The organism is Mesoterricola sediminis, assembly GCF_030295425.1.
Lineage (GTDB): Bacteria > Acidobacteriota > Holophagae > Holophagales > Holophagaceae > Mesoterricola > Mesoterricola sediminis.
This window is the reverse complement of sequence record NZ_AP027081.1, coordinates 1,642,208-2,520,000: the sequence shown is the minus strand read 5'-3', so window position 1 is coordinate 2,520,000 and position 877,793 is coordinate 1,642,208. Positions and strand designations below refer to the sequence as shown.

Sequence of the window (877,793 nt, the reverse complement as noted above, 5' to 3'; positions counted from 1 at the left end):
CCGCTTGGATGAGTTGAGGATAGGGGTGAAAGGCCAATCAAATTCCGTGATAGCTCGTTCTCCCCGAAATAGCTTTAGGGCTAGCGTCGGATGTTTCGTCGTGCAGGTAGAGACCTGAATGGACTAGGGGGCTTACCAGCTTACTGAATCCAACCAATCTTCGAATGGCACGCCGTGAAGTCCGGCAGTCAGACTGCGGGTGATAAGATCCGTAGTCGAGAGGGAAAGAACCCAGATCGCCAGCTAAGGTCCCAAAATACATGCTAAGTGGAAAAGGATGTGGATGTGCTTAGACAGCCAGGAGGTTAGCTTAGAAGCAGCTATCCTTTAAAGAAAGCGTAATAGCTCACTGGTCAAGCGGGTCTGTGCCGACAATTCAACGGGGCTCAAGCATGTTACCGAAGCTGCGAACTATGTGGTAGGGGAGCATTCCCTACGTCTGCGAAGGTTGACCGCAAGGACAGCTGGAGACATGGGAAGAGACTCTGTCGGCATAAGTAGCGTAAAGACGGGTGAGAACCCCGTCCGCCGTAAGACTAAGGATTCCAACGCAAGGTCAATCCGCGTTGGGTTAGTCGGTCCCTAAGCCGAGGCCGAAAGGCGTAGGCGATGGAAAGCTGGTTAATATTCCAGCACCATGTTTGGGTCGTTTGTACGATGCAGGGACGCAGGAAGGTAGGGACGCAGCGCTATGGAATGTGCTGCGAAACCGGTCAAGGGTGTCCGCCAGGGAAGTCCGGCGGGCACGAGCCCAAGGCCGGTGACGAAAAGTCCTGATCCTACACTGCCGAGAAAAGCTGCTAAGGAGATCCAAGTGTGACCGTACCGCAAACCGACACAGGTAGTCGAGGAGAGAATCCTCAGGCGTTTGAGAGAACTCTGCTGAAGGAACTCGGCAAATTAACCCCGTAACTTCGGGAGAAGGGGTACCACGGTAGGGTTCATAGCCCGAGGTGGTGGCACATAAATGTTCCAGGCGACTGTTTAACAAAAACACAGGTCTCTGCAAACTCCAAAGAGGAGGTATAGGGGCTGACGCCTGCCCGGTGCCGGAAGGTCAAGAGGAGCGGTTAGCGCAAGCGAAGCTGCGAATTTAAGCCCCGGTGAACGGCGGCCGTAACTATAACGGTCCTAAGGTAGCGAAATTCCTTGTCGGGTAAGTTCCGACCTGCACGAATGGCGTAACGATCTGGAAACTGTCTCCAGCAGAGACTCAGCGAACTTGTAGCACCGGTGAAGATGCCGGTTACCCGCACTTAGACGGAAAGACCCCGTGCACCTTTACTACATCTTGACATTGAGGTTGGCATTGTGCTGTGCAGGATAGGAAGGAGACTTTGAAACTGGCTCGTCAGGGTCGGTGGAGTCGTCGTTGAGATACTTCCCTGCGCAATGCTGATCTCTAACTCGCGCCCGTGATCCGGGTGGAAGACAGTGTCAGGCGGGTAGTTTGACTGGGGCGGTCGCCTCCTAAAGAGTAACGGAGGCGTGCAAAGGTTCCCTCAGGCTGTTTGGAAATCAGCCGCAGAGCGCAATGGTATAAGGGAGCTTAACTGCGAGACACACACGTCGAGCAGATGCGAAAGCAGGTCATAGTGATCCGGTGGTTCCGCATGGAAGGGCCATCGCTCAACGGATAAAAGGTACGCCGGGGATAACAGGCTGATCTTGCCCAAGAGTTCATATCGACGGCAAGGTTTGGCACCTCGATGTCGACTCATCGCATCCTGGGGCTGAAGCAGGTCCCAAGGGTTCGGCTGTTCGCCGATCAATAGCGGTACGTGAGTTGGGTTCAGAACGTCGCGAGACAGTTCGGTCCCTATCTAGTGTGGGCGTAGGAGATTTGAGAGGACCTGTCCTTAGTACGAGAGGACCGGGATGGACTGACCTCTGGTGTTCCAGTTGTGTTTCCAAATGCAATGCTGGGTAGCTATGTCGGGAAGTGAGAAGCGCTGAAAGCATCTAAGCGCGAAACACCCCTCAAGATGAGATCTCCCCACGAGACCCGTCGTAGACCACGACGTTGATAGGTCGCATGTGTAAGCACGGCAACGTGTTCAGCTGAGCGATACTAATTGGTCCATCGGCTTGACTTTTCATCAATCAATTGCATCCGTCATTACCACGAGGCTTGACTCTTTGCTCAACCTCGCCTAACCCTTCGATTCATTCTCACCCTTCGTCGTGGCTTTACCCTGGAGGTCACACCCGTTCCCATCCCGAACACGGCAGTTAAGCTCCAGAGGGCCGATGATACTTCCTCGGACAGAGGTGGAAAAGTAGGTCGCCGCGACGTTAAATCCCCAAGCCCCCGCTCATTGCGGGGGCTTTTTTTTTGCCCTCCGGAGGGGCCTGGACGCGCCCAGCCCCTGGCACCTGGCGCTCCCCTCGGTTACGATGGAAGGGTGGGCCAGGACGTCGCTGCGGCAACGCAGAGGAAAGTCCGGACTCCGCAGGGCAGTGGGCCAGGCAACACCTGGGCGGGGCGACCCGACGGACAGTGCAACAGAGAGCAGACCGCCGATGGCCTTCGGGCACAGGCAAGGGTGAAAGGGTGGGGTAAGAGCCCACCGACGTTCCTGGCAACAGGGCGGGCTAGGTAAACCCCCCACGGAGCAAGACCAAATAGGCTGGCGGGCGCCGCAAGGCGTGAGGATCGGCCCGATCGAGCCAGCGGGTAGGTCGCTAGAGGTGGACCGTGAGGTCCATCCCAGAGGAATGACGTCCCTTCGACAGAATCCGGCTTACCGGCCCACCGGGCCCCCGAAAGGGGGCCCGCGCTATTGTTTGACGGCCCGGTAGATCCAGCGCTCCGCCCAGGGATTCCAGGGGGCGCCCTGCCAGGATCCGAAGGCTTCCTCCACCTCCAGGCCGGCCGCGGCCAGGGCCGCCCGGGCCTCCGCGTCGGTGGGGATCCAGATGTCGTGCTGGAAGCGCTGGTCCCCCATGATCCGGTCCGTGAGGAAGCGGCGTCCGTCCTGGGACAGGCGCACCCGCTCCCGGTACTGGCCCTCCACCTCGTACCAGTCGCCGTCCAGGGTGGCCAGGGCCCGGAGGAAGAAGCCCCGGCCCGCCAGGTCCAGGAGGAGGACGCCGCCGGGGCGCAGCACCCGGGCGAATTCGGCCAGCTGGCGCTGGTTCTCCGCGTCCGTGGGGAAGTAGCCCCAACTGGTGTAGGCGCAGAAGACCCCGTCCGCGCACCCGGAGCGGAAGGGCAGGGCCCGCAGGTCCAGGCGAGCCAGCGCCCCGGGGTGCTCCGCGGCGTGGCGGGCCAGGTTCAGGGGGCTCAGGTCGCCCCCCACCACCTCGTAGCCCTGGGCCTCCAGGGCCGGCCGGAGGCGGCCCCAGCCGCAGGGCAGGTCCAGGACCCGGCTCCCCGGGGGCAGGGCCAGGAGCGCGGCGAGGCCGGGACCCTCCACCGCCGCCTCGGCGTCCTTGTCCTTGTAGATTTCGAAGTAGAGGGGGTGATCGAAATCACGTTCAAACCATTGCACAGACGGGCTCCGGGGGCACTTGGAAACAGGACGGAGGGATCGGTTTCAAATCCCTTGACGGGGGGTGGTCTGGGAGTACTCTAGGGCAAGATCAGGTCCTTCACAGCCGCAAGTGCACGATCTACCCCACTTTATGGAGGATTCATGGATTTTCTTCGGCCAGACATTCAGGATCGCCTGACGAAGGAGAACTTCGAGTTCAAGAAGCTCCTTGAGGAACACCGGGCCGCCGACGAAAGGCTCAACTACCTCCGCAACAAGATCCGGCTCTCCGCCAAGGAGACCATCGAGGAAGTGGAGCTCAAGAAGGCCAAGCTCCGGGCCAAGGAACGCATTTACCACATCGTCGAAGAGTTCAAGGGCCGGGGTCAGTAACCCTCCCCGGAACCCGCACCCCGAAAGGACCCCGGTAGACCGGGGTCCTTCTCGTTTATGGCTCACCCATGGAACGCGGGCGCGGGCTGGTAGGCCTCGCCCATCCAGTACACCAGATCCAGGGGGTGCTTGACGTCCCACAGGAGGACGCGGTCCTGGGCGCCCGGGTGCAGGTGGCCGAGGTCGGGGCGGTCCAGGCTGAGGGCGGCGTGGAGGGTCATGGCCGTGAAGGCCTCCTCGAAGGTGAGGCGCATCTGGAGGCAGCCCAGGCGCAGCACCAGGAGGGGATCGATGCAGGCGCAGGAGCCCGGGTTGAAGTCGGAGGCCAGGGCGATCCGGCATCCCGCCTGGATCATGGCCCGGGCGGGCGCGTAGTCCTTCATGCCCAGGAAGAGGGTCGTCGCCGGGAGCAGGGTGGGCACCACGCCCGCCGCGGCCATGGCCCGGATGCCGGCCTCCGAGGCGAACATGAGGTGGTCCGCGCTCGCGGCGCCCACCTCCGCGGCGAGCTCGGCGCCGCCCGTGGAGCAGAACTCGTCGGCGTGGATGCGGGGTCTCAGCCCGAGGGCCTTGCCGGATTCCAGCACCCTGCGGCCCTGTTCCGGCGTGAAGACGCCGCGCTCCACGAACACGTCGCAGAAGCGCGCCACGCCGGGATGGCGCCGGACCAGCTCGGGCTGCCAGGCCGAGGCCACGTCCTCGATGTAGGCGTCGGGCCGGCCCAGGTACTCGGCGGGGATGTCGTGGGCGGGCATGAGGGTCACGTCCAGGCTCCAGCCCCGCGCGCGCAGGGCGGCGTAGGCCTCCAGGAGGCGCGACTCGGCCTCGAGCTCGAGCCCGTAGCCGGTCTTCACCTCCAGGTGGACGACGCCCTTGGCGCGGTACTTGGCCAGGCGGGCCTCGCCGAGGGCGACGAGCTCCTCCACCGTCGCGGACCGGGTGGCGCGCACCGTCTCGCGGATGCCGCCGCCGCCCTCGGCGATCTGGGCGTAGGTCTCCCCGTGGAGGCGCCGGTTGAACTCGCGGCTGCGGTCCCCGCCGAAGAGCAGGTGGGTGTGGGGATCCACGAAGCCGGGGGCCGCCCAGCGTCCGCCGCCGTCGACCTCCGGGGCGTCCCGCCACGCCGCGGGAAGCTCCCGCCGGGGGCCGATCCACGCGATCCGTCCGCCCTCCGAGGCGATGGCGGCGTCCTCGATGAAATCCACCGCCCAGGGCCGGGCGGGATCCGGGGTCACGGCCCCGGCGAGACGGGTCAGGATGCGTCGGCTGGTCATGCGATCAAGTATACTGGCCGGGGGAGGCCCCATGGGAAACCTGCGCCGCGCCTTGCTTTCCGTCACACTGGTCCCGGCTTTCGCCCTGGCCCAGACGCCGGCTCCGGCGCCGGCCCCGGCGCTCGCGCCGGGCGAGGGGCTCTCCATCGCGTCCCCGGAGCGCGGCGTGCGCAGCTACGGCGACGCCCTGGCGCCGGGGCCCATGGGGCCGCTCGCGCATCTCCTGTGGGTGCGCCTGGAGGGCGACGCCTGGGCCAGCGCCGCCGGCAGTTTCAAGTGCACGGGCAAGGCGGGGCCCTTCACGTGCTCGGCCCCCAAGGGCCACGGCCGGGTGGACCTGCCGCGGGCGCTCCAGTCGGGCTGCAGCCTCGCGCTCCTGGGGTGGGCGATGATGTCCGCCGATCAGTGGCGCCAGATCTACGGGGAGGGGGCGGCGCGGGTGAGGATGCTGGAGATCTTCGCGCCCTTCGCGGAGAACCGGGTGCCGCCGGGCGAGGACATCCCCCCCCTCGACATGACCTGGTTCGGGGAAGGGGACCGGCTCCGCACGAGCCCGGACGCCTTGGCGCGCTGGCTGGCGGATCCGGCCCAGGAGGAGGTCCTCCGCCTCTACCGGCGGCTCTTCCTCAGCTTCATCGACGAGACCTTCAAGAAGAACGCCTGGTGGTACGACGCCGTGGAGGCGCCCGCGCCGGGCGGCGGCACCCGGGCCTGGGTCGTCGGCGGCAACGGCCTGGTGACGGCCGTCCTGCGCCTGCCCCCGGGCGCCACCGCCGCCCAGGCCAGGGCCCGCTTCATGGCGATCCTCGTGGGCCGCTAGGGTGTGTTCGTAATCTAGGATAGTAATGGCTAATACCCATCCGTGCCGGAGCATGGAGGAGCTGGAATAGTGAGTCTGTGCTGCAGTGCCTGATGGCGCCGCGCATTCGCAGCATCCTATTGGAACGCGGAGGCGCGGAGGATCTCGCTGAGGCTCGCGGAGAAAGGATCAAGCCCACAAGCCCCCTCCACTCGATATCCAGGAAAACCTCCCGCTTCACCTTATGGCCGGCCAGTCTCAGGGAGTGCGCCAGACAGACCTTGTAGGGATCTTCCAGGAGTCCGTGCCCCAGAGCCTTCTGGATCTCGATGGCCTCCCCGATGATGGCCTGGGTGATCTCCTTGTGCGGATGATCCTCCCCGTCGACCTCTCCCCAATGCCTTCCCATCACGCCTCCCGTTGGGACGTGTCATTGGGAGGTGGCAGGTTCCAGGAGCGCTTTCCTCCGCGACCCTCTGCGAGATCCTCCGCGCCTCCGCGTTTCATAGGATCAATGAGGATCCGGAACGCTTGTCACCCTCCGCTCATAGCCTCAGCCAGATCACGATGCAGGCCAAAGCCACCTGGGCTGAGAAACTTCGCGCCGTTTTGTCGAACCTGGTGGCCAGCGCCCTGAACTGTTTGAGCTTGGCGAACCCATGCTCGATGGCATGGCGGGCCTTGTATAGGTGTGAGTCCCAGGTCGCCGGATTCTTGCGCCGGGGATGAGGTGGGATGACGGCTGTCGCACCCATGGCCTCGATCGCCTTCCTTACCGGGTTCCCATCGTAGGCCCGATCTCCGAACCCGTACTCTGCCTGCCAACCGCACAGCAATCCTTCAGCAGACCGGCTTCCATGGGCTTGCCCCGGAGTGACCAGGAAATCCAAAGGATTACCGTGGGCATCGCAGATCAAATGGATCTTGGTCGAGCATCCACCCCGAGATCGTCCGAGCGCCTGGTTCCAGAGCCCCCCCTTTTGCCTGCTGAAGGTTGATGAGCGCGAAGGATGGTGCCATCCAGCATGACCCACTCCAGGTCGGCTTCCTTGCGCAGGAACTCCAGGATCCTTTGCCACACGCCGCGCTTGGTCCAGGCCTCAAATCGCGTGTACACGCTTCTCCAAGGTCCAGATTCCTCCGGCAGGTCCCTCCACGGCGCCCCAGTCCTGTGCCTCCACAGGATCGCCTCCACCATGGGACGGTTGGGGTGACGGGATCGCCCCATCCCTCCACGCTCTGGCGGAAGGAGCGGTTCAAGCTTTGCCCACATGGCATCGGTCAGGAAACTTCTCGGCATCGTTACCCCAGGAAAATTCGTGGTGTACGAGCCTTTACGTATGAGTACAAGTTAACTATTTATCTAATCTATAGATTCCGAACACAGCCTAGCGCTCCAGGATGAAGGTCGCGGGGCCGTCGTTCACCAGTTCCACCTCCATGTGCTCCCGGAAGAAGCCGCGGGCGACGCGGGGGTGCGCCTCCTCCAGGAAGCCCACGAAGGCCTCGAAGAGCTCCCGGGCGGGGGCGGGGGCCATGGCGCCGTCGAAGGAGGGGCGCCGGCCCTTGGCGATGCTGCCGGCGAGGGTGAACTGGGAGACGGCGAGGATCTCCCCGCCGGTCTCCTGGAGGGAGCGGTTCATGTGGCCCTCCCCGTCGTCGAAGACGCGCAGGGAGGCGATCTTGGCGGCCGCCCAACGGCACGCCTCCAGGGTGTCCTCCTTCTGGAGGGCGGCGAAGACCAGGAGGCCCGGCCCGATGGCCACGGTTTGATCGCCGGCCTGGATCCGGGCTCGCTTGACCCTTTGAATGACGGCTCGCATGGATCCTCCCGTCCCAGCCGACCACACTTCGCCGCCCGTCACAAGTTCCCAGGGGGAGGGGGACGTGTCCGCCCCTTCGCCTATACTGGTCCCCAAACCGCGGAGGTCCCCATGTCCCAGAAGCCGGTCCAGGTCGAATTGAACGAAGCTGAATGGCGCCTCGTCCAGGCCATCCGGGCCCTTCCGGAGAGCAGCCTGCGGGGCCGGGTCCACGGGGTGCTGGAGGACCTCCTCTTCTACGTGGCCAATCCCCGGTGCCAGGGCATGGGCGCGGAGGGCTTCCCCTGCGGGGAGCCCGTCACGAGCTGCGAGGCCTGCCACGAGGTGTGGGACCTGCTCGACTCCCTCGCCACCCGCGTGAAGGCCTGAGGGAGCTCCCCCTCGTTTGCCGAGGGGAGCGAGACTCATTATCATGAGGGGGCCGAAGGAAGCCCCCATGCGTCAGCGCGATCCAGCCCCCCGGGAAGCCCAGCCCGCCCCAGCGGTCCCCGGATCCCTCTTCGACTGGATCATGGCCCAGGCCCGGGAGGTCTTCTTCTCCCTGGGGCCGGACGGAACCTTCCAGGCGGTGGGGACGGGAAGCCAGGAGATCTGGGGCCGCCCCCCCCGGGATCTGCTCGGCCGCGCCTTCCTGGACCTGGTGGACCCCGGGGACCGGGACGCGGCTGCGCGGTTCCTGGAGCAGGGCTGGGCGGAGGGTCCCACGGCCTCGCACCGCTGCCGGTTCCTGGGGCCGGACGGGCGTCGGGTCCTCCTGGTGTGGCGGGTGGCCCGGAGCCACGGGGGCCGCCTCACCTACGGGATGGCCCGCCCCTACGTCGACCGCGAGGACGGCGAGGGGGCCGCGGCCAATGCGGTGCGGGAGCTGGAGGTGTTCAAGAACGCCCTGGACGAGCACGCCATCGTCGCCGTCACGGACGCCCGGGGCCGCATCACCTACGTCAACGACAAGTTCTGCGCCATCTCCAAGTACGACCGGGAGGAGCTCCTCGGCAAGGATCACCGCATCATCAACAGCGGGCACCACCCCAAGGCCTTCTTCACGGACCTGTGGGGCACCATCAAGGCCGGCCGGGTGTGGAAGGGCGAGATCCGGAACAAGGCCAAGGACGGGTCCTTCTACTGGGTGGACACGACGATCGTCCCCTACCTGGACCCCCAGGGCGTGCCCTACCAGTACGTGGCCATCCGCGCGGACATCACCCAGCGCAAGGAGGGGGAGGAGGCCATCCGCCAGAGCCAGAAGCTGGAGAGCCTCGGCGTGCTGGCGGGGGGGATCGCCCACGACTTCAACAACCTCCTGACGACCATCATGGGGAACTGCAGCCTCGCGGCCATGACCCTGCCCGCGGAGAGCCCCGCCGCGTCCTTCCTCGAGCAGATCGAGAAGGCCGCGGTCCGGGCCGCGGACCTCACCCGCCAGCTCCTGGCCTACGCGGGGAAGGGGCAGGTGACGGTGGCGCGGGTCAACCTGAACATCCTCGTGCGGGAGATGACGGAGCTGCTGGCGGTGTCCATCTCCAAGAAGGCCGCGATCCGCCTGGACCTGGCCCAGGGCCTCCCGGACGTGTTGGCGGACCCGGCGCAGATGCAGCAGATCGTCATGAACCTCGTCACGAACGCCTCCGAGGCCCTCTCCCACGAGGAGGGAGGCGCCATCACCCTGCGGACCGGGGAGCAGGTCCTGGACGCCACCTACCTCGCGACCCTGGTGCCGTCCATCCCGATCCCGCCGGGCCGCTACGTGGTCATGGAGGTGTCGGACACCGGCTGCGGCATGTCGCGGGAGACGGTGCAGCGGATCTTCGACCCGTTCTTCACGACGAAGTTCACGGGCCGGGGCCTGGGCCTCTCCGCGCTCATGGGCATCCTGCGCACGCACGGGGGCAGCATCAAGGTCTACAGCGAGGTGGGCCACGGCACCTCCATGAAGATCTTCCTGCCCCGCATCACCTCGGAGACCTCCGGACCCGCGGAGGCCGAGGCGGAGCCCCCCCAGGCCCAGGGGGTGCTGCTCGTCGTGGAGGACGAGGCGCCGGCGCGGTCCGTCGCCACGGCGCTGGCGGGGGCCATGGGGCTGCGCGTCCTGGAGGCCTCCGACGGGGCCGAGGGCCTGGCCGTTTTCGCCCGCCACCGGGAGGAGATCGACGTGGTGCTCATGGACCTGACGATGCCCCGCATGGACGGCCGCGAGGCCTTCCGGGCCATGAAGGAGCTGAGGCCCGACGTCCCCATCGTCCTCACGAGCGGCTACAGCGAGCCCTTCGCCGTCAGCGACTTCGCCGACGGCGGCCTCGCCGGGTTCCTCCCCAAGCCCTACAACCGCGCCCAGTTCGAAGCCGTGATCGGCAAGGTGTTCGCCTAGGAGCCAGGCCCAGGAATCGTCCGTGTCCCGGACTTGCGTCAGGGATCGCAGGCGCGGCAATCCGGGACGCGTGCGATTCCCTGGCCACCCTCTAGAAGCTGTATTTCAGGCCGAGCGCCAGGGTGCGGGGGGGGATGACGTGGGTGCCCCCGAAGGTGCTGAGGAAGTTGTAGAGGCCCTTCTCGTCGAAGACGTTCAGGAGGGAGGCGGTGGCCTGGAGGGTCCTGCCGGCGCCCACGGGGAAGGTCCGGCCCAGGTTCACGTTCCAGACGGTGCGGGGGCGGATGCGGTAGACCGGTCCCACGAGCCGGTCGTTCTCCACGCGCACGTAGGGGATGCCGAAGGCGTAGTCGGGGTTGCCCGCCACGTCCCCGGGTTCGCCGGCGACGAGGCCGGAATCGTAGCGGCCCACGGCCTGGGCGAAGAAGCTTCCCTGCTGCCAGCGGAGGCCCAGCTGGACGTTGAGCTTCTCGTCGTGGTCGATCAGGTAGGGCTGGCCGGCGGGGCCGTCGGAGCCCTCGGCGCCGGAGAGGCCGCCCACGGTGGGGGTGCGGAAGACGGTGCGCACGGTGCCGGCGCTGAGGTAGCCGGAGAAGCCGTGGATCTCCGCCAGGTCGAGCCGCAGGTCCATGCCGTGGAAGCGCCCGCGGGCCGCGGCGACGGGGAAGACGATGCCCGTGTTGTAGAACTGGTCGCTGTCGGCGCTGTTCCGGCTGACCTTCCACCAGTAGTCCAGGGTGGCCTTGAGGTGGGCGCCCAGCTGCCGCTCGACGCCGACGAGCCAGCTGTCCTGGATCTCGGGCCTCAGGGCGGGGACGGTGCCGGCGCCGCCGGCGAGGTCCCAGGTGGCCTGGGAGGTGGACATGGCCAGGTTCTCGTTCTCGGGGGTGATGAGGAGGCGGTCGTAGGAGACGCGCACGAGGGTCGAGGAGCCCGGGAAGGAATAGCTCAGGGCGATGCGGGGCTGGAGCTGGTGGGATTCGTCGCCCCGGAAGGTCCAGCTGTCGTAGCGCAGGCCGAGGCCCAGGTTCCAGCCGCCGGTGCGGATCTCGCGCTGCACGTAGCCGGAGGCCAGCACGGGCGCGTGGGACTCGTCGAAGCGGAAGATGGAGCCGCCTCCGGCGGGGGTGTAGGCGTGGAGGGGGTCGCCGGCGGGGGCCATGGCGTCGTCGGTCACGGCGAAGGCGAACCGCTCCCGCAGGGGGAACCGGGTGTACTGGAGCCCGGCCTTGGTGCTGCCGAGGGCGTCCTTGCCCTGCCAGGCGACGGAGGCGCCCAGGTTGTCCAGGGTCCGGTCCTGGGAGGCCCACACGGGGAAGTCCTTCAGGGGGTCGGGGGCCTGGCCGGAGGTGGGATCCAGGCGGGCGCCGGCGCGCCGCGCGAAGACCACGGTCTCCAGGCTGGCGCCTCCGTCCAGGAGGCGGGTCCAGCCCACGCTCAGGTTGGCGTCGGTGGTGCGGGCCCGCTGGTCCTGGCCCAGGGCTTCCTGGCTCGCGAGGTTGGCGACCTCCCGGGAGGTGGACCCGCCCGAGGCGGAGACGCGCAGGGTGTCGTGGTCGGTCAGGAGCCAGTCGAAGCGGGTGGCGACGCGCCCGGTGGTCCCGTGGTTGTGGAAGTTGTCGAAGTTGACGGGGTCCAGGTAGCGGTCGCTGGTGGAGCCCGAGGCGGTGGCGAACCAGCCCATGCGGTCCGTGCTGCCGCGCAGGGCGAACCCGGCCTCGTAGGTGGAGAAGCGGGAGGCGCCCGCGGAGACCTCGCCCTGGAAGCCGCCGGGGGTGCCGAGCCCGGAGCGGGACGTCAGGTTCACGACGGCCCCGGGCTTTCCGCCGTACTCCGCGGAGATGCCGCCGGTGACCACCTCCATGGCGTCGACCTGGCCCGGGTCCAGGCTGTTGGAGAAGGCGGCCTGCATCTGGTCCGTGACGGGGACGCCGTCGATGACGTACATCACCTGGCCGTGGCTGCCCCGGAAGTGGAACCGCCCGTTCTCGTCCTGGATGAAGCCGGGGGTCGCCAGGATCGCGCTCTCCAGGGCCCGGCTGGCCACGGCGGCGGGCTCGCGGGCGATGGTGGCGCGGTCGAAGTCCACGTGCGAGGAAGGGTGGTCCTCGATGAGGTCGGCCTCCTCCTCCACCACCACGACGGCGCCGGCCGCCGCCAGGCGCAGGTCCGTCTCCACCGGCAGGCCCGAACGGATGGAGACGTCCTTGTGGGCGGTGGTGAGCCCGGGGGCCCGGGCCTCCAGGTGGTAGTCGTTGAAGGGCACGTTGCGGAGGGCGAAGCGCCCGGCCTTGTCCGTCACCGCCGTCTGGCGGTGGCCGGTGATGCGGTGCTCCAGGGCCACCACGGCCCCGGGGACCGGGTGGCCCTGCTCGTCGCGCACGGTGCCGGTCACGAGGCCGCTGCCCGAGGTGGCGGCCGCCATGAGGGCCGGTCCGGCGACCAGGGTGTAGAGAAGTGCTTTCATGCGTGCCTCGGGAATCAAAGGTCGGACGCGCGGTCCTCCGAGAGAATAGAATTCATTTCCGTTTGAATCAAGCCTTATTGAAAATCTTTTCTATTTGAAACCCTCAAATCCGGGCCGGGGCGCGCCGGCGTTGGATCCGGGCGGGGCTGCCGCTATGCTGGGCCAAGGCGGAACGATGATCCACACTGCACCCGGAACCCTGTCGGGGCGCCTCCGCGCCCCCGCATCCAAGAGCCACCTCCAGCGCCTGCTCCTGGCGGCCAGCTTGGCGGAAGGCACGTGCGTGATCCGGAATCCGGGGGAATCCGCGGACGGGCAGGCCTGTCTGGCGGTGATCCAGGGGCTGGGGGCGCGGGTGGCGCGGGGGGCGGACCGGGTGGAGGTGACCGGGGGCGCCGGTCCCGCCGCGGAAGTCCTCGACTGCGGCGAATCGGGCTTCTGCCTCAGGGCCGCCGCCGCGGTGGCGGCCCTGGCGCCCCGGGCGTCCACGCTCCAGGCGCGGGGGTCGCTGCGGCTCCGGCCCATGGACATGGTGCTGGACCCCCTCCGGCAGCTGGGGGCCGCCTGCGACGCGGCGGGAGGCCTGCCGCCGGTGCGGGTGCGGGGGCCGCTCCTGGGCGGCGACGTGACCGTGGACGGCCGCGCCAGCTCCCAGTTCCTCAGCGGGCTCCTGCTGGCCCTGCCCCGGGCCCCGCGGGACAGCCGCGTGATCGTGGAGGGCCTGCGCAGCGCCCCCTACGTCCGCATGACCCTGGGCGTGCTGGAGGCCTTCGGGGCGCGGGTCCGGGCGTCGGAGGACCTGGCCGTCCTGGAGGTGCCCGGAGGGCAGACGTTCCGCCCCGTGGACCTGGCGGTGGAGGGGGACTGGTCCGGCGCGGCGTTCCTGCTGGTGGCCGGGGCCGTGGCGGGGGACGTCGCGGTGGAGGGGCTGGACCCGCGCTCCGCCCAGGCGGATCGCGCCGTCGTGGCGGCGCTGGAGGCCGCGGGGGCGCGCCTGGCCTGGGAGGACGGCGCGCTCCGGGCGCGGCGCTCGGACCTGGCGGGCTTCACCTTCGACGCCACCGACTGCCCCGATCTCTTCCCGCCCCTGGCGGCGCTGGCCTGCCATGCCCGGGGCCGCACGCGCCTGAAGGGGGCCTCCCGCCTCCGGGCGAAGGAGAGCGACCGCGCCGAGGCCCTCGTCACCGAGCTTTCGGCCCTGGGGGCCCGGATCGCCGTGACGGGGGACTGGATGGAGATCGACGGCGGGCCCCTCGCGGGGGGGCGCGTCGATCCCCGCAACGATCACCGCATCGCCATGGCTGGCGCCGTGGCCGGCCTGGTGAGCCGCGAGGGCGTGGCCCTGGACGGCGAGCACTGCGTGGACAAGTCGTACCCCGGCTTCTTCCGCGACCTGGAATCCCTGCGAGGTGAGCCTTGAACGGTTTCGGACGCCTGTTCCGCCTGTCCATCCTCGGCGAAAGCCACGGACCCTGCGTGGGCGTCCTCCTGGACGGGGTTCCCGCCGGGCTGCCCCTGGCGCCCCCGGCCTTCGAGGCCGACATGGCCCGGCGCCGGGGCGGAGGGGCGCCCGGCACCACGCCCCGCCGGGAGGACGACACGGCCCTCCTGCAGACCGGGGTCCACGAGGGCCGCACGACGGGCGCGCCCCTCCTGATCCTCTTCGAGAACCGGAACACGGATTCCTCGGCCTACGCGGCCCTGCGCCACACTCCCCGGCCCGGGCACGCTGACTGGGTGGCCATGCGGAAATTCGGGGGCTTCAACGACCTCCGGGGCAGCGGCCACTTCTCGGGCCGGCTCACGGCGGGGCTGGTGGCCGCGGGCGTCGTGGCCAAGCAGCTGCTGGCGCCGGTGCGGGTCGAGGCCCGGCTGACGGAGGCCGGAGGCAAGGCCGACGTGGAGCGGGCCGTGGCCGAGGCCATGGCCGCGGGCGATTCCGTGGGCGGCCTCGTGGAATGCCGCGTGCAGGGCCTGCCGGCGGGGCTGGGCGAGCCGTTCTTCGACAGCGTGGAGAGCCTCCTGGCCCACGCCGCCTTCGCCATCCCGGCCGTGAAGGGGATCGAGTTCGGCGATGGGTTCCAGGTGGCCCGCTTGCGCGGCAGTCAGGTCAACGACCCCATCGCGGACATGGCGGGCCGCACGGCCACCAACCACGCCGGGGGCATCAACGGCGGCATCACCAACGGGAACGAGCTGGTCTTCCGGGTGGCGGTGAAGCCGACCTCCAGCATCAAGGCCCCCCAGACCACCCTGGATCTGCGCACCCAGGCGCCCGCGGAGCTGAAGGTGGGCGGCCGCCACGACGCCTGCATCGCCCTGCGGGTCCCCGTGGTCCTGGAGGCCGTCACGGCCGCCGTCCTCGCGGACCTGATGCTCCAGGAGGGCCGGATCCCACGGATCTGGCCGGCCTGACCGGAGGGGATCCCGGCGGGTCCCCCCTTCCTGTCCACCCGGGGGCTTGCAAAAGTCCGCGCCCATCCGTAGACTGACCCATCGCTTGGAGAAGGCGTGGTCCTTTCCCTCAACAGCCTGACCTGGAACTGGAGCTGGTGGCCCCAGGGGTCGGGCGTTGGCATGGGCAGGCTCATCAGCTAGAGCGAAGGAACCCAGATCCAACTTCCCCGGCCCGCCCCATGGCGGGCCTTTTCGCGTTCACCCGAGGACCCCATGCATCCCACGCCCACCTCCGCGCCCCCCCTGGTGATGGCCTTCCCGGCCGACCTCACCACGCCCGTCCGGGCCTTCCTGGCCCTGACGGAGCCGGGGCAGGACGCCTACCTCCTGGAATCCGTCACCGGCGGGGAGTCCCAGGCCCGCTTCAGCTTCATCGGCCTGGACGCCGTGGAGGTCTTCGAGGCGGGGACCACGGCGGCCCTGGTGCGGGACGGCCGCAGGACGGAGCTGCCCTCGCCCCCCCTGGAGGCCCTGGCGGCCTGGGCCGCCTCCCTGCGGGCCGAGACCCCGGAGGTGCCGGTGCCCTTCCTGGGCGGGGCCGTGGGGTGGGCGGACTTCAGCGCCTTCGCCCTCGCCGAGCCGGCCCTCGCCGGCGCCTTCCCCGGGGCCCGGGCGCCCCGCCTGCGCTTCGGCCGCTTCGCCTCGGGCCTCGTGCTGGACCACCTGAAGCAGCAGGGCTACCTCTACCACTTCCCGGAGGCCGGGCACGGCGAGGCGCGGCTGCGGGACCTGGCGGCCCGCCTCGAGGGGGCCCTGCCGGAGCGCCCCGGGCCCCCGGTCTTCACCCCCACGCGCCGGCCGGACCGGGCCCACTTCGGCCGGGGCTTCGCGGCGGTCCAGGAGGCCATCCTGGCCGGGGACGCCTACCAGGTGGTGCTCTCCGAGCCCTTCGAGGGGACCTTCGCGGGGGACCCCTTCGAGGTCTACCGCCGCCTGCGCCGCCTCAACCCCAGCCCCTACCACTTCTTCGTGAGCCTCGGGGGCAGGCAGCTCGTGGGGGCCTCGCCCGAGATGCTGGTGCGGGTGGAGGGCAGGGGCGTGGCCACCGTCCCCATCGCCGGCACCCGGCGGCGCACGGGGGACGCGGCCGAGGACGACCGGCTCGCGGAGGAGCTCAAGGCCGATCCCAAGGAGCGGGCGGAGCACGCCATGCTGGTGGACCTCAGCCGCAACGACCTGGGCCGCGTGTGCGAGCACGGGTCGGTGACCGTGCCCGTGCGGGAGCAGGTGGAGCGGTTCAGCCACGTGATGCACATGATCAGCGAGGTCCACGGCAGGCTCCGGACGGGCCTGCGCCCCCTGGACGCGCTCTGGAGCGCCTTCCCCGCCGGCACCCTCAGCGGCGCCCCCAAGATCAGCGCCACCCGGATCCTCTCGGCGCTGGAGGGGGAGGACCGGGGGGCGTACGGCGGCGGCGTGGGCATCCTGGACCGCACCGGGAACCTGGAGATCGCCATCACCATCCGCAGCCTGGAGATCCATGCCGGCAGGGCGCGCTTCCGCGCCGGGGCCGGCATCGTGGCCGACTCGGCGGAGGCCTCCGAATGGGAGGAGATCCACGCCAAGGCCGGCGTCCTGCTCGAAGCCCTGGGAGCCTCCCGATGATCCTCTTCATCGACAACTACGATTCCTTCACCTTCAACCTGGTGTCCATGATGGGCGCCCTGGAGCCGGACCTGGCCGTGGTCCGCAACGACGCCATCGACGTGGCCGGGGCCCTGGCGATGGCGCCCTCGGGCCTCGTCCTCTCCCCGGGCCCCGGGCACCCCCGCGAGGCGGGGGCCTGCCTGGACCTGGTGCGGGCCTTCGCGCCGCGGATCCCGGTGCTGGGGGTCTGCCTGGGCCACCAGGTGATCACCGAGGCCTTCGGCGGCCGGGTGGGCCGCGCGGGCCGCCCCATGCACGGCAAGGTCTCGCTCATGGTCCACGACGGGACCGGGCTCCTGGCTGGGCTGCCGGATCCCCTGGAGGTGGGCCGCTACCACTCCCTCGCCGCGGAGGCCGCGTCCCTGCCGGACTGCCTCGCGGTGCAGGGCCGCACCGGCGACGGGGAGATCATGGCCCTCCGCCACCGCGACTACGACTGCCACGGGGTCCAGTTCCACCCCGAATCCGTCCTGACCCCCGAGGGCGGCCGCATCCTGGCCGCCTTCACCGCGCGCTGCCGCCAGGCCGCGCCGACCGAGGTGCCCCGATGCTCGTGAAGCTCGCCGATCCCGCCGTCTCCCTGGAGGCCTCCCTTCCCGGCGCCCGCCGCCTGGACCTGCCCTTCGGATCCTTCCTGGCCCTCCTGGGCCCGGACCACCCCTCCCTGGAGGCCGTGCAGGCCCTGCCGGGCGTGGCCTGGGCCCGGGCGACCGGCTCCAAGCCCCTCCTCGCCGCCCGGGAGACTTTCCCCGGCGGGAGCCGGGTGGCCCTGGGCGGGCGGGAGGTGGGAGGCGGCACCCTGGCCCTCATGGGCGGCCCCTGCTCCGTGGAGGACCGGGAGCAGATCCTCACCACCGCGCGGTTCATCGCGGCCTGCGGCGCCACGGGCCTGCGGGGCGGGGCCTACAAGCCCCGCACCTCGCCCTACGCCTTCCAGGGCCTGGGCCACGCGGGGGTGGAGCTGCTCCGCGAGGCGGGGGACGCCTCGGGCCTGCCGGTCATCACCGAGGTCATGGAGCCCGGCGACGTGGAGGCCATGGCCCCCCTCGTGGACTGCTTCCAGATCGGGGCCCGCAACATGTCCAGCGCGCCCCTGCTGCGCGCGGTGGGCAGGGCGGGGAAGCCCGTCCTCCTGAAGCGCGGGCCCTCGGCCACGCTCCTGGAGTTCGTGCTGGCCGCGGAATACGTGCTGCTCGAGGGCAACCCGCACGTGATCCTCTGCGAGCGGGGCATCCGGACCTTCGAGACGGCCACCCGCAACACCCTGGACCTGAACGCGGTGCCCGTCCTCAAGGAGCTCGCCCACCTGCCCGTGGTGGTGGACCCCTCCCACGGCACGGGCCGCCGGGACGCGGTGATCCCCATGGCCCGGGCCGCCGTGGCCGCGGGGGCGGACGGGATCATCGTGGAGGTCCACCCGGATCCCTCGAAGGCCCTGTCGGACGGGGACCAGAGCCTGCACCTCCACGAGTTCCAGCGCCTCGCCGAGGAGCTGGGTCCCGTGGCCCGCGCCGTGGGGCGGCGCTTCGACCTGCCGCGCTCGGGCGCGGACGGGGTGCCCTACATCCGCCGCGCCGTGGGCTGGGGCTCCGCGAACTGACGACCACCCGGAAAGGAACCTGGAATGAACCCTGCACTCGAGATCAAGGATGACCTGACGCTGGAAGGCGCCCGCGCCTTCATGGAGGCCTGCCTGGACCCGGCCTCGGACCCCGGGGAGGTGGGCCGGGCCCTGCTGGCCCTTAACGCCCGCCCCTTCCGGGGCGAGGAGCTGACGGCCTTCGCCCAGGTCCTGCGGGCCCGGGCGGTGCCCTTCCGGGCGGCGCGGCCGGCCCTGGACACCTGCGGCACGGGCGGCGACGCCCGCCAGGGGGTCCACACCGCCAACCTGTCGACCCTGTCGGCCCTGGCCCTGGCGCGCATGGGGGTGGACGTGGTGAAGCACGGGAGCCGCTCGGCCTCGAGCCTCTGCGGCTCCGCGGACCTGCTGGAGGCCCTGGGCCTGGACCTGGCCCGGCCCGTCGAGGCCGCGGAGGCCGACCTGGCCCGCACCGGCTTCGCTTTCCTCTTCGCGCCGCGCTTCCACCCCGTCCTGGCGCGCATGGTGCCCATCCGCCGGGCCCTGGGGGTGCCGACGGTGTTCAACATGCTGGGGCCCCTCCTGAACCCGGCGCGTCCGCCCTACCAGGTGCTGGGCGTGGCCCAGGAGGCCTGGATCCTGCCGGTGGCCGAGGCCCTGGCGGCCCTGGGCCTCGCGCGGGCCTTCGTCGTGCACGGCAAGGACGCCGGCGGCGCCGGCATGGACGAGGCGTCCCTGGAGGGGCCCACCCGGGTCCAGGCCGTGCGGGACGGGCGCGTGGCGGAAGCCGCCGTCTTCCTCCCCGGCGACGCGGGGATCCGCCCGGGCCTCGCCCCGGCGGCGGCGGATTCGCTGGAGGCCTGCGTGGCCCTGGCCCGGGGCCTCGCCGGCGGGGCCTCCGATCCCGCCTATTCCGCGCGCGTGGCCGAGGAGGTGGCCCTCCAGGCCGCCCTGGGCCTCGCCCTGGTGCGCGATGCGGGCCTGGGGACCCTGCCGGACCTGGTGGCCGAGGGCCGGGAGGCCCTCCGCGCGGGCCTCGACCTCCCCTCCCTCCTGTCCCTGGCGGCCTAGATGGGCGCGGGGCTGGGCATCCTGTCGGATATCGTGGCGGCGGAGCGCCGGCGCCTGGGGGCGGAGCCGGAGGGGCCGGGCCCCTTCGAGCGGGCCCTGCGCGGGGCGGCGCTTCCGGTCATCGCGGAATTCAAGCGCGCCTCCCCCTCCCTGGGTCCCTTCGCGGCGGACGCCGATCCCGCGGAGCGCCTGGGGGCCTACGTCCGGGGCGGCGCGGCCTGCTTCTCGGTGCTGGCCGAACCCGCCCGGTTCGGGGGCCGGCCCGGGGACTTCGAGGTGGCGCGGCGCTTCGGGCGCCCCATCCTCTACAAGGGGTTCGTCTGCACCCCGGGCCACCTCCGGGAGGCGCTCGTCCTCGGGGCGCAGGCGGTGCTCCTCATCGCCCGGGTGCTGGGCGACGAACTGCCCGCCTACGCCTTCGCGGCGCGGGCCCTGGGCCTGGAGCCCCTGGCGGAGATCCACGCCGCGGACGAGATCCCCGCGGTCCAGGCCTCCGGGGCCCGCCTCGTGGGCTGGAATGTGCGGGACCTCTCCGACTTCTCGGAGGGCCCGGCCGATCCGGGGCCCCTGCGGGCCGCCTTCCCGGAAGCGGTGCTCATCCGCGAATCGGGCCTGAAGGACGCCGCCGCCATCCGCGCCGCCCTGGCCTCGGGCTGGGACGCGGTGCTGGCCGGCGAGGCCCTCATGCGCGCCCCGGACCCGGCGGCGCTCCTGGCGGAGGCGCGGCCATGATGGCGAAGGTGTGCGGGCTCACCGCGCCGGAGGACGTGGCGGCGACCCTGGCGGCCGGCGCGGACCTCGTGGGGTTCCTCAGCCATCCGGCGAGCCCCCGCCACTGCCCGGATCCGGCCCTGCCGCGCCTGGCCGGGGACCGGGCCGTGCTGGTGGCGGTGGCGGAGGGGCCCGAACCCCTCCTCCGGTGGGCGGAGGCCTGCGGGGCGGGGTGGGTCCAGCCCTACCTGCCGTCCCGGGCGGGCCTGACGGCCCTCCGGAGGGCGGGCCTGCGGATCCTGCTGCCCTGGCCCGACGAGCCGGACCAGGAACCCGCCGAAGCCGATCTCTACCTGTGGGAGACGGGCCCGAAGGCCACCGGCCTCCCCGGGGGCTCGGGGGTCGTCCACGGCCTCGCCCACCCGCCCCCCGGCCCCTTCATTTTGGCGGGGGGCCTGCGCGGCGACCTGCTCGCCGACCGCTTTGCCGCCCTTCCCGGACACCCCCGCTGCGCGGGCTTCGACGCCGCGAGCCGGCTGGAGCGCGCGCCGGGACGCAAGGACCCGGACCTGGTGGCCGCCTTCGTGCGCGCCGCCCATGCCCTGGAGCGACCATGACCGCCACCGCCTTCCTCCATTCCGGCCGCTACGGCGCCCACGGCCTGGGGGGCTGCTACGCCCCCGAGACCCTCATGCAGCCCCTCCTGGACCTGGAGGCCGCCTTCGTGGCGGCCCTGGAGGACCCGGACTTCCAGCGCGAGCTCCAGGCCGAGCTGCGGACCTTCGTGGGCCGGCCCACGCCGCTGACCCCCGCGCCGCGCCTCGCCCGGGAGCTGGGGATCGCGGAGGTGTGGCTCAAGCGGGAGGACCTGGCCCACACCGGCGCCCACAAGATCAACAACGCCCTCGCCCAGGCCCTCCTGGCCCGGCGCATGGGCCGGGAGGAGGTCATCGCCGAGACGGGCGCGGGCCAGCACGGCGTGGCCTGCGCCGCTGCCTGCGCGCGGCTCGGCCTGCGCTGCACCGTCTACATGGGCGAGGTGGACATGGCCCGCCAGGCGCCCAACGTGGCCCGCATGCGGCTCTTCGGGGCGGAGGTGGCCCCGGTGTCGGCCGGCTCGCGCACCCTCAAGGAGGCGGTGAACGAGGCCCTTCGCGCCTGGGCGGGGAACTGCCACCGCGCCCACTACATCCTGGGATCCGCCCTCGGGCCCCATCCCTTCCCGCTGCTGGTGCGCACCTTCCAGAGCGTCATCGGCCGCGAGGCGCGGGCCCAGGTGCTGGAGGCCGCGGGGCGCCTGCCCGAGGCCGTCGTGGCCTGCGCGGGCGGCGGCAGCAACGGCCTCGGCCTGATGGTGCCCTTCCTGGACGACGCCGTCCGCCTCGTGGCCGCCGAGGCCGGCGGGCACGGGACGGACCCGGGGCAGCACGCGGCCCGGGTCGGGCCGGGGCGCATCGGGGTGCTCCACGGCTGCCGCAGCCTCCTCCTCCAGGACGAGGCGGGCTGGACGTCGGACACCGCCAGCATCAGCGCGGGGCTGGACTACCCCTCCCTCGGCCCGGAACTGGCCGCCCTGTGCCTGGACGGGCGCGTGGAGGCCCTCCGGGCCACCGACGCCGAGGCCCTGGAGGGGGCGCGGCGGCTCTGCCGGACCGAGGGCATCCTGCCCGCCCTGGAATCGAGCCACGGCCTCGCCGTCCTGGGGCGCCTCGGCGCCCGCAGCGTCCTGCTGGGCCTCTCGGGCCGGGGCGACAAGGACCTCTCCACCTACCAAGCCGCGCTGGGAGCCTGACATGGAACCGATCCTGCCCTTCCTCACCGCCGGGGACCCGGACCTGGACCGCCTGGGGACCCACCTGGCCGGGCTGCGGGCCCTGGGCGTGGGCACCGTGGAGGTGGGCCTGCCCCACTCCGATCCCGTGGCCGACGGTCCCGTGCTCCAGGCCGCGGCGGGCCGCGCCCTGGCCGCGGGCGCAACGCCGCGGCGCGTGCTGGAGGCCCTCGCCGGGGTCCCCGGGCCCGACGTGGTGCTCTTCACGTACTTCAATCCCCTGCTGCAGCTGGGGGCGGACCTGATCCCCCTCCTGGCCCCCACCCCGGTGAAGAGCCTGCTCGTGGTGGACCTGCCCCCCGGGGAGGAGCCGGCGTGGGAGGCCGTCCTGCGCCGCGCGGGCTACCCCCTCGTGCCCCTCCTGGCCCCCACCACCGGCCCGGACCGGGCCCGGCGGCTCCTGGAGGCCCGGCCCGATCCCGGCGCGGGTCCCTTCGCCCAGCGCTTCGCCTACGTCGTGGCCCGCCTGGGCGTGACCGGGGCGGGGGGCGCCGTGGACCTGGCCCCCGTGGCGGCGCGCCTGCGCGAGCTCCGGGCCCTCACGGACCGCCCCCTGGCGGTGGGCTTCGGCCTGGACGACCCCGGGAGCCTGGAGGCCGTGCGCGCCCTGGGGGCCACCCCCGTCGTCGGCTCCGCCCTGGTGGCGGCCCTCCACCGGGGCGGGGACCTGGCCGGCTTCCTGGAACCGCGGCTCCCGTAGGCTCCCCGATCCGCCCGCCATGACGGAGAATGGGGGAGGATGCCCCGCATCCCCCCTGTCCTCCGGAGGTGCCGTGATCTTCGTGATCGCCTCGGCCAAGAAACTCGATTTCGCGCGGCAGCTCCCCGCCGTGGAGGGCACGGCGCCGGCGCGGCTCAAGGAGGCCGCGGGGCTGGCGCGGATCCTGAAGGGCCTGGATATGGCGGCCCTGGCGGACCTCATGGGCATGAGCGGGGAGCTCGCGGCCCTCACGGCGGGGCGGTTCGCGGCCTGGAAGCCGGCCCACGCGGCGCCGGAGGCGCGGCCCGCGGTCCTGGCCTACAGCGGGGACGCCTACCAGGGCCTCGACGCCTGGAGCCTGGCGCCGGCGGACCTGGCCTGGGCCCAGGACCGGCTCCGCATCGTCTCGGGCCTCTACGGCCTCCTGCGGCCCCTGGACCTCATCCGCCCCTACCGCCTGGAGATGGGGACGCGCCTGGCGAACCCGGACGGGGCGGACCTGGTCGCGGCCTGGCGGCCCCGGGTGACGCGGGACCTGGCCCGGGACCTGCGGGCCGCCGGCGGCCCCCTGGTGAACCTGGCCTCGGGGGAGGCCTTCGCGGCCGTCGACGCCTCGGGGCTGGGCCGGGTGGTGACGCCGGTCTTCGAGGACCTGCAGCGTGGGACGTACCGGGTGGTGAGCTTCCACGCGAAGCGGGCCCGGGGCCGCATGGTCCGCTTCGCCATCCGGGGGCGGATCGAACGGGCCGAGGATCTCCAGGCCTTCGGGGAGGACGGCTACCGCTTCGAACCCCGGGCCTCCGACGGGGACCGGTGGGTCTTCCGGCGCTGACTCAGAGGAGCGCGCCGGCCGCGCCCTGGCCGGTTTCGCGGCCGTTCACGTAGACGGCGGCGATGCCCGCGGGGGGGGTGCGGGGGTCGGCGTAGGTGGCGTTGTCGCGCAGGGCGTCCGGATCGAAGAGGACGAGGTCCGCGGCGAAGCCGGGCGCCAGGCGCCCGCGGTCCCGCAGGCCGAAGACCTCGGCGGGGAGGGCGGTGATGCGCCGGACGGCCTCCTCCAGGGTCAGGCGGGGGCGGTCCAGGGCCATGCGCCGCAGGTAGCGGGGGAAGGTCCCCCAGAGGCGGGGGTGGGGATGGGTGTCGTGGGGCAGGCCGTCGGAGCCCACCATGCAGCGGGGGTGGAGGAGGATGCGGTCCACGTCCTCGGCCAGCATGTGGAAGTAGACGCCGCCGCCGGGCTGGAGCCGGTCCAGGGCCTCGAGGGGCCCGACGCCCCAGTCCGCGGCCACCGCCGCCAGGGTGCGGCCCGCGGCCTCGGGGTGGGGGCGGGACCAGGCCACGAGGACCTCCCGGCTCTGGGCGGCGAAGGCCGGGTCCAGGACGGTGGAGCCGGCCTCGTAGGGGTAGGCGTCCAGGGCGAAGGGCACGTCCGCGCCCTCCTCGGCGTAGAGGTCCAGCAGCTCCCGGCTGCGGCCGCCGTTGGCCCGGCCCGCGGCCTTCTGATGGCTGAGGACGAGGGGGGCTTCCGCGGCGCGGGCGATGGCGAAGGCCTCCCGGGTGGCCTCGGCGACGCCGTCGAACTCGTCCCGCACGTGGACGCAGAGGCGCCCGCCCCGGGCGGCGGAGGCCCGGGCCAGGGCCGCGGTCTCGGCGGCGGTGGCCCCCAGGTTGGGGGGGTAGGCGAGCCCGGTGCTGAAGCCCCGGGCGCCGGCGTCCATGGCCTCCTCGACGCGGCGGACCATGGTCCGGAGCTCGCCGGGGGCCGCGGGCCCGCCGATGGCGGCGACGGCCCCCACCCGCAGGGTGCCGTGGCCCACCAGGGGCACGACGTTCACGGGGAGCGGGGCCGCCCGGAGGGCGTCGAGGAAGGCCGCGAAGGTGCCGAAGCGGTAGTCGCCGGCCCCGCCCAGGAGGTCCAGGGGCGCGGGCGGGTCCTCCCGGGGCAGGAGGGGGGCCAGGCTGATGCCGCAGTTGCCGGTGACGACGGTGGTGACGCCCTGGGCCAGCTTGGGCCGGATATCGGCCTCCTGGAACACGGCCCGGTCGTCGTGGGTGTGGACGTCGATGAAGCCGGGCGCCGCGGCGAGGCCCCGGGCCTCGACGACGGTGCCGGCCCCGGCCCCGGCGAGGTCCCCCAGGGCGGCGATGCGCCCGTCCCGGATCCCCACGTCCCCGGTCCAGGCGGGGGCGCCGGTTCCGTCCAGGATCCGGGCGTTCCGGATCAGGGTTTGGAAGGCGGGGGCGGACTCCAGCATCACCCCTCAAGGATAACTGGTGCATGCCGATGAGACAGCGTATCATTGAGTTCTTCCGAGAGGCGCTGCAAGGCATCCCCATGTCCCAGGCTCGGAAGCCGGCTCGTCCGGTCACCACCAACGGCGCTTACCTCACAACCTCTGCCGGGTTTTGCGGGTAAGGCGCCGTGGTGCTCCCCGCCAGGTTCCCGGCCGTCGTCCAAGGAGCCCACCATGACCACCGTCGCCACCGACTTCCAGGTCGCCGACCTGTCCCTCGCCGCCTGGGGACGCCGGGAGATCGCCATCGCCGAGACGGAGATGCCCGGCCTCATGGCCATCCGGGAGGAGTACGCCGGCGCCAGGCCCCTCGCGGGCGCCCGCATCGCCGGGTCCCTCCACATGACCATCCAGACCGCGGTGCTCATCGAGACCCTCAAGGCCCTCGGGGCCGAGGTCCGCTGGGCCTCGTGCAACATCTTCAGCACCCAGGACCACGCGGCCGCGGCCATCGCCGACGGCGGGACGCCGGTGTTCGCGTACAAGGGCGAGAGCCTGGACGACTACTGGGCCTTCACCCACCGGATCTTCGACTTCCCCCAGGGGTCGGCCAACATGATCCTGGACGACGGCGGGGACGCCACCCTCCTGCTCCACCTGGGCGCCCGCGCCGAGCAGGACCCCTCGATCCTGGACAACCCCTCCAACGAGGAGGAGACGGCGCTCTTCGGGGCCATCCGCCGCCGCCTGGCCCAGGACCACGGCTGGTACGCGCGGCAGCTGGCCGCGGTGAAGGGCGTGACGGAGGAGACCACGACGGGCGTGCACCGCCTCTACCAGATGGCGGAGCGCGGCGAGCTCAAGTTCCCGGCCATCAACGTCAACGACTCCGTCACCAAGAGCAAGTTCGACAACCTCTACGGCTGCCGCGAGTCCCTGGTGGACGGCATCAAGCGCGCCACGGACGTGATGATCGCCGGCAAGGTCGCCGTGATCTGCGGCTACGGGGACGTGGGCAAAGGCTGCGCCCAGGCCATGCGCGCCCTCTCCGCGCAGGTGTGGGTGACCGAGATCGATCCCATCTGCGCGCTGCAGGCCGCGATGGAGGGCTACCGGGTCGTGACCATGGAGTGGGCGGCGGACAAGGCCGACATCTTCGTCACCGCCACGGGCAACTACCACGTGATCGGCCACGACCACATGGCGGCCATGAAGGACCAGGCCATCGTCTGCAACATCGGCCACTTCGACAGCGAGATCGACGTGGCGAGCCTCGAGGGCTACCGGTGGGAGGAGATCAAGCCCCAGGTGGACCACATCGTCTTCCCCGACGGCAAGCGCATCATCCTGCTGGCCAAGGGCCGCCTGGTGAACCTGGGCTGCGGCACGGGCCACCCCTCGTACGTGATGAGCTCCAGCTTCGCCAACCAGACCCTGGCGCAGATCGAGCTGTGGACGAAGCAGGGCGAGTACCCCATCGGCGTCTACACCCTGCCCAAGAAGCTCGACGAGCACGTGGCCCGGCTCCAGCTCAGGAAGCTCAACGCCCAGCTCACGGAGCTCACCGAGGCCCAGGCGAAGTACATCAGCGTCCCCGTGGAAGGGCCCTTCAAGCCCGACCACTACCGGTACTAGGACCGGGTGCTGGTCGACGCCCACTGCCACCTCCAGGATCCGCGGCTGGCCGCGGACCTGGAGGGGGTGCTGGCCCGGGCCCGGGCCGCGGGGGTGGGCGCCTTCGTGGTCTGCGGGACGCGGGAGGCCGACTGGGGGGCCGTGCTGGACCTCGCCCGGACCCGGGCCGGGGTCATTCCCTTCGCGGGGCTGCACCCCTGGCATGTGGCGGAGGCCTCGCCCGGCTGGGAACCGGCCCTCGTGGCGGCCTTCCATGCGGGCGCCGGGGCAGGGGAGGCGGGCCTGGATTTCTCGGAGGGCCGGCCGGACCGGGACCTGCAGGAGGCCGTGCTGGCCGCCCAGGTGCGGCTGGCGGCGGCCCATGGCCTGCCCCTCGCCCTCCACGCCGTAAAGGCCGCCGACCGGCTCGCCGCCGTGCTCCGGCGGGTGGGCCTGGGCCGGGCCGGGGGCTACGTGCACGCCTTCTCGGGGGCGCCGGAGGTGGCGCGGACCTACCTGGACCTGGGCCTCCACCTGTCCTTCGGGGGGGCGATCACCCGCCCCGGCGCGACCCGGGCCCAGGCCGCCCTGGCCTTCGTTCCGCGGGACCGCTACCTGCTGGAAACGGACGCGCCGGACCTGGCCCCCGCGGGGGTGACCGGGCCCAACGAACCGGCCCACCTGGCGCTGATCGCCGCCGCCGCCGGGCGGATCCGGGGCGAGGACGCGGGGGCCCGGGCAGCAGACAACGCACGCACGCTTCTGGGAAGGTGGTTGGCATGAGATGGTTCGCCCGCACGGAACAACTGCTGGGGGAGGCGGCGTATGCCCGATTGGCCTCCAGCCGGGTCGCGGTCTTCGGCCTGGGCGGCGTGGGCTCGTACGCGGTGGAGGCCCTGGCCCGGGCCGGCGTGGGGGAGCTGCGCCTGGTGGACTACGGCGTGGTGGACGAGAGCAACATCAACCGCCAGCTCTTCGCCCTCCACAGCACGGTGGGGCAGCGGAAGGTGGACCTGGCGGCCGCCCGGGTGCGGGACATCCAGCCGGAATGCAGGGTGGATGTGCGGCCGGGCTTCGTGAACGCGGAGACCGTCGAGGGGTTCCTGGATCCGGCGCCGGACCTGGTCATCGACGCCATCGACAGCCTCAACTCCAAGGTGACCCTGCTGGAGACCGTCTGGCGCCGGGGCCTGCCCCTGGTCAGCAGCATGGGGGCGGGGGGCCGCCTGGACATGGGGGCCCTGCGGGTGGGGGACCTGGCCGAGACCACCATCTGTCCCCTGGCCCGGATGGTGCGCCTGCGCCTGCGCCGGCGGGGGGTGACCGGCGGCATCCCCTGCGTCTATTCGGTGGAACCGGCGCGCAACACCACGCCCTACCAGGCCCAGGACCGGGGCGAGCACTTCGGCACCGGCCGGGTGCGGACCCCCATCGGCACGGTGTCCTACATGCCGGCGGCCTTCGGGCTGCGGGTGGCCCAGGAGGCCATCGCGCGCCTGCTCGCTGTGGCTCCGGAAGGGGAAACGCAAAAACAAGTGGAAATGGCCTGAGAAGTTAAGCATCATAGGCGCACCTTTTTCCCTTGAACGGAACCCGACGGGGCGCCCCATGACCGATGCACAGGCTCCATCCAGCCCTGCCGGCCCGGCCGAGGATCCGCTCCGGCTGGTCTGCCTCGTGGCGTCCGCGGGCGGCCTGGATCCCCTGAAGCTGATCACCGCCTGCCTGGGGCCGGGGTTGGCGGGGGTGGTGCTGATCCTCCAGCACTTCCCCGAGGACCAGGCGAGCCACTTGCCGGATCTCCTCACCGCCTCCTGCGCGCTGCCCGTTCGGGTGGGATTGCCGGGCACGGTCCTGGCGGCGGGCACCCTGTATGTGCTGGGCGGGGGCATGGAAGTGGAGGCGGTTCCGGGCGGGCTCTGCCTCCGGCGCGACCAGGCCATCCCCACCCAGGACCTGCCGGGGGACCATCTGCTCCGCTCCGCCGCCGCCGCCGTGGGCCGCCGCGCCGCGGGCATCCTGCTTTCGGGCACGGGGCGGGACGGCACGGAGGGCCTCCGGGCCATCCGGGACGCGGGGGGCATGACCCTCGTCCAGGCCCCCGCCAGCGCCGCCTATGACGGCATGGCGCGGAGCGCCATGGAGGCGGGGGTGGCGGGCCGGGTGCTGCCGCCGGAGGAACTGGCGGTCGCCATCCAGGAGTTCTGTCAGGGCGCGCGGCCGGGGGCCCCTGGCCGTTCCGGAGGCCTCCCGGAGATTTGCGACACCCTGACGCGCCTCACGGGGCACGACTTCCATGGCTACAAGCAGGGGACCCTCCTCCGTCGGATCCAGCGCCGCATGCGCGCCTGCCAGTGCCGCTCCCTGGGGGAGTACGCCCTGGCCCTGGAGGGGAACGCCCAGGAGGGGGCCGCCCTTCTGGCTGACCTGCTCATTGGCGTCACGGAGTTCTTCCGGGATCCCCTGGCCTTCGAGGCCCTGGGCCGGGCCCTGGGGGCGGCCCAGGCGGCCGGCGGTCCGCAGCCCCGGGACATCCGAGCCTGGGTGCCCGGGTGCGCGACCGGGGAGGAGGCCTATTCCATCGCCATGGTCCTCTCCGAGACCCTGGGCGACCTGCGGCCCCTGAAGGTCTTCGCCACCGATATCGATGTCCAGGCGCTCATGCGGGCCAAGCAGGGGCAGTACCGGGCCGAGGACCTGCGGGGCGTTTCGGCCGGGCGCCTGACCCGGTTCTTCGAGGCGGAGCTGGACGGCCTGCGCATCCGGAAGGAGCTGCGGGCCTGCTGTCTGTTCTCCTTCCACAACCTCCTGCAGGACCCGCCCTTTTCGGACCTGGACCTGATCAGCTGCCGGAACCTGTTCATCTACCTCCGGCCGGAGGTGCAGGAGCGCCTCGTGCCCTTCCTCCACTTCGCCCTCCGTCCGGGAGGCCTCCTGTTCCTGGGGCCATCGGACGGCACCGGCGCCCTGGGGGAGCTCTTCGAGCCCCTGGACGGCTCCCATCGCATCTTCCGGCGGCGGGACGCGGTGCGGCGGCCGGCCCTGGTGGGCCTGCAGCGGTCGCTGGGGGAGCCGGGAAGCGGGGCCTATGTGCGTTCCCCCGCCCCCGCGATGCCCGTGGGATCCGTGGGACTCTTCGAACGGTTGCTGCTGGAGGAGTTCGTGCCGCCGAGCGCCATCGTCAACGCGGCGGGGGACGTGCTCTACGGGGCCGGCGGCATCGGTCGCCACCTGGCGCCGGCCCTGGGGACGCCCACGGGGAACCTGGTGCGCGGCGCGGGCGGTGCGCTGGGGACGACCCTGAAGGCCCTGCTGGTCCGGGCCGCCGCCGAACCGGGGGGCACGGCCCAGGCCGTCGTCCGGGACGAGGCGGGGACCGCCCCCGGCCTCATCCGGGTGCTCGTGCGGGCCCTTCCGGGCATGGGCCGGGCTTCCGGCACCTTCGCGGTGATCCTTCGCCCGGAGGGCCCCGCCCAGGATCCGGTTCCTTCCGGCGACACGGGCCAGCTGGACGCGCCCCTGCTGGAGCAGCTGGATTCCGAGCTCCGGGCCACCCGGGCGGAGCTCCAGATGACGGTGGAGGACCTGGAATCGGCCAACGAGGAGCTGCGCAGCTCCAACGAGGAGCTCCAGACCTCCCAGGAGGAGCTCCAGTCCGTCAACGAGGAGCTGGTCGTCATCAACCGGGAGCTCCAGACGAAGGTCCAGGAACTGCAGGAGGCCAATGCGGACCTCCAAAACCTCTTCGCGGCCACGGACATCGCGACGCTCTTCCTGGACGGGGAGCTGCGCCTGGCCCGCTTCACCCCCGCGGCCACAGCCCTTTTCGGGCTCCAGCCGACCGACGCGGGGCGGCCCATCCAGGATCTGGCCCCGCGCTTCACGGGCCTGGACCTGCCCGCCGAGGCCCGGCAGGTCCTGGCCGACACCGCGCCCCGGAACCGCCAGGTGCGCAGCCTGGATGGGGACCGCCACTACCTCGCCCGCCTCCTGCCCTACCGCAACCTCCTGCAGCAGGTGGAGGGGGTGGTGGCCACCTTCGTGGATTACACGGAAATCCACCGGTTCCAGGCGGCCCTGGCGGACCGGGAGGAGCGCCTGACGCGGGTCCAGGCGGGGGCCCAGGCCTGCACCTGGGAGATGGACCTGGGGACGGGCCGACTCTACTGGTCGCCCGAGTTCTACCGGCTGCTCGGCCTGGATCCCGCCCTGGAGCCCTCCCTGGACACGTGGCGGACGGCGGTCCATCCCGAGGACGTGGCCCGGGTGCTTTCGACCCTGGGGGACCTCCAGGTCAGCGACCGGGTCTACGAGAACGAATACCGTGTCCTGCTGCCGGACGGGCGCTGCCGGTGGGTCCTGTCCCGGGGTGCCGTCCAGCCGGGTCCCGGCCCGGGACGGATGGCCGGTCTGTCCCTGGACATCACGGCCCGCAAGGATGCCGAAGTCCGGCTGGCCGTGAGCGAGGCGCGCCTCAACTCGGCCCTGCACCGGAGCCACACCGGCGCCTGGGCCTTCGACCCCACGACGGGCGAAGCCTACCGGAGTCCCGAACACGCCCGGATCTTCGGGTACGAGGGGCTGGAGGACCCCTGGACCTTCGCGATCTTCCTGGACCACATCCATCCCGACGACCGGGTTCGGGTCCGGGAAGCCATCCAGGCTGCCATGGCGGCGGGCCGGGACTGGGACCTGGAATGCCGGATCCGCCGCCGGGATGGGTTCCCGCGCTGGATCCGCGTGGCGGGCGGGCCAGACCCCGGGGAGGGCGGCGCCGTGGCGCGCATGGCGGGGGTCATCCAGGACATCTCGGACCGCAAGGAGGCCGAGGAGGCGCGGCTCAAGTCCGAGCGGCAGTTCGCGGCCGCCTTCCACGGCAGCCCCGACGCCATCGCCATCACCCACGCGGAGACGGAGGTGTACCAACTGGTCAACGAAAGTTTTTCCAGGATGCTGGGCTACACCCCGGACCAGGTCATCGGCCGCTCCGCCAAGGATCTGCACGTGTGGCTGGACCTGGAGGACCGGAGCCGCTGGATCGCCACCCTCCAGCGGGAGGGGCAGGTCCGCAGCCTGGAGTCCCGCTTCCGGAAGGCGGACGGGCAGATCCTCGTGGCGGAGATCTCCTCCCGGCCGTTCCAGATGGACGAGGGGTCGTTCATCCTCACCCTCATCCGCGACCTGACCCAGGTCAAGGCGGACCAGGAGGCCCGGCGCACCCTGGAGGCCGAGGTGGCCCAGATCCAGAAACTGGAGAGCCTGGGACGCCTGGCCGGCGGAGTCGCCCACGACATGAACAACGTCCTGGGCGCCATCTTCGCGGTGAGCCAGACCCTGCGGGCCCGCTACGGCGGGGACCCCACCCTCGACGCCGCCCTGGTGACCCTGGAGCGGGCCGCGGGGCGGGGCCGGGACCTGGTGAAAGGCCTCGTCGGGTTCAGCCGGAAGGGCACCGGCGCCTTCCTCCCCCTCGACCTCAACGACATGGTGGCCATGGAGCGGGACATCCTGGACCACACCCTCCTCCAGAAGCACCAGGTGGAGACGGACCTGCAGCCGAATCTTCCCCTGGTCCAGGGCGATGCCGGCACCCTGGGCAGCGCCCTCATGAACCTGTGCGTCAATGCGGTGGACGCCATGCCCGCCGGCGGCACCCTGCGGATCCGCACCCGGGTGCTGCCGGGCGGCTTCGTCCAGTTGGACGTGGAGGACACGGGCGAAGGCATGCCGCCGGAGGTGCTGGAGAAGGCCATGGAGCCCTTCTTCACGACCAAGCCCCAGGGCAAGGGGACCGGCCTGGGGCTGGCCCAGGTGTTCACGGCGGTGCGCGCCCACGGCGGCCAGGTCTCCCTGCGCAGCGAGGTGGGCCGGGGCACCTGCGTGACCCTCGTGCTGCCGTCCACCACGAGCGGGGCCCTGCCGGCGCCGGAGACGGCCCAGGCGGAGACGGGCGCGGGGCGCGAGATCCTGCTGGTGGACGATGACGAGCTGGTGCGGTCGGCGCTGCCCCTCATGCTGGAACTGCTCGGCCACCGGGTCCGGTGCGCGGGGGGCGGTCCGGAGGCCCTGGCCATGCTACGGGAAGGCTGGCGGCCTGCGGTGGTCCTGCTGGACATGAACATGCCGGGCATGGGCGGCCTGGAAGTCCTCCAGGGCATCCGCGAACTGGACCGCCGGCTGCCGGTGATCCTCACCACCGGCTACACCGACGAGGACGTCACCGCGGCCATGGCCGCCGACCCGCGCCTGCTGCTGAGCCTCAAGCCCCTCACCATCGAAGGTTTCCAGCGCCAGCTCCGGACCGTGGACCAGCTCCCCGATTAGGGCAGGAGTTCCTTCACCGGCGCGCCGTCCGGGGTCTCGGCCCACCGGATGTTGAGCCAGGTGGCCACGGTGGGGGCGATGTTCCACAGGGGCGTCGGCGGCAGGGGGGTGGTCCGGCCGGTGCCCAGGGCCACCAGCCAGGTGTTCATGGGCGGGTTGGGGGTGAAGTAGCCGTGGGCGCCGTGCCGGCCGTGGATCTCGCTGGCCACCCGCCTGGGCTCGGTCTCGCCGGCGATCCAGGCGCCCAGAGGGGCTTCCACCAGCAGGGCGCCGACGCGGGGGTTGGCGGCCAGGTGGAAGGCGGCCGGGATCTCGGCGTGGGTCCAGGTCTTGAGGCCCGCGGCCCCCAGGCGCTCCACCGCGCCGGGATCCAGGGCGCCCTCGGGATAGACGTAGGCGCCGCCGCCGTGGGCGGCCACCTGGGCGGGGCCGCCCAGGAGGGGCCGGATGTCGATGCGCTGGCCCATGGGCACCATGCCGTGGTCGGCCAGGAGCAGCACGCGGATGCCCGGGTAGCGGCGGGAGAGCTTGGCGACCCAGGGGGCCACCTCCCGGTCCAGCTTGGCCAGCTTGCGGGCGGTGCGGGTGCTCTGGGGGCCGGTCTCGTGGCCTTCCGTGTCCGTGCCGGACAGGTAGGCCATCACCAGGCGGGCGCCCTCCGCGAGGGCCTGGTCGGCGAAGGCCAGGGCGGCCTTATCCGGAACGCCTTCCTTGAAGGTCTCGAACCGCCACGGGGCGACGCCGTTCCAGGGGCCGTCGGCGCAGGGCCAATGGTAGACCGCAGTGCGCACGCCGCTTCGGGTGGCCGCCACCCACAGGGGTTCACGCTGGAGCCACTCGGCCTTGGCCGAATGGGTGACCAGCCCCTTCTGGGGGTCGACAAAGTGGTTGCCGACGATGCCGTGGTGTTCCGGGTAGCAGCCGGTGGCCAGGGTGGCGTGGCCGTTGAACGTGGTGGCCGGGGCCGGCGGAATGCCTTCGCCCCGCTGGCCGGTCTTCGCCAGCTTGTGGAAGCGGGGCATCGTGTGGGCCGTGAACTGCAGGGCCCCCAGGCCATCGAAGCTCAGGACGACGACGGGGCCCTCCGCGGAGAGGGCGAGGGTGGAGCAGAAGAGCAGGGTCGTGAGCGGGCGCATTCCCCAGTATAGCCCCGCCCCGGGGATTTACGAGGGGTTCATGGGTTCAAAAGTTGGGAAATCAGGTACCTGGAGACTTCAAGCCTAGGGTGTGTTCGTAATCTAGGATAGTAATGGCTAATGCCCATCCGTGCCGGAGCATGGAGGAGCTGGAATAGTGAGTCTGTGCTGCAGTGCCTGATGGCGCCGCGCATTCGCAGCATCCTATTGGAACGCGGAGGCGCGGAGGATCTCGCTGAGGCTCGCGGAGAAAGGATCAAGCCCCCTCCACTCGATATCCAGGAAAACCTCCCGCTTCACCTTATGGCCGGCCAGTCTCAGGGAGTGCGCCAGACAGACCTTGTAGGGATCTTCCAGGAGTCCGTGCCCCAGAGCCTTCTGGATCTCGATGGCCTCCCCGATGATGGCCTGGGTGATCTCCTTGTGCGGATGATCCTCCCCGTCGACCTCTCCCCAATGCCTTCCCATCACGCCTCCCGTTGGGACGTGTCATTGGGAGGTGGCAGGTTCCAGGAGCGCTTTCCTCCGCGACCCTCTGCGAGATCCTCCGCGCCTCCGCGTTTCATAGGATCAATGAGGATCCGGAACGCTTGTCACCCTCCGCTCATAGCCTCAGCCAGATCACGATGCAGGCCAAAGCCACCTGGGCTGAGAAACTTCGCGCCGTTTTGTCGAACCTGGTGGCCAGCGCCCTGAACTGTTTGAGCTTGGCGAACCCATGCTCGATGGCATGGCGGGCCTTGTATAGGTGTGAGACCCAGGCCGCCGGATTCTTGCGCCGGGGATGAGGTGGGATGACGGCTGTCGCACCCATGGCCTCGATCGCCTTCCTTACCGGGTTCCCATCGTAGGCCCGATCTCCGAACACGTACTCTGCCTGCCAACCGCACAGCAATCCTTCAGCAGACCGGCTTTCATGGGCTTGCCCCGGAGTGACCAGGAAATCCAAAGGATTACCGTGGGCATCGCAGATCAAATGGATCTTGGTCGAGCATCCACCCCGAGATCGTCCGAGCGCCTGGTTCCAGAGCCCCCCCTTTTGCCTGCTGAAGGTTGATGAGCGCGAATGATGGTGCCATCCGGCATGACCCACTCCAGGTCGGCTTCCTTGCGCAGGAACTCCAGGATCCTTTGCCACACGCCGCGCTTGGTCCAGGCCTCAAATCGCGTGTACACGCTTGTCCAAGGTCCAAATTCCTCCGGCAGGTCCCTCCACGGCGCCCCAGTCCTGTGCCTCCACAGGATCGCCTCCACCATGGGACGGTTGGGGTGACGGGATCGCCCCATCCCTCCACGCTCTGGCGGAAGGAGCGGTTCAAGCTTTGCCCACATGGCATCGGTCAGGAAACGTCTCGGCATCGTTACCCCAGGAAAATTCGTGGTGTACGAGCCTTTACGTATGAGTACAAGTTAACTATTTACCTAATCTATAGATTCCGAACACAGCCTAGCCGCCCGCCGCGGGCAGGACCTGCTGTGCGACCCAACGGGCGACGGTGAGGCTGAGGCCGTTGCCCAGGAGCTTGTAGCGGGCCTCCAAAGGGACGGAGGCGGGGAAGCGGAGCGGGGAGGTCCAGCCCAGGAGACGGGCGACTTCCGGCACCGAGAAGCGCCGGACCCCCCGGGGGGTCACCAGGTACGAGCCGCCGCCCACGAAGCGCCGGTAATAGCCGCCGATGAAACAGGCCGAGCGGGTGTCCCAGGGCCGCACGAGGTCCAGGCCGGGGCCATGCCGGTCCAGGACCTCGGCCGGCAGGTACAGGGACGGATCCTCCTCCGCGTCCAGGTAGGGCGCCAGGGGACCCGGGGGGATGGCCGGGGGGAGGGCGTCGGGGAGGGGATCCAGGGAGGCGGCCAGGAAGGCCCGGGGCCGCTGGTTGGGGATGCCGAAGCGGGTGGGGCACAGGGTGTAGGCCCGGTGGTGGAGGCCGGCCCCCTCGAGCCGGGCCGTCAGGAGGGCGTGGGCCTCCGAGCCCCAGAACCCCTCCACGGATTCGAGGAGGAGCCGGCGGGGCGGCGCCTCCCGCAGCAGGTCCACGAGGTGGAGGAAGGCCCGGGACCGGGGGTCCGCCAGGTCCCGGTGGTGGCCCATGCGGCAGAAGGGTTGGCAGGGCGGGCTCATGACCCAGGTGTCCGCGCCCAGGGCCGCCAGCTCCGCCCGGGGCAGGGAGGCCAATTCCCGCGCCCGGGGGCGGTGCCCGTGATTCACAGCATAGGTGTCCAGGGCGTGGGGACTGATATCATAAGCCATCCGGATGGTTACACCTTCGCCCAGGGCGGCTCTCCAGCCGCCCACCCCGGCAAAGAACTCCACCACCTGGATCGACACCCCAACCTCCTGGGACCATGGTACCGGGACAAGGACCCCGAATCGCAGGACCGATAGGATTTCTTGAAGGTCCCTATGCAGAAATACAAAGACGTCCTCCCCGGTGAATGCATGCCCCAATTGGCAGAGAAACTCGCGATCCTGAACCGCGCCCTGCGCCGCCTCATCGGCGCGGGGACCCTGCCGGAGCTGGAAGAGCGCATCCTCGACGTGGTGGAGGAGGTCTTCGGCCGGGACACGGCCGCCCTCCTGGAGGTGGCGCCCGGGGGCCGGACCCTCCGCATCACCGCCTCCCGCGGCTACGACCCGGCGGCGGTGGCCGCCTACCAGGGCCGGGTGGGCGAGGGGATCGCCGGCATGGCCGCCCTCGGGGAGCCCCGGCTGGTGGAGGATGTGCGCCGGGAGGCCGGGTACATCCCGGCGGTGGCCGGGGCCGTGTCGGAGATGGCCGTTCCCCTGGTGGTGGAGGGCCGGGTGACGGGCGTGCTGGACATCGAGAGCCGGTTCGAGGCCTTCGACGCGGGCGACATGGCGCTCTTCACGGCCTTCGCGGAGCACGCCGCCTGGGCCCTGCGCCACCTGGACGCGACGCTCCGGAGCCAGGAGCGCGCCCGGCGGATGGAACTCCTGCACCGGGCCCGCCTCGCCCTCAACGAATCCGAGGGCGGCGACGGGCTGCTGGACCGGATCCTGGACCTGGCCAAGGACGCGCTGGGCTTCGACAGCGTCGCCATCCTCCTCGAGGAGCGCCGCACCCTCGTGGTCCGGCGGGCCCGCGGCCGCGAGGACGCGGAGGGCCTGCGGCTGGCGCCGGGGCAGGGCATCGCGGGCGCGGTCTTCATGGCGGGCCGGGGCGAGATCGTGGCCGACGTGGACGCCGATCCCCGCCACATCGACGCGGGCGGCGCCGGAGAGCGCTGCGAGATGGCCGTGCCCATGCTCCTGGACGGGGCCGTCATCGGCGTCCTGGACGCGGTGAGCGCGACGCCGGGCGCCTTCGGGGACCTCGATCTGGAGATCTTCACCGCCTTCGCGGCCCAGGTGGCCAGCGCGCTCCGGCAGGCCCGGCACGTGGACCGGATCCGCGCCCAGGCCCGCAGGCTCCGGGAGATCCAGCGGGCCGGCCACGCCCTCAACGCGCGGCGGGACCTGGAGGACCGCCTGGACGAGATCCTCAGCGCCGCCGTGGAGGCCCTGGGCCTGGAGCGGGTGGCGCTCCTGATGGTTGACACCATCACCCGCGACCTCGTGGTCCATTCCGCGGTCGGCTACGGCGACATCATCGGCAAGCGGATCCCGGTCGGGGAGGGCGTCACGGGCAAGGTCGCGGAGACGGGCGTGCCCGCCTGGGTCGAGGACGTCCGGGAGCACCCGGGCTACCTGGAAGGGGTCACCGGCGGCCGCACCGAGATGGCGGTGCCCCTGCGGGTCTTCGGGGAGCTCATCGGCGTGCTGGACACGGAAAGCCCGGATCCCTACGCCTTCGGGCCGGAGGACCTGGAGCTCCTGGGCGCCTTCGGGGACCAGGTGGCCGTGGCCCTCCACAACGCGCGGCTCATCCAGGGCCTGGAGGACGCCAACGCGCGGATGGTCGAGAACATGGAGGAGATGGGCCGCCTGAACTGGGAGCTGGAGAGCTACGCCAAGGCCATCCAGGAGGCGAACCATCACCTGGGCATCCAGGTGCGGCAGCTCACGGCCATCCACGAGGCGGGCCAGGCCATCACGTCGAGCCTGGACCTGAACCGCACCCTGGAGGTCATCCTCCGGACCACCGGCGGCATCGTCAACGCCTCGGCGGGGGCCATCAAGCTCATCGACGAGGAGACCAAGGAATTCAAGGTGAAGGCCGCTTCGGGCAAGGTGGTGGACCCCGGCGCGCCCTTCCAGAAGCTGGACCTGCCCCTCCGGATCGGCGACAAGACCATCGGCGTCTTCGAGCTCTTCCGGTCCGCCGGGGACGAGATGGACGAGACCGAGCGCAAGATGCTGGAGACCCTGGCGAGCCAGGCCAGCATCGCCATCGAGAACGCCCGCCTCTTCGAGGACACGCAGCGGACGTACTACGAGACCTTGCGCAGCCTGGCGAAGGCCATCGAGGCGCGGGACGACTACACCCGCGGCCATTCCGAGCGGGTGGCGGAACTCAGCCTGGCCACGGCCCGGGGGCTGGGCCTGCCCGACGCCGAGTGCAGCGTCATCTTCAATTCCGCCCTCCTCCACGACATCGGGAAGATCGGCGTGCGCGACGCGGTGCTGCTGAGCGAGAACCCGCTCACCCCCGCGGAGATGGAGATCATCCGCAAGCACCCGACCTACAGCAACACGATCCTGGGGCCCCTGAAGTTCCTGGGCCAGGTGGCTGAGTACGTGAAGTACCACCACGAGAGCTGGGACGGCACCGGCTATCCGAAGGGCCTCAAGGGGGAGGAGATCCCCTACTACAGCCGCATCATCACCGTGGCCGACGCCTACGACGCCATGACCTCCACCCGGCCCTACCGCAAGGCGAAGACCCACGAGGAGGCCCTGGCCGAGCTCCGGCGCATGTCAGGGAAACAGTTCGACCCGAAGATCGTGGACGCCTTCGCCCGGGTGATGTCGGTCGGGCGGGACTGAGCCGGGGCGCGATGAACGCGGATGGCCCTGATCCTGGATGCTGCAATGTATAGGGCTCGACTCGAACAGGCATCCCGGCTGAGGCCAGGGTGAAGGTTGGATCAGGGCCATCCCCGTTCATCCTGCCCATCTGCGTTCATCCCCGTTTCCGCAGGGCCAGCCATGGGTCGGGCAGGTGCACGCCTGACCTGCACGCGCCGACCCACGCCTTTCCTGGCCCTGCGGAAACGGGGATGAACGCAGATGGGCAGGATGAACGGGGATTTGGCTTCAGCAGGCTGCTTCATTCGAAAGCCAGGACTCGGCTGAAGGGCTCCCACCAGGGGGGAGATGGGGACAGGCGGAGGACAGATCTGTCTCGACAACACTAGGAAAATCGGATCTTACGAACGGTGCAACTTCCCTTTCAGGTCCTCGACTCCTGGATCCGGGTTCAGGAGATGTGCGCCCAGGCCAGCAGGGGGTCCAGGCCCTTCAGGGGGCCCTGGTGGCCGAAGGCGAGGGCGTCCACCTGCGCGCCCGCGGCCTTGAGCCGGGCGGCCAGGGCCCTGAGGGAGGCCTGGCCCCGCTTGCGGTCCGTCGAGACGAAGGGAGGCGGGCCGCCGATCCGGCCGTTGTACTGGCCCGCCGCGGCGTCGCCCAGGAAGAGCACCCCGAAGGCGAGGAAGGCGCCGCTCTCCGGGGTGTGGCCGGGGACGGCGAAGGCCTGGACGGGGTTCCCGCCCAGGGTGACGGTCTCGCCATCGCCCAGGCGGCGGGCGGTGGAACCCGCCGGCGCCGGGGCCCCGGGGACGTCCATGCGGTAGCGGACCGCGCGGGGAAAGGCGGGGAGGCCCCCGGCGTGGTCCCCGTGGACGTGGGTCAGGAAGACGGCCACCACGTCGGCCTCGGAGGCCCCGAGGCGCGCGAGGGCCCCGCGGACGGCCCGGGCCTGGGGGTCCATGCCCGCGTCCACCAGGGCGACCTTCCCGTCGTCCAGGCGCAGCAGGTAGGCGGCCACGGGCATGGGGCTCGTGGGGTCCACGGCGACGAGGACCCGCCCGCCGGCGAGGGTCTGGCCGTCCACGAGGGGGGACATCCCTTTGCGGGCCAGCCAGGCCCCCCCGACGACCAGGGCGACGAGGACCAGGAGGGTGATCAGGGCGAACGTCAGGACGCGTTTCATGGAAGGCCCCAGGGAGGGGAGGCCGCCGGCGAAGGGTTCAGGCGCGCAGCCAGCGGCGGCTGAGGAGGTAGGCCAGGACGCCGGCCGCGAGGCCGAAGGGCACGTCCAGGACGTAATGGGCGTGGAGGTAGATGACGGCGGGCAGCATCAGGGCCGTCACCGTGGCCAGGAAGGGGAAGAGGAAGGGCACCTCCCGCCGCGCCCAGAGGGTGAAGAGGGTGGCCACGGCGATGTGGCTGCTGGGGAAGGCGCCGCCCCGGATCTCGCCGCCGCCGGTGAAGAAGAAGAGGGCGTGGTTGGAGATCCAGCCGTCGTAGAGGCGCGGGCCCAGGTGGGGCGGGAACCAGAAGTGGGGGCCCACCGTCGGCACGAGCCAGAAGAAGGCGTAGCAGAGGAGGAAGGTGCCCGTGGCCGAGGCCAGGATCCGCTCCGCGGTGCGGTAGCCGCGGGTCAGGAGGGCGCCGAAACCCACGATGGGGCTGAAGAAGTAGTAGGCCAGGTAGGCGAAGCACAGCAGTTCGGAAAGGGCCCGGCTGGGGACGGCCGCCCGGAAGGCGTACGAGGGCTGGCACCCGAACAGGGCCTGGTCGGCGCGGACCAGCAGGTCGTCCAGGGGGGCGTGCCACAGCAGGGGCCAGATCGTCTCGATCTGGTGGTAGAAGAACCAGTAGGCGATGGGCGCCGAGAAGAGGCGGAGCACGAGGGGGAGGGCGCGCCGCGTGGTCCGGGTGAGCCAGGCCAGGAGCAGGCAGCCGCCGGCGGCGGCGGCGCTCACCCCCAGTTCGCGCAGGCAGGCGGGGTTTCCCCGCAGGGCGCCCCAGGCGAGGAAGGGCAGGGTGACCAGGGCGTAGCCCACGATCCAGCGCTCCATGGGGCGCCAGACGCCGAGGGGCCCGTCCAGGCCGAAGGGGCGCTCAGAGCCAGCCGTGGTCACGGTACCACCGGACGGTGTGGGCCAGGGCGGTGTCCAGGGGGGTGGGCGGGACCCAGCCCAGGAGGGTCCGGGCCGGCTCTCCGCTGGCGACCCAGCCGGGGGCGAGCATTTCCACGACCTTCTGGGGGCTGAAGATCCCCGCCTCGCCGCGGATCCGGTCCACCAGGAAGGCGGCTTGTCCCGCCAGCCAGAGGAGGGCCGGGGGGAGGGGCAGGACGCGGCCCTTCCGCCCGAGGGCGGCGGCGATGTGGCGGCCCAGGTCCGTCCAGGTGACGGGCCGGGGATTGACGAGGGGCAGCACCGTGCCCGACGGCAGGGGGGCCCCGGCGGCGGCCAGGATGCCTTCGGCCAGGTCCGGCGCATAGATGATCGAATAATGGCGCTCCCGGTCGCCGGGCACCGGCAGCAGGCCGCGCTGGGCGATGCGGAAGTAGGTGAACACGTCCCGGTCGCCCGGGCCGAAGACCACGGGGGGGCGCACGATGACGCTGGGCAGGCCCGAGGCCAGGACGGCCCTTTCGCCTTCGAGCTTGCTGGCGCCGTACCAGGTGAGGGGCGCCTCGGGCGCCTCCCCGGGCCGGGGGCTGGGGCCGCCGGGGCTGGGGCCCGCGGCGGCCAGGGAGGAGACCAGCACAAACCGCCCCAGGTCCGGGGGGCAGGCGTCCAGGAGCCGGCGGGTCCCGTCCCGGTTGACCCGGAGCAGGTCGGCGGGGCCGAAGCCCTTGAGGGCGCCCGCCAGGTGGAAGACCTGCTGGACGCCGGCGGCGGCCTCCCGGAGGCCGGTGCCGTCGGCGAGGTCGCCGGGGACCACCCGCAGGCCGAGGCGGGCGACCCGGCCCAGGTCGGCGCCGGGCCGCGCCAGGAGGCGCACGGTGTGGCCCTGGGCGGCGAGCCGCTCGCACAGGTGGGAGCCGATGAAGCCGTGGCCGCCGGTGACCAGGATCTCCATGCCTAGCTCCGGCAGGGCCTGTCGTAGACCCGGTAGGTCTTGGTCCGCTTCGCCTTCAGCTGCTCGAGGGGGCTGATGAGGGCGTGGTTGTCCTCCAGGATCCAGCCCAGCTCGGAGCCCTGGTACTGGGTCGGCATGGCGTTCTGGACCGTGTGGTGGATCAGCAGGAGGTCCAGCCCCCGGTTCCGGTGCTCGGGCAGGACGCCCATGATCATGGTCCGGAGGTTCCGGCAGCCCTGGACCTTGAGCTTCCACAGGATCTTCAGGAGACCCGTCGGCAGGAGGCGGCCCTTGGCGAGCTTCAGGGCCTCGTTGGCGTCGGGCACGCTGACGATGAACCCGGCAGGCTCGCCCGCGACTTCGCCGACGAAGGCGAAGCGGGGATCGACGAGGGGCTTGAGCTCGGTGGCGATGAAGGCCAGTTCCCGGTCCGTCCAGGGCACGAAGCCCCAGTTGCGCGACCAGGCCTTGTTGTAGGTGTCCCGCACGAAGTCGAGCTCCTGCCGCCAGCGCTTCATGTCGATGGGACGGATCCGGAGGGCGCCCTCCCGCTCCAGCCTGGCGGCGATGCGCCCCAGGCGGGGCCCCGCGTCCTTGCGGGCCAGGTAGTAGGCGTAGACGTCCTTGGCCTTCGCGCAGCCGGCGTTCTCGAGGAGCGGGCCGTAGTAGGCGGGGTTGTAGGGCATCATGATGGCGTTGTCCTCGCCGAACCCGTCGATGAGGACGCCCAGGATGTCGTTGGTGGTGAGATTCACGGGACCCCGGGCCACGGTGAACCCGCGCTCCCCGAGCCAGGCGCAGGCCGCGTCCAGGAGGGCCTGGGCCGTCCCCGGGTCGTCCTCGCACTCGAACAGGCCGAAGAACCCCACGTGGGTCTCGTCGGGGTGGAACTGGCCGTACCGCGCGTTGGCCACGGCGGCCACCGTGCCCACGACGCGCCCGTCCCGCTCGGCGAGGAAGGGCTGGACGGAGGCGTACTCGTACAGCGGGTTCTTGAGCGGGTTCATGAAGTCCCGGCGCTCCATGAGGAGCGGGGGGACCCAGTGGGGCTGGTCCCGGTGGAGCCGGTAGGGGAACCGGATGAAGGCATCGATGTCCGCCGGGCCCGCGGCGGGCCTGACCTGGACGGCCGAACTCACGCGCCGAGCTCGATGAGGCCGAAGTGGCGCCCGGCCTTCCGGAAGACCTCCAGGGCCCAGGCGAGCTGTTCCCGGGTGTGGCCGGCGGTGACCGAGATGCGGATGAGGCTGCGACCGGGAGGCACGCCGGGAGGCACGACGGGGTTCACGAAGATCCCCTCCTCCTGGAGGAAGTGCCACATCTTCAGGCAGGTCTCGAACTCGCCCACCAGGATGGGGATGACCGGCGTCTCGCTGTCGCCCGTGTCGAAGCCGAGCTCGTCGAAGCCCTGCTTGAGGAAGCGGGTGTTCTCCCAGAGGCGCTCGATGCGCCAGGACTCCTCCTCCATGACCTCCAGGGCCGCGAGCACCGCGGCGACGCTGGCGGGGGAGGCGGAGGCGGAGAACATGTAGGGGCGGGCCATGTGCATCAGGTAGTTGATGGTCCGCTCCGTGCCCGCGATGAAGCCGCCGATGGCCGCGAGGGACTTGGAGAAGGTGCCCATGATGAGGTCCACCTCGTCCGTGAGGCCGAAGTGGGCCGCGGTCCCGCGGCCCTGGGGGCCGAGGACGCCGATGCCGTGGGCGTCGTCCACCATCACCTGGGCGCCGTAGCGGGCCGCGAGCTCCGTGATGCCGGGAAGGTTGCAGATGTCACCTTCCATCGAGAAGACGCCGTCCGTGACGATGAGCTTGCCGGCGCCCTCGGGGAGGCGGGAGAGCTTCTCCTCCAGGTCGGCCATGTTGTTGTGGTCGTAGCGGAGCAGCTGGCCGTGGCTGAGCTGGCACCCGTCCATGATGCAGGCGTGGATGTACTTGTCCCCGATGATGTACTCGCCCTTGTGGACCAGGCTGGAGATCACGCCGGTGTTGGTCTGGAACCCGGTGGGGAAGACGAGGGCGGCCTCCTTGCCCACGAGGTCGGCGAGCTTGCGCTCCAGCTCCACGTGGATGGGCAGGGTGCCGTTCAGGAAGCGGCTGCCGGCGCAGCCCGTGCCGTACTGGCGGACCGCCTCGGCGGCCCGTTCCTTGATGCGGGGGTGGGTCGTGAGCTCCAGGTAGGAATTGGAGCCGAGCATCAGCATCTTGCGGCCATTCACCTGCACTTCGGTGTCCTGCCCCGTCTCGATGATCCGGTGGTAGGGGTAGAGCCCGCCGGCCTTGAGTTCGTCCGGAATCCGGAAGGCCGTGCACTTGTCCAGGATACTGGGCCGGACATTGGCGTCCGGCTGGCCTAGGGCCATCCCGGATCCATGGGGCTTGGAAGTCATCATCCCACCTCGAATTTTCATCAAGTTAACACAGAAGTTACACGGGGTCCAAGCGTGCCCTAAACCGTTCATCCCCAAACACGGGCCGGACCCCCGGCGCGGAGGCCGGGCAGGGCGGGGTCGGTGCGGGACGGGCGGGGTGGGCGCGGGGCAGGAGGTCTCCGTTATGCAATCTGCCCTTCATGGACCCGTGGATCGTTGAAAGGTTTAACTCGGGACTTTCCGCTTGCGAAGGGAGCACGCTGGCTCATTCTGATATAAGAGGTTAATCAATTGAGCTGGATTGAAGATCGCTTCCGTTCCGCCCTCCTGTTCACCCTGGGGGCCCTGGCGCCCCTGGCGGGCATGGCCCTTCTCCTGGGTGTCGGTTCGGCCCTCCTGGTTCGGGTCCCGGGATGGCTCCGGCTCATCGCTTGGCCTGTGGGCGTGAGCTTCCTGGTCCTTGGGTCGACCGCCCTGGCCGCCTGCGTCGCCACCTTCCGCCGGCCCCCGGGGCGCGGGATCACGGAGGAGGAGGCCCCCGGCCTCTTCGCCGTCCTGGCCCAGGCCCGGCAGGCCTGGCAAGGGCCGCGGCAGCCCCGGGTCCTCCTGGCTCCGGACGCCTACACCGCGGAACTGACCGGGGTGCCCGCCGGCGGCATTTTCGGATGGTGCCGCTACCACTGGCACGTGGGGGTCTTCCCCATGCTGGCCCTCAGCCTGCGGGAATTCCAGGCACTGGTGGCCTGGGAGACCATCTTCTGGTCCGATCTCAACGGCTGGCTCAACCTCCAGATCAAGCGCCTGGCCTCGTTCTGGTACCGCGTGCTGCGCCGGGAGACGGACCGGGCCCAGGCCGGGGGCTGGCAGCCCTGGGCCTTCGTCGTCGTCCGTTGGTTCTCGCGGCGGGCCCTGCTCGCCTTCCAGCCCTTCCTCGCCCAGTCCTTCGTCCAGGCGGACCGGACCGTCGCCGATGCGCACGGCGCCGCCACCTGGGGCCGGGCCCTTTGCAGGCTCGCCATCCTCCAGCCCCTGGTCAAGCGCCGGGTCTTCGACCGGTGGGATCTGCGGCTGGAAACGGGGGAGGGCCTGCCGGAGGACCTCCACCTGGACGCCCTGGAACGGCTCCGCCGGCTGCCCGAAGGGGCGGGCCGTCTCCTCGAGCTGGCCCTGGACGGGTACCAGCGGGAATCGCCTCCGCTCCTGCGCCTGAGGCTCCAGGTCCTGGGGGTGGAACCCCAGGCGCCCCTGCCGCCGGCGTCGCCGGCCTTCCTCGAGCTGCTGGCGGGCACGGCGCTGGCGCAGGAGGTGGAGGCGGCTTGGCGGGCGCGCATCGCCGAGGCCCTCGCCCTCCAGGAACAGGAACGGGCCGCGGCCGCCGACCGCTTCGCGGCGCGAACCGCGCACCTGCGCGGCACCTTCCCGGATCACCCCGATGCGCCCGCGTACCTGTGCGAAGCCTTCGACCATGCGCCCTGGCACGAATTCGATCACCTGCTGGGCATGTACCGGGCCTCCCGGCCCCTGGACGGACTGGGTCCCTTCCTGGCCGCCCGCAGGGCCCTCCAGCGCGGCCGGGATCACCATGCGGCCGTGGAGGCCGAGGAGGTGCTCCGCCTGGACCCCCTCCTCGCGCCGGCCTGCCACGAACTGCTGGCCCACCAGCTCCGGAAGCGGGGCGACGAGGACGGTGCGGACCGGGAGGCCGACCGTGGGCTCCGGGCCGCCCTGCTGGTGGAGCGCATCCGGCGCGAGCGGGAGGGCGCCTCCCTGGGGGATCCCCTGGAACCCCATCCCTTCGCGCCGCCGGAGTTGCGGGAGATCCTGCGGGTGTGCCAGGCCGATCCCCGCGTCGGCGAGGCCCACCTGGTGTGCAAGGCCGTGTACTACGCCACCGAACGCCCCGTCCTGCTGCTCGTGGTGCGGATGCGGGGCGCCTGGCTGGACCCCCTGGGCCGCCGGCGGCGGGCCTTCCAGTGCCACCTGCAGGCGGTCTGCCCCTTCCCGCCGGAGGCCACCGGCTTCGTGCAGGTGGTGGGCTGGGCCGATTTCCTCCGCTTCGAGGGGAAGCTGCGCAAGGCCGAAGGACTCATCTTCCGCCGGTGAGGGGAGGGTGCGAAGCCAACCCGCGCAACGCGGCCATCTGGAAAAAAGGAACCTGGAATCGCTGTGGATCCGCTGCGAACGCGGAGGGGGCCGGGCCTTCTGGACGGGGGATTGTTTACATGAATGTTCCAGCCGCTCGCTAAGCTAAGGAGTCGGAGCATGGCATGGAACACACCCCCTCGTACCGGTTCAGGCGCTTCCTGAACTGGTTCCCCCTTGGCTTGACCTACGCAACCATGTACATGGGCCGGTACAACTTCAATGTCGTCAAGAACGACATCGGGGCCTGGTACCACCTCGACAAGGCCCAGATGGGCATCATCGCCACCGCCGGCTTCTGGACGTACGGCCTGGCCGTCGCCATCAACGGGCCCTTGGCCGATCGCATCGGGGGCCGGAAGGCCATCCTCATGGGCGCCGTGGGCGCGGCCCTCGTCAACCTGGCGGTGGGTTTCCTCTTCCTGAACGGCTGGACGGCCCGCCTCCTCGTATCCATGAGCCTCCTCTGGAGCCTCAACATGTACTTCCAGAGCTTCGGCGCCCTGTCCGTGGTCAAGGTGAACAGCACCTGGTTCCACGTGCGGGAGCGCGGGGTGTTCGGCGGCATCTTCGGGGTGATGATCAGCTCCGGGTACTTCCTGGCGACGACGGTGGGAGCCTGGCTCCTGGCGCGGTTCAGCAGCTGGACCGTGATCTGGTTCGTGCCCGTGGGCGCCATGGGCCTCATGGCCTTCGTGGACTACCTGCTGGTGCGGAACCGGCCCAGCCACGCCGGGCACCCGGACTTCGACACCGGCGACGGCAGCGGCGCCCATCTGGCCGAGGACAAGCCCCTCCCCATGAAGGAGCTGCTGGGCAAGGTGATCGGCAACCCGGTCATCGTGGCCCTCATCTTCGCCGAGTTCTGCACGGGCTTCGTGCGCCAGGGCGTGATGCTCTACTTCACGGAGTACCTGGACGAGGTGTACCACCTCTCCAAGCGGGCCACCCTCTTCGGGGCCACCGGGGTCTCCTTCATGCTGGGCGGCATCTTCGGCGGCCTCCTCTGCGGCTGGATGAGCGACAAGCTCTTCCAGAGCCGCCGGCCCCCCGTCGCGTTCATCTTCTACCTGGTGCAGGTCGTCATGCTCTGCCTGCTCGGGATGGCCCTGGGCCGCGGGACCCACGGCGGCCAGATCTGGGCCATCGTCCTGCTGGGCCTGGCGGCCATGTTCATCTTCGGCGTCCACGGCATGCTCAGCGGCACCGCCTCCATGGACTTCGGCGGCCGCAAGGCCGCGGCCACCGTGGCGGGGGCCCTGGACGGCATCCAGTACATCGGCTCCGGCCTGACCGGCTTCGGCCTGGGCTGGGTGCTGCGCACCTGGGGCTGGGACGGCTCCGCCGCGCCGGGCCACGCGCCGGCCCACGCCTGGGTGTGGGCGGGCTGCATCATCCCTTTCAGCCTCATCGGCGCGGCCATCATGACCACCATCTGGCGGGCCCGCCCCCAGTCCGGCGCCGCCCACTGACGGGGCCGGGGCCCGCGCGCCGCGCGGACCGTTGAGTTCGCCAAGTCCGCAAGGTCCTGGCGCTCCGGGCCAGGGCGGGTATGCTGGTTGGGACGCCCATGGACTCAGTCTCTTTCGAAGCCCCCGCCCCGAGGCCGCTCGCGCTGCCCCTGGCGGCCGTGGCCCTGCTCGCGGGCGGCGGCGCGGCGGCGGCCGCGGCCCTTCCGCGGGTGGGGGGCATCCGGATCGCGGCCGCGCTGGTCCTCGGCGTCGCCCTCGCGGGGGCCGCCGCGTCCCTGGACCGGGCCCGGCGCAGCGCGGCCGAGGCCGCGGGCTGGCGCTGGACCGCCGCCTCGTGCCTGGGCATGGCCCTCCAGGGCGTCCTCGTCCTCCTCATCCCCAGCCTGGGCTGGGCGGCGGAGCACAAGCAGCCCCTCTGGTTCTCGGTGACGGCCTTCTACCAGGTCTGCGGCGCGCTGGCCCTCGCCACCTGGCCGTGGCGGCGGAGGACCCTCGGCCGGGCCCTCCAGAGCGGGCTCGGCGCCTCCATCTTCTGCAGCTCCATCCTGGTCATCCTCTGGTCGGCCGTGGATTGGGCCGCGCTCGCGGGGCAAGCCCCCTTCGCGCGGACCGTGTTCCTGACCACGAGCCTGCGCATCTGCCTCTTCGGGGGCATCTCCCTCTACCTGCTCTCGGACCGGCCCGCGCGCTGGCGGGGGCCCCTGGGCTGGTACATCCTGCACGCGGTGGGGGGCGGCGGCTTCGCGGCGGTCCTCTACGCCCACCGGTTCCAGGGCCAGGCCTGGGCCCAGGGGCCGCTGGTCTTCGTGACGGTGGCCAGCGCCTCCATGGCCTTCCTGTCGGCCTGGTCCAACGTCCCGGTGGAGCCTCCGCCGACGCCGCGGGAGCGGCCCGCCCTGGCCTGGAACCAGCTGCCGTACGCGGCCTTCGTGCTGGCCTGCGTCCAGGTGCTCGCGCACCACCTGCGGCACCCCGCCGATTCGGGGATCCAGGCCCTGGCCCTGGCGGGGATCCTCGTGCCCCTCCTCTGGCGCCAGGTTCTCCTGGACAGGGACCTGGCCGCGGCCCTCACGGACCTGGAGGCCCGGGTGGAGGCCCGGACCCTGGACCTGGAGGCGGCCAAGGCGCGGCTCGTGGAGGAGGTCGGCGAGCGGTCCCGGGCGGAGGCGGCCCAGGAGCGCCACGCGGCGCACCTCCGGACCCTGCTCAACACCATCCCGGACCTGGTCTGGCACAAGGACGCCCTGGGCCGCTACCGGGGCTGCAACCTGAGGTTCGAGGACCTCGTCGGGCGTCCCGAGGGCGACATCCTGGGCTGCACGGACGAGGCGCTCCTGCCCGCCGGCACCGCCGAGGCCTTCCGGGCCAACGATCTCCAGGCCGTGGTGGCGCGCGGTCCCGTGACCGCCGAGGAGACCCTGACCTTCCCCGACGGCCGGGTGGTGACCCTGGAGACGGTGCGGACGCCCATCATGGGCCCCGGCGGCGAACTCCTCGGCGTCCTGGGGGTGGGGCGCGACATCGGGCAGCGGCTGCGCCTGGAGGCGGAGCGGCGCCGCCTCGAGCGGCAGGTCGCGGGGAGCCAGCGCCTCGAAAGCCTGGGCGGCCTGGCGGGCGGGATCGCCCACGACATGAACAACGTCCTGGGCGCCATCCTCATGATGGCGAGCGCCCACGAGGAGCAGCTCCCCGAGGACAGCCGGGACCGGAAGGCCTTCGGCACCATCGCCCTGGCCGCGGAACGGGGCGGGCAGATGGTCAAGAGCCTCCTCAACTTCGCCCGCCAGGCCCCCATGGAGCGGACCGAGCTGGACCTCAACACGGTGCTGAAGGAAGTGGCCCAGCTCCTGGAGCGGACCACCCTCGCGCGGGTCCGCCTGGACCTGCGCCTCGAGCCGGGCCTGGCGCCGATCCTGGGCGACGCGGGCACCCTGTCCCACGCCGTCATGAACCTGTGCGTGAACGCCGTGGACGCCATGGGCGGGGAGGGGACCCTCCGGCTGGAGACCGCGAGCCTGCCCGGGGGCGGGGTCGAGGCCCGGGTCACGGACACCGGCTGCGGCATGGACGCCGACGTCCTCAGCCGGGCCATGGACCCCTTCTTCACCACCAAGGAGGTGGGGCGGGGCACCGGCCTGGGCCTCTCCATGGTCTACGGGGTCATGCGCGCCCACCAGGGCGAGGTGGAGATCCGGAGCGAGCCCGGCCACGGCACCTGCGTCACCCTGCGCTTTCCCCCGCCGGAGGCGGCGGCCGCGGCGGCCGCGGAACCGCCGGCCGCGGCCTGGCGCCCCCTGTCGCTCCTGGTGGTGGACGACGACGAGCTCGTGCGGCGCGGCCTGGAGGAGCTCCTGGAAGGCCTCGGCCATGCCTGCGTCTGCACCTCCCGGGGCGAGGAGGCCCTGGCGCGCCTGGAGGCGGGGGGCGCCTGGGATGCCGTCCTGCTGGACCTCAACATGCCCGGCCTGGGCGGCCCGGCCACCCTCGCGCGCATGCGCCAGGCGCGGCCCGGCCTCCCCATCGTCCTGATCACGGGCAAGGCGGACCGCATCGCCCGGGAGCTCGTCGGGGAGCACCCCGGCGTGGTCCTGCTCCCCAAGCCCTTCAACGGCCCCGTCCTCCAGCGGGCCCTGGCCGCCGCCGCGGGCTGACGCCTGCGCCGAACGGGGATCCGCCGCCCCTGCCCGAACCTCCGGATCCACCCGGAGCGGCCGGACATCCGCTCCGCAACGCAAAGGCGCCTCGGAAACCCGAGGCGCCTTCCTGGACCGGGACCGGGCCGCTCCCGGCTCAGATCTCCTTTTCCCGCTTCAGCTCGGCGGCTCGGCGCTTCTCGGCCCGGGCCAGGAAGAAGACGGCCACGAGCACGAAGCCCAGGCTGATCCAGTTCTGGAGGCTGGGGAACCGGCTCCCGAAGAACCAGTGGCCCAGGAGGGTGGCGGCAGTGCCGGCGACCAGGCTGGTCAGGCGATTGATGAGGCCCGTGAAGGTGGCCGTCCGTCCCTTGAACATGAAGATGAAGACGGAGAAGAAGGCCACCAGGCCGAAGGAGATGCCGGAGAGGGAGGCCCAGAGCCAGCCGGGGGCCGGGGTCTGGATGGAGCCGATGAAATCGGACACCTGGCGCACGTCCGCCCAGGAGGGGAAGACCTTGGGGCCGTGGAAGACCGCCAGGGCCATGAGCACCATGGCGACGGACGCCGCGATCTGCTCCACGGCGAAGAAGGCCCGGTTGTCCAGGGGCGCGCCCTTGGGCCGGGTGTTCTTGTAGTAGTTCATGATGTAGATGCGGATGGCGTACGACGTGATGTAGCTGGAGAAGATCACGACCGCGGCCCGGTTCCGCAGGAAGGCGAAGCCCCCCGTGTGCGGCCCGAAGAGCTCGATGCAGGCCGCCAGCACCGCGAAGACCACCGCGGCGTTCTCCTCCCAGTAGATCCGCCGCTGGAGGATGCCCTGGGCGATCTGGATGCCGTCCACGGCCCGGCCGATGACGATGACGGAGGCGCGCATGATCACCATGGCGACCATCACGGAGATGGGCAGGGTGTACATCAGCGTCGTGGTCGGGATCACCACCGCCGTGCAGATGCCGCTGGGGATGATGTAGAGGAGCTCCGAGGGGACCTCCACGCCCCCGACCCGGATGGGGCGCACGGACTTCATGCGCCACCAGCCCAGGACGACGGCCGGGATCAGGCAGGTCAGGTTCGCCCCCAGGGTGTTGTAGCCCAGGAAGGCGATGTCGTTCATGCGGGGGGTGCCCAGGGGGGTCACGGGGGACCCCGTGAAGGCCTTCACCACCAGGCCGGTGACGATATAGAGGAGGAAGTACCCCGTGCAGAGCTGCAGGAGGCGTTCGGTGCTGCCTTCGGCTGTCTTCCACATGGGACTAGCGTCCGAACTGGCGGAAGGTCTCCTTCAGGCCCCCGTGGATGGCGGCCACGTCCTCGGCCTTCCAGGCTTCCCGGGGGGCCCGGACGAAGGTCGTCAGGTCCTTGCGGTTGTCGAAACGGGCGGCGGGGATGTGCCAGGTGCGGGTGACGTAGCGGCCGCCCTCCTCCACGATGCGGTCGACGCGGATGGTGCCGGGCCGGTCGCTCTGCTCGAGCAGGTAGGCCATGTCGTCGCAGCCGTACTGGCCCAGCATCACCTCCATGGGGACGCTGTGGTTCAGGATGCTGCCCTGGCCGTCGGGAAGGCCACGCTCGATGTTCTTCTGGCGGCTCTGCCAGGGCTCGACCCAGATGTACATGAGGCTGGAGCGGTCCAGGATTTCGGGGCTGAGGTGCTGGAAGGCGGCGGCGTAGCCGTGGGGGGGGCAGAGGGGGAAGGCCGAGCCATTGGCGCCGCCGCGGGCGGCCTCGATGACGATGGTCTTGCCTTCGGTCCCGAGGGCGTTCTGGCGGTTCAGGGCGTCGAGCTCGGCGCGGCACTCCTGCTCCAGGGCCTCGCCGATGGCCTTGCGCACCCGCCAGGGGATGTCGCCGAGGGTCTCCAGCATGCCGGCCTTGACCCGGGCCGCGTCCATGCGGTCGAAGAGGAGCTGGGCGGCGCTGGCGGCCTCCACGTGGGCGCCCTTGCGCAGGTTGGCGTAATCCTCGTTGAGCAGCTCGATGAGCATCGCCCAGGTCCAGTCGTCCTGGAAGGGACGGTTGGGGCCCCAGTAGAACTTGTAGCCGTAGCCGCGGGCCAGGAGCTCGTCGTCGATGCGGTGCATCAGGTGCACGTACGGGTAGTCGTCGAGCTGGAGGGTGGGGCCCATGCCGAAGTCTTCGCGGCACTGTTCGGGGGTGAGGCTGCCCAGGTACCGGCGCATCTCGGACTTGCCCGAGGCCGGGAGGGAGAAGAGAAGGAGGGTGTCCAGGAACGTGGCGGTCATTCGGTGTCCTATGTACGAAATACGCGGCCCCATGGCCGCGGCAAGGGATGAACGGGTATAGACTTCATCATGGCACAAAGCGCGGACATTGAAACTCTTTGCTTGGGGCTGAGCAAAAATTTTCAGTCCCTCCTGGAGGAGCCCCTGGGGCCCCTGGACCGGGTGGATGCGGTCCTCGTGAGCGTCCCGTTCGTGGAGCCCTTCGGCACCAGCGTGGCCTCCTGGGCGGTGAAGGAGGCCCTCCTCCTGCGCCTGGAGCAGGACGGGGCGGTCGGCTGGGGCGAGTGCGTCGCCGATCCCGACCCCTACTACGCGGGCGAGACGACGGTCACCGCCCGGCACCTCATCCAGGCCTTCCTCCTGCCCGAGGCCCGGCCCGGGCGCACCCTGGGGGAGCTGCTGCTGAGCTGGCGGCGCGTGCGGGGCAACGAGATGGCCAAGGCCACGGTCGAGAACGCTTTCCTCGATCTCATCGCCCGCCGCAAGGGCCTGCCCCTCCACGCCCTGCTGGGCCAGCCGGCGCGGCCCATCCCGTCGGGCATCAGCATCGGCCTCCGGCCCACCCTCCCGGACCTCCTGGCCAAGGTGGAAGAGGCGGTCGAGCAGGGGTACCACCGGGTCAAGCTGAAGATCCAGCGGGGGCAGGACGTGGCCTGGGTGGCCGCCGTGCGCGAGCGGTTCCCCGACCTCCCCCTCATGGCGGACGCCAACGGCGACTACAGCCTGGCGGACGCGGACCACCTCGCCGAGCTGGACGCCTTCGCCCTGACCATGATCGAACAGCCCCTGGGCTACCACGACATCGTGCAGCACGCTCGCCTGCAACCCCGCCTGAAGACCCCCCTGTGCCTGGACGAGTCCATCCACAGCCTGGACGACGCGGAAGCGGCCCTGCACCTGGACGCCTGCCGCATCCTCAACATCAAGCAGGGGCGGGTCGGCGGCCTGGTTGAATCGGCCCGCATCGCCGCCCTCTGCGCGGCGCGGGGCGTGCCCGTGTGGTCGGGCGGCATGGACGAGACCGGCCTGGGCCGGGCCCTCAACCTCCACCTCCAGACCCTGCCCGGCTTCACCCTGCCCGGCGACACCTCCGAGACGCGCCGCTATTTCCGCGAGGACATCGCCGATCCCCCCGTCGTGCTGGGCCCCGGCGGCTGGATCGCGCTGCCCGGGGGCCCGGGCACCGGCGTCACCCTCGATCCCGCGCGCCTGGAACGCTACACCCTGGGGCGGGAACGCCTCCAGCCGCCCGTCTCCTGACCCGCTGAAAGGCCCGGGCCGCCCCTACCTCTTTCCATGAGGGTGGGCTCTGCCATACTGTCGGATGGACCAGCGATCCGAAATCAGTGTTGACAGAGGACATGCCGTGAAGAATCTCCGAACGTTCCTTGGAAGCTGGGCGGTTGGCCTGGCCTTGGTCGCCCAGACCCCGCTCGCGCCGCCGCGCCTGGACACCGCCACGCCCACGCCCGTCAACGCCACCGTTCCGGACGATCCGGAGCTGGCCAAGGTGCTGGCGCCCTATTCCGATGAGATCCACAAGTCCTTCGGGCGGGTCATCGCGCACCTGCCCGAGGAGATCGGCCGCCCCCGGGACCGCAAGGCCGTCGGCCTCTTCCCCCTGGGCTACTTCCTGGCCGACATCATGCGGGAGGGCGCCGCCAAGGCCTCCGGCCGCGAAATCCGCTTCGGCTTCACCAACTCCGGCGGCCTCCGCCGGAACCTGCCCGCGGGCGACCTGCGCGTCCAGGACATCTACGAGGTGATGCCCTTCGAGAACGAGCTCGTCATCGCCGAATACACGGGCCAGGAGATCATGCAGATCGTCAAGGAGGGCATCAAGCGCCGCGGCGGCGAGCCCTGCTCGGGCATCCTGGCCTCCGTGACCGGCGACCCGAAGCATCCGGACGTGAAGATCACCTGGAGCGACGGCACCGCCATCGATCCCGCCGCGACCTACCTGGCGGCGACCACCGACTACCTGCTGGCCAACGGCGACGGCGTCCCGACCCTCAAGAACGGCCGCAACGTCCAGCTCACCGGCGTGCCCCTGCGCCAGCTCATCATCGACACCTGCGAGGCGAAGGGGAAGGCCGGGAAGGACGTCGTGGCCCCCCGGGTCAACCGCTACACCCTCTCCGCCGAGGTCGTCGAGGCCATCCGCTCCCAGTCCCTGAATCTCTAGAGGCCCCATGGAACGCCGCACCTTCATCCAGGCCCTCGGGGCCGCCACCGCCACCGCCGCCGCGGGCCTGCCGCTCCGCGCGCAGGACGCCTCCGCCACCGGCCGCGTCACCCTCCTCCACACCAACGACACCCACTCCCGCATCGAGCCCTACGGCCCCGGCAGCGAGAAGAACCTGGAGGGCCGGGGCGGCATGGCCCGCCGGGCCACCCTGGTGAGGCAGGTCCGCCGCACCACCCCCAACGTCCTCCTGCTGGACGCGGGGGACGTGTTCCAGGGCACCCCCTTCTTCAACCAGTACAAGGGCCACCTCGACTACAAGCTCATGAGCCTCTGCGGGTACGACGCCGGGACCCTGGGCAACCACGACTTCGACAACGGCGTCGAGGGCCTGGTGGCGGCCATGGAGGACGCCAAGTTCGACTTCGTGAACTGCAACTTCGACGCCAAGGGCGCCCCCAAGCTGGCTGCGCGCCTGAAGCCCTGGATCATCAAGGAGTTCCCCGGCGTGAAGGTGGGCATCACCGGCTGCTGCATCGACTTCAAGGGCCTGGTCTCCGCCAAGAACCACGCCGGCGTCGACTGGCGGGAGCCCGCTGAGGCCCTGAAGCCCGTGGTGGCCCACCTCCGCGAGAAGGAGCGGGTCGACCTGGTGGTGGTCCTCAGCCACCTGGGCTTCGACGTCAAGTCGGCCAGCATCGACGACAAGCGCCTCGCCGTCGCGGTGCCCGGCATCGATGTGATCATCGGCGGCCACACCCACACCTTCATGGACGCCCCCCTGAAGATCCAGAACGCCGCCGGCGAGACGGAGATCTTCCAGGTGGGCCACAGCGGCGTGAACCTCGGCCGCATGGACTACGCGGTCCGGAAGGGCGTCAAGGTCGCCTCCAGCGGCATGGCCCTGCAAGTCCTGGCCTGATCGGCGCAGGACCCGGGAAGACGGATCGATGGATGCGGCAGCATGCATCGATCCGTCTTCCGCTGTACGCGCCTGTCCCGGGGGCGCCGCCGGCCGGAGTGGGCCGGGGCAAAAAGCGAGCGCCCCGGTTGCCCGGGGCGCTCGGTCAGGGCCTGGGGGACCGTCCTACTGGGCGGAGCCGATCAGGGTGGCCTGCATGAGGCCGTTGTTGGTCACGATGAAGAGGTCGCCGTTGCTGTCGGTGGCGACGCCCAGGGGCTGGTAGAGGCTGCCGTTGGACCCGGTGCCGATGGTGCCGGGGGCGGCGCCGATGCGGGCGGCGGCGTTGTTGTTGGCCAGGCCGATGACCGTGGTCACGGCGCCGGTGCCCATGTCGAAGCGGCGGATGGCGTGGTTGCCGCGATCGGAGATCCAGAGGCCCACGAGGGCGCCGTTGGCGTCCCACTGGCCGGCCAGGCCGGTCAGGTAGTTGAACTTGGCCGAGGTGCCGGTGGCGTCCAGGAAGCCGTAGGTGGCCGTGCCGGTGATGCCGGCGAGGGTGGTGGTGGCGTAGGTGCCGGCCGCGATCTTGCGGATCGCGTAGTTGGCGTTGTCGGCCACGTAGATGTTACCGGCCTGGTCGACCACGAGGCCGGCCACGGAGCCGGAGCCGCTGGTGCGGAACCGGGTGGTGGTGAGGGTGGTGCTGTCCACGAAGCCGCTCTGGCTCTGGCTGCCGATGGTCTTGGTGATGGTCGCCTGGCTGAAGGTGCCGTCGGTGCCGCGCTGGACGGTGACCTCGAAGATGGCGCCGCCGTCAACCACGTAGAGCAGGCTGGGATCGGCGGGGCTCACGGCCAGGTTCTGGGGCGCCGTGAGGCCGGTGGCCAGGATCGTGGTCTTGGTGCCGTCGGCGGCGACCTCGGTGATCGTCTTCGCGGTGGCGTCGGCCACGTAGATGCGGCCGTTCTTGTCGGCGGCCACGCCGCGGATGGCGCTGAAGCCGGTGGCGAGCGTGGTGGCCTGGCCGTCACTGATCCGGACCTTGCGCAGGGAGGCGTTGCCGTTGTCGGCCACGTAGGCGTAACCGCCGAAGGCCGCGACGCCCATGGGCGCGCTGAAGCGGGCGGCGGTGCCCGTGTCGTCCACGTTGCCGGGCTGGGTGGCCATGCCGATGGGCGTGGTGACGCCGGAGGCGTTGATCTTGCGGATCGTGCTGTTGTTCACCTCGGACACGTAGAGGTCGGTCCCGATCGCGAGGATGCCCTGGGGGTTGTTGAACTTGGCGGCGGTCAGGGCGCCGTCCACATTGCCGGTGACCGCCACGGGGGCCGTGACGGTGCCCGTGGGCGTGGTGCCGGCGAAGGTGGTGACCACCCCGGTGTTCATGCCGATGGAGGGGACGGTGATCTGGCGGATCACGGCGTTGCTGGAGTCGGCGACCCAGATGACGTCGTTGGCGTCCACGCACATGGAGGCCGCGCCGTAGAAGTAGGCCGAGGCGCCGGTGCCGTCCTGGTAGCCCTGGGCGCCCGCGCCCGCGAGGGTGTAGCAGAGGCCGCTGGGGGTCGCCATCGCGCCGGTGGCGGCGGGGGCGGTCCACTGGATGGCCCGGATGTAGCTGGTGGTCTTGTAGGCCTCGGTGATGTAGATCCAGTTCCCGGCCTTGTTGAAGGCGATGCCTTCGGGGTTGTCGAAGCGGGCGTTGGTGAGGGGCCCGGCCGTGGTCAGGTCGATGTGGCCGTAGCCGGAGGTGCCGGTGGTGGAACCCGCGTAGACCATGAGGCTGTTGTCGCTGAGGCGGAGGACCTTGACGGCGTGCTGGTTGTAGTCGACGAAGACCAGGAAGGCGCCGGTGGGATCCAGGGTCGCCTGGCCGTAGCCGTTGCCCGCGAGGGTGCCGGTGGGGGCGATGGTGGAGGAGGTCCAGACGCCGCCGCTGAGGGCGATCTTGCGGATGGCGGTGTTGCCGAAGTCCAGGACGTAGACGGCGGTGCCGTCGGCGCTGACGGCGATCCCGCGGGGGTTGCTCAGCTGGGAGTTGCCCGTGGTGCCGTCGAGGTTGCCGGCGAAGCCGGGGATGCCGGCGATCGTGGTGACCGCGCCGGTGGTCGCGTCGTAGCGGCGCACGGTGTGGCTGCTGGCGTCGGCGATGAAGATGTTGCCGGCCGCGTCGGCCGCGATCTGGCGGGGGCCGTTGAACTGGGCCAGGGAGGCCGTGGCGCTGTCGCTCATGCCGGGGCCGTTGATGCTGCCGGCCACCGTGTCGAGGCCCATGGCGGGCACGACCACGGACTGGCTGACGTTGGCGGCGCCGTTGACGGCGTTCAGGGTGAAGGTCTGGCGGCGCACCGGGATGACGCTGGTGTTGGTGTTGCCCAGCACGCTCTGGCCGTTGACGGTCAGGGTGTTGGGGGTGCCGGTCAGGACCCAGCTCAGCTTGTCGCTGGCGCCGAACGTGGTGTTGGCCTTCTCGGAGGTGAAGCTCGTGATGGCCAGGGGCGCGGTGTCCAGGGTCACGGTGGCGGGCATCTGGACGGTGCCGCCGGCGACCAGGTTCGCGGTCATGGTGTACGTGGTGGTCGCCGTGGGCGCCACGTTGTAGGTGCCGCTGTGGACGGTCGTGACCACGAAGGGCGTGGTCTGGACGCCCTGGTCGATGGTGAAGCTGGCCACGGAGCTGTCCACGGCCCAGGAGAGGATGGCGCCGCCGTTGGGCCCGATGGTGGAGGGGCTGGCGGTGAGGGAGATGCTGGGCTGGGGCTGGATGCCCAGGAGCAGGTTGGCCGTGGCCGTGCCGCCGCTGTTCGTGGCGGTGATGACGTAGGTCTTGGGGGCGGTGACGGTGGTGGGCTTGCCGGTGATGGCGCCCGTCAGGGCGTTCAGGGTGAGGCCGTCCGGCAGGGCCGGGGCCACGGAGAAGGCCTGCACCGCGTCCCCGGCGAAGGTGGGCGGGGCGATGGTGAGGGGCACGTTCACGTAGCCTTCGACGGGGCTGGCGGCGTAGGTCAGGCCCGAGGGCACGACCGCCAGGACCGGGATCGTGGCCGAACCCGTCGTCGAGACCTTGGCGGCGCTGGTCACCTTGCAGGTGACCGTCATGGAGCCGGCGGCGCCCGCGGTGCCCGCGGAGCCGGAGGTGAAGGTCACCTGGTTGGCCGCGGCGCCGGCGGTGATGGTGCCGTTGGTGATGGACCACTGGTAGGTGGAGCCGGCGACGGCGGGGACGCTGGCGGTGAGGCCGGTGGTGTCGCGGGTCACGGAGGCCGGGGCCGTCACGGGAGCCGTGGGCAGGGCCACGGGGGTCACCTTGGCGGTGGCGGTGGCCGTCTGGCCATTGCCGCTCGTCACGGTGAGGGTGTACGTGGTCGGCGCGGTGACGGCGCCCAGGGTGACCGGGCTGTTGGAGGTCACCTGGATGTTGCCCGGGGAGATGACGGCCGAGCCGTTCGTCGTGGCGAAGGTGGCCCGGGCGTAGACGGTGTCGCCGGTGGTGACGTAGATGTCGTTGGTGGTGTCGGTCTTCTTGGCGTTGGCGTTGCTGGTGACGTAGAAGCCCGAGACGGCCGGGGCGGGGGTGCCCGGCTGGTCCTTGGTGGGATTGGTGCAGCCCAGGGTCGCCAGGGGCAGGGCCAGGGTGAGGCCAGCCGCCAGGGCCAGGGGCAGGCCCTTGAGGGGCGTGGAGATTCGCATGATTCCTCCGGTCATCGCATGGAATGGATTCGTGTCGCGCATGGTCGTCAGGCCCGCCTAGAACCGGGTCTTGAGGGTGAACTGGACCTCGCGGGAGTTCTTGTCCGCGCGGTCGATCTTCCCGAAGTTCGGGCGGTAGCTGTCGGTGGCAGAATCCACGGTCTGCGGGGACGTGGCGTACGTGGTCTGCGAGGTGTACTGGTTGGCCCAGTTGAAGACGTTGAACACGCCGATGATGGCGTCCACGCTGAAGCGCTTGGTGATCCGGAAGCCGCGCTCGATGCGGAGATCGAAGGTCTTGGCGCTGGGCTGGCGGAAGGTGTTGCGGCCGTTGACGGTGTCGATGTACTTGCCGTCGCCGTTGATGTCGTTGTACCAGTAGGCCGTGTAGGGGCGGCCGGTGGTGAAGGACGTCGTGCCGGAGAACTTGATGCCCCAGACCTTGGGGGCCCACCAGGCCAGGACTGCGCGGAAGCGGTGGTCGTTGTCGCTGAGGGTGTAGGAGCTCAGGGGATCGCCGGGGTTCTCGGTGAGGGGACCCGAACTGCCGGTGGAGGTCAGGGTGGCGCGCTCGTTGGAGTTGTTGTCCTCGGCCTTGGAGAAGGTCAGGCTGCCCTGGAAGCCCCAGCCTTCGCTGGACTTCTTGGAGACCTCGAGGACGAGGCTCTTGTAGCGGCCCTCGCCGTCGTACTTGGAGAGGATGACGTCGCCGAAGCCGGAGAGGTCGAGCTGGCGGCCGCGCACGACGGCGGTGTAGGGACGGTCCGAGGTCTTGTTGGACCAGTGGTTCCAGGTGGAGGCGTAGCCGTCGTTGTAGATGGCGCCGCTGAGCGTGGAGGTGCTGCCGTCCGCGTACTGGGCCAGGTTGATGTTCACGGCGTACTGGAGGTTGTAGAACTTCTTGTAGGTGGCCTTCAGGCCCACGGTGTAGCCGTTGCCGAGGTCCTGTTCCACGCCCAGGGACATGGCCCGGGCCTGGGTCATCTTGGCGTTGGGGTCGATGACGGCGACGGTGACCGCGTCCTGGGGCAGGGTGCCCAGTTCGGCGCGGCTGAGGGCCGTGAGGGAGCCGGGCTGGGAGAGGGAACCGCTCCAGCGGCTGGAGGGGGAGAGGATGCCCGTGCCCAGGAAGTAGGGCAGGTAGTTGGAGTTGCTGGAGGACACCGAGTACGACAGCAGGTTGAGGCCGTTGTACATGATGGCGCCGGAGGCGGTCTGGCCGGGGTTGCTGATGCTGAAGTGGCCGTAGCCGCCGCGGATCACGGTGCGGGCGTCCCCGAAGACGTCGAAGCTGAAGCCGAAGCGGGGATCGACGGAGTGGTCGTCAGGCTGGTGATCCAGGCCCTGGAGCTTGGGATTGGGGTTGGGGTTGTCGCTCCAGTGCTCGTTGGTGGCGCGGAAGCCCAGGCTGAGCATCAGGCGCTTGTCCAGGAGGCCGGTGTACTGGGCCTGCATGTAGCCGGCGAAGTAGTCCTCGGTGAAGTCGCTGACGCCGTCGAGGGGGGACCAGCCCTGGGTGTAGGAGACGCCGGTGCCGCTCAGGGTGCCGGCGAACCAGTTGTTGGCGGCGGCGTAGGTCGTGAAGCTCCAGTTGCCGTTCTGGCTGGGCAGGTAGCGGTTCTTCATGTGGATCCGCTGCAGGTCCACGCCGGCCTTGAAGGTCCAGTCGCCCGTCATGTAGGTGACGTTGTCGATGATCTGGGTGGTGAATTCCTTCGTGTTGCGGGGGTCGATGTAGTACTGGCCCGCGTTGATGCTGTAGGAGCCGCCGATCTGGGCGATGCGCACGGGGGCGCAGGTCGTCGAGTTCGGGGTGGTGGGGCGGTCCTCCGTCGCGTACTGGACGCGGAACTCGTTGAGGATGTTGTGGGGCAGGATGGAGTTGACCTCCAGCACCGTGGAGAGGCTGGTGTACTCCATGGTGGACTGGCCCGACCAGGCGACGTCGTAGCGGCGGGTGCCGGGGTAGATGTCGTTCAGGCCCTTGTAGTTCTGGGAGTTGATGCGCAGGGTGGCGCGGTGGGCCTCGTTGATGGTCCAGTCCAGGCGGCCCATGAAGACCAGGTTCTTCTGCTCGTCGGTCCAGGGCCGGCCGGCCTCCTGGGCGAGGGTGGTGCCGGGGGCCGTCGTCAGGAGGGCGCCCATGCCGCCCGTGCCGAAGAACTTGTTGAAGTCGGTGATGGCGTTGCCGGAGGTGGCGGAGGAGTCGACGCCGAAGGCGGGGACGCTGCCCTCGCGGAGGCGGGTGCCTTCCACGTTGATGAAGAAGTGCAGCTTGTCCTTGATGATCGGGCCGCCGAAGTTGAAGCCGCCCTGGGCCTGCTGGTAGTCGCGGGTGCGGGCCTCGAGGGAATTGATGCTGTTCTTGGGATCCCAGGGCACGGGCTTGACGCGCGCCACCATGGAATTGGGCTTGAACATGACGAAGGCCATGCCGCCGAACTCGTTGGTGCCGGACTTGGTGACGGCGTTCACCACGGCGCCCACCGCGTCGCCGTACTGGGCGTCGAAGGAGTTGGTGATGACCTGGAGCTCCTTGATGGAGTCCGCGCCGAAGGTGAAGGGGATGCGGGTGCCGCCGCGCTGCTCGGAGTTGAACTTGGAGTTGTAGCTTGCGCCGTCGATCTGGAGGTTGTTCTGGATGCCGCGGGCGCCTTCGACGGTGGTCCGGTAGCCCTCGGAGTTGGTGGCCGCGCCCGGGGTCAGCTGGACGAGGTCGGTGAAGTTGCGGCTGACCAGGGGCACCGCGTCGATGATCTCCTGGTTGATGGCCGTCTGGGTGTTGATCTGGGCCGTGTCGACGTTGCTGGTGACGCCGACGACCTCGACCACGGCGGAGGCCTCGGCGGAATCCAGGCTGAAGTTCTGGGTCGCCGTCTGGCCCAGGCCCACCCGGACGTTGCTGTCCTTGGCGGTCTTGAGGCCGGGGGAGGTGACGATCAGCTCGTACGACCCCACCGGGAGGAAGGGGAACTGGTAGTCGCCGCGACCATCGGTGCTGATGGTGCGGGTGAAACCGGTATCCAGGTTGCGGATGGAGACCGAGGCGCCCTGGACAGCGGAGCCCTTCTTGGACTTCACGTTGCCCCGGAGCGCGCCGGAGGTGGTACTGGTCTGGGCGGTGGCCACCACTGCGCAGGCCAGGGAGGAAAGCAGGATCAAGCAGGGCTTCCTTGTGGACATCTGGACTCCTTGGCGAACTTAAACGACTCCGGGACCCGTCGGGGAACCCGGCGTGGAATGTGGATCGGTTGGTGTGTCAAAGACGATAACACACTCGTTTTTCGAAGGTTGAAAGGATCGAAATATTTTTTCCTCGGATGGTAACAAATATTCAATATGAGCTTTTCGGGCTCATTTCGCGTCCAGTCGCAGGGGCCGCCCATCCACGGGCTCCAGGGGGGCGATGCCCAGCTCCTGGGCCACGGTGGGCGCCAGGTCGATGATCCGCACGGGCTCGGTACGGATGCCCGGCCGCCAGGGGCCATAGAAGAGGAGGGGGACCCGCCGGTCCGGATCCTGGGGGGAGCCGTGCTCGGCCAGGTGGCCGGGATCGTGGATCACATACGGCGCCTTGAAGGCCAGGAGGAGATCCCCGGACCGCGTGGGCACGAAGCTGAGGGCGATGCGGGCCTTCAGGGAACGGTCGGCCGGCGCCTGGGCGGGATCGGGCCGCTCCAGGGCCAGCTCATCGGCGGTGAAGGCCCCTTCCACCTCGGGCAGGGACCGGGCGAGGCGGACGGCCTCCTGGAGGACCTCCGCCCGGGCCCGCCCGGACTGGGCGAGGGCGAGGGGATCGAGGTAGAGCTGCTGGCCCGAGGAGGGCAGGAACCAGGGCCGGGCGCCGCCCAGGCGCCGCTGGAGTTCCTGGTTGAAGGTCCGGGCCCAGGCGTCCGCGTGGAAGCGCTGCGCCGGGACGCCCCGGGCCGCCATGCGCTCCGGGAAGTCCCGGCCGCCGTGGTCGGCGGTGAGGATCACCCAGGCGTCGGGCACGTCCTCGCGCAGGGCCTCCAGGAAGATGCCAAGCGAACGATCGAGCCTGACCAGCTGGTCCTCCATTTCCGGGCCGGCGTTGCCGAACCGGTGGCCGATGTAGTCGGTGGCCGAAAGGCTGACGGCGAGGAGATCGGTTCCGGGGCCCCGGCCGAGGCGCTCCTCCCGGAGCAGCACCCGCGCGGTCCCCAGGATGGCCTCGTCGAAATAGGGGGAGGCGCGGAAGCGGTCCCAGAAGGCGGGGTCCAGGGGCGCCTCGGCGGCGCGGAGGACGCGGGGCAGGCCCAGGTCCACGCGCTTGCCGGCCACGGTCCAGGTCTCGGAGGGCAGGGCGGGGCGGCCCGGGGCCGGCTCCCAGACCAGGGGCCTGGCCTGGAGGCCCGCCATCAGGCCGGCGTTGTGGGTCTGGAGCCAGGCCGGGAGCTGCTGGGCGTAGGCCCGCGACGTGGTGAAGCCGGTGCCCGCCACGAACCAGTAGACGCCCCGGGCCCGGTGCCCGGCCATGAGCACCGCGGCCCGGTCCTTGCCGGCGACGGCGAAGCTGCGGCTGTCCTCGAGGGACGCGGCCATCCACTCTCCGAGGGTGGTCCCGGCCAGGGAGGCCGGGCTGGCCCCGGGGCCCTTGCCCTCCACGAGGGGGGCCCCGTCGTCGCGGACGCAGTAGGTGGCCTTGCCCTGGCTCCGGTCCAGCCAGGTGTTCTCCGTGATGCCGGTGTGCATGGGGTGGCGGCCCGTGAGGATGACGGAATGGCCCGGGCCGGTCTCCGTGTAGCCGTGGTCCTGCCAGGCGTTGGTGAACACGGTCCCTTCGCGCCAGAGACGGCCCAGGCCCCCGGGGAGGTCGCGGGACCTGCGCGAGGCGAGTTCGGCGGAGAACTGGTCGACGGAGATCACGACCACGAGCGGCGGCCGGGGCGGCGCGGCGTGCAGGGCGAGGGCGAGCAGGGCGCCCAGGATCGGAGCGGTGCGCATGGTGTCTCCAGGGACTTTCGCGGGCGGAGCCCACTTTTCAACTATGCCGGGGCGCGCGGCCGTCGCGCGAGTAAAACCGGCGTGACGCGGCTCCGGGAGGTATCCTGGATCCATGCACGCATCAGCGGATCCTTCCTACCAGCCCCTACGCAGCCGTGGCGTCTTCTGCAACAGGACCCTGAATTTCAGGTCCCTCCACGCCATCGGGTACGACATGGACTACACCCTGGTCACCTACCGGGTGGAGGCTTTCGAGCGCCAGGTGTACGAGTACGCCCGGGAGCGGTTCCTGGAGCAGGGCTGGCCCGTGGGGGATCTCCGGTTCGAGCGGGACATGGTGGCCCGGGGCCTCGTCATCGACACCCAGCTCGGGAACGTCGTCAAGGCCAACCGGTTCGGCCTGGTGCGCCGGGCCCAGCACGGCACGGAGGCGCTGCCGTTCCAGGACCAGCGGGTGGTCTACGCGGCCACCCAGGTGGACCTCTCCGAGGCCCGGTGGGTCTTCCTGAACACCCTCTTCTCCCTTTCGGAGGGCTGCCTCTACGCCCAGCTCGTGGACCTCCTGGACCAGAGGCTCCTGCCCGGCGTCCTGGGCTACCGCGACCTGTACGAGCGGGTCCGGGAGGCGGTGGACGCCCAGCACCTGGAGGGGCGCCTCAAGGCGGAGATCGCCCGCGATCCCGAGCAGTGCGTGATCCTGGACCCCGAGACGGCCCTGACCCTCCAGGACCAGCGCCACGCCGGCAAGAAGCTCCTGCTGATCACCAACTCCGACTGGACCTTCACGTCGGCCATGATGGCCTATTCCTTCGACCGGTTCCTGGAGCCGGGCACGACGTGGCGCGACCTCTTCGACCTGGTGATCGTGGGGGCCCGCAAGCCGGAGTTCTTCACGTCCCGCGCGCCGTTCTTCCAGGTGGTCACGGAGGACGGCCTGCTCCGGCCCGTGAACGGCCCCCTGCAGCCGGGGGTGGCCTACATGGGCGGCAGCGCCGCCCAGGTGGAGAAGGACCTGGGGATCAGCGGCGACGAGATCCTCTACGTGGGCGACCACATGTTCGGGGACGTCCACGTCAGCAAGGCCACCCTCCGCTGGCGGACCGCCCTGGTCCTCCGGGAGCTGGAGGAGGAGGTGGAGGCCCTCGAGGCCTTCGCGGGCGCCGAGCGCGTCATCAAGGAGAAGATGGAGGAGAAGGAGCGCCTCGAGGCCCAGTTCAGCCGGACCCGGCTGGCCCTCCAGCGCCTGCGGGCCGGGTACGGCCCCCGGGGGCCGGAGACGGTCCACGAGCTGGAGGCCCGGATGCAGGAGCTCCGCGGGCGGCTGCTCCCGCTGGACGCCGAGATCGCCCCCATGGCCAGGGCGGCCGCGGAGCTCACCAACGGCCGCTGGGGCCTCCTCACCCGCGCGGGCAACGACAAGAGCCACCTGGCCAGGCAGGTGGAGCGGTACGCCGACGTCTATACGAGCCGCGTGTCGAACTTCCTGCATGCGACGCCGTTCGTGTACCTGCGCAGCCCGCGGGGAAGCCTGCCCCACGACCCCACCAGCCCGGGCGCCGCCGCCGCGCCGGAAGGGGGCACCGAAGGATGATCCGCCAGTCGGGCATCAGTCGATCCTGAAGGCGATGCGCACGATCCTGGGGTCCGCCGCGTTCACGAGGGTGGAGCGGTCGTTGACGTCGTCGTAGGCGAAGCCGTAGGCCTTGCCGCCGATCCCCTCGGCATGCCAGAAGGCGGCGTAGCTGTTGGCGGGGGAGGCGTCGTAGTCGTCGCCGTCCTCGCGCCAGTTCAGGGGGCGCTCCAGGGTGTGGCGGTTGATCATGGCGCCGAGGAGGGCCCCGAGGACCCGCTCCGTCGCGTTGCCTTCCGTGAGGGGGCCGTCGCAGCGCCAGGCCTCCCGCGTGGTGGGCATGCGGCGGATCACGTAGGCGCAGGGATCCCCCTCCCGGCGGAAGACGAGGCGCCCCAGCTCATCCACGCGGCCGGTGAAAGTGCCTTCGTCGGGGGTCAGCACCAGGGGCTCCCGGCGGTACCGGTCCCACATGTCCCGGATGTACCGGTCCAGGTACGTGGTCAGGGGACCCTTCGTCACGTGGCCCGGGGCCATGATCCGGAGGCCCCGGTCCTCCAGGTCCGCGAAGGCGGCGGGCAGCTTCTCCCGCCAGGCGTCCAGGATGTCGCTGCGCCGGCGGGCGAGGCCGACGGGTCCCGCCGTGGCGCCGGAGCCCTCCACCACCTCCAGGGTGATGGGCAGGCCGAACTGGTCCACGCACGTGGTGTTGCCGTGGAAGCCGCTGCCGTCGAGGGCGAATTCCATCCAGTCGAATGTGGTGTCGGCGTTGGGGTCGGAGGGGTTGGTCACGTCGGGCTGGACGAGGCCGCCCGTGGCCTCATCCACCCGGAGCCACAGGGGCTGGCCGACGCTGAGGTAGAGGCGGGCGCCCCGCAGTTCCCGGGCCCGGTCCACGTCGAAGCTCCGGAGCCGGGCCAGGGGGATGGAGTAGGGGGCCCAGAGGGCGCCGCCCCTGGGGATGGTGTTGTCGGCGGCCCCGCAGGGCACGAAGCGCCCCGAGGGCGCCAGGCGCAGGAAGCGCCCCTGTTCGTCCACGGCCGTGACCGTCACGAAGATGGGGGTCGACGCGGCCTCGCCCCGGCTCCGGTTCAGGAGGACGAACCGGGCCGGCGGCGCCGGGGCGGCCTTCACCGGGGAGGGCTTCGCGAGGGGGGCCGCCGCCGCGGGGGCCAGCAGGGCCAGGCTCAGGCAGAGGCCGCGGAGGCGGGCTTCGGCCCCGCCTCCAGAGAGGGATGTGCGCATGTAGGCTCCGTGACGCGGGCGGGCCCCGTCCAGGAGCCCCGCCCACGGGGACCAAGGTGCTGCCCAGGCGGAGGGCTGGCAAGCCCGCCGGGGGCAACTGTGACCATTGACCCGGCCGCCCGCCGTGGGGCTTCAGGCCTCGTGCTTGCCGTGGAGCAGGGCCACCACGGCCTCGTTCAGCTCCCGGCGGAGCTCGTTGCGCTCCTGGGCGCGGGTGATGTAGCGGACCCGCACCTGGACGCCCTCGGGGGCCGGGACGACGCTGATGCCCGGCTCCAGCTTCAGGCGGTTGGAGGCGGCGCCCCGGTGGGAGAGCTCCCACTCCTTGAAGGCGAGGGCGGCGTTGGGGGCGGTGCGGGCCTCCACGAGGGCGCGGATGGCCTCGACGAAGGGATAGGGATCCCGGCCCGCGGGGGCGGTGACGTTGAGCTCGTCCCACATCCACTGGCCGGCGGAGGAGAAGTTGAAGAAGTGGCCCTCGAGGGCGAAGCTGTTCACGAAGCTCACCACGCGCCCCGTGGGGTGGCCCGCGTCGTTCCAGTTGCCGGTCTCCAGGAGCAGGGTGCGCATGAGGCCGATCTCGATGACCTCGCCGCCCACGCCCTTGATCTCGACCCAGTCGCCCACGTGGATGCCCTTGGGGCCCACCAGGATGAACCAGCCGAAGAAGCTGATGATGAAGTCCTTCAGGGCCACGGTGAGGCCGGCGCCGGCCAGGCCGAAGAGCGTGGTGAGCTGGCTGGGCGTGCCCAGGACGATGAAGGCGATGGCCACGAGGCCGATCACCACGGCCCCGAACTTCACCACCTTGAGGTTCCGGCTCACCCGCTTGCGCCCGGCCACCATGGCCGAGAACACGGCCTCGAAAATCCGATCGGCGAACCAAACGAGCACGACCACGGCCAGAATCCAGCCCAGCAGGCGGATGATGAGGTGGAGGGTGGCGCGCGCCTGGTCGCCCACGAGGGTCCGCCAGTCCCGGTACGTGTCCGCCAGCTGGCGCTGGTCCTGGATGCGCTTGCCCAGCTCGGCCAGGGAGCGCTGGTCCTCGGTGAAGTGCTTGAGGGTGAGGAGGGTCGCCCGGGCCGTCTCCCGGGAGGTGCCGGCCGCCAGGGTGGCTTCCTTGGCGCCCCGGGCGAAGCCCTTGGCCTGGGCTTTGATGGACTCCCGGTCCTCCTGCTCCTGGGCCACGGTCTGGGCCAGGTCCTTCTGACGGGCCGAGAGCTCCTCGGCCTTGGCGAGGGCCTCCTCCCGGGCGGCGGCCAGCAGGTCGGCCTTCCGCCGCAGGGCGGACCACCGGCTCAGGTGGTGGAGCAGGCTCCCCGGCTGGAAGCGGGCGCCCGCGTCCGCGCCTTCTTCCGCGGGTTCCTTTTCGACTTCGGCAAAGCTGGCCTTCAGGCGGCGGATGCGGGCGCTGGGGTCCGCGCCCAGCTTCTCCAGGGCGTCCGCGGTGGCCTCCAGCTCGTCCTTGTCCAGCTCGAGCTGGGCCTTGGCCACGTCCAGCTGGTCCTCCACGTCGTCCCGCTGGTCCAGGCCGGCGCCGGCCAGGGCCTTGGTGAGGCGGGCCACGACGCGCTGGCCTTCGGCGACGGCGGCCTCCTGGGTGTCCTTGCGGCCCTGGAGGTCCCGGATCTCCGGGGTGGAGGGAACGGGCAAGTTCGCGGCCCGGCGAAGGGCGTCCGCGAAGGCCAGGTCCACTTCGTGGTCGGCGATGCGCTGGGCGTCGTGGGCGAGGGGCTTCTCCTCGGGGGTGGCCACCAGCAGGGTCAGCCGGCGCGCCGTCTTCACGGGCCGCTGGTCGACCGAGCCTTCCTCCCGGACGGCGGGGGCCGCTTTCCGGGCGGGTTTGGGCGCGCTCCCGGCCTCCTGGGTGAGGTGCAGGCCGACGCCCACGGAGGCGGCCAGCAGCACGAAGAGGGAAACGGGAAGCAGGTGGCGGAGGTTCATGGGCGGTCCGGAAGACCCCCCATGATAGCCCGGCGGGGCCTATCCGGGCTGACGGGCGGAGACGGTCCGGTTCGAGGTGAGCCAGAAGTGGGCGAGGGTCTGGACGGTCTCCACGAAGTCGGGGAAGTCCACGGGCTTGACCACGTAGGCGTTGGCGCCGGCCTCCTGGCAGGCCAGGATGTCCTTCTCGTGGTGCGAGGACGTGAAGACGACCACCGGCAGGGATCGCTGGGCGGCGTCGGCCCGGAGGGCCCGGATCACGTCGACGCCGTCCATGCCGGGCATCTTGAGGTCCAGGAGGAGCAGGGCCGGCTCGCCGCCCTCCCGCTCACGCCAGGGGCCCCGGCGGTACAGGTAGGCGAGGACCCCCTCGCCGTCCTTGACCACGTCGGCGCGGACAGCGAGGCCGCCCTGGGCCAGGGCGAGCTGGACCAGCTCCACGTCCCGGGGGTCGTCGTCGGCGAGAAGCATCCGGTGCGAGGCGCGGGCGGACATCAGGCCTCCGGGCGGCAGGGGAGGGTGAAGTAGAAGGTGGCGCCGGCCCCTTCCTCCCCGGTGGCCCACACGCGCCCCCCGTGGCGGAGGATGATCCGGCGCACGTTGGCGAGGCCGATGCCGGTGCCCTCGAAGCGGGAGGCGGGGTGGAGGCGCTGGAACACGCCGAAGAGCCGCTGGGCGTTGCGGGGATTGAACCCGGCGCCGTTGTCGGCGACGAAGAGGATGGTCTCCCGGTCCCGGCTCTCGCAGCCGATGCGCACCGCGGGATCCGGCCGCTCCCGGGTGAACTTGATGGCGTTGGACACCAGGTTGGCGAGGACGCTGCGGATGAGCACCGGGTCGGCCTCGACCACGGGGAGGTTGGTGATGTCCCAGGCGATCTTGCGGTCCCCGGCCTCCAGTTCGAGGGCGCGGACCACCTCGGGCACCATCAGGGCCAGGTCCACGCGCTGCTTCTGGATGGGCACCCGCCCCGACTGGCTGAAGACGAGGAGGGCGTCGATGAGGCTGCCCATGTGCCGCCCGGAGGCCGTGATGGTCTCCAGGAAGTGGGCGGCGCGGCTTTCCGGGGGCGCGTGCATCTCCTTCCGGAGGAGTTCCGTGAAGCCGATGATGTGGCGGAGCGGGGCCCGGAGGTCGTGGGAGACGGTGTAGGAGAAGGCGTCGAGCTCGTCGATGGCCGCCTGCATCTCCACGCGGCGGAATTCCAGGTCGGCGTTGGCGTCGTGGAGGGAGAGCTCCATGCGCTTGTGGGTGAGGGCCGACACGAAGATGGAGGCCAGGGTCTCCATGCGCTCCAGCTCCTCGTCGGCGTAGGGGTCCCGCTTGTTGGCCAGCCCGATGAACCCGAGGATGGTGTGGCCCTGGACGAGGGGGGTCCCCAGCTGGCGTTCGAGGGGGAAGGGATGGCCGGGGAGGGTGTCCGGGGCCGTCCGGTGCAGGCTGCGCCGCTCCCGCACCACGTCGGCCCAGAAGCCCGTGAGGGGGATGTCGGCCATGCGGGCCAGCACCTCGGCCTGGGCCCGCGCCCCGGTGGGCATGAGGTCGTGGATGACCGCCAGGGCCTGGAGGTTGCCCAGGGGGTTGATGATCCCCACGAAGCCCACGGGGCTGCCGGTCAAGCGGCAGGCCGCGTCCAGGAAGGTCGAGGCCAGCTCGGCTTCGGTCGGGGCGTCCAGGGCGCTTCGGAAGAGCCCGCTGATGGTGCCCTGCATGCGCTCCTGGGCGCTGAGCCGGGCCTGGGCGGCCCGGGGTTCGGTGATATCCCGGAAAAAGACGGCGATCTGGCCGGGGACCGGGCTGTGGGCCCGGATCCGGAAGGGCCGGCCCGCCCGCGGGCAGTAGGCTTCCGTTTCCGTGGCGGCCCGGGTCAGGCCCACGGCGGCGTGGACGACCCCCCACAGGGGGGAGGCGCTGGCCACCTCCGAGGCCAGACGGCCCATCACCTGGGCCCGGCGGAGGCCCGTCAGGCGCTCGAAAGCCAGGTTCACCTCCAGGAACCGGGTGTCCACCGCCGCGCCCCGATCGTCCAGGACCAGCTCCTGCAGGGCGAACCCCTCGTCCATGCCCTGGAGCAGGGCCAGGAGGGCCACTCCGTCCTGGTGGGCGGCCTGGAGGGCGTCCTCATCCGTGACGCGGGGGCCTTCGGGGGGCTGCATGGAAGGATCTTATTAATATTTTGTTAATTTGTCATCCTTCCGGGCCGCCGCGCAAGGGGGAACCTGGCCCTCAGGCCTCCGAGAGGCGGGCAGGCAGCTCCGCCAGGCGCTCGATGGCCAGATCCCAGGCCTCGGCGCGGGGATCCCCAAAACCGAACCGGCAAAGGCACCGGCGGAGACCGGCTCGCCGGCCGGCCTCCAGGTCCGTGCAGTGGTCGCCCACCATCCAGGACCGGGCGGGGTCCGCGTCCAGGGCCGCCAGGGCCTGGACGAGGGGGCGGGGGTCCGGCTTGAGGGCGGGGGCGTCCCCGCCGGCCACGACGGCCCCGAAGCGCGCGGCGACGCCCAGGCCCTCCAGGATGGGCAGGGTGAACGCGCGGGGCTTGTTGGTCACCACCCCCAGGCGGAAGCCCGCCGCCTCCAGGGCCGCGAGGGCCTCCGCCGCCCCGGGGTAGAGGCGGGTGCGGTCCAGCAGGTGCGCCGCGTAGTGGCCGTGGTTGAGGGCCAGGGCCTCCTCGAGGCGCTCCGGGCACTCCGGCAGGGCCCGGGTGAGGAGGGCCCGCACCCCGTCGCCCACATAGCCCGCCACAATGGCGGGGTCCAGGGGCGGCAGGCCCAGGTCCCGGCGGGTGAGGTTCACGCCCAGGGCGAGGTCCTCCCGGGAGTCGACGAGGGTTCCATCCAGATCGAAGAGCACGGCGCGCATCCGTCCATCTTAGGACCCTGGCCGCGCAATTGAAGGCCCCTAGCCTTTGCCCAGCCAGCGCGGGAGGGCCAGGGACAGCGCCGGGGCGTAGGTGATCAGGAGGAGGCCTCCGCCGAGGATGACCAGGAAGGGGAGGACATGGCGGTAGAGCCGGGGCAGGGGCGTCCCGAAGCGGCTGGAGGCCAGGAAGAGGTTCAGGCCCGCCGGAGGCAGCAGGAAGCCCAGTTCCAGGTTGGCCAGGAAGATCACCCCCAGGTGGACGGGGTGGATGCCGAAGGTGGCCCCCAGGGGCGCCACGATGGGGGCGAGGACGACGATGGCGCTGTAGATCTCCAGGACGCTGCCCAGGACCAGGAGGAGGACATTGAGGGCCAGGAGGAAGAGCAGGCGGGAGTGCACGTGGGCCTGGGTCCAGGCCAGGAGGGCGTCGGGGACCTGGGCGTCCACGAGCCAGGCGGTGAGGCCCATGGCCACGCTCAGGAGCATCAGGACGGCGCCCATGAGGGCGGAGGCCTTGAGGAGGACCCCGGGCAGCTGCCGGATGGGGTGGATGTCCCGGGCCAGGAAGCACTCGGCGGCGATGGCATAGGCCAGGGCGCAGGCGGCCGTCTCGAGCATGGTGGTGCGGCCGCTTGTGAAGAGGCCCAGGATCAGGACCGGCAGCAGGAGCTCCCATTTGGCCGCCCAGGTGGCGGCCAGGGCCTCCCGGAGGTGGAAGGGGGTGGGGGGCCGGATCCGCCGGCCCGCCAGGATGCCGTACGCGGCGGTGAGGGCGAGGAGGAGGAGCCCCGGCGCGAGGCCGGCCAGGAAGAGCCGGTCCGCCGACACCGCCTGGTCCCGGCCGCTGGCCACGAGGGCGTAGAGGATGACCGGCAGGCTCGGGGGCAGGAGCAGGCCCAGGGAGCCGGAGGCGGTCACCAGCCCCAGGGAGAAGCCCTCCCCGTAGCCGTCCTCCCGGAGCATGGGGTAGAGGAGCCCGCCCAGGGCGACGATGGTCACGCCCGAGCCCCCGGTGAAGGTGGTGAAGACCGCGCAGACGGCGGCGGCCATGACCGCCATGCCCCCCGGCAGGAAGCCCACCCAGGCCCGGAAGCACCGGACCAGGCGCGCCGAGGCGCCGCTCTCCGCCAGCACGTAGCCCGCGCCCGCCAGGAGCGGGATGGCCGGCAGGGTGGGGGAGGCCACGAGCCGGTACACCTCCGCGGGGACGGCGGCCACCGGGGCGCCCTGGGCGAAGAAGAGGGCGAGGGCGACCCCCGCCATGGCCACGAAGATCGGGGTGCCCGCCAGCAGGGAGAGGGCGGCGAGGCCGGCGAGGACGTACGCCACCGCAGCCTGGCCGGAGGTCATTAGGGCTGGGGCGAAGGCCAGGGGGATGGCCAGGAGCCCCGCCAGACGCCCCCGCCAGCCACGGGCGGCGTGCCAGGCGAAGACCAAGGCCATGGCCGCCAGGGCCAGGGGCATCATCAGGTCCAGGGTCCAGGCGGGGAGGCCGATCTCCAGGATGCGGCCCTCGGCCCGGTTGGCCTGGACCACCTGCCAGGCGGCCCAGGCCAGCACGGCCGCCACGCCCGCGGAGAGGGCCGAGGCCAACCAGCGGGCGGCCCGTCCCGGCAGACCGTCCCCGATCCAGGCGGCGGTGGACAGGGTGAGGTGTTGCCGGGCGGCCGCGGCGGCGAGGCCACCCGCGAAGGTGAGCCAGAGGGTGAGGACCTGGACGAGTTCCGCGCTGCCGGGCAGGTGGAAGCCCCCGGCCCGTCCCAGGGCGTCCGCGAGGGGCAGCCCCATCAGGAGGGCGAAGCTGGCGACGAGCACCGTCCCCACCGCCCGGCGGAAGAGGTCCGGGAGACCGCTCACCGGCGCCGTTCCTTCCGGAGGGCGTCCCGGGCCGCGAGGGCCTCGTCGTAGGCCGGGGCCGGCACGTAGTCGCCCCGGATCCGGTCGTGGGCCCCCCGGAGCATGGCCTCCCACTGCCCGCGGGCGGCGGCGTCCACGGGGACCACCTTGAGCCCGGCCCGCTTCAGGGCCTCCAGGTCCGAGGCCTCGCTGGCGGCCATGTCGCGCCGCAGGCGCTCCGCGGCCTCCTGCGCGGCCTTGAGGAGGGCGGGCCGGACGTCGGCGGGGATGCGGTCCCAGGCCTCCCGGCGCACCACGGTGGCGGCCAGAATCATGGCCCAGCGGAGGTCCGTCATGTGGGGCGCCTTCTCGTGGTACCGCATGAGGAGCACCACCTGGGGCGACGTGAGGAAGGCGTCCAGGAGCCCTGTCTGGAGCCCCGTGGTCAGCTCGGGGGCCGGCGCCGGCACCGCGTTGAAGCCCGCCGATTTCCAGATCTCCAGGGTGTGGGCGTCGCCCTGCCACTGGAAGAGCTTCTGGCGCCTCAGGTCCTGGGGCGAGGCCACCGGGTGGCGGGAGAAGAACCGCACCCAGCCGCCGTCGGCCCAGTTGAGGATGACGAAGCCCTTGGCCGCGAAGGCCCGCTCCAGGCCGGGCCGCATGCGGTCCAGGACGCCGTAGACCTCGCCGGGGCCGTCGAAGGCCAGGGGGATGCTGAGGGCGTAGACGGAGCGGTCGATCTCCGCCAGGCCGGGGGAGGCCAGGACGGCGCCCTGGAGCTGCCCCAGGCGCATCTTCCGGATCACGTCGCCGTCGTCCCCCATGCGGCCGCCAGGGTAGAAGGTGACCTTCACCCGGCCCCCGGAGGCCCGCTCCCAGGTGTCCCCCATCTCCTTGAGGATGCGGAACCAGCTGGAGTTCTGGGGCACGAGGGTCGCGATCTTGAGGGGCACGGGCTGGGCGCCCAGGGCCAGGGCGAGGCAGAGGAACCCGAGGGCGGATCGGATCATGGGGGCGTCTCCGGGGCGTCGAGGAAGAGGTCGTTCATCCGGGTCAAGAGCCAGCGGGCCCGTTTCTGGGCCACGAGGATCGCCACGCGGCGGGCGGGGTCCCGGTCCGGGTCCACGGCCAGGGCCTCCCGCAGGTGGCCTTCGAAGGCGCGCCGGTCCTGGGCCTCCAGGTCGAGGGATTCGGCCAGGGCCACGTGGGTGGCGGCGTCGAGGCCGCCGGAAAGGCGGAGCGCCTCCTGGAAGGAACGCCGGGCGTTTGCCGCCGAACCGCCGGCCTGCAGGTGCGCGGCCTCCCAGGCGCCCCGGAAGGCGTGGAGGGCGCCCCCGTTCCAGGTGGGGTCCAGGGCCAGGGCCCGGTCCAGGAGCCCCTCGATGCGCGCCTGGTCGCTGGCGAGGGCCGCGTCCGACACATCCAGGCTGAAGGCCGAGGCCCAGGCGGCGGCGGTCCAGTAGAGCAGCGGTACCTGGGCCCGCGCGGCCCGGGCCAGGGTCCGGTCCGGATCCGTGGCCAGGCCGGCGGAAAACCCGGGCAGGGCCACGTCCAGGCCGCGCAGGCCGTAGGCCCGGGCGCGCAGGTGGAGAGCCTTGGCCCGCCGGCGCAGGTGGGCCGCCCGGGCCGGATCCCCCGCCTCCGCGTAGTCCGCCTCGTCCTGGACGAAGGCGCGGGCGTACTGGGCGAAGCCCGAGGCCGCCGCCAGCAGCAGGCCCGGGTGCCGGGGCCGGGCGTCCAGGAGGGACTCCACGGTCTTGAGGGCGAAGGGGGTGGCGTCCCGGACGAGGTCCGGATCCGGATCCGACGCGAAGGTGCCGCCCCCCTGGGCCAGCGCGTCCCCGACGCGGTCCAGGGCGGCCTTCCGGAGGGAACAGCCGGTGCCGAGCAGGAGGCTGAGGATGCACACCATGGAGCGGGGGGGCATGGCATCACCTGGGGGCCCCCAGCATGACGCCAAGGGGTCCTCCTGCCAAGCTGGCATTGCGGGCCTCGGAAAATTCCGGGACCGAAGCCGGGGGGGAGGTCCCTGCCGGGGCCTCCCCCCCCGGCGGACTACTTGGTCAGCTTGGCTTCTTCGATGATCACCTCATAGGTGTAGCCCGCGCCGAAGTCCTTGGCGAGGCGCACCACGCCCTTGGCGGTGACGAGGTCGCCGACCTTGCAGGTGTCCTGGGTGGTCACGGTGATGTCGTTGTCCTTGGCCGCGGCGGAGCCGCTGCCGTCGCGCAGGTGGAGCCAGTTGCGGCCCATGATGCCCTCGTTGTACTTGACCACCTTGCCGCGGACGGTGACGGTCTTCTCCTTGAGGCCGGCCTTGCCCTGGACGATCTCGGCCACGGTGCGCGCGTCGGCGCCGGAGGCCTTGGCCACCTTCTCGTCGGGACCCGCGGGGGCCGGAGCCGGGGCCGGGGCGGCCATGCCCCCGCCTTCGCCGCCCGCGCCGGCCAGGGTGCCCATGTGCAGGTTCTCGAAGGTGCGCTTGAGGCTGGGGGACTCGAAGCGGTCCATGCGCATCTGGACCTGGAGGGTCACCGTCTGGCCGGGCTTCACGTCCGCGGCCGGGATGGCGGCCCAGACGTCGCCCTGGGGGGCCTTGAGGCGCAGGTAGGTGTAAGGCGCCGCGGGAATGACCTCCTGGACGGTGCCGGTGAGGGCGCCGGGGCCGGCGGGGGCCTGGACCGGAGGCGCGGGCTTGGAGCGGTCGCAGGCGACGGCGGCGAAAAGGAGGGCGGCGGAAGCCGCGAAAAGAACGGGGGATCGGCGCATCAGGGTGACTCCGGTGAAGGTTCCGCGGAAGCGGTCCTCCAGGATAACCAGCCGCGGGGATTTCTGGGATAATGGCCCCCCACGGGCCGACGATGCGCCGGCGCGAACCCCCCTGGCCTCGGAGCCCCCATGAACATCCTCCTCGTGGACGACGATGAACTCATCCTTGCCTCCGTCCCCAGCCTGCTGGAGGTGCTCGGCCACGCCGTGGAGACCGCGGACCGCGGGGCCAAGGCCCTGGCCCGCCTCGAGGCCGGCCCCGATCCCGACGTGGTGATCCTGGACGTGACGATGCCCGACATGGGCGGCGTGGAGACCCTGGCCCGCCTCCGGGCCCTCAAGCCCGGCCTCCCCGTCCTCCTCGCCACCGGCAACGTCGACGCCACCGTGGAGGAGGCCATCGCCCGCGACCCCAAGGCCAGCGTCATCCCCAAGCCCTTCACCCTCGGCCAGATCCGCCAGGTGCTCCAGGACGTGGTCGCCTAGGGCAGGTCGATCGAATCACCGGAACGATCGTGTCCCGTTCCTTCGTAACGGCAAGGGTAAGTACAGAACCCGTACGCCGGGTGCGCCGAGAGGCCGAGTTTCGCTGAGCCAGCTTCGCGATCCACCGCGCCGCCCCATGCCGCCCAGGCCCTGGCCCGCTGCCGCGGGCCGCGATGCTGCGCATCGCTCGGCTGGGGGCTCCGGGCCTTCCGCATGCACGCCTGTGGGTGCCCTGCGCCCCCAGCCTTGGACGGGCCTGGCCTCAGCCGCCTCGGTAACCCTCGGTTTCGGGAACACTCGCCGGCCTCCAGGAACCGGTCCCGCACCGCCGGAGGGGTTCTTTACTTAGAAGGGTAACAAAACCGACGTTTGCCGCCGGTGATTACCGTGCTTCATCTCCTCCATCCCAGCCATCGGCGTTCATCCCTGTTACGCAGGGCCGAGGCACGGATGGGTCGGCGCATGCGGGTCATGGGCGCGCCTACCCATGCAATCACTGGCCCTGCGTAACAGGGATGAACGCCGATGGCTGGGATCAACGGGGATGGGGCTGGGGGCAACTTCCAGCGCACGACCATCCCAGGGCAGAGAAGCAGATGCGGCTGGCTGCAACCTTGAGGAAGGCCAGGTGGATCTCGGCCCGCCTTTCGTAGCGGACCATGAGGCGCCTGAAGGGCTTGAACCATGCGAAGGTCCGCTCGACTACCCAACGATGCTTGCCAAGCTTCTCTGCGGTTTCCACCCCGCGCCGCGCAATGCGGGAGAGCATGCCCCTGACTCTGCAGGCCATCCGGCAGCGGCGGAAGTCATAGGCCTTGTCGGCGTGCAGTTTCCTGAAACGCCGCCGGGGGCGCCCACGACCATGGCGAAGCCCTGGCGCGGCATCGATCAGCTTCTCGAATGGAACCGAGTCATGCTGGTTCGCAGGCCCCACCAGCACCGCCATCGGGATTCCATTGGCATCGGTGATCAGGTGGTGCCTGGTCCCGTTCTTCCCTCGATCCGTGGGGTTCGGGCCGATCGTTTGGCCCCCCTTTTTGCCCTGATGCTTGAAGCATCCAGGGCGCCGCGCTCCCAATCGATCCGGCCTGCGTCGTTCAACTCCTCGAGCAGGATTCGAAGGAGGTCGTCCCACACGCCGAGGTCATGCCACGCCTGGAGACGGCGCCAGCATGTCATGCCACTGCCGCAGCCCATCTCCTTCGGCTTCGGCGCGGGCGGAGGCAGCAGCGGAGCGATGCGTTTCCAGAGTTCAGAGGGCAAGATTTCACGGGCCATCCAAGTACACTGTGCACGCATTCCTTGATGTACAAGGGGCTTTGTTACCACTTCTTACCCTTGCCAGCACGAAGGATCGGAACAAGGTGGTTCCGGTGGTTCGCGCTGCCTGAACGGGCTTGACTCGGGGTGCGGAGGCACCCAGCGGCTCATCCCACGCAGGGCTCCCGGCGGCGCAGGCGTCTACCGGGGATGGGCGAGCCGTTCGGCCCAGGGGGCGGAGAGGCCTTCCAGGCCGGCCAGGGCGAGGGCCTCGGCGGGGTCGCTGGCGGCATTGCGCTGGGCGGAGAGCACCCGGGCGACGGTGGCGCCGGGATTGGGGCGGGCCAGGAGGCGCAGGGGCTGGCCCGCCTCCACGAGGCCCTCCTGGAGCACCCGCAGGTACCAGCCGCCGCGCCGCAGGGTCCAGACCCGCTCCACGATGTCGGGCCGGTCCAGGTGCCGGGCCAGGGTCGCGCAGGGCTGCCGGGGATGGCTCACCTGCACCCGCGCCTGCCCCACCGCGAAAAGGTCCCCGATGCAGGCCTCCTCGTCCTCCAACCCGTCCAGCAGGAAGTTCTCCCCGAAGGCGCCGGGCTCGACGGCCACGCCCTCGGCCTGCCAGCGGGCGTAGTGGGCGGCGGCATAGGCGAGGACGGCCTGGTCCGGGCCGCCGTGCACCGTGCGGTTGCCCACCGCGTCCCCCGCCAGGCCCAGGGCGCCGAGGCGCACGGGGCCCGGGGCGGGGACCTTGGCGATGGCGCTGCGCCAGGTCCGGCCCTGGGCGTCCACCCGCGCCTGCACCCCCCCCACCCGGATCTCCGTCAGGATCATCGTCATCGCGGCCTCCCCGCCGGCATTGTGGCCGGTCAGCGGGGCCGGCTCAAGGGGCGGGATCAGGCGCCGCAGCCGCAGCCGCCCTCGCCGCACCCGCCTTCGTCGCAGCAGCCCTCCTCCTCGCCGGAACAGCCGCAGCCGCCCCCGCAGCCGCCTTCGGTGGGCTCCTCGCCGCCCATCAGGTAGGCTTCGGCCATTTCCACCAGGTTCCGGTGGGGCGCCATCTTCACCTGCAGGGCGATGTTCACGGCCTGGATGCGGTCCTCCCGGGCCACCCCCAGCCGGTGGAGGCGGAAGTTGTGGCGCTGGAAGGCCTCCTGGTTGTTGGAGGCGATGGCGGCGCCCAGCGCGATGAGTTCGGCGACGGCTTCGGTGACCAGTTCGGGGGTGGTGTCAGGTCTCACAGGTGCTCCGGCGGGCAGGTTGGCGGCCCTCGTTCGATGGTGGGGGAACCCGCGCCCCCTGGGAAGGGGCCCCGGCCGGTTTGAGGCCCAGATCACACGGCGTCGTACCGGGCGAGGGCCTCCCGGAGCTGGCCGGCCACCGCCTCGCGGATCTCCACCGGGTGGAGCACCTCCGCCATGGCGCCGAACTGGAGGAGCCACCGGAGCACGCCCTTGGGATGGGTGGCCCAGAAGCGCACCAGGACCGCGTCCTCCGCGGGGCCGGGCCGGGCCTCGAACCGGGGCAGGGCGGGGGGCGCCTCCTTGAAGGCCTGCACCCAGTTGGCCCCCCGGATCACCGCCTCCACCTGGAAGGGGGGATTGGCGCTGGTCCAGCCGCCGATCTGGTAGTCGGCGGCCTGGGCCATGAGGTCGGCGGGGTAGGTCCCCGCCCGGGAGGTGGGCTTGGCGGCGCAGATCCGGTTCAGGCGGAGGTGGAGGGGCAGGCGCCGGCGGGGTTCCCACACGAGGAGGAAGGTGCCGCCGGAAAAGAGGTCGTGGGTGAGGGCGTAGGGCACCACCTGGTAGGGCGTCGGGGTCCCCGCGCCCGCGGCCTGGTACTCGATCTGCATCTCCTTGGCGCCGTCCAGGGCGGTGAGGATGGGCTCCAGCAGGTTGGGGGTCTCGATGGGGTCGTCCACCGCCCCCTGCACCCGCACCGCCCGCTTGAGGTGCTCGAAGAGGCGCCGGTCCCGGTTGGACATGCGTTGGCTGGCCAGGTGCTCGAGGGCGTCCAGCTTGTCCTGCCACAGGTGGGTGCCGGTCTGGGTGAGGGAGAGGCCGGCGATGCGCAGGGCCAGACGGGCCTCGCTGGACACGTGCTCGTCCCAGGTGGGGCCCTTGCGGAGGACGAAATGGATGATCGGCGGCGTGCCGCGGCGGATCCGGTCCAGCCGGGCCCCCTGGGCCTCCAGGAGGCCGATGGCCCGGTCCACGGTGCGGACGCTGCGCACCCCCAGCTGCTGCCGGAGTCGGTCCCGGGTGAGGCCCTCGGCGCCTGCTTCTCGGATCGCTTCCACGGCGTCCCGGAGGCGGTCGGAGTCCACGAGGCCCTGGGTTTCAATGGCTCGGGTGCGGCGGGGGACCATGATCGCTCCTGGAGGGGTGGAACCAGGATGCCACAGGGCCTGGCGGGCGCATGCCCCGGGCCGGTCCGGTCCCCCGGAGGAAGATAAAGGAGTTTTTACAGCGACTGGGTCTCAATTTTGTCTTGACGCCCGGGCGACCAGGTGCGAAATCATACGCGTCGTTCATTCCCATGCCCCCTGAGAACCCCTCGCGCCCCCCCGGACGCGGGGGGTTCGGGCATTCCCCCCCACCCCTGCCTGGAGGCGCCCATGCGGACGTCAAAGCTGACCTACACCCTCCTCACCCTCGGCCTCGCTGGCTGCTTCCTGCAGGCCCAGGAGGAAGGCAAGCATGTGGGCAAGGTGTACATCCCGGGCACGAGCCTCGAACAGGCGGGGGACGCCGGCCAGCGCGTCCACACCAACCACCGCATCCTCATCGAGCCCTCCGCGGGCCTGGGGCCCAAGGGCGGCATGACGCCGGCCCAGCTGCGGACCTTCTACGGCGTGCCCGCCACCAAGGGGACGGGGCTCCCCGCCGGTTCCGGCACGATCTTCATCGTCGACGCCTACGACTACCCCACGGCCCTGGCCGACTTCAACGTCTTCTCCAACTACTTCGGCCTCCCCGCCGAGACCAGCACCTCCGCCACCGCCAGCGCCAACAAGGTGTTCCAGGTGGTCTACGCCGCCGGCAAGAAGCCCCGGGCCAACGGCGGCTGGGCCCAGGAGGCCGCCCTGGACATCGAGTGGGCCCACGCCATGGCCCCCGGCGCCAAGATCGTCCTCGTGGAGGCGGCCTCCGCCAGTTTCTCGGACATGTACGCGGCGGTGGACAAGGCCGTGAGCCTGGCCGCCCCCGGCGACCAGGTGTCCATGAGCTGGGGGGGGAGCGAGACCTCCGGCGAAACGGCCAATGACAGCCACTTCACGAACAAGTCCGTGATCTTCTTCGCATCGGCCGGCGACACGGGCGCCCAGGTCATCTACCCCTCCGCGTCCGCCTACGTCGTGTCCGTGGGCGGCACCAGCGTCGCCACCGACGCGGGCGGCTATACGATCACCACCGAGTCCGCCTGGTCCAGCGGCGGCGGCGGCGTCAGCGCCTACGTGCCCCTGCCCGCCTTCCAGACCGGGATCAAGGGCGTGGGCGCCCGGCGCACCACCCCCGACATCAGTTCGGACGCCGACCCCGCCACCGGCGTGGCCGTCTATGACAGCACCAGCTACCAGGGCTACTCCGGCTGGATGGTCTTCGGCGGCACCAGCGTCAGCTCCCCCTGCATGGCGGGCATGCTGAACGCGGCGGAGAGCAACGGCGCCACCAAGTGGACCAGCACTTCCGCCTTCCTGGCCCACCTCTACAGCCAGTTCACCTCCACGACGGATCCCTACCGGGACATCCTGTCCGGCAGCAACGGCTTCGCCGCCGCCGCGGGCTACGACTGGGCCACCGGCATCGGGGCCCCCACCGGCGTCGCCTCCTTCTGAACCCGGCTCCCAGGTCCCCGCGGCGCCCGCGGGGACCTGGCCTGTACGGAGCCCTACCGGCCGGTGCGGATGGCCTCGGCGGCCGCCACCCCCTGATCGAGCTTGGCGTAGTCCAGCTCGCTGCCCCGGGCGCTGTGGGGGATGACGTACACCACGAGCATGCCCAGGAAGGCCAGGGTCACGGCCATGCGCGCAAGGCCCGCCCGGCCCAGGCGCAGGACGGCGCAGGCCAGGACCCAGGCGCCCCACATGAGGAGCGTCTTGTTGTCGGTGAGGTCCCCGCCGAAGGGGAAGCCCGTCCAGAAGGCGCCGAAGGCGTACTTCTGGACGAAGGGGCCCAGGACCAGGCCGCCGGCGGTCAGGCACAGGAGGGTGGCCCAGGCGTGGGCGGCCATGTCGGCGCAGCCGTGGAGGGCGGCCAGGCCCGCGCGGACCCCGATGAGCACCCCCACGAACATGAGAGCCACATGGGCGATGAGCAGGGGGGTGGGCACCCGGTCCTTGAAGCGGATGACGACGGCCTCGCCGTCCGTGGGCAGGCCCAGGGTGCCCGTGGGCCCCTCGAGGCGGATCAGGTACTCCAGCTTGCCGGCGGCGGGCTGGGCAGGCAGGTACGCGGCCAGCTCCCGGCGGCCGTCCCGGGTCTCCGCCCGGAGGGGCAGGGTCGTGAAGGGATCGGCCGTCTTGAACCGCCGGTAGAGCAGCGTGCCGGCGGTGCGTCCGCCCGGGTCCGGCACGGCAATGCGCGCGTCCTGGAAACTGTCGCCGCTCCGCAGCAAGCGATAGGGCAGGGTGGCCCCGCCCACGGTGAAGGTGCCCCGCTTGGGGTGGGTGGGGCCGGTCCGCCGCTGGTACACGATGGCGCTGAGCATGACGAGGGCGGCCAGGGCCCAGAGGAGGACGTTGGTCAGACGGGAGACAGGGCGGAGGGCCATGGCGCGGGTTCCAGGAAAGGGGATGCGCCAGTATCCGGGATTTGAACCGCGCTGCCAACCGGACGCCGACGACCCGACCGCCTCAACGGGTCGGGAGGTCGCGGGGTCGGTTGCCTGGAGAACCGCATCCGGAGGTTTGTGTTTGTCCGGGTTCGTGGCACAGTTTTAACAAGTCGTCTCCCCCCGCCCGGAAGGTCAATGCTCCATATTCGCAGCTTTTCCATGCATTTCTCGCGGCTGGTCGCCGCGCTGGCCCTGACCGGCCTGACCCTGGTCCAGGCGGCCCCGGGCCCCCGGTTGCGGGCGGCCTCGGTGATCGTGCAGGACCAGCGGACCGGCGAGGCCCTCCTGGCCAAGCGCGCCGACGACGTGGTCCCCGTGGCCTCCTTGACCAAGCTGGTCACGGCCATGGTCCTCCTGGACGCCAAGGTGGACCTGCAGGCCCCCCTCACCATCCTGGAGGAGGACAAGGACACCCTCCGGCACAGCCGGAGCCGGCTCCCCGTGGGCACCCCCCTCACCCGCCAGGAGGCCCTCACCCTGGCCCTCATGGCCAGCGAAAACCGGGCGGCCCACGCCCTCGGCCGCACCTTCCCGGGCGGCATGGGCGTCTTCGTGGCGGCCATGAACGCCAAGGCCCGGGCCCTGGGCCTGGGCAGCGCCCGGTTCATCGACCCCGCCGGCCTGTCCTCGGGCAACGTGGCCTCCGCCAAGGAGATGGCCCGCATCGTCGACGCCGCGGCCCACTACCCCGTCATCCGGGCCTGCAGCACCCGGGAGCAGGCCGAGGTGGCCGGCCGCCGGGGCCCCATCCGCTTCCACAACACCAACGCCCTCCTCCAGAGCTCCCGCTGGCGCATCGGGCTCTCCAAGACCGGCTTCATCGAGGAATCGGGCCAGTGCCTCGTGATGCAGGCCCAGGTCGGGCACCGCCCGCTCCTCATCGTCCTCCTGGACGCCAACGGCCCCCATTCCCGGTTCGACGACGCCGACCGCATCCGCCGTTGGGTCGAGGGGCCGGAACCGGTGGTCAAACGGCGGGTTCGGCGGCATCGCCGGGCCTGATCCCCCTAGGCGCCCTTTTTCCGCTGGAAACAGGTCACAAGCGTGTAAACTCCGGTCCAACCCCGACAGGAGAGCGCCATGGCCATGGAAGCAAGCCGTTCCTACCTCCGTTCCCTGGCGGGGAAGGTCTTCACCACCGCCATGATCCCCGTCGTGCTGTTCGTGCTCGTCGTCGCGGGCTTCATCCTGCCCAAGGTGCGCACGGACCTCCTCCGCGCCAAGAAGGAGGGCCTCCGCAACGTGGTGGAGACCGTCCAGTCCCAGGTGACCGCCCTCGCCCGGGAGGCCCAGGAGGGCCGCCTCCCCCTGGACGAGGCCCAGCGCCGCGCCAAGGACCTGGTCCGCGCGGCCCGGTTCGAGGGCAGCAACTACCTCTTCATCCACGGGCCCAGCCACGTGATCCTCGTGCTCCCCTCGGCGCCCCAGTTCGAGAACAAGGCCCCCGAGCAGCTCCCCCCCGCGACCCTCACGATCGTGCGCGCCCTGCGCGCGGGCTCCGAGGATCCGGCCGGGACCTACTACGACTACCCCTTCGCCAAGATCGGCAAGGAGGGCCTCTTCCCCAAGTCCGCCTACGCCAAGCGCGTGCGCGAGTGGGACTGGGTCATCGGGGCGGGCGTCTACCTCGACGACATCGACGTGCTCATGTGGCGCATCTCCTATGTGGTCCTGGGCGCGACGCTGCTGGTCGCGGCCCTCGCGGCGTGGTTCAGCCAGCGGCGGGCCCAGGCCATGGTCCGCCCCATCCGGCAGCTCGTGCAGGGCCTGCGGGACAGCGACCTCTCCAAGGCCATCGCCGTGGAGAGCCGGGACGAGATCGGCGAGGCCGCCGAGGCGTTCAACGCATACAACCACAAGATGCGCGACACGGTGACGGACATCGCCGCCTTCTCCGACCGGGTGGCCTCCGGCAGCGCCGAACTGGCCGCCACGTCCCAGGAAATGGCCCGGGCCGTCCACGACATCGCCCGGGTCAGCGAGGGCCTGCGGGACGCGGGCCTCCAGGTCTCCCGGGCCATGGAGGAGCTGAACGGCAACGTCGAGGCCATGCGGCAGCGGACCCAGGCCACCGCCGGCCAGAGCCGGGAGGCGGTGGACGACACCTCCCGCGGCGCCGAGGCCGGCCAGGCCGCGTCCCGGGGCATGGAGGAGATCCGCGACGCCGCCGGGCAGGTCCTGCGGGCCGTCCAGGTGATCCAGGAGATCGCGCGCCAGACCAACCTGCTCTCCCTCAACGCCGCCATCGAGGCCGCCAAGGCCGGCAACCTGGGCAAGGGTTTCGCGGTGGTGGCCGAGGAGGTCCGCAAGCTCGCCGAGCGGTCCCGCAGCGCGGCCCAGGAGATCGCCCACCTCAACGAGCGGTCCCAGGAGGCCGTGGCCGGCGGGGAACAGGGCGTGCGCACCACCCTCCAGAACCTGGAGGCCATCCGCGCCCGCATCGACACCATCGCCGCCAGCATCCAGGAGATCGGCGCCCTCAGCCAGTCCCAGGCCGAGACCAGCCGGGACGTCGCCGAGCGCATGAGCCAGACCACCGATCGCCTGGCCCAGAACGCCTCCGCCACCCAGGAGCTGAGCGCAACCGTCTCCGAGATCACCAAGACCTCCGACGACCTCGCCTCCGTGGCCGAAGGCCTGCGCCACGTGGTCGCGGGGTTCAAGGTCTAGGGCCGGTTGATCGAATCACCGGAACCCCCTTGTTCCAAGCCTTCGTGCTGACCAGGGTAAGTCATGAATCCGGACACCGGGTCCTCCCCTTGCCGTTCCGCGTGATCGAACGGGTCCCGGACGTCCGCGCCGCGGGGTCCGGGACACGGACGCTTCTTTGGCCGGGCTCCTGAACTCGCGCGCTGGGCGGAGACCCTCCGGATGGCCTCCTAGGCCCCACCTGCAGGGGCGCCAGCCGTGGCGGTCAGTCCCGGCGCGCCGGCGGATGGGAGGCCAGGAGGCGGTCCAGGTAGATGGACTTCATCTGGCGGCTCGCCAGGGCGCGCTTCACGGGGGGCAGGGCCAGGATGGCGCCGAGGATCGCGGCCATGGCGCGGTGATTCCACTGGGCGCGGTTGTCGAAGATGAGGTGCTGGAGGCCGCCGCGCTCGATGGCCATCACCACGGCGCGGTGGGCGGTGGTCGCGGGGGTGAGGACCCGGACGGGGCGGGGACGGAGGCGGATCCGGCCCCGGGCGCAGGCGCGGGCGCAGACGCCGCAGCCCAGGCAGAGGTCGGGGTCCAGCCGGGCCTTGCGCCGGCCGCGGCGGTGGGGGTCTCCGGCGGAAACGAGGCCCATGGCCTCCACGGGGCAGGCGGTGACGCACTTGCCGCAGCCGTCGCAGGCCGCGCCGTCCACCTCGGGGATGACGTTCGTGGTGGCCACCGGGTGCAGCCACGCGAAGCGCTTGGCGGCGAGGAGGGCCTCGCAGCAGCAGCCGCAGCAGTTGCAGATGAAGGCGACCTTGCTGCGCACGTTCTCGCCGAACTGGACCAGGCCCCGCTCCCGGGCCTGCTGGAGCAGGTCGAGGCCTTCGGCCGCGTCCACGCGCCGGGCGATGCCGTGCTTCACCAGGGACTGGGCCGTGCCCCCGAAGGTCATGCAGATGTCCATGGGGGCGTCGCAGGCCTTGCCGAGGTGGCTCATCTTGTGGCGGCAGTAGCAGGTGCCCACGCCCATGTGGGCGGCGCCCTTCACCACCTCCGAGGCGCGCTCGTAGTCCAGCACCTCCAGGCCGGGTTCCCGGGCCAGGGGGCCCTCGTCGACGAACACGCGTCCCAGCTGGGTCTCGCCGCCGGCGAAGAGGTTGCGGACGAAGTCCTCCTCCTCGTTGAGGTAGGCGTGGAACAGCTCCGCCAGCAGCTTCTGGTCGTAGCCGTTGCCGACGCGCATCATGGAGAATTCGAAGAAGCCCGCCATGGGCGGCGGCAGCACGAAGGTCCGGCGCCCTTCCGATTCCATGTCCAGGAGCATGCCGCGGGAGGCCAGGGCCTCCAGGACGCCCTCGGCCTCCGCCACGGGCCGCTTCCAGATCCGGGCCGCGGCGGCCGCCGAGAAGGGGCGGATGGGCAGCTGGGCCACGAGGGCCGCCTCCTCGGGGCTGAAGAGCGTCTCCAGGATCCGGAAGAGCAGCTCCGACGGCGGGGCGCCCTGGGGGAAGCGGTTCAGGCGCTCCGAAAGGGCGAGGTAGCTATCCTTGAGGGCGATGTGGGACATGGCCGCGCTGCTGGAAGTGGATGTTTTCATGCTTCGCCCCCGGGGCGCCGCCTGTCAACCCCGGGCTGAATGGGGGCATTCGAAATCGCAATGGGGAGCCGCCAGGCGAGGCCGCGGGTTGACCGGGGGGGGGAAATCCGCGATGGTGGAGCCATGAGCCCCCGGCCCGCCGTCCCCCGCATCGCCCCGTCCTGGACGGGCCGGCAGGGCATGGGCATGGGCATGCTGATCACGACCACCACCGGTCGGCCCATCGGCGCGCGGGCGGTCTCCTAAGGATCAGCGCTTCCCCCAGATACCGCCCCGCAGCTCCGGCCGCGGGGCTTTTTCGTCCAGGCCCGAGGTTCCCATGACCCAGTCCAACCGCCACGACCGCCTCCACGTCATGAAGTTCGGAGGCACCAGCGTCCGGGACGCCGCGCGCATGCGGACCGTGGCGGGCCTGGTCGCCGCGGCCCTGCCGGCCCGTCGCGTCTGCCTCGTGGCCTCGGCCCTCGCGGGGGTCACCGACCTGCTGCTGGCGGGGGGGGAGGCCGCGGCCGGAACCTTCCTCCAGCGCCACCTGGACCTGGTGGAGGAGCTCCGCCCCGAACTGGGGGAGGCCCCGGCCCTGCGCCGGGACCTGGCCGGACTGGGCGACGAGGCGGGCCGCATCCTGCAGGGGGTGGCCCTGGTGGGCGAGCGGTCCCCCACGGTCACCGCGAACCTCGCCTGCCTGGGGGAGCGGGCCTCCTGCGCCGTGCTCGCGGCGCTCCTGGACGCCGCCGGCCTCGGCCCGCGCCTCCTGGATCCCCGCCGGTTCATCGTCCTGGAGGGGGATCCCATGGAGGCCCGGCCCCGCGTCCAGGACATCCGCGACCGGCTGCAGCCCCTGCGGGAGGGCGCGGAGCGGCTGCTGGTGCTGCCGGGGTTCTTCGGGGGGGACGCGCAGGGGCGCACCCTCTGCCTGGGCCGGGGCGGCTCCGACTACACGGCGGCCCTGGCCGGGGCGGCCTTGGACGCGGACCTGGTCGAGATCTGGACCGACGTGGCGGGGGTCTTCAGCGCCGACCCCCGCCTCGTGCCCGAGGCCTTCTCCCTGCCGGAGGTCAGCTTCGAGGAGGCCATGGAGCTGGCCTTCTTCGGCTCCAAGGTCCTCCACCCCAAGACCATCGCCCCGGTGCGGGATCGGGGCATCCCCATCCGCGTGCTCAGCACCCTCGAGCCCGGCCACCCCGGCACCCTCGTGCGGGACGGCGTGGCGGCCCCGCCGGGCGGGGTCCGGGGCGTCTCCTTCCTGCCCTCCATCGTCCTGCTCAACGTGACGGGCCCCGGCATGGCCGGGGTGCCGGGCATGGCCTCCCGCGCCTTCAGCGCCCTGGCGCGGCGGGACCTGTCCGTGGTCTTCATCAGCCAGTGCTCGTCGGAGCTCTCCATCTGCCTCGGGCTGCGCCGCGAGGACGGGGACCAGGGCGTGCGCATCCTGGAGGAGGCCTTCCGGGCCGAGCGCGCCGCGGGCATCGTGGAGGCGGTGGAGCGCCAGGAGGGCCTCTCCATCCTCAGCGTGGTCGGCGACGGCATGCGCACCCGCCCCGGACTCGCCGGGACCTTCTTCGACGCCCTGGGGGAGGTCGACTGCAACGTGGCCGCCATCGCCCAGGGCAGCAGCGAGCGCATCATCTCCGCCGTCGTCCGGGAGGAGGACGCGCGCCGGGTGATGCCCCACGTGCACCGCCGGTTCTTCGGGACCCGGGGCACCCTCGACCTCTACCTGTTCGGGGCAGGGAACGTGGGCGGTTGGCTCCTGGACCAGATCCGGCAGCAGCAGCCCAAGTTCCGCGAGGAGGGCATCGACCTGCGGGTCCGCCGCGTCGCCAACGGCCGGCGGATGCTCGGCGACCCCTCCCTGGAGACCTGGCGGGAGGACCTGGCGGCGGGGGGCGTCCCCACCAGCCTGGACGCGGTGCTCGCGGAGGTGCGCGCCGAGCGCCCCGTGGTCCCGGTCTTCGTGGACTGCACCACGAGCGAGGCGCTCGCCGCGCGCTACCCGGAGATCCTGGAGGCGGGCCTGCACCTGGTCGCGGCCAACAAGAAGGCCAACAGCTCCGGCGCCGCCTTCTACCGGGGGCTGCGGGACCTCTGCCGGCGCCACGCCCGCAAGTTCCTCTACGAGACCAACGTGGGCGCGGGCCTTCCGGTCATCGACACCCTCCAGAACCTCGTGAAGACCGGGGACCGGGTTCTCCGCTTCGAGGGAGTGCTCTCCGGCTCCCTCTCCTACATCCTCGGCCTCCTGGGCGAAGGCGTGCCCCTGAGCCGGGCCGTGGCCCAGGCCCGGGCCCAGGGCTTCACCGAGCCCGACCCCCGGGACGACCTGAGCGGCATGGACGTGGCCCGGAAGCTCCTCATCCTGGCCCGGGAGATCGGGCTGGAGCTGGAACTGGCCGACGTGGCGGTGGAGGGCCTGCTGCCCGCGGACTTCGACGCCTCGGGCAGCGTGGACGCCTTCATGGCGCGGCTGCCGGAGCTGGACGCGGCCTTCGCGCGCCGCGCGGCGGAGGGCGGCATCCTGCGCTACCTGGGGTCCATCACGCCCGAGGGGGCGCGGGTGGGGCTCACCGCCGTGGACGCGGGCCATGCCCTGGCCGGAGTCAAGGGGGGCGAGAACGCCTACGCCTTCCTCACCGAACGCTACAGCCCCCACCCCATGGTGGTGCGGGGCTACGGCGCGGGCGGGGCGGTGACGGCCGCCGGCGTCCTCTCCGACGTGCTGAGGCTGGTCCGATGAGCATGCGCGCCTACTTCGCCCCTGCGAGCATCGGCAACGTGGCCGCGGGCTTCGACCTGCTCGGGGCCGCCCTGGCGCCCCTGGACGGCACCCTCCTGGGGGACGTGCTGCGCGCCTCCCCCGCCGCGGCCGACACCTTCCTGGTGGAGGGCCCCTTCGCGGACGCCCTCGCCGGGGACGCGCGCCCCAACCTGGCGCTCCGGGCCCTGGCCCTGTTCCGGGCGCGGACCGGGGGACCCGGCCCCCTGCGCCTCGTCCTGGAGAAGCGCCTTCCCGTGAAGAGTGGCCTGGGCTCCAGTGCCAGCTCCATCGTGGCGGCCCTGGCCGCCTTCCAGGACCTGGCCGGATCGCCCCTGGCGCCAGGCGAACTCCTGGACCTGGCGGGCCAGGCCGAAGGGGCCACCAGCGGCGCCCCCCACCTGGACAACGTCGCCCCCTCCCTTCTCGGCGGCCTGCGCCTCGTGGTGCCGGGCCGGGACGGCGGGGCCGCGGCCCGGGACCTGCCCTGGCCCCGGGACCTGCTCTTCGCCGTCGTCCACCCGGACCTGGCCCTGTCCACGGCCGAAAGCCGGGCCGTCCTGCCCGCGGCCGTGCCTCTGGCCGCCACGGTGGGCTTCGCCGGCAACCTGGCCGGGTTCGTCCACGCCCTCCACGCCGGGGACCGGGCCCTCCTGGCCCGCTGCCTGCGGGATCCCCTGGCCGAGCCCCACCGGGCCCCCCTGGTGCCGGGCTTCGAGGCCGCCCGGGCCGCCGCGTTCGCGGCCGGGGCCCTGGGCTTCAGCCTGTCGGGTTCGGGTCCCTCCGTCTTCGCCGTGGTCCCGGACGCCCGGGCCCGCGCGGTGGCCGACGCGGTGCAGGGGGCCTTCACCGCAGCCGGCATCGAAAGCCAGGCCTGGGTCTGCGCCCTCGACACGCGGGGCGCCCGCGCCCTGGCGGGGGAGGGACGGCCATGAAACTCGCCAGCACCCGCGATCCGCGCGCCACCGCGACCTTCAGCCAGGCCGTCCAGGCGGGGACCGCCCCCGACGGCGGCCTCTACGCCCCCGTGGACCTGACCCCCTTCCCGGACGTGGAGGCCCTCCTGGACCTGGGCTGGCGGGACCGGTCGGTGGAGCTCGTCCGCCGCTTCCTGGGGGATGAATACGACGCGGAGGACCTGGCGGCGGCCACGGCCGGCGCCCTGGACTTCCCGGTGCCCCTGGTGCCCGTGGCCCCCGGTCTCCACGCCCTGGAGCTGTTCCACGGCCCGACCCTGGCCTTCAAGGACGTCGGGGCCCGGTTCCTGGCCCGCATGCTGCAACTGGAGGCCCGGCGCGAGGACCGGCCCCGCCTGGTGCTCACCGCCACCTCCGGGGACACGGGGGCGGCCGTCGCCAGCGCCTTCCATGGCCTGGAGGGCTTCCGGGTGGTGGTGCTCTATCCGGCCGGGCGGGTCTCCCCCCTGCAGGAGCGCCAGTTCGCCACCCTGGGCGGCAATGTGCGGGCCCTGGCGGTGGCGGGCAGCTTCGACGACTGCCAGGCCCTGGCCAAGGCCGCCTTCGCCGACGGGGACCTCGCCCGGCGGGTGGGCCTCACCTCCGCCAACAGCATCAACATCGCCCGGGTGCTGGCCCAGACCCTCTACTACTTCGAGGCGGTGGCGGCCCTGCGCCGCGCCGGGGTCGCGGCCCCCCCGGTGGTGGCCGTGCCCTCGGGCAATTTCGGGAACCTGTACGCGGGAATGCTGGCCCGGAAGCTCGGCCTGCCCCTTCGGGCCCTCGTGGCCGCCACCAACGCCAACCGCACGGTACCCGATCACCTGGACTCGGGGGCCTACCGGCCGCGTCCCTCCCTGGCCACCCTTTCCAACGCCATGGACGTGGGGGCCCCCAGCAACTGGGAGCGGGTGCGGGCCCTGGTGGGGGACGATCTGGACGCCCTCCGGGCGGGCCTGCGCTGGGGCAGCCTGGACGACGCGGGTACGGTCGCTTCCCTGCGCGCCCTCCATGCGGCGGGGTACCTGGCCGATCCCCACGCCGCCGTGGCCGCCGCCGTCCTCCGGGACCACCTGCGGCCCGGCGAGCCCGGGATCTTCCTGGGAACGGCCCACCCCGCCAAATTCCTGGAGGTGTTGGAGGCCCACCTGGGGATCCGCGTGCCCCTGCCGGAAGCCCTGGCGCGCCTGGCGGACCAGCCCCTGCGCTCGGAGCCGCTGCCGGTGTCGGCGGCCGCCCTGACCGAGGTCCTGGGGGCCTGATGGGGTTTCTGGGCACGGATTGATAACTTCAAGGAATCAGTGGGGGCGGCAAGTACCATTGGACCCCGGCGGGGGGCGGGGGCATCCTGGGGCATCCCTTGAACCTGTCCGCCGTGGCCAAAGGTCGGTTTTGGATTTTCCCGATCGGGGCCTGGGGGACCCAGGGGGCCGCTCGGGCGGGCCGAAGGTCCGGCTCCGGGTCCGCCCCGTCGTCCATGGAGCCACCCATGTCCGCCTTCGACCTCCGGCATCTCCCGGTCCGCCGCAAGATCCTGCTCAGCGTGGGGGGCATCTCCCTGCTCATGTCCGTCCTGCTGGCCGTGGCCTTCTGGAACGCCTGGCAGGCGCAGCGCCGCTGCGACCAGATCTACCACCAGTACCTGCTGCCCACCGGGGACCTGACCGTGGCGCGCACCTCCCTTTTGCGGGCCCTCGTCCTGGCCAACAACCACCTGCGCGCGGCCAGCCCGGCTGAAGCCGATCGGGTGGAGGCGGACATGAACGCCATGGACGCGAAACTGGAGGCGGCCGCCAACCGCTTTTCCGCGAGCCTCTCCTCGGACGTGCTCAGGCAGGTGGCGCCGGCCTACTTCGCCATGGCCATGGAGCAGGTCAAGGTCCGCCGGGAGCTGGTGATTCCCGCCTCCCGCAAGGGGCAGGTCGACAAGGCCCGGCAGGCCCTGCGGGAGCACATCGACGCCATCGACCAGCGCATGGGCCCCCTGGGGGCCCAGCTGGTGAAGGAAATGGCCGACCAGGCCGCATCGGCCCTGGCCCAGGGCCAGGCCGCCTTCCAGCGGGCCATGATCCTGGGGGTGGGCTTCGCCATCGCCGGGCTGGTCGGCGCGGCCTGCCTGGCCCTGGCCCTCGCCCGGGGGATCTCCGAGCCCCTGGCCGACTTCGGGCGGACCCTGGGCGCCGTGGCCGAAGGGGACCTCACCGTGCGTCCCGGCGGCCTGGACCGGAGCGATGAGTTCGGGGTCCTGGGCCAGCGCCTGGACGCCATGGTGGCGCGCCTGCGGACCGTCCTGGGGGAGGTCAACCTGGAGGCGGAGACGGTGGCGGGCGAGGCGGTGCAACTGGCCTCCTCCTCCGACCAGCTCGCCGCCACCAGCGCGGACATCGCCCGGGCCTCCGATGTGCTGCGGGACGGGAGCGAGCGCATGTCCGCCTCCGTCAACGAGCTGTCCACCTCCATCGACGCCGTGAACGGGGACGCCCAGGGCTCCCTGGCCCTGCTGCGGGAGGCCCTGGCCGCCACGGACCGCGGCGAGGAGGCCGGCGCCGCCACCCGCGCCGCCATGACGGACATCGCCTCCGCCGCCGAGCGCATCGCCTCGGTGGTCGGCGTCATCCAGGACATGGCCAACCAGACCAACCTCCTCAGCCTCAACGCCGCCATCGAGGCGGCCAAGGCCGGCGAGCACGGCCGGGGCTTCTCCGTGGTGGCCGAGGAGGTGCGCAAGCTGGCCGAGCGAAGCGGGAGCTCTGCCAAGGAAGCGGCGAACCTCATCGCCTCGGCCCGGAGCGCCGTGGCCCAGGGGGAGACCACCGTCGCGGACACCGTCACCACCCTGGAAGGCATCCGCACCCGCCTCAGCGGATTCGCCGACCAGACCCGGGCCGTGGCCGCCGCCACGGTGGAACAGGCCTCCGCGGGGACCGACGTGGCCCGCCAGGTGGAGAACGCCTCCCAGCAGGCCGTGGCCGTGGCCTCGGCGGCCACCCAGCTGTCGGCCTCGACGGTGGAGGTCACCCGCACCGCCCAGGACCTGCACCGGGTTTCCGAATCCCTCCGGCAGAAGGTGCAACACTTCCGGTTGGCATGAGCGCCGAAAGGCCCCTCAACCCGACGAAGGGTTGAACGGTCGATAGGGCAGGGGGGCCCGCCTTGGGCATTCATCCAGGATGGACGTGGCGACGCCCCCCGACTCCCGGCCCCGGGGTCCCCAGAACCTTCACCGCCGCGTCACACGTCCGCCCCACGGCCGTCACACCGGGGACCGATCCTGGAGATCATCTCCCCAGGTGCTTCCATGACCCTCGCGGACAGGAAACCCGGCGCCGGCGGCCTCACGCCCCTGGCTTGGCTGCTGATCCTCATCGGCGCGCTGGGCGCCTGGCTCCTAACGCCGCCACCCGAGGTCGAACGGGTGGGTGCCCACCAGGAGGTCGGGAACCGGCGGGAAGTCTACCGCTGAGGGCCGGAACGGGCTGGGGGAGGCTACCCTAAGGGGGTGCCTCCCCCTCTCGCTGTTCCTTCTTTAGCCGCTTACCCAGGCTGCCGACCCCGGCGCGCCAGGAAAAGCGCGTCAGGGGGTCTCAGGTGGTACCATGACCCATCGGTCTTTGAAAAGCGATGTGGTACAAGGCAATCAGCGCCCCGCGGCTGGGAAACGCGGTGGGGTGCTGCGTTGTCGCAGACAAATAAGCTCCTATACAATCTGCCCAATAAGCCCAGTGCGACTGTTACGCAGGGGATGATCGATAATACTGATAACGCAGCGGCAAAGGCTGCCCAGGCGCTTGGCGTCTCGAATGGTGCGACCAACCCCAAAGGGTATGCCACCCAGGCGGACATTGACGGGACATTGGGGCAACCAGGGAATGTCGTGGCGATGATCGGTCATGGCGCATCGAATGTCGATCCCTCTGGGGGTACGACAACCGGCCCAATGGTTGGTCCCATGGTGAACGGCGCAAATCAACTTGGAACGCTACCTTCAACCATTCAAGCCAATGTCGCGATTCTAGGTTTTTGCCATTCCGCAGAAGCTGTTAGTTCATCCGGTTCTAGGTTTTCGGGAATTGGCGTGGTGACATCTGGGCGTGTTGACCTTGCACAGGTTGGGTTATCGGTCGCTGCCGCAATGAGAGGGGGCGGGACCGCGGAACAGATTGCAAATCGATTTGTCGCCTCATACAACCGTGTTGCACCAACCCTAGCGCCCGGAGTAAACGGCACCTTCTTTATCGTTCCTGGATCGGGAGGTCAGTGAGATGCGAATAATTTTTGCACTTCTTTTCGGAGCGTTTATGTGGTCAGGGACACTGAGTGATACAGTAATGCAGAGCAAGATGTTTCCAGTGCTTTCTGGCTGCCAAATCGGGAAAAAACAATTTGCAACCGGAATGGACTTGCTGCTCTCGGAAAGGAAGATTGCCTCGCATGATTTGGTTGCCGAAGAAGCGCCTCGGGAAGGGTTTGCCCCACTATTAATTGTGAATGAGGAGGATAGCCGGTATTGCGTCTATAGCGACCTCCTGTCCTCCCCTCTACAGTTCGACAGTCCGATTTTTGGGCTGATTGCATTCTATGACGCAGCGTCAGACGCATGGGCGGAGATGCTGGGAACGGGCGGAGAATGGAAGACTTCGACATACTCGGCGGTATGGAAATCGAAGGATGAAATTGAACTTCGTAGGGATGGTCGCCAAGGTCTAGCAAAAGCTTCTGGCAGAATTATTGAAATAGATCATTCGACGCGGTGGTTGGTGTTGAAATCCGCTAAAGGGGTACCATTGGGGGCGACAATTATCAACAATGTCCCCAAGTTCGAGGTTCTTGGGGCATTTCCTGATATCGCCAAAACTGGAGCGTTTAAAAATGATGAAATTCGGAAGGGGTTTCTTCGGCTATTGACTGGAAGGGTGCATTTTGAAGGATTCCCCAAGATTGGGTCAGTGGTGGGGGTGTTGCCCTGAGATCTTTGACATAGTCGCAAACAGAAAACGGAGGTGAGGCTTCGGCGGCTCCCGCTGCCCCTGAAGTAACTGCCGCTCCTCCGCCAACCACAGGGCCCAGAACGCCAGATTTATTCACGTTTACGATCGGCGTTGGCGAGGGTGCCTTCGGCGTTGTTGGGCTTTCGATTGATCGCGATTTCAATGTTTATGGATTTCTTGGGATTGGGCTTGGTGTTGCCGGACCTGCTCCCATCAGCGCAAGTTTAACTGGCGGGTGGCTTACTCAATCGGATAAGCCGTCGGAACAAAAAATAGTATCGACTGTAAAAGGGCGCGCTACTGAAGTTTCTGGAGGGGTTGTGGGAGGCGGAGGCGCAGTTATGGCCCCCTCCAAACCTCGGATTGTGAATGCTGGAGTATATTCACCTCAGGTTAGCGCAACCATAACAGGTACAAAGCACCTTGGAAATCTTGCTACAACTGCGAAGGCTGTTGGTAAAGCGGTTACCACTTACCTCAATTCTGCAACTTATCAACATGATCCTGGAAAATTCATTAGGATTGCTGGAAATATGTAGAAAAAGAGGATAGTCTCATATGAAAATACAAGAAGTGCTGGACGTAGCAGTATCGCTAGATGGAGCTATAAAAGCTCTAGATGCAGTTGATTATTCTAAGACATTGTCACTATTTTCTAGGAAGATGGGTCTGTTTGACACGATTGGATGGCGCGAATTAGAATTTCATCCTGGATGCTGGGAAAGTAATTCATATAGAAGGAGTTGGACGGCAAGGCCATTCGCTTTTTTGCAAGAATCAGGTTGTTATAGAATTGAAAAAATCGATAGCAAAGTACGAATAACTTATGATACCGACGTAAAAATACCGTGGTATCTATTTCCCGCTTTATTCCCAGAATTTGCGATGCGTAGCTCGATGCGACAAAGCCTAAATGCTTTTGTTGGTATAATCAAGGAAGAGCCAACAGGATCCCACAGTTGAATTGGCGCGCCGACCCACTCCATCAGGAGCGCCGTCCGGCTCGCCTTCCTCAAGGCCCGCACCTGCGCTGCGCTGCGGCACGGCTGCGTCGCCTGCGGCTCCTTGGGCTGCGCCGCCTTGAACCTGACCTAAGCGCCGCCAACCAATTTCCCGCCTGAAACCCGCGTCATTTCTGGGAATTCGTCGCCACCTGCGATCACCCAATGGGTGCAGAGCCAGGAGTGGTGCGGTGTTCGAGATCGAGGGAATGAAGGTGGAGTTTGGCCGTCCTATCGGGCGACATCCGAAACTGACCCACTTGCGACACGAATTCTGACCCACCCCCCCGAAAGGAGGAGGGCATGGAGTTCGAACCGCGGGACGCTGGTCTCCATAAGCCGGAGGCCAGAATGCTCGGAGACGGTGCAGTGGCCCAAATATTTGCTTTGCAGAACTTGGGCTGGTCGATCCGAAAGATCGCCCGGGAGGTCGGCCTCTCTCGGAATACGGTCCGGGACTGGCTTCGTGGAGGGCCGGACAGAAGCTATGGAAACGGCTCCCGGGCCGGCCTCCTGGACAGGTATTACTTCTGGATCCAGAACCAGTTCAACGCAGGGGTCCGGAATGCCGATGTCCTTCGCCAGGAACTGGAGGCCATCGGAGTCTCCGTGAGCCTGCGGACCGTCGAGAGGGCCCTCCGCCCCTTCCGGCAGAGCTACGAGAGGGCTGAGCAGGCCACGGTCCGGTTCGAGACCCCGCCAGGCAAGCAGATGCAGGTGGACTTCGGGGAGAAGTGGCTGCAGATCGGCGGAGTCCGGCAGAAGCGCTACGTGTTCGTGGCGACCCTCGGCTACAGCCGGCGGTGCTATATCGAGATCTCCGGGAGCCTCCGCCAGCGGGATTGGATCATGGGCATCGAACGGGCCTTCCAGCACTTCGAGGGCGTCCCGGAGATCCTCCTGACCGACAATGCCAAGCCCCTGGTGGACAGGCGCAAGGGAGGTATCCCCGTCTTCCATCCGGAATTCGACGCCTTCTGCCGTCACTGGGGGACGGTGCCCAGGGCCTGCCAGCCGTTCCGGGCGAAAACGAAAGGCAAGGTGGAACGGAGCGTCGGCTATGCCAAGGGGAATGCCCTTGGGCGCGAGGGCTGGGAATCCGATGAGGCCCTGGATGAGCATCTGGTCTGGTGGATGCTCAACGTGGCCGACACCCGAATCCACGGGACCATCGGCGAGAGGCCGATAGATCGATTTCCGGCGGAGAAGGCGGCCTTGCGCCCGATTGGGAACCATCCCAGCTACCTCCTGGTGCGCCACCTGTCCCGGACGGTGGCTGCGGATGGCCGGATCGATGTGGATACCAACCGCTACAGCGTCCCGCCCCAGTTCATCGGGGCCACCCTGGAGGTGACCGTCGAGGCCGACACCATCCAGGTGTTCTGCCAGGACCAGGTGATCGCGGAGCATCCGGTCCATCCAGGACGCCGCCAAGTCATCGAGGATCCTGGTCACGCCGTCAGCTTCACCAACGGCATCGCCCGGGTGGGCAAACCCAGCGAGATCCGGCGGCCACTCTCCCACTACGCCGCCATCGTGGGAGGTGAGGCATGGTAGATCCCCGGCTCGAACGTCTGGAGCGTCACCTGACCCGGCTGAAGCTGGTCAGCACCCGGGAGCGCCTGGACACCCTCCTGGACCGCGGGGCCCAGAACGAGATGAGTTTCCTGGACTTTCTCGACTTGGTGATCAGGGAGGAAATCGAAAGCAAGGACCAGAAGCGGGCCCGGATGCGGATCCAGATGGCCAAGTTCCCCTTGGACCGGCGCATGGAGGACTACGACTTCAGCCTGCAGCCCAGCCTGGACCGCCGCCTTGTGACGGAACTGGAGACGGGACGCTACGTCGCCAACGCAACGAATGTCCTGCTCCTGGGGCCGCCGGGCGTGGGAAAGACCCATCTGGCCATCGCCTTGGCTCGGAAGGCCATCGAGCAGGGATACAGCGCCAGGTTCATCCACGCCGCGGACCTGGTCCACCAACTGGCGGCGGCCTCGGACCACGGGGCGCTGGATGAGGCCCTGAGGGTATTCGCCCGCCCCCATGTCCTGGTCGTGGACGAGCTCGGCTACCTGCCCATGGAGCGACGGTCCGGGCATCTGTTCTTTCATCTGGTGCGGAAGCGCTACGAGAAGGGCAGCCTGATGATCACCAGCAACCAGCCCGTGGGCTCCTGGGGAGAGATGCTGGGGGACGAGGTGGTCGCGACGGCCATCCTGGACAGGCTCCTGCACCACAGCCATATCGTGACGATCAAGGGAGAGAGCTACCGCCTCAAGGAAAAGCGCCGGGCTGGCGTCGTGCCAGCCAAGGAAGTGGCCGGATGATGGCCGCGCCCGCCGGGATGTCCTGCGCTACGGCCTACGGCCTCCGCTCCGGACACCCCGGCGGCTTCAGTTCCCAACTACCAGGTGGGTCAGTTTTCGTGTCGCCTGGTGGGTCAATTTTGATGTCGCTTGACACGTCCGGTTTCTACAGATGGCGGCGTGGTGTTTGTGGCCCGGCGGATCCGCAGGTCCGCATGGTTCCGTGCCCAACATCGACGCCGAGCGCGGGACGGTGATGATCCGCCAGGGCAAGGGCCGGAAGGACCGCATGATCCCCATCGGAGAACGGGCGTTGGCCTGGATCCAGAAATACAAGGAGAGCGCCAGGCCGGACCTAGTTGGGGTTCGGGACGACGGGACGCTGTTCCTCTCCGAGTGGGGCGAGGCGTTCAGCCCCAACGCCCTGACGCGCCTGGTGCGGATCTACGTGGAGAAGTCCGGGGTGGGCAAGAAGGGCGCCTGCCACCTGTTCCGCCACACCATGGCCACCCTCATGCTGGAGGGCGGCGCCGACATCCGGTTCATCCAGGCCATGCTGGGCCACGTGGAGCTGAGCACGACCCAGATCTACACCCAGGTCAGCATCCGGCTCCTCAAGAGCGTCCACGCCGCCACGCACCCCGGAAGGATGGCCGAGCCGGGCCAGCACGACCCGGAGCCCACCGCCGAGGCCCTGCTGGAGGCCCTGGAGCGCGAAGCCGAAGAGGAGGAAAACGCATGAATTTCAAGGCATCCTTTACAGGTCCGGGAGGAACGCTATACTTGTATAGCAAGGAGCTTCCCATGCTCGCCATCCGCCTGCCCGAGGACATCGAACGCCGCCTGACGGCCCTGGCCGAAGCCACGGGCCGCACCAAGACGTTCTATGCCCGGGAGGCCATCCTGGGCTACCTGGACGACCTGGAGGACATCTACCTGGCCGAACGCGCCCTGGAAGACGTCCGCGCCGGCCGCACCCAGACCGTCCCCCTCGACGAAGTGATGCGCGAACATGGCCTGGAGCATTGAGTTCGCGCCTGCGGCCCGGAAGGAATTGCGAGACCTCGACCCCCCGGTGGCACGGAGGATTCTCAAATTCCTGAGCGAGCGCATCGCGCCCCTGGAGGATCCCCGGTGCATCGGGGAGGCGCTCCAGGGCTCGCGACTGGGGGAGTTCTGGAAATACCGGGTGGGCGACTACCGGATCATCTGCGCCATCGAGGACGGCCAGCTGAAGGTGCTGGTGGTGCGCATCGGGAACCGGCGGGAAGTCTACCGCTGAAGGGCAGGAACGGGTCGGGGGAGGCTACCCTAAGGGGGTGCCTCCCCCTCTCGTTGTTCCTTCTTTAGCCGCTTACCCAGGCTGCCGTCCTCGGCGCGCCGGGAAAAGCGCGTCAGGGGGTCTCAGGTGGTACCATGGCCCATCGGTCTTTGAAAAGCGATGTGGTACAAGGCAATCAGCGCCTCGCGGCTGGGAAATGCGGTGGGGTGCTGCGTTGTCGCAAGCAGGACAACCTGATCTAGCGGCACGGTTCTCAATCCCTGGTGTATCAACCGAAATCAAGCCACCTGCCCAATTAATGGGGGAGGCGATCCTGGCAAGGACCGAAGGCGAAAGCCGCGAAGTCAGGGCGTGGAAGGATGGCGTTTCAGTCACCGGGGGCTGGCAAAGTTCGGATCACAGTGCCCTCGGTGGGTATGTCATCACTGTCACGGCGGCGGATGGCTCGAAGTTTGGATTCGCACATGCCACGCCAGGTTCTGAGCCCAAACCGGTGGCTCCCTTCAAGTTCGAGATCAAAGCTGGAGACGTAATTGGAACCTACGCCAACCCAACAAATGGTCATTCAACCGGACCTCATGCCCATGTTTTTGAGAAAAGCGCATCGGGCGCATTTGTTAAACCTGCAGTCACAGGGTTACCGGTCGTTAACCACCAGAGGGTTCGAACTCCATATGGTGTGAAAGATGACCTACACCAGAAAGGTCATAACGGGATTGATCTTGTGAACCCACGGGCACCGAGGTGAAAACTTGAGCGACCTGGCTCGGACACCAATAGGTACGATTTCGCTGTTTGAATCGAGGATTAAGCTATGACAAAGGCTGTTTCAATTCTAAGAAACCTGTTCGCCGCTGTACTCCTTATTGGATCGCCTTTGTCCGTCCTGGGGGGCCAGCCAAGCCCGGCGGCAGCGGTTCAGGAGGTAGTCAGGTTTGGAAATGAGTTCTTCGCTGCAAATCGGAGTAAGCCGTGTAAGGTTTTGGTCAAGAAGGTCAAGAACCCAAATGATCCGAACCAGGTAGATGAATGGCGCACCTGTAGTGCTAAAGGCTATTGGTTTAAATTTTACCGATCAAAGACGGCTCCGAATGATTTGTTGGGATCTTTGGTGATCACCTCAAAGGATGTAATGCTACCCATGGGCATTCGGGTTGGGTCCACCCGAGGATCAGTTCTTGAGCGCCTCGGACCTCCTTCCTCGGACAGCAGGAATTCCGTCTCCTACGCTATAGGTGATGTGATTTCCAATTCAGTAGCCTTTGAATTTAAGAATGGGTTTCTATGGAGGATCAAGTGGGAGTATGAAATCGATTAGTCGCAAACAGGCGATTGGGAACCGGCATGGATTCGTGCGAAGCGAAATAATCCAATGCATTATTGGTGTGCTGCGCCCCCATCCCGAACTGAACCTGATGGCAGCACGACAAGCGCTTCTGAAGCATCGCCTAATGGTGTTGTGGAAATTACGAATACTTCCAAGCCGTCGCAAACAGGCGATGGTGTTCAGACTTACCTGAACGCCTACAACTACTGGCAGAGAAATCTTGAGTCCTTGGGCTATGGCCAGTACCGGCTGTGGGGTCCGATCTCCAACCTTGGTTAACAAGGACTCAGGTGAAGCCGGTGGACTAGGTTTGCCTGATATCCAGGCATTCCTGACCAGCCTTTGCGACCTTTGGAAAGAGGAAGGGCCCAATCCGGTTAAAAGAATCCGGAGAAGACGGATACCCCGCGAAGAGTGGGGGCCCGTCGGCGGACGTCTATCGGAGGTCGTCGAGATGGTCTGGCCCCAGGTGGAAGCATGGCTCGACCTCGATCCGGCCTGCACCGCAGCGGCGATCCTCAGGCGGCTCGAGGAAGCCCACCCGGCCGCCCTTTCCAAGAAAAACCTCCGGACGATCCAACGCAGGGTAAAGGTATGGCGCAGCAACTATGCCAAGCGCCTGGTCTTTGGCCAGGCCAGTCTCACGGAGGAAGGCTGCAGCTGAACACAGTGGCCAGTCCCCTCTGAAGGGGCTCTGCCCCTCGGCCTTCGGCCTCACCCCGGGATTTATCGCGGGTGGCGCCCCCGGCCTGCAAAAGGAGCCGGCTATGGCCGGCCCCCCGCCGCTCGGCGCCCCTGGAACCGCTCAGGTCGCATCCCTGCGTTGCCCTATCCATTCCAGGCAAATCTGTGTGGGATGAGACTGGTCAGCGGTTCCGTGAGAACCAGATGGAAGGTTCCAACCAACAGTAAGCGACTGAAAAAATGCAGGATGATCTGGTAAGGATCCATGGTGAGTCAATACGACGGGTCACTTCTGATGTCGCTCAATAGCTTGGCTGTTGATCCTCATCGGCGCGCTGGGCGCCTGGCTCCTAACGTCGCCACCAGAGGTCGAACGGGTGGGTGCCCACCAGGAGGTTGACCCGGGTGCGCGCCCGGAAGGCGGGATCGGTGCTGGCGGCGCGGCCCGCGTCCAGTTCCAGGTAGTAGCGGCCCAGCTCCGCCCGGAAGGAGACGCCGGCCGCCCGGACCCAGGCCCCGGCCTCCCGCAGGCGGTGGGGCGACGCCGCGCCCAGGTAGGCGGCGTCCAGGCGCGGGGTCGCCTGGACGTTCACCCCGAAGACCCGCACCACGTGCAGGGGTAGGCCGAGGCGCAGGATTGCAAAGTTGGGGGTGGGATGGCCGGCGCTGGCCGTCCCGGCGAGGAAGGCCGGGCCGCCCACGGGGTAGTACCGGGCGAGGGGGAGGTCCCAGCCCAGGCCGCTCTCCAGGTCCGCGTCCACGCTGCCCCACGGGGCCACGGGCCAGAGGCGCCGGGCCCGCAGGTAGGCGAAGCGGTACCAGGCGGTGGGCGCGCCGGGGCGCTCCTGCCGGCCCTGGCCGAAGCGGGTCCGCACGAGGAAACCCTCGGTGGGAAAGAGGTAGCGGTCGAAGCTGTCCCATTCGAAGCGGGCCTGGACCTGGTAGAGGCTGGGCGCCAGGTCCGGTCCGGCCCCGGGCTGGGTCCGGATCCAGCTGCGGCTGCCCTCCACCTCCACCAGGCCCCGGTCGTCCAGGCCGACCCGCGCGAAGAGGGCGGTGGCCACGCCCTGCTCCCGGAAGGTGTGGCCCGTCAGGCCGGGAATCCTGGGGTCCAGCGCGAAGAGCGCGTCCAGCACCTCGGGGAGCAGGTGCTGCTCCACGGAGCGGGCGCCGACGGCCAGACCCACGCGGGGCCAGGCGGCCAGGGCCCGGGTCAGGCGCAGGCCGCCCGTCGTCCAGAGGCGGTCCCCGCTGGCCTCCGCGCTGAACCCGAGGGCGGTCCCGAAGACCCGGTGGGCCCGGGCGTCCACGGCCGCATGGCCCTGCCACGTGGTTTCGTACCCGAAGGTGGCGTCCACGATGACACGGTCATCGGGGATGGGCCGGGCCCGGAGGGCGGGGCGGGGCCGGGCCGGGTCCGCCTCGAGGCGGATCTCCTCCAGGCCCAGGCGCTTTTCCCCCAGGAGGACGCTGCGGGTGAAGGTGTCCACCTCCAGGGGCCGGCCCGCGAAGGGGGCCAGCAGGTTGGCCAGGTACTGGGTCTGGCCGGGGGACAGGATGCCGGGTTCCACCCGGATGGGCGGGAGCCCGGGCTCGGAAATGCGGAGGCTCAAGCGCCCCGCCGTTTCGTCGAAGGTCACCGCGTCCAGCTTCACCAGGGGGTGGGACCGGATGGTGGTCTCCAGCAGGAAGGCGTCCAGGGCCCGGCCGAGGGCCACGGGATTGTAGGCCGCCCCTTCCCGGAGTCCGGCGCCCTCGAGGCAGGTCCGCGCCAGTTGGCCCCAGTCGCCGGCGGCCTGGACCTCCAGGGCGCGGAGGACGGGCTGGGGCGTCACGGTCAGCACCGGGCCGGCCGGGGTGAAGGTCCATTCCGCCTCCCGGGCGAAGCCCGCCGCCTGGATCCGGCGCAGGACCCGCAGACCGTGCCGGCGGAGGCGCGGCCCCTCCGGCAGGCCCGCGCGGACCAGGGCCCGCACCTGGGCCCCCAGGGGCTCGGGGGCGACGACGGTGACGGGCCCGGCGGGGAAGGGGGCCTCGCCCTCCGGTCCGTAGATCCGCTGCTCGAGGGCGTCCAGGGCCCCATCGAAGGCCCTGCGCCCCTCGGCCACGGCGCGGTCCACCATCTGGTGGAAATCCAGGTAGGGCAGGGCGTCCGTGCGGGGGCGCAGGAGCAGGTCCGCCGCCTTCCGGCTGATCTCCGTGCGCTCCTCCACGCTCACATCCAGGGAGCGGACCGCCAGCGCGAACACCGACGTCAGGCGCGTGGAATCCAGGGCCTGGCCCACCTCGACCGCCACCACCACGCCCTTGACGGGCAGGCTCCGGGCGGCCTCCACAGGCAGGTTCTGGACCAGCATGCCGTCCACGTGCTGATGGTCGCCCAGCAGCACCGGGCTGAAGACGCCCGGGATGCTCATGGACGCGCGCACCGCGGTGCCCAGGTCGCCGCGGTCGGGCAGGGCCGCGCGGCCCGCCTGGAGGTCCGTGGACACGGCCCGGAAAGGCACCCGCAGCCCGTCGAAGGAGTCCGCGCCCGAAACGGCGGGGCGGGCCAGGAGGACCTGCAGGGCCCGCTTCAGGTCCAGGCCCGGGCTCGTGCCCGGCATGAAGAGCACCCCCGTGCCCGGAACGAATTCCAGGCTGAGGAAGGTGGTTCGTTCATGCTCCTGCTCCCACAGGGTTTCCCCGGGCCGGCGGTGCTGGCGGTCCATCAGGAGGGCCCCCACGTCCACCCGTTCGAAAAGGCGCTGGATGGCAAACCCCGAATAGCCCGACGCGTACATGGCCCCCATGAAGGCGCCCATGCTCGTGCCCGCGATGCCATCCACGGGCAGGCCCTCCTCCTCCAGGCGCTGGAGCACGCCCACGTGCGCGATGCCCTTGGCGGCGCCGCCCCCCAGAGCCAGGACGAGGGGACGCTGGCCCGGCGCGTAGGCCCGGGGCGCCAACTCCAGCCGGTAATCCGGCGCCTTCACCCGCAGGCGCAGGGGGGCCGGCGCCTGCGCCCCCAGCGCCGCGCCCGCGGCCAGGAGGAGCACCACCGCGCCCCGGAAGGGCCAGGCAGGGAGGGGGAGGGCGCGCATGGAACCTCCGCGGGCGGAGCAGGGGAATTGACGTTCGGACAGAAGGACACCAGCCTACGCTCCCCGGAGGGCCCATGGCCACCGGGGCGGCCCCCGGGCCGGTGGCTTCGGCTGAGCACCAGCTTAGCTGATCAAACGATCATTTAAACCCGAAAACGGCCGGGGCCCATCGGGGCCTCAGCCCCTCCCGTCCCCCCGGACCCCCACCAGCCCGGGGCGGGGGCTTTCCTGGCCCGTCTGGATCCACGCCAGCGCCCGTTCCCCGACGGGATCCTGCGGTCCTTCCTCGCCTTGCCCCGGCGGATCAGCACCACCGGTTTCCAGCCGGAGCGGGCACGCGATACGCGTATAGCAAGGTGCGCCCATGCGCGCCATCCGTCTGTCCGAAGGCATCGAACGTCGCTTGACCGCCCTGGCCGAAGCGACGGGCCGCACCCAGGCGTTCTAGGCCCGGGAGGCGATCCTGGCCTGCCTGGCCGAGAGCCGCCAGGAAGCCCTGCGCGCCGGCCGCGCCAGGACGGTCCCCCCCGATGACGTGATGGGCGAACCTGGCCTGGAGCGTTGCGTTCGCACCCGCGGCCCGCCAGGCATCGCGAGGCCTCGACCCCCGGTGGCGCGGATCCTCAAATCATCCAGGTGTCGGCCCCCGCTTTCACCGGGGATACAGGAATTTCATGGATCCCTGAACGTCGACTTGGCAATCCAGACTGAATTCCGCCACCGGGCGCGTCAGGCGTGCGGGTGCCCCGAAAGGGGGCGCGATGGATGTGAGGCTGCCGGTCCCGATGTCGATATCCCACCAGTTGATCTCCGGATAGGCCATGGCCTCGTCGGCTGCGTTCCGTTTCCGAAGGTCGGGAGGGAGGGACCTGGATTCCGGCCCGGTCCCCGTGGATGGGAAGACCGATTCCCCGTAAAAAAATACCTGTTTCCAACTTCATCCGCAGGCAGCAGCCCCATGCGATGCATGACCCAGCGGTTTGCGTGCGCACGCTGGCGCCTCCCGCGTACAACTGCAAATAACGGTGCCCGTCGTAGAATCGAGCCCCATCCACAGGTTCCGCCGCGGCAGCCATTCGGGGCGGACCTCCCTGGCTCCACCCTCCCAGAGCCCTCCCGCACCCTGCTCTGGCGCGCCCGGGGGCGGTGCCGGGGTCGCCCATTCTTGTGGCATTCATCACACTCCCGAAAAATCTCTTGACCTTGGGGTCCGGTTAAAGCGATATTGAGAATCGCTCTCAAAGCCAGAGGGCCCCCCTCGATGTCGAGGGTTCGATCCAGGAATGGAGATCCGTCATGACCCGCCCAGGCCTCGGCCTCGCCCTGTCCATCGGTTTGCTCGCACCTTTCGCGGGGGCCCAGGAGGCGCTCGCCCCCAAGGCTTGCCGACCGCTCTTCACCACCTCGGCCGCGCCCGCGGACCCCGGGGTGCTGGAGCTGGAGTTCGGCGGCCAGCGGATCCGCAACCGGGACGGGTCCACGGACCAGCAGTTCCCTACCCAGCTCAACCTGGGGATCACCCGGTGGCTGGATGTGCGGGTGGGATGGGGCGGGCCGCTCCTGCGCAAGGATTCCCAGGGAACGCGGGTGGAGGGGGGCACGGACCCGGTCGTCGGGGCGCAGCTCCTGGCCCTGCGCCAGGACCGGGCGGGCATCGATCTGGGGCTCGCCTGGTGGCACAAGCATCCCCTCGCCAGCGTGAGCAAAGGCATCAGCAGCGGCCGGCACGACGACACGATCCTGGTCACCTGCTCCAGGACCGTCGGGCGCCTCCTGGTGGATGTGAACGCGGGGGCCAATTTCCTGGGCCGCCCCACGGGGGACGGGCGGGTGCGCCAGGGGGCGGTGTCCCTGGCCCTGACCTACGCGGTGGCGCCCGGCTGGAACCTCACCCTGGATTCGTACGCCCTGTCGGCCACGGACCTGAACAAGCGCGCCACCAGCAGCATCCTCGCCCTGAGCCGGGACGTCAGCCCCCGCCTCTGCGTGGACCTGGGGGTGGAGCGGGGCCACGACCAGGGCGCGCCGACGTATTCCCTCAACGCGGGCCTGGTGTACCGCCTCGGCCCCCTCTGGGGCCGGAGGTAGGAGGCGGCGATGGCCATGAAGCGACTCAGCGAACTCGGCGCCGGCGAGGGCGGGCGCATCGTCCGGGTGGAGGCCGACGCGGCCGTGCAGCGCCGCCTCCTGGACATGGGCCTGGTCCGCGGCGAGGCGGTCCAGGTGAACCGGCTCGCGCCCCTGGGCGACCCCATGGAGCTGGTGGTCAAGGGCTACCACCTCTCCCTCCGGCGCGGGGAGAGCGCCTGCATCCACATCGAAACGGAGGCCTGACATGGCGACCGTCGCCCTCGCGGGCAATCCCAACTGCGGAAAGACGTCCCTCTTCAATGCCCTGACCGGCGCCCACCAGCACGTGGGGAACTGGCCCGGGGTCACGGTGGAGCGGCGCAGCGGCACGTTCCGCCAGGACGGCCTCGCCGTGGAGGTGGTGGACCTTCCAGGCACCTATTCCCTGGCGGCGCGCAGCGAGGATGAGCGGGTGGCCACCGATTTCCTGGCCTCGCAGGAGGCGGACGTCATCGTCAACGTGCTCGACGCCTCCAACCTGGAGCGCAACCTCTACCTCACCACCCAGCTCCTGGAGCTGCGCAAGCCGGTGGTCTTCGCGCTGAACATGATGGACGACGCGGTGCGGGACGGGTGGACCCTGGACGTGCCCACCCTCTCCGCCCTCCTCGGGGGGCCTGTGGTGGTCACCGTGGGCAACCGGGGCGAGGGGATCGAGGCGCTGAAGGCCGCGATCCTCGCCCAGGTGCGGGGGGACGATCCCAGCCTGGATCCCGCCCAGTGGCCCCCCCGGGTGACCTACGGCGACGACGTGGAGGGTGAGATCCGGCGCCTGGCCGAGGAGGTCCGCCGGGACGAGGTCCTGACGGCGCACCTCCCGGGCCGCTGGTGGGCGCTGCGCCTCCTGGAGGGGGCTCCGGACGCCCTGGAGGAGGCCGGCCGGAGCCACGCCGCCCAGGCCATCCAGGCCCAGCTGGCCCGGAGCCGCGCCTTCCTGGAAGCCCACCTGGGCGCGGGGGTGGACACGCTCCTGGCGGAGCGGCGGTACGGCTTCGCCCACGGCCTGGTGCGGGAGGTGGGCCGCCGCGAGGGCCACCCGGCCCGGCATCTCACGGACCGGCTCGACGCCGTCCTCACGGGCCGGTTCCTGGGCTTTCCCATCTTCCTCATCGTGATGGTGGCCATCTACACCCTCACCTTCGTCGTCGGCAAGTACCCCCAGGACTGGGTGAGCGCGGGCATGGGCTGGCTCCACGACACGGCCGCCGCCCACCTGCCGCCCGGGGAGCTCACGAGCCTCTTCGTGGACGGGGTGATCCCCGGGGTGGGCTCGGTGCTGGTCTTCCTGCCCTCCATCATGATCCTCATGGGCTGCGTGTCCTTCCTGGAGGACACGGGCTACATGGCCCGGGCGGCCTTCATCATGGATCGCCTCATGCACCTCATGGGCCTGCACGGCAAGAGTTTCATCCCGCTGATCATGGGCATGGGCTGCAACACTCCGGCCATCCAGGCCACCCGCACCCTGGAGGCCCGGAGCGACCGGCTCATCACCATCCTGGTGACGCCCTTCATGTCCTGTTCCGCGCGGCTGCCGGTGTACATCCTGCTCGCCGGGGCCTTCTTCCGGCCCCTGCAGGGCGCCCTGGCCGTGGTGGGCATGCACCTGCTGGGCTTCGCCGTGGCCATCGTGGCGGGCAAGGTGCTGCGCCTGACCCTCTTCCGCCGGGAGAACGCACCCTTCGTCATGGAACTGCCCCCCTACCGCCTGCCGGTGCTGAAGACGACGCTGCTCCACATGTGGGAGAAGGCCACGGTCTTCCTCCGCAAGGCCGGCACGCTCATCTTCGCGGGGGCCACCCTCATCTGGTTCCTCAGCAACTACCCGGGCCTGGCCGACCGGGACCTCGCCGCCCGGCACCGGGCCGCCGAGGCCGCGGTGCGCGCCCAGGGGCTGCCTGAGGCCGAGGAGAAGGCCAAGCTGGAGGACCTGGACCTGGCCCACAAGGGCACCATCATGAATTCGAGCCTGGCGGCGCGGTTCGGGAAGGTGCTGGAACCCGCCTTCCGGCCCCTCTTCGACCCGGATCACCGCCGCGCCGAGGCCTGGAAGGACGGGGTGGCGCTCACGGCCGGCTTCCTGGCCAAGGAGATCGTGGTGGGCACCATGGCCGTGGTCCACCAGGCCCGGGCGGAAGGGGAGGACGGCGCGGCCCTGAGCCCCCTCCAGCAGTCGCTGCGCGACCGCTCCGGCCTCACGCCGCTGACGGCCCTGGCCTTCATGGTGTTCGTGCTGATCTACACGCCCTGCCTGGGCACGGTGGGGATGATCTACAAGGAGACGCGCAGCCTCGGCTGGACCCTCTTCTCCGTGGGCTACGGCCTGGGGCTGGGCTGGGTCCTGGCGTGGATCACCGTGGCTGGCGGCCGGCTGCTGGGGTTCGCATGAGCCTCCAGGCCTGGATCGTCCTCGGCATCGTCCATCTGGCAGGCCTGTGGCTCATCCGCCGCATCCTCCGGGGGCGCCCCGCCGGATGCTGCGGCGGCGCCTGCCGGGGACGGAAGGGCTAGTCCACCCGGGCGATCCCCACCGATGCCGGCGGATCGCGCCGAGGCCGCGGCGCGAAGGGAGCCGGCGCCCCGGGGCCCCCGGGGCTCCCCCAGCGCTCCTGGGCGACGGCGCCCGAGGCCGGGCCTCCCCGTTCCCGCCCTCCGCGGCCGCGGCCCTGGTCCGCATTTCCGCATGGGCTCTGGGCTTCGCGGCGGGGCCGGCCGGAATCCGCGCCATTGATTCGCGGGCGGGTCCGTGCCTTACTTGCATCAGGCATCGCGCAGAAGGGAGGCCCTTGGAGAAGAGCAGGGGAAGGGCTTGGGGCGGATCCGCCTCGCGCGGGGCGCGGCGGGGCGGCGAACCCTTCCCCGTGGTGGGGATCGGCGCCTCGGCGGGGGGCCTGGAGGCCCTGGACGAGTTCCTGCGGAACCTGGCGCCGGACACGGGCATGGCCTTCGTGGTGGTCCAGCACCTGGATCCCAGCCGGCCCGGGGTCATCGCGGAGCTGCTGCAGCGGGCCACCCCGATGCCGGTGGCCGAGGCCACGGACCGCGTCCGCATCCGGCCCAACCAGGTGTACGTCATCCCCCCGAACAAGGACCTGACCATCCTGGGCGGCCGCCTGGGGCTCCAGGCCCCCGACGCGCCCCGGGGGCAGCGCCAGTCCATCGACTTCTTCCTGAAATCCCTGGCTACGGGGCTGCGGCACCTGTCGGCCGGGGTCATCCTCTCCGGCATGGGCGCCGACGGGGTCGCGGGCCTGCGGGCGATCCGCGAGGCCGGGGGCCTCTGCCTGGTGCAGGCCCCGGCCACGGCCCGCTTCGACAGCATGCCCCGCAACGCCATCCAGGACGCGGCCCCCGATTTCGTGGGCTCCCCGGCGGAGATCGCCGCCGAGCTGTCCCGCGGGGCCGTGCACGGGGAAGGGCGGGACGCGGGGGCCGTGAACGTGGCCGACCACGACCGGAGCGGGTTCGACCGCGTGTGCCGGATCCTCCGGGACCGCACCGGCCACGATTTCTCCCTCTACAAGAAGAGCACCATCTACCGCCGCATCGAGCGCCGGATGGGGGTCCACGGCATCGACGGCCTCGCCGCCTACGTCGCGTTCCTCCAGGACCACGCCCCGGAGGTGGAGAGCCTGCTCCTGGAGATCCTCATCGGCGTCACGGGCTTCTTCCGGGACCCGGAGGCGTGGCAGGAGCTCCGCCGGGAGGTGCTGCCCCGGATCCTCGCGCAGTACCCGGAGGGGGGCATGGTGCGGGCCTGGGTTCCGGGCTGCTCCACGGGGGAGGACGCCTACTCCCTGGCCCTGGCCTTCCAGGAGGCCCTGGCCGATGCCGCGCCGGCCGCGCCCCTGAGCCTGCAGGTGTTCGCCACCGACATCAACCGCAACGCCATTCTCTCGGCCCGCCAGGGCTACTTCGCCGGCAACACGGTGGGGGGCCTGACCACGGACCAGCTCGCCGCCCATTTCCGTCAGGAGAGCGGGGGGTGGCGGGTGGGCAAGGCGATCCGGGAGCCCGTGGTGTTCGCGCTGCAGGACCTGCTCCAGGATCCCCCCTTCATCAAGCTGGACCTGATCATCTGCCGCAACGTCATGATCTACCTCTCCTCGGAGCTCCAGAAGCGGCTGCTGCCCCTCTTCCACTACAGCCTGAACCCGGGCGGGCATCTCTTCCTGGGCAACGCCGAGAGCATCGGCGGATACACGGATCTCTTCACGCCGCTGCCCGGCAAGGCGCGCCTCTTCATCCGCAATTCGGCCGACCGGTTCCCCCGCACGACCTCCTTCCCCCTGGGCCTGCCCAACCGCCGCGACCTTCCCCTGGAGCCCCCCATGCCCAAATCCGCCTTCAATCCCCAGATGGTCGCGGAGACGGTGCTGCTCCAGCGCTTCGCGCCGCCGGCGGTCCTGGCCAGCGAGACCGGGGACATCCTCTACATCAGCGGCCGGACCGGGAAGTACCTGGAGCCGGCCATGGGGAAGGCGAACCTCAACCTCTTCGCCATGGCCCGGGAGGGTCTGGGGCCTGAACTCACCGTGGCCTTCCGGAAGGCCCTCACCCAGCGGGAGCCCGTGGAGTGCCGGGGCCTCCGGGTGGAGGCCAACGGCGCGGCCCAGGGGGTCGACCTGGTGGTCCAGGCGGTACCCTCCCCCGAGGCCCTTCACACCTGCGTCCTCGTGGTGTTCAAGGACCAGGTCCTGCCGCCGTCCGCGGCCAAGGGGCGCCGGAGCCGGACCCGTCCGGAGGACGCGACCCGCGTCGAGGAGCTGGAGGCCGAGGTCAAGAGCCTGATGGCCGAGCTCCAGGCCTCCCGGGAGGAGATGCAGACCTCCCAGGAGGAGCTGAAGGCCTCCAACGAGGAGCTGCAGTCCACGAACGAGGAACTGCAGTCCACCAACGAGGAACTGACCACCTCCAAGGAGGAGCTCCAGTCCCTCAACGAGGAGCTGCAGACGGTCAACGCGGAGCAGCAGGCCAAGGTGGACGAGCTCTCCGCCGCCAACAACGACATGAAGAACCTCCTGGACGCCACGGACATCGCCACCCTCTTCCTGGACGACCAGCTCAATGTCCGGCGGTTCACCACCGGCGCCACGCGCCTCTTCAAGCTGATCCCCGGGGACGTGGGCCGGCCCCTGTCCGACCTGGTGACGGACCTGGACTACGCCGACCTGGACCTGGACGCCCGGGAGGTCCTGCGCACCCTCGTGCCCTCCCAGAAGGACGTGGCCACCCGGTCGGGGGGGCACTGGTTCGTCGCCCGGATCCTGCCCTACCGGACCCTGGCGAACGTCATCGCGGGGGTGGTGATCACGTTCATGGACATCAGCCGCGCCAAGGCCCTGGAAGCCTGTCTCCGGGGCCAGGGCGGCGGGCAGGCCGGCCATGACTGAGCCCCGCGTCGCCCTGCGCACGGGCGGAGACCTTCCCCTGCTGAGGGGGCTCGCCGAGGAGCGGCTCACGGACGCCGGGGACCCCGCCCCGGCGGGGACCGAGGATCCCCGCTGGACCGGCCACGAGCTGCGGCTCCACCAGGAGGAGCTGGCCATGCAGGGCCAGGAACTGCGGCGCGCCCTGGCGGACCTGGAGGTCCTCCTGGCCCGCCAGATGGAGCGCTACCAGGCCATTCCCGCGGGCGTCGTCGCGGTGCGCTTCGATGGGACTGTGGCCGAGGCGAATGCGGCTGCCTGCGACTGCCTGGGCGTGGGCCCCGAGGACCTGCTGGAGCAGCCCCTCAGCCACAGGTTCCGGGCGGAAGACCGTCCTGCCTTCGCCGCCTTCCTCGCGGGCCATTTCCTGGGCGGAACCCCCCGCAGCCTCGTCGTTCGCCGCCTGGACCTGGACCCCGGGGGCGCGGGCTGGATCCACCTGGAAGGACCGGGCCCCCTGGAGGGCGGACCCGCCTACCTGTCCGTCATCGACGTCAGCCCGCTCCTGGCGCGGGAGACCGCCGTCCTGGCCCGGCTGGAACGCGCGGCGGTCCTCCTGGGCGGGGCCTTCGAGCCCCTCTTCGCGGTCCGGCAGGCCCTGCACGGCGGCGCCGAGGCCCCCCTCGAGGCCGTGCAGCGGGCCCTCACGGAGGCCTGGGACCTCCTTTCCGGCCCCGCCTGAGCGCCGCCCCCGGGCCCTCAGGGCCGCCCGATGAGCACGTAGGCCGGCGGCACGTTCCGCAGGATGGGCCCCACCACCCGCACCAGGCGGAAGTGGGCCCGCAGCTCCGGCAGGAGCCCCAGGCCGTACTGGAAGGCCACAAAGCGGCCGCCCGGCACGAGGGCCGCCCGCGCGGCGGCGAGGATCCGGTCCCGCTCCGCGCCCGTGAAGTTCCGCAGGGGCAGGCCGGAGATCACGGTGTCCGCCCGCCCCCAGCCCAGGGCCTCCAGGTGGGCCTCGAGCCCACCGGCGTCCCCGAGGCGGACCTGGAGGCGCGGGTCGGGCAGGTGGCGCTGCAGGAGGGCGGCGATGCCCGGGTCCAGCTCCAGGCCCAGGAGGCGCCCCCCGGGGCCCAGCCCCCGCAGGAGGTGGCGCGTCACGCTCCCGGTGCCCGGGCCCAGCTCCACGAGGGTCTGCCCGCGGGCTAGGCGGGCCAAGGTGCGGGCCAGCTCCTCCCCGCTGGGCAGGACGGCCCCGAACCGGCGGGGGGATGCGAGGGCCCGGCCGAGGAAGACCAGGGGCGCCAGCCAGGGGCGGGGCGCGGAATCAAGGGCGTGGCCGGTGTCCAAGGGGGCCTCCGAAGGGGTGTCGCGGGTGGGAACGGGCGATGACGACGCGGTTCCGACAACACGGACAGGCCCCCCGGAGCGGGCGGATGGAAGCGGGGCAGGACAGGGCGGGGTGGATCACGGGCGACCTCGGCAGGGGTTGGGCGGGACAGGCTCAGCGTCCGCTACAACACCTCTGGGTCATCCGATCCTCCTCGGCTTCCAGGGTGGCCGGGATGGCGGGGGCGCGCAAGCCCTGGCGGCTGGATCCCCCGGGCGATCCGCGCTACCGTGGGGGATGGCGCGTCTCCTCCAATGGCTGGTGATGTCCCTGGCGCTGGTCGCCGGGGGGATCCTGCCGATGGCTGGCTGGCGGGCCCAGGAGCTGGTCGCCGCCGCGGCCTTCGCGCACCGCGCCGCCCCCACGGACGGGCCGGTCCGCCTGCACCTTGACCTGGCCGCCCTCCATGGCCGGGACGCGGCCCTGCGCCAGGGGCCGGAGCGGGGGCGGGACGCCTTCCGCCGGGCCGCGGATCCGGACGGGGATGGCCCCCCGGCGCCGGATCCCATCCAGGCGGGCGCATGGCGCTTCGTCCTGCCGGGCGCCGTCCAGGCGCGTCCGTGCGCCGCGGACCGGTGGGCGGGTGCGCCGCCGGTCACCCAGGGCCTGCGTCCCGAGCAGGGGGGAAAGGTCGGACCTCCGGTCGCCTGAAGCGCCGGCAGCTTTCCGATCGGCCGCTGATGCGGCCCGCGACCCTTTCGCCCTGGAGACCTCGTGTCGAGAACCACCTTCACCCGCCTCGCGTGGGTCCTGGCCATATGTCTGGCCTGCGCCCACTTCTTCATCCCCCTGAACAAGGTCCGCCTGGGCCTGGACCTCAAGGGGGGCGTCCACTATGAACTCGAAATCCAGTCCCACGAAGCCGTGCAGCGGGACCTGGAGGAATCCCGCGACCTGCTGCGGGACGCCCTGGAGGCCCGGAACCTGCCCGGGGCCTCCGTCGCCCTGGAGGACGGGGCCCTCCGCGTGCGCGGCGCCGAACGGGCCGCCCTGGACAAGCCCCTGGCCCAGCTGCGGGGCTACGCCGCGGTCCAGGAGGGGGCCGACCTGGTCCTGCGGCCCCGGGCCGACCACATCCAGGCCATCAAGGCGGACGCCAGCAAGCGCGCCCTCCAGATCATCGAGAACCGCATCAACCAGTTCGGCGTCGTCGAGCCGGAGATCACCGCCGGCGGGCCCGGGGGCAGCCGCATCATCGTGGAGCTGCCGGGCGTGACCGAGGCGGACAAGGAGCGCATCAAGGGCCTCCTGGCGACCCCCGGTCGCTTGGAACTCCGCCTCCTCGCCGGCAAGGACCGGAACACCTTCGCCTCCGAGCGGGAGGCCCTGGAGGCCTTCGGCGGGCGCCTGCCCGCGGACTGTGAGCTCCTGCCCGAATCCGTCCGGGAGGCCGAGGCCGGCCCCGCCCCCCGGGGCGGCGCGGCCCCGGCGGTGCGCCGCTGGGTCCTGCTGGAATCCAAGGTCCAGTTCGACGGCACGGCCATCACCGACGCCCGGCGCGCCACCTCCGAGGTGGGCGCCCACGAGGTGAACTTCACCCTCCATTCGGCGGGGGCCGAGGCCAACGCCCGGGTGACGGAGATCGCGGCCAAGGAGGGGCGGCTCTTCGCGTTCGTCCTGGACAAGCGCATCGTCAGCGTCCTGTCCGCCCGCGAGAAGATCGTGGGCCATGCCGTGCGCATCGCGGGGCAGTTCACCGAGCCCGAGGCCGAGGACCTGGCCCTCAAGCTCCGCAGCGGCGCCCTGCGCGCCGGCATGAAGGTCCTCGAGGAGCGCGTGGTGGGCCCCAGCCTGGGGACCGATTCCATCCGCCAGGGCGTCGGCGCCTCGCTGGTGGGCTTCGGCGTCATCGTCGCCTTCATGGTGATCTGGTACCGCTGGTCGGGGGTGAACGCCGTCGTGGCGCTCGTGGTGAACGTCATCGTGATGATGGGGCTGCTGGGCAGCTTCCGGGCGACGATCACCCTCCCGGGCATCGCCGGCTTCGCCCTGACGGTGGGCATGGCCGTGGACGCCAACATCCTCATCTTCGAGCGGATCCGGGAGGAGCTGGCCCTGGGCCGAACCGTGGCCAAGGCGATCTCCGCCGGCTTCGACCGGGTGTTCTGGACCATCGTGGACAGCCACGTGACCCAGCTCTTCGCGGCCCTCCTGCTCTTCATCTTCGGGACGGGGCCGGTCAAGGGCTTCGCGGTGTCCCTGACGGTGGGCGTCGCGGCCTCCCTATTCACCAGCATCTACATCAGCCGCTTCATCTACGACTGGATCCTCGAGCGCCATCCGGGCGCCGCCTCCCTCAGCATCGGCCGCTGGAACATCTTCCAGGGGACCCGCATCGACTTCATGCGGTACAAGGGGGTGGCCCTGGCGCTCTCCTGGGGCCTGGTCGCGGCCAGCGTGCTCATCGTCCGGCCCTGGCGGACCGTGGACAACCCCCACGTGAAGCTCGGCATGCAGTTCGTGGGCGGGACGGACCTGACGGTGCGCTTCCTCCGCCCCGTGGACGCGGGCCAGGTGCGCGGGGCCCTGGCGGAGGCGGGCTTCCCCGACGCCTCCGTCGTCTCGTACCAGAGCGGCGCCCCCGGCGTGCAGGAGTTCGCCGTGAAGGTCCGGGCGGACCGCGCCGCCGGGGACAGCCTGAAGCAGTCGGCCCTCGTCAAGCGCGCCCTCACGGGGCTGGACGCCGACGGGGCGGGGCGCAGGCCCCTGAACCTGGAGAGCGCCGTGAGCCTCGCCGAGCGCTTCGAACAGGCCAACCCCCTGGGCCTCGACCCATCGGCGGAGACGTTCAAGGAGACCTACCTGGGCCTCGCCGGGCGGATCACCGGGGCCCGGGAGAAGCTGGCCATCGGCCTCTTCCGGGACATGGGCGAACTGCCGGGAACCCTGCCGCCCCAGGTGCGGGCCCTCGTGGAGCGGGAATACCGCCCCGGCTCCATCGGCATCCTCAAGGACGAGAGCTTCTCCCCCTCCATCTCCGGCGAGTGGGCCCGCAAGACCCTGGCCGCCGTCGGCTGGGCCATGGGGGCCATCCTGCTCTACGTCATCTTCCGGTTCACGACGGCCTTCGCCGTCGGGGGCATCATCGCCCTGGTCCACGACATGCTGATGGCCCTGGCCCTCTTCGCCCTGGTGGGCTACGAGTTCAACGTGCCCGTGGTGGCCAGCTTCCTCACGCTCATGGGCTACTCCATGGCCGACACCATCGTCGTGTTCGACCGCATCCGGGAGAACCTCCACCGGCCCGAGTTCCGCCGGCGCCCCTTCCAGGAGGTCATCAACGCCTCCATCAACCAGACACTCAGCCGAACGATCCTCACCTCCCTGTCCGTGCTCTTCGTCAGCATCTGCCTCTGGCTCTGGGGCGGCCCGGCCCTCCGGGACCTGGCCTTCCCGCTGGTGGTGGGCGTGCTCACGGGGACGTACAGTTCCATCTACATCGCCAGTCCTGTCGTAGATTGGTGGCAGCGGACCTTTGGCAAGGGGGGTGAAGTGCTGGCGGCGGAGTGATCCGCCGGTCCCCCCGACCCACCCCCTTTCCGGGAGCTCCATGAGCCATGCCGTCATACCGACCCTCGCCCTGAGCGTCCTCGCCGCCTTCGTGGCGGCCCTGGTCGTGATCCGCTTCCGCCTGCCGGTGATCCTCGCCTATCTGGTCGCCGGCATGGCGGTCGGACCCCACACCCCGGGGTTCGTGGCGAACGGCGAGGTGGCCTCCGAGCTGGCCGAGGTCGGCATCATGCTGCTCATGTTCGGGGTGGGCCTCCACTTCTCCCTGAAGGACCTGCGGCGGGTCTGGCGGGTGGCGGTGCCGGGCGCCGTCCTCCAGCTCACCGTGGCCACCGTCCTGGGCGTGTGGCTGGCCTCCGCCTGGGGCTGGCCCCGGGCGGCGGGGTGGATCTTCGGGTTGTCCCTGTCCTGCGCCAGCACCGTCGTCCTCCTGCGCAACCTCTCCCAGGCCAGGCTGGAGGACCGCCCCGAGGGCCACCTGGCCATCGGCTGGCTCCTGGTGGAGGACCTGGTGTGCGTCCTGGTCCTCCTGATCCTGCCCACCCTGGGCGGCCTGTCCACCTCCGGCGGCGCCTTCCCCTGGAAGGCCGCCGCCGCCGCGGTGGGGGGCCTGGCCCTGAAGCTGGGGGTCCTCGGCGCCCTCATGGCCTTCGCCGGCGCCAAGGGCGTCCGCTGGCTCCTCCACGAGACCGTGCGGCACGATTCCCGGGAGCTGTTCACCCTCGCCCTGGTGGCCGTGTCGGTGGGCTTCGCCTTCCTGGCGGCCACCTGGTTCCAGGTGAGCTACGCCCTGGGGGCCTTCCTGGCGGGCATCCTCATCAACGGACTGCCCATCAGCCAGCGGATCCGCCAGGACATCCAGCCCCTCCAGGACATCTTCACGGTGCTGTTCTTCATTTCCGTGGGCATGCTTTTCGACCCGGCCATCCTGGTGCGGCGTCCCGGCGCCGTGGTCCTCACCACGGCGGTCATCCTGGCCGGCAAGGCCCTGGCCGCCTACGGCATCGTGCGCGTCCTGGGCAAGGACCGGCGGACGGCCATGACCGTGGCCGTGGGCCTGTCCCAGATCGGCGAATTCTCCTTCATCCTCGCCGCCCTGGGCCTGCGCACGGGCCTCCTGCCGGCTGTCGGCCAGCAGCTGGTCCTGGCGGGCGCCATCCTGTCCATCGCCCTGAATCCGTTCCTCTTCAAGTTCATCGACCGGGCGAAGGCCGCCTGAGGGCGTCCCCCCGGTGCCGCAGGTTCCGGCCGGCCCAGACGGGGTTGTCCGCGTGCATGGCCGCGAGCAGGGCCAGGGTCCGCCCGAAGACCCCGTCCAGGTCTGCCCGCCGGCGCAGGGATTCCAGCACGCCGGCGGCCAGGGCGTGGGCCGCGTAGCACCCCGCCGGCGCCGTCAGCCCCCCCAGCCGGAGGGTCTCCCGCAGGGCCGCCACCTTGGCCTCGTCGCCGTCCCGCCAGGTCTGGATGGCGCCCAGGGCGTGCCCCTCCAGGGCCCGGGCCCGGTGATGGACGAGGAGGTGGGCCATGCCCCGGGCCGAGCGGCGGGCGACGGCCAGGGGGATCCGGGCCCCGGCCAGCACCAGGTCCCCCCCGTCCCGGCCCGCCTCCGCGGCCAGGTACCGGGACCAGGCGGTCCGTCCCCGGAACGGGAGGAGGGCCACGGTCTCCGCCGCCAGGTAGCCCCGGAGGCGGTCCGCCGGGTGGGGATCGTCCGCGGGTCCCTCGCTGCCCAGCACCGGGCCCGCCCCGGCGTTCAGGTTCAGGGCCCGGAGCAGCACCAGGAGACCCAGGCCCGCCAGGGGGCCCATGTTGAGGATGCCCAGCACGTCCGAGGCGGTCTCGTCCATGCGCGCCGCCCAGTAATCCGCCAGGCCGTGGCCCAGGGGGGCCAGGGCCTCGGCGGTCCGCGCCTGGAATTCCGCCGCCAGGCCCGTGTCGGCGGCGAGGATATCGTGGCCGCCCGTTTCGTGGCCCAGGGCCGTCCAGGCCACGAGCCCGCCCGTCGCGTAGGCGGGGGGCAGGTTCACCACTCCCGCGCGGGCGCCCCAGGCGCGGGTCGCGTCCACCGGCCACGTGTAGGGCCCCGAACCCGGCCGGCCCCACTTCACCAGGGGCGGCGTGGTGCCGGCGTCGGGGGGCTTCACGCCCCGCCGGTCCTCCGCGCTGAGGAAGCCGTCGTAGAGGTCGCTCACCACCTCCTGCAGGGCCGCGGTGGCTTCGGGCCGGTAGGCTTCCCGGCGCTGCAGGATCGCCTGGGCCAGGTCCAGGAGCACCCCGGCCTCGCCCTCCCGGGTGGGATCCCGCCGCAGCAGGGCCTGGAAGGCGCGGCCCCCCCGCGCGCTCAGGGCCCTCCGCAGGGGATCGGCCACCTCGCGCCGGTACACGGGGGGCAGGCCGCCCCGGGCCGCTTCCAGCCGGGCCAGCAAATCCCGGAAGGCCCCCGGATCCTCCGGTCCCGATCGCCGGGAGGCGGCCGCCCGCGCCACCGCCTCGGTGCAGGCCCGGAGGCCCCCCAGGTCCACGCCCGGGGGCGGCAGGGGGCGGGCGGGGCGCTGGCGGACAGGCATGTTGGCTCCCGGGGGAAGGAACCAGCATACGCGGGCTTCAGCCCTTGATGCCGCTGGAGACGGCGCTGCGGACGAACCAGCGCTGGCAGAGGAGGAACAGGAGGAGGGTGGGCAGGGCGGTCAGCGTCGCGAAGGCCATCACCTCTCCCCAGGCGCGGGGATACTGCCCGAAGAAGGTCTGCATGGCCAGGGGCAGGGTGGCCCGGTCCTCGGTGCGCACGGCCATCACGGGCCACAGGAGATCCCCCCAGCGGGCGAGGAACTGGAGCACGGCCACCGTCGCCGTCGTGGGCCGGACGAGGGGCAGGGCGATGCTCCAGTAGGTGCGCCAGCGGCCGGCCCCGTCCAGGAAGGCCGCCTCCTCCAATTCCCGGGGGACCGCCAGGAAGGCCTGGCGGTACAGGTATGCGGAGAACGCGCTCGCCGCGAAGGGCAGGATCTGGACGTGGTACGAATTGAGCCAGCCCCGCGCCCCGCCGAACCAGGGCAGGGCGTTCACCAGGAGGAGGAGGGGCACGGCCACCGCCTCGAAGGGGATGATCACCAGGGCCACGAGGGCCGCCAGGAGGAGGTCGCGGCCGGGGAAGCGGAAGCGCGCCAGGGCGTACCCGAGCATGCTGTTCACCAGCAGGCCCAGGGCCACGGTCGCCGAGGCCGTGAAGAGGGAGTTGGCCAGGGCCCGGGGGAACCTGGAGGCCGTGAGCACCCGCTCGAAGTTGCGCAGGGAGAGCCCGCCCCGGGGCAGGAAGGCGCCCACTCCGCCCAGGTCCGCCAGGAGGCGCAGCTCGTCGGCCTTGAAGGCCGAGACCACCATCACGAGGAGGGGCGCCAGGAAGCACGCCGCCAGCAGGCCCTGGAGGGCGGTCAGGAGGATGCGCCCGGCGCGCGTCACGGCCGCCGCTCCCACCAGGCCCGCTGGAGGAGGGAGACCGTCAGCACCAGCAGGAAGAACGCCACCGACAGGGCCGAGGCCGTGCCGATCCGGCCCCGGCGGAGGCCCTCGTGGACGAGGAGCATCACCACGGTGCGGAAGCTGTCCAGGGGGGCCGAGGCGCCCCCGCTGGTGATCACCTGCACCTGCGTGAACAGCTGGAAGGCCTGGATGGTCGTCGTGGCCACCACGAAGACCGCCGTGGGCCGCAGCAGGGGCAGGGTGACGTGGAGGAAGCGCCGGAAGGGCCCGGCCCCGTCGAGGGTCGCGGCCTCGTACAGGTCCCCGGGGATGGTCTGGAGCCCCGCCAGGAACACCAGCATCTGGAACCCGGCGCCCTGCCAGATGGAGAGGACCATGACGGCCGGCAGGACCAGGGCCGGGTCCCGCAGCCAGTCCTGGGGGCCCACCCGCCCCAGGGTGAGGAGGTCCACCAGGGCGTTGACGGCGCCCCGCTCGGGCAGGTAGAGCAGGGACCAGATCACCGCCACCACGGCCATGGGGGTGGCCACGGGCGCGAAGCTGAGGGTGCGGAAGACCCGGGTGCCCGGCAGGCGCTGGTTCGCCAGGAGGGCCATGGCCAGGGCCAGGGCCGACTGGACGGGCACCACCACCGCCGCGAAGAGGAGGGTGTTGCGGAAGGCGGCCCAGGCGTGGGGATCCTGGGCCAGGCGGACGTAGGCGCGCAGGCCCACCCAGGCTGGCCGCAGGTCCGGTGGCGCCAGCAGCCGCTTGTCCGTGAAGGCGTACCCGAAGGCCATGAGGAAGGGCGTCACCAGGAAGAGCCCCAGGAGCAGGAGGGCCGGCGCCCCGAAGGCCCAGGGCGCGAGCCGGTCCGCCCAGGGCCGGGCGCGGCGGGGATGGGTCGAAGGGGTCAGCACCCCCCTTAGGTGCCGGGGAACCCCCGGCTGTCCTGCAAGGCCTCCTCGACGGTGGTCGCGGCCCGCCCCAGCTCCGTCCGGGGATCGGCCCCCGCCAGGACGTTGTTGACGGCCTCCGCGAAGGCCGCGCTCACCGTGGCGTAGGCCGGCGTACGGGGCCGCGGGCGCGCCAGGCCCCGGGCCACCTGCTCGGCGTAGAGGGCCAGGGGGCCGCCGGGCCGGTGCGCGGCGCTGGCCCGGAGGGCGGTGAAGGTCCCCGGGATGGCCCCGTTGATGGCGGTCACCCGGGCGATTTCGGCGGGGCTCAGGAGGTGGGCCAGCACCTGGGCCGCGGCCGCCGGATGCCGGGAGCCTGCGGAAAGGGCGAAGGTCCAGGTGCCCGCGCCCGTCACCGCCCTCGGCCCGAACCGGGGCATGGGGAGCAGCACCAGGTCGCGCCCCAGGGCCCGCCGGTACGTGGGGTAGGCCCAGTGGCCCACGTAGGAGAGGGCGGCGCGGCCCATCACGAAGTCGCTGTCGTCCCGGGTTGCGGCGTTCACGTAGCCCGCCCGCGCCCAGCCCTGGACCAGGGCGAGGGCGCGCACCGCGGCGGGGCCGTCCAGGTGGCCCCGGGCCGAGATCCCGGCAGGGTCCAGCAGATCCCCGCCCAGCCCCTGGACGAGGGGGGCCAGGGCGAAGGTGAACCACTCGCCCGCGCCGTAGTTGAATTTCATGTCCAGCGGGTAGGGCACCCCCACCCGCTTCAGGCGGCGCATCACCGCCTCGAACTGGGGGAGGGTCCAGGCCCCGTCCACGGTGGCCGGCGGCGCCACCCCCGCCTTGGCCAGGAGCCGCCGGTTGCCCCACAGCGCCAGGCCCGACTCGTAGGGCCCCAGGGCGTAGAGCCGGCCCCGGAAGGTGCCCTGCTCCCGGATGGAGGGCAGCGCGTCCTCCCGCGCCGCGGCCAGTTCCGGGAACCCGTCCAGGGGCAGGAGGCGCTTCGCCCAGGCGTACTCCGGCACCGCGGGCCCGTCCAGCTCCAGCACGTCCGGGAGCTGCCCCGCCAAGGCCGCCGCGCGCACCTGGTCCCCGTAGGTCCCCTCGGGCAGCACCGTCAGGTCCACCTGGAAGCCGTGCCCCGCCGCGTTGAAGACCCGGACCGCCTCCACATACGCCAGCCGCTCCGGCCCCGGCCCCGCGTGCACCCACAGGCTGACCCGGTTCCCCCGGGGCGGGGACCCGCAGCCCAGGAGGACCAGGGCCGCGAGGGCGAGGATGAGGGTCTTCATGGGCGCCTCCCGGCGAGGGGAGGAGTCTAGGCCATCCCGGGGGCGGGGGCAGGAAAATCCGGGAGGCTGGAGGCGCGGCGGCGCCCCGTCCGGCCAGGCTCCCGGTATCCGGGTCCCGGCTGAACGGGGGGCCTCGCGGCCGCCTAGGGTGTGTTCGTAATCTAGGATAGTAATGGCTAATACCCATCCGTGCCGGAGCATGGAGGAGCTGGAATAGTGAGTCTGTGCTGCAGTGCCTGATGGCGCCGCGCATTCGCAGCATCCTATTGGAACGCGGAGGCGCGGAGGATCTCGCTGAGGCTCGCGGAGAAAGGATCAAGCCCACAAGCCCCCTCCACTCGATATCCAGGAAAACCTCCCGCTTCACCTTATGGCCGGCCAGTCTCAGGGAGTGCGCCAGACAGACCTTGTAGGGATCTTCCAGGAGTCCGTGCCCCAGAGCCTTCTGGATCTCGATGGCCTCCCCGATGATGGCCTGGGTGATCTCCTTGTGCGGATGATCCTCCCCGTCGACCTCTCCCCAATGCCTTCCCATCACGCCTCCCGTTGGGACGTGTCATTGGGAGGTGGCAGGTTCCAGGAGCGCTTTCCTCCGCGACCCTCTGCGAGATCCTCCGCGCCTCCGCGTTTCATAGGATCAATGAGGATCCGGAACGCTTGTCACCCTCCGCTCATAGCCTCAGCCAGATCACGATGCAGGCCAAAGCCACCTGGGCTGAGAAACTTCGCGCCGTTTTGTCGAACCTGGTGGCCAGCGCCCTGAACTGTTTGAGCTTGGCGAACCCATGCTCGATGGCATGGCGGGCCTCGTATAGGTGTGAGTCCCAGGCCGCCGGATTCTTGCGCCGGGGATGAGGTGGGATGACGGCTGTCGCACCCATGGCCTCGATCGCCTTCCTTACCGGGTTCCCATCGTAGGCCCGATCTCCGAACCCGTACTCTGCCTGCCAACCGCACAGCAATCCTTCAGCAGACCGGCTTTCATGGGCTTGCCCCGGAGTGACCAGGAAATCCAAAGGATTACCGTGGGCATCGCAGATCAAATGGATCTTGGTCGAGCATCCACCCCGAGATCGTCCGAGCGCCTGGTTCCAGAGCCCCCCCTTTTGCCTGCTGAATGTTGATGAGCGCGAAGGATGGTGCCATCCGGCATGACCCACTCCAGGTCGGCTTCCTTGCGCAGGAACTCCAGGATCCTTTGCCACACGCCGCGCTTGGTCCAGGCCTCAAATCGCGTGTACACGCTTGTCCAAGGTCCAAATTCCTCCGGCAGGTCCCTCCACGGCGCCCCAGTCCTGTGCCTCCACAGGATCGCCTCCACCATGGGACGGTTGGGGTGACGGGATCGCCCCATCCCTCCACGCTCTGGCGGAAGGAGCGGTTCAAGCTTTGCCCACATGGCATCGGTCAGGAAACGTCTCGGCATCGTTACCCCAGGAAAATTCGTGGTGTACGAGCCTTTACGTATGAGTACAAGTTAACTATTTATCTAATCTATAGATTCCGAACACAGCCTAGCGCACCTCGAGCGTTAGGCTGTCCGAATGACAGCTGAACGCCGGGGCGTACATGCAGGTCAAGGTGGCGAGCCCCATGGGATAGGTGCCCCTGAGCTGGACCCTGACAGCGTATTCGAGCACGTGCACGCCCTTCGGGAGACGTTCGAAGAAGAAGTGGGTGGCGGCGTCCCGGAGGCTCCGGTAGAACCCCAGCCTGCCCTGGACATGGAATCCGCTCAGGGCGTCCGCGGTTTCGGTGCCGCTTCCGCGCTGGTCCTTGAGGTGGACGAAATCCAGGTCCCGGTCCGAACGGATCTCCAGGCGCACCACGAGTTCGTCCCCCACGGCCACGGGGCCGGCCACAGGCTTCAGGACCGGGCCTTGCGGCGTGGCCACGCGCACGTAGAGGGCCTTCCGGACCTGGAAGGGGCCTTCCGGGTGGATTCCGACCTGCGAGACATCCTGCAGGTACTGCCAGTGGAGGCCGCCCCAGGCCGGACCCGGGTCCGGCTTCCGAACCCTGACGCGGCCGAGACCTGGTTTGACGGCGGAGCCCGGAATGCGCACCTGCCAGCTGCCCGTACCGGCCTCCACTGCGGGGATGGGCAGGGTCTTCCCGTCCAGGGCCACCTCCACGGGGGCGCCGCCGCCCAGGAGGTCCGCCCCGCGCAGGAGGAGGGCGTAGACCGCGTCCGCCGTGGCCTTTGTCGTCTCCCAGGCCTGGACCTGCTTCTGGAGGAGCAGCCAGGTCCGGCACGCTTCCACCGCAGGGGCGTCATGGGCCACTTCGTCGAAGGCCTCGATCATGAGGGCCTGGGACTCCAGGGGGGCGGCGTCCCAGCGCCAGGCGGGTTCCGGGTCGTTCCAGGCCATGCCTCCTCCTGGGGTCTCTACGCTGCGTTCCTTGAGGCTGCGGAGGATGGCGGCGGGGACCGGGTCCCGGGCAGAACCGGAGGCGCCGAACCGGTTCAGGGCCAGGGCCAGGTGGGCCAGGGTCTGCCGCATGGGAATCCGGGCCCAGGCGGAGCGGGCCCGCTGCAGGAAGAAGCCCACGGCCTGCTGGTGTCCGGCGGCGATGGGCCGGTCGGCGAGGAAGAAGCTGCGGCCGTAGAGATAGAGGGCATCTTCCGCCGAGGGCACGTAGGTGTCGCGGTCGCGCAGGGACTGGTATTTCTGGTCCATCGCGGCGTCCAGGCCTTCCAGCGCACCCATCGCCAGGGAGAGGTCAGGGGCGGCCCCCAAGTGTCTGAGGCGCCCGAATCCGGCGACCACGTACCGGGTGATGAACCCGTTGGGGCCGCCACCGGGGAACCAGGGCCAGCGCCCATCGGCCTCCTGCCGGTCCTTGAGGGTCTGGAAGGCCTTGGCCATCCCCGACTCCAGGCGCCTGGGCTCGAATTGCTGGCCCATGCGCCGGCGGGCCTCGGATCCATCCAGGGCCTGCCGGGTCCAGGGTGCCTCCTCCAGGATCATGGCCTCCCATGCGGGGGGCGGGACCGGGGCCCCGCCCTGGACAGGAGCCGCCCGCCAGGTTTCGAAGACCTCCCGGATCCTGGGATCGCGGTCGAGGAGATGCCGGGCCAGGGCATGGGCGTAGTAGCGGTTGAAGACCTGCTCGCTGCATTCGTGCGGAAAGTCCATGAGGTAGGGCAGGGCCTGGACTGCGCTCCATGCGGGCCGGGACATCATGTCCACCGTCAGGCTCTGGTGCTCGAGGCCGGGGGCCAGGGCCGAAGCCAGGAGGGGCTTGAAGGCGAAGGCGCCATCCCCCGGTCCATGGATGAAGAGGGGCATCGTCTCCGAGATGAGCACGCGCCGGCTCAGGACTGGCAGGGGGCCCTCCTCGCCGTCGCTGCTGCCGGCCGTGGCACCCACGGCCTTGTAGGTCAGGGACCCGCATCCTGCGGGAACCGTGATCCTCCACGAGAAGGTTCGAGCGGTTCCTGGCAGGAGGTGGAATGCCTGGTCCGAGCCGGTCCCGAGGCCGAGGAGGTGATCCCTCGCTTCGCCGGTGCGGGCGTCCGTGAAGCCCAGCCGGACCTGACCCGTCAGCGGCTGGGCGGACCGGTTGGTAACTTTGACGGGAAATTCGACCGTGTCCCCCTCCCGCAGGAAGCGCGGAGCATTGGATTCCACCATGAGATCCTTGGTGGTGATGGCCTGGCCAGAAAGGGAACCCTGGCGGAAGCGCCTGTCGTGGGCGAACCCAAGGAACCGCCAGGTGGTCAGGGTCTCCGGCACGGTGAAGGTCATCCGGATGGACCCGTCCGGGCCGGTTGTCAGGTGGGGAAGGAAGAACGCCGTCGCCTCCAGGGCCTTCCGGGCCACTGTCCGGTCCAGGTCCGCGTGCGACGGAGGTGGAGGTGGAGGTGGAGGTGGAGGCGGAGGCGGAGGGGCTTCAACGCCTGGGGTGAGGGCGGCCACTTGTTCCAGGGAATGGTTGCTGGCGGTCAAGGCCGTCGTGGCGTCGACGCGGAGAGTAGCCGCCGCCACCTCCACGACGGCGCCTGCCACCTTCCTGCGGAGCATTTGGAGGCCTCCTCCCCCCCAGAGGCCGGCCGAGATGGAGGTCGGCAGGCTGCGGTAGATCCACTGCACGGGCCGGTCCGCGCGGGTCCAGGTCCTGTCGATGATGCTGAAGGTCGCGGACCGATTATGGAAGACAATCCAACCGCCCGGGAGCTCGGTCCGGAGGAGTCCATGGTCCGTCTCCCAGGCGTGCCTCACCAGGTCATCCAGGGAGGCGTCGTAAAGGGTGGCGGCCATTTCTGCAGGGATCTTCCTGCCGCCGGGGCCCCTGACCACCGCGGTCCAGGTTTCGGTCCGGCCGGGTTCGAGCCGGGACGTGAAGTGCTCCCACGTCACCTCGAGGCGCTGGTCTGTCCAGGGAACATCCACCGTCTGCTCATGGACATAGGCCCGGTTTTCCCGCACGAAGACGGTCCGCACCGTGAAACCGCCCTGGAGCGCGGCGGTCACCGGCTGGATGATGCGCGCCTGGGTCCTGCCGGGCGGCGTCCAGAAGCGTTGCAGCACCCTCCCACGGGCCGTCACCTCCACGAAGGCCTGTCCCTGGGCATAGCCGGTGCCCCAGACGGCCGTAAAGGTGCCTCCCGGTTGGACGGTCGCGGCCGAAGCGGCAAAATGATCCGGGACTGGAGCAGGGAAGCGCTCCCCGGAGGGATCCAGCACGAGGAAGCTCAGTTCAGCCGTGACGGGCCGTGCTGAATCATCCTGGGTCTCCAGGAGGGCGCGGTAGGCGCCCACCGGGAGCCGCACAGGCACCTCCAGGGCGCCGGTGGAGCCGATGTGGACGTCCTGCGCCGCGACCACGGGCCCCGCGATCCATGCCTTGAGAACCGCGTCCTGGGCCCCGACGGCTTGCCCGTCGAGGTCCGGCCGGGTCACGGAGGCGGGGGCCATCAGGGCCCGCACCGTCAGCCTCCCTTCCGAGGCCCGGCCGTCACCGTCGAGAGAGGCCGTGCGGAGTTGGAGGCCCACGGGAGCTTGGACCGTACGCCATGGGGGCGCCTCGATCGAAGCTGTGAGCGAGGTCTGTCCCGCCCGCAGCGTCCTTGACTCGGACCGGGTCTCACCTGTTTCGTCCGTGACATCGACGGTCAGGGTGAACGAGAACACAGGGGCTATCCGGTGGGGAAGGCGCTCGCCGGGGTTGGCCAGAAAGGCGATGCTGAAGGTGCCGTCCGCCTCCGTGGTGCCCACACCTTGGGCGATCGTTTGCCTCTGCGAGGGCCAGCCGTGCCGATTCAGGTAGGGCTGGTTGGTCTCCCGCTCCACCCGCCAGGTGAGTCGGGCGCCACCAATGGGGGCGCCCGTGAAGGCCTTGGCCCGCCCCAGGAGGTGGACTTTCCCGCCAAGGGCCACGGGCGCCCTGGGCTCATCCACGGCCACGGTGAATTTGGGCCGTTTGTAGGCTTCCACCCGCAGGGACACGGACCCCTCCGGCGAGCCGGCATTGAGGAACATGACCCCCAGGGCGCCGCCCTGGGGGGCCGGGAAGGTCCCGCTGAAGGAACCGAAACTGTTGGTGACGAAGACCCGATTGGCCACGGGTTCTCGGTTGACATTCTGGAGGATGACCTTCACCTTCAGCCCTGGCAGGGTGCGAATCGCATCCCGCGCCTGGGATGCCTCGACGCAGATGCCCTTGAAGGCGATGGTCTGGCCTGGGCGGTACATGGCGCGGTCCGTGAAGAGGATGGTCTGTCGCCGGGGAGTCGGCGCCTCCTCATTGAACTCACCCAAACTGACCGGAGTTCCTGCGACCACGTGGCCGCCGGCCTCTGCCAGCACCAGCCACCCAACGCCATTGGATTTCCCTGGCGAAATATGGAAACGGCCGTCCTTGTCCGTGCGAGCGACGGGCCCGGGCAGATTCGCGCCCTTGGCCTGGATGATCCAGGACCTGAGGATGGCCCCGGGTACGGGTTCACCTGAAGCAGCGTCCAGGACAAGTCCATCGCATCCGCCTGTCTCTATGCCTTCCAGGGTCACCAGGGCCAGGCGGCTCACCCAGACGACGGCGACCCGCTTTCCCGGGGTCTCAGCATCGAAGCCCGGGCCGGGGCTCGCCTCGATCAGGTAGAGGCCTGGCCGGAGATCCTGGGGGACAGGCAGGCGTTGGTGGTGGGTCCGGAGATCCGGGGCGGGGGGCAGATCCGCCTCCCAGACCTTGGCCGGCTCGCCTTCCAGCAGACCGCCATCGGTGATCGGGTTGAACCAGGTGTGGAGCCGGTCGCGGGAACGCATCCAGGGGTCGACCTGAACGGGAATGGCCCGGAAATGGATGTGGTCCAGATTCCGGTAGGTGACCTCCAGAGTCGGCCAGGGCGCGTTCCAGACCTGCTCCGTCGAGAGGTCCAGGGCCTTCTGGGTGACGCGCTGGAGGACATTGTGGCAGGCGTTCCCGCCCGCCGTCCCAGGGAAGGCTTCCAGGCCCCGGGTGGCGGCGCGCTGGGCCTCGAGGGAAGCGCCCTCGTTTTCGAGGAGGTTTCCGAGGTCCGCCAGGGCGCGCGCCGAAATTTCATGCCGGGCCCATGTGTCGGCGAAATGGGCCAAGGCCGCCTTGAAGCGCGGCACCCGTGCTTCACCCTCGGCGGCCTTGCCTGCGAAATTCAGGCGCTGCAGATCGAGATCCGCGAAAGCGGAGGGGTCCGCGTCGTGGGCGTGGAAGGCCAACAGATCCTGGAGGAGCCGGACCGCCTTGAAGGTCGTGGAGCCCGCGTCCGCCGCGGCTGGCCTCCAGGCCATGAAGGATTCCACGGTGTCCAGGGCGGGGCCCTCCGCTTCCAGACGGAAAGCGGATCCTGCCGGCGAGCCGGCCTGCTCAGCAGCGGTGTAGAAGGTGAGCGCCTCCTGGGCCAGGAGGTCGTAGAGGGTGGGCCGATAGACGTCCGGAACCGTGCCGCCTTGATACAGTTCGCCGTATTGGGAGGCTGGAATCGCCTGGAGCCGCGCCGCCGAGGCCAGGGCTTGGGAGAAACAGCGACCGACCTCCGCCAGGAGGCGGGGCAGGTCCCAGGTGGTGAGATCCCCGGCGACACCCTCCGGGAGCGGCCTGCGCACGAGGATGGACCAGCGGTTGGCCTGATAGTATTCCCACATCCAATGCGCGAGCACCGTATCGAGGGCGGGCCGCATCTCCTCCGGGGTCTGGGGCAGGACCTCCTGGAGCCTGGCGGCCCTTCCAGCGGAGCCTTGCCCAGCGCGCTGGTCCTCCAATGCGATGCGTAGGCAAAGGGCCTCGGCCGCCTCCGCATAGGCGCCTTCCCGGATGGCCTCCTGGTAAATCGGTTCCAACTCGGCCATGGCGGTGGCCGGGAGGCTGTCGGCTATGGCCTTGTCGACTTTGTTCCAGCGGGCGTCCCGGGTTCCGGCGATGCCGAGGGCCGGGAGCAGGGCTGCGAGGAGGATCCTGCGGAGCATGGGCAATCCTTGGAGGTTTCAGGGCCAGGGCCGGGGTGGGGAATGTCCGCAGTATGGCAGGCTGGGTGGCCGGAGGGATCCACCCTGCGCCCAGGAACGCCCGGTATAGTGACCTTGCCCCCCCGCAAGGACCCCCATGTTCCGCACCGCCTTCCTTCCGTGCTTCGTGTCGCTCGTTCAACTTTGCGCTCAGCCGGCTCCGCTTCCGCGAAGCCTGCGGAATGGGGGCTTCCAGGAGGCGGGGCCGGGCGGGGTGCCCGCGGGGTGGCGGGTCAACGCCCCGGGCGGGGTGGTCGCGCGGCGGGAGGCGGGGGCGGGGCTGGACCGGCCCAGCGTGGTGATCCGCCTGGGCGAGGGGGCCGACAAGGACGCCCGCCCCAACCTGGCGCAGGCGCTGGATGCCCGGCCCTTCCGGGGCAAGCGGGTGCGGTTGACGGCCCTCCTTCAGCGGGAGGGCGGGGGGACTGGGACCGGCCACCTGTGGTTGCGGGTGGACCGGCCAGGCGGGGCCAAGGGATTCTTCGACGGCATGCGGGACCGTCCGGTGACGGCGACAGCCTGGACCGCCGCGGAGATCGTGGGGGACGTGGCCCCGGATGCGGAACGGATCGTGGTGGGCGCCTGGCTCCTGGGGGGCGGCGGAAGCCTCGGTCTCGCCCAGGTTTCCCTGGAGACCCTGGGGGACACGCCCGTCCCGGAGGCGCCGCGGCCCCTGGGTCCCCGGGGGCTCCGGAACCTGGTGGCCTTCGCCCGGGCCTACGGCTACGTACGGTTCTTCCACCCCGCCGACGCGGCGGAGGCCGCGCCCTGGGACGAGGTGGCCCGCGCCGGGGTCCGCGCGGCGGAGGGGGCCGCGGATGACGCGGACCTGGCCCGGCGCCTGCGCGCGATCCTCGGGCCCTACGCGCCCATGGCCCGGTTCCTGGAGCCGGGGCAGCGGCCCCAGCCCCTCCCCCGGCCCCGGGAGGCCGCCCAGGTGGTCCAATGGCGCCACTACGGCGTCGGCCTCTCCCGGAAGAGCGTCTACAGCAGCACCCGCACCTACACGCCCCTGGCGCGGAAGGGCCGGCCGGGAGCGGAGCCCGTCGCGGCGCCCTGCTTCGATCTGGGGGGCGGGGTGCGGCTGCAGCTGCCCCTGGGCTGCTACGCGGACCGCCACCGGCGGACCCTGCCGCGCACCGGCCCCGCGCCCGCCCCGCCCGGGATCCTGCCCGAGCCCACCTGGCCCGTCCCCGCCGCGGGCAACGCGGAGGACCGCGCCACGCGCCTGGGGGCGGTGGTGGAGGTGTGGAACGTGATCCAGCACTTCTACCCCAACTTCGACTGGACCCAGGTGGACTGGCCGGCCCAGCTTCCCCGCGTCCTGGCGCAGGTGGCGGAGAGCCCCTCCCCCGAGGCCTACCTCCGCAGCGTCCGCACGCTGATGGCCAGCCTCCAGGACGCCCACGGCTACGTGTCGCCCCTCTGGCGCGAGGTGGAGGCGGGGCCGGGCCTCTCCCTGGCCTGGGTGGGCTCCGACCTGGCGGTGTGCGGCGTGGCCGAGGACCTGAAGGCCACGGTCCACGCGGGCGATGTGCTGGTGGCCGTGGACGGCGTGCCCACGGCCCGCGCGGTGGCGGAGCTGGCCCCGACGCTGCCGGCCTCCTCGACCCAGGGGCTCCGGTACCTGGAAGCCACGGGCCTCCTGCAGGGGCCCGCGGGGTCCGTCGAGCTGACCCTCCGCGGGGAGGACGGCGCCATGCGCACCGTCCGGGTCCAGCGCCCCTTCCGGCAGACGGTGCCCCGGGAGCCCCGGCCCGCCGGGGCCTGCGTGGAGCTCCGCCCCGGGGTGTGGTACGTGGACCTGGCCCGGCTGACCCGGGAGACCGTGGAATCCACCCTCCAGGCCATCGGCGGCGCCCGGGCCCTGGTCCTGGACATGCGGGGCTACCCCTCCTTCGGGGCCTGGCAGAAGCTCTTCGCGCACTTCACGGACGCGCCGCTCCAGACCCCGCCCTTCCTGGTCCCCGTCATCACCCGGCCCGACCGGGGGGACCTGACCTTCCAGCGGGAGGGGTGGTCGATCCAGCCGGAGGCCCCGAAGCTGGAGGCGCGTCGGTTCTTCCTGGTGGACGCCCGGGCCATCTCCCAGGCCGAGCTCCTCATGGACTTCGTGGAGCACTACAAGCTCGGCGAGATCCTCGGCGAGGCCACCGCCGGCGTGGACGGCAACGTGAACCCCTTCCTGGCCGGGGGCCTGCGCATCGCGTGGACCGGCATGAAGGTGCCCAAGCACGACGGCACCCCCCTGGCCGGCGTGGGCATCCTGCCCACCCTTCCCGTCGCCCGCACCCTGGAGGGCCTCCGGGCGGGGCGGGACGAGGTCCTGGACAGGGCCCTGGACCTGGCCCTGGGCGCCGCGGGCCCGGCGGGCGCTGGGCGCTGAGGGGACGCGGGGCTCCGCCCCTTGACATTCATATGCTTTGCAATGCAAACTAATTTTTCAGCCGTCCTTCCGTCAGGTTTTGGGAAACCTGATGCTGGTTCTTTCCTAGCTCCGGTCCCCGGAGACTCTGTTTGTCGGGTGCGTCCCCTCCGGGGGCGCAGGCAAGGGGAAGGTCGGGCCGCCTTCCTGGATGCGGATCGAACCGCGCCAGGAGGCAACCATGGCCCTGCCTGCGAAACCCAGCACCTGTCACCTCGTCTCGGACCTGGACGGCACCTGGATCCCCGCCCCGGGACAGACCGGGGCGCTCCGGCGCCTGGAGGCGGCCGTGGCCCGGATCCCGGGCCTGGTGCTCACCTTCGCGACGGGGCGGGGCTTCGCCTCGGCCCTGGCCCTCCTGGCCAGGCACGTGCGTCTGTTCCCCCACCACCTGGTGACGGACGTGGGGACGCGGATCCATCACCGGCGCCCGGAGGGCGGCTGGGAGGAGGACGCGGCCTACGCCGCCTGGGTCCGCGCCCGCTGGGATCCAGACCTGAGGGCGCGCCTGGCGGAGGAGGGACTCCCCTGGGGTGTCCGGTTCCAGCCGGGGGTCCATGCTCCCTGCCGGATCGGCCTGACCGTGGACGACCCCGGGGATCTCCAGCAGGCGGCGGTGGACCTGCAACTGCGGTTGGTCCTCCGCGGCCTGACCGGGGATGTCCTGGCCTCCGGCCGCCGGGAGCTGGACATCCTCCCCGAAGGGGTCGACAAGGGCACCGCCGTGGAGGCCCTGGGCCGGACCCACGCGCCCGGTCTGCCCCTCGTCGCCTTTGGCGATTCCGAGAATGACCTGGGCCTCCTCCGGAGGGCGCACTGGGCGGGGCTCCTGCCCGGGTGCGGCCTCGCTCCGGGCCGGGACGGCCTGCTTCCCGGCCGGGCCTTCCCGGCGCCCGCGCCCGGGCCGGCGGGGATCCTCGGGCTCCTGGAGGCCTGGGGGCTCGTGGGGCAGGGGGCGCCGGCATGAGCGGGCCGGGCCTCCACCTCCTCTTGATCAGCGTCCATGGTCTGATCCGGGGCGTGGACCCCGAACTGGGGAGGGATCCCGACACGGGGGGGCAGGTGCTGTACGTCCTCGAATTGGCCCGGGCCCTCGGTCGCCATCCGGCCGTGGCCCAGGTGGACTTGCTGACCCGGCGGGTGTGCGATCCCGGGGCGGGCCCGGCCTACGCGGAGCCGGTGGAGCGCCTGGGGCCCCGGGCCCGGATCCTCCGCCTGCCGTGCGGTCCGGAGGGTTACGTCCGCAAGGAGCGGCTCTGGGACCATCTGGACGGCCTGGTGGAAGCCTACCTGGCCTTCGCGCGCAGGGCCCGCCGCCTTCCGGACCTCCTGCACAGCCATTACGCGGACGCGGGGTACGTGGCCATGCGGCTCTCCAGCATGCTGGGGGTTCCCTTCGTGCACACGGGGCACTCCCTGGGGCGGTGCAAGCAGGCGGCGCTGCTCGCGGCCGGTGGCCAGGAGGCGGCCCTGGAGCGCCAGTTCCAATTCGCCCGGCGCATCCGCGCGGAGGAAGCGGTGCTCTCCCAGGCGGCCCTGGTCATCGCCAGCACCCGCCAGGAGCTCGAGGAACAGTACGCCGGGTATGGGGCCTTCAACCCGCGCCGGGCCGTGGTCCTGCCCCCGGGCACCGATCTGGCCCGGTTCGCCCCGCTCCGGCGCGGGGCCGGGGCGCCCGCGGTGGCGGCCCAGGTGGACCGCTTCCTGCGGGACCCGGCCAAGCCCCTGCTCCTCTGCGTGGGCCGGCCCGCCCCGCGGAAGAACCTGGTGGGCCTCGTCCACGCCTTCGGGCGGGACCCGGACCTGCGGCGCCAGGCCAACCTCGCCATCATCGGCGGCAGCCGCGAGGATCTGCGGGATCTGCCCGAACCCGCCCGCACCGTCTGGCGCGAACTCCTCCTGGCCATCGATCTCCACGACCTGCACGGCCACGTGGCCATCCCCAAGGGCCACGCCCCCGCGGACATTCCCGACCTGTACCGGCTCGCGGCCCAGCGCCGCGGGCTCTGCCTCAACCCCTCCTTCTCGGAGACCTTCGGCCTCACCCTGATCGAGGCCGCCGCTTGCGGCCTGCCCCTGGTGGCCACGGACAATGGCGGGCCCCGCGACATCCTCACCCAGTGCCGCAACGGCCTGCTCATGGATGTCCGGGAGCCGGCGGCCATGGCCGCCGCCATCAAGGCGGCCCTGGCCGATCCCGGGCCCTGGGAGCGCTGGTCGCGGGCCGGGATCCGCCGGGTCCGGGCCTGCTACAGCTGGGAGATCCATGTGGAGCGTTACCTGGCGCGGATCCGCGACCTCCTCGCCGTGGCCGCGCGATTGCCGGGACCCGCGGCCCTGGGTCAGCCCGCCTGAGGACCGGCCGCCCGGGCCAAGGCCTGGCCGAGGTCCGCGAGGATGTCCGCAGCATCCTCGATGCCCACGGAAAGGCGCACGAGGCCGTCGGTGATGCCCGCCTTCAGGCGGTCCTCCCGGGCCATGCCGGCGTGGGTCATGGAGGCGGGGTGGCTGATGAGGGTCTCCACGCCGCCCAGGGACACGGCGAGGCCCGCGAGGCGCACGCTGTCCATGACGACGCGGCCGGCCTCCACGCCGCCCTTCAGCTCGAAGGCGATCATGGAGCCGGGGCCCGACATCTGGCGCCGGGCCAGCGCATGCTGGGGATGGCTGGGCAGGCCGACGTAGCTCACCCACGCCACGGCGGGATGCTCCGACAGCCAGGCCGCCACGGCGCGGGCATTCTCCTGGGCGCGCTCCACCCGCAGGGCCAGGGTCTTGAGGCCGCGGCTGACCAGGTAGGCCTGGTGGGGGTCCATGTTCGCCCCGAGGTTCACGAGCATGGCGCGGATCCGCTTGTGGAGGGCTTCGGTCTTCGCGACGACGATGCCGCCGACGACATCGGCGTGGCCGTTGATGAACTTGGTGACCGAGTGCAGCACCACGTCCGCGCCCAGGTCCAGGGGCTTCTGGAGGTGGGGGCTGGCGAAGGTGTTGTCCACCACCAGGAGGGCGCCGGCGGCGTGGGCGATGTCGGCCGCGGCCCTGATGTCGGTCACGGCCATCGCGGGGTTCGAGGGGCTCTCCACGTAGACGAGCCTGGTCTCGGGCCTCATGGCGTTCCGGAGGTTCTCCAGGTCGGAGGTGTCCACGTAGGTGGAGGCCACCCCGAAGCGGCTCATGTGCTTCTCCATGAGCCCGCGGCTGGGCCCGTACACGGAATCGGTGCTCACCATGTGGTCCCCGGCGCCCAGCAGGGCGAGGTAGACGGTGCTCACCGCGCCCATGCCGCTGGCCATGGCCGTGGCGCCGAAGCCGTTCTCGAGCTGGGCGACGTTCTCCTCCAGGGCGGCCGTGGTGGGGTTGCCGATGCGGGTGTAGATGTAGCCCCCGGCGGCGCCCGAGAACCGGTCCGCGCCCTGGCGGGCGTCGTCGAACGCGAAGGTAGAGGTCTGGTAGATGGGCGTCACCACGGCCCCGTAGGCATCGTGGGGAATGCCGGCGTGGACCAGTTTCGTGTTGAATCCCAGGGTGCGGGTGTCCATGGATGCTCCTTGCGTCAGGAGAGACGCTTGCGGGCCTGGCTCAGGAGGGGGCGCACCCCTGGGCCGCCAGGCATGGGTTGGCTGGGCTCGAGGGGCGTGCCCTCGAAGAACTTCGCGCGGGCGCTGGCCCGGGCCAGGCCGCCCTGCTCGAGGGAGGCCTGCAGCAGGTGGAGGGGCCCTTCGTTCCGGAGCCATTCGCCTCGGATGATCGCGGGTTCGCCGATCAGCGCGGGCCGCCGGAACCGGAGGCGGAGCTCGACGGTGTAGGCCTCGATGCCCCTGGCCAGCATGCAGCTCGCCATCGCGCCGTCCAGGAGGCTGGAGACCACGCCTCCGTGGAGCACGTTCTCATAGCCCTCGTAGGACTTGCCGCAGTCGAACACGCCCGCGACGCGGTGCTCGCCGGTCACGCGGTAGTCCACCTTGAGGCCGAAGGGATGCCGGTCCCAGCAGACCACGCAGTGGGGGTGGTGTCTCCGGCTCATCGCGTCGAGCCGGACCTGGGCGGCCTCGATCCGAGGGTCCAGTCCCCCGGCGGCGCGGAGGCGCGCCAGCAGGGCCTCGGCCTCGGCCGCGCCAGGCGCGGGCGGCAGCGCGCACAGCACCGCCAGGCCGGCGGTGGCGGCCGCGAAGGCCGCGGGCGGCAGCTCGGTGATCACGGCCGCAGGCACGGCTCCCCGTTCTGCCAGGACCTCCGTCTGGAGGCCGTCGAGCACGACCAGGCTCCAGCCCCGCCCCGGGGCGGTCCGGAGCAGGTCCCAGCCGGAGCGGTGCACGTCCACCTGGAAGCCGTGGGATTCCAGGGCCGCCCGGAAGGGCGCCAGGGGCCCCTCCCGCCGGGTCACGAGGGCCAGGCGCAGCCCGCCGGGAACCAGGGCCGGTTCCCCGGGCGTGGGACGGGACGACGGGGCCCCCTCCCGGGCGGAGGCGGGTGGAACGGCGGGCGCGGACATGGCGAACCTCCTGGAAGCGGCCCAAGGCACGGGCGGCATCCCAGGTCATTGTGGTCATATGCTCAATTTTCCGTCAAGGGTCGGGGGGCTCCAGGGCCTGGGGCCGGGCCGCGGCTTCCGCCTGCCGCCGGCGCCCATAGCCGCGCGGTGGGCACCCCATGACCCGCTTGAAGGCCATGGCGAAGGCACTTTCGGACGCGTAGCCCGCGGCCGCCGCGATCTCCGCCAGGGTGTCCCGGGAGGTGGCCAGGCGGTCTCCGGCCAGGCGCATGCGCCAGCGGATCAGGTAGTCGATGGGGGCGGTGCCCACCACCGCCTTGAACCGCTGGGCGAAGGCGGACCGGGACATGCCCGCCCGCGCCGCCAGGTGCGGGAGGGTCCAGGCCCGGGCCGGTTCACCGTGGATGCAGCCCAGGGCGGCCCGGAGTTGGGGATCCGCCAGGCCGGCCAGCCATCCGAGGCCGCCGGCCCCGGCCTCCAGGTGCAGGCGCAGGGCCTGCACCAGCATCACGCTGACCAGGTGCTGGGCGATGAGGGCGCTGCCGGGCCGCGGCTCGCGCAGTTCCTGGATCATCTGCTCCAGGGATCCGCGCATGGCTGCCCGGTCCGAGGCCTTCGCCAGGTGGATCACCGGGGGCAGCCCTTCGAGGAGGAAGGCGGAATCGCCGGAGAGGGCGACGTGGCCGCCCAGGCCCAGACAGGCGCCGCCGCCGTGGTACGTGAAGATCCCGCCGTTCAAGGGCTGGGGGATGACGGACAGGGCCTCCACGGGGGGCAGGGCCAGGTCGCTGGCCATGCGGAACGGGCGGCCGGAGGGCAACAGAATGCCGTCGCCCGCCGCGATCCGCAGGGGCGCCGCGACGCCCTCCACCGCCAGCCAGCACGCGCCCGACACCAGGGCGTGGAACTTGACCCCTTCGTAGCGGCCGAAGGCCAGGGACCAGGGCTCGCCCATGTCCAGGCCGCCGGCCATGTAGCTGCGGGGCTTCAGGAGGGTGAGGACGGAGGAGAGGGGATCCATGGCTTCTGGACGATCACATAGAAGATATGGACTATACACCCTGGATCGTCCTGGCCGCGCCCCCCATCCTGGGTCTGCGCCGCCCTTCCGGCGGCGCGTCGACGTCTGGAGGCAGGACCATGCGGATCTTCTTGACCGGCGCCACGGGGTTCATCGGCTCGGCCCTCGTGCCGGAACTGCTGGACGCGGGCCACCAGGTGCTGGGCCTGGCCCGCTCCGACGCGGGGGCCGAAGCCCTCGCCCGGGCCGGGGCCCAGGTCCAGCGCGGCGACCTGGAGGACCTGGCGGGCCTGGGGGAGGCCGCCGCCCGGGCCGATGCGGTGATCCACACCGCCTTCAACCACGATTTCTCCCGGTATGAGGCCAACTGTGAGGCGGACCGCCGGGTCGTCGAGGCCCTGGGCGCGGCCCTGGCCGGCTCGGACCGCCCCCTGATCGTCACCTCCGGCACCGGCATGGGGGTGACGCGGCCCGGGCGGACCGCCCTGGAATCGGATCCCCCGGCCCCCTCCGGGGCCATCCCCCGCGCCGCCTCGGAGGAGGCGGCGGACGCCGTGGCGGCCCGGGGCGGCGATGTGCGGGTGGTTCGCCTGGCCCAGATCCACGACAGGCGCCGGCAGGGGCTCGTGACCCCCGCCCTCGAGCTCGCCCGGGCCGCGGGGCGTTCCGCCTACGTGGGCGACGGCGGCAACCGCTGGCCCGCCGCGCACCGGCTGGACACGGCCCGGCTCTACCGGCTGGTCCTGGAGCGGGGCGAGGCCGGCGGGCGCTACCACGCGGTGGCGGAGGAGGGCGTTCCCTTCCGGGCCATCGCGGAGGCCATCGGCGAGGCCCTCCGGGTGCCCGTGACCGCCCTCGCGCCCGCAGAGGCCGAGGGTCACTTCGGCTGGCTCGCGGCCTTCGCGGCGTGGGACATCCCCGCCTCCAGCGCCCGGACCCGGGAGGCGCTCGGTTGGGCGCCCACCGGACCCGGACTCCTGGAGGACCTGCGGAACCTGACGGCCTAGCCTGGCGACGCCATAAAGGGCGTTCTAATGCGTAGCCAGACGCCGCCGGGCTTCGCTGGCGCGGATCATCTCCGTCAGGTCCGCGGCCGGCCGGATCTCCCAGGGGCCCATCGTCACCCCCGGGTGGTTCGAGATGAGCTGGATGGCGTGGTTCAGGTCCCGCGCCTCCAGCATCAGGAGCCCGCCCAGGAGCTCCTTGGTCTCGGCGTAGGGGCCGTCGGTCACGGTGACCCGGCCCTGGTCGAAGCGCACCATCGCGGCCGTCTCCGGGCCCTGCAGGCCCTCGCCGCCGGCCCAGTTGCCGTTCCGCTTCAGTTCCGCGTCGTAGGCGAAGCAGGCGTCGATCCGGGCGTTCTGTTCCTCCGGGGAGAGCTGGCTCCACGCGGGAACGTCCAAGTAACCGAAACAGATGTATTTCATGGGAGCTCCTGGGGGGAAGGCGGAAGCGCCTTCCCCTGTAGTCGTCGGGCGAGGGTCCGGATCGACATCCTACGGAAATTCGGCCAGGCGCCGGGCCAGGTGGCGCCGCTCGGGTTCCTGCCGGGCCAGTTGGAGCGCCCGCGCGTAGGCGGCCCGGGCCTCCCCGGTCCGCCCCAGGCGCCGGCACAGGTCGCCGCGGGCCGCGTGGGCCGGGGTGTAGTCCGCCAGGTGGCCCTGGGCCAGAAGGGCGTCGATGAGGGCCAGCCCGGCCTCCGGCCCGTCCCGCATGGCCACCGCCGCCGCCGCGTTGAGCTCCACCACAGGGGAGGGGGCCACGCGCCCCAGGAGGTGGTACAGCCCGATGATCCGGGTCCAGTCCGTGGCGGCCGCCCGGGGGGCCTCCGCATGGACCGCCGCGATCGCCGCCTGGAGGGTGTAGGGGCCGATCCGGCCCGAGGCCATGGCCCGGTCCAGCCACCGCCGCCCCTCCGCGATCCGGCTCCGGTCCCAGCGGGACCGGTCCTGGTCCTCCAGCAGGACCAGATCCCCCTCCGGGGAGATGCGGGCCGGGCGGCGGGCCTCGTGCAGCAACATCAGGGCCAGGAGCCCCATCGTCTCTCCGTCCGGCAGGAGCTCCACCAGGAGCCGCCCCAGGCGGATGGCCTCGTCCGACAGGTCGGGCCGGGTGAGGGTCGCCCCGGAGGAGGCGGCGTACCCCTCGTTGAACACCAGGTAGAGGACCTGGAGCACCGCGTCCAGCCGCGCCGGCATGTCCGCCCGGCCCGGGACCTCGTAGGGAATCCGGGCCTCGCGGATCCTCGCCTTGGCCCGCACGATGCGCTGCGCCAGCGTGGTGGGGCGGGTGAGGAAGGCGCTGGCGATGGCCTCCGTGGTCAGGCCGCACACCTCCCGCAGGGTCAGGGCCGCGCTGGCCTCCGGCGCCAGCGCCGGGTGGCAGCAGGTGAAGATGAGGCGCAGGCGGTCGTCCGCGACCTCCGGGTCCTCGGCCTCCAGACCCGCCAGGGCGTCCGGATCCGCCGGTTCCGGCACCGCGGCCATGGGCACGTCGGTCCTCGCCCGGCGCCGCAGCCGGTCGATGGCCTTGAAGCGCCCCGCTGAGACCAGCCACGCCCGCGGATGGTCGGGCACCCCGTCCCGGGCCCAGGCCTCCAGGGCCGCCGCGAACGCATCGTGCAGCCCGTCCTCCGCCAGGTCGAAATCCCCCAGGAGCCGGATGAGGGTGGCCAGGATCCGCCCCGCCTCGGCCCGGTAGAGGGCTTCCAGCTGGGCGGCAAGGGCTTCGGGCGCGTTGGGGGCCATGGGATCCACCGCCGGAGGGGGAGCGATCCGGGGAAGGCCAGGGTAGCCCAGATCGGAGCCGGCCGGCGGCGGGGACGGTGCGAATCAACCGATCCGGTTGGCTTTCGGGAAATCAACCGGATCGGGCCCCTTGGGTTCCGCGCCCTTGGGAAAAGGCCCGTAACCAGGTGGTTTCGGGCCTAACGTGGGGGTGGCTGGAGAAAGACTCGAACGGTCTTCCGGTTGGAGTGCGTGGCTTGACCGTCCGCTAGGAGTAAACCCCCGGATTCAACCCGGGGCCATCCACCTTCAGGGAATGCGATCCTGCCACCCGCCACGGTGGCCTTGGAGCGGGCCCTTGACACAAGTTTGATGCCTTTGGGGCCAACCTTGATCCGGCCTTGACGCTGGAAGACCGATGGTGATGGCGGCTCTTCGCCATCCCGGCGGGCCGATCGGAGTTCCCATGCGAACCCTCTTCCTGCTTGTTCTTGGTGTCGGCCTGGCCGTCCCTGCCTTTCCCCAGGGTGCACCGGACAAAGGCGGCCCAGCCGCCGCAGGATTGTCCTCGCCACCAGGCCCGGGCGCGGCACCTCTCCAGGCGGAGCCCTTCGCCTTCGCTGACTTCACGTGGCTCAACGGCACTTCCCGGCAGACGGATTCGCTGCTTGACACCAAGTACTTCACCGGGGAATTCCGGGCGGACCTCAATTTCGTCTACGACTTCAATCACCCGCAAGACCACACCTTGACCGGCTCCAGCGAACTGGGCAGGACGAACGAAGTCCATGTGCAGCAACTCGCGGTCGGCGGTGACTTCCACTGGAACCATGTCCGGGGAAGGCTGCTCACCCAGTTCGGGCTCTACGCGACCATGACCCCCCGAAACGACGCGAGCACAGCCAAGGGCCAGTGGAACACCGGCGACGCCTACCGCTACGTATCGGAGGCCTACGGCGGATACCACTGGGACGCCCTCCATGGCGTCAACCTGGACGCCGGGATCTTCATGTCCTACATCGGCCTGTTCAGCTACTACAATTTCGACAATTGGGCGTACCAGCCATCCTACGTCTCCAGCAACACGCCCTGGTTCTTCAACGGGCTTCGGCTCCAAGTCTTTCCGTCCGACCGGCTGAAACTGGAACTCTGGCTGACCAACGGCTGGCAGTCCTACAACATGTTCAACAACACGCCAGGCGTGGGGGCCTCCCTGACCTGGCGGCCTACAGCTGACCTCGCCATCATCTCCAACAACTACATCCTGGGGGCCGACACCCTGGGGAACCGGAAACGCACCCGCCGCCACACGGACAACAGCATCCAGTGGAAGTATTACGACCGGCCGTCGGCCCCGCTGGACAAGATGGCCCTGTCCTTCACCTTCGACTTCGGTGATGAGCAGGGGGGTGGAGCGAGCCGGTCCGGGGCCCCCGACGCCCCCAAGCAGTATTTCGCGGGCTGGATGCTCTACCAGCGGTTCTGGTTCGCCCACGATCGCCACGCCATCACCCTGGGCGGTGGTGCCATCTCCAACCCCGGCAGATACCTCGTGCTGATGCCCCCCATCAACGGGGCGACGGCGACCAGCGGCACCCCCTACTTCACCCAGAACCCCGGCGACCCCTACCACGCCTGGGATGGGTCCGTGACCTACGACTACCTGCCCAACCCGTTCATCACCTTCCGGGGCGAGTTCAACCGGCGGGGCGCGAGCGTGCCCTACTTCGCTGGCAGCGGCGGCGTGACCCCGCCTGGAGGCAACCAGGGGGCGCCGGGTTCCACCGTGCCAGGCTGGGCCCCGGACCTCCGCAAGACCGAAAGCCGCTTGACCTTGGCCATGCTCGTCAAATTCTAGACCGCCTTCAGGAGACCCTCCCATGATGGCCGCCCTGCCTTGTTCCGCCCTGCTGCTCCGCGCTGGGCCACCCCGTCCGGAGGCAAGGGGGATCTGCCGGGTCACCGGATCCCCATTGGAGAACCGCCTCAGCTGCCATCCCATCGCCATCCAAGAACACGGGTGCGACCTCAATGGCCGATCCGCAGCCATCCTGCTCAAGGCCTGCCCGGAATGCTACCTGCGGGCCGATGGCGCACCCAGAAACCAACCCGCACCGGACCCATGTCCATGAACCAGATCTGGTTTCTTCCCCTGACCCTCCTGGTGGGGATTGCCGGTTTCCGGACAAGCCTGCACACCAGGAAGGTCAACCCCAAGGACCACGGCTGGTGGCTGATGCAGGCCATCGGTTGGTTCCCTCTCCTCTGCTGGCTCCTGAGCCGGGTTGTTGCCCAGGACTGAAAAGCTGTCCCCCGGGCGCTTCACGGGCTGGAGGGACTTTAGGATCCCGTCCTCCCGCTCGCGCTGTCATCGCAAGATATGCGTCCAGTAGAGCCCTTCACCCAGCCCGGGCAGCAATCTGCCCGGGCTGGGTGAAGGTATCCACCTCGGCCAGGATCCTCAGCTTGGAATTGACGTCGAACCGACGACGCTTGGGCCGGGTCGGGTCCACTTCCCCGCTGCCCAGTTTCACGACCTTGCTCATGCTGCTCTTTCCCTCTACGCCATACCTCTAATCCTACGGAAAACTCCTGTCTCACCATTGTTGGCAGGGGGGGGAAAGGGTGTGATCCAGGCCCAGGACCATGCATTCACAGACTTCGACCATGTGCTGGACCACGGCAGTGTGGTCGGGCTGCAGATGAGCTAGGTGGACTGGTTCGACGCGGCCACCTTGTCGTCCACGGAACGCCGGCCGGGGGCGCCGCGGCGCCCGGAGGGTGCCGCCTCCACTTCGCTACGCTCCGTTCCGGCGGCACCCTCCGGAAGGGTTTGGGGCTTGTTTCTGCTCATGGGGAAATCCTCTCCTGTTGGGGGATTTCCTTCACCTCAAACTGTCAACTTGGACGAAGCCGCTTCGCGGCAGGGGTGATCAGCGTCCGTCCAGCCTGATCGTCCAATAAGGCTTGCGGGATCTACAGCTTGCAGTCCCCATGGATGTGGCGGTGTTACAGCACCAGCCCCACATTCATGGAGGACTGCAATGGCGGTCAGTTTATCTCTGTCCCGGTTCGCCGGGGACCTTCAAATGGCGAACCGCGCCCATAAGACGATCCAGCAGTACGTCGCATCGGTGAGGCGTTTCGAGGAATTCCTTGGCCACGACCCATGCGACGCCAGCCAGGAATCGGTGCGGCGGTGGGTGGACGTCCTCCGGCAGCAGGCCATCGGAGCCTCCCGGCTGGCCCTCCACTACTCAGCCTTGAAGTTCCTCTATGCCCGGACCCTGGGCCAGCCCGAGAAGGTGGCCTGGATCACCGTCCCCAAGGCCAAGGCCCACCTGCCTTCCACCTTGAGCCAGGCTGAGGTTGCGCGGCTGCTGGACGGGTTCACCACCACGAAATACCGCACCTTCTTCACTCTGGTCTACGCCACCGGCCTGCGGATCAACGAGGCCTGCCGGCTCGAGACCCGGGACATCGACGCCATGCAGCAGGTGATCCACGTCCGCGATGGAAAGGGCGGCAAGGACCGGATGGTGCCCATGGGGGCCAAGCTCTACCGGGCGCTGCGGACCTACTACAAGCACATGCAGCCCCCGAAGCCTTGGCTGTTCGCCTCCAAGTCGGGAGGGCCCCTCTGCGCGGACACCGCCCGGCGCGCCCTCCTTTGCGCAGCGGCCGTCTCCGGCATCGGCAAGTTCGTGAACCCCCACCTTCTGCGCCACGCGTTCGCGACCCACCTGCTGGAGAGCGGCGAGGACCTGCGCAAGATCCAGGTGGTCCTGGGCCACGCCAGCATCACCTCCACCCAGATCTACACCCAGGTGGCGCCAGGCCAGATCGCCGCCGTGCGAAGCCCTCTGGAGGACCTGCCGGAGTAGGGCGGTGGGGTTCACCCGACCCCGTTTCGACATCGCCGACATCGTCCGCCTCCACCGCGACGCCCTGGAAAGCCGGGTTGCCTTGAACCGGCAGCAGCGCCGCGTCCTCACGGCCATCGGCCAATGCCGCACCGCGGCCCTGGGCGGGCACAAGGAGGTCTGCGAGCACGGTGACTTCGAGCGGATCGCCTACAACTCCTGCCGGGACCGGCACTGCCCCAAGTGCCAGGCCCTGGCCCAGGAACGCTGGCTCGACAAGGAGACCCAGCGCCTCCTGGACGTGCCCCACTTCCACCTGGTGTTCACCCTCCCGGCGGAACTGCGGTTCCTGGCCCGGCAGTATCCGGCCAAGTTCTACGGCGCCCTGTTCCGGGCAGCGACGAAGACCCTCCTGAAGCTGTTCCGGAGCCGACTGAAGGCCATTCCCGGCCTGCTGCTGGTGCTGCACACCTGGACCCGGGAGTTGACCTTCCACCCCCACCTCCATGTGCTGGTCACCGCCGGGGGCCTCGCCCTCGACGGCGGAGGCTTCATCCCCAGCGGGAAGAATTACCTGTTCCCGGTGGCCATGATGGGTGAGGTGTTCCGGGCCAAGATGCTCAACGCCCTGGGCCGGCTCCAGGCGAAGGGCGCCTTCCCTGAGGTCCCGAAGGAACTCTACGCCAGTCGGATGGCCACGGTCAGCGATCTGGACTGGGGCGTCCACGCCAAGAAGCCGTTCGGGCACTCCAGCCATGTGGCCGGCTACCTGGCCCGGTACACCCACCGGGTCGGCATCGCCAACTCCCGGCTCCTGGACGTCACCGAGGACCGGGTGACGTTCGCCACCAAGAACGGCAACACTGCAACGGTCCACCCCGTGGAGTTCCTCGAGCGCCTGGTCCAGCACGTCCTCCCCCCGGGCTTCCACAAGATCCGTCATGCCGGCCTCTACGGCTCCCTCCAGGCTGGCGGCCTTCTGGAGAAGGCCAGGGCCATCGTCGGGACCTGCAAGAAGCCCCGGAAGGATCCATCCGACCTGGAACGGGTGGAACGCGAATCCCAGACCTGCCCGGTCTGCGGCGGGGCCCTCCGTCGGACACCCCTGCCCGCCACCATCCGCGCACCGCCCGAGGACGATCCATGCTGACCGTCCCCACAACGCCCATGACATCAACTCCCGGCCTGCCCGGTTGGGGTGGCTGGACCGGGGTCTGCCTGCACCTCAGCATCCCGCCGGGAACGGTGATCCCGAAGGGCGGATCTGAGCCCCACGGAACGATCCAGGGAGCCATCGGGTCCCCTCCCGGGCTCCGACCCATTTCGAAATCCCCATAGCCCGGTTGCGCCGGCCCCCTGCCGCTACGGGCCTGTCCAAGAACGTAAGATCGGGCTGCGCGTCAGCGCGCCGGTCAAGGCGTACGCTCGTGTTCCTGCGAGCCCGATTTACTAACTATTGTCTGGCGGGAACGGGGCACGGCCCCCCGGCAGACCCACTCTCCGACCAACTCAGGTGGGCTGCAACGTATGGGCCGCACAGAGGAGATCATACCTACCGTAGGCCGCTGGCTTTGAGAAGCCGACTTGTGGCACCGCCACGAGGCCCCTTGATGGATGGCGGGCGGAGAGGAACCCAGGGGAACCTCAGCTTCTCTACCGCTTCACCCACCATCCGTTTTGGGCGCTTTCCGGGCACTTTTCCGCAGCGATGCCGGCTTCCGGGCCGATAAGGAAAGCCCCCGAAACCTTTGGTTTCAGGGGCTTTGTGTTGGTGGCTGGAGACAGACTCGAACTGTCGACCTAGGGATTATGAGACCCTCGCTCTAACCACCTGAGCTACCCAGCCGGAACGCCTAGTCTAACGTGGAGATCCCCCGAAATCCACTGTTGTTTTGGGGACGGCCAGGCAGCGTTCGTAGACGGCCTCGTACTGGTCGATGATCGGCTTCTCTTCGAAGGTCTCGAGGGCCCGGGTCCGGGCGGAGGCGCCCATCTGCTTGCGGAGGACGGGGTCGCGCAGGAGGGTGAGGGCGTCGTCGGCCATGGCTTCGGTGTCGCCGAGGGCCTCGAGGTAGCCGTCCACGCCGTGGCGGACGACTTCGGGGAGGCCGCCGACGCGGGTGGCAATGACGGGGACGCCGTGGGCCATGGCCTCGAGGGCGGCGAGGCCGAAGCTCTCGGTGGCGCTGGGGAGGAGGAAGACGTCGGTGCAGGCCAGGACCTTCTCGATGTCCAGGGTCTTGCCGGTGAAGCGGACCTCGTCGGCGAAGCCCTTTTCCCGGGCGTAGGTCTCGGCCTCGACCCGGTCGGGACCGTCGCCCACCATGGCCAGGCGGCAGGGGTGCTCCTGCCGGACGCGCTCGAAGGTCCTCATGACGTCCATCACCCGCTTGACGGGGCGGAAGTTGGAGATGTGGGTGAGGATGGGCATGTCGCAGGGCGCCAGCCATTCGCGGCAGCGGGGGCTGGGGTTGGCGGGCGCGGTGACGAAGTTGGGGATGACGTCGATGGGGCGGTCGACGCGGAAGGTGCGCCAGGTCTCGTCCTTGAGGTACTGGGAGACGGAGGTGACGGCGTCGGATTCGCGGATGGCGAGCTTCACCATGGACAGGTAGCTGGGGTCGGAGCCCACGACGGTGATGTCGGTGCCGTGGAGGGTGGTGACGACCTTGAGGCGCCCCTGGAGGGCCATGCGCGCCAGGAGGGCGGCGGAGGCATGGGGGATGGCGTAGTGGGCGTGCATGATCTCCAGGCCGTGGTGCTCGGCCACGTCGGCCATCTTGGAGGCCAGGGCGATGGAGAAGGGGGCCGCCTCGAAGAGGGGGTAGGGGCTGGCCGTCACTTCGTGGAAGATGATCCGGTCCTCGAAGCCCAGGAGCCGGGGAGGGACGGAGGGGCTGAGCAGGTGCACTTCGTGCCCCCGCGCGGCCAGCGCCTTCCCCACTTCCGTGGCCACCACCCCGGAACCGCCGAACGTGCTGTAGCAGGAGATCCCGATTCGCATTTCATCGTTGTACTGCACTTCCCGGGGCATGTCCAAGGGGACGACAGGGCGGTTCCGGCTATCATGGGCGGTGACAGGTGCCGAACATGCCCATTCTTGTATTCCTGGCCGACAAGCTGATCACCTTGCTGACCTTGCTCATCCTCATCACGAGCCTGCTGTCCTGGGTGCAGCCCGATCCGCGGAACCCCTTCGTGCGGGCCCTCCACGCCATCGTCGACCCGCTGCTCCACCCGATCCGCAGCATCCTCCCCACCGCCGGCGGCATGGACTTCAGCCCCATGGTGGCCATGATCATCCTCCTCGCCCTGCAGCGCCTGCTGCTGGGCGGCCTCACCTGAGGGCCCTCCCATGAAATTCACCCCGCTCGACATCCAGCGCAGGGAATTCGAACGGACCTTCCGGGGCATCAACGAGGAGGAGGTGCGCGCCTTCCTCCTGGAGGTGGCCGGGGAATGGGAGGAGGTGCAGCAGGAGAACCAGCGCCTGCGCAACGAGATCCTCGACCTGCGCGAGCACCTCCGCCAGTACCAGGACCAGGACCGGATCTTCCGGGAGACGCTCCTGAACGCCCAGAAGACGAAGGAGGAGATCCTCGACGCGGTGAACCGGGAGAAGGCGCTGATCCTGCGGGAGGCGGATTTCAAGGCCGACGAGCTGCTCCGGGAGGCCACGGCCCGCTCGGGGGAGCTGGAGGTGCAGATCCGCACGCTCAAGCTGGAGCGGGTGCGCTTCCTGCAGGACATGGACGCCCTCGTGGCCCGGACCCGGCGGTTCCTCCAGGAGGAGGCGCCGGAGCTCTTCCCACCAGCCGAGCCGACGCGCAAGCTCAGCGACCAGGACGCGGCGCGCCTGGATCAGCTGGCGGCCGTGCCGCCCAGGCGGGGGCCCCTCCCGCCCGCCGACCTGCCCTGAGGGGTCAACGCCCGAAGGCCCGGCAGCGCCCTGGGGGCGGTGCCGGGCCTTCGTTCGGTGCGCCGGATCAGAGTCCGAGGAGCTGCCGGGCCTCGGTCTCCATGCGGTCCAGGAGGGCCTCATCGGTCCGGCTCTGGAGGTAGACCTTCAGCTTGGGTTCGGTGCCGCTGGGGCGGAAGGCGGCGAAGGCGCCGCTCTCCAGGCGGAACTTGAGGACGTTGCTGCGGTCGATGGGCGTGGCGACTTCGCGGCGGTCGGGGCTGTCGACGATGGTCTCCTCGCGGCCCTCGCCGTGCCAGAGGCCGGTCTGGAAGTCCTCCCAGCTCACGACGCGCTCGCCGGCGAAGGCGGTCAGGCCGGCCTGGCGGATGCGGGCCATGGCCTCGGCGAAGCGCACGGCGCCGCCGGGCCGGGGATCCTCGAGGTTGACGAGGCGGTTGTGGTAGGCGCCGATGCGGGCCTTGAGGGCCTCCACGGCCTCGTAGGGGCCCATGCCCTTGGACTTGTAGTAGCCGACCATCTCGGCCACGACGAGGGAGGCCAGGACGCCGTCCTTGTCGCGCATCTGGTCGCTGAGCTGCATGCCGAAGGACTCCTCGGCGCTGAAGGCGTAGGTCTCGCCCCGCTTCTCGATGAGGTTCATGCAGATGGCGATGTTCTTGAAGCCGGTGAGGGTCCACATGACCTCGAGGCCGTGGTGCCGGCCCACGACGGGCAGCAGGTCGGAGGTCACGACGGTGGTGACCATGGTGCCCTTGAGGCGCTTGAGGGTGCAGAGGTAGTCGAGGGTCAGGGCGGCCAGGTCGTTGCCGCTCATGAGCTCCCAGGTCCCGTTGCGCTTGGCGACGAGGCCGATGCGGTCGGCGTCGGGGTCGTTGGCCAGGACCACGTCGGCGCCCAGGCGTTCCGCGTCGGCGAGGGGGGCCTTGTAGGCGGCGATCTCCTCGGGGTTGGGGCGGGGGGCGGTGGGGAAGGTGCCGTCCTGGACGGCCTGGGCGGCGCAGATCTCGAGGGGGATCCCGGCCCGCTTGAAGAGCTCGGGCACGAAGGCGATGCCGGTGCCGTGGAAGGGGGTGTAGAGGACCTTGGCGGGGCGGAAGCCCTCGGGGCGGGTCATGAGGGAGAGGCCCAGGGCCAGGTAGCCCTCCTCGAGCTCGGCGGGGATGGGCTGGATGCGGGCGTCGCCCTCGGCCGCGGGGGGCTCGGGGACGAGGGGGAACTGGGCCATGGCGGCCTCGATCTCGGCGTCCCAGGGGGCCACGACCTGCGCGCCCTTGTCGTCGTAGGCCTTGTAGCCGTTGTATTCCTTGGGGTTGTGCGAGGCCGTCAGGATGATGCCGCAGGCCGTCCCCAGCTTGCGCATGGCGTAGCAGAGGAAGGGGGTGGGCAGGGGGCGGGTGCCCAGGTACACCTGGTACCCCTGGGCGGCCAGGACGCGGGCGGCTTCCCGCGCGAAGACGTCGGACTGGAGCCGGGTGTCGAAGCCCACGAGGGCGGTCTTCGCCTGGGGGGCGCGGGCCTTGGCCACCTGGGCCAGGGCCAGGGTGGTGCGGCGGACGTTGGGCTTGTTCATGCGGCGGAGGCCCGCGGCCATGATGCCGCGCAGGCCGCCCGTGCCGAAGGCCAGCGGTTCGAAGAACCGGTCGTTGACCTCCACCCCGGCGGCGGCGTCGCCCGCGGCGGCGGCGGCGACGAGGGGCTCCAGCTCGGCCCGGAGCTCGGGCTCGAGGTGGGGGGAGGCGAGGTAGGTGCGTGCTGCTTCAAGGGACATCGATATCCTCTTCATTGGGTCTTGCTCCACCCTACCACGGCGGGGCGGAGGGGGTTTTCAGCCGCCGATGCTCATGTCGGCCAGGAGCATGGAAAGGCCGGCGCTGCTGCCGTACCAGTGCAGGTCGTCCCCCAACGCCTCGATGCGGGTGAGGAAGTCCCTCAGGTTGCCGGCGAAGGTCATGCGGTCCACGCTCTCCGCCAGCTCGCCCCCGCGGATGCGGATGCCGCTGGCGCCGACGCTCAGGTCGCCGGAGACGGGGTCCACGGTGTGGAGGCCCATGAGCTCGGTGATGAGGATGCCGTCGCCGGCCTTCCGGTAGAGCTCGGCCACCGGGGTGGCGCCCCGTTCGGGGAAGAGGTTGAACGTGGTGACGCCCGGGTTGCTGCCGGTGCCCCGGCCCGCGGTGGCGGTGGGGGCGACGCCCATTTCGGCGGCGGTGCGCAGGGTGTGCAGGTAGGTGCCCAGGACGCCGTCCTGGATGAGGACGTTGCGCCGGGTGGGCAGGCCTTCGCCGTCCCAGGGCTCGGACCCCAGGCCATCCGGCAGGCGGCCGTCATCCACGAGGGTGAGCAGGGGGCTGGCGATGCGCTCGCCGAGCTTGTCGGCGAAGAGGCTCCGCTTCTTGAGGACGGCCTCGGCGCTCAGCATGCCGGCGACGATGCCCAGGATGTCCACGGTGACCTCGGGATGGAGGACCACGCTGTAGCGTCCGGCCTCCACCTGGGCGGGGCGGAGCTTGCGCTCGCCCTTGAGGGCGGCCTCGCGGCCGATGGCGGCCAGGTCCAGGGCGCCGGGGTGGCGGCCGATGTCCCAGTGCCAGGCGGCCTGGCGGTCACCGTCGGCCTCCACGGCCAGTTCGATGGATCCGGAGCAGGAGGAGCCCAGGTCGAAGGCGCGGACGCCCTTCTGGGTCAGGAGGAGGGAGGCGCCCTCGCCGTCGGCCCAGGAGGCCTCGCGGACGGCGACGACGCGCTGGGAGGCGCGGCGGGCTTCGGCCTCGAGGTCCAGGGCCCGGCGGATGCGGTCCTCGGGGGCCAGCAACTGGCCCCGGCCGTCGTACCGGGAGGGCAGGTCGTCGGCGCCGGCGGGCTCGGCCTGGCGGGTCCAGGGGTCCTCGTCGCCGAGGGCGCTGAGCTCCCAGGCCTGGGCGAAGAGGTCGCGGAAGTCGGCCCGGGTCAGGTCGGTGGTGGTCGCGATGCCGGTGCGGACGCCCTTGGCGCCCCCACGCAGGACGCGGACGCCGAGGCCGCCGCGCTTGCTCGTGGTGAGGTCCTCGAGGGCGCCGTTCTGCACCTTGGCCCGGCGGCTGCGGGAGACGGAGACGAAGGCCTCGGCGCCCTCGGCGCCCAGGGCCTGGGCGTGGCGGATGCCCTCCTGGAGGCGGCCTTCGAGGGCCTCGGGGATGAAGGACTGGAAGATCCCGGAATCGGTCATGGCTAGATCACGCTCGGAAGGGGTTCGGCCGTGCCGCCCACGACGAGGGCGGGGCAGAGGATGGTGGGGAGGGCGTCGGAGACGGGCACGCCCTGGCCGTCCTTGCCGCAGGTGCCGATGTCGAAGTGGTCGAGGTCCCGGCCGATGCGGGTCAGGTCCTTGAGGACGGCCGGCCCGCACCCGGTGAGGGTCGCGTTGCGCACGGGGTGCTTCACTTCGCCGTTCTCGACCCAGTAGCCCTCGGTGACCTGGAAGACGAAGTTGCCGGTGACCGTGTCCACCTGGCCTCCGCCCATGTGCTTGACGAGGAGGCCCCGGTCCAGGTCCGCGAGGATGGTCTTGGGATCCTCCTGGCCCGGGGCGAGGAAGGTGTTGCGCATGCGGGGGATGGGGATGTGGCGGTAGCTCTCGCGCCGGCCGTTGCCGGTGGGCTCGACGCCCATGCGCCGGGCGGTCTTGCGGGACTGGAGGTAGGCCTTGAGGACGCCGTTCTCGATGAGCACGACGCGCTGGGCGGCGCGGCCCTCGTCGTCCATGGCGCTGGAGCCCCGCTTGTTGGGCAGGGTGCCGTCGTCGATGATGGTCACGCCTTCGGCGGCCACCTTCTGGCCCAGCTTGCCCGAGAAGGCGCTGACGCCAGCCAGGGCGAGGTCGGCCTCGAGCCCGTGCCCGCAGGCCTCGTGGATCATGGTGCCGCCGGCGCTGCTGGAGAGGATGACGGGGAAGGTGCCGGCGGGGGCCGGCTTGGCGTCCAGGGCCTGCATGGCCAGGCGCACCGCCTCGTACACCGTGGCCTCGACGGCCTGGGACTGGAAGAGCTCGAAGCCCCGGGTCTGGCCCAGGGCCTGGTAGCCGCTCTGGAGGAGGTCCCCCTCCCCGGCGGTGACGTTGATGCGCAGGACGCTCTGGATGCGGCGGTCCTGGGTCAGGGTGGAGGTCCAGCCGGAGGCGCCGCGCTCGCTGGCGGCGATCCAGACGTTCTGGGTGCTGTCGCCGTAGCCCACGGCCACCTGGCGCAGGGCGCCGGGGCGGATGGCCTCGGCGCGGCGGCGGGCGAGGTAGTCGGCGCGCCGGACCAGGTCCACCTTCTCGGGGAGGGGCACGGCGGTGGGTTCCCGCTCGATGGCGCTGGGCTTGGGCAGGAGGTGGCGCTCCAGGCCGGGCACGTCGACGGGGGCCCCGGTTCCGGGGGCCGCCAGGGTCCGGGCCGCCTCCAGCAGCTCCTCGGCGCTGGGGGCGATGAGGTCGGCGAACCGCGTGGCCTCGCCGTCGATGAGGCGGAGGCCCACCCCGAAGGTCTCGCCGGCGGCCACGTCCTCCATGCGGCCGTCGTCCATGCCCAGGGCGCAGGCCCGCCGCTGCTCCACGAAGATCTCGGCGTAGTCGCCGCCGCGGCCCAGCATGGCCGCGAGGACGGCGTGGAGCTCCTCGGGGCTGAAGGGGGAGGTGCCGGTGCGGCCCCACTTGCGCTCGCGGGCCGTCTTCCAGTGGGCGAGGAGGGCGCCCTCGGCCTTGGTGAGGCTCTCGTCCAGGTCCCGGCCGTCGTTGCGGAAGACCTGGTCGGCGTGGAGGCGCTTCTCGGCGCCGGCGCTCTGGGCGTAGATGCGGTCCATGGCCCGGGCCGTGTCCAGGCCGTCCCGCTCCATCAGGCGCTTGAGCCGGATGTCGTCGGGGGCGTCGACCACCCACAGGGCGTCGAAGATGTGGGCCTGGCCCCGCTCCACCCAGAGGGCGGCGTCCAGGACGGCCCCCTTGATGGTGGGGGGGAGGGCCGCCAGGCGTTCAGACAAACGCTGTTCGATGAGGGGGTGCAGGATGGCCTCGAGGCGCTCCCGCTTGGCCGGGTCCTTGAAGATCAGGTCGCCGAGTTTCTCCCGGTCCAGGGTGCCGGTGTCGGCGAGGATGCCGTCGCCGAAGGCGGCGACCAGGGCCTCCAGGCCGGGGGTGCCCGGCTGGACGACTTCCCGGGCGACCTGGTCGGCGTTGATCACCTCCCAGCCCAGGTAGCGCAGGCGCTGGGACGCATAAGTCTTGCCCGCGGCGATGCCTCCGGTGAGCCCCACGACGGGGTAGGGGGCCTCGAGCAGGCGCTGGTTGAGGGTCGTCATGAGCAGTGCTCCAGCAGGGTGGACCCCCCGAACCAGCCGGGGGGTGCCTGCCATTATGCCTTCACCCGGGCGCGGACGCCGGGGCTGAACGCGTCGGGGCCCGGGCGCCATGGCCCAAGGCCCGCGCGAACCCAAGGTCTGCGCGGATCCGGGAACCTGACGGATGGATTTAACATTCATCCCCCGTGCGCCCCCGGAGCTTCCGGGGACGCCTGGAGGCGCCATGGTCCCCCATCCCCTATCCGTCCTCCTGGCCGTCGCCCTCCCCCTGGCGGCCCAGCCCGCGGTCCTGTCCCGCCCGGATCCCCCGGAGGCGGAGCGGAAGGACGAGGGGGAGCGGGAGACGCCGGCCCAGCGGTTCCGCTTCGGCAGCCATTTGACCGTCCGGAGCGGCGACCTCCTCCTGGTGCTGGAGGAGGCGCGCTACGGCCTCTTCCACGCGGGGGCCAAGGTCCAGGCGCAGCGGGAGGGCGCGGGCCCCCTGGTCCTCCTCGACGCCGCCGGGCGCGCGACGTCCCTGCGGCCGACCGGGAAGGACGAGGCCGCCACCTGGAAGGCGGTCCTGGCCCATCCGGCCTGGGGCGGGTTCGGGGACCGGCTGGTGGCGGAGGACCTGCTGGCCCTGAAGGCCCGGCTGGAGGCGGTGGGGGCCGATTGCACCCGGAAGGGCCAGCGGCCCTTCTGGGCGCCGTGGACCGCCCAGGCGGTGGCGGATCTGGCCTGGATGGCCCAGGGCGCCCGGGGGAAGGCCCCGGAGAAGGCCCAGGGGGACCCGCGGGCGTGGGACGCCAGCGTGCCCGTTCTCCAGGTGGAGGTCTACCGCCGGGGGGCGGTCTGCCTCCGCCTGGCCATGGACGCGACGGGGGTGTCGGCGGCCCGGGCGGATTGCGCCTTCGGGACGGGGGACCTGGTGCTGCAGAAGACCCGGGAGGGCCAGGCGATCCGGACCCAGGTCGGGTTCCAGGCGGGGCAGGGGCCCTCGGGCCAGTTCGAATGGCTGGGCCCCTGGGCCCTGGATCCCGTCCAGACCTATCCGGAATTCCTGGAGGCCTGCGCTGGCGCCGCCTTCGCCGCCGAGGATCTGGCGGCGGCGCGGACCCTCGTGGCCCAATGCCTGGCGGACGGTCCCCGGTCCCCCCTCCTCAGGGAGCCCCTGTTGAAGGCCCTCCTGGCCAACCTGGACGCCCTGGCCGAACGCGTTCCGGCCTCCGCGCCGGCTGCCCTGGCGGCGGCCGAGCCTCCGGAGGCCAGCGGCGGGGAGCGCATAGCGCCGGACACGCCCGCGCGCGGGCTGCCGGCCCGCTTCCAGACCTTCAAGGCCGGGCGCCTGAGCCTCGGTCTTGACCAGGCGGGGTATTCGCTCCTCGATCCCCTGGGCTTCCAGGAGGTGAACCGGCTGGTCGCGGGCCGCCTGGCGTTGGCCTCCGAGGGCGGGCGCTGGACCTTCGGGATGCGGGGGGACGAAGACGAGGCCGCCTTCTGGAAGCAGGTCCTGGAACACCCCTCGGGGCGAGCCTGCGCCGCGGCGCTGCCGGCCGAGGACCTGAAGGACCTCCGGGCCCAGGTGGAAGCGCGGCTGTACACGGGGATGCGCCAGAGCCCCAAGCCGGCCTGGGTCCTGGCCGCCGGCCGGGCCTGGGCCGACCTGGGCCGCCTCCTCAGTGTGGAGGCGCCCCAGGCCGCCCCCACGCCCGTGCAGGTGGACACCGGCCAGGGGTCGGACCGCCCCGTCCTTCCCTCGCCCGTGGCGTCGGCGGAGCCCGTCCTCCCCGCGCCCGCGGCGCCGGTCCTGGAGGAGAAGACGCCCGTGGAGCGGGCCGTCACCTGGTCGGCGGAATCCCGCCTCGGGTACCGGATCGAGGTCCGGCCCTCGGGCTATGACCTCCGCCTGGGCGGGCTGCGGCTGGTCTTCGCGCTGGGGGGCTCCGGGCGGGACGCGTGGGTGACGTTCACGGTCTCCGACGGGAAGGGCCACGCCTACACCCGCACCCGGACCTTCCACGCCCGGGCCCCCAGGGCCTCGGAGGACGTCCTGGGGGCGCTGGCCGAGGAGCACTACGACGCCTTCGAGCTCATGCCCCTCATCGAGGCCTGGCGCGAGGGCGGCGAGGACTGGATGCGGCCCCACGCCGGCCTCCGCGCCCTGGACGACCTGGAGACGGTGCTGCTGGACCGGCTGGAGGCGACCGCCGCGGTGGAGCCCCGGCCCGCGGATCTGGCGGCGACGTTCCTGGCGACCATGGAGGTGTCCCGCTTCGCCCAGCACGTGATCGAGGCGCTCGCCGGGCCCGTGGATTGACGCCGCGCCCCTTCGAGGGATCCGGGAACCCGGAACGCTTATTGTTCATTCATTCCGTGGACGCCCCGGGATCTGGCCCGGCCTGTCCGTAAATGCAGCGCGCCCGCAGGGCGCCCGGGAGTCCCCATGCCTTGTCGTGCCCTTGTCCTGGTCCTGGCCGCCGGCCTTTGTCTGGCCGCCCAGCCCGTGAAGGGAGGGGCCGGGGACGCGGAGGAGGTCAAGGCGCCCTCGACCGCCTCCAACGGGGCCTCGGACGCCTGCCTCACGGCCAGGAGCGAGTCGCTGAACCTGGTGATCGACCGGGACACCTACGCGCTGTTCGATCCCGCCAGGCAGCTCCTGGTGGACTGGCGCGAGGGGGGGCCGCTGGCGCTGTCCGACGGGCGCTCCCTGTGGGAGGTGGCGCGAAAGTCCTCGACGGATGACGGCGCCTTCTGGCGCCACCTCCAGGACGGCGACCTGTGGCGGGCCTTCCGGGAGGGCCTGGACCCGGCCGATCTGACGGAGCTGCGGCGCCAGGTGGAAGGGCAGGTGGCCAAGGCCACCCTTCAGGGGGACCGGCCGGATTGGGCCGCCATGGCGGGTCGCGCGCTGGAGGACCTGGGCTGGATGGCCCGGGGCGTCGGGAAGCGGTCCGCGCCGCCCCAGGCCGAACGGAAGGACCCCGGACCCGTCCTCCATGCGGAGATCCACGCCCTGGGATCCGCCAGCCTGCGCCTGACCCTGGACACCCAGGGCCTGGGGCGGGCCAACGCGACCCTTGCGCTGGGCCAGGGCGTCTACCGCCTGCAGAAGGTCCTGGAGGGCCGGGCCTACCGGACCCGGGTCCGCTTCACCTCCGGGAAGGGCTCGGAGGTCCGGTTTCAGGGGCTGGGTCCCTGGGCCCTGTCGCCGTCGCGGACCTATCCGGACCTCCTGAAGGCCGCTTCGGGCCACTACGGGGCCGGAGACCTGGAGGCGGGCCGGGCGCTGGTGGCCAAGCTCCTCGCCGACGGGACGCGGGCGCCCCTGCTCCGGAATCCGCTCCTCACCTGCGTGCTGGCCGACCTGGACGCCCTGGCCGCCCTCGGGGAGGCCGCGCCGGCGCCCCCGCCGCAGGGCGGCAGCGGGCCGACCTCGATCTTCCAGGCCTTCAAGGTCGGGCGCCTGACCCTGGGCATCGATCCGGGGGGCTACGCCCTGGTCGATGGGAAAAAGCTGCTGGACGTGGAGCGGACCCTCGCGGGGTCCCTGGAGGTGTCCGGCCCGCGGGGGCGCTGGACATTCCCCAAGGCCGAGGGCGTCGAGGAGGCGGCCTTCTGGCGGGACCTGCTCGCCGGGAAGGCGGGGGAGGCCATCCGCGAGGCCGAGGCCTCGGAGACCCTGCTGACCCTGAGGGCCGATGTGGGCCAGAAGCTGGAGGCGAGCCGGGCGCGGACGCCGGAGCCGGCCTGGGTGCCCGCGGCCCGCATGGCCTGGGCCGACCTGGGGCGGATGGGCCAGCTGGAGGCGAAGGCGGTCCGGGCGGAGCCGAAGCCGTCCGACCTCCCCTCGCCCCTGGCGGCCGCGGTGCCGGTCCTGACCTCGCCGGTGGCGGCCGCGGTGCCGGTCCTGACCTCGCCGGCGGCGGCGCCGGTCCTGGAGGAGAAGACGCCCGTGGAGCGGGCCGTCACCTGGTCGGCGGAATCCCGCCTCGGGTACCGGATCGAGGTCCGGCCCTCGGGCTATGACCTCCGCCTGGGCGGGCTGCGGCTGGTCTTCGCGCTGGGGGGCTCCGGGCGGGACGCGTGGGTGACGTTCACGGTCTCCGACGGGAAGGGCCACGCGTACACCCGCACCCGGACCTTCCACGCCCGGTCGCCCAGAGCGTCCAAGGACGTCCTGGGGGCGCTGGCCGAGGAGCACTACGACGCCTTCGAGCTCCAGCCCCTCATCGAGGCCTGGCGCGAGGGCGGCGAGGACTGGATGCGGCCCCACGCCGGCCTCCGGGCCCTGGACGACCTGGAGGCGGTGCTGCTGGACCGGCTGGAGGCGACCGCCGCGGTGGAGCCCCGGCCCGCGGATCTGGCGGCGACGTTCCTGGCGACCATGGAGGTGTCCCGCTTCGTCCAGCACGTGATCGAGGCGCTCGCCGGGCCCGTGGACTGACGCACGGGCCAGGCTGCGTCCCCAAGGCTCCCGAGGAAAAACCGAGGGCAGGCTGGGTAAAGGCCGTCCGAATGGCTGCTAGTGTCCGCAGATCGAATCACCGGAACCACCTTGTTCCGATCCTTCGGGCTGGCAAGGGTGAGCTAGCGGCCGCAGACGGGGCAGCCCTGCATGGCGAGGGGTTTTTCCAGGCGGCAGGCGGCGAGGAGGTCCGCGTCGCGGAAGAGGGGGAGGGTGGGGCCGTCGGCGCGGAGCTGGCCGTCGTGGAGGACCAGGGTGCGCGGGCACAGTTCCAGCACGAGGTCCACGTCGTGGGTGGCCACGAGCTGGGCGTGGGGGAAGGCCCGCAGCATCTCGATGAGCTGGCGGCGGCCCCGGGGGTCCAGGCCGGAGGTGGGCTCGTCGAGGACGAGGATGTCGGGCTCCAGGGCGAGGGCGGTGGCGAGGGCCGCGCGGCGCTTCTCGCCGGCGGAGAGCCGGTAGGGGGGCTTGGGCGCGAGGCGGAGGGCGTCCACCTGCTCCAGGGCGGCCCGCACCCGCGCGTCCACCTCGGCCTCGGGGAGGCCCTGGTTCCGGGGGCCGAAGGCCACGTCCTCGTACACGGTGGGCATGAAGAGCTGGTCGTCGGGGTCCTGGAAGACCATGCCCACCGCGCGGCGCACGGTGTCCAGGGCGGCCGGGGCCACGGGGACGCCCCCCACGGCGACGGTGCCCGCGGCGGGCAGGAGGGTGCCGTTGAGGTGCTGCAGGAGGGTGGACTTGCCGGCCCCGTTGGCGCCCACCACGGCGACGCGCTCCCCGGGCGCCAGGGCGAAGGCGAGGCCGCGCAGGGCCCGGGTGCCGTCGGGGTAGGCGTAGGCGAGGTCCCGGACCTCCAGGATGGGGGCGCTCACGGCCGGCCTCCCAGGATCAGGGCGCCGGCGGCCGAGGCCAGGTCCCAGACCCGGGCGCAGGCGAAGAAGGCGGCCCAGGCCGCGAGGAAGGCGGTGTCGGCGGGGCGCCACGCCAGGGGGCGCCGGTCCGGGAAGCGCCCCGTGAAGCCCCGGCTCAGCATGGCCACGTGCACGCGGCGGGCCCGGTCCCAGGCGCGCAGGAGGGCGTGGCCCGCGAGGGAGGCGAACTCCGCCGGCGAGGTGCGGCGCCCGAAGGCGCGCAGGGCGCGGGCCCGGTTCAGGCGGAAGGCCTCCTCGCCCAGGACGAAGGCGTAGCGGTGGAGGAAGGCCAGCTGGCGCGTGAAGGCGGCGGGGGCCCCCAGGCGCTCCAGGGCCCGGGTGACCCCGTCCACGCCCGTGGTGGCCGCGAGGGCCACCGCGGCGCTCACGGTGAGGGCGAAGCGCAGGAGGATGGAGGCGAAGCTGGCCCAGCCCCCGGTGAGGGCCGCGCCGCCCAGGTCGGCCACGGGGACCCGGTCAAGGAGGGGGTTGAAGGCCGCCAGGCAGAGCACGAAGGGCAGGGCCGCCAGGAGGCGGCGCCCCAGGAAGGCGGCGGGGACGCCCCCCAGCGCTGCCAGGGCCGCCGGGAAGAGGGCGTAGGGCGCGAGGGCCGCCACGGCGTAGCGGGGGAAGCTGGCCACGGCGAGGATGAACAGGGCCGTGGCCGCGACCTTGGCCCGGGGATCCAGCCGGTGGATGGGGGAATCCCCGTGGGCCAGCTCGTCGAGCGTGGCGAAGTGATGGAGGGCGGCGGCCCGGAAGCCCATGTCAGGCGGCCTTCCGCCAGGCCCGGAGGGCCAGGGCCGCCGCCAGAGCGAGGGCCAGGGTCAGGGCGCCGCCGGCGAGGCCGGCCAGGGAGGTGCGGGCCGGGGTGGCGGGGGCGCCGGGCGGGGCGTAGTCGGGCAGGGGCGCCCGGGCCTGGACCCGGGCCAGGGCGCGGTGGATCCGGTCGCCGGCCGGGGCCGGTTCGGCGCCGGCCACCCGGGCGATGGCTCCTTCCAGGCCGTCGGGGGCGCGGGAGGCGAGGACGCTGAGCCCCCCGGCCGTGCCCAGGGCCAGCAGGCCCACGAGGGCGGAGGCCCGCCATCCGCCCCGGCTCGGCCCTTCCACGAGCTCCGGCCGGGCGCGGTGCAGGAAGCGCACCACCGCCACGGTGGCCAGGCCCTCCACCAGGCCGATCACCAGGTGAATGGGCAGGAGGGCCGAGAGGAAGGCGCCCAGGGGCAGCGCCGTGATGCCCGAAAGCCGGGTCTCGAAGGCCACCCCCGCCGCCCCCAGCAGGGCCGAGGCGACGGCCGCCGCGCCGATCCCCAGGTCGCGCCGGCCGGCCCCGGGCCGCACCAGGAGCGGATGGGCGATGAAGACGGGGATGAAGCCCAGGTTGAAGAGGTTGCAGCCATAGGCGAGGAGCCCGCCGTCGGCGAAGAAGAGGGCCTGCACGAGGAGCACCGAGGCGAGGGTCAGGAAGGCGGCTTCCCGCCCCAGGAGGAGGGCCAGGAGGAGGCCGCCCCCCAGGTGGCCGCTGGAGCCGGTGCCCGGAATGGCGAAGGTCACCATCTGGAGGGCGAACACGAAGGCCCCCAGCACCCCCGTGAGGGGGGCCGCGGCCGGGGTCCCCTTCCGGGCGCTGCGGGCGAGGCTCCAGGCCGATGCCGCCCAGAAGGCCCCCCCCACCGCCGGGGACACCAGCGCATCGGACATGTGCATCAGGCCTCCGGGAAAGGTGGCTTCCATTGTGCCTGACGGGTCCGGGGGGGGCAATCGGGGGCGGAACCTCGGTCCCCTGGGTGGCATTGGAGGTTCATGTGCCCCCCGCCGGGGGCCCGAGGGGGATCCATGCGCACCGTTCACCGCACCGTCCTGCTCCTGGCCGCCAGCTCCCTGGCCCTCGCGGCCGGCCAACTCCCGGTCCTGGGGCGCCCGGCGCCCCAGCGGCCCCGGTCCCGGGTCTACCAACCCTCCTCCCGCGTGCCGGCGGCCACCCGCCCCGCGACGCCGGAAACGGAGGGGGCCCCGGCGCCCAAGGGCCGGAAGCTGCCGCCGGTCATCGCGGAGACCGACGCGGACGGACCGGATCGGATCTGGGGCTGGCGCTGCGGCGGCGCGAGCGTGGGGATCCGCCACTGCGGGGGCGGGGTCGGCGGCGATGGCCTCGTGTGGCTGGAGCTGGGGGGCTGCTGGATCAAGGTGGTGCAGTTCGACGACCATGTCCGGGTGACGGTGGGGATCGGGGACCAGCGCCTGGCCCGGAAGGCCCTGGTGGCCTACCGGGAAGGGGACGGCGCCGCCCTCTTCCAGGCGGGGACGGCCCCCCTGGACCACCTGTGGCGGCCCCGCCTGGAGGAAGCGGCCCACGCCGTGCGCGAGGCCTTCCTGGGCCTCCCCCCGGACGGGGCCGACACCGGGTTCCTGCGCAAGGGACTCGCCTTCACGTGGCGGGAACTGGGCTGGCTCGCCGGGGTGCGGTCCTCGGCCGCGGGCCGGACCCTTCCCTGAAGCCGCGGGGGGCTCCTGGACCTCGGCGATGGGCCCCCCCGCGGCTCGACAGGGGTGCGGATCCGTCCTGGCTTCCCGGGGGGGCTGCTACCGGCCGGCGTCCATCTCGGCGAGGAGGGCGCGCACGGCGGCCCGGGGGTCGGGGGCCTTGAAGACGGCGTTCCCGGCGACGAGGACATCGGCGCCGGCGGCGATCAGGCTCCGGGCGTTGGACGGGCCCACGCCGCCGTCCACCTCGATGAGGAAGTCGGCCCCGGAGGCGGTCCGCATGGCGTCCAGGCGCCGGATCTTGTCCAGGGTGCGCGGGATGAAGCTCTGGCCGCCGAAGCCGGGGTTCACGCTCATCAGGAGGGCGAAGTCGAAGGCGCCCATGAGGTCGGTGAGGGTCTCCACGGGGGTGGCGGGGTTGAGGACGACGCCGGCCTTGGCCCCGGCGTCCCGGATGGCGGCGAGGGTGCGGTGCAGGTGGGGGTCCGCCTCCTGGTGCACGGAGACCCAGTCGGCGCCGGCCTCCACGAAGGCGGTGGCGTAGCGGGACGGTTCCACGATCATCAGGTGGCAGTCCAGCACGCGCTGGGTCTCCTTGCGGAGGGCGGCCACCACGGGCATGCCGAGGGTGATGTTGGGGACGAAACGGCCGTCCATGACGTCCACGTGGACGACGCAGCGGTCGTCCAGCACGGGCAGCGCCTCGGCGAGGCGCGCGAAGTCCGCGGAAAGGATGGAGGGGGCCAACAGAGGGGCGGGACGGGTCATGGGTGCTCCAGCTTGACTTCGATGCCATTCACCCAGAGGCGGCCGGGCCGGACCTGGGCCAGGTCGGCGGGGGCGAGGGTGGCGAGGGGGGCCTGGACCCACAGGAGGTCGGCGACGGCGCCGGGCTTGAGGACGCCCAGGTCCGTCCGGCCCAGGGCCCGGGCGTTGCCGCGGGTGTAGGCCTCCACGGCCTCGGCGCGGGTGAGGCGCTGGGCGGGGAGCCAGCCTCCCGGCGGATCGCCGGCGGCGTCCTGGCGGGTTTCGGCCGCGCGGATGGCCTTGAAGGGGTTGGCGTCGGCGATGGGGGCGTCGCTGCCGAAGGCCAGGAGGGCGCCGCCCTGGAGGAAGCTCCGCCAGGGGTAGGCCTCGGCCTCCCGCTCCGGCCCGAGCCGGGCCGGGGTCCAGGCGTGGTCGTCGGTGCAGTGCATGGGCTGGACGCTGGCGACCACGCCCAGGGCCCCGAAGCGCGCCGTGTCGGCGGGGGCCACGATCTGGGCGTGCTCCACCCGGGGCGGCAGGCCCTTGGGGCGGGGCAGGGCGGCCAGGATGTCCAGGATCTCCCGGTTGGCGGCGTCGCCGATGGCGTGGATGGCGGGCTGATAGCCGGCCCGGATCGTGGCCTTGGCGTCGACGGACACCCGCTTGGGATCGGTGACCCAGAGGCCCTGGCCGGGCGCGTCCGCGTAGGGGGCCAGGAGGCGCGCGCCGCGGCTGCCGAGGGCGCCGTCCATGTAGAACTTCACGCCCTGCACCTGGAAGGAGGCGAGCTTGACGGCCCGGGGGTGGCGCAGCTCCTGGACCATGAGCCGGGCGTCGTGGTTCAGGTAGGCGAAGACCCGGATGGGGAGCTTGCCGGCCTTGGCCAGGCGCCGGTAAGCCTCGAGCTCCGGCCGGTTGACGCCCATGTCCGCCACGGCGGTGAACCCCAGGTCCCGCAGGCGGGCCAGTCCGTCCTTGAGGGCGGCCTCCAGCTCGGCGGCGGTGGGGGGCGGGATGACCTGCTCCACCAGGTCCATGGCGCCGTCCAGGAGGATGCCCGTGGGCTCGCCGCGCCCGTCCCGGAGGATGGCGCCGCCGCGGGGGTCCGGCGTGGCGCGGGTGATGCCCGCGGCCCGGAGGGCGGCGGTGTTGGCCCAGAGGGCGTGGCCGTCCACCCGGCGCAGCGCGGCGGGGCGGTCCCCGGTGCGGGCGTCCAGGTCGGCTGCGGTGGGGAAGGTCTTGGACGGCCAGAGGTTCTGGTCCCAGCCCCGGCCCTGGATCCAGCCGTGGCCCTCGCCGGCCCAGCGCGCCACCCGCGCCAGGGCCTCGTCCAGGGAGGGGGCGCCGGTGAGGTCGGCCTCCCGGGCCAGGCGGCCCAGGCCGAGCACGTGGGCGTGGCCCTCGATGAAGCCGGGCAGGAGGGTGCCGCCGGGGAGTTCCACCCGGGCGGCGCGGGGGTAGGCGCGGAGCAGGTCCGCCGCGGGCCCGGTCCCGACGATCCGGCCGCCCTTGACGGCCAGGGCCTGGCCGGCCACGGGCGGGGCTCCGGCCTGCCAGAGATCGGCGCCCAGGAGGATCTGGACGGCGGGGGGCGGGGGCGGGGCGGCGTGGGGCATGCCCCATTCTACGCTGGAGCCGCGCGGGGCCGGCAGGTGTGACCTTTTCCCGGTCGACCCCTGGTACCCTGGGTTGAAAATGGGAGGCCCCATGTACACGCCCGAATACCTCCAGAAGGTCCAGGAGAGCCTGTCCGTGAAGGAGGACCCGGCCAAGCTGCGCGAGAAGCGCTTCGAGACGTCCTCGGGCATTCCCCTCAAGAACAGCTACACCCCCGCCGACCTTCCGGCCTTCGACCCCATCGGGGACCTGGGCCGCCCCGGCCAGTACCCCTTCACCCGCCACGTCCAGCCCACCGGCTACCGCGGCCGGCTGTGGACCATGCGCCAGTACGCGGGCTTCGGCACGGCGGAGGAGTCCAACGCGCGGTACCGCTACCTGCTGGAGCAGGGCCAGACCGGCCTCTCCGTGGCCTTCGACCTGCCCACCCAGATCGGCATGGATCCCGATCACGAGATGGCCATGGGCGAGGTGGGCAAGGTCGGCGTCTCGGTCTGCTCCATCCGCGACATGCGGGTGCTCTTCCAGAGCATCCCGCTGGACAAGGTCTCCACCAGCATGACGATCAACGGCCCCGCCTCCGTGCTGCTGGCCCTCTACCTCGCGGTCGCCGAGGAGCAGGGCGTGGCGTGGAACCAGGTGTCGGGCACGATCCAGAACGACATCCTCAAGGAGTACATGGCGCGCGGCACCTACATCTACCCGCCCCGCCCCAGCATCCGCCTGATCACCGACATCTTCGGGTTCTGCGCGGAGAACGTGCCCAACTGGAACACCATCTCCATCTCCGGCTACCACATCCGCGAGGCCGGCTGCACCGCGGCCCAGGAGATCGCCTTCACCCTCGCCGACGGCATCGCCTACGTGGAGGCCGCCCTCAAGGCCGGCCTCAAGCTGGAGGCCTTCGCGCCGCGGCTCAGCTTCTTCTTCAACGCCCACAACCAGTTCCTGGAGGAGATCGCCAAGTTCCGCGCGGCGCGCCGCCTCTGGGCCCGGATCATCAAGGAGCGCTTCGGCTCCAATGATCCCAAGAGCCAGATGCTCCGCTTCCACACCCAGACCGCCGGCAGCACCCTCACCGCCCAGCAGCCCGACAACAACATCGTGCGCACCACGGTCCAGGCCATGGCGGCCGTCCTCGGCGGGACCCAGAGCCTGCACACCAACAGCCGCGACGAGGCCCTGGCCCTGCCGACCGAGGCCAGCGCCCGCATCGCGCTGCGCACCCAGCAGATCCTGGCCTTCGAGAACCGGATCGCCGACGTGGTGGACCCCTTCGCGGGCAGCTACCTCATCGAGAGCCTCACCGACGAGCTGGAGCGCATGGCCGAGGCCCTCATCGCCAAGGTGGACGAGGCCGGCGGCATGGTCACCGCCATCGAGAAGGGCATTCCCCAGCGCGAGATCCAGAACGCCGCCTACGCCTACCAGAAGGCGGTGGAGAAGGGCGAGCAGGTGGTGGTGGGCGTCAACAAGTTCGCCATCCAGAACGAGGAGAAGCCCGAGCTGCTCCGCGTGGACGAGGCCCTCGGCGCCCGCCGCCGGGAGCAGGTGGCCCGCTACCGCGCCGAGCGCGACAACGGCGCCGTCAAGGCCCGCCTGGAAGCCCTGGCCGCGGCCGCGAAGGGCACCGACAACCTGATGCCCCTCATCCTCGCCGCCGTGAAGGCCGAGGCCACGGTGGGCGAGGTCTGCGACGCCATGCGCGGGGTCTTCGGGGAGTACCAGGAGCGCCTGGTCCTGTAGCCTCCGGACCAGGGGAAGGATCCGGGCCGATGCATGCCGCCGCATGCGTCGGCCCGTCCCTTGGGGAGGCGGGGCCTTGCCCGCTCCGGGTGAGGAACCCGGGCCTGCCGGCGCGCCAGGGGGCGACACTCGGGAAGGCACGGCCTTCCCGACGCCCTGGGGGGCGATGCCCCCGATGGACGTGCAGCGGCCGCTCCCCTCGGATTATTCAGGCGACCTGGGGGAAGCTGCACTAGAATGGGGGTTTCGTCCCCCTGGAGCGCCGTGAGTCCAGACGTCCGCAGACCCATCGACCGCCTTCTGCTCTTCTTCGCGCTGGCCCTTATGGCCGTCGGCATGGTCTGGGTGTTCTCCGCCTCGGCCTTCAAGAACCACAGCGCCGCGGCCACCTTCCTCGTGAACCAGCTGGTGGGGGGCTTCGTGGGCGTGGCCATCATGCTGGCCCTCTCCCAGACCGACCTCCTCGTCATCAAGGAGAACCCCCGCGCCCTCCAGGTGCTCTACGTGCTCATCCTGCTGCTCCTGGTGGCCGTCTTCTTCTTCCCGGCCAAGAACCACGCCCACCGGTGGATGCGCTACGGCCGGGCCTCCCTGCAGCCCTCGGAGCTCTTCAAGCCCCTGGCCGTGCTCATCACCGCGTGGTGGATGGTGCGCCACCGGGACGTGTGGAACAAGGGCCGGGAGTCCGTGCCCAAGCTCGTCACCCTCTTCGCCATCATGGTGGTCCCCCTGGCCCTGATCCTGCGGGAGCCCGACTTCGGGACCACGTTCCTCATCCTGTCCGTGGTGCTCCTCGTCACCTTCCTGGGCGGCGCCGCCAGCTGGATCTTCGCCGTGGCCGCCCCGGCCCTGGGGGCGGTGGGCTTCGCCTTCGTGTGGTTCGAGCCCTACCGGCGGGCCCGCGTCCTCAGCTTCCTCAACCCCGAGGCCGATCCCCTGGGCAAGGGTCACCAGGCCCTCCAGAGCCTCATCGCCGTGGGCAACGGGGGCATCACCGGCGTGGGTCTGGGCGCGAGCATGCAGAAGCTCAACTACCTGCCCGAGGCCCACACCGACTTCATCTACGCGGTGATCTCCGAGGAGGCGGGCCTCATCGGCAGCGTCCTCGTCCTGGCCCTGTTCGTCGGGATCCTGTGGCGGGGCTACCGGGTGGCGCGCCGGGTGCGGGACAGCTTCCTGAAGCTCTGCGCGATGGGGTTCACGCTCCTCCTGGTCCTCCAGGCGCTCATGAACCTGAGCGTGGTGCTGAGCCTCGCCCCCAACAAGGGCATTCCGCTCCCCTTCATCAGCTACGGGACCTCCAGCCTGGTCGCGAGCCTGGCCAGCCTGGGGCTGCTCCTCGCCATTTCCAAGGAGGCAAGTGAATGAAGCAGGTGGTCGTCGCCGGGTCCACGGGCCTGGTCGGACGGGAAATCCTGAAGCAACTGGACGGGCGTGAGGATGTGGAGGTCACGGCCCTCGTGCGCCGCCCCGGCGCCCTGGGGGGCCTGTCCGGGCGGATCCGGGAAGCGGCCTTCGATTTCCGCTCGCCGGCGGACCTGGCCCGGCTGGGCGCGGACATCCCCTGCGATCTCCTCGTGTGCGCCATCGGCACCACCCTGCGCAAGGCCGGTTCCCCCGAAGCCTTCCGGGAGGTGGACCTGGCCATCCCCCAGGCCCTCGTGCAGCGCCTGGCCGAGCTGGAGCACCGGCCCACCTTCGCCCTGGTGTCCAGCGCGGGGGCCAACCGGCCCCGGGGCCTCTACCTGCAGACCAAGGCCGAGGCCGAGCGGGCGCTGGTGGACAGCGGGCTGCCCTACCTGATCGTGCGGCCCTCCCTCCTGCTGGGGAAGCGGGAGGAATTCCGCCTGGGCGAGCGCCTCGCCGCCCTTTTCCTGGCCCGGCCCTACCTCTTCGCCGCCAAGCTCCTGGCGCCCCAGAGCCGCACCCTCTGGCGCTACGCCCCCATCCAGGCCAGCCAGGTGGCCAAGGCCATCCTGTGGACCTGCCTGGAGAGCCCCCAGGGGCCCGGGGGCAAGGTCCTCAGCGGCCTGTCCCTGCACCACCCGATCATGGCGGGCTTCACCTCCCACGCCCGCTGAGCCCGGGTCGCGGGTTGACAGGCGTAATAATTAATTAATACTTGGGGCACCCATCCCCCCGTTCCGGGGAGTGCGCCACCCCAGGTCCCGGGTCCGCCGGCGGCCTGCCTTCTTCGAGGTTCCCATGCGCCGCCTCCTGCCGGGCCTTCGGCCCGCCTTCGCCTTGCTCGCCGGTTCCGCGGCCCTGATGGCCGGAACCCATGTGGTGAGGTTCGAGGCCCCCCAGAACAAGACGTTCGGGGCCAGCTTCTACCAGTGCAAGGACGGTTCCACCGTCAGCTTCTACGACGCCTATACCTGGTCCGCCCGCAAGAACCCCGCGAGCGCGCCCAAGGCCCGGCTCAACCCGACCTGGCGGGTCGACGCCACCGGCGCCCACGACACCTACTCCACGAAATCCACGGCCTCGCTCAAGAATCAGGATGTCTGGTACGGGGAGATCACGGGCTTCGTCGTGTCCTACAAGGTCCAGCTCCAGCTCCGGGGCGGGTCCGGGACGGCGGTGGTCGAGATCAGCGGCTCCCGCTCCTCCGACTACCCCAGCGTCAAGCTGGTCTCGGGCACGGGCGTGAAGGTGATCTCGGACGGGAAGGCCATGCCCCTCATCAAGCTGCTCTGAGGCGGGCCGGGCCCCCCGTACGCGGTAAGGCCGGCGGGACGCCGGCCTTACCGCGTACGGGGTGGACCGCGCTCAGACCTTGAAGCGGCTCACCAGGTTGTTGAGGGTCTCGGCCAGGTGGCTGAGCTCGTTGACCGTGCGCGTGGTCTCGCGGATGGTGGCGGCCATCTCCTCGGTGGCGGCGGCGTTGCCCTCGGCGATGCTGGACAGGCTGCCCATGGCCGACACGACCGTGGTGCTGTCCTGGCTCTGGGTCTGGCTCTGGCTGCCGATGGTCTTCATGCGCTCGGCGCTGGCCCGGATGGCCTCCTCGATGCTCTTCAGGGCGGCGCCCGCGGTGTTCACCATGGAGGTGCCGTCGTCGATGCTCTTGCTGGAGGTGAGGATCAGGGCCGTGATCTCCTTGGCGGCCTGGGCGGAGCGCTCGGCCAGCTTGCGGACCTCCTCGGCGACCACCGCGAAGCCCTTGCCGTGCTCGCCGGCCTTGGCGGCCTCGATGGCGGCGTTGAGGGAGAGGAGGTTGGTCTGGTTGGCGATCTCGGTGATGACGTTGAGGATGTTGCCGATCTGCTTGGAGTTCTGGTTGATGACCTGCATGCCGCTGACGGCGGCGCCCACGGCCGTGCCGCCCTTGCCGGCGGCCTCCTGGGCCTGGTCGAAGACGCTGAGGGCGTCGCTGACCGTGGCGTAGATCACCTTGGAGGAGTTGGCGATGGTGCCGACGCTGTCGTTGGCCTGGCGGACGCTGGACTTCTGGTTCTCGGCGGTGTGGGCGATGGCGTCGGCGGTGGAGGCCATCTCGGTCATGCCCGCGGTCATCTGCAGGGACCCGCTTGCGATGTTGGTGCTGATGGCGATCACCTGCTGGACGATGCCCTGGATGTTCTCCACGAACCGGTTGAAGTTCACGGAGAGCTGGGCGATCTCGTCGGTGCCGTCGACGTCGAGGCGGGCCGTGAGGTCCCCCTCGCCCTCGGAGATGTCGCGCATGCGGTGCTGGATCGTCTCCAGGGGGCTGACGATGGCGTTGCCGAGGAACTGGCTGGCCACGAAGCCGAGGCCCACCATCACGGCGAGCAGGACCAGGGCGACGAGGGTGCTCTTGGTGTTCTCCTTGGAGATGCCCTCGGTGTTGAGGACGAGGAGCTGGTAGACCTTCCGGGTCGCGTCCTGGGCCTCGTTGCCCAGGGGCGAGGCGACGATCATGAAGCCGTTCTTCTCGTACTTGTCGGAGCCCTTGCCCAGGGGTTCGGCCAGGGCCGCGGTGTCGACCTTGGCGTCGGCCCGGAAGCGCTTCTGGTACTTCACCGTGGCGGCCTTGGTGGCCTGGTCCACGGAGACGATGGCGGCGATGCTGACGTCCTTGTCCTCCTTGACGAACTCCAGGGCGCGCTCCGAGGCGCCCGTGGTGGTGCCCAGGTCGTCGGAGAGGTAGGAGGACGTGGCCGCCTCGGCGAGGACCGCCGACAGGCTGTGGCCCTTGGTCCACATGGCGTCGCTCTGGGTGGCGTGCATCATCCAGCCGGAGATGGCGCTGCTGGCCAGGGCCAGGAGCGCCGTGAGGGCGATGATGGAGTAGATCAGCTTCTTCCTGATGCTCAGCGTTTTCCAGAAATCCATCGGGGGCTCCTGCCTGGCTGGATGATATGGCCCAAGGCTATACCGGAAGGATAGGACAAGGACTGTGAATTTTTGACAAAAAAAACGGTCAGGGCCTATTCGGAAACGAGGGGGGCCTGGCGGGTGCCGAAGAAGGCCGTCCCGATGCGGACCTGGTCGGTGCCGGCGCGGATCGCCTCCTCCAGGTCCCCCGACATGCCCATGGACAGGCGGAGGGCGAGCCCCGTGCGCTGGCGGAGCTCCTCCCGCAGGCGCGCCATGGCCCGGAAGGCCTCCGGATCCTCCGGGGGCGGGATGGCCATGAGTCCGCGGACCGGGAGCCGGGGATCGCCCTCGAGGGCGGCGAGGACGGCGTCCAGGGCCTCGCCCGCGGCGCCGCCGACCTTGGTGGCCTCGCCCCAGAGGTCCACCTGGAGCCACACGGGGCGGACCAGGTCGAGTTCGGCGGCCAGGTGGCGGAGGCGGAGGGCCAGCTCGGGGCGGTCCACCGTCATCAGTTCCTGGAAGGCCGCCAGGGCCGGCCTGGCCTTGTTCCGCTGCAGGGGCCCGATGAGCACCATGGCGGCCCCGGGCAGGTCCTGGGCCTTGAGGACGCCTTCCTGGACGTAGTTCTCACCGAAGCGCGAGAAACCCAGGTCCATGGCCTCCCGCACGAGGGACGCGGGCTGGCGCTTGGACACCGGCAGCAGCTCGACCTCCCCGGGGTCGCGGCCGCAGGCCTCGCAGGCCCGCTGGATACGGGCCCGAAGGCGGGCGACGCGGGCGGCGAGGGGGTTCACGGGCGCTGGGGATCGTGGATGATCCGCTGGCAGGATTCGCAGATGATGTGCTTCTCTTCGCGCAGCTGGGCGATGAGGGGGGTCCGGAGGCGGGTGTTGCAGCCGCCGCAGTTGCCCTTCTCGAGGGTGACCACGGCCCGGCCCTGGCGATGCTGGATGAGCCGGTCGAAGCGGGTCACCGTGGCGGCGGGGAGGGCCTGGCGGAGCTCCTCCTTGCGGGCGAGGAGACGGCGTTCCGCCTCCACCTGGTTCTCGTGCCCGGAGAGGAAGATGCGGTGGAGCTCGTCGAACTGGGCCTGGGCCTGGATCCGGCGGGCCTCCATCTCCTCGATGGCCTTTTCCAGGGTCCCGGCCCGGGTCTCGGCCTCCTTCAGCGGGCGAGCGACGGCCGCCTTCTGGCGCTGGCGCTCGTCCAGTTCCCGGATCGCGGCCGTGAACTGGACCTTGTGGCGGGTTTCCTTGAGGGCCGCCTTGCTCTGGTCCTCCAGTTTCTGGGCCGAGGCCAAGTTGGCCGTCAGGGTGGTCTGCTGCCCCTGGGCGGAGGCGAGGGCCTTGCCCGCCTCTTCCAGTTTCTTGGCCAGGGTCTTCAATTCCGTATCGAGCGCCGCCAGTTCCGGCGGAAAGTCCGAGAGGTCCCGGTGAATGACGCGCAATCCGTCGTGCACGCCCTGGAGTTCGATCAGGAGGGGGAGTTCGTTCATCCCTCCAGTCTAGCGCCATGGAAGGGGCCTGCGCCCGGTCTCGTTCCGGTCAAATGGTATGATCGATGCCTAATAAAACCTTAGTCCATGTTGCTCAGAAATGTCGAAAATCCCCTTGACACGGGAACGAGGGGTGCTAGATTAGCACTCGCTGATAGTAAGTGCTAACAGCCCCGGGGACCCCCGGGACCCTTCCATCGGAGGCCAATCATGGCAATCAAGCCCCTCTACGATCGCGTCCTGCTCAAGCGCTGCGAACCCGCCGAGACCGTCAAGGGCGGCATCATCATCCCCGACACCGCCAAGGAGAAGCCCATGGAGGCCGAGGTCGTCGCCGTCGGCGAGGGCAAGTTCGCCGAGGACGGCAAGCGCATGCCCATGAGCGTGAAGGTGGGCAACAAGGTCCTCATCGGCAAGTACACCGGCACCGAGGTGAAGATCGAGGGCGAGGACCACGTGATCGTGCGTGAGGACGAGATCCTCGCGATCGTCGGCTAACCATCGAACCCACCATCCAGGAGAAGACACAATGACCGCCAAGTCCATCATCTACGCCGAGGAAGCCCGTCAGGCCATTCTGCGCGGCGTCAACAAGCTCGCCGACGCCGTCCAGGTGACCCTCGGCCCCAAGGGCCGCAACGTCCTCATCGAGAAGAAGTTCGGCTCCCCGCTCATGACCAAGGACGGCGTCACCGTCGCCAAGGAGATCGAGCTCAAGGACAAGCACGAGAACATGGGCGCCTCCCTGGTGCGTGAGGTCGCCTCCAAGACCTCCGACATCGCCGGCGACGGCACCACCACCGCCACCGTGCTGGCCCGCGCCATCTACAAGGAAGGCATCAAGGCCGTCGTGAGCGGCGCCAACACCATGGAGATCAAGAAGGGCATCGACCTCGCCGTCGACACCGTCGTGGCCGCCATCGACGAGATCAAGAAGCCCGTCGAGGGCAACGCGATCGCCCAGGTCGGCTCCATCTCCGCCAACGGCGACGAGGAGATCGGCAAGATCATCGCCGAGGCCATGGCCAAGGTCGGCAAGGACGGCGTCATCACCGTCGAGGAGGCCAAGGGCCGCGACACCGAGCTGAACGTGGTCGAGGGCATGCAGTTCGACCGCGGCTACCTCAGCCCCTACTTCGTCACCAACCCCGACCAGATGAAGGTCGAGCTGGAGAGCCCCCTCGTCCTCATCTACGAGAAGAAGATCTCCAACATGCGCGACCTCCTGCCCCTCCTGGAGCAGGTCGTCAACAGCCGCCGCCCCCTGCTGATCATCGCCGAGGACGTCGACGGCGAGGCCCTGGCCACCCTCGTGGTCAACAAGATCCGCGGCACCCTGAACATCGCCGCCGTCAAGGCCCCCGGCTTCGGCGACCGCCGCAAGGCCATGCTCGAGGACATCGCCATCCTCACCGGCGGCAAGGCCATCACCGAGGACCTCGGCCTCAAGCTCGAGAACCTCCAGCTGGCCGACCTCGGCACCGCCAAGAAGATCGTCATCGACAAGGAGAACACCACGATCATCGAGGGCGCCGGCGCCACCGACGCCATCCAGGGCCGCGTGAAGCAGATCCGCGCCCAGATCGAGATCTCCACCAGCGACTACGACAAGGAGAAGCTGCAGGAGCGCCTGGCCAAGCTCGTGGGCGGCGTCGCCGTCATCAAGGTCGGCGCGGCCAGCGAGACCGAGATGAAGGAGAAGAAGGCCCGCGTCGAGGACGCCATGCACGCCACCAAGGCCGCCGTCGAGGACGGCATCGTGGCCGGCGGCGGCGTCGCGCTGCTCCGCGCCCTGCCCAAGCTGGCCGCCGTCAAGGCGATTGGCGACCAGGCCACGGGCGTCGCCATCGTCCAGAAGGCCCTGGAGGAGCCCCTCCGCCAGATCGCCAACAACGCCGGCGTGGAAGGCAGCGTCATCGTCAACCGCGTCAAGGAGGAGAAGGGCAACTTCGGCTTCAACGCCGCCACCGGCGAATTCGGCGACATGGTGGCCTTCGGCGTCATCGACCCCGCCAAGGTGACCAAGAGCGCCCTGCGCAACGCCTCGTCCGTGGCCGCCATGATGCTCACCACCGAAGCCATCGTGTGCGAGATCCCCGAAGAGAAGAAGGCCGCTCCCATGGGCGGCGCCCCCGGCATGGGCGGCATGGAGGACATGTACTGATCCCGACCGGGACGGTACGCCAGGAACGGGGCCCCGCGAGGGGCCCCGTTTTTTTTTGCGCCGGACGAGGGGGCTTGACAGGGGCCAGGGATGACTTAGTGTATTACTACACTGATACACGAGGTCATCATGCGAAGCGCATTGCAGGTGGATCCCGCGTCCGCGGTGCCCATCTGGAAGCAGATCGAGGCGGGCATGCGGCGCCTGGTGGCCGCGGGCGCCCTGGGGACGGGGGACCCGGTCCCCTCGGTGCGGGACCTGGCCCGGGACCTGGCCGTGAACCCGGCCACGGTGGCCAAGGCCTACCAGCACCTGGTGGAGGCCGGGCTCCTGGCCGTGCGGCGCGGGGAGGGCACCTTCGTCCAGGCGGACCCGGACGGCCGGCGCCGGGAACGGGGGGCGCTCCTGGAGGAGGGGGCGGCGGGCTTCGCGGCCCTGGGCCGCCACCTGGGCTTCGGCCTGGCCGAGGTCCAGGTGGCCCTGGCCGAGGCGTGGCAGCGATTGGACGGGAAGGGAGGCGAGGCATGAGCGCGATCACCTGCGAAGGCTTGACCCTGGGCTACGGCCGCCGCGTGGTGGTCCACGCGGCTTCCCTGGAGGTGCCCGCCGGGGGCTTCCTGGCCCTCCTGGGCCGGAACGGGGCGGGGAAGTCCACCCTGCTGCAGGGCCTCCTGGGCCTGCTGCCGGCGCGGGCCGGCGCGGTGCGCCTCCTGGGCCTGGATCCCGGGCGGGACCGGGTCGCGGCCCTGGCCCGGGTGGGCTTCGTCCCCGAGACCCCCGACGCGCCCCCGGGCCTGTCCCTGCGCGAGCTCTCGACCTTCTGCGGCCGGCTCCGGCCCGCCTGGAATGGCGCCGGGGTCCTGGCCCGGCTGGAGCGCATGGCCATCGACCCGGCGCGGCCCTTCGGGGACCTGTCCCGGGGGCAGCGGGCCCAGGGCGCCCTGGCCCTGGCCCTGGGCGGCGATCCCGCCGTCCTGGTGCTGGACGATCCCACCCAGGGGCTGGATCCGGTCGCCCGGAAGGCCTTCTTCGGGGAGGTCCTGGGGGACCTCGCCGACCGGGGGACCACCGTGGTCATGGCGACCCATGACCTGCCGGGGGTGGAGGGGCTGGCGGACCGGATCGCCGTCCTGCAGGACGGGCGGGTCCAGGCCCAGGCGGCCCTGGAGGACCTGAAGGCCCGGTTCCGGCGCGTCCGGGGCCCGGCCGGCCTGGATCCCGCGCGCCTGGCTCCCTTCGGGGCCAGCCAGGTGGTCCGGGGACCGCTGGGCCTGGAGGCCACGGTGGCCGCCTTCGACGCCGGGGCCTGGGCCGCGGCCGGCCTCGACCCCGCCTGGGCCGGCGGGGCGGACCTGGAGACCCTGTTCCTGGCCCTCACGGCTGGAGGTGCGGCATGAAGACGCTGGCGTTCACGGGACGCGAACTGCGGGAGAACCGCCTGGTGTGGGCGGGGGCGGCCTTCACGGCCGCGATGGCCTGGGCCTGGCCCTGGCTGCGCCACCTGCGCGGCGGCGCGCCGGAGGGGACGGCCCTCGCGGCCGTCGTGGCGGCGCACCTGGGCTGCGTGTTCGCGGTGGCCGGGTTCCTGGCCTTCCGGGGCATCCCCGGCGACCTGGGCGACCGGCGCTTCAGCTTCGATCTGGCCCAGCCGGTGGGCCTCGGCGCCCTCGTCGCGGGGCGGCTCCTGGGCGCCTGGCTCCTCGCCATCGGCGGCGGCGCGGTGGTGCTCGCGCCGGCCCTCCTCGGGGGCAGCCTGCCCTGGGGCCACGGCCTGGGCCTCCTGGGCCTCTCCGGCGTCCTGGCCCTGCCGGTGCTGCTGGCGGGCCATCTGCTGGGGATCGCCTGGCGCTCCCGGAGCGCCTGGATCCTCGTGGACCTGGCCGCGGCGGCCCTCTTCCTGAGAAGCCAGGCGGCCCTCGCCCAGGGCCTCCTGCGGAAGGGGGGAGGCTGGCTGGACGGCTTCATGCTGGGTACCGGCCTCCTGCTGGTCCTCCTCCTCGCGCTCGCCGTGGGCCTGCCGCTGGCCCACGGGCGGACCGACCTGGCCCGGGTCCGCGCGCGCCAGAGCCTGGTGCTGGTCGCGGGGCTCGCCGTCATTACGGCCGCGGGCTGCCTCCTGGCCGTGTTCGCGCGGTCCTGAACGGGCGCCTTCGGGCACCGGCGGGGTCCTGCCGGCCGCGGGGAAGGCTGTTCCTGCGTATTCGGCCGGAGGGACGGGGCGGCTTGTTGATACACTGTCGCTTTGCGGTGAACGAAGCATGAAGTATCTGATCGAGACCTGGGGCTGCCAGATGAACGACCACGACAGCGAAAAGCTGGCGGGGCTCCTGGCCAAGGAAGGATTCGAAGCGGCCGCCGGCGTCGGCGACGCGGATGTTGTGATCCTCAATACGTGCTCCATCCGGGAGAAGGCCGTCAACAAGGTCTATTCCGAACTGGGCCGGCTCCGGGAGGAGAAGCTGCGCCGGCCCCTCCTGGTGGGCGTCACGGGCTGCCTGGCCCAGCAGGAGAAGGAGGGGCTCTTCCGGCGGGCCCCCCAGATCGACTTCGTGATGGGGACCATGGCCATCCAGCAGCTGCCGCGGCTGGTGGAGGAGGCCCGGGCCGGCCGGACCCGGGTCATCGACACGGGCGAATACCCCGACAACCACCTCTTCCCGCCGGAGACGGCCCTCCGGCACAGCACGGCCAAGGCCCTGGTCACCATCATCGAGGGCTGCAACCACGCCTGCACCTACTGCGTCGTGCCCACCACCCGCGGACCCGAGCGGCACCGCCCCTGGAAGGACGTGGTGGCCGAGGTCCGGGACCTGGTGGAGATGGGCTACCGGGAGGTGGAGCTCCTGGGCCAGAACGTGAACAGCTACATGGGCGGGTGCACCTTCGCCCAGCTCCTGGACCGGGTCGCCGAGGTGGACGGCCTGGAATGGATCCGCTTCACGACGAGCCACCCCATGAACTTCACCCGGGAACTGGCCCGCACGCTGGTGACGAACCCCAAGGTCGCGCCCTTCCTCCACCTCCCCGTCCAGAGCGGGAGCGACGCGGTGCTCCGGCGCATGCGCCGCGAATACACCATCGACCAGTACCTGGAGCGCCTGGGCTACCTGGAGGCGGGCCGGGACCGCCTCTGCCTCTCCACCGACTTCATCGTGGGCTTCCCCGGGGAGACCGAGGCGGATTTCGAGGCGACGATGGCCCTCCTGGAGCGGGTGCGCTACGACGCCTCCTTCAGCTTCATCTACTCCCCCCGCCCGGGGACGCCCGCCCTGCGCCTCCAGGACGATCTGCCGGCCCAGGAGAAGTCCGACCGGCTGGCCCGCCTCCAGGCGCGCCAGGTCGAGCTGACCCTGGCCAGCAACCGCCGGATGGTCGGGCGCACGGTCCCCGCCCGGGTGGAAAGCCGCGGCGCGGTGGAGGGCGGGCATTGGCTCGCCCGGACCGGCGAATGGAAGAACGTGCACCTGGCCGCCGGCGAGGGCCGGCGCCTTCCCTTTGGTGAATTGGTCAACGTGCGGATCACGGATGCGGGTCCTCATTTTCTGAAAGCTGAAATTGCCTAGTCATTGGAGGTATACTCCCTCCCGGAGAAAATCCATGCCAGCCTCTGCGGTTCCCACCCCAACCCTGCGTCGGTTGCCGAAGTACTATCACTACCTCCAGCGGATCCACATGGAGGGCCAGGAGATCGTCTCGGCCACCCAGATGGCCGAGGACCTGGGCATCCACCACACCCAGGTCCGCAAGGATCTCGCGGCCACGGGGAGCCAGGGCAAGCCCAAGGTGGGGCACCGGGTGGCGGACCTGCTGGCGTCCATCGAGACCTTCCTCAACTGGAACACGTCCTCGGACGCGTGCCTGGTCGGGGCCGGCAACCTGGGGTCCGCCCTCCTGGGCTACTCGGGTTTCGACCGGGCCGGCATCCGCATCACGGCCGCCTTCGACGCCCACCCCGCCAAGGTGGGGAAGAAGATCCACGGCGTGCCCGTCTTTCCCGTCGAGAAGCTGGACGAGGCCATCCGGCGGCTCCACATCACCATCGGCATCCTGACCATCCCCGCAGACCGCGCCCAGCACATCGCGGAGGTGATGGTGGGCGCGGGCATCCGGGCGATCTGGAACTTCGCGCCGATCACCCTGACGCTGCCCGAGGACATCATCGTCGAGAACGTGGAACTCTACGCCAGCCTGGCGATCTTCAGCCGGAAGCTGTCCGAGCGGGCCAAGCAGAAGGCCTGATCAGGTGAGCAGGCCCGGCAGGGCCGCGTCCACGTGGGGGTAGCGGAAGGTGAAGCCCAGGGCCTGGGCCCGGGCGGGGACCACGTGGACGCCGCCCAGGAGCATCTCGTCCGCCATCTCGCCCACCAGCAGCTTCACCGCCGCCCGGGTCAGGAAGGCCGGCACGGGGAGCACGGGGCGGTGGAGCGTGCGGGCCAGGGCGCGGGTGAAGGCCTCGTTGGAGAGGGGCGCGGGGGCCACGGCGTTCACGGCGCCGGCCCAGGCGGGATTCCGGGCCGCCTCCAGGACCATGGCCACCAGGTCGTCGATGTGGATCCAGCTGAGGCCCTGGCGGCCGTCGCCCAGCTTCGCGCCCTGGAAGAGCCGCACCGGCAGGGCCATCTTGGACAGGGCGCCCCCGTCCCGGGCGAGGACGACGCCGATGCGCAGCTTCACCACCCGCACCCCGGCGGGGGCGGTGTCGGCGGCGGCCTCCCAGGCGCGGCACACCTCGGCCAGGAAGCCGGTGCCCGAAGGGGCGGACTCGTCCACGGGCCGGTCGTCCCGGTTGCCGTAGAAGCCCGTGGCGCTGGCGTTCACCAGGACGGGGGGCGGGGCGGCGGCCTGGGCCAGGGCGGCGGTGATCCGCCGGGTGGAATCCACCCGGCTGTCGATGAGCGCCCGCTTGCGGTCGGGGGACCAGCGCTGGTCCGCGATGCCTTCGCCGGCCAGGTTGATGACGGCGTCCGCCCCCTCCAGCACGCCGGGCAGGGCGTCCCACCCGACGGCGCCCGGCGTCGCCGCCGGGTTCCGGGTCAGAAGGGTCACCCGCGTGCCGGCCGCCGCCAGGGCGGCGCGCAAATGGCGGCCCACCAGGCCGGTTCCCCCCGCCAGCACCACCTGCTTCAGTCCGTCCATGGCGTCCTCCCCAGCTATGGGATGCCATAGCCTGCCCGGACGTTCAGCCGCAGGCAAGGGATTCGGAGGCCGGAGGCCGCCTTCTATTCGTATTCGATGGTCGCCGGGGGCTTGCTGGTGATGTCGAAGACCACCCGGTTGATGCCCTTGACCTCGTTCACGATGCGCTGGGCCACCTTCTCCAGGAGCTCGTGGGGGAGCCGGGCCCAGTCGGCGGTCATGAAGTCCTCGCTGGTGACGGCCCGCAGGGCGCACATGTTCTCGTAGGTGCGCTCGTCCCCCATGATGCCGACCGTCTGGACGGGAAGGAGGACGGCGAAGCACTGGCTCGTCGTGCGGTACCAGCCGGCGGCCTTGAGCTCCTGGATGAAGATGGCGTCCGCCTCCTGGAGGATCTGCACGCGATCGGCGGTCACACAGCCGGGGATGCGCACCGCCAGGCCCGGGCCGGGGAAGGGGTGGCGCCAGACCATGTCCTCGGGCAGGCCCAGGGCCAGGCCGGTGCGGCGCACCTCGTCCTTGAAGAGTTCCCGCAGGGGCTCCACGAGCTTGAGCTTCATGACGTCCGGCAGGCCGCCCACGTTGTGGTGGGACTTCACGAGCACCGCCCCGCCCACGCCCGAACTCTCGATGACGTCGGGGTAGAGGGTGCCCTGGGCGAGGAAGTCGGCCTGGACCTGGGCGGCCTCCCGGTCGAAGACCTCGATGAAGGTGCGGCCGATGATCTTCCGCTTCTGCTCCGGATCGGAGACGCCCTCCAGGGCCGACAGGAAGTCCCGCCCGGCGTCCACCCACCGCACCTGCATGTCGAAGGGCGAGAAGGCCTCCTGCACCTGGGCCATCTCGTCCTTGCGCATGACGCCCGTGTCCACGAAGACGCAGGTGAGCTGGCGGCCGATGGCCTTGTGGAGGAGGAGGGCGGCCACGCTGGAGTCCACGCCCCCGGACAGGCCCAGGACCACCCGGCCCTTGCCCACCTGGCGGCGGATGTCCTTGACCTTCTCCTCGATGAAGTGCCCGGCGTTCCAGTCCAGCTTCATGCCGCACAGGTGCAGGAAGTTGAGGAGGATCCGGGACCCGTGGGCCGTGTGGGTGACCTCGGGGTGGAACTGGATGCACACGATGCGGCGGGCGCGGTCCTCCATGGCGGCGACGGGGACCCCCCGGGTGTGGGCGGTGACCCGGAAGCCCGCGGGGGCCTTCTCCACGTGGTCGCCGTGGCTCATCCACACCTGCTGCTCGGGATCCAGCCCGTCGAAGAGGAGGCTCTCGGGGTCCGTGAGCCGGATGAGGGCCTTGCCGTACTCCCGGCGGGCGGAGCGGTGGATGACGCCCCCCAGGTTCCGGGCCAGGAGCTGCTGCCCGTAGCAGATGCCCAGCACGGGCACCCCGAGGGCGAGGATGGCGGGGTCGATGTCCGGGGCGCCGGCCTCCATGACCGAGTTGGGCCCGCCGGAGAGGATGACGCCCTTGAGGTCGGGCCCGCCGATCTCCTCGGCGGTGGCGCCCGGGGCGTACACGAGGCCGAAGGCGCCCAGTTCCCGGAGGCGCCGGGTGATCAGGCGCGTGTACTGGGAGCCGAAGTCGAGGATGGCGACGCGTTCATGGTGCATGGGGGCTCCCGGGAAAAGACCTGTGTCCGTCCCTCCGAGGATAACCCAATCGGGCCCTCACTGCCCCTTGCGGAGGGTCTCGTCGGTGCCCTGGAGGATCCAGCTGCGGCCGTCCTTGCGGTACGCGGCGTGCCGTTCCTTGGTCTCGCCGGCCCGGACCCCGGGGTGGAGGACCTGGAAGAGCCCGAAGTGGCGGGTGGGCCGGACCAGGCGGATCTGGTAGGTGACCCGGGCCTCGCCGCCCCGGTACTCGATGCGGAGGGCGCGGTCGAAGTCGGCCTCGGCGGCGGGGAGCTCGAAGCCCTTGGGGCCGGTCCGGAGCTCCCTGGGGGCGGAGGGGCCGGGCTTGAAGGCGAACCGTTCCCGGTCCCCCTCGGGCGTGCGGGCCACGGTGAAGAGGCCGGGGCCGGCCACGGCCTCCTGGATCGCCACGAGCCTGGCGTGCTCGGGGGAGCCCTTGATGGCGGAGGCGGACTCGGGGACCGTGACCGTCACCTGGACGGGGTAGTCCTTCCGGATGTCGCTCTCGGCCTCCCGGCGGGACAGCCTCGCGGGCCCGCAGGCCAGGGCGAGGACAAGGGCGGGGACCAGGGCTGGAAGGGCGGCGGGGATGCGCATCGTCTCACCTTTTGAGGGCGATTATAACCCGGGTTCGTGACAAGGCTCACGAACCTCCGGGCCTATAATGGCCGGGAAAAGAGGTGACCCGTGAACAACGCGTTCAAGACCTTCCTCATCGAGGAGACCGCCAAGCTCAAGGAGCAGGGGCTCTACAAGACCGAGCGGATCATGACCTCCCCCCAGGGCGCCTGGGTCGAGGCCAACGGCAAGAAGGTGATCAACCTTTGCGCCAACAACTACCTGGGTCTGGCCAACCACCCCGAGCTGGTCAAGGCCGCGCAGGAGGCCCTCGGCCGCCGCGGCTTCGGGCTCTCGAGCGTCCGGTTCATCTGCGGCACCCAGGACATCCACAAGGAGCTGGAGGCCGCCATCAGCGACTTCCTCGGCATGGAGGACACCCAGCTCTACTCCAGCTGCTTCGACGCCAACGGCGGCGTCTTCGAGCCCCTCCTGGGCGAGGAGGACGCCATCATCTCCGACGCCCTCAACCACGCCTCCATCATCGACGGCGTCCGCCTCTGCAAGGCCCAGCGCTTCCGCTACGCCAACAGCGACATGGCCGACCTCGAGGCCCAGCTGAAGGCCGCCGCCCACTGCCGCTTCAAGCTCATCGTCACCGACGGCGTGTTCAGCATGGACGGCTACCTGGCCAACCTCCCCGCCATCTGCGACCTGGCCGAGAAGCACGGCGCCATGGTGATGGTGGACGACAGCCACGCGGTGGGCTTCGTCGGCGAGAAGGGCAGGGGCACCCACGAGCACCACGGCGTCATGGGCCGCGTCGACATCATCACCGGCACCCTGGGCAAGGCCCTGGGCGGCGCCTCGGGCGGCTACGTGTCCAGCTCCAGCGAGGTCATCGGCTGGCTGCGCCAGAAGAGCCGCCCCTACCTCTTCAGCAACACCCTGGCCCCCTCCATCACCGCCACCAGCCTCAAGGTCCTCGAGCTGCTCAAGGGCGGCGACGGCCTCCGGCGGCAGCTGAAGGAGAACGCCCTCCACTTCCGCACCGAGATGACGAAGCTGGGCTTCAAGCTCCTGCCCGGCGAGCACCCCATCATCCCCGTCATGTTCTACGATGCCCCGCTGGCCCAGCAGTTCGCGTCCAGGCTCCTGGACGAGGGCGTCTACGTCACCGGGTTCTTCTTCCCCGTCGTGCCCAAGGGCCAGGCCCGCATCCGCACCCAGATGTCCGCCGCCCACTCCCGCGCGGACCTGGACGTGGCCATCGCCGCCTTCGCCAAGGTCGGGCGCGAGCTCGGCGTCATCCAGTAGCCCCCCACAGGAGGAATAGCCATGAAGGCATTGGTCAAGAGCAGAAGGGAGCCCGGGCTCTGGCTGGAGGACGTCCCCGTCCCCGAGATCGGCCCGAACGACGTGCTCATCCGCATCCACAAGTCCGCGATCTGCGGCACGGACATGCACATCTGGAACTGGGACGCCTGGAGCCAGAAGACCATCCCCGTCCCCATGCACGTGGGCCACGAGTACGTGGGCGTCATCGAGAAGGTGGGCGACGAGGTCGAGGGCTACAAGGTCGGCGACCGCGTCTCCGGTGAAGGCCACATCGTCTGCGGCCACTGCCGCAACTGCCGCGCGGGCAAGCGCCACCTCTGCCCCAACACCAAGGGCGTGGGCGTGAACCGGCCCGGCTCCTTCGCCGAGTACCTCAGCCTCCCCGCCGCCAACGTCTTCAAGGTCCCCGACGGGATCTCCGACGACCTGGCCGCGATCTTCGATCCCTACGGCAACGCGGCCCACACGGCCCTGTCCTTCGACATGGTCGGCGAGGACGTGCTGATCACCGGCGCCGGCCCCATCGGCATCATGGCCGTCGCCATCGCCAAGCACGTGGGGGCCCGCCACGTCGTCATCACCGACGTCAACCCCTACCGCCTGGACCTGGCCCGCCGGATGGGCGCCACCCGCGCCGTCGACGTCAGCCGGGAGCAGCTCCCCGAAGTCATGAAGGAGCTGGGCATGACCGAGGGCTTCGACGTGGGCATGGAGATGAGCGGGAACGCCGGCGCCTTCCGCGGCATGATCGACGCCATGTCCAACGGCGGGCGCATCGCCATGCTGGGCATCCTCGGCGACGACGCCGCCATCGACTGGGGCAAGGTGATCTTCAAGGGCCTGTTCCTGAAGGGCATCTACGGCCGGGAGATGTTCGAGACCTGGTACAAGATGGCGGCCATGATCCAGGGCGGCCTGGACATCAACCCGATCATCACCCACCACTTCCCCATCGCGGACTTCCGCCAGGGCTTCGAGGTGATGGGCAGCGGCCATTCCGGCAAGGTCATCCTGGACTGGGGCGTGAAGTAGGTCCCTTCCCGAACGGAGGGTCCGGGACCGGCGCGGGCAGGCAGGGGCGAAGGCCCCTGTCTGCCCGCGCCCTGGTCTTGGCAGGGTTCTGCACAGGACCGATCCACCTCGAGGGGGAAGATGCTGAACCAGGGAATAACGCAGAGGTAGGGGATGGCATGGGATCGCTTCGCCTGTAAGCAGCTATTCATTGCCTTGGGGTTGCCGACACGCTCCGGGGGCGGACGAAATTAATTCACGTGACGATCCGGGCGGCCTCTGGACGGTTCGGGGCGATAGCCATGCATTGAAGATCCGGAAATACGGAATGGGGCAGGGCGCCGGACGCCGCTCCAGCCTTGCCTTCGGGGGCGGGTTCATAGGCCATTCCTATTTATGCTCGCTCCTCTGGCTGTTCTGGCGATAGGCTGGGAGTTTGATTCCCCCCAGCCCAGGCCGGGTTCGCGCCGGCCCTGCGATCAAGCCATAGGTAGCGTCATGACAGCTTTCGTGAACGGTCGATCCGGATGTTTCCAGCGCCTCGCGAGGGGCCTGATGGCCCTCCTGGCGCCCCTGGCGATGGCCTGGCCTGCCGCTGGGGCGACGGTCCCGGGGGAGCTCCTCTTCGTGGACCCGGGGGTCCAGGACAGCGCCCGCCTCCTGCAGGGCCTGCGGCCCGGCGTGGAGGGCCGGCGGCTGGCCCCGGCCGAAGCCTCCCTGGAGGGAATCGCGGCCCGGGTGGCCGGACGAACGGGTCTCCAGGCCCTCCACGTGGTCGCCCACGGGGAGCCCGGCCGGCTCCTCCTGGGCCGGGATCCCCTCACGGCCGCGACCCTGCCGCGCCATGCCGCGGCCCTGGCGGCCCTGGGCCGGAGCCTGGCCCCGGGCGGTTCGCTCCAGGTGCATGGGTGCGAGGTGGCCGCCGGCGGGGAAGGGGAGGCCTTCCTGAAGACCCTGGGGCGCCTCGCAGGCGTCCCCGTCGCCGCCGCCGCCGCGCCCCTGGGCCAGGGCAGGACCTGGGAGCTGGATCGGCAGGTGGGCGCCGCGGCCCGGCCCTCGCCCTTCACGGCCGCCTTCCAGGCCGCCTACGGCGGCCGCCTGGGCACCGTGGCCACCCCCGTCACCCTGGACTTCAACTCGGCCGCCGCCTTCAGCCCCGCGCCCCTCAACGGTTTCTTCGGGACGACGGACAACTACCTGACGACCTACAGCCAGAGCGGCATGACCTGGACCCTCCAGAACGTGCTGCCCGGCGATTACTTTTCGGGCCTCTCCAGCTTCCAGGGCATGATCGCCCCCTGCGACAGCACCGCCTACAACGGGGGCTTCAGTGGGGCCACCGTCACCACGACCCTGGCGGCCAGCGCCACCTTCGAGCTGAAGGCCCTGGACCTGCGCTGGACGGGCGTCGCCTCGACCCCGGATTCGACCCTCCAGATCCTCGGGTACCTGGGGGCCACCCAGGTGGCGGACACGGGGGTCTTCGACAGCGGGGCGAGCAAGCAGAACCTGTTCCAGACCCTCAATCAGGCCGGGGTCCTGTCCTCCTTTGTGGGCGTGACCCTCGACAGGATCGTCATCCGCTGCCGGGACTGGTTCGACGTGGACAACCTCCAGGTCGTGGCGAACCTGCCGACCCCCTGTGCCAACGTCTCCTCGATCACCCGCCAGGACAGCGCGGTCACCGCGGCTTCCAGCGTCAGCTACCTGGTCACCTTCGACCGGGCGGTGACGGGACTCACCGCCTCCAACTTCGATCTCAACCCGACCCTCACCGGCGCCGCCATCACCGACGTGAGCGCCAAGGCGGGTACCAGCAACGCCCAGTGGGTGATCACCCTGAACCCGGGCACGGCCGACGGGACCCTGATCCTGCGCCTGGTCAACGACACGGGCCTGAGCACCACGGTCTGCGACACCCTGCCCAAGGCCGGCCCGGCCTACGTCATCGACCGGACCGCGCCCGCGGTGGCCCTCGGTTCCCCCAGTCCCAGCTCCACCTCGACGGGGCCGGTGACCTGCACCGTCTCGTACCTGGACGCCAACTTCGCATCCTGCACCCTGTCGGCGAGCGACATCACCCTGGTCGCCACCGGCACGGCCGCCTGCGGGTCCATCGGCGTCTCCGGCTCCAGCTCCACCCGGACGGTGACCCTCGGCAGCCTCTCGGGGAACGGGACCCTGGGCATCCGCGTCGCGGCCGGCACCGGCACGGACGCGGCCGGCAACACCAATGCCCTGTCCGCCACCAGCGCCACCTTCACGGTGATCAACAAGCTGACGTCCACGACGGCGCTGGTCTCCAGCGTGAACCCCACCACCTACGGGCAGTCCGTGACCTTGACGGCCACCGTGACCTCGGGCGCCACCGGCACGGTCACCTTCATGGACGGCGCCTCCACGCTGGGCACGGCCACTCTGGACGGATCCAGCACCGCCAGCCTCGCGACCTCCGCCCTGGGCGGCGGGAGCCACAGCCTCACGGCGGTCTACGGGGGCGACAGCGCGTACAACGGCTCGACCTCCTCGGCCCTCACCCAGGTGATCAACCCCGCGGCGCCGGGGCTCGCCCTCGCGGCCAGCCCCAACCCGTCCACCTACGGGCAGAGCGTCACCCTCACCGCCACGCTCAGCGCGGGGGTCACCGGGACGGTCACCTTCAAGGACGGGTCCACGACCCTGGGCACCGCCAGCCCCAACGGCTCCGGCGTCGCCACCCTCGCCACCTCGACGCTGGGCGGCGGCAGCCATACCCTTTCCGCCGTCTACGGCGGGGACGCCAACTACAGCTCCGCCACGGCCACCACCTCCCTGGTGGTCCAGACGGCGGCGACGACCACCTCCCTGGCCGGGACCCCCAACCCCTCCACCTTCGGCCAGAGCCTCACCCTCACGGCGATCGTGACCTCCGGGGCCACCGGGACGGTCACCTTCAAGGACGGGGCCACGACGCTGGGCACGGCCTCCCTCATCGGCGGCACCGCCTCCTTCAGCACCTCCGCCCTGGGCGGCGGCACCCACACCCTCACCGCCGCCTACCCCGGCGACGCCAACTTCGCCGCCTCCGTCTCCAGCCCGGTCACCCAGGTGGTGCAGCCGGCGGCGACCACCACGGTCCTGAACCCCACCCCCAACCCCTGCACCTACGGCCAGGCCGTGACCCTCACGGCCAGCGTGGCCTCCGGGGACACCGGCACCGTCACCTTCCTGGACGGCGGCGTGACCCTGGGCAGCGCCCCGCTTTCGGGCGGCACGGCCACCCTCGTCACCTCGGCCCTGGGCGGCGGCACCCACCTCCTGACGGCGGTCTACAGCGGCTCCGCCAACCACGGCGGCTCCACGTCCGCCCAATCCACCCTGACGGTCAACAAGGCCTCCTTCACCCTGCCGATCCTCGTCGGTCCCGACCCGAGCACGTACGGCCAGACCGTGACGGTCTCGGTGAGCGTTCCCGCCGATGCCACCGGCACGATCACGTTCCGGGACGGCGGCACCACCGTCGCCAGCGTCCCGATCAACGCGGGCGCGGCCTTCATCCAGACGACCACCCTCCCCGTGGGGAGCCACTCCTTCACGGCGGTGTACAGCGGTGACGCCAACTACGCGAGCGTCACCTCGGGCTCCGTCACCCAGGTGGTGGATACCGCCGCCTCCGCAACGAGCCTGGCCGCAACCCCCAATCCGGCGGTGTACGGCCAGACGGTGATCCTGACGGCTACGGTCTCCAGCCTGGCCACGGGCACGGTCACCTTCAAGGATGGGGCCACCACCCTGGGCACCGCCACGCTTTCGGGCGGCTCGGCCACCTTCGCCACCTCCGCCCTGGCGATCGGCCCCCACACCCTCACCGCCGTCTATGGCGGGAACGCCAATTTCACCGGGTCGACCTCGGCCTCCCTGGCCCTGACGGTGGGCACCCTCCCCACCACCACGACCCTGGCCGCCAGCCCCAATCCGTCCACCTTCGGCGCTGCCGTGACCTTCACAGCCACGGTGACGTCCGGCGCCACGGGCACGGTGACGTTCAAGGATGGAGCCATCACCCTCGGCACGGCCACCCTCAGCGGGGGGACCGCCGCCCTCACGGTGTCCACCCTGGCCGGCGGCAGCCACGCGATTTCCGCGGTCTACGGGGGGGCCGCCACCTATGCGCCGTCCACCGCCTCGACGGTCACGCTGGTCGTTCAGGCGGCCCCGGTCATCCCCGTCCTGGTCGCCTCCCCCAACCCGGCCACCTACGGCCAGCCCCTGACCCTCACGGCCACCCTTCCCATCGGGGCCACCGGCACCGTGACCTTCAAGGAAGGCGCGACCACCCTGGGCACGGCCACGGTCGGCGGCGGCCTCGCCGCCTTCAGCCCCGCCGCCCTGGGCGGGGGCAGCCATGCCCTCACGGCGGTCTACGGCGGGGACGCCAACTACGCCCCCGGGACCTCCGCGCCCCTGACCCTCCCGGTGGCGCCCGCCGCCTCCACCGTCACCCTGGCGGTGTCGGCACAGCCCGCCACCTATGGCCAGGACGTCACCTTCACTGCCACCCTGACGGCCGGGGCCACGGGCACCGTGACCTTCAAGGACGGAACGACCACCCTGGGCGCGATCCCGGCCAACGGCGGGACGGCGGCCTTCACGACCCGCGGCCTGCGGGGCGGGGACCATGCCATCCACGCCGAGTACTCGGGCGACGCGAATTTCGCGGCCTCGAACTCCGCGGCCACCGTCCTGACGGTGGTCCCGGTCCTCCCCGGCGCCCCCGCAATCCTGTCGGCCGCGGCCGGCGATGGCCAGGCCACCGTGGCCTTCACGGCGCCCGACAGCGATGGCGGCACCGCCGTCACCGCCTACACCGTCACGGCCCTGGTGGACGGCGCGCCGACCCTGCTCGCCGCGCGGGGCGCCGCCTCGCCCCTGACGGTCCAGGGCCTGGTCAACCACCGGGCCTACACTTTCACGGTCACCGCGACCACCGGCGCCGGGGACGGCCCGGCCTCGGCGCCGTCGGCCTACGCCATGCCGGGGCCCGCCTCCAAGGTCCTGCTCCTCCACGATGCCCTCCAGGGTCCGGCCGGGCTCGCGGCCGCCCTGGCCTCCCGGGCCGCCCTGGGCGCCAACCTGGCCGTCACGGCCTGGGACACCGCCTCCGCGGCCCCGCCCGCCCTCGCCGCCTTCGACCAGGTCTGGGACCTGCGCGCCACCTCCGCCCTCGGGGCGGGGGACGCGGCCCTGTTCCAGGCCTACGTGCGGGGCGGGGGCGTCCTCGCCCTCCTGGGCGGCCTCGGTTCGCCCCGCAACGACGGCATCGCGGCCCTGGCCTCGGACCTGGGCGGCGGAACGATCCGCACCGCGGACGGGGATGGCGCCGTCCAGGCCCTGGTGGCCCCCTTCACGGGACCCGCCGGCCTGACGTCCCTCGCCTTTCCGGGATCGGGGGTCTTCACGGCCTGGGGCACGGGCGCACCCGTCTCCCTCGACCCGTCGGGCCGCGCCACGGGCGTGGCGTGGGTTCCCGGCACCCTGGCCCTGGCGCCCAAGGGCGCCCTTCTGGCCGTGCTGGCCACCGATCCCTTCGGTCCGGCCGCCGCGGCGCCGGCCGACGCCTTCGTGTGCGACCTGCTCAATCACCAGGCCCGCCTCGCCACCGCGGCGCCCCGGATCCTCAGCCTCGGGGTGGCCGCGCAGCTGAACACCGTGACCTACACCGTGGGCACCAGCGCCCCCGTCACCGTCTCGGGCGCGCCGTTCCTGCCCGTGACCGTGGGCGGCGCCCCGGCCCGGGCCGCCTACGTCTCCGGCAGCGGCACCACGTCCCTGGTCTTCCGCTACGTGGCCAGCCCAGGCGACAACGGCGCCGCCGCCGCGGGCCCGGCCCTGCGCGTGGCGGACGCCACGGCCGCCGTGGGCGCCCTCCGGGACGCGGACGGGTTCCCGGCCCGCACCGACCTGGAAGGCCTGGCCACCGGAACGCCGGTCATCGACACCGCCGCGCCCGCGGCCCCCGTCATCACGTCGGTGGCGGGGCGCACGGTGACGGGCACCGCCGAAGCCGGGGCCACCGTCCGGGTCTACCTGGGCGCGACCCTCCTGGGCACCGCCCAGGCGGATGCCGCTGGGGCCTGGACCTTCACCCTCCCCGTGAACCAGTCGGGCAGTCTCACCGCCACCGCCGCCGATGGCTACGGGAACGTGAGCGGCGGGTCCGCGGCGACGACGGTGGATACCCTCCTCCCCGTGCCCCAGGGCCAGGACGTCACCGTGACGGCCGGCAGCGTCGCCCAGCCGATCACCCCGGTGATCGGGGGCGGGAAGGCCACCGCCCTCACGATCGCCGAGGCACCCGCCCACGGCGACCTGACGGTGAGCGGCCTGCGCTTCCTCTACACGCCCGCGGCCGGCTTCTGGGGCCATGATCGCTTCACCTACACGGCCACCAACGCCAACGGCACGTCCGCGGCGGCGGAGGTGCGGATCTTCGTGCAGGCGGCCACGCCGCCGGTGATCGCCCTGGACGCCCCCGCGGACGGGATGACCACCTCCGCCGTCCTCCTCACCGTCGAGGGGTCGGCGACCAGCGTCAATGGGGCCGTGACCCTCACCCTGGACGGCGCGCCCGCGACGGTGCTCCCCTCCGGCCGCTTCAGCGTGCCCGTGCGCCTCAAGGCCGGGGCGAACGTCCTGACCCTCACGGCCACGGATGTGGCCGGGCTGACGGCCCAGGCGGTCCGGAAGGTCACCCTGGACCTCACCGCGCCCCGGTTGGAGGTCGTGGCTCCCGCCAACGGGGCCGTCGTCCAGGTTCCCGACCTGACGCTGGCGGGGTCGGCCTCCGCCGCTCCGGGCACGGAAGGTCTGGACAGCCTGGCCGGGGTGACATGGCGCCTGAATGGCGGCGCCGCTGCTCCCGCCCCCCTGGTCAATGGGGCCTTCGCCGTCCCCCTGACCCTGGCGACCGGCGCCAACACGCTGGTGGTGGAGGCCACCTCCCTGGCCGGCAAGACGGCCCGGGAGACCCGGACGATCACCTTCGGCTCCGGGGTTGCCGTCGCGGTGACCGACCCGGAGCGGGACCTGCTGCTCCTGCCGGACGCCTACCTGCTGCGGGGGACGGTCGCCTCCGACGCGCCGCCGGTGACGGTGACCGTCAGCCTCGGCGGGCGCACCTGGACCCCCGCGGTCCAGAACGGCGCCTTCTCCGTGCGGCTCCCCCTGGACGGGTACCAGGACTGGTGCGCGGTCGTCTCCGCCACCGACGCCCTGGGGCGGCGCGCGGACACGGCCCGGCACCTGGTGCGGGCCGCCGCCACGACCCCGGCCCTGTACACGATGGCCGACGCCCTGCGGGCCTTCCAGATCGCCAATGGTCTGGTGACCCCCACCGCCGAGGACCTGGCCCGCTTCGACCTGGCCCCCTGGGCCAACGGCGTGTCCAGGCCCGATGGGGTGATCGACCTCCAGGACGCCGTCCTGGTGCTCTGGGCCGCCTCCGGCCACAGCCTCCTGCCCTGAACCCCTGGAAGACGAGGAAAACATGAACATCCGATGGAAACATGGTGCCTGGGCGGTCCCCCTCGCCCTGGGACTCCTGCTGCCGGGGTGCAGTGGGGGCAACGACCACGGGGGTGTCCAAGCTTCCCGCCGCTGCCGCGTGCTCCTGGCCCTGGACCCCTACGCCACCCAGGTGCCCGTCCAGGGACTGGACCTCACCTTCCGGGTGCCGGAGGGCGTCACCGTGGCGGCCTGGCAGGATGGGGCGCTCGTGCAGGGCGCCCTGGTGGCCGGCCCGGACTTGCCGGCCAACCGGCTCCTGGTCGGCCGCTGGACGCCCGGGACCCGGGAGGTGCGCCTCACCGTGGGGACCGCGCCCAGCGCGGCCTGGCAGGGGACCTTCGCCCAGGTGGAGGTGACCGTTCCCCCCGGCGTCAGCACCCAGGCCCTGGGGACCGAAGCCGCCCGCTCCTGCACCCTGGTGGCGGCCACCGGCCTGGCCCCGGACACCCGAAGCCCCCTCGCCCTGACGCCCGCCGTCCGCATGAAGGTGACGGCCAAGGACACGGACTCCCTGTCAGGCGGGGTACCCGTTATTTAGGGTGTGTTCGTAATCTAGGATAGTAATGGCTAATACCCATCCGTGCCGGAGCATGGAGGAGCTGGAATAGTGAGTCTGTGCTGCAGTGCCTGATGGCGCCGCGCATTCGCAGGATCCTATTGGAACGCGGAGGCGCGGAGGATCTCGCTGAGGCTCGCGGAGAAAGGATCAAGCCCTTGTATGTATCACCCGCTTGATTCCACCGTCTTTGAAAGGCCACTGACGGAAATTGAGGAGCAGGCCGACCTCCATTCCGCCTTCGCCTCCACGACCACGAGGTCGTCAACCAGCAAATCCAGCCGGTAGGCCCGCTCAACCACAAGCCCCCTCCACTCGATATCCAGGGGCAGGTTCCAGGAGCGCTTTCCTCCGCGACCCTCTGCGAGATCCTCCGCGCCTCCGCGTTTCATAGGATCAATGAGGATCCGGAACGCTTGTCACCCTCCGCTCATAGCCTCAGCCAGATCACGATGCAGGCCAAAGCCACCTGGGCTGAGAAACTTCGCGCCGTTTTGTCGAACCTGGTGGCCAGCGCCCTGAACTGTTTGAGCTTGGCGAACCCATGCTCGATGGCATGGCGGGCCTTGTATAGGTGTGAGTCCCAGGCCGCCGGATTCTTGCGCCGGGGATGAGGTGGGATGACGGCTGTCGCACCCATGGCCTCGATCGCCTTCCTTACCGGGTTCCCATCGTAGGCCCGATCTCCGAACACGTACTCTGCCTGCCAACCGCACAGCAATCCTTCAGCAGACCGGCTTTCATGGGCTTGCCCCGGAGTGACCAGGAAATCCAAAGGATTACCGTGGGCATCGCAGATCAAATGGATCTTGGTCGAGCATCCACCCCGAGATCGTCCGAGCGCCTGGTTCCAGAGCCCCCCCTTTTGCCTGCTGAAGGTTGATGAGCGCGAAGGATGGTGCCATCCGGCATGACCCACTCCAGGTCGGCTTCCTTGCGCAGGAACTCCAGGATCCTTTGCCACACGCCGCGCTTGGTCCAGGCCTCAAATCGCGTGTACACGCTTCTCCAAGGTCCAAATTCCTCCGGCAGGTCTCTCCACGGCGCCCCAGTCCTGTGCCTCCACAGGATCGCCTCCACCATGGGACGGTTGGGGTGACGGGATCGCCCCATCCCTCCACGCTCTGGCGGAAGGAGCGGTTCAAGCTTTGCCCACATGGCATCGGTCAGGAAACGTCTCGGCATCGTTACCCCAGGAAAATTCGTGGTGTACGAGCCTTTACGTATGAGTACAAGTTAACTATTTATCTAATCTATAGATTCCGAACACAGCCTAGCTGAATTCAACGGAACCCGAATGGGGCAGAGCCGGTACCGCTCATCGGATCGGCTTCCACGCGCAACCCCGCGGACGCGGCTTCGGGGTGGGGGCGGCTTGTGGGCTCCGCTAAATGCATTATTTATATAGCGGAGGGCCCATGCGCCAACGTCCTGCCCGCTTGATGATCGTCGCGGCCCTGGTCCTGGGGCTGGGGAGCGCCTGCCGGGTTCCGGCGCCGGCGCCGGCGCCCCTGAGCTGGCGGGTGGCGGCGGCGCACCTGGAGGACGTGTTCGCGGACATCCCGGGCAGTTCCATCGACGATTTCCGGGCGGGCGTGCCGGAGGCGGAGCGGCACTTGATCAACGCGAGCCACGGCGCGGAGGGGATCAGCCTGGACAAGGCCCACATCTATGGCGAGCCCTCCCCGGCGGCCACCGACGCCATCCTCCGGCGCCTCGGGGCAGGGCGGGGGGACGTGCTGTTCGACCTGGGCTGCGGGCGGGGCTTCTTCCTCATGCAGGCCCTCCTGACCACGCCCTTGCCGAAGGTCGTCGGGGTGGAACTGGCCGGGTCGCGGGCGGCGGTGGCCCGGGCGGCCCGGGATCGCCTGCGGGCCGGAGGGCTGCTGGGACCCGGCCGGGTCCTGGAGCTCCGGGAGGAGGACCTGGCCCGGACGGACCTGACGGGCTGCACCCTGGTGTTCATGGATTCGGTGTTCTTCTCGGACGAACTGCTGACCACGGTGGCCCGGCGCCTGCACGAGGCGGGGACGGTCCGCGGCCTCGCCATGATCCAGAAGGGCCTGCCGCCCAACCCCTGGTTCGAGCTGGCGGGGACGGAGCGGCTCAAGATGAGCTGGAGCCCGCGCTTCGGTACCGACGTGCTGTTCTACCGTCCCGTCCGGGGCCGCTGAGGACCGGGCTCAGCGCAGGGGCTGGGGCTGGGGGATGGGGGGCGGCGCTGCGCCCTTGTAGGGTTCGCCGTTGACGATGTAGCTGTCCTCCGCCAGGTCCTCGCCCCCGATCTGCAGGTCCAGGCCGAGCGAGCAGAGGATGTAGCCGTCGAGCTTGGTGTTGAAGACCTGGGCCACCCGGCCCCGGCGGTCCTTCACGTCGGCGATGGGGACGGTCACGTAGGGGCGGTACAGGAAAGGGTGCTTCCAGGGCGTTTCCGGCGCCTGGTCCAGGTAGTCGGGGACGAGGGCCGAGAGGTAGCGGGGATACTCGCCGTGGGTGCTCCGGTAGCGGGTCAGCGCGTCCGCGACCCGCTTCATGGTGCCGTGGAGGGCCCGCTGGCGCTCCCGCACCTCCTGGCGCACGAGGCCGTCCAGGGTGTACAGGTCCTTGACCGCGTCGCGGCCCGCCTTGGTGTCCGGATACTGGGACGCCAGGCGCTTCAGGAGGGCCTGGGCTTCCTGGTTCCGCCCCTGCTGGGTGAGGCTGATGGCTTCCTCGTAGAGCTTGTCGGGCAGCCGCGGATCCTCGGAGCTGCATCCGGCGAGGACCAACAGAGACAGGGCCGTGGCGGCCCGGCACAGGGCGTTCATGCCGGAACGATACCAGCAACGGCCGGCGAATTGAAGCGCCCATGGGTAGACTGGAGGCATGCGCCTGATCGCCCAGCATTCCCCCGGCTTCGATCCCGCCCGCCCCTGGACGGACGGTGAGGTGGAGCTCCAGGTGGAATCCCGGCTCTTCCGGCACGTGGTGGCGCGGCGGCGGAGTCCCCACACGGACCGGGAACACGGGTTCACCCGGCTGCTCTGCCCGGCCTGGGTGAACGTCGTGGCCTTCACCCGCCAGGGGGAGCTCCTGCTCGTGGAGCAGTTCCGCCACGGCATCGGGGCGAGCACGCTGGAGGTCATCGGCGGGGTGGCCGAGCCCGGCGAGGCGCCCAGCGACGCCGGCCTCCGGGAGCTGCTGGAGGAGACCGGATTCCGGCCGGACCGCTGGATCAGCCTGGGGAGCTGCCTCCCCAACCCCGCGATCCAGGACAACCGCTGCCACTTCTTCCTGGGCCTGGACTGCGATCCAGTGGCCCCCCTCGACCTGGACCCCTCGGAGGAACTGCGGGTCTGGGCGGCGCCCTGGCCCGAGGCCGAGGCGATGCTCCGGGAGGGCCGCATCGAGCACGCCCTCGTGCAGGTCGCCCTCCTCCGCATGTTCCTGTGGGAGGGGTGGCCGGAGCTCCGCGCGCGCCTGGAGGCCCAGCCATCCTGAGACCAATTCCCTCGTGTGCTGCTACATTGAAATCAACGGGAGGATCCAGATGGCCAGCGACTGTTCATTCGACGTTGTGTCCAAGGTGGACATGGACGAAGTGAAGAACGCGGTTAACCAGGCCACCAAGGAGATCGGCCAGCGCTTCGATTTCAAGGGTTCCGTGTCGAAGATCGAGCTCAAGGACGAGGCCGTCCTCGTGCTGACCAGCGACGACGAGGTCAAGCTCAAGGCCGTGATCGACGTGCTCCAGGGCAAGCTGGTCAAGCGCAACGTGAGCATCCGCGCCATGGAGTACGGCAAGCTCGAGCCCGCGGCCAAGGGCACCGTCCGCCAGGAGGTGAAGATCCTCCAGGGCATCCCCTCCGAGAAGGCCAAGGCCCTCGTCAAGGTCCTCAAGGACGCCAAGGTCAAGGTCCAGGCCGCCATCCAGGGCGACCAGCTGCGGGTCTCCGGCAAGAACAAGGACGACCTCCAGGACGCGATCGCGCTCCTCAAGAAGAACGACCAGGGCCTCGACCTGCAGTTCACCAACTACCGGTCCTAGGCATGAGCCGCATCGACCTCCTCCGGTACTTCCTCCCCATCTCCGGCAAGCTGGCCGAGGTGGAGGAGGAGATCCAGCGCGCCCTCGCGTCGGAGGTGGCCGTCGTCAGCCGCTTGGCGGCCCATATCGGCGCGGGGAAGGGCAAGCGCCTTCGCCCGGCCCTCGTCCTTCTCGGCAGCCGCCTCTGCCGCGTCGAGACGCAGGAGGACATCCGCTTCGCCGTGGTCTTCGAGATGCTCCACACGGCGACCCTCATCCACGACGACGTCATCGACCACGCCCAGACCCGGCGGTCCAAGCCCACGCTCAACGCCCTGTGGGGCAACACCCTGACCGTGCTCTTCGGCGACCTCCTCTACCTGCGCTCCATGTCCATGGCCATCGCGGGGCGGTCCTTCCGGATGCTGGAGATCATGGCCGAGGTGACCACCCGGATGATCGAGGGCGAACTCATCCAGAACGACTGCCTGTTCAACCTGGAGACGAGCCGCAAGGACTACTTCGACATCCAGGAGCGGAAGACGGCCCTCCTCTTCTCGGGGTGCACCGAGACGGGCGCCGTGCTGGCGGGCCGCCCCGAGGCCGATTGCGTGGCCATGCGGCAGTACGGCCTGGAGATCGGCCGGGCCTTCCAGCTCGTGGACGACCTCCTGGACTACACCTCCACCGAGGCGGAGATGGGCAAGCCCGTCTTCTCCGACCTGCGGGAGGGCAAGCTCACCCTGCCGATGCTCACCCTCCTGGAGCGCGCCCCCCGGGAGGCGCGCCCCATCATCGAGCGCATCTGGGCCAACGGGGAGGAGACCCCCATCGCCCCCGCGGACGAGAAGGCCCTCCGCGCCCTGATCCAGGCCCACGACGCCCTGGCCGAGACCCGGGACCTGGCCCTCCGCGCCAGCCGCGCGGCCACTGCCGCCCTCCAGGGCGTGGACGGGGACCCCGCCACCCGGAAACTCCTCCTGGACATCCCCGAGATCCTGCTGGCCCGCAGCAACTGAGGTCCGGGAGGCGCCCCGTCCGCCGTGCCTTGAGCCGCCCTTCCGCCAGGGCAGGGGTCAAGCCCCCGGATTCCGGGGGGGGTGGGGTGTTTCGTGGGGGGCCTGGTGCCCGCCTGTCCCTACTCCTGGCCCCGGGGATCCCAGTTGATGCCGCCGCGCTTGAGGGTGTTCATGAAGGACTCCTTGTCGGGGCACTTCATGTAGGCTTCCTGGGGCTCCACGACCCGGTTCTGGATGAGCTCCAGGAGGGCGTCGTTCATGAGCTTCTGGCCGTAGGCGCGGCCGGTCTGCATGGCGCTCTGGATCTGGAAGTTCTTCCCCTCGCGGATCAGGTTGGCGATGGCCGGGGTGATGAAGAGGGTCTCCAGGGCCGCGACCCGCCCGCCGCCGACCTTCTTGAGGAGGGTCTGGGACACGACGCACTTGAGGGCGTCGGCCAGCATGACCCGGATCTGCTGCTGGCGGTCGGAGGGGAACTGGTCCACGATGCGGTCCACCGTCCCGATGGCGCTGGAGGTGTGGAGGGTGCCGAAGACGAGGTGGCCGGTGATGGCCGTCTCCAGGGCGATGGAAATCGTCTCCAGGTCCCGCATCTCGCCGACGAGGACGATGTCGGGGTCCTCGCGCAGGGCGGCCCGCAGGCCGGACTTGAAGGAGTCGGTGTGGTTGCCCACCTCGCGCTGGTTGACCAGGCACCGCTTGCGGGGATGGACGAACTCGATGGGGTCCTCGATGGTGAGGATGTGGTCGTTCCGCTTCTGGTTGGCGATGTCCAGGATGGCCGCCAGGGTCGTGGACTTGCCCGAACCCGTCGGGCCGGTCACGAGCACGAGGCCCTTGGCCAGGTCCGCCAGCCGCCGGACCGGGTCCGGGAGCCCCAGGCGGTCCGGATCGGGGATCTCGTTGGGGATCACCCGGCAGACCATGCCCGGCCCCTGCCGGTCCTGGAAGTAGTTGACGCGGAGCCGGCATCCCCCCGCCTCGAAGGGGTAGGCGAAGTCGGCGTCGTTGTGGGCCTTGAAGTGCTCCCAGGCGGCCTCCGGGGCCAGGGCCTCCATCATGGCGCCGAGCTGGGCGGGTCCCAGGATCCCGAACCCTTCCAGTTCTTCCATATCTCCGTGAATCCGGGCGGTGGGGGTCTCGAAGGAGGTCAGGTGCAGGTCGGACCCCTTCCGGGCCAGCAGGTCCTTGAAGAGGGCCTCGGCCAGGGCCCGGCCTCCTGCGGCGTCGATTCGGGGCGCGTCGGCCCGGGGCGCGTCAGCCCGGGGCGCGTCAGCCCGGGGCGCGTCAGCCCGGGGGGCGGGGGGCGGCGCCTGGGGCGGGGCCACGGGCACGGGGGTGCGGCGGGGCAGGGGCTGGGTGAGGGTCGCCGAGGAGGCGCCCGACTGGGGCTCCACCTGGATGGCCACCCCCCGGGGCGTCCGGGCCAAGGTGACGAGGAAGGTCTCGTTCCCGGCCTGGTGGTCGAAGGCCGCCTCCCCCGTGGCCTCGAAGCCCGGGGCGCTCCCGGCCGGCAGGACCTCCCGGGCCAGGGCCTCCACCATGACCCCGCTCAGGGCGCTGGCCATGAGGGGGGTCTCCACCCCCGCGGGCATCATCAGGAGGGGCGGGGCGCCGGCCTCCAGGCGGAGGCGGAGGCCCCCGCGGGGCGTGATGTGGGCCAGGAGCTTGTCCAGCTGAGCCATGGGGAAGACTCCCGGGAGGGGGGAAACTCCAGTCTATACCTTCGGGGGCCTCACCTTCCAGTTGCGAACTGGACCCAGGAACGGGTTAAGATGATCGATCCGAAACCAGCAGGTCCCCGGGAGCCTCGCATGAACATCCATGAATACCAGGCCAAGGAACTTCTGAGGAAGTACGGCGTGGCCACGCCCCGTGGCCAGGTGGCCGCCGACGCCGCGGAGGCCGCGGCGATCACGGAATCGTTCGGCGGGCAGAGCGTCGTGAAGGCGCAGATCCACGCCGGCGGCCGCGGAAAGGGCGGTGGCGTGAAGTTCGCGAAGACGCCCGCGGAGGCCGCGGAGCTCTTCGGGCGGATGATGGGGATGAATCTGGTCACGAAGCAGACCGGCCCCGAGGGCCGCGTGGTGCGCACCGTCTTCGTGTCCGACCCCGTCGACATCGCGCGCGAGCTGTACTTCAGCTTCCTCGTGGACCGGGCCACGGGCCGCGTGACCGCGCTGGCCTCCACCGAGGGCGGCGTCGAGATCGAGGAGGTCGCCGCGGCGACGCCGGAGAAGATCGTGAAGGTCGCCGTGGATCCCGCGATCGGCCTCGCCGAGCACCACGCCCGCGAGCTGGCCTTCGCCCTGGGCCTGTCCGGGGACACCTTCCGCAAGGGGGTGGTCTTCTTCCGGAACCTCTACAAGCTCTTCGTGGAGAAGGACTGCTCCATGCTCGAGATCAACCCGCTGGTCGTCACGAAGCAGGGTGACGTCACGGCGCTCGACGCGAAGATCGCCTTCGACGACAACGCCCTCTTCCGCCACCCGGAGGTCCAGGCCTTCCGCGACCTCAACGAGGAGGCCGCGGCCGAGATCGACGCGTCGAAGTTCGGGCTGAACTTCATCAAGCTGGACGGCAGCATCGGCTGCATGGTCAACGGCGCGGGCCTGGCCATGGCGACCATGGACATCATCCAGTACCACGGCTCCAGCCCCGCCAACTTCCTCGACGTGGGCGGCGGCGCCTCGGAGGAGGCCGTGAAGAACGCCTTCCGGATCATCCTGCAGGATCCCGGCGTGAAGGCCGTCCTGGTCAACATCTTCGGCGGGATCATGCGCTGCGACATCGTCGCCAACGGCGTCGTCAAGGCCGCGCGCGAGATCGGCGTGCAGGTCCCCGTCGTGGTCCGCCTCGAGGGCACCAACGTCGAGGAGGGCAAGCGCATCCTCTCCGAGAGCGGCCTCCGGATCCAGGTGGGCGCCGACCTCGACGACGCCGCCCGCAAGGTCGTGGCCGCGATCGCATGAGCGCCGCCGACCCCCAGACCGCGTACGAGGCCAAGTGGGCCGAGTACCAGTCCGCCATGCACCAGGGCGCCTGGCGCATCGGCTGGGGCTTCTTCTTCGTGACCGTGGGCCTCCTGCCCATGATGTGGTTCTTCATCTGGATGGTGGGCGCCCGGAACTGGGAGCGCGCCGTCTTCCACGCGCCGCTGCTCATGTGGGCGGCCGTCCCCCTGAACCTGGTGGTCGTGGCCGCCCTCCTCTTCCGCCTCTACCGCCGGAACCTCGAACTGGACGCCCTGAAGCGCCGGTATCTCGCCGAGCTCAGGGCCCTCAAGCCCGCATCGCCCGCCCATGAGCCGGAGGCCCCCGCGGGCCCCGACCCCGACGCCTTCCGCGACGACCACTGAACCCCATCCCCCCGAGGTCAACCATGTCCATTCTCGTCGGCAACCACACCCGCCTGATCGTCCAGGGCATCACCGGCCGCGAGGGCCTCTTCCACGCCAAGGGCTGCCGGGACTACGGAACCCAGGTCGTGGGCGGCGTCACCCCCGGCAAGGGCGGCACCGAGGTCGAGGGGTTCCACGTCTACGACACCGTCAAGGCCGCCATGGCCGCCACCGGCGCCAACGCCACCATGATCTTCGTGCCGCCCCCGTCGGCGGCGGACGCCATCCTGGAGGCCTTCGAGGCCGACATCGAGCTCATCGTCTGCATCACCGAGGGCATTCCCGTCCAGGACATGATCAAGGTGAAGCGCATCATGCACGAGCACCCCGGCACGCGCCTGGTCGGCCCGAACTGCCCGGGCGTCATCACGCCGGGCCAGGCCAAGATCGGCATCATGCCCGGGCGCATCCACAAGCCGGGCCACGTGGGCATCATCAGCCGCTCCGGGACCCTGGCCTACGAGGCCGTGGGCCAGCTCACGGCCCTGGGCATCGGGCAGAGCACCTGCGTGGGCATCGGCGGCGACCCCATCAACGGCACCAGCTTCATCGACGCCTTCGAGCTCTTCAACGCGGATCCGGAGACCCACGCCATCGTGATGGTGGGCGAGATCGGCGGGGACGCGGAGGAGAAGGCCGCGGCCTACGTGCAGGCCCACGTGAAGAAGCCCGTGGTGGCCTTCATCGCGGGCCAGACGGCCCCTCCGGGGCGCCGCATGGGCCACGCCGGCGCCATCATCAGCGGCGGCAAGGGCACGGCCGCGGACAAGATGGCGGCCCTCGAGGCCGCCGGCATCACCGTCGTCCGGAGCCCCGCCGACATGGGCAAGGCCATGGCGGCCCGCCTCGCCCGCGCGTGAAGACCTGGCTCCTGGCCCTGGCGGCCGGCACCTGGCTCGGCGCCCAGACGCCCTCCCCGGACGCGCTGGGCGCGCTGCCGGGGGTGGCGTGGGCGGACGCCAAGGCCCTGGCCACGGCGCCCGCGGACTGGTCCCGCGCCCAGTGGGGGGAGGCCGGCCTCTGCGCCGCCGCCGTGCTGGGCACGGCCCTCCTCCTGGACCGGACTGTGGACGACGGGATGGGGCGCTCCCAGACGCCCGGCAGGACGCGCCTCGCCCGGGACCTGGCGAAGCCCGGCGGCATGGCGGGCCTCGCCGTCCTGGGCGCCGGCTACGCCGTCACCAGCCTCCTCGACCTGGACAAGCCCCGCTCCGTGTTCGTGGACATGGGCCTCTCCGCCGTGCTCGCCCAGGCGGCCATCCTCCCCGTGAAGGTCCTGGCGGGCCGGGCGCGGCCGGTCGACGGCTACGGGGACCACGCGTTCAAGCCCTTCTCCTCCCGGGACGGCTTCCCCTCGGGCCATGCCGCCCAGGCCTTCGCCATGGCCGCGGCCCTCTCCGCCCGGACCGACCGGACCTGGGTGTCGGTGGCGTCCTACGGCGTCGCCGGGCTCGTGGGCCTCTCCCGCCTCCAGACCCGGGACCACTTCGCCTCCGACGTCCTCGCGGGCGCCCTGGTGGGGATCTACGCGGGGCGGGCCGTCACCGGCCTGGACCAGGCGCGCCGCGCCGGGAAGCGGGTGGCCGTCGAGGTGCGGCCGGCCCTGGGCCCCGGCGGGGCCGGCTTCACCGTATCCGCCCGCTTCTGAAGCCCGCCCGCGTCCGGGCGGGATATTTTCGGCATGGAGCGTGTAGACTGGAGCCATGTCCACCATCGCCCTGGCGCTCCATGAACCCGCCGCGGGACGGGTCCGGGATATCTGGGCCCACCTGGGCGCGCAGTTCGGCCTGGCGGGGATCCGCCGGGTGCCCTTCCCGCACCTGACCCTGCTGGGGTTCGAGGGCCTGGACCACGACCGGGCGAAAGAGGTCCTGGAGCGGTTCTCCCAGGAGACCGCGCCCTTCGCGCTGGAGGCCCACGGCCTCGGCCTCTTCCACGGGTCTTCGCCGATCCTCTACGCGCCCGTCGTCAAGACCCCCACCCTGGAGGCCCTGCACCGGAGCCTGGCCGCCGCCTTCCAGGCCCTGGGCGCCCAGACCTACCCCCTGTACGAGCCCGACCGCTGGATCCCCCACATCACCCTGGCCCAGGGCGCCCCGGCCCGGGGCACGTACGGCGAGGCCGTGGACCTCCTCCTGGGCATGGACCTGCACATTCCCTTCGAGGTGCGGAACCTGACGCTGTTCCAGTGGATCGGCCCCCGCTACGAGCCTGCGGACCGGTTCCCCCTGATGGGGCCCCTCTGCGACGTTCAGAACAACCCGGGGGCGTAGTCGCCGGCCCGCATCAGGGGCAGGGCGGTGCCGTCCTCCAGGCGGAGGGTGACGCTGTCCACCTGGACCCGGGGCTGGGTCTCGGGCACGTAGACCCGGTCGATGTGCACGACGGCCTCGGGCCGGCTGAACGCGGACGGTCCCACCTGGCCGCCGAAGTGCTCGCTCCGGCCGAAGGCGATGTGGAGGCCCAGCTTCTCGTCCAGGAGCACCACGCCCACGGGCTTCACGCCGAAGGCGGCCAGGACCCCCAGGCCCAGTTCGGCCAGGTTGCCGTAGGCGGGTTCCGCCGCCAGGAGGGCCGCCTCCCGCGCCGCCTCGGGGCCGCCGGGGAGCACGCACCGGGCCACATTGCCCTCGATGGCGTAGCAGACGACCTCGTCGCCGAACTGGACGGGCAGCAGGCCCGCGGTCCGGCTGGGGTCCTGGGGGCGCTCCCCCTCGTAGGGGACGATGTAGGCTTCGCCGGAAGGCAGGTTGCCGGCCGTGCCCAGGTCCGGGATGAGCCCGCCGCTGGCGTGGCCCGTGCGGTGGCGCAGGTCCAGGTGCAGGTTCGCCGCGCCGCCGGGGTGGGTGAACCGCAGGTCGGCGCCCTCGGCCCGGTCCAGGAGGTCCTTGAGGAGCTGGACCCGCCGGTTGACCTCCCCGTAGTCCAGCCGGAGGCTCGGCACCATGGCCCGGGAGAAGCCGGGCATGGTGGCGGCCCGGATGGGGAACTGGCGGGCGGCCATCTTCAGGGGGGCCGTGGCGGAGAAGGTGGTCAGGGCGATGAGGATGGAGTGCCCGGCATAGAGGTCCGGGAAGGGCAGGGCGGCCGCGGGGTCCAGGTCCTCGGCCCGCTGGGGCAGCGGCCCGTCCCCCTGGAGCCACGCCTGGGCGGGCAGGTCGCCGTTGTTGGTGTGCACATTGGGATACAGGGCGAGGTGGGTGTCGAAGCCCAGCTCCTCCCGCCGCCCGGCCAGCATGGCGGCCCAGGCGGCGGCCATGTCCCGGCGCTCCCGCCAGGCCGGGGTGTCCGGCACCTGGGCGTCGGGCAGGTCCACCAGGATCGCCAGTCCGCGCTCGCCCGGTACGGGCCGGAAGACCCGCGTCACCAGGGCCACCAGTTCCTCCGCCGTCATGTCCTGAACCATGCCATCCTCCTGGGGTGAGCATGCCCGACGGGACCCGGTCTGTCGAGCGAGCCATCAGGAGGCGGGGGCCTCCAGCACCTCCACCCGGTTCCGCCCGCGCCGCTTGGCCAGGTACAGGGCCTCGTCCACCCGGGAAAAGAGGCCGGCCGCGTCCCGGGCGTCGGGGGCGCCGACCCCGAAGGACATGGTGGGGAACGCGGTGGGACCCGTGGGCAGGGGGCAGGGGTGGGCCTCGATGCGGCGGCGGATCTTCTCGGCCACCTCGGCCCCGGCCTCCAGGGTGGTCTCCATGAGCAGGACGGCGAATTCCTCGCCGCCGATGCGGAAGGCCAGGTCGGACCGGCGGAGGCCGGCCCGGAGCAGGTGGCCGACGCCCTGGAGGACCTGGTCGCCGGCCACGTGGCCGAACCGGTCATTGATCAGCTTGAAGTAGTCCAGGTCCCCCAGGATGAGGACGAAGGCGCGGCGGTGCCGCTCCCACTGGTGGACGGCGTGCTCCAGGTTCTGGGTGAAGGCCCGCCGGTTGAAGAGGCCCGTGAGGGGATCCAGGAGGATCTCGCTGCGCAGGCTGCTGGCCTCCCGCTCCAGGGCGGCCCGGCGTTCCGCCAGTTCGTTGAGCTGGCGCTGCACCTCCCCCTTGAGGCGCCGGATGTGGAGCCATTCCATGGCCTGCCGCACGCCGTGGACCAGGAGGGGGCCGGACACGGGGAGGCTGAGCCAGGCCATGGCCCCGGCGTTGAGGAGGCGGCGCTGGGCGGCCTCCGGGATCCGGCCCCCCACCAGGAAGGTGTAGGGGACGTGCCCCTCGGGCAGGTTCCGCAGGACCCGGAGGGCCCGGTCCCCCGTGGCGTCCACCCCCAGGAAGAGGAGGAGGGGGCGCCGGTCCAGGATCGCGTCGTTCAGGCCCCGGGCCGGCACGGCCTCCAGGTCGAAGCCGAAGCCCCGCACCACGTCGTCCACCCGGGCCCGGGCCCCCGCGCCCAGGCCCCGGGCCAGGGCCCGCAGGGGCTGGCCGCCGGCGCGCAGGGAGCTCCCCTCCAGGAGGGGGCCGAGCTGGGCATGGAGGCGTTCGGGGGAGGCGAAGGTCTCGCAGAACCCGTCCCCGTCCACGGCGTCCAGCAGGGCCAGCTCCTCGCCGGAGGGGGGGCGGTCCAGGATGAGGAACACGGGCAGGTTCCGGTACAGGACCCGGGACTCCCCCCGCAGGAGCCCGCAGAGCTGGTAGCCGCTCATGGGGTCCCCTTCGGCGTCCACCAGCACGAGCCGGGCCCGGTCCCAGGCCTCGGCGGCGAGGGCCTGGAGGGCGTCCTGCATCACGGTGAGCCGGTGGCCCACCCCCTGGAACGCGGTCCGCAGGGATTCCACAAGCCGGTGATGCTGGGTGATGACGAGGATATCCATGGCGGCCGGGGAGTCTGGCCCAATGTACAGCCTGCGGGGACCCGCGTTAAGGGGTCTTTACGGGCCTGTCCCGGCCGGGGATCAGGCCCCCAGGCCCTGCTCCCCCAGCCAGCGCTCGGCGTCGATGGCCGCCATGCACCCGCTGCCCGCGGCCGTGATGGCCTGGCGGTACTGGTGGTCCTGCACGTCGCCGCAGGCGAAGACGCCCGCGACGGGGGTGCGGGTGGTCCCCGGGACGACCTGGAGGTAGCCGGCCGCGTCCATGGGCAGTTGGCCGGCGAAGAGGTGGGTGTTGGGCTGGTGGCCGATGGCCACGAAGAGCCCTTCCACGGCCAGCTCGTCCAGGGCCCCGGTCACGGTGTCCTTGAGGTGGAGGGCCGAGATCTTCTCGACGGTCTCCCCGGTGGCCAGGGTCTGGGTGCGGGTGGCGATGTCCTCCACGACGGCGTTCCAGCGGACCTGCAGCTTGGGGTTGGCGAAGGCCCGCTCCTGCATGGCCTTGGAGGCCCGGAGCTGGTCCCGGCGATGGATGAGGGTGACCTTGGAGGCGAACTTGGTGAGGAAGGTGGCCTCCTCCACGGCCGTGTCGCCGCCGCCCACCACGGCGATCTCCTTGCCGCGGAAGAAGAAGCCGTCGCAGGTGGCGCAGGCGCTGACGCCGCCGCCGGTGCGGCTCAGCGCCTCGTCCTTGCCGATGCCCATCCACTTGGCGGAGGCGCCGGTGGCGATGATCAGGGCGTCGCAGGTGTACTCCCCCTTGTCCGTGGCGACCCGCTTGGGCGTGGCGGCCACGTCGGCCCGGAGCACCGTCTCGGAGCGGATCTCGGTGCCGAAGCGCTCGGCCTGGGCGCGCATCTCGTCCATGAGCGAGGGGCCCAGGATGCCCTCCCGGAACCCGGGGAAGTTCTCGACCTCGGTGGTGATGGTGAGCTGGCCGCCGGGCTGCGCCCCCTCGAAGACGAGGGGCGCCAGGTTGGCCCGGGAGGCGTAAATGGCCGCCGTGTAGCCGGCGGGGCCGGTGCCGATGATGATGACCTTGTGGTGGGACACGCGGAACTCCCTGCGTTCGTGGAAGCCCAGTCTAGAAGGCCAGCGGCGCATTGGAAAGCCCTGGCCCTCAGCCCTTCTTCCGGAACGCCGGATAGTGGAGGGACGCGCATTCGGGGCAGATGCCGTGGCTGAAGCCCACTTCCGCGTGCTGGGAGAGGTAGAGCTCGAGCTGGTTCCAGTAGCCCTGGTCGTCCCGGATCTTCTTGCAGTGGGCGCAGATGGGGAGGAGGCCGGAGAGCTGCTTCACGTTGCCCAGGGCCTCGGAGAGCTCCTGGTTCCGCTCGCTCAGCTCCCGGGTCCGCGCGGCCACGAGGGCCTCCAGGGCCGCCTTGCTCCGGGCCAGGGCCCGCAGGCGCAGGAGGACCACCCCATAGAGGAGGCCGCACCCGGCGGCGAAGGCGGCCCCGTAGGCCCAGCCGGTGCGCCACCAGGGGGGCAGGACCTTGAAGGCCAGGGTGGCCGGCGGGCCAAAGGGCCCCGTGCCGAGCGCCGCCCGCACCTCGAAGCGGTAGGATCGCCCCGGCAGGGCGGGGAAGTGGACCTGGCGGCCGTCCAGGTCCCGCCAGGCCGCCTCCAGGCCCAGGAGCCGGACCTGGAAGCGCAGCGCCTGGGGGTTGGCATAGGCGGGGGCCGCCACCCGGAAGGCGACGGAGGCCTGGTCGGAGGGGATGGCCCCCAGGGCTCCGAAGGGGGGTTCCAGCCGCCGGCCGCCGAAGGCCACCTGGAGGATGTGGGCCTGGGGGGGCGGGGGCGGCTCGGGCAGGGCGGCGGCGTCGACGGCGGACAGGCCAGCCGAAGTGCCGACCCACAGGACCTGCCCCTCCGCCCGGAGCGCGCTCACGGAGCAGTCCTCGCTGGCGAGGCCCTCGGGCCGGCCCAGGTGGAGGGGCGGGTCCAGGCGGTCCAGGCCCTTGTCGGTGGCGACCCACACGTGGCCGGCGCCATCCAGCCGAACGGCGTACAACATGTTGCTGCTCAGCCCCTGGCCGCGGGTGCGGCGCTCCAGGACCTCCAGGCCGCCGTCGGCCAGGCGCACCCGGGCCAGCCCCTTGGGCTCGTCCCCGTGGACCCAGGCCGTGCCGTCCGGCAGGATCGCCATCCCCCGGACCCGCAGGCCCGACGGCTCCCGGTGAAAGCGCCAGGCCCCGGAGGCCTCCCGGAGGAGGAGCCCCGTGTCCGTGCCGACCCAGAGGCGGCCCTGGGCGTCCCCATGGATTTCAAAGGCGGCCGTGGTCTGGGCGCCCGGGCCGGCGGGGGGCACCTCCTGGACGAGCCGGCGCGCCCGCGGATCCCACCGGAGCAGCCCCTTGTGGATGTGCCCCAGCCACACCTGGCCGGACGGATCCACGTGGACGCTGTTGCAGCCCGTGCCCGCCTCCCCCAGGGGCGCCTGGACGGCGGCGGCCGCCCCCCGGCGCAGCCACAGCGTGGGCCCCCGGGTGTTGACCATCCAGAGGGTCCCCTCCGCGTCCAGGGCCAGCCCCTTGATCCGCCACCCCTCGGTGCCGGGAAGGGGGACGGCGCCTTCCGGCCCGATGCGCAGCACCCCGTTGTCGGTGGCCTCCAGCATGCGGCCCTGGGCGTCCCGGAGCATGGCCCAGACCACCTCCCCGCCCGCGCCCAGGGTCACGATCCGGCCGTGGCCCTTGAGGTGCGCGAGGCCGGTGCCCATGACCCACAGGGAGCCCTCCCGGTCCCGGAAGAGGCCCCGGACCCAGCGGAAGGGCAGCCCATGGGCGGCGTCCAGGCGCTCGCCGCCCAGCTGCTGGGCCCCGTTCTGGGTGGGCATCCACACCGTGCCGTCCCGGTCCACGTAGGCGTGGCCGTTGGGGGAGATGGGCGCGGGCAGGTGCTCGGAGGCCGGCGCGAAGCGCGCGGCGCCCCGATCCAGGCGCGCGAGGGTCCGGCCCGACCCGGCCCAGAGGCGGCCCTGGCCATCCTCCACCACCGTCATGGGACCCTCGGGGGGCAGGCCCTCGGCGGGACCCCAGTCCAGGTGCCGCCCGTCCTCCTCGATCCCGTGGATGCCGGCCTGGGAGGCCACGTACACCCGGCCCGTGACGGACCCCGTGGCCAGGTCGTAGACCGCGGCGGGGGCGCGCCAGCCCACCCGCTCGAAAACCAGGCCCGCCTTCTGGCGGAGGAGGCCATCGGCGGTGTGGATCCAGACCCGGCCCCGCCGGTCCAGGGCCAGGTGCCCGGGGTTGCCCAGGTAGGGCTTGCCCTCCACCTCGATGGGCCGGAACGCGCCGTCGCGGAACAGGACCAGCCCGCGCAGGGTGGCGGCCCAGATCCCGCCGTCCGGGTCGGCCAGGAGGCGCCCGACCATGGCCGAGGGGAGGCCGTCCTCGGTCCCATAGAGGCGGCTGGAGGCGCCCTCGTAGCGCATCAGGCCGTTTTCCGACCCCATCCACAGGAAACCCTGGGTGTCCTGGGCCATGCAGACGACGGCCCCCGACGCCAGGCCTTCGTCCGTCCCCACCAGGGTGTAGGCCTTCCGGCCGCCCTTCAGGACCTCGGTCAGGGGCAGGGAGGCTGGGCTCCCGCCCGCCGGAGCGGCAAGGAGCGCACACAGAAGGGCCGGCCAGGAGCCGCGGGGGAGCATGGCCCCATTATGCCGGGAGCGCGGCCCGGATCCAGCCTCCTCCCAGGACTTCTTCCTCCCCGTAAAACACCACCGCCTGGCCGGGCGCCACCGCGCGCTGGGGCACCTGGAAGGTCACTTCGACCTGACCGTCGGGCAAGGGAACGACAACCGCCTCCGCCTCGCGCCCCCGGGACCGGATCCGGGCCCGGCACGCCAGGGGACCCCGGGGGGCCTCCCGGCACCAGGACACCTCCCCGGCCCGGAGCCGGGTGGCGAAGAGGTCCCCCTCGCCCCCCACCCAGACCGTGTCCGTGGCCGGGTCCACCCGCACCACGTAGAGGGGCTCCGCATGGGCGATCCCCAGGCCCTTTCGCTGGCCGACCGTGAAACGCCAATAGCCGCCGTGGGCGCCCAGGTCCCGGCCGTCCACGTGGCGGACCCGGCCCGCGCCCGGCGCGGGGGCCCGGCCCTCGGATTCGATGAAGGCGTCGTAGCGCCCCGGCACGAAACAGATCTCCTGGCTCTCCGCCTTCTCCGCCAGGTGGAGGCCCAAATCCCGGGCCAGCTGGCGCACCTCCGGCTTGCTGAAGGGGGCGAGGGGGAAGAGGGTGCGGGCGAGGGTGGCCTGGTCGTGGGTGAACAGGAAGTAGCTCTGGTCCTTGTCCGGATCCGCGGCCTTCAGCAGGTGCCAGCCGGCCCCGTCCCGGGCGATGCGGGCGTAGTGGCCCGTGGCGACGTGGGAGCAGCCCATGGCGTCGGCCGACTCCAGCAGGGCCCGGAACTTGAGGTGCTGGTTGCACCGGATGCAGGGACTGGGGGTTTCGCCACCGAGGTAGGCCGCGATGAAGGGATCGATCACCTCCGTCCGGAAGCGGTCCTCCAGGTCCATCACGTAGTGGGGGAACCCGGTCTGGAAGGCCACCCGGCGCGCGTCCTGGAAGTCGTCCAGGGTGCAGCAGCGCCCTTCGGCCGCGTCCTGCGAGCCGCCCCGGGTCTTGTCGAAGAGCTGCATGGAGACCCCCACCACCTCGAAGCCGGCCCGGTGGAGCAGGGCGGCCATCACGGAGCTGTCGATGCCCCCCGACATGGCGGCCAGGACCCGGGCCCCGGGCGCAAGGCCGGGAACGGCCCGCAGGCAGTCCAGGGCGTGATCCAGCAGCAGGGAAGGCCCTTCGGCCATGCGCGTTCCTCCGGCGTCCATTCTAGCGGAATGCCCGGTCTGCCTGGGGGCGGGGGCCGGCGCCCGAACTTCCCGGAGGTCGGCGGCACCCGGGAGGGGGCCCCAGGCCCGCCTGGAGGCGCCATGCGACCCGGATTCCTCGCCCTGCTCCTGCTGGCGGCACCGCCGCTCTCCGCCTGGGGCGCCCTGGGCCACCGGCTCCTGGCCGTGGGCGCCCTCCGCGATCTGCCGCCCGGCCTGGCCGGATGGTACCGGGGCCGCGAAGGGGAGGTGGCCGACCACGCCGTCGATCCGGACCGGTGGCGGGCCTCGGATCCCCTGGAGGGCCCCCGCCACTACCTGGATTCGGAGGCCTACGGCGGCCCGGCCGCGGTGCCCCGGGACCCGGAGGCGGCCTGGGCGCGCCTGGGGCCGGCGGGCTTCCTCCGGGCAGGGCAGGTGCCCTGGGTCATCCAGGCCCGGGCCCTCGACCTCGTCCGGGCCTTCCAGGCCGGGGACCGGGAGCGGGTCCTCCTCGCCACGGCCTGGCTCAGCCACTACGTCGGCGACCTCCAGGTGCCCCTGCACACCACCGCCGATTCGGATGGTGAAGGGACGGGCCAGGCCGGCATCCATGCCCGCTGGGAGTCGGACCTGCTGGCGCGCCTGGAGGCCCAGGACCCCTTCCGGCCCGAGGTCCGCCCCGCGGAGCCGGGCCCGGATCCCCTGGGCCTGCCGTGGCGGTGGCTGGAGGAGGCCTACGGCCTGGTGGAGGAGGTCCTGGCCGCGGACCGGACGGCCCAGGCCGCGGCGGCCGCCGCCGGGGAGCCCGGGTACGGCCCGGTGTACTGGGCCCTGTTCGAGGCCCTGCAGGGCGCCCGGCTCCGGGATCGCCTGACGCTTTCCGCCCAGCGGACGGTGGACCTGGTCCGCTGGGCCTGGAACGCGGCCGGCTCCCCGGGGGCGGGCCTGTGAGCCCCCGGAGAGCCGGCTTCGGTCAGGGCGCGGGGCTCAGGCCAGGACGGCCTCGAGCTGGTCCACGGCCCAGTCGATCTGGGCCTTGGTGATGACGAGGGGGGGCGCCAGGCGGATGGTGTCCACGTGGGTGTCCTTGCAGAGCATGCCCCGGTCCTTGAGCTGGTAGCAGTACTTGCGGGCGCCGCCGGCCTCGGGCTTGAGCTGCACGCCGGCCCAGAGGCCGATGACCCGGACCTCGGCGAGCTTGTCGGTCTTCATGGTGGTGAGGCGGTGGCGCAGGTGGTCGCCCAGCTCCGCGGCGCGCTCCACGAGCTTCTCGTCCACCAGCACGTCCAGGGCCTCGGAGGCCACGGCGCAGGCCAGGGGGTTGCCGCCGTAGGTGGAGCCGTGGATGCCGGGGGTGAAGACGTCCATCACCTCGTCCTTGGCCAGGAAGGCGCTGACGGGGTAGAAGCCGCCCGAGAGGGCCTTGCCGATGGTGATGCCGTCGGGGCGGATGCCCTCGTGCTCGAAGGCGAAGAGCTTGCCGGTGCGGCCCAGGCCGGACTGGATCTCGTCCAGGATGAGGAGGACGTTGTTGCGGTCGGCCAGGTCCCGGAGGCCCTTGAGGAAGCCCTTGGGGGGGATCACCACGCCGCCCTCGCCCTGGATGGGCTCCATGAAGATGGCGCAGGTGTTGGGGTTGATGGCGGCCTTGACGGCCTCCAGGTCCCCGTAGGGCACGATCCTGAAGCCGGGGGTGAAGGGCCCGAAGCGGCTGGTGGAGTCGGGATCGGTGGAGAAGCCCACGATGGTGGTGGTGCGGCCGTGGAAGTTGCCGTCGGCCACGATGATCTCGGCCTTCGGGTACTCGATGCCCTTCTTGTCGTAGCCCCACTTGCGCGCGGCCTTGAGGGCGGTCTCCACGGCCTCGGCGCCGCTGTTCATCAGCAGGGCCTTGTCGAAGCCGGTGATGCGGCAGAGCTTCTCGAGCAGCGGGGGGAACTGGTCGTTGCGGAAGGCGCGGCTGGTGAGGGCCAGCTCGCGGATCTGGCGGATCATGGCCTCGCCGATGCGGGGGTGGTTGTGGCCCTGGTTCACGGCGGAGTAGGCGGCGAGGAAGTCCATGTACTTCTTGCCGTCCACGTCGGTCAGGTAGACGCCCTCGCCCTTGGTGCACACCACGTCCAGGGGATGGTAGTTGTGGGCTCCGTACTGGTTTTCCTGGGCGATGAAGGCCTGGGAAGAGGTGCCGGCCGGGGTGCTCATGGAGGACTCCTTCATGGAAAAAGGCGTTGAATGTTCGAAAAAACAGGCCGGGCGCTTGCCTCCCGGGGCCAATGTGCAGTATATTGCTCATGGCGCCGATGCGCAATATATTTCCCCGGACGGGCATGGCCTACGACCCCAAGAAGCTCCTCAGCACCGTGTCCCGGAACATCGTGGCCCGGCGGAAGGCGCTCATGTGGAGCCAGCAGGACCTGGCCGACCGCTCCAAGGTGAGCCGGCGGATGATCGGCATGATCGAAGGCGGGGAAAGCAACGTGAGCCTGGCCACCCTGGGCCACATCGCCGCCGCCTTCAACCTGACCTTCACCGAGCTCGTCAGTGACGGGGACGGGGATCCGGGGCGGGGGGCCCTGCCGCCCCGGGGCCTCCGCCTCTGGCAGGGCAGCCAGGCCGGGACCCGGGTGGACCTCCTCCAGAGCTTCCCCGCCTCGCGCACCGTGGAGCTCTGGCGGTGGACCATCGCCCCCGGCGACCGCTACCAGGGCGAGCCGGACCTGCCGGGCTACCGGGAGGCGGTCTTCGTCATCCGGGGCGAGCTGACCCTCGAACTGGAGGCCGGCCCCACCGTTCTGAAAGCCGGCGACTCCCTCGCCTTCCCCTCCGATCGCCCCTACGCCTTCACCAACACGGGGAAGGGCGCCCTGAGCTTCATCCTCAACGTGGTGGCCTGAGGCCGCCGGGTCCAACCTGCCCCATCCCGGAGCCGCGTCATGAGAACCTTCGAGGCCGCCTCCCAGGCCGTGGAAGTGAATGGCGAGACGGTCCTGGCCATCGTCTCGGGCCTCCCCTTCGGGCCGGCCCAGGCCCTCCGGGTGCTGGCCGCCCACGGGATCCGGGACCCCCAGCCGGGCCAGTGGTTCCGCCAGCAGGCCTGGCTCGACGCGTTCCGTGAGATCGCCGCCACCCTGGGCCCCAACACCCTCTACGCCATCGGCCGCAAGATCCCCGACCAGGCCCGCTTCCCGGCGCCGATCACCAGCCTCCACCGGGCCCTGGCCGCCATCGACGAAGCCTACCGCCTGAACCACCGGGGCGGCCCCATCGGCGCCTACCGCTTCGAGGCCGACGGTCCCGGCCGGGCCCTCCTGGTGTGCGACAACCCCTACCCGTCGGACTTCGACCGGGGCATCATCACCGCCATGGCCGAACGCCACCGGCCCGCGGGCGCCGACGTGCGCGTGACCCTCGACCCGGCCCGGCCCACCCGCAAGCAGGGCGGGGACAGCTGCACCTTCGTCGTGACCTGGGAGGCCTGACCTCAGTCCCAGGCGCCGGGTTCGGCGGGCCGGGTCCGGCGGCGGGGCGGGGTGGGCCGTTCGAAGGTGAGGAGGGCGGAGGCGCCCTTGTGGCCTTGCACGGTCTCGCAATGGTCCACGCACTCCCCGCAGTTGAAGCAACCGTCCGAGAACCCCAGCCTCAGGTCCGGGGTGCGCGGGTCCAGGTCCACGAAGCAGGCCTTGACGCAGGCCTGGCAGGTTCCGCAAGCGTCCAGGGACCCGGGCATGAACCGCGGGCGCAGGATGCGGGCCGGATCGGCGGCCGAGGCGGCCATGGCTTGGCCCATGCCGTAAATGCAGACCATGCGGCAGAAGTGGAACCGGACAACGAAGCCCGCCGCCCAGGACCCCAGCAGGACCAGGGCCATCCAGGCCCAGATGGCCGTCTGGCCCGTGTCCGATAGGACAGGAAGCCGGCCGAGGGCCTGGAGGATCCGGGCCGGGGGGACCAGGTAGGCCGCCAGGCTCGCCGCCATGACCAGCGGGACCACCGTCAGAACGAGGAGCGCCCCGCCCCGCAGCGCCCAGCGGTGCAGGGGGCCTCGCCGCATCCAGGCGGCCACCCGCCGGTGGCGCCCCCGGCCCAGGGCGGTCCGGAGCGCGTCGAAGGCCTCGACCAGGCTTCCGTAGGGGCAGGCCCACCCGCAGAAGACCCGGCCCCGGCGGTAGGCGAGGTAGGCCAGGCCCCAGACCAGGAGCACGAAGGGCACGATGAGGCCGAGCACGTGGGGCCAACCCAGGGGGTAGGCCCGGCCGGCGTACACCACCTGGGACCCGGGCAGGTCCAGCCGGACGCCGTTGAGCCAAGGCATGAGCACCCCGCCGGCCAGGACCAGGACCTGGACGACCCGGCGAGCGCGGTGGCGCCGGCCGTTCATGTGCGGAGCCTTTCCAGCCGGAGCAGGCCAAAGCCGAACAGCAGGAGGATGGGACAGAGGACGCCCCAGGCGGCCGGCAGGTCCCCGGCCTTGGCGGCCCCGGAGAAGAGGGCCTGGAGCCCCATGAAGACGAGCCCCGCCACCAGGCTGAGGCCGAGGGCGGTGCCCCGGCCGCCCCGGGGCGACGGGAAAGCGTAGGGCAGCATGGCGAACAGGAGGACGGGGCCGGCCAGCCAGTTCAGGAGGCGGGTCCACAGGATCGTCGCCCGTTCCGGGTCCGGCGCCCAGGCCTGCCACGAGACCAGGTCCAGGGTGGCGGTGTCCTCGGCGTACGAACTCCGGCGGAGGGCCTCGCTGGGGAAGAGCCGGGAAGCCATCGGACCATCGACCCAGGTCAGGCCGCCCCAGGGCAGGGCCGCGCTCCGGGCCTCCCCGCGGCTCCAGCACAGGAGGACGGGGGCTTCCCCCGCGGGCTTGAGGGGGAAGCCCCACCGCAGGTTCCCCTCCAGGTGCCACACCACGCCCGTCGCCCCCAGGTGGAGCCAGGGCTTGGATTTGTACTCGGAGGTGGGGCGCGCCAGGATCTGATGGTAGAGCCGGTCCTGCTGGCGGTAGGCGAAGGGGGCCACGAGGACCTGCAGGACGAAGGTGAGGATCAGGACCCCGCCCCAGGCGCGCCACCCGGACCGGCACCACTGCACCAGGCTCGCGCCGCCCGCGCGCAGCGCCACCCACTCCCGGCTCACGGCCGCGTCGCTGAGGGAGAGAACCCCGCCCAGAAGGAAGGCCAGGGGGAGCACGACGCTGAGAAAGGGGGGGAGGTTCCAGACCCAATACTTGAAAAAGATCAGGATGGAGACCTTGTTCTTGGCGAGGTCGCCCGCGAGGCTGGCGTATTCGATGAGGAGACTGAGGGCCAGGAAGGTGCCCATGACGCCCCCCCAGTTGCGCCACCAGAGGCCCCGGGTCCACCGGGCCAGGACGCCCCGGGAAGGGCGGGCGCTCCGCTTGGCTTCCAAGGACATCTTGAATTTATCCAGTGGCTTACGGAGCGAACTCCAACAGGTCTTCGAGCACTCCTGCCCGAAGGCCTCCAGACGGAGCACCGCCTTCATGGGGAGGAAGCGGTAGATGCGGTTGGCCTGGTGGGGGTGCAGGCGGCGGCGCAGGAGCAGCAGGCCCGCCCCGAGGAAGATCCAGGGAAGGGCAAGGAGGGCGAACCTGGGGAAGAGTGCTGTGGATTTGGCCGACAAGATCTGATTTTCAAAGTACTTGAGCATCAGGTAGTAGACCAGGATGACGCCCAGGCTCTTGAGGATGGCGCCGCCCTTCTGGAAGCGGGGGTGGCCGAGGCCCAGGGCCACGCCCAGGAGCAGCAGACCGCAGGAGGCCACCGGCAGGCTGAGGCGCCGGATGAATTCCACCGTCGTCTCGAAGCCGGGTTGGGCCAGGAGTTGGGGGGTGGTCATGTAGCGGGCGTCCGTCGGCTTCAGGAGCCGGGGCGCCTGGGGCGCGCTGAAGGCGTAGCGATGTTCGGCCTCCTGCATGTGGACGATGCTCTGGTCCTTCCTGTGAAAGACGGACCCCTTCAAGTCTTTCAAGGTCAGGCTGATGGTCGCATTTCCTCCAGTGCCTTCTCCGGGACTCCACTCCAGGGAGCGGGCCACCAGGTGCTGGACCGTGTCCCGGTTGACCTCCATGAGGTGGACCTGGCCGTCCGGCGCCATCCACACCGCGTCGCCCGGAGCGCTGGGCGGGAACCAGGGGGCGGAGCCGGGGCGAAGGAAGCGCGTCCGGGCCTCCTCCAGCATCTGGTTCTGGGCGCCGCGCTGGGTGGCGTTGGCCCAGGGCACCACGAGGTGGGCGTTGGCGCTGGCCAGGACGAGGAGGATCCCCGCCAGGATGAGCCAGGGTTTCACGAGGGCCCGCATGCCGACCCCCAGGCCCTGGGCCGCCACCATCTCGGATCCCTCGGACAGGTGCTGCATGCCCATGAGGCCGCCCAGCACCGAGGCCATGGGCAGCACCAGGCCCAGGTTGTCCGGGAGGCTCAGGGCCAGCAAAGGCACCAGCCACCTGAACGGGGCGCCCATGGCGAAGATCTCCTTGGAGACCCCCACCACTTCGTAGGCCATGAGAAGGCCCCCATAGAAGATGAGGGCCCCCAGGAAGGGGAGCGTCCAGGCTTTCAGGAGGTATCGGAGGATGGTGGAACGCACCGGATTCAACTTTCGATAATGTATATTATGTAACCTTGGGTCCAGGGGCAGAAAAGCAGAAACCCTTGAATCAGATGACTTTGGCGCCCAGGAGGTCATGGATGTGGAGGATGCCGGCAGCCCGGTCACCTTCCCGCACCACCACGAAGGTGATCTTCCGGGCCTCGAGGATCCGGGCGGCCTCCACGGCGAGGGTCCCGGGTTCGACCGAGACGGGGTTGACTGTCATGATCCGCGCCGCCTTCAGGTCCAGGGGGCTGATGCGTTCGGCCTCGGCCTTTTCGAGGGCCCGCCGGATGTCCCCGTCGGCGATGATGCCCGCCAGGCGGTCCCCGTCCATGACGGTGGTCATGCCCAGGCGGCCCCGGGTCATGGCGCCCAGGGCGTCCAGGAGGCCGGCGTCCAGGGACACACGTGGGTAGTCTGTGTGCATCAAGTCCTTCGACTTCAGCAACCTGGAGCCGATATTTCCAGCGGGATGCAGCTGGGCGAAGCGCTCCAGGGTGAACCCGGACCGGCTCATGAGGAAGGCGGCCAGCATGTCGCCCCACACCAGCTGGAGGGTGGTCGACGCCATGGGCGCGAAATTCAAGGGGCAGCCCTCGCCTTCGGGCAGGTCGTACAGGAAGGCCCAGGTCGCCGCCTGGGCCAGACGGCTCTCCCCCCGGGACGTGATGGCCCCGATGCCCACCCCCAGCCGGAGGAGGCTGGGCAGGAGCTTGAGGACCTCCTCCGTCTCTCCGCTGTTGGACAGGATGAGGACGGTGTCCTGGACGGTGACCATGCCCAGGTCCCCGTGGAGGGCGTCCGTGGGGTGGACGAAGAGGCTGGGGCACCCGGTGCTGGCCAGGGTGGCGGAGATCTTCTGGGCCACCAGGCCGGATTTCCCGACGCCGGTGAGGACCACCCGGCCCCCCTGCCCCGCGACGTGGGCCGCGAAGGCCTCGGCGGCGGCCGGGTTCCAGGAGGCGACCAGGGCGTCGAGCCCCTTCCGCGTGGCCGCGGCCACCTGCAGCGCCGCCACCGCCGGATCCTTCACCTCCACCCCCCTGCCGGTCGAATTGGACACCGCCGTCCTCCCCTGCCTGATGCGACAGGTTCCATCCTATCAGCCTCGCGGACCCGGCCGCGCGATCCCGGCTAGAATGGGGTTTTGCACGGATCCCACATGCTCAACATCACGGAAGTCAGGATCAACAAGGTGGACGGGGACGAGAAGCTGCGGGCCTTCGCGGGGCTCGTGCTGGACGGGTGCTTCCTCGTGGGCGACCTGCGCGTGATGGAGAACGACGAGGGCTTCTACGTCACCATGCCCACCAAGCGCAAGCGCGACGGCAGTTTCAAGGACATCGCCTACCCCCTGGATCCCGCCACCCGCGAGGACATCGAGCGCCGCGTCCTGACGGCCTTCGAGACGACCACCGGCGTCCGCGCCATCTCCCGCCTCGAGAGCGGCGAGGCCGCCACCGTCCGCGCCGATCTCCTGGGCGTCGAGGAATTCGGCTTCACCCCCAAGGCCAACCCCTGACTGGACCGGCCGGCGCCGCCCAAGGTAGAATACCGATCGCCCTTGGGGAGTCGCCAAGTGGTAAGGCAGCAGGTTTTGATCCTGCCTATCGAGGGTTCGAATCCTTCCTCCCCAACCAAAAGCTCCCTCCGGGGAGCTTTTTCCGGTTCCGCCTGCAAGCTTCCCGTTCATCCATGTCAGGGAACGACTTGGGTTTGCCGACAGCGCCCAGGGTGTGTTCGTAATCTAGGATAGTAATGGCTAATACCCATCCGTGCCGGACCATGGAGGAGCTGGAATAGTGAGTCTGTGCTGCAGTGCCTGATGGCGCCGCGCATTCGCAGCATCCTATTGGAACGCGGAGGCGCGGAGGATCTCGCTGAGGCTCGCGGAGAAAGGATCAAGCCCTTGGATGTATCACCCGCTTGATTCCACCGTCTTTGAAAGGCCACTGACGGAAATTGAGGAGCAGGCCGACCTCCATTCCGCCTTAGCCTCCACGACCACGAGGTCGTCAACCAGCAAATCCAGCCGGTAGGCCCGCTCAACCACAAGCCCCCTCCACTCGATATCCAGGGGCAGGTTCCAGGAGCGCTTTCCTCCGCGACCCTCTGCGAGATCCTCCGCGCCTCCGCGTTTCATAGGATCAATGAGGATCCGGAACGCTTGTCACCCTCCGCTCATAGCCTCAGCCAGATCACGATGCAGGCCAAAGCCACCTGGGCTGAGAAACTTCGCGCCGTTTTGTCGAACCTGGCGGCCAGCGGCCCGAGTCCCGTCAAGTGGTGTAGCAAGAGCGGCCAGCGAAGCGCCGCCGTACCCGTATGATCCGATTTCAATGAAATGCTGCTGCTGATGGACCTTTGGCCGGGGCGGTGTGGAAAACGCGCCAGCGTTTTCCAGGCGAAGCCCGCGGGTGTTGGAAGGTTGTGGACCCGAAGGGCGCCCCGCAGGGGCGTTGCCTGTGGACCCGGAGGGCGGGCCGGAGGCCCGTTTCGCGCAGCGAAATCCAGCGGGCAATCCATCAGCCTTTCCATGCCCGCGCACCGCCCCGGCCGGGTGGGTCGCGACCTCGCCCCAGGGCCATCACGCCTTCACCTTCAAGTAAGGGAACCGGGCAGAAACCCACTCAGCATGCTGGTCCGCGAGCAACGAGCCCAGAAGGCGCAGCACTGCGGCCCGGTTCGGAAAGATGCCCACCACGTCGGATCGCCGGCGAAGCTCACGGTTCTCCCGTTCCAGCACGTTGGTCGAGTGGATCTTTCGCCAGTGGGCTTTGGGGAAATCCATGTAGACCAGGACGTCCTCCACCGCCTCGTCCAGCAGGGCCGAGAAGCCGGGGTGCTTGCGCTGGGTATCCAGGGCCAGGGCTGCGAACAACCGCTGCGCATCCTCCTTGCAGGGCGCCTGGAAGGCCTGCTTCAGGCGGTCCAGAAGCTCCTCCTGCGCCGCCTTGGGCAACCGCGTCGCTGCATTCCGCATGAAATGAACCCGGCACCGCTGCCAGGAGACACCGTTCAGGACCCGCCGCACCGCCGCCTTCAGCCCAGTGTGGGCGTCCGAAACCACCAGCTCGACGCCCTTCAGCCCGCGCTTGACCAGGCCCTCCAGGAAGCCGCTCCACGCCGATTCCATCTCGCCATCAGCAACTTCCAGGCCCAGCACCTCCCGGTATCCCTGCTGGTTCACGCCAATGGCCACGAGCACTGCCAGGCCCACCACCCGCTGACCTTCCCTAACCTTCGGATACATGGCGTCCAGCCAGATGTAGCGGTAGGGGCCCTCCAGGGGCCTTTCACGAAACGCCGTCACCTCGGTATCCAGGTCCTTGGCCAGCCTGGAGACTTCGCTTTTCGACATCCCCTTGGCCCCCATGGCCTCGACCAGGTGCTCCACCTTGCGGGTGGAGATCCCGAGCACGTAGGCTTCCGAGACCACGCTCAGGAAGGCCCTTTCCCAGCTTCTGCGCGGCTCCAGAAAGTCTGGCATGTAGCTTCCCTGACGAAGCTTCGGAATCCGCAGCGGCATCGTCCCCAGGCGGGTTTCCCAGGCCCGGTCCCGCACCCGTTCCGTTGATTCTCGCGCAAGGGCGAACGTTCCCCGGCCTCCGCCTGGCAGAGAGCGGTGACGTCGCTTGCCATGATCCGTTCCAGGGTCATCATCACGAGCTGGCGCAGGAAATCCCCGCTGCCTTCCTCCAAAGCCTTGCCCAGGGCCCCAAGACCCTCCACACTTTCTCTGGCCATCGTTCTCCGCTCCTATGTTGTTTCCGCAAAAACAAACATACGGAGGACGGTGGCCATCTGTCTGCCTACCCGGCTCTTACACCACTCCCTGGGACTCTATCGGCCAGCGCCCTGAACTGTTTGAGCTTGGCGAACCCATGCTCGATGGCATGGCGGGCCTTGTATAGGTGTGAGTCCCAGGCCGCCGGATTCTTGCGCCGGGGATGAGGTGGGATGACGGCTGTCGCACCCATGGCCTCGATCGCCTTCCTTACCGGGTTCCCATCGTAGGCCCGATCTCCGAACCCGTACTCTGCCTGCCAACCGCACAGCAATCCTTCAGCAGACCGGCTTTCATGGGCTTGCCCCGGAGTGACCAGGAAATCCAAAGGATTACCGTGGGCATCGCAGATCAAATGGATCTTGGTCGAGCATCCACCCCGAGATCGTCCGAGCGCCTGGTTCCAGAGCCCCCTTTTGCCTGCTGAAGGTTGATGAGCGCGAAGGATGGTGCCATCCAGCATGACCCACTCCAGGTCGGCTTCCTTGCGCAGGAACTCCAGGATCCTTTGCCACACGCCGCGCTTGGTCCAGGCCTCAAATCGCGTGTACACGCTTGTCCAAGGTCCAAATTCCTCCGGCAGGTCCCTCCACGGCGCCCCAGTCCTGTGCCTCCACAGGATCGCCTCCACCATGGGACGGTTGGGGTGACGGGATCGCCCCATCCCTCCACGCTCTGGCGGAAGGAGCGGTTCAAGCTTTGCCCACATGGCATCGGTCAGGAAACGTCTCGGCATCGTTACCCCAGGAAAATTCGTGGTGTACGAGCCTTTACGTATGAGTACAAGTTAACTATTTATCTAATCTATAGATTCCGAACACAGCCTAGTCGATCCGCTCCACCAGCTTCAGGGCCCCCCCGCCCTCGCTGCCGCCCAGGAGGAGGAGGTGGCCGGAGGGGAGGCGCACGGCGGCGTGGCCGTAGCGGGTGGTGAGGTCCGAGACGGCGAGGCGGCTCTGGCCGGTGCGGGGGTCGAAGGCCTCCGCGGTGGCGGTGGCGAGGGTGCCTTCGCCGTAGGTGAGGCCGCCGGCCAGGAGGAGGGTGCCGTCGCCCAGGAGGGTCGCCGTATGGTTGCTCCGGGGCCGCAGGAGGTTGCCGGCGACGGTGAAGACGCCCGTGGCGGGGTCCCACACCTCCACGAGGGACGACACGTCCGTGTCCAGGAGGTCGGGGGAGGTCCCGCCGGCGATCAGCACGCGCCCATCGGGCAGGAGGGTCGCCGTATGGCCGGTGCGGCCCTGGGCCATGGACCCCGTGTCGGACCAGGTGCCGGTGGCGGGATCGAAGAGCTCGGCGCTCCGCCAGATGGTCACCGGGCAGGTGAAGAGGCAGGTGCTGTCCCGGCCACCCACCACCAGGACGCGGCCGTCCTTCAGGCGGGTGGCGGTGTGCCCCGCCCGGGCCCGGGCCAGGGCGGAGGCCGACGTGAACCGCTGCAGGACGGGGTCATAGACCTCGCACCCCGCCAGGGCCTGGACGTCGCTCCCCCGCAGGGGCAGGCCGCCGGTGACCAGGACCCGGCCATCCCCGAGGACCGTGGCCTGGTGATCGTAGCGGGCCGCGGCCAGGGTGGCGGCCTGGGTGAAGGCCCCGTCCTTGTACTGGAGGGTGGAGGCCAGCACCGCGCCGGGGCCCAGGCCGCCCGCCACGAGCAGGGCGCCGCCGGGCAGGGGTGAGGCGGTGTGGTGGGTGCGGGCCGTGCCCGTGTCGCCCGCGTCCAGGAACCGCTGCTGGGCGGGCACGTAGCGCTCGGCCCGGGCGGATTCGGGGCCGCCCACCACGAGCACGGACCCGTCCGCCAGGAGGTCGGCGGTGGGCCGGAAGCGGGTCACCGCCATGGCCGGTTGGGTGGTGAGGGTGACCTGGTAGGGCTGCACGGTCAGGGAGGCGATGGCCGTGGCCCCGCCCCCGCCCCGGGCCTGGACCCGGACGGGGCCCGGCACGGCCGAGGCCGTGAAGCGGCCGGTGGCGTCCACCGTGCCGCCCGCGCCGTCCAGGACCTGGTACGTGACCGCCACGGGGCGACCCTGCCCGTCGGTGGCCGAGAGCCGGGTTTCGCCGCCCACCTTCAGGGTCGCGGCGTCGGCGGTCAGGGTCAGGGTCTCCGGCGCGGCCCCGCCCCCGCCGCCGCAGGCCCCCAGGAGGAGCAGCAGACTGGCGGCGGGGAGGGCGAAGCGGCTGCGGGCGGGATGGGCCTGGGCCATGGAGGGGCTCCTTGTTGGAATGCTTACGGGGAAGTCCCCGGCGCCGGTTATTTGAAACATGAGACCAAGACCACGTTGCATCCGTCAAGGTACCCGGTCAAACTCCCCGCAAGGAGGCCGCCATGGCCAGCGCCGTCCATCTCCACCGGGTCCTCCGCGCCGATCCCGCGCGTGTCTACCGGGCCTTCACCGACCCTGACGCCATCGTCAAGTGGCTGCCGCCCAACGGTTTCACCGCCCACGTCCACCGCATGGAGGTGCGGGAGGGGGGCGAATGGCGCATGTCCTTCACGAGCCTGGCCACCGGCGAGGGCCACACCTTCGGCGGGATCTACCTGGAACTGGTGCCCGGGGAACGCCTGCGGCACACGGACGTCTTCGACGACCCGGGGCTGCCGGGCACCATGGAGACGACGGTCTCCCTGAAGAAGGTGCCCCTGGGCACGGACCTCACCGTGGTCCAGACGGGCATCCCGGACGCCATTCCCGTGGAAGCCTGCCACCTGGGCTGGCAGGAGTCCCTCGCCCTCCTGGCCCTCCTGGTGGAGGCCGGCGCCTGAGGCGCCGGGTCAGAAGAAGACCACCAGCTCGATGTCGAAGACGAGCATGCCCTGGGGCATGCCGCGCTCGCCCTTGTAGGCCTGCTTTTCCGGGATCCAGACACGGACCTTCTCGCCGGGGGTCATGGTCTGGAGGACCTGGGTCCAGCCGGGGATGACCTCGTTCAGGCGGAGGGTGGCCGGCTTGGACCCGGTGCGCCAGGTGGAATCGAAGCAGCTGCCGTCGGCGGTCCAGCCCGAGTAGCGCACGGTCACCGTGGACCGGGAGGTGGGCCGGCCCCCCATGTCCCCGGGCCGGAGGATCCGGTACGCGACCCCCGAGGGCAGGCGCACGGCGCCCTCGGGGGGCGCCGCCAGGTCGGGCGGGGCCAGCAGGGGGCTGGGCTCCACCAGGAGCAGTTCCAGCTCCATGGTGATGGTGCCCGTCGGACGCCCCGCGGCGCCTTCGAAGGCCAGGGGCTGGGGGATCCAGATCCGGCGCTTCTCGCCGGGGGTCATGAGGCGCAGGGCCTGGCCCATGCCTTTCATTAACTGATCAAGGGTGGTGGAGAGGGGCCGCTCCCGGCGGGAGGTGGAATCGATCAAGCGCCCGTCCTCGGACCAGGCCGCGTACTCCAGGGTCACCATGTCCGACGGGGCGGGCCGGGCACCTCCCTGCCCCGGCTTGAGCACCACCATGGCCAGCCCCTTGTCGGTGCGCTCCGCCTCGGGGGGCGGCGCCAGGACGGGCGCCGGGGGGATGGGGAACCGGTCGGTGGCGGCCAGGAGGGTCAGGGCGGGAAGCAGGAGGGAGGGCAGCATGGTTCCATCCTCCCGCCCTCGGGGCCCGCTGTCTATTTCACCCGGTTGGCGTCCAGGTATTCGGTGACCTCCGGGGCGCAGTCCTCCGGGTCCTCCGTGAACTCCACGCCGGCCTGGAGGAAGGCGTCGGCCGGGGCGCGGGGCTCCGCCACCCAGGCAATGCGGCCCTTCATGGCGTAGCGGCGGCTGCCAGCCTGGAGGATCACCAGGTTGTCCAGGTTCGGCCGGCTGCGCAGGCTGGGGGCGGTGGAAGCGGGCAAACGGAGGCAGCAGCCGCGGGTGCCGATGTTGGTGACATGGACATTGGCGTACGTTTGCCCGCCCAGGGAAAAGGAGGAACTGGTATCGGAAATCAGCGACGTGCGGGGGTAGCGGCGTTTTTCCATGGGGCCTCCGGTGGCTGGAGCTTCCAGGCAGGGTATTGGATGCATGGGGCATGCACCTGTTACCCTCTGCGGGTGCCCCAGGTCGGGGTCCAGACCCCGGGAACCCCTGGCCTTCGCGCGGCACTGGGAGACAGCAACGCATATTAAAGGTTTGTATTGAATTCCCTGCCTCCCAAGCCCCTGCTTTCGCCCCAGCGGCGCGTGCTCCCGGAAGTCCGGGTGGACCTCGCCCACCGGCCGGGTTTTGGCCGGGTCTGCGAGGAGGTGGTGTTCGAGGCCGCCGGCGACCAGGGTTCCCTGGACCTGCAGGCGGCCTGCGTCCGGCAGGCGGAAGCCTGGCCGGGCCTGCGGGTCCTCCCGGCCCCCACACCGGGCGGCCTGGTCTTGAACCTGGCCCTGGACGTGGAGGAGGTGGTGCGCGGCGAAAACCAACGGGGAGGCCGCGCCTGCGCCCGGACCGTGGTCCGTCTCGGCGCGGTGGTGCAGCCCAGCGGCCCCTTCGCCCCGGCGTCGCGCTGTCTGTGGGCCTCCCGGGCGCGGGAACTGCGGGCCGCGGGCCAGACCTTCTTCCACCCCTCGCCGGCCGACCTCCGGGACGAGGCCCTGGAGGATCTGGGCCTCCAGATCATCCGGCTGCTCCAGCCCTGGACGGAGCCCCGGAACCTCGTCTTCTTCCCGGACCCCAATCCCGAGGCCTTCGCGCGCCTGGAGGCCGGGGACGTGGAAGGGGCCCTCCGGATCTCCCTGGAGGCCCTGCGCTGGGGCACGAGCCCGGAGGTCCTGGCCGCCGCCACCTACAACGCGGGCCTCTGCCTGCTGCTCCGGGGCGACTCCGCCGCCGCCCTGCCCCTCCTGGCCTCCGCCCTCGACCTGGAGCCCCGCAGCGCCGTCTTCCGGGAGGCCTGGGAGGCCTGCCGCCGGGAACTGGCCCTGGAACGGGCGGGAACGGGACGCTAGGAGCCCGGCTCAGTAATCGCACGTGTCCCGGACTCCCGCGCCGCAGGGTTCGTTGGCGCAAAAGTCAGGGACACGTGCGATTACTTGGCCACCCTCCTAGACCGACAATCGGCCCCGCACGTGGTTGAGGAGCATCTCCAGGGCGGTGGTGTTCTCCACGCCCACGGGCACGATGAGGTCCGCCCAGCGCTTGCTGGGCTCGACGAATTCCAGGTGCATGGGCCGGACCGAGTTGAGGTACTGGTCGATCACGCTCTCGATGGAGCGGCCACGCTCCGCGGTGTCCCGCTGGATGCGGCGGAGGATGCGGATGTCGGCGTCGGTGTCGACGAAGATCTTGACCTCCAGGTGGGCCCGCAGCTCGGGCAGGGCGAAGAGGAGCAGGCCCTCCAGGAGCACGACCTGGCCGGGGTGGATGGGCTCCTCCCAGCCGATCCGGTCGGAGGTCTTGAAGTCGTAGATGGGCTTGCGGATGGGCTGGCCGTTGCGCAGGGCCTCCAGGTGGGTGGCCATGAGCTCCAGGTCGAAGGCGCGGGGATGGTCCCAGTTGATGGGGCCGCCGCGGAACCGGGCCTTCACCACCTCCAGGGGCGCGTAGTACGCGTCCATGTCCAGGAGCATGGCGTCCAGGCCTTCGTCCCGCATCCGCCGGAGCAGCTCCTGGGCGATGGAGGTCTTCCCGCTTCCCGAGCCCCCGACGATCCCCATCAGCAGCGTCATGTCCTTCACCTTCTCACTCCTTCCCCGCGCCCCAGATCAGCACGGTCCCATCGTTGAGTTTCAGGGCCGACGGCGCCGAACGGCGGATCTTGGCGGATCCGGCGGGGGCCAGGGCCTTTTTCTTGAAATCCCAGATCTCCAGGCTACCCGATGGCTCGCCGTCCTGGGAACCGCCGGCCACCAGGGCGCGGCCCTTGTCCAGCGCGACCACCGCGGCCCCGGCGCGGACCTGGCCCGCCGCGAAGGGCGGCGGCCCGGGCGGGGCCGGCACCGGCCGGAGGGTGCGGAGCAGCGGCTCCAGGTCCTCCCGCCACCCCAGGGGGGTGAGGGCGCCGGTGCGCGGGTCCACGAGGTCCACCACGTCCCCGGCCGCCAGGACGCGGCCGTCGGGGAGGAGGCCCAGGTCGCGGGTTCCCGCCCGGAGGGTCCCCGCCACGGCGCAGCTGCGCGTGCGCGGATCCCAGCGGTCCATGGGATCGCCGAAGGCGCAGGTGCCCAGCACGAGGAGGGTGCCGTCCGGAAGGGGCACCAGGATGCCGCCCAGGTAGCCGTTGGCGAGGCGCCCGGCGGGCTTGCCCCCGGGCAGATCGAGGGGGCCGGCGCAGCGCAGCACCTGGCGCCCGGCCTCGGGCAGGAACCAGGCGCCGCCGCCGGCGGCCTCGGCCCAGGCGGGGAAGCCGTTCCCCTCCAGGGTCCCGGCCGGCGTGACGGTCTCCCGGACCGGGTCCAGGAGCTCCCGCTCGGCCACCGGGGTCTCCCCGTCGGCGCCCACGCCCCCGAAGAGGCAGATGCGGCCGTCCTCCAGGAGTGTCGCCTGGTGGCGCGCCCGGGGCCGGGGCAGCCTGGACCAGGTGGACAGGGTGGACCAGCGGGGATTGAAGACCTCCACGGGCAGGTCCGTCCCCGGGGCGGGCCGGCGCCCGCGAACCCGGGCGTCCGAAGGCCAGCCGCCCAGGATGGCCACCTTGCCGTCCTTCAGGCGCAGGGCCCGGAAGAAGGAGCGCGGGCGCGCGAGGGTCCCTTTCTGGGAGGTGGCCTTCCGGCCGTCCCACGCGTGGATGGCGCCGGACTGGCCGTCGATGAGCAGCACCCGCCCCTCGTCCAGGTCCACCGCCTCGGCGCTGACCCCGAACACCGCGCCGGGAATGGCCTTGAAGGCGGACGCTCCGGGGTCGAGCACCTCGGCCGGGGCCGCGGGATCCGTGCCCCCGAGGAGGATCAGCCGGCCGTCCCGGGTCGCGAGGGCCCGGTGGCCCTGGCGGGGCCGGGTGAGGGCCGGACCCGCCGTGAAGCGCCCCGTGGCGGGGTCGAACCACTCCGAGGTGGCGGTGCGGGTGGACCCGCCGGTGACGAGCACCCGCCCGTTCGGCATGAGGGTGGCCTGGAAGTCCGTCCGGGATTCCCCGAAGGGGCCGATGGCCCTGCCCCGCCCCGTCGCCGGATCCAGGCGTTCCCCGGCCGCCCCCGGCAGGGCGACGGTCGGATCCGCCTTCAGGACCGGCGAGGTGGACCGGGCGGGCCGCACTTGCTTGGTCGGAGGTTTGCCCGCAACCAGGCACATGGAGGCCAAGAGGCCGATCGCCAACCGCATCCGCATGGCGCGTCCCCCTCAGCCCACGGGCCGGTAGATGTTGTCCCGCTGCCAGGGCGCGTAGCCCGCGCCGCGGACCATGCGCTCCATCTCGTCCCGGTTCACCGAATAGCAGGTGCCCGCGGCCGAGACCACGTTCTCTTCGAGCATGAGGCTGCCCATGTCGTCGCAGCCGTAGTGGAGGGCCATCTGGCCCGTCTTGCGGCCCATGGTCACCCAGGAGCTCTGCACGTGGGGGATGTTGTCCAGGTAGATGCGCGCCACCGCGATGGTGCGCAGGTACTCGGCGTCCGTGGGCCGGGGCACCTTGCCCTCCCAGACGGTGTGCCCGCTCTGGAAAGGCCAGGCGGCGAAGGCGGTGTGCCCGCCCCCGTTGGCCCGGGCCAGGGCCCGGTCCTGCTGGGCCCGGAGGACGCGGAAGTGCTCCACCCGCTCCGCCAGGGTCTCGGTGATGCCGAACATCATGGTGCCCGTGGTCTTCATGCCGATGGCGTGGGCGGCCTCCATGACCTCCAGCCAGCGCTCGGGGCCGCCCTTGAGGGGGGCGATCTTCCGGCGGACCCGGTCCACCAGGATCTCGGCGCCGCCGCCGGGGATGCTGCCCAGGCCCGCCGCGCGCAGGTCCTGGAGGGTCTTCTCCAGGCTCTGGCCGCTCAGCCTGGCCATCATCTGGATCTCCACCGGGCTGAACCCGTGCACCCAGATGCCCAGGTCCTTGAGGAAGCCCACCAGTTCCAGATAGTACGACCAGGGGAGATCGGGGTTGACGCCCCCCTGGAGGAGGAAGCCGGTGCCCCCCACGGCCTTCGTCTCCTCGGCCTTGCGCTTGAGCTGCTCCCAGGTCAGGACATAGCCGTTGGCGTTGCCGGGCTTGTGGTAGAAGGCACAGAAGGTGCAGTAGACGTTGCACACATCGGTGTAGTTGACGTTGCGGTCGATGACGTAGCTCACCCGCCCCGGATCATTGTGGCGGTCGCGGACGGCGGTGGCCGCCGCGGCGAGGTCGGGCAGACTGGCGTATTCCAGGAGGTGGAGGGCCTCCGCCTCGTCGATGCGCCCGCCCCCCATCGCCTTGTCGAGGATGGCGGCGGTATCCTGCAGGGTTTGATCCACGGCTAGACCTTGTACCCCATCGCCACCAGGCAGCGGCGGCAGACGCACGCCTGCCCTTCCACGCCGTGGTTGAACGCGTCCAGGGTATAGCTGTTGCGGCACTTCTGGCAGACCTGCTTGGGAACGTCCTGTTTCTCGGCAGCTGCGGGCGCGGCGGCTGTTTCGGCCATGCTCACCTCCATCTCCTCCAGGATAGCAGGGCCCCGCGGCCCGCCATGCGGGTTTGGGAGCAATCGATCTTTTTATCGCGAAAGATTTGAACTCATGATAATTTGGTCATACCACCTGACCATGCCGAACGCCTCCCTCTCCATCTTCCCCGTGACCGAAGTCCGGAACCTGCGCTTCCAGTGCAGCGAACCGGCCCTGCACACGCATCCCTTCCACCAGGTCTTCGTGCTCACGCGCGGGGGCGGGCGCCAGATCATGCACGGCGAGACGGTGGAGTTCCAGGCGCCCTGGGCCCTGGTGGTGCCCCGGGGCCAGGCCCACCTCTACTACCCCACCGCCGACGCGGAAGGGTGGTCCCTGGGCTTCACCGAGGAATTCCTGCCGGCCGGCACCACCCTCCTGGTGACCAACGCCTTCCCGCCCGGAGGGGTGGCCCTGGCCAGCCCGGGCGTCGCGGACCGCCTCTGCGCCATCGTCAAGATCCTGCACGAGGGATCCTCGGACGCCAGCACCTTCTGCCCCACGGCCCAGTTCCACCTGGTGGCGGCCTTCCTCCAGCTCCTGCACCAGGCCTGCCAGCGGCAGCGGCCCGCGGAGGCCAGCCTCTCCCAGGCCGATCACCTCCTCTTCCAGCGCTTCACCCGCCTCATGGACGAGGCCTACCGCTCCCACTGGGAGATGACCCGGTTCGCCCACGAACTGCGGTGCTCCCAGCGCCGGCTGGGCGGCATCTGCCAGCGGATTCTGGGCAAGTCCCCGCACGCCGCGCTGGAGGAGCGCCGCATGATCGAGGCCCGCCGGCGCCTCGCCCACGGCACGGATTCCATCCAGGCCATCGCCCTGGACCTGGGCTACGAGGATCCCTCGTACTTCGCCAAGGCCTTCCGGCGGGTCGTGGGGCAGACGCCCACCGACTACCGCAACAGCCGCGCGGGCATGGTCGCCGGCCAATAGCCGGATCAGCTCCTGGGCTCGGCCACCCATGCGACGGCCACGGAGACCGCGTAGAGGCCCAGCAGGACCACGCTGAAGAAGATCGTCGTCAGGATCACGTCCCCGGGCGTGAAGAACGCCGAGGCCACCAGGATCCCGATCGTGGCGTGGCGCCAGTACTTCAACATGCCCCGGGCCGTGAGGATGCGGAAGCGCGCCAGGAAGAACACCAGCACGGGCAGTTCGAACATGAGGCCCGTGATGGCCAGGGTGGAGATGAACAGATCAAGGTAGGCCTCCATGTGGAGGTTGGCCCGAAGGCCGGCCCCCTGGGCCTCCTGGAAGAGGATGTCGCCCAGGAACTTGAAGGCCTGGGTGTAGGCGAACGCCAGCCCGAGGGCGAACATGCCCGAGGTCGCCGCCAGGAAGGGGATCATCAGCCGGCGCTCCCGGGTGCGCAGGGCGGGGCTGATGAAGCCCCAGACCTGGAGGAGCACCGCGGGGGCCGCGAGGAAGGCGGCGGCCCAGAGCGAGAGGCGCATCAGGCTGAAGAACGGCTCGGCCAGGTCGGTGTAGGCCCAGGGATGGAGTTCCCCGGGCCTCACCTTGAGATTCCTGGCCATGGCCTCGAGGAACGGCACCTGGGCCCAGGCCCAGAGCCGGACGCGGAAGGCGTAGGTGACTGCGAAGGCCGCCGCGACCACGACGAGCGATCTCACGAGCCGGATGCGGAGCTCCCGGAGGTGCTCTGCGAACGGCATCCGGCCCTGGAGCTCGTCGGCGGTGGCGGCGTCCATCTCAGGCCTTGGTCTCGTCCGAGACGCTGTTGGTCAGCTCGCGGCTGGCCTTCTTGAACTCCTGGATGCCGCGGCCCAGGGACTTGCCGAGCTCGGGGAGCTTGGAGGGGCCGAAGAAGATCAGCAGCGCGACGCCGATCAGGAGGATTTCGGTGATGCCGAGATTACCCATGGTGGACTCCCAGGACCCGGCTCAAGGCACGGGCCAGTTGAAGGAATGGCATTGAATGCAGTGATTGGTGGACTTCTTGTGGGCGTGGTGGCACAGGTTGCAGTTCTTGGCGTACCCATGCTGGTCCGCGTGCGGGTTGTGGTCCTTGGCCTGCGCGGTCTTGGCGGCCAGGCCCTCCAGGTCGTGGCACCCCGTGCAGACGGAGGCCGCGGGCTTGGCGGGCTTGGCCTTGCCATGGCAGGCGGCGCAGTCCACGCCAGCCAGGGCGTGGCGATGCGCCAGGTCCAGCTTCGTCCGGAGGCTCTTCTCCCCGGAGTGGCAGTCCCCGCAGGCCCCGGCCTTCTTCAGGTCGGGATGGCCGGCGGGCAGGACCTTGTCCTTGCCATGGCAGGTTGCGCAAGCGGTGGCCTTCACCCCCGGCTTCCGCGCGGGCGCGGAAGCCAGGGGAACGCTCAGAACGCCCAGGAGGACGATCAGGAAGGCACGCAGCATGGATCAGCCCCAGGCCTTCGCCTTGGCGGCGTTGGAACCGGCGGCGCGGCCCATCACCAGGCAGTCGATGACGGCGCAGCTGCCCAGGCGCACGGCGCCGTGCACGCCGCCCGTGGCCTCACCGGCCGCGTAGAGGCCGGGGATGGGCTTGTCGGTGCTGACGTCCATGGCTTCGGCGTTGGTGTTGGTGAAGATGCCGCCCATGCAGTGGTGGATCTTGGGGAGCAGGCGGGAGACATAGTACGGCGCGGTCTCGATGGGGGCGGTGCCCTGCGGGAGCTTCGTGCTGTTCTTGATGTCGTCCTTGGGATCCTTGGGATCGCTGTTCTTGATGTTGGTGTTGTACTTGGCGACCGTCTCCAGGAAGGCGGCCTTGGGCATCTTGTAGTAGTCGGCCACGGCCTCGAGGGTCTGGAAGGCCTTGACCACGCCGCGCTCCTGCAGCTTGGTCATGACGCCCGGGGTCAGGCGGCTGACGCCCTTGGCGTCGGCCAGCGCCACGCACTGGTGGCCCTGGTTCATGAGCATCATGATCGCGTCGGCGCGGATCTTGCGGTTGGCCAGCTCGTCGATGAAGCGCTTGCCGGTGGTCGCGTCGATCCAGATGCCGTACATCGAGGCGGCTTCCTGGGCGAAGTGGGGCGCGAGGCCGAAGCCCTTCTCGTCCGGGGAGGCCCAGGGGCCCACCTGGATCCAGTCGGCCTGGATGATGTTGCAGCCGACGCGGGCGGATTCGCGCCACATCTCGGCGGTGGCGCCGGGCTGGTTGGTGCTCTCGAACTTGGCGGTGAGCTTGGGGTCCTGGATCATGCGGAAGGCCACGTCCTGGCCGAAGCCGCCGTGGGCCAGCACCACGCCCTTGCGGGCGCGGATGTTCTTCACCTTGCCGCTGTCGGCCTTCGGGAACTCGTAGCCCTCGCGGACCTGGAGGCCCTTCACGCGCCCGTCCTTGTCGCGGTAGATCTTGGCGACGTAGGTCTCGAGGCGGGGCTCGACGCCCAGGGCCTTCAGCTTCTCGAGCTGGGGCAGCACGATGGCGGACCCGCTGGAGTTGTAGGTCTTGTAGCTGCGCTTGACGGTGTGGCCACCCTCCTGGACCAGCTCGTTGTCCAGGTACTTGACGCCCAGCTCGTTGATGGTCCAGAGCACGGTCTCCGTGGACTTCTCGGAGATCAGCTTGACCAGCGCGGGGTGGTTCAGGCCGAGGCCGGCCTTGATCATGTCCTGCGCCATCAGCTCCGGGTTGTCCTTGATGCCCATCTTGGCCTGCAGGGGGCTCCCGGCGGCGGCGACGATGCCGCCGTTGATGATGGAGTTGCCGCCCGCGGTCGGCATCTTCTCGAGCACGACGACGGAGGCGCCGGCCTTCTTGGCCTCGTAGGCGGCGGCGAGACCGGCGAAGCCGGACCCGACGACGACGACGTCGAAGGTCTCATCCCACTTCTTCGGCATGGCCGTTTCCACGACGGTGCCGGGCTTGCCGGCGGCGTCGAGGGGCAGCTGGGTCAGCGCGAGGCCGCCCAGGAGGGCGCTGCCGGCGCCCAGGAAGCCGCGGCGGGAGAAATTGTTCTCATCACTCATGGTCGACTCCTAGAAGGTGTAGAGGATGCCCACGCCGAAGCCCTTGGTGTCGGCGCCGGGGTTGATGCCGGAAAGGACGGGGAAGGCGCCGTAGGTGGCGGCTTCCTTGTTGGTGATCTGGTAGAAGGTCGCGAAGACGTCGGCGGTCTTGGCGACGGAGTAGGCGTAGCCCAGGGACACCTGGCTGGCGCCGAGGTTGCTGGTGCTGGTGTTGGCGGTGCCCAGGACGGTGGCGGAGCCGTCGGCGGCGTTGCTGTAGACGCCCCAGATCTTGTGCTGGCCGAAGGTCTGCTGCACGGAGGCGGCCCAGGCGGTGCGCTTGTACTCGTTCACCTTGCCGATGACCGTCTCGTCGTTGTGGTACTTCAGCTGCTCGACCATGGCGGTGATGCGGGTGCCGGTCTCCTTGATGACGTAGAAGGCCAGGAACTCGTGGCCCTCGTCCTTGGAGCCGGTGTTGGTCAGGCTCGGGGCGGTGGCGTTGCCGGTCAGCTGGGAGAGGCCGAAGTAGTCGTTGTGCTGCTCATAGCCGTAGTTCAGGGTCAGGCCGCCGATCTTGTAGGTCAGCAGGGCGGAAATGACGGTGGGGTTGTACTGCAGGGTGGTGGCGGCGTCCGTGGTGGGCTTGGACTCGTTGGCGGAGTAGGCCAGGCGGAAGCTGAAGCCGCTCCAGTCGGGGCTCCAGTACTGCAGGCTGTTGCCCTGGCGGCGGTTGAAGGAGGCGTCGTTCTTCGTGCCGGCGCGGCCGGAGTTGGTGACGGTGCCGGGGACGTTGAAGCCGGGGTTGCCGGTCAGGCTGAAGTCGAACGGGAACAGGCCGCGCAGGGCGCCGGTGAAGATCTGGGGAACCTTGTAGGGGGTGTCCCAGCTGCCGACGAAGAGGGTGCCCCAGGTCTTGCCGGCGATGCCGATGCAGCTGTTGCGGCCGGCGAGGACGCTGGGCTGGTCGCCGTCGACGCTGGCGGAGCTCTCGAGCTGCCAGATCACCTTGAAGTTGTCGCCGTCGACCTTGTAGTCGCCCTTGAAGCCGATGTTCGAGGTGCTGCAGGTGAAGCGGAAGCGGGCGGGCACGTTGGTGGCGGTGGGGGCGATCGTCACCATGGAATTGTTGTAGGCGGTCGCGCGGGTGGCGCCGGTGGCCTCCACGTTCTCGCCGTAGGCGATGAGCGTGCCATAAATGTTGAAGCTCGCCTTGTCCTGGGCCGTGGCGGGGACCGCGGCCAGCAGGCCCGCCAGAAGGGGAAGGGTGATGCGCTTGCGCATGGTGGCTCCTGGATGCATGGGCAGGCCGACGGCCGCCCGGTTGAGGGGGAATGCTTCCGGCCGGGTCGACCCGGACGGTCTTTCGTCTATGAAATCGATCCTAGAATCACGATTTCCCCCGGCCCAGGGAATGAATGGCAAAGTTCCGGTGATATCACGGCCTTTGTATTGGCGACCTAAAGGTGGTTTTACGTCCTTTTGAGGCCTTCATAGGCCGGCGGGCCAGGGAGCGCCCCCTGCGGGCTGGTCCTTTTGTGCAGGAGGCTGGCACTTTTTGGACGGCCGGCCAGGGCTCAGGCGCGTCCCGGCCACTGCCGGCGCAGCGTCCACACGCCCCAGGCGAGGGCCGCGGCCATGAGGAGGGCGCCGAGGATCCAGGCGAAACGCGCGAGCGTCAGGTCCAGGGACAGGAGGCCCGTCCGGTCCAGGAGCTGGTACCAGTCGTGCCCCTCCCAGTCCGTCTGGCCCGTCTCGCCCGAGATGAGGAGCAGCTGGCGGGCCCGGGCGTCGGCGATGTAAGGCGCGCAGTCCACGAAGCTCTGGCCCATCCACCAGAGACCCACGCCGGCCCCGAAGGGGTCCCGCTGGCGCGCGAAGGCCCCGGCCACGAGGAGCGGGACCAGGAGCTGGCCGAGGGTGCCGCCCAGGATGTGGAGGAAGGTGCCGAAGGGGCTGAACACGAAGTGGCCGGCCTCGTGGAAGGGCAGATCGATCCAGTGGAGGAACCCCATGGCCTCCGGCCCGGTGAGGGGGGCGGCCAGGACCCGGACGGTCAGGAGGGCCAGCACCGCCAGGGCGAAGGCCCGCGCGAGCACCGCCCCGGCCGACCCGGCCGGTTCCGGCCAGAGCAGGTCCTGGAGCCAGGTGCCGCCGTCCTCGGGGGCCGTCTGGACCGGCCGGGGAGGCGGCGGCCAGCGGCTGAACACCACCCCGCAGGCCTGGCAGGCCTCGAGGCCGTCCTCCTGGGGGTGTTGGCAGCGGGGACAGTGCATGCCCCAGCATACCCGCCGGAAAGGGTTGGTTCCTCCCCAGGTCGATTGTATGGTCAAGGTGCCTGTCCATGGCGGGGAGGGTCCCTTCCCTGCCCGGGCGGGTTCCTGAACAGGCCCCACCCGAGACCCGCCCGATGACGCAACCGCTGACCATCAGCCAGCAGGCCCGCATCCTCAAGTCGGCCCTGGAGCGCGGCTTGATCCGCCCGGCCGAGCTGGGCCTGTCCCCGCGGGGGGATTCGGAGACCCTGTCCGAGGCGGACCTGGCCGCCCGGTTTCAGGAGCTCCTGGACGCCGGGCGGCTCCAGGGGGTGGTGGACGAGGCCTTCGGGGCGGACACGGACGCGACCCTGGCCCCCGGGCCGCCCCCCCTCTCCCGGACGCCCAGCGGCGCCTACGAATCGGTGCTGCTCCCGGAGGAGCGGGCCCTGTTCCCCCTGCCCCTGGATGGACGCTACCTGCCCCTGGCCTTCCTGGGCGACGGCGGCATGGGGGCGGTGTACAAGGCCTTCGACCAGCAGCTCAAGCGCATCGTGGCCCTGAAGTTCCCCAAGCGCCTGGGCCAGGGCCAGGCGGAGCGCTTCCTCCAGGAGGGCCGCGCCCAGGCCCGCATCGAGCACCCCAACGTCTGCCAGATCTATTCGGTGGACGAGCACCAGGGCCAGCCCTACCTGTCCATGCGCTTCATCGCCGGCCCCACCCTGAAGGAGGCCATCGGCCGGCTCAGCCTCGAACAGCAGGTGCACATCGTCCGGGAGGTCGCCCTGGCCCTCCACGCCTGCCACCGCCTGGGCATCATCCACCGCGACGTGAAGCCCGGCAACATCATGCTGGAGGCCCAGGAGGACGGCGCCTGGCGCCCCTGCCTCATGGACTTCGGGGTCGCCCAGGAGCAGGGCGAAGGGGCCGAAGCCCTGCCGGGCGTGCTGTTCGGCACGCCCGCCTACTGCAGCCCTGAGCAGGCCGAAGGCCATCTGGGCGGGGTGGACCGGCGCTCGGATGTCTACGCCCTCGGCGCCACCCTCTACACCTGCCTGAGCGGCCACCCCCCCTTCTCCCCTGCCCTGCCCCTGCCGGAACTGGTCCGCCAGATCGTCGAGGAGGAGCCCGCGCCCCTGGGGCCGCCCGTGCCCCGGGACCTGGCCCGGGTGGTCCGCAAGGCCCTGGAGAAGGACCCGGCGCGCCGCTACGACTCGGCCCGGGCCCTGGCGGAGGACCTGCAGCGGTTCCTGGACGGGGATCCGGTCCTGGCGGATGGCGCCGGCCTGGGCTATCGGCTGGTCAAGTGCTACCGCAAGAACCGGGCACTGGCCTGGGTGGCCGCCGTTTCCCTGCTGGCCGTGGTCACCTTCGCGGCCTTCGGCGTGGCCATGGCCTTCCGCGCCCGCGCCATGAGCCAGGCCTACCAGAAGTACGGCCGGGAGGCCGAGTACCTGGAGGACATCCTGAACCGGTCCTACACCCTGCCCCTCCACGATGTCACCGAGGAGCGCGCCCGGGTGCAGGAGCGGCTGGACCAGATCCTCGCCAGCCTGGGACACCTGGGGCGATGGACCCTCCCCGCCGCCCGGGTCGCCCTGGGCCGCGGCTACCTCGCCCTCGATCGCCTGGAGGAGGCCCGCAAGGAGCTGGAGGCGGGTGCCGGCCGTCTGCCCCAGGATCCGGACACCGCCCTCGCCCTGGGCCTCACCCTCTCCCGCCTCTACCAGGGGGAGCTGGAGGGCCTCCGGGGCCAGGTCCTGCTGGACAAGAAAAAGGACACCGAGCAGGACCTGCGCCAGCCGGCCCTGGCCTGCCTGCGCCGGGCCCGGGGCGCCCGCCAGGACGGGCCCGACTACGTGGAGGCGGTGCTGGCCCTGGTGGAAGAGCGGTACGGGGACGCCATCGCCAAGGCCCAGGCGTACCATCGGGCCGCCCCCTGGTCGTACGAAGCCTGGCTCCTGGAGGCGGAAGCCCACCAGGCCCTGGCGGCCCTCCGCCTCGGGGAAGGCCGCTTCGAGGACGCGGAGGTCCGCCTGGAGGAGGCCGGCAAGGCCCTCGCCCAGGCCCGGAACGTGGCCCGCAGCGCGCCCCTCGCCTACCAGGGCGAGGTGCAGCGGCGTCTGCTCACCTACCAGCTTCGCCTGGATCGCGGCCGGGCCACCCAGGCGGACCGGGACTGGGCCCTGGAGGCGGTGGACCTGTGCCTCCAGGCCAACCCCCGGGACTGGAAGGCCCTGGGCTACCGGGCCGCCATCCATCGCCGCTGGGGCGCCCACCTCCTCAACCGCGGCCAGGACCCCACGGCCAGCCTGGACGCGGCCATCGCCGCGGCCCAGGAGGGCCTGGCCTGGCGGCCCCAGGACAATCCCCTCTGGAACAACCTGGGCACCTGCCTCCGGAACCGGGCCGACTGGGAGGCCTCCCAGGGGCTGGATCCGCGGCCCACCCTCGCCCGCGCCGTGGCCGCCCTCAGCCGGGCCCTGGACCGGCCCCAATTCAAGGACTGGCTCCTCGACAGCATCGGCTGCTGCCATGGGCAGGAGGCCAAGTACCAGCTGGACCACGGCCAGGACCCGACCGAGGCCGCCCGGCGCGCCGTCGCCTGCCTCACCCAGGCCTCCGCCCTCAAACCGTGGGTGGGCCACGACACCACCCGGGGCGCCACCCTGGTGGACCTGGCCCTGTACCAGGCCATGACGGGCCAGGACCCGGCCGCCGCCTTCGCCGAGGCTCGGCAGGCCTTCCGGGCGGGCCTCCATCTCAACCCCCGCTCGTACCAGGCCCAGGCGGGCCTCGCCCAGATGCTGGCGGAACGGGCGGAATGGGCCCTGGGCGCCGGCCGTCCCCCGGGCGGCGACCTGCCGGAGGCCCTGGATCACCTCCAGGCCGCCCTGGCCCTCAACCCCGGCCTCGGCGCCACCGTGTTCCCGGCCCTGGCCCGGTGCCGCGCCCTGGAGGCCCTGGCCCGCCCCGAAACCCGGGCCGCCAGCCTCCGCGCCGCCCGGGAGGCCCTGGCCCAGGCCCGCCCCTTCGCCCAGGAACCCGGGACCGCCCTCGCCCTCGCCCACGCGGGCTGGCTCCTGAGCCGCGCCGATCCCGCGTCCGGGGCTGCGGCCCAGGCCCTGGCCACCCTGCGGCCGGCGCTCGCCCGCCGTGCCTGGGACGCCCAGGTCCACCTGACTCAGGGCCGCCTCCTCCAGGCTCTTGGCCGCCGGCCGGAAGCCGCCGCCGCCTTCGCCCGGGCCCAGGCGCTCAACCCGAACCTGGGGCGCCGGGGAATGTGAAAGGGGCCCGGTCGCCCGGGCCCCTCCGCGCAATCAACCGGCCGTCAGGCCTCGCGTTCCGTGGCCAGCGCCTCATGGACCTTCACGCTGAGGCCCGTCTGGCGCTTGCCGGCATGCTTGTGGGCCTGGGTCTCCAGCTTGTCCAAGGCTTGGGCCAGGCTCTGGTACATGTCGGGGCTCTCGGCGGAGGCGACGAAATCGGCGGTCCGGGTCTTGAGCGTGATTTCGGCCATGTGCCTGAACTTCTCGACGCTGAAAATCACATGGACGTCGATGATGTCGTCCAGGTAGGCCTGCATCTTGTCCAGACCCTCCTGGGCGGACGCGCGCAGGGCGTCCGACACTTCGACGTGGCGGCCGGTGTAGATGACCTTCATCGTGGACTCCTTGAAGGATTGGACCCCGGAGGGTCCGGTGGAAAACGGCACTGCCTCACGAATAAGGTGCGCCGTCCGGGGTGAACGTTCACCGTCTCCGGCGACGGGAGGCGGGTGGGATCCGGATTTCCTCCCGGTACTTGTTCACGGTCCGTCGGGCGACCTTGATGCCGTCCCGTTCCAGCAGCTTGGCGATGGTCTCGTCCGAAAGCGGCTTCGCAGGGTCCTCGGCCTGCACCAATGCCTTGATCTTGTGCTTGACCACCGTCGCGGAGACATCGTCCCCGCTGTTGGATCCCAGGCTGGCACTGAAGAAGTAATTCAGGTCGAAGAGCCCCTGGGGGGTGTGGATTGTCTTGGCCTTCACCACACGCGAAATAGTAGATTCATGGAAGCCCGTCGCTTCCGCCACGTCCCGCAGGACCATCGGGCGCAGGCGCTCGATGCCGTGCTCGAGGAAATCGCGCTGGAGGTCCACGATGGCCGCGGACACCCGGAGGACGGTCCGGTTCCGGTCCTCGACGCCCCGGATGAAATCCCGGGCGCTGCGGTACTTGTCCCGGATGAAATCCTTGTCGTCCTTGGCCTCGGCGGCCGCCAGGAAGTGGCGGTACTCCCCGCTGACCCGGAGCCGGGGGACCGTCTCGTCGTTGAGGTAGACCTTCCAGGCGCCATCCTCCCCCTTGAGGACCACCACGTCGGGCTTCACCACCCGCTCGTTCTCGGGATCGAAGGCCCGGCCGGGGGTGGGGTGGAGGTGGCGGAGCACGGCGAGGGCCTCGTTGAGGTCCTCCTCGGAGCAGCCCATGGCCTTGCGGAGCTTGGCGCTGTCCCGCTGGCTGAGCAGTTCGCTCTGCTCCTGGATGATGCGCACGGCGAGGTCATCCGGCTCGGCGCCGGCATGGCGCAGCTGGAGGAGCAGGCTCTCCTTGACGTTGAAGCAGCCGACGCCCGAGGGATCGAATTCCTGGAGGATCTCCAGCAGGTCCGTCAGCAGGTCCAGGGGGATGCCCAGGTCCTCGGCCAGTTCCCGGGGGGAGGTCTCCGCGGGCTGGTCCGGATCCAGGCGCAGGAAGCCCTTGGGATCCACGTGGTCGATGAGGGCCTCCATGGGCCGGGCCCGGGGATCGTCGGGGTCCATCACCTGGTAGAGCTGGGCGAGCAGGTGCTCCTGGAGGGTCTCGGTGCTGCTGAGCCGGTCCTCCCAGCTCATGCGCTCGTCCTCGGGGAGGCTGCTGGTCCGGGGGATGTCCAGGTCCCAGCTGTTCTCGGCCCCCATCTCGATTTCCTGGACCTGGCTGATGCCCTCCTCGGTGAACCGCTCCAGGTCCGCCTGGGGGTCCATCTCGGCCGGGGCGTCCGGCAGGGGGCCCAGGTCCACGGAATCCACGCCCTCGGGGAGTTCGGCGTTGGCCTCGGCCCCCTCGGCCACCTCGCTGTCCCGGCCCTCCTCCAGGGCCTCCAGGGTGGGGGTCTCGTCGCCGTCCTCCAGGAGCTCCAGGAGGGGGTTCTCGCCGAGTTCCCGTTCAATGGTCTGGCTGAGCTCCAGCAGGTTCATCTGCCACAGCTTCAGCTTCAGCTGCATGGCCGGGGTCAGGGCCAGGGTCTGGCTCTGGGTGAGGCGCTGGGAAAGTTGCGGTCCGAGGTTCGCCATTCAGTCCAGCCTGAACCGGTCGCCCAGGTAAACCCGGCGAATGTCCGGGTCTTCCGCGATGTCCTGGGGGAGGCCGTGCTTCATGATCATTCCATCTGCAAGAATGTACGCCCGGTCCGCAATCTGCAAGGTTTCGCGCACGTTGTGGTCCGTGATGAGCACGCCGATGCCCCTGGCCTTCAGATCGGCAATCAGACCCTGGATCTCCAGCACGGATTTGGGGTCCACCCCCGCGAAGGGTTCATCGAGGAGCATGATCCGCGGATCCGTCACCAGGGCCCGGGCCATCTCGCACCGGCGGCGCTCGCCGCCGGACAGGGACATGCCCAGCGTGTCCCGGACCTTGTGCAGGTGGAAATCGGCCAGGAGCTTCTCGCAGCGGGCCACCTGCTCCGCTCGGCTGAGCGGCTGGAGCTCCGCCAGGGCCATGAGGTTGTCCCAGACGCTCAGCCCCCGGAAGACGCTGCTCTCCTGGGGCAGGTAGCCGATGCCCAGCCGGGCGCGGCGGTGCATGGGTTCGGACGTGATGTCCCGGCCCAGCCACCGGATGGTGCCCTGGTCGGGGGCCTCCACGCCGACCACCATGTAGAAGGTGGTGGTCTTGCCGGCGCCATTGGGACCCAGGAGGCCCACCACTTCGCCGGGGGACATCTCCAGGGAGACGCCCCGGACGACGCTCCGGTCGCCGTAGCGCTTGTGCAGGTTGGTCGCCTCCAGGCGGACGGCCGTTTCGATCATGGCCGGACCTCCGTGACGGCCCGGACCCCGCCGTGCCATTTGGCTGCTTGATTGACGGGATCCAGGTCGAGGGCCTCCCCCCGGCCTTCGCCCATGCGGCCCTTTAATACAACTGATCCATTGGCAGAGATTTGCTTCACAGTGTTCCCCGGCCCTAGCGTTACCGAGATGCGGTCGGCTTGCAAGCGCCACCCCTCCCCCGTGCAGGTCACGCGCCCGTCCAGGTTCAGGAGGGAACCCCGCGCGTCCGCCTTGTCGGCCTGCAGGTTGATGTCGCCCCCCTGGCCCGCGAGGGCGCCGGAGATGCCCTCCGGGAAGCGGACCACGTCCCCCATGCGCTGCACCTTCATGCCCGTGAGCCGCTGGCGCAGCCGCGTCCAGGTCACCGGTCGGCCGGTCAGGGTCATGGCCCCGTCCTCCCACACCAGCTGGTCGCCCCGGACCAGGGCCCCGTCGAAGAACCGGGCCTGGATCGGGCCCTTGAAGACCCAGCGCCGGGTGCTGCCCTCCCCCGCCCCCGCGGAGAAGGTGCCCAGCTCGCCCCGGCCGAGGACGGGGGCCTGGACGCGCCAGGTGCGGGTGCGATGGCGGCCGATCATGCGCGGACTGGAGAGGGTCCGGGGCCCCCAGGTGAGCACGGCCTGGGGTTCGGCCCAGGTCTCCCCTTCCCGCAGGTCGGCGGGCAGATCCGGCCCCGGGCCGGTGCGCTGGAGCACCCGGGGGGCCCGGAGGATGGCAGTCGCCTTGTCGGCAGGCTGTTCCAGGCGCACGTCCCCCTCCAGGCGGAGGCCGGCGGAGGTCCAGCGGGCGCCCTGGGCGTTGACCGCCTCCGTGCCCCCCTCGATGGGGCGGGTGGCCTGGAACTGCCGGAATTCCATCTGGTCGAAGGGCTGGCCCTTGGGAGGCCGGGGGGCCACGCCGCCCTCGGCGGACCCGGTCCAGCCGTCCCCCCGCTGGAAGGTCACGGGCGCCAGGAACGTCACGGTGGGCAGGGTGATGTCCACCCGGTGGGCCTGGACCGCGCCGCCGTCCAACCGCGCATCCACCCCCCCGAGGGTGCCCTCCTGGAAGCCCAGGGTGGCCTCCATGGTCGAGGCGGTCAGGGTCTGGAGCGCGCCGGGGTGCGCGGCTTCCCACCGCACGGGACCCCGCGCCACCTTGAACCGGCCATCGAGGCTCCGCGTCCAGCCCGCCGGCAGGAACCAGCGGCCCTGGCCGCTCCCCTCCAGGTCGTCCCAGACGAGGGGGCCCAGGCCCGTCCACACGCCCTGGTTCCAGCCCAGGGCCGGCCTGGGGTCGGTCATGAAGCCGCGGCCCGTCAGGACGCCCTCCAGATCCTTGGCCTCCACCTGCAGGGGACCCATCAGGGTCCAGGCCCCGGCCTGTCGCGTGGCCGACGGGGAGACCATGCCCCAGACGGTGCCGGGCTCCTCCAAACGGCCGGCCACCTTGCCCAGGCGCACCTCCTCCCGGGTGCCCTCGATGGTGTCGTAGGACAGGGCGAAGGTCCCCGAGCCCAGGTGCTCCACGAAGGTGCCGAAGCGGCCCTGGGTGCCCTCGCCGGGGTAGGCGGCGGCGCCGGGCTTGAGGGCCCGGGGGCCCCGGGCCATGAAAAGCCCGGTGGAGCCGGCGATGGCCAGGACCAGGAGCCAGCCCACGGCCCGCCAGGCTGGATGGCGGGTGCTCAAAAAGCGGCGGAACGGGCTCATGGGGCCTCCGCCAGGTCCAGTTCACCCTCGACCCGCCAGGCGCGGGGCCACCGGAGGCTGTCCTGGGGGGAGACGGCCAGGGAGACCCGGCCCGCGTAGGGCGGCGGCGCCTCCCCGAAGACCGTGAATTCGCTGCGGACGCCCTTCAGCTTGAACCTGTGGACGCCCTTGAAGGACCGGAAGGCCCCGTCCACCTCGCCCTCCACCTGGAAGACGGGTTCGGGGAAGCCCTGGCCGAAGGGTTCGAGGCGGTCGAGCTCGGCGGCGTCCGGCACCTCCGCTAGGCCCCGGCCGTCCACGGCCAGGACGGCCGGCCCCATGGCGCCAGCCTGCGCCGTCGCGCCCAGGTTGAGGGCCCGCCGCAGGAAGGTCTCGCGCCCCGCGTCGAAGGTGAGGCCCGCGGCCTGGCGGTGGCCCCCGAAGGTGCGCAGGAAGGGCTTGGCCTCCTCCAGCAGGCGCATGAGGTCGTAGCCCTCCGGCGCCCGGGCCGAGCCCTGGGCGACGCCGTCCACCACGGTGCACACCGCGGAGGGCCGGTTGTAGGTGCGGGCCCGCTGGCCGGCGACGATGCCGAGCACGCCCTTGTGGGCGCCGGGGCAGACCACCAGGTCGAAGGGCGCGTCGCCGGGAGGCGGCAGGGCCGCCGCCAGGTCCTCCTGGACCGCCCGCCGCTGGGCATTGAGGCCTTCGAGGCGCGCCGCCAGGGCCTCCGCCTCCTCCGGATCCTTGGACAAGAGCAGCCGCACGGCATCCTCGGCGCCGCCCATGCGCCCCACCGCATTGAGCCGGGGGCCCAGGCGGAAGGCCACGTCCCGGGCCCGGAGCGGGGCCTCCACCTTGGCCATGCGGAGCAGGGCCGCCAGGCCCGCCGCGTTGGGGCCGCCGAGGGCCGCCAGGCCCTCCTTCACCAGCAGGGCGTTCTCCCCCAGGAGGGGCACCTTGTCGGCGATGGTCCCCAGCGCCACCAGCTTGAGGAGGGCGCGCAGGAAGGCCGGCTGGGCCGCCGGTCCCCCCTGGGAGAGCTCGGCCACCGCCTGGGCCAGCTTGAAGGCGACCCCTACGCCGGACAGCCAGGGGTTGGGATAGGCGTCCAGGCCCGGGTGGACCACCGTGCAGTCAGGCATCGTGTCGCCCAGGGCATGGTGATCGGTGATGATCCAGGCGACGCCCAGGTCACGGGAGGCGGCCACCTCGGCCGCCGATCGGACCCCGCAGTCCACGGACACCAGGAGCTCCGGGCGGCGGGTTTCCACCAGGTCCTGGATGCAGGCCTGGTTCAGGCCGTACCCGTCGCTGAACCGGTTGGGGATGAAGAAGTCCACCTGGGCGCCCAGGGAGGCCAGGACGCGGGTCAGGAGCGCCGTGGCGGTGACGCCGTCCACGTCGTAGTCGCCGTACACGCAGATGCGGGCCTTCCGGTCGATGGCTTCGCGGAGCTGGCGCGCGGCGGCGGCCACCCCGGGCAGGAGGAAGGGGTCCGTGGCCCGGCCCAGGTCCGGGTCCAGCCGCCAGGCCAGTTCCTCCGCGTCGGCGTTCCGGAGCCAGGCGAGGCGCGCGGCTTCCAGGGAGAGGCCGAAGCGGTCCGCCAAGGGCCGCCAGGGATCGCTCGAGGTCAGGTGGGCCCGGCGGAGCCGCCAGGGCAACGGATTCATGAGATGACGCTCCCCATGCGGGCGAACTTGGTGTAGCGCTGGTCCACCAGGGCCCGGGCGTCCAGGGGCGCGAGGTCCGCGAAGGCCTTCGTCACCGCCTCCTTGAGGAGGACGGCCGCCTGGTCCCAGTCGCCGTGGGCCCCGCCCAGGGGTTCGGGCACGATCGCGTCGATGATCCCCTGTTCCAGGAGGTGGGGGGCGGTCAGCCGAAGGGCCTCGGCCGCGGCCGGGGCCTGGGCGGCGTCCTTCCAGAGGATGGAGGCGCAGCCCTCCGGGGTGATGACGGAATAGACCGCGTACTCCTGCATGAGGACCGTGTTGGCGACCCCCAGGGCCAGGGCGCCGCCGGAGCCGCCTTCGCCGATGACCACGGCGACGACGGGCACCTTCAGGCGGGCCATCTCCTTGAGGTTGCGCGCGATGGCCTCGGCCTGGCCCCGCTCCTCGGCGTCGAGGCCCGGGAAGGCCCCCTGGGTGTCGATGAGACAGAGCACGGGGCGGTTGAACTTCTCCGCCAGCTTCATGAGTCGCAGGGCCTTGCGGTAGCCCTCGGGGCGGGGCATGCCGAAGTTGCGGATGATCTTCTGCTTGGTGTCGCGGCCCTTCTGCTGGCCGATGACCATCACCGGCTGCCCGGCGATCCAGCCCAGGCCGCCCACGATGGCCGCGTCGTCCGCGAAGGCGCGGTCCCCGTGGATCTCCTCGAACCGGTCGCAGATGCGCTCGATGTAATCCAGGGTGTAGGGGCGCCGGGGGTGGCGGGCCAGCTGGGACCGCTGCCAGTCCGTGATGGACGCGAAGACCTCGGCCTTCAGCTTCTCGGCCTTCTTCCGGAGCCGCTCCCGTTCCTTGGCCTTGGCGGGATCCATCTCCAGGGCGCGGATCTGGGCTTCCAGGTCCAGGATGGGGCGCTCCAGCTCGGCCAGATCAGTGGGTTTTCCGTTCAAGGGCACCTCGAGTTTGGAAATCCCAGTTTAGAAGGCCCGCGCGGCCCTGGCCAGCCCCGCCCTGCCCCGCCCCCCCAGCCCCCGCCCGCGAGGGGTCCGCCGGACAAAAACCGGCATCGATGGTAAGTTCAAGCCTGGAGGTGCCACATGAACGCAAAGGCTTTCGCATGCTTCGCGGCCGGGATCCTCCTGGCCGAGGCGCCGGTCCCCGTCGTGGCCGGCAAGGACCTCAAGACGGTCCCTGGACCCATCAGCGGCACGCCCCAGCTCCGCGACCCCGCCCCCCTGCTGGGCGCCACCCACATGGATGCGGTCCTCCGGCGCAGCGCCCGCAACGGCGCCTCCGTGCCCTGCGTCGCGGCCCCCGCCGGCACCGTGGCCATCGAGGACGCCGTGCCGGCCCCCGCGGGCTGGAAGGCCTACCAGGTGCTGGCGGCCCCGGGCGAGACCGTGAAGGCCCGGCTCCGGGGCGATCACACGGGCTGGTTCATCATCCGCTGCGTCAACCGCATGGGCACCCTCTCCCAGGGCATGCTCCAGAACATGATCCCCACGGGCAACCCCGAGGCCTCCTTCATCAACCAGGGCAAGGAGGCCGTGAACGTCTACTTCGTGGTGGACACCACCGTCCTGCTCACCGGATCCGAACCCTTCACCCTCACGATCACCCGGGAACCCGCGAAGCCCTGAGGGCCGGCGCGGGATCCGGGGCCGGACCCCACCGCCCGCGAAGCCCCCTCCACGCGGGCCGCGGGCCGGTGAATGCGCGGGCATTCACCGGCCCGGACCCGGTGGTTCCTAGCGGCGGCCTTCCTGGGAGGCCTGGCCCCCCTTGCGGCCGATGTCGGCCATGTGGGAGCTGCTCTGCTGGCTCCCGCGGCTTTCGCCGCCCTTCTTGCCGATCTCGGACATGTGTTCCCGGTCCTGGCTCACGGTCTCGCCGCCCTTCTTGCCGATCTCGGACATGTGCTCCCGGTCCTGGCTCACGGCCTCGCCGCCCTTCTTGCCGATCTCGGACATGTGTTCCCGGTCCTGGCTCACGGTCTCGCCGCCCTTCTTGCCGATCTCGGACATGTGTTCCCGGTCCTGGCTCACGGTTTCGCCACCCTTCTTGCCGATCTCGGACATGTGCTCCCGGTTCTGGCTGACGGCTTCGCCCCCCTTGCGTCCGATCTCGGACATGTGTTCCCGGTCCTGGCTCACCGTTTCCCCGCCCTTGCGGCCGATCTCGGCCATATGCTCGGGTCCCCGGTTCCCCCCGCGGTTGGCGTCGGAAGCGTGGGCCTGCTTATCTTTGTTTTCGGACATGACGGTCTCCATGCCTGGCTGGTACCAAGCCATCGTTGGGTTAGGTTCGGGGAATCAGCTCCCCACCGAAACATAGCGTTCAGGCCGGATGCGTCAAGCCGGGTCAAGGCGCGGAACATGAATAAAACGACTAGGTTATGATGAATCTATGTTTTTTTAGGGATGAAGCTCGAATGAAATGATCCAACCCATGGCAAGGCGCGGAAAAGGCATGCTGAATTCATTCAAAAAAGAAATCAGTGTCAAACCTTGCAAACAAGCGCCTTCATGGACGGAGGACCACCTTCCGGCAGTCCTCCGCGCGGGTGTCGAAGATCCGGTAGCCTTCGGCGGCCCGGGCCAGGGGCAGCCGGTGGGTGATGATGGCCTCGGGCTTCAGGCGGCCCTCCCGCACGTGGGCCAGGAGGGCCGGCAGGAGGCGGTGCACGTGCGTCTGGCCCATCTTGAGGGTGAGGCCCTTTTCGAAGGCATCCCCGAAGGTGAATCCGTGGATGAAGCCGGCATAGACCCCGGGCACACTGAGGGTGCCGCCCCGCCGGGCCGCGGCGATGCAGGCGCGGAGGGCCGCGCCGGACCCGCCCTCCAGGTGGAGGTTGGTCATGACGGTCTCCAGGGCGCTGCCTTTGGCCTCCAGGCCCACCGCGTCGATGACCGCGTCGGCGCCCCGGAAGCCGGTGCGCTCGATGATGACCTCGGCCGGGTCCACCTCGTCGAAGTGGATGGGGTAGGCGCCATAGGCCGCCTGGGCGAAGGCCAGGCGATAGGGATGGTGGTCCACGACGAAGAGGGGATCCGCGCCCAGCATGCGGGCGCAGGCCGCGGCCATGAGGCCCACGGGCCCCGCCCCGAAGATGGCGACGCTGGTCTCGGGGCCGACGCCCGCGTCCAGGACCGCCTGGTAGCCGGTGGGCAGGATGTCGCTGAGGAAGAGCACCCGCTCGTCCTCGAGACCCTCCTCCACCTTGAGGGGGCCCACGTTGGCGCAGGGCACCCGCAGGAACTCGGCCTGCCCGCCGGGAATGCCCCCATAGAGGTGGGTGTAGCCGAAGAGGGCGGCGCCGGGGCGGACGCCCTTTCGGTTCAGGAGGGACCCCGGGCCGGTGTTCGTGGTCTCGCAGGCGCTGGTGAGCTGGCGCTGGCAGAAGAAGCAGCTGCCGCACGCGATGACGAAGGGGACCACCACCCGGTCGCCGGGGCGCAGGTCCCGCACGGCCCGCCCCACCTCCACCACCCGGCCCATGCATTCGTGGCCGAGGATGTCCCCCTCGTGGAGGGCCGGCAGCTTCCCCCGGTACAGGTGGAGGTCCGAGCCGCAGATGGCGGTGGCGGTCACCTGGACGAGGATGTCGTCCGCGGCCGACAGGACGGGATCCGGCACCGTGTCCACCCGCACGTCCCGGGTGCCGTGCCAGGTCAGGGCGCGCACGGGCGCCTCCCGGGGGCGGGGCGGGCCGGCGAGATCACTGGGCCTCCCGCTCGGCCAGGAGGGCCTCCTTGCGCGCGAGCATCCGATCGCCCAGTTCGTCCAGGTCCAGGCGGGACTGGAGGATGCGGGGGAACATGGCGTCCTCCTCCTCCCGGATGTGGTGGACGACGTACTCGCCCAGGACCGTGACCTTGGCGTTGTACAGCTCGTCCGCCGCCTCCATCTCCTGGATCTGGGCGATGAGCTCGCGGGTCTCCCCGTGCTCCACCTTCGCCTCGTTCATCAGCTCCGGGTCGTGGATGGCCTTCCGCACGGCGGGGTAGAAGACCTGCTCCTCCAGGTCCGCGTGGACGAGGAGCTCGAGGCAGGTCTCCTCCACGAGGTTCTCCTTGTCGATGGGGTCGCCCTTCTCCTTGAGCCGGGAGAAGGCTGTGAACATTTTCTGGACTTTCTGGTGATCCTCCTTCAGGAGGTCGAGCGCGTTCTGCTTGGCGCGTTTCAGGTCGTCCTTGGTGCGTTTGGGCGCTTTCGTGGCCATGGCATCCCTTCCGTAGTCCAGGCGTTCGCCGCCGGGGACATGGAGGGAAATATAGGGCGCCCCGGAGCCGGGGCCATGCACGGGTTTCGCCCGCCCGATAAAGCTCGGAAAAGGGACGCTGGCGCAGGCCAGGCCCCGGAAGGCTCAGGACCGGGGCTCCGCCTCCCAGCTGCGGCGGGCCTCGGGCGTGTCCACGTCCTCCCACCAGGGCCCCGGCCAGTCGAGCCGGATGCAGGCCAGGTCCGCCGCCAGGGCGTGGAGGCTGGAGGCCGTGCTCCGGGCCAGGGCCGGCAGCAGGGCCTGGCCCAGGAAGCCGCCCAGCCATTGGGCGGGCCCCTGCGCGGGGCCGGCCACCACCCAGGCCGCGCCGTCGGGGTCCGCGGCTTCGGCGGCCCGGTACCAGGCCGCCAGGGCCGCCGGGGTCCAGCGCACCTGGTCGCAGGGGGCCACCCACCACCGGCGGGGGGTCCCGCCCTCCTGGGCCGCCCAGGCCCGGAGCGCGGCCGCCGGCCCCTGGCGCGGATCGGCCACCCGGGGCAGGCCGGGGTGGTCCGGCAGGGGCTCGCCGAGGATGCGGAGGGGGCCTTCGGGGAAGACGGTCCGGAAGACCGCCACCCCGTGGCCGCCCCAGGAGCGACCGCCCGGATGGGGGAGCTCATGCTTGGCCGCCCCCATCCGGCGCCCCCGCCCTCCCGTCAGGAGGACGAGGCCGGCGGCGGGACCGAGGACCGGGAACCCTCCGGAGCTTTCAGGGGTGGACATGGTGCGATCGATACCTCGGGTGCGCTGGCCCCTACCAGAGGGTGAACTGGGCGTCCGTGGCGGACCGGGCCTCCGCGGGGGTGCCGAAGGCGGCGTGGAAGGCCGGAAGGGCCGCCACGGAGCCCTTCACCCGCCAGCGCTCGGGGCAATGGACGTCGGACTGGACGATGGTGCGTTCCATCTCGGGACGGACATTGGTGCGCCAGCTCTGGGCGAAGCCCACGAAGAACCGCTGCTCAGCCGTCAGCCCCGCCTGGACGGGCTGGGGCCGGCCAGCGGTCGCCAGCTTCCAGGCGTCGAAGGCGATCTTGAGGCCGCCGATGTCGGCCAGGTTCTCGCCCAGGGTCTGGCGGCCATCGATGTGCACGCCCGGGAAGGGCTCATAGGCCGCGTACTGGCGCACGACGGCCTCGGTCTGGGCCGTGTAGGCCTTGCGGTCCTCGGGGGTCCACCAGTCGCGCATGTTCCCCTCCGCGTCGTACTGGCTGCCCTGGTCGTCGAGGCCGTGCATCAGCTCGTGGCCGATGGTGGAGCTGAGGAGGCCGTAGTTGCTGGCCTCGTCCGCCTTCAGGTCGAAGAAGGGGGGCTGGAGGATCCCGGCGGGCAGGACGATCTCGTTGAGGGAGGGGTTGTAGTAGGCGTTGTTGGTCTGGGGGGTCATGGCCCATTCGTTCCGGTCCACGGGGCGGCCCAGCTTCGCCATCAGCCGGCGGAACTCGAAGGCCTTGGCGGCCTGGACGTTCAGGACGTAGGGCTGGTCCTTCAGCGCCATGGCGCTGTAGTCCCGCCACACGTCGGGGTAGCCCACCTTGGGGTTGAGGGCGTCCAGCTTCTTGAGGGCCTGGGCCTTCGTGGCCTCCCCCATCCAGGTCGCGCGGCGGATGGAGGCCCGCAGGGCCTCCACGTGGAAACGGACGATCTCCTGGACCTTGGCCTTGGCCTCCGGGGGGAAGGCCCGCTGCACGTACACGCGGCCCAGGTCCTCCCCGATGCCCCGGTCCACCACGGCCAGCACCCGCTCCCAGCGGGGCCGGAGCTCGCGGCTGCCGGTGAGGGTCTTGCCGTAGAAGGCGAAGTCCTCCGCCTCGAAGGCCTTCGGCAGGTAGGGGGCCGTGGCGCTGAGGAGGTGGAAGGTCAGGTAGGCCCGCCAATCCGAGGCGGGCGCCCGGCGCGCCAGGGCCGCGAAGCCCTTGAAGAAGTCCGGTTGGCACACATCGAGGGTCGCCTGGGCGGCGGGCAGATCCACGGCGGCGAAGTAGGCGGCCCAGGGGAAGCCCGGGGCCTGGGCGGCGAGCTGGGCGCGGGTGAGCTTGTGGTAGTTGGCCTCGGGATCCCGCAGGTCGGCCAGCTTCCGGCTGGCCTTGGCCAGGCGCGTCTCCAGGGCGAGGATGCGTTCGGCCTGGCCGGGGGCGGCCTTGGGGGAGATGCCCGCCAGCTCAAGCATGCGGGCGATGTGGGCCACGTAGGCCTTCCGCTGGCCGCGGGTCACCTCGTCGTCCCGGAAGTAGAACTCGCGCTCGGGCAGACCCAGGCCGCCCTGGCCGAGGATGGGCAGGTGCTCCCGGCTCGCCTTCTCGTCCTGGCCCACCGTGAAGAAGAACCCGGCCCCGACGCCCTGGGCGTGGAGGCGGCCCAGGACCTCGGCCAGCCGGCGCGGGCCGTCCACCCCCTGGATGGCCGCCAGGAGGGGCCGCAGGGGGACGAGGCCGGCCTTCTCGATGGCCGCCTGGTCCATGCCGCTCCGGTAGAAGGCGCCGATGCGCCCCGTGGGGGTGCCGGCGGCGGCCTTCGTGTCCTGGACCGCCGCTTCCAGGATCTCCTTGAGGATGGCCCGGTTCCGGGTGTCGATCTCCAGGTTGACGCCGCAGGAGGCGCGGTCCGCCGGAATGGGCTCCTTGTCGAAGGCCCCGTTGGCGTAGCGGTAGAAGTCCGCCCAGGGCTTCACCCCCCGGTCCATGAGGGCCGGGTCCACGCCGGGGGCGGCCGCCGGGGCCGGGGCCGCGGCCAGCAGCAGGATCAGGCCGGGAACGAGGGAACGCAGGCTTCGCATGGGGACTCCAAGGGTCGTATGCCCTTCATCCTACCAGCGGGAAGCGCCGCGCCCCCGCGTCCGGCTCAGAGTTCCAGCTTGTCGAGCTGGTCCGGGCGGTCGCGCCAGTCCTCTTCGACCTTGATGCGCAGCTCGAGGCGCACGGGGCGCTGGAGGAGCTTGCGCAGCTCGCGCTGGGCGCTCGTGCGGATGTCGCTGATCATGGCGCCCTGCGAACCGAGGAGGATCTTCCGGTGGCCGGCGCGCTCCACGAGGACCTCGGCCTCGATGCAGGTGCCGCCCTCGGGGCCGTCCTCGGGATAGGCCTCCTCGCCGGCCTCGGTCCAGGCGCGGATGACCACCGCGACGCCGTGGGGCACTTCCTCCCGGGTCTTGCGGAGGATCTTCTCCCGGATGAACTCGGCGGCCATGCTCCGCTCGGTCTGGTCGGTGAAGGTGTCGTCCTCGAAGGCCCAGGGGCCCTCCGGGGCGTCGCGCTCCAGGATCGACCACAGGGGATCCAGGTTCTGGGCCAGCTTGGCGCCCACGGGCACGATCTCCCGGAAGGCCAGGAGGTCCTTGTAGGCGGCGATCTTCTCCAGGAGCCGGCCCTTGGAGACGAGGTCCAGCTTGTTCAGGATGAGGTAGACCGGCTGGCGGGCTTCCTTCAGGCGCTTGGCCAGGTCCCGCTCCCCGGGGCCGAGGAAGCCGTCGGCGTCCACGACCCACAGGATCAGGTCCGCCTCCGCCAGCGCGATGTCCACGTGGTGGAGCATGCGCTGGTTGAGGGCGTGGCGGGCCTGGTGGACGCCCGGGGTGTCCAGGAAGGCCAGCTGGACGGGGCCGCGGTTGACGACCCCCGTGATGCGTCCCCGGGTGGTCTGGGGGGTCTGGCTGACCGCGGCCAGCTTCTCCCCCACCAGGGTGTTGAGCAGGGTGGACTTGCCCGAGTTGGGCAGGCCCACCAGGGCCACGGTGGCGTATCGCCCGGCCTGGGCGCCCCGGGCCTCAGCCACGATGGATGCCCCGCTTGGAGGAACGCATGAAGTCCAGCAGCTCCTTCACCTCGGCGATGTGGCCCAGCTCGGACTCGGCGCGGGCGACGGCCTCCTCGCGCAGGAGCCCGCTGTGGAAGAGGATGCGGTGGGCCTTGACGAGGCCTTCCACGGTCTCCTCCTTGAAGCCCTTGCGGCGCAGGCCGATGACGTTGACGCCGTAGCTCTTGGTGTCGCGGGCGCCGGCGGTCTTCATGAAGGGCAGGACGTCCAGGGTCGCGACGGTGAACCCGCCCATGAAGGCGTGGTTGCCGACGCGGCAGAACTGGTGCACGGCGGAGAAGGCGCCGACGTTGCAGCCGTTGCCCACCTCGACGTGGCCGGCGAGGGTGGCGCAGTTGGCGAAGATGTTGTTGTTGCCCACGTGGCAGTCGTGGGCCACGTGGGAGCCCGTCATGATGAAGTTGTCGCTGCCCACCGTGGTGAGCCCGCCGCCGCCCTCGGTGCCCCGGTGCAGGGTGCAGCCTTCGCGGAAGACGTTGCGGTCGCCGATGACGAGGCGGGTGGGGGCGCCCTTGAACTTCAGGTCCTGGGGGCCCATGCCCAGCGTGCAGTGGGGGTAGATGTCGTTGTCCTCGCCGATCTCGGTGTGGGGGCCGATGACGACGTGGCTGCGCAGCTGGGTGCGGGCGCCGATCCTGGCGTTCCCCTCGATGACGCAGAAGGGCCCGACGACCACGCCGTCGGCGATGACGGCATCGGGGCTGATGACGGAGGAGGGATGGATCTGGGCGGTCATTGGGCCTCGCTCTGGGGGGCGTCCACCAGCATGGACATGAATTCGGCTTCGGCGACCTTCTGGCCGTCCACGAAGGCCTCGCCCCTCAGCTTGGCGATCTTGCCTTTGAGGGTCATGACCTTGACGTCCATGATCATCTGGTCGCCGGGGACGACGGGTTTGCGGAACTTGACGTTATCGATGGCCATGAAATAAATGAGCTTGTCATGGCGGTTGGGCACCGTGGTGAGGACGAGGCAGCCGCCCGTCTGGGCCATGGCCTCCACGATCAGCACGCCGGGGAAGACCGGATTCTTGGGGAAGTGCCCCTGGAAGATCAGCTCGCCCATGGTGATGTTCTTGACGCCGCGGATCCACGCGCCGGGCTCGTAATCGAGGATCCGGTCGACCAGCAGGATGGGGTAGCGGTGGGGCAGCAGGTCCTGGATGGCGAGGACGTCCAGGGTCCTGGGCTTGCGTTCCGGTGTTTCAGACATGGTCACTCCAGCCTTCCATTCTGGCACAGGCCCCCCGCCCCGCGCACCTATCGGGCGTAGACCCGCGCCTCCACGAACAGGTCCAGGAGGTCCGGGTCCACGTGACCCCCGGCCGCGTCCTGCCGGAGGATGTCCAGGCTCCGCTCCAGGGGGAGGGCGGCCTTGTAGGGCCGGTCCTGGGCCGTGAGGGCGTCGAAGATGTCCGCGATGGCCATGGCCCGGCTCTGCAGGGGGATGGCCTCCGCCGTCAGGCCCCGGGGGTAGCCCTGCCCGTTGAGGCGCTCGTGGTGGGCGTAGGCGATGTCCGGCACCGCGGCCAGGTCCGGGGTCCAGGGGATGGTGCTGAGGAAGGCGTAGGTGTGGGTCACGTGGCTCTCGATCTCCAGGCGCTCCGCCTGGGACAGGCTGCCCCGCCGGATGGTCAGGCTGGCCCTGTCCCCCGGCTCCAGGAGGGGCGCCCGCAGGCCGTCCCAGGCCGTGTAGGCCAGCTCGTCCAGCCGGCCCAGCCCCTCGGCCAGGTCCTCGGTGAGCACGGTGGGCTCGTTGCTGCGCAGCAGGAGGGAGATGAGGGACTCGGCCTCGGCCCGGTGCCGGGCCTCCACGCCCTCCCAGTGGGCCGGGTCGAAGGGGCGCCCGGCGGCCCAGTCCGCCCGCAGGGCGGCCAGGACCTCCTCCTGCTGGCGCTGGCGCAGGCGCTGGAGGAGGAGCTCCAGCCGGTCCGGGCCCAGCTTCTTGGACTTGACCAGCACCTGTTCCCGCACCCCCACCTTGCCGAAATCGTGGAGCAGGCTGGCGTAGCGGAGCTCCCGCAGCTGCCGGTCCGTGAAGTGCACCTCCCGGAAGGGGCCCCGGTCCGCGCGGTTCAGGGCCAGGGCCAGACCCACCGTCAACTCGGCCACCCGGCCCGAGTGGCCCCGGGTCACCGGGTCCCGCTGCTCGATGGCCTTGACCGAGGCGTCCACGAACCGCTCGAACAGGTGCTCGATGTCCCGGCGGAGGTGGGCGTTCTTGATGGCGACGCCGGCCTGGCCGGCCAGGCTCTGGGCCAGGTGCACGTCCGCCGGATGGAAGGGGACGGGCCGGGGATCCTCCTCCCCCGCCAGGCGGTTGATGAACTGGAGCACCCCCAGCACCTCGCCCTGGGTGTCCTGGATGGGCACCACGAGCATGGACCGGGTGCGGTAACCGGCCTGCCGGTCGTAGCTGTCGTTGAAGCGGTAGGGGGCCGCCTCGGGGATGGCGTACACGTCGGGCAGGACCAGGGTCTCCCCCGTCAGGGCCGCGAAGCCCGCCATGGACGTGCCCGTGATGGGCATCTGGAACCGGGTGTAGGGCAGGTCCACCCGGGCGTTCTGGGTGTGGGCGAAGAGCAGGTCCGTGCGGTCCACCACCAGGTAGATGGAACCGGCCTCGGCCATGAGGAGGTTGCGGCCGTGGGTGAGGATGAGATCCAGGAGCCGGTCCAGGTCCTGCTCCGAGGCCAGGGCCTTGCCCACGTCGTGGAGGCGCGCCATGTCCAGGCGGTCCTGGAGCCGCTCGTACCCCACGCGCACCAGGGCCGCGGCCCCCTCCAGGCCCGGCCAGGCCGGGCAGTGGGCCAGGAGGCCCTCCCCCGGCATCCCCAGCACCACGTCCGCGGGCCCCTCGGCGGTCCATTCCAGGACTTTTCGCACATCGTGGCCCAGAGCGGCCTCGAGGCTGCTACGGTGCATGTTGGGGACGGCGACCGTGAGACGCACCATGCAACCACCATCGAAAGGAAGAGGTCCGGGGGAAGTGTACCGGAACCCACAGGGCTCGATCGAGAAAACGGCCGTCACCGTGGAGCGCCTCGCCTGGGGCGGCAAGGGCGTGGCCCGGGCCGCCGACGGCCGGCTGATCCTGCTCTCGGCGCCCCTCGCCCTCTTCCCCGGCGAGGTCGTCGAGGCGGAGATCCGCTGGAAGCCCCGCCACGGCGAGGGCGACGTCCGCGCGTGGATCACCCCCGATGCCCGCCGGGAGCCCGCATCCTGCCCCGTGGCGCGCGCCTGCGGCGGCTGCGACCTCTGGGAGGCGGGCCCCCACGCGCCGGCCCTCAAGAAGGCCATGGTCACCGACCTCCTGGCGCGGTCGCTGCCCGGCGCCCCCGCGTGGACCTGGCTGGAGGCGCCCGCCTCGGCCCTGCGCCACCGCATCCAGGTGCACTGGACGGGCCGGGACCTGGGCTTCCACCGCCGCGGCACCAACGCGCTCGTGGCCGTCACCGGCTGCCCCGCCGCGGCCCCCGTCCTCTCCGCGGCCCTGCCGCGCCTGCAGGAGGCCCTGGAGGCCAAGGTGCTCCCCAGCCGCCCCCAGCGCTGGGAACTGGCCACCGGCACCCCGGCGGGCGAGGTCTTCGCCCAGGACGAGCAGGGCCGGGCCTGGAGCCTCGAACCCGACGGCTGGCATCCCACCACGGCGGGCGTCGAGCACCGTCTGGGCTCGGCCCGCCTCGGGCACCGCCCCGGCGGCTTCTTCCAGGTGTCCCCCGCCTGGGCCTGGGAGGCCTTCGGGCGCATCCTGGCCGGCTGGGACCTGCCCCCGGGCACCCTCTACGACCTCTACGGCGGCGTGGGGTTCTTCTCGGCCCTCCTGTCCGGGAGCGTCCAGCGCACGGTGCTCGTGGAGGCCGACGCGCCGGCGGTGGCCTGGGCCCGCCGCAACCTGGAGGGCCTCGACGCCGAATGCGTGGCCGCCGACGCCGCGGAATGGCTGCCGGAGGGCCTGGGGCTGCCCGGGGACCTCATCCTCCTGGATCCGCCCCGGGCGGGCCTCGCGCCCGAGCTGTGCGAACGCCTGCAGGAGGCCGGCGCCGAGGATCTCGTGCTCGTGGGCTGCGACGGCGCCGCCTTCTGCCGGGACGTCAAGCGCCTGGAACCCGCGTGGCGGCTGGAGGCCCTGGCCGTGGCCGACCTCTTCCCCAACACCGTCCACGTGGAATGCGTGGCCTGGCTGCGCAAGGCGCCCGAAGCCTGACCCGGGGCGCCCGCGAAGGCATCAGGCCGGAACCCCCTTGAGGCTGGCCCACAGATGGAAGGTGGCCAGGCTGCGGTGGGGGGCGTAGGGGGCCATGAGGCCGGCGGTCTCGGCGGGGCCGGGGCGGTGATCGAGGGCGTGGTGCCGCTGGAGGGCCGCGGTGAGGCCGGCGTCCCCCAGGGGGACGCAGTCCTGGAAGCCGCAGCCGCGCATGAGGACGTAGTGGGCCGTCCAGGGGCCGACGCCCTTCTGGGCGCGCAGACGGGCCTCGGCGCCCGTCGCCGTGCCCGCGGGCAGGGCTTCCAGCGGGAGGCGCCCCGCGGCCGTCTCCCGGGCGGCGGCGACGAGGTAGGCGGCCTTGCCCCGGGAGAACTGGAGGGGGGCCAGGACGGCCGGGTCCAGGGCCGCGACGGCCCGGGGGCCGGGGTGGGCCCGGAGCCCGAAGGGCGCCTCCCCGCCGCAGGCCTCCGTCAGCCGCCGGCGCAGGGTGTAGGCGAAGGCCAGGTTCACCTGCTGGCCCAGGATGGCCCAGACCAGGCACTCCCACACGTCCGCGGTCAGGGGGATGCGCAGCCCCGACCGGGGGGCCACCAGGTCCCGGAAGGCGGGGTGGGCCGCCGTGAAGGCCTCGAAGGGACCCGGATCGGAGGCGAGGCCCAGCATGCGCACCACGCGCCGGTGGACCCGCCCCATGCGCACGGGGTCGGCCGGCCCGCCGCCGTGGAGGCGGACCTTCACGGCCTGGCCGCCGAAGGCCAGGTCCACGGCCACGTCCGCCCCGTCCACCCGGAAGGCCTTGAGGAGCCGCCCTCCGTCCACCCGCTCGGAGTGGCTCAGGGGATCCCGGCCATGGTAGGCCAGCACATCCTCGATGCGGTACCCGGCGGGCAGGTCCAGGGTGAAGGCCGGCTCCCCCTGGCCCAGGGCCTGGTAGCGGGCGGGCGTCATGCCCGTGTGGCGCCGGAACGCCGCCCGGAAGGCGGCCGTCCCGAAGAACCCGCAGGCTTCGCCCGCCCGCTCGGGGGGACCGAAGGCGTCCAGCAGGTGGCGGCAGGCCGCGTCCACCCGGGCCGCCTCCAGGAAGGCCTCCGGCCTCGCGTGGACGTGGCGGAGGAAGGCGGCCTCCAGCCCCTGGGGGGTGAGGCCCGCCGCCGCCGCGAGGGCCGCCGGGGTGCGGAATTCGCCCGGATTTCGCCGGGCCGCGGCCATCAGCTCCTCCAGGGCCTGCCAGTCGGGAATTCCGGGGGGGATGGACGCATCGGACTGACGCATGCCCCCCAGTCTAAATACAATGGACCCATGGCCCATTCGAATCCTTTCCGAATCTCCATCATCGATTACCTGAATGCGGCGCCCTTGAATTACGGATTCAAGCACGGGCTGGGCTACGAGCACTTCCACTTGAAGTTCCACGTGCCTTCCCTGTGCGCCAACCAGCTCCGGTCGGGAGAAGTTGATGCAGGGCTCATCAGCAGCATCGAGTACCTCCGCATCCCCCGCCTGAAGCTCGTGCCGGGCCTCTGCATCGCCTCCCCCAAGCGGGTGCGCTCCGTCATCATCCTGTCCAAGGTCCCGCCCGAGCAGATCCGGACCCTGGCCCTGGACACCTCCAGCCGCACCTCCGTCGTCCTCGCCCAGATCCTCCTCCGGGAGCGCTACGGCGTGGCGCCCCAGGTGGTGGACATGGCCCCCGACCAGGTCGCCATGCTGGAGACCTGCGACGCGGCCCTGCTCATCGGCGACGTGGCCATGCGGACCCGGCGCGAGGGCCTCATCGTCCTGGACCTGGCCGAGGAGTGGCACGCCTGGACCGGCCTGCCGTTCGTCTTCGCCCTCTGGCAGGTGCGGGAGGACGCGCCGGTCCTTGAGATCCCCGGGGGCGTGGGCCCCTTCTTCCACCGCAGCCTGGAGCTGGGCCGGGAGAACCTGGCCGCCATCGTGGACGAGGCCTGGCGGACCATCGGGTGGACCAAGCCCGAACTCCGGGAGTATCTCACCGAGAACATCTCGTACCACCTGGGCGACCGGGAGCGGGACAGCCTCGCGCTCTTCTACGAGAAGGCCGTGGCCAACGGGTTCGCGCCGGCGACGAAGCCCCTCGCGTTCCTTTGACCCCCGCGGGGGCGTTTGGTGGATAATCGGGCTCAGGCATCCGACGCCCGGAGAATCCCATGGAAAACCTCAATACCCTGTTCCGCGACCACCTGCGGGAGCGCATGGCGTGGCTTGAGAAGGCCCTCGCAGCCAACGGACACGACGCCCTCGTGGTCTCCGCGGGCCAGCCCTTCACCTACTTCTCGGACGACCAGGACGCCCCCTTCAACACCGTTCCCCACTTCCGGCACTACTGCCCCCTGACGGGCCCCCACCACGTCCTCCTCCTCAAGCCCGGCGCGAAGCCCACCCTCATCCGCTACGCCCCCGAGGATTTCTGGTACGAGCAGCTGCCCCTGGGCACCCCCTTCTGGGCCTCCGAATTCGAGATCATCGAGGCCCCCAGCCTCGACGCCGTCTGGGAGAAGGTGGGCAGCCCCAGCCACGCCGCCTACATCGGCAACGAGACCGAGCGGGCCGCCACGGCCGGCCTGGAGCTGAACCCCGCGGGCCTCACCGCCTACCTGGACTGGGGCCGCAGCGTGAAGACCCCCTACGAGATCCGCTGCATGGAGGAGGCCACCGTCCTCGGCGCCCGCGGGCACGCCGCGGGCCGCAAGGCCTTCCACGCCGGCGCCTCCGAGCTGGAGATCCACTACGCCTTCGTGCAGGCCGTGGGCTGCCTCGACTTCGAGCTGGCCTTCTCCAGCATCGTGGCCCTTGACGAGAAGGGCGCCACCCTCCACTACGAGAACAAGCGCAGCTACCGGAGCGGCAAGGTCCTCCTGCTGGACTGCGGCGCCCGCACCCTGGGCTACGCCTCCGACATCACCCGCACCACCCCCGCCCCCGGCTGCGACCCCCGCTTCAAGGCCCTGGTGGACGGCATGGAGCGCAACCAGCTCGAGCTCTGCGGCGCGGTCAAGGCCGGCCTGCCCTTCGGCGACCTGCACCACCTGAGCCACCTCAAGCTCGCCGCCCTCCTGAAGGAGAACGGCCTCATCGACGCGGATCCCGACGAGGCCGTGAAGCTGGGCCTGACGCGGCCCTTCTACCCCCACGGCCTGGGCCACCACCTGGGCATCCAGGTCCACGACGTCGCCGGCAAGCTGGCCGGCCCCGACGGGACCATGGCGCCGCCGCCCGCGGAGCACCCCTACCTGCGCACCACCCGGACCCTGGACGTGGGCCACGTGGTCACCATCGAGCCCGGCCTCTACTTCATCCCCATGCTGCTGAGGCCTTTCCGGACCAACGAACACGCGGGCCGCTTCAACTGGAAGCTCATCGACGAGCTGGCCCCCAACGGCGGCATCCGCATCGAGGACAACGTCCTGGTGACCCCGGCCGGCCCCCGCAACCTCACCCGCGAGCACCTGCCCGCCTGAGGCGCCCCGGACCCGGAGCCCCCCGCCCCGGCGGGGGGCTCCGGCGCGTCAGTCCTGGGCCCAGGCCGGGGAGGTGCCGACCCGGTTGGCGCCGTACTTGATCCACATGAACCCGTTGATCCCCCACCGGGCCCCCCAGGAATTCTTCAGGAGCCAGGCGCCCTTGGCGTCGTCCCAGCCCACGAGCTGGATGGCGTGGTTGCATTCGCCCGGCGACGCCGTCCCGGTGAAGACCCCGCCGGTGTAGGCCTGGAAGCCCAGGTCCGCCCAGACCCCCGCGGACACGCAGCCCCACCTGCGGATGGCGGCCTTGATGGCCGGGACCGGGGGCAGCCCGTAGCCGTCGCCCACGTAGCCCCAGGCCCTGACCGGGGTGGCGGGCGCCCCCTTGTCGAAGACGCAGGCCACGCGCCGGGCCACGTAGGGGAAGGCGGTGGCGGGAATGGCGCCGGGGGCGCGGCCGGCCTCCGCGTTGGCCTTGGACGGCATCAGCATGTCGAAGCTGAACCAGCCGCCCTGGCAGCCATACCCGTCCGGATTGCAGCTCAGCAGCTGCTGCTCCGACAGCACGAGGGCGTCGCCGCTGGGGACGATGGCGCCGTCCGCGGCCACCCGGCCCTGGGGGGCGCCCGCGGCCTTGAGGGCCGCGCCCTCGACGGTGGCGATGGTGGAGAAGGCCCAGCAGCTGCCGCAGTCGCCCTGGTCCTTGGGTGGGCTGAACCAGCCCAGGAACCGGGAAGGCAGCGGCTCCGGCGCCAGCTCCGGCAGCGCGTCGTTGGCGCCGCCGCCCTCGGCATGGAGGGCCGCATCCCACTGCCGCAGGTCCGGCCGGAGGCCGCAGATCTGGTCGAGGGGGTATTCCAGGGCGGGGTTCACCCCCACCTGGTAGGTGGCGCCCGAGGCCTGGGCCTCGGACCGGGCCTGGTCCACGAGGGCCTGGATCCGGTCGTCGAAGCGCTGGGGGCCGTCCGCGGCGGCGAGGGAGGCGGCGCCCAGCGCGAGGGCGATGAAGCGGGACAGGGTGGTCATCTTGGTCTCCTGGTTCGCCGGGTCGGCTCAGTTGTCCGCCCAGGCCGCGTACGTGCCCACGTTGTTGGCCCCGTACTGGATCCACATGAAGCCGTTGATTCCCCAGTTGGGACCCCAGCTGTTCTTGAGCAGCCAGGCGCCCTTGGCGTCGTCCCAGCCCACGAGCTGGATGGCGTGGTTGATGGGGGCGGACCCGGTGCTGGTGAAGACGCCGCCCGTGTAGGCCTGGAAGGCGCGGTCCGCGTAGACGCAGGCCGCCACGGAGCCGTGGGCGTAGATGGCGGCCTTGATGGCGTCCACCGGGGAGGTGTTGCCCGAACCCACGTAGCCCCACCGGGAGACGGGCGTGTACGACGTGCGGGCCTCGAAGGTGCAGGCCGAGCGGCGGGTGACGTAGGGGAAGTCCCGGGCCGGGATGATGCCGGGGTAGTAGCCGGACCCCTTCGCCTGGTTGGCGGGCACGAACATATCGAAGGCGAACCAGCCGCCGTTGCAGCCATAGCCCCAGGGATTGCAGCTCAACACCTGCTGGGTGCTCAACTCGGCGATGTCGCCGCTGAGGACGATCCGGCCCCCCTCCTCCCGGAGCTGGGGCGCGCCGGCGGTCCTGAGGACCGCGCTCTCGATGGTGGCGGCGGTGGCGAAGGCCCAGCAGCTGCCGCAGCCGCCCTGGCTCCGGGCCGGGCTGGCCCAGCCCAGGTAGGCGGTGGGCAGGTCCACCATCGCCGGCAGCACCTCATCGTTGAGGTAGCCCCCCTGGGCGTGGGCCTGGTAATCCGCCGGCCTCAGGTCCGCCCGGGTTCCGCAGAGCTGGGCCAGGTCGTATTCCAGGGCCGGGTTGACGCCGACCTGGAAGGGACGGGCCTCCTGGCGGAGGGTGGCCCGCAGATCCTGGACTTCGGCGACCAACTGGGCGTCGAAGCCCTGGACACCGGCGCCCTGGGCGGCGGCGGGAAGCGCGGCCAGGGAGGCCATCAGCGCGGACAGAAGGAGGGTGGTCTTCATGGAATGCTCCGGAAGATGCGTGCGGAAGGGGCGCGCCGAGGCGCCCCGATGGCGGGCGGGACCGCCCCGGGCCGGGGTTTTCGGCCGAGCGGGCAATTCGGATCACCTTCGCGGAAGGAAGGCCGCGGGGCTGGGGTCCGGCCTGTCAACCGGTTCAGCCCTGCCACCCAAGGTTCGGTCGGCCCCGATGGATCCGCAAGACCGGCAAGGGTTTACGTGACCGGCGTCAACATGTTGAGACACCATGTCTCCCGTGATCCCTGTTCGGCCCCGGCCCGGGTACGGCTACGCTGGAGCTTTCCCCTGGAGCTTCCATGCGCCTGTTCCTCTTCGCCGCGGCCTGCGCGATCCTGCCCCTCCACGCCGACGGCACCGGTCTCACCGTGGCGCGCATCTACCATCCCGCCCGCGGCGAGACCTTCGTGGAAGCCCGCACCCTCACGCCGCAGTGGCGGCCCGACGGAACCCTCCTGGGCGAACGCCGGGACCGTTCGGGCTTCCGGACCCTGGAGCGGCTGGGCGCCACGCCGGAGCGGCTCCTGGAGGCGGAGCGCCTCCGGGAACTCCTCGCGAACGCCGGGGCCGCGCCCGTGGACGTGAGGGCCGCCCTCGCCCTGCCCTTCACCTGGAACCCGGCCCGGGACGCCTTCCTCGTGCGGGCCGGCGGCGCCCTCTACCTGGTGGACGCCGCCGGGGCCCAGGCCCGGCGCCTGGCCGAAGGCGACAGCCCCGCCTTCAGCCCCGACGGCGCCTGGGTGGCCTACCTGGACGGCCAGGACATCCACGCGGTGGAACTGGCCACGGGCCGCATCAGCCGCATCACCACGGGCGGCGGCCCGACCCGCCTCAACGGACGCATGGACTGGGTGTACCAGGAGGAAGTCTTCAACGAGCGGGGCAACTGGCGCGCCTTCTGGTGGTCCCCCGATTCCCGCCGCATCGCCTTCCTGAGCCTGGACGAGACGAACGTCCCCGTCTTCACCCTCGCCGACGATCGCACCCAGCCCCAGACCCTGCAGCGCCTGGCCTATCCCAAGGCCGGGGATCCGGTCCCCGGCGTGCGCCTGGGCGTGGCCGACCTGGAGGGCCGGATCCACTGGACCGAGGATCCCTACCCCGGCCGCGAGGTCTTCGTGGCCCGCGTGGGCTGGGACCCCCGGGGCCGGCTCGTGGCGCACTGGACGGGACGCGACCAGACCTGGCTGGAGTGCCGCCGCTACGAGGGCCCCGGACCCGGCCGCGTCCTCGTGCGCGAGCACCATCCCCGCGGCTGGGTGGAGCACCTGCCCCTGCCCCACTTCCTCGACGACGGCCGCTTCCTGTGGCTCTCCTCCCGCACCGGCAACAGCCACCTCTACCTGTACGACGGCAAGGCCGGCGTCCCCCTCACCTCCGGCCCCTGGGACGTGAAGCGGCTCCTGGGCGTCGACGCCCGGACCGGCCAGGTCCACTTCGAGGGCACCCGGCGGAATCCCGTGGGCATGGACGCATTCAGGGTCCCCCTCTCGGGCGGCGCGCCCGAGCTCCTCACGCCCGCCCCCGGCACGCACAGCCTCACCTGGGACCCCGCCTTCCGGCGCGCCGTGGACCGCTGGAGCGACATCGACACCCCGTCCCGGGACCTCCTCCTGGCCCCCGGCGCCCCGCCGAAGGTCCTGGAGGCCTCGGTGGCCACCCCCGCCTGGACCGCCGAAGCCAAGGGCAAGGTGGTCTTCCAGCAGGTGCGCACCCGGGACGGCTTCCCCATGGAGGCCATGCTGGTCCTCCCCGTGGGCTTCGATCCCGCCCGCAAGTACCCCGTCTTCCAGTACGTGTACGGCGGTCCCAACGCCCCCCAGGTCCGCAACGCCTGGAACCGCTCCATGCCCTGGTTCCAGTTCCTCGCCCAGCAGGGCATCGCCGTGTGGGTCTGCGACAACCGCAGCGCCGCCGCCAAGGGGAACGCCGCCCACCGCGTGAAGGGCAACCTGGGGGCCCTGGAGCTGGAGGACCAGCTCGACGGCCTCGCCTGGCTCCGGAGCCAGGGCTGGGCCGACATGGACCGCGTCGCCCTGGACGGCTACAGCTACGGCGGCTTCCTCACGGCCTACGCCCTCACCCACAGCGCGGCCTGGAAGCTCGGCGTCATCGGCGCCCCCGTCACCGACTGGCGCCTCTACGACTGCTACTACACCGAGCGCTACATGGGGCTGCCCCGGGACAACGCCCAGGGCTATGACGCCTCCAGCTGCATCAAGGCCGCCGCGGCCCTCAAGGGCAAGGTCATGCTCATCCACGGCACCCTGGACACCAACGTCCACCTGCAGAACTCCGTGCAGTTCCTGGACGCCCTCCAGAAGGCCGGCCACGACGCCCCGGTGACGCTGCTCCCCGGCTCCGACCACAGCCCCCGCGCACCCCAGCACGTGTACGCCATGTACGAGGCCACCTGGAGATTCCTGAAGGCCAACCTCTGAGGCCCCCCTAGGCTGTGTTCGGAATCTATAGATTAGATAAATAGTTAACTTGTACTCATACGTAAAGGCTCGTACACCACGAATTTTCCTGGGGTAACGATGCCGAGAAGTTTCCTGACCGATGAAAAGGGGGGGGGGGGCTCTGGAACCAGGCGCTCGGACGATCTCGGGGTGGATGCTCGACCAAGATCCATTTGATCTGCGATGCCCACGGTAATCCTTTGGATTTCCTGGTCACTCCGGGGCAAGCCCATGAAAGCCGGTCTGCTGAAGGATTGCTGTGCGGTTGGCAGGCAGAGTACGGGTTCGGAGATCGGGCCTACGATGGGAACCCGGTAAGGAAGGCGATCGAGGCCATGGGTGCGACAGCCGTCATCCCACCTCATCCCCGGCGCAAGAATCCGGCGGCCTGGGACTCACACCTATACAAGGCCCGCCATGCCATCGAGCATGGGTTCGCCAAGCTCAAACAGTTCAGGGCGCTGGCCACCAGGTTCGACAAAACGGCGCGAAGTTTCTCAGCCCAGGTGGCTTTGGCCTGCATCGTGATCTGGCTGAGGCTATGAGCGGAGGGTGACAAGCGTTCCGGATCCTCATTGATCCTATGAAACGCGGAGGCGCGGAGGATCTCGCAGAGGGTCGCGGAGGAAAGCGCTCCTGGAACCTGCCACCTCCCAATGACACGTCCCAACGGGAGGCGTGATGGGAAGGCATTGGGGAGAGGTCGACGGGGAGGATCCCTACAAGGTCTGTCTGGCGCACTCCCTGAGACTGGCCGGCCATAAGGTGAAGCGGGAGGTTTTCCTGGATATCGAGTGGAGGGGGCTTGTGGGCTTGATCCTTTCTCCGCGAGCCTCAGCGAGATCCTCCGCGCCTCCGCGTTCCAATAGGATGCTGCGAATGCGCGGCGCCATCAGGCACTGCAGCACAGACTCACTATTCCAGCTCCTCCATGCTCCGGCACGGATGGGTATTAGCCATTACTATCCTAGATTACGAACACACCCTAGTTGGTGTCCCCGTCGACGTAGGCCCAGCGGCCCTCTTCGCGGACGAAGCGGCTCTTCTCGCGGTGGAGCATGCGCTTGCCGTTGATCTGGAGCTTGGCGTGGAAGGTGACCGTGCCGGTCTCGTCCGCGGCGCCGCCGGCCTCGGTGGCCAGGACCTTCAGGGTGATGCACTTCACGGCGCGCACGTAGCGGCCCAGTTCCTCGATGTCCAGCTTGGCCCGCTCCTCGGCGCAGGTGGTGGCGGCCAGATAATCGGCCTTGCCCAGGGCGTAGGCGGAGAAGCGGCTGCGCATGAGCTGCTCGGCGGTCTCAGGCTGGGCCCGCCCGATCAGGAAAGGCTCGCAGCAGGCGGCATAGGTCTTGGTGGACGCACAGGGGCAGGGACGCGACATGGAAACCTCGGATGACGATTCGTCAGGCACCAGGGCGCGGCGGCCCGGTCCACGGCCGGTTGGCGAGGGCTCGGAACGTCAAACCCGCATTGACATGGGGTGACGGAGTGGTAGCCTGAGGCCGAATACCATCTCATGCTTCCCCTGGAAATGCCAGCACCCACAGGTATCCGGTCCCAGGGCCGGATTGATTCACCCTTTTTTTAAAGGAGTATCCATGCTGCATGCCTGGATGGACAAACTCAGGGTCACACCCCTGAAACGCCGGATCTATCTGGCGATCATGATGTGCGTCTTCGCCGTCGCCTACGCCGGCCAGGCCGTCGTCGCTCCCGCCGAGGGCCACGCCAAGCCCTTCAAGTTCTTCGCCCTCTTCAGCGATCCCGACTTCAGCAGCCTCGAGCGGGTCTGCCTGATGGTCGTCCTCGGCATCGCCATCGCGGGCCTCGGGTACGCGCTCCTGCTCATGAGGCAGGTCAACGCCGCGGACCAGGGCACGAAGCGGATGCAGGAGATCGCGGCGGCCGTGCGTGAGGGCTCCAACGCCTACCTCGCCGCCCAGTTCCGCAAGATCGGGCCCCTGATCATCATCATCACCGTGGTCCTGTGGTTCACCGTGACGGGCGACAAGGTCTTCGCCTTCGGCCGCGCCGGCGCCTTCCTCATGGGCAGCCTCTTCAGCTGGGCCGTGGGCTTCGTGGGCATGCGCCTGGCCACCACCGGCAACCTGCGCGTCGCCGCCGCCGCCAAGCACAGCTACGGCGAGGCCATGCAGCTCGGCTACCGCACCGGCACCGTCACCGGCATGCTCACGGACGGCCTCGGCCTCCTGGGCGGCACCCTGATCTTCCTCCTCTACGGCGTGCACGCCTACGAGGCCCTCCTGGGCTTCGGCTTCGGCGGCACCCTCCTCGCCCTGTTCATGCGCGTCGGCGGCGGCATCTACACCAAGGCCGCGGACGTGGGCGCCGACCTCGTCGGCAAGATCGAGAAGGACATCCCCGAGGACGATCCCCGCAACGCCGCCACCATCGCCGACAACGTGGGCGACAACGTGGGCGACTGCGCCGGCATGGCCGCGGACATCTTCGAGTCCTACGAGGTGACCATCGTCGCCGCCATGATCCTGGGCATGGCCTCCTTCGGCCACAAGGGCGTGATCTTCCCCCTGCTGGTGCGCGGCATCGGCGTCCTGGGCTCGATCATCTCCACCTACACCGTGAAGGCCGGCCCCGAGGACACCTCGGACACCGCCCTCAAGAGCGTGCACCGCGGCTTCTGGATCGGCTCCATCATCTCCGTGGTGGGCTTCTTCGTCCTGGGCTACTTCTACCTGCACTTCGACGCCAACTACATGGCCACCAACCCGATGGCCGCCGCCGGCTTCCCCGGCCATGATCCGAAGTTCCTGCCCGCCTGGGCCAACTTCGGCGTCGCCGGCCTCGACATGCGCCCGGCCATCACCTGCCTCATCGGCGTGTTCCTGGCCGTGGCCCTCAACAAGGTCACCAGCTACTACACCCACACCACCCACGCCCCGGTGAAGGGCCTGGCGCGGGCCTGCACCACCGGCCACGCCACGAACATCATCGAGGGCTTCGCCCTCGGCTACGAGTCCACCGTCGCCATGCTGGTGGTCATCGTCGTCGCCCTCTTCCTCTCCGTGCTGACCTACGCCGGCACGCCGCCCATGTTCGTCGCCTACGGCGTGGCCATGACCGGCATCGGCATGCTCACCCTCACCGGCAACACGATCTCCATGGACGTGTTCGGCCCCGTCGCCGACAACGCCAACGGCATCGGCGAGATGGGCTTCGACAAGGACGAGATGGAGAAGGAGAAGCCCGGCAGCTACAAGCGGGCCCGCCAGATCCTGGCCGACCTCGACGCCGTGGGCAACACCACGAAGGCCGAGACCAAGGGCATCGCCATCGGCTCCGCCGTCATCGCCGCCGTGTCCCTGTTCTCCAGCTTCATCGCCGTCATCGCGGTGGGCAGCGAGGACAAGATCGCCCAGATGTCCATCGAGGAGTACCGCAAGCACGCCGGCCTCCTGACCGTGGCCGACCCCAAGGTGTTCATCGGCTTCCTGATCGGCGGCGCCGTGCCGTTCCTCTTCAGCAGCCAGCTGATCCGCGCCGTGGGCCGCGCCGCCTACTACATCGTCATCGAGTGCCGCGCGCAGTTCCGCGACGCCGCCATCTGGGCCGGCACCAAGAAGCCCGACTACGGCCGCGTGGTGGACATCTGCACCTCCACCGCCCAGAAGGAGCTGGTGGGCCCCGGCCTCCTGGCCATCACCGCCCCCCTCATGGTCGGCCTCTTCCTGGGCCCCTACGCCCTGGGCGGCTTCCTGGCGGGCATGATCCTGGTCGGCCAGCTGCTGGCGGTCTTCATGGCCAACGCCGGCGGCGCCTGGGACAACGCGAAGAAGATGATCGAGGACGGCCTCTACGGCGGCAAGGGCAGCGAGGCCCACAAGGCCTCCGTCACGGGCGACACCGTGGGCGATCCCCTCAAGGACACCGCCGGCCCCGCCCTGAACCCCCTGATCAAGGTCATGAACATGGTGAGCCTGCTCGCCCTGGGCGTGGTCATGAAGTTCACCATCTTCCCCGTGGAAGGCATGACCAGCCTGAAGCTGGGCGGCCTGGTGGGCGGCCTCATCTGCGCCGGCCTCATCGGCTGGGCCGTGGCCAAGAGCAAGCAGGAAACGCCCGGCCTCGTGTCGGAGGAGGAGGCCAAGTAGGCCCTCCGCCCCGTTGGATGAAAGGCGCCGCCCCCGGGCGGCGCCTTTCCGTTCAGGGGGCCGTCGCGGGCCCCTGGCCCCCGACCTTGGCCAGGACCTGGGCCTCGTCCTGTTCATCCACCCGCCCGTCTCCGTTCACATCCGCGGGGAGATCGGCGCCGGTCTGGCCGTAGCTGTCGGCCAGGATGGCCATGTCCTCGAAATCCAGGGCCGTTGTGCCGTCCCCGTCCAGGTCCGCGGTCTTCACCTTCACGTCCACCACCGCGCTGAGCGAGGGCTGGGCGACGCTCGTGACCTTCACGTGGTAGGTGCCGGGGGTGGCCGGCGCCGTGTAGAGGCCGTTCACCACCGTCCCGCCGGTCGACCCTTCCTCCACCTTCCAGTCCACGTCCGCGTTCCCTCGGCCGGGCACGGTGGCACGGAAGGAACACGTTCCGCCCACCAGGAGGGTGGCCGAGGGGGGATCCACGGCGACCCCGTCCACCACGGTCACCGTGGCCACCCCGCGCTTGGCGGGATCGGCCACGCTCGTGGCGATGACATGGTAGGTGCCCGCGGCCAGGGGCGCGGCGTAGAGGCCCGTGGTGCCCACGGCGCCCCCGCCCCGCTCCGCCAGGGACCAGACCACGCCGTCCGGACCGTCCCCGCGCACCGTGGCGGTGAAGCCGAAACCGGCCCCCGTGGCCAGCACGGCCTCCGCGGGGTCGACCACCACCGACATGGGCTCCGCGCGCACCTGGACGGTGGCGGTGGCGGAGGCCCCGGACGTGGCGTCCCGGGCGGTCAGCACATAGGTCCCGGGGGTGCTGGGCGCCGTGTAGGCCACCTTGCCGGCCTGGGCGGTAGCCACGAATCCGGGGTGATCCCCTCCGGCGAGGGTGAGGGCGGGTGACGCGTCCGGCGCGGCCGTGAGGCTGAAGACGTGCGTGGTTCCCGCGTCCATGGCGAGGGTCGCCGGCTCCAGGGCCACCCGCGGCTTGACGTTCACCGGGACCTCCCATACGGGCGCCTCCGTGTCCGCGTTCGGGTCGGTCGGATCGGCGTAGATCCGGTAGGTTCCGGGCTGGGTGGGCGGCGTGTAGACGCCCTCGCGGGTGAGGGTTCCGCCGGTGGCCCGCCAGGTGATCTGCGGCATGACCGGGCCGTTGAAGTATGGCTGGAGGGGGATGGGCGTCGCATCCCCGGCCCAGACATCCACGCGGTCCGGCGTGACGTAGAGGCGGCCCGGCTCCACCCGGGACCAGACCAGGCGCACATCATCCACCAGGAGGCGGGCGCCGGACCCCATGGGAACCAGACCCTCGAAGTTCACCCGGACGGTATGGCCCGCCAGGCTGGCCAGGTTCAGGGTTTTCCGGACCCAGCCGCCCCGGGCCCCGGAGGGGGGGATTTCAGCGATGATTTCTTCGAGGCCCGGGTCGCTCGTCCCCGCGGAAACACCGAAGACCGCGTCGCCCGCACTGTCCTCGGGGCCTTCGTAGCGCATCCAGAAGCTCAGTTCGGCCCAGGCGGCCTCGGCCGGCAGCGCCACGCTCTGGGCAGCGAAGCCGAACTGCGACTCCTCGTCGTCCGCGACCTGGAGGGCGCGGAACCCGCCATGGGGCTTCCGGCCGGAGGGATCGAAGGCGGCCTTCCAGCCGGTCAGTTCCCAGTGAGCGTCTCCCGCCTCGAACCCGGGATTCAGCATGATCTGCTGGACCGGCGCATCCAGGGAGAAGGCCGCCTCCTGGGAGACGGCTTCCAGCCCGGCCTCCGAATAGCCCCGGGCCACCAGGACATGGCTGCCGTTGGCCAGTTCGGGGCCCGAATCCAGCAGGAGGGCGTGGGGCTCCCCCGTGCTGGCGCCCATGTACGTGCCGTCCACGTAGTAGAGGACCCGCTTGAGGGGGGCCGAGGCCTGCGCCTCCAGTTTCACCTGGCCCGCCTGGAGGCTCCCCGTGGCCGCGAGGGTGATCGAGCCCGTGGGCTCCGCGGGGGCCGGGGTCCCCACCCGGATGGCCGCGAAGGCCGAGGCCGCCGCCTTCGCCTGGGCCGAACCGGCTCCCCAGAGATCCGCGGCCGCCTTCAAGGCGGCCTCCCGCGCCTCGGCGTACCCGCTGGAGGGGCCCAGGTACGTGGTGAGGGCGCGGTACCAGAGCCTGGCGGCGTCGTCGTTCCCGATCCCCCGCATCCCATCGGGCAGGTGGGGCGAGAAGTTCTCCTGGAGCGGGTCGCTGGAGGCCCCCTGGCTCAGGAAGTGCAAGGCCCGGTTCAGGGGCCCCGACCCCTGGTGCACATCCAGTTTCTTCAGGTCCGGACTCCATGCGTCCGGGGAGGGTTTCGGGGCGAAGGAGGGTTTGATGAAATTGCGCATGACCTCCGGCGTGCCGTCCTGGAGGTAGGAGGTCAAGGCCCAGGTCGTGTTGGCATCCCCGATGCGCCCCGCGCGGGAGCCGTTGGCCCGCCAGGCCCCCATCATCGCGGCGAAGAAATCCGCGGTGCCCTCGTTGAGGGCGCCGCTCTCCCCCTCATAGATCAGGTTGGCGGTGAAGTCGATCACGCCGTGCGTCAGTTCGTGCCCGATGACGGACGGGAACGTCATGGGACGGTTCCTGGATGGATTGCCCACCACGAAGTACAGTTCGTTTGCGGTGCGCCCCCAGGCGGCGTTGTCCACTTTCGTCGGGACATGGGCATAACCGTTGATGGGAGTCCCGAGCCCATCCACGCCCCACCGGCCATGGACGCTCCTCCAATAGTCCCAGGCCGTCTGCAGGCCCGCCGCCATATCCGCCAGCATCGTCTGGGCGGTGGGGGTGTCCTTGTCGGTCCCCGGCGCCTCGGCCCTGCCATCGCCCCAAACGGCGAGCGCCTGGGGAGGATCCTCGCGGGCGCTGGTCGAATAGGAGAATTGCTTGATCTGATTGGATCGCCCCTGGCTGGGCCGGGTGGTGTCCGCGAGCCGGAACCCGTCGCCGGTATCGGTGACATCGAGGGTGACCTGCCCCTGGTACAAGGTATTGCCCGTCCCCTTGGCGGCGCCCGCCCCCTCCAGGATGGGGATCTGGTACAGGACCTCGCCAGTCTGGGCGTCCAGGATGAAATCGTAGGCCTCCCCGGCGAGGTTGTCCTTGTCAGGCACGGCGGGCACGTACACGGCCTCGATGTAGCCGGCCGGGCCCTTGTCCATCAGGACCGCGTCCGTGCCATCCCCTGCGGGCACGGGCAGATCCCGGGGCACGTAGATCTGCTCCCCCGCCGCCAGGGCGCCCGTGGCGAAGGGGGCGGCCACCGCCGGGGGGAGCGGCCCCATCGCCAGGCGGTTCGAGGCGATCCGGGCGCCGGGGCCCTGGTGGTCGATGAAGAAGGAACCCCAGACCCGGAGCCCGTTCAGGCGGTGCTCGTAGCGGGTGTGGCTCTGCCCAAGGGCATCGGTCCACTGGGCAACGGGATGCAGGGTGTGGCCAGGGCCCAGGGCCGGCGGCGCGGCCATCAGGGACAGGCCGGCGGCCAGGAGCAGGGTGAGACGGGCTTTCAGCATCGGATGGGATCCTCAAGCGTTCCGGCGGGCAGGGGGGAAGGCCGGCCTTCCGGCCTCATTGGACGGTGATCCGTCCGGCCTCCACAGGGGTTTCCACGAGCCGCGCCCCGGTGGGGGGCAGCACCTTCAGGGAGGCCCGGTCCAGGGTCCAGGTCCCTGGACCGGCGCCCGCCTGGACGGCGAGGGCCACCCGGACCGCCGCCCCATCGGGGATCGTCGCGTCGCCCCTGCCCTTCTGGAAGATCCCGGCGCGGAGCACGCCTTGATCCTGCCCGTACCGGAACAGGGGGACACCACCGCCCAGGTTGAACGTGCCATTCTCCACCAGGCTCCGGCCCCCGGCACGCACTTCCACCCAGCGGGTCGCCGCGGGGTCCGACGCCAGGGAAAAGGCGACTCCCCGCAGGCCGGTGACCCCCTCCGGCGGCACCAGGGCGAGGACGAGGCGATCGGGGGTGCTGAGCGCCTCGTCCTTCACCCATCGCCAGCCCGTTCCTGCCGGATTGACATAGGCCAGGGTGGCCGTCTGAACTTGCCCGCCCGTGCCCCCCCCGCCTCCGCACGCGAGGCTGAGCAGGATGGCGCCAGCCGCGAGGATCGCCCCAGGAAACCGGAATGGCATCGGCACCTCAGAAATGAATAAACAATAATTCCCCAAACGGAATGCGCAACCCCCCCGTCCCACCCATCGGGCTTCCAGGCGGACCTTGAATCGTGGCAAAAAGATCGATTAAAGATTGAAAAACAAAGCAAATAGCCCCATCAATCCGGGTTCCGAGACTTGGAAATTGCCAACAGGAAATCCCCGATCATAATGGGGTCCATCCATTCGCCCATGACCCTTTGTCATCGCGTCAACCCAACCATCACCGGATGCGGGCGCATCCGTCATCGCGGAAGGAAGGAGCATCCATGTCCGTCGCTGAAACCAGCCCAGGCTTCCTGGACACATCGGTCGGCAAGAAGGTGGTGATGGCCGTCACCGGCATCGTCCTCTTCGGGTTCGTCACCGTCCACATGCTGGGCAACCTCCAGGCCTACATGGGCCGGGAAGCCCTGAACCACTACGCCGAGTTCCTGCACACCATGGTCCACGGCGGCGGGATCTGGGTCTTCCGGGGCGTGATGCTGGCGGCCGTGGTCCTCCACGGCTGGGCGGCCCTGAGCCTCACCCTGGCCAACCGCGCGGCCCGCCCGGTGGGATACCGGGCCCAGCAGTACCGGGCGGCCACCTTCTCCAGCCGCACCATGCGCTGGACCGGCGTGTTCCTGGCCTTCTTCGTGCTCTACCACCTGATGCACCTCACCGTGGGCACCTGCCACCCCAGCTTCGACCGCGCCGACCCCTACCACAACTTCGTCACCGGCTTCCAGCAGCCGCTGGCCGCGGCCATCTACGTCGTCGCCCAGGTCTGCCTGGGGATCCACATGTGGCACGGCGTCTGGAGCATGACCCAGACCCTGGGCTGGTCCCACCCGCGCTACGACACGTGCCGCAAGCGCTTCGCCTACGTGATGGCGATCCTGGTCGCGGGCGTCAACATCTCGTTCCCGGTCGCGGTGCTGGCCGGCGTCATCCACCTGTAGGAGGGCAAGGAACATGGAACTGAAGTCGAACACCCCCTCCGGCCCCATCGACAAGCAGTGGGAGAACCACAAGTTCGAGCTGAAGCTCGTCAATCCCACCAACAAGCGCAAGTACAAGATCATCGTCGTGGGCTCCGGCCTCGCCGGCGGCGCCGCCGCGGCCTCCCTGGCCGAGCTCGGCTACGACGTCCACTGCTTCTGCTACCAGGACAGCCCCCGCCGCGCCCACTCCATCGCGGCCCAGGGCGGCATCAACGCCAGCAAGAACTACCGGAACGACGGCGACAGCACCTTCCGCCTCTTCTACGACACGGTCAAGGGCGGCGATTTCCGCGCCCGCGAGTCCAACGTCTACCGGCTGGCCGAGGTCTCCTGCAACATCATCGACCAGTGCGTGGCGCAGGGCGTGCCTTTCGCCCGGGAATACGGCGGCCTCCTGGACAACCGCAGCTTCGGCGGCGCCCAGGTGAGCCGCACCTTCTACGCCCGCGGGCAGACGGGACAGCAGCTCCTCCTGGGCGCCTACCAGGCCCTGGAGCGGCAGATCGGCCTCGGCGCCGTGAAGATGTACACCCGGCACGAGATGCAGGAGGTCATCGTCGTCGACGGCGTGGCCAAGGGCATCGTGACCCGCAACATGGTCACCGGCGAGATCGAGAGCCACGTGGCCGACGCGGTCCTCATCTGCACGGGCGGCTACGGCAACGTCTTCTACCTGGCCACCTACGCCAAGGGCTGCAACGCCACGGCCATCTGGCGCGCCTACAAGAAGGGCGCCGCCTTCGCGAACCCCTGCTACACGCAGATCCACCCCACCTGCATCCCCGTCACCGGCGACCACCAGTCCAAGCTCACCCTCATGTCGGAGAGCCTCCGGAACGACGGACGCATCTGGGTGCCCAAGACCAAGGGGGACAAGCGCGCCCCGGGCGACATCCCCGAAGAGGACCGCGACTACTACCTGGAGCGCAAGTACCCCTCCTTCGGCAACCTCGCCCCCCGAGACATCTCCAGCCGCGCCGCCAAGCAGGTCTGCGACGAGGGCCGGGGCGTGGGCACGGGCTTCGGGGTCTACCTGGACTTCGCCGACGCCATCAACCGCCTGGGCGCCGCCAAGATCGGCGAGAAATACGGGAACCTCTTCGAGATGTACGAACGCATCACGGCCGAGGACCCCTACAAGGTGCCCATGCGCATCTACCCCGCCAGCCACTACACCATGGGCGGCCTCTGGGTGGACTACAACCTCATGACCACGATCCCCGGCCTCTTCTGCCTGGGCGAGGCCAACTTCTCCGACCACGGCGCCAACCGCCTGGGGGCCTCCGCCCTCATGCAGGGCCTCGCCGACGGCTACTTCGTGATCCCCTACACCGTGGGCGGGTACCTGGCCGGCATCAAGCCCGGCACCCGCATCAGCAAGGACCACCCGGCGGTGAAGGAGGCCGAGGCCGCCGTGGCCGCCTCCAACAACCGGCTCCTGGCCATCAACGGCAAGGAGACGCCCACCGAGTTCCACCGCGCCCTCGGCAAGCTCATGTGGGAGTTCTGCGGCATGGGCCGCAACGAGGCCGGCCTGAAGAAGGCCCTGCAGGAGATCCCCGCCCTGCGGCAGCGCTTCTGGGAGAACGTCAAGGTGCCCGGCTCGGGCGCGGACATCAACCAGAGCCTGGAACTCGCCGGCCGCGTCGCCGACTTCCTGGAACTGGGCGAACTGATGTGCCTGGACGCCCTCGAGCGCCGCGAGTCCTGCGGCGGCCACTTCCGCGAGGAGTGGCAGACCGAGGAGGGCGAGGCCAAGCGTGACGACGAGAACTTCTGCCACGTGGCGGGCTGGGAGTACAAGGGCGACGGGGCCACCCCCGTGCGGCACGTCGAACCCCTGTCCTTCGAGAACGTCCACCTCGCGACCCGCAGCTACAAGTAAGGAACGGACCATGGAAAAGCACATCAACGTGAAGCTGCACGTCTGGCGCCAGGCCAACCGCCAGGCCCAGGGCCGTTTCGTCACCTACGACGCCCCGAACGTCTCCACCGAAATGTCCTTCCTGGAAATGCTGGACGTGGTGAATGAAGGCCTCATCAAGAAGGGCGAGGACCCCATCGTCATCGACCACGACTGCCGCGAGGGCATCTGCGGGGCCTGCAACCTGGTCATCAACGGCCGCCCCCACGGGCCCAAGGAGCGCACCACCACGTGCCAGCTGCACATGCGCAGCTTCGAGGACGGGCAGGAGATCACCATCGAGCCCATCCGGGCCGAGGCCTTCCCCGTCCTCAAGGACCTGATGGTGGACCGGTCGGCCCTGGACCGCATCATCGCCGCCGGCGGCTTCATCAGCGCCCCCACCGGCTGCGCCTGCGACGCCAACGCCACCCCCGTGGAAAAGCAGAAGGCCGACCTGGCCTTCGACGCGGCCGCCTGCATCGGCTGCGGGGCCTGCGTGGCTGCCTGCCCCAACGCCAGCGCCATGCTCTTCACCGCCGCCAAGATCAGCCACCTGGCCCTGCTGCCCCAGGGCCAGCCGGAGCGCATGAACCGCGCCCGGGCCATGGTCGCCCAGATGGACAAGGAGGGCTTCGGCACCTGCACCAACCACGGCGAGTGCGAGGCCGCCTGTCCCAAGGGCATCACCCTGGACACCATCGCCCGCATGAACCGCGATTTCATCAAGGCCAGCATCACCTACAGGCCCGAAGGCGCCGCCGGCGGCTTCTGATCGGATCCGTCCCACGCGAGGGGCCGGCGCCAAGGCGCCGGCCCCTCGCCTTTTTGGGGGAGGCGTCCTTGACAGGGGATCACATTAAATTATTTATATTCCATCTTCTGTCGGCCGTCAGAACGGCCCTTTCCGGAAAGGACCCCCATGCGATTTCCTACCCTTCTGGTCGCCAGCCTGGTGCTGGCGGCCGCCGGCGCATCCACCGCCCAGGCGGGCACGGGCATCATCGTCATCCATTGCAAGAACGCGCAGGATGCGGACCTCCTGCTGGACAGCAGCCATGGCACCCCCAAGGTCGATGTGCTGAATGGCGCGGGAACCTTCTTGGCCACCTTGAGCCCGGGCGGCACCTATCCCCTCCCCGCTTCCGGAACCGTAAAACTTCGGTTCAGCACGGGCCCCCTCGGAGGCGGGACGGTTCCGTTCACCATCCTCACCAAGAGCGGGAAAGCCCACCTGACCGGTTCCTCCAGGAAGCCGCGGGTGGATCACCTGGTTGGCGCGAAGGTCTCCGTGGCGTCGGACGGTTCGGTCATCGTCCAGTAGGGCCCTCAGGGCCTGGGCGCCCCCTGGGTCACGAAGGGGGCGCCCAGGATGGCCTCGGCGCGGGCGCGCCGGAGCATCAGGGTGCGCACGGTCTCCTGCTGGGCGAGCAGGGCCGCTCGGTCGGGCGGGACGGCGGCGCGCAGGCGCTCCACCTCCGCTTCGGCCTCCAGGAGGCGCTGGGTGGCGGGGACGACCCGGATGAGGCGGGGGGTCTTGCGCCCGGCGGCCTCCCGCCAGTTGTTGAGGGTCCACAGGGGCTCGCAGCGGGCCTCCTCCACCTGGACGCGCTCGGTGCCGTCCAGGTACCGGAGCTTGACGAGGCGGCAGCTGAAGAGGGCGCCGTCCCGGCTGTCGCCGCCGGCCACGGGGAAGAGGTCCGCCCGGTACATGCGGTCCTGGTTGGAGATGAAGTTGCCCAGGCTGTAGGCCACCACGGTGCGGCGGTCCCCGGAGGCCAGCACGTCGACGGGCTGGAGGACGTGGGGGTGGTGGCCCAGGATGACGTCGGCGCCGGCGTCGGCCAGCGCCTTGGCGAGGCGCTTCTGGCGCTCCAGGGGGGCGTGCAGGTATTCGGCCCCCCAGTGGACGCTGACCACCACGGCGTCGGCCTGGGCCCTGGCGGCCCGGACGGCGGCGGCCGCCGCCGGGGGATCGATCCCCCGGACCCAGGGCCGGTCGGCGCGGGTGTTCAGGTCGACGTTGAAGATGTCCGTGAAGGCCAGGAAGGCCACCTTGAGCCCCTTGGCCTCCACGAACCGGGGTGTCTCGGCTTCGGCCCGGGTGGCGCCCGCCCCCACCGCGACGAGGCCGGCGGCCCCCAGGCGCGCCAGGGTCTCGGTCAGGCCGCGGGGCCCCTGGTCGAAGGCGTGGTTGTTGGCCACCGCGACGACGCCGATGCCGGAGGCCCGCAGGGCGGCCGGCAGGTCCTCGGGGGCGTTGAACTGGAAGGGCCGGCCGGGGCGCCCCGTCCGGGGGGCCACGGGGGTTTCCAGGTTGGCGAAGGCGATGTCCGCCCGCCGGAAGCGGGGCGTGACCTCGGACCACAGGTCGCCGAGGCCGCCGGGGGCCTGGGCCGCGGAGGCCTTCACATCCTGGTGCATCAGGACATCGCCCACGGCGGCCAGCTCGATCCGGGCCACCTCCACCGGGGCCGCCGGCGGGGGCTGGGCCGGGCCAGGCCGGGCCGGACCGGGGCCGAGGGCCAGGAGGCCCAGGCCGGCCAGGCCCGCGAGGAGGCGCCTAGGCGGGGCCGTAGAAGACCTCCAGGGCCACGTCGGGCAGGGCGTCCTTGACCCGGGCCGCCAGTCGATCGAGGTCGGTGGCCGGCAGGGGCCGGGCCTCCGGCTCCGGGGTCGGGCGGGCCACGGTGTAGATCTGGATCCCCGCCAGGGTGCCGCGGGCGCGGATGGCCTGCAGGCGCCCGATGTAGGCCTCCACCTCGGCGTCGGAGGGGCCCTGCCCCTGCCAGGCCAGGAAGAGGGTCTGGATCACGATGGGCCAGCGGGCGGCCGTTTCGGCCAGGTTGTCCAGGATGCGCTGGAAGGGCACCTTGGAGCGGTCGATGGCCTGGTAGTGGGCCTCGGTGCCGGCGTCCAGCTTGGCCCAGACCTCGCCCCCGTTGTCCATGAGGATCTCCAGGCCTTCCTGGATCTCGGGGGCCTGGAGGCGGGAGGCGTCGGTGATCAGCACCAGCTTCAGGTCCCGCAGGCCCCGGCGGCTGCGGAGGGCCGCCATGCGGGCCACGGCCTGGGGGAAGGCCCGGAGGGTGGTGGGCTCCCCGTCGCCGGAGAAGGCGATGTCGTTGAGGCGCCGCTGGTGGGGGGCGGCGCTGTCGAAGGGCGGCACCTGGAACAGCTCGCCGGACTGGACCAGGTCCAGGAGGACCTCCATCTCCCGGGCCAGCTGGTCCAGGTCCACGTCCTTCCGGCGCGGGGGCGTGGTCCGGTCCACCTCGCAGTAGACGCAGTCGAAGTTGCACACCTTGTCGGGGTTCAGGTTGACCCCCAGGCTCACGCCCTTGCTGCGCCGGGAGATGACCGGGTAGCAGTAGTCGAAATCCTGCCAGGCGCGTCGATGATCCAGATGGGCTTTCACGAGACCGTCCATGGTTCCAGCCTACCAGGGCAGGTGTACACTGGCGCATCTCCCGGAGGCCTTCCATGAAGAGGATCTGCGTGCTCGGCGCCGGCCGCGTGGGGGCCACCCTGGCCCTGGACCTGGCCCAGGACGGCGCCTTCGAGGTGACGGTGGCCGACCGCTCCCATGTCGCCCTGGACCGCCTGGCCGCCAAGGGCCTGCGCACCCACCTGGCGGACCTGGCCCAGCCCGGCGCCGTGCAGGAGGCGGTGGCCGGCTGCGACCTCGCCGTGGGCGCCGTGCCCGGCTTCATGGGCTTCACCACCCTCCAGGCCGTCCTGGAGGCGGGCCGGCCCATGGTGGACATCTCCTTCTTCCCCGAGGACCCCTTCCGCCTGGACGGCCTCGCCCGGGACAAGGGCCTCGTCGCCGTGATGGACGCGGGGGTGGCCCCGGGCTGCGACAACTTCATCCTCGGGGACGTGGTCCGCCGGGTGGACCGGGTGACCTCCTTCGAATGCTATGTGGGCGGCCTGCCCGTGGTCCGCACCTGGCCCTTCGAGTACAAGGCCGGCTTCTCCCCCGTGGACGTGGTGGAGGAGTACACCCGCCCCGCCCGGTACGTGGCCCACGGCCAGGAGATCGTGATGCCGGCCCTCAGCGAGCCGGAACTCATGGACTTCCCCGGGATCGGCACCCTGGAGGCCTTCAACACCGACGGCCTGCGGAGCATCATCCGGACCGTGAAGGCGCCCTTCATGAAGGAGAAGACCCTCCGCTACCCCGGCCACATCGAGAAGATGCGCATGCTGCGGGAGGCGGGGTTCTTCTCCACCGAGCCCGTCGAGCTCAACGGGGTGCCGGTGGCGCCCATGGACCTCACCACCCGCCTCCTCTTTCCCCTGTGGCAGATGGGGGAGGGCGACGAGGACTTCACCGTCATGCGCGTGATCGTCGCGGGGGAGAAGGACGGCAGGCCCGTGCGCGAGACCTGGGACCTCCTGGACCGCTACGACCGCGCCACCGGGACCACCAGCATGGCCCGGACCACCGGCTACACCTGCACGGCCACCGTGCGCCTCGTGGCCGAGGGCCTGTGGTCCGAGCCCGGGGTGGCCCCGCCCGAGGTGGTGGGCATGAAGGCCGGGTGCTGGGACTTCATCCGGCGCGACCTGGCGAAGCGCGGCGTCCAGTGGACGCGGCGCGACGGAACGGCGTGTCCGTAGCTGGGCGCCTGGCTACGCCAGGTTGGTGCCGGGACGCTGGGCTTCCACGAGGTCCTGGATGGACAGGAGGGGGAAGGTGTTGCGCTCCGCGAACCACGCCAGGGTCCGGCCGCGCATCATGGTGCCATCGGGGTTCATGAGTTCGCAAAGGACTGCGGCGGGGCGGAAACCGGCCATACGGGCCAGTTCGATGGCCCCTTCGGTGTGGCCCCGGCGGCAGGCCAGGCCCCCGCTGTGGGCCCGGAGGGGGAAGACGTGGCCGGGCCGGGCCAGGTCGTCGGGGCGCGCCCCGGGGCGGATGGCGGTCTGGATGGTCACCACCCGGTCGTGGGCCGAGACGCCCGTGGTGACGCCCTCCTTGGCCTCGATGGACACGGTGAAGGCCGTGCCGTTCTTGCTGTTGTTGTGGCTCACCATCTGGGGCAGGTCGAGCTGGCGCGCGGTGGCGTCGTCGATGCAGAGGCACACGATGCCGCTGCACTCGCGGATCATCATGGCCATGATCTCTTCGTTGAGCGTCTCCGCGGGGATGATCAGGTCCCCCTCGTTCTCCCGGTCCGGATCGTCCACGAGCACGACGGCCCGCCCTTCCTTGAAGGCTTGGATGGCGGCTTCGACACGGTCCATAGGCATGGTGCCCCTCCTTCTCTCATCCGGACTATGACCGTCGGCTCCGGAGTTCGACCGGATCTGCTGTCCCCGCTGCTGCGGGCGCTCGCGGGCTCGACGGGCCTGAGGGCCGCGTCCTACCGCCGGTGGGGACTTTCACCCCGCCCTGAAGTGTTGGTTCGTTGCGCACATCGCAACGGACCCAGTATGGCACGTTGGCGGCCCTGGGAACAGCCGGGCTGATGCCATGCCTTTCAGGACCGGCCGGAAGCCGCGCCCGACGCGGCCCCGCGATGGGTCCCTCCCTGCGGGGCCGCGCCTTCGGTCTCCACGAACTGGGTGCCGGTCCAGCGGTAGGCGGTCTGGGGCCGATCCCCTTCGGCCGGGTGGGCCAGGAGGACGGGCCCCCCGTCATGCCAGCTGAAGCTCGCGGCGGACAGGGTCTGCAGCCGGGTGAATTCCCGGCGGCGGATGCCGTAGACGGCCAGGGATTCGCCCGCCGCCCCGTACTGCATCCACACGAACACCACCGGCGCCCCCTTGTAGTGGACGCCGGGCCTTGCTTCGACGCGCACGTTGTAGGCGTCCTCGAAGGACTCCAGGTAGGCGCGCTTCCACCGGGCGCCTTCCTTCCGCAGCGCGAAGACCTGGGTGGCGGGGCGCCCGCCCTGGCCGCGGTTGGACACGGCCCCCACGCGCCAGCCCCGGTACAGGGACAGCACGGTGAAGGCATCCAGGCCGGGCAGGGACTCGGCGAAGGCCATGGCGGCGGCGGAGGGGGACGGGGGTTCGACGCCTTGCGCCAGCCCCCCCGCCCCGAGTGCCGCCAGGAGGATCCACCGTGCCCAAGAACCCGCGAACTGCATGCCTCCAGCCTACCGGGATTCCCGGGGACGGAGATCACGGATGGGCGGGAAACCGCGCGGGGGTTGGGCGCGCGACGAACGCGGATCAGGGGGCCTTCTTCACCTTCACCTCGCTGGTCACCTTCCCTTCTCCGGCCAGGCGGCGGGCGATGGCCTCCACCTGGTCCTTTTCTTCGGCGGTGGCCACGGTCCCCCGGAGGGTGACCTGGCCGCCCTTGGCGGCCACCTTGAGGGCCCGGGCCTTGGCGCTGAGGCCCTTGGTCTCCTTCAGTTCCTTGCGGATCTGGCGGGCAAGGGCGGTGTCGGCATCGGCCGCGCCCTGGTCCTGGGCGTGCTTATGGGTGCGCCCTTCGTGGGTAGGCCGATCGGGCGGTGGGGTGGGAGGCGGCTGCTGGGCCGCGGCCCCGAGGCCGGTGGCGAGCAGGATCGTCAGCACGTGGGCTTTCATGGGAACTCCGGAAAAGCGGACGGCAGGGGCGCCGTCCGCAGGTATCAAAGGCCGGGCAGGGGACGGGGAGTGCCCGGCTCCTCCTTGGGCAGGCCCTGGCGGGCCAGTTCGGGATCCACCGGGTTGCCGGCAATGTCCCCCCGCCACGCGCCGTCCTCGCGGCAGGTGGTCTCGATGTAGTCCTTGAACTTGCGCAGGGCCGCCGCCAGGTTGCGCGAGACCGTGCCGAGCATGGCGCCCAGGTCCTCCACGAGGCCCTTCGGTTCGTAGGCCATCTCCACGAGGATCCGGCAGGCCCCCTCCCCGAGGGGGCGGAAGGTGGCCGAACCCGCGTTGATGGCCCCGTCCACGCTGCTCCAGGCGATGCGCTCGTCGGGGATCTGCTCGTAGATCTCGGCGGTCCAGCCGAAGTCCTTGCCGGCGATCTCCACCCGCCACTGCACGTGGGAATCGTCCAGCTGGCGAACCTCCTTCACGGCGTCCAGGAAGCGGGGGAAGGCCTCGAACTGGGTCCACTGGTTGTAGGCGACGCGGGCGGGCACCTCCACGTCGATGGCCTCGAAGACCGGCGGGCACATCTTCAACTTCATCTTGAGGGTCGCCAGGTCCGCCCCCAGGGAGGCGTTGTGGTCGGGATCCTGCTCCAGGCGCGGGAAGGCGGTGCCCTCCTCCTCCTGGATGTGGTGCTCGATGCTGGCCATGATGCGGGCCACGAGCGCGTCGTCCTCCGCGAAGGCGGGGGCCTGCCCCGCGTGGCAGATGCGCACCTGGCTGATGAGCCGCTTGACGGTGCCATGTTCATCGCCGAAGTGCCGGGCCATGCCGGTGGGCGCGCCTTCCCGGGCGAGGTCCGGGTACACGAGGCACTCCTCCAGGCGGGCATGGATCTCCAGCTCCTTGCAGATGTCCTCGGCGAGGCCCACCCGCTGCCCGTAGTCCTGGGTCTGGTTGAAGCGGCGGTAGAGGTCCTCCACCTTGCGGTGATCGTCCCTCAAGAGGCTGGTTGCGGTGGTCTTTTCCATGGTTCTTCCTCCTGGTTGGAAAGGGCGCCCGGCGGGGTGGCCCCGCCGGGCGCGGGCGGGGAGCGGGTCGCCTATCGGGGCCCGTTCCCCCAGCCGAAGCCGAAGCCCACGGTGGTCACCCAGTCGTTGCGGGCCACCAGCGCCTGGGTGCGCACGTACTTGGAGTCCAGGGTCAGGGTGCCCCAGGACCCCACGCGGAACTGGGCGCCCAGCCCCGCGTGGTAGCTGAGGCGCGTGGTGTCGTGGTCCGAGCCCGAGAAGGGCCGGTCGATGCGGGTGCCCCCGATGCCCGCCGAGAAGTAGGGGAAGGCCCGGTACCCCTCGGGATGGAAGCCGATGAGGACGCTGCCCAGGAGCTGGTGCTGGGTGCCGCTCCCCGTGGCGGTGGGCAGGTCGGACTTGAGGTCGCTCCGGATCAGGGAGAAGTCCAGGCCCACGTTGTCGGTGAGCCAGCTGCCGTACCCGATCCCGAGCCCTCCCTGCTCCTTGAGGTGGACGCTGTTGTCGAACCGCGTGTAGGCGCCCTTCAGGACCAGCCACTGGTCACCCTGGGCCGCGAACGCGAGGGTGCTCCCGAGGAGGGAAACAGCGAGTAGACGTCGGTACATAATGCCCCTTTGGAAAAGAAGGTTGAACGTGCGACGGGTGCCACCAGCCTGCGACCCGCGCCCGGGTCAAGGCCGGGATCGTGCCAGGACCCATTTCTGACTGAAATCCTTGGACCGGCTTGGTTTGAAACCGATGTCCAGTCAGGGGGCCCCCGGGAGGCCACGGTCACATACGATGGGGCCTTCGCATTTGACAGCGCGGCGCCGGAACGGCCGAACACGTCGCGCCGGCGCGGGGTTGGAACCCGGCCGGGGCTCTGTCATGGTGGTGGCCCGGCCCCCGCCGGCCCATTGAGATCCCCTTTCCAGACGCCCACGTGAAACGCCCTGCCCCGCCCTCGCTCCGGCCGGAACCGGCCTCCGGGAGACGCCCGTGAGGCGCCTGCGTTCCCTGCTCGAGGCCCTCCTCGCGGAGATGGACGGCGCGCCGGACCGGGGGGCCCTGGCGCCGGTCCTGGAGGCGCCCCGGAACGCGGCGGACGCCCCCGACGGGGGCGCCTGGGCCGCGGCCCTGGCCCAGGCCCGGGCCGAGGTGGAGCGCCTCCGGCGCGAACTGGAAGCGGAGCGGACCCTGGTGCCCCTGGGGGCGCCCCCGGCCCCCACGCCGGAGGGGCTCATCGGGGCGAGCCCGGCCCTGGCCGAGGTCTTCGCCCGGCTGGAAGCGGTGGCGGCCCGGGACACGACGGTCCTCCTCCTGGGGGAGACCGGCACGGGCAAGGGCCTCCTGGCCCGGGCCATCCACGCGCGGAGCCCCCGGCGGGACCGGCCCCTGGTCTACGTCAACTGCACGGCGCTGCCGGCCAACCTCATCGAGAGCGAGCTCTTCGGCCGGGAGAAGGGGGCCTTCACGGGGGCCAGCGCCCAGCAGATCGGCCGCTTTGAACTCGCCGACAAGGGCACCCTCTTCCTGGACGAGGTGGGGGACCTGCCCCTGGAACTCCAGGCCAAGCTGCTGCACGTGCTCCAGGAGAAGGAGTTCTGCCGACTGGGCAACCCGCGGCCCATCCGGGTGGACGCGCGCATCCTGGCCGCCACCAACCGGGACCTGCAGGAGGAGATGGCCCGGGGCCGCTTCCGGGAGGACCTCTACTACCGCCTCCACATCTTCCCCATCCTCCTCCCGCCCCTGCGCCAGCGCCGGGAGGACATCCCCCGGCTGGCGGCGGCCTTCGTGGACCGGTTCGCCCGGGCCGCGGGCAAGGAGATCCGGACGATCCCGGAGGGCACCCTGGCGCGGCTGATGGCCTACCCCTGGCCCGGCAACATCCGGGAGCTGGAGAACGTCCTGGAGCGGGCGGTGCTCACCTCCCCCGGGGACACCCTGCGGGTGGCGGACCGCCTGGAGCCGGCCGCGGCGCCGGAGGGGCGCCCCTTCCCCACCCTCGCGGAGCTGGAACGGACCCACATCCTCCAGGCCCTTGAGCGGGCCGGAGGGCGCATCGACGGGCCCGGCGGCGCCGCGGACCTGCTCGGCCTCCACCCCAGCACCCTCCGGGGGCGCATGCGCAAGGCCGGCATCCCCCGCGCCCGGCCCGGCCTGGCGCCGGGCGTCGGGCTCAGAAGGTGAACTTGCCCAGGTCGCCCAGGCCCCGCAGGGTCAGGACGAGGTCCAGGCGGTCCTCCTTGGTGACGGAGCCGGGGATGTTGAGGCCGATGTGGGAGAAGCGGAGCGAGGTGGCCACGCAGGGGGTGATGTGGGCGATGGCCACCTGGCTCCCCGCGAACTGGCGGTTCTTGAAGTCGTAGTTGGCCTGGAATTCCAGGCGGAGGGTGTCCCCCCACAGGCGCTTGAGGCCGCCGAGCTGGATGCCCTTCTGCTTGACCAGGAGGCGGTTGATGCCGGTGGAGAAGTAGGCCAGCCGGAACCGGGTGCCGTCCCCGGCCCGGTAGTCGGCGGACAGGGACTGGTCGGCGTCGCTGTCGGCGATGTCCGAGCTGCGGCGGAAGCTGATGCGGAGGCGGTCGCTGGGCTCGACGTCGATGTCGTTGTCGACGGTGGCCCACCCCTTCAGGACGCGGCCGTCGTTGAGGAGGATGGGGGTCATGTGGTACTTGGCGGACACGCGCCAGCGCACCAGGTCCAGGAAGGAGGCGGTGGGGCCGGGACGGCCCAGGAAGTGCTGCTTCACCCCCAGTTCCAGGCTCCGCTCCCCGGCGGCGCTCCCGGCCACGCCGGGCTGGGCGTCCACATCGTCGAAGTGGGGGATGCGGGCGTCCGTGGCGCTGCGGGAGTTGACGGTGACGGCGAAGTAGGGGCTGAGGACGTGCTTGAGTTCCCCGGTGTAGCCCAGGAGCGACACCCGGTCCCAGGATCGCCCGAAGGGCGGGCCGGACAGCAGGAGGCGGGCCGAGCCCAGCAGCCGGTCCTCGGCCTGGGCGTCCACCACGAAGGGGCTGGCGGTGAGGGCCAGGTTCCCGCTGGAGGCGTTCCCCACGTCGAAGAGGGAGGTGCCCAGGGAGTGGGAGTAACGGGTGTAGCGGCCCAGGGTCTCCACGTCCGCGCGCAGGGGGCCCCACTGGCCCAGGCGCCCGTAGAAGCGCACGAAGGCGTCGTCCCGGCGCCAGGCGTACGTGTCATTGGGGATCTCGGCGGCGTTCTCGGGCGCCAGGTCCAGCTTGTAGGTCATGCGGCCCGTGCGCAGGCCCCCGTCCAGGTAGAAGGCGGCCAGGGGAACCGGGTACACGGAGACCTGGAGGCTGGGGAGCACCTGGCGGTTGAGGGAACTGGGGAAGTTGGGGTTGAAGAGCGGCGAATCGGAGGTGTTGAAGAAGGTCTTCTGCTCGGAGGCCGTCAGGGAGAAGCTGGCCCAGGGGAAGGCCCGGCCCACGTAGAAGGCGCTGTCGAAGGGGGTGCCGCCCAGGCGGGCCATGCCCTGGCCGTAGTCGGCCTCCAGCAACTGGTCCGAGGCCCGGTTCACATCGGCCGCGAGCTGCCAGCCGTCCTCCCGCTGCCAGACCTCCTTGAAGCTGAACTGGTAGCGCCGCGCGTCATCGGTGCGCTGGCGGATGAACTGCCCGGTGAAGCTGCCCTGGTGCGTGGGCAGGGGGTTCCACCGGCCCTCCGCGCCCAGGAGCACCCCCTGGCGGGTGAAGTACTCGGGGGTGACGGTCAGGTCGGCGGCGTCGCCCAGGACCTGGTAGTAGGGCACCTGGACGGAGGCGCCCATGGGGCCGGAAAAGGAGAGGCTGAAGGGGAGGAGGCCCGACGTGCGCTCCGCCTTGGCGGGGTACACGGCCCAGGGCAGGAAGTAGGGGGTGGGCACGCCGCCCACCCAGATCCACAGGTTCCGGAGGGTGGCGTAGCGGTCCAGGTCGACGGTGAGGCGCGTGACCTGCGCCTTCCAGCCGGGCCGCTCCTGGGGGCAGGGGCTCAGCTCCACCTGGTCGAAGTCCCAGTGCTTGAGGGTGTTGAAGGTCACCTTCCGGCTCTTGAGGTACCAGGACGGGGGCAGTTCCATGTCCAGGGCCCAGGCCTCGCCCACCTTCTCCTTCCAGGCCATGCGCAGGCGCTCGCAGCGCAGGCGCAGGCCGGGGCCCTCCATGCGGATGTGGCCCTCGGCCACCACCTCGCCGGTGGCGGTGGCGTAGGTGATGCGGTCGGCCAGCAGGAGCAGATCCGGGCTCTCCACCGCCCCGTCCTCCAGGGTCCACCCCGTGGGGCTCTCCTGGACGTTGCGGCCCCAGTAGCGGATGCGCACCGACCCCTCGCGCCCCTCCTCGACGGGAAGGGGGCGGAGGGGCAGGAGCTCGCCGGGGGTGGGGGCCCCCAGGTCCGGGACAGGCGGAGGAAGGGGCGGCAGGGCGCCCTGCCCCCAGGCGGCGCAGGCCGCGCAGAGGATCGCCGTCAGCCTTGGAAGCGCCGCCGGTTCATGAGCCATGGTGTTGATGCGGGGCCAGGTGCAGGATGGCCATGAACAATAGGATGCCCACAGCGAGGCCGGCCGTGCTCTTCCACCCTTTTTCCTTCTGGGCCTCCGGGAGGAGGTCCGAACAGGCGACATAGAGGCTCAGGCCGCCGGTGAGTCCCAGCACGGGACCCAGGCGGATGTTCAGGTAGTGCTGCCCCATGGAGCCGAGCAGGGCCGCGAGGGCCAGGACGCCGGCGGCGATGAGGGCCTTGCGGTTGCCGAAGCCCCGCACGAGGAAGATCGAGGAGATGGTGGCCCCTTCCGGGATCCGGTGCAGCAGGACCCCGGTGAACACCATCAGCCCCAGCCCGCTCTGGGTGTGCTGGGCGGCGGTGATGGACATGCCGTCCATGAAGCTGTGCAGGGACAGGCCCAGGAGGGCCAGGATGCCGGTGAGGGGGGTGCCGTGGTGGCTGTGGGACTCCTCCCCGTAATGGAAGTGGGGGCTGATCCCGTGCTCCAGGAGGTGGATCAGGAAGAAGCCGGCCACGGCCCAGAGGGCCATGGCCTCGCCCCCCTGCTCCACGCTCTCGGGCAGGACGCGGACCAGGGTCACCGACATCAGGTAGCCGGCGGCGACGCCGGACATGTGCCGCATGAGGCTGCCCCGGCCCTGGAGGAAGCGGACGACCAACCACCCCCCGAGCAGGGTGGCGAGGGCGGCCATGGGGGCCAGCCAGTAGAGGTGGTCGAAGGGCAAGGGTTACCTCACGCTATTTCTTGCGGGTACGGGGCTTGGGGGTGGCCTTCACCTCGGCGGCAGGCTCCGTCGCTTCAGCGGCGGCCTTGGGCTTGCGGCCGGGCTTGGCCTTGGGCTTCGCGGGCGCCTCGACGGCCTCAGCCTCGGTCGTCTCGACGGCGACCTTGGGCTTGCGGCCGGGCTTGGCCTTGGCCTTGGCGGGGGCGGCGGGCGCCGCCTCGGGGGCGGGGGCGGCCTCCTCGGCGCGCTTGAACTTGGGGCGCGGCGCGGGGGTCAGGAGGTCGGCCACCAGGTCGGCGGTGAGCAGGAGGGGGGGCGGCTCGGGGGTCCCGGGCTCGGGTTCGGGCGCGACGGGGGCGGAGACGAAGACGGGCTCGGGGGCGGGGACCGGCACCGGCGGCACGGGGGCCGGCTCGGCGGCGGCCGGAACCGGGGCGGTCGCCTCGGCGCGGGGGGCGTCGCCCTTGCCGCGGCCACGGCCGCGGCGGCGGCCGCCGGAGGCCTTGCCCGTTTCGGGGGCGGGTCCGGCGGCGGCCTCGGGGGCCTCATCCTCGGGCTTGGCGCTCTCGAAGAGGGCGCGCAGGCGCTCCCGCTCCTCCAGGGCGGCGCGCTGGGCGTCGCGGCGGTCGTAGCGGATCTCGGCCGGGGCCTCGGCGGCCGGCAGGGCCTCCCGGACGCGGCCCTTGCGGGACTCCTCGCCCCCGAGGGCCTTCTCGAAGGAGATGGGGCTGTCGCCGCCCAGGACGACGGTCTCGTCCTCGGGGTCGGCCCGGCGTTCCTGGCGGGCGGGAGCCTTCTCGGCGGGCTCCTCCTCGGCGCGCTCGATCTCCGCCGCCATCTCGCCGTAGGGCATGCCGCCCTCGGCCACGATGACGATGCGGGCGTCGTGCAGGTCCTCCAGCTCGGCCAGGTCCTTGCGCTTCTGGTTCAGGACGGCCAGGGCGATGGCCGGCGCCAGCTTGACGCGGATCTCGGCGATGGCGTCCCGGCTCAGGATGGCCTTGAGGCGGCGGACGACGCTGAGGACGAGGGCCTCGAGGCTCTTGACCTTGCCCGTGCCCTGGCAGGTGGGGCAGGTCTCGTGGGTGACGTTCTGGAGGCTGGGCCGCAGGCGCTGGCGGGTCATGACCAGCACGCCGAAGCGGTTGATCTTGCCGACCTCCATGCGGGCCTTGTCCTCCTCCAGGCACTGGACGAGGCGCTCCATGACGGCGCGGTTGTTGCCCTCGCGCTTCATGTCGATGAAATCGATGACCACGAGGCCGGCCAAGTCGCGGAGGCGGAGCTGGCGCGCGGCCTCCTCGGCGGCCTCCATGTTGGTCTTGAAGGCCATGTCCTCCACGTTGTCGCCGGAGGTCTTGCCGGAGTTCACGTCGATGGCCACCAGGGCCTCGGTCTGGTCGATGACCAGGGCGCCGCCGCTGGGGAGGGGCACCTTGCGGCCGTAGATGCGGTCGATCTGCTCCTCGGTGGCGTACTTGGAGAAGAGGGGCTTCTTGCCCAGGTAGTGCTTGAGGACCCCCAGGTGCTGGGGCATGGTGCGCTTGAAGAAGCCCTGGGCGGCGTGGAAGGTCTCCAGGTCGTCGATGTGGACCTCCTCCACGTCCTTGGAGAAGGTGTCGCGGAGGGTGCGGGTGACGACGTCGTCCTCCTGCCAGACGAGGCCGGGGCCGTGGCGGTGCTTGTAGCGGGCCTGGACCTCCTTGTAGGTGTCCAGGAGGTAGTCCAGGTCGCGCTGGAAGTCCTCCTTGGTCACGCCGAGGCTGGCGGTGCGCACGATGACGCCGAAGCTGCGGGGGATCTCCAGCTCGTCGATGAGCTTCTTGAAGTGCTCCCGCTCCTCGCGGCTCTCGATCTTGCGGCTGATGCCGTTGGTGGGGTTGCCGGGGGTGAGCACCAGGTAGCGGCCGGGAAGGGAGATCTGGGCCGTCATCATGGCGCCCTTGGACCCCATCTCCTCGCGGACGGCCTGGACCATGATCTCCTGGTCCCGGTTCAGCAGGTCCTGGATGCGTCCGCGGCGGCCGTCGGGGCTCACCAGGTCGCGGGGGAGCTCGCCGATGGGAAGGAACCCGTTCTTCTGGCCACCGTAGTGGATGAAGGCGGCCTGGAGGCTCTGGTCCACCCGGACCACCTTGGCCTTGTAGATGTTCCCCTTGATCTTCTCGTTGTGGACGAACTCGATGTCGAAGTCGGACAGCACCCCGTCCACGAGGGTCGCGACACGGATCTCTTCCGAGTCCGTGGCATTGATGAGCATGGTTTTTCTGGGCAAACCGGATCTCCTGGTAAGAGGCCCTCGGCCGTGCAAGGCGGTCGGGCTTCACGATGGGTTGATGTAAGTTTTGAAATGAGAGAGATTGGAAAGGGTGGCACCGGATAGCGCCGGACAGCCGGATCGATGGGCCCAGGTGACGCGGTCAGGGACCGGCCTGCCTTGGCTGGCGCCATTGTCCCATCGGCCCCCTTCCGGGGCAAGGAATAATAAGTCTTTTCAGGACAGCCCTTCCCGGGGGGGATTCAACAGACCTTGAATTCGCGCGAGGTTACATGCATTTTACAGGCCTGTCCCAGGATGGAAGCAGGCGGCGGGGATGCTGGAATCCTCACGTAAAGGAGCAGCACATGCAAAAGGCCATCCGGATGATCGCCTGCCTCGCGGTGGGCTTCGCCCTCCACGCCGACAAGGCCGTCAAGGTGGACGCCGCGATCCCGCCCTACAAGAAGGCCCCGGGCATCAGCGGCAACCTCAATTCTGTGGGCAGCGACAGCCTGAACAACCTGATGACCTTCTGGGTGGAGGCCTTCAACAAGGAGTACCCCGCCGTCAAGATCCAGGTCGAGGGCAAGGGCTCCGGCACCGCCCCCCCGGCGCTGGTCGAGGGCACCTCCCACCTCGGGCCCATGAGCCGCGAGATGAAGAAGGAGGAGATCGACAAGTTCGAGGCCCGGCACAAGGTCAAGCCCGTGAAGGTCGCCGTGGCGCTGGACACCCTGGGCGTGTTCGTCAACAAGAAGAACCCCCTGACGAAGCTGACCGTCAAGGAGCTGGACGGGATCTTCTCCAAGACCCGCAAGTCCGGCGCCGGCGAGATCCGCACCTGGGGCGAGCTGGGGCTCAAGGCCGAGTTCGCCCCCAAGCCCATCAGCCTCTACGGCCGCAACAGCGCCTCCGGCACCTACGGCTACTTCAAGGAGCACGCCCTCGAGAAGGGCGACTTCAAGGACACCGTCAAGGAGCAGCCCGGCTCCAGCTCCGTGGTCCAGAGCGTGGGCACGGACAAGTTCGCCATCGGCTACTCGGGCATCGGCTACCGCACCTCCGACGTGAAGGCCCTGGCCCTCTCCAGCGACGGCAAGCAGTTCTTCGAGCCCACCTACGAGAACGCCCTCAACGGCAAGTACCCCCTGGCCCGCTACCTCTACATCTACTTCAACCCCAAGAGCGGCGATCCGCTGGTCCGGGAGTTCCTGAAGTTCGTCCTCAGCCGCAAGGGCCAGGAGATCGTGGTCAAGGACGGCTACTACCCCCTGCCCAAGAAGGTCATCGACCAGAACCTGGCCCTTCTCAAGTAGCCTGATCCCGGGAGGGGAGCGCACCCCATGAGCAGCATCCTCGACAGGGCCAAGCGGCTGGACGGCATCATGCACTGGGTCATCACCCTGGGCGGGATGACGATCATCGCGGCCGTGCTGGGCATCCTCGTCTTCATCGGCAGCGAGGCCCTGCCCCTGTTCCGCTCCCCCCGCAGCCGGGAACTCGCGCCGGGGGCCCTCCCCCCCGGCGCGGCCCTCGCCGTCGACGAGACGGGCCGGGGCATCGCCAGCCTCGATCCCCGGACCGGCCTCGCCGCCCTGGGTGACGGGCAGCCAATCACGCCCGCCGCCTCGGCGGCCCCCGCCCTGCCCTGGACCGCCCCCACGCCCCTGGACGCCCAGGGGCGGTGCGCGGTGGTGGACGCCCAGGGGCGCCTCTTCTTCCTGGAACTGGCCTGGAGCGCTCCGTCCGGGGAGGCGACGGCCCCCTGGGGCCTGGAAGCCCGCTGGACCGGAGCCATGCCGGCCGGGAACGTCCGGCTCCTCGCCGCCCACCCGGTGGAAGGGGGCGGCCTCGCCGACGCCGGCCGGTGGCGCCTGGCCGCCCTGGATGCCCAGGGCCGCCTCGTCTGGGCCGAAACGGAGGCCTCCGCCCAGGCCGCCCTGGCCTGGAAGCCCCTGCCCCTGCCCGAGGGGGCCGACGCCACCTGCGCGGCCTGGAACCCCAAGGGCACCCTCCTCTTCGCCGGCACCCGCCAGGGCGCCGTCCACGCCATCCTCCTGGAGGACGCGCCCGAAGCGGCCGCGACGGTCGAGGTCGGCGAGCCCGTCACCGCCCTCGGCTTCGCCCTGGGCCAGACCTCCCTCCTGGTGGGCGGGGCCCGCGGCGGCATGGTCGCGTGCCAGTTGATCCGGGCCGAAGGCCCCGCCCAGCTCCAGCTCTTCCACCGCTTCCAGCCCCTGGACGGACCCGTGAAGGGCTTCATGGCCTCCCAGCGGGACAAGCGCTTCCTGGCCTGGAGCGCCACCGGCCTGGCCGTGGACCACCTGACCACGGAGCGCCGCCTCTTCGCCGCCCCCCACGCGGGCGCGATCACCGCAGGGGCCCTGTCCCCCCGCGGGGACCGCATCTACGCCGCCGTCGCCGGCGGCCCCCTCCGGGAATGGAGCCTGGACGCCCCCCACCCCGAAATCAGCGGACAGGCCCTCTGGGGCAAGGTCCATTACGAGAGCTATCCCAAGGCCGAGTACGTCTGGCAGAGCAGCGGCGGCACCGACGACTTCGAGCCCAAGCTGAGCCTGGTCCCGCTGGTGTTCGGGACCCTGAAGGGCACCCTCTACGCCATGGTGTTCGCCCTGCCCCTGGCCATCCTGGGCGCCCTCTACACGAGCCAGTTCGCCAGCCCCGGCCTGCGGGACATCATCAAGCCCCTGGTGGAGATCATGGCCGCCCTGCCCTCCGTGGTCCTGGGCTTCCTGGCGGGCCTGGTCCTGGCGCCGCTGTTCGAGCGTTCCGCCACGGTGCTCCTGGTCCTGCCCGCGGTGAGCCTGGGCCTGGGCCTGGTCCTGCTCCCCCTCTGGCGGAAGCTGCCGAACCGCGTCCGCCTGGGCTGGGGCACGGGCTGGGAGGTGCTCTGGCTGGTGCCCCTCCTGGCGGCGGCCGCCCTCATCTCCGTCAAGGCCGGGCCCCTCTTCGAGCGGGCCTTCCTGGGCGGCGACTTCCGGACCTGGCTCCTCTCCGCCCACCACCTCACCTACGACCAGCGCAACAGCCTCGTGGTGGGCTTCGCCATGGGCTTCGCGGTGATCCCCATCATCTTCACCATCAGCGAGGACGCCCTGTCCGCGGTGCCGCGCTCCCTGGCCTCCGCCAGCCTCGCCTGCGGGGCCAGCCCCTGGCAGACCGCGTGGCGGGTGGTCCTGCCCACCGCCAGCCCCGGCATCTTCAGCGCCGTGATGGTGGGCCTGGGCCGGGCCATCGGCGAGACCATGATCGTGCTCATGGCCACGGGGAACACGCCCGTCCTGGACTGGAGCCCCTTCAACGGCATGCGGACCCTGGCGGCCAACATCGCCGTGGAGACGCCGGAGGCCCCGGTGCACGGCACCCTCTACCGCCTCCTGTTCTTCACCGCGGCCCTCCTGTTCGCGCTGACCTTCCTCCTCAACACCGCAGCCGAGCTGGTCCGCCAGCGCCTGCGCAAGCGCTACGAGACGTTCTGATGGCCACCTTCAGCGAATGGCGCCGCCGCGGAAGCGCCTTCATCTGGTTGTCGGGGGCGGCCCTCGCCTTCTCCCTCGTCATGATCTTCGGTCTGGTGGGCTACATCTCGGTGAAGGGCCTGGGCTTCTTCTGGCCCGCCCCCGTCGTCGAGCTCGCCACCGCGGACGGCCCCGTGCTGGGCCAGATCACGGCCCGGGAGCCGGACCAGGTGCAGGTGCGCACCGGGAACCGGGACGTGTTCGGCCAGGACTACCGCTGGATCCCCCGCAGCGCCATCCAGGAGACCCGCCACCCCGCGGACGTCGTGGAGATCGAGCGCCTGGAGTACGGCGCCTTCATCGGCCGGGTCAAGGCGGTGGAGCGGGGCGGCCAGGCCCTCCCCGGCGCCCCCCTCGACATCCTCGGGCAGCTGCTCCCCGGCGCCCGGGACACCGCCCGGCGCATCCACCGCCTGGAGAAGTCCGAGCTGACCCCCGTGAGCCTGGCCCTGGAGGAGGTCCGCCTGGACCTCAAGGGCGCCCCCGAGGCGGAGCGGGCCGGGCTCGAGGCCCGGAACCGGACCCTCACCGAGCGCTACCAGGCCGTCCAGGCCCGCATCGAGGCCCTCCGGACCCAGGCCGCCGCCGACACCGTGACCCTGGAGGCCTCGGACGGCTCCACCAAGACCCTCCCCGTGGCCTCCGTCCTGCGCGTCATCCCCGCCAACCGCCTCGGCACCTGGGGCAAGGTCCGCGTCTACCTCTCCCGCCTGGCGGAATTCGTCGCCGACGACCCCCGCGAGAGCAACACCGAGGGCGGCATCTTCCCGGCCATCTTCGGCACGGTGATGATGGTCCTCATCATGTCGGTCCTCGTGGTGCCCCTGGGCGTGATGGCCGCGCTCTACATGCGGGAGTACGCCCGGCAGGGCCTCGTCCTCCGCACCCTGCGGGTGGCGGTCAACAACCTGGCCGGCGTCCCCTCCATCGTCTTCGGCGTCTTCGGCCTGGGCTTCTTCGTCTACGGCCTGGGCGGCAGCCTCGACCGGATCTTCTTCCCCAACCGCCTCCCCTCCCCCACCTTCGGGACGGGCGGCATCCTCTGGGCCGCCCTGACCCTGGCCCTCCTCACCGTCCCCGTGGTCATCGTGGCCACCGAGGAGGCCCTGGCCGCCGTCCCCCGCAGCCAGCGCGAGGCCAGCCTCGCCCTGGGCGCCACCCGGTGGCAGACCCTCTGGAACGTGGTGATCCCCGGCGCCATGCCCGGCATCCTGACGGGCCTCATCCTGGCCATGGCCCGGGGGGCAGGCGAAGTGGCGCCCCTGATGCTCACGGGCGTGGTCAAGCTGGCCCCCTCCATGCCCCTGGACGGCACCTTCCCCTTCCTGCACCTGGACCGCAAGTTCATGCACCTGGGCTTCCACATCTATGACGTGGGATTCCAGAGCCCCAACAGCGAGGCCGCCAAGCCCATGGTCTTCATGACCGCCCTCCTCCTGCTCTTGATCGTTGTCGTCCTCAACCTCTTCGCCTTACGCTTGCGCAGCCGGCTCCGCGCCAGAATGGGCGGAGGTGCCTTCTGATGTCCGCCGGAGCGACCATGACGGAATTCGACCCCCAACCTGCCGTGCCGGAGCCCCTCCCGGCCGGAGCCCCGGCCTCGCCAGGGGGTCCGCCGGTGGTCCAGGCGGCCCCCAAGGTCAGCGAGGTGCCCCTCACCGACACCGCGGTGCTCAGCGCCCCGCCCCTGGTGCGCATCCAGGACCTCAACCTGTTCTACGGCGGGAAGCAGGCCCTGTTCGACATCAACCTGGACGTCCGGGAGCACTCGGTGATGGCCCTCATCGGCCCCTCCGGCTGCGGCAAGAGCACGCTGCTGCGGTGCATCAACCGCATGAACGACCTGATCGGCAACGTGCGCATCGAAGGCAGCGTCACGGTGGGCGAGGACGACGTCTACGCGCCGGGGGTGGACGTCATCTCCCTCCGCAAGCGCATGGGGATGGTGTTCCAGAAGTCCAACCCCTTCCCCAAGAGCATCTACGAGAACGTGGCCTACGGGCTGCGCATCCAGGGGGTCAAGGACCGGTCCGTCCTGGACGAGGCGGTGGAGCGCAGCCTGATCGCCTCCGGCCTCTGGAACGAGGTGAAGGACCGGCTCAAGGACAGCGCCCTCGGCCTCTCCGGCGGCCAGCAGCAGCGCCTCTGCATCGCCCGGGCCCTGGCGGTGAAGCCCGAGGTGCTGCTCATGGACGAGCCCTGCTCGGCCCTGGACCCCCTGGCCACGAGCCGCATCGAGGAGCTGATCTTCGAGCTGAAGCGGAATTTCACCATTGTCATCGTGACCCACAACATGCAGCAGGCGGCCCGGGTCAGTGACTTCACCGCGTTCTTCTGGATGGGTAAACTCATCGAGACCGGCCTGACCGAGAAGGTCTTCACCAACCCGGTGGCACGCATGACCGAGGATTACATCAGCGGGAGATTCGGTTGATGGCCAGGCACTTCGACAACGAGCTCAGGGACCTCAAGTTCAGCCTCCTGGCCATGGCCGGGCAGGTGGAGGAGATGATCGGCCTCACCCAGGAGGCGCTCATCGAGCGCAGCGACGCCAAGGCCCGCCAGGTGAACGAGCTGGACAAGAAGGTGGACGAGCTCGAGCTCCGCCTGGACCAGGCCTGCATCGACCTCCTGGCCCTCCGCGCGCCCTTCGCCTCCGACCTGCGCCTCATCGCCTCCACCCTCAAGATCGTGCCGGAGCTGGAGCGGATCGGGGACCACTGCACCAACATCGCCCGCCGGGCCCTCATCCTGAACCCCATGCCCCCCCTGGACCTGGGCGGCAACCTGCGGCGGCTCGGGGAGGAGACGGCCGTCATGGTCCGCCGGGCCGTGGACGCCTTCGTCAACGGGGACGCGGAGATGGCCCGGTCGGTCATCGAGGCGGACGACTCCGTGGACGGCCTCTACATCCAGATCAACCGGGACCTGCTGAAGGTCATGAAGGAGGATCCCGCTTCCATCGAGCGGGCCAGCCACCTCATCATCGTCCTGAAGAACTGGGAACGGATTGCCGACCAGGCCACCAACATCGCCGAGGAGGTCCTCTTCATCATCGGCGGCGTGAACGTCAAGCATCCCTACCTCCAGGCGAACCCCGAACCGGAATCCTGAACGGAGCCCCGATGCCCCACCTCCTCCTGCTCGAAGACGACGCCGACATCCGCCTGGGCCTCGAGGAGCACCTCCGCCGGGAGGGCTTCTCCGTCAGCGGCTTCGGCACCGGGAAGGAGGCCATGCGCCATCTCGCCCACGGGTCGGCCGGCACCACGGCCCGCCCCGACGTCGTCCTCCTGGACCTGACCCTCCCGGACGTGGACGGGCTGGACGTGCTCCGCATGATCCGCGCCGACGCCAAGCTGCGCGCCCTGCCCGTGGTCCTGGTGACCGCCCGCAACGAGGAGATCGACCGGGTGCTGGGCCTGGAGCTGGGCGCCGACGACTACATCTCCAAGCCCTACTCCAGCCGGGAACTGGTCGCCCGGATCCGGGCCATCCTCCGCCGGGCCTCCTTCCTCGCCCCCGGCGAGAAGCCCCAGCACCTGACCTTCGGGCCCATCTCCGTGGACCTCGACCAGCACATCGCCCGGGTGGACGGGACGGCCCTGGAGCTGACCCGGCGGGAATTCGAGCTGCTGGCCTACTTCCTCCAGAACCCCCGCCGGGTCCTGAGCCGGGAGAAGATCCTCCAGCAGGTGTGGGGCCTGGAATACCTGGGCGAGAGCCGCACCATCGACGCCCACGTGCGCCGGGTGCGCGCCAAGCTGGGCGAGGCCGCCTCCCTCATCGAGACGGTGGTGGGCGTCGGCTACCGCATGGGGAGCGTCGACGCCTGAGATGTGACCATTCCCCTAGGTGATGCGGGGGGCGCAGGGCACAATGGAAGGGTTGGACCGACTTGGAGCCCCCCATGTCCCTGAATTCGCTCATCAGCTGGCTTAAGCCCCGGGAATTCGTCTTTTTCGATCTCCTGGAGGCCTCCGCCGACAACCTCACGGAGGCTGCTCGCTTTTTTACCAGCGAATTCAAGTCCCGCCAGACTCCCGGCGAGTGGGTGGCCATGCGCCGGAAGATGAAGGATTTCGAGCATGCGGGCGATGAGATCACCCACCAGATCGTGGACCGCCTGAACCGCACCTTCGTCACGCCCATCGAGCGGGAGGACATCCTCCACCTGGCCCACGCCCTGGACGACGTGGTCGACTGCCTGGACGGTGTCTGCGAGCGGATGATCCTCTACAAGATCACCCACGTGATGCCCCTGGCCATCGAACTGGGCAAGCTCATGCAGGCCGGCGCCGAGGAGCTGCGGCCCCTCATCGGCCACCTGCGGAACCTGAGCGACGAGAAGACCATCAGCCGGCGGATCCTCAGCTGCAACGAGCTGGAGAACCAGGCCGACGCCGTCTTCCACGCGGCCCTCGCCGAGATCTTCGAGAACCCCAAGGATCCCATCGAGCTCATCAAGTGGAAGGAGATCCTGGCCCTCCTCGAGGACGCCACGGACCGCATCGAGCTCGTCTCGAAGGTGGTGGGCTCCACCGTCATGCGCAACGCCTGAGGCCGGCCGCCCCCATGATCCTGTCCCTGATACTCATCGTCCTCCTGTCCTGGGCCATCGACTACATCAACGGCTTCCACGACACGGCCAACGCCATCGCCACCGTCGTCTCCACCGGCGTCCTCTCCGCCCGGAACGCCATCGTCATGGCCGCCATCCTCAACTTCGGCGGCGCCCTCCTGGGCACGCACGTGGCCACGACCATCGCCAAGGGCATCGCGGACGCCCAGTTCGTCGTGCCCCAGGTCATCATCGCCGCCCTGGTGGCCTCCATCTTCTGGGGCCTGCTCACCTGGTACTTCGGCATCCCCTCCAGCACCAGCCACAGCCTCATGGGCGGGCTCGCCGGGGCCGTGGTCGCCCACGCCGGCTGGCATTCCCTCCACTGGACCAAGCTGGAGGAGATCGCGGCCTTCATCGTCATCTCCCCCGTCCTGGGCTTCTTCATGGGCATGATCCTCATCGTGGTGATCCTCTGGATCTTCCGCCGGGTCTCCCAGAACCGCGTCAACGTCATGTTCCGCAAGCTCCAGCTGGTCTCCGCCAGCGCCATGGCCTTCACCCACGGCCAGAACGACGCCCAGAAGGCCATGGGGATCATCTGCCTGGCCCTGATCATCTACGGCAAGCTCCACGTGGCCCCCGGCCACGCCATGGTGGTGCCGCTCTGGGTCAAGATCGGGTGCGCGACCATGATGGCCCTGGGCACCGCCAGCGGCGGCTGGAAGATCATCAAGACCATGGGCAGCAAGATCGTGAAGCTCCGGCCCATCCACGGCTTCGCCGCGGAGACCGCCGCCGCCATCGTCCTCTTCACCACCGCCCACTTCGGCATCCCCGTCTCCACCACCCACAGCATCACGGGCGCCATCATGGGCGTCGGCGCCAGCATGAACGCCTCCGCCGTGCGCTGGGGCGTGGCCGGCAACATCATGGTGGCCTGGGTCCTGACCATCCCCGCCTCCGCCCTGGCCGCCGCCGGCTGCTTCAAGCTGATCCAGCCCTTCTTCTGATCCCCACCGCCGGGACCCGCGGGCCGCGGGCCCGAAGTTACGGGCGGTTCATCAGGGCGTCATGGCCGCGGGCCATCCTCGGGATGGAGCCCGCCCATGAGCTATTTGGTCCATCTCCTCTGCCTCGCCCCGGCCCTGAACGCGGCCCCGCCCGCCATCGCCCCCGCAGAGCTCATTCCCTTCCTCAAGGTCATCTCGGTCAGCGCCGGGGCGCCGGGCCGCGTGGCCTGCCGCGACCTGGACCTGGCCATGGCCCTCAAGAAGGGCGGCATTTCCCCCGACGCCAAGGCGCCGCTCGCCTGGGCCGCCAACCGGAGCCAACTGGAGGCCTACCTGGCCGAAGGCAAGCTGGTGATCGCCGGCGACCCCGCCCTGCTGGACGCGGGGGCCGCGATCGCCATCGCCCGGGAAGCGGGCCGCCCCGTGCTCCTCATCCACAGCCGGAACCTCGCCGCCAGCGGGGTGGGCGTCTCGGACGCCCTCCTCAAGATCGCCAAGGTCCGCTGATCGGCCCCCCCGGCGGAAGGCCGGGGCCCGCCTTCACTGGGGCACGGCCAGCTGGGGCAGGGGCTGGTGGCGGCGTTGCCAGCGGTCCGCGCGCTCGTACTGGCGGGCCTGCTCCACGGCCTTCCACTGGGCGCCGGTGGCCACGGCGTCCTCGAAGAGCCACAGCAGGTTGGGGCGCCATTCCTCGTGGGCGGCCTCCACGTCGAAGCGGACCCCGGCCGCCTCGAAGAGCCGGCAGGCCGCGTGGAAATGCGCCTGGGATGTGAATTCGTAGATGATCATGGTCCCCTCCGCCCTGCGGCCCCCCAAGGCTGGGTTCCCGGGGCGACGGCGCCATGGCGGCGGTGCAAAATCCCGGTGACGGCGGGATCCGGGCCGGAATTCACAGGTCCGTTCCAGGGGATTCGCGCCCCGGAGACGCGGCGCCCGCATCCTGGCCCCAGCGAGGTCATCCATGGTCCCTCTCTCGTCCCTGTCCCACGCGGCGGCCCGCCGCCAGGCGCCGGCCGCCTCCCAGGAGGAGGCAGGCCGCGGCCTCGCCGACCTGGGCGCCGCCCTCCGGGGGATCCTCGGGGAGGACCGCCTCAAGCCGGCCTTCCAGCCCATCGTGGACCTCGCCACGGGCGAAATCCACGCCTTCGAGGGGCTCATCCGCGGGCCCTCGGATTCCCTGCTCCAGTCCCCGGCCAGCCTCTTCAAGGTGGCGGGGCTGACCGGCCAGCTCTTCGACCTGGAACGGGCCTGCTGCCGCACCCTGGCCACCGCCTTCGCCGCCTCGGGGGCGCCCTGGAAGCTCTTCCTGAACCTCAGCCCCGGCAGCCTCACGGCCTCCGTCCAGCGGGCCCTGGTGCCCCTGCGCCGGCTGGAGGAGCTGGGCCTGGACCCGGGCCGGATCGTCATCGAGCTCACCGAGGCCCTGCCCGTCCAGGACCTGGGGGACCTGGCCCGGGCCATCGGCGTCTTCCGGCAGATGGGCTTCGCCATCGCCCTGGACGACCTGGGGGAGGGCTTCTCCAGCCTCCGCCTCTGGTCCGAGCTCCGGCCCGAGTATGTGAAGGTGGACATGCACTTCATCCAGGGCGTGAGCCGGGATCCGGTCAAGCACCAGTTCCTGCGCTCCCTCTGCGACATCGCCGCCAAGACCGGCGCCCGCGTGGTGGGCGAAGGGGTCGAGTTCGAGGCGGATTTCGCGGTGATCCAGGAGCTGGGCCTCCCCTTCGGGCAGGGCTACCTCTTCGGGCGGCCCGAGCCCGAGCCGGTCCCCCGAACCCCGGCCCACCTCTTCCGCCGGCGGGGGCGGGTGCAGGACGGCTCCGCCTGGCTCCGGGACGCCGGCGGCACGGCCGCCCGGCTCACCCTGGACATCGCGCCCGTGGACCCGGGCACGCCCAACCTGGCCATCGAGCGCCGCTTCCTGGAGGACCGGGAACTGCAGTCCATCCCCGTGGTCCGGGACGGCGTGCCCGTGGGCCTCATCAACCGCCACGTGTTCATGGATCTCCTGTTCCGGCCCTTCTCCCGGGAGATCCACGGCAAGCGGCCGGTGGAGTCCCTGATGGACCGCAACATCCTGGTCCTGGACCACCGCACGAGCCTGCACGACCTGAGCCGCCTCATCGTGGAGTCGGACCGCCGCCACATCCTCCACGGCTTCATCCTCACCCGGGACGGCGTCTACGCGGGCATGGGCAGCGGGCACGACCTGATGCGGGAGATCACCCAGATGCAGATCCGCTCCGCGCGCTACGCCAACCCCCTCACGGGGCTGCCCGGGAACGTGCCCATCAACGAGCACCTGGACGACCTCCTGCGCCAGGGCCTCCCCTTCACCGCCGCCTACTGCGACCTGGACCACTTCAAGCCCTACAACGACGTGTACGGCTACCGGGAGGGGGACGAGGTGATCCACTGGACCGGGGAGCTGCTTTCCTCCGCCTGCCGCCCGGACCTGGACTTCGTGGGCCACGTGGGCGGGGACGACTTCATCCTCGTCTTCCGGAGCCCCGACTGGCGCGAACGCTGCGAGGGCCTGCTGGCGGCCTTCGAGGCGGGGCGGACGCGGTTCTTCGGGGCGGCGGACCTGGCCCGCGGCGGCTACCTGGGCGAGGACCGGCGCCACCAGCCGGTCCTGCACCCCCTGGTGAGCCTCTCCATCGGCGCCGTCGAGGTGCGGCCGGGCGCCTTCCACACCCACCACGAGGTCGCCGCCGCCGCGGCCGTGGCCAAGAAGGAGGCGAAGCGCCTCGAGGGGAGCTCCCTGTTCGTGGAGCGCCGGGCGCCGGTCACAGGATTTTTCCAGGAAAGATGCGGCACGCAAAGCGCCTGAAGCCCCGCCGTCACGGGGCCGCCCGATCCTGGGGGGCAGGAGGTGGACCATGACCGTCCCCATGCAGGAAATCCAGGCGGGCCCAGGCGTTGCCCGCTACGAGGTCCGGCCCATGCGGCCCTCGGACTACCCGCACCTGCGCCGCCTGGAGCGCGAGATCTGGTCCCAGGACGGGGTCGGGGAACTCTGCCCGTACTACCAGCGGCTCTGCACGGACATCTACCCGGACTGGTGCTTCATCGCCATGGACGGGGACCGGCCCGCGGGCTACGTCCTCAACTTCCCCAACGGCAAGGTGAACTACTGCGCCACCCTGGCGGTCCACCCCGACTACCAGAAGACCCGGGTGAACTACCTCCTGATCCGCGCCCTGGTCCGCAAGCTCCTGGACGAGAACATGGAGGCCTGCACGTTCCTGGTGGAGCCCGACAACCACGAGGCCCGCGCGGTCCACGCGTCCCTGGGCGCGCGGGTGGTCGCGGAGAAGCCCGACTACTACCGGGAGGGGGACCTCAGGCTCTGGTCGGTCATCGACCAGCAGGACCTGGAGCGCCTCCGGGCGCGCTACACCCGGCTCAAGCTGGTCTCGTGAGGACGCGTTGAGACCCGACGACCTCCTGGCCTCCCTCGCGTCCGGCGTGACGCCCTTCATGGGCCTCCCCCTCGCCCCCGCGCCGGCGCCCGTCCCCGGCGTCGTCCTGGGCGTCCCCTTCGACGGCGGGGTGCTGAACCGCCCCGGGGCCCGCCTCGGCCCCTGGGCCCTGCGGGCGGCGACCCTGGGCCTGGGGCGGGTCGCCATGCCGGCCCGCCTCCAGGGGCCCGACGACTTCCCCCGCACCCTGGCCGCCCTGGACTGGGTGGACGGGGGCAACATCCCCACCCCGCCCTTCTCCCTGGGCGGGGCCCTCGCGGCCGTGGAAACGGCGGTGGGGGCCTGGTCGGCCCAGGGGGCCCGCACCCTCCTGCTGGGCGGCGACCACCTCATGACGCTGGGGGCGCTGCGGGCCCTGGCGCGCCGGCACGGCCCCCTCGGCCTCATGCACCTGGACGCCCATCCCGACGCGGGCACCGGCGCGGCGTGGGGCACCGAGCACCACCACGGCACCTGGCTCCGGAGCGCGATCCAGGAAGGCCTGGTGGACCCCCGGCACACCGTCCAGCTGGGAATCCGCGCCCCGCGCTTCGACAGCGAGGAGCTGGTCTTCCTCCTGGACGCGGGGGTGCGCATCTGGACCCCCCTGGACCTGCGCGACCCGCGGCTGGCGACCCAGCTCCAGGGGGACATCGCCCGGGTCGGCCAGAAACCGGCCTACGTGAGCGTGGACCTGGACGTCCTGGACCCCGCCTTCTGCCCGGCCGTGGCCGAGCCGGTGCCCGGGGGGCTCTCCGTGCTCGACCTGTTCGCCCTCCTCGCCCACGCCCGCCGGTGGTCCTGGGTGGGGGCGGACCTCATGGAGCTGGCGCCCACCCTGGAAGGGGCCGGCGAGAGCGCCCGGGTCGCCGCCCACGCCGCCCTTCAATTACTCAGTTAAGGAGATCCCCATGACCTCTGGACATTGGCTTTCCGTGCTGGCGCGCCAGGGCTTCGCGATCGGGTGGGACGAGATCCTGGTGGGCCATGATTTCGGCATCCTTCCCCCGGCCGAGATCCAGGCCTGGGCCGCGAACCTGCCCGGCCGGGGCCCTTCGGCGGAGGCCCTGGCCGGGCTCACCGGGCCGGCCCTCCTCACCTTCGAGGCCGCCCTGTGGGCGGCCGTCCGGGAAGCCACGGGCAAGGTCCCCCGCCCCGGCGGACGCCGCTGGGCCCAGGCTCAGGACCACTGGCGGACGGCCCTCCTCCAGGACGCGCTGGCGGCGCCCCTGGGCGCCGAGGCGCTGGCCCTGGCCGTGGAGACCATCTACGAGCTCGTGGGCTGCCCCGAGGACATGCTGGGCCTCTGGACGCGGTCGGCCCCCTGGGAGAAGCGCCCCGCCCAGGCCCACCCCGAAGCCATCCAGGCCTTCCTCCGGGACCGGGGCGGCGTGAGGCAGCCGTGACCCCCCGCCGCGGCCGGACCCTGACCTCCCTGCGGCTCCTGGCCGCCCTGGGGGGGACCCTCTGGACGGCGGCCACCGTGGGGGGCGCCCGGGCCCCGGAGGAGGCCCTCCATCGGTGGTCCCGCAGGCTGCTCAAGCACCTGGGGGTGACGGCGGACCTGACAGGACCCATCCCCGAGGGCGCGCCCCTGTGGGTGTCCAACCACTTGAGCTGGCTGGATCCCGTGGTCTTCCTCGCCCTGCGCCCCTCCGGCGCCCTGGCCAAGCTGGAGGTGGCGGGCTACCCCCTGGTGGGGGCGGGCGCGCGTCTGGCGGGCCTCCGGTTCGTGGACCGGGACAACCCCTTCAGCCGCGCCACGGCCCTCCGGGCCCTGGCGCGGGACCTGGGCCGGGGCCGGTCCTTCCTCCTCTTCCCCGAAGGGACGACCACCTCGGGCCAGGGCCTGGCCCCGCTGCGGGAGGGGGGCCTGCGCATGGCCTACCGCCTGGGCATCCCGGTGCTGCCCTTCCGCCTCGACAGCCCCGACCGCCACTACCCCTGGACCGGCGACGCCACCCTCATGCCCCACCTGCGGGCCCTCGCCGAGGCAGGGGCGACCCATGTGGCGGTGACGCCGGGGCCCCGGCTCCACCCCCAGGACTACCCGGACGCGGATGCCTTCGTGGCAGCCCTTCGGAGCCACCTGCAAGGCAGTTGAGAGGTCAGGCCTTACCCATGATATTCATCAGGATATTGGCGATCCCGACGAAGCCGTCAAAGGAATCCGGCTTGACCAGGTAGCGGCCCGCGGGGAACCCTTCGGCCACCAGGGCGGCCTCCTCCCAGGGGCTCCCACTGAACACCACCGCCGGAATCCCGGCCAGATCGGGCCGGCCCTGGAGCCGGGCCAGGAGCTCCCGCCCGCCCCAGCCGGGCAGGTTCAGGTCCAGGACCAGCAGGTCCGGCCGGGGACCGGTCTGCAGCCGCGCCAGGGCCGCGGAGCCATCGGCGATGCGTTCCAGCCGGCCGCCCCAGCCCGTGGTCTCCAGGGCCTCCTCCAGGAGCAGGGCGTCGCCCCGGTTGTCGTCCACCATGAGGAGATGCTTCACGCGGGGTCCTCCGGTCCAGGAAGTTGAAAGAAGAAGGTCGCGCCCTCCCCGGGCGCGGACTCCACCCAGATCCGGCCGCCATGGCCTTCCACGATCTTCTTGCAGAGGGAGAGGCCGATGCCGCTGCCCGGGAAGCGCTCGCGGGGGTGCAGCCGCTGGAAGACCTCGAAGATCCGCTCCGCGTGGGCCGGGTCCAGGCCGATTCCGTCGTCCTGGACGAAGACCGCGCCGGCGCGGGCGCCCACGCGGATCCTGGGGCCCGGCCCCTTCCGGAACTTGAGGGCGTTGGCCAGGAGATTGTGGAAGACCTGGGTGAGGAGGGCCGCGTCCCCGCTCGCCCGCGGAAGGGCGTCGAGCTCGACCCGGGCCCCGGCGGCCTCCACCTGGGCCTCCAGCCCCCGCAGGGCCCGGGCGGCGCAGACGCCCAGGTCCACCGGCGCGGTCTCCGTGACCTGCCAACCCAGGCGCGCATAGGCGAGGAGGTCCTCGATGAGGACGGACAGGGTGCCCGCCGCCTCCTGGACGATGGTCAGGTATTGCCGGGCGCGGCCGTCCAGGTCCGCCCCCAGGCAGTGCTCGAGCCGGCCCACGTAGGCCCGGACCATGCGCAGCGGTTCCTGGAGGTCGTGACTGGCCACGTAGGCGAAGAGTTCCAGTTCCCGGTTGGTTCGGGTCAGCTGGCGCACCGTCTCCCGCAGGGCGGCCTCGCCCCGGGCCCGTTCCGCGGCCTCCCGGGAATCGGCCTCGGCCTTGGCCGCGCGGGCATGGGCCTGCTGCAGGGCGGTGGTGGCCAGGACGAGGGTCAGGCAGGACAGGACGAAGACCGCCAGGGCCAGGCCCTCGGAGGTCCGGGGGAGGGTGAAGCCGCGGGGTCCCATCCAGAAGTAGTTGGCGAGGATGGCCGAGGCGAGGGTGGCCGCGAGGCCCGGCCCCAGGCCCCCGTACAGGGCGGAAAGGCCCGGCGCGGGGATGAAGAGCATGAGGGCGATGCCGGTCTCCAGTTCGAACCCGAAGGGCAGGTGCAGGGCGAAGGCCGCGGCCACGGCCACGCAGGCCACGCCGTACCGGTAGAGGCTGGGCAGCCCGCGGGTGGGGAGGCGCGGCGCCTCGGCGTCCGCCGAGAGGGCGGCGAGGAGGAGGAAAGCGCCGCCCAGGAACTGGGCGACCCGGCCCACCCAGCCGAGCCAGGTCGCCGCCTGGCGCTGGAGCAGGATGCCCAGCAGCCCGATGAGCACCATCCACACGGCCAGGCCATACCAGGCGCTGAACGGGGATCCGTCCCCGAAACCGGGGCGGCCCACGGCCACGGCGGTGATCGCCAGCGCGCCCATGGCCGCGATCAGGACCATCTGGCGGATGAGGGTGCCGCCCTCCCCCGGAATGAAAAAGGGCACCGTGGCCCCCTGGAGGGTGGCCACGACCACCAGCCCGATTCCGAAGGCCACGGCGGCGGCCCCGGCCGCCACCAGCCCCGGCCGCCGCTCGGGCGGGACCCCCGGCGCCCCCGGCGGGTAGAGGGCGCCGCCGAGCTGGAACAGGGCCGACAGGAGGATCGCCAGGTTGTGGACCGTGATGAGGACATTGGGCCCGTAGCCGCCGACGAGGGAGGCCAGGCCGGACGCGCCCCAGGCCGCGGCCCCGCAGCCCAGGAGGAGCATGCCCGGGTTCCCCTGGGCGAGGAAGGCCCGCCAGAGCAGCCACGCCACCGCGGCGGATCCGCCCCCGGTCAGGACCAGGTTGCCGAAGCCCAGGAGTATTGAATTTTCATACACTCCTGAATTCCGGAGGACGGCCAGGATGAGAACGAGGGCCAGGAAGGCCGGCACACAACTCCAGGCGGCCACCCCGGGTGGGCCGGGATGGATACGGATGGCATCCGCAAGGAAATCATAAAATGACCCCAGCGAAGCCCCCTTCGGGCCCTCGGTCATGCGCCTCCACCCCCCCCAGTCCATGCGGGAATCCGGCTACCAGGATACGCGGGAGGGGGACCCCCGTAAAAATAATTTTTACATCAAGCCCCGGCCCCTCACGCCACCGTGAAGCTATCCAGGAAGGCCCGGAGCCTGGGATCGTCCGCCCGGGCCGTCGTGGCCTGGGCGTGGTGCAGTCGGCCCCGCTTCAGGATCACCACCCCTTCCACATGGACGCCCCGGCGGCTTCCCGCCACGTACTGGAAGCCCGGGCCCCGCTGGGGCGGCAGGTCCGTCCGGACCAGGGGCCCGAGGCGGGAGGCCAGGAACCGCTCGTAGGTCGCGAGGGCCGCGGGCACGGTGTCCCCGCCCTGGTCCCCCGGCGGCAGGTTGCCCACGTCCAGGTGGAAGCCCAGGTCCATGCGCCCCCCGGGGGCGTAGGCGAAGGTGGTCCACTGCATCCGCCCGAAGGGCGTGTCCTCCGGGTACAAGGCCTGCAGGGGCTCCCCCGGGAAGGTGGCGCTCACGCCGAGGTTCCGCTGCTCGAAGGGAAAGGGCCGCTCCCGGGCGCAGGCCAGGGCCAGGACCGCCAGGAGGGCCGCGGACCGGCGCATGCTAGCGGCTGTAGCGCCGGAGCATCCGCATGTTCCGGCGGTAGGCGGCGCCGCGGGTGAAGTTGATGGCCACCGGCTTGGGGAACCGGGTGATGGAGGAGGCCAGGGAGATGAAGGTGCGCACGGTCTGCGCCGCGGCCCGGCCCTGCCGGGCGGCGTTGTCGTAGTAGACCATCAGCGCGCTGCGCATGATGGACTTGGGCAGGTTGAACAGCCCGTAGGACTCGAGGACATCGTGGTTGATGCGCCGCGTCCCGTCGTTCTCGGTGACGATCAGGTCCTCGGGCTTGATCTCCTGGCGCATCGGTACCCCCTCCCCAGGGTATCGGCCGGGCCGCTCCCCGGGTTTAGGATACCTACGCGGGGTGTTCCTGGAAAGTGAGGTCCGGGTTCTTCTCGGCGGTGGTCCTGCGCTGCCAGTCGTTCTCGAAGAGGATCGCCGCGCGGCCCTCCGAATCCTCCACCAGTTCGCCCCAGAACCGGCTGGGCTCGGGCCAGCCGCCCTGGATCCAGCGGGCCATCTGGAAGCCCCTCGGCTCCATGAGGACGGGGCAGGCGTATTCGGTCTTGAGGCGGTGCTGGAGCACGTCGAACTGCAGCCGGCCCACGGCGCCCAGGATGGGCAGGGGCGCGCCGCCCCGGGGCCAGAACACCTGGACCACGCCCTCCTCCGCGATCTGCTGGACCCCCTTGAGGAAGCCCTTGCGGGCGCCGGGATCCGCCAGGCGCACCGAGACGAACTGCTCGGGGGAGAAGCGCGGAACGGCATGGAACTCCACGGGGCCCGCCGCGCTCAGCACGTCGCCGATGCGGAAGAGGCCCGGGTTGATCAGGCCCAGGATGTCCCCGGGGAAGGCCTCGTCGACGATCAGCCGCTCCCGCCCGAAGAACATGTGGGGGTAGTTGAGCTTGATGGACTTCTGGCCGCGCACGTGGAGGGCGTCCATGCCCCGCTCGAAGCGGCCCGAGACCACGCGCGCGAAGGCGACCCGGTCCCGGTGGGCCTTGTTCATGTTGGCCTGGACCTTGAACACGAAGGCCGTGAAGGGCGACTCGGGCCCCACCTCGCCGCCCGCGGCCAGGGGCCGCGCGTGGGGGGCCGGCGCCATGTCCAGGAACTCGTCCAGGAACTCGGCGATGCCGAAATTGTTGAGGGCGCTGCCGAAGAAGAGCGGCGACTGGCGCCCGGCGAGGAACTCCTCCAGGTCGAAGGCCGGCAGGACGTGGTCCATGAGCTCCACGTCATCCTTGAGGCGCTGCAGCTCGTCGGGGGTCAGGAGGGCCGAGATCTCCGGATCGTCGAGGCTGCCCTGCCCCGCCACCCGCGCCTTGCGCCCGGCCTTGGCCCGTTCGAACACCTGGATCTGGCCCGTGGCGCGGACATAGACGCCCTTGAAATCGGGTCCCGAGCCGATGGGCCAGGTCATGGGAACCGCCCGGAGCCCGAAGAGCTCCTCCACCTCGTCGATGAGCTCCACGGGCTCCCGGCCGGGCCTGTCCAGCTTGTTCACGAAGGTGAAGATGGGCAGGCCCCGGTCGTTGGCGACCCGGAAGAGCTTCTTGGTCTGCTCCTCCACGCCCTTCGCGCAGTCCAGCAGCATCACGACGCTGTCCGCGGCCGTCAGGGCCCGGTAGGTGTCCTCGCTGAAGTCCTGGTGGCCCGGGGTGTCCAGCAGGTTCAGCACGTGGTCCCGGTACTCGAACTGCATGGCCGCGGACGTCACCGAGATCCCGCGCTCCTGCTCGATCTCCATCCAGTCCGACTGGGCGTGGCCCGCGCCCTCCCGGCCCTTGACGCTGCCGGCGCGGTCGATGGCGCCGCTGTAGAGCAGGAGCTTCTCCGTGAGGGTGGTCTTGCCGGCGTCCGGATGGCTGATGATGGCGAAGGTGCGCCGGCGCTGGATTTCGTCGCTCAGGTTCATGGGCCCGTCACAAAAAGGGAGCGGCCCCGGATGCGGAGGCCGCTCGGGACCAGTATAGCGGCAACCGGCCCCCGGCGGCAGGACTGCGTCCGAACCGCGGGACAGGCGCCCATCCCGCGCCACAAAAGGGATTGCGACCAGTTATTAATAACCTATCATTCCTTCGGAGCGGCCGCTTCCAAACCTTGAATTAGCACTATTTACGCAACACCAACACTCCGGAGGATCCCATGCCCCTGCGCATCCGGACACCCCTTGCGGCCGCCTGTCTTGTGGGCCTGGCCGCCGTTCCCACCCAGGCCGCCGGGCCGGTCTTTTCCGTCGCCTTCACCAGCGTCAGCGGGGCCCTGACCCAGACCCAGGTCCAGGCGCCCACCCGCATCCAGATCGAGGAGCGTCCCGCCACCCCCACCCGGGGCGGCCGCCACATCCTCAAGCTCACCTTCCAGGACGACGGCACCAACCTCCCCGGCCGCCTCCGCCAGGCCTTGGCCAGCGGCGACCCCGTGTCGGCGGTGGTCACCTTCAGCGCCGATTCCGGCCCCCTGGCCGCCCAGCACACCCGGCTCACCCTGGGCAACCTCTCCCGGGTCGCCGGCTGGAATGACGAGGACGACGACCCCGCCTGCGAAGACGACGGCCAAATCCAGATCCGGTGCGAGTACACCACGTTCAGCGCCCAGCGCGTCGCCCCGCCCCCGCCGCCCGGCGATGCCACAGGCCTGGCCGGAGGCGGCACCAGCGGCGAAACCACGACCGGCGCCGTGGGCGGCGACACCGCCCAGCTCCCGGGCGGCACGACCGGCACCACGACCGGCACCACGACCCTCCCCTGATCCTTCGGAGACCACCATGTCCACACGCATGCTCGCGGCCGCGGCCCTCCTGGCCCTGCCCCTCCTCGCCGACGAACCCGCCGCCGCTTCCCCCACCTACACCCTGGTTCTGGCTGGCAGCCCCTCGGGAACGCTGACCTTCTCCGACATCGACAGCCTCGTCCCCCTCCAGATCCTCCGGAGCGCCAGCACGGGCCCCACGGACACGAACAAGGACGGGAAGTTCAAGAAGCCCCTGGTCCTGAAGGGCACCTTCAGTCGCCCCTGGGATGGCGAGATCGCCCTGGCCGGCAGCCTGGGCCACGCGGGCCAGAATGCCACCTTCACCCTCAACGCCCCGGCAGGCACCCCTCCCCTGTCGGGGGTCCTCGAACAACCGGTGCCCCAGGAATGGAGCCTCAGCGCGGAGTACGGGGTTTCCGCCTCGGAGCGGATTGATTTCACCTACGTGGCACGTTCCGGCGCCGGCAAGTAGCCTCAGTATTCCGTGGCGTAGTCCCCGGCCTTCACGTTCCGCTCGAAGGGCGCGAAGACCGGGGCCCCGGCCTTGCGGGCGATCCATTCGGCGACCCGGATGCCGTCCACGGCGGCGCTCGTGATGCCGCCGGCGAAGCCGGCCCCCTCGCCGCAGGGGTAGAGGCCGGGGTGGCTGGCGCTCTCGCCGTTCTCGGCCCGCAGGAGCTGGACGGGGCTGCTGGTGCGGCTCTCGATGGCCAGCAGGAGGGCCTGGCGGCTCGCGAACCCGCGGATCTTGCGGTCGAAGTCGGGGATGGCGCCGCGCAGCTGCTCCTGGATGAAGTCCGGAAGGCAGAGGGCCAGGTCCGAAGGCACGGCCCGGGGGCGGAAGCTGGTGGCCGGAAGGCGGCCCGTGGCCTTCCCCGCCAGGAAGTCCTGCACGGACATGGCGGGGGCGCCGTAGGTCTCGCCGGCGGCGCGGTAGGCGGCCTGTTCCCAACGGCGCTGGAAGTACATGCCGGCCAGCAGGTGGTCCGACCCGAAGTCCGCCGTGTTGACCTTGGCCACCAGGCCCGAGTTGGCGAAGCCGGAATCCCGCCGCGCGTTGCTCATGCCGTTGACGACGACGCCCCCCTCCTCCGAGGCGCACTGGATGACCTCGCCGCCGGGGCACATGCAGAAGCTGTAGGCGGCCCGGGCGGTGCTGAAGTTGCAGACCACCTTGTAGTCCGCGGGGGCCAGGCTGGGGTGGCCCTGGGAGGGCCCGTACTGGCTCCGGTCGATGAGATCCTGGGGATGCTCCACGCGCACGCCCATGGCGAAGGCCTTCTGGCGCATGGCCACGCCGTGGCGGTGCAGCATCTCGAAGGTGTCGCGGGCGCTGTGCCCCGGCGCCAGCACGAGGGCGTCGCAGGGGATCTCCTCCCCGTCCGCGAGGACGGCGGCGGAAACGGCCCCGTCCCGGAACCGGAGGTCGGCGAGGCGCGCCCGGAAGCGGAACCGGGCCCCCCGGGCCTCGGCGGCCTTGCGGATCAGCACCGAACACTTGCGGATCACGTCCGTGCCCACGTGGGGCTTGGCCAGGTGGAGGATCCGGGGGTTCGCGCCGTGCTGGACGAAGGTCTCCAGGACGAATCGGATGGCGGGATGGCCGATGCGGGTGGTGAGCTTGCCGTCGGAGAAGGTGCCCGCGCCGCCCTCGCCGAACTGGGCGTTGGCGTCCAGGTCGAGGGGCCCGCCCGACCAGAGCCCCGCCACCGCGCGCACCCGTTCGGACATGGGCGCGCCCCGCTCCAGGACGATGGGCTCGATGCCGTAGTCCAGCAGGCGCAGGGCGCAGAAGGTGCCGGCGGGGCCGCTGCCGACCACCACCACCCGGGGGGGCCGGGCCACCCGCGCCACCTCCCAGGCGGGGGAGGCCGGCGCCGGCGCCACCTGGGCGCCCTTGGGCAGCTCGATCCCGTCCAGGCGGCGCGCCGTCGTGAAGGAGAGGGCGGCCAGGAACCGGATGGCGCCCTTGTGGCGCGCGTCCAGGCTGAGGCGCTCCAGGACGGGGTCCCGGTACTCCCCGGGGCCGCCCCCGAAGAGGGCTGTGAGGAGTTCCGCCAGGGGCCGCTTCTCGTCTCCGAGGGCCAGGGGGAGGTTCGTGATCAGGTATCGCATGGGCACCTCGGCGGGGGGATCCACGGGGAATCAAGGCCGAGGCCGATTATGCCCTGGTTCACTGCCCCGCCGCGAGGGGAGCGGCCATAATGGTCCCAGACCCGGATGAGCCCAACATGAAACCTGCCCCCGATCTGTACGCCCTCCTGCGGCCCCTGATCTTCAAGCTCAACCCGGAGACGGCCCATGGGCTGGCGTTCACGGCGGGCGCGGCGGCCCAGCGGATTCCCGGGGTCCTGGGCCTGCTGGCGTCAGCGTGCGGGCGGCCGGATCCCGGCCTGGCCCGGGAGGTGCTCGGGCTCCGCTTCCCCTCCCCCGTGGGCCTCGCCGCGGGCCTGGACAAGGGCGCCGAGCTGCTGCCCCTGTGGCAGGCCCTGGGCTTCGGCTTCGTGGAGGTGGGCACGGTGACGCCCCGCCCCCAGCCCGGCAACCCCAAGCCCCGCGTCTTCCGGCTCCCGGAGGAGCAGCTGATCCTGAACCGCATGGGCTTCAATTCCGAGGGGGCGGAGGTGGTGGCGCGGCGCCTGCGCAGCCGGCCCCGGAATCTCATCGTCGGCGGCAACATCGGCAAGAACAAGGAGACCCCCGAGGGGCAGGCCCTGGCCGACTACGCCGCCGCCTACCGCGCCGTCGCCCCCCTCGTGGACTACGTGGCGCTCAACGTGTCGAGCCCCAACACCCCGGGCCTGCGCCGCCTCCAGGCGCCGGAGGCCCTCCGGCCCCTCCTGGACGGGATGCTCGCGCTGCGGAAGGAGATGGGCCTCGAGGCCCAGCCCCTCCTGGTGAAGCTCGCGCCCGACCTGGCCCCCGAGGAGCTGGACGCCACCGTGGACGCGGTGGTCGAGAGCGGCGTCTCCGGCCTCATCGCCACCAACACCACCCTCGACCGGACCATCGTCTCCGAGACCAACCGCGCCCGGGTCGAGGCCCTGGGCATGGGCGGCCTCTCCGGCCGCGGCCTCAAGATCAAGGCCCGGGAGATCCACCGCCGCGTCCTCCGGCGCATCCCGCGCGGCCTGGCCTTCATGGCCTGCGGCGGCATCGGGAGCGGCGAGGACGCCGCCGTCGCCCTCCAGGACGGCGCCTCCCTGGTCCAGATCTACTCGTCCCTGATCTTCGAGGGCCCGCTCCTGGTGGGCCGCATCAACCGCGAGCTGGCGGAGCGGACCTACTACACCAACTGAGCGCCCGGCTCCTCCCGCCCGAAGTGCTTGCGCGGGATGCCCTGCAGGAGGCGGGGCAGGAAGCCCGAGACCACCGGTCCGAGGCTGTAGACCGCGACGGCCCTGACCTCGTTGCCCAGCTCGAAGAGCCCGGCCCCCTCCACCTCGCCCGTGCCCAGCAGGAGCACCGGCAGCTTCCCGCCCAGGGCCTCGGCCAGGGTGCGGATCCGCTTCCGGTCGTCCATGCCGAGGCCCTGGACGTGGAAGACCGCGAGGGAGCGCCCGGCGGCGGCCAGGTCCTTCATCGCCTGGAGGGAGGGGGGCACGCGGCGGAGCTCGCCGGCCTCGCGGAGGGGGCCCCGGAGCCGGGCCTCCAGGTCCGCGTCGCCGCTCACGAGGACGACGGCCGGGGCGCCCGGGCCGGGGCGGGCCTCCGCGGGCGCCGCGCCGGCCTCGGCGTCGCCCCGGCCCGCGAGGAGGATCTGCTCCTCGGCCTGTTTCTGGAAGACCCAGCGCGCGAAGCGGTCCAGGAGCTCCCCGTCGGGGCGGGGGCGGAACTCCAGGCCCAGGATCCGGTCCTTGAGGTAGCGGACCTTGGCCTTGCAGTTGAGGGCGATGTCAGGGGTGACGGTGACGGAGAGGTGGATCAGGTCGTCCACCCGCACCTCGCCCTCCTCGAGGTCCCGCTGGGCGAAGAGGCGGATCCCCGACGTGCTGATGTTCACGACCGTGCCCAGGAGGAGGTCGTAGCTGCGGGAGCTGAACGTCGCCACGAGGCGCCCCACCCGCTCGACCCGGTAGCTGGCGCGGTAGTCGTCCACGTTCATGACGTCGGGCAGGGCCAGGGCCAGGCTCTGCCGGCCCCGCACCAGGCCCACGCCCTTCAGGGCCGTGGGCGCCTCGAAGAACTGGTGGCCGAAGGGGAAGCGCATGCGCAGGTCGGAACTGCGGAGGCCGTACTGGGCGTCCTCCCGGCTCATCGTGGCCTGGACGTGGACGGCGTCCGCGTCCAGGCGGAGGAAGGTCGACTCGAACCGCACGTAGGGGGTCACCAGGAGCAGCAGCTCGCCCCGGCCGCAGACGCTGGCGAAGGCCTCGCGGATGGCCACCGCGTTGCGGATCGAGGGTTCGGTCTTGTTCTGCATGGTGCTCCAGGCCCACCCGATGATAGGCCCGGAGCCGGAACTTTCCTAGTCCGCTTTCTAGCTGTGGCCGCCCATGAGCCGCCGGATGATGGGGGACACCACGATCCAGAGGAGGAGGGAGGCCACCAGGGCCACGGTGGCGCAGGCGCCGAAGAGCTGCCAGAGGGGGATCTGGCCCATGAGGCCGGCGGCCTTGCCCGCCAGGTACGACCCGAGGCCGGTGGCGAAGAACCAGGCGCCCATGAGCTGGCTGCTCATGTGCTTGGGGGCGAGCTTGGACACGTAGCTGAGGCCCACGGGGGAGAGGCAGAGCTCGCCGATGGTGTGGAAGGTGTAAACGCCCGCCAGCCAGCCCATGGAAACGCGGGTCACCTGGCCCGGGGTGCCCTGGGCGATGAGGGAGGCCGGCACCAGGAGGTAGAAGCCCAGGGCGGCGAACATCAGGGCGAGGGCGAACTTGACGGGGCTGCTGGGCCACTTGCCTGCGCGGCGGGTCCACAGCCAAGCGAAGACGGAGCCCAGGAGGATGATGCCCAGGGCGTTCACTGACTGGAACCAGGCGGCGGGCACCTCGAAGCCGAAGATCACCCGCTGGGTGTATTCCTTGGCGAAGAGGTTGAGGCTGCTGCCGGCCTGCTGGAACACCGCCCAGAAGGTCATGCTGAAGCAGAGCATCAGGCCGACGACGCCCAGGCGCCGCATGTCCTCGGGGCCGAGGGTGGGTTCGGCGGCCGGATCCCCGGCCGGGCCCGAGGCCGTGGCGCGGCCCTGGATGTGGCCCCGCTTCAGGAGCCAGCCCACGATCGCCATGATGCCGATGCTGGCGGCGGCGCCGCCCACGAGCTGCACGGGCCAGATGCCGCCCCCGATGACCATCCAGGCCGCGGCCAGGAGCACCGGGACGAGGATGAACAGGAACCCGGTGCCCCGGGGCGCCACTTCCTTCTGGCCCTCGGGCAGGTTCACGTCCACGATGTGGTGCCGGAACAGGGCGAACACGATGAGGCCCGCGAGCATCCCGAACCCGGAGAGGCCGAAGGCCCAGGCCCAGCCGGAGGGCGAGCTGAGGCCCAGGCGCTTGAGGAAGGCGATGAAGGTGGGCTGCTCGGCCATGTAGCCGCAGAAGATGGGCGCGAGCATGGCGCCCAGGTTGATGCCCATGTACTCGTAAGTGAAGGCGCCGTCCCGGCGGGGGTCCTCCTTGGTGAAGAGGCGGCCGACGCTGGCGCTCACATTGGGCTTCAGGAGGCAGGTGCCGATGGCGATGAGCACGAGGCTGGCCACCAGGCCGTTCAGGGTGCGCACCTGCAGGAGGATCTGGCCGGCGGCGATGAGGAGGCCGCCCAGGACGATGGTGCGCTTGGCGCCCAGGAATCGGTCGGCGATCTGGCCGCCGGAAAGGGCGAAGAGGTAGATGGCCAGGAGGTACCCGCCGAAGATCCCGGCGGCCCGCTGCTTGTCCAGGCCCAGGCCCCCCAGGGCCGCGGGGGCCGTGAGGTAGAGGATGAGGATGGCGCGCATGCCGTAGTGGCTCCAGCGCTCCCAGGTCTCGGTGAAGATCAGCACCCACAAGCCGGCGGGTTGGCCTTTCGGCTGCGCAGCCGTTTCCTGTCGAACGTCCACGTTCATGGTCGGTTCTCCCATTTCGGTATGCCTACTTATAACCGATTCCGGCCTCCACGGGCGTCACTTCTGGGGCGGGCCGCGCCCTGGATTCCATGGGACCAGCGGCCCGGGCGTTCCGGCTATCCTGGGGCCTCCTCCCGAGGCCCGCCATGCCGACCACCCTGCTCGACCACCTGAAGGACATGCACGACCACATGGCCTGGGCGGACGCCGTCTGGTTCGAGGCCTGGGGCCGCTCCGATGCGCGCGGCGACGAGGATCTCCGGGCCCGGGTCCGGCACATGGTCGACGTGGAGACGGCCTTCCTCCAGGTCCTGGACGGGCGGGACGTGGCCTTCGACCGGGAGAGCCCCCTGCCCTCGTACGAGGCCCTGCGCCAGGCCACCCGCGAGCACCACGCCGCCTACCGCGCGCTCCTGGACGGGCTGGACCCCGCCGGCCTCGCCCGCGAGGTGGTCATCCCCTGGTTCCCGGGCCCGCCCTGCGTCATCTCCGTGGACGAGGCCCTCACCCAGGTGGCCATGCACACCCAGCACCACCGGGGCCAGCTCATGACCCGCCTGAAGGACCTGGGGGGCCGGCCCCTCAACGTGGACTACATCATCTGGGCCTGGAAGGGCCGCCCCGAAGGCCGCTGGACCTGAATCCGGCGCCAGCGCCTCCGGGGATGCCGGCTCCACCCGTCATTCGACCCCGAGGTCGAAGCGGGCCTCGGGGCCGTAGCCCTTGGCCACGGCCTCGGATCCGCGGTAGACGACCCATTCGGGCAACCCCCGCTGGAAGGCCTTGGTCATCTGGTGCAGCTCGAGGCGGGTGTTGGCCGTGTAGAGGAAGAGGGCCCGCTTCGGGTTCCAGGGGTTGGGGAGGGCCAGGGCCAGCCCGTCCTCGGGCCGCGCGTAGAGCCGGCCCTGGAAGCGGAACCAGCCCTTGCCGAAGGTGACCGGCAGCTTCTTCTCCTCGACCATGCGCGCCAGGAGGCCGTTCACCTCCGGGCCGCCGAAGACCACCAGGTCCCGGGAGGCCAGGTCCTCGTCGGTGACCTCGGCGTCGGGCTTGACCGGGGGCAGGATCTCCGTGAAGTTGTCCGCGAAGAGCTCCCGGTGGTTGAGGGCCAGGCTGCGGGCGGCCTCGACCTCCCGGGAGGTCCCGTGGACGTAGAGGAGCCGGTCGAAGTCGTCCAGCTGGTTCGGCAGGGTGTAGGGGTTGTCCAGGCGCACAGGAAGGTCCCGGCCCGCGTTGAAGACCACGCGCACGGGCTTCTCGGCGCAGCGGAAGGTGAAGCGGGAGGCCCCCTCCTTCACCTCCACCCGCTCCAGGCGCGCGCCCTTGGCGGTGCGGATCTCCACCGTGGCCACGAAGTGCCAGGGCTTGCCGGCCTGGGTGACCTGGAGGGCCAGGTCCCAGCCCTCGGCGCCCTGGGCGGCGGAGACCGCCACGGCCGGATCGGGCAGGTCCTCCCGGTCCAGCCAGGGCTCCACGAAGGCCCGGAGGTCACGCCCGGCCGCCTGGGAGGCGGTCGTGATGAAGGCGTCCGAGGTCATGGTCCGGTCGTGGAAGGTCCCGTGCACCGCCTCCATGACCTTGCCGAAGGCCGCGTTCCCCAGCAGGAGCCGCAGCTGGTGCAGGAGGAAGGCGCCCTTGATCCGGGGGATCTGGTAGGCGCCGTAGCGGTCGTAGGCCGTGACGGCCTTGCGGGGGGCGAGGCTGCCCTCCCGGGCGGTGATCCACGCGTAGCGCGCGTTGAGGTCGGCCAGGGCGTCCCGGGTCAGGTCGAAGGCCTTGTCCGGGGCTTCGGGGAGGCGGCGGAGGATGGCGTGGTAGGCGGCGCTTCCGCTGACGAACCAGTTCTCGCCGTCGGTGGCGGGGAAGACGGTGTTCTTCCACAGCAGGCGCTTGGGGAAGGCGCAGGCCTCCTTCACCGCGGCCACGTCGGGCCTGGGGGCGGCGGGCTGGGGCGCCGGCGCGGCCTTGAGGGCCTTCAGCTTCTCGACCACGTACAGGGGGCTGAAGGTCGTGTAGCCCAGGGTGAGGTGGGGCACGGCCTGGGGCAGGTCCGCCATCCACCGGCCCCCCACCCACTTCTCGCGCAGGGTGGTCTTGCCGTAGTGGGCGATGAACATGAGCTTCTCGGCCATCTCGGAGGTGGTCAGCTTCCCGTCGCAGGCGTGGGGCCGGTTGATGGGGCTGGAGGCCTGGAGGGCCACGCCTGCCGCCAGGTCGAAACCGCCCTTGGCGTAGCGCTGGTAGACCTCCTGGAAGGCCACGTCGCGGTTGGCCGGGCTGAAGGCCAGGTCCACCGGGTTGTTCTCCAGGTTGGGCACGAGCTCCTTGCGGACCTCCAGGGAGCGGTTGTTGTTGTCCGCCCAGATGAAGTCCTTGAGGCCGCCGGGGGTGTCCGCGGGGTGGCCCTTGCTGCCGGTGCGCCACATCCGGGTCTGCCTGGTGCCCAGCAGGAAGTCGGCGCCCTCGTTGGTCTTGATGTCGGCGAGGGTCCAGTCGTTGGTGTAGAGCCCGTTGTTGCCGGCCTTGAGGATCTCGGCGACCTGGTCGATGCTGGTGGCGTACTGGGCGGCCTTGCGGATGCGGTTCGCCTCGGGCGTGCCCGCGGGCTCGAAGGGCGTCTGGGCCACCGTGGTCTCGCCGATGATGATGCCCGCGTCGTTGATGTACCAGTCCGTGCCGGAGCTGATGCCGCCCGCGAAGGTCTGCATCACGAAGCGGCGCCCCTGGGTCGGCTGGACATCCACCATGACGTTCCAGTCCACCCCCGAGTATCCGGGAGGCCACATGAAGATCTGGCCCATGACGATGCGGCCGTCGGGCGTGGCGCTCTGGGTGGCCACGAAGGAGGAGCACCGGTCCGTCCGGCCCGGCTCGCCCTCCTCGGGCGCCGCGAAGGAGCGGCCCGTGAGGGGGGTGGCCGTGACCTTCGCGGCCTTGGCGATCTCCCCCAGGTCGATGTCGGAGTTGATGGCCACCACGTCGACCAGGTCGATGGGCCGGCCCTGGAACCTGGCGCCGGCCTTGGCCGCGCCGTCGGCGATGCCCTTCATCTCCTCCAGGAACTCGGGCTCGTACTTGCGCAGCATGAGGGCGTCGGCCAGGCCCCGCTGGCGCTCCCAGCCCGCGCCCGGGTTGGTCCTGTCCTGGAGATTGGCCAGCTTCTCCACGAAGACGGCCAGCTCCTGGGCCATCAGCTGCCCGTGCTGCCACCCCCGTTCATAGGGGCCGCCCTCGATGTGGAGGAAGGTCCAGCCCCCCTCCTCGTACCGGAAGCCCTTCCCGGCCCACCGCACCGTCTCCAGGGCGATGGCCTCCCCGATGTCGTCGATCTTCTCCAGCGTCACCCCGTCGAACCAGGCGGTGCCCGTGGCCTTGCCGTTGCGGCCCAGGTGCAGCTGGATGCGGTCCGTGGAGGCCGTCGCGAAGAAGACCACCGACACCTTCCGGGCGCCGTTCCCGGCCACCGTCGGCGAGGCGTTGGTGAAGGGGAAGCTCTTCATGGAGAGGCAGGCCCCCAGGGCGGTGGGGTAGCGGGCGGTGGGATCGACGGCCACGCCCTCGGTCCGGATCCAGGCGCTCAGGCGGTACAGCTGGCCCACCTGGAGCTTCACGGGCTCCGAGACGACGGTGGACGCGGCGCCGCCGGCGGGATGGGCCAGGCGCAGGCTGCGGAAGCCCTGCTTCCGGCCGGGCCCGATGGACACGGTCCCGGGGCCCGCGGCCAGGGACCAGCCCAGGGGTTTCTCGTCCTGCTGCTGCTCGAACCCGGCGTTGAAGACCGGCACGGGGACGGGTTCCGCCGCCGCGGCCACGAGGGTCGGCAGGCAGACGCCCAAGAGGGTGGGGATGGGTCGCATGAAGGGGATCTCCAAATACATCAAACCATGAGGCTGCCAGTTTGTCCTCCCCCCCCTGCCCCGGATCCCGCGATGCTATGGTTGTCGTATCACGAGGTATCCATGCTCCGGTCCATCCTCCTCGCCGCCGCCCTCCTGGCGCCCGCCTTCGCCGGGAGCCCCGTCACCCACGAGGCCCTCTGGCTGATGAAGCGGGTGGGCTCCCCCGTGCCCAGCCCCGACGGCAAGCGGGTGGTCTTCACGGTCACCAGCCCCGCCTACGATCCCAAGGACCAGACCTCCGATCTGTGGATCCGGTCCCTGGAGGACGGGGCCCCGCCCCGCCAGATCACGTTCACCCGGGGCGCCGAGGGGGACGTGGCCTGGAGTCCCGATTCCCGGCGCCTGGCCTTCACCGCGAAGCGCGAGGGGGACGAGGCGCCCCAGGTCTACGTGCTCGACCTGGCCGGGGGCGGCGAGGCCCAGCGGATCACGGACGCCGCCCTCGGGGCCGACGCGCCCCGCTGGAGCCCCGACGGGACCCGCCTCCTCTACGTGAGCGAGGTCTGGCCCGGGGCCCGCACCGAGGCGGAGAACAGGGCCGCCACCCGGGAGCGCAAGGATCGGAAGTACAACGTGCGCGCCTACGACGCCTACCCCGTGCGCCATTGGGACCACTGGCTCGGCGAACGGAAGGCCCACCTCTTCGTGCAGGAGGCCCGGGCGGGGGCCCCCGCCGTGGATCTCCTCGCCGGGTCCGCCCTCGCCGCCTCCCCCGGGTTCTCGGGCACCCTCCAGAACGACGGGGGCCAGACCCTGGAGGCCGCCTGGACCCCGGACGGCGCAGGGGTGGTCTTCGCCGCCACGGTGAACCGCGACCAGGCCGCCCTGGCCAACCTCCAGACCCCCCTCTTCCTCGTGGACGCCCGGGGCGGCGAGCCCCGGCGCCTGACCTCCGGGGAGGGCCACCACGGCCACCTGGCGTTCGCCCCCGGCGGCCGGCGCCTCTTCTGCGCCCGGAGCGCGGAGACGCCGGGCCAGGTCTACGACGTCACCCGCCTGGTGAGCTACCCCTGGCCCTTCCAGGACACGCCCCGGGTCCTCACCGCGGCCCTCGACCGCAGCGTGGAGCGCTACGCCCTGCCCGAGGGCGCCGGCCGCGTCTACTTCACGTACGAGGAGGCCGGCCTGGAGCGCCTGCACTCCCTGCCCCTGGAGGGCGGCACGGTGCGGGACGAGCCCTGCCCGGACACCGGCTGCGTCACCGGCCTGGCCGCGGGCGGACCCGCCCTCGTGGGCAAGTGGGAGAGCGCCGTCCGGCCCGCCGAGATCCACGCCTTCGGCCCCGCCGGCGCGCGGCCCCTGACCGCCTTCAATGCCGCCCAGGCCCGGGATCTCCGCTGGTCCCCGGTCGAGCATTTCTGGACCGTCTCCCGGGGCCGCCGGATCCACAGCATGCTGATCCGGCCCGGCGGCTTCGACCCTGCCCGCAGGTACCCCCTCCTCGTCCTGATGCACGGCGGCGCGGCCAACATGTGGCGGGACGCCTTCGGCCTGCGCTGGAACTACCATCTGATGGCCGAGCCCGGCTACGTGGTCCTCCTCACCGACTACACCGGCTCCACCGGCTACGGCGAGGCCTTCGCCCGCGCCATCCAGCTGGATCCCCTCCGCGGCCCCGCCCTGGACATCCTGGCGGCCGCGGACGACGCCATCGCCCGGTTCCCCTTCGTGGACGCCTCCCGCCAGGCCGCGGCCGGCGCCAGCTACGGCGGGCACCTGGCCAACTGGCTCCAGGCCACCACCACCCGCTTCAAGGCCATCGTCAGCCACGCCGGGGAGATGGACCTGGCCATGCAGTGGGGCACCAGCGACGGCGGCTGGCACCGGGAGATCTCCACCGGCGGCCCCGTGTGGGCGGGGGCGAAGGCCTGGACCGACCAGAGCCCGCTGCTGCAGGCCGGGAACCACGACAAGGGCACCGGCTTCCGCACGCCCATCCTCATCACCGTCGGCGAGAAGGACTTCCGGGTCCCCCTCAACAACGCCCTCATGAACTTCGCCCTCCAGCAGCGCCTCCAGGTGCCCAGCCGCCTCCTGGTCTTCCCCGACGCCAACCACTGGATCAGCAAGGGCGAGGACAGCCGCCACTGGTTCCAGGAAGTCCAGGGCTGGCTGGGGCGGTGGCTGAAGTAGGGAAGCCCCTCCTGCTATCATCCCCGGATGACGCCTGAGCCCCGTACCCCGGCCTTCCGGGACCTGGATCCCGCCCGCCTCGCCCACCTGCTGGACGCGGCCGCGGCCCTGGGCCCCTGCCGGGACCTGGAGACCCTGGGCCCGGCCCTGTACCGGGTGCTGCAGGAGGACCTGCCCCTCCATCGGCTGGCTCTCTGGCTGGGCGCCCCCGACGAGGGCCTGCCCCTCTCCCAGTGGGCCGCCCAATCGGGACCGGACGGCCTCCTGGACCCGGTGAGCCCCCTGCCCGCCTGGGTCGAGGCCACCCGGAACCTGGCCAAGGACTTCTATTGCCTGGAACAGGCCGAAGCCTGCGGTTCGGGCGGCATGGGCCGGGTGCTGAAGGACATGGGCTTCCGTTCAGCCGTTCTCCTGCCCCTGCGGACACCGGAGCGCCTCGTGGGGGGCCTCGCCTTGGCGAGCCGGGAGCCCGGCGCCTTCCAGGCCGTCGGCCACGATTACCTGATCTTCCTCGCCCGGTTCCTCTCCAGCTACGCCCTGCGCATCCTCCGCCTCCGCCAGCTGGACGAACTCAACGCCAGCCTGACCCGGGAGCGGGACCAGCAGCGGGTCCTGCTGGAGATCACCAACGAGCTCATGGCGCACCGGGAGCCCCGGGACCTCTTCGAGGCCATCTCCGCGAACCTCCGCCGCCACATCGCCTACGACGGCCTCGTGCTCGTGGTCGCCCAGAACGACGGGCGGGAAGTGGAGGTGCGGTTCATCGACTTCCCCGGCAGCCGGGGCCACATCCAGGAGAACCGGGGCTTCGCCCCGGGCCTGGGCCCCACGGGGCGGGCCATGGAGCTCCGCCAGCCCTGCGTCTTCACCCGGGAGGACCTCCTGGCCTTCCCGCCGCCGGTGCCCCAGGTCATGGTCGAGGGCGAAGGCCTGCGTTCCATGTGCAGCGTGCCCCTCATCAGCCGCAACCGGGTCATGGGGGTGCTGAGCTTCGCGTCGCGCCGGGAAGGGGCCTTCCCGCCCGCGGTGGCCGACCTCCTGGGCCGGGCCGGGGCCCAGGTGGCCATCGCCCTGGACAACGCCTTCGCCTACGAGGAGATCCAGGCCCTCCGCGACAAGCTGGCCCAGGAGAACCTCTACCTGCAGGAGGAGATGGACCGGGACTACGGCCTGGAGATCATCGGCAACAGCGCCAGCCTGATGAAGGTCCTGCGGCAGGTGGAGACCGTCGCCCCCAGCGGCGCAACGGTGCTGCTCCTGGGGGAGACCGGCACGGGCAAGGAACTCATGGCCCGGGCCATCCACGGCCTCAGCCCCCGGGCCGAGAAGAGCTTCGTCCAGATCAACTGCGCCGCCATCCCCGCCGGGCTCATGGAGAGCGAGCTCTTCGGCCACGAGAAGGGGGCCTTCACCGGCGCCATCTCGGCCAAGGCCGGGCGCCTGGAGCTGGCCCACGAGGGCACCCTCTTCCTCGACGAGGTGGGCGACCTGCCCCTGGAGCTCCAGCCCAAGCTCCTGCGGGCCCTCCAGGAACGGGAGTTCGAGCGTCTCGGCGGCGTGAAGCCCCGCAAGGTGGACCTGCGCCTCATCGCCGCCACCAACCAGGACCTCGCGGCCATGGTGGAGGCGAAGACCTTCCGGGCCGACCTCTTCTACCGCCTCAACGTGTTCCCCATCCGCATCCCGCCCCTCCGGGAGCGCCGGGAGGACATCCCCGATCTGGTCCGCTACTTCACCCAGAAGTTCGCCCAGCGCATGCACAAGCCCATCGACGCCATCCCCGCCCGCGCCATGGAGGCGCTGGCGGCCTGGAACTGGCCCGGGAACGTGCGGGAGCTGGAGAACTTCATCGAGCGCTCCGTGATCCTGAGCCCGGGCCGGGAACTGCGCATCCCCTTCGCCGAGCTGGCCCCCGCCCGCCCCGCCCAGGTCGAGGGCGAGACCCTGCGGGACGCGGAGCGGAGCGCCATCCTCAAGGCCCTGGAGGCCAGCGGGGGCCGGGTGGGCGGCGCGGCCGGCGCCGCGGCCCGGCTGGGCATGAAGCGCACGACCCTCCAGAGCCGCATGAAGAAGCTCGGGATCGGCGAGGGCCCGCTTCGGCCGGTGGGGTGACGGGCCGGCAGGCCCCGCCCTACTCGTCCTCCTTGTCCCAGATGCCCTTCTTCCAGGGGGGCTGGGGGCCCGCTTCAAGGGTCATCTCGGTCAGGAGCCCGAGCTTGTCCAGGATCTGCTTCATCGGCGTCTTCAGGCCCGGGACATTCTCCAGGGGAACCGGTTTCTCCACATAGCGCCCCCACCGGTCCGGGTACTTGGCGATCCAGGCCGGCGGCGTGAAGCCGAGGGCCTTGACGAGGGCCGGATCCCCCTGGACGCCCATGATCTCCAGGCGGCTCCCCTTGCCCCCGGGCAGGGGCAGCCCGAAGTCCACGGTCAGCGCCTGGCCGCCCAGCTTGGACGTGTCGTTGACGAGGGCGAAGACCGCCAGCCCCGTGATGGGCGACTTGAACTGGCTGTACAGGTGGACATCCGGCGTCGTGAACAGGGCATGGCCGTTCTTCGAGGCGAAGGCCCAGATCCGGCTCCCCTTGCCCTTCAGGTCGGGCGCGAGGACGGAGCGTTCGGGGTACCAGCCCCCGTCGCCGTGGGCGGACATGAAGACCGCCTTGTCCGGGATCCGCTGGCCGTCGACGTTGGAGATCCGCACCGTGAGGTGCTCCCAGTCCCCTTCGTGGGCCCCCAGCGTCTGGAGCTGGATGGGCTGGTTGGGACTGGAATAGGTCTTCTTGAGCTGGTTGAGGGTCAGGAAGGCCGGGAGCACCTTCGGCAGGGCGTTGCCGGTCGCGAAATAGACGCTCCCCGGACCGTTGTAGGCGTACAGGAACCAGTACTGGAGGTCGGTGGTCTCCTTCCCCACCTTCACATTGATGTAGACCTTGGCGTTCTTGGGGTCGCCGCCCTTGGCCCGGGTGTCCTTGGAGAAGATGCCCTTGAGGCCGGTGTCCTTCGCGCCCTTGAGGCGGAGCCCGAAATGATGGGTCTGGCCTCCCTCGTTGTATGGGTAGACCTCCGAAACAGCCAGGAAGCTCTCCACGCTCGTCACCTGGTAGAGCTCGTCCCCGTGGGGCACCAGGATGGGCGCGTTGTCCTGGATGGCTTTCAGGAGGACCTCCTTGGCGAGCCGGGGTTTCTCGGTCGCGGCGCTCGACGGATCCTGGGCGCCCAGCAGGGCGGGAAGGGCCAGGAGGAGCAAGGCTTTCATGGGCACCCCTGTTATTAATTATATATAAACCTAGGAGCCCCGCCCCTGCTGTCAAGGCACGCGGGTCACTCCGCCGAACGGGCCGACATTTCGGCAGACTGCCGACTTTTCGGCAATTCCGGTTCGGCACTTCGGCAGCTCGTCGGAGTTATCTTAAGCATTTAGTTCACTTTTACAAATGGCACGGTTCCGGCAATGGTCTCCCGGTCGGAGGTTCCCATGCTACGAATCACGCCCAAGGACGAGGCCGGCCGGCTCACCCTGGTCCTGGAGGGCAAACTGTCGGGTCCCTGGGTGGCCGAGCTGGCCCAGGCCTGGAGCGAACGCCGGGCCGCCACGGATCCCCGCGCCGCCACGGTGGACCTTCGCAATGTATGGTTCGTAGACGAGGCGGGCCGCGCCCTCCTGTCGGACCTGCACCGGGAGGGTCTGGGCCTCGTCGGCGCCGGCTGCTACGTGGGACCCATCGTCCAGGCCATCCTCCACGGGGGCGAGGTGGGCGCGGCCCGCCTGCGCTTCCTCTGGCTCCCCCTGGCCGCGGCGACGGCCGCGGGCGCCCTGGCCGCCGCCGAGCCGCCCATGTCCCTCAGCATGGCCGAGGCCCTCCGCCAGGGCCTGAGCCGCAACCCGGAGGTCCAGAAATCGCTCCTGAGCGTGGCCCAGGCCCAGGAGGACCGGCGCATGGCCGCCGGTGCCCTGCTCCCCAGCGTGGGCGCCGAGGCCGCGATCACCCGCATGAAGGAGAACTTCGACATCCTCCTGGGCACGCCGACCCCCGGCGGCCCCAACGTGGTGGGGCCGTTCAACGCGGGCCAGGTGGGCATCGAGGCCCAGGCCCCCCTCTTCGACCTCTCCCTCTACAAGCGCTGGAAGGCGTCCCAGCAGGGCGAGGCCTCGGTGCGGGCCCAGGCCCGGGCCGTGCGGGAGCAGATCGCGGCGCTCATCGTGGGCCAGTACCTGCGCAGCCAGCGCGCCTCGGAGGCCATGAAGGCTGCCGCCAGCCGCGTCGAGCTCGCCCAGGCGCTGGAAACCCTGGCCGAGAACCAGCAGAAGAACGGCATCGGCACCCGGCTGGACACCCTCCGGGCCCAGGTGGCCCTGCAGTCGGAACGGCAGCGCCTCATCCAGGCCGAGACCCAGTGGCGCACCGCCCAGTACGGGCTCGTGAAGCTCCTGGACCTCGCGCCGGACACCCGGCTGGAGCTCACCGACCCCCTCGCCGCGCCGGAGGCGCCGGCCTTCACCTTCCAGGAGGCCTACGGCAAGGGCCTGGCCCAGCGCCCCGAGCTGGCGGCCCTGGACGCCCGGGAGCGGGCGGCGAAGGACCTGCAGGACGCCGCGCGCGGCCTGCGCCTGCCCACCGTCGTGGCCACCGGCACCTACAACTCCACCGGGCTCTACCCCGGCCAGCCCTGGGTGCCCATCTACACCCTGGGCGTGGGCGTGAAGGTGCCCCTCTTCACCGGCGGCCGCGTCTCCGCCCAGGTGGCCAAGGCCAAGACCGAGCTGGCCCGGGTCGAGCAGGAGCGCAAGGAGATCCGCAGCCAGGTGGGCTACGAGGTCCAGGTCGCCCAGGCCGAGATCGAGTCGGCGAAGAACGAGGTCGCCGTGACCACGAGCGCCGTGGCCTTCGCCGAGGAGGCCATGGTCCAGGCCCGCCACCGGTTCGAGGCCGGCGTCTCCAACAACATCGAGGTGACCGCCGCCCAGGACGACCTGGCGCGGGCCACCGACAACCGCATCAACGCCCTCCACCGCCTCAACCAGGCCCGCGCCGACCTGGCCAAGGCCATGGGGCAGCTGGAACCCCTCTTCGCGCACTGACGGAGCCGACCATGACCGAGATCACCGAGATGAAAGACAATTCGCGGCGCGACCGCACCCGCCTGGCCCTGACCGCCGCCGCCGTCGTGGCCGTGCTGGCCGCGGGCGCGGGGTGGTACCACTTCAAGGACCGGGTCAGCACCGACGACGCCCAGGTGGACGGCCATCTCGTCCCCGTCTCCGCCAAGGTCGGCGGGAGCGTGGAGCGGATCGCCGTCGAGGACAACCAGCCCGTGAAGGCCGGCGACGTCCTCGTGGAGCTGGACGCCCGCGACCTCCAGGCCCGCGTGGACCAGGCCCGGGCGGCCCTCGCCCAGGCCGAGGCCCAGGCCTCCAGCGCCTCGGCCGACGTGGACCGCTCCCGGGTGAGCCTGGAGCAGGCCCGGAGCTCGGAGCTGCAGGTGGCCGAGGCCAACCTCGAGGCCCGCCGCTCCACCTTCGAGAAGGCCAAGGCCGACGTGGTCCGCACCCGGCCCCTCGCCGACCGCCAGGAGATCAGCGCGCAGCAGTTCGACGCCTACCGCAACGCCGCCGAGGTCGCGGAGAACGAATGGAAGGCCGCCCAGCGCCGCCTCGCCGGGGTGAAGCAGGAGGCCGACATCCGCCGCGCCGCCCTCAGCGCCTCCGAGGCCCGCACCAAGCAGGCCTCCGCCGGCATCGCCGCCGCCAAGGCCAACCTGGACGCCCTGCTCCTCCAGATCGGCTACACCCGCATCGTCGCCCCCGTGGACGGGGTCGTGACCCGCAAGACCGTGGAGCCCGGCCAGATCATCCAGCCCGGCCAGGGCCTCCTGACCCTCGTGCCCCTGCACCAGACCTGGGTGACGGCCAACTTCAAGGAGACCCAGCTCAAGAACGTGCGCCCCGGCCAGAAGGCCGAGGTCGAGGTGGACATGAACGGCATGACCCTGCACGGGACCGTCGACAGCGTGGCGGGTTCCACCGGCAGCCGGATGAGCCTCCTCCCCCCCGAGAACGCGGTGGGCAACTTCGTGAAGGTCGTCCAGCGCATCCCCGTGAAGATCCGGCTGGACAAGGAGGACGCCGACAAGGTCATCCTCCGCCCCGGCATGAACGTCGACGCCACCATCCTCACCAAGTAGGCCCCCGCCCATGACCCCTGAAAGGCCGCAGAAGGCCTTCAATCCCTGGCTCATCGCCCTCGTGGTGATGATCGCCACCTTCATGGAGGTGCTCGACACCTCCGTGGCCAACGTGGCCTTGCCCCACATCGCCGGCAACCTGTCGTCGACGGTAGACGAGGCCACCTGGGTGCTCACGTCGTACCTGGTGGCCAACGCCGTGGTCCTGCCCCTGGGCGGCTACTTCGGCATGCTGTTCGGCCGCAAGCGCTTCTACATGACCTGCGTGCTGCTGTTCACGGTGAGCTCCCTGCTCTGCGGCCTCGCGCCCAGCCTTCCGTGGCTCATCTTCTTCCGGATCATGCAGGGCCTGGGGGGCGGCGCCCTCCAGCCGACGTCCCAGGCCATCCTCGTGGAGAACTTCCCCCACGAGAAGCGGGGCGCGGCCATGGCCCTCTACGGCATGGGCGTCGTCCTGGCCCCCATCGTCGGCCCCGTCCTGGGGGGCTGGATCACCGACAACTACAGCTGGCACTGGATCTTCCTGATCAACGTGCCCGTCGGGGCCCTCAGCCTCTTCCTTACCTACCGCATGGTCCACGATCCGCCGACCCTCAAGCGCGCGTCCATCAAGGAAGGGTTCCAGGTCGACTACCTCGGCATCGGCATCCTGACCCTGGGCCTCGCCGCCCTGGAGATCGTGCTCGACGAGGGCCAGCGCAGGGACTGGTTCGCCTCGAACCTCATCGTGGTCTGCGCCGTGCTGGCCGTGGTCTGCCTCGTGGGGGTCGTCTTCTACCTGCTGAAGAAGGACCATCCCATCCTGGACCTCCGCCTGCTCAAGGACCGGAACTTCGCGGTCTCCACGGTGATGCTGTTCGTCCTGGGCTTCGTGCTCTACGGCAGCCTCGCGGTGCTCCCGATCTTCCTGCAGACCCTGCTGGGCTACACCGCGAGCCTCTCGGGCTGGATCCTCAGCCCCGGCGGCGTGGTGATCCTGTTCATGATGCCCCTGGTGGCGCGGCTCCTGAAGTTCGTGGACACCCGCAAGCTCATCGCCTTCGGGTTCATGACCTGCGGCGCGGGACTCCTCTGGATGTCCGCCTTCAACCTGCAGGTGCCCTTCCAGACCGCCATGATGAGCCGCATGCTGCAGAGCCTGGGCCTGGCCTTCCTCTTCATCCCCATGAACGTGACGGCCTTCCAGAACGTGCCCATGGACAAGACCAGCTACGCCACCGGCATGCTGAACCTCGTGCGCAACATCGGCGGAAGCACCGGCATCGCCCTGGTGAGCACCATCCTGTCCAGGCGGGGCCAGGTCCACCAGGCCAACCTCGTGGGCAACCTCCACCCGGGCAGCCTCCAGTACCAGGGCTTCCTCCAGAACGCCCAGCACGTGCTGGTGGCCAAGGGCTCCAGCCTCCCCGACGCCGCCCACCAGGCCCAGGGGATGGCCTACGGGACCCTGCTCCGGCAGGCCAACATGATGGCCTTCTCGGACACCTTCTGGATCATGGGGGTGCTGTGCTTCGTGCTGCTGCCCCTCCTCCTGCTCATGCGCAAGACCCACGCGGGCCAGAAGCCGGTGGTGATGGACCACTGAGGTTCCCGGGAACCCACCGGGGCCCATGAACCAGGGACCTCCTTGTGCGGGCGATGCCCGGCGGGGAGGTCCCATGTTCATTTCATTCCATCGCCTGGCCTTGGCCCTGGCCGCCGCGGCCCTGCCCCTGGCCGCGCAGGGCCGGTTGCGAATCCAGTGTCCGGACACCATCCTCGCCGCGGGCGCCTCCACCCCCTGCGAAGCCCTCCTGGACGAGGACAGCCCCGCCGGGGTCGTGTGGTCCCTGGGGGAGCACCCGGGCACGATCACCGCCGACGGCCGGTACACGGCCCCGGCCCTGGAGGCCAGCCGCCTCGTGCGGGTGCGCGCCGACCTGCCCTCCGGCGCCTGGGCCGAGGCCGAGCTGCTCGTGCTGCGGGACGACCCCGCCCTCGGCCACCTGTGGCGGGTCATGGCCGACCTCGGCGAGGACGCGCTCCGGCAGGGCTTCGCCGGGGGGGGCCTCCCCTTCCTGGACCCGGCGACGGGCCGGCGGGACCGGGAGGCCCGGGTGGTGGTGGACGGGGAGGAGGGCGCCGTCCTGACCCGCATCCTGGGGTGCGGGCTGGCGATCCGCCTCGCCTGGGCCCCGGACCTGGCGGCGGCGGAGGCCCTCCAGCTCGCCTGGCAGGAGGGGGCCTTCTGGGTGCGCCGGGTGGTGACGGGGCAGACCTGCGAGGACCTGTGCCTCCGGGAGGGGAGCCGGATGGGCCTGCTGGAGGCCCTGGACGCCGTGGACCGCCGGCAGGACCGGTGGACCAGCCGCATCCGGCGGATGCACCTGCGGGCCCGGGGCCTGGTGCCCCACACCGCGGGCGCCCAGGACGGCGCGGCCCCCGCCCTGCGGGCGCCCGCGGGGCTGGCCTCCCTTCCCGCCGGGGCGCTCGCGGTGGCCGACGAGGCGGGCCACCAGGTCCTGCGCGTGGAGGGGAGCGGGCGGCTCAGGGCCCTCGCGGGGGCCGCCGGGGAAGCCGGGTTCCGGGACGGCGCCGGGGCCGAGGCCCGCTTCCGCCTTCCCACCTTCCTGGCCTCCGAGGCCCGCCGGCCCCGGGAGGGAACACCGGGCCTCCTGGTGGCCGACACGGGGAACCACGCCATCCGCCGCATCGGCCTGGACGGCCAGGTGCGGACCCTGGCGGGGGACGGGGTTCCGGGCCGGGTGGACGCGGACCGGGGCCCGGAAGCCCGGTTCTGCGCCCCCCAGGGCCTCGCCCAGGATCCGGACGGGAACTGGTACGTGGCCGACGCGGGCAACCACGCCATCCGCCGCATCGACCCGGCGGGCCGGGTCTCCACCCTGGCGGGGTCCCTGGAGCCCGGCGACCGGGACGGAGCGGGCGCCCAGGCCTCCTTCACGGCCCTGAGGGGCCTCGCCTGGTGGCGGGGCCTCCTCTACGCGGTGGACGGCCACGCCATCCGGACGGTGACCGTCGACGGCGAGGTGCGGACCGTCCTGGGCCGGGTGGCGGAAGCGGGCCAGTCCCGGCACCCCCGGTCCGAGGGGCCCGCCCTGGCGCGCCCCTGGGGCCTGGCGGTGGTCGAGTCCGGCCTGCTGGTGACGGAGGAGGGGGGCCACGCCGTCCACCGCCTCCGGCGGAACCCCCTCCTCCCGGCCCGGCACGAACTCATCCCCCTGGCCGGCGACGCCGCGGCCCCGGACCTGCGCTGGGGCCTCCTGCGCGCGGGCAGGCCCTGGCCCCTCACGGAGGCCTATGCGGCCCTGCCGGCCCCCCGCGGCGTCGCCGGGGACGGGGACGACGGGGCCTTCGTGGCCACGGGCGGGGGCATCGCGCGGCTCTCCGCCTGCGAGGCTCCGCCCGCCGGTCCATTGATCTTCCTGGAGCCCGAGGTCGCGGACCGCCCCGAGCCGGCGACCCAGGGCCGCCCCTTCCACCTGATGTTGCCCGACGGGGGGCCGGATCTCCTGCCGGAGGACCCGGTCCACCGGTGGATCCTGGAGGTCGCCGACGCCGCCGGGACCGTGCTCCGGGGCCCCGAGACCCTGGCGCCGGACCCGGGCCGGGGGCTGGTCTTCAGCCACACCTTCGCCGGCCCCGGCGCCCACGAGGTCCGGGTGACCGCCGTGACGGTGGGGGGCTTCAGCGTCTCCCTCGCGCTGCCCGTCCTGGTGGCGGCCCATTGACAGGCGCCGCCCGGAACGACCACTGTTATGCATCGCACATCCATAGGCCACCGCGGGAGGGACCACGCGAAGCATGAGGACGATCAAGGGCAGGCTGCTGGCCATCTTCCTGATGGCCACGGCGCCGCTCTTCCTCTATTTCGGCCTGGGCGTTTTCGCCAACTACAAGTCGGATCTGCGCGCGGCCGAGGAGAAGTCCCTGCGGGCCGCCCTGGCCCTCACCCGCGAGTACGCGGCCGAGGTGGATGGCCTGCACGCCCTCCTGGAAACCCTGGCGACCCACCCGGCCATGCGGAACCCCCAGCCGGGCGAATGCCTGGCCATCCTCGAGCGGGTCCACGCCTCCACCCCGTACGTGGACAACCTGGGCCTCGCCGACGCCGAAGGCCGGGTCATCGCCTCGTCCGTCCAGGGCCATTACCGGGTGGAGGACCGCAAGTACTTCCTCGACGCCCTCCGCACCCGCGCCTTCAGCGTAGGGGAGTACGTGGTGGGCCGCGCCACGGGGCACCCCACCCTCCACTTCTCGCTGCCGGTGCTGGACCCCCAGGGCCGCGTCACCCACGTCCTGTTCGCGTCCTACAACCTGAACCGGTTCGAGACCATCATCTCCCACCAGAACCTGCCCCCCGGCGCCGTCCTGAACCTGACTGACCACAACGGCCGGGTCATCTACCGCCATCCCCGGGATCCGGTGGTGAAGCCCGGCCTCCAGGACCAGCCGCACCTGCGCGCCCAGGTGGACGGCACCCGCGAGGAAGGGGTCTTCCGGGCAGTGGGCCTGGACAAGGTCGAACGCCTCTTCGGATTCCGCCGGCTCCGGCTCCACCCCGGCGACGCGCCCTACCTGTACGCCCGGGTGACGATCCCCGTGCCCATCGCCTTCGCGGACGCCAACCGCTTCGCGGGGTGGGCCCTGGGCAGCTTCCTCCTCACGGCGGCCCTCGCCTTCGGGCTGCTGCACCTGCTCGCCGAACGCCACCTGGTGGGCCCCATCCGGCGCCTGAGCCGCGTCGCCCGGGAGGCAGGCTCCGGCGACTTCGCCATCCGGTCCCAGCTGGAGACCCGGCAGGACGAGATCGGCCAGGTGGGGCGGGCCTTCGACAAGATGGTCGCCTCCCTCGAGGCCCGGCAGGAGGAGCGGGACCGGGCCGAGGCCGCGCTCCGGGAGAGCGAAGGCAAGCTCCGCACCCTCATCGACCGCATCAGCGACGCCCTGCTGGTGCTGGACCTGGATGGCCACGCGATCCTGGACGTCAACCAGACCATGTGCGCCATGTACGGCTACACGCGGGAGGAGGCCCTCGGGGCCACCATCTCCGACCTGAGCCTCGGGGAGCCGCCCTACACCTCCGCCGACGCCGCCGCCCACTTCGCCCGGATGGCCGGGGGCGAGCCCCAGGTCTTCGAATGGCGTGCCCGGCGCCGGGACCAGTCCCTGTTCTGGGCCGAGGTGAGCATGCGCCGGGCCACCCTGGGCGGCGCCGAGCGCTGCCTGGTCCTCGTGCGCGACATCACGGAGCGCAAGGATTCCGAGGCCGAGCGGGGCCGGCTCACCGAGCAGCTCCACCAGGCCCAGAAGATGGAATCCATCGGGCGCCTCGCGGGCGGGATCGCCCACGATTTCAACAACCTCCTGACGCCCATCATGATCTACAGCGAGCTCCTCGCCGAGGACCCCGCCGCCGGGAGCCGGGACGGACGGAAGGCCCACCAGATCCTCTCCGCCGCCGCCAAGGCCAAGGCCCTGATCTCCAAGCTCATGGGGCTGAGCCGCAAGCAGATCCTGAACCTGGAGATCGTCGACATCCACCGCGTCATCGAGTCCTTCATCGACATCATCCGGCGGACGATCCGGGAGAACATCGACATCACCGTCGAATGCGCCGACCAGCCCCTCCTGGTCCGGGCCGACGCCACCCAGATCGAGCAGGTCCTGATGAACCTCGTCATCAACGCCGGCGACGCCATCCAGGGCGGGGGCCGGATCCGCATCCGCGCCTGGCGGGATCCCCGGGAGGCCAGGGTCCGCATCGCCGTGGAGGACACCGGCTGCGGCATGGACGCCGAGACGCTGCGGCGCGTCTTCGAGCCCTTCTTCACCACCAAGCCCAAGGGGGAGGGCACCGGGCTGGGGCTCGCCACCGTGCTGGGCATCGTCCAGCAGCACGGGGGCGAAGTCACCGTCGAATCCACCCCCGGCGAGGGCAGCCGCTTCGTCGTGACCCTCCCGGCCCACCAGGGCCCCGCGGCGCCGGAGCCGGCCCCCGCCGCCTCCGCCCTGCCCCAGGCCGCGGCCCGGGGCCAGATCGCCCTCCTCGCGGAGGACAACGACCTCGTGCGGGCCATCGCCGCCGAGCTCCTCCACCGGCTGGGATTCGAGGTGCTGGAGGCCCCCGCCCCCGCCGAGGCCCTCGTCCTCGCCACGGGGCACCGCGTCGACCTGCTCATCTCCGACGTCATCATGCCCGGCATGAACGGGCCCCAGCTCTACCACCGCCTCCGGGAGACCCAGCCCTGGCTCCGGGCCATCTTCATGTCCGGGCACACCGACAGCATCCTGGTCGAGCACGGGCAGCTGCCGCCGGGCACCGACTTCCTTCAGAAGCCGTTCAGCCGGGAGGCGTTCGGGGAGCGGGTGTCCCGCATGATGGCGGCCCCCATCGAGGCCTGAACCCGGCCCGCGGGCCGGAGGGGGCGCGGCTGGCGCAGGGTGTGCCAGCCCCAGGCGAGCCCGCCGGCCAGGAGCAGCCAGCCGATGGGGGAGCGCGCGGCGATGCGCAGGTCCTGCCAGGACGGCACGGAGGCGTAGACCAGGTTGGCGATGGCGAAGATGGCCAGGGCCTCCGGCCAGCCGATGCCCGGGTGGGCCCCCAGGCGCCACCGCAGGAGCCCGTAGGCGGCCGGCAGCAGGAGCAGGGGTGCCACCCCCACGAAGAAGGCGTTGTACCACCGGATGCGGGCGAAGCTCACCGAGCCCATGGCCCAGCCCCGCCCCTCCCGCCGCGGCACCACGGTGAACCCGCTGGGCTGGGCCCGCAGGAGCAGCCCCAGGACCAGGTGGCAGGTCTCATGGGCGAGGGTGCCCGGGAGGGTCAGGAGCGCGAAGAGCCAGAACGCCCGCCGGAGGGCGTGGAGCCCGAACAGGGCGGCGGCGATGAGGGCGACATAGGCCCATTCAGGCATCGAAGGGCTCCCCGGGGAGCGGTTCCACGAGGCCGGGATCGTCGTTGCGCACGCTGCCCACGCGGCGGTCCACCGGGTGCATGCGGAGCCAGGCCTCCGGGCAGGGCCGCAGCAGGCCCTTCAGCACGTCCGGCGGGGTGGCGGGATCCAGCCACTGGGCGTAGGCCTCCCGGGCGAGGATCACGGGCATGCGGTCGTGGATCCGGGCCATGGGGCCCTGGGCGGCCGTGGTGAGGATCGTGCAGGAATCGAGGGTGCCCTCCGGGCCCTCCCAGCGGTCCCAGAGCCCGGCGAAGGCCAGGACCCCTTCCGCCGCCCGGATGAAGAAGGGCTGCTTCCCGCCGGGGACCGCCCGCCACTCGTAGAAGCCGTCGGCGGGGATGAGGCAGCGGTTGCGGCGGAACGGCCCCCGGAAGGCGGGCTTCTCCGCGACGGTCTCCGACCGGGCGTTGGCCATCGGGGCCCCCGCGCCCGGCTCCCGGGACCAGGCGGGCACGAGGCCCCACCGGTGCAGGACGAGGATGCGGCCGGCCCCCCCGTTGCGCACCACGGGCACGGGGGTGGTGGGGGCGATGTTGTAGCGGGGGGCCAGCAGCACCTGCGCCTCCGCCTCGAACTGGACCTCCAGGGCCTGGACCGGGGAACTGAGGGCGTAGCGTCCGCACATGGCCCCGATTCTAACCCGGCCTCCGCGCCCTACCGCCGTACCAGCACGACGGCTCGTTCGTTTTCGGCCCGGACGGCGATCTCCGGGTCCGTGCCGGTGAACCAGGTCACCGGCGTCACGGCCGCCCGGGAGGTCTCCAGGCGGGGCGCGCCGGTGGCGTAGCGGAGGGCGAGGCGCGACTGTTCACTGGTCAGGCCCGTCATCTGGAGGAGGCCCCCGAAATCCGCCGAGCCCGGGCCGTAGGCCAGGAGCTCGGGGGAGAGGTAGTGGTCGACGTCCCTGCGGCGGAAGACCTTGAAGGTGGCGTCGAAGGGCCGGTCGTCCCAATCCGGGTCCGTGTCCAGGATGACGGTGTTCCCGTGGGCGAGGGGCAGGTAGAAGGCCTCCCGCACCGGGAAGGGGCCGGACTCCCGCTCCGCCCCGTGCCCGAACCAGAACCGGTGCCTGGGCTCGAGCACCCAGTACTGGAAGGGTTGCACCGCCGTGGCGAAGAGCACCACATCGTGGCCCGAATGGTTGGTGACCATGCACCCCATGCGATGCGTCGCGGGTTTCCCCGCCTGGAGGGTTCCGGCCCCCGCCACCAGGAAGGCGGCGGCGAGGACCGGGAGGGGGGCGCGGAAGGACGGAAAGGGCATGGCAGCCTCGGGGGACTGCCAAATTAATAATTAATTAGTGACCGTGCGCAACCCTCAGCGGGTGAGTTTCCGGTAGTGGATCCGGTGGGGGCCCGAGGTGAGCCCCAGCTGCTCGCGACGGTAGGTCTCGTACTGCGAGTAGTTTCCGTCGAAGAATTCCACCCGGCTCTCCCCTTCGAACGCGAGGATGTGGGTGGCCAGGCGATCCAGGAACCAGCGGTCGTGGCTGATGATAACGGCCGAGCCAGCGAAGGCCTCGATGGCCTCCTCCAGGGCCCGCATGGTGTTCACGTCAAGGTCGTTCGTCGGCTCGTCGAAGAACAGGACGTTGGCGCCGCTCTTCAGGGTCAGGGCCAGGTTGAGGCGGTTCTGCTGGCCGCCGCTCAGCTCCTTGACCTTCTTCTGCTGGGATTCGCCGGAGAACCCGAACTTGCTCAGCCAGGCCCGGGCGTTGACCTCCCGGCCCCCCATCTCGATGAGCTCCCGGCCCCCCGAGACCGCCTCGAAGACGCTGCGCTCGGGATCCAGCCCCTGGCGCAGCTGGTCCACCAGGGCCATCTTCACCGTGGAACCGATGCGGAGGCTGCCGCTGTCCGGCGTCTCCTGGCCGGCCAGGAGCCGGAACAGGGTGGTCTTGCCGGCGCCGTTGGGGCCGATGACGCCGAGGATGCCGCCCCGGGGGATGGCGAAGCTCAGGTTCTCGAAGAGCACCTTGTCGCCGTAGGCCTTGGTGACCCCGTCCAGCTCGGCCACCACGTCGCCCAGGCGCGGACCCGCGGGGATGTAGATCTCCAGCTGCTGCTCCTTCTCCTTCCCCTGCTGCTCGAGCAGGTTCTCGAAGCTGGAGATGCGGGCCTTGCTCTTGGCGTGCTGCCCCTTGGGGGACATGCGGATCCACTCCAGCTCGCGCTCCAGGGTCTTCTCCCGGGCGCGGTCGGCCTTCTCCTCCCGGGCCAGGCGGGCCTGCTTCTGCTCCAGCCAGCTGGAGTAGTTGCCCTTCCAGGGGATGCCCTCGCCCCGGTCCAGCTCGAGGATCCACTCGGCCACGTGGTCCAGGAAGTAGCGGTCGTGGGTGACCGCGATGACCGTGCCCTCGTAGCGCTGCAGGTGCAGCTCCAGCCAGGCCACGCTCTCGGCGTCCAGGTGGTTGGTGGGCTCGTCCAGGAGCAGGATGTCCGGCTTCTGGATGAGGAGGCGGCAGAGGGCGACGCGGCGGCGCTCGCCGCCCGAGAGCACCCCCACCAGGGTGTCCGGGTCCGGGCAGCGGAGGGCGTCCATGGCCTGCTCCAGCTGGGCGTCCAGGTCCCAGCAGTCCAGGTGGTCGATCTGCTCCTGCAGCTCGCCCTGGCGCGCCAGGAGCGCGTCCATGTCCGCGTCGGGATCGGCGAACTTGTCGTTGATCTCGTTGTATTCCTTCAGCAGGGCGACCTTCTCCGCCGCGCCCTCCTCGACGACCTCGCGGACGGTCTTGGACTCGTCCAGCTTCGGCTCCTGCTCCAGGAGGCCCGTGGTGTAGCCCTTGGAGAGCACCGCCTCGCCGTTGAAGTCGTGGTCCACCCCGGCCATGATCCGGAGCACCGTGGACTTGCCCGAGCCGTTCAGGCCCAGCACGCCGATCTTGGCGCCGTAGAAGTAAGAAAGGGAGATGTCCTTGATGACGGGTTTATTGTTGTAGAACTTGCTCACCCGCATCATGGAGTAGATGATCTCGGGCTGGTCAGTCGTGCGTTTGGCCATGGGCTTCCTTCAACGTGAGGCTCCATTCTAGGCGCGGTCGGCAAACCAAAGACAGCCCCGACAAGGAGGAGGGGGAACGTCGCAAGGGGGCCTCTCCCCTTTTTTCCTTACCATCTGCGCGAACCCCTTCCACCGCAGGGCCGACGGAGGGATGGGTCGGGTCAAGCGGGACCCTGCGGCTGGGTGAGCCCAGGGCGCATGGTTGGTCCTTTCCATCCCCGTCCATTCCAATCCTGGCGGTTCAACGAACCATGGCAGTTCAGGGGCGCAGCGCTTTTCGACAGGTGCTTCGGCGCAGGCCGTCTTCGCGCCGGCCTCCGCCTGGGAAGGCCATCGCCGAGGCGCCGGGGAGGCCGTCCCAGGGGCTGCAAGCCTTGACCGCCGCCCGCAGCCAGCGGAGCCTGGAGGGGACCATGAGGCTCACGCTCCTTCCCGCCTTCGCCCTCGCCGTCGCGCTCGGGGCGGGCACCGCCCGCGAGGCCCGCGGCACCGTGACCGACAGCCAGGGCCGCCCCGTGCCCGGGGCCGTGCTCACCGTGGCCCCCGACCCCGGAGGCCCCGTGCGCACCTTCCGGGCCGGCCCCGACGGCCGGTTCCGCCTCACGGGCCTCCTCCCCGGGCAGGTCCACTGGGTCACCTGCGCGGCACCGGGCTTCCAGCCCAGGCTGGCGCCCCTGAGCCTGGCCGGGGACGACTGGGTGCGCCTGGACCTGCGGCTCCTCACCCCCGTCGAGGCCGCGAACGCCGAGCCCGGCGTGCCCCTGGCCCTGCCCGGCGAGGCGGAGGCCATGGCCGCGGGCGAGGCCTACAACGCGGCCATCGTCCCCTTCAACGCGGGGCGCTTCGCCGAGGCGGAGGACGGCCTGTGGACGGCGGAACGCCTCTTTTCGGCAGCCCTGGCGGCGGCCTCCACCCCCGGGACGCGGATGCGGATCCACGCGGCCCGGGGCCGCAACCGGCGCATCCTGGGCTGCTGCCTCGTCGAGCGGGCCCGGGAGGGCGGCCCGGAGGCGGCCCAGCGCTTCGCGCGGGCAATCCCCTTCCTGGAGGAGGCCCTGGCCCGGGATCCCGGGGACGAGGCGGTGGCGCTCCGCCTGGAGGAGGCCCGTCAGGACAGGACCCACCGGTAGCGGATCACCACGGGCACCGGGGCCCGGTCCCTCACGTGGGCGGCCAGCAGGAAGCGCCAGCGCCGGGCCGCGATCAGGGTGGGGCCCACGAGGACCTCGGGCCCGGACAGCGCGTCCACGAAGAGGGGCACCCCGTCGGCGTCCAGGAGGAGGCGCACCACCACGACGCTCCCCTGGAGCCCCCGTTCATCCTCCCGGAAGGCGTAGCGGGGCGTCGTCATGGAGAGGACCTTGAAATCCTCCATGGGCAGCGGCGTGCCTTCGGCGGCCATGCGCGCCAGCTGGGTCCGGGACCGGGTCCCCTTCCCGGCCCCGTGGCCATCCCCCTCACCCGTTCCGCTGCCCCGCCCGTAGCCGGCGCCGCCCAAGGGGTGTTCCGGGATCCGGAGGGCCGACGGCCCGGGGGGAACGCCGGGCGCCGAGGCCGGCAGGTCCGCCAGGGCCGCCATTCCCGACGGATCCGGCAGTCCGCCGAGGGTATCCAGGGCCACGGGGGCCTTCACCCGGGACCCCCAGCTGCCCCCGGGTTCGCCGGCCGCGCCCGCGACGGGCGTCGGCGCCGCCGCCGGAGCCGGACGGGCCGGCCCGGGCGGGGGCAGCAGCTCCGGGAGGGGGGCCAGGACGACGCCCAGCACGGCCCGGGGCGCCCGGGCCCGGGCGGGGCCCCAGGGCTGGACCCAGGCCAGGCCCGCCAGGAAGGCGGCCTGGAGCGGCAGGCTCAGGGCCAAGGAGGCCGCCACATGCCGGCCGGGGCGCCCCCCGGGTACCGGAAAGGCTGGCGGTGGCCCGCCCTGGCCGGCCGGCGACTCCGACCCCCCTCGTGCTTCCATGGTTCCGCCGTGGATGATGGACGGCCATTATCCCGCCGGATCTTGACGCAGATCAAGGTGCGGTCCCCGGTTCCGGGGCATCCTGGGGTCCGTGGAGGTCCCATGGAACGCCAGATCATCCGGATCGACGAGGAGAAGTGCGACGGCTGCGGCCTCTGCGCCGACGGCTGCCCCGAGGGGGCCCTCCAGATCATCGACGGCAAGGCCCGGCTCGTCTCCGAGATCACCTGCGACGGCCTGGGGGCCTGCGTCGGCGAATGCCCCCAGGGGGCCATCCTCGTCGAGACGCGCGAGGCCGCGCCCTACAGCGAGCGCGCCACCCTGGACAACATCCTGCCCATGGGCGCCAACACCCTGAAGGCCCACCTCAAGCACCTGCACCACCACGCCCAGACCGCCTACCTGCGCGAGGCCGAGGCCTACCTGGCCGAGCTCGGCGTCGCCGTCCCCGACTACAAGGAGAAGCCCATGCACGCGTGCCCCGGTTCCGCCCCCCGCACCCTGGAGCGGGCCCCCGCCTCCGCCGAGACCCGGGACGGCCTCCAGAGCCAGCTCACCCAGTGGCCCGTGCAGATGCACCTCATCAGTCCCATGAACCCGGTCTTCCACAAGGCCGACCTCCTCCTGGCCGCCGACTGCGTCGCCTTCGCCATGGCCGACTTCAACCAGGCCTGCCTCCCCGGGAAGAAGCTGGCCATCGCCTGCCCCAAGCTCGACAGCAACCAGGACGTCTACGTGAGCAAGCTCACCGCCCTCATCGACGAGGCCGAGGTGAACACGATCACGGTGATGATCATGGAGGTCCCCTGCTGCGGCGGCCTCCTCCGCCAGGCCCAGATGGCGGCCCAGGCCGCCTCCCGCCGGGTGCCCATCAAGGCCGTCGTCGTCGGCGTGGACGGCGCCGTCCGCAAGGAGCAGTGGGTCGCCTGACCCCCGCGGCGCGCGGCCTCCGGGCCGCCGATCCCGCCCCTTGATGCGAGATTGAATCCGCGTATCTTTTGCCCCGGGTGTTCCCTGGGGGCTGGATGCGCGTGGCTGTACCGAAGGAGACGCGGCCCGGGGAGACCCGGGTCGCCGCGGATCCGGATGCCGTCCGCCGCCTCGTGGCCCTGGGCGCCAAGGTGGCCGTGGGCGCCGGCGCCGGGGAGGCCGCCCATTTCCCCGACGCGGCCTATGCCGCCGCCGGCGCGTCCGTGGTCCCGGACGCGGGGCTGCTGGAGACCGCCGACCTGGTCCTGCGGGTGACCGCCCCGTGGCCGGAGGAGGCCCTCCGCCTGCGACCGGGCACCTTCCTCCTCGGCTCCCTCTTCCCCAGCCGTCACCTGGACACCGTGCGGGCCCTCGCGGCCGCGGGCGTCACCGCCCTCAGCACCGACTGCCTGCCCCGCACCACCCGCGCCCAGGCCATGGACACCCTGTCCAGCCAGGCCAACATCACCGGATACCGGGGCGCCCTGCTCGCCGCCCTGGCCCTGCCCCGGTACGTCCCCCTCTTCATGACGGCCGCGGGCACGACGCCCCAGGCCAAGGTGTTCGTGATCGGGGCGGGCGTGGCCGGCCTGCAGGCCATCGCCACCGCCCGCCGCCTGGGCGCGGCCGTGAGCGCCACCGACGTGCGGCCCGAAGTGAAGGAGCAGATCGCGTCCGTGGGCGGGCGCTACGTGGGCATCGACCTGGCGCCCGGCCCTCGTCCCGGCGGCGGCTACGCCGCGGACCTCACCGCCGAGGACCGGGCCCGCCAGGCCCAGCTGCTGGCCGAGCACGGCGCCGGCATGGACGCCCTCATCACCACGGCCCTCATCGGCGGCGTCCGGGCGCCACGCCTGGTCGACCGGGACCTGGTGGAGCGCCTCCGCCCCGGCAGCGTCGTCGTGGACCTGGGGGCCGACGGCGGGGGCAACTGCGAACTCTCGCGGCCGGGCGAGACCGTGGTCCACGGCGGGGTCCGGATCCTGGCCCCCCTGAACCTGCCCGCCACCATGCCCCAGCACGCCAGCGCCCTCTTCGGCCGCAACCTCGTGCACCTCCTGGAGGCCTTCTGGGCCGACGGGGCCTTCCGGCCCGACTGGGAGGACGACCTGCTCCGGGCCTGCGTCCTCACCCGGGAGGGCGGGGTGGTCCACGGCCCCACCCGCGAGGCCCTCCGGGCGGAGGCGGCCCCGTGAGCGCCCAGGCCCCCGCGGACCTCGGCGGGTCCCTCTTCGTGTTCATGCTGGCCACCTACGTGGGGCTCATGAGCATCCAGCGGGTCTCCCGCCTCCTCCACACCCCCCTCATGAGCCTCACCAACGCCATCTCCGCCATCGCGGTGGTGGGCGCCCTCCTCGTCGCCGCCGGCCGCGGCCAGCCCGCCGCCGTCACCCTCCTGGGGCTCCTGGCCATCTTCTGTTCCACCACGAACATCGTCAGCGGCTTCCTCATCACCGACCGCATGCTCCGCATGTTCCGGAAGAAGGGGGAGGGACCGCCGTGAGCCCGCTGCGCCTGCTCCCGGACCTGGCCGCCGCGGCCCTCTTCATCCAGAGCCTCCGGTGGATGGGCGACCCCGGGACCTCCCGCCGGGGCGTCCTCGCCGGCGCCGCGGCCATGGCCCTGGCCGTGGCGGGCACCCTGGCGGGGGCGGCGGCGGGGGGCGGCACCCACGGCCTGGCCATCCTGGCGGCCTTCGCCCTGGGGGCGGCCGCGGGCTACCCTCTCGCCCAGGTGCCCCTCACCGCCGTGCCCCAGCGGACGGCCCTCTCCCACGCCTTCGGCGGCATGGCTGCCGGGCTCGTGGGCACCGCCAAGTTCGTCCACGCCTACGCCGAGGGCGGCCGGGAGGCCCTCGGTCCCTTCGTCACGGCGGCCCTGGGCGCCGAGGTCCTCCTGGGCTTCCTCACCCTCACCGGCTCCCTCCTCGCGGCCGGCAAGCTCCAGGAGGTGCGCTGGATCCCCCAGCGCCCCGTCACCTATCCCTTCCAGAACGCCGTGAACCTCGGGCTCCTGGCGCTGGCCGTCGGGGCCGCCGCCGCCCTGGTCGCAGCGCCCCTCGCCCCCTGGGCCCCCTGGGCCTTCGGCCTCCTCGTCCTCCTCTCCCTGGCCTTCGGAATTCTCCTGGTCCTGCCCATCGGCGGGGCCGACATGCCCACCGTGATCAGCATCCTCAACGCCTACGCGGGCCTGTCGGCCGTGGCCATGGGCTTCGTGCTGGACAACAAGCTGCTGATCACGGCGGGGGCCCTGGACGGCAGCTCCGGCTTCATCCTCTCCGTGCTCATGTGCCGGGCCATGAACCGCAGCTTCGCCAACGTGCTCTTCGGGGCCTTCGGCCAGACCGCCCCCGTCGCGGCCGGCGCGGCGGGCGCCCTGAAGGCCGACACGGCGGAGAGCGCGGCCCAGATCCTGGCCCAGGCCGGCCTGGTGGTGGTCGTCCCCGGCTACGGCATGGCCGTCGCCCAGGCCCAGCACAAGCTCCGGGAGCTGTACGACCTCCTGAAGCGCCGGGGCGTCACCGTGAAGTTCGCCATCCACCCCGTGGCGGGCCGGATGCCCGGCCATATGAACGTCCTCCTGGCCGAGGCGGAGATCCCCTACGACGATCTCGTGGAGATGGACGACATCAACGGGGAGATGCCCGTCTGCGACGTCTGCCTCGTCGTCGGGGCCAACGACGTCGTCAACCCAGCCGCCCGCAGCGACCCGGCCAGCCCCATCTACGGCATGCCCATCATCGATGCCGACCGGGCGCACACCGTGTATGCCGTCAAGCGGTCCCGCAACCCCGGCTTCGCGGGCATCGACAACCCCCTCTACGCCCTGGACAAGACCTTCATGCTCTTCGGGGACGCCAAGGCGGTGATCGGGGACCTGGTACGACAGCTGGGCGGGGAGGCGCGCCACCCCTGAGGCCCGCCCGGGCCGTCCGGTCAGGTGCTACCATGGCGCTTGACCCGCCGGCAACCGCTGGCCCTCCCACAGGTTACGCATGCGCATCCCCCTGGCCCCCCCGGCCCTGATCCTGGCCCTGCTCGTCGCGGGCCCCGTCCAGTCCCAGACGCCTGAGCCCGCCCGCCTTGTGCCCGGTCACCGGTTCTTCGACGCCCGCACCCTGGACCTGACCCCCCTCCCCGCCCCGCCCGCCGTTGGCACCCTCGCCGCCCAGGCCGACCTGGAGACCATCCTCCAGCTCCAGGCCTGGCGCACCGCCGAGGAAGTGGCGTGGGCCCGGAAAACCGACCGCCTCAACTACTTCGATGTGGCCGAAGTGCTGGGCCCCTGGTTCACGCCCTCCAACCTCCCCGTGTGCGCCAAGCTCCTCCAGGAGGCCCTCGGGGACGGCGAAAGCGCCAACCACGCCGCCAAGCTCCAGTACCGGCGCCTGCGCCCGCCCATCCAGGACAAGCGCGTCCAGCCCTGCGTGACCCCGCCCCAGGAGCAGAAGGGCGGCGTCCTGGATCCCGGCTACTTCTCCTATCCCAGCGGCCACGCCACCGCCGTGTTCATCACCGCCCATGTCCTGGCCGATCTCATGCCCGCTCGCCGCGAGGCCCTCTTCACCTGGGCCCGGAAGAACGCCTGGGGCCGGATGCTCGCGGGGGTCCACTTCCCCTCCGACAACCTGGGGGGCCAGATCCTCGCCCGGATCGTCCACGACGCCTTCCTGAAGAACCCCGACTACGCCCGGGCCCTGGAGGCCTGCCGCGCCGAACTCCGGGCCAAGGCCCCCGCCGGCGGCCAGTAGGAAGATTTTCCACGCCTGTCACACCCGGGGCCTTGCGGGCCCCGGGCCCATCGGGCCTAATGGGGCCATCCGACCCCATTCGACCGCGCGCGAGACCGCCCTTGCAGAAACGCAAAACCGAGCACGAACCCCTGACCCCCTCGCAGCGCCGCCTGCTGGAGCGGATCCAGGACTCCCGTCGGCGCGAGGCCGAATTCGAGGCCAGCTGGGACCCCCGGGAGCGGGGCGAGGCCCCGCGCGAGGCCTGACCCCGCGCCGGCGGCCCCGGCCCGGATCCCTCAGAGCTTGAAGCGGTGGATCATCCCGTTGAGGCGCTCGCCGATGCGGGCCAGCTCCGCCGCGGTCCGGGCGATCTCCGTGGTCGTGGCCGCCATCTGGGCCGCCGCCGAGGCCGATGCCGCCGAATCCCGGGCGCCCTGGTCCATGAGCCCCGCCGCCATCGAGCCGGCCTGGCTCTGCTCGGCGACGGCGGCGGCCACCTGGCGGGTCTGGTCGGCCAGGGTCTCCAGGTTCGCGTGGATCTCCGCCAGGAGCCGGGCCGAGGCCTTCACCGTGCCCACCCCGTTGTTCACCGCCTCCTGGGCGGCCACGATGTGCTGGGCGATCTCCTTGGCCGACGAGCCGCTGTGCTCCGCCAGCTTCCGGACCTCCTCGGCGACCACGGCGAAGCCGCGGCCGTGGGCGCCGGCCTTGGCCGCCTCGATGGCCGCGTTCAGGGACAGCAGGTTGGTCTGGTTCGCGATCTCGGTGATGACGCGGATGGCGCTCGTGATACGGTCCGCCGTGGTGCTCACGTCCTCCATGGCGGTCTGGGTCGTGCGCCCCGCCTCGTCCCCCTTGCGGGTGGCGTCCAGGGCGCTCTCCATCACCCGCAGCGAGGCCTGGGCGTGGCCGCTGACCGAGGCGATGGAGCGGGACAGCTCGGTGATCGTCGCGGAGGCGCGCGTCGCCCCATCCCGCTGGGATTCGGTGGTGCGGGCGATCTCCTCGGTGGTCGCCGCCATCTCGTCCGAGGACGCGGACAGCTCCGTGGCCGACGAGGCCAGGGACTGCACCTCCTCCATGAGCGCGCGCAGCAGGCTCCGGACGCCGTCCACCATCTGCTGGTAGGCCCGGGCCAGCTCCCCCATCTCGTCCTTCCGGATCCGGAAGGCCTCAGGCACGTCCACCGCGAAATTGCCTTCGGCGAGCAGCAGGGTCTTGGCCGTCACCGCCTGGATGTCCCGGGAATAGAGGCGCGTGATCGCGAGGCCCACCGCGGAACCCGCCGCGAGCCCCGCCAGCAGGACGATGGCCAGCACCACCCGGACCCGCACGAGGACGGCCCCGGCGTCGGCGGCCTTCTCCCGCATCACCGCGTCCCGGTACTGGAGGTACTGGGCGAAGGCGCCGTCGGTGCGGGCCTTGATCCGGTTCCCCTCGGTGATGTAGGCGTCCAGCGCCTCCGCGGTCTTGCCGGCCTGGTTGAGCGCGAGGATGCGGTTGTTGGCGTCGCGCCCCTGGCCCAGGGCGGATTCACAGGCCGCCAGGAGCTCCACGCCCCGGGGCGCGTCCTTGACCGCCTTGAGCCGCCCCATGGCGGCCTTGTACTGCTTCCGGAGCTCCCCCATCCGCGCGTTGGCCGTGTCCCGGTCGGCGGGGTTCCGCGCCGCGAGGAAGGTCCAGGTGGAGAGGTTGATCTGGGAGAGGGTGTCCACCAGCTGGCTGGCGGCGGCCGCCTTCTCAGCCTCCTCCAGGATCATCTGGTCCGATTTCGCCAGGGAGGCCGTCCCCCACCAGGCCACCGCGAATACCGTCAGCATCGCGAGCCCGAGGGCCCCGAACCCAAGGCCGAGGCGCTTCGAGATCTTCATATTCCTCAAATCGAACATGGCAACTCCCTTGCCACGCGGGGTCCCGGGGAGGGGCGGGACCCTCCATGGGTCAAAGCAGCCGGCTCCTGCGTGGTCGATGAATGGATGCCTCCACTGTAGGGGTTGCTGATGTGCAATTCAAGATAAGCGAGGTCCCCGAATTCAATAGATTATTCGTATATGCGCAACCGGCCATGGAGCCCGGGACCTGCGGCGCGCGCCCCCCGATGGGCTATCCTCGAAGCTTCCCCCCCGAAGGTCTGCCCATGTTCACGATCCTGCCCCTCGCCTCCCGCTTCCATGCGCCTGACCTGGTGGAGGCCGCCTGCGCCGCCCTCGCGGCCGGCCTTGCCGCCCAGGGCCTCCCCACCCGCCGGGTGGAGGACGCCTCCGACGCCCAGGCCCTCTTCCTCGTCACGGGCGGCACCGAGCACCTCGCCCTGGAGGCCGCGGCCCAGCGGCCGGACCCGGTGCTCCTCCTCGCCCACCCGGCCCAGAACTCGCTGCCCGCCGCCCTGGAGGTCCTCGCCCGCCTCCACCAGATCGGCCGGCAGGGCCGCCTCTTCCTGATCAACGGCACGGGCACGGCCGCGGCCGACCTGGCCCGGACCGCCCACCACCTCGCGGTGCGGGCGCGCATGGCCCGCCTGCGGCTCGGCCTGATCGGGACCCCCTCCGACTGGCTGGTGGCGAGCCGGCCCGATCCGGCCCGCGTCACCGAAACCTGGGGCCCGGCGGTGATCGAGGTGCCCCTCGCGGACCTGGAGGCCGCCCTCCGCCAGGCCGACCCCGTCGCCGCCGAGGCCCTGGACCAGGGCTTCCGCCAGGGCGCGACGCGCATCCTCGAGCCCTCCGCCGCGGACCTCCGCACCGCCGCCCAGGTGGCGGCGGCCCTCCGCAGCCTCGTCGCGGCGCAGCGCCTGGACGCCTGCAGCGTGCGCTGTTTCGACCTGGTCACCGGCTTGGCGACCACCGGCTGCCTGGGCCTTTCGGACCTCATGGACGCGGGCATCGTGGCCGGGTGCGAGGGGGACCTGCCCGCCGCCCTGACCATGCTCTGGGTCCAGGCCCTCACCGGCCGGCTCTCCTTCATGGCCAACCCCCAGGACCTGGACCCGGCCGCGGGAACCCTGTGGCTGGCCCATTGCACCATCGCCCGGAAGCTCGTCCAGACCTACGCCCTCCGGTCCCACTTCGAATCCGCCCTGGGCGTGGGCATCCAGGGCACGTGGGCCCCGGGCCCCGTCACCCTGGTGCGCATCGGCGGGGAGGACCTGCGCGGCCTCTACGTCGCCGAAGGCGAGGCCGTGGCCTGCGGCTCCGCCGAGGACCGCTGCCGCACCCAGGTGCAGGTGCGCCTCCAGGGAGGCCTGGCGTCCCTCCTGGCGCGGCCCCTGGGCAACCATCACATCCTCGTCCCCGGGCATTGGGCGGCGGAGCTGCGGGAATATCACAATCTATTCATCGATTCGCAGCCCGCCAGGGCCTGAGTCCCCCACCTCGGCCCCCCCGTATTTATGCACTTTTAGTACGCGTGGCCCGCGCGGAAACCGCGGGAGAGCCAGGCCCCCCTCCCCCGCCGGGGCTGGCCCCTCCACCCCACCCGACCCGCGTGGAAGGGATGCGGCCCGCCCCCATTCCACCCGGGGGGCAGGTCTGCCATGATGCGGGGCACCCGCGGCCCCCCTCCTCGGGCACCCCCAAGGGAGATCGGCATGGTCCACCAGGTTTACCTCACCCTCCCCGTCGCCGACCTCGCCAAGTCGGTCGCCTTCTTCAAGGCGCTCGGCTTCCCCCAGGATCCGCGGTTCAGCGACGAGACGGCGGCCTGCATCGTGATCAGCGAGGCCGTTTGCGTCATGCTGGGCACCCACGAGAAATTCAAGACCTTCACCCCCAAGGCCATCTGCGACACCCACCAGGCCGTCGAAGTCCTGATCTCCCTCAGCTGCGGCAGCCGGGAGGAGGTGGATGCGCTCGTCGCGAAGGCCCTGGCCGCCGGCGGCACCACCTACGACCAGCCCGAGGATTTCGGGTTCATGTACACCCACAGCTTCGTGGATCTGGACGGCCATGGGTGGGGGGTGCTCCACATGGTCCAGGAGCCGGCGCCCTGACGGGCGTGCCTCAGAACCGCTGGAGTCGGTCCCGGGCGTAGGCGGAACCGGCCCCCTTGGGCGCCAGCTCCAGGTAGGTCTCGAAGGCCTTCCGGGCCTTCGGCAGCTCCCCGCCCTTGAAGCAGGCGTCCCCCAGGTTCAGGTACGCGATCGCCCGGGAGGGATCCATGCGGATGGCGTTCTCGAACCATCGGGCCGCTTCCGCGAAGCGATCCTGCTTGTAGTACACATACCCCAGGTTGTTGGCCGCCAGGGCGAAGTCCGGCCGGAGCTTCAGGGCCTCCGCGAAGGCGGCCTCGGCATCCGCATAGCGCTTTTCGCGGTAGGCCTGGAGGCCGCGGTCATTGGCCCGCTGCGCGGCCTGGCGCGGCGCGAGCACGATGGCCTTCCCGGGTGTCAGCTTCGTCTCCCCGCCCTCCAGGGTCTTGATGGTGGCGGGGGCCGTCGGCTTCCGGCCCTCCAGATGGGCGGCGATCTTCTGGTTCAGGGCCAGGGCCGAACTCTCCAGCTGCCGGGTATCGGGGCTGAGGAATTCCGTTTCGGCGGGCAGTTCGAAGACGAACTCCCCCCCTTCGGACCCGGGCAGGCTCCCGAAGGCGGGGGTCTGGGCGGACACGCTCGACACCGCCGGGGAGAGGTAGGCCGCCAGCTCCGTGGCCGTGATGAAGCCGTCCCCGTTGAGGTCGGCCTTCCCGTCGAGCCCCTGGAGCAGGGTCCAGGTGAAGATGGAATGGCCGTTGGGCCCGCCATCGGCCACCATCTGGTCGGCGCCGCCCGCCGTGAGCATCTGCCGTCCGATCCGCCGGGCATTCTCCTTGAGGAAGTTCTGGGAGCCCGCCCCCCGCGTCAGCCCGAGGCCGCTGTAGCAGGAATCCATGACGAAGAACACGTGCTTGGCCGGGATGGCCTCCGCCAGGTTCTGGATCTCCGTCATGGGGATGGCCTCGGTGGCCAGGTTCTCGGGTCCGGCGTCCACGGGCACGATGTAGCCCAGGTCCCGGCCGGAGGACAGCTTCCGGGTCGTCCCATGGCCCGCGAAGAACACCAGGACCCGGTCGTCGCGCTGGAGGCCCAGCTGGCCGAGCTTGTCGTGGAGCAGGCCCAGGATGTTGGCCCGGGTGGCCTCCTGGTTTTTCAGCGCGAGGACATGGTCCTCCCGGAAGGCGAACCGCTCCACCAGGGTCCGCCTCAGCGCCTCCGCATCCCGCACCGCGTACTGGAGCCGGGGCCAGCGGGGGTAGTCGTCGATCCCGATGACCACGGCCCAGCTCTCCCGGTAGCCGGTGGTCGGAACCGCCTTCGCCCCGGCGGGCACCACGGCGTCGCCGATCTTGAAGGCGCCGTTCTCCCAGCTGGCGAACCGGTAGCCTTCCGCGACGAGCCGGTCGAGGATGAGGGGCAGGGCTTTGACGGTGCGCTCATTGATGTCATGGAAGAGGACGATGCCGCGCTGCTCGCCATCCACCTCCCGCAGCACCCGGTCGACGATGGAGCTGGGCACCGGATCCGCCCAGTCCCTGGAATCGATGTTCCAGGCCATGGCCCGGAGGTGGAAGGCCTCCAGGCTGGCCAGGGAGGCAGGGCTGCTCGCCCCATAGGGGAAGCGGAAGAGCCGTGCGCCGTCGCCCCGCACCGCGGCCAGGAGCGCCTCCGTCTGGCGGATCTCCGTCTGCAAGGCGCCGGCGTCCGCCTTGGCCAGCTGGGCATGGCTGAAGCTGTGGTTGCCCAGCTGGTGCCCGGAGGCCAGGAGATGTTGACTGACGGGCGCGAGCCGCCCCAGGACGGGCCGGCCGCCGGCATCGATGCGTCCCAGGTTCTGCCCCAGTTCGAAGAACACGCCCGGAACCCCGTACTGCTTGAGGATGGCGGAGATCTCCTCCGAATACGTCCCATGCGGCCCATCATCGAAGGTCAACAGGAGGGTCCTGGGGGGCAGCCCCTTGCCGGAGATCTCCCGCGCGTCCTCCGCGGCGCCCTTCACCTGGGGATAGGGGATGATCGTCCCGTAGTCCCGGAGGATGGCCTCGACGCTGAAGGTGGCCTTGAGCTTGGCCACGTAGTCCTCCCAGCGCTGGCGCCGGACCTGGATCCCCCGCTCCCCGAAGCGCCCGAACACCTGGCGCAGTTCCCGGTCGTACTGGGCCTCGATCTCGCCCAGGGCCGAGAGGTCCTCCATGATGCGGCGGTGGAGCTTGACCGCGGGCAGGGTCTGATCCTCCGCGACGGCCTTCCGGAGCGCCTGGAGGGTCTCCTTGAAGGCGAGCCGGTCGGCGTCAAAGAGCCCGCTGCCGGATTCGATCCAGGTCAGCAGATCGTCCAGGACCGCCGCGCGGCTCCCCTGTCCGGAAGCGACCAGGGCCGTGAGGGCGTCGTCCAGGAGGATCAGCCGGTCCTGGTTCTCGTGGTAGATCGCCTTGCCGATGCGAGCCGCGTGGGCGGCCTCCTCGGGCTTGAGGCCCGCCTCGTCCGCGAAGAGCACGATGATCTGCCGGTACCCCCGCAGGACCTCCTTCATCACCGCCTCGAAGGCAGCGGCGTCCGGCTTCTGGCGGGGGTTGGCCACGAAGGCCTGCAGCCGCTGCCGGGCGCTGCCGTCCTGCCGACCCGCCCCCGGCCGGAACGCGAGGAACCCCGCGCCGGCTCCGATCAGGAGCAGGGCCAGGGAGGCCAGGAGCCAGGGCCGCTTCGTCAGGGGGGATGGGGGCATGGCTTCAGTATGCCCATGCCGCCCGCCCAGCCCCGGAAATTTCAATGGCCCCCGCCCGCGGCCGATTCCGGAAGGGGCGTCCTGGCGCCACGTCCCTCCCCATGAAGCCCCGGCCGGTACGTGGCATACTCGGAGCCGTTCCCCCCGCAGGGGGCGCAGGATCGCGCGAGGGCCACCCCATGGTTTCCACCCCGAGATACGCATCGGTCCTGATGGCTGGCCTGGCTCCCGCCCTGGCCAGTCCCCAGCAGCCAGCCCCGGCGCCTTCCAACGAGGCCCATTTGATGGCCCTTGCCAAGGCCGCGCAGGGGACGTCCGACCCAGCCACAAAGACCTGCCAGATCCTGTTCCATGCCATGGCGCTGGAAGGCAATCTCCCCAGGGGGCCGAATCTCCTGAACCCAACGACCCCCATCTGGTCCAAGTACCTGCTGCCCTTCATGGAAGGCAGCCCCGCCATGGCCTTTGCCGAGGAATATCAGGCTGCGGACCTGGCCTTCCTGGACACCTGGGTCAGCCTCAAGGGCCCGGCGTATCTCAAGGCGAAACTGAAGGCCCTTGGCTATACGACCTCCCAAGGACGTTGCAAGGCCAAGGACATCACCGAAGCCCATCGGCGGGCCATCGTCGAGGGGGCCTCCGCGTTGTTTGCCGGCGCCGCCGGAAGGTGATCCCGCCGTGGGCCGGCCTTCCGCCAGCATCGCCGTGCCGTCTGAAGCCCGGGGCCGGGTGCGGCCCGGCCAGGGCGCGCGGAAGGACCCGCCGGGGTCCGCGGCGGAGGACCTGGCGCCATTTTCCGCGACGGGCGTTCCGGGCCCGAATTACACTGGTCCCAGTCCCACCCAAGAACCAGTCCGCCAGGTTTCGCCCCCGCAACGGGATGAAGCCCTGGAACCCGCCGGATGCCCCCGCATCCGCCCCGGCCGCCCCAGTCCTCTGCGGTTCTTCTCCACCGCATCCCCGCAGGGGCACCGCATCAGGCACTTCCATGACCCCGCGGCCCGCAGCCGCCGCGCCTCGATGCGAAGGGGCTGCCCCAAGGGAGCGCCAGCCGTTCTCGCGCCTGTTCCCGTTCTCCTTCTCCCCACCTCGGAGGCCCACCCCATGAATCAGCCCTTCAAGCTCCTTGTCCTGGTCGCCCTGCTGGGCCCGATGGGTCACGCGAACCCGCCTCAGCCCCTCCAAACGGAGGTCTCCCAGGATCCGGTCGTGCTCGAGGCCAGGAAGGCCGTGGACAAGGCCAAGGCGGATGTGGACAAGGCCCAGGCCGCCCTGAAACGGGCCCGGAAGGCCCTCAAAGAGGCGGATCACCAGGCCCAGGTCGCGGCGCGTGAATCCAGGAAAGCCCACCTCGCACGCAAACGCGCCGTCCAGCAGAATGGCGTGGCCGCCGAAGCCTCCAAGAAAGCGAACGACGCCAGCAAGGCCGCCCGGGCCGCGGTGAAAGCCCCCGCCAAAGCCCCAGGCCACCCGGCGGCTCCTGCCCCAGCCCCCGCGCCGACGCCGACCCCTGAGCCGACGCCGACCCCTGCGCCGAAGTAGCCCGAACCGGATGGCCTTCCACCCGACCCCGCGGTCCGGCGCGGCCCCCCCGGTCCCGCGAGCCCCTGGGTTACCCGCACATGCCCTCGCCGGCTCCCCCCTGCCCGCCTCCCCCCCCATGGGTCTGCCCACCCTCAGGCACCGGGCGGCTTTCAGCGCGCCCCTCCTCCGGATCCGGGTCCCATGATGCGATGGAAGCGCCTCCCGATTGCGGCAGCGGGTGCAACCCTGATTTTCCTCTACGCCGTAGGCCTGATGACCCTCTCCTGGAGAGCGTCGTTCGTGTTTTGGTTGGCTTCGTCCATCGCCGTCTTCGCCTTCTGCGCGCTCCGCGGCCGGCGCCTGCTGCGATGTTCGCTGGCAATCCTCCTCACGGGCGCACTCTTATCCATGAGTCCGGTTGACTTCACCCTCCGGCATCGATCCGATGGCCCCGCCGTGCGGTTCATGCCGGTTGGTTACGGGTACGTTGCGCCTGAAGGAACCGTCTCGTATGGCTGCATACCCATAAAACACGGACCGAAATGGGCCATCGTGGTGTGCTACGGATTCCGACGCTCATCGGGCTCCACCTCGAACGGCGAACCTGTCTGACGGCGAACGGTGCCATCCGGAGGCGGGACCGTTCTCCGTCCTTCACCCCGAAGCCGGCCGGAAGGCCCTCTTGGTCATGTCATCCCTCGATACCTGACGGCGTACGGCAATCCCATGCAAGGTTGACCATTGCAGCCCTGGCTTCCTCGAACGGCCTAGGCCCTGGTCAGGTCTTGGGGGCTGTTCAAGAGGCGCATGGAACCTTCGCTCACCTCCGGGCCATCTGACGCCTGTAATGCATGGATGGCCAGTGCAACGTTGCAGAACCTCCCAAGCCGGAATGGGCGGAACCCAAGCAGGATGAGCTATTACGCATACATATCACTCGGAACCTTCCTGTTTTTGGTTCTCTTCGAGACACTGCGAAGGAAACCGCCCTGCCCCAGGTGTGGAAGACCCTTGCCCGCCTTCAGCAAGCCTTCATCCGTCCGAAGCTGGCTGCTCAGCAGGCGAACCTGCCCATCCTGCGGTGCTGATATTTCGTGGTTTGGATTCCCCGTCAAATAGCCCTCATTTCAAATCATTTCAGAGAAGGACCTGAACCAGCGCCCCGGCCATGCCGCACCCGATGGTCGAGGCCGACCCTGGCCTCGCGTCGGCAGGAGCGCCGTGCCCAAAGCGCGTTTCTGGCCAACCGAAGGTCAGAAGCCGGACACGGCTGGTCAACGGGTTCGTCAGGTGTCGACGCTCCACTTGCCGAGGTCACCCTTGCCCCATGGGCTTCCGCATGGACCATCCTCACCCCTGGGATTTCTTCCTTAGCAACAGGGTAAGGCGCTGGAACGCCCAACCATGGAGTGCTCCGATGGGTATCAACACCCATGTAGACATCGCCACGAGGCCGCCCACGGTAAAGAGGACTGCAGTGGACAACTCCTGCTGCAACCTCTCGAGAAATGAGCCACCCGGTGGGATGGGAAACAAGGAATACGTGAACAACCAGAGGAGCCACATCAAGAACTGGCCAAGGATGGTTGTGAGCATCCCGGCCACCACAGCCCTTCCGGACGCATCGGTTCGACCGTGCACAAGGAGTCTCCAGCACAAGGTGGCCCCAAAAAAGCCCCCGCACCCGGAGAAAAGGTGGAACCAAGGAACACTACCTAGCCTGCCCATGGAGAACGGCAAGCCCACGGCGATGGAGAAGGGCAGAAAAAAAAGGCCGAACCCAAACGCTTTCATAAATAAATTATAAATCAGATATCGTGAATTGCAATGGGTAACGACAGGTTGCGCCTGAAGGAACAGGCGCGAGGATCAAGGGCGAGAGTCCCCGCCTCAAGGAAAAGCCCCGGGAGACCCGCCGGGTGACGACCCTGAACGCGGTGGCCTACCTGCCCGAGAAGCAACTCTGGGTCAGGCGGCTTCAGGCCGCCATGTCCCCCGACTACCGGATGGCCGCGCTCCTCGGGTTCCCGCTCGCGAATTCAGGTGCGGCTCATTCCTGAATGGATCATGCGGTGGCCCTGCTCCCGCCAAGAAGGGAGCGAGCCTTCTGGTGATCGGCAGAATTGTGAATGCAAGCGTCCCCTGCTGGCCTTTTTGAGAAAATGGAATATATTTCCAAAAAGGGGGAAGACATGAGTATCGGCCGTCCGAGGAATTTCGAAGGTGAGACGACCAAGGTTTCAGTCGTGGTACCCACTGAGACCGCGCGAGCTTTGAGGGTCATGGCTGCTGAGCAGGGCGTTAGCGTTGCCCAACTGGTGGATGAATGGACCCGGAAGGCGCAAATCCAGGCGGCTGTCGAAAAAGGGCGTAAAGCTATTGCCGAGGGTGATGTGATCAGCCATGAGGAAATGGGACGCCGGCTAAATAAGTGGGCAGGTCAATGATTGAAGTTCATTGGTCAGGGCCAGCAGGCAGAGCGTTGGAGACCGCACTGGATTTCATCGCAATGGATAATCGGGACGCAGCAGATCGCCTTGCGCGTGCTGTCCACAAAGCCATCAGCCGACTGGAACGATTCCCGACCTCCGGCAGGATGGTCCCCGAGTTGGATGACCCCAACCTGCGCGAGGTGGTCCACCCTCCATTTCGGATCATTTACCAACCGGGGGCTCGGTCCGTTGAGATCCTAGCCGTTATTAGGAGCGAACAAGCCCCTGATTTCGCGGCCATCACTGGCCGGTTGCCCCGCGATGCCTAAGAAGTGGTAACAAAACCCCTTGTACATCAAGGAAAGAGTGCATAGTGTACTTGGATGGCCCGAGAAATCTTGCCCTCTGAGCTCTGGGAACGCATCGCTCCGCTTTTGCCTCCGCCCGTGCCGAAGCCGAAGGGAGGGCGGCCTCCTGTGCCCAACCCCAACGCCTTGCGGGGAATCCTGTTCGTCCTGAAGACAGGCATCCGCTGGGCGGATCTGCCGAAGGAGATGGGCTGCGGCAGTGGCATGACATGCTGGCGCCGACTCCAGGAGTGGCATGACCTCGGCGTGTGGGACGACCTCCATCGAATCCTGCTTGAGGAGTTGAACGACGCAGGCCGAATCGATTGGGAGCGCGGCGCCCTGGATGCTTCGAGCATCAGGGCAAAAAGGGGGGCCAAGCGATCGGCCCGAACCCCACGGATCGAGGGAAGAACGGGACCAAGCACCACCTGATCACCGATGCCAATGGCATCCCGATGGCCGTGCTGGTGGGGCCTGCGAACCAGCATGACTCGGTCCCATTCGAGAAGCTGATCGATGCGGTGCCAGGGATTCGCCATGGTCGTGGGCGCCCCCGCCGGCGTTTCAGGAAACTGCACGCCGACAAGGCGTACGACTTCCGCCGCTGCCGGGTGGCCTGCAAAGTCCGGGGCATGCTCTCCCGCATTGCACGGCGAGGGGTCGAGACCGCAGAGAAACTTGGCAAGCATCGCTGGGTAGTCGAGCGGACCTTCGCGTGGTTCAAGCACTTCAGGCGCCTCATGGTTCGTTACGAAAGGCGGGCCGATATCCACCTAGCCTTCCTCAAGGTTGCAGCCAGCCTCATCTGCTTCTCTGCCCTGGGATGGTAATGCGCTGGAAGTAGCCCCAGCCCTATCCCCGTTGATCCCAACCATCGGCGTTCATCCCTGTTACGCAGGGCCAGCGATGGCATGGGTCGGTGCGCCCATTACATGCGCCGACCCATCTATGCCTCGGCCCTGCGTAACAGGGATGAACGCCGATGGTCGGGATGGAGGAGATGAAGCATGGTAATCGCCGGCGGAAAGCACTGGTTTTGTCACCACTTCTAACGACCCCGTTGACTAGCCTTGCCAGACGAGGCGGGCGACACGGGGCGGAAGTTGGTGTGGGTTGGAGCGATCATCGGAGACGAGGTTGGCAGGGTCTGGTCGAACATCGGGTTAGGAAGCAGGGCTGCTTGGCTTCAACTGTCTGCCTCTGAGAGGTCCTCAAGGGCAAGTCTTCCGCGTTTCATGCATAGGGTCTTGCAAAGTGACCAACCCCGCCAGGCGGGATCTCCTTATGAGTGGAGTTGATGCCCCCAAATGTCCTCCCATGACACTGCGGATTTCCTCGGCCGCCAGCAGACCTCCTCGGACGATGAAAGTCCGAAATGCCCTTGTCCTTCAAGGCATGTCAGACTTCCTCGGATGCCGTCGGCCTGGCACTTGGTGGCCCCACAGGGATTCGAACCCTGGACCAAGCGGTTATGAGCCGCCAGCTCTGACCGCTGAGCTATAGGGCCGGGAACAGTCTAGCTCAGGGCCGGACGTTGATATAGGGCCTCAAACCTTGAATTGGCCCATGGCTTCGGCGAGGCCTTCGGAGACGCGGGCGAGGTCGCTGGAGGTGCGGGCGATTTCGACGACGGTGGCGCTCAGCTGGTGGGTGGCGGCGGCGTTCTGGCCCACCTCGCGGGAGGCCTCGTCCACGCGGCGGCTGACTTCGTCGGCGGTGCGGGTCTGTTCCTCGGTGGCGGCGCCGATCTCCTGGACGCGGGCGGCGACGCCGTCGATGGCCTGGTGGATGCTGCCCAGGAAGCCGATGGCGGCGCGCACGGCCTGGGTGCCGTCTTCCACGGCCTCGCGGCTCTCCAGGATGAGGCCCTCGATCTCCATCGCGGCCTGGCGGCTGCGTTCCGCGAGCTTCCGCACCTCCTCGGCGACGACGGAGAAGCCCTTGCCCTGGGCCCCGGCCTTCGCGGCCTCGATGGCGGCGTTCAAGGACAGGAGGTTGGTCTGGCGGGCAATGTCCTGGATCACGCGCACGGCCTGGGCGATGTTGCCGGTGGTGGCGAGGATCTTCTCCATGCGGCGAGTGGCCTGCTCCCCATCCCGGCGTCCGGCTTCGGCGGCAAGGACGGCCTGCCGGGATTCCTCCTGGGAGAGGCGGACGTTGCCGGCCACTTCCTGGACGCTGGCGGCCAGTTCGAGCATGGCCGCCGCCACCTGCTCCATGACCTGGTTGAGGGTCTCGCTGCTCCGGGCGATCTGCTGGGTGGCGGAGGACATCTGGTCAGCGCTGGCGGAGAGTTCGGTGGCGCCGCTGGCCACCGTGGCGGTGGCCGAGGCCACGCCCTGGATGGCTTCCCGCTGGCGGCCCAGCATGCCGTTGAGGGAGACGCCCAGATCCCCGATCTCGTCCCGGGCGCCGGCTTCCGCCTTCACCCGCAGGTCGCCGGTGGCGGCCCGGCCCAGGATCTCCTGGAAGGCCTTGACGGGGCGGATGATACCGCGGGTGATCGCGAGGGCCGCGGCCACCCCCAGGGCGATGGCCAGCCCCAGGAGGAGGGCGACCATGAACCTCGCGTTGTCGAGGGCCGATTGGGCCCGGTCCCGGGCCTCCCTCAGGCGATCCGCGGCGAAGACCGAGAGGTCATCCAGGGACTTCAACCACTTCTCCTTGGCGGCCTCCGCCTCTCCGGCGAACAGGGCGACGGCCTCCTTGTGGCGGCCGGCCTTCTCGAGGCGGATGACCTCATTGTTGATGGGCCGGGTGGTCCGGGCCCCCTCCTGGGTCCGCGCGAAGAGCGCCCGGGCCTCCTCCGACAGGAGCATGCGCTCCAGGGCCGCGCCCGAATCGTCGTAGACCTTGCGCAGGGGCGGGATCTGGTCCAGCGCGGCATCCCGCTGGGCGGTGGTCTCGCTGAGGAGGCTCGTGGCGGTGAGCCGGCTGATGGTCTCGGAGGCGAGTTCCATGCGCATGGCCAAGTCCCGCTCCATGCCGTAGACGCGGGTGATCCGGTCCAGGTCGGCGGCCATCTCGTTCATGCGGAGGAAGGCGCCGCCGTTGGACAGGGCCAGGAGGGCAAGGATGAATCCGAAGGCCAAGGCGAGCCGCTGACCGATGCGGAGGGATGCGAGCATGGGGGCTCCTGTCGGGCATGCCGGTCCGGGGGACCGGGGCCAGCGTCAACCTAGCGCGCCAATGTTGACAAAACAAGTAAAATTATAAAATTTACAACACTTCTGATTGGTGCAAAAACGAAAGAGGGGGGTCTGGATACCAGCCGAATGGGCTGTCGAGGCTTCCGTCCGGGCCCGGCCCGCCCTATTCTGACCTAGGCCAAGGCACACGTCCGCCTTTCCCGACCGGAGCCCCATGTTCAAGGTGACCTTCAAAGGCAAGCAGACCGTAGAGATCTCCATCGAACGCGAGCTGTCGCTGCTTGCGGCGGCCGCACGAGGGGAACAGCCGCTCAACCACCGGTGCGGGGGCCACGCCCGGTGCGGAACCTGCATCGTGACCGTGGAGGCGGGCCAGGAGAACCTCACGCCCGTCGGGGCCACCGAAGCCCGGATCCTCAAGCTGCTCAAGGCGGCTCCCGATCAGCGGCTCGGCTGCCAGGCCTGGGCGACGGGGGATGTCACCTGCCAGATGGAGCCGGATCGCTGAAGGCCGGCAAGGAAAAAACCGCTCATGCAAATATGCGCGGGTTGATGTGCTTCATTTAACAGAAAAGTTCCCGGATAATGCTCGGTAACCAGAGATACTGATTTCTCTCGTTCCAAGGAGCATGTCCATGCAAAGTGCCCTCCGGCTATCCCGGCTTCTGCCCCTTCTGATCTGCGGCGCCCCCCTTCTGGCCCAGGGTGTGTCCTCCCAGCTGACCGGCCGCATCACGGCGAAGGGCGGCGGCGGCATCGCCGGCGCGACCGTCACCATCCGCAACCAGGAGACCGGTCTCATCCGCACCGCCGTGACGGACGCGAACGGCCGCTACTTCGCCCCCACCCTGCCCGTGGGCGCCTACGCGGTGACCGTCGCCGCCAAGGGCTACCAGACGGCTGCCAACCTGAAGGTCACCCTGAACCTGGGTGATGCCGCCCCCCTGAACGTGACCATGGCCGCCGAGGCCGCCATCACCGTCGAAGTGGTCGCCTCCGTGGCCACCGTCGACCAGGAGCGCGCCAGCACCGCGGCCTTCATCAGCCCCGAGGCGATCAGCAGCATCCCCATGAAGGACCGTTCCTTCACCACCCTGGCCACCCTGACGCCCCAGGTGGTGGTCGACAGCCAGCGCGGCAACCTCGCCATCGCCGGCCAGCGCGGTGTGAACACCTCCATCAACATCGACGGCGGCGACAACAATGAGCCGTTCTTCGGTGGCGCCGTGGGCGCGGCCGAGGGCAAGACCCCCTTCACCATTTCCTCCGAAGCCATCCGCGAGTACCAGGTCATCACCGACGGCGCCAGCGCCGAGTTCGGTCGCATGGGCGGCGGTTACCTCAACGCCATCACCAAGAACGGCACCAACGAGTACACCGGCTCCCTCTTCTACTACGCCCGTCCCAAGAGCATGGTGGCCAAGCGCCCCGACCAGAAGGTCGTCGGCGACTTCAAGCAGGCCCAGTTCGGCTTCGCCTCCGGCGGCCCGATCATCAAGGACACCCTGTTCTACTTCGTGGCCTACGACGGCCAGCGCCGCACGACGCCCATCAACATGGCCTTCGGCAACCCCGATCCCACGAAGGGCGGCTACAACACCCTCGTCGCCAGCAATCCCTACGACGCCGTCCTCCTCTCCAAGCAGGGCAACTATGACAGCAAGGCCGACTCCGACACGGTCTTCGCCCGCTTCGACTGGAACATCAACGCCAACAACGTCATCCAGGCCCGCGTGAACCACTCCAAGTTCACCGGCGACACCGGCTCCGGCACCACCGCCGCCTACGAGAACATGGCCTCCGACGTCGTGAAGTCCGACGCCTACGTCCTCCAGTGGAACATGGTCATCAACGCCAACTGGATGAACGAGTTCCGCTTCAACTACGTCAAGGACGACATGCCCCGCGACCCGTACAGCACCACCCCCGAGGTGAGCATCACGGGCGGCGGCTATTACGGCGCGTATCCCTTCGACCGCACCTACTCCACCAAGCGCAAGCAGTTCGTCGAGAACATCAGCTACACCACCCCCACCCTGCAGCTGAAGGCCGGCGTGGACTACAACGCCGTGGACGTGGCCGAGTTCTTCGCCGGCAACTGGCGCGGTGTCTACTACTTCGACAACCTGGCCAACTACCGCGCCGGGAAGTGGACGACCTACCGCCAGAACTTCGGCCTCAACGGCGACGTCCGCGACGCCGGCCAGTTCAGCGCCGAGACCAAGCAGATCGCCGCCTACCTGCAGGCCGACTGGCGCATCAGCGAGGAACTGAAGGTGGGCCTCGGCGTCCGCTGGGACAAGCAGCAGAACCCCGACTACCCGATCCTGGACTACAGCAACCCCATGGCCAAGCCCATGCCGCTGACCGCCAAGATCCCCAACGACAGCCAGTTCTCGCCCCGCCTCAGCTTCACCTGGACCCCGGGCTTCGACGGCGGCAAGACCGTCGTGCGCGGCAGCGTGGGCCGCTACGTGAGCACCACCCCGGCCGTGTTCCTCTACCAGGTCTTCGCGGCCAACGCCCGCCGCACGGGCCAGGTGGACTTCAAGGCCGCCGACGCCACCACGTTCGGCATCCCCTACGGCAACACCGGCGCGAGCGCCTTCAACCCGGCGAACCCCTTCTGGTTCTCGGCCTTCCCCTCCGCCGCCGCCGCCAAGGTGCCCGCGTTCAGCATCTGGACGTTCAGCCAGGACTTCAAGAACCCCTACACCGACCGCGTCAACGTCGCGGTTGAGCGTTCCTTCGACGCGCTCGTGACCGGCCTGTCCGCCACCTACGCCAAGGGCAACCAGCTCGAGCGCACCCGCGACGTCAACATCGGCACCCCCTCCGTGAACGCCTACGGCCGCACGGTGTACTCCGCCCGCCCGAACACCACCTACCAGACCATGGGCCAGTACATGTCGGACGGCACCAGCCTCTACCATGCCTACACCCTGAGCCTGAAGTACCACAAGGCCGACAGCCCCATCGAGGCCGACCTCTACTACACCTACTCCATCAACAAGGACTTCGATTCCAACGAGCGCAACTACTCGGGCATCGGCGTCCAGGACGTGAACGATCCCTACAAGGATTGGGGCTACGCCGACACCGACCGCCGTTCGGTCCTCACCGGCTACATCAGCTTCAACGAAAAGCGGTTCTCCGGGATCCTCGCCAGCCTCTCCGTGCGCTACCTGAGCGGCTCCCCCTACTCCGTGACCTACTCCAAGGACATGAACGGGGACGGCGCCACCACCAACGACCGGTTCTACATCTACGGCCAGGAATACGGCCGCAACTCCAAGCGCACCTGCTCCCAGACCACCCTGGACCTGGGCCTGCGCCGCGATTGGACCCTGGTCGGCAAGGTGAAGTTCACGGCTTCCGTGGACATCTTCAACATCCTGAACCGCCAGGACACCTACTGGAAGATCGTGCCCTCCTCCAACCCCGTGTCCACCGACGCGGCTCCCGCCGTCACCAAGAACTGGACGATGCTGGGCGACACCCGTCAGGTGCAGCTCGGCGCCCGCCTGTCCTTCTAGGCTGACGCGCACCACCCTGAAAGAGGCGGCCTCCGGGCCGCCTCTTTTTTTTGGAACGCGCCGGGCCCGGCATCATCCCACCCTGCAGCCGGGAGGAACCATGGCCTCGAACGCGGAAAAGGGCGGCCGTGTGGCCGTCATCGTCGCCCATCCGGACGACGAAACGATGTGGGCCTGCGGGCTCCTGCTCAAGCATGCGGAGCTGGACCTGACCATCATCGCCCTCAATCACCGGACGGACCCGGACCGGGCCCCCCGCTTCCATCGCGCCCTGGCCCGGTACGGCGCCCGGGGGGACCTGGGCGCCCTCCGGGACGGGGGGCGGGAAGACGAGCTTCCCGAGGGCCAGGTGGAGGAGACCATCCTCCACCTCCTGCCCCGCGCCACCTTCGACCTGGTGCTCACCCACTCCCCCCGGGGGGAGTACACCGAGCACAAGTTCCACGACGAGGTCTCGGACGCCGTGCGGGTGCTGTTCGAGCAGGGACGCCTCCAGGCCAACGAGCTCTGGCACTTCGCCTACGACGACGACGGGGCCCGGAGCGTGCCCCATCCGGCCCAGAACGCCAGCCTCGTGCTCCCCCTCACCCAGGCCCAGTTCCGGGACAAGCTGGCCATCATCCAGGGCATCTACGGGTTCGGCCCCGACGCCTGGGAGACGGTGAACGCCCCCCGCACCGAGGCCTTCCGCCGGGTCCGGCCGGACCCGGCGGAGCCGGGGCTCCCGTCCCTCCTCCTGGATCCGGGGCGCGTCCTCTGATACGTGAAAAAGCGTATTCCCCGGCGGGCGTTCGGTCGCTACCTTGGAACATCGCGCCCAGCGCCATTCCAGGAGTCCCCATGCCCTTCTGCCCCCAGTGCGGAGCTGAAACCCATCCCGCCGCGGCGGTCTGCGTCAAATGCGGCGTCGCCCTCCCCGGCCAGAGCGTCGTGGCCACCCCCGACGCCGGCGAGCCCAAGAGCTGGACCGTCACCCTCCTCCTGTGCTTCTTCCTGGGGGCCCTGGGCGTCCACCGCTTCTACCTGGGCCACACGGTCATCGGCATCATCCAGCTGTTCACCCTGGGCGGGTGCGGCATCTGGGCCCTCATCGACTTCATCATCATCCTGGTCGGGGGCATGAAGGATGCCAGCGGACGCCCCCTCAAGAAGTGACCGGGCGCTCTTCCTGGGGCTGACCCTGGCCGGCCTGGCCGCGGTCGCCGCCCCGGACCTGGTGCTGGCCGCGGCCCCGCCCTGCCTCGTGACCCTGGTGACGGGGCACCCCTGCTGGGGCTGCGGCCTCACCCACGCCCTGACCGCCGCCGCCGGGCTGGAGTGGGGGAAGGCCTGGGCCTTCAACCCCCGGGTCGCCCTGGTGGGCCCCCTCCTGCTCTGGGAGTACGCCCGGCTGGGCCGGCGCGTATGGGCTGGCCGGCGCCCGGCCCCCTGACCCCCATTTCGGCCTCGCAACACGAGGCCGTTTTTCATTGTGGATATCAACACGTTGTGAAAAAACATTCCTAAAGCGGCCGGATGGACGTAGGATGGCGCCAGCCATCCGTTCAACCCTCCGCTGACTCCACACCCGGGGCCGGCGCAGCCTTCAGGAGGTCGCCGTGCGTTCCCCCCTCGTGACCCTGCTCGTATTGGGCTTGGCCGGTCTTCCCGCCGCCGCCGGGCGCCCCCCCCTGCCCGAAGCCGCCCTGGCAGCCCTCAAACAGTCCGAGGAGGGACGGATCCAGTCCGCCAGCCACGACCTCCACGGCCGGCGCGCGGGCCTGGGCCTGGACAGCCGCCACAGCTTCGTGCTCCGCGGCGCCCGCACCGACGAGTTCGGCGAGACCCACGCCCGGTTCCGCCAGCACTTCCGGGGCGTGCCCGTCTGGGAAGGCGACGCCGTGACCCACACGGACGCCTCGGGCGCCCACAAGGCCCCCACCCTGGCCGTGTTCCAGCGCATCGAGATCAGCACCGAGCCCTCCCTGGAGGCCGCCGAGGCCCTGGCCGCGGCCCACGGCGACCTGGCCCCCCAGGGCGCCTACGCGAACGATCCCACCGCGGAGCTCGTGGTGGTGCCCCGCACCTACCGGGCCCTGAAGGCCGGCGCCAAGGCCGCCTCCCTCGAGCACGCCGCCGCCTCCGAGCTCGAGGACCGGGTCCTCGAATACGCCCTGGCCTGGCACGTCCACACCGAGCTCGAGAACGGCGCCGAGGAGACCCGCCACACCGACTACCTCTTCAACGCCCACACCGGCGCCCTGATCAAGAAGTGGTCCACCCTCCACACTGCCGGGAAGCCCGGCGGCAAGACCACCCTCACCGCCGAGAAGACCACGGGCAACTCCCAGTGGTACGGCCAGGTCACCCTGGACACGGCCTGGACGGGCAGCACCCACCAGCTCTCGGACCTCACCCGCCCCGCCAGCGGCAGCAACACCACGTACAACCTCGCCAACAAGACCTCGGGCACCGGCACCGCCTACACCGACGCCGACGGCGTCTGGGGCGACGGCACCTGGTACAGCAGCAGCACCCTCTCCACCACCGGCCCCACGGGCCAGACCGCCGCCGTGGACGCCCACCGGGGCCTCCAGGCCACCTGGGACTTCTACAAGTCGGTCTTCGGGCGCATCGGCATCGACAACAAGGGCCGGTCCGCCTACAGCCGCGTCCACTACAGCCGCAGCTACGACAACGCCTTCTGGTCCGACAGCTGCTTCTGCATGACCTACGGGGACGGCAACAGCTCCGGCTCCCACGGCGAAGCGGACCTGGACACCGTGGGCCACGAGGTGAGCCACGGCGTGTGCGCCGCCGAGGCCAACCTGACCTACAGCGGCGAAAGCGGCGGCCTGAACGAGGCCAGCTCCGACATCCTGGGCACCATGGTGGAGTTCTGGGTCCTGGGCGGCATGCCCGCCGGCACCATCCCCGGGTCCCCGGCCGGCTCGACCACGGCCAATGGCGGGAAGTATGCCAACTACAAGCTGTTCGAGAACAGCTGGGCCCACGCCTACCCCAATGACGCCCTGCGGTGGATGCACAAGCCCAGCCGGGATGGCGCGAGCCCCGACTTCTGGTCCTCCTCCCTTGCCAGCCTCGACGTCCACTACAGCAGCGGCGTGGCCAACCACTGGTTCTACCTCCTGGCCTTCGGCGGCGGCAACGATCCCTACACCGACAGCAAGGGCGAGACCAGCCCGGTCTACACCGGCACCACCGCGCCCACGCCCATCGGCAACGACAAGGCCGCGCGCATCTGGTACAAGGCGCTCTGCGACTACATGACCTCCGGCACCACGTACGCCGGCGCCCGCACCGCCACCCTCGCCGCCGCCGCGGCCCTCTACGGGAGCGCCTCGGCCGAGTACAAGGCCGTGGGCGACGCCTGGACCGCCGTGAACGTGAAGTGACGCGGCCGCGTCCCACCTGAACGTCCGGGGGGCCGTGAGGCCCCCGTTTCCTGTCAAGCTGGAGCCATGTTCGTCCTTCCCCTCGTTGTCCTGCTGTCCCAGGCGCCCGCCCCCACGGATCCGCCCCGCCTCGACCTGGCCCCCAAGGGCCGGGTGGACCTGGGGTCGGTCGGCCCCCAGGAGGTGCGCACGGTGACCTACCAGGTGACCAACCGAAGTGCCGCCCCCCTCGCCCTCCGGATCCTGGACCTGAGCCCCGGGGTGACCCTGGCCGGGCCCGCCCTGGCGGGCCCCCTGGCCCCGGGGGCGACGGCGGCGATGACCCTGCGGGTGGACCCCGCGGGCTTCGTGGGCTGGCAGGCCCGCAACGTGCGGCTGGGCACGGACGATCCCCGCCAGGGCCACTACTACCTTCCGGTGGGCATGACGGTCCGCGCGGACCTGACGGTGGACCGCCCCAAGGCCAGCTTCGGGGGGGTGGCCCTCCACGAGTCGCCCGAGCAGGTGTTCCACTTCAAGCGGGAGACCGGGACCCCCACCCGGATCCGCCTGACCTCCCCGGTCCCGCCCTACCTGGAGGTGGCGCTGCCGGACCTGAAGGCCGGCCCCGGGGGCGGCCCCGCCGAGGGGGACCTCCGGGTGATCCTCCGGCCCGAGGCCGTGCCGCCCGGGATGCGGGCGGGTCTCGAGCGCCTGCACCTGGCCACGGACGCGCCCCTCCAGCCCGCCTTCCAGCTCTACCTGGACTGGCGCCTGGATCTGCCGGCGATCGTGGACCCGGCCCGGGTCGTCTTCCTCTCGGACCGGGAAACCCGCGCCTCCGTGCGCCTGGGCTCCCTGGACGGCCAGCCCCTGCGCCCCGTCCGGGTCTGGATCGAGGGAACCGGGTTCCGCCTGGCGCCCCTGCCCCCGGCCGCCCCCGTCCTCGACCTGGAGGTGGTGCGGGAGGCCCCGGGCCCGGCGTCGGCCCTGCTGTGCGTCCAGCTCCCGGGCGACGCCCCGCTCCTGAAGATCCCCCTGCTCTACCGGCCCGGGGTCAAGGGGGAGGCCCCGCCGCCGGCGCCAGGGACCCCAGGTCCAGGTGCCTGAGGAAGCCCGGATTGCCCATCCACAGGTGATTGAAGCGGAAGGCCTCCATGTCGCGGATGGCCGCCTCCGCGGTCCAGCCCTGGGCCGCCATCCGGTAGGCCGCCACCATGTACCCCGTGCGGTCCCGCCCCTGGGCGCAGTGCACGAAGACCGGCTGGTTGGCGGGATCCCGGACCACCGCCAGGAAGGCCGCCATCTGGGCGGTGCGCGGCCGCCAGGCCCGGCAGCGGATCCGCACCTGGCGGAGGCCGGTGCCGGCCAGGAGGGCCGCGTCGTCGTGATCGTGGCGCAGGTTCACGACGGTGCGCACCCCCAGGGCGGCCAGGGCCTGGAAGCCCGCCGCCGTGGGCTGGGCCCCGCGCCAGAGGGCGTCGTCCACCCGCCCGAAATTGGCCACCCCGGCCACGCAATCGTCGCAGGGCCGGGCGTCGGGCACGGCCGCGCCCACCACCGCCGCGACCAGGAGGGGCGCGAACCGGCGCATCAGGCCCGGGCCAGGAGGAAGGTGAGCAGCACCGTGGCCACGCACAGGGCGAGGAGGAGCGAGAAGCGGCGCACCCAGCGGCGGTAGCCCTCCGGATCCCGGTCCCGCCGGACGGGGCCCTGGTTGGTGTAGAAGACGCCTTTGCCGAGCACCAGGATCAGGTAGCCCGCCAGGCCCGCGGCGATGGCCGACAGGGGCCAGGTCTGCCGCAGGTGCTCGCTGAAGGTGGGCGGGGGCATCAGAAGGTCACCACGCGCTCCGCCCATGCCACCAGGTCCAGGCAGTCGTCCATGGTGGACAGGGGGCACAGGGCCGAGCCGGCCTTCCCGCGGCCCTTCAGGCAGGTCCCGCAGGCCAGGACGGTGCCGCCCGCGGCGGCGAAGGCCTCCAGCTGCCCGCCGGCGTCGTAGGGGGCCTCCCGGAGGTCCTCCACCTCCACCCCGGCGCCCATGAGGAAGACGCGGGTCTCGTGGCCCCGGCGGAGGGCCGCATTGGCGAACCGCAGGCCGTTCCAGGCCTGCTCAGGGTCGCGGGTCTGCAGGAGGATGCCGAGGCGCATGGGCTCAGTCCAGGTAGAAGCCGACGCCCTGCCAGACCCGGACCCGGGCCTTGCCATCGGCGGTGCGGGCGGGGTCGAAGACGATGCGCTTGGCCGCCTCGAGGCAGGCCTCGTGGGCCTTGGTCACGTACTCCCCCTCGCCGGGCAGGGCCTGCAGGAGACGGGTGTCCAGCACGTCGCCGTTCTCGGCGATCAGGACGTTGACCACGACGACGCCGGAGACCTTCCGGACCTTGGGGGTGATCTTGTTCAGGTTCAGGGGCCGGGCCGGAACGATGTCGGGGGTGATGGCCACCACGGCCTTGCCGGCCTCGGCGGTCTTCTGCTCGGTCAGCTTGGCCAGCTGGTCGCGCAGCTCCTGGATGGTCGCTTCCCGGGCGGCCACGGCATCCTTGCCCTTCTGGATCTCCTTCAGCAGGGTGTCGGCGCTCCCCTGGTTTTCGCTCAGGGCGGCCTTGAGCTGGTCCAGCTGCTTGCGCACGGCCTCCGTCTCCTGCCGGGCCAGGTCGCGGCTCTTCTGGGCCGCCGCCAGGTCCTCCTGGAGGCTCTCCGTGGCCTTGAGCCGGTCCGCCAGTTCGTCCCGCTCCGCGGTCAGCTTCTTGATCTGGGCCTGGAGGGCGGTGGCCGCCCCCTTGGGCTTGGCCGCCGCCGAGGCCGGGGCGGGGCCCAGCAGGGCGAGGGCCAGGATGGCGGGGATCCAGGGGGTGGGCGTGCGCACGGTTCCTCCGGTTGTCGGGGGGGAGCCGCCTAGCGGTAACCGGCCTGGGCGCCTCCCGCCGCTTTCTGCACCTTGAGGATCCCACGCTTGAGGAGCTTGGAGAAGATGGCCAGGCACTCTTCGTGGGGAAAGGGCGAGATGGAGATGATGTCCTTGATGCTCCAGACCGCGTTCACCCGGGTCGCGAGGAAGGCCTCGTTGGGGCCCAGCTGGGCCTGCATGAGCTCCTCGATGGTCACGGCCAGCTCGGGCACCAGGGTCTCGTCCAGCGTGTTCTCCTCGAGCATGTGCTCGACGACCTGGAGCATCCGGGTGGCCTCCTGGAGCCGGGGCTGCTCGACGAGGAGCTTGCGCAGCTCGTCCTGGGCCTCCTGGAGCTTCTGGCGTTCCAGGAGCTGCCGGGCCCGCTGGAGCTGGAGGCTGGTCTGCTCCCCGAGCCTGCCCCCGGGGTGGAGGATGCGGACCATCCCCTTCTCGTGGAGATCGAAGAGCAGCTTGTGGATCTTGAACTCGGGGGCCCGCATCTCGATGACGATCTGGTCGATGGTCTTGAGGCCGTCAAGCCGCGCCAGGATGTCGGCGTCCTCGGGGGCCAGGGGGAGCATCTCGGCGATGGTCTCGGAGACCCCGGCGAGCACGGCGTCGCCGCCCCGGATCACCTTGCGGACCCGCTTCCATTCGTCGGTGCGCCGCGCCCCCTCGAGGACGATGCCCGTGACCTCCAGGGACAGGAGCATGGAGCGCTGGAGGGGGGGCTGGCCGTCGTGGAACTCGAAGGTCCCCGTGTCCCACAGGAAGGTGTCGTAGATGGACTCCTCGACCTTGAGCTGGACGATGCGGCGGATCTCGGTCTCCGTGACCAGCTGGCGGTTCACCAGGATCCGGCCCAGGAGCTGGTTCTCGTCCTCCTGGGTGGCCAGGGCCTCCCGGAGCTGGTCCTCGGTGATCCGGTTGTAGGCCAGCAGGTACTGCCCCAGGTACTCCCGCGGATCGGAGGACCACACGCTGGTGATCCGGCCGTCGCCGAAGGCCACGCGCTTGGTGTGGAGGAAGCCCTTGAGCTCGAGGATGCCGGTCTTCTTGCCCACCGATAGCCACTGGAGGATGTCCTCCAGGCCCATGGTGGAAAGATCGCCCTTGATGCCCATGCCTCGACCCCGGTCCCCTATTGTTATCCGTATTCGGGGTTGGCGCTACAGGGTAGCGATGACGTCCCGGATGGCCCGGTTGAGCAGGACGGGGTGGTGGCGCACCATCTCCGCCTCCGGATCCAGGAGCGGATAGGAGAATATCGGCACCCCGCAGATCCGCCCGGCGTCGGGGACGAGCGGAACCCCGCCCTCGGCCCGGTAGCGGCGCAGGAGCGCGTCGGGGAGGGGGGCGGTGTTGGCGATGACGGCGGAGAGGGCCACGTGGGCGAAGGCCTGGATGGCCGCGATGTGCGCCTCCATGTCCATGCCCGAACTCTCGCCGGGCTCCGTCATGAGGTTCGCAATGTAGAGGACGGGGGCCCCCGTCCGCGCCACCGCCTCCCGGAGCTCCGCGATGAGGAGGGAGGCGATGGTGGAGGTGTAGAGGCTCCCCGGCGCGAAGAGGATGAGGTCGGCCTGGAGGATGGCCAGGATCGCCTCGGGTAGGGGTTCCGCGTCCAGGGGCTCGGCCCAGAACAGGGCGAGGGGCGGCTTGGCGGAGTTGACGTGGGTCTCGCCGGTGTAGCGGCGCCCCTCCATGTCCTCCGCCCGCAGCACGACCGGGACCACGGTGGACGGGTAGAGCCGGCCCACGGTGACGAGCACGTTGCTGAGCTGGCGGATGGCCCGCACCCAGTCGCCGGTGAGGTCGGCCAGGGCATGGAGCATCAGGTTGCCGAGGGAGTGCCCGGAAAGGGACCCGTCTGACCGGAACCGGTAGTTGAGGAGGTCCGAGAGGACGGACTCCTCCCGGGTGAGGGCCGACAGGCAGTTGCGCAGGTCGCCGGGGGGGATGCCCCCCAGCTCATCGCGCAGCCGGCCGCTGGACCCCCCGTCGTCGGAGACCGTGACGATCCCCGTCAGGCGCCAGGGGTCCCGGGTCCGCCCCGCCTCGGGCTTGAGGGCCCGGAGCAGGGCGGCCAGGCCGGTGCCGCCCCCGATGGCGACCACCTTGAGGGGCATCTCGGCGTGGAGGCCCCTCCCGCCGGCCATGGGGCCTCAGCCCCGGTTGAAGACGGCGAAGGGGCCCGACTGCCTCACGGCGTCGAAGTCGGGCTCCAGGCGGAACTGGTAGATCAGGCCCGGATCGAGGCTGGTGGCCTGGGTCAGGGCGTCGGCGGACTCCTGCGGACGGTCCAGGAGGGCCAGGGAGAGGGCCTTGAGGTAGTGGAGGCCGGCGTGGTCCGGACGGGCCTTCAGGGCGGCCTCGGCCAGCCCGAGGGCGGCTTCGGGATCGCGGCGGTTGAGCTGCACCTGCACAGCCAGTTCGGGGGCGGGCTCGGCCGGGGCCTCGGCGCCGTCGAGGCGCTTGGCGATGGCGGCCAGGTGGGACTGGGCGGTCCGGGCGATGGGGAACGCCTCGGCCTGGAGGGCGGCGGCCTGGACGGCCTCGAAGGCGGCCTGGGCGGCCTTCAGGTCATTGTCGCCGAGTTTTGCGAGGGCCGCCGTCAGGCTGTCCTCCAGCGTCATGTCGGCTGAAGTGACGGGGCTCTCGTTGGTCTTGGGCTTGATGGCCATGCTGGATACCTCGATGTGGGGCGGACGTGAAGAAAAACCTTAAACCTTGAATATAGCCGATTCGCGCTTCAGCATGCGGGTCGAGAGCCAGGTCATGAGGCAGGCCAGGCCCAGGGTCATCACCAGCGCGATCAGGTATTCCGCCGCATTGGCCTGCTGGCTGAACAGTTTGCGGATGGCCAGACTGACGTTCAGGACCGGCACGTACGGCAGGATGGGCATCTTCTCGATGCCCGGCGCCATGGAGAAGACGCCGAGGACGACGACCACGAAGACCCCGGGGGTGAGGGCCGTCCCGGCCTCGACGGTGTTCCGGGCCTGGATGCCCCCCAGGATGATGAAGTTGGCGAAGAAGAGCCCCAGGGGCACCACCAGCAGGAAGCTGAGGAGGATGACGGAGGGGCTGGCCAGGGCCGCGAGGCCCGGCATCGCTGCGCCGCCGGCGGCGGGCGCGCCCTGGGCCACCGCCTCGCCCATGGCGCGGGCCACGGAGAAGGCCATGCTCAGGAGGTTGATGAGGGCCACGATGAGCCCGATGGAGAAGACGTAGAGCAGCTTGCCGATGATGATCTGGCTGCGGGGGATGCTCGTGGACAGCAGGCTCAGGAGGGTGCCCCGCTCCTTCTCCCCGGCCGTCGCGTAGATGCCGTGCTGCATGGCGCCCGCGTACATCATGATCATGAGGATGTAGGGCAGGAAGGAGCCCAGCATCTTGCCGATGGCCCGTTCCTTGCCGCCCGCGTCCTCCGTGTCCACCTTGGTGGGCTCCGCCAGCTGGGGCGAGGCCCCGAGGGCCTTCAGGCGGGCCTGGACGAGGGTCTTGTCGTGGGCGGCCAGGGCCTTCTTCAGGCGGTCCACGGCCAGCCGGCTGGAATCGTCGCTGCGGTCGTAGACGGCCTTCACCGACCAGGTCTCGCTCCGGGCCTCCTTCTCGGCGGCCTGGGGATCGGGTTCCAGGATGAGCTCCAGCTTCTGGTCCCGGAGGGCCTGGCGCACGTCCCCCTCGGGACGGGGGGCCAGGGTGAAGCTGGCGGGATCCTTGGCCAGCAGGGCCGTGACGGCGGGCGATGCCTGGGCCACCCAGACCCTGCTGGGCTGGCTGGCGCGCTTGGCCTCGTCGCTCTTGCCCAGCCGCCCCATCATGGTGAAGAGCAGCGGGTAGAGGATCAGGGGCATGAGGAAGGTGAAGAAGAGGGTCTTCCGGTCCTTGGAGAGCTCCAGGAACTCCTTCTTGACGATCAGCAGCGCGCCCCTCACGCGGCACCCCCTTCCTTCTCCGCGACCAGCTTGAAGAAGACCTCGTCCAGGGTGGCCACGCCCCAGCGCTCCAGGAGGGCCCTGGGCGCCGCGTCTCCGTGCAGCCGCCCCTCGAAGATGATGCCGACGCGGTCGCAGACCGCCTCGACCATGGGCATGACGTGGGTGGAGACGATGACGGAGCGCCCCTCGGCCTTCATGATGCCGAGCAGGTCGAGCACCGTCTTGGCCGTGAGCACGTCCAGGCCCGTGGTGGGCTCGTCGAAGATGACCACCTTGGGGTCGTGGAGGAGGGCCCGGGCGATGGAGACCTTCTGCTTCTGGCCGCCGGAGAAGCCCTCCATCTTCACGTCCGCGAACTCGGCCATGTGGAGGCGCTCCAGCAGGTGGAGCCCGCGCCGTTCCGCGGTCCTCGGGTCGACGCCCTGGAGCTCCCCGAAGAGCCGGAGCAGCTCCCGGGGGGTGAAGCGGTTGTAGACGCTCAGGTCCGTGGAGAGGTAGCCCGTGAGGGCCCGGGCCCGCTCAGGCTCCCGGGCGTTGTCGATGCCGCACACCTCGATGCGGCCGCGGTCGGGGGCCATGAGGCCGGCGATCATGCGCAGGGTGGTCGACTTCCCGGCGCCGTTCGGGCCCAGGAGCCCGTAGATCTCCCCGGGCTGGACGGTCAGGGAGATCCCCCTGACGGCTTCGATGCGCATGCGGGCGCGCGTCTTCCGGTCCTTCACGTCGAAGGCCTTGTATATATCCGTGAGCTGGATCAAGGGTTTCTCTCCCTGGGAGTGATGTGCGGCCTCAAGTGTAGCAAGACCTCTCAGCGGGGGAGCGAGACACCCTGCACGAAGGCCAGGCCGGGGACCCCCACCGTGCCCAGGATCAGCATCAGGGCGCCCGCGCAGAGGCAGTAGAACGCGAAGGGATTCAGCCGGGGACGCCGGGTGAAGCGGTCCAGGAGGCTGATCGCCAGGTAGCCGGAGACCGCCGCGGCGGCGACGCCCACGACACAGGCGGCGGCCGGTCCCAGGGAGCCGGGGGGGAAGGCCGCTTCCAGGGGCAGGGGCTGGTGCTTCAGGAGCGGCTTGAGGATGTGGGTGCCCTCCAGGACCGCGGCCCCGAGGATCGTCGGCATGCCCAGGAGGAAGCTGAACCGGGTCGCCGCGGGGAGCTGCAGGCCGCGGAAGACGCCCATGGCGATGGTGGAGCCGCTGCGCGAGAGCCCGAAACCCCCGCCGAGGCCCTGGATCGTCCCCACGGCCAGCGCGTCCAGGGCGCCCATCTGGTGGAGGCCCCTGCCCTCCCGCCGGGAGGCGAGCCCGTTGGCCCAGAAGAGGATGGCGGCGGTCAGCAGGAGGCAGAGCCCGTAGATCCACAGGTGTTCCTTGGCCGTCTCCTTCAGGTGCCGCGTCAGGAAACCGAAGGCCACGGTGGGGACCATGGCGACGAGAATCCAGCCGGCCAAACGACGCCCCTCGGCGTTGCGGCCCAGGATGCCCATCACCATCTGGACGATCTCGGCCCGGAAGTAGACCACCAGGGCCAGGAGGGTCCCCACGTGCAGGAGCACGTCGAAGGCCAGCGGCATGCTCCGGTGGAGCAGCAGGTTCTCCGCCAGGGTCAGGTGGGCCGTCGAGGACACAGGGAGGAATTCGGTGAGGCCCTGGACGAGGCCGAGGAGGATGGCGATGAGAAGGGTCATGGGCGCTCCTGAGCCCAGGGTAGCCGAAGAAGGGGATAGAATCCTCCCCATGAGAGCACTCGACTTCCGATCCGACACCGTCACGCGCCCCTCCCCCGAAATGCGCGCCGCCATGGCCTCCGCCGAGGTCGGGGACGACGTCCTCGACCGCGACCCCCTCATGGACCGCCTCGAACGCAGGGTGGCCGAGCTCCTGGGCCTGGAGGCGGGCCTCTGGACCCCCACCGGGTGCATGGCCAACACCATCGCCCTCATGCTCCACCTGTCCCGGGGCGACCGGTTCCTGGCCCCGGCCCAGGCCCACGTCCTGGGTTCCGAGCTGGGCACCCCGGCCTGGCTCGCCCAGGGCATGCCCGAGGCCCTGCCCTGGGAGGCGGGCCCCGGCCGGATCACCCCCATGCAGGTCTTCAGGGCCGCGGGCAGGCCCGGCCCCTACTACACCCTGCGCAGCGCCCTCCTCTGCCTCGAGAACACCCACAACTTCGCGGGCGGCACCTGCACGACGGCGGCGGAGCACCGCGCCCTGGTGGAGCAGGCCCGCGCCCTGGGCCTCAAGGTCCACCTGGACGGCGCGCGCCTCTGGCACGCCGCGGCCGCCACCGGCGACACCCTGGCCGACCTCGCCTGGGGCGCCGACACCGTGAACGTCTGCCTCAGCAAGGGCCTGGGCGCCCCCATGGGCTCGGTCCTCTGCGGTTCCCGGGACCTCGTGGAGGCCGGGCGCCGCATCCGCAAGATGCTGGGCGGCGGCGTCAGGCAAGGCGGCATCGTGGCCGCCGCGGGCCTGGTGGCCCTCGACTACCTGCCCCGCGTCCCCGAGGACCACGCCAAGGCCCGGCGCCTCGCCGACGGCCTCCGGGCCATGGGCTTCCGGGTGGCCCCGCCCGACACCAACATCCTCCTGGTCCCCGTGCCCGACGCCGCCGCCGCCCTGTCCATCCTGGAGGGCGTCGGCGTCCGGGTCCTCCCCGTGGGCAGCGCCCTGCGCTTCATCACCCACCGGGACCTGGCCGACGCGGACATCGAGGAGGCCCTGGACCGGATCCGCGCCGCCGCCGACCGCCTCGTGACCACCTGGGAGGGCGACCGCCCCATGGTCTGAGAGCGGCGCCCGGACAGGGCGAGGGGCCCGCGCCCGGAGGCGCGGGGCCCTCGTTCGTCCAGGGGCCGGGGTTTCCCGTCCGGCCCGCTACTCCCGGCCCAGCTTCTTCATCATCTCCGCCTTGAGGGCCTGGGCCGCGGGGTCGGGGGCCGTCGTCGGCGCGACGCCGGCCAGCTGCCCCACCTTCTCGGAGAGGAGCACGCCGAGGAGGCTCTCGATGAGGCTGCCGCTCCCGCCCTGGCCGCCCATGGCGATCTTGGGCACCACGTCCACCTGGGAGCTCTGGATGGCCTCGGCGAAGCGGCTCATGACCTGCTGGACCAGCTGGAACTGGGGCCCGCCGTAGGCGCGCACCTGCTCCTCGATGGCCATGGCCTGGGCGATGCCCACCCGGGCGGCCTTCTCGGCCTCGGCCTCGGCCAGGGCCTTGATCCGCTTGGCCTCGCCTTCGCCCATCAGGCGCATCTTCTCGGCCTCCGCGGAGGCGAGGGTCTGGATCTGGGAGGCCTGCTGCTGGGCGCGGGCGTAGTCGGCCTTGCCGGCGTTGCTCTGCACGTTGATGGAGATCTCGGATTCCGTGAGGAGGGTCTGCTGCTTGGCCTTGGCTTCGGCTTCCCGGAGCTCCCGCTCCTTCACGGCCGCGGTCTGCTGGCGCTCGTAGGTCTCGACCTGCTCGTTGGCGATCTGCCGGCTGCGGAGCTGGGTGAGGATCTGCTCGATCTGGCCCCCGGCGGCGCCGCTGGTGGGCGTGCCGATCAGCACCTCCTGGAGCTCCAGGTTGTACTGGACGAACTTCTCCTTCATCTGGACGCCGCTCTGGTCCTGGATGGCGGAGCGGTCCTGGATGAGCTGGATGAGGGTCCGGGTCTGGCCGATGTTCTTGAAGTAGGCGCTGACCATGGGGTCGAGGGTCTGCTCGACGAGCTTCTTCACGTCGCCGAAGCGCTGGATGACCAGCGGGGCCTTCCGGTAGTCGATGTGGACCACGACGGAGAGCGGCAGGCTGGGCTCGAAGGCGTCCTTCGTGATCAGGCTGACCTCGGTGAGGTTCTCGTCGTACTTGTGGGAGCCCACCTCGGCCTTGTTCCACTTCAGGATGAAGTTGGTGGTGGGCACGAGCAGGACCTTGCCGGCGTAGGTGTTGAACGCGTACTTGCCGGGGAGCAGCGGCTCGCTCCAGACGCCGCGCTGGCCGGGGGTGACCAGCTCGCCGTGGCGGTACTCCTGCCCGCTGATGTCGGGACCCGCCTCGCCGGTGTAGGAGACGACGACGCCCACGTTCCCCACCTCGACCACGGTCTTGGGGATCAGTTCGACCGTCGCGAAGAGCCGGTTGATGTAGTAGGTGCCTTCGACGAGCACCTGGTACTGGCGACCGCGGAAGCCGCCCGCCTTCAGGAACTTGTCAGCGTCCTGGAAGTTGTTGTGGTAGGTCTCGGCCTTGGCCAGGTCCTCGCCCACGGTCGGGGCGATGATCTCGCCGGAGCCCAGGGAGGGGCCGTCATGGACCGTCACGATGCCCACCGCGTCGTCGGCGCCGCGGATGATCACGGGACGGTAGCCGCCCCGCTCCGAGATCACGGCCGACATCTTGGTGAAGGTGTCGATCTCGGACCGGTCGAGGGGCAGGTAGTAGAGCTGGTCCTCCGTGAGGACGACGAACTGGGCCAGGTTGATGGCGTACGTGCCCTCCCGCAGCAGGCCCCGCTGGGGACCCTTCTGGCCGCCGGCCCGGAGGAAGGCGGTCACATCCTGGAAATCGCGGGTGGCGTCGTTGGCGGCCAGGGTCTGGGTGGGCGGCAGGTCGTGGCCGTCGCGGGCGTACACGTAGCCGATCTTGCTCTGGGGGATGGTGACCAGGGGCACCTTGTGGATGCGGTACATGAACGGCATGAACAGGTGCCAGCCGCCGCGGAGCACATCGGGCTGGAAGCCGGCCTCCCCGTTGAGCGCGATGAACCCGCCCTTGAGGGAGCCCTTCCGGCTGATGAGCTTTTCGACCACGCCAACCCGATTGTTCGGTATGTACCGGATGGTCTTGGCGAGGAGGAGGATGACGAGCAGGAGGAGCACCCCCCATCCCAGGGTCTGGGGGAGGGCGCCGAACGCGGCGGACATGTCCATGATGGGACTCCTAGGTGGAACGCTCCCACTCTACTCGCTTCCATGTCAGCTCGCTTGACCTATTCAACTTCAGGCCAGGTAGCGGGCCTCCAGGGTCCTCCGCTCCGCGGGCCCGAGGCCCAGTTCCCGGGTCAGGTAGGCGTCCACCGAGCCCCAGCGGGCCTCCAGCTCTTCCCGGGCCGCGGCGAGGTAGGCGGGGCGCACCTCGAACATGGGCCGGATGACCTCCCGGGACATGGGCGGTTTCACCAGGTGCTCGGCCACCCTGAGGACCCGGGCCATTTCCTCGTCCGGGTCCTGGTAGCGGGCGGTGAGCAGGTAGTCCCGCGTCACGTCCTCCCAGGCCACGCCCAGGGCGCTGAGCACGAGGGCGCCGGCGAAGCCCGTGCGGTCCTTGCCCGCCGCGCAGTGCATGAGGACGGCGCCCTCGCGGGTGGCCAGGATCCCTTCGAACATCGCCCGCCAAGCCGCCGTCTGGTTCACCACCATGTCCCGGTAGAGGTGGGCCATGAACTCCGCCGTCCGGTCCAGGCTCACGGTGCTGTCCCCGGTGGCCCGGAAGAAGGATTCGGCGCTGCCCGGCACCACCTCCGCCGCGCAGGTGCGGGGGGCCGAGGCTGGATCCCAGGCGGAGGGCTCCCGCTCCTGCTCGGCGCGCTGGCGGAAGTCCACGACGAGGGCCAGCCCGAGGGGGGCCAGCCGCTGCCGGTCGCCGGGGGTGAGGCGATGCAGGTTCCCCGAGCGGAAGAGGCGCCCCCAGCGCACGGCCCGGCCGCCGTGGCCGCGGTAGCCGCCCATGTCGCGGAAGTTGCTGACCCCCTCGAGGTCGAGGTGGCGCGGGGGGAGGTCCAGGGTCAAGTCCATCAGCAGATCCTCGGAAGTTGTTCGCCGCTCAGGAGATCGAGCACGCGGCGGGTGCCCAGGGCCGTCCGGAGGAGGACGGCCCCCGGATGGGCGTCGGTGACGGTGCCGATCCGGACGGCCCCGGCGCCCTCGGGGCGGGACCGGAGCAGGTCCAGGGCGCGGGCGGCCTCCGCCTCGGGAACGAAGGCGACCATCCGCCCTTCGCAGGCCACGTAGAGGGGGTCCAGGCCCAGCATCTCGCAGGCGCCGGCGACGCCGGGCAGGACGGGGATGTCCTCCTCCCGCGCCTCGATGCCGACCCGGGCGTCCGTGGCGATCTCGTTGAGGACGGAGGCCAGGCCGCCCCGGGTCGCGTCGCGGAGGCAGCGCGGGGTGACGCCGCCGTCCAGGAGGGCCGCGACGAGGCCGTGGAGGGGCCCGCAGTCGCTCTCCACGGGGGTCCGGAAGGCGATGCCGTCCCGCACCGACATGACGGCGATCCCGTGACGGCCCACGTCGCCGCTCAGGAGCACGGCGTCCCCGGGCCGCACGGAGGCCGGGCCCAGGTCCAGGCCCGCGGGCACCGCGCCGAGGCCGGCCGTGTTGATGTAGATCCCGTCCCCCCGGCCCCGGTCCACGACCTTGGTGTCGCCGGTGACGATGGCCACGCCGCAGGCGTCCGCGGCCCGGCGCATGGAGGCGGCCACCCGCCGCAGCTCCTCGATGGGGTAGCCCTCCTCCAGCACCATGCCGGCGCTGAGCCACTGCGGCCGCGCGCCGGCCATGGCCAGGTCGTTCACGGTGCCGTAGACGGCCAGTTCGCCGATGTCCCCGCCGGGGAAGAACCGCGGCTGGACCACGAAGGTGTCCGTGGTGAAGGCCAGCCTGGCCCCGCCGGCCTCGACGACGGCCGCGTCGTGGCGGCCCTCCAGGGCCGGATTGCTGAAGGCCGGGAGCATCACCGACTCCAGGAGGTCGCGCATGGCGCGGCCGCCGCCCCCGTGGGCCATCTGGATGGTGTCGTGGCGCAGGGGCGCCGGACAGCTCAGCTGGAATTCCATGCCCCCCTCCGTCATGCGAGTCCGTGCCTGCGGTAGCGGTAGTAGGCCGCGCAGGCCCCCTCCCCGCTCACCATCGTGGCCCCCAGGGGATTGTCCGGGGTGCAGAGGGTCCCGAAGGCCGGGCACGCCTGGGGCTTCAGCAGGCCCTGGAGCACCAGCCCGCTCCGGCAGTGGGGCGACTCGGGGCCGCCGACGCCCTCCACCTCGAAGACCCGCTCCGCGTCGAAGGCGGCGAAGGCCTCCCGGAGGACGAGCCCGCTCATGGGGATGACCCCGATTCCGCGCCAGGCCCGGTCCGCCACCCGGAACACCTCGTCCATGACCGCCCGGGCCGCGGGGTTGCCGCCGGGCCTCACCACGCGGTCGTACTGGTTCTCCACCTCCGCCCTGCCCTCCTCCAGCTGCCGGAGGGCCATGTGGATCCCCTGGAGGAGGTCCAGGGGCTCGAAGGCCGTGACGACGATCGGCACCCGGTGGCGCGCCGCGAGGGGGTGGTAGGCCTCCGTGCCCATGACCGCGCACACGTGGCCCGCCGCGAGGAGGCCGTCCACGATCCGGTCCGGGGAGCCCAGCACCGCCTCCAGGGCGGGCGGGACCAGCACGTGGGAGACCAGCACCGAGTAGTTGGCCAGGCCCAGCCGCCTGGCCTCGAGGACGCTGAGGGCGTTGGCCGGGGCCGTGGTCTCGAACCCCACCGCGAAGAACACCACCTGCCGGCCCGGGTTCTCCGCCGCGATCCGCACCGCGTCCAGGGGCGAGTAGACCACGCGGACATCCCCGCCCTCGCTGCGCACCCGGAAGAGGTCCGAGGCGCTCCCGGGCACCCGGAGCATGTCACCGAAGCTGCAGAAGATGACCCCGGGCCGCGCGGCGATGGCCACGGCCTTGTCGATGAGCTCGATGGGCGTCACGCAGACGGGGCACCCGGGGCCGTGGATGAGGCGGACGCCTTCGGGCAGCAGCTCGTCGATGCCGAACCGGACGATGGCGTGGGTCTGCCCCCCGCAGACCTCCATCAGGTTCCAGGGCCGGGTCACCAGCCCGCGGATGGCCTCCACCAGGCGCCGGGCCGCGGCCGGGTCCCGGTACTCGTCCAGGTATTTCACGGCTCCTCCAGGATCCTCAGGGTCTCCAGGACGCGCCGGGCCTTCTCCTCGTCGATGACCTCGATCCCCGATCCGGCGTGGACCACGACGTAGTCCCCCGGCGCCGCGTCCGGGACGAAGGCCAGGGTGACCTCCTTGACCACGTCCCCGAAGGCCACGTGGCCGAGGCGGAGGGGTCCGTCCTCCACGTCCACCACCCTGCCGGGGATGCCCAGGCACATGTGCGACCTCCTCGTTGACCCGCGGCCCGGCTACGGCCGACTGTCTCCCAGCATAGCCAAGCCGGCCCGCCCGTCCACCGACATCCTGGCCCCCCGGGCCCGCGTGATTTGAGAAGCATTTCTCGATTCCCATGGCACCCCCGTTCCCCCGCCAGGCGGCCGTTCCGCGCGGGGTCCCCGCATTCGGGGTTGCGGTCCCCGGCGGTCCCGCGGTAGACCTGTCCCCCCGGTCCTTCCGGCCCGGGCCACCCCGAGGTTCCCATGACGCTCCCCGACACCCTCCTCCAGGTCCTGCGGCACGAAGGCGTGGTGGCCATCGCCACCCAGGGCCCCGAGGGGCCGCACCTGGTGAATTCCTGGAACTCCTACCTGCAGGTCGCCGGCGACGGGCGCGTGCTCGTGCCCGTGGGGGGCATGCACCACACGGAGGCCAACCTGGCCGTCAGCGACCGCGTGCTGGTCACCCTGGGCAGCCGGGAGGTGCCCGGGGCCCACGGCCCCGGCACCGGGTTCCTGATCCGCGGCACGGCCCGCCTCCACGCCTCGGGCCCGGCCTTCGACCAGGTCAAGGCCCGGTTCGCCTGGGCCCGGGCGGCCCTGGTGGTCACCCCGGAGCAGGTCGACCAGACCCTGTAGCCCCGGGCGGTCCGGCGCGTGCTAGGGTGGTTCCACACCCTCCCAGCCCCCAGAAGGAACCGGACCATGGCCCACCCGTCCTCGCGTATTTCCCAAGGCTGCCTCGCCCTCGCCCTGGCCTGGAGCCCCCTCCTGGCGGCGCCTCCCGCCCAGGAACCGCCCATCCTCAAGCCCCGCCCCATGGCGGACGCGGGTCTGGACTTCACCGGGGGCGCGCCCCTGAAGGAGGTCCTCCAGCGCCTCGGCAAGGCCGGGGGCGTGGCCATCAGCCTCCATGCCGCCGTGGCCGCCCAGGAGACCACCGTCGCCGCGGACCTGCGCCGGCTCCCCTTCCAGCAGGCCCTGGACCTCGTCCTGCTGCAGAACAACCTCTTCGCCAAAGTGCTGGCGCACGACGCCGTCATGATCTTCAAGAGGACCCCCCAGAACCTCCAGGAATTCGAGACGCGGGTCCAGCGCACCTACACCCTCGCCTTCGCGGACCCGGACCAGGTCCGGCAGACCCTCAACGCCCTCCATCCCCAGCTCCGCATCTTCCCCGACAAGCGCATGGGCGCCTTGACCGTCCTGGGCAACACGGCCGACCTGGCCGCGGTGGAGGACCTCCTCGCCAACGTGGACAAGGCCAAGGCCGAGGTGCAGATCGACCTGGAAATCCTGGAAGGGGACCGCCAAGCGACCCAGGCGGCGGGCCTCCCGGCCCTGGCCGCGGCGGCCCCGACCCCGCAGGGCCAGACCCCTGGCCTGGAGCGGGCCCTGGAGACCCTGCGGAAAGCGGGTGGAACCCGGATGCTGGCCAAACCCTTCGTGCGGGTGGTGGCCGGCGACACCGCCGAGGTGCGGGTCCCCGCCCTGGAAACCGGCCGGTACCGGGTGATGGTGAAGCCCCGGATCCACCCCGACGGCACCCTCACCCTGGCCCTGGACTGCGCTGCCACCCCCGCGGCCGCGCCTGACCAGGCCCATCCGGAAACCATGCTGCGCACCTCCGTGCGGGTGAAGGACGGGGAGACGGCGGCCTTCGGGGGCCTCCTCGCCGGCGGCGAGGCGCAGGCCAAGGACCTCGTCCTGGTCCTGAAGGCCCGGGTGATCCGCCCCGCCGCCCGCTGATCCGGGCCCCCCGGCAGGGACAATTCGCCCGCTATAATCCGGAGGCTCATCCGGAGGCCCCATGGCCGCGTTCCGCACCACCCGATGGTTGCCCGCCCCCCCCGCCGCGGTCTTCGCGGCCATCCGGGAGCCCGAACGCCTGGCCCGGTGGTGGGGGCCGGCGGGTTTCACCAACACCTTCCATGTCTTCGATTTCCGGGAAGGGGGGGCCTGGGACCACACCATGCACGGGCCGGACGGAAAGGCCTACGCCAACCAGGCCGTGTTCCTGGAGATCGTCCCCGACCGGCGGATGCGCCTCAAGCACACCTGTCCGCCCCCCTTCGAACTCACCCTGGACCTCGCCCCCGAAGGCACGGGCACGCGGCTGGCATGGGCGCAGGTCTTCGAGGACGCGGCGTTCGCCGAATCGGCCCGGGCCTTCCTGGAGAAGGCCAACGGCGAGAACCTGGACCGCCTCGCGGCGGAGGTGGCCGCCGGCCTCCCGTAGGGCCGCGTCCGCCAAGCTCCGACCCGAACGGGTATCAGCCATCCCTGATTAGGCTGTGTTCGGAATCTATAGATTAGATAAATAGTTAACTTGTACTCATACGTAAAGGCTCGTACACCACGAATTTTCCTGGGGTAACGATGCCGAGAAGTTTCCTGACCGATGCCATGTGGGCAAAGCTTGAACCGCTCCTTCCGCCGGAGGAATTTGGACCTTGGACAAGCGTGTACACGCGATTTGAGGCCTGGACCAAGCGCGGCGTGTGGCAAAGGATCCTGGAGTTCCTGCGCAAGGAAGCCGACCTGGAGTGGGTCATGCTGGATGGCACCATCCTTCGCGCTCATCAACATTCAGCAGGCAAAAGGGGGGGCTCTGGAACCAGGCGCTCGGACGATCTCGGGGTGGATGCTCGACCAAGATCCATTTGATCTGCGATGCCCACGGTAATCCTTTGGATTTCCTGGTCACTCCGGGGCAAGCCCATGAAAGCCGGTCTGCTGAAGGATTGCTGTGCGGTTGGCAGGCAGAGTACGTGTTCGGAGATCGGGCCTACGATGGGAACCCGGTAAGGAAGGCGATCGAGGCCATGGGTGCGACAGCCGTCATCCCACCTCATCCCCGGCGCAAGAATCCGGCGGCCTGGGTCTCACACCTATACAAGGCCCGCCATGCCATCGAGCATGGGTTCGCCAAGCTCAAACAGTTCAGGGCGCTGGCCACCAGGTTCGACAAAACGGCGCGAAGTTTCTCAGCCCAGGTGGCTTTGGCCTGCATCGTGATCTGGCTGAGGCTATGAGCGGAGGGTGACAAGCGTTCCGGATCCTCATTGATCCTATGAAACGCGGAGGCGCGGAGGATCTCGCAGAGGGTCGCGGAGGAAAGCGCTCCTGGAACCTGCCACCTCCCAATGACACGTCCCAACGGGAGGCGTGATGGGAAGGCATTGGGGAGAGGTCGACGGGGAGGATCATCCGCACAAGGAGATCACCCAGGCCATCATCGGGGAGGCCATCGAGATCCAGAAGGCTCTGGGGCACGGACTCCTGGAAGATCCCTACAAGGTCTGTCTGGCGCACTCCCTGAGACTGGCCGGCCATAAGGTGAAGCGGGAGGTTTTCCTGGATATCGAGTGGAGGGGGCTTGTGGGCTTGATCCTTTCTCCGCGAGCCTCAGCGAGATCCTCCGCGCCTCCGCGTTCCAATAGGATGCTGCGAATGCGCGGCGCCATCAGGCACTGCAGCACAGACTCACTATTCCAGCTCCTCCATGCTCCGGCACGGATGGGTATTAGCCATTACTATCCTAGATTACGAACACACCCTAGGCATTCCGAACACGCCCTGGGGCGACCCTGAAAAAAGCGTCGCGCCCTGGCATGGACGGCGCCGTGGCGGCATCCCACCTCCCAATTCGCGTGAATCAGGTCGAACCCTGACCTTCCGCCCCTGCCTGGAGGCCGTCATGCCCGTACTCCCCCTGCTCTTTCTCTGCCTGACCGTCCTGGCCGGGGCCGCGGCGCCCCCCGACCCGGAGGCCTCGGCCGCCCTGGCCGAGGCCCAGGCCTCCCTGGCCGCGCTGGGCCTGCCCGAGGGCACCGGCTTCCGCCTCCGCGACGTGGTGGCCGACGGCCCGGGCGCCGTCCACGTGCGCCTCCAGCAGACCTGGCGCGGCGTGCCCGTGTGGGGCGGCCAGATCATCCTCCACCGCGGCCCCGCCGGCCCCACGGCGCCCCCCACGGACGCGCTCGTGCGGGACATCGCCCTGGACGTGACCCCCAACCTCCAGGCCGCCGAGGCCCTGGCCGTCGTCCGGGGCCGCCCCGGCTGCCCCGCGGACGGGGTGCTCCGGCCCCCGGACCTGGTGCTGTGGCCGGCGACGGAGACGCGCATCCCCGAGGGCGCGGACGGGGCCGATCCCGCCGCGGAGCCCGTCGTCGTCCGCCACCACCTGGCCTGGCACGCCCGGGTCGAGGTGGGGCCCGGGGCCCGGGAGCCCCGGTGCGAGGACGTGCTCGTGGACGCCCACACCGGGGCGGTCCTGCGCGCCTGGTCCACCCTCTACACCGCCCGGCGGAACCTCCTGGAGCCGCCCCGCGAGGGCAAGCCCGCCGAAGGCACGGGGCGCTCCCAGTACAGCGGCGAGGTCCCCCTCGGAGCCCTGGCCTCCGGCCTGGGATACGAACTCCTGGATCCCACCCGGGGCGGCATCACCACGCGCAACCTGGGGGGGGCCACCGCCGGCCCCGGCGCCCCCTGCGCCAGCGCCACGCCCACCTGGGGGGACGGCCTGGACTACGACCCGGGCCGCGGACCCGGCTCGGTGAACGGCCAGACCGCGGCCGTGGACGCCCACTTCGGCCTCCAGTCCGCCTGGGATTTCTGCCGGAACGTGCTCGGGCGGAACGGCATCGACGGCCTCGGCACGCCCCCGGTCAACCGCGTCCACTACGCCGAGGGCTTCGACAACGCCTTCTGGTCCGACGACTGCTTCTGCATGACCTTCGGGGACGGCGCCGGCGGCCGGCCCTACACCACCCTCGACGTGGTGGGCCACGAGCTGGCCCACGGCCTCTGCAACGCCACCGCGGGGCTGGACTACGAGGGGGAGCCCGGGGGCCTGTGCGAAGCCAACAGCGACATCCTGGGCGTCCTCATCCGCCACTATGTGAAGCGCGCCGGAGGGCGCGGCCCCGTCATCCCCGACGGGCCCTGCGACTGGACCATCGGCGCCGAGGTGGCGGGGACCCCCATCCGCACCCTGGACCGCCCCAGCCGGGACCGGATCAGCCTGGACGCCTGGAGCCCCACCCTGGCCTACCGGGACGTTCACCAGGCCTCCGGCCCCATGAACCGGGCCTTCACCTTCCTCGCCCAGGGCGCGAGCGCCCGCCGGGGCCACCCCGCCTACAGCCCCCGGCTTCCCCACGGCATGGCCGGCATCGGCCTCGACAAGGCGCTCCGCATCTGGTGGCGCACCCTGACCACCCGCCTGACGCCCCGCAGCGGCTACCGGCAGGCCCGCGCCGGCGCCCTCGCCTGCGCCCAGGAACTCTACGGCCCCCGCAGTCCCGAATGGCAGGCCGTGGACCTGGCCTTCCGCGGCGTCAACGTGGGCCGCCCCCGGCGCCGCTGACGCGGGCCCGGTGGGAGCCGGCGGGCAGGATCGCGGCTAAGCTGGGAGCCCGGCCGGCGGAGCCCTGACGCCCGCCGGAACTCCCGTCCGGGTTACCGCATCCAAGGGCCCGGAGGGAAGTGTGGACGCCGTACTCGTCAAGCAGGTCACCAAGGCCTTCGGGCCCGGCCGCCAGGCCCTGGCGGGCGTGGACCTCGCCATCCGCGAAGGGGAGATCCACGGCCTCCTGGGCCCCAACGGCGCAGGCAAGACCACCCTCATCGCCATCATGGTCGGCCTCACCGAGGCGGACGCGGGCTCCGTCGAGATCTTCGGGCTGGACGTGCGCCGCGAGCTGCCCCGGGTCCAGCGCATGGTGAACCTGGTCCGCGGCTTCAGCGGCGTCCTGGAGAAGGTGACGGCCCGCGAGCTGCTGATCTACTACGCCCTCCTCTACGGCGCCCCCCTGGGGCGGGTGGAGGAGGTGCTCCGCCGCACGGGCCTCTGGGCGCGCCGGGACGAGGAGGTGGCCTCCTTCTCCAGCGGCTGGCGCCAGCGGTTCTTCCTCGCCAAGGGCCTCATCAACCGCCCCCGCGTCCTGTTCCTGGACGAGCCCACGGTGGGCCTCGACCTGGACGCCGCCCTGGCGGTGCGGGACCTGATCCGCGACATCGCCCGGGAGGGGTGCACGATCCTCCTGACCACCCATTACATGCGGGAGGCGGAAGACCTGTGCGCCGGCATCGACCTCATCGCGGGCGGCCGGATCGTCGCCGGGGGCTCGCCCCAGGCCCTCAAGGACCTGGTCCGGACCCCGGACCTGCCGGAGCCCACCCTGGAGGACGTCTTCCTCGCCCTGACCCGCGAATCGCTGGAGGTGGCGGATGCGTGAGATGCGCCTGGCCCTCCTGCGGATCGCCGCGCACGCGTACCACATCGGCCTCAACCTCCGCCGGGACGCCTTCCGTCTGCTGGACGTGACCCTCTGGCCCCTGGTGCTCCTCCTGAGCATGGGGCTCTTCTGCCGCGCCTTCACGCCGGATCCCCGGACCCTGGCCCTGGTGGTGCTGGGGGCCCTGGGCTGGCGCGTGATCTACCACTTCCAGATGGAGGCCGTCCAGATCTACATGGACAACTACTGGATGGGCATGATCGAGCACGTGATGATCAGCCCGGCCCGGTGGTGGGAGTTCATCCTGGGCGGCGCCGTGAGCGCCCTGGGCAAGATCCTCGTCATCTCGGCCCTCTTCCTGGCCCTGGGCCGGTGGTTCTTCCACGCCAGCTTCCCCGACGCCCGGGGCCTCGCCGCGGGAATGCTCGCCTGCGCTGCCTGCGGCCTGGTGCTGGCCGTGTACAGCCTGGGCGTCGCCTTCCTCAAGCGCGGCGACGCCTTCGCCTTCATCTTCGCCTTCCCCGATGTCATCGCCGTCCTCAGCGGCGTGTTCTACCCCGTCACCGTCTTCCCGGCCCCCATCCAGGCCTTCGCCCGCCTCCTTCCCACCACCCACGCCTTCGGCCTGGTGAAGGCCCCCCTGGGCCTGGACGAGGCCCGCCCGCTCCTGTTCCTGGCAACCCTCGTGCCCTGGCTGCTCGGCGGCATCCTCTTCACGGGGTGGGCCCTCCGACGCGCCCGGCGCCTGGGAAAACTGGTGAAGATGAAGTAGTCGATCTTTTTTTATTGAAATTACAGCCTTTTCCCTGCTTGGCGGGGCGGGTCCGTTGCGGTAAGAATCTCTTGCATAGATTTGAGGACTCTCCCATCGTCTATCTTAGGCCCCACCCCGGGCCTCCCTTCCTTACGGGATCCTGCCTTGCACCCACTGTCCCAGTCCGCCGGTTACGCCATTCTCGCCCTGAGCTGTCTGGACGACCCCGGGGGCGAACCCATCATGGTCCAGGAAGTGGCCCAGTGGATCGGGGCCCCGGGCCCCTATCTCTCCAAGGTCTTCCATTCCCTGGGCAAGGCCCGGCTGGTGGACACCAAGCGGGGCCGGAAGGGCGGCGTCATCCTCACCCGCCCGGCCAAGGAGATCACGATCGAGCAGATCGCCAACGCCATGGACGGGGACGAATGGCGCACCAGCTGCCTCCTGGGCCTGACGGTGTGCTCGGATGAGCGGGCCTGCCCCGTCCACGCCTTCTGGACGGAGGAGCGCAACCGCATCTACCACGAACTCTCCAACGCGACCCTGTCGGACGTGGCCCGCTTCGAGCGCACCCACCGGCTGGCCCACCCGCCCATCGAACCCGCCGTCCAGGACTGACCGGAGGCGGGCCCCATGCCCGAACCATTCGATCCCCAGGCCTCCCCGATCCCGCTGCCGCCGGACGTGGAGGCCTTCCTGCGCACCCAGCCCGGCATCGAGCCCCTCGCCTACCGGGACGGCGAGTTCCTCGTGCGGGAGGGGGACGCGGCCCGCGACCTCTTCGTGCTGGTGGACGGCGCCCTCGTCGTGGAGCGGGCCCCCCTGCCCCCCGCCACCGCGCCCGTGGTGGTGGCCTGCCTGACCTCGGAGGAGGGCCTGGCCATCGTGGGGGAAATGGCCCACCTGGGGACCCAGCGGCGCTCGGCCTCCGTGCGGAGCTCCGGCTTCAGCCGCGTCCTCCGCCTGGAGCCGGCCCACCTGGACGCCATCCTCGACGCCTGCCCCGCCCTGACCCGGGTGATCTGCCGCCAGTTCAGCCGGCGCCTCCGGGAGACCCTGGAGGCCCTCTCCGCCTTCCAGGCCCGCTTCGCCCTGGACCCGGCCCGGCGCATGGCCCAGGACGGGGAGGTGCTCTACCGGGCCGGAGAGGCCGCCGGTGGGCTCCACCAGCTCCTGGCCGGCGCCGTGCGCCTGGAGGGGCCCGGGGGCGTCCGCACCGTGACCCCCGAGCACCTCCCCGGCGGATTGCTGGACCTGGCGCCCTACCTCCGGGAGGGCCCCCGGCCCGACACCGCGGTGGTGGACGGCATGGCCTTCCTCAGCTGCTTCGCCCCCGGCGACCGGGAGACCGTCGTCCGCTGTTTCCCCCGCGAGGCGCTCCTGACCCTCCGCCCTGATCGGGCATGATGGAGGATGCAGGGGAGGCAGCGTGGCAGTCGAAGCAGGTGATCCGAGGCGGTGGGCCCTTCTGGCCCTGACGTCCGTGGGCGCGTTCATGGCGCCCCTGGACGGCTCCATCGTGGCCGTCGCCCTGCCGCGCATGGGCCCCGCCCTCCACCTGTCGTACGGCGCCTCCCTGTGGGTCCAGGCGGCCTACCTCCTGGCCATGGCCGTGACCCTGATCCCCCTGGGCCGCCTCGCCGACCGCGCCGGCAAGGTCCGGTTCTACCTGGCGGGCGTGGTGGTCTTCACGGTGGGGTCCCTGGCGGCCGCCCTGGCCACCTCCGGCGCCACCCTGGTGGCCGCCCGCGTCGTCCAGGGCGTGGGCGGGTCCCTGCTCAGCGCCACCTCCGCCGCCATCGTCACCGGCGCCTTCCCCCCCCACGAGCGGGGCCGGGCCCTGGGCATCAACGTCATGGCCGTCTACGCCGGCCTCAGCGTGGGGCCGCCCCTGGGCGGCTTCCTGGTGGACCACCTGGGCTGGCCCTGGATCTTCCTGGTGAACCTCCCCGTGGGCCTGGTCACCCTCCTGTGGGGCTGGGCCCTCCTGCCCCGGCGGGAGGCCTCCGGCGCCCGGCCCGGCCAGGCCGATCTCGGCGGGGCCCTCCTCATGGCCCTGCTCCTTTCCGCCCTCATCGTGCCCCTGACCTTCTCCTCGGAATGGGGCTTCCACGCCCCGCGCACCTGGGGCCTGCTCGCGACCGTCCCGCTCCTCCTGGCGGCCTTCCTGGCCCGGGAGGCCCGGGTGCCGGAGCCCATCCTGGACCTCGGCCTCCTGCGCCGCAACCGGCTGTTCGCGTCGGCCAACCTGGCCGCCCTCCTGAACTACTGCGCCCTCTACGCCGTCAGCGTCCTGACCGCCGTCCAGCTCCAGCTGGTGATGGGCCATCCGGCCCGCACGGCCGGGTGGGTCATGATGGGCCAGCCGGTGATGCAGGCCTGCCTCAGCCCCGTCGCGGGCCGCCTCAGCGACCGCGTCGGCAGCCGCTCCCTGGCCACCGCGGGCATGCTCCTCGTGGCCCTGGGCATGGCCGGCCTCGCCCTCCTGGGCCGCGGCGCGGGCCTCGGCGCGGTGGTGGCCGCCCTGGCGGTGGTGGGCCTGGGCATGGCCGCCTTCAGCGCCCCCAACACCAGCGCCATCATGGGCAGCGTGGACCGGCGCCAGCTGGGCCTCGCCGGGGCCTTCCTCCCCACCATGCGGGTCACGGGGCAGGCCCTCAGCGTCGCCCTCCTGGGCGGCATCGCCGCCAGCCGCCTCGGCCCGGGCGGGTGGAAGGCCCTCCTGCGCCACGCCTCGACGGGCGCGGCGGACGCCTTCGCGTGGGGCTACCGCGCCGCCATGCTCACCGGGGCCCTGCTGGCGGTCCTGGGGGCCGTGGCGAGCCTCCAGCGCCAGGAAAGGATGGACACGTGTTCGAACGGATGAGCCTCGGGGGGCAGGAGATCGCCCCCGCCCTCTTCCTGGCGCCCATGGAGGGCATCACCCATTCCGCCTTCCGGCGGCTGCTTTCCGACTACGGCGGCTACGGCGCCCTGTTCACCGAGATGCTCAGCGCCGGCGCCTTCCTCCAGGAGAAGACCCTGGAATCCCCCTACACGCGCCGCCGGCCCTGCGAAGGCAAGGTCATCTACCAGTTCGGCGCCTCGGGCAGGGAGGACCTGGAGGCCGTGCTGCGCAAGGTGGAGAGCCTGGCCCCCGACGCGGTGGACCTGAACCTGGGCTGCCCCGCCCCCAAGATCCGCGCCCACGGGTGGGGCGTCTCCCTGGCGGCGGACTTCCCCCGCCTGCGGACCGTCCTGGAGCGCTTCCGCCGCGCCTGGCCCGGGACCCTCACCGTCAAGGTCCGCCTCGGCGACGATCCGGAGCGGTGGCGCGAGGGGTTCCTGGAGCGGGTGCGGCTCTTCGAGGACCTGGGGGTGGACGCCATGACCGTCCACGCCCGGTTCTCCGGGGAGAAGCTCAAGCGCCGGCCGCGCTGGGAGGAGTTCGCCTGGATCGCGGCCCGCACGCGCCTGCCCGTCATCGGCAACGGGGACATCTGCGCGCCCGAGGACCTGGTGCGCCACCGGGAGGCCTTCGCGCCGTTGGCTGGTCTCATGCTTGGCCGGATCGCCGTGGTGAAGCCCTGGATCTTCCGGGCCTTCGCCGGCCTCCCCGTGGAGCCGCCGGACCACGCCGAGCTCTGGGACCGCCACTACCGCTACCTCCTGGAGGACATGCCCCCGGAGCGCGCCTTCGGCCGCCTCATGGACTTCACCTACTACTACGCCAAGAACTTCCTCTTCGGCCACGAGCTCTATCGGGGGGTCCAGAAGGCCCGCACCTGCGAGGAGATCCGGGAGGCCGCCCTCCGGTTCCTGGAGGCCGGTCCGACGCCGAACCGGGGGACGGGCGTCTCCTTCACCTGAAAGCGACCCCCTTGACGGATGTTCAAGGTTCCACCATGGTCAAGCCAGCGTTCAACCAAGGAGGGTCCCCATGAAAGTCACCGAACGGGATAGCAACGACGTCCACATCCTGGCCCCTGAAGGCAAGATCACGCTGGGGGCCGGCGACCAGGAACTGGGCGAGGCCGTGCGCCAGGCCCTCGAGCGCGGCCACCGCAAGATCCTCATCGACTTCACCAAGGTCACCGTGCTGGACTCCTCGGGCCTCGGCGAACTGGTGGGCTGCTACACCTCCATCCGCAACCGGCAGGGCCGGCTGCGCATCTGCGGCCTGAACAGCCGGATCTTCAACCTGATGCAGATGACCAGCCTGCATTCCGTGTTCGAGGTCATGGACACCGAAGCCGAGGCCCTGGCCGGCTTCTGACCCCACGCACCGCCGCTCCGCGTCTGGCCGGTTCGCCCCTTCGCCCCGCGAGGGGGCCGATCCGGCCAGGCGCGGAGGCGCGTTGAAGGGGTCCTCCCCCCTCAAGGTTCCTTGCACAATTCCGATGAGGTAGGCAGGACCGGTGCCCCATGGACATCCAGGCCATCCCGGCGACAACCCCCCTCGGCGCCACGACCCCCGCCCCGGCCGTCCAGGGGGAGTTCACCCAGGCCCAGACGCTCGCCAACCCGACGGCCACCCCCGCCTACGAGGTGACCGTGGCCACGACCCCGGCCTCCACGGCGGCGGCCACGGCGGGGCTCCAGGCCGCGGACGCGGAGGCCCTGGCCCAGCAGGCCGTCCAGGCGCAGCAGCAGGTCCTCTCCGCCCTCCGGGGCGGCGGGGCCGACGTGGCCACCCTCCTGAGCGGCCTCCCGCCCGGGGCCACCGCCACCCTCCTGGGCGGCGGCTGGGCGCGTCCCCCCCAGGCGGTCGACGCCGCCGAGGTCGAGGCCCTCTGGTCCTTCCATTTCCCCTTCCGCCGGCGAGATGTGACGCCGGTCCGGGAGTCGCCGCGCACCGAGGCGGCGGGGGAGGAGGATCACGGCAAATCCGGCGCCCTGCCTCGCCGGTACGGCCCCCGGGGCCGGGAGGAACCGGAGCCCGAGGCGGACGAATCGCACACCCTGGACCTGCTCGACTGACGGAGGTCCGCCGGGAGTTGAGGTTATGATGTGGGTTCCCGCTTGCGCCCAGGCCCTGCCCCGGGCCTGAACCCACGGAGGCCCCATGACGAAGGACACCGGCAAGATCATCTGGACGGGCATCGACGAGGCGCCCGCCCTGGCCACCTACTCCCTCCTCCCCATCGTCAACGCCTTCACCCGGGCCGCCGGGGTCGAGGTGGAGACCCGGGACATCTCGGTGGCCGGCCGGATTCTCGCCGCCTTCCCCGAGCGTCTGCCTGAGCACCAGCGGGTGCAGGATGAACTGGCCTACCTGGGCGCGCTGACCCAGCAGCCCGAGGCCAACATCATCAAGCTGCCCAACATCAGCGCCTCCATCCCCCAGCTCAAGGCCGCCATCGCCGAACTGCAGGCCCAGGGCTACCCGGTGCCCGACTACCCCGAGGCGCCGGCCGACGAGGCGGAGAAGGCCATCCAGGCCCGCTACGCCCGCATCCTGGGCAGCGCCGTGAACCCCGTTCTGCGCGAGGGCAACTCCGACCGGCGCGTGGCCGCCTCCGTCAAGCAGTACGCCCGGAAGCACCCCCACAAGCTCGGCGCCTGGAGCCCGGACGCCAAGGCTCACGTGGCCCACATGACGGCCGACGACTTCTACGGCAGCGAAGTGTCCGTCACCCTGCCCGCCGCTACGGTCGCCCGCATTGAATTCGTGGACGCCGCCGGCCAGGTCAAGGTCCTCAAGGAGAAGCTGAGCCTCCAGGCCGGCGAGGTGGTGGACGCCTCCCGCCTGCGGGTCAAGGCCCTCCGCGCCTTCCTCCGGGAGCAGATCGAGGACGCCCAGCGGCAGGGCGTGCTCTTCTCCGTCCACCTCAAGGCCACGATGATGAAGGTGTCCGATCCCGTCATGTTCGGGCACGTGGTGAGCGTCTACTTCGAGGACGTCTTCATGAAGCACGCCGGCATCTTCCGGGAGCTCGGCGTCAACCCGGACCTGGGCCTGGGCGATCTCTACGCCAAGCTCAAGCGGCTGCCCGACGCCCAGCGGGAGGCCATCGAGGCCGACATCCAGGCCGTCTACACGGTGCGCCCGCCCCTGGCGATGGTCGACTCGGACAAGGGCATCACCAACCTCCACGCCGGGAACGACGTCATCATCGACGCCTCCATGCCCGTCGTGATCCGGGATTCCGGCCGCATGTGGGGCCCCGACGGCAAGCTCCACGACGTCAAGTGCGTCATCCCCGACCGCTGCTACGCCACCTTCTACCAGGAGGCCATCGCCTTCTGCCGCGAGCACGGCGCCTTCGACCCCGCCACCATGGGCAGCGTCAGCAACGTCGGCCTGATGGCCCAGAAGGCCGAGGAGTACGGCTCCCACGACAAGACCTTCAAGGCCCCCGGCGACGGCGTCATCCGCGTCGTGGACGCCGACGGCGCCGTGCTCCTGCAGCACGACGTGGAGACCGGGGACATCTGGCGCGCCTGCCAGACCAAGGACCTCCCCATCCGCGACTGGGTGAAGCTCGCCGTCGCGCGGGCCCGGGCCACCGGCGCCCCCGCCGTGTTCTGGCTGGACCGCGACCGCGCCCACGACGCCCAGCTCATCACCAAGGTCGAGGCCTGCCTCCAGGACCACGACACCAAGGGCCTCGACATCCGGATCCTCAGCCCGGTCGAAGCCATGCGCTTCACCCTGCCCCGCTCCAAGGCCGGCCAGGACACCATCTCGGTGACCGGCAACGTCCTGCGCGACTACCTCACCGACCTCTTCCCCATCCTGGAGCTGGGCACCAGCGCCAAGATGCTGTCCATCGTGCCCCTCCTGGCCGGCGGCGGGCTCTTCGAGACCGGGGCCGGCGGTTCCGCGCCCAAGCACGTGCAGCAGTTCCAGGCCGAGGGCTACCTGCGGTGGGACAGCCTGGGCGAATTCCTGGCCCTGGCCGTGAGCCTCGAGCACCTGGGCAACCTCTTCGGCAACCGGCGGGCCCTCCTGCTGGCCCGCACCCTGGACGAGGCCACCGCCCGGTTCCTGGAGGAGAACAAGAGCCCCGCCCGCAAGGTCGGCCAGATCGACAACCGCGGCAGCCACTTCTACCTGGCCCTCTACTGGGCCCAGGCCCTGGCCGCCCAGCGCGAGGACGCCGCCCTCCAGGCCACCTTCGCCCCGGCCGCCGCCGCCCTCGCCGCCAACGAGGCGGTCATCAACGCCGAGCTCATCGCGGCCCAGGGCCGCCCCGTGGACATGGGCGGCTACTACCACCCCGACCCGGTCCGGACCGGCAAGGCCATGCGCCCCAGCCCCACCCTCAACGCCATCATCGACGGGATCGCCTGAGTCCAGCCGGGACCGCCGCCCGGGTCCCCCAGGGCGGCTGTGCGGGCCGATGCATGCTGACGCGTGCATCGGCCCGCGTCGGTCATGCGTTGGCGTCCTCCAGGGCGATGGCCCGGGGGAAGAGGATGTGGGACTCGAGGTAGATGTGCAGGTGGAGGTCCGCCTCCAGGGCCTCCAGGCCCATGAGCAGGCTCCGGTAGGTGGCGCAGCCGTCCTCGGGCACCTGGAAGCCGCGGGTGAGGGCGCGGAGCTCGCGGAGGATCTCGCCGGCCTCCTCGTGCTCGGCCTGCATCACGGAGACGGGGCCGCGCACGGTGCCGAAGCAGGCCTCGCAGGCGGCGGCCCCGCCCTCGAGGGTGCGGATGTAGGGGAAGAGGATGCGCTCCTCCTTCTCCAGGTGGGGAAGCAGGTCGGCCCGCAGCCGGAAGAAGAGCTCGCGCACCTCCGCCAGTTCCGGGTGGCCGGCGCCGTGCACCTGGGCGACCTTCTCCATGAGGGGGGCGACCCGGTCCAGCTCCGTCCGGGTGAACACGTGATGGGTGGCCTCGATGTGGGCGATGAGGTCCCGGAGGCCCCCCTCGGCCAGGGCCCGCGGATCGGCCACGGCCGCGTCGCCGGTGCCGGCGCCGGCCAGGGCCCCCTGGACCTCCGCCACGTCCTGGCCCGCCAGGGCCGCCGCCTCCGCCAGGCTGCGGTGGCCGCCGCAGCAGTAGTCCAGTCCCAGCCGCTCGAAGACCCGCATGGTCCCTGGGCACGCCAGCACGATGTCGCCGATGCGTTCCGTGGATTCGAATGTGAGGCGCATGGTCCCCTCCTGTGCCCCCAATATCCGACCTGTCCAGTCGGGATTCCTTGACGGAGGACAAGACCCGCGCACTTTTTGGAAACGTCAGGCTCCGTCCGGATCCGGATCGAAGAGCCCCCGGGGGGCCCCGGCCGTCCCGGCGGGAACGAGGGCGCCGGCCCGCAGGCCCAGCAGGCGCAGCCGGCGGTCCATGGGCACCCGCCGCAGGCAGTCCCGGGCCGCGTCCCGCAGGCCGGCCTCGCCGCTCACCGCCCATCCGGGCGAGGTGTCCCGGCTGACGGTGGTGAAGTCCTCGTAGCGGAGCTTGATGCCCACGGTGCGGGCGGCCAGGCCTTTCCGGGCCAGGTCGCCGGCCAAGCGACGGCACAGGTCGAGCAGGATCTCGGTGAGGCGGGCCCGGTCCTCCCGGGGATGCAGGTCCCGTTCGAAGGTGGTCTCCCGGCTCATGGACTTGGCCTCCCGGGTGATCACCAGATCACGGTCGTCCCGGCCCTGGGCCGCCTCCGCCATCCAGGCCCCGTAGGCCTGCCCGAAGGTGCTGACCAGCAGGGCCGGATCGGCCGCCGCCAGTTCCCCGATCGTGCGGAGGCCCAGGGCCTCCAGCCGGGCCGTCGCCTTGGGCCCGATGCCGTTCACCGCGGAGACCGGCAGGGGCCAGATCCGGGTGGGGAGGTCCGCCGCGTCCAGGATCGTGAGACCGTCCGGTTTCTGGAGTTCGGAGGCGATCTTGCTGAGGAGCTTGTTCGGGGTGATCCCCACGGAGCAGGTGAGCCCCGTCGCCGCCAGGACCGCCCCCTTCAGGCGCAGCCCCAGGTCCCGGCTCTCCCCCGGCAGGTCCGTCAGGTCCAGGTAGATCTCATCGATGCCCCGGTCCTCCATGCGGGGGGCCACCTGGACCACCGCCGCCTTGAACTGGCGGCTCACCCGGCTGTAGGTCTCGTAGTCCCCGTGCAGGAGCAGGGCCTCGGGGGCAAGGGCCGCGGCCTTCATGAGCCCCATGCCCGAGCGCACGCCGAAGGCCCGGGCCTCGTAGGTGCACGTGGTGACGACGCCCCGGCCCCGGTAGTCCCCCAGGCGCCCCGGACCTTCCTGACCCGGGCGCCGCCGGCCGCCGATCACCAGGGGCAGCCCCCGCAGGTCGGGGCGCCGGAGCAGTTCCACGGACGCGAAGTAGGCGTCCATGTCCAGGTGGGCGATGCGCCGGGGCGGAAGGGGCATGACGAAAGCTTAGCGAAACCCCGGGCCGCGTGCGCAGCCTTTGAACCCCCGGGACCTGGCCGGCATCCATGGAGGTGGACCTCAACCGCCGCGCCCGCCCGCGTGTCCAATCAGCGAAAGGAGCGGATCATGACCACGCCCCGATTGTTCGTTTCCAGCCTCGCCTTCACCTTGCTCGCCACCCTGCCCGGAGCGGCCCAGGGCCGGCCCTGGCATGCCAGCGGCGGCGCCGGAGCCCCGGCCCCCCGCCCCGCGCCCTCCGCCCCCCGCGGCTCCCTGAGCGGCGGGCCTTCCGCTAGCTGGCACGGAGGCGGCCCCGCCGTCGGCCGTCCCGGCGGCGGCGTCAGCTGGCACGGCGCCCCCTACCGCGTCCTCCCCCGCGGGTACGCCACCTACTACTGGGGCGGCCACCCCTACTACTACGCGAGCGGCATCTGGTACCGCCCCTGGCGGGGCGCCTACCTGGGCTGGTATCCCCCCATCGGCATCTGCCTGGACGTTCTCCCCCCGGGCTACAGCACCTTCTGGTGGGGCTCCGACCGCTACTACGTCTATGAGAACGTGTACTACCGCGACGCCCCCGCGGGCGGCTACATGGTCGCGGAGCCCCCGGAAGGCCGGGAGCGCGCCGCCGAGCCACGCACCCCCACCCCCGACGAGGCCGCCCTGGACGCCCTGCTCATCACGCCCAAGGAGGGCCAGAGCGTCGAGCGCATGAAGGCCGACCGGGCCGACGCCAAGCGCTACGCCCTCCGCAAGAGCGGCTTCGATCCCGCCTACAGCGATCCCGGCGACCCCGGCACCCCCCGGGCCCGCCGCGCCTACCTCCGGGCCCTGCGCGAGTACCTCGAGACCCGGGGCTACGAGGTCCACTGACCCTCGGCCTGCCCGCCGGGGTTGAGGGCCCGGATCCGCGCCAGGGCCTCCTCCGGGCTCCGCCGCTGCAGGTCCAGGGCCCGGGCCAGTTCCCGCCAGAGGGCCACGGCGTCGGGCTTGGCGCGCAGCCCGGCCCGCGCCTCCCGCTCCGCGTCCGCGGGACGGCCCTGGCGCCGGCGCACCTCGGCCAGGGTCAGGCGCAGTTCGAAGCTGGCCGCGTGGATGCCCAGGCCCCGCCGGGCCGCGCGGGCCGCCTCCGCCAGGGCGGCCTCCGGGTCCCGGCCCAGCCGGTCCAGGATCCGCGCCCGGGCCAGCCACACTTCCGCCACGATCCAGGCGCTCCGGAAATGGTCCGCGCGCGCCTCCTGGGCCGCGCGGGCCGAGGCCTGGGCCGCGGCCCAGGGCGCCTCCCAGGGCTCGCCCCGCCCGGCCCGGCGCTCCGCCTCCAGGGCCTCCAGGAGGGCGTGGTCCCAGAGGGCGAAGACATTGCCCCCCTTGATGGCGAGGCTGCGGGCGGTGGCCTCCCGGGCCGCGGCCATGGTGGGGGCCGGATCCACCCCATGGGCGGCCTCCCAGCGGGCCAGGTGGCCGAGGATCTCCCCCCGGATCTGGAGGGGGTAGAAGGCCTGCACCTGGGCCCCGCCAAGCAACCGGTCAACAGCGACCAGGGCCGCCCGCAGGGCGGGCCTGGGGTCCTGGCCCCGCGCGTCCAGGAAGCGGGCCTCCACCAGGCCGGCCTCCGCGATATCGGGGGTCTGGTCCGGGAAGCCCGCCCGGGCCCGGGCCAGCGCGGGCCGGGGATCCTCCCCCCGCGCCGCCTGGGCCCCGGCCAGGAAGAGCCAGTTCAGGGGCAGGGACAGGCTGTCCGAGGACACGATGCGCGGCACCCGCTCCAGGAGCGCGATGGTCTCCCGGTAGACGGGGCGCGGATCCCCGCCGTGGCTTCCCAGGTGGACGCCGTACCGCATGCGGAGCCGGCCGTAGGATTCCACGAGGCCCGGATCGCCGGGATGCAGCACCATGGCGCGCGCGAACAGGGTCTCCCCCTCCCGGAACAGGGCGTCCGAGGGCCGGCCCTCGCGGCTCTCCCGGATGGCCCTCGACGTGAGGTCCTCCAGGGCCAGGCCGAGCAGGTCGGAGTCGCTGGGGGCGCGCTCCAGGGCCTCCCGCGCCAGGGCGTCGCCCTCGGCGATGACCCGGTCCCGGGCGGAGGTGTCCGTGGCCTCGTCGAGGGCGCTCAGGCGCTGCCGGGAGGCCTGCAGCTCCAGGAGCCGCGCCTCCGACAGCCAGGGCGCGGCCCGCAGGGCCTCCTGGCACTTGGCGATGCAGGTCCCGTGCTCCTCGCGGAGGTTGGCGATCTGGGCCTCGCCCAGGGCGGGATGGTCCAGGGCCTGGCCCCGGCTGAGCCGGAAGTAGGCGAGGGCCTTCTCCCCCACCTGGGCCATGAGCTCCCGCCTGGCCGCCTCCACCGTGGTGTGGGACCGGTCCTGGAGCCGCACCTCCACCATCCGCCGCGCGAAGCGGCGCGCCAGGGCCGTGCCCAGGCCGTAGGCGCATTCGGGGGTGCGGAAGCCCGCGGCCCAGGCGGCCTCCAGGTGGCCCAGGGCCGCCTCGTCCTCGCGCAGGGCGAGTTCGATGCGCCCCAGGGCGTAGTTGCCGGGGCCCCAGGCCGCGCGGCCGAGGGCGTCCATGCCCTTGCGGATCTCTCCCATGCCGGCCTGGAGGCGCCGTTCCGCGGGGCGCAGGTCGTGGGGCGGCATCAGGCGCTCCAGGCGCATCAGGTCCTCGAGGCCCTTGGCCTCCAGCCCGAACCGCGTGGCCATCTCCGTCTGGCGCGCCGCCTCGGCCCGCACCCGGAGGCTCCAGCCCAGCAGCCCCAGCGCCACGGCCAGCGAGGCCGCCACCGCCGCGGCGGCCTTCCGGTGCCGCAGGATCCGGCGCCAGAGGCGGTCCAGGGGCGTGACCCGGCGGGCCCGGATGGGCCCGCCGGCGGCGAAGCGCCGCAGGTCCGCCTCCAGATCGGCGGCCGACGCATAGCGCCGCCGGGGGTCCGGATCGATGCAGGTCTGCACGAGGGTCTCCAGGTCCCGGGGGACGTCGGGGCGCCGCGCCCGGACCGGCGGAGCCTCGCCGCGGGCCTGGCGTTCCACGAGCCCCGCCACCGTCGTGGCCTCGTAGGGCGGCAGCCCGAGGAGCATGGCGTAGAGGGTCGCGCCCAGGCTGTAGAGGTCGTCCCCGGGCGCGGGCTCCGCGCCCCGGGCCTGCTCGGGGCTCATGAAGGCCGGGGTGCCGGCGCAGGCCCAGGTCAGGGTCAGGTCGCCGCGGGCCACGTCCCGGGCCAGGCCGAAATCCACCACCCAGGGCCGGAGCGCGCCCGGCTCCCCCTCCACCAGGATGTTCTGGGGCTTGAGATCCCGGTGGACGAGGCCGGCCCGGTGCGCGGCCCCCACGGCCCCCGCGACCTCCGCCATGAGGGAGGCCAGGTCCCGCAGCGGCAGATCCTGGCGCAGCTCGGAGAGCGGAGGTCCCTCCACCAGCCGCATGACGATGTAGGGCTCGCCCCCCTCGGTGCCCACCTCGTGGATGGGGCAGATGGCCGGATGGCTGACCCGCGCCTGGTGATTGGCCTCCCGCATGAACCGCAGGATGTGCTGCGGGTCGCGGACCGCCAGCCGCTTGAGGGCCACCCGGCGGCGCAGCAGGGGATCCCAGGCCTCGTGGACCCGGCCCATGCCGCCGTGGCCCCGCTCAGGCCCGATGAGGAACCGGCCCGCCCGCGGGCAGCCCGGGGCCAGGGCCCAGGCGGGCGGATCGGAGGCGGACGGAGCGCGCGGGTCGGAATCGGTCGACATGGCAAGGGTTGGAATATAATTATTTATAACACAGTCCAGGACGCCGCGCACGCCTTCCCGCGGGCGGCGCCCCCGGTACACTGGGCGCAGGAGGATCCCCATGGGTGACGAACTCAAGACCGCGGCCGCCTGGGCCAAGGAGCTGGCCCTGCCCGAGAAGAAGCTGAAGGAGGCCCTGAAGGCCGCCGGCCTCGAGCCCGACGCCAAGAAGGGCGTCTGCGCCTACTACGCCCAGGCCACCATCGAGAAGGCGCGCAAGGGCCTGCAGTAGCCTTGTGCGGGGCGCGGGGCCGGTCTAACGTGGGAGTATCATCCTCACGTTGCGATGCAGGAGGCCCCGTGCTCCGTTTCCTTGGTTCCGCCCTGGCGCTGGCCGCCTGTTTATCGGCCCAGGAGGCCCCGGACGCGCGCATCCGCCACCTGGAGGCCCAGGTGGAGGACCTCCGGTGGGAGCTGGACCAGGTCCGGAAGACCGCCGACGACGCCCTCTTCGCGCTCCGCCTGTCGGACGTCGCGGTGGTGGACAAGGTCACCCTCACCGGCCCGCCCAATCCCAAGGGGGCCGAGACCTACGGCATCCGGAACGAGCGCCACCCCCTGCGCATCTACGCGCACACCTTCGTGCCCAAGGGCCTCGACACGGCCCGCAAGCACCCGTGCATCGTCCTCAGCCACGGCGGGGTGCACGCCGACTTCGGCACCTACCACGCCCACATCGTCCGGGAGATGGTCGGCCAGGGCTGGATCGTCGTGGCCCCCGAGTACCGCGGCTCCACCGGCCACGGCAAGGGCCTCCACGACGCCATCGACTACGGCGGCCTCGAGAACGACGATGTCGTCGCGTGCCGCGACTGGGCGGTGGAGGAGCTCCCCGTCGACCCCGCGCGCGTGGCCCTCGTCGGCTGGAGCCACGGCGGCATGATCAGCCTCATGGCCGGCTTCGATCACCCGGACAAGTTCGCGTGCATCTACGCGGGCGTGCCGGTCTCCGACCTCCTGGCGCGGGTCGGCTACGCGGGCGAGGAGTACCGGGATCCCAAGGTGCTCCGCAGCATGTTCGGCAAGGACCCCGGCGACGACGTCGAGCTCCTCAAGCGCCGCAGCCCCGCCTGGAACGTCCACAAGCTCAAGCTGCCCCTGATGGTCACGAGCACCACCAACGACCGGGACGTGAACGTCGTGGAGGTGGAGCAGCTGATCACCCACCTCAAGGCGGCCGGCAAGGATTTCACGTGGAAGATCGAGCAGGATGCCCCCGGCGGCCACGGCTGGGACCGCATCGACACCTCGTACGCCCGCAAGGCCCGGAAGGCGATGTACGCCTTCCTCCGCAAGCACCTCGCCCGCTGAGCCGGTGCATGCGCTAAAAGGTTGAAAAACAACACATACAGCTTCAAAAAAACGCTCAGACCCTGGCACCCGACTGGCCCTTCCGGCATCCAAGGGCCAGAGGTGATCCATGACCGGCTCCAGTTCCGCCCCGGGTGCGGCCGGCACCCCCGGCTTGGCACAAACCGGGAACGAAGGCCCGTTCCTACGTCCTTTTATCCCAGCGGCGGCCATGTGTGGCCTCGGCGGGAGGAATGCTGGTACCATCCCTGTATCCGATTGGATATAGCATGCATTCCAGCGCAGCCGTCCTTCTTTCCACCACCCTCCTGACCCTGGCCGGGTGCAGGCACCAGGCGCCGACCGCCGCGTCGGCGACGGCCGGCAGCACCACCGCCTTCGTCCTGGAACCCCAGGGCGGGCCCGACACGCGCCCCGTCCACTGCCGGATCTCCTTCCGCCACGGCCAGCAGCTGGCGACCATCGTCGCGGACCTCCCCGACGGGCGCAGCTACGGCCTCTCCATGCCGCCGGGCTGGATCAAGGCCCCCGCCGACGACGAGCTCGCCCCCGCCTGGGACCGGGTCTTCGGCCAGGGCTACTACGGCACCCACGTGATCCGCCAGGAGGGGCACGTCCGCCTCGACATGGAGGGCTTCCAGGGGGGCTGGCTGAAGCTGGAGATCTGCCGGCCCGCCCGGGGCGAGGCCCAGGCCGAAGGCATCGCCGTGGACCAGGCGGGCCGGGTGTTCAAGGTGGAGGGGCTGGCCTGGAAGGGCTGAGGGGCCCGCCTCAGAACTTCGCCGACACCCGGACCTCGAAGGCCATGTCCGCGGTGTTCTCGTTGTGGGTGATGTTGTTGATGTAGCCCAGGGTCAGCGCCGCGTTGCGGGCGATCCGGATGTGGACGCCCAGGTCGTGGTTCAGGGCGGGCTGGTCCAGGGCCGCCGAGGTCCGGCCCACCAGCAGGCCATCGTGGTACAGCAGCACCAGGTAGGGGCGGACCCGCCGCCAGCCTTCGTACTGGATCCCCACGTGCCCCGCCGCCTGGTCCTTCACGAGGAAGGGATTGGCGGCGCGGAAGCCGCCCTGGGTGCCGCGCCGCAGGTAGGCCACGCCGCCGTTCAAGGACCAGCCGTCCCGGACCGGCGACTGGACCAGGAGCCCGGTGCTGAAGTCCCAGGTCGTGCGGATGTGCCCTTCGAAGCTCACCAGGGGCACCTGGAGGGCCCCGGTGGCGGAGAGGGACCAGCCGTCCCGCGCGCAGGCCCGCCAGACGAAGCTCAGCACCGGATCCGTGGCCTGGAAGCGGATGGGCTTCTGGCGGAAGGTGATCACCTCGCCCCGCTGGAGGACCACGAGGGTGAGCTGGTTCCGGGCGATGGCGCCCCGGCCCGTCTGTTCGAAGCCCAGGCGGTGCACCCCTTCGATGAGCCCGTCCAGGAAACCTCCGTCCAGGCTCTGCCACCCTAAGGTGAGCCCCACTTCCAGGTCCCGGCCGACGCCGCGGCCGATGTGGATATCCGTGCGCTGCACCTCCCCGTCGAAGTAGTAGAGGAGGGGTTCCGACGACGTCTGCGCCGCCAGGGCCGCGACCATGGCCGGCGTCACGGGGGTCCGGCCCCCCGTTTCATGGGCGAGGTGATCCTTGATGAGATCCGAGAATTCGAAGGTGTTCGCCCGGATCACCTGCATCGCGACCCGGGTCTCCCCGGCCCGGAGGGGCACGGCGGAGGCGGGCCGGTACGTGAGCGGCAGGAGGTTGAGGGGGAAGAGGTCCCGGGTGGCCGGAGGACCCGGGTCCGGCCAGGCCTCCTGCGCGCAGGCGCAGGGCCCGACCAGCCCCAGGGCGACGAGGACCGCGGCGAGGCGTCGCGTCACGCGCCCCCCTCAGGCGGTCAGTTCGGGGTCGTCGCTTTCCTTCTCGGCGAAACCTTCGTCCCGCGAGATGGACAGGATGGTGACAGCACAGGCCCGTCCCGTCCGGAGGTTGGTGATCTCGCCGCGGTCCCCCAGCCACAGGCCCTGGGTCTCCACGGGATCGCCGGCCTCCAGGCCCCCGGGCTTGCGGAGGCTGGCCACCATGCAGTCCCCCGTCTCCAGGAGGATGACCGCGGCGCGGGTGCCAGGATTCACGTGCTTGACCGTTCCGTTCATGGGGCCCCCGAAGGTGCTGATCGTTCGTTCAATCTAAGCATCCTGCCCCCCCGGGGTCCTGTCAACACGAAACCGCCAGATCCCATCGAGGCCTTGATCCATGCCACAGATCCCTTCGATGCACCTTGACAAGTTGAAACCTGGAATTATGGTTCATGGAAGGGACGGTTTTGAACGATCGTCCGATCCTTGCAACCTCGGCACCCCGGCGGCACCATGGCCCTGATCCCCACCCGACGCCTGATCCAGCGGTCCACCCGCTTCGACGCGGTTCCCCAGGGCCCCAGGGTCCTCTTCGTGGACGGCGAACCGGCCCTCTGCGACCTCACGGTCGCGGTGCTGGAGGCCCTGGGCCACCCCTGCGAGGCCTTTTCCGACCCCGGGTCCGCCCTCGGCTGGCTTGGCGCGCGACCCGGTCGCGTGGACCTGGTCCTGGCCGGGGCGGACCCGGAGGGCCTGGCCTTCGCCGCCGACGTGGCCCGCCTCCGCGGCGACCTTCCGGTGATCCTCTGCGTGGCCCCCGGGATCGAGCCCACCCTGCCCCTGCCCGCGAACGTGGCGGGGCTCCTCCCCCTGCCCCTGGACGGCACGGGCCTCGGCCCTGCCCTCCGCGCGGCCCTGGCCCAGGCCCGCCCCGCCCGGCCGGACTACGGATTCCCGCCCCTGCGCCGGGAGGCCTGACCCCGCCCGGCGCCTCCGGCCCTGGACGCAGGGCAAGGCTCCCTGCCGCCCCTTGGTTCCGCGCGCGGGGGACGTCCCTGGAACCGATCCGGGGCCCGCTAGGCCTTCGCCTTGCGGGTCCGGGCCGGGGCCGCGACGGGCGCGGGCGCCCCTTCGCGCAGCAGCCCGTGGAAGGTCTGCTCCACGAGGATCTCGGCCCCCTGGAACACGGGCGGAAGGGGGCGGTCCCCCCAGATGATGCGGTTGAGGCCGGCCATGAACCCGTGGCCCACCACCTGGCCGATGATGGAGGCGCCCAGGAAGGCGATCTCGTCCGGGTTCAGGTCGGGGCGCAGGACCGTCAGGCAGTTGCGGATCGTGGTGGCCATGGGCCCGGCGAAGTTCCGGATGAGGTCGTGCAGCGCGGGCCGGGGCTCCCGGATCTCCTGGAGCCAGAGGCGCGTGCCCTGCTCCCGGAGGGGATTCTTGTCCTCATGCTTCTGGACCATGTCCTTGAAGGTGCGGTGGAGTTCCTCCCGGAGGAACCGGGCGGCCTCCGCCGCGTCCCGGGGCTCCCGCGCCTCGGGGGTGGAGGACATGGACCATTCGAAGAGGTACCGGAAGACCTCCACGTAGAGGTTCTCCTTGTTCCCGAAATGGTGGGCGAGGAGGGACAGGGGCCGGCCGGCGCGCTCCGCGATCATGCGGATACTCGTTCCTTCATAACCGTGGTCGGCAAAGCAGGCGAGTGCCGCGTGGAGGATGGCGGTCTTTGTGTCCAAGGCGGGTCCTTTTTGGCCTAGCATACCCGCTCCCTGGCGGATTTGGCTCACGCCCCTTCCTCCCTCACGGGCACGAGGGTGAGGTCGTCCAGGGGGAAGATGTCCCGCACGTCCCGCATGGCCTCCCGCTGGGAGGCGCGGTGGATCCAGCCGAGATGGTTGCCCCGGAAGAAGATCTGGAACCGCTGGACCGGGGTCTCCGACTGCTTTTTGGTGCGCATGGGCTGCCCCTTTCGATGCTTCGACCCGAGGATCCTGATCGATCGTCCAATCTAAGCTAGGCATCGAACCGGGTCCTGTCAAGGGGGGTTTGAGCATTCCAGGTCCGGGGCGGCTTCAGCGCGCGCGCAGGGCCGCCCCCATGCGCGCCAGGGCCTCCTGGAGGAGCTCGCCCCGGCAGCCGAAGTTCAGGCGCACATGGCCCCTGCCCTCATCCCCGAAGGTCTCGCCGCCGATGAGGGCCACCTTTGCCCGCGCCTGGAAGAAGCCCGCCGGGTCCTCGCCGAGGCCGGCGCCCCGACAGTCGATCCAGGCCAGGTAGGTGGCCTCCGGCGCGGCCATGGCCAGCCCCGGCAGGTCGCGCCCCATGGCCGCCGCCAGGGCGGCGCGGTTCGCCTCCAGTTCCGCCATGACCGTGTCCAGCCAGGGCTGGCCGTGGCGGTAGGCGGCCTCGGCCGCCACGACGCCCAGGAGGTTCACCCAGGGCACGAGGCCCCGCCGGGCCTGGAGGTAGGCGCGGCGGAGGTCCGGATCGGGGATCACCGCGAAGCTGCAGGTGAGGCCGGCGATGTTGAAGGTCTTGCTGGGGGCCATGAGCGTGATGGTGCGCCGCGCCACCTCCGGCCCGAGGCTGGCCAGGGGCACGTGGGTCCGGCCCTCAAACAACAAGTCGCAGTGGATCTCGTCCGAGACCATGGGAACGCCGGCCCGCAGGCAGCGCTCCGCCGCGGCCTCGAGCTCGTCCCGGCGCCAGGCGCGGCCCACGGGGTTGTGGGGATTGCACAGGAGCCAGGCCCGGGTCCTGGGCCCCAGGGCCGCCTCGAACGCGTCGAGGTCCATGCGCCAGGTCCCGTCCCCGTCCCTCGCCAGCGGCGCGTCGCGGCGCGCCATGCCGGCGGTGCCGGGCGCGTGGAGGAAGGGCGTGTACACCGGAGGCTGGACCACCGCCTCGTCCCCGGGCCCGCCGAGGGCGTGGCAGGCCAGGTTGAGCCCCGTGACGACGCCCGGCACGAAGACCAGCGCCTCGGGCGCCACCTCCCAGCCGTAGCGCCGCGCCAGGCGCGCCACGATCACCTCCCGCAGGTCCGCCGCACCCGTCTCCGGGGCCCCCGCCAGGTCCGTGTAGCCGAGGATCCCGTGGTCCAGGCGGGTCCGGAGGGCGTCCAGCACCGGCTCCGGCGCGGCGAAATCCATGTCGGCCACCCAGAGGGGGATCACGTCGCCGGCGTAGGCCTTCCACTTCAGGCTGTCGGTGGCGCGGCGGGTCTCGGGGGGCGGGAACGGCGTGTACATGCTTCCAGGAGAACGCGCGGGAGGGCCCCTGGCAAGGGCCCCGCCCTCACCCCGCCTCCAGGCCGTCCAGGGCGCGGCCGATCTCCTCGACCGTGTAGGGCTTGGTGATGGCGCCGGCCCGCGGATCGGCCTCCAGGACCTCCTCGGCCTCCCGCTCCAGGTACCCGGTGCCCACCAGGATCGGCAGGGACGGGAACCGGGCCCGGATGGCCCCCAGGGTCTCCAGGCCGTTCATTTCGGGCATGTTCATGTCCAGGAGCACCAGGTCCGGCGCCCCGGCCCGGTCCAGCTCCCGCAGGGCCTCCCGGCCCCCGGGCACGGCGCGCACCCGGTGGCCGTGGGCCTCCAGGAGGGGCGGGAGGGCGCTGCGGATGAGATCCTCGTCGTCCACCAGGAGGATGTCCATGGGCGCGCGTTCCCGGGGCGCGGGGCCGGAGCCGGCCGCCGGGGCCGGGCCGCTGTCGCAGGCGAGGCCCAGGATGGCCCGGGTCCCCTGCCCGGGCTCGCTCTCCAGGCGCAGGTAGCCGCCGTGGGCCCGGGCGGTGTTGAACACCTGGGATAGGCCCAGCCCGGTGCCCTTCCCCGTGGGTTTGGTGGTGTAGAAGGGCTCCATGGCCCGCCGCAGCACCTCGGGAGTCATGCCCTCCCCGGTGTCCTCGACGACCAGCTCCACCCAGCCCGCGGGTCCCCGCCGGGTGACGATGCGCAGCCGGCCTCCCCCGGGCATGGCGTCCGCGGCGTTCACGCACAGGTTCATCAGCGCTCCGCCCAGGCTTCCCGGCTCTCCGGTGATGGCGGGGAGGTCCTCGGCCAGGTCCATGACGAGCTCGTACTTCTTCAGGAGGGTGCGGTCCAGGAGCCCCATCTCCTGGCGCACCATGGCGTTCACGTCCACCGGCACCGGCTGGGTGATCTCCTTGCGGGTGAAGCCCAGGAGGGACTTCACCATCTCGCGGCCGCGGCCCGCGGCCTGCTCCACCAGGGACACGGAGCCCATCAGCGCGGCGTCCCCGGCGCGCTGGATGCGGAGGACTTCCGTCACGGCCAGGATGGCCGCGAGGGTGTTGTTCATGTCGTGGGCCACGCCCCCCGCCAGACGGCCCAGGCTCTCCAGTTTCTGGAAGTGGTCCAGCTCCGCCTCCAGCCGCCGCCGCTCCGCCGCGGCCCGCTTCAGCGGGGTGATGTCCCGGGTGACCGAGAGGCACACGTCCTCGCCCCCCAGGCGGATCACGCGCGCGGACAGGAGGGCGTCGAAGGGCGTCCCGTCCTTCCGGCACAGGCGCACCTCCATGGAGGCCACCTGCCCCGAGGCCCGCAGCTGGGTCACCCATTGATCCCGTTCCTGGGGATCCAGCCAGATGCCCAGGTCGACGGCCAACTGGCCGACCACCTCCTCCCGGGTGCGCCCGGAGACGGCGCAGAAGCCCTCGTTGACCAGGAGGTACCGGCCCTCCTGGAGGGTGGAGAGGGAAATGGCGTCGGGGCTGGCCTCGAACGCCACCTCGAAGCGCTCCTCCGAGGCCCGCAGCGCCTCCTCGGCCCGGAGGGCGGCCGTGATGTCCCGGAAGAAGCAGAGGCAGCGGTCCGTGCGGGGATCCAGCGCCACCCGCACCTCCACCTCCGCCCGGGAGCCGTCGGCCTTCCGGTGCCGGGACCGGAACTGGATCACCCCCTCCCGGCGGGACAGGGCGATGCGTTCCCGGACGGTCTCGACCGAATCCAGCACATCGAACTCGGGGATGAAGCGCCCCACGATCTCCTCCCGGCTCCAGCCGGTGATGCGGCAATAGGCGTCGTTCACGTCCAGGATCCGGCCCTCCGCATCGTTGGACCAGTAGCCGTCGAAGGCCAGGGCCAGGGTCGCCTCCAGGCGCGCGTTGCTCTCCTCGAGGGCGGCCTCCCGATGCCGCAGCTGCCGGGCCATGTCGTCGAAGGTGGCGGCCAGCTCCCCCAGTTCCCCCCCCTGGATGCGGTCCGCGATCGCCCCGCGGCCCTCCCCCCGCGCCAGGCGCAGGGAGGCCTCCCGCAGGGTGCCCACCGGGGCCAGGATGGACCGCTTGGCCACGGCGTTGGCGGCGAGGAAGGCCAGGAGCCACACCAGGCCCATGAAGGACAGGTTGCGCAGGATGCTGCGGTTGGCCCCGGCCAGCACCGCGTCCAGGGGGATGCCCCCCCGGATGATCAGGTAGGGCTCCGTCTCCCCCTCCAGGCGCAGCTTGTACGTGAGGATGATGCGCCGTTCCCCCAGGAGCGCGGAGCGCCCGACGTGGATCTCCTCGTCCGGGAAGCCCTGGATCTCGGCCATGGTCCTGGCGTCGAAGGGGGTGCCGACGCGGCCGAGGGCGTCCGGGGCCCGGTAGAGGATGACGCCCCGGTGGTCCACGAAGGTCAGGATGGCCCCGGAAGGCATGCGGCTCCGCTCCAGGACCCCCTTGAAGCTCTCCAGGTGGAAGCCGATGGAGAGGATGTCCGTGACCTGCCCCGCCGCGTCCACGACAGGAAAGCCGAAGTTGAGGCTGGGCCGGCCCGTGGCCCGGGACACCACGTATTCCCCGGAGGCCAGGCGCCCGCGGCGCAGCGCCTGCTGGAAATAGCGCCGGTCGCCGATCTGGAAGGGCGCGCTGGAGGGCACGGCGGCGGCCCAGACCCGGCCCGAGCGGTCCGCCACGCCGAGGTTGGAGAGGGCGGGGTTCCGGGCGCAGAGATCCTCGAAAAGCCGGGCGACGGGTTTCGCCTCGCGGTTCCGGATGATCGGCAGGTGGGCCAGGACGGTGAGGAGCTGCCGGGTGGAGGCCACCTGCCCCGCCTGCTCCGCGCGCACCGCGTCCCCCAGCCGGGCCAGGTCCCGGGTGGCGTCCTCCACGGCCCGCTGCCGCGCCTTCAACCCCAGGAACAGGATCAGGCCCGCCATGGGCAGGCCCATGATCAGCACCACCAGCCGCAGCTGGCTCTTGATGGGGATGCGGTTCAGGAGAGGCATGGACCCAGGGGCCTTGAAAATTTCATACATGCTGGCCTGGACCGCGGCTTTTGGGAAGCGGGAGATTCCGGGAGGGCGGGCCCGGCCGGAGGGAGCCGCGGAGCATCCCGGGGCCGAACCGCCGGGGCCGGGTCGACCCCCAGGAGGCCTGGCCCCCCAACCCTGGGGGAGACCGGCCGGCTCAGATCCTGCGCGTCGGGGACGCCGGGTTGGCGGCGCGGGGGCCGTCCCCCCGGCCCCGAGCGTGCGGGAAGGGATGCTGGGTCACGAGGACGATGAACGCGACGAAGAGGGCCAGGCAGGACAGGGCGAAGATCCAGACGTACCGATCGTATGTTCGAACAAGGCGTTTATCGAAATGTTCGAATTCCGCCCGCTTTTCCCGCCCTCGCCGCTGGCCCAGGAGCGCGAGGACCACCATCAGCCCGATGGGAACGAAGATCAGGAGCGTCCTGGCTGTTTCCGGCAGCCGCGCCCCGTACAGGTTGATGACCATGCCGCTGGCGCCGCAAAGCCCGAGGGTGGGGAAGATCCCCTCGACACTCCCTTTCTGGTAGTTGAACAAGAACGTCCGGCGGTTCGCGCGGGGGGGGGCCTGCCGGTAGATGAACCAGTCCCAGTAGGCCCACAGATCCAGCAGTTTGTTCCACATGCGCAGCCTCGTCCCAGGATTGGAAGGACCGGCCCGGGAAGCCGGATGGAGGGGAACCCGCGCCAGCGCGCCCGGGCCGTGAATGGAGGAGATGAACCTGGAGGAGATGAACCCCCAGTCTGGCACGCGCCCCAGGCCAGCAGGAAGCCTGCAAACACGGGTGGTCCGGTCTCGTCCGCCATGCCAAGGGTTGCGGCCAGCGCATGGTCATGCTCAGTCCCAAGCTTTTGGAATTGCTGCGGAACTACTGGAAGTACGACCGGCCCACGCCGCCCCTGCTGTTCTCCACCCGGAAAGGCAAGCCTCTCTGTCCCGAGACAGCCCGGCGCGCTCTGCTCTGCGCCTTGTATGTTTTCAGAGTCACACCACCCCAGGCCGCCATCCAAGGTGGTCAGGAGGCTTACGTGACAAGCGGGGGGATGGTGTTGATCTGCGCCGAGGCACTGAAACAATTGCCGCCGCTGAGATTCAGCCCATCCCCCTTCCCGTGCAGCGCGGTCAGGACCGGTGAAAACCTTGGCCACAATCGCATTGGCAAGACAGGTCAGGCGCGCACGTTTGAAGCATAGGCTCCTTTTTCCTGTTAAGCGATCGTCGGACAATTCTGTGGATCAAGAGAAGAAGATTACTCTACTGAGCTTGCTCTTTGGTCGGTTATCGCCGAAGGATTGCCTTCAGAGGAATGCGTGCGACGCGCATGCACCTTCACAGTCAATGGACTGATCACAGTATCGATCTGGGCACGTCCTTCAGGTGTAACAATCACAAGGAATCCTTCACCCCACATGTTGTCTTGGCCTATATCAACAGGCCCACCGTCCCTCCACCAAAGCACTTTCGCAACAATCCGGCCGGTCCTATCGATGTAGGACATCCAGTTCTCTGGGTGTTGCTGCCACGCAAGAATATCTAGCCAAAGTGGACAAATAACAAGCATATCGCTTGGTATCCCTGGCATAAATGATTCGGAAAACCGTCGCACGATTGTTGTTGCTGGCCCATCTGGTATTAAAAGCCAACCTTCTATCCACGTCGCTTCTGGGAGCTTGTGAACCCAAGAAAATAGGTCTCCCCCAGAGCCTATATCCAGGAATGGGGCGCGCATGCGCTCCATTGTGAACTCTTTCCTGATGTAGCGGCGATTGAACCTTACGATTTCTGCTATGACGGTGTCTCCCCCAGATAGAAGCGGTTGAACGTCAGCGTGGACGTCGTTCATCCATCTCTGCTCTTCCTCAGTCCAGGAGGCCCGATCAACTGAAGGTCGCTGGATATAAGGCGGTCTAGCAGTTGGTCGTAGGTTCGGAAGTCGAACGGCTGGGTAGTCCATCATATGAAGCAACCATGGCTCATCACGCTCGTTTATCAATCCAGCACGCCGCATCTCGCCTGCAACGTAGCGAATAGCCCGGGCGGCGACGATGGTGTGAGGCCTTGAATAGGTCAAGCGCATGTCGAGGCAGGCAAGCTCGGCTTTTAGCTTGTCTGTTGCAGCTTGGCCAAATACTTCGAGCCCGCCCCAGCTATTGATAAGCTCCCGGCATCGAAGTCGAATGTGGTCGATCGACACTCCTTTTCTAGAAAGCATTTTGATCACGGCAGAAAAAGGGAAAGTCCAACCTAAAGGGTCTTCTACTCGCATAGCACCAGAAATCGGATCGATCAAGGTCGGTCGTTCAAAGCCACCCCGATTTTCGTCCAAATGGATTTGGTACAAAGGTGGGAGATCGGCATGCGACATTAAAATAGGTCGCCCCCAGGCCCTGGAAAGGCGAGCCATTCCGACCGCTACGGCGTAGTCTGGGTGGTCAGCGAAGCTCGCGATGGCCTCTCCCAACTCCCTAACCGCCATGTTGTCAGTAGCAGACAAAAGTAATTGCATTCCCTCGATCGGCTCATCGGCATCCCCCTGAAGAAGGGTGCGGGCCAGCAGCTCGAAAACGGCTGCGCCACCCTCTGCAGACAGCAGCCGAAGGGCCCCATCTCGGAAATGTCTTCTCAACTCGGGAAGCGCAAGCGACAGTGCCCATCGATGTAGTTCGACGATTAACTCTTCGTCAGTTCGCAGGCAATTAGACACTTCGAAAGGCTTACCAAAGGCATGCTCTCGCGTCGTCCTCAACTGCTCGGCGAGACACTCCCACATAGCCGGCCAATCAGGCGCAGGAGTGATTGTGCGGAAGATGGCTTCATGGTCGAGTAAAATCGACCATGTGTAACCTCTACCGGCCGCGAGATCCTCAACCAAGTCGTTGAATGCCTTGCGGTGGACTAGTGCACCATCCAACTTCAAGCGACCCTGGTAGTAGTTCAGCTTGCCTGCACCCGACCAAGAATCCCAGCTCGCGCGATCGTCTGCGTGTCCAGGGTAGGCCTCTACCAAACTACGAGCCAAACCGATATCACCGTGACGGAATGCCTGTTCAACCAGGGTAAAACGGGCTCGCGCATCTTCCTGGAATGCGGGCCATCGTTCAAACATATCACGCGCCTCGGCCAGGCCCGCATTGGGAGCCAGGCGCACATATGCGTGGACCCCTTCGTAGTTTGGATGTTCCACATTTTCATTCAAAAAGCGCTTTTCAAGCTCATCAAGGGATGCAACATCGTCAAAGCGCATAGGTGTGGTTACGTCCCGCTCGGCAGGTGCTTCAGCTTGCCAACGAACCAAGGCATCGTTGAGCGCTGTAATGGTAATGTTTCTAGGACTGGCAGCCTCGGCAAGTCTTTCGAGTAGCGCCGCCCTCGATTGCAATTGACTCTCTGCCTCAATAGCTGCGCACAGCGTTTCAACCAGTGCCGCGACAGTGCTTTCATTTGCTGCAGCAACGATAGCCGAAATGATCTCACCGAGTTTGCCAGGACGATAGTGAGGCTCCCTGTAGTAAGGCAGAGAGAGGGACATCCAAGTAATGGCGCATTGGCCTGCCAAGTCTGGGCGCCTTCTGACAACACCCAGAAGAAGTGCATTCAGAATTCCATCCCACCCAAGCACTCCATTCTTGGAGATTATCCGCGCAGCAGCATAGCCGGTCGATGCATCCACCATCGCCGCCTCGGTAAGCACAGATGCTGAAATCCTGTAGGCTGATGATCTTCCTTCAGTTTCCGCCATTCCCGCGAGCTGACGCATAATCAGCCCGACGCGCTCCCTACGGTTGTCTGGATTAGCAGCATTGGCGAGCTGAAACAGCTCTTCCCACATCTCGAATTGGGGGTCCTTTTTGGGCGCGAGTGCGTAGCCGAGTGTTTCACGATGAATTTGTCGGATGAGATCTCTGGCTCGTGCTTCGTTGCCTACGTGCGCGAAGGCAGTGGCCAGAGAAGCAAGTTCCTCGGCCTGAGCCTCAGGGGTATTCTCTTTAATTTCAGCAACTAAAGGCTCGAGTCTCTGACAAGCAGCCTCAACATCCCCGTTCCAGCGGTAGATTGCGGAAGCGACCTCCCGACGAAGGCTGATGCGATTGTAATTCCCGCTATCTTGGTTAAGAAACGAACGGTCAAATTCAGCAATGACACCAGCAAATTCTGCTTCGCCAGAAATAGCGGCGGCTCTAAGAAACGCCCTTACCAGTACAGGGGCTGCAAAGGATATTTGATGAATCGCATAGAACTCATCAGGTCCATCAGGCCTTGCATGCTCCAAATAGGTCAACATATCCCGCGTCGCGCGAGCAACTTCACCTTGAGCTATTGGATCGCCTACGCGGGTGCGTCCGAGGATGGCTCCGACCACCCTGGCGTGATGCTGAAGAGGTCGGAGCACCGACCGCTTCGAGGGGGCTCCTTCGGTCAGGGGCTCGCCCAACATAGCTGTTAATTCAGCATGCGCAATTACAGCTCGAACCACACCCTCTGATACGTCACCGCCGGTTTCCCCGTCCATCATGGCGATTCCCGGAGACACCAAATTGGCGAAAATGGATCGAGCCATCTGTGTGTCACCGAGTTCCACTGCGGCCATCGCCGCGCGTCGGCGCCAGCCGTTGGGTATCCCAAGAAACGCGCTGTGAACCACCGCTTGCAATAAGAGATCGTGGGCCTGACCGACAAGCCCTCGTTTGCATGCCCTTAAGCTCGCCTCGATAAGTAAATATGGGAAAAACGTATCCTGAACCTTCAACTGCCGAGCAATCTCGCAAGGGTCACTGTCTGGTTGAGCTGCCGCAGCTGCCTGGGCCACTGTAAGCCGGAGTTCTTCCCCGAAGGCACCAACATCCTGAGCATCCCACCTCTGATCTGGCTCCAGCCTGGTAAGGCGCTCGATAGCTTCGTTAATCTGTTCAGAATCTCGAAAGTGAAAGACTTGTTCTGCCCATCGGTGGAGTTCTTCTTGCTGACTATAGAGATCATTCGTTCGGCTTCCAAGCAATTGTTCTAGTGGCTCGTTTCTATGAAAAACCGCACGTGCCTTGTCGATTTCCCCGACACTTAGCAGTGCATCAACCACCTTGTCTTCCCTGCTCCCATTTGCCTCGGTATATGCCAGTGCGCTGTCGATATCGCCTATTGCCAGCAAAGCGTCCACTACACCCGGCGCATATTCAAGGACCCTCGACCTTCGCTTGACCTCATCCATGGCGAGCAGGAGGCGGAAAACATCGATCGGTCCACCAAGCGCTTTCGCGGCCCCGAAAGCTAGGCGAATGTCGGCTTGAATGTCGTCGGATGACCGACCATCGGAAAGCTGGTTCCTGAACCGGGTTGGCTGGGCAAGTGAAAGAACCATTGAATGGCTCTCGGCGCGCGCCCAGTATCTGAGTTCAAGCCATCGCTGGTGGCTATCGGCTCCAGCAATGCGTGCGAGCTCAGCAAGATTCCGGTAAATACTAGGTGAATAGTCGAGATCTTGTTTGCCAAATTTTAGTCGCGGCTTGGAAAGGATAAACAGCCGGAAGCTGTTATGGAAAACTTCCCAACCTTGTGGACCAAGGCTTAGGAGATGCCGGGTCGAAGCCAAGGCACGCTCGACAGCCTGGTCGGAAACAGCGCGCGCTAGAAGCTCGGGAGGAATCGGACCCTCGGCACGAGCGATATATCCCAGAACATCACGGGCATCACTATCGTCATTGATATCCCGCCACGCGGAGGCGTACACCGTCTCGATATCGCCCTCGAAATCGAACTCTCCTTTTAGCAAAGCCTCCTGGCGTTCCGAGTCAGCCCCAAGTAGAGCTTCGATTAAATAACGAGTGACGAGCGGATGGCCATGGCAAAGCGCAAAAAGCCTTTCACGCGATAGGCCAGGTCCAAGCCCGAACGCATCGGCCATGCGGTACACCGCCTCACGAGCCAGCGGTTCGACAATGACATGCCGGCGAGGGAGTGAAGCCTGTTCCTGAATAGCAGGCTTTAGGTCATCAAGATCCAGTCGTTGTGTTCCAAGAACAAAAATTACACCCGCAGGGATTGATTCAGGCAGGGGAAGCTCAGCCAGGAGGGATCGTTCCGGCCGCTCTTCTCGTGGGATATGGTCGAGTCCATCGACGATAATTAAGGTTCGGATGCTGGTTTTTCGAAACCGCTCCCCGGCCTGATTCAACAGGCTACCGAACTGCTCCCGACGTTCGTGCAGGTTTGAATTACGAAAGCGGATCCCGGCAAGGCCGCTGCGCCTAAATTGGGCGTTAAGGTCGTCCAGGAACCCCTCAGCTTCGCCTCGCCCCACGCCCTGGCCTTCCCCGGGTACAAAAGCGAGGTAACGCATGGTAACGAGTGCAGATTCGGTTGTCAGTGAAAGTTGGAGTAAGGTTGATTTACCTGAGCCCGGGGGTCCGACCAGGGAAACATAGCCGCTATCAAAGGCGTTGATCGCTTCTCGAAGCTTCCCTTCGGTCAAGTAATTGCGCTGTGCATAGGCCCCCACAGGGAATTGATGCGAACGGCGAATTGCAGAGCTGTCTGGCCAATTCAGTTCCTTAAGAAACTCTGCTCGGGTCCAACGATCACGATCTCTTGCATCTGCGACAAGCCTCGGAAGTAGATCCGCGATCTTGCGGGCAAGCCGGGCCCCCTCTGGTGACAACCGATGATAATGAACAAAATCCGCGTCAGAACCGCATAGGATTCGCAACCCGCCAAAGAAAATATTGAAGGCTTCCTCGCTTAAACCAGATTTCCCAGCGAGCTTGTCGACAAATGGTTGCCATCTTGTTAAGCGCCAATCATTAAGCGACCAGCTTGGATGGAACTTAAAATCCTGGATAAATGCTGCACTGTGACCTTCGGATCCCTTGATTAGCTTGTCCCGGTTGGAAGGGATATCGTTAGTGACAAGTCTAATTTCAACGTTGCTGCCAGGGAACGATTGCCTTAGTTGGCCCCAAGCATTCACGAGCGGCTGGAAAAGTCCATCTGCGCCAAGTAAGAGTGATTCCAACCGGAAGGGGTCAGGGTATTTGGAGGTCTTGAACTGGTGCCCGACAATCCGGTCTGACAATCCGAGCACGACATCGTCTGCGATCCCTGCACCACGATCCGCCAGCCCAATCCAAACCAGATCATCTCTGTCCAATGCGGCATAGATCGCGGCGGAGGCGGCATCGTACTGCGGAACGTAGCCACGCTGAGCTCGTCGCTCACCTTCTCCAGGAGGGATTGGTTTGCTTGCTTTAGTCATGTCACTTCATGATAGTCGCTCCCCCTATGTCCAAGCAGGAAACCTGGCAGCTGCACAGAAGCGCAAACACCACGTTCTCTCCAAGAAGAGCTTTGAAACCGTCCTTATCCTGCTGCGTTGGCCATGGAAGTGGCGGATGCAGGTGTTCTGGTTCATACAAAATGACCCATCCCCGGAAAGTCGGCCCATTTGAGAGGCCAGTTCAACGCCTCAACGTCCTAACCGGCCTGTTGATCCATGGCGTCATGGGGAAGCTGTGCCCGGAAGCCGCTGGCTCCTTCTGGCCGCTCCTCTGTGGGCTGTTCAGCCTGCCCAGTCAGGCCTGGGTGCTCACCCTGTTGCACTTGGTGCGGGGCGATCGAACCGCGAGAGAGGTATGAAAAGGCCCTCCGTTGGATTCGATCAGCTAGGTCCGGTTTAGCCAGAGAGCGGACCGAGCCGTGCTGGAATCGGAGTAGCATCAGGAATTCAACCGATCCAGGGGCAAGCATGGCGCAAGCGGACCGCTTCCAGTGCGGCTGGGTGAAGCCGTTCACCACGATCAAGGGCGAGGACCATCTGGGGGTCCTTGCCCAATCGGTCCGGATGTACAGCGAACTGCTCCCGGGCCTCACCAATGTGACGGAACGGTTGTGGGCCTATGGGTTCTACCCTTGGCTCACGCTCCACCACGAGCGCCGGACGCACGCTGGCTGGGCCCTCAGCTTCCAGCAGACCATCCGCAGGGCCGAGATCCTCGCCGCCGCGGCCGCGCATCTTCATGAACTCGATACCGGGGAGGGGGACCGGGCGCACGGGGCCCACATGACCGGCCGCAGAACCCTGAACCCCCTCGTGGAGCAGTTGCATCGTGGGGAGCTCGGTCGGCTGCCGGTGGCGCGCCTGGCCCTGCCAGGAGCGACTCGGGAAGGCCGCTATTTCGGCAACCGGTACGGCGGCTATGGTCAGTACTACCGGGCCACCTTCGACCAAGCGGGCTTCCTGGAGTGGAAAAACGGCCCGGTCTGCACCCTGAAGGGCCCCGGCATTGCCCTGGGCGAGACCATGGGCGGGATCCTGGATGCCGAGACCCTGTTCCAGGCCATCTGCCAGGACGAGGTGGATCTGCCCACCCTGCGCGGCCTGGACTTCTGCTGCCCGTGTCGGCTGCGCTCCGCCCCGCCCATCCAGGCAATGCTCCGGAGCTTCCTGCTGAACCTCCCGGGCCCGACCTTCCCGGCGCGGGAAGGGGCCGAGCTCCGCCGGCAGACCCTCCTCCTGCTGCTGGCTTCCATCCATCACACTCCTGAGAACCAGGAGCACCGGCTGGATCCCGGGACCGCGTTCAGGCGGTCCATGTATTCCGGGGTCTGGGAGGACGGCTCCGGGCACGCGCTCCCCGCAGAATTTGGCGAGGCCCGGGAGCGCTGGCGGATCTACCAGCGGCACGAACTGCTCGCTGTCTTCCTGCAGACCCTGTTCTGGGCCGGCCTGCGCGCCCTGGACGACACCCCCGCGGCCTCGCTCCGGGCCTACTGCGCCACGTTCCTGGCAACCTTCCGGGGCGACCTGGAAAGGATCGCGCCCCTGGCCGATCCGCTCGACCAAGCCCGGAACCGGATCATGGGGGCTCTGCCCGGTCTCGGCGACCGCCTTCAGCACGGTCACGAGCTGCAGTTGGCCGCGCGCATTATGATCCAGGTGCACTCCACGGCGCCGGAGCTGGGCACCTGCGTCGAGCTGGCGGTCCGCGGGCTGCTCACGCTCCTGGCCCGAGGCCTGCCGGTGGCGGGGAACCCGTACCTGCCGTTCCGGGCCGCCGCCCAGGCGCTGACCGATCCGGCGGACCTCAACCTGTTGACCTTCGCCCAGGCCGCGACGCTGCAGGCGGCCGACGCAACCTTCGAGGACTGGCTCCGGGTTCTGGTGCGGGATTGGGGCGCCCAAGCTCATCTGCGGGTTGCCTACCGGAAGTACTACCAGGAGTTCGGCAAGGACACCTTCAAGCTGCGGCCGGTGGAGAACGGCCTGCTGCCCGCGGCCAGGGACCAAATGCCGGTTCCGACCTGGACCTATCCCCGGCTGGGCACCGCCTGCCAGTTCCTCTTCGAGGCCGGTTTCCTGGACCCGGAAGGCGCGCTGACCGCCGATGGCCGGGACCTACTCCGGGAAGGGGGGCTGCATGCCTGAACACCGGATGGACCTCCTCGCTGCCTGGGCTCCGCTTCGCGACCTGGACACCTGCGTATTCACAACTTACGGGATCAATCTGCAGTTCTTCGAACAGGTCATCCTGCCCCACCTGCGGGGCCGGGGGTGCCGCATGGCCCTGGTGCTGGTGGACCAGGGCCAGTTCAGCCGGGCCATGGTCACAGAGGGCTACCTGCCGACCCTGCTGGGCCGGTACTGGATGGCCTTACCCATCCGAGCGCAGGGTTCCTTCCACCCCAAGGCCAGCCTTCTGCTGGACGGACGGCGCGGCAGCCTCCACGTGGGCAGCCACAACCTGACGCTGGGCGGCTACGGAGGCAACCTGGAACTGACCGGGCACTGGACCCTCGGCGGCGAGGACTCTGGCCGCAGGCCGTTCCAGGAGGCCTGGGGGTTCGTCCGCGCCTGGGCCGGATCGGCCCCCGCCGTGGTCAACCACCTGCTGGACCAGATGCAGCAGCTCCACCCCTGGCTGGCGGAGCTGGATCCGTGGGACGGGGACCTGGTCCTGTTCGGCTCGCGCCCGCAGGGGCCAGGGCTCTGGGAGCAGTTGCGGGACCGGCTACCGGGCGACGTGGCCCGGGGCTACATCCTGGGCCCGTACTTCGATACGGGGCTGCATTTCCTAAAGGAGTTACTGGCCCGCTGGCCCGAGACCCAATGGGACATCGCGGTGCAGCCGGGCCTCAGCCTGCTAGAGCCGGAAGCCAGGGACCTGGGCCCGCGCGTGCGGTTTCACCGGATCCCTGAGACCTGGGGCCTCGGCCCGGGGTCTTCCCGCCTGGTCCACGGCAAGGGCGTCCTGTTCGAGTGCGCCGGGGGCAGTCGCCACTGGCTGGCCGGATCGGCCAACCCCAGCGGCCCCGCCTGGCTGAAGGACGCGCAAGGCAGGAACGTAAATGCCGAACTGGTCTTCCTGCGCCGGGAGGAGGCGCCTCTGGAGTCGACCATGACCCGGGACCTGGAAGCCATCCGGGACCAGCCAGAACTGGACGAGGACGACTGGCGGCGGGTCCTGGCGGCCTCCATCCAGGCCAAGGCTAGGCGCGACCGGGAGCGGGCCGAGGCGACCGTGTGGAACGCCGTTCCTGCCGTCGCCTGGTTGGAAGGCCGCAGCATCCGGGTGCCCGGGTCGGCGGCGCCGGACTGGGAGACCGCCCTTGGCGGCATCCTGGATGCAGGCGGCCGGGAGCTGCAAGCCCCGGCCTGGCGCCGGCAGGGCGACCAGGCTTATCTGGACCTCGCCGCAGAGGTCCGCGGCGATCAGCTCCTCTGGGTGGACGTCGCCGGACGAGGCTGGCGCCTCCCAGTGCAGAGCGAAGCCCTGGGGCTAGTGGCGCTGACCCGGGACGACCCAGTCGGTCGCGCCCTGGAGATCTTGGAACTGTTTCCCATCGTGCTGGACGGGTTCGACGCCGAGGCGTTGCGAGCCATCGAAGTCATCCTGGCCAAGCCGCTGCTGCCGCGGGCCCAAGCTGCCGGTGGCACCCGAACGACCCCCGCCTCCACGCGCGGGACGGTCGAGGTCACGGTGGCCCTTGGCCGCGAGCCGGAGGCGAACGTCAGACCCGCCACGCTGCTCTCGCCCATGGATCAGCAGGCTCGCCTGTTCGACGCCCTGGAACGCCATCTCGAGGCCGCCATGGCCTGGGATGGCAAGGTCGCGACCCTGCTCGATCGTGCGGACCGGATGGCCGGTGGGGTCCGGAACGAGGATTTCGAAGTCGAGGAGGAAGACGAGGCCGCTCTTGACGGAGACGGGGTCCCGATGCCCGATACAGCCAAGGCGGGAGCGCCGGTCGCGCCCTCCGGCAAGGGCGAATCCCCGGTAACCGCCCATGCCGTGCGCATCTTGGAATCCCTGGCCGGATGGCTGGGCGCGCCGATCAAGCCGGAGGACCCCGAGGCCCTGCGATCGGGTCTCGTGATGGCCTTTGGCATCCTGTACTGGATCCGCTACCGGATCCTGCTTCAGGAGATCCCGGCCATGGCCGAGCGGATCGGCCGACCGCTGGACATCATGGCCCTGCGGGGGCCCCTGCAGCGCTGCATCGAGCTGCTAACCCTGCGCCCGGACGGGATCTTGCACCTGGAGGCACAATCCGGAGCGCACTCGCAGCAGGGCGATGAAGCCCTCTCCCTGGCGACCTGGCTGCTGTTCCGGATCGGCCGGGGCTTCCATTATCCGAGGCCCAGCCCCGGGGCCTGGTCCAGCGAACGGAAGACGGAATTGCAGTTCCAGGCCAGGATCGAACTCTCCCTGCTGCAGCTGGCCGAGGCGATCCTGGCCCGAGACCCGGATCGCCTCGACCTGGCCCGGAAGGAGGACAGCGCACCCTACCGCGGCTGGTTACGGCGCCTCCTGGCGGTGGCGGGAGCGGTGCGGAGCTCCATCGACGGCGCCGACATCGTGGTGGATAGCCCGGTCCGATTGGGGGACCTAGTCGTCTTCCCGGGGGCGGATGGGCGTTTCCAGCCCGGTATCGCCATGAATTCCCAGAGTGTCCGGTCCTTCAGGGTCTGGAACCTTCGCACTGGGGAAATGGAGTTGAGAGCTGGTGATGTGCTTTATAAATTAAGTTACCAGTTCGAATGAAAATTCAATCATCGACCCCCAACCCCGGCATGATCGCCGCGACCTGCCGATGCAGCGTATCGTTCGGGGAGCCGTGCCTAATCTGAGCGCAAGCTGCTGAACCCAATGCGAGTATTACCGTAAAAAGACGAGATCTCCGAATAAGGATAAGCGATTCGCTCAAGTTGACAGATGATAATTCAAAATTGTTCAAATGCCTTTTGGAGATAATTTATCAAATATGAGGCCAATTGATTCACGAGCAGCTTGATCCAAAGGAAGAAAACCATGAAGCAATCGAACAATGCCATTTCCTTCTGCACAAGTTGATGGGCTTCTGATTTCCTTTTAACTTTCTGTACCAATACCATCCGATTAAGGAATCCCGAAAAATTCAAACAAGCCACGATTTGGAGAAGTCGTAATATAGACAAATGGGACGATTCCCCATGGAGTGGCATCTGGCATTGCTGGAAGGGAATTCCCGTATAATTTCGTGCTTCTCTCATGTGATCGTCAGCACCAGTCCGAATCCTGCCAGGCCTTCCCAAGATGAGCCGCACCAACCGCTGTTGAATACTAATGCCGATTCCGTCTCCAATCACCTCGCTCAGGACTTCCAGTACGCGCATGCCACCTCACTTCTACCGATCTACCGCGCCCTCGACGTAGGACACCATGGCCCCCGGCGCACTCAGAGTGAGCGGCAAGGCTGAATATAGGAATTGCCGGTCATCCACAACCAGAAGGGTTCCGCGGTAATTCCCGGCGCAGTCACTTTTGAAGACGACCACAGCCCCCAGGTCCATGAGGATCCGAGGCAACTGGGAACCTTCGCCACTGAGGCTGGCCGCCATGGGCAGTTCCACCGAGACCGAGACCTTGCGCTGAAGCGCCTGGGCCAGTTCATTGGCGGCCGGCACTAATGCCAGGGCCTCGGTCCGGAGGTACACGCTCCTCCGGGCCCCCTGGAGCATCCGGATCAGGGCCTGGTCTCGTCCAGCCTGGGAAACGGTGGTCCTCGCCGGTCCCACCCGTACTCGCATGGCATTGCAAGATGCGGCGCCTCCGGCGACCAAGGACAGCAACGCCCCCACGGCCGCGATGCGGGACCACGGGTTCATTCCAATCCCCCGGCGGTGCCCCGCATGTCCCGGGCATCGAGGCTCGGACGTGGCCAGTCCAGATCGTGCCTGCGGAGGACCGTCGTCAAGGTCATGCTCGGCCGCTGAGGGAACACCCAATCCTGCCTCTGGGCTTCCCAGGCCACCAGCCTCCGGAAGCGGTATTCCACTTTGCCGTTGGCATGGATGAGGGCACCAGGCTTCTCAATCTCGAGGACCTCGGAGACCCGGCGCTTGCCGTCCTTCTCGTCATAGGCCTGATGGAAGACCACATCGATGGCCTCGCCGACCATCTCCGCCACCACCATGCTGTTGAGCCCACTGACCGGTGCCATCTGGGCCATGAGCTGCATCTGGCGCAGGGCGGAATGGGCATCGTTGCAGTGGAGGGTGCCGAACCCGCCGCCGTGCCCGCTGCTCAGCGCCCGGATGAGGAAGAACGCTTCGTCCCCGCGCACCTCCCCGACCACGATTCGGTCCGGAGCCATGCGCAGGCAGTTCCGCACTAGGTCGCCGATCCCTACGGCGCCTACGCCCTCTCGGTAGGGTTCCACGGTCTCCAGGGCAACCCAGTTGGGATTCTGGATCTGGAGCTCCCGTGCGTCCTCCACGGTCACCACCCGCTCGTGCAGGGGGATCAGCCGGGACAGGGCGTTTAGGGTGCTGGTCTTCCCTGCCCCGGTGCCGCCGCCCACGATGATGCTCTTCCGCGCCTGCACTAGGCTGTGGGCCATAGTGACGATGGCCTCGTTGACGCTCCCGTATTCCAGGAGCTTCTCCATGCTCATGGTGTCCCGGGGGAACTTCCGGATGGTCATGGAGGCCTTCTCGCAGGCTGGGGGGATGACGATGTTCACCCGCTCCCCGCCCGGGAGGCGTCCGTTCAGGACCGGGCGGTCCTGGTTGATGCGCCGCTGGATCACATCCGAGATCCGGGTGCAGGCGGTCGTGAAGTCCTGGAGGTCGGCCCAGAAGACGCCGGGGATCTTGCCGTGACCGCGGATGCCCTCCCCCTTGGCCCAGACATCGTCGAAGCCGTTCACCTCGATCTCGGTGATGCCCTCGTCCTCCAGGAGCGCCCGGACCGGGTGCAGGGCGCTCAGGAGGGCCGCGTCCCAGCGTTCCGGGTTACGAAGCGCCATGGGGCACCTCCTGGCCGGCGCCGCCCGCGCAGCAAAGCACCCAGTCCAGGGCGGCACCCACGGCGTCTTCGATGGAGGGCTTGGCCACCGAATACCGGTAGAGCAGCGTGCCCTCCGGACTCTCCAGGCGCAACTCGATGCAGACGCCCCGGAAGGGTTGGCCGGGGGTGGGCTCGAGAACGGCGCCGACGCAGGCGCCGCGGATGCGGATAGGGGCCCGGCGGTCCAGGATCCATTGGCGTCGCTTGGCGAGGAAACGGAAGGCCGCATCCCAGGCCCGGGCGGTGATGGGGGCAGCATCGGGGGTCACGGGCCTGACGCCAAGCCAGGCCACCCGGGTGCCGGTCCACCGGAACCCGCTGTCAGCGAAGTGGCCCATGGAGGGGTTGCCCTGCAGGCGGAGGTAGTCGGCCAGCTGGAAGAACCGGTACAGACTCTGGGGCTCGGAACGGGCCTCGGCCGATTCCAGGAAGGGCTCTCTTCCCCCGATCCGCTGCCAGAAGGCGGCAGCCTGGGCCGGGGTGAGTTCCCCCGAGGAAGGGACCTGAGCGCCCAGGGCCAGGCCGGCCAGGAGCAGTAAGGCCCTCATGGCCGCTGCCTCACCCAGGAAAGGTCCCGGGTCGGCATGAAGGGCGTGAAGAGGACATCCTGGGTGAAGTAGCACTTCAGCTTCGTTCCTTCCCGGATGGTCACCGTGGGGAGGACGTTGGCGTAGCGCTGGATGACGGCGTTAACCACGTTGGTGAAGTTCTGGGAGGTGCGGGACAGCACTTGGTCCCGGGCGGTGGGGTTGTCCTCGGCGCCCGCGCTCTGCACCTGGGCGGCGAGGCCGTCGAAGACGCCCAGGGCCACGGCCGCGCCGAACTGGAGCATCAGGTGGCGGTTCACCCGGTCCTGGACGCCCAGGCTGCCCAGGTTGTCCATGGCCGGGAACTGGCGGGTGGGGAAGTAGGCCACCTTGGGGGTCTCGCCGGGATCGCGGCGGGGGAACACCAGCTTGTGGAAGGTTATGAAGAGCCGCGCCTGTTGCAGTGACTGGACCCGACCGGCGGTGCCGTAGAGCTTGGCGCCGGCGGGGACCAGGACATCCTTTCCGTCCAGGCTGACGAAGTCCCGGGCCACCTGGGCCATGACCGGGGAGGCGGCGATGTCCGACTCGACCCGGTTGATCATGACGCAGTCGAGGAACTTGCCCTCGCTGACGGTGACGGCGGGGCCCTGGCCGCCGCTGATGCGCATATCGGCCACCTCGCCCAGCGGCGCCGGCTGGGAGGCGAGTTCGGCGGGGAGCTTGGCCGCGGGAGCCGCCTCGGCGGGACCACCGGCCATGGCCTTCTCCGCCATGGCGGTGAGCCGCTCGATGGAACGGGTGGTGGCCCTGGCCTGGGTCTCCTCGGGGGTGGCGTCCTCGCCGCCCTGGCGGGGGTTCCGGCCGCTGGAGGCCGCCCTCCGGGAGGCCCAGTTGGCCGATGTGCTGGTGGTGTAACCGAGCATGGAGCCCTGCAGGTCCTGGCGCTCCTCCTTGCGGGCCTCCCGGCGTTCCCGGGCCATGTTCGGGTCGGTGTCGGCGGGCTCGGCGTCCCGCTTCCAGGAACGGGGGGCGGCCTCAGGCTGGATCCCGGCGGCGATCTGGGGCCGGGGCCCCCCGTGGGCGCCCTCCAGGGTCACCAGGGGCTGGTTCTCGGGCAGATCCCGGGGGTCCACCTGGGGAGGCAGGTAGTTGCCCTGGGCGTCGAACTGGTAGCCGGTGCCGACCTCCTCCTGGCGCATCCTGGGGATGCCCGCCTCAGCGCGGCTGCGGGCCGCGTCGGCCTTGGCGCTGATGGTGGCCTCGCCGGCGCTGCGGACGGAGGCTCCGGCGGCCTGGGCGGGATGGAAGGTCTTGTAGAGGAGGGCCCCCACGCACGACAGCCCGGCCACGCCGCCCAGCACCATGGCGATGATCCCGTTCCGCCCGGCCCTGCCGGTGTTACCAGCCTTCTTCTCGGTGGTGATGTCCATGGGCCAGCCTCCTCACTTCAACCGGATACATGCCTGTTCCTTGCCGAGGATCAGGTGCAGCTTCTCACCGGGGCGGAGCACCTTGGCGACGACGTAGCTGCCGTTCTCCAGCTCGTAGTTCACCTTGTCGGGCTTGCCCGCCCTGTCGAGGAGCTCGATCACGGCCTTGTCGCTGGCCCCGGGCATGTAGACGTAGGTCTGGACCTTGTCGTCCACCACCCGGTCGATCTGCATGTCGCCGCCCCAGGCGTAGTTGTCGTTCAGGTTCTGGAGCAGGTCCCGGCGCCAGGCCTGGAAGTCGGCGGCGGCCTTGTCCTCCGCGAACTTCCGGGCGTAGAGGGTCTCGCGCTTCACCCGCTGCTGGACCTGGGCGTTGACCAGGGAGCCCTCGTCGCTGCCGTCCATGTAGATCTGCAGGACGCTGGGGGACTCGTGGCGCTCGGGGACCCCCTCCACCTTCAGGGAGACCTGCAGGTTGCTGGGCTCGGTCTCGATGTGGATGTAAGAGATCTTGCCGATGGCCTCGGGGGTGTTGGTGGCCTGGACCACCACACGGTTGGTCTCGGGGGTGCTTTCCGCCTTGAAGAACGACTTGTCGTACCAGATGTTCCGGACTGTCTCTCCTTGGGGGAGCTCGACCATGGCCGGGGCCCCGGGGATCAGGCGCAGGCTGTAGACCCGGCTGGGGAGGTAGGGCACCTTCTGGGTGTCCTGGGCCGAGAGGGCGGCGCAGAGAAGGACAATGGCGAATGCAGGACGCACGGGGGCTCCTTACAGGGCTCCCGGGAAGGTGCCGTCCACGATGGTCAGGCCGGCCATGTTGTCCGGCGTGCGGGGGACTTCCTTCAGGAAGAGGGTGAAGAGGATGCGGCGGCCCGGCTCCTCCTGCCCGTCAGGCAGGATCCGGGTGGTGTCGAAGGTGACGAGTACCGAGAGCGGCTTGCGGCTCTGGATCAGGACCTGGGGCTGGCGGCTCGGATCGCCCTCCACGTCCAGGACCCGGCCGCTCACACCGCGGTCCACCAGGGCCTTGCGCTCCGCGAGGCGCAGGCCGCGCTTGACCACCTCCCGAGCCTTGGGCTCCACGACCCGGAGCGCGAGGTTCAGCTTGTCCTTCACGTCTAGGGGGGTCCAGGCGTGGCTGTCCAGCACCCAGCGCCGGGTGAAGCCCTTGATGTCCACCTCGGTACGGGGTTCGCCTGCACGCAGGAAGCGGTCAGGATCAGCCTGTACCACGTTGCCCAGGCTGTCCTTCACGAAGCACCAGACCGTCTTCTGCTCGTTGCGCCAGGCCAGGAACCCGACAAGGCCCAGGAGGGTCAGGGTGACCAGCATGAGCAGCAGGAGCAGCCAGCGGTATATGGCAAGGGCCGCGTTCTGGCGCCCCCAGGCCAGGATGAAGGCGTCGTCGCCGCCGGGGGCCGGGGTCTTCGGGGTTGGGGAGAGGTCGCGCGCGTCGGTCATGGTCCCTCGGGTCAAGCTGGGTCAGCGGGGCCAGGCTGGGTGCCCAGGGCCTCCGCCGTGGCGATCGGGCTGGCGGACCTGGTCGCCTCGAAGCGCATCGTGGTCCCGCCGCTGGCGATGGCCGGCGCCATGCCTGCCGATCCCAGGCTGCCGGCCTCGGGCCTCGTGGCCGCGGAGGCAGAGGCCGCCAGGGCCGCCGGGACGACCTCAGAGCCATGCCCAGAGACGGCGGCCACCAGGAGGTGGCTCAGGAAGCTGGGAATGGCCTGGACCACCGCCAGGGCGCACAGGGGCCCCAGCAGGGCGTAGATGAAGTGCATCGCGATGTCCGAACCGTCGCCGAACACCACGTCCGATCCCGCCACCATCGAGGTGATGCCCTTGAACACGACCCCGGCCATCTTGGCGCCCAGGCCCAGCATGGGCAGGTAGAGGAGGCCGTAGACCAGCCAGGCCTTGGCCCAGGCCCAGAAGATCCCTTCCGTGGCCTCGTGGGCCAGGAAGGCGATGCACAGGGGGCCGATGCCCAGGAGCACGGTGTTGATGCCCAACACCCAGAAGCCCTGGATGAGGATCAGCACGGTGATGAACATGCCGGCCAGGCTGGAAAGGGCGATGCCCAGGGCCGTCACCAGTGCGTCCACGGACCAGGCCATGGCCTTGCTCCACCAGGCCTGGTCCTGCTCGCCCTGGCGGGTGGTGGTGACCTCGGCCTTCTTCACGTCCTGGTTGTCGTGGTGCATCTTCTCCAGCTCGTCCTTGGCGTCGAGCTGGCCGCTCCAGATTTCGTACCAGGAGCCGGCGAAGCTGGACATGAAGGTTGGCATGGCCGACCGGGCGAAGCCCTCGAAGGTGACCCGGTAGCTGGCCAGCAGGGCCAGGCAGAATGCGATGCGCATCCACCACCGGGCCTTGAAGAACCGGCAGTTCCGGGGTTCCTCGGCCAGTTCCCCGGCTCCAGCCACCAGGTGGAAGAAGAGGCAGAACCCGAGGATGGCGAGGGCGATCCAGGTGATCTCCTTCTCGAAGAAAACGGCGCCGACGTCCAGCACGTCGTTGACCAGCTTGTCCATGAAAAAGGTCTGGGGGGCGGCGAGGGCGAGCATCGGTCAGCGCCTCCGGGACAGGCTGGCGCCCAGGGCCTTCAGGCCCCGGGAGTTGTTCCGGATCCAGCCGCGGTCGATGGTGTCGGCGTAGGCGGCCTGGGCGTCGTTCTCGCCCATGAGGAACATGATCGCCTGCTGGTTCTTGAGGATCAGGGTGTTGCCCTGGAACTTGGCCTCGGTTGCGGCGAGTTCGGCCTGGAGGCTGGCGACCTTGACGGCATCCACGGGGGAGGTCTGGTTGATCACCTGGATGTCGTGCTTGATCCGCTTGATCTTCTTCACGTCCTCGATCAGGTCCTTGTTCTGGGCCTTGTACTGGCGCAGGATGCTGGCCTTCACGGCCCCGGCGCGCTTGGACTGGCGGAGCAAGGAGTTGATCTTGGCCCGGAACCAGGGGTCGTTGGCGTAGCGCGGGTTGAGCAGCATCTGGTTGTAGAAGGCGGTCGTGTCCCAGAGGTGCTGGGCCTGCTCGGCGCTCATGACGGTGAGGTCCGTGCACTGGCGGATGTCATCGATGCCCTCGATGCCGTCGAACCAGGGACTGTCGGCCAGGCGCAGCACGTCCACCCAGCCGTAGTTGCGCCAGTCCTTCAGGCCCATGTAGGCGGCCTTGAAGGCCATCAGCTGCTGCCCGCCGGTCTTCACGATCTGGCTGTACTGGGCCATGACCTGGGTCAGCTGGGCGACCCGCTGGATGAAGGCCGGACCGTCATGGAAGACCCAGGCCTGGGCCGGGGTGACGCTGGCCGGGATCCCGGTGGCCCAGAGGACCACCATCCCGGGAAGGACCGCCCTACGAACGGAAACCCACATGTCGTTCCTCCTTTCCTCAGGCCAGGCCCTGGGCCTGGGCATAGGCCCCCACCATCCGCAGCCGCAGCTCCTTGCCGGCGATGGTGCGGCCCTCGCAGGCGGCCACCAAGTGCCGGGTGCCCTCCACCATGCCGAAGCGGCGGAAGAAGGCGGCACGGAAGGCCTTGTCCTCGGCGTCGGTGGTGGCGAACCAGTACGCCGCCGGCGCGATTTCCACGTTGAGCACCCGGACGTGGCCACGACGGTTCCAGTAGAGCACCTCGCGCCGGCGCTCGTCCTGCTGCAGGCTCTCGTGAAGGCGCCGCTGGTGCTCCGGCAGGCCCAGGTCCTCGGCGAGGAAGGTCGGCTCGGAGAAGCCCTTGTAAAGGAACATCTCGGCCATGGTCTGGAGCAGCTTACGCGCCTCCCCGTTCTGGATGTCGTTGGGGGTCTGGGTGCTCAGCACGACAAAGCCGTTGAACTTGCGGATGGTTCGGAACATCATCTCGGCCATGGCGAAGAAGGACGGGTCCGCCAGGAACGACCAGGCCTCGTCGATGATCACGGCCTTGCGCTCGGCAAGGGCGCTGGGGTTGGTGATCCGGTTCCAGATGACGCCCATGAGGGCGGCGATGAAGGGCTTGGCCAGGAGCGGATCGTCCTCGATGCCCTCGAGCTCGAAATAGACGTACTTCGCCGCCGATACCGTATCCACTCCGCTGTCGAAGAACTGGTCCCGCGGGGCCCGGGTCCAGAGCTCCACCGCATCCACGAACTGCGGGGCCTCGGAGCGCAGGAAGGTCAGCAGGCTGGACAGGGGCCGCGGTGGGGGCAGCCGGGACTCCGGGTCCTGCTCCAGGGCGCGCAGGTACTGCTGGCACTGGTTCTCGAAGTCCCGGAAGAACCCGCCCCGGCCCGAGGAGCCGCTGCCCTTCAGGGCGCGGTCCAGGAGGTTCTTCTGGGCCGGGTCGAGCCGCCTGCCCTGCCCCACGAGCGCGTCCAGCCAGGCCTCGAAGAACTGCTTCGTCTGCTCCACCGGGCACGGCAGGAAGCCCCCGTCCGGCAGCGGCTTCAGGTAGACACCCTCCCGCTCCTGGCGCGCCTTCTCCTTGAGGGCCCATGCCAGGGGACACGGGTTGAACTGGAAGTGACCGCCCCGGATTCGCATCACCGCCACCTCTCCGGGCATCTCCTGGTTCAGCAGCTCGAAGATGGGGCCGTAGCTGTTGCCTTTGTCCAGGACGTAGCCCTGGCTGGGGAACATGGCGTTGCCCACCAGGAACATGTTCATCAGGAGCGATTTGCCCGAGCCGGGCAGGCCCAGGACCGCCTTGTTCCAGCTGGGCTCCTTGTGGGTGAACAGGCTGTAGCCGTAAGTGCCGCCCTTGCGGTCGCCGAAGATCATGAATGGCTGGCTGTCCCCCGCCGCCAGGCGATAGAGGAAGGCGGAATCCCCAACATTGAGGGAAGTCACCAGGTTGAACCGCTGGCAGTAGCTGCCGTTGCCGGGGATGGAGCCAAGGTCGGCAAACAGCCGGTGTCGCGCGCCCTCCTCTAGGCACTCCGCCCCGAAGATCAACTTCATCTGCGACTGAACCTTGGCGGCGCGGTCCTCCAGTTCAGCCAGGTGGTCTCCGTCCACCAGCAGGCTGAAGTACCAGTTGAAGGGCGCGGCCGCATCCAGACGCACCGTGCCCAGGAAGTGCCGGGCCTCGGTCTCGTACTCCTCGGTCTCGTACTCCGCTGCCTCCTGCTGCCGTCCCGCCAGGGCCCCGGCAAAGCCCTGGAACAGCTCAATCCGCCGGGCCATCCGCGCGAACGCCTGGGAGCGCCAGGTCTGGCAGATGGTGAAGGGGAAGGCCAGCTCGTCCTGGAAGCGCCGGAAGACGTAGCCCACGCTGACCCGCGGGGGGACCTTCCAGGTGAGGATCTTGGAGGGGCGGCCGTTAACGCGGTAGACCTTCTCCGAGCCATCCCGGTGTGAGGCGCAGGCCTGCACGACCAGGGGCAGGTCCGGGGCGTAAGGGGGCGGAGCCGCCTCCGTCCGGTTGGTCAGGCCGTAGAGGGCCTCGAAGGCCTCCTCCTCCCGGAGCATGCGCAGGCCGAAGCCCATCCGGGGCCGGCTGGTCTGGAAAGCCAGGAGGTTCTCCTCGAAAGTCCGCAGCACCCGGCGCACGAACCTCGCTTGGGCCCGCAGGTCCTCCAGGCGGATGAGCGCCGTGTGGGTAGCGTCCCGCAGGCGCCAGCGGTCCTGCTCCCGGCCCCGCGGGGTGAAGTGGACGGCCCAATAGATCTCGTCCTGGTACACCACCCGCCGGTCCCAATAGGCCTGGGTGGTCTCGCACAGGAAGCGCAGGGCCGCGGAATCCCAGGTTGGCCGTGTGAGCGCGGGCGGGGCGCACCGGCGGCGCCGGAACAGGTTCTGCACCTCCCAGCAGCCGCCGCGGAAGTCCTCCTCCTGGTTATCCGGATTGAAGGCGTCCATGGCCCGGCGCACGGTGTTGGAGGCCATGGCGATGCCCTCCTCGCCAAGGGGCTCGGGGTCCAGCCCCTCCATGCGGTAGAGCGCCAGCAGGCCGTGGTCCTTGCACAGGATCAGGGGCCGGGCGGGGTCGTAGCCTTCCTCCCGGCGGAAGAAGTCATAGAACAACACCTCGCTCTCGAGGTTGCTCTCCAGGTCGTTCCAATTCCGGAACAGGGTGCCCAGGTCCTTGGCCAGTCCCATTCACCCCTCCCGGAGGTCCACCCGCTGGCAGCTGGGGGCGAAGCTGCTCACCTGGGCCTGGAAGCGGTGGCTCAGGCGCAGCCTGAGCATGGGCAGGACGATCCGGTCCTGGGCGTGCACCAGGTGCAGCACCAGGCCGCAGGCCACGTTGGCCAGGGCCCAGGCGATGGCCCAGGCCCCGCTCCATTGGTTCACCAGGAGGGCCATGAACGTGGCACTGTGGCACGGATGGCAGGTTGCTATACCCGAAAGGCGTAATCCAAATCTAAGCGCCTGCGAATGCTTTCTTGCGCGCCTTGGTTCGTTCTCCTCGTTGAGTCTGGTATGCCCTCCTTCTTGCGGCTGCCTTCCGAACAAGTTCCAGGGTGAGGTTGATATCTGAAATCAGTTGCTCTGCATCAGGCAAGGGCAACTGGCGTTCAGCAGGCGTGTCGTGGGCAAAGGTCGCCTCACATGCCCGGTCATAGATGTCCATAAGGGAATCAACCTCATCCTGCGGGTGCCCCACCACAATTCCGAAGGATTCAACCGAAACGGCATCGCTAAAGGGCTGAATCGTGTTGGACAGGAATTCCTCTCGGATGGCGCGCTCAATCGTCCCACGAACCTTACTGTACGCTTCGGCGATGCGCTGAGCGTCCCCTTCGCTCGGGTAGTCTCCGGCCGTCGTTTTGATCGCCTTCGCGACGCCTTCGATTTCCATGAGACGCATGCTGCAGTTCTTGGTTTCCCACGTAAGACCTTCTTCCACATGCCCTGGGGCGGCATCACCCCACCCGATGGATTTGTAAGTAGCTGATGCACCTGACTTTTTTAAAGCCATGTCGATTTCCGAAAGGAACACGGCATCATGGGTAAAGATCAGAACTTGCCGCTCACATGCGAGGGCGACCAATCGCTGAGCCATGCGACGACGATGCCGGTGGTCCAGGGATGTCGATGGGTCATCAAAAATCACCGTTGAATGGTGACCCTGGAAAGACACTTCTGCCAAAAACAACGCCAGGGCCATGGCCCGCTGTTCGCCTTCCGAAAGCACCCTATGGGCATCCGTTTTTGTACCTTCGATTTGAAGCGTCATCTTGGTCTTTCCGTCGCTGGTCTTGCCATCAAGGGTTGGCCGGACTTTGCGCTTGTACCCAAGGGCGGAGAGTTCCTCATTCATCGCGACGGCGAGCGCAGTGGTGACATGCTTTTTCGCAAGGGCTGTCATCTTCGTGGAGATGCCCTGCGTGTTCAACGCAGCGAGGCAGCGGCTTAATGCTTCACGCTTGACGCTGCCTAAGACGAATTGTTCAATGGCCGGCAGTAGCCCCCTCAGGGACTCCCTGGCCTTCAGTTCCCGAAGCTCATCTTGCAACTTGCCCCGCTCCTTGGGGTCGACTGACTTACGCAGGGTTGAGGCTTCTTCCTTGAGCTTTGCCTTCGCATTCCGAAGTTGCAAATCCAGCGGATCTCCAGTGGGTATGATCGGCTCCGGGCGACTCCAGTCATCTCGTTCAGAGGAGTCCAGCAACCAAGTTCGTCTGGCATTCCAGGCGGCCACGGTATCCAGGACCAAGGCGTGGAGGCTTGGCAATGACCCTGCCAGTTCTTCAAGCGTAGGCTTATCCAATGGCTCGAGATCCGCATCCCTAATCTTGCCAAGCGCTTCGACAAGCGTTTGGTTGGTTCCTATTGCATGGGCTCCGGCTTGTCCCGCAACGAAAGTTGCAAACCTTTCCATTCGGGAACGCGCATCAGGTCCAAGCTCCGCTTGGCAAAGAACACATTTCGCCCCGGATGAGGTGTGCGGAAATGCATGCCCCACGTAGGCATACTCGACAGAAAATGCCTCCGCCGCCTTATACAAGGTTTGCCAGACGGCATTGCCCGTCCCAAGCAGAAGCTTGTCTTGCACACCGTCCTGGTCCCCGCCATGCAACTGCCTTTGGGCCAATTCGTAGGCAGCATCCGCATCGCGCTTAGATTGATGTAGACCCTTTAGCTTTGCGGTCGCGGCGTCGGTTACGTATCGCAGGGCACTGGATGCGCGTTCTGCAGCAAGTCCCAGACGGTCTGCAAGGGCATCCAAAGCCCGGGCCTTGGGTTCCGGGTTCAGTTCACGCAGCGCGCCCTCCAAGAAGTCGATCCGTTGCAGGTCGGCCTCTGACATCGTGGCCAACCGCCGAAGCTCAACGATGTTCGTGCCCGCTCCTGGATTTTCAACGAGAGCACCAACAGCCGTACCCCCTTTGAGTGGCTGGAAAATCGCTGGGTTCAACTCGATGGCATTCTGTTCGTCGGTGAGGATCCGGTGCATTTCCCTTTGCGCGGCCACAAGACGATTGAGATGTCCGAGTCCATATGGCTGAAAGCCAGGTTCGCCCTCCATCTCGATATAGTCCCGTGCGCATGCGGAGTCATAGACAGAAACATTGCCAAGATCCGCATCGGGATTTCCTCCCTGGACCCACGACACTTCTTTGGCATTGCCATCCACGAGAACCTGGATTTTTGCTGATGGAATCTGCGCGTGACCGGCACCACCTGTAAAGGCATTCGATTGCACAGGCTCACGCCGTCGCGCGCGGCAGGCATTCTTCAGAACGCGCGCATAACCTGATTTCCCCGCTCCATTTTCACCAAATAGCACTGTCAACCCCGAAGGTTCAAAGCTTAATGCCCGTCCATCGGGGAATGCATTCACGTTTGTAAGTTCTGAAAGAGAAACGAGTTGAACAGAATTACCACTCCCAGCCCCGGGGATGTGATTCGCTGCCAAAGGATCTGGTGGGATTGAACTGGGCGGCCCATCGCCATGAGCCTCCTTGACCATGGCAACCAGTTCATTGAGATCGGCAGCCTTTAACTCGCCCCGTGCAAATAGCCGTCGCAAGGCGTCCTGTTGCCATGGCTTCAGGTCATTAGCCCAATAGAGGAGATCCCCAATCAGCGTCTCCATGAATGCTCCCTTGCTTGCTCCCTCCAACGTTACCCCAGTTGGTCTCCGGCAACACGGCAATAACCAGGCTTGGCGCCTCATCCTCGGCGGGTGGGTCCCGAATGTCGCCGTCGAGTGCAGCCGCTGCTTCTCACCGCTACCGCTGGAGGAGTTTGTCCAGGCGACCGTTATTGGCGGCTAGTGTTCGTACTGCGAGCAGATGTGGCGGAAGCTCCAGGACGATTGACCGACCCGTGCCAGGGTTGAGCATTCGGCCGGGGCTCCCATCTGGTGAAGGCTCAACCCGGCCGTTGACCTCCAGACCCAAGCAACCAGACACCCTGGTGTCAGCAACGACAATTACGCCTGTGCATCGCACTTCCGATTTGACTCCGGGGGCCCTGACGCCCCTTTCCGAGGCCATGGCCCATATACGCGCTTCCTGGATTCCACCCGGGCGACGCGGACCCTCGGAGCCACCGCAGACACGCTCGTGGACTGGCGCGTGGACCACAAGGGCCCTCCCTTCCTCAAGCTGACCAATGACCAACGGGATGGTCCGCTACCAGCTGGCATGGATGGGCACGAAGCGGATCGACTACCCGAGTTGATTTGGAGCAGCCAGACAAAGCGGGCCGGATGCCAAATCCGGCCCGCTTTTTGGTCCGGGTCCGGATGTGGTACAGGTGTGGTACCAGGAGAAAAGCTGCCCGGCATTATGCCGATAAAAAACAACCCCCGTCCTTGTCCGACGGGGGTTTCTTCTGGAGGCGCCGATCGGAATCGAACCGATGAATGGCAGATTTGCAGTCTGCGGCCTTACCACTTGGCTACGGCGCCGGAAGGGCCAGTGTAGCACGATCGGGGGGAATGCCCGAGGACAATTGCGGCCGCCGGCCGACTTGAGGCAAAAGAAAAGGACCTGAGCGATCAGGTCCTTTTCATTCTGGAGCGGGTGAAGGGATTTGAACCCTCGACTTCAACCTTGGCAAGGTTGCACTCTACCACTGAGTTACACCCGCGGTGGAAATTCAATCTTAGCACGGTGGGGGGTGGTGTCAACCAGGAATTGCGGCCCGGCAAGCGGGGCACTGGCCGAAGAGGGTGAGCTGGTGCCGGGTGATGCGGAAGCCGGAGGCCCGCTCCATGGCGGCGAGGCCTTCTTCCACGCCGCATCCGTCCACTTCCACGGTGCGGCCGCAGGTCTCGCAGGTGAGGTGGTGGTGATGGTGGGGGGAGCGGCAGAGGACGAACCGCATCACCTGGTCGGAGCCCTGGAGGCTCTCGGCCCAGCCCTCGGAGACGAAGCGCTCGAGGTTCCGGTACACGGTGGGGATGCCGGAGCGGCGCTTCTCCATGCCGGACCAGATCTCTTCGGCCGAGAGCGGGCGCTCCGCGTCCTTGAGGACCTTGAGGATGGCCTCCCGCTGGGGGGTCTGGCGCATGCCCGCCGCCCGGAGGGAGGGGGTCTGGTGGGGGGTGGGGGCGGAGCGCGGCATGGCCCCAGGATGACAAATCCGGAGCCGCGCGCCAACCCGCCCCCCCGGGCCCCATGTAGAATGGCGCGCATGACCCCCCCGGAACCGGTGCCCAAAGCCTCGGGCGGCAGCTCACCGCCCTTCCTGCCCCTGGCGTTCAGGTTCGCGGTCTCCTTCGGCCTGCTCGCCCTCCACCTGGCCATCCCCCTGGAGAGCCCCAGCCGGGGCGGGGACCTCTACCTGGCCATCCTGGCCGCCCTCTTCGCGGAGAGCGCCTGGGAGGCGGGGCGGATGACGGCCCGGGGCGAGGGGCCCTTCGCGACGCCGACGGTGGGGTGGATCCGCCTGAACCTGGTTCTGGACATGCTCCTGGTGACGCTGATCGTCGTCTTCCACGGGGTGGACCAGGAGCGGCTGGCGACGATCTACATCTTCCCGGTGCTGGCCTCGGCCTTCTACCTGAGCATCGCCGGGATCGTGGCGGTGGGGCTCCTCTCCTCTGCGATCCACATCGCCGCGGTGCTCCTCTACACCCAGCAGGTGCTCCCGCCCTTCGGCCATTCCGGGGCCGAGTCGGCGGCGGAGCCCTACCAGCTGGCCTACATCCTGGGCTTCACCTCCCTGGTGATCTTCGGGGCGACGCTCGTGGTCCTGGTGATCCGGAGCCAGGTGGAGAACCTGCGCACGGACCTGAGCCGCAGCGAGGCGGTGGTGGACGAGCTGAGCGCGCTCTACCGGCGCGTCTTCGAGTCCATGTTCTCGGGAATCGTCATCACCGACCTGCGGGGCCGGGTGGCCTCCGCGAACCCCGCCGCCGCGAAGATCCTCCACGCGCACCTGGATCCGGGAGCCCCGGTTGAGGGCTACGGGTTCGGCGACCTGCAGGAGCTCATGGCCCAGACCCGGGAGCGGCGCTTCGAGGTCTCGTTCCCGGGCCCGGCCGGGGAGCGCCGGATCGTCGGCGGCAACCTCTCGCCCCTCCTCGGGGCCGAGGGGGAGCCCACGGGGCACCTCCTGGTCTTCCAGGACCTCACGGAGATCAAGGCCCTGGAGGAGCGGACCCGGCTCTCGGAGCGGATGGCGGCGGTCGGCGAGCTCTCCAGCGAGATGGCCCACGAGCTCCGGAACCCCCTGGCCAGCATCCTGGGCTGCGTCCAGCTCCTGAAGCAGGGCGGGCAGCCCCCGGCCATGGTGGACCGGGTCCTGACCATCCTGCTGCGCGAATCGGAGCGCGTCAGCGGCATCGTCACCGACTTCCTCGACTACAGCCGGCCCCGGCCGGTCCGCCTCCAGGCGATCTCCCTCCCCGCCCTCGCGGAGGAGCTGCGGGCCGCGTGGGAGACCGACCCGCGCAGGGGCGGCATCCTCCTGGACATGGAGGACCCGCCCCCGGTGCTCATCCAGGGGGACGCCGCCTGGGTCCACCAGGTCTTCACCAACCTGCTCAGCAACGCCCGCAAGGCCCTGGACGGGGCGGAGGCCCCCCGGATCCGCATCGCCTTCCAGCGCCTCGAGGGCCGGGTCGCGGCCCGGGTGGAGGACAACGGCTGCGGGATGACGGAGGAGCGGCGCCGGGCCCTCTTCCTGCCCTTCGCCAGCGGCTTTCCGGAGGGCACGGGCCTGGGGATGAGCCTCGTCTTCCAGTTCATCCAGCAGATGGGCTGGGAAATCCGGGTGGAAAGCGAGGTGGGGCGGGGAACGGCGGTCTCCGTCGAGATGCCCGTGGCCTCCGGCGGGAGCCGGGCTACGTGAGGGAAGGCCTTTCCGTTCCGTAGCCAGGCTCCTGGCCCCCCCGTCCGCGCCGGTGGGCGGAAGACCTTGCCAACCGGGCTGGATGGTGGGACATTGCCATTACTTTTTACATCGTGCCCGGGGCAGGGTCGTCGCCGGTCTTGATCCCGAAAACATTGACATTCCGCACCATCCAGGATCTGGCATGAACCGCAAGCTCATTCGGCCCAACCTCACCGAGATCAAGGAGAAGATCGGCCGCACCCCGAAGGCGCAGGCCGCGGCCGATCCTCCCACCGTCACCAAGGCGCCCGCGGAGGCCGTCATCGCCGGGGCTCCCGGCGGCAGCCCCGACGCGGCCAGCGTCCCCCAGGGCACCGGCAGCCCGCGCCGGAAGATCGCCCCGCCGGAGCAGACCAACGCCGAGAGCTTCTACTACCTCAAGCAGATGCAGGCCAAGACGCCCATGGTAATCGTCCTGCAGGACGACGAGAAGCTGCGCGGCGTCATCGAGTGGTACGACAAGCACTGCCTGAAGATCAACCGGGTCAAGGAACCCAACGTCCTCGTCCCCAAGCACAACATCAAGTACCTCTACAAGGCCGAGGAGGAGCCCCGCATCCGCCGGAGCCGGGGCAGCAAGAAGGAGGAGGCGTCCTCCCCGGACGTGGAACTCCCCCTCTACGACTGAATGGAGACGCGCCTCGTCGTCACCCTGGGCGATCCCTGCGGGATCGGCCCCGAACTGCTCCTGAAGGCCCTGCCGGAGCTGGCCGCCGCATCCCGGATCACGGTGTGCGGGAGCCGGGCGGGGGTGGATCTCCTGGCGGGGGGCCCCATCCCCTTCGCCTGGCGCGAGGGGCCGGAGGGCCCCGAGCTGGAGGTGGCCGGGGCCCGCGCGCGCTGGATCGACCCGGACCCCGCCCTCGGCCGGGACCGGCTCTCCTTGGGCCAGGGGAGCGCGGCCTCGGGCCGCGCCGCCGTGGAGGGGGTGCGGGCCGGGGCCCGCGAGGTCCTGGAGGGGCGCGGGGACGCCCTGGTCACCCTGCCCCTGGCCAAGGCGGCGGCCCACGCCGCCGGCTACGCCATCCCGGGCCACACGGAGTTCCTCCAGGAGCTGGCCGGCGCGCCCCGGGTGCAGATGGCCTTCGTGGCGCCCCGGTTCTCCGTGGTCCTGCACACCGTCCACCAGAGCCTCCGCTCCGTGATCGAGGGCCTGGACCGGCACGCGGTGGCGGAGACCCTGTCCTTCTCGGCCGATCGGTTCGCCCAGCTGACCGGCGCGCCGGGGCCCCGGGTGGCCCTCTGCGCCCTGAACCCCCACGCGGGCGAGGGGGGCGCCTTCGGCCACGAGGACGAGCGCCTCGTGGAGGCCGTGGCCGACGCCCAGGCCTGGGCCGGGTCCGGCCGGTGGGCGTCCTTCCCGTCGCCCTTCCCCCCCGGGCCGGCGCCCGAGGGCTGGCGCCTCTTCCCGGAGCGCCCCGCCCCCATGCCGGGTGACCGGCCGACCTTCAGCGGGCCCCACCCCTCCGACACCCTCTTCCTCCGGGCCTGGCGCGGGGAGTTCGACCTGGTGGTGGCCCTGTACCACGACCAGGGGCTCATCCCCATCAAGGTCCTGGAGCCGGAGACGGCGGTGAACCTGACCCTGGGCCTGCCCTTCGTGCGCACGTCCCCGGATCACGGGACGGCCTTCGGCATCGCCGGCCGCTGGCAGGCGGATCCCGCCAACTTCATCCAGGCCGCCACCCTCGGTGCCCGCCTGGGTCTCCGGGCCGCTCGCCGATGAGGGGCCAGGACCTCCTTCTCGCCCTCCTGCTGGCGGTGCCGCCCTGGGTGGGTTTCCTGCTCTTCCGGTACCGGCGCCGGGCCGTGGTCCCCTACAGCACCTTCATGGGGGGCATCCTGGCGGTGCTGAGCATCCCCTGGCCCCAGCTGGGCACGCGCGGCCTGCCAGCCGCCCACCTGGGCGGGGCCCTGCTCGGCTTCACCCTCTTCCTCCAGGCCCTGCGGGAGGGGCGGCAGGGGGTCCGCAACCTCGCGGTCGGGCTCGCGGGGGCCACCTTCTTCGCGTGGCTCATCGGCACCCTGGTGGGCATGGACATGCGGTCGGTGCCGGCCTTCTGGGGCACGGCCCTGCTGGAGGCGGTCCTCTGGCTCCTCCTCAGCGACCTGGGCTACCGCCTCACCCGGGGCCGGTGGCTCGCGGTCCGGATGCCCGCGGCCGGGGCCGCCGCGTTCCTGGCGGTGACGGCCATCTACCACATCTTCACCCCGGGCACGCCGCCCTTCTCCTGGGGGGCCTCCTTCCTGGCGGGCCTCCTCCTGGGCGCGGTGGCGCTCCATCAGCTCCGATGGCTGCGGGAGCAGGGCATCTGGGTGGAGGGCCGCGGCGACGGCCTGCGCACGGCGCTTTCGGCCCTGGAGGGGGACCAGCCCCCGGAGGGCCCCACCCTCGCCTACGCCATCGAGGCGCGCCAGCCCATGTTCCTGGTCAACGAAAAGGGCTTCCTCCTGGAGACGAACACGGCCTTCAGCCGCCTCGTGGGCCTGCCCCGGCACCAGATGAAGGGCTTCCAGGTGCAGGACCTCTTCCAGGGGGCCGAGACCCCGGTGTGGGAGGACCTCCGCCGGCAGCTCCTCCAGGACGCGCGGGGCAGCGCGGCGGCCACCCTGGTGCGCCGGGACGCGACCTTCGCCCCCGCCGGGCTCGAGGCGGTGGCCTTCGACCGGAACCTGGCCCTCGTGTGGGTCGTGGACAAGGCGCCGGGCACCCTCGCCCTCCGCGGGGACGATGCCCCCGCCGGCCTCGCGGCCCACGCCGCCGGAACGGCGGCGCCGCACCGGCTGCAGGCCCAGGCGGTCCTGGAGGCCCTGGTTCCGGACCTGCGGCGCATGCTGCCGCCGGAGATCGACGTGGGGCTCCGGATCCGGCCCCTCACCCTGATCCTGGAGGAGGCGCCCCTGCGCCAGGCCCTGGTGCAGCTCACCCTCCACGGCCGGCAGGCCCTGCGGGAGGGGCGCGTGGTGCTGGTCCTGGAGCCCGTGGAGCTCGGAGGCCGGCGCATGGCCCGCCTCTCCCTCGACCTGGAGGGGACGAAGGCGCCCTGGGAGGGCGACTTCCTCGGCCTGACCTGGCTCCACCAGACGGTGCGGGACTGCGGAGGCATCCTCCTGGTGGACCGGGACGCCCAGGGCTGGGTCTCGCCCCGGCTCCTCCTGCCCCGCCTGGGCCGGGACGCGGCCGCCGCCGAGGGGCCCCTGACGGGCCGGACGGCCTGGATCCTCCACCGGGACCCCGCCCTCGCGCGAGCCGTGGAGGAGGAGATCCGCGAGGCCGGGGGCGACCCGGTCACCTTCCATTCCCTGCGCGCCTTCCTCGCCGCCGCCCGCGGCGCCCGCCCCCCCCAGGTCCTGGTGCTGGAGCGCACCCGCACCCTGGAGCGGTACCAGGCCCGCCTCTGCGCCCTGCTGGGCCAGGCCGTGCCGGCCCTCCTCCTGGACGACGGCCGGCCCCTGCCCCAGGGGGACCGCGCCCCTTCCCGTCTCGCGCTGCTGGAGCCGCCCTTCCCCGGGCCGGACCTGGTCACGAGCCTGCTCGCCCTGCTGCAATAGGAGTCCTGATGTCCACCGTCGCCCTCGTTCTCGCCGCCGGCCTCGGCAAGCGCATGAAGTCCGCCCTGCCCAAGGTGCTCCACCCCGTCCTCGGCGACCCGTCCCTTCTGTGGACCCTGCGCGCCCTGCCGGCCTCGGTGGACCACGCCGTGGTCGTGGTGCACCACGGGAAGGCCCAGGTCGAGGCCGCCCTCGCGGGCTGGGCCGCGGCGGGCCTCCTGCCCTGCCCCGCCACCTCCGTGGACCAGGGCGAGCCCCTGGGCACGGGCCACGCCGTCGGCAGCGCCGCGGCCGAGCTGGACCGGCTCGGCGCGGAGCGGGTCGTGATCCTCTGCGGCGACGTGCCCCTGGTGCGCCGGGAGACCGTGGCGGCCCTGGCCGCCTCCGCCGGGTCCGTGCTGGCCATGGACCTGGAGGATCCGGCCGGGTACGGCCGCGTGCTCCAGAACCCGGACGGGACGCTGGCCGCCATCGTGGAGCACAAGGACGCCACCGAGGCCCAGCGCGCCATCCGGCGCGTCAACGGGGGCGCCTACGGCCTCCCCTGGGGGCCCCTGCGCGAGGCCCTGGGGCGCCTGCGCAACGACAACGCCCAGGGCGAGTACTACCTCACGGACGCGGTGATGGACGTGGCCTCCCGGGTTCCCGTGGCGGTGGACCTCTGCGAGCCCGCCGAGATGCTGGGCATGAACGCCCGGTCCGACCAGGCCCAGCTCCAGCGCTTCGCCCAGGAGCGCATCAACCGCCGCTGGATGGACGAGGGCGTCACCTTCCTGGACCCCGCCACGACCCTGGTGGGCCCCCGCGCCGTCCTGGCCATGGACGTGACCCTGGGCCCCGGGGCGCGCCTGGAGGGGGAGGTCCGGGTCGGCGCCGGGGCCTCCGTGGGCCAGGGCTGCGTGGTGTCCGACAGCACCGTCGGGGAGAACGCCGAGATCCGGCCCTACTGCGTCGTCAACCGGTCCCGGGTCGGGGCGGGCGCCCAGGTGGGCCCCTTCGCGCACCTGCGGGAGGGATCGGAGCTGGCCGACCGCGTCCACGTGGGCAATTTCGTGGAGACCAAGAAGACCCTCCTGAAGGAGGGGGCCAAGGCCAATCACCTGAGCTACCTGGGGGATGCCGAGGTGGGCGAGCGCACCAACATCGGCGCCGGCTTCATCTCCTGCAACTATGACGGCTTCAACAAGCACCGCACCGTCATCGGCCGGGACGTGTTCGTGGGCTCCGACTGCCAGCTGGTGGCCCCCGTGACCCTGGGCGACGGCTGCCTCGTGGGGGCCGGGTCCACCATCACGGAGGACGTGCCCGCGGACGCCCTCGTCCTGACGCGCGCGCCCCTGACCTTGAAGGAGGGGGGCGCCGCCCGCCTCCGGGAACGGTTGAAGGCCCTCAAGCGGGGTTGAGCCGATTCGGGTAGGATTTTTAAAGGTGCAACACGGGATTTGGGACACGCATGATCAGCAAGCTCCTTGAACAGATCGGCACGCGGGTCCTCGCCTGGCTTGAACAGGCGGGCGACCTGGTGACCCTTTCCGGACGCACCTTCGTCGGGGTCTTCCGGCGGCCCTTCGACGGGGCCAACCTCCTCCACCAGCTCCAGGCGGTGGGGGTCAATTCCGTGCCCGTGGTGGTCCTCACCTCCCTGGCGGTGAGCATGGTGTTCGCGGTGCAGCTGGCCTTCGGCTTCAAGCAGTTCCAGGCCGAGGGCCTCGCCGGCCAGGTGGAGGGCCTGGCGGTGGTCCGGGAGCTGGCCCCGGTGATCACGGGCCTGATGATGGCCGGCCGGGTGGGCAGCGCCATGGCGGCGGAGCTGGGGACGATGCAGGTCACCGAGCAGATCGACGCCCTGGAGTGCCTGGCCACGGATCCCATCCACTACCTCTTCGTGCCCCGGCTGCTGGCGAGCCTGATCATGCTGCCGCTGCTGACGGCGATCTCCATCTACGTGGGCTACCTGGGCGGCTACGTGCTGCTGGTGCTGGTCCAGGGCCACTCCGCCTGGGTCTACAGCCAGGACTTCTTCAAGCTGATCAAGGGCCGGGACCTCCTCATCGCCCTCACCAAGGGGCTGTCCTTCGGCCTGATCATCGCCATGGTGGGCTGCTGGCGGGGCTACCGGACCCGGGGCGGCGCCGAGGGCGTCGGCAACGCGCCGACGTCCAGCGTGGTCACGTCCAGCCTCTGGATCCTCGTGACCGACTTCTTCCTCACCAAGCTCCTCCTCGTCTGAGCCCGCCGTGCCCGTCATCGACGTCGTCAACCTCTCCAAGTCCTTCGGGAAGCTCGTGGTGCTTTCCGACGTCAACCTCGCGGTCGAGGAGGGCGAGAGCCTCGTCATCCTCGGCGGCAGCGGCACGGGCAAGACCGTGCTCCTGCGCTGCATCATGGGCCTGCTCACCCCCGACGCCGGGCACGTGGCGCTGGAGGGGAAGGTCATCCAGGGCATGGCCCGGGACGAGCTCTTCGAGGCGCGCAAGCAGATCGGCATGTGCTTCCAGATGGCCGCCCTGTTCGACTCCATGAGCGTGGAGGAGAACGTGGGCTTCGCGCTGCGCCGCCACACGACCATGACCAAGGGGGAAATCGCCGACCGGGTGGAGGAGTGCCTCAACCTCGTCGGCCTGAAGGGCACCCAGAACCTCCGGCCGGCCCAGCTCTCCGGCGGCATGAAGCGGCGCGTGGGCTTCGCGCGCGCCATCGCCCTCAAGCCCAAGATCCTCCTGTTCGACGAGCCGACCACGGGCCTCGACCCGGTCATGACCGACGTCATCGGCCGGATCATCATGGACCTCAAGGAGGGCCTGGGGGTCACGAGCATCACCATCACCCACGACCTCAAGAGCGCCTTCGAGATCGCCGACCGCATCGCCCTCCTCTTCCGGGGCAGGTGCCTGGCCGTCCAGAAGCCCGAGGACTTCCGGAAAAATCCCGATCCCGTCATCCAGCAGTTCCTGCGGGGGGAGGCCGACGGCCCCTTCCTGCAGGATCCGCCTCCGCCCCCCATGCACGCGCGGAAGCGTCCCTCCTCCGAGGCCAAGCCATGACCATGAAACTCGAAACCAAAGTAGGCGCCTTCTTCGTGGCCAGCGTCGGCGTCCTGGGGCTGCTCATCCTCCGGATGGAGAAGCTGGAGGTCTTCGGGGGCAACTCCAACGCCCGCATCGCGACCAACTTCGACCAGGTGGCGGGCCTCAGCCTCCAGAGCGCGGTGCGCGTCGCCGGCGTGAAGGTCGGGGCGGTCACGGCCATCGAGCTCGAGGGCAAGCGGGCCCGGGTGATCCTCACGCTGCCCAAGGACTTCAAGGTCTACAAGGACGCCACCGCCAGCCTCTCCAGCATCGGCATCCTCGGCGAGAAGTACATCGAGCTCGACCCGGGCCACCCCGAGGCGGGCGAGGTCGGCCAGGACGGGCTCATCGCCAGCCGCCAGGGCATGAGCATGGACAGCCTGATGGAGTCCCTCGGGGGCATCAGCAAGGACGTGAAGGGCATCACCGAGGCCCTGAACAAGTCCATCGGGGGCGAGGAGGGCCGGCAGAAGCTCGACGAGATCGTGGACAACATCCGGGTGCTCACGGCCGAATTCCGGTCCATGGCCCAGGAGAACCACGGCGCCATCAACAGCACCATGGCCAACGTCCAGCAGATGAGCGCGGACCTGCGGGACCGCCTGCCGAAGCTGGCCCAGCAGTTCGAGGACCTGGGCCGCAACCTGAACCAGCTCGTCGGCGAGAACAAGCCCGAGGTCCAGGGCCTCCTGCAGGACGTCCGCAAGCTCACCGCCAACCTCCAGAACACCGCCGAGAACGTCCGCAGCATCACCGACAAGATGAACAAGGGCGAGGGCACCATCGGCAAGCTGCTCAACGACGATTCCACCGTCAAGAAGCTCAACCTGGCCGTGGACAACGTCAACTCCATGCTGGGCGGCTTCCGGGCCATGGAGCTCAACCTGGACCTGAACGGGGCGCGCTGGACCAAGCGCGGCGACTCCAAGGTGGGCCTGGGCATCGACATCGTCCCCAGCCACGACCACTGGTACTCCCTGGAGCTCAGCTCCACCCCCGACGGCAAGATCAGCCAGTACACCAGCACCGTCGGCAAGATCGACACGGCCACGGGCGCCGTCGTCCAGGTCCCGGTCACGACGAACACCGTCAACGTCGACCAGACCTTCACCATCTCCGCCCAGTTCGCCAAGCGCCTGGCCGAGAACTTCGTCTTCACGGCCGGCATCGTGGAGGGCAAGGGCGGGGCCGGGGCCGAGTTCCGCGCCAAGGACGACCGCTTCCGCTTCGGGGCCCTGGCCTACGACTTCTCCAAGCGCGCGGACAAGCCCAACCCCCGCTACCGCATCACCACGAGCTACCAGTTCTACAAGGGCTTCTACGCCATGGCCGGCCTCCAGGACCTGGCCAACGCCGACCTGAGGACCTTCTTCTTCGGCGGCGGCCTGCGCTGGAAGGACGAGGACCTCAAGAAGCTTGTGGGGCTGGCCAGCGTCGGGAAATAATCGGGGCATGGGTCCGTCCGCGCCGTCCTCCGGAAACCGCCGCCTCTTCATCGCGGTCCGGCGGGGCGTGCCGCTGGGCCTCGCGGCCCTCCTGCTGATCTTCTCCCTCCTGGAACCCGTCAGCACCCGGTCCTTCCAGGGCTGGATGGTGCTGGGGGCCGCGCTCCTCTTCGGGGAGGCGTGGCCGACCTTCAAACGGGGGCGCACCTACCTGAAGGCCCGGCCCGCAATCGTCCGCTGGGATGGCGGGTGGGTCTACGCCCTGCGCCCCCTCTTCCGCCGCCTCGGGCTGGAGGAGGCCTGGATCCTGGGCTTTTGCGACTGGAACAACCTCAAGGTGGCCGAGGCCTTCCGGGAGCGGAAGGCCCGCAAGGCCCTCGTCCTCCTGCCCCACTGCATCCAGATGGCCCGGTGCAAGGCGGACGTGGTGACCGACCTTTCCACCTGCTACGCGTGCGGGCTCTGCGCCGTGGGGGACCTCCTCCCCCTCCGGCTCCAGCAGGGCTGGGACGTGCGCCTCTCCAACCGCAGCCACAAGGCCTACCGGGACGCCCGGGCCTTCGGGCCGGACCTCATCGTCGCCGTCAGCTGTTCCGACCGGCTCCTCAAGGGCATCGTCAAGCTCCCCGAGGTGCCCTGCTACGTCATCCCCCTGGCCCTCCCCCACGGCATGTGCGTGGACACGAGCTTCTCCGTCCCCGACCTGATGACCGCCATGGCGGGCCTGGTGGAGCCGCGCACCGCCCCCGACGGCGGCCGGGTCCTGCCCCTCCGCCAGGAAGGCATCGCCTGATGGCCTTCCGGGCGCGGGAGGCCTGCCGGCGGCTCCTCGGCGAGGAGGTCACCGCCTACCTGCTGCACCTGCGGCCCCTGGAATGGCCCATCATGACGGCCCACTTCCTGCTGGGCACGCTCCTCGCGGCCGGCCTGCGCCTGCCCCCCGGGCGCACCGCCCTGGGCTGGTTCGTCTTCGTGGCCCTCCTCAACGGCGGCACCCTGGCCATCAACAGCGCCTTCGACCAGGACGAGGGGGACGTGGGCTACCTGCGCCAGCCCCCGAAGCCGCCCCGCCGGCTCCTGCACGTCTCCGCGGCCATGCTGGCCCTCTCCCTGGGCCTGGGCTTCCTGCTGCCGCCGGTCTTCGCGTGGAGCAACGCGGCCTGCGTGGCGATGGCGGTGCTCTACTCGGTCCCCCCCGCCCGGCTCAAGGCCCGCGCCGGCTGGGATCTCCTCATCAACTGCGTCGGCTTCGGCGCCCTGACGCCCCTGGCGGGCTGGGGCCTCACCGGCCTGCCGGTCACCCCGCCCATGCGCAGCCTGGCCCTCGGCTTCGCCTGCCTTTTCGGGGCCCTCTACCCGGCCACCCAGCTCTACCAGATCGCCGAGGACCGGGCGCGGGGCGACCGCACCCTGGCCATCGTCCTGGGCGAGGGGCCGAGCCTGGCCTTCGCCGCGGGGCTGGCCCTGGTCGCCCACCTCTGGTTCGGGTGGGGGGCCCTCCAGGCCGGGCGGTCGCCCCTGCCCCTCCTCCTGAGTCTGGTTGCTTGGTTGGGCGTCCTCATCCCCTGGTGGGCCCGTTGGCGGTCCCTCACCGCCCACCAGCACGAGGCGGGCATGTACCGCTGCCTCGCGGCCTGGGCGATCACCGATGTGAGCGTGCTGATCCTCCTCTGGCCGGCCTGAGCCTCCGCGGGCGCTGATATCATGGGCGCTCCGGACGCGCCCATGCTCACGCCCTCCCTCGCCCCGCCCTTCCCCCTCGCCTGGGGCTTTTCCACCCGCCTGGACGACCCGGCCAGCCTGCCCGTTCCGGACCTGCGCCAGGTCCATGGGTGCGCGGTGGTGGAGGCCGGCGGGGCGGTCCAGGACGCGGACGGCGTCTGGACGCGGCAGCCCGGCCGAACCATCGGCGTCCGGGTGGCGGATTGCGTGCCCGTGCTTCTGGCGGGCCTGGCCGGCGGCCGGCCCTGGGTGGCGGCTCTCCACGCGGGCTGGCGCGGCGCCGTCGGCGGCATCCTGCGCCAGGGGGTGGCCGCGTTCCGGGCCCAGGGCGGCGACCCCGCGGACCTGGCCTGGGCCCTGGGCCCCGCCATCCTCGCCTGCCACTTCGAGGTGGGGGACGAGGTGATCGCCGAGGCGCGGCGGGACCCCGCCTGGCGCGAGGCCCTGGCCGCCCCCGGCCCCCGGGGCCGCGCCCACCTGGACCTGCACGGCCTCCTGCGGGCCCAGGCCCTGGACCTGGGCCTGGATCCGGCCCGGGACGGGTCCGTGGCCCGCTGCACCCTCTGCGAGCGCGACCTGCTCTATTCCTTCCGGGGCGGGGACGCCACGGGGCGGCAGTGGGGGTGGATCCGCATCCTGGGCGGCGGGGCCCTGCCCGGTCCGGCGGATGGTATCCTGGGCCGGTGAGCGAACCCGGAGCCGTCCGAACCAACCTGCTGGATCCCTTGAAATCCCGGCTCTTCCTGATGGTCTGGATCGCCAACATGGCCTCCAACGTCGGGACGCAGATCCAGAGCGTCGGGGAGAAGTGGCAGATGGCCCACCTCACCTCCTCGCCCCTGCTCATCGCCCTGATCGAGACCGGCACGACGCTGCCGGTGCTCATCCTGGGCCTGGCCGCGGGGGCCGTGGCGGACATCCTGGACCGGCGGCGCCTCCTGCTCGTCACCCAGCTCTTCATGCTGGCCTGCGCCGCGGCCCTGTCGGGGCTCACCTTCCTGGGGCTGGTGACGCCGGGGATGCTGCTGACGGTCTCCTTCCTCATCGGCGTGGGCTCGGCCCTGAGCATGCCGGCCTTCCAGGCCGTGGTGCCCGAGCTGCTCCCCCGGGAGCACCTGGCCGGCGGCGTCGCCCTCAACAGCGCGGGCTTCAACGTGAGCCGCGCCGCGGGCCCCGCCCTGGGCGGCCTCGTGGTGGGCCTGATGGGCCCGGGCTGGGCCTTCGCCTTCAACGCCGCCTCCTTCCTGGCGGTGGTGGCGGTCCTGGGTTCCTGGGACCGGCGGCGGCCCACGTCGGACCTGCCCGGGGAGCGGTTCCTGGGCGCCCTCAAGGTGGGTTTCCGCTACGCGCGCCACGACCGGCCCTTCCAGATCATCCTCCTCCGCGCCCTGGGCTATTCCTGGTTCGCGGGGGTGATCTTCAGCCTCCTCCCGACCCTGGCCATCCACGGCCTGGGCCTGGGCTCGGGCGCCTTCGGCGCCCTGATGGGCTGCATCGGGCTGGGGGCGGTGGCGGCGGTCTTCCTCCTGGCGCCCCTGCGCCGGCGCTTCCACACCAACACCATCCTCGCGGGCTTCTCGGTGCTCGCCGCGGCCGCCCAGGGGGTGATGGCGCGGGTGCCCCACACGCCGACCGTGGCGGTGTGCCTCTTCCTGGCGGGCATGAGCTGGCTGGGGATCCTCTCCACCGTCAACACGGCGATCCAGCTCTCCGTGCCGCCCTGGGTGAAGGCCCGGGCCTTCGGGGCCTACCACACGGTCTGGGGCGGGGCCATGGCCCTGGGGGCCGCCTTCTGGGGCGAGCTGGCCGTCCAGGTGGGGATCCGGACCGCCCTGGGCCTCTCCGCCGCGGGCATGTTGGCCGCCCTGGCCCTCCTGCACCGGCTCCGCATCACGGCCTTCGACCAGGACGTGGACCTGGGCCCCCACCACGACGCCCCCCACGCCCCCACCTCCATCCCCCTGGAGGCCGGCCCCATCCTGGTGCAGACGGAGTACCGGGTCCTGCCCGGCCACCGGGAGGCCTTCCTCAAGGCCATGGAACCCGTCCGCCGCCTGCGCCTGCGGGACGGGGCCATGCGCTGGGCGCTCTTCGAGGAGCCCGATCGCCGGGAGGACGGCATCCTCGTCCTCCAGGAGACCTGGCTCAGCTCCACGATGGGCGAGCACCTCCGCCAGCATCACCGCGCCACGGCCCAGGACCGGGCCGTCCTGGCCGAGGCCTACCGCCACGCCGAGGGTGGGCGCCCCTCCACGCGCCACATGGTGGTGGTGGAGGACCAGGATTCCAGCCTGCTCCAGCGGGTCTGGCAGGGCTGGGTGGGCGAATGACGCGCAACCCCGCCCTCGCGGCCGAATCCAAGGGCCTGGGCCTGCTGGTGGCGGCCTCCCTCCTGTGGAGCTCCAGCGGGATCTTCATCAAGGTCCTCTCCCTCTCGGCCTTCCAGATCTCCTTCCACCGCTCCTTGGTGGCGGCGGCCGCGATCGTCCTGTTCCAGACACTGCGGGGCCGCCCCTGGTCCCTGCCCCGGGACCCGCTCTCCATCGGGGGCTCCCTGGTCTACGCCTTCGTCCTGGTCGGCTTCGTGTCGGCCACGAAGCTCACCACGGCTGCGAACGCGATCTTCCTGCAGTACGCCGCCCCCATCTACCTGTTGTTCCTGGAGCCCCTCGTCTTCCGGAAGCCCTTCCAGGCCCGGGATTCCCTGGCGGTCGCGGCCTGCGTGGGGGGCATGGCCCTCTTCTTCGCCGGCCACCTGGAGCGGGGGGGGCTGCTGGGCAACGCCCTCGCGCTGCTCTCGGGCCTCCTGCTGGCCCTGTTCTCCCTGCTGCTGAAGTGGAAGCGGGTGAAGGCGCCGGACCACGACCCCATCGGCATGGTCATCCTGGGCAATCTCTTCACCGCCGCGGTGTGCCTTCCCTTCGTGGCGCCCCGGTTCGCCGTCGGCGGACGGGAGGCCCTCGTCCTCCTCTACCTCGGCGCGTTCCAGCTGGGCCTGGCCTACATGCTCTTCAACGCCGGCATGCGCTACCTCTCGGCCACGGCGGCCCTGATCACCTGCATGCTGGAGGCGGTGTTCAACCCCGTCTGGGTCTTCCTCGGGATCGGGGAGCGCCCCGCGCCCCAGGCCCTGGCCGGCGGGACCATCATCCTCGCGGTCATCCTCTGGTACAACCTGCGCAAGGCGCCGGTGCCGGGCCCCGTGGACTGACGCGGAAAGGCCGGGGGGGTCCCGGCCCCCCCGGCCATCCTGCCGCGGACGCGGCGGCTACTGCAGCAGGGCGAGGACCTGCTGGGCGTTCTGGTTGGACTTGCTCAGGGCGCTCGTCCCGGACTGGTTGAGGATCTGGAACTTGGTCAGGTTCACCACTTCATCCGCGATGTTGGCGTCCTGGATCTGGCTGGCCGCGGCGGTGAAGTTCTGCACCTGGACCCCCAGGATGTCGGAGGTGGCGTTGAGCTCCTGCTCGCCGGCGCCGATGGAGGCCCGCATGGTGGACACGGAGGCCAGGGCGTCGGCGAGGGCCGTCGCCACGGTGGAGGCGGCGGTGGGGGTGAGGAGGTTGTTGCCCGTGGAAATGCCCAGGGCGGTGGTGGAGTTGCTGGTCACGGCGGCGATGGTCACCGTGATGGTGCCGTAGTCGCCGGACTGGACCGTCACCGGGGTGGCGGCGCCCGTGCTGTTGAAGATGGGCTGGCCGTTGAAGTTGGTGTTGGTCCCGATGTTGATCAGGGTGCTGACGATGTTCTGGAACTCGGCGTCCAGGTTGGCCCGGTTGGAAGCGCTGATCGTGCCGGTCTGGGCCTGCTGGGCCAGCTGGCTCGCGCGGGTCAGGAGGGAGGTCACCGAATCCAGGGCGCCGTCGGCCACCTGCAGGTAGGAGACGCCGTCGTTGGTGTTGCGCTGGGCCTGGCCGGCGATCTTGATGTCGGCGCCCAGCTTGTTGGCGATGGCCAGGCCGGCGGCGTCATCGGACGCCTTGTTGATGCGCTTGCCGGTGGTCAGGCGCTCGATGACCTGCTGCAGGTTGTTCCCCGTGATCGCGAGCTGCCTGCTGGCCCCGATGGCGGAGAGGTTGTTGAGGATTGAGCTCATGGGATGCTCCGGAATGACGAGTGGTGGGGTTCGGACGGTCCGATGCCGCCGCCGGGGCGGCCTGGTGCGGACAGAGCGCGGATGCCGGGGCATCCAGGGGGGGATTCCGCCCCAGGGGGCGGGCTCGGACCTGCCCGCGTCCGGGCGCGGGGGCCGGGTGGGCTTGCGAGGGATGGATCCATGACGACCTCCGGGAACAAGAGGGCAAAACCTGCTTGGTCGGAGGATGAAATCAAGAAGGATGCCAGAGCGGTCGCCGTGCCCTCCGGCCGGGGGTCTCAGCCCTGGCCCGCCAGGTAGGCCTGGCCCAGGGAAAGGCCGCCATCATGGGGCGGGAAGGCCGTGGGGCTGACCGGTTCCAGGCCGGCGGCCGCCAGGCGGGCCCGCACCAGGGCCGTGAGGAGGGCGTTCTGGAAGCAGCCGCCGGAGAGCACGACCTGCCGGCACCCCGTCCGTTCCGCCATGGCCAGGGCCAGGTCCGCGAGGGCCTGGTGGAACCGGCGGGCGCAGGCCTCCGGGGCCAGGCCCCGGGCCCGGTCGGCCAGGAGGGCCTCCACCAGGGGCCCCGGATCGGCCTCCAGGCCGTCCCGGTCCCGGAAGGCCCACGGGTAGGTGCCGGTGTCGCTGGAACGCAGGGCGGCGTACTCCAGGGCCATGGCCGCCTGGCCTTCGTAGCCCCGGTGCGCCCGGATGCCCGTCATGGCGGCCACCGCATCGAAGAGCCGCCCCACGCTGGACGTGAGGGGGGTGTTCAGCCGGCTGGCCAGGGCCCCCCGGATCACCTCGGCCGCCTCGGGGGCCACCCACCCCTGCCCGGCCTCCAGATCCCCCCGCACCGCCCACAGGAGGCCCAGGGCGGCCCGGGCGGGTTCCCGCGCGGCCCGGTCCCCCCCGGGCAGGGGGAAGGGGCGGAGCCAGGCGGCCCGGGTGAAGCCGGTCCCGGCCAGGCGCAGGGCCTCCCCGCCCCAGATCGTGCCGTCCGGCCCCAGGCCGGCGCCGTCCCAGGCCAGGCCCCCGAGGGGTCCGGCCAGACCGGCCTCGGCCGCCACGGCCGCCACGTGGGCGTGGTGGTGCTGGACCCGGACCAGGGGCACCCCCCATTGGGCAGAAAGACGCTCGGCCAGGCGTGAGGAGGCGTAATCGGGATGCAGGTCGCAGGCCACCCGGGCCGGTTCCACCCGGAAGAAGGCCAGGAGGTCCTCGGCCGTCCGCGCTAGCAGGGCCGCGCCCTCGGCGGTATGCAGGTCGCCCAGGTGCTGGCTGACGAGGGCCTGGCCCCGGTCCAGGAGGCAGAGGGTGTTCTTCTGGTGGGCCCCCAGGGCCAGGACGGGGGGGTCCCCCCCGGGCACGGGGTGGGCCTGGGGGGCGTAGCCCCGGGCCCGGCGCAGGAGGGTGGGCCCGTGGGGATCCAGCCGCACGACGCTGTCATCCACGGGGCGGAGGATGGGCCGGTCGTGCACCAGGAAGGCGTCCGCGATGCCGCCCAGGCGGTCCAGGGCCTCGGCTTCGGCGATGGCCATGGGCTCGTCCGATAGGTTGCCCGATGTGCACACCAGGGGCCGGCCCACCCGGTCCAGCAGCAGGCGATGGAGGGGCGTGGTGGCCAGGAAGACGCCAAGGCGGGGGTTCCCCGGGGCCACCCCTTCGGCGACCCCCGGCGCCTCCCGCTTCTCCACCAGGACGATGGGGGCCTGGGGCGAGGCCAGGAGGGCCGCCTCGGCCGGACCGATCCGCGTGTCGGCCGCGGCCGCCTCCAGGGAGGGGTACAGGACGGCGAAGGGCTTCTCCTCCCGGTGCTTGCGCCGGCGCAGGGCGGCCACCGCCGCCGCCGAGGCGGCGTCCACCAGGAGCTGGAAGCCCCCGAGGCCCTTGAGGGCCAGGATGCCGCCGGCCGCCAGGAGGCGGGCGGCCTCCGCCAGCCCGCCCAGGGGCGCCCCGGCCGGATCCAGCAGGACCACCCGCGGACCACAGACGGGGCAGGCTACGGGCTGGGCGTGGAAACGCCGGTCCAGGGGATCCTCGTACTCCCGGGCGCAGGCCGGGCAGAGGGGGAAGTCCTTCATGGAGGTGAGGGGCCGGTCGTAGGGCAGCGCCGCGATGAGGGTGAACCGGGGCCCGCAGTACGTGCAGTTGATGAACGGATACTGGTACCGGCGGTCCGCGGGGTCCGCCAGCTCCCGCAGGCAGTCGGGGCAGGTGGCGAGGTCCGGTGGCACGGAGGGCCGGGCAAGCCCCCCCGCCTCGCTCTCCCGGATGGCGAAGGTCCGCTCCCCCGTCTCCGGCAGGGGCTCCCAGGTGAGCGCGCGGATGCGGGCCGGCGCCGGCGCCTCCACCGTCAGGGCCGTCCGGAACCCGTCCAGGTCCGCGTCGGGTCCCTCCACCTCCAGGAGGACGCCCTCGGGCCGGTTCAGGACCCAGCCGCCCAGGCCCCGGGCACGGGCGAGGCGGTACACGAAGGGCCGGAACCCCACCCCCTGCACCACGCCATCCACCCGGATGCGCAGGCGGCCCATGCCTCAGGCCCGGGCGCGGTGGTCGAGGATCCAGCGGATCCAGGCGTCCAGGTTCTCCCCGGAGGTGGCCGACAGGCGAATGACCTCCAGGCGGGGGTTCACCTGGAGGGCGTTGGCCACGCAGCGCTCCACGTCGAAGGTCAGGTGGGGCAGCAGGTCCACCTTGTTGACGAGCAGCAGGTCGGCGGCCGCGAACATGTCGGGGTATTTGAAGGGCTTGTCCTCGCCCTCGGTCACCGAGAGGATCACCACCTTGTGGGCCTCCCCCAGGTCGAAGCCGGCCGGGCACACGAGGTTCCCCACGTTCTCCACGAAGATCACCGCCCCGTCGGGCGCGGCCAGGTCCTCGGCGGCATGGCCGACCATGTGGGCGTCCAGGTGGCATCCCTTGCCCGTGTTGATCTGGACCGCGGGGGCGCCGGCGGCCTGGATCCGGTCGGCGTCATGGCGGGTCTGCTGGTCCCCCTCGATGACGGCCACGGCCACCTGCCCCCCCAGGCGCCGGATGGTCTCCACCAGGAGGGTGGTCTTGCCGGAGCCGGGGCTGCTGACCAGGTTGAGCACGAACTGGCCCCGGGCCCGGAACGCGGCGCGGTTCTCCGCGGCCAGGGCGTTGTTCTTGGCCAGGAGGTCCTGTTCGAGGGACACCACCCGCCGCCGCGCGCCAGGGCGAACCGGCGCATGGGCGTGCTCATGGCTGTGGGGCTTGCCGCCGATCGTGGCGCCGCCGCCGCCGCATCCACACGTGGTGCACATGGTCCCTCCCCAGGCCGCCCGCGGCCGCCTGGGGAGGAACCTACCGCATTCGGGGGCCGATGCCAATACAGGATGTCCAGGGGGGGTGGCGGGCCGGGGCGCGGGCTACGCGAAGGTGCGGATGAGCCGGTCGTCCAGTTCCTTCAGGGAAAAGGGCTTGCCCAGCAGGATCACGCCCGGGTACCCGTCCACCAGGGCCTGGGCCTCGCCATCCGCCCGGCCGGTGACCAGGAACACGGGCAGGTCCGGCCGCAGGGCGCGCAGGCGCGGCAGGGTCCCCGGCCCGCCCAGGCCGGGCATGTTCAGGTCCAGGATCACCAGGTCCACGTCCGGGAGGTCGGCGAGGCGGTCCAGCAGTTCCTCCCCGGTGGGAAAGGCCTCGGCCCGGTGCCCGAGGACCTCGAGCACGGATTGGATGGATTCCCGGACCAGGGGATCGTCGTCGGCCACCAGGACGCGGAGGGGGCGGACCGGGGGCGGGGCCGTCCAGGGTTCGGCCCCGGCCTCGCGCCGGGGGGCCGTCCCCAGGGCCGGGAAGCGCAGGCTCACCCGGGTGCCGCGCCCCGGCGCGCTGTCGAGGTGGAGTTCCCCCTGGTGGGCCGTGACGGTGCTGTACACCATGGACAGGCCCAGCCCCGTCCCCCGCCCTTCGGCCTTGGTGGTGAAGAAGGGATCCAGGGCCCGGGCCAGCACCTCGGGCGGCATGCCGGTGCCCGTGTCCTCGACCTGGGCCTCGACGCGGCCATCCTCCAGGTTCCGCGTGCGGAGGGTCAGGACGCCCCCCTCGGGCATGGCGTCCACGGCGTTGACGCACAGGTTCATGATGGCGTGGCTGAGGGCGCCCGGATCGCCTCGCAGGGTGCGCAGGTCGGGATCCAGGTCCAGGTCCAGGCGCACCCGGGCGAGGGTGGTGCGCTCCAGCAGGAGCACCTCCTCCCGCATCACCACGTTCAGGCTGAAGTCCCGGGCCTGGGCCGGGCTCTTGCGGGCGAAGTCCAGCAGGCCCCGGACCATGCCCCCGCCCCGCTCCGCCGCCTTGATGATGGTCGTGAAGGCCCGGCGGGCCGGGGAGCCCTCCGGGTGCTGCTCCAGCTGGGAGCTGGCCATGCCCAGGATGGCGCCCAGCACGTTGTTCATGTCGTGGGCGACCCCTCCCGCCAGGCTGCCGAGGCTCTGCATCTTCTGGGACTGCTGGAGCTGGTCCTGGAGTTCGCGCTGCTTGGCGTGTTCCTGGCGCATGTCCTCCTCGGCGCGGAGGCGGGAGGCGATCTCGAGGCGGAGCCGGACATTGAGGCGGTAGAAGACGAGGGCGAGGCCCCCCAGCGCGAGGCCCAGGGCGGCCATGGCCCCGAAGCCCAGGATGAAGCGCTTCTGGCGGGCCCGGGAGGCGGCGGCCTCCGGGTCGTACACGAAGGCCGAGAAGTCGTAGCCGTCCGGGAGGAGGCCCAGGTCCTCGTACACGTCCGCCACATGCTGCCACCGGCCCTCGTACATGTAGCCGATGTCCACGAGGTTCGGCTGGATGAGCGGAACCATGCGCCGGGCCTCGAAGCGGATGTAGTCCTTGCCCCGGCGCGGCCCGTAGCGGCGGATGATCAGGTCCGCCACCTCCTCGGGATGGGCCATGGCGTACTTCCACCCGCGCAGGCTCGCCTCGCGGAAGGCCTTGACCCGGGCGGGATGGGCCTTGAGCTCCGCCTCGCTGGTGAACAGGTTGTCCCCGTAGAAGTCGATGCCCCCCATGCGGGGGCTGAAGGTGAGGTAGTCCTGGCCCGCCTGGTCCAGGAAGTAGGGCTCATCCGTGTCGTACGCGCTCATGCAGGCCACCTGGCCCTTGAGGAGGTCCGCGGGATCGAAGGTGTGCTTGACCAGGACGAGGGACCGTTCGGACATCCCCTCCTTCCGGAGGTAGGCCCGCAGTTCGTCGGCCCCGTCCTCCAGCATCACGCGCCGGCCGGCGAGGTCGTGCACGGTCGCGATGCCCATGCCCCCCTTGGCCAGGAAGACCGCGGGCGAATGCTGGAAGATCGCCGCCAGCACCACCACCGGCGCGCCGTGGTAGCGGGCGAGGAGGAGGGCGCTGGTCCCGACGCCGTACTGGGCCCGGCCCGAGGTCACCTCCTGGGTGACATCCAGCCCAGGCTCGGCCTCCCGGATATTCACTTGGAGGCCCGCCTCCTTGTAGTAGCCCTGGTCCTCCGCGGCGTAGTAGCCCGCGAACTGGAACTGGTGATGCCACTTGAGCTGAAGGGTCACCTGCTCGGGCTCCGCCTGGACCGCGCCCAGGGCCAGGCAGGCCATGGCCAGGAGGCCGACGAGCCTCAGCAGGCGGGAAAGGGGGAAACGCAGGGGCACGGGGCAGGCAGGGAGGTCAATCCTCCACTATAGCCGGGCCGGCGGGTTCGTCGGGCCTCGCGGGGTCCGGCCCTTCCGCGGGCTGCACATTCAGGGCGAAGTCGGCCACATTCACCCAGCCGGCGCGGGACACGGTGCGGAAGCGCAGGGCATACGCGCCCGGCGCCAGGGCGGGGACCCGCAGGCGCACGGCCCCCGGCGCCTCCAGGCGGCCCAGGCCCGAGGCCGCAGGCGGGGCCCCGAGGTCCCCGGCCAGGTCGAGCACCTCGAAGCGGATCAAGCACGGATCCTCGGCGTCGGGGTCTCCCGGCCGCCGGTCCGAGGTGACCCACAGATCGATGGGCAGGCCGGGCCGGACCCCGCCGGCCAGCACCCCGGCCGCCTCCGGATCCAGGGGCGCCCAGGGGCGGATCACCAGCCCCCCCTCCAGGGCCTGGAGTCGGGCGATGGCGGGCCCCGTGGCGACGAGGTGATCCCCGTCCCCCAGGCTGCACAGGGCCCGGGGCTCCGCCACGGCGGCGAAGGTCAGGTCCGGGAAGCCGCCCACCGGGAAGGGGAGACCGGGCCGGGTCCGGGTCCATTCGGGATCCCCGCAGGCCACCATCAAGGTGAAGATGGGATGCACCTCCACGGGCGCCCCGAGGTTCAGGAAGGGCACGACCGGCACTTCGATGTCCACCCGGTAGACCACCCGGTTCACCGGATCCGTCACCAGGAGGCCGCCCGGCACGGGGACCACCGCCCAGGGATCGGCCAAGCGCGCCTCGGTGCCCTGGTCGCACCAATGGGTGGCGTCGCCGGGCTGGCCCAGGACGGTGCGGACCTGCCCCGAGGGTTCCACCAGGCGCAGGGTGGACCCATCGGCCACGATCAGGCGATCGCCCCAGGCTGCGAGGCCTTTGAGGTCCGTGAAGGTCGCCTCGGCGGCGGCCCCGTCCTGGTGACCCCGGACCCCCGTTCCCGCCAGCGTGCTCACCCGGCCCGCCGGATCGATGCGCCGGATCCGGTGATTGCCCGCGTCCGCCACGAAGACGGTGCCGTCCGGCAGGGCCACGAGGCCCCGGGGGGTGTCGAACCGGGCCTCCGCCAGCTCCCCGTCGGCGAAGCCCCGGTCGCCGCCGGCGAGGGTCGCCATCCGGCCCTCCGCGTCCACGAGTCGCAGGGCGTGGTTGCCCGTGTCCGCCACCAGGATCCCCGGGCGGCCCAGGCGCGTGTCCTCGGCGGCGGCCCAGGACGCGGGCCGGTGAACGAGGAAGGTGGGTGCGTTCAGGCGGGCCGTGCCCCCCTGGCCATCCACCCGGCCCGGCTCCCCCGGCGCGCCCAGGAGGGTGGTGACCGCCCCCGCGGCGTCCACCCGACGGATCACATGGGCGGCGGCATCGGCCACGAGGACGATGCGCTGGCCCTCCTGGTGGAAGGCCACCATGCCCGCCGGCTGCTGGAAGCGGGCGAGGGCCCCCTGCCCGTCCACGCTGCCGGCCTCGTCGTCGGAACCCAGCCAGGGCAGGAGCCCCCGCACCCGGAGGCGCTGGTGCTGCACCACCCGGCTCCAGCCCTCGCGGGCGTCCCCCTTCAGGACCTCCACCCAGGCTTCGCCCTCGGCCGCGGTGAACGCATGCGCCCCCAGGGCCGACGGGCTTCCGAGGGAGGCCGCCGGATCCCAGTCGCCGGCGTCCTGGCGGGTCCAGGCGTCCCCCTCCCGGAGGGTCACGAGCACGCCGGTGGCGGTGAGGGCATCCAGGGGCAGGTCCGGATGGACGGGGACCCCGTAGCCCACGAGGATCTCCGGGGCCTCGTCCTCGCGCAGGGTCACCACGGGCGCGTCCAGGTACGGCCGCCCCGTCTCCTGGTCCAGGAAGGGGCGCCCCTTCAGCTCCCAGGTATCACCGAGCAGACCTACGGCCTTGGTCAGCGCCAGGACGGTCTCCCAGTCGCCGATGCCGGCGGCCTGGATCCGGGCCTCCAGGTCCGCCGCCTCCCCGGGCGAGAGGCGCCGGGAGGGCGACGGGGCCAGGGGCTCCTCCGCCTTGCGCTTGCGGCTGGGCCGGGAAACGGCCAGGGGAAGGGTCCCTGCCGGATGGACCCGCACGGTGACCTCGGCCTGGGCCCGGGGGTCGGCCACGCTCGTGGCGCGGATGACGAACCGCTCCACCCCGGTCACCTGGGGCGGGGCCCCGAAGCGCCCCTCCGCGCTGAGGCGGGCCTCCCGGTCCACCACGCGCCAGGTCACCCGCGGATCCGCGCTCCCCGCCACGTGGGCCAGGAGCTGGAGCGTGGCCCCGGCCTCCACGTCGAAGGTGGGCGCCCCGATGGAAACGGTGATGCCCGCGTGGGCGGGCAGGACGGTGAGCACGGCCAGGGCGGGCCGCGCGAAGCGGAGCATGGGGAAAGTCAACGTGGCATCCTTCGGGAAAGGGCGGCCGGCCGCGTTGGCGCCGCCGCCCTTCAGTGCTTCCGGACGAGCGTTGGGTTCCCCGGGGTCAGGCCCCGCCCTTCTTCAGGACCACCGTGAACGTGGAGCCCCGGTCCGGTTCGCTCTCCACGCGCACCCGCCCCCCGTAGAGGGCCGCGAGGCGCTTGAGGATGGACAGCCCGAGGCCCGATCCCAGGATGTTGCGGGTCTTCTCGTTCTTGATGCGGCTGAACTCCCCGAAGAGCCGGGCCTGGTCCTCCTGCGAGATGCCGATGCCCGTGTCGTGGACGCGCACGGCCACCTCGGCCTCGCCGTCCTCCACCTCCACCGTCACCGAGCCCCCTTCGCGGTTGTATTTCACGGCGTTGGACACCAGGTTGTTGAACATCATCTCCAGTTCGCCGGGGTCCGCCTGCAGGAGCACCGGGCCCGGCGGCACGAACAGGAGGGTCACGCCCTTCTCGGCGGCCAGGGTCTGGTGCGTCTCCAGGCTCTGGAGGGCCGAGGCGCAGAGGTCCACCTCGGCCAGCTCCCGCTGCTTCTGGCCCGATTCCAGGCGGGTGAGGTCCAGGAGGTCGAGGATGAGCTTGCGCATGCCCTCCAGGCGGACGATTGACCGATCCGCGAGGTGATCGTAGGCGGCCAGGTCCTCCCCCGCGGCGTGGTCCCGCAGGATGCGCAGGTTCCCCTCCACCGCGGCCAGGGGACTCTTCAGCTCGTGGGCCAGGACCCGCAGGAACTCGAAGCGGATCTGCCGGCGTTCGCCAGCCAGCTTCCGGGCCTGGGCCTGGATCATGAAATGCTTGGCCGTCTTGTGGATGGCCGCCTTCACCTCGATGGGGGTGAAGGGCTTGGCCAGGAAGTCGAAGGCCCCGATCTTCGTGGCCTGGACCGCCGTCTCGAGGCTGGCGTAGGCGGTGATCATGACGATCAGCGCCTCGCACTTGCGGTCCGCCAGGGTCTGGAGCACGTCGAGGCCGGAGATCCCGGGCAGCTTGTAGTCCAGCAGGATGATCTGGGGCGGATCGGCCGCGGCCAGGTCCAGGGCGGCCTCCCCGCTCTCGGCCAGGGAGATGCGGAAGTCCACCTCCGCCTCGATGTCCTCGAAGGACGTGGTGTAGCTCCGCAGGGCCCGCTCGATGGAGGTCCGCATCCCCAGCTCGTCGTCCACCACCAGCAGGTGCAGGGTCTCTCTCATGTCACACTCCCGCCCGCTGGGCCATGCGGGGCAGCTTCACGGTGAACGTCGTCCCCCGCGGGCCCGCCATGGGATCCGTGTTGGAATCGACGCTGATGTCGCCCCGGTGGAGCTTCACGATGCCGTAGACGACCGGCAGGCCCAGCCCGGTGCCCTTGCCCATGGGCTTGGTGGTGAAGAAGGGCTCGAACATCTTGTTCTGGTTCTCGCGGGGGATCCCGGTGCCGTTGTCCTTCACCTCGATGACCAGCCACTGGGCGTCGGCCCGGGTCCGGATCTGGAGGCGCCCCCCGTTGGGCATGGCGTCGAAGGCGTTGCCGACCAGGTTCACGAACACCTGGATGAGCTGGTCCCGGTCCAGCTCCGCCATGGGACTGCCGGACGCGTGGGAGACCTCCACCGTGACCCCCGGCGGCACGGGCAGGTTCGCCAGGGAGGCCTGCACCACCTCCCGGATGTCGGTGAGGTTGTGGGCCACCTTGTTCTGCCGGGCGAAGTCCAGGAGGCCCGCCACGATGCGTTTGCAGCGGTCGGCCTGGTCCGCGATCATCTGCAGGTCGGAGCGGAGGGGCGATCCCGACGCGCACTCGTCCAGGAGCAGGTGGGTGTACATCAGCACCACCCCGAGGGGGTTGTTGATCTCGTGCGCCACGCCCGCGGCCAGCTGGCCCATGGAGGCCAGCCGCTCGGAGTGCATCAGGGTCTCCTGGGCCGAGGCGAGCTTCTCGTTGGCCTGGCTGAGCTTGCGGATCGTGTTCAGGTTGTCGTCGATGACGAACGGCAGGCACATCTCCGGTTCGGCGAAGCCCTTGCCGATGGCCAGGGCGTGCTCCCGGCAGGTGCGGTAGCCGCAGGCGCCGCAGTTCAGCTCATGGGCCTCGGAGTACTTGCCCATGCGCTGCATGATCTCGTGGAGTTCGGGGGGCTCCAGCTCCTCCAGCCGCTGGTCGTTGGCGGAGTAGGTCCGGGTCAGGTCCAGGTTCTGGAAGCGGTCCACCTCCCGCTGCCAGGCCTCCAGGTCCAGGGTCGAGGCCCGGAACCGGCTGTACGAGCTCACCCGGCCCCGCCGCTTGAAGAGCGTCTCCTGGGTGGACAGCCCCGGACCCGCGATGCACCCGCTGCAGCTGAGGAGCTCCACCAGCCGCGCGTCCAGGGTCCCCGCGCCGAACTCCTCCAGGACCGCCGTGAAGCCCTCGATCCCGTCCGTGGCCACCACGTCGTTGGCGGCCAGGTCCTCGGAGATGGACGCGGCCTGCAGGAAGCCCCGGGTGAGGGGGAAGAGGCTCCCCAGGTTGGGGTGGGGCGGATCGAAGTCGGTGGGCTGGCAGCGCTCGGGCTTGACGTCGTGGCGCAGGAACAGGTGGCGCAGCTCGCGGAAGGTGATGGCCACGTCCGGCCCCAGCGCGGCGTCGGGGTCGGCGGCCTCGGCCTTCTTGGCCACGCAGGGCCCGATGAAGACCACCTTGATGCCGGGGTGGAGCGTCCGGAGCACGCGGCTCATGGCCACCATGGGACTGACGATGGGCGAGAGCCCCGGGATGAGCTCGGGATGGTAGCGCTCCACGAAGCCCACGATGGCCGGGCACGTGGTGGCGATGTACTGCTTCATGGGGTTGAGGATCATCTGCTGGCGGTACCGCTCCGCCACCAGGTCCGCCCCGAAGGCCACCTCCGTCACCAGGTCGAAGCCCAGCTTCCGGCACATGCCCACCAGGACCCGGAAGTCCATCTCGGCCTGGAATTCCACCGGGAAGCTGGGGGCCAGCATGGCCGCGACGCGCTGCCTGCCGTCCAGCAGGTCCTCCACCTCGTGGACGGTGGAGACGATGCGCTTGGCCTTCTGGGTGCAGACCCGGATGCAGTTGCCGCACCCGATGCAGCGCTCCGGCACCACCTCCGCCTGGCTCTTGGTGATGCGGATGGCCTTGGCCGGGCAGGTCCGGACGCAGGTGTAGCAGATGCGGCAGCGGTTCTTGACGGTGCGGACGAAACCCCGGACCGGGCCGGGGGTGTCCCCGTTCCCGTTCAGGGTCTCGTCCATGTCCGTCATGCCCAGGTTCCTCCCGGGTCCTTCACTGTCCAGTGTGGGGTGTCGACCTGCATCGTATCAGTGCCGGGCCACGGCGGGGGCGATTCCGAGAAGCCGGCGGGACTCGTTCCGCAACTGCTCGGGTCGCACGGGTTTGTCCATCACCACATCGGCCTTGACCCAGCTGGCGGCCTCGTCCGACTGGGGCTGGAAGTCCAGGCCCGTCGCCGCCTTGACGGCGGTGAGGAGGATCACCGGGGTGCCCGGGTAGAGGCGCTTGACGTGGTGGCAGAGGACGAAGCCGCTGTCCATGTTCTCCATCATCAGGTCCAGGATGGCCAGGTCGGGGATGGTGGTCAGCAGGGCCTCCTCCCCCTCCTTCTGGCCCTGGGCCCGGACGACCCGGTGCCCCTCGGCCTCCATGACGAGGGCCACCTGCTCGAGCAGGTCGATGTCGTCGTCGACGACGAGGATGTTCTTCTTCTCGTTCATGATCGCTCCTACCTCATCACGTCGCGCTTCTGGTACCGGGTGTGCAGCAGCTCGTGGCTCAGGGGGCCCAGGGGCTCGCCCAGGAACTCCTGGTAGAGGCGCTGGACCTGGCTGTTCTTGTGGCTGACCCTCAGGGTATCCTCCCGGTCGATCTGGTAGAGGGCGGCCATGCGGGCCTTCACGGCCTCCGGATCGGCGCCGATGGGCTGGCCGCCGCCGTTGATGCAGCCGCCGGGGCAGGTCATGACCTCCACGAACTGGAGGTCCTTGCGGCCGGCCTTGATCTCCTCCATGAGCTTGCGGGCCTGGCCGAGGCTGGAGACCACGGCGGCGCCCAGCTCGACGCCGTCCGCCTTGACCCGGAGCTCCTTGGAGCCCTTCATGCCCCGCAGGTCCTGGATCCGGTAGTCCTTCATCTCGTCCCCGGTGAGGAGGAAGTAGGCGCTCCGGATGGCCGCCTCCATGACGCCGCCCGACGCCCCGAAGAGCTTCCCGGCGCTGGAGCGCTCCCCGAAGGGGGAGTCGGCGCCCTCGGGATCGAGGGTCCCGGGGTCGATGCCCTTGATGCGGAGCAGGTCGGCCAGCTCGCGGGTGGTGAGCACGTAGTCCACGTCGGGCACGTAGTCGCGCCCCATCTCGGGCCGGCTGCACTCGAACTTCTTGGCCGTGCAGGGCATGATCGAGACGCTGACGATGTCCTTGGGGTCCAGGTTCTCCCGCTTCGCCCAGAAGGACTTGATGACCGCGCCCATCATCTGCTGGGGGCTCTTGCAGGTGGACAGGTTGGGCAGCAGCTCGGGGTAGAACTGCTCCATGAACTTGATCCAGCCCGGGCTGCAGCTGGTGAACATGGGCAGGGGCCCGCCCTCCTTCACCCGCTTCAGGAGCTCGCTGCCCTCCTCCATGATGGTGAGGTCGGCGGTGAAGCTGGTGTCGAAGACCCGGTCGAACCCGATCCGGCGCAGGGCGGCCACCATCTGGCCGTCGATGTCCGTGCCGGGCCGGATGCCGAACTCCTCGGCGATGGAGACCGACACGGCCGGGGCGTGCTGGACGACCACGGTCTTCCCGGGGTCGGCCAGGAGCCGGAGCACCTCGTCCACGTAGCTCCGCTCCGTGAGGGCGGCGGTGGGGCAGACCAGGATGCACTGGCCGCAATTGATGCAGGCGCTGACGTTCATCCCCTCGTCGAAGGCGGTGCCGACGAAGGCGCGGCTGCCGCGGTTGACGAAATCGATGGCGCTGACGCCCTGGATCTCCTCGCAGGTCCGGACGCACTTGCCGCAGAGGATGCACTTCTCCGGATCCCGGATGATGGACGGGCTGGAGATGTCCTTCTCCTTCCGCTTGCGCGCGCCGCGGAAGACCCGCTGGCGCACGCCGTTCTCGCGGGCGAGGCTCGCGAGGTCGCACTTGCCGTTGCGGGCGCAGTAGAGGCAGTCGTCGGGGTGGTTGGCCAGCAGGAGTTCCACGATGGCCTTCCGGGTCCGGAGGACCGCGGGGGTGGAGGTGCGGATCTTCATGCCGTCCGCGGCGGGATAGGAGCAGGCCGGCGTGAGCCCCGGCATGCCCTCCACCTCCACCACGCACATGCGGCAGGTGCCCGAGGGCAGGAGACCCTCCATGTGGCAGAGGGTGGGGACGTGGATCCCCCCGCGCTTGAGGGCCTGGAGGATCGTATCCCCCTTCTTCGCTTCCAGGTTCTGGCCGTTCGCTTCAAGGGTGAGCATCTCGGACCTCTTCTAGACGGGCTGGGTGAATTCGACGTCGCAGCGCAGGCATCGCCGCGCCTCGCAGAGGGCGTGCTCCTCGGAGAGGCACAGGTCCACCTCCCGGAAGTTCTTCCTCCGCATCTCGAGCGGCAGGTGGGGCGGCACGGCCCGGGCCGGGCCCTCCCCCTCCTCCTCCTCGCCCGCGAAGGGCGGGATGTAGACGGTGGGCAGGGCCACCCCGCCCAGCACCTTGAGCTGGCGCCCGGTCAGCTGGCGGTCGATCATGACGGCGGCGTTCTTGCCGGCGGCCACCGCCTCGATGACGGTGCTCGGCCCGGTGACCACGTCGCCCCCGGCGTAGACCCGCTTCTGGCTGGTGAGGCCCGATTCGGGGTTGGTGACGACCCCGCCCCAGCTCTTGAGGCGGAACCCGTCCAGGCACGCCGTCTCCGGCTCCTCCGAAATGGCCACGACGAGGGTGTCCAGCTCCGCGGTGAACTCGCTGCCGGGAATCGGCACGGGGCGGGCGCGCCCGCTCTCGTCCCGGTCGCCCAGCTCGTTGCGCTGGAAGACGATGCCCCGCAGGCGCCCGCCGGCGGAGACCACCTGGAGGGGCGCCACCAGGGTCTCGACGCGGATGCCCTCGTCCAGGGCGGCCTCGATCTCCTCCTGGTAGGCCGGCATCTCGTTGCGGGTGCGGCGGTAGAAGATCGTCACCTCCTCGACGCCCTCCTGGCGGAGCGCGACCCGGGCGGCGTCCAGGGCGCTGTTGCCGCCGCCGATCACCCCCACCCGGCCCCTGCCGAGGGCCCTGCCGTGCAGGTTCCAGGCCTTGAGGAACGCGATGCCGGGGACGATCCCCTCCACCTCGTCGCCGGGAAGGCCCAGGCGCTTGCTCTGGTGGGAGCCCAGGGCCAGGTACACGGCCTGGTAGCCCTCCTCCTTGAGGCTCTGGATGGTGAAGTCGCGGCCCAGGGCCTTGCCGAACTCCATCCGCACGTTCTCGTTGATGAGGCTGTCGATCTCCCGCTCCAGCACCTCCCGGGGGAGCCGGTAGGCCGGGATCCCGGCCACCAGCATGCCGCCCGCCTTGTGCTCCCGCTCGAACACGGTGACCGGGTAGCCCTTCATGCCCAGGGCATGGGCCGCCGTGAGGCCGGCGGGGCCCGCGCCGACGACCGCCACCCGCGGGGCGCCGGGGCGCTGGGGCCGGGCGCCGCCCTTGAAGGTGGCCGGGTCCACCCGGTCCACCACGAAGCGCTTCAGGTGGCGGATGGCGATGGGATCGCCGCCCGTGGTGCCGCAGCGGCAGCTGGACTCGCAGGGATGGTTGCAGACCCGGGCGCACACCGACGGGAAGGGGTTGGCCGCGCGGATCGCCCCGTAGGCGTCCTCGTACTCGCCCAGGGCCACGTGGGCCACGTACTTCCAGACCTCGGTCCCGACAGGGCAGCCCGACTGGCAGGGCGCGCCCACCAGCTCGCGGCAGGCCCCCGCGGGGCAGCGCCGCTCGTAGATGTGGGCCTCGTACTCCTCCCGGAACCATTTGAGGGTGCTGAGCACCGGATTGGGAGCCGTCTGGCCGAGGCCGCAGAGGCTCGAGGTCCGGATGGCCTCCCCCAGTTCCTTGAGGACCATCACGCCCCGCACGCGCAGGAGGGCGTCGAGCCCTTCCTCGCTGCGCCGGTTCTGGGTGATGGCCTTGAGGATGTCCAGCATCTGCTTCGTGCCTTCCCGGCAGGGGATGCACTTGCCGCAGCTCTCGGACTGGATGAACTCCATGAAGAACTTGGCCAGGTCGACCATGCACGTGTTCTCGTCCATGACCACGAGGCCGCCGGAGCCCATGATGGCCCCGAAGGATTTCAGGGCCTCGTAGTCGCAGGGCAGGTCCAGGTGCGGCTCGGGGATGCAGCCCCCGGAAGGCCCGCCGATCTGCACGGCCTTGCACTTCTTGCCGTTGGGGATGCCGCCGCCCACCGCGAAGACCACGTCCCGGATGGCGGTGCCCATGGGCACCTCCACCAGGCCCGTGCGGCGCACCATGCCCGAGAGGGCGAAAACCTTGGTGCCCTTGCTGCCCTCGGTGCCCGTGGCCGCGAACCCGGCGCCGCCCAGCTGCATGACGGTGGGGATGTTGGCGAACGTCTCCACGTTGTTGATCACCGTCGGTTTCCCGAAGAGCCCGGACTGGATCGGGTACGGCGGCCGGGGCCGCGGCATGCCCCGCCGGCCCTCGATGGAGTGCATGAGGGCGGTCTCCTCGCCGCACACGAAGGCCCCGGCGCCCATCTTGAGGACGATGTCGAGGCTGAAGCCGCTGCCGAGGATGTTCTCGCCCAGGAGGCCGTACGCCCGGGCCTGGGCCATGGCCAGCTTCAGGTTGCGGATGGCCAGGGGGTACTCGGCCCGGATGTAGATGTAGGCCTTGGAGGCGCCGATGGCGTAGCAGCCCGTGATCATGCCCTCCAGGAGCCGGTGGGGATCGCTCTCGCAGACCGCCCGGTCCATGAACGCGCCGGGGTCGCCCTCGTCCGCGTTGCAGATCATGTACTTCTGGTCGCTCTGGGCGTCCAGGGCCATCTTCCACTTGCGCCCGGTGGGGAACCCGCCCCCGCCCCGGCCGCGCAGGCCCGAGGCCAGCACCTCGTCCACCACCTCCTGGCGGGTCCGGCCCGTGAGGGTGGCGTGGAGGGCGTCGTAGCCGCCCCGGGCGATGTACTCGTCGATGGAGGTGAAGTCGATCAGCCCCGAGTTCGCCAGGACCCAGCGCTTCTGCCGCGCCAGGAAGGGGTGCTCGGCCATGGGCCGGACCCCCGGCCACGCTTCCTGCCCCTCGGCCGGGAACTGGCCCAGGGCCCGCTCCACGTCGGGCCGGCCCTGGAACACCCCCTCCAGGACTTCGTCGACCCGGTCGGCGGTGACCGCGGCGAAGGAGATGCGGGCCCGGCCCGGCAGCTGCACGTCGACCATGGGCTCCTCGGAGCAGAGGCCGATGCAGCCGACCTCCCGGATCTCCGCGTCGCGGCCCGTCGCCTCGCACCAGGCCTTCACCTGGGCGAGGGTCTTGTCCGCGCCGGCGCCGAGGCCGCAGGTGCCGGCCCCCACGAAGATCACGGGGCGCTCGACCCGCTCCCGGCGGAGGGCGGCGAGAAGCCCGTCCAGGGCCTCGCCTTCCAGGCCCCGGAAGGGACCGTCCTGGAGGGCCCCCAGGAGGGCGGAACCCGGCCGCGGGGCCGGTGACCAGCAGGCGTGGGAGGTCGGGCTAGACATGGCTGAGCTCCTGTTCCCGGCAGGCGTCGAGGATACGCTGCAGCTTCAGGGGAGTGGCCTTGGCGTGGAACTGGCCGTTGATGTTGACCACGGGGGCGAGGCCGCAGGCCCCCATGCAGGCGACCACCTCCAGGCTGAACTGCCCGTCGCGGGTGGTCTGGCCCGGCTCGATGCGCAGGGTCCGGGTCACCTGGTCCAGGACCCGCTTGCTGCCCTTCACGTGGCAGGCCGTGCCCCGGCAGACCATGACGTGGTGGACGCCCTTGGGCTGGAACCGGAACATGTTGTAGAAGGTGGCCACCCCGAAGATCTTGCTGGCCGGGAGATGGAGGGCCTCGCCCACCCGGGTGATGGCCTCCCGGGAAAGGTAGCCCTCGGCTTCCTGGATCTCCTGGAGGATCGGGATGAGGTGGTCCCGCCCTGCGGCGGGATGTCCCTCGAGGATGGATTCAACGCGCGTCATGTCGGCCATTCCGGCGCTCCTTGGCTGGGTGGGTGGTGAAGTAGGCGAGCTTCTCCAGGTAGGTGGTGATCACGAGCTCCTCCAGGGCGACCTGCACCGGGAGGCGCAGGGCCACGGGGGCGAAATTGAGGACGCCGCGGATCCCGGCGTGGACCAGGGCGTCCGCCGCGGGCTGGGCCGCCGCCGCGGGCACGCAGAGGATGGCCAGGGTGATGCCCTCCGCGGCGACGACCTTCTCCAGGTCGGCCATGGCGTGGCACTTCACGCCCGAGAACACGCGGTTCACCTTGGCGGGGTCCACGTCGAAGGCCGCCCGGATGGCCAGGGTGGTCCGGCGGGCCTCCAGGAAGGCGATGAGGGCGCGGCCCAGGTCCCCCGCCCCCACCACCGCGACCCCGTGGGCCCGGTCCAGGGCGAGGGCGTCGTCCAGCCTGGCCTTGAGGGCCTCGATCTCGTAGCCGTGCTGGGGGACCCCCCGCGTGCCCACGGCCATGAGGTCGCGCCGGACCTGGGAGTCCGCCAGGCGCATCGCCGCGGCGATCTCGTAGGAGAAGAGGTGGGTGCGCCCCTCCGGCACCTGCTCCGTGAGGAGGGTGCGATAGCGGGCGAGGCGGCCGATGACCTTATCCGAAATGGGCTTCATGGTCAGTCCGTGAAATTTTGAACAGCGTTACATTTTGTTACGACTATTTTACGCCCCGGGGTTTCGGAGCCCTTTTTCTTTTGGGTGACGGGGATCACAATAGACGACCTAAAGGTCATTAAATTTGTCACCGATGGGTTGACGCCCCCCGCCGCCGCCCTGAACCTGGAGGGGTCGGGCCGCGGGATCCGTTCCGCGGCCGGTCGTTACCCCCACCCCCCCCGACCGCGAGGCACACCCCGAGCGGAAGGCCGAATGGGTTTCCCATCCGCCCTCCCATGCCGCCGGCCGGGCCCATCGAAAGGGCCGCCCCATGGAACGCAAGCGACTCGGCGTGGTGGGCATCGTGGTCGAGGACCTGGAGGCGGCCCCGGCCGTCAACGCCGTCCTCCACGAGGCCGCGGCCGTGATCGTCGGGCGCATGGGCCTTCCCTACCGGGAGCGGGGCGTCTCCGTGGTGTCGCTCATCGTGGACGGCACCTCCGACGAGCTGAGCGCCCTCACCGGCCGCCTGGGGCGGATCGCGGGGATCTCGGTGAAATCCGCCCTGACGAAGGAGCTGCCATGACCGCCTACGACCCCTCATCCATGGACCCCGCGATCTTCATCCACGACGGAGAGATCCTGGAGACGCTGGAGGCGGCCCGGACCGCGGCCCAGGACCCCGCCCGGGTGCGGGCGATCCTGGACAAGGCGGCCGGCTTCGGGGGGCTCACCCACCGCGAGGCCGCCGTGCTCCTGGACGTCCAGGACCCGCAGGTGCTGGAGGAGGTCTTCAGGCTGGCCCGCCACGTCAAGGAGCACATCTACGGCCGGCGGATCGTCATGTTCGCCCCCCTCTACCTCTCCGACTTCTGCGTCAACCAGTGCTCGTACTGCGGCTACAACCACGGCAATCCCATGCCCCGCCGGCGCCTGGACCAGGCGGAGCTGGCCGAGGAGGTCCGCGTCCTCGAAGGCCTCGGCCACAAGCGCCTGGCCCTGGAGGTCGGCGAGGATCCCGTCAACTGCCCCCTCGACTACGTCCTGGAGTGCATCTCCACCATCTATTCCCTCAAGTTCGACAACGGCGCCATCCGCCGCGTGAACGTGAACGTGGCCGCCACCACGGAGGAGGACTACCGGCGCCTGAAGGACGCGGGCATCGGCACCTACATCCTCTTCCAGGAGACCTACCACAAGCCCACGTACCAGACCGTCCACCGGGGCGGGCCCAAGCGCAACTACGAATGGCACACCACGGCCCACGACCGCGCCATGAAGGCCGGCATCGACGACGTCGGTCTGGGCGTGCTCTACGGCCTCTACGACTGGCGCTACGACACCGTCGCCATGCTCATGCACGGGGAGCACCTGGAAGCGGCCCTGGGCGTGGGCCCCCACACCCTGTCCGTGCCCCGCATCCGCAGCGCCAGCGGCGTCACCGCCAGCCAGTTCCCGCACCTGGTCGGGGACGACGACTTCAAGAAGGTGGTCGCCGTGCTCCGCCTCGCCGTGCCCTACACCGGCATGATCCTCTCCACCCGCGAGCCCATGGGCTACCGCGAGGAGGTCATCGCCCTGGGCATCTCCCAGGTCAGCGCCGGCTCCTGCACCGGCGTGGGCGGCTACGCCCAGACCCACAAGCTGGGCGAGCCCGAGCCCGTGCCCCAGTTCGAGCCCGCCGACCACCGCAGCCCCACCGAGGTCCTCAAGGACCTGCTGCGGGACGGCTACATCCCCAGCTACTGCACCGCCTGCTACCGGGAAGGCCGCACCGGCGACCGGTTCATGAAGCTCGCCAAGAGCGGCCAGATCGCCAACGTCTGCCAGCCCAACGCCCTCCTCACCCTCATGGAGTACATCGAGGACTACGGCGACACCGAGCTGCGCGGCCTGGGCGAGGCCATCATCGCCAAGGAGCTGGCCACCATCCCCAACCCCAAGGCGCGCACCGCCGCCGAAGCCTACCTGGAGCGCATCCGCGCCGGCGAGCGCGACCTCCGTTTCTAGGGCCGTTGGATCGAATCACCTGAACGATCGGGTCCCGATCCTTCGTGCTGGCGAGGGTGAGTAAAAAACCCGTACGCCGAGTTCGCCGAGACGCCGCGTCACGCTGAGCCAGCTTCGCGGTTCAGCACGCCGACCCATGCCACCCAGGCCTTGGCCCTCAATCGCCTCCTGACCCAGCTGGGCTCGTGTCGGTAGATCGAATCACGGGAACCGCCTTGTTCCGATCCTTCGTGCTGGCGAGGGTGAGTAAAAAACCCGTACGCCGAGTGCGCCGAGACGCCGGGTTACGCTGAGCCAGCTTCGCGATCCACCGCGCCGACCCATACCACCCAGGCCCTGGCCCGCTGGCGCGGGCCGCGATGCTGCGCATCGCCCGGCTGGGGGCTCCGGGCCTTCCGCATGCATGCCTGTGGGTGCCCTGCGCCCCCAGCCTTGGACGGGCCTGGGTCGGAGGTTCGGCCCACCTTCGACCAGCTCCAGGTGGGTTACAACCCCGTCCGACGGTACCGGTTCCTGGAGGCCGGATGCCAGGGTATCGACCAGGCTGCTCCGGGCCGGGGGCGAAAGGCCACCCGCACGGCGGAGCGCAAGGCCGAGATCGTGCGGATGACCACCATGGCCAAGGCCTCGGGGCTGAGCCCAGGCCCGTCCAAGGCTGGGGGCGCAGGGCACCCACAGGCGTGCATGCGGAAGGCCCGGAGCCCCCAGCCGGGCGATGCGCAGCATCGCGGCCCGCGCCAGCGGGCCAGGGCCTGGTCGGCGCGGTGGATCGCGAAGCTGGCTCAGCGTGACTCGGCTTCTCGGCGCACTCAGCGTACGGGATTTTTACTCACCCTTGCCAGCACGAAGGATCGGAACTAGGCTGTGTTCGGAATCTATAGATTAGATAAATAGTTAACTTGTACTCATACGTAAAGGCTCGTACACCACGAATTTTCCTGGGGTAACGATGCCGAGAAGTTTCCTGACCGATGCCATGTGGGCAAAGCTTGAACCGCTCATTCCGCCAGAGCGTGGAGGGATGGGGCGATCCCGTCACCCCAACCGTCCCATGGTGGAGGCGATCCTGTGGAGGCACAGGACTGGGGCGCCGTGGAGGGACCTGCCGGAGGAATTTGGACCTTGGACAAGCGTGTACACGCGATTTGAGGCCTGGACCAAGCGCGGCGTGTGGCAAAGGATCCTGGAGTTCCTGCGCAAGGAAGCCGACCTGGAGTGGGTCATGCTGGATGGCACCATCATTCGCGCTCATCAACATTCAGCAGGCAAAAGGGGGGGGGCTCTGGAACCAGGCGCTCGGACGATCTCGGGGTGGATGCTCGACCAAGATCCATTTGATCTGCGATGCCCACGGTAATCCTTTGGATTTCCTGGTCACTCCGGGGCAAGCCCATGAAAGCCGGTCTGCTGAAGGATTGCTGTGCGGTTGGCAGGCAGAGTACGTGTTCGGAGATCGGGCCTACGATGGGAACCCGGTAAGGAAGGCGATCGAGGCCATGGGTGCGACAGCCGTCATCCCACCTCATCCCCGGCGCAAGAATCCGGCGGCCTGGGACTCACACCTATACAAGGCCCGCCATGCCATCGAGCATGGGTTCGCCAAGCTCAAACAGTTCAGGGCGCTGGCCACCAGGTTCGACAAAACGGCGCGAAGTTTCTCAGCCCAGGTGGCTTTGGCCTGCATCGTGATCTGGCTGAGGCTATGAGCGGAGGGTGACAAGCGTTCCGGATCCTCATTGATCCTATGAAACGCGGAGGCGCGGAGGATCTCGCAGAGGGTCGCGGAGGAAAGCGCTCCTGGAACCTGCCCCTGGATATCGAGTGGAGGGGGCTTGTGGTTGAGCGGGCCTACCGGCTGGATTTGCTGGTAGACGACCTCGTGGTCGTGGAGGCTAAGGCGGAATGGAGGTCGGCCTGCTCCTCAATTTCCGTCAGTGGCCTTTCAAAGACGGTGGAATCAAGCGGGTGATACATACAAGGGCTTGATCCTTTCTCCGCGAGCCTCAGCGAGATCCTCCGCGCCTCCGCGTTCCAATAGGATCCTGCGAATGCGTGGCGCCATCAGGCACTGCAGCACAGACTCACTATTCCAGCTCCTCAATGCTCCGGCACGGATGGGTATTAGCCATTACTATCCTAGATTACGAACACACCCTAGGCGGTTCCGGTGATTCGATCCAGATGAAGGGCTACGATGTCCACCAGCTTCTCTTCGAAACCTGGATCGTTGCTCACCTTGAACCGCCTCTGAACCCACCCGCGTACAGGCCGATCGGATCAGCGGAAACGGTTCCGCGCATCGGATGGGGGCTCTGGGCCTCGGATCGCGGCCGCTCCGTTCGGCGGCCCGGCTTCGTTACAAAAAGAACGAAGGCGCGGCGCGCCATTCGCGCATTTTTGATCGACAGCCCCTGGAGCCGGCCCTAGACTTTGGGCGCATCCCCCCCACCCGCGTATCCACCGTTCCCGGCTTGGCCGGCAAGGGAGTGACCCATGGCGCGCATCCTCATCGTGGACGACGACCCGGATATCGTGGAGGCCGGCACCCTTTTCCTCGAGAAGGAGGGCCACACGGTCGGCGCGGCGTACAGCAGGCCGGAAGGCATGGAGGCCATGGCGACCTTCAAGCCCGATCTCTTGATCCTGGACGTGATGATGGAGCAGCCCGACGACGGCTTCCGCATGGCCCAGGACCTCCGGCGGGCGGGTCACACGCTGCCCATCCTCATGCTCACGTCGGTGGCCACGGCCTCCGGCCTGGCCTTCGGCAAGGACGACGAGATGGTCCCGGTGGACGACTTCACCGCCAAGCCCGTCGAACCGGCCGAGCTGGTCGCCAAGGTCGCGCGCCTCCTCGCCGCTCCATCCACGCCTGGTCGATAGGAGGATCCCATGCTCATGACCGAACGCCACCGGCTGGGCCAGGAGGTGGACGCGCTCGCGGACCGCCTGGGGCGGGACCGCACCTCCCTGATCCCCATCCTCCTGGAGGTGAAGCGGAAGTACCACACCCTCGACGCCTTCGCCCTCCAGGTGATCGCGGACCACCTGGGCATCCACCCCGTGGAGGTCAACAGCGTGGCCTCCTTCTACGCCTTCCTGGGCAGCGGCCGCCAGGGCCGGTTCGTCATCCGGCTCTGCCGCACCATCTCCTGCGACATGCAGGGCAAGCGCCGGGTCAGCCGGCAGCTGGAGAACGACCTGGGCATCACCTTCGGCCAGACGACGGCGGACGGCAAGTTCACCCTGGAGTGGGCCAACTGCATGGGCATGTGCGACCAGGGCCCCGCCCTCCTCGTCAACGACCAGGTCTACACCCGCGTCACCCCCGAGAAGGTCCACGAGATCCTCGAGGCCTGCCGCCGGGTCTTCGGCGTCCACGCCAAGGAATCCAAGGAAGTGGTGATCCGATGAGCCCCCTGTCCACCTACGCCTCCCAGCTCCCGGAAGCGGGGCTCAAGGCCGCCCTGGCCTGCGAGCGCACCGCCATCATCAAGGCCGTCTCCGATTCGGGCCTCAAGGGCCGGGGCGGCGCCGGCTTCCCCACCGGCGTGAAATGGAACTTCGCCGCCGCCGCCCGGGGCGACCGGAAGTTCGTGATCTGCAACGCCGACGAGGGCGAGCCCGGGACCTTCAAGGACCGGGTCATCCTCCAGGAGCACGCCGACCTCGTCTTCGAGGGCATGACCATCGCCGCCCGCGCCATCGGCGCGAAGGAAGGCGTCCTCTTCCTGCGCGGGGAGTACACGTACCTCCGTGGCCACCTGGAGGCGGTCCTGGCCCGGCGCCGCGAGGCGGGCCTGCTCGGGAAGGGGGTCCTCGGCTCCCCCCTGGACTTCGACATCCGCATCTTCATGGGGGCCGGCGCCTACATCTGCGGCGAGGAGACCGCCCTCATCGAGGCCCTGGAGGGCTTCCGGGGCGAGCCCCGCAACCGCCCCCCCTTCCCCGTCAACACCGGCTTCCTGGACTGCCCGACGGTGGTCAACAACGTGGAGACCCTGGCCTGGACGGCCTGCATCCTGGGCAACGGGGCGGACTGGTTCCGCCGCGTGGGGACCGAACGGTCCACGGGCATCAAGATCTTCAGCGTCTCGGGCGACTGCGCCCGCCCCGGCGTGTACGAGTTCCCCCTGGGCATCAGCGTCTCGGACCTCCTGAAGGAGGTGGGCGGCGAAGGGGCCAAGGCCTGCCAGATCGGCGGGGCCTCGGGCCAGTGCGTGCCCGCCAAGGACTTCGGGCGGACGATCGCCTTCGAGGACATCCCCACCGGCGGCTCGGTCATCGTCTTCGGGCCCCACCGCGACATGCTCGAGGTGCTCCACAACTTCCTGGAGTTCTTCGTGGACGAATCCTGCGGGCAGTGCACGCCCTGCCGCCTGGGCAACGCCAAGCTCCTCGAGGGGCTGGAGAAGCTGCGGGCCGGCACGTGCAGCATGGCCTACCTGAGGGAGCTCTGCCAGCTCGGAGAGACCATGCAGGTCGCCTCCAAGTGCGGCCTGGGCCAGAGCAGCCCCAACGCCTTCCTCTCGGTCGTGGAGCATTTCCGCGACGAGATCATGGGCCGGATCCCCTCCCACGCCTGAATCCGGAGCTGACGCCATGACCGTTCCCTCCAGCGAAATGTCCCGCCGGGCCCCCGTGAGCCAGCAGGCTTCGGTCCCCGCCGTCCCCGCCAGCGCCACCGCCATCGGTGGTTCCGTCTCCCTCTCCATCGACGGGCAGGAGCTCAAGGTGCCCCTGGGCACCACGATCCTCGAGGCCGCCCGGCGCATCGGCATCAAGATCCCCACCCTCTGCCACCACCCCGATCTCTGCGTGGCCGGGGTCTGCCGGGTCTGCTCGGTGGAAGTGGAGGGCATGCGCACCCTCCAGGCCGCCTGCGCCTTCCCCGTCACCAGCCCGCTCAAGGTCTGGACCCACACCCGCAAGGTGCGCATGGCCCGCCGGCACATCGTCGACCTGCTCCTGAGCGAGCACTACGGCGAATGCTACGCCTGCGGCCGGAACAACAACTGCGAGCTCCAGGCCCTTTCCAAGGAATACGGCGTCGACTTCTTCCGCTTCGGCCATCCCGAGAAGCCCCGGTGGGACATCGACCTCTCCTCCTATTCGGTGGTCCGGGACAACAACAAGTGCGTGATGTGCCGGCGCTGCGTCCGCACCTGCATCGACCTCCAGGAAGTCGGCACCATCGAGGTGCTGGGCCGCTCCGACAAGGCCCACATCGCCTCCTTCATGGAGAAGCCCCTGGGTTCCGTCGTCTGCATCAACTGCGGCCAGTGCATCAACCGCTGCCCCACGGGCGCCCTCCGCGCCAACGATCCCACCGACGAGGTCTGGGAGGCCATCCACGACCCGAAGAAGCACGTGGTGATCCAGACCGCGCCCAGCCCCCGCGCCGCCATCGGCGAATGCTTCGGGTGCGAGCCCGGAACGCCCATGACCTTCGAGCTGAACACCGCCCTCCGCATGTGCGGGTTCGACCGGGTCTTCGACACCAACTTCACCGCCGACCTGACGATCCTCGAGGAGGGCACCGAGCTCCTGCTCCGCCTCAAGACCGCCCTGGCCGACGGCGGCGAGGCCGCCTTCCCGCAGTTCACCAGCTGCTCGCCGGGATGGGTGAAGTACCTGGAGCACTTCTACCCCGAGTACATCCCCAACCTGAGCACCGCGAAGAGTCCCCAGCAGATGTTCGGGGCCGTCATCAAGACCTACTATGCCCGGAAGCACGGCATCGACCCCGCCGACATCGTCACCGTGGCCCTCATGCCCTGCTCGGCCAAGAAGTTCGAGTGCAACCGGCCCGAGATGGACGACTCCGGCTTCAAGGACGTGGACTACGGCCTCACCACCCGCGAGCTGGCCAAGATGATCAGCGAGACGGGCCTCGACCTCCCGCGCCTGCCCAGGTCCGGCTTCGACGCGCCCTTCGGCACCGCCACCGGGTCGGGCGTCATCTTCGGGGCCACGGGCGGCGTGATGGAGGCCGCCCTCCGCACCGTCATCGAGGTGGTGACCGGCCTCAAGGTCGAGACCCTCTTCGAGAACGCGGACATCAAGCCCGTGCGCGGTTTCGAGGGCGTCAAGTACGCCGAGCTCCCCATCCCGGAGGTCGGCCCGGTGCCGCCCATCCTGGCCGGGCTGTTCCAGGACTGGAACTTCCTCCGGGGCGCCACCCTCAAGGTGGCCGTCGCCCACGGCACGGCCAACGCCCGGAAGGTGATGGAGGACATCAAGGCCGGCGGCGTCTTCAGCCAATGCCACTTCATCGAGTTCATGGGCTGCCCCGGCGGCTGCATCGGCGGCGGCGGCCAGCCCATCCCCACCTCCCCGGAGATCCGGAAGGCGCGCGCCCACGCCATCTACGCCGAGGACGCCGCCTACGAGGTGCGGAAGAGCCACGAGAATCCCGACGTCCTCCGGATCTACGAGGAGTTCCTCACCGAGGGCCCCTGCGGCCACCGCAGCCACGAGCTGCTGCACACCCACTACACGGAAAGGGGCCGCTACATCGAGTGAGCCGGGGCCTCAGCCCCCGGCCTTCCGGATGAAGGCCTTGCGCCGGAAGCGCAGGGCCGACCAGTCCTCGTCCAGGGCCACCATGCGGACGCTGTCCCAGCCGGCCTCCCGGAGGACCTCCCAGCCGTGGTCCCGGTCGAAGTCGCAGGCGTAGCGCCGGGACGATCGCTTGGGGTAGGCGAACCAGAGGATGGCGTCGCCCTCGGCCTTCCCGGCCAGGTCCCGGGCCGCGGCGTCGAGCTGGGAGCGCCGTTCGGCGAAGGCCAGGGCGAACGCGAGGGGCGCGACGGCCTCCCGCTCCACCTGGACCCCGTCCAGGGCCGCGAGCGCGGGCTCGAAGGAGGGCGGCGCGCCCAGGACGGCGATGCGGGTCTGGCCCTTCAGGTTGAGCTTGGCCCAGACGTCCATCAGGCCTGGCCGCCCCCGGCCTTGATGCGCTCGACCTCGAGGGCCTTCATCTTCTGCTCGTGCTCCATCTGGCGCAGCCGGAGCTCGTGCTGGGACTGGATCTCCCGGTTCCTGACCTTGGCCCAGGCTCCCACCGACACCACGATCGCGACCATGGCGAAGGCGCCCAGGGGGATGATGAAGGGACTGTTGATGAGGGTTTCCATGGGGGAGGCTCCGGAAGGCATTATAGGCGCCTACCCCAGGGCGCGGCGCAGTTCGTCCGCCGTGAAGGGCTTGGACATGAGGGCGACCCCGGGGTAGGCCTCGGCCAGGTCCAGGGCGCTCTGGTCCATCCGCCCCGTCGCGAGGAGGACCGGCAGGCCTGGCCGCAGCTCCCGCAGGCGCGGGAGGGTGGCGGCCCCGTCGAGCCCCGGCATGTTCATGTCCAGGATCACCACGTCCGGATCGAGGCCGGCCTCGAGGCGGGCCAGGGCCTCCGCCCCGTCGGAGGCGAGGAAGGCCTCGACGCCCAGGATGTCCAGGAGGGAGGCGGTGGCCTCCCGGACCAGGGGGTCGTCGTCCACCAGGAGCACCCGCCGGCAGGCGACGGTGCGGGACTCGGAGGGGGCGGGTTCCCGGCTCGGCGGCGCCGGCGCGCAGGGCGGGAAGGCCAGGCGGACCCGGGTGCCCCGCCCGGGCTCGCTGCGGAGCTCCAGGCGGCCCCGGTGGGCCTTGACGGTGGTGTAGACGAGGGAGAGCCCCAGGCCCGTGGCCTTCCCGACCTCCTTGGTGGTGAAGAAGGGATCCAGGGCGCGGTCCAGGATCTCCTTGGGCATCCCGGTCCCGGTGTCCTCCACGTGGACCTCCGTCCAGCCCCCGTCGCCGACGAGGGTGCGCAGGGTGAGGAGCCCGCCTCCGGGCATGGCTTCGACCCCGTTCACGCAGACGTTCATGAGGGCCGTGGCGAGGGCCCCGCCGTCGCCCAGGATCAGCGGCGCGTCCGGGGCCAGGTCCAGCTCCACCCGGACCCGGCCCAGGGTGGTCCGCTCCAGGATCCCCGCCACCTCCCGCACCAGGGCGTTCAGGTCCAGCTCCGCCTCCCGGGCCAGGCTCCGCCGGGCGAAACCCAGGAGCCGGGCCACCAGGTCCCGGCCGCGGGTCGCCGCCTTGGCGATGGTCTCGAAGGCCTTGTGGACCGGCTTGCCGGGCTCCTGGAGCTCCAGGTGGGCCGTCGCCAGGCTCAGGATGGCGCCGAGGACGTTGTTCATGTCGTGGGCGACGCCCCCCGCCAGGCTGCCAAGGCTATCCAGCTTCTGGGACTGTTGCAGTTGCTCCGTGAGCCGGCGCTGCTCCTCCTCGGCGCGCTTCCGCTCGCTGACGTCCAGCACGACGCCCACGAGGGCCTCCACGCTGCCGTCCGGCCTGCGGATGCACCGGCGGGCCAGTTCGGCGTGGAGGATCGTCCCGTCCTTGCGGATGAACCGCTTCTCCCGGGTGTAGCCCTCCAGGTCCCCGGCCAGGACCCGCTCGAACACCTCCAGCTCGGCGGGGAGGTCCTCGGGGTGCGTCACGTCCGCCCACGACATGCGCATGAGCTCCTCCCGGGTGTAGCCCAGCATGGCGCAGTGGTGGGGGTTCACCTCCAGCCAGCCCTTCTCCGGGGTGGTCACGCTGATGCCCACGAGGGGGATGTCGAACCAGGCCTTGAAGCGGGCCTCGCTCTCCTGGCGCGCCTGGGCCAGCATGCGGCGCCGGATCTCCTCGCCCAGGAGCCGCTGGGAGGCCTCCAGCCGCTCGGTCATGGCGTTGATGGCGCGGGCCAGGTCCGAAAACTCATCGGAGCCATCGGCCGGGAGGCGGCAGGCCAGGTCCCCGCCGGCGACCTGGTTGACGCCCGCGTGGAGGGGCAGGAGGCGCCCCCGGATGGTGCGCACGGTGTGGCGGAGGATGAGGATGGCCGAGAGGGCCAGCCCCGCCGCGAAGCCGCAGGCGAGGACGGCGAGGTTGCGGTAGGTGGCCTCGACCCGCCCCTCCCAGGCCTCCACCAGGGCGCTGGCGCTGTCGAAGGCGTAGCCGCCCCGCAGGAGCATCTGACTGGAGAGGCGCCGGTCCAGCTCCTCGAAGACGGCCTTCCGTTCCCCGGCCCCCTGCAGGGCCGCGGTGTTGTCGACGATGCGGCGGAAGATGGCGCCGGAGGCGCCCAGGTCGTCCCGGATCTCATCGACCAGATCCGGGTCCGCGCCCCCGGTGAACCGCGGCTCGGCCCGGGCGAGGAGGCCCTCGGCCCGCCCCAGGGATGCCAGCCACAGGTCCCGGTGGCGGGCCTCCCGGTGGAGGAAGTACTGGTCCCGGATCGCATTGCCTTCGAGCACGGCGATCTTCAGCTCGCTGGCGAGGGCGTAGCCCGCCTTCGCCTGGCGGAAGTCCTGGGTGCCCCAGGCGACGGCGACCACCATGGCGACCAGGATCCCCAGCGAGAGGGCCGAAAGCAGGGAGAGGCGGCTGGTGACCTTCATGTCAGAGCTTCACGGCCGTGGGGGCCACGGCGCGGAGGCCGTCCGGGTACAGGAGCTTCCGGTAGTCCGGCATCGGCCCGCCGGGAACGAGGCCGTTCTTCATGGCCCAGCGGGTCTCGTCCTCCAGGGCCACCAGCAGGCCCTGGTCGAGGCCGAGGCGGTGGTCGAACGCGCCCCACACTTCCTTGACCAGCTCCAGCGGCGCGCCCGAGGCGCGGGAGACGACGGCCTGGGCCCCCGCGGGGTCGCGGGCGACGTCCTTCTCGGCCCGGAGCAGGGCCCGGAGGAACCTCCGCACCACGCCGGGATTGGCGTTGATGAAGGAGCGCGGGGCGACGAGGGTGAAGATCTCGGTGTAGATCTCCCGGTCCTGGATGAGGAAGGCGTCCGTCCCCAGGGCCCGCCGGATGCCGGCGAGGGGGTAGTTCCAGCAGGAGGCCGCATCCACGCGGCGGGAAACGAGGGCGTCCTGCATGTCCTCCGGCCGGCAGGGGACGGCCACCAGGTCGCGGCGGGTGAGGCCGAGGGTGGTGAGGATGGAGTCCAGGAAGAATTCCGAGGTCGTGCCGGGGGTGAAGGCGACGCGCTTGCCGCGCAGGGCCGCGGGGACGGCGACGCCTGCGCTGCGGCGCGCGATGATGGCGTTGTTGAGCGTGCTCGCCTCCACCCCGGCCACCACCTGGAGGTCGTCCCCCTTGAGGGCGCTGAACATGATCGGCGTCTCGGCGACCGTGGCGAACTGGGCCCGGCCCTCCAGCATGTCCTGGAGGGCCGCCTTGCCGAATCCGTGGAGGGTCGGCCTGACCTCCAGGCCCTCCGCGGCGAAGTAGCCGCGGGCCAGGGCCACGTGGACGAGGGCGCTCTGGGGCTGGACGGTGCAGGCCACCTGGATGCGCGGCGCCGCGGTCCGGGGCCCCAGGCCGCGGCTGCCGCATCCGAGCAGACATGGGAGGAGGGCGGCCAGAACTGTCAACTTCCGCATATGCAGCCTTTCGACCCAAGTTTCAGGCGTTGCGTCTTCCCTTGCGGGACAGGGTATCCTGGTGGCAAATGGCGGACAACCACCCGATCCTCCACTTCCTGGCCCCGACCGGGGCGCCGGGACGCGCGTTCGACGCGGAGGAGCAGGCCGTCCTCGACCGGCTCAACCAGAAGGTCGCCGGGGAAAGTTCCCTGGACGACCTCCTGGACCTGCTGTTCCAGGGGGTGCGCGAACTGTACCCCTGCGACCGCATCGGCCTGGCCCTGGCCGAGGACGAGGGCCGCCGCATCGTCGCCCAGCGGTACCGCGCCCTGTACGAGCCCGTGCTCCTCCGGGACGGCTACCACGAGGACCTGGCCGGGAGCAGCCTCCAGCGCGTCCTGGAGACCAACTGCGCCCGGGTCATCTACGACCTGCCGCGCTACCTGGCCGAACACCCCCGCAGCCAATCCACCCGGCTGCTCATCCGGGAGGGGGTCCGCAGTTCCCTCACCTGCCCCCTGCGGGTGAAGGACCGGTCGGTGGGCGTCCTCTTCCTCAGTTCCAGGGAACCCCGCGCCTACACCCCCTACCACGTCCAGCTGTGGATGGAGCTGGCGGAACGCCTGTCCCAGGCCGTGGAGAAGGCCTGGCGGATCGAACAGCTCACCGCCGCCAACCAGGCCTACAACGAGATGCTCGCCTTCGTCAGCCACGAGCTGAAGAACCCCGTCGCCAGCATGATCACCGACGCCCGGGTCCTCACCGGGGGCTACCTGGGCGACCTGGAGCCCCGCCAGATCCAGAAGCTCGACCGCCTCATCGAGAAGGGCAACTACCTGCTCGACCTGGTGAGGGAGTACCTGGACCTGGCCCGCATGGAGGGGGGCCACATGGTCCTCCGGCCCGAGGAGGCGCCCCTGGGCGCCCTGGTGGAATCCGCCCTCGACGTCGTCCAGCCCCTGGCCGAGGCCCGGCGCATGCGCGTGGAGCGCCACCTGCCTCCGGACCCCGCCCCCGTGGCCTGCGACCCCTCCCTCATCCGCATCGTCCTCGTCAACCTGCTGGGCAACGCCGTGAAATACGGCGCCGAGGGCGGCCTGCTGCGCGTGACCGTCGAACGCCATCCGGACCGCATCGCCTTCGCCGTCTGGAACGAGGGGCCCGGCTTCCCCGCCTCGGAGCGCACCCGCCTCTTCCGGAAGTTCAGCCGGCTCCAGACGCCCGCCCTCCAGGGCCGCAAGGGCACCGGCGTGGGCCTCTACACCGCCTGGCGCATCGTGAACCTCCACGGGGGGCGCATGGACGCCCAGAGCCAGGAAGGGGCCTGGGCCGAGTTCGCCTTCGACCTGCCCCAACCCCTGCCGTCCCCTCAGGCATGACTGAGGACGACGCCCGAGACCACGAGCGCGGCCCCCAGGAGGAAGTGCGGGGTGACCGGCTGGCCCAGGAAGGCCCAGGCCAGGAGGGCCGTGAGCACGGGCTGCCCGTTGGCGGCGATGGCCACGCGGCTGGGCTCCTTCAGCGAGAGGGCGTGGACCCAGAGGAGGTACATCACGACGCTGGCGACGACGCCCAGGTAGACCGCCCCCACCCAGCCCGCCGCCGGCACCCCGGAGGGCCGGAACCCGGCGAGCCCGAGGCAGCCCAGGGGCAGCATCATGGCGAAGCCGAGCAGCATCACCAGGGCCGTGGACGTGGCCGCGCCGTGGCGGATGGACAGGGGCCGGCTCGCCACGGTGTAGGCCGCCCAGGCCAGGACCGCCGCCAGGACCAGGAGGTCCCCCAGGAGCCAGCGCGGCGGCAGGGCCGCGCCGGCGCGGTCCAGGAAAAGCGCCAGCACCCCGCCGAAGGCCAGGGCGATGCCCGCCGCCTTGCGCAGGCTCGGGCGCTCCACGCCCCGGACCCAGCCGATCAGCAGCACCAGGGTCGGGGTGAGGGCGTAGAGGAGGGCGGCGTGGGAGCCCAGGGTGTACCGGAGCCCGTACAGGAACACCACCTGGTTCACGGCCACCCCCAGGAAGGCCGCCAGGAGGAAGGCGCGCCGGTCCGCGCGGAAGGCTCCGGCCAGGTCCAGTCCGCGGGCCCGGGCGATGCCCAGGAAGCCCACCGCCGCCACCGCCCCCCGGAACAGGGCCAGGACGGGGATCGGGATGGTCACGGTCGCGGGCTTGCCGATGAGGTACACCCCCGCCGCGAACGTGGTGTGCAGGAGCATGACCAGGACGAAGCGGGCCGAGGCGGACATCTACAGGAAGCTCACCTGGCTGGCGCCGTCCACGAACACGTGGGTCTGGAAATAGTACCGGTCGGTCACCCGGCCGTTGTCCACGAAATGGATCTTCACCTGGCGGGCCGTGCCCTTCACCCGCAGGGTCCGGTTCCGCAGGTCCTCCACGCGCTTGACCCCCAGGCGGGCCATGAGCGTCCCGGCGACGGACGGGGTCACCGCCACGGTCAGGCAGCGCGGGTCCCGGTAGTCCGCCTCGGAATTGAGATACACCATGCCCCGGGTGGCCTCGGCCCGCAGGATCGTCACCTCGAACACCCCCTTCACCCCGTCCGGGGACTTCGCGGCCAGCCGAACCGCGTCCGGCGGCGCGATGGGCGCCCGGCCATAGCCGGAACCGTCCGGGCCCTTGCAGGCCAGGGGAAGCAGGAGCAGCAGCAGGGACAGGCGGAGAGGGGCCACGGCACATCCAGGAAGAGGGTCGGAAGCTCCGACTCTACCACGGGGGCGGCACCCCTACCGGGCCCGGGACCGCAGCGCCTCGAGCTTCTCCAGGATCTCCTCGGGGGCGGAGATCTCGTGGAGGTTCTGGCGGAAGGCGCTCCCTCCGGGGATGCCCTTGGTGAACCAGCCGCCGATCTTCTTCATCTTGTGCAGGGCCTCCCGGGGCTCGAGCAGGTCCTGGAGGAGGCGCATGAAATCCAGGCAGAGCTCGATGCGCTGGAGTTCGGTCACCTGGAGGCCGGGCTCCAGGATCTGCCGGAAGATCCAGGGGTTGGTGAGCGCGGCGCGCCCGACCATCACGCCGTGGCATCCGGTCTCGGCCACCATGCGGAAGGCGTCCTCGGGGGTGTTCACGTCGCCGTTGCCGATGATGGGGAAGGCCGTGCCGGCCTCCACGGCCCGGGCGATGAGGCTCCAGTCCGCGTGGCCTTCGTACTGCTGGGCCCGGGTGCGGGGGTGGATGGCCAGGGCGCGGACCCCGTTGGCCTCGAACATGCGGAGGAAGTCCAGGTAGTCGGCCCGCTCCTTCTGGCTGTTGTCCCAGCCGGCCCGCATCTTGACGGTCACGGGCACGTCCACGGCCTTCACGACCGCCTTCACCACCGCCTCGGCGAGCCGGATGTCGCGCAGGAGGGCCGAGCCCGCCCCGCCCCGGGTCACGTTGCTGGCCGGACAGCCCATGTTGATGTCCACGATGTCGGCGCCGGCGGCCTGGGCCAGGGCCGCGGCCTCGCCCAGATGCTCGGGGACGCTCCCCGCCAGTTGCATGGCGAAGGGCCGCTCCCCCTCCCCGGCCATCATGCGCTCCGCCTTCCGGGCATGCCGGATGAGGGCCTCGCTGCTGATCATCTCCGAGACGGTGAGGCCGACCCCGCCCACCTGGCGGATCATGCGCCGGAAGGGCTGGTCCGTGATCTCGTGGAGGGGGGCCATGACCAGGGGCGGCTGGATGACATGGGGGCCGATGCTGAAGGAGGAATGCGGGAACGTCACGGGGCCTTCACGGAGGTGGTCTTGAAGTAGCTGTCCTTCCGCATGCCGCGGATCTCCACGGTGAGGTCCGCCTCCCGCTCCGCCAGGGTGCGCGGGAAGGCCTCCCGGAGGAGGGCCAGGGCCCCCTGCCCCACCTGGGCCAGGGTCTCGGGCGTGCGCCCCTCCATGAGCTGGATGGTCAGGTGCACGAAGGCGTGGCCGCCGCCGGCGCCCATGCGGAAGTCCTCGCAGCGCCGGGCGCGGCTCTTGATGTCCTGGATCCGGCAGGGGGCCGTCGCCTCGAGGTGGCGGTGGAGGCGCTCCCAGAAAGCCTGGAGGTCGGGGGATTCGGCCACGTTGGCCGTGTATTCGAGCAGCGTGTGGGGCATGGTCAGCTCCGCGCCCCGGATTCCAGCTCCCGGATCGCCGCCCGGACCCGGGCGTCGTTGCGCCAGTAGAGGGCCGTGACGCGGAGGAACCAGGTCATGAGCCAGGCGGAGGCGAGCACGGCGGCCGCCTGAAGGAGGAGGAGGAGGACCACACGACCAGGCGTCCCGCCGCCCATGCGCCAGCCCAGGATCACCACCAGGAAGGGCAGGCCAGCCCGGACCGCGGAACCCGCCACGACGAGGGCGGGCCACTGGATGGGGTGGGTCCACAGGCGCAGGAAGCTCCGGACCAGGTGGCCGCGCAGGGCCTCCCAGGAGCCCATCCCCCAGGTGGCGTGGCCGGCCCGGCCCAGCCGGCAGATCCAGGCCTGGAGGAAGAAGGTGGAGAGGAAGGCGAGCCGAAGGATCGTGCCGCCGATCCAGTCGAGCCAGCCGAGGCCCTGGATGCCGGTGGAGGCCAAGCCCGACAGGCAGGCAAGGACGAGCCAGGCCAGACAGCCCACGGGCAGGGCCCCGATCAGGAGGGCGTCCGCGAACCCCCAGATCCAGGCGCGGAAGGTGGCGGGAACCCCGGCGGCCCTGGCCTGGAGCTTCCAGCCGGCCCAAAGCGACCAAGCGAAAGCCAGGACGGCCGCGGCGGGGGCGCCGAAGCCCAGGAGGTGGTCCTTGAGCCCGCCGTTCTCGAACAGTTCCCAGAGGTCCCGGGCCGTCACCAGCTCGCCCCAGTAGGCGGGCAGGCCGCTCGCTCCCGCCAGGCGCTGGAGGTGGAGGGCCCAGAAGGCGCTCGTCAGCACATGGAAGCAGAGCCAGGCGCCGAGGAACTGGAGGGTCCACCCGGACAGCCCGCCCCGGACGGCGCCGGCCAGGTAGCGCCACGGCCCCTGGGGGCTGGGGGTCTCCTCGTCCCGGGGCATCGGTTCAGGGGTCGGTGCGGACATCTCCATTCCACGAAACTACCATCGGGCGCTCAATATCGCATGTTCAACTTGTAGTCGGCGGTGAGGTCCACCGTCTGGTTCCCGCCGCTGCGGCCCTGGACGTTCACCGTGTGCCGGCCCTTCACCACCTGGATGGGGGTGGCGCCGTCGCTCTCGACCGAGGTGGGGATCCCGTCGATGATCACCGCCCCCGAATTGGGGAAGGTGTTGACCGTGAGGCTGCACAGGCCCGGCAGCCCCACCGAGGTGGGCTGGCCGGGGCTGAGGGTGACCGTCACGGACTCCCGCAGGAAGACGCGGGGGTTGCTCAGCTCCAGCCGGTGGCTCCCGGGGGGGACGCTGAGGGATCCGCCCTCGCGCACCTCGCCCAGGTCCTTGCCGTCCACCTTGACGCGGACGGGATAGGGGGCCGAGAAGCGCAGGGTGCCTGGAGCCTTCAGGTCCACCGAGGGCGCCACGGCCGTGGCGCGCATCTGGGAGGCCGGCGCGAGGGTGAAGACCTGGGAGCCCGGGGCCTCCCCCTCGTTGAACGTGGTGGCCAGGCCCAGGTCCCCCTTGGTGCAGGTCAGGTCGTGCTTCACAGACTGGTCCCAGTCCGGGATCGTCAGGGGGGTCGTGCCTTCCAGCTTCACGGTGTCCAGGACCACGGTCGCGCCTTCCGGGTAGGTGCGGATCGTCTCGGAGGTCCGGACCGGCTCCAGGCTGAGCCGGGGGGTCGCGTCCCCCTGGAAGCGCCAGTCGAGAGGCTTGTAGCCCTTCTTCTCCAGTCGCACCACCTCCCCGTTCCGGAGGGTCAGCGGGAGGGGGGTCACCCCGGCCTCCTTGCCGGAAACGATGGCCCGGACGCCCGCTGGCGTGGTCTCCAGGGCCACCTGGACGCTGCCGCTCCTGCGGGTCAGCGCATAGCCGCCGGCGGCGAGGAGGAGCACCAGGGCCCCGGCCGCCGCGAGGTACCGCCCGGCCCGGCCCCGGGGCGCCGCGACCACCGACCGGATCTCCGGATGGTCCTCGCCGGCCTCCAGGGGGGGGAGCACCCGCCGCTGCGTCCCGGCCTGGTCGGGCTTGAGCCCGCCCAGGAGGCGCATCCGGTCGGTCCGGCCCAGGTCCCTGGCCCCCTCCAGCAGGTCGCGCACGAAGGCGGAGCAGGAGGCGTGGCGGTCGGCGGGATCCTTGGCCAGGACCTTGGCGAAGACCCGGTCCCAGGCCTCGGGCAGGAGGCCCTCCACCGGGGGCTTGATCTCCACGGGGGCCTCGTTGACGATCCGGTAGAGGATGGTGTTGATGCTGGTGCCGGGGAACGGGAGGCTGCCGCTGAGCAGCTCGAAGGTGAGGACCCCGAAGCTGAAGACGTCGGAGGCCGCCTGGGCCGTGCCCTCCCGGATCTGCTCGGGGCTGGCGTAGCTGGGCGTCCCCAGGAAGGTGCCGGTCTGGGTGAGGCTCGCGTCCTCGCGCTTGGCGATGCCGAAGTCCATGAGCTTGGGCTTGAGGTCCTCGGTGATCATCACGTTGCCGGGCTTGACGTCCCGGTGGACGATGCCCTTGTCATGGGCGTGGTCGAGGGCGGCCGCGATGCCCGCGGCGATGGTCAGCTTCTCCCTCAGCCCCAGCGGGGTTCCGCCCTTCATGAGGGCGTCCAGGGTCTGCCCCTGGACGTACTCCATGGCCAGGAAGGGCCCGAGCTCGCTGTCGCCCACATCGTAGATGGTGACGATGCCCGGGTCGTTCAGCACCCCGGAGACCTCCGCCTCGCGCTGGAAGCGGGCCAGGAACTCCTTCCGCTCCTGCTCGCTGCCGATGGCGTTGAGTTTCACCACCTTGATCGCCAGCTTGCGCTTGATCCGGGGATCTTCCGCCAGATACACCGCCCCCATGGCCCCGGCGCCGAGCAGCCCCTTGATCTCGTAGCGTCCGATCTGGTTAGGGAAATTTTCGACTTCGGCCATGCAGGAAGGTCCAGGCAATGCAGTTATTGTGGCTCAATTGTGACGAAAAAAGGGTGAAATACCTATGGATTTATTGATCTTTCCTGGCAGACTGGCAGGATAAAGCATCGCTTGCGCCTTGGGCAAGCCCGCTTGGAGAAGGATACAGAGATGGAAGTGCTCAAGACGGCGACCCTGGCCACCTACTTCACCATCCTCACGATCCTGAGCATCTACGGTGCTCATCGGCTGTGGATGCTGATCCTCTATTTCCGCCACAAGCATCAGCCCCCCCAGCCCGCCGGCGACCGCAGCTTCGAGCCCATGGTCACCGTCCAGCTTGCCGTCTTCAACGAGATGAACGTGGTCGAACGCCTCATGGACTACGTCGTCCGCATGGACTGGCCCAAGGAGAAGCTCGAGATCCAGATGCTCGACGACTCCACGGACGACACCGTCAAGGTCGCCCAGGCCGTCTGCGAGAAGTACCGCAACCTCGGCTGGGACATCTCCTACATCCACCGCACCGACCGCACCGGCTTCAAGGCCGGCGCCCTGGACAACGGCCTGAAGACCGCCAAGGGCGAGTTCGTCGCCATGTTCGACGCCGACTTCCTGCCCACCGAGGACTTCCTCCGCAAGGCCGTCCCCCACTTCAAGGATGACAAGATCGCCTTCATCCAGGGCTGCTGGGACCACCTGAACCGCGACTTCAGCCTCCTGACCCAGGTCCAGGCCATCCTGCTGGACGGCCACTTCGTCTTCGAGCACACCGCCCGCAACCGCTCCCATGCCTTCTTCAACTTCTCCGGCACCGCGGGCATGTGGCGCGTCTCCGCCATCGCCGACGCCGGCGGCTGGGAGCACGACACCATCACCGAGGACGCCGACCTGTCCTACCGCGCCCAGCTCAAGGGCTGGAAGGGCGTCTACCTCAAGGACATGGTCGTCCCCGCCGAGCTGCCCGTCGAGGTCAACGCCTTCAAGAGCCAGCAGCACCGCTGGGCCAAGGGCAACGCCCAGGTCATCCGCAAGCTCATGAAGACCATCCTCACCAGCAAGGAGAGCCTCCACACCAAGGCCGAGTGCTGGTTCCACCTCACCGCCAACTGCAACTACATGCTGATGGTCGTCCTGGCCGTCATCATGGTGCCCTCGATGTACTTCCGGGCCGGCACCCCCGCCAAGGTCCTCCTCCTCACCGACGGCCCCTTCTTCCTGCTCAACGCCGTCAGCGTCGGCCTCTACTTCGGCCTGTCCCAGCGTGAGGTCTACAACAACAAGAACTGGACCAGCCGCCTGAAGTACGTCCCCGGCCTCATGAGCCTGGGCATCGGCCTCTGCCTCAACCAGGCCAAGGCCGTGCTCGAGGGCTTCTTCACCGACGACATCGAGTTCAAGCGCACCCCCAAGCTCGGCGTCGACGAGAAGGGCAAGGCCACCGTCCCCGGCAAGGCCCGCGCCTACAAGGTTCCCAAGAGCGTCATGACGATCCTCGAGGCCGCCTTCGCCGTCTACTACTTCGGCGCCGTCTGCGTGGCCATCTACATCCGCAAGTGGGCCTCGGTCCCCTTCCTCTGGCTGTTCTTCTCCGGCTTCGCCTACATCAGCTTCATGTCCCTCGCCGACGTCAAGATCTTCCGCCGCCTGGCCATGGACGAGCTCGAGGACGACGAGACCCAGAGCAGCCTCGTCCAGTAGGTCCTTCCCTTCTCCAAGCGAACGCCGGCCCCCGTGGCCGGCGTTTTTTTGGCGCCGGGCCCCGCGGGATGCCGTAGGCTGGAGCATGGCCGTCCCCCGCCGCAAAGGAGCCGTGGCGCTCCGCTACGCTCCCGAGGCCCCCTTCGGGGACATCGCCCCCCGGCTGGTCGCCAAGGGGGAGGGGATGCTGGCGGACCGGATCCTGGCCCTGGCCCGGGAGCACGGGATTCCCGTCGAGCGGGATCCCGACCTGCTGGCCGCCCTCGCCCCCCTGGACCTGGACCAGATCATCCCCCCCGAGCTCTTCCAGGCGGTCGCCATCATGCTGGCCGCCATTTACCGGGCCAACGCAGGAGCACCCGCCCCGTGATCGACCTTCATGCCCATTCCATCTATTCCGATGGCACCGATACCCCGGAGCGGCTCGTGGAGCTGGCCGAACAGGCAGGCCTCACGGCCCTGGCCCTCACGGACCACGACACCCTGGAGGGGCTCGACCGGTTCCTCGCGTGTCAACCCCGCACCGGCGTGGAGCTGGTGCCCGGCGTGGAGCTGAGCTGCCGCTACCTGGGCCGGGTCCTCCACGTGCTCGGGCTCTTCGTCGATCCCCTGGATCCGGCCTTCCGGGCCCGCATCCAGGACATGCGGGACCGCCGCGTGGAGCGCAACCGCGCGATGGTGGCCCGCCTCCGCGAGCTGGGCGTCCCCATCACCTGGGAGGAGGTGGCCGCCCTGGCCCCCACGGACACCGTGAGCCGGACCCACTTCGCCCGGGCCCTGGTGGCGCGGGGCGCCGCCGGCAGCCCCCAGGACGCCTTCCGGCGCTACATCGGGGACGACGGCCCCGCCTTCGTCCCCCTCCGGGACCTCACCCCCGGCGAGGCCGCCGCGTGGATCCGGGACGCGGGCGGCGTGGCCGTCGTCGCGCACCCCGGGCGCTTCACCAGCCGCGCCTTCCGCTGGGACGAGGCCATGGCGGAGCTCAAGGCCGCGGGCATGGCGGGCCTGGAGGCCCACTACCCCGACTACGGCCCCCAGGAGCACCGCTACTTCCTGGACCTGGCGGCGGACCTGGACATGGTGGCCTCCGGCGGCAGCGACTACCACGGCGGCCACAAGCCCGGCCAGCACCTGGGCGTCGGGACGGGCTCCCTGCACGTGCCCGACGCCGTCCTGGACCAGTTGAAGGGGCGCCGCCCCGGATGCGCGGTATAGTGGAAGGGCAGCCGAGGACAGCACCCATGAGCCGAAAGATCCTGATCGTCGAGGATGATCCGATCAACGTCAAATTCATGAAGGTCGTCCTCGTCCGGAAGGGCGGGTTCGAGGTCGTGGTGTCCGAGGACGTGTACGAGATCCTCGACCTGGCGCGCTCCGGCACCCTTTCGGCCGTGATCATGGACATCAGCCTGACCCGGTCCGTGCATGAGGGCCGCAACGTGGACGGCATCTACATCACCCGCCTCCTGAAGGCCGACCCCGCCACCCGGGGCATCCCCGTCATCCTCGCCACCGCCCACGCCATGACCGGGGACCGGGAGCGGTTCCTGGCCGAGACGGGCGCCGAGCACTACCTCGCCAAGCCCCTCCACGACCCGGACCACTTCCTGGCCGAGGTGAACCGGGTCTTCCCCGCATGAAGACGGCCTTCCGCCTCCTGCTGGAATACGACGGAAGCCGCTACCAGGGCTGGCAGAAACAGGGACCGCGGCAGACCGCGCAGGGCGTCCGCACCGTGGCCGGCACCCTGGAGCGGGTGCTCTTCGAGGCCGGACTCAGCGTCTCGACCCTGGGGGGCTCCGGACGCACCGACGCCGGCGTCCACGCCCTGGGCCAGGTGGCCCACCTCCACCTGGACGGAAGGCCCGTCAAGCCCTTCGAACTCCAGCGCATCCTGGACGAAGGCCTGCCCCACGACATCGCGGTGCGGTCCATCGCCCCATGCCCCGCCGCCTTCCACGCGCGCCACGACGCCCTGACGCGGACCTACCTGTACCAGATCGCCCTGCGCCGCACCGCGCTCGCGAAGCCCTTCGTGTGGTGGGTGAAGGGGGCGCTGGACCTGGCCCGCCTCCGGGAGGCCTGGATGGCCTTCGAGGGCACCCACGACGTGTCCGCCTTCGCCGATCTGTCCAGGGGCGACGACCCGCGCTGCGGCGTCACCGCCATCGACTGCGTCGAGGACGGGTCCCTGGCCCTGTTGCGGGTCACCGCCGACCATTTCCTCCATCGCCAGGTGCGCCGGATGGTGGGGGCCGCCGTCGCCTGCGCCCAGGGCAAGGCCCGGATCGAGGCCCTCCGCGGCGACCTCGCCCGGCCCACCCCCGAGGCCAACCTCGCCTGGGGCGCCCTCGCCGCCCCCGCCGCCGGCCTCTTCCTGGAGCATGTCGCCTATCCCGGCGACCCCGGTCCCGGCCCCCTCCGCGCCGCCGGCGTCCGCTGACGGGCCCGCCCCGGCCTGCCCTCGCCCACCCGCTGGTATCCTGGGGATCTCCCTCCCAGGCTTCCCGATTCCCCCGAGGCGCGCCCATGAACTCCCTCGCCCTGCTGGCCATCGTCTTCCTGACGCTCGGCAGCGTCTGGTTCGCCGTGAAGGTCTTCCAGGAGGAGGACCTGATCTGGGCCCTCGCGCTCCTCCTCGTGCCGTTCCCCGTCGTGGGCCTGTACATCTGGTACCGCTCGGGCTGGGACAGCCACTACCGGGCCCCGGCCCTCGTATATCTGGCGGGCTACCTCCTGGCCGCCGTCGCCGGGAAGCTGGCCTAGGCGCCAGCGGTTCTTGGGACTTTCATGGCGCGTCATCGCCAACAATGCCCGTTCGGGGAGCAGGGGGTGGTCGCCGACATCACGGCGATCGTCAGCAGATAGGGTCTGTCCGAAAGCTCCCCCCGCCCGTTCCGAGAACGGGTCCACGTCTCACCGCCGTCCCTTCCATGGACCGGGCGCCCCCGGGGGCCCCCTTCCGTGGATCCGGTCACCTTTCACCGGATCCCGGCCCGCCCGCGTACGATAGGGTCTTCCGGAACGGACATCGAGCGAGGCGAGATCTGTGGGCATCTTCGACATCCTCGGCCCCGTCATGGTGGGCCCCAGCAGTTCCCACACGGCGGGCGCCGTGCGGATCGGACAATTCGGACGCCTGCTCCTGGGCGAGGAGCCCGGGCGCGCCGTCATCGGCCTCCACGGCTCCTTCGCGGCCACCGGGGAGGGGCACGGCACGCCCCTGGCCCTCCTGGCGGGGCTCCTGGGCATGGACCCCGACGACGAGGGCATTCCCGCGGCGATGGAGATCGCCCGGGAGCGCGGCCTGGACTTCCGGTTCGAGACGACGGACCTCGGCGAGGTCCACCCCAATTCCGTGCGCATGGCCCTCAAGGGGGAGGACGCCGCCCTGGAGCTGCGCGCCAGCAGCGTGGGCGGCGGCCGCATCCAGGTGTGGGGCCTGGACGGGTTCCCGGTGTTCCTGGAGGGCGTCTATCCGACGGTGCTCCTGGTCTACCCGGACCGTCCCGGCATGCTCGCCATGGTGACCACCATCCTGGGGAACGCCGGCATGAACATCGCCACCATCAAGGCGCACCGGGACTCCCGGGGGGGCCAGGCCCTGATGACGGTGGAACTCGACCACACGCCCGCGGTGGGCATCCTCAACGCTCTTCGGCACCTGCCCTACATGGAGCAGGTCCGCTTCGTGCCCCGCCTGGGCTTCGGAGGCTGAATGACCCTGGTCGCCGGAACCCTCTCCGCCTATCGCGCCGCCGCCCTCGAGCGGGACGCGCCCCTCTGGTCCGTGTTCCTGGCGGAGGAGGCCGCGCAGAGCGGCCGTGATCCGTCCGCCCTGGAGGCGCTCATGCGCGAGCGCATCCGGGTGATGCGCCAGTCCGCGGCGCGCGGGCTCGGCAACCCCCAGATGTCCCGGAGCGGCCTCATCCGCGGCGGCGCCCACCGGATGGCCGCGTGGATGGACAGCGGCGCCTCGCTCCTGGGGCCCGCCTTCACGCGCCTCGCGGCCACGGCCCTGGCGGTGGCGGAAGTGAACGCCTGCATGGGCCGCATCGTCGCCGCGCCCACGGCCGGCGCCTGCGGCGTGCTGCCCGCGGCCCTGTTCACCGTCGCGGACGAGAAGGGCCGCAGCGAGGAGGAGCTCGTGCGCGCCTTCTTCACCGCGGGCGGGGTCGGCCTCGTGATCGAGCACCTCGCCTCCCTCTCGGGCGCCGAAGGAGGCTGCCAGGCCGAGGTGGGCTCGGCCTCCGCGATGGCGGCCGGCGGGCTCGTGGAGCTCATGGGCGGGACCCCGCTCCAGGTGGACCACGCCGTCGCCTTCGCCCTCTCCAACGTCATGGGGCTCATCTGCGATCCCGTCCAGGGACTCGTGGAGGTGCCCTGCGTCTACCGCAACGCCATGGGCGCGGCCAACGCCGTCGTGAGCGCGGAGATCGCGCTGGCGGGCGTGGAGAGCGCCTTCACCGCGGACCAGGTCATCGAGACGATGGGCCGCGTCGGACGGCGCATTCCGGAAGAATTTCGCGAAACGGCGCGGGGCGGACTCGCGTCACTGCCCGCCCCCGGTTGTGACTCTTGTCGCGGCGCCTGCGGCAACGCATAGACTACGATCACCTCATCCTATCAATCCCGGGGGGCCATTCACATGAGCGAAGGACAGGAACGAAAAGGCCGGGGCACCGTGTGGGTGAAGCAGGAGGTCTGCAAAGGCTGCTCCTACTGCATCGACTTCTGCCCCACCCACGCCCTGCAGTTCTCGCGCGAATTCAACGCGAAGGGCTACCACTTCCCGGTCCTCGAGCGTCCCGAGGACTGCACGGGCTGCGACAACTGCGGCCTCTACTGCCCGGACTTCGCGATCTACGGAGCCCGGTGGAAGGACATCGACGCGAAGAAGGCGCAGAACGCGTAATGACGCACATCCCCGTAGCGGAGGCAGACCTTGCACGCTGATCCCAAAGGAGTCCTGACGGGCGTCCACTTCATCGACGGCGACCACGCCGCCTGTGAAGGCGCCCTCGCCGCCGGCTGCCGGTTCGTGGCCGGATATCCCATCACCCCCTCCACCGAGATCGTGGAGCGCTTCGCGGCCCGCATTCCCAAGGTGGGCGGCGTCTTCATCCAGATGGAGGACGAGCTCGCCGCGAGCATCGCCATCCAGGGCGCCGCCTGGGGCGGGAAGAAGGTCATGAACGTGACCAGCGGCCCCGGCCTGTCCCTCATGATGGAGCACCTGGGCTACGCCTTCATCACGGAGACCCCCTGCGTGTGGATCGACGTCCAGCGCTGCGGCCCCTCCACCGGCGTCCCCACCGGCCCGGCCCAGCACGACATGATGCAGGTGAAGTGGGGCTCCCACGGCGACTTCCAGATCATCGCCCTCTGCCCGAACAGCCCCCAGGAGTGCTTCGACCTCACCGTCCGCGCCTTCAACCTGACCGAGACCTGGCGCGTGCCCGTGTTCCTCATGATGGACGAGGTGGTGGGCCACATGACGGAGCGCGTGGACATCCCCAGGCCCGAGGACATCGAGGTCGTGGAGCGCAAGTGGACGAATAAGCGTCCGGGCGAGTACCAGGTCTACGGCACGACGCCCGAGGACCTGGTCCCCGAGATGACGAAGGCCGGCGACGGCCATCGCATCCACGTGACGGGCCTGACCCACAACGAGAAGGGCTACCCCGACATGAGCGTCCCCAACCAGGAGCGCATGCTGGGCCGGCTCATCGGCAAGATCCAGCAGAACGCCGACCAGCTCGTGGACGTCCGCGAGGACCGCACCGAGGACGCCGACGTCGTCGTCGTCTCCTACGGCATCACCAGCCGCGTGGCCATGGCCGCCATCGAGCAGGCCCGCGCCAAGGGCGTCAAGGTGGGCAGCGCCCGCCTCGTCATCGCCTGGCCCTTCCCCGCCAAGCGCATGCAGGAGCTGGCCCGGACCGCCAAGGTGTTCGTGGTGCCCGAAATGAACATGGGCCAGATGGTGCAGGAAGTCGAACGAGCGGTCGCTGGCGTGGCCAAGGTCGTCTCCGTGCCCCACGCCGGCGGCTCCGTGCACGACGTCGAGACCATCCTTTCCGCGATCATGGAGGCCTCCCGATGACCCTTCTGATGGATCCCTCCTCCGAGGAGCTCGAATACGGGATGGACAACCCGGTCCTGCCCTTCCTGCGCAAGGACCGCATCCCCCACATCTGGTGCCCCGGCTGCGGCATCGGCACCTCCCTCAACAGCTTCTGCCGGGCCCTCGCCGACTCCGGCATGGACATGGACCAGATCGCCATCGTCAGCGGCATCGGCTGCACGGGGCGCACGGCGGGCTACCTGAACCTGGACAGCTTCCACACCACCCACGGCCGGGCCATTCCCTTTGCCACGGGCCTGAAGCTGGCCAACCCCAACCTCAAGGTGGTCGTCTACTCCGGCGACGGCGACCTCACCGCCATCGGCGGCAACCACTTCATGCACGCCGCGCGGCGCAACATGGACCTCATGGTCGTCTGCGTGAACAACTTCACGTACGGCATGACCGGCGGCCAGGTGGCCCCGACCACGCCCCTGGGCCCCACCCAGACCACGATGCCCTACGGCAATTTCGAGAACGGGTTCAACCTGCCGTTCCTGGCCGACGCCTGCGGCGCGGTCTACGTGGCCCGCTGGACGGTCTACCACGTGCGGCAGCTGGCCAAGGCCATGAAGGAGGGCCTCCAGAAGAAGGGCTTCGTCTTCATCGAGGTGATGGCGCCCTGCCCCACCCTCTACTCCCGCCGCAACCGCCTGGGCGACGGCGTGGACCAGGTGAAGTACTACAAGGAGCGCTCCCAGATCAAGAACGGCGCCGAGACCAAGGACGTCGGGCTCACCTTCCAGGGCGACATCGTGGTCGGCAAGTTCGTGGACCGCGAACGCCCCACCTGGCTGGACTCCATGAACGAACATTTCGGCAAGGTCCTGGGCGACAAGTTCCAGACCTACGGAGGCTGATCCATGGCGAAGACTGAAATCCGCGTCGGCGGCCTGGGCGGCCAGGGCGTCATCCTCTGCGGCTCCATCATCGGCAAGGCCGCGGCCATCCACGGCGGCAAGCAGGCCACCCTGATCCAGGCCTTCGGTCCCGAGGCGCGCGGCTCCGCGTGCAGCGCGCAGGTGACGGTCTCGGACGAGGTGATCGGGTACCCCTACGTCAAGAACCCCGACATCCTGGTCCTCATGAGCCAGGACGCCTACAACCAGTTCGTGCCGAAGCTCAAGCCCGGCGGCATGGTCCTCTACGAGGCCGAGCTCGTGAACCCCGACGGCCGCCTTCCCGAAGGCGCCCGGGCCATGGGCGTGCCCGCCACCCGCTTCGCCGAGGAGCTGGGCCGCCGCCTCGTCCTCAACATCGTCATGGTCGGCTTCTTCGCGGGCGTCACGGGCCTGGTGCCCTTCGAGGCCGTCGAGAAGGCCGTGCTGGATTCCGTGCCCCGCGGCACCGAGGACCTGAACCTCAAGGCCCTGCGCAAGGGCTACGAATACGGCCGCGAGCAGGCCGCGGCCGGAAAGGGGTGACGATGGGTCCCGAGTGCTTCCCCCGCGCCGTCACCCTGCGTGACGGCACCGCCGTCACCCTCCAGCCCCTGAAGCCCGGCGATATGGCCGACCTCCAGGCCTTCTACCGCGGCCTCCCCGAGGAGGAGCGGATGGTCCTGAAGGACGACGTCACCACCCCCGAGTGGGCGATGCGGTTCATGCAGCGCCTGGGCACGGGCGAGGTGATCAGCCTGGTGGCCGTCAAGGGCGGCCACATCGTGGGCGAAGGGACCCTCTACCGCACCTTCAACGGCTGGATGCGCCACGTGGGCGAGCTGCGCCTCGCCTGCCACCGGGACCTCCGCCGGAAGGGCCTGGGCACCGTCCTCGCCAGCACCCTGGTGAAGCTCGCCACGGACCTGGGCATCGAGAAGCTCATCGTCCAGGTGGTCGAGAACCAGCTCGGGGCCCGGAAGACGTTCGAGAAGCTCGGCTTCCACAAGGAGGCGGTGCTGCCCCACCACGTCATGGACCTGGGGGGCATCAAGCGCGACCTGCTCGTCATGGCCAACGACGTGTCCCTCATCTGGGCCGCCATGGAGGCCATCAACCAGGACACCCCCCTCTTCCTGGGGGAGTGAACCTCAGTCCAGCCAGTCCAGGTTTCGACGGGGCGGGTGGGCGTGCCGGATTCGGCCCGTCTGCCCGCCGCTTCGTTTTGCCTTGAAGGCCACCAGCTGGCCGCGGTTGTTGATCAGGTAGAGATGGCGGAAGCTGCCGTCCGGGTTGGTGTACCGGGTGGCCGTCTCCAGATCCATCCAGGACGGCCCGGGACTCCCCCAGGCCGTCGGGTGGGAGTGCATCAGGGTGTAGACCCTCAGGGTGTCCGTGGTGTGCACGGGACACGCCACCTGGAAGAGGACCTGGTTGCCTTCCCGCTCCCCTCCAGAGGCCCGCTGCCAGGCCGTGTGGAGGTAGAGGGGTGGGCCGTCCTCGGGCTCCCAGCGGAGGATGTAACTGAAATATTCATCATTCTGGGGGTGGATCTGCTCGGCCCGGCTCAGGGCCCGGAACTCCTTGTAGGCGTGTTCGCTGGCGCGCCCCACGCTCTGGAAGCCATGCTTCCCCTTGAAATATTCCTGACGCCCGCACACCTCGAACAGGGGGCCCGGGGCCGCCTCGAAGGCGGGGAGGAGGCCGCACAACATCCATGCGGCCACGAATTGAATTCTTGCCATGCGTCCCCCGGCCGGAGCCGGGAGCCGGTCCGTGGGACTATAATTAGTTTATAGCGACGGCTGTCAAGGCCCGCTCCGCCTGGGCCCCCAGGTCCGTGCTTCCCTGGCTGTTCGCAAGGGCCTTGGCGAGGGCCACCAGCATCGCCCGGACCACCGGTTCGGGCACCTGGGGCGCGAGGTCCGCGGCGGCGGCCACGGCCAGGAGGGGGTGGCTGTGGTTGAAGGCGGGATCGTTGGTGGCGGCCGCCTCGGCCAGGACGGCCAGGGCCTCCGCCCCGGCGCCGGCGTCCAGGAGGCGCTCGGCGTAATGCATGGCCTCCAGGGGCTCCGCGTCGAGGATCGCGTCCAGGAGGCCCGCCGCGGGGTCATCGATCGGGCGCCGGGGCGCCTTGGACCGGGGCCGGTCCTCCGGCTCGTCGGTGGGGAAGAGGTTCACCAGGGCCGCGGCCTGGGCCCAGGCCGCCGGCGGCAGTTCGCCGGCCTCCGCCCCGTGCCGGGCGAGGCGGGCCAGGTGCACGAAGTTCCAGCTGGTCTTGCCCTCCAGGTCCCTGCGGGCGTCCAGCTGCTTCTCGGCGGCGGCCAGGACGAGGGCCGCGAGGAGGTCGCCCCGCCCCGTGCCGGCCTTGATCCGGCCGCAGAAACGGTCGAGGAGTTCCACCAACCCGCAATCGCAGATCTCCCGCGCGGCCGGCGTCCAGTCTTCCAGGCCCAGGACCGCGGGGGTCCGGGGCACCGGGGGAACGCCTTCCAGGCGCCTGCCGGCGCGTTGGTTCCAGAAGGTGTCCCGGGGCTCGCTGGCCCCAAGCCAGGCGGCCAGGGCGAGGAGGAGGGGGCCGCCGGTCTTCGGCCGGCCCAGGGCCACGTGCAGTTCGCCCAGGTGGCGCGCCATGATCCCCTTGTGCCCCACATTGGCCATGTCCGCCTCCAGGCGGGCCTCGATGGCCAGGAAGTCGCCCAGGTCCGGCGCCGGGATGCCGAGGGCCTCGCCCCAGGCGATGCCGGGCCGGAGGGTGTCCAGGGCCATGGCCAGGTTGCCCCGGTGGCCGGAGCCCGCGCCGGCCGCGGCGAGGCCCTGCCCTTCGGGGCTCCGGCCCTCGTGGGCGAAGGCGTGGATCTGGGTGGCGAGGATGCGCAGGAAGCTGCGCCCGCCCAGGAGGGGCCGCAGGCGGAACACCGCCGACAGCCCCAGGAGGCCGTGGGGCACGTGGGGGAGGTAGGCCGCCCAGTCCACCCGGGGAAGGAGGTTGCGCACGGCGTCCCGGGCCGCGTCCCGGGGGCCCTCCGGGCCGGAGGCGCGCCGCGCGAAGGCCGGGAAGAAGCCCGCGGTGGGGCTGGCCAGTTCCGTGAGCCAGGCGTCGCTCATTCGATCCCCCAGGCGTCCCGTACGAGGCGCCCCCAGTGGTGGTCCCAGGCCCGCGTCCACACGAGGCTGCCGGGCTCGAGCCGGGCTTCCGCGAGGCGGGCCTCCAGCTCGGCCTTGAGGGCCGCCGCGCGGGGACCCAGGGCCGCCTCGGCCAGCGTGGTCAGCTCCTTCAGGCGGGTCCGCTCCGCGTCGAAGTGGTCCAGGAAACCGGGGCTGTCCGGGGCCGGGGCCTGGGCGCGGCAGCGCTGCCAGGCCTCGAAGGCGGCCCGGGCGCGGGGGTCGGCGCGGAGGGGTTCCTTGACCCGCTCCCAGCCGGCCAGGTCCCCGGCGGGCGCTTCCGTCCGGTCCAGGGCGGCCCGGAGCTGGGTCGCGCGGGCCACGTCCTTGGCCAGGTGCGCCAGCTGCACGAAGCTCCGCGGCTTCTCCCGCCGGGCCCGGCGCTGGAAGTAGGCTTCCATGGCCGCCACGATGGCGTCGGCCTGGATGTTCTCGCCCTCCCATTGCTGGAGCTGGAGGAAGTCCTCGCGGCTCATGAAGGCCTGGCGGCCATGCAGGTGAAAGGCCCACTCGGCCTCGATCCAATCCAGTTCTTCCCGGGTGTACGGCATCAGCGGGTCTTGGGCTCCAGCACGCCGCCACCGGTCAGCCGGACAGCATGCCCATCCCACCCCGCGAAGTCCTCCTGCTTGAAGGACGGCCGGGCCGTGCCCTGGTGGATGACGTAGAGGCCCTGGGCCACCACGGCTCCGGAGCGGTCGTCGTAGAGCTGGACCTGCCACCCCTCATGATCGGGCACGCCGATGGCCACGAAGACGCCCGCCTTGCCATCCCCGGCCCAGAAGGCGGTGGCGGGCACGCCGGCCGGCTTGGGGGGGATGCGGGGCCCACAAGCCAGACCGGCCAGCACGAGGGCGAGGGCAACAGAACGTCGGATCATACGCGGCTCCATGACCCTGGGATTCTATCGCCTTCGGGTAAACTATGTCCTGGAGGCGAAATTGCCCATCCGAGAACAGATACGCTACAAATCCAGGAAGGAGATCGAGAAGCTCCGTGAGGCCGGCCGTTTGGCCGCAAATGCGCTGCGGGTCGCCGCCCGGGCTGCCAAGCCGGGCGTCTCCCTTCTCGAACTCGACAAGCTGGCCGAGCTCTACATCCGCAAGAACGGCGGCGTCCCCAACTTCAAGGGGTACCACGGCTTCCCGGCCACCCTCTGCACGTCCGTGAACGACCGGGTGGTGCACGGGATCCCCTCCAGCTACGTCCTGCGGGACGGCGACATCATCGCCATCGACTGCGGGGCCAAGCTGGACGGCTTCCACGGCGACACCTGCCTCTCCGTGGGGGTCGGCACGATCACGGAGGAGGCCCGGCGCCTGCTCCAGGCCAACCAGCTCGCCATGTTCAAGGGCATCGAGTACTGCCGGGTCGGGTACCGCCTGGGCGACATGGCCACGGCCGTGCAGACCTTCGGCGAGGGCCTGGGCTACAGCATCGTCCGGGAGTACATCGGACACGGCCTCGGCCGCGAGCTCCACGAGGATCCGCAGGTGGTCTACGCCGACGTGCGCCCCGGCACCGGGTTCCGCATGGAGGTGGGCATGACCATCACCATCGAGCCCATCTTCAACATGGGGAGCCACCGCTGCGTGGTGGAGCCCGACGGCTGGACGGTGCGCACCGCCGACGGCAGCCTCTCGGCCCAGTTCGAGCACGCCGTGGCCATCACCAAGGACGGCCCCCTGATCCTGAGCACGCCCGACCCCGAGTTCGAGCTCGAGGACGGCTTCTGATGCGCGCGACGGCCTGGGCCAAGCTGAACCGGTTCCTGGCGGTCCTGGGCCGGTTCCCGGACGGGTTCCACGAGCTGGAGCTCGTGACCACGGTCCTGGAAGGCGTCGAGGACCTGCGGGACGACCTGGACGCGGAGACCGCCGACCGGTTCTCCCTGGAGCTGGAAGGGCCCGCCGCCGCGGGCCTGAGGGCCGACGACAGCAACCTGGTGGTCCGGGCCTGGCGCCTCCTGGAGCGCGAGGCCGGCCGGGAGCTTCCCGCGCGGCTCCGCCTCGTGAAGCGCATCCCCGCCGGGGGCGGGCTCGGCGGCGGTTCCAGCGACGCGGCCGCGGCGCTGCGCCTGGGCCGGGACCTCCACGGGCTGGAGCTCTCCGACGCCGTCCTCCTGCGGCTCGCCGCGGAGCTGGGCAGCGACGTCCCCCTCTTCCTCCTGGGCGGGACGGTCCTGGGCCTGGGCCGGGGCGAGCGGGTCTACCCCCTGCGCCCGGTGCCCCTCGAACCCATCCTCCTCGTCCATCCCGGCCTGCACGTGGCCACCCCCAGCGTCTACAAGTCCATCTCCCAGGTGGGCTACCCCTTCCCCTCGGCCTGCCCGAGCCTCCTGGGCGGGGAGGCCCCCCCCTGGCGCAACGACCTCACCGGCGCGGCGATCTTCGCCTGCCCCGCCCTGTCCGAGGTCAAGGCCGCCCTGGTGGGCACCGGCGGCGACCCCCTCCTGTGCGGCTCCGGGAGCTGCTGGGCGGCGCGCTACGCCACCCCCATGGCCCGGGACGCGGCCCGGGCCCTGCTGTCCGGCACCCGTTCCGATTGGACGTTCTGGGCGGTCTGAGCCGGGAATCTTTTTTTTATCAAGAACGGACCGCCCCGCCGGAGCATCCAAGCAGACACCATCCGAGGAGGCCCCATGCCCCAGAATCCGGTCTGCTGGTTCGAGATCTACGTGCAGGACATGCCCCGGGCCCGGGCCTTCTACGAGGGCGTGCTCCAGGTGAAGCTGGAGCCCCTTCCCGGCGGGCTCGCGGACTACTACACCTTCCCCTCCGACATGGCCCAGCCCGGCACGTCCGGGGCCATCTGCCGCATGGAGGGCGTGCCTTCCGGCGGGAACGGGACCCTGGTCTATTTCTCCTGCCGCGACGCCGCCGTGGAGGCGGGCCGGGTGGAGGCCTTCGGCGGCAAGATCTTCAAGCCCAAGTTCTCCATCGGCGAATTCGGCTTCATCGCCCTGGCCCAGGATCCGGACGGGAACATGTTCGGCCTGCACTCCCTGGCCTGATGGCCAATCCGGGGCGGGCTCTGGCATGCTGGAACGCGAGGCCCGCATGACAGAGACCCCCGCCCTCGAGGTCCGACAGCTCAGGAAGCGCTACCCGAAGGTCACCGCCGTCGACGGCGTGGACCTGGAGGTCGCCCGCGGGGAGGTCTTCGGCCTCCTCGGCCCCAACGGGGCGGGCAAGACCACCACCCTCGAGGTCATCGAGGGCCTGACGCCCCCCGACGAGGGGGAGATCCGGGTGCTGGGGCTGGACCTGCGCCGGCAGGGCCGGGAGATCCGCTCCCGCATCGGCGTGCAGCTCCAGAGCACGAGCCTCTTCAACAAGATCACCCCCCGGGAGGCCCTGGACCTCTACGGCAGCTACTATCCCCGGAGCCGCGGGTCCGCGGAGCTCCTGGAGCTCGTCCAGCTCACGGACAAGGCCGACGCCTACCACGTCACCCTCTCGGGCGGACAGATGCAGCGCCTGGCCCTGGCCCTCGCCCTCGTGAACGAGCCCGAGCTCGTCTTCCTGGACGAGCCCACCACGGGCCTGGACCCCCAGGCCCGCCGGAGCCTCTGGGACGTGGTCCGCCGCATCCGCGCCGAGGGGCGCACCGTCATCCTCACCACCCACTACATGGACGAGGCCGAGGTCCTGTGCGACCGGCTCGCCATCATGGACCACGGCCGCATCCTGCGGACGGGAAGCCCCATGGGCCTCATCCAGGACCTGGGCATCCCCAGCGTGGTGGAGCTGGCCTTCGCCGGGGCCGCGCCGGACCCCGCGGGCTTCGAGGCGGGACCCGGGCTCCAGGTGTCGGTCCGGGGCGACCTGTGGGAGATCCCCACCTCGGACCCCAAGGCCTCGCTGCCGGCGATCCTGGAGGCCGCGGAGCGCCGCGCCGTCCCCTACCAGCAGATCCACGTCCGCCGGGCCACGCTCGAGGACGTCTTCCTCCACCTGACGGGTCGCAGCCTGCGCGACTAGAAGGACCCCATGCTCTTCCGCCAGTTCATCATCGAATGGAAGCTGTTCTCCCGGGACCGGGCGGCCATGTTCTGGACCTTCGCCTTCCCCGTGCTGATGCTCCTCGGCTTCGGGACGATCTTCCGGTCCGGGTCCACCCCCACCCTCACCCTGGTGGTGTCGGGCCAGGCGGCGGAGCGTTCCGCGGGCGTGCTCAAGGCCCTGGAGCGGACCCCCGTGAAGCCCCTCCTGCTCTCCGACGCCGAGGCCCAGGCCCGCTGGCGGAAGGGCGACACCGCCGCCCAGCTCGAGGAGGGCCCCGCGGGCCCCCGCCTCAAGGTGAACACCTACCTCGTCTCCCAGGGCCAGGTCACCGCCCAGATCGTGCAGCAGGCCAACCTCGCCCTGCAGGTGGTCCGGAGCGGCCAGGAGCCCCAGTTCCTCCCCGTGGCCATGGAGAGCCCCGGGAACGCCCACGCCGCCAACTACGCCGCCTTCCTCCTGCCGGGGCTCCTGGGGGTGAACCTCATGAGCACGGGTCTCTTCAGCGTGGGGATGGTCAACGTCTCCTATCGGGAGAAGGGCAAGTTCCGGCGCCTGGCGGTGACGCCCCTGCCCAAGTGGGTCTTCCTGGCGGGCCAGGTGCTGCACCGGCTCACCGTGGTGCTGCTCCAGGTGCTGGTGATGCTGGCCGTGGGCCGCCTGGTCTTCGGCATCGCCAACCAGGGTTCGTACGCCCTCCTGGGCCTGCTCCTGGTCCTGGGCACCGCCTGCTTCATGTCCATGGGCTTCGCCCTGGCCGGCTTCGCCCGGACCAGCGAGGGCTACGGCGCGCTGTCCAACGTGGTCTTCCTGCCCATGATGTTCCTGTCCGGCGTCTACTTCACCCTGGACGCGGCGCCGCGCTGGATGCAGCAGGCGGTGGTCGCCCTGCCCCTCTCCCCCTACCTGAAGGCCCTCCGGGCCGTCTTCAACGACGGCGCCGGCCTGGCCGGACACGGGCTGGAACTGGCGCTGGTGGGCGTCTGGACAGCCCTCTGCTTTGGCGTGGCCCTCCGGAAGTTCAGCTGGGCCTGATCCAGGTAGAATGGGCCCCATCCGGGAGTCCCATGCGCCCACGCCCCATCGCCGCCCTCGCCGGCCTCCTGCTGCTGGCCTGCGCCGGGCCGCGGACGGCGGCGCCGCGGGTGGAGCCGGCGCGCCCAGCCCCCGAGCCCCGTCCCGCGCCCCTGGCCCGCGTGGGCTGGACGATCCAGGCCGGCGCCTTCGCCCGGGTGGAGAACGCCTCCCGCCTCGCGGAGACCCTCCAGGCGCGGGGCCTGGACGCGGTCTACTACGCCGGCGGCGGGTTCTACCGGGTGCGCTTCGGCGACTTCCCCACCCGGGAGGCCGCCCGCGCCCGGGCCGAGGCCCTGAAGGCCGCGGGCACCATCCAGACCTACTACCTGGTGGCGCCGGAGGAGCCCGTCGTCGCGCCGGCGCCCCCCCGCGACGCCCGGGGCCTGCGGACCAACCTCGCCGAGACCGCCCGCAGCTACCTGGGCGTCCCCTACCTGTGGGGGGGCACCACGAGCCGGGGCTTCGACTGCAGCGGCCTGGCCATGGCGGTGTACCGCCTCAACGGCCTGAAGCTGCCCCGCAGCAGCCGGGAGCAGTACGAGGCCGGCGTCCGCGTCGACACGGACCGCCTCCGCCCCGGCGACCTCGTGTTCTTCGCCACCGGCGCCCGGGGCGAGGTCTCCCACGTGGGCATCTACGTGGGCGATGACACATTCATCCACGCCCCCAGCCGCGGCCGCCGCATCAGCCGGGACCGCCTCAGCGACCCCTACTACCGGGACCGGTTCCTGGGCGCCCGGAGCTTCATCGCCTGACCCGGCGGGGCATTCCAGGCTAGAATGCCGCCCAACATTCCCGAACCGGAGGTGACCCATGGGCATCCTGGACCGTTTCCGCACCCGCGGGCGGCTCGCGGCCATGGTCGGCGTGCCCATCGTCTTCCTCGTCGGGTTCTGCGTGGCCGGCGCCTGGAACGGCCTCCAGGCCTACCGGGAGGCCCAGGCCGCCCAGGAACTGGGCCGGGTCTGCCTCCGGGTGGGCGACGCCGTCCACGAACTCCAGAAGGAGCGGGGCGCCACCGCCGGCTTCCTGGCCAGCGGCGGCAGCGCCTTCGGGCCGGAAAAGACCGCCGCCCGGGAGAAAGCGGACGAGGCCCTCCGCCGGCTGGCCTCCGCCGCCCGGGAATCCGGCCTCTCCGCCCCCGCCGTCGCCGAGAAGATGCGGCTCGCCGAGGCCCGCCTGGCGGACCTGGCGGCCTGGAGACGCCGGGCCGATGACCGTGCGGTGCCCGTGCCCGAGCACCTGGCCAACTACTCAGGCCTGATCGGCGCCCTGCTGGGCGTCGTGGAGGAGATCCCCCGGGGCACCCGGGACCTGGGGCTGTACACCGCGGCCCAGACCTACCTCCAGCTCATGCGCGTCAAGGAGGACGCCGGCATCGAGCGCGCGACCCTCAATTCCGCCCTCACGGCCGGACGCTTCCAGGAGGGCCTCTTCCAGCGCTTCGCCACCCTCGTGGGCCAGCAGACCGCGGGCCTCCTCACCGTGCGGACCCTGGCGGATCCCGGCCAGCAGGCCTACCTGGACACCTGCCTCGCCGGGTCCTTCGCCGCCGAGGTGGCACGGTACCGCGCCCTGGCCTTCGCCGGCGGCGCCCTGGGCGGACCCGGCGCGGATCCCGCCCGCTGGTTCAGCGCGGCCACGGCGCGCATCGACGCGCTCAAGGCGGTGGAGGACCGCCTGGGCGCCGACCTCCGGACCCGGGTCCAGGCCGCCCGTGCCCAGGCCTTCCAGCAGCTGGCCCTGGCGGTGGGCATCATGGTCCTGGCCCTCGGCCTGTCCGTGGTCCTGGCGGCCCGCTTCGCCCGGGACATCGTGCGGCCCCTCGCCGTCTGCGACGCCGCCCTCCAGCGCCTTTCCGCGGGGGACATCCCCCCGCGGGTGGAGGCGACCTTCTACGGCGAATTCGAGGAGATGCGGGGCAACCTGAACCGCTGCATCGACGCCGTCAACGCCCTCGTGCGGGACGCCGGCATGCTCAGCCGGGCCGGCGTGGAGGGGCGCCTTTCGGCCCGGGCGGACGTCCAGGGCCACCAGGGGGATTTCCGCCGCATCGTCCAGGGCGTCAACGACTGCCTGGACGCCTTCCTCGGCCCCCTGGACGTGGCGGCCCGGTATGTGGACCGCATCTCCAAGGGGGACGTGCCCCCGCGCATCACCCAGGACTACCCCGGCGATTTCGCCGCCCTGCGGGACAGCCTGAACCGCTGCATCGACGCCGTCCAGGCCCTCGTCGAGGACGCGGGCACCCTGAGCCGGGCCGGGGTCGAAGGCCGCCTGTCGGTCCGGGCCGACGCCCAACGGCACCAGGGGGACTTCCGGCGCATCGTCCAGGGGGTCAACGATTGCCTGGACGCGGTCATCGGTCCGCTCCACGTGGCCGCGGCCACCGTCGGCCGCCTTTCCCGCGGGGAGATCCCCCCGCCCATCACCGCCGACTACCGGGGCGACTTCAACGACATCAAGGACAACCTCAACACCTGCGTGGCCTCCATCGCCCTCCTGGTGACGGAGATGGAGCGCATCATCGCCGCGGCCCGGGAGGGCCGCCTCCAGGTGCGGGCCGAGCCCGGGGACCTGGCCGGCGCCTATCGGGGCCTGCTCCTGGGCCTCAACGCCACCCTCGACGCCGTGGTGGAACCCATCCAGGACGTGATCCGGGTCGTCGGGGCCCTCCAGGGGGGCGACCTGACCCAGCGGGTGGAGGGCGCCTACCTGGGCGACTACCGGGGCCTCAGCGAGGCCATGAACCAGTCCATCGCCCGCTTGGCGGACACCCTCCAGGAGATCGCCCGGGCCTCCCACACCCTGGCCGCCGCCTCCGAGGAACTCTCCACCAGCGCCGCCGTCATCGCCGGCAACGCCGAGGAGCTGCTGGCCCAGGCCGACCGGGCCTCCGCCGGCGTCCGGGAGGCCAGCACCGGTGTGAAGGATCTGGCCGGCGGCGTGGAGGCCATCCGGGAGCAGGCCGACGGCGTGGCCACGGGGGCCGAACAGGTCAACAGCCGCCTGGATTCCGCCGGGGCCGCGGTGGAGGAGATGAGCGTGAGCCTCGCCACCGTGGACGGCTCGGTCCGCCGCATCTCCGAGCACATGAACGCCATTTCCGACTCCACGGGGACCATGACCGGGGCCGTGGACTCGGTGGCCTCCGCCATCCGGGAGATGGAGGCGAGCCTCCAGGCCGTGGCCGGCAACGCCGCGTCCGCCGCCGGCATCGCCGCCGAAGCCACCGGGGCCGCCGAAACCGCCGCCGGCCAAATGGCCCGCCTTGGCGACCATGCCCGGCAGGTCGGCTCCGTCGTCGACCTGATCAAGGGCATCGCCGACCAGACGAACCTCCTGGCCCTCAACGCCACCATCGAGGCCGCCAGCGCCGGGGAGGCCGGCCGCGGCTTCGCCGTGGTGGCCGGGGAGGTGAAGGCCCTGGCCAAGCAGACCGCCCAGGCCACCGACGAGGTGGGCACCCGCATCGCCGCCATCCAGGAGAGCACCGACAGGGCCGTCCAGGCCATCGGCGACGTGGTCCGGGTGATCGAGCGCATCGCCGGGATTTCCGGCAGCATCGCCTCGGCCGTGGAGGAGCAGCACACCAGCACGGCCATCATCGCCCGCAACGTGGGCCAGGCCGCGGGCAGCGCCGGCCAGGTGGCCCGCAGCGTCACCGACGTGGCCGAGGGGGCCCGGGCGGTCAGCCACAACCTGCGGGAGGTGACCCTGGGGGCCCAGGAGCTGAGCCGGAACCTCCAGGACGCGGTCCTGGGCGTGCGGGGGATCGCCGGGCGCATGCGGGCCCTGGCCGGCGGCACCGCCAGCATGGCCACCAGCGGCCAGGGCGCTTCGGCGGCCGTCGCCGACGTGGCCGGCAGCGTGGGGGTGGTGCGGAGCTCGTCCCAGGCCTCGGCCCGGGGCGTGGCCGAGATCCGCAACGCCTCCAACGACCTGGCCCGGCTCGCGGAGACCTTGCGGGCCTCCGTCAGCCGGTTCCGCCTGGAAGGGGCCTGAGCCCCGACCCTACTTGCGCTTCCTCCCCGGGGCCTTCTTCGCCGGGGCGGGGGCGCCCTCGATGCGCGCGTCGGTGATGACCACGGGGGTCTCCGGGCGGTCGCCGGGGAGGGTCTTGACGGCCTTGATCCTGTCCACCGTCTCCATGCCCTCGACCACCTTGCCGAAGACGCAGTAGCCCCAGCCGTCCTGCCCGGGGCTGTCCAGGAAGGGATTGTCCACCACGTTCACGAAGAACTGGGCCGTGGCGCTGTGGGGGTCCCGGGTGCGGGCCATGGCGAGGGAGCCCCGCACGTTGAGGAGGCCCTTCTCCTTGGAGGCCCGGGCCTCGTTCTCCACGGGCTTCCGGGTGGGCTTCTCGACCCCGTCCTTGGTCATCCCGCCGCCCTGGATCATGAACTTGGAGATGACCCGGTGGAACGTGGTGCCTTTGTAGTGGCCGCTCTTCACATAGCCGAGGAAGTTCTCGACGGTCTTCGGGGCGGCCTCCGGGGCCAGCTCCACGGTGAAGGCGCCGAGGGTGGTGGTGAACTTGACCTTGGGGTTGGCGGCGAAGGCGGAGACGGCCGCCAGGGCCAGGGCCAGGGCACGGATTCGCATGGGTCCTCCTGATGTCCCCACTATGCCCCAGGGATGAAGGCGCCCGCAACGCCCCCCAGGGCCGTCCGCAGGGTGGCCATGGGCAGATGACCCGCCCGCCGCGCCGTCTCCAGGGCCAGGGCGTCCTCGAAATCCAGGCCCTGCCGGTAGAGGGCCAGGGCCGCCCGGGCGGAGCCGGGCTCGTCCACGACCAGGTCCCGGTTGTCCAGCAGCCGCTCCAGGGCCAGCCCCAGCTGGTCCCGGGTGCGGCCGTAGCCCCCCTCCAGGACCCGCACCGCCTCGGCCAGCACCACCTGGGAGATCCACACCGGCCCCTCGGTCCGGATGAAGGCCTCGGCGGCGGCGCCGCCGGGGCCGCCCGCGAGGGCCGCCACGAGGAGGGAGGCGTCAACGGAGCGCATGGCGCCGCCTCATGCGTTCCTTGACCCCTTCCAGCAGCTCCGGCCCCGTCTTGTGGAGGACGCCCTCCTGGATGCCCAGGGCCGTGGCCACATCGCCCAGGGAGAAGGCGCCGACCTTGCGAACCTGCAGCTGGCCGTCCCGGCCCTCCCAGTCGATGTAATCCCCCGGCGCCAGCCCGAACTTGCGCATGACCGCCGCTGGCACGGACACCTGTCCCTGCGCTGTGATCCTGGACCGAGCGAGCGCCATCCCCCACCTCCCGGAAGCCCCCAGTGTATCCATTAAAGTCTTAATGAGCTGCCTTTTTGCTATGCTGCTCGCGCGAATCCCGGAGGATCCCATGGAAATGCGAGCGCTTGGACGCACCGGCCTGCGGGTTTCGGCCCTCGGCCTGGGGTGCATGGGCATGAGCGAGTTCTACAAGGGGGCGGACGAAGCCGAATCCGTGGCCACCCTGCACCAGGCCCTGGACCTGGGCGTCACCTTCCTGGACACCGCGGACATGTACGGCCCCTGGACCAACGAGGAGCTGGTGGGCCGCGCGATCCGGGGCCGCCGGCGGGAGGTGGTGCTGGCCACCAAGTTCGGCAACGTGCGGGGGGAGGACGGGGCCTTCCTGGGCGTGAACGGGCGCCCCGACTACGTCAAGGCCTGCTGCGACGCCAGCCTGCGCCGCCTCGGCGTGGACGTCATCGACCTCTACTACCAGCACCGGGTGGACCGCACCGTGCCCATCGAGGAGACCGTGGGGGCCATGGCCGACCTGGTGGCGGCGGGCAAGGTGCGCTTCCTCGGCCTGTCCGAGGCCTCCCCCGCGACCCTCCGCCGGGCCCACGCCGTCCATCCCATCGCCGCCCTGCAGACCGAGTACTCCCTCTGGACCCGCGACCCCGAGGCGGAGATCCTCCCCGCCTGCCGCGAGCTCGGCGTCACCTTCGTGGCCTACAGCCCCCTCGGCCGGGGCTTCCTGACGGCCCGGTTCAAGCGCCCCGAGGACCTGCCCGAGGGCGACTACCGGCGGAACGCCCCCCGCTTCCAGGGCGAGAACTTCGGGCGCAACCTGGCCCTGGTGGCCGAGGTGGAGCGCCTGGCCGCGGCCCGGGGCGTGGGGGCCGGACAGCTGGCCCTGGCCTGGGTGCTGGCCCAGGGCGAGGACATCGTGCCCATCCCCGGCACCACGAAGCGGGCCCACCTGGCCCAGAACGTGGCGGCGCTGGACCTCCGGCTGACCCCCGAGGACCTGGCGGGCCTCGAGGCGATCCTCCCCATGGGGGCCGCCGCCGGGCTCCGGTATCCGGAGGCCACCCTCCGCCACGTGAACGGGTAGCATAGGCTCTCGAGGAGGCGACCCATGCGCATCGGCGTCCTGACCGGCGGAGGCGATGTCCCCGGCCTGAATCCCTGCATCAAGATGCTCGTCCAGCGCGCCAACGAGGAGGGCTTCGAGGTCCTCGGCATCCGCCGGGGCTGGGCGGGCCTCCTGGAATACAACCTGGACGACCCCGAATCCCACTTCCGCTGCGTGATGACGCTGGACAAGCTGAACACGCGCACCGTGGACCGCACCGGCGGCACCTTCCTCCACACCAGCCGCACCAACCCCGCCAAGGTCCGCCTCAAGGACGTCCCCGACTTCCTCAAGGGCCGGATCGAGCTCGACCAGCAGGGGCCCTTCGACTTCACCGATCACGTCCTCAAGGTGATCGAGCACCTGGGCATCGACATCCTCATCCCCATCGGCGGGGACGACACCCTGTCGTACGGCGAGCGGATGCACCAGGAGGGCGTCTCCACCGTCGCCATCCCCAAGACCATGGACAACGACATCTTCGGGACGGACTACTGCATCGGCTTCTCCACCGCCGTCACCCGGAGCGTCGAGTTCATCCACCAGCTCCGCACCTCCGCGGGCTCCCACGAGCGCATCGCCATCGTGGAGCTCTTCGGCCGGAACTCCGGGGAGACCTCCCTTCTCGCCTCGTACCTCGCCGGCGTCGACCGGGCCCTCATCAGCGAGGTCCCCTTCGACCCCGTGAGGGTCGCCGAGAAGATCATGTCCGACAAGCGGAACAACCCCAGCAACTACGCCATGATCACCGTGAGCGAGGGCGCCCACATGGCCGGTGGCGTCCCCGTGGAGTACGGGGAGGAGGACGCCTACGGCCACAAGAAGCTCGGCGGCATCGGCCACATCCTGGGCGAGGCCATGAAGAAGCTCACCGGCCAGGACGTGCTCAACCAGCAGGTGAGCTACCTCATGCGCTCCGGGGCCCCCGACAGCCTGGACCTCATGGTCGCCGTCAACTTCGCCAACGTCGCCATCAACATCATCAAGGGCGGCGAGCGCAACCGCCTCGTGGCCCTGCGCAACGGCACCTACACCAGCGTCCCCATGTCGACCATCACCCAGGGCCTCAAGCGCGTGGACGTCGCCGAACTCTACGACAAGGAGAACTACCGCCCCAAGGTCCGGCATGTCGAGGGGAAACCCATGTTCCTCTACTAGGGTGTGTTCGTAATCTAGGATAGTAATGGCTAATACCCATCCGTGCCGGAGCATGAAGGAGCTGGAATAGTGAGTCTGTGCTGCAGTGCCTGATGGCGCCGCGCATTCGCAGCATCCTATTGGAACGCGGAGGCGCGGAGGATCTCGCTGAGGCTCGCGGAGAAAGGATCAAGCCCTTGGATGTATCACCCGCTTGATTCCACCGTCTTTGAAAGGCCACTGATGGAAATTGAGGAGCAGGCCGACCTCCATTCCGCTGAAACGCAGCTGGGTGTTCAGTTGCGCGAAGTGGGCATCCATCAGTTTCTCGACCGCCTTAGCCTCCACGACCACGAGGTCGTCAACCAGCAAATCCAGCCGGTAGGCCCGCTCAACCACAAGCCCCCTCCACTCGATATCCAGGGGCAGGTTCCAGGAGCGCTTTCCTCCGCGACCCTCTGCGAGATCCTCCGCGCCTCCGCGTTTCATAGGATCAATGAGGATCCGGAACGCTTGTCACCCTCCGCTCATAGCCTCAGCCAGATCACGATGCAGGCCAAAGCCACCTGGGCTGAGAAACTTCGCGCCGTTTTGTCGAACCTGGTGGCCAGCGCCCTGAACTGTTTGAGCTTGGCGAACCCATGCTCGATGGCATGGCGGGCCTTGTATAGGTGTGAGTCCCAGGCCGCCGGATTCTTGCGCCGGGGATGAGGTGGGATGACGGCTGTCGCACCCATGGCCTCGATCGCCTTCCTTACCGGGTTCCCATCGTAGGCCCGATCTCCGAACCCGTACTCTGCCTGCCAACCGCACAGCAATCCTTCAGCAGACCGGCTTTCATGGGCTTGCCCCGGAGTGACCAGGAAATCCAAAGGATTACCGTGGGCATCGCAGATCAAATGGATCCTGGTCGAGCATCCACCCCGAGATCGTCCGAGCGCCTGGTTCCAGAGCCCCCCCTTTTGCCTGCTGAAGGTTGATGAGCGCGAATGATGGTGCCATCCAGCATGACCCACTCCAGGTCGGCTTCCTTGCGCAGGAACTCCAGGATCCTTTGCCACACGCCGCGCTTGGTCCAGGCCTCAAATCGCGTGTACACGCTTCTCCAAGGTCCAAATTCCTCCGGCAGGTCCCTCCACGGCGCCCCAGTCCTGTGCCTCCACAGGATCGCCTCCACCATGGGACGGTTGGGGTGACGGGATCGCCCCATCCCTCCACGCTCTGGCGGAAGGAGCGGTTCAAGCTTTGCCCACATGGCATCGGTCAGGAAACGTCTCGGCATCGTTACCCCAGGAAAATTCGTGGTGTACGAGCCTTTACGTATGAGTACAAGTCAACTATTTATCTAATCTATAGATTCCGAACACAGCCTAGCACTACTGTGTCATAAAGCTTGACGAGCAGAACGTCCTGCCTATGTTCTAAGGTGGGGCTATCTATGAGCGAATCCATCGAAAGTCGGGCGCGGTTTGATGCATACGCTGATCAGTTAGTTAAGGCTGTTGGCCATGCCGATCGGCGGGCTCCTTTGACGTTGTATTGTCAGGGCTTGATTCTTCCGGGAGACAGAAAGAGCATCGAGCCAATGGCTGCCAGGTTGGATCCGGCCCACGTTCAGGCTCGGCACCAGTCCCTGCATCACTTGGTGGCCCAAGCGTCCTGGAGCGATGAAGCAGTTCTTCGTGTTGTCAGGTCCTATGCCCGCGAGGCCATGGAAATCCAAGGGCCTATCGAGGCGTGGATCGTTGACGACACTGCATTCCCGAAAAAAGGAACGCATTCAGTCGGAGTTGGCCACCAGTATTGCGGTCCATTCGGAAAGACGGCCAATTGCCAGAACGTGGTCAGCTTGTCCATGGCCTCTCGCTGGGCCAGCGTGCCGGTGGGTTTCCGCCTGTACCTTCCAGAAGCCTGGGCGAATGACCGGGACCGGCGTGATGGGGCTGGGGTTCCAAAGGAAGTCGTGTTCATGCCCAAGTGGCAGATAGCGTTGGCGCTGATCGATGCCCAAAGACAGGATCAGGTCCCCGACCTCCCCGTGTTGGCGGATGCTGGATATGGAGACTGCGGCGCATTTCGTGAAGCGTTATCCGAGCGCAATTTGGTCTATGCCGTAGGCATCGCGAAAACAGCTTTGGTATGGGCTAATGGAAATGCCCCTCTGCCGGCGAGAGGGCGTGGCGGAAAGGGGCGTCCAGGACAGAATCTGCGCCGCGATGATGAGCACCAGCCCGTCTCCGTTAAAGCCTTGGCGGAAAGCACGCCGAAAAAGGATTGGCAGCGGGTGGTCTGGGGAGAGGGCACTCGCGGTCTCATGGAATCTCGATTCGTGGCGCTGCGCGTTCATTCTGCGAGGAGGGGATACGAGAAAGCAGAATTGCGCCCAGAGGAGTGGCTTCTCATCGAATGGCCCGAGAAAGAGGCTGAGCCGACGAAATACTGGCTCTCCACCCTTCCCAGCAATACACCGATTGCCCAACTCGTCAGAACAACAAAGCTCCGCTGGAGAATCGAACGGGACTACCAAGAAATGAAGGACGAGCTTGGCCTAGATCATTACGAAGGTCGCGGATGGAGGGGCCTTCACCACCACCTGAGCCTATGCGCCGCCACTTATGCCTTCATCGTGGCGGAACGTAGCCGCCTTTCCCCCCCTACGATCCAATCCATCTTTGAGTTCGTCCATGCACCCCCAGGAGCCAGACCCCTTCCTAGAGGACATGGGCCCGTTCCGGCCTGAACGCCATTCGCCCTACTCAATCACGACGCTGCGCAGGCGCCTTGAGCGAATTCTGATTCGCTCTCTATCCTGTTGCCCGGCGTGCGGGAGGGGCCAATGCGCTTGATTATTGACACAGTAGTGCTAGTGCAGGTAGATCGAATCACAGGAACGATCGTGTCCCAAACCTTCGCAACGGCAAGGGCAAGTAAAGAGCCCGTACGCCGAGTGCGCCGAGGTTTTCTACTCACCCTCGCCAGCACGAAGGATCGGAACAAGGCCGTCCCGGTGATTCGAGGTGATTCGAGGTGATTCGATCGGCCTGAACTAGGAGCCTTCCCGGGCCACCAGGTACGAGACCGTCGTCCCCAGCAGCGCGGGCACCACGAGCATGGTCTGGCCCGTCGTCTCGGCCAGGAAGACCACGGGCACCAGGAGGGTGCCGTGGGTCGCCCCGGCCACGGAGGCGGCGCCCAGTAGGGTGAAGTAGCCGGTCTGGCCCAGGCCCACCCAGGCGTCGAAGGCGGCGCCGACGGCGGCCCCCATGGCCAGGGACGGCAGCCAGAGGCCGCCGATGCCGCCGCCCGCGAAGGTCAGGGCGGTGGCGGCGAGCTTGAGGGCCAGGAAGGCCACCGCCTCGGCCGGGAGCGTCTCCCCCTGCACCAGATGGCGCACCATGTCCAGGCCGCCGCCCTGGGTGACCGGGAAGCCGTGCCACAGGAGGTGGCTGGGCAGGGCCAGGAGGGTCAGGCCGATGCCGGCGACCAGGGCCCGCAGGGGCAGCGGATGCCGCGCCAGGATCCGGCCCAGCTGCTCCCGCAGCCACAGGTACAGCGTGGCGGCGAACCCGCACATCAGGCCCAGGACCAGGGCCCAGAGGATCTCCCGCCCCCGCAGGGCGAAGGGATAGGCGCCGGGGATCGGCAGGAGGGGCCGCGTGCCCATGACGCGGGTGAAGAAGAAGTAGCCGGTGGCCGCCGAGACCAGGCACGGCAGGGTGGAGCCCGCGGCGAGGCGCCCGTCGTGCTCCGCCGCCATGAGGGCCCCCGAAAGGGGGGCGCGGAACACCGCCGCGAGGGCGGCCGCGGCCCCGCCCCGCACCATGACGATGGGAGGCCTCGCCAGGCGGCGCACGACGCCCGCCCTGGAGGACAGGAAGCGGAGCACCCGGTGGCACTGGAGGCCCACGGCCGCGCCGAACCACTTTCCGGGGCCTTCCACCCCCGCGCTGCCGCCGAAGCCGATCGTGAGCACGCAGCCCACCACCTTGCCGATGGAGCGGTGGAAGGGGAAGACCTGGTAGGGGTCCCGCCGAGCGAGATCCAGGTCGTTGAAGAGGCTCACCTCGCCGATGCCCGTGCCCCGCAGCCAGAAGGCGTTGAGGAGGAGGCCCACCGCCGGCAGGGCCAGGGCCGGCCACGCATGGCCCGCGGTGTTCGCGATGCGCGGCTCCAGGGCGTCCAGCCCCTTCAGGGCGAGGCCGACGAGGAAGCCCACCAGGGCGCCCAGGGGCAGCATCACCGCCAGGATCTGGCGGGTGTGCGCGAGGAGGCGGAGCCGCTGGTTCCGGCCCGGCAGGAGGTCCCAGGGCAGCGGAATCATGGCGTGTCTCCTAACAGGCGAGCGAGTTCGTGGGCGAGGTGCCGCCCCGGGGCCGGGGCGTCCTCCCCGTCGAGGGTGAGGGCCGCCGAGACGAGGACCTCGACGTAGGGGTTGAGCACCGCCGTGACCCGGCTCGCGGCGTCGCCGAGGCGGCAGAGCTCCGGATCACTGGCCACGAGCACCGCGCGGCAGATGGCGGGCCGGTCCGCGTGGACCGCGCAGGCCCCCGCCCCGTCCAGGAAGACGCAGGCCGCGTCGGCCGGGTCCTTCCCCATGAAGTCCGAGGGGGACGTCCAGGCCTGCTGGGCCCGCAGCCGGCGCGGATCCGGCACGGCGGTCCCGGCCTCCACCCGTCGGGCCAGGAGCGCCGCCTCCTCCCGGGTGACGCCCACCCACACGCGGCAGCAGTGGGCGCAGCCTTTGCCGCAGCGGACCCGGGAGGCCACGTCCGGCCTCAGGGCGGCGAAGCGCGCCTGGGCCGCGTCCACCCGCCGGTGCAGTTCCCGGGCCCGATCCGGCCCGGGCGGGAGCGCCCCCAGGGCCCGTACCTGGGCCTCGAGCTCCCCCGCGGCCCGTTCCCGGGCCGCGGGGTCGAGTCCGGCCATGAAGCAGTCGAAAGCCTTGGTGGTCCTGAATGCCATCGTGCTTCCAGGATCCCAAATCCGGCCCCCGGTGGAAAGCTGGGATCGGGCCATGACCGCCTATTCGTCCAGCTGCTTGGCTTCCCGCAGGGCGCGCTCCGCGGCGTCCACGATCTTCTGGTAGCCCGTGCAGCGGCACAGGTGCCCGCTCAGTTCCCGCCGGACCTCGGCGTGGGTGAAGCGCTTCCCGCTCTCGACCATGGCCGTGGCGGACAGGACGACCCCGGGGGTGCAGAAGCCGCACTGGATGGCGCCCTCGTCCACGAAGGCCTCCTGGACCGGCGACAGCTGGCCGTCCTGGGCGATGCCCTCGATGGTCCGGACCTCCTTCCCGTCGGCCCAGGCCGCCAGGTAGATGCAGCTGTTGACGGGCGTCCCGTCGATGAGGACCGTGCAGGCCCCGCACTCGCCCACGGAGCAGCCCTGCTTGACGCCCGTGTACTCGAGCCGGTCGCGGAGGACGTCCAGGAGCGATTCCCGCACGTCGATCTCGATGGCGACGGGCCTCCCGTTGACGGTGAACGAGATCTTCCTCAGGGTTGCCGTTCCGGCGTTGTTCCTAGTCAGCACAGCAGTCCCCCGCGCGTTTCACGGCCTCGGCCACGGCCCTCTGGACGAGGACCTCGATCAGGTGCTCCCGGTAGTCCTTGGAGGCCCTCCAGGACGTGCGGGCCCGGGAGGGCTTCACCGCCAGGGCGGCGATCTCCGCCAGGGTGTCCAGGGTGACCTGCTTCCCCGGGGCCCAGGCTTCCGCCTCGGCGCAGCGGATCGGCACGGGCGCCGCGACGCCGAGCCCGATGCGGAGCTCCACGAAGCGGCCCTCCCGGACCTTGGCCAGGGCCGCGACGCCGAGGGTGGCGATGTCCATGGCCTTCCGCATGGCGTACTTGATGTAGTGCCCGCCCATGCCGGCGTAGCCTTCGCGCGGGATCAGCACCGCCGTCAGCAGCTCGCCCGGGCGAAGGTTGACCTTGCCGGGACCCGCGTAGAAGTCGGCGATGGGAATGACGCGCGCGTCCTCCAGCGTCTCCAGGCGCAGGAGGGCGTCCAGGGCGAAGAGGGTGCTGGCGCTGTCCGCGCTGACGGCGCCGTTGCAGATGTTGCCGCCGATCGTCGCCACGTTGCGGATCTGGGGCCCGCCCATGGACACCGAGGCCTCGGCCAGGACCGGCGCGTGGGCCCGCACGAGGGGATCCTCGAAGATCCGGGTGAAGGGGGCCATGGCGCCCACCTCCAGGGTGCCGTCGTCCAGCATCCGGATGGCGTCCAGCCCCGGCACGCGGCGCAGGCTCAGCAGGCCCGCCCCGGCGAGGTGGCCGTGCTGGAGGCGGATCAGGACGTCGGTGCCCCCCGCCACGACCCGGAGGTCCGGCGCGGCCTGGAGCCGTTCCTTGGCCTCCCGGAGGGTGGCCGGCTCATGCAGTTCGCAGATGTCAAACATGCTCCACGCTCCTCTGGGCGGTCAGCCCAACCTCCCGGAATTTCTCGAAGACCGCCTGGGGATAAAGGGGAATCCGGTGGAAGGCGACCCCCGTGGCGTCCAGCACGGCGTTGCGCACGGCGGGCGCGGGGGAGATCACCGGGCACTCGCCCAGGCTCTTGGCGCCGAAGGAGCCGGCCGCGTCGTAGGTCTCGACGAAGGCGGCGTTGATCTTCGGGGTGTCCAGGAGGGTGGGCAGCTTGTAGTCCAACAGGTTGTTGTTGAGGGGTTTCCCGGTCTGGGGGTCGAAGAGCATCTGCTCGAGCAGCGCGTAGCCCAGCGCCATGCTGACCCCGCCGTGGACCTGGCCCTCGGCCAGACGCGGGTTGATGATGGTGCCGCTGTCGTGGACGTTCCAGATCTCGGCGACCTCGACCTTGCCCGTCTCCGTGTCCACGTCCACCTCCACGAAGGTGGCGCCGTAGCTCATGGCGTTGATGCGGACGTTGGCGCTGGTGTCGCTGGTGATGGGCGCGGCGAGGATCCGGTCGTAGAAGGCGTCCATGGCCACGTCCTCGAGGGCGCAGACCTCCCGGCCAAGCGAGGTCTCCACCACCTTCCGGTCCCTCAGGTCCATCTCGTCGGGGTTCAGCCCCGTGCGGCGCGCGGCCACCTGGAGCACCTTGGCCCGGACCTCCAGGGCCGCCTTCCGGACGGCGATGCCGGTGACGAAGGTCTGGCGGGAGGCGTAGGCGCCCGAGTCCCAGGGGGCCACGTCGGTGTCCTGCGTGGTGACTACGTGCACCATGTCCACGGGGAGCCCCAGGACCTCGGCGGTGATCTGCGCGAAGACCGTGTCGCTGCCCTGCCCGATCTCCGTCGCGCCCACCTGCAGGGTGACGGAGCCGTCCTGGTTCATGACGATGCGGGCCCCCGCCAGCTCCAGGGCGACGGGGTGGGTCCCCGACGCGTAGGCGAAGAGGGCCATGCCCAGGCCCTTGCGGACGGGGCCGTCCTGGCGCCCCAGGGCCTTGCGCTTCTCCTCCCAGCGGATGGCCTCCATCCCCTTCCGGATGCACTCGGGGATGCCGAAGGAGCGCACCACGTTCCGGGTGAGCGGATCCTGGTGCCCGACCTGGATGAGGTTCTTGAGGCGGAGGGCGACCGGGTCCATGCCCAGCTTGCGGGCGATGTCGTCCAGGTGGCTCTCCAGCGCGAAGAAGATCTGGGGCGTGCCGTAGCCCCGCATGGCGCCGGCCACCGGCAGGTTCGTGTAGACGGTCCGGGGCTCGTACTTGATCGCCTTGAAGTCATAGAGGGGCCTGAACTTGCCGCCCGCCGACATCGCGATGGAATGGCCGTGGCTGGCGTAGGCCCCCGTGTTGCTCAGGACCTGGACGTGGATGCCGCGGAGCTCGCCGTCCCGGGTCACGGCCGTCTTCAGGTGGAGCTTCATGGCGTGCCGGGTGCGGGTGTCGATGAAGACCTCCTCCCGGGTGAGGCAGTAGCGCACGGGCCGGCCGTGGGCGGCCAGGCTCATGGCCGCGGCGAGGGGTTCCACGCAGACGTCCTGCTTGTTGCCGAAGCCGCCGCCGATGTAGGGCTTGACCACCTTGACGCGCCCCCAGGGCAGGCCCAGGGACTGGGCGACGATCCGGCGCACGATGTGCGGGATCTGGGTGGAGGAGTTGACCACCACGCGGCCGTCGGTGTCCACGTAGGCGAAGGCGCTCATGGACTCGATGTGGCAGTGCTGGACGATGCTCGTCTCGTAGTCGCCCTCGATGACGTGGTCGGCCCCGCGCAGTTCCGCCTCGATGTCCCCGAACTGGACGCCGAAGGAACTCACGACGTTGCCCGGCCGGGATTCGTGGATGAGGGGCGCCCCCTCCTTCATCGCGTCCTCGGCTGTGAGCACGTGGGGAAGCACCTCCCACTCGACCTCGATGAGCTTGAGGGCCTTCTCCGCGGTGAGGGCGTCCTCGGCCACCACGGCGGCGACGGCGTCGCCCACGAAGCGGGCCTTGTCCGCCAGGATCAGCCGGTCCTCGACGTCCCGGTGACCGGGATCCAGGGACCAGGGGTGGCCGGCGGTGGCGAACTTGATCTTCGGCAGGTCGTCGGGGGTGATGACGGCGACCACGCCCGGCAGGGCCTTGGCCCTGCTCGTGTCCATGCGCTTCACCAGCGCGTGGGCGTGGGGACTGCGCAGGACCTTGCCCACGAGCATGTCGCGCTCGTGGAAGTCGTCCGTGTACTGGGCCCGGCCCGTGACCTTGGCGACGGCGTCCAGCCTTCGGACGCTCTTGCCCACGACGTTGTGATCCATGCGGCACCTCGGATGGCAGGGGACAGCCCGGATGGGGGATCCCTCAAGTATGCGGGGGGCCGCAGTCTCAATCAATTTTTTTCAAATGCCTGAAATTATTTTCAACCCCGACCATCGCGCTCAGGAAAGTCGGCCGCCGGCATCTCCACCCGGAACACGCAGCCCCCCGCGGGGAGGTTCTCGGCCCAGATCCGGCCGTGGTTCGCGTCGACCAGCTGCTTGACGATGGAGAGGCCCAGGCCGGAGGAGGCCTCACCGGCGGTGGGGCGCGCGGAGAGCTTGGCGAAGCGGCGGAACAGCTTGGCCTGGTCCTCGTCCTTCAGGCCCGGGCCCTGGTCCGCGACCTCGAACAGGACGAGGGCCCCCGACCGCCGCGCGCCGAGGCCCAGGTCGGCCCCGGCAGGGGAGAACTTGGAGGCGTTGGAGAGCAGGTTGTCGAGGATCTGCCGCAGGTGGCTGGGGTCGGCCAGCACCCGGCACCCCGGCTCCCCGGCCTCGATCCGCAGGTGCTGCCCCTTGGCGTCCAGCCGGGGCTGGAAGAGGCTCGCCAGCGGTTCCAGGACTTCGGCGACCGGCACGGCCGCGGGCTTCGGCAGCAGCCGGCCGCTCTCCAGGGCGGCCACGTCCAGGAAGGCGCCGATCAGCTCGGTCATGTGCCGGGCCGAAGTGGAGATCTTCCGGATCCAGGGCTGCAGATCGGGCGGGCAATCCATCAGGTCGCCGGTGACCAGCCCCTCGGAGACGAGGCTGATGGTGTTCAGGGGGCTGCGCAGGTCGTGGGCTGCGATGCCCAGGAGCTTGTTCTTCTCCAGGTTGAGCTGGATGAGCTCGCGGTTGAGGGCCTCGGCCTCCTCCTGCTGACGGCGGATCTCGTCGGTGGCCTCGGCCACCCGGGCCTCCAGGTCCCGGTTGCGGTCCGCCAGGAGGCGGGTGCGCAGCATCAGGAGCCCCTGCACCGCGGCGGCGGCGGCGGCGGCGTAGAGGACCCATGCCCAGGGCCGGTTCCACCAGGGCCGCGCGACCCGGAAGCTGAACCGGAGCGGCCCGGTCTCGTTGCCCGCGTAGTCGCGTCCCCAGACCTCCAGGGTGTAGGCGCCGGAGGGCAGGCTCGTGAAGTGGGCGGCGGGTTCCGGGGACCATTCGCCCGGCGCGTCCTGGAGCCCGGCGAGCCGGGTCCGGAAGAGGCTGTCCCGCTCCCGGTGGCCGGTCAGGAGCCGGAAGGAGAAGATCACGTCCCGGACGTCGTGGGGCAGGCCCGCCCCGGGCCCGATCGGAGCGCCCCCGGCGGTGGCCGATTCCAGCACCAGCGCCTTGGGCGTCCGGTCCGGGGGCATCTCGCGGGGATCGGCCCAGGCCGGACCGTCCTCGGTGCCGATCCAGACCCTGCCGGCGGCGTCGCGGAAGAGCGCCCCCTTGAGGCACTCGGTCCCGGGCAGCCCGTCCTCGACCGTGAAGGTGTCCCAGGCCCAGCCGGCGGGGTCCAGGCGCGCCACGCCGCGGGGACCGTCCACCAGGTAGCGGCCCTGGCCGTCGGCGACGATGTCGTAGATCAAGTCGTGGCGCAGCGCCGGCGTGTTCCGGGTGTTGAAGCACTGGGGCGGCGAGGTGCGGTCCGCGTCCTCCAGCACCCACAGCCCCGAGCCGAAGGTGCCCACCAGGAGGCCCCGGCCGCTCCGGCTGGGGAAGGGCAGGATGGCGTGGACGCCTACGGACGGCAGGCCGTTCAGGCCCGGCGGCCGCACCCAGGCCCCCGCCTCCAGGCAGGCCAGACCCCGGTCGGTGCCGACCCACAGGCGCGGGCCGTCCACGGCCAGGGCCCGAACCGCGCATTCCGGGTCCCCCGGCGGCGGGTCCAGGACCCGCACCGACCGTCCGTCCCAGACGGCCAGGCCCCGGCTCGTCCCGATGTAGAGTTGCCGGTGTCCCGCCCCGTCCTGGACGCCGGTGAGCACCCGGATCTGCCCGGCGGGAAGGCCATCGGCTGCCGTCCAAGCGCGGAAGCGCCCGTTGGAGAAGACCACCAGATCCTGGCCCTTGCCGAAATGGAGGTCCTGCCCCCCCGGGAAGGCGAAGAGGGCCCGCACCGAGTCCGCCTTGTCCTCGGGGTCGGGATGGTAGACCTTCCAGCCGCCGTCCTGGAGCCGCGCCAGGGCCCGGTGCCCCATCCAGAGGACGCTGCGGCCCGTTGCCGGATCGCGGGTCTCCGCGAAGCACTGGATCCGCTGGTCGGCCTTCTTCCAGGGCAGTTCGAAGCGCCGCCACCCGCCGGGGTGGAGGCGGAGCACCCCCTTCCCGTCCAGGCCCGCCCACAGCGTGGTGCCGCCGGGACCGCCCGGGGTGGTCGCCAGGGACCGCACGTGGTCCGTGGGGAAGCCGGCCTGGGTGTTCAGGATCTCCCACCGGTCGCCGTCGATGCGGACCAGCCCGCCCCCGAACAGGGCCACCCACAGGCTGCCGCCCGGACCCGGCAGGAGGGAGCGCACGCTTTCGCAGCCCGTGCGGGCCTTGAGGGGGAGCATCGTGACCCGCCCGTCGCGGACGGCGCAGAGGCCGCCCCGCTCCAGCCCGATCCACAGGGTCCGGGCGCCCTGGGCGTCCCGGGTCTCGGCCAGGGACCGCACCACCGCGTCCGGCAGGTCCCCGTTCCCCTCGAAGGGGCGCCAGCCGGTGCTCCCGAGGATCCAGATCCCCTTGTGGGTGCCCACCCAGATCTCGCCGTCCCGCTCGAAGAGGCAGTGGAGCCTTCCGTCAGGCAGGTCCCCTGGGACCTGCCGCCAGGCACCGTTCTCGAAGACCGCGAGGCCCTTGCCGTAGGTCGCCGCGTAGATCACCGGCCTGCCCTGGGCGTCGGGACGGGACCGCTCCAGCACGGCGTTGACGTTGTCCAGCGGAAGCCCGGTGGCCGTGTTGTGGACCCGGCACCGGCCGTCCTTGAACTCGAGGATGCCCTGGAAGCGGGTCCCCACCCACATGGCCCCGTCCGAGGTGCCGGTCATGGCGTTGGCGTTCGCCATCAGGGCGTAGCCGTTGGGCGGCGCCTCCACGGACTGCCACCGGTGCCCGTCAAACCGGGCGATCCCTGCCATCGTGCCCGCCCAGAGGTGGCCGCCCCGGTCCGCCGCGAGCGCGTAGATGGCCATCTGGGGCAGGCCCTCGGCCTCCCGGAAGACCTTCACGGGACGCATCCCGGGGGGCTCGGGCTCCTGCGCGGCGGCGCCCGAGCCCAGGGCCGCGGCCAGGAGGACGCGGACCAGGGTCTTGGTGAAGCTGTTCGAACCGGACATGGGGGCCTGGAGGGGATTCTGGATGTTGCATTATTGCAGGCCCATCCGCTTACGGGGCGATCAATCGCCCTTGCCCAGGTGCGCGAAGAAGCTGCTGCGCCTCACCTCCTCCTGGACCCGGATGCCCTGGTGGAGCGGCGGGAACGCGCGCTGCTCGCAGTCGGTGCGGTCGCAGAGGCGGCAGGTGACCCCGATGGGCACCGGGGGCTGGTCCAGGAGCAGGCCGTCCGCGTAGATCAGTTCCCGGGCGTGGGCGATGTCGCAGCCGAGGCCCACGGCCTGCATGGCGTGCTGGCCCCGGTAGGCGCCCGTGTCCTTCTGGAGGGTCCGCGCGATGCAGAAATAGCGGACCCCGTCTGGCATCTGGCTGATCTGGGTCCGGATGAGCCCCGGCGTCAGGAAGGAGGCGTGGACGTTCCAGCGGGGACAGCAGCCCGAATAGCGCGCGAAGCGGATGCCCGAGCCGGAGAAGCTCTTGGAGATGTTCCCGGCGATGTCGATGCGGAGGAAGTGGAAGGGCACGCCTTCCTCCCCGGGCCTTCGCAGGCTCGTGAGGCGGTGGCAGACCTGCTCGAAGCTGACCTGGAAGCGTCGGGCCAGGAGTTCGATGTCGTACCGCGCGTTCCGGGCCCCCTTGAGGAAGGGCCCGTAGGGCATGAGCACCGCCCCCGCGAAGTAGTTGGCCAGCGCGACCCGCGCCATGGACCGGGCCGCGCCCTCGGGCAGGAGGGGATCCCGGGTCAGGCCGTCCAGCACCCCGTCCAGGGCCAGGAGGGCCCACTGGTGGGCCAGCTGGAAGGCCCGGCTCCGCAGCGGCAGCAGTTCGGAGAGGCTGAGGGAGCCCCCGTGGGGATCGAAGCGGCGGAGGATGCCCGGCATCTCCGAGGCCCGGTGCACGCGCACGGCGATCCCCCGGGAACGGAAGGCGTCCACCAGCTTGAGGTAGAGCATGTCCTGGTCCAGCCCGTGGCGCTCCCACAGCTCCTCCGCCGCGGCCTCCAGGTCGGGGAAGTGGTTCATGGCCCGCTGGATGAAATCCCCCGCCGCCTCCGAGGGCAGGGGCGAGGCCGCGGGCGGGAAGCCCTGCCCGTCGCTGAGCTGGTCCGCCAGCGCCTCCAGTCGACGGCTCCCTTCCCGGTGCGCCTGGTAAAGGAGGAAGACCGCCCGGGCGATGCTCGGGCAGGCCTGGGCCAGTTCCCGGACCTCGGCGGCGGGCAGGTCCAGGTTGTCGAAGAGGGGATCGCCGAAGGCCTCCATGAGGTCGTCGGCCATCCGCACGTCCTCCTGGGGGGCGAAGGTGCGGAAGTCCACCTTGAAGGCCTGCGCCAGCTGGATGAGGAGGGGGGCGGTGAGCGGCCGTTTGTTGGCCTCGATGAGGTTCAGGTAGCTGGGGCTGATGCCCAGGCGCTGGGCCATGTCCGTCTGGGTCAGGCCCTCCTGCCGGCGGAGGGCCCGGACCTTGGCCCCTAGGCGGGGAGCCGGGCGGTTCGGGGTGGCGTCCTGCATGGGCACTCCTTTGACAGGTTTTACAAAACCGGGGAGGTGGACTTTGCCGTTTATGACAAATCAACGGACTGGAAATGAAGGAACCCTTGCGTGGGACCCAGATTAAGTCAATTTGTGACTGAGATCAATTCTCCCTGGAGCCCTATCATGAACCACACGTCAGTCCCCACCCTCGGAGGCGTGTCCCTGGCCTCCGGTCATGATTCCCCCATCCTCACCCCCGCCGCCCTGGACTTCATCGCGAGCCTCGTCCGCCGGTTCCAGCCTGAGCTCGATCGTTTGCTCGAACAGCGCCGGCACCGCCAGGAGGCCTTCGACCGGGGCGAACTCCCCGGCTTCCTGCCCGAAACGGCGGAGCTCCGCGCCGGCGCCTGGAAGGTGGCCCCCCTCCCCGAGGTCCTCCTGGACCGGCGGGTCGAGATCACCGGTCCCCCCGAGCGGAAGATGCTCATCAACGCCCTCAACAGCGGCGCCCGGGTCTACATGGCCGACTTCGAGGACAGCCTGGCCCCCTCCCTGGAGAACCTGCTGGACGGCCAGCGCAACCTGGCGGAGGCCGTGCGCGGCACCCTGGCGCACGTGGATCCCGCCTCCGGCCGGCGCTACGCCATGGAGGCCCGGACCGCCGCCCTCATGGTGCGCCCCCGGGGCCTGCACCTGCCCGAGCGGAACCTGCTGGTGGACGGCAGGCCCGTCCCCGCCCCCCTCTTCGACGCGGGGCTCTTCCTCTGGCACAACGCCGCGGCCCAGCTGGCCCGGGGCGCGGTGCCCGCCCTCTACCTCCCCAAGCTGGAGCACCACCTGGAGGCCCGCTGGTGGAACGACGTCCTCGACGCCATCGAGGAAGGCCTGGGCCTGCCCCCGGGGTGCGTGCGCACGACGATGCTCATCGAGACCCTCCCCGCCGCCTTCCAGATGGACGAGTTCCTGCACGCGCACCGGACCCGGGCCGCGGGCCTCAACCTGGGCCGCTGGGACTACATCTTCTCCACCATCAAGACCCGCCGCATGGACCCCGGCGCCGTGCTGCCCGATCGCGGCGAGGTGCGCATGGACCTGCCCTGCATGAAGGCCTACGCGCGGCTCCTGGTCCGCACCTGCCACCGCCGGGGCTGCCTGGCCATGGGTGGCATGAGCGCCTTCGTGCCCCAGCGCGGCGACGAGGAGGGCACGGCCCGCGCCTTCGACCAGGTCCGCGCCGACAAGCGCCGCGAAGCGGCCGACGGCTGCGACGGCACCTGGGTGGCCCACCCCGCCCTCGTCCCCGTCGCCCAGGGTCCCTTCGACGAGGCCCTCCGGGGCCCCAACCAGCTCCACGTGGTGCCCGGCCCCGTGGCCGCGGCCGAACTCCTGGAAGTCCCCTCAGGCCCCCGCACGGAGCGGGGCCTCCGCCACAACCTCAAGGTCGGCATCCGGTACCTGGAATCCTGGCTGCGCGGCCACGGCTGCGTCGCCCTCTACGGGCTCATGGAGGACGCCGCCACCGCCGAGATCTGCCGCATGCAGACCTGGCAGTGGATCAACCACCAGGCCGACGTCGAGGGCCTGGGCCGCCTGGACCGTCCCCTCTTCCACGCCCTCGTGGACTTCTCCCTCCACCAGATCCGCGCCGAAGTCGGCGAGGACGCCTTCGAGGACGGCCGCTACCTGGAGGCCGCCGACCTCTTCGAGACGCTCGTCCTGGACCGCGTCCCCCAGCCCTTCCTCACCGTCCCCGCCTACGACCTGCTCCTGGAGCCGGTCCTCACCTGAGGTGATCCATGATCACGCCCTTCGAATCCCGCTGGACGGGGGTCACCCGTCCGTACTCCCAGGCCCAGGTCGAACGTCTCCGCGGCACCGTGAAGGTGGAGCACACCCTCGCCCAGCGCGGGGCCCGCCGCCTCTGGGAGCTCCTCAAGCTCGAGCCCTACGTTCCCGCCCTCGGCGCCATGACGGGAGGCCAGGCCGTCCAGATGGCCCGGGCCGGCCTCAAGGCCATCTACTGTTCGGGCTGGCAGGTCGCGGCCGACGCCAACCTGGGCGGCCAGACCTACCCCGACCAGAGCCTCTACCCGGCCAATTCCGTCCCCGCCCTGGTGAAGCGCATCAACGCCGCCCTCCAGCGCGCCGACCAGGTCGAGTTCGCCGAAGGGGGCGAAGGCCGGGACTGGATGCTCCCCATCGTGGCCGACGCCGAGGCCGGCTTCGGGGGTCCCCTCAACGCCTTCGAGCTGATGAAGGCCATGATCGAGGCCGGCGCCGCCGGCGTGCACTTCGAGGACCAGCTGAGCAGCGAGAAGAAGTGCGGCCACCTGGGCGGGAAGGTGCTCGTGCCCACCGGCCAGTTCATCCGCACCCTGGCCGCCGCCCGCCTCGCGGCCGACGTCCTGGACGTGCCCACCGTCCTGGTGGCCCGCACCGACGCGGATTCCGCCCAGCTCCTGACCAGCGACGTGGACGAGCGCGACCGCCCCTTCCTCACCGGGGAGCGGACGCCGGAGGGCTTCCACCGCATCCGCGGCGGCATCGCCTGCGCCGTGGCCCGCGCCGTGGCCTACGCCCCCTTTGCGGACGTGCTCTGGTGCGAGACCAGCCGCCCCGACCTGGGCGAGGCCCGGGCCTTCGCGGAGGGCGTGCACCGGGAGCATCCCGGCAAGCTCCTGGCCTACAACTGCTCCCCCAGCTTCAACTGGCGGCGCAACCTCTCCGACGAGGAGATCGCCCGGTTCCAGCAGGAGCTCGGCGCCCTGGGCTACCGCTTCCAGTTCATCACCCTCGCGGGCTTCCACGCCCTGAACCACGGCATGTTCGAGCTGGCCGACGCCTACCGGGGCGAAGGCATGACCGCCTACGCCCGGCTCCAGGAGGCCGAGTTCGGCGCCGAGGCCCGGGGGTACACCGCCACCCGCCACCAGCGGGAGGTCGGCACCGGCTACTTCGACGCCGTCAGCGAGACCCTGAGCGCCGGCCTCGCGTCCACCCTGGCCCTGACCGGCTCCACCGAGGCGAGCCAGTTCTGAGGCGGCTAAAGTAGGGGACGGAGGCGCCCCCGCATGGAGCCCGGTCCCATCACCCTCGACGGCCTCCGGCGCCTTCCCGCGCCGGAGGCCGCCGCGCTCATGGGCCTGGCGGGCCTGGGCCTGCCGGCCACCAACGCCCACCTGGCCCAGGCCCTCCTGCGGGTCCGCGCCCACCCCGAGGCCGAGGCCTGGGCGGCCAATCCCCGGCGCGTCCAGACGGTCCTGGAACGCCTCCGGGAGCGCGGCCTCGCCGCGGAGCGGCGCGGCTATTGGCACTGCCGCGAGGCCTGCCTGGAATCCGCCGCCCGCCTCGCCCAGGCGCGCGGCCTCCTGGGCCCCCTCTTCCGCGGCGTGGCCCCGGGGGCCGGCACCATCCCCGACGGCGCCATGCGGAGCCGCGCGGAGCTCCGGATCGCCCTCGTCGAGGGCCGACCCGGATCCTGGCTGCCCCTCCGGGAGCGCTTCCGGGAGGCCTTCGCGGAGGCCCTGGCCGGCCGCGACCCCCTGGCCCTCGTGTGCGGCGGCCCCTTCGAACCAGCCTGGTTCGAAGCCCTGGGGCCCGAGGCCCGGGCCCTCGGCGCCCAGGCCCTCCTCACGGACCACGTCCTCCAGGGCCGGAGGGACCTCGGCTGGATGGCCTGGATGGAGGCGCGCGCCGCCGTCCCCGGGCCCGGGCCCCTCGCCCCCGCCCTCATCGCCTTCCTCGTCCTCCAGGGCCGCCTGGACGCCGCCCGCGCCTGGATGGGCGCCCAACCCGAGGCCGCGCGCCGCCATGCCGGGTGGCCCGCCCTGGAAGGCCTCGCGGCCCTGGCCGCGGGGGAGCCGGCCGAAGCCGCCGCCCGCTACCAGGAGGCCCTGGACCGGAGCTCAGGCCCCCTGCCCCCCTTGCACGCCCCCTTCCACATCCTCGCCCTCCTGGGGTCCCGCCGGGCCCAGGCCCCGGCCCTCGCGCGCCGCCAGGCGGAAGCGGCCGCCCGCACAGGGCCGCTGGGCGCCCTCCTGCTCCGCCTCTGCACCGTCCTGGACGGCGCGCCGGGCCCGGTGCTCGGCACGCCGCCCCCCGCGGGCCTCGGCCCCCTGGCCCAGGCCCTCGCCGCCTGCGCGGCCCACCTGGGCGGGGAACCCGTGCCCCCTGCCTTCCTGACTGCCGCCCGCCAGGCCTGCGAGGGCCTTCCCCTCGCCTGGCCTGCCACCGACCTGGAGGAACTGGAGCGCCGCCAGGGGGACGCGCCGCCCCGGCCCCGCCCCCTCCTGGACCTGGCTCCGGCCGAGGCTCCGTGGGAGCGAGCGCTTCGGGCCATCGCCCGCCTTGGTGACTCTCTGGACTTTCCAACCGGCCGCCCGCAGGCCGGAGCCGGCCGGCCCAAGTAGACCGTTCCCTCGCCGTCCCGTCTGCAAACCGTCATACTGGGAATTCCGGCCCGAGGTTCCTCCCATGCACCGCCTTCCCCGGCTCACGCCAGCCCGCCGACCCGCTGCGCCCCGCGGCCACGGGGCATCCTGACCATGGCCCGCATCGCCGTCGTCGACGACAGCCCCGGGACCCGCGCCTTCATCCTGGCGGCCCTGGCCAAGGGCGGCCACGAGGCCCGGGAACTGGAGCCCACCTGCCTCTTCGAGGTCTTCAAGGCCCTCCACGAGGATCCCCCCGACCTCCTGATCACGGACCTGGTCATGCCCGATTGCCCCGGGCACACCCTCATCCGGCTCTGCCGGGAGGATGCCCATCTCCGCGACGTGCGCATCCTCCTGCTGACCGCCCATGGGGACGCCGCCCTGGGGCTCTTCCTCCAGCAGATGGGCGGGACCCACTACCTGGCCAAGCCCGTGTCCCCCACCATGCTCGCCGAGTGCGTGGACCAGGTGCTGGCACCGGGCACCGAGCCCGATCCCGGGTGGTCCCTGGCCTGCAGGGGGACCATCGCCGTGGTGGACGACAGCCATCTCAGCCGCGCCTTCCATGCCGCGGTGCTGCGCAAGGCCGGGTTCCGGCCGGTGCCCATCGAGCCCGGCGGCCTCCTGGAGACCGTGGTCGCCATCGAGGCCGAGCAGCCCGACCTGCTCGTGGTCGACTACCTCATGACCGAGTTCAACGGCGACGCGCTCATCCGGGCCATCCGCGCCCGGGAGGCCCTGCAGGGCGTCCCGGTGCTCGTCGTCACCGCCCACCGCGCCGACGAGATCCAGACCCTCCTCGTGCCCCTGGGCGGCGTGGAGGTCCTGTTCAAGCCCGTCCGCCCCGATGATCTCGTGGAGGCGGTGCGGTCGGGCCTCCTGCAGGGCTGAGGCCGGCCCCCGGAGAGGCCGGCCCCATGGACTGGCTGCCTGGATCGGATCAGAAGGTCCAGGTGGCGCCGAGGTTGAGGCTGCCCATGGTCGCCCCGTCCAGGCTGTGGGTGGTGTAGCGGGCCTGGAGGCCCAGGTTCCGGTTCAGGTCGTAGCCGATGCCGAGATCGGGCCCGAACCCGCTGCGGGAGGCCGAAGCGCCGCGGCTGATACTGTAGTTCATGAAGGACACGCCGACCAGGAGGTAGAGGCCCCGACGGTTGTGGTCGACGTGGTACGTGTAGTCGGCGGCCGCGCCGAAGCTGTTGGTGCTGGCGCCGTCCTTGGAGGCGTAGAGCCCCAGGTCGGCCCGGGCCATCAGGCCGTGGCCGCCACCGAAGTCCCAGCGGCCGTGGCCGCCCAGGAGGATGCCGGGCTTGGCGACGTCGGGCAGGTCGCCCACGGGGATGGCGATGGCGGCCTGCACCCCGAGGGCCGGGGGATCGGCGGCGCGGAGGGCTGCGGGGGAGGCGGCAAGCACCAGCATGGCGGGAAGGATCGCGAGAGCTTTCAAGGTGCATCTCCAGGAAAGGACCGGGATATCCGGTCGTCCGCTATTGTATAATCCAAGCACGGGATATGGAAATCTGATTCCCCAGGAGGCCCGATGGCAGTTTCCCCCGCAGGCCGCGTCCGCTGTCCGTGGTGCGGAGAGGATCCGCTCTACCGCGCCTACCACGACGAGGAGTGGGGCGTGCCCTCCCGGGACGACCGGCACCTGTTCGAGCTGCTCGTGCTGGAGGGGGCGCAGGCAGGACTGAGCTGGATCACCGTGCTGCGGAAGCGCGAGGCCTACCGCAGGGCCTTCGAGGGCTTCGATCCCGCGAAGGTCGCCGCCTTCGGGCCCGAGCGCATCGAGGCCATGCTCCAGGATCCCGGCCTCGTCCGGAACCGGGCCAAGCTCGCCTCCGCCGTGTCCAACGCCAGAGGCGTCCTCGACCTCCAGCGGGAATACGGCAGCTTCGCCGCCTACCTCTGGTCCTTCGTGGGCGGGCGCCAGCTGCGCCCCGTCAGGCGCGCCCTCGCCGAGGTGCCCGCGGAGACGCCCGAGTCCCGCGCCCTCTCGAAGGACCTCAAGCGGAGGGGGTTCAAGTTCGTGGGACCGACCATCATGTACGCGTTCATGCAGGCCGCGGGCCTCGTGGACGACCACATCGAGGGCTGCTGGCGCCGCGGCGCGGCGGCCCGGGACTGAGGAGGGCGCATGACCGCCGAAGTGTTCAAGGCCAGCCGATGGACCAAGGGCAACCATCTCTTTCCCACCGAGATCGAGATCACGGACACCGCGGTCACCCGGCGCAAGCGGTCCTGGCTCACCCGCAACGAGATGACCATCCATCTCCTGCGCGTGGCCAGCGTGCGCATCGACACCGGCCTCCTCTGGTCCGACATCCTCGTCGAATCCACCGGCGGGACCGATCCCCTGACGAGCCACGGCCACCGCAAGCAGGACGCCCTGCGCATCAAGGAGCTCATCGAGCGGGCCCAGACGTCCCATCTCGCCGGCAGGGACTCCGGCGCCTGATGCCCGGTGGCCGCATGGGGTATCATCAGATCTTCCCTGATGATCACGGAGGTGCCCCATGGCCCAGCAGGCGCGGTTCGGCGCGGAGATGGATACAGACCGCATGGTTTCCCAGTTCATGGACATGGTCCGCATCGACAGCGAGAGCGGCGATGAGGCCGCCTTCATGCAGTGGCTGCTTCCCGTCCTGCGCGATCTGGGCGCCGAGGCCGGCCTGGACGAGTACGGGAACCTGATCGCGACCGTCCCCGCCAAGGGCAGCACCGCCGAACCGATCCTCCTCTCCTGCCACGGGGACACCGTCAGGCCCGGGAAGGGCATCCGCCCCGTCCTGCTCGACGGCGTCGTCCGGAGCGGCGGCGACACGATCCTGGGCGCCGACGACAAGGCCGGCATCGCCGAGATGCTCGAGGCGATCCGGGTCGCGCCCGTGCATCCCCCCCTCGAGATCGCCATCAGCCGCCAGGAGGAGGTCGGCCTCCTGGGCGTCAAGAACCTCGACTATTCCCGCATCACCGCGCGCCGCGGCTTCCTCCTCGACAACGACACCCTCGACACCATCATCACGGGCGGGCCTTCCTACTTCGCCATCGACGTGACCGTGCAGGGCAAGGCCGCCCACGCCGGTATGGAGCCGGAGAAGGGCATCAACGCCATCGTCGCCGCCTCCCGCGCCGTCGCCGCCCTGCCCCTGGGGCGGCTCGACGCCGAGACCACGTCCAACGTCGGCGTGATCAGCGGCGGCCTGATCCGGAACGGCGTGCCCGACGCCTGCACCTTCCTGGCCGAATGCCGGAGCCTCGACCACGCCAAGGGCCAGGCCCTGGCCGACGAGATGGTCGCCATCATCCGGCGCGAGGTGGAGGGCGCCGGCGCCCGCGCCGAGATCGCCGTCAACAACCTCTGCAAGGCCAGCAGCATCGATCCCGAGACCGCCTGGACCGTCAAGACCGCCCAGGCCGCCCTGTCCGTCCAGGGCATCGAGGCTTCCGCCGGTCACATGTGCGGCTTCACCGACGCCTCCATCTACAACAACCACGGCATCGAGATGGCCGTGGTCGGCATCGGCGCCCGCCAGGAGCACTCCACCGAGGAGCACATCCACGTGGAGGACATGGAGCGCGCCGTGGCCATGATCGTGGAGATCTTCCGCCGCTCCGCCTGATCAGGCCTCCCGGACCCCCGCCAGGATCCAGCCCGCCGACGCCGCCGTGAACGGCGCTCCCGACTCGTCCGCCCAGGGCCCGCCCGGGGCCAGGCCCGCCTCCCGCAGGAGGGCCGCGGCCCCGGCGGGGTCCATCACCCGGTGGCGCACCCTGCCCCGGGCCTCCCGGCCGTCGTCGGCGGTGAACACCGTCTCGAAGGCCGCCTCCGTCTCCGAGACCCGGGTCCTGCGGCGCGCGAGGATCCCGCCCCCGCACCGGAGCGGCGGCAGGTCCCGCCCGGCCCCCACGGCCAACCCCGCGTCGCTGACCACCTGGACCGCGAGGGTCCCCCCGGGCTCCAGCACGGACCGCGCCTGCCGGAAGAAGTCCAGCCACGCCGCGTCCTCCAGGAGGTGGGGCAGCGTCTGCCCCAGGCAGGTCACGAGGCGGAAGCGCAGGTCTCCCGCCGCCCGGGCCAGGTCCAGCAGCCCGGCCTCGTGCCAGACCACGGGCGTCCCCTCCGCCGCGGCCCGGGCCCGGCCCGCCTCCAGGAAGGCCGGCTCCAGGTCCAGGCCGTGGGCCTCGCGGCCCCGGGCCGCCAGGGCCCGGCACAGGCTGCCCGTGGCGCACCCCGCGTCCAGACAGCGGGTTCCCTCCGGCGCCAGCCGGAGGGCCATCTCCACCCGGGCCGGGCGGAGCGGGAACAGGTCCTCCCAATGGGAGGCGAGGAGGGACCAGGGGGCGGAGGCTTCGCGCATGCCCCCCATTGAACACCCCGCCCCGCCTCCCGGCGAGGGGGTTTCAGGACCGCGGGGCCCGGACCGCCTTGGACAGGGCCACCTGTCGTCACGATGCTTGTCGTGGTCGGCCTTGGGGCGCTTCGTCGCCTTCGCCTTGTCTCCCAGGTGGAAGCAGGCCATCCCCAAAGCGCAAGGCGCCTGCGGAACAAGAAGCGGGAACGCGAACCGTCCGGTTCAGGGGAAGACCAGAACCGCACCGGGCAGGTTGTCCTCCACCCATTGCTGAGCCCATCCCAGCATGACGGCATCGTGGAACTTGAACCACTTCTGCCGCTCCTCGGGAAAGTCCAGGAGGGTGTCCTTGAAGGCACGGAAGGGGCGGCGCATGCGAAGGGACCGATCCAGGCTTCGGGCGGCCTCTCCATCCGGCAGACTTTCCACGTAGGAGGCCATGACCTGGAAGCATTCAGGTGAACCCATGGGTTCCACCGTCATGTATCGGTCCGGATCATCGTAGGCCTCCGGATCTTCATCCTCATCCAGGAAACCCTCGTCCTCCGGACGGCGGATGAGTTCGCCGGTTTCCAGGTCCGCGAGCCAGTACTCCTGCATGGGATTGGCCTCAAGCGCCGCCATGAGGTCCTGGGCGCTGATGGTCAGGTGAGCAAACGCCCGAGCGGATTCAGACATGGACCTGCTCCTTGGATCGTCTCCCGAATTCTCCCTCGTCCCACGTTCCCTGGTCCAGCTGAAGAATCTCATGCCGGATTCGATTCCGCCCCCTGCTCGCCCGCATGGGAACTCGACACGAATCAGGACGTACCCGCAGTTGGGTCCTGAGCTGCACCCCTTTGCCTGATTTGATCTCATCCATGGGACCGGGAATGACATCGGTTCACCGATAGACCGAACCGCGCTCGGCAGGTTGGTCTCCACCCATTCCTGGGCCTCAGGCTAAGCGGGCTTCTTCCCGTGCACCACGTCCAGCAGTACCTGGTCCAACCGGGTCTGCCACCCTTTCCCACCGCTTCGGAAATGGTCCAGGACCTCCTGGGACAGCCGGATCGTGATCCGCTTTTTGGTCGGCTCCACCTGGGGGCCGCGCGGACGTCGTACCGACTTCAAGGTCTCCTGCATTTCCAGTGGAAGGTCCTTGAACGGCTTGAAGTGTTTCAGGTCCTCGGCAGTGATTTCCCGAACGTCCCCCTCCTCATGGGTGAGGGGCTTGCGCTTGGTCATACACCCTCCTTTCACGTTCATTCGCCTTGCGCAAGCGGATGACCCGGATTCCTTGCAGGAGCTTCAGGTAACAGATCACATGATAGGTGAGAAAACCATTTTGATGATGTTCTCCATCCCCAATCCAATTCCCGTGGCCGGGCCTGGTTCATGGCAGGCTTCTCCTGTAGCACCTTCTCTGACAACGTCGGAACCCACTTGCCGCTGTTGTCCAGGAAGGCTTCCTCCATCCGAGGATTTCCTCCCTCTCCATTCGCACCTTGCGCCACCCCCCGGAACCGGCAGGATCTTCACTTGGTCACCGTACGAATCCTGACCCGGCCAGAAGCGATCGCATCATAAAGATCCCTGGTCTTCTTGTCGTCGGGGTTCTTGTCGAGGTAGGCCTTGAGGTTCTTGGTGGCTTTCTCCTTGTCTCCCACGTGCAGGTAGGCAATCCCCAAGGAGTAAGGTGCCTGCGGAACGCCCAGGGCTAAGGCCTTTTCCAGGAAGGGAATGGCTTCCTTCGCTTTTCCCACCCCACCCAAGAAGGCCCCGTACATCTGATTCCCTGCCGGATCATCTGGCCTCATCGACAACCACTTCTGGAAAATCGCATCCGCCTTCTGGGCCATCCCCGGGATATCCAAGTTGTGCCCAATGGATCCCACCATGGCGGCCCTCTTCATGAAGTAGACCGGGGGATTCGGTACGTCGATGAGGGTGTCCAGCCAGGCCGAGAGCTTGACGACATCCTTAGCGGCTCGGTCCTTGGCTCCTCCCTCTTCAAAATGAACGGGGTAATCGATGGCGTGCCGGGCCAGGTCATCCAGAACCTGATCGAGTAGCTTCAGCTTCGCGCTCGGATCCGTGTCAGGCCCGCCTCCGGTTCTACTGACCAGGGGAACCAGATCGTAGGATCCATAGGACTGGCCGAAGAGCGATGGGGCGCCGATGCATAGCAGGTAAGCAACCAAGGCAGGCCTTACGAACATGAGGAACCCTTTGATGGCAGATGGAGGGGTTCTAGCCTACCGGTCCTCCAGGGCCACGGCCAGCTTTCCCGACATGGCCCATTTCCCCTACCCCATCTCGAACCAATCATTCGAGTTCCTGCCGGGTCCGTGAAACCTGTCCCGAATTTCTCCCTCGTCTCCCGCACCCTGGTCCAGTCGTCCATCCCAGATCCGGATTCGATTCCACCCCCTGGACCTCTCACTCGGGAACGCGACAAGAACCAGGCGGTTCCCCGCAGGTTGGTCCAGATCCGGCACCCCCTTGCCAGATTTGATGCCACCCTCCCGGGTTGGAGACCCCGAGCTTCCGTTCTGGTTTTTCCACTTCTCCCGAAAATCCGTTCCGTTTTTTCGAAATTTTCGACTCCACCCCTTGACGAAAGACGCACAAAAAGCGAAATTGGTGCATCGAAGGTTCCAGAGCTGGAACTTGAGCGGAGGTGTTCGATGGCCAAGTCCTTTGGATACAAGCTTCCCGGTTACTTCATGGAATACGGGCCCATCCAGGCCGAGAGCGAAGACCTGGCCCGGGCCGAGATCCGGCGCCGGCTGGGGGTCCGCCGCCTTCCCTGGGGCCTCCAGGTCTGGGACCTGGCGAACCGGCCCCTGGCCCGCTGGAAGGTCGACCAGGCCTCCTGAGCTTCCCACCCTTCGAACATGCCGGGCGGCCCTTCGGGGCCGCCCTTTTGATTCATAGCAGGCCCATGGAAAAACCATGGATCCCAGGTTTTCTTGCCATTTTCATAGGAACCGGCGGATCGTTCGGCGCATGGGAGGAGTGCCCTTCAATCGCCCTGTGTCCCGTTTCCGGAGGTATGGATGCTCCCTCCCCGGCCGTCGCCGTTCGTGTTGGCACCCAACCTGGTGCTCTATGCCGAGGAAGAACTGTACGGCCCACGCCTGAAGCGCCTGGCGCGCATGATCCCGGTCCGGCTCGGGGAGCCGCGGCCGCCGGGCGAGGCCCTGCCGGCGGGCATTCGGCGGACCGTTCCCCTGGGACCGGCCGGCCCCGGTCGAGAAAAAGACTGGACACCCCGCCGCGGGTGACGGAGCCTTGGGGCCGGAGGAGGCCCCAGGCAGGATCCATGGCCAGTCGAAGTCAAGCAGACACGCAGATCGACAGGGGAAAAACAGGCGCATCCGAGTCGGCTGACGAGCCAACGAGCGCCGCCCGGGGCCATGGGGAAGCCAAGGGGCACCTCAAAGGCACGGTCCAGCGCTTCCGGGAGCAATCGGAACGGCGGGCGCGGGAGAAGGGCCTTCAAAAGCTCAGCCGCATGGTCCAGGCCCTCAGCCGCGCGAGCCAAGCCATGGCCCGCGCCACCAGCGAGGCGGATTACCTGGACGAGGTGTGCCGCATCGTGGTGGAGGACTGCGGCTGCAACCTGGCCTGGGTCGGGTTCCGGAGCCAGGGGGCCGCGCGCCGCATCGACCCGGTCGCCTGGGCCGGGGTCGCCTCGGCCTACATGCGGACCCTCGTCGTCACCTGGGGTGAGGACCCCCGGGGCCAGGGGCCCGCGGGCCAGGCCATCCGCACGGGCAAGCCAAGCCTCTTCAACGACCTGGCCGCGGACCCCACCTTCGGCCCCTGGCGCAAGGAGGCCAAGTTCCGGGACCTCGGGTCCTCCGTCGGCCTCCCCCTCATGGACGGGCGCGAGGCCTTCGGTGTCCTGGCCGTGTACGCCTCCGAGCCGGACGCCTTCGGGGAGGCCCACGTGCGGGTGCTGGACGAGCTGGCCGAAGGGCTGGCCCGGGGCATCCTGACCCTCCGCCTCCGGGAATCGGAGCGGCGGGCCCAGGAGGCCCTCCGGGTGACCTCCCTGCACCTCCAGCGCCTCAACGACGAGCTGGAGCAGCGGGTCCAGGAGCGCACCAAGGACCTCGTCCGCGCCAACGAGGAGCTCACCGCGCGGATCCTGGACCGGGACCGGGCCGAGGAGGCCCTGCGGCGCAGCGAGGAGAAGCTGCGGCACGTCCAGAAGATGGAGGCCATCGGCACCCTCGCCGGCGGCGTCGCCCACGACTTCAACAACCTCCTCCAGGTGATCTCGGGCTATTCGGAGATGGCCCTGGAGAAGGTGGAGGCCGACCATCCCATCCGGGGGCTCCTGGAGACCATCCAACGGGCGGGCCAGAAGGGGGCCTCCCTGACGCGCCAGCTGCTGGCCTTCAGCCGCAAGCAGGTGCTCGCGCCGGAAATCCTGGACCTGAACACCCTCGTCGGCGACATGGAGATGTTCTTCCAGCGCGTGCTCAAGGAGGACATCCGGCTGGCCTTCGACCTGCATCCGGACCTCTGCCTGGTGGAGGCCGACCCGGGCCAGCTCCAGCAGGTCATCATGAACCTGGTTTCCAACGCCAAGGACGCCATGCCGAAGGGGGGCGTCCTGACCCTGCGGACCGCCTGCGCCGGCGCCAGCATCCAGCTGTCCGTCAGCGACACCGGGGAGGGCATGACGCCGGAGGTGGCGGCCCGGGTCTTCGAGCCCTTCTTCACGACCAAGGGCGTGGGGAAAGGGACGGGCCTGGGCCTGAGCACGGCCCTCGGGATCGTCGAGCAGAGCGGCGGTTCCCTGGAGGTCGCGAGCCGACCCGGCGAAGGCACCACCTTCACGGTGGTGCTGCCCCGGGCGGAGGGCATCCTGGCGCCCCGGGAGAGCCCCCGGAACGCGGACCGGGAGCTGGGGAGCGAGACCCTCCTCCTGGTGGAGGACGACGCGGGGGTCCGCCACCTCACCGCCCACCACCTGGTGGCCTCCGGCTACCAGGTGCTGGAGGCCCCGGACGGCCCCTCCGCCCTGGAGGCGCTGCGGTCCCATCCGGAGCCGGTCCACCTCCTGCTCACGGACATGGTGATGCCGGGCATGTGCGGCCGGGAGCTCGCGGAGCGGGTGACGGCGCTGCGGCCGGAGATTCGGGTGCTCTTCATGTCGGGCTACCCGGACATCGCCCAGGCCGCCGAAGCCGAGGGCCCGGCCGGCGCGGTCCTCATCACCAAGCCCTTCGACCGGGCGCGGCTCCTGGGCGCCGTGCGCGACACCCTGGACGCGGGGCCCGCTACGCCAGCCTGAGGCTGATGGGGCAGTGGTCCGAGCCCAGCACGTCGGCCAGGATCCGCGCGTCCTCCACCTGGGGGACCAGGTCCTCGCCCACCAGGAAGAGATCGATGCGCCACCCCACGTTCTTCTCGCGGGCGCCGCCCCGCGCCGTCCACCAGGTGTAGAGGCCGGGGACGCCGGGGTTGCGCTGGCGCAGGACGTCCACCATGCCGGCCTGGAGGTACAGGCGGAAGTCCTCCCGCTCCTCGTCGGTGAAGCCGGGATTCGCGCGGTTGTCCTTGGGCCGGGCCAGGTCGATCTCCTCGGGGGCGACATTCATGTCGCCGGTGAGGATGATGCGCTCGCCCCGGGCGCGGCGCTCCCGCAGGATGCCGGCCAGGTCCTGGGCGAACCGGCGCTTGAAGGGGAGGCGCGCCAGGCCCGCGGACGCGTTGGGGAAGTACCCGGCGATGAAGGTGAGGTCGCCCCGGGTGCTGACGATCATCCGCCCTTCCTGGTCGTAGGCCTCGATCCCCAGGCCCCGGGTGTGGGTGAAGCCCAGCTCCTTGCGGGAGAGGGTGGCGCTGCCGGCGTAGCCCTTCTTGGAGGTGGAGGGGAACCAGGCCACGTCGTAGGCCGATTCCAGCTCGCGGCGCACGCCCAGGTCCACCTGCTCCCAGTCCGCGCGGATCTCCTGGAGGGAGAGGACGTCGGGATCGGCCTTCTCGAGCCAGTCCATGAAGCCGTTCTTGAGGACGGCCCGGAACCCGTTGACGTTCCAGCTGAAGAATTTCATTCCAGCTCCTTGACGATGCGATCCAGGAGGCGGTCCGTGCGCAGGCGGGTCCAGGCCACCACCAGGAAGGCGGTCCAGCCGCGAAGGCGGCCGTCGAGCTTCAGGTGGGCCCCCATGGGGTGGGGCTCGGCCCGCAGGGTGCCCTCCTCGACGGCGCCGAGGAGATGGTGCTGCCACCGGAGGGCGAGGCCCTCCCCGCAGTCCTGGGCCGGCTGGAGCCCCGGGCAGGCCTTGAGGCAGGGCAGCCCCGCCTCCAGGCGCGCCTTGACCAGGGCCAGGGGGGCGTCCGTCAGGACTTCCTCCTGGAATCGGAATACGGGTGTCTTCATGACCTACTTGACGATGAAGCCCGGGCGGGCGTCATCGGGGGGGGCGATGAGGTAGGGCTTGGAGGCGTTGTCGCTGGCCGCCAGGAGCATGCCGTGGCTCTCGATGCCCATGAGGGCCCGGGGGGCCAGGTTGGCCACGACGACCACCCGGCGGCCGACGAGCTCCTCGGGGGTGTAGGCCGCGGCAATGCCGCCGAGGATGGTGCGCTTCTCGAAGCCCAGGTCCACGGTCATCTTGATGAGTTTCTTGCTCTTGGGCACGGCCTCGGCGTCCAGCACCAGGCCCACCCGGAGATCGGTGCGGGCGAAGGTGTCGTAGTCGATCACCTCGCGGAGGGGGGGAACGTCCAGGGGCTGCTCGGCGGGGGCGGGGGCCTCGGCGGCGGCCTTGTTGTCCAGCTCGGTCATGACGGCTTCCTTGTCGATGCGTTGGAACAGGGGTTCGGGGGCCCCCACGGGGCCGGGGGCGGGGGCCTCGAAGTCGAAGCCCGCGAAGCGCTGGGCGGCGACCTCGCCGGGCAGGCCCAGGCCCTTCCAGAGGAGCTGGGCCATGCCGGGCATGACCGGGGAGACCAGGACGGCGGTGGCGCGCAGGGCCCGCCAGAGCTGGCAGAGGACGGCGTCCAGCTTGTCCTGGGCGTCCTCGCGCTTGGCGAGCTTCCAGGGCTCGGCCTTCACGATGTAGCCGTCCAGCTGCCGCAGGTAGGCCCAGAGGCCCTCCAGGGCGGCGTGGAAGTCGTTGGCGGCGGCCTTCTCCAGGTAGGCCGCCACGGCGGCGCGGCCCGCGTCCAGCACCTCCTGGTCGGCCGCGTCCAGCACGGCGGGCACGGGCACGCGGCCCTCCCGGTACCGGGCGATCATGCTCAGGGTGCGGGAGGCCAGGTTGCCGAGGCCGTTGGCGAGGTCGGCGTTCAGGCGGTCCATGAATCCCTCGAAGGAGAAGCTGCGGTCCAGGCCCACGGTCATGTCGCGCATGAAGAAGAAGCGCACGGCGTCGTTGCCGAAGGCCAGGAGCTGGTCGGGGCGCACCACGTTGCCCTTGGACTTGGACATCTTGTCCTCGCCCATCAGCCACCAGCCGTGGGCCAGGATCGTGCGGGGCAGCAGGGCCCGGATGCGCGCGGGGAGCTCGCCCTGGAGGTCGTCGCCGTCCTGGCGGTGCATGGCCATGAGGAAGGCCGGCCAGTACACGGCGTGGAAGCGCAGGATGTCCTTGCCCACCAGCTGGAACGTGGGGGGCCAGAAGCCCTCCCGGCCCGCGGAGAGGTAGTTCAGCAGGGCGTCGAACCACACGTAGACGACGTGCTTCTCGTCGCCGGGGACGGGGATGCCCCAGGTGATGCTGGTGCGGCTGATGCTGAGGTCCTGGAGGTTGCCCCGGGCGCCGCCGGGGGCCACGAACTGCCGGACCTCGTTGAGCCGGAACTCAGGCTGCACGAACTCGGGGTACTTCTCGTAGAGCTGGATCAGCCAGTTCTCGTAGGCCGAGAGGCGGAAGAAGTAGCTCTCCTCCTCCAGCTCGATGAGCTGGTGGGCCAGGCCCTGGGCCTGCATCTCCTTGGCCTGGGTCTCGGTGACGTAGGCCTCGTCGCTGACGGAGTAGAGGCCCTTGTAGGTGGCCTTGAAGATGTCGCCGGAGGCCAGGAGCTGCTGGAACTTGGCCTGGACGACGGCCTTGTGGGAGGCGTGGGTGGTCCGCACGAAGTGGTCGTGGGTCAGGCCCATGCGCTTCCACAGGTTCTCGAAATTGGGCACCACCTCGTCGGCGAGGGCCAGGGGCGTGATGCCCCTGGCCGCGGCGGCCTTCTCGATCTTCTGACCGTGCTCGTCGGTGCCGGTGAGGAAGTACACCTCCTCCCCCATCATCCGCCGGTGCCTCGCCATGACGTCGGCCAGCACGGTGGTGTACGTGTGCCCGATGTGGGGCCGGTCGTTCACGTAATAGATGGGGGTGGTGATGTAACAGCGTTCCGACACGACTACTCCTCGGTGACTTCGGCCTTGATGATGCGGTCGTTGGCCTGGATGGTCTGGACGACCTTCACGTCCTCCTCGCCCACGCACTTCCCGAACACGGTGTGGACCCCGTCCAGGTGGGCGACGTTGCGGCGGTCGCCGTTGACGATGAAGAACTGGCTCCCGCCGGTGTCCTTGCCGGCGTGGGCCATGGAGAGGGCGCCCAGCTCGTGCGTGTGGGGGTTGCCCGCGGTCTCGCACTTGATCCGGTAGCCGGGGCCGCCGGTCCCGGGAATGCCGCCGGCGCCCTCGCGGGTGTTGGGGCAGCCGCCCTGGATGACGAACTGGGGGATCACGCGGTGGAAGGCGAGGCCGTCGTAGAAGCCTTCCTTGCTGAGCTTGACGAAGTTGGCCACGGTGCCCGGGGCTTCCTTCGGGAAGAGCTCGAGATTGATGTCGCCCTTGCTGGTCTGGAGTTTCACGCGGGTCATGGTTCACCTCGGGTCAAACAACCAGCATAGCCTGTGGCGGGGGCCGCTCAAAATGGGTAGGCTCGTTGCTGGAGGTTTCCATGAGGTTTCCGGTTCTCAGGATGGCGTTGGCGGCCTTCGCCGTTCTGGCATTCGCGGTGGGCTGCCGCAAGCCCAAGGCCATCCAGCCGCGCAAGCCGGTTCCCCAGGGCACGGTGCAGTTCCAGTTCACCACGAAGGTCGAGGGTCCCATCGACCTGACCATCGACGGCGTGCGGATCCCCGTGGCCAAGACCGCGAAGAAGGGCCGCCACCTGACGATCTCGGGCCTCGCCCTCGGCCGGCACCGGCTCGTGCTCCTGAGCCCCCTGGACGCCTTCGGGCCCGACCAGGTCGAGGTGGAGCTCAAGGAGGGCAAGGGGCACTTCCAGGTCCTCTTCGCCCAGCAGTTCAACGCGGTGCTCTACGGCAAGCCCGAGCCCACGCCCGTGGCCGAGGGCATCCCCGGGGTGGTGGCCCGGCTCGAGCCCTGATGCGCCGCGCGGCCAAGGGCGCCCTGGCCGCGGCCGCCGCGGTCCTGGCCGCGTGGGCCGGCTTCGTCGGGGTCCGTTCCCGCGCCGTGGCCCGCGAGCTGACCGACCCGCCCTTCTACCATCCCCAGCCCCTGGCCCGGGTGGAGGCCACCTACCGCGAGCTGGCCGCGGGCACCCCGGGCGCCGATCCCGGCGGCGCCTGGGAGACCTTCCGGGCCGGTGAGCGCCAGGTGTGGCTCCTCCGGAGGCGCGTTCCCGCCCAGTGGACCGTGCTGATGCTCCACGGCTTCGGCGACGACCGCTGGGGCACGAGCCCCGCGCTCAAGTGGTTCCCCGCCCTGGACGCGGCGATCTTCACGTACCTGGGCCGGGACGATGCGATGCGGGCCGGCGGACCCGCGCCCATGGTCACCTTCGGCGCCCGGGAAGCGCGGGAGGTGGTCGAGGTCGTCCACGCCCTGGAGGCCCGCGGGGTGCCCCGGAACCGGGTAATCCTGCTGGGCCGGAGCCTGGGGGCCTCGGTGGGGCTGCTGGCCCTGGCCCGCCTCGAGGCCGAGGGCCGCGGCCCCCTGGGCGGGATCATCTGGGAGGGCGCCCCCGCCAGCAGCCGGGACTTCGCCCAGCGCCTCGTGGAGGGGCCTGTGGACCGCTTCTGGCACCCCTGGGTGGCCCCCGCGGTGGGCCAGGTCGCCAGCGCCCTGGCCGCGCGGTGGGCGGGCTACGACCGGGACGACACGGATCTCCTGGCGCGCACGGCGGGCATGCGCCTGGCGACGCCCTCCCTCTGCTTCATCGCCGCCCAGGATCGCCTGGCCCCCCCGCGGGTCCAGCGCGCCCTCGCGGCCCGCTTCGCGGAGATCCGCGTCGTGGAGGCGCCCACGTGGCACCTCCACTGCGCGGAAACCCTGGGGCCGGCCTACGACCGGGCCCTTGCCGACGCCGTGCGCGCCTGGACTACGCCTCGTCGATGAGGCGGCTGCGCAGCTCCTTGCCGAGCTTGAAGTAGACGACCCGCTTGGGGGGCACCTGGATGGACTGGCCGCTGCGCGGGTTCCGGCCCTGGCGCGCCTTGCGGTCCCTCAGGCGGAACGATCCGAACCCGCGGAGTTCCACGCCCTCGCCCCGGTGCAGCGACTCCACGATGCTCTCGAGGAATGAATTGACGAGCAGGTCCGCGTCCTTCTTCGGGAGCTCCAGATTCTCGATGAGATGCTTGGAGAGGTCGGCCTTCGTGAGGGTTTCCATCGTTTCCATTCGAGACTCCGGGCGCGCCTAGTATACGTGCCACAAATAAGATCCCCTAACGGGAAAGAACGTCAATAGCCCAAATGATGAGGCATCCAAAAAAAAAGAGGGGGAAACCCCCTCTAATTTATTCATACGTAGGTATGAACTATTTCGGACCGTCTACCCCAGAATCCAGTCCAGCAGCCAGCGCGGTCCCTCGCCCGTGGCGCCATGGGGCCGGTAGTCCCGTTCGGAGGAGGACCAGCCGCCCGCGAGGTCCACGTGGGCCCAGCTGTGGAGCGTGACGAACTCGTTGAGGAAGAGGCCCGCGGTGATGGCGCCGCCGTAGCGGGTGCCGGTGATGTTCTTCACGTCGGCGACCTTGCTGCGCAGGCCCTCCTTGTAGTCCTCCACCAGGGGCAGCTGCCAGAGGTACTCGCCGGTGCGGGAGCCGGCGTCGAGGAGCCGCTCCACGAGCTTCTGGTCCGTGCCCATGACGCCCGAGACGCCGTCGCCCAGCGCCACGACGCAGGCGCCGGTCAGGGTGGCCAGGTCCACGATGTGGTCCGCCTCCATCCCGGACGCCCAGTCCAGGAGGTCGGCGAGCACGAGGCGGCCCTCGGCGTCCGTGTTGAGCACTTCGATGGTCTTGCCGCTGCGGCTGCGGAGCACGTCGCCGGGCTTGTAGCTGGCGCCGCCGGGCATGTTCTCGACGAGGCCGAGGAGGCCCGTGACCTGGACGGGGGCCTCGGTCTGGGCGCAGGCCGCGAGGGTGGCGAGGACGATGGCCGCGCCGGTCATATCGTCCTTCATCGTCTCCATGTTGGCCGCGTCCTTCAGGGAGAGGCCGCCGGAGTCGAAGGTGACGCCCTTGCCCACGAGGACGATGTGGCGCTTGGCCTTCTCCTTGGGCTTGTACTCGAGCTTCACGACGCGGGGGGTGCGGGCGGAGCCGCGGCCCACGGCGAGCACGGCGTTGAAGTTGCCCTTGGCCAGTTCGTCGGGGCCGAGGATCTCGATGCCCAGCTTGTGCTGCTTGGCGATCTTCTGGGCCTCGGCGGCGAAGGATTCGGGGTACAGGTCGGCGGGGGGGGTGTTGGCCAGGTCCCGCACCCGGTGGCAGGCGGCGACGCCGGCCTCGATCTGGGGCAGGCGGCGGCGGGCCTTGCGGGTGTCGTCGCCGTTCGTGAACACCTCGACGGACTCGAACCGCTTGGGCTCGGGCTTGCCCTTGTAGGTCACGAAATCGTAGTCGGCCAGGAGGATCCCCTCGAGGACGGCCACCTGGACCTCGTCATGGTCCAGCCCGGAGGTCGACGGGGAGACGATCCCCACCTTCCGCCACTTCTTCTTGAGGGCGAAACGGGCGGCAGTTCCGACTGCCTTGCGGATTTTGTTGTGGGTAACCGCCTCTTCCTCGCCGAGTCCGACGAGAAGCATCCAGCGGCATTCCTTCACGCCATTGGGATGATGAAGCGGGACAACTTCAAGATAGTCGGCCTTGAAGTCGTTCTCATCCATGACCTGACGCGCGACTTTGCTGATGGCAAGTGGCAGACGATGACGTTCGCGGCCCGAAAAGACGGGCACGATGAGCACGTCTCCGGAAAAGTCTTTTCCCGTCTGGGAACTGATATCGATACTGGGCATTACGCTCCTCCCTGGAACCGGTCCCCCTATTAATAACCGCTCCAGGGCCCCATTGCCACTTTTTTGGGGGTTAACAGCCCTCGAAACCCAAAATTTTAGCGTGCCATTATCGGACGCCACCTCCCCTCCCCTTGCCTCCCGGCCCCTTCTCCTGCACCCTTGAACGGGGAAGGTACATGCGGGACAGGGAGCTGGTGCAGCGCGTCAAGGACGCCACGGACCTGGTGGCGCTGGTCGGACAAGCGGTCAAGCTTCGCCGCCAGGGCTCGGCCTGGAGCGGCCTCTGCCCCTTCCACAGCGAACGCACCCCCAGCTTCCAGGTGGTGGCCGACCGGGGCTTCTACCACTGCTTCGGGTGCGGCAAGCACGGCGATGTCTTCACTTGGATTATGGAGCGGGAGGGGCTGACCTTCCCCGAGGCCCTCGAGCAGCTGGCCCGGGCCGCGGGCATCGATCTGCCCCGCCAGCGGGAGCGCCCCGCCGCGGAACTGGACCTGGAGGCCCGGGTCCGCCTGGCCCTGGAGACCGCCCAGGCCTTCTACGAGCGCCGCCTGGCGGACACGCCCAAGGCCCTGGACTACCTGCGCGGCCGCGGCATGACCCCCGACTTCATCCGGGAGGCCCACCTGGGCTACGCCCCGGACGCCTGGGAGGCCCTCGTCACCCACTTGAAGACCCAGGGGTTCTCCCTGGAGGTCCTGGAGCAGGCCGGCCTCGCCTCCCGCAGCGAGCGGGGCAGCCACCTGGACTTCCTCCGGGACCGGCTCGTGATCCCCATCCTCGACGCCCGCGGCCGCACCATCGCCTTTGGCGGCCGGGCCTTCGGGGACGCCAAGCCCAAGTATCTCAACACGCGTGAGACGGCGGTCTTCCAGAAGGGCTCCGTGCTCTTCGGATTCCACCGGGCCAAGGGGCAGCTCCGGGACGGCGCCCTCGTCGTGGAGGGCTACTTCGACGTGCTCCAGCTCCACCAGGAGGGCATCCACCAGGCCGTGGCCCCCCTCGGCACGGCCCTCACCGAGGCCCACCTGCAGATGGTGGGGCGGTTCACCAAGCGCCTCATCCTCTGCTTCGACGGGGACGCGGCCGGCCTGCGCGCCATGGAGAAGAGCCTCCGCCTCGCCCTGCCCCTGGGCTTCGACGTGCGGCTCCTCCTCCTCCCCCAGGGCGAGGACCCGGACACCTGGTGCATGACCCTCGGGCGCGACGCCTTCCGGGAGCTGATCAGCCGGGCCCCGGGCTGGACGGATTTCATCATCGGCCGGGCCCTGGAGGGCAAGGACCTGCGCCGGACCACGGACCGGATGGAGGCCCTCCGGGACCTGGCCGGGTTCCTCACCTACCTGCCCGCCAGCCCGGAACAACGGGAGTTGTTCGCCAGCCTCGCCCACGAACTCCGGGTGCCCCTGGAGGAGCTGGACAAGGCCGTGAAGGCCCGGTTCCAGGCCCCCGCGGAGGAGCCCGCCGCCCTGGCCCCGCCCCCGGCCGAGGTGGACGACCTGGTCCGGCCCGTGCTGCGCCTGGCCAAGGATCCCGCCTTTCTCGCCCAGCTGGCGCAGGCGCCCCCGGCCTGGTGGGAGGCCCTGCGGGGCGCCCCCCTCGTCCAGTGCGTGCTGGACGCCGGCGGGGACGACTTCCAGATCCCCGAGGGGGCCCTCGCCCAGATCCGGGCCATCGAGGCCGGCTGGTCCGCCAAGGACGACGCCGAACTGGTGCCCGACCTGGTCCTCCTCAAGCTGGAGATGGCCTATGTGGAGCGTGAAAAACAGACGCTTGCCCGACAGCTTCAGGACCCGGCCGTGGCCACGGATCCCGACCTCACCGCCCGGATCACGGAGAAGGTCGCCGGCCTGCTGGCGCGGGGGGCCCAGCTCCGGGCCAGCCTCAAGGATCTGCGGCGCCGGGCCCTGGCCCGGTAAACGTTCTCCCTGGAAAGCGCATCTAATTTTGGCGTTCCCCCTTGCGTGGGGGAACACATTACTTATACTGGGTAGTTCTAGGTGCCTTGCATGATGGGTGTACTCTGCCCTCGACTCGACACTGAGGTTTTCCATAAGCGGCTGACACCTTGGATCGACGCGATCCCTTGGTTCTTTGAGGTTTGAATGGATCCACACCCGGCCCGTGAAAGCTACTACCAGCTCACGAAAGCGCTGATCTCCCTGGGCAGGACCCGCGGCTTCGTCCTGGTCGACGAGCTGAACGCCTTCCTCCCAGGTTCCGCCTCCTCCCCGGAGGACGTGGAAACCCTCATGGGCATGTTCGCCAAGCTCGCCATCGGCGTCGGCGCCACCGAGGCCGAGGCCCTGATGGCCCGCGAGCAGTCCGAGACCGAGGCCGTCTTCCCCGACGCCCCCGCCAAGCTGGACAAGGAACTGGAAATCGACATCGACGGGCCCGACGCCGACAAGTTCAACGACCCGGTCCGCATGTACCTCAAGGAAATGGGCACCGTCCCCCTGCTCAAGCGGGAGGACGAGGTCGAGATCGCCAAGCGCATCGAGGTGGGCGTCCGCAGCGTCATGCGGGCCCTCTCCCGGTCCCGCCTGGCCTCGAGCCTGCTCATCGACATCGGCCGGATGCTCAAGGAGAACCCGGGCAAGATCCGCGAGGTCGTCGGCCTCTCCGACGAGGTGGACGAGGACGAGGACGCCGAGAACACCTCGGCCACCCAGCACGTCCACCACCAGTTCGAGAAGCTGCTGGTGTACGAGCAGGCCCTCCAGGAGCTCCTGGAGCTCAAGGCCAGCGGCAAGACCCTGCCCAAGAAGCGGAACCTGGACCGGGAGGTCCTCCTCGCCCGGGGCCGCGTCAGCCGCCAGATCCGGCGCCTGGGCCTCAACAGCCTGGCCGTCACCCGCCTCATCGATCGCATCACCCACCACCACATGCAGGTGATGAACGGCGAGCGCAAGCTGCGCGAGCTGCGGGACCGCCTCAAGAACCCCGCCTTCGCCAAGATGAAGGACCGCTACCTGGGCGACATCGCCCACATCGAGGGCGAGCTCGCGCGCTTCTTCGCCAAGTACGAGACCGCCAGCGAGCAGTTCCACGCCGACTACAACAGCCTCAAGCAGGCCGAGAGCATCAGCCGCGCCGCCAAGGCCGAGCTGATCGAGGCCAACCTCCGGCTCGTGGTCTCCATCGCCAAGCGGTACACCAACCGCGGCCTCCAGTTCCTGGACCTCATCCAGGAGGGCAACATCGGCCTCATGAAGGCGGTGGACAAGTTCGAGTACAGCCGGGGCTTCAAGTTCTCGACCTACGCCACCTGGTGGATCCGCCAGGCCATCACCCGCGCCATCGCGGACCAGGCCCGCACCATCCGCATCCCGGTGCACATGATCGAGACGATCAACAAGCTGATCCGCACCCAGCGCGAGCTGGTCCAGAAGCTGGGCCGGGAGCCCTCCAGCGAGGAGATCGCCCACGCCATGGACATGCCCGTGGGCAAGGTCCGCAAGGTCATGAAGATCGCCCAGGAGCCCATCAGCCTCGAGACCCCCATCGGCGAGGAGGAGGATTCCCACCTCGGCGACTTCATCGAGGACAAGGGCGTCGTCTCCCCCGTGGAGCAGGTCGTCAGCCAGCGCCTCAAGGAGACCGTGAACCAGGTCCTCCAGACCCTCACCGAGCGGGAGGAGAAGGTCCTCCGCATGCGCTTCGGGGTGGGCGACGAGGCCTCCGAGCACACCCTGGAGGAGGTGGGCAGCGAATTCGCGGTCACCCGCGAGCGCATCCGGCAGATCGAGAGCAAGGCCCTCCGGAAGATCCGCCACCCCCGCTATTCCAAGACCCTGAAGGCCTTCCTGGGCTGACCCCCGGAGCCTCCGCCAACGCCGCCCGATCGGGCGGCGTTTTTTCAGGGAACGGCCCCCCCGGAAGCCGGTTTCGACCAGCCGGGGCCTTGCCGGTTGACTTCCGGCGCCCGGCACGGGACGCTCAAGGAAAGAGGCCCACCGTGCTTTCGAAAGACCAGATGCTGGGGAAATACCAGATTCTCGACCGCCTGGGTGCCGGCGGCTTCGGAACGGTCTACCTGGCCATGGACAAGCTCCTGCACCGGAAGGTGGCCCTCAAGGTGCCCCATCACCAGGGCGACGAGCAGGGCCTCCTGCTGGAGCCCCGCATCATGGCGGCCCTCAAGCACCCCAACATCGTCGAGCTGATCACCGTCGAGAAGAAGGACGACACCTTCTTCATGGTCCTCGAGTACGTGGACGGCGAGAGCCTCGACAAGCTCATCCGCCGCGAGCGCTGCCTCGCCCCCTCCCGGGCCCTCGAGATCGCCATGGACGTGTGCGCCGCCATCGGCTTCGCCCACTCCCAGCAGGTCCTCCACCGCGACCTGCGGCCCGCCAACATCCTCATCACCCGGGACGGGGTGGCCAAGGTCACCGACTTCGGCACCAGCCGGATCCTGGAACTCCAGAAGGAGGGCTTCGCCCGGACCCGGATCGGCTCCCCGCCCTACATGGCTCCGGAGCACTTCCGGGGGCGGGCCGTCTTCCAGAGCGACCTGTGGTCGCTGGGGATCACCATCTACGAGATGCTCACGGGCACCGTCCCCTTCTACGACGCCGACCCCGTGAAGATCGCCCAGGCCTTCCAGAGCACCCCCATCGTTCCCCCCCATCTCCGGAACGCCCAGGTCCCCCGCCCCCTCAGCGAGGCGGTGATGAGGGCCCTGGCCGTCAACCTGGGCGACCGCTATTTGTCGGCCCAGGAATTCCTGAAGACCCTGCGCCCCCTGCGGGAGGGCGTGGCCCGGGAGACCCGGCCCGTCGGAACAGCCGTCCTGGCCGGCGCGATCCCTGCGCCCGCGGGCCGCCAGCGCCTTCCGGGCGTGACCCACCCGCGGCTCTGCCGGTTCTGCTATCGTCCCCTTTCGAGGACCGCGGTGACCTGCCCGGCCTGCGGCGAGAAGAATTGAACGAGGCACCGAACCCCCCATCCGCCCTCCGACGCGCCTGGTCCCGACGCTGGGTCCGCCGCCTCACCTACCTCCTGGTCTCGGGCGCGGGGCTGGCGGGCCTGGGGGCCTTCCTCATCACCCGGCCCAGCGTGGACCGGTGGATCGTGGCCCGCCTGGACGAGGCCATCCGCCGCGAGACCGCCCTGGCCTTCACCGCGGAGCGCCTGGAGGTCCATCCCTTCCAGGGCCGCTTCATCCTCCACGCCCCCACCCTGGGGGGCGACCTCTTCCAGGCCCGCCGGGTCGAGGTGGAGGTGGAGTACAGCTCCCTCCTCCGCACCCCCCACGTGCGCCGGATCCTCGTGGACCGGCCCGCCCTGGTGGTCGACGCCGCGCGGCTCGCCGCCATCCGCCTCCGGGATCGGCCCCCCAGCGGCAAGGAGACCTCCTTCCGCATCGACCGCCTGGAGATCCTGGACGGGAGCGTCCAGGTCCACGAACCCGCCTGGGGCCTGGAACAGACCTCGGCGGCCTTTTCCGTGGACGGCCGGGGCCGCCTCCCCAACCAGATCTGGCTGGACGTCCGGGTGCCCACCTTCGCCACCGGCAAGGGCCCGGCGCGGCTGAAGGGGGACGCCTCGTTCAAGTTCCGCGCCACGGACAAGGGCCTCGACACGGCCAACATCCGGGTGCGCCTGGGGGACTCGGCCCTGTCGGTGCTGGGCTCGTACGCCTTCCCCACCCGGGTCGTCAACGCCGAGGCCAGCGGCAGCCTCAACCTGGCCGAAGCCCTGCGCCTGGTGCCAGGGGCCCAGCCCGGGCCGCCCCCGGCCTCGGGCTTCCTGGAGGTCAAGGGACGCATCCAGGGCCCCGTGAAGGATCCGGCCTGGACCCTCACCCTGGACGGGCGCCAGATCGCGGTCTCCGGCTCCCCCCTCCATCCCGGGACCCTCCGGGCCGCCGCCAACGGCGCCCCCGGGCACCTGGCCCTCACCCGCATCGCCTGGGAATCCGCCGACGGCCGGATCACGGGGGAAGGCGCCTGGACCCGCCAGGGCGGCACCCGCGTGGACCTGTCCGCCGAGGGGGTCTCCCTCGCCCCCGCCGCGGTCTACGCCCGGAACGAGCTCCTGCAGGGCCTCACGGGCCGGTTCAAGGGCACGGCGGCCTTCCCCGGCCCCCCCTGGGCGGCGCCCGACCTGGAGCGCACGACCTTCCGGGGCTCCGGGGAGTTCCTCAAGGACGGCCATGCCATCGGCACCGTCTCCCTGGAGGTCGCGGACCGGCAGCTCCGGGCGGAGCATGTGGAACTGCAGCTGCCCGAGGGCGGGTTCCGGGGCCGCGCCTCGGCCCGGCTCACCCGCAAGGGGCTGGGCAGCCTCGAGGCCGAGGGCGAGGTCCGCACGGACGCCGCCGACGTGGCCAAGACCCTCCGGGCCTGGAAGGTGACCGACCTGGACATGTCGGGCCCCACCCAGGCCCGCACCACCCTCACCTGGACGCCCGCGGAGGGCCTCGTCCTCGAAGGGCAGGTGGACGTCACGAAGCCGCGCTGGCATGGCGCCAACGCCGACCGCGTCCGGGCCGCCGTGGCCATCCGGGAGGACGCCATCACCATCTCCGGCATCCAGCTGGAGAAGGGCGAGGGCCGGGGCAGCGGCGACATCTGGATCTCCTGGTCCAAGGCGCACCCGGAGGAGGACGCCATCGACATGTGCTTCCAGGCGGAGCGCCTTCCCGTCAAGGAGGGCCTGCGCGCGGCGGACCAGGGCGACCTGGACCTGGAGGGCACCGCCACCGGCTGGACCCGCCTCCACGGCCCCCTCGGCGCCCTCACCCTGGACGCCCACTTCACCGTGGAGGACGGGCGGGTCTACGGCCTGACCATCCCCCGGGCGGAAGGCGACTACAGCCTCGACATCAACAGCCTGCGCATGCGCGCCTCCAACATCCGGGTCACCGAGCTGGGGCCGGGGGGCACCCCCGACGACAGCCACCTGGACCTCCGGGGCGCCATGACCCTGGACGCCTCCCGGGCGACCTGGACCGTGGACATGAACGGGGCCCTGGACACGTCGGCCCTTGGCCTGCCAGGTCCCCCCACGACAGGCCGGGTCACCGCCCGGCTGGATGGGCCCCTGACGGCCCCCCTGGGTCCCAGCCAGGCCCCGGAAGGGGTCGTCTCCCTTGCCGGCGGGCGGGTGGCCCTGGGCGCCCAGGCCCTCGAAGGCCTCGAGGCGGGCATCCAGTTCCGCGACGGCCGGCTCGACGCGCAGATCGGCCTGGACGGGGCCACCCTGCCGGTGCTCATGGTCCAGGCCAACCAGGTGGGCCAGGACCGCCTGTCGGCGGAGATGGACGTGGTCGTCTCCCATGACAGCGTGGATATCCCCGCCCTGGCCCGGCGCTATGCCCAGGGCTTCGTGAAGAACCTCGACCTGGCCTTCCGGGGCACCGCGGACTGGACGCCCAAGGGCCTCGCCTGGAACGGGTCCCTGGACCGCTTCCAGGGGACCTTCGAGGGGTTCCAGCTGGCCCAGGCCGCCCCCGGCACCGCCACGGGCGACGCCCGGGGCCTGAAGGCCACCCTGGACCTGGAAGGCCGGACCCTCAGCCCCCAGGGCGACCCCTCCGCCAAGGCCACCCGCCTCCGCCTCGGCGGGCGCGTCCCCTTCTCCCCGTCCGGGGAGCTGGGCCTGCGCCTGGAGGGCGAGGCCGAGCTGGGGAGCGTCAAGGCCCTCGTCGATCACCTGGCCGAACCGGGCCAGTATGGCCTGCTGGCGGACATGAAACCCGCCGGGAACGCCACCCTGGACCTGCTGGTGGGCGGCTCCCCCTCCGCCCCGACCCTCGACGGCCACCTCACCCTCACGGGGGGCCGCCTCTCGGAGCGCACCTACCCCCAGAGCATCGAGAACCTGGATTTCACGGCCCACTTCAAGGGCCGGGACGTGACCATCCCCCAGGACGCGCCCCTCCGCGGCGTGCTGGCCCAGGGGGCCCTCGCGGCCTGGGGCCGCGTGAGCTGGGGGTTCGAGGGCCTCACCTCGTACGACCTGAACGCGAGCCTGGCCGATGCCCAGTTCCGCGACCTCCCCGAGGGCTTCGAGATCAATGGCTCCTTCAACGGCTTCCTCCGCGGCAACGACCGGGACGGCGGTCTCCTGAAGGGGACCATCAAGGCCAAGAGCATGCTCTACCAGGCCGACCTCAATTTCACGGACCTGGTGCTCGCGGGGGCCATGGGCGGGACGCCGCTGAGCCTGGATCCGTCGGACCCCCTGACCCGCATCGAGCTCGACCTCGATCTCCAGATGAACCAGCCGTGGGAGTGCGACACCAACCTCCTGAAGCTCCAGGGCCGGCCCTCCGGCGCCTTCCGCATCGCCGGCAGCCTCGCGCGGCCCGGCCTCCGGGGGCGCATGGAGCTGCTTCCCGGCGGGCGGATCACGAACGTCGTCCCCGCGGGCGACGTCATCCTGGAGCGCGGGTCCATCAGCTTCCCCGACCCCGGCGTGTTCAATCCCGTCTTCGACGTGCACGGCCACGTGGACGTGGACCCCTACCTGGTCAACCTGGACATCACCGGGAGCCTCGACGCCATCAACGCCCGGCCCAGCTCCACCCCCGCCCTGCGCTCCGACGAGATCTTCGCCATCCTCCTGGATCCGTCCGCGGTCTCCAAGGTGGGCAGCTCCCAGGGCAACCCGTCGCAGGCCTCCGTCAACACGGGCCTCTTCAACCAGGGCGCGGGCCTCCTGACCTCCCTGGTCCTCTCGAGCCAGCTGGAGCGCCTGCGCAAGACCCTCTTCCTGGACCGGGTGAACTTCGCGTACACCGGCACCACCAACGTCAGCGTGACCCTGGAGAAGAGCTTCAGCCTCCTGGGGCGGCGGGTGCCCCTCATCGGGATGTACAAGCAGGAAGGCAACCAGACCATCATCACCGGCAACGTGGAGTGGCGCTTCGGCAACCTGGTCCTCCAGCTCGGCGCCCGGCAGACCACGGGCGGCACCCTGGGCGACACGTCGAACCAGGGCGTCCAGCCCTCCGGTGAAATCCGCTACACATGGACGCCCAAATGATCCAGGTCCAAGCCTTCGCCCGTTACCGCGGCCTCCTGGGCTTCCAGGCCGAGGCCTTCCCCCTGCCCGAGCCGCCCACCCTGGAGGCCCTCCTGGCCCACCCCCGCCTGGCCCCGCTGCCCGCGGACGCCCTGCTGGCGGTCAACCAGTCCTTCGCGCCGAGGACCGCCCCGCTCCGGGATGGGGACGAGGTGGCGCTCATGCCCCCGGTGAGCGGCGGCTGATCGGGATCGCCCGGAGCCGGCCCGCTCACGCCCCCCCGAACAGCTTCACCTCGTGCACGCCGGTGCTCAGGCGCACCGCCCGGAACATGCCGGGGGTCGTGAAGGGGAGGGTGTAATGCCCCTGGGCGTCCAGGGCGATGAGGCCGCCCGGGCCGCCCATGCGGGTCGCCTTGTCCAGGGCGTCCGCCGCGGCCTTGGCGAGGGCGTCGCCCTTGTACTCCATGCGGGCCGACACATCGTGGGCCACGGCGGCGCGGATGAAGAACTCCCCCCAGCCCGTGCAGGAGACGGCGCAGGTGCGGTTGTCGGCGTAGGTGCCGGCCCCGATGAGCGGCGCGTCCCCCACCCGTCCCGGCAGCTTGTCCAGCATCCCGCCGGTGGAGGTGGCCGCGGCCAGGTTCCCCTTCCGGTCCAGGGCCACGGCCCCCACGGTGTCCCGGGTCACGGGCTTGTGGGCCTTCTGGTAGGCCTCCCACTGCGCCGGCGTGCGGAAGAAGGTGTTGGGCACCGGCTCCAGGCCCTGGCTCCGGGCGAAGGCCTCGGCCCCCTCCCCGATCAGGAGCACATGGGGCGTGCGGTCCATGACGAGGCGGGCCAGCCCGATGGGGCTCTTCACGTGCTGGAGGCCCGCCACCGCGCCGGCCTTGAGGGTGGCCCCGTCCATGATGGCGGCGTCCAGCTCGTGGGTGCCCGCGCGGGTGACGGTGGCGCCGATGCCGGCGTTGAAGTGGGGATCCTCCTCGAGCACCCGCACCGCGGCCTCCACCGCGTCCACGGCGCTGCCGCCCTTCTCCAGGATGGCGTAGCCCGCGGCCAGGGCCCGCTCGAGCCCGTCGCGGTAGGGCTTGTCCGCCGGCGGGGGGTAGCGCTGGGCGGTGACGCTCCCGGCCCCGCCGTGGACGACGAGGCCGAAGGGGGCCTGGGCGAAGGCCAGGGCGCCGGCGAGGAGCAGGAGGGCGAGGCGGATCATGGGCGGCTCCGGGGATGCCCCCAGTATGCCCCGTCCGGCCCCGGGACGGTTCAGCGGAAGGGGTCGGCCACCGTGCGCCCGGCCTGGGCGTGGTTCAGGGCCCGGAGGCCGATGTCCGACCGGACCTGCATGCCGGGCCATCGGACCTCGGCGAGGGCGGCGGCGATTCGGGCCCGGGCGGCGGCCAGATCCGGTGCGGTGGTGGCCAGATTGAGCACCCGTCCGCCATCCGTCACCCACCCCTGGGGGGTGCGGCGGGTGCCGGCGTGGATGACCGTCACGCCCTCCGGCGCGCCCAGGTCGATGGGCACCCCCTTGCGGGGCGTGCCGGGATAGCCCTCGGCGGCGAGGACCACGGAGATCGCGCAGCCCGGCCGCAGGCGGAGGGCCCGGCCCTCCAGCCTTCCCTCGGCGACCTCCAGGAGGAGGCCCGCCAGGTCCTCGTCCAGGAGCTGCATGAGCACCTGGGTCTCGGGATCGCCGAACCGCACGTTGTATTCCAGGAGCTTCGGCCCCGCGGGGGTCCACATCACCCCGAGGAAGAGCACGCCGCGCCCGGCGAGGCCCTCGGCCCGCAGGCCGCGGACGGTGGGCTCCACCAGCTCCGCGCGCATGCGCTCCAGGTCCTCCGGGGCCAGGAACGGGATCGGCCCGAAGGCCCCCATGCCGCCCGTGTTGGGGCCCTGGTCCCCGTCGCCGATGCGCTTGTGGTCCTGGCAGGGCGGCAGCATCGCGTAGGCGGCCCGGTCCGGGCCCGCGTCCACCAGGACGTGGAGGCTGAGCTCCATGCCCGTGAGGGGCTCCTCAAGCACGACGGTGCGGGAGGCGTCGCCGAACTGGCCCGCCATGAAGGCGTCGAGGGTGGCCAGGGCCTCCTCCCGGGAGGCGGCGAGGACGACGCCCTTGCCCGCGGCGAGGCCGTCGGCCTTCAGGACGATGGGGAGGCCCCATTCCCAGGCCTCCACGGCGGCGCGGGCGGGCCCGGGCTCGGAGAAGGTCAGGCTGCGGGCGCAGGGGATGCGGTGGGCTTCCATGAAGGCCTTGGCGAAGGCCTTGCTCCCCTCCAGGCGGGCCGTGGCGGCGTCGTGCCCGAAGACGGGAATCCCCAGGGCCCGGACGGCGTCGGCCAGGCCCGCCACCAGGGGCGCCTCGGGCCCGACGACGACAAGGCCGGGCCGGTGCTCCCCGCACCAGGCGGCGATGCCCGCCACGTCCTCGGCCCCGAAGGGCAGGCAGGTCCCGAGCGCCGCGATGGCGTCGCTCCCCGGCGCGGCGAACAGCTCGACGGGCCTGTCCCCCGAGACGAGCCTGAGCGCCATGGCGTGCTCCCGTCCCCCCGAACCCACGATCAGGATCCTCATGCAACCCCCTCCCCCTAGATCCTACTTCCCTTGGGCTATCCTAGGGGCATGATCGGACGCCTGAGAGGACTGCTCATCCAGAAGACCACCGGCTCGGCCCTGGTGGAATGCGGCGGCGTGGGCTACGTCTGCGCCATCTCCCTGGGCACGTACGGCCTGCTGCCCGAGGAGGGCCAGGAGGCGGTGCTCCACGTGGAGACCCTGCTGCGGGAGAACGACCTGAGCCTGCTGGGCTTCGCCACCCGGGAGGAGCGCCAGTTCTACCGGCTCCTCGTGAAGGTGGAGGGCGTCGGCCCCAAGCTGGCCCTGGCCGCCCTGGGGGCCCTGCCCCTGGCGGACCTCGTCCAGGCCGTGCGCGGGCGGGACGTCAAGGCCCTGACCCGCATCCCCGGGGTGGGCAAGAAGACCGCGGAGAAGCTCTGCTTCGAACTGTCGGAGAAGCTGGGCGGCATCGTGGGCCTGGACGGGCTCGGCGAGGCCGCCGGCCCGAAGGACGCCTGGGAATCCGACCTCCTCTCCGCCCTCACCAACCTGGGCTTCAAGGACGAGGTCGTGCGGCCCGTGGTGAAGGAACTCGCGGCCGAGAAGGCCCCCCTGCCCCAGGCCCTCCGCCTCGCCCTCAAGGCCCTCCAGCGATGAACACCCGGATCCTGGCCACCTCCCCCCTCGTGGGCAACGCGCTGCAGGAGCTCGGCGCCCGGTTCCCCGAGCTGACCATCGCCCCCTTCCGCTCCATCGCGTGGAAGATGAGCCTCGCCCACGCCGAGGCCCTGGTCCTCCTCCTCTCCGAGCCCCTGACCGAGGCGGACCTGGACCTCGCGCCCAGGCTGAAGGCCGTGGGCACCTTCTCCGTGGCCGTGAACCACCTCCCGGTGGAGGCCTGCCGCCGCCGGGGCATCGAGGTGGTGAACACCCCGGGGGTCCTGGCCGACGCCACCGCGGACCTGGCCCTGACCCTCCTGCTCTCCCTCACCCGCCGCGTGCGGGAGGGGGAGCTCCTGGCCCGGTCCGGCGGTTGGAAGGGCTGGGCTCCGGACCAGCTCCTGGGGACCTCCCTGGCCGGCAAGACCTGCGGCATCCTGGGAGGCGGCCCGACCGGCAAGGCCTTCGCCCGCCGCGCCTGGGCCCTGGGCATGCGCCCGGTGTTCTGGGACCGCGAGAACAAGGGGACCCCCGTGGATTTCGGGGCCGGCCTCGCGCGGCGCCTGCCCCTGGCCGACCTGCTGCCCCAGAGCGCCGTGCTCTCCCTCCACTGCCCCCTGACGCCCGAGACCCGGGGCCTCCTCACGATGCCCATGCTCCTGCGGCTCCCGGAGGGCGCCTTCATCCTCAACACCGCCCGGGGCGGCATCCTGGACGAGGAGGCCGCCATCCAGTTGCTGCACCAGGGCCGCCTCGGAGGCGTGGGGCTGGACGTCTACGAGGGGGAGCCGGCCATCAACACGGGGTGGCTGAAGGCCCCGCGCACGGTCCTCCTCCCCCACCTCGGCAGCGCCACCCGGGAGACCCGGGAGGCCATGGCCCGGCTTCTTTGCGATGGCATCGCCCGGACCCTGGGAGGTAAGCTGGGGTGATACCGCTGGAGGTTCCAAATGCCCCGTCAATGGCTCCGGCTGCTGGACCCTGAAATCCACGAGCTGCGTCAGGAAGAAGGCAAGTCGATATCCGCAAGCCTGCACTACGGCCGCGCCCTGAACTTCAGGAGCGTCCACGAGGACGCCCAGGAGGTCCTGGACCGCGCCCTCGCCCTCGAAAGGACGGACGGCGACCTGTGGTTCGAACGGGTCATGGCCCAGGGCGACCACGGCACCCCCGCCGACCTCGAGGCCCTCTACAAGGAACTGGCCGTCCTCTGCACCGAACGGCCCCGCGACGCCGCGGTGATGCGCAACATGGGCTTCGTCCGCATCCTCCAGCAGCGCATGGAGGACGCGGAGAGGCTGCTGCGCCAGGCCCTGGCCGCGGACGGCGCGGACGCCAAGACCCTCGAGCTCCTGGGGCTCCTGTGCATCCAGCAGGAGAATCCGCAGGAGGGCAAGGCCTGGCTCCTCAAGGCCCTCACCCTCCAGCCCCGGGATCCCCGCACCCTGCGCCTCCTGGGCCTGACCTGCATGGACCTGGGCGACCTGAAGACGGCGGAGACGCAGTTCCTCGCGGCCCTCGAGCAGGAGCGCGAGTACTTCTGGGGCTGGCACAGCCTCGGCGAACTGCTCCTCAAGCGCGGGGAGCTGGAGGAGGGCATGCGGTGCATCCACCGCGCCCGCTCCATCACGCCCCGCGAGCCCGCCAGCTACTTCATCCTCGCGGAACTGTTCTCCGAGCAGGGGCACCTCGAGCTGGCCCAGGGCGAGCTGCACCAGCTCACCTCCATGACCGCGCCCCCGGAAGTGCTCGGCGAGGCCTACGCCATGCTGGGCGAGCTCCGCCGCGACCTGGGCGACGCGGAAGGCGCCACCTCGTACTTCTCCCTGGCCACCGAGACGTCGCCGGCCTCCGCCGAGCCCTGGGCCGCCCTGGGCGACATGGCCCGGGCCGCCTCCCGCTGGGACGAGGCCCTGACCTGCTACGGCGAGGCCCTCAAGCGCCGTCCCGGCGCCGCGGATCTGCGGGTGCAGTGCGGGTACGCCCACCTCCACCTGGCCAGCCACGACGAGGCCGTGGCCGATTTCCAGGCCGCGCTCCAGGCCGACCCGGGCGAGTACAGCGCCTTCCTGGGCCTCTCCGAGTGCTACCGCGCCCTCGGACGCGGCGAGGACCAGCTCCAGATGGTGGCCCGCGCCATGGAACTGGCGCCGGAGGATCCGGACGTGTGGAACGCCCGGGGGGTGGCCCTGGAAGTGGCCGGCCGCAACGTGGAGGCCACCGAGGCCTACGAGCGCTCCCTCGCGCTCTTCCCCATGCACCGCAAGGCCGCCAACAACCTCGGCTTCCTGCTCGAGAAGCGGATGGCCGCCGGCGAGGCCGGGCTGCGGGAGCGCGCCACCGAGGCCTGGAAGCGGCGCCTCCTCATCTGCCGGGACGAGGGCCAGAGCCTCAAGATGGCCACGGAGCACCTGGCGAAGCTGGGTGTTGGAGATGACACCATCCGCCGTTGGCTGGAGCGTGACCCCGCGCCCGGTTCCTGATAGGATTGGGGGTTCGGAGCTTGCATGAACGGATTCCTCCTGACCCTCTATGTGATCGTGAGCCTGCTGCTCATCGGCGTGATCCTCCTCCAGCCCGGATCCAAGGGCGGCGGCCTGGGCGCGACCTTCGGCGGCGGGGGAGCCAACTCCGCGTTCGGCGCCCGCGGCGCCGCGCCTTTCCTCGCCAAGTTCACCTACTGGCTGGCAGGCATCTTCATGGTCGTCTGCCTTGTCATCGAGGTGCTGATCGTGCGCCAGAACCGCTCCGTCCTGGACCGCACCTCCTCCAAGGCGCCGGCCACCAAGGCCGCTCCGGCCCCGGTTCCGGTCCCCGCCGTTCCCGCGCCGGTCGATCCCGCCAAAAAGTGAGGATTGACGCCCGGCTCAAGCTGTGGCAAGCTTGAATTTCCGGCCCGCGTGGTGAAATTGGTAGACACGCCATCTTGAGGGGGTGGTGGCCACAAGCCGTAGCAGTTCGAGTCTGCTCGCGGGCACCAGTCGGAACAGCGCTCTTCGGAGCGCTGTTTTTTTATCAGGATGGACGCCATGGAACCCTCAGCCGCCAGCCTGTTAGCTCCTCTCGCGCCCTGGTTCGACGCGGTGCGGCGGCCCCTGCCCTGGCGCGCCGGCGACCTGGACGCGCCCCATCCCGATCCCTACGCCGTGCTGGTTTCGGAGCTCATGCTCCAGCAGACGCAGGTGGCCACGGTGATCCCGTACTTCGAGCGCTGGATGGCGCGGTTCCCGGACGCCCAGGCCCTGGCCGGCGCCTCCGAGGAGGCGGTGCACGCCCTCTGGGCCGGCCTCGGCTACTACCGCCGCGCCCGCAACCTCCAGGCGGCGGCCCGCGCCGTGGCCGAGGGCGGTTTTCCCCGCGACCTGGCGGGGCTCCAGGCCCTCCCGGGCCTCGGCCCCTACACCGCCGCCGCCGTGGCCGCCCAGGCCTTCCAGCTCCCCGCGCCGGCCCTGGACGGCAACGCCTTCCGCGTCACCGCTCGTCTGCTTGGACTCCGGGAGGACCCGCGTCGGCTGGCCGCTGAGCTCCGCGCCTGGCTCATCCCCGCCCTGGAGGCCCACGGCCCCTCCCGCATGACCCAGGCCCTCATGGAACTGGGCGCCACCGTGTGCGTCCCAGCCGCCCGCTGTGGCGCCTGCCCCCTGGCGGAGGCCTGCGAGGCCCGGCGCCTGGGCCTCCAGGCCGTCATTCCCCCCGCCCAGCCCAAGGCCAAGGTCACCGAGGTGGACCTGGTCCTGGCGGCCATCCGCCACGGCGACGCCTGGCTGCTGCGCCCTCCCGCGGCCCGGGGCCTCCTCGCCGGTCTGTGGAGCTGGCCCGCCGCGCCCATCGCGGCCGGGGACGGCCCGTCGCCCACGCCGCCGATGGGCTGGGAGGCCACCCTCCTGCCCGGCTGGACCCAGGTCTACACCCACCGCCGCGAGCGCGTCCGCCCCCTCCTCGTGCGGGCCCCGGAGCTGGCGGCCCCCCAGGGCTTCGCCTGGGTCCCCGCCGAGCGCCTGGGAACCCTGCCCATGGGCCGCCGCGACCAGCGCCTGCGGGGCCTCCTGGAGGGCCCCGTGGGCCTCCTGCCGCCCGATGGGGAGACCTGGAAGGCGCTGCTCGGGTTGCTCGGGTTGGGTTAGCGCCGGTTCCTGGGGCGCGCGGGCCCCGGGGGCGCCGCCGGAGCTGGCGAAAAGCCAGACGCGGAGGCGGTGGCGAGGGCTTCGGGACCGGCGTCCGGAGATCCGGGGTCAGTCGCGACCGTGCCCCTTGCCGTGGCCCTTGCCGCGGCCGCGGCCCGGGCGGTCATCGGGGGCGCCGGCTTCGCCGGAGAGCCGGAAGTCGCCGTTCTTCAGGCGGTGGAAGGCGGCGGAGCCGGGCTTGATGCCCAGTTCCTTGGCCAGCTCGCCCCAGCCCTTGCCACGGCGGCTGCGGTACACGTCCAGGACCTCCCGGTGGGGGCGGCCCGTCATCTCGGCCATCTGGAAGACCATGAAGGCATCGGCCGGCTCGCGCACGTCGCCCAGGACCAGCCGCACCGCCGCGTCCCCCACATGGAACTGGCTGGCGACCTGCATGGCGAACCCATTCCGGTCCGCCTGCGCCCGCACGTTCAGGTTGTTCAGGAATTCGTCCAGGCTCCCGGCCTGGAGCTGCAGCCCCAGAGCGAGCACCGCCACAGCGAGGATGCGCATGGGTCCCTCCTTTCGTGCCAGGACCCCAGGGTACTCCCGATCAGCCCGCGAGGACCAGCAGGGCCTGGGCCAGAACGATCTTCAGGATCGTGGCCAGGGGGTAGACCGCGGCGAAGCCCACGTTGGGCAGATCATTGCGGGACTGCTGGGTGGCGTAGCCCAGCACGACGGGCTGGGTGTGGGTGCCGGCGACGATCCCGAAGAGGACGTTGAGGGGGATGCGGAAGAGCTTGTGGCCGATCCAGTAGGCCAGGGCGTCCGCCACGGTGGCCACGATGAACGCCCCACCGAGGAAGATGGGGAGCCAGGCGAGGTTGCGGGAGAGAATCTGCCGGAACCCCTCGCCGGAGATGACGCCGATGCCCGCCGCGAAGAGCACCAGGCCGAACTGCCGGACGGTGTGGTTGGCGCTGTAGGGGATGTTCCAGATGAAGTGGCCGAGCCGGTGGAAGCGCCCGAGGATGAGGCCCACCACGAGCGGACCTCCGGCGAAGCCGAGCTTGAAGACGATGCCGTGGCCCAGGGGGAAGGGGATCTGCCCGACTGCGAGGCCCAGGGCCAGGCCCATGGCGAAGGTGAGGAAGCTGGCCTCGGAGAGCTCGCGGTAGCTGTCCCCGAAGAGCTCCTCCACGGCGGGGATGTTGTCGCGGGCGGTCATGACGCGGATGCGGTCCCCCAGCTCGAGGACGGTGTCGGCGTCGGGCACGGACCACACGTCCCCGCGGCGGAGGCGGCTGATCATGCAGTTGTGGCGTTCCGGCAGCTGAAGGTCGCGCAGGGGCCGGCCGATCATGTCGTGGTTGCTCACGAACACGCGGGTGGAATCGTATTCGCTGATGTCGTGCTGGAGGGCCACGTCCGCGTCCCGGCCGAGGAAGGCGATGGCGCGGTCGATGTCCTCGGGGGCGCCGACGATGACGAGGAGGTCGCCGCTGCGCAGGGCCAGGTCCAGGGGCGCCATGATGAAGTGGTCGTTCCGCTTCAGGCGGTTGAACACGACCTTGCAGTTGGCCTGCTCCCGCAGGTCCACGTGGGTCTTCCCTTCCCCGCGCTCGGTCACCTCGATGGTGCGCGCCAGGAGCCGGGAGCAGCCCGCGTTGTAGCCGCGGAGGCCCTCGGCCTCCTTCTGGACGTCGACCTTGAACAGGCGGCGGCTGAGGGGGATGCTCAGCATGGGCACCAGCACGCCGATGGGATAGGCAATGGCGCTGGCCACGGTGGGCTGCGCGATGGCCATGGTGTCGGACGTGGTGCGCTTCACGGCCTCGATGACGCCGGCGAGGGCCGGCATGTTCGTGAAGGTGCCGGCCAGGAGGCCCGCGGCGTAGCGCCCGTCGAAGTGGAGCAGCCGCGAGAGGCCGATCACCAGGACGGTTCCGGTGAGCATCACGGCCGCCACGGTGAGGTTCTTCTTGATGCCCTCCTTGCTGAAGGAGGCCCAGAAGCTGTGGGCGATGGCGAGGCCCATGGCGTAGACGAACACGGCCAGGCCGAGCTCGTAGATGAGCTTCATCTCGCGGGAGACGTCCTTCTTGAGGGCCGGATCCAGGTCCGGGGTCACCACGAGCGCGCCCAGCGCGATGCCCGCGAAGAGGATGCTCGCGATGCCGAAGGAGGCCCCGGCGATCTTGATCTTGGAGATCGGGTACCCCAGGGCGACGACCGCGAAGAGGAGGAGGAGGGGATTATGGGCCAGCAGGTGGACGAGAAAGGACATGGAGGCTCCCCCGGCTCAGGACCGGATCGTCTGAAATTCAATGCGGGCGCACCTTTGCATGGACACGCACCGCCTGCAACGCCATCTTACCGATGCCTGTTCGGTCCTTCGTCACACCTTCGGCCGGTTGTGACATTGTAACGCTCCGGCGCGGCAGGCCTGGGCCGCTTGAGATGGCGGGCCCTGCAAGGCCGCGGCGAACAGGCTCGCCGCCTTCCGGAAGGGGTCGTGGGCAGCCGCAGCCCTCCCGCGCCCTGGGGGCTGCCTGCGCTCAACGCGTCGCGACCTTTGAGCGACGACAACGCCCCGCATGGAACCCCAGGCTTCGATCTCCTCCTGCACCAAACCCGCCACCCAAGCGCCAGGGTTAGCCGAACTCTGATCTGGGTTGTGATAAACCCTTCAGCTTGTTCCTACTGATGAGGGGTCTTCCACGCCGGATCGCCTAGATCAGATGCTGAACCGAGAGAAATTCTCGCCCAATATAAGCAGAACATTTTTATATGTCTATTTTAAAGTCAACGTTCAAATTAGGTGACAAGATCGCATTTCTAGGATGTTGGATCCAAACCAAGTTCAAGAAACATATGAACATCTACGCTTCTAACCCATTGTGGCACTTAAAATACATCCTCCTTCAATTTCCTGCTTTGCGGATATTTGGGCCCATGCCATAGTGGGTGATCATCTGTACCATTAGCTTATTTCATAACATCAGGCCGGTTCCTCTCGCAGGGTTATCACCCTGCGGGCGAGCCATATACCTCATCTTGAGGTAAAGCCCATTCCAGCCCTTCGCCCAGAGGCATTGTCATGGTTCCAAACGTCTTCTCGCGCTGGCTAGTCGTTGCTCGAATGATCGTTCCAATTGCCCTGCTCGTTGCAGGGCCCTTGGGTGCCCAAACCTACCAATCCAGCTTTTCGGAGGTGAAATTCGATCGAACAAAAGGGCCTGCGACCTTTGCGGCAGGCATCCAGGTGGATGCCGCATCCGGTGCGGTAAGCATGGAAGTACCTTTTGGGCCAGGAATTGGTGAAAGGGGACTTCGGTTCAGACCTCTTCTGTCGATGCGGCTATCGCCTCAGGTGAGCATCAGCAGCACCTTGGAGCGCAATATCACTTCCTACCTCGGTGAAACGCCGCTCTATCTTACCAACAGCGTGGACACGCTTTATGAACGTGCCTCTGGCTCGGCCAGTTTCTCTCCAGGAACGTTTGACCTATCCATGCCTGGTGGCGGTACGACATTGAGTAATTATTCACTGCCAGGGGGGGGTGGGGGGACCATGCATGGTGAAGTCCCCTCTGGGATGGGGCCAGCAGAGGCCAGATCACTCTTGACGCGATTCGGAGTCGCGGGAGACATTTCCCGCATGTCGGGTCAGGCTGACAATAATGGTGGCCTTTTCATTCGGATCGGATCAAGCGGACATTTGATTATCGGGTTGGCTAATCCTGGCAACAATATTTTCGGGACCGATGAGGTCCAGACATGGTCAGATGAGAGTTTGACGGGATCCCTGATCGGCCAACAGCGTATGCCTAGGCGAATTCTTGTGGTTGCAGGTGATCTGGCTTACGAATTCTCATATACAAGCCATAAATACATATCAAAATATGTTCCATACATCACCTATTCTTCAAGAACGCCCCTCATTGGTGGGCACTATGTAATTACACGAATGATGAACCGTTTTGGTGAATCCATCGGATTTACTTATGATCCGGATGGGGTTGGATACACCGCGACTTGGAGCACCAACAACGCGGTAAAAATCCGAGTTCAGGCTCAGCCCGGCAATCTTCCGACACCTTCCATGCCGCTGCTGGGTCGGTCTGATTTTTCTATGAATCCTCCCAAGCGGATCGTGGTCAGTTACCAAGGTCTGAGCAAACCCGTTTCCACCTATCATCTGGACGTTGCCACCACCCAGAACGGCGGAACGCTCACAGGAGCCTCCATCGGGGGGCCGACCAGTTCTCTCTCTCTGGCCGTGAACGGATGGCCGATGAAGGACGACTCCTGGGGCTCAGAAATCGCCAATTTACAACCGGTGAGCGTGGTTCAGGAAGAAACTCAGGAGTCTATTGCCTTCTGGTACACCAAGGGCGTTCCCGTCACTTGGGACAGCTTTACGGTACAGCCGACAGTCCTTTACCGCGTCACCTATCCGACGCGAGAGGTATCCCTGACGTGGAAGCCCTATAAATACCAGCCGAATTATGAACCCAACGCCTGGGGCCCCCTGCCGGGGTCTCGCAAGCGTCCCTCCTTCGCCTACGGCGTCACTGAAATCGCCGACACCGCAGATGGTGTCACCCGAAAGACGGTTCACGACCGCACGGTGCCCCAAATGAACTGGGGCACTGATGCGGCCTCGTGTGACGCGCCAGGCAGTGAATACTGGGTATCGACGAGTTTTCACACGGCCATCACACAGCCGGATGGACAAGTGGTTGTGCACCGCTTCGTGGAACCTGACACCAGCGGCGGAACCGCGGCCGGTGCCTACATGCGGACGCTCGGTTACTTGAAGCATATCGAACGGGAAGTGCGCTTTTACGAGCCTGGCGCAGCGTGGGCCAGCGATTTGGCGACGACAAGCCCCAGTGGAACCTCGGCCTACAAGGTTGTCCTCAAGGATCGGTTGGAATTAAGGTCCACCCCTGATGTCTCGGGAACCGCAGATCGGTACTCCACCCCATACCCGACCCGGACACGCACCTGGGACAGGGATTCGCGAACCCTCGTCACCGAAGAAATGGATGGCTGGAGCCCCAGCCAGTACGCCTGGACGCTTAGTCACCGGACGACCGCCATTTCTCCATCATTCACGCTGGATTTCGACCTCCTCGGGTTGGCCCAAAACGGACGATCCTACGCTTCCCCGGGGGCGACGATGGGCACAGAAACGCTTACGACCAAGGCGTTCAGCAACCTCGTGGGCGAATGGCTTTTTGGCCGTGTCACCTCTGAGTCGCAGGCCCGGTCGCAGGACAATACAGGGTTGAGTGTGGCCACAGGCGGACCGGCTCCAATCACCCGTACGTATCACCAGACCTTGAATACCCTCCTCAGCCAGGTGTCCGGTGATCCTGCCACCCTAGGGGTGACCACGACCCTTGAACACGCCGGCGAGTCGGGCCTGGATGGCTATAAATTAAACAAAGCCTTCCTGTCCAGCGACCAGGATTCCGCCTCGGGCAACCGCGTGGGTGTAAGCGCGTATGGCTATGACAGCAACGGATTCATCAACAGCATCACGGTCAAGCCCTCCGGAACGAGCACGCTGACGTATCGGCAGGACCAGGATGAAATTGGACGGCCTACGGGGCAGTACGACCCTGATCAGCGGAAGACGACGATCGATTGGGACAGCGCCGGACGCCTCGCCAGCATTCTGCCGCCAGGCGGGGATGTGGGCATGACCATCACCTATTCGGATTCTGACCACCGCGGCGTCCAGGTGACCCGTGGCGACCAGTGGACCGAATACCGTTTCAATGGGTTTGGCGAACTGATCCTGGAACGGCGCCGAACCGTGGGAGGAGATTATTCCCACAAGGTCTACGGCAGGGACATCATGGGGCGCCAGACAGGAGAATCCGTCTGGTTGTCTGGAATGGGAGCTGACGACGAGGCGCGATGGATGATACCGAACCTCGTCCTCGAGGTTGTGCAGACGGTCACCATCCCTGGTACCTCGGTATGCAAGAAATGGGGGCCAGCAGATCCGGAGACGGGAACCCGCGAGTGCCTTCAGTGGCAAACGACACCGGAAACGACCGTGACCACCACGCTCCCGCGGCTCTACCCGGGTTCTGGCGTCTCCCTGGACGCTCGTGGCCGGGTGATCAAGGCCCTCACGCCCGTGGGGATCAAGACCGTCACGTCGTACCCTGTCGGGGATGGGTTCCAGAAACAGGTCACGGTAGGGGATACCCAAACGACCCGGTTCCAGTACGACTCGGAGGGCCGGCTCAAGGCCGTCATCGACGCCAAGGGGCAGCAGACGCGGTACGGGTACGATGCCTCGAACAGGATCTCCGTGGTTCAGCAGTCGGACCTCAGGGGTCATACGCAGGTCAGGACCTGGGCCTACAATGCCCTTGGATGGTTGGCCAGCCTGTCCCAGCCCGAAAGTGGCGTCACGACGTACGCCTCCTGGACCCTGATGGGGAAACCACGCGCGACCAGCTACAACGGCCGTTCTGTCGTGACCGATTATGACGACCTGGGCCGGCCTACGGCTTTGAGGTTTGATGGCAGCGGCGTCAATAGCCAGACCTTCACCTACGATCCCGCCGGTGGACGCGGCAAGCTTCTGGCCAGCACCGATGGTGACATCCTCACGACCTATGGCTACAACACGGGTACGGGCCGCCTGGAATCCCTGGTGACGACGGTGGGCGGTGAATCCTTCACTCAGACGTTCGGCCATGATGGATACGGGAACCGGACTTCCGGCACGACCAGCCATTCAGGATGGACCCAAAGCTACCATACGGTCCTGGGTCTTCCGAACATCCTGTTGAGAGGCTCGACCATCGTTGCCTCCATGCCCGCGCCGAACTATGACGCGGTCAGCGGCCAGCCTACGGGCATTGACTATGGCAATGGGGCCTACTCTCGTTTCACCTATGACGCGGACCAGGCGAGATTCGCATCCATCAAGCATTTCGGCGCATCGAACACGTCCCTCGAGAGTTGGGAGTACGGGTATGACGGAATCGGGAGGATCAAAGAGGTGCGCGACCTTCAGCTTGGCGTTTCCGATACCTTCGGCTACGACGAGCTGGATCGACTGACCGCCGCCGTCATCCGCAGTCAGACCTACGGCGAGCAGCACCAATCCTTTGACTACGATGGTTTCGGGAACCGGATTTTGTCTCAGACGACCAGTCCCGGAACGGTGCCTTCGAATTTGATCAACGTTTCGTTCTCTCCGGACGATCCCGCCCTGTTCCAGTCCAATCGGTTGCCGGCAACGGGCACCAACGGGGCGGACACGGGCGCGAGCTATGATTTCCAGGGGAACCTCACGCAGGTTTTCGAAGCACCGGGCGCTTCAGGGCGGTCCATCTCCTTGACCTATGACGCGCTGGCCCGCGTGGTCGTGATGGAGCAGCCAGGGAGAAATTACGCGGAGGTCTACCAATACAGAGCAGATGGCCTGCGAACCCTTATTCATGAATACCAAGGAACTGTGCTTCAGAAGTCCCGCCTCCAGATCTACAACGATGCAAGGCAGCTTGTCTGTCAGTACGAGCGGGTCCCTGGGGGCCCGTGGACGTGGGAACGAGATATCCTCTACCTTGGAACCCGGGAGGCTGGGGAGTTCGATGCGAATGGCTTGCATGTGACACAGGTGGACCACTTGGGGAGTCCGCGGGTGGTGACCGGACCGACCGGTGCCTTGGAGGGACGGCAGAAGTTCATGCCGTTCGGTGAACTGCTGGAAAGCTCCATGGCCTACAAGACGGCCAAGGGGTATACCAACCACGAGCAGACCGATATCTCGGGGCTGATCTACATGCAGGCGCGATTCTACCTGCCCATGTATGGACGTTTCGCCAGTCCCGACCCGGCGCGGGACCAGCATTTTGAGCTGACACAGAGCTGGAATATATACTCTTACGTCCGTAATAATCCTGTTACTGGCATTGATCCCACTGGACTGTTGGCCGGGGAGACCCCAAAGATGCCATCGGGAAATACTGAAATAAATACAGATGGAACATCACCAAGCGCGACTTCCGCCACGGTCGTGGGTGGTGAAAATACTGATCTAGAAGCCAGTGTGGCAAAAAAGAAAGAGGCGTCGCAAACAAAAGAGAACAATACGACCGGGTTCACCAAGTTTGAAGATGCGGTCAAGGGGCTCAGGGATCAAATCGTAGCTGACCACAAAGACGTGAGCGAACGGGAGTACGGAGCCCAGATATATTCCTCTGAGGGCAAATTCCATTACGGTACGATCCAGAGAGGAATTACTGCCAAAGAGTCAAAGGACGGTCAAGCAACGGTAGAGATCTTCTCCAAGGATGCTCTCAAGGGCATCCCGAAGGGAGCGACCCTGGTTGCAGGATTCCATACCCATCCGAAGGCTTCAGGCACGGGGCTATCAGGCAACGATTTGTTGGGAGTTGCCAACATGAGATACAAGGCAACCCATGGGCAAAGCCTGTATGGCTATAAGGTTGATCCTGGTTATCACGGGAACGTTTGGCGAGTTGGGGATCAGGGGATTCTTGCATACAGGTACCCAGGTAAACCGACTGAAATCTTCAATGACGCCAATGTGAAATACGATTGGAGATTTTAAGATGCGTTGGGTAACTGCTTGCCTTGTTGCCTTTGTGGCTTATTCATTTGCCTTGGGCGGTGACCGTAGAGAATTTGAAGGCAGTGTTGATGCGGCATCACCGTCAAGCGCTTCAGTTGGCATAGAGAAGGTCTATGCAATGTTTTCTCGTTCTCAGTTAAATGAGATCAGAAAGGATCCAACTGCTATCATGCAATATCGGCTCCCCGATTGGATCGAAGGGAAATGGCTTGCAAAGGAGGACGACCCTTTATATGTTTGGTTTAAAGCACATGGGATTGAAATCCGTTCATCAATGAGTTTATTTATCGTTCGTGGGTTTCAGTTCAAGCTATGCGGTAAAAAATATAATATCCAGAAAGAATTGAAGCGTCCTGGATGGCAACTTCGTCCGCCTCCTCCACCTCCGCATCCTCCTTCTCTAGTGCCCCCGGTTACTTCTCCAGATCTTTGATATTTGTCACAAGCAGGTAAGGGGAACGGAATTGGAAGCAAAATCGCAAAGGCTTTCAAGGCGGTCTTGGGCAGCATTTTTAGTTCCAAAATGCCGAGAACAGCTGCCGCAAAGGCAGGTGTTGAGTTTGTCGTCGAGGGTACAAAAGGCTTAAAGAAGGGTGATGCCTTACGAGCTGAAGCGAGAGAAGCCGAGCGGCATCAGGATTCTGGCAATAATGACGAAGAAGAGAAGGCGGATAGGGCGATTGCTGAGTCCGGTAAAAAACAATTAGGCGTTGCGGCTTCAACCGGGAAAACTCTTGTCGAAAAGATGAAAGAAATGGTTTTCTCTGCAATTGGTGTTTCCACGAGTAGTGCCAGTAATAATGCAAAGGCTACACGTGCTGCTGAAAAGGACTCTTTGCCAGATTCCAAACCTGACTGATGTTCCTTTTTTTGGGGGGGGTATGTATACATTTGGCTCTAGGCGGATATTGCTTTGGTTGTTGCCTTGTTTCCTGCAGCCAGCTTTGGTCATTCTTTTTGGCTCATTTGGCATTGCCTTTCGGTCTCAGCGATATTTATTGTGGTATTTATGCTATCCCGTTGTGTTTTATTTGGTTCTGGCACTAGTTTTTTGGATGGCCCACAAAGGAATGTATGGTGTGCCAAAAGGCACATTCGGAAGATCTTTAATTTCTGCCGCTGGGGCCGTATTGGCATTATACCTGCTTTCAAGATGGGCGGCCCCCCAATGGCCCTGTCTAGCGAATTCAAAACCGTTAACGGATTTTATAGAAGGCCGGATTGTTGATAGCGCGGAGATTCCGAAAATATTTGTTTTATCGGGGTTTTTGATTTCTATGCTAATTGGGCCGATTGTTGAGGAGTTGTATTTCAGGCGCATGTTTCTGGGCTTATTCAATGGAAAAATATTTTATTGCTTGGGTGGATCAATTATATTTGCCATGGCTCATGTCTCCAGCGGAAATATTGTGATGGCGTTCTTTTTGGGAATTTGTTTGTCATTGGTGTACTTGTATTCTGGCAAAATTTGGATTTCATGCGTTCTGCATTCTGTTTTCAATTTTTTAGTAATTTTGAAATGATATGATATATAGCCATGGTATTAGTATGGATTTGGTGTGTAAATTGACGAGTTGTCGATGGCTTGAAGTTGCTTTTTTTTCTTTTTCTTTAATAGAGTGTCTAGCCGCTATCGTTTCTTCAAAAAATAAAAATGGCCTTTTGCCATATTTATTGTCATATTTGAATCCATTCACCTATTTTATTCCAAGCTCTGGAAAAACAGAATTGCACGTCCCGGCCCTGCGCATTGCTCTATTTATAACTCGCGTTGCTTTTGTCATTTACCTGGTGGGTTTTGGAATATGTTCTTTGGCTCGCTGATTATTATGTTTGTTCTGGATTTTTTTTGTGATTACATCCTTCTCGGGCGCCGGCCGGCTCGCCCTGGGCAACGGCCGCGCCTCCGCTCCGCTCCGTTGTCGCTGCGCTGCGTCACGCCCTTTGCTGCAGGGCGCCCGTGACGCAGCGCGTCCCATCCGGTCGTGCAGAGGGTAAGCGGCGGCCGAGACGGCGGCAACGCCGAGAGCCCAACGGGTCCCTCCAGTTCGCCGTGGCAGCAGTCATCGCCGCCAGCCGCGGCGGTCGGCAGGCGGCGCATTTTCGATAATCATGATTATCAAAAATGGTTCTGCTGAACCCCTCGTCGGCTACGCCGCCGAGCGCTTCATCGAACTCCCGCCGCCTGCCTAGACATAACGGTTCGCTATGTCTCCCGCCGCGGCTGGCTCATCGGCTCCGTTTGGGCGAACACCCGACGCAGGGGTTGGGCATTAGCGGCCTGGCGCTGATGCTCGGTCGCGCCGGCCGGCTCGCCCTCGGCCAGGGCCGCGCCTCCGCTGCGCTGCAGCACGCCCCTGGCAGCGAGGGCGCCCGTGGAAGGCGCCGACCCACCCGGCCCGTCAGGGACCGCCCAGACGCGGCGTAGCGCTCGCGCCCGGCCCATCCCCCCAGGCCGCGAGGGGGTGATGGGCCGGGACGGACGCAGCAGGATCGATTCGGGGAGGGGCCCCGGGATGGCCTGCGGGAGAGGGCTCCGAGCCGAACCCCGCAGCAGGAAGGCCGCTGCCGGCGCGCCGTTTCCTTGGTACGTACAGAAGAAGCGGCCCCCAACCCCCAGCGTCCAGGTGGGGGCTGCTTGGCTTTTAGCTGCTAAAGAAAAAACGACGAGCGAACCGGCAGGATCAGTGGACCGCCTGGGCCAGGACGCCGTCGAGCATGTCCATGAGGACCTGCTGGCGGGCGCGGGGGAGCTGGCGGATGCGTTCGAATTGCTGATCGAGCTTGGAAATGGGGCCGGGTTTGGCCTTTCGGGGGTTGGTGGTCTGGCCCAGCAGTTCGTTCGGGGTCATGCCGAGCAGTGCGCCCAGGGCGGGCAGCGCGAAGGTCGGGATGCGCACGTCGCCCACCTCGTAGTGCGCGTAGGTCTGCTGGGCGATGCCGAGCTGGTCGGCCATCTGCTGCTGGGTCAGGCCCCGCTTTTTCCGGGCCTGGGCGATGCGCGCGCCCATGGCTTTGAAGAACTGCTGCTCGTGGCTGTTCACGGTCGTCCTGTTCTGAATGACTCCAGCCATGAGCGTAGGGACTCCTTTCGGGGCAGGCTTGACGATACTCGTAATGCGGGTAGTCTGCAACGTGGACATTTTTTCAAAAAGCACTTGACAGGTTTTTCGCGGACGGAGGATTTCATGGCCCGTATTGCCGATGCCGAGCTGGAGCGGTTGAAGGCCGAGGTTTCGGTGGAGCGGCTGGTGGAGGCGGCCGGGATCGAGCTGACCCGGAACGGCAAGGACCGGCTCGGCAAGTGCCCTTTCCATGCCGACGGCGAGGCCTCGCTGGTGGTGACACCCGCCAAGAACCTGTTCCACTGCTTTGGCTGCGGGACCGGCGGCGGTCCGATCGACTGGGTGATGAAGCTCCAGGGCATCAGCTTCCGGCATGCGGTGGAGCAGCTGCGGGCGGACCTCGCCCCGGGCGCCCCGGCGTCGGGCCCGGTGGCCTCGAGCGCCCTGCGCAAGCTACCGCCAGCCGTGGCTTTCGACGCCGACGACCAGGCCCTGCTGCGGCAGGTGATCGGCTACTACCACGACACCCTCAAGCGCAGCGCCGAGGCCCTGGACTACCTCAAGACCCGCGGGATCGCGCATCCGGAGGCGGTGACGAGGTTCCAGCTGGGCTACGCGAACCGGACGCTGAGCTATGGCCTCCCGGGCAAGGCCTGGAAGGAGGGCGGCAGGATCCGCGGCCAGCTGGCGAAGCTCGGCATCTACCGGGAGTCTGGCCACGAGCATTTCAACGGCAGCCTGGTGATCCCGATCCTGGACGAGGCCGGCAACGTCACCGAGGTCTACGGCCGCAAGCTCCTGGACAACCTGCGCAAGGGCACGCCCTATCACATGTACCTGCCGGGGCCGCACAAGGGCGTGTGGAACGTGGCGGCGCTGGCCGAGAGCAAGGAGATCATCCTGTGCGAGGCGCTGATCGACGCGCTGACGTTCTGGTGCGCCGGGTATCGCAATGTCACCGCGGCCTACGGGGTGGAGGGGTTCACCCCGGACCACCTGGCCGCGTTCCAGCGCTACGGGACGGAGCGGGTGCTGATCGCCTACGACCGGGACGAGGCCGGGGACCGCGCCGCGGAGAAGCTCGCCGCCAAGCTGATGGCGCACGGGATCGCCTGCTACCGGATCCAGTTCCCGAAGGGCATGGACGCCAACGAGTACGCCCTGAAAGTGGCTCCGGCCGCCAAAAGCCTGGGCCTGGCGATCCGGAGCGCGGAATGGCTGGGCCAGGGGAAGGCGCCGGCGCGGCCGGAGCCGGTGCTGGTCGCGCCGGAAGAAACCAGCCACCAGGCTCCCGAACCCGCCCCGGCGGAACCGGAGTCCCCGGTGCTTCCTCCTTTAGCCGCCGAACCGGCCCCGGCTGTGTCGCTGGACGCGGTGGCGCTGCCGGCGTCGCCGGTGCCGCCGGCGCCCAGCGGCGAGGTTCCGGCCGAGGCCCAGGGCAAGGACCTGCTGCTGACCCTGGAGGACCGCCAGTACCGGGTCCGCGGCTGGGAGAAGCCGCTGAACCCCGAGACCCTGAAGGTGAACCTGATGGTGACCCGGGGTGAGCACTTCTTTGTGGACACCCTGGACCTCTACCAGGCCAAGGCCCGGGTGGCGTTCATCCGCCAAGCCAGCCTGGAGCTGTCCGAGGCCGAGGACCGGCTGAAGCAGGACCTGGGGAAGATCCTGCGCAAGGTCGAGGAGGTCCAGGCCGACCAGTTGGCCGAGGCCCTGGCGGAGAAGGAGAAGAAGCCCGAGCTCAGCCGGGAGGAGCACGTGGAGGCCCTGGAACTGCTCAAGGCGCCGGACCTGACCCAGCTCGTCCTCCGGCACTTCGAGCGGATGGGGATCGTCGGGGAGGAGCCCAACAAGCTCACCGGCTACCTGGCCGCCGTCTCGCGGCTGCTGGACCGGCCCCTGGCCCTGCTGATCCAGTCGGCCAGCGCCGCCGGCAAGTCCAGCCTGATGGACGCCATGCTGGACCTGATGCCCGAGGAGGACGTGGTGCGCTATTCGGCCATGTCCGGGCAGAGCCTGTTCTACATGGGCGACCGGGCGCTAAGGCACAAGATCCTCGCCATCGCCGAGGAGGAGGGCGCCAAACAGGCCGCCTATGCCCTGAAGCTGCTCCAGTCCGAAGGCCGGGTCACCATGGCTTCCACCGGCAAGGACCCCCAAACGGGGATGCTCACGACCCACGACTACACCGTGGAAGGCCCAGTGATGCTGTGCCTGACCACCACGGCGATCGACCTGGACGAGGAACTGCTGAACCGCTGTCTGGTGCTGACGGTGAACGAGAGCCGGGAGCAGACCCGGGCCATCCACGCCCTGCAGCGGCGGCGGGAGACGCTGGAAGGGCTGATCGCCAAGCCCGAGCGGGAGCGGCTGCAGAAGCTGCACCGCAACGCCCAGCGCCTGCTGCAGCCGCTGGCGGTGGTGAACCCCTACGCCGACCAGCTGAGTTTCCGGGACGACCAGACCCGGAGCCGGCGCGACCACGTGAAGTACCTGACCCTGATCCGGTCCATCGCCCTGCTGCACCAGTTCCAGCGGGAGGTGAAGGTGCGGGACGGCCTGCGCTACATCGAGGTCACCAAGGACGACATCGCGCTGGCCAACGACCTGGCCCAGGAGGTGTTCTACCGGACCGTGGACGAGCTGCTGCCACAGACCCGCAAGCTGCTGACCCTGCTCCATGCCTGGGTGCAGGCGGAGTGCGAGCGCCAGGGCGTGGCCCAGGCGGACTTCCAGTTCACCCGCCGGCAGGCGCGGGAGGCCTGCGGCTGGGGGGACACCCAGATGAAGATCCACCTGGCCCGGCTGCAGGAGATGGAGTTCGTGGTGGCGCACAAGGGCCGCCAGGGCCAGACGTTCCTGTACGAGCTGCTCTACCAGGGGGAGGACGCCGAGGGCCGGGCGCGGCGCCTGGGTCTGATTGACGCCGAGGCCCTCGCGGCTTTGGCTACGACGGTGACTTCGCGGGGTGGGGCGGACCACTTCGCGGCCCCCGGTCGGGGGGTGGTCGGGGGGGTGTCGGGGGGTGGTCGGAGCGGTTCGGACCCGATGAACGTGAGGCTGCTGGCGGGTTTGCGGTTCAGGCGGTCCTCGCAGGCGGGAAAACGCACGGTACCGCCTTCGAAGAAGACCCTGTCGTAGTCCAGGAGCCGTAGCCTCATGCCGAAGAAGGGCCAGAAACGCGCCGTGAAGCCCCCGGTGGGGGATGTCCGGGATCCGGACAGCCTGTATCACCACATGCTCCGCTACCTGGAGCACTTGGCCGAGAAGAACTACAGCCCGCGCACCATCGAAACCCGGGAAAGCTACCTGCGCTATCTCATCGCCTGGTGCGACGACCGGGGCCTGACCAAGCCCCAGGAGATCGACCGGCCCATCCTGGAGCGCTACCAGCGCTACCTGTTCTACTACCGCAAGGCCGACGGCGAGCCGCTCTCGACGCGCAGCCAGCACAGCCGGATCATCCCGATCCGGCATTGGTTCTCCTGGTTGGTGAAGAAGGGGCACCTGCTCTACAGCCCGGCCACGGACCTGGAGCTGCCCCGGCTGGAGAAGCGGCTGCCCAAGGCCATCCTCAGCGCCCGGGAGGCGGAGACGGTGCTGGCGGTGCCGGACCTGGGCAACGCCTCCGGCCTACGCGACCGGGCCATCCTGGAGACCTTCTACAGCACCGGGATGCGCCGGCTGGAGCTGATCAACCTCACGGTGCACAGCATCGACGCCGAGCGCGGGACGGTGATGATCCGCCAGGGCAAGGGCCGCAAGGACCGGATGATCCCGATCGGGGAGCGGGCCCTGGCCTGGGTCCAGCGCTACAAGGAGAGCGCCAGGCCGGACCTGGTGGCCGCCAGGGACGACGGCACGCTGTTCCTGTCCGAATGGGGTGAGGCGTTCACGCCCAACGCCATGACGCGGCTGGTGCGGGTCTACGTGGAGAAGTCGGGGGTCGGCAAGAAGGGCGCCTGCCACCTGTTCCGGCACACGATGGCGACGCTGATGCTGGAGGGTGGCGCGGACATCCGGTTCATCCAGGCCATGCTCGGCCACGTGGAACTGAGCACGACGCAGATCTACACGCAGGTGAGCATCCGCCTGCTCAAGAGCGTCCACGCCGCCACCCACCCGGGACGGCTGCCCGAGGTGGGGGAGCATGACGAGGAGCCCACTGCGGAGGACCTGCTGGAGGCGCTGGAGCGCGAGGCGGAAGAGGAAGACGAGGGCTGACCAGGGGGAGGCTGCCCCGAGCCCAGGAGCACTGGGAGCACCGATGACCACCAGGGATAACCCTTAGCACATGGGAGCACTGGAGGGTCTGGGACAAGTGTTCGAACTGCATGATTTATAAAAATTCAATGCACGGAATTGTGTAGCCCGGTTGCCGGATTGCTTTAGCTGCCTATGATTCGTGGCGTGGGTTGATGGATTCCTGGGCATCGCCCGGCTAAACATTATTGCGTATTTCATGGAGTGGTTTGACTTACGACACGATACTTGAATTGGGGACCGACACCAGAGCTCGCGACCTGGTGGGTCAGGAATTCCAACCTTCTGACCACGGTCCCCTCCTTTCAGGGGGGCTCCAATGAATGTCAAACAGCAGTACGCCAGGGGCAAGAAGATGCAGGCGAAGAACCTGAAGCTCCGGGAGAAGCTCTGGGCTGACGTGCCCGATGAGGAACTGTGGCTCCGGCTGAAGCAGAAGGGATTCACCACCATTCCCAGGACCATGCCGATCATCGTCAACATCATTGACGCCCTCACCAAGAACGCGGCTGCCGGATACACGTACTTCTGCCTGTGGTGCAGGAGTTTCGACGCGCAGGTGATCGACATTCCTCATCCCGCGGACCTGGCTGCTGAATCCGGATTCTCGGGGGAGCGTGCCGTTTCCACCTGGCGGCAACGCATGAAGGCCCTGAAGGAGCACGGGTTCATCATGTGCGAGGAGGGGACCCACGACTACCAATACGTCCTGCTCCTCAATCCCCACAAGGTGATCCAGAGGAAGGAAGGCGAAGTCCCGAAAAAGCTATTTGCCCAGCTCCTCAATCGCGCATTCGATGTCGGGGCGAGGGACATGACGGAAGAGGAGCCCGCCTCCGAGGCAACCGGAGGGAGCAAGGATTGAGGCCGCGGAACCACCGACGGGGAGGTTACCCTACAGGGGTGCCTCCCCTCAGCGTTGTTCCTTCTTTAGCCGCTCATCCAGGCTGCCGCCCTCGGCGCGGCGGGAAAAGCGCGTCAGGGGGTCTCCGGCGCTACAATGGCGGATCGGTCTTTGAAAAGCGTTGCGGTACAAGGGGAATCGCCCTGCGCGGATGGGAACCGCGGTGGGGTGCTGCGTTGTCGCAAACAGATTTTCTTTCCAAGGATACGTTGAAGAAGCTAGGGCTTTCGACTGACTTGAAGGTGACTGCCGTGCAGTTGGTCGGTGCGGTTCTTGCTCAAGAGTTCCGCGATGAAGGCGCCGCCGCCGTTCAGGCTGGTGCCATTGCTTTCGCCAACCGAGTTGCCCAAGTGCAGGAGGAAGGAGCGAATTGGGGGCAAAAGCAAGGCGTTTCCCAGCCAGGGCTTACCAATAATTTGATGCTTCAGCTAATCAGTTCTCCGAACCAGTTCACGGCACTGGCGATCAACCCCAATAGGATCAGCAATATTTTGGCGGGTAAGGTCAATAGCTCCGAGTATGGCTATGCAACCCAAAAGTTAGCGAGCTTTAACGATGGTAAAACTACCCGCGAAGCATTCCGCCAAATATGGAACGGGAATACCAAGCTCTATGATGTCGGGACAAGAGATCAGTGGCGAAGCTACGGACCAAGTAACCCAGGGCATCAGCTCAGAAAAAATTCTTTGGTTATTGGCAACACGGATTTCTTCTGAACGGAGTAGGTAATGGTTGTATTGAAGCGTCTTGCATTGATCGTCGCGGTTGGACTGATTCATCCTTGCCTGATGGGGCAAGCTACATCAGCTCCAGCCGTGGCGCTCCATGGCGAGGATATTCGGTTCGATGGTAGGTTTGCGCACATTCGCGGGAAGATGCCATCTCGGGGAGGCATGTGGTTTTATAGCGTTAGGCAACGCACCGCCAACCTATACATATTTAGTCTCTGGCAGTTCAGCGAGTTCAAGGATCGCGCAGAAAAGGACAAGAGCTTTTATCGTGCGAAGTCCTGGACGGTGGAGGTCCTAGACTCCCAGTCACAACCAGAGAACGAAGTTATTTTCGACAATGCAAATGACTTCTTTTTCTGGGGCAAGGTCAGCTCAAAAGCCGGTCGATCCGAGCTTTCAATCAAGATGATCGAGGGGTTGCCTAGCGCCACTTATGGTCCTGTCCAACTCCAGCCATTGCAGTAGGCAATACTCTTATGAGCACTCCCAGCCCCGGTTCGCCGGGGCTTTTTCATGGCTGCTGCCCTGGATCGTTCCCGTAGGAAAGGCACTGGCGGTGTTGCTCGCTGCTGCTGCGTGGTAGTGAACTCCACCAGGAGGATGCTCTACTTGGTCTTCGACGCTCTCCAGAATCGGCATAGGCCTGCTCTCCAAAACCAGGCCATCGGCGGCTGAGACCTGAGCATCCCTGCTCTCCAGAATCGGCCACCTCTCCTTGTTCCCCCTGGTCCCGAGCGTGGAGGCCGGACAGGCTTGAGCACCCCCTTTCCAAGGAGGCCCGGCATGCTCAAGGCTCGGCCCTGCCTTATTTGCAGGAAATGGTTCCACCCAGACCGGATGGTTGGGGAGCGGCAGCGCGTCTGCGGGGCCCCCTCCTGCCAGAAGGAGCGGCACCGGCGGGCCTGCGCCCGGTTCCATGACCGGGACCCGGACTACGACCGCCACACCCGGTTCACCGCCAAGTTGGTGCAGGTGGGGGCCGGGGGAAAGGGGACGGTGCCTGCGGAGGCCATCGACTGGCGCTACGCCCGGAAGGTGGTCGGGCTGGAAATCAGCGCCCTGGTCGAGGAGAGCGGCAAAGTCCTCCTGCGCCAGGCGCGAGACGCAGTTCTCGTGCAACTCAAATGAAATCACGAGGTATCGACAAACATGATATTTCCCGGCCGCGAGACGCAGCTTCCGCCCAACCTCCTATGGAATCAATAAAATAAAGACATACTTCCCCCCCTCCACCTGCGAGACGACCTCGAAAGGCTCCCCCGGGGTTTCCTACCCTGTTGGCCGTCCTTTCGGGTGGCGCCATGGACCTCGAATTCCACCAGATCGATCTCCGCTACGAGCATCTGCGTCGCCGTGATCCCCAGGGCGAGCGTCAACTGCTGGCCTCCCTGGCCGCGGATGGCCAGAAGGTGCCGGTGGTGGTGCTGGCCCTGGGGCAGGACCGTTACGCCCTCCTGGACGGCTACAAGCGTTTCCGGGCCCTGCGCCGCCTGAAGCGGGACACGCTGGAGGCCGCCCTCTGGTACCTGGGCGAGGTCGATGCCCTGCTGCTGGAGCGGATGATGCGGACCTCTGAGCCGGACAGCGCCCTGGAGGAGGCATGGTTCCTGTGCGAGCTGCGGGACCGGTTCCAGATGCCGCCCGAGGAACTGGCCAGGCGTTTCGGGCGCACCCCGAGCTGGGTATCCCGGCGGCTGGCCCTGGTGGAGGAACTGCCCGGCGAGGTGCAGGAGCACGTGCTATTCGGCCGGCTTTCCGCCCACACCGCCATGAAGGTCCTGGTCCCGTTGGCGCGCGCCAACCGCCGGGACTGCCTGAACCTGTGCACGGCCCTGCTGAAGGCCCCGTTCACCACCCGGGAGGCCGTGGCCCTCAAGGCCGCCTGGCAGCAAAGCCGGGCCGAGGCCCGTGAACGCCTCCTGGCCGATCCCGTGCTGTTCCTCCGCTCCCAGCGGGCCCTGGCGGCCCCGGAGGGCCTGGCCAACCCGTTCCATCTCTGGCTGGAGGACCTGGGCACCCTGGCGGCGGTGGCCCGCAGGGCCAAGCAGCACCTGGGCCGCGGGGCGCTGGTCCTGCACCACTCCGCGTCGGAGGTCCAGGAGGCCAGCGCCGCCCTGCGCCAGGCCGCCGGCGACTGCCAGGCCCTGTTCCAGCGCAGCGAGCGAGAGCTGCCCCATGCTTGACGAGTCGAAACGGACCGCCATCCTGGTGCTCCGCGAGCAGGGGCACACGATCCGGGGCATCGCCCGGGCCGTGAGGGCCTCGCGGGACACCGTGGGCCGGGTGCTGGCGGCAGGGGCCCCGACGATCCCCGAAAACCAGCGGCCGGAGAAGGCCGAGCCGCACCGGGAGGAGATCCTGGAACTGTTCCCGGCCTGCAAGGGCAACCTGATCCGGGTCCACGAGATCCTGCGCGAACGCGGCGCCGACCTGTCCTACCAGGCGCTGACGGGGTTCTGCCGCCGCCACGGCATCGGCCACCCGGGACCCCAGCCCTCCGGGGAATACCATTTCCAACCCGGCGAGGAGATGCAGCACGACACCAGTCCGCACCGGGTGCGGATCGGGGAGCGGATGCTCCTCATCCAGGACGCAAGCCTGGTGCTCTGCCATTCCCGGATGCTGTTCCACCAGTACTACCCGACCTTCAACCGCTTCTGGTGCAAGGTGTTCCTCACGGAAGCCCTGCAGTTCTTTGGTGGGGCCTGCGCCCGCTGCATGATCGACAACACCCACGTGGTGGTGTCCCAGGGCACGGGGGCGTCCATGATCCCCGCGCCGGAGATGGCGGCATTCGCCGAGCGGTTCGGATTCGAGTTCCGCGCCCATGCGCTGGGCCATGCCAACCGCAGCGCCCGGGTGGAGCGGCCATTCGATTACATCGAGAACAACTTCCTGGCCGGCCGCGAATTCCGGGACTGGGACGATCTCAACCGGCAGGCCCGGGACTGGTGCGAGAAGGTCAACGCCACCCGCAAGCGCAGCCTCCAGGCCAGCCCGAGGGAGCTGTTCCTGGAGGAGCGGACCCAGCTCAGGCCGCTGCCCATCTGGGTCCCCACCGTCTACCAGCTCCACCAGAGGATCGGGGACATCCAGGGCTTCGTCAGCATCGGAGGCAACCGCTACTCCATCCCCTATGCGCTGATCGGCCACCAGCTCGAAGTGCGGGAGACCCGCGACCAGATCGAGGTCTTTGTTGGTCCAAGGCAGGTGGCTACCCACCGCAAGGTGCTGGACGCCTCCGGCCAGCGGGTGATCGATCCCGCCCACCGGGCCCCTCGCGGCCAGGGCCGGAGCAAACGAACCACCAGCCCTGAGGAGGTGGACCTGCTGCTGGCAGAGCCGGCCCTGGCCGGGTACGTCGCCGCCTTCCGGGTCCGGCATCCGGGCCGGATGCTGCGCATGCTGAGGCGGCTGCAGGCCATGGTCCGGGACTACCCCCGCGCCCCGCTGCTGGCCGCCATCGGGACCGCCCTGGAATACGGCCTGTTCGACCTGGAGCGGCTGGACCGGATGGTGCTTCGGCACATCGCCCGGGAGTACTTCGTACTCGGAGACACCGCCGGCGACCCCACCCCTGATCCCAAGGAGGACGACCATGAAGGATGACTTGGAGCAACTGCTCAGAAACCTGCATCTGGGGCGGATGGCCGAGATCCTGGACCAGGAGTTGGCGGAGGCCGCCAAGGAGGAGCCCTCCTACGAGGAGTTCCTGGCGCGGCTGCTGCGGGCGCAATGGCATCACCAGCAGGAATCGGCGATGGCCTACCGGATCCGGCAGGCCAGGCTTCCGGAGAACTGGACCCTGGAGAGCTTCCCCTACAAGCAGCAGCCCTCCGTCAACCAGCGCCAGATCCGGTCCTTCGGTGAACTGGACTTCATCGCCAAGGCCGAGAACATCGTGTTCATCGGCCCGACCGGGGTGGGCAAGACGGGGCTGGCGTCCGGGATCCTCCTCAAGGCCCTGCAGAACGGGCACCGCGGCCTGTTCATCCGCGCCCAGGACCTGTTCGACGAGATGTACGCCTCCCTGGCGGACAGGTCCTCCCGCAAGCTCCTGACACGCCTGTCCCGGATCCAGGTCCTCCTGATCGACGAACTGGGCTACCTGAACATCAAGCCGGAGCAGACCAACATCTTTTTCAAGCTCATGGAGGAGCGTTACAACCGCTACCCCACGATCATCACCACCAACCTGGACTTCCCTGAGTGGCAGAACTTCCTGGGCAACCCGGGACTGGTGGAAGCCCTGCTGAGCCGGCTGCGGCACCGGTGCAAGACGGTGCGCATCAACGGCGTGTCCCTGCGTGACCCACAGGGCTGAGCCCTGAGCCCCCAGACCCCGGGCCAGGACAGCACTCGGCGCTCCGGCCTACGGCCTCCGCCCCGAGTGCTGCCCTGGCCCGGAGTTTCGCTGATGGCTGCCATCCGCCCAGGATTCCGATCCTGTTTCAGGTGTGGACTGCTTCTGGAGAGCAGAAGCGGCCTGGTTTTGGTTAGCATCCAAGCCCGGGTTCTCCACACGGGCCGCTGGGCCCTTGAGCAGCAGCATGCCATGAGCCGCCCCCTGTCGCCGGCTGCTGCGCAGCGGCTCGCCTCCGGCATCACCCTGCCGGACACCTGATTGCCTTCCATTGATTACCCCCTCCTGGTGGTCCAGGAAATTGGGGCGCGGCCCATGGAGAACGCGTAGCGGTCTCCAGGCGTAGCCCGAGGCTGTGGGAAGCTTGTGGGCAGGCCCGCAGGGCCGGTGCGCGCAGCGCAGTCCACAGGCTTTCCATGGCCGAGTACGCTCCACAGAGCATGGGTCGGCGCCTTCAGGGCCTGGAGCAGCCAACGCAACCAAATCACGCAGGACTCCCCATGTGCATCCAGACCAGGCCGGTCCAGGCCTCGTGCTGCTCCATCAGGAGGGCGCCGTAGATCCGCTCCCGGCTCTCGGCGTTCGGCCAGACCCGCACCAGGCGGCTCTTTCGCTTCAGCTCCTGGTTGAAGCGCTCGACCATGTTGGTGGTCCGTAGGCGCTTGTGGTGACCCTCGGGCAGGTCCAGGACGGCCAGGAGGCTGTCCAGGTGCTCCTCGACGTAGTCCACCGCCTTGGGCGATTTCTCCGCCCAGTGGGCCCGGAGGAGGTCCAGGAGTTCAACGGCCCGCTTCCGGTCAGCGGCATGCAGAACGGCCCTCACGTCGGCGCGGAACGCCTTCTGATCCGCCATCTTCACCTGCTCTATGGCCCTGCGCAGGAAGTGGGCCTGGCACTCCTGCCAACTCGAACCCGGGAAGGCCTTTGTCGCCGCCTGACAGAGGCCTTCGTGGGCGTCCGAGACCAGGGTATCCACCCCTTTCAGGCCCCGGGCTTTCAGGTCCTTGAACAGGGCCTCCCAGGCCACCTCCGTCTCGCCGCCCCAATCCAGCCAGCCCAGGACTTCCCGCTCACCCTTCTCGTTCACTCCGGCGGCCCAGAGGAAGGCCCGGCTGCGCACCCGGTGCCCCTCGCGCACCTTGTCAAACCGGGCGTCCACAATGAGATATGGGTAGGTCTCCAGGGGCCGCGTCCGGAATGCCTCCACCGCAGGCTCCAGGTCTTTCACGAGCTGCGAGACCAAACTGGGGCTCACCTCCGCGCCAAATGCCTCCTCGGCCAGGCGGCTCACGTTCCGGTTCGACACGCCGGCCAGGACCATCTCCCCGCAGGCCGCCAGCAGGGCCCGCTCGGAGCGCTGCCAGCGGTCAAAGAGGGTGGGCCGGAAGCCGCCGTTCCTGGCCTGCGGGATCGAAAGGTCCAGGGCGCCCGCCACCGTCTGAAAACCCCGCGCCTTGTAGCCGTTCCGGTAGCCGTTGGGCCGCTCCAGTCCGCGGGCGTTCCAGGGGGCGCCGAAGTGGGCGTCGGCCTGCGTATTGATCAGGGCCTGGGCCACGGCTTCCACCAGGACCCGGAAGCCCTCCCCACCCGGTTGCGAAAACAGTCCTTCCACAGTCCCCTCGGGGACCTCAAACTTCAACTCGGCCATTGGTTTCCTTTCGTAGGCTTGCTTGCTCGCAACTTCAAACCTACTGGAGCCAGTGGCCCCTTTGCTACCCGGCCGCCGGGAATGGCGCGGGCGCTAACTTACAGAAGCTTTTATACACAACCGCCGCCTCGCGCACGGTCATGGACCGGACCAGCACCATCAGCAGGGCCTCGAACATCAGGGTGAACCCGGACCCTGGGCGCGCCCACGGGACCTGCACCTGCTTGACTCCGTCCTTGTCGCACTTGCAGCGCGGGACACGGGCCGTCAGGTAGCAGGCGTAATGGAAGAAGTTCATGTGCCTCCAGGTCCTCTCCTCGGTGTCGTGAACCTTGCAGGGCTGGCCGCAGACCGGACATGGGAAGTCCGCGCCTCGCTGGAAGTTGATGAGGATGTCCAGCCGGTGGGCCTCCTCGTCGAACTTGAGGTCCACGACCTCCCAGGGGGCCTGCAGACCCAGAGCCATGGTGAAGAGCACTTTCGTATCCATGGACCCATCTTCCCAGGCCCTTCTCTTTCCTGGAAACCCAGTCGGGCCGGTTGGACTCGGAGGTCCCATTCCTCCTCAAGGACATGCGGGGTCTCTGGCCAGCCTATTCCGCCGATTACCCACACGAAACAGCGACGGACCCTTTCGGTTCCTCGCTGTTTCAGGTGGGTGACGGGGTAGCCGAGCCCAGGGGCGAGCCCCAGAGGGGCTCCAGGCCATCGAACCGGAGCTTCCCGGCGATGAGGTAGGCCATGGCGATGATGTTCCGGGTGGTCCGGTAGCCTCGGGCCTTCGCCTTGGCGGCTTGGATGAGCGAGTTGATGCCCTCCAGGATGCCGTTGGTCAGGCCCTTCACGAACCAGCGCAGGACACCGGCGGCATGGTCCCGGAGGGTCTGGGCGAACTTCACGAACGGCAGCATCTCGGACTCCGTGGCCATCTCGCACCATTCCTCCAGGAAGGTGGCGGCGGCCGTCGGGTTTGCCTGCTCGTAGAAGTCCTGGAGCGTGAGCTTCATCCGGTAGGCTTCGGCAGTCCGGAGGTTGGAACACTTCAGGTCGTCGAGGCGCTCCCGCTGCCGGCGGGAAAGGTTCGAGGGGTTCTTGAGCCAGCAGTAGCGAGTGCGCTTGAGTTCCGGGTGTTCCTTGGCCTCGATCCGCCGAACCTGGTCGACGGCCTCATTGGCCATCTTCATGACGTGGAACCGGTCGAAGGTCAGATGAATGTTCGGGAAGTACGCCTGGAGTCCGTTGATGAAAGCCTGGTGCATGTCGATGCAGGCCTCCTCGATGTTCTCGGGCTTGCCCCCGTGGGCGATCAGGTCCTCCTTGAAGGCCTTGGCGGTGGCCGTATCCCCGCCCTCGGTGGCGAACAGCAGAGTCCGGGTGGCCATGTCCATGAACAGGGTGATGTAGTTCTGCCCGCGCCGGGATGATTCGACGCAGTGCGTCTCATCATCGACGCCGATCTGGGTCACGGCGGCCATGTCCTTGGCCTTTCGCCCTTCCTTTACGTAATGGTGGAGGACGCGCCAAAGCCGGGTGTCGTGCTCGCCCATGATCCGGGCCACCGCCGCCACCGGCATGGCCTGGACCAGGGTCATGGCCAGGGCCTCGAACAGCAGGGTGAACCCGGAGCCCTCCCGGGCCCAGGGCACCGGCACCTGCTTCACGCCGTGCTCATCGCACTTGCAACGCGGCACCCGGGCCGTGAGATAGGCCGCGTGCTGGAAGAAGTCCAGATGTCGCCAGGTCTTCTCCTCGGTGTCGTGGACCTTGCTGGACTGGCCACAGACCGGGCACGGGAAGGAGGCGCCGCGCTGGAAGTCCACGAGGATATCCAGGCGCCTGTCTGCGGGGTTGAAGTCGAGGGATTTGACCTCCCAGGGAGCCTGGAGGCCGAGGGCCATGGTGAAGAGGGCGTTCGTATCCATGCCTCCATGATCCTCGACCCGACCCACCCCGGGGGCGATGCACGGGCATGGAAAGCTCGCGGATTCCCCTCCGGGGAACGGGCTCCGCCCGCCCTCCGGGTCCGCAACCCTCCCACACCCTGGCCTTCGGCTGGAAACCGCAAGCGGTTCCCACATCGCCCCCTTGCCGGTCAGCAGCAGGGGCTACCCACACGATTCAGCGAGGAGGCGAATTCTCAGCGTCCCATCGTTTGGTGGGACGCTGAGAAGGAAGTATGAAACAAATTTTCAAGGGACTTCCCGGGTGAAGCACTAGAGTCCCAGGTCGTCCAGTTCCTGTTTGGCGGTGCGGGCTTCAGGGCTGCCCTGGAAGGCCTCCGTGATCTCCTTGAAGGCCCGGATCGCGGCGGGCTTGAGGCCCTGCTTGAGCAGGGACTGGGCGCGCTTGAGCTTGGCCGGGAGGAACTGGTTGGAGTTGGGGAACTCCTTGATGATCCGTTCGAAAGCCGGCTGGGCCTGGTTGTACAGCTTCTGGTTGTAGTTGGCGAGACCGAGGTAGAAGAGGGCGTCGGGCGCGTGGGCGCTCTGGGGCCGGCTCTTGAGGAAGAGGGCCAGACCGTCGGCGGCCAGGGCGTAGTTGCCGCGGTTGTAGTCCAGCACGGCGGCGTTGAAGGCCTTCTCGTCCTCGGACGTGGCGCCCGCGTCCTCCTGGGGGGCCGCGGGACGCGCCGGAGGGGCGGCGCGCCGCTGCTGGACGGCGTCGCCCAGGCGGTTGTTCAGGACGCGGGTGGCGTCCTGGAGCTGGCGCATCGTTTCCTGCAGGTCGGCCCGGAAACGGGTCTCCTGGGCCCGGCTGGTGGCGCCGGCCTCGCGGTCCTCGTCGGCCTTCTTGTTGGCGTCTTCGACCTGGGAACGGAGCTTGAAGATCTCGACCTTGAGATCGGTGACTTGGTCCTCCACCCGCTTGAGGCGGTCCTCGGAGGAGCAGCCGACGCCCAGGGCCAGGCCGGCCAGGGCAAGGGAGGTGATGAGGGTCCTGCTGATCATGGATCGACTCCGAAAGAGAAAGGGCGGAGGATGTGCGTCCCCCGCCCTTCCGAGTCACATGGCGGCCAGGCTCCTACTGGAGCTTGAACTCGCAGCGGCGGTTTTCGAGCCAGCTCTTCTCGTCGTGGCCCTGGACCAGCGGCTTCTCCTTGCCGTAGCTGATCGTGGAGAGGCGGTCGGAAGCGACGCCGAGGCCCACCAGGTAGGCCTGGGCGGCGTGGGAGCGGCGCTCGCCGAGGGCGAGGTTGTACTCGACCGTGCCGCGCTCGTCGCAGTGGCCTTCGATCTGGAGCTTGGCCTGGGGATAGGCCTTCATGAAGTCGGCGATCGCCTGGAGCTTGGCCTTGTCGGCCTCGCGGATCTCGGACTTGTCGAAGTCGAAGTTGATGTTCTTCAGGGCGGCCTCGGCGGCGCGGCGGAAGGCGGCTTCCTTCTCGGCGGCGGCGGCGGCGGCGGCCTTGCGGGCGGCCTCGGCCTCGGCCTGGGCCTTCAGGCGGGCAGCTTCCTCAGCGGCGCGCTTCTGGGCGTCCAGCTCTTCCTGCGAGGGACCGGCGGGCGCGACGGGCTTCGGGGGCTCGACGGGAGCGGGCGCGGGCTTCTTGCAGGCCACACCGACACCCAGCGTGAGCACCACGGAAAGAGGAATGAGGTTTCGAACGAAGCGCATGATTGGTTCCTCCAACACGCTTTAAGTTTAACGCGCCCCGGGAACTCCGGGAGTCAATTATTTCCTCATCTTGAACGGATCCACTTGGGACTTTGGCACCCCGAGAGCTCGGTGAGCTTCCGGAGGTTGGTGCCGGAGAGGTCGGTGCTATAAAGCTGCATTCCGCCCCTGGACCCGCTGGTGAAGATGATCCGGCGCTCGTCAGGGGACCAGCAGGGGGATTCCGAGCTGGCGACGCCGGTCGTGATCTGGTAGGACTTGCCATCCCCCAGTTTGTAGACGAAAAGGTCGAATTTGCCCTCGAACCGGGACACGTAGGCGATCATGGACCCGCCGGGGCTCCAGGCCGGGCTGCCGTTGTAGTTCCCCTCCCGGGTGAGGCGGCGGACGTTGGAGCCGTCCTCCTCCATCAGGTAGATCTGGGGGCTGCCCTCCCGGTCGGAGGTGAAGGCCAGCTGGGTGCCGGTGGGGTTCCAGCTGGGGTCGGTGTTCAGGCAGTTGCTGTCGGTGAGGCGCCGGACCTTCCCGGTGGGGACGTCCAGGACGATGATGTCGGTGTTCCCGCGGCGATCCCCCTGCACCAGGGCCAGGCGGCGGCCGTCGGGGCTCCAGACGGGGCAGAAGCAGTGGCCGTCGACCTTGCCGGCGGTGGGGAAGAGCCGGACCATGGGGCCGCCCACGGTCCGCTGGCCCCAGATCTCGGGGCCCCCGCCCTTGTAGGTGACGAAGGCCAGGCGGCCGTCGGGGGCCACGGAGGGGGAGAGGGTGAGGCTGCGGTAGGCGGTGAGGGGCACGGCGTTCGCGCCGTCCCGGTCCATCTGGAAGAGTTCCTTGATCCCTGGGCTCAGCTGGCGGACGAAGACGATGGAGGTGCTGGCCGCGCCGGACTGGCCCGTCAGGCGGGAGACGAGGTCGTCGGAGAGCTTGTGGGCCATCCGGCGGAGGGCGGCCTCCTTCCCCGTGTAGCGCTTGGAGAAGACGGCGGTGCGGGCCTTCTTGTCCTGCCCGGCCTTGACGTCGACCACCTGGGCGACCACCTCGATGCCGTCGGCGGTGGCGCTGACGGCGGTCGTGAGGAGCCACTCGGCGCCGGCGTCGGCCCAGAGCCGGTACGAGGCCGGATCGGTGGCGGAGGGGAGCCCGTCCTTGAGGACCGAGAAGGGGCCGGCCTCGGCGAGATCCCGGGCCAGGACGGCGTGGAAGTCCCCGCTGACCTTCGCCTCCGGAACGCCGTTGGCGGCGGGGCGCGGCACCGCGATGGCGAGCTTCGCGCCCAGGGAGGCCTCGAGCACCACCTCCTGGCTCTGCGGGGCGGGTGCGCAGAGGACCGGTGCCGCCATGAGCATCAGCCCGAGGAGTGCGCGTCCTGCAACGTTTCCAATCAAACCCGGAACGGCCATGCCCCCACTATACGCCCGGGAACGGCGTTCAGGGCCAATTTTCCGCGCCGGCCGAGATTTTCCGGAGCTCCTGCTCGGCGCGGTCCAGCAGCGGGAGCAGGTTCCGGTTGGCCTCGGGCATGGGCAGGGCCGCCACCTGGGCCCGCGTCAGGCGTGCCCAGCCGAGGTGGGTGGCGGGGCTTCCCGGCCCGGCGCAGGCGAACACGCTGAAGACGACCCGGAGGCCCGGGTAGGTGTAGGTGACGGTGGGCAGGGGCGCGACGGCCGCCGGCTCCCAGTCCAGCTCCTCCCGGAGCTCCCGCAGGAGGGCCTCGCGGGGGGTCTCGCCGGGCTCGGCCTTGCCGCCGGGGAATTCCCAGAGGCCCGGGAACCGCCTGGCGGCGGGATCCCTGCGCTGCACGAAGAAGCGCCCGCCGTCGATGACGAGGGCGAGGGAGACCTGGAGGGGCGTCATCCGAGGTCCTCCGCGGCGAGCACGGCCAGGCGCTCCGCGTAGCGGGAGCGGAGGCTCTCGACCCAGGCCGGCCGGAGCCGGCCGTAGGCGGGCCTCAGGCGGGCCTCGACCCAGGCCTGCAGGTCGGCGACGGTGGCGCAGGCCTCGAGCGCGGCCGAGAGGGCCGCGGGCAGATCCTCGTCCGGCCTCAGGAGCGCGGCCACGGGGGCGTAGCTGACGCGGTGGAGGGGCGAGGCGCCGAGGCCGGCCAGGGCCTTCCGGTGGGCGGGGGTGCCGTAGCCCTTGTTGGCGGCGAAGGCGTAGCCCGGGTGCTCCTGGTCGAGGGCCTCCATGAGGGCGTCCCGGTGGGCCTTGGCGAGGATGGAGGCGCAGGCCACGGCGCAGCTGAGCGCGTCCCCGTCCACCACGAGGCGCTCCGGGAGCCCGGTCCGGGGGGCCCGGTTGCCGTCCACGAGGAGGATCCGGGGCTTCACGCCGCATCGCCCCACGGCGAGCCGCATGGCCTGGAGGGAGGCCTCGAGGATGTTGTCCCGGTCGATGGCGAGGTTGTCCACCTCGGCGACGCCCCAGGCGGGGAGCACCATCTTGAGCTCCTCGGCCAGGGCCTTGCGCTTGTCCGGAGGCACCAGCTTGCTGTCCCTGGCCTCCCTCAGGACATGGCCCCACTTGGCGGCCGCGGCCGGGTCGAGGACGGCGCATGCCGCCACCACCGGTCCGGCCCAGGCCCCGCGGCCGGCCTCGTCGACGCCCCCCCAGGGCAGGCCCGGGGGGAGGTTGCCCAGATCCCAGTCGAGCGGGTTCATGGGCGCTTCCCCGGGAAGGGCTGCCCCGTCCAGGCCTCGAAGGCGGCCCGCTGGGCGGCGCCGGCGCGGGGATCCGCGCCGATGGACGTGGTCCGGTGGGGGCTCTCGGAGAGGATCAGGTCGTAGGCCTCCACCCGGCCCCGGTCGGTGGCGAGGACGCGCACGCGGTCCCCGGGGGCGAAGTCGCCGATGCGGCCCTGGACCTCCTGGGCGGTGGCGGTGCGCCACCCGTCCACCGCGAGGATCTCCATGCCGTAGCCCAGGCCGGCCCGGGCCGCGGGCGAGCCGGGCAGGACGTTCTGGACGGAGGGCGACGCGCCCTGGAAGGCCAGGCCGGCCCAGGTGCGGGCGCGCCGCTGGGCGTCGGGATCCCCGGCCTCCCCGGCGGGCAGGGCCTCCCAGGGGGACCGCACGGTGAAGGTGAGGCCGTAGGCCCGGGAGATGGCCTCGGCGTCGAGCTCGGCGCACCCCTGGATCCAGCGGCTCCAGAAGGGACCGGGGTCCTTCCCGGCGAGCTCGCGGTAGGCGGCGCGGATGTCGGCGTCGGACAGGTGCCCGTCCCCGTTGCGGGCCCAGAGGAGGGCGAAGAGCGCGTCCAGGCCCGAGGCGCCGCCGGAGGCGAGGCGGATCTCGGCGTCCATCATCCAGCCCACCATGGAGCCCTTGTCGTAGTAGCTCACGGTGCCGTTCGTGGAGAATTCGGTCGGCTTGTAGTGGCGGATCCAGGCGTCGAAGCTGGAGGCCTCCAGGTCCTGCTCGTGGCGCCCGGGGCGCGTGGTGTTGTCCGTCCAGGAGGCGGAGAGCTTCCGGGCGACCCAGGGCCAGGGAACCACGCCGGCCCGCAGGGCGATGGCGAACTGCATGAAGCTGGTGAAGCCCTCGTGGAACCAGAGCAGGCGGGTGTAGGTCTCGGATCCGTAGTCGAAGGGCCCCAGGGCCGCGTCCCGGAGCCGCTTCACGTTCCAGACGTGGAAGAACTCGTGGGCGATCAGGAGGAAGAGGTCCCAGTAGCCCTCGGCCCGCTCCAGCTGGTGGGGGTCCGCGAGCAGGGAGGTGGAGTCCCGATGCTCCAGGCCGCCCCTGGCCTTGGGGCTGAACGTGAGGAGGAAGAGGTAGCGCTTGAAGGGGAAGCCCCCGAAGATCCGGGCGCAGGCGGCGACGATGGCCTCGGTGCCCTCCACGATCCGGTTCTCGTCCCCGGGATGGGCGCCGGTGATCGCCACCTGGAACTCGCAGCCCCGGACGCGGAAGCCGTGGGTTCGGAAGGTGCCGAGCTCGAAGGGGCTGTCCACGAGCGTGTCGTGGTCCTGGGCCGCGTAGCCGCGCTCCCGCCGGGGGAGGGCGGTCGCCACGCGCCAGGCCTTGGGCCAGCCCTCGAAGCGGACCTCCCAGGGGCGCGAAGTCTGCCCTTCCAGGTAGAGGAAGGTCGCGGCCCCCACCAGGTGGGCATGGGCGGCGTCCATGTGGTTGGTGCGGACGGTGAGCTCGTTGCAGAAGAGGCGGTAGGTGACGCGGAGCCCGCCGGGGCTGGCGGGAAGCCGCCAGCGCTGCTTGTCGAGCTTCTCCGCGGCCAGGGGCCGGCCCTCCCCGTCCTCCACCCTTAGCCGGTCCAGGAACCGGGCGTAGTCCCGCACCAGGTAGGACCCGGGCGTCCAGGCTGGCAACGCGGCCACGGTGGGCTTGGCCACGGCCTCCGGCGGGAAGGTGAGTTCCACTTCGAGTTCGTGCATGGACAGGCTCAGCGGCCGGAGGACGGCGGTCACCGGGGCTGGCGGGGTGCTGCGGGGGGGCATGGCGACTCCTGGTTCACATGGATCCGAGCTGGAGGAAGAGGCTGCGCCAGGGTTCGCCCAGCGCGGCCGCGTCACGTTCGATGGTCTCCCGGTCCCCCCGGACGAAGGGGCCGGTGCGGCCCCCGGCTCCGTGGGCCTCGATGTTCCGGAGGGTGGACTCGGCGAGGGGGGCGTAGGCCCGGCCGGGCAGGTCCACCCCCGCCTCGGCCAGACGGGCCCGGGCCCCCAGCCAGAGCGTGGCCACGTGGCCCGAGGCCAGCACCGCGCAGGCGTGGTAGAGGGGTTTCAGGTCCGGCGGGAGCTGGAAGGGGGCGAAGCCGAGGCCCGTGAAGGCCTCCAGGATCACCGCGGGCACCTCGCCGGTCAGGGCCAGGGGGGCGCCGTGCCAATCCGCCGGCCGGCCATCAAAACTAACGAGCGGATGGGCGCAGGGCACCCCCGGCAGGTGGAGGCTCCCCGACAGATGGACGCAGCGGCCCGGGAAGGCCGCGGCGGCCTCGGCCAGGGCCCGGTCCGGCAGGGCCAGGAGCACGAGGCCCCCGGGCCGGGCCGATCCCGGCAGGAGGGGGTGCCGTCCCGCCCAGGCTTCCGCCAGGGCCCGGCCGGCCCGGCCCCGGCCCAGAACGGAGAAGGTGCGGAAGGCATCCATGTACCAAGTTTGCCCGATTCGTCCCAGAATGGGTCCGTGACCTGGCCCCTCCCGCCCGAAATGCCCTGGCCCCAGTTCCTCCGGCGCCTGAGGCATCCCTCTCCGCCCCCGGGCTGGCTGGAGGCGGCCGCGGCCCTGGAGGAGGTGGCCCGGCGGCCGCCCCTCCTCCGCTGGATCGCGCAGCATCCGAGGACCCCGGCCCACGTGCGGGCCCGGCTCCTGCCCACCCTGCCCTGGCGCACGCTGGCGGCCATCGCCCAGGACGCCTCCGCCCACCCCCAGGCCCGGGCCCACGCCACGGAGCGCCTCGTCTTCCTGTGGACGGGCCTCACCGGTGGCGAGCGGCGGAGCCTCGCGCCCCTGGCCCCCCGTCCTTTATGGCCCCTCATCTGGAAGCAGCCCGACGCGCGGGTGCTGGCGGCCTTCCTGCAGCACCCCCGGCTTTCGCCCGAGGTGCTGGCGGGCCTGATCCTGCCGCCGCTGCGCCCGGCCCAGGCGGAGGCCCTCCAGGCCTCCCGGTGGCTGGACCTGGTGCCCATCGCCCACCAGGTCCTGGTGGCGTTGGACGCCGGCCTGGCCGATCCCGGCAGCGGCCTGGTGCTCGGCATGGCCTCCCCCTGGATCAAGGCCCTGCCAGAAACCGAACGTTTGGTTGCCGCTTCCCGCCTGCGTTATCCGGCCTTGCGCCGCATGGCCCGGGCCTGGGCCGCCCCCCCGGTGGAAGAAGGACTATGATTTTTTAAACCACCGGCCCCTGGCCGGAATCCAAGTGAACAACCGGAGGTTCCCCATGCGCACCCCGCTCACCCTCGCGTTCGTCGCCGCCCTGGCCGCGGCCCCGGCGGAGGCCCAGATCAGCCTTCATATCGACATCGGCCTGCCCGCCGCCCCGCCCCTCGTCGCCGTGGCGCCCCGGGTCCAGGTGGTGGAGGGCTTCGGCGACGAGGTCTTCTTCTATGGCGGCTGGTACTGGTGCCGGCGCCCGGACGGTTGGTTCAGGGCCCGGACGCCTCGCGAGCGCTTCGCCTTCGTGGAGGTCCGCCGCGTCCCCCGCGACCTGGTGCGGCTCCCTCCCGGCCGGTACCGCAACTGGCACCGGGAGGAGCGCCGGGAGGAACGGCGTGAATGGCGCCGGGAGGAGCGTCGGGAGGACCGGCGCGAGGACCGGCGCGAGGACCGGGGCCGCGGTCCCGGCCATGACCACGGCGAGCACCGCGGCCACGGCCACGACTGAGGCTCAGATCCGGGCGATCACCTCGGCCACGCAGCGTTCGATGCCGGTCCACACGTCGCTGAGGCGGGCGTCGTCGAACATGTAGGCCGGGGTGGTGACGAGCTTCAGGGCCTCGTCCACGACGATCTCCCGGGCGCCGGGGACGGCGACGTGCTCGATGCCGAGCTGCGCCATGGCGCCCTCCACCCCCTGGCCGGAGCCGAGGGTGAGGCGCCCCCGGCGGCCGGTGGCGTGGAGCGCCAGGGCCACGAGGGCCGGGGCGATGCAGATGGCGCCCACGGGCTTGCCGGCCTCGAAGAAGGCCTTCACGAAGGCCAGCACGTCGCCGCGCACCGAGGCCGCCGCCCCCTGCGCGGCGAAGGTGCAGAGGTTCTTGGCGACGCCGAAGCCGCCGGGAAGGACCAGGGCGTCGAAGGCGGCGGGGTCGGCCTTGGCCACGTCGGCGCACTTGCCGAAGCGGGCGATGCGGGAGGCCTCTTCCAGGATGTTGCGGGTCCCGGCGCCGGGCCTGCCGGTGCGGTGATCCACGACGGAGGCCTGGTCCCCGTCCGGCGCCAGGCACTGCACCCGGGCCCCGGCCTGGTCCAGGGCCAGCAGGGCGAAGACGGACTCGCGGATCTCCGCGCCGTCCATGTGGCCGCATCCGGCCAGGAGTACCGCGACGTTGGGAACACGAGCCATATCCACCTCCGGCCCCCATTATCCCCTATCCTGGTCCCATGCCGTCGCACCGCCTGCCCCCGTCCCTGGAACCCAACGCCCTGTCCCAGGAGGTGGACCGGTTCCGCCGGGAGGGCCTCCCCTTCATCGACCTGACGGCCACGAACCCCACCCGCTGCGGCTTCGCCTATCCGGAGGCGGAGATCCTGGCGGCCCTCGCCGCCCCCGGCACCCTGGCCTACCACCCGGACCCCCGGGGGTCCCGGACGGCCCGGGAGGCCGTCGCCGCCTGGCACGGCCAGGGCCTGGATCCCGAGGACCTGGTGCTTGCGGCCTCCACGTCGGAGGCCTACGGGTGGCTCTTCAAGCTGCTCTGCGACCCGGGGGACGAGGTGCTGGTCCCGTCGCCGAGCTATCCCCTCTTCCACTGGCTGGCGACCCTGGAGGGGGTCGAGGCCCGGCCCGTCCCGGCCCTGGCCTTCGGCCGGTGGCAGGTGGACTTCCAGGCCCTGGAGGCGGCCGCCGGACCCCGCACCCGCGCCGTGGTGGTCGTCCATCCCAACAACCCCACGGGCCAGTTCCTCACCACCTCCGAATGGGAGGGGCTCCTGGCCTTCTGCGCGGCCCGGGGACTGGCCCTCCTGGTGGACGAGGTCTTCGTTGACTACGCCCTGGAGCCGCCCGCGGACCGGCTGGGGTCCGCCCTGGGCACCCCCGCCCCGCCCTGCCCGGTCTTCGTGCTGTCCGGCCTAAGCAAGATCGCCGCCCTGCCCCAGATCAAACTGGGCTGGGTCGCCGCCCGGGGGGCCGGAGCCCGGGCCCTGCTGGAACCCCTCACCTTCCTGGCGGACCAGTACTTGTCCGTCTCGGCCTCCGCCCAGGCGGCCGCGGCGGACCTCCTCCGCCTGGCGCCCGGCATCCAGGCCGGCCTCAAGGCCCGCCTCCGCCGGAACCTGGCGGCCCTGGACGCGGCCCTCGCCGGCCGCCCCGCCCTGACCCGGGCGCCCGTGGAAGGCGGCTGGGCCGCCGTCCTCCGCATCCCCGCGCTGGAGCCGGGCGAGGCCTGCGCCCTCCGCCTCCTGCGGGAGGCCGGGGTCCTCGTCCATCCCGGGCACTTCTTCGATATCCCCGGGGACGGCCATCTCGTCGTCAGCCTCCTGCCCGAGCCCTTTCCCGAGGGGATCGAACGGGCTGCAGCCCTCCTGGACGCCCGGGCGCGCTGACCCCGGCGTCCTCCGCGAACCTCAGTCCTGGGCGCTGGCCAGGCGGGCCAGGCGTCGCAGGCCGGGGGCCAGGCCTTCCCGGAGGCGGCGGCCCCGGGTGAGCCCGAAGAACCAGGACAGGGGGCCGGAGATCTCGATGCGGTGGGTCACCCGGGTGCCCATGGCCGAAGCCGCCTGGGCATGGATGTGCCGGATCTCCGCCAGGGGGAGGCGGACCAGGGCGGTGAAGGTCGTCTGGTCCTCCACCCGGGCCAGGCGGAAGGTGCGGGCGCCCTCGCCCCGGAGCTTGAGACGGCCCTGGGTGCCGGAGGCGAAGGGGCCCCGCAGTTCGGCCCACTGCACCCCGGGTTCCCATTCGGACCAGCAGGACACCTCGGAGAGCCTCCGCCAGACCTCGCCGGGTTCGGCGGACGTGTCCAGGGTGTGCTCGGCTCGCCACAGGGTCATCGGCATCCTTCGGGGGGTCCCTCTGGAATGAATGATAAATGACAAAACCGCTCATTCATCCAACTTTCAGGTAACCACGAAAGAGGACGTGTGTGTAAGGAAAATCCCCGAAGGTGAAAGCCAAGCCTCGCTTCGGTATGGTAGGTGGTTGGAGAAGTCATGCAGCCATCAAAGCGGGCCCAAACGGCCATTTTCTTCACCGTATTCGTCGATCTGCTGGGTTTCGGGATCGTCATCCCCATCCTGCCCCTCTATGCCAAGTCGCTGGCCTCCCACCCCTCGGGCTGGATGACCTGGGTCAACCAGGCCCTGAACCTGGTGGACCCCGGCGCCGCGTGGGCGGGGGTGGCCCTGGTCTCCTTCTCCATCAGCCAGTTCATCGCCACGCCGATCCTCGGGCGCATTTCCGACCTGGTGGGACGCAGGCCGGTGCTGTGGATCTCCCTCATGGGCACGTGCCTGGCCTACCTCCTCATGGCGTTCACGGGGCGGTTCGAGTGGGTCCTGGCGGCCCGCGTCCTGGAGGGCATCACGGGCGGGAACATCTCCGTGGCCCAGGCGGCCATGGCCGACGCCTCCCGCCCCGAGGACCGCTCCAAGGCCCTGGGCATGATCGGCGCGGCCTTCGGCCTGGGCTTCGTCCTGGGTCCCGCCCTGGCCGGCATCCTGTCCGGGTCCGTCCGCGGCCAGGCCATGCTGGCCCAGCACGGCTGGCACCTGCCCTTCTTCGTGGCCTCGGGCATGAGCCTCCTGGCCTCCCTCCTCGTCCTCATCTGGGTCCCCGAGACCCTGGAGGCCTCCGCCCGGGTCCACGCCCGCAAGGTCCAGAGCCGCGGCCACGCCCTGGCCCACGTGCTGCGCCGGCCCGGCATGGCCCGCATCCTCCTGATCGCCTTCCTCGCCATGACCGGCTTCTCCATGATGGAGGGGACCTACAGCCTGCTCTGCAACGAGCGCTTCCTCTTCGGCCAGCGCGAGGTGGGCTACATCTTCGTCTACGTCGGCATCCTCATCGTCCTCTACCAGGGCGGCCTGGTGCGGGTCGTGGCCAAGCGCGTCCCCGAGCGGGTGGCGCAGCTGGCCGGCCTCGCCCTGATGACCCTCGCCCTGCCCCTGATCCCCTACGCCCCCTGGGAGGCGCCCTTCCTGCTGGTGATGATCCCGCTGGCCTGGGGCTCGGGCATGAACACCACCGCCACCTCGGCCCTGGCCAGCCAGCTCACCCCCGCGGATGAGCAGGGCGGCCTTTTCGGCGTGCTCAGCGCCATGAGCGGCATGGGACGCATCGTCGGCCCCCTGATCGGCACCCTCAGCTTCGCCCGCTGGGGCTACGCGGCTCCGTACTGGATCGCCGCTGGCCTTGTCGCCATCGGTCTGCTCCTGGCCGCCGGCCTGCTGAAGCCCCCCGCGCAGATGCCCGAGGAAGATCCCATCTGAACTTCCCAGGAGACAGCATGATCCAACTCACAGGAAACGACCTGGACGCCCGCGCCCTGGCCAGGATCGCCGCGGGCGCGCCCGTGGCCCTGGACGAGGCCGCCCTGGCCCGCGTCGCGGAGAACCGCGCCGTGATCCAGCGCATCCTCGACGAGGGGCGCACCGTCTACGGCATCAACACCGGCTTCGGCCAGTTCGCCACCGTCGTCATCCCCCCCTCCCAGCTGGCCCAGCTCCAGCTCAACCTGGTCCGCAGCCACGCCGCCGGCGTGGGCGAGCCCCTCCCCCAGGACCAGACCCGGGCCCTCATGGCGGCCCGCATCAACTGCCTGCTCAAGGCCCATTCGGGCATCCGGCCCGAGCCCATCCGGCTCCTGGCGGAATGCCTGAACCGCGGCGTGCTCCCCGTCGTCCCCAGCCAGGGCAGCGTCGGCGCCTCCGGCGACCTGGCCCCCCTGGCCCACATGGCCCTGCTCCTGGTGGGCGAAGGCCTGGCCTGGGAGGGCGACCGGCACGTCCCCGGCGGGGAGGCCCTGGCCCGCGCCGGCCTGACCCCCATCACCCTGGAGCCCAAGGAGGGCCTCGCCCTCATCAACGGCACCCAGCTCATCACCGCCCTGGGCAACCTGGCCGCGGCCCGCCTCATGGACCTGATCCCCCTGGCGGACGAGGTCGCCGCCCTCTCCCTGGAGGCCCTCCGCGGCACCCGGGCCCCCTACGACCCCCGCATCCACAAGGCCCGGCCCCACCCCGGCCAGATCGAGGTGGCCGCGCGGATGCTGGAGATCCTCGGCCCCACCAGCGAGATCGCCGAGAGCCACCGGGACTGCCACCGGGTGCAGGACGCCTACAGCCTCAGGTGCATCCCCCAGGTCCACGGCGTGGCCCGGGACGCCCTGCGCTTCGCGGGGGAGATCCTCCAGCGCGAGCTGAACAGCGCCACCGACAACCCGATGATCTTCACCGACACCCAGGAGAGCCGGAGCGGCGGGAACTTCCACGGCCAGTACCCCGCCTTCGCCTGCGACCTCCTCGCCATCGCCGCCTGCGACCTGGCCAGCATCTCGGAGCGGCGCCAGGAGCGCCTGGTGAACCCCGCCTACTCCGACCTGCCGGCCTTCCTAACCCGGGAGGGCGGCCTGGAGTCCGGCTTCATGATGGCCCACGTCACCTCCGCCGCCCTCGTGTCCGAGATGAAGCTCCTGGCGCACCCCGCCTGCGTGGACACCATCCCCACCAGCGCCGGGAAGGAGGACCACGTGAGCATGGGCCCCATCGCCGCGCGCAAGCTCTGGAAGGCCGTGGACGCCCTGGAGCAGGTGCTGGCCCTGGAGGCCCGCATGGCCCTGGAAGGCGTCCGGATCCTGGGCATGGCCCCCGCCGAGGGCCTGCGCCCCCTGCTGGAGCGCCTGGACCGCGCCTGCCCCCCCTGGCACGACCGGCCGATGTACGCCGAGATTTCCGGAACCGCTGACGCCCTCAGGGAGCATGTGCGACAATCCCTGGCATGATCCCCTGGCGGCAGCGGTGCGAGGAGGCCCTCAAGGCATGGACGGAGGCCGACGCCCTCCGGTTCTGGCGTGTGGCCCACGCCGGACCGGAGGGTGAGCGCCCCCTTTTCGACTACCGGTTCGAGCACACCTTCGCCGCGGTGAAGCTCGCGCGCTGGCTGGCCCCCCGCGTGGGGGCCGACCTGCAGGTGGTGGAGTGCGCGGCCTGGCTCCACGACTGCCGCAAGCGCCTCAACGCCCCCGAGGCCAAGGATCACCATGCCCAGGACGCCAGCGCCGCCGTGGCGGACATCCTGGCCGGCACGGACTTCCCCCCGGAGAAGATCCCGGCGGTGCGGCACGCCATCGAGCACCACGTGGGCCTCCGGCTCACCCGGCGCCTCGAACCCCTGGAGACGGCCTGCCTCTGGGATGCGGACAAGCTCAGCAAGCTGGGGGCCGCCAGCCTGGTCCACTTCACCTGCATCGCGCCGGGCTTCCGCCCCACGGACACCGCCGCGATCCTGGAGCGGGGCCTCCGCTGGGTGGACCTGGCGCGGGGCATCGCGGACAGCATGAACACCGACCCGGGCCGGGAGGAGGCGCTGCGCCGCCTCGCCTTCCTGGAGGCCCACTATGACCAGCTCCGCCGCGAGTGGAGCGATCCCATGGAGCCCGCCGCGCCATGAAGGACTTCCAAGAGCTCGTCCAGCGTCTGTCCCTCGCCCTCAAGTCCCTCACCATGTACACGGGGGCCCATCCCAGGGCCCGGGCGGCCGTCGCCGGGGCGACGGAGTACCTGCAGGCATGGCTGGCGGACGCCCCTTCCGTCCATTTGGCCGCCTCCAATGGCCGCATGTTCCTGGATGGCCAGCCCTTCGAGGGCCAGAGCGTGCACATGGCCGGGTTCGCCCGGCTCCTGACGGAACGGCAGATCAGCGGCCTCATCCTCACCCGGGGCCTCACCGAGGAGGAACTGGAGCGGACCCTGGGCCTGCTCATCCTCAAGCCCAGCCGCATCGAGGAGAAGGGCGGCGCCCTCCGCGCCATGGCCGAACTGGGCCTCACCCACGTGGAGATCGGCCAGGTCCAGTACCGGGAGGTGCGGGAGGGCGAACTGGAGGAGGCCGAGCACGCCCCCGCCATCAAGCCCGTGACCATCGGGCTCGGGGCCGCACCCCTCGGGGCCGAGGCCCGGACCGGCGCCGGAGCCCCCCAGCCGTCCATGGACGCCCTCCGGACCCTGGTGGACCATTGGCGGCAGGCCTTCCGCAACGTCCTCGAAAGCGGCCCCAGGCCCGCCGACCGCGCCGGTGCCGACACCCCCTTCCGGGCCAGCACCGGCATCGCCCTCGATGTCGCCGGGGGCGGGGGCAGCGGCCGGTTCCCCGCGCCCTCCGGCACGGAGGGACCCGGCGGGACCGGGCCGGGCCCCCTGGAAGGAAGCGGCTGGGGTTCCGACGGTTCCGGGTCGGCCGGCCCCGGCGCGGGCGGTTCCGCCGCGGGCGATGCAGGCCTCGGCGGTCCCGGCCTGGGCGGCCCCGGCGCGGGCGGTCCCGGTCTGGGCGGTCCCGGCGCGGGCGGTTCCGGCCTGGGCGGCCCCGGTCTGGGCGGTCCCGGCGCGGGCGGTCCCGGCGCGGGCGGTCCCGGCGCGGGCGGTCCCGGCGCGGGCGAAGGCGGCGAAGGCTCCGGCGGCTGGGGGGCGACGGCCCCCGAACCGTTGCCCGACGCGCGGATCGAAGGGCTGCCACCCCAGCCGGCGGACCTCTCCGTCCTGGGCGCCACCCTGGCCGGCGCGGGCATCGGCGAGGGCTTCCCGGAGCCCCAGGCCCTCGACGCGCTCCGGAAGGCGATGCACGAACTCCCCGCGGGCGTGCTGCTCTCGGTGGTGGAGGGCATGGACACCCTGCCCCGGAGCCCCGGCGGGCTCCGGTTGGCCTTCTCGGCCCTGTCGCCCGAAGCCTTCGCGCGCGCCACGGCCTCCCTCCTGGCCAGGGGCGCCGGCCAGGACCAGCGCTGGCCCAACCTGCGGGACCGCCTCCACGGCATCCTCCACGACGGGGCCGCGGGCCCGGCGGCGAGCCTCCTGGGCGCCCTCGAGCAGGAGCTGCGGAGCCGCGGCCTGGGCCTGGAGAACATCCGGGAACTGGTGGCCCTCCTGGAATGGGACAACATGACGGTGGACGACCAGGTCCGGGCGCTGGAGACCCGGGGCAACCTGTGGGCCCTGACCCACCACCAGCGCCTCGCCTTCCTCCGGCGCCTCCTGGACGAGGGCCGGGTCACCACGTACCGCCAGGTCCAGGCCCAGGTCATCCAGGGGCTGGAAGCCCCCGACGTCCACCGCCGGGAGGCCGCCGCCCGCACCCTGGCGGGGGTGGCCAACTGGCTGGGGGTCCCCGGCCTGCCCCACGAGGCCGAGGAGGACCTGGTCCAGGGCCTGGGCGGCCATTTCCTGCGGGAATCCAGCCTCCAGGTCCACAAGGCCACGGTGGAGGCCCTGGGCATCACGATGTGGGAGCTGATCGCCCGCGGCGAGCCTGGGCGGGCCCACACCCTGGTGGATGCCCTGGCCCGGCCCCTGGCCGGCGGCGGCGATCCCATGCGCCTGGAGGCCCTCGCATGGCTGAAGGCCCGGCTCGGCCAGCCCGAGGCCCTCGCCCGGGTCTTCGAGCTGCTCCACACCGCCAATCCCGAGACCCTCCTCACGGAGCTGATCCCCTACCTCGAAGCCGTGGGCGCGCCCGCGGCGCGGGCCCTCGTGGCGGTGCTGGGCGTGGAGGAGGACCGCAAGCGCCGGGTCCGCCTCGTGGAGGTCATCCGCGGCCTGGGCCATCTCGCCCTCCCGGCCATGCACGAGGCCCTGGAATCGGACAAGTGGTTCCTCGTGCGGAACACCCTGAACATCCTCACCGACCTGGGGGACGCCAGCGCCCTCCGGCCCGCCGAGGCCTGCCTCTCCCACCCCGACGGGCGGGTTCGGCGGGCGGCAGTCCGGACCGTTTGGAAGCTGGGCGGCGCGAACGCCGTTCCCGCCCTCCTGGCCGCCTTTGGCCAGGCGGACGCGGAAACACTCCTGGAGATCATGTTCGCCTTCGGCCAGATCCGCGCCGCCACCGCCATCCCCCTCCTGGGCCAGTTCGCCCTGGACGGCCGCATGCCCGAGAAGCTCCGGGCCCGGGCGGCCGAGACCCTGGGGCTCATCGGCGAACCGAAGGCCCAGGCGGTCCTTGAGGACCTCCTCCGCCGGAAGGGCCGCATCTTCACCACGGCCGAACCCACCGAGGTGCGCCTGGGCGCCGCCAAGGGCCTCCTGTCCCTGGGCACCCCCCAGGCCCTCGGCGCCCTCCGGGCCTTCGTGGAGCGGGAGCCCCGCAGCGCGGACCGCCCCCTCCTCCAGCAGGTCCTGGAACAGGCCCGGCCGTGAGCGTCCTGCCCGAGCCCCAGCAGCTGATGGAGGCCTTCGCGGCCTTCACCCAGGCTTCGGAGCAGCTCCAGCAGAAGTACGAGTCGCTCCAGGGCCAGCTCCAGCAGCTGGGCAACGAGCTCCAGACCGTCCTGGAGACGGTGCCCTACGCCATCTGGGTGCTGGGGGTCCACGGGGAGCTGCGGTTCACCAACCGCAACCGCGGCCTGGACGGCGTCTTCCTGGACGGCCCCGCCCCCTGGGAGCCCCAGGCCCCCGAGGGCCTGCGGCGCTTCCGCACCCAGGACGGCGAGGACCGGTTCATGGAGCAGGAGAACCGCCCCACCGACACCGGCCAGATCATCACCCTCCGGGACGTCACCGAGGCCCACCTCAAGGCCCAGCAGGCCACCCGGGAGGAGCGCCTCCAGGCCATGGGCCTCATGGCGGCGGAACTGGCCCACGAGATCCGGAACCCCCTGGGCAGCCTGAGCCTCTTCGCGGGCATGCTGGTGGAGGACCTGGCCCACATGCCGGCGCAGGCCGAGCTGGCCCAGCACATCCAGGCCAGCGTGGAGCGCCTGAACACCCTGGTGGCCAACACCCTGACCTTCTCCCGCGACATTGTGCCCAAGGCCCGGCCCTTCGCGCTGGCGGAGTTCTGGGAGGAGATCCGCAAGGCCAGCGGCCTGCCCGAGGACGTCGGATGGGAGAACCGCATCCCCGCCCGGGCCTCCTGGACGGCCGACCCCGACCTGCTCCGCCAGGTGGGGGTGAACCTCGTGCAGAACAGCCTGCGGGCCCTGGAGGGGCGGGAGGCCCCCCGCCTCGTGCTCCGCGCCGCCCAGGAGACCCTGGAGGGCCGCGCCCACTGGCGGCTCACCCTGGAGGACAACGGCTGCGGCATCGCGGCCGAGGCCCTGGCCCGGATCTTCGACCCGTTCTACACCACGTTCGGGGGCGGCACGGGCCTGGGCCTGGCGGTCAGCCATCGCATCCTGATGGCTCATTCGGGGCTCATGAACATCGAAAGCCGCCAGGGCCAGGGAACCAAGGTCCACCTGCGCCTCCCCGCCGGTCTCTGAATGTGAGACCATGATTCAGCATTGGAGGCTCCATGTCGTTGCACATGATCGGACCCGGGAAACTCTCGCCCAACGTGGTGAACGCCGTCGTCGAGATTCCCTACGGGTCCCGCGTGAAGTATGAGATCGATCATGTGACCAGCCTCGTGAAGGTCGACCGCGTCCTCTATTCGCCCCTGCACTACCCCGCCGAGTACGGCTTCATCCCCCACACCCTGGCCCCCGACGGCGACCCCTGCGACATCCTCGTCCTCATCGTGGGCGCCACCTATCCCGGGACCATCATCGAGGCCCGGCCCATCGGCATCCTGCGCATGTCCGACGACAAGGGCCAGGACGACAAGATCCTGAGCGTCGCCCTCACCGATCCCAACTACATGCACGTGCAGAACCTGGCCGATCTGCCGCCCCACCTGCTGCGCGAGGTGGAGCACTTCTTCCTGACCTACAAGAACCTCGAGGCGAAAGATGTCGTCAGCCGGGGGTGGCAGGGGAAGGAAGAAGCCCTAGAGTTCATCGAGGAGTGCATCCAGGCCTACCGGCACTAGCCAAGCGGCGAACCCGGCGGCCCCATCCCAAAGGAGGACGTGCATGGGTTTGATCTGTTTCGATCTCTTCGGCACCCTGGTCGATCCCCTCAGGGCGATGGAGCACTGCCTGGGCAGGACCTGCGCCGAGCTGGGCCTGGACGTCCCCGCCCGCGCCGACGTGGCCCGGTTCATCGGCCACCCCCCCCGCGAACTGGTCGCCAGCCTCCCCGGCCTGGCGCCGGCCCGGGTGGACGAAGCCTTCGCCCGCTACTGGGCCCATGTGGAGGCGGACGGCATCGCCAAGCAGCGGGAGTACGAGGGCATCCCCCTCATGCTCACCCGGCTGAAGCGCCAGGGGCACAGCCTCTACCTCGTGACCGTCCAGCCCACGAAGTTCGCGCGCCGCGTGCTCCACGAGTTCGACCTCCTCCTCTGCTTCGAGGCCGTCTGCGGGACCACGCCCCAGGCGCCCCAGGCCCGGAAGGCCGACGTGCTGGCCCAGCTCCGCACCCAGGGCGTGGCGCTGGACGGGGGCTACATGGTGGGCGACCGGGGCGACGACATGACGGCCGGCCGCGGCGCCGGCCTCATTCCCGTGGGCGTCACCTACGGGTACGGCGGCCCCGCGGAGCTGAAGGCGGCGGGGGCCGAGCACCTCTTCAACAGCCCCGCGGAGCTGGACGCCTGGTTCCGGACCCGCTACCCCGGCGCGGAGATCCGCGACGCCTTCTCACTGAGCGAATGAAGGTCCATCCGGGCGCCTGAAGCCCTGTTGAGACGGGCTCTCCAGCCCCGCCGGAGGCCTGTCTCCAAGGGGGGCGCGGGCCCGGGGATTTTGGGTTGCCATTCCGGGTCCGAGTAGGGACACTGGCTGGAAATCCCTACCTCTGTGACATACCAAGGAGACACCCGTGTCAAAGCCCCCCTCAGCACCCCGGGTCGCGGCCATCGTCGGGCCGTACATGTCCGGAAAGACCACCCTTCTTGAATCCCTGCTCCACGCCGCCGGCGCCATCCCCCGCAAGGGGACGGTGAAGGAGGGCAACACCGTGGGCGATGCAGCCCCCGAGGCCCGCGCCCGGCAGATGAGCGTCGAGGCCTCGGTCGCCGCCACCACCTACCTGGACGAGACCTGGACCTTCATCGATTGCCCCGGCTCCGTCGAGTTCAGCCAGGAATCCGCCAACGCCCTGATGGTGGCCGACGCCGCCGTCGTCGTGGTGGAGGCCGACCCGACCCGCGCGCCCATGGCCGCCCCCATCCTCAAGTTCCTGGACGACCACGGCATTCCCCACACCATCTTCCTCAACAAGGTGGACAACCTCACGGACCCCGGCAAGATCGCGGAGACCCTGCGCGCGCTGCAGCCCATGAGCCCCCACCCCCTCGTCCTGCGCGAGTACCCGATCCACGCCGGCTCCTTCATCACCGGCTACGAGGACCTCAGCCTGGAGCGCGCCTTCAAGGCCAACCCCGGCCACCCCTCCGAGCAGATCCCCATCCCCGACACCATCAAGGACGAGGCGATGATCGCCCGCCAGGAGATGCTCGAGGCCATCAGCTCCCTGGACGACGCCCTCATGGAGAAGCTCCTGGAGGAGCAGGTCCCCACCCGCGAGGAGGTCTACGCGACCCTCACCAAGGGCTTCAAGGGCGACCAGATCGTCCCCGTCCTCCTGGGCTCCGCCGACAAGGACCTCGGCGTCCGCCGCCTCCTCAAGCTCCTCCGCCACGAGGCCCCCGAGGCCGGCGAGACCGCCCGGCGCCTGGGCATCGTCCCCGGCAAGGACGCGGTGGTGCAGGTGTGGAAGACCGTCTACGGCCAGCACGTGGGCAAGCAGAGCCTGGCCCGCGTCTGGAGCGGCGAGGTGTCGGAAGGCATGACGTTCTCCGCCGGCCGCCCCAGCAGCATCACCAAGCCCTTCGGCGCGAAGCAGGAGAAGGTCCTCAAGGCAGGCCCCGGCGAGATCGTGGCCCTGGGCCGCATGGAGGGCGTGAAGACCGGGGCCGTCCTGGCCGTGGGCAACCCGCCGGAGATCGCCTGGCCCGCCCCCATGCAGGCCATGACCGCCCTGGCCGTGAAGTGCGCCAAGAGCGGCGACGAGGTGAAGCTCTCCACCGCCATCCAGCGCCTCCTGGACGAGGATCCCTCCTTCGCCCTCGAGCAGAACGCCGAGACCCAGGAGCGCGTGATCTGGGGCCAGGGCGAGATCCACCTCAAGGTGGCCCTGGACCGCATCCGCCGCTGGGGCGTGGAGGTGACCTCCTCCCAGCCGACGATCCCCTACCGCGAGACCATCCGCAAGCCCATCAAGCAGCACGGCCGCTACAAGCACCAGTCCGGCGGCCACGGCGCCTTCGGCGACGTCCACATCGAGTTCAAGCCCCTCGCCCGCGGCGAGGGCCTGAAGTTCAGCGACACCATCGTGGGCGGCGTCGTGCCCAAGCAGTACATCCCCGCCGTGGAGAACGGCTTCCTCGAATTCGCCAAGCAGGGCCCGCTCGGGTTCCCCATGGTCGACGTCGAGGCGGTGCTCTTCTTCGGCAGCTTCCACACCGTCGACTCCTCCGAAATGGCCTTCAAGGCCGCCACCCGCGTGGCCATGGTCGAGGGCCTGCCCCAGTGCAACCCGGTCCTCCTCGAGCCCATCGTGGAGATCCACATCTCCGTGCCCTCCGAGCACACCAGCAAGGCCCAGAAGATCATCACCAGCCACCGCGCCGGCCAGATCCTGGGCTTCGACGCCAAGGCCGGCTGGGAAGGCTGGGACGTGGTGGACGGCTACCTGCCCCAGTCCGAGCTGCAGGGCATCATCGTCGAACTGCGCAGCCAGACCCAGGGCGTCGGCTCCTTCACCTGGGCGTTCCACCACCTCCAGGAACTGGAAGGCCGGGACGCCGACAAGGTGGTCGAGGCCCGCAAGAAGGCCCTGGCTGAAGCCTAGAAGCCAGACGTTCGTCCTTTTCCCCGGTCCAGGCGCACCCCGCCCGGGCCGGGGAAAAAAACATCCGGCGGCGGCCCGGAGGCCCCGCGTTGGCGCTAGGCTAGGGCCATGCTCCGCATCGAGACCCTCGCCATCGGCTCCGAACTGCTCGAGACCCCGCGCCTCGACACGAATTCCGTCTGGCTCGCCCAGAGGCTGGCGGAGATGGGGCTGGGGCTCCACCGCAAGACCGCCGTGGGCGACGACCGCGAGGACCTGCGCGCCCTCTTCCTGGAGGCCCTGGAGCGCTCCGACGTCATCCTCTGCACCGGCGGCCTCGGGCCCACCTTCGACGACTTCACCAAGGAGGTGTGGGCGGAGATCCTGGGCGCCCCCCTCGTGGAGGACCCCGCCTCCCGCCAGGCCATCCTGGACTTCTACGCCGCCCGGAACCGGGTGCCGCCCGCGGCGAACTTCAAGCAGGCCCTCATCCCCCTCGGAGCCGTGCCCCTGCACAACCCCGCGGGCACCGCCCCCGGCGTCTACTGGGAGGACCCGCCGGGCCACCCCGGCCGCCGGATCATCCTCTTCCCTGGCGTGCCCCGGGAAATGAAGATCATGTGGGAGAACCACGTGGCCGCCCGGCTCGCGCCCTGGGCCAGCCAGCCCCGGCGGACCCTGCGCATGGTGTTCGGCTCGGTGCCCGAGAGCGCCCTCGAGGAGCGCACGCGCCCCGCGCGGGAACGCCACGGCGACCTGGCCTGGACCATCCTGGCGGGCCTCCACCATGTGGAGCTGCTGGCCAGCGGCCCCGACCCCGCCGCCCTGGAGGCGGCCCTGGCCGACTTCCGGCGGGACCTGGGGCCGGACCTGGCCTTCGTCGGCCCCGAGGGCGGCATCGAGAACGCGGTCCTGGACCTGCTGCTGGCGCGCGGCGAGACCCTCGCGGTGGCGGAGAGCATGCCCGGGGGCAACCTCGCGGCCCGGATCACCGCCGTGCCGGGCGCCGGCACCGCCTTCCTGGGCGGCGCCACGGTGTACACCGCCGCCTCCAAGGCCGCCCTCGCCGGCCTGGATCCCGCCTTCATCCAGGCCCACGGCACCGTGGGCGAGCCCGTCACCCGGGCCCTCGCCGAGGGCATCCGGGCCCGCCTGGGCGCCGACTGGGGCCTGGCCGTCACCGGCAACGCCGGTCCCACCGAGGACAAGGACGGGCCCGCCCCCATCGGCACCTGCTTCGTGGCCGTGGCCGGGGCCGCCGGCACCGAATGCCGGCGGTTCAACCTGGCAGGCGGACGATTCGAACTCCAGAACCGCGGCGCGGCCTGGGCTTTGGACCTGCTCCGGCGTATGCTGCTTCCCAACCAGGCAGAGCCCACCTCACCGTGAACCCCCTCGACCAGCGTGTCCTGCACCGGAGGCCCGGCATCGCCGGCCTGGTGCTGGCCCTGGGCCTGGGCGCCGCCCTCGCGAGCGCCCTGGGGGTGCGCGCCTTCCTGGTGCGCCAGACCGCGGCCCGGCTGGAGGCGGAGGCCGCCAACGCCCGGGAGGACCTGGACGACACGATGCTGGCCTACCGGGACCTGCTCCTGGGCTTCCGGGCCCACACCCACGCCAGCCTCAACCTGAGCCGGGAGCAGTTCCGCCAGTACTTCGCCTCCCTCGACCTCCGGTCCCGCCACCCGGGCCTCCTCGCGGTCACCTACGCCATCGAGGTCCCCGGCGCGGACCGGACCGCCACCGAGACCCGGCTGCGGAAGGAGATGGGCGACCCCGGCTTCGCCATCCGCCCACCCGGGGACCGGGACCGCCACTTCGTGATCCTCTTCGCCGAGCCGCGGGAGACCAACCTCACCTCCGTGGGCATGGACACCCGGGTCCTGCCCCTCCAGGCCGCCACCATCGACCGGGCCCGGGACGCCGGGGACCTGGTGCTGACCGGGCCCATGAAGGTGCTCCAATATCCGGGGCCCGACCTGGGCCTGCTCATGCGCGTGCCCATCTACCGGGGATCGCCGGAGACCCTCGAGGCGCGCAGGGCGGCCTTCCTGGGCTGCATCACGGGGGTCTTCCGCGCCCGGGGACTGGTCGAGGAATCCCTGGGCCGGCGGCTGCTCCGCCACGTCGAAGTGCGCATCCTGGACCTCGGCGGGCCGGGCGAGGCCCCCCAGGTCGTGTACGGCGGCGACCTGTCCCCGGGCGGCACCCGGACCTCGATCCAGATCCCCGTCGGCGGCCGCACCTGGCTCCTGGAACTGCGGGCCCGGCCCCCCTGGCTCGGCAGCCAGAGGTGGATCATCCCTTCGGGCGTATTCCTCAGCGGCGCTCTCATCAGCCTGCTGCTCTGGGGCCTCATGACCTCCCTGGCCCAGACCGGCCAGCGGGCCCGCCTCATGGCGCTCCGCATGACGGACCAGCTCCGGGAGCAGGAATCCCGCACCGAGGCCATGGCGCTGGCGGCGCCGGACCCCCTCGCCGTGGTGGACGCCCAGGGGCGCATCCTGACCCTGTACGGGCGGCACAGCACGGTCCTGGGCCTGGACCGGGCCCTGCTTCCCGGCGCCCGCGCCGGCGACGCCCTCCCCCCCGAATCCGCCTCGGCCTTCCTCGCCGGCATCCACCAGGCCCTGGCCACCCACCGCCTCCAGACGGTGGTCTTCCGGGCGGAGGGGGACATCCACGTGGAAGCCCGCATGCTGGCCATGGCCCAGCCCATCGAGGGCCAGGACTGCGTCGTCGTGTCCCTGCGGGACATCACCGAGCGCCTCCGGTCCGAGGAGGCGGTGCGCAACCGGCAGAAGCTCGAGAGCCTGGGTGTCCTGGCCGGGGGCATCGCCCACGACTTCAACAACTTCCTCTCGGCCATCCTGGGCCACGTGAACCTGGCGCAGGAGAGCATCCCCGCCGGCAGCGAGGCCCAGCCCCTGCTCCGCCGCGCCGAGTCGAGCATCCTCCGCGCCGCGGAGCTGGCCCACCAGATGCTGGCCTATTCCGGCCGGGGCAGCTTCAAGGTGGAGCACCTGGACCTCAACCGCGTCGTGGCGGACATGGCGGAGCTGCTGTCGGTCTCCATCTCCAAGAAGGCGGCCCTGGACCTGCGGCTGGCCCCGGTCCTCCCCCCCGTCCTGGCCGACGCCGCCCAGCTGCAGCAGGTGGTCATGAACCTCGTGACCAACGCCTCCGACGCCCTGGGCGACACCCCCGGCGGCATCACCATCGAGACGGCTTCCGCGGACCTGGACGCGCGGGCCCTGGAGGCCGGCTACCCCGGCCAGGGCCTGGCCCCGGGTCCCTACGTGCGGCTGCGGGTGACGGACACGGGCTGCGGCATGGACGCGGAGACCCTCAAGCGGATCTTCGACCCCTTCTTCACCACCAAGGCCACGGGCAGGGGCCTGGGCCTCTCCGCCCTCCTGGGCATCATCAAGGGCCACGGGGGCGGGGTGCGGATCTCCAGCCGCCCCGGCCAGGGCACCACCTTCGAGATCCTCCTGCCGCCGTCCGGCGCCGGCTCGGCGGAGGACGCCCCCGAACCGGGCCGCGCCCAGGTCCCTCACCGCCTGGCGGGGCACGCCCTGGTGGCCGACGACGATCCCATGGTGCGCAGCGTCCTCTCCGGCATTCTCGCGGGGCGGGGCCTGGAGGTGACGGAGGCCGTGGACGGCCTGGAGGCCGTCGAGCTGTTCCAGGCCGGACATGGCCGCTTCGACGTCGTGCTCCTGGACATCACCATGCCCCGCATGGACGGGAACGAGGCCTTCCGCCGGATCCGCGCCCTCGCGCCCCAGGTCCCGGTGATCCTCGTGAGCGGCTTCACGAGCCGGGAGGTGGCCCAGGCCCCCCTGGGCACGGCTCCCGCCCGGTTCCTCCAGAAGCCATTCAAGGCCGGAGAGCTGGAAAAAATGGTGGAACTGGTCCTGGAGGGCCGGCCGGGTCATAGCTGAGCAGTTCCCCCCGCGGATCCTGCACCTCGCTGCACGGGGCCGGGAAATCTGTCCCTCCGCGCGGATAAGACTGTATCTCCGCCCCGTACTTTGGAATACTTCATCAACTACACCTTCACAACCCAACGCTTCTGACAGGAGGCCTGCAGATGCCATTCTCTATTCCCAAACGGCTTGCCCTATCCGGACTTCTGGTCTTCGGCACACTGATCGTGTCGGTCGGGTGTTCCTCCTCGACCCAGCACCAGCCGAACTCCGACAACCGCCTCAGCGCCCTCTCCGTTTCCGCCGGCGCCCTGACCCCCGCCTTCAACATCAGTACGGACAGCTACCGGTTGACGGTGGACGGCTCGGTCACCTCGACGACGGTGACGGCCACCGTGGACCACCCGTCGGCGACCCTCCAGATCAACGGCGCCGCCGCCGTCAGCGGGCAGGCCTCCGCGGCCATCCCCCTGCCCGCGGGCGCCACCGCGATCCCGGTCACGGTCACCGCCGAGAACGGCGTGGCCCACACCTACACCGTCACCATCACGCGCGTGCTGAGCACGGACGCCACCCTGTCCAGCCTGGCCCTCTCCAAGGGCATGCTGTCGCCCGGCTTCTCCACCGCGGTCAAGACGTACAACGTCGGCCTGTACAGCAACCAGCCCAGCGTCTCCGTCCTGGCCATTCCCAATCACCCCCGGGCCAAGGTCAGCGTGAACGGCCAGGCCGTCACCAACGGCGCCAGCAGCGCCCCCATCCCCCTCGCCGTGGGCACCACCCCGATCCTCGTGGTCGTCACCGCCGAGGACGGCACCACCGTGTCCACCACCACCGTCGCGGTCCGCCAGCTGGCCGCCAACATGCCCGTGTGGGTCACCAGCTCCCTGAACGGCGCCGCCGTCCCGAGCGCCCTGCTGACCCTCCTGAACGACCAGGGCGACGTGCTCGAGTCCGGCATCCCCGTCGACGCCACCGGCTACGCCAAGCTCTGCCTCGATCCCGCGGGCAAGTACACCCTGTTCGCCAAGGGCACCGGGACCGCGCAGGCCTCGCTGGCCCTGGACGCCTCCAAGGAGACCTCCGCGAACATGTACTGCTTCAACCTGGGCATGACCAGCTTCCCGGCCTCCGCGCCGAAGATCACGGCCATCTCCACCAGCTCCGACGCCGCCACGTGGACGCCCGTGGGCACCAACTTCGAGACCCTCGTCTCCAATATCAAGTACCTGAAGGTCACCGCCATCGGGACCGCCGGCATCAGCCCCACCGCCTGGTCCGGGTTCGGCATGGGCATCAACGTGGACGCGGCCGCCTGGTCCAACGCCATGCTCTCCCCCGTCGCCGAGGTCGAGAATTCGGTCCCGGTCGTCGTGGACGGCCAGCCCTACTACCAGAGCACCTACATCTTCCAGGTGGCCTTCAACAACCTCACGGCGGCCGGCCAGCACACCATCGACGTCGTCGTCTACGACGTGGCCAACAACCGCGCCGAGCAGAAGCTGTACGTCACCGTGACCAACCCCGTGACGGTGCCCGCGGACCCCGACATCTCCGCCCTCCAGCCCACGAGCGTGTTCAACGTCCTGAACACCTACGGCATCACCCGCGAGATCTTCGCCGTCACGCCCATCGACAACAACGGCGTCTTCTATCTCCCCCTGGTCCAGTTCAGCGTCCTCTCCGGGACCACGGCCCCCGGCATCCGGGGCGTGGAGCTCTACCGCTCCACGGACGGGACCAACTTCACGAAGGTCTCGACCACCCACTACTCCAGCCTCAACAAGGGCAGCAGCGGCATCTACTCGGTCTATGACGCCGACCCCAGCCTCAAGGAAGGCGTGACCTACTACTACAAGGTCCGGGCCTTCACCGCGAACACGGCCACGAACGGCGGCTACAGCCTCGATTCCGCGGCCATTCCCAGCCAGTTCATGCCCCCCTTCACCACGCCCCTGGTCTCCCCGGCCATGAGCGCCGTCACCACCACCCGGGCGCCCAAGTTCACCTTCGGCATCACCAACCCGGTCCTGTGGGACCCCGCCGTCTCCGACTACTTCTACTTCTACCTCTACATCAAGGACAAGGTCGGGTCCGGCATCTTCGGCCAGGCCTACCGCTACAACTTCGCGTCCCTGAAGTTCGAGAAGGCCAGCGGTTCCTCCTGGATCGACGCCACCGCGGACTGCGCCATCAGCACCGACAAGACCCAGGTCAGCATCCAGTTCCCCAACGCCACCACGCTGCTGCCCGGCAACACCTACGAGTGGAGCATCTTCGGCACCAAGGGCAGCGCCAGCTACACGACCTCCGACTCGGCCTACTTCCTCCACTATGTGCCGGGCACCAACACCCAGGGCCGCGCGCGCTCCTACGGCAGCGTGTACGAGAAGTCCTACGGCGCCGTGAACGGCTTCTTCACCCTCACCCTTGATCCCGCCGCCCAGTAGGAAGGTGACCATGCGAATGCCACGTTACGGAAACATCCTCTTCGCCCTCGCGGTCGGCCTCGGCCTGGCCGGCCTCGGCTGCGGCAAGTCCAGCCCCGCCGCCCCGGGCGCCACCGCGACCACAACCACGCCCGGCACCGGAACCACCGGCACGACCGGAACGACCGACACCGCCGCCTCCACGGCCCCCCTCCTCCAGTACGACTTCTACACCCCGGTCTCCGAGGAGGGCCTGAAGGCCGACACCAACTACGGCTACCTCATCGCCAAGACCCCGACGACCTTCAAGGAGGGCCTCTTCACCGCCCAGGGCCTCGAGATCGTCGGGAAGTTCACCCTCGACGGCTACAACTACTACCGGCTCCACAAGGAGGCCGGGATCATGAACGCCCTGGCCGACCTCAAGACGACGCGGGGCGTGATCTTCGCCGAGCCCGAGCTCATGGAGAAGACCACGGCGGGGATCGTCTACGACCATCCCGACCCCCGGGCCCTCTCCGAGGAATACAGCATCTTCCTCACCCACGCCAAGGACGCCTGGACCACCTTCGGCTTCGGGCCCAACAAGCCCACCGTCGTGGACGTGGACACCGGCATCAACTACGCCCATGAGGACCTGACCGGCAACGTCACCCACGCCTTCTCGTGGTACAACCCCACCACGACGACCACGGCCCTGGCCGCCTACAGCGATCCCGTCGACCTGATCGGGACCACCCAGACGAACACGGACGGCAACGGGCACGGCACCCACACGGCCGGCACCATCGTCGCCACCGGCAACAACGGGAAGGGCGTGGCCGGCGTCTGCTGGCAGGCGAACCTCGTCAGCTACAAGGGGCTCTCCGACGCCGGCAGCGGCGGCACCTGGGCCATCTACGGCTCCCTCTACCACCTCATCCAGTGGAAGAAGGCCAACTACAACCACACCATCCCCGTGAACATGTCCCTGGGCGGCACCTCGGCCAACCAGTTCGCCATCGACATGATCGAGGCCGGCCTGCGGAACAACGTCGTGGTCATCGCCTCCATGGGCAACACGGGCCAGAACATGGCCCAGTATCCCGCCGCCTACTCGGGCGTCATCGCCGTCGGCGCCACCAACGGCGCGGACAAGAAGGTGCACTTCTCCACCTCCGGGCGCCACATCTCCGTCTGCGCCCCGGGCTACAACATCCTCTCCTGCGACGCCTTCGACGACGGGAGCTACGCGTCCGAATCCGGCACGAGCCAGGCGGCCCCCTTCGTCACCGGCCTCGTCACCTACATGCTGACCTTCGCCCCCGACCTCACGCCGGCCCAGATCAAGACCTACCTGGAGTCCAACACCGACCTCATCGAGGGCGCCACCGGCTTCACCGAGACCACGGGCTGGGGCCGCGTCAACGTCCTGAAGACCATCGGCGCCGTCGTCGCCGACGTCAACGCCAGCAAGGCGCCGGCGTCCAACTACATCAACGCCGAGCTCAAGGTCAAGACCGTCAACACCCTGAACGGGGGGACCCTCACCCTCACCGGGGTCCCCGTCCACCTCTACAGCTGCGACGCGGCCGGCAAGATCGCCAACTACGTGGGCAGCTCCATCTCCATGGCGGGCAGTTTGGCCGGCACCCTCGGGTCCGGCAACCCCGTCCCCGAGGATGGCGTCTGCTTCTTCAACCTGCTCAAGCCCGGGACCTACGTGGCCAAGGGCCTCTTCAGCGGCGCCCTGGGCACCAGCCCCGTCTTCACCGTCGCGGCCGGCGCCACCAGCATCCCCGACCTGACCGTGACCTTCGCCCTGCCGATCTACAACATCCAGACCCTCCCCGACGCGGGCAGCACGGGCGTCGAGGACGACATCATCACCGTCTGGAACCCGGCCGGCACGAAGATCGCCACCGTCGACAGCGGCAACCTGGACTCGGCCCAGCTCCTGCTGACCACCTCGGGCACCTACACGTTCAAGATCGGCCCCTACACCACCAGCACGATCGGCGAGCACGCCCTGTACGTCTCCAACGGCTCCTACGGCGCCGACACGGCGCCCGGCACCTACGCGGCCCCGGCCACGGGGGCGCTGGCCGGAAGCCAGAGCCAGGTCCAGGCGACACCCCAGGCGATCAACCTGAACCAGCTCTACAATTGCCTGCTGACGACCGCCGGCAACTACTACAGTTTCATCGTTCCCTGAGCGCCCCGCGCGCCCGAAGGGGTGGAGCCTTGCGCTCCACCCCTTTTTTCGTACGCTGGAACCCGAGGAGGCCCCATGCGCGCCTTGTCCCTGCTCCTTCTGGCGGCCGCCGCCCTGGACCCCGCGGCGGCGAAGGGCGCCCACCCCTCGCGGGTCACCGCCTTCCAGGCCGGGGCGCGGGAGATCCGGATCTTCGCCTTCCAGGGCGGCCTCCTGCCCTACGAGATGACCCCGGCGGGTCCCGTCCCCGTGGACGCCGCGGACCTCCCCGCCCCGGCCCGGGACGCCCTTCCCTGCCGCACCCGGGACGGGGCCGCCACCGTGTCCTGGAAGGCCCTCTCGGCGCACCTGAGGACCCATCCCCTGCCCCGCCCCAAGGAGGACCGCCTGTACGCGGGGACCCTGGCCCGGTCCGGCCGGCGCTGGAGGCTGGTCCGGGACGCCGCGACCCCGCCGGGGCGGGCGGGATCCCCGCCCCTGGAGGTCCCCGAGCCCGGCGGCCCCGCGCCGGCGCCGGAGGCCGCGTCGTACGTCCTGCTCGGCCTGCCCGGCCCCGCCCCGGTCCCCGGCCCCATCCTGCTCCTGGGCCACGTGGACACCGGCGCGGCCTCCGCGGACCAGGGCGGCGAGGTCCACCTGGCCGTGACGGCCTGGGCGCGGCCCTAGGCGCACGCGGGGCCCGTTTTCGGGTACCCTTTCCCCATGCTGATTCCCATCCTCAAGCACTACCTCCTCTGGTGCGGCGCGGCCTTCCTGGCCGGGTCCATCCCCTTCGGGCTCGTCCTCGTGAAGCTGGCCGGCAAGGGGGACGTCCGGACCCAGGGGTCCGGCAACATCGGCGCCACCAACGTCATGCGGGCCGGGGGCAAGGGCCTGGGCATCGCCACCCTGGTCCTGGACGCCCTGAAGGGCTTCCTGCCCGTGTTCATCGCCAAGCAGGCCGGCTATTCGGCCGAGTTCCTCGCCTTCGTGGCCCTGGCCTCCGTGGTCGGGCACGTGTTCACCCCCTGGCTCCGCTTCAAGGGCGGCAAGGGCGTGGCGACGGCCCTGGGCGCCGTCCTGGGCTACCACGCGCCGATGGTGCTCCCCGCCCTGGGGACCTTCCTCGTCCTCGTGGCCATCTTCCGCTACGTGAGCCTGGGCAGCGTCGCCGCGGCCGTGGTCCTGCTCCTCACGGCCATGGGCTTCCTGGGCACCTGGGCCCGCCTGCCCGTGCACGAGGGCATGGCCCAGTGGCCGATCCTGGCCTGGACCCTCCTGGTGGGCCTCGTCATCCGCAAGCACGCCGAGAACCTGAACCGGCTCCTGCACGGGCAGGAGCACCGCCTCTGGGGGGCCAAGTAGCATGGCCGCCACCGACATCGCCGTCTTCGGAGCCGGAGCCTGGGGCACCGCCCTGGCCATGGCCTGGGCCCGCCAGGGCGCCCGGGTCGACCTGTGGGGGCACCCCCCCAGCCTGGTGGACCAGCTCGTCCAGACCCGCCGCCATCCCTCCCTGGCCGACGTGGAGCTGCCGGCGGGCGTGACCCCCCGGCACGACCCCGCCGACCTCTTCGGAGCCCCCCTCTGGGTGAGCGCCCTGCCCACCCAGGTCGCCCCCGAGGTCTGGCGGGACCTGGCCTCCCGCACCCCGCGCCGGCCCGAGCTGGTGGTCTCGGTGAGCAAGGGCATCCTCCAGCACACCTTCCGCCGCGTCTCCGAGACCCTGGAGCCCATCCTGGGCGTGCCCGTGGGCGCCTTCTCCGGCCCCACCTTCGCCGACGAGGTCTCCCGCAGCCGGCCTTCGGCCATCGTCCTGGCCCTCCCCGCCGCCGTCCCCGACGGCCGGGCCGAGGCCCTCCAGGCCCAGCTGGCCACCCCCAACCTCCGGGTCTACCTGAGCCGGGACGTGACGGGCGTGGAGCTCTGCGGGGCCTTCAAGAACGTCCTCTCCATCGCCGCGGGCCTGGTGGAGTCCCTGGGCCTGGGCAACAACGCCCGGGCCGCCCTCATCACCCGCGGGCTGGCCGAGATGGCCCGGCTCGTGGAGGCCATGGGCGGGAGCCGGGACACCCTGATGGGCCTGGCGGGCCTGGGCGACCTGGTGCTCACCGCCACGGGGCCCCAGAGCCGCAACCGCACCTTCGGCGCCCTCGTGGGCAAGGGCATGACCGTCGAGGCCGCCGCCGCCTCCCTGGGCAACCAGGTGGTGGAGGGCGTCTTCACGGCCGAGGCCGCCCTGGGCATGGCCGAGACCATGGGCGTCGACCTGCCCATCACCCGCGAGGTGGTGCGCCTCCTGGCCGGCGAGGATCCCCGCGCGTCCGTGGAGCGCCTCATGCAGCGCGACCTTCGCCCGGAAAGGGACTGACATGCAGATCAAGCTGGCCAGCGTGATGGTGGACGACCAGGAGAAGGCCCTCGCCTTCTACACCGGGAAGCTCGGCTTCCGGAAAAAGGTCGACGTGCCCCTGGGCCCCTTCCTCCGCTGGCTCACGGTGGAATCCCCCGACGGGGTGGAGGGCGTGGAGCTCGTGCTGGAGCCCATGGCCTTCCCCCCGGCCCAGGTCTACCAGAAGGCCCTCTTCGAGGCGGGGGTCCCCGCCACGGCCTTCATGACCCGGGACCTCATGGCCGACTACGCGCGCATGAAGGCCGCCGGGGTCGTCTTCCGGAGCGAGCCCAAGGACCTGGGCAGCATCCTCGCCGTGGTGTTCGAGGACGGCTGCGGCAACCTCATCAACCTGGTGGAGCCCCGCGGCTGAGGCCGCCCCTCACTCCAGGTTGGCGCCCTGCTCGCGGATCTGGTCGAGGACGCCCTTGGCCTCCATGACCGCGCGGGTCATGGCCAGGCGCTTGCACTTGCTGCCGCAGGTGTTGAGCTCGCGCAGCACCTCCTGGCTCCACACGTCCAGGGCCTTGCCCCCCAGGACGCCCCGCTTGAGGCGGGCGCTGAAGTCCTCCAGGTGGGCCCCCAGGCGCACCAGTTCCTCGCGCACGTCCTGACGCTCGGCCAGGGCGGCGGCCTCCGCCACCACCCGCTCCGCGGGCAGCTGGCCGCTGAGGCGCGCGTCCTCCAGCACCTGGTCCAGGCGCTTGCGGTACTGCTCCGGCAGTTCCTGGGCCTGGGCCTCGCTCTCGGCCTGCAGGCGCGCCCGCAGGGCCTCCAGCTGGTGGGCGCCCGCTTCGAAGGCGGGGCGCAGCCGGGCCCCTTCCTCCGCCCGGCCCGCGTTCCAGGCCGCCAGCAGGCGGTCCAGGCCCTCCAGGAGGCTCGCCTCCAGGCGCTCGGCCAGATCCGCCGACGGGGGGAGCCAGGCGCCGGGCACCCGGAAGAAGGCCTCGGCGCTGAGGGGCGGCAGGTTCAGCCACTCGGCGTCCTCCTGCCAGGCCTTGGCCAGGGCCCGCAGCAGGGGCCGGTTGAGCTGGGGCTCCAAGCTCGGCTCGTCCTGCACCTCCACGGTGAGGTCCAGCTTCCCGCGCTGGGCGGCCTCCCGCACCTTGGCGCGGATGGCCGCCTCCAGCGGAAAGAGGCTCGGGTGGATCCGCAGGTTCAGGTCCAGGGCCTTGTGATTGACGGAGCGCAGGGAGAGCCGGAGGGAGCCCCGCTCCAGGGGCAGGACGGTCTCGGCGTAGGCGGTCATGGAACGCATGGGCATCCTCGGGGATCCTTCCATCCTAGTGCAGGCCGCCCGTAGATCCCGAATCGGCTTTTCGCCCCCCCCGGGCTGCGCTTCTAGGCTGTGTTCGGAATCTATAGATTAGATAAATAGTTAACTTGTACTCATACGTAAAGGCTCGTACACCACGAATTTTCCTGGGGTAACGATGCCGAGAAGTTTCCTGACCGATGCCATGTGGGCAAAGCTTGAACCGCTCCTTCCGCCAGAGCGTGGAGGGATGGGGCGATCCCGTCACCCCAACCGTCCCATGGTGGAGGCGATCCTGTGGAGGCACAGGACTGGGGCGCCGTGGAGGGACCTGCCGGAGGAATTTGGACCTTGGACAAGCGTGTACACGCGATTTGAGGCCTGGACCAAGCGCGGCGTGTGGCAAAGGATCCTGGAGTTCCTGCGCAAGGAAGCCGACCTGGAGTGGGTCATGCCGGATGGCACCATCCTTCGCGCTCATCAACCTTCAGCAGGCAAAAGGGGGGGCTCTGGAACCAGGCGCTCGGACGATCTCGGGGTGGATGCTCGACCAAGATCCATTTGATCTGCGATGCCCACGGTAATCCTTTGGATTTCCTGGTCACTCCGGGGCAAGCCCATGAAAGCCGGTCTGCTGAAGGATTGCTGTGCGGTTGGCAGGCAGAGTACGGGTTCGGAGATCGGGCCTACGATGGGAACCCGGTATGGAAGGCGATCGAGGCCATGGTGCGACAGCCGTCATCCCACCTCATCCCCGGCGCAAGAATCCGGCGGCCTGGGTCTCACACCTATACAAGGCCCGCCATGCCATCGAGCATGGGTTCGCCAAGCTCAAACAGTTCAGGGCGCTGGCCACCAGGTTCGACAAAACGGCGCGAAGTTTCTCAGCCCAGGTGGCTTTGGCCTGCATCGTGATCTGGCTGAGGCTATGAGCGGAGGGTGACAAGCGTTCCGGATCCTCATTGATCCTATGAAACGCGGAGGCGCGGAGGATCTCGCAGAGGGTCGCGGAGGAAAGCGCTCCTGGAACCTGCCCCTGGATATCGAGTGGAGGGGGCTTGTGGTTGAGCGGGCCTACCGGCTGGATTTGCTGGTTGACGACCTCGTGGTCGTGGAGGCTAAGGCGGAATGGAGGTCGGCCTGCTCCTCAATTTCCGTCAGTGGCCTTTCAAAGACGGTGGAATCAAGCGGGTGATACATACAAGGGCTTGATCCTTTCTCCGCGAGCCTCAGCGAGATCCTCCGCGCCTCCGCGTTCCAATAGGATGCTGCGAATGCGCGGCGCCATCAGGCACTGCAGCACAGACTCACTATTCCAGCTCCTCCATGCTCCGGCACGGATGGGTATTAGCCATTACTATCCTAGATTACGAACACACCCTAGGGGACAGGGTCGGCGCCATTCCCGGGCCGGAATCCCGTGGCGAACGGAAGGGACGCGGACCTTCGGGCATCCGGACGCCGCCGCCCAACCCGCGTCACCCCTCCTCGTCCGCGCCCTCCGGACGCCCCCGGAGCCAGGGCTTGGCCCGGAGCCGTTCGAGGCCCCGTTCGGGGTGGAGCTCCAGCGGAGCGTCCAGGCCGGGGTCCATGCCCAGGCGGGGCACCGCGGCCGCGTGGAAGCCCAGGCGGCGGCCTTCCTGGAGGCGCAGGGGCAGCTGGGAGACGGGGCGCACCTCGCCGGTGAGGCCCACCTCGCCCAGGAAGAGACAGCGGTCGGCCAGGAGGCGTCCCGTGGCGCTGCTGGCCAGGGCGGCGACGACGGCCAAGTCGGCCGCGGGGTCCTCCACCTCCAGGCCCCCGGCCACGTTCAGGTACACGTCCCGGTCATGGAGCTGGATGCCCCCCCGGCGTTCCGCCACGGCGCAGAGCATGGACAGCCGCTGGCCGTCGATGCCGAGGGCCGTCCGGCGCGGAATGCCGAGGCCGGCCGAGGCGACGAGGGCCTGGATTTCCACGATGACCGGCCGGGTGCCGGAGAGAACGACCGTGGCCGCGCAGCCGGGCCTCGGCTCGGCTTCCAGGAAGAAGGGGTTCCCTTCGGCGGGCACGAGGCCCCGCTCGGTCATGGCGAAGACGCCCAGTTCGAAGGCGGCGCCGAAGCGGTTCTTGAGGGCGCGGAGGAGGCGGTGGTGGTGGTGCCGGTCCCCCTCGAAGGCCAGGACGGTGTCCACCAGGTGCTCCAGCACCTTGGGCCCGGCGAGGCTGCCGTCCTTGGTGACGTGGCCCACCAGGACCAGGGGGGTCCCCGTGGCCTTGGCCCACCGGGCGAGGAGGGTGGCGCACCCCCGGACCTGGCTGACGGACCCGGAGGAGGCCTCGAACTCGGGGTCGAAGAGGGTCTGGATGGAATCCACCAGGAGGAGGGCCGGCTTCATGCGGTCCGCCGCCTCGAGGATGCGGCGCACGTCCGTCTCGGCGAACAGGTGGATGCGGGGGTTCTCGGCCCCCAGGCGCTGGGCCCTCAGCTTGATCTGCCGCTCACTCTCCTCGCCGCTGGCGTAGAGCACATCCCCGGCGCAGGCGGCGGCCCACTGGAGCACCAGGGTGGACTTGCCGATGCCGGGCTCCCCGCCCAGGAGCACCACCATGCCCGGAACCACCCCGCCGCCCAGCACCCGGTCGAGTTCGTCCAGGCCCGTGGGGGTCCGCTGGGTCTCGCTGATCTCCACGGAGAGGAGGGGCACGGGGTCCTGGTAGTTGCTCTCGGAGAAGGCGCTCCGGGCCCGGGCCAGGTCCTTCTTCATGGCCCCCCGCACCTCCTCGATGGTGCCGAAGGACCCGCAGGCCCCGCACTTGCCCAGGGGCTGGGCATGGCGGGCGCCGCAGGCGGTGCATTCGTAATGGGACGTGGTCCTGGCCATGGAGTCACTCTACCCGGTTTTCCGCATACGCCCCGTCAAGGCGAAATCGGTTCCGCAGCCCGCGGGATCTTAACAAATTCAGCATTCTCAACCCCTTTTCCCCCATTTCCCCCCGGCCTCCCCCCCCCTTTGTGGAAAACCTTGTGGATTTCCATCCGGGTCAGGCGGGATTCCCTTCGACCGGCCGAGGAAATCGTGAAATGCCACTTGGCAGAATATAACGACAAGCTGCTTTGATATCAATCTTTAAAGCACATGCCATTCGTGATTACAATAAATAAAACATTACATAGTTTTCCACACGTTTCCGGTTTCTTTCGCGTTGACAAGCCGAATGGGGCGTGACCGGCGCGTGACAAAGGCGTGACCAATCACACCAACTGGGCGGCTTCCCTCAGCTGGACGCTCACCAGGCGCGACACCCCCATCTCCTCCATGGTCACCCCGTAGAGGGTGTCGGCGGCGACCATCGTGGGCTTCTGGTGGGTGATGACGATGAACTGCGTCCCTTCCTTCATTTTCTGGACCATGGCGGCGAACCGCCCGACGTTGGCCTCGTCCAGGGGCGCGTCCACCTCGTCCAGGACGCAGAAGGGGCTGGGCTTGTAGTGGAAGATGGCGAAGAGGAGGGAGATGGCCGTCAGGGCCTTCTCGCCGCCGGACAGGAGGGTCAGGGCCTTGGCGCTCTTCCCGGGCGGCTGGGCGGTGATCTCGATGCCGCACTCCAGCAGGTCCTTGGGGTCCTGGAGGATCAGGGTGGCCGCGCCGCCGCCGAAGGCCTCCCGGAACACCTCGTTGAACCGGGCGTTGATGAACTCGAAGGCCTCCTTGAAGCGCTCCTCGCTGGTGGCGTTGATCTCGCGGATGGTGGCCTCCAGGTTGCCGATGGCCTCCGTCACGTCGTCCCGCTGCTGGTTCATGAAGGCCATGCGCTCCTCGGCCTCCTGGAGTTCCTGGATGGCCAGGGGGTTCACCCCGCCCAGGTCCATGCGCTTGCCCTGCAGCTCCTGCATGCGGGTCTGGTGGACGAGCTCGCCCTCGGTCCAGGCCTCGGCCTCCTCGGGGGAGATGGAGGCCAGGAAGTCGGGCACGGTGAAGCCCAGGGCCAGCTCGATCTCGCGGGCCAGGGCCTCCATGCTGCCCTGCACCTGGGCGCCCTGGAGCAGGCTCTCCTGGTGGAGCTGGCGGGCGTTCTCCAGGGCCTGGGCCAGTTCGCGGGCGACCCGCTCCTGCACCCGCAGGAATTCCTGGGCCTGCTCGATGCCCGGCAGGGCCTCGGCATGCGCCTCCACGAGCTCCTGCCGCTGGTCCAGCAGCTGGGCGGTCTCCACATCCATCTCCGCCAGGCGGGCCTGGGCGGCCTCGGCCTTCTCGGCGTTCTGGCGCAGGTCGTACTGCACGCGCGAGCGCTCCGCCTCCAGGTCGTACGCGCCCCGCTGGAGCTGCTGGAGGTGGCGCTGGAGCGCGTCCCGCTCCGCCCAGGCGGAGCTGCGCATGCGCGAGGCCTCCACCAGGTGCTCCCGGCGGTCGTCCAGCTCCCGCTGGGCCTCCGCCCGGCGCCCCTCGGCGGCGGCGATGGCCTCCACGACGGCGGCCTCCTCCGGGTGGGCCTCGGGCATCTCCAGTTCGCGGAGCTGGGCGTTGAAGGCGGCGATCTCCTGCTCCAGGCGCTCCCACTGCTCGTCAGCCCGGGTTTGGGCCTCGCGGATCTCCTTGAGCTGTCCGGTGTTGGACGCCTTCCGCCCCCGGACCCCCTCCAGGGACCGGCGCGCGGCCAGGTGATCCTCGTCCATCTCCTTGAATCGCTCGGCGGCTTCCCGCATGCGGTAGTCCGCGGCCCGGACGGCGTTTTCCCGGGTCTCCAGCTCGTCCAGCAGGGTCTCCCGGGCCGCCTTGGCCGCCTCGTGCTCGTGCTTGAGCTTGAGGGGGGACGCCGCCGGCGCGGCCACCCCCGCCTGGGCCGGACCAAAAGGCAGGCGCACGAGGGACGGCGACACGAAGGCGAGGTCGGGGTGGGCCTGGGCCAGGCCGGCCAGGTCCGCGTCCGCGCACAGGTAGGCCCGGTCCAGGAGCGCGGCCAGGGGCCGGGGCCGGCCGGGGCGCCACCGCAGGTGGTCCCGGAGGGGCTCGCAGCCGGCGGGCGTCTCGCCGGAGGCCGGGGCCGCGCCCGGTTCGTACAGGAGCTGGCCGGGGGCCTCCCAGGGCGCCCCCGCGCCGGACAGGGCGACGGTCTGGATCCAGCCACCGAGCAGGCGCTCCAGGGCCGCCAGGTGGGCGTCGTCCACGTCCAGGGCGTCCACCAGGGACTGGGGGGCCTCCCCCCGCTCCCGGAGCCACGCCAGGGCCTTCTGCTGCTCCGCGCTGCCGGTGGCCTCCCGCAGGAGGTCCCCCAGCTGCTTCATCCGGCGCTCCTGGGTCTCCAGGGCCCCTTCGGCCTCCCGCAGGGCGGCGCCGGCGGCCCGGTGGGCCTCGGCGGTCTCCTCCCGGATGCGGGCCTGGACCTGGACGGCCTCGGCCATCTCCTCCAGCCGGGCGGCAGCCCCCTCCTCCTCCCGGGCCAGGCGGCGCGCCTCCTCCTCGAGCGCCTCCAGGCGGGGGGCCCGCACGGCCTCCTCGTGGTTGAGGGCATCCAGGCGACCAGACCGCTGAGCGACCTCCTGGTGCAGGGCCTGGCGCCGCTTCTGGACCGCCAGGGCCTCCCGCTCCAGTTCCAGCCGCCGTTCCCGCAGGGCCTTGATCTCGGCTTCCACCTTCCGCAGGGCGCCCCCGGCGAGGACCACCGCCTCCTCGGACCCGGCCACCAGGGCGTCCCGGGCCTCCAGGGCCTTCTCCGCCTCGGCGAGGGCCGCCTGGAGCCGCTCGGTCTCGGCCTGGGAGTCACCCGAACGAGCAGCCAGCTCCTCCAGCCGGGCCTGCAGCGTCGCCTCGGCCTCGGCCGCCTCCCGGATGCGCTCCCCCTGGAAGCCCCGGTCCTGGTCCAGCAGGCTCAGGCGCTGGTCCAGGCCCAGGATGGCCCGGCTCCGGCGCTCCTGCTGGTGGTTGAGCTCGTCCAGGGCCAGGCGGAGGGCCTCCACCTCGGAGGACTTCTCGGACCCCTGGGCCGTGAGGGCGGCGATGTTCCGCTCCAGCTGGTCCAGGTGCTCGATGATGCGCTCCTTGGCGGCCTCCAGTTCCGTGGCCTTGCCGGCCAGGAGGATGCGCTGGGTGGCCTTGATGGCGGCGTCCAGCTCCTGGGCCCGCCGGGCCTTGGCGGCCTGGCGCTTGAGGGATTCCAGCTGCTTGTTGAGTTCGAAAAGAATGTCGTCCAGCCGCAGGAGGTTGGCCCGGGTCTCCTCCAGGCGCCGTTCAGCGTCCGTGCGCCGGACCTTGTAGCGGGTGATGCCGGCGGCCTCCTCCAGGAGGCTGCGCCGGTCCTTGGGCTTGGTGGAGAGGATGAGGTCGATCTGGCCCTGCTGGATGAAGGAGTAGGCCCGGGTGCCCATGCCCGTGTCCATCAGGAGGTCCTGGACGTCCTTGAGGCGGCATTCCCGGCCGTTGATGCGGTACTCGCTGCCCGTGTCCCGGTAGAGGCGCCGGGAGATGACCACCTCCCGGGTGGACCCGGGCAGGGCCGGGTCGGGCATCTCCAGGGTGAGCTTGACCTCGGCCAGCCCCATGGGCCGCCGCTGCCCCGTCCCCGCGAAGATGACGTCCGCCATCTCGGTGCCCCGCAGGAGGGTCGCCCGCTGTTCCCCCAGGACCCAGGCCAGGGAATCGGAGATGTTGGACTTCCCGCAGCCGTTGGGGCCCACCACGGCGGTCATCCCCACCGGGAATGTGAGCTTCTGGGGGTCCGCGAAGGACTTGAATCCATTGACTTCAAGGGCGATCAGACGCAACAGGGGCCTCTATGTCGGGGAACTACCTGGCTCATCACTCCACACATCCTCTGAAACCACACCCTTGGGAAAGGCGGAACTGGACGATAGACTACATGTCCGCATCGATCTCAGCCGGAGAGCCCTTGTCGATCTGCCATGGAACCACCCTACCCCTTCCTGGACCCCGCCCCGGGAGACGATCAAGATGAGCGCTGCGAGGCTGGGCACCAAACAAGCTTCCATGGTATGGCTTGAGCCCCACCGCGTCCATGCCGGAGGCCACGCCCGCGCCCTCCGGGGGGACCTGACCCCCGACGTGCTCGCGATGGCCCTGGAGGGGCTCCCCGCGGGACCGACCCACTGGGTGGTGGACGACGCCTGGATCCCCTCGATCCTGCTCCGGGACATCGTCGAAGTGCCCGCGGGCGCTGAGGCCCGGGACGCCTTCTTCAAGTGGCGCTTCGCCCAGACCCTGGCCCTGGAGGCCCCCCAGTCCGTCCAGGCCCTGGACCTGGGGGAGCAGGCCTGGCTGCTGGCCGGCGTCGCCGAGGCCACCCGGGAAAGCTGGATCCAGACCAGCATGACCCTCGGCCGCCCCATGCGCCGGCTGGTGCCCCGCTGGCTCTGGCTCTACAACCGCCTGGCCCCCACCCGGGAGGTGCCGGGCATGCTCCTCTCCCTCTGCCCCGACGGGAACGGCGGCTACACCGGTTCCCTGGCCGCCTGGGGCCGCAACCTGGCCCTCCTCCGCCAGTGGGCCGACCCGGCCCCGCCCGAGGTGTGGATCCAGGAGCGCGTGCTGCCCAGCGCCGCCTACCTCCAGCGAGAATCCCGCCCGCCCCAGGAGCTCGTGGTGTGGGGCGCCCCCGCCTGGCCCGAAGGCCCCGTCCCCGCGCGCATCCTCCCGCCGGACATCCCCGCCCAGGAGGCCCTCTGATGGGCGTTCCGACCCTCAAGCTCGATCTGGCCCCGCCCAGCACCCCCTGGCGCCTCCACCACGGCGTCATCGGCTGGGGGGCCCTGGCCGGCGGCGCCCTGCTCCTGGCCGTCTCCCTCACCATGACCTTCCGCGCCCACCGCCTGGCCTCCAAGGCCGGCCAGCTCGCCGGCGCCCGCACCGCCCAGACCCGCCAGGCCGAGGAGGCCCAGCAGCGGGTGCTGGAGGAGCTCCGCGCCGTGGACGTGGCCAAGGAGCTGCCCCGGTGGCGGCTCGCGGAGCGGATCTTCACCGAGCGCAGCCTCCCCTGGTCCCGGCTGACCGCGGAGCTGGAGCGCAGCATGGTGCCCGACGTGCGGTACAAGTCCCTGCAGCGCACCCGCGGCGCCGACATGAAGGTCCAGGTCAAGATCAAGGGCGAGGCCCGCTCCCGGGACGCGGAGGCCGACCTCATGGCCTCCCTCCAGAAGAACCCCTGCTTCGACCAGATCATCCTCGAGCGCGAGGGGGAGCGGAACGGCGGCGGCGTGGACTTCGAGTTCACCCTCGCGGCGGCGCCCGTGCCTCCCCCCTACGCGCCGCTCCCCAAGTACGGACCCCAGCGCAAGGCCGACAAGCCCGTTCCGGCCGCGGCGCGCCCCGCCCAGGCCCGCCCCGCCCCGCAGGCCCCGGCCCGGCCCGCCCCCGTCGCGCCGGCGGTGCCGGCCCGGCCCCAGCCCGCCCCGGCGCCCCAGGCCCAGGCCCCGGCCCCCCAGCCCAGCCAGCCCCAGCTGGCCCCGGGCACGGTCTTCGGGCCCACGAACCCCCACCCCCTCCTGGCCCCCCGGCGCCAGCCCCGGCCCCGGCCCGCCACCCGCGAGGGCGACCAATGATCACCTCCCTCCGTTCCAGCACCTACCGCCTCGCGGCCGGCGCCATCCTGGCGGTCCTCGCCCTGGGCGTCTTCGCCTTCGCCCTGCCCGACGCGGCCCAGAAGCGCGAGAAGGCCGAGAAGGCCGCGCGCGAGGCCGCCGCCGCCCTGGCCCGGCAGAAGGAGGAGCTCCAGGCCTACCAGGACGAGGCGGAACGCCTCCGGGCCGACCGCAAGGCCCTGGACGAGCTCCTGCGCACCATGCCCTCCGAGCCCGTGGGCCGCCTCCACTGGAAGCTCAGCCAGGTGCTCTACGACCTGGCCCGCAAGCACCAGGTGCGCCTCGTCTCCGTCAAGTACGGCGCCCCCTCGCGGGAGGGCGCCAAGGGCAGCCTCCTGGAGGCCCTGGACGTGGAGTTCAGCGTCGTCGGCGTGTTCCAGAACCTGAAGCCCTTCATGCTCGCCCTGGAGGGCAGCCGCCTGCCCTTCGCCGTGGCCAGCGCCAAGCTGGACGAGAGTCCCGAGGGCGGCCACCTGACCGTGGTCCTGAGGGCGTTCCGGCAGGCGCCCGGCGCCGCCGCCGCCGAACCCGGGGAGGGCGCATGAGCACGAAGATCAAGGGCACCGACCCCAAGGCCATGCTCCAGGACCTCAAGACCAACCGCCGCCTCCAGGTGGGTCTGGTGGCCCTGGCCCTCATGATCTGGTACCTCTGGCCCGCCGCGAGCCCGGGGCCCCGGCGCGGACCGGCCGCGGGCCGCCGCGCCGCCATCCCCCTGGGGGACCGGCAGGCCCGGGAACTGCAGAAGCTGCCCGACCTCGCCAAGCTGGACAAGGCAGGCGAGCTCCCCAGCGAGGAGCGCATGCTCCGGGACCTCTTCCTCTTCGATGGCCCGGCCCCGCCGCCCCCGCCTCCCCCCCCTCCGCCGCCGCCGCCCCCCCCGCCCACGCCCGAGCAGATCGCCGCGGCCAAGCTGGCCCAGGAAAAGGCCCAGCAGACCGCCCTCAAGCCCCAGGATCTCCGGTTCCTGGGCTACCTCGGCACCCGGAAGGCCGGCCGGCTCGGCGCCTTCATGAAGGGCGAGGACCCCGTCACCCTCGCCGAAGGCGCCCTGGCGAACCCCACCTGGAAGCTGGTGAAGGTCACCGACGTCTCCGCGGAGTTCCAGAACATCCGCTTCCCCGACCTGAAGTACCGGATCGACGCCGTCGAGCCCCGGGGCGGCGCGTCCGGCACCGCCGCCAATGAATTCTGATCCCATGCGGAAGGAAACGATGCATATGCGCCCCACCTTCGATCGTCTGGCGAAGTCCCTCGCGGCGTCCCTGGCCCTCGTCCTGGCCCTGGGCTGCGCCCTCCACAAGGCCCAGGCGGCCTACGACGAGGGCCGCTACGAGGAGGCCCTGGACCAGTACCGCCAGATCCTGAAGAAGGACCCCGGGAACAACCAGGCCAAGATCGGCTACCGGAAGACGGCGCCCCTGGCCGCCGAGGCCCACCTGACCAAGGCGCGGGAGGCCAAGAAGCAGGGCCGCGAGGCCCTGGTGCGCACCGAACTCGCCGCCGCCGTGCTCCTGGACCCTTCCAACGCCGTGGCCGTCGACTGGCTGAACCGCATCGAGGAGGCCGCGGCCCGCCAGCGGGAGATCGAGGCCCAGGAGGAGAGCGTCGAGGCCCTGCGCCAGAAGGCCGAGACCCGCCCCGCCCTGCCCATCAACCCGCGCTCCCTCGAGGGCATGGACCTGAACTTCACCCGCAAGACGAGCCTGCGCGAGATCTTCCAGCAGCTCAGCAGGAACTCCGGCGTGAACATCATCCTCCACAGCTCCGCCAGCGCGCAGGACCAGAGCGTCTCCATCGACCTCCGGGGCCTCACCTTCCAGCGCATCCTGGACACCCTGATGCTGCAGAGCGACCTGTTCTACAAGGTGCTCGACCCCAACACCATCATGGTCTTCAAGAAGACGCCCCAGAACCTGGCGGACTACGAGAACAAGCTCATCCAGACCTTCTACCTCTCCAACGCCGAGGTGGACAACGTCCGGCAGATCCTCAACGCGATCCTGCCCACCATGCGCGTGTTCATCGACAAGCGCCTCAACGCCATCACCGTCCAGGCCAAGTCCTCCGACCTCTCCGTGGCCCAGCACATCGTCAGCCAGCTGGACAAGGCCAAGGCCGAGGTCGTCGTCTACATCGAGCTCGTCGAGGTGACGGAGACCGCCAAGGAGCAGGTGGGCCTCCTGCCCACGATGAACCCGCTGGACACCTCCGCCAGCGGCCTCTACCGCATCGGCGCCACCACGACCAACATCAATTCCGCCGGCGCCAACGTGAACAAGGGCGGCATCAAGATCTCCAAGAACGACCTCCAGTTCATGTTCGCGCCCCTGGCCCTGGACGCCCTCAAGAGCACCGGCGAGGGCAAGCTGCTGGCGAGCCCCAACGTCCGCGTCGTCTCCGGCGAGGCCGGCGAAGTGAACATCGGCGAGAAGATCAGCACCACCCAGTCGTCCATCGGCGGCCTGGGGTCGTCGACCACCTCGACCGCCACGGCCGCGAGCTCGGCCCTGGCGAGCCTGGGCGGCAACCTCACGAGCCAGACCCAGTACAGCTACGAGGACGTGGGCGTGAAGATCAAGGTGAAGCCCCGCGTCCACTTCAACGGCGACATCACCGTGGACCTCGAGTCCGAGATCAAGACCCTGAAGGCCGGCTCCACCCCGGGCCGCCCCGACCTGGGCCAGCGCATCATCAAGACTTCGGCCCGCCTGCGGGACGGCGAGACGGCGGTGTTCGGCGGCCTCCTCAAGGAGGACGAGACCAAGAGCCTCCAGGGCATCTGGGGCATCACGGACATCCCCATCCTCGGCAAGCTCCTGGGCAGCAACAAGAAGGACAAGAGCCGCACGGACGTCATCCTCTCCCTGCGCGCCGTGATCGTGCGCAAGCCCGACCTGGGCGAGGAGGACTTCGGCCCCTTCGATCCGGACCAGGCCCCCAGCGCCTCCAAGCCCTTCGCCCCCAAGCCCGAGAAGCGCCCCCTCCCCTCCGGCCTGGTGGATGAGGCCGCCCCGGTGAAGCCCGCGCCCCAGCCGCCCGCCGCCCCGTCGTCCCCGACGCCCCAGCCGGCCGCGCCAAAGCCGGCGGTGCCTCAGCCGGCCACGCCCCAGCCCGCCACGCCCCCGCCCGCCACGCCGCAGCCGGCCGCCTCCCAGCAGCCGACCCCCACCGAGGCGCCCGCGCCCGCCGCCCAGCCGGCGGCCCAACCCGCGGCGGCCCAGGCGGACGCCCAGGAGAGCCCCCTGGTGTTCTTCCTGACCCCCCTCTCCACCGACACCACCAAGGGCCAGCGGGTGGGCCTCACCCTCTTCGCGAGCGGGGCCCAGGGCCTCACCAGCGGCACCCTCTCCATCAAGGTGGACCCCCGCCTCAAGGTTCTCGGCGTCACCGCCGGCGACTTCCTCACGGCCGAGGGCGGCAAGCTCCAGCAGGCCAGCCAGGACGGGACCCTCACCCTCACCTTCACCCGGCCCGGCGGCGCCACCGACAGCGGCACCTTCGCCACCCTGGATCTGGAGGCCCTGGAGCCCGGCAAGGCCACCGTCCTCATCCAGGAGGGCCGCTACCTGGTCGGGACCAACCCGATCCCGGCCCGGGTCGTCAACGCCCTCGTCACCATCCAATGACCCTCCGTCAGCGCGGCTTCACCCTCCTGGAGATGCTGGTCACCGCGACCGTGCTGGTGATCCTCGCCTCCGCGGTGGTGCCCATGGCCAAGAACGGCGTCCGCCGCCAGCGGGAGCTGGAGCTGCGCCGGACCCTGCGCGAGATGCGCACCGCCATCGACTCCTACAAGGACATGGCGGACCAGAAGAAGATCAAGGCGCCCCCCGCGGAGAACAACGGCTACCCCGAAAGCCTCGAGATCCTCGTGGAAGGCGCGCCGGTGATGGGCAAGGACGCCAAGATGCGCTTCCTGCGCCGGATCCCCGTCGATCCCATGACCGGCAAGTCCGAGTGGGGCCTGCGCAGCCTGTCCGACGACCCCGGCAGCTCGAGCTGGGGCGGCGGCAACGTCTTCGACGTGTACAGCCTCTCCACGGGCACCGGCTCCAACGGGAAGCCGTACCGGGAGTGGTGAGGCGTTTTTTTTGGCTTGCCTCCGGGCGCAACCCGGGCTACCATTGAATTTCGCGCGACATTGGACGCTTGAGGGCGGACAGCGCACTGCGGATATGGCGGAATTGGTAGACGCGCTAGTTTCAGGTACTAGTGGCTTTACGGTCGTGGGGGTTCGAGTCCCTCTATCCGCACCAATCTTGACACCGTCCGGGTCTTCCGGACTTGACCGCGAAGCCGGCTGGGGGCTGGCTCGCAGGTGACGGGACGCTTCCCCAAAAGGAGCCAGCCATGGCCCTGAACATCGAGCAGAAGAAGATCATCATCGAAGACTACAAGCAGCACGACACCGACACCGGTTCGCCCGAGGTGCAGGTGGCCCTGCTGACCAAGCGCATCAACGACCTGACCGAGCACTTCAAGGTGCACGCCAAGGACTACCACAGCCGCCGCGGCCTCATGATCATGGTCGGCCAGCGCCGCCGCCTGCTGGACTACCTCCGCCGCAAGGACAAGGCCCGCTACGCCTCGCTCATCGAGCGCCTGGGCCTCCGCCGCTAGGCTGAAACCCGGTTCATCGCCCAAGCGCCCGCTCTCGCAGCGGGCGCTTGCCGTTTCAGGGAGCACCCATGCACCTGCCGCCCCTGCCCGTCCCCGCCCGGCCCAATCCCTTCACCCGGGAATCCAGCCGTCCGGTCTTCGACTCCCCCTGGGTCCGCCTGCGCGTGGACCACGTGCGGCACCGCAGCGGCGGCGAGAGCCAGTACGGCGTCGTGGGCTTCCGGCGCACCGCCTGCGGCGTGCTGGCCCTGGACGACGAGGACCGCGTCGTCCTCGTGGGCCAGTGGCGGTACCCCCTGGAGCGCTACAGCTGGGAGATCGTGGAGGGCGGCGGCCTCGAGGAGGAGACCCCCTTCGAGGCCATCCGCAGGGAGCTCCGCGAGGAGGCCGGCCTCGAGGCCGCCCAATGGGAGCCCCTGGCCTTCCTCCACACGAGCAACGCCTGCACGGACGAGGAGGCCTTCCTCTTCCTCGCCACCGGCCTCTCCGCGGCCCCCGGGGGCACGGATTTCGACGACACCGAGGAGCTGGCCTGCGTCCGCGAGCCCTTCGCGGCCTGCGCGGCGCGGATCCTCCACGGCGAGATCAGCGACAGCCTCACGGTCACCGCGATCCTGGCCCTCCAGGCCCGGCGGGCGGGCGTTTCCGCCGCCCTGGACCCGGCCCTCGCCGAGCGGTTCTTCCAGCGCCCCGACCGGGACCCCGCCCCGGGCCGGGCCCGCTGGAGTAACCTGGAGAGGCCATGATCCTCTCCCTGCACCCCGTCAACCCTCAGCAGCGCCACCTGGAGCAGGTGGCCGAGATCCTCTCCCGCGACGGCGTCATCGCCTACCCCACGGACACCCTCTACGGCCTGGGCTGCCTCGTGAGCCGGAAGAAGGCGGTGGACCGCATCCACGCCATGAAGGGCCGCGATCCCAAGAAGCCCATGAGCATCCTCTGCTCCGACATGGAGATGCTCTGCCGCTACACGCGCCACCTGGAGACGCCCACCTTCCGCATCCTCAAGCAGATGTTCCCGGGCCCCTACACCGCCGTGCTCCCCTGCAGCCGGGAGGTGCCGCGCTACCTCCAGAACAAGCACACGGTGGGCCTGCGCATCCCCGACCACACCTTCTGCCGGGCCATCACCCGCCTCGTGGGCGAGCCCATCATCACCACCAGCTGCAACCTGGCCGGCCAGGAGCCCCTCCAGACCTCCTGGGAGATCCAGGAGGAGCTGGGGCACCTCCTCGACCTGGTGGTGGACTGCGGCGATCCCGCGGGCCTGGCCTCCACCGTGGTGGACCTCTCCGGCGAGGAGCCCGCCCTCCTGCGCCAGGGCGCGGGCGCGTGGCCCCTGTGAGGGCCCTCGCGGCGCTCCTGGCCTGCGCCCTCCTCCCCGCGGCGCGGCCCGAGGTGAAGGAGGCGCCCATCCGCGCCCACATGGCCTTCCTCGCCGACGACCTCCTGGAGGGCCGCGGCACCGGCCAGCGCGGGGGCGACCTCGCCGTGGCCTACCTGGAGGCGCAGCTGCGGGCCCTGGGCCTGCGGCCCGTGGCCGGCGACGGCTACCGCCAGCGCATCGACGTGCTGGGCGCCCGCACCCTCATGGACCGCAGCTCCGTCGCCTTCCGCGCCGGCGGAGCCGACCTCCGCCCCGCGGCCGGCGCCGACATCGTCTTCGCCAGCGGCGACGGCGCGGCCCGCGCGGCCTTCTCGGCCCCCGTGCTCTTCGTGGGCTACGGCGTCGAGGCCCCCGAGGAGCGCTGGGACGACTACAAGGGCGCCGATTGCCGGGGCCGGCTCCTGGTGATGCTGGCCAACGATCCCCCGCCCACCGCCGGCGAGCCGGGGCGCTTCGACGGCGCGGGGCTCACCCGCCACGGCCGCTGGACCACCAAGTTCGAGCAGGCCGCCCGGCGCGGGGCCGCCGGCGTCCTCCTCATCCACACCACCGAGAGCGCCACCTACGACTGGTCCGTGGTCGCCGCCGGCTTCCGCGGGGAGAAGTTCCGGGTGGCTTCGGGCCAACCGGGCTGCCCCGTCCAGGGCTGGATCACCGAGGCCTTCGCCCGCCGCCTCCTGGCCTCGGCCGGCCAGGATCTGGACGCCCTCCGCGCCGCGGCCGCCACCCGGGCCTTCCGGCCCGTGGCCCTGGCCGCCACGGCCGACGCCACCCTCGAGACCCAGGTCCGGACCTTCCCCCAGTACAACGTGGCGGCCCGCCTCCCGGGCACCGACCTGCGGGAGGAGGCCGTCGTCTATTCCGCCCACTGGGATCACCTGGGCATCCAGGACGGCGTCATCATCAACGGCGCCGTGGACAACGCCAGCGCCGTCGGCGCCCTCCTGGCCATCGCCCAGGCCTCCGTGGGCCACCCCGCCCGGCGCACCCAGATCTTCCTCTTCACCTGCGGCGAGGAGCAGGGCCTCCTGGGCGCCGAAGGCTACGTGCGCGCGCCCCTGTGGCCCCTGGAGCGCACCGTCGCCGACCTGAACCTGGAGAGCCTCAACTGGGTGGGCCCGGCCCGGGACATCGAGTTCCTGGGCGGCGAGCGCAGCACCCTCCTGGACCTGGGCCGCAGGGCCGCTGCCCGCCTGGGCATGCGCCTGCGCGCGCCCGAACCCGACGTGCAGGGGCTCTTCTTCCGCAGCGACCACGACCCCTTCGTCCGCGCCGGCATCCCCGCCCTGAGCCCCGGCTTCAGCCTCGCCGGGCAGCGGGACTACGTCCACGACCCGGAGGCCTCCCGCGCCAAGGCCCGGACCTACCTGGACCGCTACCATCGCCCCGCCGACCGCTACGACCCCGCCTGGGACCTGCGCGGCATGGTCCAGCAGGCCCAGTTCATCCTGGACCTGGGCCGCCTCGTGGCCGACACCCCCGCCCGCCCGACCTGGGTCCGCCGGCCCTGAGGGCTTCCCGGCCGGCGGGGGCGTCACCCCCGCTTGAGGCGGTCCCGGTGGTCCTGGTAGTCGGGGACGAGACGGGCATAGGTCTCGTCCATGAGGGGCGAGCTGATGATGAAGTCGGCGCTCGTGCGGTTGCAGGCCACGGGGATGTTCCACACCGCGGCGACCCGCAGCAGGGCCTTGACGTCGGGATCGTGGGGGGCGGGCTCCAGGGGGTCCCAGAAGAAGACCAGCACATCGATCTCCCCCTCGGCGATCTTGGCGCCGATCTGGAGGTCGCCGCCCAGGGGGCCGCTGAAGAGCTTGGTCACCACGGGGCCCAGCATCTCCTCCAGGAGGGTGCCTGTGGTGCCCGTGGCGTAGAGCTCGTGCCGCAGCAGCAGGTCCTTGTTGAACTCCACCCAGGCCAGCAGGTCGGGCTTCTTGTGATCGTGGGCCACGAGGGCGATCCGCTTGCGTTTGCCAAGGGGGATCTCGGTCTGGGCCATGGGCGCCTCCAGGGAAATCATCCCATGGCCGGGGTCCGGCCGGCGTGACGAAGGGGTGAAGGGGCCGCCGCGGGCGGATGGTATGCTCGGAAAGCCCCTGCTTCCGGCCCCCATGCCCCTTCTCCCGACCAGCCTGCGCCTGCGCACCCGCATCCTGCTCCTCGCCGGGGCCACGGTGCTGGTGGCGCTCCTGGTGACAGGCCTGCTCGTCAGCTGGCGCATCGAGGCCCGCACCCGGGAGACCCTCGCGGAGAAGGCCCGGATGGTGGCCCTCCTCGCCGCCGGCAACCGGGACGTGGTGGAGGCCCTGGCGGGCCGGGGGGACCGCGCCGCGGTGCAGGCCTTCGCGGACCGGACCCGGCAGGAGACGGGCATCGACTACCTCGTGGTCCTGGACATGAACCACACCCGGGTCTCCCACCCCAACCCGGCCCGCATCGGGGACCGCTTCCAGGGCGGGGACGAGGCGGGGGTCTACGAGGGCCGCACCTACGCCTCCGTGGCCAAGGGCACCCTGGGCCCGGCCCTGCGGGTCTTCGCGCCCGTGCGGGACCGGGACGGGCGCCAGGTGGGGGCGGTGGCCGCGGGGGTCCTGCTGCGGGGGGTGGACACCCACCTGCACGGGGTCCGGCGCCTCATCCTCGCGGGGTTGGCGGCCGGCTTCGCCGCCGGCGCCGCGGGGGCCTACCTCCTGGCGGGCCAGGTGCGGCGCATCCTGCTGGGCATGGAGCCCGCCGAGATCGCGGCCCTGCTGCACCAGCGCACCGCCATCGTGCAGTCCGCCCGGGAGGGCATCCTGGCCGTGGACCGGGACATGCGGACGACGGTGGTGAACGAGGAGGCCGAGCGCATCTTCGCCCTGGCGGGCCTGGACACGGTCCAGGACGGGGGCCTCGCCCGGGTGCTGGCGACGGGCCTGCCCGAACGGGGCGTCGATCTCCAGGTGAACGGCCTCGACCTCCTGGTGGACCGGGCGCCGGTGACGGTGGAGGGCCGGGTGGTCGGCGCCGTGGCCCTCTTCCGGGAGCGCTCCGAGGCCCAGCGCCTCGCGGAGCAACTCACGGGGGCCCGCCTGTACGCCGATGCCCTCCGGGCCCAGACCCATGAATTCATGAACCGCCTGCATGTCATTCTCGGGCTCCTGCGCCTGGGCGAGCATGATCGTCTGGCCGCCTACGTCACGGACCTGGGCGACCGCTTCCAGGGGGAGGTGGGCGAGGTCACCGGGGCCATCAAGGACCCGGTTCTGGCCGGATTCCTTCTGGCCCGGTTCAGCGCCGCCCGGGAGCGGGGCGTGGCCATGCGCCTCGCCTGCGACACCCGGGTGCCCGCCCTGCCCTCCCCCCAGGCCACCCATCACCTGGTCACCCTGCTGGGCAATGCCCTGGAGAACGCGGTGGAGGCCCTCGAGGGCGCCGCGCGCCGGGAGATCGCCGTGGACCTGGCCGTGGAAGACGGCCGCCTGCGCGTGACGGTCCTGGATTCGGGCCCCGGCCTCCCCCCGGTGGACTGCTTCGCCAAGGGCGCGTCCACCAAGGGCCCCGGCCGGGGCTTCGGCCTCTTCAACGCCCGGCGCGCCGCGGAGGCCCTGGGGGGCACCGTGGCCCTGGAGAACGCCCCCGGGGGCGGCGCCCGCTTCACGGCCGACCTGCCCCTCTGGCCCCCGGAGACCGCCCCATGATCCAGGTGCTGCTCGTCGAGGACGATCCCATGGTGGCCGAGCTCAACCGCCTCTACGTGGAGCGGGTGGACGGCTTCCGGGTGGCGGCCACCGCCGGGGACGGGGCCGGGGCCCTGGAGGCCCTGCGGGCCGGCGGCATCGACCTCCTCCTGCTGGACATCGCCATGCCCGGCCCCGACGGCCTGGAGGTGCTGGCCCGCATCCGCGCCGCCGGCCTGGACGTGGATGTCATCCTGGTCACCGCCGCCCGGGACACCGCCACCATCGGGCGGGCGGTGAAACTCGGCGCCGTCGACTACCTCATCAAGCCCTTCGCCTTCGAGCGCATGAAGCAGGCCCTGGAGCGGTACCGGGACGCCCACGCCCTCATGCGGGACCCCCACGCGGCCAGCCAGGACGAGGTGGACCGGGTCTTCGCGCGGCCGAAGGCCCCGGCCCCGGCGGCCCCGGACCTGCCCAAGGGCCTCGACCCCGCGCGGCTGGCCAGCGTCTGGCGGGCCATTTTGGCCTTCGAAGGGGCTCCCTTCACGAGCGAGGACCTGGCGGTGCGGGTGGGCATCACCCGCGTCTCCGTGCGCAAGTATCTGGAATTCCTCTGGGGCCTCCAGGTGCTCCACCGGGAGCCCGCCACCGGGGGCATCGGCCGCCCCGTCCACCGGTACGAGGTGCGGCGCGCCCACGTGGCCGCCCTGCGCCCCTACCTGGGCGAGGAGGCCTGAGGCCCCGCGCTTCCTTTAGTTTCAAAAGAATGCTTACTTCCAAAAGCCTGCGCCCCGGCCGAACCTCAATATCATGAAAAAATGATCGATTGAGGCCGCGCGGCCGCCTTTCGCCCCCGGGGCGTAGGATGCGGGCGGGCGGTACCTGTCCTGGCGCCCAACCGGAGGAAGTATGCCCATACGCCCGTTCCTGACCTCGCTTGCCCTCGCGGCGGCCCTCGGCGCCGCTGCGCCCGCGGATTCCCTCGCCACGGCCCATGGACGGGCCGGCGTCACCTGCGCCCAGTGCCATCCCCTCGTGAAGGGGAAGGCCCGGGTGGACGACAATGAGACGGCCCCCAACGCCGCCTGCGTCAAGTGCCACGGGGACCTGGCCTCCCTGGGCGCGAAAACCAAGGAGGCCATCAACGCCCACGCCTCCCACCTGGGCCAGATCGCCTGCACCGTGTGCCACCGCGGCCACGAGGCCTCCCGGGCCTACTGCATGAATTGCCACAGCTTCGACCTCAAGATCCCCTTCGCCGCCGCCCCGGCCCAGCCCGCCCCGGCCCGGCCCAAGCCGGCCGGGAAGGCCAAGGCGGACCGCGCCGACGTCGTCGTCATCGGCAGCGGCGCCGCCGGCATGGTGGCGGCCATCACCGCCCACGACGCCGGCGCCCGGGTCGTGATCCTGGAGAAGCAGCCCATCACGGGCGGCAACTCCATGCTGGCGGCCGGCGGCATGAACGCGGCCGGCACCCCCCAGCAGGCCCGGAAGGGCATCCAGGACAGCGTCGAGACCATGCGCGAGGACACCTTCAAGGGCGGCAAGGGCCTGGGGGATCCGGAGCTGGTGGCCCTCCTCGCCCGGGAATCCGCGGCTTCCGTGGCCTACCTGGAATCCCTGGGCGCCGATCTCTCCGACGTGGGCCGCATGGGCGGCGCCAGCGCCGCCCGGGCCCACCGGCCCTCCGGAGGCGCCGCCGTCGGCGCCCACATCGTGGGCGTGCTCCGCGCCGCCGCCGCCAAGCGCAAGCTCGACATCCGCGTGAACGCCCGCGTCGTGCGGCTCCTGGAATCCAAGGACGGCCGGATCACGGGCGTCGAAGTGGAAGGCCGGCACCGCGGCCGCTACACCCTGCAGGCCGGGGCCGTGGTCCTCGCGGCCGGCGGGTTCTCCTCCAACCCCGAGCGGGTCGCCAAGTACCAGCCCGCCTTCAAGGGCATGACGAGCTCCAACCAGCCCGGCGCGACCGGCGACGGCCTGGACCTGGGCGCCGAGCGCGGCGGCGAGCTCAAGGACATGGCGCAGATCCAGATCCACCCCAGCGTCGCCGCGGGCAGCCGCATCCTCATCACCGAGGCCGTCCGGGGCAACGGCGCCATCCTCGTCAACAAGGAGGGCCGCCGCTTCTTCAACGAGATCGGCACCCGGGACGCCGTGTCCCAGGCCATCCTGCGCCAGACCGGCCAGAGCGCCTTCATGGTCTTCGACGAGGGCGTCCACAAGAGCCTCAAGCAGATCGACGGCTACTTCCACCTGGGCCTCGTCAAGACCGGCGACACCCCCGAGGCCCTCGCCCAGGTCATCGGCGTCCCGCCCCAGGCGCTCCGCGCCACCCTGGACGCCTACAACGCGGCCGTCGACGCCAAGCAGGACGGCGAATTCAACCGCCCCGACCTGCCCCGGGCCCTGCGCACGCCCCGGTTCTTCGCCATCGAGGTGAAGCCCGGCGTCCACTACACCATGGGCGGCCTGCGCATCGACCCCGGCACCCGCGTCCTCGCCAAGGACGGCAAGGCCATCCCCGGCTTCTTCGCGGCCGGCGAGGTCACCGGCGGCGTCCACGGCGCGAACCGCCTGGGCGGCAACTCCATCTCGGAGACCATCACCTTCGGCCGCATCGCCGGCAGGAACGCCGCAGCCGCCGCCAGGCCCTGAACCCCCGGGCGCCCCGGACCGGGGCGCCCGCGATCGACGAACCGACGCGGGCCTCCGCCGTCCCCAAGACGGCGGAGGCCCGCGGTGCGGAAGCCTTCAGCGCCGGCCGCCGCCGGTGTCCTGGAGGTTCGCGAGGAAGTCGTCGTTGTTCTTGGACTTCCCGAGGCGGTCCAGGAGGAGCTCCATGCTCTCCACGGGGCCGCTGGTGCTGAGGATCTTGCGGAGCACCCAGATCTTGGCGAGCTTGGGCGCCTCGATGAGGAGGTCCTCCTTGCGGGTGCCGGACTTCTGGATGTCCATGGCGGGGAAGATGCGCTTGTCGCTCAGCTTGCGGTCGAGCACGATCTCGCTGTTGCCGGTGCCCTTGAACTCCTCGAAGATCACGTCGTCCATGCGGGAGCCGGTCTCGATCAGGGCCGTGGCGATGATGGTCAGGCTGCCGCCGCCCTCGATGTTGCGGGCCGCGCCGAAGAACCGCTTGGGGCGCTGCAGGGCGTTCGAGTCGACGCCGCCCGAGAGCACCTTGCCCGAGAGGGGCACCACGGTGTTGTAGGCGCGCGCGAGGCGGGTGATGCTGTCCAGGAGGATGACGACATCCTTCTTGTGCTCCACGAGGCGCTTGGCCTTCTCGATGACCATCTCGGCCACCTGCACGTGGCGCGTGGCGGGCTCGTCGAAGGTGGAGGAGACGACCTCGCCCTTCACGTTCCGCTCCATGTCGGTGACCTCCTCGGGGCGCTCGTCGATGAGCAGCACGATGAGGAAGACCTCGGGGTGGTTCTGGGTGATGCTGTTGGCGATGTTCTGCATCAGCACCGTCTTGCCGGTGCGCGGGGGGGCCACGATGAGGGCGCGCTGGCCCTTGCCCAGGGGCGTCATGAGGTCCATCACCCGGGTGCTCAGCTCCTGGGGATCCCGCTCCATCTTCAGCATCCGGGTGGGGTACAGGGGCACCAGGTTGTCGAAGTGGGTGCGCTCCTTCGCCGCCGCGGGCGGGTCGAAGTTGATGGCGTCGATGCGCATGATCGCGAAGAACTTCTCGTCCCCGCGCGGGGGGCGGATCATGCCCGAGAGGGTATCGCCGCTGCGCAGCCCGAACTTCCGGATCTGGCTGGGGCTGACGTAGATGTCGTCGGAACCCGCCAGGTAGTTGTGCTCGGGGGCGCGCAGGAACCCGAAGCCCTCCGGCAGCACCTCCAGCACGCCTTCCGCGAAGAAGAGGCCCTCGCGCTGGGCCTGCGCCTCCAGGAGCCTGAAGATCAGCTCCTGCTTGCGCATGGACAGCGGGTTCTCGATCTCGTACGCCTTGCCCATTTCGGCGAGGCGGCCGATGGATTGCTCCTTCAGATCCTGCAGACTGAGGACCGCGGGGACTTGGGTCTCATTGGGCATGCGGTCCCCCTGGGGCAAAGCGGTGGAATGAGAGAGAGTTGGGATTGAGAATCATAACGCTGGAAGGGCCCGTCATGCAAAAGAAACGTGCGGAAGCTCACGTCAATTCGATATGAAATTCATGATTTTATCCACATAACCCACGGGGTCCTCCACGGGGTAGGCGTGCCCGACGCCGGGCACCACCTCGAACCGGGCATTCGGCAATCCCTGCGCGACTTCCAGGCATTTCCACGGGGGCGTGAGCAGGTCCTCGGCTCCGGCCAAACAAAGGACCGGCTCCTGGATGGCCGACAGACGCGAACGAATATCCCATGGGAGAGCACCGTCTATTTGGTGTCGCAACCCATGGAAAGGTTTATCGGATATCCGCGTGGACGCGTGGTAGGCCTTCAGCACCTGGTAGCGCGCCTCGATGAAGCGGTCCCCCCAGAGGTAGGGCGCGACGGCGTCGAACTGGAGCTCCGTGCCCCCCAGCTCCAGGCACCGCGCCCAGTGCTCGAGGCGGAGACGGAGCGAGAAGTCGGTGCGGGGCATGGCGCTGGTCAGCACCGCCCCCCGGAAGGAGCCGGGGTGGGTGGCCAGGATCTGGAGGGCGATGGAACTCCCGTTGGAGAGCCCGGCCAGCCAGGGTGACCGGATGTCCAGGGATTCCAGGAGGGCCCAGAGGTCCGCGGCCATCAGCGACACGGGATAGGGTCCGTCCAGGGGGGCCTCGGACTTGCCCTGCCCCCGGCAGTCGAAGGTGAGCACCCGGAAGCGCCGCGTCAGGCCGGGCAGCACCCCCGCCCACATGGTGGTGTCCGACAGGAGGCCGTTGATGAGCACCAGCCAGGGTCCCCCGGGCGGACCCTGGACCCGGTAGTGGAGGCGCACGCCGGTCGGCAGGTCCGCGAACTGCCCCGCCGGCCTCAAGCGTCCCCCCGGAGCTCGGCGGGGGTGAAGAGCGCGGCCAGGTGGAAGCGGCCGCCGGTCCAGTGGAGCACGGCGCAGCCCGCCTTCTTGAAGGCGGCGTCCTGGCCCGTCAGGGCCCGCACCAGGGCGGGACAGAAGGGGTTGTGGCTCACCAGGGCGATGGTCTCGAAGGGATGCGCCTGCCCGACGATGAGGTCGAGCCACTCCCGCGCCGCGGCGACGCTCGCCTCCGGCTCCAGGCCCTCCCAGCAGCCCACGGGGAAGCCCTGGGGCGTCGCCTCGCGCAGGCAGACCATCGTCTCCGCCGCGCGCCGGTAGGGGCTGGAGACGCCCCGGGCGGGCACGTAGCCCCGGCGCACGAGGCCGGCCATCGCCGCGCGGGTCTTCTCCCAGCCCTCCGCGGTCAGGCCCCGCTCTGCGTCCCGCATGCCGGGCCTCCGGTCCTCGGCGATGCCGTGGCGGATGAGGAGGATGGTGATCATTCCGACATTATTCCACACCCGGATTGCTCCTGGCCATCCTGGGCTTTCCATGAGATACTGTCCGTTTGGGCCAGGTCCGGCGGGCGATGTCAAAGCCTCTTTTGATCCGGCGAGCGCCCCGGGAGACAGCTTGACCCACGAGACCTTCGCAGCCCTGGGCTGCACCGAACCTTTCCTGTCCGCGCTGGCGCGCAGGGGGTTCACCGCCCCGACCCTCGTCCAGGCGGAAACGTTCCAACCGGGCCTGGAAGGCCGCGACCTGCTGGTGCAAAGCCGGACGGGCAGCGGCAAGACCCTGGCCTTCGGCCTGCCCCTCCTCCATCGCCTGAAGGACGAGCGGAAGACCCAGGCCATCATCCTGACCCCCACCCGGGAGCTGGCCCAGCAGGTGGCCGAGGAGCTCCAGAGCGTCATGCCCCGCCTGGACGTCGCCCTCCTGGTGGGCGGCCTCAGCTACGTGCCCCAGCTCAAGGCCCTCAAGTTCGGCGCCCAAGTGGTGGTCGGCACGCCGGGCCGCGTCCAGGATCACCTGGACCGCCAGACCCTCGACCTGACCGAAGTGGGCATGGTGGTGCTGGACGAGTGCGACGAGATGCTCAACATGGGCTTCCTCGAGGACGTGGAGAAGATCCTCGCCGGCGTGCCCCCCACGCCCCAGACCTACCTCTTCTCGGCCACCCTGCCCGCCCCCATCGCGAGCCTGGCCCGGCGCTTCCTGAAGGATCCCGTCCGCATCAACCACGCGGCGTCCGAAGGCGGTTCCCAGCACGCGGACATCGCGCACACCCCCTGCATCGTGCCCGAGCACCTGCAGGTGAAGGCCCTCGTCAACTTCCTCCTGGCCGACGCGCCCAGCGCGGCGCTCATCTTCACGAAGATGAAGGTCCAGACGGAGGAGGTCGCCCAGGCCCTGCGCGACGCGGGGCTTGCCGCGGACTGCCTCCACGGCGACCTGGGCCAGCAGGCCCGGAACCGCATCATGGGCAACTTCAAGGAGGGCCGCCTGCGCTACCTGGTCGCCACGGACGTGGCGGCCCGCGGCATCGACGTGGAAGGCATGCCCCTGGTGGTCCACCTGGGCATCCCCACCCAGATGGAGAGCTACATCCACCGCTCCGGCCGCACCGGCCGCGCGGGATCCAAGGGCTCCTCCCTGGCCCTCGTCACCTTCAAGGAGTCGCGCATCCTCCTCGCCTGGTCCCGCCGGGGCGGGCTGAAGCTCGAGTGGCGCGCCGTTCCGACCCAGGCCGAGATCCGGGAGAAGCGCACCCAGGCCCTCCTGGACCGCGTCGGCGCCCTGGAGGCCCCCGGCATGGAGGAGACCGCCACCCGGCTGCTGGAGGGCCGCGGGCCCGTCCAGGTCGTGGCCGCGCTGCTGTCGCTGGTCGAGGGCCCCGAGCACGCCGGGTTCGACATCCCCGACGCGCCCCGCCAGGAGTACGCCTCCGAGAAGCGCCCCTTCAAGCCCCGTCCCGGGGAGAAGCCGGGCTGGACCCCGGGCAAGAAGCCCTTCCGCAGGGAGGACCGTCCCGAAGGCGCCGGCGAGCATCGCCCCTTCAAGCCCCGCCAGGGCGAGAAGGGCGGCTGGGTCCCCGGGAAGAAGCCCTTCCGCAAGGACGCGGCCGGCCCCAAGCCCTTCCCGAAGAAGCGCCCGAAGGGTTGATACTGGGAGGCGGAGGCATGCCTTGAGCGAACCCCTGCCCCTCGTCTTCGACCTCGGCGGCGTCCTGATCGACTGGGACCCCCGCCGGATCTACGTCCCCGCCCTGGGGGAAGCGGCCGCCGCCTTCCTCCTGGAGCGGGTCTGCACGCACACCTGGAACCTGGCCATGGACGCGGGCCGTCCCTTCGACGAGGCCATCGCGGAGAAGCAGCGCGAATGGCCGGAGCACGCCGAGGCCATCGGCTGGTGGAAGACCCGCTGGACGGGGATGCTGGGCGGGCCCCTGGACGGCACCGTGGCGCTCCTGGGCCGGCTCCAGGCCGCGGGCCACCCCACGTACGCCCTTTCCAACTGGTCCGCCGAGACCTTCCCCGAGGCGCTCGCGCGCTATCCCTTCCTCCGCACCTTCCGGGACATCGCCATTTCGGGGGAGGCCGGGCTGGTGAAGCCGGACCCCGCCTTCTTCCGCCTCGCCGCGGACCGCTGGGGCATCCCCCTGGCGGGCACGGTCTTCATCGACGACGCCCCCCGCAACGTGGCGGCCGCCGCGGCGCTGGGCATGGACGCCCTGCTGTTCACGGACCCCGGCCGCCTCCAGGCGGACCTGGCGCGGCGGGGCTTCCCGGCCTGACCGGGGAGGATCAGGCCGGCGGCTCCTCGGCCTTGGGGGCGGAAGCGCCCCAGGCCCGGTGTTCCAGGGGCAGGGCGCGGGCCTTCTCCCGGGCCTCCCGGATCTTCTGGATGGCCTCGCCGGTGCTGGCGCCCTTGGGGACCTGGCCGGGCTTGAAGGCGAGGCGGACCAGGTCCGTCGCCTGGGTGGCGCTCGTGGCGATGAGGCCCGTGTAGCGGTCGATGTCCGCCCACTCCATGCCGTCGGGGACCGGGAAGTCCTCCTTGGGGGTGGAGGGGAGGGCCGCCTTCATGAAGTCGGTCCAGATGGGCACGGCCACCTTGGCGCCGTCGGCGCCCCGGAAGATGGTCTTCTTGGCGTCCAGGCCCACCCACACGCCGCAGGCGATGCGGGTGGAGAAGCCGAGGAACCAGCCGTCGGTGTGTTCGTCCGTGGTGCCGGTCTTGCCGGCCACGGGCCAGTTGAGCTCGTTGGTGCGCGCGCCGGTGCCGCGCTGGGCCACGCCCTGGAGGACCTGGATGAGCTGGTAGTTGCTCATGGGATCCAGCACCTGCTCGCCGACGGCCTGGTCGTACTGCTCGAGCACCCGGCCGGAACGGTCCACGATCTTCTTGATCAGGAAGGGGGGCGGCGCCTGCTTGCCGCCGTTGGCGATGGTGGCGTAGCCGCGCACCATGTCCTTGAGCGTGAGGTCGCTGGCGCCCAGGGCCAGGCTGGGGTAGGGATTCAGCCTGCCGCTGACGCCCATGGCCCGGGTGAGGGCGACCACGTTGTCGATGCCCGCGGCCTCCAGGGTGCGGACGGCCGCGACGTTGCGGGAATCCCGCACGGCCTCCCAGATGGTGATGGGGCCCCAGAAGTCGCGCTCGTAGTTCTTGGGCTCGTAGACCTGGATGTCGAAGGTGAACCGGGTGGGCACGTCCTCCACCAGGGTGGCGGGGGTGAGGCCCCGGGCGAAGGCGGCCCCGTAGACGAAGGCCTTCATGGTGGACCCGACCTGCCGCTCGGCTTGCCAGGAGCGGTTGAACATGGACTTCTTGAAGTCGTAGCCGCCCACCATGGCCCGGATCTCCCCGGTGGGGGGATCCACGGCGAGGAGGGCGCCCTCCACGTCGGGCTCCTGGTCCAGCTCCAGGCGCGTGGGCGCGCCCTCCTCGCTGGCCCCGCGGACGATGAACAGGGGCGCCGAGCCCCGGACCAGCAGGGTGCGGATGGTCTTGCCCGCCCAGGCGAAGGCGGCGTCGGGGACCTCCAGGATCCGCTTCCCGATGCGGACCTCCGCGCCCCCGGGCTTCCAGCCCAGGATGATCCCGCGCACGGACTCGCCCTCCTCGAAGAACCGGTTCCAGCCGGGGAGCGTGGCCTTCTCGGGGTCCCCGACGAACGGCACGGCCTCCTTGCGGAAGCCCCGGCGGCGGTCCACGGCCCGCAGGCCGTTGCGCACGGCCTCGTTGGCCGCGGCCTGCCAGACCGAGTCGATGGTGGTGGTGACCTCCAGGCCGCCCTCCAGGACCTTGTCCTTGCCGTACTTGCGGTAGAGGTACTGGCGCACCTCCTCCACCGGGTAGGGGGCCACGGCCTCCTCGCGGGCGTTCTCGCGGGCGAGGCGGACCGGGCGCTCACTGAGGGCCTTGGCGTCGGCCTCCTTGAGGTAGCCCTCGGCGGCCATCCGCCGGAGGACGTGGTTGCGGCGCGCCTTGGCGGCGGCCCGGGCCCGGGGATCGGGGTTGTAGGGGTTGTACCAGTTGGGGTTCTGGACGAGGCCCGCCAGGAGGGCGCACTCCTCGACGGCGAGCTGGGGGGCGCTCTTGCCGAAGTAGAACTGGCTGGCCGCCTCGATGCCGTACCGGCCGCCGCCGAAGTAGACCTCGTTGGCGTACTGCTCGAAGATCTGCTTCTTCGTGTAGGCCTTCTCGAGCTTGCGGGCGAGGATGATCTCCTTGAGCTTCCGGTCCAGCCGCCGCTGGCGCTTGGCGGTGACGGTCCGCACGAGCTGCATGGTGAGGGTGGAGGCCCCCTCCCGCCGCCGGCCGAAGCTGGTGACGAAGTTGAAGCCGGCCCGGAACAGGCCGCGGGCGGAGACGCCGCCGTGGTTCATGAAGTCGGCGTCCTCCGTGGCGATGACGGCGCCGACGAAGGCCCTCGGGATGTCCCCGAAGGGGATCACCACGCGGTTCTCCTCGGCGAACACGCCGATGACGTCGCCGTTGCGGTCCAGGACCTTCGTGATGGTCTTGGGGACGCGCAGGGCGAAGTAGGTCAGGAAGCTGTCCACGTCGCGGCTCATGATGGACCATGAGACGGCGAACACGGCGACGAGGACCGCCGCCAGGATTCCGGAGGCCCAGGCCAATCCCTTCCAGGGGATCCGCCTGGAGAGCTTCCTCGGCTTTCGCGAGTTATCGGGTCTAGTCGCCATGCACCCAGGGTAACCTAAGGGCTATGGTCCGACCCACCCTTGTCATCGTCGCGAAATCCAGGTCCCCCTGGCTCGCCAAGGGCCTCGCGGACGTGGTCCCCTCCTTCCTGGAGCGGGGCTGGGAGATCTGGGCCCACCCCAAGATCCGGAACGCGTGGGACGCCGCCGGGCTCCCCGGGGGGGATTTCCACGGGGACCCCGCCTACGGGGCCGCCAATCCCGTTCCCGACCTGTGCCTGGCCCTGGGGGGGGACGGCACCCTCCTGACGGCCGCCCGCCACGTGGGGGTCCGGGGCGCCCCCCTCCTGGGCGTCAACCTGGGCTCCCTGGGCTTCCTGACCTGCCACCCCTCCACCGAGGCCCGGCAGGTGGTGGAGGCCTTCTTCGACGGGGCCTTCCGGAAGGACATGCGCGCCCTGCTCCACGCCGAGGTCGTGCGGGACGGGCAGGTCCTCGCCGGGCGCCCCGCCCTGAACGACGCCGTCGTGAACAAGGGCATCACGGCCCGGATCATGGAGTTCCGCATCCGCATCGACGGGCGCGAGGCCGCCACGGTCAAGGCCGACGGCCTCATCGTGTCCACCGCCACCGGCTCCACCGCCTACAACCTCTCCGCCGGCGGCCCCGTCATGCACCCCGCCGTGGACGCCTGGACCATCTGCGCCATCTGCCCCCACAGCCTCACCCTGCGCCCCATGGTCGTGCCCAGCCATCTGCCGGTGGACATCCTCATGGACCGGGCCGAGGACGCCCACCTGACCCTGGACGGCCAGCTGGAGGTCGAGGTCAGGGCCGGGGACCAGATCCGCCTGACCCGCTCGGACCGCGCCATCACCCTGCTCCAGAACCCGGACCACTCCTTCTTCGGCCTGCTGACCCAGAAGCTGCACTGGTCCGGCGTCTAGGCTGTGTTCGGAATCTATAGATTAGATAAATAGTTAACTTGTACTCATACGTAAAGGCTCGTACACCACGAATTTTCCTGGGGTAACGATGCCGAGAAGTTTCCTGACCGATGCCATGTGGGCAAAGCTTGAACCGCTCCTTCCGCCAGAGCGTGGAGGGATGGGGCGATCCCGTCACCCCAACCGTCCCATGGTGGAGGCGATCCTGTGGAGGCACAGGACTGGGGCGCCGTGGAGGGACCTGCCGGAGGAATTTGGACCTTGGACAAGCGTGTACACGCGATTTGAGGCCTGGACCAAGCGCGGCGTGTGGCAAAGGATCCTGGAGTTCCTGCGCAAGGAAGCCGACCTGGAGTGGGTCATGCCGGATGGCACCATCCTTCGCGCTCATCAACCTTCAGCAGGCAAAAGGGGGGGCTCTGGAACCAGGCGCTCGGACGATCTCGGGGTGGATGCTCGACCAAGATCCATTTGATCTGCGATGCCCACGGTAATCCTTTGGATTTCCTGGTCACTCCGGGGCAAGCCCATGAAAGCCGGTCTGCTGAAGGATTGCTGTGCGGTTGGCAGGCAGAGTACGTGTTCGGAGATCGGGCCTACGATGGGAACCCGGTAAGGAAGGCGATCGAGGCCATGGGTGCGACAGCCGTCATCCCACCTCATCCCCGGCGCAAGAATCCGGCGGCCTGGGACTCACACCTATACAAGGCCCGCCATGCCATCGAGCATGGGTTCGCCAAGCTCAAACAGTTCAGGGCGCTGGCCACCAGGTTCGACAAAACGGCGCGAAGTTTCTCAGCCCAGGTGGCTTTGGCCTGCATCGTGATCTGGCTGAGGCTATGAGCGGAGGGTGACAAGCGTTCCGGATCCTCATTGATCCTATGAAACGCGGAGGCGCGGAGGATCTCGCAGAGGGTCGCGGAGGAAAGCGCTCCTGGAACCTGCCACCTCCCAATGACACGTCCCAACGGGAGGCGTGATGGGAAGGCATTGGGGAGAGGTCGACGGGGAGGATCATCCGCACAAGGAGATCACCCAGGCCATCATCGGGGAGGCCATCGAGATCCAGAAGGCTCTGGGGCACGGACTCCTGGAAGATCCCTACAAGGTCTGTCTGGCGCACTCCCTGAGACTGGCCGGCCATAAGGTGAAGCGGGAGGTTCTCCTGGATATCGAGTGGAGGGGGCTTGTGGGCTTGATCCTTTCTCCGCGAGCCTCAGCGAGATCCTCCGCGCCTCCGCGTTCCAATAGGATGCTGCGAATGCGCGGCGCCATCAGGCACTGCAGCACAGACTCACTATTCCAGCTCCTCCATGCTCCGGCACGGATGGGTATTAGCCATTACTATCCTGGATTACGAACACACCCTAGTACGACCGGGTCGTCCGGTCACGTCCCGCTTGGGATCCTTGATGTGATCTCATGACCGTTCTCCTCATCCCATTCATCCCGGCAATCCAGTTCATCCCTGTTCTCGCAGGGCTGAAGCCGCAATGGGTCGCTGCATGCAGGCCATGGACGCGCCGACCCGATGCTTCGTTGGCCCTGCGGCAACAGGGATGAATCGGATTGCCAGGATGAATGGGATCCCACCGCAGATTGGAAGCAAGGCATCCGTGCCGGGGCCGATCAGGACACCGGCTCGCGTACCGCCGGATGGCTCATGTCCGGACGCACCGTCTGGGGATTTTCAACCAGCAAGCATCCGTGGGGACGGGGCTATAGCGGGCGACCCGGTAGCGCTAGAGCCCTCCGCGGAGGTTCGCGGCGGTCCAGAGGCGGCCTTCCCGCTCCCGGAGCAGGGCCGTGAGGCGGCCGCCGTGGAGGCCCGCGACGGGGGCGCCGGGGTCGGGGAAGCCCGGGGGGAGGGGCCAGGCCGGGGGCAGGAGCTCCCCGGGGGGGATGGGCCTGCCGTGGAGCAGGTGATCCTGGTCCGCGTCGTCCAGGACCCGGACGGCGCACCAGGGCAGCAGGTCGGCGCCCTGGACGAGCACTTCGGCGCCCGGCCCGGGGTCGGTCCAGGGTCCGATGGCCGTGCGGTGCAGCCGGGCCAGGTGGGCGGGGCTCCCGAGGGCCCGGCCCAGGTCCCTGGCCAGGCTCCGCACGTAGTAGCCCCCCCGGCAGGTGATGCGCAGGGTGGAGGTCCGGGGCAGGTCGTGGGCGAGCCAGCGCGCCTCGAGGAGGAAGACCCGGGACGGGGGCAGGACGACCTCCTCCCCGCGGTGGGCCTTGCGGTAGGCGGCCTCGCCGCCGATCTTCTTGGCGCAGGTGGCCGGGGGCACCTGGTCCGTCCAGCCCAGGAAGGCCGCGAGGGCCTCGTCCAGGCGCGCGGGATCGGGGGCAGGGCCCTGGGCCACGGGCAGGCCCAGGTGGTCGCAGGAGTCCGTCTCCTCCCCCCAGGCGATGTCGGCCTCGTAGGTCTTGGGCAGGGGGTGGAGCAGGTCCATGAGCCGCGTCGCCTGGCCCGCCAGGATCACCAGGAGGCCCTCCGCGAAGGGGTCCAGGGTGCCGCCGTGGCCCAGGGCGAGCTTCGGCTCCCCGTCCTGCCGGGCCCGGTCCTTGAAGCCCCGGACGACGTCGAAGCTGCTCTGCCCGATCTCCTTGCGGACCAGCCGGATGCCGGGGATCAAGCCTCCTCCTCGGGGACGGGCGGCCGGGAGGCCTCCTCCTCGTGGATCCGGGCGAAGAGGGCCTCGATCTTGTTGCCCTCCTCCAGGGTGGCGTCCGGGAAGAACTGCAGCTCGGGCACCCGGCGCATCTTCAGGCTCTTGGCCAGGTGCGTCCGGAGGAAGCCCGCGGCGCGGCCCAGGGCCTTGCGGGTCCGGTCGGTCTGGGCCTCGTCGCCCAGGACCGTGTAGTAGACCCGGGCGATGCTCCGGTCCCCGGTGAGGCGCACGGCGGTGAGGGTGAGGAAGCCCAGGTCCGGGTCCCGGAGCTCGCGCTGGATGAGGGTGCTGATCATGAACTGGAGCTGGTCTTCAAGCTGCTGGGGGCGGAGCATGGGTGTACCTCGAAGGGATAGTGTAACCGCGCGGCCGTGAGACGATGGGGGGGGAGGCGGGCGTGGACGAGTGGTTCAAGGACTGGTTCGACCGGGACTACGCGGCCATCTATGCGGCCCGGGACGCCGAGGAGGCCGCCCAGGCCGTGGCCATGGCCCTCCAGGTCGCCCCGGCCCTGGGCCGCGGGCCCGTCCTGGACCTGGCCTGCGGCACGGGGCGCCACCTGGCCGCCCTCCGGAGGTCCAACCCCCTCGCCTTCGGCCTCGATCTCTCCCGGGACCTGCTGGGCCTGGCCGACCCCGGCCTCCGCCCCTGGCTCCTGCGGGGCGACATGCGGGCCCTGCCCGTCCGTGACGGCCGCCTTTCCGGCATCTGCCTGTGGTTCACCCCCTTCGGCTACTTCACCGACGCGGAGAACCGCGCCCTCCTGGCGCGCCTCCGGGACCTGCTCGCCCCCGGCGGGGTGATCCTCCTGGACTACCTGAACGCGCGGCACCTGCGCGAGCACCTCGTGCCCGAGGACGAGCGGGTGGCGGACGGCATCCGCGTGCGGAGCCGGCGCACCCTGGAAGGCCAGCGCGTCATCAAGCGCATGACGCTCACTCGGCTGGAGACCGGCGCGACCCGCGCCGTGACGGAGTCCGTGCGCCTGTACGAGCCGGCGGAGATGGAGGCCCTGGCCGCCGGCGCGGGCCTGGAGGTCTTCGCGCGGGTGGGCGCCTACGCGGGCGGAGCCTTCGACGCGGCGCGCTCCCCGCGCTGGATCGGCTTCCTCCGGAAGGTGGTGTAGACTGGGGCGAACACTGTATCAGGAGGTGCCCCATGCCGTTCCGAACCCTCAGGGACATTGACGTCAAAGGCCACAGGGTCTTCCTCCGAGCCGACCTGAACGTGCCCCTCAAGGAAGGCGTCATCAAGGACGCGACCCGCATCACCGAGACCCTGGCCACCCTCCGCCACCTGCTGGACAACGGCGCCTCCGTCGTCCTCTGCTCCCACCTGGGCCGCCCCAAGGGAGAGGGCTTCGAGGCCGAGTTCAGCATGGCCCCCGTCGCCGCCTACCTGAAGGGCCTGGGCCTGGACGTGACCCTGGCCTCCGGCGTGACCGGCCCCGAGGTCGAGGCCCAGGCCGCGGCCCTGAAGCCCGGCCAGGTGCTCCTGCTGGAGAACCTGCGCTTCGACAAGGGCGAGACCAAGAACAAGCCCGAGTTCGCCCAGGCCCTGGCCCGCCTCGCCGACACCTACGTGGACGACGCCTTCGGCGCCTCCCACCGCGCCCACGCCTCCGTGAGCGGCATGGTGCCGTTCATGCCCGCGGGCCGCGCCGTGGCGGGCTTCCTCATGGAGAAGGAGCTCAAGGCCCTCGGCCGCGTCATGCACGACCCCGAGAAGCCCCTGCTGGCCGTCATGGGCGGCAGCAAGGTGTCCGACAAGATCGACATCATCCGCCACTTCTTCGGCAAGGCCGACGCCATCCTCATCGGCGGCGCCATGACCTTCACCTTCCTCAAGTCCCAGGGCATCCCCGTCGGGAAGAGCCTCTGCGAGGACGACAAGGTCGAGCTGGCCGGCCAGCTCCTGAAGGAGGCCGAGGCCGCCGGCACCCGCCTCCTCCTGCCCCAGGACCACGTCGTGGCCGCGGCCCTGAACGCCGACGCCGAGTGCGACATCACCCAGGACGCCGCCGTCCCCGACGGCAAGATGGGCCTGGACATCGGCCCCGAGACGGTGGCCGCCTACGCGCTCGAGATCCGCAAGGCCCGCACCCTGCTCTGGAACGGCCCCATGGGCGTGTTCGAGCTGGAGCCCTTCGCCAGCGGGACCCTCACCATCGCCGAGGAGATGGCGGCGGCCGCCGACCGCGGCGCCTTCGTCGTCGTCGGCGGCGGCGACAGCGTGTCCGCCTCCAACAAGGCCGGCGTCTCCAGGCGCATGAGCCACGTCTCCACCGGCGGGGGCGCCAGCCTCGAATTCCTGAGCGGCCTGGAACTCCCCGGCGTCGCCGCGCTGCAGTAGGAGGACCCATGCGCATCGTCGCCGCCAACTGGAAGATGAACCACCTCCGCGCGGACGCCACCGCGTTCATGGAGACCCTCAAGGCGGGCTGGAAGCCCGTGGAGGGCGTCGTGGCCGCCGTGGCCCCGCCCTTCCCCCTCCTCCCCCTCCTGCAGGGCCTGGCCCAGGGCACGCCCCTGCGCGTCTACGCCCAGAACGCCCACGCCGAGGCCAAGGGCGCCTTCACCGGCGAGGTCTCCATGGCCATGGTCCAGGACGCGGGCGCCTGCGGCGTCATCCTCGGCCACAGCGAGCGCCGCCAGTACAACGGCGAGACGGAGGCCACCCTCCTGCCCAAGCTGAAGGCCGCCGCCGCCCAGGGCCTGGCGCCCATGCTCTGCGTGGGCGAGACCCTCGCCCAGCGGGACGCCGGGGAGACCCTGGCGGTCCTGAAGGCCCAGCTGGCCATCCTGGCCGGCACCGGCTTCCCCGGCCTGGCCATCGCCTACGAGCCCGTCTGGGCCATCGGAACTGGCCGGGTGGCCACCGTGGCGCAGATCGCCGAGGTCCACGCCTTCATCCGGGGCGAGCTCAAGGCCCTGCTCGGGGACCAGGGCGCCGCCACGCCCATCCTCTACGGCGGCAGCGTGACCCCCGACAACTTCGCGGAGATCCTCCGCGTCCCCGACGTGGCCGGCGGCCTCGTGGGCGGCGCGAGCCTGGATCCCGCCAAGTTCCTGCGCCTGCTGGAGCTGGCCGCGGGCTGATTCAGAACCCGAAGAGCCCCCGCACCAGCGTCTCGACCAGACCTCCGTCCCTGTCCCCGCGGCCCCACGCCCCGCCCTCCCAGCCCCCGGAGGGGGCGTCCCCCAGGGCGGCGGCGGAGGTCAGTTCGCGCCGGCGCTCCTCCAGCATCAGCTTCTCCTTGGCGCGGGCCCGGTCCAGCCCGCCGGCCTCGACGAACTCCAGGACCCGCCGCAGCTCGTCCCGGTCGAACCAGACGCCGTGGTTCCGGCAGGTGTCGATGATGACCCCGGAGCTGCGGGCGTAGTTGGTGCGGTTCATGAGCTGCCCGCAGGCCGGACAGGGGCGGTAGGACACCGCCGCCCCGTCCAGCCCGCCCTGGGGGGACGCGCCCGGCAGGGCCCCCAGCACCGATCCCCGCTCCTCGCGGTCGGCCGCGACCTGGTCGAAGGCCTCGGTCCCCAGCCAGACCCCGCCGCAGGTGGCGCACTGGTCCAGGAGGGCCTTCCCAACGGTCGAACGCAGGAGCGGCTTCCGGCAGGTGGGGCAGCCCAGGCCCGAGGGGCTCGCGGCCTCCCGGCGCACCGCGGCGCCGCAGCGGGGGCAGTGGGCGGCCAGCTTGGAGACGAGGCCCAGGCACTGGGGGCAGGCCACCGTGGCCAGCTGGCTGCGGCAATAGGGGCACTGGAGGTCATCCTCCTTCACGGCCGCGCCGCAGGAGGGGCAATGCAGCGATCCAACGTCCATGGCAGCCTCGTCCGGTCAAGGATGGCCCACCCGCCCGGACGCATCAAGGTAAGATGGAACGGGAGGGAATGATGCTCATTCTCATGGAGCAGGGCGCAACGGACGCGCAGGTGCGCGCGGTGATGGACCTGCTCGAGGGGGCCGGCATCAAGGCCATCGTCCAGGCCTCCCCGGCGGCCACCAGCATCCTGGCGCCCCACGCCTCCCAGGCCCTGAAGGCCGACCGCATCGAGCCCATGGACGGGGTGAGCCGGGTGGTGCCCATCACCTCGCCGTACAAGCTCGCTTCCTCGGACGCCGCCCCGGGCCGCACCATCGTGGACGTGCGGGGGGTCAAGGTCGGGGGCAAGGCCCTCGCCCTCATCGCCGGCCCCTGCGGCGTGGAGAGCCGGGAGCAGCTCTTCACCGTCGCGCGCTACGTGGCCGAGAGCGGGGCCCGCCTCCTGCGCGCGGGCGCCTTCAAGCCCCGCACGAGCCCCTACGCCTTCCAGGGGATGGGCGTGGAGGCCCTGGAGCTCCTGGACGAGGCGCGGCGGGAGTTCGACCTCGGCATCGTCACCGAGGCCACCGAGGTCGAGACCTTCGACGAAGTGGAGCGGGTGGCGGACCTCATCCAGATCGGGGCCCGCAACATGCAGAACTTCGCCCTCCTGCGCCGCGCGGGCCGCTCCGGCAAGCCCGTGCTCCTCAAGCGGGGCACGGCCGCCACGCTGGAGGAGTGGCTCTACGCCGCCGAATACGTCCTCAGCGAGGGCAACCGGAACGTCATCCTCTGCGAACGCGGCATCCGCACCTGGAGCGCCCACGCCCGCAACACCCTCGACGTCTCGGTCATCCCCGCCGCCAAGGCCCTCACCCACCTCCCCGTGATCGCGGACCCCAGCCACGCCACGGGCCGCCGGGACCTCGTGGTCCCCTGCGCCCGGGCCGCGGTGGCGGCGGGGGCCGACGGGATCCTGGTGGAGACCCACTGCCAGCCCTCCTGCGCCCTCAGCGACGGCCCCCAGGCCCTCCTGCCCCTGGACTTCATCCAGATGGTGGGCCAGGTCACCGCCATCCGGGAGCTCCTCGTCCGGGAGACCCCGGGCGAGACCTACTGCTTCTGAGCCCTCGCCGCCCCGGGAAAGCCGCTACCGGCCATCCAGCTCGTCCACCAGGTGGCGGGCGTCCATGATCTTCGTCAGCACCTGGCGGATGGCCCGGGCGTCCACGGCGATGGAGCGCTTGGAGGTGCCGTCGTAGATGTAGTAGCCGGCCTGGGCCTCGATGTTGCTGTCGAAGTTGAGGCCGACCAGCTCGCCCCGGACGTTGACGACGGGGGAGCCGGAGTTGCCGCCGACGGTGTCGCAGGCGTAGGCGAAATCGTAGGGGGTGGCCAGGTCCAGGCTGCTCCGGCGCTCATGCCAGCGCTTGGGCAGGGACCAGGCGCCGTCCTCCGCCTCGGGGCCCCAGCCCGCCGCCCGGTCGAAGAGGCCGTAGAAGGTGGTGAAGGGCTGGATGAGGGTGCCGTTGGCGGGGTAGCCCGCCACGGGGCCGTAGGTGAGGCGCAGGGTGCCGGTGCCGTCCGGGTAGACGGAGGTGCCCAGCAGGCGGAAGCGGGCCTCGGCGATACGGCCGCCGTGCTCGTCCAGGACGTTCTGGACCTGCTCCTGGTAGCGCAGCTGGGCGGCCCGGGCCAGGGGCTCGAAGACCCGCGCGAAGGCCACCAGGGAATCCTGGTCCAGGGCGGGGCCGCCGGCCAGGTAGGAGGCGCGCTTGACCGGGTCGGCCATGCCCGTGGCCTGGAAGGCCGCCTGGGCCGCGGCCTCGGGGGTCCGGCCCGCGAGGAGGGCCTGGACGGCGGGGTGCCCGGCGCCCAGGAGTTCCTGGGCCTCCCGGAGGCCCGCGGCCAGCTGGGCCTGCTCCAGGTCCAGGTGCACGGGGGCGGAGTTGCCGTAGCGATCGCGGGTGGCCTTGAGGGCGCCCTCCGTGTACTCGGGCAGGCGCTTTTCGCTGGGCAGGCGGGTCTCCGTCCCCAGGCGGAGGAGGGTGACGGTCCGGCCCAGGAGGGCGCAGCCCAGGTTCTCCCGCAGGGGGGCCTCGGGGAGGAGGGTCTTCTGGCGCTGGGCGGCCTCGGCGATGCGGTCCCAGCTGGCGAGGACGGGATCGCCCCCGAGCCGGGCCTTCAGCGCCTGTTCCTCCCGCGCCACCTTCTCCAGGTTGCCGGGCTTCCGGAGACCCATGAGCATGCCCTCGGCGCGCTTGATGGCGTTCTCGACGCCATAGCGGGCCGTGGTGGCCAGGCGCTTGGCCTCGGGGCCGGTGGCCGCGAAGGCGGCCAGGGCGGCGCGGCGCCGGAGGTAGGCGGCGATGCGGCCGGGCCAGATCGCGTCCCGGGCGATGGCCATCTGGGCGGCGGTCTCCTGGCGGAAGGTGGTGCCGGGGTGGCCGGAGACCATCACCAGGTTCCCGTTGGCCAGGGGCGTGGTGGCCTGGGGCAGCCAGGCCTCGGGGCGATAGGGCTTCCCGTCCACGTAGATGCGGAAGAGGCTGAAGTCCATGTCGAAGCGGGGGTAGGTGAAGTTGTCCCAGTCCCCGCCGAAGGAGGCCACCTTCATTTCGGGGGCGGCCACCAGGCGCACATCGGTGAATTTCCGGTAGCCGTAGAGCCAGTACTGGCCGCCCCGGTACAGGGTCAGGGGCTGGACCGTCAGGCCCGTGCGCTCCTCCTCGGCCTTCTGGAGGCCCGAAAGGGCGTTCCGCCGGGCCTTGGCGGCCTCGGCCTCGGCCAGGCCCTTGCCGGCCGCCAGCACCTCGGTGGTGACGTTCCGGGTGGCCGTGAGGACCATGAGCTCCATGCCGGACACCGGAATCTCCTGCGCCCGGGTGGCGGCCACGAATCCATTACGGATGTAATCCTTCTCGGCGGTGGACACCTGCTGGATGGCCCCCCGCCCCACGTGGTGGTTCGTGAGGACGAGGCCGTCGCGGCTCACGAAGGACCCCGTGCCGCCGGAAAAGCGCACGGTCGCGGCCTGGAGGCGCTTCAGCAGGGCCGCGTCCGGCGCGAACCCGTACTTGGCCTTCATGCGGTCCAGGGGCAGGTTGTCGAAGGTCCACAGGCCTTCGTCCGCCCGGACGGGCAGCGCCAGGAGCAGGGCCAGGAGGGGAAGGAGGGTGCGCTTGGACACGAAGGACTCCAGGGATACCTCGTAACAGGTTATACCGGTCCCGCCCCCGGCCCAGGGGCTTTTTCCCTGGGCCGGGGGCGGCATGGCCGGCGATGGATCAGACCGTTTCCGGGGGCTCCGGCCGCCGGGCCCGGAGGGCGTCCCTCAGGAGGCCGAGGCCCAGGAGGAGGCCCCCGCAGACGATGAAGGTGTCGGCGAGGTTGAAGGTCCAGTAGTGCCAGCCCCAGAACTCGAAGTCGAGGAAGTCGACCACCGCGCCCCGGAGGTACCGGTCCAGGCCGTTGCCCAGGGCCCCGCCCAGGATGAGGCCGAGGCCCACCCGGTGGAGGGTGGGGGTGGCGGCCCGGAGGAACTCCCAGCCGAAGTAGCCCACGGCGCCCAGGCCGGCCACGGTGAAGAGGATCTGCCGGACCGGGCCGGGGGCCCCCGCCAGGGTGCCGAAGATGGCGCCCGGGTTGTAGCCGAGGGTGAGGTGGAAGAAGCCCTCGATGACGGTGCGGGAGCCGTGCACGGGCAGGTGCGCCAGGATCCAGGCCTTGGAGGCCCAGTCCAGGAACAGGGCCGCCAGCGGGAGGGCCAGCCAGGGAAGGCGCCGGATCATGCCTGGGCCTTCACCGCCGCGTCGCAGCGGGGGCAGAGGTCGGCGTCCTCGCCTTCCCCGGCGCCGCCCTTGTGGTTCCAGCAGCGGGGGCACTTGGTGCCGGCGTGGGCCGCGACGGCCACCTCCAGGTCCGGGGCCTCGGTCACGGTGAGCCCGCTCACGACGAGCAGGTCCTCCGGATCCTCGCCGAGGCGGCCCAGGAGGGCGGCGTCCGCGGCGGGGAGGGCCAGGGTGACGGCCGCGTCGAGGCTGGTGCCGATGGTCTTGGCGGCCCGGTGGGGCTCCATGGCGGCCTGGACGGCCTCGCGGATCTCCCAGAACCGGTCCCAGTCCCCGGCGGCGGGATGGGGGGCGGGCTCGGGGAAGCGCTGCTCGAAGACGGAGCCCTCGGCGCCGGGAATGTTCTCCCAGACCTCGTCCGCGGTGAAGCTGAGCACGGGGGCCAGCATGATCGCGAGGCCCTGGGCCAGGCGCCAGCAGGCGGTGCGGCAGCTGCGGCGGCGGGCGGAATCCCCGGTGTCGCAGTAGAGGCGGTCCTTGATGATCTCGAAGTAGCGGCCCGAGAGCTCCAGCTGGCAGAAGCCGTGGAGGGTCTGGGCGGCCTCCATGAAGTTGAAGGTCCGGTAGGCCTCGGCCACGCGGCCCGCCATGTCGCCGAAGGCCCCGAGGACCCAGGCGTCGAGGGGGGCGTAGGCGGATTCGGCCACCGCGTCCCGCGCGGGATCGAAGTCGGCGAGGGCGCCCAGGAGGAAGCGCAGGGTGTTGCGGATCTTCCGGTAGGCGTCCGCGGAGCGCTCCAGGATCTCCTTGGAGATGCGCACGTCCTCGTTGTAGTCCACCGAGGCCGTCCACCAGCGCAGGATGTCGGCGCCGAGGGTCTTCATGACCTCCTCGGGGACCACCACGTTGCCGAGGCTCTTGCTCATCTTCTGGCCCTTGCCGTCGAGCACGAAGCCGTGGGTCACGACGGTGTCGTAGGGCTTCTCGCCGGTGGCGGCCAGGTTGAAGAGGAGGGAGGAGTGGAACCAGCCGCGGTGCTGGTCGGAGCCCTCCAGGTAGATGAACTTGCCGTAGTCCTCCCGGCTCAGCTCGGAGTGGGTGTCACAGACGACGGCGGCGCTGACGCCGGAGTCGATCCACACGTCCAGGATGTCCGTCTCCTTCTGGAAGGACCCGGACCCGCACTTGGCGCAGGCGGCGCCGGCGGGGCGGAGCTGTTCCAGGGGGAGGTCGGCCCAGGCCTCGACGCCCCCGCGCTCGATGGCCTCAGCGGCCTTCTCGAAGATCTCGCGGGCGGCGAGGGGCTCGCCGCACTCGGTGCAGCGGAGGACGGTGAGGGGGGTGCCCCAGGCGCGCTGGCGGCTGATGCACCAGTCGGGACGGCCGGAGATCATGGCGTGGATGCGGTTGCGGCCCTGGGCGGGCACCCAGCGGGTGCCGTCGACCCCGTCGAGGCCCAGCTCGCGCAGGGAGCGGCCCTTCCCCAGGAGCTCGTTGTCCATGATGATGAACCACTGCTCCGTGGCCCGGAAGAAGATGGGCGTCTTGGTGCGCCAGCAGTGCGGGTAGCTGTGGGTCAGGCTCTCCTCGTGGAGGAGGGCGCCGCCGGCCCTCAGCCGGTCCACGACGAGGGGGTTGGTGTCGAAGATGTTCTTGCCTTCCAGCTCGGGGTCCTGGACGTCGGCGGTGAAGCGCCCGTCGGGGCCGACCAGCTGGAGGAGGCCCAGGTGGTGGGCCAGGTTGAAGTCGTCGACCCCGTGGTCGGGGGCGGTGTGGACCAGGCCGGTGCCGGTGTCGGCGGTGACGTAGTCGGCCAGGAGCACGGGGGATTCGCGGTCCAGCCAGCAGTGGCGGGCCTTCAGGCTCTGGAATTCCTTGCCCTTCCGCGTCTCCATGGTGTGGAGGGGGGCGCCGAGCTTCTTCCCGAAGTCCTCCATGAGGGCCACGGCGACGATGTAGTGGCGGTCCCCGGACTTCACGACGGCGTACTCCATGTCGGGGTGCATCGCGATCGCGAGGTTGCTGGGCAGGGTCCAGGGGGTGGTGGTCCAGATGGGAAGGAAGAGGGGCGTGGGCAGGCCCATGCGCTTCGCCTCCGCGTCGGCCACGGGGAAGGCGACGGTGATGGCGGGGCTGGTCTTGTCGGCGTACTCCACCTCGGCCTCGGCCAGGGCGGTGCGGGCGCCGTAGCTCCAGTGCACCACCTTCAGCTTGCGGGTGACGGCCCCGCACTCGAAGAGGCGCCCCAGGAGGCGGACCACGTCGGCCTCGTAGCGCGGGTTCATGGTGATGTAGGGCTCGTCCCAGGCGCCCAGGACGCCCAGGCGCTGGAACCCGGCCCGCTGGCTGTCGATCCACTTCTGGGCGTAGGCCCGGCAGCGGGACAGGAACTCGGAGCGGCTCATCTCCCGGCGCTTGGGGCCCAGGTCCCGCTCCACCGCGTGTTCGATGGGAAGGCCGTGGCAGTCCCAGCCGGGGACATAGGGGGATTCGTAGCCGTCCAGCCACAGGGACTTGACCACCATGTCCTTGAGGATCTTGTTGAGGGCGTGGCCGATGTGGATGGCGCCATTGGCGTAGGGCGGCCCGTCGTGCAGGATGCGGCGGCCGCGGCCCCGGCCGGCGGCGTTATCGGCCCGCTTGCGGGCCTCGATGCGGGCGTAGAGGCCTTCGGCCTTCCAGCGCTCGATCCGCTTGGGTTCCCGCTGAGGCAGATCCGCCTTCATGGGGAAATCGGTGCGGGGGAGAAAGACGGGATAGCGTTTCCTGGTCGAGTCGGCCACGGCGCCCTCGTGCGCAAAGGGGGCCCACCCGAGGGCCCCTGGGTTGAAACTCCAGATTTACCAAGGATTCGCGAATCAGTCCAGCCGGTAGTGGCAACCGCGCGATTCCGGATTCTGGAGGGCCGCCTTCATGATGAGGCGCGCGCAGATGATGCCGCTGCGCAGTTCCAGCAGGGTCCGCGAGAGCGGGGCCGCGCGGTAGAAGGCCTCCAGGCGGTGATAGAGGTAGCCCATGTCCCCCCGGCCCCGGAGCAGCCGCTCGCGGGTGCGCACGATGCCGGCGTAGTTCCAGAGGGTGGTGCGGATGCTGGTCCAGTCCTGCTCCACCAGGAGCGGGTCGGGCTCGGGGGCGCCGGTGGCGTGCTTCCAGGGGGCGAAATCGTCCGGATCGGGCAGCTGGACCCCGGTGGCCTCCCGGGCGCAGGCGTCGCCCGCCCGGACGCCCCAGACCAGGCCCTCGAGGAGGGAGGCGGAGGCGAGGCGGTTGGCCCCGTGCACCCCCGTGCAGGAGACCTCGCCCACGGCGAAGAGGCCCGGCAGGCTGGCCCGCCCCTCCAGGTCCACGGCGACGCCGCCACAGAAGTAGTGGGCGGCGGGCACCACGGGAATGGGCTGGGCGGTGGGCTCCAGGCCGGCCTTGCGGCAGGTCTCCAGGACGGTGGGGAAGCGGGCCTCCAGGTCCAGGCGGGTCTTCAGGGGCTCCAGGTCCAGGAACATGCTCGGCTCGCCCGTGGCGGCCATCTCCTGGAAGATCGCCCGGCTCACCACGTCGCGGGGCGCCAGTTCCAGCCGGTCGGGGGCGTAGCGTTCCATGAACCGCTCGCCCTTCCGGTTGATGAGCCGCGCGCCCTCGCCCCGCAGGGCCTCCGTCAGGAGGGTCCGGGGCCGGCCGGGCACGAAGAGGGTGGTGGGATGGAACTGCACGTACTCGCAGTTGACGATGCGGGCGTGGGCCCGGTAGGCGGCGGCGAGGCCGTCCCCGGTGGCCGAGGCCGGGTTGCTGGTGTGCAGGTAGAGGTAGCCCAGGCCGCCGGTGGCGAGGATGGTGCGCCGCGCCAGGCACATGAGGACGTCCCGCCCGGGGCTGAGCACGTAGGCGCCCCACACCTGGATGGGATCGTAGACGCGCCGGGGGTCGCGGCTGTGGTGGGGGACCGTGAGCAGGTCCACGAGGGCGTGCTCCTCGAGGATCCGGATGCCCGGGTGGGCCTTCACCTTCGCGGTGAGGGCGCCCTGGATGGCGCGGCCCGTGGCGTCCTTCACGTGCCAGATCCGCCGGGCGCTGTGGGCCGCCTCGGCGGTGGAGTCCGGCTCGGGGCTCCCGGTGTGGTCGAAGGGGACCCCCACCTCCCGCCAGAGGAAGTCGCGGCACAGGCGCGGGCCTTCCGCCGCGAGGAGGGCCACCGCCTCGGGGCGGCAGAGCCCGGCGCCGGCGGCCTCGATGTCGGAGGCGAGGAGGGCCGGGGAATCGCTGGCCTCGGGCGGCGGCATGCCGATGATGCCGCCCTGGGCGTAGGCGGTGTTGGATTCGCCGAGGGCGTCCTTGGCGACCAGCACCACCGAGGCCCCCGCGGCGGCGGCCCGAAGCGCCGCGGAACATCCGGCGATGCCGCCGCCCAGGACCAGAACGTCGCACGAGATCACATCAGCTCCCATTCGGGCCGGTCCAGGCTCCAGAGCCGGTCCCAAGGTGGTTCCGGGGAACGCTCCCCGGTACCGTCGTCCAGCGCATCCAGGCGGACCTGGAGACCCGCGAGGGCCTCGTCGAACCGCAGGGTCCCCCAGGGGCCCCGGACCTCCCCGCCGGAGGCCTCGAGGGCCGCCTGGGCGTCCTCCCACAGGCCGGCCATGCCCGGGGCGTTCTGGATCTGCATGTGGTGGTACCCCCCGGCCATGAGGATGAGCCCCTGCAAGGTGCGCCGCAGGGGTCCCTCCGCCTCCATCCAGAGGGGCTCGAGGGCGTCGTGGGCCTCGTGGAAGAGGGCCGCGTTGAAGAGGGAGGCCCCGGCCGCCACCCGCCACCGCGCGTCCCCCGGCAGGCCCAGGAGGGCCAGGAGGGTGACGCCGCAGCGCAGGCTGACGAGGGAGGCGAGGGGGTCCCAGAGGCGGTGGGGCACCCAGCCGTCGGGGCCCTTGTCGCCGGTGTCCGGGAAACAGGCGGTGGCCCGCCGCCAGGCGTCTTCAGGCGACTGGCCGGTTCCGACGAGCATCGGCGCGGCCTGCTCCAGGAGCAGGGCCTCCGGGAGGCCGCCGGGATGAGCCGCCCGCAGGGCCGGGGCCCCCAGGATGGCGGGCCAGGCCAGGAGGGCCCGGTCGGCGGGATTCTCGAGGGCCGCGTGGAGGCGGGCCCCCAGGAAGCGCGCCACCGGCAGCGGCAGCCGGGGCTGGGGCTGCCAGAGCACGGGGGTCCGGGCGCCGCAGGCCATCAGGTGAAGTTGCGCTCGGAGAGGCTGATGAACTCCAGGGCGAAGTCATCCAGCTCGGTCTGCCAGTGCTTGAGCTGGCCCTGGAAGAAGTTGTAGGCCATCAGGGCCGGGATGGCGGCCACCAGGCCCAGGGCGGTGGCCACCAGGGCCTCCGAGATGCCGGGGGCGACGGTGGCGAGGCTGGCGTTGCCGGCCATGCCGATCCCGTGGAAGGCGTCGATGATGCCCCACACGGTCCCGAACAGGCCCACGAAGGGGCTCACGGCCGCGATCGTGGCGAGGATGCCCAGGTAGGTCTCCATGCGGCCCATCTCCACGACGGAGGCGCGCTGCAGGCAGCGCTCCACGGCCTCCATGCTCTTGATCTGGGGCCGGCCGCCCTGGGTCCCGGCGCCTGGCCGGAGCTGGTAGGTGACCTCGGAGAAGCCCGCGGTGAAGAGGCCCACCAGCGGGCTCATGGCGAACTCCCCGCTGCGCTGCTTGAGCTCCCTCCAGTCGGTGGCCTTGCGGAACACGCTCCGGAAGTGCTCCGTGGCGCGGCCGCTCCGGGACAGGAGGAGGCCCTTCTGCACGATGATCACCCAGCTGGTCACGGAAAAGGCGCACAGGATCAGGAGCACGGCCCGGGCCACCGTCCCGGAATGGAGCACCACCTCCCAAAGATTGACGCCTTGTCCCGCCATGAGGCCCACGTACGGCATGTCTCCTCCTCACCGCAATTCTATCAAGGCTCGCGCCGCCGATGGGAAACCGTCTACAATCCCTGTATCGCTTTGATAGCGCCACGGATTTGCGAGGGATCTCCATGCATGTTCTAGTCATCGGTACGGGGTACGTGGGCCTGGTGGCCGCGGCCGGCTTCGCGGAGGCCGGGCACAAGGTGCTGGGCATCGACACGGACCAGGCCAAGATCGACAAGATCCGCAAAGGCATCTCCCCCATCTACGAGCCCGGGCTCGACGACCTGCTGGCGAAGCACCAGGCCTCGGGCACGCTCGCCTTCAGCCTCGACATCCGCGACGGCATCGCGCAGGCCGACGCGGCCTTCATCTGCGTGGGCACGCCCCAGAGCGAGGACGGCAGCGCGGACCTCCAGTACGTCCTGGCCGTGGCCGGGGCCATCGGCGAAGCCATGGCCCTCCGTCCCGCCGGCGCGGCGCCCCTCGTCGTGGTGGACAAGAGCACGGTGCCCGTGGGCACCGCCGCCCGGGTCACCGCGGCCATCGCCGCCCGCACCGACCGCGCCTTCGAGGTGGTCTCCAACCCCGAGTTCCTCCGCGAGGGCTGCGCCATCGACGACTTCCTCCGTCCCGACCGCGTCGTCATCGGCTGCCGCACGGACCACGCCGAGAAGATCATGCGCGGCCTCTACGATCCCTTCCTCCAGGCAAGCAAGGGCCAGTGGCTCCGCATGGATCCGCCCAGCGCCGAGCTGACCAAGTACGCGGCCAACGCCATGCTGGCCCTGCGCATCAGCTTCATCAACGAGATCGCGGGCCTCTGCGAGCGGGTCGGCGCCAATGTGGAATACGTGAAGAACGGCATCGGCAGCGACCACCGCATCGGCAAGTACTTCCTCAACCCCGGCCCCGGCTTCGGCGGCTCCTGCTTCCCCAAGGATCTCCAGGCCCTGCTCAAGGTGGGCCGCGAGAACGGCAGGCCCCTGCGGGCCCTCGAGGCCACGGTCGAGGCCAACCGCCACCAGAAGCAGGTCCTCGCCCTCAAGGTGAAGAGCCACTACGGCTGCGAGGCCGGTGATCCCGCCGCCCTCGCGGGCCGCAGGTTCGCCCTGTGGGGCCTGGCCTTCAAGGCCCACACCGACGACATCCGCGAGGCCATGTCCCTGGAGCTCATCGACAGCCTCCTCTCCCTGGGCGCCGAGGTGGTGGTCCACGACTTCGAGGCGATGCCCAACGTCCGCGCCAAGATCGGCGACCGGGTCGCCTACGCCGAGGACTTCCTCGCCGCCTGCGACGGCGCCGACGCGCTGCTCGTGGCCACCGAGTGGCCCCAGTACGCCTCCGTCGACCTGGAGGAGGCCGGGCGCCGGCTCAAGGAGAAGGTCATGTTCGACGGCCGGAACCTCTTCCGGCCCGAGGCCATGGGGCGCGCCGGCTGGACCTACCACAGCCTGGGCCGCTCAACGGCCTTTCCCGTCTAGGGTTACCCCCCCGGCTTCCGATCGTGCCACCCTGGTAGCCGGGGCGGTCCGGTCCGGACGCCCCGGAAGCACGCCATCATTCAGGAGAATCGCACCATGGGCAATCTCGGCCTCACCGAAATGCTGCTGATCGGCATCCTGCTGCTGATCTTCTTCGGCCCCTCCAAGCTCCCCGAACTGGGCAAGGCCCTCGGCAAGGGCATCCAGGAGTTCAAGAAGGCCAGCCGCGAGATCACGGAATCCGTCAAGGACGACGCCCCCAGCGGCGAGAAGAAGTAGGAGCCGCCGGGGTCCGCCCCGGCCTGCCAGCCCATGTCGAACACCTCCCCCGACCAGATGTCCTTCTGGGAGCACCTGCAGGAGCTGCGGGTCCGCCTCGTCCGAAGCCTGCTGATCGTGGCCGCCGCCTTCGCGCTCACGTACGGATTCCGCTTCAAGCTCATGCTCTGGGCCCAGAAGCCCTTCTTCGACACGTACAAAAAGCACGCAATCGCCCAGGCGGTCGCAGATCACCTGCCCATCCCCACGGCCTTCGAGCCCTTCGCCTACACGAGCCTGACGGAGCCCTTCTTCTCCCTGATGCGGCTCGCCGTATGGGCCGCCATCTTCATCGCCGCGCCCTTCCTCTTCGCGCAGGTGTGGGGATTCATCAAGCCGGGCCTCTACGCCCGGGAGCGGCGGTTCGCCATCCCCTTCGTGCTGGCCACCTCGGCCTGCTTCCTGGGGGGCGCGGCCTTCGCCTACTTCAACGCCTTCCAGTTCCTGGGCGACATCCTCTTCGAGGAGGCCCTGAAGGCCGGGCTGCGGACCAACCTGCACCTGGAGGACTACCTCGACCTGTTCATCTACACGGTCGTGGGCACCGGCCTCATGTTCGAGCTGCCGGTGCTGGTCTTCTTCCTGGCCCGCTTCCGCATCGTGACCGCCCGGTGGCTGCTGAAGTACTGGCGCCACGCGACCATCGCGATCTTCATCATCAGCGCCTTCCTCACCCCCGGCGACGTCATCGTCACGACGATCTTCTTCGGGGTGGTGCTCGAGGGCCTCTACTTCATCTCCGTCCTCGTCGCCTGGGCCGCGCAGCCGCGCAAGCCGAAGGCAACCGACGTCCTCGAGGACGAATAGCCGCCCGCGCCTCCGGCGCGTTCCGTTCCGAGGCCGGGCCACGCCCGGCCTCGGCCGCGTTCGCGGCCGGGAGGGACCGGCGCCGGCCTCCGGTCGGCCGCGGCCGCTACTGCTCGGCCGGAATCGCGACGGACTTGTCGAGGGGCGTGGGGGTCAGGGGGTTCGGCCACTTGGAGAGGTCGGGCACGGTGACCCCTTCGTCCAGGCGGCAGCCCAGGGCCTCGGCCGTGGCCCGGCCCCCGTCCGCAGGATTGGCCATGCGGAAGGCCCAGGCCTTGCGCAGGCGGGTGGCGGGATCCAGGGGCAGGTGCTGGCTGGCCGGCTGAAGGCTGGCGAGGCCCTCGTTGAACGAGGTGGCCGCCCGGGGCACATAGAAGGCGAGGGGGAAGCCCAGGAACAGGATCACCGCCGGCCAGAAGAGCCGCGAGGGCCCCTTGGGCTCGGCGGACTCCTTGAAGGCCGACGGGGGCAGCGCCCACACGAAGGCCGGACGCTCCTCCACGGACTCGGGGGAGACCTCGAGGATCCCCTGCTCGAGGAGCTCCGCGATGTACTTGCAGGTGTCGAGCTCGTCGTAGCGGCTGATCTGGAGCACGCTCTGGACGCTGCTGGGGGTCGAGAAGTAGGTGAGGACCGTCTCCTGCTCGTGGTTCAGGCCCGAGCCCTCCACGTCCATGGAGCCGCCCTCCAGGACGGTGGACAGGTCCTTGTCGATGTCCAGGTGGATGGACTCGCCGTATTCGGTCTTCCGGAGGGGGAGCGCGTTGTCCGGGAGCCGCCGCTGCACCTCGGGCCACTCGTCCATGATCCGGGCGGCTTCCATGAGCACCGTGTCCACGGGGATCGGCGGGAAGTTCTCCCGGTCGAGCTCCGGAGGCAGGATGGAGTCGAAGCGGTAGTCGCCCTCCACCCACCGGAAGGTGCGGTAGATGATGGACATCGCCTGGTTGAAGAGGGCGTCCTGGAGGTCCTGGGGGCTCACGCGGCCGGATTCGACCAGCAGGGTGCCCATGCGCTTCAGGGTCTGCTTCTGGCGGTGGATCATGGCCAGCAGCTCGTCCCCGGAGAGGCGCCCCAGGCGCACCAGCATGGCGCCGACGCGGTCCTCCATGCGGACCTGGTTGGAATCGCACCCGACGATCTCGCCGGTGTCGAAGAAGATCTTCACGAACTCCTGGGCCCGGCTGAGCACCAGGGTCCCGCTCTTCCCCTGGGTCTTGATCATGTTGAACAGGGAAAAGAGGTCGAAATCGCGGAGGGAGCCTTCGAGCGCCATGCCTAGCCCCTCCTCGGCAGCAGTTTGAGCCAGGAACGCAGGAACAGGATGGCCAGAAGAACCAGCCCCATGGGCAGCCAAACCGTCGCCGGATCCTGGAGGACCTCGCCCGGGTAGCGCAGGGGCCGGCCCGTGGCCAGCACCACGCCCGCGGCGAAGCAGAGGAAGGAGAACTCCACCATGCCCGCCCGGGTCTCCCCGGCCAGGAGCAGGTCCGTCCCCGGCAGGGCGAAGGCCAGGAACCGGTGGACCCAGCGCTGGGAGCGCTGGAACCCGGCGACCTCCTCCACCTTCCGTTTGCGGCTCTCACCGTGGAGCCCATCCTTGAGGACGAAGAGATGGTGGCACTTGGAGCAGACCCAGGCGTCCGGCGAATCGGTGGTGTGGAAGGGCTCGCCGCATCGGGCGCACTGGGAGGGATGGGCCTGGGCGATGCTCCGGGAGAGGCGCAGGTAGAAGAGGCCGGCGGCCGCCAGGGGCAGGAGGAGGTTGAGGAGGGTGTAGAGGTGGATGCCGCCCCCGGACGCGGGACGCTCCGGGCGGATCGCCCGGGCCAGGGCGGCGATGCGCTCCGGCGTATCGGGCAGCGGCAGGGCGAAGGTCCGCTGGTCGGTGCGCGCCTGGTTGGCAGCCAGGATGCGGTTGAAGGTCTCCGGGGCGAAGTGGCGGGCATCCTCCTGCTTGGCGAACCCCAGGGGGCCGTCCATCTGCCGGAAGGCCACCACGCTCTGGTTGAGGAGGATCTCCCCCCGGCGCGGCGCCAGGGTGGCCGCCTCGTCGAAGCAGGCCTGCGCGCCCTGCACGTTGCCCATCTGGTACCGGGCCACGCCCAGGTTGTTCACGACCTCTGCACGGTCTCCCGACTCCTTGGCCAGCGCCTCGAAGGTGGCCGCGGCCCGGGGCCAGTCCTGGCTCTGGAGTTGCCGCCAGCCGGCCAGGAAGGTCCGGTCGTGGGCGGAAAGGCCCGCCAGGATGCGCTCATCCGGGGGGGCCGGCTGCGGGCGGAGCTGGAGGGTGACGAGGCTGGGCCGGGGCGCCGGCGAGGCCAGCGGCTCCACCAGGGTCAGCACCGGGTGGACCATCTGGATCAGGATCACGGCCAGGGCCACCCGCACCTCCGGCCCCGTGAGGAACGGCGCCAGGATCCAGAGCCAGAGCATGGCCGCGAGGCCCGGATCGAGTCCGAACACCACCGGCAGGGTGACGATGAACGCGCCGAGGAGGGCCACCACATGGGGGTGGATGGCGTGATGCCGGAGCGGATCCTCCCACGTGGTCCGCCAGACGCGGCGGTAGCGGAGCCCCAGCGCGAGGGCGGTGCCCCAGAGCAGCAGGGCCGCCATCACCCGCGCCCAGGCCAGGTGCTGGAGGGTCCAGAGCCAGCGGTGGTCGGGGTTCGTGAGCCGGGCCCGGGTCAGTTCGAGGAGGTCCGCGATGCTCCACACCCAGCCCTGGGGCCCCTGCTGGCGGGCCAGGACGATGCGGGCCCCCAGGACGGAGGGATTGCGCGGGGCCCACCGCTCCACGGTGTCCAGCACCTTGATGCCGGCGGCTGGGCTGCCCTTGCGCCCCAGGTCCCGGGCGAAGATGGTCATCGCCTCCACGAGGGGCAGGACGTCCAGGGTTCCGTAGGTGCGCCGGAGCAGCTCGACGTCCTGGACGGCGGCCTGGATGGCCACCGGATCCCCCGTCTGGAAGGCGGGTTTCAGGCGTTCCGCGCAGTGGCTGAGGGCGATGGCGGGCTGGAGTTCAGCGCGGGCGGGGGCCGCGGCGGGCTCCGCCTTGGCCCACAAGGGCGCGGCCAGGAGGAAACCGGCGAAGGCCGCAGCCGTAAGCGCCCTTTTTGAAAGACTTGCACTCAAGCCGACACAGACATGGAGGGCGGATGCGAGGGCGGTGTGGGACGGCCATGCTTCCGCAGCACTCATGGTCACTCCGAGGATTGCCCGAAGCGTATCACAGTTCATCCAAGGGCACTTCTCAAAGCCATTGATAAATGGGACCATGGTGGTAAATGGAGGTATTATGCGCAAACTTTTGACGGCCATGATCATCCCCGCTGCCTGCGTGTCCCTGGTGGCCCAGAGCACGGGCCGCATGCAGGGCAAGGTCACGGGGAAGGACGGCAAGCCCGTCCCCGGCGTCGTTTTCACCATCAGCCGCAAGGAGATCACCTGGACCAAGACGCTCCAGGTGGACGCCAAGGGCAACTACATGCAGGTCGGGCTCGAGCCCAAGGAGTTCGACATCGAGATCACCGCGCCCGGCTACCAGGGCCTCAAGGAGACCATCAAGATCCCCCTTGGTGACACCTTCAAGAAGGACTACGTCCTGATGACCACCAAGGAGGCGCAGGAGCTGGCCCTCGCCCAGAGCCAGGCCAACATGTCCGAGAGCGAGAAGAAGTCCATCTCCGGCTCCCACGCCTTCAATACCGGCGTCGAGTTCTACAACCGCCAGGAGTTCGCCGAGGCCCGGCCCCACCTGGTCCAGGCCGTCGAGGACCTGCGCGCCGCCCGGAAGGCCCTGAAGGAGGGCGAGGATCCCAAGCCCATGGACAACCAGCTCGCCGTGGCCGAGCGGGTCTGCGGCCTCACCCTCTTCGAGGTCGGCCGCAAGGCGCCCGTGAACCCCGAGTATCTCAAGCAGGCGATGCCCATGCTGGAGAAGGCCTTCCAGGCCAACCCCAAGGATCAGCGCCTGGCCCTGGCCCTGGCCGAGTCCGCCAAGGGTTCCGGTGACGAGGCCGCCGCCACGAAGTACCAGGCCATCCTGGACGCCCTCGTCGGTCCCCGCCCCGAGCTGGCCTACAACGACGGCGTGACCGCCTTCAACAACGGCGACTTCGAGACCGCCAAGAAGAAGGTCGACAACGCCATCCGCATCGACCCCGCCTTCGCCGACAGCTACTGGCTGAAGGGCGTGGTCGAGTTCTCCCTCAACAACCTGAAGGCCGCCAAGGAGGCCTTCAAGACCTACCTGGAGAAGGCCCCCAACGGCAAGAAGGCCGGCGAGGTCAAGGAGTTCCTCAAGGAGCTCAAGTAGGGACCGGCAGCGCCGGGTCCCTCCGGGACGCCGGCCGCAGGTGAGCACGGGCCGATGAATGCCGAGGCATTCATCGGCCCGTTCGCGATGGGCGGATCGTCAGCCCGGACGCGGCCTCACTTGAGGGGGATGGACATCCGGACGATGGTGCCGTCGCCGTGGTTGGCCAGGGTGATGTCGCCCTGGTAGGCGGCCATGAACTGCCGGCAGGCGGCCAGTTCCTCGCCCGGGCTGCGCACGCCCATGACGGCCTGCTGGTGCAGCCCGGAGAAGGGCTCGAAGGCCTGGGCCAGCTCGCTGGGGGGGATCGCTCCGCCCTCGTCGGTCACCTGGAGGAGGAAGGCGTCGTCGGTGCGGAAGGAGCGGATGTCGAGGGTCGGGGAGGGCGTGGGCCCCCCCAGGGCGTGGTGGACCAGGTTGAGCAGGGAGGTGGCGAAGTCGCCGTAGACCCCGAAGATGAGGGGCACCCGCGCCCGCAGGTCCTGGGTGACCGCCACGCCCGCGGGGATCACGCCCTCGGCCTGGAGCAGTTCCAGCTCCTGCTGGATGAGGTCGTGGAGGTCCAGCCATTCGGGCTTGCTGGGGCCCTCCCGGCCCACCCGGCGCATGAGGGCCTTGAGGAGGCCGTCGATCTTGCTCACCGCCTCCCGGATCTCCGCGAGGGCCCGGGGGTGGGCCTCGGGCACGCCCTCGCCGTTCCAGGCGGGCAAATGATCCAGCACCTGGCTCTGGATGTGCAGGCTCTGGACGGGGGCGGCCAGCCGCTGGGCGATCTTGGTGAACAGGTCGCCGAGGAGGGCCTGGCGGTCCCGGCGGTTGAGGTCGGCCCGGGCGTTCTGGAGGTCCTGGTAGGCGCCCTCGATGCGCTCGTAGCTGGAGGCCAGGGCGCGGGTGCTGTCGTCCAGGCTCACGATGAGCTCCGCGTTCTCCAGGCTCACCAGGGCGATGCTGGCGTGGAGGGTCGCCATCTCCAGGTCCTCGGCCGTGAAGGGCCGCTCCAGGGGCCGGGTCAGGATCCAGAACCCCGAGATCTCCTCCCCTTCCTGGTGGGTGCGCAGGACCAGGAGGGCGGCTTCCGAGGCCGGGGTCCAGAAGCCCAGGTCCAGGCCCTCCTCCCAGAGCCGGCTGGACCGGAGGGCCTCCGAGGAGAGCACGCCCGAGGCGCCCGCCGCCCAGGCCCGCCCCACGAAGGCGTGGCCCACGGGCAGCACCGGCAGGGGATCGAAGGCGGCGCCGTTCCAGCGGTAGCCCTCGTAGTAGCTGCCGCTCCCGTGCATCCGGTAGGCGGTGAGGCCCGTGGCGCGCACCTCGGCCCGGACTTCGGACAGGATGCGCAGCAGGAGGGCCTGGGGGTCCCGCTCGGTGAGAATGTCCCGGCTCAGGGCCAGGAGCCGGGAGAGGCTGCCGTTCCTGCGCTCCAGGGCCTCCTGGGCCTCGATGAGCTTGCGGTTGGCCTCCCGGGCCTCGAGGAGCTGCGTCTCCAGGTGCTCCACCATCTGGGCGTTGAACTGGCGCAGGGCCGGGGCCTCCCGGGCCTTCTCCAGGCGCTCCCGCTGGCCCTGGAGGAAGGCCCCGACCTGGTCGACGAAGGTGAAGGGGTCCAGGGGCTTGGGAATGAACCCGTCGCAGCCCGCCACGAGGGCGGTCTCGCGGTCCGCCTTCTGGGTGCGGGCCGTCAGGGCGACGATGGGCACGCCCTTGAGCTCCGGGTGCTGCTTGAACTTGGTGGCGACCTCGAAGCCGGAAAGGCCCGGGAGGTTGATGTCCAGCAGGATCAGGTCGGGCTTGACCCCCGCGGCCATCTCGTAGCCCTGGAGGCCCTCCTCCGCCCAGTGCATCTCGTAGCCCGCCTGGGAGAGGAGCCGCTGGACGAGACGCCAGTTGACGGCGTTGTCCTCGATGCAGAGGATCCGGGGTTTCGTCATGGAGCCTCCTCCGCCAGGAGGGGCAGGTCGACGGTGAAGACGCTCCCCCTGCCCTTCTCGCTTTCGACCGTGATCTGACCGCCCATCGCCATCGCCAGGCGCTGGCTGAGGGCCAGGCCCAGCCCCGTGCCCCCGAACCTCCGGGTGATGCTCCCGTCCACCTGCTGGAAGGGCTTGAACAGGCGCTGCAGCTCGAGCCCGCTCATGCCGATCCCCGTGTCTCGGATGGCCACCCGCAGCCGTCCCCCCCGGGCCGCCGCCTCCAGGACGACCTCGCCCTGCTCCGTGAACTTGATGGCGTTCCCCACCAGGTTGGTGACCACCTGCTTGAAGCGGGAGGCGTCGCCGAGGATGCGGCCCTCCCCCGTCCCGCGCCGGTAGGCGAACCGCAGGGGCCGGCTCCCGATGAGGCCCGCGGCCAGCGCCGCCACCTCGTCCAGGGCCGGGAAGGGATCCATGGGGGCGAGGTCCAGCTCGAACCTGCCCGCCTCGAACTTGGAGAGGTCCAGGATGCTGTCGATCATGCCCAGGAGGTTGCGCCCGTTCTGGTGGATGATCCCCAGGTCCGTGCGAACCTCCGGCGGCACCCGCTCCTCGCCCTCCTGCAGCAGCAGGCCCGAGAAGCCGATCACGGCGTTGAGGGGCGTGCGGAGCTCATGGCTCATGTTGGCCAGGAACTCGCTCTTGACCCGGTCCATCTCCTGGAGGCGCTGGAGGCTCATCATCAGGCTGGCGTTGGCCTCGGTCAGCTCCTGGGTCTTCTCCTGCACCTTCTGCTCGAGGGTGCCGGCCCAGGCCTTCAGTTCTGCCCGGGACTGTTCGAGGCCCCGGGTGCGCTCCTGGACCAGCTGCTCCAGGTTGGCCCGGATCTCCTCCAGCTCCCAGATCGTCTCGAGGAGCTGCCCGGTCCGCTCGTGCACGCGGGATTCGAGGAGCCGGTTCTGGGTCTCGAACTCGTCCCGGGAGACCTTGACCTTGCTCGTCATGGCCTCGATGCTCCGGCTCAGGACGCCGAGCTCGTCCTCGCTGTCCACGCCGGTGGCGGGGCTGTCCAGGTTCCCGCCGGCCACCTTGAGGACGGCGTCGGTGAGCCTGGAGAGGGGCTTCACGTAGAGGGTGGCCAGATGGCGGGCCAGGGCGATGGCGGCGAGGAAGGCCAGGCCGCCGGCGCCGAGGGCCCGGAGGAAGGTGTGGCGGACCAGCCGGTCGATGGAGGCGGTGGAGGCGCCCAGCAGGAGGATTCCGGCGGGGGGCCCGGCCTGGGCCGCCCGGGGCACCTCCGCCCAGGCGATGACGATCTCCCCCCCGGCCCGGACCCCGGAGCGGGGGCCCCGGCCCGTCCCTTCCGCGTCGACCCAGGGCGGCGCCCCCGGGGACCGGAGCAGCACCTTCCCTTGGGCGTCGAAGAGGACGTGGAACTGGAAATCCCCCGAGGGCGGAAGCCCCTCCAGGACCCGGCGCATGCCCGCCAGATCCCGGCGGTCCAGGACCGGCGCGAGGCCCGCCGCGGCGGTCCGGGAGGTGTCCCGGAGGCCGGTCTCCGCCTGGGCGAGGAGCTGCCGGCGGGTGGTGAGGGGGAAGAAGACCAGGTTGAACAGGCCGAAGGCCAGCACCAGAAGGCTGATGTGCAGGCTCAGCTTGGTCCGGATGGTCAGGCGGGGCATACCGCCATTTTATCCAAACAGGGCCCCGGCGCGACGGGGCCTCGCGGGAAATCGCGGGGTCAGGCCTGGAAGAGGCTGAAGGCGGCGGCCCCGTACCGGCGCACGTCCACGGGTTCCAGGCCGGGGTGGGGCGGCAGGACGGTGCCCGCGGCCGCCTCGAAGACCAGGACGCCGCCCGGCGCCAGCCAGGCCGCGGCGACGGGGGCCAGGGCCGCCCAGGCCTCGAGGGCCCGTTCGTAGGGCGGATCCGCGAAGACCACGGCCAGGCCCCGGAAGGCGTCCGGCCCCAGCCGCCCGGCGTCCCGCGCGGCGACCTCCAGGTCCGTGCCCCGGGCGTTCCGCTTGAGGAAGGCGAGCACGGCCGGATCCCGCTCCACGCAGGTGACCGGCCCGTAGCCGCGGCTGAGGGCCTCCAGGCCCACGGCCCCGGTGCCCGCGTACAGATCGGCGAAGCCCCCTAGAGGCCAGCGCTGGAGGATGGAGAAGAGGGCCTCCCGGGCCCGGTCCGCGGTGGGGCGGACCTGCCCGGTGCCGGGGGGCGCCTCCAGGCGCCGGCCCTTCAGGGCCCCGGCGATGATCCTCACACGGCCCAGCGCATGAGGTTCCCGCCCCAGGTGAAGCCCGCGCCGAAGGCGGCGAAGACGACGAGGTCGCCCTTCTTGAGCTTGCCCTTCTCCAGGGACTGGTGGAGGGCGGTGGGCAGGGTGGCGCTGGTGGTGTTCGCGTATTCGGAGATGTTGCAGGCCATGCGCTCGGCGGGAAGCTCCAGGCGCTTGGCGGCGGCGTCCATGATCCGGAGGTTCGCCTGGTGGGGCACGAAGAGGGCCAGGTCCTTGGGGTCGATGTTGTTGCGGTCGAGCATGAGGCGGCTCACCTCGGCCATCTCCCGGACGGCGTGCTTGTAGACCTCCTTGCCCTCCTGGTGGATGTAGTGGAGGCGCTGGGCGACCGTCTCCTCCGACGCGGGGCGGAGGCTCCCGCCGGCGTGCATGCAGAGGAAGGGGGCCCCGGCCCCGTCGATGCTGTGCTCGTAGTCGAGGATGCCGTAGCCCTCCTCCACCCGCTCCAGGATCACCGCCCCGGCCCCGTCCCCGAAGAGGACGGCCGTGTTGCGGTCCGTGGGGTCCATGATGGAGGTCATCACGTCGCAGCCGACCACGGCCACGTTGCGCACGGTGCCGCCGGCCAGGAAGCTGGCGCCCACGGACATGCCGAAGAGGAAGCTGGAGCAGGCCGCGTTCATGTCGAAGCCGAAGCACTTGGTGGCGCCCAGCTTGTGCTGGATGAGGGCCGCCGTGCAGGGGAAGAACATGTCCGGGGTGACGGTGCAGCAGATGATGGCGTCCAGGTCGTCGGGCTTCATGCCGCGGCGGTCCAGGGCCATGCGCAGGGCCGCCACGCCCAGGTCGGAGCTGCCGGTCCCGGGGGCCACCCAGCGGCGGGTGCGGATGCCGGTGCGGGTCAGAATCCATTCATCGCTCGTGTCGACCATCTTGGCCAGTTCATCATTGGTGACGACGCGATCCGGGTAGTATTGCCCGGTCGCAGTGATGCCCACGGGGATGGCGAAGCGTCGAGTCAATGGGACCTCCGGGTCGGGATCTTGCGTACCAAACCCATGATTGTGAAGGATCCGGAGGGATTTTTCCACGCGGGAATCCGCCCCTCCTGGGTTGGCCGGCCGAAAGGCCCATGGGACCTCAGCCTTGCTATGATCAAACCGACCCGAAAGGCTTCCATGCGCACCCTCGCCGTCCTGCCCTCTCGCTACCAGGCCTCCCGTTTTCCGGGGAAGCCCCTGGCCCTCATCGCCGGCCGGCCCATGATCCAGTGGGTGTGGGAAGCGGCCCGCAACGCCCCGGGGGTGGACGAGGTCGCGGTGGCCACGGATGACGCCCGCATCGCCGAAGCGGTGGCCGGCTTCGGCGGCCGCGTGGTCATGACCGACCCCGCCCTGCCCTCCGGCACGGACCGGGTCGCCGCGGCCTGGCGAGCGATCGGCAAGGAGTTCGATGCCATCCTCAACATCCAGGGCGACGAGCCCGCCATGCATCCCGCCACCATCGCCGGGGTCGTGGCCCTGCTCCGGGAGGATCCGGGCCTCCCCATGGCGACGGCGGCCTGTCCCTTCAACAGCGCGGACGAGCTCTTCAACCCCAACAATGTGAAGGTGGTGGTCGACGACCGGAGCCGGGCCCTGTACTTCAGCCGCAGCCCCATCCCCTACCTGCGGAACAGCACCCTGTTCGTGCCCGACTTCCGCCCCTGGCTCGGCGCCGAGCAGCTGGCCTTCTACCTGCGCCACCTGGGCATCTACGGCTTCCGCCCGGCGGCCCTGGAGGCCTTCACCGCCCTGCCCCCCCATCCCCTGGAGCGCATGGAGATGCTGGAACAGCTCCGGGCCCTGGCGGCGGGCATGGCCGTGGGCGTCGCCCGGACCCCCCACCTGAGCCTGGGCGTGGACGTCCCCGCGGACGTGCCCGCCGTGGAGGCCCTGCTCCGGCTGCACGGCCGGAAGTGAAGCCCGCCCCCCCGCGCGTCGCCGGGCTGCTCCTGGTGGCCGGGGCCGGCTGCAGCTTCGCCACCATCGGCCTCTTCAACCGCCTGGCGGGCCTGGCCGGGGTGGGTGTGGCCGAGGCCCTGGGGCTGCGCTTCGCCTTGGCCGCCCTCCTGTTGTGGGGCGGGGCCTGCTTCCGGCCGGGCTCCCGGGTCCCGCTCGCTCGCATGCGCGACCTGGCGGGGATGGGGGGCCTCCTGGCCCTGGAGGCGGGGCTCTTCCTGGCGGCCAGCCGCCGGATCCCCGTGGGCCTCGCCACCCTGCTCCTCTATCTGTACCCCGCCCTGGTCCTCCTCCTGGACTGGGGCCTCCAGGGGCGGCGCCCCTCCCGGCGCGCCCTGGGCGCCCTGGGCCTGGCCCTCGCCGGGGTCGCCCTGGCCCTCGGCTTCCCGGCAAGCCGTCTGGATGCCGCCGGGGTCGCCCTCGGCGCCGGCAGCGCCCTGGGCTACGCCGTCTACATGGCCCTGGGCACCCGGGCCCAGGCGGGCCTCGCCCCCGCCACGGCCACCCGGTGGATCACCACGTGGGCCGGCCTCCTCGTCCTGGTCCCCGCCGCGACCTTCGGCCGCCTGAACCTGCACCTGAACGCCATGGGCTGGGCCAGCGTCGCCGGGCTGGCCTGCTTCGGCACCGCCCTGCCCATCTCCCTGGTCATGGCCGGCATCCGCCGGATCGGCCCCTTCCAGACCTCGGTGGCCTGCACCGTCGAGCCCCCCGTCGCCGCCCTCCTGGGTGCCGCCTTCCTGGCCGAGCCCTTGACCCCCCTCCAGGGGGCCGGGGGCCTCCTCGTCCTGGGCGGCGTGGTCCTCCTCGCCTCGGCCCAGGGGGGGCCGGAACGGCCTCAGGGAGCCGACTCCGCGTAACTCGACGCACTCGGGGTAGGAGTTCTTGACCCGCCGCTGCCGGAACGCCAGCGCTCGCGCCTGGAGGGGGCCGGGAAGCCTCCATCCCAGGCCTCCCCGTGCATCCCCTCCATCCCCGTCAAAAACCACAGCTGAGAGGGGGCGGCGCATCGGGTACACGCTGGCGCCGTCCCATCCCTGCCATTTCAGGAGCCGGGGATGGACGGGGAGGCCTGGGAGGCTGCCCCTGCTTCCTCGCCCTGACCCTCGCCCCGATCCCCCCCATGGCCGGTGTCGTGCTGCCTGCGGAGCGATCCGTTGGGATCGGTAGGGATCGTTCGAGTGGGTCGGAAAGCTGAGCGAGGAACCGGGCTGGGGGCGAAGGTTCAGGGGCCGGGGAGGGCGCGGGGGGGCCGGGCCTGCGGCCCCTGGTTCCGCGCGCTGGCCCTCGCCGCGAGGGACCCCCGCGGCCCCGGGGCGAACGGGGCGAGGCGTGGACCGGCCGCATCCTCGGACCCCGCCCAGGGGTCCTCCAGTTCCAGGGTCTGGATGGGGCGGGCCAGGTCCGGCAGGGGCGCGGCGCTGGCCGGGGGGATGCGGGCCTGGGCCGCGCCCGGGATGGGGTCGGGACGATGATGGGACCAGGCGGCGAAGGACGGCAGGGAGACCAGGGCCGCCACGCAGAGGAGGCGGAGGGGGTGGGACATGGGCCTAATATAAATAGATTATTAATTCTGGCCAGGGCCCACCGACCCTTTCCTGCGCCCCATCTTCCCTTGGAACCAGTGCTTTCCTTCCGGGAGGAATAACTGATAATTGCCACACCCATGGCCCGCCGCCGCGTCTCTCCCCCCCTCCCCGACCCCCTGCCGGACGCCTCGGCACGGGCGGGCCTCGACGCGGCGCCGGACGGCATCCTTGCGGCCCGCGAGGACGGCACCCTCCGCTACGGGAACCCCGCGATGGGCCGCTTGCTGGGGGTGGCGCCTGGCGCCTTGCCTGGCACGTCCCTGCGGGCCTGGGTGCCGGACGACTGGTGGGTGGATTGGCAAAACCCCGTGCTGGAAACGGTCCTTCCGCTGGCCGATGGCACGCGGGTCCCCGTGGTGGTCACCCGGGCCTGGGTGCCGGGGGACGGCCGCCGGGACCTCTTCCTGTACGTCCATGATCTGACCGCGCGCCGCGCGACAGAGGCGGCCCTCCGAAGAAGCGAGCACCGCTACGCCCTGGCCTTCAACGCCAGCCCGGACGCCATCAACCTCACCCGCCTCAAGGACGGCACCTACTTGGAGGTGAGCGAGGGCTTCACCCGCATGTCCGGCTGGACCCGGGACGAATCCCTGGGGCGGACGGCCATCGAGCTCGGCATCTGGGCCGAACCGGATGAACGCAGGTCCATGGCCGCCCTCCTGCGGGAGCGGGGGGAGTTCGACGGCCTGGCCTTCTCCTTCCGGCACAAGACCGGCCGTCTTTTGAAGGGATTGATGTCGGGCCGGATCGTGTCCCTGGACGGCGTCCCCTGCATCCTCACCATCACCCGGGACATCACCCGGCAGGTGGAGGCCGAACAGGCCCTGCGGAACCTGAGCGAACTGATGACCTCCATCATGACCCAGGTGCAGGCCTACATCGCGCTCATCGACCGCCGGGGGCGGATCCGCTTCCTGAACCGGGTGCCCGCGGGGATCGCGCCGGAGGACATCCAGGGGGCGGATTTCCGCCTGGGCCTCCGGGAGGAGACCCGGGAGCTGGCCGACCGGGCCCTGGCCGCGGTCCTGGCCGGGTCCCCCCAGGAGGCGTGGGAGGGCTGGGCCATGGGGCCGGGCGGGAAATGGTGCTGGTACCACAGCCAGATGGGCCCGATGACGGAGAACGGGGAGCTCACGGGGGCCGTGCTCGTGTCCCTGGACGAGACCCTCCGCCGGCGCCAGGAGGAGCGGATCCGCGACAGCGAGGACCGGTTCCAGGCCTTCCAGCTCCACACCCCGGACGCCCTGTTCTGGATCCGGGTGGAGACGGGGGGCCGCCTCGCCATGGAGGGCATGAACCCCGCGGCGGAGCGGGTGCTGGGGCTCGCCTCCGAGCAGGTCCGCGGCAGGTCCTTCGAGGCCGTGGTGCCCGCGTCCATGGCCCGCCTCTTCGAGGACCACGTCCGCCAGACCCTGGCCGCCGGCGCCCCCCGGACCTTCGAGGAGGACATCCCCGGCCAGGCCGGGACCGTCCACATGACCACCACCCTGGTGCCCGTGCGGGATGCCGCGGGGCGGATCTACCGCGTCGTCGGCACCTCCCGGGACACCACCCACGCGCGGCGGATGGAGGAGGCGCTCCGCCAGGCCCAGAAGCTGGAGAGCCTCGGCGTGCTCGCGGGCGGGATCGCCCACGACTTCAACAACCTCCTGACGGCCATCATGGGCAACCTCAACCTCGCCCAGGCCGGCCTTCCCGAGACCTCCCCGGCCCTTCCGCTCCTCGACGCGGTGGAGAACGCCGTGCTGAAGGCCTCGGAGCTGACGGGCCAGATGCTGGCCTACTCCGGGAAGGGGCGCTTCTCCGTGAAGCCGCGGGACCTCAACGCCGTTGTCTCCGACCTGGTGAGGCTGCTCAAGGCCACCCTGACCAAGAAGGCCACGCTGCAGGTCCAGCTGGGCGAGGACCTGCCGGCCATCGAAGGCGACGCCGCCCAGCTCCAGCAGGTGGTCATGAACCTGGTGACCAACGCCTCCGACGCCCTCGGCGGCCGCGAGGGGGTGATCCGGATCGCCACTTCCCTGGCCTCCCTGGACGCGGCGCGGATCGCCGAGGAGTTCCCCGCCCAGAACCTCTCGCCGGGTCCCTACGTCGTCCTGGAGGTGGAGGACACGGGGTGCGGGATGACGCCGGAGGTGCTGGCGCGCATCTTCGACCCCTTCTTCACCACCAAGATCCAGGGCCGGGGCCTCGGGCTCTCGGCGATGCTCGGCATCCTCCGGGGGCACAAGGCGGGCCTCCGGATCCGGAGCGAGCCGGGTTCCGGCTCCCTCTTCCAGGTCTACTTCCCCGCCACCGCCGGGAAGGTCCCCGCCGAGGCCGAGGCCCGGCCGGAGGCGGGCTGCGCGTTCCGGGGCCGGGTCCTCCTGGTCGACGACGAGGAGATCATCCTGGAGTCCACCGGGGCGGTGCTGGCCTCCCTGGGCTTCGAGGTCGTCGCCGCCCGGGACGGACAGGAGGCCCTGGAGGCCTTCTCCGCCCCCGGGGCGGACTGGGCCCTCGTCCTCATGGACCTCACCATGCCGCGCATGGACGGCGCCACCGCCTTCCGGGCCATGCGGGACCTGAAGCCCGGCGTCCCCGTCATCCTCAGCAGCGGCTACGACCGCCAGGCCCTGGAGGGGGCCCAGCCCGCGGCCTTCGTGCAGAAGCCCTACCGCGTGAAGGAGCTGGGGGCCCTCGTCAGGGACGTGCTCGCAGGGACCGGAGCGCCGATTCCGCAAAAGCGCTGAGGGACGGGTCCCGGGCGCCCATCACGAGGACCAGGTCGCCCTCGCGCGCCTCCGCGGCGATGGCCTCCGCCAGCCACGGGCGGTCCGGGGCGGGACGGGCGTCGGCGCCGAGGGCGCGGATGTCCGCGGCCACGTCCTCCGACGAGATGTCCCGGGTGACGGTGCCGCCGGCGTAGAAGATGGGCAGCATCCAGAGGATCCCGCCGGGCCCCAGCTCCCCGGCGAAGGCCCGGGTGAAGTCGGCGCGCAGGAAGCGCATCGGGCCGTACCCGTGGGGCTGGAAGACCGCCAGCACCCGGGCCGCCCGGGCCCGCGCGGCCCGGAGGGCGGCGGTCACCTTGGCCGGGTTGTGGGCGAAGTCGTCCACGACCTCCACGCCCCGGTCGCATCCCACCACCTGGAAGCGGCGCGCCACCCCGCGGAACGCCGCCAGGGGGGCCACCATGTCCGCCAGGGGCACGCCCAGGGCCCGGCAGCCGGCGATGGCCGCCAGGGCGTCCTCCACGTTGTGGAGCCCAGGCACGGGCAGGGTGAAGGGGACCCCCTCCACGGTGAAGGCGCAGCCGGCCGGGCCCGCCGCGGCGCCCAGGGCCCGCAGGCCGGGGCCCGGCCCCAGGCCGAAGCGCTCCCCGTCCCGGGCGAGGCCCTCGAGGCCGGGGCCGTCGCCGGCCCGGAAGGTCTCCCGGACCCGCCCCCGGAAGGTGCGGAACAGGGCCGCCACCTCCGCCATCTCCTTGTGGTCCCGCTGGAGGTTCATGACGACGCCCACCGCCGGCCGGTACCGCACGAGGGAGCCATCGCTCTCGTCCGCCTCGATCACGAGGGGTCCAGCCCCGGCCCAGGCGTTGCCCCACAGCCCCCGGTCCCGCAGGGCGAGGAGGTCGCCGCCGGTGACGACCGCCGGGTCCCATCCGGCGCCAGCGAGGATCTCGAAGGCCATGGCCACGGCGGTGGATTTCCCGCTGGTCCCCGTGATGGCCAGGGTCCGCCGGGAGGCCACCAGGTGGGCCAGGCACTCGGAGCGGTGGAGGACCGGCACGCCCAGGCGGCGCGCCTCGCGCACATCGGGCACCGTGTCCTCCACGGCGGTGGACACCACGACGCCCAGGCAGTCCGCGGCCACGCCGGCGCCGTCCTGGGGCAGGATCCGGATGCCGGCCGCCTCCAGGCGGGCCCGGCCCTCGGGGTTGAGCCCCTGGTCGAAACCCCGGTCGCTCCCGCTGACCTCGTGGCCGCTCCAGGCCATGAACTGGGCCAGGGCGCTCATGCCGCTCCCCCCCACCCCCGTGAAGTGGAGGCGCCCGGCGGATCCGACGGCAACGAGCACGGGATCCCCCGCCTCCACCCGCCGGAAGAGGTCGAGGACGTCGGCGGGGGCCATGCGCACGCAGCCGTGGGAGGCCGGCCTGCCCAGGTCCTCGGGGTGGTTGGTGCCGTGGATGTAGATCGTGCGCTCCAGCGAATCCACGCCGGGGCCGCGGTTGACGCCGGGCTCCTCCCCGTCCAGGGTCAGGACGCGGCCGAGGATGAGGTCCCCGCCGCCGGGCGCGCCGTCCCACACCTCGCCGGTGGCGACCCGGGCGCGGAAGACCGCGAGGGGGTCCGCCCCCTCCCCGATGCAGGCGTGGATGCGGTGCCATCCGGGGGGCGTCCGGTACGATCCGTCCTCCCCGCCGATGCCGGCCGACGCCGTGGAGACGGGCCAGTCCGCCACCGCCTCCCCGTCCACGAGGAGGCCGAGGCGCTGGCCGGCCACGTCCACCACGAGGCAGCGGCCCGCGGCGCCGCGGGCGCCCGCGAAGGCGCGGTAGCGCGCGGCCTGGACGGCGTCCTCCATGCCGCTCATCCCCGGCTCCAGGCCTTCACCAGGGCCTCGAACCGCTCCCCGCGGGCCTCGAAGTTGCGGAACTGGTCGAAGCTCGCGCAGGCGGGGCTCAGCAGCACCTGGTCGCCGGGCTCGGCCAGGGCGAGGGCCGCCTCGACGGCCTCGTCGAAGGCCTGGATGGACGTGTGGGGCAGGTCCCCGAGGTCGGCCTCCAGGCGCGGGATGTCCTCGCCCAGGAAGATCAGCCGCCGCAGCTTGCCCTCCAGGGCCCCGCGCAGGGGACCGTACCCGGTGCCCTTCCCCTGCCCCCCGAGGAGGAGCACGAGGGGGCCCGGCAGGGCGCGGATGGCGATGAGCGTGGCGTCCACGTTGGTGCCCTTGGAGTCGTTGTAGGCCTCCACGCCGTCGCGTTCCCCGCAGAGGGCGATGCGGTGGGCGAGGCCGGGGTAGGTGCGCAGGCCCTCCCGGATGGCGTCCAGCTCCGCCCCGCCCCGTTCCGCCAGCACGGCGGCGGCCAGGGCGTTCTCCACGTTGTGGTCGCCGGGGATGAGGAGGCGGGAGCGGTTCACGAGCGGGTGCTCCCCATGGGTGTCCCGCAGCCAGAGGGTGCCGTGGTCGTCGCACCAGGCGCCGGGGCCGTCGGGACAGGTCCACCCGAACCGTGCGCTGAGGCCGTGGCCTGGGGCGAGGGCCTCGAAGGCCGGGTCCGCGAGCGGGGTGAGGCGCAGGTCCTCGGGCGTCTGGTGCTGGAAGATGCGGACCTTGGCGGCGCGGTAGGCCTCCAGGGTGCCGTGGCGGGCCAGGTGGTCCGGGGTCAGGTTGAGGGCGGCGGCGGCCTCCGCCTTGAAGTCGCGCACCGTCTCCAGCTGGTAGCTGGAGCACTCGAGGGCGAAGCGGGTGCCGGGCTCGGCGCCGGCGATGGCCTCCACCAGGGGGATGCCCAGGTTCCCGCAGGCGCGGGTGGGCAGGCCGGAGGTCTTGAGGAGGTGGGCGGTCAGGTCCGTGGTGGTGCTCTTCCCGTTGGTGCCGGTCACCGCGAGGATCACCGCCCCGTCGCCCCGCGCCCGCAGGGCCCGGTGGGCCAGCTCGAGCTCCCCGGTGACGGGGATGCCGCGGGCGGCCGCCTCCTGGGCGAAGGGGATGGCGGGGCTCACGCCCGGGCTCAGCACCACCTCCTCGCAGTCATCGAGCAGGCACAGGGGGTGCGATCCCCATACGGCCAGGACGCCCAGGTTCGACAGCAGCTCCGCGGCCGCGGGATCCGGCCCGGGCTTCCCTTCGGTCAGCACGACCTCGCGACCCGAGGCGGCCAGGTGCCCCGCGGCCCCCAGGCCCGAACGTCCAGCCCCGACCACAACCACCCTTCCCATGCGCACTCCTTTCATACAGTTTGGCACCGGCGGCCAAAGAAGGGAAAATGTCCAGGCCATGAACAGCGCCATCCTCGACAGCATCCTCTCGGGGAACCGCCCCGCGGTGACCTTCGCCCACCCCATCGTGGAGCTGAAGGCCGGCCACACCGTGGCCCGGGAGCTCCTCACCCGCTTCCACGTGGACGGCGGCGGGATGCGCACCGTGGGCGACCTCCTCACGGACACCTCCCTGAGCCCCGAGTCCCGCGTCCGCCTGGATCTCCTCTGTCTGGAGGCCGTCTTCACGGCCCTCGAGCGGCACCCCGTCACCGATCACCTGCTGTTCGTGAACCTGGCGCCCCTCACCCTGGAGCACCCCGGGTTCTGGAAGCGCCTGGAACCCTGGCTCTGGCACCTGTCCATCCCTCCCCACCGCGTGGTGCTGGAGATCACGGAGTCCTTCGGCGGCATGGACCCCTCGCGCCTGGAGGCGAGCGCCCGGCGCCTGCGCGACCTGGGCCTGCGCATCGCCGTCGACGACCTGGGCTCGGGCATCGCCAGCCTGGCCCACATGAGCCGCCTCAGCCCGGATTTCTTCAAGGTGGACCGGAGCCTCGTGGCCGGCGTCGACCGACGCCCCTACCAGGCGGCCCTCCTCAACGCCCTCGCCCACTTCGCCTCCCGCATGCGGGTGGGCTACATCGTGGAGGGCATCGAGACGGGCGCGGAGCTCCAGGCCGTCATCGACGCCGACGTCCCCTGGGGGCAGGGCTTCATCTTCGGAGAGCCGGAACCGATGGTCCTGCCCTGAAGCCCCCGCCGCGGCCTACCGCAGCTTGAGGGAGCTCAGGGCCAGGACGCAGCAGACGATGGCGGTGATCCAGAGCCGGATCACCACCTTGGTCTCCTTCAGGCCGCCCAGTTCCATGTGGTGGTGGAAGGGGGCCATGCGGAAGATGCGCTTGCCGCCGCGGAGCTTGTAGCTGCCCACCTGGAGGATCACGCTGAGGGCCTCCCACACGAAGAGCCCGCCGGCGATCACCAGGAGGAGCTCCTGCTTGATGATGATGGCCACGGTGCCGAGGGCGCCGCCCAGGGCCAGGCTGCCCGTGTCGCCCATGAAGACTTCGGCGGGATGGGCGTTGAACCAGAGGAAGCCCAGGGAGGCGCCGCCCATGGCCCCGAGGAAGACGGCCAGTTCGCCGGAGCCCGGCACGTGGGGCACCAGGAGGTAGCCGGCGATCTTGGCGTGGCCCGCCACGTAGGCCAGGATGGCGAAGGTCGTGGCCACGATGAGGGTGCCGCCGATGGCGAGGCCGTCGAGGCCGTCCGTGAGGTTCACCGCGTTGCTGGTGCCCACCACCACCAGGCAGATCCAGGGCACGAGGAAGACGCCCACGTCGGGGCGGAACTTCTTGAAGAAGGGCACGGACAGCTGGCTGGTCTGGCTCCCCCGGAGGTTGAAGTGGAGCACGAGCCAGCTCACCAGGAGGGTGATGGCCACGAGCAGGAGCATCTTCTGCCAGCTGCGCAGGCCGAGGTTCTGCCGGCGCAGGAGCTTCTTGACGTCATCGAAGGCCCCGACGCCGCAGAACCCCACCAGGGAGACCAGGGCCACCCAGATCCCGCCGCTGTGGAGGTCGCACCAGAGCACCGTGGAGATGAGGATGGACCCCACGATGAGGAGGCCGCCCATGGTCGGCGTGCCCGCCTTGGCCTGGTGGTTCTCGGGCGTGTCCTGGAGGATGTGCTGGCCCATGCGCAGCCGGGTCAGGGTCCGGATCACCCAGGGGCCGAAGACCAGGGAGAGGATCAGGGCCGTGGCCGCGGCGAGGGCCGCCCGGAACGTGATGTAACGGAAGACCGAGAGACCGGGGATGACGTCGCGGAACGGGAAGAGGAGCCAGGGAATCATGGTTCTCCAGGAGAAGGATCGGGGGACAGGAACTGGAGGAGCCAGTCGACGGCGCGCTCGGCGCGCCAGGCCCGGCTGCCCTTGACCAGGACGCGCGCGCCCGGGGGCACCGAGGCCAGCCCGCGGGGGTCGTCCCGCAGGGATTCGAAGTCCGGGAAGGCCCGGCCGCCGGGGCCGAAGCCCCCGGCGAGGTCCGCGGCGTGGTCCCCGTACACGAGGACCCGGTCGAGGCCCAGGGCCCGCAGCCCCTCGCCGGTCTCCCGGTGCAGGCGCGGGGCCGCGGGGCCCGTCTCCCGGACGCAGCCGAGGACGGCCACCTGGTCGCCTCCCGTCAGGGTCCGGAGGGAGGCCGCGGTGGCGAGGATGGATTCGGGGGCGGCGTTGTAGCTCTCGTCCAGGAGCCAGCCTCCGCCGGCGAGGGGATGGAGGCGGCCGCGGCCGGGACCGGCGTCCACCTCGCCCATGCGGCGGGCGGCCTCCTCGGGCGCCACGCCGGCCAGCATCGCGGCCGCCAGGGCCAGGGTCGCGTTCCGCACCTGGTGGGCCCCGCGGAGGCGGATGCGGACGTCCAGGGCGCCGCCGGGGTGGCGGAAGCGGAACCGCTCGCCGTGGAGGCCCAGGGACGCCTCGTCCTCCCAGGCGTAGGCCGCCCCGGGGCCCACGGGCACGGCCCGGCCCCGGGCCCAGGGCTGGATGGCGATCCACCGGCACCAGGGGTCGTCCGCGGGGTGGACCCAGACGCCGCCGGGGCGCAGCCCGGCCACGAGTTCGCCCTTGGCCCGGGCGATGCCTTCCTGGCCGTCCACGAAGTTCTCCAGGTGGGCCACCCCCACGAGGGTGACGACGCCGATGTCCGGCGGCGCGATCTCGGTGAGGCGCCGGATCTCCCCCGGCGTGCTCATGCCCATCTCCAGGACGGCCGCGTCCAGCCCCGCGGGCAGGGTCGCCAGGGCCTCGGGCAGGCCCAGGGTGTTGTTGCGGTTCCCGGGGGTCCGCCACGCGGCCGCGGCGGCGGCGAGGAGCTCCTTGGTGGTGGTCTTGCCCAGGGAGCCCGTCACGGCGATCACGTGGCCGGGGCGGACCGCCTCGAGGCGGGCCTGGCCCCAGCGCTGGAGGGCCTCCAGGGTGTCGGGCACGAGGATCTGGGGCACGGGAAGGGGCAGTTCCCGGTCCACGAGCAGGGAGCCCGCGCCGCGGGCCACGGCCTCGCCGGCGAAATCGTGGCCGTCCCGGGCGCCCCGGATCGCCACGAAGCAGTCCCCGGAACGGAGGGTCCGGGTGTCCATGGAGAGGGCCCCGGGCACGGGGCCGCCGTCGCCGACCAGACGACCGCCCACCGCGCGGCAGGCCTCCCCGAGGGTCCAGAGGCCGGTCATCGGACCTCCGCCCAGGGGCGCGGCACGGGCCGGCCCGCCAGGGCCGCCTCCACCGCGTCCCGGTCGCTGTAGGGGTGCTTGACGCCCCGGATCTCCTGGTAGGGCTCATGGCCCTTCCCGGCCAGAAGGAGCAGGTCCCCGGGCCGGCAGGCGGCGACCGCCGCCTGGACGGCCAGGGCCCGGTCCGCCTCCCGGTGGTACCGGGCGGGGTCGGCCAGGATCGCCGCCGGGATGCCGGCGGCCGCGTCGTCCAGGATGCGGTCGGGGTCCTCGCCGCGGAGGTTGTCGGAGGTGTGCCAGAGGACGTCGGCGTGGGCGGCCACGGCCGCGGCCATGAGGGGGCGCTTGGTGCGGTCCCGGTCCCCGCCGCAGCCGAAGAGCACGTGCAGGCGCCCCCCGGGCGACAGGAGGCGGCGGCCTTCGGCCAGGAGCTTCTCCAGGGCGTCGGGGGTGTGGGCGTAGTCCACGAGGACGCCGAAGGGCTGGCCCCGGTCCACCCGGTCGATGCGGCCCGGCGCGCCGGTGAGGCCCGCCACCGCCGGCAGGAGCGCGGCCAGGTCGAAGCCCGCCTCCGCGCAGGCGGCGAGGGCGGCCAGGAGGTTGTAGGCGTTGAAGCGGCCCAGGAGCGGGCTCCGCACCGGGTACGTCCCCGACGGGGCGGCCAGGGTGAAGGCGGTGCCGGTGGGGCTCAGCGCCAGGTCCAGGGCGCGGTAGTCGGCGTCGGCCTCGATGGCGTAGGCGCGCGCGCCGGGACGCTCCAGGAGGCGGCGGCCCCAGGGGTCGTCGGCGTTGACCAGGGCCCGGTCGCACCGGTCGAAGAGGAGGGCCTTGGCCCGGAAGTAGGTCTCCATGTCCCCGTGGAAGTCCAGGTGGTCCTGGGTCAGGTTGGTGAAGACGCCCACCCGGAACCGGGCCCCCGCGACCCGGTCCAGGACCAGGCTGTGGCTGGAGACCTCCACGGCCATGGCCGCGTCCCCGGCCTCGACGCCGCGGCGGATCCAGCGGAAGAAGGCCGGGCTCTCCGGCGTGGTGCGCACCGCCTCCTCCTCCAGGCCGCCGGCGGCGTTGAGCACGGTCCCGATCAGGCCGCAGCCCAGGCCCGCACCCCGCAGGAGCTGGCGGATGAGGGTGGTCGTGGTGGTCTTCCCGTTGGTGCCGGTCACCCCGATGAGGGCCAGGGCGCCGTCGGGGGCGCCGTAGAGCTTGCGGGCCAGGGCGGCCATGGCGGCGCGGCCCCCCAGGAGGCGCGCGAAGGGCACGGGCACGTCCAGCGCCCGGTCGCACAGGATGGCCGAGGCCCCCCGGGCCAGGGCCGAGGGGACGAAGTCCGCGCCGTCGGCCTTGGCGCCCCGCAGGGCCACGAAGGCCCAGCCTGGCGCCGCCTCGCGGCTGTCGCAGGTGATGTCCGTGATCTCCGCGTCCGGTCCCGCGACCTCGACGTCCTCGCCCCGCAGCCAATCCGAGAATTTCATGGCGCCCTCACCTTGATCCGGACGACCCCGCCCGCCTGGAGCGGCGCCCCCGGCTCGGGTTCCTGGGCCTCCACCCGGAAGGCCCGGACGTTGTCGGCGAGGCCGTCGATGCGGGGGATCCCGCCCGCCATGACCACCCGCTGGATGGCCGACTTCAGGGTCAGGCCCTTGAGCTCGGGCACCTTGCCCAGCTCGATGTGGACCACCGCCTCGTCGTTTTCGCTGACCGGCCAGTCCCGGAGGCCCAGCTTCAGGTCGGCCTCCTGACCGCCATCGGGCAGGCTCATGCGGTAGCGCATCACCGCGTCGCCGATCCGTTTGAAGAGGGGGGCCGCGACATCGCCGCCGGTCAGGCCGCCGGCGGGATCGTCCAGCATGAAGAGCATGCCGTACTGGGGCTTGTCGGCCGGGAAGAAGCCCATGAAGGAGGCGAAGTGGCGCCGGGGGTCGTAGCCCTTGCCGGGGATGATCTTGCGGGAGGTGCCGGTCTTGCCGAAGGCCTCCACGTTGCCGTCGAGGCGCGCGCCCTTGGCGGTGCCGTTGGTGATGACGCCCTTCAGGGCCTCCCGCATGAGGGCGGAGGTCTCCTCGCTGATCACCTGGTCCTTCACGCGCGGCCGGAACTCCTGGAGCATGACGCCCTGGTCGTTGAAGATCTTCTGGACCAGGAAGGGCTGCATGAGCTTGCCGCCGTTGGCCAGGGCGCAGCCCGCCATCAGGATCTGCAGGGGGGACACCGAGAGGCCGTACCCGTACGACATGGTCAGCTGGGTGGTCCGGCTCCACCGGTCGGGGGCGATGAGGCGGCCCGCGGTCTCGCCCGGGAAGTTGAGGCCCGTGGGCTCCCCGAAGCCGAACTTGCGGAGGTACTGGTAGTGGACGGCGGGGTCCAGCCGGAGGCCGATCTTGGCGGCGCCCACGTTGGAGCTCTGCCAGAGGACCTCCTCGAAGGTCAGGGTCCCGTGGTGGTGCGTGTCCGTGACGATGGCGTCGTAGTACTTCCAGCGGCCGCCCTCGCAGTTGATGCCCTCCCCCAGGTGGACCTTGCGCTCCTCCAGGGCGATGGCGGCCGTGAAGATCTTCATGGTCGAGCCCGGCTCGTAGCTGTCCTCCACCGGGTGGACCTTGCGGGCGGCCTTCTGGCGCTCCAGCTCGCGCCGGTACTCCTCCTTGTCCGCGGCGCTCCATTCGGATTCGCTGCGGTTCATGAAGCGCTTCGGCAGGATGTGGTTGGGATCGAAGGTGGGCGTCCCGGCCATGGCCAGGATCTCCCCCGTCTGGGGGTCCACCACCACGGCGTAGGCCGTGGCCGGGTGGCTCTGGCGGACGCCCTCCTCCAGGGCCTCCTCCACGATGTGCTGGATGGTGGCGTCGATGGTGAGCTGGAGGGTGGAGCCGTTGACCGGGATCTTGGCGTAGTTCTCGCGCTGGATGAGGAGGCGGCCCTTGGCGTCCCGGGGGGCGATGAGCTCGCCGGGCTTGCCGGCCAGCCACTCGTCGAAGGTCCGCTCGATGCCCAACTGGCCCGCGCCGTCGATGTTCACGAACCCCACGATCTGGCAGGCCAGGCTGCCCCGGGGGTAGTGGCGCCGGCTTTCCGGCAGGAAGTCCACCCCGTCCAGCTTGAGGGCCCGGATGGCCGCGACCTTGGAGGCGGGCAGCTGCCGCTCGATCCAGACGAAGGGCTTCTTGCGGAGCAGCTTCTCCAGGACGGCCCCGCGGGGCACCTCCAGGATGGGGGCCAGGGCCGCGGCCACCTTCTGGGCGCTCGCTCGGTCAGGCTCACCCCAGATGCGCTCCGAATCCCCCTTCCCCGCCCGGAAGTCCGGGTAGAAGGCCGTGGGGGTCGCGAAGAGGCTGTCCACCTTGAGGGAGATGGCCAGGGACCCGCCGCGCCGGTCCCGCAGCTCCCCGCGGATGGGCTGGATGGGCACGACGGTGGTGTGCTGGCGCTCCGCCCGGGTCCGGTAGTAGCGGTGCTCGATGACCTGGAGCCAGAGCAGGCGGAGGAGGATCAGGGTCACCCAGAGCAGGACCCCGCCCAGCACGATGGGAAGCCGGCGGGCAACCAGGTCCTGGGCCTCCGGCCTGCCCAGCAAGCGCCGGGGAGACGTCGAAGAACCGCTGAGAATGCCGCCTGTCGCCAAGGATTGCCACTTTCACGCCCGTTCGGGCCACCGTCCCATCTTACAAGAGGTCGGCCCGGCGATTGGAAGCCCCGGCCTTCCAACGCTTAGGGCCGCCCCTCAGAGGCCGACCTGGCCCGGGCCCTGGAGCTTGGCCAGCTTCTGGTCCGCCTGCGTGAAGACCTGGGGGATGAGGTGGCTCTGCTTCCGGGGGAGGAGGCCCGTCTGGACGGCGAAGGCCTGGACCTCCTCGTCCCGCTGGTAGCGGCTCCGCTCCAGGAGCAGGGTGCGGCGCACCTCCTCCTCCTGGCGGATCTTCTCGCGGATCTCGCTCATCTCGTAACTGAGGCGCGTGTGCTGGATCTTGAGGTAGGCCATGGAGGCCAGGGGCATGGCGAGGGCGAAGACCAGGAGGAGCATGCGGAGCACGCCCTCGCCCTCGACCTGGCGGGGGGCGTGGTGCATCGTGGGGCGATGGCCGGCGCGGTTCATGTTCATGGTTACCTCGCTGTTCCTGGAGGGAGAGGAAGCCGCTCCGCCAGCCGTAGGCGCGCCGAGCGCGAAGGCGGATTGGCCTGGCATTCCTGGTCGGTCGGCTTGAGGCCGCCGGGATGGACGAGCTTGACGAGCCTGGGAAGGGGCTGCGGCGACGTCCGGCCGGGGCCGTCGTAGACGCCGGAGAGGCGCCGCAGGGTCTGCTTGGCGATGCGGTCCTCGAGGCTGTGAAAGGAGATGACCCCGATCCTGCCCCCGGGCCGGAGGGCCTCGACGGCCTTCTCCAGGGTCCGCGCGAGCCGGACCAGCTCGCCGTTGACGGCGATGCGGATGGCCTGGAACGTGCGGGTGGCGGGATCGATCTGGCCCTTGCGCCGCGCCGCGTCCCTGGGAAGGACCCGGTACACGGCCTGGGCGAGGTCGAGGGTGGTGTGCAGGCGGCCTTCGGAGAAGGCGCGGAGGATGCTGCGGGCGATGGGCCTGGAGGCCCGTTCCTCGCCGTAGCCGTAGATGGCGTCGGCCAGGGTGGTCTCGGTCTGCTCCGCGATCCACTGGAGGGCGGTCTCCCCCCCTTCGGGGTTCATGCGCATGTCCAGGGGACCCGCCTCCAGGAAGCTGAAGCCCCGGGCGGGGTCCTTGAGCTGGAGGGTGGAGACGCCGAGGTCGATGAGGACGGCGTCGAGCCCTTCGGGGGCCTGCAGGTGCAGCCAGGCCTGGAAGGCCGGGTGGTCCCAGCAGTCCTCGTGGGTGTCCGCGAGGATCGTGAGCCGCGCGTCGCTGCCCAGGCGGGCCGCGGCGGCCTCCCGCGCGGCGGGATCCCGGTCGACGCCCAGGTAGCGGACGCCGGGGCCGCTGCGGGCCAGGATGGACTCGGCGTGGCCCCCCAGCCCCAGGGTGAGGTCGAGGACCCGGCCTTCGGCGGGAACGGGCAGGTTCTCCAGGACTTCCTGGAGCAGGACGGGGACGTGGACGGCGAGGGCCATGGTCAGATCCCCAGGTCCGCGAGGGCCGCGAGGTCCTCGGTGGTGAGGGGATCGGCCGCGAGGCGCTGCTCGAAGCCGGCGCGGTTCCAGATGGCCAGGTGGTCCATCTGGCCCAGGATGGCGACCTCCCCCGTCAGCTGCGCGGCCTCGCGCAGGATGGGGGGGATGACGAAGCGGCCCTGGGCGTCGGGCTCCACTTCCGAACCATAGTAGGCGGTGACCTCCAGGAACCTGCGCTTGGCCGGGTTGGTCCCGGGGACGGCGGCGAGGCGGGCCTCGATGTCCTCCCAGACCGGCATGGGGTACAGGCGGGCCCCCTTCCCGTCCAGCGACGTCAGGTAGTGGCGCATGCCCCCGCGGCCTTCGCCGACGGCGAAGGCTTCGAGGTCGGCCTTGAAGGTGGCGGGGAGCTTGAGGCGTCCCTTGTCGTCCACCGTGGCCGGTGCATTGCCGCGGAGTCGCAGCACGTATGTCGCCTTTCAACAAACTGTCAGGTCAGGGAGGGAATGGAGCGGCAGACCACTTAATGCCATTTCGATCCATTTTTTTCCATTTGAATCCACTCCCAAGTTTAGAAATGGTTCGTACGCCAACAAGGCGGAACGAAAGCGAAACATTGGGCAAAAGAAGGCGATGTCACGGGGATTTTGCACCGATTCCCAACAGTTCCGGGACAATGGCGGCGATGGACCGGAGCCTCTTCTTATGAACGCCCCCCCCCAGAACTTGGCCGGGCGATTGGTCACCCCCTGGATCCCCTGGGTCCTGGCCGCCGTGGGCGGGGTGGTGCTGGGCCTGGACGTGGAACCCGTCATCCGGGGGATCGGCCTCCTGGCCGTGGCCCTCTCCGCCTTCCTCCTGGTCCGCCAAATGGCGGCCCACCGGGAGGTCTTCACCCGCCTCCTGGCCGGCATCCCCCTCCCCGACAAGGGCGAGGGCCTCATCCGGGAGCTGCCCCGGGCCTGGGCCGGCCTCGAGGCCGAGATCCGGCGCCTGCGCACCGAGGTGGAGGCCGGGGACCAGGTCCGCCGGCACATCCTCGCCGGCCTCAAGACGGGCATCGTCCTCCTCGCCGGCGACCGGCGGGTCCGGCTCTTCAACCCCGCGGCCCGGGCCCTGCTGGGCGCCAGCAGCGCCCTGGGGGAGGGGGCCGGCCTCGCCGACGCCTTCCGGGAGCCCGACAGCCTCCGCGCCCTGGAGGAGGCCTACGGCGGCCAGTTCAGGGAGTGGGCCCTGCGCCGGGCGCCCCGGACCCTGCGCCTGCGGGCGGTCCCCCTCCCGGGCCCCGGCGCCCCGGAAGAGGTCTGGGTCCTGGTGACCCTGGACGACGTCACCCACCTGGAGGCCCTCGAGGCCACCCGCCAGAAGTTCATCTCCAACGCCAGCCACGAGCTGAAGACCCCCGTCACGGGCATCCGCGTCGCCGTGGAGAACCTCATGGACGGCGGGCACGTGGCCCGGGGCGGGGAGAACGGGCTGCGGATCATCCTCCGGAACCTGGACCGGATGGTGATGCTCCTGGACGACATCTCCGAGCTGAGCCGCATCGAGACCGGCGCCCTGCGCCTGGAGCCCCGCGACCTGCGGGCCGGCGAGTTCCTGGACGACGTCCTGGAGAACGCCGCCGCCCTGGCCGCGCCGCGGCGCATCCGGCTCCGGGCCGAGGCCCCGCCGGAGGTGCGCGGGCTCACCTTCCGGGCCGACCCCATGCGCCTGGGCCAGGTGCTGGAGAACCTCCTGTCCAACGCCATCAAGTTCAGTCCCGAGGGCTCCGAGGTCGTGCTGTCCGCCGAGGCCGCCGAGGGCGGCCTGGCCTGGACCGTGGCCGACCAGGGCCCCGGGATCCGCGCCGAGGACCTCCCCCGGATCTTCGAGCGCTTCTTCCGGGCCCAGGCCACCCGGGGCGTGCCGGGGACGGGCCTGGGCCTCTCCATCGTCAAGCACCTGGCCGTGCTCATGGGCGGGGAGGTGGGCGTCGAATCCCTGCCCGGCCGCGGCGCCTCCTTCACCTTCCGGCACCCTTTGGCGGAGAATGAGGTCCTGACCGCGAGGTGACGTTGTCCCAGCCCGCCATGACCCCTCAGCCCGGATCCCGGATCGTCCGCTATGTGGGGGACCGCGTCCGGTTCACCCTGGCGGGCGGCGCGCGGGCCTTCCTCCGCACCAACCTCACCCGGGGGGCCCAGGCCCGGCAGGAGGTGGTCGCCCTCTCCGGCGCCGCCGAGAGCGCCGTCCGGACCTTCGCGGGCGCGGCCTGGCGGGACATCCCCATGACCCCGGCGGCGGGGGGCGGCTGGGAGCTGGACCTCCCCCTCACCGAGGTCGGCTACTTCAAGGCCAAGGCCTATTCCCTGGACGCGGAGGGCCTCCAGGTCTGGCCGGCGGGGGACGACGTGGGCATCTCCGTCCACCCCGACCACCTGCGCACGGGCAACACCCTCTACTGCGCCTTCCCCCGCATGTTCGGGGCCGCCCGCACCCGCCCCTCCACCCGGGAGCCGGCCCTGGAGGAGCAGCTGGCCAGCCTCGACCAGCGCGGGTACACGGTGATCCCCCCCTCCGGCAAGCTGCGGGACCTCGCAGCGGCCGTGCCCCACATCGTGGAGACCCTGGGCTGCCGGATCCTCCACCTCCTCCCCATCGGCCCAACCCCCACGACCTACGCGCGGTTCGGGCGGTTCGGGAGCCCCTACGCCCAGCTGGACTTCACGGCCATCGACCCCGCCCTCGTCGCCTTCGACGAGCGCACCACGGGCGTGGAGCAGTTCCAGGAGCTGGCCCACGCGGTCCACCTGCGCGCGGCCCGGCTCTTCCTGGACATCGTCATCAACCACACCGGCTGGGGCTCCCGCCTCATGGAGGGCCGGCCCGAGTGGTTCCACCGGAACGGCGACGGCACCTTCCACAGCCCCGGCGCCTGGGGCGTCACCTGGGGCGACCTGGTGGAGCTGGACAACCGCGCCAACCCCCAGCTGTGGGAGGTGATCGCCGAGAGCCTCCTCACCTGGTGCCGCCGGGGCGTGGACGGCTTCCGCTGCGACGCCGGCTACATGGTGCCCCTCCCGGCCTGGCAGTACATCGTCGCCCGGGTCCGGGAGGAGTTCCCCGACTGCTGCTTCCTGCTGGAGGGCCTCGGCGGGGCCTGGGAGGCCACGGAGGCGCTGCTCACCGAGGGCGGCATGCAGTGGGCCTACTCCGAGCTCTTCCAGAACTTCACCCCCCGCGACGTGGCCGGCTACCTGGACCACGCCATCCGCCAGGCGGAGCGCATCGGCCCCCTGGTGCACTACAGCGAGACCCACGACAACGAGCGCCTGGCGCGGCGCGGCCCCGAGTGGTCCCTCCTCCGGAACCGGCTCTGCGCCCTCGCCAGCGTCAGCGGCGCCTTCGGCTTCACCGCGGGGGTGGAGTGGCTGGCCACGGAGAAGATCGAGGTCCACCAGGCCCGCGGCATGGCCTGGGAGGCTCCGGCCAACCTCATCGACGAGCTCGCCGTCCTCAACCGGCTGGTCTCGGGGCACCCCTGCTTCTTCGACGGGGCCCGCATCGAGCGGATCAGCCACCCCGAGGCCCCCGTCCTCGCCCTCCGGCGCACCTCCCGGGACGGCCGCGACACCTGCCTCGTCCTCGTGAACCTCACCGCCGAGGCCCAGGAATGGGGCCTGGACGGCGGAACCTGGCAGGCCCTGGGCGCCCCCGCCCACGACCTGCTGGAGCAGGCCCCCCCGCGGGTGCGGACGAACCCGGGCGGCTCCGTCACCTGCCTCCTGCGGCCCTGGGCCGCCCACTGCCTCTCCGACGCCCGGGCCCCCCGGGGCCTGGCCGGCGCCGCCTACCGCGACCGCCGGGCCCAGGCCGCCTGGGCCCTCCAGGCCCTGGCCACGGTCCTGCCGGCGGAGGGCCTGGGCCCCGCCCCCTGGGAGGAGCTGGCCGCCCTCGCCGCCGCCGACCCCAGGGGCTTCCTCGCCCGCCTTCCCTACCTGGACCCCGCCCTGGCCCGCCGGGACCTCCTGGGCGCCCTCGACGCCGCCCCCGAGGGCTACCCCCGCGTGGTCGAATGGGGCACCCGGGACCTGGGGCGCGTCGTGCTGCTCCCCCCGGACCACTGGCTCCTGGTGCGCGATCCCGCCCCCTTCTCCATCACCCTGCGCCGCCCGGGGCACCCCCTCGTCCATGTGCGCTCCGTGCCCGTCGCGCACGGGCACATGGCCGCCGTGCCCCCGGCCCGGGACGTCCCGGAGCGGGCCGAGGACGCCGAGATCCGCCTCGAGCGGTTCAAGGAGGCCCGCACCCCCGCCCCCGGCCGGATCCGCCTCCTCCCCGCCGAGCCCGGCTTCGAGCCCCGCCTGGAGGGCGCCTCCTGCCTCCTCACCAACGGCCGCGGCGGCATGGCCCGCCTCCAGGCGGCCCTGGGCGCCATCGCCTCCAAGTACGACTGCCTCCTCGGGGCCAACCTCCATCCCGAGGTCCCCTGCGACCGCCACGTGCTGGCCAAGCGGCTGCGGGCCTGGGCCAACGCCGACGGCTTCATCACCGCCCTCGGCGCCGACAACCTGGTGCGCTTCGAGCCGGGGCCCCCCGCCACCTGGGTCTTCGAGGCCCCGGCCGGCGACGGCCGCACCGTGCCCCTGGAGCTGCGGATCCACATGGTGCCCTTCAGGAACACCGTCATGGCCCGCCTCACGCGCCTGGACGGCCCCACGGAGCGGGGCCGGGAGCTCCCCGCGGGCGCCCGGGTCGTCCTCATCGTCCGCCTCGACCTGGAGGACCGGAACTTCCACCACGAGACCGTGGCCGTGGAGGGCACCGACCTGCACTTCACGCGATCCACCGCGGTCCTGGAGGGCCGGGCCGGCTTCCGGTTCCAGCCCGCGCCGGACCGGCGCCTCCTGGCGTGGAGCGACCGCGGCGCCTACCATCCCGGGCCGGAGTGGAGCCGGGACGTGCCCCACCCCGTGGAGGCCGGCCGGGGCATGCGCGATCGCGGCGACGCCTGGAGCCCGGGCTGGTTCGAGCTGCCGCTGGAGGCGGGGGCCTCCGCCACCCTCGTGCTCTGCGCGGATCCGGACGAGCCGGCCGCTGGCGAATGCCTGCCCGCCGAGGCCGCCCCCATCCCGCCGGCGGATCCCTTCAGCTTCCGCCTCCGCCAGGCGGCCCGGGCCTTCCTCGCCCGGCGCGGCCAGGGCTCCACGGTGATCGCCGGGTATCCCTGGTTCCTGGACTGGGGCCGCGACACCTTCATCGCCGCCCGGGGCCTCCTGGCCGCCGGGATGGCCGGGGAGGTCCGGGAGATCCTGCGCACCTTCGCCGCCTTCGAGGACCGCGGCACCCTCCCCAACATGCTCAGCGCCGAATCCACCGCGGACCGGGACACCTCCGACGCCCCCCTCTGGTTCGCCCTGGCCGTGGAGGAGGCCGGCATCCAGGACCTGGGCCCGACCCTCGAGGCCATCGCCCGGGGCTACCGGGACGGGACCCCCAACGGCATCCGGGTGGATCCCGCCAGCGGCCTCGTCTGGAGCCCCTCCCACTTCACCTGGATGGACACCAACTATCCGGCCGGCACCCCCCGGCAGGGCTACCCCGTGGAGATCCAGGCCCTCTGGATCCGCCTCCTCCGCCACCTGGGCCCCGGCTGGACCGACCTCGCCGCCCGCGCCCAGGCCTCCCTGGACCTCTTCTGGGACGAGGGGCAGGGCTGGTTCCACGACCACCTGGAGGCCGGCCCCGGCGTCCCCGCCGCCCAGGCGCGCCCCGACGGCCACCTGCGCCCCAACCAGCTCTTCCTGGCCAGCCTGGGCCTGGTGGAGGGGGAGCGGGCCCGCCGGGCCGTGGACGCCTGCGCCCGCCACCTGCTCGTGCCCGGCGCCCTCCGGAGCCTGGCGCCCCTGCCCGTGCCCACCCCCCTTCCCATCCAGGGCCCCTGGGGGCTGCTGAACGATCCGGTGAACCCCTACTGGGGCCGGTACGAAGGGCCCGAGGACACCCGGCGGAAGCCGGCCTACCACAACGGGACGGCCTGGGTCTGGCTCCTCCCCGTCTTCTGCGAGGCCCTGGCCCGGGCCTGGGCCTTCCAGGCCGAGGCCGTCGACGCCGCCCGGGCCATCCTGGGCTCCGCCAGCGGCCTGCTCGAAACGGGCTGCCTGGGCCACCTGCCTGAAATCCTGGACGGCGACGCGCCCCATGCCCAGCGCGGCTGCGACGCCCAGGCCTGGAGCGCCACCGAAGCCCTCCGCGTTTGGCTTACACTGGACAGGATCCCCAAGGATTGACGATGACCGATCCCCTTTTCGACCTCGAGGCCTTCCTCAACGGGGACTGCGCGAGCCCCTCCTCGGTGCTGGGCCTGCGAACCCTGCCCGACGGCGGGCTCTTCGCGCGCACCTTCGCGCCCCGGGCCCGGCGGGTCGAGCTCCTCCGCGCCGACACGGGCGAGGCCGTCGCCGAGCTCCGCATGGCCCATCCCGAAGGGATCTTCGAAGGCGTCGTGCCCCGCCTGCAGCGCTGGTTCCCCTACCGGTTCCGGGTCCACGGCTGGGGCGAGGCCCCCGTCGAGGCCGAGGACCCCTACCGCTTCGCCTCGGGCATCGGCGAGATGGACGCCCACCTCATGGGCGAAGGCACCCACTACCGCCTCTACGAGAAGCTGGGGGCCCACCCCGCCGTCCGGGACGGCGTCGCCGGCGTCGACTTCGCCGTCTGGGCCCCCAACGCGCGCCGGGTGAGCGTCGTCGGCCCCTTCAACACCTGGGACGGCCGGCGTCACCTCCTCCGTCCCTGGGGCTCCACGGGCGTCTGGGAGCTGTTCGTGCCGGGCCTCCTGCCCGGGGACCTGTACAAGTTCGAGATCAAGGCCAAGGACGGCCGCCTCCTGCCCCTCAAGGCCGACCCCTTCGCCTTCCGGTGCGAGCACGCCCCCGGCACCGCCAGCGTGGTGGAGGACCCCGCCCCCTACGCCTGGGGCGACGGCGACTGGATGGCCGATCGCTGGAAGCGCAACCGCTTCGACGCCCCCATGAGCATCTACGAAGTCCACCTGGGCTCCTGGCGCCGCCGGGAGGACGGCGGCTTCATGGGCTACCGGGAACTGGCGGACGAGCTTGTCCCCTACGTGCGGGAGCTGGGCTTCACCCACGTCCAGTTCCTGCCCGTCAGCGAGCACCCCTTCTACGCCTCCTGGGGCTACCAGCCCCTGGGCATGTTCGCGCCCACGAGCCGGTACGGGAGCCCCGCCGACTTCAAGGTCCTGGTGGACCGGTGCCACCAGGCGGGCCTGGGCGTGATCCTGGACTGGGTCCCCGCCCACTTCCCCGCGGACGCCCACGGCCTCGCCGAGTTCGACGGCACCCACCTCTACGAGCACGCCGACCCGCGCAAGGGCCGGCACATGGACTGGGGCACCCTCATCTACAACTACGGCCGCACCGAGGTCCAGAACTACCTCATCGCCAACGCCCTCTTCTGGCTGGACCGGTACCACGTGGACGGCCTCCGCGTCGACGCCGTGGCCTCCATGCTGTACCTGGACTACAGCCGCCCCCAGGGCCAGTGGGTCCCCAACCGCTACGGCGGCCGGGAGAACCTGGAGGCCGTCGACTTCCTGCGCCGCCTCAACGAGGTGGTCTACGCCCAGTTCCCCGACGTGTGCACCATCGCCGAGGAGTCCACGGCCTGGCCCATGGTGAGCCGGCCCACCAGCTCCGGCGGCCTGGGCTTCGGGTTCAAGTGGAACATGGGCTGGATGCACGACACCCTGGGCTACCTGGGCCGGAACATGCTCCACCGCCAGTACCACCACGGCGAGATCACCTTCAGCATGCTCTACAACGACACCGAGAACTTCGTCCTGCCCCTCAGCCACGACGAGGTCGTCCACGGCAAGAAGAGCCTCCTCTGGCGGATGCCCGGCTCCCGGTGGGAGCAGTTCGCCAACCTGCGGCTCCTCTTCGCCTACCAGTTCCTGCACCCGGGCAAGAAGCTCCTCTTCATGGGCGGCGAGTTCGGCCAGGACCACGAATGGGACCACAACCGGTCCCTGGACTGGGATCTCCTCGCCCATGAGCCCCACCAGGGCGTGCAGCGCCTGGTGAAGGACCTCAACGCCCTCTACCGGAGCGACCCCGTCCTCTTCGAGCGGGACTGCGCCCCCGGCGGCTTCGAGTGGATCGACTGCGAGGACAAGCGGAACAGCGTGCTCGCCCTCATGCGCAAGGGCGACGGCCCCTTCCTGGCCGCCGCCCTCAACTTCACAGCCCAGCCCCTCCACGGCTACCGGATCGGGGTCCCCCGGCCCGGTCGGTACGAGGAGATCCTCAACACCGACGCCGCGTGGTACGGCGGCCAGAACTTCGGGAACGGGGGGGCCGTGGAGACCGAGCCGATCCCGGCCCACGGCCACCCCCAATCCCTGTCCCTTACGCTCCCCCCTCTGGGGGCGGTGGTGTTCCGGGCCGTTCACTGAGGATGTACCCGTACTTGGCGAGGATATAGAGCCAGAACTCCCGCGTGAGCCGGAAGTTCCGTTCGGAGCCGTCGGAGGCTGGCAGGAAGTAGTCGCTGGCCTCCGTCATCCCGCTCATGACGAAGTCGAAGAACACTGGCCCGAGAACAGGATCCTTGGGCTCCGTCCCATTGAGGCACTCATTCATGATGAAATTGTACGTGAGCCGCAGGCCCCGGTAGTCAGGGTTCCGCCGCCTGCCGTCGGCGTCCACGAAGTCGGCTTCCCGCGCAGCCTGGAGGAGCGAGATCAGCCGATCCACCGTATAGGCCGGGAAATCCACGGGCTGAGACAGGAAGCCCAGCGTCTCCCCTTCACTGCCTTCCAGGTAGCGTTCCATCACCCTCGCCGGGGAGAGTGCGTCATTTTCATGCCCGACCAGGAAGGGGTATGCGACCGGCGCGAAGGCGCCCCGGAGCCCGAGGCTGAACAGCATCCGCTGCCGGAGCAGCTGGACCACGGTCGTAACGAATTCGACATTGTGTGGCCGGAACGCCGTATGGCGGACGATGAAGGCCATGCGGTCATCGGCCACGATGTGACTGACACATTCGCCCATGTTCTGCGGGGCGAAGGCGTCCCCGAAGACGCCCGCCTCGAACTGGCCGATGCCCTCCTGGATGCCGTCGATGCACCGGGTGTTGTTCTGGCTCAGGCTCGTCGCCACCTCATGCAGGCAGGATCCCGTCGTCAAGTGGAGCGGACCCAGTCCGGCCTCGTCGCGGTCCTTGGCCCACTCGTAGAGGCGACGGACGCGCTTCTTGACGGTCACCCGGGTTTCCGGGTTCGACATGTTGATCTTGCCCATCACCTCCTCCAGGCTCATCAGGTCCATGGGTTCGGCAGCCTGTTGGAGGGCGTTGGTGATCTCCCGCCATTTCTCGGGAGAGACGGCCTCGGGAAAAATCTGGTTAATGTCACTGCCATGGCGGCTCAGATAGGGATCCGCCGCCAGATAGTCGAGGTTGAGGCGGGGGCCCCGATCGCTCAGGTGACGAACCTTATAGGCGTCGAGCGCCCGTTGTGCCTGGAAATAGTCCTCGGTGAGGTTCCAGGTACCTCCACTTTCGAACTGGAAGTTCCTCGCTAGGTTCGCATCCAGGGTCTGGAGGGCAGCCGCATGGGCCTGCCTGACCTCCGGAATCGGAGCCACCGGCACCACCCACGGCGCCTCGGCGTCCTCCGCCTCATCGCTGGCTGGACCCTCATCGGGGGGGAGGGAGGGCGGCGGCGCCGAGGGGGAGACCACGGGCGCCGGCGGCGAGGGGGGCGTCACGGGCGCAGGCGTCGAGGGCGGGGCCACCGGCGCCGGCGCCGAGGGGAACGTCACGGACGGCGGCGTCCGCGGGGATGGCAGGGGCGCCGGCGTCGAAGGCGAGGGGGCGGGCGCCGGGGTCGAGGGGGTCGCCGCGGGGGCCGTGGGCGACGCCGCGGGCGCTGGGGCCGCGGGGAGGTGGACGGGGCGGCCCTCGGGAATCACGGGCGGGGGCTCCACGGCCTGCGCCGGCGGGGGGGTCTGCGGGCTGGCGGGCTGGGACGAGGCGGGGGGAGCGGCGGGCGTGGACGCGCCGGACCGGGCCTGGGAGCCCGTCGGATGGGCCGGGGTCCCGGGCCCGTGGTCCTTGCCATGGCCGCAGGCCAGGATGCCGGAGGCGATCAGCAATGCGGGAAACCCCCCGACGAGGCGACCAAACCTGGGCGCGGGGCGGGATGGAACAGGGGTGGACAAGGGGCCTCCTATAAGCGGCTCATTACCAAGTGCTTCAGAAGACCGCCCGGTTCCTACCCAGCATCACGAGGGCCGGCATTTTCACAGGGACCGCCGTCCCCCGCGTGCTACAAAAATGAGACCTCCCGCCACTGATGGCCCGGGAGCCCGAAGCCGAACCGAGGCAGCCCATGGACACCCTCCAGCAGAAACTCCGCAAGCTCACCCGCAACCTGTGGTGGACCTGGCGCCCCGAGGTCCGGGCCATCTTCCGGGACCTGGACATCGACATCTACCACAAGGCCCACCGGAACCCCGTGCGGGTGCTGAAGGAGATCACCCCCGCCCTCCTGGAAAAGCGAGCGGACGAGGTCGACATCGCCACCCGGACGGACCGTGCCCTCCGGCAGCTCCACGACTACCTGAACCCCCTGACCACCTGGGGCATGGTGCACGCCGGCGCCCTGCAGTCGCGGCCCGTGGCCTATTTCTGCGCCGAGTTCGGCATCCACGAGTCCATCCCCATCTACTCCGGCGGCCTGGGCATCCTCGCCGGGGACCACCTGAAGGGGGCCAGCAACCTGGGCGTCCCCCTCGTGGGCGTCGGCCTGCTCTACCACCGGGGCTACACCACCCAGATGCTGGACGCCACCTACTGGCAGCACGACGTCAGCGAGCCGGTCGAGCTGTCGGACCTGCCCATGGAGCCCGCCCTGGGCCCCGACGGCAGGCAGGTGCGGGTCGGCGTGGAGCTGCCGGGGCGCACCGTCTGGGCCAAGGTCCTGGAATGCCACGTGGGCCGCATCCGCCTGATCCTCCTCGACAGCCGCGACGACGCCAACAGCGACGAGGACAAGGCCCTCGCCGCCAACCTCTACGGCGGCGACACCCGCATGCGCATCCAGCAGGAGCTCCTGCTGGGCGTGGGCGGCCTGCGCGCCCTGCGGGCCCTGGGCATCACCCCCAGCGTCGTGCACCTCAACGAGGGCCACTCCGCCTTCGCCATCCTGGAATGGGCGCGCCACCGGGTCCAGCAGGACAGTCTGGAGCCCTGGGCCGCTCTCGCCGAGGCGGCCTCCGCCACGGTCTTCACCACCCACACCCCCGTCGAGGCCGGCCACGACAAGTTCCCCGCCAACCTCGCCGAGGAGCACCTCGTCCCCCTCGCGGACGGCCTGCGCCTGCCCCTGCACGACGTGATGGGCCTGGGCCGCACGAACCCCGGCGACCTCGGCTCCCCCTTCCTGCCCACCGTGCTGGCTCTCAAGAACTGCCGGCGCGCCAACGGCGTCTCCGCCCTCCACGGCGTCGTCGCCCGGTCCATGTGGCACCACCTCTGGCCCAACCGCTCCGTGCACGAGGTGCCCATCGGCCACGTGACCAACGGCGTGCACGTCCCCAGCTGGCTCTCCTCCGAACTCAACACCCTCCTCCAGACCCACCTGGGGGTGAACTGGATGGACGGCATCGTCCGCCCCGACCTCTGGACGAAGATCGCCGCCATCGACCCGGCCGAGATCTGGGAGATCAAGAAGGTCCTCAAGGGCCGCATGCTCAAGCTCGTGCGGGACCGCCAGAACCAGATGCTGGCCCGCCTCGGCCTGCCCCAGCTGGAGCCCCAGCCCCTGGATCCCGAGGCCCTCACCATCGGGTTCGCGCGCCGCTTCGTGCCCTACAAGCGCCCCGACCTGCTCTTCACGGACCTGGACCGCCTCGATGCGCTCGTCAACAACCCGGAGCGCCCCGTCAACCTCATCTTCGCCGGCCGGGCCCACCCCGCCGACGGCCCCGGCAAGGCCCTCATCCAGAAGGTGGGCCAGCTCACCGCCGACCCCCGCTTCCGCAACCGCATCATCTTCGTCGAGAACTACAACATCCACATCGGCCGCAACCTCTACCAGGGCGTGGACGCGTGGCTCAACAACCCGCGCCGCCCCCTGGAGGCCTGCGGCACGAGCGGCATGAAGGTGGTCATGAACGGCGGCCTCCACATCTCCGTCCTCGACGGCTGGTGGGCGGAGGCCTTCGACGGGGAGAACGGCTTCGCCATCGGCAACGGCGAGATCCACGTCTCCAACGAGGTCCAGGACAAGCGGGACGCCGAGGCCCTCTACCGCCTCCTCGAGGAGCAGGTCGTGCCCCTCTACTACCGGCAGGACGCCAACGGCGTGCCCCGCCAGTGGGTGCACGCCATCCAGCGGTCCATGCGGACCCTGGCCTGGCGCTTCAACGCGGACCGGATGGTCATGGACTACGTGCGGCACTGCTACCTGCCCGCGGCGGTGGCCGCCTCCTGCCAGATGCCCACCCCCTGAGGGACCGCGGCCCCGGCCCCGGGTCCGCATGGCCCTGGGACCGCGGGCGGCTTACAATGCGGAGGGCCCCCTGCCCTTCAGCGAGGATTCCGTCCATGCGCCTTTCCCTCCGCGCCCCCCTCTTCGCCCTCGCCGCCGCCCTGGCCGCGGCCGCGCCCCTGCAGGCCGAGAGCGGCAACTGGAGCGTCCAGGTCGGAACGGCCCAGCCCTCCGGCGACGCCAAGACCTGGGTGGGGTCCACAACGGGCGTCTCCCTGGACGTGGCGGAGACCTACGCCCTCGGCACCCGGGACGCCGTTCGCATGCGCTTCGGCTACAGCACCTTCAAGGCGAACGGAAACCAGCCCGAGGTCATCGTCCTCCCCGGCGGCGCCGGCACGGTCAGCGCCGCGGCCTCCACCACCAACGAGCTGTTCGCCTTCACCTACGGCGCGGACTACATCTGGGCGGCCTCCCGGCGCGTCTACGCCCTCGTGGGCCTCGGGGTCTCGTACGTGACGGCCACCCGCAAGGGCACCTTCGCCCTGGGCGCCACCGGCACGGCCACCACCAACTACAGCGCCAACAACCTCGTGCCGACCTACGGCGCCGGCCTGGGCTACCAGTTCAGCCGGTCGGTGGGCCTGGAGGTGCGGTGGCAGGCCACCGCCCTGCGGGCCCAGGAGCGCCCCATCGACCTGACCTCCGCCGGCCTCGCCGCCCCGGGGAAGGTGCAGTTCGCCAAGCAGGGCATCAACACCCTCTCCCTGGGCCTGAACATCATCTTCTGACCCTCAGCCCTCCCGGTAGGGGCGGCCGTGGTAGGTGTCCAGCAGCAGCTGGCGGATCTCGGCCATGAGCGGGAAGCGCGGGTTCGTGCCCGTGCACTGGTCGTCGAAGGCGTCCTCCGCCAGGGCGTCCAGGTTCTCCATGAAGGCCCGCTCCGGCACCCCCGCCTCCCGGATGGACGCGGGCAGCTGGAGGGTGGCCTTCAGGCCCTCCAGCCAGGCCAGGAGGTTCTCCACCTGCGCGTCCAGGCTCTGGCCGCCCAGGCCCAGGTGGACGGCGATCTCCCCGTAGCGGCAGCGCGCGTGGGGCCGGTCGTACTGGCTGAAGGCCGTTTGCTTGGTGGGGGTATCGGTGGCGTTGTAGCGGATCACGTTGGGGATCAGCAGCCCGTTGGCCAAGCCATGGGGCAGGTGGTACAGGGAACCCAGCTTGTGGGCCATGGAATGGCAGACCCCCAGGAAGGCGTTGGCGAAGGCGATGCCCGCCAGGGTGGCGGCGCTGTGCACGGCCTCCCGGGCCCTGGGATCCCGCGCCCCCAGGGCGTAGGCGGACGGCAGGTGGGTCTTGAGGAGGCGCAGGGCCTGGAGGGCCTGGGGGTCCGTGAACTCGCTGGCCATGACCGACACGTAGGCCTCCAGGGCATGGGTGACCGCGTCGATGCCCCCGTGGGCCGTGAGGGCGGGCGGCATGTCCATGACCAGGTCCGGGTCCACGATGGCGAGGGTGGGCGTGAGTTCGTAATCGGCGATGGGGTACTTCATGCCCGTCGTCTCGTCCGTGACCACCGCGAAGGGGGTCACCTCGCTGCCCGTGCCCGACGTGGTGGGGATGGCCACGAGGATGGCCTTCCGCCCCATGCGCGGGAAGGGGTAGATGCGCTTGCGGATGTCCATGAAGCGCAGGGCCAGGTCCTTGAAGTCCACCTCCGGATGCTCGTACAGGACCCCCATGATCTTGGCGGCGTCCATGGGGCTCCCGCCCCCCAGGGCGACCAGCGTGTCCGGGCGGAAGGCCCGGAGCATGGCCACGCCCCGCTGGATCACGCCCAGGGTGGGGTCGGCCTCCACCTCGTGGAAGACCTCCACCTCCAGGCCCAGGTCCTTGAGGCTCCGGGCCGTGGCCTCCACCCGGCCCGCGTCGAAGAGGAAGCGGTCCGTGATGATCGCCGCCCGCTTCTGCCCCGCCAGGTCCTGGAGGGCGAAGGGGAGGCACCCCCGGCGGAAGTAGATGTTCTTCGGCAGCTTGTGCCACAGCATGTTCTCGGCCCTCTGGGCGACGGTCTTGATGTTGAGGAGGTGGCGGGGCCCCACGTTGTCCGAGATGGAATTGCCGCCCCAGGAGCCGCAGCCCAGGGTGAGCGAGGGCGCGAGCTTGAAGTTGTAGAGGTCGCCGATGCCCCCCTGGGAGCTGGGCGTGTTCACGAGGACCCGGCCCGTCTTCATGCGCTCCCCGAAGAGCCGCACCCGCTCCGGGTGCAGGTCCTGGTCCGTGTAGAGGACGGAGGTGTGCCCGATCCCCCCCAGGGCCACGAGGGCCTCGGCCTTGGCGAGGGCCTCGGGGAAGTCCGCGGCCCGGTACAGGGCGAGGGTGGGGGAGAGCTTCTCGTGGGCGAAGGGCTCCTCCGGGCCCGTGGAGGTCACCTCCCCGATGAGCACCTGGGTGGCCGGGTCCACCTGGATCCCGGCCATGCGCGCCAGGGCGGGGGCGCTCTGGCCCACCACCGCGGCGTTCAGGTTGCCCTCCTTGAGCAGGAGGCCCCGGACGGCGTCCAGCTCCCCCTCCGCCAGCAGGTGGCCCCGGTGGGTGGCGAAGCGCTCCCGCACCGCCTCGTAGGCCGGCCCCACGGCGATCACCGCCTGCTCCGAGGCGCAGACGACGCCGTTGTCGAAGGTCTTGGACAGGAGGATGGAGGCGACCGCCCGCTTGATGTCCGCCGTCTCGTCGATCACGACGGGCACGTTGCCGGCCCCCACCCCGATGGCGGGCTTGCCCGAGGAATAGGCGGCCCGCACCATGCCGGAGCCGCCCGTGGCCAGGATGAGGTTCACGTCGGGGTGGTGCATGACGTGGTGGGTCAGCTCCACGGAGGGCTCCGGGATCCAGCCGAGGATGTGGGGGGGCGCCCCGGCCGCCACGGCCGCCTCCAGGACGACGCGGGCGGCCTCGCAGGTGGCCCGCTTCGCCCGAGGGTGGGGGGAGAAGAGGATGCCGTTCCGGGTCTTGAGGCAGATGAGCGCCTTGAAGATGGTCGTGGAGGTGGGGTTGGTGGTGGGGACGATGCCGCACACGACGCCCACGGGCTCGGCGATGCGGAGGATCCCGGCCGCCGGGTCGGACTCGAGCACGCCGCAGGTGCGCTCATCCTTGTAGGCGTTGTAGATGTATTCGGCGGCAAAGTGGTTCTTCACCACCTTGTCCTCCACGAGGCCCATGCCCGTCTCCTCCACCGCGAGGCGGGCGAGGGGGATCCGGGCGTCGGCCGCGGCCAGGGCGGCGGCCCGGAAGATGGCGTCCACGGCCTCCTGCCCGTAGGCGGCGTAGGCCTGCTGGGCCTGTTTCACCCGCGCCAGCCGCGCGTCGAGATCCTGGATGGCCTGGGAAGGCGTTGCGACATCCATTGTCCGTGCTCCCTTCACGGGCAGTTGGATGCCGGAACCTGGCGCGATGTCCGGCCCCGGGAGGCCCCGGCGGGTGGAGGCGGGCCTACCGGAGGAGCGAGGCGTACAGGTCCAGGTACTCCTGGGCGCTGGCCTTCCAGCTGAAGTTCCGGGTCATGGCGTGGCGCTGCACGCTCGCCCAGGCCTTGGGATCCTCCCGGTACAGGCGGCAGGCCCGGCCGATGGTCTCGCCCAGGATCCAGGAGCTGGCCTCCTTGAACACGAAGCCCGTGGCCGTGGAATCCATGAGGGAATGGGCGTTGGCGTCCACGACGGTGTCCGCGAGCCCCCCCGTCTTGCGGACGAGGGGGAGGGAGCCGTAGCGGAGGGCGTAGAGCTGGGTGAGGCCGCAGGGTTCGTGGCGGCTGGGGACGAGGATCACGTCCGAGCCGGCCAGGATGCGGTGGGCGAGGCCCTCGTCGTAGTCCAGGACGGCCGCGACGCTGTCGGGGTGGGCCTCCGCCGCGGCCTGCAGGGCCGCCTCCAGGCGGGGGTCCCCGGTGCCCAGGACGACGAGCTGGGCGTCGAGCTGGATCAGGTACGCGATGTTCTCGATGACCAGGTCCAGGCCCTTCTGGTCCACGAGGCGGCTGACGACCCCGAAGAGGGGCCGGTCCGGGGACTCGGCCAACCCGGTCTCCCGCTGGAGCAGGTTCTTGGCCACCTTCTTGCCGGACATGTGCCGGACATCGTAGTGGTGCTGCAGGTGCGGGGTCGCGGCCGGGTTCCAGACGTCGTAGTCCACCCCGTTGAGGATGCCGGACAGGTCCCGGCGCCGCCGGGCCAGGATGCCCTCCAGGCCGAAGCCGGCCTCGTGGTGCTGGATCTCGCGGGCGTAGGTGGGGCTGACGGTGGTGATGCGGCTGGCGTAGGCCAGGCCGGCCTTGAGGAAGTTGATGCGGCCGTAGAACTCCGCCCCCTCGGGGTGGAAGAGGGTGGGTCCGATCCAGAGGGCGGGCAGCAGGGAGGCCGGATAGAGGCCCTGGTAGGCCATGTTGTGGATCGTCATGACCGACCGGGGGCCGGTCACGGCGTCCTGGGCCATGTAGGCCGGGGCGAGGGCGGCCTGCCAGTCGTGGGCCTGGACGATGGCCGGTTGCCAGCCGCGGCCGTCCCCGTGGAGGCCCACCTGGGCGCAGGCCCAGGCGAAGGCCGCGAAGCGCAGGTGGCTGTCGCCGGCCTCCACGTAGGGGCCCCCGTCCCGGTTGAAGAGGGCCGGGTGGTCCAGGAGGTAGATGGGCACCCCCGAGGCGGTCCGCCCCTGCAGGAGCCGGGCCTCCCCCTGCCCCAGGAGATCGGGGAAGGTCCGCACCGGCTCCAGGCCCTCGACCCCCGCCAGGAGGCTCCCGAAGCCGGGCAGCATCACGCGGGCGTCGGCGCCGAGCTGCCGCTGCGCGACGGGGAGGGCCGCCATGACGTCGCCCAGGCCCCCCACCTTCACGTAGGGGAAGATTTCAGATGCCGCATGGAGGATTCTCATCGCGTTCCCTGGAGGCGGTCCAACATCCGCTGCGATATCAGGGTTGCACCACCCGCGGTGCGATGGAAGCGCCGGGCGTCGGCCTCGGGATCCTGGCCCGCGACGAGCCCCGGGGGGATCCGGCAGCCGCGGTCCACGATGACGCGGTGGAGCCGCGCGCCCTCCCCGATGTCCGCGTCCGGGAGCACGACGGCCTCGTGGAGGTAGGCCTGGGAGTGGGCCCGGGCGCCCGAGAAGAGGAGGCTCCGGTGGACGGTGGCACCGGAGACGATGCACCCCGCGGAGACCAGGCTGCTGATGGCCACGCCGTTCCGGTGGGGGTCGCTGTGCACGAACTTGGCCGGCGGGGACTGCTCCAGGCGGGTGTACACGGGCCAGGCGGCGTCGTAGAGGTTGAGTTCCGGGTCGACGCTCGTCAGGTCCATGTTCGCCTCCCAGTAGGCGTCCAGGGTGCCCACGTCGCGCCAGTAGGGGGCCTTGTCCAGGTTCGGCACGCAGCTCCGCCCGAAGCGGTGCGCGAAGACCCGGGCGTGGGGCACGAGGAAGGGGATGACGTCCCGGCCGAAGTCGTGGGAGGAGCCCGGGCGGATCGCGTCCTCGGCGAGGCGCTCGTAGAGGAAGCTGGCCTTGAACAGGTAGATGCCCATGCTGGCAAAGGCCAGGCCGGGCCGGCCCGGCACCGGCCTCGGGTCCAGCGGCTTCTCCGCGAAGGACAGGATCCGGTCGTCCTCGGCGGCCTCCACGACGCCGAAGTCCCGGGCGGCGTCGAGGGGCACCTCCAGGCAGGCCACGGTCACGTCCGCGTCCTTTTCCAGGTGGTCCTCCAGGAAGAGGCGGTAGTCCATCTTGTAGATGTGGTCCCCCGCGAGGACGAGCACCGTCTCGGGCCCGTGGCGGCGGATGTTCTCCAGGTTCTGCCACACGGCGTCCGCCGTCCCGGCGTACCAGGCGTCCCCCTCCAGGCTCTGCTGGGCGGGCAGCACGTGCACGAACTCGTCGATCCGGGGGTCCAGGAAGGACCAACCGAACTGGAGGTGCTCCAGCAGCAGGTGGCTGTTGTACTGGGTCAGCACCAGGATGCGCCGGATGTGCGAATTGACGCAGTTGCTGAGCGTGAAGTCGATGATCCGGTACTTGCCCCCGAAATCCAGGACGGGCTTGGCGATCCGCCGGGTCAGGTCGTGGAGGCGCTTGCCGCGGCCTCCCGCCAGCACCAGGGCCACGGTGCGCTGCGCCGCGAGGAAGACTTCCCGCTGGGACATGGCCGCCTCCGGCCCCCATTGTAGGACGACTGGGGGGAACGGCGCCCGGGAGGGGTCAGGGGACGGCGGGCCCCGCGGCCATCAGATCGGCGAGGGCGGCCCAGAGGGCCTCGGGATCCAGGTCGGCCATGCAGGGGTGGCCCGGAACGGGGCAGTCCAGCTTCCAGCATTCAAGGCAGGCCAGGCCTTCCTTCCGGAAGACCCGCACCCGGGGGCCCCAGGGGGCGGAGTGGCGGGGGCGCGTCGGCCCGTACACCGCCAGGGTCGGGATGCCGCAGCCGGCGGCGAGGTGGGACAGGCCCGAATCCACGCCCACCAGCGCCCGGGCCCCCGAGATCCAGGCGGCCGATACGGCGAGGCCGCCGCGATTGGTGAGGTCCAGGGCCCGGGGCTCCAGGTCCCGGATGGCCCCTGCCAGCGCGCGGTCCCCGTCGCCGGCCCCGAGGATGACCGGGGCGACGCCCGCGTCCGCGAGCCGGCCCGCGAGGCCCGCGAGGCAGGCCACGGAGAGGCGCTTGCTGGGGGAATTGGCCCCCGGCGCCAGCACGGCGTAGGCGTCCAGCCCCAGTTCCGCGCGCAGGGCCGCGGCCTCCGCCAGGGCCCCGGCCCGGGGACGGAAGGGGCGGAAGGGCGCGGGCCGCGCGGCCAGGTCGGGGAAGGCCCGGGCCACCACGTCCGCGTAGCGCGCCACGAAGGGGGTGTCCTGCCGGTAGAAGGCGATGCTGTGGGTGTAGCCCAGGAAGGCGCCCCCGTCCCCGCACCCCAGGCGCAGGGGGATCCGCGCCAGGAGCCCGGCCAGGAGGGGCCGGTGGCTCTTGGGGAAGTTGATCAGCGAAGCCGGGCGGTGCTCGCGCAGCATGCGCGCCGCCTCCCAGGGACTGTACTTGCGCGCGGGTTCGGGCACGGCGGCCGCGTAGTCCGGGCTCCCGTCGAAGAGGTCCACCACCCAGCCCGGGCCCCAGGCCACGAGGGGCAGGCCCGCGGCCCGGAGGGGCGCGAGGGCGGCGTGGATCATCATGGCGTCCCCGAAGAACCGGGGCACCCGGACCCAGTGCGCGCCGGCCGGGATCGCGCCGCTCAAGGCCGTCCCGGGACGGCCGCCCGGTCCTCGCGTAAGATGGTCCATGGATCAAGGATCAAGAAATGCACCTCTCGCGCTCATTCTGCCAGAAATCAGCCCTGGCCGCGGCCCTGGCCCTCCAGGCCGCGGCCCAGCAGGCCTCCTTCACGGCCGCGGACGCGGTCCGGGCGGAATGGAACCGCAAGCCGCCCGCGGTGGCCGCCGACAAGCTCCCGGACGCGGACCGGGCCCGGCTCGAGCGCGCCCTGAAGCGCATCGGCGCCCCCGGGGCCCCCGCGCTCCTGCCGCCCTGGCTCGACCATCCTGAGGCCGCCGACTGGGAGGTCCGCGCCAGGACCGCCCGGACCCCCGAGGACCGCTTCACCGCCCTGCATGTCCTCAACCGCCTGAAATCCAGGCACGCCCTCGAGGCCCTGGAGCGCCTGGAGCCCGGCGAGGCCGCCACCTGGCCCGCCGCCCTCCACCTGGAGGGGCAGGTCGCAGCCGCGCGCATCAACGGCTGCGTCCCCGGACCCGGCTGCGCCGCCTTCCTGGAGGCCCTCCGCAAGGCCGGCAAGACCGATCCCGTGCGCGCGGAGGCCGCCCGGATCCGCCTGGTCCTCGCCGGCCTGGAGAAGGGGGATCCCCGCATGCCGGACCCCAACAGCCTCTGGTACCTGGACGCCTGGAACCGCGGCCCCTGGGAGGCCCGGGCCCAGGTCCACACCGCCCTCCTCAAGGGGGCCCTGGCCAGGCCCTTCAGCCCCGGCCCCGCCCAGCGGCTCATTGAGGGCCTGCCCCTCCAGGCCAGCGCCGAATTCGCCCCGCTGGAGCTCCAGGCCCTGGGCTCCGACTTCCTCCTCGTGAAGCTGGCGGTGCTGGAGCGGCTTTCCAAGCTGCCCACCGTGGCGCCCGAGGTCCTGGCCCAGGTGAAGGACCTGGCGTTCCGCACCTACGCCGGCCCCCTCTGCGGGCCCTGTCTGGGCGTCCTCCGCCGGCACGCGCCGGCCGAGGCCGACCGCTACGGCAAGTTCCTGCTCGGCGTGGACGACCCCCTCGGCCTCGCGGCCGCCATCGACGACATGCCCGCCCCCCCCGCCGACCTGGAGCCGCTGGTGCGGCGCCTCTGGACCCTGGCCAACTACGACGCCGTCCAGGTGTTCCTGCCCGCCCTCGCGCGGTGGAAGGTGCCCGAGGAGCGGCGCCTCGCCCTCCTGAAGCGCTTCCTGGACCACCCATGCTGGACCGCCCGCCTTGACGCGTGGAACCTCCTCGCCCGGGTGGCGCCCGCCACGCCCTGGCCCGCGGCGCCCAAGCCCACCTTCACGGAGGAGCTCATCCGGGACGAGGCGGTCCGGCTGGCCAGCCTGGGGCGGCCGGTGCGCCTGGCCCTGACCTTCGAGGGGGGCGCCCGGGTCACCCTGCGCCTGGACCCCACCGTGGCGCCCATCAACGTCGCCAACCTGGTCTTCCTGGCCCGCAAGGGCTTCTACGACGGCCTCCCCGTGCCGCGGGTGGTCCCCGATTTCGTCGTCCAGATGGGCAGCCCCACCGGCACCATGGACGGCGGGCCGGGCTACACCGTCCGCTGCGAGGACAGCCTGGTGCCCTTCGGCCCCGGCAGCGTCGGCATGGCCCTCTCCGGGAAGGACACCGGGGGGAGCCAGTTCTTCATCACCACCAACGCGACCCCCCACCTCACCGGGCGCTACACCCGCCTGGGCGAGGTGGAGGACCTGGCCGCCGCCCTGCGCGTCCTGGACCAGCTGGACCTGGGCACCCGCATCGAGAGCCTGAAGGTGATCGACGCCCGCGAGGAGGGTCGCTAGGAGCCCGGCCAAGGGAGCGCACGTGTCCCGGAGGTTCGCGCGCCAGGGACCCGGACGCTTCCTCCGCCACCCTCCTGGTCAGGCGTGGACGCCCGGGGCCTCGCGGCCGGTGGCCTCCACGTATTCGGCGTAGGTCCCGGGGTAGAGGACGGGGCCGTCGTGGCCGTCCCCGCCCAGTTCCAGGACCCGGTTGGCCAGGCCCCGCAGGAAGGTGCGGTCGTGGGACACGAAGAGCATGGTGCCCTCGAACCCCCGGAGGGCCTCCACCAGCATCTCCTTGGTGGCCAGGTCCAGGTGGTTGGTGGGCTCGTCGAGCACGAGGAAATTGGGCGGGTTGAACAGCATGCGGGCCATGACGAGCCGGGATTTCTCGCCGCCGGAGAGGCTCCGGACGCGCTTGTCCACGTCGTCCCCGCTGAACTGGAAGGCCCCGAGGAGGTTGCGCAGGACCCCCAGGCCCTCGGTGGGGAAGTCCTTCATCATCTGCTCCAGGACCGTCAGGTCGGGGTCCAGGAGGTCCAGCGACTGCTGGGCGAAGTAGCCCAGGCGGAGGCTGGCGCCGAGGCGGACCGTGCCTGCGTCGGGCTCCAGGGCGCCCGCCACCATCTTCAGGAGCGTGGACTTGCCCGCGCCGTTGCGGCCCATCACGCACCAGCGCTCCCCGCGCCGGACGTGGAAATCGAAGTCCCGGTACAGGACCCGGCTGCCGTAGGCCTTGCCCACGCCCTCCAGCATGACGACGTCCTCGCCGCTGCGGGCCGGGATCCGGAAGTCCCACTTCACGACGCGCCGCCGCCGGGGGGGCTCCACCCGCTCGATCTTCTCCAGCGCCTTCACCCGGCTCTGGACCTGGGCGGCCTTGGCGGCGTGGGCGCTGAAGCGTTCGATGAAGCGCTGCTCCTTGGCGAGCTTGGCCTGCTGCCGGGCGTAGGCCGCTTCCTGGTTGGCCTCCCGCTGCTCCCGCTCCCGGACGTAGAAATCGTAGTTCCCGGAGTAGGTCACGATGTCCCCGCCATCGATCTCCACGATCTTGGTGACCAGGCGGTTCATGAAGTCCTTGTCGTGGGAGGTCATCAGGAGGGTGGCCTGCACGTTCTTGAGGTAGGTCTCGAGCCAGAGGATGGACTCGATGTCCAGGTGGTTGGTGGGCTCGTCCAGGAGCAGCACGTCGAAGCGCCCCAGGAGGACCTTGGCCATGGACACGCGCATCTTCCAGCCGCCGGAGAGGGCGCCCACGTCGCCGTCGACCTGGTCCGGGGCGAAGCCCAGGCCTTCCAGGCAGGCCCGGGCCCGGGCCTCCAGCTCGTAGCCCCCCAGGTGCTGGTACTCCTCCTGCACGTGGCCGAAGCGCTCGATGACGGCCTCCAGGTCCTCCGTCTCCGGGTCGGCCATCGCCCGCTCCAGGCCGGCCAGCTCGTGGTGGAGGTCCCCGAGCCGGCCGCTGCCGGCGATGGCCTCCTCCAGCACGGAGCGGCCGCCCATCTCGTCGACCTCCTGGCGGAAGCAGCCGACCGAGAGCTTCTTCGGGACGGACACGGTCCCCTCGTCCGGGGATTCCTCCCCCATGATCATGCGGAAGAGGGTGGACTTGCCCGCCCCGTTCGGCCCGACCAGGCCGGCCTTCTCGCCGGGGTTCAACTGGAAGGAGGCGTCGATGAAGAGGACCTGCCGTCCGTACTGTTTGCTGACGTCCGAGAACGAGATCAAGCCGGCTCCAAAACCCCAGGGTACCTCACCTCTCGAGGCGGAACGTCACGGTGAGGAGGAAAGTCCCCGGCACGGCCTGCCCGGAGAAAGTGGCGGGGCGGAAGCGCCAGAGGCGCGCCACCCGCACCGCCTCGGCCGTGAGCAGGGGGTGGGGGCCCGACACGACGCGGACGTCGGTGGGGACGCCCTGGGCGTCGATGATGATCCGCATCTCCACCGGGCCCTGCGCCTTCACCAGGCGCGCCAGGCTCGGGTAGACCGGGTCCACCCGGCTGAGCACGGACACCGCCGAGGCGGAGATCTCCACCGGCGCGGAGGGCTGCGGGTCCGGCCGCGGCTGCTCCGGGACCGCGGGCCCCGGCGGGAGCCCGATCACCGGAGGGCCCACGGGGGCCGCGGGGTCCCCCGCCACCTCGTGGGAGCGGTCCTTCATGTCCGTGAGGGCCGTCACCCGGTCGGGCACGACGTTCTCGTCGGCCCGGGGCAGGACCGCCGTGAAGCCCGCGGGGCGGGGTCCGCCCGCCGTCGTGCGCACCGGTTCGGGCCGGGGCCGCGCCTCCGGCTCGAGGGGCATTTCCCAGACGACCGGGCCGCTGCCCGCGACCGTGGGCCGGTGGCTGATCTTCCGGGCAGTGCCGAGGACGCAGCCGCCCAGGGCGGCATAGATGGCGCAGGCCACCAGGAGGCTCTTGACCCGGTCGGGCCGGGGCGCCGCCAGGGCCACGGCGCAGGGGGTGAGGGTGGGGGGCAGGCCTTCGGCGGGCCCGGGGCTGGGGCGGAGCATGGCACCTCCTGGGAGCGGGGGATCCTCGGGCAGGTACGGCGCGGGGCGCGGACCCCCTGGCCCGCGCCCGCTTCCGATTGCCGCAAAGATCGTGTTGCCAAGGTATCGGTCGCCCGCCCGTGCTGGTCAAGGCGGGCCGGGAAAAGTTACCGCGCGGTGATGATCAGCCCCCGGATGCCACGAATGCGTCACGGATCCCCCGTCCTGTCACGGGTTTGTGGAGCGCCGCGCCCGGGCGGGTCGCCAGGGTTGCGCGGCCTTCCTCCAGGCCCGGATGGGGAGCCGGTTGCCAGCCGAATTATAAATATTATATTGTGCTGGGGCCGTGCCTCAGGAGATTCAAGGATGAAATGCGCTGGACGCGGCCTGCTGGCCGCATGTCTCACCTTCGCCTGGGCTGGGGTTGCCCTGGCCCAGCCCGCTCCCAAGGAGCAGGCGAGCTCGTCCACGGGAAAGACGGAGCACCTGAAGGATCTCGTTTTCCCGAGCCGGGGCGTCTACACCTTCCACATGGCCAGGGTGCTGGAGGATGACGGGGGAAATAACGTCACCATCCAGGCTGAAAAATGCACCTTCGGGAATGACAAGCCGTATACCGTCCCCCTGGTCCTGAGCATCTCCGGCGCGTCCATCCGGGACGGCATCCAGGTGTATACGACGGACAACCGTTCAGCCCAAGTGAAGGACTTCAAGTCGGTCCTGGAAATGATCCGTTCCTCCACGGCCAGCGCCCGATTGAGGGGCAATAGCCTCAAGAACTATCTTTTCTGGTGGATGGACATCACCGCCAACGTCCCTTCGCCTTCCGGCTCGGGCTTCACCTGTGGTCTCCTCACCTTGCACGTGCCGCAACGCACCCCGACCAGGGCATGCGCCAGTTCCTCGCCCCACGAGGATTTCGAAGACCGGGATGCCAAGGACAGCGGCCTCCTGGCCCCGAACAGGACCTACATCCTCGACCAGGCCAAGGTGGTCAAGGGATCCAAGGATTTCCTGACCCTCGAAGCGGCCAGCGTCGGATACACCACCGACAAGAATCAGACGACCCCCACCCAGACTGGAATCAAGACGGTGCTTCTTCCCCTGGTGATCGGGGACCAGAAGCAATCGGATCTCTACCTGGGCGCGTCGGCCACGAAAAAGCTGCGCGACTACGACGACCTGCTGGCGGAAGTCAAAAAGGAGGGCGGATGGAATGCCGGCAGCCTGGAAGGCTACGTCTTTCCTCGAATCGTGTTCACCACCCTTGCGAACAGCGACAAGGAAGTCGTCGTCCCGGATCAGACCTTCGATGTGGCCGGATCCTCGAAGGTCGTCGAGTCCATCCTGCAAGTGCGAACAACCTACCTTCTGCGCGACGCCAAGGTGGTGGCGTATTCCAAGGATTCCATCCTCCTCGTCTCGGCCGGCGCCCTCTCCACGCCCTGGAAGAAAAATGAATTCACCAAGTCCGATGTCCAAGTCGTTCGCCTGCATGCGAAGAACGTGATCGGCAGGCCGGTACCCACCACGCTCAAGGATGCCGACAGCACCTCCGTTGACGATTTCGAGGGGCTCCTGAACGTCCTGGAGGATAGGCACAAACTGACCAACAGCACCCTCGTGGGCTTCAGCTTCCCTGAAGTCGAGATCACCACCCTGATTGCGGGGTATGAGGGCCGCGCAGTCATTGGTAGCCAAACGCTCAAGCTCACCCCATCGGAGGCCAAGGCCGAGTGACCGGCTGGGGATCCCCCGCCCGTCCCGGCCCGACATGCTCCGACGTCCATCCCAGGCACGGCGGCAAGGGTGCCAATCCGCGGCGGAATCCCATTCATCCTGGCAATCCGGTTCATCCCTGTTCTCACAGGGCCAACGAAGCATTGGGCCGGCGCGTCCATGACCTGCATGCAGCGACCCATTGCGGCTTCAGCCCTGCGAGGACAGGGATGAATCGGATTGCCAGGATGAATGGGATGAGGAAAACGGTCCTGAGATCACATCCAGGCTCCCAAGCGAAACGGGACCGGGCGACCCAGTATTCCTAGACCACGAGCTTTTCCAGCACCTCGTAGCTCCGCAGGTTCCCCAGCTCCCGGCGCAGGCGGTCCCGGAGGAGGTGGGTCACGGCCCGCGCGGCGTCGCTGCCGCCGGGGTCGGGGCTTTCCGCGGCGGGCAGGGTCCGCAGGGCCCGGAGGTGCTCGCGGGTCCCGGGCGGCAGGGCCTCGCGGGGGTCGGTGGGGGTGCAGGCGGCGCAGCACCAGCCGTGCTCGTCGCTGAAGAGGACCAGGGGCGCCTCGCCCCCGCCGCACCGTCCGCAGAGGCGGGGATGGGGCAGGAGGCCCATGCAGTGGAGGAGCCAGTGCTCGGCGTAGGCCAGGACGGCCAGGGCGCGGCCCGGATCCGCCTTCAGACAGCGTCCGCAGGCCGAAAGGAGCCGGTAGAGGCGGTCGTCCTCCACCCCCTCCCGGGCGACCCGGTCGAAGACGTCGGCGAGGCAGGCGGCGACGAGGCTGGATTCCAGGTGGCCCAGGGTCATGGGCGAGTGCACCAGCTCGCAGCGGGTCACCCGCTTGAGCTCCGCGTGCTCCTTCCCGAAGAAGCTCACCCGCACGAGGCCCAGGGGCTCGAAGGCGCTGACCCACTTCGCCGAGGGCTTCCGGGCCCCCTTCACCACCCCCACCTGCCGCTCCCCGTGCTCCGTGAGGAAGGAGACCACGAGTCCCCCCTCCTGGAAGGGGGTCGGACGCAGGACGATGGCCGAGAGGGTGCTGATCACCCTTCCATTAAACCCGGAGGGGAGGCGGGGAGTCTCATCTTGGGTGGATGAGGATTCCGCCTCTTGAAGGAGAAGGCCATGAGAAGCTCCGCCCTCGCAACCGCCCTCGCGATCGCCGCCCTGCCCCTGGCGGCCCAGGACGCCCCCCGGCCCCGCCCCGACGCGCAGGCCCACGCCATGCGGCCCCGCATGGAGGAGCGCTTCGCCAAGGCCGTGGGCCTGACCGAAGACCAGAAGACGAAGATCGCCGCCATCCGGCAGAAGCACCAGGAGGGCGCCGAGGCCCGGCGGAAGGCCGCCATGGACGCCCGCAAGGCCTTCATGGACGCCTACCGCGGCAGTTCGGCCTCCGTGGAGGACCTGCGCAAGCTCCACCGCGCCGCCTCCGACGCGCAGATGGAGGCCATGCTGGACCACCGGGCCCAGCGGGACGAGATCAGCGCCCTGCTCACCCCCGAGCAGCGGGAGAAGGCCGCCCACTTCCGCGGCGTCATGGAGGGCATGATGGCCGGTCGCGGCATGGGCCGCGGCCATCACCCGGGCATGGGCCCCGGCATGGGCATGGGCCCCGCCCCCAGGTAGGTTATCGTGGGGGCTGGAGCCCGCCATGGCCGCAGTCCCCCGCCCCCTTCCCATCCTGGCCCTGACCGCCCTGCTCGTCCCCGCCTGGACCGCCCAGGCGCCGCGGGAGGACGTCAGGGCCTACCGTTCCTGGATCGCCGGCGAGGAAGCCGGGGGCACCGACAAGCGGGCCTGGAGCGGCCCCGAGGGCCGGATCATCGAGGTCCGGGACTGGATCCGCATTTCGCGCCTGGGCGTGGACATCACCCAGGACCAGACCACCCGCGCGGTGCGCCGGCACGACGGCGCCCTCTCCTTCACCTTCGAGCTCCGCCTGTCCCAGGAGCCCCTGAAGGGCACGGCCACGTGGACGCCGGCGAAGCCGCTCCGCCTGGTGGTCGCCTTCCAGGGCATGCCGCCCCGGGAGGTGGATCTGCCCGAGGGGACGGTGCTCTGGCCCGGCGACGAGGACGACGCCCTCAAGACCGCGGCCCGGGAGCGGCGGCCCGTGCACCTCAAGGGCTACAGCATCGCCACCCAGCAGCCCACGGCCCTCGACCTGGAGCCCGTGGGCCCCGACCCCCTTCCCGGCTTCCCCGACGCCCTCCGCTACCGGGGGAAGGCCCAGGACGGGCCCATGGCCCAGGACGTGGAGGTGTGGATCAGCCCCCGGGAGGCCGAGGTGCGCCAGTCCGGGACCTTCGGCGGGATCCCGCTCCTGGTCCAGCGGGCCTCCCTCCCGGCCCCCGCCGCCGGGGCCCCGGCGGAGGGGTTCTTCGCGCGGACCCTGAAGCGGGTCCCCCCCCATCCCTTCCTCCCCTGGCTGGACACGGTCGACGTCGCCTGGTCCGGCGCCACGCCCCCGGATCTGCCCGAAGGCGGCCTCCAGACCCGCCTGGGGCCCGGACGCTGGCGGCTCCGCAGGGCCCCGGAGCCCGCGGGACCCGCCCGCGCGGAACGCCCGGTCACGGGCGCCCCCTCCGCGGAGGACGCGCCCTACCTGGAGGCCACGCCCCTCGTCCAGTTCCGCGACCCCGCCGTGGCCGCCCTGGTCCGGCGCCTGGGGGCGCCCGCGGGCGCCACGCGCTGGGAGCTGGCCCAGCGGGTCTCCGCCTTCGTGTACGACTGGATCCAGGACAAGGACTACTCCGTGGGCTTCGCCTCCGCGCAGGAGGTCGCCCGCCATCCCCGGGGCGACTGCACGGAGCACGGCGTGCTGGCCGTCGCCCTCCTCCGGGCCCTGGGCGTCCCCGCCCGCGGCGCCGTGGGCTGGATCGCCATGGAGGGGACCCTCGGCCTCCACTTCTGGGCGGAGGTGAAGGTCGGCGGCGACTGGGTCCCCATCGACCCCACCTTCGACATGGCCCCCGCCTCCGCCTTCCGCCTCCGCCTGGGCACGTCGGCCCTGGCCGACCTCGGCAGCGTGGGCTGGGACAACGCCTCGGCGGCCTTCCAGGACGGCGCCTGGCTTCCCGTCTCCGGCTGGGGGGACGAGGTCCGGATCCAGGGCGACACGGTCTTCGCCCCCGGCCTGGCCCTCCGGGCCCAGGGCCCGCGGTGGGCCTTGAAGGACGGGAGCCTGACCCTGGACGGCCACCCCGCCGCGGCCGCGCCCCGGCCCGGCCCCGCCGCGGGCGCCCGGCTCCTCCAGGGATCCAACGGCCGAAAGGGCTGGTTCGCGGACGGCCTCCTCTACGCGGACTGCGGCGGGGGCCGGTGGCTCCGGATCGCGGGCCTGGACCAGGCCGGCGCCCTGCGCCTCCTGGACGCCCTGGAGACCCGCCCCCGCTGAGCGGCCCTCAGATCACGACGACCTTCAGGGTGTTGGTGGAGCCCTCCTTGTAGAGGGGCAGCCCCAGCGTGAACACGGCCTTGTCGCCGGGCTCGGCCCCGAAGGTCCCGGCCAGGGCCGTCTCCACGACGGCCAGGGCCTCGTCCGCGGTGTCGGAATGGCCCACAAGCAGGGCCTGCACCCCCCGCATGACGCCCATGCGCCGCGCGTTGCCCAGGTCCATGGTCACGCCCACCACGGGGATGTCCCCGGCGAGGCGGGACACCATCCGCGCGGCGCCCCCGCCTTCCGTGAAGACCACGATGAAGCGCGCGCCGATCTCGGCGGCGGTGCGGCAGGCCGCGAAGGCCACCGCGACGTCGGTGCGGTGGGAGACCCGGCCTCCCACGGCCTCCTCGGCCCGGCCGACGCGGGGCCGGTAGTGCTGGTCGGCGTCCTCGGCGATCCGGGCCAGCCACTCGATGGCGGCCACCGGATGGGCGCCGACGGCGCTCTCCGCGCTCAGCATCACGGCGTCGGTGCCGTCCCAGATGGCGTTGGCCACGTCGGAGGCCTCGGCCCGCGTCGGCTGGGCGTTCTCGATCATGCTCTCCAGCATCTGGGTCGCGGTGATGACCGGCTTGAGGGCCTTGCGCGCCGAGGCGATGATCCGCTTCTGGAGGTTCGGGACGCATTCCACGCCCAGCTCCACGCCCAGGTCCCCGCGGGCCACCATGACGCCCCACGAGGCATCCAGGATCTCGGGCAGGTGGTCCAGGGCGGCGGGGTGCTCGATCTTGGCGATGACGGGCTGCATGCCGCCCGCCTTGCGGATGAGCGACTGGAGGGCCCGCACGTCCTCGGGGCGCCGGACGAAGCTCTGGGCGAAGAAGTCGACGCCGTGCTCCACGCCCCAGCGGATGTCCACCAGGTCCTTGGGGGTGAGGGGATCGAAGGCCACGTCGAGGCCGATGGGGTGCACGCCCTTGCGGGGCTTCAGGGGCCCGCCGGTGACGACCCGCGCGCGGACGCGGCCGGGCGCCGCCACCGTGACGGCCAGTTCCAGGTTGCCGTCGTCCAGGAGCCAGCGCTGGCCGGCCCTCGCGCCCTCGAAGAGCTCGGGGTGGGGCAGCGGCACCGTCCAGGCGTCGCCCGCTCCGCCCTCGCCGCCGGGGGGAACGAAGACCCCCTCGGAGCCCTGGGCCAGGTCGAGGATGCCGTCGAAGGCGCCCACCCGCCACTTGGGTCCCTGCAGGTCCAGGAGGACGGGGATGCGGCGGCCGACCTGGAGCGAAACCGCCCGGACGCGCTTGAGGGCGTCGAGGCGGCCCTCCAGGTCGCCATGGCTCGCGTTGAGGCGCACCGCGTCCGCCGTGGCGAGGGCCGAGGCGAGCCGGTCCCCTTCCAGGAGCGCGGGTCCCATCGTGATCACAATCTTGGTTTTGCGCACGGCGACCTCCTGGCTCTCCACAAGTATTCCACAGGTTTTTCCGCAGCCCGGAACCCATGATCGCCGCAAATTCGTCTGTCCACGCGGCTTTCCCGGTGCTAATTTTTTGGGCTACCCGTTGGAGTCGGACCGATGCGCCAGATGCTGGAGGAACTGATCGCCGAACTCGTGCGCATGGAGATCCCTCTCGAGATCGCCAAGCGGGAGCTGGAGCGCGTCTACCTCGAGAAGGTGCTGGAGGCCCACGGGGGGAACCAGAGCGCGGCGGCCAGGGCCCTGGGCATGCACCGGAACACCCTCTCCAAGAAGCTTGAACACCCGATGGCTCCGTTGCGGTATCCTGCTGTCAACTGCTGAGCGGGAACCCGCGGCACGTGCCGCAGGCCGGTTTCCGGGCAGCGCGACACGCGGTCAGGAGGCCAGCATGACAAAGATCGGGATCAACGGATTCGGGCGCATCGGGCGGATGGTATTCCGCGCCGCCGTGGAGCACTTCCCCGACATGGAGATCGTCGGGATCAACGACCTGCTCGAGCCCGAATACCTCGCCTACATGCTCAAGTACGATTCCGTGCACGGGCGCTTCAACGGCGAGGTGAAGGTCGAGGGCACCACCCTCGTGGTGAACGGCAGGAAGATCCGCCTCACCGCCGAGAAGGACCCCGCGAACCTCAAGTGGAACGAGGTCGGCGCCGAGGTCGTGATCGAGTCCACCGGGCTCTTCCTCGACAAGGAGACCGCCAGCGCCCACCTGAAGGCCGGCGCCCGCAAGGTGATCCTCTCCGCCCCGTCCAAGGACGACACCCCCATGTTCGTCTACGGCGTCAACCACGAGAGCTACGCCGGCCAGGAGATCATCTCCAACGCCAGCTGCACCACGAACTGCCTCGCCCCCCTCGCCAAGGTCGTCAACGACGCCTTCGGCATCAAGCGCGGCCTCATGACCACCGTGCACGCCGCCACCGCCACCCAGAAGACGGTCGACGGCCCCTCCAAGAAGGACTGGCGCGGCGGCCGCGGCATCCTCGAGAACATCATCCCCAGCTCCACCGGCGCCGCCAAGGCCGTGGGCAAGGTGATCCCCGCCCTCAACAAGAAGCTCACCGGCATGGCCTTCCGCGTGCCCACCTCCGACGTCTCCGTGGTCGACCTGACCTGCGAGCTCGAGAAGCCCGCCTCCATGGAGGAGATCCGCGCCGCCCTGAAGGCCGCCGCCGAGGGCCCGCTGAAGGGCATCCTGGCCTACACCGACGAGAAGGTGGTCTCCACGGACTTCCGCGGCGAAAGCTGCACCTCCGTCTTCGACGCCGAGGCCAGCATCGTCCTCGACCCCACCTTCGTGAAGCTGGTGTCCTGGTACGACAACGAGTGGGGCTACTCCTGCAAGGTGCTGGAGATGGCCCGCGTCGTGGCCAAGTAGGACAAGACCGGACCGGAGGAAGAGCCGGCAGGTGACCCTGCCGGCTCTTTGCTTGGAGGAAGGGCATGCGCATCGCGATCAACGGGCTCGGCCGGGTGGGACGCCAGGTCCTAAGACAAGCGCTCGAGCGTCCCGACGTCGAGGTGGCCGCCCTCAACGACCTGGGCGACCCCGGGGTCCTGGCCCACCTGGCGAGGTACGACAGCGTGCATGGCCCCGCGGCCTTCCAGGCCGAGGGCCGGGATGGCGCCCTGGTGCTGGACGGCAGGCCCATCAAGCTGACGGCCGACCCTGAACCCGGCGCCTTCCGGAACGCGGGCGCCGAGGTGGTGCTGGAGTGCACCGGCCGCCACACGTCCCTGGCCGCCGCCTCCCGGCACCTGGGGGGAAGCGTCCGGCGGGTGCTCGTGTCCGCGCCCCTGGCCGGCAATGGCCCCGGGCTCCTGCCCGGCCTCGCGCCGGCGGCGCCCCCACCCCCGGTGGCCGGCGCGGGCTGCGCCTCCGCCCACGCCCTGGCCCTCCTGCTGGACGTCCTGCACGACCGCTTTGGCGTCGAGGCGGCCATGGCCACGGCCGTGGAGAGCTACGGCAACGACCAGCGCATCCTGGACCTGCCCCACGCCGATCCCCGCATGGCCCGGGCCGCCGCCATGAGCATGATCCCCGCCCCCACGGAGGCCGCGGCGTGCCTCGCCCAGGCCCGCCCCTGGACCCGGGACCGCCTCGAGGTCCTGGCGGTGCGGGTCCCCACGCCCGACGTCAGCATCGTGGACCTGGGCGTGCGGCTCGCCCGGGAGGCCACGCCCGACGCGGTCCTGGAGGCGTTCCGCGCCGCGGCCCGGCCCGGCCTCCTCGAGATCCTGGAGGCGCCCCTGGTCAGCGTCGACCTGCGCGGGCGCAGGGCGAGCTGCATCCTGGACCCCTACCTCACCCGCATCCTCTCCCCCCGCTTCGTGAAGGTGTTCGGGTGGTACGACAACGAGGCCGCCTACGCCGCGCGCCTCCTGGACCTGTGCGGGGAGGCCTCCCGATGATCGCCATCAACGGACTCGGACGCATCGGCCGCCTCGCCGCGAGGCGCCTCGCCCTGGCGCGGCCCAACCGCCTCTGCGCCCTGAACGATCCCGCGGACCTGGACACCGTCGTCCACCTCCTGCGCTTCGACTCCATCCACGGGGACGACCGGCCCCCGGTCCTGGGGACCCGCCGGGACGGCCAGGACTACCTGGTCATGGAGGGCCGGGAGTATCCCCTCTTCCACGAGACCGATCCCGCCGCCATCCCCTTCCCCGCCGGCGCCCGCGTCGTCGTCGAGGCCTCCGGCCGGTTCACGGCCCGGGCCGGCGCCGCCCGCCACCTGAAGGCGGGCGTGGAGCACGTCGTCATCTCCGCGCCCAGCCCGGACGCGGACCTCACGGTCATCCACCCCTTCAACGGCCACCTGCTGGACACCGCGCGCCACCGGGTGATCTCCAACGCCAGCTGCACGGCCCACGCCACGGCCCCCATGCTGGACGTGCTGGAACGGGCCTTCGGGATCGCGGAGGCCGGCATGAGCACCGTGCACGTGGCCACCAACGACCAGCGGCTCCTGGACCTGCCCCACAAGGACGTCCGGCGCGCCCGGGCCGCCTTCATGAGCATCATCCCCACCACGAGCAGCGCCTTCGGCGCCCTTCGCGCGGCCCTGCCGGGCCTGACCCCCGGCTTCGACGGGTGGGCCCTGCGCGTGCCCTGCCTGAACGTGAACCTGGTGGACATCACGGCGGTCCTGGACCGGGACGTGACGGCCGAGGAGGTCAACGCCGCCTTCCAGGACGCCGCGCGCAAGCGGCTCCACGGGATCCTGGCCGTGGCCGAGGACCGGCTCGTGAGCCGCGACTTCACGGGCCGGGAGGAGAGCGTCGTCATGGACCTGGACCTCACCCGGGTCGTCCAGGGCCGCATGGTCAAGGTCTTCGGCTGGCACGACAACGAGGTCGCCTACGCCGCCCGCCTCTGCGAGCTGGTCGGCCGGATCTGATCGCCCGGGTTCCGGGCCCCTTCCGGGATTACAATCGGGCCATCTCCCCGGAGCCCCTGATGCGGAAAGCCCTCTTCGGCCTCGTCCTCGCGACCTGCGCGGCCGCCCAGCCCGCCCCTGCGGTGCGCGCCGAGGTGGGGAAGGCCTACCCGGAGCTGGAGGCCCTCTATCAGGAGCTCCACCGCCACCCGGAACTCAGCTTCAAGGAGGCCCGCACCGCCGCCCGCATGGCGGAACTCCTGGCGGGCGCGGGCTTCCAGGTGGGCCGGGCCGGGGGCGGCGTCGTGGGCGTGCTCCGCAACGGCGGGGGCCCCACGGTCCTCCTGCGCACGGAACTGGACGCCCTGCCCGTGCAGGAGCTCTCCGGGGTGCCCTGGGCCAGCGAGGCCCCCGGCGTCATGCACGCCTGCGGCCACGACGTCCACATGGCGTCCTGGCTCGGCGCGGCCCGCGCCCTCGCGGCCCGGCGGGACCTGTGGCGGGGCACGGTGCTCATGGTCGCCCAGCCCGCCGAGGAGATCGGGGAGGGCGCCCAGGCCATGCTCAAGGACGGCCTCCTCACCCGGTTCCCGCGCCCTGATTTCGCCGTGGCCGTCCACGTCACCGCGGACCTTCCCGCCGGGAGCGTCGGCTACGCCTCCGGGTGGGCCATGGCGTCGGTGGATTCGGTGAACATCACCCTCTACGGCCGCGGCGGCCACGGCGCCAAGCCGGACCAGACGGTGGACCCCGTGGTCCTCGCCGCCCGGACCGTCCTGGCCCTCCAGACCGCCGTCTCCCGGGAGAAGGACCCCCGGGAGCCCGCCGTGCTCACCGTGGGCTCCATCCACGGCGGCACCAAGCACAACATCATCCCCGACGAGGTCCGCCTCCAGATCACCCTCCGCAGCTTCGACCCCAAGGTGCAGGCCGGCCTCATCGCCGCCATCCGCCGCATCGCCCGGGGCGAGGCCATCGCCAGCGGCGCCCCGCGGGAACCCCTGGTGGAGGTGGACGGCGACACCCTGCCGGCCGTCTGGAACGACCCGGCCCTCTGCGACCGCCTCGGCGCCGCCCTGGGCCGGGCGCTGGGCCCGGACAAGGTGGCCCGCCTCAAGCCCGACATGGTCTCCGAGGACTTCGGCGCCTTCGGCACCGCCGCGGGCATCCCCTCCGTCCTGCTGCGCCTGGGGGCCGCCGATCCGGGCCGGCTCCAGGCCGCCCAGGCCGCCGGCACCCCCCTGCCCAGCCTCCATTCTCCCCGCTTCGTGCCGGCCCTGGAGCCGACCCTCCGCACCGGGGCCCTCACCCTGGCCCTGGCGGCCCTGGAGGTCCTCGGGAAGCCCTGACCCCGGCGCAGGAGAGGTTCAACGGCCCTTGACAATGATACTGTGTGACGCACACTATGTAGCACATGATATGTGCCACATGGGGTCGTCCATGAACCCTGATCGCTTCGAGAACCTGCGGCTGGAACTCCGCCGGGGGAGCCTCATCCTCGCCGTCCTGGCGGAACTGCGGGTGGAGCGCTACGGCTACACCCTCCGCAAGGCCCTGGAAGACCACGGCCTGCCCATGGATGAAAGCACCCTCTACCCCCTCCTGCGGCGCCTGGAGGCCCAGGGGCTCCTCCAGAGCGAATGGCGGGAGGAGGACAAGCGCAACAAGCGCTACTACCGCCTCACCCCGGAGGGCCAGGACATGCTCGGCCAGCTCACCGCCGAATGGCGCGGCATCGGCCGCTCCCTGGACCAGATCCTTTAAGGAGTCCCCATGGACCTCATCGAACGCTACCTGCAGCAAGTGCGCTTCTGGTTGCCGGCGGACCAGGGGGACCTGGCGGCGGAACTGGCCGAGGACCTGAGGAGCCAGCGGGAGGCGGCGGAAGCCGGGCTGGGCCGGCCGCTCACCGAGGCCGAGACCGGGGACCTCCTGAAGCGCCTGGGCAGCCCCCTCCAGGTGGCCGGCCAGATCCTGCCCCAGCGCCCCTGGCTGGACCCGGCCCAGACCATGCTCTTCCGGTTCGTCCTCCGGGTCGTCCTCCTCTATGTGCTCGTCCCCGTCTTCGGCCTGATCGCCATTCCCGCCGCCCTCCTCTCGGCCCATCCCCTGTCCGGGGTGGCCTCCGCCCTCCAGGCCTTCGTGTCGGCCGAGATCTCCGCCCTGGGCTGCGTGACCCTGGTCTTCTGGGCCGTGGGCCGGGCCCAGGCGGCCCGGGAGGCCGGGGCGGGCTGGGATCCCCTGAAGCTCCCGCCCCTTCGCCGCCCCGGGAACCTGAAGCCCGTGTCCCGGGCCGAATCCGTGGCCGAGATCGTCTTCGGGCTCCTGTTCGTGGGCTGGTGGCTGGAGGCGGGCAGCGGGATCCCCGTGGCCGGGTCCTCCCACCTGGGCGCGCTCGCCCCCTCGGGGCCCCTGTGGGCGGACCTGCGCGGGCCCTGGTTCCTGCCCATCCTGGCCCTGGCCCTGGCCAACCTCTCCGTGGCCGCCCTCTGCCTGGCCCGCCCGCACCTGACCCGCCTGCGCCTGGCCTGGGGCGCCCTGTCCAGCGCCGCCCTCGCGGGCATCGCCGGCTCCGTCCTCGCCGGCCCGGGAACCCCCTGGGAGGCCCGGTTCCACCTGCTGGCCCGCCTCGGCCGGGGCCTTCCCGAAGGCCCGACCCTCGGGATCGTCTTCGACCAGGTGCTGGCCCTCATGCTGGCCTCGATGGTCCTGGGGGGCGCCCTCGGCGCCCTGGTCCAGGGGATCAAGTTCCTGCTGGCCCTGCGTCCCAATCCGGAAGCCCGCTGAGGCGGGCCAGCACGGCCCCGATGGCGGGGCCCGGCGCGTCCCCATGGGACCGGACCCGGGCCCGGCCCGGGGCCAGCACCTGCACCACGTGGACGGACGCCCCGCCAGGGAAGGCCGGGTGGATCGCCAGGGGGCGGGCCAGGGCGTCCAGGTCCAGGTCCTCCAGCCAGCGGTCGGGGAGGGGGTCCCGGCGGGCCCCGGGCACCAGGGCGCCCACCTCCCGCGCCTGCACGAGGATGAGGTGGGTCGCGTCGCCGGCGCGCACCCGCCAGGTGAGGAAGGGGGGCAGGCCGCCGAAGGTCACGCCCCCCCGCTCGAACCGGGGCCAGGCATCGCACCGGGCCAGGCCGGCCGCGTCGGCGGCCTCCAAGGCCAGGCGGAAGGGATCCGGGCTGCCAGGCGGGATCCAGGGTTCAAGGAAGATTCCTTTCATAGCCCGATTATAGGTAGGCTTATTCCCATGACATTGCCAACCTGTCCCCGGGTGGCCACCGGCCAGCAGATCGGCGTCGGCTGGACGCCGGCTTTGTCCGTCGTCAAAGCCCTGGCTGCCCTCGCCGAAGCCCGCCGCCTCGGCGGCGAGGCGGTCTACTGGATGGCCGACGAGGACCACGATCAGCTGGAGGTCGCCACGACGGTCGGCTTCGACGGGAACCGCCTCGTCCGCCACCGCTTCGCCTTCGCCGCCCCCCCGGGCACCGCCACCGGCTGGCTCGCCTGGACGTCCGAGCACCAGCGCCAGGCCGAGGCCCTCTGGGGGGAGGTGCCGGCCGCGGAGGACGACACCCTCGCCGGCCATGTGCGCGCCCTGGGCGCCCCCCTCTGGCGGCGCGGCCTCCGCCCCTTCTCCCCCACCCGCGCCGAGGCCCGGCCCGCCATCCAGGAGGAGCTGGCCCGGATCCGGGCCCTGGGCCTGGAACGCCTGCTGTACAAGCAGGCGGAACGCCTCCTGGCCGAGGGCCGGAGCCTGCCCCTGGACCCCCGCACCCAGGCCGCCTGGTTTTGCCTGGATCCCCGGACCGGCCGCCGGAGGCGGCTGGAGGCCGGCGAGACCTGCGACCGCGGCCACTGGCTGAGCCCCGGCGCGGCCCTGCGCCCCCTCATGCAGAGCCTGCTCATCCCGGGCCTGGAGGCCGTGGTCCTGGGCCCCGGGGAGCGCGCCTACTGGCAACTGACCGAACCCTGCTGGGACAAGGCGGACATCCGGCCCCCGCGCATCATCGCCCGCCCTTCCGTCTATGTGCTCCCCCGGGGGCTCCGCCTGCCGCCCTACCTGCTGGAACCCCTCCGGGAAGGCCGGTGGGAGGCCTTCTGGCGGGAGGGGGTCCCCCGCCCCACCGAGGCGCTGGGCCTGGCGCCCGACCCCGCCTGGAGCCCCCAGGTGGCCGAGCGCTTCACCCGGGAACTGGACCGCACACGCGCCCGTCTCGTTCGCCTGGACCGGCGCCTCGCGCGCGAAGCCGCCGCCCAGACCCTGGGCATGGATCCGGAGCACCTGCGCCAGCACCTCTTCCCCCTGGGCCACCCCCAGGAGCGGGTCCTGCCCGGCCTGCCCTGGCTGAGGCGGGAGGACCTCCTGGACCGTATGCTGTCGGCCCTGGAGGGGCGGAGCCCCCTCGTGCTGCTGGAGGAACCATGAGCGGTCTCGATCTCCTGGTGGTGGGCGCCCACCCCGACGACGCCGAGGTCCATGTGGGCGGGATCCTCGCCCTGGCCGCGGACCGGGGCCTGGAGGCCGGCATCCTGGACCTGACCCGGGGCGAGATGGGCACCCGCGGCGACGCCGCCACCCGCCACGCCGAGGCCATGGAGGCGGCCCGGATCCTGGGGGTGGCGCGCCGGATCCTGGACCTGCCCGACGCGCGCTTCGACGAGAGCGAGGCCAGCCGCGCCCAGGTCGCGGTCCAGCTGCGGGAGCTCCGGCCCGCCGTGGTCGTCCTCCCCGATCCCGAGGACCGGCACCCCGATCACCGCCGGGCCCACCGGCTCGTCCGGGAAGCCGCCTATTATGCGGGCCTGCGGAACCTGCCCATCCCCGGCGAGCCCTGGCGGCCCCAGGCCGTGGCGTGGGTGGGCGGCGAGAACCCTGGCCGCCCGGACCTCCTGGTGGACGTGTCCGCCGTCTGGGCCCGCCGGATGGCGGCCTTCGACGCCTTCGGAAGCCAGTTCCAGGCCGACCCCGCCCAGCCTCCGACGCGCATCTCCGACCCCGCCTTCCGGCGCGGCGTCGAGGGCCGGGCCATGCACTGGGGCTCCCTGATCCGCGTCCCCTGGGCGGAGGCCCTCTGGACGGAACGGCCCGTGCCCCCCGCCCTCGCGGCCCTGCTGGGCCGGCTCGCTTGAATCGCGCCGAGGCGCGCTGGCTGGACCAGGTCCTCCGGCGGGACGACGGGATCCGGGACTGCCGGGTCCTGGTGGCCTGCTCCGGAGGCGGCGATTCCCTGGCGCTCCTGGCCTTCCTGTGGGCGGTCCGGAAGAGCCTCGGCCTCGAGCTCGCCGTGGCCCACGCCCACCACGGGCTCCGGCCCGAGGCGGACGCGGAGGCCGACCTGGTCCGCCGGGTCTGCCGCAACGCGGACCTGGACCTGGCCGAGGCCCGGTTCGACGTGCGGGCCCACGCGGCCGCCACCGGCCAGGGGCTGGAGACCGCGGCGCGGGAGCTCCGCTGGTCCTGGCTCCGGGCCGAGGCCGCGTCCTCGGGGGCCGCGGCCGTCGCCACGGGCCACACCCTGGACGACCACACCGAGACCGTGCTGCTCCGCCTCGCCCGGGGCGGCGGCTCGGGCTGCCTCACCCCCCTCGCGGCCCGGCAAGGCCTCCGCTGGAGCCCCCTGGTGGAGGCGCGCCGGGAGGACCTGCGCGCCTACCTGCGGCGGCGGGGCCTCGCATGGGCGGAGGACGCCAGCAACGCCGAGCCCTTCACCCCCCGCAACCGCTGGCGGGCCCTCCTGGGGCCCCTCCGGGCGGAGGCCCCCGCCCTGGACGCCCACCTCTGGGAGACCCACCTCCAGGTGGCGGAACTGGCCGCCTTCCGGGACCGCCAGGTGGCCGCCTGGCGGGGGACCCGGTGGGACGCCCTGGGGGGGGAGGTGCGCCTCGCCCCCGTCTGGACCGAACCCGACCTCCGCTTCGCCCTCGAGGCGGCCTTCCGGGAGCTGGACTGGCCCCGGGAGGCGGACCTGCTCCGCGCCCTGGCCGCTTGGCTCCGGCCCCGGCTCATGCGCCGGTCCCGCCGGCCGGGGGCCTGGGGGGGCTTCCGGCTGGAGCCCCTGGCCGGGCCGCCGCCGGACCCCCTGTCCTGGCGTCTGCAACATCCCTGAGAACTTCTGCCGGCCGAGCGGCATCCAAAGAGCAGGTTCCGCCGGGCCGGACGCGCTAGACTGTAGCCTGGCGGGGCTACCCCCCTGGAGGCACCTTGAATTCCATGATGAAGAGCGCGCTGGTCTGGATCGGCATCATCGCCCTGGTCCTGCTGGCGCTCAAGCAGATCCCCACCAACAGCCGCGTGAACGAGATCCCCTTCTCCACGTTCTACGCCGAGGGGGTGGAGGGCAAATACAGCAGCGTCACCCTCACCGGCGTCGACATCGAGGGCACGTACAAGAACCCGGTCAAGACCCCCCGGGGCGAGACCATCAGCAAGTTCAAGACCGTGGCGCCGCCCATGCAGGACCTGGGCAAGGCGATCCTGGCCTGGAAGCAGGAGGGGCAGCTGGACGAGTTCAAGGCGGCCAAGCCGAGCGAGAACAACTTCATGTACATGCTCGTCTTCTGGGGCCCCCTGCTCGTCTTTGTGGTCCTCTGGTTCGTCTTCATGCGCCAGGCCCAGATGGGCGGCAACAAGGCCCTCTCCTTCGGCAAGGCCCGGGCCCGCGGCCTGTCCACCTCGGCCCGCAGGGTGACCTTCGCCGACGTGGCCGGGTGCGACGAGGCCAAGGAGGAACTGCAGGAGATCGTCGAGTTCCTGAAGGATCCCGCCAAGTTCGTGAAGCTGGGCGGCAAGATCCCCAAGGGCGTCCTCCTCATGGGCCCTCCGGGGACCGGCAAGACCCTCCTGGCCCGCGCCATCTCCGGCGAGGCCAAGGTCCAGTTCTTCTCCATCTCGGGCTCCGACTTCGTCGAGATGTTCGTGGGCGTCGGCGCGAGCCGCGTGCGCGACCTCTTCGAGCAGGGCAAGAAGAACGCCCCCTGCATCATCTTCATCGATGAGATCGACGCCGTGGGCCGCCACCGGGGCGCCGGGCTCGGCGGGGGCCACGACGAGCGCGAGCAGACCCTGAACCAGCTCCTGGTCGAGATGGACGGCTTCGAGGGCAACGAGGGGGTCATCCTCATCGCGGCCACCAACCGGCCGGACGTCCTCGACCCCGCCCTCCTCCGCCCCGGCCGCTTCGACCGGCGGGTGGTGGTGGACCGGCCCGACCTCAAGGGCCGCTTCGAGATCCTCAAGGTCCACACCGCCGACAAGATCCCCCTCAGCCCCGACGTGGACCTGGAGGTGATCGCCCGCGGCACCCCCGGCTTCGCCGGCGCCGACCTGGCCAACCTCTGCAACGAGGCCGCCCTCTACGCCGCCCGCACCAACAAGAAGTGGGTCGAAATGATCGACTTCGAGCAGGCCAAGGACAAGGTGTTCATGGGCACCGAGCGCAAGAGCATGGTCATGAGCGACGAGGACAAGCGGGACACCGCCTACCACGAGGCGGGCCACGCGGTCGTCGCCGCCTCCATCCCCGGCGCGGACCCCGTCCACAAGGTCACCATCATCCCCCGCGGGCGGGCCCTGGGCGTCACCTGGCAGCTGCCCGAGCGCGACCGCTACGCCTCCACCCGGGAGCGCATGGAGGGCGAGATCGCCATCCTCATGGGCGGCCGGGTCGCCGAGGAGACCTTCTTCGAGCGCCTGTCCACCGGCGCGGCCAACGACATCGAGCGCGCCACCCAGATCGCCCGCCGCATGGTGTGCGACTACGGCATGAGCGAGAAGCTGGGCCCCCTCAGCTTCGGCCAGGGCGAGCACGAGATCTTCCTGGGCCGCGACTTCAGCCAGCGGCGCGACTTCTCCGAGGAGACCGCGCGCCTCATCGACGCCGAGGTCCACGCCATCGTCATGCGCAACTTCGAGCGGGCCAGGACCATCATCCGCGAGAAGCGCGGGATCCTGGAGAACCTGGCCCTGGCCCTGCTGGCCCGGGAGACCCTGGACGCCGGCGACGTGGTGCGCCTCATGAACGGGGAGGCCCTCCCCCCCAAGCCCGCCACCGGATCGTCCAAGCCCATGGACAACCCGCCTGACCCGGGCGGCCTGAAGCCCGCCCTGAGCCCCGCTTGACCCCGGGGACCTGGCTGACGGGGGCCGGCCGGATCGATCTGGCCGGCCCCTTTCCCATGGGGATCCTCAACGTGACCCCCGACTCCTTCAGCGACGGGGGGCGTTTCCAGGATCCCGGGGCCGCCCTGGCCCAGGCCCGGAGCCTGGCGGACCAGGGCGCGCGCATGCTGGACGTGGGCGCGGAGAGCACCCGCCCCGGGGCGCGGCCCGTGGGCCCCGCCGAGGAGTGGGCCCGCCTCGAGCCGGTCCTGGCCCTGCTCCGGACGCACCTGCCGGAGCTCCCGGTCAGCCTCGACACCCGCCATCCGGAGGTGGCGGCCCGGGGCCTGCGGGCCGGCGTGGCCGTCATCAACGACGTGACGGGCTTCCGGGATCCGGCCCTCCTGCACGTGGCCGTCAACGGGGGCTGCGGCCTCATCGCCATGCGCAGCCGCCTGGAGGGGGACGCGCTCGTCATGCCCCCCTACGGCGGCGGGGAGCACCGGGACGCCGCCGCGGCCATCGCCGAGCTGGTCGAGGTCCGGGACCGGGTCCTCGCGGCCGGCGTGGCCCCGGACCGGATCCTCCTGGACCCGGGCTTCGGCTTCGGCACCACCTTCCTGGAGGACCTGGCGCTCTGGAACGCCCTCCCGCAGCTGCCGGAGGCCCTGGACTGGCCCGCCGCGGGCTTCTGCATCGGCATCTCCCGCAAGCGCTTCCTGTCCTGGAAGGCCGGGGTCCCGGCCATGCCGGTCCTGGAGCGGGATCCGCTGGCGGCGCGGCTCCACCGCGAGGCCGAGGGCCTGGGCTACCGGGTCTTCCGCACCCACGCGGTGACCGTGCCCCGCATCCGCCCGGCCCTGCCGGAGGACGCCCCCGCCCTCGCCCACGTGCAGGTGGCCTCGTGGCGCGCCACGTACCGCGGCATCCTCCCCAACCCGATCCTGGAGGCCCTTTCCGAGCCGGGCCGCGAGGCCGCGTTCCTGGAAGCCATGGCCTCCGCCCCTCCCGCCCACCGGTTCTGGGTCCTGGAGGCCCGCGGCGCCGTCCAGGGCTTCGCCGTGGCGGGCCCCTGCCGGGAGCCCGGCGTCGACCCCGCGCGCCTGGGGGAGGTCCACGCCATCTACCTGCTGCCCGAGGCCTGGGGCCAGGGCCTGGGCAAGGCCCTCCTCGACCGGGCCACGGAGGCCCTCCGGGCGGACGGGTTCCGGGAGGCCGCCCTGTGGGTCCTGGAGCGCAACGGCCATGCCCGCAGGTTTTATGAAGTGAACGGCTGGCGCCCCTGGGGGCAGCCCCGCAACGCGTGGATGGACGGGATCGCCCTGCGCGAGGTAGCCTACCGCCTCGCCCTGGAACCGCCGCTCCCTGAGTTGTAGAATCCAAGGAAGTCGCCTGACCTGGACAAGGATTGCCATGCCCCTGAACTATTTCGGAACCGACGGTGTCCGTGGTCTCGCCTACGAGAGCCCCCTCACCCTGGACGAGGCGGCCCGCTGGGGCGCCGCGTGGGCCCGGGTGGCCCAGGAACGGGGCATCGAGGAGATGGTGCTGGGCTGGGATTCGCGGCTCAGCTCCCGGCCCCTGGCCGAGGCCTTCGTCTCGGGCATGGGGGACGCCCTCCGGGCCTGCGTCCTCGGCCTCGTGCCCACGCCCGCGGTGGCGTACGCCGCCCTCGCCCGGGACCGGGCCTGGGGCCTGATGATCTCCGCCAGCCACAACCCCCCCGAGGACAACGGCATCAAGGGCTTCGACGGCAAGGGCGAGAAGCTCTCGGAGGAGGACGAGGAGGCCGTGGAGGAGGCCTTCGACGCCCTGCCCCCGATGCAGGCCGCCGAGATCCCCCTGCACCTCGAGACCGCCCTCCCCCTGGCCTACATCCGCCACCTGGAGCCCCTGGAACTGCCCGAGGGGTTCCGCGTCGTCGTCGACTGCGCCCACGGCGCCACGGCCCCCTGGGCCCCCCGGGTGATCCTGGGCGGCGACGTGCGCTGGATCGGCGTCCCCGAGGACGGCGCGCGCATCAACGTCGGCGTGGGCTCGACCCACCTGGACGCCCTGGCCGCCGAGGTGCGCGCCGCCGGCGCCGCCCTCGGGATCGCCTTCGACGGCGACGGGGACCGCTGCCTCATGGTCGACGCCCAGGGCGAGGTCGTGGACGGCGACCAGCTGCTGTGGCTCCTGGCCCGGGACCTGCACGCCCAGGGCCGCCCCCCCCAGGGCGTCGTCGGGACCGTGATGACCAACGCGGGCCTCGAGGCGGCCCTGCAGGGCCTGTCCATCCCCTTCGTGCGCACCCCGGTGGGCGACAAGTTCATGCTCCGGGAACTCGGCCGTCGCGGCTGGGACCTGGCCGCGGAGGCCTCCGGGCACCTGATCCAGAAGCACGTGGGCCCCTCCGGCGACGGCCTCGCCACGGCCCTGGCGGTCCTGCGGGCCCTTCTCCGCCGCCCCGCCGCCGACCGCTGGTCCTGGCGGTTCGAGCCCTGGCCCCTCCGCCTCGTGAACATCGTCGCCCGGGACCGCCGGCCCGTGGAGGACTGCCCGGCCCTCCAGGAGGCCATGGCCGCGCTGGAGGCGGCCCACGGCGCGGACCTGCGCCTCGTCGTAAGGTGGTCGGGCACCGAGCCCAAGCTCCGCCTCATGGTGGAAGCCCGCACCCAGGCCCTCATGGAATCCGCCATCGCGGACCTCGAGGCCGCCGCCCGGGCCGACCTCGCGGGGATCGCGGACTCTGCTAGGCTTTAGGAAGTCCCACCCCCTGTCCCGGAGTCGGAAGTGGCCGTACGCCTTGGTGTCAACATCGATCATGTCGCGACCATCCGCCAGGCGCGGGCCGGGCGCGAGCCCGAACCTGTCGCCGCGGCCCTGCTGGCGCAGAGCGCGGGCGCCCACGGCATCACCGTGCACCTGCGCGCCGACCGGCGCCACATCCAGGAGCGGGACGTGAGGATCCTCCGCGAGGTGCTGGCGGTGCCCCTCAACGTGGAGTGCGCGGCCACCGCCGAGGCCATGGAGGCCGTCATCCCCATCAAGCCCGCGTGGGTCACCCTCGTCCCCGAGACCCGGGAGGAGCTGACCACCCAGGGGGGCCTGGATGCCCTCTTCCTCCACGCGCACCTGCGCTCCATCATCCGGGAGCTCCACGCCTCCGAGATCCGGGTGAGCCTCTTCATCGACCCCGTCCAGGAGCAGGTGAAGATGGCCGCCAAGCTCGAGGCCGAGGCCGTCGAATTCAACACCGGCATCTACGCCGACATCACGCCGGGCGCGGATCCCGCCCCCGAGCTGGCCCGCCTGCGGGAGGCCAGCCGCCTCGCCGCGAAGCTGGGCCTGAAGGTCCTCGCCGGCCACGGCCTCAGCCTCCAGAACGTGGGCCCCGTGGCCGCGATCCCCGAGGTCGAGGAGCTCAACATCGGCCACGCCATCATCGGCAGGGCCATCCTCGTGGGTCTGGACAGGGCCGTGCGGGAGATGGTCGAGGCCGTCAACGAAGGCGGGCTGTGACCGCGCCGCGCCGCGCCGGAGGCCCGGGAGGCCCGCGATGAGCACCCTCCGCGGCAGCCTGCAGAGCATTTCCCTGATGGACGTCGTGCAGCTCCTCGGCGCCAACCGCAAGACCGGGAAGCTGCTGGTCACCCAGGGCGCGGCCACGGGCACCCTCTACGTGCTGAACGGCGACGTCGTCCACGCCGAATCCCCCGAGGCCCGCGGCGAGTCCGCCGCCTTCGAGATCCTGGAGTGGGACCGGGGCGAGTTCGAGTTCGTGAGCACCAAGTTCAAGGCGCCGAACACCATCCACCGCAGCGTGCCCGACCTGCTCATGGAGGCGGCCCGCACCTCGGATTCCCGCCGGCACCTCCGGGCGATCTTCCCGAGCCTGAACGTCGTGCCCTGGCCCACCCTCCAGGAGCCCCGGCTCACCGAGGGCCTGCGGATCTTCCAGGAGGACCGGCGCTGCCTCCCCTTCCTGGACGGCTACCGCACCTTCCAGGAGGTCATCGCCGTCTCCGAGCAGAGCGAGGTGAGCGTGCTCCAGGCCTGCGCCCAGCTCAAGCAGGCGGGACGCCTCAAGCTCCTCGAGCCCGACGCGGCCCTGCGGGCGACGGCCCTCAAGGGCGGCATCTTCCGCAGGTCCGATCATGTGGAACTGGCCGCCTCCCACGAGGCCCGGTGGAAGACCCTGGGGCCCTACGGCGCCATCGCCCGGGTCCGCATCCTCTGGCCCGAGGGGCCGGCGGTGGAGCAGGTGCGCTTCGTCCGGGACATGGACGATCGCAGCATTGGCATTCCAAAAGAACTTATGCAATTGTGGGGTCTGCCCGAACGAATGGACGTAACGGTCCGGCCCGCCCCCTGAAACCGGCCACCCGAGGGACCCTCCCATGGACAACCAGGAAGCTCTCAACGCCCCCGAACCCGCCCCCGAACCCGCCCCCGAGCCCCCTGCCGAGCCCATCGTCGAGCCGGCGGAGGACATCCAGCCCGAAGGGCTGCTGAAGGAATTCCGCGCCCGCAACGAGGCCCTGGACACCCGCCTCAACACCCTCCTCGACCTGGTCCAGACCATCCGGAGCGAGATCCGCCTGGAGAGCCAGACCGAGCTCCAGCGCCTGGCCAAGGCCGCGGAGGACATGGCCAACGGCAAGATCTTCCAGCAGATCGACATCCAGGCCAAGGGCGAGCTCGGGGCCCTGGTGCAGAGCATCAATTCCACCCTGCTCAACCTCCAGCAGCTGGACAGCTCGGTGAAGCACCAGAGCACCCAGGTGCCCGAACTCGCCGCCCAGCTCGACGCCATCACCGCCGACACGGAGCGGGCCACCCAGACCGTCATGAACCGCCTCGACGTGCTCATGGCCGCCAGCGACGAGGCCCAGGCCACCATCAAGGCGTCCGTGAAGGTCCTCCAGGCCGTCCAGGCCTCCCAGGCCGCCTTCCACGCCCAGATGGACGGCTTCATGCAGAAGGCCTCCCAGGGCGCCGATCCGGCCCAGCTGGCCCAGGAGATCCTGGAGTTCGTCTTCGAGCACCAGATGAAGACCCCGCCGCCCGCCGGGGACCTGGACGCCTGCCTCCAGCCCCTCGCCACCATTTCCGACGAGGCCTTCGAGATCCTGAACACCCTTCAATTCCAGGACATCACCCGCCAGAAGGTCGAGAAGGTCGTCCTGCTCCTCAAGCAGTTCAAGGAGGGCCTCGGCCGCCTGCTCGCGATCTTCAACATCCAGGGCTTCGAGGGCCAGGTCTCCCCCGAGGGCATCTTCGAGCGCCGCAGCACCGCCACCCAGGAGCGCATCTTCGAGACGACCCTGGAGGCCGACGACAAGAAGGAAAGCGTCGACGACATCATCGCCCAGTTCAAGAAGAACCAGGGCTGAGGCTCCCCGCCAGGAAGCCGGTGCTGAAGGCCGCCTGGAGGTTGTAGCCCCCCACGGGGCCGTCGATGTCCAGCAGCTCCCCGCATACCCGCAGGTTCTCCCACCCACGCACGGCCAGGGTGGCGGGATCCACCGCGGCGAGGCGCACGCCCCCGGCCGCCACCTCCCCCTTGGCCAGGTCCACGGGGCCGGGCGCGCCCAGGGGGAAGGCCGTCACCAGACCCGCCAGGGCCCGCCGCCCGGCCCGGGGCAGGTCCTTGAGGCGCTGGTCCGCCGGTAGGCCGGCCAGGGCCGGGTCGGCGAGCCGCTCGGGCAGGTGGCGCCCCAGCCAGGTGCGCACGCCCAGATGGGGGTTGGCCGTCTGGAGCCCCAGGAGCTCGGCCTCCACGGCCTCCGCGGAGGACGCCGTCAGCGCGACGTCCAGCCAGGCTCCGCCCGCCCTGCGGGCGGCCTCCGTCTCCCGGCTCAGTTCCAGGGCGGCGGGTCCGGAGACCCCGGTGCGGGTGAAGAGGAGGTCCCCGGTGAACCGGGCCAGGGGCCGCTGCCCCGCCGCCGGACGCAGGCTGAGCACCCCTCCGCGCAGGGCCACCCCTTCCCAGGCGGGCCGGGGTTCGCGCAGGGGGATGGGCGCCAGGGCCGGCGCCCAGGGGGCGACGGGCACGCCGAGGCCCGCCAGGAGGCCGGCCATCTCGCCCCGGGTGCCGGTCTGGGGGTAGCTGGCCCCGCCCGTGGCCAGGATGAAAACATCGGCGACCAGGCGCGCCCCGCCCTCCAGCACCAGGGCGCGCAGCCGCGGCGGCGTCCCGTCCAGGCCCTGGACCCGGCAGCCGGTGCGGATCCGGACCCCCGCCGCGCGGGCCAGCCGCTCCAGGGCGTCCGCCACCCGGTGGGCCGAACCCGGCCCGTCCACGGGAAAGACCCGTCCGTTCTCCCGGGCCTCGGTGCGGATGCCCTCCGCGGCCAGAAGCTCCAGCAACCGGGTGCCGGGGAAGGCGTGCAGGGCCGGCCGCAGGAAGCGGGCCTGGGCCTTGGGAAAGGCGGCCAGCACCTCGGCGGGGCCGCCGGCGTGGGTCACGTTGCACCGGCCGCCGCCGCTGATGCGCACCTTGATCCCCAGGCGGGGGTTCGCCTCCAGGAGCGTGACCGCATGGCCCAGGCCCGCCGCGCGCCAGGCGGCGATCAGACCCGCGGCGCCGCCCCCGGCGACGAGGACGTTCAGGGGGCCTCCGGGCCGGCGGCGGCCTCGCGCAGCCGCTGGGCCAGGGTCCGGAGCGTCATCCCCGGCGAGACCCCGGGCGCGACGGTCAGGCCCGCCAGGACCCCATCGAAGCCGGCCCGCCGGGCCTCCTGGATGCGGGCCTCCAGGCCTGGGGCGTCCGTGCCCGGCAGGAGCAGCACGAAGGTCCGGTCCGCGACCCGGCAGAGGGCCTCGCCGGCGTGCAGGACGCCGTTCAGGGTGCGGGCCGCGCGCAGGACCAGGGCCTTCGCCTCCAGCCATCCGGTCACTCGCTGGTAAGAGCCGGCGCCCAGCAGGGCCAGCGTGGCGCCGGCCGCGCCGGGCCGGGCCTGGGCCAGGCCCAGGTGGGCCTCCAGGAAGGCCTCGGAGTAGGCGCCCGTGGCGGGGTCCGCCAGGAGGTCCCGCCCCGCCCCGATGCGGTCGGCGCTGCGGCCCTGGAGGAGCCGCCCCTCGCGGAGGAGCACCTCGGCGCGGATGCGCAGTTCGGCGCCGGGGGCGGGCACCACCAGGTAGTCCACGGGGCCCGCCTCCGGGGCCACCTGCTTGCGGTCCATGGCCTCCCGGGTGCAGAGCAGGAGCACGGGCAAGTCCCGGCTCTTCACAAAGGTGCGGAGGTGGCCCAGGAAGGCGCCGGCGGCCCCGTCGTCCAGCTGGTGATCCAGCACCAGGAGGTCGGGGAGGCCCTGGGCGAGGAGCTCCAGGCAGCCCCGCAGGTCCGGCGCCCACAGCACGTCATGGCCCTGGGCCCGCAACTCGTCCACCACCCACTCCCGCAGGTCCACGGCGGAGCCGGCGACGAGGAGCCGGGCCCGGGGCTGGGGTTCCCAGCGCCAGCCCGGGTGCAGGCCCTGCGCCGCCCGGAGTTCCTCCTGGAGGCTCTGGATGAGCAGGTGGCTCCGGAGGCGGCTGCGCAGCTCCACGATGTTCACGGGCTTGTTCAGGAAGTCGTCCGCCCCCGCCTCGAAGCTGCGGTCCTTGGCCTCCTGGCCCAGGGCGGTGAGGTGGATCACCGGGATGTCCCGGGTGGCCGGCGCGTCCTTGAGGCGCCGGCAGACCTCGAACCCGTCCAGGCCGGGCATCAGGATGTCCAGCAGGACCAGGTCCGGCCGGTCCTCGGCGACCCGGGCCAGGGCCTCCGCCCCGTCCGCCGCGAAGACCAGGCGGCAGCCCATGCCGGCCAGTTGGGCCTCCAGGTAGCGCCGCACCACCGCGTCGTCGTCGACGACGAGGATCGTGCGCAGGGGAACATTCCCCCGGGAGGCGCCCATGGATTCCATGGCACCATGATAGTGGACTTTGAAAACCCGGAGCGCGGACATGAAAAAGGAATCACCCCTCGTCGGAATCCTGATGGGATCCAAGTCCGACTGGGGCACGATGCAGGAGACCGCCCGCACCCTGGAGGCCCTGGGCATCCCCTGCGAGGCCCACGTCGCCTCGGCCCACCGGACCCCGGACAAGGTCGTCCAGTTCTGCGAGACGGCCGAGGCCCGCGGCCTGAAGGTGATCATCGCCGCGGCCGGCGGCGCGGCCCACCTGGCGGGGTTCTGCGCGGGGAAGACCCACCTGCCCGTCCTGGGGGTGCCCATGAAAGCCTGGTCGCTTGATGGGCTGGATTCCCTCCTGTCCACCGTCCAGATGCCCTCGGGCATCCCGGTCGGCACCCTGGCCATCGGCAAGGCCGGGGCCGTCAACGCCGCCCTCCTGGCCGCGGCCATCCTGGCCCTCGGCGATCCGGCCCTGCGGGAGCGCCTCCTGGCGTTCCGGGCCGCCCAGACAGCGAAAGCCCTGGCGGACGACGACCTCATGCCCGCCTGATGGTAGGCTCAAAGGATGACGGACATCGGCTTCACCCAGTCCCGGCCCGCCCAGCTGCGGAGGCTGGGCCACGTTCTCTACGCCGCAGGCCTCCGCATGCAGAAGGGCATGGCGGAGTACGTGAAGGACGGCTCCAGCCCTGACCAGGTCCTGGTGCTCGAGCACAACCCGGTCTTCACCCTGGGCCGGAACGCCACCCGCTCCGACATCCACGTGACGGACGCCTTCCTGGAGTCGCGGGGCGTGGAGGTCTTCGAGACGGACCGCGGCGGCCAGGTCACCTACCACGGCCCCGGCCAGATCGTCGTCTACCCCGTGTGCAACCTCAAGGGCGGCCGCGAGGACGTGGGCCGGCTCGTGCGGGGGCTCGAGGAGGCCATGATCCGCTGCGCCGCCGACTTCGGCGTGACCGCGGACCGCCTCCCGGGCTTCCCCGGGGTCTGGGTGGACACCCCCCGCGGGCTCGAGAAGCTGGGCGCCCTCGGCATCCACCTCAACCGCTGGATCACCACCCACGGCATCGCCTTCAACGTGGCCCCCGACCTGGCCCACTTCCGGTGGATCACGCCCTGCGGCATCACGGACAAGGGCGTCTGCAGCCTCAAGTCCCTCCTGGGGGACGCCTGCCCCACCTGGGACGAGGCCGCCGACAGCCTCCAGCGCCACCTGGGCGACTGCCTGGGCCTGGACCTGCTCCCCGTGCCCGCCCACAGCGCCAGCATCTCGGCCCTCACCTGGCGCCGGGGCCCCTCCGGACCCGAGGTCCTCGTGATGCTCCGGACCCCGGGGCACGGCCTCTGGTGGTCCAGCGTCACCGGCATGGTCGAGCCGGGCGAGACCCCCGAGGCGGCCGCGCGCCGGGAGCTCATGGAGGAGGCCGGCCTTTCCGGGAACCTGCTCCCCCTCGACTTCTCCCACAGCTTCTGGATGGACCCCGCCGTCCTGGGCCTGCCCCCGGGCCCCCCCCGCTTCAACACGGAGACCTGCTTCCACGTCGAGGTGGATCCCGCCAGCGAGGTCCGCCTCGCCCTGGACGAGCACAGCGAGTACCGCTGGTGCTCCCCGGCCGAGGCGCGCGCCCTCATGATGTGGGAGGGCTCCCGGGAGGCGGTGCGGCGCCTGGAGAGGCTGCTGCCCAGCCTCAACCCCGCGCCATGAGGCCGGGTCTGTTTCCTGGACGCCGCCGCGCCGGTGAGGTTCCCCTTGCCATCGTCTTGCGAGGCGTTCATGCTGGCGGAGTGCCCGCGGCTAAACCCATGAGCCCCGCGTGGCGTATGCCCATTGATTCCGTGTTTCCGGTTCCCGCATTGACATCCTAAGGAGTGGTGATGGTTCGAGCCTCCCTGGTCCCCCTGTTCCTGGTCTGCTGCGGTCTGACGGCCCAGACCCCTGCTCCGTCCGGCATGCGCCTCAGCCTCCAGGAGGCCATCCAGATCTCCCTCAAGAACAACCTGCAGGTGGACATCGCCCGCCAGGCCCGCGAATCCACGGTCTCCGGGATCCAGACCAACCTGGGCGCCTTCGACTGGGGCCTCACCGCCGACGCCGCCATCGGCAAGCAGGACTTCAGCAACTCCACGACGCCCGCCGACGGCACCACGAAGAAGCGCACCTTCGACGTGGGCCTGGCGAAGGCCTTCACGTGGGGCGGCAACTTCAGCGTGAACTACGGCCCCGCCTACAGCAGCACCGACGGGACCAGCTACGGCACGCCCTACACCACGACCAATCCCTGGAGCGGCACCCTGAGCGCCACCTACAGCCAGGCCCTGCTGCAGGGCTTCGGCCGCCAGATCACGATGGCCCCGCTCATCATCGCCCGCAAGAGCGCGCAGGCCGCGGACTACACCTTCCAGCAGTCGATCATCAGCCTGGTGGCCTCCACCGAGAGCCAGTACTGGGACCTGGTCTACGCGGAGCGGTTCCTGGCCAGCAAGAAGACCAGCCTCGAGCTCGCCCAGAAGCAGCTCCGTGAGAACACCATCCGCATGCAGGTGGGCACCATGGCGCCCATCGACGTGACCAGCGCCGAGGCCCAGGTCGCCCAGGCCGAGCAGGACATCATCAGCGCCGAGGCCGCCCTGGCCAACGCCAAGGACGCCCTGGTCCGCAGCCTCTTCCCCAACGCCGAGCGCCCCGCCTCCCTGGAGACCACGGACGCCCCGACCCTCGGCCACATCCAGCTGGACGAGGCCGGCGCCGTGAAGATGGCCCTCGACCGCCGCGTCGAGCTCAAGTCCGCCCGCATCGCCAAGGAGAACGCGGAGATCAACGCCAAGGTCTACGAGAACAAGCTCCTGCCCTCCCTGTCGGCCTACGCCACCTACAACGGCCAGAGCGACGTGCGCGGCTCCTACGGCACCGTGAACTCCGACCTGACCGGCTTCAAGTACCCCGGCTACACCGTGGGCGTCAAGTTCGCGATGCCCATCCAGAACAACACCGCCAAGGGCAACCTGTCCGCCGCCCGCGCCGGCCTGCGCAGCAGCGAACTGAGCCTGAAGGACCAGGAGCTGAGCATCATCCTCCAGGTCCGCCAGAACCTCCGCAACGTGGAGGCCATGGAGAAGGCCGTGAAGGCCGCCGAGAAGACCCGCTACTACCAGCAGAAGAACCTCGAGGCCGAGCAGAAGAAGTTCGAGAACGGCATGTCCACCAACTTCGTCGTCCTGCAGGTCATGACGAACCTGGACAACGCCCGCAGCGCCGAGCTGCAGGCCCAGATCAACTACGCCAAGGCCGTGACCGCCCTGGAGCAGGCCGTCGGCAACCTCCTCGAGGCCCGCAACCTCAAGGTCCAGTAGCCCGGTTCCCCGGGATCCGGAAAGGGGGCCGCGAGGCCCCCTTTTCCGTGCCGGACACCTACCCCTCGGCTTCCAGGCCCCGCAGGCGCGCGCGCCAGGCCTCCAGGACCGCCTCCCGCGCCTCGGGGGTCTGGTGGGCCGGGGCCCAGGCCACGAAGGGCGGCAGCGTCTGGAACCCGCAGAAGGACAGGATACCGTGCTGGATGGGGAAGAGGACGGCGTCCATCGACCCGTTGCCGCCCTCGCCCGCGTAGGCGGCCTCGGCGCCGCCGGTGGTGAGGGCCAGCAGGGCCCGGCGCCCCCGGAGGCCGCCGGTCGCGTAGCGCATGCCCGCGCCGTAGGCGAAGCCCATGGTCATGACCCGGTCCACCCAGCCCTTGAGGATCGCCGGCAGGGAGAACCACCACAGGGGGAACTGGAAGATCACCACGTCGGCCTCCCGGAGCTTGCGCTGCTCCTCCAGGATGTCGTGGGCCAGGGTCCCCAGGCCGAGGGCCGCCACTTCCTCCGCCTGCCGCTTGAGGACGTGCCGGTCCCGCCGCTCCAGGAAGTCCTGGGCGTCGGCCACCGCCTTCCACCCCATGGCGTAGAGGTCCGAGACGGTCACCGCGTGGCCCAGGGCCTCCAGCTCGCGCACGGCGAGGTCCCGCATGGCCCCGTTGAAGGACAGGGGTTCCTCGTGGGCGTATACGATGAGCACGCGCATGCCGGCCTCGCCATGGATGAGACGATCATCCTATCCCCCCTCGCCCCGCGGCGAAAGGGCGGGCATGCTCGGTTAAAACCAAGGGCTGCCCCAGGCTTCCAGGCAGGCCGGGTCGATGCGGAGCGGAACGGCGTGCAGGGTACGGTGCCGTCCAGACCCTTCAGGGCGGCGCAGGTGATCACGCCTGACGCCTTGGCCTTGGTGCTCCAGGAAGGGGCAACCCAATCCTGGTCTTTCGCCGGGGATGGGGTGCTTCATCCCATTCATCCAGGCAATCGGTGTTCATCCCTGTTACGCAGGGCTAGGCTGTGTTCGGAATCTATAGATTAGATAAATAGTTAACTTGTACTCATACGTAAAGGCTCGTACACCACGAATTTTCCTGGGGTAACGATGCCGAGAAGTTCCCTGACCGATGCCATGTGGGCAAAGCTTGAACCGCTCCTTCCGCCAGAGCGTGGAGGGATGGGGCGATCCCATCACCCCAACCGTCCCATGGTGGAGGCGATCCTGTGGAGGCACAGGACTGGGGCGCCGTGGAGGGACCTGCCGGAGGAATTTGGACCTTGGACAAGCGTGTACACGCGATTTGAGGCCTGGACCAAGCGCGGCGTGTGGCAAAGGATCCTGGAGTTCCTGCGCAAGGAAGCCGACCTGGAGTGGGTCATGCCGGATGGCACCATCCTTCGCGCTCATCAACCTTCAGCAGGCAAAAGGGGGGGCTCTGGAACCAGGCGCTCGGACGATCTCGGGGTGGATGCTCGACCAAGATCCATTTGATCTGCGATGCCCACGGTAATCCTTTGGATTTCCTGGTCACTCCGGGGCAAGCCCATGAAAGCCGGTCTGCTGAAGGATTGCTGTGCGGTTGGCAGGCAGAGTACGTGTCCGGAGATCGGGCCTACGATGGGAACCCGGTAAGGAAGGCGATCGAGGCCATGGGTGCGACAGCCGTCATCCCACCTCATCCCCGGCGCAAGAATCCGGCGGCCTGGGACTCACACCTATACAAGGCCCGCCATGCCATCGAGCATGGGTTCGCCAAGCTCAAACAGTTCAGGGCGCTGGCCACCAGGTTCGACAAAACGGCGCGAAGTTTCTCAGCCCAGGTGGCTTTGGCCTGCATCGTGATCTGGCTGAGGCTATGAGCGGAGGGTGACAAGCGTTCCGGATCCTCATTGATCCTATGAAACGCGGAGGCGCGGAGGATCTCGCAGAGGGTCGCGGAGGAAAGCGCTCCTGGAACCTGCCACCTCCCAATGACACGTCCCAACGGGAGGCGTGATGGGAAGGCATTGGGGAGAGGTCGACGGGGAGGATCATCCGCACAAGGAGATCACCCAGGCCATCATCGGGGAGGCCATCGAGATCCAGAAGGCTCTGGGGCACGGACTCCTGGAAGATCCCTACAAGGTCTGTCTGGCGCACTCCCTGAGACTGGCCGGCCATAAGGTGAAGCGGGAGGTTTTCCTGGATATCGAGTGGAGGGGGCTTGTGGGCTTGATCCTTTCTCCGCGAGCCTCAGCGAGATCCTCCGCGCCTCCGCGTTCCAATAGGATGCTGCGAATGCGCGGCGCCATCAGGCACTGCAGCACAGACTCACGATTCCAGCTCCTCCATGCTCCGGCACGGATGGGTATTAGCCATTACTATCCTAGATTACGAACACACCCTAGGATCTGGACAGCGACCGCCGAAGCCATTCGTGCGGACTGCGGAGGGATCCCTGTCAGCGATCGGGGTCGATCGCGGGGGTCGGGAAAGGGCCCCCGGGGAGGTCCTCCGGCCGGTCCACGTCCCAGGTCCCCTCGGGGAAGGGCACCTCCACCACGTCCGGCGCGGCCAGGAGGGCGCGGGCGCCCCGGTCGCCCCGCAGGGCGAGCACCGCGGGGAAGTCCCGGGCGGGGAGGAGGGCCGGCACCCCGCGGGTGCCGCCGTAGGCGCAGGCCACGGGCGCGCCGTGCCAGGCGGCCAGGAGGCGGTCGACGAGGGCCGCGTCCACGGCGGGCTGGTCACACACCAGGAAGAGGGCCCCGGGCGCGCCCGGCGGCAGGGCCGCGACCCCCGCCCGGAGGGAGGCGGCCATGCCCTCCTCCCAGGCGGGGTTGGGCACGAGCTGGACCGGGAGGCCCGCCAGCTCCTGGGCCATGAGGTCGGCCCGGTGGCCCGTGACCACCAGGATCGGCGCGCAGGCCGCCGCCGCCCGGACGGCACGCCGGAGCAGGGTCTCCCCCTGCCACCGGGCGAGCTGCTTGGGGGCGCCCAGGCGCCGGGAGGCCCCGGCGGCGAGGATGATGGCCGGCATCATGACAGGGGCAGCCGGCGGATCCGGGTTCCGGTCAGCGCGTGGACGGCGTTGAGGACGGCCGGGATGACCAGGGGCACAGGCGGCTCGCCGATGCCCGTGGGCGGCGCCTGGCTGGGCACCAGGTGCACCTCGATGGCCGGGGCGTCCGCCATCTGGGCGATGGGCAGATCGCTGAGGGAGGTCTGCTCCACCTGGCCCGCCTTGAAGGTGATGGCCGTGCGCAGGGCCGACAGGCCCCAGAGGACGCCGCTCTCCACGTTGCCGGCCAGGCCCAGGGGGTTCACCACGATGCCGCAGTCCACGGCGGCCACGATCCGCGCGACCTTCCAGCCCGCGCCGTCGGTGGCCACCTCGGCCACCAGGGCGCAGTACGTGTGGGCGTCGTAGGCGGAGCAGGCCAGGCCCCGCGCGCGCCCCGGGGGCGGGGGGGAGGCCCAGCCGGCGCGGGCCGCCGCCAGGTCCAGGACGCCGCGCAGGCGCCCCAGGTCCACCCGCTCCCCGCCGACGTCGCGGGTCTCCGCCCCGGCCAGCAGTTCGCGGCGGAGGGCGAGGGGATCCCGGCCGAGGGCCGCCGCGCACTCGTCCAGGAAGCACTCCCGGGCGAAGACGTTGGGCATGGCCTCGATGGCCCGCCACCAGCCCAGGGGCAGGTGGCAGGGGGCCTCGGCGTAGTCGACGCGGATGTGGGGGATGCGGTAGGGGAGGTCGGCGGCGCCGTTCGTCTCGGCGGACACGAGGCCGTCGCCGCGCCGCCCCTCCATCCAGGACAGGAGGATGCTGGGGGCGGCGATGCGGTGGGCCCAGGCCTGGAGCCCTCCGCCGTCCAGGGCGGCCTCCAGGCGGTGGAGGCTCATGGGATGGAACCGGTCGTGGCGGAGATCGTCCTCCCGGCTCCACACCAGCTGGATGGGGCCTCCGGCGGCGCGGGAGACCTGCACGGCCTCGAGGGCGAACTCGGAGCTCAGGCGGCGGCCGAAGCCGCCCCCCAGCAGGGGCACCCGCACCCGCACCCGGGCGGGATCCACGCCGAGCAGCTTGGCCGCCCGGGCCTGCACCTCGTTGGGGGACTGGGTCCCGGTCCAGAGGTCGCAGCCGCCGGCCTTCACGTGGGCCACGCAGTTCGGGGGCTCCAGGGTGGCGTGGGCCTGCCAGGGGAATTCGTACTCGGCCGTGAGCCGGCGGGCGGCCCGGGCCAGGGCGGCGTCGGCGTCCCCCGCGCGCCGCGCGGGGACGCCCGGACGGGCCACCCGGTCCGCCAGGACGGCCCGGAAGGCCTCGGAGGAGAAGCCGGCATGGGGCCCCGGATCCCAGGTGGCCCGCAGGGCGGCGGCGGCCGCCAGGGCCGCGTGGGTGCCGTCGGCCACCACGGCCACGCCGGAATCGATGGGGATCACGGCCTGGACCCCGGGCAGGGCGCGGACCGCGGCCTCGTCCCAGCGCAGCGCCTTGCCGCCCGGCACCGGGCAGCGGGCCACGGCCGCGTGGCGCATGCCGGGCAGGGCCACGTCCAGGCCATAGACGGCGCGGCCGTCCACGATGCGCGGGCCATCGACGCGGCGGGTGGGACGGCCGATGAGGGTGCGGGTCTCCGCCAGGCGGGGCTCCCGGGGCACCGGCAGCCGCGCCGCGGCCTGGACGAGGCGGCCGAATCCGGTCCGCCGGCCGGTGGGCGGATGCAGGACCTCGCCCCGCTCCACCCGGCAGGTGGCTGGCGCCACCCCCCAGGCCTGGGCGGCAGCTTGGACGAGCATCTCCCGGGCCGCCGCGGCGGCCCGGCGCAGGGGCATCCACGAGGCCTGGATGCTCATGCTCCCCCCGGTGCCCAGGTGCCGGAAGTCCGGGCCGGGCTCGGCCTGGGCCAGGTCCACCCGCTCCCAGTCCACCCCCAGCTCGTCGGCGACGATCATGGGGAGGGCGGTGCGCACCCCCTGCCCCATTTCGGATTTGCCGACGGTGACGCGCACCCGGCCATCCCGGCCCACCCGGATCCAGGCGTTGGGCGCGAGGGCGGCCGGGGCGCCCTCCCCGGCGTCCAGGCGGAGGCCCAGGGCCAGACCTGTGACCGATGCCACTTTCAGGAAGTCCCGGCGCGTGGTGGCCATGGTCATTTCCCTCCCTTGGCCGCGCGATGAACGGCCTTCCGGATCCTGCCATAGGTACCGCAGCGGCAAATGACGCCTTCAAAGGCTTTATCGATTTCCTGATCCGTGGGCGCCGGGTGTTCCCGGAGCAGGCCGGCGGCGGTGATGAGCATGGCGGGCTGACAATAGCCGCACTGGGCCACGTCCTCCTCCAGCCAGGCCTGCTGCAGGTGCGCGTGCTCAGAGGCCAGCCCCTCCACCGTGACGATGGCCTTGCCCTGGGCCGCCGCCGCGGTGACCTGGCAGCTGCGCACGGGCTTGCCGTCCTGGAGGACCGTGCAGGCCCCGCAGACGCCCACGCCGCAGCCGAACTTGGTGCCCGTGAGGCGCAGCCGGTCCCGGAGCACCCAGAGCAGCGGGGTGTCCGGCCCGGCCTGGACCACCTGGGTCCGGCCGTTGATGGTGAGGCGGAGGGAGGCCATGGGACACCCCGGGAAAGTTGCGATGAACAGCATAGTGCCTTGGAGTTATCATCCCTCCAGGAACTTATGCGGAGACCTTGATGTTCGCCCTGCCCCTCACCCTCGCCCTGGCCGCCGTGGCGGCCGAACCTCAGCAGCCGCTCAGCCCCCCGGCGGCCGGCCTCGTGACCACCGAGTACGCCTTCGCGGCCAAGGCCGCGCAGGACGGCACCCGGGCGGCCTTCCTGGCCAACTACCACCAGGACGGCCTCTACTACATCCCCCGGCCCGTCAATGGTGTGGCCTACTTCAAGACCCAGCTGGAGTTCGACACGCTCCTCGCCTGGGCCCCCACCAAGGCCGAGGTCTCCTCCGCCGGTGACCTGGGCTACACCACCGGCCCCTGGACCTTCAAGCTGAACAAGAACGAGAAGGGCACGGAGCCCTCCGCCTTCGGCTGGTACATCAGCGTGTGGGGGCGCGACAACGGCGGCCCCTGGAAGGTCCTGCTGGACATCGGCATCAGCACCCCCGACCCCAAGGACCTCCCCGTCCAGCCCGTGGCCCTCCCCAACCCCAAGGCCGCCGCCCCCGCCGCCACCGGCACCCCCAAGGCCTCCCCCGAGCTGGAGAGCCTCGAGGCCGCCTTCAGCAGCGCCGCCGCCAGCAACATCACCTCCGCCTATACCAAGTACGTGGACGAGGGCTCCCGCCTCTACCACGCGGGCCGCTTCCCCCAGGAAGGCGTCAAGAGCCTGCCCCGGTACCTGGATCCTTGGCCCGTCTCCTTCAAGGTCGAGGGCTCGTACATCGCCAGCAGCGGCGACCTGGGCATGACCCGCGGCCTCCTCACCCGCACCGAGAACCCCGGCAAGCCCAACGCCAAGGTCACCCAGGCCCACTTCGTGCACGTCTGGCGCAAGGTCGGCAACGCCTGGAAGCTGGCCGTGGAGGTCGAAGGCCTGCCCCTCCAGCCCAAGAAGTAGGGGCCCCCGGCCCCCCCGGACGCAGGAGGCCTCCCCGGAGGCCTCCTTTCCGTTTCTGGCACGCCCGTCGCACCTGTCCCCTCCGGTGTCGGGAGTCCGTCGTGCGCGTGATCAAGCTGTTCATCCTTGGAATCCTGCTGGCGTCAGGGCTGGCGGCCACCGCCCAGGCCCCGCCGCCGGGGAGTTCCGAGCAGGCCCTCAAGGAGGCTTACGTCCCCGATGACGGTAAACCGACGCAGGGCCGCGCCGAGGCCCCGCCCTCCGGCTGGCGCGCCCTGGGCTCCATGCTCCTCGTCCTCGGCCTGGCCGGGGGCGGCCTGTGGGCCTTCCGCCGCTGGGGCGCCAAGCGCCTGCCCGGCAGCGGCGGCTCCCGCCTGAACGTGGAGGAGACCCTGGCCCTGGGCGACCGGCGCTACGTCTCCATCCTCCGGGCCGATGACGAGAAGTTCCTGATCGCCCTGGGCCCCCAGGGCGTCACCCTGCTTGCGCGCCTGGACAGCGTGGAGGCCGGCGGCCCCGCCGACTTCGGCCAGGCCCTGGCCCGGGAGGCCGAGATCACCACCCCCATGCCCGTGCGGGACATGGAGGCCCTCATGCGCGGGGAACGGCCATGAGGCGGGGCTGGATCGTCCTCCTCCTGGTGCTCCTGGCGGGCGCCGCCCTCCACGCCCAGCAGGCCCCCGCGGCCCTGCCCAGCGTGACGGTGGACTTCGGCAAGACGCCCCAGGGCCCCGCCCTCAGCGCGACGCTCCAGGCCGTCCTGCTCCTCACCGTCCTGACGCTGGCCCCCACCATCCTCATGACCATGACGTGCTTCGTGCGCATGATCATCGTCCTGGGCTTCATGCGCCAGGGCATGGGCACCTCCAACACGCCCAGCAACCAGGTGCTGATCAGCCTGGCCCTCGTGCTGACCTTCTTCGTGATGGCCCCCGTGGGGCGCGAGATCAACCAGACCGTCCTCCAGCCCCTGAACCGCAACGAGCTCACCGTGGACCAGGCCCTGGACCGCACCGCGGCCCCCCTCAAGGTCTTCATGCTCAAGCACACCCGCAAGAAGGACATCGGGCTGTTCCTGGGCATCGCCAAGGCCCCCACGCCGAAGACCAAGGCCGACGTGCCGATGGAAGTCCTGGTGCCGGCCTTCCTGATCAGCGAGCTCAAGACCGCCTTCGAGATCGGCTTCATGATCTTCCTGCCCTTCCTGATCGTGGACATGGTGGTGGCCTCGATCCTCCTGTCGATGGGCATGATGATGCTTCCGCCCGTGGTCATCTCGCTGCCGTTCAAGATCCTGCTCTTCGTGCTGGTCGACGGCTGGTACCTGATCGTGGGCAGCCTTGTGCGCGGCTTCGCGTGAGGAGGGAAAGGCCTTGAACGAGCTCGTCATCGTCGATATCGCGAAGGACGCCCTTCGCACGGCCCTCCTGGTGGCGGGCCCCGCCCTCGTGGTCTCCATGGTCGTGGGCCTCACCATCTCCATCTTCCAGGTGGTCACCAGCCTCCAGGACCAGACCGTGGCCTTCGTCCCCAAGGTGGTCGCCGTGATGGCCACCGTGGTCCTCTGCTTCCCCTGGATGATGCGGCTCCTGGTCGGATTCACCGCCCGGATGTTCACCGACTTCAACCACGTGGTGAAGGCGCTCAACTGATGGACGGGGTCCTGGCCAGCCCCGCCTTCTGGGCCTTCTCCCAGGCCCGGATCCTGGCCTTCATGCTCGTCCTCGTGCGGCTCACGGGCCTCATGGCCACCCTCCCCGGCTTCGGGCAGGGCCGCCTCCCCCTGCAGGTCCGCGTCACGCTGGTGGTCCTCCTCGCCCTCGTCCTCGCCCCCGTCGTGCCCCGCCCCCCCGCGGACGTGGACGGCATGTGGTCCCTCACCGGGGTCATGGTGACCGAGCTCGCCGCGGGCCTCATCATGGGCCTCTCCGTGGCGTGGATCGTGGACATGGCCGCCTTCGCGGGCCAGCTCATGGACACCCAGATGGGCTTCTCCTTCGTGCAGTTCATGGACCCCGTCACCGCGCGGCCCGCCTCCATCTCGGGCTCGCTGCTCACCCAGCTGACCCTGGTCCTGCTCCTCGTCGCCGGCCTGCATCACCAGATGATCCGCGCCTTCGTGGAGAGCTACCGCATCCTCCCGGTGGGCCTGGCCGTGCCGGTGGATCCCCAGCTGGTGATCGCCCGGATGGGCATGATCCTCGTCCGGGGCTTCCAGCTGGCCTTCCCCGTCCTCTTCGCCCTCTTCATCATCGACTTCGTGGCGGGCATCTCGGGCAAGTTCATGCCCCAGCTCCAGCTGATCACCCTGACCTTCCCCCTCAAGATCGCCGTCGGCCTCGCGATCCTCGGCGTCCTGCTCCGGGAGTTCGGTCCCTGGCTGGGGCCCTTCCTGGAGGCCGCCCCCCGCGAGGCGCTGCGGCTGCTGGTGAGACATGGCTGATCCCTCCCGCACCGAGAAGGCCACACCCAAACGAAGGCAGAAGGCCCGGAAGGAGGGTTCCATCCTCCGGGTGCAGGACCTCGACGCCACGGTGATGCTCTGGTCCAACTTCTTCCTGCTCCTGGCCCTCGGCGCGAGCACCATGAGCGGGCTCTCCTCCGTCATGGCCTTCATCCTCCGCAAGTCGGGGCAGCCCGGCCTCGTGGCCGAGGGCAGCCTCCACGCCCTGGCGGTGGAGCTCCTGACCATGATCCTGAAGGTCCTGGGGCCCTTCCTCGCCGCCAACTTCCTGCTGGCCCTCGGCAACCAGCTGGCCCAGCACGGCCTGGAGATCCACCCGGAACTGCTGGTCCCCAAGTTCGGCAAGCTGAACCCGGCCGCGGGCTTCAAGAAGCTGTTCTCGCCCCAGAGCGCCGTCAACCTGCTCAAGAGCGTCCTGAAATTCACGGTGGTGGCGGTGGTCGCCTGGCTCGTGGTCCGTCCCCGCATCCCCGCGATCCTGGCCACCCTCAACTACCCCATGAGCCAGGCCCTGGAGTTCTTCCGGCAGACGGTCTTCCTCCTGTACCGCGACATCATGCTGGTCATGCTGGCCCTGGCCGGGGCGGACTACCTCTACCAGCGCCACGAGTACGAGAAGGGCATCCGCATGACCAAGCAGGAAGTGAAGGACGAGCAGAAGGATGCCGAGGGCAATCCCGAGATCAAGGGGCGCCAGCGCTCCCTCCTCCTCAGTTCGGCCATGCGCCGGATCCTGGCCAAGGTGCCCAAGGCCTCCGTGGTCATCACCAACCCCACCCACTTCGCGGTGGCCCTCCAGTACGAGCCCGGCTCCTCCGCGCCCGTCCTCGTCGCCAAGGGCGTGGACCACCTGGCCTTCAAGATCCGGGAGCGGGCCAAGGAATCCGGCGTCCCCATCGTGGAGAACCCTCCGCTCGCCCGGGCCATCTACCACAACGTGGACCTGGACCGGCCCATTCCCGCCGAACTCTACCAGGCCGTCGCCCAGGTCCTGGCCTATGTCTACCGCCTGCGGGGGGCGGCGTGATAAAAAGAGGCCTGCGCCCACGAAAAGACTTGGGAAATGTCCATCTCCGGCCGAAACGGTACCTAGCCCCCTGGTGATCCCCGTGCCTCCGCCCATCATCGCCCCCCACCTGCCCCCCCAGCGCCTCCTCCTCGTGGACGACGACCTCGTCCTCCTCGAGACGCTGCAGGAGCTGCTCTCGGCCGAGGGGTTCGAGGTGACGGCCGTCTCCAGCGGGGAGGAGGCCGATGAGCTCATCCGGGAGGCGCAGCCCCCCTTCGACCTGGTCCTGACCGACCTGGTCATGCCCGGGCGCACCGGCATGGACGTGCTGAACGCCGCCCTCGCCCACAATCCCAGCTGCACGGTGCTGGTCCTCAGCGGCTACGGCACCGTCCGCGAGGCCACCGAGGCCATGGACCGCGGCGCCTACGGCATGGTGAACAAGCCCCTGCAGCTCGAGGCCTTCCGGCAGACCCTGCGGCGCATCGTGGAGCGCACCCACCTCATGCGGGAGCGGGACCAGCTGCGGATCCGGGTCGCCGAGCTGGAGGAGCGCATCGGCCGCCTCGAGGCCATCCAGGGCCGCATGGAGATGCTGGCCCAACGCATGGGGCCCAACACCCCCGAGGCCGGGCACCTCCAGGTGCTCAAGGCCCTCCGGGCCCGCGGCATCCTGGACGAGGCCCACTTCGAGTCGGCGCGGAAGGCCCTCCTGGCGGGGCTCCCATGAAACGCGCCCTCGCCGTCCTCCTGGGCGCGGCCCTGGCCGCCGGGGTGGTCAGCGGGGAGGTGAAAGGCCGCATGACCGACGACCAGGCCGAGGCCCTGGCGAAGGAGGCGATGGCCTCCGCGGATCCCGAGTTCCAGCGGAGCGCGCTGACGCGGCTCCAGGGCTACCACTTCAAGAGCACCCTGGCCCGCCAGCGGGAAGTGGTGCTCTTCGCCCAGGGCATGCTCCAGGACCGCATGGGCGACCTGGCCCGGGCCGCGGTGACCTTCCACAAGCTCGAGACGGGCTGGCCCGGCTCCCCCTTCCTGCCCGAGGCCCAGATCGTCATGGCCCAGGCCGCCCTGGACCACGGGCGGCACAAGGAGGCCGAGAGCCGCCTCACCAAGGCCCTGGCCGCCGAATTGCCCGCCGAATCGGTGCGGCGGGCCCAGGAACTGCTCCTCTGGTGCCTGGCCGACCAGGGCCGGGCCGCCGAAGGGGCTGCCACCGTGAAGGCCCTCAAGCCCCTGGGCACCGCCAAGCCCTCCGAACGGGGCCTCGTCGGGATCATGGAGGCCCTCTGCGCCCAGGGGCAGCGGGCCGAGGCCGAGGGCACCCTGGCCGACTACCGGAAGCTCTACCCCAAGGGCACCTACCTGCCCCGCATGAACCTGGGCTGGGCACGCTTGCTTGGCAGCACGGGCGATCCCAAGGGCGCGGCCAAGGTCTTCCAGAAGCTCATCCAGGACAAGCCCAACACCCCCGAGGCGGACGAGGCCCGCATGGCCCTGGCCACCCTGCTCTCCGACGGGAGCCTCCCCCCCAAGGACGCGGAGGGCTACCCCGACGCCCAGGCCCTCCTGGCCCGGGTGAAGAAGACGGGCACCAAGGAGGAGTCCACCCGCAAGGCCCTGATGGTGAACCTGCGCATCGCCCTCAAGGAGAAGCACTGGGTCGCCGCCCTGGAGGCCGCGGCCCAGTTCCGGGCGGCCCATCCCACCCCCGGCGAGGCCAAGCCGGTCACCGAGCTCCGGGCCGAGGCCAGCCGCGGCTTCGTCCAGGAGGCCCTGGACAAGAAGGAGATCGCGCAGCTGCTGCCCTTCCTGGACGCCGAGACCCTCCAGGCCCTCACCCCCGCCCAGCGCCTGGACCTGGCGCGGGCCCTGGGCGCCAAGGGCCTGCCCGAGGCCGTCCGGGCCCTGGCCCAGGCCTCGCCCGCCAAGGAACAGCCGGGCCTCATCAAGGCCGGCCTGGGCACCGTGGCCCCCGGCGCCGCCCCGGAGGGGACCCTCGCCCTCCTGCCAGCCAAGGGCCAGGGCCCCCAGGAGAGCCTCCTCCGGGCCCAGGCCGCCGTCAGCCTCCGCCAGTGGGCCGAGGCCCGGGCCGCCCTGGGCCGGGCGCGCCCCGGCCCCGAGCGCGTCCAGGCCCTCCTCCTCTACCTCACCCGGCCCCTGGCCCAGGATGAGAAGCCGGAGGCGCGGGCCAAGGAAGTCGAGGGCTGGCTGGCCCGGGCCCCGGAGAAGGGGGAGGCGCGGGAGCCCCTCGTCCTCCTGGCCGCTGACCGCCGGGCCCGGGAGGGCCAGTGGAAGGAGGCCCTGGCCCTGTACCCCGCCGACCCCAGCGCCCCGAACCGAGGCTGGGTCGCCCTCATGCGCGCCACCTGCCAGCTGAAGCTGGGTCACACCGACCAGGCCGCCGCCACCCTCAAGGCGGCCCAGGCGGCCGCCGATTTCAAGGCCGAACGCGAGCGCCTGGGCCGCCGGCTGGGCCTTTAGGAGCATGCTTCCCAAAGAGCCTGGCGATGGGGTTCCAACCATCCGCCGGACCGTTCCAGGGGCTGCCGGGAGGTCAGGGCCGTCCACCCCAAGGAGGGGCCGACCCAGGATGCCGAGGCGTCACGGCAGGAGCCCGGGGAAGCTCGCCTCGACCCAATCCGCGGGAGGGAGGGCGGGAGCGCCGGGGCGGCCGGGCTGGGTCTTGAAGCGGCGGTGCATCCAGAACCACCAGCGGGGGTCCCGGCGGATCTCGGCGTCCAGGCGGCTGGCCATCATCTGGGTGGCGGTCCAGGCGTCCCGCTCCGCGTCCCCGGTGAGGGGCACCCGGAAGGGCGGCTCCACGGACACGGTGATGGTGCCGTCCGGCTCGGGCCAGCTGCGGAGCTGGACCACGGGCAGGTCGAACTTGACAGCCAGGAGGCCGGCCGATGAGAAGGTGGAGGCCCAGCGGCCCAGGAACCTCACGAAGACGCCCATGCCCAGCGCGTCCTGGTCCAGCAGGAAGCCGATGCCCTTGCCCCGGCGGAGGGCCTGGATCGCGCCGCGGTAGGCGCCGGCCTTGAGGATGACCTCGTTCCCGAAGCGGCCCCGGTAGGCGCGCAGCTTGGCGTCCAGCAGGGGGTTCGGGAGGGCCCGGCCGATGACCGAGATGTGCCGGCCCTTGGCGCTGAGGGCGAGGGCCAGGGCCTCCCAGTTGCCGTAGTGGCCGGTCAGCACGATGAAGCCCTTGCCCGTGGCCCGGGCCGCGTCGTAGTGCTCGAGGCCCCGGATGCGGACGCGCCGCTCCAATTCCTCCTCCGGCATGTTGAAGAGCCGGATGCCGGACAGGAAGAGCGCCCCGAAATGGGCGAAGCAGTCCCGGGAGAGGGCCCGGACCTCGGCCTCGGACAGGCCCAGGTCGGTGGCGCGGATGTTCTCCCGGACCACCCGGCGGTGCCGGGCGTCCACGGCGTGGAAGAGCCGGCCGACGCCCCGCCCCAGGGTCTGGAGCGTCTCCCAGGGCATGCGCTTCAGGATGCCTTCCGCCACCTCGAAAGCGAGGGCCTGGATCTTGTCGGTGAGGGTCGGGTCGGCTGCCATTCGGGTCCGGTCAAAACTCCAGGTTACACGCCGGAGGGCGCCCCGGGGTCCTCCAGGTAGCCGGGATCCTCGAGCTCGACCAGCTCGCCCCGGCCCAGGGCCTCCCGCTGGGCGGGCTCCAGGCCGGCCTCCGCCCACCGGGGATCGGTGCGGCCGTTGAAGAAGTGGATGGAGGCCTCCCCGGCCTCGTACGCCTCCCGGGTGGGCCACAGGTGGACCCAGCCGATCTGGTTGACCCGCGCGAAGACCCTCATCTCAGCTCCTGAAGTAGGCCCGGATCGCCTTGACGACGGCCCCGGCGTACCGCTCGCGGAACTCCGGGTCCTTGAGGTTGAGGACGTCGTCCTCGTTGGTCAGGTTCGCCACCTCCACGAGAACCTTGGCCGCGGCGGCGTTGTACCGGATCACGGCGGGCACGAAGCTCCGGCCGCCGCGCTGGATCACGTTCCGGATGGGGCGGTTGGCGTGGATGGGCACCTCGTCGGTGCGCAGGGCCTTGAGCAGCGTCTCCGAGAACAGGCGGCTCCGGGCCTCGCTCTGGAGCCGCTCCTTGGGGGTGAAGCGGACCCGCGACCCGTCCCGCATCTCCTTGACGCGGGCGGCGCGGCGGTCCCCCAGCGCGAAGGACGCCGGGACTCCGGAGGCCCCCGGCACGTAGACCATCGTCCCGCGGGCGGTGGGGTGGAGGCTGTCGGCGTGGAAGCTGATGAACAGGGTCTTCCTGGGGTCGCCGGTGCGGCTGAAGGACGCGAAGAGGTCGTTGGCCAGCACCCACCGGAGGTGGACGCTGACCGCGTTGGGGCTCTCCCCGTCGTTGGCGAAGGGCGGCGTCGTGAGGATCTCCGCCCGGGAGGACGGGGCCTTGATGGTCTCCCGGACGTTGAAGCCCAGCCCGGGGTAGCGGATGGTGCTGGAGACGACGGCCTCCGTCTCCTGCTCCAGGAGGCGCCGCACCCGCATGGCGATGTCGTAGACGAAATCGGATTCCCAGACGCCGTTGGCGGAGGCGCCGCGGTCGACCCCGCCGTGGCCCGCGTCCAGGACGATCCGGAGCCCCTTGAGCTTCGGACCCGCGTCGACCTTGGGGGTGCGGCGGACCTCCGCGCGGACCTCGCGCTCCTCGGCGAGGGCCGTGGAACCTTCGGTCTGGAAGGGGTCGGCCAGGTACTCCACCGGGATGCGGATGATCTGGCCGGGCTGGATGCTGCGCACGTCGTCGATGCCGCTCCGGCGGGCGATGAGCAGGGCCAGGTCGTTCACGCCCTTGGGGTCCACCCGGTCCGTGTAGCGCATGACCACGCTGGTGTAGAGGGCCTCGCCCTTGCGCATGGGGTAGGCGGCGTAGCGGCCCTGGGCGTCCTCCCCGAAGGTGAGGAGGGCCCGGTACGCGGCCACCCGGGCCTCGTCGTCCAGGTCGTCCTCGGGCTGGCTGCGGTCCATGCGGGCCTGCCCCGCCCCGCCCAGCTCCTTGGCGAGCAGGGCGCGGGGGATGATCCACACGTCGCCGGCCCGCAGCTTCTCGGGCAGGGCGGGGTTGGCGGCCTGGAGCTTGTCGTAGTGCTGCCCGTGGCCCACGAAGAGGGCGGACATGAGCCAGACGGATTCCAGCTCGGGCCAGCGCACCCGGTGGCGCACCTCGCCGGCCAGCCATCGGTCCTCGGGGAAGAGGGCCTTGAGGGCCCAGAGGCGGCCCTCCGGGGTCAGGTCCTGGAAGGCGGCCCAGGGGCCGCTCCGGGCCGCCAGGAAGCGCCGCGGAAGCCGGGCCGACTCCACCTGCACGCCCTGGCGGAACACGAGCTGGATGCGGGCGTGGCCGCCCCCCGGGAGCTTGGCCCGGAGGTCGGCCGTCGCGGGCGCGGCCTGGAGGACCCAGGCCGCCGCGGCCGCGAAGGCGAGTCCCCTCAGTCCTCCCATGGCGCCTCTTCGCCGGCCGTCAGGCCCTGGCGGACCCAGGCCCGGAGCGCCTCCTCCATGGCGTCCGGATCCTGGGCGCGAACCTCCAGGAACGCCTGGAAGCGGCGCTCGAGGTGGGCCGTGCCCTCCTCCAGCAGGAAGATCCGGTCCGCCACCCGGCCCTGGGGATCCTTGGCCTGGGTCGGGGGCAGCTTGAGGGTGCTGATCTCCAGCCCGGCGGCGCCGAGGGTGAAGGTCCACTCCATGTCGCCGGAGAGGAGCCGCACCTTGGCCTTGGCGGGGCGCATGCCCCGGGAGAGGGCCTCGAAGGCCTCCCGGCTCTCGGCGGGATTGCCCTTGCGGAGGCTCAGCTCCTTCACGTCCCCCCGCTCCGTGACGAGCTGCATGGCGTCGTCCACGAAACAGGCCGACTGGTCCCCGTCGAGGCCGCTCGTGCCGCCCTCGGTGAGGCCCCGCCACCACAGCCACAGCAGGAACTCCTCGCCGAGGAAGCGTCCCTGTTCAATGAGTTCCATGGGCTTCATGCGTGCTCCAGCGTCAGGTCGAGGGGATCGAGGGCCATGAGGGATTCCACCGGGACATGGGGCAGCATCCGGCCCGCCAGGAGCAGCGGCGCCAGGGGCTGCAGCTCCAGCCCGAAGGACTTGATGAAGAGGCCCACCAGGGCGCTCTGGGCCTTGGACGAGGCGGCGGTCGTCCAGAGCATGCCGCCCTTGAGGTCCCAGGCCACCTCGAAGACCTTGGGGACCGGCAGCACCTTCTGGAGGAGGTCGGCCTTCACCTCGTCCTGCAGGGAGATGCGGGCCTCCTTGCCGACGAAGGCGAGGTCCTTCTCCTTCATCAGGGACTGGAGGCGCATGTCCACCTGGGCCTTGAGGAGGACGGGGGGCACCCGCCGCACGTCCATGCGCAGGCCGAACACCGCGAAGCGCTCCTGCATGACCCAGGTCCGCTCGGGCGGAGTCATGAGGAGGTTGCGCCAATCGCACCAGCCGACGCGCTCCTCCTCCAGGCCGTCCTCGAAGGGGCGGAAGGCGTCCTGTTCGAGGCCCTCCAGGAGGTTGTCCTCGCTGGGCACGGGCCCGAGGACCAGGAAGCGCCGAAGGGATAGGGTTCCTTGGAGCAGACTCATGCTTTCCCTCGAATGATTCGGCCGAGACGGTCGATGATGGGCGTCAGGGGCTGGGTGGACGAGACGTCCGGATCCCCGGCGGGCTTGGGGATGGCGAGCCGTTCGATGCGGATCCCCTCCCCGGGGGCCGGGGCGGGGAGACCGGGGTCGTCCAGGGACAGGAGGAGGCCGGTCAGGTTGTCGCGGCCGCCGCGGCGCAGCGCCTCCTCGGCCAGGGCCGACAGGGCCTCCCCGCTGGGCAGGTGCTCGCCGAGGAGCTGCGCGATGACGGCGTCCGGCACCTCGCCGTGGAGGCCGTCGGTGCAGAGCAGGACGCGGTCGCCCCGGCGGAGCGGGACGCGGCCCAGGACGGCCCGGATGGGGATGGGCGCCCCCAGGGCCTGGGTGATCATGTTCCGCTGGGGGTGCACGCGGGCTTCCTCGGGCGTGAGGGTGCCCTGGGCGACCATGTCGTTCACGAGGGTCTGGTCCCGCGTCGCCTGGACCAGGGCCCCCCCCCGGAAGACGTAGGCGCGGCTGTCGCCCACCTGGGCGAGGTAGGCGTGGCCCTTCCAGATGACCGCCGCGGTGAGGGTCGAGCCCATGCCCCGGCTGGCCCGGTACGAGGCCGCGTAGCGCAGGACGGCGCTGGACGCCTCCTCCACGGAATGGCGGAGCGCCTGGACGAGGCCGGGTTCGGTGGCCTCCTCCGCGGGGATCCGCCCCCAATGGCTGAACAGGTTGACGGCCACGGAGGCCAGGCCCTCCCGGCTCGCGATCTCTCCGGCGGCGGCCCCGCCCATGCCGTCGGCCACCGCGGCCAGGATGCCGGCGCGGCAGGTGCTGGGCATGGGCGCCAGGCCATTGACTAATGGCTCATCGCCGTCGAGGGCGCTCACCAGGTAGGCGTCCTCGTTGTTTTTCCGCACCCGACCCACATGGGTGATGGCAGCATAATCGATGAGCATGAAGAAAGCGTTCCTGCTGGGGGCGACCTGGGGCACCCGAGTGGCCTTCCGGTTCCGGAGATGCTCCATGGTAACCGGAACCGGGGCCTTCCCGCCGCCTTCCCCATCCTTGGAGATACCCTGTGAGTCCTCATCCCCCCGCCCTGCCCCCGGAAGCCGGCTCTGGGTCCCCCGTCCAGCTGGTCGTGGGCCTCGTGCTGGTTTTGTTCGTGCTCTGGGTTGCCTATAGAATCGGAAAGGTGATCCTGCGCGTGGTGGCCGGCCTGCTTTTTCTCGGCCTCGCGGGCTACGGCATCTGGTACCTTTTCCTGAGGTAGATTTTCTTCCCCATCCCTTCCCGAGGAGCAAGCATGGCTGCCATCTCCTGCCCCAATTGCGGCGCCGATCTCACCGTCCCCCAGAGCGTCCGGATCGCCGAGTACCACTTCGGCCACCTGGAAAAGGTCGACCAGGCCCCCATGGAAGGCCCCGGCTTCAAGTACCACTTCGAGCAGCCGGACACCTACACGGTCCTCTGCAACACCTGCAAGCGCCTCGTCCGCACCCTGCCCATCGGCAAGTAGCGCGCCGCCGCGTCACGCGAAGGGGCCCCCCGGGGGCCCCTTCGCGCGTACGGGCCCCGTACGGCCGGCACCCCGGGGACCGCCGAGGCGATCCACCGGGGTGCGACCGAGCAGGAAGCCGGACTAGTTCTTGAGGACGCGCGGGGTGATGAACACCAGCAGCTCGTCGTTGGAGTCCTGGTTGATCTTGTTCCGGAAGAGGAACCCGATCAGCGGGATGTCCTTGAGGAAGGGCACGCCCGTCGTGGACTGGGTGTTGTTGGTCTTGTAGACGCCGCCCATGATGGCGGTGCCGCCGTCCTTCACGAGCACCTGGGTCTCCACCATCTTGCGGGTGATGGTGGGGGTGGAGCCCACGAGGCGGCCGAAGTCGGCGTCGGCCTTCTCGACCTTGATGTCCATGAGGATGGTGCCGTCGTTGGTGATCTGGGGCGTGACCTCGAGTTCGAGGTTGGCGTCCGCGAAGGCCACCGTGATCGCGCCCGCGGTGCTGCCGGTCTGCTGGGCGGGATAGGGGATCTTGGCGCCGGACAGCACCCGGGCCTTCTTGTTGTTCTGGGTCACGACCTTGGGGCTGGACACGATCTTGACCACGCCCTGCTTCTCGAGGGCCTGGAGGATCACGTTCACGCTCACGCGGTTGCTCAGGAAGGAGACCCAGAACTCGCCGGCGGGACTGGAGATGTCCGTCACGCCCGTGGCGCCGCCCGAGAACATGGCCGCGGCGGCGTTGCCGGTGCCGTCGGCCTTGTTGTTGACGCTGTTCCAGGAGGGCCCGTTGTAGCTGCCCCAGGTGGCGGCCTGGCCGCTGGAGTTGGTGATGGCGGCCTGGGAGGTGTTGGCCGTCGGCCACTTGACGCCGAAGTCCTTCTCCCAGTTCTTGTTGGCCTCGACCACCCGGGCCTCGATCTGCACCTGCTGGATCTGGACGTCCAGCTGGGCGATGAGGTCGTCGAGCACGGGGAGGTTGCGGGGGAGGTCGGTGATGATCAGGGTGTTGGTGCGCTCGTCGACGATGATGCTGCCGCGCTTGGTGAGCATCTTCTCCAGGATCGCGCGCGCCTCGCCGGCCTTGGCGAAGGAGAGCGGGCGGGTGATGCTCTGGGTCTCGCCGGCCAGGGACTTGGCGTCCTCCAGCCGCTTGCGGTCCTCCTCCTCCTTCTGGAGCTTCTCGATCTTGGCGACGCGGATGATCCCGTTGCTGATCTCCTTGCCCAGCCCGGCGTGCTTGAGGATCACGTCGAGGACCTGGTCCCAGGGGGTGTCGGTGAACTTGAAGGTGTAGATGCCGCCCACATCCTGGTCCACGATCAGGTTCAGGTGGGCCGTGTCGGCGATGATGCGCAGGAAGCTGGTCAGGTCGGTGCCGACGACGTCGATGGTCATCTTGGCGCCGGTGTAGCGGGTGCCGGCGTCGCCGAGGGTGCGGCCGGTCCGGCTTTCCGTGCGGGGGGCCGGGGCCCGGTCCTGGGCGACGGCGGTCGGCAGGGCGGACTGAACGGCCAGGACGGGCAGGGCCTGGAAGGGCGCGCCCGCGCCCGGAACGCTGGGCAGGGGGTCGAGCTTCCGCGTCGCGGCGACCTGGGGGGCCTCCTGGCGGATCACGTAGGGCTGGGCCGGCTCGGTCCCCTTGGCGGGGGCGTCCTCGGCGACCGCATAGGCGCGCTCTGGCAGCGGCGCGACCGTGGAGGCGGCGAGGACGGCGGCGGGCTGCGCCACCGGCGCGGCCTCGCGGACCGGCAGGGCCACGGCCAGGTTCGGCGCGTTGACCTTGGCGGTCACGGCCTCGGTCTCGACGGTCGGGGCGGCGGGTGCGGCCGGGACCGGCACGTTGCCGAGCTGGGCGTGGATGGCGCCCTTGCCGGGGTTCAGCCGGATGCTGACGCCGGTGCCGTCATGGGCCACGTCGGCCTGGGTCCCGGGGGTCACTTCCAGCACCAGGCGCGTGACCGGCGTGGGCGCCAGGGAGAACTGGGCCATGCGGGAACGCACCACCTGCGAGCCCGTGAGGGCCTGGACATCCTTCTTCGTCACCTTGGTGCCGCGCAGGACGCCCGGCAAGTCGACGACGATCCGGGAGGGGTTCGGAAGGACCTGGACCTGGGGCACGCCCGCGAATCCGGGAATGGTGAGCTTGAGGACCTGGTCGGGTCCGGCCAGGAGGCTGGCGGCTTCCAGGGTGGGGGCGGCGGCGGGCGCTCCGGCTTCAGGGAGGGCTCCGCTGAGAGATCCGGACTGGATCCCCGCCAGAACCACGCCCCCTGCGACCAGCAAGGAACTCAGGCGAGCATTCATCGTTTACCCTCCTCACGTTTGAACGTCTTGACGACGGTTCGGAAGACTTTGGTGTTGGTGGTGTTGGGATCCCACTGGCGGAACGTGACGGATTTCTCGCCCACCGCCACCAGTTCCCCGTCCCGGAAGCGGTATCCGATGGGGAGCATGCGCACATTGCCGCGGCCATCCGTGACGACGGCCATGGGTTTGCCATTGCTGACGACCATGCCCTTGACGCCGATGTCATCCACCAGGTCGCCCCGGTTCCGCTGCTCCGCGTCGCTGGGCGCGGCGAAGGGATCCCGCTGGAGGGCCGGGCGATAGGGGTACGCCCGGGCGGCGATGAGGTCCTCGGGGTTGATGCCCTGGTTGGCGCTGAGGGCGGGCGTGGGCGGCGCGTCGGCGCGACCCTTGGCCCCCGGCGCTTCGGGCGCGCCCTGGGCGCCAAGCTGGAGGCTCAGGGCCAGGACGGGGAGGAAGCAAGCGAACCGTGCCATGGTTCAGTCTCCAGTCTCATGCTTGGCGGGCTTGGGGGCCGGGGGGGCGCCGGGCTTGGGAGCTGGCGCCTGGCCGGAGTTCGGGTTGTAGACGAAGGCGCTCACCTTGCACGTGACGGCCACCGGATAGAGGGCGCTCCCACCCTCCCGCTTCATCGTGAGGTCGCTGAGATTGATGATCTTCTCGTAACCGGAGATGAGGGAGGCGAACTGGCCCAGGGTGTGGTAGCCCGCGCGGAAGGTGAAGGCGACGGGGTACTCGGTGTAGTACTCCTTGGCCACGGGGCCCTGGAGGCTGAAGGCGACCTGCTCGATGCCCGCGGTGTCGGCCAGCTTCTTGATGCGGTAGGGCAGCTCGCCGCGGTCCGTGTCGGTGGGCATGATCTTGATGAGCTCGTCGATGACCTTCTCCTGCTCGGCCACCTCCGCCTTGAGCTTCTCGTAGTTGGCCTTGAGGGCGTAGCCCTTCGCCACCTCGGCCCGGAGGCCTTCGTTGGTCACGCGGAGGCCCTTGAGCTCGTCCCGCATCCCCTGGAGGAAGAAGATGATGAGGATGGCGAGGAGCAGGCCGGCCAAGCCCCCGATCAACAGCTGTTTCTGGAGTTGGGAGTTCATAGGCTACCTCAGGCCGAATTCTTCAGATCGCAGGAGATGGTGAATTCGACATTGCGTCCGTTCTTGGTGGCCGCGGGGTAGTTCACATTCCCGAACCACTTGCTCTTCTCGATGAGCCGGTTCCGGAACTGGTTGATGGCCTCGAAGCTGGAGGCTTCGCCCTTGATGCTGATGGCCAGTCCCTTCTGGCTGATCTCCTTGAACCAGACGTCGTCGGGCAGGGCGTTCGCGAGCTCCTCCATGAAGTGCACGGGCAGCTGCTGGAAGGACTTGAGGCCCATCATCACTTCTTTTTTCTTCTGGAGCATGTCCTTCTGGGCCCTGAACTTCCGTTCGAGCTCCATGTACTTCTCCAGCTCCTTCTTCTTGGCCTCCAGGTCGGCCTTCTGTCGGACCTCATACTGGATCTTGCTGTTGAGCCAGACGTAGTAGACGCCGCCCACGGAGGCGATGGCCAGGCCGAAGATCACGCCGGCGATCGGAAGGCTGGGGCGCCCCGCGGCCGGTGTCTCGACGAAGACCGGGGTCGCCGCCTCGGCCCTTTCACCCTTCTTCACGGCAGGCTGGGCGAGGGTGTCTCCCAGAAGGTTGATCTTGATCATCGGTCCCCCACCTGGCGCAAGGCCAAACCGACCGCGACGGCGGCGGTGCAGCCGACTCCGTTGATGACGGCTGGATCCAGGCTGCGCTCATCCATCTCCAGGAGCTGGAAGGGGTTGAGCCGGTCCACGGACACCCTCAGACGATCCCCGAGGATCTCGGGGAGCTTGTCCACCTTGGCGCTGCCGCCGGAGAGGAGGACGCGGTCCAGCCGGTCCACCTTGAAGCTGGACCGGAAGAAGTCGATGGTCCGCCCGAGTTCGTCGGCGAAACTGTCGGAGATGGCCGCCAGGGAGGGCTCGACCTCCTCCGGCGTCCGGCCCTCGGCGCTGATCCCCTCCTTGAGGAGTTCCGCGGCCTCGCGGCTGACCCCCCAGTCCTCCATGAGCTTGTCCGTGAAGCGGTGGCCGCCCCAGGCGATGTCACGCCAGAAGAGCGACTTCCTGCCCACGAGCATGGTCAGGTTGGTGAACTGGGCCCCGATGTTGACCAGGGCGATGACCTCGTCCCGGCCCCCTGGCGGATTATTGACTTCGTAGGCGTTCTGGAGGGCGAACACGTCCACGTCCACCAGGACGGACCGGGCGCCCGCCATGGCCACGCAGCCGATGTAGGCCTCGATCTTGTCCTTGCGGCAGGCCACCAGGACGACGTCCATGTTGCCTTCCTGGGGCCGTTCCTCGAGCACCGCGAAGTCGAGGGCGTAGGCGTCCAGCCCCTGCCCCGCCGGGAAGAAGCTCTCCGCCTCCCACCGGACCGACTCGGCGAGCTCGGTGGGGCTCATCAGGGGGAAGGTCACTTTCTTGACCATCACCTGCTGACCCGCCACGGAAATGGCCACGTCCCTGGACTTGATCTTCTGTTCCGTGAGCACCTGGCGGATGGCCGCGGCCACCGCGTTGCTGTCCATGATGTCGCCGTCGACGATCGCGTCGAAGGGCAGCGGGGCGATGCCGAGCTTCTGGAGCCGATAGCGCTGGCCCCCGCCCTTCCCCACCACCTGCAGCTCACAGACCTTCACGGAACTGGAACCGATATCCAGGCCCACCAGCTGATTTTTTTTGCCACCGAAAAGACCCACTTGGAGCCTCGCTTTAGTAGATTTGGCGTTTCAGTTTAACCTTCACGGCCCTGCGGTCAACCGAATGTTGCCACGGTTCATGGGTTATCGGGCCCGAAGGCCACGATCACGACGGTGATGTTGTCTTCCCCTCCATTGGCCATGGCCTTGGAAACGAGGTTTCCTGCGGCTTCTTCCATATCAGAGGATTTCTGGACGATATCCCAGATCTCCTCATCCAGCACCATTCCTGACAGTCCGTCGGAGCATAGCAAGATCCGGTCCAGTTCCTTGACCTGGATCTCCCTGACTGAAATATCCAGGTCCCCCCCATTGCCGAGGGCCTGGGTGATGACGTTCCGGAAGGGGTGCCGCCGGGCCTCCTCGGGGGTCAGGATGCCGTTGGCGACCTGTTCCGCGACCCAGGAGTGGTCCCGGGTGACCTGCTGTATCCCATCTTTATTCAACAGATAGGCCCTGCTGTCGCCCACGTGGACCAGCGTCACGGTTTCGCCGTTTACGAGGCAGGCCACCACCGTGGACCCCATGGACTCGCGCTCGGGGTTCGACCGGATGTCGTTGAGGATCCCCTGGTCGGCCAGGAGCAGGGCGGCCTTGAGCCGGTTGCCGTCGTAGGGCAGCGCCGTGTCGTACTCCACCGGCCACGTGTGGTCCCGCTCCACGGTGTGCTGGATGAACTGTCCCACCTTGTCGACCACGATCCGGCTGGCGACTTCGCCCGCGGCGTGCCCGCCGAGGCCGTCCGCGACGACGAACAGGCCGAGTTCGGGATCCACGAGGAAGTTGTCTTCATTGTGCTTGCGCACACACCCGACCTCCGTCCGCCCCGCTGCGACCACCCGCATGCTCATCCCCTTTTGAAAAGCCTTCCCAGCTTGTCCTTGGTTCCCTCGACGAGGGCCGTCCACTGTTCGCCGAGGCTGGGCTGGGCATCCCTGCCCTGCGCGCCCCTGGGCTGCGTCTTCCCCTTCCCCGTGTCGGTGCCCTGGCGGAACACGGGATGCCGGGGCGCCAGCGCGAAGGCGGTCTCCCACAGCCGCGTGGCCCGGGCCTGCATGCCCAGCGCCTGGAAGGACTGGGCCAGGAGGATCGTGGATTCCGCGTCCTTCGGATTGAGGCGGATGGCGGTCTCCAGGGCCTTCACCTTGCCCCGGGGGTCCTGCTGGAGCTGGTCCAGGAGCTTCCCGAGGAGGGCGTGGTACTCGGCCTGGCCCCCGTCCAGCCGGATGGCGTAGGTCACCAGGGCCAGGGATCTTTCATAAGCCTTGCCCTCGTAGGCCCCCAGGGCGTCCTTGAACCAGTCCTGGTGCGTCTTGACGGGCCCGGGGGGAACGGAAGCCTGCGCGGGCGCGGGTTCCGGGGCCCGGAGCTCCGGCTCGGGGACCGCCGGTTCGGGCGGCCTGGAGGGCTCCTCCCGGCGCGTCGCGTCCTTCAGCATGTTGAAGGCCTCGGCCAGGAGCCGGAAACGCTGCTCCGCCGCGGCCTTGGCCTCCCCCGTGAACCGGTCCGGATGCCACTGCTTCGCCAGCCGGTGATACGCCGCCTTGACCTCCTCCGGCCTGGCGCCGGGTGAAATTTCAAGAACATCGTATGGATTCATCAGATTACCGGGAGGTCGGGTGGAGGCGGGACGGGGGGTCTGGAGCCTGGGGGTCTGTTGCTATTAACTCAGGAGTCTTTGGAAAAAGAAAGGGGACAATCATTCGGAGCCGAATGCGGACAAGCGCTGGACGGCCCTTCCTGTGCATCCGTGGCCTCCAGAATCAAAGAGAATCTATCTCAATTGGCCCATTGGTGGCACACTTGAAGAGATGCGGGAGACGGGCATGGACCCATATTCCTTGATGGATTGGCGGGAGGGATTGGACGCGGGCGACCTGTCGGCGGTCTTCCTCGCCCACCGCTGCCTCGACCGCATGAATGTTTTGGATCCGGACCTCAACGCCGTCGCCCATGTGGATCCCGACCTGACCCTCGCCGCCGCGCGCGCGGCCGATGCGCGCCTCGCCCGGGGCGAACGCACCCCCCTCCTGGGGATTCCCGTCGTCCTGAAGGACAACCTGGCCTGGGCGGGCACGCCCACCGGCAACGGCTCCCGCATCACCCGCGGCTACACCGCGCCCCATGACGCCACGGTCGTCGCCCGCCTCCTCCAGGCCGGGGCGGTCCCCGTCGCCAAGGCCGCGATGGATGAATTTGCCATGGGAAGCAGCGGGGAGACCGCGGCCCAGGGCCCCGCCCGCAACCCCTGGGACCGCACCCGGGTCCCCGGCGGCAGCAGCTCCGGGTCCGCCGTGGCCGTGGCCGCCGGCTACGCCCCCTTCGCCCTGGGCTCCGACACGGGGGGTTCCGTGCGGCTCCCGGCCAGTTTCTGCAACCTCACCGCCCTCCGGCCCACGTACGGGGTCCTCAGCCGCTACGGCGTCACCGCCATGGCCTCCTCCCTGGACCAGGTCGGCCCCCTCGCCGCCTCCGCCCGGGACCTGGCCGCGGGCCTGGCCGTCATGGCCGGCGTGGATCCGGCGGACGCCACGAGCCGGGACCTCCCGGGGACCGGGCGACTCGCGGATCTCCAGCCCGCCGATCTGCGGGGCCTCCGCATCGGCCTCCCCGCCGAATGCTTCGGGGAGGGCCTCGAAGCCGGCGTCCGGGAGGCCGTCGAAGGGGCCCTGGCCGTCCTCCGGGACCTGGGCGCCCGCCTCGTGCCGGTGTCCCTCCCCCACACGCCCTGGGCCATCGACACCTACGTCCTCCTGAACACGGCCGAGGTCTCCAGCAACCTCGCCCGCTTCGACGGCGTGCGCTACGGGGCCCGGGTCGAGGCCGGCGGGCTGGACGAGACCCTCGCCGCCACCCGGGAGGCCGGGTTCGGCACGGAGGCCAAGCGGCGCATCCTCCTGGGGGCCTTCTGCCTCTCCCGCGGCTACGTGGAGGCCTTCTACGTCCGGGCCCAGAAGGCGCGGACCCTCATCGCCGGCGACTTCGAGGCGGCCTTCCGGGAGGTGGACCTGCTGGCGGCCCCCGTGTGCCCGACGCCGGCCTTCCCCCTGGGGGACCGCACCAGCGATCCCCTGGCGATGTACCTCACGGACGTCTTCACCGTCACGCCCGCCCTGGCGGGCCTTCCGGCCCTCGCCCTCCCCGCGGGCTTCTCCGGAGGCCTCCCGGTGGGCCTCCAGCTCATCGGTCCCGCACTCTCCGACGTGAACCTGCTGGAGGCGGCCCATGCCTTCCAGCTTTCCACGGGGCACCACCGTCAGGCGCCCCCCCTCCCCTGTTAGGAGCGAATCATGGCCTTTGATGTCGTCATGCCCCAGATGGGTGAATCCATCGCCGAAGCCACCATCCTGAAGTGGCACCGGAAGGTCGGAGAGACCATCGGCAAGGACGAAACCCTCTACGAGATCTCCACCGACAAGGTGGACGCCGAGATCCCGGCCCCCATCGCCGGCACCGTCCTGGAGATCCTGGTGGACGTCAACGCCACCGTCCCCGTGGGCACCATCGTGGCCCGCCTCGGCGCCGCCGGCGAGAAGCCGGCCCCGGCCCCCGCCCGGGCCGAGATCACCCCCGCCCCCGCGCCGGAGGCCCCCGTCGCCCCACCCCCGCCCGTCGCCGAGGAGGACAGCCTGGAGGGCCGCCTCCGGACCAAGTCGAGCCCCCTCGTCCGCCGCATGGCCGCCGACAACGGCGTCGATCTGACCCAGGTCAAGGGCAGCGGCATGATGGGCCGGGTGACCAAGCAGGACATGGAGGCCCATCTGGCCGCCCGGGGCGCCGCCCCCGCCGCGGCGCCGGCGCCCGCCCAGCCCGCGCCTGCCCAGCCGGCGCCCGCCGCCGCGCCCAAGGCCCCCGCCCTGGCCATCCCCGCCTTCGCCCCCGGCGAGCGGGTCCGCGTCGAGCCCATGAGCCGCATGCGCAAGATCATCAGCGACAACATGGTCTTCTCCAAGCACACGAGCGCCCACGTCTACACCGTCTTCGAAATGGACATGTCCCACGTGTCCCGCCTGCGCGCCAAGCACCGGAAGGCCTTCGAGGAGGCCTACGGCACCAAGCTGAGCTTCATGCCCTTCGTCATGGCCGCCGCCGTCAAGGCCCTCCAGGCCTTCCCCATCGTCAACGCCTCCGTGGACGGGGACACCATCGTCTACAAGCAGGACGTGAACCTGGGCATCGCGGTTTCCCTGGACTGGGGCCTCATCGTCCCCGTGGTCCGCAACGCCGACCAGCTGAACCTGGGCGGCCTCGCCCGCGCCATGAACGACCTCGCCGGACGCGCCCGGAGCCGCCAGCTCAAGCCCGAGGAGATCCAGGGCGGCACCTTCACCATCACCAACCCCGGCGGCTTCGGCGAGACCTTCGGCCTGCCCATCATCAACCAGCCGCAGGTGGCCATCATGGGCATGGGCGCCGTGAAGAAGCGGGCCGTGGTCGTGACCGACGCGGACGGACAGGACGCCATCGCCATCCGGGAGACCATGTTCAGCGGCCTCACCTTCGATCACCGCATCATCGACGGCGCCACCGCCGACCTCTTCATGTCCGCCGTGAAGAAGGAGCTGGAGACCTCGGACTTCGGCCTCTCCTGAACCGGGCCCTTGACGCGGAAGCGCCCGCCGGAAGGCGGGCGCTTCTTCATGTCATCGGCTCGCGGCTACTTCTTGGGGAGCCACTTCTTGCCTTCGTCGGTCAGGTTGGCCTTGGTGCAGGGCATGCCGGTGTGGCAGGTCTTGCAGGTGACCTTGGGATCCTTGGCCTTGGCTTCGGCCTGGATCTTGACGGTGGCGGACGCGAAGGAGGCGGCGGCCAGGATGACGACGAGAGAGAGCGCGAAACGCTTCATGTGTTCCTCCTGAAGGTGTTCAAAGTCTAACTTCGGGCGGACCAGGGGGCAAGAGAAGAGGATGCATTTATCTTTAATTGCCACCCCAGCCAGACGGGCGACTACCAGCCCAGCAGATACGCGAACATGAGGGGCGCCACGATGGTGGCGTCGCTTTCCACGATGAACTTGGGCGTCTTCTCGCCGAGCTTGCCCCAGGTGATCTTCTCGTTGGGAACGGCGCCGGAGTAGGACCCATAGCTCGTCGTCGAATCGCTGATCTGGCAGAAGTAGCCCCAGAGGGGGGCCTCCAGCTCCAGGTCCTGGTGCAGCATGGGCACCACGCAGATGGGGAAGTCGCCGGCGATGCCGCCGCCGATCTGGAACATGCCCAGGCTCGCGTCGTGGGTGATCTCCTGGTAGAACTTCGCCAGCCAGGTCATGTACTCGATGCCCGTGCGCACGGTGTGGACGTTCTTCACGTCCCCGCGGATGACGGCGGCGGCGAACATGTTGCCCAGGGTGCTGTCCTCCCAGCCGGGGACGACGATGGGCAGGTTCTTCTCGCAGGCGGCGATCATCCAGCTGTTCTTCACGTCGATCTGGAAGTGCTCCTCCAGGACGCCCGAGCGCAGGAGCCGGTAGAAGAACTCATGGGGGAAGTAGCGCTCGCCCTTCTGGTCGGCCTCCATCCACTCCTTGAGGATCGCCTTCTCGATGCGGCGCATGGCCTCCATCTCGGGGATGCAGGTGTCGGTGACCCGGTTCATGTGGCGGTCCAGCAGGGCCTGCTCGTCCGCGGGGGTGAGGTCCCGGTAGTGGGGCACCCGCTCGTAGAAATCGTGGGCCACCAGGTTGAAGATGTCCTCCTCCAGGTTGGCGCCCGTGCAGGTGATGAGGTGCACCTTGTCCTGGCGGATCATCTCGGCCAGGCTCAGGCCCAGCTCGGCCGTGCTCATGGCACCGGCCATGCTGATCATCATCTTGCCCCCCTGCTCCAGGTGGACCCGGTATCCCTCCGTGGCGTCCATGAGGGCCGCCGCGTTGAAGTGGCGGTAGTGGTGCTTGATGAAGGAACCCACGGGACCCGGGGCGAAGGCGGCTTTCGTCGACATGGTTGACTCCGTGCGAAGGCAGGCCACCCCGGGAGACCGTTCGGGCCAAGACATCAGGATACCCCGCCCCCCGCCCGGGAGCCACCCTTCCTTCCGGCCCGGAACAGGGCCAGCACCGCCACCTCCCGCGCCCCGGCCGCCGCCAGGGCCCCGGCGCACCGCCGGAGGGTGGCCCCCGTCGTCCAGACGTCGTCCACCAGGAGCACGAAGGCGCCCGCCACCCCCGCCGGGTCCGCCAGGGTCACGGGCACCTTCGACCGGCGCCGTTCGCCCTCCGTGAGGGCGGCCTGGCGGGGCGCGAACCAGGGCTTCCGCAGGAGGGCCCGGAAGGGCCGCCCCAGCCGGGAGGCCACCAGCGCCCCCGCCTCCTCGGCCAGGTCGAAGCCCCTGAGCAGGCGACGCAGGCGCCCGGTGGGAGAGGCGCAGACCCAATCGGCCTCGGCCGCCCAGGGGGGGAGCGGCATCCGGCCCGCCCGGGCCAGGAGGGCCCGCCGCCAGCCGCCCTCCCCCCGCTTGATGCCCGGCACGAGGAGGGCCCCCAGGCCCCCGTGGTAGTCCCAGAAGGCGTCCCCCCGGCGCCAGGGGCCGGGGTCCGCGCAGGGCCCGCCCCACCCGTGGTCCAGGGCGCAGCGGGGGCAGCGGATCTCGGACAGGGGCGTCAGCAGGCTCCAGCACCGGCCGCAGAGCCCCGCCTGGGCGCCGGGGCCGATCCGGCCCAGGCAGCCCCGGCAGGGCAGCCCCTCAGCTGGCACGGAGGGTGCTGTGGTGTCGCCCATAGGCCAGGTAGACGACGAAGCCCAAGGCCAGCCACCCCAGGAGGCGCCACCAGTTGGCGGCGGGCAGGCTGAACATGAGGAGGAGGCAGGAGCCCATGCCCAGGAGGGGCACCAGGGGCACCCAGGGGCAGCGGAAGGGCCGGTGCGCCCCGGGATGGGTGCGGCGCATGATGAGCACGGCGGCGCACACGATGACGAAGGCCAGGAGGGTGCCGATGTTGGTCAGGTGGAGCAGCACGTCCACGGGCAGGAGGCCCGCCATCACGGCCACGCAGGCGCCCACCAGGAGGGTGGACCGCCAGGGCGTGCGCCACCGGGGGTGCACGGTGCCGAACACGTCCCGGGGCAGCAGGCCGTCCCGGGCCATGGCCAGGAACACCCGGGGGCCGCTCAGCATCATCACCAGGAGGACGGAGGTGATGCCCGCCACGCCGGCGGCCCCCACCAGGCTCTCGGCCCAGCCCATGCCCTGGGCCTTGAAGGCCAGGGACACCGGGGCGTGGATGTCCAGCTGGTCGAAGGGGACCATGCCCGTCAGGACCGCCACCAGGGCGATGTAGAGGACGGAGCACACCAGCAGGGACGCGATGATCCCGATGGGCACGTCCCGCTGGGGGTTCTTGGCCTCTTCCGTGTGGGTGGAGATGGAATCGAACCCGATGTAGGCGAAGAAGATGATGGCCGCGCCCGCCAGCATGCCCACGGGCTTGCCGCCCGGGTCCACCTGGCCCGCCACCGTATGGCCGAAGAAGGAGAGGCCCGTCCAACCGAAGGGCGCGAAGGGATGCCAGTTGGCGGCCCGCACGTAGGCCAGCCCCGCCAGGATGACGAAGAGCACGGCCGCCACCTTCACGGCCACCATCACCGTGTTGAACCGGCTGCTGTGGCGGATGCCCCGCACGAGCACGGCCGTCACCGCCAGGACGACGAGCACCGCCGGCAGGTTGCACAGGGAGCCCGTGGGCGCGAGGCCGCCCGTGGCCGTGTCGTAGCGCCAGGGGGACTCGGCCAGGGCCGCGGGCACGGCCAGGCCCGCCTTGGCCAGGAGCCCCTGGGCGTAGGCCGACCAGCCCGTGGCCACCGCCGCGCTGGAGACCCCGTATTCCAGGATCAGGTCCCAGCCGATGATCCAGGCGAAGAGCTCCCCCAGCGTCGCGTAGGCGTAGGTGTAGGCCGAGCCCGCCACCGGCACCATGGCGGCGAACTCCGCGTAGCAGAGGGCCGCGAAGACGCAGGTGATGGCCGCCACCAGGTAGCTGAGCATCAGGGCGGGCCCGGCCACCTCCCGGGCCGCGGCCCCCGTGGCGACGAAGATGCCGGCTCCGATGGCCGCGCCCACGCCGAGGGCCGTGAGCTGGACGGGCCCGAGCGCCCGCAGGAGCCGCTGGTCACCCTCCACTTCGGCCAGGAGCCGATCCAGGGGTTTCCGGGTGAAGAACTGGGAGCGGGCGCCACCCGCCTTCGGACCGCCGTCCATGCATGACCTCCAGGAAGGGACGGACCGGCTGAGGGCCTCCGCCCAGACCGGCACCACTGCCGGGCACGGTGCCCGGCAGGCGTCGGTTCCTGGGCTTCAGCCCCCCTCCGGGCCGGGGCGGGCCCCCGGGGGGAGCACCGCTTGGCCCTTTTGATGCCGCGATCCGGAGTCCCGGCGGAAAAACCTGCTCCCGATCAGGGGATCATGAACGGTCCTGGGCTCCGGAGGCGAGGTAGCGCCTCATCACGCTGTGGCGGCGGCCATAGGCGAAGTAGATGACGAAGCCCACGGCGAGCCACGCGATGAGCCGCCACCAGTTCTCGGCCGGAAGGCTGAACATGAGGAGGAGGCAGCAAAGGATGCCGAGGATGGGCACCACGGGGACCCAGGGGCAGCGGAAGGGCCGCGGGGCGTCCGGGTACTTGCGGCGCATGATGAGGATGGCCGTGCAGACGATGACGAAGGCCAGCAGCGTCCCGATGTTGGTCAGGTGGAGCAGCGAGTCGATGGGCAGGAGGCCGCTGAGCACGGCGACGAAGAGGCCGATGAGCATCGTGGACTTCCAGGGCGTGCGGAAGGTGGGGTGCACCACGCCGAAGACGCTCTGGGGCAGCAGGCCGTCCCGGGCCATGGCCAGGAAGACGCGCGGGCCGCTCAGCATCATGACCAGGAGCACCGAGGTGATGCCGGCCACGCCGGCGGTGGCGATGAGGCCTTCCGCCCAGCCCAGCCCCTTGGTCTTGAAGGCCATGGACACCGGGGCGTTCACGTCCAGCTGGTCGAAGCGGACCATGCCCGTGAGGACGGCCACCACGGCGATGTAGAGGACGGTGCAGAGGACGAGGGAGATGACGATGGCCAGGGGCACGTCCCGCTGGGGGTTCTTGGCCTCCTCCGTGTGGGTGGAGACGGAGTCGAACCCGATGTAGGCGAAGAAGATGATGGCGGCGCCCGCCAGCATGCCCACGGGCTTGCCGCCCGGGTCCACCTGGCCCGCCACGGGATGGCCGAAGAAGGAGAGGCCCGTCCAGCCGAAGGGGGCGAAGGGGTGCCAGTTGGTGGTGCTGATGAAGAAGACGCCGACGGCGATGACGAAGAGGACGGCGGCCACCTTGATGCCCACCATGGTCGCGTTGAAGCCCGCGCTCTCCTTGATGCCCTTGACGAGGACCCAGGTGACCACGGCGGTGACGAGCACGGCCGGGAGGTTGATCACGCTGCCGGTCCGCACGAAGATCCCGTGCACGGCGTCGTACCGCCACGGGGATTCCCGCAGGAGGAGGGGCAGTTCGAGGCCCAGCTTGGACAGGGAACTCTGGGCGTAGGCCGACCAGCCCGTGGCCACGGCGGCGCTGGACACGCCGTACTCCAGGATCAGGTCCCAGCCGATGATCCAGGCGAAGAGCTCGCCCAGGGTCGCGTAGGCGTAGGTGTAGGCCGAGCCGGCCACGGGGACCATGGAGGCGAATTCCGCGTAGCACAGGGCCGCGAAGATGCAGGTGATGCCGGCCACCACGTAGCTGAGCATCAGGGCCGGGCCCGCCACGTTGTGGGCCGCGGCGCCCGTGGCCACGAAGATGCCCGCGCCGATGATGGCCCCCACCCCCAGCGCCGTCAGCTGCACGGGGCCCAGGATCCGCCGGAGGCGGTTCTCGCCCCGCATCTCCTCCATGAGGAGTTCGAGCGGTTTGCGGCTGAAGAGCTGGGACGTGCGTGGTTCCGCCATGATGCAGGTCTCCCTTCGGGCCCCGGTGGGGGGCAGCGTTGGATTCAGTTGGCACGGGCCGGAGGCTTGCCCCATGGTAGCGCACGGGCGCGGGCCCGCGCGAACCATTTGCATAGCAATAAGATGTAGGAGCGCCCCGGGGGCCCTCCCCGCCCTGCCTTCCCGGGCCCCGGCACATCGGCCGGACCGCGCGGCGTACATGGAAGGGCCGGGCTTGCCACGGCACTCGGGGGAACGACTTAGGGCTGCTTCTTCCGACCTGACCCGGTTCATCGCACCCCGATGCATGGGGCCCGGCTTGGAACCAGTGTAGCCGGGACGGGCCTCACGCGGGGCACCGGATTCGCGCCCGCGGGTCCGGAACCGGCCCCCGCGCCGCCCCCGAAAAACCGAACAGGCCGCCCCAATTTGATAAACCTCTTGAAAGATAAGGAGACGAGAGGACCGGCGAAAATTGCCGGCGCGTTCCCCCTTGACTCCCCAACATCTTGGGGTGATTCTTTCTCTCCAGCACAACCCCTTGGTGTCGAGACAACCGTTGGCCACAAGGGCCACTGCCGGGACTTTTTTACCAACATTTCAGCTGCTCTGAGGAAGCCATGCAGATTTTCCGCGCATTCACCAAGGCCGGGCAGGACCCCCTGGCGGGGATCCCCTTCGTGGCCCGGACCAGCCGAATCACCAAGCTGGACGGCAAGGTGGTGTTCGAGGCGAAGGATGTGATGGTCCCCGAGAGCTGGTCCCAGGTGGCCGTGGACATCCTCGCCCAGAAGTACTTCCGCCGGAAGGGCGTGGACGCCGCCGGCGGCGGGGAGAAGGACGCCCGCCAGGTCTTCCACCGGCTGGCCGGGTGCTGGCGCCACTGGGGCGAGGCCCACGGCTACTTCGACGGCCCTGACGACGCCCAGGCCTTCTACGACGAGCTCGTCTACATGCTGGCCAACCAGATGTGCGCGCCCAACAGCCCGCAGTGGTTCAACACCGGCCTGCACTTCGCCTACGGCATCGCCGGCCCGGCCCAGGGCCACAGCTACGTGGACCCCGCGACCGGCGAGATGCACCAGTCCACCTCGGCCTACGAGCGCCCCCAGCCCCACGCCTGCTTCATCCAGAGCGTCGAGGACGACCTCGTCAACCCCGGCGGGATCATGGACCTCTGGACCCGCGAGGCCCGGATCTTCAAGTACGGCAGCGGCACCGGCACCAACTTCTCCAAGGTGCGGGGCGCCATGGAGAACCTCTCCGGCGGCGGCGCCTCCTCGGGCCTGATGTCCTTCCTGGCCGTGGGCGACCGCGCCGCCGGCGCCATCAAGAGCGGCGGCACCACCCGCAGGGCCGCCAAGATGGTGTGCCTGGACCTGGACCACCCCGACATCGAGGCCTTCGTCGACTGGAAGGTCACGGAGGAGCGCAAGGTCGCCATGATGGCCGCCGGCAGCCTCGTCCTGGGCCGCCACTGGAACGCCATGTGCGAGGCCGTCGAGGGCTCCACCACCCGGGACGCCAACCCCCGCAGCAACGACAAGCTCCGCAAGGCGGTCGCCAAGGCCAAGGCCGAGGGCGTCGCCTCCGCCTTCCTGGCCCAGTGCCTGAGCCGGCTGGCCCAGGGCGACTTCGACCGGGACCTCAAGTCCTACGACACCGCCTGGGACGGCGACGGCTACGCGACCGTGGGCGGCATGAACTCCAACAACTCGGTCCGCATCCCCGACCAGTTCATGCGCTCGGTGGAGAAGGACGGCGACTGGTACCTGGAGCGCCGCACCGACGGCAAGGTCCACAAGACCCTCAAGGCCCGGGAGCTCTGGAACAAGATCAACTTCGCCGCCTGGGCCTGCGCCGATCCCGGCGTCCAGTACGACACCACGATCAACGACTGGCACACCTGCCCCGCCGACGGCCCCATCAACGCGAGCAACCCCTGCTCCGAATACATGTTCCTGGACGACACCGCCTGCAACCTGGCGTCCCTGAACCTCTGCGCCTTCCTCACCCCCGACGGCGGCTTCGACCTGGCCGGCTACCGGCACGCCATCCGCATCTGGACCGTGGTGCTCGAGATCTCGGTGCTCATGGCCCAGTTCCCCTCCGAGCGCATCGCCCAGCTCAGCTACGACTTCCGCACCCTGGGCCTGGGCTACGCCAACCTGGGCGCCATGCTGATGCGCCTGGGCATCCCCTACGACAGCGAGGCCGGCACCCAGTGGTGCGCGGCCCTGACCGCCATCCTCACCGGCGACGCCTACGCCGCCAGCGCCGAGATGGCCGGCGAGCTCGGACCCTTCCCCGGCTACGCCCGCAACCGGGAGCACATGCTCCGGGTGATCCGGAACCACCGCCGCGCCGCCTACGACGCCCCCGACGCCGAGTACGAGGGCCTGAGCATCCGGCCCCAGGGCCTCAAGGGCGGCCTCATCCCCCGCTCCATCCTCGAGGCGTCCCGGGAGAGCTGGGACCGCGCCCTCGCGCTGGGCGAGGCCCACGGCTTCCGCAACGCCCAGGTGACGGTGCTCGCCCCCACGGGGACCATCGGCCTCCTCATGGACTGCGACACCACGGGCGTCGAGCCCGACTTCGCCCTCGTGAAGTTCAAGAAGCTGGCCGGCGGCGGCTACTTCAAGCTCGTCAACCGCGCCATCCCCGAGGCCCTGGCCCGCCTGGGCTACACCTCCACCCAGATCCGCGACATCGAGCGGCACGTGGTGGGCTGGACGGAGATCACCGACGAGACCCCCGGCATCGCGCTCTCCCAGTTCCTGGCCAAGGGCTGGACCCGCGAGGAGCTGAAGGCCATCGAGGAGAAGCTCCCGACCGCCTTCGACCCCTCGTACGTCATCGACGGGGAGCGGCTCCGGAAGGACTTCGGGGACGAGGCCTCGGCCGCGTTCCTGGACGCCCTGGCCGGGTCCATGACCGTCGAGGGCGCCCCCCACCTCCGCGAGGAGCACCTGCCCATCTTCGACTGCGCCAACAAGTGCGGCCGCAAGGGCCAGCGCTACATCGCCCCCATGGGCCACATCCGCATGATGGGGGCCGCCCAGCCCTTCCTCAGCGGCGCCATCAGCAAGACCATCAACCTCCCGGCCGAGGCCACCGTCGAGGACGTGGCGGAGATCTACCGCGCCTCCTGGAAGATGATGCTCAAGGCCGTGGCCCTCTACCGCGACGGCAGCAAGATGAGCCAGGCCATCGCCACGAACCTGGACCTGCTCGAGGGCGTGGACACGCTGGTGGACGACGAGGCCCCGAAGACGGAGAAGGTCCAGGCCCTCAGCCAGGCTCTCGCCAACCAGATCGTCCGAACCTACCGCAAGAAGCTCCCCAACCGCCGCGGCGGCTACACCCAGGCGGCCACCATCGGCGGCACCAAGCTCTACCTCCGGACCGGCGAGTACGAGGACGGCACCCTGGGCGAGATCTTCCTGGACATCCACAAGGAGGGCGCCGGCTTCCGGGCCGTGCTCAACTGCTTCGCCATCGCCGTCTCCATGGGCCTGCAGCACGGGGTGCCCCTGGAGGAGTTCTGCGACGCGTTCCTCTTCACCCGCTTCGAGCCCAACGGCATGGTCCAGGGCAGCGACACGGTGAAGTTCTCCACCAGCCTCATCGACTTCGTGTTCCGGGAGCTGGCCATCAGCTACCTGGGCCGCTTCGAGCTGGCCCAGGTGGAGCCGGAGCAGCTCATGCAGCTGAACGGCCCCCGCAAGCCCGAGAGCCAGGCCCAGGCCCTGGCCGCGGCCATCGGCGGCATGGTGCCCCTCTTCCCCGAGTCCGAGACATCCGGCGCCGGGGAGATCGCCCCCGCCCCCGCCCTGGCCGGTCACGCCCACGGCCACGCCTCGGCCCGGCCCGTGGCGACCTCGGCCTTCGAATCGGCCCGCCAGAAGGGCTACACCGGGGATCCCTGCCCCGAGTGCGGCCACCTGACCCTGGTCCGCAACGGCGCCTGCCTCAAGTGCCAGACCTGCGGCGCCACCACGGGCTGCAGCTAGGCTGTGTTCGGAATCTATAGATTAGATAAATAGTTAACTTGTACTCATACGTAAAGGCTCGTGCACCACGAATTTTCCTGGGGTAACGATGCCGAGACGTTTCCTGACCGATGCCATGTGGGCAAAGCTTGAACCGCTCCTTCCGCCAGAGCGTGGAGGGATGGGGCGATCCCGTCACCCCAACCGTCCCATGGTGGAGGTGATCCTGTGGAGGCACAGGACTGGGGCGCCGTGGAGGGACCTGCCGGAGGAATTTGGACCTTGGACAAGCGTGTACACGCGATTTGAGGCCTGGACCAAGCGCGGCGTGTGGCAAAGGATCCTGGAGTTCCTGCGCAAGGAAGCCGACCTGGAGCGGGGCAACCTGGAGTGGGTCATGCCGGATGGCACCATCATTCGCGCTCATCAACCTTCAGCAGGCAAAAGGGGGGGGGCTTTGGAACCAGGCGCTCGGACGATCTCGGGGTGGATGCTCGACCAAGATCCATTTGATCTGCGATGCCCACGGTAATCCTTTGGATTTCCTGGTCACTCCGGGGCAAGCCCATGAAAGCCGGTCTGCTGAAGGATTGCTGTGCGGTTGGCAGGCAGAGTACGTGTTCGGAGATCGGGCCTACGATGGGAACCCGGTAAGGAAGGCGATCGAGGCCATGGGTGCGACAGCCGTCATCCCACCTCATCCCCGGCGCAAGAATCCGGCGGCCTGGGACTCACACCTATACAAGGCCCGCCATGCCATCGAGCATGGGTTCGCCAAGCTCAAACAGTTCAGGGCGCTGGCCACCAGGTTCGACAAAACGGCGCGAAGTTTCTCAGCCCAGGTGGCTTTGGCCTGCATCGTGATCTGGCTGAGGCTATGAGCGGAGGGTGACAAGCGTTCCGGATCCTCATTGATCCTATGAAACGCGGAGGCGCGGAGGATCTCGCAGAGGGTCGCGGAGGAAAGCGCTCCTGGAACCTGCCACCTCCCAATGACACGTCCCAAAGGCTCTGGGGCACGGACTCCTGGAAGATCCCTACAAGGTCTGTCTGGCGCACTCCCTGAGACTGGCCGGCCATAAGGTGAAGCGGGAGGTTTTCCTGGATATCGAGTGGAGGGGGCTTGTGGGCTTGATCCTTTCTCCGCGAGCCTCAGCGAGATCCTCCGCGCCTCCGCGTTCCAATAGGATGCTGCGAATGCGCGGCGCCATCAGGCACTGCAGCACAGACTCACGATTCCAGCTCCTCCATGCTCCGGCACGGATGGGTATTAGCCATTACTATCCTAGATTACGACCACACCCTAGGAGGGTGCCCCCGAACGTTTTCCCCGGTTCATGCGGCCTTCGGGCCGCATGAACCGGGGAAAACGGCATGGACGCGCCGGCGATCCGGGCTGAAGGGGACGGGGAGGGCGGACCGCCCTCCCCGGCTCACTTCGCGGGCAGGGCCTCGAAGACGAGGACCTCGTAGGGCTTCAGGGTGACGGCCACGGGCTTGTAGGCGTTCCGGAGGCCCTCCAGTTCCTTCAGCTCGCGCTGGCGGTAGGACGGCTTGACGGTGTAGGCCGTCGCGGCGCCTTCGGGGAGTTCGAAGGCCCGGGCCAGGTCCACGGTGAAGGCGCGGGGCTCGCCGGAGGGGTTGCGGAGGGTCAGGAGGCCCTTGGCGCTGGACCAGGAGGCCCAGCCGTAGACGTCGCCCTTGCGGGGATCGCCGCCGACCCAGTGGGTGTCGGCCAGGGTGCCGGCGTTGGCGCGGGCCCACTTGGCGCTTTCGGCCAGGGCGTCCCAGTTGTCGGGGGTCAGGAGGCCGTGGCTGATGTACATCTCCTGGAGCTGGGTGCCGCTGCCGAAGTAGCTCCGGACCTCGTGGGTGAAGGCCTTGCCGGGATCCGAGTCCAGGCCCCGCGCGCCCTTGGCGTAGATGATGCCGTGGAGCATGAGGCTGTTCAGGGGGAAGAGGGGCCCGCCCTTGACGATGCGCTCGTAGGTGTCGGCGTCGCGGTAGGTGATCCAGCGCTCCCGGTCGGAGCCCTTGCCCTCGAAGCTGTGGTCCTCGCCGCCCCGCCAGATGCTGTCGCAGATGGAGAGCCAGAAGGGGCTCGGCCACGTGCCGGTGGTGAGGTTGATGAAGAGGCCGGGCTTGGCCTGGCGCAGGTCCCGGATCAGGCTGATGGCCGCCTCGAAGTCGCTGCCGAACCGGCTGCCGGGCATCACGGAATTGATGCTGCCCGTCCCGTCCAGCTTGAAGTGGTTGATGCCGTACTTCGTCACCATCTCCAGGCAGGCCTTGTGGAAGCTCTCGTAGTACTTGGGGCCCGACAGGGCGAAGAGCTGGCCGTACTCGGGGTTGGGATCCCAGGGATCGGGCACCGTCTCGTAGCCTGCGGCCTGGCCGCTCTTGCGGCGCTCGATGCGCGGCTTGCCGTACCCGCCCCAGGGGGAGAGCCACACGCCGGGGCCGGCGCCGATCCGGGCGGCGGCGTCCCGCACCTGGGCGAAGCCCTGGGGGAAGCCCTTGTGGAACACCCACTGCCCGCCCTTGGAGGTGTCGTCCCAGCCGTCGTCGAAGAGGAAGCTGTCCAGCTTCACCCCGCGCTTCTCCACCAGGTTCTCGGCGAAGCCGCGGATGGCTCCGAGGCAGTCCTTCTCGTCGTAGGGCGTGAAAAAGCCGATGTCGTACCAGGAGTTGTAGTGGAGGAAGGTGCCGTAGGGCCGGGCCCGCTCCCGCTCCACGTAGTAGAGGAAGGCGCGCCGGAGCTGGCCCTCGGGCACCACGCCCAGGACGGAGGAGGCCTCGAAGGTCTTGCCCTTCTGCAGGGGGAGGGCGAGGTCCAGCCAGCAGGTGGCGTGGGCCTTGCCCCAGCGGGCGTCGGAGGCCTGGGCGGCCCGGACCGCGTCGGGGCCCAGGGGGCCCTCGTCGGCGCCGGGAACGGGCACCACCCTGGGGGCGCCCCCGGCCTCCAGCTGGGTCACGGACATGGGGTGCTCGAAGCCGGTGAAGACGGTGCCGGCCACCACGGGGGAGCCATTGACCTGGCCCGAGACTTCCGCGTCCCGGAGCCAATGGTCCACCAGGGTGACGCGGGCGATGTCGGCGTCCTCCTTCAGGGGGGTGATGACGATGCGCTGGCGCACGTAGTTGGACCCGTCGCGGAGGACGGCCTGCCACTCCACCTGGAGTCCCCCGTCCCGGGAGCGGAGGGTGGCCCGGGCCTGCTGGCCGGGGGCCCTCTCGGCCTCGCTGGTGGCGCCGGGCCTGGGGGCCACGGGCTCCACGGCGAAGGAGACCAGGCGCATCCGGCTCGCCTTGAGCTGGGTGCCGTCGTGGAAGGCCAGGATGAAGGCTTCCCGGGGGGCCTCGAGGTCCCGTCCGGCCAGCTTGTCCCGGAAGGTGGCGGGGACGAGGCGGCCGCCGAAGACGCCCCAGGAGGCCGACAGGGCGTCGTTGGAGAGGGTCAGGTACTGGGCGCCGGCGGCGGTGGCCGCCGCCCGGCCCGGGGCCTTGCCCGGGAAGTCCACGGCGTGGAGGGCCGGCAGGGACGCCAGGGCCCCGGCGGCGAGGAGGTGGAGGAGGTGGCGTTGCATGGGAGCTCCGGTCGAATCAGGGTTGGTCGGGGGGATCCGGGAGGCCGGCCATGGTGCGGCGGCCCCGGTCCTCCAGGTCGAAAACGACGATCTCGTTGAGGCCGGCCCGCAGGAAGGAGGCCGGGCAGAAGAGGGCCCGCTGGGGCCCCTTGTCCCAGAACCGGCCCAGGTTCCGGCCGTTGACCCGCACGAAGCCCTTGCCCCAGCCGCGCACGTCCAGGAAGGTGTCGCAGGGGGCCGCGAGCCGGAAGGCCGCCCGGTGGAAGGCGGGGCCCTTCACGGGCCCCCGGCGGAACCGGAGGCCGGCGAGGTCGGCCATGGGGAGGGGGTGATGGTCCCAGCCGCGCAGGGCCTTCCCGTCCAGGAGGACGTCGGCCAGGCCCTTGCGCTCGTTCTGCAGCTCCCGGGAGAAGTTGATGCGGCCCCCGTTCTCCACGAGGAGATCCAGGGGGCGTCCGGCTTCCAGGACCACGTCCAGGCAGCTCTGGCCCAGGCGCCGGTCCAGGGTCCCCAGGATGCGGTCCCCCTGGCGGACCAGGGCGAAGTCCTTCAGGCCCTTCACCTCCAGCACGCCCCTCGCCGCGGCGGCGGGCACGTGGCGGTAGAGGGTCCAGCCCGTGGCCTGGCCCAGGGCCTCCTGGGCGCGGGGGCGCTCCGCGGCGATGGGGGTCCCCAGGAGGCCCTCCAGGGGCGCCGCCTCCCGGAAGGGGAAGGCGGGGATGGCCCGGGTCCGGGGCGCGGCCGGCACGGGGGGGAGCTCCGCGCCGGCGGGCAGGGTCCCGCGGATGGCCTCGCGGTAGGCGAAGTACTTGGCGGTGGGCCGCCCCGCCTCGTCCAGGAGGGCGTCGTAGTCGTAGCTGGAGACATCGGGCTGGTAGCGCCCGGCCCAGTTGGCCCCGTTCATGAAGCCGAACGTGGTGCCGCCGTGGAACATGTAGAGGTTGTAGCTGACGCCCCGGGCGTTCATCCAGGCCACGCCCGCGGCCCCCGGCCCCGGCGGCACCCGGTGATGGGCCTCGCCCACGTGGTCGAACCAGCCCGTCCAGTACTCCCCGCAGAAGGCGGGGGTCCCCGGGCGGAAGGCCGCCAGGGCCTCGAAGGCGCCGGAGGGATCGTCCCCGGCCCCGAAGTTCACCGCCGGCGGCAGGCCGGGCATCGCCCCGGCGGCCAGGAGCGCGGCGTCAGGGCCGTCGCTCGTGTAGAGGGGCACCTCGAAGGCCGCCCGGAACATCCCGAGGATGGCCGCCTTGTAGGCCTCGTCCTTGCCGAAGGAGCCGTATTCGTTCTCCGCCTGCACGAGGACGATGGGCCCGCCCCGGGTGACCTGCAGGCCCCGGACCCGGCGCCCCACCTCCTCCAGGTAGCGCCGGGCGGCGGCCAGGAACCGGGGATCGGCGGTGCGGACCTGGAGGTCCGGCTCCGCGAGGAGCCAGGCCGGAAGTCCGCCGAATTCCCACTCCGCGCACACATAGGGGCCCGGCCGCAGGAGGACCATCAGGCCCTCCTCGGCGGCGGTGTGGAGGTAGGCCTCCAGGTCCAGGCCCCCGGAGAAGTCGAAGCGCCCCGGGGCGGGCTCGTGGAGGTTCCAGAAGACGTAGGTGCAGAGGGCGTTGAGGCCCATGGCCTTCATCATGCGCATGCGGGGCCGCCACTGGTCCGGGCTCACCCGCGGGTAGTGCATCTCCCCGCTCCGGATCTGGACCGGGGCCCCGTCCAGGACGAAGGCGCCCCCGCGGACCTGGAAGGTCCGGGGCTGGCCGGCCTGGGCCGCCAGGGCGAGGGCGCAGAGGAGGAGGGCCCTCACCGCGCCGCTCCCTTGCGGCCGGCGAAGTGGGCCTCGATCTCCTCGAGCGTCCTGCCCTTGGTCTCCGGCAGCACGAAGGTGGCGGCCAGGAAGTAGACCACGGTGCAGCAGGCCCAGAAGAGGAACATGGCGCCGTAGCCGTAGGTCCCCACCACGGGCAGGAAGACGGCGGCGATGGCCGTGGAGACGAACTGGTTCACCAGCAGGGCCACGCTCATGCCGTTGGAGCGGATGCGGGTGGGCATGAGCTCGGAGAGGGCGAGCCACACGCAGACCCCGGGGCCGGAGGCGTAGAAGGCGATGAAGGCGGCGATGCACAGGGCCGTGAGCCACCCGTGGGCGGCGCCGGGCACGGGGCCCACCTCCGCCTTCCGGATGACCAGGGGCGCGTTCGCGCCCTCGGCGGGATCCGGGAAGGGGTTCAGGTGGAGCCGGCGGAAGGCCCGGCCCAGGACGCTGTCGGCCTGGACCGTGGTGTCCCGGCTCAGGCGCAGGGGCTTGGGATCGGGGTCGTCGGTGCGCCGGGTCCGCACATCGGTGAACGGGCCGTACGCGTAGACGAGGGTGAGCTGCGCAGGCCGGCCCTCCCGGGCCGCGGCCGCCAGGGGCCCGGCGAAGGCCTGGCCGAAGTCCAGGTCCAGGGCATCCCCGGCGACCATGGCCTGGACGGCCTGGCGGTGGTCGACGCGGCCGCGCTCGCTGGAGAAGAAGAGGAGAGAAGCCAGGGTCAGGCTCACGACGATGCCGCCGGTGCCCACCATCAGCAGGAACTTCCGGCCCTTCCGGTCCACCAGGGCCACGGCGACGACGGTCATGACCGCGTTCAGGACCTTGAGGCTCACGTCCCCCAGGTTCGCGACGGCGCCGGAGAGCCCCGCCTGGTTCAGGATGTTCACCACGTAGGCCAGGATGGAATTGGCGCCCGTGGCCTGGGTGCAGGCGAGGATGACGCAGGCGAGGACGAAGGGGATCACGTAGCGGCGGCTGAACAGGGAGTCCTTCGCGCCGGCCTCGCCCGCGGGGAACGCGGCCGCGCCCATCTCCCCCAGCTCCAGGTCCGCCTCGGCCGCGCTCCGGGTGCGGAGGAGGGCGGCCCGGGCGGCCTCCAGGCGGCCCCTGCGGAACAGCCACCGGGGCGACTCGGCCAGGGCCAGGCTGCCCAGGGTGAAGACCAGGCCCGGCGCCAGGGCCATCCAGAAGATGTTCCGCCAGGCGTGGTCCTTGGCCGCGAAGATGAGGGCGGCCTGGGAGGCGGGATCGGCGGCGGCGTGGGCGGCCTTGACGGCCTGGTCCACCTTCCAGGCGTTGTGGAGCCCGATCAGGGCGGCCACCACGAGACCGAAGGTGAGGAGGAGCTGGAAGATCCCCGTGCCCTTCCCGCGGTTGCCCGCCCCCAGGCATTCCGCCAGGTAGAGGGGGACGACGACCCCGATGAGGCCGCCGCTCACCCCCTGGAGGAGCCGCCCGAGCAGGAGGGGCGTGTAGCCCCCGGCCAGGGCGATGACGGGGATGCTGAGGGTGAAGAGGAGGCCCGCGAGCACCATGACGGGCTTGCGGCCCAGGAGGTCCGAGAGGGCCCCCGCGAAGAGGGAGCTGAGGACGCTCCCCAGCAGGACCGCGGCCACGATGAAGGACATCTGCTGGGCGTTGAGCCGCCACGCGACGGAGGCGGTGGATTCCAGGTAGGGCAGCGCGCCGGCGATGATGCCGAGGTCGATGCCGTAGAGGAGGCCGCCCATGCCGGCGATGAAGAGGAGGTAGCGCATCTGGCGGACGTTGCGGGTGCTGCTCATGGTTCCCCCGGGATCAGGATCGGCCGCCGGCGAGGGCGGGAAGGGCGGAGAGCCTCCGGCGGAGGCCCGTTTCCTGGCGCTCGAGGCCGCGCAGGAGGGCGAACTGGTTGCGGGCCCTGTCCAGGTTGTGGCCGGGCCGGTGGATGCGGAAGTAGGTATCCCCCTCCAGGTGGTCGGTGAGGAACCGGAGGCCGCACTCGTAGGTGAGCAGCTGCCCGGCGGTGACCAGCAGGTCGCGCTCCACGGCCAGGAGGGCGCCGCCGGTCCCCTCCAGGTAGCCCTCGGCCAGGGCCATGAACATGTCCTCGCGGGCCTCCAGGCCGCCCACATCGGGGTCGTCCTCGGCCAGGGGATTGCAGGCGGTCCGGACCATGTCGCCGAAATCGAAGAGGGAGAGGCCCGGCATCACCGTGTCCAGGTCGACCACGCAGACGCCCTCGCCGGTCTCCTCGTCGAGCATGACGTTGTTGAGCTTGGTGTCGTTGTGGGTGATCCGCTCCGGGATGGCGCCCGCGGCCTGCAGGTCCGCCAGGACCGGGGCCAGCGGCGCCCGGGAGCGGGCGAAGGCCAGGTCCTCGGCGCAGCCGGCGGCGCGGCCCAGGGGGTCGCGGGCGGCGGCGTCCAGGAGGCGCTGGAGCCGGCCCGGGGTGTGATGGAAGGCCGGGATCGTCTCGTGGAGTGGCGGTCCGTCGTAGTCGGCGAGGAGCCCCTGAAAGGCGCCGAAGGCCCGCGCGGCCTGGAAGGCCTGGGACGGGCTCTCGATCACGTCGAAGGTGCGGGCCCCTTCGATGAACACGTAGCAGCGCCAGAAGCCCAGGACCGGGTCGTCCACGTAGGGGGTCCCCCCCTCCCGGGCCTGGACCAGGGTGAGGACGCGCCGGCTGCAGGGGAGCCCGAGGGCCTCCAGCTTGCGGCGGATGTGGCTGGTGACCGCCTCGATGTTCCGCATCAGCTCGGCGGGCTTCAGGAAGATCCGCGTGTTGAGGCGCTGGAGGAGGAGGCGGATCCGGCGCCCGCCCAGGTCGCAGGTCACCGCGAAGGTGTCGTTGATGTGTCCGGTCCCGTGGGGCCGTCCGGAGATGAAGTCCGCCTCGACGAGGAACCGTCCCAAGACGGTCCTGAGAAGCGTTTCCTGGGCTTCCATGTCAGATTCCTCCAGCCTTCGGGTACTGCCCGGCCGCGACCAGGGCCCTGATTTCGGCCTGGACCCGCGCGCGGTCCTCCTTGTAGGTTATTCCGAACCAGCGGCCGGGGGTCTCCAGCACGCGCACCTGGGCCCTCCCCTCCTGGATGAGGGCGTCCACCGCCGCGGGGAGGTAGAACTCCGCCTTGGGGTCCCCGCCCAGCCGGGACAGGAAGGCCTTGAAGTAGCCCTCCAGGGCCGCCATCATGCCGGGCCGGAATCCCCACATGTTCATGGAGACGGGCTCTTCCCCCGTGAAGCGGACCAGGCCCCCGGGACCCGCCTCGTCGGCCCCGCCTCCGGGCAGGGCGCGGATCCCCGTGTGCTCCCGGATCCCCGCCAGGGTCCCGGACGCCGTGAGGTCGCAGAGGCCCCGGGCCACGGTCCCGTGCGGCGACAGGGTGTTGGCCAGGCGGAAGGCCACCATGGCGTGGACCGGCAACGGCCCCGCCGCGGGTTCCCGGAGGGCCCCGGCGAGGGCCTGGAACGCGTGGGCGCCGTAGAAGTCGTCCGCGTTGATGACGATGAAGGGGCCTTCCACGTGGTGCCGCGCGGCGAGCACCGCGTGGCCCGTCCCCCAGGGCTTGGTCCGGCCTTCGGGGGGCCGGTGCCCGGCGGGGATGTCGTCCAGGTCCTGGAAGGCGCAGGCCACCTCCACCCGGTCCTCGTAGCGGGAGGCCACCTGGGCCCGGAAATCCGCCTCGAGCTCCCGCCGGATCACGAAGACGACCCGTTCCACGCCCGCGGCCAGGGCGTCGTGGACGGCGAAGTCCATCATCGTCTCGCCGGCGGGGCCCACCGCCTCCAGCTGCTTGACGCCGCCGAACCGGCTGCCCATCCCGGCCGCCATCACCACCATCTCAAGCTTCATGCGCGTCCCCCTTCCGGCTGAACCAGTCCCAGGTGAGGCCGAGGCCCTCGGCGAAGGCGGTGCGTGGACGCCAGTCCAGCTCCCGCGCGGCCTTCCCCGGGTCCAGGCAGGACCGCCGCTGCTCCCCGGCGATCCCCGGCGCGTGGACGATGGCCCCGGGGTCCACCCCGGCCCGTTCGCACAGCCCCTCCGCCAGGGTCCGGATGTCCGTCTCGATCCCCGTCCCCAGGTTGAACACCCCCGTCGCCCGCCGCGCCAGCGCCAGCGACACCGCCTCCGCGATGTCCGGCGCGAACAGGAAGTCCCGGGTCTGCCGCCCGTCCCCGTTCACCACCGGCGCCCGTCCCGCCCGCAGCGCCTTGCAGAAGACCGCCACCACCCCGGCCTCCCCCTTCGAGCCCTGCCGCGGGCCGTACACGTTCGAGAACCGCAGGCTGCAGCCCGCCAGGCCCCGCTGCACCGCGTAGGCCGCCAGATACTTGTCCACCGCCAGCTTCGCCACCCCGTACGGGTTCAGGGGCACCTCCGGGTGCGCCTCGTCCTGCCGTCCCGAGGCCTCCCCGTAGATCGCGCCTCCGCTGGACGCGAACACGAACCGCGCCATCCCCGAGGCCAGCCCGGCCTCGATCAGCCGCAGCGTCGCCAGCACGTTCTCCTCCGCGTCGAACACTGGATCCTGGCAGCTCACCCGCACGTCGATCTGGGCCGCGAAGTGCAGCACCGCCTCGGGCCGCAGCTTGCCCACCAGCGCCGGCAGCCCCGGGTCCCGCAGGTCCATGCGCACGAAGTCCGCGCGGGGGTTCACGTTGGCCTCCGACCCGCTCCGCAGGTTGTCCAGCACCGTCACCCGGTGCCCCTCCGCCACGCAGCGGTCCGCCACATGGCTTCCGATGAATCCGGCGCCGCCGGTCACGAGGATGTGCATGCATGCTCCTTGCTCGCCGGGGCAGACCCGCCCCTACCCCGCCGGGCCCCTTCCCGGGACCCGGGGCGTTTTATCGATGACTCGAAAAATTTTGATGGATGAAGCGATATTCCGCTTGACCCCGCTGGAGGGCATCCATAAGCTACAGAAAATTCTTCACCCGGGCAATTGTTTTGTTCGCTCAAAAAAATATTCCCCGGCCTCCGGAACCCACTGCTTCCGCCCCGCCCGGGCGGATCACCCAACCAACCCAGGGAGGAACCCCATGAAGGACCGCCTCACCGCATTCCGGGCCCTGACCGTGCTTGCCGCCGCCTTCGCCCCGCTTCTGGCCGCAGAGCCGGACATGAGCTTCGACCTGAAGCTCAAGACCGGCCTCAAGGGCGGCTCGGCCCGCCAGGAGCTCAAGGACAACAAGATCTTCGGCTTCGCCCTCGGCGCCAGCCGCGCCTACGGCTCCGGCCGCCTCACGGCGGAGCTGGGGTTCGACATCCTGCCCGGCCAGAACTACGACGCCACCCCGTTCTCCGGCGCCATCCACGCCCCCGCGGGGACGGGCCTGGGCATCGCCGATCCGGCCACGGGCCACCCCTACTTCCTGCGCCCCAACGAGTCCCTCGACCTGCGCAAGGAGTCCGCCCAGGGCTTCTCCCTGAAGCTCGGCTACGCCGCGCCGCTCTCCTGGAACCAGGGCCTGAGCTGGCACGCCGGGATCAGCCTCGAGGCCTACAAGGTGTCCTCCGAGTTCACGGGGACCCTCCGGCCCATGTACGTCAACGCGTCCGGCACCCCCACCCAGGTGGCGACCAGCCTCGGCAAGTACTACGAGGGCTTCGCCTTCGTCTCCTCGGGCACGAGCTTCGCGCCGGGCGCCTTCGCGGGCCTCCGCCAGGAGATCGGCGAGGACTTCGCCGTCGAGCTGAACCTGCGGAGCTTCGGCCTGAAGCACCAGGACTACCGTCCGACGACCTACACGGGGGCGGCCCCCGTCCTGGAGACGTCCACCAAGCGCGGCTTCTCCTTCGACGTCGCCCTCTGCCTGAAGCTGTGAGCGCGGGACCCCCCCTGAACGGAGACGCACGATGAACATCCGCAGAACCCTCCCGTCCGTCGCCCTCCTGCTGGCGGCGGCCACCCTTTCGGCCCAGGACACCACGGGCACGCTCACCGGCCGGATCACCGACAAGGCCGGAAAGGCCGTCCCCGGGGCCCGGATCCAGATCTCCTCCCCCGCCCTGCTGGGCACCCGCACCGCCACCACGGACGCCGCGGGCTCGTACCGCCTGGTGCTCCTGCCCAACGGCGCCTATGCCATCAGCGCGGACGCGCCGGGCTACCTGGGCGCCAAGGGCACCCTCCACGTCCTGGCGGGCCAAGTCGCCCGCTTCGACCTCTCCCTCCGCCCGCTGAAGGAGGTCGAGAAGGCCCAGTCGGCCACCGTCGAGGTGGTGGCCTCCGCCGCCCAGGTGGACAAGACCGAGACCGTCACCCAGACCAATGTGGCCATGGAGACCCTGAACCAGCTGGGCAACAGCGACTCCTCCTCCATCCTGGCCACCCTCGGCCTCCTCACGCCCGGCCTCTCCACCAGCAACCTGGCCGAGCAGGGCGCCCTGAAGATCCGCGGCGGCACGGGCCACGGCACCAAGATGGTGCTCAACGGCGCCACCATCACCGAGGAGGGCGGCGGCTACGCCCTGGAGACCGGGACCCTGGCGGACATGGTCGATTCCATGGCCGTGGTCCAGAGCCCCCTCAACGCCCGCTTCGGCAACACCGACGGCGGCATCGTCTCCATCGTCACCACCAAGGGCTCCAACACGTTCCAGGGCTCGGTCCGGCTGAACTTCTCGCGGCCCTTCTGGAAGGCCAACGACACGCCCTACGCCACCCGCACCGGCGCCGTCGCCGCCTTCAACCCGGCCACGGACGAGATCTCCCGCCGCTTCGAATACACGATCAAGGGCCCCCTCTGGAAGGACCACATCACCTTCGCCTACGGCGGCGTGCTGATCCCCGACCAGTACTACTCCTACCCCTTCGACGTGCTGCAGAACAACCCCTCGGTCGCCACGGACCCGAACGGGATCTTCTACAAGAACCAGGCCAACGGCCAGATCGTCCGCCGCTCCAACCTCTGGGCGCAGGGCAAGTACACCACGGACACCCAGGCCGAGACCTACAACCAGTTCGTGGTCTTCGCCCAGCTGGCCCCCGACCACTCCCTGGAGTGGAACTACACCCAGGACGACCAGGACTACATCTCCACCTACGGCGTCATCAACGGCAACATGTCCGGCAACGACGCCTACAAGATGCGCACCTGGAACCTGGCCTACAAGGGCGTCATCGGGACCCACGGCGTCCTGGAGGGCCGGTTCAGCCGCACCACCCGGGCCTTCCCCCACCCCTACAGCCCCGATTCCCCGCCCATCTACCTCAACACCTACCCCACGGGCACGGCCGACGCGGGCGGAGCCTACCTGGCCAACAGCCTGCTCGAAGGCTGGGACAACGGCGGCACCACGGTGAACACCAACGGGTTCGTGACCGACCGCGGCGACACCCTCCGCGGCGAGAGCGGGTCCCTCAACTACCAGCACCTGCTGGAGAAGGCCGGCACGCACATCATCGACGTCGGCCTCCAGTTCGAGACCTTCCAGTGGAACACCCAGGCCCAGGGCGCCAAGTACACCTACTGGGCCCCCGGCCAGATCGCCGACGATCTCACCGCCGCCGACATCTCCGGCGCCGGCGTCAAGGACCCCTCGGCCTACGCCGGGAAGTACATCGTCTTCAACTACGCCGCCCTCCAGAGCGACCTGGACCCCGCCTACCCCTCCGAGCCCGTCATCGGCTCCGGCTACGAGACGCTGATCCCCCGGGTGCGCGTGCTCTCCGGCAGCGAGGCCGGGTCGTACAAGATGCGGACCGAGTCCTACTACGTCAACGACCTGTGGACCCTCAACGGGCGGCACAGCATCATGGCCGGCCTCCGCTACGACCGCCTCAAGGTGAGCGACACCGTCAAGACCATCGCCTCCTACGGGATCCCCACCGTGCGCTTCGAGTACAAGTGGGACATCTACGGCGACCAGACCCGCATCCTGAACGCCTCCTTCGGCCAGTTCCACTCCCGGCAGCCCGGAAGCCTCTTCTACCCCATGATCACGGGCCGCCTGGCCAACGCCACCACCCTCTACTGGAACCAGGGCTCCGCCACCCCCTACCTGGTGGACAAGGCGGCCCTGCTCAACCTCTCCAACTACGGGTACGTGGCCAACCAGAGCTACGCCGGCCAGACCTTCACCGTCGACAAGGACTGGAAGGCCCCCGTCTCCAACGAGTGGGTCCTGGGCCTCCGCCGCACCTACAAGAACGGCGGCTTCTGGCGCGCCAGCCTCGTCTACCGCAACTGGACGAACCTCTACGACTTCTTCCCCGGCGAGGTGTTCACCTCCGCCAGCGGGAACCCGGCCTTCCGCTCCGTGCTCCGCAACGATCCGGACGCGGAACGCACCTACAAGAGCGTCGAGATCGAATGGAGCATCCCCTTCACCCGGAAGCTCACCTTCGGCGGCAACTACACCTTCTCCCGCCTCGTCAGCAACGTGCGGAACCTGGTGGACAGCCCCAGCCGCAGCTCCAGCCAGACCAACAACAGCACCAACTTCCGGTCCTGGTACCTGAACTACATGACCCGGGAGGAGTTCAACCCCTCCACGCTGCGGGATCCCCAGCACGTCATCAAGTGGTTCCTCACCTACGACCTCACGGCCGGCAAGGTGAAGTCCAACCTGGGCCTGCGCGGCACCTACACCAGCGGGACGCCCACGAGCCGCACCTTCTCGTACACGATCCCCTACGAGGTCATCCCCGGCTACTACGACGGCCCCTCCGGCCCGAACAGCAACACCGGCGGCCTCATCAACAGCCTCGCCAAGTACTACGGCGCGGGCCAGTTCACCAACGAGGACAGCTGGGCGATCAACCTCCAGTACAACATCGAGTTCCCCATCCTCCGCACCCTGGTGTGGTTCACCAACGTCCAGGTCGACAACCTGTTCAACAGCCGCACCCCGGGCATCTACGCCCTGCCCGCCCAGGCCGGCCGGGACACCATCAACGGCGCCGCCACGCGCAACCCCTACGGGTACCAGCTGGGCGCGAACCTCGCGAGCATCTACGGCAAGGATTCGCTGGGCAACACCATCTACCGCAACGGGCTCCGGTCCGTGTCCATCCAGACCGGCGTCCGGTTCTAGGCCGAGGAGCATGACATGAACAAGCGCCTTACCATCCTCGCCCTCGCCCTGACGGGGGCCACCCTGGCCTCCGCCCAGGGCACGGACAGCTTCGTGATCACGGGCGGCCTCGCCTTCGCCCAGGGCAACGCCCAGGACCTCACCGGCAAAGTGGGCGGCGGGTTCCAGGCGGAGGTGGGCTACCAGTTCCACCCCCAGGACTTCGGGACCGATGTGCGGGTCTACGGCGGCTGGACCAAGCTGCCCGCGGCCACCAGCACCACCGAGCGCACCACGTACGAGCTGGCCGGGCCCCATGTGGGCTTCGACATCGTCTACGCCCCCTGGACCCGCGTCCAGGTCTTCACCGGCCCCTCCGCCCACGTGTGGCAGGTGGTGCGCCAGGGGGAGGGCGGCGGCAAGGTCGGCGACCAGGGCCTCAAGCTCGGCTGGCGTGCCGGTTTCAGCTACCGCTTCGCCCGGGCCTGGGAAGCGGGCGCGGCCTACACCCTCACCGAGTGGCGCAGCAGCCCGGACGACGGCATCACCCCGACCCGTCCGGCCTACCTGAGCCTCACGGTCAGCTACCGGTTCTGATGGAAGCCCCCGCCACCTCCCGCGCCGGGAGGACGGCCCTGGCCGTCCTCCTGGCCTCCCTGACCCTGGGTGCGGACGAACGACTCGCGGGTCTCGCCTGCCGCTCGGTGCACCTGGCCTACGCGGCGCCGGACACGGGGGCCTTCATCCAGGAGGTCACCGTCGAACGCTCCGCCCCGGGCACCTATGTCATGGTCTGCGGGTGGCGGGGCGGCTACTTCGGCATCCAGGAGGGGGACCGCGGCCAGCGCCGCCTCCTCTTCTCGGTCTGGGACCCGACGGTGGGGGACGACCCCGCCGCCGTGCCGGAGGCCCAGCGGGTCCGCCTCCTGTTCCGGGACCCGGAGGTCCGGGTCGGCCGCTTCGGCGATGAGGGCACGGGGGGCCAGAGCTTCATGCCCCTCGCCTGGAAGGAGGGGGTCCCGGTGCGCCTGGCCGTGACGGCCCGCCTGGAGGGGGACCGCACCGCCTACACGGGCTGGATCCTGGAACCGGCCCGGGGCGCCTGGCGGCGCCTCGTCACCTTCAGCGCCCTCAACGGCGGCCGCCGCCTCCAGGGCCTCTACAGTTTCATCGAGGACTTCAAGCGGGACCGCGTCTCCCTCACCCAGCCCCGCCGGGCCGCCTTCGGTCCCGGCTGGTTCCTGGACGGGGCGGGCGCCTGGTCCCCCCTGGTCACCGCCCGCTTCACCGCGGACCGCAACCCGGCCGCGTCCATCGACGCCGGCCAGGCCCAGGGCCGCTTCTTCCTCGCCACCGGCGGGGAGACCCGCAACACCCACCTCCCCCTCGGGGAGCGCCTCACCCTGTCCGGAGCCCCCCAGGGACCCGGGGACCCGATCCTCCCCGAACCCTGAGGCCGGCCCCGATGCCGCGACGCCGCCCGGACCAACAGCCCCGGACGGAAAGGAGTCCCATGTCCGTGTTCGATCCATCCTTCGAGACCAGCCTCTTCAACGCGCCGCCCTCCCGGCCCCTGCCCCTGGACCCGGGGTTCCGGCCCCTGGCCCTGGGCCTGCGGGCCTTCCGGTCGGCCCTCGCCGATCACCCCGGCCGCCCCGCGCGCCTGGACCTCGCCCTGGAGCAGGGGCCGGGCCGCGTGACCCGGTACGGGCTGGACCTCTTCCCCGAGGGCGCGGGCCGGGACGCGGACAATTTCCGCCTCGCCGCCTGGACCCTCCATTTCCTCCTCTGGGCCCGGGGCGGCCACCGGGTCCTCCTGGCCGGACCCGAGGCCCTCTGCCGGGCCCTGGCCGCCGACTACGCCCCCGGGGGGCGCCACGCCTTCGACGCGCGCATGATGGCCCAGGCCTTCGCCCAGCCCTTTTCCGTGACCCGGGTGGCGGCGGCGGACCTGCCCAGCGCCGCCTCCCCCGCGGCGGCGCTGGGGGGCCACCTGGAGGGTTGCCGCATCGGCTTCGATCTGGGCGCCAGCGACTACAAGGTGGCGGCCGTGAAGGACGGGGAGGCCGTCTTCTCGGCGGAGCTGCCCTGGGACCCCAAGGGCGAGCCCGATCCGGCCTACCACCTGGCGAAGCTCCAGGCGGGCCTGGAGCTGGCCGCCTCCCACCTGCCCCGGGTCGACGCCATCGGCGGCAGTTCGGCGGGCATCATCGTGGACAACCGCATCCGGGTGGCCTCCCTCTTCCGGGCGGTCCCGCCCGAGGCCTTCGCCCGGGAGGTGGAGCCCCTCTTCCTGCGCCTGCGCGAGCGCTGGGGCGTGCCCCTGGAGGTGCTCAACGACGGGGACGTCACGGCCCTGGCCGGCGCCCTCTCCCTGGGCCTCAAGGGCCTGCTGGGCATCGCCATGGGCTCCAGCGAGGCCGCGGGCTGGCTGGACCGGGAGGGCGCGGTCACGGGCTGGCTCAACGAACTGGCCTTCGCCCCCGTGGACGCCAACCCCCTGGCGGGCACCGACGACTGGTCCGGCAACCCCGGCATCGGGGCCGCCTACTTCAGCCAGCAGGCCGTGAACCGCCTGGCGGGGCCCGCGGGCTTCGTCTTCGAGCCCGGCCTGGGCCTCCCGGAGCGGCTCAAGGCCGTCCAGGAGCACATGGCGCGCGGCGATGCCCGGGCGGCGAGGCTCTTCGACACCGTCGGCGCCTCCCTCGGCTACGCCTTGGCCTGGTACGCCGAGTTCTACGACCTGGAGAACGCCATGATCCTGGGCCGGGTCACCACCGGGGCCGGCGGAGAGCGCATCCTGGCCATGGCGCGGGAGGTGCTGGCCCGGGACTTCCCGGACCTGGCCACCCGCACCGCCATCTTCCTGCCCGACGAAAAGAGCCGGCGCGTGGGCCAGGCCGTGGCCGCCGCCAGCATCCCCTCCCTGGAGGTCCACCCGTGAACCAGCCCTACCTCGCTTTCGTGCGCGCCTTCCGCCGGACCCTCGACGAGGCCCGGTCCATCCCCTGGGGCGGCCTGCCCTCCGCCGCCGGGGCCGCCCCCGGTCCCGGCGCGCCGGTGACCCTGGTCTTCTCGCCCCACCCGGACGACGAGTGCATCATCGGGGCCCTGCCCCTCCGGCTCCGCCGGGAGGCCGGCCACCGGGTGGTGGTCGCCGCGGTCACCCTGGGCAGCGATCCGGCCCGCCGCGGCCCGCGCCTGGCGGAACTGCGGGACGCCTGCGGCTACCTGGGCTTCGAGGTCCTGCCCCTGGGCGGGGAGGGCCTGACGGGCATCACCCCCGCCGCCCGCGCCGCGGATCCCGCGGCCTGGGGCGCCGCCGTGGAGCGCGCCCGCGAGGCCCTGGAGGCCTGCCGCCCCGCCGTGGTCGTCCTGCCCCACGAGCTCGACGGCCACCCCACCCACGCGGGGACGAGCCTCCTCGCCCAGGACGCCCTGGCCGCCTCCGGCCTGGACTGCGCCGTGGTCCAGACCGAGTTCTGGCATCCGCTGGAGGCGCCCACCCTCATGGTGGAGAGCTCCGACGCCGACGTGGCCGACCTGGTCGCGGCGATCTCCTTCCACCGCGGCGAGGTGGCCCGGAACCCCTACCACGTGCTGCTGCCCTCCTGGATGTCGGACAACGTGCGCCGCGGCAGCGAGCGCGTGGGGAGCGCCGGGGCCGCGGCCGCCCCCTTCGCCTTCGCCACCCTGTACCGCCATGGGCGCTGGTCGGACGGCGTCTTCCGCCCCGCGGAGCGGACCACGCTCCCCGCCGCCCTTTCCGCCTCCGGGCTGTTCAGGTAGCCATGGAGATCGCCATCCTCGACAACGCCGACAAGGCGGCGGCCCGCGCGGCGGAGCACATCGCCCAGGCCCTGGCGGCCCGCCCCGCCCTGGTCCTGGGCCTCGCCACGGGCCGCACCATGGAGGCCGTGTACCGCCACCTGGTCCGCATCCACCGGGAGACGGGCCTGGATTTCAGCCGCTGCCGCACCTTCAACCTGGACGAGTACCTGGGCCTCGGCCCCGACCATCCGGGCTCGTACCACCGCTACATGGAGGAGCACCTCTTCCGGCACGTCAACCTGCGGCCGGGCAACACGCACCTCCCCGACGGCGCCGCCCCGGACCCCGAGGCGGAATGCCGCGACTACGAGCGCCGCATCCGGGAGGCCGGCGGCATCGACCTCCAGCTCCTCGGCCTGGGAGTCACCGGCCACATCGGCTTCAACGAGCCTCCGGCGCCCTTCGACGCCCCCACCCGCGTGGTGGACCTGGACCCCCGGACCCGGGCCCAGAACGCGGGGGTCTTCCCCGGCGGCTTCGACGCGGTCCCGCGCCGGGCCCTCACGATGGGGGTCGGCACGATCCTCGCGGCCCGCTCCTGCCTGCTCCTGGTCACGGGGGCCTCCAAGGCCCCCATCCTCCAGGACGTCCTGCGCGGCCCCGCCAGCCCCGCCGTCCCGGCCTCGGCGCTCCAGCGCCATCCCCGGTGCCTCGTCCTGGCGGATCCCGACGCCGCCTGGGGCGCCGGCGGGGCCTGGAGGCGCGAGGCCTGATATGGTGGAGGCATGACGGGTCGAAAGCGCAAGGAACTTCCCGCGTACATCCGCGGCCGGGTGAACCTGGACGAGCTCCTGGCTTCGCGCCGCGTCATGCAGTTCGTGCACGAGCGGGGACCCGCCACCCAGGGGGAGACCTCCGAGGCCCTGGGCCTCTCCCTGGGGGCCTGCAACCTCCACTTCCAGCGCCTGGAATACGAGGGGCTCCTCAAGGCCCTGCGCCTGGATCCCGAGGGCCGCGGCCCCGGACGGCCCCGGAGCCACTGGGAGTTCGCCCGGGAGACCAACGCGGCCCTGGGCCTGGTCTTCGACCCGCCCCACGTCTTCATCCAGCTCGAGGATTTCGCCGCGTCCCTCCTCTGGAGCCAGGGCGCCAGCCTCCGCTCCTGCCGGAACCGCGGGGAGGTCGCCTCCCGTGTGGCCAGGCTGGCCGAGAAGGCCGTGGCGGAGGCCTCCGCCCGCCGCCTGGAGCTGCGCAGCGCCTTCGCGGCCCTGCCCGGCGTGCTCGACCCCGCCACCGGCGCGGTGCGGCGGGCCGTGAACTTCACCGCCCTCGAGGGCCTGGACGTGGCGGCCCTCATGCAGGAGCGCTTCCAGGTGCCCACCCAGGCCCACTCCCTGGGCGCCGCCTACTTCTACGGCGAGGCCGCGGACCTCGCGCCCGGCCGCACCGCCCTCGTGATGTACTGGGACCTCGGCCTGGGCTTCGCCTTCGGGCGGAACCGCCAGCTCCTCACCGTCCACGGCGGCGACGAGGGCGGCCGGGTCATCTCCGAGCTCGGGCACATCAGCGTGGACGCCCACGGCCCCCTCTGCAACTGCGGGGAGCGGGGCTGCCTGGAGGCCTACGCCGGCGGCTGGGTCCTGCTGCGGCGCTTCGCCCCCCCCGGGGCCACCCTGGAGGATCTGGTGGAGATGGCGCGGAACGGGCACGCCGGCCTCCAGGCCTGCCTCGTGGACGTGGCCCGGCTCCTGGGCCGCAACCTGGCCAGCGCCATCCAGATGTTCGGCGTCTCCGACGTGCGCATCACCGGCCCCCTGGCCCCCCTCTTCCTGCCGGGGCGGGACGCCTTCCTGGAGGGCCTGGCCGAGGTCATCGGCGCCCGGGTGGCGGCCGTGGACGTGCAGGTGACCCCGGATCCCAAGGCCCGCCTCCTGGCGGGGGCCACCCGTGCCGCCCGCCGGGCGTTCCTCTACCCCGACGAGTTCACGACGCTCAGCCGCATGTCCATCACCCTGCAGGGCCAGAAGCTGGCCGGGATCTGAAGGGGCCTCAGTCCGCGGAGCCCCCCGCCCGGAACCAGTCCCAGGTGAGGCCGAGGCCCTCGGCGAAGGCGGTGCGGGGACGCCAGTCCAGCTCCCGCGCGGCCTTCCCCGGGTCCAGGCAGGACCGCCGCTGCTCCCCGGCGATCCCCGGCGCGTGGACGATGGCCCCGGGGTCCACCCCGGCCCGTTCGCACAGCCCCTCCGCCAGGGTCCGGATGTCCGTCTCGATCCCCGTCCCCAGGTTGAACACCCCCGTCGCCCGCCGCGCCAGCGCCAGCGACACCGCCTCCGCGATGTCCGGCGCGAACAGGAAGTCCCGGGTCTGCCGCCCGTCCCCGTTCACCACCGGCGCCCGTCCCGCCCGCAGCGCCTTGCAGAAGACCGCCACCACCCCGGCCTCCCCCTTCGAGCCCTGCCGCGGGCCGTACACGTTCGAGAACCGCAGGCTGCAGCCCGCCAGGCCCCGCTGCACCGCGTACGCCGCCAGATACTTGTCCACCGCCAGCTTCGCCACCCCGTACGGATTCAGGGGCACCTCCGGGTGCGCCTCGTCCTGCCGTCCCGAGGCCTCCCCGTAGATCGCGCCTCCGCTGGACGCGAACACGAACCGCGCCATCCCCGAGGCCAGCCCGGCCTCGATCAGCCGCAGCGTCGCCAGCACGTTCTCCTCCGCGTCGAACACCGGATCCTGGCAGCTCACCCGCACGTCGATCTGGGCCGCGAAGTGCAGCACCGCCTCGGGCCGCAGCTTGCCCACCAGCGCCGGCAGCCCCGGGTCCCGCAGGTCCATGCGCACGAAGTCCGCGCGGGGGTTCACGTTGGCCTCCGACCCGCTCCGCAGGTTGTCCAGCACCGTCACCCGGTGCCCCTCAGCCACGCAGCGGTCCGCCACATGGCTTCCGATGAACCCGGCGCCGCCCGTCACAAGGATATGCATGAATTCTCCAACACCCCGCGTGTCGCACCAGTCTAGCAGACGGATCAGGCCGAGAACACGGTGCCGAGGATGCGGTGGGGGAGATGGATGCCTTCGCGATCCTTGATGCTGCCGCCCAGGTCGTGGAAGCCCCAGCGGCCATAGAAGCGGAGCGCCCGCGGGTTGCCCTCGAAGGCCTCGAGCCAGACGGAGCGGCACCCGCGGCGCCGGGCCTCGGCCAGGACGGCGGTCATCAGGGCCCCGGAGACGCCCCGGCCCTGCCACGGCGCGGTCACGTACAGGCGGCTCAGCTCGGCCTGGGGCCCGGGGAGGCCCGGGGCGGGACAGGGCCGGGCGGCGAGGGCGGCGTAGCCCCGCCACCCGCCCTCCCCTTCCGCGATCCAGGCGGCGTCCCGCACCAGCTCCTCCATCAGGGGGCCCGCGAAGGCCCGCGCGCAGACCAGGTCCAGGGCGTCCTCGGGGAAGAGGTAGCCGAAGGCCTCCCGGAAGCAGGCCTCCGCGAACAGCCCCAGTTCGCGGGCCTCGCCGGCCTCCGCCCTCCTGACGGCGACGTCCATGGGCGGCCTCCTCTCCGGGACTCAGGCGTCCCAGGGGAAAGCGTAGGGCAGGCCGTACCAGGACCTCAAGGTCTCCATGTCCTTCCGGAGCGCCTCGGGAACCGGACAGCCGCGCTCCTTGCGGAGGAGCCAGGCCAGGTGTTCCTTTTCCCCCGCGGTGAAGATGTGCTCTTGCCCGGGCGCCTTCTTGCTGGCGCGCAGGTCGCGCATGATCTGGCCGGTGGTGGCCTTGAAGCGGTCGAGCTCGATGAATTCCTCGATGTCGATGGCGATGAAGAAGTGGCCGAGGGGGATGGGCGCCTTGCGGCCCTCCGCGTCGGTCCCGTTGAGGGCCTTGAGGAAGGCGCCGCCCTGCAGGGCCGCGCACAGCACCTCGACGACGGTGGCGTAGCCGTAGCCCTTGTAGCCCCCCAGCTCCTCGCCGATGCCGCCCAGGGGCGTCAGGGCCGCCAGGCCCCGGGTCAGGTCCTTGAGGACCTGGGCGGTGTCGGTGCGGGTGCCGCCCTCGGCGTCGATGACCCAGCCGGGGGTCAGCGCCTTGCCGATGCGGTCGTAGTGCTCGATCTTGCCGCGCTGGGTGATGGAGGTCGCGCAATCCAGGACGAAGGGGAAGTCCTCGTCCGAGGGCATGCCGAAGGTCAGGGGGTTGGTGCCCAGCATGTTCTCCACCCCGAAGGTGGGCGCGATGGAAGGCCGCGCGTTCGTGCCGGTGATGCCGATCATCCCCGCCTTCACCGCCATCAGGGCGTAGTAGCCCGCGATGCCGTAGTGGGTCGAGTTGCGGACGACGGACATGCCCATGCCGTGGTTCCGGGCCTTCTCGATGGCCATCTCCATGGCCTTCTTCGAGACGACGTGGCCCATGCCGTTGTGGCCGTCCAGGACGGTGGCGGTCTTCCGGTCCCGGAGCACCTCGATCCGGGTGACGGGATCCTGGATGCCGTCCCGGATGCGGTCGATGTAGATGGGCTTGAGCCGGCCGATGCCGTGGGAGTCGATGCCCCGCTTGTCGGACTCGATGAGCACGTCGGCGACGATCTCGGCGTCGGGCCTGGGCACCCCGGCGGCGACGAGGGCGTCCCGCATGAAGGACTCCAGCAGGTCGAAGCCGACCCAGACGCAGTCCTTGTAGGTTCCGGGATACTCGTCCATCCACTTCATGGCCGGTCCTTTCTGGGGGGGTGCCCCATGGTGCCGCGCCCGGGGCCGGCGGCGCAAGCCCCCGGCGTCACCGGGTCCGGTCCCGGACCTCGTCGCGGGCGCGGGCCCGGGAGACGGCGTTCAGGCCGTCCGAGTAGCGCACCTGGAAGCGGCCGCCCTCGGGCAGCCCCGCCAGGGGCAGGTCGGCGGTGCCGCCCGTGAGGTGGAGGGCGAGGGTCGTGGTGCCGGCCGTCCCTTCATGCACGACGTCCACGTAGGGATGGGCCACCGGGTCCCAGGCCAGGTGCAGGGTGCCGGAGGCCTCCCGGACCTCCAGGGTTCCGGCGGCCTCCGCGCGGTCCAGGGCCGCCGCGCGCATGCCCCGGCCCACCCGGGCCTCGCGGCGGGCCAGGCTGCGGTCCTCCCGCCGGACGTCGGCGGCCACCAGTTCCTCGTCCGCGTCCACGGTGAAAAGGAACATGGCGTGGCCCGGCAGCCCGGGGATCGGCTCCGCGGCGAAGGCCACCTCCCGGCGGCCCGAGCTGGCCTGGAGGGCCAGGGTGTAGGCGCCGGCGCGGGGCGGCAGGGCCTCCGCCTGGGCCCGTACCAGCGGCTGGAGGCGGACCTGGCCGTCCGGGGTCACGGTGCCGGAGACCACGAGGCGCTCCTTCCGGACGCCCGTGGAGGCCAGGCGGGTGCCGACCTTCTTCTGGCCCGAGACCCAGCCCATGGCGTGGAGGTAGCACCAGTCGGAGACCCAGTCGGATTCGCTGGAATAGCTCATGATGTCGTAGTACCCGGCCGGATCCAGCGGCGTCTGGGTGAACACGTCGTAGCCCCAGGTGCCCACGAGGCCGCCGAAGTAGGGGTAGTTCGTCACCTCGTCGTCGACGGGGAAGGTCCCCGCGGGGGTGTGCAGGAGGCCCAGGATGTGGCCGGTCTCGTGGACCAGGGTCTCGACGGCCACGGTCTGGTTGGGGACCTGGTTCCCGAACACCGTGTCCAGGCTGGCGTCGGTGCCGATGCTGGCCATGCTGCTGGCGAGGGTGACCCCCAGGGTGTAGCCGGAGGGCTGGGTGCCGAAGGTGTACCCGGGCGCGAGGAACCCGTAGTAGGGGGCGCTGCCGCCGTCCACGACCCGCAGGGAGGCCACCTCGTTGAGGATCTGGCCCCAGGCGTCGCCGCTGTGGTCCTTCGTGGGGTCGGTGGTGGGCTCCGGGATGGCGGTGGACGTGGTGTAGGCGGCCCGGTGGGACAGGGGGACGCCGCTGAAGGGCCAGATGGCGAGGAGGCCCTGGGTGAGGGCGGCGTCCGAGGGCAGCGCGGGGGCGACGCCCTTGTGGACGACGGGAAGGACGACCAGGGCGTAGTCCATGCCGGCGCGGACCGTGGGCGTGACCGTCAGGGCGGGGGCGCCGGTCCCCTGGAGGGTCACGCTGAGGCCGCTCTGCACCGCGGCGGCCGGGAGCAGGCACGTGTAGGTGGAGGCCGAGGCCGCGGCGGCCGTGGGCAGATCCCCCTCGACGGCCTCGGTGGGCACGGCGGCGGGGCCGCGGAGGGCCAGGACGGTGCCGTCCTGGAGCTTCGCGGCGAGGGCGCCGGTCTGGCCCGGGCGGTCCGCGAGGTACTGCACCCGGAGCAGCGCGGGCTTGCCCGCGACGAGGGGCAGGCCCGGCTTGAGCACCGTCTGGCCCCATTCCACGTTCTGGATCCAGAAGACCGGCGCCGTCCCCGCCGCGGAGGCGGTGACCGTGACCGGGAGGGTGACCGGGGCCGCGGCGGTGACCGCGCCCGGCGTGCTGCGCGTGGCCTGGAGCGTGACCGGATAGGTGCCCGCGGGGACCGTGGCGGCCGCCTGGATCACGAGGGGCACCGACTGGAGGCCCTTGGGATCGTTGAGGGCGTCGCCGTCCCCGAAGGTCACGGTCAGGCCGGACGGCATGCCGCTGGCGGAGAGGAGGACGTCGCCGGCGTAGACCCCCTCGGTTCCGTTCGAGGTGCTCACGGTGGTGAAGAAGGTGTCGTTCCGGCCCAGGTAGAGGGGGAAGGCCACGCGCCCGCCCTGGACCACGGAGGGGCCTTCCGCGTGGATCTGGGGCTGGACGTAGAAGGGATAGGGGGCGTAGGTGACGACCACGGGCAGCGTCGAGGCGACGCCGTTGAAGCTGGCCGTGATGGAGAAGGCGTAGGTGCCCGCCGCCAGGCCGGGCTGGGCGGCGATCGTCAGGGGGTGCGGGGCGCTGTCCTGGAGGCTGAAGGTGGCCGTCCCCGTGGACACGGTGAGGCCGGAGGGCACCCCGTCCATCGTCACGGTGACGGGCCCCGACGCGCTCCAGCCCTGGCTGGTGGTGTAGTAGGCCAGCAGGTACTTGGTGACGGGGGCGGTGCCGGCCAGGGTGATGTCCGGGGTGGTGTCCAGGCGGCTGGCGGTGGCGTCCACGAAGGCCAGGTCGAAGGCCGGCGCCTCGCTGCCGAGCTTGAGGGGCAGCGTGGCCGTCGCGTCAGGTTGCCCGGATGCCTTGGCGGTGACCGTGAGGGTGTACGTGCCCGCCTTCGGGTAGACCTGCTTGACGAAGGTCGGGTCGGAGGGATCGGGGTAGCCGGCCTGGATCGACAGGACCGAACTCGTCCCTGAGGTGGTGGGCGCCGAGAACTGGGCCTTGCAGTTGGTCGGGAGGCCCGTGACCGAGAGGGTCACGGCGCCGGTGACGCTGCTGTCCCGGGCGATGGCCACGGTCGCCGTGCCCGCGTAGGGGGGCATGTAGAAGCCCTGGGACGAATAATCGTAGGGCACGGGGAGGGTGAGGCCCGAGGCCGGCGTCACCGAAACGGTGAGGTGCGGGGCGGACTTGCCGCCCCCCCCGCAGGCCAGGGCGAGGGCCAGGAGGCCCCCCCCCAGGGAAAGGAGCGTCGTCCTCGCGCTTCCGGGGAGGGCTGTCAGGGCCATGGGCTACCTCGGGGGGGTCACTGTCGGTATCGCAAGGGTAGTCCAAAAGTCCCCGGCTGGCCCGCGATCTGCTTCCGCACGTAGAGATACCCGTCCCCGATCACCAGGTCCCGGAGCCCGTCGCCGTCCACGTCGGCGAGGGCCACCGAACCCGGCCCCTGCAGGCCGGGGTAGTTCACCGGGGCCTTGAAGGTGCCCGGATGGGCCTGGTCCTGGATGAGGACGGCCACGCTGCCGGGGTTCCCGGGGACGCCGGCGCAGGCCACGGCCAGGTCGGGATAACCGTCCCCGTCCAGGTCGGCCGCGTCCACCGACGCCGCGAAGGCATCCCCCACGGCGTAGCCCACGGGCGGGAGGAAGGTGCCCGCCGCCGCGGGGGCCTTGGCCTGGAGGAGGACGGTGACGCCCTGGGCCGCCGAGGTGCCCTCGTCCGCGACGACCAGGTCGGGGCGTCCGTCCTTGTCCAGGTCGGCCACCTTCAGGGCCACCGGATGGGACCCGGCCGGGAGGTCCACCCGGGGCAGGAAGCTGCCCGGATGGGCCGCGTCCTGGAGCAGGATGGACACGGTGTCGTTGGCGGTGGCGGCGGCGATGTCGAGGAGGCCGTCCCCGTCCAGGTCGGCCACGGCCACGGCGGTCGGCGTCCCCGCGACGGCCAGGGCGAGGGGCGCGCCGAAGGTCCCCCCCGCGGCGTCCTGGGGGAACAGGAGCAGGGTGGCGGCCCCGTCCGCGGCGACCACAACGTCCGGGCGACCGTCCCCCGTCAGGTCGCCCACCGCGGCGTCCCGTGGGGTCCGGCCCCCCAGGGGCAGGGCCACCGGGGCGAGGAACCCGCCCGGGGCGGCCGGATCGGGGAAGCGCACCAGCGCGGCGCCGGTGTCACTCGCTGGGTAGCCCGTCTGTACGGACAGGATGACCAGGCCGGGCAGGCCGCCGGCTGTCAGGGGGGCCGCCACGACGCGGCCGGGATTGGCTCCTCCCGCCCAGAGCTCCGGCTCCAGGTAGGTCCCCGGGGCCGAGGGATCCTGGCGGCGCACGGTGACCCAGCCCTGGGTGGCCGGGGCCCCCTCCCCGTGGAGGGTGGCCACGAGGTCCAGCCGGCCGTCGCCGTCCAGGTCGGCCACCGCCACCGAGGTCACCGGGTAGGGCCCGGCGACCGTCACGCGGTCCTCCCCGCCGCAGCCGAGGAGGAGGAGCCCGAGGCCCGGGACCAGGAGCGACCGCTTGGGGAACAGGGAGGGAAAGGCCATGGGAGTCCTCCTGGAGACGGATGGGATCCTCGCGGACCCGAGGAGCCGACGAGGGATTAGACGCCTGGAGCCCCCCAGGTGTTGAGGGGTTTCCGGGATTTTTCCAGGGGCGGGCCGGAAGCCCATGGGTTACAAAAACTTCATCCAGGTCCAGCTTCCTCTGGGAAGCCGCCCCCGCCCGTGGCAAACTCGAATTTCAGGCCACCCTCGGTCCAGGAGCCGCCAGACCCCATGATCAATGCCGTGACGATCTTCACCACCTGCGGAAGCGAGGAGACGGCCCTCACCATCGCCGCCGCCGTCGTGGACCAGGGCTACGCCGCCTGCGTCAACATCCTTCCCGGGATTAAGAGTTATTACTACTACAAGGGAGGCACCCACCTGGACGAGGAGGTGCTCCTGATGATCAAGACGAGCCGGGACCGGTTCGAGGAGGTCTCCCGCGTCATCTCGGAACTCCACACCTACGAGATCCCCGAGATCCTCATGGTTCCCGTCGAGAAGTGCAGCGAGAGCTTCCTGGAGTGGATCGAGGAATCGGTCTCGCGAGAGAGTTGAACAACCCTTTCCGGAGCAGAACCATGGAAATGTCCCTCAGCGGTGAGTTCCTTCGCGTGGTGGAGCAGGCCGCCATCGCCTCGGCCACCAGCATCGGCAACGGCAACCGCAAGCACAGCGACTGGCTCGCCGTGGAATCCATGCGCAGGAACATGGAGAAGCTGCCCATCGACGGCACCATCGTGATCGGCGAGGGCGAGCGGGACGAGGCCCCCATGCTGTACGTGGGGGAGAAGGTGGGGATGGGCATGGGCTGCCCCGCCGTCGACATCGCCGTGGATCCCCTGGAGGGCACCAACCTCTGCGCCACCGGCGCCCCCAACGCCATCTGCGTGCTCGCGGCCAGCGAGCGCGGGGGGCTGCTCCACGCCCCGGACCTCTACATGCAGAAGCTCTGCGTGGGCCCCGCCGCCAAGGGCCGGGTGCACCTGGACGCGAGCCCGGCCGAGAACCTCAAGGAGATCGCCAAGGCCCTCCACCGGAAGGTGGGGGAGCTGACCGTCGTCGTCCTGGACCGCCCCCGTCACGAGAAGCTCATTGAAGACATCCGCACGGCCGGGGCCCGCATCCAGCTCATCGGCGACGGCGACCTGTCGGCCGCCATCTCCGCGGCCGTGTCCGGCACCGGCATCCACGCCGTCATGGGCATCGGCGGCGCCCCCGAGGGGGTCCTCTCCGCCGCGGCCCTCAAGTGCCTGGGCGGCGAGATCCAGGGCCGCCTGGTCACCGACACCAACACCGCCAGCAAGGAGAAGGCGGAGGGCATGGGCGTCGACTTCAACCGCATCTACTTCACCGACGACCTGGCCCCCGGCGAGCACATCATCTTTGCCGCCGCCGGCGTCACCAAGGGCAACCTCCTGGACGGCGTGCACTTCTTCGGGGAGGGCGTCCGCACCGCCAGCCTCATCCTGAACCGGCAGCCCCGGCAGGTCCGCTTCATCGACACCGTGCACGTGAACGAAGGCGAAGGCGTCACCGTCCGGTTCTGAGCCGGAGGACGCGGACCGAGGGCCCGGCGGGGACATCCCACGCCGGGCCCTCGTTTCATGCGGCTACCGGACCAGGTCGCCGGCCTTCACGAAGGTCACGCGGTTCCGGGCGGCCGGGATGAGCTTCTCCAGGGCGGCCACCGTCTCGGGGTAGATGTGCCCGATGATCAGGACCTGGCCGTCCCGGGCCGCGAGGTCCAGGGCCCGGTTCCACTGGCGCTCCATCTCCGCGAAGGCCTTGTCGTCGTCCAGGAACACCTTGCGCTGCACGGCCGGGATCTTCAGGGCCTCGGCCACGTCGAAGGCCACGCTGTCCTTCTCGGTGCGGCTGTCCACGAAGAAGCACTTCCGGGCCCGGATCTCCTCGAGGATCCACGTCATGCGCGTGCGGTCGGGGGTGATGCGCGAGCCCATGTGGTTGTTCACGCCCCGGCGGTAGGGGACGTCGGCCAGGGCCTTGCGGACCCGGGCGCGGATCTCCGCCTCCTTGAGGTCGTACATCACGGCCTCGGGCCCGGGGTCCTTACCGGGGCCGGGGTAGCCGAGGGGCTCCATGGGCAGGTGGAGCATGACCTCCTTCCCCCGGTCATGGGCGATCTCGGCGCTTTCGCGGGTGTTCTCCTGGTAGGGGAGGACCGCCACCGAGAAGGGCACGGGCTGGGCGCAGAGGCGCTTCACCAGCTCGGGGGAGGCGTAGCCCAGGTCGTCGATGACGAGGGCGAAGCGGGGGAGCCCCTTCCGGGCCGGCTCCGCCGGGCCGGGTTCGGCCTTTCCGGGTTCAGCCTTCCCGGGTTCGGCCTTCCCGGGTTCGGCCTTCCCGGGCTCGGCCTTCCCGGGGCCGGGCTTGCCGCTGGGCGGGGTGGGCCGGGGCCGGGGCTTGGCCGTTTCCTCATCGCCGGGCAGGCGGCCCTTTCGGCCGCAGGCCTGACTGGTCAGGAGGGCGCCCAGGCCCAGGCCGAAGGCGAACATGAGGGCCGCCAGGACCAGAAGCCGGGGGGTGGACGTCCGGCCGCCTTTTCTCGCCGCCATGGGCCTAGACCGCGTCCAGGGCCTGGTCCGAGGCCAGGCTTGACATGAGGACGGCGGCCTTCCGCGCCGGCGCCGGGGGCTGCAGCTTGGCGGCCTTGGGGCCCTGGGCCAGGATCTCCAGGATCTTCGGCAGGGGGTCCTCCTCGGGCTTCATGTTCTTGAAGACGTGGTCGGGCACGACCCCCGGCTGGAGGGTCTCGCCGCCGGCCTTGGGCTTCAGGGCCTCGGGGCGGTCGCCGCCCAGGCCCAGGTATTCGCCGCCCGCGCCGAGCCAGCGCCGGTTCACCACCTCGGCGGCTCCGCCCTGCCGGAGGAGGAAGCGGGTCCGCTCCACCCCCATGGCCATGGTCCGCTCGCCGAACACGGGCACCCCCTGCTTCTTCAGGGCCGCGGCCAGGGCCTCGGGGGCACCCGCCGTCCAGGGGCCGGTGATCACGGCCAGCTTGGCGAAGGGGGGAAGGCCGGCCGGCACGATGGCCACGGGCTGGTCGGGCCGGCCCGTCTCCTGCACGGTGGCCAGGAGGCCCGGACCCGCGAAGAGCCCGGCCACGAGGGCCGCCTCGCCCAGGTCGCCCCCGGAGCAGCGGCGCAGGTCCAGGACCAGGGGGAGGCTCCGGTCCAGGCCGGCCAGCACGTTCTTGAGCTCGCCGGTGCGGCCCGGGTCCAGGTCCTCGAAGCCGAGGAGGGTGGCCTTGGCCTCCTTGCGGATGAACGCGGGCGGCCGCTGGATCTTCTCCCGGGTCAGGGTGACCTTCTTCAGCTCGGTGGTGGCCGCCGCGTACCGCAGCAGGGACACCTGGGACCCCACCGCGCCGCGCAGGCGCCGCTCCAGGGTCCAGGCGCTCATGGGGCCGATGGAATCCTCATCGATCTTCCGGATCACGTCCCCGGGCTGGAACCCCGCCTTGGCCGCCGGGCTCCCGGTGGTCACGGCCAGCACCTGGGCGTAGATCTGCCGTTTCTGGACCCGGATGCCGATCTCGGCGGGCCCCGGGTCCGGGAGGCGCAGGTCCTCGGGGGACAGGTAGGCGTTGAGGGGGTGGGCCCGCTCCAGGGCGGCCTGGATGCCGCCGCCCACGACCTTCTCCATGTCGGGGGGGTCCACGTAGTTGTCCCGCACCAGCTGGAGCACGTCCTGGATGTCGGAGAGCCCCGCCAGCGGGTCCTGGGGGGCGGCCTTCACCTCGCGGCGGGGAGCCTCCTGGGCCGGGTGGACGATGACCGGGTAGCTGAAGACGGCCACCATGGGGAAGGTCAGGAGGGAGAGCCAGGTGCGCTGGTGCATGCCCTTAGTGTAGGCCGATTCCCGTCCGGGCCGCGAGATCATCCAGGCAGATGTCCACGGCGCGATTGGCTTCCGGCCGGGCCAGCGAGGCCAGGGCGCGGGGATCGGCCATGAGCGGGGCCGCCGCCGCGGCCAGATCCCGGGCCAGATCCGGCCCCTGGAGCAGGACCCGGGCCCTGCCGCCGGCCTCCATGGCCCGCGCGTTGGCCACCTGGTGGTCCCCGGCGCTCCCCGGCAGGGGCACCATGAGGGCGGGGCGGCCCGAGGCCATCAGCTCGGCGCAGGTGCTGGCCCCGCTCCGGGTCAGGACGAGGGAGGCGGCCTCCATCTGGGTGTCCATGAACTCCAGGAAGGGCGCGAGGCGGTGCCGGGGATGGCGGGGCCGGGCCGAGAGCGCCTCGTGCTGGGCGGGCCCGGTCTGGTGCAGGATGTCCCAGTCCGGGAAGCGGTCCAGGAGCGCGGGGGCGGCCTCCATCACGGCCTCGTTCACGGCCCGCGCCCCGCCGCTGCCGCCCAGCACCAGGAGCCGGAAGGGCGGCGCCAGCTGGGCCACGGGGCGGAAGTCCCGCAGGAAGGCCTCCCGCACGGGGGTCCCGGCCACGAGGCACCGGGCCCCGGGCAGGGCCGCGGCCCCCTCGGGCATGCCGCACCAGACGCCCGCGGCGCGCTTCGCCAGGGCCTTCACGAGGAGCCCGGGGGCGGCGTTGGATTCGTGGAGGAAGAAGGGGATGCCCAGCGCCTGCGCGGCCATGAGGGCCGGCGCGGCCCCGTAGCCGCCGGTGCCGATCACGGCCGCCGGACGCTCCCGTCGCCAGCGGGCCACGAGGGTCCGCCAGGCCCTGGCGAGCTTCCACGCGGCCCGGGCCGCCCTCAGGGGGCTGCGGCCGGCGAACCCCTCCACGTCCAGCAGTTCGTGGGGCCACGGGGACGCGGGCAGGAGGCGGGCCTCGATCCCCCGGCGCGCGCCGACGAACCAGATGGGGCCGCCCCACCTCGCCCGGAGCCCCTCCGCGAGGGCGACGGCCGGGAAGAAGTGGCCTCCCGTGCCCCCTCCCGTGAAGACCAGGCTTTCCGCGTACGTTCTTCCGGACATGCCGTCGAGGATACCTTCTCGCGGGGGAAAATGGCGATTCCCTGGTAGCATTTAGGATTCAGCCGCGCGAAATACGCGGCCCCATCATTCCACCGGGAGCGAGCATGAAGATTCTTGTGGCCCTCAAGCAGGTGCCCGACACCGAGACGAAGATCAGGATCGGCGCGGACGGGAAGTCCCTGGATGGGAGCGACGTCAAGTGGATCACCAGCCCGTACGACGAGTACGCCCTGGAAGAGGCCCTCCGCCTCAAGGAATCCGCCGGCGCCGAGGTGACCGCCGCCTCCGTCGGGGGCGAGAAGGCCAAGGATGTCCTGCGCAACGCCCTGGCCCTGGGCGCCGACACCGCCGTCCTCGTCAAGGCCGAGGACGCCGGGGATCCGCTGGCCGTCGCCCGGATCCTGGCCGCCTTCGCGAAGGAGCGCGGCTTCGAGCTCGTGCTCCTGGGCAACAAGGGCTTCGGCGGCGACAACGCCTCCGTCGGCCCCATGCTGGCCGAGCTCCTGGGCTGGGCCCAGGCCAACGTCGTCACGAAGCTCGAGCTCTCCGCCGGCGCCTTCCGCGCCGAGCGCGAGTCCGACGCCGGCACCGAGGTGGTGGAGGGCACCCTCCCCGCCGTCGTCACCGCCCAGCGCGGGCTGAACGAGCCCCGCTACGCCAACCTCAAGGGCATCATGGCCGCCAAGAAGAAGACCATCGAGGAGGTGGAGGCCGCCGCCGGCGCCCCCGCCCTGGTCACGGCCTCCCTGGCCCTGCCCCCCGCGCGCCCCGAAGGCCGGAAGCTGGAGGGCGACGCCGCCGCCCAGGCCGCCGCCCTGGTCTCCCTGCTTCGCGACGAAGCCAAGGTCCTTTAGATCCCATCTTTCCGAGGTCGAGATGATGCTAGTTTTCTGTGAGACGAAGGACGGGAAGATCCGCAAGCCCTCCCTCGAGGCCCTGAGCGAAGGCCGCCGCCTCGCCGACGCGGCCGGCAAGTCCCTGGGCGCCCTCTTCGTGGGCGCCGATCTCGCCGGCGCCGAGGAGGCCGCCCAGTACGGCGCCGACGCGATCATCAAGGTCGAGGCCCCCAGCCTCGCCGCCTACTCCAGCGACGGCTACGCCCAGGCCATCGCCGACGCCGTCCAGGCCAAGGGCGCCACGGTCCTGCTGGCCGCGGCCACCTCCGCCGGCCGCGACGTGGCCCCCCGGGCCGCCGCGCGCCTCGGCGCGGGCTACGCCGCCGACGTGACCGGCCTGGCCATGGTGGACGGCAGGCTCGAGGCCACCCGCCCCGTCTACGCGGGCAAGGCCGTGAGCGTGAACCGGTTCGAGAGCGCCGTCCAGGTCGCCACCACGCGGCCCAACGTGTTCGTCGCCGCGCCCTGCCCCAAGGCCGGCGCCGTCGAGAGCCTCCCCGCGCCCGCGGGCGGCTTCCTCGCGGTGGTCAAGGAGATCCTCGCCAAGGGCGGGGGCGCCGTCGACATCAGCGAGGCCGACGTGATCGTCGCCGGCGGCCGCGGCCTCAAGGACGGCGCCAACTTCGCCATCCTCCAGGAGCTGGCCGACGCCCTCGGCGGCGTCGTGGGCGCCAGCCGCGCCGCGGTGGACGCCGGCTGGGGCCTGCCCCACAGCATCCAGGTGGGCCAGACCGGCAAGGTCGTCAGCCCCACCCTCTACATCGCCTGCGGCATCAGCGGCGCCATCCAGCACGTGGCCGGCATGAGCGGCTCCAAGGTCATCGTGGCCATCAACAAGGACCCCGAGGCCCCCATCTTCAAGCTGGCCACCTACGGCATCGTGGGCGACCTCTTCGAGGTGGTTCCCGAGCTGACCAAGGCCGCCAAGGCCCTGAAGCAGTAGGCCGGACCGGACATGGGGGCGCGGGCCGCGAGGCCCGCGCCCCTTCCGCGTACCGGGGTCAGAACGAGAGGAAGGCCTCCAGGGCGGCCTCGTCCGCTGCGTCGGGCGGGGTGGTGAGCCGGGAGAACGGCGGGAGCTGCTCCGGACTCGGGGTCTTCGGGGGGGGCGTCACCTCCCGCCAGGGGCCCGGGGCGGGCGGAACCGGCAGGGCGGGCGGCGTCGCAAGGGCGGGCGCGGGGGCCGGACGGGTCTCGGCGGCGGCCTCGGACGTCCCCTCGGGCGCCAACCGGAGCAGGGGAAGGTCCTCCAGGGGCAGGGGCTCGGGCAGGGGCAGGTCCCAACGGGGCGCTTCCTGGGCCATGCTCGCCAGGGTCCGGCGCTGGACCCGCTCCGCCGTCAGGTGCAGGTCCGTCATCAGGTGGTTCCGGTAGGCCTGGACACTGCTGAAGGACCGCTCGCAAAGGTTGCACGTCCGCGTGGGCGACCCGCGCAGGGGCGTCACGGCCTTCCGGGGCTTCGCCGGCTTCCGGGGCGTCCCCGGGAGGCCGCCTTCCTTGAGGCCGGGGCAGCCCCGGAGATGGGACCAGAGGCTGTGGCTCACCTGGAAATCCTCGAGGCAGTACCGGCAGCGGCCCTCCGGGACGTCCATCGCCCGGGCGGCCTCGGACAGGTGCCCGAACCCCTTCGCGCAGGCGAGGTGCACGGCCGATCCTTCATGGTTCCCGTTCTTGCGCAAGGACACATTGCACACCCGGCAGTAGCTCCGCGCCACCGGGGACGCGACCCGGGCCCGCTTGGCGGGGCGGGACGGGCCCTCGGGCAGGGCTTCCGGCGCCGGCCGTTTCGACCGGTGCGTCGCAGGCGGCCCTTCCCGGACCTCCGCCACCGGGGGCACCTCGGTCGGCGAGGCCGGGTCCACCGCGGCCACGGCCACCGTGGAGACGGCCGCCGGGGAGACGGCCGCGGGGCCTTCGACCGCCGGGGATTCGGCCGCGGGGGGTTCGGCCGCCGGGGCAGGGGCCGAGGCGGGGGCCGTCCGCGGGGCCTCCGCCCGTCGCTCCAGGTCGGGGTCCCGCTCCGCCGGGAAGGCCGCCAGGAAGGCCTCCAGGGCCTTCCGTTCGCTCTCCGGGATGGGCGCGGCATCCGTGGACCCGCATCCCCTCAGGCGGATCGCCGCCGCCCGGCTCAGGTGCCGGAGGGCCCCGCGGCCCGTGGCGTCCAGCGTTCCCGGGAGGCCGCCGGCCAGCACCGTGATGGGCCATCCGGACGAGAGCTCCGCCACCCCCTCGGCGGCCGTCAGGAACAACCGGGGCACGTGGCCGTCGAGCCTGACCAGGCCCAGGCCGCCGCCCACCTGGAGGGTCCCCCCCTCCACCTTGAGCTCGGACGTGCGGACGGTGGCCGTGAACCCGCGTTCCGCGGCACCGCGGAGGGTCTCCGAGTCCGACGTCAGGGGGGCCATCCAGGCGAAGGGGCCCCACTGGAGCTGGAGCCCCACCGGACGCACCTCCTCCAGGAAGGCCAGCGTCCGCGCCCGGAGGACCTCACCCTGCGGGGTCCCCTGGCGCCTGAAGGCGAGGGCGGCGTTCAGGAGCTGACCGTTGAGGCGTTGGAGCCCCGCCAGCTCGAGGGCCGTCAGGGGCTTCAGGGCGGCCAGCGTCCCCGGGGCGGCCGGACCGGCCTTGGCGAGGTGCTTCCCCTCAGGGAGCAGACGCGCCTCCCCGCCGCCCCCATGGACGACCCGGCCTTCGCTCGTGCGCAGGAGGGTGAACCGCCCGGCCAACAGGGCCAGGGCCCCCCCTTCGGCCCGGCCCTGGGCTTCAGCGGCGGACCGGGACGTTCCCTCCAGGTCCCGCGCCAGGGCGCGGAGGCTGGGCGGGGCGCTGACGGCGCCCAGGAGGTCCTGGATCCAGGCGCAGGCCTCCAGGACGTGGCGCCGGGCCAGGAGCCGTTCCCGGCTGGCGCGGGCCGGGACCGGGTCCCCCGACGCCAGGTTTTCCACCACGCGATGGCCCGACCTCACGAGGCTTCCGCCGACCCGCCAGGTCAGGACATAGTCCTCCTGGCCCAGCACCGCGCAGAAGCCGGGTCCGGCCAGGATCAGGGGGTCCGCCTGGACCGCCGGAGCCGGGGCCGCCGCCGGGACCGGCTTGGCCTGGGCGCGCGCCTTCGCGGCGGCGGGCTTGGCCTTGGCGCGCGCCTTCGGGGCCGGCGCGGGGGCCGGCCCCAGGATGGGGGCGGGCGCCTTCCCCTTCTGGGAGGCCAGGAGGGGACTGGGCAGCACACAGGCCAGGAGGTCCACATCCACCCGCAAGGAACCGGCCATGAACCGCAGGGGGGCCGAGGCGGTCCCGCAGGTGGCCCGCACGAGTTCGGGCCCCAGGCTCATGAGTTGGCCCCGTTGGGTCGGGGACAGGGCCGCGGCGACCAGGGCCTGGCTGGAGGACCGCCATTCGCCCAGGTGGCCATCGGCCCGCAGGTCCCAGCCCTGGCCCACCCGGCGCCGGATGCCGAGGCCATCCTGGAAATCCACGACGTAGCCCTGCTCGGAGAGCACGGCCAGGAGGCCAATCCCGCGCACCACGAGGGTCGGGCCCACGGGGGCGGCAGGCCCCGGGACGGTCGACGGGGCGGGCGCGGGCGACGGGGTGGCGACGGGGGCGGGGACCGCCGTCGCGACGGGTCCGGACGCCGGGGCGGCGACGGGCGCGGGCGCCGGGGCGGCAACGGGCGCAGGCACGGCGGTCGCCACGGGCGCAGGCACGGCGGTCGCCACGGGCGCAGGCACGGCGGTCGCCACGGGCGCAGGCACGGCGGTCGCCACGGGCGCAGGCACGGCGGTCGCCACGGGCTCGGCCGCCGGGATGGCCACGGGCGCGGGCACGGCGGTCGCCACGGCCGCGGCGGAAGCGACCGGCTGATCCGGGTCGGAAGCGGTCGCCTCCGCACGCGTTGGCTGGGCCAGGAGAGCCCGCGCGTCGGCCAGGAAGTCCGCCCATGCGGACGCCGCCTCCGGCGCGTCCCCCTCCGCGAGGCCCACGAGTTCTTCCAGGGCCTGGCGCAGGCCCGGATCCGCCCCGGCGACCTCTCCGTCTCCGGGGGTCGCCTCGCCGGCCCAGTGCAGGCCGCCGGACGGACCCCGCAGGAAGCTCCGCCCGTCCCCGAGGCTGACGAGGTAGGTCCCGCCGTCCACCTCCAGGCTCGCCCCGGAGCGCGGGGCGCGGAGGGAGAGGGCCTCGAGGGCGCTGGTCGCAAAGAGGGCGAGGAGGCAGACGCCGGCCCGCCACCGTCTGGTATGAAGTCTCATGGATGCTCCCGGGGTCCGGCCTGGTTCTGGCGAAGCCCCCTTCATCCATGTCGCTAATGAATCATTTGTTTCCTGACGCACGAGCGGTCAGTACGTCCCCCGCCCCGCCCTCACCGCACCTGGACGGGCCCGAAGCCCTCTTCCTCCAGGAAGGCCCGGGCGTCCTCCACGTCCCCAAAGCGGGCGATCACCTCCACCCCCTCCCGGACATCGCCGTCCGCCCGGTCCAGGGCGTTGCTGCCTTCGCGGATGATGCACCCGCCCCCGATCTCGTCCAGGCCGAGCTGGACCAGCTCCCACTCGACGCCGTGCTCGTCCCGCCACACCTCGACGCGCATCAGGCCGGCTTCTCGAAGAACAGCACCACCATGCCGAAGCCCACGCGGTCGCCGGGCCGGAGCTCCCGGGCGTCGCCGGGGGGCAGGCGCTCGCCCTTGATGTAGGTGCCGTTGGCCACCCCGTGCTCCTCCACCAGGAAGTAGCGGTTGTGCTCGCACAGGATGCGCGCGTGGCGCCGGGACACGCTGAGCTGGGGATCCTCCTCGGTGAGGTCGATGTCTGGATGGATGCCGGTGTTGGGGTCGTAGCGCCCCACCAGGGCGCCGTGGGCGAGGATCTGGAACTTGCGGCCGGAGATGACGGAGACGAGACTGACGGAGGCGGGCTGCTGCCGGGGCCGGGCGCCGCGGGTGGCCTCGGCGTCGACCCGGCTGCTGAGCTCCCGGTTCCGCTGGGCGAGGCGCTGCATCATCTTCACCGACACCTCGGGGTTCTGCCGGATCATGCGCAGGAAGGTGCCGCGGGAGATGGCGACCACCTCCGTGTCCTCCAGGGCCACGACGGTGTGGTGGCGGGGGATCGGCTCCAGGAGGCTGCCCTCCCCGAAGAAATCGCCCTTGCCCAGCTCCTCGGACCAGTCCCCCTGGGGTTCGGAGCCCAGGTACATGCGCACCTTCCCCGTGAGGACCACGTACATGTTCTGGGCCATGTCCCCCTTGCGGTAGACGATCTCCCCTTCCTTGAAGGCGACCTTGCTCTGGCCAATGAAGTTCGAATCGGACATGGGGGACCGGGGGCAGGATCCTAGGTTAACCTGCCCGGACGGCCCTTGGGAACGTGGCGCGGGCGTGAAATTTCCTCTTATTCTTGAGAGATGGAAGCCCTCCGCTGGATCCTCGCCCCCCTCGGCCCCCTGTACGCCCTGGCCGTGCGCGCGCGCAACCGCGCTTTCGACCGCCATCCGGAGCGGGCCGCGCGGGTGGACGCGCCCGTGGTCTCGGTGGGCAACCTCAGCACCGGCGGCACCGGCAAGACCCCCGTCACCCTCTTCCTGGCCGAGGCCCTGGAGGCGGCCGGGATCCGGGCCGCGGTCGTGTCCCGCGGCTACGGGGGACGCCGGGACCACGATCCCATGCCCGTGGAGCCCGACTCGGACCCGGCCCAGACCGGCGACGAGCCCCTGATGATGGCCCGGCGCCTGGGCCCCGGCCGGGTGGTGGTGGGCCGGCGCCGCCACGGGGCCGCCCTGCGCGCCCTGGCGCTGGCGCCCCGCCCCGACCTCCTGGTCATGGACGACGGCTTCCAGCACCGGGGCCTGCACCGGGACCTGGACCTCCTCCTCCTGGACGGCGTGCGCCGCTGGGGCAACGGGCGCATGGTGCCCCTCGGCGACCTGCGGGAGCCCATGGCGGGCGCCGCGCGCGCCTCCTGCCTCGTGGTGACCCGCGGCGCCCGCTCCGACCGCGGCGCCGTCGAGGCCTGGTGGGCCCGCTACGGCTCCGGCGGCCCCGTGTTCTGGGTGGATTTCGCCATCACCTCCCTGCGCCGCTTCGACACCGGGGACCGGATCGCCCTGCCCCTGGGCGCCCCCGGGCCGCTCTTCGCGTTCTGCGCCCTCGGCCACCCCGAGGCCTTCTTCGCGGACCTCCTGGTGGCGGGCGCCCCCTGGACCGGGAGCCGCGCCTTCCGCGACCACCAGCCCCTGGGGCCCCAGCTGGCCGCCCTGGAGCGCGAGGCCCGCGCGAGCGGCGCCGCCGGCCTCGTCTGCACCGAGAAGGACGCCGTCAAGCTGGACCCGGCCCGCCACCGCACCGCCCTTCCCCTCTGGGTCGCCGAGCAGCGCGTGATCGGCGCCGAGCCCCTCGCCGCGTGGCTCCTGGCGCGCCTCGGCACCCCCCCGTTGACCCCGCCCCGGGGAGCGTGATAGGGTTTCCCCCTACCTGCCGCGGGCGTAATTCAGTGGCAGAATGTCAGCTTCCCAAGCTGAACGTCGTCGGTTCGATCCCGATCGCCCGCTCCAATGAAAAGGCCCGTCACCCTCAGGTTTCGGGCCTTTCGCTTTACCGGCTCCCCGGCAAAAAACCAGCCTGGAGGGGGCGGTTCGTCCGTTCCCCGGTTGCGCCGTCCCGTCCCTGCCATGTCATGGGCCGGGGATGCCGGAAAGGCCGCGGATGGCTGGAATGCTGCCCATACGCCCTCGCTCTGACGTACCCCTCGAGCGACCCCAACGGCCAGCGTCAGGCTGGCTGCGGAGCGATCCGCTGTCGTCGGTCGTGATCGACCGTGCGAGTCGGGAAGGGGGCTCCCGTCCCGGGTCAGACGAGGAAGAAATTCAGATCAGCACAGGCATTCCGGAGTGCAGTCAACAGGATCGGGTCGGCGAGCATGCGGTTGGTGCTCGGGCTGGCCGGCATCGCCACGGCGGCCCGCTCGTACAGCGCCACACAGGGCGCGTTCGCGTGCATCGAAGACCCATAGAGCAGACCGTCCAGGCTCGGGAAAGCCGCGAAAATGGCCTGGGACCAGCGCCGTGCGCGGGCCTTCGGCCCCGACGCGATCGCAGCGGAAGCTCCGGCCTTGGTCGGCCAGGTCCCCGTGAGATCCAGCAGGCGGAGGTCCCGTATCGTTTCGAAGGAGGCCAGACACGGGTTGTTGAACGAGCGGTCCACGATCCGGGTTTCCTGGAAAACGTCCGCCAGGGCCGTGATGGCGCCCCTCGGCCCAACGGCTCCGTACAGGATCTCCCGGGCCTGGAGGGAAGCGGGCGGGATGTGATGGTCGAACCGGGATTCGGTCGGGCCCCAGGCCCGGAACTGGCCCCAGGAGGTCGGGTGACTGCCACCCAGGAAATAGATCCGCCATACGGTCGATCCGGCGGGAAGGATCTGGACGTCGGGCCCAAGCAGGGCGAGTTCCCCCGGCGTCGGAGGTTCGGGAAATTTGGCCATCGGCTAGCCCAGCGCCTCCGCGAGCCGGGCCACGGCCTGGGGCGGCCGCCCCTCCAGGAGCCAATGACGTGGACTCGTCGGGATCTCGTCCTCCCCCAGGGCAAGCTCGACATTCGGCAGCATGAGCCAATGGGCAACCGCTACGGGCGAGATGCCATCCGGCAGGTTGCGGGCGACCTCGCCCCAGCCCGGGAGTTCCCGGCCATCCGCGAACTGGAAAAGCGGCAACCGCCACGCCCCCCCCCACTTGATGGCGAAAAGGGTTCGTTCCTTGAGCCGCTGCCTGATTCGAGCGTCTGTCACGCCGAGCAGCTTGGCCGACTCGACGGCAGTCAGTCCGGTTTCAACAAGCCCAGCAAAGGTCGTCACACCGCGCAGGAACGGATCGTTCACACCCAGATCCCTCGGCGCAGGATCGAGCCCCCCCGATCGGTAGACCTGGATCTCGGCTGCCGTGAGCCCCTCCTGGCCCGCACTCGGGTAATACAGACGCTGCAGCCCCTCGATAACCTCCCGGAGCACCCTGGGGAGCCCCTCGGGCTCCACATTCAGCCCGTGGGCATGGAGGTAGGCCATCGTCTCAACCTGGGCGCCCATGCGCCACCTCCTTACGATCAGTTTTGGTCGTTAGTAATCGTAAGCAAGGCACCCCTGGTTCCCTGGACCCGGCCGAGGCTGGCGGCTCGTGGGGCGGGAAAGGCCTGGGGTGGCTCCAGCCGAAGCCGGCTGGCTGCTGTCGCCGCATCCCCGCACCCCCTGCTCCCCCCTTCCCTGCGTCCGGGGGATGGGGGGAGGGGGTCGACGGGTTCGGGGCCAGGCGGGCGCCGGGTTTGGGGCTCAGGCCAGCGCCCGGCGAACGGTCTCGGCCAGGGGGGTGGTGGGGCGGCCGATGAGGCGGCTCAGCTGACCCCCGGCGTCGTCGAGGCCCCCTTGCTTCGCGCCGGCGTCCGAATCGGCGAGGAGGTCCGCGAAGGCGCCGGGCAGGCCCGCGGCGGTCAGGGCGCCGGCGAATTCGGCCTGGGGCAGGTCGCGGTAGACGATGGGCTTCCCGGTCTGGCGGGCGATCTCCCCGGCCAGGTCCGCCAGGGTGTAGGCCGTGTCGCCGGCCAGCTCCAGGGTCTGGCCTTCGGGGTGATCGGCCAGCAGGACCTGGGCGGCCGCGGCGGCGTAGTCCGCGCGGGCGGCGGTGGCGAAGCGGCCCTCCCCGGCGGCGCCCAGGACGGCGCCGTGGGCCAGGATGGCCGGCAGGGAGGCGGTGTGGTTTTCCGTGTACCAGCCGTTGCGCAGGAAGACCCACGGCAGGCCCGAAGCCCGCACGAGGGCCTCCGTCTCCACGTGCTCCCGGGCGAGGCCCAGGGGCGAGGTGTCGGCCCGCAGGACGCTGGTGTAGGCGAGGAGCCCGACGCCCGCCGCCCGCGCCGCCTCGACGACGGCCCGGTGCTGGGCCGTCCGCTGGCCGATCGCGTTGGAGGAGATGAGGAGCAGCCGATCCACGCCCTGGAAGGCGGACCGGAGGGTTTCCGGGCGGGTGTAGTCGGCTTCCCGCACCTGGACGCCCCGGGCGGCCAGGTCCGCCACCGCGGCCGGATGACGGACGGCGGCCACGAGCCGTTCAGCGGGGTGGCGTTCCAGGAGGGCCTCCAGGACAAGGCGGCCAAGCTGGCCAGAGGCACCGGTCACGAGCAGGGTCTGGGGGGACATGGGTTTCCTTTCGCGCATTGGTTCCTTGAAGGAACTTTTTTGACGCTAGGCCCTTTCAAACGAACCCACAAGGAGGGAAAATGAAAGAACCTGGTTACCTTGGGGTAACCCCGGAGGCACCGATGGCCATGCGCAAGCCCGTGGAGGGCGACTACCGGAACTGCCCCGTGCGGGACGTGCTGGACCGCGTCGCGGACCGGTGGAGCCTCCTGGTGCTCATCGCCCTCCAGGACGGCACCCTGCGCTTCTCCGATCTGAGGCGGACGGTGGGCGACATCTCCCAGCGCATGCTGAGCCAGACCGTGCGCCGCCTGGAGCAGGACGGCCTGGTGTCGCGCACCGTCCATCCCACGGTCCCGCCCAAGGTGGAGTACCGGCTCACGGACATGGGCCGCTCCCTGCTGGTCCCCCTCGAGGCCCTGGTGGACTGGGCCCTGGCCCACCACGCCCGCATCCGGGAGGCCCGGACGGCGTTCGGGGCCCAGGAGCCCGGCCGCTAGCGCTCCACGAGCCGGCCTTCCGCGTCCAGGCCCGCGAAGCGGTAGCCCTCGGCCAGCAGGGTGTCCAGGAGGCCCGGGAGGACCTTGGCGGCGCGGTCGTGGATGTCGTGGAAGAGGATGATGCCCCGCTTCTCCTCGCGGACGAGGCGCAGCACGCGCCCGCTCACCGAGGCGGGGACGGGATCGGCCCAGTCGAGGCTGTCGATGTTCCAGAGCACGGACCGCAGGCCGTGGGGCTCCAGGGCCTTGAGCTGGGCTTCGGCGCGGGCGCCGTAGGGGAACCGGAAGAGGTGGGACCGGGCCCCGGGAATGGCGCCCAGGAGGGCGTCGGTCTCCTCGATCTCCGCCTCGAGGGGGGCCCCGGTCTCCTTGCTGAGCTGGGCGTGGGTGAAGCTGTGGTTGCCGATGACGAAGCCGTCCCGGACGAGCCCCTCGGACAGCGCGGCGAGAGGCCCGGGGTGGGGCTTCCCGGCGGCGTCCACCGTGCCCAGGTTCCGCCCCACCTCGAAGAACACGGCCGGGATCCGGCGGGCCCGGAGGATGGCCTGGATCTCGGGGGTGTAGACGTGGTGCGGGCCGTCGTCGAAGGTCAGCACCAGCACCTTGGGGGGGAACTCGCGGCCGGTGATCTCCCCATGGGGCCCCGGCCGGGGCGCCTCCGCGGCGGTGGGGAGCGCGACGCCGATCCTGCGGGCCAGGGCCTGGACGTAGGCGTCCCACTGGTCGCGGCCGCCGCCGGCGGGGGCCTGCCCCGCCCCGCCGAAGACCCGGCGGTACTCCGCCTCCACCCGCGCCTCGATCCGGTCCACCTCCGCCAGGTCGCGGGCCACCCGGGCCTTGAGGGCGGCGCCAGCGGGGGTGCGGTCCGAGGCCAGGGCCTTCTGGAGCACCCGAAGGGGGTCGCGGAAGGCGAGCCGGTCCAGCTCCAGCAGGTCCGGGTCCCGCTCCATCCAGTCCAGGAGCGCCCCCACGACCTGCTCGCGCCTGGCGGGCTCCTCCTGGGCCAGGGCCGCCAGGGCCTTGTCCAGGTGGAACACCAGGGTCCGCCGCTGGTGGTGGAGTTCGTGGCCCTCGGCCAGGGCCCGCTCCCGGGCGGCCCCCTGGAGTCCCGCCTCGCCGGCGAAGGCCACCACGAGGCGCCGGTGGAGGTCCAGATCGCCCCGGAGGGCCGTCAGCAGCGCCGGCAGCTCCGCCGGCGGGGCGGGCTGGGGTCCGGCCAGGAGCAGCACGGCGGCGGGAAGGAGGGGGAGGGCCATGGAACGACGATACCCCCGGGTCCCGGGGTCCTGCCAGGGGCGCCTGATGTATCATATTGTGTGGCCAAGATTCTCGTGATCGACGACAGCCGGATGATGCGCCTCTACCTGGGGCGCTGCCTGACCCAGGCCGGCCACGACGTGGAGGAGTGGCTGCCCGGTTCGGCCATGGAGGTCACGGAGCACGTGGAGCAGTCCCGGCCGGACCTGATCCTCACCGACTACCAGATGCCGGGCTGCAACGGCGCCACCGTGGCGCGCATGGCGGGGCGGTCCGAGCCGAAGGTGCCCGTGGTCATCCTGACGGCCTTCAAGGACGAGGACATGGTCCAGAACCTCCGCAAGCTGGGCGTGGAGCAGGTGCTCACCAAGCCCATCGCGGCCGAGGCCCTCGTGGGCGCCGTCACCGAGGCCCTGGGCGGCTGATCGTGGACAGGCGGTGAAGGGCGGGTTAGGTTCAAGGGACCGCCCCGGAGCCGCCATGGGAAGCCGCACCCCCCTCGCCGTCCTGGCCCTGCTGGCCGCCCTCGGCTGCCACAAGGCCACGGAGGACACCTGCGCCCCCGCCCAGGAGAAGGCCGACGTCCTCGCCATGACCCGGGAGTACTACCTCTGGCGGGACGAACTGCCCGCCTCCGTGGATCCCGCGGCCAGCGCCACCGCCGAGGACCTCCTGGCGGCCCTCACGGCCCGGACCCGGGCCGAGGGCAGGGACCGGGGCTTCAGCTACCTGGCCTCCCGGGCCGCCTCGAGCCGGTTCTTCGAGGAGGGCCGGACCCTGGGGTACGGGTTCGGCTACGTGACCTCGGGCGGGACCCTCGCCGTGGCGCAGGTCTTCCCGGGCTCCGCCGCCGATTCGGCGGGGTTCGCCCGGGGCGACGAGCTCCTGGCCGTCGCGCCCACCCGCGCGGGCCTGGACGATGCCTCCAGCCAGGCTCCTGCCCTCGTGGCCGCGGGGACCTTCTCCGCCGCGCTCCAGTCCGGCGTCGAGGGCACGACCCGCTGGTTCCGCCTGCGCCGCCCCGCCACGGGGGCCGTCCTGGAGGTGGCGGCCACCACGGGCGCCTACGGCCTGGACCCCGTCCCCGGCGGCGGGACGCCCACGGTCCTGACCGCGAACGGCGTGAAGGTCGGCTACGTCCAGCTCCGCACCTTCGTCGAGCCCGCGGCCCCCCTCCTGCGCGCGGCGGCGGCGGCCCTGCGCCAGGCCGGCGTCACCCGGCTGATCGTGGACCTGCGCTACAACGGCGGGGGGCGGCTCTCCGTGGCCGAGGTGCTGGGCAACCTCCTGAGCCCGGGCCACGCGGACGGGGACGTGATGTACCGCCTGAAGGCCAACGACGGCCACCCGGAGCTGGGCGCCACGGTGCATTTCAGCGCCGAGGCCGGGGCCCTCTCCCTGGAGCGCCTGGCCTTCATCGTCACCGGCAATTCAGCCTCGGCCAGCGAGCTCGTGCCCAACGCGCTCCAGGCCTGGCCCGGGACCCAGGTGGCCCTGGTCGGGGAGCGCACCTACGGCAAGCCCGTGGGGCAGCTGGGCTACGCGGACAGCGCCTGCGACTGGCTCCTGGAGCTGGTGTCCTTCCAGATCCTCAACGCCCGGGGCACGGGGAGCTACTTCCAGGGCCTCCCGGACGCGGACTGGACCGGCGTCACCGTGGCGGCCGCGGACGACCTCGCCCACGCCCCCGGCGATCCCGCGGAAGCCTGCACCGCGGCCGCCCTGGCCTGGGCCGCGGGCGGCACCGGCGGCGCCCCCATTCCCGCGGCCGCGGCGCGCCGGGCCGGAAGCCTCAGCCTCCACCCCCGGCCCACGGAGGCCCAGCGGGCCCTGCCCGGCGTCTTCTAGGGTGTGTTCGTAATCTAGGATAGTAATGGCTAATACCCATCCGTGCCGGAGCATGGAGGAGCTGGAATAGTGAGTCTGTGCTGCAGTGCCTGATGGCGCCGCGCATTCGCAGCATCCTATTGGAACGCGGAGGCGCGGAGGATCTCGCTGAGGCTCGCGGAGAAAGGATCAAGCCCACAAGCCCCCTCCACTCGATATCCAGGAAAACCTCCCGCTTCACCTTATGGCCGGCCAGTCTCAGGGAGTGCGCCAGACAGACCTTGTAGGGATCTTCCAGGAGTCCGTGCCCCAGAGCCTTCTGGATCTCGATGGCCTCCCCGATGATGGCCTGGGTGATCTCCTTGTGCGGATGATCCTCCCCGTCGACCTCTCCCCAATGCCTTCCCATCACGCCTCCCGTTGGGACGTGTCATTGGGAGGTGGCAGGTTCCAGGAGCGCTTTCCTCCGCGACCCTCTGCGAGATCCTCCGCGCCTCCGCGTTTCATAGGATCAATGAGGATCCGGAACGCTTGTCACCCTCCGCTCATAGCCTCAGCCAGATCACGATGCAGGCCAAAGCCACCTGGGCTGAGAAACTTCGCGCCGTTTTGTCGAACCTGGTGGCCAGCGCCCTGAACTGTTTGAGCTTGGCGAACCCATGCTCGATGGCATGGCGGGCCTTGTATAGGTGTGAGTCCCAGGCCGCCGGATTCTTGCGCCGGGGATGAGGTGGGATGACGGCTGTCGCACCCATGGCCTCGATCGCCTTCCTTACCGGGTTCCCATCGTAGGCCCGATCTCCGAACACGTAATCTGCCTGCCAACCGCACAGCAATCCTTCAGCAGACCGGCTTTCATGGGCTTGCCCCGGAGTGACCAGGAAATCCAAAGGATTACCGTGGGCATCGCAGATCAAATGGATCCTGGTCGAGCATCCACCCCGAGATCGTCCGAGCGCCTGGTTCCAGAGCCCCCCCTTTTGCCTGCTGAATGTTGATGAGCGCGAATGATGGTGCCATCCAGCATGACCCACTCCAGGTCGGCTTCCTTGCGCAGGAACTCCAGGATCCTTTGCCACACGCCGCGCTTGGTCCAGGCCTCAAATCGCGTGTACACGCTTGTCCAAGGTCCAAATTCCTCCGGCAGGTCCCTCCACGGCGCCCCAGTCCTGTGCCTCCACAGGATCGCCTCCACCATGGGACGGTTGGGGTGACGGGATCGCCCCATCCCTCCACGCTCTGGCGGAAGGAGCGGTTCAAGCTTTGCCCACATGGCATCGGTCAGGAAACGTCTCGGCATCGTTACCCCAGGAAAATTCGTGGTGTACGAGCCTTTACGTATGAGTACAAGTTAACTATTTATCTAATCTATAGATTCCGAACACAGCCTAGGCTTCCACCTGCTGCAGGGAGATCATCGGCGCGTTGATCTCCATGTTCACGCCCTCCTCCACGTGGACCTTGGCGACCCGGGCGGTGGTGGGGGCGGTGTACTCGTTCTGCATCTTCATGGCCTCGAGGATGAGCAGGGGCTGGCCCTCCTCCACCGTCTCGCCCTCGTGCACGAGGAGCTTGAGGACCTTGCCGGGCATGAGGGCGCGGATGAGGTTGCCCTCGCTGCGCTTGCTGCGGGCCATGGCCTCGGCCAGGAGCTTCTTGCGGGGGTCCTGGAGGGTGAACTCGTAGGCCCCGTCGTACGTGGTGGAGCGGAAGCCGTGGAGGTCGGGATCCGCGTTCCGGATGCGGTCGATGTTCACACCCACGGAACGGCCGTCCATGATGACGGAATAGCTGGATTTCTCCACCCGCACGATGTCGATGGGGATCTCCTCGCCGTCCCAGGTCATGACGGTCTTGCCCCGCCGGCGGGAGATCTCGAGCTCGACGGTTTGGTCGGCGATGACGAGGGTTCGCTTCATGGGACGTCCTTAGAGCCGATTGAACTTGTTATGGGATTTCCAGGCCGCGGGGGTGGTGGCGCAGTCCGGCCGGGGCGAGGGCTGCTGGGCGCGGCGCTCCTCCAGTTCGAGCTCGTCGAACAGGGCGGCCGCCACCGCGAACTTCAGGTTGGGCCCGACGGCCTTCTGCTTCCACCAGGCGTGATCCAGGATGCCCGTGTGCAGGTCCCCGCTGATGAACTGCTTGTGCTCCAGGAGGATCCGGAAGAAGGCGATGTTGTTGCGCACGCCGCCCAGGCGGAACTCCATGAGGGCCGAGTGCATGCGGGCCAGGGCCTCGGAGCGGCTGAGGCCCCAGGTGGAGATCTTGGCGACGAGGGGCGCGTAGAAGGGGCTCAGGTCCCACCCGAAGTAGACGCCGCTGTCGTTGCGCAGGTTGTGGCCCTGGGGGGAGCGCAGGTACTGGATGCGGCCCGAGCTGGGCGCGAACTCCCGGTCCGGGTCCTCGGCGTTGATGCGGCACTGGATGGCGTGGCCCCACATGGGCACGTCCTCCTGGCGCAGGGGCAGCTCCCGGCCCTGGGCGATGTCGATCTGGAGCTTGACCAGGTCCTGGCCGGTGATCCACTCCGTGACGGCGTGGCCGCCCTGGATGCGGCAGGTCATCTCCAGGAACCAGGGGTTGCCCTCCTGGTCCAGGAGGAACTCCACGGTCCCGACGCCCACGTAGCCGACGGCCTTGGCGATCTTCACGGCCATCTCGCCCAGGGTCCGGCGGAGCTCGGGGGAGACGCCCGGGGAGGGGGCCTCCTCGCAGAGCTGCTGGAAGCGGCGCTGGACCGAGCCTTCGCGCTCCCACAGGTGGATGCAGTTCCCGTGGGCGTCGGCGGCGATCTGGACCTCGATGTGGCGGGGGTGGATGAGGGCCTTCTCCACGTAGACCCGCTCGTCCCAGAACGAGAAGATGGCGTCCCCCTTCACCCGGGGGAGGGCGCGGCGCAGGTCGCCCGCCGTCTTGACCAGGCGCATGCCCTTGCCGTCCCGGCCGAGCACCGGCTTGACCATCAGCGGGTAACCCACCTTCCGGGCCTCGTCCAGGAGCGCCTCGTCATCCAGGATCTCCTGGATGCCGGGGAGAACCGGGCACCCGACGGACCGGGCAATTTCCCGGGCCGTGATCTTGTTGTTCATCTTTTCCAGAACCTCGGGGCTCGGACCGATCCAGGTGAGCCCCGCCTCGATGATCTGGCGGGCGGCCTCGGGGTCCTCGCTGATGAACCCGTAGCCGGGGTGGATGGCGTCGGCCCCGGTCTTCCGGCAGGCCTCGATGAGCTTGTCCACCCGCATGTAGCTTTCCCGGGCCGGCGTGGGGCCGATGGGACAGGAGAGGATGGCGAGGCGGACGTGCATGGCCGACCGGTCGGAATCCGAGTAGACGGCCACGGTGGGGATGTCCAGTTCCCGGCAGGTGCGTATGATCCGGCAGGCGATTTCGCCCCGGTTCGCGATGAGGAGTTGGGTGACGGGCATGGGCGCTTCCTTGAGGATGGCCCCAGGCGCGACGCGGAAACTGGGGCATCATAGAATAGTGCGAACCCCCAGACTACCAAACCTGACCCTCTGGTCCATAATCTGCATCCTGATGGGGGGGACCCTCGCCTGCGGGCGCAAGGGCGATCCCATCCCCCGCCCCCGGGCCGCGCCGGCCGCCTGCACAGCCCGCTGGGCTGCCCATCGGGTGCTCGAAATCCGCCTCCCCACCCTGGATGTCCGGGGCGAGGCGCTGGTGGGCCTGGACAAGGTCCGGGTCTTCTACCTGCCCCTCGGATCCGCCCGGCCCACCGGCCAGGAGGTCCTGGCCCGGGGCGAGGTGATCCTGGAGCGGGCCCGCCCCGATCTGGCCGGCCCCGGGGGCGTGGTGCGCCTGGACATGACCGAGATTGGCCGCCCCCCAGGATGGGTGGTGGCGACGGCCCTCCGGGTGGGGAACACGGTGGGACGACCGAGCGAGCCCTTGGCTTGGCTGGATCCCACGATCTGAATAAACAATTATTGCAAATCTCCAAGTCCGCCTTATCCTGCGTGCAGCACCAGGATTTGACGAGTAGTTTATGGACACCTCCCAGACCCAGCTCGCCCTGGCGGCCCTCCGGGCCGTGGGAGGCCCCCTGGAGGCCGCCTTCGACCTGGTGCCGGTCGGCCTCTCCGTGACCGTCCTCCGCACGGGCTGCATCCTGGCGGTCAACCCGGCCCTCCTGGACATGCTCGGCTATCGGGCGGAGGAGGTGGTGGGCCGGACCACCGAAGCCCTGGAGGTGTGGCTGGACCCCGGCGGGCGGGACCCGTTCCGGAAGGCCCTGGCGGAACACGGGCGCGTGCAGGGCCTGGAGACCCGCCTGCGCCGCGCGGACGGAAGCTCCCGGTGGGTCGCCCTGACCGCCCAGGTGATGGAGGTGGAGGGGGTGCCCCTCGTCCTGACCGTCATGGCCGACATCCAGGCCCGGAAGGCGCTGGAGCAGGTCAACCTGGACCGGGAGCGCCTCCTCTCCCTCTTCATCGCCCATGCCCCCACGGCCATCGCCATGCTGGACCAGGACCTGCGGTACATCGCCGCCAGCCGTCGCTGGCTCGAGGACTACCGCCTGGGGGACCTGGACGTGGCCGGCCGCAGCCACTACGAGCTCTTTCCGGAGATCCCCGCCCGCTGGCGGGAGACCCACCGCCGCTGCCTGGCCGGGGCGACCGAGACCTGCGCCCGGGACCCCTTCTACCGGCAGGACGGCACCGTGGACTGGCTCCGGTGGGAGGTCCGTCCCTGGCGGGACGGGACGGGCGCCGTCGGGGGCATCCTCATCTGGACCGAGCGGATCAACGACCAAATCCGGGCGGAGGACGACCTGAGGGCCAGCGAGGCGCGCTTCCGGAGCCTCTTCGAAATCGCCCCGGTGCCCTGCGCCCTCTTCCACAGGGACGGCCAGACCCTCGACCTCAACCGGCGCTTCCAGGAGGTGTTCGGCTATACCCTCGCGGACCTGCCGACCCTGGCCGACTGGCGGCAGCGGGCCTACCCCGCCCTGGACGCCCCCCGGGAGCGGGACCAGGCCTGGCACGACGCCGAGGCCCGGCTCGGGCCGGGGCTCGCGGCGGTGCAGCGCTTCGAGCGCCAGGTCACCTGCAAGGACGGCACGGTCCGCACGGTGGAAATCTCCCTCGCCGTCCACCAGGACTGCATCCTCACCACCCACGTGGACCTCACCGACCGCCTCCAGGCGGAAGCCGCCCGGCGGCGCCTGCGGGACGCGGAGGCCCAGTCCCTGTCAGCCCAGGCCACCGCCCTGGGGCCGGCCCTCGGGAACCTGGCCGGGCTCATCCTCGGCCATGCGGACCTGGCCCTGGGAGACCCGGGGCTGCCCCCGGAGACCGCCCGCCGGCTGGAAGCGATCCGGGAGGCCGCCCGCCACGCCGCGGACCTGCTGCTGCCGGCGGAGGTGACCGGAGAAGCGCCAGGGCTCCTGCAGGTGGGGCGGACCCTGATCCACCTCCTGGGCACGCTGGAGCGGTCCGCGGGCCCCGGCCTCACCCTGGCCTTCCCCGACGGCCCCCCCCTGCCCCCCCTCGCCATGGACGGCCGCCAATTCGAGCGCATGATCGAAGGCATCGTGCGGGCGGCACAGGAGGCCGCCCCGGGGCCCGCCCGCCTCACCTTCACGGCCCGGGCGGAGACGCTGGACGCCGACCTGTGCAAGGCGCGCCCCGGCGCCCTGCCGGGCACCTACGTCCGCCTGGATGTAGCCGGCGCGGACCTCGCCCTGGGCACCTCCCTGCTCCAGGACGCCCTGGCCCCCTTCACGGGCCGGACCGTCGGCGGCCTGGGCATCGCCTGCGCCATCGCGCGGGAGGCCGGCGGGTTCGTGGTGGTGGAAGGATCCATGGGGGCGGACATGCGACTGGCCCTGTACCTGCCGGTGGCGGTGGGCCTGCCGGACGACTGCCCCCAGGGCCACGGCGAAACCATCCTCCTGGTGGCGCCGGAACCCGCCCGGCTGGAACTCACCCGCACCTGCCTGGACCGCCTGGGCTACCATCCCCTGGCCGTGGCGGACCCCCGGGCAGCTGTGGAACTGGCCCGGCACCACCCGGGCCCCATCGACGTCTGCCTCGCCCACCCCCTCCTGGCGGACCCTGGGGAGGCCGACCTGGCGAAGCGCCTGCGCCAGCACCGGCCCGGCCTGCCCTGCCGGGTCCTGGCCTGCGCCTTCAGCCTCGGGGACCTCGCCTGGGTGATTCGCGACGCCCTGGATGGCTAGCCCTGCAGGTGGTCCCCCCACCAGCGCGCCACGGCGGGGGCGAGGCGGTCCTTGGGGAGGGGGCCCAGGGGGGCGCCGGCCCCCGCGGGGGTCACGGGCAGGAGGGTGTTGGCCTGGGGACCGAAGCCCCGGCCCCCGCTCACGTCGTTGACGAGGATGCCGTCCAGGCCCTTGCGGGCCAGTTTGGCGGCGGCGTTGGCCGCGTGGTTCTCCGTCTCCGCCGCGAAGCCCAGGACCCACTGGCCCGGCCGGCGCGCGGCGGCCAAAGTCGCCAGGATGTCCGGCGTTCGGACCAGGACCAGGGTCTCCGGCCCCTCCACCTTCTTCACCTTTTCCGGGGCGCAGACCTCGGGCCGCTGGTCGGCCACGGCGGCCGCGGCCACCAGCCCATCGGCGTGGGGCCAAACCGCCTGGCAAGCCTCCAGCATGGCCTGGGCCCCCCGGACCCGGTGGGTGCGGACGCCCCAGGGGGCGGGCAGTTCCCCGCCCAGCACCAGGTCGACCTCCGCCCCCAGGTTGCGGAAGGCCCGGGCCAGTTCCACCCCCATCCCGCCCGTGGAGCGGTTGGTGAGGGTCCGGACCGGATCCAGGTCCTCCCGGGTGGGCCCCGCGGTGATCAGGATGCGCCGGCCCGCGAAGGCCGGGTGGACCGGGCCCGCCAGGGTCTCGATGGCGTCGGCGATGTCGTCCAGGTCCGCCAGCTTGCCCGCGCCTTCCTCCCCGCAGGCCAGGAGGCCCTCCACCGGCTCCACGAAGGTGTGGCCGAAGCTGCGGAGGGTGGTGATGTTCTTTTGGACGGCCGGGTGGTTCCACATGGCCGTGTTCATGGCGGGCGCCCAGAGGACCTTCCCGGTGGTGGCCAGCAGGAGGGTGGAAAGCAGGTCGGTCGCTAGGCCGTTCGCAGTCTTCCCGAGGATGTCCGCGGTGGCGGGGACCACCGCCGCCACGTGGGCCCAGCGGGCCAGATCGATGTGTTCGATGATCGGGTTGGGCCGCCACTCGTGGTAGTCCGGGTTGGCGCCGAAGCAGGGCTGGCCCGTGAGGGAGGCCAGGGTCAGGGGCGTGATGAAGCGGGAACCGGCGTCCGTCAGACAGCATCTGACCGTGTGACCCCGCTTGGTGAGGGTGCGGGCCAGTTCCGCCGCGCGGTACGCCGCGATGCCGCCCGTGATGCCCAGCAGGATGTTCATGGATGCCTCCCCTTCCATCCTAACGCTGGATCTCCCTTCTTTTCCTTGATACACTTGGCCTCTTCGAGGGCAGTCCATGAGCACACAGCGAACCGTCGTCCACATTCCGGAAGAGATCGGCAACAAGTACAGGTTCGTCGTCGTCACCGGGAAGCGGTGCGAGCAGCTGCAGCGCGGCGCCTACCCGAAGGTCGAAGTCTCCGTGCCGGTGAACAAGCTGGGCCAGCCCCAGGAGGCCCCCCGCCTCGCGTCCTTCTGGGCCCAGGTGGCCATCAAGGAAGTCGAGGAAGGCCGCATCGCCTTCGAGGAGCCCGAGATCATCGCCCTCGACTACACCACCGAGATCCCCATCTCCGTCGAATAGCCCGCGGCGCGTCCGCCAAGGCAAGGGCCCCCGAGGGGGCCCTTTCCCGTGAGGCCGGACCGCTCAGGCGTCGCCCCGTCCCAGCACCTTCCTCCGGAATTTCATGAGGCCGGAGCGGGCAAACCAGGCCAGGCCCTGGGAGAGCTCACCGGTCCGGAAGAGCTTGCGCGCGAACCAGCGGGCTTCCTGGTAGTCCTTCGGCGGCTCCAGGGGCAGGCCGCCCCAGGGCGTGCGGGCCTCGATGCCCAGGTAGAGGGCCTGGGCCGGGGTGCCGCAGGCGGCCCGCCAGGGCTTGGGGTGGGCGGCGCAGTGGAGCAGGACGGCCGAGGCCACGTCCGCGGGGGCCAGGCTCATGCAGTTCCAGGCGGCGGGCAGGTAGCGGAGGCGCCCCTCCAGCAGGAGGTTGAGGGCGTCCTGGTCCGGCAGGAGGAAGCGCGCGGGGGTCTCCTCCAGGAGATGGAGGGTCCGCTCCGACACCTGGAGGCTGTTCCAGAGGGGAACCCGGATGAGCATGACGCCGGAGTTGAAGTAGCGGCCCCCGGTCATGCCCAGGGCGGCCATGCGGTTCCCGGGGGTCTTGCCCACGTCCGAGACCACCGCGGCCACCTCCCCTTCCGGGGCGGCGTCCGCCAGGGGACCCAGGTCGCCCAGGCAGAGGATGTCGGAATCCAGGTAGAGGAGGCGCTCCAGGTCCGGCAGGACCAGGGGCATGAGGAGGCGGAAGTAGATGGCGAGGGGGTAGCGGCGGAGGATGGGCAGGTTCCCGAACACCGCGGCGTCCACGTCGTAGAGGACGATCTCCAGGCCCGGGCGCCCTTCGGCGAGGGTCCGGAGCCGCGCCAGGTCGCCGTCGGTGATGGAACTGGCGAAGACGTGCACCCGCAGGTCCAGGCCGGGGTTGGCTTCCGCCAGGGAGGCGATGGACACGCCCATGGGCCGCACGTAGGCCGCATCGGTGCCGTAGCCCACGTCCAGGCGCCGTGAGGCCGCGGAGGCGCCCGGCGCGCGGAACACCGCCCGCCTCGTGACGGCACCCGCGATCTGTCCGGTGAGTTCCATGCACTTCCTCTGTGTCCGCTGGTACGGACCTGGCTGTTCGACGTTCCTGGAAAACATCTATCGTGCCAGGAATCAGTGGATATGCGGGGCGAAAACACATCAATCACCCATACCTCGGACCACGAGGTAATACCCGTCTATGGCACAAGCCCTTTATCCCCCAGGCGGGGGCCCGGCAGGGCCCGCCCTCGGCCTCTAATAATTAATAGGAGTGCCCTTGCCCGCCCCTCCCTTCCGCGCCCCCGGTAGACTAAAGGACGGAGACCCGCATGACCCGCATGAGCCTCGACCTGAAACGCCACCTCAAGGACCCCCGGCTGGTCCCCATCGCGGAGAAGGTGGAACGGGGTGAGCGCCTGACCTTCGAGGACGGCCTCCTCCTCTACGAGACCCCGGACCTTTCGGGCGTCGGAGCCATGGCCCACCACGTCCGCCTCCGCCTCCACGGCCTCAAGACGTACTACGTCGCCAGCCGCCGCCTGTCCTACACCAACATCTGCTACACCCACTGCCAGTTCTGCGCCTTCCAGGCCAAGCCGGGCGATCCCCGGGCCTACGTCCTCTCCGCCGACGACATCATCCGGGAGATGGAGAAGCCCGAGAACCACGGGGTCCGCGAGCTCCACATGGTGGCCGGCCACTATCCCAAGCTGAAGATCGACTACTTCGAGGACCTCTTCAGCCGCCTGAAGGCGAGGTTCCCCGACCTCCACCTCAAGGTCTTCACCATGGTGGAGATGGACTACTACGCGCGGGTTTCCGGCATCAGCGTGGAGGAGTTCATCGACCGCTGCATGGCCGCGGGCCTCGAGAGCTGCCCCGGCGGGGGGGCCGAGATCTTCGCGGAGGAGATCCGCGAGGAGATCTGCATCGGCAAGAAGGAGGCCGACATCTGGCTGCGCGTGGCCGAGATCGCCCACCGCAAGGGCCTGCCCACCAACTGCACCATGCTCTACGGCCACATCGAGAAGCCCGCCCATCGCGTGGACCACCTCCTGCGGCTGCGGGAGCTGCAGGACCGGACCGGGGGCTTCCTGGCCTACATCCCCCTCGCCTACCAGGTGGAGGACAACGAGCTGAGCCGGAAGTACGAGATCCACGAGACCACCGGCGCCCAGGACCTGCGGGAGGTGGCCGTGGCCCGGCTCCTCCTGGACAACATCCCGCACATCAAGGCCTACTGGGTCATGATCACCGAGGGCCTGGCCCAGATCGGCCTGAGCTACGGGGCCAACGACATGGACGGCACCATCATCGAGGAGACCATCGCCCACCTCGCCGGCGCCAAGACCCCCCAGGGCCTCACCAAGGGCGAGCTGGACCGCCTCATCCGGGACGCCGGGTTCGAGCCCCTGGAGCGCGACAACCTCTACCAGGTCTATGCCTGATCCCAAGGCGGCCCTCAGGCGGCATTTCCGGGACCTGCGCGACGCCCAGGCCCCGGAGCTGCGCGCCGCGTGGTCGGAGGCGGCCTGCGGCCACATCGCCGCCTTCGCCCGGGCCCGGGGCCTCCGGACGGCGGCCGCCTTCTGGCCCCTGGGGTCCGAGATCGACCTGCGGCCCCTCGCGGAGGCGGGGCTCGACCTCCTCTTCCCGCGGGTGGTGAGCCGCCGCCCCCCCGTCCTCGCCTGGGGCGCCCCGCCCATGGGCGCCGGCCCCTGGGGCCTCCAGGAGCCCCTGGACGCGCCCCACGCCCTGCCCCCGGCGGACCTGGTGCTCGTGCCCGGCCTCGCCTTCGACGCGGCGGGGCGGCGCCTGGGCTACGGGGGCGGGTTCTACGACGCCTTCCTCGCCGCCCTCCCTCCCGGAACCCTGACGCTGGGCGCGGGCTTCGCCCTCCAGCGCTGCGACGCCCTGCCCCCCGACCCCTGGGACGGGCTGCTGGGGGGCTTCGCCGACGAGCGCGGCATCGCCTGGCGCACGCCGCCTGCCCCCTGAATCCCGCCGCGGAGCGCGGCTACCCCAGCTTCAGGATGCTGGCGCCGCCGGGATAGTCCTCCGTCGTGGCCTCCCGCATGCGCTGGAGCACCTGCACCAGCACCCGGATCCGCTCGACCATCTCCATCACCTTCTGGAGCTTGGGCTCCTCGGGGTACTTCCGGGCCAGCAGCTCCACCTGCATGGAGATGACCGCCAGGGGGTTGTTGATCTCGTGCTTGAGGGTGCCGGCCATCTGGCGGAAGGAATCCAGGCGCTCGGCGGCGCGGGCCTTGCGCTGGAGCTCGTCGTGGCCGCGGAGCACCTGGAGCCGGTGGTGGAGCGTCTCCCACCGGAACCCGACCGGAAGGCAGTCGGTGGTGCCGGCGGCGAGCAGTTCGGGGAACTGGTCGTCCCGGGCCCGGATCACGAGGATCGGCACCGTCGCGAAGGAGGGGTGGCGGCGGTAGGCGTCCACCCACGCCACGGGGTCGTCGGCGCCCTGGGCGTCGATGACGAGGTACTTGAACTCCGGCACCTGGGTGCGGGGCGGCTCGCCCTCGAGGAGCTGGAAGGACAGGTCCTCCGCGGCGGCGACCCCCTCGAACAGCGCGGTCAGGTCCCCTTCCCGGCTCACCAGGCCCAGCGCGGGCAGGGGCAGGAAGCCCGGCGTGTTCCCGGCATCCTTGGGGAAGTCGAGGGAGAGCACCTGGTCGTTCCAGTGCCACCGGATGCCGGACTCCCGCAGGGCGCGCACGGTCCAGGGATCCGGGACGGGCATGGGCATGCCGCCCGTGAAGGCCAGGCGCAGGGACCATTCGCCGGGCAGGTCCAGCCAGCGGCCCGAGATGGAGGCGCCTTCCGGAACCCGCATGAGCAGGGGCTCCACCAGGCCCATGAGGGCCGCATGGGCCAGCTCCCCGGCCATCCAGACGGTCCCCGGAGGGACCTCCTCGAGGGCGAGGCCGGCCTTGCGCACCCGCAGGAGGTCGCGCCACGCGGGCTCCACCGCCTCCTGGAGCTCGCGGAGCCCCGTGGCCGCAGGCAGGTCCTTGGGCATCTCCAGGAGCGTCTCCTGCAGGCCCGACTCGGTCAGCCGGCGCAGGCGCTCCGTCTGGTGCAGGAGGGCCGAGGCGAGGTCGCCGTAGCCCGCCTCCGCGTAGCCCTGGATCCACAGCAGGCTGCTCCGCATGGCGCCGAGAAGTTCGCCGACCCGGCGCACCGTCCGCTCATGCAGGGCCCGCAGGCGGAGGTACTCCCCCTGGAGCTCGGCCTGCCGCATGGCGCCCTGGGCCAGCTCCGTGTGCCGGAGGGCCACCGCGCCCTGGCGGACGAAAGCCTGCATGAGGGCCAGGTCGAAGCGGGTGAAGGGCCTCTCGCCCCGGGCCCGGTCCAGGTACAGGACGCCCTTGAGGTCGCCGGCGGCCTCCAGCGGCGCGCACATGACGGCCCCGAAGGGCAGCTCCGCGAGGCTGTCCCCCCCGAACCGCGGGTCGGAGAGGGGCGAGTTGCTGAGCACCGACGTCCGGTGGCGGACCACATAGGCGACGACGGAACGGGAGAGGCCCTGCTGGTCCTCCACGTCGCCGATCCGGTGCAGGCTCCGCCAGGCGCCGTCCGGCTCGACCATGACCACGAAGCCCCGGTCCGCGCCCAGCAGCTTCAGCGCCTCGGCGAGGATCGTGCGGAACATGACCTGGGCGCTCCCCTCCTCGAGGAGGCTCTCGGCGGCGCGGTGGAGCAGTTCGAGCCCGCGCAGGAGGACCCGGGACTGGCCCGGCTCCATGCGGATCTCGGAGAAGAGGTCCCCCACGCGCTCGAGGCAGTCCACGCCGTCCAGGCCCGGGAACCCCTCGGTGAAGGCGAGGACCGCGGAGCCGGCGCGGATCTCGTCCCCGTCCCGCAGGGCGCTGCCCATGGGCGTGGGGACGGGGAGGCCGTTCACCAGCGTCCCGTTCGTCGAGCCCAGGTCCCGGATCCACCAGCGGTCGCCGGCCCTCGCGAGGATGGCGTGCTCCCGGCTCATGCCCGCGTCCCCGGGGAACGCCGCCTGGCACCGGGCCCGGTCGCGGCCCACGCGCAGGGCCCCGTCCACCTCGAGCCGCTGCAGGACACCCCCCTCGGACCAGGACAGGAACGGCACGTCAGCCCCCTAGGCGACGGGGAGCGGGTAGGCGGTGGGCCGGTTCCGGCTGGCCCGGTAGACCAGCACCTGGTGGCCCATGACCCGGACGACCTCCAGCCCCGGGACCTTCGCCTTGAGGGCCTCCACGACCCCGGCCTCGTCCTCGGCGGTGTTCTGGTTGAGGCGGATCTTGATCAGCTCGAGGCTCTCGAGCATCACGTCCAGCTCGCCGGCGAGGGCGTCGGTGAGGCCGGCCTTGCCGACGTGGACCGCGGCCTTGAGGGGATGGGCCATGGCCTTGAGGTGCTGGCGCTGCTTGGGGGTGAGCATGCGGAATCTCCGGGACGGGAGCCTGACGGCGGATCGGGAGCTAGTATAGGACCATCCGGGAGGCATCCGATGAACATGCTCTTGCGCGCGGCCTTCGCCCTGGCCGCCACCACCCTGGCGGCGGCGGCGCCCAGGACCCTCCGGGTCGACTACTACCACACCGGCACCGCCGCCTCCGAGACCTTCGCCCTGGACCGCGCCGTGCTGGAGCCCCTGCCCTGGCCCGGCGATCCCGACAAGGCCGTGGACACCACCAACTTCGGCAAGTACCTCTTCGAGGTGGTGGACCGGGCCACCAACAAGGTGATCTACTCCCGGGGCTTCTGCTCCGTGTACGGCGAGTGGGAGACGACGGGCGAGGCCCGGGGCGCCGCCCGGACCTTCTCCGAATCGCTCCGCTTCCCCCGCCCCGACGGCCCCGTCCAGGTGAACCTGAAGAAGCGGGACGCGCGCAACGCCTTCCGGGAGGTCTGGTCGTTCACGCTCGATCCCGCGGACCCGGCGGTGGACACCTCCGCGACCCCTGCCCCCGGCGAGCTCATCGCCATCCGGAAATCCGGGGACCCCGCCGCCAAGGTGGACCTGCTGATCATCGGGGACGGCTACACCCGGGCGGAGCGGCCCAAGTTCGAGCGCGAGGCCCGCCGCCTCGCCGACGCCCTCTTCGCGGTGCAGCCCTTCAAGGACCGGCAGAACGACTTCAACGTCTGGGGCCTCTGCCCCGCCGCGGAGCGGTCCGGCGTCTCCCGTCCCTCCGTGGGCCGCCACCTGCGCAGCCCCCTGGGCGCCGCCTACGACGCGTTCGGCCTGGAGCGCTACGTGCTGACCTTCGACAACCGCGCCCTCCGCGACGCGGCGGCCCATGCCCCCTACGAGTTCCTGGAGATCCTGGTCAACGGCGACACCTACGGAGGCGCCGGCATCTTCGGCCAGTTCAGCACGGTGGCCGCGGGCAGCCTCTGGGCCCCCTACATCTTCGTGCACGAGTTCGGCCACCACTTCGCGGGGCTGGCCGACGAGTACTACACCTCCCCCGTCGCCTACGAAAGCGGACCCGAGCGGCCCGAGCCCTGGGAGCCCAACGCCACCGCCGATCCGCGCAACCCCAAGTGGAAGGCCCTGGTCACCCCCGGCACGCCCCTGCCCACGCCCTGGAAGAAGGACGCGTTCGACGCCCACAGCCGGGAGACCCAGGCCCGCCGCCAGGCCCTGCGCGCCGCGGGCAGGCCCGAATCCGAGATCGACGCCCTCTTCCGGGCGCAGCAGGCCTTCGAGACCGGCCTCCTGGGGGGCGACGTCCACCACGGCGCCGTCGGGGCCTTCGAGGGGGCCAACTACGAGTCGCGGGGCTATTACCGCGCCCAGGAGGACTGCGTGATGTTCACCCGGGACGAAGTGCCCTTCTGCGCGGCCTGCGCCGGCGCCATCCGCAAGGTCATCGCCCTCTACGCGAAGCCCTGATCCGCCATCCAGCCCTGGAGGGCCGCCCAGCGCCGGGCCTGAAGGGCGTCCGGATCCAGGATCCCGCCGCCGGGCCCCCGGCGGTGGGCCAGGATCCCGAGGAGAAGCCCGTCCTCGGGGCGGTAGAAGAGGGCCGGCCCGGTGAAGCCCAGGTGGTACCAGAAGCCCGAGGCCTCCCCGGCGGGGCCGGAGGCCATCGGCGGCGGATCCCCGGCCTCCCCTCCGCGGACGAGGACGTGCACGCCGCCCCGGCCGAGGGGGATCCCATCCAGGAGGGTCCCGAAGCGCCCGGGGCCCCGGAAGGCGCGCTGGAGGCCCAGTCCCCACCGGGACCCGTCGGCCCCCCGGGCCTGGTCCTGGGCCATGCGCCGGGGCCAGCCGGCCTCCGCCCAGGCCTCCAGACACGCCTGGAACCGCGCCGGGTCGGCGGCGAAGCCCGCGTGGCCACGCATGCCCGCCCGCGCGTTGGCGTCGTGGGGGAGGCCGGGGGCGGGTTCCGGGAAGGGGAGACCAGGGGCGGCCAGGGCCCAGAAGTCCCGGTCCGGACCCGGAGGGACCGGGGTGGGCGGCTCGGACCAGGGGGCCGGCAACAGGCCGGAGGCCGCGGCCCCGAGGGCCGGGAAGGCCTGCCCGGTCTCGGCCTCCAGGAGATCGGCCAGGAGCCGGTAGCCCAGGTCCGAATAGGTGCAGACCCCAACCCGGCCAGGGGCCAGCTTGGGATGGTCCTGGGCCGGCCAGCCCCGCTCAAGCTGACGAGCCAACGGCTCCCCCGTGAAGGGGAGCCAGGCCGGCAAACCCGCGGCATGGGCAAGAAGCTGCCGAACGGTCAGGGGTTCCCGCCGTCCCGCGAAGCCGAGCGCGGCCCTGCGGTCGCGGTCGAGGTCCAGGTGCCGGAGAGCCAGGGGCGCCGTCACCAGGGGCTTGGCGAGGGAGGCGAGGTCGAAGATCACGCGTCCAGCTTGAGGCTGGCCAGGGATTCCGCGACGGACTTCTGGACCCGGTCGGCCACCTTCATGGCCTCCTGGGCGTCGGCCCAGGTCACGTAGTCCTGGCCCCGGCCCTGGCAGGCCGCGTAGAAGGCCTCCAGTTCGAGCTTGAGGGGCTCGCCGGACTCGATGTCGACCAGCTCGGGACGCACCTCGGGCCCCTCGGGGCCGGCGACGAGGCGCAGGACCTCCAGCTTCTGGCTGGCGAAGTCGAGGCTGGCGTAGGACTGGGCGCCGAAGGCGCGGAGGGTGCGCTCCTTCTTGCGGGCGACGCGGCTGGCGGTGACCGTCGCGAAGGCGCCCCCCTCGAACTTGAGGCGGGCGTTGACCAGGTCGGCGTAGGGGGTGAGGACCGGGACGCCCACGGCCTCCACCGAGGTGACGGGACGCCCGATGAGGGCGAGGAGGAGGTCCAGGTCGTGGATCATGACGTCCATGACCACGTCCACCTCCATGCTGCGCATGGGGAAGGGCGAGACGCGCACGGCCTCGGCGAAGTGGGGCCGGATGCCCATGGCGCGCAGGGCGGTGACGGCGGGGTTGAAGCGCTCCAGGTGCCCGACCGCGGCCACCAGGCCGGGGTTCGCGGCGCGGGCCTTCCCCAGCGCGGCGAGGAGGGCCGCGCCCTCCTCCAGGGAGGCCGCCAGGGGCTTCTCCATGATCACGTGCTTGCCCGCGGCCAGGACCTCGAGGCCGATGGCGTGGTGGAACCCGGTCGGAGCGGCGATCTGCACGGCGTCCACGTCCGCGAGGACGGGACCCAGGGCGGGGGCCCAGGGGGCGTCGAACTTGGCGGCGATCTCCCGGCCGCGGACCTCGTTGGGATCCACCACGGCGACGAGGTCGACGGCCTCGCTGGCGGCGGCGATGCGGGCATGGTGCTGCCCGAGGCTGCCGACTCCCACGACGGCCACACGCATCTTGGACATGGTTCCTCCTTGACGTCTTGTCCGGTCCAGCCTAGCACCTTTGGGGAAGGCCCAAGCCCTCAGCGGCCGCGCGCGGCGAGGTGGGCGGCGAGGGCCCGGGGGTAGAGCGCCATCTCCTGCGCGTAGACCCGCTTCTGCAGGTCCTCCGGCGTGTCCCCGGGCAGGACCGGGACCCGGGCCTGGTCCACGATCCGGCCATGGTCGTACACATTGTCCACCTCGTGCACGGTGCAGCCGGACTCGCGGGCGCCGGCCTCCAGCACGGCCCGGTGCACGTGCATGCCGTACATGCCCGGGCCGCCGAATTCCGGCAGGAGGCCGGGGTGGATGTTGAGGATCCGGCCCTCCCAGCGGGGCGGCACCTCGAGGCGCTTGAGCCAGCCGCAGAGGCAGATGAGGCCGGCCCCGGCGGCCTCGGCCGCGGCATAGCAGGCCTCGGAGAAGGCGAGGTCGTCGGGGTGCGCGGACCGGAGGACCACCTCCACCGGGAGGCCCTCGGCCCGGAGGCGCTCCACGCCCGCGGCGCGGGCGCTGGAGGAGACGCCGACGACGGGCAGGGCCGGCACGCGGCCCTCGCCGCAGGCCCGCAGGAGGTTCAGGGCGTTGCCCCCCGTTCCGGAAATGAAGAGCGCGATCCGTTCCATGGCCTCCATCTTCCCACACCCCTCCGGGGCATTCCGCATCGTCCTGTGGAGGAACGCCACGCCCGGCTCAACCTCCGGGGCGCCGGACCCGTCCAATGGCCAGGAAAACCGCCCGGATCCGCTTTGGCATCCATCCTGCTGATCCCTTTCCGGGCACCCACAGCCCGCCACCAGGAGACCCCATGACCCCCCTCAGGACCCTCCTCACCATCGCCGCCACCGGCCTCGTCGCCGCCGCCCTCTCCGCCCAGGCCCCGGCCCCGGCCCCGGCTCCGGCTCCGGCCGCCAAGAACCTCGAACAGCGCGGGGAGCGCAACATCCGCCGCGGCGAGCGCAAGCAGGAAGCCGGGGCCCGCGAAGTCGCCCGCGGCAAGGCCAAGGAGGCCCGCGCGGCGCGCCTCGACGCCCGCGCCGAGCACCAGGAGAACGTGGGCCACCCCGCCAAGGCCGCGGCCCTCGAGGCCAAGGCCGAACGCAAGGAGGCGGTGGGCAAGGCCGAGGTCGCCCAGGGCAAGGCCCGCGAGCGCCGCGGCACCCGCCAGGAGCGGCGCGGGGAGCGCCAGGTGGCCCGGGCCGCCAAGTAGTCCGGAAGGTCGTCGCCCGGCGGGCTCAGGGATCCTGGAGGAAGGCCTCCGGGTCGACCCCGGCCCGCTGGGCGAAGTCGTCGCCGAGGCTGGGGACCCCGGAGCTCGCCTCGTCCACGTAGAAGGACTCGAGCCGGTGCATGGGGAGGAAGCGCGTGGCGAGCGCCACCTGGTCCCCCTCTCCCCGGCGCACCAGGGCCAGGACGTCCTCCCACGCGCGCAGGTCCACGCCGCGCACCGTCACCCCCGCGGGATCGAGGCCGAGGAGCCGCCCCCAGACGCGCTCGCGGGGGTCCCTCAGGACGAGGACCACGAGCTGGCCATGGCGGAAGGGGGACCCGAGCGTCATGGGCCCATTCTGATGCGGTTGCCGCGGCCGCGCCAGCTATGATGGGTCCGGAGGCGCGGATGGAGGCACGGGTCGAGAGGGTGGACGGGGTCGCCCGCGTGGCCTTCGCCGGGCGCCTCACCTTCGGCGCCCTCGGCGCCTTCCGGAAGGCCACCGAGCCGCTCCTGGAGGATCCCGGGGTCGCGGTCATCCACCTGGACCTGGGCGGCGTTTCGCACATGGACGCCAGTTCCCTGGGCATGCTGCTGGTCCTGAGGGAAAAAGCCGAGGCCCGGGGCCGGGAACTGGAGATCTCCGCGCTCGCCCCCTGCGCCTCGGTGCTCCTGGAATCCGTCCACTTCCAGCGCCTGTTCCGCATCGTCAAATAGCAAAGCGCCCCCGGCCCGGGTAATCTGGGTGGACCCCGCAGGGAGGCAGCATGAACTTGACGAGCCGCAACGAGGACCGCACGGCGACGATCGGTCTCGACGGGCGGTTCACCTTCGAGGCCCATGCCGCGTTCAAGGCCAGCACCCGCAACGCCCTGGAGACCCCCGGCCTGGAGCGCATCGTCCTCGACATGGAGAAGGTGACCTACCTGGACGCCAGTTCCCTGGGCATGATCCTGCTCCTGCGCGAGGCCGCCGAGGCCCGGCAGGTCTCCGTCGAACTCCGGCGCCCCTCCGCCCCTGTGATGAACCTCCTGGAAGTGGTCCGCTTCGAGCGCCTGTTCAAGATCACCTCCTGATGGACGCCCTGCAGGTCACCGCCGCGGTGACGGTCCCCGCCCAGGCCTTCCAGGTCAAGGCGGTGAGGGCCGGAGGGCCCGGCGGCCAGAACGTCAACAAGGTGGCCTCCAAGGTCGAACTCCGGGTGGACCTGGACCTCATCGAAGGCCTGGATGCCGGGTCGCTTGAGCGCCTGAAGGCCAAGGTGGCCAACCAGACCGATGCGGACGGGCGGTGGATCGTCACCAGTTCCCGCACCCGGGACCAGATCACCAACCTGGAGGACGCCCGGACCAAGGTCGCCCACGCCATCGAGGCGGCCCTGCGAGCGCCGGTGCCCCGCCGGGCGACCCGTCCCACCCGGTCCAGCAAGGCGCGCCGGGTCGACGGCAAGAAGCGGGATGGCGCCGTCAAGAAGGCGCGCAGCCGCAAGGACTGGGACTGAGGGATCCGGTCAATCCGGCGCCCGGCCCACCTGGTTCCGGCCCGCGGCCTTGGCCCGGTAGAGGGCTTCGTCCGCCCGGCGCACGAACGCGTCGCCGTCCTCCCCGTCCCGCATCGCCGCCACCCCGACACTGACGGTGCACCGCACGGGGGGTCCCGGCCCCACGTCCACCGCCAGGGCCTCCACCGCCTCCCGGATGCGCTCGGCCCGCGCCCAGGCCCCGTCCGCGTCGGATTCCGGCAGGAGCACGGCGAACTCCTCCCCGCCCCACCGGGCGACGCTGTCCGATTCGCGGCTGCCCTCGCGGCAGGCCTCGGCCACCCGCCGGATGACGCGATCCCCCGCCAGGTGCCCGCAGGTGTCGTTCACGCGCTTGAAGTGGTCGATGTCCAGCAGGAGCAGGGAGAGGGGATGCCGGAAGCGGCGGCTCCGGCCCATCTCCCGGGCCAGGACCCGCGCGAAGTGGCGGCGGTTCCCCACCCCGGTCAGGCTGTCGGTGTTGCCGGCGCGCTCCAGGTCCCGCTCCGTCTCCTGGCGGCGCTGCCACCCCAGGGCGAAGGCGGCCTGGGCCACGGAGGTGACGAGGAAGGCCGGCCAGATGAGGACGGCGTACGCCCCGTGGGGGAACCCCGGCGCCGCGCCGGCCAGGGCCATCGCGTGGGGGAGGAGGGCGGCCAGGACCGCGTACAGGAGGCCCGCGGCCAGGGGGAAGCCCTGGAAGAGCACGAGGGGCACCATGAAGAAGTACATGAACCCGCCCGGCGCCTGCCCCATGCCCCCGCGGAGCCGGTCCAGGAGCAGCACGAAGAGCGCCTCCCCCGCCAGCGCCTGCGCCACGCCGAAGGCCACCAGGGGCCGCCGCCGCCGGCCCAGGACCAGCACCAGCGCGTTGGCGAGGTAGAGGGCCAGGATGCCCCCCCGGAAGGCGGCGGTGCGCGGCGCCGAGGCCGGGTCGATGGTCCAGTCCCAGAGCCAGAGCCCCGCCGCCGTGAGCCCGCAGACCACGCTCATGGCGGCGCTGAACTCCCGGTGGACCTCCAGCTTGAGATCCTGCCCCGCCGGATCGGGGCGGGCCAGGGCGGCCAGGTCGCGAAGGGGCGTGAACATGCGGCCGAATCTAGCATGGCGGCGGGATCTGCCGAGCGGCGGCCCGTTGCGCGCTGGACACCTGGGCCGCCCCCGCTACCATGGAGCCGTGCTGCCCCTCTTCAAGCGCCTGTTCCACGCCAAGGCCCGGCCCGAACCGCCTGAGCCGCCGGGCATGGCCTCGCCCGCCGTGCCGCCCGCGCCTGCGCCCGAGCAGCCGGCCCCCGAACCCGATCCCTTCGACGGCCCCTGGGCCCTCCTGAGCGGCGCGGCGGAGCCGCGCCCCCGCCCCTGGTCCGGGGCCGAGGAGGCCGCCGCCGCCGCCCTCGCGGCCCAGGTGCTGGACCACTTCAGCCGCAACAAGCCCGCCCCCACGGCCTACCCCGCCCTCGCCGTCCAGATCATGGACCTCCTGAACGACCCCGAGGTGGACCTGGCCCGCCTCATCAAGGCGATCGGCACCGACCCCGCCGTGTCCCTGAACGTGCTCCGGGTGGCCAATTCCGCCCTCTACAACCGGGGCGGAGACGCGACCGACCTGCGCATGGCCGTCATGCGGATCGGCCTGCGGGGCGTCGGCGAGATCGCCGCCGGCGTCGCCGGGCGCACCCTCTTCGATGTGTCCCTCCGGGTGGAGTACGAGGTGTTCCCGGGCCGGTGGCACGACCTTTTCCTCGACACCATGGCCGTCGCCTTCTCGGCGAGCCAGTACGCCTTCGAGCTGGACGCGGGCCGGGCCGACCGGGCCTTCCTGGCCGGCATGTTCCACGCCATCGGCAAATCCCTCGCCCTCAGGTCCCTGGCCAACCTGGCCATCTCCGGCGCCCTCCCCGAGGTCCCGCCCGGGCCGGTGGTGGACGAGGTCCTGGAGCGCGTCCACGTGGAGATCGGGATCGTGCTCCACGACCTCTGGGGCCTCCCCGCCCACCTCAAGGAGGTCTGCCGGCGCCAGCACGAGCCGGTGATCCCCGACGATCCCGGGCACGCGGACCTGCACCTCCTCCGGCTCGCGGCGGGGCTCCACCGCCTGGCCCTGGACCCGGAGGACGGCACCCGCCTGGCGGAGACCCGCCAGAGCCTCGGCGCCCTCCGACTCGCCCGCCGCGGCGCGCGACTCCACTGGCGCGAGATGCAGGCGCAGATCGAACGGGTGAAGGTGATGTTCCCGGCCTGAGGCCGCCTCCCGGCTCAGGGCATCTCGAGATAGGTCGTGAGGCTCCGCTGCTGGGTGAGGAGGGCCTTGAGGGCCTCGCTGGCGTCGGTCTTGCCCTGGCGCCGGCGGGTGGGGCCCTCCACCAGCTCGTCGGGATCGTAGTGCACGCTGCGGAGCACGTTGTCCATCGTCTCGCCGGGGATGATCTGCTGGATCTTGAAGTCCTCGTCCTCGTTCACGACCACGTGGGCCTCGGTGGGCGAGCCGAAGAGGTTGTGGCGCATGCCCAGGATGTCCTGGTAGGCCCCGGTGAGGAAGAAGGCCAGGTAGTAGGGCTCGCCGCTCCGGGGCTCGTGGAGGGGGATCTCGTCCCGCACGTCCTTGAGGTCGATGAACTTCTCCATCTTGCCGTCGCTGTCGCAGGTGATGTCGCAGAGGGTGGCCGAGATGGCGGGCCGCTCCTTGAGGCGATGGATGGGCATCACGGGGAACAGCTGGTCGATGGCCCAGTGGTCGGGCATGGACTGGAAGAGGCTGAAGTTGGCGATGAGCTTGTCGGCCAGGGACTTGCTCAGGTCCTGGAACTCCTCGGGGATGTACTTCAGGCTCTTGTAGCTGAAGATCCGGCTCAGCTTGCGGCAGACTTCCCAGAAGAGGATCTCGCCCTTGGCCCGGTCGTCCAGGCTCAGGTAGCCGAGGTTGAAGAGGGTGATGAGCTCGTCCTTCTGGGTGATGGCGTCGTGGTACATCTCCGCGAAGTTCTTCACGGAGAGGTTGTCGCGGGTGTAGGCGAGCTCCTTGAGGACCTGGGGCTCGTTCCCCGTGAGCTCCACCCGGTACTTGGTGTGCGTGGTGTCGATGAGGCCGATGACGTCCACGACGACGATCTCGTGGAACGCCGACACCGCCCGTCCGGACTCGGACAGGAGGTTCGGGACGGGAACCTGCTCCTGCGCGCACACGTCCTGGGTGGTGTACACCACGTCGGAGGCGTACTCCTCCACCGTGTAGTTCATGGAGGAGCTGAACGTGGTCCGGCTGCCGTCGTAGTCCACGCCGAGGCCGCCGCCGACGTTCAGGTACTTGAGCGGGACGCCGCGCTTGTAGAGCTTGGCGTACATGCGGGTGGCCTCCTTCATGGCCACCTTGACCTTGCGGATGTCGGTGATCTGGCTGCCGATGTGGAAGTGCAGCTCCACGATGCTCTCGAGGAGGCCCCGCCGTTCGAGGGTCTCCACGGCCTCGAGCAGCTCCTGCGTGTTCAGGCCGAACTTGGCGTGGTCGCCCGCGGAGCTCTCCCACTTGCCGCTGCCCATGGCGTTGAGCTTGAACCGCAGCCCGAGCATGGGCTCGACCTTCAGCTCCTTGGCGACCTTGAGGATCATCGGGAGCTCGGTCATCTTCTCGACGGTGATGAGGACGTTGCGGCCGGCCTTCTTCGCCAGGAGGGCCATGCGGATGAAGGTCTCGTCCTTGTACCCGTTGCAGGTCACCAGCGCGTCGGGGTGCAGGTTCATGCTCAGGGCGATCATGAGCTCGGGCTTGGAGCCCGCCTCCAGGCCGTAGCGGTACTTGTAGCCCGCCTTCACCACCTGGTCGACCACCTCCTTCATCTGGTTGGTCTTGACCGGGTAGACGCCCTGGTAGGTGCCGGCGTAGTCGTACTCGCGCATGGCCTTGTGGAAGGCCTCGTTGATCTCGGTGACGCGGGCGGCGAGGATCTGGGGGAAGCGGAGGATCAGGGGCGTGTGGACGCCCTTCTTGCGGAGATGCTGGACGATCTCGTGCACGTCGCAGGACAGGTTCTCGTCCCGGGTGGGATGAACCTCGAGATGGCCCTTGCTGTTCACGCTGAAGAATCCATAGCCCCATTCCTTGACGCCATAGATCGCCATCGCGTCCTGGACCGTGAAATTCTTGATCGCCATCTAGGTCGTCTCCGGCGGGTCTCCCCTCGTGAAACGTTATAGAAAAAAGCCCCGCTGTTAAACCAGTAAAAGGGGTCAGCCGCGGATCCGGGCCACAGTGGCCAGCCAGTGCCGGTGGCGGACCCGCCTGAGAGCGGTTCTCCGCGTCAGGGACTGCCACCTGCCGCACCCCAGGGAGGCCTCGGCCTCCGGCAGGCCGTGGAGGGGGCTCGGCCCGCCCCAGAGGCCGGGATCGCCCCAGACCGGCGCCCGGTTCCAGGGGCAGGCCTCCTGGCAGATGTCGCACCCCGCGGCCCAGCCCGTGGCGGCCAGGGCCCGCGCGACGGGGGCCGGAGGCTCCGCCTCGGTCTCGACGGTGTACGTGGTCATGCAGAGCCGGGGGTCCATCCGGAACGGGGCGATGGCCCCGGTGGGGCAGGCCTCGATGCACCGGGTGCAGGTCCCGCAGCGGTCCCCCGGGAAGGGCCGGTCCGGGGGCAGGTCCGCGTCCAGGAGGAGCACGCCCAGGAAGCCCCAGGAGCCGTCCCTGCCCGCGATGAGGAGGGTGTGCTTGCCCTGCCACCCCAGGCCGGCCCGGACCGCCAGCTGGCGTTCCAGGACCGGGGCGGTGTCCACGCAGACCCGGCCCCTCAGGCCGGGACGGCGGGCCTGGGCGGCCTCCAGGAGCCGGGTGAGGCGGGGCTTCAGGATCATGTGGTAGTCCTTCCCCCAGAGGTAGCGGCTCAGCTTGAGGGTCCCCGGGACCGCCCCGGGCACGGCCTCCGGCCGCGCGTAGGGGAAGAATCCCACGAGGGCCGTGCGCGCCCCCTCCAGGACGCGGCTGGGGTCGGCCAGGTCCTCGGCCTTCAGCCAGGGGAAGGGCTCGCCCCGGCCCTCGGCAAACCAGGCGTCCAGCCCTTCCCGGCCGAAGGGCGCGCAATCGGCGAACCCCACCCGGGCGAAGCCCCGGGCCAGGGCCTCCGCCCTCAGCCATTCCCTGAAGCTTTCCGGGGTTTCCGCGTCCAAAGGCCTTAGACTCCTTGCATGGACATCTTGACGCTGGAGCTCGTCGAAGTCACCGTCTCCGAGGCCCTGCGGGAGATCGCCCGGGTGCTGGAGGCGCACCCCGGCCTGCCCCTTCGGATCCTGACGAACGGCGACGAGATGCTCCTCCACAACGTCCAGCGCTTCCTGGACCGCGCGGGCCGGATCACCACCGTCCAGCGGGAGCAGGGCCGGTGGCGCGTCGACACCGCCCCCCGGCTGGCGCCGGCCCCCGCCCCGCCCCCGGCGGAGGCGGCCCCGGCGCGCCCGCCCGCGCCGCGGCCAGCCCCGGCGCCGCCCGTCCCGGTGCCCCAGGCCCGGCCCGCGGCCCCGGCGCCCCGCCCCCTCCTCCTGACCCGGCCCGCCCTGGGGTCCGCCCAGGGCGGCCTGGGCCGGCGCCTCCTGCTGGGCCTCCTCCGGGAGGCCGGGCCGGACATCCCCTGGGTCGGCCTCGCCCTGGAGGCCACCCAGCTCCTGGAGGATCCCGAGGCCCTCGCCGCGCTGCGGGACCTCCGGGACCGGGGCGTGCCCGTGCGGGTCTCCCGGGCGAGCCTCCTCTTCCCCGACGGCCCCGAGGGGGCCTTCGAGGTGCTGGAGGACAGCCTCTGGCAGCGCCTCGCCGCCCGGGGCGAACTGACCCTCCTGTGATCCGGGAGGCGGGGTCCCCTGCCGGAATGGGCCGCGAAGCGGGTAGACTGGAATCCGACCTGGTTCGAACCGCCGAAAGACCCGCTGACCCATGACCGTACCCAACTACCTGACGCTCGCCCGGATCCTCATGGTGCCCATCCTCGTGGTGGTGCTCCTGACCCGGGTCACCAACCACGAAATCATCGGTGTGCTTGTGTTCTGGGCGGCCAGCCTGACCGATCTACTGGATGGCTACCTGGCCCGCAAGTGGAAGCAGGTGACCACCCTGGGCAAGCTCCTGGATCCCCTGGCCGATAAGCTTCTCATCTCGGGCGCCCTCATCAGCCTGGTGGAGCTGGACATGGCCCCGGCCTGGATGACCTTCATCATCCTGGGGCGGGAGATGGCCGTGACCGGCCTGCGCGGCATCGCCAGCGAGGAAGGCATCACCATCGCCGCGGAGCGCCTCGGCAAGTGGAAGCTCGGGGCCCAGATCGCCTCCATCTCCTGTCTCCTCCTCGGGCCCAAGCTCGACCTCTGGCTCTACCAGTGGACCGGACTGGGCATCTTCCGGCACTTCATCAGCTTCCCCCGGCCCTTCAGCTTCTTCTGGGGCATGGGCGTCCTGCTCCTCTGGGTCGCCATGATCCTGGCGATCTGGAGCGCGGTCACCTACTTCCGCCGCTTCTGGCACGTGCTGGGCCCCGGCATCATGACCGGCCAGGGCCGCCTGGGCCGCACCGAGGGCGCCGCCCTCAAGGACAAGTGAGGCCGCGATGATCAGGAAGTACCTCATCGCCGGGTTCGTCACGCTGCTCCCCTCCGTGGTGACCTTCTGGATCCTGCGGGCCATCTTCACGACGCTGGTGGACGTGTTCCGGGCCCCGGCGGCCTGGATGGCCTCCCTGCTCCACATGCCGGTCCCCCCGGCCTGGGGCCTCGCCCTCATCTCCGCGGCGGCCACCCTGTGCCTGCTGTTCCTGGCGGGGGCCCTCGTGGGCAACTTCGTGGGCCGCCAGATCCTGGGCTGGCTGGACGACATCGTCATGCACGTGCCGCTGGTCAAGGGCATCTACGGCGCCACCAAGCAGCTCATGAGCGCCATCCAGAACGGCCAGGGCGGCTCCTTCAAGGAGGTGGTCCTGGTGGAATGGCCCCGGGAGGGCTCCTGGACCCTGGCCTTCGTCGCCAACCGGGACTGCGCCTGGACCCGCGGCGAGGACGCCGAGGCCCTCGTGGCCGTCTACATCCCCACGGCCCCCAACCCGACCTCCGGCTACGTCGTGATGGTCCCGGCCTCCCGCATCCGTCCCACGGAAGTCACCCCCGACCAGGCCCTGACCTGGGCGGTCTCGGGCGGCGTCGTCACGCCCGCCGGCAAGCAGCCGTGAAGCCCTTCGCGGGCCGGCGCGTCCTCGTCTCGGGCGCGGGTTCCGGCCTGGGCAGGGACTGCGCGCGGCGCCTGGGGGCGCTGGGCGCGGACCTGATCCTCGTGGGCCGCCGGCGGGAGCCCCTGGAGGCCACCTGGCCCGTCGCCGACATCCGGCCCCTGGACCACGCGGACGACGCGGCGGTGGCGGCCCTGGCCGCCGCCTGCCCCGCCCTGGACGGCCTCGTGCTCTGCGCCGGCGCCCTGGCCACGGGCAGCGTGGAAGGCTCGCCGGAGGCCACCTTCGACGCCATGATCGCCGCCAACCTCAAGGGGCCCTGGCTCATGTGCCACCATCTGGGGCCGCGCCTGGCCCCGGGCGCCTCCGTCGTCCTGCTGGGCTCCAACATCGGCATCCGGGCCATCCCGGACAGCGCCGCCTACTGCGTCGCCAAGGCGGGGGTCCACATGCTCGCCCAGGTGCTGGCCCTGGAATGGGCCCCCCGGGGCATCCGCGTCAACGCCATCGCGCCCGGGCCGGTGCGGACCGCCATGGTGGACGCGCGGATCGCCGGCTCCCCCGACCCCGCCGCGGCCCTGGAGGCCCTCTCCGCCGTCAACCCCATGCGCCGCATGGGCACGGGGGAGGAGATCGCCGCCCTCGCGGAGCACCTCCTCGGCGACGGCAGCCGCTGGACCACGGGCACCGTCATCCCCGTGGACGGCGGCGCCACCGCGGTCTTCTGAGCGGGCCCTACTCCACGAAGTCGAGGTCCCGGCCGTGGGTGTCCTCCAGGCCCGAGAGGGCCCAGGCGGCGAGCCCGAAGGTGGCCAGGCCCACGGTCCAGGCCGAACCCAGCAGCCCCAGGGGGGCCTTCAGCAGGATGAACCCGTTGGTGATGAGGACGACGGCGCCCCGGACGAAATTGGGCACCGTGGTGGCCACCGTGGCCCGGAGATTCGTGCCGAACTGCTCGGCCGCGACCGTGACGAAGACGGCCCAGTAGCCGCAGGCCAGGCCGAGCCAGAGGGCCAGGGCGTAGAGCCCCGCCGCGCCCATGCCGCGCCCCAGGAGGAAGGCCGCGGTGCCCAGGAGGGCCGCCGCCATGAACACGCCGACCACCTTGGTGCGCGTCCCCCACCACTGGCTGAGGAAGCCCGAAAGGACGCTGCCCACCGTGATCCCGCCGTAGCAGAAGGCCACCGCGACCGCGGGGCTGGGGTGGCCCGAGAACCGGAGGGGCCCGCCGAACTCGGGCATGAAGATGATGAGGATGCCGACGATGAACCACATGGGCAGGCCGATGAGGATGCAGCGCACGTAGCGCGTCAGGCGGCCGCCGTCCGTGAAGAGGCTGAGGAAGTCCCCCCTCCGCACGCCGCTCTCGTGGGTCCGGGCGAAGATGAAGCTCTCGCGGATGCCCACCCGGAGGAAGAGGAGCAGGACGCCGAGGCCGCCGCCCACGAGGTACGCCGCGCGCCACGGAAGGTAGCGGCCCGTGAGGGCGGCGGTGACGGTGCCCGCCATGCCCACCGCGGCGACGAGGGCCGTGCCGTAGCCGCGGCTCTCGCGGGGCATGCTCTCTGAGACGAGGGTCACGGCGGCGCCCAGTTCCCCGGCCAGGCCCAGGCCCGCCAGGAAGCGGCAGGCGGCGTATGCGGGGATGCCGCCCACGAAGGCGTTGGCCACGTTGGCGACGGAGTAGAGGGCGATGCTGCCGAAGAGCGTGGAGAGCCGTCCCTTCTTGTCGCCGAGGATCCCCCAGAGGATGCCGCCCAGGAGCATGCCGCCCATCTGCCAGTTCAGGAGGAGGGCGCCCACCTCGATCTGGCGCGGGCCGGTCACGCCCATGGCCAGGAGGCTGGGCTGACGGACGATGGGGAAGAGGAGCAGGTCGAACATGTCGACGAAGTACCCCAGGGCCGCCACCAGCACGGTCAGGTTCAGCACATCCAGGAAACCGGTCTTCCGCGTCATGGCAGCGCATGCCTCCTGAATCAATCATAGCCCTCGTTGCCCGGGAGGCGCCGCCGGTGTCAAACTGGGGGACGCATAGCAACGAGGTTCCAGATGCCGGTCGTCACACCCGCCCAATACCGCACCATGCTCGAGAAGGCCCAGGAAGGGAAGTACGCCTTCGGCGCCTTCAACGTCACCTCCACCGAGACCGCCAACGCCGTGCTCCTGGGCCTCAAGACCGCCAAGGCCGACGGCATCATCCAGGTGTCCACGGGCGGGGCCGAGTTCATGTCCGGCCTGGGCGTGAAGGAGATGGCCAAGGGCGCCATCGCGCTGGCCCAGTACGTGCACTACATGGCCCAGCACTACGAGGTGAACGTGGCCCTCCACACGGACCACTGCCACCCCAAGTACCTCGACACCTTCGTGCTCCCCCTCATCGCCGAGACCGAGCGCCGCCGCGCCGCGGGCCAGGGCAACCTCTTCAACGCCCACATGTTCGACGGTTCCGAGCTGCCCCTGGACGAGAACATCAAGCGCTCCGTCGAGCTCCTCACCCGCTGCGCCAAGAGCGAGATCGTCCTCGAGGTCGAGACGGGCGTCGTCGGCGGCGAGGAGGACGGCCACGACACCAGCGGCACGCCCAAGGACAAGCTCTACACCACGCCCGAGGACATGGTGGCCGTCCACAAGGCCCTGGGCCCCATCGGGCCCTACCTCCTGGCCGCCACCTTCGGCAACGTCCATGGCGTCTACAAGCCGGGCAACGTCGTGCTGAAGCCCGAGATCCTGAAGGAGGGCCAGGAGGCCATCGCCAAGGCCTGCGGCGGCGCCCGCACCCGCCTCGTGTTCCACGGCGGCTCCGGCTCCAGCCTCGAGGAGATCCACGCCACCCTGGACTACGGCGTCGTGAAGATGAACGTCGACACCGACACCCAGTACGCGTTCACCCGCGCCATCGCCCACCACATGTTCAAGAACTACGACGGCGTCCTCAAGGTGGACGGCGAGGTGGGCGACAAGAAGGCCTACGACCCCCGCCCCTACATGAAGAAGGCCGAGCAGAGCATGGCCGACCGGGTCATCCGCACCTGCCAGGACCTCCGCAGCGCGGGCCGCACCCTCGGCACGATCGCGTAGTCCGCCCCGGGACCCCGGCGCACGGGCCGATGCATGCCGGCGCATGCATCGGCCCGTTCCCGTCCGGGGGTTCCGGTTCCCTCCCGCTCAGCGCGCGGCGGCGTGGATCTCCATGACGGCCGCCAGCAGCTCCAGGGCCTGGGCCTTGGGGCGCTGGAAGGCGTTGCGGCCCATGATGGAACCGAAGCCGCCGCCCTTGGCGATCTCCCGCACCTCGGCCAGCACCTCCTCGGTGCCCTTGGCCTCGCCGCCGGAGAAGATGACGATGCGCCGCCCGTTGAAGGCGGCCTGGACGACGTGGCGGATGCGGTCCGCCAGGGTGTCCATGGGGACGCCGTGCTTCTCGTAGACCTTCTTGGCCTCGGCCTGCTCCAGGAAGGCCTTGGGGGGCTTGACCTTGATGATGTGGGCGCCGAGCTGGGCGGCCTCCTGCGCGGCGTAGGCCACCACGTCGAGGGCCGTCTCGCCCTCCTTGGAGACGCCCCCGCCCCGCGGGTAGGACCAGACGACGGTGGGGAGGCCCACGGCCTTGGCCTCGAGGATCAGCTCCCGGAGGGCCTCGAGCTGGGCGTTCCGGTCGCCGCTGCCGGGGTAGATGGTGTAGCCGATGGCGGCGCAGCCCAGGCGGAGGGCGTCCTCCACGCTCCCCGTGACGGCGGAGCAGGGCTCGGGCAGCTTCGAGAGGCTGTCGCTGTTGTTCAGCTTGAGGATGAGGGGGATGTCGCCCGCGTAGTCCCCGGCCACCGCCTCCAGGAAGCCCAGGGGGGCCGCGTAGGCGTTGCAGCCGGCCTCGATGGCCAGCTCCACGTGGTAGCGGGGGTCGTACCCCGCCGGGTTGGGCGCGAAGCTGCGGGCGGGACCGTGCTCGAAGCCCTGGTCCACGGGCAGGATGACGAACTTGCCAGTCCCCGCGAGCCGTCCGGTGTTCATCAGGCGCGCGAGGTTGGCCTTCACGCCGGGATTGTCCGAGCCGTACCACGACAGGATTTCTTTGACCCGAGCGGTCATGGGAGCCTCCTCGAAGGGTTGCCCCATGGTACCCCAGGGCGGCCCCCCCGGGGGGGTCGGACCTCAAGCCCTGGGAATGCTGCATTTCCGTTTCCTGTATTCCGACCTCGGACCCCTGACGGCCGGACTCAATCTCGGCTAGAATCGGATCGAGGCCGATCATGCACCCCGACATCTTCCCCGAACTCCCCGACGACGCCCGGCTCTGGCTGCTGGGCCTGGAGGCGGCCCCCGGCGCCGGGGCCCGCGCGGCCCTCGCGGCCGGCCTGGACGCGCTGATGGGCCAGTGGCGCCACAAGGGCCACGCCTACGCCGGCCGGTGGACCCTCCTCGAGGGGCAGATCCTGGCCATCGCCGAGCCGGACATGGCGTCCAACCCCTCGGGCTGCGCCATCGACGGCATGTTCCGCCGGGTGCGCGGCCTCCTGGCCGAAACCGGCCTCGCCCCCGTGGACCCGGCCACCCACGTCCTCGTGCGCGCGGAGGACGGCTGGCGGGCCCACCCCAAGGCGGCCCTGGAGGCCCTCCTGCTCGACGGGACCCTGGACGCGGCGACCCCGGTCGCGGACCTGGCCCTCTTCGCGGTGGGGGACCTGCGGGCCGGGCGGCTCCAGGCCCCCCTGGCCCGCACCTGGATCGGCCGGAAGTTCAAGGTCGCTTGAAGGGCGCCTCCACCTTGACCTCCGTGCGGAGGGAGTTGGCGATCATGCAGCAGTCGTGGGAGGCCTCGTGCATTTCCTGCACCTGGGCCTCGTCCGGCCCCTCCCCGGCGAAGCGGATGCAGGGGTGGAGGGCGATGCGGACCATGGCGATGCGCCCTTCCCCGTTCCGGCCCATGTAGCCCACGGCCCGGTCCTCGTAGCTGTCCACCGTGAACCCGCGGCCGGCGGCGATGGAGAGGAACCAGAGCATGTGGCAGCTGGAGGCCGCGGCCACCAGGGCCTCCTCCGGATCCACGAACACCGGGTCCGAGTACGGGAGGGGCACCACGGACGGGGAGGAGGTGGCCATCACGACGGCCCCGCCGTCGAAGACCCACCGGTGGGCGCGGCTGTACTTGGCGTCCGTGAACGGCGCGTCCCCCCGGCTCCAGCTGATCTCGACCTCGTGCTTGATCACGGTCCCTCCCCAGCGGTCCGGCCGGTCACCGGATGCAGGGAATATAGGCCGCGGAAGCCCGTCCTTCCAGCCGTCCCGCCCGAATCCGTGGGGCCGGGCTACTCGAACTGCCGGCGGAAGGCCTCGAACTCGGCGCGGAGCGCGGCCAGCTCGGCGCGGAGGACGGCGACCTCCTCCTCCAGGCGGCCCCGGGGCTGGGGCGGGGCCGGGGCTTCGGCCGGCAGGGGGTCCCCCAGGAGGTGGCCGAAGCGGGTCTCCTTGGTGCCGGGCTGCCGGGGCAGGCGCGCCACGAGGGGGGCCTCCGCCTCCAGCATGAGGGCCAGCACGGCCTCCACTTCGGCCAGGTCGGGGAAGGGGTACATGCGGGCGCACCGGGCCCGCAGCTCACCCGGGGTCTGGGGGCCCCGCAGGAGGAGTTCGGCGAGGATGGCGCACTCCTGCACCGACAGGTTCCGGGCCTCGGCGAGGCGCTGGGCGTACTTGGGGACGCGGCTGCCGGCGCCTCCCACCAACCAGGCCGCTTGACGGTCCTTCAGCCCCTCCAGGGCCTCCAGGACGGCGGCCTCGTCCAGGGCCAGGACGGGATCCCGGTTGGTGAGCTGGTTGCAGGCGTTGACGAGGGCGTTCAGGGTGAGGGGGTAGGCGTCGGGGGTGCTGAGCTCCTTCTCCAGCAGGCATCCCAGGACCCGCTGCTCGGGAATGGTCAGGGCGGCGTCGGTCATGCGGTCCTCCACCCCCATGCTCCCACAGGGGCCTCCCCCGCGACAGCCGGTGCGGCCGTCCTCAGCCGACCTTGACGCCCCGGACCCCGGGCAGGGTCATGAAGCCGGCCTTGGCGGTCCCGGCGAGGCCCTCGCCCTCGCGGACGAGGTCGAACTCCAGGCGGATGTTCATGGGCTGGGTCAGCTTGATGGCCCAGAGGAGATGGTCCCCGGCCACGCGCGGGTCGAGGATGGGGGCGGCGTTCCCGTCCATGTGGGCCTTGCCGGCCACGGCGCCGCCGTCGGTGCTCACCTCCAGGCGGAAGGTCTTGGGACCCATGGGGGACTGCACCGTCACGTCCCAGATGCCATCGAAGCTCATCGCGAATGCCTCCTGCGGGGCGCGCCCCGCGCACCATGCTACGCGGGTCCGCGCCCGCAAGGGAACCCGGGACCTGGGGGCAGGTCCAGGCGGCCCGGAGGAGCCCAGGCGGCGACCGCCAGCCGCGCCCCCTGCCAGGCGAAGCCCCGCACCCAGGCCGCCCTGTCAGGCAAGCTAACGATGCAGGTGTCCTGGAGCCAACAGTCCGGACCGGCCTGGGCGCTCCGGGGGTCCAGGGCCAGGCCCCGGCCATCCAGCTTGAGGGCCGCCTCCTTGGCGACCCAGGCGCGCAGGAGGGCCTCCGGCTGGTCCGCCGCCGGCAGGGTCCCCCAGGCCTCCGCCTCCGCCGGCCCCAGGGCGGCGGCGGCCCAGGCCGTGGGATCCGGGCCCCGGTCCGGGGATTCCAGGTCCAGACCCACCTCCAGGCCTTCCGCCAGGGCGCAGGCCACGGCCGACCCGGTCCGGGCGAGGCTGAAGCGCAGGTCCCGCCCGGCCCCGCCGGGCAGGGCCGGGCGCCCCCCGGGACCCGCCGCGAAGGCGCCGGTCCAGGCCTCCTGGCCGAGGGCGCGCCCGAGGAGGGCCCGCAGGAAGCCGCGGCCCAGCTGGAACGCGAGGCGGTCCTCCGGCCTCCGGAAACGCCCCGCCCGGTCCCGCTCGGCGGGGGAGAGCCAGGCCTGGTAGCGGGCCAGGGCGGGCTCCAGGTCCCGGAACAGGGCGGCGCGGACCTGGACCTCGCCGGGGGCCACGCTCAGGACCAGCGGAGGAAGGGGATCAGCTCGTCGCTCGTCTGGGGCATCTGCTCCGGGGAGGGCTGGATGAAGACGCTGCCGGCCTTGGCGCTCTCGTTCACGCATACGCCCATCCCGATGAGGCAGCCCTCCTCCAGTTGGATGCCCTGGTACACGGTGCTGTTGGCGCCGATGAGGCAGCGCTCCCCGATGCCCACCAGGCCCAGGAGCACCGCCGCGGGCGCCACGAAGGCGTGGTCCCGGATGGTGGTGTGGTGGCCGACGATGGCGGCGGCGCACACGGTCACGTCGGCGCCGATCCTCACGAAGGGCTGGACGATGGCCTTCTCGAGGATGAGGCAGTTGTCGCCGAGCTCGACGCCGGGCGCCACCTCGGCGCGGGAGCTGACGTACGAGATGAGTTCGTAGCCCTTGGCCTTGGCCTGGGCGTACCGGGCCTGGCGCAGGCGGTTCATCTGCTGGTAGCTCAGCCCCACCAGCATGCGGTGCGTCTCCGGGTGGAAGCGGGCCGGAAGGTCCTCGAAGGGCACGACGGGCAGGCCCAGGAGGGTGGGCTCCTTCACGTACTCGCCGTCGACCGTGAAGGCCACGACCTCGTGGGGCGAATCGTGGGTCAGGCAATGATGCAGGTACTGGGCCCAGCCGCCGCTTCCGAAGATGATCACCTTGCTCATGCGCGCTCCTGGGTTTCAGTCCTTGCCGGCCCGGAGCCGGTCGACCAGTTCAGCCAGCTCCGCCACCGTCGGGTGCGCGAAGAAGGCGGCCACGGGCACCTCGATTCCGAACAGCTTGTTGATCTGCATGAGGATGCGGATTGCCGGGAGGGACTTCCCCCCCAGCTCGAAGAAGTCGTCGCGCACGCCGATCTGGGTGAGGCGGAGGGCGTCCTTCCAGATGGCGGCGATCTGCGCCTCGGTCTCGCTGGCCTGTTCCACGAACCCGGCGGAGACCTCGGGCCGGTCCGTGCCGGGGGCCGGAAGGGCGGCCTGGTCCAGCTTGCCGTTGGTGGTGAGGGGCAGGCGGTCCAGGTGGAGGTAGTGGGCCGGCAGCATGAAGGCCGGCAGGGTTTCGGCCAGGAAGGCCCGCAGCTCCCCGGCGGCAAGGGGGGTCTCCGCTTCGTAGTAGGCCGCCAGGCGATTGGCGTCCCCGTCCTCGGGGGCGGCGCCCGGCTGCCGGACCACCGCGACGGCGCAGCGGCGGACCGCCGGGTGCTGCTGGAGGCGGGCCTCGATCTCGCCCAGTTCGATGCGGGCCCCGCCGATCTTCACCTGGGCGTCGGCGCGCCCCAGGAACACGAGCCGCCCGTCCTCGCCCCAGCGGGCCAGGTCCCCGGTGGCGTAGACGCGGAGGCGCTCCCCCTCCCGGCCTTCGCGGGGATCGGGGATCTCGAGGAAGCGCTGGGCGGTGAGGTCGGGCCGGTTGAGGTAGCCCCGGGCCAGGCCGGGCCCGGCCAGGAAGAGCTGGCCCTGCCCGCCGGGCCCCGCGGGCCGGTAGGCCTCGTCCAGGGGCAGGACCGCCATGTTCGCCGCGGGGGTCCCGATGGGCACGGAGACGCCGGTGTCGAGCTCGGGGTCGTAGCGGTGGATCATGCACCCGACGGTGGCCTCGGTGGGGCCGTACTCGTTGTAGATGGCCACGCCGGGACCGGCCTTGGCGAGGATCTCCCGGGCGAGCCCGGCCTTCAGGTCCTCGCCGCCCACCACGAGGACGCGCAGGTCCAGGGCGGCCAGGTCCATGTCCTTGACCAGCGCCAGGTGGGCCGGGGTGAGCTTCATGATGTTCACCGCGCGGTCCTCGATCACCTTGAGGAGGAGGGTCCCGTGGGACCAGCCCGCGTCGTGGTAGACGAGGATGCGCCCTTCCGACACCAGCGGCGTGAAGACCGTCGTCACGGTCAGGTCGAAGGCGAGGGACGAGAACAGGGGCCAGGCCATGCCCTTGGCGGGCACGTAGGAGCGCTTCGCCCACCAGATGTAGTTCACGAGGCTGCGGTGCTCGATCATCACGCCCTTGGGCTCGCCGGTGGAGCCGGAGGTGTAGATGACGTAGGCCAGGTTCTCCGGGCCCGCCGCGCGGGCCGGGTTCTCCCGGCGGAAGAGGTCCAGGCCGCGCAGGCCCGGCGACACGGTCACGACCCGGGCCAGGCCCTTGGGCAGGTCCGCGGCCTGGCCCTGCCCGGCCACGAGCAGGGGGGTCTCGCCGGGATGGGTCTCCGCGATCCGGGCCAGGATGGCCTCCACGCGGCGGGCCGGATTGGAGGGGTCGATGGGGACATAGGCCGACCCGGACTTCAGGATGCCCAGGATCGCGCACACCACCTCGATGGAGTGCTCCATCTTCAGGGCCACGGCGCGCTCCGGCCTCGCTCCCAGCGACTTGAGCTGCCACGCGATCTGGTTGGCGCGGGCGTTGAGCTCGCCGAAGGTCAGGGCGCGCTCCCCGGCGCGGATGGCCTCGGCCCCCGGATCCGCGGCCGCCGCGGCCTCGAAGAGGTCCACGATGGTGCGGTCCGAAGGCCAGTCGGCGGCGGTGTCGTTGAAGGCGGCCAGGGAGGTCTTCACAAGGACCACGCGATCATCTCCTTCAGGATCTCGTTGGCCCCGCCGTAGATCCGGTGGACCCGGCTGTCGGCCCAGATGCGGGCGATCTCGTACTCGGTCATGTAGCCGTATCCGCCGTGGAGCTGGACGCAGGCGTCGGCGACGAGGCACTCGCTCTCCGTGAGCCAGTACTTGGCCTGGGCCGCGGTGACCGGGTCCAGCCTCCCCGCCACGTAGCGGTCGATGCAGCCGTCCACGAAGACGCGGCCGAGCTTGGCGCGGGTGGCGCACTCGGCCAGGACCATCCGGGTGTTCTGCAGGTCCATGAGGGTGCCGCCGTAGGCCCCCCGCTCCTTCACATACTCGGAAGTCAGTTCGATGGCTCGCTCCATGGCGGCCGCGGCCCCCACCGCGATGGCGAGGCGCTCGTACACCATGCGATCCATGATCTGGGCGAAACCCTGGCCCTCCCGGGGGCCCAGCAGGCTCGACGCGGGCACGCGCACCTCGTCGAAGAAGGCCTCGCAGGTGTCCTGGCCGTTCATGCCCACCTTCTCCAGGGGGCGGCCCTTGTGGAAGCCGGGCAGGCCGTCCGTTTCGAAGACCAGGAGGGAGATGCCCCGCAGGGCGGGCACGGCGGGATCCGTCCGCACGGCCACCACGAGGAGGTTCATCAGCGTGCCGTTGGTGATGAACGTCTTCGACCCGTTGAGGACGTACTGGTCCCCATCCCGGCGGGCGGAGGTGGCCAGGCCCTGCAGGTCCGAGCCGCCCCCGGGTTCCGTGAGGGCGATGGCCCCCACCCGGGCGCCGCTGGCCAGATCGGGCAGCCAACGCGCCTGCTGCTCGGCGCTGCCGTACTGGTGGAGGTAGTGGGCCACGCCGTCCTGGATGTAGTTGGCGAAGTTCACGGAGGCCCGGGCCAGTTCCTCGATGACGACGGCCTCGTGGCGGAAGGTCCCGCCGCCGCCCCCGCTGGCTTCCGGCAGGTCCACCAGGAGGAGACCCGCCTCGCCGGCCTTGCGCCAGGCGTCCGGGTCGGGATGGTGCTGCGCCCGCCAGCGCTCCTGGCAGGGAACGAAGGTCTTGTGGATGAACTTGGCGACGGCGTCCCGGAAGAGGACCAGCTCTTCATCCATGGCGCCTCCCGTTCCATCCGGGCCGGCGCGCCGGCGCGAGGTGTGGAAGCATGAATGCCGGGTGTCTCATGCGCGTTGTCGCCCCCTGGATCGGCATGATGAATGTCCTATTGGTTAAGGCATAGTACCATGAACAAGATCGGAAAAAGATGGTTCAACCTACGGATGCCTCACCCTCGCCTGTAAAAAACCCCATAGGCCAGGCGATCCCCTGGATCGCGGGCGCGGCCATCCTGGCCATGCCGGCCCTGCTCTGGCTCGGCGGCTTTCCGGCCCCGGCCGGCCCCGGCCAGCGCGCCGCCTGGCTGGGTCCAGCCCTTCATGTGGCCGTCCTGGGGGCGCCCCTGGCCTGGCTGGCGGCGCCCGAGGCCTGGCTCGCGAGCTGGCTGCTCCTGTGGGGCCTGGAGGGCGCCCAGGGCTGGTCCATGCAGGGCCAGCCCCTCCTGCTCTCCGTCGCCGTGCTCCTGGCCACGACGATCGCCTGGCGCAGGCCGGTGTCCCGCCCCGGCCTGCGCTGGGCCCTCACCGCGCTGGCCATGGGCCTGGCGGGCTGGGCCCGGGGGGGCGGCGCCCTGCTCCTCCTGCTCCCGGCCGCCACCCTCGCCGCGGGCCGCGCCCGGGAGGCGGGCCACCTGGCCCTGGCCTGGGCGGCTGGCACCGCCGGGGCCATGGCCCTCACGGGCGCCGTCCTGCCCTTCCTCGGCGAGCCCCTCCTGCGCCCCGGCGCCCCCTGGCCCTTCACGGGCCTGGGCGAGGCCTTCGCGCCGTCCCACCCGGGCCCGGCGGCGCTGGCCGTCCTCGGCTGCGCCCTCCTCCGTGCGGCCCAGGGCCGTGGCCGGTCGCTGGCGGAGGATCCCGCCTTCCTCCTGGCGGCCGGCACGTGGTTCGCGGGGTTGCGCGCCCCGGGGCTCTGGCTGGCGGCCGGCTACCCCATCGCGGCCCTGTGGCTGGCCTTAGAGCTTGAACCGGCCTTCCAGCGCCTGGGGGCGCGGGCTCCGCGCCGCCGGCTGGTGCTGGCGGTCTTCCTGGCCGTTGCAGCCCTCCTCTTCTTCACCGCCAATCCCGGGGGCCGCTGGAACCCCAGGCCCCTGCCGGGCGCCGCCCGGGGAGGAACCCGATGAACGCCCCCGACCCCACCCTGGCCGGCGCCCTCCGGCGCCACGCCGCGCGCCTCACCGGGCTCCTCGTGGTCCTGGCCCTCCTGGCCCTGCCGCTGGTCCTCGCGGCCACCGGCTACCACCCCACCGACGACGCCCTCCGGCACGCCGCCCAGGCCGTGGATGGCCGCCCCTGGACCGAGATCCTGGTGCTCCGGCCGGGCATCCTCGTCGACCAGCACCAGGCGTGGCACGCCCTCCTGCGGGCCTGCCACGCCGGGTTCGGGCTGGATGCCCATGGGCTGGTCGTCCTCTCCGTGGTGGGCCTGGCCGCCCTCGTGCTGCTCGCGCCCCTGCCCTGGATGCGGGTGCCCGAAGCCTGGGTCTGCGCCTGGGTGCTCCTCTGGATCGCCGGCGGCGGGCAGATGCGGCTGATGCTGGGCCGGCCCCTGCTCGTGGCCATGGCCGGCCTGCTGGTCCTCCTGAGTCTCTGGACCCGGGAGACCCGGCCCGGCCCCTGGGCGCGGTGGCTCGGTACGCCCCTGGTGTTCGGGGTCGCGGCCCTCCTCCATGGCAGCTGGTATCTGCTGGCCCTCATCCCCCTCGCCTTCCTCGCCGCCAACCGCCGCTGGGAGGCGGGGCGCCTGGCCTTGGCCTGGATGGCCGGCTGCGCCGCCGCGGCCCTCGCGACGGGCCACCCGGTGACCTTCCTGGCGGGGGAACTCATCCACCTGGGCCATGCCCTGGGGCCCCTGGGCCAGGGCGGCCTGGTGGCCGCCGAGCTTGGGCCCTCCCTGGGGAGCGGGCTGGTGGGTTGCCTCCTCCTCGTCACCCTGCTCTGGGCCGTGGAGCGGGGGGAGGAGGGCGCCCGCCTGGGCGATCCGATCTTCCTGCTCGCCCTCGGCGGCTGGCTCCTGGGTCTCAAGGTGTCGCGCTTTTGGCTGGACTGGGGCCTGCCCGCCACCGCCCTCTGGCTGGCCCGCCAACTGGAACCGGCCCTGGCCGCCCTGGGAGAACGGGCTCCGGGGCGCCGGCTGGTCCTGGCCCTGGGCGCGGGCCTGGCGGCCATCCTCCTCGTCACCTCGGCGGATCCCCGACGCTGGGCCGAACGCACCCACGCCAACTCCATCGCCGCGGACCGCCCCGAACTGCAGGGCTGGCTGCCCGGCGACGGCGGCGTGATCTACGCCGCCAACATGGCGGTGTTCTACGACACCTACTACCGCAATCCCCACGCCCGCTGGCGCTACGTGCTGGGCTTCGAGCCGACCCTCATGCCCGACGCGGACCTGGCCGTGTACCGGCGCGCCGTCGCCGCCTACGACGATCCCACGGTCTGGCGGCCCTGGATCGCCCGCATGGGGCCCGCCGATCGCCTGGCCTACGTGTGCGCCTACAACCCCAGGTTCCTCTTCCCGGACCTGCAGTGGGCCCCCGTGGGCCGTGCCGTCTGGCTGGGCCGCAAGCCGGTCCCGGTCGCGCCATGAAGCGGGTCCTCGTCAGCAGCTGCCTCCTGGGCGAGCCGGTGCGCTACGACGGCGGGGCCTTCGAGCCCACCCACCCGGTCCTGGCGCGCTGGCTCCGGGAGGGCCGGGTCCTCCCGTGCTGCCCGGAGGTGGCCGGCGGTCTCCCGGTGCCCCGCCCTCCCGCCGAAATCGCCGGCGGCGCGGACGGCGGCGAGGTGCTGGCGGGCCGGGCCCGGATCCTGGACCCCGCCGGCCGGGACCTCACGGCCCCCTTCCTGGCGGGGGCCGCCGCCACCCTGGACCTGGCCCGGGCCGGGGGCGCGGTCCTGGCCGTGCTCAAGGAGGGCAGCCCGAGCTGCGGATCCGCCGCCATCCACGACGGCGCCTTCTCCGGCGTCCGGGTCCCGGGCCAGGGCGTCGCCGCCGCGCGCCTCCGCGCGGCGGGGATCCCCGTGTTCTCGGAGCGCCAGTGGGAGGCCGCCGCGGCCTGCCTCGAGGCCCTGGAGTCCTGACCTCAGTCCAGCACGTCCCGCACCTTCCGCAGGAGCTCCTCCCGGGTGAACGGCTTCTGGAGGAAGGGCAGGCCCGGATCGAGCACGCCCTGGGCGGAGGTGGCGCCGCCGGGGTAGCCCGACATGAAGAGGGCGCGGATGCCGGGCCTCATCGCCCGCACGCGCTGGTAGAGGGCCACCCCGCCCATGCCCGGCATGATCATGTCCGTGGCCAGGAGGTGCACCTGCCCCGCTTCCGTGGCGGCCAGGACCAGCGCGGCCTCGGGCGCGGGCACGGCCAGGACGCGGTAGCCGGCCTCCTCCAGCATCGTGCGGCCCAGGGCCAGGAGGGCCTCCTCGTCCTCCACCAGGAGGATCGTCTCCGTCCCCCCCCGCGGCGGCGCGGCCGGGGCTTCCTGCCCGGCGTCGGCGGCCGGATCCCGGAACCGCGGCAGGTGAA

General features: G+C 70.6%; 750 protein-coding genes, 8 tRNA genes, 2 rRNA genes, 2 other RNA genes, 12 pseudogenes and 2 riboswitches (2 of these 776 running past the window's edge). Of the genes and pseudogenes, 405 read left to right on the top strand and 369 right to left on the bottom strand.

Features of this window, described 5'->3' with window-relative positions; translation table 11 throughout:
• The 3 genes from R2J75_RS11070 to rnpB all read left to right on the top strand — a co-directional run.
• Positions 1-2,096, top strand: a 23S ribosomal RNA gene (locus R2J75_RS11070); it begins 841 nt to the left of the window's first position.
• 84 nt (positions 2,097-2,180) lie between these two features.
• A 5S ribosomal RNA gene (gene rrf / locus R2J75_RS11065) occupies positions 2,181-2,296 on the top strand.
• Positions 2,297-2,402: 106 nt separating this feature from the next.
• Positions 2,403-2,763, top strand: an RNA gene (gene rnpB, locus R2J75_RS11060) — RNase P RNA component class A.
• 17 nt (positions 2,764-2,780) lie between these two features.
• On the opposite strand, the gene R2J75_RS11055 is transcribed toward rnpB, so the two are convergent.
• On the bottom strand, positions 2,781-3,494 hold the full coding sequence (locus R2J75_RS11055; RefSeq protein ID WP_243336031.1) for a class I SAM-dependent methyltransferase: 714 nt from the start codon (positions 3,492-3,494) through the stop codon (positions 2,781-2,783).
• A 144-nt stretch (positions 3,495-3,638) separates the two neighbouring features.
• Here R2J75_RS11055 and R2J75_RS11050 point away from each other — a divergent pair, with 144 nt between their 5' ends.
• Positions 3,639-3,869 carry a hypothetical protein gene (locus tag R2J75_RS11050; RefSeq protein ID WP_243336030.1) on the top strand — a complete coding sequence of 77 codons (231 nt, stop codon included), beginning with the start codon at positions 3,639-3,641 and terminating at the stop codon, positions 3,867-3,869.
• A 62-nt stretch (positions 3,870-3,931) separates the two neighbouring features.
• Here the strand turns inward: R2J75_RS11050 and hutI are convergent, their stop codons facing one another.
• The gene (gene hutI / locus R2J75_RS11045; protein ID WP_243336028.1) at positions 3,932-5,143 is read right to left on the bottom strand and encodes an imidazolonepropionase; all 1,212 of its coding nucleotides are present in this window, start codon (positions 5,141-5,143) and stop codon (positions 3,932-3,934) included.
• 31 nt (positions 5,144-5,174) lie between these two features.
• On the opposite strand from hutI, the gene R2J75_RS11040 reads away from it, so the two are divergent.
• On the top strand, positions 5,175-5,963 hold the full coding sequence (locus tag R2J75_RS11040; protein WP_316410138.1) for a hypothetical protein: 789 nt from the start codon (positions 5,175-5,177) through the stop codon (positions 5,961-5,963).
• On the opposite strand, the gene R2J75_RS19895 is transcribed toward R2J75_RS11040, so the two are convergent.
• From R2J75_RS19895 to dtd, 3 genes and pseudogenes are all read right to left on the bottom strand, one after another.
• Positions 5,938-6,351, bottom strand: coding sequence for a GxxExxY protein (locus R2J75_RS19895; protein ID WP_394365837.1), 414 nt, complete (start codon positions 6,349-6,351; stop codon positions 5,938-5,940). The genes R2J75_RS11040 and R2J75_RS19895 overlap by 26 nt on opposite strands.
• A gap of 139 nt (positions 6,352-6,490) precedes the next feature.
• Positions 6,491-7,215: pseudogene (locus tag R2J75_RS11035) on the bottom strand (IS5 family transposase); the annotation flags it as partial.
• A gap of 115 nt (positions 7,216-7,330) precedes the next feature.
• Positions 7,331-7,765: a D-aminoacyl-tRNA deacylase gene (gene dtd, locus R2J75_RS11030; protein ID WP_243335179.1), complete on the bottom strand. Its 435-nt coding sequence runs from the start codon at positions 7,763-7,765 to the stop codon at positions 7,331-7,333.
• A 111-nt stretch (positions 7,766-7,876) separates the two neighbouring features.
• Here dtd and R2J75_RS11025 point away from each other — a divergent pair, with 111 nt between their 5' ends.
• Complete coding sequence (locus R2J75_RS11025) at positions 7,877-8,134, top strand: hypothetical protein (RefSeq protein WP_243335177.1); 258 nt, start codon at positions 7,877-7,879, stop codon at positions 8,132-8,134.
• A 67-nt stretch (positions 8,135-8,201) separates the two neighbouring features.
• Entirely contained in the window at positions 8,202-10,130 is a 1,929-nt protein-coding gene (locus R2J75_RS11020) for a PAS domain-containing hybrid sensor histidine kinase/response regulator (protein WP_243347342.1), read from the top strand.
• 91 nt (positions 10,131-10,221) lie between these two features.
• Here R2J75_RS11020 and R2J75_RS11015 read toward each other — a convergent pair whose 3' ends face one another.
• Positions 10,222-12,597, bottom strand: a complete 2,376-nt coding sequence (locus R2J75_RS11015) for a TonB-dependent receptor (protein WP_316410137.1) — start codon at positions 12,595-12,597, stop codon at positions 10,222-10,224.
• Positions 12,598-12,772: 175 nt separating this feature from the next.
• Between R2J75_RS11015 and aroA the strand changes: the two genes are divergently transcribed.
• The 11 genes from aroA (at position 12,773) to yaaA (ending at position 23,425) form a co-directional block, all read left to right on the top strand.
• Entirely contained in the window at positions 12,773-14,017 is a 1,245-nt protein-coding gene (gene aroA / locus R2J75_RS11010) for a 3-phosphoshikimate 1-carboxyvinyltransferase (protein WP_243335171.1), read from the top strand.
• Positions 14,014-15,012 carry a chorismate synthase gene (locus tag R2J75_RS11005; protein ID WP_243335169.1) on the top strand — a complete coding sequence of 333 codons (999 nt, stop codon included), beginning with the start codon at positions 14,014-14,016 and terminating at the stop codon, positions 15,010-15,012. Before aroA ends, R2J75_RS11005 begins: the two co-directional genes overlap by 4 nt.
• A gap of 255 nt (positions 15,013-15,267) precedes the next feature.
• Positions 15,268-16,659 carry an anthranilate synthase component I family protein gene (locus R2J75_RS11000; RefSeq protein ID WP_316410135.1) on the top strand — a complete coding sequence of 464 codons (1,392 nt, stop codon included), beginning with the start codon at positions 15,268-15,270 and terminating at the stop codon, positions 16,657-16,659.
• The gene (locus tag R2J75_RS10995; RefSeq protein ID WP_316410134.1) at positions 16,656-17,258 is read left to right on the top strand and encodes an anthranilate synthase component II; all 603 of its coding nucleotides are present in this window, start codon (positions 16,656-16,658) and stop codon (positions 17,256-17,258) included. The genes R2J75_RS11000 and R2J75_RS10995 overlap by 4 nt, the downstream gene beginning before the upstream one ends.
• Positions 17,249-18,301 carry a 3-deoxy-7-phosphoheptulonate synthase gene (aroF, locus tag R2J75_RS10990; RefSeq protein WP_316410133.1) on the top strand — a complete coding sequence of 351 codons (1,053 nt, stop codon included), beginning with the start codon at positions 17,249-17,251 and terminating at the stop codon, positions 18,299-18,301. The genes R2J75_RS10995 and aroF (R2J75_RS10990) overlap by 10 nt, the downstream gene beginning before the upstream one ends.
• Positions 18,302-18,325: 24 nt before the next feature.
• A complete protein-coding gene (gene trpD / locus R2J75_RS10985) occupies positions 18,326-19,351 on the top strand; it encodes an anthranilate phosphoribosyltransferase (RefSeq protein ID WP_243335163.1) in 1,026 nt (341 codons plus the stop codon).
• Positions 19,352-20,083: an indole-3-glycerol-phosphate synthase gene (locus R2J75_RS10980; protein WP_243335162.1), complete on the top strand. Its 732-nt coding sequence runs from the start codon at positions 19,352-19,354 to the stop codon at positions 20,081-20,083.
• Positions 20,080-20,679, top strand: coding sequence for a phosphoribosylanthranilate isomerase (locus R2J75_RS10975; protein ID WP_243335161.1), 600 nt, complete (start codon positions 20,080-20,082; stop codon positions 20,677-20,679). The genes R2J75_RS10980 and R2J75_RS10975 overlap by 4 nt, the downstream gene beginning before the upstream one ends.
• Positions 20,676-21,854, top strand: coding sequence for a tryptophan synthase subunit beta (gene trpB, locus R2J75_RS10970; protein ID WP_243335160.1), 1,179 nt, complete (start codon positions 20,676-20,678; stop codon positions 21,852-21,854). The genes R2J75_RS10975 and trpB overlap by 4 nt, the downstream gene beginning before the upstream one ends.
• A gap of 1 nt (position 21,855) precedes the next feature.
• Positions 21,856-22,593, top strand: a complete 738-nt coding sequence (gene trpA / locus R2J75_RS10965; RefSeq protein ID WP_316410132.1) for a tryptophan synthase subunit alpha — start codon at positions 21,856-21,858, stop codon at positions 22,591-22,593.
• 73 nt (positions 22,594-22,666) lie between these two features.
• Positions 22,667-23,425: a peroxide stress protein YaaA gene (gene yaaA / locus R2J75_RS10960; RefSeq protein ID WP_316410131.1), complete on the top strand. Its 759-nt coding sequence runs from the start codon at positions 22,667-22,669 to the stop codon at positions 23,423-23,425.
• Between the two features lies 1 nt (position 23,426).
• Here the strand turns inward: yaaA and R2J75_RS10955 are convergent, their stop codons facing one another.
• Positions 23,427-24,848: an N-acyl-D-amino-acid deacylase family protein gene (locus R2J75_RS10955; protein WP_279342221.1), complete on the bottom strand. Its 1,422-nt coding sequence runs from the start codon at positions 24,846-24,848 to the stop codon at positions 23,427-23,429.
• Between the two features lie 51 nt (positions 24,849-24,899).
• Positions 24,900-24,984, top strand: a riboswitch (S-adenosyl-L-homocysteine riboswitch).
• 77 nt (positions 24,985-25,061) lie between these two features.
• Here R2J75_RS10955 and ahcY point away from each other — a divergent pair.
• Genes ahcY through R2J75_RS10935 form a run of 4 tightly spaced genes read left to right on the top strand, consistent with a single transcriptional unit; the run spans position 25,062 to position 32,765 of the window.
• Positions 25,062-26,462 (top strand): adenosylhomocysteinase, encoded by a 1,401-nt coding sequence (gene ahcY / locus R2J75_RS10950; protein WP_243335157.1) that lies wholly within the window; start codon positions 25,062-25,064, stop codon positions 26,460-26,462.
• A gap of 6 nt (positions 26,463-26,468) precedes the next feature.
• Positions 26,469-27,224, top strand: coding sequence for a TatD family hydrolase (locus R2J75_RS10945; protein WP_243335156.1), 756 nt, complete (start codon positions 26,469-26,471; stop codon positions 27,222-27,224).
• Complete coding sequence (locus R2J75_RS10940; RefSeq protein ID WP_243335155.1) at positions 27,221-27,991, top strand: tRNA threonylcarbamoyladenosine dehydratase; 771 nt, start codon at positions 27,221-27,223, stop codon at positions 27,989-27,991. Before R2J75_RS10945 ends, R2J75_RS10940 begins: the two co-directional genes overlap by 4 nt.
• Before the next feature lie 58 nt (positions 27,992-28,049).
• Positions 28,050-32,765 carry a CheR family methyltransferase gene (locus R2J75_RS10935; RefSeq protein ID WP_316410130.1) on the top strand — a complete coding sequence of 1,572 codons (4,716 nt, stop codon included), beginning with the start codon at positions 28,050-28,052 and terminating at the stop codon, positions 32,763-32,765.
• Here R2J75_RS10935 and R2J75_RS10930 read toward each other — a convergent pair.
• From R2J75_RS10930 to R2J75_RS10915, 4 genes and pseudogenes are all read right to left on the bottom strand, one after another.
• Complete coding sequence (locus R2J75_RS10930) at positions 32,762-33,901, bottom strand: alkaline phosphatase family protein (RefSeq protein WP_243335154.1); 1,140 nt, start codon at positions 33,899-33,901, stop codon at positions 32,762-32,764. The genes R2J75_RS10935 and R2J75_RS10930 overlap by 4 nt on opposite strands.
• Before the next feature lie 204 nt (positions 33,902-34,105).
• A complete protein-coding gene (locus R2J75_RS10925; protein WP_316410129.1) occupies positions 34,106-34,369 on the bottom strand; it encodes a GxxExxY protein in 264 nt (87 codons plus the stop codon).
• Between the two features lie 136 nt (positions 34,370-34,505).
• Positions 34,506-35,233, bottom strand: a pseudogene (locus R2J75_RS10920) (IS5 family transposase).
• 115 nt (positions 35,234-35,348) lie between these two features.
• Positions 35,349-36,230: a DNA cytosine methyltransferase gene (locus tag R2J75_RS10915; protein ID WP_243345965.1), complete on the bottom strand. Its 882-nt coding sequence runs from the start codon at positions 36,228-36,230 to the stop codon at positions 35,349-35,351.
• 111 nt (positions 36,231-36,341) lie between these two features.
• Between R2J75_RS10915 and R2J75_RS10910 the strand changes: the two genes are divergently transcribed.
• Positions 36,342-38,849 (top strand): GAF domain-containing protein, encoded by a 2,508-nt coding sequence (locus R2J75_RS10910; protein ID WP_243330630.1) that lies wholly within the window; start codon positions 36,342-36,344, stop codon positions 38,847-38,849.
• A gap of 433 nt (positions 38,850-39,282) precedes the next feature.
• Here the strand turns inward: R2J75_RS10910 and R2J75_RS10905 are convergent, their stop codons facing one another.
• The 5 genes from R2J75_RS10905 to R2J75_RS10885 are packed head-to-tail and all read right to left on the bottom strand — an operon-like array spanning position 39,283 to position 44,259.
• Positions 39,283-40,014 carry an MBL fold metallo-hydrolase gene (locus R2J75_RS10905; RefSeq protein WP_316410128.1) on the bottom strand — a complete coding sequence of 244 codons (732 nt, stop codon included), beginning with the start codon at positions 40,012-40,014 and terminating at the stop codon, positions 39,283-39,285.
• 37 nt (positions 40,015-40,051) lie between these two features.
• A complete protein-coding gene (locus R2J75_RS10900) occupies positions 40,052-40,948 on the bottom strand; it encodes a phosphatase PAP2 family protein (protein ID WP_243330625.1) in 897 nt (298 codons plus the stop codon).
• Positions 40,929-41,897 carry an NAD-dependent epimerase/dehydratase family protein gene (locus R2J75_RS10895; protein WP_316410127.1) on the bottom strand — a complete coding sequence of 323 codons (969 nt, stop codon included), beginning with the start codon at positions 41,895-41,897 and terminating at the stop codon, positions 40,929-40,931. Before R2J75_RS10895 ends, R2J75_RS10900 begins: the two co-directional genes overlap by 20 nt.
• Positions 41,898-41,899: 2 nt before the next feature.
• Entirely contained in the window at positions 41,900-43,036 is a 1,137-nt protein-coding gene (locus R2J75_RS10890; protein ID WP_243330621.1) for a GNAT family N-acetyltransferase, read from the bottom strand.
• Complete coding sequence (locus R2J75_RS10885; protein ID WP_243330619.1) at positions 43,033-44,259, bottom strand: aminotransferase class I/II-fold pyridoxal phosphate-dependent enzyme; 1,227 nt, start codon at positions 44,257-44,259, stop codon at positions 43,033-43,035. Before R2J75_RS10885 ends, R2J75_RS10890 begins: the two co-directional genes overlap by 4 nt.
• A gap of 300 nt (positions 44,260-44,559) precedes the next feature.
• Between R2J75_RS10885 and R2J75_RS10880 the strand changes: the two genes are divergently transcribed.
• The 3 genes from R2J75_RS10880 (at position 44,560) to R2J75_RS10870 (ending at position 50,533) form a co-directional block, all read left to right on the top strand.
• Complete coding sequence (locus tag R2J75_RS10880; RefSeq protein ID WP_316410126.1) at positions 44,560-46,371, top strand: hypothetical protein; 1,812 nt, start codon at positions 44,560-44,562, stop codon at positions 46,369-46,371.
• Between the two features lie 164 nt (positions 46,372-46,535).
• A complete protein-coding gene (locus R2J75_RS10875) occupies positions 46,536-47,882 on the top strand; it encodes an MFS transporter (RefSeq protein WP_243330614.1) in 1,347 nt (448 codons plus the stop codon).
• Between the two features lie 98 nt (positions 47,883-47,980).
• Entirely contained in the window at positions 47,981-50,533 is a 2,553-nt protein-coding gene (locus tag R2J75_RS10870; protein ID WP_316410125.1) for a hybrid sensor histidine kinase/response regulator, read from the top strand.
• A 139-nt stretch (positions 50,534-50,672) separates the two neighbouring features.
• Here the strand turns inward: R2J75_RS10870 and R2J75_RS10865 are convergent, their stop codons facing one another.
• Both R2J75_RS10865 and R2J75_RS10860 read right to left on the bottom strand, forming a co-directional pair.
• Positions 50,673-51,770 carry a hypothetical protein gene (locus R2J75_RS10865; protein WP_243330612.1) on the bottom strand — a complete coding sequence of 366 codons (1,098 nt, stop codon included), beginning with the start codon at positions 51,768-51,770 and terminating at the stop codon, positions 50,673-50,675.
• Between the two features lie 4 nt (positions 51,771-51,774).
• Positions 51,775-52,764 (bottom strand): hypothetical protein, encoded by a 990-nt coding sequence (locus R2J75_RS10860; RefSeq protein WP_243330610.1) that lies wholly within the window; start codon positions 52,762-52,764, stop codon positions 51,775-51,777.
• A 102-nt stretch (positions 52,765-52,866) separates the two neighbouring features.
• Between R2J75_RS10860 and menC the strand changes: the two genes are divergently transcribed.
• From menC to R2J75_RS10845, 3 genes are all read left to right on the top strand, one after another.
• The gene (gene menC / locus R2J75_RS10855) at positions 52,867-54,024 is read left to right on the top strand and encodes an o-succinylbenzoate synthase (RefSeq protein WP_243330609.1); all 1,158 of its coding nucleotides are present in this window, start codon (positions 52,867-52,869) and stop codon (positions 54,022-54,024) included.
• A 106-nt stretch (positions 54,025-54,130) separates the two neighbouring features.
• Positions 54,131-54,949, top strand: a complete 819-nt coding sequence (locus R2J75_RS10850) for a 5'-nucleotidase C-terminal domain-containing protein (RefSeq protein WP_243330607.1) — start codon at positions 54,131-54,133, stop codon at positions 54,947-54,949.
• A 7-nt stretch (positions 54,950-54,956) separates the two neighbouring features.
• Positions 54,957-55,871 (top strand): bifunctional metallophosphatase/5'-nucleotidase, encoded by a 915-nt coding sequence (locus R2J75_RS10845; RefSeq protein ID WP_243330605.1) that lies wholly within the window; start codon positions 54,957-54,959, stop codon positions 55,869-55,871.
• 165 nt (positions 55,872-56,036) lie between these two features.
• Here R2J75_RS10845 and R2J75_RS10840 read toward each other — a convergent pair whose 3' ends face one another.
• The 3 genes from R2J75_RS10840 to R2J75_RS10830 form a co-directional block, all read right to left on the bottom strand.
• Positions 56,037-59,543 (bottom strand): putative Ig domain-containing protein, encoded by a 3,507-nt coding sequence (locus R2J75_RS10840; protein WP_316410124.1) that lies wholly within the window; start codon positions 59,541-59,543, stop codon positions 56,037-56,039.
• Positions 59,544-59,600: 57 nt separating this feature from the next.
• The gene (locus R2J75_RS10835; protein ID WP_243330603.1) at positions 59,601-62,705 is read right to left on the bottom strand and encodes a TonB-dependent receptor; all 3,105 of its coding nucleotides are present in this window, start codon (positions 62,703-62,705) and stop codon (positions 59,601-59,603) included.
• Positions 62,706-62,897: 192 nt separating this feature from the next.
• Positions 62,898-64,508, bottom strand: a complete 1,611-nt coding sequence (locus tag R2J75_RS10830; protein ID WP_316410123.1) for an alkaline phosphatase family protein — start codon at positions 64,506-64,508, stop codon at positions 62,898-62,900.
• Between the two features lie 112 nt (positions 64,509-64,620).
• On the opposite strand from R2J75_RS10830, the gene R2J75_RS10825 reads away from it, so the two are divergent.
• Positions 64,621-66,099: an HAD-IG family 5'-nucleotidase gene (locus R2J75_RS10825; protein ID WP_243330599.1), complete on the top strand. Its 1,479-nt coding sequence runs from the start codon at positions 64,621-64,623 to the stop codon at positions 66,097-66,099.
• Between the two features lie 15 nt (positions 66,100-66,114).
• Here the strand turns inward: R2J75_RS10825 and R2J75_RS10820 are convergent, their stop codons facing one another.
• The 9 genes from R2J75_RS10820 to R2J75_RS10780 form a co-directional block, all read right to left on the bottom strand.
• Entirely contained in the window at positions 66,115-67,323 is a 1,209-nt protein-coding gene (locus R2J75_RS10820; protein ID WP_243330597.1) for a glycoside hydrolase family 64 protein, read from the bottom strand.
• Positions 67,324-67,455: 132 nt separating this feature from the next.
• Entirely contained in the window at positions 67,456-69,270 is a 1,815-nt protein-coding gene (locus R2J75_RS10815; RefSeq protein ID WP_316410122.1) for a mechanosensitive ion channel family protein, read from the bottom strand.
• A gap of 39 nt (positions 69,271-69,309) precedes the next feature.
• Complete coding sequence (locus R2J75_RS10810) at positions 69,310-69,765, bottom strand: response regulator (RefSeq protein WP_316410121.1); 456 nt, start codon at positions 69,763-69,765, stop codon at positions 69,310-69,312.
• Positions 69,765-71,426, bottom strand: a complete 1,662-nt coding sequence (locus tag R2J75_RS10805; RefSeq protein WP_316410120.1) for a sensor histidine kinase — start codon at positions 71,424-71,426, stop codon at positions 69,765-69,767. Before R2J75_RS10805 ends, R2J75_RS10810 begins: the two co-directional genes overlap by 1 nt.
• Before the next feature lie 70 nt (positions 71,427-71,496).
• Entirely contained in the window at positions 71,497-72,123 is a 627-nt protein-coding gene (locus R2J75_RS10800; protein WP_316410119.1) for an HAD-IIIA family hydrolase, read from the bottom strand.
• Positions 72,124-72,171: 48 nt separating this feature from the next.
• Entirely contained in the window at positions 72,172-73,989 is a 1,818-nt protein-coding gene (locus R2J75_RS10795; protein ID WP_243330568.1) for a TRAP transporter large permease subunit, read from the bottom strand.
• Positions 73,986-74,978 (bottom strand): TRAP transporter substrate-binding protein, encoded by a 993-nt coding sequence (locus R2J75_RS10790; protein ID WP_316410118.1) that lies wholly within the window; start codon positions 74,976-74,978, stop codon positions 73,986-73,988. The genes R2J75_RS10795 and R2J75_RS10790 overlap by 4 nt, the downstream gene beginning before the upstream one ends.
• Entirely contained in the window at positions 74,975-75,895 is a 921-nt protein-coding gene (locus tag R2J75_RS10785) for a TRAP transporter TatT component family protein (RefSeq protein WP_316410117.1), read from the bottom strand. The genes R2J75_RS10790 and R2J75_RS10785 overlap by 4 nt, the downstream gene beginning before the upstream one ends.
• Positions 75,896-76,023: 128 nt before the next feature.
• Positions 76,024-76,737, bottom strand: coding sequence for an OB-fold nucleic acid binding domain-containing protein (locus R2J75_RS10780; RefSeq protein ID WP_316410116.1), 714 nt, complete (start codon positions 76,735-76,737; stop codon positions 76,024-76,026).
• Positions 76,738-76,866: 129 nt separating this feature from the next.
• On the opposite strand from R2J75_RS10780, the gene R2J75_RS10775 reads away from it, so the two are divergent.
• The gene (locus R2J75_RS10775; protein WP_243330546.1) at positions 76,867-77,223 is read left to right on the top strand and encodes a response regulator; all 357 of its coding nucleotides are present in this window, start codon (positions 76,867-76,869) and stop codon (positions 77,221-77,223) included.
• A 535-nt stretch (positions 77,224-77,758) separates the two neighbouring features.
• Here R2J75_RS10775 and R2J75_RS10770 read toward each other — a convergent pair.
• From R2J75_RS10770 to R2J75_RS10755, 4 genes are all read right to left on the bottom strand, one after another.
• Positions 77,759-78,501 (bottom strand): IS5 family transposase gene (locus tag R2J75_RS10770; RefSeq protein WP_394365836.1). Its coding sequence is split into 2 segments (ribosomal slippage): positions 77,759-78,267 and positions 78,267-78,501, totalling 744 coding nucleotides; the frame shifts between segments, so codons are not numbered across the junction.
• A 183-nt stretch (positions 78,502-78,684) separates the two neighbouring features.
• On the bottom strand, positions 78,685-79,320 hold the full coding sequence (locus tag R2J75_RS10765) for an MOSC domain-containing protein (RefSeq protein WP_316410114.1): 636 nt from the start codon (positions 79,318-79,320) through the stop codon (positions 78,685-78,687).
• 56 nt (positions 79,321-79,376) lie between these two features.
• Entirely contained in the window at positions 79,377-79,721 is a 345-nt protein-coding gene (locus R2J75_RS10760) for a hypothetical protein (protein ID WP_243330544.1), read from the bottom strand.
• A gap of 92 nt (positions 79,722-79,813) precedes the next feature.
• On the bottom strand, positions 79,814-80,848 hold the full coding sequence (locus R2J75_RS10755) for a helix-turn-helix transcriptional regulator (protein ID WP_243330533.1): 1,035 nt from the start codon (positions 80,846-80,848) through the stop codon (positions 79,814-79,816).
• 249 nt (positions 80,849-81,097) lie between these two features.
• Between R2J75_RS10755 and R2J75_RS10750 the strand changes: the two genes are divergently transcribed.
• A complete protein-coding gene (locus R2J75_RS10750; RefSeq protein ID WP_243330530.1) occupies positions 81,098-82,318 on the top strand; it encodes a S53 family peptidase in 1,221 nt (406 codons plus the stop codon).
• A gap of 53 nt (positions 82,319-82,371) precedes the next feature.
• On the opposite strand, the gene R2J75_RS10745 is transcribed toward R2J75_RS10750, so the two are convergent.
• Positions 82,372-83,253 carry a hypothetical protein gene (locus R2J75_RS10745; protein WP_316410113.1) on the bottom strand — a complete coding sequence of 294 codons (882 nt, stop codon included), beginning with the start codon at positions 83,251-83,253 and terminating at the stop codon, positions 82,372-82,374.
• A 222-nt stretch (positions 83,254-83,475) separates the two neighbouring features.
• Here R2J75_RS10745 and R2J75_RS10740 point away from each other — a divergent pair, with 222 nt between their 5' ends.
• The gene (locus tag R2J75_RS10740; RefSeq protein WP_243330525.1) at positions 83,476-84,318 is read left to right on the top strand and encodes a D-alanyl-D-alanine carboxypeptidase family protein; all 843 of its coding nucleotides are present in this window, start codon (positions 83,476-83,478) and stop codon (positions 84,316-84,318) included.
• 78 nt (positions 84,319-84,396) lie between these two features.
• Positions 84,397-85,986: a methyl-accepting chemotaxis protein gene (locus R2J75_RS10735; RefSeq protein WP_243330523.1), complete on the top strand. Its 1,590-nt coding sequence runs from the start codon at positions 84,397-84,399 to the stop codon at positions 85,984-85,986.
• A 244-nt stretch (positions 85,987-86,230) separates the two neighbouring features.
• Here R2J75_RS10735 and R2J75_RS10730 read toward each other — a convergent pair whose 3' ends face one another.
• The gene (locus tag R2J75_RS10730; protein WP_316410112.1) at positions 86,231-87,553 is read right to left on the bottom strand and encodes a 4Fe-4S dicluster domain-containing protein; all 1,323 of its coding nucleotides are present in this window, start codon (positions 87,551-87,553) and stop codon (positions 86,231-86,233) included.
• A 123-nt stretch (positions 87,554-87,676) separates the two neighbouring features.
• Here R2J75_RS10730 and R2J75_RS10725 point away from each other — a divergent pair, with 123 nt between their 5' ends.
• The 15 genes from R2J75_RS10725 (at position 87,677) to R2J75_RS10655 (ending at position 102,832) form a co-directional block, all read left to right on the top strand.
• Complete coding sequence (locus R2J75_RS10725; RefSeq protein WP_279341794.1) at positions 87,677-87,799, top strand: hypothetical protein; 123 nt, start codon at positions 87,677-87,679, stop codon at positions 87,797-87,799.
• Between the two features lie 73 nt (positions 87,800-87,872).
• Positions 87,873-90,290, top strand: coding sequence for a bifunctional aspartate kinase/homoserine dehydrogenase I (thrA, locus tag R2J75_RS10720; protein WP_316410111.1), 2,418 nt, complete (start codon positions 87,873-87,875; stop codon positions 90,288-90,290).
• The gene (locus R2J75_RS10715; RefSeq protein WP_243330517.1) at positions 90,287-91,243 is read left to right on the top strand and encodes a homoserine kinase; all 957 of its coding nucleotides are present in this window, start codon (positions 90,287-90,289) and stop codon (positions 91,241-91,243) included. Before thrA ends, R2J75_RS10715 begins: the two co-directional genes overlap by 4 nt.
• Entirely contained in the window at positions 91,240-92,526 is a 1,287-nt protein-coding gene (gene thrC, locus R2J75_RS10710) for a threonine synthase (RefSeq protein ID WP_243345954.1), read from the top strand. Before R2J75_RS10715 ends, thrC begins: the two co-directional genes overlap by 4 nt.
• Before the next feature lie 227 nt (positions 92,527-92,753).
• Positions 92,754-94,355, top strand: coding sequence for a methyl-accepting chemotaxis protein (locus R2J75_RS10705; RefSeq protein ID WP_243330515.1), 1,602 nt, complete (start codon positions 92,754-92,756; stop codon positions 94,353-94,355).
• Between the two features lie 207 nt (positions 94,356-94,562).
• A complete protein-coding gene (locus R2J75_RS10700; protein WP_316410110.1) occupies positions 94,563-94,727 on the top strand; it encodes a hypothetical protein in 165 nt (54 codons plus the stop codon).
• A 279-nt stretch (positions 94,728-95,006) separates the two neighbouring features.
• Positions 95,007-95,525 (top strand): hypothetical protein, encoded by a 519-nt coding sequence (locus R2J75_RS10695; RefSeq protein WP_316410109.1) that lies wholly within the window; start codon positions 95,007-95,009, stop codon positions 95,523-95,525.
• Between the two features lie 67 nt (positions 95,526-95,592).
• Positions 95,593-96,231 (top strand): hypothetical protein, encoded by a 639-nt coding sequence (locus R2J75_RS10690; protein ID WP_316410108.1) that lies wholly within the window; start codon positions 95,593-95,595, stop codon positions 96,229-96,231.
• 579 nt (positions 96,232-96,810) lie between these two features.
• Complete coding sequence (locus R2J75_RS10685; RefSeq protein ID WP_316410107.1) at positions 96,811-97,215, top strand: hypothetical protein; 405 nt, start codon at positions 96,811-96,813, stop codon at positions 97,213-97,215.
• A gap of 341 nt (positions 97,216-97,556) precedes the next feature.
• Positions 97,557-98,810 carry an IS21 family transposase gene (gene istA / locus R2J75_RS10680; protein ID WP_243336036.1) on the top strand — a complete coding sequence of 418 codons (1,254 nt, stop codon included), beginning with the start codon at positions 97,557-97,559 and terminating at the stop codon, positions 98,808-98,810.
• Entirely contained in the window at positions 98,804-99,580 is a 777-nt protein-coding gene (gene istB / locus R2J75_RS10675) for an IS21-like element helper ATPase IstB (RefSeq protein WP_243336033.1), read from the top strand. The genes istA (R2J75_RS10680) and istB (R2J75_RS10675) overlap by 7 nt, the downstream gene beginning before the upstream one ends.
• A 202-nt stretch (positions 99,581-99,782) precedes the next feature.
• A complete protein-coding gene (locus R2J75_RS10670; RefSeq protein ID WP_316410106.1) occupies positions 99,783-100,301 on the top strand; it encodes a tyrosine-type recombinase/integrase in 519 nt (172 codons plus the stop codon).
• A gap of 62 nt (positions 100,302-100,363) precedes the next feature.
• Positions 100,364-100,588 carry a type II toxin-antitoxin system RelB family antitoxin gene (gene relB / locus R2J75_RS10665; protein ID WP_243346748.1) on the top strand — a complete coding sequence of 75 codons (225 nt, stop codon included), beginning with the start codon at positions 100,364-100,366 and terminating at the stop codon, positions 100,586-100,588.
• On the top strand, positions 100,572-100,841 hold the full coding sequence (locus R2J75_RS10660; RefSeq protein WP_279342098.1) for a type II toxin-antitoxin system RelE family toxin: 270 nt from the start codon (positions 100,572-100,574) through the stop codon (positions 100,839-100,841). Before relB ends, R2J75_RS10660 begins: the two co-directional genes overlap by 17 nt.
• A gap of 1,781 nt (positions 100,842-102,622) precedes the next feature.
• Positions 102,623-102,832, top strand: a complete 210-nt coding sequence (locus tag R2J75_RS10655) for a hypothetical protein (RefSeq protein ID WP_316410105.1) — start codon at positions 102,623-102,625, stop codon at positions 102,830-102,832.
• Between the two features lie 370 nt (positions 102,833-103,202).
• Here the strand turns inward: R2J75_RS10655 and R2J75_RS10650 are convergent, their stop codons facing one another.
• Positions 103,203-105,935 carry a patatin-like phospholipase family protein gene (locus R2J75_RS10650; RefSeq protein WP_316410104.1) on the bottom strand — a complete coding sequence of 911 codons (2,733 nt, stop codon included), beginning with the start codon at positions 105,933-105,935 and terminating at the stop codon, positions 103,203-103,205.
• Positions 105,936-107,231: 1,296 nt separating this feature from the next.
• Between R2J75_RS10650 and R2J75_RS10645 the strand changes: the two genes are divergently transcribed.
• The 6 genes from R2J75_RS10645 to R2J75_RS10620 all read left to right on the top strand — a co-directional run bounded on the left by R2J75_RS10645 (position 107,232) and on the right by R2J75_RS10620 (position 114,176).
• Positions 107,232-108,023: a transporter gene (locus tag R2J75_RS10645; protein WP_316410103.1), complete on the top strand. Its 792-nt coding sequence runs from the start codon at positions 107,232-107,234 to the stop codon at positions 108,021-108,023.
• A gap of 9 nt (positions 108,024-108,032) precedes the next feature.
• Positions 108,033-108,269 (top strand): FeoA family protein, encoded by a 237-nt coding sequence (locus R2J75_RS10640; protein WP_243330491.1) that lies wholly within the window; start codon positions 108,033-108,035, stop codon positions 108,267-108,269.
• 1 nt (position 108,270) lies between these two features.
• Positions 108,271-110,454 (top strand): ferrous iron transport protein B, encoded by a 2,184-nt coding sequence (gene feoB / locus R2J75_RS10635; protein WP_316410102.1) that lies wholly within the window; start codon positions 108,271-108,273, stop codon positions 110,452-110,454.
• A complete protein-coding gene (locus R2J75_RS10630; protein ID WP_279341792.1) occupies positions 110,451-110,576 on the top strand; it encodes a hypothetical protein in 126 nt (41 codons plus the stop codon). Before feoB ends, R2J75_RS10630 begins: the two co-directional genes overlap by 4 nt.
• 275 nt (positions 110,577-110,851) lie before the next feature.
• Positions 110,852-113,458 (top strand): chemotaxis protein CheB, encoded by a 2,607-nt coding sequence (locus R2J75_RS10625; protein ID WP_316410101.1) that lies wholly within the window; start codon positions 110,852-110,854, stop codon positions 113,456-113,458.
• Positions 113,451-114,176 carry a PAS domain-containing protein gene (locus R2J75_RS10620; protein WP_316410100.1) on the top strand — a complete coding sequence of 242 codons (726 nt, stop codon included), beginning with the start codon at positions 113,451-113,453 and terminating at the stop codon, positions 114,174-114,176. Before R2J75_RS10625 ends, R2J75_RS10620 begins: the two co-directional genes overlap by 8 nt.
• A 17-nt stretch (positions 114,177-114,193) precedes the next feature.
• Here the strand turns inward: R2J75_RS10620 and R2J75_RS10615 are convergent, their stop codons facing one another.
• Positions 114,194-114,784: a class I SAM-dependent methyltransferase gene (locus tag R2J75_RS10615; RefSeq protein WP_243330484.1), complete on the bottom strand. Its 591-nt coding sequence runs from the start codon at positions 114,782-114,784 to the stop codon at positions 114,194-114,196.
• A gap of 277 nt (positions 114,785-115,061) precedes the next feature.
• Here R2J75_RS10615 and R2J75_RS10610 point away from each other — a divergent pair, with 277 nt between their 5' ends.
• The 3 genes from R2J75_RS10610 to R2J75_RS10600 all read left to right on the top strand — a co-directional run bounded on the left by R2J75_RS10610 (position 115,062) and on the right by R2J75_RS10600 (position 119,553).
• A complete protein-coding gene (locus R2J75_RS10610) occupies positions 115,062-115,475 on the top strand; it encodes a hypothetical protein (protein WP_316410099.1) in 414 nt (137 codons plus the stop codon).
• 63 nt (positions 115,476-115,538) lie between these two features.
• On the top strand, positions 115,539-118,334 hold the full coding sequence (secD, locus tag R2J75_RS10605; protein ID WP_243330482.1) for a protein translocase subunit SecD: 2,796 nt from the start codon (positions 115,539-115,541) through the stop codon (positions 118,332-118,334).
• A 40-nt stretch (positions 118,335-118,374) separates the two neighbouring features.
• Positions 118,375-119,553: a cation:proton antiporter gene (locus tag R2J75_RS10600; RefSeq protein WP_243330481.1), complete on the top strand. Its 1,179-nt coding sequence runs from the start codon at positions 118,375-118,377 to the stop codon at positions 119,551-119,553.
• On the opposite strand, the gene R2J75_RS10595 is transcribed toward R2J75_RS10600, so the two are convergent.
• The 7 genes and pseudogenes from R2J75_RS10595 to R2J75_RS10570 all read right to left on the bottom strand — a co-directional run bounded on the left by R2J75_RS10595 (position 119,528) and on the right by R2J75_RS10570 (position 131,426).
• The gene (locus R2J75_RS10595; RefSeq protein WP_316410098.1) at positions 119,528-120,901 is read right to left on the bottom strand and encodes a hypothetical protein; all 1,374 of its coding nucleotides are present in this window, start codon (positions 120,899-120,901) and stop codon (positions 119,528-119,530) included. The genes R2J75_RS10600 and R2J75_RS10595 overlap by 26 nt on opposite strands.
• Before the next feature lie 37 nt (positions 120,902-120,938).
• On the bottom strand, positions 120,939-121,793 hold the full coding sequence (locus R2J75_RS10590; protein WP_316410097.1) for a carbohydrate ABC transporter permease: 855 nt from the start codon (positions 121,791-121,793) through the stop codon (positions 120,939-120,941).
• Positions 121,790-122,713, bottom strand: coding sequence for a carbohydrate ABC transporter permease (locus R2J75_RS10585; protein WP_316410096.1), 924 nt, complete (start codon positions 122,711-122,713; stop codon positions 121,790-121,792). The genes R2J75_RS10590 and R2J75_RS10585 overlap by 4 nt, the downstream gene beginning before the upstream one ends.
• Positions 122,714-122,718: 5 nt before the next feature.
• Positions 122,719-123,981, bottom strand: a complete 1,263-nt coding sequence (locus R2J75_RS10580) for an ABC transporter substrate-binding protein (RefSeq protein ID WP_316410095.1) — start codon at positions 123,979-123,981, stop codon at positions 122,719-122,721.
• A 340-nt stretch (positions 123,982-124,321) separates the two neighbouring features.
• A pseudogene (locus R2J75_RS19890) lies at positions 124,322-124,516 on the bottom strand (GxxExxY protein); the annotation flags it as partial.
• Between the two features lie 136 nt (positions 124,517-124,652).
• Positions 124,653-125,380, bottom strand: a pseudogene (locus R2J75_RS10575) (IS5 family transposase).
• A gap of 115 nt (positions 125,381-125,495) precedes the next feature.
• Complete coding sequence (locus R2J75_RS10570; RefSeq protein WP_316410094.1) at positions 125,496-131,426, bottom strand: alpha-2-macroglobulin family protein; 5,931 nt, start codon at positions 131,424-131,426, stop codon at positions 125,496-125,498.
• A 253-nt stretch (positions 131,427-131,679) separates the two neighbouring features.
• Between R2J75_RS10570 and R2J75_RS10565 the strand changes: the two genes are divergently transcribed.
• The 3 genes from R2J75_RS10565 to R2J75_RS10555 all read left to right on the top strand — a co-directional run bounded on the left by R2J75_RS10565 (position 131,680) and on the right by R2J75_RS10555 (position 136,245).
• On the top strand, positions 131,680-133,851 hold the full coding sequence (locus tag R2J75_RS10565; protein WP_316410093.1) for a S41 family peptidase: 2,172 nt from the start codon (positions 131,680-131,682) through the stop codon (positions 133,849-133,851).
• 220 nt (positions 133,852-134,071) lie between these two features.
• Entirely contained in the window at positions 134,072-134,857 is a 786-nt protein-coding gene (locus R2J75_RS10560; protein ID WP_243330477.1) for an HAD family hydrolase, read from the top strand.
• The gene (locus tag R2J75_RS10555; protein WP_243345937.1) at positions 134,854-136,245 is read left to right on the top strand and encodes a glycosyltransferase; all 1,392 of its coding nucleotides are present in this window, start codon (positions 134,854-134,856) and stop codon (positions 136,243-136,245) included. The genes R2J75_RS10560 and R2J75_RS10555 overlap by 4 nt, the downstream gene beginning before the upstream one ends.
• On the opposite strand, the gene R2J75_RS10550 is transcribed toward R2J75_RS10555, so the two are convergent.
• The 3 genes from R2J75_RS10550 to R2J75_RS10540 form a co-directional block, all read right to left on the bottom strand.
• Positions 136,233-137,432 (bottom strand): trans-sulfuration enzyme family protein, encoded by a 1,200-nt coding sequence (locus tag R2J75_RS10550; protein WP_243330474.1) that lies wholly within the window; start codon positions 137,430-137,432, stop codon positions 136,233-136,235. The genes R2J75_RS10555 and R2J75_RS10550 overlap by 13 nt on opposite strands.
• Before the next feature lie 14 nt (positions 137,433-137,446).
• Positions 137,447-138,385, bottom strand: a complete 939-nt coding sequence (locus R2J75_RS10545; RefSeq protein ID WP_243330472.1) for a PaaI family thioesterase — start codon at positions 138,383-138,385, stop codon at positions 137,447-137,449.
• Between the two features lie 73 nt (positions 138,386-138,458).
• A complete protein-coding gene (locus R2J75_RS10540; RefSeq protein ID WP_316410092.1) occupies positions 138,459-139,406 on the bottom strand; it encodes an AraC family transcriptional regulator in 948 nt (315 codons plus the stop codon).
• A 119-nt stretch (positions 139,407-139,525) separates the two neighbouring features.
• On the opposite strand from R2J75_RS10540, the gene R2J75_RS10535 reads away from it, so the two are divergent.
• Complete coding sequence (locus R2J75_RS10535; protein WP_243330469.1) at positions 139,526-140,413, top strand: SDR family oxidoreductase; 888 nt, start codon at positions 139,526-139,528, stop codon at positions 140,411-140,413.
• Between the two features lie 24 nt (positions 140,414-140,437).
• Here R2J75_RS10535 and R2J75_RS10530 read toward each other — a convergent pair whose 3' ends face one another.
• Entirely contained in the window at positions 140,438-140,833 is a 396-nt protein-coding gene (locus R2J75_RS10530) for a YciI family protein (RefSeq protein WP_243330467.1), read from the bottom strand.
• Between the two features lie 69 nt (positions 140,834-140,902).
• Positions 140,903-142,153, bottom strand: coding sequence for an RNA polymerase sigma factor (locus tag R2J75_RS10525; protein ID WP_279342651.1), 1,251 nt, complete (start codon positions 142,151-142,153; stop codon positions 140,903-140,905).
• 541 nt (positions 142,154-142,694) lie between these two features.
• Here R2J75_RS10525 and R2J75_RS10520 point away from each other — a divergent pair.
• The gene (locus R2J75_RS10520) at positions 142,695-143,990 is read left to right on the top strand and encodes an outer membrane beta-barrel protein (protein WP_316410091.1); all 1,296 of its coding nucleotides are present in this window, start codon (positions 142,695-142,697) and stop codon (positions 143,988-143,990) included.
• A gap of 270 nt (positions 143,991-144,260) precedes the next feature.
• The gene (locus tag R2J75_RS10515; RefSeq protein WP_243345933.1) at positions 144,261-144,434 is read left to right on the top strand and encodes a hypothetical protein; all 174 of its coding nucleotides are present in this window, start codon (positions 144,261-144,263) and stop codon (positions 144,432-144,434) included.
• A gap of 97 nt (positions 144,435-144,531) precedes the next feature.
• Here the strand turns inward: R2J75_RS10515 and R2J75_RS10510 are convergent, their stop codons facing one another.
• Both R2J75_RS10510 and R2J75_RS10505 read right to left on the bottom strand, forming a co-directional pair.
• Entirely contained in the window at positions 144,532-144,678 is a 147-nt protein-coding gene (locus R2J75_RS10510; RefSeq protein ID WP_243330460.1) for a hypothetical protein, read from the bottom strand.
• A 161-nt stretch (positions 144,679-144,839) separates the two neighbouring features.
• A complete protein-coding gene (locus tag R2J75_RS10505; RefSeq protein ID WP_243330458.1) occupies positions 144,840-144,986 on the bottom strand; it encodes a hypothetical protein in 147 nt (48 codons plus the stop codon).
• Positions 144,987-145,176: 190 nt separating this feature from the next.
• On the opposite strand from R2J75_RS10505, the gene R2J75_RS10500 reads away from it, so the two are divergent.
• On the top strand, positions 145,177-146,016 hold the full coding sequence (locus tag R2J75_RS10500) for a tyrosine-type recombinase/integrase (protein ID WP_316410090.1): 840 nt from the start codon (positions 145,177-145,179) through the stop codon (positions 146,014-146,016).
• Positions 146,017-146,020: 4 nt separating this feature from the next.
• The gene (locus R2J75_RS10495; protein WP_316410089.1) at positions 146,021-147,145 is read left to right on the top strand and encodes an IS91 family transposase; all 1,125 of its coding nucleotides are present in this window, start codon (positions 146,021-146,023) and stop codon (positions 147,143-147,145) included.
• A 619-nt stretch (positions 147,146-147,764) separates the two neighbouring features.
• Here the strand turns inward: R2J75_RS10495 and R2J75_RS10490 are convergent.
• A tRNA-Met gene (locus R2J75_RS10490) sits at positions 147,765-147,841 on the bottom strand.
• A gap of 12 nt (positions 147,842-147,853) precedes the next feature.
• The gene (gene bshA / locus R2J75_RS10485) at positions 147,854-148,999 is read right to left on the bottom strand and encodes an N-acetyl-alpha-D-glucosaminyl L-malate synthase BshA (protein WP_243330448.1); all 1,146 of its coding nucleotides are present in this window, start codon (positions 148,997-148,999) and stop codon (positions 147,854-147,856) included.
• Between the two features lie 86 nt (positions 149,000-149,085).
• On the opposite strand from bshA, the gene R2J75_RS10480 reads away from it, so the two are divergent.
• Both R2J75_RS10480 and R2J75_RS10475 read left to right on the top strand, forming a co-directional pair.
• Entirely contained in the window at positions 149,086-149,340 is a 255-nt protein-coding gene (locus R2J75_RS10480) for a YggT family protein (RefSeq protein ID WP_243330447.1), read from the top strand.
• Positions 149,341-149,350: 10 nt separating this feature from the next.
• Complete coding sequence (locus R2J75_RS10475) at positions 149,351-149,914, top strand: DivIVA domain-containing protein (protein WP_243330444.1); 564 nt, start codon at positions 149,351-149,353, stop codon at positions 149,912-149,914.
• A gap of 67 nt (positions 149,915-149,981) precedes the next feature.
• Here R2J75_RS10475 and R2J75_RS10470 read toward each other — a convergent pair whose 3' ends face one another.
• Genes R2J75_RS10470 through coaE form a run of 3 tightly spaced genes read right to left on the bottom strand, consistent with a single transcriptional unit; the run spans position 149,982 to position 155,230 of the window.
• The gene (locus tag R2J75_RS10470; RefSeq protein ID WP_243330440.1) at positions 149,982-151,685 is read right to left on the bottom strand and encodes a phospho-sugar mutase; all 1,704 of its coding nucleotides are present in this window, start codon (positions 151,683-151,685) and stop codon (positions 149,982-149,984) included.
• A gap of 57 nt (positions 151,686-151,742) precedes the next feature.
• The gene (locus R2J75_RS10465) at positions 151,743-153,122 is read right to left on the bottom strand and encodes a TldD/PmbA family protein (protein WP_243330438.1); all 1,380 of its coding nucleotides are present in this window, start codon (positions 153,120-153,122) and stop codon (positions 151,743-151,745) included.
• A 2-nt stretch (positions 153,123-153,124) separates the two neighbouring features.
• A complete protein-coding gene (gene coaE / locus R2J75_RS10460) occupies positions 153,125-155,230 on the bottom strand; it encodes a dephospho-CoA kinase (RefSeq protein ID WP_243330436.1) in 2,106 nt (701 codons plus the stop codon).
• A 223-nt stretch (positions 155,231-155,453) separates the two neighbouring features.
• Between coaE and R2J75_RS10455 the strand changes: the two genes are divergently transcribed.
• Positions 155,454-157,529: a hypothetical protein gene (locus R2J75_RS10455; RefSeq protein ID WP_316410088.1), complete on the top strand. Its 2,076-nt coding sequence runs from the start codon at positions 155,454-155,456 to the stop codon at positions 157,527-157,529.
• A 126-nt stretch (positions 157,530-157,655) separates the two neighbouring features.
• On the top strand, positions 157,656-159,656 hold the full coding sequence (locus R2J75_RS10450; protein ID WP_316410087.1) for a hypothetical protein: 2,001 nt from the start codon (positions 157,656-157,658) through the stop codon (positions 159,654-159,656).
• Between the two features lie 143 nt (positions 159,657-159,799).
• Here R2J75_RS10450 and R2J75_RS10445 read toward each other — a convergent pair whose 3' ends face one another.
• The 3 genes from R2J75_RS10445 to R2J75_RS10435 are packed head-to-tail and all read right to left on the bottom strand — an operon-like array spanning position 159,800 to position 162,295.
• Positions 159,800-160,549: an energy-coupling factor ABC transporter ATP-binding protein gene (locus R2J75_RS10445; RefSeq protein WP_243330431.1), complete on the bottom strand. Its 750-nt coding sequence runs from the start codon at positions 160,547-160,549 to the stop codon at positions 159,800-159,802.
• On the bottom strand, positions 160,546-161,355 hold the full coding sequence (gene cbiQ, locus R2J75_RS10440; RefSeq protein WP_243330430.1) for a cobalt ECF transporter T component CbiQ: 810 nt from the start codon (positions 161,353-161,355) through the stop codon (positions 160,546-160,548). Before cbiQ ends, R2J75_RS10445 begins: the two co-directional genes overlap by 4 nt.
• 1 nt (position 161,356) lies before the next feature.
• Positions 161,357-162,295, bottom strand: a complete 939-nt coding sequence (locus R2J75_RS10435; RefSeq protein WP_243330428.1) for an energy-coupling factor ABC transporter permease — start codon at positions 162,293-162,295, stop codon at positions 161,357-161,359.
• A 129-nt stretch (positions 162,296-162,424) separates the two neighbouring features.
• Between R2J75_RS10435 and R2J75_RS10430 the strand changes: the two genes are divergently transcribed.
• Positions 162,425-163,084, top strand: coding sequence for a hypothetical protein (locus R2J75_RS10430; protein ID WP_316410086.1), 660 nt, complete (start codon positions 162,425-162,427; stop codon positions 163,082-163,084).
• An 87-nt stretch (positions 163,085-163,171) separates the two neighbouring features.
• Here R2J75_RS10430 and rpe read toward each other — a convergent pair whose 3' ends face one another.
• Together rpe and R2J75_RS10420 are read right to left on the bottom strand one after the other, a co-directional pair.
• Positions 163,172-163,840, bottom strand: a complete 669-nt coding sequence (rpe, locus tag R2J75_RS10425) for a ribulose-phosphate 3-epimerase (protein ID WP_243330423.1) — start codon at positions 163,838-163,840, stop codon at positions 163,172-163,174.
• Positions 163,837-165,435, bottom strand: a complete 1,599-nt coding sequence (locus R2J75_RS10420; protein ID WP_243330422.1) for an amidohydrolase — start codon at positions 165,433-165,435, stop codon at positions 163,837-163,839. Before R2J75_RS10420 ends, rpe begins: the two co-directional genes overlap by 4 nt.
• Before the next feature lie 91 nt (positions 165,436-165,526).
• Here R2J75_RS10420 and R2J75_RS10415 point away from each other — a divergent pair, with 91 nt between their 5' ends.
• The 4 genes from R2J75_RS10415 to R2J75_RS10400 all read left to right on the top strand — a co-directional run bounded on the left by R2J75_RS10415 (position 165,527) and on the right by R2J75_RS10400 (position 169,882).
• On the top strand, positions 165,527-167,182 hold the full coding sequence (locus R2J75_RS10415; RefSeq protein ID WP_243330420.1) for an acyl-CoA mutase large subunit family protein: 1,656 nt from the start codon (positions 165,527-165,529) through the stop codon (positions 167,180-167,182).
• A 264-nt stretch (positions 167,183-167,446) separates the two neighbouring features.
• Complete coding sequence (gene ftsW / locus R2J75_RS10410) at positions 167,447-168,550, top strand: putative lipid II flippase FtsW (protein WP_243330418.1); 1,104 nt, start codon at positions 167,447-167,449, stop codon at positions 168,548-168,550.
• Positions 168,547-169,263: an NAD(P)H-binding protein gene (locus R2J75_RS10405; protein WP_243330416.1), complete on the top strand. Its 717-nt coding sequence runs from the start codon at positions 168,547-168,549 to the stop codon at positions 169,261-169,263. Before ftsW ends, R2J75_RS10405 begins: the two co-directional genes overlap by 4 nt.
• Before the next feature lie 124 nt (positions 169,264-169,387).
• Entirely contained in the window at positions 169,388-169,882 is a 495-nt protein-coding gene (locus tag R2J75_RS10400) for a hypothetical protein (protein WP_316410085.1), read from the top strand.
• A gap of 72 nt (positions 169,883-169,954) precedes the next feature.
• On the opposite strand, the gene R2J75_RS10395 is transcribed toward R2J75_RS10400, so the two are convergent.
• From R2J75_RS10395 to R2J75_RS10385, 3 genes are all read right to left on the bottom strand, one after another.
• Positions 169,955-171,502: a methyl-accepting chemotaxis protein gene (locus R2J75_RS10395; RefSeq protein ID WP_243330411.1), complete on the bottom strand. Its 1,548-nt coding sequence runs from the start codon at positions 171,500-171,502 to the stop codon at positions 169,955-169,957.
• Between the two features lie 95 nt (positions 171,503-171,597).
• A complete protein-coding gene (locus R2J75_RS10390; protein WP_316410084.1) occupies positions 171,598-172,281 on the bottom strand; it encodes a YggS family pyridoxal phosphate-dependent enzyme in 684 nt (227 codons plus the stop codon).
• Positions 172,278-172,982, bottom strand: a complete 705-nt coding sequence (locus tag R2J75_RS10385; protein WP_243330407.1) for a zinc ribbon domain-containing protein — start codon at positions 172,980-172,982, stop codon at positions 172,278-172,280. The genes R2J75_RS10390 and R2J75_RS10385 overlap by 4 nt, the downstream gene beginning before the upstream one ends.
• A gap of 210 nt (positions 172,983-173,192) precedes the next feature.
• On the opposite strand from R2J75_RS10385, the gene R2J75_RS10380 reads away from it, so the two are divergent.
• The 7 genes from R2J75_RS10380 (at position 173,193) to R2J75_RS10350 (ending at position 179,385) form a co-directional block, all read left to right on the top strand.
• Positions 173,193-173,480 (top strand): co-chaperone GroES, encoded by a 288-nt coding sequence (locus R2J75_RS10380; protein ID WP_243330404.1) that lies wholly within the window; start codon positions 173,193-173,195, stop codon positions 173,478-173,480.
• 31 nt (positions 173,481-173,511) lie between these two features.
• Positions 173,512-175,146 carry a chaperonin GroEL gene (gene groL, locus R2J75_RS10375; protein ID WP_243330403.1) on the top strand — a complete coding sequence of 545 codons (1,635 nt, stop codon included), beginning with the start codon at positions 173,512-173,514 and terminating at the stop codon, positions 175,144-175,146.
• A 129-nt stretch (positions 175,147-175,275) separates the two neighbouring features.
• Positions 175,276-175,674 (top strand): GntR family transcriptional regulator, encoded by a 399-nt coding sequence (locus R2J75_RS10370; protein ID WP_243330401.1) that lies wholly within the window; start codon positions 175,276-175,278, stop codon positions 175,672-175,674.
• The gene (locus tag R2J75_RS10365) at positions 175,671-176,543 is read left to right on the top strand and encodes an ABC transporter ATP-binding protein (RefSeq protein ID WP_243330398.1); all 873 of its coding nucleotides are present in this window, start codon (positions 175,671-175,673) and stop codon (positions 176,541-176,543) included. The genes R2J75_RS10370 and R2J75_RS10365 overlap by 4 nt, the downstream gene beginning before the upstream one ends.
• The gene (locus R2J75_RS10360; protein WP_243330396.1) at positions 176,540-177,286 is read left to right on the top strand and encodes a hypothetical protein; all 747 of its coding nucleotides are present in this window, start codon (positions 176,540-176,542) and stop codon (positions 177,284-177,286) included. The genes R2J75_RS10365 and R2J75_RS10360 overlap by 4 nt, the downstream gene beginning before the upstream one ends.
• A gap of 118 nt (positions 177,287-177,404) precedes the next feature.
• Complete coding sequence (gene miaB / locus R2J75_RS10355) at positions 177,405-178,709, top strand: tRNA (N6-isopentenyl adenosine(37)-C2)-methylthiotransferase MiaB (RefSeq protein ID WP_316410083.1); 1,305 nt, start codon at positions 177,405-177,407, stop codon at positions 178,707-178,709.
• Positions 178,710-178,743: 34 nt separating this feature from the next.
• Positions 178,744-179,385 carry a redox-sensing transcriptional repressor Rex gene (locus R2J75_RS10350; protein WP_243330392.1) on the top strand — a complete coding sequence of 214 codons (642 nt, stop codon included), beginning with the start codon at positions 178,744-178,746 and terminating at the stop codon, positions 179,383-179,385.
• Here R2J75_RS10350 and R2J75_RS10345 read toward each other — a convergent pair whose 3' ends face one another.
• The 3 genes from R2J75_RS10345 to R2J75_RS10335 form a co-directional block, all read right to left on the bottom strand.
• Positions 179,386-180,282, bottom strand: coding sequence for a TIGR01777 family oxidoreductase (locus tag R2J75_RS10345; protein ID WP_243330387.1), 897 nt, complete (start codon positions 180,280-180,282; stop codon positions 179,386-179,388).
• Positions 180,283-180,365: 83 nt separating this feature from the next.
• Positions 180,366-181,895: a glutamine-hydrolyzing GMP synthase gene (gene guaA, locus R2J75_RS10340; protein ID WP_243330383.1), complete on the bottom strand. Its 1,530-nt coding sequence runs from the start codon at positions 181,893-181,895 to the stop codon at positions 180,366-180,368.
• Positions 181,896-181,952: 57 nt separating this feature from the next.
• A complete protein-coding gene (locus R2J75_RS10335) occupies positions 181,953-182,513 on the bottom strand; it encodes a hypothetical protein (RefSeq protein WP_316410082.1) in 561 nt (186 codons plus the stop codon).
• 90 nt (positions 182,514-182,603) lie between these two features.
• On the opposite strand from R2J75_RS10335, the gene R2J75_RS10330 reads away from it, so the two are divergent.
• From R2J75_RS10330 to R2J75_RS10315, 4 genes are all read left to right on the top strand, one after another.
• Positions 182,604-183,791 carry a glycine C-acetyltransferase gene (locus tag R2J75_RS10330; RefSeq protein ID WP_316410081.1) on the top strand — a complete coding sequence of 396 codons (1,188 nt, stop codon included), beginning with the start codon at positions 182,604-182,606 and terminating at the stop codon, positions 183,789-183,791.
• 21 nt (positions 183,792-183,812) lie between these two features.
• Positions 183,813-184,844 (top strand): L-threonine 3-dehydrogenase, encoded by a 1,032-nt coding sequence (gene tdh, locus R2J75_RS10325; RefSeq protein WP_243330376.1) that lies wholly within the window; start codon positions 183,813-183,815, stop codon positions 184,842-184,844.
• Between the two features lie 477 nt (positions 184,845-185,321).
• Entirely contained in the window at positions 185,322-192,326 is a 7,005-nt protein-coding gene (locus R2J75_RS10320) for an Ig-like domain repeat protein (RefSeq protein WP_316410080.1), read from the top strand.
• A 22-nt stretch (positions 192,327-192,348) separates the two neighbouring features.
• Positions 192,349-192,906, top strand: a complete 558-nt coding sequence (locus R2J75_RS10315) for a hypothetical protein (RefSeq protein ID WP_243330373.1) — start codon at positions 192,349-192,351, stop codon at positions 192,904-192,906.
• A gap of 185 nt (positions 192,907-193,091) precedes the next feature.
• On the opposite strand, the gene R2J75_RS10310 is transcribed toward R2J75_RS10315, so the two are convergent.
• Positions 193,092-193,316, bottom strand: a complete 225-nt coding sequence (locus tag R2J75_RS10310; RefSeq protein ID WP_316410066.1) for a GxxExxY protein — start codon at positions 193,314-193,316, stop codon at positions 193,092-193,094.
• Between the two features lie 38 nt (positions 193,317-193,354).
• Positions 193,355-194,082 (bottom strand): annotated as a pseudogene (locus R2J75_RS10305) (IS5 family transposase).
• A gap of 260 nt (positions 194,083-194,342) precedes the next feature.
• Here R2J75_RS10305 and R2J75_RS10300 point away from each other — a divergent pair.
• Positions 194,343-195,098 carry a class I SAM-dependent methyltransferase gene (locus R2J75_RS10300; protein WP_243335230.1) on the top strand — a complete coding sequence of 252 codons (756 nt, stop codon included), beginning with the start codon at positions 194,343-194,345 and terminating at the stop codon, positions 195,096-195,098.
• Positions 195,099-195,107: 9 nt separating this feature from the next.
• Here R2J75_RS10300 and R2J75_RS10295 read toward each other — a convergent pair whose 3' ends face one another.
• Entirely contained in the window at positions 195,108-195,731 is a 624-nt protein-coding gene (locus R2J75_RS10295) for an outer membrane protein assembly factor BamD (protein WP_243335231.1), read from the bottom strand.
• A 58-nt stretch (positions 195,732-195,789) separates the two neighbouring features.
• On the opposite strand from R2J75_RS10295, the gene R2J75_RS10290 reads away from it, so the two are divergent.
• From R2J75_RS10290 to R2J75_RS10280, 3 genes are read left to right on the top strand one after another with little or no spacing between them, the layout of a single operon-like run.
• A complete protein-coding gene (locus tag R2J75_RS10290) occupies positions 195,790-196,404 on the top strand; it encodes an NUDIX hydrolase (RefSeq protein WP_316410079.1) in 615 nt (204 codons plus the stop codon).
• Between the two features lie 49 nt (positions 196,405-196,453).
• Positions 196,454-196,951 carry a YajQ family cyclic di-GMP-binding protein gene (locus R2J75_RS10285; RefSeq protein WP_316410078.1) on the top strand — a complete coding sequence of 166 codons (498 nt, stop codon included), beginning with the start codon at positions 196,454-196,456 and terminating at the stop codon, positions 196,949-196,951.
• 2 nt (positions 196,952-196,953) lie between these two features.
• Entirely contained in the window at positions 196,954-197,949 is a 996-nt protein-coding gene (locus R2J75_RS10280; RefSeq protein WP_243335234.1) for a polyprenyl synthetase family protein, read from the top strand.
• A 119-nt stretch (positions 197,950-198,068) separates the two neighbouring features.
• Here the strand turns inward: R2J75_RS10280 and R2J75_RS10275 are convergent, their stop codons facing one another.
• Positions 198,069-199,634 (bottom strand): type IV pilus twitching motility protein PilT, encoded by a 1,566-nt coding sequence (locus R2J75_RS10275; protein ID WP_316410077.1) that lies wholly within the window; start codon positions 199,632-199,634, stop codon positions 198,069-198,071.
• A 129-nt stretch (positions 199,635-199,763) separates the two neighbouring features.
• Between R2J75_RS10275 and sucC the strand changes: the two genes are divergently transcribed.
• The 5 genes from sucC to R2J75_RS10250 are packed head-to-tail and all read left to right on the top strand — an operon-like array spanning position 199,764 to position 203,622.
• A complete protein-coding gene (sucC, locus tag R2J75_RS10270; protein WP_243347417.1) occupies positions 199,764-200,921 on the top strand; it encodes an ADP-forming succinate--CoA ligase subunit beta in 1,158 nt (385 codons plus the stop codon).
• The gene (locus R2J75_RS10265; RefSeq protein WP_243335246.1) at positions 200,918-201,307 is read left to right on the top strand and encodes a hypothetical protein; all 390 of its coding nucleotides are present in this window, start codon (positions 200,918-200,920) and stop codon (positions 201,305-201,307) included. Before sucC ends, R2J75_RS10265 begins: the two co-directional genes overlap by 4 nt.
• 23 nt (positions 201,308-201,330) lie before the next feature.
• Positions 201,331-202,209 (top strand): succinate--CoA ligase subunit alpha, encoded by an 879-nt coding sequence (sucD, locus tag R2J75_RS10260; protein ID WP_243335249.1) that lies wholly within the window; start codon positions 201,331-201,333, stop codon positions 202,207-202,209.
• On the top strand, positions 202,206-202,997 hold the full coding sequence (locus R2J75_RS10255) for a phosphatase PAP2 family protein (RefSeq protein WP_316410076.1): 792 nt from the start codon (positions 202,206-202,208) through the stop codon (positions 202,995-202,997). The genes sucD and R2J75_RS10255 overlap by 4 nt, the downstream gene beginning before the upstream one ends.
• Positions 202,998-203,052: 55 nt before the next feature.
• Positions 203,053-203,622 carry a 2'-5' RNA ligase family protein gene (locus R2J75_RS10250; protein WP_316410075.1) on the top strand — a complete coding sequence of 190 codons (570 nt, stop codon included), beginning with the start codon at positions 203,053-203,055 and terminating at the stop codon, positions 203,620-203,622.
• Here the strand turns inward: R2J75_RS10250 and R2J75_RS10245 are convergent.
• The 5 genes from R2J75_RS10245 to mnmA form a co-directional block, all read right to left on the bottom strand.
• Complete coding sequence (locus R2J75_RS10245; RefSeq protein ID WP_243347426.1) at positions 203,601-204,755, bottom strand: M29 family metallopeptidase; 1,155 nt, start codon at positions 204,753-204,755, stop codon at positions 203,601-203,603. The two genes, R2J75_RS10250 and R2J75_RS10245, sit on opposite strands and share 22 nt — an antisense overlap.
• A 54-nt stretch (positions 204,756-204,809) precedes the next feature.
• Positions 204,810-206,156: a GGDEF domain-containing response regulator gene (locus R2J75_RS10240; protein ID WP_316410074.1), complete on the bottom strand. Its 1,347-nt coding sequence runs from the start codon at positions 206,154-206,156 to the stop codon at positions 204,810-204,812.
• 81 nt (positions 206,157-206,237) lie between these two features.
• Complete coding sequence (trxB, locus tag R2J75_RS10235; protein WP_394365835.1) at positions 206,238-207,257, bottom strand: thioredoxin-disulfide reductase; 1,020 nt, start codon at positions 207,255-207,257, stop codon at positions 206,238-206,240.
• A gap of 16 nt (positions 207,258-207,273) precedes the next feature.
• Positions 207,274-209,811, bottom strand: coding sequence for a ligand-binding sensor domain-containing protein (locus R2J75_RS10230; protein WP_316410072.1), 2,538 nt, complete (start codon positions 209,809-209,811; stop codon positions 207,274-207,276).
• Between the two features lie 7 nt (positions 209,812-209,818).
• On the bottom strand, positions 209,819-210,973 hold the full coding sequence (gene mnmA / locus R2J75_RS10225) for a tRNA 2-thiouridine(34) synthase MnmA (RefSeq protein WP_316410071.1): 1,155 nt from the start codon (positions 210,971-210,973) through the stop codon (positions 209,819-209,821).
• 123 nt (positions 210,974-211,096) lie between these two features.
• Here mnmA and R2J75_RS10220 point away from each other — a divergent pair, with 123 nt between their 5' ends.
• Positions 211,097-211,927 carry a phospholipase C/P1 nuclease family protein gene (locus R2J75_RS10220; RefSeq protein ID WP_316410070.1) on the top strand — a complete coding sequence of 277 codons (831 nt, stop codon included), beginning with the start codon at positions 211,097-211,099 and terminating at the stop codon, positions 211,925-211,927.
• A gap of 36 nt (positions 211,928-211,963) precedes the next feature.
• Here the strand turns inward: R2J75_RS10220 and rocD are convergent, their stop codons facing one another.
• Positions 211,964-213,178 (bottom strand): ornithine--oxo-acid transaminase, encoded by a 1,215-nt coding sequence (gene rocD / locus R2J75_RS10215; RefSeq protein WP_243335269.1) that lies wholly within the window; start codon positions 213,176-213,178, stop codon positions 211,964-211,966.
• Positions 213,179-213,303: 125 nt separating this feature from the next.
• Here rocD and R2J75_RS10210 point away from each other — a divergent pair, with 125 nt between their 5' ends.
• Both R2J75_RS10210 and R2J75_RS10205 read left to right on the top strand, forming a co-directional pair.
• Positions 213,304-213,870 (top strand): helix-turn-helix domain-containing protein, encoded by a 567-nt coding sequence (locus R2J75_RS10210; protein WP_243335271.1) that lies wholly within the window; start codon positions 213,304-213,306, stop codon positions 213,868-213,870.
• A 39-nt stretch (positions 213,871-213,909) separates the two neighbouring features.
• On the top strand, positions 213,910-214,455 hold the full coding sequence (locus R2J75_RS10205) for a hypothetical protein (RefSeq protein ID WP_243335273.1): 546 nt from the start codon (positions 213,910-213,912) through the stop codon (positions 214,453-214,455).
• Between the two features lie 2 nt (positions 214,456-214,457).
• Here the strand turns inward: R2J75_RS10205 and R2J75_RS10200 are convergent, their stop codons facing one another.
• The 3 genes from R2J75_RS10200 to R2J75_RS10190 form a co-directional block, all read right to left on the bottom strand.
• A complete protein-coding gene (locus R2J75_RS10200; RefSeq protein WP_316410069.1) occupies positions 214,458-215,354 on the bottom strand; it encodes a 4Fe-4S binding protein in 897 nt (298 codons plus the stop codon).
• Entirely contained in the window at positions 215,351-217,573 is a 2,223-nt protein-coding gene (locus R2J75_RS10195; protein WP_316410068.1) for an LptF/LptG family permease, read from the bottom strand. The genes R2J75_RS10200 and R2J75_RS10195 overlap by 4 nt, the downstream gene beginning before the upstream one ends.
• A gap of 70 nt (positions 217,574-217,643) precedes the next feature.
• Positions 217,644-218,642: a KpsF/GutQ family sugar-phosphate isomerase gene (locus R2J75_RS10190; RefSeq protein WP_316410067.1), complete on the bottom strand. Its 999-nt coding sequence runs from the start codon at positions 218,640-218,642 to the stop codon at positions 217,644-217,646.
• Positions 218,643-218,741: 99 nt separating this feature from the next.
• Here R2J75_RS10190 and R2J75_RS10185 point away from each other — a divergent pair, with 99 nt between their 5' ends.
• Positions 218,742-219,101 carry a SpoVG family protein gene (locus R2J75_RS10185; protein ID WP_243335278.1) on the top strand — a complete coding sequence of 120 codons (360 nt, stop codon included), beginning with the start codon at positions 218,742-218,744 and terminating at the stop codon, positions 219,099-219,101.
• 43 nt (positions 219,102-219,144) lie between these two features.
• A tRNA-Gln gene (locus R2J75_RS10180) sits at positions 219,145-219,219 on the top strand.
• Positions 219,220-219,497: 278 nt separating this feature from the next.
• On the opposite strand, the gene R2J75_RS10175 is transcribed toward R2J75_RS10180, so the two are convergent.
• From R2J75_RS10175 to R2J75_RS10160, 4 genes and pseudogenes are all read right to left on the bottom strand, one after another.
• A complete protein-coding gene (locus tag R2J75_RS10175) occupies positions 219,498-219,722 on the bottom strand; it encodes a GxxExxY protein (protein WP_316410066.1) in 225 nt (74 codons plus the stop codon).
• A 444-nt stretch (positions 219,723-220,166) separates the two neighbouring features.
• Positions 220,167-221,221, bottom strand: a pseudogene (locus R2J75_RS10170) (IS256 family transposase).
• A 170-nt stretch (positions 221,222-221,391) separates the two neighbouring features.
• Positions 221,392-222,102 (bottom strand): IS5 family transposase, encoded by a 711-nt coding sequence (locus R2J75_RS10165; RefSeq protein WP_316410065.1) that lies wholly within the window; start codon positions 222,100-222,102, stop codon positions 221,392-221,394.
• 88 nt (positions 222,103-222,190) lie between these two features.
• Complete coding sequence (locus tag R2J75_RS10160) at positions 222,191-223,570, bottom strand: Kelch repeat-containing protein (protein ID WP_243346975.1); 1,380 nt, start codon at positions 223,568-223,570, stop codon at positions 222,191-222,193.
• A 122-nt stretch (positions 223,571-223,692) separates the two neighbouring features.
• Between R2J75_RS10160 and R2J75_RS10155 the strand changes: the two genes are divergently transcribed.
• The gene (locus R2J75_RS10155) at positions 223,693-224,130 is read left to right on the top strand and encodes an SRPBCC family protein (RefSeq protein ID WP_316410064.1); all 438 of its coding nucleotides are present in this window, start codon (positions 223,693-223,695) and stop codon (positions 224,128-224,130) included.
• A gap of 9 nt (positions 224,131-224,139) precedes the next feature.
• Here R2J75_RS10155 and R2J75_RS10150 read toward each other — a convergent pair whose 3' ends face one another.
• Together R2J75_RS10150 and R2J75_RS10145 are read right to left on the bottom strand one after the other, a co-directional pair.
• Entirely contained in the window at positions 224,140-224,931 is a 792-nt protein-coding gene (locus tag R2J75_RS10150) for an FKBP-type peptidyl-prolyl cis-trans isomerase (RefSeq protein ID WP_243333967.1), read from the bottom strand.
• Between the two features lie 32 nt (positions 224,932-224,963).
• Complete coding sequence (locus R2J75_RS10145) at positions 224,964-225,317, bottom strand: hypothetical protein (protein ID WP_243333969.1); 354 nt, start codon at positions 225,315-225,317, stop codon at positions 224,964-224,966.
• A 156-nt stretch (positions 225,318-225,473) separates the two neighbouring features.
• Here R2J75_RS10145 and R2J75_RS10140 point away from each other — a divergent pair, with 156 nt between their 5' ends.
• On the top strand, positions 225,474-226,274 hold the full coding sequence (locus R2J75_RS10140; RefSeq protein WP_316410063.1) for a hypothetical protein: 801 nt from the start codon (positions 225,474-225,476) through the stop codon (positions 226,272-226,274).
• Positions 226,275-226,370: 96 nt separating this feature from the next.
• Here R2J75_RS10140 and udk read toward each other — a convergent pair whose 3' ends face one another.
• From udk to R2J75_RS10120, 4 genes are all read right to left on the bottom strand, one after another.
• Positions 226,371-226,994, bottom strand: a complete 624-nt coding sequence (gene udk, locus R2J75_RS10135; RefSeq protein ID WP_243333972.1) for a uridine kinase — start codon at positions 226,992-226,994, stop codon at positions 226,371-226,373.
• A 13-nt stretch (positions 226,995-227,007) separates the two neighbouring features.
• Positions 227,008-228,519: a Kelch repeat-containing protein gene (locus R2J75_RS10130; RefSeq protein ID WP_316410062.1), complete on the bottom strand. Its 1,512-nt coding sequence runs from the start codon at positions 228,517-228,519 to the stop codon at positions 227,008-227,010.
• 84 nt (positions 228,520-228,603) lie between these two features.
• Positions 228,604-229,698 carry a CofH family radical SAM protein gene (locus R2J75_RS10125; RefSeq protein ID WP_316410061.1) on the bottom strand — a complete coding sequence of 365 codons (1,095 nt, stop codon included), beginning with the start codon at positions 229,696-229,698 and terminating at the stop codon, positions 228,604-228,606.
• Between the two features lie 2 nt (positions 229,699-229,700).
• A complete protein-coding gene (locus tag R2J75_RS10120) occupies positions 229,701-229,868 on the bottom strand; it encodes a hypothetical protein (protein ID WP_243333979.1) in 168 nt (55 codons plus the stop codon).
• Positions 229,869-229,989: 121 nt separating this feature from the next.
• Here R2J75_RS10120 and R2J75_RS10115 point away from each other — a divergent pair, with 121 nt between their 5' ends.
• The gene (locus tag R2J75_RS10115; RefSeq protein WP_316410060.1) at positions 229,990-230,823 is read left to right on the top strand and encodes a helix-turn-helix transcriptional regulator; all 834 of its coding nucleotides are present in this window, start codon (positions 229,990-229,992) and stop codon (positions 230,821-230,823) included.
• A gap of 5 nt (positions 230,824-230,828) precedes the next feature.
• On the opposite strand, the gene tatC (R2J75_RS10110) is transcribed toward R2J75_RS10115, so the two are convergent.
• From tatC (R2J75_RS10110) to R2J75_RS10085, 6 genes are all read right to left on the bottom strand, one after another.
• Positions 230,829-231,599 (bottom strand): twin-arginine translocase subunit TatC, encoded by a 771-nt coding sequence (gene tatC / locus R2J75_RS10110; protein WP_316410059.1) that lies wholly within the window; start codon positions 231,597-231,599, stop codon positions 230,829-230,831.
• Between the two features lies 1 nt (position 231,600).
• Entirely contained in the window at positions 231,601-231,771 is a 171-nt protein-coding gene (locus tag R2J75_RS10105; protein WP_243333986.1) for a twin-arginine translocase TatA/TatE family subunit, read from the bottom strand.
• A gap of 21 nt (positions 231,772-231,792) precedes the next feature.
• On the bottom strand, positions 231,793-232,263 hold the full coding sequence (locus R2J75_RS10100) for a cytochrome c3 family protein (protein ID WP_243333988.1): 471 nt from the start codon (positions 232,261-232,263) through the stop codon (positions 231,793-231,795).
• A 3-nt stretch (positions 232,264-232,266) separates the two neighbouring features.
• On the bottom strand, positions 232,267-233,844 hold the full coding sequence (locus R2J75_RS10095; protein ID WP_243333990.1) for a flavocytochrome c: 1,578 nt from the start codon (positions 233,842-233,844) through the stop codon (positions 232,267-232,269).
• Between the two features lie 9 nt (positions 233,845-233,853).
• Positions 233,854-235,107, bottom strand: coding sequence for a porin (locus R2J75_RS10090; protein ID WP_243333991.1), 1,254 nt, complete (start codon positions 235,105-235,107; stop codon positions 233,854-233,856).
• A 293-nt stretch (positions 235,108-235,400) separates the two neighbouring features.
• Positions 235,401-236,099, bottom strand: coding sequence for a hypothetical protein (locus tag R2J75_RS10085; RefSeq protein ID WP_243346972.1), 699 nt, complete (start codon positions 236,097-236,099; stop codon positions 235,401-235,403).
• Positions 236,100-236,233: 134 nt separating this feature from the next.
• On the opposite strand from R2J75_RS10085, the gene R2J75_RS10080 reads away from it, so the two are divergent.
• The gene (locus R2J75_RS10080) at positions 236,234-239,365 is read left to right on the top strand and encodes a serine/threonine-protein kinase (RefSeq protein ID WP_316410058.1); all 3,132 of its coding nucleotides are present in this window, start codon (positions 236,234-236,236) and stop codon (positions 239,363-239,365) included.
• Between the two features lie 44 nt (positions 239,366-239,409).
• Here R2J75_RS10080 and hpf read toward each other — a convergent pair whose 3' ends face one another.
• From hpf to R2J75_RS10050, 6 genes are all read right to left on the bottom strand, one after another.
• Positions 239,410-239,742, bottom strand: a complete 333-nt coding sequence (gene hpf / locus R2J75_RS10075) for a ribosome hibernation-promoting factor, HPF/YfiA family (protein ID WP_243333995.1) — start codon at positions 239,740-239,742, stop codon at positions 239,410-239,412.
• An 88-nt stretch (positions 239,743-239,830) separates the two neighbouring features.
• Positions 239,831-241,396 (bottom strand): RNA polymerase factor sigma-54, encoded by a 1,566-nt coding sequence (gene rpoN / locus R2J75_RS10070; protein ID WP_316410057.1) that lies wholly within the window; start codon positions 241,394-241,396, stop codon positions 239,831-239,833.
• On the bottom strand, positions 241,397-242,134 hold the full coding sequence (gene lptB, locus R2J75_RS10065; protein WP_243333998.1) for an LPS export ABC transporter ATP-binding protein: 738 nt from the start codon (positions 242,132-242,134) through the stop codon (positions 241,397-241,399). It abuts the gene before it with no gap.
• Entirely contained in the window at positions 242,131-243,843 is a 1,713-nt protein-coding gene (locus tag R2J75_RS10060; protein WP_316410056.1) for a hypothetical protein, read from the bottom strand. The genes lptB and R2J75_RS10060 overlap by 4 nt, the downstream gene beginning before the upstream one ends.
• Positions 243,840-245,495, bottom strand: a complete 1,656-nt coding sequence (locus R2J75_RS10055) for a single-stranded-DNA-specific exonuclease RecJ (RefSeq protein ID WP_316410055.1) — start codon at positions 245,493-245,495, stop codon at positions 243,840-243,842. Before R2J75_RS10055 ends, R2J75_RS10060 begins: the two co-directional genes overlap by 4 nt.
• Complete coding sequence (locus R2J75_RS10050; RefSeq protein ID WP_243334005.1) at positions 245,492-246,442, bottom strand: acetyl-CoA carboxylase carboxyltransferase subunit alpha; 951 nt, start codon at positions 246,440-246,442, stop codon at positions 245,492-245,494. The genes R2J75_RS10055 and R2J75_RS10050 overlap by 4 nt, the downstream gene beginning before the upstream one ends.
• Positions 246,443-246,589: 147 nt before the next feature.
• On the opposite strand from R2J75_RS10050, the gene R2J75_RS10045 reads away from it, so the two are divergent.
• Positions 246,590-247,132 carry a hypothetical protein gene (locus R2J75_RS10045; protein ID WP_243334007.1) on the top strand — a complete coding sequence of 181 codons (543 nt, stop codon included), beginning with the start codon at positions 246,590-246,592 and terminating at the stop codon, positions 247,130-247,132.
• 108 nt (positions 247,133-247,240) lie between these two features.
• Here the strand turns inward: R2J75_RS10045 and R2J75_RS10040 are convergent, their stop codons facing one another.
• From R2J75_RS10040 to R2J75_RS10000, 9 genes are all read right to left on the bottom strand, one after another.
• A complete protein-coding gene (locus R2J75_RS10040; RefSeq protein ID WP_279342144.1) occupies positions 247,241-247,750 on the bottom strand; it encodes a hypothetical protein in 510 nt (169 codons plus the stop codon).
• A gap of 265 nt (positions 247,751-248,015) precedes the next feature.
• Positions 248,016-249,176, bottom strand: a complete 1,161-nt coding sequence (locus R2J75_RS10035; RefSeq protein WP_316410054.1) for a zinc-dependent alcohol dehydrogenase — start codon at positions 249,174-249,176, stop codon at positions 248,016-248,018.
• 34 nt (positions 249,177-249,210) lie between these two features.
• On the bottom strand, positions 249,211-249,714 hold the full coding sequence (locus R2J75_RS10030; protein ID WP_243334015.1) for a hemerythrin domain-containing protein: 504 nt from the start codon (positions 249,712-249,714) through the stop codon (positions 249,211-249,213).
• Between the two features lie 144 nt (positions 249,715-249,858).
• Positions 249,859-250,476 carry an NTP transferase domain-containing protein gene (locus R2J75_RS10025; RefSeq protein WP_243334017.1) on the bottom strand — a complete coding sequence of 206 codons (618 nt, stop codon included), beginning with the start codon at positions 250,474-250,476 and terminating at the stop codon, positions 249,859-249,861.
• 31 nt (positions 250,477-250,507) lie between these two features.
• Positions 250,508-252,526, bottom strand: a complete 2,019-nt coding sequence (locus tag R2J75_RS10020; RefSeq protein ID WP_316410053.1) for a M13 family metallopeptidase — start codon at positions 252,524-252,526, stop codon at positions 250,508-250,510.
• A 65-nt stretch (positions 252,527-252,591) separates the two neighbouring features.
• Positions 252,592-253,521 carry a GTPase Era gene (gene era / locus R2J75_RS10015; RefSeq protein ID WP_243334021.1) on the bottom strand — a complete coding sequence of 310 codons (930 nt, stop codon included), beginning with the start codon at positions 253,519-253,521 and terminating at the stop codon, positions 252,592-252,594.
• Positions 253,514-254,299, bottom strand: a complete 786-nt coding sequence (gene lpxA / locus R2J75_RS10010; RefSeq protein ID WP_316410052.1) for an acyl-ACP--UDP-N-acetylglucosamine O-acyltransferase — start codon at positions 254,297-254,299, stop codon at positions 253,514-253,516. The genes era and lpxA overlap by 8 nt, the downstream gene beginning before the upstream one ends.
• Positions 254,296-254,775 carry a 3-hydroxyacyl-ACP dehydratase FabZ gene (gene fabZ / locus R2J75_RS10005; protein WP_243334025.1) on the bottom strand — a complete coding sequence of 160 codons (480 nt, stop codon included), beginning with the start codon at positions 254,773-254,775 and terminating at the stop codon, positions 254,296-254,298. Before fabZ ends, lpxA begins: the two co-directional genes overlap by 4 nt.
• Positions 254,776-254,822: 47 nt before the next feature.
• Complete coding sequence (locus R2J75_RS10000; RefSeq protein ID WP_279342143.1) at positions 254,823-256,517, bottom strand: HD domain-containing phosphohydrolase; 1,695 nt, start codon at positions 256,515-256,517, stop codon at positions 254,823-254,825.
• A gap of 34 nt (positions 256,518-256,551) precedes the next feature.
• On the opposite strand from R2J75_RS10000, the gene R2J75_RS09995 reads away from it, so the two are divergent.
• Entirely contained in the window at positions 256,552-257,769 is a 1,218-nt protein-coding gene (locus tag R2J75_RS09995) for a class I SAM-dependent RNA methyltransferase (protein ID WP_243334027.1), read from the top strand.
• A 21-nt stretch (positions 257,770-257,790) separates the two neighbouring features.
• Here R2J75_RS09995 and R2J75_RS09990 read toward each other — a convergent pair whose 3' ends face one another.
• Positions 257,791-259,041 carry a DNA-3-methyladenine glycosylase 2 gene (locus R2J75_RS09990; protein ID WP_316411594.1) on the bottom strand — a complete coding sequence of 417 codons (1,251 nt, stop codon included), beginning with the start codon at positions 259,039-259,041 and terminating at the stop codon, positions 257,791-257,793.
• 27 nt (positions 259,042-259,068) lie between these two features.
• Between R2J75_RS09990 and R2J75_RS09985 the strand changes: the two genes are divergently transcribed.
• Complete coding sequence (locus R2J75_RS09985; protein ID WP_279342142.1) at positions 259,069-259,881, top strand: menaquinone biosynthetic enzyme MqnA/MqnD family protein; 813 nt, start codon at positions 259,069-259,071, stop codon at positions 259,879-259,881.
• A 59-nt stretch (positions 259,882-259,940) separates the two neighbouring features.
• The gene (gene pepQ, locus R2J75_RS09980) at positions 259,941-261,251 is read left to right on the top strand and encodes a Xaa-Pro dipeptidase (RefSeq protein WP_243334034.1); all 1,311 of its coding nucleotides are present in this window, start codon (positions 259,941-259,943) and stop codon (positions 261,249-261,251) included.
• Positions 261,252-261,299: 48 nt separating this feature from the next.
• Here the strand turns inward: pepQ and R2J75_RS09975 are convergent, their stop codons facing one another.
• Positions 261,300-262,280, bottom strand: coding sequence for a C1 family peptidase (locus R2J75_RS09975; protein ID WP_243346960.1), 981 nt, complete (start codon positions 262,278-262,280; stop codon positions 261,300-261,302).
• Positions 262,281-262,307: 27 nt separating this feature from the next.
• The gene (locus R2J75_RS09970; protein ID WP_243334038.1) at positions 262,308-263,285 is read right to left on the bottom strand and encodes a C1 family peptidase; all 978 of its coding nucleotides are present in this window, start codon (positions 263,283-263,285) and stop codon (positions 262,308-262,310) included.
• Positions 263,286-263,599: 314 nt separating this feature from the next.
• Between R2J75_RS09970 and R2J75_RS09965 the strand changes: the two genes are divergently transcribed.
• Together R2J75_RS09965 and R2J75_RS09960 are read left to right on the top strand one after the other, a co-directional pair.
• Positions 263,600-265,741 (top strand): DPP IV N-terminal domain-containing protein, encoded by a 2,142-nt coding sequence (locus R2J75_RS09965; RefSeq protein ID WP_316411593.1) that lies wholly within the window; start codon positions 263,600-263,602, stop codon positions 265,739-265,741.
• A gap of 155 nt (positions 265,742-265,896) precedes the next feature.
• A pseudogene (locus tag R2J75_RS09960) lies at positions 265,897-266,307 on the top strand (IS5 family transposase); the annotation flags it as partial.
• Positions 266,308-266,747: 440 nt separating this feature from the next.
• On the opposite strand, the gene R2J75_RS09955 reads toward R2J75_RS09960, so the two are convergent.
• A complete protein-coding gene (locus tag R2J75_RS09955) occupies positions 266,748-267,143 on the bottom strand; it encodes a YchJ family protein (RefSeq protein ID WP_243331154.1) in 396 nt (131 codons plus the stop codon).
• Between the two features lie 217 nt (positions 267,144-267,360).
• On the opposite strand from R2J75_RS09955, the gene R2J75_RS09950 reads away from it, so the two are divergent.
• Positions 267,361-269,892, top strand: coding sequence for a sodium-translocating pyrophosphatase (locus tag R2J75_RS09950; RefSeq protein ID WP_243331150.1), 2,532 nt, complete (start codon positions 267,361-267,363; stop codon positions 269,890-269,892).
• A gap of 52 nt (positions 269,893-269,944) precedes the next feature.
• Here the strand turns inward: R2J75_RS09950 and R2J75_RS09945 are convergent, their stop codons facing one another.
• Both R2J75_RS09945 and R2J75_RS09940 read right to left on the bottom strand, forming a co-directional pair.
• A complete protein-coding gene (locus R2J75_RS09945) occupies positions 269,945-273,412 on the bottom strand; it encodes a M4 family metallopeptidase (RefSeq protein ID WP_316411592.1) in 3,468 nt (1,155 codons plus the stop codon).
• 55 nt (positions 273,413-273,467) lie between these two features.
• On the bottom strand, positions 273,468-274,034 hold the full coding sequence (locus R2J75_RS09940) for a hypothetical protein (protein ID WP_243331147.1): 567 nt from the start codon (positions 274,032-274,034) through the stop codon (positions 273,468-273,470).
• A gap of 290 nt (positions 274,035-274,324) precedes the next feature.
• On the opposite strand from R2J75_RS09940, the gene R2J75_RS09935 reads away from it, so the two are divergent.
• The 4 genes from R2J75_RS09935 (at position 274,325) to R2J75_RS09920 (ending at position 278,268) form a co-directional block, all read left to right on the top strand.
• The gene (locus R2J75_RS09935) at positions 274,325-274,999 is read left to right on the top strand and encodes a succinate dehydrogenase cytochrome b subunit (protein ID WP_243331144.1); all 675 of its coding nucleotides are present in this window, start codon (positions 274,325-274,327) and stop codon (positions 274,997-274,999) included.
• Between the two features lie 13 nt (positions 275,000-275,012).
• Positions 275,013-276,926, top strand: a complete 1,914-nt coding sequence (locus R2J75_RS09930) for a fumarate reductase/succinate dehydrogenase flavoprotein subunit (RefSeq protein ID WP_243331142.1) — start codon at positions 275,013-275,015, stop codon at positions 276,924-276,926.
• A gap of 10 nt (positions 276,927-276,936) precedes the next feature.
• On the top strand, positions 276,937-277,719 hold the full coding sequence (locus R2J75_RS09925) for a succinate dehydrogenase/fumarate reductase iron-sulfur subunit (protein ID WP_243346124.1): 783 nt from the start codon (positions 276,937-276,939) through the stop codon (positions 277,717-277,719).
• 147 nt (positions 277,720-277,866) lie between these two features.
• Positions 277,867-278,268 carry a hypothetical protein gene (locus R2J75_RS09920; RefSeq protein ID WP_316411591.1) on the top strand — a complete coding sequence of 134 codons (402 nt, stop codon included), beginning with the start codon at positions 277,867-277,869 and terminating at the stop codon, positions 278,266-278,268.
• Between the two features lie 5 nt (positions 278,269-278,273).
• Here the strand turns inward: R2J75_RS09920 and R2J75_RS09915 are convergent, their stop codons facing one another.
• Together R2J75_RS09915 and R2J75_RS09910 are read right to left on the bottom strand one after the other, a co-directional pair.
• On the bottom strand, positions 278,274-279,413 hold the full coding sequence (locus R2J75_RS09915) for a CapA family protein (protein WP_243346122.1): 1,140 nt from the start codon (positions 279,411-279,413) through the stop codon (positions 278,274-278,276).
• A gap of 94 nt (positions 279,414-279,507) precedes the next feature.
• Entirely contained in the window at positions 279,508-280,362 is an 855-nt protein-coding gene (locus R2J75_RS09910; RefSeq protein WP_243331129.1) for a radical SAM protein, read from the bottom strand.
• Positions 280,363-280,427: 65 nt separating this feature from the next.
• Between R2J75_RS09910 and R2J75_RS09905 the strand changes: the two genes are divergently transcribed.
• The gene (locus R2J75_RS09905) at positions 280,428-281,570 is read left to right on the top strand and encodes a saccharopine dehydrogenase family protein (RefSeq protein WP_243331127.1); all 1,143 of its coding nucleotides are present in this window, start codon (positions 280,428-280,430) and stop codon (positions 281,568-281,570) included.
• Between the two features lie 12 nt (positions 281,571-281,582).
• On the opposite strand, the gene ribB is transcribed toward R2J75_RS09905, so the two are convergent.
• The 5 genes from ribB to R2J75_RS09880 all read right to left on the bottom strand — a co-directional run bounded on the left by ribB (position 281,583) and on the right by R2J75_RS09880 (position 285,123).
• Positions 281,583-282,203 carry a 3,4-dihydroxy-2-butanone-4-phosphate synthase gene (ribB, locus tag R2J75_RS09900; RefSeq protein WP_243331124.1) on the bottom strand — a complete coding sequence of 207 codons (621 nt, stop codon included), beginning with the start codon at positions 282,201-282,203 and terminating at the stop codon, positions 281,583-281,585.
• A gap of 7 nt (positions 282,204-282,210) precedes the next feature.
• A riboswitch (FMN riboswitch) is annotated at positions 282,211-282,355 on the bottom strand.
• A 78-nt stretch (positions 282,356-282,433) separates the two neighbouring features.
• Positions 282,434-282,943, bottom strand: a complete 510-nt coding sequence (locus R2J75_RS09895) for a hypothetical protein (RefSeq protein WP_316411590.1) — start codon at positions 282,941-282,943, stop codon at positions 282,434-282,436.
• A 187-nt stretch (positions 282,944-283,130) separates the two neighbouring features.
• Positions 283,131-283,493 (bottom strand): BON domain-containing protein, encoded by a 363-nt coding sequence (locus tag R2J75_RS09890; protein ID WP_243331120.1) that lies wholly within the window; start codon positions 283,491-283,493, stop codon positions 283,131-283,133.
• A gap of 44 nt (positions 283,494-283,537) precedes the next feature.
• Positions 283,538-284,515 (bottom strand): SRPBCC family protein, encoded by a 978-nt coding sequence (locus tag R2J75_RS09885; RefSeq protein ID WP_243331119.1) that lies wholly within the window; start codon positions 284,513-284,515, stop codon positions 283,538-283,540.
• A 71-nt stretch (positions 284,516-284,586) separates the two neighbouring features.
• On the bottom strand, positions 284,587-285,123 hold the full coding sequence (locus R2J75_RS09880) for an outer membrane beta-barrel protein (RefSeq protein ID WP_243331116.1): 537 nt from the start codon (positions 285,121-285,123) through the stop codon (positions 284,587-284,589).
• A 373-nt stretch (positions 285,124-285,496) separates the two neighbouring features.
• Here R2J75_RS09880 and R2J75_RS09875 point away from each other — a divergent pair, with 373 nt between their 5' ends.
• Positions 285,497-286,690, top strand: a complete 1,194-nt coding sequence (locus tag R2J75_RS09875) for a sigma-54 interaction domain-containing protein (RefSeq protein WP_316411589.1) — start codon at positions 285,497-285,499, stop codon at positions 286,688-286,690.
• Here R2J75_RS09875 and R2J75_RS09870 read toward each other — a convergent pair.
• From R2J75_RS09870 to R2J75_RS09860, 3 genes are read right to left on the bottom strand one after another with little or no spacing between them, the layout of a single operon-like run.
• Positions 286,680-289,001, bottom strand: coding sequence for an LPS-assembly protein LptD (locus R2J75_RS09870; RefSeq protein WP_316411588.1), 2,322 nt, complete (start codon positions 288,999-289,001; stop codon positions 286,680-286,682). The two genes, R2J75_RS09875 and R2J75_RS09870, sit on opposite strands and share 11 nt — an antisense overlap.
• The gene (locus tag R2J75_RS09865; protein WP_243331113.1) at positions 288,991-289,731 is read right to left on the bottom strand and encodes a ZIP family metal transporter; all 741 of its coding nucleotides are present in this window, start codon (positions 289,729-289,731) and stop codon (positions 288,991-288,993) included. Before R2J75_RS09865 ends, R2J75_RS09870 begins: the two co-directional genes overlap by 11 nt.
• Positions 289,732-289,744: 13 nt before the next feature.
• The gene (locus R2J75_RS09860) at positions 289,745-291,991 is read right to left on the bottom strand and encodes an Rne/Rng family ribonuclease (protein ID WP_316411587.1); all 2,247 of its coding nucleotides are present in this window, start codon (positions 291,989-291,991) and stop codon (positions 289,745-289,747) included.
• A gap of 365 nt (positions 291,992-292,356) precedes the next feature.
• Here R2J75_RS09860 and R2J75_RS09855 point away from each other — a divergent pair, with 365 nt between their 5' ends.
• From R2J75_RS09855 to R2J75_RS09815, 9 genes are all read left to right on the top strand, one after another.
• Positions 292,357-293,307, top strand: a complete 951-nt coding sequence (locus R2J75_RS09855; RefSeq protein ID WP_316411586.1) for a PstS family phosphate ABC transporter substrate-binding protein — start codon at positions 292,357-292,359, stop codon at positions 293,305-293,307.
• A 27-nt stretch (positions 293,308-293,334) separates the two neighbouring features.
• A complete protein-coding gene (locus tag R2J75_RS09850; RefSeq protein WP_243331107.1) occupies positions 293,335-295,491 on the top strand; it encodes an ABC transporter permease subunit in 2,157 nt (718 codons plus the stop codon).
• The gene (pstA, locus tag R2J75_RS09845; protein ID WP_243331106.1) at positions 295,491-297,053 is read left to right on the top strand and encodes a phosphate ABC transporter permease PstA; all 1,563 of its coding nucleotides are present in this window, start codon (positions 295,491-295,493) and stop codon (positions 297,051-297,053) included. The genes R2J75_RS09850 and pstA overlap by 1 nt, the downstream gene beginning before the upstream one ends.
• Positions 297,054-297,070: 17 nt before the next feature.
• Positions 297,071-297,964, top strand: a complete 894-nt coding sequence (gene pstB, locus R2J75_RS09840) for a phosphate ABC transporter ATP-binding protein PstB (protein WP_243331103.1) — start codon at positions 297,071-297,073, stop codon at positions 297,962-297,964.
• On the top strand, positions 297,964-298,644 hold the full coding sequence (gene phoU / locus R2J75_RS09835; RefSeq protein WP_243331099.1) for a phosphate signaling complex protein PhoU: 681 nt from the start codon (positions 297,964-297,966) through the stop codon (positions 298,642-298,644). The genes pstB and phoU overlap by 1 nt, the downstream gene beginning before the upstream one ends.
• Before the next feature lie 11 nt (positions 298,645-298,655).
• Positions 298,656-299,366 (top strand): response regulator transcription factor, encoded by a 711-nt coding sequence (locus R2J75_RS09830; RefSeq protein WP_243331097.1) that lies wholly within the window; start codon positions 298,656-298,658, stop codon positions 299,364-299,366.
• A 74-nt stretch (positions 299,367-299,440) separates the two neighbouring features.
• Positions 299,441-300,091, top strand: coding sequence for a DUF47 domain-containing protein (locus R2J75_RS09825; protein WP_243331095.1), 651 nt, complete (start codon positions 299,441-299,443; stop codon positions 300,089-300,091).
• Positions 300,092-300,105: 14 nt separating this feature from the next.
• The gene (locus R2J75_RS09820; RefSeq protein WP_243331093.1) at positions 300,106-301,104 is read left to right on the top strand and encodes an inorganic phosphate transporter; all 999 of its coding nucleotides are present in this window, start codon (positions 300,106-300,108) and stop codon (positions 301,102-301,104) included.
• A 96-nt stretch (positions 301,105-301,200) separates the two neighbouring features.
• Positions 301,201-301,611, top strand: coding sequence for a YfiR family protein (locus tag R2J75_RS09815; RefSeq protein ID WP_243331091.1), 411 nt, complete (start codon positions 301,201-301,203; stop codon positions 301,609-301,611).
• A 33-nt stretch (positions 301,612-301,644) separates the two neighbouring features.
• On the opposite strand, the gene R2J75_RS09810 is transcribed toward R2J75_RS09815, so the two are convergent.
• Positions 301,645-301,893: a hypothetical protein gene (locus tag R2J75_RS09810; protein WP_243331089.1), complete on the bottom strand. Its 249-nt coding sequence runs from the start codon at positions 301,891-301,893 to the stop codon at positions 301,645-301,647.
• Between the two features lie 172 nt (positions 301,894-302,065).
• Between R2J75_RS09810 and R2J75_RS09805 the strand changes: the two genes are divergently transcribed.
• Genes R2J75_RS09805 through R2J75_RS09785 form a run of 5 tightly spaced genes read left to right on the top strand, consistent with a single transcriptional unit; the run spans position 302,066 to position 306,672 of the window.
• Entirely contained in the window at positions 302,066-303,937 is a 1,872-nt protein-coding gene (locus R2J75_RS09805; RefSeq protein ID WP_316411585.1) for a GGDEF domain-containing protein, read from the top strand.
• Positions 303,938-303,986: 49 nt separating this feature from the next.
• A complete protein-coding gene (locus R2J75_RS09800; RefSeq protein ID WP_243331086.1) occupies positions 303,987-304,529 on the top strand; it encodes a GNAT family N-acetyltransferase in 543 nt (180 codons plus the stop codon).
• Between the two features lie 7 nt (positions 304,530-304,536).
• Entirely contained in the window at positions 304,537-305,469 is a 933-nt protein-coding gene (locus R2J75_RS09795) for an arginase family protein (protein ID WP_316411584.1), read from the top strand.
• Between the two features lie 10 nt (positions 305,470-305,479).
• On the top strand, positions 305,480-305,974 hold the full coding sequence (locus R2J75_RS09790) for a hypothetical protein (RefSeq protein WP_243331081.1): 495 nt from the start codon (positions 305,480-305,482) through the stop codon (positions 305,972-305,974).
• Entirely contained in the window at positions 305,971-306,672 is a 702-nt protein-coding gene (locus R2J75_RS09785; RefSeq protein ID WP_316411583.1) for a lysophospholipid acyltransferase family protein, read from the top strand. Before R2J75_RS09790 ends, R2J75_RS09785 begins: the two co-directional genes overlap by 4 nt.
• Positions 306,673-306,676: 4 nt before the next feature.
• Here the strand turns inward: R2J75_RS09785 and R2J75_RS09780 are convergent, their stop codons facing one another.
• The 5 genes from R2J75_RS09780 to R2J75_RS09760 all read right to left on the bottom strand — a co-directional run bounded on the left by R2J75_RS09780 (position 306,677) and on the right by R2J75_RS09760 (position 311,512).
• The gene (locus tag R2J75_RS09780; protein WP_243331078.1) at positions 306,677-307,063 is read right to left on the bottom strand and encodes a response regulator; all 387 of its coding nucleotides are present in this window, start codon (positions 307,061-307,063) and stop codon (positions 306,677-306,679) included.
• On the bottom strand, positions 307,060-308,889 hold the full coding sequence (locus R2J75_RS09775; RefSeq protein ID WP_316411582.1) for an ATP-binding protein: 1,830 nt from the start codon (positions 308,887-308,889) through the stop codon (positions 307,060-307,062). The genes R2J75_RS09780 and R2J75_RS09775 overlap by 4 nt, the downstream gene beginning before the upstream one ends.
• Positions 308,890-309,092: 203 nt before the next feature.
• Entirely contained in the window at positions 309,093-309,590 is a 498-nt protein-coding gene (locus R2J75_RS09770) for a hypothetical protein (protein ID WP_243331074.1), read from the bottom strand.
• 1 nt (position 309,591) lies between these two features.
• On the bottom strand, positions 309,592-309,894 hold the full coding sequence (locus R2J75_RS09765) for a hypothetical protein (protein ID WP_243331072.1): 303 nt from the start codon (positions 309,892-309,894) through the stop codon (positions 309,592-309,594).
• 52 nt (positions 309,895-309,946) lie between these two features.
• Complete coding sequence (locus R2J75_RS09760) at positions 309,947-311,512, bottom strand: peptide chain release factor 3 (RefSeq protein WP_243331070.1); 1,566 nt, start codon at positions 311,510-311,512, stop codon at positions 309,947-309,949.
• Positions 311,513-311,742: 230 nt separating this feature from the next.
• On the opposite strand from R2J75_RS09760, the gene R2J75_RS09755 reads away from it, so the two are divergent.
• Both R2J75_RS09755 and R2J75_RS09750 read left to right on the top strand, forming a co-directional pair.
• Positions 311,743-312,348 (top strand): hypothetical protein, encoded by a 606-nt coding sequence (locus R2J75_RS09755; protein ID WP_316411581.1) that lies wholly within the window; start codon positions 311,743-311,745, stop codon positions 312,346-312,348.
• Between the two features lie 16 nt (positions 312,349-312,364).
• On the top strand, positions 312,365-312,823 hold the full coding sequence (locus R2J75_RS09750; RefSeq protein WP_243331066.1) for a hypothetical protein: 459 nt from the start codon (positions 312,365-312,367) through the stop codon (positions 312,821-312,823).
• 2 nt (positions 312,824-312,825) lie between these two features.
• On the opposite strand, the gene R2J75_RS09745 is transcribed toward R2J75_RS09750, so the two are convergent.
• Positions 312,826-314,466 carry an NAD(P)/FAD-dependent oxidoreductase gene (locus R2J75_RS09745; RefSeq protein ID WP_316411580.1) on the bottom strand — a complete coding sequence of 547 codons (1,641 nt, stop codon included), beginning with the start codon at positions 314,464-314,466 and terminating at the stop codon, positions 312,826-312,828.
• Positions 314,467-314,582: 116 nt separating this feature from the next.
• Here R2J75_RS09745 and R2J75_RS09740 point away from each other — a divergent pair, with 116 nt between their 5' ends.
• Positions 314,583-315,650: a quinone-dependent dihydroorotate dehydrogenase gene (locus R2J75_RS09740; protein ID WP_316411579.1), complete on the top strand. Its 1,068-nt coding sequence runs from the start codon at positions 314,583-314,585 to the stop codon at positions 315,648-315,650.
• Here R2J75_RS09740 and R2J75_RS09735 read toward each other — a convergent pair.
• The gene (locus R2J75_RS09735) at positions 315,638-316,774 is read right to left on the bottom strand and encodes a PilZ domain-containing protein (RefSeq protein ID WP_316411578.1); all 1,137 of its coding nucleotides are present in this window, start codon (positions 316,772-316,774) and stop codon (positions 315,638-315,640) included. The genes R2J75_RS09740 and R2J75_RS09735 overlap by 13 nt on opposite strands.
• 57 nt (positions 316,775-316,831) lie before the next feature.
• Positions 316,832-318,403, bottom strand: a complete 1,572-nt coding sequence (locus R2J75_RS09730; protein WP_279341850.1) for a peptide MFS transporter — start codon at positions 318,401-318,403, stop codon at positions 316,832-316,834.
• A 146-nt stretch (positions 318,404-318,549) separates the two neighbouring features.
• Here R2J75_RS09730 and R2J75_RS09725 point away from each other — a divergent pair, with 146 nt between their 5' ends.
• A complete protein-coding gene (locus R2J75_RS09725) occupies positions 318,550-319,044 on the top strand; it encodes a DinB family protein (RefSeq protein WP_243331057.1) in 495 nt (164 codons plus the stop codon).
• Between the two features lie 39 nt (positions 319,045-319,083).
• Here the strand turns inward: R2J75_RS09725 and R2J75_RS09720 are convergent, their stop codons facing one another.
• Positions 319,084-322,260, bottom strand: coding sequence for a phospholipase B family protein (locus tag R2J75_RS09720; protein WP_243331056.1), 3,177 nt, complete (start codon positions 322,258-322,260; stop codon positions 319,084-319,086).
• Between the two features lie 102 nt (positions 322,261-322,362).
• On the opposite strand from R2J75_RS09720, the gene R2J75_RS09715 reads away from it, so the two are divergent.
• Positions 322,363-324,435, top strand: a complete 2,073-nt coding sequence (locus R2J75_RS09715) for an alpha/beta hydrolase family protein (RefSeq protein WP_316411577.1) — start codon at positions 322,363-322,365, stop codon at positions 324,433-324,435.
• Between the two features lie 27 nt (positions 324,436-324,462).
• Positions 324,463-326,547 carry a sigma 54-interacting transcriptional regulator gene (locus R2J75_RS09710; protein WP_243331052.1) on the top strand — a complete coding sequence of 695 codons (2,085 nt, stop codon included), beginning with the start codon at positions 324,463-324,465 and terminating at the stop codon, positions 326,545-326,547.
• A 19-nt stretch (positions 326,548-326,566) separates the two neighbouring features.
• On the opposite strand, the gene R2J75_RS09705 is transcribed toward R2J75_RS09710, so the two are convergent.
• A complete protein-coding gene (locus R2J75_RS09705; protein WP_316411576.1) occupies positions 326,567-327,694 on the bottom strand; it encodes a Vps62-related protein in 1,128 nt (375 codons plus the stop codon).
• 219 nt (positions 327,695-327,913) lie between these two features.
• Here R2J75_RS09705 and R2J75_RS09700 point away from each other — a divergent pair, with 219 nt between their 5' ends.
• The 5 genes from R2J75_RS09700 (at position 327,914) to R2J75_RS09680 (ending at position 337,023) form a co-directional block, all read left to right on the top strand.
• The gene (locus R2J75_RS09700; protein ID WP_243346107.1) at positions 327,914-329,518 is read left to right on the top strand and encodes a TolC family protein; all 1,605 of its coding nucleotides are present in this window, start codon (positions 327,914-327,916) and stop codon (positions 329,516-329,518) included.
• A gap of 11 nt (positions 329,519-329,529) precedes the next feature.
• Complete coding sequence (locus R2J75_RS09695) at positions 329,530-330,621, top strand: HlyD family secretion protein (protein ID WP_316411575.1); 1,092 nt, start codon at positions 329,530-329,532, stop codon at positions 330,619-330,621.
• 10 nt (positions 330,622-330,631) lie between these two features.
• Positions 330,632-332,206 (top strand): DHA2 family efflux MFS transporter permease subunit, encoded by a 1,575-nt coding sequence (locus tag R2J75_RS09690; RefSeq protein ID WP_243331033.1) that lies wholly within the window; start codon positions 330,632-330,634, stop codon positions 332,204-332,206.
• Positions 332,207-332,279: 73 nt separating this feature from the next.
• A complete protein-coding gene (locus R2J75_RS09685; RefSeq protein ID WP_316411574.1) occupies positions 332,280-334,349 on the top strand; it encodes an NHL repeat-containing protein in 2,070 nt (689 codons plus the stop codon).
• Between the two features lie 73 nt (positions 334,350-334,422).
• Entirely contained in the window at positions 334,423-337,023 is a 2,601-nt protein-coding gene (locus R2J75_RS09680; RefSeq protein WP_316411573.1) for an ATP-binding protein, read from the top strand.
• On the opposite strand, the gene R2J75_RS09675 is transcribed toward R2J75_RS09680, so the two are convergent.
• Genes R2J75_RS09675 through ettA form a run of 4 tightly spaced genes read right to left on the bottom strand, consistent with a single transcriptional unit; the run spans position 336,951 to position 340,577 of the window.
• The gene (locus R2J75_RS09675; protein WP_243331011.1) at positions 336,951-337,535 is read right to left on the bottom strand and encodes a hypothetical protein; all 585 of its coding nucleotides are present in this window, start codon (positions 337,533-337,535) and stop codon (positions 336,951-336,953) included. The genes R2J75_RS09680 and R2J75_RS09675 overlap by 73 nt on opposite strands.
• Positions 337,528-338,202 (bottom strand): SOS response-associated peptidase, encoded by a 675-nt coding sequence (locus R2J75_RS09670; protein WP_243331009.1) that lies wholly within the window; start codon positions 338,200-338,202, stop codon positions 337,528-337,530. The genes R2J75_RS09675 and R2J75_RS09670 overlap by 8 nt, the downstream gene beginning before the upstream one ends.
• 29 nt (positions 338,203-338,231) lie before the next feature.
• Complete coding sequence (locus R2J75_RS09665; protein WP_243331007.1) at positions 338,232-338,840, bottom strand: hypothetical protein; 609 nt, start codon at positions 338,838-338,840, stop codon at positions 338,232-338,234.
• Between the two features lie 54 nt (positions 338,841-338,894).
• Complete coding sequence (gene ettA / locus R2J75_RS09660) at positions 338,895-340,577, bottom strand: energy-dependent translational throttle protein EttA (protein WP_243346102.1); 1,683 nt, start codon at positions 340,575-340,577, stop codon at positions 338,895-338,897.
• 413 nt (positions 340,578-340,990) lie between these two features.
• On the opposite strand from ettA, the gene R2J75_RS09655 reads away from it, so the two are divergent.
• Complete coding sequence (locus R2J75_RS09655; RefSeq protein ID WP_316411572.1) at positions 340,991-341,707, top strand: carboxypeptidase-like regulatory domain-containing protein; 717 nt, start codon at positions 340,991-340,993, stop codon at positions 341,705-341,707.
• On the opposite strand, the gene R2J75_RS09650 is transcribed toward R2J75_RS09655, so the two are convergent.
• A complete protein-coding gene (locus R2J75_RS09650; RefSeq protein ID WP_243346098.1) occupies positions 341,686-342,435 on the bottom strand; it encodes an energy transducer TonB in 750 nt (249 codons plus the stop codon). The genes R2J75_RS09655 and R2J75_RS09650 overlap by 22 nt on opposite strands.
• 204 nt (positions 342,436-342,639) lie before the next feature.
• Between R2J75_RS09650 and R2J75_RS09645 the strand changes: the two genes are divergently transcribed.
• From R2J75_RS09645 to R2J75_RS09620, 6 genes are all read left to right on the top strand, one after another.
• The gene (locus R2J75_RS09645; protein ID WP_243346097.1) at positions 342,640-343,467 is read left to right on the top strand and encodes an ATP-binding protein; all 828 of its coding nucleotides are present in this window, start codon (positions 342,640-342,642) and stop codon (positions 343,465-343,467) included.
• A 95-nt stretch (positions 343,468-343,562) separates the two neighbouring features.
• Complete coding sequence (locus R2J75_RS09640; RefSeq protein WP_394365901.1) at positions 343,563-344,702, top strand: NAD(P) transhydrogenase subunit alpha; 1,140 nt, start codon at positions 343,563-343,565, stop codon at positions 344,700-344,702.
• Between the two features lie 44 nt (positions 344,703-344,746).
• The gene (locus R2J75_RS09635; RefSeq protein ID WP_279341857.1) at positions 344,747-345,010 is read left to right on the top strand and encodes an NAD(P) transhydrogenase subunit alpha; all 264 of its coding nucleotides are present in this window, start codon (positions 344,747-344,749) and stop codon (positions 345,008-345,010) included.
• The gene (locus R2J75_RS09630; RefSeq protein WP_243330985.1) at positions 345,007-346,422 is read left to right on the top strand and encodes an NAD(P)(+) transhydrogenase (Re/Si-specific) subunit beta; all 1,416 of its coding nucleotides are present in this window, start codon (positions 345,007-345,009) and stop codon (positions 346,420-346,422) included. Before R2J75_RS09635 ends, R2J75_RS09630 begins: the two co-directional genes overlap by 4 nt.
• 79 nt (positions 346,423-346,501) lie before the next feature.
• Positions 346,502-347,257, top strand: coding sequence for a phosphatase PAP2 family protein (locus R2J75_RS09625; RefSeq protein ID WP_243330983.1), 756 nt, complete (start codon positions 346,502-346,504; stop codon positions 347,255-347,257).
• 101 nt (positions 347,258-347,358) lie between these two features.
• Positions 347,359-347,505, top strand: a complete 147-nt coding sequence (locus R2J75_RS09620) for a hypothetical protein (protein ID WP_243330981.1) — start codon at positions 347,359-347,361, stop codon at positions 347,503-347,505.
• Between the two features lie 30 nt (positions 347,506-347,535).
• On the opposite strand, the gene R2J75_RS09615 is transcribed toward R2J75_RS09620, so the two are convergent.
• Entirely contained in the window at positions 347,536-349,110 is a 1,575-nt protein-coding gene (locus tag R2J75_RS09615) for a methyl-accepting chemotaxis protein (protein ID WP_243330979.1), read from the bottom strand.
• 266 nt (positions 349,111-349,376) lie between these two features.
• On the opposite strand from R2J75_RS09615, the gene R2J75_RS09610 reads away from it, so the two are divergent.
• Entirely contained in the window at positions 349,377-350,600 is a 1,224-nt protein-coding gene (locus tag R2J75_RS09610) for a hypothetical protein (protein ID WP_316411570.1), read from the top strand.
• Between the two features lie 225 nt (positions 350,601-350,825).
• Positions 350,826-351,227, top strand: a complete 402-nt coding sequence (locus tag R2J75_RS09605) for a VOC family protein (RefSeq protein ID WP_316411569.1) — start codon at positions 350,826-350,828, stop codon at positions 351,225-351,227.
• 10 nt (positions 351,228-351,237) lie between these two features.
• On the opposite strand, the gene R2J75_RS09600 is transcribed toward R2J75_RS09605, so the two are convergent.
• On the bottom strand, positions 351,238-353,934 hold the full coding sequence (locus R2J75_RS09600) for a polysaccharide deacetylase family protein (RefSeq protein WP_316411568.1): 2,697 nt from the start codon (positions 353,932-353,934) through the stop codon (positions 351,238-351,240).
• A gap of 284 nt (positions 353,935-354,218) precedes the next feature.
• Here R2J75_RS09600 and R2J75_RS09595 point away from each other — a divergent pair, with 284 nt between their 5' ends.
• The 7 genes from R2J75_RS09595 to R2J75_RS09570 all read left to right on the top strand — a co-directional run bounded on the left by R2J75_RS09595 (position 354,219) and on the right by R2J75_RS09570 (position 359,070).
• A complete protein-coding gene (locus tag R2J75_RS09595; protein ID WP_243330972.1) occupies positions 354,219-354,605 on the top strand; it encodes a hypothetical protein in 387 nt (128 codons plus the stop codon).
• A 433-nt stretch (positions 354,606-355,038) separates the two neighbouring features.
• Positions 355,039-355,476 (top strand): hypothetical protein, encoded by a 438-nt coding sequence (locus R2J75_RS09590; protein WP_316411567.1) that lies wholly within the window; start codon positions 355,039-355,041, stop codon positions 355,474-355,476.
• 1,399 nt (positions 355,477-356,875) lie between these two features.
• Positions 356,876-357,265, top strand: coding sequence for a hypothetical protein (locus R2J75_RS09585; protein ID WP_243330969.1), 390 nt, complete (start codon positions 356,876-356,878; stop codon positions 357,263-357,265).
• Between the two features lie 112 nt (positions 357,266-357,377).
• The gene (locus tag R2J75_RS09580; RefSeq protein ID WP_316411566.1) at positions 357,378-357,518 is read left to right on the top strand and encodes a hypothetical protein; all 141 of its coding nucleotides are present in this window, start codon (positions 357,378-357,380) and stop codon (positions 357,516-357,518) included.
• A gap of 69 nt (positions 357,519-357,587) precedes the next feature.
• A complete protein-coding gene (locus R2J75_RS09575; protein WP_243330966.1) occupies positions 357,588-357,905 on the top strand; it encodes a hypothetical protein in 318 nt (105 codons plus the stop codon).
• Positions 357,902-358,219 carry a type II toxin-antitoxin system RelE/ParE family toxin gene (locus tag R2J75_RS19885; RefSeq protein ID WP_394365900.1) on the top strand — a complete coding sequence of 106 codons (318 nt, stop codon included), beginning with the start codon at positions 357,902-357,904 and terminating at the stop codon, positions 358,217-358,219. Before R2J75_RS09575 ends, R2J75_RS19885 begins: the two co-directional genes overlap by 4 nt.
• A 54-nt stretch (positions 358,220-358,273) precedes the next feature.
• A protein-coding gene (locus tag R2J75_RS09570) for an IS5 family transposase (RefSeq protein ID WP_394365840.1) occupies positions 358,274-359,070 on the top strand; the annotation gives its coding sequence in 2 pieces (ribosomal slippage) (positions 358,274-358,610 and positions 358,610-359,070; 798 coding nt in all).
• Positions 359,071-359,671: 601 nt separating this feature from the next.
• Here the strand turns inward: R2J75_RS09570 and R2J75_RS09565 are convergent.
• Together R2J75_RS09565 and R2J75_RS09560 are read right to left on the bottom strand one after the other, a co-directional pair.
• Positions 359,672-359,747 (bottom strand) — tRNA-Ile (locus R2J75_RS09565).
• Between the two features lie 40 nt (positions 359,748-359,787).
• Positions 359,788-361,368: a methyl-accepting chemotaxis protein gene (locus tag R2J75_RS09560; protein ID WP_316411565.1), complete on the bottom strand. Its 1,581-nt coding sequence runs from the start codon at positions 361,366-361,368 to the stop codon at positions 359,788-359,790.
• 235 nt (positions 361,369-361,603) lie between these two features.
• On the opposite strand from R2J75_RS09560, the gene R2J75_RS09555 reads away from it, so the two are divergent.
• The 7 genes from R2J75_RS09555 (at position 361,604) to R2J75_RS09525 (ending at position 369,409) form a co-directional block, all read left to right on the top strand.
• Positions 361,604-361,897: a 2Fe-2S iron-sulfur cluster-binding protein gene (locus R2J75_RS09555; RefSeq protein ID WP_243330963.1), complete on the top strand. Its 294-nt coding sequence runs from the start codon at positions 361,604-361,606 to the stop codon at positions 361,895-361,897.
• Between the two features lie 127 nt (positions 361,898-362,024).
• Complete coding sequence (locus R2J75_RS09550) at positions 362,025-364,925, top strand: TonB-dependent receptor (RefSeq protein WP_243330961.1); 2,901 nt, start codon at positions 362,025-362,027, stop codon at positions 364,923-364,925.
• A gap of 100 nt (positions 364,926-365,025) precedes the next feature.
• Positions 365,026-365,685, top strand: coding sequence for a PIG-L family deacetylase (locus R2J75_RS09545; RefSeq protein ID WP_316411564.1), 660 nt, complete (start codon positions 365,026-365,028; stop codon positions 365,683-365,685).
• Positions 365,686-365,765: 80 nt separating this feature from the next.
• Positions 365,766-366,080, top strand: a complete 315-nt coding sequence (locus R2J75_RS09540; protein ID WP_243330957.1) for a TM2 domain-containing protein — start codon at positions 365,766-365,768, stop codon at positions 366,078-366,080.
• On the top strand, positions 366,052-366,357 hold the full coding sequence (locus R2J75_RS09535; RefSeq protein WP_243330955.1) for a DUF2752 domain-containing protein: 306 nt from the start codon (positions 366,052-366,054) through the stop codon (positions 366,355-366,357). The genes R2J75_RS09540 and R2J75_RS09535 overlap by 29 nt, the downstream gene beginning before the upstream one ends.
• Positions 366,358-366,523: 166 nt before the next feature.
• A complete protein-coding gene (locus R2J75_RS09530; protein ID WP_316411563.1) occupies positions 366,524-368,320 on the top strand; it encodes a M4 family metallopeptidase in 1,797 nt (598 codons plus the stop codon).
• Between the two features lie 66 nt (positions 368,321-368,386).
• Positions 368,387-369,409 carry a hypothetical protein gene (locus R2J75_RS09525; RefSeq protein ID WP_316411562.1) on the top strand — a complete coding sequence of 341 codons (1,023 nt, stop codon included), beginning with the start codon at positions 368,387-368,389 and terminating at the stop codon, positions 369,407-369,409.
• On the opposite strand, the gene R2J75_RS09520 is transcribed toward R2J75_RS09525, so the two are convergent.
• From R2J75_RS09520 to R2J75_RS09475, 10 genes are read right to left on the bottom strand one after another with little or no spacing between them, the layout of a single operon-like run.
• Positions 369,357-369,893: a fused DSP-PTPase phosphatase/NAD kinase-like protein gene (locus R2J75_RS09520; RefSeq protein WP_243346086.1), complete on the bottom strand. Its 537-nt coding sequence runs from the start codon at positions 369,891-369,893 to the stop codon at positions 369,357-369,359. The two genes, R2J75_RS09525 and R2J75_RS09520, sit on opposite strands and share 53 nt — an antisense overlap.
• Positions 369,893-370,132, bottom strand: coding sequence for a hypothetical protein (locus R2J75_RS09515; RefSeq protein WP_243330947.1), 240 nt, complete (start codon positions 370,130-370,132; stop codon positions 369,893-369,895). Before R2J75_RS09515 ends, R2J75_RS09520 begins: the two co-directional genes overlap by 1 nt.
• Positions 370,132-370,452, bottom strand: coding sequence for a DsrE family protein (locus R2J75_RS09510; RefSeq protein ID WP_243346084.1), 321 nt, complete (start codon positions 370,450-370,452; stop codon positions 370,132-370,134). The genes R2J75_RS09515 and R2J75_RS09510 overlap by 1 nt, the downstream gene beginning before the upstream one ends.
• A 4-nt stretch (positions 370,453-370,456) precedes the next feature.
• A complete protein-coding gene (locus tag R2J75_RS09505) occupies positions 370,457-371,170 on the bottom strand; it encodes a hypothetical protein (RefSeq protein ID WP_316411561.1) in 714 nt (237 codons plus the stop codon).
• Between the two features lie 29 nt (positions 371,171-371,199).
• Positions 371,200-372,318: a DUF4388 domain-containing protein gene (locus tag R2J75_RS09500; RefSeq protein WP_243330941.1), complete on the bottom strand. Its 1,119-nt coding sequence runs from the start codon at positions 372,316-372,318 to the stop codon at positions 371,200-371,202.
• Positions 372,319-372,363: 45 nt separating this feature from the next.
• Positions 372,364-373,353 (bottom strand): gluconeogenesis factor YvcK family protein, encoded by a 990-nt coding sequence (locus R2J75_RS09495; RefSeq protein ID WP_243330940.1) that lies wholly within the window; start codon positions 373,351-373,353, stop codon positions 372,364-372,366.
• Between the two features lie 6 nt (positions 373,354-373,359).
• Positions 373,360-373,878: a hypothetical protein gene (locus R2J75_RS09490; protein ID WP_243330938.1), complete on the bottom strand. Its 519-nt coding sequence runs from the start codon at positions 373,876-373,878 to the stop codon at positions 373,360-373,362.
• Between the two features lie 39 nt (positions 373,879-373,917).
• Positions 373,918-375,135 (bottom strand): ABC transporter permease, encoded by a 1,218-nt coding sequence (locus R2J75_RS09485; RefSeq protein ID WP_243330937.1) that lies wholly within the window; start codon positions 375,133-375,135, stop codon positions 373,918-373,920.
• Positions 375,132-375,896 carry an ABC transporter ATP-binding protein gene (locus R2J75_RS09480; RefSeq protein ID WP_243330934.1) on the bottom strand — a complete coding sequence of 255 codons (765 nt, stop codon included), beginning with the start codon at positions 375,894-375,896 and terminating at the stop codon, positions 375,132-375,134. Before R2J75_RS09480 ends, R2J75_RS09485 begins: the two co-directional genes overlap by 4 nt.
• A gap of 50 nt (positions 375,897-375,946) precedes the next feature.
• Entirely contained in the window at positions 375,947-376,828 is an 882-nt protein-coding gene (locus tag R2J75_RS09475) for an undecaprenyl-diphosphate phosphatase (RefSeq protein ID WP_243330932.1), read from the bottom strand.
• Between the two features lie 49 nt (positions 376,829-376,877).
• Here R2J75_RS09475 and R2J75_RS09470 point away from each other — a divergent pair, with 49 nt between their 5' ends.
• The gene (locus tag R2J75_RS09470; protein WP_243330929.1) at positions 376,878-377,930 is read left to right on the top strand and encodes a threonine aldolase family protein; all 1,053 of its coding nucleotides are present in this window, start codon (positions 376,878-376,880) and stop codon (positions 377,928-377,930) included.
• Positions 377,931-378,017: 87 nt separating this feature from the next.
• Here R2J75_RS09470 and R2J75_RS09465 read toward each other — a convergent pair whose 3' ends face one another.
• From R2J75_RS09465 to R2J75_RS09445, 5 genes are all read right to left on the bottom strand, one after another.
• Positions 378,018-380,054: an SPFH domain-containing protein gene (locus R2J75_RS09465; RefSeq protein WP_316411560.1), complete on the bottom strand. Its 2,037-nt coding sequence runs from the start codon at positions 380,052-380,054 to the stop codon at positions 378,018-378,020.
• A 69-nt stretch (positions 380,055-380,123) separates the two neighbouring features.
• Positions 380,124-380,918, bottom strand: a complete 795-nt coding sequence (locus R2J75_RS09460; RefSeq protein ID WP_243330925.1) for a tyrosine-protein phosphatase — start codon at positions 380,916-380,918, stop codon at positions 380,124-380,126.
• Positions 380,918-381,958 (bottom strand): hydrogenase expression/formation protein HypE, encoded by a 1,041-nt coding sequence (gene hypE, locus R2J75_RS09455; protein ID WP_243346082.1) that lies wholly within the window; start codon positions 381,956-381,958, stop codon positions 380,918-380,920. Before hypE ends, R2J75_RS09460 begins: the two co-directional genes overlap by 1 nt.
• A gap of 11 nt (positions 381,959-381,969) precedes the next feature.
• A complete protein-coding gene (gene hypD / locus R2J75_RS09450) occupies positions 381,970-383,064 on the bottom strand; it encodes a hydrogenase formation protein HypD (protein ID WP_243330921.1) in 1,095 nt (364 codons plus the stop codon).
• The gene (locus R2J75_RS09445) at positions 383,061-383,285 is read right to left on the bottom strand and encodes a HypC/HybG/HupF family hydrogenase formation chaperone (protein ID WP_243330919.1); all 225 of its coding nucleotides are present in this window, start codon (positions 383,283-383,285) and stop codon (positions 383,061-383,063) included. The genes hypD and R2J75_RS09445 overlap by 4 nt, the downstream gene beginning before the upstream one ends.
• A gap of 261 nt (positions 383,286-383,546) precedes the next feature.
• Between R2J75_RS09445 and R2J75_RS09440 the strand changes: the two genes are divergently transcribed.
• From R2J75_RS09440 to R2J75_RS09375, 15 genes are all read left to right on the top strand, one after another.
• Complete coding sequence (locus tag R2J75_RS09440) at positions 383,547-383,921, top strand: pyridoxamine 5'-phosphate oxidase family protein (protein ID WP_243330917.1); 375 nt, start codon at positions 383,547-383,549, stop codon at positions 383,919-383,921.
• Positions 383,922-383,987: 66 nt separating this feature from the next.
• A complete protein-coding gene (locus tag R2J75_RS09435) occupies positions 383,988-385,031 on the top strand; it encodes a secretin N-terminal domain-containing protein (protein ID WP_316411559.1) in 1,044 nt (347 codons plus the stop codon).
• 61 nt (positions 385,032-385,092) lie between these two features.
• Complete coding sequence (locus tag R2J75_RS09430; protein WP_316411558.1) at positions 385,093-385,521, top strand: SRPBCC domain-containing protein; 429 nt, start codon at positions 385,093-385,095, stop codon at positions 385,519-385,521.
• A gap of 262 nt (positions 385,522-385,783) precedes the next feature.
• On the top strand, positions 385,784-386,317 hold the full coding sequence (locus R2J75_RS09425; protein ID WP_316411557.1) for an IS5 family transposase: 534 nt from the start codon (positions 385,784-385,786) through the stop codon (positions 386,315-386,317).
• A 136-nt stretch (positions 386,318-386,453) separates the two neighbouring features.
• The gene (locus R2J75_RS19880) at positions 386,454-386,876 is read left to right on the top strand and encodes a GxxExxY protein (RefSeq protein WP_394365899.1); all 423 of its coding nucleotides are present in this window, start codon (positions 386,454-386,456) and stop codon (positions 386,874-386,876) included.
• A 106-nt stretch (positions 386,877-386,982) separates the two neighbouring features.
• Positions 386,983-388,653: a M4 family metallopeptidase gene (locus R2J75_RS09420; RefSeq protein WP_316411556.1), complete on the top strand. Its 1,671-nt coding sequence runs from the start codon at positions 386,983-386,985 to the stop codon at positions 388,651-388,653.
• A gap of 121 nt (positions 388,654-388,774) precedes the next feature.
• Positions 388,775-389,524, top strand: a complete 750-nt coding sequence (locus tag R2J75_RS09415; RefSeq protein WP_243332508.1) for an ABC transporter ATP-binding protein — start codon at positions 388,775-388,777, stop codon at positions 389,522-389,524.
• A complete protein-coding gene (locus R2J75_RS09410) occupies positions 389,517-390,296 on the top strand; it encodes an ABC transporter permease (protein WP_243332506.1) in 780 nt (259 codons plus the stop codon). The genes R2J75_RS09415 and R2J75_RS09410 overlap by 8 nt, the downstream gene beginning before the upstream one ends.
• A 147-nt stretch (positions 390,297-390,443) precedes the next feature.
• Positions 390,444-390,896 (top strand): RrF2 family transcriptional regulator, encoded by a 453-nt coding sequence (locus R2J75_RS09405; protein ID WP_243332504.1) that lies wholly within the window; start codon positions 390,444-390,446, stop codon positions 390,894-390,896.
• A 15-nt stretch (positions 390,897-390,911) separates the two neighbouring features.
• On the top strand, positions 390,912-391,685 hold the full coding sequence (locus R2J75_RS09400; protein ID WP_316411555.1) for a cyclic nucleotide-binding domain-containing protein: 774 nt from the start codon (positions 390,912-390,914) through the stop codon (positions 391,683-391,685).
• 22 nt (positions 391,686-391,707) lie between these two features.
• Positions 391,708-393,144: an MFS transporter gene (locus R2J75_RS09395; protein WP_316411554.1), complete on the top strand. Its 1,437-nt coding sequence runs from the start codon at positions 391,708-391,710 to the stop codon at positions 393,142-393,144.
• Positions 393,129-394,127 carry a tRNA dihydrouridine synthase gene (locus R2J75_RS09390; RefSeq protein ID WP_243332497.1) on the top strand — a complete coding sequence of 333 codons (999 nt, stop codon included), beginning with the start codon at positions 393,129-393,131 and terminating at the stop codon, positions 394,125-394,127. The genes R2J75_RS09395 and R2J75_RS09390 overlap by 16 nt, the downstream gene beginning before the upstream one ends.
• A gap of 70 nt (positions 394,128-394,197) precedes the next feature.
• Positions 394,198-394,533 (top strand): STAS domain-containing protein, encoded by a 336-nt coding sequence (locus R2J75_RS09385; protein ID WP_243332495.1) that lies wholly within the window; start codon positions 394,198-394,200, stop codon positions 394,531-394,533.
• A 149-nt stretch (positions 394,534-394,682) separates the two neighbouring features.
• Positions 394,683-395,237: a hypothetical protein gene (locus tag R2J75_RS09380; protein ID WP_243347263.1), complete on the top strand. Its 555-nt coding sequence runs from the start codon at positions 394,683-394,685 to the stop codon at positions 395,235-395,237.
• An 85-nt stretch (positions 395,238-395,322) separates the two neighbouring features.
• Positions 395,323-397,554 carry an NADP-dependent isocitrate dehydrogenase gene (locus R2J75_RS09375; RefSeq protein WP_243332491.1) on the top strand — a complete coding sequence of 744 codons (2,232 nt, stop codon included), beginning with the start codon at positions 395,323-395,325 and terminating at the stop codon, positions 397,552-397,554.
• 82 nt (positions 397,555-397,636) lie between these two features.
• Here the strand turns inward: R2J75_RS09375 and ric are convergent, their stop codons facing one another.
• Both ric and dinB read right to left on the bottom strand, forming a co-directional pair.
• The gene (ric, locus tag R2J75_RS09370) at positions 397,637-398,359 is read right to left on the bottom strand and encodes an iron-sulfur cluster repair di-iron protein (RefSeq protein ID WP_243332489.1); all 723 of its coding nucleotides are present in this window, start codon (positions 398,357-398,359) and stop codon (positions 397,637-397,639) included.
• Between the two features lie 84 nt (positions 398,360-398,443).
• Positions 398,444-399,577 (bottom strand): DNA polymerase IV, encoded by a 1,134-nt coding sequence (dinB, locus tag R2J75_RS09365; RefSeq protein ID WP_316411553.1) that lies wholly within the window; start codon positions 399,575-399,577, stop codon positions 398,444-398,446.
• A 129-nt stretch (positions 399,578-399,706) separates the two neighbouring features.
• On the opposite strand from dinB, the gene R2J75_RS09360 reads away from it, so the two are divergent.
• On the top strand, positions 399,707-400,453 hold the full coding sequence (locus tag R2J75_RS09360; RefSeq protein ID WP_316411552.1) for a DUF6515 family protein: 747 nt from the start codon (positions 399,707-399,709) through the stop codon (positions 400,451-400,453).
• On the opposite strand, the gene R2J75_RS09355 is transcribed toward R2J75_RS09360, so the two are convergent.
• Positions 400,438-403,305: a serine/threonine-protein kinase gene (locus R2J75_RS09355; RefSeq protein ID WP_316411551.1), complete on the bottom strand. Its 2,868-nt coding sequence runs from the start codon at positions 403,303-403,305 to the stop codon at positions 400,438-400,440. The genes R2J75_RS09360 and R2J75_RS09355 overlap by 16 nt on opposite strands.
• Positions 403,306-403,405: 100 nt before the next feature.
• On the opposite strand from R2J75_RS09355, the gene R2J75_RS09350 reads away from it, so the two are divergent.
• The 3 genes from R2J75_RS09350 to R2J75_RS09340 all read left to right on the top strand — a co-directional run bounded on the left by R2J75_RS09350 (position 403,406) and on the right by R2J75_RS09340 (position 405,416).
• Entirely contained in the window at positions 403,406-403,576 is a 171-nt protein-coding gene (locus R2J75_RS09350) for a hypothetical protein (RefSeq protein ID WP_243332481.1), read from the top strand.
• A 68-nt stretch (positions 403,577-403,644) separates the two neighbouring features.
• A complete protein-coding gene (locus tag R2J75_RS09345) occupies positions 403,645-404,655 on the top strand; it encodes an alpha/beta hydrolase family protein (RefSeq protein ID WP_316411550.1) in 1,011 nt (336 codons plus the stop codon).
• A gap of 269 nt (positions 404,656-404,924) precedes the next feature.
• The gene (locus R2J75_RS09340) at positions 404,925-405,416 is read left to right on the top strand and encodes a hypothetical protein (protein WP_243332470.1); all 492 of its coding nucleotides are present in this window, start codon (positions 404,925-404,927) and stop codon (positions 405,414-405,416) included.
• Between the two features lie 10 nt (positions 405,417-405,426).
• Here R2J75_RS09340 and R2J75_RS09335 read toward each other — a convergent pair whose 3' ends face one another.
• Together R2J75_RS09335 and R2J75_RS09330 are read right to left on the bottom strand one after the other, a co-directional pair.
• Positions 405,427-406,515 (bottom strand): DUF3187 family protein, encoded by a 1,089-nt coding sequence (locus R2J75_RS09335; RefSeq protein WP_243332468.1) that lies wholly within the window; start codon positions 406,513-406,515, stop codon positions 405,427-405,429.
• A 9-nt stretch (positions 406,516-406,524) separates the two neighbouring features.
• Positions 406,525-406,791, bottom strand: coding sequence for a hypothetical protein (locus R2J75_RS09330; RefSeq protein WP_243332466.1), 267 nt, complete (start codon positions 406,789-406,791; stop codon positions 406,525-406,527).
• A gap of 216 nt (positions 406,792-407,007) precedes the next feature.
• Here R2J75_RS09330 and R2J75_RS09325 point away from each other — a divergent pair, with 216 nt between their 5' ends.
• Positions 407,008-407,472 carry a DNA-binding transcriptional response regulator gene (locus R2J75_RS09325; RefSeq protein ID WP_243332464.1) on the top strand — a complete coding sequence of 155 codons (465 nt, stop codon included), beginning with the start codon at positions 407,008-407,010 and terminating at the stop codon, positions 407,470-407,472.
• Between the two features lie 98 nt (positions 407,473-407,570).
• Here the strand turns inward: R2J75_RS09325 and R2J75_RS09320 are convergent, their stop codons facing one another.
• The 6 genes from R2J75_RS09320 to R2J75_RS09295 all read right to left on the bottom strand — a co-directional run bounded on the left by R2J75_RS09320 (position 407,571) and on the right by R2J75_RS09295 (position 419,996).
• Positions 407,571-408,257, bottom strand: coding sequence for a TetR/AcrR family transcriptional regulator (locus R2J75_RS09320; RefSeq protein ID WP_279342195.1), 687 nt, complete (start codon positions 408,255-408,257; stop codon positions 407,571-407,573).
• A 23-nt stretch (positions 408,258-408,280) separates the two neighbouring features.
• On the bottom strand, positions 408,281-408,454 hold the full coding sequence (locus R2J75_RS09315; RefSeq protein WP_316411549.1) for a hypothetical protein: 174 nt from the start codon (positions 408,452-408,454) through the stop codon (positions 408,281-408,283).
• 115 nt (positions 408,455-408,569) lie between these two features.
• Positions 408,570-409,745 carry a MalY/PatB family protein gene (locus R2J75_RS09310; protein WP_243332458.1) on the bottom strand — a complete coding sequence of 392 codons (1,176 nt, stop codon included), beginning with the start codon at positions 409,743-409,745 and terminating at the stop codon, positions 408,570-408,572.
• 46 nt (positions 409,746-409,791) lie between these two features.
• A complete protein-coding gene (locus R2J75_RS09305) occupies positions 409,792-412,725 on the bottom strand; it encodes a PAS domain S-box protein (protein ID WP_316411548.1) in 2,934 nt (977 codons plus the stop codon).
• A 181-nt stretch (positions 412,726-412,906) separates the two neighbouring features.
• Positions 412,907-413,377: a hypothetical protein gene (locus R2J75_RS09300; RefSeq protein ID WP_243332454.1), complete on the bottom strand. Its 471-nt coding sequence runs from the start codon at positions 413,375-413,377 to the stop codon at positions 412,907-412,909.
• A gap of 625 nt (positions 413,378-414,002) precedes the next feature.
• On the bottom strand, positions 414,003-419,996 hold the full coding sequence (locus R2J75_RS09295; RefSeq protein ID WP_316411547.1) for a P-loop NTPase family protein: 5,994 nt from the start codon (positions 419,994-419,996) through the stop codon (positions 414,003-414,005).
• Positions 419,997-420,485: 489 nt separating this feature from the next.
• Here R2J75_RS09295 and R2J75_RS09290 point away from each other — a divergent pair, with 489 nt between their 5' ends.
• Together R2J75_RS09290 and R2J75_RS09285 are read left to right on the top strand one after the other, a co-directional pair.
• Positions 420,486-422,165: a hypothetical protein gene (locus R2J75_RS09290; protein ID WP_316411546.1), complete on the top strand. Its 1,680-nt coding sequence runs from the start codon at positions 420,486-420,488 to the stop codon at positions 422,163-422,165.
• Positions 422,158-424,782: a hypothetical protein gene (locus tag R2J75_RS09285; protein ID WP_316411545.1), complete on the top strand. Its 2,625-nt coding sequence runs from the start codon at positions 422,158-422,160 to the stop codon at positions 424,780-424,782. Before R2J75_RS09290 ends, R2J75_RS09285 begins: the two co-directional genes overlap by 8 nt.
• 179 nt (positions 424,783-424,961) lie before the next feature.
• On the opposite strand, the gene R2J75_RS09280 is transcribed toward R2J75_RS09285, so the two are convergent.
• From R2J75_RS09280 to R2J75_RS09210, 15 genes are all read right to left on the bottom strand, one after another.
• Positions 424,962-425,393 (bottom strand): hypothetical protein, encoded by a 432-nt coding sequence (locus R2J75_RS09280; protein ID WP_316411544.1) that lies wholly within the window; start codon positions 425,391-425,393, stop codon positions 424,962-424,964.
• 12 nt (positions 425,394-425,405) lie between these two features.
• Positions 425,406-425,714 carry a hypothetical protein gene (locus R2J75_RS09275; RefSeq protein WP_316411543.1) on the bottom strand — a complete coding sequence of 103 codons (309 nt, stop codon included), beginning with the start codon at positions 425,712-425,714 and terminating at the stop codon, positions 425,406-425,408.
• 167 nt (positions 425,715-425,881) lie between these two features.
• Entirely contained in the window at positions 425,882-427,027 is a 1,146-nt protein-coding gene (locus tag R2J75_RS09270) for a CpaF family protein (RefSeq protein ID WP_316411542.1), read from the bottom strand.
• On the bottom strand, positions 427,014-427,616 hold the full coding sequence (locus tag R2J75_RS09265; RefSeq protein ID WP_316411541.1) for a hypothetical protein: 603 nt from the start codon (positions 427,614-427,616) through the stop codon (positions 427,014-427,016). The genes R2J75_RS09270 and R2J75_RS09265 overlap by 14 nt, the downstream gene beginning before the upstream one ends.
• Positions 427,613-429,028 (bottom strand): TrbI/VirB10 family protein, encoded by a 1,416-nt coding sequence (locus R2J75_RS09260; protein WP_316411540.1) that lies wholly within the window; start codon positions 429,026-429,028, stop codon positions 427,613-427,615. The genes R2J75_RS09265 and R2J75_RS09260 overlap by 4 nt, the downstream gene beginning before the upstream one ends.
• A 12-nt stretch (positions 429,029-429,040) precedes the next feature.
• Positions 429,041-429,790, bottom strand: coding sequence for a TrbG/VirB9 family P-type conjugative transfer protein (locus tag R2J75_RS09255; protein ID WP_316411539.1), 750 nt, complete (start codon positions 429,788-429,790; stop codon positions 429,041-429,043).
• Positions 429,791-429,799: 9 nt separating this feature from the next.
• Positions 429,800-430,492 carry a hypothetical protein gene (locus tag R2J75_RS09250; RefSeq protein WP_316411538.1) on the bottom strand — a complete coding sequence of 231 codons (693 nt, stop codon included), beginning with the start codon at positions 430,490-430,492 and terminating at the stop codon, positions 429,800-429,802.
• 11 nt (positions 430,493-430,503) lie between these two features.
• Entirely contained in the window at positions 430,504-431,598 is a 1,095-nt protein-coding gene (locus R2J75_RS09245; protein ID WP_316411537.1) for a type IV secretion system protein, read from the bottom strand.
• A gap of 3 nt (positions 431,599-431,601) precedes the next feature.
• A complete protein-coding gene (locus tag R2J75_RS09240) occupies positions 431,602-432,375 on the bottom strand; it encodes a hypothetical protein (RefSeq protein ID WP_316411536.1) in 774 nt (257 codons plus the stop codon).
• A gap of 52 nt (positions 432,376-432,427) precedes the next feature.
• A complete protein-coding gene (locus R2J75_RS09235; protein ID WP_316411535.1) occupies positions 432,428-435,115 on the bottom strand; it encodes a VirB4 family type IV secretion system protein in 2,688 nt (895 codons plus the stop codon).
• Entirely contained in the window at positions 435,116-435,322 is a 207-nt protein-coding gene (locus R2J75_RS09230; RefSeq protein ID WP_316411534.1) for a hypothetical protein, read from the bottom strand.
• Positions 435,323-435,380: 58 nt separating this feature from the next.
• Positions 435,381-438,059 (bottom strand): AAA family ATPase, encoded by a 2,679-nt coding sequence (locus tag R2J75_RS09225; RefSeq protein ID WP_316411533.1) that lies wholly within the window; start codon positions 438,057-438,059, stop codon positions 435,381-435,383.
• A gap of 744 nt (positions 438,060-438,803) precedes the next feature.
• Positions 438,804-438,878, bottom strand: a tRNA-Cys gene (locus R2J75_RS09220).
• Positions 438,879-438,985: 107 nt separating this feature from the next.
• Positions 438,986-439,060 (bottom strand) — tRNA-Gly (locus R2J75_RS09215).
• Positions 439,061-439,096: 36 nt separating this feature from the next.
• On the bottom strand, positions 439,097-439,537 hold the full coding sequence (locus R2J75_RS09210) for a Fur family transcriptional regulator (RefSeq protein WP_243332433.1): 441 nt from the start codon (positions 439,535-439,537) through the stop codon (positions 439,097-439,099).
• Between the two features lie 69 nt (positions 439,538-439,606).
• On the opposite strand from R2J75_RS09210, the gene R2J75_RS09205 reads away from it, so the two are divergent.
• The 13 genes from R2J75_RS09205 to R2J75_RS09145 all read left to right on the top strand — a co-directional run bounded on the left by R2J75_RS09205 (position 439,607) and on the right by R2J75_RS09145 (position 454,308).
• Positions 439,607-441,268 carry a two-component system sensor histidine kinase NtrB gene (locus tag R2J75_RS09205; protein WP_279342064.1) on the top strand — a complete coding sequence of 554 codons (1,662 nt, stop codon included), beginning with the start codon at positions 439,607-439,609 and terminating at the stop codon, positions 441,266-441,268.
• A gap of 184 nt (positions 441,269-441,452) precedes the next feature.
• Positions 441,453-441,938 (top strand): LSm family protein, encoded by a 486-nt coding sequence (locus R2J75_RS09200; RefSeq protein ID WP_243332431.1) that lies wholly within the window; start codon positions 441,453-441,455, stop codon positions 441,936-441,938.
• A complete protein-coding gene (locus tag R2J75_RS09195; protein ID WP_243332429.1) occupies positions 441,939-443,036 on the top strand; it encodes a PdxA family dehydrogenase in 1,098 nt (365 codons plus the stop codon).
• Entirely contained in the window at positions 443,033-444,862 is a 1,830-nt protein-coding gene (locus R2J75_RS09190; protein WP_243332427.1) for a PAS domain-containing protein, read from the top strand. Before R2J75_RS09195 ends, R2J75_RS09190 begins: the two co-directional genes overlap by 4 nt.
• Positions 444,863-444,870: 8 nt before the next feature.
• Positions 444,871-446,265 (top strand): bifunctional UDP-N-acetylglucosamine diphosphorylase/glucosamine-1-phosphate N-acetyltransferase GlmU, encoded by a 1,395-nt coding sequence (gene glmU / locus R2J75_RS09185; protein ID WP_243346650.1) that lies wholly within the window; start codon positions 444,871-444,873, stop codon positions 446,263-446,265.
• 50 nt (positions 446,266-446,315) lie between these two features.
• Positions 446,316-447,092 (top strand): MlaE family ABC transporter permease, encoded by a 777-nt coding sequence (locus tag R2J75_RS09180; RefSeq protein ID WP_243332423.1) that lies wholly within the window; start codon positions 446,316-446,318, stop codon positions 447,090-447,092.
• Between the two features lie 7 nt (positions 447,093-447,099).
• Positions 447,100-447,906 carry an ABC transporter ATP-binding protein gene (locus R2J75_RS09175; protein WP_243332422.1) on the top strand — a complete coding sequence of 269 codons (807 nt, stop codon included), beginning with the start codon at positions 447,100-447,102 and terminating at the stop codon, positions 447,904-447,906.
• Positions 447,907-447,908: 2 nt separating this feature from the next.
• On the top strand, positions 447,909-449,375 hold the full coding sequence (locus tag R2J75_RS09170; RefSeq protein WP_243332421.1) for an MlaD family protein: 1,467 nt from the start codon (positions 447,909-447,911) through the stop codon (positions 449,373-449,375).
• 7 nt (positions 449,376-449,382) lie between these two features.
• Complete coding sequence (locus R2J75_RS09165) at positions 449,383-450,168, top strand: DUF116 domain-containing protein (protein ID WP_243332418.1); 786 nt, start codon at positions 449,383-449,385, stop codon at positions 450,166-450,168.
• Positions 450,168-451,058, top strand: coding sequence for a UbiA family prenyltransferase (locus R2J75_RS09160; protein ID WP_243332417.1), 891 nt, complete (start codon positions 450,168-450,170; stop codon positions 451,056-451,058). The genes R2J75_RS09165 and R2J75_RS09160 overlap by 1 nt, the downstream gene beginning before the upstream one ends.
• A gap of 42 nt (positions 451,059-451,100) precedes the next feature.
• Positions 451,101-451,784 (top strand): polyphenol oxidase family protein, encoded by a 684-nt coding sequence (locus R2J75_RS09155; protein WP_243332415.1) that lies wholly within the window; start codon positions 451,101-451,103, stop codon positions 451,782-451,784.
• Positions 451,781-453,427 (top strand): MFS transporter, encoded by a 1,647-nt coding sequence (locus tag R2J75_RS09150; protein WP_316411532.1) that lies wholly within the window; start codon positions 451,781-451,783, stop codon positions 453,425-453,427. Before R2J75_RS09155 ends, R2J75_RS09150 begins: the two co-directional genes overlap by 4 nt.
• Complete coding sequence (locus tag R2J75_RS09145; RefSeq protein WP_243332411.1) at positions 453,424-454,308, top strand: DMT family transporter; 885 nt, start codon at positions 453,424-453,426, stop codon at positions 454,306-454,308. The genes R2J75_RS09150 and R2J75_RS09145 overlap by 4 nt, the downstream gene beginning before the upstream one ends.
• A 57-nt stretch (positions 454,309-454,365) precedes the next feature.
• On the opposite strand, the gene R2J75_RS09140 is transcribed toward R2J75_RS09145, so the two are convergent.
• The 12 genes from R2J75_RS09140 to R2J75_RS09085 all read right to left on the bottom strand — a co-directional run bounded on the left by R2J75_RS09140 (position 454,366) and on the right by R2J75_RS09085 (position 473,040).
• Positions 454,366-455,193, bottom strand: coding sequence for a flagellin (locus tag R2J75_RS09140; protein WP_243332409.1), 828 nt, complete (start codon positions 455,191-455,193; stop codon positions 454,366-454,368).
• Between the two features lie 278 nt (positions 455,194-455,471).
• Positions 455,472-457,706 (bottom strand): carbamoyltransferase HypF, encoded by a 2,235-nt coding sequence (hypF, locus tag R2J75_RS09135; RefSeq protein WP_316411531.1) that lies wholly within the window; start codon positions 457,704-457,706, stop codon positions 455,472-455,474.
• A 3-nt stretch (positions 457,707-457,709) separates the two neighbouring features.
• Positions 457,710-458,462 carry a hydrogenase nickel incorporation protein HypB gene (gene hypB / locus R2J75_RS09130; RefSeq protein ID WP_243332404.1) on the bottom strand — a complete coding sequence of 251 codons (753 nt, stop codon included), beginning with the start codon at positions 458,460-458,462 and terminating at the stop codon, positions 457,710-457,712.
• 105 nt (positions 458,463-458,567) lie between these two features.
• A complete protein-coding gene (locus tag R2J75_RS09125) occupies positions 458,568-460,817 on the bottom strand; it encodes an ABC transporter substrate-binding protein (RefSeq protein ID WP_243332403.1) in 2,250 nt (749 codons plus the stop codon).
• A gap of 16 nt (positions 460,818-460,833) precedes the next feature.
• On the bottom strand, positions 460,834-463,212 hold the full coding sequence (locus tag R2J75_RS09120) for an NHL repeat-containing protein (RefSeq protein ID WP_243346646.1): 2,379 nt from the start codon (positions 463,210-463,212) through the stop codon (positions 460,834-460,836).
• 85 nt (positions 463,213-463,297) lie between these two features.
• Positions 463,298-464,428, bottom strand: coding sequence for a sensor histidine kinase (locus R2J75_RS09115; RefSeq protein WP_243332399.1), 1,131 nt, complete (start codon positions 464,426-464,428; stop codon positions 463,298-463,300).
• A gap of 1 nt (position 464,429) precedes the next feature.
• Positions 464,430-466,478, bottom strand: coding sequence for a [Fe-Fe] hydrogenase large subunit C-terminal domain-containing protein (locus R2J75_RS09110; RefSeq protein ID WP_243332397.1), 2,049 nt, complete (start codon positions 466,476-466,478; stop codon positions 464,430-464,432).
• Between the two features lie 57 nt (positions 466,479-466,535).
• Complete coding sequence (locus R2J75_RS09105) at positions 466,536-466,949, bottom strand: response regulator transcription factor (RefSeq protein WP_243332395.1); 414 nt, start codon at positions 466,947-466,949, stop codon at positions 466,536-466,538.
• Positions 466,950-466,957: 8 nt separating this feature from the next.
• Positions 466,958-468,679, bottom strand: coding sequence for an NADH-dependent [FeFe] hydrogenase, group A6 (locus R2J75_RS09100; protein ID WP_243332393.1), 1,722 nt, complete (start codon positions 468,677-468,679; stop codon positions 466,958-466,960).
• A gap of 12 nt (positions 468,680-468,691) precedes the next feature.
• A complete protein-coding gene (locus R2J75_RS09095) occupies positions 468,692-471,934 on the bottom strand; it encodes an NADH-ubiquinone oxidoreductase-F iron-sulfur binding region domain-containing protein (RefSeq protein WP_316411530.1) in 3,243 nt (1,080 codons plus the stop codon).
• Positions 471,927-472,406 carry an NADH-quinone oxidoreductase subunit NuoE gene (nuoE, locus tag R2J75_RS09090; RefSeq protein WP_316411529.1) on the bottom strand — a complete coding sequence of 160 codons (480 nt, stop codon included), beginning with the start codon at positions 472,404-472,406 and terminating at the stop codon, positions 471,927-471,929. Before nuoE ends, R2J75_RS09095 begins: the two co-directional genes overlap by 8 nt.
• Entirely contained in the window at positions 472,384-473,040 is a 657-nt protein-coding gene (locus R2J75_RS09085; protein WP_243332387.1) for a redox-sensing transcriptional repressor Rex, read from the bottom strand. The genes nuoE and R2J75_RS09085 overlap by 23 nt, the downstream gene beginning before the upstream one ends.
• 313 nt (positions 473,041-473,353) lie before the next feature.
• On the opposite strand from R2J75_RS09085, the gene R2J75_RS09080 reads away from it, so the two are divergent.
• The 8 genes from R2J75_RS09080 to R2J75_RS09045 all read left to right on the top strand — a co-directional run bounded on the left by R2J75_RS09080 (position 473,354) and on the right by R2J75_RS09045 (position 481,557).
• Positions 473,354-473,608: a TM1266 family iron-only hydrogenase system putative regulator gene (locus R2J75_RS09080; protein WP_243332386.1), complete on the top strand. Its 255-nt coding sequence runs from the start codon at positions 473,354-473,356 to the stop codon at positions 473,606-473,608.
• Entirely contained in the window at positions 473,605-475,032 is a 1,428-nt protein-coding gene (gene hydG, locus R2J75_RS09075) for a [FeFe] hydrogenase H-cluster radical SAM maturase HydG (protein ID WP_243332383.1), read from the top strand. Before R2J75_RS09080 ends, hydG begins: the two co-directional genes overlap by 4 nt.
• A 949-nt stretch (positions 475,033-475,981) precedes the next feature.
• Positions 475,982-476,738 (top strand): IS5 family transposase gene (locus R2J75_RS09070; RefSeq protein WP_316411528.1). Its coding sequence is split into 2 segments (ribosomal slippage): positions 475,982-476,301 and positions 476,300-476,738, totalling 759 coding nucleotides; the frame shifts between segments, so codons are not numbered across the junction.
• A 38-nt stretch (positions 476,739-476,776) separates the two neighbouring features.
• Positions 476,777-477,001 carry a GxxExxY protein gene (locus R2J75_RS09065; protein WP_316410066.1) on the top strand — a complete coding sequence of 75 codons (225 nt, stop codon included), beginning with the start codon at positions 476,777-476,779 and terminating at the stop codon, positions 476,999-477,001.
• A gap of 524 nt (positions 477,002-477,525) precedes the next feature.
• On the top strand, positions 477,526-477,915 hold the full coding sequence (locus R2J75_RS09060; protein WP_243334185.1) for a response regulator transcription factor: 390 nt from the start codon (positions 477,526-477,528) through the stop codon (positions 477,913-477,915).
• Positions 477,916-477,924: 9 nt separating this feature from the next.
• A complete protein-coding gene (locus R2J75_RS09055) occupies positions 477,925-478,446 on the top strand; it encodes an NADH-quinone oxidoreductase subunit NuoE family protein (RefSeq protein WP_243334186.1) in 522 nt (173 codons plus the stop codon).
• The gene (locus tag R2J75_RS09050; protein WP_316411527.1) at positions 478,443-479,618 is read left to right on the top strand and encodes a complex I 51 kDa subunit family protein; all 1,176 of its coding nucleotides are present in this window, start codon (positions 478,443-478,445) and stop codon (positions 479,616-479,618) included. Before R2J75_RS09055 ends, R2J75_RS09050 begins: the two co-directional genes overlap by 4 nt.
• A gap of 16 nt (positions 479,619-479,634) precedes the next feature.
• Entirely contained in the window at positions 479,635-481,557 is a 1,923-nt protein-coding gene (locus R2J75_RS09045) for an NADH-dependent [FeFe] hydrogenase, group A6 (protein ID WP_243334188.1), read from the top strand.
• Between the two features lie 9 nt (positions 481,558-481,566).
• Here the strand turns inward: R2J75_RS09045 and R2J75_RS09040 are convergent, their stop codons facing one another.
• The 4 genes from R2J75_RS09040 to R2J75_RS09025 are packed head-to-tail and all read right to left on the bottom strand — an operon-like array spanning position 481,567 to position 485,445.
• The gene (locus tag R2J75_RS09040) at positions 481,567-481,965 is read right to left on the bottom strand and encodes a hypothetical protein (RefSeq protein WP_316411526.1); all 399 of its coding nucleotides are present in this window, start codon (positions 481,963-481,965) and stop codon (positions 481,567-481,569) included.
• Positions 481,965-482,171 (bottom strand): hypothetical protein, encoded by a 207-nt coding sequence (locus R2J75_RS09035; protein WP_243334190.1) that lies wholly within the window; start codon positions 482,169-482,171, stop codon positions 481,965-481,967. The genes R2J75_RS09040 and R2J75_RS09035 overlap by 1 nt, the downstream gene beginning before the upstream one ends.
• A 30-nt stretch (positions 482,172-482,201) precedes the next feature.
• Positions 482,202-484,463 (bottom strand): hybrid sensor histidine kinase/response regulator, encoded by a 2,262-nt coding sequence (locus R2J75_RS09030; protein ID WP_316411525.1) that lies wholly within the window; start codon positions 484,461-484,463, stop codon positions 482,202-482,204.
• 1 nt (position 484,464) lies between these two features.
• Positions 484,465-485,445, bottom strand: coding sequence for an ABC transporter substrate-binding protein (locus tag R2J75_RS09025; RefSeq protein ID WP_316411524.1), 981 nt, complete (start codon positions 485,443-485,445; stop codon positions 484,465-484,467).
• 68 nt (positions 485,446-485,513) lie between these two features.
• Here R2J75_RS09025 and R2J75_RS09020 point away from each other — a divergent pair, with 68 nt between their 5' ends.
• Positions 485,514-486,806, top strand: coding sequence for a sensor histidine kinase (locus R2J75_RS09020; RefSeq protein WP_243334194.1), 1,293 nt, complete (start codon positions 485,514-485,516; stop codon positions 486,804-486,806).
• Here the strand turns inward: R2J75_RS09020 and R2J75_RS09015 are convergent.
• The 6 genes from R2J75_RS09015 to R2J75_RS08990 are packed head-to-tail and all read right to left on the bottom strand — an operon-like array spanning position 486,797 to position 492,400.
• Positions 486,797-487,672 carry a DMT family transporter gene (locus R2J75_RS09015; RefSeq protein ID WP_316411523.1) on the bottom strand — a complete coding sequence of 292 codons (876 nt, stop codon included), beginning with the start codon at positions 487,670-487,672 and terminating at the stop codon, positions 486,797-486,799. The genes R2J75_RS09020 and R2J75_RS09015 overlap by 10 nt on opposite strands.
• Positions 487,673-488,116 carry a hypothetical protein gene (locus tag R2J75_RS09010; RefSeq protein ID WP_316411522.1) on the bottom strand — a complete coding sequence of 148 codons (444 nt, stop codon included), beginning with the start codon at positions 488,114-488,116 and terminating at the stop codon, positions 487,673-487,675. It abuts the gene before it with no gap.
• Between the two features lie 54 nt (positions 488,117-488,170).
• A complete protein-coding gene (gene dusB, locus R2J75_RS09005) occupies positions 488,171-489,151 on the bottom strand; it encodes a tRNA dihydrouridine synthase DusB (protein ID WP_243334197.1) in 981 nt (326 codons plus the stop codon).
• Positions 489,148-489,519, bottom strand: a complete 372-nt coding sequence (locus R2J75_RS09000) for a 5-carboxymethyl-2-hydroxymuconate Delta-isomerase (protein WP_243334198.1) — start codon at positions 489,517-489,519, stop codon at positions 489,148-489,150. Before R2J75_RS09000 ends, dusB begins: the two co-directional genes overlap by 4 nt.
• 2 nt (positions 489,520-489,521) lie before the next feature.
• On the bottom strand, positions 489,522-490,457 hold the full coding sequence (locus R2J75_RS08995; protein ID WP_316411521.1) for a hypothetical protein: 936 nt from the start codon (positions 490,455-490,457) through the stop codon (positions 489,522-489,524).
• A 29-nt stretch (positions 490,458-490,486) separates the two neighbouring features.
• Positions 490,487-492,400, bottom strand: a complete 1,914-nt coding sequence (locus R2J75_RS08990) for a serine/threonine-protein kinase (RefSeq protein WP_243334200.1) — start codon at positions 492,398-492,400, stop codon at positions 490,487-490,489.
• 150 nt (positions 492,401-492,550) lie between these two features.
• On the opposite strand from R2J75_RS08990, the gene R2J75_RS08985 reads away from it, so the two are divergent.
• From R2J75_RS08985 to R2J75_RS08925, 13 genes are all read left to right on the top strand, one after another.
• Positions 492,551-494,080, top strand: coding sequence for a cellulose synthase family protein (locus tag R2J75_RS08985; RefSeq protein ID WP_243334201.1), 1,530 nt, complete (start codon positions 492,551-492,553; stop codon positions 494,078-494,080).
• An 85-nt stretch (positions 494,081-494,165) separates the two neighbouring features.
• Positions 494,166-494,450, top strand: coding sequence for an EscU/YscU/HrcU family type III secretion system export apparatus switch protein (locus R2J75_RS08980; RefSeq protein ID WP_243334202.1), 285 nt, complete (start codon positions 494,166-494,168; stop codon positions 494,448-494,450).
• On the top strand, positions 494,447-495,295 hold the full coding sequence (locus R2J75_RS08975; RefSeq protein WP_308220524.1) for a PHP domain-containing protein: 849 nt from the start codon (positions 494,447-494,449) through the stop codon (positions 495,293-495,295). Before R2J75_RS08980 ends, R2J75_RS08975 begins: the two co-directional genes overlap by 4 nt.
• A 26-nt stretch (positions 495,296-495,321) precedes the next feature.
• A complete protein-coding gene (locus R2J75_RS08970) occupies positions 495,322-495,720 on the top strand; it encodes a response regulator (protein WP_243334204.1) in 399 nt (132 codons plus the stop codon).
• Positions 495,717-496,523, top strand: a complete 807-nt coding sequence (locus tag R2J75_RS08965) for a tRNA pseudouridine synthase A (protein WP_316411520.1) — start codon at positions 495,717-495,719, stop codon at positions 496,521-496,523. The genes R2J75_RS08970 and R2J75_RS08965 overlap by 4 nt, the downstream gene beginning before the upstream one ends.
• A gap of 86 nt (positions 496,524-496,609) precedes the next feature.
• Positions 496,610-496,846 carry a hypothetical protein gene (locus tag R2J75_RS08960; protein WP_243334208.1) on the top strand — a complete coding sequence of 79 codons (237 nt, stop codon included), beginning with the start codon at positions 496,610-496,612 and terminating at the stop codon, positions 496,844-496,846.
• A 283-nt stretch (positions 496,847-497,129) separates the two neighbouring features.
• Positions 497,130-497,798, top strand: a complete 669-nt coding sequence (gene sdaAB, locus R2J75_RS08955) for an L-serine ammonia-lyase, iron-sulfur-dependent subunit beta (protein WP_243334210.1) — start codon at positions 497,130-497,132, stop codon at positions 497,796-497,798.
• On the top strand, positions 497,799-498,686 hold the full coding sequence (gene sdaAA / locus R2J75_RS08950) for an L-serine ammonia-lyase, iron-sulfur-dependent, subunit alpha (RefSeq protein ID WP_243334213.1): 888 nt from the start codon (positions 497,799-497,801) through the stop codon (positions 498,684-498,686).
• Positions 498,687-498,728: 42 nt separating this feature from the next.
• Positions 498,729-498,995 (top strand): 4Fe-4S dicluster domain-containing protein, encoded by a 267-nt coding sequence (locus tag R2J75_RS08945; protein ID WP_243334215.1) that lies wholly within the window; start codon positions 498,729-498,731, stop codon positions 498,993-498,995.
• Positions 498,996-499,025: 30 nt separating this feature from the next.
• Positions 499,026-500,186 carry a 2-oxoacid:acceptor oxidoreductase subunit alpha gene (locus R2J75_RS08940; RefSeq protein WP_243347046.1) on the top strand — a complete coding sequence of 387 codons (1,161 nt, stop codon included), beginning with the start codon at positions 499,026-499,028 and terminating at the stop codon, positions 500,184-500,186.
• Positions 500,183-501,067 carry a 2-oxoacid:ferredoxin oxidoreductase subunit beta gene (locus R2J75_RS08935; RefSeq protein ID WP_243334220.1) on the top strand — a complete coding sequence of 295 codons (885 nt, stop codon included), beginning with the start codon at positions 500,183-500,185 and terminating at the stop codon, positions 501,065-501,067. Before R2J75_RS08940 ends, R2J75_RS08935 begins: the two co-directional genes overlap by 4 nt.
• 3 nt (positions 501,068-501,070) lie before the next feature.
• Positions 501,071-501,631 (top strand): 2-oxoacid:acceptor oxidoreductase family protein, encoded by a 561-nt coding sequence (locus R2J75_RS08930; protein WP_243334221.1) that lies wholly within the window; start codon positions 501,071-501,073, stop codon positions 501,629-501,631.
• Positions 501,632-501,633: 2 nt separating this feature from the next.
• Complete coding sequence (locus R2J75_RS08925; protein ID WP_243334257.1) at positions 501,634-502,233, top strand: GNAT family N-acetyltransferase; 600 nt, start codon at positions 501,634-501,636, stop codon at positions 502,231-502,233.
• Between the two features lie 3 nt (positions 502,234-502,236).
• Here R2J75_RS08925 and R2J75_RS08920 read toward each other — a convergent pair whose 3' ends face one another.
• The 4 genes from R2J75_RS08920 to R2J75_RS08905 are packed head-to-tail and all read right to left on the bottom strand — an operon-like array spanning position 502,237 to position 505,130.
• Positions 502,237-502,830, bottom strand: a complete 594-nt coding sequence (locus R2J75_RS08920; protein ID WP_316411519.1) for a hypothetical protein — start codon at positions 502,828-502,830, stop codon at positions 502,237-502,239.
• A gap of 43 nt (positions 502,831-502,873) precedes the next feature.
• Positions 502,874-504,193 carry a hypothetical protein gene (locus R2J75_RS08915; RefSeq protein ID WP_316411518.1) on the bottom strand — a complete coding sequence of 440 codons (1,320 nt, stop codon included), beginning with the start codon at positions 504,191-504,193 and terminating at the stop codon, positions 502,874-502,876.
• Entirely contained in the window at positions 504,190-504,801 is a 612-nt protein-coding gene (locus tag R2J75_RS08910) for a hypothetical protein (RefSeq protein ID WP_243334228.1), read from the bottom strand. The genes R2J75_RS08915 and R2J75_RS08910 overlap by 4 nt, the downstream gene beginning before the upstream one ends.
• Positions 504,801-505,130 carry a hypothetical protein gene (locus tag R2J75_RS08905; protein ID WP_243334230.1) on the bottom strand — a complete coding sequence of 110 codons (330 nt, stop codon included), beginning with the start codon at positions 505,128-505,130 and terminating at the stop codon, positions 504,801-504,803. Before R2J75_RS08905 ends, R2J75_RS08910 begins: the two co-directional genes overlap by 1 nt.
• A 10-nt stretch (positions 505,131-505,140) precedes the next feature.
• On the opposite strand from R2J75_RS08905, the gene map reads away from it, so the two are divergent.
• The 7 genes from map (at position 505,141) to R2J75_RS08870 (ending at position 513,336) form a co-directional block, all read left to right on the top strand.
• Positions 505,141-505,986 (top strand): type I methionyl aminopeptidase, encoded by an 846-nt coding sequence (gene map, locus R2J75_RS08900; RefSeq protein ID WP_316411517.1) that lies wholly within the window; start codon positions 505,141-505,143, stop codon positions 505,984-505,986.
• On the top strand, positions 505,986-506,816 hold the full coding sequence (locus R2J75_RS08895) for a 4-(cytidine 5'-diphospho)-2-C-methyl-D-erythritol kinase (protein ID WP_316411516.1): 831 nt from the start codon (positions 505,986-505,988) through the stop codon (positions 506,814-506,816). Before map ends, R2J75_RS08895 begins: the two co-directional genes overlap by 1 nt.
• A 75-nt stretch (positions 506,817-506,891) precedes the next feature.
• The gene (locus R2J75_RS08890; protein ID WP_243334236.1) at positions 506,892-507,263 is read left to right on the top strand and encodes a VOC family protein; all 372 of its coding nucleotides are present in this window, start codon (positions 506,892-506,894) and stop codon (positions 507,261-507,263) included.
• A 46-nt stretch (positions 507,264-507,309) separates the two neighbouring features.
• Positions 507,310-508,233, top strand: coding sequence for an ABC transporter ATP-binding protein (locus tag R2J75_RS08885; protein ID WP_316411515.1), 924 nt, complete (start codon positions 507,310-507,312; stop codon positions 508,231-508,233).
• A 9-nt stretch (positions 508,234-508,242) separates the two neighbouring features.
• Positions 508,243-509,289: an ABC transporter permease gene (locus tag R2J75_RS08880; protein ID WP_243334238.1), complete on the top strand. Its 1,047-nt coding sequence runs from the start codon at positions 508,243-508,245 to the stop codon at positions 509,287-509,289.
• A 32-nt stretch (positions 509,290-509,321) separates the two neighbouring features.
• The gene (locus tag R2J75_RS08875) at positions 509,322-510,086 is read left to right on the top strand and encodes a C40 family peptidase (protein WP_316411514.1); all 765 of its coding nucleotides are present in this window, start codon (positions 509,322-509,324) and stop codon (positions 510,084-510,086) included.
• A gap of 58 nt (positions 510,087-510,144) precedes the next feature.
• Entirely contained in the window at positions 510,145-513,336 is a 3,192-nt protein-coding gene (locus R2J75_RS08870) for a nitrate- and nitrite sensing domain-containing protein (RefSeq protein WP_316411513.1), read from the top strand.
• Between the two features lie 9 nt (positions 513,337-513,345).
• Here R2J75_RS08870 and R2J75_RS08865 read toward each other — a convergent pair whose 3' ends face one another.
• The 3 genes from R2J75_RS08865 to R2J75_RS08855 are packed head-to-tail and all read right to left on the bottom strand — an operon-like array spanning position 513,346 to position 514,587.
• Complete coding sequence (locus tag R2J75_RS08865; RefSeq protein ID WP_243334240.1) at positions 513,346-513,936, bottom strand: peptidylprolyl isomerase; 591 nt, start codon at positions 513,934-513,936, stop codon at positions 513,346-513,348.
• A gap of 20 nt (positions 513,937-513,956) precedes the next feature.
• The gene (locus R2J75_RS08860; protein WP_243334245.1) at positions 513,957-514,337 is read right to left on the bottom strand and encodes a PIN domain-containing protein; all 381 of its coding nucleotides are present in this window, start codon (positions 514,335-514,337) and stop codon (positions 513,957-513,959) included.
• Positions 514,324-514,587, bottom strand: coding sequence for an AbrB/MazE/SpoVT family DNA-binding domain-containing protein (locus R2J75_RS08855; protein WP_279342154.1), 264 nt, complete (start codon positions 514,585-514,587; stop codon positions 514,324-514,326). Before R2J75_RS08855 ends, R2J75_RS08860 begins: the two co-directional genes overlap by 14 nt.
• Positions 514,588-514,678: 91 nt before the next feature.
• Here R2J75_RS08855 and R2J75_RS08850 point away from each other — a divergent pair, with 91 nt between their 5' ends.
• The gene (locus tag R2J75_RS08850) at positions 514,679-515,665 is read left to right on the top strand and encodes an aldo/keto reductase (RefSeq protein ID WP_316411512.1); all 987 of its coding nucleotides are present in this window, start codon (positions 514,679-514,681) and stop codon (positions 515,663-515,665) included.
• A gap of 24 nt (positions 515,666-515,689) precedes the next feature.
• On the top strand, positions 515,690-516,844 hold the full coding sequence (locus tag R2J75_RS08845) for a 6-phosphofructokinase (RefSeq protein WP_243334251.1): 1,155 nt from the start codon (positions 515,690-515,692) through the stop codon (positions 516,842-516,844).
• A 168-nt stretch (positions 516,845-517,012) separates the two neighbouring features.
• Here the strand turns inward: R2J75_RS08845 and R2J75_RS08840 are convergent, their stop codons facing one another.
• Positions 517,013-517,312, bottom strand: coding sequence for a GxxExxY protein (locus R2J75_RS08840; RefSeq protein ID WP_316411511.1), 300 nt, complete (start codon positions 517,310-517,312; stop codon positions 517,013-517,015).
• Positions 517,313-517,353: 41 nt separating this feature from the next.
• A pseudogene (locus R2J75_RS08835) lies at positions 517,354-518,078 on the bottom strand (IS5 family transposase); the annotation flags it as partial.
• Between the two features lie 183 nt (positions 518,079-518,261).
• Between R2J75_RS08835 and R2J75_RS08830 the strand changes: the two are divergent.
• The gene (locus tag R2J75_RS08830; RefSeq protein ID WP_243332134.1) at positions 518,262-519,563 is read left to right on the top strand and encodes an IS701 family transposase; all 1,302 of its coding nucleotides are present in this window, start codon (positions 518,262-518,264) and stop codon (positions 519,561-519,563) included.
• A gap of 306 nt (positions 519,564-519,869) precedes the next feature.
• On the opposite strand, the gene R2J75_RS08825 is transcribed toward R2J75_RS08830, so the two are convergent.
• The 7 genes from R2J75_RS08825 to R2J75_RS08795 form a co-directional block, all read right to left on the bottom strand.
• The gene (locus tag R2J75_RS08825) at positions 519,870-521,144 is read right to left on the bottom strand and encodes a chloride channel protein (RefSeq protein WP_243333790.1); all 1,275 of its coding nucleotides are present in this window, start codon (positions 521,142-521,144) and stop codon (positions 519,870-519,872) included.
• Positions 521,141-521,785, bottom strand: coding sequence for a YkgJ family cysteine cluster protein (locus R2J75_RS08820; protein ID WP_279342121.1), 645 nt, complete (start codon positions 521,783-521,785; stop codon positions 521,141-521,143). Before R2J75_RS08820 ends, R2J75_RS08825 begins: the two co-directional genes overlap by 4 nt.
• A gap of 60 nt (positions 521,786-521,845) precedes the next feature.
• The gene (xdhC, locus tag R2J75_RS08815) at positions 521,846-522,355 is read right to left on the bottom strand and encodes a xanthine dehydrogenase subunit XdhC (protein WP_243333788.1); all 510 of its coding nucleotides are present in this window, start codon (positions 522,353-522,355) and stop codon (positions 521,846-521,848) included.
• Positions 522,345-523,226, bottom strand: a complete 882-nt coding sequence (gene xdhB, locus R2J75_RS08810; protein WP_243333785.1) for a xanthine dehydrogenase FAD-binding subunit XdhB — start codon at positions 523,224-523,226, stop codon at positions 522,345-522,347. The genes xdhC and xdhB overlap by 11 nt, the downstream gene beginning before the upstream one ends.
• Entirely contained in the window at positions 523,219-525,534 is a 2,316-nt protein-coding gene (xdhA, locus tag R2J75_RS08805; protein ID WP_243333783.1) for a xanthine dehydrogenase molybdenum-binding subunit XdhA, read from the bottom strand. Before xdhA ends, xdhB begins: the two co-directional genes overlap by 8 nt.
• 101 nt (positions 525,535-525,635) lie before the next feature.
• The gene (locus R2J75_RS08800) at positions 525,636-528,818 is read right to left on the bottom strand and encodes an ATP-binding protein (protein ID WP_316411510.1); all 3,183 of its coding nucleotides are present in this window, start codon (positions 528,816-528,818) and stop codon (positions 525,636-525,638) included.
• Positions 528,819-528,878: 60 nt separating this feature from the next.
• Complete coding sequence (locus tag R2J75_RS08795; RefSeq protein WP_243333778.1) at positions 528,879-530,324, bottom strand: helix-turn-helix domain-containing protein; 1,446 nt, start codon at positions 530,322-530,324, stop codon at positions 528,879-528,881.
• A gap of 147 nt (positions 530,325-530,471) precedes the next feature.
• Between R2J75_RS08795 and aceB the strand changes: the two genes are divergently transcribed.
• The 4 genes from aceB to R2J75_RS08775 all read left to right on the top strand — a co-directional run bounded on the left by aceB (position 530,472) and on the right by R2J75_RS08775 (position 535,612).
• Positions 530,472-532,076, top strand: a complete 1,605-nt coding sequence (gene aceB, locus R2J75_RS08790; protein WP_243333776.1) for a malate synthase A — start codon at positions 530,472-530,474, stop codon at positions 532,074-532,076.
• 8 nt (positions 532,077-532,084) lie between these two features.
• On the top strand, positions 532,085-533,326 hold the full coding sequence (gene aceA, locus R2J75_RS08785) for an isocitrate lyase (RefSeq protein WP_316411509.1): 1,242 nt from the start codon (positions 532,085-532,087) through the stop codon (positions 533,324-533,326).
• A gap of 33 nt (positions 533,327-533,359) precedes the next feature.
• Positions 533,360-534,697: a hypothetical protein gene (locus R2J75_RS08780; RefSeq protein WP_316411508.1), complete on the top strand. Its 1,338-nt coding sequence runs from the start codon at positions 533,360-533,362 to the stop codon at positions 534,695-534,697.
• Positions 534,698-534,832: 135 nt separating this feature from the next.
• The gene (locus R2J75_RS08775) at positions 534,833-535,612 is read left to right on the top strand and encodes a response regulator (RefSeq protein ID WP_243346838.1); all 780 of its coding nucleotides are present in this window, start codon (positions 534,833-534,835) and stop codon (positions 535,610-535,612) included.
• Positions 535,613-535,661: 49 nt separating this feature from the next.
• Here R2J75_RS08775 and R2J75_RS08770 read toward each other — a convergent pair whose 3' ends face one another.
• Complete coding sequence (locus R2J75_RS08770; protein WP_243333769.1) at positions 535,662-536,165, bottom strand: outer membrane beta-barrel protein; 504 nt, start codon at positions 536,163-536,165, stop codon at positions 535,662-535,664.
• Between the two features lie 93 nt (positions 536,166-536,258).
• Here R2J75_RS08770 and R2J75_RS08765 point away from each other — a divergent pair, with 93 nt between their 5' ends.
• Genes R2J75_RS08765 through R2J75_RS08755 form a run of 3 tightly spaced genes read left to right on the top strand, consistent with a single transcriptional unit; the run spans position 536,259 to position 538,341 of the window.
• The gene (locus tag R2J75_RS08765; protein WP_243346837.1) at positions 536,259-536,846 is read left to right on the top strand and encodes a DNA-3-methyladenine glycosylase I; all 588 of its coding nucleotides are present in this window, start codon (positions 536,259-536,261) and stop codon (positions 536,844-536,846) included.
• 9 nt (positions 536,847-536,855) lie between these two features.
• Complete coding sequence (locus R2J75_RS08760; RefSeq protein WP_243333766.1) at positions 536,856-537,176, top strand: YdbT family protein; 321 nt, start codon at positions 536,856-536,858, stop codon at positions 537,174-537,176.
• A 58-nt stretch (positions 537,177-537,234) separates the two neighbouring features.
• Positions 537,235-538,341: a M20/M25/M40 family metallo-hydrolase gene (locus R2J75_RS08755; protein ID WP_279342120.1), complete on the top strand. Its 1,107-nt coding sequence runs from the start codon at positions 537,235-537,237 to the stop codon at positions 538,339-538,341.
• On the opposite strand, the gene R2J75_RS08750 is transcribed toward R2J75_RS08755, so the two are convergent.
• The 4 genes from R2J75_RS08750 to R2J75_RS08735 all read right to left on the bottom strand — a co-directional run bounded on the left by R2J75_RS08750 (position 538,342) and on the right by R2J75_RS08735 (position 541,256).
• Positions 538,342-539,079 carry a class I SAM-dependent methyltransferase gene (locus R2J75_RS08750; protein ID WP_316411507.1) on the bottom strand — a complete coding sequence of 246 codons (738 nt, stop codon included), beginning with the start codon at positions 539,077-539,079 and terminating at the stop codon, positions 538,342-538,344. It lies immediately after the preceding gene.
• A 216-nt stretch (positions 539,080-539,295) separates the two neighbouring features.
• The gene (locus tag R2J75_RS08745) at positions 539,296-539,823 is read right to left on the bottom strand and encodes a UPF0158 family protein (RefSeq protein WP_316411506.1); all 528 of its coding nucleotides are present in this window, start codon (positions 539,821-539,823) and stop codon (positions 539,296-539,298) included.
• Positions 539,824-540,015: 192 nt separating this feature from the next.
• On the bottom strand, positions 540,016-540,300 hold the full coding sequence (locus R2J75_RS08740; protein WP_243346829.1) for a BrnA antitoxin family protein: 285 nt from the start codon (positions 540,298-540,300) through the stop codon (positions 540,016-540,018).
• A gap of 290 nt (positions 540,301-540,590) precedes the next feature.
• Positions 540,591-541,256 carry a tetratricopeptide repeat protein gene (locus R2J75_RS08735; protein ID WP_316411505.1) on the bottom strand — a complete coding sequence of 222 codons (666 nt, stop codon included), beginning with the start codon at positions 541,254-541,256 and terminating at the stop codon, positions 540,591-540,593.
• Positions 541,257-541,742: 486 nt separating this feature from the next.
• Here R2J75_RS08735 and R2J75_RS08730 point away from each other — a divergent pair, with 486 nt between their 5' ends.
• Positions 541,743-541,934, top strand: coding sequence for a hypothetical protein (locus R2J75_RS08730; RefSeq protein WP_243333757.1), 192 nt, complete (start codon positions 541,743-541,745; stop codon positions 541,932-541,934).
• A 671-nt stretch (positions 541,935-542,605) separates the two neighbouring features.
• Positions 542,606-544,366: an ATP-binding protein gene (locus tag R2J75_RS08725; RefSeq protein WP_316411504.1), complete on the top strand. Its 1,761-nt coding sequence runs from the start codon at positions 542,606-542,608 to the stop codon at positions 544,364-544,366.
• On the opposite strand, the gene R2J75_RS08720 is transcribed toward R2J75_RS08725, so the two are convergent.
• From R2J75_RS08720 to R2J75_RS08705, 4 genes are read right to left on the bottom strand one after another with little or no spacing between them, the layout of a single operon-like run.
• Positions 544,353-545,129, bottom strand: coding sequence for an exodeoxyribonuclease III (locus tag R2J75_RS08720; RefSeq protein WP_243346827.1), 777 nt, complete (start codon positions 545,127-545,129; stop codon positions 544,353-544,355). The two genes, R2J75_RS08725 and R2J75_RS08720, sit on opposite strands and share 14 nt — an antisense overlap.
• Positions 545,126-545,458, bottom strand: coding sequence for a hypothetical protein (locus tag R2J75_RS08715; protein ID WP_243333755.1), 333 nt, complete (start codon positions 545,456-545,458; stop codon positions 545,126-545,128). The genes R2J75_RS08720 and R2J75_RS08715 overlap by 4 nt, the downstream gene beginning before the upstream one ends.
• Before the next feature lie 3 nt (positions 545,459-545,461).
• Positions 545,462-547,435, bottom strand: coding sequence for a methionine--tRNA ligase (gene metG, locus R2J75_RS08710; protein WP_243333754.1), 1,974 nt, complete (start codon positions 547,433-547,435; stop codon positions 545,462-545,464).
• A gap of 2 nt (positions 547,436-547,437) precedes the next feature.
• Positions 547,438-547,905 (bottom strand): peptidylprolyl isomerase, encoded by a 468-nt coding sequence (locus R2J75_RS08705; RefSeq protein ID WP_243333753.1) that lies wholly within the window; start codon positions 547,903-547,905, stop codon positions 547,438-547,440.
• Between the two features lie 80 nt (positions 547,906-547,985).
• Here R2J75_RS08705 and R2J75_RS08700 point away from each other — a divergent pair, with 80 nt between their 5' ends.
• Positions 547,986-548,417, top strand: a complete 432-nt coding sequence (locus R2J75_RS08700; protein WP_243333752.1) for a hypothetical protein — start codon at positions 547,986-547,988, stop codon at positions 548,415-548,417.
• Positions 548,417-549,388, top strand: a complete 972-nt coding sequence (locus R2J75_RS08695; RefSeq protein WP_316411503.1) for an alpha/beta hydrolase family protein — start codon at positions 548,417-548,419, stop codon at positions 549,386-549,388. The genes R2J75_RS08700 and R2J75_RS08695 overlap by 1 nt, the downstream gene beginning before the upstream one ends.
• Here R2J75_RS08695 and R2J75_RS08690 read toward each other — a convergent pair.
• Positions 549,372-549,671 carry an HU family DNA-binding protein gene (locus tag R2J75_RS08690; protein ID WP_394365897.1) on the bottom strand — a complete coding sequence of 100 codons (300 nt, stop codon included), beginning with the start codon at positions 549,669-549,671 and terminating at the stop codon, positions 549,372-549,374. The genes R2J75_RS08695 and R2J75_RS08690 overlap by 17 nt on opposite strands.
• A 153-nt stretch (positions 549,672-549,824) precedes the next feature.
• Entirely contained in the window at positions 549,825-551,294 is a 1,470-nt protein-coding gene (locus tag R2J75_RS08685) for a leucyl aminopeptidase (RefSeq protein ID WP_243333751.1), read from the bottom strand.
• A gap of 176 nt (positions 551,295-551,470) precedes the next feature.
• Here R2J75_RS08685 and dnaG point away from each other — a divergent pair, with 176 nt between their 5' ends.
• The 5 genes from dnaG to R2J75_RS08660 all read left to right on the top strand — a co-directional run bounded on the left by dnaG (position 551,471) and on the right by R2J75_RS08660 (position 560,518).
• A complete protein-coding gene (gene dnaG / locus R2J75_RS08680) occupies positions 551,471-553,213 on the top strand; it encodes a DNA primase (protein ID WP_243333750.1) in 1,743 nt (580 codons plus the stop codon).
• Between the two features lie 186 nt (positions 553,214-553,399).
• Positions 553,400-555,112, top strand: coding sequence for an RNA polymerase sigma factor RpoD (gene rpoD / locus R2J75_RS08675; protein WP_308220519.1), 1,713 nt, complete (start codon positions 553,400-553,402; stop codon positions 555,110-555,112).
• Positions 555,113-555,255: 143 nt separating this feature from the next.
• Positions 555,256-556,227 carry a serine/threonine protein kinase gene (locus R2J75_RS08670; protein ID WP_243333748.1) on the top strand — a complete coding sequence of 324 codons (972 nt, stop codon included), beginning with the start codon at positions 555,256-555,258 and terminating at the stop codon, positions 556,225-556,227.
• Entirely contained in the window at positions 556,224-560,294 is a 4,071-nt protein-coding gene (locus R2J75_RS08665) for a translocation/assembly module TamB domain-containing protein (RefSeq protein WP_316411502.1), read from the top strand. Before R2J75_RS08670 ends, R2J75_RS08665 begins: the two co-directional genes overlap by 4 nt.
• Complete coding sequence (locus tag R2J75_RS08660) at positions 560,291-560,518, top strand: MoaD/ThiS family protein (protein WP_243333744.1); 228 nt, start codon at positions 560,291-560,293, stop codon at positions 560,516-560,518. The genes R2J75_RS08665 and R2J75_RS08660 overlap by 4 nt, the downstream gene beginning before the upstream one ends.
• A gap of 25 nt (positions 560,519-560,543) precedes the next feature.
• Here the strand turns inward: R2J75_RS08660 and R2J75_RS08655 are convergent, their stop codons facing one another.
• Together R2J75_RS08655 and purD are read right to left on the bottom strand one after the other, a co-directional pair.
• Positions 560,544-561,488: an isoaspartyl peptidase/L-asparaginase family protein gene (locus R2J75_RS08655; RefSeq protein WP_243333743.1), complete on the bottom strand. Its 945-nt coding sequence runs from the start codon at positions 561,486-561,488 to the stop codon at positions 560,544-560,546.
• Between the two features lie 50 nt (positions 561,489-561,538).
• Complete coding sequence (purD, locus tag R2J75_RS08650) at positions 561,539-562,849, bottom strand: phosphoribosylamine--glycine ligase (protein WP_243333741.1); 1,311 nt, start codon at positions 562,847-562,849, stop codon at positions 561,539-561,541.
• A gap of 48 nt (positions 562,850-562,897) precedes the next feature.
• Here purD and ruvA point away from each other — a divergent pair, with 48 nt between their 5' ends.
• The 6 genes from ruvA (at position 562,898) to R2J75_RS08620 (ending at position 567,615) form a co-directional block, all read left to right on the top strand.
• A complete protein-coding gene (gene ruvA, locus R2J75_RS08645; RefSeq protein WP_243333739.1) occupies positions 562,898-563,488 on the top strand; it encodes a Holliday junction branch migration protein RuvA in 591 nt (196 codons plus the stop codon).
• On the top strand, positions 563,485-564,423 hold the full coding sequence (locus R2J75_RS08640; RefSeq protein ID WP_243333738.1) for an NAD(P)-dependent oxidoreductase: 939 nt from the start codon (positions 563,485-563,487) through the stop codon (positions 564,421-564,423). The genes ruvA and R2J75_RS08640 overlap by 4 nt, the downstream gene beginning before the upstream one ends.
• An 18-nt stretch (positions 564,424-564,441) precedes the next feature.
• The gene (locus R2J75_RS08635) at positions 564,442-565,974 is read left to right on the top strand and encodes a tetratricopeptide repeat protein (RefSeq protein WP_316411501.1); all 1,533 of its coding nucleotides are present in this window, start codon (positions 564,442-564,444) and stop codon (positions 565,972-565,974) included.
• Between the two features lie 24 nt (positions 565,975-565,998).
• The gene (gene secG / locus R2J75_RS08630) at positions 565,999-566,343 is read left to right on the top strand and encodes a preprotein translocase subunit SecG (RefSeq protein ID WP_243333733.1); all 345 of its coding nucleotides are present in this window, start codon (positions 565,999-566,001) and stop codon (positions 566,341-566,343) included.
• Positions 566,344-566,385: 42 nt separating this feature from the next.
• Positions 566,386-566,471, top strand: a tRNA-Leu gene (locus tag R2J75_RS08625).
• Positions 566,472-566,520: 49 nt separating this feature from the next.
• Positions 566,521-567,615, top strand: a complete 1,095-nt coding sequence (locus tag R2J75_RS08620) for an A/G-specific adenine glycosylase (protein WP_316411500.1) — start codon at positions 566,521-566,523, stop codon at positions 567,613-567,615.
• Positions 567,616-567,723: 108 nt separating this feature from the next.
• On the opposite strand, the gene R2J75_RS08615 is transcribed toward R2J75_RS08620, so the two are convergent.
• Both R2J75_RS08615 and R2J75_RS08610 read right to left on the bottom strand, forming a co-directional pair.
• The gene (locus R2J75_RS08615; protein WP_316411499.1) at positions 567,724-568,167 is read right to left on the bottom strand and encodes a hypothetical protein; all 444 of its coding nucleotides are present in this window, start codon (positions 568,165-568,167) and stop codon (positions 567,724-567,726) included.
• A gap of 40 nt (positions 568,168-568,207) precedes the next feature.
• Positions 568,208-569,884 carry an aspartate:alanine exchanger family transporter gene (locus tag R2J75_RS08610; RefSeq protein WP_316411498.1) on the bottom strand — a complete coding sequence of 559 codons (1,677 nt, stop codon included), beginning with the start codon at positions 569,882-569,884 and terminating at the stop codon, positions 568,208-568,210.
• An 813-nt stretch (positions 569,885-570,697) separates the two neighbouring features.
• On the opposite strand from R2J75_RS08610, the gene R2J75_RS08605 reads away from it, so the two are divergent.
• From R2J75_RS08605 to R2J75_RS08590, 4 genes are all read left to right on the top strand, one after another.
• The gene (locus R2J75_RS08605) at positions 570,698-576,211 is read left to right on the top strand and encodes an RHS repeat domain-containing protein (protein ID WP_316411497.1); all 5,514 of its coding nucleotides are present in this window, start codon (positions 570,698-570,700) and stop codon (positions 576,209-576,211) included.
• A gap of 1 nt (position 576,212) precedes the next feature.
• Positions 576,213-576,665, top strand: coding sequence for a hypothetical protein (locus R2J75_RS08600; protein WP_316411496.1), 453 nt, complete (start codon positions 576,213-576,215; stop codon positions 576,663-576,665).
• A gap of 66 nt (positions 576,666-576,731) precedes the next feature.
• On the top strand, positions 576,732-577,091 hold the full coding sequence (locus R2J75_RS08595) for a hypothetical protein (protein ID WP_243346745.1): 360 nt from the start codon (positions 576,732-576,734) through the stop codon (positions 577,089-577,091).
• Positions 577,048-577,755 (top strand): CPBP family intramembrane glutamic endopeptidase, encoded by a 708-nt coding sequence (locus R2J75_RS08590; RefSeq protein WP_243346743.1) that lies wholly within the window; start codon positions 577,048-577,050, stop codon positions 577,753-577,755. The genes R2J75_RS08595 and R2J75_RS08590 overlap by 44 nt, the downstream gene beginning before the upstream one ends.
• Positions 577,756-578,916: 1,161 nt before the next feature.
• On the opposite strand, the gene R2J75_RS08585 is transcribed toward R2J75_RS08590, so the two are convergent.
• Positions 578,917-579,306, bottom strand: coding sequence for a helix-turn-helix domain-containing protein (locus R2J75_RS08585; protein WP_243346741.1), 390 nt, complete (start codon positions 579,304-579,306; stop codon positions 578,917-578,919).
• A gap of 114 nt (positions 579,307-579,420) precedes the next feature.
• On the opposite strand from R2J75_RS08585, the gene R2J75_RS08580 reads away from it, so the two are divergent.
• The 9 genes from R2J75_RS08580 to istB (R2J75_RS08540) all read left to right on the top strand — a co-directional run bounded on the left by R2J75_RS08580 (position 579,421) and on the right by istB (R2J75_RS08540) (position 589,519).
• Positions 579,421-582,438: a CHC2 zinc finger domain-containing protein gene (locus R2J75_RS08580; RefSeq protein ID WP_243346740.1), complete on the top strand. Its 3,018-nt coding sequence runs from the start codon at positions 579,421-579,423 to the stop codon at positions 582,436-582,438.
• Between the two features lie 18 nt (positions 582,439-582,456).
• Positions 582,457-583,521, top strand: coding sequence for a site-specific tyrosine recombinase XerC (xerC, locus tag R2J75_RS08575; protein ID WP_243346739.1), 1,065 nt, complete (start codon positions 582,457-582,459; stop codon positions 583,519-583,521).
• A gap of 358 nt (positions 583,522-583,879) precedes the next feature.
• A complete protein-coding gene (locus R2J75_RS08570; protein WP_243346738.1) occupies positions 583,880-584,425 on the top strand; it encodes a hypothetical protein in 546 nt (181 codons plus the stop codon).
• A 248-nt stretch (positions 584,426-584,673) separates the two neighbouring features.
• On the top strand, positions 584,674-585,180 hold the full coding sequence (locus R2J75_RS08565; RefSeq protein WP_316411495.1) for a hypothetical protein: 507 nt from the start codon (positions 584,674-584,676) through the stop codon (positions 585,178-585,180).
• A gap of 12 nt (positions 585,181-585,192) precedes the next feature.
• A complete protein-coding gene (locus R2J75_RS08560; RefSeq protein ID WP_243346736.1) occupies positions 585,193-585,660 on the top strand; it encodes a hypothetical protein in 468 nt (155 codons plus the stop codon).
• A gap of 372 nt (positions 585,661-586,032) precedes the next feature.
• The gene (locus R2J75_RS08555) at positions 586,033-586,323 is read left to right on the top strand and encodes a hypothetical protein (protein ID WP_243346735.1); all 291 of its coding nucleotides are present in this window, start codon (positions 586,033-586,035) and stop codon (positions 586,321-586,323) included.
• A gap of 173 nt (positions 586,324-586,496) precedes the next feature.
• On the top strand, positions 586,497-587,378 hold the full coding sequence (locus R2J75_RS08550) for a ParB/RepB/Spo0J family partition protein (RefSeq protein WP_279342097.1): 882 nt from the start codon (positions 586,497-586,499) through the stop codon (positions 587,376-587,378).
• A complete protein-coding gene (gene istA, locus R2J75_RS08545) occupies positions 587,371-588,804 on the top strand; it encodes an IS21 family transposase (RefSeq protein ID WP_316410280.1) in 1,434 nt (477 codons plus the stop codon). Before R2J75_RS08550 ends, istA (R2J75_RS08545) begins: the two co-directional genes overlap by 8 nt.
• The gene (gene istB / locus R2J75_RS08540) at positions 588,794-589,519 is read left to right on the top strand and encodes an IS21-like element helper ATPase IstB (RefSeq protein ID WP_243346733.1); all 726 of its coding nucleotides are present in this window, start codon (positions 588,794-588,796) and stop codon (positions 589,517-589,519) included. The genes istA (R2J75_RS08545) and istB (R2J75_RS08540) overlap by 11 nt, the downstream gene beginning before the upstream one ends.
• A gap of 523 nt (positions 589,520-590,042) precedes the next feature.
• On the opposite strand, the gene R2J75_RS08535 is transcribed toward istB (R2J75_RS08540), so the two are convergent.
• The 10 genes and pseudogenes from R2J75_RS08535 to R2J75_RS08490 all read right to left on the bottom strand — a co-directional run bounded on the left by R2J75_RS08535 (position 590,043) and on the right by R2J75_RS08490 (position 599,920).
• Complete coding sequence (locus R2J75_RS08535) at positions 590,043-591,206, bottom strand: IS256 family transposase (RefSeq protein WP_279342096.1); 1,164 nt, start codon at positions 591,204-591,206, stop codon at positions 590,043-590,045.
• A gap of 133 nt (positions 591,207-591,339) precedes the next feature.
• Positions 591,340-591,696: pseudogene (locus R2J75_RS08530) on the bottom strand (transposase family protein); the annotation flags it as partial.
• A 160-nt stretch (positions 591,697-591,856) separates the two neighbouring features.
• Positions 591,857-593,128, bottom strand: coding sequence for an ISL3 family transposase (locus R2J75_RS08525; RefSeq protein WP_243346731.1), 1,272 nt, complete (start codon positions 593,126-593,128; stop codon positions 591,857-591,859).
• Positions 593,129-593,419: 291 nt separating this feature from the next.
• Positions 593,420-594,154, bottom strand: coding sequence for a tetratricopeptide repeat protein (locus R2J75_RS08520; RefSeq protein ID WP_316411494.1), 735 nt, complete (start codon positions 594,152-594,154; stop codon positions 593,420-593,422).
• Between the two features lie 73 nt (positions 594,155-594,227).
• The gene (gene pal / locus R2J75_RS08515; protein ID WP_243334401.1) at positions 594,228-594,821 is read right to left on the bottom strand and encodes a peptidoglycan-associated lipoprotein Pal; all 594 of its coding nucleotides are present in this window, start codon (positions 594,819-594,821) and stop codon (positions 594,228-594,230) included.
• A 65-nt stretch (positions 594,822-594,886) separates the two neighbouring features.
• Positions 594,887-596,161, bottom strand: a complete 1,275-nt coding sequence (locus R2J75_RS08510; RefSeq protein ID WP_243346727.1) for a hypothetical protein — start codon at positions 596,159-596,161, stop codon at positions 594,887-594,889.
• Positions 596,162-596,249: 88 nt separating this feature from the next.
• Complete coding sequence (locus R2J75_RS08505) at positions 596,250-596,675, bottom strand: (deoxy)nucleoside triphosphate pyrophosphohydrolase (protein ID WP_243334397.1); 426 nt, start codon at positions 596,673-596,675, stop codon at positions 596,250-596,252.
• Entirely contained in the window at positions 596,672-597,478 is an 807-nt protein-coding gene (locus tag R2J75_RS08500) for a ribonuclease HII (RefSeq protein WP_243334394.1), read from the bottom strand. The genes R2J75_RS08505 and R2J75_RS08500 overlap by 4 nt, the downstream gene beginning before the upstream one ends.
• On the bottom strand, positions 597,475-599,271 hold the full coding sequence (locus R2J75_RS08495; protein WP_243334393.1) for a M61 family metallopeptidase: 1,797 nt from the start codon (positions 599,269-599,271) through the stop codon (positions 597,475-597,477). Before R2J75_RS08495 ends, R2J75_RS08500 begins: the two co-directional genes overlap by 4 nt.
• 13 nt (positions 599,272-599,284) lie before the next feature.
• Positions 599,285-599,920 carry a DUF2520 domain-containing protein gene (locus R2J75_RS08490; RefSeq protein WP_243334391.1) on the bottom strand — a complete coding sequence of 212 codons (636 nt, stop codon included), beginning with the start codon at positions 599,918-599,920 and terminating at the stop codon, positions 599,285-599,287.
• A gap of 36 nt (positions 599,921-599,956) precedes the next feature.
• Here R2J75_RS08490 and R2J75_RS08485 point away from each other — a divergent pair, with 36 nt between their 5' ends.
• Together R2J75_RS08485 and R2J75_RS08480 are read left to right on the top strand one after the other, a co-directional pair.
• Positions 599,957-600,655: a hypothetical protein gene (locus tag R2J75_RS08485; RefSeq protein WP_243334387.1), complete on the top strand. Its 699-nt coding sequence runs from the start codon at positions 599,957-599,959 to the stop codon at positions 600,653-600,655.
• A gap of 55 nt (positions 600,656-600,710) precedes the next feature.
• Positions 600,711-601,154, top strand: a complete 444-nt coding sequence (locus R2J75_RS08480) for a hypothetical protein (RefSeq protein ID WP_243334386.1) — start codon at positions 600,711-600,713, stop codon at positions 601,152-601,154.
• A 3-nt stretch (positions 601,155-601,157) separates the two neighbouring features.
• Here R2J75_RS08480 and elbB read toward each other — a convergent pair whose 3' ends face one another.
• Positions 601,158-601,835: an isoprenoid biosynthesis glyoxalase ElbB gene (gene elbB, locus R2J75_RS08475; protein WP_243334384.1), complete on the bottom strand. Its 678-nt coding sequence runs from the start codon at positions 601,833-601,835 to the stop codon at positions 601,158-601,160.
• Positions 601,836-601,873: 38 nt separating this feature from the next.
• Here elbB and R2J75_RS08470 point away from each other — a divergent pair, with 38 nt between their 5' ends.
• Positions 601,874-603,037: a pyridoxal phosphate-dependent aminotransferase gene (locus R2J75_RS08470; protein ID WP_316411493.1), complete on the top strand. Its 1,164-nt coding sequence runs from the start codon at positions 601,874-601,876 to the stop codon at positions 603,035-603,037.
• Between the two features lie 21 nt (positions 603,038-603,058).
• Here the strand turns inward: R2J75_RS08470 and R2J75_RS08465 are convergent, their stop codons facing one another.
• A complete protein-coding gene (locus R2J75_RS08465) occupies positions 603,059-603,484 on the bottom strand; it encodes an SRPBCC family protein (RefSeq protein ID WP_243334381.1) in 426 nt (141 codons plus the stop codon).
• Positions 603,485-603,643: 159 nt separating this feature from the next.
• Between R2J75_RS08465 and R2J75_RS08460 the strand changes: the two genes are divergently transcribed.
• The 16 genes from R2J75_RS08460 to R2J75_RS08385 all read left to right on the top strand — a co-directional run bounded on the left by R2J75_RS08460 (position 603,644) and on the right by R2J75_RS08385 (position 625,652).
• Positions 603,644-604,921, top strand: coding sequence for an MFS transporter (locus R2J75_RS08460; RefSeq protein WP_243334380.1), 1,278 nt, complete (start codon positions 603,644-603,646; stop codon positions 604,919-604,921).
• 17 nt (positions 604,922-604,938) lie between these two features.
• Positions 604,939-606,432 carry a histidine ammonia-lyase gene (gene hutH / locus R2J75_RS08455; protein WP_243334379.1) on the top strand — a complete coding sequence of 498 codons (1,494 nt, stop codon included), beginning with the start codon at positions 604,939-604,941 and terminating at the stop codon, positions 606,430-606,432.
• Positions 606,429-607,100, top strand: a complete 672-nt coding sequence (locus R2J75_RS08450; protein ID WP_243334378.1) for an HD domain-containing protein — start codon at positions 606,429-606,431, stop codon at positions 607,098-607,100. The genes hutH and R2J75_RS08450 overlap by 4 nt, the downstream gene beginning before the upstream one ends.
• A complete protein-coding gene (locus R2J75_RS08445; protein ID WP_316411492.1) occupies positions 607,097-609,838 on the top strand; it encodes a HEAT repeat domain-containing protein in 2,742 nt (913 codons plus the stop codon). The genes R2J75_RS08450 and R2J75_RS08445 overlap by 4 nt, the downstream gene beginning before the upstream one ends.
• Positions 609,835-610,902 (top strand): ATP-binding protein, encoded by a 1,068-nt coding sequence (locus tag R2J75_RS08440; RefSeq protein ID WP_243334376.1) that lies wholly within the window; start codon positions 609,835-609,837, stop codon positions 610,900-610,902. The genes R2J75_RS08445 and R2J75_RS08440 overlap by 4 nt, the downstream gene beginning before the upstream one ends.
• A 32-nt stretch (positions 610,903-610,934) precedes the next feature.
• Positions 610,935-611,450 carry an inorganic diphosphatase gene (locus R2J75_RS08435; protein ID WP_243334375.1) on the top strand — a complete coding sequence of 172 codons (516 nt, stop codon included), beginning with the start codon at positions 610,935-610,937 and terminating at the stop codon, positions 611,448-611,450.
• A 43-nt stretch (positions 611,451-611,493) separates the two neighbouring features.
• Positions 611,494-612,177, top strand: a complete 684-nt coding sequence (locus tag R2J75_RS08430) for an HAD family hydrolase (RefSeq protein WP_243334373.1) — start codon at positions 611,494-611,496, stop codon at positions 612,175-612,177.
• A 166-nt stretch (positions 612,178-612,343) separates the two neighbouring features.
• Positions 612,344-614,377 carry an elongation factor G gene (locus R2J75_RS08425; RefSeq protein WP_243334370.1) on the top strand — a complete coding sequence of 678 codons (2,034 nt, stop codon included), beginning with the start codon at positions 612,344-612,346 and terminating at the stop codon, positions 614,375-614,377.
• Positions 614,378-614,485: 108 nt separating this feature from the next.
• Positions 614,486-615,745, top strand: a complete 1,260-nt coding sequence (locus R2J75_RS08420) for a CinA family nicotinamide mononucleotide deamidase-related protein (protein WP_316411491.1) — start codon at positions 614,486-614,488, stop codon at positions 615,743-615,745.
• Entirely contained in the window at positions 615,742-618,300 is a 2,559-nt protein-coding gene (locus R2J75_RS08415; protein WP_316411490.1) for a CHASE domain-containing protein, read from the top strand. Before R2J75_RS08420 ends, R2J75_RS08415 begins: the two co-directional genes overlap by 4 nt.
• Positions 618,301-618,512: 212 nt before the next feature.
• A complete protein-coding gene (locus R2J75_RS08410) occupies positions 618,513-620,735 on the top strand; it encodes a cadherin-like beta sandwich domain-containing protein (RefSeq protein ID WP_316411489.1) in 2,223 nt (740 codons plus the stop codon).
• A gap of 16 nt (positions 620,736-620,751) precedes the next feature.
• The gene (locus tag R2J75_RS08405) at positions 620,752-622,908 is read left to right on the top strand and encodes a S8 family peptidase (protein WP_316411488.1); all 2,157 of its coding nucleotides are present in this window, start codon (positions 620,752-620,754) and stop codon (positions 622,906-622,908) included.
• 75 nt (positions 622,909-622,983) lie between these two features.
• Positions 622,984-623,574 (top strand): hypothetical protein, encoded by a 591-nt coding sequence (locus R2J75_RS08400; protein WP_316411487.1) that lies wholly within the window; start codon positions 622,984-622,986, stop codon positions 623,572-623,574.
• 36 nt (positions 623,575-623,610) lie between these two features.
• Entirely contained in the window at positions 623,611-624,252 is a 642-nt protein-coding gene (gene plsY, locus R2J75_RS08395; RefSeq protein ID WP_243334359.1) for a glycerol-3-phosphate 1-O-acyltransferase PlsY, read from the top strand.
• Between the two features lies 1 nt (position 624,253).
• Positions 624,254-625,258, top strand: coding sequence for an NAD(P)H-dependent glycerol-3-phosphate dehydrogenase (locus R2J75_RS08390; protein ID WP_243334358.1), 1,005 nt, complete (start codon positions 624,254-624,256; stop codon positions 625,256-625,258).
• 1 nt (position 625,259) lies between these two features.
• Positions 625,260-625,652 (top strand): VOC family protein, encoded by a 393-nt coding sequence (locus tag R2J75_RS08385; protein ID WP_243334356.1) that lies wholly within the window; start codon positions 625,260-625,262, stop codon positions 625,650-625,652.
• A 9-nt stretch (positions 625,653-625,661) separates the two neighbouring features.
• Here R2J75_RS08385 and R2J75_RS08380 read toward each other — a convergent pair whose 3' ends face one another.
• Complete coding sequence (locus R2J75_RS08380) at positions 625,662-626,537, bottom strand: endoribonuclease YicC domain-containing protein (RefSeq protein ID WP_316411486.1); 876 nt, start codon at positions 626,535-626,537, stop codon at positions 625,662-625,664.
• 175 nt (positions 626,538-626,712) lie between these two features.
• Between R2J75_RS08380 and R2J75_RS19875 the strand changes: the two genes are divergently transcribed.
• The 4 genes and pseudogenes from R2J75_RS19875 (at position 626,713) to R2J75_RS08370 (ending at position 627,729) form a co-directional block, all read left to right on the top strand.
• Positions 626,713-627,099, top strand: coding sequence for an IS5 family transposase (locus R2J75_RS19875; protein ID WP_394365896.1), 387 nt, complete (start codon positions 626,713-626,715; stop codon positions 627,097-627,099).
• A pseudogene (locus R2J75_RS19870) lies at positions 627,090-627,200 on the top strand (IS5/IS1182 family transposase); the annotation flags it as partial. The gene R2J75_RS19875 and the pseudogene R2J75_RS19870, both read left to right, overlap by 10 nt.
• Before the next feature lie 38 nt (positions 627,201-627,238).
• Complete coding sequence (locus R2J75_RS08375; RefSeq protein ID WP_316411485.1) at positions 627,239-627,466, top strand: transposase; 228 nt, start codon at positions 627,239-627,241, stop codon at positions 627,464-627,466.
• 38 nt (positions 627,467-627,504) lie between these two features.
• Positions 627,505-627,729 (top strand): GxxExxY protein, encoded by a 225-nt coding sequence (locus R2J75_RS08370; RefSeq protein WP_316410066.1) that lies wholly within the window; start codon positions 627,505-627,507, stop codon positions 627,727-627,729.
• A 283-nt stretch (positions 627,730-628,012) separates the two neighbouring features.
• Here the strand turns inward: R2J75_RS08370 and radA are convergent, their stop codons facing one another.
• Positions 628,013-629,398: a DNA repair protein RadA gene (gene radA, locus R2J75_RS08365; RefSeq protein ID WP_316411484.1), complete on the bottom strand. Its 1,386-nt coding sequence runs from the start codon at positions 629,396-629,398 to the stop codon at positions 628,013-628,015.
• A 371-nt stretch (positions 629,399-629,769) separates the two neighbouring features.
• Positions 629,770-633,276 carry a chromosome segregation protein SMC gene (gene smc, locus R2J75_RS08360; protein ID WP_316411483.1) on the bottom strand — a complete coding sequence of 1,169 codons (3,507 nt, stop codon included), beginning with the start codon at positions 633,274-633,276 and terminating at the stop codon, positions 629,770-629,772.
• Positions 633,277-633,463: 187 nt separating this feature from the next.
• On the opposite strand from smc, the gene R2J75_RS08355 reads away from it, so the two are divergent.
• From R2J75_RS08355 to R2J75_RS08305, 11 genes are all read left to right on the top strand, one after another.
• Entirely contained in the window at positions 633,464-634,195 is a 732-nt protein-coding gene (locus tag R2J75_RS08355; protein ID WP_243347597.1) for a hypothetical protein, read from the top strand.
• Positions 634,195-635,067: a PilN domain-containing protein gene (locus tag R2J75_RS08350; protein WP_316411482.1), complete on the top strand. Its 873-nt coding sequence runs from the start codon at positions 634,195-634,197 to the stop codon at positions 635,065-635,067. The genes R2J75_RS08355 and R2J75_RS08350 overlap by 1 nt, the downstream gene beginning before the upstream one ends.
• Positions 635,064-635,651 carry a hypothetical protein gene (locus R2J75_RS08345; RefSeq protein ID WP_243336049.1) on the top strand — a complete coding sequence of 196 codons (588 nt, stop codon included), beginning with the start codon at positions 635,064-635,066 and terminating at the stop codon, positions 635,649-635,651. The genes R2J75_RS08350 and R2J75_RS08345 overlap by 4 nt, the downstream gene beginning before the upstream one ends.
• Positions 635,648-636,301, top strand: coding sequence for a hypothetical protein (locus tag R2J75_RS08340; protein ID WP_316411481.1), 654 nt, complete (start codon positions 635,648-635,650; stop codon positions 636,299-636,301). Before R2J75_RS08345 ends, R2J75_RS08340 begins: the two co-directional genes overlap by 4 nt.
• Before the next feature lie 25 nt (positions 636,302-636,326).
• A complete protein-coding gene (locus R2J75_RS08335; protein ID WP_316411480.1) occupies positions 636,327-638,735 on the top strand; it encodes a secretin N-terminal domain-containing protein in 2,409 nt (802 codons plus the stop codon).
• On the top strand, positions 638,732-639,190 hold the full coding sequence (locus R2J75_RS08330; RefSeq protein WP_243347478.1) for a type II secretion system protein: 459 nt from the start codon (positions 638,732-638,734) through the stop codon (positions 639,188-639,190). Before R2J75_RS08335 ends, R2J75_RS08330 begins: the two co-directional genes overlap by 4 nt.
• An 88-nt stretch (positions 639,191-639,278) precedes the next feature.
• Positions 639,279-639,365 (top strand) — tRNA-Leu (locus R2J75_RS08325).
• A 94-nt stretch (positions 639,366-639,459) separates the two neighbouring features.
• Complete coding sequence (gene rpsO / locus R2J75_RS08320) at positions 639,460-639,729, top strand: 30S ribosomal protein S15 (RefSeq protein ID WP_243335585.1); 270 nt, start codon at positions 639,460-639,462, stop codon at positions 639,727-639,729.
• Between the two features lie 68 nt (positions 639,730-639,797).
• A complete protein-coding gene (locus tag R2J75_RS08315) occupies positions 639,798-640,475 on the top strand; it encodes an NUDIX domain-containing protein (protein ID WP_243335586.1) in 678 nt (225 codons plus the stop codon).
• A complete protein-coding gene (locus R2J75_RS08310) occupies positions 640,472-641,074 on the top strand; it encodes an L-threonylcarbamoyladenylate synthase (RefSeq protein ID WP_243335588.1) in 603 nt (200 codons plus the stop codon). The genes R2J75_RS08315 and R2J75_RS08310 overlap by 4 nt, the downstream gene beginning before the upstream one ends.
• Positions 641,062-642,627, top strand: a complete 1,566-nt coding sequence (locus R2J75_RS08305) for a M28 family peptidase (RefSeq protein ID WP_316411479.1) — start codon at positions 641,062-641,064, stop codon at positions 642,625-642,627. Before R2J75_RS08310 ends, R2J75_RS08305 begins: the two co-directional genes overlap by 13 nt.
• Before the next feature lie 23 nt (positions 642,628-642,650).
• Here R2J75_RS08305 and R2J75_RS08300 read toward each other — a convergent pair whose 3' ends face one another.
• Positions 642,651-643,112 carry a methylglyoxal synthase gene (locus R2J75_RS08300; RefSeq protein WP_243335590.1) on the bottom strand — a complete coding sequence of 154 codons (462 nt, stop codon included), beginning with the start codon at positions 643,110-643,112 and terminating at the stop codon, positions 642,651-642,653.
• Between the two features lie 82 nt (positions 643,113-643,194).
• Here R2J75_RS08300 and R2J75_RS08295 point away from each other — a divergent pair, with 82 nt between their 5' ends.
• The 3 genes from R2J75_RS08295 to R2J75_RS08285 all read left to right on the top strand — a co-directional run bounded on the left by R2J75_RS08295 (position 643,195) and on the right by R2J75_RS08285 (position 647,433).
• Positions 643,195-644,793, top strand: a complete 1,599-nt coding sequence (locus R2J75_RS08295; RefSeq protein WP_243335592.1) for an ATP-binding protein — start codon at positions 643,195-643,197, stop codon at positions 644,791-644,793.
• The gene (locus tag R2J75_RS08290) at positions 644,790-645,512 is read left to right on the top strand and encodes a response regulator (RefSeq protein ID WP_243347482.1); all 723 of its coding nucleotides are present in this window, start codon (positions 644,790-644,792) and stop codon (positions 645,510-645,512) included. Before R2J75_RS08295 ends, R2J75_RS08290 begins: the two co-directional genes overlap by 4 nt.
• Positions 645,513-645,684: 172 nt before the next feature.
• Positions 645,685-647,433: a flavocytochrome c gene (locus tag R2J75_RS08285; RefSeq protein ID WP_316411478.1), complete on the top strand. Its 1,749-nt coding sequence runs from the start codon at positions 645,685-645,687 to the stop codon at positions 647,431-647,433.
• A 96-nt stretch (positions 647,434-647,529) separates the two neighbouring features.
• Here the strand turns inward: R2J75_RS08285 and rho are convergent, their stop codons facing one another.
• The 3 genes from rho to R2J75_RS08270 all read right to left on the bottom strand — a co-directional run bounded on the left by rho (position 647,530) and on the right by R2J75_RS08270 (position 650,222).
• Positions 647,530-648,825, bottom strand: a complete 1,296-nt coding sequence (gene rho, locus R2J75_RS08280; RefSeq protein ID WP_243335598.1) for a transcription termination factor Rho — start codon at positions 648,823-648,825, stop codon at positions 647,530-647,532.
• A 102-nt stretch (positions 648,826-648,927) separates the two neighbouring features.
• Positions 648,928-649,740, bottom strand: coding sequence for an alpha/beta fold hydrolase (locus R2J75_RS08275; protein ID WP_243335600.1), 813 nt, complete (start codon positions 649,738-649,740; stop codon positions 648,928-648,930).
• Positions 649,737-650,222, bottom strand: coding sequence for a SixA phosphatase family protein (locus R2J75_RS08270; RefSeq protein WP_243335602.1), 486 nt, complete (start codon positions 650,220-650,222; stop codon positions 649,737-649,739). The genes R2J75_RS08275 and R2J75_RS08270 overlap by 4 nt, the downstream gene beginning before the upstream one ends.
• A 130-nt stretch (positions 650,223-650,352) precedes the next feature.
• On the opposite strand from R2J75_RS08270, the gene R2J75_RS08265 reads away from it, so the two are divergent.
• Together R2J75_RS08265 and R2J75_RS08260 are read left to right on the top strand one after the other, a co-directional pair.
• Positions 650,353-651,885, top strand: a complete 1,533-nt coding sequence (locus R2J75_RS08265; RefSeq protein ID WP_243335603.1) for a DEAD/DEAH box helicase — start codon at positions 650,353-650,355, stop codon at positions 651,883-651,885.
• A 22-nt stretch (positions 651,886-651,907) separates the two neighbouring features.
• Complete coding sequence (locus tag R2J75_RS08260; RefSeq protein WP_243335606.1) at positions 651,908-652,516, top strand: HAD family hydrolase; 609 nt, start codon at positions 651,908-651,910, stop codon at positions 652,514-652,516.
• Between the two features lie 10 nt (positions 652,517-652,526).
• Here R2J75_RS08260 and R2J75_RS08255 read toward each other — a convergent pair whose 3' ends face one another.
• Positions 652,527-654,869 (bottom strand): penicillin-binding protein 1A, encoded by a 2,343-nt coding sequence (locus R2J75_RS08255; RefSeq protein ID WP_243335609.1) that lies wholly within the window; start codon positions 654,867-654,869, stop codon positions 652,527-652,529.
• Between the two features lie 89 nt (positions 654,870-654,958).
• Here R2J75_RS08255 and R2J75_RS08250 point away from each other — a divergent pair, with 89 nt between their 5' ends.
• The 3 genes from R2J75_RS08250 to R2J75_RS19865 all read left to right on the top strand — a co-directional run bounded on the left by R2J75_RS08250 (position 654,959) and on the right by R2J75_RS19865 (position 657,266).
• Entirely contained in the window at positions 654,959-655,840 is an 882-nt protein-coding gene (locus R2J75_RS08250) for an NAD(+)/NADH kinase (protein ID WP_316411477.1), read from the top strand.
• Positions 655,841-655,928: 88 nt separating this feature from the next.
• A protein-coding gene (locus tag R2J75_RS08245) for an IS5 family transposase (protein WP_316411476.1) occupies positions 655,929-656,683 on the top strand; the annotation gives its coding sequence in 2 pieces (ribosomal slippage) (positions 655,929-656,262 and positions 656,262-656,683; 756 coding nt in all).
• A 136-nt stretch (positions 656,684-656,819) separates the two neighbouring features.
• Positions 656,820-657,266: a GxxExxY protein gene (locus R2J75_RS19865; RefSeq protein WP_394365894.1), complete on the top strand. Its 447-nt coding sequence runs from the start codon at positions 656,820-656,822 to the stop codon at positions 657,264-657,266.
• Positions 657,267-657,582: 316 nt separating this feature from the next.
• Here R2J75_RS19865 and truB read toward each other — a convergent pair whose 3' ends face one another.
• Both truB and rbfA read right to left on the bottom strand, forming a co-directional pair.
• On the bottom strand, positions 657,583-658,470 hold the full coding sequence (gene truB / locus R2J75_RS08240; RefSeq protein ID WP_243332620.1) for a tRNA pseudouridine(55) synthase TruB: 888 nt from the start codon (positions 658,468-658,470) through the stop codon (positions 657,583-657,585).
• Positions 658,467-658,841 carry a 30S ribosome-binding factor RbfA gene (gene rbfA / locus R2J75_RS08235; protein ID WP_243332618.1) on the bottom strand — a complete coding sequence of 125 codons (375 nt, stop codon included), beginning with the start codon at positions 658,839-658,841 and terminating at the stop codon, positions 658,467-658,469. Before rbfA ends, truB begins: the two co-directional genes overlap by 4 nt.
• Positions 658,842-658,903: 62 nt before the next feature.
• On the opposite strand from rbfA, the gene R2J75_RS08230 reads away from it, so the two are divergent.
• From R2J75_RS08230 to tpiA, 3 genes are read left to right on the top strand one after another with little or no spacing between them, the layout of a single operon-like run.
• The gene (locus tag R2J75_RS08230; protein WP_243332616.1) at positions 658,904-659,632 is read left to right on the top strand and encodes a class I SAM-dependent methyltransferase; all 729 of its coding nucleotides are present in this window, start codon (positions 658,904-658,906) and stop codon (positions 659,630-659,632) included.
• A 32-nt stretch (positions 659,633-659,664) separates the two neighbouring features.
• Complete coding sequence (locus R2J75_RS08225; RefSeq protein ID WP_243332614.1) at positions 659,665-660,858, top strand: phosphoglycerate kinase; 1,194 nt, start codon at positions 659,665-659,667, stop codon at positions 660,856-660,858.
• An 8-nt stretch (positions 660,859-660,866) separates the two neighbouring features.
• Positions 660,867-661,604 carry a triose-phosphate isomerase gene (gene tpiA, locus R2J75_RS08220; RefSeq protein WP_243332612.1) on the top strand — a complete coding sequence of 246 codons (738 nt, stop codon included), beginning with the start codon at positions 660,867-660,869 and terminating at the stop codon, positions 661,602-661,604.
• Position 661,605: 1 nt separating this feature from the next.
• Here tpiA and R2J75_RS08215 read toward each other — a convergent pair whose 3' ends face one another.
• Positions 661,606-662,328, bottom strand: a complete 723-nt coding sequence (locus R2J75_RS08215) for a zf-TFIIB domain-containing protein (protein ID WP_243332611.1) — start codon at positions 662,326-662,328, stop codon at positions 661,606-661,608.
• Between the two features lie 71 nt (positions 662,329-662,399).
• Between R2J75_RS08215 and aroF (R2J75_RS08210) the strand changes: the two genes are divergently transcribed.
• Positions 662,400-663,434, top strand: coding sequence for a 3-deoxy-7-phosphoheptulonate synthase (aroF, locus tag R2J75_RS08210; protein ID WP_243332610.1), 1,035 nt, complete (start codon positions 662,400-662,402; stop codon positions 663,432-663,434).
• A gap of 24 nt (positions 663,435-663,458) precedes the next feature.
• On the opposite strand, the gene R2J75_RS08205 is transcribed toward aroF (R2J75_RS08210), so the two are convergent.
• The 6 genes from R2J75_RS08205 to R2J75_RS08180 all read right to left on the bottom strand — a co-directional run bounded on the left by R2J75_RS08205 (position 663,459) and on the right by R2J75_RS08180 (position 672,009).
• Positions 663,459-665,498 (bottom strand): S46 family peptidase, encoded by a 2,040-nt coding sequence (locus R2J75_RS08205; RefSeq protein ID WP_316411475.1) that lies wholly within the window; start codon positions 665,496-665,498, stop codon positions 663,459-663,461.
• A gap of 97 nt (positions 665,499-665,595) precedes the next feature.
• Positions 665,596-666,099 (bottom strand): signal peptidase II, encoded by a 504-nt coding sequence (gene lspA / locus R2J75_RS08200; RefSeq protein WP_243332604.1) that lies wholly within the window; start codon positions 666,097-666,099, stop codon positions 665,596-665,598.
• Positions 666,096-668,882 carry an isoleucine--tRNA ligase gene (gene ileS / locus R2J75_RS08195; RefSeq protein ID WP_243332602.1) on the bottom strand — a complete coding sequence of 929 codons (2,787 nt, stop codon included), beginning with the start codon at positions 668,880-668,882 and terminating at the stop codon, positions 666,096-666,098. Before ileS ends, lspA begins: the two co-directional genes overlap by 4 nt.
• Positions 668,883-668,957: 75 nt before the next feature.
• On the bottom strand, positions 668,958-670,526 hold the full coding sequence (gene nadB, locus R2J75_RS08190; protein WP_243332599.1) for an L-aspartate oxidase: 1,569 nt from the start codon (positions 670,524-670,526) through the stop codon (positions 668,958-668,960).
• Positions 670,523-671,308: a DUF309 domain-containing protein gene (locus tag R2J75_RS08185; protein ID WP_316411474.1), complete on the bottom strand. Its 786-nt coding sequence runs from the start codon at positions 671,306-671,308 to the stop codon at positions 670,523-670,525. Before R2J75_RS08185 ends, nadB begins: the two co-directional genes overlap by 4 nt.
• Positions 671,308-672,009, bottom strand: coding sequence for a MotA/TolQ/ExbB proton channel family protein (locus R2J75_RS08180; RefSeq protein WP_243332595.1), 702 nt, complete (start codon positions 672,007-672,009; stop codon positions 671,308-671,310). The genes R2J75_RS08185 and R2J75_RS08180 overlap by 1 nt, the downstream gene beginning before the upstream one ends.
• Positions 672,010-672,113: 104 nt before the next feature.
• Between R2J75_RS08180 and R2J75_RS08175 the strand changes: the two genes are divergently transcribed.
• The 3 genes from R2J75_RS08175 (at position 672,114) to tatC (R2J75_RS08165) (ending at position 674,594) form a co-directional block, all read left to right on the top strand.
• Positions 672,114-673,469 carry a UDP-glucose dehydrogenase family protein gene (locus tag R2J75_RS08175; RefSeq protein WP_243332592.1) on the top strand — a complete coding sequence of 452 codons (1,356 nt, stop codon included), beginning with the start codon at positions 672,114-672,116 and terminating at the stop codon, positions 673,467-673,469.
• Positions 673,470-673,565: 96 nt separating this feature from the next.
• Entirely contained in the window at positions 673,566-673,748 is a 183-nt protein-coding gene (gene tatA, locus R2J75_RS08170; RefSeq protein WP_243332591.1) for a twin-arginine translocase TatA/TatE family subunit, read from the top strand.
• 33 nt (positions 673,749-673,781) lie between these two features.
• Positions 673,782-674,594: a twin-arginine translocase subunit TatC gene (gene tatC, locus R2J75_RS08165; RefSeq protein ID WP_243332584.1), complete on the top strand. Its 813-nt coding sequence runs from the start codon at positions 673,782-673,784 to the stop codon at positions 674,592-674,594.
• A 106-nt stretch (positions 674,595-674,700) separates the two neighbouring features.
• On the opposite strand, the gene R2J75_RS08160 is transcribed toward tatC (R2J75_RS08165), so the two are convergent.
• Together R2J75_RS08160 and R2J75_RS08155 are read right to left on the bottom strand one after the other, a co-directional pair.
• A complete protein-coding gene (locus tag R2J75_RS08160; protein WP_243332581.1) occupies positions 674,701-675,870 on the bottom strand; it encodes a DUF4388 domain-containing protein in 1,170 nt (389 codons plus the stop codon).
• Positions 675,871-675,872: 2 nt separating this feature from the next.
• Positions 675,873-677,663: a tetratricopeptide repeat protein gene (locus tag R2J75_RS08155; protein WP_243332580.1), complete on the bottom strand. Its 1,791-nt coding sequence runs from the start codon at positions 677,661-677,663 to the stop codon at positions 675,873-675,875.
• 232 nt (positions 677,664-677,895) lie between these two features.
• On the opposite strand from R2J75_RS08155, the gene R2J75_RS08150 reads away from it, so the two are divergent.
• Positions 677,896-678,915 (top strand): carboxypeptidase-like regulatory domain-containing protein, encoded by a 1,020-nt coding sequence (locus tag R2J75_RS08150; RefSeq protein WP_316411473.1) that lies wholly within the window; start codon positions 677,896-677,898, stop codon positions 678,913-678,915.
• A 116-nt stretch (positions 678,916-679,031) separates the two neighbouring features.
• Here the strand turns inward: R2J75_RS08150 and R2J75_RS08145 are convergent, their stop codons facing one another.
• The 4 genes from R2J75_RS08145 to R2J75_RS08130 are packed head-to-tail and all read right to left on the bottom strand — an operon-like array spanning position 679,032 to position 684,086.
• Positions 679,032-680,840: a hybrid sensor histidine kinase/response regulator gene (locus R2J75_RS08145; protein WP_243332577.1), complete on the bottom strand. Its 1,809-nt coding sequence runs from the start codon at positions 680,838-680,840 to the stop codon at positions 679,032-679,034.
• Entirely contained in the window at positions 680,837-682,504 is a 1,668-nt protein-coding gene (locus tag R2J75_RS08140; RefSeq protein WP_316411472.1) for a sensor histidine kinase, read from the bottom strand. The genes R2J75_RS08145 and R2J75_RS08140 overlap by 4 nt, the downstream gene beginning before the upstream one ends.
• 59 nt (positions 682,505-682,563) lie before the next feature.
• Entirely contained in the window at positions 682,564-683,088 is a 525-nt protein-coding gene (locus R2J75_RS08135) for an RsmD family RNA methyltransferase (protein ID WP_243332573.1), read from the bottom strand.
• A complete protein-coding gene (locus R2J75_RS08130) occupies positions 683,085-684,086 on the bottom strand; it encodes a beta-ketoacyl-ACP synthase III (protein WP_243332571.1) in 1,002 nt (333 codons plus the stop codon). The genes R2J75_RS08135 and R2J75_RS08130 overlap by 4 nt, the downstream gene beginning before the upstream one ends.
• A gap of 156 nt (positions 684,087-684,242) precedes the next feature.
• Between R2J75_RS08130 and kdsB the strand changes: the two genes are divergently transcribed.
• Entirely contained in the window at positions 684,243-685,025 is a 783-nt protein-coding gene (gene kdsB, locus R2J75_RS08125) for a 3-deoxy-manno-octulosonate cytidylyltransferase (RefSeq protein WP_243332569.1), read from the top strand.
• Positions 685,022-685,924 carry an EamA family transporter gene (locus tag R2J75_RS08120; RefSeq protein ID WP_243346336.1) on the top strand — a complete coding sequence of 301 codons (903 nt, stop codon included), beginning with the start codon at positions 685,022-685,024 and terminating at the stop codon, positions 685,922-685,924. Before kdsB ends, R2J75_RS08120 begins: the two co-directional genes overlap by 4 nt.
• Before the next feature lie 365 nt (positions 685,925-686,289).
• Here R2J75_RS08120 and R2J75_RS08115 read toward each other — a convergent pair whose 3' ends face one another.
• Positions 686,290-686,610, bottom strand: a complete 321-nt coding sequence (locus tag R2J75_RS08115; RefSeq protein ID WP_243332565.1) for a hypothetical protein — start codon at positions 686,608-686,610, stop codon at positions 686,290-686,292.
• A 120-nt stretch (positions 686,611-686,730) separates the two neighbouring features.
• Here R2J75_RS08115 and R2J75_RS08110 point away from each other — a divergent pair, with 120 nt between their 5' ends.
• The gene (locus tag R2J75_RS08110; protein ID WP_316411471.1) at positions 686,731-689,385 is read left to right on the top strand and encodes a hybrid sensor histidine kinase/response regulator; all 2,655 of its coding nucleotides are present in this window, start codon (positions 686,731-686,733) and stop codon (positions 689,383-689,385) included.
• On the opposite strand, the gene R2J75_RS08105 is transcribed toward R2J75_RS08110, so the two are convergent.
• Together R2J75_RS08105 and murD are read right to left on the bottom strand one after the other, a co-directional pair.
• A complete protein-coding gene (locus tag R2J75_RS08105; protein ID WP_279341952.1) occupies positions 689,336-691,231 on the bottom strand; it encodes a L,D-transpeptidase family protein in 1,896 nt (631 codons plus the stop codon). The genes R2J75_RS08110 and R2J75_RS08105 overlap by 50 nt on opposite strands.
• Complete coding sequence (gene murD, locus R2J75_RS08100) at positions 691,228-692,580, bottom strand: UDP-N-acetylmuramoyl-L-alanine--D-glutamate ligase (protein ID WP_316411470.1); 1,353 nt, start codon at positions 692,578-692,580, stop codon at positions 691,228-691,230. The genes R2J75_RS08105 and murD overlap by 4 nt, the downstream gene beginning before the upstream one ends.
• A gap of 58 nt (positions 692,581-692,638) precedes the next feature.
• On the opposite strand from murD, the gene R2J75_RS08095 reads away from it, so the two are divergent.
• Positions 692,639-693,373: an EAL domain-containing protein gene (locus R2J75_RS08095; RefSeq protein ID WP_243332559.1), complete on the top strand. Its 735-nt coding sequence runs from the start codon at positions 692,639-692,641 to the stop codon at positions 693,371-693,373.
• A gap of 15 nt (positions 693,374-693,388) precedes the next feature.
• On the opposite strand, the gene mraY is transcribed toward R2J75_RS08095, so the two are convergent.
• The 7 genes from mraY to R2J75_RS08060 form a co-directional block, all read right to left on the bottom strand.
• Positions 693,389-694,477: a phospho-N-acetylmuramoyl-pentapeptide-transferase gene (gene mraY, locus R2J75_RS08090; RefSeq protein ID WP_243332557.1), complete on the bottom strand. Its 1,089-nt coding sequence runs from the start codon at positions 694,475-694,477 to the stop codon at positions 693,389-693,391.
• The gene (locus R2J75_RS08085; RefSeq protein ID WP_243332554.1) at positions 694,474-695,853 is read right to left on the bottom strand and encodes a UDP-N-acetylmuramoyl-tripeptide--D-alanyl-D-alanine ligase; all 1,380 of its coding nucleotides are present in this window, start codon (positions 695,851-695,853) and stop codon (positions 694,474-694,476) included. The genes mraY and R2J75_RS08085 overlap by 4 nt, the downstream gene beginning before the upstream one ends.
• Complete coding sequence (locus tag R2J75_RS08080; protein WP_316411469.1) at positions 695,850-697,325, bottom strand: UDP-N-acetylmuramoyl-L-alanyl-D-glutamate--2,6-diaminopimelate ligase; 1,476 nt, start codon at positions 697,323-697,325, stop codon at positions 695,850-695,852. Before R2J75_RS08080 ends, R2J75_RS08085 begins: the two co-directional genes overlap by 4 nt.
• The gene (locus R2J75_RS08075) at positions 697,322-699,424 is read right to left on the bottom strand and encodes a penicillin-binding transpeptidase domain-containing protein (RefSeq protein ID WP_243332550.1); all 2,103 of its coding nucleotides are present in this window, start codon (positions 699,422-699,424) and stop codon (positions 697,322-697,324) included. The genes R2J75_RS08080 and R2J75_RS08075 overlap by 4 nt, the downstream gene beginning before the upstream one ends.
• Positions 699,425-699,571: 147 nt before the next feature.
• Entirely contained in the window at positions 699,572-699,949 is a 378-nt protein-coding gene (locus R2J75_RS08070) for a hypothetical protein (protein ID WP_243332549.1), read from the bottom strand.
• Between the two features lie 2 nt (positions 699,950-699,951).
• On the bottom strand, positions 699,952-700,929 hold the full coding sequence (gene rsmH, locus R2J75_RS08065) for a 16S rRNA (cytosine(1402)-N(4))-methyltransferase RsmH (protein ID WP_316411468.1): 978 nt from the start codon (positions 700,927-700,929) through the stop codon (positions 699,952-699,954).
• 2 nt (positions 700,930-700,931) lie between these two features.
• Positions 700,932-701,396, bottom strand: a complete 465-nt coding sequence (locus R2J75_RS08060; RefSeq protein WP_243332545.1) for a division/cell wall cluster transcriptional repressor MraZ — start codon at positions 701,394-701,396, stop codon at positions 700,932-700,934.
• 238 nt (positions 701,397-701,634) lie between these two features.
• Between R2J75_RS08060 and R2J75_RS08055 the strand changes: the two genes are divergently transcribed.
• From R2J75_RS08055 to glgB, 3 genes are read left to right on the top strand one after another with little or no spacing between them, the layout of a single operon-like run.
• A complete protein-coding gene (locus tag R2J75_RS08055) occupies positions 701,635-702,984 on the top strand; it encodes a sensor histidine kinase (RefSeq protein WP_243332543.1) in 1,350 nt (449 codons plus the stop codon).
• A gap of 17 nt (positions 702,985-703,001) precedes the next feature.
• Complete coding sequence (locus R2J75_RS08050; RefSeq protein ID WP_316411467.1) at positions 703,002-707,201, top strand: amylo-alpha-1,6-glucosidase; 4,200 nt, start codon at positions 703,002-703,004, stop codon at positions 707,199-707,201.
• Positions 707,202-707,203: 2 nt separating this feature from the next.
• On the top strand, positions 707,204-709,390 hold the full coding sequence (glgB, locus tag R2J75_RS08045; protein WP_243332539.1) for a 1,4-alpha-glucan branching protein GlgB: 2,187 nt from the start codon (positions 707,204-707,206) through the stop codon (positions 709,388-709,390).
• Here glgB and R2J75_RS08040 read toward each other — a convergent pair.
• Entirely contained in the window at positions 709,344-710,759 is a 1,416-nt protein-coding gene (locus R2J75_RS08040; protein WP_316411466.1) for a hypothetical protein, read from the bottom strand. The genes glgB and R2J75_RS08040 overlap by 47 nt on opposite strands.
• Positions 710,760-711,328: 569 nt before the next feature.
• Here R2J75_RS08040 and glgP point away from each other — a divergent pair.
• Both glgP and R2J75_RS08030 read left to right on the top strand, forming a co-directional pair.
• Positions 711,329-713,452, top strand: a complete 2,124-nt coding sequence (glgP, locus tag R2J75_RS08035) for an alpha-glucan family phosphorylase (protein ID WP_243332536.1) — start codon at positions 711,329-711,331, stop codon at positions 713,450-713,452.
• A 95-nt stretch (positions 713,453-713,547) separates the two neighbouring features.
• Positions 713,548-714,222 carry an outer membrane beta-barrel protein gene (locus R2J75_RS08030; protein WP_243332534.1) on the top strand — a complete coding sequence of 225 codons (675 nt, stop codon included), beginning with the start codon at positions 713,548-713,550 and terminating at the stop codon, positions 714,220-714,222.
• A 3-nt stretch (positions 714,223-714,225) separates the two neighbouring features.
• On the opposite strand, the gene adhE is transcribed toward R2J75_RS08030, so the two are convergent.
• The 4 genes from adhE to R2J75_RS08010 all read right to left on the bottom strand — a co-directional run bounded on the left by adhE (position 714,226) and on the right by R2J75_RS08010 (position 720,700).
• The gene (gene adhE / locus R2J75_RS08025; protein ID WP_316411465.1) at positions 714,226-716,838 is read right to left on the bottom strand and encodes a bifunctional acetaldehyde-CoA/alcohol dehydrogenase; all 2,613 of its coding nucleotides are present in this window, start codon (positions 716,836-716,838) and stop codon (positions 714,226-714,228) included.
• Between the two features lie 85 nt (positions 716,839-716,923).
• Positions 716,924-718,357 carry a glycogen synthase GlgA gene (gene glgA, locus R2J75_RS08020; protein WP_243332529.1) on the bottom strand — a complete coding sequence of 478 codons (1,434 nt, stop codon included), beginning with the start codon at positions 718,355-718,357 and terminating at the stop codon, positions 716,924-716,926.
• The gene (glgC, locus tag R2J75_RS08015) at positions 718,354-719,619 is read right to left on the bottom strand and encodes a glucose-1-phosphate adenylyltransferase (RefSeq protein ID WP_243346347.1); all 1,266 of its coding nucleotides are present in this window, start codon (positions 719,617-719,619) and stop codon (positions 718,354-718,356) included. Before glgC ends, glgA begins: the two co-directional genes overlap by 4 nt.
• A 55-nt stretch (positions 719,620-719,674) precedes the next feature.
• Positions 719,675-720,700, bottom strand: coding sequence for a glycosyltransferase family 9 protein (locus R2J75_RS08010; RefSeq protein ID WP_316411464.1), 1,026 nt, complete (start codon positions 720,698-720,700; stop codon positions 719,675-719,677).
• Between the two features lie 62 nt (positions 720,701-720,762).
• On the opposite strand from R2J75_RS08010, the gene R2J75_RS08005 reads away from it, so the two are divergent.
• Positions 720,763-722,508 carry a peptidylprolyl isomerase gene (locus tag R2J75_RS08005; RefSeq protein ID WP_316411463.1) on the top strand — a complete coding sequence of 582 codons (1,746 nt, stop codon included), beginning with the start codon at positions 720,763-720,765 and terminating at the stop codon, positions 722,506-722,508.
• A gap of 78 nt (positions 722,509-722,586) precedes the next feature.
• Here the strand turns inward: R2J75_RS08005 and R2J75_RS08000 are convergent, their stop codons facing one another.
• The gene (locus R2J75_RS08000) at positions 722,587-724,215 is read right to left on the bottom strand and encodes an ABC-F family ATP-binding cassette domain-containing protein (RefSeq protein WP_316411462.1); all 1,629 of its coding nucleotides are present in this window, start codon (positions 724,213-724,215) and stop codon (positions 722,587-722,589) included.
• A 25-nt stretch (positions 724,216-724,240) separates the two neighbouring features.
• Positions 724,241-724,999 carry an energy transducer TonB gene (locus R2J75_RS07995; protein WP_316411461.1) on the bottom strand — a complete coding sequence of 253 codons (759 nt, stop codon included), beginning with the start codon at positions 724,997-724,999 and terminating at the stop codon, positions 724,241-724,243.
• 345 nt (positions 725,000-725,344) lie between these two features.
• On the opposite strand from R2J75_RS07995, the gene R2J75_RS07990 reads away from it, so the two are divergent.
• Positions 725,345-726,718 (top strand): hypothetical protein, encoded by a 1,374-nt coding sequence (locus tag R2J75_RS07990; protein ID WP_316411460.1) that lies wholly within the window; start codon positions 725,345-725,347, stop codon positions 726,716-726,718.
• Between the two features lie 304 nt (positions 726,719-727,022).
• Here the strand turns inward: R2J75_RS07990 and recO are convergent, their stop codons facing one another.
• Entirely contained in the window at positions 727,023-727,757 is a 735-nt protein-coding gene (recO, locus tag R2J75_RS07985; RefSeq protein ID WP_243334715.1) for a DNA repair protein RecO, read from the bottom strand.
• 78 nt (positions 727,758-727,835) lie between these two features.
• Here recO and R2J75_RS07980 point away from each other — a divergent pair, with 78 nt between their 5' ends.
• Both R2J75_RS07980 and R2J75_RS07975 read left to right on the top strand, forming a co-directional pair.
• Positions 727,836-728,339 (top strand): Spy/CpxP family protein refolding chaperone, encoded by a 504-nt coding sequence (locus tag R2J75_RS07980; protein WP_243346352.1) that lies wholly within the window; start codon positions 727,836-727,838, stop codon positions 728,337-728,339.
• A gap of 25 nt (positions 728,340-728,364) precedes the next feature.
• Positions 728,365-730,110 carry a transglutaminase domain-containing protein gene (locus tag R2J75_RS07975; RefSeq protein ID WP_243334711.1) on the top strand — a complete coding sequence of 582 codons (1,746 nt, stop codon included), beginning with the start codon at positions 728,365-728,367 and terminating at the stop codon, positions 730,108-730,110.
• A gap of 7 nt (positions 730,111-730,117) precedes the next feature.
• Here the strand turns inward: R2J75_RS07975 and pyk are convergent, their stop codons facing one another.
• Positions 730,118-731,539, bottom strand: a complete 1,422-nt coding sequence (pyk, locus tag R2J75_RS07970; protein WP_316411459.1) for a pyruvate kinase — start codon at positions 731,537-731,539, stop codon at positions 730,118-730,120.
• 132 nt (positions 731,540-731,671) lie between these two features.
• On the opposite strand from pyk, the gene R2J75_RS07965 reads away from it, so the two are divergent.
• The 7 genes from R2J75_RS07965 to R2J75_RS07935 all read left to right on the top strand — a co-directional run bounded on the left by R2J75_RS07965 (position 731,672) and on the right by R2J75_RS07935 (position 737,748).
• Positions 731,672-731,896 (top strand): helix-turn-helix domain-containing protein, encoded by a 225-nt coding sequence (locus R2J75_RS07965; RefSeq protein ID WP_243334706.1) that lies wholly within the window; start codon positions 731,672-731,674, stop codon positions 731,894-731,896.
• A gap of 67 nt (positions 731,897-731,963) precedes the next feature.
• Positions 731,964-732,959 (top strand): type I glyceraldehyde-3-phosphate dehydrogenase, encoded by a 996-nt coding sequence (gene gap, locus R2J75_RS07960; RefSeq protein WP_243334705.1) that lies wholly within the window; start codon positions 731,964-731,966, stop codon positions 732,957-732,959.
• Between the two features lie 65 nt (positions 732,960-733,024).
• Positions 733,025-733,993, top strand: a complete 969-nt coding sequence (locus R2J75_RS07955) for a type I glyceraldehyde-3-phosphate dehydrogenase (protein ID WP_316411458.1) — start codon at positions 733,025-733,027, stop codon at positions 733,991-733,993.
• Positions 733,990-734,982, top strand: coding sequence for a type I glyceraldehyde-3-phosphate dehydrogenase (locus tag R2J75_RS07950; protein ID WP_316411457.1), 993 nt, complete (start codon positions 733,990-733,992; stop codon positions 734,980-734,982). Before R2J75_RS07955 ends, R2J75_RS07950 begins: the two co-directional genes overlap by 4 nt.
• A 59-nt stretch (positions 734,983-735,041) precedes the next feature.
• Positions 735,042-736,310, top strand: a complete 1,269-nt coding sequence (locus R2J75_RS07945) for an amidohydrolase (RefSeq protein ID WP_316411456.1) — start codon at positions 735,042-735,044, stop codon at positions 736,308-736,310.
• A 91-nt stretch (positions 736,311-736,401) separates the two neighbouring features.
• Complete coding sequence (locus tag R2J75_RS07940) at positions 736,402-736,725, top strand: PadR family transcriptional regulator (protein WP_243334701.1); 324 nt, start codon at positions 736,402-736,404, stop codon at positions 736,723-736,725.
• A 9-nt stretch (positions 736,726-736,734) separates the two neighbouring features.
• A complete protein-coding gene (locus R2J75_RS07935) occupies positions 736,735-737,748 on the top strand; it encodes a hypothetical protein (protein ID WP_243334700.1) in 1,014 nt (337 codons plus the stop codon).
• Here the strand turns inward: R2J75_RS07935 and R2J75_RS07930 are convergent.
• Positions 737,705-738,181 carry a diaminopimelate epimerase gene (locus R2J75_RS07930; protein ID WP_279341954.1) on the bottom strand — a complete coding sequence of 159 codons (477 nt, stop codon included), beginning with the start codon at positions 738,179-738,181 and terminating at the stop codon, positions 737,705-737,707. The two genes, R2J75_RS07935 and R2J75_RS07930, sit on opposite strands and share 44 nt — an antisense overlap.
• Positions 738,182-738,208: 27 nt before the next feature.
• On the opposite strand from R2J75_RS07930, the gene bshC reads away from it, so the two are divergent.
• The 9 genes from bshC (at position 738,209) to R2J75_RS07885 (ending at position 748,437) form a co-directional block, all read left to right on the top strand.
• Positions 738,209-739,387, top strand: coding sequence for a bacillithiol biosynthesis protein BshC (gene bshC, locus R2J75_RS07925; protein WP_316411455.1), 1,179 nt, complete (start codon positions 738,209-738,211; stop codon positions 739,385-739,387).
• Positions 739,384-740,091 carry a bacillithiol biosynthesis deacetylase BshB1 gene (bshB1, locus tag R2J75_RS07920; protein WP_316411454.1) on the top strand — a complete coding sequence of 236 codons (708 nt, stop codon included), beginning with the start codon at positions 739,384-739,386 and terminating at the stop codon, positions 740,089-740,091. Before bshC ends, bshB1 begins: the two co-directional genes overlap by 4 nt.
• Positions 740,088-741,068 (top strand): tRNA lysidine(34) synthetase TilS, encoded by a 981-nt coding sequence (gene tilS / locus R2J75_RS07915; RefSeq protein WP_243334698.1) that lies wholly within the window; start codon positions 740,088-740,090, stop codon positions 741,066-741,068. The genes bshB1 and tilS overlap by 4 nt, the downstream gene beginning before the upstream one ends.
• A gap of 95 nt (positions 741,069-741,163) precedes the next feature.
• Positions 741,164-743,080 carry an ATP-dependent zinc metalloprotease FtsH gene (gene ftsH / locus R2J75_RS07910; protein WP_394365891.1) on the top strand — a complete coding sequence of 639 codons (1,917 nt, stop codon included), beginning with the start codon at positions 741,164-741,166 and terminating at the stop codon, positions 743,078-743,080.
• The gene (gene folP, locus R2J75_RS07905) at positions 743,077-744,435 is read left to right on the top strand and encodes a dihydropteroate synthase (protein WP_243346358.1); all 1,359 of its coding nucleotides are present in this window, start codon (positions 743,077-743,079) and stop codon (positions 744,433-744,435) included. Before ftsH ends, folP begins: the two co-directional genes overlap by 4 nt.
• Positions 744,436-744,472: 37 nt before the next feature.
• The gene (gene glmM / locus R2J75_RS07900; protein ID WP_243334694.1) at positions 744,473-745,804 is read left to right on the top strand and encodes a phosphohexomutase domain-containing protein; all 1,332 of its coding nucleotides are present in this window, start codon (positions 744,473-744,475) and stop codon (positions 745,802-745,804) included.
• A 30-nt stretch (positions 745,805-745,834) separates the two neighbouring features.
• Complete coding sequence (locus tag R2J75_RS07895) at positions 745,835-746,563, top strand: pyridoxine 5'-phosphate synthase (RefSeq protein WP_243334693.1); 729 nt, start codon at positions 745,835-745,837, stop codon at positions 746,561-746,563.
• A gap of 37 nt (positions 746,564-746,600) precedes the next feature.
• Positions 746,601-747,416, top strand: coding sequence for a DUF4388 domain-containing protein (locus tag R2J75_RS07890; RefSeq protein ID WP_243346359.1), 816 nt, complete (start codon positions 746,601-746,603; stop codon positions 747,414-747,416).
• Between the two features lie 25 nt (positions 747,417-747,441).
• Positions 747,442-748,437 (top strand): HAMP domain-containing protein, encoded by a 996-nt coding sequence (locus R2J75_RS07885; RefSeq protein ID WP_316411453.1) that lies wholly within the window; start codon positions 747,442-747,444, stop codon positions 748,435-748,437.
• On the opposite strand, the gene R2J75_RS07880 is transcribed toward R2J75_RS07885, so the two are convergent.
• Together R2J75_RS07880 and R2J75_RS07875 are read right to left on the bottom strand one after the other, a co-directional pair.
• Positions 748,418-749,656 carry a BaiN/RdsA family NAD(P)/FAD-dependent oxidoreductase gene (locus R2J75_RS07880; RefSeq protein WP_243346362.1) on the bottom strand — a complete coding sequence of 413 codons (1,239 nt, stop codon included), beginning with the start codon at positions 749,654-749,656 and terminating at the stop codon, positions 748,418-748,420. The genes R2J75_RS07885 and R2J75_RS07880 overlap by 20 nt on opposite strands.
• Positions 749,653-750,951 (bottom strand): response regulator, encoded by a 1,299-nt coding sequence (locus R2J75_RS07875; RefSeq protein ID WP_316411452.1) that lies wholly within the window; start codon positions 750,949-750,951, stop codon positions 749,653-749,655. Before R2J75_RS07875 ends, R2J75_RS07880 begins: the two co-directional genes overlap by 4 nt.
• A gap of 73 nt (positions 750,952-751,024) precedes the next feature.
• Here R2J75_RS07875 and purE point away from each other — a divergent pair, with 73 nt between their 5' ends.
• The 3 genes from purE (at position 751,025) to R2J75_RS07860 (ending at position 754,296) form a co-directional block, all read left to right on the top strand.
• Positions 751,025-751,492, top strand: coding sequence for a 5-(carboxyamino)imidazole ribonucleotide mutase (gene purE / locus R2J75_RS07870; RefSeq protein ID WP_316411451.1), 468 nt, complete (start codon positions 751,025-751,027; stop codon positions 751,490-751,492).
• Between the two features lie 15 nt (positions 751,493-751,507).
• Positions 751,508-752,650, top strand: coding sequence for a lipoyl(octanoyl) transferase LipB (gene lipB, locus R2J75_RS07865; protein ID WP_279341956.1), 1,143 nt, complete (start codon positions 751,508-751,510; stop codon positions 752,648-752,650).
• 170 nt (positions 752,651-752,820) lie between these two features.
• Positions 752,821-754,296: a TolC family protein gene (locus R2J75_RS07860; protein ID WP_243334685.1), complete on the top strand. Its 1,476-nt coding sequence runs from the start codon at positions 752,821-752,823 to the stop codon at positions 754,294-754,296.
• A gap of 58 nt (positions 754,297-754,354) precedes the next feature.
• On the opposite strand, the gene R2J75_RS07855 is transcribed toward R2J75_RS07860, so the two are convergent.
• Entirely contained in the window at positions 754,355-755,002 is a 648-nt protein-coding gene (locus tag R2J75_RS07855; RefSeq protein WP_316411450.1) for an NAD(P)H-dependent oxidoreductase, read from the bottom strand.
• A 393-nt stretch (positions 755,003-755,395) separates the two neighbouring features.
• On the opposite strand from R2J75_RS07855, the gene R2J75_RS07850 reads away from it, so the two are divergent.
• Positions 755,396-756,150 (top strand): IS5 family transposase gene (locus R2J75_RS07850; protein WP_316411449.1). Its coding sequence is split into 2 segments (ribosomal slippage): positions 755,396-755,729 and positions 755,729-756,150, totalling 756 coding nucleotides; the frame shifts between segments, so codons are not numbered across the junction.
• 136 nt (positions 756,151-756,286) lie between these two features.
• Positions 756,287-756,481: pseudogene (locus R2J75_RS19860) on the top strand (GxxExxY protein); the annotation flags it as partial.
• A 250-nt stretch (positions 756,482-756,731) separates the two neighbouring features.
• Here R2J75_RS19860 and R2J75_RS07845 read toward each other — a convergent pair.
• From R2J75_RS07845 to R2J75_RS07835, 3 genes are read right to left on the bottom strand one after another with little or no spacing between them, the layout of a single operon-like run.
• Positions 756,732-757,310 carry a nucleotidyltransferase family protein gene (locus R2J75_RS07845; protein WP_243335326.1) on the bottom strand — a complete coding sequence of 193 codons (579 nt, stop codon included), beginning with the start codon at positions 757,308-757,310 and terminating at the stop codon, positions 756,732-756,734.
• Positions 757,307-759,412, bottom strand: coding sequence for a xanthine dehydrogenase family protein molybdopterin-binding subunit (locus tag R2J75_RS07840; protein ID WP_316411448.1), 2,106 nt, complete (start codon positions 759,410-759,412; stop codon positions 757,307-757,309). Before R2J75_RS07840 ends, R2J75_RS07845 begins: the two co-directional genes overlap by 4 nt.
• Positions 759,413-759,414: 2 nt before the next feature.
• Positions 759,415-759,873, bottom strand: coding sequence for a (2Fe-2S)-binding protein (locus R2J75_RS07835; RefSeq protein ID WP_243335323.1), 459 nt, complete (start codon positions 759,871-759,873; stop codon positions 759,415-759,417).
• Between the two features lie 80 nt (positions 759,874-759,953).
• On the opposite strand from R2J75_RS07835, the gene R2J75_RS07830 reads away from it, so the two are divergent.
• From R2J75_RS07830 to R2J75_RS07795, 8 genes are all read left to right on the top strand, one after another.
• Positions 759,954-760,838, top strand: a complete 885-nt coding sequence (locus R2J75_RS07830; RefSeq protein WP_316411447.1) for a YybH family protein — start codon at positions 759,954-759,956, stop codon at positions 760,836-760,838.
• 101 nt (positions 760,839-760,939) lie between these two features.
• The gene (locus R2J75_RS07825) at positions 760,940-761,452 is read left to right on the top strand and encodes a flagellar biosynthetic protein FliO (RefSeq protein ID WP_243335320.1); all 513 of its coding nucleotides are present in this window, start codon (positions 760,940-760,942) and stop codon (positions 761,450-761,452) included.
• Positions 761,449-762,198, top strand: coding sequence for a flagellar type III secretion system pore protein FliP (gene fliP / locus R2J75_RS07820; protein WP_243335318.1), 750 nt, complete (start codon positions 761,449-761,451; stop codon positions 762,196-762,198). The genes R2J75_RS07825 and fliP overlap by 4 nt, the downstream gene beginning before the upstream one ends.
• Before the next feature lie 13 nt (positions 762,199-762,211).
• On the top strand, positions 762,212-762,490 hold the full coding sequence (fliQ, locus tag R2J75_RS07815; RefSeq protein ID WP_243335317.1) for a flagellar biosynthesis protein FliQ: 279 nt from the start codon (positions 762,212-762,214) through the stop codon (positions 762,488-762,490).
• A complete protein-coding gene (locus tag R2J75_RS07810) occupies positions 762,490-763,281 on the top strand; it encodes a flagellar biosynthetic protein FliR (protein WP_243335314.1) in 792 nt (263 codons plus the stop codon). Before fliQ ends, R2J75_RS07810 begins: the two co-directional genes overlap by 1 nt.
• A complete protein-coding gene (gene flhB, locus R2J75_RS07805; RefSeq protein ID WP_243335312.1) occupies positions 763,274-764,329 on the top strand; it encodes a flagellar biosynthesis protein FlhB in 1,056 nt (351 codons plus the stop codon). Before R2J75_RS07810 ends, flhB begins: the two co-directional genes overlap by 8 nt.
• A gap of 82 nt (positions 764,330-764,411) precedes the next feature.
• Positions 764,412-765,041 (top strand): response regulator, encoded by a 630-nt coding sequence (locus R2J75_RS07800; protein ID WP_243335311.1) that lies wholly within the window; start codon positions 764,412-764,414, stop codon positions 765,039-765,041.
• Positions 765,038-766,795 (top strand): tetratricopeptide repeat protein, encoded by a 1,758-nt coding sequence (locus R2J75_RS07795; protein WP_279342169.1) that lies wholly within the window; start codon positions 765,038-765,040, stop codon positions 766,793-766,795. The genes R2J75_RS07800 and R2J75_RS07795 overlap by 4 nt, the downstream gene beginning before the upstream one ends.
• Positions 766,796-766,915: 120 nt before the next feature.
• On the opposite strand, the gene R2J75_RS07790 is transcribed toward R2J75_RS07795, so the two are convergent.
• Genes R2J75_RS07790 through R2J75_RS07765 form a run of 6 tightly spaced genes read right to left on the bottom strand, consistent with a single transcriptional unit; the run spans position 766,916 to position 771,868 of the window.
• The gene (locus tag R2J75_RS07790) at positions 766,916-767,875 is read right to left on the bottom strand and encodes a lysophospholipid acyltransferase family protein (protein ID WP_243335310.1); all 960 of its coding nucleotides are present in this window, start codon (positions 767,873-767,875) and stop codon (positions 766,916-766,918) included.
• 23 nt (positions 767,876-767,898) lie between these two features.
• Positions 767,899-768,129 carry a hypothetical protein gene (locus R2J75_RS07785; protein WP_243335308.1) on the bottom strand — a complete coding sequence of 77 codons (231 nt, stop codon included), beginning with the start codon at positions 768,127-768,129 and terminating at the stop codon, positions 767,899-767,901.
• 1 nt (position 768,130) lies between these two features.
• Entirely contained in the window at positions 768,131-769,789 is a 1,659-nt protein-coding gene (locus R2J75_RS07780; RefSeq protein WP_243335306.1) for an N-acetylmuramoyl-L-alanine amidase family protein, read from the bottom strand.
• The gene (locus R2J75_RS07775; RefSeq protein WP_243335304.1) at positions 769,777-770,313 is read right to left on the bottom strand and encodes a hypothetical protein; all 537 of its coding nucleotides are present in this window, start codon (positions 770,311-770,313) and stop codon (positions 769,777-769,779) included. Before R2J75_RS07775 ends, R2J75_RS07780 begins: the two co-directional genes overlap by 13 nt.
• The gene (gene rdgC / locus R2J75_RS07770) at positions 770,310-770,921 is read right to left on the bottom strand and encodes a recombination-associated protein RdgC (RefSeq protein WP_243335302.1); all 612 of its coding nucleotides are present in this window, start codon (positions 770,919-770,921) and stop codon (positions 770,310-770,312) included. Before rdgC ends, R2J75_RS07775 begins: the two co-directional genes overlap by 4 nt.
• On the bottom strand, positions 770,918-771,868 hold the full coding sequence (locus tag R2J75_RS07765) for a PP2C family protein-serine/threonine phosphatase (protein ID WP_243335300.1): 951 nt from the start codon (positions 771,866-771,868) through the stop codon (positions 770,918-770,920). The genes rdgC and R2J75_RS07765 overlap by 4 nt, the downstream gene beginning before the upstream one ends.
• Positions 771,869-771,990: 122 nt before the next feature.
• Between R2J75_RS07765 and R2J75_RS07760 the strand changes: the two genes are divergently transcribed.
• Positions 771,991-772,185 (top strand): hypothetical protein, encoded by a 195-nt coding sequence (locus R2J75_RS07760; RefSeq protein WP_243335297.1) that lies wholly within the window; start codon positions 771,991-771,993, stop codon positions 772,183-772,185.
• Positions 772,186-772,218: 33 nt separating this feature from the next.
• Positions 772,219-772,431 (top strand): hypothetical protein, encoded by a 213-nt coding sequence (locus R2J75_RS07755; RefSeq protein WP_243335295.1) that lies wholly within the window; start codon positions 772,219-772,221, stop codon positions 772,429-772,431.
• Between the two features lie 123 nt (positions 772,432-772,554).
• On the opposite strand, the gene pilQ is transcribed toward R2J75_RS07755, so the two are convergent.
• From pilQ to R2J75_RS07720, 7 genes are all read right to left on the bottom strand, one after another.
• Positions 772,555-774,726 (bottom strand): type IV pilus secretin PilQ, encoded by a 2,172-nt coding sequence (gene pilQ, locus R2J75_RS07750; protein WP_279342809.1) that lies wholly within the window; start codon positions 774,724-774,726, stop codon positions 772,555-772,557.
• Complete coding sequence (locus R2J75_RS07745) at positions 774,723-775,205, bottom strand: hypothetical protein (RefSeq protein WP_243335293.1); 483 nt, start codon at positions 775,203-775,205, stop codon at positions 774,723-774,725. The genes pilQ and R2J75_RS07745 overlap by 4 nt, the downstream gene beginning before the upstream one ends.
• A 3-nt stretch (positions 775,206-775,208) precedes the next feature.
• Complete coding sequence (gene pilO, locus R2J75_RS07740; RefSeq protein ID WP_243335292.1) at positions 775,209-775,820, bottom strand: type IV pilus inner membrane component PilO; 612 nt, start codon at positions 775,818-775,820, stop codon at positions 775,209-775,211.
• A gap of 8 nt (positions 775,821-775,828) precedes the next feature.
• Positions 775,829-776,422: a PilN domain-containing protein gene (locus tag R2J75_RS07735; protein WP_243335290.1), complete on the bottom strand. Its 594-nt coding sequence runs from the start codon at positions 776,420-776,422 to the stop codon at positions 775,829-775,831.
• Positions 776,419-777,501: a type IV pilus assembly protein PilM gene (gene pilM, locus R2J75_RS07730; RefSeq protein ID WP_308220527.1), complete on the bottom strand. Its 1,083-nt coding sequence runs from the start codon at positions 777,499-777,501 to the stop codon at positions 776,419-776,421. The genes R2J75_RS07735 and pilM overlap by 4 nt, the downstream gene beginning before the upstream one ends.
• A gap of 77 nt (positions 777,502-777,578) precedes the next feature.
• Complete coding sequence (locus R2J75_RS07725; protein ID WP_316411446.1) at positions 777,579-778,346, bottom strand: Stp1/IreP family PP2C-type Ser/Thr phosphatase; 768 nt, start codon at positions 778,344-778,346, stop codon at positions 777,579-777,581.
• Between the two features lie 2 nt (positions 778,347-778,348).
• The gene (locus R2J75_RS07720; protein ID WP_243335286.1) at positions 778,349-779,101 is read right to left on the bottom strand and encodes a J domain-containing protein; all 753 of its coding nucleotides are present in this window, start codon (positions 779,099-779,101) and stop codon (positions 778,349-778,351) included.
• Between the two features lie 226 nt (positions 779,102-779,327).
• Between R2J75_RS07720 and gatA the strand changes: the two genes are divergently transcribed.
• Together gatA and R2J75_RS07710 are read left to right on the top strand one after the other, a co-directional pair.
• A complete protein-coding gene (gene gatA / locus R2J75_RS07715) occupies positions 779,328-780,782 on the top strand; it encodes an Asp-tRNA(Asn)/Glu-tRNA(Gln) amidotransferase subunit GatA (protein ID WP_316411445.1) in 1,455 nt (484 codons plus the stop codon).
• 9 nt (positions 780,783-780,791) lie between these two features.
• Positions 780,792-782,093: a dihydrolipoamide acetyltransferase family protein gene (locus R2J75_RS07710; protein WP_243347141.1), complete on the top strand. Its 1,302-nt coding sequence runs from the start codon at positions 780,792-780,794 to the stop codon at positions 782,091-782,093.
• 65 nt (positions 782,094-782,158) lie between these two features.
• Here R2J75_RS07710 and R2J75_RS07705 read toward each other — a convergent pair whose 3' ends face one another.
• The 6 genes from R2J75_RS07705 to ffs all read right to left on the bottom strand — a co-directional run bounded on the left by R2J75_RS07705 (position 782,159) and on the right by ffs (position 787,719).
• On the bottom strand, positions 782,159-782,347 hold the full coding sequence (locus tag R2J75_RS07705; RefSeq protein ID WP_243335924.1) for a hypothetical protein: 189 nt from the start codon (positions 782,345-782,347) through the stop codon (positions 782,159-782,161).
• Positions 782,348-782,448: 101 nt separating this feature from the next.
• Complete coding sequence (locus R2J75_RS07700; protein ID WP_243335926.1) at positions 782,449-783,441, bottom strand: deoxyhypusine synthase family protein; 993 nt, start codon at positions 783,439-783,441, stop codon at positions 782,449-782,451.
• Positions 783,442-783,494: 53 nt separating this feature from the next.
• Positions 783,495-784,193: a ComF family protein gene (locus tag R2J75_RS07695; RefSeq protein WP_243335928.1), complete on the bottom strand. Its 699-nt coding sequence runs from the start codon at positions 784,191-784,193 to the stop codon at positions 783,495-783,497.
• Positions 784,183-785,694, bottom strand: coding sequence for an amino acid permease (locus R2J75_RS07690; protein ID WP_243335929.1), 1,512 nt, complete (start codon positions 785,692-785,694; stop codon positions 784,183-784,185). The genes R2J75_RS07695 and R2J75_RS07690 overlap by 11 nt, the downstream gene beginning before the upstream one ends.
• A gap of 202 nt (positions 785,695-785,896) precedes the next feature.
• On the bottom strand, positions 785,897-787,420 hold the full coding sequence (locus tag R2J75_RS07685) for an amino acid permease (protein ID WP_243335930.1): 1,524 nt from the start codon (positions 787,418-787,420) through the stop codon (positions 785,897-785,899).
• 203 nt (positions 787,421-787,623) lie between these two features.
• Positions 787,624-787,719: signal recognition particle sRNA small type (gene ffs, locus R2J75_RS07680), an RNA gene on the bottom strand.
• Positions 787,720-788,019: 300 nt separating this feature from the next.
• Here ffs and R2J75_RS07675 point away from each other — a divergent pair.
• The 4 genes from R2J75_RS07675 (at position 788,020) to R2J75_RS19850 (ending at position 792,750) form a co-directional block, all read left to right on the top strand.
• On the top strand, positions 788,020-791,412 hold the full coding sequence (locus R2J75_RS07675) for an adenosylcobalamin-dependent ribonucleoside-diphosphate reductase (protein WP_279342171.1): 3,393 nt from the start codon (positions 788,020-788,022) through the stop codon (positions 791,410-791,412).
• An 88-nt stretch (positions 791,413-791,500) separates the two neighbouring features.
• A complete protein-coding gene (locus tag R2J75_RS19855; protein WP_394365890.1) occupies positions 791,501-791,923 on the top strand; it encodes an IS5 family transposase in 423 nt (140 codons plus the stop codon).
• Entirely contained in the window at positions 791,817-792,272 is a 456-nt protein-coding gene (locus tag R2J75_RS07670; RefSeq protein ID WP_394365914.1) for an IS5 family transposase, read from the top strand. The genes R2J75_RS19855 and R2J75_RS07670 overlap by 107 nt, the downstream gene beginning before the upstream one ends.
• A 130-nt stretch (positions 792,273-792,402) precedes the next feature.
• Positions 792,403-792,750 carry a GxxExxY protein gene (locus tag R2J75_RS19850; protein ID WP_394365913.1) on the top strand — a complete coding sequence of 116 codons (348 nt, stop codon included), beginning with the start codon at positions 792,403-792,405 and terminating at the stop codon, positions 792,748-792,750.
• 74 nt (positions 792,751-792,824) lie between these two features.
• Here R2J75_RS19850 and R2J75_RS07665 read toward each other — a convergent pair whose 3' ends face one another.
• Genes R2J75_RS07665 through R2J75_RS07640 form a run of 6 tightly spaced genes read right to left on the bottom strand, consistent with a single transcriptional unit; the run spans position 792,825 to position 801,554 of the window.
• Complete coding sequence (locus R2J75_RS07665; protein ID WP_316411443.1) at positions 792,825-794,978, bottom strand: alpha-galactosidase; 2,154 nt, start codon at positions 794,976-794,978, stop codon at positions 792,825-792,827.
• 16 nt (positions 794,979-794,994) lie between these two features.
• Positions 794,995-796,782 carry a glycoside hydrolase family 35 protein gene (locus R2J75_RS07660; protein ID WP_316411442.1) on the bottom strand — a complete coding sequence of 596 codons (1,788 nt, stop codon included), beginning with the start codon at positions 796,780-796,782 and terminating at the stop codon, positions 794,995-794,997.
• Entirely contained in the window at positions 796,779-798,575 is a 1,797-nt protein-coding gene (locus R2J75_RS07655) for an MFS transporter (RefSeq protein ID WP_316411441.1), read from the bottom strand. The genes R2J75_RS07660 and R2J75_RS07655 overlap by 4 nt, the downstream gene beginning before the upstream one ends.
• 13 nt (positions 798,576-798,588) lie before the next feature.
• Positions 798,589-799,719: a phosphotransferase enzyme family protein gene (locus R2J75_RS07650; RefSeq protein WP_243335950.1), complete on the bottom strand. Its 1,131-nt coding sequence runs from the start codon at positions 799,717-799,719 to the stop codon at positions 798,589-798,591.
• Position 799,720: 1 nt separating this feature from the next.
• On the bottom strand, positions 799,721-800,629 hold the full coding sequence (locus tag R2J75_RS07645) for a nucleotidyltransferase family protein (RefSeq protein WP_243347576.1): 909 nt from the start codon (positions 800,627-800,629) through the stop codon (positions 799,721-799,723).
• The gene (locus R2J75_RS07640; protein WP_316411440.1) at positions 800,619-801,554 is read right to left on the bottom strand and encodes an NAD-dependent epimerase/dehydratase family protein; all 936 of its coding nucleotides are present in this window, start codon (positions 801,552-801,554) and stop codon (positions 800,619-800,621) included. The genes R2J75_RS07645 and R2J75_RS07640 overlap by 11 nt, the downstream gene beginning before the upstream one ends.
• A gap of 265 nt (positions 801,555-801,819) precedes the next feature.
• Here R2J75_RS07640 and R2J75_RS07635 point away from each other — a divergent pair, with 265 nt between their 5' ends.
• The 8 genes from R2J75_RS07635 to R2J75_RS07600 are packed head-to-tail and all read left to right on the top strand — an operon-like array spanning position 801,820 to position 811,611.
• On the top strand, positions 801,820-802,605 hold the full coding sequence (locus tag R2J75_RS07635) for a hypothetical protein (RefSeq protein ID WP_243334295.1): 786 nt from the start codon (positions 801,820-801,822) through the stop codon (positions 802,603-802,605).
• Positions 802,606-802,636: 31 nt separating this feature from the next.
• A complete protein-coding gene (locus R2J75_RS07630) occupies positions 802,637-805,819 on the top strand; it encodes a TonB-dependent receptor (RefSeq protein WP_243334297.1) in 3,183 nt (1,060 codons plus the stop codon).
• A 15-nt stretch (positions 805,820-805,834) separates the two neighbouring features.
• Entirely contained in the window at positions 805,835-806,395 is a 561-nt protein-coding gene (locus R2J75_RS07625) for an outer membrane beta-barrel protein (protein ID WP_316411439.1), read from the top strand.
• A complete protein-coding gene (locus tag R2J75_RS07620; protein ID WP_243334302.1) occupies positions 806,395-807,252 on the top strand; it encodes a DUF3472 domain-containing protein in 858 nt (285 codons plus the stop codon). Before R2J75_RS07625 ends, R2J75_RS07620 begins: the two co-directional genes overlap by 1 nt.
• A gap of 59 nt (positions 807,253-807,311) precedes the next feature.
• Positions 807,312-808,742: a hypothetical protein gene (locus R2J75_RS07615; RefSeq protein WP_243347102.1), complete on the top strand. Its 1,431-nt coding sequence runs from the start codon at positions 807,312-807,314 to the stop codon at positions 808,740-808,742.
• A complete protein-coding gene (locus tag R2J75_RS07610; protein ID WP_243334307.1) occupies positions 808,739-809,587 on the top strand; it encodes a PIG-L deacetylase family protein in 849 nt (282 codons plus the stop codon). Before R2J75_RS07615 ends, R2J75_RS07610 begins: the two co-directional genes overlap by 4 nt.
• 2 nt (positions 809,588-809,589) lie before the next feature.
• Complete coding sequence (nagB, locus tag R2J75_RS07605) at positions 809,590-810,342, top strand: glucosamine-6-phosphate deaminase (RefSeq protein WP_243334309.1); 753 nt, start codon at positions 809,590-809,592, stop codon at positions 810,340-810,342.
• A gap of 12 nt (positions 810,343-810,354) precedes the next feature.
• Positions 810,355-811,611, top strand: coding sequence for an ROK family transcriptional regulator (locus R2J75_RS07600; RefSeq protein WP_243334312.1), 1,257 nt, complete (start codon positions 810,355-810,357; stop codon positions 811,609-811,611).
• Positions 811,612-811,618: 7 nt separating this feature from the next.
• On the opposite strand, the gene R2J75_RS07595 is transcribed toward R2J75_RS07600, so the two are convergent.
• The 5 genes from R2J75_RS07595 to R2J75_RS07575 form a co-directional block, all read right to left on the bottom strand.
• Complete coding sequence (locus tag R2J75_RS07595) at positions 811,619-812,548, bottom strand: NAD-dependent epimerase/dehydratase family protein (protein ID WP_243347111.1); 930 nt, start codon at positions 812,546-812,548, stop codon at positions 811,619-811,621.
• Positions 812,549-812,592: 44 nt separating this feature from the next.
• Positions 812,593-813,105 carry a GNAT family N-acetyltransferase gene (locus R2J75_RS07590; protein ID WP_243334314.1) on the bottom strand — a complete coding sequence of 171 codons (513 nt, stop codon included), beginning with the start codon at positions 813,103-813,105 and terminating at the stop codon, positions 812,593-812,595.
• 21 nt (positions 813,106-813,126) lie between these two features.
• A complete protein-coding gene (locus tag R2J75_RS07585; RefSeq protein ID WP_243334315.1) occupies positions 813,127-814,266 on the bottom strand; it encodes an Ldh family oxidoreductase in 1,140 nt (379 codons plus the stop codon).
• Positions 814,267-814,333: 67 nt separating this feature from the next.
• Entirely contained in the window at positions 814,334-817,192 is a 2,859-nt protein-coding gene (locus R2J75_RS07580; RefSeq protein WP_243347112.1) for a M66 family metalloprotease, read from the bottom strand.
• Between the two features lie 17 nt (positions 817,193-817,209).
• A complete protein-coding gene (locus R2J75_RS07575) occupies positions 817,210-818,442 on the bottom strand; it encodes an FG-GAP repeat domain-containing protein (RefSeq protein ID WP_243347114.1) in 1,233 nt (410 codons plus the stop codon).
• Between the two features lie 231 nt (positions 818,443-818,673).
• Between R2J75_RS07575 and cutA the strand changes: the two genes are divergently transcribed.
• Entirely contained in the window at positions 818,674-819,000 is a 327-nt protein-coding gene (gene cutA / locus R2J75_RS07570; protein ID WP_243334318.1) for a divalent-cation tolerance protein CutA, read from the top strand.
• Between the two features lie 23 nt (positions 819,001-819,023).
• Positions 819,024-819,992 carry a class II fructose-bisphosphatase gene (gene glpX / locus R2J75_RS07565; RefSeq protein WP_243334319.1) on the top strand — a complete coding sequence of 323 codons (969 nt, stop codon included), beginning with the start codon at positions 819,024-819,026 and terminating at the stop codon, positions 819,990-819,992.
• A 63-nt stretch (positions 819,993-820,055) separates the two neighbouring features.
• On the opposite strand, the gene R2J75_RS07560 is transcribed toward glpX, so the two are convergent.
• The 3 genes from R2J75_RS07560 to R2J75_RS07550 are packed head-to-tail and all read right to left on the bottom strand — an operon-like array spanning position 820,056 to position 823,399.
• Positions 820,056-821,021, bottom strand: coding sequence for a divergent polysaccharide deacetylase family protein (locus R2J75_RS07560; protein WP_279342766.1), 966 nt, complete (start codon positions 821,019-821,021; stop codon positions 820,056-820,058).
• 4 nt (positions 821,022-821,025) lie between these two features.
• Positions 821,026-822,306 (bottom strand): S41 family peptidase, encoded by a 1,281-nt coding sequence (locus R2J75_RS07555; protein WP_316411438.1) that lies wholly within the window; start codon positions 822,304-822,306, stop codon positions 821,026-821,028.
• A 4-nt stretch (positions 822,307-822,310) separates the two neighbouring features.
• Positions 822,311-823,399 (bottom strand): UDP-N-acetylglucosamine--N-acetylmuramyl-(pentapeptide) pyrophosphoryl-undecaprenol N-acetylglucosamine transferase, encoded by a 1,089-nt coding sequence (locus tag R2J75_RS07550; protein WP_316411437.1) that lies wholly within the window; start codon positions 823,397-823,399, stop codon positions 822,311-822,313.
• 104 nt (positions 823,400-823,503) lie between these two features.
• Between R2J75_RS07550 and R2J75_RS07545 the strand changes: the two genes are divergently transcribed.
• Positions 823,504-824,253 carry an electron transfer flavoprotein subunit beta/FixA family protein gene (locus tag R2J75_RS07545; protein WP_243334328.1) on the top strand — a complete coding sequence of 250 codons (750 nt, stop codon included), beginning with the start codon at positions 823,504-823,506 and terminating at the stop codon, positions 824,251-824,253.
• Positions 824,254-824,278: 25 nt separating this feature from the next.
• Complete coding sequence (locus R2J75_RS07540; protein ID WP_243334329.1) at positions 824,279-825,238, top strand: electron transfer flavoprotein subunit alpha/FixB family protein; 960 nt, start codon at positions 824,279-824,281, stop codon at positions 825,236-825,238.
• A gap of 58 nt (positions 825,239-825,296) precedes the next feature.
• Here R2J75_RS07540 and R2J75_RS07535 read toward each other — a convergent pair whose 3' ends face one another.
• The 3 genes from R2J75_RS07535 to R2J75_RS07525 form a co-directional block, all read right to left on the bottom strand.
• A complete protein-coding gene (locus tag R2J75_RS07535) occupies positions 825,297-828,545 on the bottom strand; it encodes a hypothetical protein (RefSeq protein WP_316411436.1) in 3,249 nt (1,082 codons plus the stop codon).
• Positions 828,546-828,655: 110 nt separating this feature from the next.
• A complete protein-coding gene (locus tag R2J75_RS07530; RefSeq protein WP_243334333.1) occupies positions 828,656-828,883 on the bottom strand; it encodes a hypothetical protein in 228 nt (75 codons plus the stop codon).
• Positions 828,883-829,608 (bottom strand): cyclic nucleotide-binding domain-containing protein, encoded by a 726-nt coding sequence (locus R2J75_RS07525; protein WP_243334335.1) that lies wholly within the window; start codon positions 829,606-829,608, stop codon positions 828,883-828,885. The genes R2J75_RS07530 and R2J75_RS07525 overlap by 1 nt, the downstream gene beginning before the upstream one ends.
• A gap of 90 nt (positions 829,609-829,698) precedes the next feature.
• Here R2J75_RS07525 and lpxK point away from each other — a divergent pair, with 90 nt between their 5' ends.
• Together lpxK and R2J75_RS07515 are read left to right on the top strand one after the other, a co-directional pair.
• Complete coding sequence (lpxK, locus tag R2J75_RS07520; RefSeq protein WP_316411435.1) at positions 829,699-830,748, top strand: tetraacyldisaccharide 4'-kinase; 1,050 nt, start codon at positions 829,699-829,701, stop codon at positions 830,746-830,748.
• A 21-nt stretch (positions 830,749-830,769) separates the two neighbouring features.
• Positions 830,770-830,844, top strand: a tRNA-Gly gene (locus R2J75_RS07515).
• 295 nt (positions 830,845-831,139) lie between these two features.
• On the opposite strand, the gene R2J75_RS07510 is transcribed toward R2J75_RS07515, so the two are convergent.
• From R2J75_RS07510 to R2J75_RS07500, 3 genes are all read right to left on the bottom strand, one after another.
• Entirely contained in the window at positions 831,140-831,772 is a 633-nt protein-coding gene (locus R2J75_RS07510; RefSeq protein WP_243347117.1) for an RES family NAD+ phosphorylase, read from the bottom strand.
• Positions 831,773-831,775: 3 nt separating this feature from the next.
• Positions 831,776-832,369: a hypothetical protein gene (locus tag R2J75_RS07505; RefSeq protein WP_316411434.1), complete on the bottom strand. Its 594-nt coding sequence runs from the start codon at positions 832,367-832,369 to the stop codon at positions 831,776-831,778.
• A gap of 240 nt (positions 832,370-832,609) precedes the next feature.
• A complete protein-coding gene (locus R2J75_RS07500) occupies positions 832,610-833,473 on the bottom strand; it encodes an SDR family oxidoreductase (RefSeq protein WP_316411433.1) in 864 nt (287 codons plus the stop codon).
• Between the two features lie 122 nt (positions 833,474-833,595).
• Here R2J75_RS07500 and R2J75_RS07495 point away from each other — a divergent pair, with 122 nt between their 5' ends.
• Positions 833,596-833,973, top strand: coding sequence for a winged helix-turn-helix transcriptional regulator (locus R2J75_RS07495; RefSeq protein WP_243334345.1), 378 nt, complete (start codon positions 833,596-833,598; stop codon positions 833,971-833,973).
• On the opposite strand, the gene R2J75_RS07490 is transcribed toward R2J75_RS07495, so the two are convergent.
• Positions 833,970-835,229 carry a polysaccharide deacetylase family protein gene (locus tag R2J75_RS07490; protein ID WP_243347122.1) on the bottom strand — a complete coding sequence of 420 codons (1,260 nt, stop codon included), beginning with the start codon at positions 835,227-835,229 and terminating at the stop codon, positions 833,970-833,972. The genes R2J75_RS07495 and R2J75_RS07490 overlap by 4 nt on opposite strands.
• A gap of 60 nt (positions 835,230-835,289) precedes the next feature.
• Between R2J75_RS07490 and R2J75_RS07485 the strand changes: the two genes are divergently transcribed.
• Positions 835,290-835,655, top strand: a complete 366-nt coding sequence (locus R2J75_RS07485) for a response regulator (RefSeq protein WP_243334349.1) — start codon at positions 835,290-835,292, stop codon at positions 835,653-835,655.
• 55 nt (positions 835,656-835,710) lie between these two features.
• Positions 835,711-837,078, top strand: a complete 1,368-nt coding sequence (locus R2J75_RS07480; protein WP_243334351.1) for a S41 family peptidase — start codon at positions 835,711-835,713, stop codon at positions 837,076-837,078.
• Here the strand turns inward: R2J75_RS07480 and R2J75_RS19845 are convergent.
• The 4 genes and pseudogenes from R2J75_RS19845 to R2J75_RS07465 form a co-directional block, all read right to left on the bottom strand.
• On the bottom strand, positions 837,023-837,466 hold the full coding sequence (locus R2J75_RS19845; RefSeq protein WP_394365888.1) for a GxxExxY protein: 444 nt from the start codon (positions 837,464-837,466) through the stop codon (positions 837,023-837,025). The two genes, R2J75_RS07480 and R2J75_RS19845, sit on opposite strands and share 56 nt — an antisense overlap.
• Before the next feature lie 136 nt (positions 837,467-837,602).
• Positions 837,603-838,330 (bottom strand): annotated as a pseudogene (locus R2J75_RS07475) (IS5 family transposase).
• A 115-nt stretch (positions 838,331-838,445) separates the two neighbouring features.
• A complete protein-coding gene (locus R2J75_RS07470) occupies positions 838,446-838,976 on the bottom strand; it encodes a biotin/lipoyl-containing protein (protein ID WP_243335401.1) in 531 nt (176 codons plus the stop codon).
• A gap of 9 nt (positions 838,977-838,985) precedes the next feature.
• Positions 838,986-840,485 (bottom strand): acetyl-CoA carboxylase biotin carboxylase subunit, encoded by a 1,500-nt coding sequence (locus tag R2J75_RS07465; RefSeq protein ID WP_243335403.1) that lies wholly within the window; start codon positions 840,483-840,485, stop codon positions 838,986-838,988.
• A gap of 112 nt (positions 840,486-840,597) precedes the next feature.
• On the opposite strand from R2J75_RS07465, the gene R2J75_RS07460 reads away from it, so the two are divergent.
• Together R2J75_RS07460 and R2J75_RS07455 are read left to right on the top strand one after the other, a co-directional pair.
• Entirely contained in the window at positions 840,598-840,996 is a 399-nt protein-coding gene (locus R2J75_RS07460; protein WP_243335405.1) for a hypothetical protein, read from the top strand.
• Between the two features lie 70 nt (positions 840,997-841,066).
• Entirely contained in the window at positions 841,067-843,262 is a 2,196-nt protein-coding gene (locus R2J75_RS07455) for a PAS domain S-box protein (protein ID WP_316411432.1), read from the top strand.
• On the opposite strand, the gene coaBC is transcribed toward R2J75_RS07455, so the two are convergent.
• Positions 843,259-844,452: a bifunctional phosphopantothenoylcysteine decarboxylase/phosphopantothenate--cysteine ligase CoaBC gene (gene coaBC, locus R2J75_RS07450; RefSeq protein ID WP_243335407.1), complete on the bottom strand. Its 1,194-nt coding sequence runs from the start codon at positions 844,450-844,452 to the stop codon at positions 843,259-843,261. The genes R2J75_RS07455 and coaBC overlap by 4 nt on opposite strands.
• 76 nt (positions 844,453-844,528) lie before the next feature.
• On the opposite strand from coaBC, the gene R2J75_RS07445 reads away from it, so the two are divergent.
• Entirely contained in the window at positions 844,529-844,816 is a 288-nt protein-coding gene (locus R2J75_RS07445) for a DNA-directed RNA polymerase subunit omega (RefSeq protein WP_243335409.1), read from the top strand.
• A gap of 63 nt (positions 844,817-844,879) precedes the next feature.
• On the opposite strand, the gene R2J75_RS07440 is transcribed toward R2J75_RS07445, so the two are convergent.
• A complete protein-coding gene (locus R2J75_RS07440) occupies positions 844,880-845,875 on the bottom strand; it encodes a glycosyltransferase family 8 protein (RefSeq protein ID WP_243335411.1) in 996 nt (331 codons plus the stop codon).
• Between the two features lie 269 nt (positions 845,876-846,144).
• Between R2J75_RS07440 and mqnE the strand changes: the two genes are divergently transcribed.
• Positions 846,145-847,263 carry an aminofutalosine synthase MqnE gene (gene mqnE, locus R2J75_RS07435; RefSeq protein WP_243335413.1) on the top strand — a complete coding sequence of 373 codons (1,119 nt, stop codon included), beginning with the start codon at positions 846,145-846,147 and terminating at the stop codon, positions 847,261-847,263.
• Positions 847,256-847,813, top strand: a complete 558-nt coding sequence (locus R2J75_RS07430) for a 5-formyltetrahydrofolate cyclo-ligase (RefSeq protein ID WP_243335415.1) — start codon at positions 847,256-847,258, stop codon at positions 847,811-847,813. The genes mqnE and R2J75_RS07430 overlap by 8 nt, the downstream gene beginning before the upstream one ends.
• 19 nt (positions 847,814-847,832) lie before the next feature.
• Here the strand turns inward: R2J75_RS07430 and R2J75_RS07425 are convergent, their stop codons facing one another.
• On the bottom strand, positions 847,833-849,935 hold the full coding sequence (locus tag R2J75_RS07425; protein ID WP_316411431.1) for a GAF domain-containing protein: 2,103 nt from the start codon (positions 849,933-849,935) through the stop codon (positions 847,833-847,835).
• A gap of 9 nt (positions 849,936-849,944) precedes the next feature.
• The gene (locus R2J75_RS07420) at positions 849,945-850,247 is read right to left on the bottom strand and encodes a YhbY family RNA-binding protein (protein ID WP_243335419.1); all 303 of its coding nucleotides are present in this window, start codon (positions 850,245-850,247) and stop codon (positions 849,945-849,947) included.
• A gap of 69 nt (positions 850,248-850,316) precedes the next feature.
• Here R2J75_RS07420 and R2J75_RS07415 point away from each other — a divergent pair, with 69 nt between their 5' ends.
• Entirely contained in the window at positions 850,317-851,708 is a 1,392-nt protein-coding gene (locus R2J75_RS07415) for an IgA Peptidase M64 (protein WP_243335421.1), read from the top strand.
• Here R2J75_RS07415 and R2J75_RS07410 read toward each other — a convergent pair.
• Genes R2J75_RS07410 through purN form a run of 3 tightly spaced genes read right to left on the bottom strand, consistent with a single transcriptional unit; the run spans position 851,693 to position 854,267 of the window.
• A complete protein-coding gene (locus tag R2J75_RS07410) occupies positions 851,693-852,658 on the bottom strand; it encodes a serine hydrolase (RefSeq protein WP_243335423.1) in 966 nt (321 codons plus the stop codon). The genes R2J75_RS07415 and R2J75_RS07410 overlap by 16 nt on opposite strands.
• On the bottom strand, positions 852,655-853,623 hold the full coding sequence (locus R2J75_RS07405; RefSeq protein ID WP_243335425.1) for a Gfo/Idh/MocA family protein: 969 nt from the start codon (positions 853,621-853,623) through the stop codon (positions 852,655-852,657). Before R2J75_RS07405 ends, R2J75_RS07410 begins: the two co-directional genes overlap by 4 nt.
• Before the next feature lie 59 nt (positions 853,624-853,682).
• Positions 853,683-854,267, bottom strand: coding sequence for a phosphoribosylglycinamide formyltransferase (gene purN, locus R2J75_RS07400; protein ID WP_243335427.1), 585 nt, complete (start codon positions 854,265-854,267; stop codon positions 853,683-853,685).
• Between the two features lie 182 nt (positions 854,268-854,449).
• Here purN and R2J75_RS07395 point away from each other — a divergent pair, with 182 nt between their 5' ends.
• Positions 854,450-854,851 (top strand): hypothetical protein, encoded by a 402-nt coding sequence (locus R2J75_RS07395; protein WP_316411430.1) that lies wholly within the window; start codon positions 854,450-854,452, stop codon positions 854,849-854,851.
• 25 nt (positions 854,852-854,876) lie between these two features.
• On the opposite strand, the gene R2J75_RS07390 is transcribed toward R2J75_RS07395, so the two are convergent.
• Complete coding sequence (locus R2J75_RS07390) at positions 854,877-855,200, bottom strand: hypothetical protein (RefSeq protein WP_243335431.1); 324 nt, start codon at positions 855,198-855,200, stop codon at positions 854,877-854,879.
• A gap of 59 nt (positions 855,201-855,259) precedes the next feature.
• On the opposite strand from R2J75_RS07390, the gene R2J75_RS07385 reads away from it, so the two are divergent.
• The 3 genes from R2J75_RS07385 to arfB are packed head-to-tail and all read left to right on the top strand — an operon-like array spanning position 855,260 to position 856,352.
• On the top strand, positions 855,260-855,568 hold the full coding sequence (locus tag R2J75_RS07385; protein ID WP_243335433.1) for an STAS domain-containing protein: 309 nt from the start codon (positions 855,260-855,262) through the stop codon (positions 855,566-855,568).
• Positions 855,569-855,618: 50 nt separating this feature from the next.
• Complete coding sequence (locus R2J75_RS07380) at positions 855,619-855,927, top strand: STAS domain-containing protein (protein ID WP_243335435.1); 309 nt, start codon at positions 855,619-855,621, stop codon at positions 855,925-855,927.
• A complete protein-coding gene (gene arfB / locus R2J75_RS07375; RefSeq protein ID WP_243335436.1) occupies positions 855,927-856,352 on the top strand; it encodes an alternative ribosome rescue aminoacyl-tRNA hydrolase ArfB in 426 nt (141 codons plus the stop codon). The genes R2J75_RS07380 and arfB overlap by 1 nt, the downstream gene beginning before the upstream one ends.
• Positions 856,353-856,361: 9 nt before the next feature.
• On the opposite strand, the gene R2J75_RS07370 is transcribed toward arfB, so the two are convergent.
• Positions 856,362-857,459, bottom strand: coding sequence for a GGDEF domain-containing protein (locus R2J75_RS07370; RefSeq protein WP_243335438.1), 1,098 nt, complete (start codon positions 857,457-857,459; stop codon positions 856,362-856,364).
• Between the two features lie 88 nt (positions 857,460-857,547).
• On the opposite strand from R2J75_RS07370, the gene R2J75_RS07365 reads away from it, so the two are divergent.
• Positions 857,548-858,612, top strand: coding sequence for an HDOD domain-containing protein (locus tag R2J75_RS07365; RefSeq protein WP_243346516.1), 1,065 nt, complete (start codon positions 857,548-857,550; stop codon positions 858,610-858,612).
• Positions 858,613-858,626: 14 nt separating this feature from the next.
• Here the strand turns inward: R2J75_RS07365 and speA are convergent, their stop codons facing one another.
• Together speA and R2J75_RS07355 are read right to left on the bottom strand one after the other, a co-directional pair.
• On the bottom strand, positions 858,627-860,519 hold the full coding sequence (speA, locus tag R2J75_RS07360) for a biosynthetic arginine decarboxylase (protein ID WP_243335443.1): 1,893 nt from the start codon (positions 860,517-860,519) through the stop codon (positions 858,627-858,629).
• A 75-nt stretch (positions 860,520-860,594) separates the two neighbouring features.
• Complete coding sequence (locus R2J75_RS07355) at positions 860,595-861,524, bottom strand: epoxyqueuosine reductase (protein ID WP_316411429.1); 930 nt, start codon at positions 861,522-861,524, stop codon at positions 860,595-860,597.
• Positions 861,525-861,542: 18 nt separating this feature from the next.
• On the opposite strand from R2J75_RS07355, the gene R2J75_RS07350 reads away from it, so the two are divergent.
• The 4 genes from R2J75_RS07350 (at position 861,543) to R2J75_RS07335 (ending at position 864,288) form a co-directional block, all read left to right on the top strand.
• Positions 861,543-862,190 carry a hypothetical protein gene (locus R2J75_RS07350; protein WP_316411428.1) on the top strand — a complete coding sequence of 216 codons (648 nt, stop codon included), beginning with the start codon at positions 861,543-861,545 and terminating at the stop codon, positions 862,188-862,190.
• 91 nt (positions 862,191-862,281) lie between these two features.
• Complete coding sequence (pgsA, locus tag R2J75_RS07345) at positions 862,282-862,941, top strand: CDP-diacylglycerol--glycerol-3-phosphate 3-phosphatidyltransferase (protein WP_243333721.1); 660 nt, start codon at positions 862,282-862,284, stop codon at positions 862,939-862,941.
• A 7-nt stretch (positions 862,942-862,948) separates the two neighbouring features.
• Entirely contained in the window at positions 862,949-863,563 is a 615-nt protein-coding gene (locus R2J75_RS07340; protein WP_243333719.1) for a DUF502 domain-containing protein, read from the top strand.
• Positions 863,560-864,288 carry an SDR family NAD(P)-dependent oxidoreductase gene (locus tag R2J75_RS07335; RefSeq protein ID WP_243333717.1) on the top strand — a complete coding sequence of 243 codons (729 nt, stop codon included), beginning with the start codon at positions 863,560-863,562 and terminating at the stop codon, positions 864,286-864,288. The genes R2J75_RS07340 and R2J75_RS07335 overlap by 4 nt, the downstream gene beginning before the upstream one ends.
• Before the next feature lie 7 nt (positions 864,289-864,295).
• On the opposite strand, the gene R2J75_RS07330 is transcribed toward R2J75_RS07335, so the two are convergent.
• Positions 864,296-865,519, bottom strand: a complete 1,224-nt coding sequence (locus R2J75_RS07330) for an MFS transporter (RefSeq protein WP_243333715.1) — start codon at positions 865,517-865,519, stop codon at positions 864,296-864,298.
• 75 nt (positions 865,520-865,594) lie between these two features.
• Between R2J75_RS07330 and fbaA the strand changes: the two genes are divergently transcribed.
• Entirely contained in the window at positions 865,595-866,641 is a 1,047-nt protein-coding gene (gene fbaA / locus R2J75_RS07325; RefSeq protein ID WP_394365912.1) for a class II fructose-bisphosphate aldolase, read from the top strand.
• A gap of 87 nt (positions 866,642-866,728) precedes the next feature.
• On the opposite strand, the gene R2J75_RS07320 is transcribed toward fbaA, so the two are convergent.
• A complete protein-coding gene (locus R2J75_RS07320) occupies positions 866,729-867,649 on the bottom strand; it encodes a class I fructose-bisphosphate aldolase (RefSeq protein ID WP_243333711.1) in 921 nt (306 codons plus the stop codon).
• A 161-nt stretch (positions 867,650-867,810) separates the two neighbouring features.
• Here R2J75_RS07320 and R2J75_RS07315 point away from each other — a divergent pair, with 161 nt between their 5' ends.
• Complete coding sequence (locus R2J75_RS07315; protein ID WP_316411427.1) at positions 867,811-868,311, top strand: hypothetical protein; 501 nt, start codon at positions 867,811-867,813, stop codon at positions 868,309-868,311.
• On the opposite strand, the gene R2J75_RS07310 is transcribed toward R2J75_RS07315, so the two are convergent.
• The 7 genes from R2J75_RS07310 to R2J75_RS07280 all read right to left on the bottom strand — a co-directional run bounded on the left by R2J75_RS07310 (position 868,298) and on the right by R2J75_RS07280 (position 874,279).
• A complete protein-coding gene (locus R2J75_RS07310; RefSeq protein WP_243333707.1) occupies positions 868,298-868,768 on the bottom strand; it encodes an OsmC family protein in 471 nt (156 codons plus the stop codon). The genes R2J75_RS07315 and R2J75_RS07310 overlap by 14 nt on opposite strands.
• 98 nt (positions 868,769-868,866) lie before the next feature.
• Entirely contained in the window at positions 868,867-869,490 is a 624-nt protein-coding gene (locus tag R2J75_RS07305; protein WP_316411426.1) for a YceH family protein, read from the bottom strand.
• A 61-nt stretch (positions 869,491-869,551) separates the two neighbouring features.
• Positions 869,552-869,851 carry a hypothetical protein gene (locus R2J75_RS07300; RefSeq protein ID WP_243333704.1) on the bottom strand — a complete coding sequence of 100 codons (300 nt, stop codon included), beginning with the start codon at positions 869,849-869,851 and terminating at the stop codon, positions 869,552-869,554.
• Between the two features lie 38 nt (positions 869,852-869,889).
• Positions 869,890-870,597: a 4'-phosphopantetheinyl transferase family protein gene (locus tag R2J75_RS07295; RefSeq protein ID WP_308220511.1), complete on the bottom strand. Its 708-nt coding sequence runs from the start codon at positions 870,595-870,597 to the stop codon at positions 869,890-869,892.
• Between the two features lie 2 nt (positions 870,598-870,599).
• A complete protein-coding gene (locus tag R2J75_RS07290) occupies positions 870,600-871,274 on the bottom strand; it encodes an acetyltransferase (RefSeq protein WP_243333703.1) in 675 nt (224 codons plus the stop codon).
• 15 nt (positions 871,275-871,289) lie between these two features.
• Positions 871,290-873,170, bottom strand: coding sequence for a non-ribosomal peptide synthetase (locus R2J75_RS07285; RefSeq protein WP_316411425.1), 1,881 nt, complete (start codon positions 873,168-873,170; stop codon positions 871,290-871,292).
• On the bottom strand, positions 873,158-874,279 hold the full coding sequence (locus tag R2J75_RS07280; RefSeq protein ID WP_243333697.1) for an acyl-CoA dehydrogenase family protein: 1,122 nt from the start codon (positions 874,277-874,279) through the stop codon (positions 873,158-873,160). The genes R2J75_RS07285 and R2J75_RS07280 overlap by 13 nt, the downstream gene beginning before the upstream one ends.
• 239 nt (positions 874,280-874,518) lie before the next feature.
• Between R2J75_RS07280 and R2J75_RS07275 the strand changes: the two genes are divergently transcribed.
• From R2J75_RS07275 to R2J75_RS07265, 3 genes are read left to right on the top strand one after another with little or no spacing between them, the layout of a single operon-like run.
• On the top strand, positions 874,519-875,400 hold the full coding sequence (locus R2J75_RS07275; RefSeq protein ID WP_243333695.1) for a hypothetical protein: 882 nt from the start codon (positions 874,519-874,521) through the stop codon (positions 875,398-875,400).
• A complete protein-coding gene (locus R2J75_RS07270) occupies positions 875,397-876,863 on the top strand; it encodes a hypothetical protein (protein ID WP_316411424.1) in 1,467 nt (488 codons plus the stop codon). Before R2J75_RS07275 ends, R2J75_RS07270 begins: the two co-directional genes overlap by 4 nt.
• Positions 876,860-877,354, top strand: coding sequence for a DUF523 domain-containing protein (locus R2J75_RS07265; RefSeq protein WP_316411423.1), 495 nt, complete (start codon positions 876,860-876,862; stop codon positions 877,352-877,354). The genes R2J75_RS07270 and R2J75_RS07265 overlap by 4 nt, the downstream gene beginning before the upstream one ends.
• A 2-nt stretch (positions 877,355-877,356) precedes the next feature.
• On the opposite strand, the gene R2J75_RS07260 is transcribed toward R2J75_RS07265, so the two are convergent.
• Positions 877,357-877,793 carry the 3' portion of a hybrid sensor histidine kinase/response regulator gene (locus R2J75_RS07260; RefSeq protein ID WP_243333690.1) on the bottom strand. The gene runs 1,216 nt beyond the window's last position, so the window shows 437 of its 1,653 coding nt (coding positions 1,217-1,653); the start codon falls outside the window, past its right edge — the gene reads right to left on this strand; it ends in the stop codon at positions 877,357-877,359.

What these genes read in the sequence shown, in the direction of transcription:
- R2J75_RS08685 (WP_243333751.1), bottom strand. Translation starts at nt 551,294, where the DNA reads ATGCCCAGTATCGATATCAGTTCCCAGACGGGAAAAGACTTTTCCGGA.
- R2J75_RS09245 (WP_316411537.1), bottom strand. Translation starts at nt 431,598, where the DNA reads ATGCTCGCCCTCGCCGCCCCCCAGACCTTTTTCATGGACAAGCTGGTC.
- R2J75_RS10885 (WP_243330619.1), bottom strand. Translation starts at nt 44,259, where the DNA reads ATGGCCCTAGGCCAGCCGGACGCCAATGTCCGGCCCAGTATCCTGGAC.
- R2J75_RS10695 (WP_316410109.1), top strand. Translation starts at nt 95,007, where the DNA reads ATGATCGATAATACTGATAACGCAGCGGCAAAGGCTGCCCAGGCGCTT.
- R2J75_RS08175 (WP_243332592.1), top strand. Translation starts at nt 672,114, where the DNA reads ATGCATGTTCTAGTCATCGGTACGGGGTACGTGGGCCTGGTGGCCGCG.
- R2J75_RS09640 (WP_394365901.1), top strand. Translation starts at nt 343,563, where the DNA reads ATGCGCGTGGCTGTACCGAAGGAGACGCGGCCCGGGGAGACCCGGGTC.
- R2J75_RS10420 (WP_243330422.1), bottom strand. Translation starts at nt 165,435, where the DNA reads ATGCCCCACGCCGCCCCGCCCCCGCCCCCCGCCGTCCAGATCCTCCTG.
- R2J75_RS09030 (WP_316411525.1), bottom strand. Translation starts at nt 484,463, where the DNA reads ATGAAGGTCACCAGCCGCCTCTCCCTGCTTTCGGCCCTCTCGCTGGGG.
- R2J75_RS10115 (WP_316410060.1), top strand. Translation starts at nt 229,990, where the DNA reads ATGCCGAACGCCTCCCTCTCCATCTTCCCCGTGACCGAAGTCCGGAAC.
- R2J75_RS09190 (WP_243332427.1), top strand. Translation starts at nt 443,033, where the DNA reads ATGAGGGGCCAGGACCTCCTTCTCGCCCTCCTGCTGGCGGTGCCGCCC.
- R2J75_RS08370 (WP_316410066.1), top strand. Translation starts at nt 627,505, where the DNA reads ATGAAACGCGGAGGCGCGGAGGATCTCGCAGAGGGTCGCGGAGGAAAG.
- R2J75_RS07275 (WP_243333695.1), top strand. Translation starts at nt 874,519, where the DNA reads ATGCCGGCCCTGCTCTGGCTCGGCGGCTTTCCGGCCCCGGCCGGCCCC.
- R2J75_RS07280 (WP_243333697.1), bottom strand. Translation starts at nt 874,279, where the DNA reads ATGGATGAAGAGCTGGTCCTCTTCCGGGACGCCGTCGCCAAGTTCATC.
- R2J75_RS10335 (WP_316410082.1), bottom strand. Translation starts at nt 182,513, where the DNA reads ATGCGCATCCCCGCCGCCCTTCCAGCCCTGGTCCCCGCCCTTGTCCTC.
- fabZ (WP_243334025.1), bottom strand. Translation starts at nt 254,775, where the DNA reads ATGTCTGAAACACCGGAACGCAAGCCCAGGACCCTGGACGTCCTCGCC.
- miaB (WP_316410083.1), top strand. Translation starts at nt 177,405, where the DNA reads ATGAAGTATCTGATCGAGACCTGGGGCTGCCAGATGAACGACCACGAC.
- pilQ (WP_279342809.1), bottom strand. Translation starts at nt 774,726, where the DNA reads ATGAATGCTCGCCTGAGTTCCTTGCTGGTCGCAGGGGGCGTGGTTCTG.
- R2J75_RS09080 (WP_243332386.1), top strand. Translation starts at nt 473,354, where the DNA reads ATGGAACGCAAGCGACTCGGCGTGGTGGGCATCGTGGTCGAGGACCTG.
- R2J75_RS08620 (WP_316411500.1), top strand. Translation starts at nt 566,521, where the DNA reads ATGGAACCCTCAGCCGCCAGCCTGTTAGCTCCTCTCGCGCCCTGGTTC.
- R2J75_RS08510 (WP_243346727.1), bottom strand. Translation starts at nt 596,161, where the DNA reads ATGGCGGCACCGGTCCTCTGCGCACCCGCCCCGCAGAGCCAGGAGGTG.
- R2J75_RS07745 (WP_243335293.1), bottom strand. Translation starts at nt 775,205, where the DNA reads ATGGCACGGTTCGCTTGCTTCCTCCCCGTCCTGGCCCTGAGCCTCCAG.
- R2J75_RS09690 (WP_243331033.1), top strand. Translation starts at nt 330,632, where the DNA reads ATGACCCCTGAAAGGCCGCAGAAGGCCTTCAATCCCTGGCTCATCGCC.
- R2J75_RS10875 (WP_243330614.1), top strand. Translation starts at nt 46,536, where the DNA reads ATGGAACACACCCCCTCGTACCGGTTCAGGCGCTTCCTGAACTGGTTC.
- R2J75_RS09665 (WP_243331007.1), bottom strand. Translation starts at nt 338,840, where the DNA reads ATGCCCTTTCCGTCCTTCCGCGCCCCCCTCCCGGTCCTCGCCGCCGCC.
- R2J75_RS11025 (WP_243335177.1), top strand. Translation starts at nt 7,877, where the DNA reads ATGTCCCAGAAGCCGGTCCAGGTCGAATTGAACGAAGCTGAATGGCGC.
- rho (WP_243335598.1), bottom strand. Translation starts at nt 648,825, where the DNA reads ATGCCCAATGAGACCCAAGTCCCCGCGGTCCTCAGTCTGCAGGATCTG.
- tatC (WP_316410059.1), bottom strand. Translation starts at nt 231,599, where the DNA reads ATGGACGCCGCCACCGCCGACGAGCTCCAGGGCCGGATGCCGTTCGCA.
- R2J75_RS07350 (WP_316411428.1), top strand. Translation starts at nt 861,543, where the DNA reads ATGGACATCTTGACGCTGGAGCTCGTCGAAGTCACCGTCTCCGAGGCC.
- R2J75_RS09250 (WP_316411538.1), bottom strand. Translation starts at nt 430,492, where the DNA reads ATGACCGACGCGCGCGACCTCTCCCCAACCCCGAAGACCCCGGCCCCC.
- R2J75_RS08140 (WP_316411472.1), bottom strand. Translation starts at nt 682,504, where the DNA reads ATGCCCCGCCTGACCATCCGGACCAAGCTGAGCCTGCACATCAGCCTT.
- dinB (WP_316411553.1), bottom strand. Translation starts at nt 399,577, where the DNA reads ATGCCCCTTCCGCCCCGGCGCATCGCCCACCTGGACATGGACGCCTAC.
- gatA (WP_316411445.1), top strand. Translation starts at nt 779,328, where the DNA reads ATGGACCCATATTCCTTGATGGATTGGCGGGAGGGATTGGACGCGGGC.
- R2J75_RS08615 (WP_316411499.1), bottom strand. Translation starts at nt 568,167, where the DNA reads ATGCGCATCCTCGCTGTGGCGGTGCTCGCTCTGGGGCTGCAGCTCCAG.
- R2J75_RS10540 (WP_316410092.1), bottom strand. Translation starts at nt 139,406, where the DNA reads ATGGATCCCCTCTCCTCCGTCCTCACCCTCCTGAAGCCCCGCAGCTAC.
- R2J75_RS10245 (WP_243347426.1), bottom strand. Translation starts at nt 204,755, where the DNA reads ATGGTTCAGGACATGACGGCGGAGGAACTGGTGGCCCTGGTGACGCGG.
- R2J75_RS08110 (WP_316411471.1), top strand. Translation starts at nt 686,731, where the DNA reads ATGGCCCGCCGCCGCGTCTCTCCCCCCCTCCCCGACCCCCTGCCGGAC.
- R2J75_RS08070 (WP_243332549.1), bottom strand. Translation starts at nt 699,949, where the DNA reads ATGAACATGAACCGCGCCGGCCATCGCCCCACGATGCACCACGCCCCC.
- R2J75_RS07830 (WP_316411447.1), top strand. Translation starts at nt 759,954, where the DNA reads ATGTTCGCCCTGCCCCTCACCCTCGCCCTGGCCGCCGTGGCGGCCGAA.
- R2J75_RS08405 (WP_316411488.1), top strand. Translation starts at nt 620,752, where the DNA reads ATGCCACGTTACGGAAACATCCTCTTCGCCCTCGCGGTCGGCCTCGGC.
- istB (WP_243336033.1), top strand. Translation starts at nt 98,804, where the DNA reads ATGGTAGATCCCCGGCTCGAACGTCTGGAGCGTCACCTGACCCGGCTG.
- R2J75_RS09500 (WP_243330941.1), bottom strand. Translation starts at nt 372,318, where the DNA reads ATGGGCATCAAGGGCGATCTTTCCACCATGGGCCTGGAGGACATCCTC.
- R2J75_RS08520 (WP_316411494.1), bottom strand. Translation starts at nt 594,154, where the DNA reads ATGATCAGCAGGACCCTCATCACCTCCCTTGCCCTGGCCGGCCTGGCC.
- pstB (WP_243331103.1), top strand. Translation starts at nt 297,071, where the DNA reads ATGACGGAATTCGACCCCCAACCTGCCGTGCCGGAGCCCCTCCCGGCC.
- R2J75_RS08700 (WP_243333752.1), top strand. Translation starts at nt 547,986, where the DNA reads ATGAGGTTTCCGGTTCTCAGGATGGCGTTGGCGGCCTTCGCCGTTCTG.
- R2J75_RS07440 (WP_243335411.1), bottom strand. Translation starts at nt 845,875, where the DNA reads ATGGAACTCACCGGACAGATCGCGGGTGCCGTCACGAGGCGGGCGGTG.
- sdaAA (WP_243334213.1), top strand. Translation starts at nt 497,799, where the DNA reads ATGACCCTGGTCGCCGGAACCCTCTCCGCCTATCGCGCCGCCGCCCTC.
- R2J75_RS08465 (WP_243334381.1), bottom strand. Translation starts at nt 603,484, where the DNA reads ATGACCCTGTGGCGAGCCGAGCACACCCTGGACACGTCCGCCGAACCC.
- R2J75_RS07595 (WP_243347111.1), bottom strand. Translation starts at nt 812,548, where the DNA reads ATGCATATCCTTGTGACGGGCGGCGCCGGGTTCATCGGAAGCCATGTG.
- pilO (WP_243335292.1), bottom strand. Translation starts at nt 775,820, where the DNA reads ATGAACTCCCAACTCCAGAAACAGCTGTTGATCGGGGGCTTGGCCGGC.
- R2J75_RS09970 (WP_243334038.1), bottom strand. Translation starts at nt 263,285, where the DNA reads ATGAAGACCACCCTCCTTCTGTCCGCGCTGATGGCCTCCCTGGCCGCG.
- R2J75_RS07535 (WP_316411436.1), bottom strand. Translation starts at nt 828,545, where the DNA reads ATGAGACTTCATACCAGACGGTGGCGGGCCGGCGTCTGCCTCCTCGCC.
- guaA (WP_243330383.1), bottom strand. Translation starts at nt 181,895, where the DNA reads ATGCACCATGAACGCGTCGCCATCCTCGACTTCGGCTCCCAGTACACG.
- glmU (WP_243346650.1), top strand. Translation starts at nt 444,871, where the DNA reads ATGTCCACCGTCGCCCTCGTTCTCGCCGCCGGCCTCGGCAAGCGCATG.
- R2J75_RS07615 (WP_243347102.1), top strand. Translation starts at nt 807,312, where the DNA reads ATGTCCGTGTTCGATCCATCCTTCGAGACCAGCCTCTTCAACGCGCCG.
- R2J75_RS09295 (WP_316411547.1), bottom strand. Translation starts at nt 419,996, where the DNA reads ATGACTAAAGCAAGCAAACCAATCCCTCCTGGAGAAGGTGAGCGACGA.
- R2J75_RS10450 (WP_316410087.1), top strand. Translation starts at nt 157,656, where the DNA reads ATGCCTTGTCGTGCCCTTGTCCTGGTCCTGGCCGCCGGCCTTTGTCTG.
- R2J75_RS07965 (WP_243334706.1), top strand. Translation starts at nt 731,672, where the DNA reads ATGCGCCAGATGCTGGAGGAACTGATCGCCGAACTCGTGCGCATGGAG.
- R2J75_RS10630 (WP_279341792.1), top strand. Translation starts at nt 110,451, where the DNA reads ATGAGCCTCCAGGCCTGGATCGTCCTCGGCATCGTCCATCTGGCAGGC.
- secG (WP_243333733.1), top strand. Translation starts at nt 565,999, where the DNA reads ATGAACGGATTCCTCCTGACCCTCTATGTGATCGTGAGCCTGCTGCTC.
- R2J75_RS09235 (WP_316411535.1), bottom strand. Translation starts at nt 435,115, where the DNA reads ATGGGACTGGCCAAGGACCTGGGCACCCTGTTCCGGAATTGGAACGAC.
- R2J75_RS11015 (WP_316410137.1), bottom strand. Translation starts at nt 12,597, where the DNA reads ATGAAAGCACTTCTCTACACCCTGGTCGCCGGACCGGCCCTCATGGCG.
- R2J75_RS10740 (WP_243330525.1), top strand. Translation starts at nt 83,476, where the DNA reads ATGCATTTCTCGCGGCTGGTCGCCGCGCTGGCCCTGACCGGCCTGACC.
- R2J75_RS07580 (WP_243347112.1), bottom strand. Translation starts at nt 817,192, where the DNA reads ATGGCCCTGACAGCCCTCCCCGGAAGCGCGAGGACGACGCTCCTTTCC.
- lspA (WP_243332604.1), bottom strand. Translation starts at nt 666,099, where the DNA reads ATGATCCGGCGCCTTCCCTGGCTGGCCCTCCCGCTGGCGGCCCTGTTC.
- R2J75_RS09440 (WP_243330917.1), top strand. Translation starts at nt 383,547, where the DNA reads ATGACGCTCCCCGACACCCTCCTCCAGGTCCTGCGGCACGAAGGCGTG.
- R2J75_RS10200 (WP_316410069.1), bottom strand. Translation starts at nt 215,354, where the DNA reads ATGAACGGCCGGCGCCACCGCGCTCGCCGGGTCGTCCAGGTCCTGGTC.
- R2J75_RS08580 (WP_243346740.1), top strand. Translation starts at nt 579,421, where the DNA reads ATGGCCCGTATTGCCGATGCCGAGCTGGAGCGGTTGAAGGCCGAGGTT.
- mnmA (WP_316410071.1), bottom strand. Translation starts at nt 210,973, where the DNA reads ATGGCCGAAGGGCCTTCCCTGCTGCTGGATCACGCCCTGGACTGCCTG.
- glgB (WP_243332539.1), top strand. Translation starts at nt 707,204, where the DNA reads ATGACCGATCCCCTTTTCGACCTCGAGGCCTTCCTCAACGGGGACTGC.
- rpe (WP_243330423.1), bottom strand. Translation starts at nt 163,840, where the DNA reads ATGACCCGTCCCGCCCCTCTGTTGGCCCCCTCCATCCTTTCCGCGGAC.
- R2J75_RS10530 (WP_243330467.1), bottom strand. Translation starts at nt 140,833, where the DNA reads ATGAAATACATCTGTTTCGGTTACTTGGACGTTCCCGCGTGGAGCCAG.
- R2J75_RS08500 (WP_243334394.1), bottom strand. Translation starts at nt 597,478, where the DNA reads ATGAACCCGCTCGACTGGGATCTGGGCAACCTCCCCCCGGGCCTGCCC.
- R2J75_RS10280 (WP_243335234.1), top strand. Translation starts at nt 196,954, where the DNA reads ATGAGCCGCATCGACCTCCTCCGGTACTTCCTCCCCATCTCCGGCAAG.
- R2J75_RS09230 (WP_316411534.1), bottom strand. Translation starts at nt 435,322, where the DNA reads ATGGCCCTCCTGGTGAACCAATGGAGCGGGGCCTGGGCCATCGCCTGG.
- R2J75_RS08300 (WP_243335590.1), bottom strand. Translation starts at nt 643,112, where the DNA reads ATGGCCCAGACCGAGATCCCCCTTGGCAAACGCAAGCGGATCGCCCTC.
- R2J75_RS07945 (WP_316411456.1), top strand. Translation starts at nt 735,042, where the DNA reads ATGCGGAAAGCCCTCTTCGGCCTCGTCCTCGCGACCTGCGCGGCCGCC.
- R2J75_RS08080 (WP_316411469.1), bottom strand. Translation starts at nt 697,325, where the DNA reads ATGAAATTCTCGGATTGGCTGCGGGGCGAGGACGTCGAGGTCGCGGGA.
- dnaG (WP_243333750.1), top strand. Translation starts at nt 551,471, where the DNA reads ATGCGGGACAGGGAGCTGGTGCAGCGCGTCAAGGACGCCACGGACCTG.
- R2J75_RS09020 (WP_243334194.1), top strand. Translation starts at nt 485,514, where the DNA reads ATGGCGGACAACCACCCGATCCTCCACTTCCTGGCCCCGACCGGGGCG.
- R2J75_RS07620 (WP_243334302.1), top strand. Translation starts at nt 806,395, where the DNA reads ATGGAAGCCCCCGCCACCTCCCGCGCCGGGAGGACGGCCCTGGCCGTC.
- R2J75_RS10700 (WP_316410110.1), top strand. Translation starts at nt 94,563, where the DNA reads ATGACCCTCGCGGACAGGAAACCCGGCGCCGGCGGCCTCACGCCCCTG.
- R2J75_RS10290 (WP_316410079.1), top strand. Translation starts at nt 195,790, where the DNA reads ATGCGCCTGATCGCCCAGCATTCCCCCGGCTTCGATCCCGCCCGCCCC.
- R2J75_RS09635 (WP_279341857.1), top strand. Translation starts at nt 344,747, where the DNA reads ATGCTGGCCACCTACGTGGGGCTCATGAGCATCCAGCGGGTCTCCCGC.
- R2J75_RS08705 (WP_243333753.1), bottom strand. Translation starts at nt 547,905, where the DNA reads ATGACCCGCGTGAAACTCCAGACCAGCAAGGGCGACATCAATCTCGAG.
- R2J75_RS09860 (WP_316411587.1), bottom strand. Translation starts at nt 291,991, where the DNA reads ATGCTCATCAATGCCACGGACTCGGAAGAGATCCGTGTCGCGACCCTC.
- R2J75_RS07655 (WP_316411441.1), bottom strand. Translation starts at nt 798,575, where the DNA reads ATGAGCAGCACCCGCAACGTCCGCCAGATGCGCTACCTCCTCTTCATC.
- R2J75_RS08920 (WP_316411519.1), bottom strand. Translation starts at nt 502,830, where the DNA reads ATGGCAAGAATTCAATTCGTGGCCGCATGGATGTTGTGCGGCCTCCTC.
- R2J75_RS11000 (WP_316410135.1), top strand. Translation starts at nt 15,268, where the DNA reads ATGCATCCCACGCCCACCTCCGCGCCCCCCCTGGTGATGGCCTTCCCG.
- gap (WP_243334705.1), top strand. Translation starts at nt 731,964, where the DNA reads ATGACAAAGATCGGGATCAACGGATTCGGGCGCATCGGGCGGATGGTA.
- lptB (WP_243333998.1), bottom strand. Translation starts at nt 242,134, where the DNA reads ATGATCGAAACGGCCGTCCGCCTGGAGGCGACCAACCTGCACAAGCGC.
- R2J75_RS09170 (WP_243332421.1), top strand. Translation starts at nt 447,909, where the DNA reads ATGAAACTCGAAACCAAAGTAGGCGCCTTCTTCGTGGCCAGCGTCGGC.
- R2J75_RS10685 (WP_316410107.1), top strand. Translation starts at nt 96,811, where the DNA reads ATGAAAATACAAGAAGTGCTGGACGTAGCAGTATCGCTAGATGGAGCT.
- R2J75_RS07690 (WP_243335929.1), bottom strand. Translation starts at nt 785,694, where the DNA reads ATGGACGGCGGTCCGAAGGCGGGTGGCGCCCGCTCCCAGTTCTTCACC.
- R2J75_RS08290 (WP_243347482.1), top strand. Translation starts at nt 644,790, where the DNA reads ATGATCCAGGTGCTGCTCGTCGAGGACGATCCCATGGTGGCCGAGCTC.
- R2J75_RS09820 (WP_243331093.1), top strand. Translation starts at nt 300,106, where the DNA reads ATGATCCTGTCCCTGATACTCATCGTCCTCCTGTCCTGGGCCATCGAC.
- fliP (WP_243335318.1), top strand. Translation starts at nt 761,449, where the DNA reads ATGAGGCGGGGCTGGATCGTCCTCCTCCTGGTGCTCCTGGCGGGCGCC.
- R2J75_RS08490 (WP_243334391.1), bottom strand. Translation starts at nt 599,920, where the DNA reads ATGGATGCCTTCCGCACCTTCTCCGTTCTGGGCCGGGGCCGGGCCGGC.
- R2J75_RS19880 (WP_394365899.1), top strand. Translation starts at nt 386,454, where the DNA reads ATGGGAAGGCATTGGGGAGAGGTCGACGGGGAGGATCATCCGCACAAG.
- R2J75_RS09355 (WP_316411551.1), bottom strand. Translation starts at nt 403,305, where the DNA reads ATGTCGACCGATTCCGACCCGCGCGCTCCGTCCGCCTCCGATCCGCCC.
- rsmH (WP_316411468.1), bottom strand. Translation starts at nt 700,929, where the DNA reads ATGGCCCTCGCCGTCCACGTCCCCGTCCTGCTCCAGGAAGTCCTGGAG.
- R2J75_RS09140 (WP_243332409.1), bottom strand. Translation starts at nt 455,193, where the DNA reads ATGAGCTCAATCCTCAACAACCTCTCCGCCATCGGGGCCAGCAGGCAG.
- istA (WP_243336036.1), top strand. Translation starts at nt 97,557, where the DNA reads ATGGAGTTCGAACCGCGGGACGCTGGTCTCCATAAGCCGGAGGCCAGA.
- rpoN (WP_316410057.1), bottom strand. Translation starts at nt 241,396, where the DNA reads ATGGCGAACCTCGGACCGCAACTTTCCCAGCGCCTCACCCAGAGCCAG.
- R2J75_RS08845 (WP_243334251.1), top strand. Translation starts at nt 515,690, where the DNA reads ATGCGCATCGGCGTCCTGACCGGCGGAGGCGATGTCCCCGGCCTGAAT.
- R2J75_RS09265 (WP_316411541.1), bottom strand. Translation starts at nt 427,616, where the DNA reads ATGAGGGCCTTACTGCTCCTGGCCGGCCTGGCCCTGGGCGCTCAGGTC.
- glgC (WP_243346347.1), bottom strand. Translation starts at nt 719,619, where the DNA reads ATGTCCCAGCGGGAAGTCTTCCTCGCGGCGCAGCGCACCGTGGCCCTG.
- R2J75_RS07930 (WP_279341954.1), bottom strand. Translation starts at nt 738,181, where the DNA reads ATGAAAGGAATCTTCCTTGAACCCTGGATCCCGCCTGGCAGCCCGGAT.
- R2J75_RS10055 (WP_316410055.1), bottom strand. Translation starts at nt 245,495, where the DNA reads ATGAATCCGTTGCCCTGGCGGCTCCGCCGGGCCCACCTGACCTCGAGC.
- glpX (WP_243334319.1), top strand. Translation starts at nt 819,024, where the DNA reads ATGGAAATGTCCCTCAGCGGTGAGTTCCTTCGCGTGGTGGAGCAGGCC.
- R2J75_RS09380 (WP_243347263.1), top strand. Translation starts at nt 394,683, where the DNA reads ATGGACATCCAGGCCATCCCGGCGACAACCCCCCTCGGCGCCACGACC.
- trpB (WP_243335160.1), top strand. Translation starts at nt 20,676, where the DNA reads ATGACCGCCACCGCCTTCCTCCATTCCGGCCGCTACGGCGCCCACGGC.
- R2J75_RS09100 (WP_243332393.1), bottom strand. Translation starts at nt 468,679, where the DNA reads ATGCTCACCCTTGAAGCGAACGGCCAGAACCTGGAAGCGAAGAAGGGG.
- R2J75_RS07390 (WP_243335431.1), bottom strand. Translation starts at nt 855,200, where the DNA reads ATGACGCTCGGGTCCCCCTTCCGCCATGGCCAGCTCGTGGTCCTCGTC.
- udk (WP_243333972.1), bottom strand. Translation starts at nt 226,994, where the DNA reads ATGACGCTGCTGATGGGGATCGTCGGGGGCTCGGGAAGCGGGAAGACC.
- tatA (WP_243332591.1), top strand. Translation starts at nt 673,566, where the DNA reads ATGGGCAATCTCGGCCTCACCGAAATGCTGCTGATCGGCATCCTGCTG.
- ribB (WP_243331124.1), bottom strand. Translation starts at nt 282,203, where the DNA reads ATGCCTATGGACCGTGTCGAAGCCGCCATCCAAGCCTTCAAGGAAGGG.
- R2J75_RS08800 (WP_316411510.1), bottom strand. Translation starts at nt 528,818, where the DNA reads ATGTCCGGTTCGAACAGCTTCACCAAGACCCTGGTCCGCGTCCTCCTG.
- R2J75_RS09115 (WP_243332399.1), bottom strand. Translation starts at nt 464,428, where the DNA reads ATGAGAGAGACCCTGCACCTGCTGGTGGTGGACGACGAGCTGGGGATG.
- R2J75_RS08775 (WP_243346838.1), top strand. Translation starts at nt 534,833, where the DNA reads ATGGCCCGCATCGCCGTCGTCGACGACAGCCCCGGGACCCGCGCCTTC.
- R2J75_RS08570 (WP_243346738.1), top strand. Translation starts at nt 583,880, where the DNA reads ATGAATGTCAAACAGCAGTACGCCAGGGGCAAGAAGATGCAGGCGAAG.
- R2J75_RS19885 (WP_394365900.1), top strand. Translation starts at nt 357,902, where the DNA reads ATGATTGAAGTTCATTGGTCAGGGCCAGCAGGCAGAGCGTTGGAGACC.
- R2J75_RS07665 (WP_316411443.1), bottom strand. Translation starts at nt 794,978, where the DNA reads ATGCAACGCCACCTCCTCCACCTCCTCGCCGCCGGGGCCCTGGCGTCC.
- R2J75_RS07480 (WP_243334351.1), top strand. Translation starts at nt 835,711, where the DNA reads ATGGGAAGCCGCACCCCCCTCGCCGTCCTGGCCCTGCTGGCCGCCCTC.
- rpoD (WP_308220519.1), top strand. Translation starts at nt 553,400, where the DNA reads ATGGATCCACACCCGGCCCGTGAAAGCTACTACCAGCTCACGAAAGCG.
- R2J75_RS10650 (WP_316410104.1), bottom strand. Translation starts at nt 105,935, where the DNA reads ATGCGCGCCCTCCCCCTCCCTGCCTGGCCCTTCCGGGGCGCGGTGGTG.
- R2J75_RS10285 (WP_316410078.1), top strand. Translation starts at nt 196,454, where the DNA reads ATGGCCAGCGACTGTTCATTCGACGTTGTGTCCAAGGTGGACATGGAC.
- R2J75_RS10705 (WP_243330515.1), top strand. Translation starts at nt 92,754, where the DNA reads ATGTCCGCCTTCGACCTCCGGCATCTCCCGGTCCGCCGCAAGATCCTG.
- R2J75_RS10655 (WP_316410105.1), top strand. Translation starts at nt 102,623, where the DNA reads ATGGTCTGGCCCCAGGTGGAAGCATGGCTCGACCTCGATCCGGCCTGC.
- R2J75_RS07340 (WP_243333719.1), top strand. Translation starts at nt 862,949, where the DNA reads ATGATCAGGAAGTACCTCATCGCCGGGTTCGTCACGCTGCTCCCCTCC.
- tpiA (WP_243332612.1), top strand. Translation starts at nt 660,867, where the DNA reads ATGCGCATCGTCGCCGCCAACTGGAAGATGAACCACCTCCGCGCGGAC.
- R2J75_RS07555 (WP_316411438.1), bottom strand. Translation starts at nt 822,306, where the DNA reads ATGCACCAGCGCACCTGGCTCTCCCTCCTGACCTTCCCCATGGTGGCC.
- R2J75_RS08850 (WP_316411512.1), top strand. Translation starts at nt 514,679, where the DNA reads ATGGAAATGCGAGCGCTTGGACGCACCGGCCTGCGGGTTTCGGCCCTC.
- R2J75_RS09830 (WP_243331097.1), top strand. Translation starts at nt 298,656, where the DNA reads ATGCCCCACCTCCTCCTGCTCGAAGACGACGCCGACATCCGCCTGGGC.
- murD (WP_316411470.1), bottom strand. Translation starts at nt 692,580, where the DNA reads ATGGGAAGGGTGGTTGTGGTCGGGGCTGGACGTTCGGGCCTGGGGGCC.
- R2J75_RS08755 (WP_279342120.1), top strand. Translation starts at nt 537,235, where the DNA reads ATGGCCCAGCAGGCGCGGTTCGGCGCGGAGATGGATACAGACCGCATG.
- R2J75_RS09850 (WP_243331107.1), top strand. Translation starts at nt 293,335, where the DNA reads ATGAGCAGCATCCTCGACAGGGCCAAGCGGCTGGACGGCATCATGCAC.
- R2J75_RS10610 (WP_316410099.1), top strand. Translation starts at nt 115,062, where the DNA reads ATGGCGCGTCTCCTCCAATGGCTGGTGATGTCCCTGGCGCTGGTCGCC.
- R2J75_RS07755 (WP_243335295.1), top strand. Translation starts at nt 772,219, where the DNA reads ATGGCTGCCATCTCCTGCCCCAATTGCGGCGCCGATCTCACCGTCCCC.
- R2J75_RS07940 (WP_243334701.1), top strand. Translation starts at nt 736,402, where the DNA reads ATGAACCCTGATCGCTTCGAGAACCTGCGGCTGGAACTCCGCCGGGGG.
- R2J75_RS09305 (WP_316411548.1), bottom strand. Translation starts at nt 412,725, where the DNA reads ATGCCTCTCCTGAACCGCATCCCCATCAAGAGCCAGCTGCGGCTGGTG.
- R2J75_RS08965 (WP_316411520.1), top strand. Translation starts at nt 495,717, where the DNA reads ATGAAGACGGCCTTCCGCCTCCTGCTGGAATACGACGGAAGCCGCTAC.
- R2J75_RS10085 (WP_243346972.1), bottom strand. Translation starts at nt 236,099, where the DNA reads ATGCACTGTCCCCGCTGCCAACACCCCCAGGAGGACGGCCTCGAGGCC.
- R2J75_RS10560 (WP_243330477.1), top strand. Translation starts at nt 134,072, where the DNA reads ATGGCCCTGCCTGCGAAACCCAGCACCTGTCACCTCGTCTCGGACCTG.
- aceB (WP_243333776.1), top strand. Translation starts at nt 530,472, where the DNA reads ATGAACCACACGTCAGTCCCCACCCTCGGAGGCGTGTCCCTGGCCTCC.
- R2J75_RS09870 (WP_316411588.1), bottom strand. Translation starts at nt 289,001, where the DNA reads ATGGCTCATGAACCGGCGGCGCTTCCAAGGCTGACGGCGATCCTCTGC.
- R2J75_RS07840 (WP_316411448.1), bottom strand. Translation starts at nt 759,412, where the DNA reads ATGGCCACCACGCGCCGGGACTTCCTGAAAGTGGCATCGGTCACAGGT.
- R2J75_RS08495 (WP_243334393.1), bottom strand. Translation starts at nt 599,271, where the DNA reads ATGCCCCCCCGCAGCACCCCGCCAGCCCCGGTGACCGCCGTCCTCCGG.
- R2J75_RS09445 (WP_243330919.1), bottom strand. Translation starts at nt 383,285, where the DNA reads ATGTGCCTGGGCATCCCCGGCAGGGTGGTGGACGTGGAGGACGGACCC.
- radA (WP_316411484.1), bottom strand. Translation starts at nt 629,398, where the DNA reads ATGGCCAGGACCACGTCCCATTACGAATGCACCGCCTGCGGCGCCCGC.
- aroF (WP_316410133.1), top strand. Translation starts at nt 17,249, where the DNA reads ATGCTCGTGAAGCTCGCCGATCCCGCCGTCTCCCTGGAGGCCTCCCTT.
- R2J75_RS10595 (WP_316410098.1), bottom strand. Translation starts at nt 120,901, where the DNA reads ATGCCTGTCCGCCAGCGCCCCGCCCGCCCCCTGCCGCCCCCGGGCGTG.
- R2J75_RS09095 (WP_316411530.1), bottom strand. Translation starts at nt 471,934, where the DNA reads ATGTCTAGCCCGACCTCCCACGCCTGCTGGTCACCGGCCCCGCGGCCG.
- R2J75_RS10815 (WP_316410122.1), bottom strand. Translation starts at nt 69,270, where the DNA reads ATGAACCTCCGCCACCTGCTTCCCGTTTCCCTCTTCGTGCTGCTGGCC.
- R2J75_RS10790 (WP_316410118.1), bottom strand. Translation starts at nt 74,978, where the DNA reads ATGATCCGATCCGCCCTCGGGTTCCTCTGCCTCGCCCTGGCCCTGGGC.
- R2J75_RS09290 (WP_316411546.1), top strand. Translation starts at nt 420,486, where the DNA reads ATGGCGCAAGCGGACCGCTTCCAGTGCGGCTGGGTGAAGCCGTTCACC.
- R2J75_RS10785 (WP_316410117.1), bottom strand. Translation starts at nt 75,895, where the DNA reads ATGCCCCCCCGCTCCATGGTGTGCATCCTCAGCCTCCTGCTCGGCACC.
- R2J75_RS08180 (WP_243332595.1), bottom strand. Translation starts at nt 672,009, where the DNA reads ATGCCGTACGTGGGCCTCATGGCGGGACAAGGCGTCAATCTTTGGGAG.
- R2J75_RS08005 (WP_316411463.1), top strand. Translation starts at nt 720,763, where the DNA reads ATGCACCTCTCGCGCTCATTCTGCCAGAAATCAGCCCTGGCCGCGGCC.
- cutA (WP_243334318.1), top strand. Translation starts at nt 818,674, where the DNA reads ATGATCAATGCCGTGACGATCTTCACCACCTGCGGAAGCGAGGAGACG.
- R2J75_RS08285 (WP_316411478.1), top strand. Translation starts at nt 645,685, where the DNA reads ATGCCCATACGCCCGTTCCTGACCTCGCTTGCCCTCGCGGCGGCCCTC.
- R2J75_RS09285 (WP_316411545.1), top strand. Translation starts at nt 422,158, where the DNA reads ATGCCTGAACACCGGATGGACCTCCTCGCTGCCTGGGCTCCGCTTCGC.
- R2J75_RS08635 (WP_316411501.1), top strand. Translation starts at nt 564,442, where the DNA reads ATGCCCCGTCAATGGCTCCGGCTGCTGGACCCTGAAATCCACGAGCTG.
- R2J75_RS09990 (WP_316411594.1), bottom strand. Translation starts at nt 259,041, where the DNA reads ATGCGTCAGTCCGATGCGTCCATCCCCCCCGGAATTCCCGACTGGCAG.
- R2J75_RS08555 (WP_243346735.1), top strand. Translation starts at nt 586,033, where the DNA reads ATGGTTGGGGAGCGGCAGCGCGTCTGCGGGGCCCCCTCCTGCCAGAAG.
- R2J75_RS07585 (WP_243334315.1), bottom strand. Translation starts at nt 814,266, where the DNA reads ATGAAGTGGATGGACGAGTATCCCGGAACCTACAAGGACTGCGTCTGG.
- R2J75_RS09350 (WP_243332481.1), top strand. Translation starts at nt 403,406, where the DNA reads ATGGGTGACGAACTCAAGACCGCGGCCGCCTGGGCCAAGGAGCTGGCC.
- R2J75_RS09430 (WP_316411558.1), top strand. Translation starts at nt 385,093, where the DNA reads ATGGCCGCGTTCCGCACCACCCGATGGTTGCCCGCCCCCCCCGCCGCG.
- mqnE (WP_243335413.1), top strand. Translation starts at nt 846,145, where the DNA reads ATGACCCGCATGAGCCTCGACCTGAAACGCCACCTCAAGGACCCCCGG.
- R2J75_RS10100 (WP_243333988.1), bottom strand. Translation starts at nt 232,263, where the DNA reads ATGCTGCGTGCCTTCCTGATCGTCCTCCTGGGCGTTCTGAGCGTTCCC.
- rdgC (WP_243335302.1), bottom strand. Translation starts at nt 770,921, where the DNA reads ATGAGTCTGCTCCAAGGAACCCTATCCCTTCGGCGCTTCCTGGTCCTC.
- R2J75_RS07685 (WP_243335930.1), bottom strand. Translation starts at nt 787,420, where the DNA reads ATGGCGGAACCACGCACGTCCCAGCTCTTCAGCCGCAAACCGCTCGAA.
- R2J75_RS07975 (WP_243334711.1), top strand. Translation starts at nt 728,365, where the DNA reads ATGGCCGCAGTCCCCCGCCCCCTTCCCATCCTGGCCCTGACCGCCCTG.
- rbfA (WP_243332618.1), bottom strand. Translation starts at nt 658,841, where the DNA reads ATGCTCCGCCCCCAGCAGCTTGAAGACCAGCTCCAGTTCATGATCAGC.
- R2J75_RS08880 (WP_243334238.1), top strand. Translation starts at nt 508,243, where the DNA reads ATGCTCTTCCGCCAGTTCATCATCGAATGGAAGCTGTTCTCCCGGGAC.
- R2J75_RS08740 (WP_243346829.1), bottom strand. Translation starts at nt 540,300, where the DNA reads ATGACCAAGCGCAAGCCCCTCACCCATGAGGAGGGGGACGTTCGGGAA.
- R2J75_RS09880 (WP_243331116.1), bottom strand. Translation starts at nt 285,123, where the DNA reads ATGTACCGACGTCTACTCGCTGTTTCCCTCCTCGGGAGCACCCTCGCG.
- R2J75_RS09325 (WP_243332464.1), top strand. Translation starts at nt 407,008, where the DNA reads ATGGCCCTGATCCCCACCCGACGCCTGATCCAGCGGTCCACCCGCTTC.
- R2J75_RS08750 (WP_316411507.1), bottom strand. Translation starts at nt 539,079, where the DNA reads ATGCGCGAAGCCTCCGCCCCCTGGTCCCTCCTCGCCTCCCATTGGGAG.
- R2J75_RS08420 (WP_316411491.1), top strand. Translation starts at nt 614,486, where the DNA reads ATGCTCCGCATCGAGACCCTCGCCATCGGCTCCGAACTGCTCGAGACC.
- R2J75_RS07445 (WP_243335409.1), top strand. Translation starts at nt 844,529, where the DNA reads ATGAGCACACAGCGAACCGTCGTCCACATTCCGGAAGAGATCGGCAAC.
- R2J75_RS08945 (WP_243334215.1), top strand. Translation starts at nt 498,729, where the DNA reads ATGAGCGAAGGACAGGAACGAAAAGGCCGGGGCACCGTGTGGGTGAAG.
- R2J75_RS08345 (WP_243336049.1), top strand. Translation starts at nt 635,064, where the DNA reads ATGATCACCTCCCTCCGTTCCAGCACCTACCGCCTCGCGGCCGGCGCC.
- R2J75_RS10370 (WP_243330401.1), top strand. Translation starts at nt 175,276, where the DNA reads ATGCGAAGCGCATTGCAGGTGGATCCCGCGTCCGCGGTGCCCATCTGG.
- R2J75_RS10185 (WP_243335278.1), top strand. Translation starts at nt 218,742, where the DNA reads ATGCTCAACATCACGGAAGTCAGGATCAACAAGGTGGACGGGGACGAG.
- R2J75_RS10895 (WP_316410127.1), bottom strand. Translation starts at nt 41,897, where the DNA reads ATGGAGATCCTGGTCACCGGCGGCCACGGCTTCATCGGCTCCCACCTG.
- aroF (WP_243332610.1), top strand. Translation starts at nt 662,400, where the DNA reads ATGCTCATTCTCATGGAGCAGGGCGCAACGGACGCGCAGGTGCGCGCG.
- R2J75_RS11040 (WP_316410138.1), top strand. Translation starts at nt 5,175, where the DNA reads ATGGGAAACCTGCGCCGCGCCTTGCTTTCCGTCACACTGGTCCCGGCT.
- nuoE (WP_316411529.1), bottom strand. Translation starts at nt 472,406, where the DNA reads ATGGCCGACATGACGCGCGTTGAATCCATCCTCGAGGGACATCCCGCC.
- R2J75_RS09800 (WP_243331086.1), top strand. Translation starts at nt 303,987, where the DNA reads ATGACCGTCCCCATGCAGGAAATCCAGGCGGGCCCAGGCGTTGCCCGC.
- glgA (WP_243332529.1), bottom strand. Translation starts at nt 718,357, where the DNA reads ATGAGAATCCTCCATGCGGCATCTGAAATCTTCCCCTACGTGAAGGTG.
- R2J75_RS10660 (WP_279342098.1), top strand. Translation starts at nt 100,572, where the DNA reads ATGGCCTGGAGCATTGAGTTCGCGCCTGCGGCCCGGAAGGAATTGCGA.
- R2J75_RS08745 (WP_316411506.1), bottom strand. Translation starts at nt 539,823, where the DNA reads ATGAGATTCTTCAGCTGGACCAGGGAACGTGGGACGAGGGAGAATTCG.
- R2J75_RS07560 (WP_279342766.1), bottom strand. Translation starts at nt 821,021, where the DNA reads ATGGCGGCGAGAAAAGGCGGCCGGACGTCCACCCCCCGGCTTCTGGTC.
- R2J75_RS10840 (WP_316410124.1), bottom strand. Translation starts at nt 59,543, where the DNA reads ATGCGAATCTCCACGCCCCTCAAGGGCCTGCCCCTGGCCCTGGCGGCT.
- R2J75_RS10825 (WP_243330599.1), top strand. Translation starts at nt 64,621, where the DNA reads ATGCACGCATCAGCGGATCCTTCCTACCAGCCCCTACGCAGCCGTGGC.
- R2J75_RS09675 (WP_243331011.1), bottom strand. Translation starts at nt 337,535, where the DNA reads ATGCCTGAATGGGCCTATGTCGCCCTCATCGCCGCCGCCCTGTTCGGG.
- R2J75_RS10910 (WP_243330630.1), top strand. Translation starts at nt 36,342, where the DNA reads ATGCCCCAATTGGCAGAGAAACTCGCGATCCTGAACCGCGCCCTGCGC.
- pal (WP_243334401.1), bottom strand. Translation starts at nt 594,821, where the DNA reads ATGCGCTTCGTTCGAAACCTCATTCCTCTTTCCGTGGTGCTCACGCTG.
- hypB (WP_243332404.1), bottom strand. Translation starts at nt 458,462, where the DNA reads ATGTGCACCACGTGTGGATGCGGCGGCGGCGGCGCCACGATCGGCGGC.
- coaE (WP_243330436.1), bottom strand. Translation starts at nt 155,230, where the DNA reads ATGACGACCCTCAACCAGCGCCTGCTCGAGGCCCCCTACCCCGTCGTG.
- R2J75_RS10980 (WP_243335162.1), top strand. Translation starts at nt 19,352, where the DNA reads ATGGGCGCGGGGCTGGGCATCCTGTCGGATATCGTGGCGGCGGAGCGC.
- R2J75_RS08640 (WP_243333738.1), top strand. Translation starts at nt 563,485, where the DNA reads ATGAACACCCGGATCCTGGCCACCTCCCCCCTCGTGGGCAACGCGCTG.
- R2J75_RS10690 (WP_316410108.1), top strand. Translation starts at nt 95,593, where the DNA reads ATGCAGAGCAAGATGTTTCCAGTGCTTTCTGGCTGCCAAATCGGGAAA.
- R2J75_RS07590 (WP_243334314.1), bottom strand. Translation starts at nt 813,105, where the DNA reads ATGGACGTCGCCGTCAGGAGGGCGGAGGCCGGCGAGGCCCGCGAACTG.
- R2J75_RS07790 (WP_243335310.1), bottom strand. Translation starts at nt 767,875, where the DNA reads ATGGCAGCCGACCCGACCCTCACCGACAAGATCCAGGCCCTCGCTTTC.
- R2J75_RS08385 (WP_243334356.1), top strand. Translation starts at nt 625,260, where the DNA reads ATGCAGATCAAGCTGGCCAGCGTGATGGTGGACGACCAGGAGAAGGCC.
- feoB (WP_316410102.1), top strand. Translation starts at nt 108,271, where the DNA reads ATGGCGACCGTCGCCCTCGCGGGCAATCCCAACTGCGGAAAGACGTCC.
- R2J75_RS09950 (WP_243331150.1), top strand. Translation starts at nt 267,361, where the DNA reads ATGCTGCATGCCTGGATGGACAAACTCAGGGTCACACCCCTGAAACGC.
- R2J75_RS08960 (WP_243334208.1), top strand. Translation starts at nt 496,610, where the DNA reads ATGAACTCCCTCGCCCTGCTGGCCATCGTCTTCCTGACGCTCGGCAGC.
- R2J75_RS09535 (WP_243330955.1), top strand. Translation starts at nt 366,052, where the DNA reads ATGCCAGCGGACGCCCCCTCAAGAAGTGACCGGGCGCTCTTCCTGGGG.
- trpA (WP_316410132.1), top strand. Translation starts at nt 21,856, where the DNA reads ATGGAACCGATCCTGCCCTTCCTCACCGCCGGGGACCCGGACCTGGAC.
- R2J75_RS09975 (WP_243346960.1), bottom strand. Translation starts at nt 262,280, where the DNA reads ATGACCACCCTGTCCCGCTTCATCGCCCTCGCGCTGGGCGCCGCCTCC.
- R2J75_RS10645 (WP_316410103.1), top strand. Translation starts at nt 107,232, where the DNA reads ATGACCCGCCCAGGCCTCGGCCTCGCCCTGTCCATCGGTTTGCTCGCA.
- R2J75_RS09145 (WP_243332411.1), top strand. Translation starts at nt 453,424, where the DNA reads ATGACGCGCAACCCCGCCCTCGCGGCCGAATCCAAGGGCCTGGGCCTG.
- R2J75_RS10505 (WP_243330458.1), bottom strand. Translation starts at nt 144,986, where the DNA reads ATGAGCAGAAACAAGCCCCAAACCCTTCCGGAGGGTGCCGCCGGAACG.
- R2J75_RS09520 (WP_243346086.1), bottom strand. Translation starts at nt 369,893, where the DNA reads ATGCGCCGGTTCGCGCCCCTCCTGGTCGCGGCGGTGGTGGGCGCGGCC.
- R2J75_RS07705 (WP_243335924.1), bottom strand. Translation starts at nt 782,347, where the DNA reads ATGAAGCGTTTCGCGCTCTCTCTCGTCGTCATCCTGGCCGCCGCCTCC.
- R2J75_RS07600 (WP_243334312.1), top strand. Translation starts at nt 810,355, where the DNA reads ATGACGGGTCGAAAGCGCAAGGAACTTCCCGCGTACATCCGCGGCCGG.
- hutI (WP_243336028.1), bottom strand. Translation starts at nt 5,143, where the DNA reads ATGACCAGCCGACGCATCCTGACCCGTCTCGCCGGGGCCGTGACCCCG.
- R2J75_RS08225 (WP_243332614.1), top strand. Translation starts at nt 659,665, where the DNA reads ATGCCGTTCCGAACCCTCAGGGACATTGACGTCAAAGGCCACAGGGTC.
- R2J75_RS09925 (WP_243346124.1), top strand. Translation starts at nt 276,937, where the DNA reads ATGGAAAAGCACATCAACGTGAAGCTGCACGTCTGGCGCCAGGCCAAC.
- hpf (WP_243333995.1), bottom strand. Translation starts at nt 239,742, where the DNA reads ATGAAGGTCATCTACACCGGCCGCCACGTCGAAGTGTCGGACGCCCTG.
- R2J75_RS07505 (WP_316411434.1), bottom strand. Translation starts at nt 832,369, where the DNA reads ATGGGCGCCCAGGTTGAGACGATGGCCTACCTCCATGCCCACGGGCTG.
- rpsO (WP_243335585.1), top strand. Translation starts at nt 639,460, where the DNA reads ATGGCCCTGAACATCGAGCAGAAGAAGATCATCATCGAAGACTACAAG.
- trxB (WP_394365835.1), bottom strand. Translation starts at nt 207,257, where the DNA reads ATGCGCCGCTGGCCTTCTAGACTGGGCTTCCACGAACGCAGGGAGTTC.
- R2J75_RS07845 (WP_243335326.1), bottom strand. Translation starts at nt 757,310, where the DNA reads ATGATGCCGGCCATCATCCTCGCCGCCGGGGCCTCCCGGCGCCTGGGC.
- R2J75_RS09760 (WP_243331070.1), bottom strand. Translation starts at nt 311,512, where the DNA reads ATGAACCTGAGCGACGAAATCCAGCGCCGGCGCACCTTCGCCATCATC.
- R2J75_RS08160 (WP_243332581.1), bottom strand. Translation starts at nt 675,870, where the DNA reads ATGGCGCTCGAAGGCTCCCTCCGCGATTTCGACCTCTTTTCCCTGTTC.
- sucC (WP_243347417.1), top strand. Translation starts at nt 199,764, where the DNA reads ATGAACATCCATGAATACCAGGCCAAGGAACTTCTGAGGAAGTACGGC.
- R2J75_RS07735 (WP_243335290.1), bottom strand. Translation starts at nt 776,422, where the DNA reads ATGATCAAGATCAACCTTCTGGGAGACACCCTCGCCCAGCCTGCCGTG.
- R2J75_RS09965 (WP_316411593.1), top strand. Translation starts at nt 263,600, where the DNA reads ATGCGCCTGTTCCTCTTCGCCGCGGCCTGCGCGATCCTGCCCCTCCAC.
- R2J75_RS09685 (WP_316411574.1), top strand. Translation starts at nt 332,280, where the DNA reads ATGTTCATTTCATTCCATCGCCTGGCCTTGGCCCTGGCCGCCGCGGCC.
- R2J75_RS08340 (WP_316411481.1), top strand. Translation starts at nt 635,648, where the DNA reads ATGAGCACGAAGATCAAGGGCACCGACCCCAAGGCCATGCTCCAGGAC.
- R2J75_RS10175 (WP_316410066.1), bottom strand. Translation starts at nt 219,722, where the DNA reads ATGAAACGCGGAGGCGCGGAGGATCTCGCAGAGGGTCGCGGAGGAAAG.
- R2J75_RS10715 (WP_243330517.1), top strand. Translation starts at nt 90,287, where the DNA reads ATGAGCATGCGCGCCTACTTCGCCCCTGCGAGCATCGGCAACGTGGCC.
- R2J75_RS09510 (WP_243346084.1), bottom strand. Translation starts at nt 370,452, where the DNA reads ATGCGCCTCGGCATCCTCCTGCAGACCCGCGACCCTGAGCAGGCCTGG.
- R2J75_RS10265 (WP_243335246.1), top strand. Translation starts at nt 200,918, where the DNA reads ATGAGCGCCGCCGACCCCCAGACCGCGTACGAGGCCAAGTGGGCCGAG.
- R2J75_RS09035 (WP_243334190.1), bottom strand. Translation starts at nt 482,171, where the DNA reads ATGGAAACCCTCATCAACAGTCCCTTCATCATCCCCCTGGGCGCCTTC.
- R2J75_RS10060 (WP_316410056.1), bottom strand. Translation starts at nt 243,843, where the DNA reads ATGAGCCCGTTCCGCCGCTTTTTGAGCACCCGCCATCCAGCCTGGCGG.
- R2J75_RS09610 (WP_316411570.1), top strand. Translation starts at nt 349,377, where the DNA reads ATGTTCACGATCCTGCCCCTCGCCTCCCGCTTCCATGCGCCTGACCTG.
- R2J75_RS09700 (WP_243346107.1), top strand. Translation starts at nt 327,914, where the DNA reads ATGCTACGAATCACGCCCAAGGACGAGGCCGGCCGGCTCACCCTGGTC.
- hypF (WP_316411531.1), bottom strand. Translation starts at nt 457,706, where the DNA reads ATGGGCCGCCTGCGCATCCGGGTGGATGGCGTGGTGCAGGGGGTGGGG.
- R2J75_RS10935 (WP_316410130.1), top strand. Translation starts at nt 28,050, where the DNA reads ATGACCGATGCACAGGCTCCATCCAGCCCTGCCGGCCCGGCCGAGGAT.
- R2J75_RS10025 (WP_243334017.1), bottom strand. Translation starts at nt 250,476, where the DNA reads ATGTCCACCCCTGAAAGCTCCGGAGGGTTCCCGGTCCTCGGTCCCGCC.
- R2J75_RS10415 (WP_243330420.1), top strand. Translation starts at nt 165,527, where the DNA reads ATGTACACGCCCGAATACCTCCAGAAGGTCCAGGAGAGCCTGTCCGTG.
- R2J75_RS08780 (WP_316411508.1), top strand. Translation starts at nt 533,360, where the DNA reads ATGGAGCCCGGTCCCATCACCCTCGACGGCCTCCGGCGCCTTCCCGCG.
- R2J75_RS09465 (WP_316411560.1), bottom strand. Translation starts at nt 380,054, where the DNA reads ATGGACATGTCCGCCGCGTTCGGCGCCCTCCCCCAGACCCTGGGATGG.
- bshC (WP_316411455.1), top strand. Translation starts at nt 738,209, where the DNA reads ATGACATTGCCAACCTGTCCCCGGGTGGCCACCGGCCAGCAGATCGGC.
- R2J75_RS09935 (WP_243331144.1), top strand. Translation starts at nt 274,325, where the DNA reads ATGTCCGTCGCTGAAACCAGCCCAGGCTTCCTGGACACATCGGTCGGC.
- ahcY (WP_243335157.1), top strand. Translation starts at nt 25,062, where the DNA reads ATGACCACCGTCGCCACCGACTTCCAGGTCGCCGACCTGTCCCTCGCC.
- R2J75_RS08860 (WP_243334245.1), bottom strand. Translation starts at nt 514,337, where the DNA reads ATGCGCTCCGTTGACGCCTCCCTCCTCGTGGCGGCCCTCGCGGGCGGC.
- R2J75_RS08390 (WP_243334358.1), top strand. Translation starts at nt 624,254, where the DNA reads ATGGCCGCCACCGACATCGCCGTCTTCGGAGCCGGAGCCTGGGGCACC.
- R2J75_RS09545 (WP_316411564.1), top strand. Translation starts at nt 365,026, where the DNA reads ATGGCCTCGAACGCGGAAAAGGGCGGCCGTGTGGCCGTCATCGTCGCC.
- R2J75_RS09435 (WP_316411559.1), top strand. Translation starts at nt 383,988, where the DNA reads ATGGCCCACCCGTCCTCGCGTATTTCCCAAGGCTGCCTCGCCCTCGCC.
- R2J75_RS07300 (WP_243333704.1), bottom strand. Translation starts at nt 869,851, where the DNA reads ATGAGCTTCGATGGCATCTGGGACGTGACGGTGCAGTCCCCCATGGGT.
- R2J75_RS08875 (WP_316411514.1), top strand. Translation starts at nt 509,322, where the DNA reads ATGCGCCCACGCCCCATCGCCGCCCTCGCCGGCCTCCTGCTGCTGGCC.
- R2J75_RS09885 (WP_243331119.1), bottom strand. Translation starts at nt 284,515, where the DNA reads ATGGAAAAGACCACCGCAACCAGCCTCTTGAGGGACGATCACCGCAAG.
- R2J75_RS10300 (WP_243335230.1), top strand. Translation starts at nt 194,343, where the DNA reads ATGCGCCAACGTCCTGCCCGCTTGATGATCGTCGCGGCCCTGGTCCTG.
- R2J75_RS07885 (WP_316411453.1), top strand. Translation starts at nt 747,442, where the DNA reads ATGGACAACCAGGAAGCTCTCAACGCCCCCGAACCCGCCCCCGAACCC.
- R2J75_RS10515 (WP_243345933.1), top strand. Translation starts at nt 144,261, where the DNA reads ATGAACCAGATCTGGTTTCTTCCCCTGACCCTCCTGGTGGGGATTGCC.
- R2J75_RS09810 (WP_243331089.1), bottom strand. Translation starts at nt 301,893, where the DNA reads ATGATCATCTACGAATTCACATCCCAGGCGCATTTCCACGCGGCCTGC.
- R2J75_RS09715 (WP_316411577.1), top strand. Translation starts at nt 322,363, where the DNA reads ATGCTCCGGTCCATCCTCCTCGCCGCCGCCCTCCTGGCGCCCGCCTTC.
- R2J75_RS10925 (WP_316410129.1), bottom strand. Translation starts at nt 34,369, where the DNA reads ATGGGAAGGCATTGGGGAGAGGTCGACGGGGAGGATCATCCGCACAAG.
- R2J75_RS09955 (WP_243331154.1), bottom strand. Translation starts at nt 267,143, where the DNA reads ATGTCGCGTCCCTGCCCCTGTGCGTCCACCAAGACCTATGCCGCCTGC.
- R2J75_RS10320 (WP_316410080.1), top strand. Translation starts at nt 185,322, where the DNA reads ATGACAGCTTTCGTGAACGGTCGATCCGGATGTTTCCAGCGCCTCGCG.
- R2J75_RS10380 (WP_243330404.1), top strand. Translation starts at nt 173,193, where the DNA reads ATGGCAATCAAGCCCCTCTACGATCGCGTCCTGCTCAAGCGCTGCGAA.
- R2J75_RS09330 (WP_243332466.1), bottom strand. Translation starts at nt 406,791, where the DNA reads ATGAACGGAACGGTCAAGCACGTGAATCCTGGCACCCGCGCCGCGGTC.
- R2J75_RS07765 (WP_243335300.1), bottom strand. Translation starts at nt 771,868, where the DNA reads ATGCTCATCGATTATGCTGCCATCACCCATGTGGGTCGGGTGCGGAAA.
- R2J75_RS09300 (WP_243332454.1), bottom strand. Translation starts at nt 413,377, where the DNA reads ATGTGGAACAAACTGCTGGATCTGTGGGCCTACTGGGACTGGTTCATC.
- R2J75_RS09045 (WP_243334188.1), top strand. Translation starts at nt 479,635, where the DNA reads ATGACCGTTCCCTCCAGCGAAATGTCCCGCCGGGCCCCCGTGAGCCAG.
- R2J75_RS09025 (WP_316411524.1), bottom strand. Translation starts at nt 485,445, where the DNA reads ATGCGGAAGTTGACAGTTCTGGCCGCCCTCCTCCCATGTCTGCTCGGA.
- R2J75_RS19855 (WP_394365890.1), top strand. Translation starts at nt 791,501, where the DNA reads ATGCCGAGACGTTTCCTGACCGATGCCATGTGGGCAAAGCTTGAACCG.
- R2J75_RS07635 (WP_243334295.1), top strand. Translation starts at nt 801,820, where the DNA reads ATGAAGGACCGCCTCACCGCATTCCGGGCCCTGACCGTGCTTGCCGCC.
- R2J75_RS09765 (WP_243331072.1), bottom strand. Translation starts at nt 309,894, where the DNA reads ATGCGCCAGGAGATCAAGCCCGAGGACCTGATCGTCACCGAGAACGAC.
- aroA (WP_243335171.1), top strand. Translation starts at nt 12,773, where the DNA reads ATGATCCACACTGCACCCGGAACCCTGTCGGGGCGCCTCCGCGCCCCC.
- trpD (WP_243335163.1), top strand. Translation starts at nt 18,326, where the DNA reads ATGAACCCTGCACTCGAGATCAAGGATGACCTGACGCTGGAAGGCGCC.
- R2J75_RS08895 (WP_316411516.1), top strand. Translation starts at nt 505,986, where the DNA reads ATGCGCGCGACGGCCTGGGCCAAGCTGAACCGGTTCCTGGCGGTCCTG.
- R2J75_RS08505 (WP_243334397.1), bottom strand. Translation starts at nt 596,675, where the DNA reads ATGACGCCCCTCCAGGTCTCCCTCGCCCTCGTCATCGACGGCGGGCGC.
- R2J75_RS10820 (WP_243330597.1), bottom strand. Translation starts at nt 67,323, where the DNA reads ATGCGCACATCCCTCTCTGGAGGCGGGGCCGAAGCCCGCCTCCGCGGC.
- R2J75_RS10210 (WP_243335271.1), top strand. Translation starts at nt 213,304, where the DNA reads ATGGCCTACGACCCCAAGAAGCTCCTCAGCACCGTGTCCCGGAACATC.
- R2J75_RS10315 (WP_243330373.1), top strand. Translation starts at nt 192,349, where the DNA reads ATGAACATCCGATGGAAACATGGTGCCTGGGCGGTCCCCCTCGCCCTG.
- R2J75_RS09225 (WP_316411533.1), bottom strand. Translation starts at nt 438,059, where the DNA reads ATGGAGACGCTGATTGGGGATCTCCTCTATTGGGCTAATGACCTGAAG.
- xdhB (WP_243333785.1), bottom strand. Translation starts at nt 523,226, where the DNA reads ATGTTTGACATCTGCGAACTGCATGAGCCGGCCACCCTCCGGGAGGCC.
- R2J75_RS09600 (WP_316411568.1), bottom strand. Translation starts at nt 353,934, where the DNA reads ATGCCCCCATCCCCCCTGACGAAGCGGCCCTGGCTCCTGGCCTCCCTG.
- R2J75_RS08050 (WP_316411467.1), top strand. Translation starts at nt 703,002, where the DNA reads ATGACCCCTCAGCCCGGATCCCGGATCGTCCGCTATGTGGGGGACCGC.
- R2J75_RS09945 (WP_316411592.1), bottom strand. Translation starts at nt 273,412, where the DNA reads ATGCTGAAAGCCCGTCTCACCCTGCTCCTGGCCGCCGGCCTGTCCCTG.
- R2J75_RS09710 (WP_243331052.1), top strand. Translation starts at nt 324,463, where the DNA reads ATGACGCCTGAGCCCCGTACCCCGGCCTTCCGGGACCTGGATCCCGCC.
- R2J75_RS08825 (WP_243333790.1), bottom strand. Translation starts at nt 521,144, where the DNA reads ATGATTCCGCTGCCCTGGGACCTCCTGCCGGGCCGGAACCAGCGGCTC.
- R2J75_RS10020 (WP_316410053.1), bottom strand. Translation starts at nt 252,526, where the DNA reads ATGCGAAGCCTGCGTTCCCTCGTTCCCGGCCTGATCCTGCTGCTGGCC.
- tdh (WP_243330376.1), top strand. Translation starts at nt 183,813, where the DNA reads ATGAAGGCATTGGTCAAGAGCAGAAGGGAGCCCGGGCTCTGGCTGGAG.
- R2J75_RS09905 (WP_243331127.1), top strand. Translation starts at nt 280,428, where the DNA reads ATGAAGAGGATCTGCGTGCTCGGCGCCGGCCGCGTGGGGGCCACCCTG.
- R2J75_RS10000 (WP_279342143.1), bottom strand. Translation starts at nt 256,517, where the DNA reads ATGGTGCGTCTCACGGTCGCCGTCCCCAACATGCACCGTAGCAGCCTC.
- R2J75_RS07395 (WP_316411430.1), top strand. Translation starts at nt 854,450, where the DNA reads ATGACCCCCCTCAGGACCCTCCTCACCATCGCCGCCACCGGCCTCGTC.
- R2J75_RS10430 (WP_316410086.1), top strand. Translation starts at nt 162,425, where the DNA reads ATGCGCACCGTTCACCGCACCGTCCTGCTCCTGGCCGCCAGCTCCCTG.
- R2J75_RS09410 (WP_243332506.1), top strand. Translation starts at nt 389,517, where the DNA reads ATGCGTGAGATGCGCCTGGCCCTCCTGCGGATCGCCGCGCACGCGTAC.
- R2J75_RS10465 (WP_243330438.1), bottom strand. Translation starts at nt 153,122, where the DNA reads ATGACCGATTCCGGGATCTTCCAGTCCTTCATCCCCGAGGCCCTCGAA.
- R2J75_RS08430 (WP_243334373.1), top strand. Translation starts at nt 611,494, where the DNA reads ATGGGTTTGATCTGTTTCGATCTCTTCGGCACCCTGGTCGATCCCCTC.
- R2J75_RS08105 (WP_279341952.1), bottom strand. Translation starts at nt 691,231, where the DNA reads ATGAGCGGCATGGAGGACGCCGTCCAGGCCGCGCGCTACCGCGCCTTC.
- R2J75_RS07675 (WP_279342171.1), top strand. Translation starts at nt 788,020, where the DNA reads ATGCAGATTTTCCGCGCATTCACCAAGGCCGGGCAGGACCCCCTGGCG.
- nagB (WP_243334309.1), top strand. Translation starts at nt 809,590, where the DNA reads ATGGAGATCGCCATCCTCGACAACGCCGACAAGGCGGCGGCCCGCGCG.
- R2J75_RS10220 (WP_316410070.1), top strand. Translation starts at nt 211,097, where the DNA reads ATGCGACCCGGATTCCTCGCCCTGCTCCTGCTGGCGGCACCGCCGCTC.
- R2J75_RS09805 (WP_316411585.1), top strand. Translation starts at nt 302,066, where the DNA reads ATGGTCCCTCTCTCGTCCCTGTCCCACGCGGCGGCCCGCCGCCAGGCG.
- lpxK (WP_316411435.1), top strand. Translation starts at nt 829,699, where the DNA reads ATGGAAGCCCTCCGCTGGATCCTCGCCCCCCTCGGCCCCCTGTACGCC.
- R2J75_RS09375 (WP_243332491.1), top strand. Translation starts at nt 395,323, where the DNA reads ATGACGAAGGACACCGGCAAGATCATCTGGACGGGCATCGACGAGGCG.
- R2J75_RS08375 (WP_316411485.1), top strand. Translation starts at nt 627,239, where the DNA reads ATGGAAGGCGATCGAGGCCATGGTGCGACAGCCGTCATCCCACCTCAT.
- R2J75_RS09895 (WP_316411590.1), bottom strand. Translation starts at nt 282,943, where the DNA reads ATGGCCTTCGCCGAGTCCCTGCCCGGCCTGGATGCCTTCACCGTGCTG.
- R2J75_RS10525 (WP_279342651.1), bottom strand. Translation starts at nt 142,153, where the DNA reads ATGGCCCCCAACGCGCCCGAAGCCCTTGCCGCCCAGCTGGAAGCCCTC.
- R2J75_RS10105 (WP_243333986.1), bottom strand. Translation starts at nt 231,771, where the DNA reads ATGGGTAATCTCGGCATCACCGAAATCCTCCTGATCGGCGTCGCGCTG.
- R2J75_RS08765 (WP_243346837.1), top strand. Translation starts at nt 536,259, where the DNA reads ATGGCAGTTTCCCCCGCAGGCCGCGTCCGCTGTCCGTGGTGCGGAGAG.
- R2J75_RS08310 (WP_243335588.1), top strand. Translation starts at nt 640,472, where the DNA reads ATGATCCTCTCCCTGCACCCCGTCAACCCTCAGCAGCGCCACCTGGAG.
- glmM (WP_243334694.1), top strand. Translation starts at nt 744,473, where the DNA reads ATGCCCCTGAACTATTTCGGAACCGACGGTGTCCGTGGTCTCGCCTAC.
- R2J75_RS08995 (WP_316411521.1), bottom strand. Translation starts at nt 490,457, where the DNA reads ATGTCCGCACCGACCCCTGAACCGATGCCCCGGGACGAGGAGACCCCC.
- R2J75_RS09720 (WP_243331056.1), bottom strand. Translation starts at nt 322,260, where the DNA reads ATGCGACCCATCCCCACCCTCTTGGGCGTCTGCCTGCCGACCCTCGTG.
- glgP (WP_243332536.1), top strand. Translation starts at nt 711,329, where the DNA reads ATGGACACCCTCCAGCAGAAACTCCGCAAGCTCACCCGCAACCTGTGG.
- R2J75_RS08870 (WP_316411513.1), top strand. Translation starts at nt 510,145, where the DNA reads ATGGGCATCCTGGACCGTTTCCGCACCCGCGGGCGGCTCGCGGCCATG.
- R2J75_RS07380 (WP_243335435.1), top strand. Translation starts at nt 855,619, where the DNA reads ATGAACTTGACGAGCCGCAACGAGGACCGCACGGCGACGATCGGTCTC.
- R2J75_RS07500 (WP_316411433.1), bottom strand. Translation starts at nt 833,473, where the DNA reads ATGTCCCCCCAGACCCTGCTCGTGACCGGTGCCTCTGGCCAGCTTGGC.
- R2J75_RS08820 (WP_279342121.1), bottom strand. Translation starts at nt 521,785, where the DNA reads ATGGCATTCAGGACCACCAAGGCTTTCGACTGCTTCATGGCCGGACTC.
- R2J75_RS07785 (WP_243335308.1), bottom strand. Translation starts at nt 768,129, where the DNA reads ATGAGGGTCTTCGCGCGGGTCAACCAGATCGGCTGGGTCCACCTGTGG.
- R2J75_RS07835 (WP_243335323.1), bottom strand. Translation starts at nt 759,873, where the DNA reads ATGGCCTCCCTCCGCCTCACCATCAACGGCCGGACCCAGGTGGTCCAG.
- R2J75_RS10030 (WP_243334015.1), bottom strand. Translation starts at nt 249,714, where the DNA reads ATGGCCACGAAAGCGCCCAAACGCACCAAGGACGACCTGAAACGCGCC.
- R2J75_RS09060 (WP_243334185.1), top strand. Translation starts at nt 477,526, where the DNA reads ATGGCGCGCATCCTCATCGTGGACGACGACCCGGATATCGTGGAGGCC.
- R2J75_RS10725 (WP_279341794.1), top strand. Translation starts at nt 87,677, where the DNA reads ATGAGCCCCCGGCCCGCCGTCCCCCGCATCGCCCCGTCCTGGACGGGC.
- ettA (WP_243346102.1), bottom strand. Translation starts at nt 340,577, where the DNA reads ATGGCCAAACGCACGACTGACCAGCCCGAGATCATCTACTCCATGATG.
- R2J75_RS09750 (WP_243331066.1), top strand. Translation starts at nt 312,365, where the DNA reads ATGTCCACACGCATGCTCGCGGCCGCGGCCCTCCTGGCCCTGCCCCTC.
- R2J75_RS07950 (WP_316411457.1), top strand. Translation starts at nt 733,990, where the DNA reads ATGATCGCCATCAACGGACTCGGACGCATCGGCCGCCTCGCCGCGAGG.
- R2J75_RS10975 (WP_243335161.1), top strand. Translation starts at nt 20,080, where the DNA reads ATGATGGCGAAGGTGTGCGGGCTCACCGCGCCGGAGGACGTGGCGGCG.
- R2J75_RS08445 (WP_316411492.1), top strand. Translation starts at nt 607,097, where the DNA reads ATGAAGGACTTCCAAGAGCTCGTCCAGCGTCTGTCCCTCGCCCTCAAG.
- istB (WP_243346733.1), top strand. Translation starts at nt 588,794, where the DNA reads ATGAAGGATGACTTGGAGCAACTGCTCAGAAACCTGCATCTGGGGCGG.
- R2J75_RS07990 (WP_316411460.1), top strand. Translation starts at nt 725,345, where the DNA reads ATGAAATGCGCTGGACGCGGCCTGCTGGCCGCATGTCTCACCTTCGCC.
- sucD (WP_243335249.1), top strand. Translation starts at nt 201,331, where the DNA reads ATGTCCATTCTCGTCGGCAACCACACCCGCCTGATCGTCCAGGGCATC.
- R2J75_RS08355 (WP_243347597.1), top strand. Translation starts at nt 633,464, where the DNA reads ATGAGCGCTGCGAGGCTGGGCACCAAACAAGCTTCCATGGTATGGCTT.
- R2J75_RS08605 (WP_316411497.1), top strand. Translation starts at nt 570,698, where the DNA reads ATGGTTCCAAACGTCTTCTCGCGCTGGCTAGTCGTTGCTCGAATGATC.
- thrA (WP_316410111.1), top strand. Translation starts at nt 87,873, where the DNA reads ATGACCCAGTCCAACCGCCACGACCGCCTCCACGTCATGAAGTTCGGA.
- R2J75_RS10095 (WP_243333990.1), bottom strand. Translation starts at nt 233,844, where the DNA reads ATGAGTGATGAGAACAATTTCTCCCGCCGCGGCTTCCTGGGCGCCGGC.
- R2J75_RS07370 (WP_243335438.1), bottom strand. Translation starts at nt 857,459, where the DNA reads ATGTTCACGCCCCTTCGCGACCTGGCCGCCCTGGCCCGCCCCGATCCG.
- R2J75_RS19875 (WP_394365896.1), top strand. Translation starts at nt 626,713, where the DNA reads ATGCCGAGAAGTTTCCTGACCGATGCCATGTGGGCAAAGCTTGAACCG.
- R2J75_RS07420 (WP_243335419.1), bottom strand. Translation starts at nt 850,247, where the DNA reads ATGCTCACCCCCAAGCAGCGCCAGCACCTCAAGGCCATGGCCCATCCC.
- R2J75_RS07315 (WP_316411427.1), top strand. Translation starts at nt 867,811, where the DNA reads ATGCACCCCGACATCTTCCCCGAACTCCCCGACGACGCCCGGCTCTGG.
- R2J75_RS10755 (WP_243330533.1), bottom strand. Translation starts at nt 80,848, where the DNA reads ATGGTCCCCCGCCGCACCCGAGCCATTGAAACCCAGGGCCTCGTGGAC.
- R2J75_RS08695 (WP_316411503.1), top strand. Translation starts at nt 548,417, where the DNA reads ATGCGCCGCGCGGCCAAGGGCGCCCTGGCCGCGGCCGCCGCGGTCCTG.
- R2J75_RS08215 (WP_243332611.1), bottom strand. Translation starts at nt 662,328, where the DNA reads ATGGACGTTGGATCGCTGCATTGCCCCTCCTGCGGCGCGGCCGTGAAG.
- R2J75_RS08715 (WP_243333755.1), bottom strand. Translation starts at nt 545,458, where the DNA reads ATGAAGACACCCGTATTCCGATTCCAGGAGGAAGTCCTGACGGACGCC.
- aceA (WP_316411509.1), top strand. Translation starts at nt 532,085, where the DNA reads ATGATCACGCCCTTCGAATCCCGCTGGACGGGGGTCACCCGTCCGTAC.
- R2J75_RS07995 (WP_316411461.1), bottom strand. Translation starts at nt 724,999, where the DNA reads ATGCTCCGCCCCAGCCCCGGGCCCGCCGAAGGCCTGCCCCCCACCCTC.
- R2J75_RS09550 (WP_243330961.1), top strand. Translation starts at nt 362,025, where the DNA reads ATGCAAAGTGCCCTCCGGCTATCCCGGCTTCTGCCCCTTCTGATCTGC.
- R2J75_RS10360 (WP_243330396.1), top strand. Translation starts at nt 176,540, where the DNA reads ATGAAGACGCTGGCGTTCACGGGACGCGAACTGCGGGAGAACCGCCTG.
- R2J75_RS10275 (WP_316410077.1), bottom strand. Translation starts at nt 199,634, where the DNA reads ATGGCTCAGCTGGACAAGCTCCTGGCCCACATCACGCCCCGCGGGGGC.
- hydG (WP_243332383.1), top strand. Translation starts at nt 473,605, where the DNA reads ATGACCGCCTACGACCCCTCATCCATGGACCCCGCGATCTTCATCCAC.
- R2J75_RS09770 (WP_243331074.1), bottom strand. Translation starts at nt 309,590, where the DNA reads ATGCGCCGGTCCGCGGCCCTCCTGGCGGTCCTGGCCCTGGCCTGCGCC.
- R2J75_RS09210 (WP_243332433.1), bottom strand. Translation starts at nt 439,537, where the DNA reads ATGCCGCGCTCCGCCCCCACCCCCCACCAGACCCCCTCCCTCCGGGCG.
- R2J75_RS19895 (WP_394365837.1), bottom strand. Translation starts at nt 6,351, where the DNA reads ATGGGAAGGCATTGGGGAGAGGTCGACGGGGAGGATCATCCGCACAAG.
- groL (WP_243330403.1), top strand. Translation starts at nt 173,512, where the DNA reads ATGACCGCCAAGTCCATCATCTACGCCGAGGAAGCCCGTCAGGCCATT.
- R2J75_RS07875 (WP_316411452.1), bottom strand. Translation starts at nt 750,951, where the DNA reads ATGGAATCCATGGGCGCCTCCCGGGGGAATGTTCCCCTGCGCACGATC.
- R2J75_RS07550 (WP_316411437.1), bottom strand. Translation starts at nt 823,399, where the DNA reads ATGTCCGGAAGAACGTACGCGGAAAGCCTGGTCTTCACGGGAGGGGGC.
- R2J75_RS08760 (WP_243333766.1), top strand. Translation starts at nt 536,856, where the DNA reads ATGACCGCCGAAGTGTTCAAGGCCAGCCGATGGACCAAGGGCAACCAT.
- R2J75_RS11050 (WP_243336030.1), top strand. Translation starts at nt 3,639, where the DNA reads ATGGATTTTCTTCGGCCAGACATTCAGGATCGCCTGACGAAGGAGAAC.
- cbiQ (WP_243330430.1), bottom strand. Translation starts at nt 161,355, where the DNA reads ATGGGCTTCCGGGCCGCCGCCCTCCATCACTTCGCCACGCTCGACGAG.
- phoU (WP_243331099.1), top strand. Translation starts at nt 297,964, where the DNA reads ATGGCCAGGCACTTCGACAACGAGCTCAGGGACCTCAAGTTCAGCCTC.
- R2J75_RS09890 (WP_243331120.1), bottom strand. Translation starts at nt 283,493, where the DNA reads ATGAAAGCCCACGTGCTGACGATCCTGCTCGCCACCGGCCTCGGGGCC.
- R2J75_RS10535 (WP_243330469.1), top strand. Translation starts at nt 139,526, where the DNA reads ATGCGGATCTTCTTGACCGGCGCCACGGGGTTCATCGGCTCGGCCCTC.
- R2J75_RS10405 (WP_243330416.1), top strand. Translation starts at nt 168,547, where the DNA reads ATGAAGCAGGTGGTCGTCGCCGGGTCCACGGGCCTGGTCGGACGGGAA.
- R2J75_RS09105 (WP_243332395.1), bottom strand. Translation starts at nt 466,949, where the DNA reads ATGAACGAGAAGAAGAACATCCTCGTCGTCGACGACGACATCGACCTG.
- R2J75_RS08610 (WP_316411498.1), bottom strand. Translation starts at nt 569,884, where the DNA reads ATGTCCTTTCTCGTCCACCTGCTGGCCCATAATCCCCTCCTCCTCCTC.
- R2J75_RS10385 (WP_243330407.1), bottom strand. Translation starts at nt 172,982, where the DNA reads ATGAACGAACTCCCCCTCCTGATCGAACTCCAGGGCGTGCACGACGGA.
- R2J75_RS08270 (WP_243335602.1), bottom strand. Translation starts at nt 650,222, where the DNA reads ATGATCACCATCCTCCTCATCCGCCACGGCATCGCCGAGGACCGGAGG.
- R2J75_RS10940 (WP_243335155.1), top strand. Translation starts at nt 27,221, where the DNA reads ATGAGATGGTTCGCCCGCACGGAACAACTGCTGGGGGAGGCGGCGTAT.
- R2J75_RS08980 (WP_243334202.1), top strand. Translation starts at nt 494,166, where the DNA reads ATGGCCGTCCCCCGCCGCAAAGGAGCCGTGGCGCTCCGCTACGCTCCC.
- R2J75_RS07455 (WP_316411432.1), top strand. Translation starts at nt 841,067, where the DNA reads ATGGACACCTCCCAGACCCAGCTCGCCCTGGCGGCCCTCCGGGCCGTG.
- R2J75_RS07625 (WP_316411439.1), top strand. Translation starts at nt 805,835, where the DNA reads ATGAACAAGCGCCTTACCATCCTCGCCCTCGCCCTGACGGGGGCCACC.
- R2J75_RS10435 (WP_243330428.1), bottom strand. Translation starts at nt 162,295, where the DNA reads ATGCACATGTCCGATGCGCTGGTGTCCCCGGCGGTGGGGGGGGCCTTC.
- R2J75_RS09605 (WP_316411569.1), top strand. Translation starts at nt 350,826, where the DNA reads ATGGTCCACCAGGTTTACCTCACCCTCCCCGTCGCCGACCTCGCCAAG.
- R2J75_RS10400 (WP_316410085.1), top strand. Translation starts at nt 169,388, where the DNA reads ATGCGCCGCCTCCTGCCGGGCCTTCGGCCCGCCTTCGCCTTGCTCGCC.
- R2J75_RS09240 (WP_316411536.1), bottom strand. Translation starts at nt 432,375, where the DNA reads ATGGTGGTCCTCTGGGCCACCGGGATCCCGGCCAGCGTCACCCCGGCC.
- R2J75_RS10730 (WP_316410112.1), bottom strand. Translation starts at nt 87,553, where the DNA reads ATGAAAACATCCACTTCCAGCAGCGCGGCCATGTCCCACATCGCCCTC.
- R2J75_RS08380 (WP_316411486.1), bottom strand. Translation starts at nt 626,537, where the DNA reads ATGCGTTCCATGACCGCCTACGCCGAGACCGTCCTGCCCCTGGAGCGG.
- coaBC (WP_243335407.1), bottom strand. Translation starts at nt 844,452, where the DNA reads ATGAACATCCTGCTGGGCATCACGGGCGGCATCGCGGCGTACCGCGCG.
- dtd (WP_243335179.1), bottom strand. Translation starts at nt 7,765, where the DNA reads ATGCGAGCCGTCATTCAAAGGGTCAAGCGAGCCCGGATCCAGGCCGGC.
- R2J75_RS10205 (WP_243335273.1), top strand. Translation starts at nt 213,910, where the DNA reads ATGAGAACCTTCGAGGCCGCCTCCCAGGCCGTGGAAGTGAATGGCGAG.
- R2J75_RS08725 (WP_316411504.1), top strand. Translation starts at nt 542,606, where the DNA reads ATGGCCCGCGCCACCAGCGAGGCGGATTACCTGGACGAGGTGTGCCGC.
- R2J75_RS07810 (WP_243335314.1), top strand. Translation starts at nt 762,490, where the DNA reads ATGGACGGGGTCCTGGCCAGCCCCGCCTTCTGGGCCTTCTCCCAGGCC.
- R2J75_RS09065 (WP_316410066.1), top strand. Translation starts at nt 476,777, where the DNA reads ATGAAACGCGGAGGCGCGGAGGATCTCGCAGAGGGTCGCGGAGGAAAG.
- R2J75_RS07860 (WP_243334685.1), top strand. Translation starts at nt 752,821, where the DNA reads ATGGTTCGAGCCTCCCTGGTCCCCCTGTTCCTGGTCTGCTGCGGTCTG.
- R2J75_RS09725 (WP_243331057.1), top strand. Translation starts at nt 318,550, where the DNA reads ATGCCGACCACCCTGCTCGACCACCTGAAGGACATGCACGACCACATG.
- R2J75_RS08935 (WP_243334220.1), top strand. Translation starts at nt 500,183, where the DNA reads ATGACCCTTCTGATGGATCCCTCCTCCGAGGAGCTCGAATACGGGATG.
- pgsA (WP_243333721.1), top strand. Translation starts at nt 862,282, where the DNA reads ATGACCGTACCCAACTACCTGACGCTCGCCCGGATCCTCATGGTGCCC.
- R2J75_RS09180 (WP_243332423.1), top strand. Translation starts at nt 446,316, where the DNA reads ATGATCAGCAAGCTCCTTGAACAGATCGGCACGCGGGTCCTCGCCTGG.
- rocD (WP_243335269.1), bottom strand. Translation starts at nt 213,178, where the DNA reads ATGAGCACCCCGGCCGGCACCTCTTCCCAGGCCTTCATCGCCCAGGAA.
- R2J75_RS09495 (WP_243330940.1), bottom strand. Translation starts at nt 373,353, where the DNA reads ATGGCCGGCGGGAGGGGCCTCCACGCCGAGATGCCCCTCAAGGTGGTC.
- R2J75_RS10805 (WP_316410120.1), bottom strand. Translation starts at nt 71,426, where the DNA reads ATGCAGCCCCCCGAAGGCCCCCGCGTCACGGATGAGGACGCCCTCCAG.
- R2J75_RS10470 (WP_243330440.1), bottom strand. Translation starts at nt 151,685, where the DNA reads ATGTCCCTTGAAGCAGCACGCACCTACCTCGCCTCCCCCCACCTCGAG.
- R2J75_RS10080 (WP_316410058.1), top strand. Translation starts at nt 236,234, where the DNA reads ATGACGCAACCGCTGACCATCAGCCAGCAGGCCCGCATCCTCAAGTCG.
- R2J75_RS09260 (WP_316411540.1), bottom strand. Translation starts at nt 429,028, where the DNA reads ATGGACATCACCACCGAGAAGAAGGCTGGTAACACCGGCAGGGCCGGG.
- R2J75_RS10905 (WP_316410128.1), bottom strand. Translation starts at nt 40,014, where the DNA reads ATGAAACGCGTCCTGACGTTCGCCCTGATCACCCTCCTGGTCCTCGTC.
- R2J75_RS08055 (WP_243332543.1), top strand. Translation starts at nt 701,635, where the DNA reads ATGAACGCCCCCCCCCAGAACTTGGCCGGGCGATTGGTCACCCCCTGG.
- R2J75_RS09310 (WP_243332458.1), bottom strand. Translation starts at nt 409,745, where the DNA reads ATGTACACGCCGTTCCCGCCCCCCGAGACCCGCCGCGCCACCGACAGC.
- R2J75_RS08925 (WP_243334257.1), top strand. Translation starts at nt 501,634, where the DNA reads ATGGGTCCCGAGTGCTTCCCCCGCGCCGTCACCCTGCGTGACGGCACC.
- R2J75_RS10310 (WP_316410066.1), bottom strand. Translation starts at nt 193,316, where the DNA reads ATGAAACGCGGAGGCGCGGAGGATCTCGCAGAGGGTCGCGGAGGAAAG.
- R2J75_RS10545 (WP_243330472.1), bottom strand. Translation starts at nt 138,385, where the DNA reads ATGTCCGCGCCCGCCGTTCCACCCGCCTCCGCCCGGGAGGGGGCCCCG.
- lpxA (WP_316410052.1), bottom strand. Translation starts at nt 254,299, where the DNA reads ATGACCGCCCAGATCCATCCCTCCTCCGTCATCAGCCCCGATGCCGTC.
- R2J75_RS07780 (WP_243335306.1), bottom strand. Translation starts at nt 769,789, where the DNA reads ATGGGAGGACTGAGGGGACTCGCCTTCGCGGCCGCGGCGGCCTGGGTC.
- R2J75_RS08330 (WP_243347478.1), top strand. Translation starts at nt 638,732, where the DNA reads ATGACCCTCCGTCAGCGCGGCTTCACCCTCCTGGAGATGCTGGTCACC.
- R2J75_RS07650 (WP_243335950.1), bottom strand. Translation starts at nt 799,719, where the DNA reads ATGGAAGCCCAGGAAACGCTTCTCAGGACCGTCTTGGGACGGTTCCTC.
- R2J75_RS10480 (WP_243330447.1), top strand. Translation starts at nt 149,086, where the DNA reads ATGCCCATTCTTGTATTCCTGGCCGACAAGCTGATCACCTTGCTGACC.
- R2J75_RS08435 (WP_243334375.1), top strand. Translation starts at nt 610,935, where the DNA reads ATGTCGTTGCACATGATCGGACCCGGGAAACTCTCGCCCAACGTGGTG.
- R2J75_RS10365 (WP_243330398.1), top strand. Translation starts at nt 175,671, where the DNA reads ATGAGCGCGATCACCTGCGAAGGCTTGACCCTGGGCTACGGCCGCCGC.
- R2J75_RS10040 (WP_279342144.1), bottom strand. Translation starts at nt 247,750, where the DNA reads ATGTCCGAAAACAAAGATAAGCAGGCCCACGCTTCCGACGCCAACCGC.
- R2J75_RS08915 (WP_316411518.1), bottom strand. Translation starts at nt 504,193, where the DNA reads ATGAGCGACGCCTGGCTCACGGAACTGGCCAGCCCCACCGCGGGCTTC.
- R2J75_RS08115 (WP_243332565.1), bottom strand. Translation starts at nt 686,610, where the DNA reads ATGTCCCACCCCCTCCGCCTCCTCTGCGTGGCGGCCCTGGTCTCCCTG.
- R2J75_RS08855 (WP_279342154.1), bottom strand. Translation starts at nt 514,587, where the DNA reads ATGGCGCTCGCTCGGTCCAGGATCACAGCGCAGGGACAGGTGTCCGTG.
- hypE (WP_243346082.1), bottom strand. Translation starts at nt 381,958, where the DNA reads ATGGAATTCCAGCTGAGCTGTCCGGCGCCCCTGCGCCACGACACCATC.
- R2J75_RS07640 (WP_316411440.1), bottom strand. Translation starts at nt 801,554, where the DNA reads ATGCACATCCTCGTGACCGGCGGCGCCGGATTCATCGGAAGCCATGTG.
- map (WP_316411517.1), top strand. Translation starts at nt 505,141, where the DNA reads ATGACCCTGGGATTCTATCGCCTTCGGGTAAACTATGTCCTGGAGGCG.
- R2J75_RS10250 (WP_316410075.1), top strand. Translation starts at nt 203,053, where the DNA reads ATGTCCACCATCGCCCTGGCGCTCCATGAACCCGCCGCGGGACGGGTC.
- R2J75_RS09680 (WP_316411573.1), top strand. Translation starts at nt 334,423, where the DNA reads ATGAGGACGATCAAGGGCAGGCTGCTGGCCATCTTCCTGATGGCCACG.
- R2J75_RS07510 (WP_243347117.1), bottom strand. Translation starts at nt 831,772, where the DNA reads ATGGCCAAATTTCCCGAACCTCCGACGCCGGGGGAACTCGCCCTGCTT.
- R2J75_RS07495 (WP_243334345.1), top strand. Translation starts at nt 833,596, where the DNA reads ATGGCCATGCGCAAGCCCGTGGAGGGCGACTACCGGAACTGCCCCGTG.
- xdhA (WP_243333783.1), bottom strand. Translation starts at nt 525,534, where the DNA reads ATGGATCACAACGTCGTGGGCAAGAGCGTCCGAAGGCTGGACGCCGTC.
- R2J75_RS09555 (WP_243330963.1), top strand. Translation starts at nt 361,604, where the DNA reads ATGTTCAAGGTGACCTTCAAAGGCAAGCAGACCGTAGAGATCTCCATC.
- R2J75_RS08095 (WP_243332559.1), top strand. Translation starts at nt 692,639, where the DNA reads ATGAACAGCGCCATCCTCGACAGCATCCTCTCGGGGAACCGCCCCGCG.
- R2J75_RS10295 (WP_243335231.1), bottom strand. Translation starts at nt 195,731, where the DNA reads ATGAACGCCCTGTGCCGGGCCGCCACGGCCCTGTCTCTGTTGGTCCTC.
- R2J75_RS09360 (WP_316411552.1), top strand. Translation starts at nt 399,707, where the DNA reads ATGACCACGCCCCGATTGTTCGTTTCCAGCCTCGCCTTCACCTTGCTC.
- R2J75_RS10145 (WP_243333969.1), bottom strand. Translation starts at nt 225,317, where the DNA reads ATGGAAAAACGCCGCTACCCCCGCACGTCGCTGATTTCCGATACCAGT.
- R2J75_RS08885 (WP_316411515.1), top strand. Translation starts at nt 507,310, where the DNA reads ATGACAGAGACCCCCGCCCTCGAGGTCCGACAGCTCAGGAAGCGCTAC.
- R2J75_RS07700 (WP_243335926.1), bottom strand. Translation starts at nt 783,441, where the DNA reads ATGTCGACGAAAGCCGCCTTCGCCCCGGGTCCCGTGGGTTCCTTCATC.
- R2J75_RS09645 (WP_243346097.1), top strand. Translation starts at nt 342,640, where the DNA reads ATGGAACGCCAGATCATCCGGATCGACGAGGAGAAGTGCGACGGCTGC.
- R2J75_RS10475 (WP_243330444.1), top strand. Translation starts at nt 149,351, where the DNA reads ATGAAATTCACCCCGCTCGACATCCAGCGCAGGGAATTCGAACGGACC.
- R2J75_RS09195 (WP_243332429.1), top strand. Translation starts at nt 441,939, where the DNA reads ATGGAGACGCGCCTCGTCGTCACCCTGGGCGATCCCTGCGGGATCGGC.
- R2J75_RS10045 (WP_243334007.1), top strand. Translation starts at nt 246,590, where the DNA reads ATGAACGCAAAGGCTTTCGCATGCTTCGCGGCCGGGATCCTCCTGGCC.
- R2J75_RS10830 (WP_316410123.1), bottom strand. Translation starts at nt 64,508, where the DNA reads ATGCGCACCGCTCCGATCCTGGGCGCCCTGCTCGCCCTCGCCCTGCAC.
- R2J75_RS09270 (WP_316411542.1), bottom strand. Translation starts at nt 427,027, where the DNA reads ATGGCGCTTCGTAACCCGGAACGCTGGGACGCGGCCCTCCTGAGCGCC.
- R2J75_RS08730 (WP_243333757.1), top strand. Translation starts at nt 541,743, where the DNA reads ATGGCCAAGTCCTTTGGATACAAGCTTCCCGGTTACTTCATGGAATAC.
- R2J75_RS09525 (WP_316411562.1), top strand. Translation starts at nt 368,387, where the DNA reads ATGTTCGTCCTTCCCCTCGTTGTCCTGCTGTCCCAGGCGCCCGCCCCC.
- R2J75_RS08795 (WP_243333778.1), bottom strand. Translation starts at nt 530,324, where the DNA reads ATGCAGGACGCCACCCCGAACCGCCCGGCTCCCCGCCTAGGGGCCAAG.
- R2J75_RS08985 (WP_243334201.1), top strand. Translation starts at nt 492,551, where the DNA reads ATGGAAGTGCTCAAGACGGCGACCCTGGCCACCTACTTCACCATCCTC.
- R2J75_RS08905 (WP_243334230.1), bottom strand. Translation starts at nt 505,130, where the DNA reads ATGATCCGACGTTCTGTTGCCCTCGCCCTCGTGCTGGCCGGTCTGGCT.
- purN (WP_243335427.1), bottom strand. Translation starts at nt 854,267, where the DNA reads ATGGAACGGATCGCGCTCTTCATTTCCGGAACGGGGGGCAACGCCCTG.
- R2J75_RS07525 (WP_243334335.1), bottom strand. Translation starts at nt 829,608, where the DNA reads ATGTCCGATTCGAACTTCATTGGCCAGAGCAAGGTCGCCTTCAAGGAA.
- R2J75_RS07720 (WP_243335286.1), bottom strand. Translation starts at nt 779,101, where the DNA reads ATGAATCCATACGATGTTCTTGAAATTTCACCCGGCGCCAGGCCGGAG.
- R2J75_RS10165 (WP_316410065.1), bottom strand. Translation starts at nt 222,102, where the DNA reads ATGCCGAGACGTTTCCTGACCGATGCCATGTGGGCAAAGCTTGAACCG.
- elbB (WP_243334384.1), bottom strand. Translation starts at nt 601,835, where the DNA reads ATGGCTCGTGTTCCCAACGTCGCGGTACTCCTGGCCGGATGCGGCCAC.
- R2J75_RS09165 (WP_243332418.1), top strand. Translation starts at nt 449,383, where the DNA reads ATGGGTCCGTCCGCGCCGTCCTCCGGAAACCGCCGCCTCTTCATCGCG.
- R2J75_RS08720 (WP_243346827.1), bottom strand. Translation starts at nt 545,129, where the DNA reads ATGAAATTCTTCAGCTGGAACGTCAACGGGTTCCGGGCCGTCCTCAAG.
- R2J75_RS09575 (WP_243330966.1), top strand. Translation starts at nt 357,588, where the DNA reads ATGCAAGCGTCCCCTGCTGGCCTTTTTGAGAAAATGGAATATATTTCC.
- R2J75_RS09040 (WP_316411526.1), bottom strand. Translation starts at nt 481,965, where the DNA reads ATGGACGTCTGGGCCAAGCTCAACCTGAAGGGCCAGACCCGCATCGCC.
- R2J75_RS07385 (WP_243335433.1), top strand. Translation starts at nt 855,260, where the DNA reads ATGGAGGCACGGGTCGAGAGGGTGGACGGGGTCGCCCGCGTGGCCTTC.
- R2J75_RS10570 (WP_316410094.1), bottom strand. Translation starts at nt 131,426, where the DNA reads ATGCTCCGCAGGATCCTCCTCGCAGCCCTGCTCCCGGCCCTCGGCATC.
- R2J75_RS09855 (WP_316411586.1), top strand. Translation starts at nt 292,357, where the DNA reads ATGCAAAAGGCCATCCGGATGATCGCCTGCCTCGCGGTGGGCTTCGCC.
- R2J75_RS09385 (WP_243332495.1), top strand. Translation starts at nt 394,198, where the DNA reads ATGAAAGTCACCGAACGGGATAGCAACGACGTCCACATCCTGGCCCCT.
- R2J75_RS08450 (WP_243334378.1), top strand. Translation starts at nt 606,429, where the DNA reads ATGATCCCCTGGCGGCAGCGGTGCGAGGAGGCCCTCAAGGCATGGACG.
- pepQ (WP_243334034.1), top strand. Translation starts at nt 259,941, where the DNA reads ATGGAAAACCTCAATACCCTGTTCCGCGACCACCTGCGGGAGCGCATG.
- R2J75_RS07935 (WP_243334700.1), top strand. Translation starts at nt 736,735, where the DNA reads ATGGACCTCATCGAACGCTACCTGCAGCAAGTGCGCTTCTGGTTGCCG.
- R2J75_RS09730 (WP_279341850.1), bottom strand. Translation starts at nt 318,403, where the DNA reads ATGAACGTGGACGTTCGACAGGAAACGGCTGCGCAGCCGAAAGGCCAA.
- R2J75_RS07795 (WP_279342169.1), top strand. Translation starts at nt 765,038, where the DNA reads ATGAAACGCGCCCTCGCCGTCCTCCTGGGCGCGGCCCTGGCCGCCGGG.
- R2J75_RS10580 (WP_316410095.1), bottom strand. Translation starts at nt 123,981, where the DNA reads ATGAAGACCCTCATCCTCGCCCTCGCGGCCCTGGTCCTCCTGGGCTGC.
- R2J75_RS08085 (WP_243332554.1), bottom strand. Translation starts at nt 695,853, where the DNA reads ATGACCGGCCTCTGGACCCTCGGGGAGGCCTGCCGCGCGGTGGGCGGT.
- R2J75_RS08560 (WP_243346736.1), top strand. Translation starts at nt 585,193, where the DNA reads ATGGTTGTATTGAAGCGTCTTGCATTGATCGTCGCGGTTGGACTGATT.
- R2J75_RS19865 (WP_394365894.1), top strand. Translation starts at nt 656,820, where the DNA reads ATGGGAAGGCATTGGGGAGAGGTCGACGGGGAGGATCATCCGCACAAG.
- R2J75_RS08525 (WP_243346731.1), bottom strand. Translation starts at nt 593,128, where the DNA reads ATGGATACGAACGCCCTCTTCACCATGGCCCTCGGCCTCCAGGCTCCC.
- R2J75_RS10955 (WP_279342221.1), bottom strand. Translation starts at nt 24,848, where the DNA reads ATGCTGGAGTCCGCCCCCGCCTTCCAAACCCTGATCCGGAACGCCCGG.
- R2J75_RS10120 (WP_243333979.1), bottom strand. Translation starts at nt 229,868, where the DNA reads ATGGCCGAAACAGCCGCCGCGCCCGCAGCTGCCGAGAAACAGGACGTT.
- flhB (WP_243335312.1), top strand. Translation starts at nt 763,274, where the DNA reads ATGGCTGATCCCTCCCGCACCGAGAAGGCCACACCCAAACGAAGGCAG.
- R2J75_RS08890 (WP_243334236.1), top strand. Translation starts at nt 506,892, where the DNA reads ATGCCCCAGAATCCGGTCTGCTGGTTCGAGATCTACGTGCAGGACATG.
- purD (WP_243333741.1), bottom strand. Translation starts at nt 562,849, where the DNA reads ATGAGGATCCTGATCGTGGGTTCGGGGGGACGGGAGCACGCCATGGCG.
- R2J75_RS10780 (WP_316410116.1), bottom strand. Translation starts at nt 76,737, where the DNA reads ATGCGCCGATCCCCCGTTCTTTTCGCGGCTTCCGCCGCCCTCCTTTTC.
- R2J75_RS08690 (WP_394365897.1), bottom strand. Translation starts at nt 549,671, where the DNA reads ATGGAAACGATGGAAACCCTCACGAAGGCCGACCTCTCCAAGCATCTC.
- R2J75_RS07710 (WP_243347141.1), top strand. Translation starts at nt 780,792, where the DNA reads ATGGCCTTTGATGTCGTCATGCCCCAGATGGGTGAATCCATCGCCGAA.
- R2J75_RS08550 (WP_279342097.1), top strand. Translation starts at nt 586,497, where the DNA reads ATGGACCTCGAATTCCACCAGATCGATCTCCGCTACGAGCATCTGCGT.
- R2J75_RS07490 (WP_243347122.1), bottom strand. Translation starts at nt 835,229, where the DNA reads ATGGCCCTCCCCCTCCTTCCCGCCGCCGTGCTGCTCCTGGCCGGACCC.
- R2J75_RS07980 (WP_243346352.1), top strand. Translation starts at nt 727,836, where the DNA reads ATGAGAAGCTCCGCCCTCGCAACCGCCCTCGCGATCGCCGCCCTGCCC.
- R2J75_RS07460 (WP_243335405.1), top strand. Translation starts at nt 840,598, where the DNA reads ATGGGGGGGACCCTCGCCTGCGGGCGCAAGGGCGATCCCATCCCCCGC.
- R2J75_RS09705 (WP_316411576.1), bottom strand. Translation starts at nt 327,694, where the DNA reads ATGAAAGCCTTGCTCCTCCTGGCCCTTCCCGCCCTGCTGGGCGCCCAG.
- R2J75_RS10500 (WP_316410090.1), top strand. Translation starts at nt 145,177, where the DNA reads ATGGCGGTCAGTTTATCTCTGTCCCGGTTCGCCGGGGACCTTCAAATG.
- R2J75_RS08930 (WP_243334221.1), top strand. Translation starts at nt 501,071, where the DNA reads ATGGCGAAGACTGAAATCCGCGTCGGCGGCCTGGGCGGCCAGGGCGTC.
- R2J75_RS08990 (WP_243334200.1), bottom strand. Translation starts at nt 492,400, where the DNA reads ATGGCCGAAGTCGAAAATTTCCCTAACCAGATCGGACGCTACGAGATC.
- R2J75_RS10600 (WP_243330481.1), top strand. Translation starts at nt 118,375, where the DNA reads ATGAGCCATGCCGTCATACCGACCCTCGCCCTGAGCGTCCTCGCCGCC.
- R2J75_RS07630 (WP_243334297.1), top strand. Translation starts at nt 802,637, where the DNA reads ATGAACATCCGCAGAACCCTCCCGTCCGTCGCCCTCCTGCTGGCGGCG.
- thrC (WP_243345954.1), top strand. Translation starts at nt 91,240, where the DNA reads ATGAAACTCGCCAGCACCCGCGATCCGCGCGCCACCGCGACCTTCAGC.
- R2J75_RS07465 (WP_243335403.1), bottom strand. Translation starts at nt 840,485, where the DNA reads ATGCCCGTCACCCAACTCCTCATCGCGAACCGGGGCGAAATCGCCTGC.
- R2J75_RS10510 (WP_243330460.1), bottom strand. Translation starts at nt 144,678, where the DNA reads ATGAGCAAGGTCGTGAAACTGGGCAGCGGGGAAGTGGACCCGACCCGG.
- R2J75_RS09015 (WP_316411523.1), bottom strand. Translation starts at nt 487,672, where the DNA reads ATGTCCGCCTCGGCCCGCTTCGTCCTGGTCATGCTCCTGCACACCACG.
- R2J75_RS10750 (WP_243330530.1), top strand. Translation starts at nt 81,098, where the DNA reads ATGCGGACGTCAAAGCTGACCTACACCCTCCTCACCCTCGGCCTCGCT.
- R2J75_RS08600 (WP_316411496.1), top strand. Translation starts at nt 576,213, where the DNA reads ATGCGTTGGGTAACTGCTTGCCTTGTTGCCTTTGTGGCTTATTCATTT.
- R2J75_RS08400 (WP_316411487.1), top strand. Translation starts at nt 622,984, where the DNA reads ATGCGCGCCTTGTCCCTGCTCCTTCTGGCGGCCGCCGCCCTGGACCCC.
- R2J75_RS09280 (WP_316411544.1), bottom strand. Translation starts at nt 425,393, where the DNA reads ATGCGCGTACTGGAAGTCCTGAGCGAGGTGATTGGAGACGGAATCGGC.
- R2J75_RS07265 (WP_316411423.1), top strand. Translation starts at nt 876,860, where the DNA reads ATGAAGCGGGTCCTCGTCAGCAGCTGCCTCCTGGGCGAGCCGGTGCGC.
- R2J75_RS08315 (WP_243335586.1), top strand. Translation starts at nt 639,798, where the DNA reads ATGCACCTGCCGCCCCTGCCCGTCCCCGCCCGGCCCAATCCCTTCACC.
- adhE (WP_316411465.1), bottom strand. Translation starts at nt 716,838, where the DNA reads ATGGATGTCGCAACGCCTTCCCAGGCCATCCAGGATCTCGACGCGCGG.
- R2J75_RS10735 (WP_243330523.1), top strand. Translation starts at nt 84,397, where the DNA reads ATGGCCATGGAAGCAAGCCGTTCCTACCTCCGTTCCCTGGCGGGGAAG.
- R2J75_RS09940 (WP_243331147.1), bottom strand. Translation starts at nt 274,034, where the DNA reads ATGCCATTCCGGTTTCCTGGGGCGATCCTCGCGGCTGGCGCCATCCTG.
- R2J75_RS10550 (WP_243330474.1), bottom strand. Translation starts at nt 137,432, where the DNA reads ATGGACACCCGCACCCTGGGATTCAACACGAAACTGGTCCACGCCGGC.
- pstA (WP_243331106.1), top strand. Translation starts at nt 295,491, where the DNA reads ATGGCCACCTTCAGCGAATGGCGCCGCCGCGGAAGCGCCTTCATCTGG.
- R2J75_RS09590 (WP_316411567.1), top strand. Translation starts at nt 355,039, where the DNA reads ATGAATCAGCCCTTCAAGCTCCTTGTCCTGGTCGCCCTGCTGGGCCCG.
- R2J75_RS09340 (WP_243332470.1), top strand. Translation starts at nt 404,925, where the DNA reads ATGCATTCCAGCGCAGCCGTCCTTCTTTCCACCACCCTCCTGACCCTG.
- R2J75_RS07270 (WP_316411424.1), top strand. Translation starts at nt 875,397, where the DNA reads ATGAACGCCCCCGACCCCACCCTGGCCGGCGCCCTCCGGCGCCACGCC.
- relB (WP_243346748.1), top strand. Translation starts at nt 100,364, where the DNA reads ATGCTCGCCATCCGCCTGCCCGAGGACATCGAACGCCGCCTGACGGCC.
- R2J75_RS10240 (WP_316410074.1), bottom strand. Translation starts at nt 206,156, where the DNA reads ATGGATATCCTCGTCATCACCCAGCATCACCGGCTTGTGGAATCCCTG.
- R2J75_RS09670 (WP_243331009.1), bottom strand. Translation starts at nt 338,202, where the DNA reads ATGTGCGGACGCTACGCCCTCAGTTCCCCGGTCCAGGCCCTGGAGGTC.
- R2J75_RS07645 (WP_243347576.1), bottom strand. Translation starts at nt 800,629, where the DNA reads ATGAAGCTTGAGATGGTGGTGATGGCGGCCGGGATGGGCAGCCGGTTC.
- R2J75_RS10350 (WP_243330392.1), top strand. Translation starts at nt 178,744, where the DNA reads ATGCCAGCCTCTGCGGTTCCCACCCCAACCCTGCGTCGGTTGCCGAAG.
- R2J75_RS07855 (WP_316411450.1), bottom strand. Translation starts at nt 755,002, where the DNA reads ATGCGCGTGCTCATCGTATACGCCCACGAGGAACCCCTGTCCTTCAAC.
- R2J75_RS07955 (WP_316411458.1), top strand. Translation starts at nt 733,025, where the DNA reads ATGCGCATCGCGATCAACGGGCTCGGCCGGGTGGGACGCCAGGTCCTA.
- arfB (WP_243335436.1), top strand. Translation starts at nt 855,927, where the DNA reads ATGGACGCCCTGCAGGTCACCGCCGCGGTGACGGTCCCCGCCCAGGCC.
- R2J75_RS08660 (WP_243333744.1), top strand. Translation starts at nt 560,291, where the DNA reads ATGATCCAGGTCCAAGCCTTCGCCCGTTACCGCGGCCTCCTGGGCTTC.
- R2J75_RS11020 (WP_243347342.1), top strand. Translation starts at nt 8,202, where the DNA reads ATGCGTCAGCGCGATCCAGCCCCCCGGGAAGCCCAGCCCGCCCCAGCG.
- R2J75_RS08030 (WP_243332534.1), top strand. Translation starts at nt 713,548, where the DNA reads ATGCGCCTTTCCCTCCGCGCCCCCCTCTTCGCCCTCGCCGCCGCCCTG.
- R2J75_RS09615 (WP_243330979.1), bottom strand. Translation starts at nt 349,110, where the DNA reads ATGAAGATCTCGAAGCGCCTCGGCCTTGGGTTCGGGGCCCTCGGGCTC.
- R2J75_RS09745 (WP_316411580.1), bottom strand. Translation starts at nt 314,466, where the DNA reads ATGCGATACCTGATCACGAACCTCCCCCTGGCCCTCGGAGACGAGAAG.
- R2J75_RS09655 (WP_316411572.1), top strand. Translation starts at nt 340,991, where the DNA reads ATGAGGCTCACGCTCCTTCCCGCCTTCGCCCTCGCCGTCGCGCTCGGG.
- R2J75_RS09930 (WP_243331142.1), top strand. Translation starts at nt 275,013, where the DNA reads ATGGAACTGAAGTCGAACACCCCCTCCGGCCCCATCGACAAGCAGTGG.
- plsY (WP_243334359.1), top strand. Translation starts at nt 623,611, where the DNA reads ATGCTGATTCCCATCCTCAAGCACTACCTCCTCTGGTGCGGCGCGGCC.
- R2J75_RS07470 (WP_243335401.1), bottom strand. Translation starts at nt 838,976, where the DNA reads ATGAAGCGAACCCTCGTCATCGCCGACCAAACCGTCGAGCTCGAGATC.
- R2J75_RS07305 (WP_316411426.1), bottom strand. Translation starts at nt 869,490, where the DNA reads ATGACCGACGCCGCCCTGACCATTCCCGAGCAGCGGGTCCTGGGATGC.
- R2J75_RS10870 (WP_316410125.1), top strand. Translation starts at nt 47,981, where the DNA reads ATGGACTCAGTCTCTTTCGAAGCCCCCGCCCCGAGGCCGCTCGCGCTG.
- R2J75_RS10555 (WP_243345937.1), top strand. Translation starts at nt 134,854, where the DNA reads ATGAGCGGGCCGGGCCTCCACCTCCTCTTGATCAGCGTCCATGGTCTG.
- R2J75_RS09735 (WP_316411578.1), bottom strand. Translation starts at nt 316,774, where the DNA reads ATGCAGAACAAGACCGAACCCTCGATCCGCAACGCGGTGGCCATCCGC.
- R2J75_RS07540 (WP_243334329.1), top strand. Translation starts at nt 824,279, where the DNA reads ATGCTAGTTTTCTGTGAGACGAAGGACGGGAAGATCCGCAAGCCCTCC.
- R2J75_RS10160 (WP_243346975.1), bottom strand. Translation starts at nt 223,570, where the DNA reads ATGGCCCAGGCCCATCCCGCCCGCAGCCGCTTCGCCCTCCCCGCCGCC.
- R2J75_RS09790 (WP_243331081.1), top strand. Translation starts at nt 305,480, where the DNA reads ATGACCTCTGGACATTGGCTTTCCGTGCTGGCGCGCCAGGGCTTCGCG.
- R2J75_RS08350 (WP_316411482.1), top strand. Translation starts at nt 634,195, where the DNA reads ATGGGCGTTCCGACCCTCAAGCTCGATCTGGCCCCGCCCAGCACCCCC.
- R2J75_RS08470 (WP_316411493.1), top strand. Translation starts at nt 601,874, where the DNA reads ATGCCGTCGCACCGCCTGCCCCCGTCCCTGGAACCCAACGCCCTGTCC.
- speA (WP_243335443.1), bottom strand. Translation starts at nt 860,519, where the DNA reads ATGGCGATCAAGAATTTCACGGTCCAGGACGCGATGGCGATCTATGGC.
- R2J75_RS07415 (WP_243335421.1), top strand. Translation starts at nt 850,317, where the DNA reads ATGAACATGCTCTTGCGCGCGGCCTTCGCCCTGGCCGCCACCACCCTG.
- R2J75_RS08970 (WP_243334204.1), top strand. Translation starts at nt 495,322, where the DNA reads ATGAGCCGAAAGATCCTGATCGTCGAGGATGATCCGATCAACGTCAAA.
- R2J75_RS07405 (WP_243335425.1), bottom strand. Translation starts at nt 853,623, where the DNA reads ATGTCCAAGATGCGTGTGGCCGTCGTGGGAGTCGGCAGCCTCGGGCAG.
- R2J75_RS09540 (WP_243330957.1), top strand. Translation starts at nt 365,766, where the DNA reads ATGCCCTTCTGCCCCCAGTGCGGAGCTGAAACCCATCCCGCCGCGGCG.
- R2J75_RS10620 (WP_316410100.1), top strand. Translation starts at nt 113,451, where the DNA reads ATGACTGAGCCCCGCGTCGCCCTGCGCACGGGCGGAGACCTTCCCCTG.
- bshA (WP_243330448.1), bottom strand. Translation starts at nt 148,999, where the DNA reads ATGCGAATCGGGATCTCCTGCTACAGCACGTTCGGCGGTTCCGGGGTG.
- R2J75_RS08585 (WP_243346741.1), bottom strand. Translation starts at nt 579,306, where the DNA reads ATGGCTGGAGTCATTCAGAACAGGACGACCGTGAACAGCCACGAGCAG.
- R2J75_RS08295 (WP_243335592.1), top strand. Translation starts at nt 643,195, where the DNA reads ATGCTCGGAAAGCCCCTGCTTCCGGCCCCCATGCCCCTTCTCCCGACC.
- R2J75_RS09000 (WP_243334198.1), bottom strand. Translation starts at nt 489,519, where the DNA reads ATGCCCCACACGCTGCTCGAATACACGGCCAACGTGGCCGAATCCCCC.
- xerC (WP_243346739.1), top strand. Translation starts at nt 582,457, where the DNA reads ATGCCGAAGAAGGGCCAGAAACGCGCCGTGAAGCCCCCGGTGGGGGAT.
- mraY (WP_243332557.1), bottom strand. Translation starts at nt 694,477, where the DNA reads ATGATTCCCTGGCTCCTCTTCCCGTTCCGCGACGTCATCCCCGGTCTC.
- R2J75_RS09825 (WP_243331095.1), top strand. Translation starts at nt 299,441, where the DNA reads ATGTCCCTGAATTCGCTCATCAGCTGGCTTAAGCCCCGGGAATTCGTC.
- bshB1 (WP_316411454.1), top strand. Translation starts at nt 739,384, where the DNA reads ATGAGCGGTCTCGATCTCCTGGTGGTGGGCGCCCACCCCGACGACGCC.
- R2J75_RS10230 (WP_316410072.1), bottom strand. Translation starts at nt 209,811, where the DNA reads ATGCTCCCCCGCGGCTCCTGGCCGGCCCTTCTGTGTGCGCTCCTTGCC.
- R2J75_RS08535 (WP_279342096.1), bottom strand. Translation starts at nt 591,206, where the DNA reads ATGGCCGAGTTGAAGTTTGAGGTCCCCGAGGGGACTGTGGAAGGACTG.
- R2J75_RS09205 (WP_279342064.1), top strand. Translation starts at nt 439,607, where the DNA reads ATGACCCCCCCGGAACCGGTGCCCAAAGCCTCGGGCGGCAGCTCACCG.
- R2J75_RS09515 (WP_243330947.1), bottom strand. Translation starts at nt 370,132, where the DNA reads ATGCCCCCGCCCACCTTCAGCGAGCACCTGCGGCAGACCTGGCCCCTG.
- R2J75_RS09595 (WP_243330972.1), top strand. Translation starts at nt 354,219, where the DNA reads ATGGCCCTTGCCAAGGCCGCGCAGGGGACGTCCGACCCAGCCACAAAG.
- R2J75_RS08460 (WP_243334380.1), top strand. Translation starts at nt 603,644, where the DNA reads ATGCAGCCATCAAAGCGGGCCCAAACGGCCATTTTCTTCACCGTATTC.
- R2J75_RS08185 (WP_316411474.1), bottom strand. Translation starts at nt 671,308, where the DNA reads ATGGCCTGCGGCGCCCGGACCCCCGTGCTCTGGCAGCCCCAGCCCCGG.
- R2J75_RS10860 (WP_243330610.1), bottom strand. Translation starts at nt 52,764, where the DNA reads ATGACCGCCACGTTCCTGGACACCCTCCTTCTCTTCTCCCTCCCGGCC.
- R2J75_RS10930 (WP_243335154.1), bottom strand. Translation starts at nt 33,901, where the DNA reads ATGCGCCCGCTCACGACCCTGCTCTTCTGCTCCACCCTCGCCCTCTCC.
- R2J75_RS08150 (WP_316411473.1), top strand. Translation starts at nt 677,896, where the DNA reads ATGCGCAAACTTTTGACGGCCATGATCATCCCCGCTGCCTGCGTGTCC.
- R2J75_RS07320 (WP_243333711.1), bottom strand. Translation starts at nt 867,649, where the DNA reads ATGACCGCTCGGGTCAAAGAAATCCTGTCGTGGTACGGCTCGGACAAT.
- R2J75_RS09160 (WP_243332417.1), top strand. Translation starts at nt 450,168, where the DNA reads ATGGCCTTCCGGGCGCGGGAGGCCTGCCGGCGGCTCCTCGGCGAGGAG.
- R2J75_RS10865 (WP_243330612.1), bottom strand. Translation starts at nt 51,770, where the DNA reads ATGTGGAAGACAGCCGAAGGCAGCACCGAACGCCTCCTGCAGCTCTGC.
- R2J75_RS10150 (WP_243333967.1), bottom strand. Translation starts at nt 224,931, where the DNA reads ATGCTGCCCTCCCTCCTGCTTCCCGCCCTGACCCTCCTGGCCGCCACC.
- R2J75_RS09460 (WP_243330925.1), bottom strand. Translation starts at nt 380,918, where the DNA reads ATGGACTTGACCCTGGACCTCCCCCCGCGCCACCTCGACCTCGAGGGG.
- R2J75_RS10395 (WP_243330411.1), bottom strand. Translation starts at nt 171,502, where the DNA reads ATGGATTTCTGGAAAACGCTGAGCATCAGGAAGAAGCTGATCTACTCC.
- R2J75_RS19845 (WP_394365888.1), bottom strand. Translation starts at nt 837,466, where the DNA reads ATGGGAAGGCATTGGGGAGAGGTCGACGGGGAGGATCATCCGCACAAG.
- R2J75_RS10640 (WP_243330491.1), top strand. Translation starts at nt 108,033, where the DNA reads ATGGCCATGAAGCGACTCAGCGAACTCGGCGCCGGCGAGGGCGGGCGC.
- R2J75_RS10155 (WP_316410064.1), top strand. Translation starts at nt 223,693, where the DNA reads ATGGCCAGCGCCGTCCATCTCCACCGGGTCCTCCGCGCCGATCCCGCG.
- istA (WP_316410280.1), top strand. Translation starts at nt 587,371, where the DNA reads ATGCTTGACGAGTCGAAACGGACCGCCATCCTGGTGCTCCGCGAGCAG.
- R2J75_RS09490 (WP_243330938.1), bottom strand. Translation starts at nt 373,878, where the DNA reads ATGGCCATCAAGCCCAAGACCAACGAGAGCCCCGTCACTTCAGCCGAC.
- R2J75_RS10995 (WP_316410134.1), top strand. Translation starts at nt 16,656, where the DNA reads ATGATCCTCTTCATCGACAACTACGATTCCTTCACCTTCAACCTGGTG.
- ruvA (WP_243333739.1), top strand. Translation starts at nt 562,898, where the DNA reads ATGATCGGACGCCTGAGAGGACTGCTCATCCAGAAGACCACCGGCTCG.
- R2J75_RS09560 (WP_316411565.1), bottom strand. Translation starts at nt 361,368, where the DNA reads ATGCTCGCATCCCTCCGCATCGGTCAGCGGCTCGCCTTGGCCTTCGGA.
- R2J75_RS07430 (WP_243335415.1), top strand. Translation starts at nt 847,256, where the DNA reads ATGCCTGATCCCAAGGCGGCCCTCAGGCGGCATTTCCGGGACCTGCGC.
- R2J75_RS07890 (WP_243346359.1), top strand. Translation starts at nt 746,601, where the DNA reads ATGAGCACCCTCCGCGGCAGCCTGCAGAGCATTTCCCTGATGGACGTC.
- R2J75_RS09200 (WP_243332431.1), top strand. Translation starts at nt 441,453, where the DNA reads ATGAACCGCAAGCTCATTCGGCCCAACCTCACCGAGATCAAGGAGAAG.
- R2J75_RS08145 (WP_243332577.1), bottom strand. Translation starts at nt 680,840, where the DNA reads ATGACGAAACCCCGGATCCTCTGCATCGAGGACAACGCCGTCAACTGG.
- R2J75_RS09155 (WP_243332415.1), top strand. Translation starts at nt 451,101, where the DNA reads ATGCTCACGCCCTCCCTCGCCCCGCCCTTCCCCCTCGCCTGGGGCTTT.
- hutH (WP_243334379.1), top strand. Translation starts at nt 604,939, where the DNA reads ATGATCCAACTCACAGGAAACGACCTGGACGCCCGCGCCCTGGCCAGG.
- R2J75_RS09400 (WP_316411555.1), top strand. Translation starts at nt 390,912, where the DNA reads ATGCCCGAACCATTCGATCCCCAGGCCTCCCCGATCCCGCTGCCGCCG.
- R2J75_RS09920 (WP_316411591.1), top strand. Translation starts at nt 277,867, where the DNA reads ATGCGATTTCCTACCCTTCTGGTCGCCAGCCTGGTGCTGGCGGCCGCC.
- R2J75_RS09470 (WP_243330929.1), top strand. Translation starts at nt 376,878, where the DNA reads ATGAGAGCACTCGACTTCCGATCCGACACCGTCACGCGCCCCTCCCCC.
- R2J75_RS10345 (WP_243330387.1), bottom strand. Translation starts at nt 180,282, where the DNA reads ATGGACGGACTGAAGCAGGTGGTGCTGGCGGGGGGAACCGGCCTGGTG.
- R2J75_RS10745 (WP_316410113.1), bottom strand. Translation starts at nt 83,253, where the DNA reads ATGGCCCTCCGCCCTGTCTCCCGTCTGACCAACGTCCTCCTCTGGGCC.
- R2J75_RS10455 (WP_316410088.1), top strand. Translation starts at nt 155,454, where the DNA reads ATGGTCCCCCATCCCCTATCCGTCCTCCTGGCCGTCGCCCTCCCCCTG.
- R2J75_RS08250 (WP_316411477.1), top strand. Translation starts at nt 654,959, where the DNA reads ATGGTCCGACCCACCCTTGTCATCGTCGCGAAATCCAGGTCCCCCTGG.
- R2J75_RS09695 (WP_316411575.1), top strand. Translation starts at nt 329,530, where the DNA reads ATGACCGAGATCACCGAGATGAAAGACAATTCGCGGCGCGACCGCACC.
- R2J75_RS09050 (WP_316411527.1), top strand. Translation starts at nt 478,443, where the DNA reads ATGAGCCCCCTGTCCACCTACGCCTCCCAGCTCCCGGAAGCGGGGCTC.
- R2J75_RS07545 (WP_243334328.1), top strand. Translation starts at nt 823,504, where the DNA reads ATGAAGATTCTTGTGGCCCTCAAGCAGGTGCCCGACACCGAGACGAAG.
- R2J75_RS09320 (WP_279342195.1), bottom strand. Translation starts at nt 408,257, where the DNA reads ATGCTAGGCCAAAAAGGACCCGCCTTGGACACAAAGACCGCCATCCTC.
- R2J75_RS08910 (WP_243334228.1), bottom strand. Translation starts at nt 504,801, where the DNA reads ATGCCGTACACCCGGGAAGAACTGGATTGGATCGAGGCCGAGTGGGCC.
- R2J75_RS09585 (WP_243330969.1), top strand. Translation starts at nt 356,876, where the DNA reads ATGGGTATCAACACCCATGTAGACATCGCCACGAGGCCGCCCACGGTA.
- ric (WP_243332489.1), bottom strand. Translation starts at nt 398,359, where the DNA reads ATGCGCCTCACATTCGAATCCACGGAACGCATCGGCGACATCGTGCTG.
- R2J75_RS08655 (WP_243333743.1), bottom strand. Translation starts at nt 561,488, where the DNA reads ATGATCCGCCTCGCCCTCCTGCTCCTCGCCGGCGCCCTGGCCTTCGCC.
- R2J75_RS09085 (WP_243332387.1), bottom strand. Translation starts at nt 473,040, where the DNA reads ATGAAGCCCATTTCGGATAAGGTCATCGGCCGCCTCGCCCGCTATCGC.
- R2J75_RS07330 (WP_243333715.1), bottom strand. Translation starts at nt 865,519, where the DNA reads ATGACGCGGAAGACCGGTTTCCTGGATGTGCTGAACCTGACCGTGCTG.
- R2J75_RS10765 (WP_316410114.1), bottom strand. Translation starts at nt 79,320, where the DNA reads ATGACGATGATCCTGACGGAGATCCGGGTGGGGGGGGTGCAGGCGCGG.
- R2J75_RS09740 (WP_316411579.1), top strand. Translation starts at nt 314,583, where the DNA reads ATGAAACCTGCCCCCGATCTGTACGCCCTCCTGCGGCCCCTGATCTTC.
- R2J75_RS09985 (WP_279342142.1), top strand. Translation starts at nt 259,069, where the DNA reads ATGGCCCATTCGAATCCTTTCCGAATCTCCATCATCGATTACCTGAAT.
- R2J75_RS07530 (WP_243334333.1), bottom strand. Translation starts at nt 828,883, where the DNA reads ATGCGCGTCGAGGTGTGGCGGGACGAGCACGGCGTCGAGTGGGAGCTG.
- R2J75_RS09815 (WP_243331091.1), top strand. Translation starts at nt 301,201, where the DNA reads ATGAGCTATTTGGTCCATCTCCTCTGCCTCGCCCCGGCCCTGAACGCG.
- R2J75_RS08840 (WP_316411511.1), bottom strand. Translation starts at nt 517,312, where the DNA reads ATGAAACGCGGAGGCGCGGAGGATCTCGCAGAGGGTCGCGGAGGAAAG.
- R2J75_RS10775 (WP_243330546.1), top strand. Translation starts at nt 76,867, where the DNA reads ATGAACATCCTCCTCGTGGACGACGATGAACTCATCCTTGCCTCCGTC.
- R2J75_RS08865 (WP_243334240.1), bottom strand. Translation starts at nt 513,936, where the DNA reads ATGCGAATCCGTGCCCTGGCCCTGGCCCTGGCGGCCGTCTCCGCCTTC.
- R2J75_RS08335 (WP_316411480.1), top strand. Translation starts at nt 636,327, where the DNA reads ATGCGCCCCACCTTCGATCGTCTGGCGAAGTCCCTCGCGGCGTCCCTG.
- R2J75_RS09055 (WP_243334186.1), top strand. Translation starts at nt 477,925, where the DNA reads ATGCTCATGACCGAACGCCACCGGCTGGGCCAGGAGGTGGACGCGCTC.
- lipB (WP_279341956.1), top strand. Translation starts at nt 751,508, where the DNA reads ATGACGGACATCGGCTTCACCCAGTCCCGGCCCGCCCAGCTGCGGAGG.
- R2J75_RS07575 (WP_243347114.1), bottom strand. Translation starts at nt 818,442, where the DNA reads ATGGCCTTTCCCTCCCTGTTCCCCAAGCGGTCGCTCCTGGTCCCGGGC.
- R2J75_RS10810 (WP_316410121.1), bottom strand. Translation starts at nt 69,765, where the DNA reads ATGTCCGCCCGCGCCTCGCACCGGATGCTTCTCGCCGACGACGACCCC.
- purE (WP_316411451.1), top strand. Translation starts at nt 751,025, where the DNA reads ATGGGATCCAAGTCCGACTGGGGCACGATGCAGGAGACCGCCCGCACC.
- R2J75_RS08480 (WP_243334386.1), top strand. Translation starts at nt 600,711, where the DNA reads ATGCGCACCCCGCTCACCCTCGCGTTCGTCGCCGCCCTGGCCGCGGCC.
- kdsB (WP_243332569.1), top strand. Translation starts at nt 684,243, where the DNA reads ATGCGCACCCTCGCCGTCCTGCCCTCTCGCTACCAGGCCTCCCGTTTT.
- R2J75_RS07290 (WP_243333703.1), bottom strand. Translation starts at nt 871,274, where the DNA reads ATGAGCAAGGTGATCATCTTCGGAAGCGGCGGCTGGGCCCAGTACCTG.
- R2J75_RS10090 (WP_243333991.1), bottom strand. Translation starts at nt 235,107, where the DNA reads ATGCGCAAGCGCATCACCCTTCCCCTTCTGGCGGGCCTGCTGGCCGCG.
- R2J75_RS09475 (WP_243330932.1), bottom strand. Translation starts at nt 376,828, where the DNA reads ATGACCCTTCTCATCGCCATCCTCCTCGGCCTCGTCCAGGGCCTCACC.
- R2J75_RS10845 (WP_243330605.1), top strand. Translation starts at nt 54,957, where the DNA reads ATGGAACGCCGCACCTTCATCCAGGCCCTCGGGGCCGCCACCGCCACC.
- R2J75_RS09755 (WP_316411581.1), top strand. Translation starts at nt 311,743, where the DNA reads ATGCCCCTGCGCATCCGGACACCCCTTGCGGCCGCCTGTCTTGTGGGC.
- R2J75_RS07775 (WP_243335304.1), bottom strand. Translation starts at nt 770,313, where the DNA reads ATGAAGCCCATGGAACTCATTGAACAGGGACGCTTCCTCGGCGAGGAG.
- R2J75_RS09420 (WP_316411556.1), top strand. Translation starts at nt 386,983, where the DNA reads ATGCCCGTACTCCCCCTGCTCTTTCTCTGCCTGACCGTCCTGGCCGGG.
- R2J75_RS09110 (WP_243332397.1), bottom strand. Translation starts at nt 466,478, where the DNA reads ATGACGGACATGGACGAGACCCTGAACGGGAACGGGGACACCCCCGGC.
- R2J75_RS08830 (WP_243332134.1), top strand. Translation starts at nt 518,262, where the DNA reads ATGAGCGAATCCATCGAAAGTCGGGCGCGGTTTGATGCATACGCTGAT.
- R2J75_RS09625 (WP_243330983.1), top strand. Translation starts at nt 346,502, where the DNA reads ATGCGCATCCCCCTGGCCCCCCCGGCCCTGATCCTGGCCCTGCTCGTC.
- tatC (WP_243332584.1), top strand. Translation starts at nt 673,782, where the DNA reads ATGTCGAACACCTCCCCCGACCAGATGTCCTTCTGGGAGCACCTGCAG.
- R2J75_RS07725 (WP_316411446.1), bottom strand. Translation starts at nt 778,346, where the DNA reads ATGCGGGTGGTCGCAGCGGGGCGGACGGAGGTCGGGTGTGTGCGCAAG.
- R2J75_RS09315 (WP_316411549.1), bottom strand. Translation starts at nt 408,454, where the DNA reads ATGCGCACCAAAAAGCAGTCGGAGACCCCGGTCCAGCGGTTCCAGATC.